Origin of the sequence: Hahella sp. KA22 (assembly GCF_004135205.1) — a bacterium.
GTDB lineage: Bacteria > Pseudomonadota > Gammaproteobacteria > Pseudomonadales > Oleiphilaceae > Hahella.
Genome location: NZ_CP035490.1, coordinates 4,505,681 through 5,428,426, shown reverse-complemented (window position 1 = coordinate 5,428,426; position 922,746 = coordinate 4,505,681). Strand labels below are relative to the sequence as shown.

785 protein-coding genes, 5 tRNA genes, 3 rRNA genes, 1 other RNA gene and 4 pseudogenes (2 of these 798 only partly in view) are annotated in these 922,746 nt (G+C 53.4%); 484 read left to right on the top strand and 314 right to left on the bottom strand.

Annotated features, from left to right (window positions below; genetic code table 11):
* Positions 1-576, bottom strand: partial view of a PLP-dependent aminotransferase family protein gene (locus EUZ85_RS23935; RefSeq protein WP_127972674.1) — the 5' end (the start) only. It extends 873 nt beyond the left edge of the window; 576 of the gene's 1,449 nt are visible here — the first part of the coding sequence; its start codon is at positions 574-576; its stop codon lies beyond the left edge, outside the window.
* A gap of 116 nt (positions 577-692) precedes the next feature.
* On the opposite strand from EUZ85_RS23935, the gene EUZ85_RS23930 reads away from it, so the two are divergent.
* Positions 693-1,358: a pyridoxamine 5'-phosphate oxidase family protein gene (locus EUZ85_RS23930; protein WP_127972672.1), complete on the top strand. Its 666-nt coding sequence runs from the start codon at positions 693-695 to the stop codon at positions 1,356-1,358.
* A gap of 3 nt (positions 1,359-1,361) precedes the next feature.
* On the opposite strand, the gene EUZ85_RS23925 is transcribed toward EUZ85_RS23930, so the two are convergent.
* From EUZ85_RS23925 to metG, 9 genes are all read right to left on the bottom strand, one after another.
* Positions 1,362-2,036: a phytanoyl-CoA dioxygenase family protein gene (locus EUZ85_RS23925; protein WP_127972670.1), complete on the bottom strand. Its 675-nt coding sequence runs from the start codon at positions 2,034-2,036 to the stop codon at positions 1,362-1,364.
* Positions 2,036-2,671: an endonuclease III gene (gene nth / locus EUZ85_RS23920; RefSeq protein ID WP_011395795.1), complete on the bottom strand. Its 636-nt coding sequence runs from the start codon at positions 2,669-2,671 to the stop codon at positions 2,036-2,038. The genes EUZ85_RS23925 and nth overlap by 1 nt, the downstream gene beginning before the upstream one ends.
* An 85-nt stretch (positions 2,672-2,756) precedes the next feature.
* Complete coding sequence (locus EUZ85_RS23915) at positions 2,757-3,467, bottom strand: electron transport complex subunit E (RefSeq protein WP_127972668.1); 711 nt, start codon at positions 3,465-3,467, stop codon at positions 2,757-2,759.
* Positions 3,468-3,521: 54 nt separating this feature from the next.
* Positions 3,522-4,178: an electron transport complex subunit RsxG gene (gene rsxG, locus EUZ85_RS23910; protein WP_127972666.1), complete on the bottom strand. Its 657-nt coding sequence runs from the start codon at positions 4,176-4,178 to the stop codon at positions 3,522-3,524.
* Between the two features lie 9 nt (positions 4,179-4,187).
* On the bottom strand, positions 4,188-5,228 hold the full coding sequence (gene rsxD, locus EUZ85_RS23905) for an electron transport complex subunit RsxD (protein WP_127972664.1): 1,041 nt from the start codon (positions 5,226-5,228) through the stop codon (positions 4,188-4,190).
* A 3-nt stretch (positions 5,229-5,231) separates the two neighbouring features.
* On the bottom strand, positions 5,232-7,697 hold the full coding sequence (rsxC, locus tag EUZ85_RS23900; RefSeq protein WP_127972662.1) for an electron transport complex subunit RsxC: 2,466 nt from the start codon (positions 7,695-7,697) through the stop codon (positions 5,232-5,234).
* A gap of 17 nt (positions 7,698-7,714) precedes the next feature.
* Positions 7,715-8,308 (bottom strand): electron transport complex subunit RsxB, encoded by a 594-nt coding sequence (rsxB, locus tag EUZ85_RS23895; protein ID WP_127972660.1) that lies wholly within the window; start codon positions 8,306-8,308, stop codon positions 7,715-7,717.
* 13 nt (positions 8,309-8,321) lie between these two features.
* Positions 8,322-8,903, bottom strand: a complete 582-nt coding sequence (gene rsxA, locus EUZ85_RS23890; RefSeq protein ID WP_011395801.1) for an electron transport complex subunit RsxA — start codon at positions 8,901-8,903, stop codon at positions 8,322-8,324.
* 231 nt (positions 8,904-9,134) lie between these two features.
* On the bottom strand, positions 9,135-11,180 hold the full coding sequence (gene metG / locus EUZ85_RS23885) for a methionine--tRNA ligase (protein ID WP_206617942.1): 2,046 nt from the start codon (positions 11,178-11,180) through the stop codon (positions 9,135-9,137).
* Positions 11,181-11,436: 256 nt separating this feature from the next.
* Between metG and apbC the strand changes: the two genes are divergently transcribed.
* The 5 genes from apbC to EUZ85_RS23860 all read left to right on the top strand — a co-directional run bounded on the left by apbC (position 11,437) and on the right by EUZ85_RS23860 (position 16,073).
* Positions 11,437-12,534 carry an iron-sulfur cluster carrier protein ApbC gene (apbC, locus tag EUZ85_RS23880; protein WP_127972656.1) on the top strand — a complete coding sequence of 366 codons (1,098 nt, stop codon included), beginning with the start codon at positions 11,437-11,439 and terminating at the stop codon, positions 12,532-12,534.
* 116 nt (positions 12,535-12,650) lie between these two features.
* Positions 12,651-13,217, top strand: a complete 567-nt coding sequence (gene dcd, locus EUZ85_RS23875) for a dCTP deaminase (protein WP_127972654.1) — start codon at positions 12,651-12,653, stop codon at positions 13,215-13,217.
* Positions 13,218-13,306: 89 nt separating this feature from the next.
* Entirely contained in the window at positions 13,307-13,963 is a 657-nt protein-coding gene (locus EUZ85_RS23870; RefSeq protein WP_127972652.1) for a class II aldolase/adducin family protein, read from the top strand.
* Positions 13,964-14,040: 77 nt separating this feature from the next.
* A complete protein-coding gene (locus EUZ85_RS23865; RefSeq protein ID WP_164887341.1) occupies positions 14,041-14,637 on the top strand; it encodes a YjaG family protein in 597 nt (198 codons plus the stop codon).
* A gap of 179 nt (positions 14,638-14,816) precedes the next feature.
* Positions 14,817-16,073, top strand: a complete 1,257-nt coding sequence (locus tag EUZ85_RS23860; protein ID WP_127972648.1) for a valine--pyruvate transaminase — start codon at positions 14,817-14,819, stop codon at positions 16,071-16,073.
* 64 nt (positions 16,074-16,137) lie between these two features.
* On the opposite strand, the gene EUZ85_RS23855 is transcribed toward EUZ85_RS23860, so the two are convergent.
* The 3 genes from EUZ85_RS23855 to purM all read right to left on the bottom strand — a co-directional run bounded on the left by EUZ85_RS23855 (position 16,138) and on the right by purM (position 18,707).
* Complete coding sequence (locus EUZ85_RS23855; RefSeq protein WP_241566846.1) at positions 16,138-16,839, bottom strand: DUF3108 domain-containing protein; 702 nt, start codon at positions 16,837-16,839, stop codon at positions 16,138-16,140.
* A 120-nt stretch (positions 16,840-16,959) separates the two neighbouring features.
* A complete protein-coding gene (purN, locus tag EUZ85_RS23850; RefSeq protein ID WP_127972644.1) occupies positions 16,960-17,646 on the bottom strand; it encodes a phosphoribosylglycinamide formyltransferase in 687 nt (228 codons plus the stop codon).
* A gap of 2 nt (positions 17,647-17,648) precedes the next feature.
* Positions 17,649-18,707 (bottom strand): phosphoribosylformylglycinamidine cyclo-ligase, encoded by a 1,059-nt coding sequence (gene purM / locus EUZ85_RS23845; RefSeq protein ID WP_127972642.1) that lies wholly within the window; start codon positions 18,705-18,707, stop codon positions 17,649-17,651.
* 297 nt (positions 18,708-19,004) lie between these two features.
* Here purM and EUZ85_RS23840 point away from each other — a divergent pair, with 297 nt between their 5' ends.
* The 5 genes from EUZ85_RS23840 to EUZ85_RS23820 all read left to right on the top strand — a co-directional run bounded on the left by EUZ85_RS23840 (position 19,005) and on the right by EUZ85_RS23820 (position 22,911).
* Entirely contained in the window at positions 19,005-20,120 is a 1,116-nt protein-coding gene (locus tag EUZ85_RS23840; RefSeq protein ID WP_164887340.1) for a DUF2066 domain-containing protein, read from the top strand.
* Positions 20,121-20,268: 148 nt separating this feature from the next.
* Positions 20,269-20,856, top strand: coding sequence for a CDP-alcohol phosphatidyltransferase family protein (locus EUZ85_RS23835; protein WP_164887339.1), 588 nt, complete (start codon positions 20,269-20,271; stop codon positions 20,854-20,856).
* A 36-nt stretch (positions 20,857-20,892) separates the two neighbouring features.
* Positions 20,893-21,591: a DnaA regulatory inactivator Hda gene (hda, locus tag EUZ85_RS23830; protein ID WP_127972636.1), complete on the top strand. Its 699-nt coding sequence runs from the start codon at positions 20,893-20,895 to the stop codon at positions 21,589-21,591.
* A gap of 99 nt (positions 21,592-21,690) precedes the next feature.
* Positions 21,691-22,479 carry a ParA family protein gene (locus tag EUZ85_RS23825; protein WP_127972634.1) on the top strand — a complete coding sequence of 263 codons (789 nt, stop codon included), beginning with the start codon at positions 21,691-21,693 and terminating at the stop codon, positions 22,477-22,479.
* 60 nt (positions 22,480-22,539) lie between these two features.
* The gene (locus tag EUZ85_RS23820) at positions 22,540-22,911 is read left to right on the top strand and encodes a YqcC family protein (protein WP_127972632.1); all 372 of its coding nucleotides are present in this window, start codon (positions 22,540-22,542) and stop codon (positions 22,909-22,911) included.
* Here the strand turns inward: EUZ85_RS23820 and EUZ85_RS23815 are convergent.
* The 7 genes from EUZ85_RS23815 to EUZ85_RS23785 form a co-directional block, all read right to left on the bottom strand.
* A complete protein-coding gene (locus tag EUZ85_RS23815; protein ID WP_127972630.1) occupies positions 22,898-23,509 on the bottom strand; it encodes a uracil-DNA glycosylase family protein in 612 nt (203 codons plus the stop codon). The two genes, EUZ85_RS23820 and EUZ85_RS23815, sit on opposite strands and share 14 nt — an antisense overlap.
* A gap of 101 nt (positions 23,510-23,610) precedes the next feature.
* A complete protein-coding gene (locus EUZ85_RS23810; RefSeq protein WP_127972628.1) occupies positions 23,611-24,165 on the bottom strand; it encodes a 1-acyl-sn-glycerol-3-phosphate acyltransferase in 555 nt (184 codons plus the stop codon).
* 143 nt (positions 24,166-24,308) lie between these two features.
* The gene (gene thpR / locus EUZ85_RS23805) at positions 24,309-24,866 is read right to left on the bottom strand and encodes an RNA 2',3'-cyclic phosphodiesterase (RefSeq protein WP_127972626.1); all 558 of its coding nucleotides are present in this window, start codon (positions 24,864-24,866) and stop codon (positions 24,309-24,311) included.
* A 13-nt stretch (positions 24,867-24,879) separates the two neighbouring features.
* Positions 24,880-25,119, bottom strand: a complete 240-nt coding sequence (locus EUZ85_RS23800) for a DUF1289 domain-containing protein (protein ID WP_127972624.1) — start codon at positions 25,117-25,119, stop codon at positions 24,880-24,882.
* Between the two features lie 25 nt (positions 25,120-25,144).
* Positions 25,145-27,883, bottom strand: a complete 2,739-nt coding sequence (locus EUZ85_RS23795) for a bifunctional diguanylate cyclase/phosphodiesterase (RefSeq protein ID WP_127972622.1) — start codon at positions 27,881-27,883, stop codon at positions 25,145-25,147.
* A 196-nt stretch (positions 27,884-28,079) separates the two neighbouring features.
* Positions 28,080-28,916, bottom strand: a complete 837-nt coding sequence (gene nadC / locus EUZ85_RS23790) for a carboxylating nicotinate-nucleotide diphosphorylase (protein WP_127972620.1) — start codon at positions 28,914-28,916, stop codon at positions 28,080-28,082.
* Between the two features lie 10 nt (positions 28,917-28,926).
* Complete coding sequence (locus tag EUZ85_RS23785; protein ID WP_241566845.1) at positions 28,927-29,424, bottom strand: TIGR02281 family clan AA aspartic protease; 498 nt, start codon at positions 29,422-29,424, stop codon at positions 28,927-28,929.
* 382 nt (positions 29,425-29,806) lie between these two features.
* On the opposite strand from EUZ85_RS23785, the gene EUZ85_RS23780 reads away from it, so the two are divergent.
* From EUZ85_RS23780 to ampE, 3 genes are all read left to right on the top strand, one after another.
* Positions 29,807-32,131, top strand: coding sequence for a DUF1631 domain-containing protein (locus EUZ85_RS23780; protein ID WP_164887338.1), 2,325 nt, complete (start codon positions 29,807-29,809; stop codon positions 32,129-32,131).
* Positions 32,132-32,308: 177 nt separating this feature from the next.
* The gene (gene ampD, locus EUZ85_RS23775; protein WP_127972613.1) at positions 32,309-32,881 is read left to right on the top strand and encodes a 1,6-anhydro-N-acetylmuramyl-L-alanine amidase AmpD; all 573 of its coding nucleotides are present in this window, start codon (positions 32,309-32,311) and stop codon (positions 32,879-32,881) included.
* Between the two features lie 4 nt (positions 32,882-32,885).
* Positions 32,886-33,767, top strand: coding sequence for a regulatory signaling modulator protein AmpE (ampE, locus tag EUZ85_RS23770; RefSeq protein ID WP_127972611.1), 882 nt, complete (start codon positions 32,886-32,888; stop codon positions 33,765-33,767).
* A gap of 22 nt (positions 33,768-33,789) precedes the next feature.
* Here ampE and syd read toward each other — a convergent pair whose 3' ends face one another.
* On the bottom strand, positions 33,790-34,368 hold the full coding sequence (gene syd, locus EUZ85_RS23765; protein WP_127972609.1) for a SecY-interacting protein: 579 nt from the start codon (positions 34,366-34,368) through the stop codon (positions 33,790-33,792).
* A 246-nt stretch (positions 34,369-34,614) separates the two neighbouring features.
* Between syd and EUZ85_RS23760 the strand changes: the two genes are divergently transcribed.
* Positions 34,615-36,612 (top strand): methyl-accepting chemotaxis protein, encoded by a 1,998-nt coding sequence (locus EUZ85_RS23760; RefSeq protein WP_206617941.1) that lies wholly within the window; start codon positions 34,615-34,617, stop codon positions 36,610-36,612.
* Between the two features lie 4 nt (positions 36,613-36,616).
* On the opposite strand, the gene EUZ85_RS23755 is transcribed toward EUZ85_RS23760, so the two are convergent.
* The 6 genes from EUZ85_RS23755 to EUZ85_RS23730 form a co-directional block, all read right to left on the bottom strand.
* Entirely contained in the window at positions 36,617-37,174 is a 558-nt protein-coding gene (locus tag EUZ85_RS23755; RefSeq protein ID WP_127972607.1) for a cob(I)yrinic acid a,c-diamide adenosyltransferase, read from the bottom strand.
* 29 nt (positions 37,175-37,203) lie between these two features.
* Positions 37,204-38,142 carry a 2-dehydropantoate 2-reductase gene (locus EUZ85_RS23750; RefSeq protein ID WP_127972605.1) on the bottom strand — a complete coding sequence of 313 codons (939 nt, stop codon included), beginning with the start codon at positions 38,140-38,142 and terminating at the stop codon, positions 37,204-37,206.
* A 48-nt stretch (positions 38,143-38,190) separates the two neighbouring features.
* Positions 38,191-41,046 carry a valine--tRNA ligase gene (locus tag EUZ85_RS23745; RefSeq protein WP_127974552.1) on the bottom strand — a complete coding sequence of 952 codons (2,856 nt, stop codon included), beginning with the start codon at positions 41,044-41,046 and terminating at the stop codon, positions 38,191-38,193.
* Positions 41,047-41,299: 253 nt separating this feature from the next.
* Positions 41,300-41,767: a hypothetical protein gene (locus EUZ85_RS23740; protein WP_127972603.1), complete on the bottom strand. Its 468-nt coding sequence runs from the start codon at positions 41,765-41,767 to the stop codon at positions 41,300-41,302.
* 148 nt (positions 41,768-41,915) lie between these two features.
* Positions 41,916-42,341 (bottom strand): DNA polymerase III subunit chi, encoded by a 426-nt coding sequence (locus EUZ85_RS23735; protein WP_127972601.1) that lies wholly within the window; start codon positions 42,339-42,341, stop codon positions 41,916-41,918.
* A 94-nt stretch (positions 42,342-42,435) separates the two neighbouring features.
* A complete protein-coding gene (locus tag EUZ85_RS23730) occupies positions 42,436-43,920 on the bottom strand; it encodes a leucyl aminopeptidase (protein ID WP_127972599.1) in 1,485 nt (494 codons plus the stop codon).
* Between the two features lie 334 nt (positions 43,921-44,254).
* On the opposite strand from EUZ85_RS23730, the gene lptF reads away from it, so the two are divergent.
* The 3 genes from lptF (at position 44,255) to EUZ85_RS23715 (ending at position 48,494) form a co-directional block, all read left to right on the top strand.
* Positions 44,255-45,352, top strand: coding sequence for an LPS export ABC transporter permease LptF (gene lptF, locus EUZ85_RS23725; protein WP_127972597.1), 1,098 nt, complete (start codon positions 44,255-44,257; stop codon positions 45,350-45,352).
* Positions 45,339-46,400 carry an LPS export ABC transporter permease LptG gene (gene lptG / locus EUZ85_RS23720; RefSeq protein WP_127972595.1) on the top strand — a complete coding sequence of 354 codons (1,062 nt, stop codon included), beginning with the start codon at positions 45,339-45,341 and terminating at the stop codon, positions 46,398-46,400. Before lptF ends, lptG begins: the two co-directional genes overlap by 14 nt.
* Positions 46,401-46,604: 204 nt before the next feature.
* Entirely contained in the window at positions 46,605-48,494 is a 1,890-nt protein-coding gene (locus EUZ85_RS23715) for a methyl-accepting chemotaxis protein (RefSeq protein ID WP_127972593.1), read from the top strand.
* A gap of 81 nt (positions 48,495-48,575) precedes the next feature.
* On the opposite strand, the gene EUZ85_RS23710 is transcribed toward EUZ85_RS23715, so the two are convergent.
* Positions 48,576-50,051: an ABC transporter substrate-binding protein gene (locus EUZ85_RS23710; protein WP_127972591.1), complete on the bottom strand. Its 1,476-nt coding sequence runs from the start codon at positions 50,049-50,051 to the stop codon at positions 48,576-48,578.
* 373 nt (positions 50,052-50,424) lie between these two features.
* Here EUZ85_RS23710 and EUZ85_RS23705 point away from each other — a divergent pair, with 373 nt between their 5' ends.
* Positions 50,425-51,678 carry an ABC transporter substrate-binding protein gene (locus EUZ85_RS23705; protein ID WP_127972589.1) on the top strand — a complete coding sequence of 418 codons (1,254 nt, stop codon included), beginning with the start codon at positions 50,425-50,427 and terminating at the stop codon, positions 51,676-51,678.
* Between the two features lie 242 nt (positions 51,679-51,920).
* The gene (locus tag EUZ85_RS23700) at positions 51,921-52,481 is read left to right on the top strand and encodes a DJ-1/PfpI family protein (RefSeq protein WP_127972587.1); all 561 of its coding nucleotides are present in this window, start codon (positions 51,921-51,923) and stop codon (positions 52,479-52,481) included.
* On the opposite strand, the gene EUZ85_RS23695 is transcribed toward EUZ85_RS23700, so the two are convergent.
* The gene (locus EUZ85_RS23695) at positions 52,468-52,752 is read right to left on the bottom strand and encodes a ribbon-helix-helix domain-containing protein (RefSeq protein WP_127972585.1); all 285 of its coding nucleotides are present in this window, start codon (positions 52,750-52,752) and stop codon (positions 52,468-52,470) included. The genes EUZ85_RS23700 and EUZ85_RS23695 overlap by 14 nt on opposite strands.
* Before the next feature lie 332 nt (positions 52,753-53,084).
* Here EUZ85_RS23695 and EUZ85_RS23690 point away from each other — a divergent pair, with 332 nt between their 5' ends.
* A complete protein-coding gene (locus EUZ85_RS23690; RefSeq protein WP_127972583.1) occupies positions 53,085-54,728 on the top strand; it encodes an NAD(P)/FAD-dependent oxidoreductase in 1,644 nt (547 codons plus the stop codon).
* Between the two features lie 77 nt (positions 54,729-54,805).
* The gene (locus tag EUZ85_RS23685; protein ID WP_127972581.1) at positions 54,806-55,447 is read left to right on the top strand and encodes a DUF2238 domain-containing protein; all 642 of its coding nucleotides are present in this window, start codon (positions 54,806-54,808) and stop codon (positions 55,445-55,447) included.
* A gap of 11 nt (positions 55,448-55,458) precedes the next feature.
* Here EUZ85_RS23685 and EUZ85_RS23680 read toward each other — a convergent pair whose 3' ends face one another.
* Positions 55,459-56,628 (bottom strand): dipeptidase, encoded by a 1,170-nt coding sequence (locus EUZ85_RS23680; RefSeq protein WP_127972579.1) that lies wholly within the window; start codon positions 56,626-56,628, stop codon positions 55,459-55,461.
* Between the two features lie 215 nt (positions 56,629-56,843).
* On the opposite strand from EUZ85_RS23680, the gene EUZ85_RS31875 reads away from it, so the two are divergent.
* Positions 56,844-56,978 carry a hypothetical protein gene (locus tag EUZ85_RS31875; RefSeq protein WP_255509291.1) on the top strand — a complete coding sequence of 45 codons (135 nt, stop codon included), beginning with the start codon at positions 56,844-56,846 and terminating at the stop codon, positions 56,976-56,978.
* A gap of 88 nt (positions 56,979-57,066) precedes the next feature.
* Here EUZ85_RS31875 and EUZ85_RS23675 read toward each other — a convergent pair whose 3' ends face one another.
* Positions 57,067-58,818: a methyl-accepting chemotaxis protein gene (locus tag EUZ85_RS23675; protein WP_127972577.1), complete on the bottom strand. Its 1,752-nt coding sequence runs from the start codon at positions 58,816-58,818 to the stop codon at positions 57,067-57,069.
* A gap of 223 nt (positions 58,819-59,041) precedes the next feature.
* Here EUZ85_RS23675 and EUZ85_RS23670 point away from each other — a divergent pair, with 223 nt between their 5' ends.
* Positions 59,042-59,974, top strand: a complete 933-nt coding sequence (locus EUZ85_RS23670; RefSeq protein WP_241566843.1) for a GlxA family transcriptional regulator — start codon at positions 59,042-59,044, stop codon at positions 59,972-59,974.
* Between the two features lie 23 nt (positions 59,975-59,997).
* On the opposite strand, the gene EUZ85_RS23665 is transcribed toward EUZ85_RS23670, so the two are convergent.
* Positions 59,998-61,209 carry a GNAT family N-acetyltransferase gene (locus EUZ85_RS23665; RefSeq protein ID WP_127972573.1) on the bottom strand — a complete coding sequence of 404 codons (1,212 nt, stop codon included), beginning with the start codon at positions 61,207-61,209 and terminating at the stop codon, positions 59,998-60,000.
* A gap of 293 nt (positions 61,210-61,502) precedes the next feature.
* Between EUZ85_RS23665 and EUZ85_RS23660 the strand changes: the two genes are divergently transcribed.
* The 10 genes from EUZ85_RS23660 to pbpC all read left to right on the top strand — a co-directional run bounded on the left by EUZ85_RS23660 (position 61,503) and on the right by pbpC (position 78,646).
* Positions 61,503-62,720, top strand: coding sequence for an aspartate aminotransferase family protein (locus tag EUZ85_RS23660; protein WP_127972571.1), 1,218 nt, complete (start codon positions 61,503-61,505; stop codon positions 62,718-62,720).
* Positions 62,721-62,782: 62 nt separating this feature from the next.
* Positions 62,783-63,796: an arginine/ornithine succinyltransferase subunit alpha gene (gene aruF / locus EUZ85_RS23655; protein ID WP_127972569.1), complete on the top strand. Its 1,014-nt coding sequence runs from the start codon at positions 62,783-62,785 to the stop codon at positions 63,794-63,796.
* Positions 63,797-63,859: 63 nt separating this feature from the next.
* Complete coding sequence (astA, locus tag EUZ85_RS23650) at positions 63,860-64,903, top strand: arginine N-succinyltransferase (protein WP_127972567.1); 1,044 nt, start codon at positions 63,860-63,862, stop codon at positions 64,901-64,903.
* Positions 64,900-66,372, top strand: a complete 1,473-nt coding sequence (gene astD / locus EUZ85_RS23645) for a succinylglutamate-semialdehyde dehydrogenase (protein ID WP_127972565.1) — start codon at positions 64,900-64,902, stop codon at positions 66,370-66,372. The genes astA and astD overlap by 4 nt, the downstream gene beginning before the upstream one ends.
* Positions 66,373-66,429: 57 nt before the next feature.
* On the top strand, positions 66,430-67,770 hold the full coding sequence (gene astB, locus EUZ85_RS23640; RefSeq protein ID WP_127972563.1) for an N-succinylarginine dihydrolase: 1,341 nt from the start codon (positions 66,430-66,432) through the stop codon (positions 67,768-67,770).
* Positions 67,771-68,027: 257 nt separating this feature from the next.
* Positions 68,028-69,797, top strand: a complete 1,770-nt coding sequence (locus tag EUZ85_RS23635) for a serine/threonine-protein kinase (protein WP_127972561.1) — start codon at positions 68,028-68,030, stop codon at positions 69,795-69,797.
* Positions 69,791-70,564 carry a PP2C family serine/threonine-protein phosphatase gene (locus EUZ85_RS23630; RefSeq protein ID WP_164887337.1) on the top strand — a complete coding sequence of 258 codons (774 nt, stop codon included), beginning with the start codon at positions 69,791-69,793 and terminating at the stop codon, positions 70,562-70,564. Before EUZ85_RS23635 ends, EUZ85_RS23630 begins: the two co-directional genes overlap by 7 nt.
* 87 nt (positions 70,565-70,651) lie before the next feature.
* A complete protein-coding gene (locus EUZ85_RS23625; RefSeq protein ID WP_241566842.1) occupies positions 70,652-70,999 on the top strand; it encodes an FHA domain-containing protein in 348 nt (115 codons plus the stop codon).
* Between the two features lie 298 nt (positions 71,000-71,297).
* Entirely contained in the window at positions 71,298-76,256 is a 4,959-nt protein-coding gene (locus EUZ85_RS23620; RefSeq protein ID WP_127972555.1) for an alpha-2-macroglobulin, read from the top strand.
* Positions 76,253-78,646 (top strand): penicillin-binding protein 1C, encoded by a 2,394-nt coding sequence (pbpC, locus tag EUZ85_RS23615; protein WP_127972553.1) that lies wholly within the window; start codon positions 76,253-76,255, stop codon positions 78,644-78,646. The genes EUZ85_RS23620 and pbpC overlap by 4 nt, the downstream gene beginning before the upstream one ends.
* Positions 78,647-78,701: 55 nt before the next feature.
* Here pbpC and EUZ85_RS23610 read toward each other — a convergent pair whose 3' ends face one another.
* Positions 78,702-79,511, bottom strand: a complete 810-nt coding sequence (locus tag EUZ85_RS23610; RefSeq protein WP_127972552.1) for a hypothetical protein — start codon at positions 79,509-79,511, stop codon at positions 78,702-78,704.
* A 352-nt stretch (positions 79,512-79,863) separates the two neighbouring features.
* On the opposite strand from EUZ85_RS23610, the gene EUZ85_RS23605 reads away from it, so the two are divergent.
* Positions 79,864-80,547, top strand: coding sequence for a hypothetical protein (locus tag EUZ85_RS23605; protein WP_127972550.1), 684 nt, complete (start codon positions 79,864-79,866; stop codon positions 80,545-80,547).
* Positions 80,548-80,642: 95 nt separating this feature from the next.
* Positions 80,643-81,230, top strand: a complete 588-nt coding sequence (locus EUZ85_RS23600; RefSeq protein ID WP_127972548.1) for an HD domain-containing protein — start codon at positions 80,643-80,645, stop codon at positions 81,228-81,230.
* A 68-nt stretch (positions 81,231-81,298) separates the two neighbouring features.
* Here EUZ85_RS23600 and EUZ85_RS23595 read toward each other — a convergent pair whose 3' ends face one another.
* Positions 81,299-81,601, bottom strand: a complete 303-nt coding sequence (locus EUZ85_RS23595) for a Dabb family protein (RefSeq protein WP_127972546.1) — start codon at positions 81,599-81,601, stop codon at positions 81,299-81,301.
* Positions 81,602-81,758: 157 nt separating this feature from the next.
* On the opposite strand from EUZ85_RS23595, the gene EUZ85_RS23590 reads away from it, so the two are divergent.
* The 13 genes from EUZ85_RS23590 (at position 81,759) to EUZ85_RS23530 (ending at position 96,760) form a co-directional block, all read left to right on the top strand.
* Positions 81,759-82,757: an HlyD family secretion protein gene (locus tag EUZ85_RS23590; protein ID WP_127972544.1), complete on the top strand. Its 999-nt coding sequence runs from the start codon at positions 81,759-81,761 to the stop codon at positions 82,755-82,757.
* Positions 82,754-85,504 carry a ribosome-associated ATPase/putative transporter RbbA gene (gene rbbA / locus EUZ85_RS23585; protein ID WP_127972542.1) on the top strand — a complete coding sequence of 917 codons (2,751 nt, stop codon included), beginning with the start codon at positions 82,754-82,756 and terminating at the stop codon, positions 85,502-85,504. Before EUZ85_RS23590 ends, rbbA begins: the two co-directional genes overlap by 4 nt.
* A gap of 1 nt (position 85,505) precedes the next feature.
* Positions 85,506-86,636, top strand: coding sequence for an ABC transporter permease (locus tag EUZ85_RS23580; RefSeq protein WP_127972540.1), 1,131 nt, complete (start codon positions 85,506-85,508; stop codon positions 86,634-86,636).
* A 30-nt stretch (positions 86,637-86,666) separates the two neighbouring features.
* On the top strand, positions 86,667-87,146 hold the full coding sequence (gene ybaK / locus EUZ85_RS23575) for a Cys-tRNA(Pro) deacylase (RefSeq protein ID WP_127972539.1): 480 nt from the start codon (positions 86,667-86,669) through the stop codon (positions 87,144-87,146).
* 23 nt (positions 87,147-87,169) lie between these two features.
* Complete coding sequence (locus tag EUZ85_RS23570) at positions 87,170-87,544, top strand: hypothetical protein (RefSeq protein WP_127972537.1); 375 nt, start codon at positions 87,170-87,172, stop codon at positions 87,542-87,544.
* Positions 87,545-87,607: 63 nt separating this feature from the next.
* Positions 87,608-87,982, top strand: a complete 375-nt coding sequence (locus EUZ85_RS31475) for a hypothetical protein (RefSeq protein ID WP_206617940.1) — start codon at positions 87,608-87,610, stop codon at positions 87,980-87,982.
* Between the two features lie 1,230 nt (positions 87,983-89,212).
* Positions 89,213-93,208, top strand: coding sequence for an RHS repeat-associated core domain-containing protein (locus tag EUZ85_RS23560; protein WP_370454852.1), 3,996 nt, complete (start codon positions 89,213-89,215; stop codon positions 93,206-93,208).
* Positions 93,209-93,228: 20 nt separating this feature from the next.
* Positions 93,229-93,660 carry a hypothetical protein gene (locus tag EUZ85_RS23555; RefSeq protein WP_127972533.1) on the top strand — a complete coding sequence of 144 codons (432 nt, stop codon included), beginning with the start codon at positions 93,229-93,231 and terminating at the stop codon, positions 93,658-93,660.
* 98 nt (positions 93,661-93,758) lie between these two features.
* The gene (locus EUZ85_RS23550) at positions 93,759-94,205 is read left to right on the top strand and encodes a hypothetical protein (protein ID WP_127972531.1); all 447 of its coding nucleotides are present in this window, start codon (positions 93,759-93,761) and stop codon (positions 94,203-94,205) included.
* Positions 94,206-94,319: 114 nt separating this feature from the next.
* On the top strand, positions 94,320-94,910 hold the full coding sequence (locus tag EUZ85_RS23545; RefSeq protein WP_127972529.1) for a hypothetical protein: 591 nt from the start codon (positions 94,320-94,322) through the stop codon (positions 94,908-94,910).
* 137 nt (positions 94,911-95,047) lie between these two features.
* Complete coding sequence (locus EUZ85_RS23540; protein WP_127972527.1) at positions 95,048-95,380, top strand: GRAM domain-containing protein; 333 nt, start codon at positions 95,048-95,050, stop codon at positions 95,378-95,380.
* The gene (locus EUZ85_RS23535) at positions 95,377-96,003 is read left to right on the top strand and encodes a hypothetical protein (protein WP_127972526.1); all 627 of its coding nucleotides are present in this window, start codon (positions 95,377-95,379) and stop codon (positions 96,001-96,003) included. Before EUZ85_RS23540 ends, EUZ85_RS23535 begins: the two co-directional genes overlap by 4 nt.
* Positions 96,004-96,007: 4 nt before the next feature.
* Positions 96,008-96,760, top strand: coding sequence for an alpha/beta fold hydrolase (locus tag EUZ85_RS23530; RefSeq protein WP_127972524.1), 753 nt, complete (start codon positions 96,008-96,010; stop codon positions 96,758-96,760).
* A gap of 42 nt (positions 96,761-96,802) precedes the next feature.
* Here EUZ85_RS23530 and EUZ85_RS23525 read toward each other — a convergent pair whose 3' ends face one another.
* Positions 96,803-97,588 (bottom strand): SDR family NAD(P)-dependent oxidoreductase, encoded by a 786-nt coding sequence (locus EUZ85_RS23525; RefSeq protein WP_127972522.1) that lies wholly within the window; start codon positions 97,586-97,588, stop codon positions 96,803-96,805.
* Between the two features lie 243 nt (positions 97,589-97,831).
* Between EUZ85_RS23525 and EUZ85_RS23520 the strand changes: the two genes are divergently transcribed.
* Positions 97,832-98,857, top strand: coding sequence for a malate dehydrogenase (locus tag EUZ85_RS23520; protein ID WP_127972520.1), 1,026 nt, complete (start codon positions 97,832-97,834; stop codon positions 98,855-98,857).
* A 54-nt stretch (positions 98,858-98,911) separates the two neighbouring features.
* Here EUZ85_RS23520 and EUZ85_RS23515 read toward each other — a convergent pair whose 3' ends face one another.
* Positions 98,912-99,748, bottom strand: a complete 837-nt coding sequence (locus EUZ85_RS23515; RefSeq protein ID WP_127972518.1) for an ABC transporter substrate-binding protein — start codon at positions 99,746-99,748, stop codon at positions 98,912-98,914.
* A 314-nt stretch (positions 99,749-100,062) separates the two neighbouring features.
* On the opposite strand from EUZ85_RS23515, the gene EUZ85_RS23510 reads away from it, so the two are divergent.
* Complete coding sequence (locus EUZ85_RS23510; RefSeq protein ID WP_206617939.1) at positions 100,063-101,175, top strand: M28 family metallopeptidase; 1,113 nt, start codon at positions 100,063-100,065, stop codon at positions 101,173-101,175.
* 82 nt (positions 101,176-101,257) lie between these two features.
* Here EUZ85_RS23510 and EUZ85_RS23505 read toward each other — a convergent pair whose 3' ends face one another.
* Both EUZ85_RS23505 and EUZ85_RS23500 read right to left on the bottom strand, forming a co-directional pair.
* The gene (locus EUZ85_RS23505) at positions 101,258-102,952 is read right to left on the bottom strand and encodes an alpha-keto acid decarboxylase family protein (RefSeq protein ID WP_127972516.1); all 1,695 of its coding nucleotides are present in this window, start codon (positions 102,950-102,952) and stop codon (positions 101,258-101,260) included.
* Positions 102,939-104,699 carry an FAD-dependent oxidoreductase gene (locus EUZ85_RS23500; protein WP_127972514.1) on the bottom strand — a complete coding sequence of 587 codons (1,761 nt, stop codon included), beginning with the start codon at positions 104,697-104,699 and terminating at the stop codon, positions 102,939-102,941. Before EUZ85_RS23500 ends, EUZ85_RS23505 begins: the two co-directional genes overlap by 14 nt.
* A 235-nt stretch (positions 104,700-104,934) precedes the next feature.
* On the opposite strand from EUZ85_RS23500, the gene EUZ85_RS23495 reads away from it, so the two are divergent.
* The 10 genes from EUZ85_RS23495 to EUZ85_RS23450 all read left to right on the top strand — a co-directional run bounded on the left by EUZ85_RS23495 (position 104,935) and on the right by EUZ85_RS23450 (position 112,588).
* Positions 104,935-105,993, top strand: coding sequence for a hypothetical protein (locus EUZ85_RS23495; RefSeq protein ID WP_127972512.1), 1,059 nt, complete (start codon positions 104,935-104,937; stop codon positions 105,991-105,993).
* A 654-nt stretch (positions 105,994-106,647) separates the two neighbouring features.
* The gene (locus EUZ85_RS23490) at positions 106,648-106,962 is read left to right on the top strand and encodes a YbjQ family protein (RefSeq protein ID WP_011395889.1); all 315 of its coding nucleotides are present in this window, start codon (positions 106,648-106,650) and stop codon (positions 106,960-106,962) included.
* A gap of 4 nt (positions 106,963-106,966) precedes the next feature.
* Entirely contained in the window at positions 106,967-107,422 is a 456-nt protein-coding gene (locus EUZ85_RS23485) for a YbjQ family protein (RefSeq protein ID WP_127972510.1), read from the top strand.
* A gap of 141 nt (positions 107,423-107,563) precedes the next feature.
* On the top strand, positions 107,564-108,004 hold the full coding sequence (locus EUZ85_RS23480) for a thermonuclease family protein (RefSeq protein ID WP_241566841.1): 441 nt from the start codon (positions 107,564-107,566) through the stop codon (positions 108,002-108,004).
* A 141-nt stretch (positions 108,005-108,145) separates the two neighbouring features.
* Positions 108,146-108,685 carry an MOSC domain-containing protein gene (locus tag EUZ85_RS23475; protein ID WP_127972506.1) on the top strand — a complete coding sequence of 180 codons (540 nt, stop codon included), beginning with the start codon at positions 108,146-108,148 and terminating at the stop codon, positions 108,683-108,685.
* Positions 108,686-108,702: 17 nt separating this feature from the next.
* Entirely contained in the window at positions 108,703-109,233 is a 531-nt protein-coding gene (locus EUZ85_RS23470; protein WP_127972504.1) for a GNAT family N-acetyltransferase, read from the top strand.
* Positions 109,234-109,245: 12 nt separating this feature from the next.
* Positions 109,246-109,443, top strand: a complete 198-nt coding sequence (locus tag EUZ85_RS23465; protein WP_127972502.1) for a hypothetical protein — start codon at positions 109,246-109,248, stop codon at positions 109,441-109,443.
* 186 nt (positions 109,444-109,629) lie between these two features.
* A complete protein-coding gene (locus tag EUZ85_RS23460) occupies positions 109,630-110,787 on the top strand; it encodes a hypothetical protein (RefSeq protein ID WP_127972500.1) in 1,158 nt (385 codons plus the stop codon).
* Positions 110,788-110,861: 74 nt separating this feature from the next.
* Complete coding sequence (locus EUZ85_RS23455) at positions 110,862-111,953, top strand: hypothetical protein (RefSeq protein ID WP_127972498.1); 1,092 nt, start codon at positions 110,862-110,864, stop codon at positions 111,951-111,953.
* A gap of 167 nt (positions 111,954-112,120) precedes the next feature.
* The gene (locus EUZ85_RS23450) at positions 112,121-112,588 is read left to right on the top strand and encodes a hypothetical protein (protein ID WP_127972496.1); all 468 of its coding nucleotides are present in this window, start codon (positions 112,121-112,123) and stop codon (positions 112,586-112,588) included.
* 47 nt (positions 112,589-112,635) lie between these two features.
* Here EUZ85_RS23450 and EUZ85_RS23445 read toward each other — a convergent pair whose 3' ends face one another.
* Positions 112,636-113,862, bottom strand: a complete 1,227-nt coding sequence (locus EUZ85_RS23445) for a PHB depolymerase family esterase (protein ID WP_164887335.1) — start codon at positions 113,860-113,862, stop codon at positions 112,636-112,638.
* A gap of 391 nt (positions 113,863-114,253) precedes the next feature.
* Here EUZ85_RS23445 and EUZ85_RS23440 point away from each other — a divergent pair, with 391 nt between their 5' ends.
* From EUZ85_RS23440 to EUZ85_RS23430, 3 genes are all read left to right on the top strand, one after another.
* Complete coding sequence (locus tag EUZ85_RS23440; RefSeq protein ID WP_164887334.1) at positions 114,254-115,291, top strand: spermidine/putrescine ABC transporter substrate-binding protein; 1,038 nt, start codon at positions 114,254-114,256, stop codon at positions 115,289-115,291.
* Positions 115,288-117,750 (top strand): bifunctional diguanylate cyclase/phosphodiesterase, encoded by a 2,463-nt coding sequence (locus EUZ85_RS23435; protein ID WP_127972490.1) that lies wholly within the window; start codon positions 115,288-115,290, stop codon positions 117,748-117,750. Before EUZ85_RS23440 ends, EUZ85_RS23435 begins: the two co-directional genes overlap by 4 nt.
* Positions 117,751-117,916: 166 nt before the next feature.
* A complete protein-coding gene (locus tag EUZ85_RS23430; protein WP_206617938.1) occupies positions 117,917-118,474 on the top strand; it encodes a TIGR00730 family Rossman fold protein in 558 nt (185 codons plus the stop codon).
* 25 nt (positions 118,475-118,499) lie between these two features.
* Here the strand turns inward: EUZ85_RS23430 and EUZ85_RS23425 are convergent, their stop codons facing one another.
* The 4 genes from EUZ85_RS23425 to EUZ85_RS23410 all read right to left on the bottom strand — a co-directional run bounded on the left by EUZ85_RS23425 (position 118,500) and on the right by EUZ85_RS23410 (position 122,693).
* Positions 118,500-119,387, bottom strand: coding sequence for a DMT family transporter (locus EUZ85_RS23425; RefSeq protein ID WP_127972486.1), 888 nt, complete (start codon positions 119,385-119,387; stop codon positions 118,500-118,502).
* A 102-nt stretch (positions 119,388-119,489) separates the two neighbouring features.
* On the bottom strand, positions 119,490-120,221 hold the full coding sequence (locus EUZ85_RS23420; RefSeq protein ID WP_127972484.1) for an AraC family transcriptional regulator: 732 nt from the start codon (positions 120,219-120,221) through the stop codon (positions 119,490-119,492).
* Between the two features lie 107 nt (positions 120,222-120,328).
* Complete coding sequence (locus tag EUZ85_RS23415) at positions 120,329-120,736, bottom strand: hypothetical protein (RefSeq protein ID WP_127972482.1); 408 nt, start codon at positions 120,734-120,736, stop codon at positions 120,329-120,331.
* Positions 120,737-120,797: 61 nt separating this feature from the next.
* A complete protein-coding gene (locus EUZ85_RS23410; RefSeq protein WP_127972480.1) occupies positions 120,798-122,693 on the bottom strand; it encodes an ATP-dependent helicase in 1,896 nt (631 codons plus the stop codon).
* A gap of 226 nt (positions 122,694-122,919) precedes the next feature.
* On the opposite strand from EUZ85_RS23410, the gene EUZ85_RS23405 reads away from it, so the two are divergent.
* Positions 122,920-123,810, top strand: coding sequence for a LysR family transcriptional regulator (locus tag EUZ85_RS23405; protein WP_127972478.1), 891 nt, complete (start codon positions 122,920-122,922; stop codon positions 123,808-123,810).
* Positions 123,811-123,923: 113 nt separating this feature from the next.
* Entirely contained in the window at positions 123,924-124,325 is a 402-nt protein-coding gene (locus EUZ85_RS23400; RefSeq protein ID WP_127972474.1) for a RidA family protein, read from the top strand.
* Between the two features lie 67 nt (positions 124,326-124,392).
* Here the strand turns inward: EUZ85_RS23400 and EUZ85_RS23395 are convergent, their stop codons facing one another.
* Positions 124,393-125,349, bottom strand: a complete 957-nt coding sequence (locus EUZ85_RS23395; RefSeq protein ID WP_127972472.1) for a tripartite tricarboxylate transporter substrate binding protein — start codon at positions 125,347-125,349, stop codon at positions 124,393-124,395.
* 362 nt (positions 125,350-125,711) lie between these two features.
* Between EUZ85_RS23395 and EUZ85_RS23390 the strand changes: the two genes are divergently transcribed.
* A complete protein-coding gene (locus EUZ85_RS23390; RefSeq protein ID WP_127972470.1) occupies positions 125,712-128,711 on the top strand; it encodes an EAL domain-containing protein in 3,000 nt (999 codons plus the stop codon).
* Positions 128,712-128,749: 38 nt separating this feature from the next.
* Here EUZ85_RS23390 and EUZ85_RS23385 read toward each other — a convergent pair whose 3' ends face one another.
* The 5 genes from EUZ85_RS23385 to EUZ85_RS23365 all read right to left on the bottom strand — a co-directional run bounded on the left by EUZ85_RS23385 (position 128,750) and on the right by EUZ85_RS23365 (position 132,681).
* Positions 128,750-129,241: a hypothetical protein gene (locus tag EUZ85_RS23385; protein ID WP_129498765.1), complete on the bottom strand. Its 492-nt coding sequence runs from the start codon at positions 129,239-129,241 to the stop codon at positions 128,750-128,752.
* Positions 129,205-130,038 carry a hypothetical protein gene (locus EUZ85_RS23380; protein WP_129498764.1) on the bottom strand — a complete coding sequence of 278 codons (834 nt, stop codon included), beginning with the start codon at positions 130,036-130,038 and terminating at the stop codon, positions 129,205-129,207. Before EUZ85_RS23380 ends, EUZ85_RS23385 begins: the two co-directional genes overlap by 37 nt.
* A gap of 139 nt (positions 130,039-130,177) precedes the next feature.
* Positions 130,178-131,086, bottom strand: a complete 909-nt coding sequence (locus EUZ85_RS23375) for an Fpg/Nei family DNA glycosylase (RefSeq protein WP_127972466.1) — start codon at positions 131,084-131,086, stop codon at positions 130,178-130,180.
* Between the two features lie 425 nt (positions 131,087-131,511).
* Positions 131,512-132,090 (bottom strand): DUF6036 family nucleotidyltransferase, encoded by a 579-nt coding sequence (locus EUZ85_RS23370; RefSeq protein ID WP_127972464.1) that lies wholly within the window; start codon positions 132,088-132,090, stop codon positions 131,512-131,514.
* Between the two features lie 15 nt (positions 132,091-132,105).
* Complete coding sequence (locus tag EUZ85_RS23365) at positions 132,106-132,681, bottom strand: DNA-binding transcriptional regulator (RefSeq protein ID WP_241566840.1); 576 nt, start codon at positions 132,679-132,681, stop codon at positions 132,106-132,108.
* 187 nt (positions 132,682-132,868) lie between these two features.
* Between EUZ85_RS23365 and EUZ85_RS23360 the strand changes: the two genes are divergently transcribed.
* The 4 genes from EUZ85_RS23360 to EUZ85_RS31260 all read left to right on the top strand — a co-directional run bounded on the left by EUZ85_RS23360 (position 132,869) and on the right by EUZ85_RS31260 (position 135,336).
* A complete protein-coding gene (locus EUZ85_RS23360; protein WP_127972460.1) occupies positions 132,869-133,117 on the top strand; it encodes a hypothetical protein in 249 nt (82 codons plus the stop codon).
* A gap of 577 nt (positions 133,118-133,694) precedes the next feature.
* Positions 133,695-133,973 (top strand): hypothetical protein, encoded by a 279-nt coding sequence (locus EUZ85_RS23355; RefSeq protein ID WP_127972458.1) that lies wholly within the window; start codon positions 133,695-133,697, stop codon positions 133,971-133,973.
* Positions 133,974-134,571: 598 nt separating this feature from the next.
* On the top strand, positions 134,572-135,036 hold the full coding sequence (locus EUZ85_RS23350) for a hypothetical protein (RefSeq protein WP_127972456.1): 465 nt from the start codon (positions 134,572-134,574) through the stop codon (positions 135,034-135,036).
* Between the two features lie 147 nt (positions 135,037-135,183).
* Positions 135,184-135,336: a hypothetical protein gene (locus EUZ85_RS31260; protein ID WP_164887158.1), complete on the top strand. Its 153-nt coding sequence runs from the start codon at positions 135,184-135,186 to the stop codon at positions 135,334-135,336.
* Here EUZ85_RS31260 and EUZ85_RS32065 read toward each other — a convergent pair.
* The 3 genes and pseudogenes from EUZ85_RS32065 to EUZ85_RS31255 all read right to left on the bottom strand — a co-directional run bounded on the left by EUZ85_RS32065 (position 135,298) and on the right by EUZ85_RS31255 (position 136,177).
* Positions 135,298-135,707: pseudogene (locus EUZ85_RS32065) on the bottom strand (hypothetical protein). The gene EUZ85_RS31260 and the pseudogene EUZ85_RS32065 overlap by 39 nt on opposite strands.
* A 32-nt stretch (positions 135,708-135,739) precedes the next feature.
* A complete protein-coding gene (locus tag EUZ85_RS23340) occupies positions 135,740-136,021 on the bottom strand; it encodes an N-acetyltransferase (protein ID WP_127972452.1) in 282 nt (93 codons plus the stop codon).
* 15 nt (positions 136,022-136,036) lie between these two features.
* Positions 136,037-136,177, bottom strand: coding sequence for a hypothetical protein (locus EUZ85_RS31255; protein WP_164887333.1), 141 nt, complete (start codon positions 136,175-136,177; stop codon positions 136,037-136,039).
* A 201-nt stretch (positions 136,178-136,378) separates the two neighbouring features.
* On the opposite strand from EUZ85_RS31255, the gene EUZ85_RS31250 reads away from it, so the two are divergent.
* From EUZ85_RS31250 to EUZ85_RS23320, 5 genes are all read left to right on the top strand, one after another.
* Positions 136,379-136,549, top strand: coding sequence for a hypothetical protein (locus EUZ85_RS31250; RefSeq protein WP_164887332.1), 171 nt, complete (start codon positions 136,379-136,381; stop codon positions 136,547-136,549).
* Between the two features lie 286 nt (positions 136,550-136,835).
* Positions 136,836-138,005, top strand: a complete 1,170-nt coding sequence (locus EUZ85_RS23335; protein WP_127972449.1) for a glycoside hydrolase family 5 protein — start codon at positions 136,836-136,838, stop codon at positions 138,003-138,005.
* A gap of 375 nt (positions 138,006-138,380) precedes the next feature.
* The gene (locus EUZ85_RS23330) at positions 138,381-138,728 is read left to right on the top strand and encodes a hypothetical protein (RefSeq protein ID WP_241566838.1); all 348 of its coding nucleotides are present in this window, start codon (positions 138,381-138,383) and stop codon (positions 138,726-138,728) included.
* Entirely contained in the window at positions 138,715-139,182 is a 468-nt protein-coding gene (locus EUZ85_RS23325; RefSeq protein WP_127972445.1) for a hypothetical protein, read from the top strand. Before EUZ85_RS23330 ends, EUZ85_RS23325 begins: the two co-directional genes overlap by 14 nt.
* Positions 139,183-139,245: 63 nt before the next feature.
* The gene (locus tag EUZ85_RS23320; protein WP_127972443.1) at positions 139,246-139,560 is read left to right on the top strand and encodes a hypothetical protein; all 315 of its coding nucleotides are present in this window, start codon (positions 139,246-139,248) and stop codon (positions 139,558-139,560) included.
* Between the two features lie 125 nt (positions 139,561-139,685).
* Here the strand turns inward: EUZ85_RS23320 and EUZ85_RS23315 are convergent, their stop codons facing one another.
* Positions 139,686-140,141 (bottom strand): hypothetical protein, encoded by a 456-nt coding sequence (locus EUZ85_RS23315; RefSeq protein ID WP_127972441.1) that lies wholly within the window; start codon positions 140,139-140,141, stop codon positions 139,686-139,688.
* Positions 140,141-140,812, bottom strand: a complete 672-nt coding sequence (locus EUZ85_RS23310; protein WP_127972439.1) for a hypothetical protein — start codon at positions 140,810-140,812, stop codon at positions 140,141-140,143. The genes EUZ85_RS23315 and EUZ85_RS23310 overlap by 1 nt, the downstream gene beginning before the upstream one ends.
* 371 nt (positions 140,813-141,183) lie before the next feature.
* On the opposite strand from EUZ85_RS23310, the gene EUZ85_RS23305 reads away from it, so the two are divergent.
* Both EUZ85_RS23305 and EUZ85_RS23300 read left to right on the top strand, forming a co-directional pair.
* Positions 141,184-141,873 (top strand): YafY family protein, encoded by a 690-nt coding sequence (locus tag EUZ85_RS23305; RefSeq protein WP_164887331.1) that lies wholly within the window; start codon positions 141,184-141,186, stop codon positions 141,871-141,873.
* Between the two features lie 129 nt (positions 141,874-142,002).
* Positions 142,003-142,380: a VOC family protein gene (locus EUZ85_RS23300; RefSeq protein WP_127972435.1), complete on the top strand. Its 378-nt coding sequence runs from the start codon at positions 142,003-142,005 to the stop codon at positions 142,378-142,380.
* A 53-nt stretch (positions 142,381-142,433) separates the two neighbouring features.
* Here EUZ85_RS23300 and EUZ85_RS23295 read toward each other — a convergent pair whose 3' ends face one another.
* Both EUZ85_RS23295 and EUZ85_RS23290 read right to left on the bottom strand, forming a co-directional pair.
* Entirely contained in the window at positions 142,434-143,558 is a 1,125-nt protein-coding gene (locus EUZ85_RS23295; RefSeq protein WP_127972433.1) for a hypothetical protein, read from the bottom strand.
* A 609-nt stretch (positions 143,559-144,167) separates the two neighbouring features.
* Positions 144,168-145,528: pseudogene (locus EUZ85_RS23290) on the bottom strand (IS1380 family transposase).
* Positions 145,529-145,623: 95 nt separating this feature from the next.
* On the opposite strand from EUZ85_RS23290, the gene EUZ85_RS23285 reads away from it, so the two are divergent.
* Complete coding sequence (locus EUZ85_RS23285) at positions 145,624-145,929, top strand: hypothetical protein (protein ID WP_127972431.1); 306 nt, start codon at positions 145,624-145,626, stop codon at positions 145,927-145,929.
* A gap of 242 nt (positions 145,930-146,171) precedes the next feature.
* Here EUZ85_RS23285 and EUZ85_RS23280 read toward each other — a convergent pair whose 3' ends face one another.
* Positions 146,172-146,738, bottom strand: coding sequence for a nucleotidyltransferase family protein (locus EUZ85_RS23280; RefSeq protein ID WP_127972429.1), 567 nt, complete (start codon positions 146,736-146,738; stop codon positions 146,172-146,174).
* Between the two features lie 59 nt (positions 146,739-146,797).
* On the opposite strand from EUZ85_RS23280, the gene EUZ85_RS23275 reads away from it, so the two are divergent.
* Both EUZ85_RS23275 and EUZ85_RS23270 read left to right on the top strand, forming a co-directional pair.
* Entirely contained in the window at positions 146,798-147,163 is a 366-nt protein-coding gene (locus tag EUZ85_RS23275) for a DUF393 domain-containing protein (protein WP_127972427.1), read from the top strand.
* Between the two features lie 19 nt (positions 147,164-147,182).
* On the top strand, positions 147,183-147,767 hold the full coding sequence (locus tag EUZ85_RS23270) for a metal-dependent hydrolase (RefSeq protein WP_127972425.1): 585 nt from the start codon (positions 147,183-147,185) through the stop codon (positions 147,765-147,767).
* Between the two features lie 103 nt (positions 147,768-147,870).
* Here EUZ85_RS23270 and EUZ85_RS23265 read toward each other — a convergent pair whose 3' ends face one another.
* Entirely contained in the window at positions 147,871-148,629 is a 759-nt protein-coding gene (locus EUZ85_RS23265; protein WP_127972423.1) for an SDR family NAD(P)-dependent oxidoreductase, read from the bottom strand.
* Positions 148,630-149,556: 927 nt separating this feature from the next.
* Between EUZ85_RS23265 and EUZ85_RS23260 the strand changes: the two genes are divergently transcribed.
* The 11 genes from EUZ85_RS23260 to EUZ85_RS23210 all read left to right on the top strand — a co-directional run bounded on the left by EUZ85_RS23260 (position 149,557) and on the right by EUZ85_RS23210 (position 167,936).
* Complete coding sequence (locus EUZ85_RS23260; RefSeq protein ID WP_127972421.1) at positions 149,557-150,261, top strand: thioesterase II family protein; 705 nt, start codon at positions 149,557-149,559, stop codon at positions 150,259-150,261.
* Between the two features lie 42 nt (positions 150,262-150,303).
* A complete protein-coding gene (locus EUZ85_RS23255) occupies positions 150,304-151,128 on the top strand; it encodes an SDR family oxidoreductase (protein WP_127972419.1) in 825 nt (274 codons plus the stop codon).
* Positions 151,129-151,191: 63 nt separating this feature from the next.
* A complete protein-coding gene (locus EUZ85_RS23250) occupies positions 151,192-154,191 on the top strand; it encodes an amino acid adenylation domain-containing protein (protein ID WP_127972417.1) in 3,000 nt (999 codons plus the stop codon).
* 1 nt (position 154,192) lies between these two features.
* Positions 154,193-158,023, top strand: a complete 3,831-nt coding sequence (locus EUZ85_RS23245; protein ID WP_164887330.1) for a non-ribosomal peptide synthetase — start codon at positions 154,193-154,195, stop codon at positions 158,021-158,023.
* 19 nt (positions 158,024-158,042) lie between these two features.
* The gene (locus tag EUZ85_RS23240; RefSeq protein WP_127972412.1) at positions 158,043-163,316 is read left to right on the top strand and encodes a non-ribosomal peptide synthetase; all 5,274 of its coding nucleotides are present in this window, start codon (positions 158,043-158,045) and stop codon (positions 163,314-163,316) included.
* Positions 163,317-163,397: 81 nt separating this feature from the next.
* On the top strand, positions 163,398-164,591 hold the full coding sequence (locus EUZ85_RS23235; protein ID WP_164887329.1) for an acetyl-CoA carboxylase biotin carboxylase subunit family protein: 1,194 nt from the start codon (positions 163,398-163,400) through the stop codon (positions 164,589-164,591).
* Positions 164,592-164,646: 55 nt separating this feature from the next.
* Positions 164,647-165,435 (top strand): AzlC family ABC transporter permease, encoded by a 789-nt coding sequence (locus tag EUZ85_RS23230; RefSeq protein WP_164887328.1) that lies wholly within the window; start codon positions 164,647-164,649, stop codon positions 165,433-165,435.
* 1 nt (position 165,436) lies between these two features.
* Positions 165,437-165,751: an AzlD domain-containing protein gene (locus EUZ85_RS23225; RefSeq protein ID WP_127972406.1), complete on the top strand. Its 315-nt coding sequence runs from the start codon at positions 165,437-165,439 to the stop codon at positions 165,749-165,751.
* A gap of 49 nt (positions 165,752-165,800) precedes the next feature.
* Complete coding sequence (locus EUZ85_RS23220) at positions 165,801-166,589, top strand: carbon-nitrogen hydrolase family protein (RefSeq protein ID WP_164887327.1); 789 nt, start codon at positions 165,801-165,803, stop codon at positions 166,587-166,589.
* Positions 166,590-167,241: 652 nt separating this feature from the next.
* The gene (locus EUZ85_RS23215) at positions 167,242-167,436 is read left to right on the top strand and encodes a hypothetical protein (protein ID WP_127972402.1); all 195 of its coding nucleotides are present in this window, start codon (positions 167,242-167,244) and stop codon (positions 167,434-167,436) included.
* Positions 167,437-167,507: 71 nt separating this feature from the next.
* A complete protein-coding gene (locus tag EUZ85_RS23210) occupies positions 167,508-167,936 on the top strand; it encodes a tetratricopeptide repeat protein (protein WP_127972400.1) in 429 nt (142 codons plus the stop codon).
* A 117-nt stretch (positions 167,937-168,053) separates the two neighbouring features.
* On the opposite strand, the gene EUZ85_RS23205 is transcribed toward EUZ85_RS23210, so the two are convergent.
* The 4 genes from EUZ85_RS23205 to EUZ85_RS23190 form a co-directional block, all read right to left on the bottom strand.
* A complete protein-coding gene (locus EUZ85_RS23205; RefSeq protein WP_206617937.1) occupies positions 168,054-168,533 on the bottom strand; it encodes a CDP-archaeol synthase in 480 nt (159 codons plus the stop codon).
* A gap of 85 nt (positions 168,534-168,618) precedes the next feature.
* Positions 168,619-170,352 (bottom strand): ABC transporter ATP-binding protein, encoded by a 1,734-nt coding sequence (locus tag EUZ85_RS23200; protein ID WP_127972398.1) that lies wholly within the window; start codon positions 170,350-170,352, stop codon positions 168,619-168,621.
* 90 nt (positions 170,353-170,442) lie between these two features.
* Entirely contained in the window at positions 170,443-172,254 is a 1,812-nt protein-coding gene (locus EUZ85_RS23195) for an ABC transporter transmembrane domain-containing protein (protein WP_127972396.1), read from the bottom strand.
* 5 nt (positions 172,255-172,259) lie between these two features.
* Positions 172,260-172,748 (bottom strand): DUF4112 domain-containing protein, encoded by a 489-nt coding sequence (locus tag EUZ85_RS23190; protein ID WP_127972394.1) that lies wholly within the window; start codon positions 172,746-172,748, stop codon positions 172,260-172,262.
* A 384-nt stretch (positions 172,749-173,132) separates the two neighbouring features.
* On the opposite strand from EUZ85_RS23190, the gene EUZ85_RS23185 reads away from it, so the two are divergent.
* The 4 genes from EUZ85_RS23185 (at position 173,133) to EUZ85_RS23170 (ending at position 175,945) form a co-directional block, all read left to right on the top strand.
* The gene (locus EUZ85_RS23185; RefSeq protein WP_127972392.1) at positions 173,133-173,726 is read left to right on the top strand and encodes a DNA-3-methyladenine glycosylase I; all 594 of its coding nucleotides are present in this window, start codon (positions 173,133-173,135) and stop codon (positions 173,724-173,726) included.
* 161 nt (positions 173,727-173,887) lie between these two features.
* Positions 173,888-174,787: an acyltransferase gene (locus EUZ85_RS23180; protein WP_127972390.1), complete on the top strand. Its 900-nt coding sequence runs from the start codon at positions 173,888-173,890 to the stop codon at positions 174,785-174,787.
* Between the two features lie 8 nt (positions 174,788-174,795).
* A complete protein-coding gene (locus EUZ85_RS23175; protein WP_127972388.1) occupies positions 174,796-175,683 on the top strand; it encodes a DMT family transporter in 888 nt (295 codons plus the stop codon).
* Positions 175,684-175,702: 19 nt separating this feature from the next.
* Positions 175,703-175,945, top strand: a complete 243-nt coding sequence (locus EUZ85_RS23170) for a DUF2164 domain-containing protein (protein WP_127972386.1) — start codon at positions 175,703-175,705, stop codon at positions 175,943-175,945.
* A 21-nt stretch (positions 175,946-175,966) separates the two neighbouring features.
* Here the strand turns inward: EUZ85_RS23170 and sthA (EUZ85_RS23165) are convergent, their stop codons facing one another.
* Together sthA (EUZ85_RS23165) and EUZ85_RS23160 are read right to left on the bottom strand one after the other, a co-directional pair.
* Positions 175,967-177,367: a Si-specific NAD(P)(+) transhydrogenase gene (gene sthA, locus EUZ85_RS23165; protein ID WP_127972383.1), complete on the bottom strand. Its 1,401-nt coding sequence runs from the start codon at positions 177,365-177,367 to the stop codon at positions 175,967-175,969.
* Positions 177,364-178,212, bottom strand: a complete 849-nt coding sequence (locus tag EUZ85_RS23160) for an HDOD domain-containing protein (RefSeq protein WP_127972381.1) — start codon at positions 178,210-178,212, stop codon at positions 177,364-177,366. Before EUZ85_RS23160 ends, sthA (EUZ85_RS23165) begins: the two co-directional genes overlap by 4 nt.
* Before the next feature lie 205 nt (positions 178,213-178,417).
* On the opposite strand from EUZ85_RS23160, the gene EUZ85_RS23155 reads away from it, so the two are divergent.
* Entirely contained in the window at positions 178,418-179,020 is a 603-nt protein-coding gene (locus EUZ85_RS23155; RefSeq protein ID WP_127972379.1) for a hypothetical protein, read from the top strand.
* 1 nt (position 179,021) lies between these two features.
* Here EUZ85_RS23155 and EUZ85_RS23150 read toward each other — a convergent pair whose 3' ends face one another.
* From EUZ85_RS23150 to EUZ85_RS23135, 4 genes are all read right to left on the bottom strand, one after another.
* Positions 179,022-179,915 (bottom strand): D-hexose-6-phosphate mutarotase, encoded by an 894-nt coding sequence (locus tag EUZ85_RS23150; protein WP_127972377.1) that lies wholly within the window; start codon positions 179,913-179,915, stop codon positions 179,022-179,024.
* A gap of 138 nt (positions 179,916-180,053) precedes the next feature.
* On the bottom strand, positions 180,054-180,620 hold the full coding sequence (locus EUZ85_RS23145; RefSeq protein ID WP_241566837.1) for a hydrolase: 567 nt from the start codon (positions 180,618-180,620) through the stop codon (positions 180,054-180,056).
* A 350-nt stretch (positions 180,621-180,970) separates the two neighbouring features.
* Positions 180,971-181,312 carry a hypothetical protein gene (locus tag EUZ85_RS23140; RefSeq protein WP_127972374.1) on the bottom strand — a complete coding sequence of 114 codons (342 nt, stop codon included), beginning with the start codon at positions 181,310-181,312 and terminating at the stop codon, positions 180,971-180,973.
* 143 nt (positions 181,313-181,455) lie between these two features.
* Positions 181,456-182,004: a hypothetical protein gene (locus EUZ85_RS23135; RefSeq protein WP_127972373.1), complete on the bottom strand. Its 549-nt coding sequence runs from the start codon at positions 182,002-182,004 to the stop codon at positions 181,456-181,458.
* 400 nt (positions 182,005-182,404) lie between these two features.
* On the opposite strand from EUZ85_RS23135, the gene EUZ85_RS23130 reads away from it, so the two are divergent.
* On the top strand, positions 182,405-183,694 hold the full coding sequence (locus EUZ85_RS23130; protein ID WP_127972372.1) for an MFS transporter: 1,290 nt from the start codon (positions 182,405-182,407) through the stop codon (positions 183,692-183,694).
* A gap of 12 nt (positions 183,695-183,706) precedes the next feature.
* On the opposite strand, the gene EUZ85_RS23125 is transcribed toward EUZ85_RS23130, so the two are convergent.
* On the bottom strand, positions 183,707-184,483 hold the full coding sequence (locus tag EUZ85_RS23125; RefSeq protein ID WP_127972371.1) for an SDR family oxidoreductase: 777 nt from the start codon (positions 184,481-184,483) through the stop codon (positions 183,707-183,709).
* 298 nt (positions 184,484-184,781) lie between these two features.
* On the opposite strand from EUZ85_RS23125, the gene EUZ85_RS23120 reads away from it, so the two are divergent.
* The 3 genes from EUZ85_RS23120 to EUZ85_RS23110 all read left to right on the top strand — a co-directional run bounded on the left by EUZ85_RS23120 (position 184,782) and on the right by EUZ85_RS23110 (position 188,406).
* Entirely contained in the window at positions 184,782-186,740 is a 1,959-nt protein-coding gene (locus EUZ85_RS23120; protein WP_127972369.1) for an AarF/UbiB family protein, read from the top strand.
* A gap of 466 nt (positions 186,741-187,206) precedes the next feature.
* Entirely contained in the window at positions 187,207-187,548 is a 342-nt protein-coding gene (locus EUZ85_RS23115) for a DUF3135 domain-containing protein (protein WP_041598539.1), read from the top strand.
* 162 nt (positions 187,549-187,710) lie between these two features.
* On the top strand, positions 187,711-188,406 hold the full coding sequence (locus EUZ85_RS23110) for a TIGR01621 family pseudouridine synthase (RefSeq protein ID WP_206617936.1): 696 nt from the start codon (positions 187,711-187,713) through the stop codon (positions 188,404-188,406).
* A gap of 13 nt (positions 188,407-188,419) precedes the next feature.
* Here the strand turns inward: EUZ85_RS23110 and EUZ85_RS23105 are convergent, their stop codons facing one another.
* The gene (locus tag EUZ85_RS23105) at positions 188,420-188,605 is read right to left on the bottom strand and encodes a hypothetical protein (RefSeq protein ID WP_011395964.1); all 186 of its coding nucleotides are present in this window, start codon (positions 188,603-188,605) and stop codon (positions 188,420-188,422) included.
* 171 nt (positions 188,606-188,776) lie between these two features.
* Here EUZ85_RS23105 and htpG point away from each other — a divergent pair, with 171 nt between their 5' ends.
* Positions 188,777-190,702: a molecular chaperone HtpG gene (gene htpG / locus EUZ85_RS23100; protein ID WP_127972363.1), complete on the top strand. Its 1,926-nt coding sequence runs from the start codon at positions 188,777-188,779 to the stop codon at positions 190,700-190,702.
* A 115-nt stretch (positions 190,703-190,817) separates the two neighbouring features.
* Here the strand turns inward: htpG and EUZ85_RS23095 are convergent, their stop codons facing one another.
* Entirely contained in the window at positions 190,818-192,197 is a 1,380-nt protein-coding gene (locus EUZ85_RS23095) for a DUF1329 domain-containing protein (protein WP_127972361.1), read from the bottom strand.
* A 382-nt stretch (positions 192,198-192,579) separates the two neighbouring features.
* Here EUZ85_RS23095 and EUZ85_RS23090 point away from each other — a divergent pair, with 382 nt between their 5' ends.
* Both EUZ85_RS23090 and EUZ85_RS23085 read left to right on the top strand, forming a co-directional pair.
* Positions 192,580-193,038 (top strand): DUF6586 family protein, encoded by a 459-nt coding sequence (locus tag EUZ85_RS23090; protein ID WP_127972359.1) that lies wholly within the window; start codon positions 192,580-192,582, stop codon positions 193,036-193,038.
* A gap of 158 nt (positions 193,039-193,196) precedes the next feature.
* Positions 193,197-193,442, top strand: coding sequence for a hypothetical protein (locus EUZ85_RS23085; protein WP_127972357.1), 246 nt, complete (start codon positions 193,197-193,199; stop codon positions 193,440-193,442).
* 45 nt (positions 193,443-193,487) lie between these two features.
* Here EUZ85_RS23085 and lexA read toward each other — a convergent pair whose 3' ends face one another.
* Positions 193,488-194,090, bottom strand: coding sequence for a transcriptional repressor LexA (lexA, locus tag EUZ85_RS23080; RefSeq protein ID WP_206617935.1), 603 nt, complete (start codon positions 194,088-194,090; stop codon positions 193,488-193,490).
* 252 nt (positions 194,091-194,342) lie between these two features.
* Between lexA and EUZ85_RS23075 the strand changes: the two genes are divergently transcribed.
* A complete protein-coding gene (locus EUZ85_RS23075; protein WP_127972355.1) occupies positions 194,343-194,924 on the top strand; it encodes an NAD(P)H-dependent oxidoreductase in 582 nt (193 codons plus the stop codon).
* Positions 194,925-195,091: 167 nt separating this feature from the next.
* Positions 195,092-196,942, top strand: coding sequence for a collagenase (locus tag EUZ85_RS23070; RefSeq protein ID WP_127972353.1), 1,851 nt, complete (start codon positions 195,092-195,094; stop codon positions 196,940-196,942).
* 54 nt (positions 196,943-196,996) lie between these two features.
* Here the strand turns inward: EUZ85_RS23070 and EUZ85_RS23065 are convergent, their stop codons facing one another.
* Positions 196,997-197,236 (bottom strand): hypothetical protein, encoded by a 240-nt coding sequence (locus EUZ85_RS23065; RefSeq protein WP_127972351.1) that lies wholly within the window; start codon positions 197,234-197,236, stop codon positions 196,997-196,999.
* Between the two features lie 661 nt (positions 197,237-197,897).
* Here EUZ85_RS23065 and tssI point away from each other — a divergent pair.
* Complete coding sequence (gene tssI / locus EUZ85_RS23060) at positions 197,898-199,877, top strand: type VI secretion system tip protein VgrG (protein ID WP_127972349.1); 1,980 nt, start codon at positions 197,898-197,900, stop codon at positions 199,875-199,877.
* Positions 199,878-199,982: 105 nt separating this feature from the next.
* Here tssI and EUZ85_RS23055 read toward each other — a convergent pair whose 3' ends face one another.
* From EUZ85_RS23055 to EUZ85_RS23040, 4 genes are all read right to left on the bottom strand, one after another.
* Positions 199,983-200,777, bottom strand: a complete 795-nt coding sequence (locus tag EUZ85_RS23055) for an XRE family transcriptional regulator (RefSeq protein ID WP_241566836.1) — start codon at positions 200,775-200,777, stop codon at positions 199,983-199,985.
* A gap of 102 nt (positions 200,778-200,879) precedes the next feature.
* The gene (locus EUZ85_RS23050; RefSeq protein ID WP_241566835.1) at positions 200,880-203,012 is read right to left on the bottom strand and encodes a carboxy terminal-processing peptidase; all 2,133 of its coding nucleotides are present in this window, start codon (positions 203,010-203,012) and stop codon (positions 200,880-200,882) included.
* A 479-nt stretch (positions 203,013-203,491) separates the two neighbouring features.
* The gene (locus EUZ85_RS23045) at positions 203,492-205,645 is read right to left on the bottom strand and encodes a 3-hydroxyacyl-CoA dehydrogenase NAD-binding domain-containing protein (RefSeq protein WP_127972345.1); all 2,154 of its coding nucleotides are present in this window, start codon (positions 205,643-205,645) and stop codon (positions 203,492-203,494) included.
* A 47-nt stretch (positions 205,646-205,692) separates the two neighbouring features.
* Complete coding sequence (locus tag EUZ85_RS23040) at positions 205,693-206,901, bottom strand: acetyl-CoA C-acetyltransferase (protein ID WP_127972343.1); 1,209 nt, start codon at positions 206,899-206,901, stop codon at positions 205,693-205,695.
* A 254-nt stretch (positions 206,902-207,155) separates the two neighbouring features.
* Here EUZ85_RS23040 and EUZ85_RS23035 point away from each other — a divergent pair, with 254 nt between their 5' ends.
* Positions 207,156-207,422: a late competence development ComFB family protein gene (locus EUZ85_RS23035; protein WP_127972341.1), complete on the top strand. Its 267-nt coding sequence runs from the start codon at positions 207,156-207,158 to the stop codon at positions 207,420-207,422.
* Positions 207,423-207,512: 90 nt separating this feature from the next.
* Here the strand turns inward: EUZ85_RS23035 and EUZ85_RS23030 are convergent, their stop codons facing one another.
* Positions 207,513-210,365 (bottom strand): DUF349 domain-containing protein, encoded by a 2,853-nt coding sequence (locus EUZ85_RS23030; protein ID WP_127972339.1) that lies wholly within the window; start codon positions 210,363-210,365, stop codon positions 207,513-207,515.
* Between the two features lie 281 nt (positions 210,366-210,646).
* Here EUZ85_RS23030 and EUZ85_RS23025 point away from each other — a divergent pair, with 281 nt between their 5' ends.
* Complete coding sequence (locus EUZ85_RS23025) at positions 210,647-211,078, top strand: regulatory protein RecX (protein ID WP_164887326.1); 432 nt, start codon at positions 210,647-210,649, stop codon at positions 211,076-211,078.
* Between the two features lie 6 nt (positions 211,079-211,084).
* Here the strand turns inward: EUZ85_RS23025 and mltF are convergent, their stop codons facing one another.
* Positions 211,085-212,614: a membrane-bound lytic murein transglycosylase MltF gene (gene mltF / locus EUZ85_RS23020; RefSeq protein ID WP_127972335.1), complete on the bottom strand. Its 1,530-nt coding sequence runs from the start codon at positions 212,612-212,614 to the stop codon at positions 211,085-211,087.
* A gap of 239 nt (positions 212,615-212,853) precedes the next feature.
* On the opposite strand from mltF, the gene purL reads away from it, so the two are divergent.
* Both purL and EUZ85_RS23010 read left to right on the top strand, forming a co-directional pair.
* Positions 212,854-216,750, top strand: a complete 3,897-nt coding sequence (purL, locus tag EUZ85_RS23015; RefSeq protein ID WP_127972333.1) for a phosphoribosylformylglycinamidine synthase — start codon at positions 212,854-212,856, stop codon at positions 216,748-216,750.
* Between the two features lie 595 nt (positions 216,751-217,345).
* Complete coding sequence (locus EUZ85_RS23010; protein WP_127972331.1) at positions 217,346-217,657, top strand: YqfO family protein; 312 nt, start codon at positions 217,346-217,348, stop codon at positions 217,655-217,657.
* Positions 217,658-217,691: 34 nt separating this feature from the next.
* Here EUZ85_RS23010 and EUZ85_RS23005 read toward each other — a convergent pair whose 3' ends face one another.
* A complete protein-coding gene (locus EUZ85_RS23005) occupies positions 217,692-218,237 on the bottom strand; it encodes an NUDIX hydrolase (protein WP_127974547.1) in 546 nt (181 codons plus the stop codon).
* 157 nt (positions 218,238-218,394) lie between these two features.
* On the opposite strand from EUZ85_RS23005, the gene EUZ85_RS23000 reads away from it, so the two are divergent.
* From EUZ85_RS23000 to rrf, 9 genes are all read left to right on the top strand, one after another.
* The gene (locus tag EUZ85_RS23000) at positions 218,395-218,976 is read left to right on the top strand and encodes a CoA pyrophosphatase (RefSeq protein WP_127972329.1); all 582 of its coding nucleotides are present in this window, start codon (positions 218,395-218,397) and stop codon (positions 218,974-218,976) included.
* 6 nt (positions 218,977-218,982) lie between these two features.
* Entirely contained in the window at positions 218,983-219,504 is a 522-nt protein-coding gene (locus EUZ85_RS22995; protein WP_127972327.1) for a gamma carbonic anhydrase family protein, read from the top strand.
* 12 nt (positions 219,505-219,516) lie between these two features.
* On the top strand, positions 219,517-219,720 hold the full coding sequence (locus EUZ85_RS22990) for a DUF1289 domain-containing protein (protein WP_127972325.1): 204 nt from the start codon (positions 219,517-219,519) through the stop codon (positions 219,718-219,720).
* A 31-nt stretch (positions 219,721-219,751) separates the two neighbouring features.
* Complete coding sequence (gene purT, locus EUZ85_RS22985; protein ID WP_127972323.1) at positions 219,752-220,954, top strand: formate-dependent phosphoribosylglycinamide formyltransferase; 1,203 nt, start codon at positions 219,752-219,754, stop codon at positions 220,952-220,954.
* A gap of 418 nt (positions 220,955-221,372) precedes the next feature.
* Positions 221,373-222,907 (top strand): 16S ribosomal RNA (locus tag EUZ85_RS22980).
* A gap of 113 nt (positions 222,908-223,020) precedes the next feature.
* Positions 223,021-223,097: transfer RNA gene (locus EUZ85_RS22975), tRNA-Ile, on the top strand.
* Between the two features lie 48 nt (positions 223,098-223,145).
* Positions 223,146-223,221, top strand: a tRNA-Ala gene (locus tag EUZ85_RS22970).
* Between the two features lie 318 nt (positions 223,222-223,539).
* Positions 223,540-226,429, top strand: a 23S ribosomal RNA gene (locus tag EUZ85_RS22965).
* Positions 226,430-226,545: 116 nt separating this feature from the next.
* A 5S ribosomal RNA gene (gene rrf / locus EUZ85_RS22960) occupies positions 226,546-226,659 on the top strand.
* The 16S, 23S and 5S rRNA genes sit together here with 2 tRNA genes alongside, the layout of an rRNA operon.
* 127 nt (positions 226,660-226,786) lie before the next feature.
* Here the strand turns inward: rrf and EUZ85_RS22955 are convergent.
* From EUZ85_RS22955 to imuA, 3 genes are read right to left on the bottom strand one after another with little or no spacing between them, the layout of a single operon-like run.
* Entirely contained in the window at positions 226,787-229,885 is a 3,099-nt protein-coding gene (locus EUZ85_RS22955) for an error-prone DNA polymerase (protein WP_127972321.1), read from the bottom strand.
* 15 nt (positions 229,886-229,900) lie between these two features.
* Complete coding sequence (locus EUZ85_RS22950; protein ID WP_127972319.1) at positions 229,901-231,307, bottom strand: DNA polymerase Y family protein; 1,407 nt, start codon at positions 231,305-231,307, stop codon at positions 229,901-229,903.
* 21 nt (positions 231,308-231,328) lie between these two features.
* Positions 231,329-232,081 carry a translesion DNA synthesis-associated protein ImuA gene (imuA, locus tag EUZ85_RS22945; RefSeq protein WP_127972317.1) on the bottom strand — a complete coding sequence of 251 codons (753 nt, stop codon included), beginning with the start codon at positions 232,079-232,081 and terminating at the stop codon, positions 231,329-231,331.
* A gap of 112 nt (positions 232,082-232,193) precedes the next feature.
* Here imuA and EUZ85_RS22940 point away from each other — a divergent pair, with 112 nt between their 5' ends.
* Entirely contained in the window at positions 232,194-232,682 is a 489-nt protein-coding gene (locus tag EUZ85_RS22940; RefSeq protein ID WP_127972315.1) for a GNAT family N-acetyltransferase, read from the top strand.
* Positions 232,683-232,750: 68 nt separating this feature from the next.
* A complete protein-coding gene (locus EUZ85_RS22935) occupies positions 232,751-233,596 on the top strand; it encodes a GNAT family N-acetyltransferase (RefSeq protein ID WP_127972313.1) in 846 nt (281 codons plus the stop codon).
* 26 nt (positions 233,597-233,622) lie between these two features.
* On the opposite strand, the gene EUZ85_RS22930 is transcribed toward EUZ85_RS22935, so the two are convergent.
* The 4 genes from EUZ85_RS22930 to potA are packed head-to-tail and all read right to left on the bottom strand — an operon-like array spanning position 233,623 to position 237,391.
* A complete protein-coding gene (locus tag EUZ85_RS22930; RefSeq protein WP_127972311.1) occupies positions 233,623-234,672 on the bottom strand; it encodes an extracellular solute-binding protein in 1,050 nt (349 codons plus the stop codon).
* Positions 234,669-235,442, bottom strand: a complete 774-nt coding sequence (gene potC, locus EUZ85_RS22925; protein ID WP_127972309.1) for a spermidine/putrescine ABC transporter permease PotC — start codon at positions 235,440-235,442, stop codon at positions 234,669-234,671. The genes EUZ85_RS22930 and potC overlap by 4 nt, the downstream gene beginning before the upstream one ends.
* Complete coding sequence (gene potB, locus EUZ85_RS22920) at positions 235,426-236,292, bottom strand: spermidine/putrescine ABC transporter permease PotB (RefSeq protein WP_127972307.1); 867 nt, start codon at positions 236,290-236,292, stop codon at positions 235,426-235,428. The genes potC and potB overlap by 17 nt, the downstream gene beginning before the upstream one ends.
* Position 236,293: 1 nt before the next feature.
* On the bottom strand, positions 236,294-237,391 hold the full coding sequence (potA, locus tag EUZ85_RS22915; RefSeq protein WP_127972305.1) for a spermidine/putrescine ABC transporter ATP-binding protein PotA: 1,098 nt from the start codon (positions 237,389-237,391) through the stop codon (positions 236,294-236,296).
* Positions 237,392-237,593: 202 nt separating this feature from the next.
* Between potA and EUZ85_RS22910 the strand changes: the two genes are divergently transcribed.
* Positions 237,594-238,337 (top strand): ABC transporter substrate-binding protein, encoded by a 744-nt coding sequence (locus EUZ85_RS22910; protein WP_127972303.1) that lies wholly within the window; start codon positions 237,594-237,596, stop codon positions 238,335-238,337.
* 26 nt (positions 238,338-238,363) lie between these two features.
* Here the strand turns inward: EUZ85_RS22910 and EUZ85_RS22905 are convergent, their stop codons facing one another.
* Together EUZ85_RS22905 and EUZ85_RS22900 are read right to left on the bottom strand one after the other, a co-directional pair.
* Positions 238,364-239,272: a U32 family peptidase gene (locus tag EUZ85_RS22905; protein ID WP_127972302.1), complete on the bottom strand. Its 909-nt coding sequence runs from the start codon at positions 239,270-239,272 to the stop codon at positions 238,364-238,366.
* A 60-nt stretch (positions 239,273-239,332) separates the two neighbouring features.
* A complete protein-coding gene (locus tag EUZ85_RS22900; RefSeq protein ID WP_127972300.1) occupies positions 239,333-240,331 on the bottom strand; it encodes a peptidase U32 family protein in 999 nt (332 codons plus the stop codon).
* 138 nt (positions 240,332-240,469) lie between these two features.
* On the opposite strand from EUZ85_RS22900, the gene EUZ85_RS22895 reads away from it, so the two are divergent.
* Positions 240,470-241,054: an SCP2 domain-containing protein gene (locus EUZ85_RS22895; RefSeq protein ID WP_127972297.1), complete on the top strand. Its 585-nt coding sequence runs from the start codon at positions 240,470-240,472 to the stop codon at positions 241,052-241,054.
* A 16-nt stretch (positions 241,055-241,070) separates the two neighbouring features.
* On the opposite strand, the gene EUZ85_RS22890 is transcribed toward EUZ85_RS22895, so the two are convergent.
* The 3 genes from EUZ85_RS22890 to EUZ85_RS22880 all read right to left on the bottom strand — a co-directional run bounded on the left by EUZ85_RS22890 (position 241,071) and on the right by EUZ85_RS22880 (position 246,059).
* The gene (locus EUZ85_RS22890) at positions 241,071-241,694 is read right to left on the bottom strand and encodes a LysE family translocator (protein ID WP_127972295.1); all 624 of its coding nucleotides are present in this window, start codon (positions 241,692-241,694) and stop codon (positions 241,071-241,073) included.
* Positions 241,695-241,844: 150 nt separating this feature from the next.
* Positions 241,845-244,913 carry an efflux RND transporter permease subunit gene (locus tag EUZ85_RS22885; RefSeq protein ID WP_127972292.1) on the bottom strand — a complete coding sequence of 1,023 codons (3,069 nt, stop codon included), beginning with the start codon at positions 244,911-244,913 and terminating at the stop codon, positions 241,845-241,847.
* A 27-nt stretch (positions 244,914-244,940) separates the two neighbouring features.
* Positions 244,941-246,059, bottom strand: coding sequence for an efflux RND transporter periplasmic adaptor subunit (locus tag EUZ85_RS22880; RefSeq protein WP_127972290.1), 1,119 nt, complete (start codon positions 246,057-246,059; stop codon positions 244,941-244,943).
* 474 nt (positions 246,060-246,533) lie between these two features.
* Between EUZ85_RS22880 and EUZ85_RS22875 the strand changes: the two genes are divergently transcribed.
* The gene (locus EUZ85_RS22875) at positions 246,534-248,186 is read left to right on the top strand and encodes an autotransporter assembly complex family protein (RefSeq protein WP_164887325.1); all 1,653 of its coding nucleotides are present in this window, start codon (positions 246,534-246,536) and stop codon (positions 248,184-248,186) included.
* A complete protein-coding gene (locus EUZ85_RS22870; RefSeq protein ID WP_127972286.1) occupies positions 248,186-252,040 on the top strand; it encodes a translocation/assembly module TamB domain-containing protein in 3,855 nt (1,284 codons plus the stop codon). Before EUZ85_RS22875 ends, EUZ85_RS22870 begins: the two co-directional genes overlap by 1 nt.
* 26 nt (positions 252,041-252,066) lie before the next feature.
* On the opposite strand, the gene ccoM is transcribed toward EUZ85_RS22870, so the two are convergent.
* Together ccoM and EUZ85_RS22865 are read right to left on the bottom strand one after the other, a co-directional pair.
* Positions 252,067-252,186, bottom strand: a complete 120-nt coding sequence (ccoM, locus tag EUZ85_RS31945) for a cytochrome c oxidase subunit CcoM (protein ID WP_279508102.1) — start codon at positions 252,184-252,186, stop codon at positions 252,067-252,069.
* 136 nt (positions 252,187-252,322) lie between these two features.
* Positions 252,323-252,940 carry a chalcone isomerase family protein gene (locus tag EUZ85_RS22865; protein WP_127972284.1) on the bottom strand — a complete coding sequence of 206 codons (618 nt, stop codon included), beginning with the start codon at positions 252,938-252,940 and terminating at the stop codon, positions 252,323-252,325.
* 370 nt (positions 252,941-253,310) lie between these two features.
* Here EUZ85_RS22865 and EUZ85_RS22860 point away from each other — a divergent pair, with 370 nt between their 5' ends.
* Genes EUZ85_RS22860 through EUZ85_RS22850 form a run of 3 tightly spaced genes read left to right on the top strand, consistent with a single transcriptional unit; the run spans position 253,311 to position 255,830 of the window.
* The gene (locus EUZ85_RS22860) at positions 253,311-253,925 is read left to right on the top strand and encodes a flavin reductase family protein (RefSeq protein WP_127972282.1); all 615 of its coding nucleotides are present in this window, start codon (positions 253,311-253,313) and stop codon (positions 253,923-253,925) included.
* Positions 253,922-254,950, top strand: coding sequence for a class I SAM-dependent methyltransferase (locus EUZ85_RS22855; RefSeq protein WP_127972280.1), 1,029 nt, complete (start codon positions 253,922-253,924; stop codon positions 254,948-254,950). Before EUZ85_RS22860 ends, EUZ85_RS22855 begins: the two co-directional genes overlap by 4 nt.
* On the top strand, positions 254,937-255,830 hold the full coding sequence (locus tag EUZ85_RS22850) for an RluA family pseudouridine synthase (RefSeq protein ID WP_127972278.1): 894 nt from the start codon (positions 254,937-254,939) through the stop codon (positions 255,828-255,830). The genes EUZ85_RS22855 and EUZ85_RS22850 overlap by 14 nt, the downstream gene beginning before the upstream one ends.
* Here EUZ85_RS22850 and EUZ85_RS22845 read toward each other — a convergent pair.
* Complete coding sequence (locus EUZ85_RS22845) at positions 255,787-256,179, bottom strand: DUF6455 family protein (protein ID WP_127972276.1); 393 nt, start codon at positions 256,177-256,179, stop codon at positions 255,787-255,789. The genes EUZ85_RS22850 and EUZ85_RS22845 overlap by 44 nt on opposite strands.
* 99 nt (positions 256,180-256,278) lie before the next feature.
* Here EUZ85_RS22845 and miaA point away from each other — a divergent pair, with 99 nt between their 5' ends.
* Positions 256,279-257,190: a tRNA (adenosine(37)-N6)-dimethylallyltransferase MiaA gene (gene miaA / locus EUZ85_RS22840; protein ID WP_127972274.1), complete on the top strand. Its 912-nt coding sequence runs from the start codon at positions 256,279-256,281 to the stop codon at positions 257,188-257,190.
* 2 nt (positions 257,191-257,192) lie between these two features.
* On the opposite strand, the gene EUZ85_RS22835 is transcribed toward miaA, so the two are convergent.
* Positions 257,193-257,642 (bottom strand): CopD family protein, encoded by a 450-nt coding sequence (locus EUZ85_RS22835; RefSeq protein WP_127972272.1) that lies wholly within the window; start codon positions 257,640-257,642, stop codon positions 257,193-257,195.
* A gap of 147 nt (positions 257,643-257,789) precedes the next feature.
* Here EUZ85_RS22835 and EUZ85_RS22830 point away from each other — a divergent pair, with 147 nt between their 5' ends.
* On the top strand, positions 257,790-258,584 hold the full coding sequence (locus EUZ85_RS22830) for a methyltransferase domain-containing protein (RefSeq protein ID WP_127972270.1): 795 nt from the start codon (positions 257,790-257,792) through the stop codon (positions 258,582-258,584).
* Between the two features lie 37 nt (positions 258,585-258,621).
* On the opposite strand, the gene cmoB is transcribed toward EUZ85_RS22830, so the two are convergent.
* Positions 258,622-259,596: a tRNA 5-methoxyuridine(34)/uridine 5-oxyacetic acid(34) synthase CmoB gene (gene cmoB / locus EUZ85_RS22825; RefSeq protein ID WP_127972269.1), complete on the bottom strand. Its 975-nt coding sequence runs from the start codon at positions 259,594-259,596 to the stop codon at positions 258,622-258,624.
* The gene (gene cmoA, locus EUZ85_RS22820) at positions 259,593-260,339 is read right to left on the bottom strand and encodes a carboxy-S-adenosyl-L-methionine synthase CmoA (protein WP_127972266.1); all 747 of its coding nucleotides are present in this window, start codon (positions 260,337-260,339) and stop codon (positions 259,593-259,595) included. Before cmoA ends, cmoB begins: the two co-directional genes overlap by 4 nt.
* A 220-nt stretch (positions 260,340-260,559) precedes the next feature.
* On the opposite strand from cmoA, the gene asnS reads away from it, so the two are divergent.
* Complete coding sequence (gene asnS, locus EUZ85_RS22815) at positions 260,560-261,957, top strand: asparagine--tRNA ligase (protein ID WP_127972264.1); 1,398 nt, start codon at positions 260,560-260,562, stop codon at positions 261,955-261,957.
* A gap of 114 nt (positions 261,958-262,071) precedes the next feature.
* Here the strand turns inward: asnS and EUZ85_RS22810 are convergent, their stop codons facing one another.
* Positions 262,072-263,628: a response regulator gene (locus EUZ85_RS22810; protein WP_127972262.1), complete on the bottom strand. Its 1,557-nt coding sequence runs from the start codon at positions 263,626-263,628 to the stop codon at positions 262,072-262,074.
* Between the two features lie 442 nt (positions 263,629-264,070).
* Here EUZ85_RS22810 and EUZ85_RS22805 point away from each other — a divergent pair, with 442 nt between their 5' ends.
* The 7 genes from EUZ85_RS22805 to EUZ85_RS22775 all read left to right on the top strand — a co-directional run bounded on the left by EUZ85_RS22805 (position 264,071) and on the right by EUZ85_RS22775 (position 270,292).
* On the top strand, positions 264,071-264,931 hold the full coding sequence (locus EUZ85_RS22805; RefSeq protein WP_127972260.1) for a UDP-2,3-diacylglucosamine diphosphatase: 861 nt from the start codon (positions 264,071-264,073) through the stop codon (positions 264,929-264,931).
* A 227-nt stretch (positions 264,932-265,158) separates the two neighbouring features.
* Positions 265,159-265,806: a peptide-methionine (S)-S-oxide reductase MsrA gene (msrA, locus tag EUZ85_RS22800; RefSeq protein WP_127972257.1), complete on the top strand. Its 648-nt coding sequence runs from the start codon at positions 265,159-265,161 to the stop codon at positions 265,804-265,806.
* Positions 265,807-265,809: 3 nt separating this feature from the next.
* Positions 265,810-266,529 (top strand): ATP-grasp domain-containing protein, encoded by a 720-nt coding sequence (locus EUZ85_RS22795; RefSeq protein ID WP_127972255.1) that lies wholly within the window; start codon positions 265,810-265,812, stop codon positions 266,527-266,529.
* Positions 266,530-266,632: 103 nt separating this feature from the next.
* Entirely contained in the window at positions 266,633-267,265 is a 633-nt protein-coding gene (gene fabR / locus EUZ85_RS22790; RefSeq protein ID WP_127972253.1) for an HTH-type transcriptional repressor FabR, read from the top strand.
* A 316-nt stretch (positions 267,266-267,581) separates the two neighbouring features.
* Complete coding sequence (locus EUZ85_RS22785) at positions 267,582-268,718, top strand: hypothetical protein (RefSeq protein ID WP_127972251.1); 1,137 nt, start codon at positions 267,582-267,584, stop codon at positions 268,716-268,718.
* 30 nt (positions 268,719-268,748) lie between these two features.
* Positions 268,749-269,729 (top strand): hypothetical protein, encoded by a 981-nt coding sequence (locus tag EUZ85_RS22780; RefSeq protein WP_127972249.1) that lies wholly within the window; start codon positions 268,749-268,751, stop codon positions 269,727-269,729.
* A gap of 11 nt (positions 269,730-269,740) precedes the next feature.
* Entirely contained in the window at positions 269,741-270,292 is a 552-nt protein-coding gene (locus tag EUZ85_RS22775) for a hypothetical protein (RefSeq protein WP_127972247.1), read from the top strand.
* Here the strand turns inward: EUZ85_RS22775 and EUZ85_RS22770 are convergent.
* Positions 270,289-270,753, bottom strand: a complete 465-nt coding sequence (locus tag EUZ85_RS22770) for a macro domain-containing protein (protein WP_127972245.1) — start codon at positions 270,751-270,753, stop codon at positions 270,289-270,291. The genes EUZ85_RS22775 and EUZ85_RS22770 overlap by 4 nt on opposite strands.
* A 93-nt stretch (positions 270,754-270,846) precedes the next feature.
* On the opposite strand from EUZ85_RS22770, the gene EUZ85_RS22765 reads away from it, so the two are divergent.
* Positions 270,847-271,296: a hypothetical protein gene (locus EUZ85_RS22765; protein ID WP_127972243.1), complete on the top strand. Its 450-nt coding sequence runs from the start codon at positions 270,847-270,849 to the stop codon at positions 271,294-271,296.
* On the opposite strand, the gene EUZ85_RS22760 is transcribed toward EUZ85_RS22765, so the two are convergent.
* Positions 271,291-272,148 carry a serine protease gene (locus EUZ85_RS22760; RefSeq protein WP_127972241.1) on the bottom strand — a complete coding sequence of 286 codons (858 nt, stop codon included), beginning with the start codon at positions 272,146-272,148 and terminating at the stop codon, positions 271,291-271,293. The two genes, EUZ85_RS22765 and EUZ85_RS22760, sit on opposite strands and share 6 nt — an antisense overlap.
* A gap of 226 nt (positions 272,149-272,374) precedes the next feature.
* On the opposite strand from EUZ85_RS22760, the gene EUZ85_RS31740 reads away from it, so the two are divergent.
* Positions 272,375-272,515, top strand: a complete 141-nt coding sequence (locus tag EUZ85_RS31740) for a hypothetical protein (RefSeq protein WP_241566834.1) — start codon at positions 272,375-272,377, stop codon at positions 272,513-272,515.
* 309 nt (positions 272,516-272,824) lie between these two features.
* Here the strand turns inward: EUZ85_RS31740 and EUZ85_RS22750 are convergent, their stop codons facing one another.
* Positions 272,825-273,181 (bottom strand): hypothetical protein, encoded by a 357-nt coding sequence (locus tag EUZ85_RS22750; protein ID WP_127972239.1) that lies wholly within the window; start codon positions 273,179-273,181, stop codon positions 272,825-272,827.
* A 334-nt stretch (positions 273,182-273,515) separates the two neighbouring features.
* Here EUZ85_RS22750 and EUZ85_RS22745 point away from each other — a divergent pair, with 334 nt between their 5' ends.
* The 3 genes from EUZ85_RS22745 (at position 273,516) to EUZ85_RS22735 (ending at position 275,200) form a co-directional block, all read left to right on the top strand.
* Positions 273,516-273,935, top strand: a complete 420-nt coding sequence (locus EUZ85_RS22745) for a cupin domain-containing protein (protein WP_127972237.1) — start codon at positions 273,516-273,518, stop codon at positions 273,933-273,935.
* A gap of 584 nt (positions 273,936-274,519) precedes the next feature.
* Positions 274,520-274,858, top strand: coding sequence for a hypothetical protein (locus tag EUZ85_RS22740; protein WP_127972235.1), 339 nt, complete (start codon positions 274,520-274,522; stop codon positions 274,856-274,858).
* 123 nt (positions 274,859-274,981) lie between these two features.
* The gene (locus EUZ85_RS22735) at positions 274,982-275,200 is read left to right on the top strand and encodes a DUF6500 family protein (RefSeq protein ID WP_127972233.1); all 219 of its coding nucleotides are present in this window, start codon (positions 274,982-274,984) and stop codon (positions 275,198-275,200) included.
* A 73-nt stretch (positions 275,201-275,273) separates the two neighbouring features.
* On the opposite strand, the gene EUZ85_RS22730 is transcribed toward EUZ85_RS22735, so the two are convergent.
* Positions 275,274-275,969, bottom strand: coding sequence for a class I SAM-dependent methyltransferase (locus EUZ85_RS22730; RefSeq protein WP_127972231.1), 696 nt, complete (start codon positions 275,967-275,969; stop codon positions 275,274-275,276).
* Between the two features lie 139 nt (positions 275,970-276,108).
* Here EUZ85_RS22730 and EUZ85_RS22725 point away from each other — a divergent pair, with 139 nt between their 5' ends.
* The 3 genes from EUZ85_RS22725 (at position 276,109) to EUZ85_RS22715 (ending at position 277,424) form a co-directional block, all read left to right on the top strand.
* On the top strand, positions 276,109-276,516 hold the full coding sequence (locus tag EUZ85_RS22725; RefSeq protein ID WP_127972229.1) for an Rrf2 family transcriptional regulator: 408 nt from the start codon (positions 276,109-276,111) through the stop codon (positions 276,514-276,516).
* Positions 276,517-276,548: 32 nt separating this feature from the next.
* Positions 276,549-276,869 carry a hypothetical protein gene (locus EUZ85_RS22720; protein WP_127972227.1) on the top strand — a complete coding sequence of 107 codons (321 nt, stop codon included), beginning with the start codon at positions 276,549-276,551 and terminating at the stop codon, positions 276,867-276,869.
* Between the two features lie 228 nt (positions 276,870-277,097).
* Positions 277,098-277,424 (top strand): hypothetical protein, encoded by a 327-nt coding sequence (locus EUZ85_RS22715; protein ID WP_127972225.1) that lies wholly within the window; start codon positions 277,098-277,100, stop codon positions 277,422-277,424.
* Between the two features lie 85 nt (positions 277,425-277,509).
* Here EUZ85_RS22715 and EUZ85_RS22710 read toward each other — a convergent pair whose 3' ends face one another.
* Positions 277,510-277,788 (bottom strand): acylphosphatase, encoded by a 279-nt coding sequence (locus tag EUZ85_RS22710; protein ID WP_127972223.1) that lies wholly within the window; start codon positions 277,786-277,788, stop codon positions 277,510-277,512.
* A gap of 449 nt (positions 277,789-278,237) precedes the next feature.
* Between EUZ85_RS22710 and EUZ85_RS22705 the strand changes: the two genes are divergently transcribed.
* On the top strand, positions 278,238-278,975 hold the full coding sequence (locus EUZ85_RS22705; RefSeq protein ID WP_127974546.1) for a glutamine amidotransferase: 738 nt from the start codon (positions 278,238-278,240) through the stop codon (positions 278,973-278,975).
* 42 nt (positions 278,976-279,017) lie between these two features.
* On the opposite strand, the gene EUZ85_RS22700 is transcribed toward EUZ85_RS22705, so the two are convergent.
* Entirely contained in the window at positions 279,018-279,497 is a 480-nt protein-coding gene (locus tag EUZ85_RS22700; RefSeq protein WP_127972221.1) for a DUF6231 family protein, read from the bottom strand.
* A 290-nt stretch (positions 279,498-279,787) separates the two neighbouring features.
* On the opposite strand from EUZ85_RS22700, the gene EUZ85_RS22695 reads away from it, so the two are divergent.
* Positions 279,788-280,363 (top strand): hypothetical protein, encoded by a 576-nt coding sequence (locus EUZ85_RS22695; RefSeq protein WP_127972219.1) that lies wholly within the window; start codon positions 279,788-279,790, stop codon positions 280,361-280,363.
* Between the two features lie 37 nt (positions 280,364-280,400).
* Here EUZ85_RS22695 and pdxH read toward each other — a convergent pair whose 3' ends face one another.
* From pdxH to EUZ85_RS22640, 10 genes are all read right to left on the bottom strand, one after another.
* Positions 280,401-281,039: a pyridoxamine 5'-phosphate oxidase gene (pdxH, locus tag EUZ85_RS22690; RefSeq protein ID WP_127972217.1), complete on the bottom strand. Its 639-nt coding sequence runs from the start codon at positions 281,037-281,039 to the stop codon at positions 280,401-280,403.
* Between the two features lie 234 nt (positions 281,040-281,273).
* Entirely contained in the window at positions 281,274-281,564 is a 291-nt protein-coding gene (locus tag EUZ85_RS22685) for a hypothetical protein (RefSeq protein ID WP_127972215.1), read from the bottom strand.
* Positions 281,565-281,799: 235 nt separating this feature from the next.
* Positions 281,800-282,393, bottom strand: coding sequence for a HupE/UreJ family protein (locus EUZ85_RS22680; protein WP_127972213.1), 594 nt, complete (start codon positions 282,391-282,393; stop codon positions 281,800-281,802).
* A 41-nt stretch (positions 282,394-282,434) separates the two neighbouring features.
* Positions 282,435-283,049: an urease accessory protein UreG gene (ureG, locus tag EUZ85_RS22675; RefSeq protein WP_127972211.1), complete on the bottom strand. Its 615-nt coding sequence runs from the start codon at positions 283,047-283,049 to the stop codon at positions 282,435-282,437.
* Positions 283,050-283,094: 45 nt separating this feature from the next.
* Positions 283,095-283,763, bottom strand: coding sequence for an urease accessory protein UreF (locus EUZ85_RS22670; RefSeq protein ID WP_127972209.1), 669 nt, complete (start codon positions 283,761-283,763; stop codon positions 283,095-283,097).
* A 14-nt stretch (positions 283,764-283,777) separates the two neighbouring features.
* Complete coding sequence (gene ureE, locus EUZ85_RS22665) at positions 283,778-284,359, bottom strand: urease accessory protein UreE (RefSeq protein WP_127972207.1); 582 nt, start codon at positions 284,357-284,359, stop codon at positions 283,778-283,780.
* A gap of 15 nt (positions 284,360-284,374) precedes the next feature.
* Positions 284,375-286,078, bottom strand: a complete 1,704-nt coding sequence (gene ureC / locus EUZ85_RS22660) for an urease subunit alpha (RefSeq protein WP_127972205.1) — start codon at positions 286,076-286,078, stop codon at positions 284,375-284,377.
* Positions 286,079-286,141: 63 nt separating this feature from the next.
* On the bottom strand, positions 286,142-286,447 hold the full coding sequence (locus tag EUZ85_RS22650; protein WP_127972203.1) for an urease subunit beta: 306 nt from the start codon (positions 286,445-286,447) through the stop codon (positions 286,142-286,144).
* Between the two features lie 20 nt (positions 286,448-286,467).
* Positions 286,468-286,770: an urease subunit gamma gene (gene ureA, locus EUZ85_RS22645; protein ID WP_127972201.1), complete on the bottom strand. Its 303-nt coding sequence runs from the start codon at positions 286,768-286,770 to the stop codon at positions 286,468-286,470.
* A 102-nt stretch (positions 286,771-286,872) separates the two neighbouring features.
* On the bottom strand, positions 286,873-287,946 hold the full coding sequence (locus tag EUZ85_RS22640) for an urease accessory protein UreD (RefSeq protein ID WP_164887324.1): 1,074 nt from the start codon (positions 287,944-287,946) through the stop codon (positions 286,873-286,875).
* Between the two features lie 321 nt (positions 287,947-288,267).
* Here EUZ85_RS22640 and urtA point away from each other — a divergent pair, with 321 nt between their 5' ends.
* From urtA to EUZ85_RS22600, 8 genes are all read left to right on the top strand, one after another.
* Positions 288,268-289,557 carry an urea ABC transporter substrate-binding protein gene (gene urtA / locus EUZ85_RS22635; protein ID WP_127972197.1) on the top strand — a complete coding sequence of 430 codons (1,290 nt, stop codon included), beginning with the start codon at positions 288,268-288,270 and terminating at the stop codon, positions 289,555-289,557.
* A gap of 104 nt (positions 289,558-289,661) precedes the next feature.
* Positions 289,662-291,341 (top strand): urea ABC transporter permease subunit UrtB, encoded by a 1,680-nt coding sequence (gene urtB, locus EUZ85_RS22630; RefSeq protein ID WP_127972195.1) that lies wholly within the window; start codon positions 289,662-289,664, stop codon positions 291,339-291,341.
* A gap of 34 nt (positions 291,342-291,375) precedes the next feature.
* The gene (gene urtC, locus EUZ85_RS22625) at positions 291,376-292,587 is read left to right on the top strand and encodes an urea ABC transporter permease subunit UrtC (RefSeq protein ID WP_241566833.1); all 1,212 of its coding nucleotides are present in this window, start codon (positions 291,376-291,378) and stop codon (positions 292,585-292,587) included.
* A gap of 9 nt (positions 292,588-292,596) precedes the next feature.
* Entirely contained in the window at positions 292,597-293,355 is a 759-nt protein-coding gene (gene urtD, locus EUZ85_RS22620; protein ID WP_127972191.1) for an urea ABC transporter ATP-binding protein UrtD, read from the top strand.
* Positions 293,356-293,409: 54 nt separating this feature from the next.
* Positions 293,410-294,105, top strand: a complete 696-nt coding sequence (gene urtE / locus EUZ85_RS22615) for an urea ABC transporter ATP-binding subunit UrtE (RefSeq protein WP_127972189.1) — start codon at positions 293,410-293,412, stop codon at positions 294,103-294,105.
* 218 nt (positions 294,106-294,323) lie between these two features.
* Positions 294,324-294,740: a hypothetical protein gene (locus tag EUZ85_RS22610; RefSeq protein WP_127972187.1), complete on the top strand. Its 417-nt coding sequence runs from the start codon at positions 294,324-294,326 to the stop codon at positions 294,738-294,740.
* A complete protein-coding gene (locus EUZ85_RS22605; protein ID WP_127972185.1) occupies positions 294,730-295,185 on the top strand; it encodes a hypothetical protein in 456 nt (151 codons plus the stop codon). Before EUZ85_RS22610 ends, EUZ85_RS22605 begins: the two co-directional genes overlap by 11 nt.
* A 358-nt stretch (positions 295,186-295,543) precedes the next feature.
* The gene (locus EUZ85_RS22600; protein ID WP_127972183.1) at positions 295,544-295,903 is read left to right on the top strand and encodes a histone-like nucleoid-structuring protein, MvaT/MvaU family; all 360 of its coding nucleotides are present in this window, start codon (positions 295,544-295,546) and stop codon (positions 295,901-295,903) included.
* A 199-nt stretch (positions 295,904-296,102) separates the two neighbouring features.
* Here the strand turns inward: EUZ85_RS22600 and EUZ85_RS22595 are convergent, their stop codons facing one another.
* Together EUZ85_RS22595 and EUZ85_RS22590 are read right to left on the bottom strand one after the other, a co-directional pair.
* A complete protein-coding gene (locus EUZ85_RS22595; RefSeq protein ID WP_127972181.1) occupies positions 296,103-307,937 on the bottom strand; it encodes a non-ribosomal peptide synthetase in 11,835 nt (3,944 codons plus the stop codon).
* Positions 307,938-308,504: 567 nt separating this feature from the next.
* Positions 308,505-309,350, bottom strand: a complete 846-nt coding sequence (locus EUZ85_RS22590; RefSeq protein WP_127972179.1) for a sulfurtransferase — start codon at positions 309,348-309,350, stop codon at positions 308,505-308,507.
* Positions 309,351-309,458: 108 nt separating this feature from the next.
* Between EUZ85_RS22590 and EUZ85_RS22585 the strand changes: the two genes are divergently transcribed.
* Complete coding sequence (locus EUZ85_RS22585; RefSeq protein WP_127972177.1) at positions 309,459-310,451, top strand: threonine/serine dehydratase; 993 nt, start codon at positions 309,459-309,461, stop codon at positions 310,449-310,451.
* Between the two features lie 61 nt (positions 310,452-310,512).
* On the opposite strand, the gene EUZ85_RS22580 is transcribed toward EUZ85_RS22585, so the two are convergent.
* The 6 genes and pseudogenes from EUZ85_RS22580 to EUZ85_RS22550 all read right to left on the bottom strand — a co-directional run bounded on the left by EUZ85_RS22580 (position 310,513) and on the right by EUZ85_RS22550 (position 317,010).
* A complete protein-coding gene (locus EUZ85_RS22580; protein WP_246842212.1) occupies positions 310,513-312,399 on the bottom strand; it encodes a bifunctional diguanylate cyclase/phosphodiesterase in 1,887 nt (628 codons plus the stop codon).
* A gap of 57 nt (positions 312,400-312,456) precedes the next feature.
* Positions 312,457-313,547, bottom strand: a pseudogene (locus EUZ85_RS22570) (FIST signal transduction protein).
* A 229-nt stretch (positions 313,548-313,776) separates the two neighbouring features.
* Positions 313,777-314,571, bottom strand: coding sequence for an ABC transporter ATP-binding protein (locus EUZ85_RS22565; RefSeq protein WP_127972172.1), 795 nt, complete (start codon positions 314,569-314,571; stop codon positions 313,777-313,779).
* 2 nt (positions 314,572-314,573) lie between these two features.
* Positions 314,574-315,467: an ABC transporter permease gene (locus tag EUZ85_RS22560; RefSeq protein ID WP_127972169.1), complete on the bottom strand. Its 894-nt coding sequence runs from the start codon at positions 315,465-315,467 to the stop codon at positions 314,574-314,576.
* A gap of 67 nt (positions 315,468-315,534) precedes the next feature.
* The gene (locus EUZ85_RS22555; protein WP_127972167.1) at positions 315,535-316,500 is read right to left on the bottom strand and encodes an ABC transporter substrate-binding protein; all 966 of its coding nucleotides are present in this window, start codon (positions 316,498-316,500) and stop codon (positions 315,535-315,537) included.
* A 114-nt stretch (positions 316,501-316,614) separates the two neighbouring features.
* Positions 316,615-317,010: a hypothetical protein gene (locus EUZ85_RS22550; protein WP_127972165.1), complete on the bottom strand. Its 396-nt coding sequence runs from the start codon at positions 317,008-317,010 to the stop codon at positions 316,615-316,617.
* Between the two features lie 577 nt (positions 317,011-317,587).
* Here EUZ85_RS22550 and EUZ85_RS22545 point away from each other — a divergent pair.
* Positions 317,588-319,261 (top strand): AMP-binding protein, encoded by a 1,674-nt coding sequence (locus EUZ85_RS22545; RefSeq protein ID WP_127972162.1) that lies wholly within the window; start codon positions 317,588-317,590, stop codon positions 319,259-319,261.
* Positions 319,262-319,308: 47 nt separating this feature from the next.
* Here the strand turns inward: EUZ85_RS22545 and EUZ85_RS22540 are convergent, their stop codons facing one another.
* Together EUZ85_RS22540 and EUZ85_RS22535 are read right to left on the bottom strand one after the other, a co-directional pair.
* Positions 319,309-320,994: an iron ABC transporter permease gene (locus tag EUZ85_RS22540; RefSeq protein ID WP_127972160.1), complete on the bottom strand. Its 1,686-nt coding sequence runs from the start codon at positions 320,992-320,994 to the stop codon at positions 319,309-319,311.
* Between the two features lie 94 nt (positions 320,995-321,088).
* Complete coding sequence (locus EUZ85_RS22535) at positions 321,089-322,111, bottom strand: Fe(3+) ABC transporter substrate-binding protein (RefSeq protein ID WP_206617934.1); 1,023 nt, start codon at positions 322,109-322,111, stop codon at positions 321,089-321,091.
* A 430-nt stretch (positions 322,112-322,541) separates the two neighbouring features.
* On the opposite strand from EUZ85_RS22535, the gene EUZ85_RS22530 reads away from it, so the two are divergent.
* Complete coding sequence (locus EUZ85_RS22530; RefSeq protein ID WP_127972158.1) at positions 322,542-323,138, top strand: hypothetical protein; 597 nt, start codon at positions 322,542-322,544, stop codon at positions 323,136-323,138.
* Between the two features lie 201 nt (positions 323,139-323,339).
* Positions 323,340-324,665: an HD-GYP domain-containing protein gene (locus EUZ85_RS22525; RefSeq protein WP_127972156.1), complete on the top strand. Its 1,326-nt coding sequence runs from the start codon at positions 323,340-323,342 to the stop codon at positions 324,663-324,665.
* A 21-nt stretch (positions 324,666-324,686) separates the two neighbouring features.
* Here the strand turns inward: EUZ85_RS22525 and EUZ85_RS22520 are convergent, their stop codons facing one another.
* Positions 324,687-325,703: a hypothetical protein gene (locus EUZ85_RS22520; RefSeq protein WP_127972154.1), complete on the bottom strand. Its 1,017-nt coding sequence runs from the start codon at positions 325,701-325,703 to the stop codon at positions 324,687-324,689.
* Between the two features lie 316 nt (positions 325,704-326,019).
* On the opposite strand from EUZ85_RS22520, the gene EUZ85_RS22515 reads away from it, so the two are divergent.
* The 3 genes from EUZ85_RS22515 to queF are packed head-to-tail and all read left to right on the top strand — an operon-like array spanning position 326,020 to position 328,590.
* The gene (locus tag EUZ85_RS22515; RefSeq protein WP_127972152.1) at positions 326,020-326,979 is read left to right on the top strand and encodes an ABC transporter ATP-binding protein; all 960 of its coding nucleotides are present in this window, start codon (positions 326,020-326,022) and stop codon (positions 326,977-326,979) included.
* Positions 326,976-327,746, top strand: a complete 771-nt coding sequence (locus tag EUZ85_RS22510; protein WP_127972150.1) for an ABC transporter permease — start codon at positions 326,976-326,978, stop codon at positions 327,744-327,746. The genes EUZ85_RS22515 and EUZ85_RS22510 overlap by 4 nt, the downstream gene beginning before the upstream one ends.
* A gap of 19 nt (positions 327,747-327,765) precedes the next feature.
* On the top strand, positions 327,766-328,590 hold the full coding sequence (queF, locus tag EUZ85_RS22505) for an NADPH-dependent 7-cyano-7-deazaguanine reductase QueF (protein ID WP_127972148.1): 825 nt from the start codon (positions 327,766-327,768) through the stop codon (positions 328,588-328,590).
* Positions 328,591-328,694: 104 nt separating this feature from the next.
* On the opposite strand, the gene EUZ85_RS22500 is transcribed toward queF, so the two are convergent.
* Together EUZ85_RS22500 and EUZ85_RS22495 are read right to left on the bottom strand one after the other, a co-directional pair.
* Complete coding sequence (locus tag EUZ85_RS22500; protein ID WP_127972146.1) at positions 328,695-330,029, bottom strand: MDR family MFS transporter; 1,335 nt, start codon at positions 330,027-330,029, stop codon at positions 328,695-328,697.
* A 239-nt stretch (positions 330,030-330,268) separates the two neighbouring features.
* Positions 330,269-331,672: an adenylate/guanylate cyclase domain-containing protein gene (locus EUZ85_RS22495; RefSeq protein ID WP_241566831.1), complete on the bottom strand. Its 1,404-nt coding sequence runs from the start codon at positions 331,670-331,672 to the stop codon at positions 330,269-330,271.
* A 570-nt stretch (positions 331,673-332,242) separates the two neighbouring features.
* Here EUZ85_RS22495 and EUZ85_RS22490 point away from each other — a divergent pair.
* The 13 genes from EUZ85_RS22490 to EUZ85_RS22430 all read left to right on the top strand — a co-directional run bounded on the left by EUZ85_RS22490 (position 332,243) and on the right by EUZ85_RS22430 (position 345,687).
* Positions 332,243-332,809, top strand: a complete 567-nt coding sequence (locus tag EUZ85_RS22490) for a nitroreductase family protein (RefSeq protein WP_127972144.1) — start codon at positions 332,243-332,245, stop codon at positions 332,807-332,809.
* 276 nt (positions 332,810-333,085) lie between these two features.
* The gene (gene flgB / locus EUZ85_RS22485; protein ID WP_127972142.1) at positions 333,086-333,481 is read left to right on the top strand and encodes a flagellar basal body rod protein FlgB; all 396 of its coding nucleotides are present in this window, start codon (positions 333,086-333,088) and stop codon (positions 333,479-333,481) included.
* Positions 333,482-333,483: 2 nt separating this feature from the next.
* Positions 333,484-333,921, top strand: a complete 438-nt coding sequence (gene flgC, locus EUZ85_RS22480; protein ID WP_127972140.1) for a flagellar basal body rod protein FlgC — start codon at positions 333,484-333,486, stop codon at positions 333,919-333,921.
* Positions 333,922-333,945: 24 nt separating this feature from the next.
* A complete protein-coding gene (locus EUZ85_RS22475) occupies positions 333,946-334,623 on the top strand; it encodes a flagellar hook assembly protein FlgD (RefSeq protein WP_127972138.1) in 678 nt (225 codons plus the stop codon).
* A gap of 17 nt (positions 334,624-334,640) precedes the next feature.
* Entirely contained in the window at positions 334,641-336,596 is a 1,956-nt protein-coding gene (locus tag EUZ85_RS22470; protein ID WP_127972136.1) for a flagellar hook protein FlgE, read from the top strand.
* A gap of 61 nt (positions 336,597-336,657) precedes the next feature.
* Positions 336,658-337,404 carry a flagellar basal-body rod protein FlgF gene (gene flgF / locus EUZ85_RS22465; RefSeq protein ID WP_127972134.1) on the top strand — a complete coding sequence of 249 codons (747 nt, stop codon included), beginning with the start codon at positions 336,658-336,660 and terminating at the stop codon, positions 337,402-337,404.
* 105 nt (positions 337,405-337,509) lie between these two features.
* Positions 337,510-338,295, top strand: a complete 786-nt coding sequence (flgG, locus tag EUZ85_RS22460; protein ID WP_127972132.1) for a flagellar basal-body rod protein FlgG — start codon at positions 337,510-337,512, stop codon at positions 338,293-338,295.
* A 36-nt stretch (positions 338,296-338,331) separates the two neighbouring features.
* Positions 338,332-339,015 carry a flagellar basal body L-ring protein FlgH gene (gene flgH, locus EUZ85_RS22455; RefSeq protein WP_127972130.1) on the top strand — a complete coding sequence of 228 codons (684 nt, stop codon included), beginning with the start codon at positions 338,332-338,334 and terminating at the stop codon, positions 339,013-339,015.
* 50 nt (positions 339,016-339,065) lie between these two features.
* Entirely contained in the window at positions 339,066-340,202 is a 1,137-nt protein-coding gene (locus tag EUZ85_RS22450; RefSeq protein ID WP_127972128.1) for a flagellar basal body P-ring protein FlgI, read from the top strand.
* Between the two features lie 28 nt (positions 340,203-340,230).
* Entirely contained in the window at positions 340,231-341,319 is a 1,089-nt protein-coding gene (gene flgJ / locus EUZ85_RS22445; protein ID WP_127972126.1) for a flagellar assembly peptidoglycan hydrolase FlgJ, read from the top strand.
* A gap of 11 nt (positions 341,320-341,330) precedes the next feature.
* The gene (flgK, locus tag EUZ85_RS22440; RefSeq protein WP_127972124.1) at positions 341,331-344,009 is read left to right on the top strand and encodes a flagellar hook-associated protein FlgK; all 2,679 of its coding nucleotides are present in this window, start codon (positions 341,331-341,333) and stop codon (positions 344,007-344,009) included.
* Between the two features lie 22 nt (positions 344,010-344,031).
* Positions 344,032-345,270, top strand: coding sequence for a flagellar hook-associated protein FlgL (flgL, locus tag EUZ85_RS22435; RefSeq protein WP_127972122.1), 1,239 nt, complete (start codon positions 344,032-344,034; stop codon positions 345,268-345,270).
* Between the two features lie 90 nt (positions 345,271-345,360).
* On the top strand, positions 345,361-345,687 hold the full coding sequence (locus EUZ85_RS22430) for a hypothetical protein (protein ID WP_127972120.1): 327 nt from the start codon (positions 345,361-345,363) through the stop codon (positions 345,685-345,687).
* A gap of 78 nt (positions 345,688-345,765) precedes the next feature.
* On the opposite strand, the gene EUZ85_RS22425 is transcribed toward EUZ85_RS22430, so the two are convergent.
* Positions 345,766-345,850: transfer RNA gene (locus tag EUZ85_RS22425), tRNA-Leu, on the bottom strand.
* Between the two features lie 187 nt (positions 345,851-346,037).
* Between EUZ85_RS22425 and queA the strand changes: the two genes are divergently transcribed.
* From queA to secF, 5 genes are all read left to right on the top strand, one after another.
* On the top strand, positions 346,038-347,093 hold the full coding sequence (gene queA, locus EUZ85_RS22420) for a tRNA preQ1(34) S-adenosylmethionine ribosyltransferase-isomerase QueA (protein ID WP_127972118.1): 1,056 nt from the start codon (positions 346,038-346,040) through the stop codon (positions 347,091-347,093).
* Positions 347,094-347,144: 51 nt separating this feature from the next.
* Positions 347,145-348,254 carry a tRNA guanosine(34) transglycosylase Tgt gene (gene tgt / locus EUZ85_RS22415; RefSeq protein ID WP_127974542.1) on the top strand — a complete coding sequence of 370 codons (1,110 nt, stop codon included), beginning with the start codon at positions 347,145-347,147 and terminating at the stop codon, positions 348,252-348,254.
* Positions 348,255-348,335: 81 nt separating this feature from the next.
* Positions 348,336-348,659 carry a preprotein translocase subunit YajC gene (yajC, locus tag EUZ85_RS22410; RefSeq protein WP_206618153.1) on the top strand — a complete coding sequence of 108 codons (324 nt, stop codon included), beginning with the start codon at positions 348,336-348,338 and terminating at the stop codon, positions 348,657-348,659.
* Positions 348,660-348,770: 111 nt separating this feature from the next.
* On the top strand, positions 348,771-350,633 hold the full coding sequence (gene secD / locus EUZ85_RS22405) for a protein translocase subunit SecD (protein ID WP_127972114.1): 1,863 nt from the start codon (positions 348,771-348,773) through the stop codon (positions 350,631-350,633).
* Positions 350,634-350,645: 12 nt separating this feature from the next.
* Positions 350,646-351,563: a protein translocase subunit SecF gene (gene secF / locus EUZ85_RS22400; RefSeq protein ID WP_127972112.1), complete on the top strand. Its 918-nt coding sequence runs from the start codon at positions 350,646-350,648 to the stop codon at positions 351,561-351,563.
* A gap of 110 nt (positions 351,564-351,673) precedes the next feature.
* Here secF and EUZ85_RS22395 read toward each other — a convergent pair whose 3' ends face one another.
* Positions 351,674-352,471: an inositol monophosphatase family protein gene (locus tag EUZ85_RS22395; RefSeq protein ID WP_127972110.1), complete on the bottom strand. Its 798-nt coding sequence runs from the start codon at positions 352,469-352,471 to the stop codon at positions 351,674-351,676.
* Positions 352,472-352,689: 218 nt separating this feature from the next.
* On the opposite strand from EUZ85_RS22395, the gene trmJ reads away from it, so the two are divergent.
* From trmJ to der, 13 genes are all read left to right on the top strand, one after another.
* Positions 352,690-353,463, top strand: coding sequence for a tRNA (cytosine(32)/uridine(32)-2'-O)-methyltransferase TrmJ (trmJ, locus tag EUZ85_RS22390; protein WP_127972108.1), 774 nt, complete (start codon positions 352,690-352,692; stop codon positions 353,461-353,463).
* Between the two features lie 12 nt (positions 353,464-353,475).
* Positions 353,476-354,237, top strand: a complete 762-nt coding sequence (gene cysE / locus EUZ85_RS22385; protein ID WP_127972106.1) for a serine O-acetyltransferase — start codon at positions 353,476-353,478, stop codon at positions 354,235-354,237.
* Positions 354,238-354,315: 78 nt separating this feature from the next.
* Positions 354,316-354,795 carry a Fe-S cluster assembly transcriptional regulator IscR gene (gene iscR, locus EUZ85_RS22380; RefSeq protein ID WP_127972104.1) on the top strand — a complete coding sequence of 160 codons (480 nt, stop codon included), beginning with the start codon at positions 354,316-354,318 and terminating at the stop codon, positions 354,793-354,795.
* Between the two features lie 74 nt (positions 354,796-354,869).
* Positions 354,870-356,051, top strand: a complete 1,182-nt coding sequence (locus EUZ85_RS22375; RefSeq protein ID WP_127972102.1) for an IscS subfamily cysteine desulfurase — start codon at positions 354,870-354,872, stop codon at positions 356,049-356,051.
* Positions 356,052-356,299: 248 nt separating this feature from the next.
* Positions 356,300-356,728, top strand: a complete 429-nt coding sequence (gene ndk, locus EUZ85_RS22370; RefSeq protein ID WP_127972100.1) for a nucleoside-diphosphate kinase — start codon at positions 356,300-356,302, stop codon at positions 356,726-356,728.
* 70 nt (positions 356,729-356,798) lie between these two features.
* On the top strand, positions 356,799-357,935 hold the full coding sequence (rlmN, locus tag EUZ85_RS22365; protein ID WP_127972098.1) for a 23S rRNA (adenine(2503)-C(2))-methyltransferase RlmN: 1,137 nt from the start codon (positions 356,799-356,801) through the stop codon (positions 357,933-357,935).
* A gap of 60 nt (positions 357,936-357,995) precedes the next feature.
* Entirely contained in the window at positions 357,996-358,823 is an 828-nt protein-coding gene (gene pilW / locus EUZ85_RS22360; RefSeq protein ID WP_127972096.1) for a type IV pilus biogenesis/stability protein PilW, read from the top strand.
* A 2-nt stretch (positions 358,824-358,825) separates the two neighbouring features.
* Positions 358,826-359,821, top strand: a complete 996-nt coding sequence (locus EUZ85_RS22355) for a RodZ domain-containing protein (protein WP_127972094.1) — start codon at positions 358,826-358,828, stop codon at positions 359,819-359,821.
* A 12-nt stretch (positions 359,822-359,833) separates the two neighbouring features.
* On the top strand, positions 359,834-360,946 hold the full coding sequence (gene ispG / locus EUZ85_RS22350) for a flavodoxin-dependent (E)-4-hydroxy-3-methylbut-2-enyl-diphosphate synthase (protein ID WP_127972092.1): 1,113 nt from the start codon (positions 359,834-359,836) through the stop codon (positions 360,944-360,946).
* 118 nt (positions 360,947-361,064) lie between these two features.
* Complete coding sequence (gene hisS / locus EUZ85_RS22345) at positions 361,065-362,342, top strand: histidine--tRNA ligase (RefSeq protein ID WP_206618152.1); 1,278 nt, start codon at positions 361,065-361,067, stop codon at positions 362,340-362,342.
* 37 nt (positions 362,343-362,379) lie between these two features.
* The gene (locus EUZ85_RS22340) at positions 362,380-363,033 is read left to right on the top strand and encodes a tetratricopeptide repeat protein (RefSeq protein ID WP_127972088.1); all 654 of its coding nucleotides are present in this window, start codon (positions 362,380-362,382) and stop codon (positions 363,031-363,033) included.
* Positions 363,034-363,040: 7 nt separating this feature from the next.
* Positions 363,041-364,195 (top strand): outer membrane protein assembly factor BamB, encoded by a 1,155-nt coding sequence (gene bamB, locus EUZ85_RS22335; RefSeq protein WP_127972086.1) that lies wholly within the window; start codon positions 363,041-363,043, stop codon positions 364,193-364,195.
* Between the two features lie 73 nt (positions 364,196-364,268).
* On the top strand, positions 364,269-365,687 hold the full coding sequence (gene der / locus EUZ85_RS22330; RefSeq protein WP_127972084.1) for a ribosome biogenesis GTPase Der: 1,419 nt from the start codon (positions 364,269-364,271) through the stop codon (positions 365,685-365,687).
* 46 nt (positions 365,688-365,733) lie between these two features.
* Here der and pta read toward each other — a convergent pair whose 3' ends face one another.
* The 3 genes from pta to EUZ85_RS22315 form a co-directional block, all read right to left on the bottom strand.
* Positions 365,734-367,881, bottom strand: a complete 2,148-nt coding sequence (pta, locus tag EUZ85_RS22325) for a phosphate acetyltransferase (protein ID WP_127972081.1) — start codon at positions 367,879-367,881, stop codon at positions 365,734-365,736.
* A gap of 60 nt (positions 367,882-367,941) precedes the next feature.
* Positions 367,942-369,144 (bottom strand): acetate/propionate family kinase, encoded by a 1,203-nt coding sequence (locus tag EUZ85_RS22320; protein ID WP_127972079.1) that lies wholly within the window; start codon positions 369,142-369,144, stop codon positions 367,942-367,944.
* Positions 369,145-369,250: 106 nt separating this feature from the next.
* Complete coding sequence (locus tag EUZ85_RS22315; RefSeq protein WP_127972077.1) at positions 369,251-371,671, bottom strand: EAL domain-containing protein; 2,421 nt, start codon at positions 371,669-371,671, stop codon at positions 369,251-369,253.
* Between the two features lie 231 nt (positions 371,672-371,902).
* On the opposite strand from EUZ85_RS22315, the gene EUZ85_RS22310 reads away from it, so the two are divergent.
* Positions 371,903-372,277 (top strand): hypothetical protein, encoded by a 375-nt coding sequence (locus EUZ85_RS22310; protein ID WP_127972075.1) that lies wholly within the window; start codon positions 371,903-371,905, stop codon positions 372,275-372,277.
* A gap of 47 nt (positions 372,278-372,324) precedes the next feature.
* On the opposite strand, the gene EUZ85_RS22305 is transcribed toward EUZ85_RS22310, so the two are convergent.
* Complete coding sequence (locus EUZ85_RS22305) at positions 372,325-373,107, bottom strand: TatD family hydrolase (RefSeq protein WP_127972073.1); 783 nt, start codon at positions 373,105-373,107, stop codon at positions 372,325-372,327.
* A gap of 84 nt (positions 373,108-373,191) precedes the next feature.
* A complete protein-coding gene (locus EUZ85_RS22300) occupies positions 373,192-374,403 on the bottom strand; it encodes an EAL and HDOD domain-containing protein (RefSeq protein WP_127972071.1) in 1,212 nt (403 codons plus the stop codon).
* A gap of 248 nt (positions 374,404-374,651) precedes the next feature.
* Between EUZ85_RS22300 and EUZ85_RS22295 the strand changes: the two genes are divergently transcribed.
* The 5 genes from EUZ85_RS22295 (at position 374,652) to EUZ85_RS22275 (ending at position 378,992) form a co-directional block, all read left to right on the top strand.
* Positions 374,652-374,727: transfer RNA gene (locus tag EUZ85_RS22295), tRNA-Glu, on the top strand.
* A gap of 258 nt (positions 374,728-374,985) precedes the next feature.
* Positions 374,986-375,061: transfer RNA gene (locus tag EUZ85_RS22290), tRNA-Glu, on the top strand.
* Positions 375,062-375,286: 225 nt separating this feature from the next.
* Entirely contained in the window at positions 375,287-376,237 is a 951-nt protein-coding gene (locus EUZ85_RS22285; RefSeq protein ID WP_127972069.1) for a cation diffusion facilitator family transporter, read from the top strand.
* A 374-nt stretch (positions 376,238-376,611) separates the two neighbouring features.
* Positions 376,612-377,436, top strand: coding sequence for a hypothetical protein (locus EUZ85_RS22280; RefSeq protein ID WP_127972067.1), 825 nt, complete (start codon positions 376,612-376,614; stop codon positions 377,434-377,436).
* A gap of 104 nt (positions 377,437-377,540) precedes the next feature.
* A complete protein-coding gene (locus EUZ85_RS22275) occupies positions 377,541-378,992 on the top strand; it encodes an RICIN domain-containing protein (RefSeq protein WP_241566829.1) in 1,452 nt (483 codons plus the stop codon).
* 242 nt (positions 378,993-379,234) lie between these two features.
* Here the strand turns inward: EUZ85_RS22275 and EUZ85_RS22270 are convergent, their stop codons facing one another.
* Positions 379,235-379,921 (bottom strand): hypothetical protein, encoded by a 687-nt coding sequence (locus EUZ85_RS22270; RefSeq protein WP_127972061.1) that lies wholly within the window; start codon positions 379,919-379,921, stop codon positions 379,235-379,237.
* Positions 379,922-380,385: 464 nt separating this feature from the next.
* On the opposite strand from EUZ85_RS22270, the gene EUZ85_RS22265 reads away from it, so the two are divergent.
* Complete coding sequence (locus EUZ85_RS22265) at positions 380,386-381,609, top strand: RICIN domain-containing protein (RefSeq protein ID WP_127972059.1); 1,224 nt, start codon at positions 380,386-380,388, stop codon at positions 381,607-381,609.
* Positions 381,610-381,696: 87 nt separating this feature from the next.
* On the opposite strand, the gene EUZ85_RS22260 is transcribed toward EUZ85_RS22265, so the two are convergent.
* Positions 381,697-382,488, bottom strand: a complete 792-nt coding sequence (locus EUZ85_RS22260) for an alpha/beta fold hydrolase (RefSeq protein WP_127972058.1) — start codon at positions 382,486-382,488, stop codon at positions 381,697-381,699.
* 321 nt (positions 382,489-382,809) lie between these two features.
* Between EUZ85_RS22260 and EUZ85_RS22255 the strand changes: the two genes are divergently transcribed.
* Together EUZ85_RS22255 and EUZ85_RS22250 are read left to right on the top strand one after the other, a co-directional pair.
* Positions 382,810-385,239 (top strand): acyl-CoA dehydrogenase, encoded by a 2,430-nt coding sequence (locus tag EUZ85_RS22255; RefSeq protein WP_127972056.1) that lies wholly within the window; start codon positions 382,810-382,812, stop codon positions 385,237-385,239.
* A 138-nt stretch (positions 385,240-385,377) separates the two neighbouring features.
* Positions 385,378-386,028: a hypothetical protein gene (locus EUZ85_RS22250; RefSeq protein ID WP_127972055.1), complete on the top strand. Its 651-nt coding sequence runs from the start codon at positions 385,378-385,380 to the stop codon at positions 386,026-386,028.
* Positions 386,029-386,036: 8 nt separating this feature from the next.
* On the opposite strand, the gene EUZ85_RS22245 is transcribed toward EUZ85_RS22250, so the two are convergent.
* Entirely contained in the window at positions 386,037-386,981 is a 945-nt protein-coding gene (locus EUZ85_RS22245; protein ID WP_241566828.1) for a DUF2971 domain-containing protein, read from the bottom strand.
* The gene (locus EUZ85_RS22240) at positions 386,978-387,343 is read right to left on the bottom strand and encodes a cupin domain-containing protein (RefSeq protein ID WP_127972053.1); all 366 of its coding nucleotides are present in this window, start codon (positions 387,341-387,343) and stop codon (positions 386,978-386,980) included. The genes EUZ85_RS22245 and EUZ85_RS22240 overlap by 4 nt, the downstream gene beginning before the upstream one ends.
* Before the next feature lie 425 nt (positions 387,344-387,768).
* Here EUZ85_RS22240 and EUZ85_RS22235 point away from each other — a divergent pair, with 425 nt between their 5' ends.
* Entirely contained in the window at positions 387,769-388,206 is a 438-nt protein-coding gene (locus EUZ85_RS22235; protein WP_127972051.1) for an SMI1/KNR4 family protein, read from the top strand.
* Between the two features lie 31 nt (positions 388,207-388,237).
* Here the strand turns inward: EUZ85_RS22235 and EUZ85_RS22230 are convergent, their stop codons facing one another.
* The 10 genes from EUZ85_RS22230 to EUZ85_RS22185 form a co-directional block, all read right to left on the bottom strand.
* Positions 388,238-389,749, bottom strand: coding sequence for a cytochrome D1 domain-containing protein (locus EUZ85_RS22230; RefSeq protein ID WP_127972049.1), 1,512 nt, complete (start codon positions 389,747-389,749; stop codon positions 388,238-388,240).
* Positions 389,750-389,767: 18 nt separating this feature from the next.
* Positions 389,768-390,928, bottom strand: a complete 1,161-nt coding sequence (gene nirJ, locus EUZ85_RS22225) for a heme d1 biosynthesis radical SAM protein NirJ (RefSeq protein ID WP_241566827.1) — start codon at positions 390,926-390,928, stop codon at positions 389,768-389,770.
* Complete coding sequence (locus tag EUZ85_RS22220) at positions 390,925-391,458, bottom strand: Lrp/AsnC family transcriptional regulator (RefSeq protein WP_127972047.1); 534 nt, start codon at positions 391,456-391,458, stop codon at positions 390,925-390,927. The genes nirJ and EUZ85_RS22220 overlap by 4 nt, the downstream gene beginning before the upstream one ends.
* On the bottom strand, positions 391,433-391,942 hold the full coding sequence (locus EUZ85_RS22215) for an AsnC family transcriptional regulator (protein WP_127972045.1): 510 nt from the start codon (positions 391,940-391,942) through the stop codon (positions 391,433-391,435). Before EUZ85_RS22215 ends, EUZ85_RS22220 begins: the two co-directional genes overlap by 26 nt.
* On the bottom strand, positions 391,939-392,475 hold the full coding sequence (locus tag EUZ85_RS22210; RefSeq protein WP_127972043.1) for an Lrp/AsnC family transcriptional regulator: 537 nt from the start codon (positions 392,473-392,475) through the stop codon (positions 391,939-391,941). The genes EUZ85_RS22215 and EUZ85_RS22210 overlap by 4 nt, the downstream gene beginning before the upstream one ends.
* 27 nt (positions 392,476-392,502) lie before the next feature.
* Positions 392,503-393,009 (bottom strand): Lrp/AsnC family transcriptional regulator, encoded by a 507-nt coding sequence (locus EUZ85_RS22205; protein ID WP_127972041.1) that lies wholly within the window; start codon positions 393,007-393,009, stop codon positions 392,503-392,505.
* Positions 393,006-394,250, bottom strand: coding sequence for a cytochrome D1 domain-containing protein (locus tag EUZ85_RS22200; RefSeq protein WP_127972039.1), 1,245 nt, complete (start codon positions 394,248-394,250; stop codon positions 393,006-393,008). Before EUZ85_RS22200 ends, EUZ85_RS22205 begins: the two co-directional genes overlap by 4 nt.
* Complete coding sequence (locus EUZ85_RS22195) at positions 394,247-394,609, bottom strand: cytochrome c (RefSeq protein WP_127972037.1); 363 nt, start codon at positions 394,607-394,609, stop codon at positions 394,247-394,249. The genes EUZ85_RS22200 and EUZ85_RS22195 overlap by 4 nt, the downstream gene beginning before the upstream one ends.
* A gap of 67 nt (positions 394,610-394,676) precedes the next feature.
* On the bottom strand, positions 394,677-396,443 hold the full coding sequence (locus tag EUZ85_RS22190) for a nitrite reductase (protein ID WP_241566826.1): 1,767 nt from the start codon (positions 396,441-396,443) through the stop codon (positions 394,677-394,679).
* A gap of 125 nt (positions 396,444-396,568) precedes the next feature.
* Complete coding sequence (locus EUZ85_RS22185) at positions 396,569-396,877, bottom strand: cytochrome c (protein WP_127972035.1); 309 nt, start codon at positions 396,875-396,877, stop codon at positions 396,569-396,571.
* A 200-nt stretch (positions 396,878-397,077) separates the two neighbouring features.
* Between EUZ85_RS22185 and EUZ85_RS22180 the strand changes: the two genes are divergently transcribed.
* The 5 genes from EUZ85_RS22180 to EUZ85_RS22160 all read left to right on the top strand — a co-directional run bounded on the left by EUZ85_RS22180 (position 397,078) and on the right by EUZ85_RS22160 (position 402,054).
* On the top strand, positions 397,078-397,872 hold the full coding sequence (locus EUZ85_RS22180) for a CbbQ/NirQ/NorQ/GpvN family protein (protein WP_127972033.1): 795 nt from the start codon (positions 397,078-397,080) through the stop codon (positions 397,870-397,872).
* A 28-nt stretch (positions 397,873-397,900) separates the two neighbouring features.
* Positions 397,901-398,251 (top strand): hypothetical protein, encoded by a 351-nt coding sequence (locus tag EUZ85_RS22175; RefSeq protein WP_127972030.1) that lies wholly within the window; start codon positions 397,901-397,903, stop codon positions 398,249-398,251.
* A 97-nt stretch (positions 398,252-398,348) separates the two neighbouring features.
* Complete coding sequence (locus tag EUZ85_RS22170) at positions 398,349-398,789, top strand: cytochrome c (RefSeq protein ID WP_127972028.1); 441 nt, start codon at positions 398,349-398,351, stop codon at positions 398,787-398,789.
* Positions 398,790-398,813: 24 nt separating this feature from the next.
* On the top strand, positions 398,814-400,199 hold the full coding sequence (locus EUZ85_RS22165) for a cbb3-type cytochrome c oxidase subunit I (protein ID WP_127972026.1): 1,386 nt from the start codon (positions 398,814-398,816) through the stop codon (positions 400,197-400,199).
* Positions 400,200-400,209: 10 nt separating this feature from the next.
* Positions 400,210-402,054 (top strand): nitric oxide reductase activation protein NorD, encoded by a 1,845-nt coding sequence (locus EUZ85_RS22160; protein WP_127972024.1) that lies wholly within the window; start codon positions 400,210-400,212, stop codon positions 402,052-402,054.
* 96 nt (positions 402,055-402,150) lie between these two features.
* On the opposite strand, the gene EUZ85_RS22155 is transcribed toward EUZ85_RS22160, so the two are convergent.
* Positions 402,151-403,425, bottom strand: a complete 1,275-nt coding sequence (locus EUZ85_RS22155) for an O-acetylhomoserine aminocarboxypropyltransferase/cysteine synthase family protein (protein ID WP_127972022.1) — start codon at positions 403,423-403,425, stop codon at positions 402,151-402,153.
* A 283-nt stretch (positions 403,426-403,708) separates the two neighbouring features.
* Here EUZ85_RS22155 and EUZ85_RS22150 point away from each other — a divergent pair, with 283 nt between their 5' ends.
* A complete protein-coding gene (locus EUZ85_RS22150) occupies positions 403,709-404,116 on the top strand; it encodes a YbaN family protein (protein WP_127972020.1) in 408 nt (135 codons plus the stop codon).
* 11 nt (positions 404,117-404,127) lie between these two features.
* Here EUZ85_RS22150 and EUZ85_RS22145 read toward each other — a convergent pair whose 3' ends face one another.
* The gene (locus EUZ85_RS22145) at positions 404,128-405,912 is read right to left on the bottom strand and encodes an ABC transporter transmembrane domain-containing protein (protein ID WP_127972018.1); all 1,785 of its coding nucleotides are present in this window, start codon (positions 405,910-405,912) and stop codon (positions 404,128-404,130) included.
* A gap of 161 nt (positions 405,913-406,073) precedes the next feature.
* Positions 406,074-406,355, bottom strand: coding sequence for a peptidylprolyl isomerase (locus EUZ85_RS22140; RefSeq protein WP_011398176.1), 282 nt, complete (start codon positions 406,353-406,355; stop codon positions 406,074-406,076).
* 212 nt (positions 406,356-406,567) lie between these two features.
* Here EUZ85_RS22140 and EUZ85_RS22135 point away from each other — a divergent pair, with 212 nt between their 5' ends.
* The 3 genes from EUZ85_RS22135 to EUZ85_RS22125 all read left to right on the top strand — a co-directional run bounded on the left by EUZ85_RS22135 (position 406,568) and on the right by EUZ85_RS22125 (position 409,472).
* Positions 406,568-407,428, top strand: a complete 861-nt coding sequence (locus EUZ85_RS22135; protein WP_127972016.1) for an MBL fold metallo-hydrolase — start codon at positions 406,568-406,570, stop codon at positions 407,426-407,428.
* A 161-nt stretch (positions 407,429-407,589) separates the two neighbouring features.
* Positions 407,590-407,862, top strand: a complete 273-nt coding sequence (locus EUZ85_RS22130; protein ID WP_127972014.1) for a hypothetical protein — start codon at positions 407,590-407,592, stop codon at positions 407,860-407,862.
* 1,178 nt (positions 407,863-409,040) lie between these two features.
* Positions 409,041-409,472, top strand: coding sequence for a lipocalin family protein (locus EUZ85_RS22125; protein WP_164887322.1), 432 nt, complete (start codon positions 409,041-409,043; stop codon positions 409,470-409,472).
* Here EUZ85_RS22125 and EUZ85_RS22120 read toward each other — a convergent pair.
* Positions 409,469-410,434 (bottom strand): phytanoyl-CoA dioxygenase family protein, encoded by a 966-nt coding sequence (locus EUZ85_RS22120; RefSeq protein ID WP_127972010.1) that lies wholly within the window; start codon positions 410,432-410,434, stop codon positions 409,469-409,471. The genes EUZ85_RS22125 and EUZ85_RS22120 overlap by 4 nt on opposite strands.
* A gap of 202 nt (positions 410,435-410,636) precedes the next feature.
* On the opposite strand from EUZ85_RS22120, the gene EUZ85_RS22115 reads away from it, so the two are divergent.
* The 3 genes from EUZ85_RS22115 (at position 410,637) to EUZ85_RS22105 (ending at position 412,587) form a co-directional block, all read left to right on the top strand.
* Positions 410,637-411,503: an AraC family transcriptional regulator gene (locus EUZ85_RS22115; RefSeq protein WP_127972008.1), complete on the top strand. Its 867-nt coding sequence runs from the start codon at positions 410,637-410,639 to the stop codon at positions 411,501-411,503.
* Position 411,504: 1 nt separating this feature from the next.
* Positions 411,505-411,954 (top strand): hypothetical protein, encoded by a 450-nt coding sequence (locus EUZ85_RS22110; RefSeq protein ID WP_127972006.1) that lies wholly within the window; start codon positions 411,505-411,507, stop codon positions 411,952-411,954.
* A 93-nt stretch (positions 411,955-412,047) separates the two neighbouring features.
* Positions 412,048-412,587 carry a GNAT family N-acetyltransferase gene (locus tag EUZ85_RS22105; RefSeq protein ID WP_241566825.1) on the top strand — a complete coding sequence of 180 codons (540 nt, stop codon included), beginning with the start codon at positions 412,048-412,050 and terminating at the stop codon, positions 412,585-412,587.
* 24 nt (positions 412,588-412,611) lie between these two features.
* Here EUZ85_RS22105 and EUZ85_RS22100 read toward each other — a convergent pair whose 3' ends face one another.
* Positions 412,612-413,493, bottom strand: coding sequence for a LysR family transcriptional regulator (locus EUZ85_RS22100; RefSeq protein ID WP_127972004.1), 882 nt, complete (start codon positions 413,491-413,493; stop codon positions 412,612-412,614).
* Between the two features lie 115 nt (positions 413,494-413,608).
* Between EUZ85_RS22100 and EUZ85_RS22095 the strand changes: the two genes are divergently transcribed.
* The 7 genes from EUZ85_RS22095 (at position 413,609) to EUZ85_RS22065 (ending at position 419,947) form a co-directional block, all read left to right on the top strand.
* Complete coding sequence (locus EUZ85_RS22095; RefSeq protein ID WP_127974537.1) at positions 413,609-414,385, top strand: ferredoxin--NADP reductase; 777 nt, start codon at positions 413,609-413,611, stop codon at positions 414,383-414,385.
* A gap of 437 nt (positions 414,386-414,822) precedes the next feature.
* Positions 414,823-414,993: a DUF1328 domain-containing protein gene (locus EUZ85_RS22090; RefSeq protein WP_011398159.1), complete on the top strand. Its 171-nt coding sequence runs from the start codon at positions 414,823-414,825 to the stop codon at positions 414,991-414,993.
* A gap of 84 nt (positions 414,994-415,077) precedes the next feature.
* Positions 415,078-415,281, top strand: coding sequence for a hypothetical protein (locus tag EUZ85_RS22085; RefSeq protein ID WP_127972002.1), 204 nt, complete (start codon positions 415,078-415,080; stop codon positions 415,279-415,281).
* Positions 415,282-415,434: 153 nt separating this feature from the next.
* Positions 415,435-416,400, top strand: coding sequence for a diacylglycerol kinase family protein (locus EUZ85_RS22080; RefSeq protein WP_164887321.1), 966 nt, complete (start codon positions 415,435-415,437; stop codon positions 416,398-416,400).
* Positions 416,401-416,406: 6 nt separating this feature from the next.
* On the top strand, positions 416,407-417,234 hold the full coding sequence (locus EUZ85_RS22075) for a metallophosphoesterase (protein ID WP_127971998.1): 828 nt from the start codon (positions 416,407-416,409) through the stop codon (positions 417,232-417,234).
* A gap of 116 nt (positions 417,235-417,350) precedes the next feature.
* Complete coding sequence (locus tag EUZ85_RS22070; RefSeq protein ID WP_127971996.1) at positions 417,351-419,033, top strand: murein L,D-transpeptidase; 1,683 nt, start codon at positions 417,351-417,353, stop codon at positions 419,031-419,033.
* Entirely contained in the window at positions 419,018-419,947 is a 930-nt protein-coding gene (locus EUZ85_RS22065) for a hypothetical protein (RefSeq protein WP_127971994.1), read from the top strand. Before EUZ85_RS22070 ends, EUZ85_RS22065 begins: the two co-directional genes overlap by 16 nt.
* 133 nt (positions 419,948-420,080) lie before the next feature.
* Here EUZ85_RS22065 and EUZ85_RS22060 read toward each other — a convergent pair whose 3' ends face one another.
* Positions 420,081-420,719: a BON domain-containing protein gene (locus EUZ85_RS22060; RefSeq protein ID WP_127971992.1), complete on the bottom strand. Its 639-nt coding sequence runs from the start codon at positions 420,717-420,719 to the stop codon at positions 420,081-420,083.
* Positions 420,720-421,301: 582 nt separating this feature from the next.
* Here EUZ85_RS22060 and EUZ85_RS22055 point away from each other — a divergent pair.
* Together EUZ85_RS22055 and EUZ85_RS22050 are read left to right on the top strand one after the other, a co-directional pair.
* Positions 421,302-421,985: an ABC transporter substrate-binding protein gene (locus EUZ85_RS22055; protein WP_241566824.1), complete on the top strand. Its 684-nt coding sequence runs from the start codon at positions 421,302-421,304 to the stop codon at positions 421,983-421,985.
* A gap of 294 nt (positions 421,986-422,279) precedes the next feature.
* Positions 422,280-422,933 (top strand): endonuclease/exonuclease/phosphatase family protein, encoded by a 654-nt coding sequence (locus EUZ85_RS22050; protein WP_127971988.1) that lies wholly within the window; start codon positions 422,280-422,282, stop codon positions 422,931-422,933.
* Between the two features lie 147 nt (positions 422,934-423,080).
* On the opposite strand, the gene EUZ85_RS22045 is transcribed toward EUZ85_RS22050, so the two are convergent.
* The 5 genes from EUZ85_RS22045 to EUZ85_RS22025 form a co-directional block, all read right to left on the bottom strand.
* Complete coding sequence (locus tag EUZ85_RS22045; RefSeq protein ID WP_127971986.1) at positions 423,081-424,001, bottom strand: mechanosensitive ion channel family protein; 921 nt, start codon at positions 423,999-424,001, stop codon at positions 423,081-423,083.
* Positions 424,002-424,222: 221 nt separating this feature from the next.
* On the bottom strand, positions 424,223-424,726 hold the full coding sequence (locus EUZ85_RS22040; protein ID WP_127971984.1) for a Dps family protein: 504 nt from the start codon (positions 424,724-424,726) through the stop codon (positions 424,223-424,225).
* Between the two features lie 239 nt (positions 424,727-424,965).
* A complete protein-coding gene (locus EUZ85_RS22035; protein ID WP_127971982.1) occupies positions 424,966-425,259 on the bottom strand; it encodes a DUF1244 domain-containing protein in 294 nt (97 codons plus the stop codon).
* Between the two features lie 211 nt (positions 425,260-425,470).
* Positions 425,471-425,821 (bottom strand): EscU/YscU/HrcU family type III secretion system export apparatus switch protein, encoded by a 351-nt coding sequence (locus EUZ85_RS22030; RefSeq protein WP_127971980.1) that lies wholly within the window; start codon positions 425,819-425,821, stop codon positions 425,471-425,473.
* Positions 425,818-427,203, bottom strand: a complete 1,386-nt coding sequence (locus tag EUZ85_RS22025) for a flagellar hook-length control protein FliK (RefSeq protein ID WP_127971978.1) — start codon at positions 427,201-427,203, stop codon at positions 425,818-425,820. The genes EUZ85_RS22030 and EUZ85_RS22025 overlap by 4 nt, the downstream gene beginning before the upstream one ends.
* A gap of 256 nt (positions 427,204-427,459) precedes the next feature.
* On the opposite strand from EUZ85_RS22025, the gene ccmA reads away from it, so the two are divergent.
* The 9 genes from ccmA to ccmI all read left to right on the top strand — a co-directional run bounded on the left by ccmA (position 427,460) and on the right by ccmI (position 434,591).
* On the top strand, positions 427,460-428,095 hold the full coding sequence (gene ccmA, locus EUZ85_RS22020; RefSeq protein WP_127971976.1) for a cytochrome c biogenesis heme-transporting ATPase CcmA: 636 nt from the start codon (positions 427,460-427,462) through the stop codon (positions 428,093-428,095).
* Positions 428,092-428,778, top strand: coding sequence for a heme exporter protein CcmB (gene ccmB / locus EUZ85_RS22015; RefSeq protein ID WP_256372698.1), 687 nt, complete (start codon positions 428,092-428,094; stop codon positions 428,776-428,778). The genes ccmA and ccmB overlap by 4 nt, the downstream gene beginning before the upstream one ends.
* Before the next feature lie 85 nt (positions 428,779-428,863).
* Complete coding sequence (locus tag EUZ85_RS22010; RefSeq protein WP_127971972.1) at positions 428,864-429,622, top strand: heme ABC transporter permease; 759 nt, start codon at positions 428,864-428,866, stop codon at positions 429,620-429,622.
* Positions 429,619-429,798, top strand: coding sequence for a heme exporter protein CcmD (ccmD, locus tag EUZ85_RS22005; protein ID WP_127971970.1), 180 nt, complete (start codon positions 429,619-429,621; stop codon positions 429,796-429,798). Before EUZ85_RS22010 ends, ccmD begins: the two co-directional genes overlap by 4 nt.
* On the top strand, positions 429,795-430,244 hold the full coding sequence (gene ccmE / locus EUZ85_RS22000; protein ID WP_127971968.1) for a cytochrome c maturation protein CcmE: 450 nt from the start codon (positions 429,795-429,797) through the stop codon (positions 430,242-430,244). Before ccmD ends, ccmE begins: the two co-directional genes overlap by 4 nt.
* Before the next feature lie 11 nt (positions 430,245-430,255).
* A complete protein-coding gene (locus EUZ85_RS21995) occupies positions 430,256-432,280 on the top strand; it encodes a heme lyase CcmF/NrfE family subunit (protein WP_127971966.1) in 2,025 nt (674 codons plus the stop codon).
* Entirely contained in the window at positions 432,280-432,843 is a 564-nt protein-coding gene (locus EUZ85_RS21990; protein ID WP_127971964.1) for a DsbE family thiol:disulfide interchange protein, read from the top strand. Before EUZ85_RS21995 ends, EUZ85_RS21990 begins: the two co-directional genes overlap by 1 nt.
* Positions 432,840-433,325 (top strand): cytochrome c-type biogenesis protein, encoded by a 486-nt coding sequence (locus tag EUZ85_RS21985; protein ID WP_127971962.1) that lies wholly within the window; start codon positions 432,840-432,842, stop codon positions 433,323-433,325. The genes EUZ85_RS21990 and EUZ85_RS21985 overlap by 4 nt, the downstream gene beginning before the upstream one ends.
* 12 nt (positions 433,326-433,337) lie before the next feature.
* Positions 433,338-434,591 (top strand): c-type cytochrome biogenesis protein CcmI, encoded by a 1,254-nt coding sequence (ccmI, locus tag EUZ85_RS21980; RefSeq protein WP_127971960.1) that lies wholly within the window; start codon positions 433,338-433,340, stop codon positions 434,589-434,591.
* A gap of 17 nt (positions 434,592-434,608) precedes the next feature.
* Here the strand turns inward: ccmI and EUZ85_RS21975 are convergent, their stop codons facing one another.
* From EUZ85_RS21975 to EUZ85_RS21955, 5 genes are all read right to left on the bottom strand, one after another.
* Positions 434,609-435,055: a DUF1499 domain-containing protein gene (locus tag EUZ85_RS21975; RefSeq protein WP_127971958.1), complete on the bottom strand. Its 447-nt coding sequence runs from the start codon at positions 435,053-435,055 to the stop codon at positions 434,609-434,611.
* Positions 435,056-435,117: 62 nt separating this feature from the next.
* Positions 435,118-435,867 carry a YciK family oxidoreductase gene (locus tag EUZ85_RS21970; RefSeq protein WP_127971956.1) on the bottom strand — a complete coding sequence of 250 codons (750 nt, stop codon included), beginning with the start codon at positions 435,865-435,867 and terminating at the stop codon, positions 435,118-435,120.
* Between the two features lie 72 nt (positions 435,868-435,939).
* Positions 435,940-436,620 carry an HAD family hydrolase gene (locus EUZ85_RS21965; protein ID WP_127971954.1) on the bottom strand — a complete coding sequence of 227 codons (681 nt, stop codon included), beginning with the start codon at positions 436,618-436,620 and terminating at the stop codon, positions 435,940-435,942.
* Positions 436,620-437,336: a bifunctional 2-polyprenyl-6-hydroxyphenol methylase/3-demethylubiquinol 3-O-methyltransferase UbiG gene (gene ubiG, locus EUZ85_RS21960; RefSeq protein ID WP_127971952.1), complete on the bottom strand. Its 717-nt coding sequence runs from the start codon at positions 437,334-437,336 to the stop codon at positions 436,620-436,622. Before ubiG ends, EUZ85_RS21965 begins: the two co-directional genes overlap by 1 nt.
* A gap of 71 nt (positions 437,337-437,407) precedes the next feature.
* Positions 437,408-438,742: a TRZ/ATZ family hydrolase gene (locus tag EUZ85_RS21955; RefSeq protein WP_127971950.1), complete on the bottom strand. Its 1,335-nt coding sequence runs from the start codon at positions 438,740-438,742 to the stop codon at positions 437,408-437,410.
* Positions 438,743-438,908: 166 nt separating this feature from the next.
* On the opposite strand from EUZ85_RS21955, the gene mtnA reads away from it, so the two are divergent.
* Both mtnA and EUZ85_RS21945 read left to right on the top strand, forming a co-directional pair.
* Positions 438,909-439,934, top strand: coding sequence for an S-methyl-5-thioribose-1-phosphate isomerase (mtnA, locus tag EUZ85_RS21950; protein WP_127971948.1), 1,026 nt, complete (start codon positions 438,909-438,911; stop codon positions 439,932-439,934).
* A 154-nt stretch (positions 439,935-440,088) separates the two neighbouring features.
* Positions 440,089-441,675 (top strand): ATP-binding protein, encoded by a 1,587-nt coding sequence (locus EUZ85_RS21945; protein WP_127971946.1) that lies wholly within the window; start codon positions 440,089-440,091, stop codon positions 441,673-441,675.
* Positions 441,676-441,684: 9 nt separating this feature from the next.
* On the opposite strand, the gene pdsS is transcribed toward EUZ85_RS21945, so the two are convergent.
* Positions 441,685-443,646: a proteobacterial dedicated sortase system histidine kinase gene (gene pdsS, locus EUZ85_RS21940; RefSeq protein WP_127971944.1), complete on the bottom strand. Its 1,962-nt coding sequence runs from the start codon at positions 443,644-443,646 to the stop codon at positions 441,685-441,687.
* A gap of 8 nt (positions 443,647-443,654) precedes the next feature.
* Positions 443,655-444,356 (bottom strand): proteobacterial dedicated sortase system response regulator, encoded by a 702-nt coding sequence (gene pdsR, locus EUZ85_RS21935; protein WP_127971942.1) that lies wholly within the window; start codon positions 444,354-444,356, stop codon positions 443,655-443,657.
* A 255-nt stretch (positions 444,357-444,611) separates the two neighbouring features.
* On the opposite strand from pdsR, the gene EUZ85_RS31245 reads away from it, so the two are divergent.
* The gene (locus tag EUZ85_RS31245; protein ID WP_164887320.1) at positions 444,612-444,749 is read left to right on the top strand and encodes a hypothetical protein; all 138 of its coding nucleotides are present in this window, start codon (positions 444,612-444,614) and stop codon (positions 444,747-444,749) included.
* 197 nt (positions 444,750-444,946) lie between these two features.
* A complete protein-coding gene (locus EUZ85_RS21930; protein WP_127971940.1) occupies positions 444,947-445,927 on the top strand; it encodes an NADPH:quinone oxidoreductase family protein in 981 nt (326 codons plus the stop codon).
* Positions 445,928-445,933: 6 nt separating this feature from the next.
* Here EUZ85_RS21930 and EUZ85_RS21925 read toward each other — a convergent pair whose 3' ends face one another.
* Positions 445,934-447,394: an NAD(P)/FAD-dependent oxidoreductase gene (locus EUZ85_RS21925; RefSeq protein WP_127971938.1), complete on the bottom strand. Its 1,461-nt coding sequence runs from the start codon at positions 447,392-447,394 to the stop codon at positions 445,934-445,936.
* A 186-nt stretch (positions 447,395-447,580) separates the two neighbouring features.
* On the opposite strand from EUZ85_RS21925, the gene EUZ85_RS21920 reads away from it, so the two are divergent.
* A complete protein-coding gene (locus EUZ85_RS21920; protein ID WP_127971936.1) occupies positions 447,581-448,243 on the top strand; it encodes an O-methyltransferase in 663 nt (220 codons plus the stop codon).
* Between the two features lie 96 nt (positions 448,244-448,339).
* Here EUZ85_RS21920 and EUZ85_RS21915 read toward each other — a convergent pair whose 3' ends face one another.
* A complete protein-coding gene (locus EUZ85_RS21915; protein WP_127971934.1) occupies positions 448,340-450,175 on the bottom strand; it encodes a pre-peptidase C-terminal domain-containing protein in 1,836 nt (611 codons plus the stop codon).
* Positions 450,176-450,534: 359 nt separating this feature from the next.
* Between EUZ85_RS21915 and EUZ85_RS21910 the strand changes: the two genes are divergently transcribed.
* The 8 genes from EUZ85_RS21910 to EUZ85_RS21875 all read left to right on the top strand — a co-directional run bounded on the left by EUZ85_RS21910 (position 450,535) and on the right by EUZ85_RS21875 (position 456,855).
* The gene (locus EUZ85_RS21910; protein ID WP_127971932.1) at positions 450,535-451,020 is read left to right on the top strand and encodes an N-acetyltransferase; all 486 of its coding nucleotides are present in this window, start codon (positions 450,535-450,537) and stop codon (positions 451,018-451,020) included.
* Positions 451,021-451,132: 112 nt separating this feature from the next.
* Positions 451,133-451,807 (top strand): hypothetical protein, encoded by a 675-nt coding sequence (locus tag EUZ85_RS21905; RefSeq protein WP_127971930.1) that lies wholly within the window; start codon positions 451,133-451,135, stop codon positions 451,805-451,807.
* Positions 451,804-453,480 (top strand): nucleotidyl transferase AbiEii/AbiGii toxin family protein, encoded by a 1,677-nt coding sequence (locus EUZ85_RS21900; RefSeq protein ID WP_127971928.1) that lies wholly within the window; start codon positions 451,804-451,806, stop codon positions 453,478-453,480. Before EUZ85_RS21905 ends, EUZ85_RS21900 begins: the two co-directional genes overlap by 4 nt.
* A 21-nt stretch (positions 453,481-453,501) precedes the next feature.
* Complete coding sequence (locus EUZ85_RS21895; RefSeq protein ID WP_127971926.1) at positions 453,502-454,089, top strand: DUF99 family protein; 588 nt, start codon at positions 453,502-453,504, stop codon at positions 454,087-454,089.
* A 5-nt stretch (positions 454,090-454,094) separates the two neighbouring features.
* The gene (locus EUZ85_RS21890) at positions 454,095-454,637 is read left to right on the top strand and encodes a DUF4166 domain-containing protein (RefSeq protein WP_127971924.1); all 543 of its coding nucleotides are present in this window, start codon (positions 454,095-454,097) and stop codon (positions 454,635-454,637) included.
* Between the two features lie 43 nt (positions 454,638-454,680).
* On the top strand, positions 454,681-455,238 hold the full coding sequence (locus EUZ85_RS21885; protein ID WP_127971922.1) for a hypothetical protein: 558 nt from the start codon (positions 454,681-454,683) through the stop codon (positions 455,236-455,238).
* Positions 455,239-455,330: 92 nt separating this feature from the next.
* Positions 455,331-456,203, top strand: coding sequence for a sterol desaturase family protein (locus tag EUZ85_RS21880; RefSeq protein WP_127971920.1), 873 nt, complete (start codon positions 455,331-455,333; stop codon positions 456,201-456,203).
* Positions 456,184-456,855 carry a response regulator transcription factor gene (locus EUZ85_RS21875; RefSeq protein ID WP_127971917.1) on the top strand — a complete coding sequence of 224 codons (672 nt, stop codon included), beginning with the start codon at positions 456,184-456,186 and terminating at the stop codon, positions 456,853-456,855. Before EUZ85_RS21880 ends, EUZ85_RS21875 begins: the two co-directional genes overlap by 20 nt.
* Positions 456,856-456,892: 37 nt before the next feature.
* Here EUZ85_RS21875 and EUZ85_RS21870 read toward each other — a convergent pair whose 3' ends face one another.
* On the bottom strand, positions 456,893-457,537 hold the full coding sequence (locus tag EUZ85_RS21870; RefSeq protein ID WP_127971915.1) for a putative adhesin: 645 nt from the start codon (positions 457,535-457,537) through the stop codon (positions 456,893-456,895).
* 221 nt (positions 457,538-457,758) lie between these two features.
* Here EUZ85_RS21870 and EUZ85_RS21865 point away from each other — a divergent pair, with 221 nt between their 5' ends.
* Complete coding sequence (locus EUZ85_RS21865; protein ID WP_127971913.1) at positions 457,759-458,412, top strand: DUF4279 domain-containing protein; 654 nt, start codon at positions 457,759-457,761, stop codon at positions 458,410-458,412.
* A gap of 75 nt (positions 458,413-458,487) precedes the next feature.
* On the opposite strand, the gene EUZ85_RS21860 is transcribed toward EUZ85_RS21865, so the two are convergent.
* Positions 458,488-459,084, bottom strand: coding sequence for an isochorismatase family protein (locus tag EUZ85_RS21860; RefSeq protein WP_127971911.1), 597 nt, complete (start codon positions 459,082-459,084; stop codon positions 458,488-458,490).
* 242 nt (positions 459,085-459,326) lie between these two features.
* On the opposite strand from EUZ85_RS21860, the gene EUZ85_RS21855 reads away from it, so the two are divergent.
* The 3 genes from EUZ85_RS21855 (at position 459,327) to EUZ85_RS21845 (ending at position 463,180) form a co-directional block, all read left to right on the top strand.
* The gene (locus EUZ85_RS21855; protein ID WP_127971909.1) at positions 459,327-460,619 is read left to right on the top strand and encodes a HAMP domain-containing sensor histidine kinase; all 1,293 of its coding nucleotides are present in this window, start codon (positions 459,327-459,329) and stop codon (positions 460,617-460,619) included.
* Positions 460,620-460,681: 62 nt separating this feature from the next.
* A complete protein-coding gene (locus tag EUZ85_RS21850) occupies positions 460,682-461,824 on the top strand; it encodes a S9 family peptidase (protein ID WP_127971907.1) in 1,143 nt (380 codons plus the stop codon).
* A 126-nt stretch (positions 461,825-461,950) separates the two neighbouring features.
* A complete protein-coding gene (locus EUZ85_RS21845) occupies positions 461,951-463,180 on the top strand; it encodes a hypothetical protein (protein WP_127971905.1) in 1,230 nt (409 codons plus the stop codon).
* Here EUZ85_RS21845 and EUZ85_RS21840 read toward each other — a convergent pair.
* Together EUZ85_RS21840 and EUZ85_RS21835 are read right to left on the bottom strand one after the other, a co-directional pair.
* Entirely contained in the window at positions 463,177-464,043 is an 867-nt protein-coding gene (locus EUZ85_RS21840; protein WP_164887319.1) for an ABC transporter substrate-binding protein, read from the bottom strand. The genes EUZ85_RS21845 and EUZ85_RS21840 overlap by 4 nt on opposite strands.
* Position 464,044: 1 nt before the next feature.
* The gene (locus EUZ85_RS21835; protein ID WP_127971901.1) at positions 464,045-464,860 is read right to left on the bottom strand and encodes an ABC transporter substrate-binding protein; all 816 of its coding nucleotides are present in this window, start codon (positions 464,858-464,860) and stop codon (positions 464,045-464,047) included.
* Positions 464,861-465,050: 190 nt separating this feature from the next.
* On the opposite strand from EUZ85_RS21835, the gene EUZ85_RS21830 reads away from it, so the two are divergent.
* The 7 genes from EUZ85_RS21830 to EUZ85_RS21800 all read left to right on the top strand — a co-directional run bounded on the left by EUZ85_RS21830 (position 465,051) and on the right by EUZ85_RS21800 (position 471,323).
* Positions 465,051-466,061, top strand: coding sequence for an SPFH domain-containing protein (locus tag EUZ85_RS21830; RefSeq protein WP_127971899.1), 1,011 nt, complete (start codon positions 465,051-465,053; stop codon positions 466,059-466,061).
* On the top strand, positions 466,058-466,999 hold the full coding sequence (locus EUZ85_RS21825) for a sugar kinase (RefSeq protein ID WP_127971897.1): 942 nt from the start codon (positions 466,058-466,060) through the stop codon (positions 466,997-466,999). The genes EUZ85_RS21830 and EUZ85_RS21825 overlap by 4 nt, the downstream gene beginning before the upstream one ends.
* Before the next feature lie 161 nt (positions 467,000-467,160).
* Positions 467,161-467,412 (top strand): hypothetical protein, encoded by a 252-nt coding sequence (locus EUZ85_RS21820; RefSeq protein ID WP_127971895.1) that lies wholly within the window; start codon positions 467,161-467,163, stop codon positions 467,410-467,412.
* 117 nt (positions 467,413-467,529) lie between these two features.
* Positions 467,530-469,179 (top strand): methyl-accepting chemotaxis protein, encoded by a 1,650-nt coding sequence (locus tag EUZ85_RS21815; RefSeq protein WP_127971893.1) that lies wholly within the window; start codon positions 467,530-467,532, stop codon positions 469,177-469,179.
* A gap of 174 nt (positions 469,180-469,353) precedes the next feature.
* Positions 469,354-469,992, top strand: coding sequence for a hypothetical protein (locus tag EUZ85_RS21810; protein WP_127971891.1), 639 nt, complete (start codon positions 469,354-469,356; stop codon positions 469,990-469,992).
* 93 nt (positions 469,993-470,085) lie between these two features.
* Positions 470,086-470,784 (top strand): hypothetical protein, encoded by a 699-nt coding sequence (locus EUZ85_RS21805; RefSeq protein WP_127971889.1) that lies wholly within the window; start codon positions 470,086-470,088, stop codon positions 470,782-470,784.
* On the top strand, positions 470,784-471,323 hold the full coding sequence (locus tag EUZ85_RS21800; protein WP_127971887.1) for a hypothetical protein: 540 nt from the start codon (positions 470,784-470,786) through the stop codon (positions 471,321-471,323). The genes EUZ85_RS21805 and EUZ85_RS21800 overlap by 1 nt, the downstream gene beginning before the upstream one ends.
* Positions 471,324-471,328: 5 nt before the next feature.
* On the opposite strand, the gene dinB is transcribed toward EUZ85_RS21800, so the two are convergent.
* Entirely contained in the window at positions 471,329-472,399 is a 1,071-nt protein-coding gene (dinB, locus tag EUZ85_RS21795) for a DNA polymerase IV (RefSeq protein WP_127971885.1), read from the bottom strand.
* A gap of 105 nt (positions 472,400-472,504) precedes the next feature.
* Positions 472,505-473,461 (bottom strand): LysR substrate-binding domain-containing protein, encoded by a 957-nt coding sequence (locus tag EUZ85_RS21790; RefSeq protein WP_127971883.1) that lies wholly within the window; start codon positions 473,459-473,461, stop codon positions 472,505-472,507.
* Positions 473,462-473,848: 387 nt separating this feature from the next.
* On the opposite strand from EUZ85_RS21790, the gene EUZ85_RS21785 reads away from it, so the two are divergent.
* The 3 genes from EUZ85_RS21785 (at position 473,849) to EUZ85_RS21775 (ending at position 478,783) form a co-directional block, all read left to right on the top strand.
* Positions 473,849-475,249 (top strand): MATE family efflux transporter, encoded by a 1,401-nt coding sequence (locus EUZ85_RS21785; RefSeq protein ID WP_127971882.1) that lies wholly within the window; start codon positions 473,849-473,851, stop codon positions 475,247-475,249.
* A 330-nt stretch (positions 475,250-475,579) separates the two neighbouring features.
* Positions 475,580-476,152, top strand: coding sequence for a hypothetical protein (locus EUZ85_RS21780; RefSeq protein WP_127971880.1), 573 nt, complete (start codon positions 475,580-475,582; stop codon positions 476,150-476,152).
* 78 nt (positions 476,153-476,230) lie between these two features.
* The gene (locus EUZ85_RS21775; RefSeq protein ID WP_127974536.1) at positions 476,231-478,783 is read left to right on the top strand and encodes a reprolysin-like metallopeptidase; all 2,553 of its coding nucleotides are present in this window, start codon (positions 476,231-476,233) and stop codon (positions 478,781-478,783) included.
* An 84-nt stretch (positions 478,784-478,867) separates the two neighbouring features.
* On the opposite strand, the gene EUZ85_RS21770 is transcribed toward EUZ85_RS21775, so the two are convergent.
* Both EUZ85_RS21770 and EUZ85_RS21765 read right to left on the bottom strand, forming a co-directional pair.
* The gene (locus EUZ85_RS21770) at positions 478,868-479,095 is read right to left on the bottom strand and encodes a hypothetical protein (RefSeq protein ID WP_011398090.1); all 228 of its coding nucleotides are present in this window, start codon (positions 479,093-479,095) and stop codon (positions 478,868-478,870) included.
* A gap of 21 nt (positions 479,096-479,116) precedes the next feature.
* The gene (locus tag EUZ85_RS21765; protein ID WP_127971878.1) at positions 479,117-479,395 is read right to left on the bottom strand and encodes a Cro/CI family transcriptional regulator; all 279 of its coding nucleotides are present in this window, start codon (positions 479,393-479,395) and stop codon (positions 479,117-479,119) included.
* A gap of 108 nt (positions 479,396-479,503) precedes the next feature.
* Between EUZ85_RS21765 and EUZ85_RS21760 the strand changes: the two genes are divergently transcribed.
* The 4 genes from EUZ85_RS21760 (at position 479,504) to EUZ85_RS21745 (ending at position 483,777) form a co-directional block, all read left to right on the top strand.
* Positions 479,504-479,926 (top strand): transcriptional regulator, encoded by a 423-nt coding sequence (locus EUZ85_RS21760; protein ID WP_127971876.1) that lies wholly within the window; start codon positions 479,504-479,506, stop codon positions 479,924-479,926.
* Between the two features lie 347 nt (positions 479,927-480,273).
* Positions 480,274-480,714, top strand: a complete 441-nt coding sequence (locus tag EUZ85_RS21755; RefSeq protein WP_011398087.1) for a hypothetical protein — start codon at positions 480,274-480,276, stop codon at positions 480,712-480,714.
* Between the two features lie 159 nt (positions 480,715-480,873).
* Positions 480,874-482,151, top strand: a complete 1,278-nt coding sequence (locus tag EUZ85_RS21750) for an NAD(P)/FAD-dependent oxidoreductase (RefSeq protein ID WP_127971874.1) — start codon at positions 480,874-480,876, stop codon at positions 482,149-482,151.
* Between the two features lie 144 nt (positions 482,152-482,295).
* Entirely contained in the window at positions 482,296-483,777 is a 1,482-nt protein-coding gene (locus tag EUZ85_RS21745; RefSeq protein WP_127971872.1) for an OmpA family protein, read from the top strand.
* Between the two features lie 114 nt (positions 483,778-483,891).
* On the opposite strand, the gene EUZ85_RS21740 is transcribed toward EUZ85_RS21745, so the two are convergent.
* The 3 genes from EUZ85_RS21740 to malT all read right to left on the bottom strand — a co-directional run bounded on the left by EUZ85_RS21740 (position 483,892) and on the right by malT (position 488,591).
* Positions 483,892-484,149 carry a GrxA family glutaredoxin gene (locus tag EUZ85_RS21740; RefSeq protein ID WP_127971870.1) on the bottom strand — a complete coding sequence of 86 codons (258 nt, stop codon included), beginning with the start codon at positions 484,147-484,149 and terminating at the stop codon, positions 483,892-483,894.
* A gap of 177 nt (positions 484,150-484,326) precedes the next feature.
* A complete protein-coding gene (locus EUZ85_RS21735) occupies positions 484,327-485,670 on the bottom strand; it encodes a glucan 1,4-alpha-maltotetraohydrolase domain-containing protein (RefSeq protein ID WP_127971868.1) in 1,344 nt (447 codons plus the stop codon).
* 197 nt (positions 485,671-485,867) lie between these two features.
* Complete coding sequence (malT, locus tag EUZ85_RS21730; protein WP_127971866.1) at positions 485,868-488,591, bottom strand: HTH-type transcriptional regulator MalT; 2,724 nt, start codon at positions 488,589-488,591, stop codon at positions 485,868-485,870.
* Between the two features lie 313 nt (positions 488,592-488,904).
* On the opposite strand from malT, the gene EUZ85_RS21725 reads away from it, so the two are divergent.
* On the top strand, positions 488,905-489,705 hold the full coding sequence (locus tag EUZ85_RS21725; protein WP_127974535.1) for a UPF0149 family protein: 801 nt from the start codon (positions 488,905-488,907) through the stop codon (positions 489,703-489,705).
* Between the two features lie 44 nt (positions 489,706-489,749).
* On the opposite strand, the gene EUZ85_RS21720 is transcribed toward EUZ85_RS21725, so the two are convergent.
* The 3 genes from EUZ85_RS21720 to EUZ85_RS21710 form a co-directional block, all read right to left on the bottom strand.
* A complete protein-coding gene (locus EUZ85_RS21720) occupies positions 489,750-490,439 on the bottom strand; it encodes a sensor histidine kinase KdpD (protein ID WP_127971864.1) in 690 nt (229 codons plus the stop codon).
* A gap of 6 nt (positions 490,440-490,445) precedes the next feature.
* Entirely contained in the window at positions 490,446-492,071 is a 1,626-nt protein-coding gene (locus EUZ85_RS21715; protein WP_127971862.1) for a tetratricopeptide repeat-containing response regulator, read from the bottom strand.
* Between the two features lie 336 nt (positions 492,072-492,407).
* Positions 492,408-493,166: a PleD family two-component system response regulator gene (locus tag EUZ85_RS21710; RefSeq protein ID WP_127971859.1), complete on the bottom strand. Its 759-nt coding sequence runs from the start codon at positions 493,164-493,166 to the stop codon at positions 492,408-492,410.
* A 462-nt stretch (positions 493,167-493,628) separates the two neighbouring features.
* Here EUZ85_RS21710 and tagH point away from each other — a divergent pair, with 462 nt between their 5' ends.
* The 8 genes from tagH (at position 493,629) to EUZ85_RS21670 (ending at position 503,927) form a co-directional block, all read left to right on the top strand.
* Positions 493,629-495,515 (top strand): type VI secretion system-associated FHA domain protein TagH, encoded by a 1,887-nt coding sequence (gene tagH / locus EUZ85_RS21705; protein WP_127971857.1) that lies wholly within the window; start codon positions 493,629-493,631, stop codon positions 495,513-495,515.
* 259 nt (positions 495,516-495,774) lie between these two features.
* Positions 495,775-496,221, top strand: coding sequence for a type VI secretion system lipoprotein TssJ (gene tssJ / locus EUZ85_RS21700; RefSeq protein WP_241566823.1), 447 nt, complete (start codon positions 495,775-495,777; stop codon positions 496,219-496,221).
* 14 nt (positions 496,222-496,235) lie between these two features.
* The gene (tssK, locus tag EUZ85_RS21695) at positions 496,236-497,573 is read left to right on the top strand and encodes a type VI secretion system baseplate subunit TssK (RefSeq protein WP_127971853.1); all 1,338 of its coding nucleotides are present in this window, start codon (positions 496,236-496,238) and stop codon (positions 497,571-497,573) included.
* A 106-nt stretch (positions 497,574-497,679) separates the two neighbouring features.
* The gene (gene icmH / locus EUZ85_RS21690) at positions 497,680-498,561 is read left to right on the top strand and encodes a type IVB secretion system protein IcmH/DotU (RefSeq protein WP_127971851.1); all 882 of its coding nucleotides are present in this window, start codon (positions 497,680-497,682) and stop codon (positions 498,559-498,561) included.
* A gap of 85 nt (positions 498,562-498,646) precedes the next feature.
* On the top strand, positions 498,647-502,105 hold the full coding sequence (gene tssM / locus EUZ85_RS21685; RefSeq protein ID WP_127971849.1) for a type VI secretion system membrane subunit TssM: 3,459 nt from the start codon (positions 498,647-498,649) through the stop codon (positions 502,103-502,105).
* 86 nt (positions 502,106-502,191) lie between these two features.
* A complete protein-coding gene (gene tagF / locus EUZ85_RS21680) occupies positions 502,192-502,884 on the top strand; it encodes a type VI secretion system-associated protein TagF (RefSeq protein WP_127971847.1) in 693 nt (230 codons plus the stop codon).
* 70 nt (positions 502,885-502,954) lie between these two features.
* Positions 502,955-503,680 (top strand): PP2C family serine/threonine-protein phosphatase, encoded by a 726-nt coding sequence (locus tag EUZ85_RS21675; RefSeq protein WP_127971845.1) that lies wholly within the window; start codon positions 502,955-502,957, stop codon positions 503,678-503,680.
* Positions 503,649-503,927 (top strand): hypothetical protein, encoded by a 279-nt coding sequence (locus EUZ85_RS21670; RefSeq protein WP_127971843.1) that lies wholly within the window; start codon positions 503,649-503,651, stop codon positions 503,925-503,927. The genes EUZ85_RS21675 and EUZ85_RS21670 overlap by 32 nt, the downstream gene beginning before the upstream one ends.
* A 157-nt stretch (positions 503,928-504,084) precedes the next feature.
* Here EUZ85_RS21670 and EUZ85_RS21665 read toward each other — a convergent pair whose 3' ends face one another.
* Entirely contained in the window at positions 504,085-504,573 is a 489-nt protein-coding gene (locus EUZ85_RS21665) for a type VI secretion system tube protein Hcp (protein ID WP_011398068.1), read from the bottom strand.
* A gap of 671 nt (positions 504,574-505,244) precedes the next feature.
* On the opposite strand from EUZ85_RS21665, the gene EUZ85_RS21660 reads away from it, so the two are divergent.
* The gene (locus EUZ85_RS21660; RefSeq protein WP_164887317.1) at positions 505,245-506,072 is read left to right on the top strand and encodes a proprotein convertase P-domain-containing protein; all 828 of its coding nucleotides are present in this window, start codon (positions 505,245-505,247) and stop codon (positions 506,070-506,072) included.
* Between the two features lie 146 nt (positions 506,073-506,218).
* Here EUZ85_RS21660 and EUZ85_RS21655 read toward each other — a convergent pair whose 3' ends face one another.
* From EUZ85_RS21655 to EUZ85_RS21595, 13 genes are all read right to left on the bottom strand, one after another.
* On the bottom strand, positions 506,219-506,995 hold the full coding sequence (locus EUZ85_RS21655) for a hypothetical protein (RefSeq protein WP_127971839.1): 777 nt from the start codon (positions 506,993-506,995) through the stop codon (positions 506,219-506,221).
* Between the two features lie 33 nt (positions 506,996-507,028).
* A complete protein-coding gene (locus EUZ85_RS21650) occupies positions 507,029-507,610 on the bottom strand; it encodes a hypothetical protein (RefSeq protein ID WP_127971837.1) in 582 nt (193 codons plus the stop codon).
* A 6-nt stretch (positions 507,611-507,616) separates the two neighbouring features.
* Entirely contained in the window at positions 507,617-508,198 is a 582-nt protein-coding gene (locus EUZ85_RS21645) for a hypothetical protein (RefSeq protein ID WP_127971835.1), read from the bottom strand.
* Between the two features lie 7 nt (positions 508,199-508,205).
* A complete protein-coding gene (locus EUZ85_RS21640) occupies positions 508,206-508,787 on the bottom strand; it encodes an imm11 family protein (RefSeq protein WP_127971833.1) in 582 nt (193 codons plus the stop codon).
* A 6-nt stretch (positions 508,788-508,793) separates the two neighbouring features.
* Positions 508,794-509,375, bottom strand: a complete 582-nt coding sequence (locus EUZ85_RS21635) for an imm11 family protein (RefSeq protein WP_127971831.1) — start codon at positions 509,373-509,375, stop codon at positions 508,794-508,796.
* Between the two features lie 6 nt (positions 509,376-509,381).
* Positions 509,382-509,963: an imm11 family protein gene (locus EUZ85_RS21630; RefSeq protein ID WP_127971830.1), complete on the bottom strand. Its 582-nt coding sequence runs from the start codon at positions 509,961-509,963 to the stop codon at positions 509,382-509,384.
* Positions 509,964-509,969: 6 nt separating this feature from the next.
* Entirely contained in the window at positions 509,970-510,551 is a 582-nt protein-coding gene (locus EUZ85_RS21625; RefSeq protein WP_127974534.1) for a hypothetical protein, read from the bottom strand.
* Between the two features lie 41 nt (positions 510,552-510,592).
* Entirely contained in the window at positions 510,593-511,438 is an 846-nt protein-coding gene (locus EUZ85_RS21620; protein WP_127971828.1) for an AHH domain-containing protein, read from the bottom strand.
* Positions 511,435-512,550, bottom strand: coding sequence for a hypothetical protein (locus tag EUZ85_RS21615; protein WP_127971826.1), 1,116 nt, complete (start codon positions 512,548-512,550; stop codon positions 511,435-511,437). The genes EUZ85_RS21620 and EUZ85_RS21615 overlap by 4 nt, the downstream gene beginning before the upstream one ends.
* 12 nt (positions 512,551-512,562) lie before the next feature.
* Positions 512,563-513,930 (bottom strand): hypothetical protein, encoded by a 1,368-nt coding sequence (locus tag EUZ85_RS21610; protein WP_127971824.1) that lies wholly within the window; start codon positions 513,928-513,930, stop codon positions 512,563-512,565.
* 4 nt (positions 513,931-513,934) lie between these two features.
* On the bottom strand, positions 513,935-514,993 hold the full coding sequence (locus EUZ85_RS21605) for a DUF2169 domain-containing protein (RefSeq protein WP_127971822.1): 1,059 nt from the start codon (positions 514,991-514,993) through the stop codon (positions 513,935-513,937).
* Between the two features lie 27 nt (positions 514,994-515,020).
* On the bottom strand, positions 515,021-515,455 hold the full coding sequence (locus tag EUZ85_RS21600; RefSeq protein WP_241566822.1) for a DUF4150 domain-containing protein: 435 nt from the start codon (positions 515,453-515,455) through the stop codon (positions 515,021-515,023).
* Positions 515,456-515,550: 95 nt separating this feature from the next.
* Positions 515,551-516,033 (bottom strand): DUF6484 domain-containing protein, encoded by a 483-nt coding sequence (locus EUZ85_RS21595; protein ID WP_127971818.1) that lies wholly within the window; start codon positions 516,031-516,033, stop codon positions 515,551-515,553.
* Positions 516,034-516,350: 317 nt separating this feature from the next.
* Here EUZ85_RS21595 and EUZ85_RS21590 point away from each other — a divergent pair, with 317 nt between their 5' ends.
* On the top strand, positions 516,351-518,138 hold the full coding sequence (locus EUZ85_RS21590; RefSeq protein WP_241566821.1) for a thiamine pyrophosphate-binding protein: 1,788 nt from the start codon (positions 516,351-516,353) through the stop codon (positions 518,136-518,138).
* Here the strand turns inward: EUZ85_RS21590 and EUZ85_RS21585 are convergent, their stop codons facing one another.
* The 5 genes from EUZ85_RS21585 to EUZ85_RS21565 form a co-directional block, all read right to left on the bottom strand.
* Entirely contained in the window at positions 518,139-519,815 is a 1,677-nt protein-coding gene (locus tag EUZ85_RS21585) for an acyl CoA:acetate/3-ketoacid CoA transferase (RefSeq protein ID WP_127971816.1), read from the bottom strand.
* A 13-nt stretch (positions 519,816-519,828) separates the two neighbouring features.
* Positions 519,829-521,187, bottom strand: a complete 1,359-nt coding sequence (locus EUZ85_RS21580) for a TRAP transporter large permease subunit (RefSeq protein WP_127971814.1) — start codon at positions 521,185-521,187, stop codon at positions 519,829-519,831.
* Between the two features lie 4 nt (positions 521,188-521,191).
* Entirely contained in the window at positions 521,192-521,899 is a 708-nt protein-coding gene (locus EUZ85_RS21575) for a TRAP transporter small permease subunit (protein ID WP_127971812.1), read from the bottom strand.
* A gap of 192 nt (positions 521,900-522,091) precedes the next feature.
* A complete protein-coding gene (locus tag EUZ85_RS21570) occupies positions 522,092-523,165 on the bottom strand; it encodes a TRAP transporter substrate-binding protein (protein ID WP_127971810.1) in 1,074 nt (357 codons plus the stop codon).
* A 374-nt stretch (positions 523,166-523,539) separates the two neighbouring features.
* Entirely contained in the window at positions 523,540-524,955 is a 1,416-nt protein-coding gene (locus EUZ85_RS21565; protein WP_127971808.1) for a sigma-54-dependent Fis family transcriptional regulator, read from the bottom strand.
* A 458-nt stretch (positions 524,956-525,413) separates the two neighbouring features.
* Here EUZ85_RS21565 and EUZ85_RS21560 point away from each other — a divergent pair, with 458 nt between their 5' ends.
* The gene (locus EUZ85_RS21560; RefSeq protein ID WP_127971803.1) at positions 525,414-526,067 is read left to right on the top strand and encodes a hypothetical protein; all 654 of its coding nucleotides are present in this window, start codon (positions 525,414-525,416) and stop codon (positions 526,065-526,067) included.
* Positions 526,068-526,072: 5 nt separating this feature from the next.
* Here the strand turns inward: EUZ85_RS21560 and EUZ85_RS21555 are convergent, their stop codons facing one another.
* Positions 526,073-527,782 carry a bifunctional diguanylate cyclase/phosphodiesterase gene (locus EUZ85_RS21555; protein WP_127971801.1) on the bottom strand — a complete coding sequence of 570 codons (1,710 nt, stop codon included), beginning with the start codon at positions 527,780-527,782 and terminating at the stop codon, positions 526,073-526,075.
* A gap of 217 nt (positions 527,783-527,999) precedes the next feature.
* Between EUZ85_RS21555 and EUZ85_RS21550 the strand changes: the two genes are divergently transcribed.
* The 9 genes from EUZ85_RS21550 (at position 528,000) to EUZ85_RS21510 (ending at position 537,485) form a co-directional block, all read left to right on the top strand.
* Complete coding sequence (locus EUZ85_RS21550; RefSeq protein ID WP_164887316.1) at positions 528,000-529,853, top strand: TonB-dependent siderophore receptor; 1,854 nt, start codon at positions 528,000-528,002, stop codon at positions 529,851-529,853.
* Between the two features lie 3 nt (positions 529,854-529,856).
* On the top strand, positions 529,857-530,399 hold the full coding sequence (locus tag EUZ85_RS21545) for a YfiR family protein (RefSeq protein ID WP_127971797.1): 543 nt from the start codon (positions 529,857-529,859) through the stop codon (positions 530,397-530,399).
* 1 nt (position 530,400) lies between these two features.
* On the top strand, positions 530,401-532,758 hold the full coding sequence (locus EUZ85_RS21540; protein ID WP_127971795.1) for a response regulator: 2,358 nt from the start codon (positions 530,401-530,403) through the stop codon (positions 532,756-532,758).
* Between the two features lie 11 nt (positions 532,759-532,769).
* Positions 532,770-533,138 carry a response regulator gene (locus EUZ85_RS21535; RefSeq protein ID WP_127971793.1) on the top strand — a complete coding sequence of 123 codons (369 nt, stop codon included), beginning with the start codon at positions 532,770-532,772 and terminating at the stop codon, positions 533,136-533,138.
* Positions 533,139-533,339: 201 nt separating this feature from the next.
* Positions 533,340-533,750: a response regulator gene (locus tag EUZ85_RS21530; protein WP_164887315.1), complete on the top strand. Its 411-nt coding sequence runs from the start codon at positions 533,340-533,342 to the stop codon at positions 533,748-533,750.
* Between the two features lie 156 nt (positions 533,751-533,906).
* Positions 533,907-534,479, top strand: coding sequence for a DUF4136 domain-containing protein (locus EUZ85_RS21525; RefSeq protein ID WP_127971789.1), 573 nt, complete (start codon positions 533,907-533,909; stop codon positions 534,477-534,479).
* 65 nt (positions 534,480-534,544) lie between these two features.
* Positions 534,545-535,096, top strand: coding sequence for a DUF4136 domain-containing protein (locus tag EUZ85_RS21520; protein WP_127971787.1), 552 nt, complete (start codon positions 534,545-534,547; stop codon positions 535,094-535,096).
* Between the two features lie 200 nt (positions 535,097-535,296).
* Positions 535,297-536,277 (top strand): triacylglycerol lipase, encoded by a 981-nt coding sequence (locus EUZ85_RS21515; protein WP_127971785.1) that lies wholly within the window; start codon positions 535,297-535,299, stop codon positions 536,275-536,277.
* Between the two features lie 134 nt (positions 536,278-536,411).
* The gene (locus EUZ85_RS21510) at positions 536,412-537,485 is read left to right on the top strand and encodes a lipase secretion chaperone (RefSeq protein WP_127971783.1); all 1,074 of its coding nucleotides are present in this window, start codon (positions 536,412-536,414) and stop codon (positions 537,483-537,485) included.
* 32 nt (positions 537,486-537,517) lie between these two features.
* Here the strand turns inward: EUZ85_RS21510 and EUZ85_RS21505 are convergent, their stop codons facing one another.
* Genes EUZ85_RS21505 through EUZ85_RS21495 form a run of 3 tightly spaced genes read right to left on the bottom strand, consistent with a single transcriptional unit; the run spans position 537,518 to position 538,525 of the window.
* Positions 537,518-537,904 (bottom strand): RidA family protein, encoded by a 387-nt coding sequence (locus tag EUZ85_RS21505; protein ID WP_127971781.1) that lies wholly within the window; start codon positions 537,902-537,904, stop codon positions 537,518-537,520.
* 32 nt (positions 537,905-537,936) lie between these two features.
* Positions 537,937-538,245, bottom strand: a complete 309-nt coding sequence (locus EUZ85_RS21500; RefSeq protein WP_305000049.1) for a DUF2798 domain-containing protein — start codon at positions 538,243-538,245, stop codon at positions 537,937-537,939.
* Positions 538,229-538,525 (bottom strand): putative quinol monooxygenase, encoded by a 297-nt coding sequence (locus tag EUZ85_RS21495; protein WP_127971776.1) that lies wholly within the window; start codon positions 538,523-538,525, stop codon positions 538,229-538,231. The genes EUZ85_RS21500 and EUZ85_RS21495 overlap by 17 nt, the downstream gene beginning before the upstream one ends.
* Before the next feature lie 118 nt (positions 538,526-538,643).
* Between EUZ85_RS21495 and EUZ85_RS21490 the strand changes: the two genes are divergently transcribed.
* Entirely contained in the window at positions 538,644-539,573 is a 930-nt protein-coding gene (locus EUZ85_RS21490) for a LysR family transcriptional regulator (RefSeq protein ID WP_127971774.1), read from the top strand.
* Between the two features lie 123 nt (positions 539,574-539,696).
* Here the strand turns inward: EUZ85_RS21490 and EUZ85_RS21485 are convergent, their stop codons facing one another.
* The 10 genes from EUZ85_RS21485 to tssA all read right to left on the bottom strand — a co-directional run bounded on the left by EUZ85_RS21485 (position 539,697) and on the right by tssA (position 552,057).
* The gene (locus EUZ85_RS21485; RefSeq protein WP_127971772.1) at positions 539,697-540,110 is read right to left on the bottom strand and encodes a VOC family protein; all 414 of its coding nucleotides are present in this window, start codon (positions 540,108-540,110) and stop codon (positions 539,697-539,699) included.
* A gap of 36 nt (positions 540,111-540,146) precedes the next feature.
* On the bottom strand, positions 540,147-540,848 hold the full coding sequence (locus EUZ85_RS21480) for a transposase (RefSeq protein WP_127971770.1): 702 nt from the start codon (positions 540,846-540,848) through the stop codon (positions 540,147-540,149).
* A gap of 25 nt (positions 540,849-540,873) precedes the next feature.
* On the bottom strand, positions 540,874-543,633 hold the full coding sequence (tssH, locus tag EUZ85_RS21475) for a type VI secretion system ATPase TssH (protein WP_127971768.1): 2,760 nt from the start codon (positions 543,631-543,633) through the stop codon (positions 540,874-540,876).
* Positions 543,630-544,751, bottom strand: a complete 1,122-nt coding sequence (tssG, locus tag EUZ85_RS21470; RefSeq protein ID WP_127971766.1) for a type VI secretion system baseplate subunit TssG — start codon at positions 544,749-544,751, stop codon at positions 543,630-543,632. Before tssG ends, tssH begins: the two co-directional genes overlap by 4 nt.
* The gene (gene tssF / locus EUZ85_RS21465; protein ID WP_127971764.1) at positions 544,715-546,544 is read right to left on the bottom strand and encodes a type VI secretion system baseplate subunit TssF; all 1,830 of its coding nucleotides are present in this window, start codon (positions 546,542-546,544) and stop codon (positions 544,715-544,717) included. The genes tssG and tssF overlap by 37 nt, the downstream gene beginning before the upstream one ends.
* Positions 546,544-547,035, bottom strand: coding sequence for a type VI secretion system baseplate subunit TssE (gene tssE, locus EUZ85_RS21460; protein WP_011398024.1), 492 nt, complete (start codon positions 547,033-547,035; stop codon positions 546,544-546,546). Before tssE ends, tssF begins: the two co-directional genes overlap by 1 nt.
* A 9-nt stretch (positions 547,036-547,044) precedes the next feature.
* Positions 547,045-548,553 (bottom strand): type VI secretion system contractile sheath large subunit, encoded by a 1,509-nt coding sequence (gene tssC, locus EUZ85_RS21455; RefSeq protein ID WP_127971762.1) that lies wholly within the window; start codon positions 548,551-548,553, stop codon positions 547,045-547,047.
* A 129-nt stretch (positions 548,554-548,682) separates the two neighbouring features.
* Positions 548,683-550,176 carry a type VI secretion system contractile sheath large subunit gene (gene tssC / locus EUZ85_RS21450; RefSeq protein WP_127971760.1) on the bottom strand — a complete coding sequence of 498 codons (1,494 nt, stop codon included), beginning with the start codon at positions 550,174-550,176 and terminating at the stop codon, positions 548,683-548,685.
* Positions 550,176-550,709, bottom strand: a complete 534-nt coding sequence (gene tssB / locus EUZ85_RS21445) for a type VI secretion system contractile sheath small subunit (RefSeq protein ID WP_011398021.1) — start codon at positions 550,707-550,709, stop codon at positions 550,176-550,178. Before tssB ends, tssC (EUZ85_RS21450) begins: the two co-directional genes overlap by 1 nt.
* Before the next feature lie 79 nt (positions 550,710-550,788).
* Positions 550,789-552,057, bottom strand: coding sequence for a type VI secretion system protein TssA (tssA, locus tag EUZ85_RS21440; protein ID WP_127971758.1), 1,269 nt, complete (start codon positions 552,055-552,057; stop codon positions 550,789-550,791).
* 440 nt (positions 552,058-552,497) lie between these two features.
* Here tssA and EUZ85_RS21435 point away from each other — a divergent pair, with 440 nt between their 5' ends.
* The 3 genes from EUZ85_RS21435 (at position 552,498) to EUZ85_RS21425 (ending at position 557,261) form a co-directional block, all read left to right on the top strand.
* Positions 552,498-553,358: an alpha/beta fold hydrolase gene (locus EUZ85_RS21435; RefSeq protein WP_127971755.1), complete on the top strand. Its 861-nt coding sequence runs from the start codon at positions 552,498-552,500 to the stop codon at positions 553,356-553,358.
* A gap of 227 nt (positions 553,359-553,585) precedes the next feature.
* On the top strand, positions 553,586-555,475 hold the full coding sequence (locus tag EUZ85_RS21430; protein WP_241566820.1) for a caspase family protein: 1,890 nt from the start codon (positions 553,586-553,588) through the stop codon (positions 555,473-555,475).
* A 298-nt stretch (positions 555,476-555,773) separates the two neighbouring features.
* Positions 555,774-557,261 (top strand): serine/threonine-protein kinase, encoded by a 1,488-nt coding sequence (locus tag EUZ85_RS21425; RefSeq protein ID WP_127971751.1) that lies wholly within the window; start codon positions 555,774-555,776, stop codon positions 557,259-557,261.
* A 1-nt stretch (position 557,262) separates the two neighbouring features.
* On the opposite strand, the gene EUZ85_RS21420 is transcribed toward EUZ85_RS21425, so the two are convergent.
* From EUZ85_RS21420 to EUZ85_RS21395, 6 genes are all read right to left on the bottom strand, one after another.
* Positions 557,263-559,887, bottom strand: coding sequence for a CHASE domain-containing protein (locus EUZ85_RS21420; RefSeq protein ID WP_127971748.1), 2,625 nt, complete (start codon positions 559,885-559,887; stop codon positions 557,263-557,265).
* A gap of 165 nt (positions 559,888-560,052) precedes the next feature.
* A complete protein-coding gene (locus EUZ85_RS21415) occupies positions 560,053-562,626 on the bottom strand; it encodes an autotransporter domain-containing protein (RefSeq protein WP_127971746.1) in 2,574 nt (857 codons plus the stop codon).
* A 218-nt stretch (positions 562,627-562,844) separates the two neighbouring features.
* A complete protein-coding gene (locus tag EUZ85_RS21410) occupies positions 562,845-564,467 on the bottom strand; it encodes a CocE/NonD family hydrolase (RefSeq protein ID WP_127971744.1) in 1,623 nt (540 codons plus the stop codon).
* Between the two features lie 158 nt (positions 564,468-564,625).
* A complete protein-coding gene (locus EUZ85_RS21405; protein ID WP_127971742.1) occupies positions 564,626-566,665 on the bottom strand; it encodes a PAS domain S-box protein in 2,040 nt (679 codons plus the stop codon).
* Positions 566,666-566,710: 45 nt separating this feature from the next.
* Positions 566,711-568,435: a GGDEF domain-containing response regulator gene (locus EUZ85_RS21400; RefSeq protein ID WP_127971740.1), complete on the bottom strand. Its 1,725-nt coding sequence runs from the start codon at positions 568,433-568,435 to the stop codon at positions 566,711-566,713.
* The gene (locus EUZ85_RS21395; protein ID WP_127971738.1) at positions 568,432-568,884 is read right to left on the bottom strand and encodes a response regulator; all 453 of its coding nucleotides are present in this window, start codon (positions 568,882-568,884) and stop codon (positions 568,432-568,434) included. Before EUZ85_RS21395 ends, EUZ85_RS21400 begins: the two co-directional genes overlap by 4 nt.
* 349 nt (positions 568,885-569,233) lie before the next feature.
* Between EUZ85_RS21395 and EUZ85_RS21390 the strand changes: the two genes are divergently transcribed.
* A complete protein-coding gene (locus EUZ85_RS21390; protein ID WP_127971736.1) occupies positions 569,234-570,208 on the top strand; it encodes a hypothetical protein in 975 nt (324 codons plus the stop codon).
* A 3-nt stretch (positions 570,209-570,211) separates the two neighbouring features.
* Here the strand turns inward: EUZ85_RS21390 and EUZ85_RS21385 are convergent, their stop codons facing one another.
* Together EUZ85_RS21385 and EUZ85_RS31870 are read right to left on the bottom strand one after the other, a co-directional pair.
* Positions 570,212-571,615 carry a sigma-54-dependent Fis family transcriptional regulator gene (locus EUZ85_RS21385; RefSeq protein ID WP_127971734.1) on the bottom strand — a complete coding sequence of 468 codons (1,404 nt, stop codon included), beginning with the start codon at positions 571,613-571,615 and terminating at the stop codon, positions 570,212-570,214.
* 388 nt (positions 571,616-572,003) lie between these two features.
* The gene (locus EUZ85_RS31870) at positions 572,004-572,132 is read right to left on the bottom strand and encodes a hypothetical protein (RefSeq protein WP_255509286.1); all 129 of its coding nucleotides are present in this window, start codon (positions 572,130-572,132) and stop codon (positions 572,004-572,006) included.
* Between the two features lie 53 nt (positions 572,133-572,185).
* Between EUZ85_RS31870 and EUZ85_RS21380 the strand changes: the two genes are divergently transcribed.
* The gene (locus EUZ85_RS21380) at positions 572,186-572,845 is read left to right on the top strand and encodes a carbonic anhydrase (protein WP_127971732.1); all 660 of its coding nucleotides are present in this window, start codon (positions 572,186-572,188) and stop codon (positions 572,843-572,845) included.
* A gap of 149 nt (positions 572,846-572,994) precedes the next feature.
* A complete protein-coding gene (locus EUZ85_RS21375) occupies positions 572,995-573,876 on the top strand; it encodes a hypothetical protein (protein ID WP_145965871.1) in 882 nt (293 codons plus the stop codon).
* Positions 573,877-573,946: 70 nt separating this feature from the next.
* Here the strand turns inward: EUZ85_RS21375 and EUZ85_RS21370 are convergent, their stop codons facing one another.
* The gene (locus tag EUZ85_RS21370; RefSeq protein ID WP_127971728.1) at positions 573,947-574,327 is read right to left on the bottom strand and encodes a hypothetical protein; all 381 of its coding nucleotides are present in this window, start codon (positions 574,325-574,327) and stop codon (positions 573,947-573,949) included.
* A gap of 470 nt (positions 574,328-574,797) precedes the next feature.
* On the opposite strand from EUZ85_RS21370, the gene EUZ85_RS21365 reads away from it, so the two are divergent.
* From EUZ85_RS21365 to EUZ85_RS21350, 4 genes are all read left to right on the top strand, one after another.
* On the top strand, positions 574,798-575,244 hold the full coding sequence (locus EUZ85_RS21365; protein ID WP_127971726.1) for a hypothetical protein: 447 nt from the start codon (positions 574,798-574,800) through the stop codon (positions 575,242-575,244).
* A 267-nt stretch (positions 575,245-575,511) separates the two neighbouring features.
* The gene (locus tag EUZ85_RS21360) at positions 575,512-577,002 is read left to right on the top strand and encodes a hypothetical protein (RefSeq protein WP_127971724.1); all 1,491 of its coding nucleotides are present in this window, start codon (positions 575,512-575,514) and stop codon (positions 577,000-577,002) included.
* Between the two features lie 217 nt (positions 577,003-577,219).
* Positions 577,220-577,660: an NADAR family protein gene (locus EUZ85_RS21355; RefSeq protein ID WP_127971722.1), complete on the top strand. Its 441-nt coding sequence runs from the start codon at positions 577,220-577,222 to the stop codon at positions 577,658-577,660.
* A 99-nt stretch (positions 577,661-577,759) separates the two neighbouring features.
* Positions 577,760-578,683 carry a DMT family transporter gene (locus tag EUZ85_RS21350; RefSeq protein WP_127971720.1) on the top strand — a complete coding sequence of 308 codons (924 nt, stop codon included), beginning with the start codon at positions 577,760-577,762 and terminating at the stop codon, positions 578,681-578,683.
* 51 nt (positions 578,684-578,734) lie between these two features.
* Here EUZ85_RS21350 and EUZ85_RS31240 read toward each other — a convergent pair whose 3' ends face one another.
* A complete protein-coding gene (locus EUZ85_RS31240) occupies positions 578,735-578,944 on the bottom strand; it encodes a hypothetical protein (protein WP_164887314.1) in 210 nt (69 codons plus the stop codon).
* A 131-nt stretch (positions 578,945-579,075) separates the two neighbouring features.
* Positions 579,076-579,246, bottom strand: a complete 171-nt coding sequence (locus EUZ85_RS31235; protein WP_164887313.1) for a hypothetical protein — start codon at positions 579,244-579,246, stop codon at positions 579,076-579,078.
* A 93-nt stretch (positions 579,247-579,339) separates the two neighbouring features.
* Here EUZ85_RS31235 and EUZ85_RS21345 point away from each other — a divergent pair, with 93 nt between their 5' ends.
* From EUZ85_RS21345 to EUZ85_RS21325, 6 genes are all read left to right on the top strand, one after another.
* Positions 579,340-580,503 carry an AAA family ATPase gene (locus EUZ85_RS21345; RefSeq protein ID WP_127971718.1) on the top strand — a complete coding sequence of 388 codons (1,164 nt, stop codon included), beginning with the start codon at positions 579,340-579,342 and terminating at the stop codon, positions 580,501-580,503.
* Between the two features lie 189 nt (positions 580,504-580,692).
* The gene (locus tag EUZ85_RS21340; protein WP_164887312.1) at positions 580,693-581,292 is read left to right on the top strand and encodes an N-acetylmuramoyl-L-alanine amidase; all 600 of its coding nucleotides are present in this window, start codon (positions 580,693-580,695) and stop codon (positions 581,290-581,292) included.
* A gap of 184 nt (positions 581,293-581,476) precedes the next feature.
* Positions 581,477-581,617, top strand: coding sequence for a hypothetical protein (locus tag EUZ85_RS31230; RefSeq protein WP_164887157.1), 141 nt, complete (start codon positions 581,477-581,479; stop codon positions 581,615-581,617).
* Positions 581,589-581,813 (top strand): HAD hydrolase-like protein, encoded by a 225-nt coding sequence (locus EUZ85_RS21335; RefSeq protein ID WP_241566819.1) that lies wholly within the window; start codon positions 581,589-581,591, stop codon positions 581,811-581,813. Before EUZ85_RS31230 ends, EUZ85_RS21335 begins: the two co-directional genes overlap by 29 nt.
* Before the next feature lie 195 nt (positions 581,814-582,008).
* Positions 582,009-582,278 carry a MoaD/ThiS family protein gene (locus EUZ85_RS21330; RefSeq protein ID WP_127971714.1) on the top strand — a complete coding sequence of 90 codons (270 nt, stop codon included), beginning with the start codon at positions 582,009-582,011 and terminating at the stop codon, positions 582,276-582,278.
* 39 nt (positions 582,279-582,317) lie between these two features.
* Complete coding sequence (locus EUZ85_RS21325; RefSeq protein WP_127971712.1) at positions 582,318-583,406, top strand: exo-alpha-sialidase; 1,089 nt, start codon at positions 582,318-582,320, stop codon at positions 583,404-583,406.
* 49 nt (positions 583,407-583,455) lie between these two features.
* On the opposite strand, the gene moeB (EUZ85_RS21320) is transcribed toward EUZ85_RS21325, so the two are convergent.
* Entirely contained in the window at positions 583,456-584,583 is a 1,128-nt protein-coding gene (moeB, locus tag EUZ85_RS21320; protein ID WP_127971710.1) for a molybdopterin-synthase adenylyltransferase MoeB, read from the bottom strand.
* A gap of 230 nt (positions 584,584-584,813) precedes the next feature.
* Here moeB (EUZ85_RS21320) and EUZ85_RS21315 point away from each other — a divergent pair, with 230 nt between their 5' ends.
* The 12 genes from EUZ85_RS21315 to EUZ85_RS21175 all read left to right on the top strand — a co-directional run bounded on the left by EUZ85_RS21315 (position 584,814) and on the right by EUZ85_RS21175 (position 605,408).
* Entirely contained in the window at positions 584,814-585,560 is a 747-nt protein-coding gene (locus EUZ85_RS21315; protein WP_164887311.1) for a MipA/OmpV family protein, read from the top strand.
* 295 nt (positions 585,561-585,855) lie between these two features.
* Positions 585,856-586,212 (top strand): hypothetical protein, encoded by a 357-nt coding sequence (locus tag EUZ85_RS21310; RefSeq protein WP_127971706.1) that lies wholly within the window; start codon positions 585,856-585,858, stop codon positions 586,210-586,212.
* Positions 586,213-586,351: 139 nt separating this feature from the next.
* Entirely contained in the window at positions 586,352-586,765 is a 414-nt protein-coding gene (locus tag EUZ85_RS21305; protein WP_127971704.1) for a hypothetical protein, read from the top strand.
* Between the two features lie 697 nt (positions 586,766-587,462).
* Positions 587,463-588,194, top strand: a complete 732-nt coding sequence (locus EUZ85_RS21300) for a hypothetical protein (RefSeq protein WP_127971702.1) — start codon at positions 587,463-587,465, stop codon at positions 588,192-588,194.
* Between the two features lie 29 nt (positions 588,195-588,223).
* On the top strand, positions 588,224-588,403 hold the full coding sequence (locus EUZ85_RS21295; RefSeq protein WP_127971700.1) for a hypothetical protein: 180 nt from the start codon (positions 588,224-588,226) through the stop codon (positions 588,401-588,403).
* Between the two features lie 192 nt (positions 588,404-588,595).
* Entirely contained in the window at positions 588,596-589,402 is an 807-nt protein-coding gene (locus EUZ85_RS21290) for a hypothetical protein (RefSeq protein WP_127971698.1), read from the top strand.
* Between the two features lie 432 nt (positions 589,403-589,834).
* Positions 589,835-590,209, top strand: coding sequence for a hypothetical protein (locus EUZ85_RS21285; protein ID WP_127971696.1), 375 nt, complete (start codon positions 589,835-589,837; stop codon positions 590,207-590,209).
* Positions 590,210-590,459: 250 nt separating this feature from the next.
* Entirely contained in the window at positions 590,460-591,110 is a 651-nt protein-coding gene (locus EUZ85_RS21280; protein WP_127971694.1) for a hypothetical protein, read from the top strand.
* A gap of 913 nt (positions 591,111-592,023) precedes the next feature.
* On the top strand, positions 592,024-601,011 hold the full coding sequence (locus tag EUZ85_RS31940; RefSeq protein ID WP_305000034.1) for a calcium-binding protein: 8,988 nt from the start codon (positions 592,024-592,026) through the stop codon (positions 601,009-601,011).
* Between the two features lie 364 nt (positions 601,012-601,375).
* A complete protein-coding gene (locus EUZ85_RS21185; protein ID WP_127971692.1) occupies positions 601,376-601,786 on the top strand; it encodes a hypothetical protein in 411 nt (136 codons plus the stop codon).
* A 294-nt stretch (positions 601,787-602,080) separates the two neighbouring features.
* Positions 602,081-604,132, top strand: coding sequence for a methyl-accepting chemotaxis protein (locus EUZ85_RS21180; protein WP_127971690.1), 2,052 nt, complete (start codon positions 602,081-602,083; stop codon positions 604,130-604,132).
* 283 nt (positions 604,133-604,415) lie between these two features.
* Positions 604,416-605,408, top strand: a complete 993-nt coding sequence (locus tag EUZ85_RS21175; RefSeq protein WP_127971688.1) for an FAD:protein FMN transferase — start codon at positions 604,416-604,418, stop codon at positions 605,406-605,408.
* Between the two features lie 93 nt (positions 605,409-605,501).
* Here EUZ85_RS21175 and EUZ85_RS21170 read toward each other — a convergent pair whose 3' ends face one another.
* Genes EUZ85_RS21170 through EUZ85_RS21160 form a run of 3 tightly spaced genes read right to left on the bottom strand, consistent with a single transcriptional unit; the run spans position 605,502 to position 610,905 of the window.
* Positions 605,502-607,091: a general secretion pathway protein GspF gene (locus EUZ85_RS21170; protein WP_127971686.1), complete on the bottom strand. Its 1,590-nt coding sequence runs from the start codon at positions 607,089-607,091 to the stop codon at positions 605,502-605,504.
* A gap of 45 nt (positions 607,092-607,136) precedes the next feature.
* On the bottom strand, positions 607,137-609,608 hold the full coding sequence (locus EUZ85_RS21165) for a LamG domain-containing protein (protein WP_127971685.1): 2,472 nt from the start codon (positions 609,606-609,608) through the stop codon (positions 607,137-607,139).
* A gap of 58 nt (positions 609,609-609,666) precedes the next feature.
* On the bottom strand, positions 609,667-610,905 hold the full coding sequence (locus EUZ85_RS21160; protein ID WP_127971683.1) for a hypothetical protein: 1,239 nt from the start codon (positions 610,903-610,905) through the stop codon (positions 609,667-609,669).
* A 441-nt stretch (positions 610,906-611,346) separates the two neighbouring features.
* Here EUZ85_RS21160 and EUZ85_RS21155 point away from each other — a divergent pair, with 441 nt between their 5' ends.
* Genes EUZ85_RS21155 through EUZ85_RS21105 form a run of 11 tightly spaced genes read left to right on the top strand, consistent with a single transcriptional unit; the run spans position 611,347 to position 623,832 of the window.
* A complete protein-coding gene (locus tag EUZ85_RS21155; protein ID WP_127971681.1) occupies positions 611,347-614,052 on the top strand; it encodes a PD40 domain-containing protein in 2,706 nt (901 codons plus the stop codon).
* 6 nt (positions 614,053-614,058) lie between these two features.
* Positions 614,059-614,805 carry an SH3 domain-containing protein gene (locus EUZ85_RS21150; RefSeq protein WP_127971679.1) on the top strand — a complete coding sequence of 249 codons (747 nt, stop codon included), beginning with the start codon at positions 614,059-614,061 and terminating at the stop codon, positions 614,803-614,805.
* Complete coding sequence (locus EUZ85_RS21145; protein ID WP_127971677.1) at positions 614,775-615,470, top strand: outer membrane beta-barrel domain-containing protein; 696 nt, start codon at positions 614,775-614,777, stop codon at positions 615,468-615,470. Before EUZ85_RS21150 ends, EUZ85_RS21145 begins: the two co-directional genes overlap by 31 nt.
* Positions 615,471-615,523: 53 nt before the next feature.
* Complete coding sequence (locus EUZ85_RS21140) at positions 615,524-616,033, top strand: TlpA disulfide reductase family protein (RefSeq protein WP_127971676.1); 510 nt, start codon at positions 615,524-615,526, stop codon at positions 616,031-616,033.
* 7 nt (positions 616,034-616,040) lie between these two features.
* Complete coding sequence (locus tag EUZ85_RS21135; RefSeq protein ID WP_127971674.1) at positions 616,041-616,262, top strand: DUF4266 domain-containing protein; 222 nt, start codon at positions 616,041-616,043, stop codon at positions 616,260-616,262.
* Position 616,263: 1 nt separating this feature from the next.
* Complete coding sequence (locus EUZ85_RS21130; protein WP_127971672.1) at positions 616,264-617,400, top strand: DUF3570 domain-containing protein; 1,137 nt, start codon at positions 616,264-616,266, stop codon at positions 617,398-617,400.
* Between the two features lie 54 nt (positions 617,401-617,454).
* Positions 617,455-618,051, top strand: a complete 597-nt coding sequence (locus EUZ85_RS21125) for an AraC family transcriptional regulator (RefSeq protein ID WP_127971670.1) — start codon at positions 617,455-617,457, stop codon at positions 618,049-618,051.
* Between the two features lie 37 nt (positions 618,052-618,088).
* Positions 618,089-620,011: a lipopolysaccharide assembly protein LapB gene (locus EUZ85_RS21120; protein WP_127971668.1), complete on the top strand. Its 1,923-nt coding sequence runs from the start codon at positions 618,089-618,091 to the stop codon at positions 620,009-620,011.
* On the top strand, positions 620,008-622,899 hold the full coding sequence (locus EUZ85_RS21115; protein ID WP_127971666.1) for a tetratricopeptide repeat protein: 2,892 nt from the start codon (positions 620,008-620,010) through the stop codon (positions 622,897-622,899). The genes EUZ85_RS21120 and EUZ85_RS21115 overlap by 4 nt, the downstream gene beginning before the upstream one ends.
* Positions 622,883-623,494, top strand: coding sequence for a tetratricopeptide repeat protein (locus EUZ85_RS21110; protein ID WP_127971664.1), 612 nt, complete (start codon positions 622,883-622,885; stop codon positions 623,492-623,494). The genes EUZ85_RS21115 and EUZ85_RS21110 overlap by 17 nt, the downstream gene beginning before the upstream one ends.
* An 11-nt stretch (positions 623,495-623,505) precedes the next feature.
* Positions 623,506-623,832, top strand: a complete 327-nt coding sequence (locus EUZ85_RS21105) for a hypothetical protein (protein ID WP_127971662.1) — start codon at positions 623,506-623,508, stop codon at positions 623,830-623,832.
* A gap of 94 nt (positions 623,833-623,926) precedes the next feature.
* Here the strand turns inward: EUZ85_RS21105 and EUZ85_RS21100 are convergent, their stop codons facing one another.
* A complete protein-coding gene (locus tag EUZ85_RS21100) occupies positions 623,927-625,141 on the bottom strand; it encodes a lytic murein transglycosylase (RefSeq protein ID WP_127971660.1) in 1,215 nt (404 codons plus the stop codon).
* A gap of 146 nt (positions 625,142-625,287) precedes the next feature.
* Positions 625,288-625,467, bottom strand: coding sequence for a hypothetical protein (locus tag EUZ85_RS21095; protein WP_011396467.1), 180 nt, complete (start codon positions 625,465-625,467; stop codon positions 625,288-625,290).
* A gap of 225 nt (positions 625,468-625,692) precedes the next feature.
* Between EUZ85_RS21095 and EUZ85_RS21090 the strand changes: the two genes are divergently transcribed.
* Entirely contained in the window at positions 625,693-626,166 is a 474-nt protein-coding gene (locus tag EUZ85_RS21090) for a YbjN domain-containing protein (RefSeq protein WP_127971658.1), read from the top strand.
* 60 nt (positions 626,167-626,226) lie between these two features.
* Here EUZ85_RS21090 and EUZ85_RS21085 read toward each other — a convergent pair whose 3' ends face one another.
* Both EUZ85_RS21085 and rimI read right to left on the bottom strand, forming a co-directional pair.
* Positions 626,227-627,036: a TlyA family RNA methyltransferase gene (locus tag EUZ85_RS21085; RefSeq protein WP_127971656.1), complete on the bottom strand. Its 810-nt coding sequence runs from the start codon at positions 627,034-627,036 to the stop codon at positions 626,227-626,229.
* Entirely contained in the window at positions 627,029-628,132 is a 1,104-nt protein-coding gene (gene rimI / locus EUZ85_RS21080) for a ribosomal protein S18-alanine N-acetyltransferase (protein ID WP_127971654.1), read from the bottom strand. Before rimI ends, EUZ85_RS21085 begins: the two co-directional genes overlap by 8 nt.
* A gap of 221 nt (positions 628,133-628,353) precedes the next feature.
* On the opposite strand from rimI, the gene EUZ85_RS21075 reads away from it, so the two are divergent.
* The 11 genes from EUZ85_RS21075 to EUZ85_RS21025 all read left to right on the top strand — a co-directional run bounded on the left by EUZ85_RS21075 (position 628,354) and on the right by EUZ85_RS21025 (position 639,093).
* A complete protein-coding gene (locus EUZ85_RS21075) occupies positions 628,354-629,826 on the top strand; it encodes a RimK family protein (RefSeq protein ID WP_127971652.1) in 1,473 nt (490 codons plus the stop codon).
* A gap of 104 nt (positions 629,827-629,930) precedes the next feature.
* An RNA gene (ffs, locus tag EUZ85_RS21070) (signal recognition particle sRNA small type) lies at positions 629,931-630,027 on the top strand.
* A 227-nt stretch (positions 630,028-630,254) separates the two neighbouring features.
* Positions 630,255-632,453 (top strand): DNA polymerase III subunit gamma/tau, encoded by a 2,199-nt coding sequence (gene dnaX, locus EUZ85_RS21065; protein ID WP_127971650.1) that lies wholly within the window; start codon positions 630,255-630,257, stop codon positions 632,451-632,453.
* 4 nt (positions 632,454-632,457) lie between these two features.
* Complete coding sequence (locus tag EUZ85_RS21060; RefSeq protein WP_206617931.1) at positions 632,458-632,784, top strand: YbaB/EbfC family nucleoid-associated protein; 327 nt, start codon at positions 632,458-632,460, stop codon at positions 632,782-632,784.
* Between the two features lie 20 nt (positions 632,785-632,804).
* Positions 632,805-633,410, top strand: coding sequence for a recombination mediator RecR (gene recR, locus EUZ85_RS21055; protein ID WP_127971648.1), 606 nt, complete (start codon positions 632,805-632,807; stop codon positions 633,408-633,410).
* Positions 633,403-634,599: a ribonuclease D gene (rnd, locus tag EUZ85_RS21050; protein ID WP_127971646.1), complete on the top strand. Its 1,197-nt coding sequence runs from the start codon at positions 633,403-633,405 to the stop codon at positions 634,597-634,599. Before recR ends, rnd begins: the two co-directional genes overlap by 8 nt.
* A 54-nt stretch (positions 634,600-634,653) precedes the next feature.
* Positions 634,654-634,974 carry a YcgL domain-containing protein gene (locus tag EUZ85_RS21045; protein WP_127971644.1) on the top strand — a complete coding sequence of 107 codons (321 nt, stop codon included), beginning with the start codon at positions 634,654-634,656 and terminating at the stop codon, positions 634,972-634,974.
* On the top strand, positions 634,967-635,410 hold the full coding sequence (locus EUZ85_RS21040; RefSeq protein ID WP_127971642.1) for a YcgN family cysteine cluster protein: 444 nt from the start codon (positions 634,967-634,969) through the stop codon (positions 635,408-635,410). Before EUZ85_RS21045 ends, EUZ85_RS21040 begins: the two co-directional genes overlap by 8 nt.
* 36 nt (positions 635,411-635,446) lie before the next feature.
* Positions 635,447-635,818 carry a hypothetical protein gene (locus EUZ85_RS31205; protein ID WP_164887310.1) on the top strand — a complete coding sequence of 124 codons (372 nt, stop codon included), beginning with the start codon at positions 635,447-635,449 and terminating at the stop codon, positions 635,816-635,818.
* Positions 635,819-636,020: 202 nt separating this feature from the next.
* Positions 636,021-638,276, top strand: a complete 2,256-nt coding sequence (locus EUZ85_RS21030) for a VWA domain-containing protein (protein WP_127971640.1) — start codon at positions 636,021-636,023, stop codon at positions 638,274-638,276.
* Between the two features lie 13 nt (positions 638,277-638,289).
* Positions 638,290-639,093 carry a class II glutamine amidotransferase gene (locus EUZ85_RS21025; protein ID WP_127971638.1) on the top strand — a complete coding sequence of 268 codons (804 nt, stop codon included), beginning with the start codon at positions 638,290-638,292 and terminating at the stop codon, positions 639,091-639,093.
* 73 nt (positions 639,094-639,166) lie between these two features.
* Here the strand turns inward: EUZ85_RS21025 and cysK are convergent, their stop codons facing one another.
* The gene (cysK, locus tag EUZ85_RS21020) at positions 639,167-640,132 is read right to left on the bottom strand and encodes a cysteine synthase A (RefSeq protein WP_127971636.1); all 966 of its coding nucleotides are present in this window, start codon (positions 640,130-640,132) and stop codon (positions 639,167-639,169) included.
* Between the two features lie 168 nt (positions 640,133-640,300).
* Between cysK and EUZ85_RS21015 the strand changes: the two genes are divergently transcribed.
* From EUZ85_RS21015 to EUZ85_RS20965, 11 genes are all read left to right on the top strand, one after another.
* Positions 640,301-641,143 carry a MoxR family ATPase gene (locus EUZ85_RS21015; protein WP_127971634.1) on the top strand — a complete coding sequence of 281 codons (843 nt, stop codon included), beginning with the start codon at positions 640,301-640,303 and terminating at the stop codon, positions 641,141-641,143.
* 54 nt (positions 641,144-641,197) lie between these two features.
* Positions 641,198-642,376, top strand: a complete 1,179-nt coding sequence (locus EUZ85_RS21010) for a VWA domain-containing protein (protein WP_127971632.1) — start codon at positions 641,198-641,200, stop codon at positions 642,374-642,376.
* 252 nt (positions 642,377-642,628) lie between these two features.
* Positions 642,629-643,153 carry a hypothetical protein gene (locus tag EUZ85_RS21005; protein WP_127971630.1) on the top strand — a complete coding sequence of 175 codons (525 nt, stop codon included), beginning with the start codon at positions 642,629-642,631 and terminating at the stop codon, positions 643,151-643,153.
* 25 nt (positions 643,154-643,178) lie between these two features.
* Complete coding sequence (locus EUZ85_RS21000) at positions 643,179-644,933, top strand: tetratricopeptide repeat protein (protein WP_127971628.1); 1,755 nt, start codon at positions 643,179-643,181, stop codon at positions 644,931-644,933.
* Positions 644,930-647,731 carry a tetratricopeptide repeat protein gene (locus EUZ85_RS20995; RefSeq protein WP_127971626.1) on the top strand — a complete coding sequence of 934 codons (2,802 nt, stop codon included), beginning with the start codon at positions 644,930-644,932 and terminating at the stop codon, positions 647,729-647,731. The genes EUZ85_RS21000 and EUZ85_RS20995 overlap by 4 nt, the downstream gene beginning before the upstream one ends.
* Entirely contained in the window at positions 647,709-648,302 is a 594-nt protein-coding gene (locus EUZ85_RS20990) for a tetratricopeptide repeat protein (protein ID WP_127971624.1), read from the top strand. Before EUZ85_RS20995 ends, EUZ85_RS20990 begins: the two co-directional genes overlap by 23 nt.
* 11 nt (positions 648,303-648,313) lie before the next feature.
* The gene (locus EUZ85_RS20985; protein ID WP_011396488.1) at positions 648,314-648,595 is read left to right on the top strand and encodes a hypothetical protein; all 282 of its coding nucleotides are present in this window, start codon (positions 648,314-648,316) and stop codon (positions 648,593-648,595) included.
* Between the two features lie 29 nt (positions 648,596-648,624).
* Complete coding sequence (locus EUZ85_RS20980; protein ID WP_127971622.1) at positions 648,625-649,293, top strand: MotA/TolQ/ExbB proton channel family protein; 669 nt, start codon at positions 648,625-648,627, stop codon at positions 649,291-649,293.
* A 9-nt stretch (positions 649,294-649,302) separates the two neighbouring features.
* A complete protein-coding gene (locus tag EUZ85_RS20975) occupies positions 649,303-649,815 on the top strand; it encodes a biopolymer transporter ExbD (protein ID WP_127971620.1) in 513 nt (170 codons plus the stop codon).
* Positions 649,812-650,309 carry a biopolymer transporter ExbD gene (locus tag EUZ85_RS20970; protein ID WP_127971618.1) on the top strand — a complete coding sequence of 166 codons (498 nt, stop codon included), beginning with the start codon at positions 649,812-649,814 and terminating at the stop codon, positions 650,307-650,309. Before EUZ85_RS20975 ends, EUZ85_RS20970 begins: the two co-directional genes overlap by 4 nt.
* A gap of 1 nt (position 650,310) precedes the next feature.
* Positions 650,311-651,309 carry an AgmX/PglI C-terminal domain-containing protein gene (locus EUZ85_RS20965; protein ID WP_127971616.1) on the top strand — a complete coding sequence of 333 codons (999 nt, stop codon included), beginning with the start codon at positions 650,311-650,313 and terminating at the stop codon, positions 651,307-651,309.
* A gap of 97 nt (positions 651,310-651,406) precedes the next feature.
* On the opposite strand, the gene EUZ85_RS20960 is transcribed toward EUZ85_RS20965, so the two are convergent.
* Both EUZ85_RS20960 and EUZ85_RS20955 read right to left on the bottom strand, forming a co-directional pair.
* Positions 651,407-651,886 (bottom strand): MaoC/PaaZ C-terminal domain-containing protein, encoded by a 480-nt coding sequence (locus tag EUZ85_RS20960; RefSeq protein WP_127971614.1) that lies wholly within the window; start codon positions 651,884-651,886, stop codon positions 651,407-651,409.
* 111 nt (positions 651,887-651,997) lie between these two features.
* Positions 651,998-652,924, bottom strand: a complete 927-nt coding sequence (locus EUZ85_RS20955) for an alpha/beta hydrolase (protein WP_127971612.1) — start codon at positions 652,922-652,924, stop codon at positions 651,998-652,000.
* A gap of 617 nt (positions 652,925-653,541) precedes the next feature.
* Here EUZ85_RS20955 and EUZ85_RS20950 point away from each other — a divergent pair.
* The 9 genes from EUZ85_RS20950 (at position 653,542) to dinG (ending at position 669,072) form a co-directional block, all read left to right on the top strand.
* Complete coding sequence (locus EUZ85_RS20950) at positions 653,542-655,230, top strand: long-chain fatty acid--CoA ligase (protein ID WP_127971610.1); 1,689 nt, start codon at positions 653,542-653,544, stop codon at positions 655,228-655,230.
* Between the two features lie 101 nt (positions 655,231-655,331).
* Positions 655,332-655,721 (top strand): VanZ family protein, encoded by a 390-nt coding sequence (locus EUZ85_RS20945; RefSeq protein ID WP_127971608.1) that lies wholly within the window; start codon positions 655,332-655,334, stop codon positions 655,719-655,721.
* A 408-nt stretch (positions 655,722-656,129) separates the two neighbouring features.
* Positions 656,130-660,002 carry an ATP-dependent RNA helicase HrpA gene (hrpA, locus tag EUZ85_RS20935; RefSeq protein ID WP_127971604.1) on the top strand — a complete coding sequence of 1,291 codons (3,873 nt, stop codon included), beginning with the start codon at positions 656,130-656,132 and terminating at the stop codon, positions 660,000-660,002.
* Positions 660,003-660,138: 136 nt separating this feature from the next.
* Positions 660,139-661,260, top strand: a complete 1,122-nt coding sequence (locus tag EUZ85_RS20930; protein WP_127971601.1) for a beta-ketoacyl-ACP synthase III — start codon at positions 660,139-660,141, stop codon at positions 661,258-661,260.
* 534 nt (positions 661,261-661,794) lie between these two features.
* The gene (locus EUZ85_RS20925; RefSeq protein WP_127971599.1) at positions 661,795-662,520 is read left to right on the top strand and encodes a VacJ family lipoprotein; all 726 of its coding nucleotides are present in this window, start codon (positions 661,795-661,797) and stop codon (positions 662,518-662,520) included.
* Positions 662,521-662,671: 151 nt separating this feature from the next.
* Positions 662,672-664,156, top strand: coding sequence for a DUF3336 domain-containing protein (locus EUZ85_RS20920; protein WP_127971597.1), 1,485 nt, complete (start codon positions 662,672-662,674; stop codon positions 664,154-664,156).
* A gap of 128 nt (positions 664,157-664,284) precedes the next feature.
* Entirely contained in the window at positions 664,285-666,093 is a 1,809-nt protein-coding gene (locus EUZ85_RS31935) for an ExeA family protein (RefSeq protein WP_127971595.1), read from the top strand.
* A 9-nt stretch (positions 666,094-666,102) separates the two neighbouring features.
* The gene (locus EUZ85_RS20910; RefSeq protein ID WP_127971593.1) at positions 666,103-666,909 is read left to right on the top strand and encodes a general secretion pathway protein GspB; all 807 of its coding nucleotides are present in this window, start codon (positions 666,103-666,105) and stop codon (positions 666,907-666,909) included.
* A gap of 6 nt (positions 666,910-666,915) precedes the next feature.
* Entirely contained in the window at positions 666,916-669,072 is a 2,157-nt protein-coding gene (dinG, locus tag EUZ85_RS20905; RefSeq protein ID WP_127971591.1) for an ATP-dependent DNA helicase DinG, read from the top strand.
* Between the two features lie 321 nt (positions 669,073-669,393).
* Here dinG and EUZ85_RS20900 read toward each other — a convergent pair whose 3' ends face one another.
* Together EUZ85_RS20900 and EUZ85_RS20895 are read right to left on the bottom strand one after the other, a co-directional pair.
* Positions 669,394-672,078 (bottom strand): LuxR C-terminal-related transcriptional regulator, encoded by a 2,685-nt coding sequence (locus EUZ85_RS20900; RefSeq protein ID WP_127971589.1) that lies wholly within the window; start codon positions 672,076-672,078, stop codon positions 669,394-669,396.
* 171 nt (positions 672,079-672,249) lie between these two features.
* Positions 672,250-673,020 carry a sulfite exporter TauE/SafE family protein gene (locus EUZ85_RS20895; RefSeq protein ID WP_127971587.1) on the bottom strand — a complete coding sequence of 257 codons (771 nt, stop codon included), beginning with the start codon at positions 673,018-673,020 and terminating at the stop codon, positions 672,250-672,252.
* A 142-nt stretch (positions 673,021-673,162) separates the two neighbouring features.
* On the opposite strand from EUZ85_RS20895, the gene cysB reads away from it, so the two are divergent.
* Positions 673,163-674,137: an HTH-type transcriptional regulator CysB gene (gene cysB, locus EUZ85_RS20890; RefSeq protein WP_011396515.1), complete on the top strand. Its 975-nt coding sequence runs from the start codon at positions 673,163-673,165 to the stop codon at positions 674,135-674,137.
* A 27-nt stretch (positions 674,138-674,164) separates the two neighbouring features.
* Here cysB and EUZ85_RS20885 read toward each other — a convergent pair whose 3' ends face one another.
* Positions 674,165-674,890: a phosphoadenylyl-sulfate reductase gene (locus tag EUZ85_RS20885; protein WP_127971585.1), complete on the bottom strand. Its 726-nt coding sequence runs from the start codon at positions 674,888-674,890 to the stop codon at positions 674,165-674,167.
* A 473-nt stretch (positions 674,891-675,363) separates the two neighbouring features.
* Here EUZ85_RS20885 and EUZ85_RS20880 point away from each other — a divergent pair, with 473 nt between their 5' ends.
* Entirely contained in the window at positions 675,364-675,846 is a 483-nt protein-coding gene (locus EUZ85_RS20880; protein WP_127971583.1) for a T6SS immunity protein Tdi1 domain-containing protein, read from the top strand.
* Positions 675,847-676,293: 447 nt separating this feature from the next.
* Positions 676,294-676,908: a bifunctional phosphoserine phosphatase/homoserine phosphotransferase ThrH gene (gene thrH, locus EUZ85_RS20875; RefSeq protein ID WP_127971581.1), complete on the top strand. Its 615-nt coding sequence runs from the start codon at positions 676,294-676,296 to the stop codon at positions 676,906-676,908.
* Here thrH and pabB read toward each other — a convergent pair.
* Positions 676,905-678,236 carry an aminodeoxychorismate synthase component I gene (pabB, locus tag EUZ85_RS20870; protein WP_127971578.1) on the bottom strand — a complete coding sequence of 444 codons (1,332 nt, stop codon included), beginning with the start codon at positions 678,234-678,236 and terminating at the stop codon, positions 676,905-676,907. The two genes, thrH and pabB, sit on opposite strands and share 4 nt — an antisense overlap.
* Positions 678,237-678,984: 748 nt before the next feature.
* Here pabB and EUZ85_RS20865 point away from each other — a divergent pair.
* Both EUZ85_RS20865 and EUZ85_RS20860 read left to right on the top strand, forming a co-directional pair.
* On the top strand, positions 678,985-679,539 hold the full coding sequence (locus EUZ85_RS20865) for a DUF6160 family protein (protein ID WP_127971576.1): 555 nt from the start codon (positions 678,985-678,987) through the stop codon (positions 679,537-679,539).
* Between the two features lie 237 nt (positions 679,540-679,776).
* A complete protein-coding gene (locus EUZ85_RS20860) occupies positions 679,777-680,340 on the top strand; it encodes a DUF6160 family protein (RefSeq protein ID WP_127971574.1) in 564 nt (187 codons plus the stop codon).
* A gap of 154 nt (positions 680,341-680,494) precedes the next feature.
* On the opposite strand, the gene EUZ85_RS20855 is transcribed toward EUZ85_RS20860, so the two are convergent.
* The gene (locus EUZ85_RS20855) at positions 680,495-681,115 is read right to left on the bottom strand and encodes a hypothetical protein (RefSeq protein ID WP_127971572.1); all 621 of its coding nucleotides are present in this window, start codon (positions 681,113-681,115) and stop codon (positions 680,495-680,497) included.
* Positions 681,116-681,383: 268 nt separating this feature from the next.
* Between EUZ85_RS20855 and EUZ85_RS20850 the strand changes: the two genes are divergently transcribed.
* From EUZ85_RS20850 to EUZ85_RS20835, 4 genes are all read left to right on the top strand, one after another.
* Complete coding sequence (locus EUZ85_RS20850) at positions 681,384-682,376, top strand: DUF58 domain-containing protein (RefSeq protein ID WP_127971570.1); 993 nt, start codon at positions 681,384-681,386, stop codon at positions 682,374-682,376.
* Positions 682,369-684,378, top strand: a complete 2,010-nt coding sequence (locus EUZ85_RS20845) for a DUF3488 and DUF4129 domain-containing transglutaminase family protein (protein ID WP_127971568.1) — start codon at positions 682,369-682,371, stop codon at positions 684,376-684,378. Before EUZ85_RS20850 ends, EUZ85_RS20845 begins: the two co-directional genes overlap by 8 nt.
* 123 nt (positions 684,379-684,501) lie before the next feature.
* Positions 684,502-685,509 (top strand): DNA polymerase III subunit delta', encoded by a 1,008-nt coding sequence (locus EUZ85_RS20840; RefSeq protein WP_127971566.1) that lies wholly within the window; start codon positions 684,502-684,504, stop codon positions 685,507-685,509.
* A 139-nt stretch (positions 685,510-685,648) separates the two neighbouring features.
* Positions 685,649-687,112 carry a hypothetical protein gene (locus EUZ85_RS20835; protein ID WP_127971564.1) on the top strand — a complete coding sequence of 488 codons (1,464 nt, stop codon included), beginning with the start codon at positions 685,649-685,651 and terminating at the stop codon, positions 687,110-687,112.
* A gap of 48 nt (positions 687,113-687,160) precedes the next feature.
* Here the strand turns inward: EUZ85_RS20835 and EUZ85_RS20830 are convergent, their stop codons facing one another.
* Both EUZ85_RS20830 and EUZ85_RS20825 read right to left on the bottom strand, forming a co-directional pair.
* On the bottom strand, positions 687,161-688,612 hold the full coding sequence (locus tag EUZ85_RS20830; protein WP_127971562.1) for a rhomboid family intramembrane serine protease: 1,452 nt from the start codon (positions 688,610-688,612) through the stop codon (positions 687,161-687,163).
* A gap of 116 nt (positions 688,613-688,728) precedes the next feature.
* Complete coding sequence (locus tag EUZ85_RS20825) at positions 688,729-689,355, bottom strand: riboflavin synthase subunit alpha (RefSeq protein ID WP_127971560.1); 627 nt, start codon at positions 689,353-689,355, stop codon at positions 688,729-688,731.
* A 336-nt stretch (positions 689,356-689,691) separates the two neighbouring features.
* On the opposite strand from EUZ85_RS20825, the gene EUZ85_RS20820 reads away from it, so the two are divergent.
* The 7 genes from EUZ85_RS20820 to EUZ85_RS20790 all read left to right on the top strand — a co-directional run bounded on the left by EUZ85_RS20820 (position 689,692) and on the right by EUZ85_RS20790 (position 696,801).
* Positions 689,692-690,681, top strand: coding sequence for a hypothetical protein (locus tag EUZ85_RS20820; RefSeq protein WP_241566818.1), 990 nt, complete (start codon positions 689,692-689,694; stop codon positions 690,679-690,681).
* Positions 690,682-691,143: 462 nt separating this feature from the next.
* Positions 691,144-692,355, top strand: coding sequence for an ammonium transporter (locus tag EUZ85_RS20815; RefSeq protein WP_127971556.1), 1,212 nt, complete (start codon positions 691,144-691,146; stop codon positions 692,353-692,355).
* Between the two features lie 238 nt (positions 692,356-692,593).
* The gene (locus EUZ85_RS20810) at positions 692,594-693,265 is read left to right on the top strand and encodes a TetR/AcrR family transcriptional regulator (RefSeq protein ID WP_127971554.1); all 672 of its coding nucleotides are present in this window, start codon (positions 692,594-692,596) and stop codon (positions 693,263-693,265) included.
* 72 nt (positions 693,266-693,337) lie between these two features.
* Positions 693,338-693,820 (top strand): L,D-transpeptidase, encoded by a 483-nt coding sequence (locus tag EUZ85_RS20805; protein ID WP_127971552.1) that lies wholly within the window; start codon positions 693,338-693,340, stop codon positions 693,818-693,820.
* 44 nt (positions 693,821-693,864) lie between these two features.
* Positions 693,865-694,905 (top strand): beta-N-acetylhexosaminidase, encoded by a 1,041-nt coding sequence (gene nagZ, locus EUZ85_RS20800; protein WP_127971550.1) that lies wholly within the window; start codon positions 693,865-693,867, stop codon positions 694,903-694,905.
* A 38-nt stretch (positions 694,906-694,943) separates the two neighbouring features.
* Complete coding sequence (locus tag EUZ85_RS20795) at positions 694,944-696,065, top strand: mechanosensitive ion channel family protein (RefSeq protein WP_206617930.1); 1,122 nt, start codon at positions 694,944-694,946, stop codon at positions 696,063-696,065.
* 1 nt (position 696,066) lies between these two features.
* Positions 696,067-696,801, top strand: a complete 735-nt coding sequence (locus tag EUZ85_RS20790; protein WP_127971548.1) for an S-methyl-5'-thioinosine phosphorylase — start codon at positions 696,067-696,069, stop codon at positions 696,799-696,801.
* Positions 696,802-696,909: 108 nt separating this feature from the next.
* On the opposite strand, the gene EUZ85_RS20785 is transcribed toward EUZ85_RS20790, so the two are convergent.
* Both EUZ85_RS20785 and mfd read right to left on the bottom strand, forming a co-directional pair.
* Complete coding sequence (locus EUZ85_RS20785) at positions 696,910-697,776, bottom strand: peptidoglycan binding protein CsiV (protein WP_127971546.1); 867 nt, start codon at positions 697,774-697,776, stop codon at positions 696,910-696,912.
* A gap of 156 nt (positions 697,777-697,932) precedes the next feature.
* Positions 697,933-701,382 (bottom strand): transcription-repair coupling factor, encoded by a 3,450-nt coding sequence (gene mfd, locus EUZ85_RS20780; protein WP_127971544.1) that lies wholly within the window; start codon positions 701,380-701,382, stop codon positions 697,933-697,935.
* A gap of 208 nt (positions 701,383-701,590) precedes the next feature.
* Here mfd and EUZ85_RS20775 point away from each other — a divergent pair, with 208 nt between their 5' ends.
* The 10 genes from EUZ85_RS20775 (at position 701,591) to sthA (EUZ85_RS20730) (ending at position 712,232) form a co-directional block, all read left to right on the top strand.
* Entirely contained in the window at positions 701,591-703,063 is a 1,473-nt protein-coding gene (locus EUZ85_RS20775; RefSeq protein WP_127971542.1) for a glyceraldehyde-3-phosphate dehydrogenase, read from the top strand.
* Between the two features lie 416 nt (positions 703,064-703,479).
* Positions 703,480-704,823, top strand: a complete 1,344-nt coding sequence (locus tag EUZ85_RS20770) for a Na(+)-translocating NADH-quinone reductase subunit A (protein WP_127971540.1) — start codon at positions 703,480-703,482, stop codon at positions 704,821-704,823.
* Positions 704,824-704,826: 3 nt separating this feature from the next.
* Entirely contained in the window at positions 704,827-706,026 is a 1,200-nt protein-coding gene (locus EUZ85_RS20765; protein ID WP_127971538.1) for an NADH:ubiquinone reductase (Na(+)-transporting) subunit B, read from the top strand.
* Complete coding sequence (locus tag EUZ85_RS20760) at positions 706,019-706,828, top strand: Na(+)-translocating NADH-quinone reductase subunit C (protein WP_127971536.1); 810 nt, start codon at positions 706,019-706,021, stop codon at positions 706,826-706,828. The genes EUZ85_RS20765 and EUZ85_RS20760 overlap by 8 nt, the downstream gene beginning before the upstream one ends.
* Positions 706,821-707,486: an NADH:ubiquinone reductase (Na(+)-transporting) subunit D gene (locus EUZ85_RS20755; protein ID WP_127971534.1), complete on the top strand. Its 666-nt coding sequence runs from the start codon at positions 706,821-706,823 to the stop codon at positions 707,484-707,486. The genes EUZ85_RS20760 and EUZ85_RS20755 overlap by 8 nt, the downstream gene beginning before the upstream one ends.
* Positions 707,487-707,488: 2 nt before the next feature.
* Positions 707,489-708,100, top strand: a complete 612-nt coding sequence (gene nqrE / locus EUZ85_RS20750; protein ID WP_127971532.1) for an NADH:ubiquinone reductase (Na(+)-transporting) subunit E — start codon at positions 707,489-707,491, stop codon at positions 708,098-708,100.
* A 30-nt stretch (positions 708,101-708,130) separates the two neighbouring features.
* The gene (gene nqrF, locus EUZ85_RS20745; RefSeq protein ID WP_127971530.1) at positions 708,131-709,357 is read left to right on the top strand and encodes an NADH:ubiquinone reductase (Na(+)-transporting) subunit F; all 1,227 of its coding nucleotides are present in this window, start codon (positions 708,131-708,133) and stop codon (positions 709,355-709,357) included.
* 121 nt (positions 709,358-709,478) lie between these two features.
* Positions 709,479-710,402: an FAD:protein FMN transferase gene (locus EUZ85_RS20740; protein WP_127971528.1), complete on the top strand. Its 924-nt coding sequence runs from the start codon at positions 709,479-709,481 to the stop codon at positions 710,400-710,402.
* 4 nt (positions 710,403-710,406) lie between these two features.
* Positions 710,407-710,649, top strand: coding sequence for a (Na+)-NQR maturation NqrM (gene nqrM, locus EUZ85_RS20735; RefSeq protein ID WP_127971526.1), 243 nt, complete (start codon positions 710,407-710,409; stop codon positions 710,647-710,649).
* 188 nt (positions 710,650-710,837) lie between these two features.
* Positions 710,838-712,232 carry a Si-specific NAD(P)(+) transhydrogenase gene (sthA, locus tag EUZ85_RS20730; protein WP_011396551.1) on the top strand — a complete coding sequence of 465 codons (1,395 nt, stop codon included), beginning with the start codon at positions 710,838-710,840 and terminating at the stop codon, positions 712,230-712,232.
* A gap of 54 nt (positions 712,233-712,286) precedes the next feature.
* Here sthA (EUZ85_RS20730) and EUZ85_RS20725 read toward each other — a convergent pair whose 3' ends face one another.
* The 3 genes from EUZ85_RS20725 to EUZ85_RS20715 all read right to left on the bottom strand — a co-directional run bounded on the left by EUZ85_RS20725 (position 712,287) and on the right by EUZ85_RS20715 (position 714,800).
* Positions 712,287-713,033: a glycerophosphodiester phosphodiesterase gene (locus EUZ85_RS20725; protein WP_127971524.1), complete on the bottom strand. Its 747-nt coding sequence runs from the start codon at positions 713,031-713,033 to the stop codon at positions 712,287-712,289.
* A gap of 12 nt (positions 713,034-713,045) precedes the next feature.
* Positions 713,046-714,158 carry a 3-deoxy-7-phosphoheptulonate synthase gene (locus EUZ85_RS20720; protein ID WP_127971522.1) on the bottom strand — a complete coding sequence of 371 codons (1,113 nt, stop codon included), beginning with the start codon at positions 714,156-714,158 and terminating at the stop codon, positions 713,046-713,048.
* A gap of 81 nt (positions 714,159-714,239) precedes the next feature.
* Positions 714,240-714,800, bottom strand: coding sequence for a DUF2062 domain-containing protein (locus tag EUZ85_RS20715; protein WP_127974529.1), 561 nt, complete (start codon positions 714,798-714,800; stop codon positions 714,240-714,242).
* Between the two features lie 384 nt (positions 714,801-715,184).
* Here EUZ85_RS20715 and EUZ85_RS20710 point away from each other — a divergent pair, with 384 nt between their 5' ends.
* From EUZ85_RS20710 to prpD, 13 genes are all read left to right on the top strand, one after another.
* The gene (locus EUZ85_RS20710) at positions 715,185-717,218 is read left to right on the top strand and encodes a DNA internalization-related competence protein ComEC/Rec2 (protein WP_164887308.1); all 2,034 of its coding nucleotides are present in this window, start codon (positions 715,185-715,187) and stop codon (positions 717,216-717,218) included.
* Between the two features lie 118 nt (positions 717,219-717,336).
* Positions 717,337-717,972, top strand: a complete 636-nt coding sequence (locus tag EUZ85_RS20705) for a MotA/TolQ/ExbB proton channel family protein (RefSeq protein ID WP_127971518.1) — start codon at positions 717,337-717,339, stop codon at positions 717,970-717,972.
* A complete protein-coding gene (locus EUZ85_RS20700) occupies positions 717,969-718,388 on the top strand; it encodes a biopolymer transporter ExbD (protein ID WP_127971516.1) in 420 nt (139 codons plus the stop codon). The genes EUZ85_RS20705 and EUZ85_RS20700 overlap by 4 nt, the downstream gene beginning before the upstream one ends.
* 23 nt (positions 718,389-718,411) lie before the next feature.
* Entirely contained in the window at positions 718,412-720,169 is a 1,758-nt protein-coding gene (gene msbA, locus EUZ85_RS20695; protein WP_127971514.1) for a lipid A export permease/ATP-binding protein MsbA, read from the top strand.
* Positions 720,166-721,182 carry a tetraacyldisaccharide 4'-kinase gene (gene lpxK / locus EUZ85_RS20690; RefSeq protein WP_127971512.1) on the top strand — a complete coding sequence of 339 codons (1,017 nt, stop codon included), beginning with the start codon at positions 720,166-720,168 and terminating at the stop codon, positions 721,180-721,182. Before msbA ends, lpxK begins: the two co-directional genes overlap by 4 nt.
* The gene (locus tag EUZ85_RS20685; RefSeq protein WP_127971510.1) at positions 721,175-721,357 is read left to right on the top strand and encodes a Trm112 family protein; all 183 of its coding nucleotides are present in this window, start codon (positions 721,175-721,177) and stop codon (positions 721,355-721,357) included. The genes lpxK and EUZ85_RS20685 overlap by 8 nt, the downstream gene beginning before the upstream one ends.
* Position 721,358: 1 nt before the next feature.
* Positions 721,359-722,126 (top strand): 3-deoxy-manno-octulosonate cytidylyltransferase, encoded by a 768-nt coding sequence (kdsB, locus tag EUZ85_RS20680; RefSeq protein WP_127971508.1) that lies wholly within the window; start codon positions 721,359-721,361, stop codon positions 722,124-722,126.
* Positions 722,123-722,605 carry a low molecular weight protein-tyrosine-phosphatase gene (locus EUZ85_RS20675; RefSeq protein ID WP_127971506.1) on the top strand — a complete coding sequence of 161 codons (483 nt, stop codon included), beginning with the start codon at positions 722,123-722,125 and terminating at the stop codon, positions 722,603-722,605. Before kdsB ends, EUZ85_RS20675 begins: the two co-directional genes overlap by 4 nt.
* Before the next feature lies 1 nt (position 722,606).
* On the top strand, positions 722,607-723,620 hold the full coding sequence (gene murB, locus EUZ85_RS20670) for a UDP-N-acetylmuramate dehydrogenase (RefSeq protein ID WP_127971504.1): 1,014 nt from the start codon (positions 722,607-722,609) through the stop codon (positions 723,618-723,620).
* Between the two features lie 349 nt (positions 723,621-723,969).
* Positions 723,970-724,644, top strand: a complete 675-nt coding sequence (locus tag EUZ85_RS20665) for a GntR family transcriptional regulator (protein ID WP_127971502.1) — start codon at positions 723,970-723,972, stop codon at positions 724,642-724,644.
* A 48-nt stretch (positions 724,645-724,692) separates the two neighbouring features.
* The gene (gene prpB, locus EUZ85_RS20660) at positions 724,693-725,571 is read left to right on the top strand and encodes a methylisocitrate lyase (protein WP_127971500.1); all 879 of its coding nucleotides are present in this window, start codon (positions 724,693-724,695) and stop codon (positions 725,569-725,571) included.
* A 78-nt stretch (positions 725,572-725,649) separates the two neighbouring features.
* Positions 725,650-726,777 (top strand): 2-methylcitrate synthase, encoded by a 1,128-nt coding sequence (gene prpC / locus EUZ85_RS20655; protein ID WP_127971497.1) that lies wholly within the window; start codon positions 725,650-725,652, stop codon positions 726,775-726,777.
* Between the two features lie 30 nt (positions 726,778-726,807).
* Entirely contained in the window at positions 726,808-728,292 is a 1,485-nt protein-coding gene (prpD, locus tag EUZ85_RS20650; RefSeq protein ID WP_127971495.1) for a 2-methylcitrate dehydratase, read from the top strand.
* A gap of 98 nt (positions 728,293-728,390) precedes the next feature.
* Here the strand turns inward: prpD and tviB are convergent, their stop codons facing one another.
* Positions 728,391-729,668, bottom strand: coding sequence for a Vi polysaccharide biosynthesis UDP-N-acetylglucosamine C-6 dehydrogenase TviB (gene tviB / locus EUZ85_RS20645; RefSeq protein ID WP_127971493.1), 1,278 nt, complete (start codon positions 729,666-729,668; stop codon positions 728,391-728,393).
* Between the two features lie 409 nt (positions 729,669-730,077).
* Here tviB and EUZ85_RS20640 point away from each other — a divergent pair, with 409 nt between their 5' ends.
* From EUZ85_RS20640 to EUZ85_RS20595, 10 genes are all read left to right on the top strand, one after another.
* Positions 730,078-731,487 carry a TIGR03013 family XrtA/PEP-CTERM system glycosyltransferase gene (locus EUZ85_RS20640; RefSeq protein ID WP_127971491.1) on the top strand — a complete coding sequence of 470 codons (1,410 nt, stop codon included), beginning with the start codon at positions 730,078-730,080 and terminating at the stop codon, positions 731,485-731,487.
* A gap of 136 nt (positions 731,488-731,623) precedes the next feature.
* On the top strand, positions 731,624-732,262 hold the full coding sequence (locus EUZ85_RS20635; RefSeq protein WP_127971489.1) for an XrtA/PEP-CTERM system exopolysaccharide export protein: 639 nt from the start codon (positions 731,624-731,626) through the stop codon (positions 732,260-732,262).
* Positions 732,263-732,333: 71 nt separating this feature from the next.
* Positions 732,334-732,639: a Wzz/FepE/Etk N-terminal domain-containing protein gene (locus tag EUZ85_RS20630; protein ID WP_129498757.1), complete on the top strand. Its 306-nt coding sequence runs from the start codon at positions 732,334-732,336 to the stop codon at positions 732,637-732,639.
* Positions 732,640-732,674: 35 nt separating this feature from the next.
* The gene (locus EUZ85_RS20625; protein WP_168199904.1) at positions 732,675-733,847 is read left to right on the top strand and encodes an XrtA system polysaccharide chain length determinant; all 1,173 of its coding nucleotides are present in this window, start codon (positions 732,675-732,677) and stop codon (positions 733,845-733,847) included.
* On the top strand, positions 733,844-734,677 hold the full coding sequence (locus EUZ85_RS20620) for an XrtA-associated tyrosine autokinase (RefSeq protein ID WP_127971485.1): 834 nt from the start codon (positions 733,844-733,846) through the stop codon (positions 734,675-734,677). The genes EUZ85_RS20625 and EUZ85_RS20620 overlap by 4 nt, the downstream gene beginning before the upstream one ends.
* Before the next feature lie 55 nt (positions 734,678-734,732).
* Positions 734,733-736,019 (top strand): hypothetical protein, encoded by a 1,287-nt coding sequence (locus EUZ85_RS20615; protein WP_127971483.1) that lies wholly within the window; start codon positions 734,733-734,735, stop codon positions 736,017-736,019.
* 17 nt (positions 736,020-736,036) lie between these two features.
* The gene (locus EUZ85_RS20610) at positions 736,037-736,894 is read left to right on the top strand and encodes an XrtA system polysaccharide deacetylase (protein ID WP_127971481.1); all 858 of its coding nucleotides are present in this window, start codon (positions 736,037-736,039) and stop codon (positions 736,892-736,894) included.
* 8 nt (positions 736,895-736,902) lie between these two features.
* A complete protein-coding gene (locus tag EUZ85_RS20605) occupies positions 736,903-738,273 on the top strand; it encodes a FemAB family XrtA/PEP-CTERM system-associated protein (RefSeq protein ID WP_127971479.1) in 1,371 nt (456 codons plus the stop codon).
* Between the two features lie 52 nt (positions 738,274-738,325).
* Entirely contained in the window at positions 738,326-742,609 is a 4,284-nt protein-coding gene (locus tag EUZ85_RS20600) for a non-ribosomal peptide synthetase (protein WP_127971477.1), read from the top strand.
* Positions 742,610-742,640: 31 nt separating this feature from the next.
* A complete protein-coding gene (locus EUZ85_RS20595) occupies positions 742,641-743,738 on the top strand; it encodes a glycosyltransferase family 4 protein (RefSeq protein ID WP_127971475.1) in 1,098 nt (365 codons plus the stop codon).
* Positions 743,739-743,784: 46 nt separating this feature from the next.
* On the opposite strand, the gene EUZ85_RS20590 is transcribed toward EUZ85_RS20595, so the two are convergent.
* Positions 743,785-744,969, bottom strand: a complete 1,185-nt coding sequence (locus EUZ85_RS20590; protein WP_127971473.1) for an ATP-grasp domain-containing protein — start codon at positions 744,967-744,969, stop codon at positions 743,785-743,787.
* A 177-nt stretch (positions 744,970-745,146) separates the two neighbouring features.
* Between EUZ85_RS20590 and EUZ85_RS20585 the strand changes: the two genes are divergently transcribed.
* From EUZ85_RS20585 to EUZ85_RS20540, 10 genes are all read left to right on the top strand, one after another.
* Entirely contained in the window at positions 745,147-745,686 is a 540-nt protein-coding gene (locus EUZ85_RS20585) for a hypothetical protein (protein ID WP_127971471.1), read from the top strand.
* Positions 745,686-747,053: an O-antigen ligase gene (locus EUZ85_RS20580; RefSeq protein WP_127971469.1), complete on the top strand. Its 1,368-nt coding sequence runs from the start codon at positions 745,686-745,688 to the stop codon at positions 747,051-747,053. The genes EUZ85_RS20585 and EUZ85_RS20580 overlap by 1 nt, the downstream gene beginning before the upstream one ends.
* Positions 747,053-748,291 carry a glycosyltransferase family 4 protein gene (locus EUZ85_RS20575; RefSeq protein WP_127971467.1) on the top strand — a complete coding sequence of 413 codons (1,239 nt, stop codon included), beginning with the start codon at positions 747,053-747,055 and terminating at the stop codon, positions 748,289-748,291. Before EUZ85_RS20580 ends, EUZ85_RS20575 begins: the two co-directional genes overlap by 1 nt.
* A complete protein-coding gene (locus EUZ85_RS20570) occupies positions 748,291-749,796 on the top strand; it encodes a lipopolysaccharide biosynthesis protein (protein ID WP_127971465.1) in 1,506 nt (501 codons plus the stop codon). Before EUZ85_RS20575 ends, EUZ85_RS20570 begins: the two co-directional genes overlap by 1 nt.
* A 6-nt stretch (positions 749,797-749,802) precedes the next feature.
* Positions 749,803-750,657, top strand: a complete 855-nt coding sequence (locus EUZ85_RS20565; RefSeq protein ID WP_127971463.1) for a sulfotransferase — start codon at positions 749,803-749,805, stop codon at positions 750,655-750,657.
* A gap of 1 nt (position 750,658) precedes the next feature.
* Positions 750,659-751,525 carry a sulfotransferase gene (locus tag EUZ85_RS20560; RefSeq protein ID WP_127971461.1) on the top strand — a complete coding sequence of 289 codons (867 nt, stop codon included), beginning with the start codon at positions 750,659-750,661 and terminating at the stop codon, positions 751,523-751,525.
* Positions 751,510-752,493, top strand: coding sequence for a glycosyltransferase (locus EUZ85_RS20555; protein ID WP_127971459.1), 984 nt, complete (start codon positions 751,510-751,512; stop codon positions 752,491-752,493). Before EUZ85_RS20560 ends, EUZ85_RS20555 begins: the two co-directional genes overlap by 16 nt.
* A gap of 128 nt (positions 752,494-752,621) precedes the next feature.
* Positions 752,622-753,533, top strand: a complete 912-nt coding sequence (locus EUZ85_RS20550; RefSeq protein WP_127971457.1) for a hypothetical protein — start codon at positions 752,622-752,624, stop codon at positions 753,531-753,533.
* Between the two features lie 14 nt (positions 753,534-753,547).
* Positions 753,548-754,456 (top strand): glycosyltransferase family 2 protein, encoded by a 909-nt coding sequence (locus EUZ85_RS20545; protein ID WP_127971455.1) that lies wholly within the window; start codon positions 753,548-753,550, stop codon positions 754,454-754,456.
* Positions 754,457-754,507: 51 nt separating this feature from the next.
* The gene (locus EUZ85_RS20540; RefSeq protein WP_127971453.1) at positions 754,508-755,473 is read left to right on the top strand and encodes a glycosyltransferase; all 966 of its coding nucleotides are present in this window, start codon (positions 754,508-754,510) and stop codon (positions 755,471-755,473) included.
* Between the two features lie 62 nt (positions 755,474-755,535).
* Here the strand turns inward: EUZ85_RS20540 and EUZ85_RS20535 are convergent, their stop codons facing one another.
* From EUZ85_RS20535 to xrtA, 6 genes are read right to left on the bottom strand one after another with little or no spacing between them, the layout of a single operon-like run.
* Positions 755,536-756,396, bottom strand: a complete 861-nt coding sequence (locus tag EUZ85_RS20535) for a polysaccharide pyruvyl transferase family protein (RefSeq protein WP_127971450.1) — start codon at positions 756,394-756,396, stop codon at positions 755,536-755,538.
* A gap of 42 nt (positions 756,397-756,438) precedes the next feature.
* On the bottom strand, positions 756,439-757,584 hold the full coding sequence (locus EUZ85_RS20530) for a glycosyltransferase family 4 protein (protein ID WP_127971448.1): 1,146 nt from the start codon (positions 757,582-757,584) through the stop codon (positions 756,439-756,441).
* The gene (cysC, locus tag EUZ85_RS20525; protein ID WP_127971446.1) at positions 757,581-758,201 is read right to left on the bottom strand and encodes an adenylyl-sulfate kinase; all 621 of its coding nucleotides are present in this window, start codon (positions 758,199-758,201) and stop codon (positions 757,581-757,583) included. Before cysC ends, EUZ85_RS20530 begins: the two co-directional genes overlap by 4 nt.
* Positions 758,198-759,325: a glycosyltransferase family 4 protein gene (locus tag EUZ85_RS20520; protein WP_164887307.1), complete on the bottom strand. Its 1,128-nt coding sequence runs from the start codon at positions 759,323-759,325 to the stop codon at positions 758,198-758,200. Before EUZ85_RS20520 ends, cysC begins: the two co-directional genes overlap by 4 nt.
* A 4-nt stretch (positions 759,326-759,329) precedes the next feature.
* Positions 759,330-760,394 carry a polysaccharide deacetylase family protein gene (locus EUZ85_RS20515; protein WP_127971442.1) on the bottom strand — a complete coding sequence of 355 codons (1,065 nt, stop codon included), beginning with the start codon at positions 760,392-760,394 and terminating at the stop codon, positions 759,330-759,332.
* 30 nt (positions 760,395-760,424) lie between these two features.
* Positions 760,425-761,951 carry an exosortase A gene (gene xrtA / locus EUZ85_RS20510; protein ID WP_127971440.1) on the bottom strand — a complete coding sequence of 509 codons (1,527 nt, stop codon included), beginning with the start codon at positions 761,949-761,951 and terminating at the stop codon, positions 760,425-760,427.
* A gap of 239 nt (positions 761,952-762,190) precedes the next feature.
* On the opposite strand from xrtA, the gene EUZ85_RS20505 reads away from it, so the two are divergent.
* From EUZ85_RS20505 to EUZ85_RS20490, 4 genes are all read left to right on the top strand, one after another.
* Positions 762,191-762,925 (top strand): PEP-CTERM sorting domain-containing protein, encoded by a 735-nt coding sequence (locus EUZ85_RS20505; protein ID WP_127971438.1) that lies wholly within the window; start codon positions 762,191-762,193, stop codon positions 762,923-762,925.
* Positions 762,926-763,262: 337 nt separating this feature from the next.
* Complete coding sequence (locus EUZ85_RS20500; protein WP_127971436.1) at positions 763,263-765,002, top strand: SLC13 family permease; 1,740 nt, start codon at positions 763,263-763,265, stop codon at positions 765,000-765,002.
* A gap of 161 nt (positions 765,003-765,163) precedes the next feature.
* Positions 765,164-766,288 (top strand): glycosyltransferase, encoded by a 1,125-nt coding sequence (locus EUZ85_RS20495; RefSeq protein WP_164887306.1) that lies wholly within the window; start codon positions 765,164-765,166, stop codon positions 766,286-766,288.
* A 9-nt stretch (positions 766,289-766,297) separates the two neighbouring features.
* Positions 766,298-767,464: a DegT/DnrJ/EryC1/StrS family aminotransferase gene (locus tag EUZ85_RS20490; protein ID WP_127971434.1), complete on the top strand. Its 1,167-nt coding sequence runs from the start codon at positions 766,298-766,300 to the stop codon at positions 767,462-767,464.
* A 105-nt stretch (positions 767,465-767,569) separates the two neighbouring features.
* Here EUZ85_RS20490 and EUZ85_RS20485 read toward each other — a convergent pair whose 3' ends face one another.
* From EUZ85_RS20485 to EUZ85_RS20450, 8 genes are all read right to left on the bottom strand, one after another.
* The gene (locus tag EUZ85_RS20485; protein WP_164887305.1) at positions 767,570-770,185 is read right to left on the bottom strand and encodes a tetratricopeptide repeat protein; all 2,616 of its coding nucleotides are present in this window, start codon (positions 770,183-770,185) and stop codon (positions 767,570-767,572) included.
* A gap of 64 nt (positions 770,186-770,249) precedes the next feature.
* The gene (prsR, locus tag EUZ85_RS20480) at positions 770,250-771,602 is read right to left on the bottom strand and encodes a PEP-CTERM-box response regulator transcription factor (protein ID WP_127971430.1); all 1,353 of its coding nucleotides are present in this window, start codon (positions 771,600-771,602) and stop codon (positions 770,250-770,252) included.
* 129 nt (positions 771,603-771,731) lie between these two features.
* On the bottom strand, positions 771,732-773,834 hold the full coding sequence (gene prsK, locus EUZ85_RS20475) for an XrtA/PEP-CTERM system histidine kinase PrsK (protein WP_127971428.1): 2,103 nt from the start codon (positions 773,832-773,834) through the stop codon (positions 771,732-771,734).
* 38 nt (positions 773,835-773,872) lie between these two features.
* Positions 773,873-774,130: a hypothetical protein gene (locus EUZ85_RS20470; RefSeq protein WP_127971426.1), complete on the bottom strand. Its 258-nt coding sequence runs from the start codon at positions 774,128-774,130 to the stop codon at positions 773,873-773,875.
* A gap of 100 nt (positions 774,131-774,230) precedes the next feature.
* Positions 774,231-775,184: an SDR family oxidoreductase gene (locus tag EUZ85_RS20465; RefSeq protein WP_127971424.1), complete on the bottom strand. Its 954-nt coding sequence runs from the start codon at positions 775,182-775,184 to the stop codon at positions 774,231-774,233.
* Positions 775,184-775,999, bottom strand: a complete 816-nt coding sequence (locus EUZ85_RS20460) for a lysophospholipid acyltransferase family protein (RefSeq protein ID WP_127971422.1) — start codon at positions 775,997-775,999, stop codon at positions 775,184-775,186. The genes EUZ85_RS20465 and EUZ85_RS20460 overlap by 1 nt, the downstream gene beginning before the upstream one ends.
* Before the next feature lie 377 nt (positions 776,000-776,376).
* A complete protein-coding gene (locus tag EUZ85_RS20455) occupies positions 776,377-777,231 on the bottom strand; it encodes a YiiX/YebB-like N1pC/P60 family cysteine hydrolase (RefSeq protein ID WP_127971420.1) in 855 nt (284 codons plus the stop codon).
* Positions 777,232-777,359: 128 nt separating this feature from the next.
* On the bottom strand, positions 777,360-778,406 hold the full coding sequence (locus tag EUZ85_RS20450) for a hypothetical protein (RefSeq protein ID WP_127971418.1): 1,047 nt from the start codon (positions 778,404-778,406) through the stop codon (positions 777,360-777,362).
* 172 nt (positions 778,407-778,578) lie between these two features.
* On the opposite strand from EUZ85_RS20450, the gene EUZ85_RS20445 reads away from it, so the two are divergent.
* The gene (locus EUZ85_RS20445) at positions 778,579-778,992 is read left to right on the top strand and encodes a phasin family protein (RefSeq protein ID WP_206617929.1); all 414 of its coding nucleotides are present in this window, start codon (positions 778,579-778,581) and stop codon (positions 778,990-778,992) included.
* Between the two features lie 30 nt (positions 778,993-779,022).
* On the opposite strand, the gene EUZ85_RS20440 is transcribed toward EUZ85_RS20445, so the two are convergent.
* Both EUZ85_RS20440 and xthA read right to left on the bottom strand, forming a co-directional pair.
* Complete coding sequence (locus tag EUZ85_RS20440) at positions 779,023-779,643, bottom strand: TetR/AcrR family transcriptional regulator (RefSeq protein ID WP_127971416.1); 621 nt, start codon at positions 779,641-779,643, stop codon at positions 779,023-779,025.
* A gap of 123 nt (positions 779,644-779,766) precedes the next feature.
* Positions 779,767-780,579: an exodeoxyribonuclease III gene (gene xthA, locus EUZ85_RS20435; protein ID WP_127971414.1), complete on the bottom strand. Its 813-nt coding sequence runs from the start codon at positions 780,577-780,579 to the stop codon at positions 779,767-779,769.
* 180 nt (positions 780,580-780,759) lie between these two features.
* Here xthA and EUZ85_RS20430 point away from each other — a divergent pair, with 180 nt between their 5' ends.
* Complete coding sequence (locus EUZ85_RS20430; RefSeq protein ID WP_127971412.1) at positions 780,760-781,716, top strand: DUF523 and DUF1722 domain-containing protein; 957 nt, start codon at positions 780,760-780,762, stop codon at positions 781,714-781,716.
* A gap of 54 nt (positions 781,717-781,770) precedes the next feature.
* On the opposite strand, the gene EUZ85_RS20425 is transcribed toward EUZ85_RS20430, so the two are convergent.
* Positions 781,771-783,219, bottom strand: a complete 1,449-nt coding sequence (locus EUZ85_RS20425; protein ID WP_127971410.1) for an HD domain-containing protein — start codon at positions 783,217-783,219, stop codon at positions 781,771-781,773.
* A 223-nt stretch (positions 783,220-783,442) separates the two neighbouring features.
* On the opposite strand from EUZ85_RS20425, the gene EUZ85_RS20420 reads away from it, so the two are divergent.
* The 4 genes from EUZ85_RS20420 (at position 783,443) to sixA (ending at position 786,913) form a co-directional block, all read left to right on the top strand.
* On the top strand, positions 783,443-784,621 hold the full coding sequence (locus EUZ85_RS20420) for a SpoIIE family protein phosphatase (RefSeq protein ID WP_127971408.1): 1,179 nt from the start codon (positions 783,443-783,445) through the stop codon (positions 784,619-784,621).
* 3 nt (positions 784,622-784,624) lie between these two features.
* Positions 784,625-785,134: an STAS domain-containing protein gene (locus EUZ85_RS20415; protein WP_127971406.1), complete on the top strand. Its 510-nt coding sequence runs from the start codon at positions 784,625-784,627 to the stop codon at positions 785,132-785,134.
* A 274-nt stretch (positions 785,135-785,408) separates the two neighbouring features.
* Positions 785,409-786,440 carry an NAD(P)H-dependent glycerol-3-phosphate dehydrogenase gene (locus tag EUZ85_RS20410; protein ID WP_127971404.1) on the top strand — a complete coding sequence of 344 codons (1,032 nt, stop codon included), beginning with the start codon at positions 785,409-785,411 and terminating at the stop codon, positions 786,438-786,440.
* 11 nt (positions 786,441-786,451) lie between these two features.
* Positions 786,452-786,913, top strand: coding sequence for a phosphohistidine phosphatase SixA (gene sixA, locus EUZ85_RS20405; protein WP_127971402.1), 462 nt, complete (start codon positions 786,452-786,454; stop codon positions 786,911-786,913).
* Here the strand turns inward: sixA and EUZ85_RS20400 are convergent.
* Positions 786,907-788,070, bottom strand: a complete 1,164-nt coding sequence (locus EUZ85_RS20400) for an aminotransferase class V-fold PLP-dependent enzyme (RefSeq protein WP_127971400.1) — start codon at positions 788,068-788,070, stop codon at positions 786,907-786,909. The two genes, sixA and EUZ85_RS20400, sit on opposite strands and share 7 nt — an antisense overlap.
* A 148-nt stretch (positions 788,071-788,218) precedes the next feature.
* Here EUZ85_RS20400 and EUZ85_RS20395 point away from each other — a divergent pair, with 148 nt between their 5' ends.
* From EUZ85_RS20395 to EUZ85_RS20360, 8 genes are all read left to right on the top strand, one after another.
* Positions 788,219-789,043, top strand: coding sequence for a radical SAM protein (locus tag EUZ85_RS20395; RefSeq protein ID WP_246842211.1), 825 nt, complete (start codon positions 788,219-788,221; stop codon positions 789,041-789,043).
* Between the two features lie 48 nt (positions 789,044-789,091).
* Entirely contained in the window at positions 789,092-789,664 is a 573-nt protein-coding gene (locus tag EUZ85_RS20390) for a DUF1285 domain-containing protein (RefSeq protein WP_127971396.1), read from the top strand.
* A 181-nt stretch (positions 789,665-789,845) separates the two neighbouring features.
* Positions 789,846-790,721, top strand: a complete 876-nt coding sequence (locus EUZ85_RS20385) for a rhodanese-like domain-containing protein (protein ID WP_127971394.1) — start codon at positions 789,846-789,848, stop codon at positions 790,719-790,721.
* A gap of 133 nt (positions 790,722-790,854) precedes the next feature.
* Entirely contained in the window at positions 790,855-791,652 is a 798-nt protein-coding gene (locus EUZ85_RS20380) for a transglutaminase family protein (RefSeq protein ID WP_164887304.1), read from the top strand.
* Between the two features lie 47 nt (positions 791,653-791,699).
* Complete coding sequence (locus EUZ85_RS20375; protein ID WP_127971390.1) at positions 791,700-802,541, top strand: LamG-like jellyroll fold domain-containing protein; 10,842 nt, start codon at positions 791,700-791,702, stop codon at positions 802,539-802,541.
* Positions 802,477-807,534, top strand: a complete 5,058-nt coding sequence (locus EUZ85_RS20370; RefSeq protein WP_164887303.1) for a polymorphic toxin-type HINT domain-containing protein — start codon at positions 802,477-802,479, stop codon at positions 807,532-807,534. The genes EUZ85_RS20375 and EUZ85_RS20370 overlap by 65 nt, the downstream gene beginning before the upstream one ends.
* 8 nt (positions 807,535-807,542) lie before the next feature.
* Entirely contained in the window at positions 807,543-808,001 is a 459-nt protein-coding gene (locus tag EUZ85_RS20365) for an SMI1/KNR4 family protein (RefSeq protein ID WP_206617928.1), read from the top strand.
* 143 nt (positions 808,002-808,144) lie between these two features.
* The gene (locus EUZ85_RS20360) at positions 808,145-814,369 is read left to right on the top strand and encodes a putative Ig domain-containing protein (RefSeq protein ID WP_127971386.1); all 6,225 of its coding nucleotides are present in this window, start codon (positions 808,145-808,147) and stop codon (positions 814,367-814,369) included.
* Positions 814,370-814,472: 103 nt separating this feature from the next.
* Here EUZ85_RS20360 and EUZ85_RS20355 read toward each other — a convergent pair whose 3' ends face one another.
* The 5 genes from EUZ85_RS20355 to EUZ85_RS20335 all read right to left on the bottom strand — a co-directional run bounded on the left by EUZ85_RS20355 (position 814,473) and on the right by EUZ85_RS20335 (position 822,724).
* Positions 814,473-816,494, bottom strand: a complete 2,022-nt coding sequence (locus EUZ85_RS20355; protein ID WP_127971384.1) for a diguanylate cyclase domain-containing protein — start codon at positions 816,492-816,494, stop codon at positions 814,473-814,475.
* A 123-nt stretch (positions 816,495-816,617) separates the two neighbouring features.
* On the bottom strand, positions 816,618-819,323 hold the full coding sequence (locus tag EUZ85_RS20350) for a bpX6 domain-containing protein (protein WP_127971382.1): 2,706 nt from the start codon (positions 819,321-819,323) through the stop codon (positions 816,618-816,620).
* Complete coding sequence (locus EUZ85_RS20345) at positions 819,323-821,185, bottom strand: hypothetical protein (protein WP_129498755.1); 1,863 nt, start codon at positions 821,183-821,185, stop codon at positions 819,323-819,325. Before EUZ85_RS20345 ends, EUZ85_RS20350 begins: the two co-directional genes overlap by 1 nt.
* Positions 821,175-821,594: a hypothetical protein gene (locus tag EUZ85_RS20340; RefSeq protein WP_127971379.1), complete on the bottom strand. Its 420-nt coding sequence runs from the start codon at positions 821,592-821,594 to the stop codon at positions 821,175-821,177. Before EUZ85_RS20340 ends, EUZ85_RS20345 begins: the two co-directional genes overlap by 11 nt.
* The gene (locus EUZ85_RS20335; RefSeq protein WP_127971377.1) at positions 821,591-822,724 is read right to left on the bottom strand and encodes an AAA family ATPase; all 1,134 of its coding nucleotides are present in this window, start codon (positions 822,722-822,724) and stop codon (positions 821,591-821,593) included. Before EUZ85_RS20335 ends, EUZ85_RS20340 begins: the two co-directional genes overlap by 4 nt.
* Before the next feature lie 200 nt (positions 822,725-822,924).
* Here EUZ85_RS20335 and EUZ85_RS20330 point away from each other — a divergent pair, with 200 nt between their 5' ends.
* The 5 genes from EUZ85_RS20330 (at position 822,925) to EUZ85_RS20310 (ending at position 829,058) form a co-directional block, all read left to right on the top strand.
* Positions 822,925-823,674, top strand: a complete 750-nt coding sequence (locus EUZ85_RS20330) for a PP2C family serine/threonine-protein phosphatase (protein WP_127971375.1) — start codon at positions 822,925-822,927, stop codon at positions 823,672-823,674.
* Positions 823,675-823,808: 134 nt separating this feature from the next.
* Complete coding sequence (locus tag EUZ85_RS20325) at positions 823,809-826,757, top strand: protein kinase (RefSeq protein ID WP_127971373.1); 2,949 nt, start codon at positions 823,809-823,811, stop codon at positions 826,755-826,757.
* A 25-nt stretch (positions 826,758-826,782) separates the two neighbouring features.
* Positions 826,783-827,487: a glycine zipper domain-containing protein gene (locus EUZ85_RS20320; protein ID WP_127971371.1), complete on the top strand. Its 705-nt coding sequence runs from the start codon at positions 826,783-826,785 to the stop codon at positions 827,485-827,487.
* A gap of 27 nt (positions 827,488-827,514) precedes the next feature.
* Entirely contained in the window at positions 827,515-828,066 is a 552-nt protein-coding gene (locus tag EUZ85_RS20315) for a hypothetical protein (RefSeq protein ID WP_127971369.1), read from the top strand.
* Positions 828,063-829,058 (top strand): S41 family peptidase, encoded by a 996-nt coding sequence (locus EUZ85_RS20310; protein ID WP_127971367.1) that lies wholly within the window; start codon positions 828,063-828,065, stop codon positions 829,056-829,058. The genes EUZ85_RS20315 and EUZ85_RS20310 overlap by 4 nt, the downstream gene beginning before the upstream one ends.
* 3 nt (positions 829,059-829,061) lie before the next feature.
* Here the strand turns inward: EUZ85_RS20310 and EUZ85_RS20305 are convergent, their stop codons facing one another.
* Positions 829,062-830,582, bottom strand: a complete 1,521-nt coding sequence (locus tag EUZ85_RS20305) for an aminotransferase class I/II-fold pyridoxal phosphate-dependent enzyme (RefSeq protein ID WP_127971365.1) — start codon at positions 830,580-830,582, stop codon at positions 829,062-829,064.
* 301 nt (positions 830,583-830,883) lie between these two features.
* On the opposite strand from EUZ85_RS20305, the pseudogene thrS reads away from it, so the two are divergent.
* Positions 830,884-832,134, top strand: a pseudogene (gene thrS / locus EUZ85_RS20300) (threonine--tRNA ligase); the annotation flags it as partial.
* Positions 832,135-832,188: 54 nt separating this feature from the next.
* Here thrS and EUZ85_RS20295 read toward each other — a convergent pair.
* Both EUZ85_RS20295 and EUZ85_RS20290 read right to left on the bottom strand, forming a co-directional pair.
* Entirely contained in the window at positions 832,189-833,901 is a 1,713-nt protein-coding gene (locus EUZ85_RS20295; protein ID WP_127971361.1) for a discoidin domain-containing protein, read from the bottom strand.
* Positions 833,902-834,218: 317 nt separating this feature from the next.
* Positions 834,219-834,686, bottom strand: coding sequence for an Lrp/AsnC family transcriptional regulator (locus EUZ85_RS20290; RefSeq protein ID WP_127971359.1), 468 nt, complete (start codon positions 834,684-834,686; stop codon positions 834,219-834,221).
* A 137-nt stretch (positions 834,687-834,823) separates the two neighbouring features.
* Here EUZ85_RS20290 and EUZ85_RS20285 point away from each other — a divergent pair, with 137 nt between their 5' ends.
* Both EUZ85_RS20285 and EUZ85_RS20280 read left to right on the top strand, forming a co-directional pair.
* On the top strand, positions 834,824-835,783 hold the full coding sequence (locus tag EUZ85_RS20285) for a DMT family transporter (RefSeq protein WP_127971357.1): 960 nt from the start codon (positions 834,824-834,826) through the stop codon (positions 835,781-835,783).
* 72 nt (positions 835,784-835,855) lie between these two features.
* A complete protein-coding gene (locus EUZ85_RS20280) occupies positions 835,856-837,040 on the top strand; it encodes an amino acid aminotransferase (protein WP_127971355.1) in 1,185 nt (394 codons plus the stop codon).
* Between the two features lie 113 nt (positions 837,041-837,153).
* Here the strand turns inward: EUZ85_RS20280 and zigA are convergent, their stop codons facing one another.
* Positions 837,154-838,371: a zinc metallochaperone GTPase ZigA gene (gene zigA / locus EUZ85_RS20275; RefSeq protein WP_127971353.1), complete on the bottom strand. Its 1,218-nt coding sequence runs from the start codon at positions 838,369-838,371 to the stop codon at positions 837,154-837,156.
* Between the two features lie 221 nt (positions 838,372-838,592).
* Here zigA and EUZ85_RS20270 point away from each other — a divergent pair, with 221 nt between their 5' ends.
* Positions 838,593-839,459: an ABC transporter substrate-binding protein gene (locus EUZ85_RS20270; protein ID WP_241566816.1), complete on the top strand. Its 867-nt coding sequence runs from the start codon at positions 838,593-838,595 to the stop codon at positions 839,457-839,459.
* A gap of 85 nt (positions 839,460-839,544) precedes the next feature.
* Here EUZ85_RS20270 and EUZ85_RS20265 read toward each other — a convergent pair whose 3' ends face one another.
* Complete coding sequence (locus tag EUZ85_RS20265; protein ID WP_127971349.1) at positions 839,545-839,949, bottom strand: hypothetical protein; 405 nt, start codon at positions 839,947-839,949, stop codon at positions 839,545-839,547.
* A 343-nt stretch (positions 839,950-840,292) separates the two neighbouring features.
* On the opposite strand from EUZ85_RS20265, the gene EUZ85_RS20260 reads away from it, so the two are divergent.
* Positions 840,293-841,543 (top strand): spermidine/putrescine ABC transporter substrate-binding protein, encoded by a 1,251-nt coding sequence (locus EUZ85_RS20260; RefSeq protein ID WP_164887302.1) that lies wholly within the window; start codon positions 840,293-840,295, stop codon positions 841,541-841,543.
* Positions 841,544-841,551: 8 nt separating this feature from the next.
* Here the strand turns inward: EUZ85_RS20260 and EUZ85_RS20255 are convergent, their stop codons facing one another.
* Together EUZ85_RS20255 and EUZ85_RS20250 are read right to left on the bottom strand one after the other, a co-directional pair.
* Positions 841,552-842,652 carry a prohibitin family protein gene (locus EUZ85_RS20255; RefSeq protein ID WP_164887301.1) on the bottom strand — a complete coding sequence of 367 codons (1,101 nt, stop codon included), beginning with the start codon at positions 842,650-842,652 and terminating at the stop codon, positions 841,552-841,554.
* A 110-nt stretch (positions 842,653-842,762) separates the two neighbouring features.
* Positions 842,763-844,439, bottom strand: coding sequence for a cyclic peptide export ABC transporter (locus tag EUZ85_RS20250; RefSeq protein ID WP_127971344.1), 1,677 nt, complete (start codon positions 844,437-844,439; stop codon positions 842,763-842,765).
* A gap of 476 nt (positions 844,440-844,915) precedes the next feature.
* Here EUZ85_RS20250 and EUZ85_RS20245 point away from each other — a divergent pair, with 476 nt between their 5' ends.
* From EUZ85_RS20245 to EUZ85_RS20225, 5 genes are all read left to right on the top strand, one after another.
* Positions 844,916-845,815, top strand: coding sequence for a cupin-like domain-containing protein (locus EUZ85_RS20245; protein WP_127971342.1), 900 nt, complete (start codon positions 844,916-844,918; stop codon positions 845,813-845,815).
* A 111-nt stretch (positions 845,816-845,926) separates the two neighbouring features.
* The gene (locus EUZ85_RS20240; RefSeq protein ID WP_164887300.1) at positions 845,927-846,841 is read left to right on the top strand and encodes a cupin-like domain-containing protein; all 915 of its coding nucleotides are present in this window, start codon (positions 845,927-845,929) and stop codon (positions 846,839-846,841) included.
* Between the two features lie 21 nt (positions 846,842-846,862).
* Positions 846,863-848,647, top strand: coding sequence for a carbamoyltransferase C-terminal domain-containing protein (locus tag EUZ85_RS20235; RefSeq protein WP_127971338.1), 1,785 nt, complete (start codon positions 846,863-846,865; stop codon positions 848,645-848,647).
* A 246-nt stretch (positions 848,648-848,893) separates the two neighbouring features.
* The gene (locus EUZ85_RS20230; RefSeq protein WP_127971336.1) at positions 848,894-849,739 is read left to right on the top strand and encodes a hypothetical protein; all 846 of its coding nucleotides are present in this window, start codon (positions 848,894-848,896) and stop codon (positions 849,737-849,739) included.
* A gap of 516 nt (positions 849,740-850,255) precedes the next feature.
* Positions 850,256-851,002, top strand: a complete 747-nt coding sequence (locus EUZ85_RS20225; protein WP_127971335.1) for a class I SAM-dependent methyltransferase — start codon at positions 850,256-850,258, stop codon at positions 851,000-851,002.
* Here the strand turns inward: EUZ85_RS20225 and EUZ85_RS20220 are convergent.
* From EUZ85_RS20220 to EUZ85_RS20205, 4 genes are all read right to left on the bottom strand, one after another.
* Entirely contained in the window at positions 850,999-851,478 is a 480-nt protein-coding gene (locus EUZ85_RS20220; RefSeq protein ID WP_127971334.1) for a YbhB/YbcL family Raf kinase inhibitor-like protein, read from the bottom strand. The two genes, EUZ85_RS20225 and EUZ85_RS20220, sit on opposite strands and share 4 nt — an antisense overlap.
* 41 nt (positions 851,479-851,519) lie before the next feature.
* Positions 851,520-852,257 carry a dienelactone hydrolase family protein gene (locus EUZ85_RS20215; RefSeq protein WP_127971333.1) on the bottom strand — a complete coding sequence of 246 codons (738 nt, stop codon included), beginning with the start codon at positions 852,255-852,257 and terminating at the stop codon, positions 851,520-851,522.
* A gap of 96 nt (positions 852,258-852,353) precedes the next feature.
* Positions 852,354-853,565, bottom strand: a complete 1,212-nt coding sequence (gene chrA / locus EUZ85_RS20210; RefSeq protein WP_127971332.1) for a chromate efflux transporter — start codon at positions 853,563-853,565, stop codon at positions 852,354-852,356.
* Positions 853,566-853,658: 93 nt separating this feature from the next.
* Positions 853,659-854,402, bottom strand: a complete 744-nt coding sequence (locus EUZ85_RS20205) for a hypothetical protein (RefSeq protein ID WP_127971331.1) — start codon at positions 854,400-854,402, stop codon at positions 853,659-853,661.
* Positions 854,403-854,671: 269 nt separating this feature from the next.
* On the opposite strand from EUZ85_RS20205, the gene EUZ85_RS20200 reads away from it, so the two are divergent.
* The 7 genes from EUZ85_RS20200 (at position 854,672) to EUZ85_RS20170 (ending at position 860,330) form a co-directional block, all read left to right on the top strand.
* On the top strand, positions 854,672-855,037 hold the full coding sequence (locus tag EUZ85_RS20200; RefSeq protein WP_127971330.1) for a hypothetical protein: 366 nt from the start codon (positions 854,672-854,674) through the stop codon (positions 855,035-855,037).
* Between the two features lie 258 nt (positions 855,038-855,295).
* A complete protein-coding gene (locus EUZ85_RS20195) occupies positions 855,296-856,669 on the top strand; it encodes a hypothetical protein (RefSeq protein WP_127971329.1) in 1,374 nt (457 codons plus the stop codon).
* Complete coding sequence (locus EUZ85_RS20190; RefSeq protein ID WP_241566815.1) at positions 856,669-857,448, top strand: hypothetical protein; 780 nt, start codon at positions 856,669-856,671, stop codon at positions 857,446-857,448. The genes EUZ85_RS20195 and EUZ85_RS20190 overlap by 1 nt, the downstream gene beginning before the upstream one ends.
* 425 nt (positions 857,449-857,873) lie before the next feature.
* Positions 857,874-858,389 (top strand): hypothetical protein, encoded by a 516-nt coding sequence (locus tag EUZ85_RS20185; RefSeq protein WP_127971327.1) that lies wholly within the window; start codon positions 857,874-857,876, stop codon positions 858,387-858,389.
* A gap of 103 nt (positions 858,390-858,492) precedes the next feature.
* Positions 858,493-858,909, top strand: coding sequence for a hypothetical protein (locus EUZ85_RS20180; protein ID WP_127971326.1), 417 nt, complete (start codon positions 858,493-858,495; stop codon positions 858,907-858,909).
* Between the two features lie 284 nt (positions 858,910-859,193).
* Positions 859,194-859,619 carry a hypothetical protein gene (locus EUZ85_RS20175; protein ID WP_127971324.1) on the top strand — a complete coding sequence of 142 codons (426 nt, stop codon included), beginning with the start codon at positions 859,194-859,196 and terminating at the stop codon, positions 859,617-859,619.
* A gap of 237 nt (positions 859,620-859,856) precedes the next feature.
* Complete coding sequence (locus EUZ85_RS20170) at positions 859,857-860,330, top strand: hypothetical protein (protein WP_127971322.1); 474 nt, start codon at positions 859,857-859,859, stop codon at positions 860,328-860,330.
* A 62-nt stretch (positions 860,331-860,392) separates the two neighbouring features.
* Here EUZ85_RS20170 and EUZ85_RS20165 read toward each other — a convergent pair whose 3' ends face one another.
* The 10 genes from EUZ85_RS20165 to moeB (EUZ85_RS20120) all read right to left on the bottom strand — a co-directional run bounded on the left by EUZ85_RS20165 (position 860,393) and on the right by moeB (EUZ85_RS20120) (position 872,097).
* Complete coding sequence (locus tag EUZ85_RS20165; RefSeq protein ID WP_206617927.1) at positions 860,393-862,306, bottom strand: TonB-dependent receptor; 1,914 nt, start codon at positions 862,304-862,306, stop codon at positions 860,393-860,395.
* A gap of 39 nt (positions 862,307-862,345) precedes the next feature.
* Positions 862,346-862,840 (bottom strand): copper uptake system-associated protein, encoded by a 495-nt coding sequence (locus tag EUZ85_RS20160; protein WP_127971320.1) that lies wholly within the window; start codon positions 862,838-862,840, stop codon positions 862,346-862,348.
* A gap of 138 nt (positions 862,841-862,978) precedes the next feature.
* Positions 862,979-864,148, bottom strand: a complete 1,170-nt coding sequence (locus tag EUZ85_RS20155; RefSeq protein ID WP_127971317.1) for a glucuronyl hydrolase — start codon at positions 864,146-864,148, stop codon at positions 862,979-862,981.
* Positions 864,145-865,341: an MFS transporter gene (locus tag EUZ85_RS20150; protein WP_127971315.1), complete on the bottom strand. Its 1,197-nt coding sequence runs from the start codon at positions 865,339-865,341 to the stop codon at positions 864,145-864,147. The genes EUZ85_RS20155 and EUZ85_RS20150 overlap by 4 nt, the downstream gene beginning before the upstream one ends.
* Positions 865,338-866,573 carry an acyl-CoA dehydrogenase family protein gene (locus EUZ85_RS20145; protein WP_127971313.1) on the bottom strand — a complete coding sequence of 412 codons (1,236 nt, stop codon included), beginning with the start codon at positions 866,571-866,573 and terminating at the stop codon, positions 865,338-865,340. The genes EUZ85_RS20150 and EUZ85_RS20145 overlap by 4 nt, the downstream gene beginning before the upstream one ends.
* Before the next feature lie 20 nt (positions 866,574-866,593).
* Complete coding sequence (locus EUZ85_RS20140) at positions 866,594-868,243, bottom strand: class I adenylate-forming enzyme family protein (RefSeq protein ID WP_127971311.1); 1,650 nt, start codon at positions 868,241-868,243, stop codon at positions 866,594-866,596.
* Entirely contained in the window at positions 868,240-870,156 is a 1,917-nt protein-coding gene (locus tag EUZ85_RS20135) for a CoA transferase (protein ID WP_127971310.1), read from the bottom strand. Before EUZ85_RS20135 ends, EUZ85_RS20140 begins: the two co-directional genes overlap by 4 nt.
* A gap of 5 nt (positions 870,157-870,161) precedes the next feature.
* Positions 870,162-870,452, bottom strand: a complete 291-nt coding sequence (locus tag EUZ85_RS20130) for a MoaD/ThiS family protein (RefSeq protein WP_127971308.1) — start codon at positions 870,450-870,452, stop codon at positions 870,162-870,164.
* Positions 870,388-870,906 (bottom strand): Mov34/MPN/PAD-1 family protein, encoded by a 519-nt coding sequence (locus EUZ85_RS20125; protein WP_127971306.1) that lies wholly within the window; start codon positions 870,904-870,906, stop codon positions 870,388-870,390. Before EUZ85_RS20125 ends, EUZ85_RS20130 begins: the two co-directional genes overlap by 65 nt.
* A gap of 18 nt (positions 870,907-870,924) precedes the next feature.
* Positions 870,925-872,097, bottom strand: coding sequence for a molybdopterin-synthase adenylyltransferase MoeB (gene moeB, locus EUZ85_RS20120; RefSeq protein WP_127971304.1), 1,173 nt, complete (start codon positions 872,095-872,097; stop codon positions 870,925-870,927).
* Between the two features lie 414 nt (positions 872,098-872,511).
* On the opposite strand from moeB (EUZ85_RS20120), the gene EUZ85_RS20115 reads away from it, so the two are divergent.
* From EUZ85_RS20115 to EUZ85_RS20105, 3 genes are all read left to right on the top strand, one after another.
* On the top strand, positions 872,512-872,952 hold the full coding sequence (locus EUZ85_RS20115) for a hypothetical protein (protein WP_127971302.1): 441 nt from the start codon (positions 872,512-872,514) through the stop codon (positions 872,950-872,952).
* A 65-nt stretch (positions 872,953-873,017) separates the two neighbouring features.
* Positions 873,018-873,671, top strand: a complete 654-nt coding sequence (locus EUZ85_RS20110; protein ID WP_127971300.1) for a hypothetical protein — start codon at positions 873,018-873,020, stop codon at positions 873,669-873,671.
* 279 nt (positions 873,672-873,950) lie between these two features.
* Entirely contained in the window at positions 873,951-874,616 is a 666-nt protein-coding gene (locus EUZ85_RS20105) for a hypothetical protein (protein WP_127971298.1), read from the top strand.
* Positions 874,617-874,685: 69 nt separating this feature from the next.
* Here EUZ85_RS20105 and EUZ85_RS20100 read toward each other — a convergent pair whose 3' ends face one another.
* A complete protein-coding gene (locus EUZ85_RS20100; RefSeq protein ID WP_127971296.1) occupies positions 874,686-875,117 on the bottom strand; it encodes a hypothetical protein in 432 nt (143 codons plus the stop codon).
* Positions 875,118-875,181: 64 nt separating this feature from the next.
* On the opposite strand from EUZ85_RS20100, the gene EUZ85_RS20095 reads away from it, so the two are divergent.
* A complete protein-coding gene (locus EUZ85_RS20095) occupies positions 875,182-875,547 on the top strand; it encodes a hypothetical protein (RefSeq protein WP_127971294.1) in 366 nt (121 codons plus the stop codon).
* Between the two features lie 41 nt (positions 875,548-875,588).
* On the opposite strand, the gene EUZ85_RS20090 is transcribed toward EUZ85_RS20095, so the two are convergent.
* Positions 875,589-876,203 (bottom strand): YitT family protein, encoded by a 615-nt coding sequence (locus tag EUZ85_RS20090; protein ID WP_127971292.1) that lies wholly within the window; start codon positions 876,201-876,203, stop codon positions 875,589-875,591.
* 187 nt (positions 876,204-876,390) lie between these two features.
* On the opposite strand from EUZ85_RS20090, the gene EUZ85_RS20085 reads away from it, so the two are divergent.
* The 8 genes from EUZ85_RS20085 to EUZ85_RS20050 all read left to right on the top strand — a co-directional run bounded on the left by EUZ85_RS20085 (position 876,391) and on the right by EUZ85_RS20050 (position 889,192).
* Positions 876,391-877,083, top strand: coding sequence for a Yip1 family protein (locus EUZ85_RS20085; protein ID WP_127971290.1), 693 nt, complete (start codon positions 876,391-876,393; stop codon positions 877,081-877,083).
* Positions 877,084-877,237: 154 nt separating this feature from the next.
* On the top strand, positions 877,238-877,612 hold the full coding sequence (locus tag EUZ85_RS20080) for a hypothetical protein (protein ID WP_127971288.1): 375 nt from the start codon (positions 877,238-877,240) through the stop codon (positions 877,610-877,612).
* 228 nt (positions 877,613-877,840) lie between these two features.
* Positions 877,841-878,461 carry a hypothetical protein gene (locus EUZ85_RS20075; protein WP_127971286.1) on the top strand — a complete coding sequence of 207 codons (621 nt, stop codon included), beginning with the start codon at positions 877,841-877,843 and terminating at the stop codon, positions 878,459-878,461.
* A gap of 104 nt (positions 878,462-878,565) precedes the next feature.
* Complete coding sequence (locus EUZ85_RS20070; protein ID WP_127971284.1) at positions 878,566-879,756, top strand: hypothetical protein; 1,191 nt, start codon at positions 878,566-878,568, stop codon at positions 879,754-879,756.
* A 256-nt stretch (positions 879,757-880,012) separates the two neighbouring features.
* A complete protein-coding gene (locus EUZ85_RS20065; protein ID WP_164887299.1) occupies positions 880,013-883,804 on the top strand; it encodes a response regulator in 3,792 nt (1,263 codons plus the stop codon).
* A 1-nt stretch (position 883,805) separates the two neighbouring features.
* On the top strand, positions 883,806-884,750 hold the full coding sequence (locus EUZ85_RS20060) for a diguanylate cyclase (protein WP_127971280.1): 945 nt from the start codon (positions 883,806-883,808) through the stop codon (positions 884,748-884,750).
* A gap of 51 nt (positions 884,751-884,801) precedes the next feature.
* Positions 884,802-885,416, top strand: a complete 615-nt coding sequence (locus EUZ85_RS20055; RefSeq protein WP_127971278.1) for an Hpt domain-containing protein — start codon at positions 884,802-884,804, stop codon at positions 885,414-885,416.
* A gap of 47 nt (positions 885,417-885,463) precedes the next feature.
* Positions 885,464-889,192 carry a hybrid sensor histidine kinase/response regulator gene (locus tag EUZ85_RS20050; protein WP_127971276.1) on the top strand — a complete coding sequence of 1,243 codons (3,729 nt, stop codon included), beginning with the start codon at positions 885,464-885,466 and terminating at the stop codon, positions 889,190-889,192.
* A 198-nt stretch (positions 889,193-889,390) separates the two neighbouring features.
* Here the strand turns inward: EUZ85_RS20050 and EUZ85_RS20045 are convergent, their stop codons facing one another.
* Positions 889,391-890,911, bottom strand: coding sequence for a zinc-dependent metalloprotease family protein (locus EUZ85_RS20045; RefSeq protein WP_127971274.1), 1,521 nt, complete (start codon positions 890,909-890,911; stop codon positions 889,391-889,393).
* Between the two features lie 260 nt (positions 890,912-891,171).
* Here EUZ85_RS20045 and EUZ85_RS20040 point away from each other — a divergent pair, with 260 nt between their 5' ends.
* On the top strand, positions 891,172-891,522 hold the full coding sequence (locus EUZ85_RS20040; protein WP_127971272.1) for a hypothetical protein: 351 nt from the start codon (positions 891,172-891,174) through the stop codon (positions 891,520-891,522).
* On the opposite strand, the gene EUZ85_RS20035 is transcribed toward EUZ85_RS20040, so the two are convergent.
* Together EUZ85_RS20035 and EUZ85_RS20030 are read right to left on the bottom strand one after the other, a co-directional pair.
* Complete coding sequence (locus EUZ85_RS20035) at positions 891,452-892,351, bottom strand: phytanoyl-CoA dioxygenase family protein (protein ID WP_127971270.1); 900 nt, start codon at positions 892,349-892,351, stop codon at positions 891,452-891,454. The two genes, EUZ85_RS20040 and EUZ85_RS20035, sit on opposite strands and share 71 nt — an antisense overlap.
* A gap of 47 nt (positions 892,352-892,398) precedes the next feature.
* Positions 892,399-893,463, bottom strand: a complete 1,065-nt coding sequence (locus tag EUZ85_RS20030) for a substrate-binding domain-containing protein (protein ID WP_127971268.1) — start codon at positions 893,461-893,463, stop codon at positions 892,399-892,401.
* A 273-nt stretch (positions 893,464-893,736) separates the two neighbouring features.
* On the opposite strand from EUZ85_RS20030, the gene EUZ85_RS20025 reads away from it, so the two are divergent.
* The 4 genes from EUZ85_RS20025 (at position 893,737) to EUZ85_RS20010 (ending at position 895,666) form a co-directional block, all read left to right on the top strand.
* The gene (locus EUZ85_RS20025) at positions 893,737-894,003 is read left to right on the top strand and encodes a hypothetical protein (protein WP_127971266.1); all 267 of its coding nucleotides are present in this window, start codon (positions 893,737-893,739) and stop codon (positions 894,001-894,003) included.
* 19 nt (positions 894,004-894,022) lie between these two features.
* Positions 894,023-894,451, top strand: a complete 429-nt coding sequence (locus tag EUZ85_RS20020) for a hypothetical protein (protein WP_127971264.1) — start codon at positions 894,023-894,025, stop codon at positions 894,449-894,451.
* Positions 894,452-894,610: 159 nt separating this feature from the next.
* On the top strand, positions 894,611-895,378 hold the full coding sequence (locus tag EUZ85_RS20015; RefSeq protein WP_127971262.1) for an ABC transporter substrate-binding protein: 768 nt from the start codon (positions 894,611-894,613) through the stop codon (positions 895,376-895,378).
* Between the two features lie 45 nt (positions 895,379-895,423).
* On the top strand, positions 895,424-895,666 hold the full coding sequence (locus tag EUZ85_RS20010) for a hypothetical protein (RefSeq protein ID WP_127971260.1): 243 nt from the start codon (positions 895,424-895,426) through the stop codon (positions 895,664-895,666).
* 66 nt (positions 895,667-895,732) lie between these two features.
* Here EUZ85_RS20010 and EUZ85_RS20005 read toward each other — a convergent pair whose 3' ends face one another.
* Positions 895,733-896,890: a multidrug effflux MFS transporter gene (locus EUZ85_RS20005; protein ID WP_127971258.1), complete on the bottom strand. Its 1,158-nt coding sequence runs from the start codon at positions 896,888-896,890 to the stop codon at positions 895,733-895,735.
* A 95-nt stretch (positions 896,891-896,985) separates the two neighbouring features.
* Between EUZ85_RS20005 and EUZ85_RS20000 the strand changes: the two genes are divergently transcribed.
* Entirely contained in the window at positions 896,986-897,759 is a 774-nt protein-coding gene (locus EUZ85_RS20000) for a helix-turn-helix domain-containing protein (protein WP_127971256.1), read from the top strand.
* A gap of 6 nt (positions 897,760-897,765) precedes the next feature.
* Here EUZ85_RS20000 and EUZ85_RS19995 read toward each other — a convergent pair whose 3' ends face one another.
* From EUZ85_RS19995 to EUZ85_RS19985, 3 genes are read right to left on the bottom strand one after another with little or no spacing between them, the layout of a single operon-like run.
* Positions 897,766-898,170 carry a hypothetical protein gene (locus EUZ85_RS19995; RefSeq protein WP_127971254.1) on the bottom strand — a complete coding sequence of 135 codons (405 nt, stop codon included), beginning with the start codon at positions 898,168-898,170 and terminating at the stop codon, positions 897,766-897,768.
* Between the two features lie 6 nt (positions 898,171-898,176).
* Positions 898,177-898,770, bottom strand: a complete 594-nt coding sequence (locus tag EUZ85_RS19990) for a TetR/AcrR family transcriptional regulator (protein WP_127971252.1) — start codon at positions 898,768-898,770, stop codon at positions 898,177-898,179.
* Between the two features lie 2 nt (positions 898,771-898,772).
* Complete coding sequence (locus EUZ85_RS19985; protein ID WP_127971250.1) at positions 898,773-899,300, bottom strand: DUF2867 domain-containing protein; 528 nt, start codon at positions 899,298-899,300, stop codon at positions 898,773-898,775.
* A gap of 1,293 nt (positions 899,301-900,593) precedes the next feature.
* Between EUZ85_RS19985 and EUZ85_RS19975 the strand changes: the two genes are divergently transcribed.
* From EUZ85_RS19975 to EUZ85_RS19940, 8 genes are all read left to right on the top strand, one after another.
* Positions 900,594-901,121, top strand: a complete 528-nt coding sequence (locus tag EUZ85_RS19975) for a DUF1772 domain-containing protein (protein WP_127971248.1) — start codon at positions 900,594-900,596, stop codon at positions 901,119-901,121.
* A 127-nt stretch (positions 901,122-901,248) separates the two neighbouring features.
* The gene (locus EUZ85_RS19970) at positions 901,249-901,770 is read left to right on the top strand and encodes a hypothetical protein (protein ID WP_127971246.1); all 522 of its coding nucleotides are present in this window, start codon (positions 901,249-901,251) and stop codon (positions 901,768-901,770) included.
* A 399-nt stretch (positions 901,771-902,169) separates the two neighbouring features.
* Complete coding sequence (locus tag EUZ85_RS19965) at positions 902,170-902,454, top strand: DUF1772 domain-containing protein (RefSeq protein WP_127971244.1); 285 nt, start codon at positions 902,170-902,172, stop codon at positions 902,452-902,454.
* Between the two features lie 160 nt (positions 902,455-902,614).
* Positions 902,615-903,259: a hypothetical protein gene (locus EUZ85_RS19960; protein ID WP_127971242.1), complete on the top strand. Its 645-nt coding sequence runs from the start codon at positions 902,615-902,617 to the stop codon at positions 903,257-903,259.
* Positions 903,260-903,371: 112 nt separating this feature from the next.
* Positions 903,372-903,977, top strand: coding sequence for a YdeI family protein (locus tag EUZ85_RS19955; RefSeq protein ID WP_127971240.1), 606 nt, complete (start codon positions 903,372-903,374; stop codon positions 903,975-903,977).
* Between the two features lie 161 nt (positions 903,978-904,138).
* Positions 904,139-904,669 (top strand): GNAT family N-acetyltransferase, encoded by a 531-nt coding sequence (locus EUZ85_RS19950; RefSeq protein ID WP_127971238.1) that lies wholly within the window; start codon positions 904,139-904,141, stop codon positions 904,667-904,669.
* 169 nt (positions 904,670-904,838) lie between these two features.
* Positions 904,839-905,438 (top strand): hypothetical protein, encoded by a 600-nt coding sequence (locus tag EUZ85_RS19945; protein ID WP_127971236.1) that lies wholly within the window; start codon positions 904,839-904,841, stop codon positions 905,436-905,438.
* 39 nt (positions 905,439-905,477) lie between these two features.
* Positions 905,478-905,708 carry a hypothetical protein gene (locus EUZ85_RS19940; protein ID WP_127971234.1) on the top strand — a complete coding sequence of 77 codons (231 nt, stop codon included), beginning with the start codon at positions 905,478-905,480 and terminating at the stop codon, positions 905,706-905,708.
* A 340-nt stretch (positions 905,709-906,048) separates the two neighbouring features.
* Here EUZ85_RS19940 and EUZ85_RS19930 read toward each other — a convergent pair whose 3' ends face one another.
* From EUZ85_RS19930 to EUZ85_RS19885, 9 genes are all read right to left on the bottom strand, one after another.
* A complete protein-coding gene (locus tag EUZ85_RS19930; protein WP_127971230.1) occupies positions 906,049-906,843 on the bottom strand; it encodes a hypothetical protein in 795 nt (264 codons plus the stop codon).
* On the bottom strand, positions 906,837-907,187 hold the full coding sequence (locus tag EUZ85_RS19925) for a hypothetical protein (protein WP_127971228.1): 351 nt from the start codon (positions 907,185-907,187) through the stop codon (positions 906,837-906,839). The genes EUZ85_RS19930 and EUZ85_RS19925 overlap by 7 nt, the downstream gene beginning before the upstream one ends.
* A 130-nt stretch (positions 907,188-907,317) precedes the next feature.
* A complete protein-coding gene (locus tag EUZ85_RS19920) occupies positions 907,318-908,046 on the bottom strand; it encodes a hypothetical protein (RefSeq protein ID WP_127971226.1) in 729 nt (242 codons plus the stop codon).
* A complete protein-coding gene (locus EUZ85_RS19915) occupies positions 908,046-908,786 on the bottom strand; it encodes a hypothetical protein (protein WP_127971224.1) in 741 nt (246 codons plus the stop codon). The genes EUZ85_RS19920 and EUZ85_RS19915 overlap by 1 nt, the downstream gene beginning before the upstream one ends.
* Entirely contained in the window at positions 908,705-909,442 is a 738-nt protein-coding gene (locus EUZ85_RS19910; RefSeq protein ID WP_127971222.1) for a hypothetical protein, read from the bottom strand. The genes EUZ85_RS19915 and EUZ85_RS19910 overlap by 82 nt, the downstream gene beginning before the upstream one ends.
* Before the next feature lie 445 nt (positions 909,443-909,887).
* On the bottom strand, positions 909,888-910,805 hold the full coding sequence (locus tag EUZ85_RS19900) for a TauD/TfdA family dioxygenase (protein WP_127971220.1): 918 nt from the start codon (positions 910,803-910,805) through the stop codon (positions 909,888-909,890).
* Positions 910,802-914,248: a non-ribosomal peptide synthetase gene (locus EUZ85_RS19895; protein WP_127971218.1), complete on the bottom strand. Its 3,447-nt coding sequence runs from the start codon at positions 914,246-914,248 to the stop codon at positions 910,802-910,804. The genes EUZ85_RS19900 and EUZ85_RS19895 overlap by 4 nt, the downstream gene beginning before the upstream one ends.
* 70 nt (positions 914,249-914,318) lie before the next feature.
* Positions 914,319-916,010 carry a PhpK family radical SAM P-methyltransferase gene (locus EUZ85_RS19890; RefSeq protein ID WP_127971216.1) on the bottom strand — a complete coding sequence of 564 codons (1,692 nt, stop codon included), beginning with the start codon at positions 916,008-916,010 and terminating at the stop codon, positions 914,319-914,321.
* 138 nt (positions 916,011-916,148) lie between these two features.
* Positions 916,149-922,746, bottom strand: partial view of a non-ribosomal peptide synthetase gene (locus EUZ85_RS19885; protein ID WP_127971214.1) — the 3' portion only. Its footprint extends 1,277 nt past the window's final position; the window shows 6,598 of its 7,875 coding nt (coding positions 1,278-7,875); the start codon falls outside the window, past its right edge; the stop codon is at positions 916,149-916,151.

The following is a 922,746-nucleotide window of genomic DNA, read 5'->3' as shown; positions in this document are numbered from 1 at the left end:
CTGTTGTCCGCCGGAGGTAATGGCGACTCTGTCGGGATGGCTGCGGCATGCGCGATTGAGTTGCAGGTAAGCGGATATCGCCTCCCGCAAGGCCGGTAATCCCAGCGTGTCGCCATAATGACGGCCTTGCCGGTACGCCCAGTGACGAGCGGACTTTGTCCAGATATGCTGGCTTTTCTCGTCAAGATCCACATTGCCATACTGGAAATCAATTACCGTCGGCGGCGGGATGGATTTGACGGGACGCTGGCGCATCAGGGCCTCACCCCAGAACGACAGACTTGGTGCTGGACCAGAGTGATGCGTCTGTGGCGGCGAGGCGGTGGGAAAATCCACGCCAGGCAGCGGTGAGGCGACATAACAACCCGACCCGCGACGACTGACGATATAACCTTCGCTCAGCAACTGGTCGTAAGCGCTGGTGACGGTGGTGCGGGACAGGCCTCGCGCGTCCGCCATGCTGCGGGAGGACGGCAGCCGTTCTCCTTCCGGCAGCAGGCCCGCCAGGATGGACTGCTTTAACTCTTCATACAGCGATAGATAGCGGGACTTTGCGTTTTGCGTCGGGGCGGTCATTTTCTTTCTCTAAAGTGGACTCTTTATAAATGTTTAAAGTGGACATTAATAGATATCCAATTTCAAGCTAATCTGCCTGCATCAATAGCTTGATGTGATTGGAAGGAGTAAGTTCGATGACTGACGATGTGCTGCCGATAACCCCCAAGACCGCCTTTTCCCGCAAACGGGACCGGGCGGGTTACGAGCGCCGCGATATCTACAGTATCTTGGATGCGTCTGTTCTGTGCCATGTAGCGTTTATGTTTGACGGCGCGCCCTTTGTGTTGCCAACCGCCTACTGTCGCTACGGCGATAATTTGATTGTGCATGGCGCGGTAAACGGACGTTTGTTTAAAAGCCTGGCGGACGGGCGTGAGGCGTCGGTATGCGTCACGTTACTGGATGGGCTGGTACTCTCTCGGCGGTCGTTCCATCACTCCATGAACTATCGTAGCGTCGTTTTGTTTGGACAGTTCGAGGCGATAGAGGACCCGGATATGAAGAATGAAGCGCTGAACGCTCTGGTGGATCACATCATTCCCGGCCGCTGTTCGGACGACATTATCCCCAATACACGCAACGAACTGGCGGCGACGGCGGTGCTGGCCATGCCCATCGTGGAGGCGAGCGCCAAGGTCCGTAGCGGTCCGCCCAGAGACAAAGAAGAGGATATGGATCAGCCGGTTTGGGCTGGAGTGGTGCCCATGCGCACGGTCTATGGCATGCCAGAGGTGGACCCGGAGACCCGTAGTGACGTCAGGCTGCCGGATTACCTGCGACACCTAACTACAGGGCAGTAGAGATTAGCTTGCCCACTGCGCGCCGGCTGGCAGCGGATAGTCGCTGAATTCTACGTGGAGAATACGACGCTGGTTGGGCGTCGTTCCCTTGCTGGAGGCGTGCAGCAAGTGAGGTTTCATTACCAGGATGTCGCCTGCCTGGGCAGCGCAGGACAAGGGCTTCGACGATGCGGCGACTTGCTGGATACGTTCATGGGATAACAGTCCCTCGCGGTGAGACCCCGGTATGACTTTCAAGCAGCCGTTGCTTTCGTCGACAGGGTCCAGATGGATGCGAAACGCCAGCATGCGCTCCAACGTCTCTATGGGAGGCTGCACATGCAAAACACCATCTTTCTCAGACCATGGCCCCCAATCTGGCGCATCAAATCGTTCTTTGACGCAAACGGTTCTATCTTGATGCCAGGTCACCAGCCAGTTTTTGCGCGGCGACTTATTGAACAGGATTGTCCGAACCTGCTGTGGAGCGCCCTCTAAATACCGGCAGGCCAGCCGCGTGAGGTCGCCGCCGGCCAGCCACTCCTTCAGCGTTGCATACTTGCGATCTGCGTTACGCACGCCGGAGCCGGAGTTAACCTCATCATCACAGGTAATTTCCTGCAGGATGGCGTTGATCAATGACGCAGGCAGTGCGTCCCGCAGCCACACAAAGCCATCGTGGTGGAAGTCGAACGCCATCAATCCAGCACTTTTTCTTTGAATTCGCACAGATCAGATATGACGCAGGCGCCGCAACGGGGTTTGCGGGCAGTGCAGATATAGCGGCCGTGCAGAATCAACCAGTGATGGGCGTCCATCAGGTATTCTTTGGGGACGTGCTTCATCAGCTTGTGCTCCACTTCCAGCACGTTTTTGCCGGGGGCGATGTTGGTGCGGTTGGAGACTCGAAATATATGCGTATCCACCGCCATGGCTGGCTGGCGGAAAGCGGTGTTGAGAACGACATTGGCGGTCTTGCGGCCGACTCCTGGCAGCGCTTCAAGCGCTTCCCGGGTTTGCGGCACTTCCGAGTTGTGCTGGTCGATCAGGATTTTACAGGTCTTGATGACGTTTTCCGCTTTGCTGTTGAACAGGCCGATGGTCTTGATGTACTCCTTAAGACCCTCTACACCCAACGCGTAAATGGCTTCCGGCGTATTCGCCACGGGGTAAAGCTTGCGGGTGGCTTTATTAACGCTCACGTCAGTGGCCTGAGCGGACAGAACTACCGCAATCAGCAGTTCAAAGGGGGTGTTGTACTCCAACTCCGTGGTCGGGTTGGGATTTTCCGCTTTTAAGCGGGCGAATATCTCCGCTCGTTTTTGCTTATTCATCAGTCTTCTTATGGCTTGTATTCACAGTCGAATGCGGCGCCCCATTTGTAATGCGGCGGGCAGCGAGAGAGACGCTCGCGGCGCGTCAGGATATCTTTCCTGTTACTCGCACGCGTTTGCCGCCGGAGACAGGCTTCTCCAGTTTCACCGCAGCGGCTTCCTTCAAGCGTTTGTCGATCACATTTTTTAGCGCAATCAGCAGGCCCATGCCGACAAAGGCGCCGGGGGGCAGCACGGCGAACAGAAAGTCAGGGTAGTTGGCGAACAACTCAAGCTTCCAGCTCCGCGCAGATTCGCCAAACAGCAGGTCCATGCCTGAAAACAGCGAGCCTTGTCCTATTACCTCGCGCATGCCGCCCAGCACCATCAACACCAGACTGAAACCCAGTCCCATCATAAAGCCGTCGAGCATGGAGGGGAGAATTGGATTTTTGGAGGCGAAAGCGTCTGCGCGTCCAAGGATGGCGCAGTTGGTGACGATCAAGGGGATAAAGATGCCGAGAATTTCATACAGCTCATAAGCGAAGGCCTGCATCAACAGCTCGGCGCAGGTCACGAACGAGGCGATGATCATGACGAATGCAGGCAGGCGTACGGATTCGGGCACGTAGTTGCGGATCATGGAAACCGCGGCGTTGGAGCCGGTCAGCACCAGCGTCGTGGCCAGTCCCAGGCCGATGGCGTTGACCACGGTGCCTGTCACCGCCAGCAGGGGACAAAGGCCCAGCAGTTGCACCAGCGCCGGATTGTTTTTCCACAATCCGTCCCGAACTATTTCTTGATAGCTTTTCGCCATTATGCAGATCCTGGATTCATTCGGTCATTCATATTCGATACGCTCGCCGCCCGGCTATTCTTGTGTCGCGGTTGCAGTATTCACGCCGCTATTGCTCCGCAAGAGCTGATCGCGATGACTTTGAAAATAGGTTAGCGCATTACGCACCGCCTTCACTACCGCTCTGGGCGTGATGGTGGCGCCGGTCATTTGATCAAAATCGCCGCCGTCCTTTTTCACCTTCCAGCGTTCTTCCGCGGGAGAGCTGAGCGAGCGCCCGGGAAACTGCTCCACCCAGGGAGATTTCCGCGCTTCAATTTTGTCGCCCAGCCCGGGGGTTTCCTTGTGGGCGGTGATACGGACGCCTTTGACCGTTCCATCAGGCTGTACGCCAACAATGCCCTGGATTTCGCCGGTGTAACCATCCGGCGCGACAAAGGGCAAAATCACCGCCACTGGCGAGCCGTGAAAGGTGGCCAGATAGGCTTCCGTTGTGTCTTTGGCTCCGAGCAGAGGGTCAGGGTGCAACAGGATGGGGGCCGCCAACATGTCGTTATCGTGCTCCTGACGTGGAACAACTTCATACAGCGCTTTGGCGCGGGCGTGCTTTTCCGCATCTGCGATGCGACCAGCGGTGCTGACTTGAGTTACTGCGATCAAACCGGCGGTCACCACGGCGAATATCGCAAGTCCGATGCCGCCCCGAAGAATGGATGCCTGTAATGCGTTCATGGGCGTCTCCTAATCCTGTTTCACACCGCGACGGGCTTTGCGGTGGCCGTAAGTACGGGGCTGGGTGTAGTAGTCCAGGAACGGCGCGGCGAAGTTCATCAACAACACGGCGAACGCCACGGCGTCCGGGTAGTTGCCCCAGGTACGAATCAGGTAAACCAGAATGCCGACGCCAGCGCCATAATAGAGCTTGCCGAGTTTACTGGTGGCGGCGGAAACCGGGTCGGTGGCGATGAAAAAGGCGCCCAGCATGGTGGCGCCGGCGAGCAGATGCAGCTGAAGCGGCGCATATTTATCTTCATCCCAGCCCAGTAATAAAGAGCACAGCGCCATCGCGGCGAGCATGCTGACTGGAATATGCCAGGTAATGATCTTGCGCCAGATAAGCAGTAGTCCTCCGGCGAGGAAGGCCAGATTGACCCACTCCCAACCCAGCGCGGTGCGTGCGCCGAAGACGGGCATGGCGAAGACTGCTTCCGCAGTGCCGGCGATGATCTCGTGCTTGTAGGTGTCCAGGGGCGTGGCCATGGTGTAACCATCCACGCCGATTTCCGCTCCCCAGAAGATATGGGCGAAAGCGTCCATGAATCCTGGGATTTCCGCCAAGGGACGCGGCGTCGCCCAGTTAGTGGTCATTGCGACAGGGAAGGACACCAGCAGCAGTGCGTAACCCACCATGGCGGGGTTGAATGGGTTATTGCCCAGACCGCCGTAAATCTGTTTGGCGAAAATGATGGCGAACGCCGTTCCAACAAATGTCACCCACCAGGGGGCGTAAGGCGGCAGCGCCAGACCCAGCAACACCCCGGTGAGAACGGCGCTGTAGTCCCGCAGATAAAAGGCCAAGGGGCGCTTGCGCAGCGTCAGCACAAAGGCTTCCGCCGCCACGGCGGTTAACGACGCCAGGATGACGTTGATCAGGGTTCCCCAGCCAAAGAACCAGGTCATGGTCAGCAATCCGGGGATGGTGGCCAGGATCACCCATTGCATGATGGCGGTGGTGCGCGCAGGGCCTTTCAGATGAGGGGAGGTGATGCGAAGAAATGCCATGGGTTAAGCGCCCGCTCCGTCAGTGCTAGTCTGATTTTCCGCCGCGTCGCCGCGAGCTTCGTTAAGTGTGGCGCGGGCGGCGGCGACCCGGTCCTGGTTTTTTTCCACTGCTCGGGATAACTTCGCCACTTTCGCCTCGTCCACGGGGGGCTCCTGTTGGGCTTCGTTGAGCATGTTCTGCATCATGGCGAGTTTATCCTGCGCTTTCTCCAGAGCAGAGGTCAGAGCCTCAATCTCCTCAGGCGATGCTGCTTTAACGGCAGAGCCGCCGGCTTGTGTCCGGGCTTCTTCCAGCGTTTTTTGCGCTGCGGCCAAACGCTCCTGATTCTTTTCCACCGCCCGCTGCAATTTGGCGATTTTGGCTTCGTCCGCTGGTTGCTCCGCTTTGGCGTCGTCCAGCATGCCCTGCATCATGCTTAACTTGTCGCGGGCTTTATCAACCTGAGAAGACAATTCTTCCAGGTTGGGCGCCGGCGGCTCATCGGTTGCTTTATCTGTCGGGGCTGCCTCCGCTTCCAACTCCGCCAGCTTCGCTCTGGTTTTCTCTACAGTCTCGGACAGTTGCGCCGCTCGTTGTGGGTCTGTTTCGCGACAAGATTCTATCGCTTGCGTCAGAGTCTTTATCTTGTCCCGCGTGCGAGCGATAGCGCGCGCTTGTTGCTCCGGCTCCGCCGCCTGTGTCGCAGGCGTTGCGTTTGAGGCGGCAGGCGTCGCTGGCGCAGAGTTCTGGGCGTCGTGAAGCGCTTTTTCCGCCGCCGCCAGGCGTTCTTCGTTTTTGGCGATCGCGTTGCGCAGCTTTTCCTGCATGGCGGCGTTGGCTCCATCGGATTCCGCCAGCGTTTCGCGTACTTTTTCCAGCTTTTCCCTGGCCTTGTCCACATTGGTTTGCAGTTCGGCGATATTGACCCGGGGTTGGGCGGGCGCCGGCGTGCGCTTGGCCTGGGCGCGTTTGATGGCCGCTTCTATCGCCGCTTTCTTTGGATCTACATCCGCTGGCGCATCCTGTTGTTGGGCCGCTTTCTCCGCCTGGGCTTTCGCGGCGGCTTCCGCACGGGCCTTGCGCTTGGCCTCTTTCTCTTCTTTCTCGCGCTCAAGGCGGGTCTGTCGGAATTCGAAGCGCTCACGCGCCTTATCGGACTTCTGCTGTTCCTGCGCCGTCACCCGGATTTGATTCTTGGCGTAACGGTAATATTGCACCAGCGGAATGCTGCTGGGGCAGACGTAAGAACAGGCGCCGCACTCGATGCAGTCGAACAGGTTATAGTTTTCCGCCTTATCAAATTCCTGGGCCTTGGAAAACCAATAGAGCTGTTGCGGCAGCAGCTCCGCCGGGCAGGCTTCGGCGCACAGGCCACAGCGGATGCAGGCCTGTGCAGGATCGGGCCTGGGAAATTCCTTTGCGGATACCGCCATAATACAGTTGCTGGTTTTTACCAACGGCAAGTCTGGATCAGTTAAGGTGAAGCCCATCATCGGACCGCCCATGATCAGACGATCCGTTTTGCTCGCGTCGAATCCAGCCTGTTGCAACAGGTCGGACATGGGCGAGCCTAATAAAACTTCAAAATTACCGGGCGTAGCGACGCCATCGCCTGTCACAGTGGTGATGCGAGAGATCAGCGGTTCGCCGAAACGGACGGCGCGGTACACTGCCGCCGCGGTGCCTACGTTTTGGCACATCACGCCGATATCAGCGGGGATTTTGCCGTGGGGCACTTCCAGCCCGGTGAGGATTTTGATCAGTTGCTTTTCGCCGCCGGACGGATATTTGGTCGGAATGACGACTACTTCGATATGAGTGCCGGAGGCGGCCTGCTTCAGCGCCGAGATCGCTTCCGGTTTGTTGTCCTCGATGCCAATCAGGCACTCTTCAGGCTCCAAAAGCTGAGCCATGATTTCCATGCCGCGGATGACTTCGTCGGCGCGCTCGCGCATTAGCATGTCATCGGCGGTGATGTAAGGCTCGCACTCCGCCGCATTCAATATCAGCGCATTGACCTTGTCATTGCGAGGCGGGTGCAGCTTGATTGCGGTGGGAAAACCTGCGCCGCCCATACCGGCGATACCGCCCTGACGAACGCGCTCCAGCAACTGCTCTGAGCCAAGTGAGCGATAGTCTTCGCAAGGCGTCAGATCTGTCCAGGCGTCTTCCCCGTCGGTCTCGATCACAATGCAGACATCGCTAAGACCGGAAGGGTGTGGCACGGGACGTCTTTCCACGGCGGTCACTGTGCCGGAAGAGGAGGCATGAACCGCTACGCTGACTGGTCCTTCCGCAGTGGCGATGACTTCGCCTTTCAACACCTTTTGGCCGGGCTCCACCAGGGCTTTGGCGGGCTGGCCAATATGCTGGCTCAAGGGAAGTATCAGCGTTTTCGGCAGCGTCGCTTTTTGGATCGGTCGGCTGGTGGATTGGCTTTTATTTTCCGGAGGGTGTACGCCGCCGTGGAAATCCCAGATTTGTCTCATGCTCAGGCCTTACTTCCTCACGCCGCCATACCGTTATTCTGATCTGTCGCGATGATTGCGCCGCCATTGGTCGGCGGCTTGGGCATATCCCAGGCCCAGTCGCGGATGCCGCTGGGGGCGGGAATCATATCTATGCAGTCTACAGGGCAGGGATCGACGCACAGGTCACACCCCGTGCATTCGCTGACGATCACTGTGTGCATCTGTTTGGCGGCGCCGAGAATGGCGTCCACCGGACAGGCCTGTATGCATTTGGTGCAGCCGATGCATTCATCTTCGCGAATATAGGCCACCTGTTTGCCCTTGCTTTCACCGTGTTCGGAATCCAGCGGTACGGCCTCCACATCCAGCAGGTCCGCCAGGGCTGTGATGGTGGCTTCCCCGCCGGGAGGGCATTTATTGATACCGTCGCCATTGGCGATGGCTTCCGCATAAGGGCGGCAGCCCGGGTAACCACACTGTCCGCACTGGGTTTGCGGTAACAAGCCGTCGATCTGGTCGACAATGGGATTGCCTTCCACTTTGAATTTGACGGAGGCGAAGCCAAGCACGGCTCCGAAGGTAAGCGCCAGCGCGGAGAGCGCCAATACGGCTATGACGACAATACTCATCTGCGGAAGGCCTCTAGATATTAACCAGGCCGGTGAAGCCCAGGAACGCCAGCGACATCAGGCCAGCGGTGATCATCCCGATGGCTCCGCCCTTGAACGGTTCCGGCACATCGGCGGCGGCGATACGTTCACGCATGGCGGAAAACAGCGTCAGCACGAGGGAGAAACCGACAGCGGCGCCGAACCCGTACAGGATCGACTCCATGAAATCATTTTGCTTTTTGATGTTTAACAGCGCGACGCCAAGCACGGCGCAGTTGGTAGTGATCAGCGGCAGAAAAATGCCCAGAACGCGATAAAGCAAGGGGCTGGTTTTTTTGATCACCATTTCCGTGAACTGGACGACAACTGCGATCACCAGAATGAACGTGATGGTTTTCAGAAACTCCATACCAAGCGGCGCCAGCAGGTATTCGTACGCCAGATAGCTGCACAGTGAGGAAAGCGTCAACACGAAGGTGGTGGCCAGGGACATGCCCATGGCGGTTTCCAGCTTGTTGGACACGCCCATGAAAGGGCACAAGCCCAGGAATTGGACCAGTACGAAGTTGTTGACCAGTATAGTGCTCACCAGTATCAACAGGTATTCAGTCATCAGCGCCTCTTATTCAGGATCTTCACCAGCTTTATCCTAATGCTATCCAACGCGTCGCTTATGGAAGCCCGCCGCGCAACAGATCGCCAGCTCCCGGAATTCCCTGACTCTGGCGGTTATTATCTGGTTGTGTCGCCGTGCGTTCAAGGCTGCGCCGGTCGCCCTTGCGCGGATTTAGCGCAAATTTGAGCTGGCGCAGCAAAACGGCGCCTGAAAGCGCCGTTGTGTCGGTTATTTAACCTGCATGCCCGGCTGCGCGCCGCTGTCCGGCTGCAACAACCAGATGTCTTTGCCGCCGGGACCCGCCGCCAGCACCATGCCTTCGGACATGCCGAACTTCATCTTGCGCGGCTCCAGGTTGGCGACCATGACAGTCAAGCGACCCACCAGGTCTTCCGGCGCATAGGCGGATTTGATGCCGGCGAATACCTGGCGCTGTTCACTGCCGATATCCAGTTGCAGGCGCAGCAGTTTATCGGCGCCTTCTACATGCTCTGCGGAGACGATTTTGGCGATGCGCAGGTCGATCTTGGCGAAGTCGTCGAACTTGATCGTTGGCGCAATCTCCTGTTCGGATTTCGCCTCTTTCTTGTCCTTTTTCGCTTTGCCGTTGTCTTTGGGCGCCTGGTCCATGTTGTCTTTGGAGGCTTCCACCATGGCGTCCACGGCTTTGGGATCAACCCGGGAGATCATTGGTTTGAACTCATTGACGGCATGGTCGGTCAGCGGCTGCAGTGGCTTGTTCCAGACGATGGGCGCGTTCAGGAATTCTGCGGAAGCCGCGGCGACGCCTGGCAGCACTGGGGCCAAATAGGTGATCAGGATACGGAACAGGTTTACGCCAACAGAGCAGACGTCCAACACTTCCTGTTCTTTGCCTTCTTCCTTCGCCAGTTTCCAGGGCGCTTTTTCATCGATGTACTTATTGGCGAGGTCGGCCAGCGCCATGATTTCCCTGACGGCTTTGCCAAATTCGCGATCTTCGTAGGCCTGGGCGATAAAGTCGGATTTGGACAGGAACTGTTCAACCAATTCAGGCTCGCTGATCTGAGACGACAGTTTGCCTCCCGCCTTGGTGATGAACTTGGCGCAACGGCTGGCGATATTGACCAGCTTGCCAACCAGATCGGCGTTTACTTTCAGCGTGAAGTCCTGCAGGTTCAGGTCCAGATCGTCCACGTTGGAGGTCAACTTGGCGGCGAAGTAATAACGCAGGTACTCTGGATTCAGATGCTCCAGAAACGTCCGCGCCATGATAAAGGTGCCGCGGGACTTGGACATTTTTGCCCCATCCACAGTCACAAAACCATGCGCATAAACGGCGCTGGGCGTTCTGAAGTCCGCGCAGCTCAGCATGGACGGCCAGAACAGTGCGTGGAAGTTGATGATGTCCTTGCCGATGAAGTGATACAGCTCGGCGGTGGAGTCTTTCTTCCAGTATTCGTCGAAGTCCAGATCTGCGCGACGCGCGCATAGATTCTTGAAGCTCGCCATGTAACCAATTGGCGCGTCCAGCCAGACGTAGAAGAACTTGCCGGGTTGATCTGGAATTTCGAAGCCGAAATAAGGGGCGTCGCGTGAGATATCCCACTCCTGCAGGCCTGCGTCCAGCCACTCCGCCAGTTTGTTGGCGATCTGTGGTTGCAGGGTTCCGCTACGGGTCCACTTCTGCAGGAATTCCTGGAAGTCGGGCAGTTTGAAGAAGAAGTGCGTGGACTCTTTTTCAATGGGCGTCGCGCCGGAAATGGCGGAGCGGGGGTTGATCAGCTCGGCGGGCGTATAAGTGCTGCTGCATACCTCACAGTTATCGCCGTACTGGTCTTCCGCTTTACACTTAGGACAGGTTCCTTTGATGAAACGGTCCGCCAGGAACAGGTTCTTTTCCGGGTCGTAGGCCTGGGTGATGGTGCGCGTAGCGATTTTACCCGCGTCCACACAGGCTTTGTAAATATAGGATGACAGCTCCCGGTTTTCTTCCGAGTGCGTGGAGTAGTAATTGTCGAACTCGATCAGAAACTCAGCGAAGTCGCGACGATGGTCTGCGTTCACTTGGTCGATCAGTTGCTCCGGAGTAATGCCCATCTGCTCGGCTTTAAGCATGATCGCTGTGCCGTGCGCGTCGTCGGCGCAGACATAGGTGCATTGATGGCCGCGAAGCTTCTGGAATCTTACCCAGATATCAGTCTGGATATATTCCAGCAGGTGCCCAAGGTGAATAGGGCCGTTCGCGTACGGTAAAGCGCTTGTGACGAGAATTTTTCTAGGCTCTCCGGACATAATTCTTTCCGTTATTACTCATATAAGGCTTGTCGCCAAGCCATGGACAATAGCCGTCGACGCTGGTGCGTCGGCGATGGTGACAAAACGCGGGACGGATGTCGTCATCAGGATTCCCGCGAGGGGCGCATATGATACCGTTTGAAAGCCTGATTTTCATCCTGCCGGGCGCGATTAAATTGAATAAAACCATACTGATTCAGTATAGTATTGCCCCATCTTTCCTCTATATATCCCACCTTTTCCGGAGAACAGAATGAGCAGCATTGACAGATCTGCAGTGGAAGCCGCCATAAAGGGCTATAAGGACCCCTATCTGAAGGAAGATCTTTTCGCTATCGAAGCGATAAAGTCGCTGGATATTCAAGGGGATACCGTCAAGCTGGAGGTGGAGCTGGGCTATCCGGCGGCGGGCGTCGCCGGCGGGTTGAAGCAGATCGTCGGTTTGGCGATTGAGGATGTGGATGGCGTTGAGCGCGCAGAGGTTAACGTCAGCTGGAAAATCCTGCCGCATCAGGCGCAGCGCAATCTGCAAAGCATTAAAGATGTGAAGAACATTATCGCTGTCGCTTCCGGCAAAGGCGGCGTGGGGAAATCCACCACCGCCGTGAATCTGGCGTTGGCGCTGCAGAAAGAGGGCGCCAGGGTGGGCGTGCTGGATGCAGATATATACGGCCCCAGCCAGGGCATGATGCTGGGCGTGGCCGACGGGTCCCGTCCGGATGTGCAGGACGGGCAATTCTTTATCCCTATTCGCGCTCATGGCATGCAGGTGATGTCCATGGCGTTTCTGGTGACGGAGAAAACGCCGATGGTGTGGCGCGGCCCCATGGTCAGCGGCGCGCTTCTGCAATTGCTGACGCAAAGCCTGTGGGAAGATCTGGATTATCTGGTTGTGGATATGCCCCCCGGCACCGGCGACATTCAGCTCACGCTGGCGCAAAAAGTGCCGGTGACCGGCGCCGTCATTGTGACCACGCCGCAGGACATCGCGCTGCTGGATTGCAAGAAGGGCATTGAGATGTTTCGTAAAGTGGATATTCCGGTGCTGGGCGTTGTAGAAAACATGAGCATTCATATCTGCAGCAACTGCGGTCACCACGAGCCCCTGTTTGGCGCAGGCGGCGGTGAGCGCGTCTCGGAAGAGTACGATACGGAGCTGCTGGGGCAACTGCCTTTGCATATGACCATCCGAGAGCAAACGGATTCAGGATCGCCGACAGTAGCGGCGGAGCCTGACTCCGAAGTCGGCCTGATTTATCGGGATATTGCGCGCAAGCTGGGGGCGATATTGTCGCAGCGGGCCAAGAACCAGGCGCAAATGTTTCCAGAAATCATTATCAAATCGGACTGATGTCCCGTTAATAGTTGATATAGCGCGCTGTTCCGGCATGGGGCCTTTGTCTAAAACCGGCTATCCATGTATGATTGCGCGCTTATCGATCAACCAGTGCAGAATGAGTAAGAGATATGGCGATTAAGTCGGATAAGTGGATTCGTAAAATGTCCCTGGAGCATGGCATGATCGAGCCGTACGAAGGGAGCCAGGTGCGCGAGTCGGAGAATGGCAAGATCATTTCCTACGGCGTTTCCAGTTATGGCTACGATGTCCGCTGCAGTAACGAATTTAAAATTTTCACCAATGTCCATTCTGTCACCGTTGATCCCAAGGCCTTTGATTCGAAGAGTTTTGTGGATTTCGTCGGGGACGTGTGCATTATTCCTCCCAATTCTTTCGCCCTGGCGCGCACAGTCGAATACTTCCGTATTCCCCGCAATGTGCTGACCGTTTGTCTGGGCAAATCAACATACGCCCGTTGCGGCATTATTGTTAACGTCACTCCGCTGGAGCCGGAGTGGGAAGGGCACGTGACTTTGGAGTTCTCCAACACGACCAATCTGCCCGCGAAGATCTACGCCAACGAAGGTGTGGCGCAGATGCTGTTTTTTGAGTCTGATGAAGTGTGCGACGTCAGCTACAAGGACCGCGGCGGCAAATATCAGGGGCAAGTCGGCGTTACTCTGCCGAAAGCCTGATCTGATTCCTTTGAGGCAGATGACGTAACGGATACACACCGTTCCGTCGTCTGTGGTGTTGGTGAATATCTGAATAACCGGTTCGCAATATGGCGCAAGAGGGTGTCATTAAATTTGATCTGCGGCACACGCAGCAACCGCTGCCTGAGCAATTGGATCTTAGCGAGCTGGAAGCCTGGCGAGGCGTGCTGTTTGAACATGGCCTGATTGGGCAAGACCCTTTCCGGTATGATGGCCTGGGCTATGGCAACATCAGTATGCGGGCCGATCCAGGGGGCGCCTTTATCGTCACGGGAAGCCAGACAGGAGGCTCCTCTCATCTCGAAGCGAACCAGTATGCGCTGGTGATGGATGCTGAGGTGGGCGCCAATCGCCTGACGTCACTCGGTGAAATCAAGCCTTCCTCAGAATCTCTGACCCATGCGTTGTTATATGCGCTTGACCCCGAGATCAAGGCGGTGGCGCACGTGCATTCGCCGGAAATCTGGCATAACGCAGCGGCTCTTGGTCTGACGACCACGCCGGAAAGTGCGGAGTACGGCAGTATGGATCTGGTCGACGCCATTAAGGCATTGTGGCGTGACGGCAAGCTGAAGACACCAGGCGTTTTCGTCATGCTGGGGCATCAGGATGGCGTAGTGGCGTTCGGGTCCTCGTTGAGAGCGGCGACCGGCATTATTTTGAACGCCCATCACCAAGCTATATTTGGTGTTCCAACCTCACCCGGCGGCGACCGCCGTCTTTGATTTCCCTTATACTGGAGCCGAAGCATTCGGCCCATTCATTTAACTCTGACTAACTATCCCCGTTAAGGAGACTCCTGGTGGCGTCTTTAAAGCATTTTAAAAAACTCGAAAGTCTGCGTGGCTGGCGGCAAGTGGTATTTGTCTTATCTCTGGCGGAGCGGGCGACCCCGAACCTGAAGTTGTTCGTCGAGTCTCAGGAGTTGACGCTGTCCCGTGAAGTGAAAGGGGCTCTGGGCGCACTCTGGAAAACGGTGCAGGAAAACGCGAAGCTGCAAACTTTGCCCTATGTGGAAAAGCTGGAAGAGTTTCTCGATCAACTTGGCGACATTGACGCCTATGGCGCGCGCCCAGCGTCTGACTGGGCGCAACTGCTCTTGCTGGGGCTGCAATTGTGGGATGATGACAAAAGCAAAAAGGCGCGCGAAGCTTCTGAAATCTCTTTCCGCACAGTGACGGATTTTGTTGAGTTTTCCGAAGGCGAGGGGCTTTCCGACGACGATCTGGTGGCCTTGTGGGATAAACACCCCTTGGTGAAGGATGAATTGGCGTTTCACGATGAGCTGTACGCCAAACTACAGGAACTGCGCGCGCCTACCGCTGAGGGGCTGGCGGAGATACGTAAGCTCAGTCGCCAGGGTGGAGTGAGTAACATTGGCATATCTCTGGATGGATAGACGCAGTCAGCAGGCGCATCCGTAAAAATACAATTGTCTGCATTCAGCTAAAAATTGTAGTCTCTGACGCTCCCCGTGGAGGTTCTCCGCGGGAAAAAGCCTTAAACTAAAACTAGCCGGCGAAGTTTTCCGGTCGTCGGACGCCATTAAAATAATGAGTCGAGCGTAAGGGGAGTGTCATGTTGTTATCGGAATTTGGAACCAAGTTTACCAGGGAAGCTGGCATCAATTCGTTAATGGAGGATTTGGGGAACGCCCTTGCCGGAGGCGACATGATCATGATGGGGGGCGGCAACCCTGGCAATATCCCCGAAGTTCAAGCCGCGTTTCAAGACCAGTTAGCGCGCATCAGCGCTGACGCAGACGAATTCCGTAAGTTAACAGGCATCTATGACCCGCCTCAGGGCGAGAAGCAATTTATCTCCGCTCTGGCCGAGTTGCTGAGCCGGGAATACGGTTGGCCGATTAAACCGGAAAACATCGCCCTGACCAATGGCAGCCAGTCCGCCTTTTTTATTCTCTTCAACATGTTCGCCGGTCGCTATCCCGATGGCGGGCATAAGCGCATCATGCTGCCGATGACGCCAGAGTACATTGGCTATGCGGACGCTGGGCTCAGCGAAGATTTCTTTATCTCATCCAAGCCGACCATCGAAATGCTGGATGAGCATACTTTTAAATACCACGTTGATTTTGACCATCTCAATATTGATGAGAACGTCGGTGCGATGTGCGTATCCCGTCCGACCAACCCTACGGGCAACGTACTGACCGACAATGAAATGGCGCGCTTGATCGCTATGGCGAAAGAGCATGACGTGCCGCTAATTGTTGACGGCGCCTATGGCCTGCCGTTCCCTGACTTGGTGTACATCGACGCCAAACCTGTTTGGGATGAGCATTTGATTCTGTGTTTGAGTCTGTCCAAGCTTGGCTTGCCGGCGGTGAGAACGGGAATCGTGATAGCCCAGCCGGAAATCATCAAAGCTGTAGCGTCGGTTAATGCGATCGTTAATCTGGCTCCGGGCAGCTTCGGCGCCATGTTGACTAAAGACTTTGTCCGCAGTGGCGAAATTCTGCGAATCAGTCGTGAAGTGGTTAAGCCATGCTACCAGGCCAAGGCGGAGAAGGCGGTGGCGACGCTGCATCGAGAGTTGGATGGCTTGCCATTTGCGTTGCACAAAGCGGAGGGGGCTATGTTCCTGTGGCTATGGCTGCGCGATTTCCCGCTTTCCAGTCATGAGCTGTACCAGCGCCTGAAACAAAAAGGCGTGTTGGTGGTGTCTGGTCACTATTTCTTCCCGGGATTACAGGAAGAGTGGGAGCATACTCATGAGTGCCTGCGAATTACTTATTCGCAGGACGAAGAGCTGGTGGAGAAGGGCTTGAAGATTATGGCGGAAGAGATTCGTCGCCTTTACGCTGAAAAGTCCTGATTGATGAAATCCGTGCTGGCCGAACGCTTTCGCCCGGCACGGATGAATAATAAAGAGTGTTGCTTCAGGGTTTGATGACCCTGTCGCCCACTTTGGCCTTTTCCAGATAGATTTCGTACTTCTCTCCATCCGGTTCAATCTGCACCATTTGCACCAGCAGGTAATTCCAGTCCTTAGCGAACCAGAGGCGGGTTTGGCGGTCGCTGTCCGGCTTGCGAACTTTTTCCACGACGATGCAGTCAATTTTCCCCAGGCGGGTATCCAGCTTTTCTTCGCCGATCACACTGAAGACGAACTCCTTGAGATGTCCGCCATCTGCGACCTTATAAGTCAGGTCGGTTATTCCTTTCGCCAAGTCCAGACGTAGCTGTAACTGGTAGCTGAGCTTGTCCAGTGTCTGCTCTGGAATGGTCATGCTCCATGGCTTGTTCTCAACATTGTTGCGAACGGACATCTTAGTCCAGTCGAAGTCCACGGTAGCTTTCTTGTCCTTGACCCAGCCGCTCCGTTCATAGGAGTAGTTGGTGGGGCGGATGTAGTCGTTAACCCATTGGAAATTAACGCGTTCGTTAATATCCACGATGAACGAGTTAACATCGAAATTGTACGACCAGGAGCCATCCTCAAGCTGTTTCAACTCCCTGACGGCGGTGCCGCGAATGGGAATGCCTTTCTTATAGGAAGCCTTATATTCCGCCTTGGTGGGGATTAACTCCTGATTTGCGTAGGCCTGACTCGGCGCTGTTACTGCAGAGGCCGCTACCAAAAATAACGAACATGCAACAGGAAGCCTTAGTGTATCTGCGAGCGCCCTGAGGTGTCCCCGCATATATGGTTCTCCGTTGTTTAACTGACAGATCAACATTAAGCGCTCAGGCGCCTGGGATCAAGCGTCCCCAGGCGTTATCGCATTGCTGATTTGTAATCCGGCGGGAGGAAGTTCGGCGTCATCCAGACAGGCGCGTTCGTCGCGCATGACCAGTCTGCCTTCGCAGAACCAGCGCACTGCTTGTGGATAGATAAGGTGTTCCTGTAACTGCACGCGATCCGCCAGGCGCTTGGAATCGTCGCCGGGAAGAATGGGAACAACCGCCTGGATAATGTTGGGGCCGCCGTCCAGCTCCTCCGTTACAAAGTGCACGGTGGCTCCGTGTGTGGAATCGCCAGCGTCCAGCGCTCTCTGGTGTGTGTTGAGTCCTTGATATTTGGGCAGCAGTGAAGGGTGTATGTTGAGCATGCGGCCATGATAATGGCGCACGAACTCGACTGTAAGAATACGCATGAAGCCCGCCAGCACCACCAGATCGGGAGCGTGGCGATCTATCTCCATCATCAACGCCTGGTCAAAATCAGTGCGGGTTTCGAACTGTTTATGGTCGACCACTGTCGTGGGAACGCCCGCCTTGGCGGCGCGCTCAAGGCCGTAGGCGCCCCCTTTATTGCTGATGACACTGACAATCTCGCCGTGAACGGTATCTGCGATGACGGCGTCCAGCAGCGCTTGCAAATTGCTGCCGGAACCGGAAATTAAAACGACGATTCGCCGCGGCGCGGATTCAGTTGCAATAGTCACGCTTAGTCAACCAGACCTTTCATTTCGACGACAGGTTCTTCTTCCGTGTGAGCTTCAATGGTTCCCAGACGGAACACAGTTTCTCCCGCTGCGCTTAGCAATTCCTGTGCTTTTTCGGCGCTGTCCGCGGGTACGCAGACCACCATGCCGATGCCGCAGTTGAAAGTGCGGAACATTTCGTTCCAGGCGACATTGCCGTTTTCCTGCAACCAGCCGAACAGAGCAGGGATCTCGAAGGCGCTGACGTCGACCACCGCCTTTGAGTGTGCAGGCAGTACGCGTGGAAGGTTTTCCAGCAGGCCGCCGCCAGTGATATGGGAAAGCGCGTGGACAGGAGTCTGACGGATCAGCTCCAGCAACGGTTTAACGTAAATGCGAGTAGGCGCAAGCAGCGCTTCGCCCAGGGTGGCGTCGCCAAATGGTTGATTCAAATCTGCGCCGCTGACTTCCACAATCTTGCGCACCAGAGAGTAGCCGTTGGAGTGAACGCCGGAAGAGCCCAGTCCAAGCAGTACGTCGCCGGGTTTGACCAGACTGCCGTCGATAATTTTGGATTTTTCCACGATGCCAACGCAGAAGCCCGCCAAATCATAGTCGTCGCCTTCGTACATACCGGGCATTTCTGCAGTTTCGCCGCCGACCAGGGAGCAGCCTGCTTGACGGCAGCCTTCGCCGATGCCGGTGACGACGGTCGCCGCTACATCAACGGACAATTTGCCGGTGGCGTAGTAGTCCAGGAAAAACAAAGGCTCCGCGCCTTGTACGATCAGATCGTTGACGCACATAGCCACCAGGTCGATGCCGATGGTGTCGTGCTTATTCATTTGCATGGCCAGCCGCAGCTTGGTGCCCACGCCGTCGGTGCCGGAAACCAGGACCGGCTCCTGATAGCCTTTCGGCAGTTCGAACAGGGCGCCGAATCCGCCGAGTCCGGCCATCACTTCCGGACGGCGCGTCGCCTGTGCGGCGCCCTTGATGCGCTGCACCAGCGCATTGCCAGCGTCGATATCAACCCCAGCGTCACGATAACTTAAAGAAGGCTTGTCATTGGAAGCGGTCATAATAGGTGTCTGCCCTATAGCGTAGGTCCACGGAAAGGAGGCGTATTTTAACAGCCCAGTTCTCCCAGCGCCAATGCAGTAAACAATAAGTCGTAGCGGCTGTTCGACCAAGGTGTGGAGCCGCATTGAAGTTAATCGGCTTTAATAGTGGAGAAAAGTTAAATGGTGTATCCTTGCCTGTCGTGCTTAGGCTCCGTAAATCACCCGTCCGGCGATACTGTGGCGGAAGGGGCGAAAAGGGCGCTCCCGGGTAATGTCGTCGGGTCGTCCGTAGTTTGAAAAATACGGGAGGATGGCTTGAAACAGGCCTCTAGATTGTTGTTCCGGGCGATCGTCCTGAAACGCCGGATACTGTCGTTTTTATCTTTATTATTGCTGTGCGGTTATGCCCATGCCGTCGCGATCAGTGACATTTATGACGTGGAAGTACCTGTTTCCGGGCAGGACCCGAAAGAGCGCGCCGAGGCTGTTGAGAAAGGCGCAGGTATGGTCATGGATCGCGTCGCAGGTAACAGCGGATGGCGCAATGTATTGGACACGGCGGTGTTGGCGGAGCAGGCTCCGCGTCTGTTGGAAGAATACAGTTATGGTTACGCGGTGGTGGATTCAGGTTCCGGTCCGCGTCGTCTGCTTGTATTGAAAGCGCACTATTCCGCACAAGGGTTTGAGAACCTGCTTAGTCAGTACAAAGTCCCCGTGTGGGGGCGTAATCGACCGCAGGTATTGGTATGGATGGCGGTGGAAGGCGATCGTGGACGCGAAATCCTGGGCGAAGGCGCTTCGCATCACTTGGTGGCTGCGGTGAAGTATTCTGGGCAGCGTTGGGGGGTGCCTCTATTGTTGCCGCTGATGGATCTGCAGGATGCGTCCAGTCTGAATACTTCGGATTTATGGGGCTTTTTTGCGGAGCCTGTTGAAGCGTCCTCCACGCGTTACAGTCATGACTCAATCCTGATGGTGCGCGCTTACCCAAGGAGTGGTCGTTGGAGCGGTTTGTGGCAGTTGCGCGTCAGCGGCCAGAAAATCGCGGAAGAGAGTGTCGAAGCAGACACGGTCAGCGCCATGGCGGATAAGATGATGGAGTCCGTCGCGCTGTCGCTGGCTCATAAGTATGCGGTTAATCTGGGGGCGGACGCCCAGGGCGATGAAGTGACAGTGGAAGTGTCGAATGTTACGGACTTCCGCGCTTATGCGGATATTCTCAAGTATATGCGCCAACTGGCGCCAGTGAAGAAAGCGGAACCTGTGTATGTCGGCGAAGACATCGTACGTTTTCAATTGAAGCTGAATGGTTACCCTGAACAGCTGGCGGAGCATCTGGCGCTGCAACCGAGACTGCGTCCTGAGTTAGGTCCATCCACGCAGGAAGAGGTCGGTCGCAGACTCTATTATTCGTGGGCGGGCGATCGCTAGGCAGACTAGAGACCGCGGCGTCTCCCTGGCCGTGGTCCCTTGGGTCAAGACTGCATCTGAGCAATATTGAATTGGCGCAACGCCCGTACGCCGGGCCGTCACACGGAATGACGACACAACAAGTTTCCGGATAACTTCAGATTTTTTTATGGCCGGAGGAAAGCAGGATTTGCGATTAGAGTGGCGACATATTCCTAATGTCATAACCGTGTTGCGCATTTTCCTGGTGGGGCCGATCGCGTATTGCCTGGCCCGTGAGCTATATCGGGAAGCTATGTGGCTGTTTTTTGTCGCAGGCGTCTCCGATGCGTTGGATGGCTTTCTGGCGCGGGCTTGTAAATGGTCGAGTCGTTTCGGCGCCGTGACTGACCCGTTGGCGGATAAAGCTTTGCTGGTCACGGTGTTTATCGTGCTGACTTACAATCAGGTTCTACCACTTTGGTTGACCTTGTTGGTCTTCGCGCGGGATGTGATCATAGTGGCGGGAGCGTTCACCTACCACAAACTGGTCGGCGCCTATAAAATGCAGCCCTCGCTGTGGGGCAAGCTCAGTACGCTGAGCCAGATTACCTTTATCCTTGCGGTGATTTTGAATCTCGCGGGAATAGCCATGCCTCCATGGGCTCTTGAGGGCGGAGTCTGGGTTGTCGCGCTGACCAGTTGCATCAGCGGCGCGCACTACGTGATTCTGTGGGGAGGCAGATTTTATCGCGCTCGCAACGGACTGGCCAAGTGAAGGCGCTTTAACTGCTTATTAGACTTTGCGTAGAAGATGCGGAAATCAGAAAACACACAAATGGCGCTGCGGCTGTCGAATGGCGAAAGCGCTACGCTGGAAAACTTTTTCGAGCCTCCCTCCGGCGTTGTGGTGCAGTCCATTCAACGCTTTCTCACTGCGTCTGAAGATACTGTGTTTTCCATCTGCGGCGCTTCCGCTCAAGGTAAAACCCACCTTCTGATGGCCGCTTGCAACGGCTTCCATAACGCGAAATGCTTTTATCTGTCTTTGCGTGAGTACGCGGACTTTGGCGTGGATGTGCTGGCCGGGTTGGAGTCTTTCGATGTGCTGTGTTTCGATGACATTGACGCCGTCGCCGGGCAGCCGGAGTGGGAAGAGGCGTTGTTCCACCTGTTCAATCGTTGTCGCGATCGCGGTTGCAAGTGGCTGATCACGTCGGCGGAAGCGCCTTCCCAAACCCCATTTTCACTGCCAGACCTAAAGACCCGTCTGGCCTGGGGAGAGTGCGTGCGCCTTCCCGAACTGGACGAGGTGCAGCGCATCAACGTTCTGGATATCAAGGCGGCCAATATTGGCTTTCGTCTTTCCGATGAAGTTAAGCAGTACATAATGCGCCGCGCCCCACGGGATCTAAGCTCGCTTTCCCTGATTCTGGAGCGTCTGGACAAGGCCTCCCTGGTGGAAAAGCGCCCCATAACCGTGCCCTTCGTCAAATCTGTGATGAATTGGTGACCCTTCTAGTCCTTAAAGTCTAACTTTTTGCCTGTTTGGCTGGCAAAATCCCCCCTGATCAGTAAGAATTTTCAGGATATAAAAATAAGCGGGGGGATTATGCGCAGAGTGGTCTTTAATCAAAAAGGCGGAGTGGGTAAATCCAGCATTGTCTGCAATCTGGCCGCCATCAGCGCCGCGCAGGGCTCCAAGACCTTGGTCGTGGATCTGGACCCGCAAGGCAATTCAAGTCTTTATCTGCTGAGCCGCAATGTCGTGGAATTGAAGGACACCGTGGCGGACTTCTTTGAGCAGACTATGGCTTTCAATCTATTCAATAAAAAGGTGGACGACTTCATTCACGCCACCCGCTATCCCAACCTGTTTGTCATGCCCGCCAGTCCCGAGCTGGAGTTTCTGGAGCGTAAGCTGGAGGCGCGGCACAAGATTTATAAGCTGCGTGATGCGCTGGTGAAGTTGGGGGATGTCTTCGACCGAATCTATATTGATACCGCTCCAGCCTTGAATTTTTACACCCGATCGGCGTTAATCGCCGCCCAGCGCTGCCTGATTCCGTTTGATTGCGATGATTTCTCCCGGCAGGCCTTGTATTCCATTCTTGGGGAAATCCAGGATTTGCAGGAAGATCACAACAAAGACCTGAAGGTAGAGGGGATTGTCGCCAATCAGTTTCAGCCGCGAGCGAATCTACCGACGCAGATTATTGAATCCATGAAGGAAGAAGGTTTGCCGGTATTGCCGGTGCGCCTGAACGCTTCTGTGAAGATGAAGGAGTCTCATCAGGCGCATGAGCCTCTGATACATTTCGCTCCTAAGCATCCGCTGACGCAGCAGTTTCAGGAATTGCACACGATGCTTCAGGGAGCGTCTGTTTTGTCCGAGGCTTGATTGGCGCGTGTCAGGGCATTCATTTTTTCGAGTACGTAATTGTTGTAAGAGTGGGCAGTAGTGAAAGATCAAGTATATGTAGAGTTGGCGGATGTCCTGTTGGGGTTGGAATTGGAGCTCCGAAATTTAGGTCTGTGGCGGGAAGATCAGCCTCATGAGGAGGCCCTCGCCAGTGTGACGCCATTTTGCGCAGACACGCTGGAGTTCCATGAGTGGCTGCAATTTATATTCATTGAGCGCATGAAAGTGATTGTGGAGTATCGTGCGCCCATGCCGCCTATGCGCAGCGGAATCGAGCCGGCGGCGGAAATGGCGTATCAAGGACAACTGGGTAAAGTGAGCAGACTTTTAGTCTCATTGCGCAAGGTGGACGAAGCCGTCAACAACGCGCGGGATGTCTTGTCTGGCGGCCAGGGATTCAGTCGGAACTAAGCAAGTCGTGCACGTGATTCCGTACCTGGGGAATCACCTCTCCTTCGAACCAGGGACGCTGCTTCAGCCACAGGGTGTTGCGAGGTGAGGGGTGCGGCAGCGGGATCAGTCGGGGATACCAGTCGCGCCAGTGTTTAACGTTTTCCGACAGGCTCTTGTAGGCGTTTGGCAGGTAAGCTTGTTGCGCATATAGCCCCACCAGTAGAAACATCTCCAGACGAGGCAGTTGCGTCAGGATTTTCTGGTGCCAGTGCTCGTAACACTCTTTTCGCGGAGGGAGGTCGCCGCTGCGGCCTTTCCCGGGATAGCAAAAACCCATCGGCATGATGGCTATCTGGTTCGTATCGTAAAAAGTCTCTTTGTCCAGGCCCAGCCAGGTACGCAGTCTTTCGCCGCTGGGGTCGTTCCAGGGAATGCCTGTAGCGTGTACGCGAGTCCCTGGCGCCTGGCCGATGATCATCAGGCGGGCGGCTGCGCCTACTTTCACTACAGGGTTGGGCTCCAAGTGCTGCTCACACAGGCGGCATGCGCGAACATCCTGCAATAGCCGGCTTAGGTCGTTGTCGTTATCTGTTATGTTTATCCGTCTTTGCGTCATCGTCTCGCTGAGATAGTGGTTTCGGTGTCAGCGACCCCGATTCATCCATGTAACGAAGACTGTTCCTGGACAGGGTTGCGCGTACTTACTCGTTGGTCGGTTCAGGTTGTTCCTATCAGAACTTCTACACCCTGATCAGCGTATATCTGCTTGATTTTCATTAGGTCGTCCAGCAGGGATTCCGATGGGAATATTTTGCCGAGAATGCGTCCGCGCTTACGTTTGCTGTCCGACATCATCAGGATGATCGGCGCGCCGGCTGCTTTGGCGATATGCCAGAATCCGGTGCGTATAGGTTTGCGTTCTTCCTTCATTTTGTTGCGTGTGGCCTCTGGCGCGATGGCCAGGGTAAAGGTGGCGCGCTTGGCGAATTCCTGGCGCATTTGATCGACAAGATTGGTTTTGGAGCTTCTGTCTACGGGTATACAGCCGAACTTGGACAGGAACCAGGAGAAAGGCCACACAAACAAATCCTTTTTGACCAGCGTGTGCAGCTTGCGGCGATAAATCCAAAACAGCGCCAGGATGCGCACCCCATCCATGTTTGTGGTGTGAGGAAAGCCGATAACTACTTGCTTATCTTCCCACAGCTCTGGTTTCTCGTCATAAGTCCAGCCGCTGAATTTGAAAAGAAGTTTTGAAAGCAGGTACAACATTGCTGTTATTTCCGGGTAAAAATGGTGTGGATCTGAGCCACTTTTAAGGTTTCAGCCCGCTATTGTAACTCACAACCGCCGGAGCGGGTACTTAAGGAACCTCTGAAAACTTTTGACGCAGCAATGGCAACGCAGCCAGTTTTTCAGAGGTTCCTTAAGCCCATAGTCGCCTGACTTTGATAAATGGAGCCGTTCTCTCCCTGTATGCTTTGGTAGAGTTCAACGGCTTGTACGTCAAACTGGAGCGGAGCGATCAGGTCGGCTCGCAAATCCAGGCGCTGACGTCGGGAGCGCCCTCTGGCCAGGGTGAGGTGAGGGCGAAAAGCGCGTTCGTCGACAGGTTCCCCAGCCTGGGTTATGTGGGACTTAATATGTTCATGCAGCGCCAGCAAACGATCGTTGGCTGTAATCTGCGCAGCCAGGTATCCCGCGCGCTGGATGCTGGGAAAGGGAGTGATGGCCTCGAATACGATAGAAAATGATGGGAAATTCAGCAGACTTTCACGGAGGTCTTCCACAAGGCGCTGTGCGACTTCCGGATCAAGATCGGCAAAGAAATGCAGTGTGATATGCAGTTGCTCTCTTGACTGCCAGCGATAGTGGCGCGACAGCTCCGGGTGCTGCGTTTGCAGACGCTCGATATCCATGAGCAGGCGCTCTTTGACGCTGGCGGGAGGGACCAGGGTGAAAAAGCATCTCATTGTGTTGGTATGGTCATTGGCGTTGTTTAAGTTGCTTCAGCAGGTCCCGCTTCTGCGCTGAAGAATAGCTGCTCCAGGCCAGTATTTCCTGCAGTGTGCGTTTACAGCCGCAACAGACGTCGTTCTCGTCCAGGCAACAGTTGCGGACGCAAGGATTGGCGGGCTCGCCGTTGGCGTCGGTTTGACTGGGCGCTTTGCTCGCGCCGCTCCACCAATCTTGCGGAGGCGATGATGGGGGCCAGCGTTTGGACATAAGCGACTCGCTTTGGCGGCTCGTCTCAGTTTAGTGGGAGGCCGATTTGGCCGCCTTCCGAGTTGAGTACGCCTTGTTTTAGGGCGTTAAAGAATTCGGGCAATTGATCGGAAGGCATGGGCAGGGAATACAGATGTCCCTGCACGTAACGAACGTTGTGATTGCGGAAGAAGGTTTCCTGTTCGGTTCTTTCTATGCCTTCCACAATGACACGCATATGCATGCGGCTGGCGATGCTGAGCAGGGTCTCAAGAATAGCGGCGTCATAATCGTCTCCCGGCACATTGCGGGTGAGGGCGCGGTCGATTTTTACCGCATCCACCGGTAGCCGGGCCAGATTAGACAGCGAGGAGAGGCCTGAGCCGAAGCTGTCGATAGTGATGTTGACGCCGATCTCTTTAAGTCTGCCGAGGATTTCCGCCGCCTCAGCGGGGTTGCTGACCAATACCTGTTCGCCAATCTCCAGGTTGAGGAAGGCGGGATTGACGCGTATTTCGGCGATGACTCGTTTCAGCGTATCCACCATCTGAGGATGATGCAGCTGGCGTGCGGAAATGTTGATCGCCACTTGCACATGGGAGCGGCTCATCGCTTGTATCGCTCGGCATTGCAGGCAGGCGTTGTAGAAGATCCATTCGCCCAGGGCGGGCAGTAATCCGGTTTGCTCGGCTACGGTGATGAATTCATGGGGCGCCAGCACGCCACGTTTAGGGTGACGCCAACGCAGCAAAGCTTCCAGTCCGACGATATGCTGGTTTTCCAGGTCGATCTGCGGTTGATAGTAGATATCGAACTGATGTCCGGAGATGGCGGCGCGCAGTTCCTGCTCCGTGTTGATCTGGTGCGTCAGCTCGTCGTTCATCTCCTTTTGATACATCTGAATATTGTTGCGACCGGCTTTCTTGGCCCGGTACATGGCCATATCGGCGTTTTTCAGCAACACGGAATATTCCACGCCATCCCGGGGCGATACAGTGACGCCGATACTGGTGGTGATCACCAGTTGCTGTCCCGGCAGTTCGACCGGCTTGGTAATGGCTTCCAGCAGGTTGCGACCCACCAGCTCGCAGTCTTCCGCTCCGTTTACCCGGTTCAAAAGGATGGCGAATTCATCGCCGCCAAGCCGCGCGATAGTGTCTTCCTCCCGCACGCAGGACGCCAGGCGACGGCAGATTTCTTGCAGTAGCGCATCGCCGGCGTCATGGCCCAGAGTGTCGTTGATGCGTTTGAAATGGTCTATATCCAGGCTGATCAGGCCAACGTCATGTTGGCGACGGGAGGCCTGCTTCAAGGCCTGGCGGCAGCGGTCTTCAAACAGGCGGCGATTGGCGGCGCCTGTCAGCACATCGTAATGGGCGAGGAAGTGCAGTTGATTCTGGGTTTCGCGAATGGTGGAGATGTCCTGGCCGATGATGATCGCCTGGGTCAGCTCTTCATCTACGTCCACCACGCGGTTGATGTTCCAGAGCATGACGTGGGAGCCGCCATCCGCTGCTGTCATTTCGCTTTCCAGGTTTTCCACCGGGACGCCGGTTTCCAGCACCTTGGTGATTTTCCAGGCGGTTTCATCCTGAAACGCCTTCGGCACGAAGCAGGTGATGTAATTCTTACCGTAGATGTCTTCCCGATGGTAACCGAACAGTCGACTGGCGGCGCCGTTCCATTGAACGATGCGGAAGTTCTTGTCCATGACGATGATAGGGCTTCCCGCTGTTTCAATAATGGCGCGGTAGCGACGGGTCGAGGTGCGAAATGAGCGTTCCGCCTGCTTGCGAATGTGCACCTCATCCTGCAGCTCCTGATTGATGGCTTCGAGTTCGTGGGTGCGTCGTTGCACCAGTTGCTCAATAGCGTCCTCCACCCGGGCGCGGTCGGCGGCGAGCGCAGACAGATAGAGGCTGAATATGGTCATCACCGCCACTTCGCTGTGAAACAGATTGAAGTGAGCGAGAGAGCCATATCCCGTATCGCCGTAGCCATAAGCCAGCAGCGCGGCCAGTCCTGACAGGCAGATTGCGAGCACACCGCCGAAACGGCCAAAGCGCAAGCTCGACCAGGCGAACAGAGGCAGAAGTAAAAACAAAGCCATGCCGCCGTTTTTGATCAGCAGCCCTCCCGCCATGAGGAGCAAGGCGATCCAGACCAACACTTCCCAGATCCGGGCGACAGCGAGGGTGTAGAATTCTTTCCTGCGACGCCATTGGGTGTAAACCGGGACCGTCAACAAAATGGGCATGCCAATGCTGTACAGAAGATACAACGTTGTTTGCAGCAGCACTTCTCCAGGCATCGCGCCGCCCACCAGTAATGCGATAGGCAGGCCGGCGGCCAGGGCGCTCAGAAACAGACTGGCCAGCAGATTCCATAAGCGGGTTTCCGAGTGGGGCGGAGCGACGTTTGTCTGCAACAGCAGATACAGGCGCTTAAATAAAATTGGTTGTGCGCAAAGCAGAGCACTGATGGCGATGATAAGGGGGAGTGCGGTAATCAGCGGATGAGACGTTTCCTGGAGCCATAACGCCAGCACGCCGGTAAACGTGGCGATGATAATAAGCGGCAGAGCGCGCAGCTCGTAACGGAAATAGGCGATGGCGCAAACGGCGGCGCTGGGCCAGATCCAGGGAAGAGATTCGACAGAAGTGAATAAACCAGCGGAAAGCGCACTGATGGCGGCGGCCACGCCAATAATAAGCAAAGTCCGCCATTCGCCGCGTCCCGACGGTGAGGGGGAGTCGTTGCTTATCAGGCCGTTGTCATCTGGCATGTTGTGTTAGGAACCGGATGCTGCTGTTCCCTGTGTCCCTGAGTCAGTTTTAGCGCGAATTTGCGACCGTATAAGGAAACTATAGTGTAATCAGACTGCTTCCGACGATATCACGACTGCAACGATATGTATCCTCATGTAACTGAGTGTAAAGGAATTTGCAGTGTGCCGTCGGAAGCTTGCTGGCGCTGTCTCCTCAGATCAGGCGCATGGAAAGATCGATGGCGCGGCAGTGTTTGGTGACGCCGCCAATGGAGATGAAGTCCACGCCGGTTTCAGCGATCGCCGCCAGGGTTTCTGAGGTGACGCCGCCGGACGCCTCAAGTTTGGCGCGCCCCTGATTAACGACGACAGCATGCGCCATTTGTTCGATGCTGAAGTTGTCCAGCATGACGATATCGGCGCCGGCGCTCAGGGCTTCCTGCAGCTGTTCCATGGTTTCCACTTCCACTTCCACCGGTTTGCCGGGAGCGATGCGGTGAGCTTCTTCCACGGCGTTCTGGATGGAGCCGCAGGCCATGATGTGGTTCTCCTTAATCAGGAAGGCGTCCCACAGGCCGATACGGTGATTACGACAGCCGCCGCAGGAGACGGCGTATTTTTGCGCGACCCGCAGTCCCGGCAGTGTTTTGCGAGTGTCCAATACTTTGGCTTTGGTGTGGCTGACCATGTCGGCGTACTGGCGCGCCAGGGTCGCCACGCCAGACAGGGTCTGCAGGAAGTTCAGCGCGGTGCGTTCCGCTGTTAACAGCGATCGGGCGCGTCCGCTGACGGTGAACAAGACGTCATTGGCGCGGGCCTGATCGCCGTCTTTGAATTTCCAGTCCACTTTGCAGTCCGGGTCGACCTTGGCGAACACAGCGTTAACCCACTCTACGCCGCAGACGATAGCGTCCTCCCGAGTGATGACTCTTGCTTCGGCGCGCTGTTCCGCAGGAATGAGCATGGCGGTGATATCGCCGGAACCGATGTCTTCCGCAAGGGCTTTCTCTACGTCTTGTTGAATGGCGGGCTGAATGAGTTGTTCCAACATATATAAAGGCTCAAAGTGTAGTGTGTGTATTCGGCGATAAAATCAGCGTGCCGTTACGTTGGGTGAACGACAGTCTCTGCAATGCGCTCATGCCAAGCAGGATTTCATCCTCCTCCGTCATGGAAGAGAGAATGCTGGCCTCGACGTTATGCAGTTCAAACGGGCCGATAGTCAGCGTTTTTAAATAAGTGCGCGTGGCCTCGACGGCGCCGTTGGCGGTCTGTACGTAGCCCCGGCTCAGTTTTGGCAGTTGCAGACGCTCCGCCAGTTCGGCGGGCACCGCCACGGTAGTGGCGCCGGTATCCAGGAGGAAGTTCACTTCCTCCCCGTTAATGAGTCCGGTGGTCAGGTAGTGGCCCTGATAATTGGATTGTAAGACCAATTCCTGCGCTCCGTTGGCGGACTGGATTATCACGGGAGACTGATTGGGATTCTGCCTCTTCTTTTCCCAAAAGTCGAAAAACTGGGTTAGCAGGAGAATGCCGACGATCCAGGCGGCGATGAACATTCCTTTTCCGATTCCGCGGACCTGTGAGGGATTATTTTGACTCATAACTGCGGGCTTGATTTGGATACCGGATAATTCTTCAAGGCAGGTCATAATAACCTATAAACGGAGTCTCACAAGAGGCAATTAATTCAAGGGTTTCAAAGCGGTATCGGTTAATGTGTGATCAGCGTCACCCGGCAACAATTTGTGACAAAAGACGGTATAGTGACGGTATATACTTGCACCGTGGACAATATTACGTCGCTTTGTGACGCATTTTGTCAAGCAATGCATGTGGTTAGCTGTTGTCAGGAAGTGCTAGTTGGGAGAAAGTATGTCAACGAGTTCGAAAGTTGTCCGTCTTGACGTTTCAAGGAGTCAGCAAGAGGCTGTCAAGGGTGTGAAATTACCGGCACTGTTAATTAAGTTGCGCGACCGTTGTGGCGAGCACAACCGTAAGCTCCTGGACAGGTTATTTGAGCAAGTTGACGACTCGTTTTTTGACTTGGCGGACAAGTCCGCGACCAACTCTGAGCAGGCGTTATTCTTTGACGCCATGCGTGAAATCCGCCTGAAAAAAGAGCGCATCGCCGCGCTTTTCATGCAGTATTACAACCGTGACTTTCAGTTCCCTGAAGCGCAAAAACCAGGGATGCTGAAAGCTAACTTCGATCCTCAAAATCTGACGCTGGTGCAGGAAGACAAGCTGGAAGAGCAGGTGGCCATCGACAACATGGTGAACCGCTTTAAAAGCGAAATTGGCCGTGACCTTGAGCACCTGACCATTCGTTTGGATTCGTTGCTGTTTGACGTCAGCGTGGAAGAGGAAAACAACCCGCTTGGCCCCCAGCGCATGGTCACCAATTTCGTTACCGCCTGCGCCGAACTGGAGATGGGGATTCGCGCCAAGCTGGTGTTCTTCAAACTATTTGAAAAATACGTGCTGACGCAGAATAAAGCCGTGCTGGAAGCCGCCAACAAGTTTTTGGCGGAGCAGGGCGTAATGCCTGATCTCAGCGCCAGTCGCAGCGTGCGCCGCACAGGGGTTAACTTGCCTCACGCCAGCGGCTCTGTGATTGATCAGAACACAGGCGCTGTCGGTGAATACAACGAAGGCGGATGGGACCCTCAAATTGATCCGCTGCAATACATGCGTCAATTTTCTGACGCTCAAATGGCGAACGCAGCGGGGGCGGCGGTAAATTTACCTGTTGTACAGCAAACTGCGTTATTAAATTTACTGTCCCGCCTGCAAACAACTAATAAGGCGCCAACAGCTGCGTTATCTGATAACGGCCTGATCAACTTTATGGGCCTGATGGAGCGCGCCGTTCTTAGTAAGGAAGGGCAGCCCCGCGCTTCCGTAGGTCGTTTGGACCAGGATGTGATGAACCTGGTCACCATGTTGTTCGAATTCATTTTGGATGACCGCCAAATACCTGCGGCGATTCGCGCAGTGATTGCGCGCTTGCAGATTCCCATTCTGAAAGTGGCGTTGCTGGATCGCACCTTCTTTAATCAAGGCGGTCACTCTGCGCGTAGATTATTGAATGAAATGGCAACCGCCTCTATTGGCTGGACGGAAAAAGCGCCGGGCGAATCTGATCCGTTCATCTCCAAGCTGGAGGAAGTGGTGCAGCGTCTGGTGACGGAGTTCGACAACGACATCACCATCTTTGACGAAGTGCTGGAAGACTTCATTCGTTTCCGCGAGAGCGATAAAAAGCGTCGCCATCTGCTGGAGCAACGCACTCGCGACGCGGAAGTCGGGCGGGCCAAATCCGACGCGGCCAAGAAAGTGGTGCAGGATGTCCTGAACGATATGTTGGCCGGCAAGAACATTCCTGCTCTGGTCATGGAAGTATTAAAGGAAGGCTGGAGCAATTATATGGTGTTGCTGCAGCTAAAAAGCGGCAGAGAGCATCCCGATTGGTTGCAGGCTCAGTCCGTTGCGGCCCGACTCATTCAGGGGTGCGACCCCGATGACACCAGCGCTGAAGCGCCGGAAGTCGCGGCGGTGGATAAATTGATGGAAGAGTTGCGCACAGGGCTGCAACAAACCGCTTACAAGCCGTTTGAGCTGGATAAGACTCTGCGCCTGTTGCAGAAGGTGTTGTCGGAAACCACACAGCAGCGTCTTGCCAAAGAGATGACGCTGGATGATGAAGACATGGTGGAGGTGGATTCGCTGGAAGTAGCGTCTGCGCCCGCCGTTAAGAACGAAGACGCTTATATCCAAGCGGCCATGCGAGTGCTGAAAACGCCAGAGCCGCCAGTGGCGTCGCGCAAAGAGCAGGAACTGAAGCCAGAGATTGCGCCTGAACAGGTAGCTGAAGTCGCTGACGCTAAGCAGGCTGAGCCCGTGGCGCAGGCGTCCGCCCGTATTGTCCTGATTGAAGAGGACAACGAAGAGCCGGCGGTGGAAGTAGAGGCGGATGAAGATAGTCTGAAGCTGGTTGATCGCCTGAAGATTGGCACCTGGGTTGAGATCAATGAAGGCGATGACAAGAAGTATCGCTGCAAGCTGGTGGCGATTATTCAGACAACTGGCAAGTACATCTTCGTAAATCGCATGGGCGTCAAGGTGGCGGAGAAGAGCCGTATGGGGCTGGCGATCGCCCTGAAGAGCGGCGGCATGTCGCTGCTGGATGACGGTCTGCTATTTGACCGTGCGCTGGAATCCGTTATCGGCGCCCTGCGCAAGGAAACCCCCAAAAAATCCTGATTCGCCCACCGGTCCCATTAAGGGGATCGGTGTCTGCATGAAAGTGATAATTTGTCCTCATTGTATTCCCTCTCATACACACTCTTCCCAGCCTAATTCTTTCGACAGGCTTGATCCACGCCTAAACTCTATCTAAAGTTCTGATTTCGCTGCGCTTCCTAAGCTGGGCCAAAACCTGTGGAAAATTCTGAATTTACAATAGACGCTCAGGGATGGTTGAGTCTGGTGAAGCGAATGCCTTCGCCTAATTTCAATCAACGACCGACAGGCGCGGAGATCAGCCTGTTGGTGGTGCACAATATCAGTTTGCCTCCCGCTCAGTTTCGTGGTGAGTATGTCTGTGATTTTTTCCTGAATCGTCTGGATTGCGAGGCTCACCCTTATTTCAGGGAGATTGGCCATTTGCAGGTTTCCTCGCATTTGTTCATCCGTCGCGACGGCGAAGTTATTCAGTTTGTATCGCTGCATGACAGGGCGTGGCATGCGGGGCGCTCTTCCTGGCTTGGGCGGGATAACTGTAACGACTATTCCATCGGCGTTGAGCTGGAAGGCGCGGATGACATTCCCTATGAGGCGATTCAATATCAGCGACTGGCCTGCATAGCGAGGACCATATGCAGGGCCTTTCCCCTGATAACGGCGGATAGGGTGGTTGGTCACAGCGATATCGCGCCGGGCCGTAAAACCGATCCCGGACCTGCGTTTGATTGGCCTAAACTTAGAAAACTGATGTCGAACGAAGAAGGATAATCAAATGAAATTTCTGGTTTTGCTGCTGACGTACATCATGCAGAAGAGGCTGAACCTGACTCTGAGTCGGCGGCACGACCAGTGGGCGAAAAGCTTTCTGACCTTTTTCGAACTGCGCCTGCCGGTGATCCGCAACAGCGCGCCTTTCTATCTGCTGATCGCACTGGCGGCGCCGGCGCTGGCGTTGTTTATCGTTCTGCGCTTGACCGATGACGTCTTCTTCGGCTTTCTGACGTTGTTCGTGCACATCGTCATGTTGTTTCTTTGCCTGGGATGCGGCTTTCTCAAGCAGTCAGTGGATATCTATCTACAGCAATGGCGAGAGGGGCGTTTTCAGTCGGCTTTTCGAACTCTGGAAGAAGCGGAGATCCATATTGGCGACGCTCAGAATATGAGCCCCGCGCAGCTCCATTACGCTGCCTGCTCACAGTATCTGTATCAAACCTTTGTACGCTATTTCATGGTGATTTTCTGGTATATGGCGATTGGGCCTGTTGGAGCGCTGCTCGCAAGACTGGCTCATGTCGCCGGGCGTGACCCTTCTGTTTATGTGCCGCAACAGATGACGACCGTGTACAAAGCTTTGGAATGGATACCTTCACGGTTGTTGGCATTGAGCTTTGCGTTGGCGGGCAATTTTGGCGGGGCTATTAAACAGTCCGCCAACGATATGATCGATCCCCATTCCGATGCATTCACCGTCTTGCGCAAGGCGGCGGGAGGCGCGGTGGAGATTTATCCGCTGGCGGCGCCCAGTGCTGGGGGAGTCCAGGACGTTGATTTGGAAGTGAAGCAAATGTGCGCGATTAGAGACTTACTCAATCGCGCCATGATTATCTGGTTCATTCTAATCGCGTTGCTGACGGTGGCGGGACATATGGGGTAGATGCCCCGTAGAGGAGGACGGCTTACGCCGTGTAGGGCGTAAGCGTCGGCTCCAGCTCTCTGAGCCATTCGCCGAGGCTGGCGGCGAGCGTGCGTTGCGGCGGCCGGCCGGCTTCTTCCAGATAGACCTCCCCGGAATGATTGTCCACCGTGACGATGCGGTCATCGGCAGTGAGCCCGATGAACAGGGTTAACCCCTGACGGCGTTTACTTTTCTGAAAGGCGTGGCCCAATAGATTCTCCCGCAGAGTTTCCATGTCTTCTTCATTCCACAGTTGAATCAGGCTGACTTCTCCAAACGGACTTGAGCACCAAAGGCCATCGCTCCAATAGCTACCGTAAAACGCCGTAATGGAGGGGTGAATGGCGACTTCCAGACCTTGCTCTAACCCGTCGAAGAGGGTGAAGTCCATGTGCGGCTTGGGCGTCCAGTAGAATACGCCGGCTTCTTCATCAACGTGCTCCACGCAGGGGGAGTCCAGCATGTAGCGAGTCTCCTCATTGAGTGGAATGCAGGGACGCTGTCGCGACGAAGAGTGGTGGCGCTCGATAAATGTATTGGTCAGCTCGCCAAGGCGCGCAGTAACTTCATGTTGGCCCATATAACCTTTCTAAAGATGCGTTAAATTACAAAAAACTTGCGAAAGAATGCAGGACTCGCCGGGAACCTGCAAGTTCCTCCCAATATTTAAGCTAAACTTTGCAGAAAGGAAGCAACTATAAAAATACGGATATAACTAAGCGGCGCGCATTAAGCGTCGAAATGCGTTCAATAATAAGTCCTTCCTTGCAGAAGAAGGCGGAGAGGTGATCAAGTGAGGCGGATTCTCTGGCCTGCTATCAGGCTCATGAACCAGTTGAAACTGATCTACAAATTTTTGCTGATCAGCGTTCTGTTTTTACTTCCGATAATCGCGCTGGGTTATAGCCTGGTCAGTCAGCTCTACGATGATGTCAGACAAATCGAAAATGAAGTCGAAGGCATGGCGGTCATTGAACAGTCCGCTGAGCTGTTGAAGTTGGCGCAACAGTACAGAGACTATCGCAGCGTGGCGAAGCTGCGGCAGGCGCCTGAGCTGGAGCAGCGCACCATGGAAATCCGTTCCTCAATCGATAGCGTTTTGGCTAAGTTGGACGCGGCAGAGTTAAACTTCGACGTCAACCATGATTTGCGCAAGCAACTGGAGGATCTCACCGCCTCCTGGCGCAGCCTGGCTCAGGGGGATGAAAACCAGATGTCGCTTGATCCGCAGATTACCTACTTCAATTCTTTTGTCAGTAAAGTCGAGAGCTTTCTCAGCAGTGCGACGCAGGTTTCCGGCGTGGCGCAGGACTTGTCTCGTGAAGTGCAGTTTCTGATGAAGTTGGCGGATGGACAAATTATTCGCGCGAGTAATGTCATGGGGCGCGCTCGCGCCAGTGGCGTTTACGCCGCCCTGGAGGGGCAGGTGGGGTTTGACGTAGGCGACGTCCTGAACAAAATCTTCGATAACTTGACCGCCCTTGGAGATAGCTTCTCCAATCAATTAGAGGTCACGCTCAACGCCAGTCCGATGATCCGTGAGGAGTTGTCGGCGGATGCGGACAGCGTCCGCAATGTGATTATTGAGACCCGGGATTATCTGGATCAGCACATCGTCACGCCCGTAGCGCCTGAAATTGAGTGGCCTGTATTCGACAAAGCGTTGACTGCGAATATCGATGCGCTGTTGCAATTTAATGGTCGCATTTACCATCTGACGGAAACCATCCTGGATCAGCGTTTACAGGAGCGTGAGACCGCCATGTTGTGGATATTCCTGGTGCTGGGCGTTCTCTTGTTAATCATCGTTTACTTGTACATGGGCTTCTTTGTGTCGGTGAAATCCACCATTGAGCATTTTTCCGTCGGCGCCAGAAAAGTATCCGATGGTGATCTGACGGCGCGATTAGAGCTGGATAACCGGGATGAAATGGGTGATCTGACTCGCGCTTTCAATCATATGACAGAGAAAGTGCACACACTGATGACTGATCTGGTGAAGACGGCGGGCAGCGTGGATCAGCAGGCGCGTCGGGTGAATGCCGTAGCGGTGTCGAGCAGCGAAGCTTCAGAAAAGCAAATGCAGGAAACCAGGCAGATCTCCGAATCAATGCATCAGATGGTGGATACGGTGGCGGAGGTGGCGGGCAGTTCGCAAGGCGTTGAAGATGCGGCGCATCAGGCGGACACCGAAGCGACCAAAGGCAAGCAGGTAGTGGACGCGACATTGCAGACTATCAGCCGTTTATCGGGGGAAATTGCGGCGTCGGTAGAGACCATTAATCGCGTGGCGCGGGATTCGCAAAATATTTCCCAGATGCTGGTGGAGATCAAGGCGATTGCGGAGCAAACCAATCTGCTGGCTCTGAATGCGGCTATTGAAGCGGCGCGCGCTGGCGAGCAGGGGCGTGGTTTCGCGGTGGTGGCGGACGAGGTGCGCACGTTGTCGCAGCGTACGCAGAAGTCCACGGAGGAGATTGAGGCTATGGTCTCGCAGTTGCAGGCTGGCGTTAAGGAAGCGGTGAACTCGATGCAAAGCAGCCGCTCAGTGACGGACGCCACCGTGGCGCAGTCCCAGGATGTCTCTGCGGCTCTGGATCACATTGTGGCGGCCATCGCCAGCATTGTGGATATGAGTCATCAGATTTCTCAGGCGGCGGAGGAACAGTCCGCCGTCGCCAAAACCATCGATGAAAATGTCGGCCATATCAGCGGACTGGGACGGGAGACCGCGGAAAACGCCAAGGAAACCCTGGCGTCCAGTCGTGAATTGTCTGCGCTAACCGGAGCCCTTCACGATCTGCTGGGGGGATTCAAAATATAGCGCGCTACGCTTCCCATTTGGTTTGGGTCCACAATATTTCTTCGCCGTCTTTGCGTCGCGCCAGTGTTCGCGCGGCGACGAAGAGGTAGTCAGAAAGTCGGTTCAGGTAGCCCTGCAGGCAGGGATTTAGCTGTTCTTGCTGCGCCAGGCTGACCACTGTGCGCTCCGCGCGACGGCAGATGCTGCGCGCCATATGGCAATGGCTGGCGGCGCGGTCGCCTCCCGGTAGAATGAAATTCTTCAGGGGCGGCAGTTCGTCGTTTAGCTGGTCCAGCCATTCTTCCAGTCGAGTGATGTGCTTATCGATAATGATGAGGTGGCCGGGAATGGACAGTTCGCCACCCAGATCAAACAAATCATTCTGAATGCTTTGCAATTGGGCGTGAAGCGGGTCGTCTTGCGTAAGTTCGCAGATGACCACGCCCAGGACGCTGTTGGTTTCGTCGACGGCGCCCATCGCCTCCACCCGCAACGCATTCTTGGCGATACGTTCGCCATTGCCCAGTCCGGTTGTTCCTTTGTCCCCTGTGCGGGTGTAAATCTTGGAAAGCCTGTGGCCCATATATCCCCCTTGGGTAAAATTGCTGTGGTCTACGCGCTCTGGTCCGAATGGGCGCTCAGAGCAAGGACGCCTGCGGTCAGCTCGCTATTAACGGGGTGAGGCTGGCCATGGGCGTCCGCATAATCGCAAATGAATCCGTTGATGGCGCTGATCTCGGTTTGTCTGCCGGCGCGAACGTCCTGCAGCATGGATGAGATATTGTTCGCGGTGCCCTGAGCAACCGCGACGATTCGCGCTTTGATGCTGGCGGCGGGTTCGCCGTACCCCGCCGCGAATAGCGCCGTCGACAACTCTTCACAAAGCGCATCGATACGCTTCTGGAAGTAGCTATGTTCGAGAATATCCCCGTTGCGACAGTTCAACAGGGCGGTAAAGGGGTTTACGCCGCAATTCACGCTGAGTTTGCGCCAGAGCTGCTCGCCGATATCCGCCGTTGCGTCACTGCGGAAACCCGCCTGCTTTAGCAGGGAGGCCAGAAGTTGCGCCTCCTGAAATGTGGCGCTGGCGGTGAGAGGCCCCAGCCAGGTCTGGCCATGACCAGCGTGGATGATATGTCCTGGTTTCGGCTGATTGGCGCCTTCTGTTGTGGAGGCGGCGTAAACCGCCATGTCAGCGTATTCCTGTGCGATCTGCGTTTGGCTGCCCATGCCGTTTTGCCACAGCAGAATGCGGCATGCCGGAGTGAGTCGGTGTTTGACTGAGTTCAGGGCGGCCACAGCAGAATAGCTTTTGGTGGTGATAAAAAGGGTGGAAATTGGATCGGCTGCGCTTGCGGTTTCCCAGTGTAGTGGTCTTGTCATGCTTTCGCCTGCTTGATCAAGCGTTAACGCAATGTGCTCATCACTGGGGTGGGAATGGAAGGAAGGGGGGCTGCGCAGAATCAGGCGCACATCGGCGAAAGGGAAGAGCCGGCAGGCCAGCAGGCCTCCCAGCGATCCATTTCCCAGAATATGTATCCGGTGTCGCATACCGGTGTGTCCTTAGTGCGTCAGTCGCAACCCCTTTAGCCTGGAGAGTTAGATTGACTCAATGCGGGATACTTGGTCACGCAGCTGAGTCAGCGCAGCTTCTACATCCGCCAGTTTTTCTTTCTCTTTTGCGACGACGGCTTCCGGCGCTTTGCTGATAAAGCTTTCGTTGCCCAGTTTGCCTTGCAGGCGCTGCTGTTCTTTCAAAAGCTTGTCAATTTCCTTGCCCAGACGCGCCAGCTCGGCTTCTTTGTCGATCAAGCCTGCCATTGGCACCAGCACCTGCATGGCTCCGACCAACTGAGTGGCCGCCATCGGCGCTTCTTCGTCCGCCGCCAGCCAGCGGATGGACTCCAGTTTGGCCAGTTTCATCAGGAAAGACTGATTGGCTTGCAGGCGCGCTCTGTCGCTGTCATCGCCTTGCGCAAGAATAACGTTGATGGCTTTGGCGGGAGAGATATCCATCTCGCCGCGGATATTGCGCACAGCCAGAATGACGCCCTTCAGCCACTCAATAGAGGCTGCTGCTTCCTGATCAATGCGAGAGGCGTTCGCCACCGGATACGGCTGCTGCATGATGGTGGGTCCGGATTTACCGGCAAGCTCTTTCACCTTCTGCCAGATCTCTTCCGTGATGTAAGGCATGAACGGATGCGCCATGCGTAGTGCGGTTTCCAGCACGCGCACCAGAGTACGGCGCGTGCCGCGCTTCAGTTCGGCGGAAGCTGTGTCGTCCCAAAGAACCGGCTTGGACAGCTCTAGATACCAGTCACAGTATTCGTTCCAGATAAACTCGTAAATAGCTTGCGAGGCCTGATCGAAGCGGAAGGCGGCAACGGCTTTTTCCACTTGCTGCTCTGTTTCCTGCAGACGGGAGATGATCCAGCGCTCAGCCAGACCCAGCTCGTAGCTTTCGTTATTTTGACCGCAATCCTGACCTTCGGTATTCATCAGCACGTAGCGCGCTGCGTTCCAGATCTTGTTGCAAAAGTTGCGATAACCTTCGATACGGCCTACGTCGAACTTGATGTCGCGACCTGTGGAAGCCAGGGAGCAGAAGGTGAAGCGCAATGCGTCAGTGCCGTAAGAGGCGATGCCTTCCGCGAATTCACTGCGGGTGGCTTTTTCAATTTTCTGTGCGTCCTGGGGCCGCATCAGGCCGCTGGTGCGCTTGGTCACCAGAGGCTCCAGCTCGATGCCGTCAATCAAGTCGATGGGGTCGAGCACGTTACCTTTGGACTTGGACATCTTGGCGCCTTGCGAGTCCCGCACCAAACCGTGTACGTAAACGGTTTTGAAGGGAACCTGAGGCTTGCCGTCCTCGTCTTTGATGAAGTGCATGGTCATCATGATCATGCGCGCCACCCAGAAGAAAATAATGTCGAAACCGGTCACCAGCACTGAGGTGGGGTGATAGGTTTGCAGCTCGCGAGTATTTTCCGGCCAGCCCAGCGTGCCGAACGTCCACAGCGCGGAGGAAAACCAGGTATCCAGAACGTCTTCGTCCTGATGCAGCGCGATGCTGTCGTCGATGCTGTACTTGCTGCGCACTTCTTCTTCGTTGCGGGCGACGTATACATTGCCCTGGTCGTCATACCAGGCGGGGATGCGATGGCCCCACCACAACTGACGGGAAATACACCAGTCCTGCAGGTCGCGCATCCAGGCGAAGTACATGTTTTCGTATTGCTTGGGCACGAACTGGATGTCGCCATCTTCAACGGCTTTGATGGCGGGCTCCGCCAGAGCCTTCACCGCTACGAACCATTGGTCGGTCAGGTAAGGCTCGATTACAACGCCGGAACGATCGCCGCGAGGCGCTTTCAGGGCGTGGTCTTTGATTTCTTCCAGGTAGCCCAGCGCTTCGAAGTCGGCGACGATTTTCTTGCGCGCGTCGTAGCGGTCCAGGCCGGGATAGCCGGCGGGAATCGCTGCTTGCATGTCCAGGTTGGGCGTGCCGTCGCTGTTCACCACTTCGCCTTCGTCGCGGATGCTGGCGTCAATGGTGAAGATGTTGATCATGGGCAACTGATTGCGCTTGCCCACTTCGTAGTCGTTGAAGTCGTGAGCTGGTGTGATTTTTACGCAGCCGGTACCGAATTCCATGTCTACGTAGCTGTCGGCGATAATCGGAATTTCACGATTAACCACAGGCAGAACCACGGTTTTGCCGACCAGGTCGCGGTAGCGGTCGTCTTCCGGGTTAACGGCCACGGCGGTGTCGCCCAGCATGGTTTCCGGACGCGTTGTCGCGACAACCAGATAGTCTTTGCCGTCCGCAGTTTTTACACCGTTAGCGAGGGGATAGCGGAAGTGCCACAGCTTGCCTTTCTCGTCTTCAGAGATAACTTCCAGGTCGGAAATGGCGGTGTGCAGTTTCGGGTCCCAGTTAACCAGACGCTTGCCGCGGTAAATGAGTTTGTCGTCATACAAGCGAACGAATACTTCCTGCACCGCCTTGTAGAAGCCCTCGTCCATGGTGAAGCGTTCGCGGGACCAGTCCACGGATGCGCCCATACGACGCAACTGGCGGGTAATAGTGCCGCCGGATTCCGCTTTCCACTCCCAGACTTTATCAAGAAACGCTTCGCGACCCAGGTCGTGGCGGGTTTTGTCTTCTTCCGCCGCCAGTTTACGCTCGACCACCATTTGAGTGGCGATGCCGGCATGGTCTGTTCCAACCTGCCACAAGGTGTCGCGGCCCTGCATGCGATAGTAGCGGGTCAGGGCGTCCATGATGGTGTCCTGGAAAGCATGTCCCATGTGCAGGCTGCCGGTGACATTGGGCGGTGGGATCATGATGCTGAAGGGCTCGCCCTGCTGACTGGGTTTGAAGAAGCCTTGTTCTTCCCAAAAGGCGTACCACTGACTTTCAATCTGGCCGGGTTGGTAGGTTTTTTCCATCATGACGTATATGTATTCGTTTCGCTCAGGTGCTTGATTCTAGGATCTAAGAATAATAGCCGAAAGAGGCCGCTAAATGGGCGTCTGCAACGGGTGAACGCACGGGTGCGGAATAGTGGGTGCTAGCGCTGATCAGACGGCCCTGGAAAAGGCCGCATTATACACACCCATGGGATCTTCTGATAGCCGCATGGGCGCATATCGGGCCGCGCCGCATCCCGCAGCGTGGCCGTTATCGGAGGGGATGCTCAGCTTATTTGGATAAGTTGAGGCTGTTCATATGACGGATGACCTCGGCGCGGACCCTTTGCTCGATCTGCGGCATGTACTCCGCCACCACTTTCTGTGTAGTGAGGTGGACAATCCGCTCCAGATCTTTGGTTTCTTTCAAAACCGAGCTGGCTGCGGCGTGCGTGCTTTGTTTCTTGAAAAAGGCTTCAAACTCCTTCTGAAACTCCATGCGCTCCAGCGCCAGCTTTTCCAAGTGCTCATAGGGCAAGAATGGATTATTGCCCCGCAGACTGGTCGGTTTTACGTCAACCTGTCCGTTCGCGGGTGTCATCTCCATACTTTCACACTCCTTGCTAAGTTGCGTTTGGGGTTGATTGTTCTGAATTTCGGTAAGGCCGGGATGGGAAGAAGCCAGCTCCGAATCATCAATCACTATTTCATCCAACAAGGGAATGAGATCACTTTCACTGTCAGCTACAGGAGAACTCATCGGTTATATTCCTCGTAAATCCCAAGTTTCAATTGTAGTTATTAATCAGGCTCCGATTAATTTAATTATTATTTAGACCTCTTTGGGTCTTTATGGAAACGATGACTTACTCGTCGCCGAGAAATGACTCCCGTTTCCTACTCAATATTTAAGCAGATTCGATGTTATAAGTCTGCAACTCGAAGCCTAATTGTTTATACAGTTTATACACTTTTCTGGATTTCGCACGGGCGTCAGGATCGCCGGTTACGAGTTCTATCACTCTGTCCGCCTTGTCTGGCGGGGCTTCGGTGAGATTTATAACAACTTCGGTGGAAATTGTTTCCGGCAGGCGGGTGCATAAAAAAACTGGTGTGTCGGAAGAGGGGGATTCAGGTTCAATACTATGTGGAATAAAGCTTTCCGGCCGAAAGGAATATAATAAATCGTCCAAATGTTCTAGTTCTTTTGAGTCTTTGCATAGGATATATATCCGATGTCCTAATCGATATATCTTTTCGCAAAGTCTACAAAGATAAAAGTCCCTTTGTGCAATGTCGCCGGAAGAAAGCAGATGGAAGTCGGCTTTTGGCATGTAATGTATATAATTAATCGGAATAATTAAATAACCATGGTATCCGAATCGAATACCATGGTCTGTGACAGGGATCGCTTTATATGTGTCGCAATCAGCCTTTAACTTGACCCAGCAGATACTCGGTCAGCAAAGGTACTGGACGGCCGGAGGCGCCTTTGTCTTTACCTGATGTCCAGGCGACGCCAGCGATGTCCAGGTGGGCCCAGCGATACTTCTTGGTGAAGCGGGACAGGAAGCAGGCGGCGGTGATGGTGCCGGCGGGGCGTCCGCCAATGTTCTGCATGTCTGCGAAGTTGCTGTCCAGCTGGGTCTGGTACTCATCCCACAGCGGCAGACGCCAGGCTCTGTCGCCAGTGCTTTCGCCGGCGGCGAGCAGTGCGTCAGCCAGTTTGTCGTCATTGGCCAGCAAACCGGTGGCGTGGTTGCCCAGTGCGATGATGCAGGCGCCGGTCAGAGTGGCGATGTCCACCACGGTTTCTGGCTTGAAGCGTTCGCAATAAGTGAGGGCGTCGCACAACACCAGACGGCCTTCGGCGTCCGTGTTGAGAATTTCCACTGTCTGGCCGGACATGGTAGTGACGATGTCGCCGGGTTTGGTGGCTTTACCGCTGGGCATGTTTTCCGCCGCTGCGATGACGCCGACGACATTGACTGGCGCTTTCATTTCCGCCAGCGCCAATAGCGTTCCAAATACGCTGGCGGCGCCGCACATGTCGTACTTCATTTCATCCATGCCTTCGCCCGGCTTCAGACTGATGCCGCCGCTGTCGAAGGTGATGCCTTTGCCCACCAGTACATGGGGCTTTTGTTTGTCGTCGCCGCCTTTATATTCGATGACAATCAGGCGGGCGGGTTCATCGCTGCCTGCGGAGACAGAAAGGAAAGAGCCCATGCCCAGTTCTTTCATCTCTTTTTCACCCAGGGCTTCCGCTTTCAGAGATTTGTACTCTTTGGCGAGCGCTTTGGCTTGTTTGGCCAGATAATCCGGAGTGCAGACATTACCGGGCAGGTTGCCCAGGTCTTTGGTCAGACTCATGCCCTTGGCGACCGCGCCGGCTTTGGCGATAGCGGCCTCAATGGCGCTTTTATCGCGCTTGTCGCCAGCGACTTTAACCTGGCTGACTTTGGTTGGCGTGGCCTTCTCGCTTTTCATGTTGTCGAAGATGTAGCAGGCGGATTCCAGTGCAATCACCAGTTGCTCCGTCGCCCAGCCGGCTTTCAGCGCATTCAGGGTTAGGCTCGACAGTGCGACCACTGCGTTGCCCGCGCCGCTTTTGCTCAGGCTTTGCATGGCGGATTTTGCGGCTTTGCGGAAGCCCGCTTCGCTTAATTCTTTCTCTTTACCCAGGCCGACGAACAAAAGACGTTTGACGCCGCCTTCCTGCGGATAAAACCAGCTGGTGGCCGCCAACTTGGAAGAGATATCGCCAGAAGAGAGCAATTTACCCAGAACGCCTTTGCACTGTTGGTCTAGTTCTGTCCAAACTGCCGACTGGGATTTGCCTTCGACAACGCCGACCACAAGGCAGTCGCTTTTTTGTTTTATCGGGTCGGTGGAAAGAGCGGAATAATTCATAGTGGTTGCGAATCCTCTTAACCTAAATTCATTGGGCTTTGTTCTCCATGCCGGACCAACGTCCGCTTGATGGAAGGCGCCGGAGGCGTTCCCTGGGGCGCCGCAGAAGTCTCATTCGATGCGGGAGCGTCGCCCGCCGTTGCAAGAGGCAATCTATATGAGACGTATCCTATACGCAATCAAGTCTACGTTAAGGCTATGAAATTTGCATGTGAGTCTGGTATCTTGCGTCACTTTGACGCGCGCTCAAAAACGCAGCGCCGCTTAACCTGTCCTGACGCGCCGTTCCGCGCGCTTCGGTTGATATTGCGGAAGAACTAAATAGGTAATTTCGTTGTTTATTATCCTTCGTTATCTGTCCAGGCAGTTGCTGGTCAGCATGGTCGCTGTCGCTGGCGTGCTGCTGCTTATTTTTATGAGCGGACGGTTTATCAAGTATCTGGCTGACGCCGCCCAGGGCAAGCTGTCGGCGGATGTGTTGTTCGCCATCATGGGATATCGCCTGCCGGGCTTTCTTGAATTGATTCTGCCCCTGGGTTTATTTATCGGGATTCTGCTCGCCTACGGCCGCATGTATCTGGAAAGTGAAATGACGGTGCTGTTCGCCTGCGGCATGAACCGTTTTCAGCTTATCAAACTGACAATGGTCTCCGCGCTGCTGGTGATGCTGGTGGTCGGCTCCATGAGCCTTTACGTCAGCCCCTGGGGACTGCGTCAGGTGGATGAAATTTTTTCGGACCAATCCAGAGTCACGGAATTCGAATTGCTGGCGCCGGGGCGTTTTCAAAGCCTGCGTTCAGGTGAACGGGTGACTTACACCGAAGGGCTGAGCAGCGACAAGCGGGAAATGCAGAACGTATTTATCGCGGAACGGGACTCGGAAAACGGCAGCATCTCTGTCTTGGCCGCCAAGCGGGGCACACAGCTGGTCGACCCCAACACCGGCAGCCGCTTTGTGGTTCTGCACGAAGGCGCCCGTTATCAAGGGCGTCCGGGAGAAATGGATTACCGTGTGATTGAATATGACGCTTATGGCATCAAGATCGCGGAACCTGACGCAGAGGCGGAGAAAACCCGGGACGAAGCCAAGCCCACCAGTGAGCTGTGGCGTTCCGACAATCCCAAGGACAGAGCCTTGCTACAATGGCGTATCTCCATTCCTTTATTGGTCCCTATCGTTGCGCTGCTGGCGATCCCCCTGAGCCGGGTGAATCCCAGGCAGGGGCGCTTCTTCCACTTGCTTCCCGCCATGCTGATTTACATCACTTATCTGGGGCTGCTGATCGCCAGTCGTAAAAGTCTGGAGAAGGGGCGCATCAGCGAATGGATAGGCATGTGGTGGGTGCATGGAACTTTTCTGGCGATCGCGCTGGTGTTGATGTTCGGCCCTGACTGGCGGCAGAAGAGGAGGATGACGCGTGCGCAAAATTGATCGTTATATTGTCGCCACTGTCGCCTCCGCCATGCTGCTGGTGCTGCTGGTGGTGCTATCTCTGGACCTGGTGTTCGCGTTCATCGCTGAAATGGACGAATTGAAGAACGACTACCAGACTTTTCAGGCGATGAAATACATTGTCTTCACGGTACCCAGGCGTATCTATGATTACTTGCCCCTGGCTGCGTTTATTGGCTGTCTGGTGGGGCTGGGCGTGTTGGCCAATAACAGCGAGCTGACAGTGATTCGAGCCGCCGGCGTTTCCGTGGTGCGGGTGGTCTGGTCCACCATGAAGCCTGCCTTGGCGGTGGTGGTTGTCGGCATCCTGGTGGGCGAGTTTGTGGCGCCGCACACGGAGCGTATCGCGCAGACGCAAAAGGCCTTGGAGCAGGGCGCGGCTGAGAACGTGGCTTCTTCCGCCGGTATGTGGCGGCGTGAAGGCAATGTGTTTATGCACTTCAATGCGGTGGAGCCGAAAGGCGTGCTGCATGGCGTGAGCTTGTTTGAATTCAATGATGAACGTCGCATGGTGCGCTCCACCTTCGCCAAGCGCGCGATTTATCAGGGCGATCATTGGTTGCTGCAGGATATTGAACGTACGGAAATTAAAGATGATGGCAGCAATGTGCAGACGTTCGACTCTCTGCGCTGGAATGTCAGCTTATCCCCCAGCATTCTGGAAGTACTGATCATCAAGCCTGAATATTTGTCTATCAAAGGTCTGTACACCTACGCCCAATATCAGGAAGAGCAGGGGCTGGACGCGAATTCTTATTTGATGGCGTTCTGGAAGAAGGTGTTGCAGCCGGTGGCGACCTCTGTCTTAGTGCTGGTGGCGATCTCTTTTATTTTCGGACCGCTGCGTTCGGTCACCATGGGTTTCCGCGTATTCTGCGGCATCATCATCGGACTGCTGTTCAAGTACATGCAGGATCTGTTGGGCCCGGCCAGCCTGGTATTCGGCTTCAATCCTGTCATTGCGACATTGGCGCCGATCTGCATATGCGCTTTGCTGGGCGTGGTTCTGTTGCGTCGAGTACGTTAGCGCTTACCCTCTCTTACTCATCATCCCTCCTCAACAGGCGCCGGATATAACCGGCGCAGTGCACTATTTCAAAATCCGTCTAAGCTAAAGAATAAAGCCTACTCCGATTACGCTTACATCATTGTTCGCAAAGCGCTTTATCGGCTCCGGCCGAGCATGGCTCAGGGGGCTTCTTCCACAGGATTTATTTTGGAGTTCTGACGCATGAATTTAGCTATGCAGTTCCGGCATAAGATTATCATTCTGAGCGGCGGGATACTGCTGCTCTCGATTGTCGCATTCGCGGCCAACAACTATTACTTTTTGGCCGACCAAACCAAGAAAGACCTGGAAGGCGGCATGCAGGAATTGTCCGGGGCTGTATCCGGCAGCATCGCAAGCTGGCTGAATGGGAAGCTCGATCTGGTGCGTGGCGTGGCCTTGAAGGCGGCGCAAACCACGGATGTGGAGACCATCAGGGCGTACGCCCAGGTCGGGGCGGTCTCCGAAGAAGTGGCGGGCATGTACGCTGGTTTGTCGAATGGGACATTTATATACAACGACGCCAATGAATCCTTTCCCTCGGATTACGATCCCCGTAAACGTCCCTGGTACACCACCGCACAGCAAAAGGGTTCGCCGACTTTTTCAGAGCCATACCGCGATGTGCTGACGAAAGAATTGTTGATCACTGCGGCGGCGCCGTTTTCAGGCTCCAGCTCAGGCGTAGCGGGGGCGGACCTTAATCTGGATGTGGTCACGAAGATGGTCAACTCCGTGGACTTCTTCGGCTTGGGATACGCCTTTTTAGTGACGGATAAAGGGAAAGTTCTGGTCCATCCCGATGTGAAGATGGTCGACAAAAATGTCACGGACTTGTTCCCCAAGGAAACACCTAAGCTGAACGCCAGTGACTTGCAAGAGACTACCAGCGACAAGCAGTCCGTACTGGTCAGCTTCTTCCCCATTTCCGGCATCGCCTCAGTGTCCTGGCGGCTGGGGGTGGTGATAGATAAAGAAAAAGCGTTCGCCTCATTGGCGGATTTCCGCAACTCCGCCATCGTTTATGCGATTATCGGGGTGCTGGTGGTCAGCACTCTCATGGCATTATTGTTGAACACTTTAATGCGTCCAGTGATTCGACTGGGCGACGCCATGGAGAATATAGCGGAAGGCGAGGGCGATCTGACGCAGCGTCTGGATGTATCAGGCAAAGATGAATTCACTCGTCTGGCCACCAACTTCAACGCTTTCGTGGCCAAAGTGCAGAATCTGGTTGGCGATATCAAAAACTCTATTGAGAGCATGTCCTCCGCTGTCCGGGAGATGAAAGGCTTTGCGGCGGAGACCAGCGAAGCGGTGGCCTCGCAGCAGCAGGAAACCGAAATGGTGGCGACGGCGGTGAATGAAATGTCCGCCGCCGCGCGCGAAATCGCCCAGAATGCGCAACAGGCGGCGGAGGCGGCGCAAGAGGCGGATGACGAAAGCGCCAATGTTAAACGCATTGTGGACGACGCCATCAAGTCTATTGAACAACTCTCCACCCAAATCGGCAGCGCCTCGGAAGTCATCAACGCTCTGGAAGGGGATGTTAACTCGATTGTGTCAGTGCTTTCCGTTATTCGCGGCATTGCCGAGCAAACCAACTTGCTGGCGTTGAACGCAGCCATCGAAGCAGCGCGGGCAGGTGAAGCGGGACGCGGATTCGCCGTCGTGGCGGATGAAGTACGGGCGCTGGCCAGCAAAACCCAGGAAAGCACGGAAGAGATTCAGGCCATGATCAGCCGCTTGCAGGACGGCTCCAATAAAGCCGTGGGCAGCATGGAGCAAAGCCGCAACAACGGGCAGGCGGCGGTGGATAAGGCGCAGTCGGCGGGCTCGTCGCTGAATGCGATTGTTTCCGCCATCACCACCATCAGCAGCATGAACACCCAGATCGCCGCCGCTTCCGAGGAGCAGACTGCGGTGACCGAAGACATCAGCCGCAGCATCACCTCCATCGCCGACGCGGCGGAGCAGACTGCGCGGGGAACTCAGGAAACCGCCAATACCAGCACGCAATTGGCGGAGTTGGGCGAGCATCTGCGTCAGCAGGTGGCGCGCTTCAAAGTGTAAGTCGGGATCTTGTTTTCTTCCTCGAATGGGCGGTAGACCCGACTGCCGTCCGTTCGCTTTTTTATCTGCTTGGTGCGGCGTTTAATTGGGAACGTAGCGCTGCAGAATGTCATGCATCTGACCGCTGAGCTTCAAGTAATCCAACGCTTTCTGAAATGATTCAATGATGCGGTCGTCCACGTCCAGGTTGAAAGCGAAATACTCTGAAGACTCGGTGACCGTCATCACCTCTTGATAGTCGCGGGCGTCCAGTCCCAATTGTTGCAGATACCAGTTGGCGGTTTGCGAGCCGTACGCCCAATAATCGACTTCGCCGTTGTTCAGCATTTGCCCGCAGGTGAGCGGATGCGTAGTGGCGGTCAGGTTTCGTTCTTTGACGCCGGCGCTGACCATCAGTTGATGGCCAACGTCATCCTGAATCACGCAGATGCGCTTATGACCGAGCTCTTTCAGATGGATGGGCTCCGATTCTTCGGCCTCAACGTCATGGCGTTTCCCCATCAATACTACTTTGGAGCGATAGATGGGGCCGACCCATTTGAATTTATCCTCTCTCTGAGGCGTACGCGTCATGGTGAACAGCGCGCTGCGGTTTTGGCTGGTTGCGGCTTTGTAAGCTTCCGGCCAGTTCATGAAATGCACGTCGCTGCGGCTTTTATCCGCGCCGATGGTTTCCATGATCGCATCGAAAAGGTCCAGGGCGATGCCTTTGGCCACGCCGTTTTCGCGATAATTGAAAGGAGCGTAGTCCTCGCTGTAAAAACTGAGCTGCGAGATGCCGTTGATGACGTCAATGTTGTTAAGAATACGCGAGTAATCGCCATTGCGCTTGAGGCGTTTCAGACCCTGATTGAAGATCGCGACGTAGCTGCGGCTGTTAGGGCCATTCTTGGGGAACATTACGGATAAACCGTCCTGAATCAGGGGTTTTTCGTCATAGGTGAACAGGCGCTGATATTCCGGCAGTTCATGTTGCAGCAGATATTCCCCGACTTTGGCGTCCAGGGGAAACAAATCGATTTCACGTCGCAGCAGTTTGACCAGATTTTGCCGGTCATTCACGGCGGGGATGACCTGCAGATTCTGGTTGGCGATGGCGTTATCGAACGCTTCGCCGTAACTGTAGCCGACGCTGACTCCAACCCGGTAGGGCGCAAGGTCCTTCAGCTCGTTCCAGGTGAAGTCCTGATCTTTCAGGTGAAATAATGCGCTGCTGCTGTAAATGATGCGATCGCTGAACCAGAAATTACGCCGTCGTTGCGCATTGTCGACCCAGCCCACGGCGCCGTCCCAGCCGGGCTTGCGGGCGAACTCGTAAGCCCGGGCCCAGGGCATGAAGTCATATTCGACTTCAATGCCTTCAAGAGCGAAGGCTTCGGTCACCAGTTTGGGCAGCAACCCTTTGTAGGGCAGGCTTTCCGACGCGTAGGGCGGCCACTCTCCGACGGTCAGTCTGATCGCGGCGGCAGAAGTTGAAAATGTGGCGCACATCACAAGTCCGAGAAAAAAGCGCCATCTTGTCGTATTCATCGGCATCCAGGGTTCCGACTTGTCCATGGTTTGTTGCTTATTTAGCCCGTTAAACAGGGCGCTGATAACGGGCGTTATTGCGTCCGTCGTCAGGCCGCGAGTTTAAAAGCCTAATGGAAATTGCGTGAAAATCCGTCAACCGACGTGCGTCGGCGTCCATCCGAAGCGACCCGGCGCGAGTATAGCGCTATAGGGCGGCGGAGGTGTGTTTTGATTTGTTTCCGTATTTTCATATTAGACTAAAGGCTAATAAGGTCGTCATTTTTATTACGCTACTTTACCCCGCTCCTGGTTACAACTACTGTAGTCAGCACGCCGGTTTCAGGGAATGTTTGAAGCCGGTAATCACAAAACCTCTATCAACCCGATTTGCTTACAAAAAAAATTGAGGGTTCTCTGTATGCGCTATATCTGGAAGAGCATTGCGCTGCTTTGCCTGTTAGTTAGTGGTGAATTACTCGCTGCTCCATCCGTTAAAATTGGTCTCAACTATCCCCAGACTGGACGATACCAGGAACAAGGTCTGGCCCAACGCAGGGCGGCTTTTATGGCTGTGGATGAGATAAACGCCGCCGGCGGCATTCTTGGTCGGCCGGTGGAACTGGTGATTAAAAATACCGGATCCAAACCTGATCGCTCTGTGCGAAACGTTGAGCAATTGGTGGACGAAGATGGCGTTGTCGCCATATTCGGCGGATCATCCAGCGCGGTGGCGATCTCTGGCGGTAAGGCCGCCAAATCAAGGGATCGCATCTATTTCGGTACGCTCACCTACTCCAATGAAACCACTGGCACAGAAGGGCATACCCACATGTTCCGGGAGAGCTATAACGCCTGGATGGGGGCGAAGGTGCTGTCCAAGTACCTGAAAACCAATTACGCCGGTCAGAAATACTTCTTTATCACCGCTGACTACACATGGGGGTGGAGCACGGAGCGGTCGATTCGTATCTTCAGCAACACCCAGGATAAAGAGAGTCATCCTGGCGTGCTGACGCCATTCCCCACCGCTTTGCAGAAAGACTTCGTCGACGCCTTGAATCAGGCGCAGGCCAGTGACGCCAAGATACTGGTGCTGGTGTTGTTCGGCGACGATATGGTGCGCGCCCTGGAGCTGGCCACGTCCATGGGCATGAAGGACAAGATGAAAATCGTCGTGCCGAACCTGACGTTGGGCATGACGAAGGCGGCGGGCCCTGCGATTATGGAAGGCGTTGTCGGCGCGGCGCCCTGGACCTGGGAGGTGCCTTATATTTTCAACCATCCCAAGGGGAAAGAGTTCGTCGAGAGATTCTCTGAACTGTACGGCTTGCGGCCTTCCTCATCCGCCGCCTCCGCCTACAGCATTCTGTGGCAGTACAAAGAAGCGGTGGAACGCGCCGGTACATTCAGAACCGCGTCCGTCATTAAAGAGCTGGAAGGGCATCGCTACACGCTGTTGAAAGACGAACAGTACTGGCGCGAGTTTGACCATCAGAACGTGCAGACGGTATACGCCGTGCGTTGCAAGCCTCGTTCGGAAGTCATGTTGGATGAATTTAACGAAGACTACTTCGAAATCATCGACAGCATGCCCGGAGACGAAGCGGCGCAGACCTATCAAGAGTGGCTGGCGGAGCGTCGTTCCGCGAATAAGTCCGATCATCTCGAATAATCCTGTCAAAAGCGGCGTTCTTGCATAGAGCGCCGCCTTTTCTCTCCGTCTTTCTCTATTTTCTTTTATTTGTTTACCAATATGCTTTTTGGCGCCGATGGGTCTCTGTAGTAACCCACTACTACCCCATGTCGGAAAAAGGAGCCTAGACTGGTAGTCTGCTTAATGACCCTCGGCCAGGCGGCCGGGAGTTTTGACAGGCGAGCGATGTCCGCAACCTTAGACGACAAGGAGATAGAGGTATGACTAAAAAAATACTGATCATTACTGGCGACTTTGCTGAAGATTACGAGTTGATGGTGCCGTTCCAGGCGCTGCAGGCGATGGGTTACGAAGTCGCGGCGGTGTGTCCGGACAAGAAGCAGGGCGACAGCGTCGCCACGGCGATTCACGACTTTGAAGGGCATCAGACCTACACTGAGAAACCCGGACATAATTTTACGCTTAACGCCACTTTCGCCGACGTGCGCTCCGAGCAGTTTGATGCATTGTTGCTGCCGGGCGGACGCGCTCCCGAGTACCTGCGGCTGAAAGAGAGAGTGATCAGCCTGGTGCAGGAATTCACGCAGCAAGGCAAGCCAATTGCGGCGATTTGCCATGGCGCGCAGATTCTGGCGGCGGCCAAGGTCATCGAAGGGAAAAAGATTTCCGCTTATCCGGCCTGTGCGCCGGAAGTGCAGCTGGCGGGCGCACAGTATGCCGACATCGCTGTGGACGAATCCGTGACAGACGGCCAGTTCGTCACAGCGCCAGCCTGGCCTGCTCACCCGGCATGGTTGGCGCAGTTCGTCAAACTGCTATAAGCCCCGCGCTGTACTTCCTTTCCAGATAAGTCGCGCAAACCACGCGCAATAGAGAGGCGAAGTTACCGACTTCGCCTCTTTTCTCTACGACTTCATCATACAGCTTCGCCATGAACTGAGAAGTCGACATGCACTCAGACTCCGCAATTTCCTCCAGTAGCGTCCAAAAGCGCTGCTCCAGTCGCACGCTGGTGACAAACCCACGCAGACGCACCGACTTCGAGTGCGCTTCATACAACTGTGGATCGGTGTTGGCGTATATCTCGCACATAGGCGTCTCCGACATTGAAACGGGGTAAAATTACTGAAGACCCTAGCAACTGGCGATTGGTTTTGTAAATGCGGCGTAGGCCTAAAAAAGCAATGTTGACAGTTCACACTTCCGGGTGTGAGCAGTATGATGCATTGGACTGGCGACGACGTATTATTAACATGGCAATGATATTGGCATGTTAATCACCAGGCGCATGGACGCGCCTGCGCGGCGACAAGCCGCGGGAGACAGGGCCTGACCTGTGCAGGCCCTGTCGTTGCAGACAAATAGAAGGAAGCTATTTGTCTGCCGGATTAATAAAACAATAATCAGGAAGGAGGCTGGAGAATATGGTCAGAACGGGAAAGCGTTACCGTAAGAATCGAGCGGACGATCACTATGACGTGATCATCATCGGATCAGGCGTCGGCGGACTATGCAACGCCGCGTTGTTGTCACTGATCGGTAAGAAGGTCTGCGTGCTGGAACAGCACTACACCGCTGGCGGTTATACCCATAGCTACGAACGCAACGGCTATGAATGGGATGTCGGAGTGCATTATATCGGCGAAGTGCACAAGCCCTGGTCCATGATCCGTCGGGTGTTCGATCTGATCAGCGACGGCAAGATAGAGTGGGCGGAAATGGACCCCTGCTACGATCGTATTTTCATTGGCGAAGACAATTACGACTTCATCGCCGGCAAAGAACCGTTCATCAACGAAATGGCGCGACGTTTTCCCGGCGAAGAAGACGCCATCCGCCGCTATGTCGATTTGCTGTACTCGGTCAGTCGACGCATCCCCAAGTTTTTCGCCGGGCAGGCGTTGCCCAAGATCGCCGCCTGGGCTTATCACAAGGCCCGCCGTTTTCTTCTGCCGGATTACTTTTTCAAGACCACCCGTGAAGTGCTGGAAGGCCTGACGCAAAATCAGCGCTTGATCTCCGTGTTGACGGCGCAATGGGGCGATTACGGCCTGCCGCCCACGACTTCTTCCTTCATGATGCACGCCATGGTGGCGAAGCACTACATCACGGGAGGCAACTATCCGGTGGGCGGCTCCTGGCGCATTGCTGAAGAAATTATTCCGATGATTCGCCGCAGCGGCGGGGAAGTGTTCACCTACGCGCAAGTGGCGGAGGTGCTGGTGCGCTCTAATCGCGCTTACGGCGTGCGTTTGAGCAATGGTGACGAACTGCAGGCGGACGCTGTGGTCAGCGATGCCGGCGTCATACCTACCATCAAGCATCTGCTGCCCGAGTCCGCCGCGTCGAAGGGCGACTTGCTGAAAAAGCTGGAGGGTCTGGCGCTATCCGCGTCACATCTGTGTCTCTATGCAGGATTTCGCGGCTCCCCGGAAAGTTTAGGCATGCCGCGGAGCAACTTCTGGATATATCCCTCCGATGACCATGACGGTAACGTCGCCCGCTTTATGGAAGATCCGTCTGCGCCTTTTCCTGTGACCTATGTGTCCTTCCCTTCCGCGAAAGACCCCACCTGGAATTCACGCTATCTGGATCGCTCCACCGTGGAGATCATCGTCCCCGTCAACAACCAATGGTTTGATAAATGGGCGGGATCGCAGTGGAACAAGCGCGGTGAAGATTATCTGGCCCTGAAGGAGCAGTTCTCTCACCGGATGCTCGATGAATTGTATAAGCGCCTGCCGCAATTAGAGGCGGCGCTGGACTTTTACGAGCTATCCACGCCGCTGTCGACGCAGTGGTTCCAGATGAACATGGGGGGAGAAATTTACGGGGTGGATCATACTGTCGAGCGCTTCCAGCAGGACTGGCTGCACCCGGTGACGCCCATCAAAAACTTCTATCTGACCGGTGCGGATGTGGTCACCGCCGGTGTGGGCGGCGCTTTGATGGGAGGCGTCATGACCAGCTTCGCCATGCTAGGCAAAGAAGGCTACAAGCTGGGGCGTCTGCTGAAGCAGGGGCCGCAACCTGCGCAGCCGGCCTCGGAAGTCAGGGAGGCGGGATAATCCTCCTGGGGATCGAATCCCGCCGCAGAATGCGTTATGTTGTTGATCCGCAATTATAACTGCTAAGGATCAATCATATGGGGCATGGCCGGGGCGGCGTTGGAGCCGGCGTAGTTTGGATTCTCATCTTCTTGGGCGTGCTGGTCTGGTCGGGACTATGGCCGAAAGACCGGTTTACCTGGATGCTGGAAGTAGCGCCGGCGGTGATCGCCGCCTTCATTCTGGCGTCCACCTACAAGCGATTTCCGCTGACGCCTCTGTTGTATTGGTTGATCTTGATCCACTCGGTCATTCTTATGGTGGGCGGGCACTATACCTACGCGGAGGTGCCCCTGTTCGACCGCATTGGAGAAATCATGGGGTGGGGAAGGAACAACTACGACAAGGTCGGCCATTTCGCCCAGGGCTTTATTCCTGCGATGGTGGCCCGGGAAATTCTGCTACGTCTGCGGGTTGTGAAAGGGCGTGGATGGATGAACTTCTTTATTGTCTGCATCGCCCTGGCGATCAGCGCCTTCTATGAGCTGATTGAATGGTGGGTGGCGGTGGCCAGTGGAGACTCCTCCGTCGCTTTCCTGGGCACCCAGGGCTACGAGTGGGATACCCAGTCAGACATGTGCTACGCCCTGGTGGGCGCTATCACTGCTTTAGTGACCCTTGGGCGGGTTCATGACCGGCAGTTGTATCGCCTTAAACGGGCGCCGGTGGCGGCGCCCTGAGGTTGGAAAGATCAGGCGGACGGCAGGTTTTTAAGCAGAAAGTCGCGGATATTTTCGCCCATTATCCTGCGAATCTGACGTTCGTTCAGCCCCGCTTTCATCAGCGCTTCGGTTAAGCCATCCAGTCGGGTGACGTCGAAAGGCGTCGCCACAGCTCCGTCGAAATCCGACCCCATCGCCACGTGTTCCACGCCAATCAGATTGACCGTGTATTTGATCGCGCGGGCGATGGACGCCGCATCGTGTCCGCAGACCGCCGTCGACCAGAAGCCGATGCCGACGATACCGCCGTTGGCGGCGATGGCTTTTAGCTGAGCGTCGGACAAGTTGCGGTTGTTGTTGCAGGTTCCTTTGACGCCCGTGTGCGACACGATAACGGGGCGTTTGGCCATGGTGAGCACGTCAGAAATAGTTTTGGCGGAAGCATGGGCCAGATCAATGATCATGGACTTGTTTTCCATGGCTTTCACCCACTGTTTCCCCAGTGCTGTTAGCCCCCCCTTGTTAACCCCATGGGCGGAGCCGGACAGTTCCGTGTCGAAGAAATGGGTAGGGGCAATCATGCGGAAACCCGCTTCATACAGAGCATCCAGATTCTTCAGGTCGCCTTCCATCGCTTGCGCTCCCTCCAAGGTGAGCCAGCCGGCGAGGGCGTCCTTGTCGGTTTTTCGCCGCGCGATGAAATCCTGTAGATTCTTGCGGTTCAGAATGAGTGTGAATTTGTTGGCGGGCGAGTCGGCGATATCGTGAAGCATCCCCGCCTGACGCTCGGCGCGGCTCAAAAGGCTCTGTAATGCGCTGGGCGACCAGGCCTGCGACAGTCCCAGCCAGAATATCATGTCGCTATCGCCGGTATTTTTCTGGATGTTCAGGCCGAAGGGAACTTTGGTCACCACCGAGAACGCCTGCAACGCCATGCCTCCCTCCCGCAGCCGCGGCAGGTCCATGTGACCCCGCTGATAGCCTTTGGAGAGGTTGCGGCCCCATAACAGTGAATCCGAGTGCAGGTCGGCGATGAACAGAGACTGGTGCAGGCTTTTGACTTTATCCGTCGCCGGCTGCGGCGGTGAGCTTGTGAGCTGATTGCTGGCGTTATCCACCAGCGGCGGAACCAGGGCGAAAAACGAAAGAACTGCGATGATCAGGGTAATCAGCAGTCCAGTCAGTATTTTTTTCTTCATGATGTATTGAGACCTTATCCATCAGTAAGCCGGATTGCTCCGAGCGGGCGTCAGTACCTTACCCAAAGCGAAAGGGGATGCCAACAAGACAAGGGTTGAACAAAGTGTAGACAGAATTAAAAATACTGTATAAGATTACAGTACTGTATGTTTAAACACTTCCCGGCGTCGCCGCACAAGCAGGAACGCTGGCACTGTTATATGAGGGCTTGATTATGCAGGTTTCGTCTGACGGAGATATCATTCGCATTCAAATGCCGGTTAGCACATACATGATGGCGTTCTACTACAAATGCGTGGATGGCGAGTGGGTGCGTTACAAAAGAGAGAGACTGGGGACGCTGCACTAGTCACTCGTCCCAGTCGACGCATTGACCGCTCTCGCTATGTGCGAACGCCATAAGGACATGGCTTTCTGCAAGCGTCGCCAGACCTTGATCAATACCTGAACTGGACGACTAGCTGTCTAAGCCGGGTCACCATTTGCTTCAGGTTGTCGCTGGACTGGAAGTTTTCCTCGGCAGCGGTATGCAGAGTTTGCGACAGTTCACTGATGGCTACAATGCTGCGATCAATACTCTCAGCCGCTTCTCGCTGCTCATAGGTGGCTTGCGCCACATACTGGTTGGCGTCATGCATGGAGGTGACTGCGGAGAGCGTCTGATCAATAGATTCGGCGGCCTGACTCGCTTGAGTAACCGTGCCTTCCGCGCGTTTGCAGCTTTGCTCCATTCTGGAGACGGCTTTATTCACTCCGGCGCGGAGCTGTTCGATCATTTTTTGTATTTCATCAGTGGAGTTGCCGGTGCGTTGCGCGAGCGTGCGCACTTCATCGGCCACTACGGCGAAGCCGCGTCCCTGATCCCCTGCGCGTGCGGCCTCTATGGCGGCGTTTAACGCCAGCAGGTTGGTCTGTTCGGCGATGCCGCGAATCACGTCGAGAACGGCGCCAATGGATTCGCTTTCCCTGGCGAGCTGGCTGACCGAATCTGATGTTTCATTGATGGCCTGAGTCAGCTCATTGATGCGTGTGGTGGCGCCGTCCACCGAGGCTTTTCCGGATTCGCAGGCCTTGCGCGCTTCCAGAGCGATATTGGCGGCATTGTCCGTATTTTCATTGATGCCTTTGACGGTCGCCGTCATTTCATTAGATGCGGTCGCCACCTGATCGGTTTCGTGACTCAGTTGCTCGGCGGACTCTTTAGTTTGCGCACTAATGCGGGCGCTTTGCTCAGAGGAGGCGGAAAGTTCGTCCGTGGTCTTCGCCAGATCGCCCACGATGACGGAGAACTTATCCATCATGGCGTTGAACGCCTGGGCGATAGCGCCAATTTCATCCTGGCGGCTGTAATTCACCCGTTTGGTGAGGTCGTTGGTGTCCTCAATCTCCGTAATCACCCGGCGTAGACGATGAATGGGCTGGGTGATGGAGCGGGATAATAAGAAGCCCACCAGCAGCGAAACCGTCACCGACACTACGAGGATAAACAACACTTCCTGCTGCAAACTGCGGCCGGCGGCGGCGACAGAATCGTTAGCCTCCAAGACCTGGCTGGCGGCGACGGACACTTCCTGCGCCGCCTGCCCAACTCCCTTGTTGGCTTCCGCCGCGGCTTTGGCGGCTTCTTCCAGTATGATCTTGAAGGTGGAGCTCATGGCCATGCTGGCGGTGCGGGCCTCGCCGATCATCGCGCTGACGCGCTGGCGGGAGTCATTGTTGCGGGTGCGTTCCACTGCTTCGGCGATGGATTTGTTGAAGTCATCCAGATACATCAGCACGACATCCGCGACATCCGCCATTTCCTCGTCAGTTCCAGCGATTTTGTCCAAGGTGTTGCGCAGGTTTTTCTCCGCCTGGTCGCCCTGACTGATGGAGCGTTCTTCTGCGGTGGTGGCGGAGTCCAGGCGCCAATAGAGGTACTCGGAATACTGGGCGAAGGCGGTTTGACTTTCCGCCAGCAGCGCATTGAGGTGTTGTTGCTGGCTGACTAGTTGATTCTGCTTGGCGACGGCGGTGTTCTGCTGCTCCACCATACTGCGCTGGCCTTCGATGGTGCTGAGCATGTCGTGCACCGCTCCCAGCAAGTACAATAGTGCGCAGGTAAGAATGATGGCGAACACGGCGCTCATCATTAATGCGCGATGGAAAATGGTAATGTGTCGGGTTACCCGGCTGAAGATGTGAGCCATGTCGCTTCCGTATTTGAATTTAGTTCAACTGGCGGCGGGAGTTATACTTCGCGGACGAATAGGATAAGCTCCGTAACCGCTGGACGCGACCTCGCCATCCCGGCATCGCCGAGGCGGTCTTTAGATGGTTTTGTCGCAGCCGCTTAATCTATTATTACTCTTATTTATAGCAGAAATTCTCAGCTCCGCCCGGCGGCGGGCTGTCGGGTGTGAGGAATCGGTCTTGAGCTGCAAACTGGGCGTACTGTTACTGCCGGGATTCTCCATGCTGTCCTACGCCAGCCTGGTGGAGCCGTTGCGGGTATGTAATGAGCTGCTGGACGAGCGCAAGTATCGACTGGTGCGGCTGGGAGCGGAGCCGGTGGTGACGTCGGGAGACGGCGTGGCGGTGTCTGTGGACCGCTCTCTGGCTCATGCCGCCGGCCTGGACGCGCTGGTTGTCTGTGGCTCTGTCGGACTTTATAAAACGCCGCTGCTGGAAAAAGAATGGCTCGCCACGCACAGCAAAAGCCTATCCTGGCTGGGAGGCGTGGCTAACGGCGCGGCTTTGCTGCTGGAACTGGGACTGTTGCGCGGAAAAAAAGTCTCTTTACAAATTCCTGATGCATTTGCTGCACAGGCGCAGGCATGTTTTCTATCTCAGGATGTGTTTTCCGTTGACGCTAATATCTGGACCTGCCGCGGCGGCACCGCCGCGCTGGACATGGCGCTGTTTATGATTGGGCGTCATCATGGAGTCGAGCTGGCGGAAATGGCGTCTCAGGCCATCATGCGGGAGCGTCTTGGCGGCGCCAAAACCACCGGGCGCAAGCGTCCTGACCTCGTGGCGAAAAGAGAAGCGCCGGCGCTCTGTGATGCGGTGCAACTGATGGAGAACAATATCGAAGAGCCGTTAACCACGGACGATATCGCCAAGCACCTGGAGATCTCACGGCGCCAGCTTGAGCGTTTGTTCAAACGTTATCTGGACTCCGTGCCTTCCCGTTATTATTTGCAGATTCGCCTGGAAAAGGCGCGGGACATGCTGTGCTCTTCCCCTTTGAGCATCACCGAAATTGGTTTGAAAACCGGCTTTTCCTCCGGCGCGCATTTTTCCACTGCTTATCGCAATCTGTACGGGCTGACGCCCAGTGAGGAAAGAGCCGGTCAGCCTTGATGGCCGCCGGCGAATAATAGCGGTTACTGCTCGACGGTCTTCAATGCATTGCGAGTAGGCGCTTCCGCATGGGGGATGGCGCGAAACAGTTTGCGCACCACGTAGTTGACCGCCGCGGCGCGATGCCGCATCCACAGATGGCAATCCACAGGTTTGGCGCCGAGATTGGCCTTGGGCTCCAGTGCGGTTCGGCCCAGGGATACTTTGCCGCAACCAAACTGGCAGCCATGTTCAATGGAGAGCTGTAGCAGGCGGAAATACAGGGGCAGGTCGGCGTTAACGTCGTAATCCAGCCCGACGTAGTAGGCCATGGATGTGTCGCGGTCTTTAACAGAGGTGACGAAGCCTACAATCCGACCATCCATTGACAAAGTGGTGCAGGCGAAACGGTCTCCCAGCGAATCCGACAGCGCTTTGAAATACCCCTTGGGTAATGTCGCCAGACGGGCGGCGGCGCGGTTCTCCACCTGCAGGTAGAGAGCGTGCAGCGCTGCATCCTGTTCATCGCTGATGCTGTCCAGGGTCTGCGTTTCCACGCCGGCGTCCTGCAGCTTCTTGATGATGGCGGTAATGCGCTTGCGGTACTTGCCGGTGAGGCTTTGCAGATAGTCTTCGAAGGTCCGGGTTCCCGGCTCCAGCGTCAACACCATTTCCGGGTCAGTCTGAATGGATCGGTAACTGTAGCGTTTCAGGATTTCAGACTGCGGCAACATATCGCTGTTGAAGTCCTTGAGCATGACAAAGTCGATGGAGCCCCCCAGCTTTTCTCCCCGACGGATGCGGTACAACAGCTCCGCCAGGGCGCGCCATCCCAGCTCCGCATCGACGCCCTCGGCGAAGGCGACGCCATGGAGGCCGCAGGACACCAGATTGCCGCAAACCAAAATGCGTTCCTGATACTTCTGACTCAATTTGGCTTTGGCGTTGTCGGGCTTTTCGCTTTTCATCATACGGTCGCCGGACACATCGGCGATCTGGCAGCTGACCACGCCGATTGGAGTACGGTCTTTGTATATCAGGCCGTAGCGGGGAGATACATTGTCCGGCGCGTTGAGCTCCAGCGCCTGTAGATAGTCCCGTTGCAGAAATACGGATGCGGCGTCGGCGACACGGTCCCAGTCCGCCGCATTGAGGAAGTTGATGCTGTCGGCGATAGCGAACTCCAGTCCCAGAGGCGTGCGGCGTTCTTTATGTCGATTTTTTACGTCCTTGATCTTGGCGAGCGTATTTTTCATGGTTATTCACACCCTTTATAGAAAGCCTTCCTATACTAAGCGAGACCGGGACTGTCGCGCGACAGTATTATTCTCTGGCGAATCAATACGCTATAGCCCATTGAAATTGCCTTAATTACGTATGGCGGCCTGCGTCGGGGTGCGCAAATCTGTAAATTCATGTCGCCTTTGCGAAATCCTTCTATTTCTTTTGTTCCTAAACTAACTGACATTGGGCCTGACAGGCCCGTAAAAAATAACTTCGCCGGAGACGCTGCGGAGCGTTGGCCGGCTCACCCGAATGGAGAAGATGAATGACCTCTAGCCAAGTCACCAGAGAAATGTTTGATCAGGTAATGGTTCCCAACTATGCGCCGGGCCCGATTATTCCCACTCACGGCATCGGCTCCCGAGTCTGGGATCAGGCTGGCAAGGAATACATCGATCTGGCGGGCGGCATTGCGGTAACCGGTTTGGGCCACGCTCACCCGGAACTGGTGACGGCGTTGACTGAACAGGCGCAAAAACTGTGGCACCTGAGCAACGTCCTGGCGAACGAGCCGGCGATTCTGCTGGCTAAAAAACTGACAGAGATGACTTTCGCCGATCGCGTATTTTTCTCCAACTCCGGCGGCGAAGCTAACGAAGCCGCGTTCAAGCTGGCGCGTCGTTACAGCTGGGAAAAACACGGACCTCATAAACACGACATCGTGGCCTGTAACAACAGCTTCCATGGCCGTACGCTATTCACCGTCAGCGTGGGCGGCCAGGCCAAGTATCGCGAAGGGTTCGAACCGGTTCCCGGCGGCATCAAGCATGTGCCTTTCAATGATATTGCTGCGCTGGAAGCCGCCATTGATGAAAACACCTGCGCATTCGTGGTTGAGCCCGTACAAGGCGAGGGCGGTGTGACGCCAGCGGATGAAGCCTACCTGAAACGCGCCAGAGAGCTTTGCGACCAGCACAACGCATTGCTGATTTTTGATGAAGTTCAGACTGGCGTTGGCCGCACCGGAGCGCTGTATGCGTACATGAAGTACGGCGTGACGCCGGACATCCTGACCACCGCCAAAGCGATGGGCGGCGGTTTCCCTATCGGCGCCATGTTGACCACCACGGAAGTAGCGAAGAGTCTGGCGGTGGGCACTCACGGCAGCACCTACGGCGGCAACCCGCTGGGCTGCGCGGTAGCGAACAAGGTTATGGATATCGTCAACACGCCGGAAGTACTGCAAGGCGTTGAGCGCAAGCATGAGCTGATGGTAGCCGGGCTGAAGGCGATTAATGAGAAATATGGCGTATTCAGCGCTGTTCGCGGCATGGGCCTGTTGATTGGGGCGGCGCTCACTGACGAGTGGCAGGGCAAAGCCAAGCAGTTCATGACGGCGGCGCTGGAAGAGGGCGTACTGGCGTTGATCGCTGGACCTAACGTGTTGAGACTGGCTCCTTCTCTGATCATCGGCGACGACGAGATCAAAGAAGGACTGGCGCGCTTCGAAAGAGCGGTAGCCCGCGTCGCGCAAGGGCAATAAGGAAAGTTAAAGGGAACTAGCTTGTACAACCTGTCAGTCTGAATTAATTGGAGGGAATGAGAATGGTGATTTTTCGCCCCAGCCGTTTCGCCGACCTGCCCGGCATTGAGAAGTTAATAAACGAAAGCGCAGCGCAGGTATCTACCCTGCCTGCGGACCGCGACAAACTGGGCGAGAAGATCGACCAGTCCTGTCGCTCCTTCGCCGGCGATGAGTCCATGGCGGGCAAGGAACGCTACCTGTTCGTGCTTGAGGATACCGAAAGCAAGGAGATCCTGGGGACGTCAGGCATCGACGCCTGCGCCGGCAACGGCGCGCCGTTTTATAACTACCGGCTGGATGAACTCATTCACTCCTCCCAGCAACTGGGGGTGTTCAATAAGGTTCCCATCCTTTATATGACTCATGAGCTCACTGGTTCTCCGCTGCTGTGTTCGCTGACTATTTCTCCCCGTTATCGCAAAACGGAATATTTCGATCTGCTGTCGCGCTCACGCTTCCTGTTTATGGGACAGCATCGCGAACGCTTCCAGTCCCGCATTATTGTGGAGATTCAGGGCAAGCAGGGCGATAACGGCGACTCTCCTTTCTGGGACAGCCTGGGCCGCCACTTCTTCGATATGGATTTTGCGACGGCGGACTACTACTCCGGCATCAAAAGCAAAACCTTTATCGCGGAAATGATGCCGCCTCATCCGATCTATGTGAACCTGCTGACCAAAGACGCTCAGGATGCGATCGCGCAACCGCATTCTGCGGCCAGGGACAATTGCCAGTTCCTCAATCGGGAAGGCTTCCGCATGGGACGTTACATCGATATTTTCGATGGCGGCCCGACTCTGGAAGCGGATTTAGACAATCTGACCACCGTGAAATCCACTAAAACCAAACAGGTCAAGCTGTCGGACAACCAGACCGGCCTGCAATACCTGATGTGCAACACCCTGTTCGAAGACTTCCGCGCCACGCTGGCCAATGTAACGGACGGCATGGGCGACCTGCTGCGCCTGAAACGCAGCACCGCCGAGGCGATATTGGTGTCGGAAGGCGACAACGTTCAGTTCGCGCCTCTGTAATCGGCGTCGGGACTAACACTTTAAGCGAAGCATAAGACAGGGCCGGAGCAAGAGGATTTCAACATGATGATTATTCGTCCCATTAGCAGCAAAGATTTGGATGCGGTATACGAACTGGCGAAAAGCGCGGGCATTGGCGTAACGACGCTGCCCGCCAACCGCGAACTGTTGTCACAGAGAATTGAAGAATCGGAGCGTTCTTTTTCTGAGCGCATCGAGCAGGAACATGCGTATTACATGTTCGGGCTGGAGGACACTAAGGCTGGAACCATCGTCGGGGTCAGCGCGATAAAGGCGCGAGTGGGTCTGGATGAGGTCTGGTATAACTATCGGGTGTCCACCACCGTGAATGCGTCCAAAGAACTGGGCATTCACAAGCAGACGCCGACCTTGTATCTCACCAACGATATGACCAACTGCAGTGAAATCTGCACGTTGTTCCTGCATGAAAAATATCGCAACAGCTTTAACGGACAACTGTTGTCGAAGTGCCGTTTCCTGTTTCTAGCGGATTTCTCCGAGCGTTTCAGCAACAAAATTTTTGCGGAAATGCGCGGCTATACTAACGCACAGGGCGAGTCTCCGTTCTGGGAAGATCTGGGTCGCAAGTTTTTCAGCCTGGAGTTTTCTCAGGCGGACTACTTGTCCGGCATCGGCAATAAGGCGTTTATCGCTGAACTGATGCCCAAGTATCCGATTTATGTTCCGTTTTTCAGCCAGGAGGCCCGTGATGTGATTGGTCAGGTGCATGAGCACACCAGACCGGCGCTGGCCATGCTGGAAAGCGAGGGCTTCAACTTTAACGGTCTGGTGGACATTTTTGACGCCGGCCCGCTGGTGGAGTCCTTCGTCCATGGCATTCGCAGCGTGCGCGACAGCGCCAAGCGCTTCGTCATGCCGGTACAGAAAACCGGCGTCGACGAGATTGCCGAACCCTATATGATTTCCAACCGGTCCTTCTCCAACTTCAGGGTGGGACTGCTCGACAGCGACCAGATCAAGTCCGACACCGTCTCCCTCAATCATGATCTGATGGATCATTTGCAATTGGGCGCAGGCGACACCGTACGGGTGGTTGCGTTGAAAGCGAAGAGGAGCGATGCATGACTGTACGTGAAAGCGCATTTATAAACGGCGGCTGGTTAGCCGGCGGCGGCGTAGTATTTGAATCTCTGGACCCAGTGACCCAGGATTGTCTGTGGAAAGGCGCAGCGGCCTCCGATGAGGTGGTTGCGCAGGCGGTGCAGGCGGCGCGTCAGGCGTTTCGCAGCTGGGGGCGTCTGGATGTCGCCAAGCGTATCGACATCGTCAAGCGCTTCGCGGCGTTGCTGGAAGAAGACAAAGAACGTCTTGCTGAAGTGATCGGCAAAGAGACCAGCAAACCTCTGTGGGAAGCGCGCACTGAAGTCGCCAGCATGATCGCCAAGGTGGGCATTTCCGTTCAGGCGTTTAATGAGCGCACCGGCGTAACCGAACAGGACGTGGCGGCGGGACATGCGGTGTTGAAACATCGACCCCACGGCGTGCTGGCGGTTTTTGGTCCCTATAACTTCCCGGGTCATTTGCCCAACGGTCACATCGTTCCTGCGCTGATTGCAGGCAATACGATTGTCTTCAAGCCAAGCGAGCTGACCCCTTGGTTCGCGGAAGAAACCGTGCGCATCTGGGCGAAAGCCGGCTTGCCGGAAGGCGTGTTGAACCTGGTGCAAGGCGCACGGGAAACCGGCGTGGCCCTGGCCGCCAGCGAGGATATAGACGGTTTGTTGTTTACCGGCAGTTCGCCGACCGGGCACAGCCTGCACCGTCAGTTCGGCGGTCGCCCCGAGAAAATCCTGGCGTTGGAAATGGGCGGCAACAATCCATTGATCATTGCCCCGCCTTATGACTTGAAAGGCGCGGTGCATCATACGTTGTTCTCGGCCTTTGTTTCGGCGGGCCAGCGTTGCACCTGCGCGCGTCGCCTGCTGGTTCCTGATACCGCGGAAGGCAAGGCGTTTCTGGACGAGCTGGTCGCAGCGGCGGCCAATTTGCAGGTAGGACGCTATGACGCGGACCCTCAGCCTTTTATGGGTGGAGTGATTTCCCTGCGTGCGCGGGATCAGATGCTGGCGGCGCAAAGCAAACTGGCTGCGGAGGGCGGACGCATTCTGCTGGAGATGCGCAGCCTGGAGGAAAACGCGAGCCTGTTGAGCCCAGGCGTCATCGACGTCACCGATGTGCAGGAACTGCCGGACGAAGAACACTTCGGACCCATGTTGCAGGTATTGCGCTACCGTGATTTCGATCATGCACTGGAATTGGCTAACAAGACTGGATTCGGTCTGGCGGCGGGTCTGATCAGCGACTCTCGCGAACTGTATGACCGTTTCTGGCTGGAAGTGCGCGCAGGCATCGTCAACTGGAACAAGCCTCTGACCGGCGCCAGCAGCGCAGCGCCATTCGGCGGAGTGGGCGCCAGCGGTAATCATCGCCCCAGCGCCTACTATGCGGCGGACTATTGCGCGTATCCGGTTGCTTCTCTGGAAGCGGATCAGGCGCAGGCGCCTGGGCAGTTATCGCCGGGCATGTCCTTATAAGTTTTATGGCATGCATAACAGCAACGAACTTAAACGAGTAGAAGAGGCGGATAGACGATGAAGGCATTTGAAGTCAATTTTGACGGGCTGGTAGGGCCGACTCACAACTATAGCGGGCTTTCCTACGGCAACGTGGCCTCAGAAACCAATATTCGCGATGTGTCCAACCCCAGGGAAGCCGCCAAGCAAGGGCTGCGCAAAATGAAGGCGCTGCACGACATGGGCTTCAAGCAGGGCGTATTGCTGCCGCAGGAGCGCCCGGACATCGCGACTCTGCGTCGTCTGGGCTTTACCGGGTCAGATCGGGAAGTACTGCTGCAGGCGGCGCATCAGGCGCCGGTGTTTCTGGGCGCAGTCGCTTCCGCCTCCTGCATGTGGACGGCGAATGCGGCGACCGTCTCGCCCAGCGCCGACACCACTGATGGTCGGGTGCACTTCACTGCAGCGAACCTGAATGCGAAGTTCCACCGTTCGATTGAGCACCCGACAACGACCCGTATCCTGCAGGGCATTTTCAATAATGATCAGCACTTCGCTCATCACAAGGCGCTGCCGCCCACCAGTCAGTTCGGCGACGAAGGCGCGGCTAACCACACCCGTTTCTGCAAGAACTATGAAGACAAGGGAGTGGAGCTGTTTGTCTATGGCAGAGTGGCTTTCGACGAGAATGCGCCGCGTCCGATGAAATACCCTGCGCGACAGACTCTGGAAGCCTGTCAGGCGGTGGCGCGTTTGCATGGACTGGCCGACTCGTCAGTGGTGTACGCGCAACAGAACCCGGCGGTCATTGATCAGGGCGTGTTCCACAATGACGTTATCGCGGTAGGTAACCGCAATGTGCTGTTCTACCACGAACAGGCGTTTGTGAATACGTCGCAAATGCTGACCGAGCTGGAAGCGAAACTGCAAGGCTGTCTGCTGAAGGCGGTCAAAGTGTCTGATAGCGAAGTATCTGTGGCGGACGCGGTGTCCAGCTACCTGTTCAACAGCCAGTTGTTAAGTCTGAATGACGACGACATGATGCTGGTGGTGCCTCATGAGTGTCGCGACAATCCTAACGTCAAAGCCTATCTGGATGATCTGGTTACTCGCGGCGGCCCCATTAAGCGCGTGGAAGTTTTCGATCTGAAGCAAAGCATGAAAAACGGCGGCGGCCCGGCCTGTTTGCGTCTGCGTGTGGCGTTGACGGAAGCGGAGCTGGCGGCGGTGCATCCCCATGTGATGATGTCTGACACATTGTTCGACACGCTTAATGCCTGGGTGGACAAGCACTACCGCGACCGCATCTCCCAGCAGGATCTGTCTGACCCGCAGCTGCTGACCGAATGCCGCACGGCGCTGGATGAACTGACCCAACTGTTGCAATTAGGCTCGCTGTATCCTTTCCAGCTGGCGTAACTCCCTCCTTGACCAGGCGCATGGACGCGCCTGCGCGGCGACAAGCCGCGGGAGACAGGGCCTGACCTGTGCAGGCCCTGTCGTTGCAGACAAATAGAAGGAAGCTATTTGTCTGCCGGATTAATAGTTGTGTCGTAACACAACAATATGTAACGAAACTTAAACTAATTTATCTATAAGTTTCTCTAAGTGTCCGTTAATCTCTGCCTAATCGGCTGATCGCCTTTTTCATCAGAATTAAAGCAGGGATACTCAGCGTGGCGGCGAAGCGTCATTCGGTTTTCAACAATGTGCGCCGATTGCTGGCGCGCGCATACAGCTTACGTACAGTGGTCATTGCGGCTGCTTGTCTTGTCGTGCTCGCGCCACAACTGGCCCGTCAACTTCCTTCTCTGGATACCTGGTTATATAACGCCGCCTGGAGCGTCAACAAGAATACCCCCATCAAGCCGGCCGACGATGTTCCCCTGGCGCAAAGGCTGATGCCGGGACTGGCCCCGTCTCCCGTATTCTTTTTAGACCCCTATCTCGCTCCGGCGAAATGGGACGCCGCCAGCCAAATTGAGACCAATGCTTTCCGCGTGGCGCCGGGACTGGAGACGCCGCCCTGGTTTTTCCTGGCCGAGAAAGCGCTCATTTTGGTCTGTATGCTGTTACTTGTGGCGGCGTTGCCCCGAATGACGTGGCCAGCGGGATTTTTTACTGTCGCTGTGCTTGTGGTCTCTCTCGCTGTTATCCAGATAGGCATGCAAGTGGCGCAGTCCAGATGGCTGCCGCTGGGAGTGACGATTCAGTTTTTGGCGGCGGGCTATCTGGTCATGGCCTTCTGGCTGAAACAGCAGAAACAGATCGAAGCGTTACGGGAAGCGCGTCAGGATGTCAGTTTACGCCTGGGTAAAATGCAGTTAAAGCAAGGGATGCTGGAAGAAACGCTGACGACGCTGCGTCCGTGCCTGTCCAGAGAGGACGCCTGCGCCATTGTGTATGACGTGGCCGTGCAGCAGGAGAAAAAGCGTCAATATGACGCCGCCGCCAATACCTATTTGTCCATAGCCGCCGCCAACCCCAAATTCCGCGATGCGGCGGAGCGGGCGAAGAAACTGGCGAAATTCGAAACCATGCAGCAGGCGGGAGACACCGAATGGGCGGCGACACAAACGCTGGCTACGCCGGCGGACATATCCCGTCCGGTGTTGGGGCGCTATGAAATCGTGCGGGAACTGGGGCGCGGCGCCATGGGCGTGGTGTATCTGGGGCGCGATCCTAAAATCTCCCGTCAGGTTGCGGTTAAAACACTGAATTACAGGCAGTTCGATTCCCATCGTCTGGCTGATCTCAAAGCGCGTTTCTTCCGAGAGGCGGAAGCGGCGGGCAGGTTGGATCATCCCAATATCGTGACGGTTTATGATGTCGGCGAAGAAGCTGATCTCGCCTTTATCGCCATGGACTATATCCAGGGCAAGAGCCTCAACGCCTACGCCAAACCAGGGCGGTTGCTGCCTGTGGAAGTGGTGTACATGCTGATGGCGAAAGTGGCGGAGGCTCTGGAATACGCCCACCAGAAAAATATCGTGCACCGTGATATCAAACCCGCGAATATCATCTTCAACCCGGATAACCAACAGGTTAAAGTAACTGATTTCGGCATTGCGCGGATCTCCGACAAGTCGAAAACCCGCACAGGGCAGATGCTGGGCAGTCCGTTGTATATGTCGCCGGAGCAGTTGAAAGGCGGCAAAGTGAACGGGGTCTCGGACATATTCAGTCTGGGTGTGACATTTTATCAGTTGCTGACCGGAGAGCCGCCTTTCAACGCGGATTCTCTACCTGAACTGACCCAGCAGATTCTGAACAAAAAGCACCGTAGCGTCAGAGAACTGAGGCCGGAGCTTCCCGCAAGCGCTGTTCGAATTACCAATAAGGCGTTGCAAAAGGACCCTGCCAAGCGATATGCCAATGCAGGCGAGATGGCGGAACAACTAAGGAGATGTTGCATGAACGAGTTTGGAAAAACCGCCTTATGCTGACATATAAAGTAAGTGGACAGAGCCATGTGGGCTGTGTCCGTCGGGCGAATGAAGATTATATCGGCTGGCGCGTTTCCACCGATGGAAGAAGAGCGCTGGCGGTTTTGGCGGATGGTATGGGCGGCCACGCGGGGGGCGCCGAAGCCAGTCGCATTGCAGTCGAAGCCTTTATTGAGTGCGCCATCGATCTGATGTGGCGTAATGTCGAATTATCCGAATACCTGATCCGTGAACGGCTGTTGGATGCGGCGGAAGCCGCCAACGAGGCGGTGTGTGTCGAACGCAGGCTGAACGAGGCCTTGTCTGGCATGGGAACCACGCTGGTGGCGGCGTTTTCTTATGATGGCGAGGCTTGTGTGGTTCACGCTGGAGACTCGCGCTGCTATTTGGTGTCGCAATCCGGGGAACTGAGACAGCTCACCCGGGACGACAGCGTGGTGCAGCAAATGCTGGATGACGGCTCCATTACAGAACAGGACGCACCGCATGTGCCGTACCGTAATATGCTGACCAAAGCTCTGGGGTGTCAGGAAGACCTGCTGTTCAGTTGCATCAATGTCAGTCTCAAAGAGGGGGAGCGCCTCCTGCTATGTTCCGATGGCTTGTTCAACATGTTGCCTCATGGCGTAATCGGCGATCTGGCCAGCGGCGTGCGTCCGCAGGAAGAGCGCGTCGACAGCCTGATCGCCGCCACCTTGAACAAGGGGGCCGAAGATAACGTCTCCGTATTAATGGTAGAAGTGAGCGGCGTAGCCATCGACGCTTGATGTGATGCGCCGCAGAGAAAAGAAGTGATAAACAGGACTATGTTCAGCGGAAGGACCGCAAGAAGTGAGGTAAATGTGAGTATGCCCATGCTAGCGCAACTGATTGATGATGTGGTGGCGAATAAATTTCTTCTGGAGAAGCGGGAAATCGTGATCGGCAGGCATCCCAACTGCGATATCCAGATCAACGACATCGCCGTCAGCGGTAAACATGCGTTGATCGAAGTGGAGCAAAACCAATATATGGAAGGTGTGCTGGATGTCTTTATATCAGACAAAGGCAGCACCAACGGCACCTTCGTTAATGACGAAAAAGTCAGCGGCAGACGCCGCCTGAACAACAACGATGTGGTCAGAGTGGCCTGGAACGCCTTTACCTATATCGAAGGCGCGGAAAACACCTTAGAGAAAACCGCTTACACATTGGACGACTGATCGTTCAAATTCCGCTTGGCCGCAGGGAAGCGGCCGCTCAATGTCACAGACAGGTGGAGCTACGTATCCTGGCGCTGAGCGGCTCGGCGCAAGCCCTGCAGGCTTAGCGTGTTGGCCTGTCGCAAGAATCCGCTTCCCTTATTGCCATTTTTCGCCATAATTCGCCCGCATAATTCCCTAAACCTTTGTTACGCTGATACAGATCACCTGTTATCGGGTGTTGGCAGAGTGCGGCGATATCCTTCAAAAAAACGCTTATCAAAAATCGCTACGACTAACCTCTTCTAAAGGACAGTGTATGAGAGAAGTTCTAACCCGCTGGGCATGGGGCTTACTATTGGTGTTGATGGTCGGCTGCTCCGGTGAGTCCGGTAATGACGAGGGCGGCAAGACCGCACAGTCGCAGCCGGCCGCTGCTGAGAAAAGACCCGTTATTCCGTCTCCGCAACCCGAAGCTAAAAAGCCGCCGGTTAAAGTGGACCGCGAAACGCTGAAGAAAGAATACGCGCAAACGCCGTTCAAAATTCTACGTATCGGCGAGCAGCCCTGGGACGATGGTCCCGCACTCTCTGTCACCTTCTCTGCGCCTTTGGATCAGGACACGATGCTGGGTCGCTATCTGACCGTAGCGGATGAGCAGAATCAGCCTGTCGCCGGCGACTGGATTCTCAATCCCGTCGGCACAACGGCCTTCTTTCCTTTTGTTGAGCCGGAAAAGCATTATAAGGTCACCGTATCGCAAGGCTTGTCAGCCATCACCGGACGCATGCTGGAAGAGGGCGCGAGTCAGGATATCACCACGCGTCGTTTGGACCCCAGCGTGCGTTTTATCAGTCGCGGCGCGCAATTGTCGCCGGAGCTGACTGACGGTCTGGAAATCGAAGCGCTGAATATCGACGCGGTCGATATGGATATCTGGCGCATCAACGACGATAAAATGACTGACTTCGTCAGCGGCTATCTTGGCCGCAGCTATTACGAGCTAGAGCAACTGCGTTCCTGGGGCGAACTGGTGTACGGCGGACGCTTCGACCTCAATATCGATGTGAATAAACGCAAACGCCGCCTGATCGACCTTTCCTCTGTCGAACCTCTCAAGCAACCGGGCATCTTTGTCGCCATTATGAAAGGCGCCGGGCATTACCCTTATGAATATGTCACGACCTGGTTTACCGTCAGCGACATCGGCTTGCAGGTGCGCACCTATCAAAATCAGATGTTGGCGTGGGTGAACGGACTGGCTGACGCCAAGCCTCGCAGCGGAGTCAGCATTGAGTTGATCAATCAGCAAGGCAAAATGCTGAGAAACGCCAAGACCGACTCCGATGGCGTCGCCACTTTCGAAGGCGCGGAAACCTCCGCGGTGCTGGCGATTGCGCGTACGGACAAGCAACTGGCGCTGGTGCGGTTGAATCAGCCAGCGATGGATCTGACTGAGTTCAAACTGCCGAGTCGCAAGCAAAACCCGCTGGAGCTATTTTTGTATAGCCCGCGCGATCTCTATCGTCCCGGCGAGACCGTACATATCAACGCCTTGCTGCGCGACCATGACGGCCGCAAGGTTACCGCCATGCCGATTCAGGCGGAGCTGACCCGTCCAGACGGGCGCGTGCACACCTCGTTCACCTGGCAGGGGGACGAGCAGAGTTTCTATACCACTACGTTTTCATTGCCTGAAAACACCCTGACAGGCGACTGGTTCTTCAAGGCCACCCTGGGCAATGGCGATTACTTCCTGTATCGCCTGCAAGTAGAAGACTTCCTGCCTGAACGCATGCGTTTAGAAATAAAACCGGATGCGGAAAACTACAGTACGTCCGATACCATCAATCTGCAGTTGCAGGCGGAATATCTTTGGGGAGCGCCTGCGTCCGGCAACCGTGCGGAAACTACTTTGCAGATTGCGCCAGCGCGTACTGTCTCCGAAACTTTTTCCGATTTTATCTTTGGCGAAGATAATGATGCGCTGAAAGAAACACTGTCTTTGCCGCCTGTAGACCTGGACGAGGAAGGTCATTACTCCCTGGAGCTTCCCAACCATTGGTCTGATGCGACCATGCCTGTGCGGGTGCGCGCCAATGTCAGCGTGTTTGAGTCCGGCGGTCGTCCCGTCGCCAGACAGTGGCAACAGTCTCTGTGGCCCAGTGAGAGCCTGGTTGGCGTGCGGCCTTTGTGGGATGGCGACATCGCCGACCCTGAAACCAGTGTGGCATTTGAGCTGATTCATATTAATCAGGCGGACGAATTACTGGGCATGGAATACCTGGACGCCACCCTGATTCGGGAAGATTCCGCCTATTACTGGCGCTGGAGTGATGACGGGTGGGACTACGAGACCACGGAGCGTAACCAGCCAGTTTACAATCGCGTATTGAAAATCGAGCCGGGCCAACGTTTGACGGTGTCCGTACCGGTAGAGTACGGCAACTATCGTCTGGAGCTGCGCGACAAGCAACAGAATCTGCTCAACGCTTATAAGTTCTTTGCAGGCTGGACCTGGGACGGCGAACGCGGCGGCAAAGGCCCCCGCCCGGAACAGGTTGAGCTGCGCTGGGATAAGAACGCATATCTGGGAGGCGAGACCGCCAAGCTGATGTTGCAGGCGCCGTTTGACGGACGCGCCATCGTCACTGTGGAAGCAAACGAGCTGCTGTGGCGCGGCGCAGTGGACGTCAAAGACGGCAAAGCGGAGATTAATGTGCCGGTGAAAGACGTCTGGACGCGTCATGATATGTTCGCCACGGCGCTGGTGTTGCGCCCCGGTAAACAATCCGCCATGGAAATGCCGCGTCGCGCCTGGGGCATGCGTCATCTGCCTCTGGATCGCGAAGCCAGAAAAATGCAGATCGAGCTGAAAGCGCCGGAGCGTGTTGAACCAGAGAGTAAAGTCGCGGTGCAGATTCAGGTGCAGCCTGGCGCCACAACCTCTAAGACCGTGGCTGTGACTCTGGCTGCAGTAGATACCGGCGTGCTTAGCCTGACCCGCTTCAAAACGCCAGACCCATTCGCCTGGTTCTTCAGTCCGCGCAGTTACTCTGCGGAAATTCGCGATACCTACTCCAGTCTGATTGAAATGAGCAGCGCCGATCGCGCCAGACAACGTTTTGGCGGCGACGCGGATGAAATGTCCCGTGGCGGCGATGCCCCCGTCAGCGATGTGCAGATTGTCTCTCTCTACTCCGGCAAAGTGGCCCTGGATGCAGAAGGGAAGGGAACCATCGAACTGCAACTGCCTTATTTCAATGGCGAAGTGCGTTTGATGGCGGTGGCGTTTGACGACGCGCGCAGTGGTTCTGCGGAAAAACGGATGACCATCGCCGCGCCAATCGTAGCGGAAGTCAACTTGCCGCGCTTCCTGGCGTTTGGCGACAAGACAGAAGCGCTCTGGGATCTGCAAAACCTGCTTCCAGAGCAACGTAAACTGAGCGTCAAAGTCAGCGCTGACAACCCTCTGGGTAGCGGCGAATTCGCCACGGAAATAACCCTGGCGGGCAAAGGCCGCGAATGGGTGCGCTTGCCTCTGGAGGCGATGGATGCGGAAGGCGTGGGCAAACTGTCGTTGAGCGTTACTTCGACGGATGGTCTGGAGCCGGCGATCAATATTCAGCGTGAATGGAAGCTCGGCCTGCGTCCGCCTTATCCGGCGCAATTGAACGTACAAAGTCATGTATTGGAGTCCGGCGCAGCCATGTCGCTGACCGACCCGTTGATTGATTTGGCTCTGAGCTCGTCGCTGCAAACGCAACTGTCAGTCGGCCCTGTGCCGCCGTTGGATTCCAACGAATACATGAAGTATCTGATTCAATACCCCTACGGCTGTCTGGAGCAGACGTCCAGTCGCGTTTGGCCGCTGTTGCTGGCGACAGAGCAGGACTTGTTCAAGTATGACCGCAGCAGTGGCAAGCAGCTCGCTAAAGAGCGCGATCAGTGGGTTGAGAAAGGCCTGGGACGTATCTCCGGCATGCAGCGTTACGACGGCAGCTTCGGACTATGGGGCAACGACAGCGATGAGTATCACTGGCTGAGCGTATACGCCACCGACCTGCTGCTGTCTGCGAAGCAACGCGGTTATAACGTGGACCAGGGTCTGCTCGACAACGCACTGGGCCGCCTGCGCACCTATCTGACCACGCAAGGGCGTCTCAGCACTGAGAACAGTTATTACAGCGAAGCCCGCGATCATTATCACCTGGCCTATCGCGCCTACGCCGCACTGGTGTTGGCGTCGGTGCAGCAAGCCAAACTGGCGGACGTTCGCACCCTCTACGATAACTACAGCAAGTGGGCCAAATCGCCCTTGCCGTTAGCGCAACTGGCTCTGGCGCTGGAGAAGCTGGGCGACGCCCGACGCGCCCAGGAAGCCTGGTACAAAGCGCTGCATTGGGGTGAAATCGGTCACTATTACGCTGGCGACTATGGCTCACCTGTGCGCGATCTCGCCTGGACTTTGCTGTTGTCGCTGGATAGCGCTGTCGCCAAGCAGCCTTGGGATCTGATCTATCCGTTGCGGGATGAACTGCGTGACCGGCGCTGGTTGTCCACTCAGGAGCAGATGGCCCTGTATCGCCTGTCTCTGGCATTGAACAGTAAAGCCGGCTCTGAATGGAAAGCCTCTCTGGCGTTAAATGGCGAAAGCGAGGTGCTGGAGCAGACGCAACAGTGGATCAACACCTGGAGCAAAGGTTCCTGGCCTGGGGATGTGCAACTGAGCAACATGAACGACTTCCCGCTGTTCGTCACCTTCAAGGCGCAAGGGTATCCGACGCAGGCGCCAAAACAGACCTTCGACGGAATTGAAGTCGAGCGGGAGTTCTTCGACCTGAACGGTCAGCCTCTCAATGTGAAGAAGCTGGAAAGCGGCGATTTCGTGTTGGTGATGCTACAGGCGCGCACGCAAGGCCATCGTTATCTGCCGGACGCGTTACTGGTGGATCTGCTGCCGGCGGGTCTGGAGCTGGAAAACCAGAATCTGGCTAACGCCACGCGCTTTGATGAAGTGGTGGTGCGCAATAAGATGGTCAGAGACTGGGTGGCGGATACCAGAGTATTGCATCAGGAATACCGCGATGACCGTTATGTCGCCGCAGTTCCTCTGGACGCCTACAGCACCTCCGTGATCTTTTATTTGGCGCGGGCGGTGTCGCCGGGTGAATACGTGATACCTCCCACGGTTGTGGAGGATATGTATCGTCCGTATTACCGCGCGATCAGCAATACGCCTGGGAAAGTCACTATCAAGGAGCGCTCTGCGCAATGATGAACGCGGCGCAACCTGTGCGGCAGGACGGGAGGCGGAAGCGGAAAAACGCTTCCCGCCTGTTGCTGGCGCTGGGTTGCGCGCTGATGTTCTGGAGCGTCGTATTCTTTGTCGCTGATGCTTTGTTTCCGTTGCAGATGCCTCAGGAGCATGGGCGTCGCTTCGCCCAGGTGGTGGTGGACGCCAAGGGGCAGCCGCTAAGGGCGTTTCCTGATCAAGATGGCGTGTGGCGTTATCCGGTTACGCCGGAGCAGGTGTCGCCACGCTACCTGCAGGCCTTGATGTCTTACGAAGACCGCTGGTTTTACTATCATCCGGGCGTTAATCCTCTGGCGTTGGTTCGCGCCTTCGGGCAATGGATTTACCATCGTGAAACGGTATCCGGCGGTTCTACTTTGACGATGCAGGTCGCGCGAATACTGCATCCGCACACGCGCACTTTGCCTGGAAAGCTATACCAAATGTTTCGGGCGCTGCAGCTGGAGGCGCATTTCAGCAAAGACGAAATCCTCACGCTCTATTTAAACTACGCTCCCTTCGGCGGCGCCGTGGAAGGGGTTCAGGCGGCGAGCTATACCTATCTGGGCAAACCCGCCGCGCAACTGACCCATGCCGAAGCGGCGCTGTTGGCGGTGTTGCCGCAGCGGCCTTCCGCATTGCGGCCGGATCGCTATCCGGAGCGCGCGCGTCAGGCTCGCGACAAGGTTATCCAGCGCATGCGTACATTTGAGTTATGGACGCAGCAGGAAACCCGAGAGGCCATGCAGGAGCCGGTGAGCGCATTTTTTAATCCCCATCCCATGCTGGCGCCGCTATTGGCGCGGCGACTCAGTCAGGCTTTTCCGGACCAGGCGCTGATTCAAACCAATATCGACAGCGCGCAACAGACGGCTGCGCAAGGGCTGGTGGCGGACTATATTCGTCAGTTTCCTGAGCAGACTTCCGCGGCGGTGTTGGTGGTGGATAATGCGACACTGGCGGTGCGTGCGTACGTGGGAACCGCAGAGTTCGGGTCGGAGGAAAGAGCAGGGCACGTGGATATGGTTCAGGCGGTGCGCTCTCCCGGCAGTACGTTGAAGCCGTTTTTATATGGCATGGCCATTGATGAAGGGCTGATTCACTCGGAATCCTTGCTGACGGACGCCCCTCTTGCGTTCGCAGGTTATCGTCCTTTGAACTTCGATACGGGGTTTTCCGGTCCCGTCAGCGTCAGTGATGCTCTGCGTCGCTCACTGAATGTTCCGGCTGTTCAGGTGCTGGATGCGTTGGGCCCTGAGTTGTTTTACGCAAGACTCGCCAACGCGGGAACGCCTTTGCGTTTGCCGGCGGGGGCGCGCCCTAATTTGTCACTGGCGTTAGGCGGCTCGGGAGCGACCTTGGAAGAGCTTGCTGGCGCTTATGCTGCATTGGGGCGACAAGGAATGGCCGGGCGTTTGCGGCTACAGCCTGATGATCCTATAACGGAGCGTCGACTGCTCTCCACTGGCGCAGCCTGGATTATTCAGAACGCATTGCGCATGCCGTTGGAGCGCAGCAACAGTCTCTACCGGCAAAGCCGAGCCTGGATGCCGAAGATCGCCTACAAAACCGGCACCAGCTTCGGGTTTCGCGACGCCTGGGCGCTGGCTTCGACCGCTAGCGTTACGGTGGCTGTCTGGGTGGGCAGACCCGATGGCACTGCATTGCCGCATAATACCGGCCGTTTCTCCGCTGTTCCGCTGCTGGACCGACTGCTTCACTTGATGCCAGTGGAATCCTTACAGCCCTCGCCGCAACCGGCGAACGTGCGGCAGGTGCCGATATGCTGGCCGCTAGGGACGCAACAACAACTACAGTCCGGCGACGCCTGTCAGCAAGTACATCATGCCTGGTTGCTGGATGAGGCTGCGCCGCCCACGCTGCGGGACCCATTTCAATCCCTTGGAGAATCGCTGTCTGTTGCGGTGAGCCTGGATGCATCCGGGCGATATCGAATAACGCCCCATTGTACTGAACCGAAAGTGACCCAAACGCAAGTAACGCTCTGGCCTGCGTCCCTGGAGCCATGGCTGCCCAGGCGTCGGCAAAGGGATAATCTTCTGCCGCCAATACATCCCGCCTGTGGCGCGGAAGCTGACCAGCCCATTGGCGTCCTGGCGATGGAGGGCATTCGCCCCGGCTCTACGCTAACCCCTCTTCCCGGTGAAGGCGAACTGCCGGATGTTAAGCTAAAAGCGGATGGCGCTCAGGGAGAAAACCACTGGTTTCTGGATGGCGTATGGCTCGGTTCAGTAGAACCCGGTCAGGAATGGACGCTGGCTGCGTTGAATAACGGCCCGCATGTCGTGTCTGTGATGGATCAGGCGGGTAAGACAGCGCGGGTGGCGTTCCGAGTGGCTGGGGTTAAATAGTTGAGGATAGGAGACGATCCGCCCGATCAAACAAGTTGCACGGGCGGCTGCAGGGTTATTTGATGTCAGCTAAGCTAGCGTCTTCGAGCTGTTTCCAGGTCATAAAGTAGCTTGGGTTTCCGTTAACGCCTAAGTACACGCCCGCTCCGGAGCTATCGTATTTGAGCGTCAAAACAGTATTTTTATCCCCGGTGATTTGGAATACGCCTTTATAAGGATGATTGGCGTCCTCGATTGTCTCGACGTTGGTGGTGGACTGCACTTTTACAGAAGTATTTGACAACATTGAGCCGCTTAAAGTCATGTTAAATGAGGCGGATGTATTCAAGCTGTTGTCAGTCGCCAGAATATTGATGCTTGTTACGGCCAACTGCTGGCTGGTTCCGATCAAGTTAAGACTTAACTGGCCTGACAGGTGCATATCAAGCAGTTTCTGGTAGTACTCGCCTTTCATTTCGATTGCCCCATTGATGGCGAGTTTGCCATCAATGGAACAGTTCTTTGGCGTTAACTTCGCTGTTATATCATTTTTGCCCGTAGTGCTATTGGGAGTCGATTTGACGCTGCTGGTAACGCTGCCGGAACGAGGGCAGGACTCAGTATCCGACTCACCATCACCTTCTTCGTCGCCGGAATAGAAGGTAATATTCTCCAGTTTCACTACGAGGTTGGCTAACTGAACGGCATTGTCTTCAGTGATGGCTAATGAATTGGTCGTTGAACTGTCGCTATTGGGATTTGAAAAGCGAATAGGATCGTTTCCCTTTTCACCGCCTCCGCCGCCTCCACATGCAGATAAAAGTAAAACGCTTGAGGCCAGTAATGTGGCTGAACCGATGTCAAGTAGTGAGAAACTGCGTCGCATGTTCTGTATTACTCCTGTGTAAAACTATCCCTCGAGGAAACTAACCTCTGAATACGCGCAATAATGTTGAATGCACGAAAGAAGGCGCCTGGTATCCGAGCGGGCGTAAGAGTTGAGATTAACGGCGTTAATTAAGCCGGGAGTGGGATTCTAGTTAGTTTTTGATCAACAGGAAATATTTTTATTCTGCGCTTCACGGGAGGAGGCTTTTGCTGTTCTTTTTTCTGTATGATGTGGCCAATCATTCAGTATCAATAAAGCTCAGCGTGGAACGGGCTTGAGTACTATTTCGTTCTACGCTCCAGATTTTAAGGCGTTTATGAAAACTGCAAAAACGATTCGGAGCGCCGCTATGGCGCTCGCCTTAATTTCCTCCCTGGCGGCGGCGGAAGACAACATGGTCTCTTGCGATAGCAACGTCATTAAGTGGTTTTCCAGCAAGAACTATGAAGCAGGTGACCTGACTTTTTATGAGGGCGTCTGGTATCGATCACGGATGCGCCATTCAGGCATGCAGCCAGGGATTGGGTTTACCTGGGAGAAACTGGATCTGCCGCCTTGTGAAGCGATCCTGAAAGCCAGCGATGATGAGTCTGCCAAGAAGCAGGCTCCAAGTCATCCGTCGGCCCCTTCTGAACACACACGTCCTATAGACGCGCAAGCGGCTGCTGCGAACGTAGATGGGCGTGACGAGGCCGATGGCGGGATAGAAGGCGGCGCATCGACAGTGACGGAAACCTCGTCGGTTGAGCAGCCTGTTGAAGCGCAAGTGGAAGATGTTGGTTCAGATGACTGGCGTGAGAAAGAGAGTCTGATCTCGCAAATTAAAAACCTGTTGAGCCCTGAGCCTGAATCCGATGGACCGAAATGCGCGGATATCAAACCCTGGAGTTTTGCGCAGTCCTACTACGTATCCGACTTGGTGAGCTATAAGGGACAATATTACTCGGCGATTCGTAATTCCAACGGCGGCTATCCAGACTCCATGCAGACGCCGCCGTCCTGGAAGCCCATTGAGCTTGATTGCGGCAACTAAACTAATGCAGGGCGGGCAAATCAACGATATGTCTGCAATGACAGAACCAGCGTAGCCGCGATATTTGAAGTATTAACAGCAGAAGGAGAAGACGAATGCTGCAATCCGACATTCATGGAATATTGGAATTTTTAAGAGGGGCGGAGCAGCTTAAGAACGTCATCCGCTCCGCCTGGACTTCTGCGGGCCGTAAAGAAAGCACCGCGGAACATACCTGGCGCCTTTGTCTGATGGCGATGGTGTTTGAAAAGGCACTGCCGGAGCTGGACTTCGCCAGGCTGTTGAAAATATGCCTTATTCACGATCTGGGAGAGGCCATCAGTGGCGATATTCCCGCGACGGAACAGTCGCCGGATGTCGATAAATCCATTGAGGAGCGCAAAGATCTACAGCAGTTACTGACGCCGCTGCCCAAGGCGCAGCAACAGGAAATTCTGGCGCTGTGGGATGATTATGACCAGATGCAGTCCATTGAGGCTAAAGTCGCCAAAGCCCTGGATAAGATGGAAACTATCCTGCAGCACAACCAGGGGAAAAACCCTCAGGATTTCGATTACGCGTTCAACCTGGAATACGGCAAAAAGTACGCGAATATAGACCCATTTATTCAGCAATTACGGGAAATTGTCGATCAGGAGACGCTGGAGAAAGCGCAAGGCTCAGGGAAAGGGCTGGCTAAGTAAAGGGGTAACCATAGTCCCGAGACAAACCCTGGCGATATCTTCAGGTTGGTCTCGGGAGCTTTCGTGCGTTATTCCGCCACTTCGTAATCGAACACCATGACATCAGCGATGGTTGGAACGAAAACCTCTTTGAACGCTTCATGCTTGGGGTGAGGAAGATAGGCGTCGCGGTCCGCGATAGTGGCGAAGGACAGATTGAAGCAATGCTCCAGGCCTTTGGTCAGTCCCTCTGGACTATTGTTGGGGCCGTATTCAAATGCGGCGACTTCGTCCATTTCTTCCGCCATCTTGGCGAAACGCTCGACCATTGCCGCCACATCCGCCTCGGATAGGCTGTCTTTAAACTTCACGAATACAAAATGTCTGATCATGTCCAAGTCTCCGGGATGGCGGATAGACGCCGCCGTTCGTTAAGTTTCTGATAACTAAGCGCCTTTGCGAATCGGATTTGACGCTCGTCAGCGTTGTCGCGATCATTTTTCTTTATTGTTCCTTTCGTTTTCGAATTTGTACGAGGGAGGAGGAGAAATGAACAGCGAATTGCAGCGCGAATCGCAGAAAAAATGGATCAGGTTTCTGGTTCCGGCGCTATTGCTGGCGGCGGCCGGATTCGCCTACATGGCCTACCAGCCGGACAGTCTACCGGACTCCATCGCCCGGGGAAATGGGCGTCTGGAAGCGCAGGAGATTGATGTCGCGACAAAGCTGCCGGGACGGGTTGAGGAAGTCCTGGTGGAAGAGGGGGAAATGGTGAAAGCCGGGCAAGTGCTGGCGCGCATCAATGTGGACGATCTGCAGGCGGAGTTGCGTCAGGCCCAGGCTACGCTGCGGCAGGTGCAGGAATCCGCCAAGTACGCGGAAGCGGTGGTGGATCAATATGAAAGTGAGTTGAGCTTTGCGGAAAAGGAGCTGACTCGTTCTACTCAGTTGAGTCAGAAAGGCCACGTCTCTGCAGAGAAACTGGACCTGGACAAGACCTCCAAGCTCCGGGCTGAAGCCGCACTGAAGGCCGCCCGCATTAAGGTGGTGGAAGCACAGGCGGCGATTGAAGCTGCGCAAGCGGCCATTGAGCGCCTGCACGCTAATATCGCCGAATCCGAGTTGAAAGCGCCTATCGACGCCCGGGTGCTCTATCGGTTGGCGGAACCGGGAGAGGTGCTGGGTTCTGGCGGCAAGGTGCTGGCGTTGTTGGACCTGACCGACGTCTACATGACGATTTTTCTTCCTACGTATCAGGCTGGCGTGTTGTCAGTAGGCGCGGATGCGCGAGTAGTGGTCGACGCCTTGCCGGACTTGCGTATTCCCGCCAGGGTTTCTTATGTGGCGCCCCGAGCGCAATTCACGCCCAAGCAGGTGGAGACGCAGACGGAGCGTGAGAAACTGATGTTCCGGGTGAAAGTGAAAATTGATCCTGACTTGCTGAAAGCGCATCAGGAAAAAGTCAAAACCGGGGTTACCGGCGTGGCTTTTGTGAAACTGGAAGACGCCGCCGACTGGCCGGATGACCTGCAAGTGAGGCTGCAGTGAGTTCAGCTGCGCCGGTTGTCGAAATCAATGGGCTCGAACATAGATACGGCGACCTTATCGCGCTACAAACGCTGAGCCTGAATATTCCCGCCGGCGTCATCGCCGGGATCATTGGTCCCGATGGCGTCGGCAAGTCCAGTCTGTTGAATCTGATCTCCGGGGCCGCGCGCATTCAGTGCGGCTCAGTGAGCGTATTGGGCGGCGACATCAGCGACGATAATGTGCGCGATGAATTGTCCCCCCGCATCGCTTATATGCCGCAAGGGCTTGGGAAAAACCTGTACTTTTCTCTCTCTGTTTTCGAGAACGTGGACTTCTTTGGTCGCCTGTTTGGTCTGGATAAAAGGGAGCGTCATCATCGTATCAATACTTTGTTGCGCAGCACGGGTCTTAGCCGATTTCGCGAGCGGCCGGCGGGTAAGCTTTCCGGCGGCATGAAACAAAAGCTGGGTCTGTGCTGCGCCCTGATTCATGACCCGGACTTGCTGATTCTGGATGAGCCGACCACCGGCGTTGACCCATTGTCCCGTCGCCAGTTCTGGCGATTGATTGATGAGCTGCGGGGCGACGCTGGTCGCATGAGCGTGCTGGTATCCACAGCCTACATGGATGAAGCGGAGCGTTTTGACTGGCTGGTGGCGATGGATAAGGGGCGCATTCTGGCGACGGGAACGCCAATGGAATTGAAGACGCGAACCGGGGCGGGAAATCTCGATGAGGCGTTTATCCGCTTGCTGCCGGAAGAAAGCCGCAAGGGACATCGTGAGCTGACGATCTCCCCCTGGCGGGAGCGTTCGTCGACCCCCGCCATCGAAGCGGAAGGGCTGGTTAAACGCTTTGGCGATTTCACGGCGGTAGATCATGTGAGTTTCAGTATTCGTCAGGGAGAAATCTTCGGTTTTATCGGCTCTAACGGCTGCGGTAAAACCACCACGATGAAGATGCTCACCGGGTTGTCTCCACCCACTACTGGCGTCGTGCGACTGTTTGGCGCTGAAATGGCGTCGAACGACCTGTCAGCGAAGAGAAACGTGGGGTACATGTCGCAGTCGTTTTCACTCTACGCTGAGTTGACCGTGCGCCAAAACCTTATGCTGCACGCGCGTATATTTGGGCTGGATGCCCGCCAGTCGGAAACGCGAACCCAGGAACTGTTGAGCGGGTTTGATCTGCAGGCATATGAAAATGAATTTGCGGAATCTCTGCCCCTGGGGATTCGGCAGCGTCTTTCGCTGGCGGTGGCGGTCGTCCACAAGCCGAAAATTCTTATTCTGGATGAGCCCACCTCCGGCGTGGACCCGGTGGCGAGGGATCGGTTCTGGGAGCATCTTATTCAGCTTTCCCGCCAGGATGGGGTGACCATATTTATTTCCACTCACTTCATGAATGAAGGCGAGCGCTGTGACCGTGTTTCGTTGATGCACGCCGGTAAAGTATTGGCCTGCGACACACCTCAAAATATTGTGGCGCAACGTCAAGCGGAGAGCTTTGAAGAAGCGTTCGTCAGTTGCCTGACTGAAGCCGCCAGCGAGGGGCAGGGCGCTGAAAACAACGCTGGCGATGAATCTTCTACGATAGAGAGCCCGTCCCCCGAGCGCTCCAAGCCGGCCATGGCGCGAGGCTTCAATATGCGCCGAATGTTGGCCTATGCGCACCGGGAATCGCTGGAGTTTTTACGAGATCCGATTCGCCTGACGTTCGCGCTCTTAGGTTCGGTGATCTTGATGTTCGTACTGGGATACGGCGTCAGTCTGGATGTAGAGGATCTGGCGTTCGCCGTCTACGATCAGGATCAAACGCCGGAAAGCCGTGACTACGTTCAGTATCTGGCGGGATCGCGCTATTTCATTCAGCAGCCGCAGGCGTCTACCTATGAGGATGTGGATCGTCGCATGCGCAGCGGCGAACTCAGCTTCGTGGTGGAAATCCCTTCTGGGTACGGGCGCGACATACGCCGCGGACGGCAGACAGGCGTGGCGGTATGGCTGGATGGCGCCATGCCGTTCCGGGGCGAGACGATCAAAGGATATTTGTCCGCCGCCCACTACGCTTACCTTGGCGATCTCGCCATACGATCATTGGGTTCGGCGCCCGCGTTGTCTCCAGTCAATTTGGAAATGCGTTATCGATACAACCAGGATTTCCGCAGCATCTACGCCATGGTTCCCGCGGTGATACCCATGCTGCTGATTTTCATCCCCGCCATCTTGATGGCGCTGGCGGTGGTGCGGGAGAAGGAGCTGGGCTCCATCGTCAATCTGTATGTCACGCCGGTGACGCGGTTGGAGTTTCTGCTGGGCAAGCAGGCGCCATACATTCTTGTCAGTATGATCAGCTTTTTGTTACTGGTGGCGCAGTCGGTTTTTTTCTTCGATGTGCCCATCAAAGGTAGCTTCGCTGCGCTAAGCGTTGCGGCGCTGTTGTATGTCACCGCGACGACAGGGTTGGGATTGCTGGTGTCATCATTCACCCGGACCCAGATTGCCGCGTTGGCGGGGACGGCGTTGGCCACACTGGTTCCTGCGGTGCAGTTTTCCGGTATGACGGACCCGGTGTCCTCCCTGGAAGGGGCTGGAGCCTGGATCGGCAGTCTGTATCCAACTACTTACTTTCTGATTATCAGTCGGGGAACCTTCACCAAGGCGCTGGAGTTTGCGGATCTGTACCGCTATTTCCTGATTCTCGCCGCCTTCATTCCGGTGGTTACTGTGCTGTCGGTATTAACTCTGAAAAAGCAGGGGCGTTGATATGAGCACCAGATTAGCCAATATTCGCCGCCTGGGAGTGAAAGAGATTCGCAGCTTTCTGCATGATCGGGCGTTGCTGATTTTTGTTCTGGCGGCCTTCACGATCATTGTGTACAGCGCCGCGACGGCGGCCTCGCGGGAACTGCGCAACGCGCCGCTTGCAATCGTGGATGAGGATCAGAGCCAACTGTCTTTACGCATTGCGAATGCGTTTTACCCTCCGCACTTCAAAGAGCCGGAGTTGATCTCTTATGCAGAGGTGGACGCGGGAATGGATGAAGGGCGCTACACCTTTGTGGTGGTTATTCCGTCCGGTTTTCAGAAGGATGTGATGGCGGGAGGCAGTGCGGATGTACAGGTGAATATCGACGCCACCGCCATGACGCAGGCGTTCATTGGCGCTACCTACATTCGCAGTATCGTGACGGCGGAGGTGAACGAGTTCGTCAGCGGACGCCGTGATGATGCGGCGCTGCCGATAGAGCAGAATGTGCGCGTCATGTTTAACCCTAATCTGACGGGATACTGGTTCGGTGGCGTGATGGAGATTATTTCTCAGATCACACTGCTGTCGATTATTCTCACCGGCGCTGCGTTGATCCGAGAGAAAGAGCACGGCACTCTGGAGCATTTGCTGGTGATGCCGTTGTCGCCACTGGAAATCATGGCGGCGAAGGTGTGGTCTAATGGTCTGGTCGTTCTACTGGGGGCTGCCATGTCACTATATGTGGTGATTCAGGGAGTGTTGGATGTGCCGATTGCAGGGTCGATACCCTTATTTCTAATCGGCGTGGCGCTGCATCTGTTCTCCACGACATCCATGGGGATTTTCCTCGGCACGGTTGCACGTTCCATGCCGCAACTGGGACTGCTGATTATTCTGGTGATACTGCCTATGCAGTTGTTGTCCGGGGGCATCACGCCGAGGGAAAGCATGCCGGATATCGTGCAGTACATTATGTTGGCGGCGCCGACCACACACTTCGTCAGTTTTGCGCAGGCGATCATCTATCGCGGTGCCGGGTTCTCCGCGGTATGGCCTCAATTTCTCGCCATCACGGCGATTGGATTGGCCTTGTTTCTGGCGGCGCTTGGACGATTTCGGAAAATGGTGGAAACTACCCAGTCATAAACCACTTACGATGCAGTAAAAGGAAGTCCGATGACGCCGGCGATCAATCAGGCCAAGAAGGCCAAGGTAACCTACCAAGTTCATGAATACGCGCACGATCCGCGTTCTGAATCCTACGGAGAGGAAGCCGCACAGGCGATGGGTGCGCCTGCTGAGCGTGTATTCAAGACGCTGCTGGTGTCATTAACTGGCGGCGCGCAAAAACTCGCCGTGGGAATAGTGCCGGTCTCCGGAAAGCTGGACCTGAAAGCCGTTGCGAAGGCGCTCGGCGCCAAAAAAGCAGAGATGGCGGACCCAAAAGAAGCGGAGCGCGCCACCGGATACATTGTCGGCGGCATCAGCCCTCTGGGCCAGAAAAAGCGCCTTCCTACCGTCCTTGACGACAGCTCTCTCAATTACGCCACCATCTTCGTCAGCGCAGGAAAACGGGGCCTGGAAATAGAACTTGCTCCTCAAGACTTGCTATCGCTCACTGGCGGCGTCGCCGCGGCGATTGGCGTTTCAGATTGATTGCATTGCAGGTGAACTCTTACGTGAAGCTTGATGAATTACAGCGGGAAATTAAACGCCGTTTTCCAGACTTGGCGGCGCTCACTGATATGGAGCAGAAACGATTATGGGGCTCTGATAGCGCTGAACTGCTCTATCTTTGGTTTGAAAGCTTCGCAAACGTGCTGAATCAACAGATGGCCAAAGGCGCAGGTTTGGATAACTACGTTGCAGTTGCTGAGTTGATCAAACACGGATTGATGGTTGGCGATGACGAGGTCAAACGTTGTATTGATGTATCGTTTATCGAGAACCTGTTCTGGCAGGTTGCCCCCGAAAAAGCCGCTCTTTATTGGGCGGTGACCCTGCCTTCCTTACAGCGTTTATACGTTGCTTTCCATCGTCGGACTCCGTGCTAGGTTTTGAAGGATAGTTAATGTCTAACGTCCAAAAACTTTTCTAAGGAAAACAAATAACAAAACATGTTTAAGTCGATCATCGCTTCTGTTTCTGGCAAGTCGCCTCGAGTAGTAAAACCTTTTGGGCGGAATAAAGATCCGCAAGCGGTGGCGTTTCATCTGTGTGGATACGATGAAATGACGGCGAAGGCATTGGCTGCTGCGTTTTCTGAGGTTGATCAAGTTGAGGTGGCGCAGGGCGACATCTTACATTTGAAGTGCGACGCGCTGGTCAGTCCCAGCAACAGTTTTGGTGAAATGAGCGGCGGTCTAGATAAAGCGATAGACGACTTTTATGACGGCCAGGCGCAAACAAAAGCCTGTGCGGCGATTCGTCAGGAATACCTCGGTGAGCTGCCCGTCGGCGCTGGGTTGGCGTTGGATATGCGCACGCAGTAATTTCCGGTGCTGATCCTGGCCCCGACTATGAGAATTCCCGGTAACGTCAGCGCTACACTCAACGCCTATCTGGCCATGCGCGGCTTGTTATTAACATGGCAATGATATTGGCATGTTAATCACCAGGCGCATGGACGCGCCTGCGCGGCGACAAGCCGCGGGAGACAGGGCCTGACCTGTGCAGGCCCTGTCGTTGCAGACAAATAGAAGGAAGCTATTTGTCTGCCGGATTAATACTGACGCTTGCCCGATACAATGCGAAGTCGGATAACAAAATCAGGCATATCGCCATACCCAGCCTTTGCACTGGCGTGGGAGGCATGGACGCAGTCGAGTCTGCGACGATTGATATTGAAAATGTCACGTTATATAGCTCTTGAATTTTATTGAGACTGGGTCGCATAAGTCTTCATGATAGTTGTCCGTTACTCCCTCTGTATTAGGTGATGTGGATGGTTCATGCGTGCTTCTTTGAAACGTAGAATGTGGCTAGTTATTGTCCGCGCAAAATTCATCGCCATATTTTCTACATGGCTGGGAATGGCGTAATACCAGGGATGTTTTCAAATGTTTTCCTCTCGCTCGTATGAGTTCAAGCACTGGACTGACATTACCATTGCTGACCTGCCGTTTGTTGAATCACCTTTCTTTGCCGCCAACTATGCCGACCGTTGTTTGAGAAATGACTTTAAAGTGGGGGAAGTCGTTAACTACCTCTCTGGCTCACACTTTCGCTCATCGTTTGGCGGGTTTCCTGGAAGGGGATCACGGCACTTTAAATGGTGGAGAGACAGATTCATTAGGCAAATGGAATATGGCGAGATACTTCTGGTTTTTAAGGATGGTAAAGAGCCTTTCAGCCCGATTGCTATTAAAGATGATGAAGGGGTCGTCCCCACTAATGCAGAGCCATTACTGGCGGAGCGACTAATCACAAGAGCGAATCCCGCACCCCCACCATCTCCTGCGCTTACAGGTGAAGTCATGGAGGTGTCTCCTTTATTAGGAAACCCGGGATGGATTAGTGAACCCAAGGCAGTGAGCAACTATCTTAAAGGGCCACTACCGAAGAGTTCGGAGGAAATAGAGGATGCTGGTCGGGAGCAAATGTCTCCACCATCGGTGTCCAATGGTGGTTTTGTTGTACCTAAGACGGATGCAGCTGCTCAGCAGTTGGTTCGAGATTATGGGGCGGCAGTCAAACAAGTAGTTCTTGATCATAAGGCAACAGTGGCTGAGCGAGGCGCTCTGGGTACGGTTGCTGAGGGAGCCAGAAAAACCATTAATTTCTTGCTCAACAAGGCTGGGCTGCCGAACGAGTTTGATGAAAACTGGAGCCCAAGGCAAGCGCAATTTGATCAGCAATCGGTGGGAGAAATGGATGCCCAAGAGCAGGAAGCGGGCTTTGTCATGGGACGCTTGGCTAGCGATGAGCGAAGCCGGGAAATATTCAAGGAGGAGTTAGGGGAGGCTTGGGATGTTGTAAGTGAATACTCTCTCAGTGAGTGGACCCCCCTGTTGATTGAGGCGGGGGCGCTAGTCAGCGCAACAGCTATCTCCCGAAAGCTCCCTGAATTGAAGGAAGTAAGTAGCAAGAAAAGTGGCTTCAATGACAATAGTATTTGCTCGCCTGGAATCAGGAACGTCTGTAAAAGAGGCGAACCCATCAGCATGGTCACCGGCGAGGAATTGCTGGATCTGACCGATTTCACCGTCGCCGGCCCTCTGCCGATCATTTGGAAGCGCACTTATAAATCCTCCAATCCCCATCAGCGCGGTTTGGGCGTGGGCTGGACTCATATGCTGTGTCAGCAGCTGGAGGAGCAGGAAGGGCGTCTGGTCTTCACCACGAACGAAGGCCGCTACATTGATTTTCCTTTGGCGGAACCCGGCCAGACCGTCCGCAACTCGGCTGAGCATTTGGAGCTGCGTCGGATTGACGACACTCACTACGTACTGAAACAACGCGGCGAGCCCATCCGCTTGTTTGTGGGCGCTGGCGGCGTTTACCGTCTGGAAGGATTGCTGGATGGCGTCGGCAATGGCGTGCGTATTCAATACTGGCAGAACCTGGACGGCTACGAGCGACCGGTCACCCTTATTCAGACCAGCTGGGGTAAACGCCTGTACGTGTTGCATAACGCCCAGGGACTGATCTGCGAGATCCAGTCGCTGCGCGCGGACGGCGATGTGGACACCCTGGCCAAGTACGAATACGACGACGCCCAGGATCTGGTGCAGGTGCGGGACCCCGCCGGCGCGGGCGAATCCTACGCCTATCGCAATCACGTTATCACCCGCCGCACCCTGAAGACCGGTTTTAGTTTCTATTTCGAATGGAGCCGCTACGACAAAGCCGCGCGCTGTGTGCGTCAGTGGGGCGACCAGGGCGTTTATGACTACCGCTTCGAATGGGACCCGGCCAACAAGACATCCCACGCTATTGACAGCAACGGCGGCAGAACCACTTTCCACTATGATGATCGCGGCCAGATCGTTAAAGAAATCGATCCAGAGGGCGGCATCACCCGACGCCTGTACGACAACGCCGGCAATCTGGTGGAGCAGACCGATCCCAACGGCCACAGCACCCACTACGCCTACAATGACAACGGCCAGTTAACCGCTCTGATCGACGCCAACGGCGGCCATTACAAGATCGACTACAACGACGACGGCATGCCGGTGGCGATCACCAATGCACTGGGCCATGTCTGGCGCCGCGAGTACAACGAACAGGGCCTGCTGGCCCGCATCACTGATCCGGAAGGCGCGCAGACCCAGTACGAATACAACGCCCAGGGCCTGCCGCAAAAGATCATCGACGCCCTGGGACAGGCCCGGGAACTGCAGTGGAACCGGGAAGGCCAACTGGTCAGCGAAACGGACAACCAGCACACCACCCGTTACGCCTACAACGCGCAGGGACAGGTCCGCGCCGCCACCGATCATCAGGGACAGACCACGGCCTATCAGTACGATCGCAACGGCAACGTCACCGAAGTCAAACGCCCGGACGGCTCCGTCCTGAAAATGCGTTACAACGCCAATGACCAGCTGACGCACTTTATCGACGCCGCCGGCCGTTGCACTGAATACGTTTATGACGGTCTGACCCAGGTGCGCAAACGCATCGACCCGGCTGGTCAAACCTTTGAGTATCTGTACGATAAAGAACGCAACCTGATTGGCCTGATCAACGAAAAGGGCGAGCGCTATGAACTGGCCTATGACCGCAACGAGCGCTTGATTCAGGAAATCGGCTTCGACGGTCGGGTGCAGCAATATCAGTATGACCCGGCGGGCCATCTGAAGGCGCATATCGAAGGCGTACACGAAGACGAACGCATTCGCGCGCAACACACCACATTGTTCAAACGCGACCCCATGGGACGCCTGCGTGAAAAGCACAGTCCGGATGGCGACATCAGCCGCTTCGCCTACAACGCCAACGGACAATTAACGCAGGCCAGCAACCCTTACCGCACCTTGGAATTCTCCTATACGCCCACGGGACGTCTGGCGGAGGAAGTTCAGGACGGGCAGCGATTGCGTCACGAATACAACCCGCTGGGCGCCCGCATCAAGTCCCTGTTGCCGGACGGCGGCGTCCTTGGCTTTGGCTATGACCGTCACGGTCTGTTCACCCAGGTCAGCCACAACGGCGACGTATTGGCCAGTATCGAACGGGACCAGGACGGGCGCGAATTGCGTCGCCGCCAGGGCGCGGCGGAATCCCGCTACGACTACGACGTCATGGGACGCCTGATCCGTCATCGGGTCAGCCATCGTCAGAGCAAAGCGCGCATCATTGAGCGCAGCTACGGTTATGACGCCAGCGGTAATCTGGCGCTCATCGACGACCTGAAAAAAGGAACCACCCATTACCGTTACGACGCTCTCGATCGTTTGAAAACAGTCGAAGGCTATTGCAACGAAGAATTCGCCTTCGACCCGGCGGGCAATATTCTCGACGGCCAGAATCAGGCCAAGGGCAACCGCCTGAACTTCCACGGCGACCGCCACTTCGAATATGACGCCGCCGGCAACCTGATACTCGAAAAACGCGGCAAAGGCGGCAAGCTGGAAACCCGTTACCAGTACAACAAACAGAACCAACTGGTCGCTATTGAAAAAGACGGGCAAAAGACGGAGTACCAATACGACGCCCTGGGACGTCGCATCGCCAAACAGGACGCCTTCGGCAAGACCGAGTTCCTCTGGAACGGCGACGTGCTGCTCTCGGAACAGCGCAACCACCTCAACAAAGTCTACGTCTACGAACCCAACAGCTTCCGTCCGCTGGCGTTCATCCAGGACAAACAGGTCTACCACTACCACCTGGACCACCTGGGCACGCCGCAGGAAATGACCAATGCGGAAGGCGAAGTCGTCTGGTCCGCCCGCTACAAAGCCTACGGCAACCTGGCGCTGCAAGACGTCGAAGAAGTACAAAACCCTCTGCGCTTCCAAGGCCAATACTACGACGAAGAAACCGGCCTGCATTACAACCGGCACCGTTATTACGACCCCAGCGCCGCACGATTTATCAATCAGGACCCTGTTGGACTGTTGGGGGGAGACAACAATTATCAATATGCGCCGAATCCTACGGGGTGGGTGGACCCGTTTGGGTTGACTTGTAAAGAAGGTAAAGAGCTTGATAATTATCGTATTGAAAATGGAATTGGGTTTGATAAAAATGGAGTATACAGAGGTGTAATACCATTTTCGAATGATCATGTATTTGAAATAATTGATAAAAATGATGTTTATGATTTTGATATGCCGGGCAGGACGCCAGGTCACTCTGGAGATAAACATAAAATAAACATAAAAGATCCTAAGGTGTTGGAAATATTGAATAGCCCAGATCGAATTTTTACAGGAAGGAATAAGTGGGGTAATCACGTTGATATATATTATAAAGAAGGTAGTGCCGTTTTCACTGATGCAGGAAATAAAAGAAGTATTATTTCTGTATATGGACGTATAGAAGGGAAGAAGAAAACAAGAGGTCGCTGGCGGGATGCTCAAGATGTCAAAATTGATCAATGGGTTGACCCTGAGTATAAAAGGACCGTTGACGGCCAAGAGTCAGTCGTTGGCTGGAAGCATAAAGGGGATGACGGTAGCGACATTAACGAACGGTATGCGGAGATAGATCCTAATGATAGGAATGCTAGAATTAATAATAAGGACTATCCGCTATTTGAGCTAGAATGAATTTATTTTTGGGGCTGATTATGAAAAAAATGGATTTTATTTTAAATAAAATTAAAATTAATGGTTTTTGTGAGGGTGATGAATGCCACCAATTGTTTTCTCTGCTGACTATGTCTTTGGCGCAAAAATTAGGCGTTAAAATTCTTTTTGATGTTCAGCCTATAACTAACAATTATATCGTTGGCTGCATTGGGTATACAGCCGAATCTAGTTTTGGTTGCCTTGATGTTTCACTGTTGGTGAATGTAATTGTGAACTGCAGCGGAGATAGACCATCAATCATCGCAGATGTGATGGTTTATAGTGGATCAGTGCGCCTTGATCAAACTTATGGGTTTAAGCACTTTTCTCATTTTGAATATGATTATGAGAGTTCTGGAGAGTGGATCTTCATAGGCTGGAAGGCGGATGAGTATGGAGGGTATGATAGTTTTAGACAGCTAGATGAGTGAGGCTTGATATTGTTTTATGCAGTAGACGGTATCTTCGCTGTCAATGTTGGTAAAAGATTTGAAAATAATATTATTCTGGGAACTCTTTTTTAAATCTTGTGATTGATGCGATTAAGCGGATTAAAGAAAGAAGATTTTGGGTTATTCCTCCGTATGCCTATGATTGGGATGAGGATGAGGATGAGGATGAGGATGAGAAGGAAGTAGAAGAGTATGTGGCTTTTTATAAGGATAATATAGATTGCTGTATATGTGATGCCATTGCTTATAGAGACTCGCTTAAAAGGTTTCAGGATACTCTTTCTGAGGACGACTTGAATGTTGTTCTAGACCTAAGGAAGAAATTTATATCTACCTTTCCTTTTTGCGATGATGAATTTTCTCTATATGAGGATAGTGGTTGCGATGTGGATAGAGATGCTAGGCTATACTTGCAGATGAAGCGTTCATATTACAAGTTTGCGAAAGACGATTCGATTTCTCATATTGATAGGTATATAGACAACTTGGTCTGCATAAAAGAATATATGCAGGATAATCCATGAATGATTTTTTTCATGCGAGAGAGTGTCGGATAGCTTTATTTTTATGTTTTATAGTCGTTCTTGGGTTTGACCGGCATGATGGTTCTGTATGGAGCTAATAGGAGCTCAGGCCCGATGATACCGGATACCAATAAAATGAAAAAAATAGGTTTAATTAACAAGCTAAGAAATGAGGCAGAATATCCACTCTCTCTAATAAAGAAAGCTGTTGATATGAGTGATGGCTACGAAGAGGCTAAACTTATTTTGGAAAACGAAATTAATAAAAATTTAGATATAATTAAGAAAAGCCTTTGTATAACTGAAGCTGAAGCGGTTTATGCCTATGAATACTATGGCTACTCTCTAGAAAGGTGTATTGATGAAGAGAGAAAAAAGTCTTTGCCAGTCACGATTGAAACTAAAAGAAGATCGATTTCATCTCGGCTGAAAAATGGTGACTTGTTGGTGGGGGAGGTGTATGGATTATCTGAATATTGTTATTACTGGGTTACAGCTCAAAAAAAGTGTGATGAGTATATTGTTTGTTTAATAGGAATTAGAAAGTCCGATGTTGAAAACTGCTTGGATCTTATTTATTCAGATGCAGTGGAATTTTTGCAAAAGAGATTTTTATGTGAAGATGATGCTATAAAGGGAATTGAAGAATATGTAGACATTTTTGAGTTTGATACAATAAAGGCTTATGAAAGATTTCCCTTGTGAAGTTTGAGTTGTTGCGGAGGTTTTCCATCTCGTACAGTCTCTAACGTATCTGGCCAAAGCAAAGCCATTGCTCAGACTTGCGCGGTGACGCTATGATTCGGGCGATTTTTTAAAGCCATCTACTTGGAAGTTTCTCCATGATACATCTCGCGCCCGGTGAAGATATCCTGAAGGAAGGCGCCGCCAATTTGCAGAAAAACGTTGAGACGGTGGGCGGTAAGCTTTACTTGACTAATCAGCGTCTGGTTTTTCGGGCGCATGCTCTGAATGTGCAGGGCGGTGTGACGGAGATTCCTTTGGCGCAGGTTTGTAAGTTAACCAAGTGTTGGACCAAGTTGTTTGGCGTGGTTCCCCTTTATCCTAATTCTCTGGCTATCAGCACCCATGACAATACGGTCTTTCGCTTTGTGTTGTTTGGGCGGGATAGCTGGCGTGCGGCCATCGCGGAGCAAGTTGGAGCGCCAGCATGAAGTGGATGTTTAGGATATTGAGTGCAGTATGGGCTTTGTTTGTCCTGTTAGTGATTCTCGCTGTCGTGTCCCCATCCATGTTTCCTCAAGAGCTGCCGTTACCTCTGGCTTTTATCAAAAGCACATTGTCGAGTGCAGTGAGCTCCCCGGTATATTTTGCACTGCCTGTATTTATTTTTTTTATTCTTGCGTGGCCGCTGATGCTTTTATCTATGGGAGCGAGGAGCGGTTGGAAGGCTTTGGCCGAGCGTTATCAATATTCCGCTAATAACGTCGCGACTCGTTTTATTGGTCCCAATAGCGGCATGATAGGGAAGATGTCGTACAAGAATATCTTGTTTGTAGGGGCTGATGAGCAGTACTTATATTTAAAAACGTTGTTTGTATTTCGTCTGGGTAACCCAACGCTGGCGATTCCCTGGAGCGATATCAGCGCAATCAAATCCACTACAAGTCTGTTGCCTGCCGGCGCGCCTCAGTTTTTACGCGCCATCAGCCCCTCTGGTCGTTTCGCGAATGTTACGCTTTCCACTATGCCTGAGCAGCGGTTGACTCTGCCTTGGGATGATAGCTTTACCCGCTTCGCGTCGAATTTAAATGTTTCCCACTCAGAGCAGGCATAAGGCTATGGCGCATACCACGAATGTGATGATGATCCACGGATTAATGGGTTCCCTGAGCTACTTTGAGCCGCAAAAACGTGTGCCTGACTTTCGCTGGTTAACGCCGGATTTGCCAGGATACGCCGCGACTCCCATGCAGCATGGAGAGGAAGGTTTTTCTTTACGCGGTCAGGCCGAATATGTCCGCGATCTGATACTGGAGCTGGATGAGGGCCCCTGTTGGGTAGTGGGGCACAGTGTGGGCGGCGCCATTGCGATGTTGTTGGCTGCGGCGTATCCGCAGCTGGTGCGCGGCCTTATTAGCGTGGAAGGCAACTTCACTCTTAATGATGCGTTCTGGTGCAGGAAAGTCGCCGCGATGTCCATGTCGGAGTGGCGAGAAAATTATGCGGAAATGCAGCGCGATCCAGAGAGCTGGCTAGCTCGCGCGGAGATTGATGCAACCCCTGAGCGGCTCGAATGGGCGCGCGAAGTATTGCTTAACCAATCGGCGGAAACAGTCCATGCGGTGGCTACTGCCGTCGTGAAGGAAACGGCTGGAGAGGAATATCAGGAAACTGTTCGCCGCGTCGTGGACAGCGGCCTGCCGTTATACCTGCTCTCAGGCGAGCGTTCCGACGCCGGGTGGGATACGCCTGCTTATGCGCGCGCCGCTGCGCGGCAAAGCGTTCGACAGAAAAATACCGGGCATATGATGATGCTGGAAGCGCCGGATGAGTTCTGCGACATTGTCGCCAACTTCATCCGGTCCAATTAGCGCCTCGTGTTGGCGTAGTAGTTTCTCTATGTGAACGTTAGGCTAGCCTTCGGATTTATCCCGGTGAATCGCCAGACGCTCGGGAGCCTGGCACACCGGCATCACTTCGATGCGGTTGATGTTTACATTGGCGGGACGGGTCGCCGCCCAGGCCACGCAATCCGCGATATGCTCCGGCGTCAACGCATCGGCGTTCTCATATGTCGCCTTCGCTTTATCTTCATCGCCTTTGAAGCGAACCAGCGAAAATTCGCTGCCGCCTACCATGCCGGGTTCAATGTTGGTGACTCTCAGCGCCGTGCCCAACAGGTCGGCTTTTAGGTTTCGCGAGAACTGCTCGACAAAGGCTTTGGTGGCGCCGTAGACATTACCGCCAAAGTAAGCGTATGAACCAGCGATGGAACCGATATTAATGATATGGCCGGCATTGCGCTCCACCATGCCCGGCAACAGCAAATGAGTCATGAACGCCAGTCCGGTGCAGTTCACTTCAATCATACGGCTCCAGTCTTCCCAGGAGGCGCTTTGCGCCGGACCTAACCCCAAAGCCAGCCCGGCGTTGTTGATAAGCAGATCTATGGCGGCGAACGCAGGCGGCAGATTTTCAATCGCCGCGGTTAACGCTGGTTGATCGCAGATGTCGCAGGCGATGATATGGCAGTTGGTCGGCAGGCGGGCCGCCAGCGCTTCCAGTTTATCCTGACGGCGCGCCAACAGGATCAGGTCATAGCCCTCATGCGCCAGTCGTTCTGCAATCGCTTCGCCCAAGCCGACGGATGCGCCTGTGACCAGCGCAACTTTCCCGTTGTGATTTTCCGGCTTACTCATAGCATTCTCCTCACTCAGTCGTGGTTATATACAAATGCGCCCTAAGTACTTGGCGATAAGGGGATTAAGTATTCAGATTTTACCCATGCGATGAAACCCCAGATCATCTCTTCGTTATAAATTAGCCGGAAGTCTAAGGCTCGGTTGTTCAATTTACGACCTATTGCTGAGGTCGCGCCAGAATAGCCCTGATTAGAATAAAAGTGTCGCCGTATCTTTTATTCACCTCAAGGAGGGCGCGCTATGAGTCAAACCGTCACTGTCGCTGTCACCGGAGCCGCCGGCAACGTGTGTCAGTCATTGCTGTTCCGCCTGGCGGCGGGTGAGCCGTTCGGACCTGACGCCAGTATCCGTTTGCAACTGATAGAAAAGAGTGAGTCCATGAAAGCCCTGGAAGGCCTGGCGATGGAGTTGGAGGATTGCGCGCTGCCTTTGCTGGAGAGCGTGAGCCTGCATGATGATCCCGTCAGCGGTTTCAAGGATGTAGACTTCGCCATCCTGACCGGCGCCAAACCTCGCACGCCCAGTATGGATCGCATGCAGCAATTGCAGGAAAACCCATCGATTTTTGTCGAGCAGGGGAGAGCCTTGGGTAAGGTCGCCAAAGAGACGGTGAAAACCCTGGTCGTGGGCAATCCCGCCAATACCAATGCCTTGATCGCCTGGGCGAATGCGCGCTACCTGCCTCCCCATCAATTCTCCGCGCTGATGCGGCTGGACCACAACCGGGCGCTGGGCTTTCTCGCCCGTAAAATCGGCATCAATCCGCGCCGCATCAAGCGTCTGACGATCTGGGGCAACCACGCCAGCACCCTGTTTCCGGACGCCTCTCATTTGCGCATAGATGGTCAGCCTATCCGCATGGCGCTGGATATGAACTGGTATCGGGACATTATGATCGATCAAGTGCAGCAGCGAGGGGCGGCGGTTATTTCCTGCAAAGGAAAAACCAGCTCCAGCTCCGCCGCGCAGGCGATCATCGATCACCTGAGAGACTGGCGTTTTGGCACGGAAGAAGGGGACTTCGTCAGCATGGGCGTATTAAGTCAGGGAGAGTATGGCGTGACGCCGGGTCTGTTCTTTTCCTACCCGGTCACTTGTCGCAAAGGTCGCGCGGAAGTGGTGGAGGGGCTGGATCTGGATGACTTCTGCCGCCGTATGGTGCGGGTGACGGAAGAGGAACTGGTGAGAGAGCGTAAAGCGATTGAAAGCCTGCTGCCCTTGTCGCCAGAGCTATTGCTGGCTCGCGCCCATTCGGAAGTGGCTTGAGACGTAGCCTAAATATCGGGAGGCGCTCGTTCTAACGCAGACAGCCTGCTGGCGTTACTGAGAGTCCAGAAATGAGAAGTAGAGCGCCATGATTTCGTTGTAGCGACCGGACTCATGAATATCGGCGCAAATTCCCCAAATACGCTCCGCCAGATGTTGGTGGCGGGCGTAGAACTGACGCGAAAAGACCAGGAACATATCGTCCTGCATCAAAGGAGTGGGCAGTCGTTGCACGGGGGAGTTGGGATCATTCAGATCAAGATACGGCTCCACCTGCATGGAGTAACTGGCGACTAACGCCACCCGACGACTGGTCAGCAGATTGGCGAGGTGTTTGGGTTCGTAGCGCTCAATGACCTCTACTCCCATACGTTGCAGCAAGTCAGCGGAAGAGTAGCCCAGTCCGGCGGCGGCCTGGGCTCCCGGAGGCAGCTTCAGCGACACGCCGTCCCATTGCACCGCAGGATCTGAGGTATATAGCCAAAGGGTATTGCTGTACACCAGCTTGGTGTTGTCCACAGTGCCGTCCAGCTTGCGCGGGTAGTGACTGTATTGCTCCCGTTCCGGCACATAGGAGGAGCCAATCACCGCATCCGACTGACCTGTCTGCAGTTGCGACAGGCAGCGCTTCCAGGGGCGGCGTTCAAAGATGATGCGTATGGGCGCCTGTAGCTCAATCTCGTCCATTAACTCATAGGCGACGCCTTTATATTCGGTGGCGTCATTGGTCTCCGCCATGGTCAGCCGGTAAATGGGCGGATTCGCCACATCAATACCGCAGACATTGATTTCAACGATGTCTGATTCAGTACGAGCCGCACCAACGGCTCCCATCAGCGCAAAAACGAGGAGCAGTAATTTCGACCATGGAGACGTTATGTAGGCGCGCATGGATTACTCAGAGGGCTGGGTGATATTTGTGCAGTCTCTGTAAAAACTATAGCACTGAGCATAGCGAACCTGTAGTTGACGGAAGCGGTGGAAGCGCCTCCTAAGGCAAAAGAGGGATATCCGGCCAGAGTCGAATGCTGCAGTATGGTGCGACGACAGTAACCGGCGGCGTCGCCAAGGTGCGCCGTGAACTGTCGTTGCATCGGTTATCTTGATGTTTTTCAAATAAAAATAATGACTTCTCCACGATATTTGCTTATCGCCGGACGGGGTTTTTGATGCCTTGCGCATCTTTTTACGATAGGAGAAATTTGATGTTTTCCGAGATAAATACAAGAAAACTATTGCCTGGACTGGCTTGCCTGATGCTGGTGACAGGCTGTTCCAATAATAATGATTCCAACAACGGCGGCGCTAACGCCAACAAAACCGCGGACGACTATCTGGTCGATCTGGCTCATCCCACCAAAGGCATCGGCGCCAGAGTGGCCGGAACCGAGAGTGAACGCAAAGCGGAAGCCTATCTGCTGGCTGAACTCAAGTCCCTGGGTTATGCGCCCAGCGCGCAAGCGTTTACTTACAAGGATAGAGACAACAATGAGTTTAACTCCAGCAATGTCATCTTTGAGAAGGCCGGGAGCAACGCTGATAAGGTGTTGGTTTTAGGCGCTCATTACGACACCACTGGCGAAGATCTCGGCTCCACTGGCGCCACGGATAATGGTACAGGCGTGTCCACACTGCTGGATGTCGCCAAACGCATTAAAGATAAAACCATACCTTACACCTTGCGCTTCGTATTCTTCGGAGCAGAGGAAAAAGGCCTGCATGGCTCCAATTACTACGTGAGTCAGCTATCGGTGGATGATCTTGGCAGGATTGTCGGCATGGTCAACTACGACACAGTGGCCGGCGGCGATTACCTGTATGTGCACTCCGCTGACAGCGCCACACCCTATGATTGTAACGGCGACAACTCCTCTTACGTTGCAGGAGAGACTGTACGCAAAGGAATGTTGGATGCCTCTATCGCTCTGGACGGAGACAATGATTTCCTAATACATCCAAGCGTAGATGGCGGCTATCAGGCGGGCGAGACCGGCGACTGGTCTGATCACGTTGCCTTCGCCTGCCGAGGTATTCCCATCGCATACGTTGAAGCGACTAACTTCGATATTGTTGGGAAGTATGGGAAAGACGGCTATTCACAAACCGTTAATCCGCAGTTCTGGACCTGTTTTGACGAGGCGACTATTGGCGCTTGCGATAAAGACGCTGAGGAGAAGTGGGGAGAAATCTGGCATACCGGCAGCGACCGGATCGACGCCATGGAGTCCGCCTTCCCTGGCAGAGTCAGCAGCCAGATGGAACGAGCAGTCAAGGCGACGGTAGAGTTCGTTTCTTTCGCAGACTACTATTTACCTTAAATCTCACATAGAAGGCGGGCGTCTATGCCCGCCTTGCTCTCATGGCATTCAGCTTCTTTATGTTATCTTCAGGATCTTATCTTCAGGACGGTCTGGCCAGACGGCGAATTTGCGGCGCCAGATCTTTTTGAGGAATGACGATTTCCACCAATGCGGGGCAGTCCACCAGGGACTCTACATCTAACAGTATTTTCTGCAGCTCGTCGATGGTCTGCGCCCGGTATCCCATGGCGCCGTAGGCTTTGGCGAGGGATTGGTAATCCCATTGCGGCAGGACGTCGAAAGGCGCAAAACGCCCCTCTGGCGTAAACGCTTTGATATCGACAAAGGCCTGCTCGATTGCGTAAACCCCATTGCTCATCACGAAAATGACGGCGTTAATGCGATTGCGCGCCAGTGTGGACAGGGACTGGCACATCATCATGAAGCCGCCATCGCCGGCGACGACATAGGGACGCTTGCCGCTGGCCATGGCGACGCCGATGGCGCAGCCGGTTTCATGTCCGAGCGATCCCCAAACGGCGTTGGCGATAAAGCTGTTTTGAGGTAATCCGTTAATATTACTGGCCACATAAAGGGAAGAACTTTCGCCCAGGATAAGCTCAATTTCAGACTGTAAGCGTCGCTCTTGGAAAAAGTGCGTGAGCTGATCGAAGAAGATGTTGTAGGTGAGCTGGGCGCCCAGTTCCGTATTCCAGCCGGCGCACTCCCCATCGTCCAGATGGACTTTTATCAATGGGTGCGGGAATCCGTTTTTGCTTCTGATCTGCGCCGACAGGTCATCAATGTAGTCGGTCATGGCGACATTGCGAAAGTATTCATAGCCCACGCGCACTTGTTCATCGTTAACCAGAATAATCTCGGAGAAATCGCTCTGCATCAGGTCCAGGTAGTCATCGGTGAAAATCACGCCAAGGGCCAGTATGCAATCGACATTTTTCATGTATTCCCGCGTGCCTGGACAGGATGCGGCGCCAGCATAAGTGCCGATGAACTGAGGATGACTTTCATCGAGCACAGACTTCGCCTCCAGCGTGGTGGTGAAGGGCAGCCCGCTGGCCTCAACCATATGCAGCGCCTTTTCCTGCAGGCCATAACGGGCGATCTCTATGCCCAGCATGATCACGCCGCGCTTGGCGTTGACCAGTCTCTGCAGCGTCTCATCCACTACCGCCCGCAATGACGCTCTGTCGCTGACGGGAGGTTGTGGTCGCAGCGGGTGTTCCGGCTCCCGGCAGGGCTCGCCCCATACGTTTTGCCACGCCTCGAGATAAACAGGGCGCCGCTTGCTGATGGCGGCGGTGAGGGCGCGGTCGATCTGTAGCGGGGCCTCGGCGGCGTTGCTCAAGACTTCCGCCGCCACAGTGACTTGCTCAAAGACTTTTTTATCCGCATTCAGGTTGCCGGTCGAATGATGAAACAGCACGCCTTTGTCGCGAATGATCAGCCTGTCTTGGGCGGATGGGCTGGCGCTGACCACCACCACGGGATTGCGTTCTACGTAGGACCCCGCCACGGCGTTCAACACGCTGAAGGTTCCGACGCCGTACTGAACGGATACCGCGCCGATGCCGGCGAAACGGGCGTAGCCGTCGGCGGCGTAACCCGCGCCCAGCTCATTGATGTCTCCCACGGCGTCCACGCCATCGAATTTTTCCAACGCTTCCATGAACTCGGAAACATAATCGCCGGGCACTTGAAACACTTTGCCGAGACCAAGCTGGCGCAGGCGGGTGAGCAGATAGTCGGCGACGGTAAATGAGTTATCCTTCAACATTGTCGATTCCTTTGTACGCAAATTGAGTGACTTCATCCAACACTTTCTTGCAGTCATCGCAGGTGAGACAGCCGCAGTCGTCAGCGCAACCGCAACCGTCGGGGCAGGGGACCGGCATCAGGGAGAATTGTTGTTCCGGGGGCAGCCAGGAAGGCCGCGCCATTGCGAAAAAATCCTCCAGGGTCGACTCGGCGACAGTCAACGCTCCTTCCACCCAGCCCTGATCGTAGGAGTAGGCTTCGCCGACAATAAAAATCTGTTGCTCCTCCACCGGGTGACGCATACGGCACATGATCTTGTCGAGCCGGTAATTGGCTTTCCATTCATGCCAGCCGCCGCCGTAGGGATCGTGGTCCCAGGCGTGATACACCGCGCTGTAAGGCTCTGGCAGCTCTACTTGATCATGGACCTGACGCACTTGTTGTTGCGCGGCGCGCACCATGTCTTCGCTGACCTGATAGCGGGTGCGGGGCACGATTTTGTCGGCGCTGATATCCGCCTCCAGACAGGACGGTTTGTAGCCTATAAAAGGCAGTCCGTCTTCCAGCCCCTTCCAGAACGGGACCGTGCCAATATCGTTATAGGACGCCATCAGCAGAGAGTTCAGGAAAGGCTCGCCGCCGGGCTGCTCGCATTCGGTTCCCATGTAGTAAACCTGTCTCACCGGCAGATCCGTGACAGAGCGTCCCGCCACCAATCCCAAGCTGCGCCACCAGGGCTTTTCATAGGCGAGGAACAACTTGAAGGCGGACTGGATTAGCACGGACGGCAGGTTCTCCTGCAGCCAGGGATCATCGAAAAACTCCGACTTGATCAGTTCCAGAGAGCGACGCGGCATGGCCAGGATAATACGTTTGGCGCGCACGATGGTTTCGCCGGGTTGGTCTGTGGTTTTTCCATCCACCGTATGCGTATGCCGAAAATGCAGGCTGTAGGGATAATCGTCGTCGCCGGTGTAACGAATCTCCGCCAGACGATGATTCATGTAGAGTCGTTTGCTTCCAAGCAGGTTGCCCGGGGCTTGCACGAACTGCTCGCACAGCGTGAGGGGCAGTGACTGGAAACCGTGTTTCAGCGTGAGAAACTTCGTCTCATCGCTGTACTCCGTCGCCGGCAATTGTGTCGCGGCATTGGCGTTGGCCACGTTGGCGTCATAGCCGCCCGCGTCCTTCATGAACATATAGCCTTCATTGCTGAGCACCCGGTAGAGCAGATCCCAGAAGCCGTATTTCCAGATCTCTTTGCCGAATACTTTCACCCGCATTTGATCGCACAGAGACAAGTCGGCGAAGCCGGGGTACAGGTAGTTCATGATTTTGACTTGCAGGTCCTCGGGCCCATAACCGCGCTCAGTCCACGCCAGGTTGTAGGGAATCTTGTCGGGATGACTGCTGAAGTCCCGATAGCGGAAACGCGCGCCGCGCAGGAAGAAGAGGTTGTCTTGGGAGCCGACGGGCTCCGGCGCGCCCATGGGAAAGTCTTTCGTCGGCAACTGCAGGTATTTGACCAGACTGGCTACCAGAATATGAACGTCGGGGATGTAGCGCATGCCGCCGACTTCCGCGACGACATTGGGAAGTCCGGGTAGCGTGATGCTGTAAAGTCGTCCCCCTATGCGATCGCTGTATTCAAACAGTGCGATATCCTGTTGTGCGCCGCACTCCGTTTGCAAACGCCAGGCGCTATACACACCTGAAACCCCGCCACCGACAACCGCGACATCCAAGGTCAATGCAGCGTTATCCATCAGCCCACTCCTTGTCAGCGAAACGTTACTTTTTATTCGGTTCCTCAAGTAATAAAAAACATAGGCATGGTTCAAAAAATAGCCAAATTGATTTTTGTAAGAGTGGGTTCAGGTTTGTTAAAGAATTGTTGTAACTTGCTGTAAAAAATATATATTCGCTTGATATTCCTGGCCGTAAAAACCAGTTTCGCCCTTGGGCGCGCGCCAGGAACCCCTCCACAGGTAGTGAGAATAGATGAAGAATATCCTGGCCAAGTCCCTGTTGTTTTCCATTGGCGTATCTGCTTTCGCTTTTGGCGATGACGCCAGTATTGAGCGTCTTCCAGATATGCTGGCGAAGATTCAGTATGTCGCCAAACTCACTGAAGCCTGTCCTGACAACTATCAATCGGAATACTTCAACTGGCGTAAACTCAATCGCATCGACGATATCGAATCAGCCGTTAATATTTTATCAGTGAATGATGCGCAGCTTCAGGTTCGTTTGACGGACATCGCCAGGGAAGCTGCAGCGGAAGTTAAACTGCACAGCGCGGATTATTGCGCTCATCTGGGGCAAGTTCTCGCAAATCCCGACTTTATGCCTTTCCTCGCTTTCAATGAGTTAAGCCAGAAGTTACTGGATGAAATACCCCAGGAAGCGCTCACCAGTGAAAGGGAGCGCGCCGACAGCCAACCGATAGATCCGGAGCTGATCAAGCAGGATATCGCGAAAGTAGAAGCGGTGATGCTCAACCGTCGCACAGTGCGCGTTGCAGGAAAGTCGACGGTGGTGGATGCGCCTGAGCTGCTGTTTAAAAACGGCGATCTCTGCATGGATATGCAAGCGCTGGTATTTCGCGGCGGCGTCGCGAAGCATAAAGCCAAGCATCCCTCCAAGTGGACGCGTTGGCGAACAAACAATGGAGAACGTGAATGGCTGAACGGCGAGAAATGGCAAAAGTTTGCCTCTAGCAAAGCCCTCCCGCCTCTTGATGAAGGCTATCGCTTAGAAAGTGACCTGCGTTTTCAGCAGGAGACCGACGGCGGCGCCTTTCTCATCACCAACGTCATCCGCTACCAGTTTTTCTCTGACGGCAAGTTCATTCGCAAGTTGGACTCATATCCAACTCACGACGACCCCATCAGTTCTTCAGTGAGTTTTTATTACCCAGAGGAAGCAGGGCGCTATGACATCCACGGTTATCTGCTGACGCTGCACTTTGACGATGGAGAGACCGCCTACAGGACTATTGTGCGTGATAAGAACTCCCCATCGCCCACCTGGCTGAATGGGAATGAGTATGTGGAATAGTCAGCTTTGATAAAGATTTGCGGCGGAGTGATATAGCGTGTTTTTTCAGAGTGGCTTGGCGAGCAAAGGCGGCTGGTTTAATTGGTATGGATCTCAATACGTTCTGCCGTGCTCAAGAGCAGCCCTTTATCAGAGACAAGAATGATCTAGCCGGCATACAGTTACCGCTGTGCTAAGGTTTAAGCGTTCCTGTTTATTATGGAGTTCGAATGAGATCAAGTTGCCCCGAATGCGGCTTTCTTTTTCCACGTAAGGGCCCAGAGCTGATAGTGCTCAGTAAGACAAGGATCAAAGACGCAACCTGCTTTGTGTGTCCGCACTGCCACTCAAAACTAGTGCAAAAGCCACGCTTTGGTTTGGCGATACTGGCATGTATAAACCTTATATGCGTGGGCATTGTTGCGACAGTGAATCTTGGATACGCCTCTGTTAGCAAAGAATTAATGATGGCGGTGTTCGCTGTCATAATGACGGTATCCTTCGCCAAGCTCATTCTTTTTATTAAGCAACCCGCCATTTATAAAGTCATGAAACCGCGCTCTGACTTTTAGACTTCCTCTGATCGGCTTGTGCAAATATTTGTCCTTCCCTTTTTGAATATTTGTGACATATTATGTCCGCAGGTGTTTCCAACAAGAGGTCTGTGGATTAGTTATGTTGATCACTAATATCGAAACCATTCCTGGTAAAAATATCGTCAAACATCTTGGTCTGGTGCAGGGCAGTACTGTGCGTTCTAAGCATGTGGGACGCGACATCATGGCGGGATTGAAGAATATATTCGGCGGTGAGTTGCGCGGTTATACCGAGCTGTTGGAAGACGCCCGGGGCGAAGCGCTGGAGCGAATGAAAAGACAGGCGCGCGGCATGGGCGCTAATGCGGTGATTAACGTGCGTTTCGCCACTTCGTCTGTGGCGCAAGGCGCAGCGGAGCTGTTTGTCTATGGTACGGCGGTGGTCATGGAGTAACGCCATGGAAATCCTGATCAATATTGGCTTGTTTTTGCTCTTGATGACGTTGGGCTATGGATTTGGACGTCGCGCTGAGAAAGCTCACTTCAAGTCATTGCGGATTCGCGAGGCGAAGCATCGAGCGGTCATCTTATCAATGGGGCGGCATATTCCTCCGACTCGCGCCAATGTGGAGGCGCGACTGGTAACCGGCAGCGTGGTGGTGTCCGTTGATTATTTCAAACGCTTCTTCGCCATGTTGCGACTGTTGATCGGCGGCCGCCTGTTCAGCTACGAATCCTTGATGGAAAGAGCGCGTCGAGAAGCGATTCTGCGCATGAAGGAACAGGCTGTTTCCCTTGGCTCCAAAGAGATCTACAACGTAAAACTGGAAACCTCGACCATTTCCAACGGGTTGCAAAACGCCCTGGGCACAGTCGAAGTGCTGGCTTATGGAACGGCGGTCGTCGATAAATGAGACCGCATCAATGCCGCGAAGTGTGCAACTTTTTGTTTGGCTGATAGATAGAAGTCAGTCTAAACAAATATTTACTGGATAAATCTACAACTCAACTTTAGCATTCGCCCTGGTCTTGTTGATAAATAGGGTGTTATGCATATGAAGTTACGTCTGGCTTTGTGTTTGATTCTGGCAGCGCCGATGCTCGCCAATGCAGGAATCAAAGATGAAAATTTTGGCTCTGCAACGGTTGCGCAGGTCACCAGTATTTATGATGGCGACACCTTTCGCGCCGACATTGCTGACTGGCCGGCGATTGTGGGGCAGCGTATCGGCGTGCGCATCAAACATATCGATACCCCTGAGCTGCGCGGTTCCTGCAAGAAAGAAAAGGCTTTGGCGCTGAAAGCCAAGCAGTTTCTGGTGGAGAAGCTGAGAAGCGCAAAAGAGGTGAAACTGGAAAATATCCAGCGGGATAAATATTTCAGGGTGCTGGCGGACGTCGTGGCCGACGGTGAAAGTCTGGGGCAGTCCCTGATCAGGGAAAAACTCGCTGTTCCCTATGAAGGCGGAACCAAAATCGATTGGTGCAAAGCCTGATCCAACGCTGGTAAATGCTCCCGCCTTGACCAAGGCGCAATCGCAATCAGGTCAACGACTTAACTTTCAGGCGGAGGCGCTGGTATGCTGACGAGCGCAGGTTTATCCTGCCGAACTGAGTGAGTAAAAGGAGAGTTTACGTTGGCTAAAGTTCTATCTGTCAGCAAGAGCGCTGAACATACGTTTACCAAGAAACAGGTCCCCACTATTCAGCTGGTCGCCGGTGAAGGCGTCGATGGCGACGCCCATCGCGGCGCAATGGTGAAGCATATCCATCTCGTTAAGAAAGACGCGGAATCGCCAAACTTGCGTCAGGTGCATTTGATTCATAATGAGTTGCTGGAAGAGCTGCAAGGCAAAGGATTCAATGTCAGCCCTGGCGTGATCGGAGAGAACATCACCACCAGCGGTTTGGACCTGTTGTCGTTGCCGGTTGGGACGATTCTTAAATTTGGCGCGACCGCACGGATAGAGCTGACCGGATTGCGCAGCCCATGCTCGCAGCTTGATAAGCATCAGAAAGGACTGGTCGCCGCCGTGCTGGATCGTGATGAAGAGGGTAACCTGGTCCGCAAATCCGGCGTAATGGCGATTGTGCTGGACGGTGGTCCTGTGAGCGTTGACGACGCCATCGACGTACAATTGCCCCCCGAGCCCTATCTGCCGCTTGCTCCTGTTTAATATCCGCGGACTCTGACATGCGTATCCGCCCCGCTACAGTGGAAGACGCCCCAACCATCGCCGTCATTCATGTGGCGGCGTGGCGGGAAGCCTATCGCGGGCTGATGTCGAGTGAATTTCTGGCGTCTCTGTCCGTGGAAAAAAGAACGCAGCAATGGACGGCGGCGTTAGCGCAAGACAGCCCGATATTGCGTCTGGTGGTTGAGCATGAAGGGCGTGTCGCCGGGTTCTGCAGCTGCGGCGCGTTTCGCGACGAGCAACTCGCCGGGGAAGAGGGCGTCGAACTGTACTCCATCAATATTGATCCCAACTACTGGCGACATGGCCTCGGTAAAGGGGTGCTGGAGTATGTGAGCGACCACTATCTACAGGAAAAAGCCAAGGCCATATATCTGTGGGTATTGAAAGGAAACCTGCGCGCCATGGCGTTTTATAAAAACCTGGGGTTTCTGCCCGACGGAAGATCCAAGGTGGACTATGGACACGCCGGCGAGCCTTTGCATGAGTTGTTATTTGTGAAATACCTGAATACACCGGTATCTAAATAGGGCGAACGTGCTATGACAAAACACTATTCACGCGAAGCAAAAATGATGCTGCTGTTTCCGGTTATCTTGTTTGCGCTGGGCATTATTGGCGTGATGGTGGTACCCAAGCTGAAGCAATATCTGGCGGAGGATGACTGCACTCCAAACGCCGTTCATGCCGCCGCTGATCAAGACTGTTCCTCCGCTTCTTCTCCTGCCTCAAAAAACTGACCTTCCGGTCAGCTCCCATTCTCTTTTTTCTAATGATCTAATGTTTGAAATCACCTATTTGGGCGGTTTCGCGTCCGCTTTCTAACGCTTATAGTGGCCCACAGGAAATAATAATATCCGCGTTTGGCGCAGACAGGGTCCGCCGAACGTTAAAACAAAAATAACAAAGGACAAAGGTTCATCGTTATGTTTTTCAAGGAAAAGCAGGGCCTTGTTTTGGCCTGTGGCGCAATAGCCGCATTGGTGTGCAGTTATTTTTTCTTTGGCGGTCAGGGCGTGGATATCCCTGACGCTGAAGCGGCGGTGACGCCTGCCGTCGAGACGCCGCCTGTCGCCGCTGCGACCGCTGCGCCAACCGGGAGCGCCATCGCGCCATCGCAGCCGTCGCCATCCATGACGGCGGATATCGAAGAGGATGAAGAAACTGGCGAAAATCCGTTCTTTGAAAAGGAAGTGAAAGCGCGCCTGACTCAGGTCGCCGATCAATATCAGGATCAGATTCAGTACCCCAGTTTTTCCAACCCGATACGAGATAAAGAGGCGCTCGCCAAGTATCTCCCCAATAAAAGCGTTCCCGCTGGCATGCCTTTGGATTTCAAAGATCCAAACAGTCCCCGCATTAGCCTCGAAACCACCAAGAGCCAGTACTTCATCGGCGAGGACATCATCGCGTCGGTGAGCGTCACCGGCCTGAATGCCGGATCAACGGTGGAAGCGGACGGGCGTTTGGTAGAGCTGGCTGAGACCCTGGCCGTCACCGAGGGCGCGCAGCGCAGCGACTCCGTGTTTAATTTAACCTTCTCCGGCAGCGATCCAGCGCTGGCGGGAGCCGGGAGCGATTTGCGCGTCATCGCCAATCTGACTATCAACGGCCGCGCCTATGAAATCGGAACGCCGGTTACCTACACGCCAAGCGTGGCGCAAGTGACTCATGTGGACGCGGCGGAAGTGCGCGGCGCCTATTTGTATATTCCTGTGCATGTCCAGGTGAACGCCCCCGGTTTTCACGAGATCTCAGCCATTCTTTACAGCGCTGACGCCAATGAGCCTCTAGTGCATTTATCCGCCCAGGAAGAGATTCAGGTGGAAAACGGCCTGGTGTATCTGCGGGCTCACATTGCGGCGCTGAAACAGAAAGGCGACGCCGGCCCCTATCGGCTGCGGGACATTTCCTTAACCCGGATGCCGGCCCCACCGACTTATCAAACCGAATACGGAAGCGTCGCCCAAAGTTCTTTTGCGGTGAACGGTTTTCCTTTCTCTGACTATGACGATGTTCCCTATGTCGATGAAGACGCGCAGAAACGTTTGGAGTTTCTGCGCCAGTTGGGAAGCGTGCAGTAAACGGTGCGATGTTGCGGGCTTTAGGCCCGCAGCGCCCGGGTTCTCGAAAACAAAGATAAAAAAGGAGATTTAACGTGAAAACACTCAAGCTATGGCTGACTGCAATGTTGATGTTCGCCGCCTGCGGCGCCGCCAAGGCGCAACTGGCGGGCAAGAACGTCCTCTTGATTCAGGGCTTTTTACCCCAGCATATTCTGTTCAACCCCACCGACCAGGGGCGGGCGGATGGCATTGGTTACTGGGACGGATTTGATTCCTCACTGAAAGACCCCGCCACCACTCGCATTCTTTACTGGCCGTCCCATTACCGTTTGCAGGGGGCGGGCGGTATCGCCGCACTGATCGCCAACCAGCTGCAACCGATCCTTTCATCCGGCTTCTGCGATAACGAATGCGTCGTCATCACCCATTCCACTGGCGATCTGGTGATGCGCTATGTGCTGTCCAACAAGAACTCGCTGTTGGGCTCGTCTCTGGCGCAGCGTTTTAAAGTCACTGCGGTGATCGACATGGCGGGCGCCGGCGGCGGCACCGAACTGGCTAACTTCGGGGTGGACCTGATTAATGGCGTTAACCATGGCGCGGAGGTATTGGAGGCGCTGCTGAAGTTTCTGGGCTATGAAATTCCGCTGGGCATCAATCCAGGCGTGATGATTGATCTGCAGACCTCGGTTGCGCGCAACACTGCGGTCAATAATCTGCCCGCTATTCCAAGACTGAGAATCGCCGCCACCGGTAGCGAGTTTTACGGCTTCGCGACGCACCCCATCATCAAAGGCAAAGACGACAGCGTCGTGCCGCTGCACAGCGCCTGCGGCGCCGCTTATGACGGAGCGTTGGATTCCTGCGTGCGGGATTTGCGTGTGGACGGCCGCGTCACCAGCGTCAGCAATGCGCCTTCCTTGAGTCAACTGTATGACTATCACTATCCCATCATCATGAGCGAAAAAATGGCGCACAACGAGATGCAGGCCAACAAACGCGGCCGGGACATGACCTTCGCGCTCAGCGGCGCTGATCGATACAACGCCGGCGCGCGCACCATCGGATTGGACGTGGAGCATCACTCCGTCTACGCATGGTGGGACTGGTTCAGGGAATACCGCTACATCACCGATGCGGACGACAAAACCATGGGACGGGTCATTATGGATTCTTTTGAATAAAACATGTTTCTTCTGTTTTTCAGCATGGTGGCCTGAGACCTTCTTGGGCCGCCTGACTAATACGCTAAACCGAAAAAGGGAGATTTATTCAGTTTAAGTTCATGATTTGCCGTTACAATGGCTTCCCTATAACTAACGAAGCGTTTCAACTGGGGAAACCATAAAAAATGAAAAAAGCGATGTTGTTGGCGGTGGCGCTGGGAAGCTTAATGCAAAACGCAGGGGCGGAAGAATTCAGAGTGCAGATGGGCGGTGAAAAGATCATCTACATTGAAACCTCAAAAGACGAGGAGTTTGACCGTCGCGATTACGACCAGTATATGCGTGAGCGTGGCTACGACTATGAATCTCACTACCGCGCCAATCGCAAGCTTAGAGAGCGGGTCAGAAATCTTGAGCTGGCGGTGAGGCAGTTACAGGATACGGTTTACGATTTGCAGAATGCCGAGCCGACGCCCCCTCCAGTCACGACGCCGCAGACGCAATATTCCTGCATCCTGAAAACCCACAAAGGCACTTTTACCGGCATTGGCCTGACCAAGCTGGAAGCCACTGGGAAGGCGGCGCAGCAATGCGAATCAAAAATCGATGCGTTCTGGTGCGATATCGATAAAGTGAAATGCGACGCCAATTAATCTTGCATCAAGCGACGGCCTCTCACGGAAGCCGCCGCTTTTTTTCGCTATATGCAAGTATTGGTCGATCGACAGTAATCCTTTTTATCGCAACGCAAACTGGTGCGATGGGAGGGTGAAAATCCAAGATAGTCCATGGAACCCACCGCGTAATAGAGCCCCCAGAAATACTGCGCCCGTCCAGCCAGCGAGTGGTTAAGATTTTCCTCCCGATAACAGGCCGCCGCCACAGATCCTGACGCGTTTGTCTCCTCACCGGTCAAGCGGTCGACAATGCGCTTGATGAACTGCATCTGCGGCCCTTGCCGGGTGAGGTAGTCCAGTGTGTCATGGCCTGTGTCTGCGTACCCCCACCAATCCCAGCAGCCGTTCATTGGCTCATTGCTGGTTTGCGGATACACCACGATGATGCGATTGCTTTCCGCCCAGGCATTGTAGCCGGCGTGACGGGCGAAGGTGTCTTGCAAGGTCGAGCGATTCTGTTTGCAGCCATGCAGGGCGATATGCACGCGGCAGGCGGCCTGGGCGTCCCGGCAGGCGTCGGGAACGTAGATGTAGCCGGTGTCATCCAGATACTGCGAATAGCTCAACAGGCTCTGATCGAAAGTCAGCAGGTTTTCCGGTTTTTCCGACGCAGGGGGCGATAAAGGGCCGTAGATGTGATTCAGCAATAGCCCCGCGGCGTCATACTGACAATCGCCAATATAGGGGGAATTGCTGTGCGTGCAGTCTGCGCCGAAATTTTGCGTCGGCATGGCGTGACCGGCGTCTATGAGGTCAATATTGACCGAGACATTCTGAGCTCCGCTTAACTGCTGATACACCTCCGCCGCCCGCTGTGAAGAAGAACTCCTAACCCGATGATCGCTCTTGCCATGGAAGATCCATACACGGTCGTCGCGCAAAAACTCAACGCCGTCAATCTTGCCCATATCCGCCAAGGCCTGGGTCAGCCTGACGATGGCGTCGGCGTCCGGCAAATCCCCCTGGCTCATGCAGCGCCCGGCGGCCTGGGTCAAGCTGCCTTCCGCGCAGCCATAAGGGCCGCCCGCCACCAGTCCGGCCCCCATGAAGGTTCTGGAGTAGGCCACATGCGCCTGCATGGCGGCGAAAGCGCCGGAAGATAAACCGGAGATGGAAATCTGGGCGGCGTCGACATTGAGACTGCGTAAGTCAATGCTCTCCTGCCCGGGAGACACAGCCAGTCCGGCGCCGCCGGCGGCCAGTGTAGAAGTCAGAACGACTGCGCCTTTCAGCGTCATGAATCTGTTCATAGTCGGCCCCTTGAGTTGTTGTCGTGCGTCCCTGGTGAGCGTTATCCGTTGGTTGCGACTGTCCGCGCAACAACACACGCCGGATTTTTCTTTTATGTCTATGTCATTGCCATGAACGCATTCAGGGCGTATCAAATCCTGCGCCAGGATGATTAACACAGTGAATTCAGCAGGTTGGACGTAAGCGGGCAGGGTGTGTTCAATATATGTACAGAAGGGCTGACAGGTTGCGGATTCTTCGCCAGAATGCTGTCCGGCCAGCCGGACACCCATTTTTATACGCCGCAGATTTTGCATGAATTTACAGGAGCCCCCCTAACGTCCTCGTGCGCTTGCTTTAAACTGATGCAGCCTGTTTGTGCGGGGAGGCGTGTGTCTGATGAAACGGTCTATGGTTGCGCTTTTGTACTTCTGTGTGCTGTCGTTGTTCAGTTTCGTCAGTCGCGCGGACGATGTTTTGCACATTTTCACCTGGGAAGACTATCTCGACCCGGAGGTGGTCGCCGAGTTCGAGAAAACTCACCATATCAAGCTGAAGTTCAGCTATTTTCAGAACGAAGAGAAACGCGATCGCATCATGGCCACGCGCAATGGCCAGGGCTTCGACCTGATTCTGATGGACGGTCTGACGGCGGAGGCCTACATCAAGCTGGGCTGGGCCGCGCCGTTAACTGAAAACGAAGTTCCCAATCTCAAATACAACAATAATCTCTGGCGCAGCCATCAACCGGCATTGGCCGGCTATGTCGCGCCCTATGCCTGGGGCACGCAGGGCGTCGCCTATCGTTCTGATCTGGTGCGGCCGATTTCCCGTTTCATGCAGTTGTTTCGTCCGGCGGATGAGCTGAAAGGCAAAATCGTGATGACGCCGCAAGCCACAGAAATGCTGCCTATCGCCCTGCAGACCCTGGGCTATGACATGTACGACGAATCTCCCCAGGCGCTGACCTTGGCGGCGGAGCTGATCGCCGCCCAGAGGCCCCATGTGCTGACCTATCGTTCCCTCAAGACCAATGGCGAATCGCTCTTGGTGACGGGGGAGGCGGTGGCCGCCGTGGCCTACAGCGGCGATGCGCTGATGCTGAAACAGCTCAATCCGAATATTGAATATCGTTTGCCGGAAGAGGGCGGTATTGTCTGGTTCGATTACTTCATTGTCAGTCGCTACGCCTCGGACCCGGAAGCCGCCTATGCGTTTTTGAATTTCATCAGCGAGCCCCGCAACGCGGCCCGTAATTGTGAATTCACCTATTCCGCCACCTATAATGAAGAAGCACTGAAAATTTTGCCGGAGGAACTGCTGGCCAATCAGACCGTGTTCCCCGCCATCAATCCCAGGATGGGAACCCATAAAGCGCCAAGCACGCTATATAAGCGGCGCATGATGAGCATCTGGCACAATCTTGGCTTCGAACAGATTCTGCAATGAAGTTACGCGCGCGGTTGATCATTACGCTGGTAGTGGCGACATTCACCTGCTTTTTGAGTCTGGCGACCGCGCTGTACGTGGAGTTAACCGCTTTCTGGGAAGGCCGCAGCCGTCATTTGCTGGATGAGTCCGCCTCTCTGGCGGCGGCCAATGTGAATGGCTCGGTGGAGCATACCCTGGCCAATATGCGTCTGCTGGTTTCCGAAGACGTGCTGGATCGTTATTTGTCCATGGGGGAGGAGCGTTACACCCTCATGTATGACTTATCCGCGAAGGCGTTGAGCCGTTACTCCACGTTGTTCCCCGAATATCTTGAGATTGTCCTGCTATTGCCCGACGGTGTGGAGGACATCCGCATCGCCGAGGATATCCGCTCCCCGGAAGCGGAGCCTGCGGGAGAAAGTCTGTTTCAGCAGGCGTTGCAAGACCCTTACAACACCTACTATGACTTCATCAACCAGGAACGTTTCGACGGACCGCATCTGACGTTTTACCGCGCGCTATACACCATCGACCGCTCCCTGGGCGCCTATGAAAACAACAAGGTGGTGAAAGGCGTGCTCAAATTCACCGTGGACATGAAATGGTTGATGCGCCATGACCCCGGAAGCGATGCGACGGAAGTGGACGCCACCTTTATCGCCAGCCGGGGACGGGGCGTGATTTACGCCTCGGGCCTGTCCGGGACGCAGGCCCGCGCACTGTCGAACACTCCCGGCGCTGGCGTGGATGGGCCGAGCCAGTACATGGCGCGGATGATGGGAGATGATTATCTGGTGGACTCGCGTCCCTTGATTGGGGACTGGCGTCTCTATAACGCGATGCCGTTTTCGGAGGCGCGCAGCGAGTTTCATCGCTTGCTGTTCACCGCCATCGTGGTGTTGGTGGTGGTGTTTGTCTTGCTGGGCTGGTTTATCTACGTGCAGATGGATCGCATGATTGTGCGTCCGGTAAAAGAACTGGCCACGGCTACCTATCACATTCTGCATGCGCCGGACAAAGCCAAGTCACTGCGCATGCAAAGCGGCGAAATAGGGCGTCTGCAGCAGGCGTTTCTGGAAATGGAAGGGCAGATTCGTCAGTACACGCGAGAGCTGAAAACCCAGGCCTACACCGACAGCCTGACCGGCTTGCCCAACCGTCACGCCATGGCGCACATGCTGGCGTTGTTGATGCGGCGCAATGAAGAGCGCGATCAGTCACTGGCGCTGTTGTTTATCGACCTGGACGGGTTCAAGCAGATCAATGATGTCCACGGTCATCAAGTGGGAGACAGCTTGCTGACTGCCGTGACCGGTCGCCTCTCTTCGGTCTTGCGTCCCTCCGATGTGATTTATCAGATTTCGGAAGAAGAAGCGCTGGAGGAGACAGATGAGGAGCGCAACATTCTGTTCCGCCTGGGCGGCGACGAGTTCACCATTATCGTTCCCAACATCGGCGCCCGTAAGAACGCGGCGGCGGTGGCGCAACGGGTGCTGGATCAGCTGAGGGCCCCGTTCAAAGTAGAGGGACAGGAAACCTTTATCGGCGCCAGCATCGGCATCGCAATGTGCCCGGACGACGCCGACAGCGTTAATGATCTGATCAAATATGCGGACACCGCCATGTACTCCGCCAAGGCCCACGGCAAGATGCGCTTTGAGTTTTTCTCGCCGCAATTGGAGCACAGCGAGCAGGCCCGTCTGGCGATGGATAACCTGATCAGCAAAGCTTTAGACAAGGACGAGTTCACGATCTGCTTCCAGCCGATCATTGATCTGCGCACCCGTCATCTCGCCGGGTTTGAAGCGCTGGCGCGTCTGTACTCGGAGCAATATGGCTGGGTCAGCCCGCTGGATTTCGTACCGGCGGCGGAGAAACGCGGCATGATTGATCACATCACCATACTCGTGGCTTCACACGCCTGTGAGTTTGTGAAAGCGCTGGAAGAAAAGTATCAGTTGCAGCCGAGCGTTTCACTGAACATCACCGCCGGGCAATTGGCGACAGGCGACGTCTTCGACAAAATCAATCAGCTGCTGGTTAACTTCGGCATGTCCCGCAACATCTTTGAGTTTGAGGTCACGGAAAGCGCGTTGTTCGAAGACCGCAAAGGCTGCGCGATGACCCTGGATAAGCTGCGCAACCAGGGCTTCCGGGTATCCCTGGACAACTTTGGCGTCGGGTATTCCTCACTTAGTCATCTGAAAAAATTCTCTTTCAACACGCTGAAAATTGATCGCTCGTTCCTGCGCGACCTGCATGACGATGAAGCCGGGCAGGCCATCCTTTCCAGCATTATCGCGATGGCGAGAAAAATGGACATGGCGGTGGTGGCGGAAGGCATTGAGACGATACAGCAACTGGAAGTGGTGGAAAGCCTGGGCATTCATCTGGCGCAAGGCTATCTGTTTTCACCGCCGCTGCCGGCGGAAGCGGCGTTAGCGTTGTATGAGCAGGACTCCGCCATTCGTTACTGACCAGGCCTGTGGTCAGGTTCGCTGGCCATCATAACTCTGACTAACCAGGCCCCTCTCGCGGGCTGCGTTTCACTGAATAATACGCACACGACTGCATAGCGTGGTTCAGACATCAGCGTTATAGTGTGGGCGCTTTGCTGTCGATCTGATTTATAAGGGGAAAGTGGTGAGAATTGCAGTATTTTGCGGCTCCAGTATGGGGGCCAGAGAGGAATACGAGGGCGCCGCCAAAGCGCTTGGGGAAGAGTTGGCGCGACGGAATATCGAGCTGGTGTACGGCGGCGGCCATGTGGGCCTGATGGGCGTGATCGCCGACGCGGTGCTGGCGGCGGGCGGCAAGGTGACCGGCGTCATCCCCGTGGCGTTGAAAGAAAAGGAGATTGAACATACCGGTTTGACCGAGTTGTTCGTAGTGGCGGACATGCACGAACGCAAAGCGAAAATGGCGGAGCTGTCAGACGCGTTTATCGCCATGCCTGGCGGCGCCGGAACTTTGGAGGAAATCTTCGAGGTCTGGACCTGGAGTCAGTTGGGCTATCACAGCAAGCCAAGCTGTTTTTATAACGCCTTTGGCTACTACGACAAACTGCTCGACTTTATCCGTCACATGCAGGACGAACGCTTCCTGAGTCAGGGCTACATCGACGCCCTGATCATCAAAGAAAACCCGGCGCAGCTGCTCGACGCGATTCTGTCTTATCAGGCGCCTCCCGGAAAATGGTGACGCCCTGGGCGCGGGCATTTCACGCCTAAGCCTGCGGGGCCGGCCTGCGCAGCAGCGCCGGTCCCAGAGACGCCAGCAAGGCGCCGCCGACAATCAGTCCGCACCCGAGCAATACCGTTACCGTGAATTCCGCTTCGCCAAAGGCGATCAGCAATAGCGTGGAAATCAGCGGCGCGGCGTAGGACAAGACCCCCAATAGCTGAATATCGCCGCGTTTGACGCCATAGTCCCAGGTAAAGAACGCAATCCCCACCGGGCCCAGCCCCAAACCAATTACCCCGAGCCATTGCCCGCCGCTCAGCGGCCAGACAGTCTCTTCAAGCGCGCCATGACACAGCGCCGCCAGCACAGAAACACCCAGACAGTATAAGCCCACTGCGTCAGAGGGGACCGCCGCCAGCGTGCGGGACAACACCGAATACAGCGACCAGATCAGAGCGCAGAGCAGCGCGGCGCCGTAGCCGCTCAAGTAACGCGGGTCGAAGCCAGCGCCGGGGCGCCACAGCAACGCCCAGCAGCCCGCCAGCGTCAGCAGTCCACCCAGCCACAGGGCTTTGCCCGCAGACTCTTTCAGCAACACAGCGGAAAAGCAGACGATCAGCAGCGGCCAGAGATAGGCGATCAGACTGGCTTCCACCGCCGGCGCCTGATTCAAGGCGATGAAGTAAAACAGGTGGTAACCGAATAGTCCGCCCACGCCCAACAACCAGGCGCGAACCGGTTGACGTAGCAGACGCAGAAGACTGCCTCCCTGCGCCACTGTTTTGCCCAACATCAGCAGTGCGGCGATGCAAAAGGTCATCGCCAATAACTGAAAGGGAGGAATGCCTGCGCTCCAGCGCGTGAACAGCGCTAATGCGCCCCATAAGACGACGGCGGTGAATCCTATGGACGTTGCGGCTTGTCGGTTCATGACGTTTCTTATTCCGTTATATGAGATTTTCTGTTGTAGAAGAGAAAGATCGGAAACGTCAGCTTAGCGTTTTGGTGGGAGGAGAATTTCGTCGTTACGGCGCTAGTTTTTCTCGCGCGGGCGGAAATGCTTGGGAGACTTGCCGAAGTGGCGTCTGAAACGATCACTGAAAGCGGCCTGATTCTGAAAACCGGTGTCGAGCGCTATCCGTTGTATGCTGAGCTGGCTGTTTTCCAGCAGCGCCAGAGCCAGTCGCATACGTTTGTCTCGCAGATAATCCATCGGCGTCATACCGAATGCGTTTTTAAATAGATCTGAGAGGTGGCGGCGGCTCAGGTTCGCCGCGCTGGCGACTTGATCGAGGGTGATCGTGTCGCCCAAGTGTGCGTCTAGAAAGTCGCGAGCGGCGAGCAGGCGCTTGTCCAGATTCAACGCCGCGCCATAGCGCTCCCGAAGCAACTGCAGCAATAAGCCGAGTATGCGCTCGCGGGACGCTTCGCCCAGGTGTCCGTGACGCAGCTCCATCGCGATAAAGTGAACATAAGAACGCAACCCTGGGTCCAGTTCTATAAATGCCGGCAGACGTCCTAGAGCCGGCTCCATGGCCACCGGCAGATCCGCCACCACAAAGTGGTTATCTTCGCCGCCGGCGAAGGCGTGATCCCGTCCGGCTTCGATCACCGCCGCAGTACGCCGGTCCACCATCGCCCCGTGGCCCGCCACATCCAGTTCCAGGCGACCGCTGAGCGGCAGCACCAGCTGGTGATAGTCATGGCTATGGCATTGCGTTTCCGGCGAATAACGCCGCAGGTCCAAAGCGATAGGCGTCGACATGGCGCGTTTCTCTGTAACAGCTAATGGATAACTTGGATCTCTGCGAAAGCATCAGTGTATCGCCCGGACGGCGAAAGTTCGATGGGAGAGCCGGACTTTTAGCTGTTCTATGGAAATGGCCATGAATTGTAAGCGGAATCTATGATTTGCAGACCTGATTCTGCGCCTTCAAGTAATGACTCTGGCAGCTGGGAAGAAATGTCAGTTCTTGCTTGAAGATAGTCTAGACCGGGACCAAAAAAGCAGGTGTTTTCTATGGATAGTAAATCAAAAATAATTTTGGGCAGGAGTTCATGCTGTACTGGTCTGAAACAAACCATCCCGGAAATGGCGTCGCGGGATTCACCGAATAAGCAGGCGCGTTCACAGATTTCGCCAACCTTCGAGACAAACTCCAAGTCGGAATCGTCTCCGATAATCTCACCGTAATTTTTTAGGATGGCGTTTATTTCTTCAAACGGAATGACGCCAGCCTTACCGTTTTCGAATTTCTGAAAAAAGAATTCGTATGACATAGTTATTCCTGAATTTAACAAAAATATGCCGCTGGCCTCTAACCATACCCTTGAAGGGCTACTAAACGCGCCTGAGTTCCGCTATATACGGCGAAGGCTGCAAGGGAAGCCCGCGTTCGTTATATTGCGGGCAGGAGATATGCAGTCTGCTTTTGGCCCGTGTCAGCGCCACGTAGAAAACCCGGCGTTCCTCCTCCCTGTTTTCCTCTCTCTCTTTATGCTCGGACTGGGTCGCATTGATCAGGAAGACCGTATCGAATTCGGCCCCTTTTGAGGCATGAATGGTCATGAGATGAATTTTATCCGACTCGGTTTTCTCACTGTTAATTTTCAGCAGTTCCTCGGCGCTTTGTTCCAGACTGACGCCTTTCTTCAAGCCGTCCAATAACTGCTGAATCACCACTTTGGCGGGCAGGCTTTCCATGCCTTCCCGGCTGAAATAGGTGTGGCGCAGCAGTATTTCCCATAACTGCTCTTCCGCTTGCGATGGCGGACAGTGATTCAGCTTCTTGATCAGGCGCACGTCGCGAATGATGTCCGTCGCCTTTTCGCCGAGGCTGCCATCGGCGTCGGAAATAAACTGCAGATATTTGAAGATCGCTTCGTCTTTATATTTGCCGGATTTCTTGTGTCGCCATTGCAGATTAATCCGGCTGTTATTGAGGACGTACTCCAGGTACTTCTCCTCCAACGGGCTTTCGCTGCTGGAGGGCGCAAGACACAGACTCAACAGCATACGCGGACCTCGCCTGCGCAGCAGCGGAACGCCTTCATTAACCAGATAAGGGATGCGGCGGGCGATCAGCGCCTGTTCGATATGCAGACGCTGGCTGTTCTCCCTGTAGAGAACAGCGATCTCATCAGGCGGCGTCCCTGTGTCCAGTAGCGTTTGTATATTCGCGGCGACTTCGTTTGACTCGGTCACTACGTTAATAGGCGACGCGAACTGCACCGTCCCGTCGCCGCTTCTGTGGGCGCGCATGGCGATGTCTTGCTGCAGGCGATGAGGCATGCTGTCAGCCAGCTTATTACTGAGCTGCACCAGTTTGTTCAAGGACCGGTAGTTGGTGTCCAGCACGCAGACGCTGGGGGATTCGTACGCTTCCAGAAACGCCTGGAAAACCGATGGCTCCGAGCCCCGGAACTGGTAGATGGACTGCTTGGCGTCGCCGACGACGGTGATGGAAACGGAGTTGGAGGCCAACAGGCGTATGGCTTCAAACTGCAGATAATTGCAGTCCTGAAACTCATCTATGATGAAGTGCTTCAAATGGTATTGCAGCGCGTCCCGCAACTCAGCGTCTTCTTTCAACACGTGGCAGGCGATATAGAGAATATCGTCTGCATCAATGGCGTTGAGCTTTCTTTTTTCCTCGTCCAGGTTTTTCCACAGCGCAACCATGATGCGATCGATCATGCGTTCGCGATTGGTCAGCTCCATCGGCGGCGCATAGTCGTTGGAGCCGAAACCGTTGGCTCTGGCGCGGGACAGGCAGGCGAGAACCTCGTTGAGAGAGATGCTGTTGCGGGCGACAAAGCGCTGCTGTTCCTCGCCCAGGTTGGACCAGAATGATTCGATGAAGCTTCTGGCCTCGTGCTCGCTGATCACCCGCGTCGTTTGGTTGTACCCATATTTCTGCGTGACGGGGCGATCGGAACTGGGTTTCAGGATCAAATCAAGGAACAGCTTGTGAAAAGTGCCGATATGGAGGGTTTTAGCGATGGGGCCAATCAGCTCACCGAGCCTTGATCTCATCTCATTTGCAGCTTTGTTGGTAAAGGTCACCAGGATAATAGACTTCGGCGGCGCCTTTTTATTCAGGATAAGGTGTGCGGCTTTATAGGTGACCACGCGGGTCTTGCCTGAGCCGGCGCCGGCAAGAACCAGGGTGGCTCCTTCGGTACTGTTGACGGCTTTGAACTGTTCTTCATTGAGATAAGACAGTATATCTTTCAATTACTTACCCTTCTTTGACCCAAAGGAGCGTTATCACGGCGCGAACTGCTCTGCGAAAGTTGGGACGAAGCTAAACGATCACAGGGACAAACTCAATTTCAGTTTGCCGGTTCTTCGGGGATTTTCGAGTTATGCGTCGCCAACCCTGCGCCATGCACATACAATCAGGCAGGTACTTCAGATCCGTTGCTCAAGCGACGGCGTCCCGGACTCTGTTGAGGCATGCATGATCGAAAAGCTGGAAATCCACCATTTGCGGACATTGGACGCATTGTATCGCTTCGGCAATATCTCCGCCGCAGCGGAGTCTCTGGATCTGTCGCAGCAGGCGATCAGTCAACAGCTGAAAAAACTGCGGGACATTCTGGGCGATCAGCTATTCGTGCGCACCGGCCATGGCATGGCTCCGACGCCTTACGCCAAACTGATCGAGCCGCATATCCAGCAGGTGTTGACCCATCTGCACGCGATTCCGGCGCCGGAGGCGTTTTCTTTGGCGAAGGTGGAAAGAACCTTGGTGATATCCGCCACGGATTACACCCAGAAAGTGATTGTGACACAGCTGGTCGCTGAATTACGAAAAGCCGCGCCCAAGGTGAAAGTCGTGGTCGCTAATATCGAAAGCGCCAATCTGACCCGGAAAATGCGGCAAGGGGAGATTGATCTGGCGTTCACCTCCCATGGCTATGTGCCGGAAGGCCTGCTGTCCGAGGCGTTGTTCACGGAAAGGTATCTCTGCGTCTCCGCCGACGCCGGATTGGCGGGCGAGGGAGAGATTTCCCTGGAGCGACTGGTGGCGCGTGACTTTATTGTCACCTCGCCAGGAACCGGCGGCTTCGCCGGGTCGGCGGACGCCTGGTTTGAGCAGCAGGGTTTGCGTCGTAACGTGACGATTTCAGCGCCGTCGTTCCACATCGCCCAGGAATATTTGCGGGCGACGGATATGGTGGCCTTTATGCCGTCGCGGCTGTTGCCTTGCGCAGGGTTATTCGAGATTCCCCTCAACAAGTACCCGCCTGGATACGAAGTGGTGGCGGCCTTTCATCCCAGCGCCAAGAATGATCCCCTGATCATGTGGGCGCTCAGTACGGTGAAACAGCGCCTTTCCCACGCTTGATCCTCACGGTCAACCCCGCAACGCTTGTATCGGTTACAACGGCCGCTTGATCGCTCGGGCGCATCTGAAGCTCTACTCTGGCTGCACATTATTGGACGGTTTTAGAGGTCTTTATGAGCATTAGTAAAGTAAACCCCGGCGCGCTGTATAACGGTTCGCCTTTTGGGCTGTCCCAGGCGGCGGTCGATACGGAGTCAGGATTGGTGTTTGTGTCAGGACAGGTGGACTGGGACGCTGACTACGAGCTGAAGAACGACACCATTGAAGCGCAGACAGCCAATGCGCTGGAGAATCTGAGCATCGTGCTGCAGGAAGCGGGGTCTTCCGTCGATAACCTGCTGCAAGTGCGCATATTTGTCAGGGGCGAGCTGGCGGACCACATGGCGAAGGTGGCGCCCATTCTCGCCAACTATCTGGGCTCCGTGCGGCCAGCGCTGACCGGCGTGGGCGTTGCTTCGCTGGCGTCGCCGGGCACGTTGGTGGAGATCGAGGCGGTGGCGAAAGTCCGCCGCTAAAGAGACATTTTCATCGCTACAGCGCCGACATTCGTCGGCGCATGAACAAGCCTGATCAAGTAGATGATCAGCGCACCTTAACGCCCAGACTCAGCAACACTTCGCGGATATCTTTTTCCTGGTTCTCCAGAAAACGCTGCATGGCGTCGCCGCGGTGATAGAAGTTGGACCATCCGTATTTGCTTCTCACCTGTTTCCATTGATCGCTTTGCGACAGCTTTTCCAACATATCGGCGTATTGGGAAACGTCCTGCGCCGACATACCGGGCGTTCCAAAGAAGCCGCGCCAGTTGGCGAAAACCAGATCGTAGCCTTGCTCTTTCATGGTGGGGATGTCAAAGCCTTCCAGGCGCTCGTCGCTGGTGACGCCGAGCAGGCGCAGTTTGCCGGACTTATAATCGTTCACCACTTCTCCGAGCCCGGTGACCAGGGCGACGCCCACTTCTTTGTACAGTTTCTCCAGAGCATCCCCCCCGCCGTCGCTGGGAACATAACGCATTTGATCAATGCCGATGCCGGCGGATTTGAACAGGAGCGCGGCGGTAATGTGGTCCAGGCTTTCCTTGGATGAGCCGCCAATAATCGGATTTTTCGCGGCATGGTCACGGATCAGGTCCGCCAGTTGCGAAACTGATTGAATCGGCGAGTCCGCTTTCACCGCCACTACCTGATACTCCGCTATCACTGTGGCGATTGGCTTGATGTCGCGGAAGTCTTTGTCGATCACCCCTGTCAGGCTGCGCAATATCAATGGAGTGGATTGCACCATCAAGGTTTCCGAGTACTTGGGCGCGTTGCGTATCAGGTCATCCAGGGCGCGTCCGCCGCCGCCTCCAGAGAGGTTGGTGAACTTGGCGTCATCCACCAGTCCTATCGCTTTCATCGTGGCGCCGGCTTCACGGGCGGTAGTGTCCCAGCCGCCGCCTTCGCCGCCGGGAATGAGAAAGGCCAGTTCTTTTGCGTCGACGAAGAGAGAAAGACTTAAAAAGAACACAAGCCAAGGCAACCGTTTCAATACGCTCATCGTATGTACACCTCTACTTTTTTGTTTTGCGGATCAGGCGGCTTCAAAGGAAAGGGAATGGCGTTTCTTTTCCATGTGGGAGTTGAATGAAAAAAGTTCGCCTGAAATTTAAATATAGACCGGACTTTTGTTGCTGTTGGGATAATAATCAAACTGACCGAAACAGTATGGGGGCGATCATGGAAGTAAAATTTACGCCCCGCAGGTGAAAAAATGTGTCATAGATATGGAAATCCAGCATGCTCGGGAACATTATCTACTAAGCTTAAGGAGATAATTCCGGTCAACCGTGATTGGGTTGCGTTACAGCAGCTTTTCGGGCGTTGCGTTTCATCCGAAAACAACCGGTGGTAATGCCATAGATGTCGAACTCATCTTCTCCTATTGGCCGTGTCCGGACGATATGCTTTCTGGTTCTTTGCCTGATCACGAGAATCAGTGGGGCGGCGGAGTCTGAGCTTACTCCGGTCGTGGTGCAGTTGAAGTGGCTGCACCAATTCCAGTTCGCCGGCTTTTACGCCGCTGTCGAAAAAGGTTTCTATCAGAAAGCCGGCTTCGACGTGACCCTGCGTGAGGCGGCGCCGGACATTAATCCTATCGACGAAGTGGTGCAGGGCAGGGCGGACTTCGGCGTCGCCAACTCCGAGCTGCTGCTTTACCGCTTGCAGGGCGCGCCTGTCACCGCCGTGGCGGTGCTGATTCAGCATTCGCCTCTGGTGTTGGTGAGTCTGGCGGAGTCGGAAATACTCAGTCCGCAGGATCTCATCGATAAGCGCGTCATGTTTCCCCATGGGCCATACGGCGCCAATACCATTGGCATCTTACGCAAAGAAGGCGTGCTGCTTTCGCAAATCAAACAGATGCCGTTATCTTTTAATATCAATGATCTGGTGGAGCACCGCGTGGACGCCATGGTGGGCTACGTGACTGATCTGCCGTATCAGCTGCGGAAACGGCAGATCGCTTATAACATCATGGACCCGCGCAGTTACGGCATTGATTTCTACGGCGACACCCTTTTCACGACTGAAAATCATGCCATGAGCGATACCGAAGAGGTGGCGCGTTTCCGCGAGGCCACGATTGATGGTTGGCGTTATGCGGTAGAGAATCCGGAAGAGATCATTCGTTTGCTGCAAAGCAAATACAACTCCCGCAAAAAATACGACGAGCTAGTGTATGAAGCCCGGGAAACCATCGATCTGATCGTGCCCAAGCTGGTGGAGATCGGGCATATGAACCCGGGTCGTTGGGGGCATATCGCGGACACCTTCGCCGCCCTGGAGATGGCGCCCAGGGATTACAACCTGGAGGGATTTGTCTTCGAGCCGGACCGCAATGACGCCAGACTGGTGTTGCGTACGGCGCTGTGGATTGGCGGTCTGGTGGTGATCGCCGGGGCGGTGGGCATCTTTTTGTTGGTGACGTTTAACAACCGGCTTAAAAACCGGGTAGAGCTGCACACTCATCAACTGCGTGAAGCCAATGAGGCGCTGTACGAACAGACGCAGACCCTGATGGAGAAAGAGCAGGCGCTGTACAAGCTGAACCATGCGCTGGAAGCCCGAGTGGAGGAGAGAACCGAGGCGCTGGCGCAGGCCAATCAGGAATTGAAGCTGGAGATAGCGGAAAGAGAGCAGCGCGAACTGTCCTTGCGCCTTCTTTCCAAAGCGGTGGAGAGCAGCCGCAGTGGCGTCATCATCACCAATGCGGATGGCGTTATCGTTTACGTGAATAACGCGTTTCTGGCGATGTCCGGCTACGATCGCATGCAGGTGTTCGACAAGCACATTTCCTCGTTGGAGGAGCGTGTTTGTTTTCCGCGTCTTGATCAGATTAATTTCCGAGAGTTGCCGGAGCCGATGGTCCGCGATGAGTTGCACTGCTACGACGCCTCGCGCAATCAATACTGGGTGCAGATCTCCATTTTCCCTATTTATGAACAGGCGGCGCGCAACTATGGCGTTTTCCGTCCCGCGCCGGAAAAAGTCAGCCATTATGTGGTGACCTGTGAAGACATCACTCTGCTGAAAAAGAGCAAGGATGAGATGGAGCAGTTGGCGTTTTACGACCACCTGACGGGCCTGGAGAGCCGCCTGCTGTTCAAACTGCGCCTGGAAAACGCCATTACCCGGGCGGTGCGCGACAAGTCCATGATCGCTCTGATGTTTATCGACATCGACCACTTCAAGGAGATCAACGATAACTATGGCCATGACGCTGGCGACGAAGTCCTGAAAACCGTGGCCGCGCGTATCAAACAGAACGTGCGTAAGAACGATACGGTGGCGCGCATCAGCGGCGATGAATTTACCGTGATCCTGTCGGATATTCGGGGACATGCGGACGCCCGCCGCGTGGCGCAGGGCATTCGCCGGACCTTGAACCAGCCGTTCAAGTTTGCGGGCAAAGAATATTTTGTCGGCGCCAGTATCGGCATCAGCATTGCGCCTGACGATGGCGTGGAGCTGGATGAGTTGTTGAAGAATGCGGACACCGCCATGTATCAGGCCAAGCGCAATGGCCGCAACGATATCCAGTTTTTCTCTCATTCCATGAATGAAGAAGCCAAGAAGAAACAGGCGCTGGAAGCGGAAATGATCCAGGGGCTGTCCAAGAAGCAGTTCCGCTTGGACTATCAGCCGGTGATTGACCTGGAAACCAAAAAGCTGGTTGGACTGGAGGCGCTGCTGCGCTGGAATCATCCCGGCCAGGGCGTTATTTATCCCGACCACTTTATTCCTCTGGCGGAAGAGACGGGACTCATTGTGGAGCTGGGGAAATGGGTGATCAGCGAAGTCATCTCCGCCACGCAGGAGTTGCGTAAAATGGGGTTCGCCGATGTCGGCGTGGCGATCAATGTATCAGCGCGACAGTTGCGGGACAAAGGGCTGATCGCGGATATCGGGCGCATTGTCGCCGCCCACCGCAATGAACCCTGCAATATTCAACTGGAGCTGACGGAATCCACCATCATTGAGGAGCTGGAGCAAAGCAACCGCAGCATTAACGATCTGAATAGGCTTGGCTTTGGCATCACCGTGGATGATTTCGGCGCGGGTTACTCTTCCATGAGTAACCTCAAGCAACTGCCGATCGACTGCATCAAGATCGACAAGTCGTTTATTCATAACATGCTGCGGAAAGGCGACGATGCGGAAATCGTCAAAGCGATGATTTCCATGGCGCATAACTTAAAGCTGAAGGTGGTGGCGGTGGGCGTGGAAGACGCCGAACAGGTGAAATTCCTCAAGGAAAATCAGTGCTTTCTCGCCCAGGGGTTCTACTTCGCCAAAGCTGGCGACCTGCATGAAATCATCGGGAAATTCAGCGCTCCCAATGTGGTGAAGCTCACTCCCTGAGCTTGTCTTATCTTCCTTACTCAAGCTTACTCAAACAATCAGAGCGCCGGGCTGCCCCAGTAATACACGCTGCCGTCATCGCTGCCGGCGAACACGGCGGTGCCTTCGGCGTTGATGGACATGGGCCAGTTCATCAGTGAGGTGGCGTATTTCCAGTACAGCTCGCCGGTTTGTGCGTTAAACAGATAGAAGTTGCCGGGCGTTTCTTCCTGCGGCGATGAGTTGCTGTCGCTGAAGATGGGCTCGCCGTCGGCGGAGGTAACATACTGCGCGTTGGCGTCCATATTCATGCCGGGGTTGGGGCAATACTCCAGTTGATTGATCCACAGGCGTTGCGGGTAATAATCACCGGAATCGCCAGCGTTCTTCAGCATATAGGCGAAACCGAAGCCGGGGCTGTCAGAGGCGGCTTTGGTCGCGCCGGAGCCATCGTAGTTGCCGCCGGCGCCGACATAAACCTGTCCGCTGACATTGGCGATGGCCAGGGCGTAAGTCAGTCCAGAGACTGGTCGGAAGGCGTGTAGGACCATAATGGCGTGAGGCCGCTGACCGGGCTGTCCGGCTTGGCGAACAGATAGACGTAGCCATTCTTGGTGGAGGCGGCGAAGTAGCCGCCGTCAGCGCTGATGACGACGCGCAGAACGCCGGTGGCGGTATGAAAGCGGCCGTACTCCACCAGGGTTCCACTTTGATTGGCATAGAGGATCACCAGCCCGGTGGAGCTGACCTCCGCCCGTTTCGCCGGCTTGCGTCCACGGGCGAATTCCACGCTTTCCGAATAGCTGTCCAATTCGCCGCCCACCACCACGATTTCACCCGTGTTGCAGACGCCGCAACTGCGCAAGTAGGACTCGCTGACGTTGGTTTGGGAGTCGGTATAACTTTGTCCGTTGAGCGTCAGCAGCAAGGCGTTGGCGCCTTCCACGGCGATAATGGTGGAGCCGTCGTAACTGCTTTCCACTTCATTAATGCGGCTGTCTACGCTGAATTCCTGGCGGCTGGAGACGCCGACCCCAATGTTGTAAGTACGTAAAAAGCCATTGCCGCTGCCGTATTGTCCGCCGGCGGCGGCATATCCACCGTTGCCCGACACTGCGACCCAGAACACGCCCTGGGTGACGTTGTCGCCCAGCGGATCGCTCCATTGCAATGACGGCGCAGAGCCGTCGGTGGCGTAGCTGTAAATGGCGAAATCGCTACTTTCTCCATATTCGGAGGAAGTGCCGGTGATAAGTTGCGCGCCGTTGGCGGAAATGGCGGTGGTGTTGATTTGCAGTCCGGATGTAGGGGTTAGCGTCCAATTGGGCGCGAACTGGTCTTGCAGCATACTGAGTCCTTGTTATTGGGTCATTGCCCTGCGGAGACGGGCGAAGCCTGGTTAATGGTGAATCCATGCCGAAAGTTTAGCCGACCGAGAAGTTTTGGCAATGACCCCAACGACCGATTGGCGGCCATGGCGGCTTTATTCAGTGATCGTTTTTGCCGCGAATTTTCTCCAGGTCCTCAACGCTTCTTGGCCAGTCTTTTTTCAACAGACGGGACAACGCCCGATCCGCGAGTAAGCGTCCTTCCGTCTGGCAATTGGGGCAATAGTTGGTCTCGTTGGTCGCATAGCGAATGCGCTGTACGGCGCCGCCACAGACCGGGCAGGGAAGGTTGTAACGACCATGCACCGCCATGTCTTCGCGAAAGGCGGTGACTTTTTCTGGAAAGGCGTCGCCATACTGGTCGCGCAAACGCTGCGTCCAAGTGGTCAAACTAGTGCGGCACGCCTGATACAGCCGCTCAATTTCTTCTGGACTCAGCTTTTGAGTGTGCGCAATGGGAGAAAGTCGGGCCGCATGCAGAATTTCATCGGAATAGGCGCTGCCGACGCCGCTGAAAATATGCGGATCGGTGAGCGCTCTTTTTAAGGTGTGGTTATTGTGGGTCAATGCCTGTTGAAACGCGTGGAGGTCGGACTCCAATATCTCCAGACCGCCCGGATTGATCTGCGCTAATCCTGTTTCCTCTCCGACAAGATGCAGCGAAGCGCGCTTCTTCGTTCCCGCTTCCGTCAAAAACAGAACGCCATTAGGGAACTGCAAGCTAATCAACGCATTTTTCCCCGGCGCTTTCTTACCCGCGTCGCGCCAATGCAACCGCCCCACGATCATCAGGTGAAACACCATCCAAACATCATTATCAAAGCCAATGGCGATACGCTTACCAATCCGCCGCAACTGCGTCACTCGCGCGCCAACTACCGCCTCCAAAGGCGGCTCCGCCGTCCGCAACAGAAAATAACTATGCAACTCCACCGACTCCAACACCCGCCCAAGAACCCGCCGCTCCAACGCATCGATATACACAGTAATGTCAGGATATTCAGGCATCACGCATCCTCCTGTTTGTTAGGGGGATTATATGTGTAAAGCATATGGGTTGTGGAAAAGCTGGCTGCTTATTGGGGGATGTTGGAATAGCCAATCATGGACTGGTTGGTGTGGACGCCTGCCCAAGTTATTGAAAATTAATTGATTGAGGTCGGGCGGTGAGACGATTAGTCGATGAAATCGCTTAATTTCTGGAACAATTATGGCTATATTGTCATATCTCAACAATGGCTCCTGGGACTCAAGTAACTTATTAAAGGCAGGGGCTATTTCAGCAGTTGTTAATGTAACATTTAATTTATACAACTATTTACAACAACCTGACTCTAACAGGCTACTATGTATTTTTTTGACTATAGGGAGGCGGACTTTTGTTGCAAAGCCGAAATATCCCAGCTGCAGGGAAGCCAGGAACTATATGCCCATTAGTCAAAATCATCAAATGCATCGCTCCAAGTGCGGTTGAATCGCTTAGTGAATGTATCGTCATCAACATATGGCGAAAAATTTCTATACTTCATGGACATGACAAGAGTTTGACTTTTGTTGTTGTTCCCAATCTGGCGTAATATATGGACGGCATCATGATAATCCGCGTCCCGACGCCACGCTCCACTAAGCTTCATTCCCAATAGTTCATACCAGCTCGCAGTATATACAACTAAATTTGGGTGCATGAAAATTTGTTTATTGCTCTTGGTTTGTAATCCAAAAAAGGATACACCGTCATTAAGCCAAGCGTGCTGCCCCTTTGGAAGCTTTTGCTCTTCTGCGACTTGGTCCACTAATTCACTAATAATTTCTTTATCTTTGGGAGGAATGATGACATCGATATCTCGTGTCATACGTCTGCTCCCAAACATCAGAACACTAATCACTCCACCAGCGGCTACTAGCTCTACTCGGCGATTTCGTTCTTTTAATAGTTGGGCGAGTCGTGATAGTGCTTTCTCGATAACTTCTTTAGAAAGAGTGCCGTTACCTGGGTCGTAATATTTTTTCAAAATAAGATTCCTCGGTTAAATAAAAAACATGAAATTCTTTGCTACCAATAAATTTCTTTTTTCGAATGGCGGACAAAATTGCTCATCCTCTAAAAGCCTATCGCTTTGAAGCTTCACAATACTTTCTACTGCACCAATTTCTTTACACCATGAGGGTATTTTTTGAGAGCTGTTATGAGGTGGGGCGTTTAGTACCTCTACAAGCCGCTCCAATATACTTGCTTTGATAGCTAGGCTTAATTTGTCCGACTCTACCGGTTTTGGGACGACATCACATTCCAGTCCTTCCCTATACCAATCGAGAACTAAATCAGAGAAAGAAATTTCATCACCAGACAGTAGATAATCCTTCATCTTATCAAGCACTTGAGTGGCTCTTTTTTGGGATGCATTCTGAGCTTCGAAGCTTTCCCGAATAATTTCAGGATGTTTGATAGCGATTTTGACTAAAGCTTTTGCAGAGCCGGAAGGTGACCTCCGATTTTGCTCCCACTCCTGCAATGTCCTAACAGAAATTTGCAACGCCTTAGCAAAGTCTCTTTGAGATAGACCGGCTTTTAGCCTCGCTCCGCTAATTTCACTATTCATCATTTGCCTCTCCAGCAGATTAAACTGAGTTTTGGCACATTGTACGTCAATGACGTACAAACGAAAACACTTTAGCTGTATAGCCATAACAGGATTAATAAAAAGCTGGTTTAATTAATGAGTTAAGGAATTGCTCAAAACTATAGCTTAAATATTTCAGGCCAATTCTACTGAGTGGAACGACAAGAAAATGCCAGCTTGGGGACAGGCTGGCGAAGGGTTTTTAATTAAGTGGGCGGGGCATAAGATCCAATGTAACTTCGAACAAGCAACAAAGCTGCTCCCTGTTGACGATCTTGATGATGGATATGAGCTGGAAATAAAAGAGGGGATCATGAAAGTCCTCCAGTTTTATGATGGCGATAGAGGACTTCGACACTATGTGGCCTGCTATCAGTATGAGCTACAGCAATCCCCAGAGTCGTGGAGCTATGAGTAGACTTGGTTATAATCGCCTAATATGCCAATAAGCCCTAATCTGAATGCAAGCTTGAAACTATGCTAAGACCGCTGCTTACAGCCAATATCGCTTTTGTCGTTTCTTATAATGTAGCCTTTGGGACGGTGAATATGGGCAGCGCTTCAGTGGCTATGGCTTATATTCCTGCAGCAGTAGTTGTTTTTTTCGTTTCTCTTTATGATCTTTACTCTACCCATAAATCTGGGAAGGCATACTTTTTTTCTGCCGCCTTTAAAAGAAGGCAAAGGCCCTTCCGTTATTGGCTTTGTTTTCTACTAATAATCGTATTTCTTTGTATCTCCATACGGACGATTGTTGTTTTAACTAGATAGCCTCTGGAATATCAGATGCTTGAGTAATATAAGCAGGAGAAACCTTCCTATGATTCATTCTTCTGTGCCGATTAATCCCGGAGGGCCACTCTTGATAATCACTGTTTTCTCATTACTATGGTTTGGGAGGAGGCGCATGAGTTTCTTGAAAGGGAAACCACGAAGCCATGGGAATATGCATATGAAGCGGAAAAGTGCAGGCTGAAATATTGATGGAGAGTCTCATGTTTGAAGATATTCAGTGGACTGTAGGTGATACCCCGAAAGAGCAGGGAGTGTATATCATTGCGGTTGAAACATACGGAATGGCTACAATATCCGCCTCCTACTGGAGTCCGATTGAGGGATGGGCCAGCATATCTCCGGATGACAAAATCAAAGGATTTATTCCCTTGAATGAAGTAGCGAAAAAGCTTCCATACTTTTGGAAATCGGATGACGAGCCGCCTTTGACGGAAGAGCAAATCAAAAGAGCCAAGGCACGCGGTTTCCGGGTTGATTAACTGGCTCTTTGGGTGGCGGAGAAGTCACAAGGCAATACTCCTGTCTTCTAATAGCGGTAACCATCCCGCCGAATCCCCTCCAGTAACACCCTGGCAAGCTCTATAAAATTGCGGGTATCGTCAGAAGGAAAAGGCGGGTTTCCGGTTGCTGCATTGGAGTAGTAGGGTTCACCTTTGGAGGATTTTCCGGCTCAGCCTAAAGTGAAAAGCTAATTCTTGTATTTGACCCGCACTATTTCCCAGGGCCTAGGAGTCATGACTGATTGAGGTCACGAGGCTCGTTTGTTAGCTTTTTAGTCGACAAGGCATGCATTTGCTACTAACCAAGGCAATTTACATTCCCGCGTTAACGAGCCTGGAAGTTCCTATGGCGCGTTGCACTTCTGCTGAGTGGTATAGATAACACTCGCTCACACATGAAGTTTTAGGGATTAAACACCGGCGAAATCAATAGTACGGATTGGTCTTATTACTCGCTGTTCTGCTTTAAGCATGCATGTCGTTTTTGGTGTTTCAGAATTAGGAGCATCCCGCGTCAGTAACGACGGCTAATTACGAGCTTTATCTAAAACGCAATTCAGAACAGGAGAAGCAGGCAATGGGGCAGTGTTATAAGTCAGGGGATTTTTACAAGTATTTCAAGGAAAATATGAATGCCCTTGGGATGCCCGCACCTGACTCTCTGTTTGGTACTTACAATGCTGCTATTGCGAATGCTTCACTAATATTGGGAACATTCAAAACGCTAGGCTCCCAGGCAACCATGGCTGAGATCATTGGCGCCACTACAGGCCTTGAGGCGCTTGGAGTTGCTGCTGCATTGGGCGCTGCTGGTTATGCGGGGGCGGTTGTGGGTAGTATTGCTGTTGCATCAGGTCGGTCTCTGAGTTGCGGCTCTCGAATCGCTGATATGTTCGCATTCATTGAAGAGCATGACTTACAGTTTCCTGGCTGGAAATCTTTTTATCTTCACAATCCGCAAATATTTGACACGCGTAATCCACACAGGTATAGCTTTGCTGTACTAGCGAAAGCTTCACCCGCCAGTTTTGAGTACGCGTAATGTTTAAAAATCTGCTGTTTTTATTGGCATGCATAGCTATATTTGCCGCGACATGGGGAGTGTTTCAACTGCTGGGGCAATACACTTTTATTCTTATGACTGTGATCGCTGTTGCTCTGTTGCTCTCCAGGGTCGGAAAGCCAAAATTTGGAAAAAGTGACGACAAATGAATATATGGCTCAATGGGGTAACGCTTCTCTTTTGAGCCTTAATTCTGGAAAAGATTTTTTGGCGCCAGAAGCAGCGTATTTAAGGGAAAGTCTAGCAAGTCAAACAGCTCTCCAGCCAGCTTTCCAATGACTCCATAAGCTCCTCACTACCGCACCTCCCTTCGTCTTCTTCAAATAGATGACGCTGACAAACCCTAGGAGGAGAGAAGTTACAAAGCATTATTCCGGCCTTCAAATAGCGGTAACCATCCCGCCGAATCCCCTCCAGTAACACCCTGGCAAGTTCAATAAAATCGCGGGTATCGTCAGAAGGAAAAGGCGGGTTTACGGTTGCTGTATTGGTGTAGCGCGGTTCAGTATGCCGGTTTGGATAAACATGGTAATGAAGGAGACCCGCTGCTTCTCTCGGAGCTTTTCGGTGGCCCGAGCGGCGTACTTGCATACGGTCTCCCGCATGTTCTGAAAACAGGTAATGCGTTTACCAAAGGAATAGCCGCAAATGATCTGTTTCTTGGGAGTGCGGCGTCTACGGTCTATAAGTCTTCATAGATGTAGTGATTATTGGTGTCTTCCGCATAATCCAGCTTAAAGCCATTTTTGATGTAAAAATTATTGGCAGGGCTCTTTTCTATTGTGGTTAATCGCACAGGAAGCATCTTTGCTTTAGCTTCTCGAATGATGTTGTTCAGGATATTGGTCCCAATGCCCATTGACTGGTATTTAGGATCAATATATAAGTGAACTAGCCAGATGTGGTCGGGCATGTTTTTAGTGCTATATAAGCCAACTATTTCATTTTTTATTAGTATTTTTATAAAACAAAACTCATCCTAATATTCTAGGAATTGTTGGTTTAATTTTTCTGGATTGAAACGGTTTATAGCTGTTAAGCTTTCTTTGAGTGACTTCGCATAAATGGCGGTTAGTTCTGCTCTGTCATGAGGAGTTGCAGTCTCTTCTGAATAATCCATCCCATATCTGTCTTAGTTACTTAATTGATCTTTTATATTCTATAGTTTCCGATCTTATCATAAAATGGCTGTTCGACCTCTGAAGATTATACTCTCAAGCGTAGGCGCTCTACTTTTTTAACGTCGATAGCGCCAGCCTTTGGAATCCTCATGGTATAGTATTTCTGTAATGGCGAAAGTTTAATCAGAAAGGTATGCATAATGGCGAAAAATCTATTATTCCTGGTGGGTTGTCTAGTGGCGGCGGCTATAGCATGGGGGATCTTTCAGGTATTAGGGCAATACACTTTCGTTGCGATGCTTGTGATAACAATTGTCGGTTTGCTTGCGAAGGTTGGAAAGCCTAAATTTGGAAAAAATAGCGACAAATAAACGGTTGGGCTTGATAGAGAGAAGTCATAAAGCATTGCCAACGAAAGTCATTCCGCCAGATCTTCTCCAGTAATACCCTGACAAGCATTTCTGATTCGACAAAGATGACATTGTGTTTCAATTTTCCCTCCAGTTCGCATATATTGCTGACAGTTAATAAATATGAGTAAATCCTGATAAATTTTCGCCAATACGCAGCAGAAATACCGATATTTAAATGAGGGGAATTCACCTATCTTTCACCTTTTATTGTCGCCCTATTTTAAAAACATGGAGATTTTAATTGGTGCTTCGACACGTTGTATTTATTTCACTCATTCTACTTTCCTGTTTCACCCGAGCTGAAACGGCGAATTTCTGGGATTCCCCACAGCATGGCGCAAACAGCTTTAACCGGCTTCCTCCGACTCAGGAATACTTTGACGCTCTCTCTGCTTATGGCGCGACCTGGGTCAGGTTGGCGTATGACAAGTGGCCTTCAGAAGGCCGGGATTTTCTGATTGGCGATGCGGATCACTACCAATCGCTGAACGAGGCGGATTTGGCGCAATTAAAGTTGGTGCTGGACCGGGCGCACAAGGCGAATCTAAAAGTGGTCATTGCACCATTGTCTTTACCCAATATGCGCTGGTCACAGAACAATAATGATGTTTTTGATGACCGGATCTGGTCGGACAAAAAACATTGGAACGACGCCAATCGCTTCTGGAAAGATCTCGCGACAGCGTTGAAAGGGCATCCGGCTATTGCAGCTTTTAACCTCGTCAACGAACCCGCCCCGGAACGTAATAGCGACCTGAAAGAGCATGCCGATTCTGACGCCATGGCGCAGTGGTATAAGAAGATTCAGGGAAGCTCATGCGACCTGCGCTTGTTCTATCAATCATTGGTCAAAACAATACGACAGGTTGATCAAAACGTGCCGGTGATGCTGGATGCCGGCTGGTACGCTGCTGCGGATGCTTTTTTCTATTGGCCATCCGGGCTTGAAGATTCAAATATTCTTTATTCCTTCCATATGTATGAGCCTTATGACTTTACCAGCTCTCCCAACATTAATAGAGAGAAGCGCTATGTGTATCCTGGCGATATTCCATTTGGGGAGAAAACGATGCAATGGGGACCGCAGCAAGTAGCCGCCTATATTTCCCAGCCTATAAATTGGGCGAAAAAGTCGGGAATCCCGGTAAATCGGATGGTGATGGGAGAGTTTGGCTGCGCCAGAACGATTCCTGGTTGTGGCGAATATCTGAAGGATGTTCTGGAAGCCGCTGACAGCCTTAATCTGCATTGGGCTTTCTATGCGTTTCGGGAGGACAGCTGGGATCAGATGGATTACGAACTCGGAACGAAGAAGGTGAACTGGAAATACTGGGACGCCATGGAGAAGGGTGAACCCGATCCTATAAAGCGCGAATCCAGCGCGCTCTTTGACATCATTCGCAAGCGTCTATAGAACGCCTTTCTCGCCTACAAACGCCTGAAGGAGTCTGCATGGTTCAGTTTCCTTCAGGCGCCTCCGAACGTCGTTGTATTGTTCGAGATGCGGTCATAGAGGTCGTTATTCCGAATCGATTTCGCCACAAGACCTCTATCCGCTCTAACTTCAGTGAATACCTCGGCCAAACGACCGCACGGCTTTTCATGAATATAAAGCCGTGAACGTCTGGCCTGCCGTACGCTGGAATCAGTAGCCCGGAGAAGGTATCTTTAGCGCCTTGAAATCAAAAGGCGCGTATGCGCGATATATAAACGTTATGTGGCGGGAGTCACCTTGAACTTTCTTAGTATTCTTAAATATTCGTTGATTCTCTTTGTAGTGGGTGTCTCAATGTCCGCGGCTTACACAGTGCTTTGGGGGGAGGATTTGGCAAGCCAGTCTTCGTTGGACTTTTTATTCTATCAATATCTACCGATAAATTTGGTGTGTTTGCTGGTGCTTTCCTACTACGCTAAAGTCCAAGTTCGCTATACGATTTTTCATTTGATAGCGGCAGTTTCGATAAGTGACCTACTTGGCGTTATCATTACTTCCATATTAATGGGGGAGTGGTTTGTTTCTCCATTATGGGTTATCGATTTTCCAGTTACAGTGATAACAATTGGCGTTGCAATGATTATTGGCCGGAGTTTGAGGAAGGGGCCAATAGCCTCGTGGAAAGTCAATGCAGAAAACTGATGGGGCTTCGGTTGATTTAAGAGTTATGAGTAAAATCATGCAGAGAGCAATTCTAGTTCCATGTATTATTTTTTCTCCGCTGGCGGCAGCCTACGAAGTTAGCGATCTAGTAGGAACATGGCAATCAAACGAGGAGATGACGCTGCGTAGCATGGAGGCCGCACCTGGAATTCCGGAAAAAACTCGCGCGTTCTTTAGAAGTGGATTCTTCGGGAAATTGATAGTGGTATCCAGGGAAAACGAATCTATAGCGTATTTTGTTGACGAAAAGCCAGAAAATCTTGAACTCATTCCTCACGTAATTCATAAGGTTTCTGATAAGCAATTTAGTATGGAGTACCCAGGAGACGTCGCACCTGAGAATTCAATTCGGATTATTACCCTGGATGGTGATTGTTACTCAATCGAGGTCGATAGGTGGAAATTCTATGAGTACTTTTGCCGGGTCGAGTAAAACCCTGGATAAGCCAGTGAGTTTTGCGACTCCACCGTTGAGCCAGACGTGATGCGCCTTCCAATGGAAACTATCATCCTATCTGTAGTAGCTTTGTTTCTCTATACAGGGTTGTATTGGTATACCTGTTTACGCACCAATAAAAAGTCCGAATCAAAATGGTTTTTCTTCGGCAGCATTTTCTGCATATCCATTCTCGGTATCGGCATGTGGCTAAGTATGTTTTGGGTTTTGTTCTTGGCTGCTATTGTTTTGCTCTTTGCGGCGTATTTGGGCTCAAGCTCGAAATACGCACATGGTTCGTTGTTAAAAAACGGTGTCTTCGGCGGCTTCTGGATTATGATTCCAATTTATGCGCAATTAGCATCAAAGATCTAACAAAGTAGTCAAGTACACTTCGTCATTTTTGCTAAGTGGGACGCACAAAGTCGAGTTATACCTGCGCTTCTTTCAGGGCGTTAACTTTGTTATTGAGTTGGATATTCTTACTATTTGAGAGTTGCTTAATACTCTATAACTGGTTTTCTTGTCGCTTCTAATACTTCTTCCTTTGTAAAAGATATGACATTGCTCGTGTAATCTGGAGTCAGCATCGGATCGTACCTAAGCTGAAACTCTATACGGTCAAAATCAGTTTTTTCTAAAGACATTAGGCCTTTGTGAAAGCTCATATAGTGAGGGTCGCCACCGTCTAATATGCCATTCGAAAATTCAATTTCGTCGTCGTCTTTTATTACAGATGCTCTGAATTGATTGAGGAAATCTTCTATGTCTATAGGTGTGTCAGAGTCAAACTTCAATGCCAGATATGTACCTGTAAATAGATACGGGTCACCTTCGGAGTACTCTTTTGTGCCTATGACTTCTACTGGGAACAGTTTGGCGTTACTTAAATGAAGCTTTTCAGTGGCGCAACCTAACAAGAAAGTGGAGAGAGAAAGCAGTAAAAGTAGTCTCATTATCTTATTCCTATTGCTTTAGGATTTAATGGTGCGTTTGTCATTTCTGCTCTTGCTTTTTTGTACATATGCATAGCATCCGCATGAGTTACATTCATTTCTATATTATGGGCTCCGTTCTCACTGCCTAATTGGCCTCCAACATTAGCTATATAGTCACTGCTGTTTGTGTCTTCTCCTGCTTGGCCAACCCAGCTGGTTAAGGCGCTCACAGCATTTCCGATTACCGGGACAGCGCCAATAGTGTTATCCATAATTGACTGTTTACAGTAGACATTGACCCACTTTCCAGCAATGACTTTGCTAAATGGAAACATCGAGACCGGGTCTAAAGTAATCAGTTCATCGACTGGAATACTTGCGTGAAATAGATCTTGTGTGAGATCCATTACTACTTGTCCGCCCCAACTGTGGCCGGTCAGTCTAATGCTTTTAAAGGCTCCTGAACGCCAATTCCCTTTTATCATAGAGAGAACTAGGTCCTGATCCTCGTGACCGTAATAATAGCAGGTGATACCCGAAGAGGAGCCTTCGCGATAATCCCTTACGTCTCCCATAATTCCTGTTGCTCTAGTCACGTTTGTAATCCAATCACCTTTGTCGCCCCCTCCACCTATAAAAAACTCTACTTTAGGGAAAGCTCCTAGTGCTACTCCAGACTTTGGAATCATACATACTCTTGGAAATTGTGGTTAGTGATGATTTTAGTTAAACAAAGTGAGCAAGACTCATCGCTCGCTAGAAACTTTCTGCATTGACGAAGCTGAGCTATTAGATGAGGGGATTTCAGAACTTTGAAAATAATCATCCTTGGTTAAACTTCTTTTTGAGGTTATAAAATGAGAGCCACTGTTTACTGGCGGTGGATAGTGTACTGTTGGCTGCACAGTAATCGAATAGTCTATATGGGATAACGAAGAAATTGCGCGCTACAACAACGCCAAATAGCCCTCCTTAAACATCTTCTCTCCTAAGCACAAGCTGCCAGTTTATGGCAGTATGTGCTTCATGCTTTCAGATTCACCATTCAGGAACACCAAAATTGTCACGAGCTGAACGTTTGCTTGAGCTCATGCAGACTCTGCGTCGCTACCGTTATCCGGTGAGCGGTAAGCAGTTGGCGTCTGAGTTGGGCGTCAGTATTCGCACGTTGTATCGCGACATTGCTTCGTTGCAGGCCCAGGGCGCGCATATTGAGGGGGAGCCGGGTGTGGGATATTTGTTGCGTCCTGGCTTTATGTTGCCGCCTTTGATGTTCTCCGATGAAGAGATTGAGGCTTTGGTGTTGGGGTCCAGGTGGGTGTCCCGGCGGGGCGATGCGAAGCTGGGGGAGGCCGCCCGTAATGTGATTGCAAAAATTGCGGCGGTGATTCCCGCCGAATTGCGTCAGGAGCTGGAGACATCCACGTTGTTGATTGGGCCCGCAGCGACCCAACCCGAGGACGACAGCATACTGGAAAGAGTGCGGACGGCGATTCGGGCCGAGCGCAAATTGTGTATCGCATACGGCGACAGCGAAGGTAACTCGTCCACGCGGATCATCTGGCCTTTCGCTGTCGGCTTTTTCGACACCATCCGGGTGGTGGTGGCGTGGTGTGAACTGCGTAAAGGGTTCCGCCATTTTCGCACAGACCGAATTGGAGAACTCCACAGCCTGGAAGCCCGAATTCCCCGGCGTCGTCATGATTTGTTGAAGGAATGGCGTGAATTCAAAGGCGTGGAGCCGCAATAAAACACTACTGCCAGAAACTGGCAGTATGCTTGCCTAAGATGTTCCCCAACGAAGCGATGGGCGCCAGACAGGCGCTTCCGCTTCGACCAATAACGGGATTCAGCGATAGATCGAATTTGGAGAACGATTATGAAAGAACCTAGCTATATCATTCTGTACGTCAGCGATATGCCTGTCAGTACGGCGTTTTATTCGGACATATTGGGGAAAGCGCCGGTGGAATCGTCCCCAGGCTTCTCGATGTTTGTGTTGGAGTCCGGCTGGAAGCTGGGCTTGTGGGCTAAACCGGAGGTAAAGCCTGCAGCGGACATGACCGGCGGCGGCGCGGAAATTGGCCTGATGCTGGATAACCGAGAAGAAGTCGCCGCAGCGCTGGAAGTCTTGAGTGCGAAGCAGGCTAAAGTGATTCAGGAGCCTACGCAAATGGACTTTGGCTATACCTTTGTCGTTCAGGACCCGGACGGACACAGAATTCGAGCATTCTGCCCCAGTGAAATTGTGCGCTGAAGTCAGCGGTCAGCAATAAAGGCGGACATCTGAGCCGCCTTTATTGAGAGTGCCTACTGCCTCATCAAGGCCTGCGGGAAAGTCGGGATATTCGTTGCGATGGAGCTGACCCTGTGTGCGGTGTAAAGCGCTCCGTGAAACTCGATGAAATCAAATACACCTTTATATTCGCTGCCTGAGTTGCCGCCGGGGCTGCCTATCTGGCCCCAGTCGCGACCGTTTTCCGTGGCCCATAGACGGCCGCCATCCACCGGATTGTAGGTTCCTGCGACTAGCAGGTCTCCCCAGGGATACAGCCGATACACCTCTTTTTCATCAAGCCCCACTCCCATGCCGTCACCGGTGACTTTCTCCCAGACGCGCATGTCTTCTGAGCGCCAGATCGCTCCGCCAGTCGTGCTGTTTAATGTGCCCAGCCAAAACGCGCCTCGCCACTCCACCAGAGAATGCAGCGTTTCATCGCTGGCGAAAGTCGTCTCATTTACGCGCGCCCAATTTATTCCGTTATCCGACGCCATTACGCTGACTTCACCTGAGTATGGGAGCCCTGTCGTCAAATACAGCGTATTGCCGTGAGCCAGTAAGGAAAAAATGCCGGTGACGCCGGGAAAGGAGGCGGCTACGTTCCAGGTGACGCCATCGCAGGAACGATAAAGTCTGGCTTCAGTGTGTTTGTCGCTGCGACCCGCCAGGTAGATACAGCCTTGAAAGGCTTCAAACCAGCGTCCGTATTCATCTTTCTCGGATAATGTCTTCACCCGCGTCCAGTTATGCCGTCCATTCAGCGAGCGATAAATTTTAGGCGTAGCGCTTTGCGTGACGGCGTATAGATAGCCATCCGGAGCGGACCAGACCCGACGGACTTCGTTATCGTCTGTGCTGAAAGGCACGTCCACCTGCGCCCAATTCTCTCCATCCTCGCTGCGCAATAACCGCGCGGTCGGCCCTCCTGAGCCAAGCACAGCGCGTCCGCCAGCGAAGAGCGTGTCTTTATGGACACTGAAGGAATAATAACTGTTTTGCGTAATCCCCCAGTTTTTGGCGGAGTCCTTGATTCTGATTCCAAAAGCCTCCGCCAGACAGAGCGAGGGCCCTGCGCAGAAACACAACAGCAGCGAGAGGGTTTGTAAGGCCCGGATTAATGACGTTGGGAATAGGGTGGCTAAGCATCCTGACATTGAGATTCTCCTCCTGAGAATGGATGTTAAATATCAGATACTTCCTTGACGTGTACGGGGCGAAAGTCGCCTCTGGCTCAATTTCCGGGCTTTATTGTAAGTGTAAGAAATGAAGGTTAGTCATTACTCAGCGATTGTATCGACTGTAGTGGTGATATGGTAGCTATTGTTTCGTGTTCACTATATAAACAGTGGTGAATGCCTTTTATGAGAGTAGCTATAAATTACGAGACAGTATGTAGCATATTTAGTGTGAGCTAGGGGTTAAAAGGAATGCATTTTCTGTCTGTTTGAATATATAATTTTAGTCAGATATGAAAAGTTAATAATTCGTAGTTTGTTTTAAATTAAGTGTGCTGATTCATGATGCTGGAAGAGAGGTGATTTAATCCTGAATCCGTGGTGTGATTTGCCGCCAACGCTTTCCCGACCCCTGGCGCCCTGATTTTCGATCAGCACCGAGCCAACTTCTCTATCTCTCCCCCTGCTTTAGCTCTTTAGCATCGCTCAAAACCAGCTCTTATTGGGGCATTTTCGGCTGCCCGGACAGGGGAAGCCCTCGGCCATCTCCGCCGACTCTTTCGTTGAATCCTTCTGTTTAATCCCTCTCTAACCCGAGGCCGCTCTCCTCAGGTGCGCCTGCACCATCATGAAGGCTTCCAATCCCCGGAACCCCTCTCCAAAGTCCAGTATCCAACGCCGGGCGCTGTGGATCAGTTGCGCCGCACGGTACATGAACTCCTGTAACACCGTCTTCAAGCGCCGCCGTTTCGCCGGGTGTCGGACCGGACTCAACGTCCCGGTCATCCCCAGTTGCCCCAGCAGACGTAGACAGTTATAAGCCAGCATCGCCAGCCGTAACACCAGGTCGTTCACCGCAAACTTCCCCGAAGGTAATCGCTCCAGGTCCAGGTCACTTTTAATCTCGCTGTGGAATTGCTCATGGGTCGCATGGGCTCGATAGCTCTTAATAATCTGCTCCGGCGTCTGCTCCAGAGTGCTCCACCAGCCTTCCAGTTCATACTCCGGCTCCAGCAGAAGTTGCCCCTGACGATCACTGGTTCGTTCCACCAATCGAATGACTCGACGCTCTTCCCAGCTGTTCCCTCCATGCCGACATTCCACGTGCTCCAGCCACAAGGCTTCCCGCTTACCTTCGCGAACCTCCCGCCACCGTCCCTCCGCCAATTGCACCCAAAGGGCCATATCACGGGCCTCACTACGGGGATTCCATTTGACGATATAGTCCAACCGACGTTGCTCTTCCCACGCCTGCTCTCGCTGCTGGCGTAGAGCCCAAAGATACTCCTGGCTGCAGAAGCCACTGTCCTGCCGAATCAGCAGGGGCTCCGTGGTCAGCCGCTTGGCCCGTGGCAACACTCGCCGCATAAAGCCGTCGCTGTCCTTCACGCTGTGTTGCTTGCCCGGACGCAGCTCCAGACCCAGACACCAGCCTTCATTCCCCAGATAGGCCGCTATCGGCGTATATCCATCCACTTGTTGATAGGTGCGTGACACGCCTTCTTTGCGGGTATCGCTGTTGTCCATCACAAAGGTGTCAATATCCAGGCACACATAACCGGCTGCCGCGCCTGATTCCAGGCTGACCAGAGCCTCAGCCCCTTTCAACAGCTCCACACTGGAGCCGGGCAGATGCTCTGACAAACCTTTCTCGGCCAACTGTTCAAGGCGTTGGCGTAACCACTCACTACTGGGAACCTTTCCCACTTTGAGCAGTTTGCGGAAGGCCGGGTCCGCACGGCGATTGGTTATCGCCTCAAAGTCGCTCTGGCCAGGCATAACAGGCCAACATAACACTTGATCAAATCGCTGGTCTTCATACCTCGGCTGGTGGGAAAGCGCCCGTCAAGAGCATCAATATGCGACAGGGACAGGCAATCGCCAATTAGGGCCAGGCCGGCATGGCTGGTTAGGGTCTTGTGGCTGGAGCGTAGATGAATTCGGGACATAGCGCTTACTGGGTGAAAGGACGATGGGGATATTTTGCCATCATTTTCAGTGTGTTAAAGGTTAATATTACTGACGGGGCCACGGATTCAGGTTAATGTTAGATAAATTGTACGCAGAGCACTCTATGTCGGTGGAGGATTTTGCAAAAGATCCTGTGGGTGCATTTCAAAAATATAATTGTAGTGCGATTGCCATAACCATTAATGGAGATGTCGTTTTCTATGCCTCTGAAAGGCACGACTATGAAGAGATGATAGATGTCTTGGATTATTTGAGACGGGGAGATACTGAGGTCAAGGATATACCGTCACAGATGGAAGATGATGATATCGATTTCGATGAAATAGCTGAAAAAATGGCTAAAAAACTTAAAGACTCTGATGAGGGAGACTTTGAATAATGGAAATAAAGCGAACACTAATTCCACCCAAAACAGCAGATCAGAAACCTATAGAAATTTTTGAGTACGATGAAAGGAACGGATAGAGATCGGGATGTTATGATCTCTTTGGAAAAAATAGCCGAAAGATTTAGAAATAAGTTTTAAAAGACGACTAAAGGTAAAAGTAAAACGGTTGTTTTTATTCTATGTATGAAAGTTTACTCTGTTATTTGGCTGTCCTGTCTTATGCTATCAAATAGTTACCAAGATAAAACTGTTACAGCAGGCCATCGGTTTTTAAAACTATCCACCAGAGTCATATAGTTGGCTGCGCTCATGACGGACTTGTTGGGGCGTATAACCATGTTCATGGCGTCATTCAGTCCGAAAGGCGCGAATATCTTTAGATCATCAACCTGCTTTCGCACGCCAATCGCGAATGCGGGCAGCCAGGACGAGATACCGGCTTCCGCGCTTTGATAGGGTGGGATGTCGTGTCCAAACTTGCGTGGATACCATTCGTGTACGTGCGCCTGATTTTTAACATCGATGGGAATGCTATGGCGAGTCAGGCGGTTGAGCGTATTCTCATGCTCTTTTTCCAACGCTGATGCTTCATGCGCGAAATAGACCACATCGAAATCCTTCACTTTACTCAGTGGAGCCTCTCCAAGCATGTTGTTCCAGAGCGTCTGGGTGACCGCGCCGCCAGCCAGATAATAATCAGGCAGGCCATAATTGGCGCAAGCCTCGATTGTTTCCATGATCTCTGGGACGCTCTGTATCAGAGCTTTAAAACGCGCTTCCAGCGTAAGATCTTTTTCCATATGCTTGCGTTTCCTGACTTGTATTATTGTCCAATGCTGTATTCATTTTTGGGACGCCTATGAGACCTAAAATCCGCGTTTTCTACAACTCCGCCTGTCCGGTGTGTGATGCTGGCATTAAATTCCAGCAGAAAAAGGGAGCGGTCTGTGGTGTCGAATGGGAGGACGTGCATCTGGACAATGATAAGGTGAAAGATCTCAACGCTGATCTTGAGTTCGTTCGAGAACGTTTGCACGTCATTGACCTGAATGGCGATTTGCGCGTGGGCTATGAAGCCTTTATCGCTATTTGGGAGGTTTCGTCGTCGGAGCAGTGGAAAGCGAAGGTGTCCAAAGTTACCGGTCTGCGCTGGCTATTGAACAAAATTTATAATGTGTTCGCCTGGTGTTTGTACCAGTGGAATCGCGCCCTGAAGCACTGGTGAGTTGCGGTAACCTGAATCAATGTCATCTATATTCGGCCACGCTCTGATTGGAGCGGCGATTGGCGATAACGCCAAACCGGAAAGTAAATCGGAGCAGTTGTTTCTGAGCCTTTTCTTTATGGGGTTGGTCGTATGCCCTGATCTGGATTATTTGCTGACATGGTGCTTCGGCGTCAACATAGCGCCCCGTTATACCCACTCCATTGGGGCGAGTCTGGTGATCGCCTGCATCGGACTGGGTTTGAAGAAGTATGTGTTCGTCAAACGCTTAAGGAACGCCAACTCACTCTTGATCTGCGTCGCTTCTATCGCGCATGTGCTCATGGATTACTGTGTCGGCGTGCATAAGAATCCCATATTCTGGCCGCTGACTGACTCCGTATATGCCTTGAACCACGGCTTCCTGCCCAGCGCGGGAAAGCTCGATATTCTCAATTTTTACTTTTGGCGAAATCTGATCATTGAAATGGGAATACTGGTTCCGGTGGCTGCTTTTATTTCTGCACGAGGACGTAACACATTGAAGAAAAGAGTTTACATCGCCATCCTGGCGGTTGGCGTCTTGATGCTGTGTGGCTATATCAGCATTGGGTTGTCGCGCTAGCGGCAATTGGGATGTAGTAGGGCTCTGTCTTGGCTTTCTTCGTACAGTCTAATGCTGTCAAAGTGAAACCGGACCAGCCCTTGGGCTGGTCCGCCGAGACAGCTTAGAGAAACATCCCGCCGGACGCTTCAATGCGTTGAGCGTTGATCCAACGATTGTCCTCTGAGAGCAGAGAGGCGATGACGCCGCCAATATCGTCCGGTAGACCGACGCGTCCGAGTGCGGTTTGTGAGGCGATAAACTGGTTGATCTCCGAATTATCGCGCACCAGTCCCTGTCCGAAATCCGTTTCAATAGCGCCTGGCGCGACCACGTTCACGGCTATGCCTCGCGCTCCGAGTTCTTTCGCCATATAGCGGGTCAACACCTCTACGCCGCCTTTCATTGCTGCGTACGCTGAATAACCGGGCAGGGAGAAGCGGGCGAGACCGGTGGAGATGTTGACGATTCTGCCTCCGTCCGCGATCAATGGCAGGAGCTTTTGCGTCAGAAAATACACGCCCTTCAGATGAATATTCACTAACTGATCAAACTGCTCTTCCGTTGTTTCCGCGAAAGGCGCATGGATGCCGATCCCTGCGTTATTCACCAGATAGTCGAACTGCTCACGCCCCCAGTTGGCGTCGAGTTCCTGCGCCACGGACTTGGCGAAATCTGTGAAACTTTTGCTATTGGCGACGTCCAGTTGCAATGCGACCGCCTTGCGCCCCATTTGACGCACCTCGCCGACCACATCCTCCGCCTCGGCGCGGTTGCTGCGATAGGTCAGAATGATATCCACGCCTTTTTTCGCCAGATGCAATATGGTGTTCATACCCAGACCGCGGTTTCCGCCAGTGACTATTGCGACTTTGCTGCTCATTTATCGTCTCCAGAGTGGGGTGTTGGATGCCTGCTTCTCAGTGTCAGGACCAGTTTATTGGGGATGTTGTGAGGGATAAATCCACTTTTTATGATTGGACTATCCGAAATTCGCGAACAATAATGTCGGCAAAAAACATCCCGGCGCACGGTAATTGAAGGGGGCGGCTGCCGAAAGTGCGCTCTATTGATGCAGGCTCATTGAGCAAACAGGCGATAGGAAGAGCGACTTTATACCCTAACGCTGGAATATAGTAAAAAATACTGATTATCAGATTGAAGCGGCTAAAAAAATATATATAATCACGTTTTGTTGATTAAACATTAACAACACTACGAGTATTACAGGATGTTGTATCATAAGCCAAAGGGGACGGCCTCTATCCGTCCGTTTATGTCCTATCCCGGCTATATTCTCTCGGGTTCTTCTCTCCACCGCTTCTTATCCCGTTTATACAAGTATAGTTAAATGTTTAAGTGAAATTTCCACGCCTTATTTTTAAGGTCGTAGCAAAAATGACGTCAACCTGTCGTTATGGAAATTATGCTGTCAGGCGCGCCAATACTTGCGTTGCATGGAGGTGTTTTCTCATTTTATTACTGCTAATCAGTAAGTTATAGAGATACGCCCTTATGGGGGAAGCGAACGCTAATGACGTTTCTTTAGTCATGTTCATGCAATCTGGCGAGCATTAAATGGTTTGCGTATAAGTTATCTGTCTATTTGGACAACATTAACGGGAATCAGGAAGTATTAATTGTGGAAAGGGAAGTATATGGAACCTTGCATAGACTTATTCTAGTCCGTCGATAAATACCGCTCATTATATTTTATATAAAGCTAAACAGGCTTTATGGCCTCCTATTGTCTGGCGTTTATAAATACGCCGGCGAAAAAGGAAATAGTAATAACTAAAGGATACAGAAAATGAAAGAAGTCTCTCTGGTTAACTTGGTTTGTCTCCCCTTCGCTGGCGCGGGCGCATCGGTGTTTCACGAGTGGAAGGATTTGTCCGACAAGCTCAATGTGATCGCTGTGCAGTTGCCAGGACGGGAGAAGCGCTTTGTTGAGCCTGCATACACCAACGTAGCGGAAGCGGTGCAAGGCATTATGCCCGAGTTAATGGCTGAGCTGGATTTCTCCAACCCCATCGTCTTTTTCGGACACAGTCTGGGCGCCGTGCTGGCGTTTGAGCTGGCGCGCGCCATGTGCGGAGAGGAAAAGGCCAATGTGCAGGGGTTAATCGTGAGTGGCTCTCCAAGCCCATGGAACAGCAGGGAAGAGCGCGCCTCTGGGTTGCCGGATGATGAATTTGTACGCCGGGTCAATGAGTTTGCCGGCTACTCTCATCCCGCCCTGGAAGACCCTATCATGCGGGAAGTGTTGTTGCCGACGCTGCGTGCGGATGTGGAGATGCATGAAAGCTATCACCCTCTGGCGGATGACTCCTTGCCGATCACGGTGCTGACTATTCGCGGCAGTGACGATGAACTGGTGACGGCTGAGGATAAAGCGCTCTGGAGCAAAGCTTCTTCCGTGCAAACTCTGCACGAAGAACTCCCCGGCGGTCATATGTATTTGATGGACGATCCCAAGGCGCTTATCGCCCTGATCGAAAGTGCGGTTCTTTAATTCTTGTTATTAGTGGATCGCAGTGTCGTCAAGGAGATAATTATGAGACTAAAAGGAAAAGTAGCGCTGGTCACCGGCGCAGCCAGAGGGTTGGGGCGCGCCTGCGCCCTTGAGTTCGCCAGGCAAGGGGCGGACCTGATACTGCTGGATATTGGACGGGACATCGCCACCGTGCCTTATCCCCTCGGATCAGAAAGCCAACTGCAATATACCGCTCAATTATGTGAAGAGCAGGGCGTCGCGGTATTGACCGGTCTGGCGGATGTGACGCGACAAGCTGAGATCAATGCTGTCGTCGCAAAAGGGCTGGATCGTTTCGGACGCATTGATGTGCTGTTGAATAACGCAGGCATCGCTGCGCCGTCTGGAAAAATCGCCCATGACATCAGTGAAGATGAATGGACGACCATGATTGACGTCGATCTTTCCGGCGCCTGGCGGATGATTCGCGCCGTGGGCGCCGCCATGACGGAGCGTCGCTCCGGCAGCATCATCAACATTGCTTCCACGGCGGGAGTGGTCGGTTATCGACACTTCTCCGGCTATGTGGCGGCCAAACATGGCGTTATCGGGTTGAGCAAAGCCGTCGCCCTTGATTATGCCCCTCTTAAAGTCCGGGTAAACGCATTATGCCCAGGGTCCGTTCGCGACGCCTCCCATGTCGAAGGCCGCATGTTGTCGGAGATCGCACGCTCCCTGCATGTGCCTGTCTCCGAGCACGAGGACACCTTTGTGCAGGCGCAGCCTATGAATGCGCTGATCGAGCCTGAGGATATCGCCCATAGCGCCGTATGGCTGGCTTCTGACGAGTCCCGTCAGGTCACCGGAAGCGTGATCACCGTCGACGGCGGCTTCTCCGCGCGTTAGGCGGTGGAAAGAGGTCTTCGCCAAGGACTGTCCAGATTTTCTCATTCGACATAAGGCACTTCCATGAAAAGCATTTTTTTGAATCACCCGGAAATAGCCGGGAATCTGAGCTCTTACCTGAGTGACGGCGATGTGGCGCCCGGCGCACTGCACGCCGCCGCCTATCGACTGACGCAATCCGTCAATCCAGAGGCCGTTGCGATGCGGCTAAAACACGCCCTTGCAGCCCTGCCGTTTATGCAAAAGACGGCCGAGGGGCGTGAGTACGTCTGGATTGAGACGCTGCATTTGCGGGCGGACAGCTATCAGGCTGCGGACCGGGTCAGAAAGGAAATGGAGAGGCCGCTGGCCGAGACGTTTCCCTATATCCGCGTGGTGTTATTAACCTACGCAGACCGCTTTGTTGACCTGGTGATTGTCGCCAATCGCGCGGTTTTTGATAAAGCATCCCTGGATGCATTCGTCTGTGCGGCCATCTCTGAGCAGGACGCCGTTTACCAGCCGCCTGCGGCGGCGTCCGCATGTGAACCGGAGTTGACCTCTCTGCTATCCGCTGATTTCTCACCGCTTCCAGACTGGCGGGGAAAGGGCGAAGAGTGCGAAGAGGGCGTAATCAGAATGCGTCTGGGCGTTTTCAGCGGCCAGGATGACCCGCAATTGGCGGCGGGCTGGATCAGTGCGCTGGCTACGGTGTGGGCTCGCTATTCTGCGACGAACGTACCCGTCGTTGCCGTTAATGACAGCCGCGCCGAGTCGGTGAGCGGTTGGTCGCTGGTCGCCGCGCCGGTGCAGGAAGACGCCACAGCGCAGCGTCTTAAAGCAAACATCGAGCAGTCGTTGCAGCAACCGGTCTGGCGCTCGCAGGCGCTGGCGAGTCGTCTGCACGACTGTGAAAACGGCGGCGAGGTATCTCTGGCGGCGCTTATATACGACGCCGCGTCCTCACCGCACCCTGAAGTAGCGGCTTGCGACTATGCGCCCTCTCTGGGAGCCCCTTATCCGTTAACGCTGCTTATTGAGAGTCAGGGGCAGGGGCGATATTGCATCAGCGGGCTGGCTGACGGCGCTTTGTTTTCTGGCGACAGCGTCGAACAGTTCTTCCAGTGCGTGCGCCGGGCGTATGAGCGACTGCGCGAAGATGGCGAATTGAATCTGCGCAGCTTTCCGCTGCTGGATGAAAAGGCGCAGCAGGAAGTGGCCGCCTTAGGCGTGGATCGCGAGCTTGGCGATATTCCAGCAGAACGTCTGGAGGCATTGTTCGCCCGTCAGGCAGCTCGTACCCCGGACGCCATCGCGCTCTCCTACGAAAACGAGCAAATGACTTACGCGGATTTAGAGCGCAGGGCGCGCCTTATGGCGCTGAATCTGGTCGTGCTCAACGTGAAGCCCGGTGATCGCGTTGGTATCTGCCTGGAGCGGTCATTTGATTTGATCGCCTCTATGCTGGCGATTCTGAAAGCAGGCGCAATTTATATCCCTATGGACCCGGCCTATCCGGAAGAGCGTCTGTCATATACCTGTGACAATGCCGAGATCCGTCTGGTGATTACCGACGCAGACGCATTCCCGGTGACGGAGGCGCGGCGGCTGATCGCGCCGTCAGAGCTGGAGCGGGATATTGGCGATGCGCGGGTGACGACGCCCTCTGCAGAGCATATCAGCGCCGATGACGCAGCCTATGTGATTTACACCTCAGGATCGACTGGCAAACCCAAAGGCGTGGTGGTTCCTCACAAGAATGTCGTCAGCCTGCTGGCGGCGACGCAGGAGGATTTTCGCCTCAATGAGAAAGACGCCTGGACGTTTTTCCACTCCGCCGCGTTTGATTTTTCGGTATGGGAAATATGGGGAAGTCTGCTGACCGGCGCCCATCTCGTGATCGTGCCCTATTGGGTGTCCCGTGCGCCTGACGAGTTCCTGGAACTGGTCAGAGAAAAGCAGGTTTCGGTGCTGAACCAGACCCCTTCCGCTTTCTCCCAGTTTATGGAAATGGAGCGAAGCGGAGCGCCACTGACGCATTTGCGACTGGTTATTTTTGGCGGCGAGCCCCTCGACGCGAAGATGCTGATGAAGTGGTTCGACCGCTACCCGGAATCCCGTTGCCGTTTGGTGAACATGTTCGGCATTACCGAAACCACGGTGCATGTCACCGCCCAGACCATTGCGCGGGCAGAGGCTATGGCCGGTTCCCGTTCCGTCGGTCCGGCGATTCCGGGTTGGCGTTTATATGTGTTGGACGCCGCGCGCAATATTCTGCCGGTGGGCGTGGCGGGGGAAATATACGTCGCGGGAGCGGGCGTCGCTTCACAATACCTGAACCGCCCGGAGTTGACGGAAGAACGCTTTATGCCCGATCCCTTCTGTGGTGGTCGTATGTATCGCAGCGGCGACAAAGGGCGTTTATTGCCATGCGGACGTCTGGAGCATTTAGGGCGCCTGGATAGTCAGGTGAAGCTGCGTGGTTTCCGCATCGAGTTGGATGAAATCCGCAAAGTATTGCTCGGCGTCCACGGGGTGGAGGCGGCGGCGGTGGTGTTGAACCAGCCGGATAAAAATGACCCGGCCTCCGCTCGTTTGGACAGTTACCTTGTGCTGTCGGATATCGCCGTGGAGGACGTCATCGTCAAAGCGGAAAAGATGCTGCCGGCTTACATGATGCCTTCCACCTTCACTCAGGTTGACGCCATGCCGCTGACGGCGAATGGCAAGCTGGACGTTAAGAAGCTGCCTGAGCCCAATGCGCAGGGCAACGCGGCGGATAAGCCCAAAGTCGTGGCGGAAGCTCCTTCCGAGCCCGCTAAAACCAGCTCAGAAGAGACTGCCGCGGAGACGGAAGCTGACCGTCTCGTCGCCGACATGGTCAGGGTCTGGAGTGAGGTGCTGGGGCGCGAAGTGACCGCGGCCGACAACTTTTTCAGCCTTGGCGGCAACTCCCTTTACGCGGTCAGAATCGCCTCCGCCATGAGAGCGGCGGGGCTGCCTGCGCTTCCGATACGTGAGTTATACGTGCGGCAGACCATCGAAAAACTGGCGCCGGTAATGGTCGGCAATGGAGGTCAGTGATATGGATTTCACCGAGCTTGAGGCGATCCGCGCGGCGGAAACGTATTGGCGAGGTCTGTTTGACGCAGAGTGGTCGCCAACGGAACTGAAAGCGCCGTCCCGTGCGGCGGAGCCTGTCGAGCGTCTGGTGGCGAGCATACCTGTCGGCGCAGACCTGCTGAGCGCCATTGAAGGCGCCGCCGCCGAGATAGGCGTTACGCCGCAGCAAGTAGCGCTGGCGGGATGGTTGACGGCGTTGATGCATTTTACTGACAGGGAGCGGCAGACGCTGTCAGTGCAGCTCGACGACGCCACGATTATTCCGCTGACATTTACGCTGGACCCCGGCGCTGATCTGGCCTCAGTGATTGATCTGGTAGCGAAGACGATGGCGGAAGCGCTGTCTCACCGGGCGTTTCCCTATCTCAAGCTTGCCGCGGAAGAGTATGGTCTTCTGCCGCCAGCGCAGGACTTGTTGACGCCCCTGCTGTTCAATCTGGGAGCGAGTGAAACCCCACGGGCGCCGATTGTCATGGGGCTGCGCGTCACGGCGGAGGGCGCCGAGGTTGTGGTTCAGGGGGGCGGCGTTTTCGCTTCCTTCAGCTACCTGCGCCCTTTGTGCGCGGCGGTCATGAATATTCTGGAGATGGGTTTGCTGCAGGACAAACCTTTGTCTCAACTGGAGCTTTTGGCTCCGAATGAAATTACCGAACGACTGCAGCGGGGAACGGCGCCGGTCACCCACTTCGACGAATACGCCAGAATTGAAGAAGCGTTTGCGGCGCGCGTGGCGGAAACTCCCAGGGCTCCGGCGATAACCCATGGCGAGATATCCCTTACTTACGCTGAACTGGATGAGGCCAGCTACCAGCTCGCCCAAGCCCTGCGCGAGCTGGGCGTGCAGCCCGGTCAGGTCGTCGCCATTCATACCCCGCGCAGCATCCCCATGGCGGTTTCCGCACTGGCGGCGCTCAAAGCGGGAGCCGTCTATATGCCTTTGGACCCTGACTATCCCGCCGAGCGCATTCAATTGTTGATGGAGGACAGCCAGGCCGTCGTGCTGATTCACAGTGAAGACGCGCCGCCGACTGTCCTCGCTGATGTGACGCATGCGTCGCTGTCGCTGGACCTGCCGGGCGGGCGGGTGCGCGCCCTGCAAATCCAGACGCCGTCACAGTCCGCTCCGGCGGATTCACAGGCGGCCTATTTGATGTTTACCTCCGGCACCACCGGGCGTCCCAAAGGCGTGCTGAACACGCACGCGGGCGTCTTGCGGTTGGTTCGACGCACGTCCTATCTCGATTTGTCGTCTGGCGTCCGCGTCGCCCAGGCGGGCGCGACGGGGTTTGACGCCAGTGTGTTTGAAATCTGGGCGGCCTTGCTTAACGGCGGTTGTTTGCAGATTGTCGATCGGGAAGTGCTCCTGGACAGCGTTGAACTGGCGCGTTTTTTCCGGGAGCGGAAAACAGATGTTGCGTTGATTACGACCTCGCTGTTTTCACAGCTGGCCAGCGACGATCCAGCCATGTTCGCGCCTTTGAGTCAGTTGCTGGTGGGCGGCGATGTGATCTCTCCGAAGCAGGTGGCGGCGGTATACGCCGCCTGCCCGGGAATTGTTATTCTGAATGCCTACGGTCCCACTGAAAACGGGGTGATATCCACGGTGCAGCGCATTGATCCGGCGCGTCTGGACAGCATTTCCATCGGCGCCCCCATCAGTAATTCAGTGGCGCTGGTGCTGAACCGGTTTGGTCGTCTGACGCCGCCGTTGTTTGAAGGCGAGCTGTATGTCGGCGGCGCTGGCTTGGCGTTAGGGTATTTGGGGCGGGAAGACGACACGGCGAGAGCATTTGTACCCCATCCTTATGTCCCGGGAAGCCGGATCTACCGTACGGGAGACCGGGCGCGCTGGAATGCCGAGGATGAGCTGGATTTTCTCGGACGCCAGGATTTTCAGATCAAAATTCGCGGCTTTCGGGTTGAGCTGGGCGAAATCGAGAAAGCGGCGCTGTCACATCCGATGGTGAATGAAGCCTTGGTGCTCGCATTAAAACCGGAAGGCGCTGTGGAATATCGGCTGCATTGCTACTTGGGGGTCGCCGCTGGGTTTGATCTGGATGGCTGGCGCCAGCAGCTCATCGACCAACTACCCACGCACATGGTTCCTGCTGCGGTCTGGGCCCTGCCTGAATTGCCGTTGACGATTAATGGCAAGGTGGATCGACGCGCGCTGGCGGAGATGAAGCAGGTAGAGTCCGGCGGCGCCGAAGCGGTGGATGATAATGAACGCGTTTTGCTGGAAATATGCCGCTCGCTTTTGAACATTGACCATTTGGCGACGGATGATGATCTCATCAGGTTGGGCGCAAGTTCGTTGACCGCCGTCATGATCGCCTCGCGGACGCGTCGTGACCTGGGTGTGAAAATCGCCGTCGCGGACGTTCTACGCAGTGGAACAGTGGCGGAGTTAGCGACGCTGGTCAGAGCTCAGCAGGGGCGGAGCGCGTCAACGGGTGGCGTGATCGCTTCTCCTGCGCAAACCAGCGTTGAGGCGACGCCGCAACAGGTGCGTTTGTTCATCGAGCAATCCAAGCAAGCGGACGCCTGTCATTACAATTTACCGATTTGGGTGGCGTTGCCGACGGATATCAACCCGGCTCGCTTGCAGGAGTCCTTGCGGCAATTAGTCGATCGACACGAAATTCTCCGAACCTCGTTTGAGCGTGACGGGGAGATCACCCTTCAGCGGATTCATACAGATCTGGCTGTGTCGATAGCCCAGGCTCCGGCGGCTTCGGATGTATTTAATGCGCTGACCCAATTCATCCGCCCCTTTGACATGCAGCAGGGCCCTCTGTGGCGCGCAGCGCTCTATCGCGACACAGAGAAAACCTATCTGCTCTTCGATATTCACCACATTTTGACTGATGGCTACTCACTGCTCTGTTTGTTTGAGGAGTGGGAGGCGCTGTATCGCGGTCACAGTCTGTCTGAGTCGCCTCTGCAATATCGTGACTATGCGCACTGGCTGGCCAGCGAGAGCGGTCAGGCCCATCTGGCGGAGCAGGAAGCCTATTGGCTGAAAATGTATGCGCAGAAGCCTGCGCTACCGGATCTGCCCACGGACTATCCAAGGTCCGGGGTGCGCAGTCTCAGTGGGGAGTTTCTGGAATTTGATTTGGGAGAAGAGAGGACGGCGAACATCCGTCGCCTGTCCGAGCGTCTTCAGGTCAGCGCCTATCAATTTCTGTTGGGCTGTTATGGCGTCTTCCTGGCCCAGGTCACCGGCGCTGACGATATCACCATAGGAACGCCCGTCGCGGGTCGCCTGGCCCCCGGCGTCGACAAGATTCAAGGGATGTTCGTCAACACGCTCTGTCTCAGGCTGAAGCCCGCGCCAGAGGCAAGCTTTGGCGATTATCTGCAGGAGGTGGCCGGCATGACGCTGGGCGCCTTCGACAACCAGGATTATCCCTTTGATCGACTGGTGGCGCAGATCGCTGCGGAGCGCTCTTATGGCAGGTCTCCGTTATTCGACGCCATGTTTGCGTTGCAGAACACCGGGCTGAGCAGACAAACGTTTTTGGGTGGCTCCATCGTCTGGACGCCGGCGGCGACCGGCGCGGCCATCTATGACCTTAACCTGCAAATTGAAGATGGCGAAACCAGCCTGCGAGCAAGCTGGCATTTCAATCGGGACCTTTTCACCGCCGAGACAATGGCTTCTTTCCGTGATCGGCTGCTGGAGATCATTGATAAGGCGCTGAGCGATGTGAATAGCCAGATTCGAACGCTGAATCAGGACGAAGAAAGTGGTCCGGTTGCGTTACCGGAAATCGAGTTTGAATTTTAAAATTTAGAGGCAGTAGGACATGCAGTCTATCGAAACCAAAGGACAATTAAAGGTTGCGGCGGCGCAGCGGCCGGAGCACGGAAAATACTGGCGCGGCCTGTTGGCGGAGCCGTTGGAGAAAAGCCTGTTTCATCCCGATAGGGTGAAGCCGTCGGGGGCGTTGAATCAGCGTTATGTGCATAAGCTGGACGCCGACGTGAGGCAGCGTCTGCACAAGTTGAGCGGCGGCAAAACCGCGACGCGACAGGTGGTCATGCTGGCGGCGCTGGCGGAATTGCTGCGTCGCTATACCGGCTCCGACACAGCCTGCATTGGGCAGCCGTTGCAACCGGAGCAGACCAAACTGTCCGACTATCTGGCGCTGCGCATCCAGGCGCCGGCGAACGCGAATTTTAAGCAGCTGCTGGGCGCCACTCGGGACGCCATGCTTGCGGGGCTGGAATTCTGCGACTATCCGTTGACGGTGCTGGCGGATGAGTTCGGACTGGAAGCGGAAAAGGGCGGCAATCCCTTTTTCGATGTGGCGTTGGAAGCGCTTGAAACGGCGGATGCTTCGGTATCCAGTCAATTTCAGTGCCGGGTTCTGATCAGTCATTTTGTCGATGTCGACTGTGGCGAAGTCACGGTTTCCTACGACGACGGCCTGTTCGACGGCGACAGTATTCAGCGCATCGCCGCACACTATGAAAAGTTGTTGCTGGAATTGCTGAGCGCTCCTGACGCGGAAGTCGCGTCGGCATCCATTAATACGCCGGCGGATGAAGCCCTGCTGCAACAAGTTAATGCGACCGAGCGGGAATATCGCCGGGAAGTCAGACTCGAAACGGTTTTTGCTGAACAGGTAGCGCAGACGCCGGATGCGACGGCGGTAGTTTGTGGTCAGGAACATCTGACCTATACGCAGCTAAATGACGCAGTGAACGCCCTGGCGGCGCAGTTGCGTGCAGCCGGTGTGGCGGAAGATCAGCTGGTGGCGGTGGCGGCCGAGCGCTCATCGCAGATGATCGTGGCGATCCTGGCGATTTTACGAGCCGGCGGGGCCTACTTGCCGATAGACCCGGGATATCCCGCCAACCGAATTCAGTATGTGCTGGAAAACAGCGGCGCGAGCGTCATTCTGACGCATCGTCATCTGCTGCAGTTGGATACGTCCGGCTATACCGTCATCGACATTGACGAGAAAGCGCTGGGCGCAGAGGGCGCGGTGGCGTCTACAACGGTTGGCGGCTCTGATAATCTCGCCTACGCCATTTACACCTCAGGCTCTACCGGCAAACCCAAGGGCGTTTTAATCGAGCACCATTCCGTTATCAACCGGATCGCCTGGATGCAGAACGCCTATCCGTTAATGGCGGAGGACGTCATCCTGCAGAAAACGCCGATTTCATTCGATGTGTCCGTGTGGGAATTGTTCTGGTGGTTCTTTACCGGCTCCCGCGTCTGCATGCTGGAGCCCGGCGGTGAGCGCGAACCGGAGAAAATCGTGGCGGCCATTGAGGCGAATAAGGTGACGACCATGCACTTTGTGCCGTCCATGCTGAACGCCTTCCTGGATTATGTGGAGTCCACTCAGGCGGTCGCCCGTTTGCAGTCGCTGCGCAAAGTGTTTACCTCTGGCGAAGCGTTGACCCTGCATCAGGCGGAGCGTTTCAAGAAGCTGCTGCACGCCGCCAATGGAACCCGTCTGATCAACTTGTATGGACCGACCGAGGCGACGGTGGACGTCACGCATCTTGACTGCACCGCCAAACTCGGACTGGACAAGGTCACTATCGGAAGCCCCATCGATAACACGCAGATTCATATCGTGGACAAGCAGTTGCGCCGTCTGCCTATTGGCGTTCCCGGAGAGCTTTGCATCGCCGGCGTCGGGTTGGCGAGGGGCTATCATGCGCTGCCGGAAATGACGGCGGATCGCTTTGTCGCAAATCCTGAAAACGCCTCTGAACGCTGGTATAGAACCGGCGATTTGGCGCGCTGGCTCAGCAATGGTGAAATCGAGTATCTGGGCCGTCTGGATCACCAGGTGAAAGTGCGCGGTTTTCGTATTGAACTGCAGGAAATCGACGCGGTTCTGCGTTCCCATTCGGCAGTGCGCGACGCCGTCACCCTGGTGCACCGCGCCGCCGGTCTGGACAAACTGGTCGCCTACGTCACCGCAAATGGCGAGCCGGAGCAAGAGACCCTGCGTCAGCATGTGGCAGGGCAGGTTCCGGCCTATATGGTTCCGGACATGGTTATCGTGCTGGAGCAAATGCCGCTGTCGCCGAACGGGAAACTGGATCGTAAAGCGCTGCCGTCGCCGGACAGCTATTTGCAAACTGCGGAATATACTGCGCCCCGTAACCGCACCGAGGAAATTCTGGCGGACATCTGGCGTGAGGTGCTGCAGCTGCCCCGGGTTGGCGTGCACGATAACTTTTTCGCGATTGGCGGCAACTCGATTCACTTCGTCACCGTTCTCGCCAAGGCCAGAAAATTCGATCTGGAGTTCACCTTCCAGCAATTGTTCGCCAACCCCACGATCGCGACGTTGGCGCAGGCGATGGAAGAGGAAAAAGGCGAGCTTCAGCAGCACCGTTTTGAGGCGTTTGAACTGTTGGGCGAGCAGGATCGCCAGCGCCTGCCGCAAGGCGTTGATGACGCCTATCCGCTGTCCATGTTGCAGGCGGGGTTGATATTCCAGAACGAACTGACTTTCGGTACGGCGCAATATCACGACATTATCAGCTACATCATCGAGAGCCCGATCAATCTGGAAGTGTTCAAGCGCGCCGCGGACATTCTGGTCAAGCGCAATCCGATCTTCCGCACCAGTTATCACCTGGATGGCTTCGACGAGTACATCCAGATGGTGCATACAGACGTGGAGGCGCCGTTGTACTGTCATGACTTGCGGGGAATGAGCGAAGCAGAGCAGGAGCAGTGGCATCAGAACTGGCTGGCGGAAGAGAAAGCGTATCGCTTTGAATGGAATCAGCCTGGTCTGGTGCGCCTGCATGTGCATGTCCTGCGCGATAACATGTACCGCTATGTGCTCAGTCAGCATAACTCCGCTCTCGACGGCTGGAGCATCACCCTGGTGCATACGCAATTATTCCGCATATACAACACCCTGCTGCAGGGCGGAACCTTTGACGAGCCCCTGGTGGACAATCACATCCGCAATTACATCGGCCTGGAAGCCCAATCGTTGCGCTCCGTCAGTGACCGTGCGTTCTGGGAGAATATGCTGGATGGCGCGACTTATACTCGCCTGCCCAAACTGGATATCGCTCAGCCTGTGTCGGAATTGTCCGTGCTGTTTCATGAGGTGGACATCAGCAAGCAGCTGTCCGACAGGATCATTGCGCTGGCGGATCAATTAGCCGTTCCGGTCAAAACCCTGTTGATGGCGGCGCACCTTAAATTCCTGAGTGTGGTGTCTGGCGATGCTGACGTCATGACCGGCTACGAGCATAGCGGCCGCCCTGAAGCGGAAGACGCCACCAAGGCGATCGGGCTTTTCCTCAACACCGTGCCGTTCCGGGTGGATGTCGACGCGGAATCCTGGGCCGGGCTGATCCAGCGTGTGTATCAGGCGGAAGCTGCGCTGCTGCCGCATCGTCGCTATCCCATGGCGCGTATGAAGCAGGATATCGGGACGCAGGAGCCGCTGTTCGACACGGCTTTCAACTACACCCATTTCTATCTGTTGAAAGAACTCAAGGAAATGCCGGAGTTCAATCTGCTGGACGTGCGTGCGAACTCGGAGACGGAGTTTGCGATTCGGGCTGAGTTCTGCCGCCACTTCTTCACTGACGACGTCAAACTCAGCCTGCATTACCACGAGCACGCGTTCACGGCGGAGCAGGTGGAGAACTTCGCGCAATACTATCTCACTATCTTTGAGAGTATGACTCAGGACCCTAAAGCGGACCCCAGACGCCAGCCCATTCTGACGCAACAGGAACTGGCGGCCATTGCAGAGCAGGGCGCTAACATCCCTGCGAATCTGACGCAGCGCCCAGAACCGGCGGGGGCGGATACGGGCGTTTATCTCCTGGGAGAATCCGGGCGTTTTATTCCTGTTGGCGCTATCGGAGACCTGTATTTTGTCAACGCTGAGGCGGACAAGCTGGAGACTGAGGTTAATCCGGTCCTGAACGGCCTGGGATTGCGACACACGGATCTGAAAGGGCGCTATGTGCAGGATGGCGGCGTTGAGCTTGTTAATGGGACTGCTGCGTTGACGTTCCGCAAGCCGGCGTTGCAGCAGGGCAAATCTATCGAGACTGCGACGGAACAACAGGCGCCGCTGGACGCTGTGGAGGCGCGCATCGCAGCGGCCTGGGCGCAGGCGCTCAAGATTCCCCAAGAGAATATTGGACGCAACGATAACTTCTTTGACCTGGGCGGCAACTCTCTGGCGGCGATGAAAGTCACGATACTGCTGGAAGGGCTGATCTCCCTGGTGGACCTCATGCGCAACTCCACTCTGGCGCCGCTGGCGGATGTCGCCAGAAAGAAAATGCCCGCCGACGAGGCCGACATTCTGGTGGCGCTGACCCCTGATCGGCGTTCGGCGCCCGTCACGCTGGTGTGCTTCCCCTATGCGGGCGGCAACGCCATTAACTTCAAACCATTTGCCGAACGTCTCGCGGAAATGAACGCTGAAGTGCAGGTTTTCGCCGTGGAGCCCCCGGGGCATAACCTGAGCGATACCGGCGAAACGCTGTTGTCCGTTGAGGAGCTGGCGAAGAAGGCGGCAGCGGAAATCAGCGCTAACATCAGTGGCGATGTCTTCATCTGGGGACATTGCGTCGGCAGCGCCGCTGCCCTGGCCACCGCCGGACTGCTACAGAAGAGCGGCCGTGTCGCCGGCGTATTTATCGGCGGTAAGTTACTGCCTGACGCGGAGCGTTCCCGAAGCCTTGCGGCCGAGCTGGAATCCATGCCGTTGAAGGACGTGGGTGAGTGGCTGGTGACGCAGACTGGCTATGGCGATCTGAATGCATTGTCCGAGCCCCAGTTGGCGCAATTGGTGAAAGCCTTCCGTCACGACGCCTGCGGCGCCAACCGTTACCTTGCTGATTTAACGGAAAACGGAACGCCTATGACATTGCCTCTGACGATGGTGGCTGCGCAAGACGATCCCCTGACGCCGCAGTACCGGGAGCAGTACCTGGGATGGAGCAAGGTGTGCGAGTCAGTAGCGTTGGTTGAGCTGGCTGACGGAGGCCATTACTTCTGCCGGACCAAACCGGCGGAAACCGCTGCAGCGGTCAGCGAGCTGATGCGACTGTCCAAATGACGTTGAGGCCCTGCGCCTGACGGCGTGGGGCCTTTGTTGAGACTTGCGTATTAATAACAACTTATGAATCAAGGATCAGACATGAAACTGGCCATATTGCCATTGCCGTTTAATCTGGACGTTGCGCAGTCCATTCTCAGCCAAGCGGGAAACTGCGCGCACGAATTTGTGTTTATCGACATGCAGGAGCGGATTGATCGCATTCCCGCTTCCTGGTGGCCGCAAAACGCCAAAGCTGTGGCGTGCTCTCCCTCCGATGTGGACGCCGTGATCAAGCTGGTGGAGGCGGAAGCCTGCACTCAGGTCATTTCCACCGCTGAAGCCGGACTCACCATCGCCGCCAAAGTGCGCAAACACTTCGGCTTCGCCGGGCATAGTGAAGACGTGGAGCTGTTCAGCATTGATAAAAGTCTGATGCGCCACACCCTGGTGGAAAGAGGGTTGTCCTCGGTTCAGTCGTTCAGAACCACGGTCGCTGAATTGGCGGAAGCATTGCTTTCCGTCGACTTTCCGGTGGTGGTCAAGCCGGTGCGCCTGGGAGGAAGCATTTGCGTGCAACTGCTGTCTTCCTATCCGGAAGTGGAAGGTTATCTGGAGCGCGTTCGCAGCCATCCTTATGGCGGCGATAAAACCGAGCTTACCGTGGAAAGCTACATCGGCGGTAAAGAGTTCAGTGTGGAAGGGCAGGTCTTCGATGGTCAGGTTTACTATTACGGTTTGACGGAAAAGCGCACGACGGATGCCCCCTACTTTGTCGAAACCGGCCACACTTTCTACACCCGCCATCCCCACCTGGAAACCTTCGCGGAATATTTCCAGCAGGTGTTTGAGGCGCTGAGCATGCGCAATTGCCCCTTCCATGTTGAGTTCAAAGTGGACGGCGACAAGATAGAAATCATAGAGCTGCATTCGCGCTTCGGCGGCGACTTCATCACCGATCTGATCCATTTCAGCACTGGCGCGGAAGTATTTGCGGATCAGTTTAATTTCCTCGCGGATAAAACCGTTCCAGCGCCGATCAAGACCCAGGAGCGTCTGGTCAGCATTGAATTTGTGATGGCGCAGGAAGGCGAACTGCAGGCGTTTTCATTTCCAGCTCAATTCGAAAGCAGCGTGAACGTGCTTAAACAAAAGCAGGACGCCAGCATCGGCGACAAGATCAAGTCCAGCACGGGATTCTATGACCGTATCGGCTGGATGATCTTTGAATCCGACAGTCCGCAAAGCCGGGATGAGCACCTGAAGCTGTTCACCCCTGTCGTGACCGTAGGTTGAAGCGGCGGCGTTATGTCCGGCCTTGAAAAAATTTGCAGTGATGGAGTTCTTTAGTATGGAAAGTGTGGCCGCAAAACCGGATGACAGCTCCGGACAGCCATTAAACTCGGAGTTAAGACAAAAGCACTTCCTGGACGGCGTGAAAGCCATGTCCCCGTTTATTCTCTCCGCCATACCGATGGCGATGATAGCCGGGGCGTTGGGCGTCACCAGTGGGTTGACCGGTCTGCAGACGTTGCTGCTGGCCATGTTGGCGAACTCGGGAACCATTCAGTTTGTCGTCTACATGATGCTGCAGGAGTCTGCGAGCTGGACAGTGGTTCTGCTGACGGTGCTCACGTTGAGTCTGCGCATGATGATTTACAGCATCGTGCTGCGGGACAAAGTCAATGATATTTCCCCCGGGTGGAAACTGGTGATGGGGTTTGGCCTGATCGATGCGCTGTTCTTTATCTTTGTTGAAAAATTCAAAGATAAAGACGCGCCGGTGACGGCCCGCCAATGGTTTTATCTGGGCGGATCGTTCTCCATTTATGGCGCCTGGACGATCGCCACCGTGGTCGGCATTCTGGTCGGTTCCGCACTGCTTGAGTGGGCGGGTTCCGGCGTTGACTTCCCCATGACCGCTTTGTTTGTCGCCATGCTGGCGTCCTGCCTGGTGGATAGAAAAGCCTATTGCATCGTCTCGGTCGCAGGCCTGACGGCGATACTGGCGCATCATGCGCCATACGGATTGGGAACCATTCTGGGGACGGTCGCAGGCGTCGCCGCCGGCGTGTTGTACGGTCGATGGGTTCCGGTGAAAAACGCGGAAGTGGTTGTGGAAGAGGTTAAGGAAAGCTGAGATGGATATTTATATTCTGATTGCATTGATCGCAGTGTGCGCGTTTCTTCCCCGTTATCTGCCCTGGGTGGTCTGGGCCGGGAAACCCTTGCCCCCCAAAGTGGAAAACATTCTGCGCATGACGCCGGCGGCGGTCATCGCTGCGCTTGTCGCCCCAGCGGTGGTTTTCGTGGAGAAAGAGGTGTCGTTGGGTCTGTTGACGCACCCCTATTTTTTAGCGTCAGTGGCCACATTTGCGATCATGTTGTTCACTAAACGGCTTATACTGTCCAGCTCGTTGGGCGTGGCCGTTTTTGTGCTTCTGAAAATGATATAACCGGCCCATTGAGCCTTGGCGTGTGGCGATGCTGCGCCAGGGCTGCCTAATGACTGACAGGCACGTGCAATTTATCAAGGAATCTATGATGCAAGGCGATTTCAAAATAGCCGCGGCTCAGTTCGGCCCGGTGCGAGGGGATGTTGAGGAAAATACGCGGAGGCATTTGCGGTTGATAGCGGCGGCGGTCGAAGAAGGCGCCAATGTGGTCATTTTTCCTGAGCTTTCTCTGACGGGATATGAGCCGGACCTGGCGAGGGAGTTGGCGTTCACCGATACGGATGCTCGTCTGGCGCCGTTTCAAGCGGCGGCGCGAGAACAGGGCGTGACGCTGATGGTTGGCGCGCCGGTGCAGGAGGGGGAAGGCAAGCCTCACATCGGACTCTTTGTCATCAGCCCGGAAGCGCCGGTATTTCACTACAGCAAAATGCATTTACATCCCGGTGAGGATCAGCACTTTGCGCCAGGCGCCGACGAAAAGGTGTTTACGCTTCAGGGCGTTGCATTAGGGTTGGCTATCTGTGCGGATACCGGCGTCGCCACCCATGCCCGCAACACGGCCGCCGCCGGAGCCGTCGCGTATTTAAGCTCGGTATTGATTACCGCTGGCGGCTATGCCGAAGACACCGCCAAGTTACAGGACTACGCACAGACCCACGGCATGTGCGTCATCATGTCGAACTTCAGCGGGCCTTCCGGCGGCTGGGAGCCGATTGGCAAAAGCGCAGTATGGATCCCAAGCGGCGACCTGTTGGCCCAGGGACCGCAAACCGGCGAAGCCTTGGTTATCGGCGTCAAAACCGAAGCCGGCTGGTCCGGTTACGTCAGAACTGTCTGACGGGTATAGAAGTTAGCCTTGACTGCCCGGTGACTGGCGGAATCGCCGTCACCGGTTGTTTGTTTGAAGGGATGGGCGAAATCAAAGCGACTTCCACTATTAATCAGGCAGACAAATAGCTTCCTTCTATTTGTCTGCAACGACAGGGCCTGCACATGTCAGGCCCTGTCTCCCGCGGCTTAACGCCGCGCAGGCGCATCCATGCGCCTGATGATTAACATGCCAATATCATTGCCATGTTAATATTACTTCGATGTCTCCGCCGAGGCGGATTTCAAGGAGAGTAAGCTGGGAGAGGTCCAAGGCTGCGCACCCGAAAACAAGGCGGGCAGGCGTATCGCCAGGGTGTCCGATCTCACTATCCCGTCCCAGGAACTTATCCCCTGGAGCTACCGTTTCCCTCAATCGGCGCCTAATTATTTTCGTTATCAAAAAGCGCTCACAATCGGCTGTTTTGCCGCGTAAATTAACGCAGTTCACCCAATCGGGGCGAAAATTGCGACTTGCGTCCGCCGGTTTCATCTTCTACATATTAAGTATGGGGACTTGTAACAACTCCCCAGTGCATTTCTCGCTGTAATCAGTGCTCAGGACGTCCCTGGATGTACGTGGGACAGGACCTTATAAGAAATAAATAGAAAAGGAGACTGCTATGGCGGACACTCAGAGAACGCAGAATGTCGTTAAGCTTATGAAGGAGTACATCGAGCAACTGGAGCAAAGTGGAGAACTCGAGCGTCTGTTGGAACTCTCCCGGGCGACCGGCGATAACGATCTGGAGTTGGCCGAACACTACAGTCGTGATCGGCGCTACACTCTCCGCCGCATTCGAGCGCGGGGAGCATGATGACTTTACCCACCGGAAACCTGCGGGTTATGGTTCCCGCAGGTTTCCCCGCTATCTGACGCAGCCCGCCTATGTCTTCTGGAATCGCCCTGCCTTTTTTCGATGAAATACACCAGTTGGCGGTGGATATCGTCAACGCCTCGGCGGAAGGCGACACCAAAGCGTTATGGCGCAATTATCAGGCGCTGCGGAAGCTGTGTGAAAACAACGAGTTCTCCCCACGCAATCATCCTTTTCAGTGGGAGGCGCTGGCGGATTTTACCTGTGACCTCAATCAGGCGCTAAAGATCTATCGCAAGGCGCTGCGATACGCCAACGAGAAAAACCTGATCGACTATTCCGCCTCCATAACTTTCGCCATGGCTAACCGGTTGTATGACGACGGCGAACGCGACGCCGCCCGCGAGCTGCTGGTGGAGGCCGACAAGCTGGCGCAGTCCACTAACGACCTGGAATTGAGAAGAGAAATCAGCGCGTTGCTGCTGGCATGCTGCGAGTAGACTTTTCCACTCTAATTAGTTCTTAGCTGGCGGTAGCCAGGATAATAATCCGTGGTCGTTGAGTTGGTTTCCGTCAACCAGAGCTTTAGTCAACCAGAGCTTTACTCAATAAGAGATTTAATAGGGCTTCTTGCGCACGCCGAGGCGAAACAGCAGGGGCGAAATTCCCCAGTTGACCACGACAAAGGCGACAAAGATAACCCCGATTTGCAGCAACGACAGGCCCAGCGTCTGTTGATAGGCGGCCAGGGGCAATACGGTTTCCAGGAATTGATCCAGAAATGGCGCGCGACTGCTGGGCGTCAGATTGATGCGGCGTTTACAGAAACTGGTGATCAGGTCGCCAAGCATCGCCAGCAGAGCGACCGCGCAGCCGGTCATAATGGAAAAGCCCAGCAATGGCGCAACCAGAGCGCAGATAAGAACCGCGGCGATGAGGCCACGCCAGGTTTTTGCGGGGCCGAGCAGGGGACGGCCATCCTTGAAGCAGACGCCGAAATCAATGGGAAGGCCGCCTCGATCGCCCATTAGAAAACGGGCGAACACCGGGGCTCCATTAGCAATCAGTAAGAGCAGTAATACTCTCAGTTCAAGCATAGGGGCTGCAGTGGCGATGCCTAATCGTCGACAGACCCTACAAGCTTAGCTGTGAATCGCTGGCTTGTCAGACCGGCGCAAGCCCTTAGTCGGCGAGCAGGTGCGCCGTTTGAATGCTGTACAGGTGCTGATACAGCCCCTCCAGCGCCATCAGTTGACGATGGTCGCCTTCTTCCACCAGCTTGCCGTGATGCAGGACGATGATCTTGTCGGCATGTCGGATCGTGGACAGGCGGTGCGCGATGACTATCAGCGTCACCTCGCCGTGCAGCCGGTTAACCGCCTGCTGCACCCGCGCTTCACTTTCGCTGTCCACCGTGGCGGTCGCCTCGTCGAGAATCAGTACTTTGGGCTTGCGCAGTAACGCTCGCGCCAGCGCCACCAAGTGACGCTCACCGTTGGACAACCTTCCGCCGCGTTCGCCAAGAGGCGTGGCCAGCCCCTGCGGCAGGCGTTGCAGCATGCTTTGCAGTCCGGCTTTGGTCAGCGCGTCGATCATTTCCTGTTCGCTGTAGTTGCGATCCAGGCGCAGGTTGTCCGCCAGTGAGCCCTGGAACAGGAAGGGCTCCTGCTCCACCAGACACACATCCTGACGCAGGCTGGCGGCGGAGATGGCGTTAAGCGGCTGATCGTCGATCAGGATTTCGCCCTGCTTGACCGGATAAAACCGAATCAGCAATTGCATCAGCGTACTTTTGCCGCTGCCGGTGCGTCCGACCACGCCCAGCATGCCGCCGGCGGGAATATCCAGAGACACGTCCTGCAATACCTGAGTTTCCCCGTTATAACTAAAATTGACGTTGCGCAGGGTGATGCGGCCGTCCTTGATCTGGCCGACGCCGTCGTAGCGCTCTGGCTCTGTATCCAGCAGCTCAAATACCCGCTGCCCGGCCACCAGGGATTGCTGCATGATGTTGAGGCGCTGGGTCAGCTCGATCAGTGGCTCGACGAAGCGGCCCAGATAGCTGATGAAAGCGTACAAAACGCCAATCTCCACGGCGCCTTGTAGAGACTGGGCGCCAAAGAAGTACACGATGGAGGCCAGAGTCGCCATGGAGAACATGTCGATCAGGGCGCGCAGCATGAGACCGTCCAGCTTCACATTCTTCACCCGCCAGCGAAAATGTTCCTGCACTGTGCTGCGAAAACGTTCGTTGAAACGCTTTTGCTGATTCAGCAGTTGGATAATCGGCATGCCGTTGAGGGACTCGTGCAACTGCGCGTTAATGTCGCTGAGCAGCGCACGCACCCGCTGGAACATGGGCGTGCTGAGACGCTGATACATCACCATGGCGCCCACCACTAATGGCATCAACGCCAGACACACCAGCATGAGGCGGAAATCGAGTACGGCCATCATGATGAAAATGCCGGTGACCAGCACCACGTTGGTGATGAAGTTGGCGATTACATTCAGGAATAGCTCTTTTACGGCTTCAGTGTCGTTGCTCAAGCGTGACACCAGCGCGCCGGTGGCGCTTTTGTCGAAATAGGACACCGGACGCGACAGCACGCTGTGAAACACGTCTTTGCGCAGCTTCTCCACCACTTGCAGGGCGATGCGACTGAACACCAATGGCGCGCCGTAGTGCGCCAGAGACCCCACCAGCAATGACGCCACGTAGAATACGAACAGTTGCACGGAGCCTGAATCCAGGTAACGTCCATGCGACAGATAATCGTCAATGAAATGCTTGATCAGGTAGGGCCCCAAGACATCCATCGCTGTGGCCAGCAACAGAATGGCGCAGCCGCCCATCCATAATTTCTTCCAGCTCGCGCTGGCGGCTAACAACCGTTTAAACACCCGCCACTGCATGAACCTATCAAACCCCGTATTTTGTTTATTCGATAATTCAATAACCCGCCAGCGCAAACCGACGTTGGGCAATCTTGCCTAACTCAGCGGTTACTCTTGTTGCCCGACGGTGTCTTGCGGCTGAACCCGGTCCAGATCCTGCTCGATTTGCTGCAGTTCATAAATCTGGCTGTACCAGCCGGCCTGCGCCACCAGTTCGCTGTGATTGCCCTGTTCTCGAATATGCCCCTGGTCCAGCACCAGAATCTTGTCGGCGTGACGCAGAGCGGACAGGCGATGCGAAACGATGATGGTTGTGGTGTCGCGGCGCGCTTTTTTCAGGTGTTGCAGGATGCGGTTTTCCGTGCCGGTATCTACGGCGGAGAGGGCGTCGTCCAGGATCAGCACGGGCGCTTCGATAAGCAGGGCCCGCGATAGCGCCAGGCGTTGCTTCTGACCGCCGGACAAGGTGACGCCACGTTCGCCGACAACCGTGTCGTAGCCGTTTTGGAACAACTCGATATCCTCATGCAGGGCTGCGAGCCCCGCCGCTTTTTCGACTTCTTCGCGGCTTGCTTCCGGACGCCCCAGGGACAGGTTCTCCTGCACTGTGGTGGAGAACAGGAATGGCTCCTGCGGCACGTAGGCGATATGGGCGCGAAACGCCGCCTGTTGATAGCGCTCCACAGATTCGCCGCCCCAGGCCACTGACCCTGTCGGCAACGCGTACTGACGCAGGAGAAGCTTGATCAGTGTGGTTTTGCCTGATCCGGTTGGCCCGGTGATTCCCAGTGTTTTTCCCGCCTCCAGATGAAAGTGGATGTCCTGCAGCGCCGCCTGTATGGAAATCCTGTTCTGTTCTGCGTCGCCCGCCATGGGTTCCTGATCCGGGTAATGAAATTCGTCAATGGCCACTTGCAGAGACGTGTCCGACAGGGATGTCAGCTCGCCGGTATCGGGTATCTGCGGCGCCTCCGCCAGCAAACGCTTGATGCGATCGTAAGCGGCGGAGCCGCGCTCGGCGATATTCAGCATCCAGCCGAACGCGAACATGGGCCAGATCAGGTAGCCCAGATACATGGTGAAGCTGGTGAGCTCGCCCAACGTCAGCGTTTGCTGGTGAATCAGCCAGCCGCCATAGGTGACGGCGGACAGGAACGACGCGCCGATGGTCAGCACGATGGTGGGTTCGTACTTGGCGTCTGTGGCGGCCACTTTCATGTAAGCCTGGGTGGCGGTTTCCGCAGTTGCCGCGAACTGGCGCGCCATGGCGTCCTCCTGACCATAGGCTTTGATGGTGCGAATGCCGGAGATTGCTTCCTGGCTCAGCTCCGTCAATGCGCCGAAGGAGGCTTGCGCATCCGAAAACCCGGTATGCAGGCTGCGGCCGAACTGATACATGAAGATCGCCATGATCGGCCAAGGCAGCAGCGCCACCAGGGTAAGGTCCCAGCTCAGGGTGATCATCATCACCGCCAGCACGATGACGCCGGTCAGCAGGCCGTCGAAAGCGGCCAGAATGCCTTCGCCTGCGGTCATCTGCAGGGCTTCGACATCATTGGTGGCGTGGGCCATGAGGTCGCCGGTGGTGTGTTTGCGGAAGTACTGCGGCGACATGGTGGTCCAGTGCCGGTACAAATCCTGCCGGGTTTCCGCCGCCAGTTTGTGAGACGCGCCGAACAGGAAAATCCGCCACAGCACGCGGAAAATATAAATCAACACCGCCAGCCCCAGCAGTTCGCTCACTGTCAGCATCAGGTAATCCGCATCCAGCGTCTGCTGCGCGATGCGGTCCACCAGCGTTCCGACCAAATGAGGCGGCAGCATCAGCAACAGCGCCACCAGTGTTAGCATAATCACCGCCGCAAGATAGGGCGGCCAGTTGCGCAGGAAAAATCCCCGCAATTCCCAGAATATTTTCATTGGCTTTAACTGAAACTAAACGGCTCAGGGGTGCTGAGCAAGTAGATAAGGAAGGCAACCAGCAGCGCGACGCTCAGGCTGATCCAGAGCCAGGGCGTGCGACGTTTGGGCGGCGCAGGCATGATCTGCTTTTCCAGATAGGCGGCGAGCATATCCATGTTGCGCTGGTTGGCTTTCCAATAAATATCAAAGGCGTCGCCGATAAGCGGCGCTGCGCCGCCGAACACCTCTATGCCGATATTGGCGAGCATGCGCATCAGCAGTCTTTTCGGCGCTTTGATGCGCCAGGCTTGCCACAACAGGTACAAGGACAGGCAACCGCCGACAATATCTCCCACCAGCGGCACAAGGCCGATCAGGGAGTCCCAGCCGACGCGCACGCCTACAACCGGAATGCGGAACTGGGAGTCCAGGCGATAGGCAAGCTTCCGCAACCGGGTCAGCGTTGCGCGCTGCTCGGCGGAAATAGGCGCGTGAGGCGTTGATTCAGACATAGGAAGATGCAAATCCATCGTAATAATCGCGATCCTGCTGCGTCCATCGGTGGGCCGCAAAGATAGCCATTGTGCGGAGATAAGTCGCCGCTGGCAACCGTGTTTTTCGTTTCTCAGTGGTTTGCTTTTGGCGTGGGCGACGGCACAATACGGCGGGTTATCAGCCGCTTAGCATTTACCATTGCGCTCCGTCAGATGGGCGCAGCTACAACCTATAGTGCGCGAAAGCGCTCAGGTGAATAGTGCGCAAAAGCGCTCAGGTGAACGCCCGGGCGCAAGCGGCGATTAATCGACGAGCGTAAGAATAAACGCGTGTAAGCATAAACATGTGTAAGTATAAACATGTGTAAGTATAAACAAGAGCAAGAATAACAGGAGACCGGTATGGCGTCCGAGCAGCGCTGCAGTTGGTGTGGGAACGATCCTCAATATGTAAGCTACCACGATCATGTCTGGGGACGACCGGTGAAGGACTCTCAGGAGCTGTTCGCCAAGTTGTGTCTGGATGGTCAGCAGGCGGGGTTGTCCTGGATTACGATCCTGCGCAAACAGAATAATTATGAGGAAGCCTTCGCGGACTTCGACCCGGAAGCCATCGTGCGCTTCACCGAAGAAGATGTTGAGCGCCTGTTGCAGAACCCAGGCATTGTGCGCAACCGCTTGAAAGTCCAGTCTATTATCAAGAACGCGCGCGGCTATCTGGCGCTCAGAGACCAGGGTATTGAATTTTCGCATTTTCTCTGGGATTTCGTAGGCGGCCAGCCTGTCGTCAATCACCTGCAGTCCATGCAGCAGGCGCCCACCAGTACGGACGTGTCCGACGCCATGTCCAAGGCGCTGAAAAAGGCGGGCTTCACCTTCGTGGGAACCACCATCGTATACGCCTTCATGCAAGCCGTGGGGATGGTGAATGACCATATGACGTTCTGCCCTCAGCATCGCGAGTGCGCAGAGCTGGCGGCGAAATTCAGTCTTTAAGGGGGTGGGCGTTGCGGCGGCGCAACGCGGGAAGGCGCAAAATTGCATTCCCGCTCGGTGTCCGCGCTGCGCAGGTGTGTTATCTTGGGCGCCCTTGCCGAAACGGTCGCCCGCTGAAGGCGTTGCGGCGCCTTTAATCCAATCGTTGTCCGGAGCTTTTTATGCTGAGTTTTCTGCCAGCCCCCATCGTCGGCTGCCTGGCTTCATTGTCCCTGGCGATCAATACAATTTTCTGGTGTACGCTGCTGTACATCCCGGCCATACTCAAACTGATCATTCCCATTCCCGCATGGCGTAAGGCCTGCACCCGCCTGATCATCCTGATTTCCGAGGCATGGATCGCCTGCAACAGCGGCTGGATGTCTTTGACTCAACGCACTCAGTGGAAGGTGGAAGGCCTGGAGGAACTGCAGCGTGAGGGCTGGTATCTGGTGGTCTGCAACCATCAAAGCTGGGTGGATATTTTCGCCATGCAGCACGTGCTTAACCGACGCATTCCTTTTCTTAAGTTTTTCCTGAAAAAAGAACTGATCTGGGTGCCCGTCATTGGATTGGCCTGGTGGGGACTGGACTTTCCTTTCATGAGTCGGCACACCCCGGAGCAGATCGCCAAGCATCCCGAGCTGAAAGGCAAGGACATGGAAACCACGCGCAAAGCCTGTGAAAAATTCCGCACGACGCCAGTCAGCGTGATGAACTTTGTCGAAGGCACCCGTTTCACCAAACGCAAGCACGAACGCCAGCAGTCTCCCTATCAGTATCTGTTGAAGCCTAAACTGGGCGGCGTGGCCTTTGTCCTGAGCGCTATGGGGGAATACATTCCCACCATGGTGGACATCACTATTCACTATCCCGGCGGCGCGCCGCGTCTGCGGGACTTTATGTGCGGACGCGTGCCGGCGGTGGAAATGTATATTCGTCGTATCACCATTCCTGAAGCGTTGAAAAGTCGCAATGTTGACGATGAAGCGTTCAAACAGGAGTTCAGAGACTGGATGACGGCGTTATGGCGGGAAAAAGACGCCAAACTGGCGGCGCTTAATCAGTCAAAGCAAGCCTGAGTCCGCCTGTGTCGCAGTCCCGTCACTTAAAAGCGGATGTTTTGCTGCTGTTAGTCACCTTATTGGCCGCAGCCGGTTGGATTTTCTCCAAGGAAGCGCTGGCCGGGTTGCCGCCCCTGTTGTTCATCGGCATACGCTTTTTCTGCGCCGGCGTGATTCTGGCGGCGGTGGGGCGTCGTGCGTTGATGTCGCTGTCCGCAAAGCAGTTACGGATCGCGCTGTCCACCGGCGTACTGTTCGCCGCCGCCATGTGCCTGTGGATCTCCGGGCTATTCTACGGTGATCATGTGGGGGAAGGGGCCTTCATCACCAGTCTGGCCATGGTGCTGGCGCCTTTGGTGTCTCGCGTTATCTTCGGGGAGAAACTGGCGCTCGCCACCTGGCTGGCGCTACCGGTCGCCACTTGCGGGCTGGCGTTGCTGTCATTGCGCAACGGCCTGCATCCAGGATTGGGACAGTTGTTTTTTCTGGCTTCAGCGGTGCTGTTTTCGCTCAACTTCACCTTGAATACCCACATGTCTGCGAAAGTGCCGGTCATCGCCCTGACTACGGTGCAGTTACTGACTGTCGGCGTCACGGCCTCGGGACTGTCCCTGGCGTTGGAAGAGTGGCCCCAGCAGGTCAGCGCCGGCATCTGGGGATGGGTGGCCGCCAGCGCCGTCATCGCCACCAGTCTGCGTTTCTTTTTGCAGACCTTTGCGCAGAGCCTGACGCCCGTCAGCCATGCGGCGGTGATCATGACCATGGAGCCGGTATTCACCACCCTGATGGCTTTGCTATGGTTGGGAGAAACCATGTCCGGCATGCAGATGCTGGGCTGTTTCTTGATATTCTCCGCGCTATTGATCAATCGCTGGCGTGCGGCGCGAATGGCGTTTAAGGGATTGATGCGCTGAGACAAAGGAGAGACCTCGAATGATTGAAATGACCCGGGATGAAAAACAGCAACTCGTTGTGAAAGTGAAAGACTACTTCGCCAGTGAACTGGATCAGGAGATCGGCGGTTTTCAGGCGGAGTTTCTTATCGACTTTTTCGTGCGGGAAATCGGCCCCCGGGCCTACAACAAAGCCCTGGACGAAGCGGAAAATATCATTCGCATGCAGGTGGAGAACATCAGCGATGCGCTGTATGAACTGCAGCAGGCGCCTGCGGACTGAGTCGTCCGCAAGGCGGCTGTTTCAGTAGACGCTGTTGCGGCGGGCGCGCTGACCGATGACCGCCAGCGCCGCCACCCGGTAAGCTTCCGCCAGGGTGGGGAAGTTGAAGATACTCTCCACGAAAATATCTACGTCGGACTTGGAGAGCAGCGCCATTTGTCCGATGTGTATGAGTTCGGTGGCTTCCTCGCCAACGATTTGTACGCCCAGTAACCGGCGTCCCTCACCGTCGCACACCAGCTTCAGCATGCCGTCCTGATTGCCGGAAATATGACCGCGGGCGATTTCCGCAAACGGCGCTCGTCCCACGATGATCTTGCCATGCGCTTTGCGCGCTTCCTGCTCGCTCATCCCCACGGAAGAGAGCTCCGGCACCCCGTAGATACCGACGGGAATCATCTCCGGCATACTGCCGACTTCCAGGCCAATAGCGTTGCAGGCGGCGCGGCGGCCTTGCTCCATGGAGGCGGAAGCCAGTGACGGCGGTCCGATGACATCGCCGGCGGCGAAAATATTCGGCACCCGCGTGCGTAATTGATCGTCTACCGGAATCACGCCGCGTTCGTCCAGCTCCAGGCCGGCGTTGACGATATCGAGATCCTTGACGTTGGCCACTCTGCCGGCGGCGCACAGTAATTTCTGGGTGATGATGGTGCGGCCGTCCTCCAGTTCGGTGATCACGTCGTTGACGCCATCGAAATACACCCGTTTCACCACGCTGTCGCCCATCCACACGCCGCCCATGTCCTGGAAGGAGTTGACGAAGTTGTCGGTCAGGTCTTTGTCGAGGAAGCCCAGCGGTCGGGGGTAGCGATCAATCATGATCACGCGCACGCCCAACGCCTGAAATATGGAGGCGTATTCACTGGCGATAACGCCGCCGCCCAGCACCGCCAGACTTTTCGGCAGATACAGCATGGACAGCACGGAATCGCTGTCGAAGATATTCTCATGATCGATTGGCGCGTGATCCGGTTTACGAGGGAAGGAACCGGTGGCGATGACCACATAGTCCGTGGCCAGCACCTGCTTTTCGCCTCTGACGGAGGTCACCTCCACTTCATTCGGACTCAGAAACCGAGCGCGGCCGTGAATGCGCTTGATGGCGTTACGGTCGATCTGTCGGCGCATGTATTCGTCATGGGATTTCATGACGTCATCCAGGCGATCGATCAGCGTCGCCATTTCCAGATCTTCACTAAGCTTGAATCGGAATAGAGCGGCGTTTTTGCGCATGTTATTGACGCGCAGCGCGTTCTCACGCAGCGTTTTGCTGGGGATGGTGCCGCGATGCACGCAGGCGCCGCCGAGCAGGGCGTCGCGCTCGACCAGGGCGACCCGTTTGCCGGCCTTGGACGCCTGCACCGCCGCTTTCTGACCGGCGGGGCCGCTGCCAATGACGATAATGTCGAAGTCGCTCATGCGCGCATGGCCTCCAGTCCCTGATTCACGGTCTCGGACTGTTCATACAGTTCCGCCACTTCATCTGGGTACAGATTCAAATCCGCCATGGCGGGCAAGGCCAGCAAGGTGTCTTTGTCCGGTTCATCAAACAGGAAATGGGAAGCGAACTGCTTACCCGCGCGGATTAATTTCGCCTGATCCTTGCCGTTGCCCGCCTCTTGGTAATTGTCTTGATGGGTCACCGCGTCGATGATCAGTTCCGGCATGCGCCAGTGCTCTAACGCCAAACGGGCGGCGTCCAGATGCAGCTCGTCGACGATCTCCAGCAGTAGATCCAGTTCCGGTTGCAGCCCTTCCGATCCGGCCACGTCCAGGGTCTCCTGCAGCATGATGGGTTTGCCGACAGAGTGCAGCAACCCGCACAGGAACGCCGCTTCCACATTCATCCGCGTGCGCCGGGCGATTTCCTTGCACCAAAGCGCAGTAGCCAGGGCGTGGCGCCACATGGCCCCGATGCGCTCTTCATAGCCGGGGGCCTTGAACATGCGGGCGTTGATGGAGGCGGCGAGGGCGATGTCGCGAATTGACACCATGCCGAGGCGGGCGATGGCCTGCTGCAAGGACACAATGGAGGCGTTGGGAGAATAAGCGGCGGAGTTGGCGATACGCATCACCCGCGCCGCCAGAGCCTGATCCCCCTGAATCACCTTGACCAGCTCGGACGCGCCGGAGTCGGGGTTGTTGGTGATGGCGATCACTTTCTGCGCCACTTCCGGCAGCATTGGAATATCCAGGTTGCCCGCCTGGATGCGGGAATCCAGCTCCTGGGTCAATGGATCAGCGGAGGAATGGGTATCTGGCACGGGTGACTAACTCCATGTTTTATTTATTTTTCAGTGTAGACTATGCATGGCCGATTGCGCTTGGAAATGAACCCCGTTCAGGGGCCGGATGGATTATTTGCTTGCTGTGTCCGATTATGTATGCTTCTGTTTTTAATTATAAAGGTGATGGATGCCTGTGCTTCGTTTCATAATGATCCTCCTTACTTTCACTATGGCTGGCGGTATGGCTGGATGTTCAACGGACAACGGCGACGGAAGCAGATTCGAGGCGCTGATGACGGCTTCCAAGCAAGAAAGGGAAAAGGCCAGTCAGGATCTGCAGAAAATTTCCAAGTCCTTTTCCGACGGCAAAACTTCCAGAGAAAATATGAGTGAACAGGTGCTGACTCAACTGGAAGTCAAAGTGAGCAATGGTGAGGACGCTTCTGCTGAGCGTCAGCAGATCCAGGAGTTGGCGGAACAGATCAAGCGCGAGTCCGATGCGGTGCTGTCCGCGGTGGACAACTTGTTCAATGAATCCGTGAAAGCCCTGGCCCTGGCCTCCGCCGCCTATGATCTGTGCGGTATTGAAGGCGAACGCGCTAACCTGGTCGCCATCGTCAGGAAAATGGATAACCACCCGGACCGCAAATACAACGCTGAAGACGCGTACTGGAAGTTCAAATGGGAGTTCCAGAACGAGTTGAAGGAAGGCGATGTGGAAACCGAGTGTAAGTACTTCCTCAGCCAGAAAGACGAGCTGGAAGCCAGCTTTGAGCTGGCGTTCCAGGCGATGAGCTATTCAAAGAACCTGCATCCGCAAGGCGCGGATACCGTCACTCCCTGATCTAACGACGGGATGACAGGGTCAGATCCAGTGTGTGGCTCTGGCCCGGCTCCAATTCGATATAGTCGTTCAGCAGCTTCCCAGTCTCCACACACAGCATCTGTCTGTAGCTGTCCGGCGAGAACTGGGACAGGCGTTTACTCTTCTCGGTCCAGGGATTCCATACCACGGCGGAACGGCTATCGGCGGACTCCAGGACGATGAAACGCTCCCACTTTTTATCATGAATGCGCAGTATCGCCGGCGTATCGTAGTAAATGCGATCCACTTCCTCTGTGATGTGCAGAGGGCCGTCCTGCTTATGCAGGCTCCACCCGCGCAGCGAGTCGATGTAGGGCAGGTCGTCCAGGTCCAGCACGCTGACCTGCTGAATATCCGACACGGCGAAATAGGTATGCAAAGCGCAGCTCAGGTGCTTGGGCTGATCTGACAGGTTGAACGATTGCAGCTCCATTTTCATTACTGCGCCCAACCGGTAAGTGACCACCGCTTTCAGGCCCAACGGCTCGGCGTTCAGCTCAAAAGCAATGGTGGTGCTGGTTTCCTCTTCAGTAATGCTCAACAAACGCCATAGCGCATTGCGCGCTACGCCGTGAGCGGGGGCTTCCTGTATCGGGAAACTGTTGCGCACGGGGTCCGCATTGCGCTCCAGAAAGGCGAACCAGGGCCAGCAAATGGGGACGCCCTGACGTACGGCTTCCCCTTTTTGATACGCCACGTCTGGATTGCGCCATAAAACGGGATGCTCGCCATGGGGAGCATAGCTGATCAACTGGCCGCCCTGCAGGGTCAGGCTGGCGGAGCACTCAGGGCGCTCGATTTCAATCAGGTCAAGGTCGCCGACGTGTTTAATCGTCACTGAGTCGTACATCCCTGCGTCATGGTTCTGGCTCATATCAATCACCACCTCTAATAGGAGGCGGAACGCTTACCACCGGGCGCGCCGCCTGCTGAGTCGTCTTTTTATAATCGTCAGTTTAATCCGCTTTGTCATCAGAGAGATAGACGTCTCCGATCAGCCATCCGAAACGCGTTATTTGAATAACTGCGCCATCGGTTTGAAGCGCTCGCCGGCGGCTTCTTTCTGCAGTTCAAACAGGACCATTTCCACGCTGGATGGCGTCGCGCCCAACGCCTGCATGCGCTGCAAACCCAGCTCGCGATTGGCGGGGTCGCGGGAGGATATGGCGTCGTTGATCAAAGTGACGTCATATCCAGCCTCAATCAAATGATAGGCGGATTGATAGACGCACACATGGCTTTCAATGCCCGTCAGCAACACCCGCTTTCTGCCGCTTTTCTGCAGCGCTTCCACGAAGCGGGGCTCGCCGTAGCAGCTGAACGCGTGTTTGGGAATCGGACGCAGGTCTGGGAGCAACTCGGTGATTTCTGGAATGGTGGAGCCGAGCTTTTCTGGAAGTTGTTCCATCCATAGTATGGGAATATCAAACAACAACGCGCCTTTGACCATGCGTTGCAACTGAGAGAACAGTCTCTCTTTCTCGTGCATGAGCTGAGCGAGCTTGCCCTGGATATCCACCAGAACCAGTACGCAGTCTTTCGCTTCAAGCCATTGGTAGGCGGCGGTCATGACAGTCATTCTCCTTTCTTGGAAATCGGTACGGACGTAGTACGGACATAGTGCGGACGCAGTCCTGAATGCCGAAATAAAATCTCACGGCGTCATGATAGGAGTATATCCCTTGCTCGCGCTGGGGGCATCCGGGTTTAGCCCCCTGGGAACGGCTTAGGCGCAGGATAGGAGCGAAGTGCTTGGGGTAGAGGAGATGAAGCCAGATTTTGTCACTATGCTATCGGCGCCATTCGTCCCCTGGTTCGAATTATCGGGAGTTCAGTCTGGTCTTGTCGCTCTGTGAAAACATGGTAGTTTTCTATAGGTTGCTGATATGACGATGTCAAAATCCAGCAGGCCCTAAAGGTTCGCTAGCTTTAATTGCATTGGGATATAACGTTAAACCTAATCCCGTCAGGATCAATATTCCCCCAGTTAGGGTTCCAAAGGTAGGGTTTTCCTTTTAAGCACACTTTAGATGTAGGAGTCAGATTGTTGGCTAATATATTCTCTATATTCAATACGGAAGAGGTCGGGATGATCGTTTTTCCAATTAATTCCGCGTTTGAAGAGGAAATTACCTCCATGTGGTAACATTTTTCACAAGCAAGTTGTAGGTAAGTTGCTTCTATGCTTACCTCTTCTCCCTGTAATGAAAAAGCAAGTTTGTATGTGATAATGGGCAGTGCTATTAATATAATAATGAGTAGCTTTTTCATAGTATTTTCTGAATACTTTCATGGGTGATTACGCCTGAGATCTGTGTAGTATGAATCAGATTTCCATTTGAGTACACTGACCTCTCCCCATGCCTGTAGTCTTGTTGCCTAACAGTCGTTTTTGCGCCGTTTATATTTGGATTTTATTTGTCGGTATGGCCAATGACATACGACTTGGTCTTTCCAGCTTGATATAGCTCTTTAGATAAGGCGATGGTCAGAGTATCGCCAGGCATAGATCCCCTGGCTGTGTTGCAACCATGTATTTGGATTCGTGCATCTTCAGTAAAAACTTTGAAATTTATATCTGAAACATATCTGCTGTCGTCAGAAAACGAGTAGATGCCATCTTCCCAGGAGGAATAGTAGAAGGCGAGCCCGGTTTTTGCGAAGAACCCTGTTATCAAACCACAATTCTCATTCTCATTTTCAGAAAAATTGAGCGAGTATGGCGTTCCGTGGCAAAGTATGTCTAAGGAGCTTACGGAAGATATCTGATTGTTGTTCAGAGCGTTTATCATGTCTGCGGCATTGGTTATTTTTATTTTATTGATATTTCCTGATTTATAGTCGTTTATTACATTAAGGGCAGCGAACTCAAATGCACTATTATGAGCAACGCCTAACTGTCTTATGCTTCCGTCTGCATTTTTCTCTCTTGTGCCGCCGCAAAATATATATCGTAATCCCATTACATTCACCCTTAAGGCTAGTTAAAGAGCTATGCGAAAAACTACCAAAGATCTGCGTTCGCTCGAATTTTGCGCATATAGTTGTAGTTCAAAAGAACATGGTGGGTTGTGATGTCCCAGAGACTCCCGTGCGTTAAAAGAGTTAACCTCCATATTTAAAGGTATCAGGTGGCATCGTAGCTAAAATTTGTTCCGCCCCAAATCAGTATTATGGAATAGGTCGTGCAGTGTCTCACGAAAATTTCTTGTTTTTCCTCGAGCGCTACGATAGATGTCTGCAACCGTGTATAAGTAGATTTTCCGCTCAGGATCAAAGTGTCCTGTGCGCCATGATGCGGCATCCTGCAGGTATAATAAGAGTCGCGTTATCTACCCTAAATCCAATGACGTTTAATAACTCATGCGCTTTACGCCCTTTCATTCTGTGCTTTTGTTAAGTCTCTATTTTGCGGAAGGTTTTCCCGCAGGTTTGATGGTGCATGTGATTCCGCCGGTGCTGCGGGAGCATGGCGTTCCGTTGGAGTATATCGGTCTGATCAAAATGCTGGCGTTCCCGTGGGTACTGAAGTTTTTATGGGCGCCTTGGGTGGATCGTTACAACCTGCTCCAGCTGGGGCTGCATAGAGGTTGGATCATTACGGCCATTGGCGTGGTCAGCGGGTTGTTACTTTGGTTGGGAACGATGCATCCGGGCCACCTTGGCGCCTGGGGGATTCTGCTTTTCATGCTGATTCTGGTGTGCTTAAACTTTGGCGCGGCTACTCAGGATATTGCGACGGATGGACTGGCGGTGAAACTGCTTCCGCCGCCTATGCGCGGGTGGGGGAATGCTCTCCAGGTCGGCGGCTATAAAGTGGGTATGATCGTCAGCGCCAGTCTGCTTTTGATGGCCATCGATAAGATAGGCTGGGGCTTGAGCCTTTATAGTATGGCGGCGATCCTGGTTTGTTGTTTGGTTCCTATCCTGCTGTTCGATGAGCGTCCCTTAGGCGATGTCTCGCAGACGGATGAGAGACATCAGGATGGGAGAATTAAGTCGCCGGTGAGTCTGGCGCTGATTCTCAACACATACCTGTCTTTCCTGCGCCAACCCGGCATGATCTACTGGGTGGCTGTGCTACTGCTGTTCAAAATGCCGGACAGTCTGGCTTCCGGAATGATCAAACCCATGCTGGTGGACAAAGGCATGTCGCTGTCTGACGTGGGCGTGGTGACGCTAATGTCCTCACTGGTTGGCGTGGCGGCGGTTTTCGCCGGCGGTGGTTTTTATGACCGCTTTGGTCCAAGGGTCTGCCTGGTGTCGCTGTCTTTGCTGCAGGCTCTGGCGTTAGCGATGTATTCCATTGTCAGCGGCGGCGCAACGGAAATGCCGGTTGTGCTGGCGGTCGCCATTTTCGAACAGATAGTCGACAGCATGGCGAATGTCGCCTTGTTCGCCATGATGATGCATTACTGCCGCAAAGAACATGAAGGCGCGGACTTTACGCTGCAAGCCTGTATTCAGGTGATTATTTCCGGCGCGGCGGGCGTATTCAGCGGCTTCGTCGCCAAGATGCTGGGCTATGACGGACTGTTTATCGCCGCAGGGGGGATCAGTCTGCTGGTGGCGTCTCAGGTCCTGCATTACTTCCGCATGGACCCGGACGCGGTCAGAGAGTGGCGCAGATTGAAAGAGGCTCCCGCTGAATAGTGGGAGCGGAGACTATCGCATCAGGCTTTTCACGACAGGCGCGACCCAGTTCTTCGGGACCAGACGCGGCGACTCCACCATCATCTTGTTGAGCATCCCGTGGACCACGACGGGCTTGCCTTTCAGCGTCGCTTCGTAAGCCTGCTCCGCCACTTTTTCCGCTGGCATGCGGCGGATGTACTCCATCGCTTTCAGTACGCCGGTTCCCGCCTTGTCGAAAAATTCGGTTTCCGTGGGTCCGGGGCAGGATACGGTGACAGTGACGCCCTGTGATTTAAGTTCAGCGTGAATCGCCCGTGACAGCGATAGCACATAAGCTTTGGTGGCGTGGTATACCGCGAAATTGGGGCCCGGCATAAAACCGGCGATGGAAGCGATATTCAGGATGCGACCGCCGCCTTGCTCCACCATGTCGCGGCCAAACAGTTTGCAGAGCGAAGTGAGCACGGTCACGTTGAGGTAGATGGTTTCCTCTTCCAGCTGATAGTCGCGCTCGATGAATGAGCCAAAATATCCTCGTCCCGCATTGTTCACGAGACAGTCTATCCGCAAGTTGCGAAAACGCACTTCGTCGTACAGCGCCCGCGCGGCGTTATCAGCGGTCAGGTCAAAGCCAATGCACTGACTGTCGGTTGCATATTGTTCTTTCAGCTCTGCGGCCAGACGCTCGAGATTGTCGCTGCGTCTTGCGACCAGGGTCAGATTCCAGCCATTGCGGGCGAATACCCGCGCCAGCGCCAGACCAATACCGGAGGAGGCGCCCGTGATCAATACAGTTTTCGCGCTCATAATTCCAACCCCTGTCTTGTGTTATGCATATTTGTCAGATTCCAGCGTGACCTTGATGTAAGCCTGAGTCTTGGTGTGAGGCTGAGGGCTGTTTTTGTACGCCCATTAAGCATCGAATAGCAGTCTATCAGTACAAATGACCGTTGGTCATTTTCAATTTGGCCAACTCCATCAAACTTTATCTATTCGCCCTGTGGATAAATGCTAGACTGCTTTTTTGCCTCGAATGATATTGATAAGCTTGGAGCTTATCGGACTTCATAAACAACTATGGACAGCATCAGGCTCTGGCGCCCACATGAGTGAATCGGACCCAAAGAAGTTCATCGAGATTAACTTTCCGGTTTTAAAGCAACGAACTGACCGGGTGTTGCGGGGGGCCGGCCAGTTTGCGGTCAGTACGGTAAAACTGCCGAAATCCTTCCTTCCCATCGGCCAGTTGATCCTCAGCGACGACCTCGTTGACAGAGAACAACTGGCCCGCGAGCTGGATCTGTTATTCGAAGCCCTCTACCAGCACCCCATCTCTGAACAATCCAAGGCCCTGACCGGGTATCTGCGCAAGTACAAACTGATTCCCAATGAAGAGACGACTGAAGGTCTGATTCAGTTTCTGGTCAAACAGACTGTATCGCGAAGCCCGGTGGAGATTCCCGAGGCTATCGTCAATGAGTTCTGGCAGTTCTTCCATGAGTTGATCAGCGCGCCGGAGTTGAAAGGACTGGTGGAGCTCAACCTGGATATTATCCGCTCCGTGTTGCGCGCCTATGAGCCGCTGCTGGTGGATATCATCAATCGCATCAAACATTTGCGACATGTGAATAACCTCGCTATCGGCGAAATGGCGCAAAAGGCGAGGGTGCTGCGCAGCGATCTGGCGATTTTGCGTCGACAGATCCGAGCTATCCGTTATATCAAGCCCTTCCTGCAAACCGATCCGCGTGATTTCGCCGGGCAGGCGCAGATCGTGGCGAAAATGGTGCGCGAGTTCGGCCCTTTGTTTATCAAAATGGCCCAGGTAGCCGCTGCGAATGCGGAGTTCCTGCCGGAAGAAATCGCCACTGAGCTGAAAGTGTTTCAGGAAGACGTGCAGCCGATGACGGCGGAGGAAGTGAATCAGGCGTTTCTGGAATGCTACGGCAAGCTTCCGGGCGAGATATATTTCGGCTTTGATGTCGCCAATCCCTTGCGTTCAGGCTCCATTGGCTCGGTATATGTGGCGAAGAAACCCGTGCGCCGGGATGGCGTCGAAATGCTGGTTCCGATTGTCGTGAAGGTATCCAGGCATAATCTTGAGCGCGAGTTTCAGATGGGCGCGCTGGCCTTGGAACTAATGTTGATATCAAGTCAGTACTGGGCGCCTCACACCAAACTGCTGCCGTTTTTGGAGGCAATGTCCCGTCAGGTTAAAGAATTCACACGAGGGTTCGAACAAGAGCTGAACTTTGAGGACGAGGCGGCGATACAAAAACGTTTTTATCGCCGCTCTCAGGACAGCGATAGTTGGTCCGTACCGCAAATATACTCCGCTACCGGGCGCATTATTGAGATGGAGTATCTGGAGACGGCGCTGTCAGTGGATCGTTTGCTACGGGAAGTGGCGGGACAGGAAAAGGAAGACCTGCGCCGGAAAGTCGCGGAGCGCTTTCTATTCACCGTTTTGCAGCACGTCCTTGTGTATCAAGAGTTTCATGGTGATTTACATCCGGGCAATATCATGGTGACGCCTGAAGGCCGCTTGTTTCTGATCGACTGGGGCAATGTGGTGGATATGCGGGGTAAGTGGCCGTTAGTCTGGGATTATGTCTATGGAGCGCTGACAGCGGATGTGGAGCGACTCACTCACGCACTAATTGAAATGAGCACGCACCCGGAAGACAACCGTCGCCGCAGAGAGTTTATACGCGCCGCCTTGACGGAAACACTGAAGAAGAAAGGGGTTACGCCACTGGGCGTTCATGCTTTGACGCAGTTGTACAAAGAGGGCGTGACAGGCGTTCAGCGTCGTTTGCAAACAGTGATGCACCTGCTATCCAATACCTATCAACTGGGAATTATCGTTCAAAGCGACTACCTGCACCTGAGCCGTTCCATCACCGCTATGGCTGGCGCTTATTTGAGCATGTACGAGCAGGCTCCACGCTCTCAGCTGTTTATGGATCTGGGGTTCGGCGTTACATTGTTTCCTTATCGCCTGGTTCGTGACCGTGTGCAAAGCCGGTTGAAGAACTTGCGCGGCCTGATTAGCCGAGCCTGAGTGCCCCATATGAGGTCTCAAACAGCGCTGAGAGCGAGTCTTTAAGTGTGTCTTACCTCACATTTTTTCTAACAGGCGCCTGCCTTTTTCCCCATCTTTCCTAGACCACTTAGGTTGTTTATCTACCTGCCAGCCTTAGCTTGTTATGCTAACCGGCTTGTATATAAAGCCTTTTATTTACACAGGTATAACTAATTTTACACAATGTAACATGCCATTTTTTTCTGGTAGAATGCATTTTATGTGTACAGGTCAAAAGCAGACTTGTACTATCTAGGTATGGTTAAAAATTGAACAAAATAAGGTGTGGCTTTTTCTGGTTGGGTCCATGTCTTGAGCGCTGGGTGAGACCAGCTTGAAGCTTAAGAGCCTATCGCTTTTCAGCAGGTGGCTGCTGAGTAGTAACAAAAAGCCGCTGGGTAGTATGAAAGCCGAATCAGGCTGTAGTGTAGTAAGAGAGCTTAGAATGGAACTTCCACATTTTGATGAACTGCTTGAAATGGCCAAACAAAGGCCTGAAGCATTGGAAGCGCTAAGAGAAGAGATGGTGGAGTACATCATCACCTCCGCCCGGACTGACTGTCAGCGCAAGCTGCGTGGACTTCAGTTCAAGGTCGATATGACCCGCGCCAGAGCCAAGACCCCCTTGGCGGCATGCATCAAGATCAGTCAGTTAATGCATGAGTCCCTGGCGGAGCTGCGTTACTGCTTGAACGAGCGTTATGACTTCGCCTTGGCTGAGGCGGAAGCCGCCCCGGTTTCCAATGCCGAAGTTATCTCTCTCGAAGACTATCGCAGTCGAGCCTGATCCCAGGCGCTTCTCTCTCCCGCAATGGATTGCTTTCTCGGCGTTAACTGATCGCAACGCCGTAATTATGCGTTTTATCCGGTTCCGGCGGTCTCCACTCGTGCATTCAAAACACCTGGGGTAAACTGCCGCTCCACCTGCCAGCTGATGTGGAGTGAAACGGTGAATGCATCCTCTTTTCAAATAGTCGCCGATTACGATGACTTACTGGTCGTTGATAAAGCGCCAGGAACATCTTTTCATGATGAGGACGGTGTGCGTGGCCTGTGCTCCAATGTGGCGGACGCTATAGGCGCCCGCGTATATCCTGTGCATCGCCTTGATAAAGTAACGTCCGGATTATTATTGCTGCCGAAAACGCCAGCGTTAGCTCGCGAATTGACCGAGCAGTTCAGCGCCCGCCAGGTTGAGAAATTTTACTTAGCCCTGTCTGGGCAAAAGCCGCAAAAAAAGCAGGGTAAAATCATCGGCGATATGGAAAAAGCGCGCGCGGGCGCTTGGAAGCTAACCCCGGGACGCGAAAATCCCGCCGTCACCCAATTCTTCAGCCACACCCTAATGCCCGGCGTCAGGGCGTTTATCGTGCGCCCATTAACAGGGAAAACACATCAGATTCGCGTTGCGTTGAAAAGTATCTCGGCGCCCATCGCCGGGGACGAATTATATGCGGGAAAGGCGGCCAGAGATTTTGACCGCACATACTTGCACGCTTATGGCATGCGTTTCAGCTATAAAGGGGAACGCTTGGCGATTATCCGTCCACCGCAGATTGGGGAGTTGTTTGTGTCTGAGGCGATGCGCGGCTTATTGGAAGAGGGGTGGGAGTCTCCTTGGGATTTACCCTGGCCGGGGCGCTGAAATTTCGGCGCCGCTACAACGCCAGCACTTTCTGTTCGCCGCAGCGGGCGCAACGGTATACCGTCACCAGCTTGCCTGATTTTACGTCGAATTGCTTTTCCTTACTGACCTCCCATTTATGAAAGCCGTTGCGGCACAGGGTTTTACCTTTGGCTTTCTTCTTCAGGGACGGCCTTTTGAATGGAATGACATCTCCCACGGGGTTTCTCGCATTTGTTAGCCTTGAAAATGTGAGCATAGCTCCGAAACGGTTGAAATATCCATATTCGCCCCCACTTTCTGGCCACAAGCGCCGGATAAATCGCCGGCCTGCAATCAATATTATTTCACTTGTTTCCGATACGGACTTACGCCAGGAGTTTGTCGACCGATGACGACTGCAACAGAAAAGCAAACCTTAGGCTTTCAGGCTGAAGTGAAGCAATTGCTTCACCTGATGATTCACTCGCTCTACAGCAACAAGGAAATATTCCTTCGCGAATTGGTATCCAACGCGTCGGACGCCTTGGATAAGTTACGCTTTCAGGCGTTGAGCAAAGAAGACCTTTACGAAGGCGACAACGACCTCAAAATTCGTCTGGAGTTTGATGAGAAAGCGCAGACCATCACTTTATCAGACAACGGTATCGGCATGAACCGTGATGAAGTGGTGACGAACCTGGGCACCATCGCCAAATCCGGTACGGCGGAATTTCTTTCCAGCCTGACTGGCGACCAAAAACAGGACTCACGTTTGATCGGGCAGTTCGGCGTGGGCTTCTATAGCGCCTTTATCGTCGCCGACAAGGTGGAAGTTTTTACCCGCCGCGCAGGCATGAAACCTGAAGAAGGGGTGCGTTGGGAGTCCAGAGGGGAAGGCGATTTCTCCATTGAAACTGTAACCAAAGAAGAACGCGGCACGCGCATTGTGTTGCACTTGAAAGAAGAAGAGAAAGAGTTCGCCAACGGCTGGCGCTTGCGTAGTCTGGTGAAAAAATACTCTGACCATATTTCCTTCCCGGTTGAAATGATCAAAGAAAATATGGACGTAGGGGAAGAGGAAGAAGGCAAAGAGAAAGCGGAATCTGCGCCTGAATTCGAATCGGTGAACGAAGCGACTGCTCTCTGGACCTTGCCCCGTAACGAGATTAAAGACGAAGACTATAAAGAGTTCTACAAACACATTGCTCACGACTTCAGTGACCCATTGCTGTGGGCGCATAATCGTGTGGAAGGCAAGCTGGACTACACCAGTCTGCTGTATGTTCCCGCTAAAGCGCCCTATGACTTGTGGAATCGCGAAGCGCCACGTGGTCTGAAGCTATATATCCAGCGCGTCTTCATCATGGATGACGCCGAGCAGTTCCTGCCGCTGTACCTGCGTTTCGTGAAGGGCGTCGTGGACTCCAACGACCTGTCCCTGAACGTATCGCGGGAAATTCTGCAGAATGATAAGGCAGTGGAAAGCATGCGCTCCGCGCTGACCAAGCGCGTGTTGGACATGCTGTCCAAACTGGCCGCTGACGATGCGGAAAAATACCAGTCCTTCTGGGATGAGTTTGGCCGAGTATTGAAAGAAGGTCCGGCTGAAGACTTCGCCAACCGCGAGAAAATCGCCAAGTTGATGCGCTTCTCCAGCACACACCAGGACGACGATAAACAGACTCAGTCTTTGGAAGACTATGTCAGCCGCATGAAACAGGGGCAGGATAAGATCTATTACATCACTGCCGAGTCATACAGCGCTGGCGTGAAGAGCCCGCATCTGGAGATTTTCCGCAAGAAGGGCATTGAAGTGCTCGTGATGCATGACCGCATTGACGAGTGGTTGATGAGCCATCTCAACGAGTTTGACGGCAAGCACTTCCAGGATATCGCCAAAGGTGAACTGGACCTGGGCGAAGTGGAAGACAAAGAAGAGAAGCAGAAGCAGGAAGAGGTTTCCAAAGAGGCGGAGCCTTTGCTGAATCGCTTGAAGGAAGTGTTGAAAGATCACGTGGAAGAAGTGCGTGTGACTCACCGCTTGACCGACTCTCCCGCCTGTCTGGTGGTCGGCGCTTATGACATGGGCGTGCAAATGCGCCGCATCATGGAAGCGGCGGGCCAGGCGTTACCCGAGAACAAACCGACCTTTGAGATCAACCCTGAGCATCCCCTGGTGAAAAAGCTGGGTGAAGAACAGGGCGCGCGCTTCGAAGATCTGACCTGGGTGTTGTTTGATCAGGCGCGATTGGCTGGCGGCGAGAACCTGAAAGATCCCGCTGGCTACGTAAGCCGTCTGAATAAACTGCTGCTTGAGCTTTCTAACGCGGGCTAAGCCTCGTGTAGCTGTCAACTCTGTTCAGCACGGACAGCAGTAATAAAAAGGCCGCTTTAATCAGCGGCCTTTTTTGTGGGAGAAAGATGGGCTACAGGTGTCTAATGGAAAACGATTAGCGTCTGGCGGCGCGGCGTACGGCGGAAGTTGAGAAGTCGCTATCTCTCAGTCCGGGCGCAAAGTCGCGAGGTCTTTCTTCGTTATCCAAACCGTCGACGAAATAACGCCCTGACTTCAGGTCGTAAATAACCTCCAGTGTGGTCCAGGGGGCTTTCACCTCGTAGTAATTCACCAAGTGGGCCTCCGATACGCGCCATAGCTGGCCTTTATCGTCATAATCCTCCGCAACCAGCAGTTGCCAGGAGTCCTCGTCGAAGTACATGCGGCGCTTGTGATAGATGTGGCCCAGTCCTTCGCGCAGGATGCCTTCCACCACCCACACCCGGTGTGCTTCGTAGCGAGCATGTTCCTGGTTGATGTGGCCGGGACGCACGATGTCGTTCATGCGCAAGTTGCTGGAGTGCAACTGGTAAGCGTTGTAAGGCACATACATGATCTTCTTGGCGATCAGCGTCCATTCATATTGGTCCGGCGCACCGTTGTACATATCAATTTGGTCAGTAGTGCGCAGCCCTTCGCTATTTGGGGCCTCAGCGTCATAGGCCAGGTTGGGGGAGCGCCGCAGGCGACGTTCACCGGCTTGGTAACGCCAGGACTGTCTGGGAGAGCGAATTTGATCCAGCGTCTCATGCACCAGATTCATGGTTCCTGCGAGCTTGGCGGGAGCGACTACCTCCGTTTTGAGGTAGAAGATTTTGTTGTCGATGTCTTCCGGCCGATTGTGCTGCTGAGCATACACAAAGAAATACTCATAGTCGGTTGTCACCGGCGTGTAAGAACCGTCTGGAAGCGTGGCCGCGAACGAAGAACGAAATGCCGCCTCTTCACCCCGGTAGCGCAGGATATGGTTCCAGATAATCTCCACTCCTTGATTTGGGATAGGAAATGGACTGGTGATCAAAGAGCCCTTAACGCCCGTGCCGCGAGGCATTAGTTCCGCCTTGGCGGCGTTTTGCTTCAGAGCGGCGTAGACGTGGTCAGGGTAAGAGGCGCTGCGGCGGCTGGGATATACTTTCAGAATGTAATCGCTTGGATACTTCTGCAGCAGAGCCTTGTGGCCTTCGGTCAGTTTGTCTGAATAATCCTGTGCATTGCCGGCGTTGATAATGAAACGTGGAAAGTCCGCATCAAAAGGGTCGGCATGCCATTTATCTGGATTGTAGTTCGCAGGCGGTTGCTTAATGCCTCCATCCCAAGAGGGTACTTCACCCCCTTCGCTGCCGGCCCTCTCGGCGCCGAGTGGCGTGAGATCCCGGTCCAAGCGCGCCACCTGATCCGGCGGCGCCTTAGCTGGGGCGTTTTGCGCGATTAGTGAAAATACGAGTAATACCAGTGCGTTATTTATATTTTTTCTTGCGTTACGGCTATAAGCCATGTCTTTCTCACTCTCTTTCTAGAAGTAACAGACAGTTCCCTTACTTTCTCTCCCTGGACAAAATTATAGCAGTCTAAAATATTATTCTAGTTTTCTCACTAGCGCCTTTGTTAGCGTTTATGGCGGGTTGCTGCTGAACGTTAACTTGTGTAAGGGGCGAGCCTGGGGTTCGGGTGCTAAGCTATGAGAAAGGGGCTGCTGATAGTTTGTCGCCATTTTCGCGGAAACCTGAGTCGGATGAGGTGGCAATGGTAGGAAATTTATGCGCCTAAACGAATCGGAATTGCGCCTCAGGAAATAGTCCGGAGAGGAATTTTTTATTAAAGAACTTATGGTTAAAAACCTATACACTAACAAAGAGCAATTGTTGATGAGTTAAGGTATGTCCGATAAGTGGCTGACTTATGTTAATGAAAACCTGTTTTTCGCCAAGCTGCAGTTGCAGTGGAAGGATACATCCTCAACGGTGGCGGAAAAGCAATGCGCCAGTCGGGCGGCTTTGCGTTTTCTACAGCAGGCGTATGTCGGCTTCTTGAACGAACTTGCGGAGCAGCGACGCATCAAAGTTAAGGTTGAGACGCTTGCTGACTTGGAAGGCCAGTTGGAGGTTGAATCGCCAGAAGTGATCAGCATGAAGCTGGCGGCGGCGCAATCCGATTCCTGGCTAGCTCAATTGCTGAAACAATTTGGGGAAATATCTCGGCCCCGAAAAAATGAAACGCCGCAGAATGAAAATATTATCGCCGCCACGTCAGCTCCATATGCAATGGAGTTAGCAGTGATGCTTGAGTCCATGCAGGCGTTCATCAACGAGATGAGAGAGCACAGTTTTGAGTGGTAGAGGTAAGCTTGAATGAAAGAAACCCTCTCAGGCCTCGACTGATAACAGCTTAGGAAAATGAATGAGGCGCCTGTGGCTAGTTTTCTGATTTGTTCACTCCCGGGTGTTGGGGCGATAGAAAACATGTCAGTGAGAACTTACGAGTAGGAGATTTGAAAATGGCATCAAGCTTCTTTGAAATTGTTCAATTGCCGAATGGCGATTTCGCTTTGCAACCCATGGGAGGCGGAAGCGAACATTTGGTGAAAATCAGCTTCGGTCAGGAAGCCAAGGCATATTTGGCGGAAAATGACGCAGCTGTTGCGCATGCAATGATTAATGCGGCGATTAAGCTGGTAGGAGATATGCGGGAAGAGGCGATTCGTCAGTCTGAGGAGGAAGAAAAGCCGAAAACCGTACATTAAAGGCCCCGGCTGCCCGCGTAAGGGCAGTCGGCGCTTCGTTCCCGGTTAGCGGCGAATAACGCCGACGCCCAGTCCTTCGATGTCCAACGGCTGTTGCGACAGATTCACTTCAATTGGCTCAAACTCTTCGTTTTCCGGCAATAAAAGCACTTTGTTTTTTTGACGCTGAAAGCGCTTTACGGTCACTTCATCGCCAATGCGCGCAACCACAATTTGTCCGTTGTGGATATCGGTCGTGCGATGCACCGCCAGTAAATCACCGTCGAGTATTCCCACGTCCTTCATGCTCATGCCTTTGACACGAAGAAAATAATCGGCGGAAGGAGTAAAGAAGGATGGGGGCAGTTCGCAATACTCTTCAATATTTTCCTGGGCCAGAATGGGATGGCCCGCTGCAACCTGACCGACAATTGGAATCCCCTGATTTTGCGTTTCCGTCGCTGGCAGCCTGATGCCGCGGGAGGCGCCGGGCACCATCTCTATAGCGCCTTTCTTCGCCAGGGCTTTCAGGTGCTCTTCCGCAGCGTTTGCGGAGCGAAACCCCAGACGATTGGAAATTTCCGCCCGGGTAGGTGGATAACCCGTTTCCTCTATATGCTCGCGAATCAGTTGTAAAACCTGCTCCTGGCGCTTGGTTAGCTTAATCACTCCACCCTCCGGCGACCTTAAAAGATCTGATAAAATTCTGTGTACACTATATGTTTATCCATGTCTGTTTATGTATACAGTAATGGTCTGGGCAAGTAAAGAAAAAATGTCTAAGTGACTGAGGTTTAAGATGAAAACTCCAATAGCGGACCACTTAACAAGTAAGCTGTTGAATATTGACCAGCAACAAATGCCTGTCTTGGTATATCGAGAAAAATATACATAGATGAATAGTCTCTCAGGGAGCAGCCTATGGGATCGCGCATTTTGATTATTCAGGGACACCCTGATCCACGGGGAGGCCGGTATTGTCACTCCTTGGCTGACGCGTATGCAGACGGCGCGGAGGCGGCGGGGCATGAGGTGCGTAGACTGGCGGTGGCGACAATGAGTTTTCCCTGGTTGCGTTCAAAACAGGAGTTTGAAGAACAGCCGCCACCGGAATCGATTATCGCTGCGCAGAAAGAAATCCAATGGGCTGAATGTCTATTTATTGTTTATCCGCTGTGGATGGGGGATCTTCCAGCGGTATTAAAAGCATTTCTGGAGCAGACGCTGCGACCGGGTTTTGCTGTAAGCGGTGGCGATAAGTGGCCCAAACGGCTACTGAAAGGGCGCAGAGCGCGTATAGTCGTAACCATGTGGATGCCTGCGTTTATCTATCGCTGGTTTTACCGCGCGCATAGTCTAAAAAGTCTAAAACGTAATATCCTGGGTATTTGTGGCGTTTCGCCGATTCAAACGTCGCTGATTGGCGCAGTGGAGGATTCTGATTCGCGGCCCCGAAAACAGTGGCTGGATAGAATGCGCGGGTATGGGGGTAGGGCGATATAGCCTTTGTTTTAGTTTTTGCCTTATCTGCTTGGCGACTTTGATACAATTTGATGCTTTTCTTAGACAGACCGATAACCCCTATCGGTATATCTTCATGGCCCGCACGGTAAAGTTCATAATCCGCAGCGTACTCTTTCTATCAGTTGTAAATCTCTTCAGGAATCGTAATGACGCCAGCGAACAGATGGTATAGAGCCCCCTTTGTGGTTGGCGTTGTCTTTCTTATTCTCACTGTCAGCGCAATGACATGGTCGAAGGGCGGTGGAGAGTTTTTTAAGTATTTTCGACACAACTCGGAGCAGCCGGAAAAGTTATCAGAATTGCCCCCGCCGCTACCGGCGTACAGTCGAGCAAAAGAGGACGAACCTTACTACGAGGAAGAGGGCAAGTCTGACTGCTATTTGGATGGTCTTTCGGGGCTCTCAGGTGACGAGTTTGTTCTCGCTATATGGGGAATGGATCATGACTGTGTGAGGGACATGGTCTTCTTGGAGGAACAAACTCTTCCCGGTGTATTCTCAGAAGCTAACATGTCCGCCGTGACGCAAGCGGCCATTTCAGGATCATCTTATTTTCAAGACGACAACTTCTATGAACTGACGAACCTCATTCAATACTTACATGCGGGGTATGTATTAGAGAGAAACCGCTCGCGTAAGATGAAGCTATATGGAAAGGCGTTGCAGAAACAGGTTGCGGTAGCCGTCGTTCAAGTCACCAATAATGCTCTGCACGGTGTTATTGGAGCAGATGGCGCGCGATTGGCCGTGTTGTCTTTAAAGCTGGTAAACAGTTCTGATAATCAGGGAACGGTTGTCAATGACTCGGTCGCCTGGTTAGAGAAACTGGGCAGGCTGACCGACGCCAATGGGCGTTATGATTCGGCATTAAACGAGCTTTTCAATATCTACTACAAAGGCCATGACAATGACGCCTTTATTGACATTGCCTCTCATGATCCACAGTTTCCTAATGCGCTCTATCGCTTCATTGTTAATAAAGATTCGTGGTTAGTAGGGAGCCGGGAGTATCTATTGATGAATGCCGTCAAAGAGCTTGGGCGCTTTCTGCAGTATAAAACGATAAAGGATGATACAGGCCACTTCATACGTAATCTGATTAACAGGTATGACCTGAGTCGTGATACAGCGAATGTGTGGAGCATTCTGGCTGGCTCTGTGGATTACTACGATAAGTCGAACTGCAGGCTGTACAATGCCTGCGACTTTAGAAAGCGCGTCGAGACCGTTATTTTGCGCCGGGAGCGCATGTGTGGCGGGACGGTCAGAATAAGGGCTCAAACCATGACAGAGGAGCAATTTGACTCAGCCTGTGAGGCTTTGTCTCGACGTGAAGATATCTTTCACCAGATGCTGAACAGTGATAGGGAGCCCGTTGCTGACGATCAGAATGACTCTCTGGAAATGGTTATATTTAAAGATTCAGACACATTCGTCGATCTGGGCTGGCTTTTGTTTGATTCCGACGCGGTGACTGCAGGCGGCGTTTTCTATGAGGGCGATCCTTTTGATGAGGCTAACCAGGCGCGGGTGCTGGCTTACCAGTCAGAAGAGGTCTCAGACTCTCATCAGATACTGAATCTGGATCATGAGTTTGTGCATTATCTGGACGGGCGATTCACCATGTATGGTTTGGAGTCGGAGTACGTTGAAGATAATGTTTGGTGGGCCGAAGGCGTCGCCGAATACATTGCCTTACAGGATCATTATCCAGATGCAGAAGAAGCGGCTTTGTCAGAAATGGTGCGTTTCTCGGATATCATACACTCTAACTACAAGAGCGATGAGTCACGCATTTATCATTGGGGATATTGGGCGGTGCGGTACATGTTTGAACAACGTCCAGATGATGTTGAACGATTAGCGAAGTGGTTCCGGCATGGACGTTACGAGGACTACCAGGACTGGTTGAAAGATGAGGCGAAATTCTTGGATGCGGATTTTGCGAAGTGGATGGCGGCGATCAAAAAGGAACTGCAGGTCGCCTCTGGCGTTTAAAGTAAAAGCCAAATCCCTGGCGTATTGATTAATAAATCCGTGCTTGTAGTTTCGTCAGCCGTTTCGGCGGGATAACTGAGCGGTTGTAGAAGGCTCTGGGGCGATATCGGTCATTGGCTGAATTGAGGAGATGGCTGCGTCAAACTGTTGCTCATCCTCTTTGGCTTCTACACTTGCGCAGAACTCCATCAGCCAAGCGTACCCGTAAGGGGTTATCTGTTCGGTATAGCGCAGCAATTCCGCGATGCGGAATAAGTCGTTAACGACCTTCTGCGAAGGGGACGTCTGATTCACTGTTACTCCTTAAACCTGTGTTCAATGATGCCCTAAGGGCTAGTGCAATTGTGTTTTTGGAAGGAAATGGTATTTGTCTTGTTATGACGGGGCAAGAGGGGGTATGGTCTAGTCCCTTTTGGTGATTGGACGAAACTTTATCTATCCGCTTGGCCTTATGTTGAGCGCTGACTTTCAATTGCTTATTGGGCGTTGAATTGTAGCCGCAGAGTCTCATCCCTATGGCTGGTGTAGGCATCATCTCCGATGAGATAGAATCTATGAGGTTTTTAGCGCAGGGCGTCCAGCATTCAGGTGTTGAGTGCTAAATATGTCGTTGTAGTTGTTACCTTGGAAATCAGTGCGGGGTCAGGGCTCTTTGGCTTGGAAATAGTCAGGGCGCAGAGGGATGAACTTTCTTGATGCTTCTCCATTTCATATCATCTGTTTAAGCCTTTTCACAAAAAGTCAGTGTCCAAAAATCCGTAAAAAATAAGGTATTACTGACGGCTTTCAGTTAGTTTTGACGCTCTGTTTGTAATGGTTGATAAGTGATCGGCCCTTGATTTATGCAAGATAGGCGACGGTCATATAGAATTGCAGAAAACCGAATTTGAACTTGGCCTCTAATCAATCAAAATGAGGCGACAAAAATTAATCATGCTGATGGAAGGGTTAGACCATGGCGGGACCGAAGCAAGATAAACAGCTCCTGACGATTAAGTCTCCGTTAGGGGCGGATGTGCTTGTAATGAAAAAACTCAAGGTAACGGAATGCCTGTCAGAGCCGTTTGAAACGACAGCGACGGTCTGGAGTACAGATTACAACATTGATCCAAACGCTATCGTTGGTAAAGAAGTTACCATCAGCGTGCATGCGGACCCTAGTAAACCCAGACACTTTTCGGGCATCGTAACACAGATGTCCGCACACCAGATTGAAGAGAACCATTATAGAGAGTACAGGCTCAAGATGGTTCCTTGGTTTTCCCTGCTCAAGTATCGCCGCGATTGCCGGATCTTTCAGGAACTGACCGTTCAAAAAATTATTGATAAAGTCTTTAGTGAATTAGGTTTTTCCGATGTTAGCTGGCGCTTGCAAAAAACATATGAAAACCGGGTTTACTGCGTGCAATATCGTGAGAGCGATTTCGACTTCGTCTCACGCTTGTTGGAGGAAGAGGGGATCTATTACTACTTCCAGCACGAAGAAGGCAAACATACGCTGGTGCTTAGTGATAACGCCAAAGGATATGAATCAGTATCCGAGTCATCTTTGGATGTCACCGACGGCGCTCACACCAAATTCAAAATCAGCAGCTGGGAGCATGCGTACCAGCTTGTCAGCGGAAAAGTTTCTCTGACGGATTATAACTTCGAAACCCCAGCCACCAGTTTGGCGGTTTTTCAGGGTACTAAGGTCAAGCTGCCTAATATCAGTAAGTTTGAAGTTTATGATTACCCTGGGGAGTACGCTCAGAAAGGGGAAGGCGATGGTTACGCCAAGACCCGTATGGAAACATTGGAGAGCGGCTATTCACTGGTCAATGCGGAAAGCAATTATCCTTCGATGTGTTCGGGCTATATCTTCACGGTAGGGGTCCATCCTGACTCGAAGGAAAGCAAAGAGAAGTATGTTGTCGCTAGCGTGACGCATAACGCAGAAGAGGGGAGCTATCGAGCTGGCGTTGAGTCTGCGCCGCATTACTCCAACTCATTTCAATGTGCTCCCAGCACAACCATTATGCGTCCAACTCTGAAGACGCCAAAGCCCGTAATAAGTGGTACGCAAACGGCATTGGTGGTCGGTCCGTCAGCGGATGAGATTTATACGGATGAGTTTGGTCGAATTAAAGTTCAGTTTTATTGGGATCGCTTGGGCAAGAAAGACGACAAGAGTTCCTGCTGGATTCGTGTTGCGCAGATATGGAGCGGTAAAAACTGGGGCGCGCAGTATATTCCGAGAATCGGACAAGAAGTGGTGATTTCTTTCCTGGAGGGAGATCCAGACCGTCCTCTGATTATCGGGAGCGTATACAATGCGGAGCAAATGCCTCCCTACGAATTGCCGGCGAAAAAGACCCATACTGGCGTTAAATCTCGTTCTTCCAAGGGCGGAGGGACAGAAGACTATAACGAAATTATGCTCATCGACGAAAAGGGCGAAGAGCTGATTCGTGTCCACGCGCAAAAAGACAGAGACATTACAGTTGAAAACGACGACACAGAAAGCGTCGGTAATAACCAGTCCATCAGTGTTGTTAAGAATCAGACTGAGGAAGTCGGTGAAAATCGTACTATCAATATTGGTAAAAACGACAGTCTGACTGTTGGCGAAAATCAAAGTATTGATATTGGTAAAAACAAAGATGAAGTCATCGGCGAGAATTCATCGCTGAATGTCGGCAAAAATGTAACAGTGGAGATTGGTAAGGATCGTACTGAGTCGATTAAAGGCAAGCACACGGAGTCCATTACCAAAGAGTACTCTGTTGACGCCAAGAGCGTTCAAATCACGGCTAAGGATGAGATTACTCTGCAGGTGGGTAAAGCCAGCATCACCATGAAAAAGAATGGCGATATCACTATTAACGGCAATAAGATAAATACCAAAGCCTCGGGCGTGATTACCATGAAAGGTAGCCAGATCAAGGAAAACTAATCCGGTAATCTTCTGTATTTGTTCTGTTCATGATCGCGCTCCTTATAGGGGCGCGATTTTTTTGAGCCTTATATCTCCCCGATATACGCGGCTGATCTCCCCCCCTTATTCTTTTTCTGACTTAGGCTCGCCAGAGGGCTTGGTTGTAGTTGTCTTTTCGTTGTGAGGAGAACGTGGCTCTTCCGACGTTGATTTCTCCGTCTGTCTGGCGTCTTTATTCGGTTTGCTGAGATGCTCGTTTTCGGCGACAAAGTGCAGGCCCATTTCAAATGCCTTTTGAGTAAACTCCAGCACCTTGTCAAAACCTTCATCGGATAGCTGACGCGCTGCATCATGGCGGCGATAAATGTTTATAAACTTGCGCTCACGCTCATACTGAAGCGGAAGTCGCCCGAGCCCCCAGTCATTCAGGATGCGCCACAACTCTGGGTTATAGGTGCGCGTGTATTTGAGGATAAAGGGGACGGGATCATTGCGGGCCAGTAGAGCCGCCAAGCGAAGAATGAGTTCGAATGAAATAGTCGCCGTACCGTTTTCGACAGCCTCCCACAGGCTTTTGTCTTTGAGGCTCAAGGAGTCACTGAGCTCATGGATCGTGAGTCCTGCAACTTCACGCAAGTCTTTCAGAGACTGCCCGGCGGCGGCCATAAGTTTCAACTGGTCCTGATTTTTCAGGATGGTTTTGCCGACGCGAATAGAGCTATCGGTGGTTAACTTGGCGATTTTCAGAGCGGAGGAGGTGAACTCGCTGATGCGGTTAAACCAGCCGCTTTCATCGCCTTTGGCGGCAGCGGTTTTGGCTTTTGTTGAAGACTTGTGCGTTGCAGGCATTGAGGCGCTGTCCTTGGCGTCTGTCCTGGCTGATGGAGCGTTGGACTTCTTGGGAATGTCTCCAGACATAAGATGACCTGCAACGATGAATTTCTTGTTGCACTGTCGATTAAAAAGTGAATGAAGTCAATGACGTTAGCAGAAGCCGGCTCTGCTAACGTCAGGATGGGATTAGCTTTTAGAATCCGCGATTTGCTGTTGCATGGTTAGCACGTCCACCAGAATTTCGCCGGTCTCACGCGCTACAAAATCGAGATCTTTCTTCGCGGGCGCTTGCGCCGATTGCTCTTCCTGATACGTCTCGTACTCTTTGTAATTTTTAAACTGAGTTTCTTTCTTGGCCGCGCGCTTCAGGTTGACGTAAGCCAGTTCACGATCTTGCAGCTTTTTCAGTTCCTGTTTACGGATATCTTCACGCAGGGAGATGGTCTTTTGCGCTTTGGTTTCTTTTAAGAAGTCGATTTCTTGCAGCAAAGCCTGATACTCGGCGTTTTTCTCCATGCGGGTATCATGGTTTTTCGCTAAATCTGAAATCAGCGGACTAAAGTTGCCATATCTGCGGTGTGCGACAGCATCGATATGGTCCCAGGGCAAGGCCTGAGGTAACGCATCTTCTCCGATCTCGCTTTTGTCGATAGCGGATGGAATGACGACATCTGGAGTGACGCCTTTGTGCTGAGTGCTGCCCCCTGAAATACGGTAGAACTTGGCTTCAGTGATTTTCAGTTGGCCATGGCTGAGGCCGCGTACGGATTGGACGGTTCCTTTACCGAAGGTCTGCTCGCCAATGATAACGCCGCGTCCGTAATCCTGAATGGCCGCTGCGAAAATCTCGGAAGCGGAAGCGCTCATGCGGTTAACCATGACTGCAAGAGGGCCGGTGTAAGCGATTTGTTCATCAGGGTCGTCGTAAACACGTACGCGGTTGTCCGCAGTACGCACCTGCACCGTTGGGCCTTCCTGAATAAAGAGGCCAGTCAACTGAATAGCTTCCTGCAATGCCCCGCCGCCGTTATCGCGCAGGTCAATGATCAGACCGTCAATACCCTCGGCTTTCAGCTCATTCAGGAGCTTGTTTACGTCACGCGTGGTGCTGCGATAGTTCGGATCGCCTGCCTGCATCGCACGGAAATCGGCGTAGAAGGTTGGGATATCGATCACGCCTAACTTGTATTCGCGCCCGCCACGGTTGATGTTAAGGACGTGCTTTTGAGCGGATTGATCTTCCAGATCCACTTTATCCCGTACGATGTTGATAATACGGGTTTCTGAGTCGTTACTGGCGGTGGCGGGAATAACTTCCAGCCTTACCACAGACTTTTTAGGACCGCGGATCAGGTCCACCACTTCCTCTAAACGCCATCCCACGACATCGACGATTTCGCCTTTGTCGCCCTGGCCGACGCCAACAATACGGTCAGCAGGCTTGAGCTTGCCGTTCTTATCAGCAGGGCCCGCCGGCACTAATCTGACGACCTTGGTGTGCTCGTTATCCGATTGCAATACAGCGCCTATGCCTTCCAGCGATAGGGACATATTTATATTGAAGTTTTCGGAGTTGCGAGGCGAAAAATATTGGGTATGAGGGTCGTAAATATTGGTCAGCGCATTCATATACGCCTGAAATACGTCTTCTGAGCGGGACTGCTTGATGCGGCTCAACTGACTTTCGTAACGCTTACGCAGGCCGTTGCTGATGTCTTCGTCGGTCTTGCCCAGCAAACGTTGACTCAATATGGCGCTCTTCAAACGCTTACGCCAGAGGGTATCAAGCTCTCCCTCGGTCTTCGCCCAGGGCGCTTCCTCTCTGTCGATGAGGATTTCCTCGTCTTTTTTGAAATCCAGTTTATCGACGCCGGTGTCGAGCAAGCCTGTAATGTAGCCCAAGCGACCTACAATGCGTGACTGGAAGCGATTGTAGATGCGAAAAGCGGGATCAAGCTGACCGGATTTAATGGCTCCATCAAGTCGATATCGGTAGTTTTCAAACTCATCGATATCGCTTTGGGTGAAGTAGATGCGCTGTGGGTCGAGATATTTTATGTAGTTATCCAACACCTCTGAGGATACTTCGCCATCTATTTTCAGGCTGCGGTAGTGAGCGTACTGCAGTTGTCTGGCGATATCCCTGCTGGCTTTTTCCTGGTCCGCGGTGGGGGACAGGTTGAGATAGTCCGGGTTTTCCGTCTTGGCTCCAGAAGCGACGGCGGCGTTGCCAGCCAGCGCCAGTGAGCACAGGGAGGTAAACAGGACAGCGTATAGACTGCGGCGTTGTAACAAAAACATATGTTTAAACTTATTCACGACTAAATCCGGGATAATTGTGCAAGGGTATAAATACTCCACAGCTTTTATACAGTATTAACACTTTGATTGTAGGCCAGATACGAAGTTCCAACTAGTATCTATTCATCACCAATTGTAAGCCTTTGCAATAACGGACAATCAAAAGCGAATTCAGTCTGCATCTGCTGGAAATGCCGATGAAGCTTTACACTCACCTAGTTTCTAGAGTTAATGCTGGGTTGCAAAAAAGCAAATGACAATCTATTCATAATGGCCGCTAATTGCCCAAGGTGTGAAGAGGCGCTCAGGATAGGCGCTAGACGCGGTGATGCAGAAGGCGAATGGGTAGAAAAGTAAGAATGTGGCGCTTTTTTGATAAGTACAGGGAAGGGCGGCTATGGCTGTGTGTTTCCCCAAACGATAATATGCACCTGCCAGCGAAAATCGGGCTTCGCTGGCAGGTGCGGCAATATATTGCATTTAGAGTTGAGTGGGCGCTATTCGAAAATAGCGCCTTTCTCTGCTAGTGATACCAGGAATGCGGGAGGCGCGAAGCGTTCTCCATGGCGATTGCGAAGATAATTGGCGCGTTCGACAAACTGGCGTAAGCCGTATTGGTTGGCGTATTGGATGGCGCCTCCCGTCCAGGGTGCGAAGCCTAAGCCGAAGATGCTGCCAATGTTGGCGTCCTTGACCGAGCGTAAAACGTTTTCCTCCAGACAGCGCATGGTTTCCAGCGACTGAATAAACAGCAAGCGGTCTTTTATCTCCTGCAGTTCAGTGTTTTGAGTTATCGTCATGTCAGTGTATTTTTCAACGAGCTGCGGCCACAGGTGTTTTGCGCCCTGTTGGGGATACTCATAAAAGCCTGCCCCGGCGGCTTTACCTTTACGCTCAAACTCACTCACCATCGCGTCAATTACTTGCTCTGCGGGGTGCGGGGACCATTTGCCTCCACTCGCCTCAACATCCTTGCGGGATTGATCTCTGATATGAGTCATCAGGGTCAGACTGACTTCGTCTGACAGAGCAAGCGGACCGACCGGCATTCCTGCAAGCTGTGCGGCGTTTTCGATGGCGGCGGGATGCACGCCTTCCGCCAGCATTGCGACGCCTTCATTGACGAAAGTGCCGAAGACGCGTGATGTGAAGAAGCCCCGACTGTCGTTCACAACGATAGGAATCTTGCCGATCTGCATAACAAAGTCGAAGGCCTTGGCCAGGGTTTCTTGTGAAGTGGACTCACCTACAATGATTTCCACTAACTGCATCTTATCCACAGGGGAGAAGAAGTGCAGCCCGATAAACTTCTCTGAGTCTCTGGAAGCTTGAGCGAGCTGTGTGATGGGAATAGTTGAGGTGTTGGAGGCGAAGATGCCCTCTGGGCGCAACATTGGCTCGCTTTCCTGAGTCACCTTGGCCTTCAATTCGCTGTTTTCGAATACCGCTTCAATAATGAGGTCGCAACCCTCCATCATGCTGACGTTTGTGGTGGGCGTAATGCGGTCGAGCACTTCTTGCTTTTGGGCTTCTGTCATGCGTCCCTGGCTGACCTTTTTGGCAAGAATTTTATCGGAATAGGCTTTGCCTTTTTCCGCAGAGGCTTGCTCTACATCTTTGAGCACGACTTGCAGCCCTTTTTGCGCGCAGGAATAGGCGATGCCCGAGCCCATCATGCCGGCGCCCAGTACGCCGACTTTGCTCATTTTGTGTGCTGGAATGTCTTTCGGACGACTTTGTCCCGCCTTTAAATCATTTAGCTGGAACCAGAAAGTTCCAATCATATTTTTCGCTACCTGGCTGGTGGTGAGGTAGGTAAAGTAGCGCGACTCTATTTTCTGGGCGGTGTCGAAGTCTACCTGCGCGCCTTCTACGGCGGCGGACATGATGGCCTCCGGGGCGGGGTAGCAACCCTTGGTCTTGGCTTTCAGTATGGCGGGAGCAATCGCCAGCATCTGCGCCACCTTGGGGTTGCTGGGCGAGCCTCCGGGGATTTTATAACCCTTTGCGTCCCAAGGTTGCTGGGGGGATGGGTTGGCTTTTATCCAGGCTCGTGCGGCGTTAATAAGCTCCTCTGGGCTTTCGGCTAATTCATGCAGCAGTCCCATCGATAAGGCTTTTTGTGGGGACAGTTTTTTCCCTTCCAGTAAAAGAGGAAGCGCTTTTTCCAGACCCAGATATCTAGGGAGACGGACAACCCCGCCACCGCCAGGCAATAACCCTAAGGTTACTTCCGGCAAACCTAGCTCGATGCGTTCGTCCGCCAGAGCGATACGAGCGTGGCAGGCTAACGCAAGCTCCCAGCCTCCGCCCAGGGCGGTTCCATTAATCGCTGCGACGACTGGCCGTCCCAACAGCTCAAGTTGGCGGAGGGGTTGGGTGATGCTGCTTGTCAGCATGTCCAGAAACGCCTGGGCATGTTCTTTATTTACTTGGATCAGCTCTCTCAGGTCGCCGCCGGCGAAGAAGGTCTTCTTGGCGGAAGTAATAATGACGCCTGCTATATGGTCTTTGTCTTGTTGCAGACGTTGCAGAGTTTCGCGAAAAGCTTCGCGAAACTCTGCGTTCATTGTATTGGCGCTTTGGCCGGGCATGTCCATGGTCAGAAGGACGATGTTCTCTTGGTCTTTTTCGTAGCGTATGGCGGTCATGTCATTTCTCGCTTGTCATTGTCCGGTAGTAGTGTCTGACGCGCTGTTCAGAGTCTTTCGATGATGGTGGCGATGCCCATGCCGCCGCCTACGCAGAGCGTAGCCAGACCATATCGCAGTTGACTACGCTCCAATTCGTCCAGCAAAGAACCAAGTATCATGGCGCCTGTCGCGCCGAGAGGGTGCCCCATGGCGATAGCTCCACCGTTCACATTGACCTTGTCGTCAGGGACGCCCATTTCTCTCTGAAACTTAAGGACAACCGCGGCGAAGGCCTCATTCACTTCAAACAGATCTATATCAGATACCGACAATCCGGCTTTTTGCAGCGCTTTACGGGTTGCGGGGGCGGGTCCGGTCAGCATTATTGTGGGGTCTGAGCCAGTAACCGCTGTAGCTACGATGCGAGCGCGGGGCTTCAGGCCCAGTTGATCGCCTTTTTGCTTTGAGCCGATCAATAGCGCCGCTGCGCCGTCAACAATGCCGGAGGAGTTACCGGGGGTATGCACATGGTTGATGCGCTCAACGAAGGGATATTTCTCTTTTGGCACAAAGTCGAACCCCATCTCTCCCATCATCTGGAAAGACGGCTTTAATTGCGACAGGTCCTCCAGTGAGGTTTCCGGGCGAATCAGTTCGTCTTCTTCCAGAAGGATAAGGCCATTCTGATCCATCACCGGGACAATGGACTGCTTGAATAGCCGTTGACTTCTCGCCTCTGAGGCTTTGCGTTGAGAGTTCACTGCAAACTCATCCACTTGCGCGCGGGAAAAACCTTCTATCGTCGCGATCAAGTCAGCGCTGACGCCTTGTGGAATAAAGTGGGTGCGTAGATTGGTCGCCGGGTCCAGCGCCCAGGCGCCGCCATCGCTGCCCATAGGAACCCGGGACATGGATTCAACACCGCCGGCAACCACCAGATCCTCCCATCCTGAGCGGACCTTCATTGCAGCAAGGTTGACCGCCTCCAGGCCTGACGCACAAAAGCGGCTCAACGTGACGCCTGCCGCCTCATTGCTCCAGCCGGCGACAAGGGCGGCGGTTTTGGCGATGTCCGCTCCTTGATCGCCGACGGGTGTGACGCATCCCATTACAATATCGTCCACTTGTTGAGTGTCGAGCTGGTTGCGTTGCTGCAGGGCGCTCAATATCCCCGCGAGCAGGTTGACGGGTTTTGCTTCGTAAAGGGAACCGTCTTTTTTGCCCCGACCACGTGGCGTGCGAACACTGTCATAGATGAAAGCGTCTGTGTTCATGAATCGTACCTTCTTGTTTTATTGAACGCTGATGACGTTATTAACCTTATGCGAGGGGCCTTTGCGGAGAAATGACAGGAACAAACAACCCCATTGGCGAAAACATCCAGTTTGCTCAGGTATGCGAGCCCGTAATGGCGAGGCGAACGGTCTGGTCTATTATTAATTCGGAGCGACGGCCAAATATGAGTCGTGGCGGTTCGTCCGCTATCCAACTGCAGGTGTGAGATGAAAAGGGGTTAACAGGAGGCGCTATGTCTATTCTCGACAATGTTTATAACTATTATGAAAAATTAGTGTTGGAGGAGCTGGCCAAGCAGATGGAAGGGCGGGAACCTGATGAGGATTTTCTGACCGACGCTGTGTGTGTTGCGTTAAACCACTTACCCGCCCGTTATTTTAGGCACGGTGTGGATATGGCGTTCTACCTCTCTTCAGATGAGTTCTTGAAGATGCAGGAGGAAGTCGTTGGCGCTGTCGCCAAAGCGGTCACGTACGTAAAAGAGGGACATCGAGATTAAGTATTTCTGAGGTTGAGCTATTACGGCGTTTGCCGCAGCCCTCCGCCGCAATGATTAGCGGCGGTGAGGCTTTGGTCTGATCAGTGTGAATCAGTCGCGATGAGGATGTGGTTGCAACTTGACGACAATACCTTCCAGAGCTGTACGCAAACGCTTGTCCAGGTCTTGTGCGGCGTCATTGTCATCTGTCTTGGTGGTCGCCCAATGCAGGACTATCTGCTCAAACTTGCTGATAGGGCTTTCCAAGGGGGCGGATTGCTGCATTCCGGCGGTGAGTCGCTCTACTTGCAGCTGCATGCGCCGGGTCTTTTCCTCCGCCGGGCTTTCCATCTCCGCCAGAATTTCCGCAGTAAGAACAAGATCGCGAGCTTCGTCCTGCGAAATCTCGTTCAGGCTTCCCGCCTGTGCGAATTGAGACAGTGCATTTTCAAACTGGGCCTTATGCGGCGCCTGCAGTTCGTCCAGCTCAGTCGGCCACTCAACGCTTTGGGCGTCTGTGAGCGTCCGGATGTGCGCGCCGTTATCGAGAATGCCTCCCCAGTAGTGGATATAGGACGTCTTCGTACGTTGCTCCAATGCTTTACGGCAGGTTCTAACGGCGTTTTTGAAGCGGCCGTGTAGCTCTTTGCCATGATCGCCTAGATGACCCAAATCACTGAAAGCTTCAGACAGCGACGCCAGAGTGCTTTCCGTACTTTCGTCAGGGTGCTCCGCCAGCGCAATAGCAGCGGTCACCAGCTCTTCCGCTCTTTGTACGTTATGCTGCTGTTCTTCATGATGCTTTTGACGAGTCTCGTTCAGGCGGCCGAATATCTGGTCGCAAGCTTTGCGGAACTCGCTCCACAGGCGTCGGTCTTCACGGTGATCGGTAATGCCTGCTGATTGCCATTCTTTCTGCAACGCTTTGGCTTGATGGGTGGCGGTACGGATATCTTCCTCCGCGATCAAAGCTTCCGCGCGTTTCACGATGTCGGCTTTAATTGCCTGATTGCGCGCTTTTTCGCCGCTGAGGCGTTCATCCAGAGATTTCAGCAATTCATTGAAATGCTTTTGCGCCTGCTTGCCGTGTTGCGGATCAACCGGATAGTACTGGCGCCACTCTTCCCGCGCCTTGCGATTGATTTTGTCCACCATTTTCCAGTCTGGCGCGTCCCAATCCACGGAGTCGATGAAACTGCGTAATTGATGAACAATTTCCTGGCGCTTATTGAGGTTAACCTCTTTGAGTTTTTCTTCCTCGCTGAAAAACTCCCTGCATGGCTCGTAGGCTTTTTCGGAAGCGTCGCGGAAGCGGTTCCACAGCGACTGATCGGAGGACCCTCCGAGCGTACGCCACTCTTTCTGTAACTCACGAATACGCTGAGCTTTAAGGTGCGGCTCCAAGTGTTGGTCAGCCAGATGCTCCATCCGTTCGCACAATTCTTCCTGTTTGGGCCGGGTAGCGAAACCCTGCCAGTCCTTCAGATCCTCCAGGCGCTTCTGCTCCAATCGGAAGCGGGCGGTCAGGTCATGCGCGATCTTGGCGGGAAGACGTTCCAGTATGCGAGCGATGTCCTTGTTTAATTTCAGGGCGCGTTTGACGGAGCCTTCGTCAATCGCATCGCTTAATTGCTGAATATTCTTCTGCACTTCTTGCTTTAAGCGCTTCTGGTCTTGGATATGCTGGGCCTGGATGGTATGGATTTCGCCCATAAGCTCCGCTGCCTTGGATAACAGCGAAGGTCTTTGGTAGCCGGATGGCCATTCCACTTCATCCACCATTTGTCGAATTTTTTTCAGAGTATGGCGGCTATCTTTGGACTCGCTGTCGCCTTTCTCCTTGAACTCTTCGGCCTGTTTGATTGAGGCGCCCAGGTCCCCTTGCAGGTTGCTGAGCTTGTGCAGGCAGGAGTAGTAGTGGCGTATTTCGCCCATCGCAGCCTGGTAACGTTTTTGTTCGTGCTTGCCGACTTTGTGGTCGCGAGTCGCCTCCAGCCAACGATTTTCCTGGGTCTTTATCAGCGCGTCCAAGGCGGATAACTCGCTGGGCGTACTCAGGGGCGCAGCCTGTAGCTTTTCGATAGTGTTTTCCAGCTCGGAGCAGGTGGCGTCGCGCTCTGACTGCAGTTCCTGTGTTTGCGCCTCTTCATGCGCGGTGGCCTTGGCTTCGTCCTCCATCGCGGTGGCTCTGGTGCGACAAGTGTCCAGTGCGGTTTGGATGCGTTGCTGTAAATCGGCGAAGCGCTCGGGCGTTAATGCCTGGAGCGTGCGCTCCAGGGCATGTAGTTTTTCTGGGTAGTAACGTGTGACGTCTGTTTTGGCGTGATTTTCAAGTGTCAGGCAAAAAGCTTCGATTTCTTGGCGTGCAGCGGCTTCTTGCTTTTCTTGGTCTTTTTCCTGCTTCAGCTTGCCTTTGACCAACTGAAACAGGCCTTTATCTTTGGTTTTCGCCACTTTGGCGAGACGTTCCAGGGCGCTTGGGTCCTGGATATGGTCCGCCGCTTTCATGCGGACTTTGCTGAGGTGGTGTTCGGTGGCGATTTTTTCCAGCATTGGGGAATTGTTGTCCCCTAGCGCCTGTAAAAATGCTGGGAGCTGGGTTTCCTCGTTCAGTGCGCCAAGAATCGTGAACAGCAACTCATCGGAGGCTTGTTTAAGGTTTTGGGCGACAAAGCTGTCAAAATTGCTGGATGCGCCTTGTATAAGAGACTGCAGGCGCGCTTTGGCAGCATCCCGAACGACTTTATCTTTGTCGTTGGTGAATTTAAGCAGGTCTTCGATTTTTATCACTTTTTTCAGCGCCGCCTGGCGCACTTCGGCTTCTGAGTCTTTTGCGATAACCTGTTCGAGGATGCTGCGCTGCTCTGGTATATTCCAATCAAGTTCGTTGATCGCGTCCAACCTGGTTTGCGGGTTGTTACTTTGCCACTTGGGCTTGAATAGCTTGTTTAGCAGGGTCGGCATGAAAGGTTCCTGAAAGTTCAATTATCGGGCCTTGAGTTCTTGCGGAAAGACTACTGGCGGCATACTGCGTCGCTACGGACGTGCGATCTGATCACCGTTCGCGCTATGCTCATTTGCGCGACAGCATAGTCTACTCTCGTTGTTGGCGTCTCGAAAGGGTTGGGCGTAAATCCGCCGCCTTTAATAAAACGCCAGACTGTTTGCATACTGATTAATAGGTTTAAGGTTTTATTATGGACGCTTCCGCCAACCCTGATTTTAAAAAAATAAAGCAGGCGCTTTTGGCAAAATCATTAAGATTGCTCGCCCGTCGGGAATATGCCGAGCGTGAGCTACGCCGCAAACTGGAGGCTGGAGGCGCCGATGCAGATGCTGTGGAAGCCGTGATCGCCCATCTGCTGGAGAATAATTGGCTGAGCGATTTACGCTATGCGGAGATTCTGGTCCGGCATAGAGCAGGGCAAGGCTACGGTCCAATAAGAATCACAGCGGAGCTGAAGCAACAGGGCGTGGAGCAGGACTTGGTCAGAAAGGCGTTTGCGGAGTCCGGCGTAGACTGGTTTGAACGGGCTGAGGCGACCCTGAATAAGCGATTTCGAGAGCGACCGGAAACCCCCGTCGAGCTGCAGAAACAGAAGCGTTACCTGATGCAAAGAGGATTTAGTTTTGACGAAATCAATGAAGCGGTAAAGGCTGATGGAGACGAGTTCTAAGGGAAGCTAGAGCATTGGAGGCGTGACACGGAACGGGGCGGGGATCGCTGGCGTCTCTCCTGTCATACCATCGGCTCCTGGCGCTGGGGCGTCTTCATTCTGAGCGACGCTGCCGTCTTCCGCGCTGGGCTGGGTCATCCATACCAGGACGTCGTAATAGCGGCGGATGTTCTGCACATAGTGTACCGGCTCCCAGCCACGAGCGTAGCCGTAGCGAGTCTTCACATACCATTTCTTCTGCTGTAACAGTGGCAGCGCCTGTTTGACGTCAATCCATTTGTCCTGATCCATACCTTGCATTTTCGCCAGTGCACGGGCGTCTTCCAGGTGTCCGAGCCCGATATTGTAGGCGGCCAGCGCCATCCAGGTGCGGTCTGGCTCCGCAATACGCTCGGAGATACGTTGTTTGATGCGGCTGAAGTAGCCTGCGCCGCCGAAGATACTCTGCTCTGGATTTAGCCGGTTCTTGACGTTCATCTCCTTGGCGGTAGGCAGCGTCAGCATCATCAGGCCTCTTACGCCGGTAGGAGAGGTGGCGTATGGACGCCAGTGAGATTCCTGGTAGCCAATTGAAGCCAGCAGGCGCCAGTCGACTTCGAATTTTTCCGACGCTTGTTTAAATGTCGGCTCAAATTTAGGCAGTCTGTCTTTAATATGACTGATGTAGGTGCGCGCGCCCACGTAATTCAACTGATTTACGTGCCCGAAATAGCGTTCCTGCAGATAGATCAGCGTGCCGTCTTCTTTGATTTGTTTGATGAATTCGTCCGCTTTCTGAATGAGGGACATGTCTTCGCCGGGTGGGAATATCCAGCTGATCTGTAACGACTCCATTAAAGGAAAGGCTTCCCGTGCGCGGGGGAACATAGCTTTGTGAATTTCATATTCCCGGGAGTTGACGATGGCGTACTCGTATTCCCCTTCCTCAATCAGGCGCATGATTTCTGATGTCTCCATGTCCGCCGCTTCCAGCCAGTCCATATCGGGAAGGCGAGAATCTTTAACCTGTCGCAGGAACTCTGCTTGCGCCGTCTGTGCAGGGATAATCATTTTGCCCCCAATCAGATCGTCAACCTGCTTTGGCTTGGGGCTGCCGTTTCGAAACAACACCAGAGGCTGAATTTCCAGATACTCGGAGCTGAAACGGAGGCCGGGACTTTGCGCGGAAGCCGCCAGGCGGCTCAAGCCGACAGCGGCCAGATTGGTATAGTTTTGTTCAAGGACTGTGTAGGCTTCGTCAAGATCGCTGGCGACCCGCAGTCGCAGCTCGACGCCGAGGTATTCCGAAAACTTTTTCGCCAGCTCATACTCAAAACCGGCGGGACCGTCCCGGTCTTCGTAGTAAGTGGTGGGGGCGTTGCGAGTGATAACGTGAAGAACGCCCTCCTGCTCAATCTTCTCCAGCGTGGTAGGGCGGCTGCATGCGCTCAGGTTGGCGATAAGCGCTGCCGCGGTCAGCGTCTGAATACCGCTCCTAATAAGTTTGTTCAGGAAACGTCCTGTTCGCCATGAATGAGTGCAGGCTGAAGCAAGCAATATCAGTTCCGGTTATAAACAAAGGGGCTCAATACTTAACAGTAACAAATCAAGTTGCAAGTTAACTGTAGTTAAACTGTGAAAAATCTTGTCGATTTATGTACGAAGCGTTACTGGCTCGGGTTAACCCGCAAGCTGCGCCGCGCTTATGGCGAGACCTCTTAAAAGTGGCTCAATGGCTTGATATCTATTATCATTAGCGCCTCTTTTTTCCAGCCTAGAGGCCATCAGTCAGAGATATGTTTGAACTCCGTGGCGCACCAGCCCTCTCCCCATTTCGGCGCGAAAAACTACTCAAGAATATCCAGGAACAGGCTCCTGAAGTCCAGTCAGTGTATGCCGAATACATGCACTTCGTTGATTTGGAAGGAGACCTTTCCGCAGATCAACGCACCGTTCTGGATCGCTTGCTTCAATACGGGCCACAAGGTCAGAGCGAAATGCCAAGCGGCACTCTGTTTTTGGTTGTTCCCCGTCCCGGCACGATTTCTCCATGGTCGAGCAAAGCGACGGACATCGCACATAATTGCGGACTGACGGCGATTCGCCGTATCGAAAGAGGCGTGGCTTATCATGTTGGCAGCTCAGAACAATTGAGTAGCGAACGCCGTGCGGCGATCGCGGCGATATTGCATGACCGCATGACCCAGTCGGTGTTCCATGAGATAGCGGGGGCGGAGCTTTTATTCGCTCATGCCGAGCCCAAGCCGATGACGACCGTCGATATCCTGGCTGATGGCCGTGACGCGTTGGCGGGGGCTAACCGCTCAATGGGGCTGGCTCTGGCGGAAGACGAAATAGATTATCTCACCAGCGCTTTCACTGAATTGGGGCGCAATCCAACGGATGTTGAGCTGATGATGTTCGCTCAGGCGAATTCAGAACACTGTCGCCACAAGATCTTTAATGCGACCTGGGAAATCGACGGCGAAGCTCAGTCCCACTCGCTGTTTGGCATGATTCGCAACACTTATGAGCAGGGCGGCGAAGACGTGCTCTCCGCCTATAGAGATAACGCAGCAGTAATTAAAGGCGGTCAGGGAGGGCGTTTCTTCCCTGATCACCGAACCAAGGTTTATGGATATAACGTTGAAGATATCCATATCCTTATGAAGGTGGAGACTCACAACCACCCAACAGCTATTTCTCCCTTCGCCGGCGCTTCAACGGGGTCCGGTGGAGAAATTCGCGATGAAGGCGCTACTGGTATTGGCGCCAAGCCCAAGGCTGGCCTGACCGGCTTCACCGTTTCCAACCTTAATATTCCTGGCTACAGGCAGCCATGGGAAGGCGATTACGGCAAACCGGAACGAATTGTGTCCGCTTTGCAAATCATGCTGGATGGTCCCATTGGCGGTGCGGCGTTTAACAATGAGTTTGGCCGGCCGGCGTTGTGTGGATACTTCCGTACCTATGAAGAACAGGTGCCTGGCGTGAACGGTATTGAATGGCGGGGTTACCACAAGCCGATCATGATCGCTGGCGGCATGGGCAACATTCGCGCTTCCCATGTGGAAAAGAAAGATATTCCTGTCGACGCCAAGCTGATCGTATTGGGTGGCCCTGCAATGTTGATCGGTCTGGGTGGTGGAGCCGCGTCTTCTATGGACAGCGGCGCTGGCCAGGAGGATCTCGACTTCGCCTCTGTACAACGGGATAACCCGGAAATGGAGAGACGTTGTCAGGAAGTGATCGATCGCTGCTGGCAGCTGGGGGATGACAACCCGATTCTGTTTATCCATGACGTTGGCGCGGGCGGGTTGTCCAACGCGTTGCCTGAACTGGTGAAAGATGGCGGTCGCGGCGGATTGTTCGAACTGCGTGATGTGCCTAACGATGAGCCTGGCATGTCGCCGCTGGAAATCTGGTGTAACGAGTCTCAAGAGCGTTACGTCATGGCGGTTGCGGAGCAGGACATGGAGTTGTTTGATCAGCTCTGTCGACGTGAGCGTTGTCCATATGCAGTCGTAGGCTCTGCGACGGAAGAACTGAAGATTCAAGTCTCTGACGAATATTTTGCGAACAGTCCGGTGGATCTTCCAATGTCGGTTCTGTTTGGCAAGCCGCCAAAAATGCATCGCACAATAGAGCGGAAGAGCTTCACTAAGCCCATTTTTGATTCCACTGCCCTGGATCTCAAAGAGGCGGCGGAGAGAATTCTCCGGTTGCCCAGCGTCGCGTCCAAGAGCTTTTTAATCACCATCGGCGACCGCTCTGTGACGGGGATGGTTTCCAGAGACCAGATGGTTGGCCCATGGCAGGCGCCGGTTTCCGATGTGGCGGTGACGACTGCAAGTTTTGACACCTATCGCGGTGAAGCGATGGCGATGGGCGAAAGAACGCCGATTGCGTTGATTGACCCTCCTTCGTCCGGTCGTATGGCGGTAGGTGAGACGATTACTAACCTCGCCGCTGCAAAAATAGAAAAGCTATCAGACATTAAACTGTCTGCGAACTGGATGGCTGCAGCCGGACATCCCGGCGAAGACGAAGCTTTGTTCGAAACGGTCAAAGCGGTAGGTATGGAGCTGTGTCCTAAATTAGGCATCACTATTCCTGTGGGCAAAGACTCCATGTCCATGAAGACGGTATGGGAGGAGGGCGAAAAGCAGAAGTCCATGACTGCGCCTCTGTCTCTGATAGTCAGTGGTTTCGCGCCGGTTGAGGATGTACGCAAGACATTGACGCCGCAAATGGATTTGTCCGCGCCATCCAAGCTGTTACTTATAGACTTGGGTGCAGGTAAGAATCGACTGGGCGGTTCTGCGTTGGCGCAGGTCTATCGTTCCGTCGGCGCAGTGGCTCCAGATTTGGATAACCCTGAAGAGTTAGCGGCCTTTTTCGCTTGCATCCAGAAGCTGAACAGCGAAGGCAAACTCAAAGCTTATCATGACCGTTCCGACGGTGGTGTTTTCACAACCTTATGTGAAATGGCGTTCGCCAGCCGCTGCGGTATGACTATTTGCTTTGACGGTTTGGTAAAGGATCGTACTCATATTGCGCGCGAGTTGTTTAATGAAGAGCTCGGCGCTGTAGTGCAGGTATCCGAAGAGCATGTTGAGGATGTGAAGGCCTGTTTTGCTGATGCGGGATTGGCGGATCATGTTGTTGTATTGGGCGAACCTCATGCGGATCAATCAGTTAAATTCCAGCATGAAGGAGGAACCGTTCTTGGCTATAGCCGGGCGGTGTTGCAAAAGATCTGGGCCGAGACCAGCTACCGTATGCAGGCCATGCGGGATAACAGCGAATGCGCGGCCGAAGAGTTTGCCGCCATTGATGATGATAACGATCCGGGCTTGAGCGCCAAGCTTACTTACGACGTCAACGAAGATATTGCTGCGCCTTTCGTTAATCGCGGCGCCAAGCCAAAAATTGTGGTCCTGCGAGAGCAGGGCGTTAATAGTCAGGCTGAAATGGCGGCGGCGTTCGATAGAGCGGGCTTCAGCGCGGTTGACGTGCATATGAGCGATATCCTGTCCGGCACTGTCTCTCTGAGCCAGTTCAAAGCCTTGGCTGCGTGCGGCGGCTTCTCATTTGGCGACGTGTTGGGCGCGGGTGAGGGATGGGCTAAATCCATTCTGTTTAATGCTCGTGCAAGAGAGCAGTTCGAGGCGTTTTTCCATCGCAAAGACACCTTCGCACTGGGCGTCTGTAACGGTTGTCAGATGATTTCCAACCTGAAAGAGCTGATTCCAGGCGCAGATTCCTGGCCGCGCTTTGTGCGTAACCGCTCTGAACAGTACGAAGCTCGTGTTGCCATGGTGGAAGTGTTGGACTCTCCGTCCATACTGTTCCAAGGTATGGTCGGCTCCATGATGCCTATCGCAGTGGCGCACGGAGAGGGTCTGGCGGAAGTGAATCCTGAAGGCGCATCGGCTTTAATGGCTCAGAAAAATGTGGCGCTGCGGTTTGTGGATAACTATGGCCGACCCACCATGTCGCATCCGTTTAACCCTAACGGCTCTCCGCTGGGCATTACCTCGGTGTGTAATGATGATGGGCGTATCACTGTTATGATGCCGCATCCAGAAAGAGTGTTCCGCGCCGTTGCTAACTCCTGGCGTCCTTCCGCTTGGAGTGAGGATGGCGCCTGGATGAGGATGTTCCGTAACGCGAGGGTTTGGCTGGGTTAATTCCAGAGTGAAATGATGATGTTTAAGGGCGGGAGACACTTGTCTCCGCCCTTATTCTCCGCTGAGCCTGTTCATTTTCAGGGCTCTTCGCCACGTTAGATAAAAAATCTCCGTTTTCCTTTCCAAGCGTCCAAATTAGGCTATGCTTTTCTGCGCTATTATTTTTTGTCAGAAAAGGTAACAAAGTGTACGTCATCGCTAGTTGCAAAACTTGATGTGCTCAAAAAATGCTCGCATGAATTGCGGAGCCCGCCGGAAAACCCTTATCGCCGCCTAAAAACGAGGCCTTTTCGTCTGCGTTATTTCTGTTTATTCACACCAGAAATATCTATGTCAAGTAGCATCTAAAAATATTTCAAAGATGTTGTGATGTCGGCGTTGACAAATATAACTTATTGATAAATATTGATATTTCTGTCCTGTTTAATTCGTCGCCAATTTGTCCCGGGCATAGGCCCTATGGGCGATTTGGGGGGAAGTTAAGTATTTATCCCCAAAGTTATCCACAGAATCTGTGGAGAACTCTAATTTTTCAGACTGGGTAGTAATTTAGTGCCTGCCTGTGGATAAAATTTAAACTGTAATGGAAGAGATAATGTATAAATTAAGCTTTTTTGTTCCTGAATCTCATATGGAGGCTGTGAAGGAAGCAGTCTTTACTGCGGGGGGCGGAAAGATTGGCGATTACGATCGCTGCAGTTGGCAGACAAAGGGCATCGGACAATTTCGTCCTTTGGATGGCAGCTCTCCATTTCTGGGAAGTGTCGGTGAGGTTGAGCAGGTTGAAGAATATAAAGTGGAGTTAGTGGTTGAGGATGCATTGATCGCATCAGTGGTGGCGGCAATGAAGCTGGCGCATCCCTACGAAGAGCCGGCATACGATGTATACCGGCTGGAGGGTTTTTGAGGGCGCTCTGTTATGCAAAGTGCCTGAGGGGGAGTTATTCCTCGGGAATGCCGGTGTGAATATCTTTCACATGGACAGGAAAGATGTTGCTTTTACGGTCTTGGAAATACTGCTGTAGCGTTATTTTTACCGTAGGAAATGCGATTTCATCCCAGGGAATGTCGCTTTCTGAAAACAACTGTACGTCCAAGCTCTCCTCGCCGGCGGCGAACTCTCCATTGATTACGCTGGCGCGGTAAAAAATATGCACCTGACCGATATGGGGAACGCTGATCATTGTATATAGGCCGTCCAGGTCCACGCGCGCCTGTGCTTCCTCCCACGTTTCTCGCGTGGCTGCTTCTGAAGTCGTTTCCTGCATTTCCATAAAGCCGGCGGGCAAAGTCCAAAAACCTAATCTGGGTTCGATGGCGCGCTTGCAAAGCAAAATACGGTCGCCATAAACGGGAAGCGTGCCGGCAACGATTTTAGGGTTGATGTAATGGATAGCCTGGCAGTGGCCGCATACATGTCTCGGCCGATTATCTCCTGCGGGAATCTTATGCTCGACGGGTTGGCCGCATTGGCTGCAATACTTCATGGTCAGATGAACAGTCTCACTGGTTGTCTTTTTATTAGCCGAAAATAAGCGTTCGCAATTTGGGTGTTCTTTTTGAATGCTGCGCCTCTTATTGCACCATACATTACCCCGGACTTGTATGGTATCTTTCCTTGTTTTCCCCATTTAGTCGTTTGTCATGCTCGATAAAATCATCGCAACCTTATCCTCCAACCAACCTCGGCGCTTTCCCAACGACTTTCCAGAAGCGGCGGTTTTGGTGCCGGTTACCAGAGAGAATTGTCCTCAGATTATCCTGACCAGACGCGCTGAGCATATGAAGACTCATAGTGGACAGGTGGCTTTCCCGGGAGGAATGCGGGACCCTTCGGATCAGAACTTGCGGGACACTGCGCTGCGGGAGACGTTTGAGGAAGTCGGGGTGTCGCCTGAAAAGATAGAAGTGGTTGGCAGTCTTAACCAAGTTGTGTCCCGCCACGGTATTGCCGTCACTCCTTATGTTGGGATCGTCGACCCTGAGGTGGAGTTGATCCCAGACCCAAATGAATTGCATAGCATATTCAAAGCGCCGGTAAGCTTTTTCTTGGAAAATGAGCCGGATCGACTGGATAAAATCAATTTTGAGCAGTATCGATTACAGGTGCCTTGCTGGTATTACGGCGATTATGAAATCTGGGGTGTTTCCGCAATCATATTGATGGATTTTTTCAGAGTTTCATTTAATCGAAGAATTGGCAGTTTTACTGAAGATAGGGATTAAACGCATATGAGGTTTAATTTAGGCGATGATCAGGCTGAGATATCCGAAGATGGATGCTTTGTGGCTCCGAATGCGGCCGTTATAGGGCGAGTTATAATGCGCCCTCAATCCAGTGTTTGGTTTGGCGCAGTGGTCCGAGCGGATAATGATCAAATAACCATTGGCCCAAAATCGAACGTTCAGGATTGTGCAGTGTTACACACCGACTCTGGTTGTCCCATTGTACTAGGAGAGGGAGTGACAGTTGGGCATCACGCCATGCTGCACGGATGTGATGTGGGTGACTACAGTCTGATTGGCATCAATGCGGTTGTGCTTAACGGAGCCAAAATTGGACGTTTTTGTATCATCGGCGCTAATGCATTGATTCCCGAAGGTGTTGAAATCCCAGATGGTAGCTTGGTTATTGGATCTCCAGGAAGAGTAAAGCGTGAATTGAGTGAGGAAGAAAAGAGGCAGCTTATCGTTAGCGCTGAACACTACGTAGAAAACTCGCTCAAATATACGCGTACGTTGCAGCCGGCCTGATCTTGCATATTTATGAAAGAGAATTCGAATCGAGTAAATGGTGAGCAAGTTGTGCGCTCGCCATGCGTTAGTATCTGCGCTTTGGATGAGGATGAAATATGTATTGGTTGTCATCGCAGCGTTGAGGAAATAGCTGGTTGGTCTCGAATGAGTAACGAACAGCGCATGGATGTGTTGAAGAAAGTGGCTGATAGAGAACGTAAGTCTGTCATTTGAGTCGCTTAATAATGAATAGGAGCAAAAGGCTATGGTAAGAATTGGTACTCCGCTGACGGATGTTGCAACACGCGCAATGCTATTGGGAAGTGGGGAGCTGGGAAAAGAGGTTGCGATTGAACTGCAGCGATTTGGCGTGGAGGTCATTGCAGTGGACCGCTACCCAAACGCGCCAGCAATGCAGGTGGCTCACCGCGCACATGTCATCGATATGCTCGATCCTAAACAGCTGCGGGCGTTGGTTGAGCTCGAAGCTCCTGATTTCATAATCCCTGAAATTGAGGCGATTGCGACAGCTGAACTGCTTGAGCTTGAACGAAGCGGCTTCAATGTCGTGCCCACCGCTCGTGCGGCCAACTTGACTATGAACCGCGAGGGAATCCGTCGATTGGCGGCGGAGGAGTTAGGGCTGAAAACCTCACCTTACGCATTCGCTGCCGATTTTGACTCTTTTCGAGATGCTGTGAACTCAATTGGCGCGCCTTGTGTCGTCAAGCCAATTATGAGTTCCTCAGGAAAAGGCCAAAGCGTTATACGTAGTGAAAGTGATATTGAACGCGCCTGGAGATATGCTCAGGAAGGTGGCCGAGCGGGGCAGGGCAAAGTTATCGTAGAGGGATTCGTAGACTTTGATTATGAAATTACGCTTTTAACTCTGCGGCATGCTGGAGGGATTTCTTTTTGTGATCCTATTGGTCATTTGCAGGTTGATGGAGATTACCGGGTAAGCTGGCAGCCTCATCCTATGAGTGCTTTAGCATTGGACGCTGCACGGGATATAGCTGGTAAGGTGACGGCGGCTCTGGGCGGATATGGGATTTTTGGTGTGGAACTTTTCGTGAAAGGAGACGAAGTCTATTTCAGTGAGGTATCGCCACGGCCTCATGATACTGGATTGGTTACCTTGGTTTCACAGAACCTGTCAGAGTTTGCTTTGCATGCCAGGGCGTTATTAGGCCTGCCGGTTCCTTCAATTAAACAAATGGGTGCATCCGCTTCCGTAGCGTTATTAGTGGAGGGCGAATCGTCTCGAGTCTGCTTTTCTTCACTTGAAGCTGCGCTATGTAATCCAGATGTGCAAGTGAGACTGTTTGGCAAACCGGAAGTTTATGGCAGGCGTCGAATGGGTGTGGTTTTGGCGCAGTCTGAAAACATTGACGAAGCGAAGAAGCTTGCTCAGAAAGCGGCGGACAGTATTGTCATTGAGCTTGAGCCAGAAATGAAACAAGAGTGAGCTTGTAAAATAAAAATAGCATGCTTTACTTGTAAATTGCCCCTCAGAATCTTTTTCTAAAAAAGTTAAGAAATGGAGTTGACGGGAAAAAGGAGGGGCGTATAATGCGCCCCACTTCGACGGGGAAGCCGGTCGGAAGGGAGGGAAAGAGCTGGTTCGAAAGAGTCGGCGGCGCTAAAAAGGAGTTGACACTGAGAAACGAAAGTGTAGAATGCGCGCCTCGGTCGGAGAGAGTCTCCGGAAGAGAAAGTTCTTTAAAAAGTTAATCAAGTAATTTGTTGTGGGCGCTAACTGAGGCGGATCTGGAAAGATTAAGTCTTAAGTTAGTGACTCGTACAATTCATGAGTGAGCAATCACTCAAGAGTACAGTAGTTTTAACTTGAGCAAGATTAAGAATCTTAATGATTCACACTCTTTAAACTGAAGAGTTTGATCATGGCTCAGATTGAACGCTGGCGGCAGGCTTAACACATGCAAGTCGAGCGGTAACAGTCCTTCGGGAGCTGACGAGCGGCGGACGGGTGAGTAATGCATAGGAATCTGCCTGTTAGAGGGGGATAGCCCGGGGAAACTCGGATTAATACCGCATACGCCCTACGGGGGAAAGCAGGGGATCTTCGGACCTTGCGCTAACAGATGAGCCTATGTCGGATTAGCTAGTTGGTAGGGTAAGAGCCTACCAAGGCGACGATCCGTAACTGGTCTGAGAGGATGATCAGTCACACTGGAACTGAGACACGGTCCAGACTCCTACGGGAGGCAGCAGTGGGGAATATTGGACAATGGGGGCAACCCTGATCCAGCCATGCCGCGTGTGTGAAGAAGGCCTTCGGGTTGTAAAGCACTTTCAGTGGGGAGGAAAGGGCAGTTGCTAATATCAGCTGCAGTTGACGTTACCCACAGAAGAAGCACCGGCAAACTCCGTGCCAGCAGCCGCGGTAATACGGAGGGTGCGAGCGTTAATCGGAATTACTGGGCGTAAAGCGCGCGTAGGCGGTTGCTTAAGCTAGATGTGAAATCCCCGGGCTCAACCTGGGAACTGCATTTAGAACTGGGCGACTAGAGTTTTGGAGAGGAGGGTAGAATTCCAGGTGTAGCGGTGAAATGCGTAGAGATCTGGAGGAATACCAGTGGCGAAGGCGGCCCTCTGGCCAAAAACTGACGCTGAGGTGCGAAAGCGTGGGGAGCAAACAGGATTAGATACCCTGGTAGTCCACGCCGTAAACGATGAGAACTAGCCGTTGGGGTCCTTAGAGACTTTAGTGGCGCAGCTAACGCGATAAGTTCTCCGCCTGGGGAGTACGGCCGCAAGGTTAAAACTCAAATGAATTGACGGGGGCCCGCACAAGCGGTGGAGCATGTGGTTTAATTCGAAGCAACGCGAAGAACCTTACCTGGCCTTGACATCCAGAGAACTTTCCAGAGATGGATTGGTGCCTTCGGGAACTCTGAGACAGGTGCTGCATGGCTGTCGTCAGCTCGTGTTGTGAAATGTTGGGTTAAGTCCCGTAACGAGCGCAACCCTTGTCCCTATTTGCCAGCACTTCGGGTGGGAACTTTAGGGAGACTGCCGGTGACAAACCGGAGGAAGGTGGGGACGACGTCAAGTCATCATGGCCCTTACGGCCAGGGCTACACACGTGCTACAATGGGGCGTACAGAGGGTTGCCAAGCCGCGAGGTGGAGCTAATCTCTTAAAGCGTCTCGTAGTCCGGATTGGAGTCTGCAACTCGACTCCATGAAGTCGGAATCGCTAGTAATCGCGAATCAGAATGTCGCGGTGAATACGTTCCCGGGCCTTGTACACACCGCCCGTCACACCATGGGAGTGGGTTGCACCAGAAGTAGCTAGTCTAACCTTCGGGAGGACGGTTACCACGGTGTGATTCATGACTGGGGTGAAGTCGTAACAAGGTAGCCGTAGGGGAACCTGCGGCTGGATCACCTCCTTAAACGATATCCAACTGTCTCAGTTTGGCGTCCACAACAAATTGCTTGATTGGCGAGTAGAGAGCTTACTTAAGGGTCATCAGACCCGTGACGCAATCGAGAGATTGCAAGTTCTGGGTCTGTAGCTCAGGTGGTTAGAGCGCACCCCTGATAAGGGTGAGGTCGGTGGTTCAAGTCCACCCAGACCCACCAGAATTTCCTTGTTCTTGGTGAATAACTAGGTTTGATTAGGAAAATTATGGGGCTGTAGCTCAGCTGGGAGAGCGCCTGCCTTGCACGCAGGAGGTCAGCGGTTCGATCCCGCTCAGCTCCACCATTCACAGAATGGTAGTAGTACGGTTGACAATTAAGTAAGTGAAATCTGACGGTTTCAGATGATAGAAACGAATACAGCATGAAAGTTTCAGAAAGATGACTGTATTGGTTTCTGGCATTTGGTCAGAGAAGCTCTTTAACAATTTGGATAAGCAAAGTAAAAACCAACGTGGTGACAGATGAAGTTTATTTGTCACTTAACGGATAGGTTTTACTGAGTAGTTATACTCAAGCGCAATATCGGCAAATTATTGTTACGGTGAAACCAGCGCTGTATAGCTTGAAGTGATGGCAGTAATGAAATTACTTCGGGTTATATGGTCAAGTGAATAAGCGCATACGGTGGATGCCTTGGCAACTGGAGGCGATGAAAGACGTGAAAGCCTGCGATAAGCGTCGGCGAGGTGGCAAATAACCTTTGACCCGGCGATCTCTGAATGGGGAAACCCACCTGATTTATCAGGTATCCTGCACTGAATCCATAGGTGTAGGAGGCGAACCGGGGGAACTGAAACATCTAAGTACCCCGAGGAAAAGAAATCAACCGAGATTCCCTCAGTAGCGGCGAGCGAACGGGGAACAGCCCTTAAGCTTTGTGACAGATAGGAGAACGCTCTGGAAAGTGCGGCCATAGTGGGTGACAGCCCCGTATCTGAAATCTTATCAAAGTGAAATCGAGTAGGTCGGGACACGTGTTATCTTGACTGAATATGGGGGGACCATCCTCCAAGGCTAAATACTCCCAGTTGACCGATAGTGAACCAGTACCGTGAGGGAAAGGCGAAAAGAACCCCTGTGAGGGGAGTGAAATAGAACCTGAAACCGTATGCGTACAAGCAGTGGGAGCAGATTTATTCTGTGACTGCGTACCTTTTGTATAATGGGTCAGCGACTTACGTTTAGTGGCGAGCTTAACCGAATAGGGGAGGCGTAGGGAAACCGAGTCTGAATAGGGCGAATTAGTCGCTAGGCGTAGACCCGAAACCGAGTGATCTAGCCATGGGCAGGTTGAAGGTTGAGTAACATCAACTGGAGGACCGAACCGAAATCTGTTGAAAAAGATTCGGATGACTTGTGGCTGGGGGTGAAAGGCCAATCAAACTCGGAGATAGCTGGTTCTCCCCGAAAGCTATTTAGGTAGCGCCTCGGACGAACGCCTACGGGGGTAGAGCACTGTTTGGGCTAGGGGGTCATCTCGACTTACCAACCCCATGCAAACTCCGAATACCGTAGAGTGATATCCGGGAGACACACGGCGGGTGCTAACGTCCGTCGTGAAGAGGGAAACAACCCAGACCGCCAGCTAAGGCCCCCAAGTCCATGTTAAGTGGGAAACGATGTGGGAAGGCAGAGACAGCTAGGAGGTTGGCTTAGAAGCAGCCACCCTTTAAAGAAAGCGTAATAGCTCACTAGTCGAGTCGGCCTGCGCGGAAGATGTAACGGGGCTCAAACATGGCGCCGAAGCTGCGGATTCATCCAATGGATGAGTGGTAGGGGAGCGTTCTGTAAGCTGATGAAGGTGTGTCGAGAGGCATGCTGGAGGTATCAGAAGTGCGAATGCTGACATGAGTAACGATAATGCGGGTGAAAAACCCGCACGCCGGAAGACCAAGGGTTCCTGCGCAACGCTAATCGGCGCAGGGTGAGTCGGCCCCTAAGGCGAGACCGAAAGGTGTAGTCGATGGGAAATCGGTTAAAATTCCGATACTTTGTATTGCTGCGATGGGGGGACGGAGAAGGCTAGGTCAGCCTGGGATTGGTAGTCCAGGTTTAAGCCTGTAGGCAGTGTGTTTAGGCAAATCCGGACACACAATGCTGAGGGGTGATGACGAGCTCTCTTTAAGAGAGCGAAGTGATTGATGCCCAGCTTCCAGGAAAAGCCTCTAAGCTTCAGGCAATACAAAACCGTACCCCAAACCGACACAGGTGGTCAGGTAGAGAATACCAAGGCGCTTGAGAGAACTCGGGTGAAGGAACTAGGCAAAATGGTGCCGTAACTTCGGGAGAAGGCACGCCGTCATTACGTGAAGGCCCTGCGGCTGGAGCGGAAGGCGGTCGAAGATACCAGGCCCCTGCGACTGTTTATTAAAAACACAGCACTCTGCAAACACGAAAGTGGACGTATAGGGTGTGACGCCTGCCCGGTGCCGGAAGGTTAATTGATGGGGTTAGCGTAAGCGAAGCTCTTGATCGAAGCCCCGGTAAACGGCGGCCGTAACTATAACGGTCCTAAGGTAGCGAAATTCCTTGTCGGGTAAGTTCCGACCTGCACGAATGGCGTAACGATGGGGGCGCTGTCTCCACCCGAGACTCAGTGAAATTGAAATCGCTGTGAAGATGCAGTGTATCCGCGGCTAGACGGAAAGACCCCGTGAACCTTTACTATAGCTTCACAGTGGACTTTGAACCTGCTTGTGTAGGATAGGTGGGAGGCTTTGAAGCGAGGACGCCAGTTCTCGTGGAGCCATCCTTGAAATACCACCCTGGCATGTTTGAGGTTCTAACTCTGACTGGTAATCCCGGTCGAGGACACTGTGTGGTGGGTAGTTTGACTGGGGCGGTCTCCTCCAAAAGAGTAACGGAGGAGCACGAAGGTGCGCTAAGTACGGTCGGACATCGTACGGTTAGTGTAAAGGCAAAAGCGCGCTTAACTGCGAGACAAACACGTCGAGCAGGTACGAAAGTAGGTCTTAGTGATCCGGTGGTTCTGTATGGAAGGGCCATCGCTCAACGGATAAAAGGTACTCCGGGGATAACAGGCTGATACCGCCCAAGAGTTCACATCGACGGCGGTGTTTGGCACCTCGATGTCGGCTCATCACATCCTGGGGCTGAAGCCGGTCCCAAGGGTATGGCTGTTCGCCATTTAAAGTGGTACGCGAGCTGGGTTTAGAACGTCGTGAGACAGTTCGGTCCCTATCTGCCGTGGACGTTGGAGATTTGAGGAGAGTTGCTCCTAGTACGAGAGGACCGGAGTGAACGAACCGCTGGTGTTCGGGTTGTGATGCCAATCGCATTGCCCGGTAGCTATGTTCGGACGGGATAACCGCTGAAAGCATCTAAGCGGGAAGCCCCCTTCAAGATAAGATCTCCCTGAGGACTTGATCCTCCTAAAGGGCCCTTGTAGACCACGAGGTTGATAGGCTGGGTGTGTAAGCGCTGCGAGTCGTTGAGCTAACCAGTACTAATTGCCCGAGAGGCTTGACCATATAACACCGAAGTAATTTACCGGTATTGATTGAGTATAACTGCTTATCCAAGTTAAAGGTCTTCTGACCAAGCGCCAACTAGACAAGCTAGACTAAGACAAAGCTTAACGGTTTTGCCTGATGATCATAGCGGACTGGAACCACCTGATCCCATTCCGAACTCAGAAGTGAAACAGTCCAGCGCCGATGGTAGTGTGGATTACCCATGCAAGAGTAGGTCGTCGTCAGGCTCTTAATACGAAGAACCCGTCCTCGTGGCGGGTTTTTTTATGTCTGAAATTTATCGCAGGGCAGGACATGCAAACGGCCTCCCGTGCGGCCCTGCGCCACGACTCTTCCCTCCCGCACCCCCCCAGCTCAGTGAAAGTCCCGCGAGGGCGACTCCAGGCCTTCCAGATGTGACGTCAGGTCTATCAGCCGGTGGGCGATGACGTGCGCGATCCTCCCTTCGTCATCCTTGTCGATCTCCCCGTACACCATCAGCAGCCGCGCCTTGACGAGAGCGTCCATCTGCGCCATCGCAGTTCTTTTCCAGACAATGATATTGATTGAGCCCGTCTCATCTTCCAGGGTGAGAAAAGTGACCCCGGTCGAGGTTTTTGGGCGTTGTCTGTTGATGACGACGCCTGCGACATGGGTCTTGAGGCCGGCTTTTTGTTTTAGCAGTTCAGCCGCCGTTAAGCGGTGAGGAATTAGATTGGCTTCTCGAAGATAGGCTAGGGGGTGGTCACCTAGCACTACGCCTGTGCTGGCATGATCTTCATAAATGCTGTCCAGACGATCGGGAGGCTTGAAGTCTACGCCTCTGTATTCAAACTCGGAGAAGAGTTGATAGTAATAAAGAAAACCTGAGCACTCCCAACGTTGCTGATATCTATTGTCGCCCAACGAAGTCAGAGCGTTGGCGGAGGCAAGGGCTTCAAGGTCTTCTCTAGTTACTCTTGGAAGATGCATTACCTGAGCGAGTGAAGTAAAACCCTCGTCAGTTCTATGTTGAATAATGGAGGCGACGGCTTCTTCTGATAACCCTTTAACGAGCTTGAATCCTAACCGTAAAGCGCCTTCTTTTGTGTTGTTGGTGTGTGGCTCTAGACGGTGCTCCCGGTAACTATTATTGATATCAACGGGTAAGACGATAACGCCATGTCGTTGAGCGTCTTGGACTAATTGCCAAGGAGCATAAAAGCCCATCGGCTGGCTGTTCAATAGTGCGCAGCAAAAAGCAGAAGGGTAATAGTATTTAAGCCAGCCCGAATGATAGGCCAGCAGCGCAAAACTGGCGGCATGGGACTCAGGAAAGCCGTATTCGCCGAAGCCTTCTATTTGTCTGCATAACCGCTGGATATATTCTTGGGGTACGCCTTTGTTAAGCAGATTGGTTATCAGTTTATCCATTAACTTGCCCATATGCCCGCGGCGTTTCCAGCTAGCCATAGAGCGCCTTAGCTCTTCTGCTTCTTCGGAAGTGAAACCAGCCCCTACAATGGCTATGGCGATAACCTGTTCCTGAAAGATGGGAACGCCGAAAGTACGCTCCAGAATGGGTTTTAGCTCAGATAATGGGACGTCTTCGGGATCTTCCAGATTATGTCGTCTACGTAGATAGGGGTGGACCATATCGCCATGGATCGGCCCAGGCCTGACAATCGCCACTTGCACCACAAGATCATAGTACTTTTCGGGCCTGAGACGAGGAAGCATGTTCATTTGGGCGCGAGACTCAACCTGAAAGAGTCCAACTGTGTCAGCTTGCTGCAACATCTTATAAACTTGGGAGTCATCATCTTTGGGAATGCTTTCCAAAGAAAACGTCTTTCCCGTTATTTCACTAATATATGTCGTACATTTTTTTAGTGCTGTCAGCATGCCTAGCGCCAACACATCGACTTTCATTAATCCAAGAGACTCAAGATCGTCTTTGTCCCACTGTATGACTGTGCGCTCTTCCATTGCGGCATTTTCTATTGGGACCAGTTCAACTAAAGGGCCTGCAGATAAAACAAAGCCGCCTACGTGCTGAGATAAGTGTCTTGGGAAGCCTAGCAGTTCAGGTAGCAACTCTTTAAAACATGTCAGGATATGATTGTCCTGAGAAACCTGAGGCGTGATGACTTCATCTATCCAGTTCTGTCCTCGATATCGCCAACCATAGTTAGCGATCACATTTTCGAGCTGCAATAAATCGACTCCTAGGGCTTTACCCAAGTCTCTTATTGCGCTTTTGGGACGATAAGTGATTATGGTCGCAGCAATGGCGCAGCGCTCACGGCCGTAGCGCCGGTAAAGATATTGGATAACTTCTTCTCTACGCGCATTTTCGAAATCCACATCAATATCTGGTGGCTCGTCACGTCCCTTGGATATAAATCGTTCAAAAAGAAGGCTGGCTTTGGTGGGATCAACAGCGGTTATACCAAGACAATAGCAAACCACAGAGTTTGCGGCCGAGCCTCTTCCCTGACAGAGAATGTCTGATTTTTTCGCGTAATCGACAATGTCGAAAATAGTTAGGAAGTAATACTCATATTGCAACTCACTGATGATCTTTAGTTCTTTCTCCAGCGTAGCTAAAACCGCCTCAGGTATACCTTGTGGATAACGAAGGTGCGCCCCTTCATAAGTCAGGCGACGTAGATAAGCGCTGGGGTCGTCTCCTTTGGGAACGACTTCCGTGGGATATTGGTAACGAATTTCATTTAACTCAAATGTGCACTTCGCTGCGATCTTCAGGCTCTCTTGTATTGCGCTAGTGGGATAGATCTCATGGATTTCACTTAAAGGGCGCAAATAGTTTTCCGCATTAGGCGCCAAGCGCTCTTTTATAGAGTCCACTGATTGATTGAGACGAATTGCTGTCAGTGCGTCGTGAAGCGGCTTTCGCTCAGGCGTATGCATCATGACTTCATTGCTGCACACAACAGGAAGACTATAGGCGTCGGATAGTGTTTGTATAAGCTCTCGCTTTGAGCTGTCCTCTTCTGATAGGGATAGCTCCAACAATAGCCATAGACGGCCAGAGAATGCTTGTGCTAACGCTGGGATAAACTCTTGATCGCTTTGTTTGGGGCGCCAAAGTAGGAGACCTTGCTTGACGCTTTCATTAAGGTCATGAGGTGAAAATTGATAGTCGCCTTTTTCTGCTTTTCTCCGGCAGTCGGTAATAAAGCGACAGAGTTCGCCATAAGCTTTTTTATGAGGCGCCAGTACGACAAAGCAATTTCCTTCAGATTGAAACTCGCTGCCAATGATCAGCTTAAAAGCTGAAGCATCAGGAGTTTCTTCCCTTAGTCGGCGTAGCTCTCGCCACGCTTTGACTACGCCGGCGACGGAGCACTCGTCCGTGATCGCCACAGCGCTATAACCCTGTTCAATGGCTTGTTGCACTAGCTCTTCAGGATGAGATGCGCCTTTTAGAAATGAATAGTTGCTTATGCAATGGAGTTCGGCAAAAGACATGGAATAACTGCTGATTCAGGAAAAAAAACCGTGCCGGAACCACTGATTTTCAGGGGTATGAAAAATCCAGTGCAAACTATTGGTAGGGGTGACGGCGACATAGTAGTCCCGCCTAACGGCATATTTATCCCACCAGCCGGAATCTATGCGTAGTGGCCCATGAAGCAGTTTATAAGTCTCAATATTGATAGGCTGCGCCGAAGGCAGCAGCCAAATCGGCTGTGATGAGGTGCGTGAAAGTGGGTGTTTTACAATCGCGGGTAGAGGTGTTTGTTGGGTTTTTAGTTCCGGCCTATGGTCGGTGGTCAGGCTAAGAAAATGCACGTGGTCGGAGCCCAGCCGCGCAGCCAGCCTATTGAGTAAGCGCGTTTTTTCAGCAGCGATATTTTCGTTGAAATGGGCGAATAAATACTCTGACTGTTGGGGCGCTTCTTCAAAGTTGGAGGCGGAAAGCTCAACCATTACAACTGGCGCGGACAGCTCTATTCTTTCCAGGCTCTTATTCAGGATGTATAACCAGGAGTCGGGCCGGTTATCTCCCTGCGCAAGTCTGATGCTCTCTAAGGTCGGCGGTTGATGGCGATGAATAAGGCGTACTTCCAAGGTCTGGCTAATCAGGCAGCGCTCCTGTAAAAAAAGGCAGAACTCTTTAATGGCTTTGGCTAAGTAGAAGAGTAAAGGCTGTAGGCTTTCAAATTCTTGCTCCAGGTCCAGCCGCTTTTTGAAACGGCTTGGAGGAGTGAAAGGCGAAGGCCGCCAAGGTTTGCGGCCAAGAGCGTGGTCAAGATACAAAGCAAGGTCTGCATCGATTCGATACGCAAGATCGCAGCTTGGAAGTTTGGCGATATCATAAATGGTTTTTAGACCCACCTTGCGCAGCTTATATTCGATGCGGCTTTCCAGCTTCAAGCGATCTAATTTCAGGAGCTTGAGCGCTCGCCAAAAATTCTCAGCGTTAACGTCTTTTTCTATGTTTGAGCGAGCAAGGAGACGGGCTGCTTTGGGGTGGGGCGCTGTTGCGGTCAACACGGTAACGCCAAGGGCTGAAAATGCCTGCTGAATGTCCTGACGCAACAGCGAAGGGCTTGTATACAGGCGTTTCATTGAGGCGACTTCCAGGTACATACCGTCAGGCTCGTCCAGGCTTATCCAAGAGGAAAAGCGGTTAGCAATTTGCGCTGCTCGATGCATTGCTTGAGTTTGCTTGTGGGGTTTGATGGGGAGAACCTGTAGGGGGGAGCATAGGCAGAATGCTGTGTTTAAGAGCATCCCAGGATCCACGCCCGAGCGCGACGCGCTCGCGTTTGCGTCAACAATGACAGAGGCGCCTTCATGAACCAGGGCAATGGGAGTGGTTTCTCTGAAGTCTGGACTCCACGTTTCTGCATACAGGTGTGGGAAGTAAAGATATAACCATCGCATAAGATCATACCGCCTTTGAACTTATTGGGACCTTTTTCTGTGAGCGTCGTTTTCAGCTTCCGTGTGAAATGAGGGGCGCCTAAAAAGAGAGGGCGGATGTAGCGAGTCTATGGCTACTTTGGATACCGTCCACCCTCTACGTTGTTTTAGGATCTCCACGCATAAGACTCCTTGAGAGAGCATATTTAAACGAATTCTCAATGAGCTGGGTGAGTTGGCGTACTGTCTATCCTGAAACAAGAAGCACGGCTTTTGCTGTTGAGCCGCAATAATCTGTAGTCGACGCACGTGTTCCGGCCGCATGCCGCCAGGCCACGCCAATACCGCGGCGGACGATGAGCTTTTCAGACTTTCTTCGATTGACCAGAGCAAATCTCGGCGAGATTGAGGTTGAGTTATCAGGTTGTTGTAGAGACTCAAACCGCTATTAATTAATGCTGGCGCATATAGGGGATACGGCGGCGCTACCCACAGTATCCACTGGTCTTGATGGCTTAATGAAGCCAAAGCCGGAAACAAAAGGCTGACCTCTCCCATACCTAGTGATCTATATCCTATTTCGGTGACGCCATCCGCTGGCCATCCACCATCCGCCAATGCCTGATTCAAAGAAGGAAAGCCGGTGTCCAGACCCTTTATGGGGGCTGAGGAGAAATGCCTTCCCCGCCATACTTGGCCTTGATTAATAGCTTGTTCTAGCCCTGATTTGTTCATTATCTGAGTAGGATTAAGTTGAAATAAAAATACTGTATATAAAAACAGTATTTTTGTCAAAATAGATACTTCTTACTCTTTTTTAGACCGTGGATATTCCGTTATGCTTCCAAATGGTCCCGCTTAAATAAGCGGTTACAGGAAAAGCGAAACATGTGACAACGAGGCATTCATGGAAATAAGAGAGGCGTTAGAACAGGACTTTGAGCAGATTTGGCGGATATTTCACTCTGTGGCTGTCGCGGGAGAAACCTATGCTTACGCCCCTGACACAAGTAAAGAGGAAGCCTACGAATTATGGTTGCGCCAGCCACAGAAAACCTATGTCGCAGTTGAGGGCGATACAGTCTTGGGAACCTATTACTTGAAGCAAAATCAATTGGGATTAGGTTCTCATGTCAGCAATTGCGGCTATATGGTGGCGGAGGCCGCCCGTGGCAAAGGCGTGGCGGCGTCCCTATGCGAACACTCGCAGGCCATGGCGAAAAAATATGGGTACAAAGCCATGCAATTTAATTTTGTGGTATCCACCAATGAAGTCGCGGTTAATCTGTGGCGCAAGTTGGGCTATGACATCGCCGGCCGCCTTCCCAAAGCCTTCCGTCACTCAAAGCTTGGACTGGTGGATGCTTTGGTTATGTACAAGTGGCTGGGGGATTGAGACATTTTGGCAGAGTGCTTTAATAAACGTAATTCGTAACTGTTGGCCGAACCTCTTGGGAGCTCCCTATGCCAAGCCTTGGATTACAGACTGATTTGATGTTCAGCCGGTATTCCGGTTTGGTCGAGGATGTGGGTCGATATGTTGTGATTACCACGCCGAGCAATCCGAATTATTACTTTGGCAATTATCTGTTGTTGAAGGCGCCGCCGCAGGCGGGGCAGTGGAGTGATCTGGAGTTGGACTTTGCGCGTTATGTTGGCGCGCCGCCGAGGATTAAGCATTTTGCGTTTCAGTGGCGCGTCAGCGGCGACGAGGATGGGGCTGATATGAGCGGTTTTATGCAGCGGGGTTATGAGTACATGGAATGTGCGGTCCTCACTGCGAAGCGAACGGCATTGTTAGAACCACAAAAAGTTAACGCTGATATTGATGTGCGGATGCTGCAATCAGAAGAGGATTGGCGCGCCTGGTATGAGCTTGAGTTGCAGGAGCGGGATATTGATCAGCCGAAGGAGGACTATGTCGCTTACCTGCAAGGCGTTCGTGATATGTATCGGAGCATGATCGCTGCAGGAAGAGGAGATTGGTTCGGCGCGTTTCAGCAGGGAGAGTTAGTGGGCAGTGTCGGTCTTTTTTTTGATGAGCGTATTGGCCGGTTTCAGAATGTGTTGACCAAGTCTTCCCACCGAAGCCAGGGAATTTGCCACACGCTGGTGCATGCCGTGGCGAAAGCGGGTTTTGATCGGGCGGATACATTGGTCATGGTGGCGGACGAAAACTACCACGCAGCGCGTATCTACGAATCTTTGGGGTTTCAGCCCAGCGAACGTCAGGCGAGTCTATGTCGTCGTAATGACGGTGAAAGTAAATCGGGAGAGGATAGCGGAGTGGAGGCAAGCAAGCCGGAGTAATCTTCCGACTTGCTTGCAGATCAGGATCAGTTGCCGGTTTTCAGCTTCTGCCAGTAATCGTTATAAATTTCCATGGCTTCGCCTACGTCCTGCTGGAAGTCGCCTTTCTGGATGACTTCAGCGGGAGGGAAGATGGTTTGATTGTTGCGCAGTTTTTCATCCAGCAGGTTCAGCGCTGACTTGTTAGGAGTGGCGTAGCCGATAAATTCCACGCAGCGCTTGGCGATTTCCGGCTGCAGCATGAAATCGATGAACTTGAGCGCATTTTCCTTGTGCTCGGCGCCAGCGGGAATGGCGAAGCTATCCACCCAGAATGCGGCGCCTTCTTTGGGATAGATATACTGAATGTCCGGGTTTTCCTGTTGCGCCTGAATCACTTCACCGTTCCAGATCATACCCAGGTTGACGTCACCAGCCATATAAGGCTCGCGGGGCGCGTCTGAGTTATACACCAATACGTTGGGCATGAGGGTTTTCAGCAGCTCATAAGCTTGCTTGATTTCCGCAGGATCAGTGGAGTTGCCGGAGTGGCCGTTGATTTTCAACGCCATGTGGAACACTTCGCGAACATCGTCCGTCAGCAGCAGGCTGCCTTTCCATTTTGGGTCCCACAGGTCTTTCCAGGAGGTGATGCTCTTGGGATCGATCGCTTCCGCGTTAATGCCAATGCCCGTGCTGCCCCAGGTGTAAGGGATACTGTATTGGTTATCCGGGTCGTAGGGTTTGTTCAACAGGTTCGGGTCCAGATGCTTGAAGTTGGAAAGCTTGGACTTATCGATGGGCGCCAGCAAACCTTCTTTGCGCATTTTCGAAATGTAGTAACCGGACGGCACCACCACGTCGTAGCCTTTGCCCTTTTGTAGTTGGACTTTGGCGTACATGACCTCGTTGCTTTCGTAAGTGGCGTACTCCACTTCGATGCCGGTCTTGGCGGTGAACTCGTCCAGTACGCCTTCTGGTATGTATTCGGTCCAGTTGTACACGACCACTTTCTCCGCCGCCCGGGCTGTGCCAATAGCGGCGAACAGGAAGCCTGCCGCGAAGAGGAAGCCAGTTACAAAGGAGGTTTTTTTCATGCTTCGGTTTTCCTTTTCATAAGTAGCGTCACCACCGTGACAAGAGTTAAAGAAATAAACAGCAATACTGTGGCCAACACATTCACCTCGGGCGAAATGCCCACCTTCACCATTGAGAACACCCGAATGGGCAGAATCTCAAAACCGGGTCCGGTCACGAATGAGCTGATAATGACATCGTCCAAAGACAGTGTGAAACTCAGCAGCCAGCCGGAAATAACCGCGGGCAGGATAATCGGTAAAATGATCAGGCGAAAGATGCGGCTTTCACTGGCGCCTAAATCCTGCGCCGCTTCCAGTAGATTATCGTCAAACCCTTTCAGCTGAGCGTAAACGGTAATTACCACAAAAGGCAGGCAGAACGTGATGTGAGCGATCAGCAGGGACCAGAATCCCAGCTGAATTCCCAGTGCGATAAAAATAACCAGGAAGGTTATCGCCAGGACGATATCCGGCGACATCATCACCACGAACAACAAGCTGCCGGCGGTTTTCTTGAGGGGAAACTTATAGCGATAAATCGCCAGCGCCATTAACGCCCCAATGACGGTCGCCGCCGTCGCGGACAGACAGGCGATAAGCAAAGAATTGCCGAAGGCGTCCATCAGCGCATCGTTATTCCACAGCTTTTCATACCAGCGCCAGGAGAAGCCTTTCCAGTCATAGCCGTACTTGGATTCATTGAACGAGTTGACCACCAGCACCAGGATGGGCAGATACAGGTACAGGAAGATCAGTCCCAGAAAACCGGATTTAAAGATTCTGGTCATCGAGGCCTCCCATGCGCTGCACTTTTTTGTTGGCGGCGTAATACAGCCATAACATCATCCCCATGATGACAATCAGCGTGACGCTGAAAGCGGAGCCGAACGGCCAGTCCCGCACCACCAGGAACTGATTCTTGATGATGTTGCCCAACAGCAGGTTCTTGGCGCCGCCGAGCAGGTCCGCCACATAGAACATGCCCATGGCGGGCAGGAATACGATCAGGCAACCTGCAACCACGCCCGGCATGGTGAGCGGCAACACGATATGATAGAAGCGCTGCCAGAATCCCGCGCCCAGATCGTGGCCGGCTTCGATCAGATCTTTATCCAGCTTGTCGAAACTGGAAATCAACGGCAGCGCCATAAAAGGCAGCAGGATGTAAGTCAGACCGAACACGACCGCGAACTCGGTATAAATCATCTGAATGGGAGCGTCGATGACGCCAATGGCCTCCAGCACCCAGTTGAACAGCCCCTTATTGCCAAGCAAAAGCTTGATGGCGTAGGTACGGATCAGGCTGTTGGTCCAAAAGGGGATGATCATCAGGAACATCATGAAGGCGCGCCAGGCTGGCGACATCTTGGCGACAATGTAGGCGAACGGGTAGCCGAGCAACAGACAGATCAGCGTCGCCTTGGCGGACAGCGCCAGACTCTGCCAGAAAACGTCGGCGTATAACGGTTCCCAGATACGGGCGTAGGCGTCCAGCGTCATCGGCCAGACCGCCAGATGCTCGGAGTCAGGCGTCATCACGCTGGTCAGCACTACCAGAAAGTGGGGCGCCAGAACGAACAACGCCAGCCAGGCCAGCGTCAAAATGATGATGAAACGGCGAAAAGGCGATTGGCTCACGTCAGGACTCCGCTTTGATCACGTGTTCCCAGCCATGCACCCAATCGACCCAGACTTTCTGATTGATGCTGTAGTCGAAGTCAGGATCGTCCTCATCAAAGAACTCACTGGCCATGATGGTTTGTCCTGACGGCAACTGAATCTGCGAGTCCAGAGTCTGTCCAGTGTAATTACGCTCCAAGACTTTCCCTGAGAAACCGGGACGATCTGGCGCGTCCTCCAGATATTCAATCCTCAAGTCTTCCGGACGCAGCAATACATGTACTTTGTCGCCCGCCTCGAAACGGCGGTCTGCGTGAATCTCCCGCTTGAAGCCGTCCATTGCGGCGACATAGCGGTAATCGCCCAGGCTTTCCAGGATTTCCGCGTTGAATACGTTGATTTCCCCAATGAAGCTGGCGACGAACAGATTATTGGGACACTCATATATTTCACGCGGCGTCCCTACCTGTTGCGCCTGACCATTGTGCATGACCAGAACGCGGTCGGACATGGACAGGGCTTCTTCCTGGTCGTGGGTTACATAGATAAAGGTAATGCCCAGCTTGCGCTGCAGCTGTTTCAGCTCCATCTGCATCTGTTGACGCAATTTATAATCCAGGGCGCTGAGGGATTCGTCCAGCAACAATACTTTGGGGCGGTTTACGACGGCGCGGGCGATGGCGACGCGCTGTTTCTGGCCGCCTGACAACTGATGGGGTTTACGCGTGGCGAAATCAGACAGACGCACAGTGGCTAACGCTTCTTTTACGCGTTCGGCGATTTCCGGTTTGCTGACTTTGGCCATTTTCAAACCGAAAGCCACATTGTCGAACACGGTCATGTGGGGGAACAGGGCGTAACTCTGAAACACCGTATTCACCGGCCGCTTTTCCGCAGACAGCTTGGAAACATCCTGCCCATTCAGCATGATGCGCCCTTCATCCGCGCCCTCAAATCCGGCGATCAGGCGCAGCACGGTGGTTTTGCCGCAGCCTGACGGCCCCAAAATCGTAAAGAATTCTCCGTCTTCAATGCTCAAGTTGAAGCCCGACAGCACTTCTTGCGTATCAAAGCGTTTGGTGATGTCGGCAAGCGTAAGAATGGGCGGTTTGCTCAATGTGTATGACCCTGACTCTGTGACTCCGCGAAAATCGCGGGAAAAGTGACTTTTCTGGCAACGTTTAACGTATGACCCTCTCCAACCCCGCGATTAAAGTGGATTGCTTGGCCAACGTCAATTCCGGTCTAAGACTTAATGTCTATACTTTAGCCAGAAGTGACGAAATGACGCCTGTGAACAACGCAATTAGGAGGCTTTAATGAAGCGCCTTATTCTATCTGTTTTGACGGTCTTTATCGCCGCTGTAGGTTTTGAGGTGAGGGCTGAAGGTAAAAACGTGCAACTGACGTCCCTGGACTGGCCGCCCTATACCTCGGAAGGCCTGGCCAACCAGGGCGCCAGCGCGGCGGTGGCCAAAGAAGCGTTCGCCGCCATGGGTTACACGCTGGAGGTGAAGTTCTATCCCTGGAAGCGCGCGGTAGCTCTTGCCAAGAACGATCCGGCCTATGACGGCTACTTCCCTGAGTACTACGCCAAAGAGCTGGAAGACGACTTTATCCTGTCCGAGCCAATGGGCTCAGGCCCTTTGGGTTTCGCCCAGCGCAAAAATCATCAGATTGACTGGTCGGCGTTGCCGGATCTCGCCAAATATCGTATCGGCGTGGTCAGCGGCTATGTGAATACCGCCGAGTTTGACGACATGGTGGCCAACAAACAGCTCAACGCGAGCGAAGCGGGAGATGACGTAAAGAACCTGATGAAGCTGGTGTCGGACCGTATCGATCTGGCTGTAGTGGACAAAAACGTTATGAAATACCTGTTATCTACTGAGGCCAGCCTTAAATCCGCCGCTGACGCGATTGAGTTCAACCCGACGTTACTGGAAGACAAGAAGCTCTATATCTGCTTCAAAAAAGGCCCTCGTGGGGAAGAGCTAGCCAAGGTGTTCAGCGAGGGCCTGAAAAAAATCGACGTCGACAAAATCATGCAGGGATATTTTTAATCCTGATTTTATCTATGGGATAAGCCTCAGGAGAGATGAGGCGTTTCCTGCGGTCCCGCCGCCAGCTCCATGCCTGGGATTCGGCTCCAGTAACCGTTGCTATGGTTGAGCTGGTAGGGCAGGACCTTGTCCTGTTCCTGTTTTAGCGCCAGCGCTAAACTCTCTACGATCTGAAGCGTATCCGGCGATTCGGGACTCAGACGAATTACGTTCACGCCCGCATGTTGCAGATCACGCCATTGATTCAGCAGGTGATAACACTTGCCGGACTGCGTCTGAATACCGTTGAGGTTGAACAAGGTTTCGCCTTCCTGGCTCCGTGTGGGAATACCTTGCGGGTATTTCTTGCAGACGAAACGACAGTCGTCCTTGGGCAATCCTTCCGATCTTGCTGTGAAGCAGCGTGCGGAGAGCGCAAGGGGGAGATGACCGTAGGCGAACAGCTCGGTTTCAATGGGCGTAGCGAGATTCCCCAGAACTCCTTCCAGCGCGTGACGGCTGATTTCCATCGGCGGCGTCCAGCGTTTGGCGCCCGCCTGTTGCATGATTGCCAGCGCCGGTGCGTTGTAAAGGTTCAGGTAAGGGCCGGCGATGAACGGTTTGCCGGCTTCCGACATCAGGTGCGCCGCGGCCATGTCATTGGCTTCCACGCTCAGGCGTTCGTTTGCGTTGGCCGCTTTGCAGATAGCGCGCAAGGACTTCAATTCCGACTCCGCTTCTATTAACGCCAGGGTGGAGAGCGCCACCTCTTTTCCCGCATCGAGCAGTGAGTCAGCGATGTCCAGCCAATCGCGCAAGTTCATCTCCCGGCGCTTGGAACAGACGGTTTCTCCCAGATAAACAATATCGACCGGCGCGGCGGCGACCTGGGAATAGAATTGAACGACCATGTCTTTCGGCCAGAAATAAGGCAGGGGACCCAGAGAGATTTTCATAGTACTGCGCCTTCTGTTGGTGGTTCGGGCATACGCGAGCTGAGATATGCGTCCGCTGATTTATTGCCAGGGACGCGAATAGGCGCCCAATGTGGTTTGCGCGCCCTCTGACAACTCTTGTAGCGCCTCCAGCCAGTCTTGCTGGCAACGGAATGCGGCAGGATCGCGATGGAAGCAATCCAGGGCCTGACGCCAAGTGGACACGACCTGTGCGACGTAAGAAGGGCTGCGCTGCCGGCCTTCTATTTTCACCGCCTTGACGCCGGTCGCGGCGAGTTCTGGAATGAGGTCGAGGGTATTCAGGCTGGTCGGCTCTTCAAAAACGTGGAAAGCATGGCTGCCGCCGGCGTCAAAGCGCCCTTTGCATAACGTGGGATAGCCGGCGTTTTCGTCCGCTTCGAAGCGATCAATGAGAGAGCCGTTCAGGCGGGACTCCAGGCGTCCATCTTTCTGCTCCCACTTCACGAATTTTGCGGGCGAGCAGGCGCCGCTGTTATTGGGCGATTCACCAGTCATATAGGACGACATATAGCAACGTCCCTCGGCCATGATGCACAGGCTGCCGAAAGCGAAGACCTCCAGATCAACCGGGCTGTGCGACGCCACCTGGCGGACCTGTGGCAAGGACAATACCCTGGGCAGGACCGCCCGTTTGATATTGAAACGGCTGTGGTAGAAGCGCAGCGCTTCATAGTTGGTGGCGGAGCCTTGTACAGAGAGATGCAGATTAAGCTGGGGATACTGGCGGGCGGCGTAATCCATGACCCCAATGTCCGCGGCGATCAGGGCGTCCGCCCGCAAGCCGGCGACTTTATCCACCGCATTGCGCCAGCGCTCCCAACCTTGTGATTGCGCATAGGTGTTGATGGCGACGAAGAGCTTTACGCCGCGGTCGCGTGCGTAAGCCAGCGCCTGTTGGGCTTTGGCGTCGTCAAAATTCAGCCCGGCGAAATGGCGGGCGTTGGTATCGTCTTTGAATCCAATGTAAACAGCGTCGGCGCCGTTATCTACGGCGGCGCGAAGAGCGGGAGGACTTCCCGCCGGACAAACCAGCTCCATTGCATACTCCCAGGGCGGCAAATGCGGGTAAGGTAGCAAATGCGCTGTGCAGGGGATTTGATGGAAATCAAGATGCTTCTGGTCATGAGTCTATTTAATAACGACGACTTAACGCTGCGATAAGGGAGACCGAAGTTCATGTTGAAGAGCCCGCTGCAATTATCCAGAGAGCTTGCCGCTGCGCTGCCGCCGTTGACGGACGTGGTGCGGCGCCCGGGTCATTACTTGCTGCAACCGCTGACGCGAACGCCGTTCGCATTACAGGCCGCGCTGTTGCGTAAACTGTTGCAAGACAGTTACGGCGAAGCGATCAGGGAAGGGGACTTTGACTCACTCGTTAACCGCTGGATCAAAATCACGGTGGTGGATCTGGACGCCAGCTGGAGCATCAGTCTCGGCGCGGATCGTTCAATTCAAGTGGCGCGGACGGAAACGGCAGATACGGAAATTCGTGGAGACTCCGCCGCTTTTGCACTGATCGCCGGGCGTAAAATGGACCCTGACACCTTATTTTTTCAGCGTCGGATTGTCATCCTTGGGGATACGGAACTGGGGCATGAAATGAAAAACCTGCTGGATACCGGCGATCTCAACGACCTGCCTGCGCCCGCACATAAAATGCTGGAGCTGGCTTCCTCCGTCGCTGCGTACTGGGAAACCTCCAAACGGGATCTGGCGGCGGCGCTGAGCTATAGAATTCCTGTTACGCCGCAAACCTCCTGACGTCTGAAAACCTGCATCAGAAAAACGCCAGCCAGGCTCCGACGCCGATCATCAGGGTTCCGGCGATGCGGTTTAACAAGCGGACGTTATCGCCTTGCATCAGGAAGTGACGCAGCGTGCGGCCGCCGCTGGCGTACAGCACCAGACAGAAAAACTCCACGATCAACAAGATTGACACCAAGGTCGCCAGTTGCGGCGCCATGGGCGCGTCGGTGGAGATAAAGGGCGGCAACAGCGACACCATGAACGCCCAGCCCTTGGGGTTGGAAATCGCCGTCACAAAGCCCTGCGTAGCCAGCTCTGTGGGACTGGCGATGCGGGAGTCCTCCATCTTCTCGGGAATGGCCATTTTGCCCCGGGACAGCCACATTTGTACGCCAAGGTAGGCGAGGTAAGCGCCCCCGACGTACTTCAGCACGGCGAACACTTGCGGATACTGCAGCATCAACGTGGCGACGCCTACGACAGAGGCGACGGAGACAATGCCGACACCGACCAACTCGCCCCACATCATCCAGAAGGTGCGCTTCAATCCAATGCTCAATCCCATGGTCAACGCCAGCGTCATGCACATGCCCGGCGTGGCGGACACAAACAGGCAGGTGGAAAGAAACACCAGAAGCACGGAATAGTCGGTCATACAGCAGTCGTCCTGAAAGCGATGGTATAGCGGATGGCGTTAGGGGAATAAATCAGAAAAGCCATTATCAGGCAAGCCGGAGCCGCCCGATAATTGCTTTTTTCAATGGAGCCCCGGCGCTGGCGGGCGCCGGAGGCTAAGTCGGAAAGGTCAGGCGTGGGACAGCTCGCCGTCCACGTCTTCCTGCTTTTCGACCTGACTGTGGTCCGTGCCCAGGATCATGTACATGGTGGGCACGACAAACAGCGTGAAGATCGTACCGATGGACAGGCCGGATGCGATGACCAGACCGATATCAAAACGACTGACGGCGCCGGCGCCGCTGGCGAACAGCAGAGGCAACACGCCCACCACCATCGCAGCGGTGGTCATCAGAATGGCCCGCAGACGAATGCCGGCGGCCTGTTCGATGGCCTCACGTTTGCTCAGCCCCTGTTCCACTTGCAATTGGTTCGCGAACTCCACAATCAAGATGCCGTGTTTAGTGATCAAGCCGATGAGCGTTACCAAACCGATCTGGGTGTAGATATTCACTGATGTCACGCCGAAGGCGATAGGAATCAACGCGCCCAGCAACGACATCGGCACACTCACCAGAATGATGAACGGATCGCGGAAGCTCTCAAACTGCGCCGCCAGCACCAGATAAATCATCAACAGGGCGAAGAAGAAAGTGAAGATCAGCGCGCTGCCTTCCTGCTTGTACTGGCGGGACTGTCCGGCGTACTCATATCCATACCCCTGGGGGAAGATGGTCTGCGCCTTCTGGTCCAGGAAGTCCAGTGCTTCACCCAGACTGATCCCGGGCGTCATTACGCCTTCCACCACCATAGAATTCAACTGCTGGAACTGGCCGCGTTTGTTGGGCTCCACGCCTTTGGAGACTTCCGCGATGGTGGAGAGCGGAATCAGCTCGCCGGAAGCGGTGCGTATGTAGTAGTCGTCCAGTTGTTCCGCTGTGGCGCGGTATTCCCGCAGCACTTGTGGAATCACCTTGTAACTGCGGCCTTCCACGCTGAAGCGGGTGGTATAGCCGCCGCTCAACATGGTCGCCAATGCGGCGCCGATATCCTGCATGCTGATACCCAGTTCCGCCGCCTTGCTGCGGTTGATGGAAATATGCGCTGTGGGCTTGTCGAACTTCAGGTCGGAATTCACGAACAGGAACTTGCCGCTCTTGCGGGCTTCCGCCAGCAGCTCCTGACCCAGCTCGTACAGCACCTTGTAATCCTGCGCGGTGGTGATGACGAACTGCACAGGCAGACCGCTGGAGCCGGGCAGGGTGGGCAGGTTGAAGGAGACCGATTGATAACCGGCGATATCCCCCATGCGCTGCTGCATGATGGGAACCAGCTCCATCTGACTGCGCTCACGCTCTCCCCAGGTTTTCAGGATCATGCCGGAGAACATGCTGTTGGCGGAACCGTTGGCGCCTTGTACGATGAAGTAATCGTTTCTCTCATCAAAGGTCTCGATGGTTTTGATGACTTCATCGGTATAGGCGGCCACGTAGTCATGCGTAGCGCTCACCGGCGCGGTGGACATGCTGAAGATGATGCCCTGGTCTTCGTCCCTGGCCAGCTCTTTGTTGGACAGCTGGTACAGGTAAAAACAGCTCACCAGCATCGTCAGCACCATTACCAGCGTGACCGGGCGATAATTGAGCGCGTTATGCAGGCGACGCTGGTAGGCGCCTCTGAGCTTTTCAAATATCTCATCCAGCCAGATCGCCATCTTGCTGTTGGTTTCCGTCATCAGCTTGGAGCACATCATCGGCGATAATGTCAGCGCAATGACGCCCGAGATGATCACCGCCCCGGCCAGCGCGAAGGCGAATTCCTTGAACAGACCGCCCGTCAATCCTCCGAGGAAGCCAATGGGCGCATACACCGCCGCCAGAGTCAGGGTCATGGAAATGACCGGCGTGGCGATTTCCCGGGCGCCGATGATGGCGGCCTTGAACGGAGACAGTCCCTCATCGATGTGGCGGTGAATGTTCTCCACCACCACGATGGCGTCGTCCACCACCAGACCGATAGCAAGCACCATGGCCAGCAGAGTCAGCAGGTTAATGGAGTAGCCCAGCGCCAGCATGAAGAAGCAAACGCCCACCAGAGATAGCGGGATAGTCACCACCGGAATCATGACCGCGCGCAAAGAGCCCAGGAACAGGAATATGACGAAAATAACGATGACCGTCGCTTCGCCAACTGTCTTGATCACTTCGTTGATGGAGTCGCGAATGAACTTGGTGGCGTCATAAGCCACTTTGACGTTCAGAGCGCTGGGCAACTGCTTCTCCAGCGCAGGCATCAGGTCGTAGATATTGTCGATGACTTCCAGCGGGTTGGCGGCGGGCAGGGACGTAATAGCGACAAACACGGCGCGATTGCCGTTGAAGTACACCGCTGAATCGTCGCTTTCCGCATCCAGCTCAATGGTGGCGACATCCTGCAGACGCACCAGGGTGGCGTCATCCCGTTTCACCACCAGCTGCTGGAATTCCTGCACGCTGTGCAAGTCCGTATCGGCGGTGATATTGGCGGTGATGTACTGGCCTTTAGTCGCGCCAGCGGCGGATAGAAAGCTGTTGGAGCCGACGGCGCGAGCGACATCCTGAGGCGTCAGGTCGAAGGCCGCCAGCTTCTGCGGATTCAACCAGACGCGCATGGCGAAAGTCTTACCGCCCAGAATTTCCGCCTTGGCCACGCCATCAGCGGTTTCCAGCTGCGGTTGCACCACGCGCTTCAGATAGTCGGTGATCTGCGCTTCGCCCATGTCCTGGCTGAAGAAGCTGACGTACATGAGCGCGGTGGTGCCGGCGGTGGTCTTCTGAATCACCGGCTCTTCCGCATCCGCAGGCAGCTGACGGCGCGCCTCCGCCACTTTGGAGAGAATCTCCGTCATCGCGGTGCTGGAGTCAAAGCCCAGCTTCAGGTGCACTTCCACCAGGCTGGAGCCCTGGTTGCTGGAGGAGGTCAGATAGTCGATCCCCTCAGCGCTCGCCACGGCCTGCTGAATAGGCGAAGTGATAAACCCGGACACAAGTTCCGAGCTGGCGCCCGGGTAAGCGGTGGAAATATTGATGACCGCATTTTCCAATTGCGGATATTGCCTCACCTGCAGGGTCTTCAGGGCGTTGAGACCCAGCAGCAGAATAATCAGGCTGACGACGGACGCCAGCACCGGACGGCGTATGAAAATATCGGTAAAACGCATAGGCTTCTCCTTGTTTACCGGTGCGGATCAGCGCAGTTCCACGTTATTGTTGATCTTCACGCGGGAGCCGTTCTGCAATTTGAGCTGGCCGGCGGTGACCACGGACTCGCCGGGCTCCAGCCCTTTGGTGATTTCTGTCCAGTTGTTCTGCGACAGCCCCGTTTCAACATAACGGCGCTCGACCACCAGGTTTTCCTGGGCGTCCTCGGTGGCTGCCTGACCTTCTGCGGAGGCCTTGCTGATCACGAACACAGAGGTGCCGTATAGCTTGGCTTCCAGAGCCGTGGAGGGAACCGTAATCACATCGCGCTCGGAGCCCAGCAACAGCTTCACTTCCGCGAACATGCCGGGGCGCAGCGCCTGGTCGGGATTCTCGAAAGTCGCCTGGATGGTGAAATTCCGGGTTTGCTGGTCCACGCGGGCGTCGATGGCCGTGACCTTGCCGTTGAACGTGCGTTCAGGAAACGCCGCCACCTTGGCTTCCACCTGCAGGCCGTTATGCACCTGGCTGAACAGCTGCTCAGGCAAAGCGAAATTGACGTACACGCGGGATAAATCCTGCAAAGTGATAATGGGGGTTCCTGGCTGCACATACTCGCCAAGGTTGACCTTACGGATGCCCAATGTGCCTTTGAACGGCGCGCGAATGCTTTTCTTGTTGATGCGGGCGCGCTGGCTTTCCACCTGCGCCTGCGCGTTCTTTAACTGCGCGCGGCTGGTTTCGAAATCCAGGCTGCTGGCGACATTGCGCTCCAAAAGCTTTTGATCGCGTTTGTAAGTGGCTTCCGCGAGTTCTGCGGAGGCCTGCATTCCTTTTATTTCCGCCACATCCACATCGGTATCCAGCTGCGCCAATAGATCGCCGGCGTTGACCTGGGCGCCGGAAGTAATCGGCATGGATTTGATGACGCCGGCTTCTTCGGAAGTCACTGTCACCTGTTGTACGGCGACAACGTTACCAATGGAGCTGTAGAAGGGCGTCCATTTCTCCGTGCGTGCGCTCTCAGAGGAAACGGTGACGGGCGGGGGTTGAAAGTTGGCGAAATACTCGCCCATCATTTTCGGCTTCAGATAGCCCAGGAAGTAGAAAATTCCACCGAAGACGACTGCAAGTACGACAATCATTATCGTCATGCGTTTAGCCATGAAGTTCTCCCTTTATGATTACTTGTATATGTCCGAGTCCGGCCGGAAGGCGGCCGGGAAAAGTTATATGCTGGCGATGGGGTTGGGGCATTAGCCCGAGGTTCGTTGATTGCAATCGCTGAGTTCCGGTTCTTCCTGATCCTGCTGAATTGTAAGTGCTTTTCGCGAATGTTCCTGAATAAAGACGAAGCCGCCCTATGTTAGCGGATAAAACATGGTTGTCACCTCCAGTCATTATTAAATACGGGTAATTCCTGCGGTTTCATCTAGAAGGACATCGAAATTTATCGCAAAATGCCGAGTCTCATAGGACGAAGCAATTTCATCACCTGACTCTATATTTCGGATAGCCATTTCAACCTGATGCATTTAATAAGGTGTTTAGCTAGTTTCACATTTTTTCTGGCCGTTTCCGGACTTGCACACGCCATCGACATTCCGTTTTTTTCAGACAAACTCAAATATGAAGTTGTGGTGGAGGATAACGAGAAGCTGAAATCCTTGGTGGAGGACGAGCTGGATCGCCAACGGGATGAGAACCTCACGCTCAAGCAGTACACCAACCCGGTCAAAATCGCCCGCTACGAAAAAGACATCATTCAACGTCTGCTGCGTTCACAGGGTTATTACGCGGGAGCTGTGGAGTACCGCCTCAAAGAAGACGACAAGGGCGTGACCTATCTGCTGACTCCGGGCCCTCTGTACAAAGTGCAAAAAATCACTTTCGACGTGCCGGATGGCTTCAAAATGCCCAGGGCCTCCACTTGGCCTTTGCGTGAGGGACGCGCGCTGGTGGCCTCCAACGTGCTGGACACTCAGGACGCGCTGAAAAGATATATTCAGGAAAACGCCTGCTTTTACGAAGTGAAGCTCAGCTATGTGGCGGAAGTGAATCACGCCGATCACTCCGCGACAGTGGTTTATCGCATGGAGCCCAGTCCCAGCGTCAACTTCGGCGAGATCACTGTCAGCGGCCTGACTTCCGTTGAGGAAGAGTATCTGCGTAGCAAACTGGGATATGAACCAGGACAATGCTTCAACCGCGCCCGTGTGGATCAGGCGCGATTGAATCTGCTCAAAACCAATTTGATTGCGCGCATCGAGACGAATATCGCCCAACCGGAGAACGGTCGCGTCGATACCTCCTTCAGCTTGCAGGAGCGCAACCACCGCACGCGCAAAGCGGGGATTGGTTACAGCACGGATGAAGGGATTGGGCTATCGCTGGGCTGGGAGCATCGTAATATTCTTGGCGCAGGCGAAAAGATTGAGGTGGGCGGACGCGTGTCTCAGGTCCGTCGCACTGTGGAGGGCGAGCTGACGCTGCCTAATTTTTTTCGCGATGATCAAAGCGCTATTCTTAACGGCGACTTGACCAAGAAAGAGTTGGACGCCTACGACTCTCTCAGCGCACAGACCAGTTTGACGATCAAACGCCAGTTCACGGACATCCTGTCAGGCTCCATCGGCGCGCAGCTGAAATACAGTGAAGTCACTGACGAAGGCGTGACCGACGAGTTTGGTCTGGTGTCCTTCCCATTCACCTTGAAGCTGGATACGACTGATAATCTCCTCGACCCGCGTAAAGGGTTTATTCTTACCGCTGGCGTTCAGCCATACATTGATACCCTGGAAACCTCCCGCCGCTTTGTGAAAACCACCTTCTCCGCCAGTACGTATCTGACTGCGGACTCCTTTTACTGGGAACCCACTTTGGCGCTACGGGCGGCGACAGGAACCATCTCCGGACAGTCAACCGACGACATCCCCGCTGACGAGCGCTTCTATGTGGGCGGCGGTGGCTCTGTGCGCGGATATCCATATCAGTCACTGAGCCGAATCACCGGTGACGACCCGTTTGGCGGCAGCTCGTTTAACGAAGTCTCCGTAGAGACCCGCTTTCGCTTTTCCGAGAGCTGGGGCGCGGTACTTTTTGTAGACGGCGGCTTCGCTTTTGATGACGCGAACCTGCAGCCAGGAGAAGAGCTGAAATGGGGAACGGGAATTGGATTGCGCTATTTCACTTTCTTTGCGCCCATCCGCTTTGACGTTGGCGTTCCGCTCAGTCCCAGGGATGAAGTGGATGACAACTTTCAGTTGTACATCAGCATAGGGCAGGCCTTCTGATGCTGCGTAAGTGGTGGGTGCGTTGGCCGGCTCATTTTTTCTCCCTGATCATGAGCCTGATAGTATTTATTGTGCTGCTGGCGGTTACCTTCGTCGGCAGTGAAAGCGGCCGCGTCTGGTTATTAGGGAAAGGGTTGCCGCTGGCGCTGAAGGGTTCGCCGATCAGAATCGAGGTGGAGGACGTAGGCAGTCCGGATCTTGGCCACTGGAGTTTTGGCCTGCTGGAAGTCTATCTCAACGAGAAGCAACTGGTGCGGGCGCGCGCCCTGGATCTGCAGGTGGACATCAACAGTCTGTTCGCCCAGCGGGTGCATGTGGACAACCTGTCGGCGGATGATCTGTATATAAATCTGGTGGACACTCTGCCTGAATCCAGCGAAGAGGAGGATGAGGAGGAGGCGCCTGCTGCTGGAACCACGGCAATGTGGCCGGTGGCGCTGGATGAATTGTCGCTGCTGCGCCTCAAAGTAAAAGCGCCGGGCATGGAAGATATTCCCGCGGCGAAGATTCATGGTTCCGGCACACTGTACTGGACGGATGTTCCCCTTACTTTAGAGCTTAACGCCGGGACGCTTGAGGAAAAGCCGGCGCAAATCGCCGTCGCCACGCAATGGGATGAGCAAAAGCGGCTGACATTGACGGCGATGTTGAATGAGCCAGCCGGCGGCTGGTTGGGCGGACTGGCGAAAATGCCCGTCTGGCAGGCGCTGGATGTGGAATTAAAAGCGGTGGTGGCCCAGTCCGAACCTTCAGATCCGGCGGCCAGCGGCGCGCAGAGCGGTCCAACGTACGGCATCGATCTGCAACAATTGAAAGCGCCGTTGTTCGGCCACAACCTGCGCGCATCCGGAAAAGTGGATGTGAATCTGGATACGTTTCTGGTGCAAACCGAAGGGCTGGATATCTACATTGATCAGCGTTTGCAAAAGGTTCGCGGACGAGTGACGGATGAAGAGCTGGACGCGCAGGTGGATATAGATCGCTTTCCGCTGGATGTGCTGGCGCCCTGGACCAAAGATTTCAGCACCGGTAACGCCAGCGCCAGTCTCCGTGCGACAGGTTCGCTGAATGACCCGCAAGCTTCGGGCAGCGCCATTGTGCGCACTAACTTTAGCGGTAAGCCCTTGATCGCCTCCGTACGCGGCAGTGGCGGCAAAGATAAAATTGTCGTGGAATCCCTGACCGCCAGTCTGGATGAATTACAGGCGCAGGCCAGCGGAACGGTGGATCTGGCGGCGGAGAAACTGGATATTCGCGTGACCCGGGCGCAAACTCCGCTGAGCTATCTCAGCTTGTTGGAGATCGCGCCGCCAGAAGGTTTAACATTATTTGCGGAAGCCACCAATGTGTCGGTTACCGGCCCTTACGTTTCGCCGAATTATGAGGGGCAAGTGGCCGCCCGTGGAGCCTATCTGGACCTGCCTTTCACAGTGCAAGGCGGTGTGAAGGGCGGCGTCGATTCCGTAATTCTGCAGGATGCGCGTGTGAATACGGGAGACGCCTGGGTGACGGCTTCAGGCAAGATCGACTGGAGCAAATCTCTTCTCGACCTGAGCGCCAAGGGCGGCAAAATCCCGCTGGACCTGCTTAGCAAACTGGAAATCGAGCTGCCGCCCGAACTGGGGCCGACCCTGGTGGGCGTTGACGCTAAAGTGAAAGGCAAGTTCACCAAGCCGGAGTTCTCCGGCGTGGCGCAGGCGGCGGGCAGCTTCAAATCGCAAGCCTTTGCGGTGAGTGCGAACCTGTCCGGCTCCCCCGATGTATTGAACTTTCGCTCATTTCGCGCCGAATTGCCCCGCACGCAATCTAAAGAGAAAGAGGGCGATACGGCCGCAGATCAGGCCGAGCTGGCCACGCTGGAAGGCTCCGGACGGGTCAGTATCGCCAAAAGTACGCTTAATCTGGATGTAGTGGCGCATAAACTGCCGTATTCACTGGCTGCATTGGCGGATGTGGCGTTGCCGCCTGAGCTAAGCGGCGACGTGGATGCAGACTTACACGTGGAAGGGGCGTTTGCCGATCCCAAAGTCAGTGGCCGTCTGCACACCGCAGGGCGCTACTCGACCTTGCCGTTCGAGGTGACTGGCGAAGGCGAAGGCGGAACGCAGGGGGTGGACGTTTCCTCCTTGACTGCGAATCTGGGCGATGCCGGGCGTATTGATCTGTCTGGCTGGTGGCGGCCCACTGGGTTTGACGTCTCGCTGAACGGCTCCGGTGTGAACACGAAGAGTTTGCAAGCGTTGGGCTGGCAAGTGCAGCATGGGCTGCTGAATACGAATCTGCGGCTGCAGGGTTCGCTGCAGCAACCCAAAGTGGACGGTTATGTCGCCTACGCCACGGAAATCGAAGGGACGGACGACAAAGGGCGGAAACAGAAGTACCCGCTGCAGTTGCATACTGATATCGCCACACAGGAAAACGAAACCTTGTCCCTGGCGACAGTGATCAAGAAAGACGATACGCAGACCGGCAGAGTGAAGCTGGATATCAACGCGCGCACTTACCTGGATTTCTTCAACCAACTGCAGGGCGAACTGGATGTGCGTAAGATTCCCCTGGATGTGGCGGTGGCGGGCAACCTGGAGACGCGCTGGCTTAATTTCCTGCTGGACCCGGATATTCACCGCTTTTCCGGCGACCTGAATCTGAATCTGACCGCCCAGGGCGTTCTGGGCGATCCTCTGTTAAATGGCGATTTGAAACTGCAGGATGGTTTTTACGAAAACCGCATCACCAGCACTTTATTTAAAGACGCTCAGGCCAATCTGGCGTTTTCCGGCCGGAAAATGACCATGAGCGACAGCTCCGCCAGTGATGGCGGCTCCGGCAAGCTGGAGCTGCTTGGCCATGTGGACTGGAGTGAACTGAAGGGCGGTGAAGAAAGTGACGACAAGCCGATAGAGCTGCAGTTGGTCGCCACCAACGCCAGTATTCTGCGCCGCTCCGATATGGAAGGCGCGGTGTCCGGGAAGCTGACGCTGGAAGGGGATTTCAAAAACTTGCTGCTTAGCGGAAAAGTGGAAGTGTTGCCGTTTGCGATGATGCTGGACGCGGCGCTGGGCCGTGATATTCCGGAGATTGAAGTACGCGAGGTGGCTAAAGAAGTGCTCGAGGAAGACAGCATCCTGCCTTTGCCCAAGGTCGCTCTGGATATTCGTCTGGTCGTCAATCAGCAGGCTTATCTGCGCGGGCGCGGGCTGGAAGCGGAACTGAAAGGCCGGGTGTTCGCCAAAGGACCGCTGGAATCCGCTTCCTATCGTGGCAACTTTGAAACCTTGCGCGGCACCTTTGAAGTATTCGGTAAGAAATTCGACCTGCAGGAAGGGGAGGTGCTGTTTGAGAACGACAGCTTCACCATGTTTATCGTGGGCGTCTACACCAGCAAGGACACGGAATATCGTGCGGAGCTGTCCGGATCATTGGCGTCGCTGAAGGTGAACCTGAGTTCAAACCCGCCCTTGCCGGAAGATGAAATCCTGTCGCAGCTCATGTTTGGCAAGTCCGTGCGCAACATCACGCCGATTCAGGCGTATCGCCTGGCGGCGGCGGTGCAGACGCTGCGTGGAGAAGGCGGCAGTTTCTTTGACCCCATCGCCACCACCCGCGACCTGCTGGGCGTTGACACACTGTCCGTCGACACTCAGGAAACCGACAACGGCAGCGGCGTATCCGTCGGTGTGGGCAAATATCTGACTGAACGCGTATACCTGGAGCTGGAGCGTACCCCAGACCCGGCGCAGCCGTGGAAAGGCTCCGTCGAGGTGGAGTTGAACCCCAACCTCAACCTGGAGACGACCACTGGCGGACAGTCCGGCTTTGGCGGCGTCGAGTTACAGTGGAAGCAGGACTACTGACGTCACCGTAACGACGGAGCCTGTAATCAATGATGTTTCTGATGTTTGTCGTTTTCTTTTTTCAGCACGACATAGACGCCGCCGAAGAATGCGATGGTCATGCCTACTACCAGTAAACCCGCGATGATGGTCTCGTCGATGTACATAATGGATCTCCAACTTGGCTGATCGATAATAACGTGATCTTTAGTTGGATTATGGCGAGGGTCCGCCATGACGAGTTTGATTCAGGTCAACCTCTCCCGGCGGCCGGCCCCTCGGTAACGCTTATATTGACCGGGGTCAATTCCGGTCAGCCGTTCGACTCGCCGTTTGTTGCGGCGTCCCCAGGATGCCGGCTTTGAAGTCCTGACTGACAGGGTAGTCGCCAATCCAGATAGAAAGAATGGCGTCGAATAACTTCTTGCCCGGAATGACGCCGCGGTCATGCCCGTCCAGCCAGACTTGCGCTCCGACGCCGGGGATATACTCCACGACGGCGGTGTCTCCTTTTTCCAGTTTTTGGTCGAACATGTGCACCATCTGCTCAATCTCTCCCCGGATGTCCTCCGCCTGCTGCTTGCTGATGTTCAGACGCATGCCTTCGTAAAAGGCGTCGGCGATTTTGCGGCCGCGCACGTCCCTCAGCATGGTGAACTCCATACGCCGGTAACCTTCGTCGGCAAGCAGCGTTTGCGCCTCGTGAGTCGTTTGTTCTACATACAGCGCGCCGACATAAACATCGACAAAAACCAGAAAGCGGCGCGTGGCGGCTCCATTCAAGGAAAGTGAAGGGCGGTCGCCTTCTGGCGGCAGGGATTCAGGAACTTCCACGCCTTGCAGCGTCACCGCAAAGGACGGCGTAGTCAGACTCAACAAAACGATGAACAGCATCGACGATAGTGTTGGAGATATGCTCATTGTGGCGCCTCTTTGCCCTGGGCCTGCTGACAGCATTCAGGCAGACCCCGGCGCCAGGGTTTGTTATAACTTTATAGATTCCTGGCGCGACAGGTTGATGGACGTATTTGTTTTTATAACGTCAGGGCTCTCCAGGCTTGGCTGCCTGGGCGATCCTGACTGAATGTTGAGCAGTGTTACACAATGATACAAAGATTGAGTGGATACTGATCACATTTTCATCTGCGTCGATAGGTCTTTTTATATAGTCCATTATTGGGGCATCATTATTTCCTCAACTCTGCGTAAAGGTTAGAAAAAAGAGGCGGGGGGGCTTAAAATAGCGGGCTTTAGCAACTTCAAGCCACTGCAACGCCATAGAGTCTCCCCCATGTATATTGACTTCCAGCAATTAGAAGCGACCAAAATCTATCATTGGATGACGCAGACCGTCATCCCCCGTCCCATCGCATGGGCGCTGACCCGCAATGAGGATGGCGGCATGAATCTGGCTCCGTTCTCCTATTTCACGGCGATTTCCAGCGCGCCCCCCACCATCGCCATTTCCATCGGCAAAAAGCCCAGCGGAGAGCTGAAAGATACGCGCAGTAATTTACAGGTTGGCGCGCCCTGCACGGTGCATATCGCTGGTCGTGAAATGGCGCAGGCGGTGACGGACTCGTCCCGGACGCTGCCTTACGGCGAATCCGAGTTGCAAGGGCTTAATTTGTCATTGGTGGACTTTGAAGGCTTCGAGCTGGGCCGTCTGGCTGAGTGTCGTCTGGCGTTCGGGTGTCGTGTGCAGGAAGTGGTGGAGCTGGGCAGCGTGCCTCAGGCGATGGTGCTGCTCAATATCGAAAAACTGTTTGTGGACGATAGCGTCATGACCACGGACGCCAAAGGCCGTCTCAAAGTGGATGCGATGCAGGTGGACCCGCTGTCCCGTCTGGGTGCGGATGAATACGCCACATTAGGCGAAGTTATCAGTATTCCGAGGCCCGCATGAGCCAGTTAAGCAATCCCAGCCAAGCGCTGTTACGCCAACGTGAGCAGTTGAGCGGCCGGATATTATTGTGCTCGCCGCCCGCAGACGCCATCACGGCGGAACTGCGCCAGACGGGCGCAGAAGTCAGCGTTCTGAGTTGGGACCATACGGCGGTGAACGCCTGTCGGAACGCCGTAGCGGAAGAGCGGTTATTTACGGATCTGGCGTTGCCCGCGGACGCGCAATGGGACCAAGTCGCCCTGTTCATGCCGAAGGCCAGAGAAATGCTGGACCTGATGTTGTCCGTTGCCGCGCCAGCAGTGAAACGGGCGCAGCATATCTGGCTGGTGGGGGAAAAGCGGGAAGGCGTTGAGAGCGCCGCCAAGCGTCTGGCGAAAGAAGGCTGGGACGCCACCAAGGTGGACTCGGCGCGTCATTGTCAGGTTTGGCAATTGACGCCGGCGAAAGATTGGCGGCCGAAGCAAGACGAGTTCTGGCGCGCCTATGAACTCACGCAGGAGAAAGTAGACGCACTGCAACTTTTCACGCTTCCGGGAGTCTTCAGCGCGGGGCGTCTGGACGAGGGAACGCAAGTACTGCTGGAATCCCTGCCGGAATTGCACGGACGGCGACTTCTGGACTTTGGTTGCGGATGCGGCGTCATTGGAACGACTTTGAAGAAGCGCTACCCCAAAGCATCGGTGGAGCTGACGGATATTAATCTGCTGGCGCTGAAAAGCGCGGCGCGCACGGCTGAAGCCAATGGCGCTGAGTTGAATATCTATGCGTCAGACGGGCTCGCTGAAGTGCAGCCCGGCGTAGACGCCATTGTCACTAACCCGCCGTTTCATCAGGGGGTGAAGCAGGATACTCGCATCACTCAGCAGTTTCTGCGCGATTGCGCTCGCGTACTTAAGCCTGGCGGCTCATTAACCCTGGTGGCGAATCGCTTCCTGCCATACCCGGACTGGATTGAAGCTCATGTCGGGCCGGTGCGGGTTCTGTTCGAGAACAGCCGATTCAAGGTGTACCATGCCGTCAGATAATGTTTGGCGTTCCGGGGGCGGGGAAGTGGACGCGCAAAGCCGCTGGCGTCGTAAGTTGATTGTCGGCGAGGCGGTGGCGGATGCGTCTACCTGGCTGGCCGCGCAGACCGGTTTGTCGAAGCAAAAGGTCAAAGACGCCATGCTGAAGGGCGCCGTCTGGTGGAAGCGCGGCGGCAAGCCGCAGAAGCGCCTGCGCAGAGCCAAATCCGCATTGGCGGTCGGCGATGTGCTGGAGCTGAATTACGATCCTCAGATTCTCGCTCTCAACAGTCCGCAGCCCACGCTGGTGGCGGATCACGACGCATACTCCATCTGGTGCAAGCCTGCTGGACTGCTGACGCAGGGTTCCGAATGGGGGGATCATTGCAGCCTGCTGCGCATGGTGGAGCTGCACTTTCAAAGTAAGCGACAGGTGTTCCTGCTGCATCGGCTGGATCGTGAAGCCATGGGGCTGGTGATCATCGCCCATAATAAAGCGGCGGCGGGTCGATTTGGCGCGATGTTGCAGAATAATGCGCTGGATAAGTTCTATCTGGCGCGGGTAAAAGGGCGCCTGGCGCAAGAGCAAGGGGAGATCGACTTCCCTGTGGACGGCAAGTCAGCGTTGAGCTATTACCAGGTCCAGCATTATGACGACGCGACGGACTCCAGTCTGGTGCGGGTCAAACTGATCACGGGACGCAAACATCAGATTCGTCGCCATTTTGCGGACCTGGGGCATCCCTTACTGGGCGATCCGCGTTATGGTTCCGGCAACAAGCACGAGGATGGTTTGATGCTGGCGGCGATGGAGCTAGCGTTTAACTGTCCCATGCGCCGCCGGGCCATGCGGGTGGTTATGCCGGAGGCGTTGCTTCCGGCTTGGGCTCATCAGGGCTGACAGGCGCTTGGGCGTTAATGGCGTTCTGATTAGGGCAGAAGTCGGGAGCTCCAAGGTTGGCGCTTTCCTGTTGCAGGTGTTCGCCACAGTGGGCTTTCTCGGAACAGTTACGGCAGTTTTGAATGGCCTTGAACACCTCAACGGAAGACGAGCCCCGGACATAGTGCGCGGTGTCGACGCCTTTCTGTTTCAGCATCTGGCCCAGGCGTTCCTGTTCCACCCGGTTGGCCAGCCCGTTGTAATACAGGTCCGCTGTGCGTGAATTGCGAAAAATAAACGCCAACACCATCATGGTTGGCAGCATAAATACAGCGGCGACGGCCATCCAGATAATGGTTACTTTCATCATTGCCATACTCCGTGCTCAGGTAAACAGGGTCTGATATAAGCATAGATTAGATTGCTTCCCGGCGGAGAAGGCTGTCCGAAATCAAGAAAAGAGTCACAGATGAGTATCGCTAACGAAAACCCTAACGCCAGGCCCATAGTGGTGCTTGGACCCACTGCCTGCGGCAAGACCCGGCTCGCCGTAGGATTGGCGCGCGCCCTAGAGGGAGAAATAGTGTCTGCGGATTCCCGGCAGGTGTTTCGGAGCATGGATATCGGGACTGGCAAGGATTTGCAGGACTACGGCGATACGCCTTATCACCTGATCGACATAGTTGATCCGGGAACACTGTTCAGCCTGTTTGACTACCTCAGTGCTATGCAGCGGACACTCGATGATCTGGATGCGAGAGAGAAGCGCCCGATTATCGCCGGCGGCTCTGGCTTGTATCTGGATGCGCTTCTGCGCGGCTATAGACTAGTCGAGGCGCCTGTCGATCCGCTGCTGCGGGAACGGCTCAAACATCACGATCAAGAGCGACTGAATGCGCTGTTGGCTTCATTGAGGCCTTTACATAACACCACTGACACGCAGGACCGCGAGCGCACCCTGCGAGCGATTGAGATTGCCTACGCAGAGCTGAATGAAGACAGTCCCAGTGTGCAAATCAGCATCAATCCTGTAGTGATCGGGTTGCACTGCGACAATGACCGATTGCGCGCCCGCATTCGCGAACGTCTGGAAACTCGTCTGGACGAAGGCTTGATTGAAGAAGTGGAAAGTCTGCGGGCTGAGGGGCTGAGTTGGCGGCAGCTGGACGAATTGGGATTGGAGTACCGTTATGTCGCGTTGTATCTGCAGGAGCAGCTGAATCGCAATGATATGATGCAGAAACTGGCTTCTGCGATATATCTTTTCGCCCGTCAGCAAGTGAAATGGTTTCGCCGCATGGAACGTCAGGGCGTCGCTATCCACTGGCTGGCGGCGGACGACGCGCCATTGGACGCCGCCCTGGCGTTATTGCGAGGCTGATGTCAAAGCGGCCACTTACCAACGGCGACGCAAATGACGATGAGTCCCAGGCACAGGTTGACCAGCACCGCCTGTCGCACCTGGTTTAGCGCGGCGCCAGCTTCGCTCCAGGTCTTTTCCAGCGTGCAGGTCTTCAGCTTGCGAAAGGGAAAGAAAAACACCCCAATGAAGACCAGCGTCATCGCCAGTGCGCCGCCCAGCATGACATGTACATACAACGGCGGTTTACTACCCCACAGAGCGAGCATGCCCATGCCGGAGCCCCAGAGCGTCAGCACGGCGATCCACACCCATCGGAAAAAGCGGGTCAGCACTTCCGACCACAACGGCAGACGCTGAGGCGGCTGCAACTGCTCCGCTGCGGTAGGGCGTAGAATAAAATAGGCGAAAAACATACCGCCGACCCAGCCCAGGGCCGCTAGAACATGAAGTATTTTAAGTAGCGAAAGCATGGTGAAGCGTATCCTTGTTACATTGAAGCCATTGATATTGCGGCGACGTTTTTTCGAAGGCTTTTCAATAACCTGTCGAGGGCTTTGTGCGCAGTAGTGGTATTATACGCGTCAATATCAATCTCGATTCAACAGTAAGTTCCCAAAATGCAAGAAGATTCAAAGGGTTCCCCAGGGCACAACTTCGACGAACTGAAAGAACGCTTCCAGAATAATATTTACGGCACCCCCAAAGGGCGCTTGCGACTGGACCTGATCAACGAAGACCTGGAGGCTCATCTGACGGAACGGTTGGGTGAAGGCGCCTGGCGAGTATTGGATATCGGCTGCGGCGCTGCGATGATAAGCGGACGTTTGGCGCAAGCGGGACATCGCCTGACTCTGACGGATCTGTCCGCAGAAATGCTGACGGCGGCCCGCGCCAATCTGGAATCTCTGGGAGCGGCGCAGGCCTGCGAGGAGTGGCGTGAAGGCGCGATGCAGGACGTTCTGCCGCAACTCCAGGGACCTTATGACCTAATCATCATCCACGCGGTGCTGGAGTGGATGGACGACCCCCGCCCCGCGCTGGAGCTGGCGCTAAGCAAGTTACGCCGTGGCGGCGTGCTGTCCCTGGCTTTCTATAACCGCAATAGCCTGATTTACCGCAATCTGCTGCAAGGCAACTTTCGCAAGCTCAAGAAAAACAACTGGCGCCACCGTAAAGGCGGTCTGACGCCACAGAATCCACTTGATCCAGATGAAGTCTACGGCTGGCTGGAGCAGGCGGGCTTGCGACAGATATGCAAACGAGGCATTCGCACTTTTTACGACTTCATGCAAAAACACGTGGCCCGGGAACGCAGCTATGAAGATGTATTGGAAATGGAGCGCGCCCACTCCCAGAAAGAGCCGTACCTCTCCCTGGGGCGGTATATTCATGTGCTGTATCAGAAGGAGTAGGGCTGGCGCAGGTCGGTCGACAGCCCTTGAGGTTTTGTTAAGGCTTCCTGGCCACCAACACCGCGCGAGCAGGCGCGGGGTAGCCTTCCACTGTTTTGCTGAAATCCTCTGGGTCGAGGAAGTCTTTGAGTGACTGAAAGGTCATCCAGTCTGTCTGGCGTTGTTCTTCAAGTGAGGTGACGCCCTCATCCACAATGCGAACATCCTCAAAACCGCAACGCTCCAGCCAGCGCTTGGTGGCCAGAGAGCTGCCGATAAACCAGACATTGCGCATTTGCGCGTAGCGGTCCAGCGGGGTCAGGATGGTGTTTTCGTCGCCAGGGATGACCAGTGTTTCCAGCACAAGTTCTCCGCCTGGACGCAGGGCCGCTTTCAACTCATCAATATGATCGAACGGCGAGCGGCGATGGTAAAGCACGCCCATGGAGAAGACCGTATCAAAGGCGCCCATGTTGGGTGGCAGGTCTTCAGAACGCAGCGGCAGGTAATAAACCGGTGCGGCGGGCGCATATTTTTTAACGCAGTGGAACTGGAACAGAAACTTGGGCGAAGGGTCCACGCCGAGGACGAACTGCGCGCCTTCACCCAGCATGCGCCAGCAGTGGTAGCCGCTGCCACAGCCGACATCCAGCACAAATCGATCTTTCAATGGGCTTAAGTGCGGGGCGACGCGCGTCCATTTCCAGTCAGAGCGCCACTCGGTGTCGATATGGTTTCCAAAGAAATTGAAAGGGCCTTTGCGCCAGGGATGCAGGCCGCGTAGTCCCTTGATGAGCGATTCCAGCGACTGAGCGTCAAGGTCTTGCGCCGCGCCGATCGTCAATGTATCGACGTCGAACTGTAACTGGCTCGCCTGCGCTGCAGGCAGCTGCTGCAAGGCATTCCACCAGCCTTCATAGTCACCGTGGGTACGTGAGTAATAGCGCTCATCCAACACTCGTTCGAAGTCGGGGATAAAGCGCTGCAGACGGTTTTTGTCGGCGTGGGCCAGGAAGTCGTCGAAACGGATCATTTTATTGCCAGAAAAGAGACGAAGTTAAAACATTGGAACCATAAGTAAGCCTGGCTGAACCCGGCCCTTTGCAGGCGCTCAATATGCGCCTCGATGGTTTCCGGCACCAGGACATTTTCCAAGGCGCTACGTTTTTGCGCAATCTCCAGATCACTGTAGCCCCGGGACCGTTTGAAGTCATGATGAAGATCGAACAGGGTATGCTGCTTATCCGCGCCGGCGAACTCGATTTTCTCGGACAGCACCATCGCGCCGCCGGGTTTCATGTTGACCGCGATACGATGCAGCAGATCTTCCCGCTGCGCGAGAGGAATGAACTGCAGCGTGAAGTTCATGACGGCGATGGAGGCGTTCTCAATGGACGTGCTCTGGATGTCCTGACAGAGTATTTCTGTGGGGATGGCGCTGGGCATCCGCTCCATGTTCACCCGACAACGCTCCACCATGGCGGCGGAGTTGTCGACGCCTATGACCTTAGGCTTGTCGTTGGACTCATTGAACTGTTCAAGGTTGCTGCGGATGGCGAGTGTGGAAGCGCCCAGAGAGCAGCCCAGATCGTAGCAATGGGTTCCCGCCTGGGCGTAGCGTCGGGAAATAACGCCGATCATCTCCAGCATCATGGTGTAGCCGGGCACCGAGCGGTTGATCATATCTGTGAATACGTGCGCCACCCGCTCATCGAATTCGAAGGCGCCGACGGCGCCTTTGGCGTCTTGGTAAATTCGGTCTTTGCTGTCGCTCATTTTCCGCTCGCTCCTGTCAGGGCGCGCATTTTACCGCCCCGGCCCATACAGGGTCCAGTCGCCTGGGCTGCCGTAAGCTCTTATGACAGGCGGATAAGGCGCTTAAACCGCAAGAGAACGCTAGACTTTGCGCCTTAACCCATCTTTAATTGGCGGTTGTGCGCCATTGGCCAAAAAATTTGAGAAGCATTTATAGATAGAGAGGATAGCGGGCAGGTTTATGACTCATTACGCCATTTCAGACTTACTCAAGAACAAAGCGGAGATCGGTAGCGAAGTCACCGTCAAAGGCTGGGTAAGGTCAAGAAGGGACTCCAAGGCGGGCGTCTCTTTTATTCACGTGCATGACGGCACCTGCTTTGATGCGATTCAGGCGGTTGTCGCCAAAGAACTGCCTAACTATGACGACGACATTCTGCGTTTGACGACCGGTTGTTCCCTTATAGTCACTGGAACCCTGGTCGAGTCGCCCGGGCAAGGACAATCCTGCGAAATTCAGGCGACTTCCGTAGAAGTGGTTGGTCTGGTGGATGATCCGGAAACTTATCCGGTCGCCAAGAAAAGACATACCTTTGAATTCCTGCGCGGCGTCGCTCACTTGCGTCCCCGCACCAACGCGTTCGGCGCAGTGACTCGCGTGCGTACGACGCTGTCTCACGCTGTGCACCATTTCTTCTATGAGCAGGGCTTTCAGTGGATCAATACGCCGATCCTGACCGCCAGCGACTGTGAAGGGGCCGGCGAGCTGTTTCGCGTCAGCACGCTGGACATGGCCAACCTGCCCAGGACGGACAGCGGCAAGATCGACTACAGCAAAGACTTCTTCGGTAAAGAGACTTTCTTGACCGTATCTGGTCAGTTGAACGTGGAAGCTTACTGTCTGGCGATGTCCAAGGTGTACACCTTCGGACCTACGTTCCGTGCGGAAAACTCCAACACCAGCCGTCACTTGGCGGAATTCTGGATGATCGAGCCGGAGATCGCCTTCGCCGATTTGAATGATGACGCAGACTTGGCGGAGCGTTTCCTCAAGCACATGTTCAAGGTGGTGCTGGACGAGCGCAGCGACGATATGGCGTTCTTCGCCGAACGCATCAATCCGGACGTAGTTTCGCGTCTGGAGAAGATGGTCGACACGGATTTCGTGCGTATCGACTATTCTGAGGCAATCAAGATTCTGCAGAACTGCGGCAAGAAATTCGAATACCCTGTGCAATGGGGACTGGATCTGCAGTCTGAGCACGAACGCTACTTGGCGGAAACCCATGTGGGCGCGCCAGTGATCGTGATGAACTATCCGAAGGAAATCAAAGCGTTCTATATGCGCCTGAACGACGATGATAAGACCGTTGCGGCTATGGACGTGCTGGCGCCCGGCATCGGTGAAATCATTGGCGGCAGCCAGCGTGAAGACCGTCTGGACGTGCTGGACGCGCGGATTGGCGATATGCATCACAAGGAGGAACTGTGGTGGTATCGCGACCTGCGTCGCTACGGCAGCGTGCCCCACGCTGGTTTCGGTCTGGGCTTCGAGCGCCTGATCGCCTACGTGACCGGCATGGAAAACGTGCGCGACGTCATCCCGTTCCCAAGAACGCCGGACAACGCCCAGTTCTAATACGCTGACCTGGACGTAAACAAACAAAAAAGGCCCGATTGAATTGGGCCTTTTTTATGCGGGTGACTAACAGAGCCCCTTAGTTTCTCAAGCTACGTTATATTTGCGTCAGGTTTAAAATACGCCGAAGCCTTTCAGCAGAGACACAATCGCCAACACCACCGCAACGCCGCCAATAACCATGGCCGCTGCGCCGCCGCTTTTCGGCGGCTTGACGTTCTGCAGGTTGTTGAGTTGCGTCGCCAGCGTGGTTTTCTGGCGCTCCAATTGCTCGACCCGCGTCGCCATGGCGTCGATCTCGCTTTGTTTTTCCGCCATTTGCTCGCGCAGGGCTTTGGCGATCTGTTGCACCAGATCCTGTCCCTGCTTGCTGATTTGTCCGCGCAGCAGCTCTTCCACGGTGCCTTCGATAAGCGTGTGCAGCTTCTCGTCGTTGAGAATGTCTTCCATGTTCAGGCTGGGGGCAGGTTCGTCTCTGGTGGTGCGCTCGATCAGGGTGCGCTTGAGTTCTTCCTTGGCTGACTGCAGTTCCGCTTCCCAGGCGCTGAGCCTGTCTTCCACATTGTTGTCCATGGTAGCGGTGGCGGAATGGGTGGCGATGTCCATGACCTGGGGACGAATGCGTTCGATAAGGTCGTCCAGGTCGGGCGCTTCCGGCACAGGCTTGGCTCTCATCTCCAGATCGTTGACAGTTTCTCTTAGCTGTACGTCCAGGTCGCGACGAGATTCGCTGACTGCGTCGTCGATGGAGCCGAGTAAACGGTCTTCCAGGCTTTTCAGCTCGGCGTCGAGCAACGGCGTGAGGGTCTGTTCTACATCACGGGTAATCGTGGCGGCGAGTTGCACTTCGTCAATCGCCGGGGCGGCGGGGGCCTCGGCAGGCTCAATGCTTTCGATATGCGCTTCCAGAACCTGTTGCACGCGCTTTTCCAGTCCTGGCATCAGTTCTTCGCGCAACTGCTCCGCCATGGCGCTGAAGTCAGGCAGGGGCTGCTCCGGCGCTTCAGAGGGCTGCTCACGCAACTGCTGGATATCCTGACGCAGAGAGGTCAGTTCGCTCTCGTTTTCTCTCAGGCGGTTTTCGAAGCCGTCGAAGGAAGGGAAGTCGCGGCTGTTTTTCTCCAGTTTGTCGAGACGATCCACCAGGATTTCCCAGTCGGAGGCGGACACCACGGCTTGCTGAGGTTGCGGTGGGGTGTATTCCGGCATGGGAGTGGGGACGACAATTTCTGAAGAGACTTCTTCTACCGCTTCCGCCACAGGCTCCGCTTCCTGATGGATAGCGACGGAGGTGAGGGTTCCGCTGCGTGCGGACTCAATCACCATGGCTAACTTTTCCGCTTGCGGCGGCTTGAACAGCGTACCCGATGCGCCGATGGCGCGGGCTTCCGCATCGTAATTATCTTTTCCTTCTTTCCCGGTGCACATGATAACGGGAATATGGGAGGTCTGAGGGTCCGCCTTGATTTTCTTGGTGGCTTCGAAGCCGTCCAACTCAGGCATCAGATGGTCCATAAAAATGATATCGGGCAGATTGGTTTTCAGCATTTCCAGAGCGTGTACCCCGGATTCTGCAAGTTGAACCTGCAAATTATGCTTCTCTAACAGTCTTTGTAATGTAATACGCGCCAGTTTGGAGTCATCTACCACCAGTGCAGTTTGCAGCGACATTGCGGAACCTTTTGCAATTTAAGATACATCGATAAATCTAGCACATTCTTGAAGCTAGCCGGCAAAATCCTAGTATAGGGTTTGTTGAGGTTTCTGCATCCTCTGAACGCCCTAGCCACAGGCTTTTTCAGGCGTCTTAACAGCGTTGCCGGAGCCTCAACAAACACTAAGGTACGACAAAGATATATCAAATAAGACTTTCCTATCAAAAATCATAAGGTTAGATATTGTAACAGCATGTTTTTTGAGCTGTTTAATGTAACTTTCGCCATTTGGTCACCTTAGCGTCATATAGCCTTTCTAGCATCGCGGCTAAAGATGATTAAAGTTAATTTTTCTATTGTTTCAGCTTTGTATTTGCATATTCAAATCAATATGTTGCGTTTGCCGGAAAAATAGATAATTACGCCGCAAGGGCTTAATCGCAAAAAAGGACATCCAGATGCAAGATTCCTTAAGAGCCGTTTTTATCTCCGATGCGCACTTGGGCTCGGCCGCTTGTCAGGCTGAGCACTTGCTGGATTTTCTCAATAAAATCAATACAGATAAGCTGTATCTGGTGGGCGATATCATCGACCTGCTGGAAATGCGACGCAAAGCCCACTTTCCCGAGACGCATCGGGCCATTCTCAGCCTGATCATGCGTAAAGCGCGGGAAGGGATGGAGGTGGTCTATATTCCCGGCAACCATGATGACTTTTTCCGGCAAATGGCGGGGCAGACATTCTCCGGCGTGAAGATTCGGCTTAATTGCGTCCATCGCACTGCGGATGGACGCCGCTTCCATGTCAGCCACGGCGACGAGTTTGACCAGATTGTGCAACTGAGTCCGCTGGCGCTGCTGGTGGGAGACAAGGCCCACGGCCTGATGCTCAAGCTCAATAGCTGGTTGAACCGCTCCCGCAAGGTGTTCGGCTTTCCTTACTGGTCCTTGGCGGGATATCTGAAAACCCATCTGGGACGCGCTAGAGAGTTCATTCATCGCTACGAAAATGCGGCGCTGAAGGCGGCGCGCAGTCTGGAAGTGGACGGCTATATCTGCGGCCATATTCATTACGCTGCGTTTCGCCGCAAAGAAGGCAGGCTCTATTGCAATGACGGCGACTGGGTGGAGCACTGCTCCGCACTGGTGGAGACCCATCAAGGGCAGTTAAGGTTGCTGCACTGGTCGGAGCAGCCCCGCTGGCTGGCGGTTGAGCCGGATGCTGAACCGACCTGGATCGATGAGCCTATTCCTGGCCTGTTTCCTACGCCTGTCAGTAGTGCGTTGTCTGGCGACAAGCAGGCTCCTAAGGCCGCCTGATACGCTGCACTGATTCCGTCCATCCCATTATGAGCAGCCAAATCAAACAGTTGGCTGCTGGCTTCTTACGGAAATATAACGCAGCGGTCTCTTCGCCGGGCTTGAACCAATTCCCCGAAAACGTGTCTACTATCACAATATTGATCTGCTTTAAGCGCCGTCACCGGCATGGGTGGCGGACGATCGTCATGACGGCGAAGTTTAGAAATATGGGAGAGGTTAAGCATATGTTTGGAAGTCATTCACAGGATAAAGCATCCATGCCTGCGCGGGAGCAAGCGTTGCCGGGCAGGGCGGAGCCAATGGAAATCGAGGGTGAGCATTTTGTCTTTGGCGTGGATATGAGAGGTCCATTCCCGGCGCAAATGCAAACAGCGGTGTTCGGGCTGGGGTGCTTCTGGGGGGCGGAGCGACTGTTCTGGAAACAGGAAGGCGTTTATAGCACCTGTGTCGGCTATGCGGGGGGCTATACGCCCAACCCCACCTACAAAGAAGTCTGCACTGGGCAGACTGGGCATGCAGAAGTCGTCCAGGTCGTATTTGACCCCGCCGTGATCAGTTATAAGAAGCTGCTTAAGCTGTTCTGGGAAAATCACGATCCGACTCAGGGGATGCGTCAAGGCAACGACGTCGGCTCTCAGTATCGCTCTGCTGTCTATTACGCTAACGACGAACAGAAGCAACTGGCGGAAACGTCGAAGGCGGAATTCCAGCACTCGCTGCACGACGTAAACCGTGGCGCTATTACGACGGAAATTACTCCAGCGCCAGAGTTTTATTTTGCAGAAACCTATCACCAACAGTATCTGGCCAAGAACCCGGGAGGATACTGTGGTCTGGGTGGCACCGGGGCATGTCTGGCCAGCGCGGACTGACCTTTGGCTGAGTCTGTGAGCATAGCCGGGGTGACCTTGGTTATCCCGGAAAAGAACGATCCTGAACGGGATTCTGTGGCGGCGGCCTGGAGCGCCGCTGGAGGCGAGGTTTCCCGGCTGGGACGCTTTTGGGAGCCTCCTTCCTATGATCCGGTCAAGGTGCGGGTCTATGGAAATGACACTTTTGCTCAGGTGTTGGCGCAGAAGCTGGGCCTTAATCTGATCTCTCCCGTGGATGATCTGTTGGTGCAATTGCCGCAACAGTCGTTGCTGCGCTCGGTAACGCTACTGCCTTTGTCAGTGGCGATGACGTCGAACTTTCCGGCTTTCCTGAAACCTGCCGCGCCCAAGCTGTTTAAAGCCTCCGTGTATGCAAGCCCGACTGACTTAGCTGTGGAGACCCGAGGACTGGAGCCGGATACGCCGGTGCTTCACTCGGAAATCGTACAGTTCGCTTGTGAAATTCGTTGCTTTGTCTGGCGGGGAGACGTGTTAGACGCTGCAGTCTACGAGGGCGATGGAGCGCTTGATGACGGCTTGAGATTCGCCAGACAGCTTGCACAAAGCGAACACCTGCCGACAACCTGCGTGCTCGATATCGGCTATATCCCCCAGCGCGGTTGGTCGATCATCGAAGCCAACGCCGCCTGGGGCGCCGGCCTCAACGGATGCCGGGCCGAGAAAGTATTGCCTTGTATCGAGGCGGCGACACAGTTGATCTAAGATTAATTCGCGCTTTACGCACAGTAACGTAGGATTGATATCTTTTTTTTGTTTATGTGATATAAGCTCACGAAGCTGAAATTACTGACTGGTAACCACCGCTATGGCCGTAAGAGCCGAGAAGAAGCAACAAGTTAATCGTAATATCTGTAACGCCGCGCTGCGTCTGTGCCGGACGAAAGGGTATTCCGGGGTGAGTTTGCGGGAGATTTGCCGTGAGGCCGGAATTGCGCCGCCGACGTTTTACAATTATTACCCGAATCTTGAAGAGCTGGGTCTGGCGATTATCGACGAGGCGGGGCTGACCTTGCGTCGTCTGATGCGGCAAACCTGGAAAGAGGTGGATGTGCGGGAAGGGGTCGTGCGCCGCACGATTCGCGTCTTTGCGCGCTATCTGGAAGAGAATGGCGACTTATTCCATTTTGTCGCTGCGGAACGGGTAGGACGTGTGCAGGCGTTTCGGGATGCGATTGAGCGTGAGGTGAAGCATGTGGTGGAGGCCATGGCCAAGCCGCTTGCGGAGGCAGGAACGGCGACGGACAGGCCGGTTGCGCATCCGCTTTATCTCTCTGAAATGCTTGTTAATTGCGCGTTTCAGGCGGGGGTTGAAAGCCTGTCCGCCAATACGGAAAAACGCAATGAAATCATCGAGCGCACGATCATTCAGGCGCGTATGGCTATCTATGGTTCGGAAGTTATGGCGAAAGGCGCTGTGACGTCAGTCTCTGCGGAGTAACTCGCCGGTTTGCAATAGTGCTAGAAGTAATTCCTAACAACTGTTCGGATCGGCGAAATCCCTGTCAACGGTGCAAAAATTGCGCACAAATTCAATGTTGGGCCAAACTTAAGCGCATTTAATGTGTTTTTTGTGCCGAATATCTCGCTTGTGGAAATATCTCTTATTCCTCTTCTTGTTTAAAAATTAACAAGTGTTAGTTTTATTTTGTCGAACAAAGACCCTTGCAGCGAGCGCGAGCGTCCGCCCCTGTTCGACAGCAGTAAGCATAGTTGGAAGTGCAGTACTGAATGAATAAGAATAAAGAGGAACGGAGATGGACCTTATACCCAAAGGAACGTGGAGAACTCTGTTGTGTCTGCTGCCTGCGTTGGGCCATCCTGTCGCCCATAGTGAGCTGAAGCCGATGGCGGATCAGGAAATGGGCGAAATTTCAGCCCAGTCCGCCTTGGAGTTTTCCGCAACGGACATCAATTACAACCTGAGCCAGTTGACCGGCATTGAGTTCATTAAAAATCCCGGTATTGGATTTACCCGGGTGGAACAGCGCACGCAAACCGAGTCTGTGGACGCGACAGTATATCGGCTCCAGCTCAATGGCTCCGGTGAGTTACATGCCTTCGCGGAAGAGCTGACCCTCGGCGACTATGGCGGCGCCAACAATTCCATCTACAAAGACGAGAACGGCCAGGGTGTGCCCGACGTGGCGCTGAGGAACTTCGGTTTCGGCAAATCGGCGCAAGATCCTTTCGTGTTTGAAGACCCCTATCTGGAAATTCAGAAGCAGCATCATGCTGATGGCGCGGACACCATTCGCGGCATTCGTTTTGGTTTTGGCAGAGTAGATGGTTCGACACCGGTGACCATCGATTCCATTTCCGGTTACATACCGGCATTGAGCATCATGGCGGATCTGGGCGGACTGGTGCGCTCGCAGATATATGGCAGCGGCACCAAAGACACCTTCGTCAACATTATTGGATACATGCCGGATGGCTCCGGCAACTACCCGCAAACGCCGGCGCCCGGCGAATGGGTATGCAATGGCGGCATGTGCGGTTTTACTCCGGACAATGTCGGCCTCACCGGCAATGCGGGCATTGGTTACAGCTACGGCGGGAAGGAGTTGAATCTTTCGAATGTGACCAGCCTCGACTATCACAACGTTAAAAACTTCTATATTTCCTTTGTGCAGGGCGCGGGCAATCTGATGTCGAATCAGAATGGTTCGATCAACGGAGCCATGTGGTCGCAGCACCTTGAAGGGATTATCCCTGATTCCCGGCCGGATTTGCCGGGCTGGAATTTCGGCATTCCTTTCAACGATCCCAATCATCCAACAGATGGTTATCTGGAGGCGCACACCGACGTTGGGCCGACGTTGCAGCAGATATTTTTCGGCGTCGGGGACGACAACCCGCGCATGGGATATCAGAACAATAAGTTGTTTTAAAGCAGCGATGAACTGTATCAGGAGGGAACCATGAAACATCCGCAACCTGTGCTGGCGATCTGTTGTCTGACGCTCAGCGCCGCCGCCGTGGCGATGGAGGCGTTGACTGATGAAGAGCTGGGGCAAGTGGACGGTCGCAGCGGGTTCAGTTTCGCTTTTGATAACGTCAAGTTCAAAGGGATGGCGATAGACGGCGCGGAAGCGGGCAGCATCAATATCATTGCTGCGGACGGCTCTAGCCTGGGTTTAAAAGAGTTCCAGCTTTCCGCTGACGCGATCGGCACATTTGAATCACCGTTGACCTTCAGTCTGGTGGAAATGGACGCTTCTCTGGTGAATAACTCGGGCGTTGGGCTTCCTATGCTGCGTATCGGGCTACCTGGAATGGAAGGTTGGCGCAATCTGGACGTTCGCTTCAATGAAGAATTCGGCAATCCAGACGTCCCCAATCCCAATAACCCTAATATCCGCGCCGGCGGTACACCGTCGGAGCACACCATGCTGGGTAGCGTGTCGATGAATGACATTTCCATTCTCGGCGGTGTTGCGTACAGCGGGATTCCAGAGGGCTATAAGATAGAAAGCACCCGAGTCGATGACGGCAGTCGTGGCGCGGACTCGCGTCAGGGCATGCTGCTCAATGTGGACATCAATGAGCTTTTGATTCCCGAGTGGCTGGTCGAATCTCAGATTGGCGACGGCGTGTTCGATCCCGCCACGGATTTCATTCTCTATAATTTCCGGCTGGAAAATCTACACCTGCATTCCGCCACCTTTGAAGCCGCGCTCAACGGTTTGCGCTTCGCCTATTCCGACCCGCAGCCTTTTACGGAAGACGGCGGCATCATCCCGTCGGGGGGAGGGCTGCCGGATACGCAGCATCCAGATTATGATCCCAATTTCCCTAAAGTGGATCTCACATTTCAGGCGCAGATGACGCAATCGAAGCTGAATGAATCCCGCATCCACGGCGTCACCTTGGATCATCTTATATTCAACGTACGCAACTAGGCGGAGTGACAATGACACAGCACAAACCAGTCACTGACAGGCTCCTTCTGAGTCGTGCAATGCTGATGTGTCTGGCGCTAAGCGTTTCCGACAAGGCCGCCTCGGAATTACGCGGTATGGAAGAGGGGGAGCTGTCGCAAGTATCGGCGCAAAGCGGTTTGATCATCGAGATACCCCGGGTGCGCATCAACGCCCATGACGGCGGTCTGGACGACCCCGGTACGCCGCAGGATGAAAGCGACGGCCGCCGCACCCGAGGCTTTCGCTACAACTACATCACCACTGAGCATGACGGCGGCGCCCAGACCTACTATTTCACCGATGAAATCTCCATCGCCATGGATATCGAAGGTTCTCTGGAACTGGATGTGGACGATGGCGGCCACATGGTTCTGCAACTGCCTGAACGAGTCAATTTCGTCGGCGATGGTTACAGCATGAAAGGCATTTATCTCAACAATACTGGCGACCCGGCCAGCGGCGGGAAGTTACTCAACGAGATCAATATTCAAGGTAACTTTGAGACCGGCGGCCAAGTGTTTATGTGGGGATATGACCCCTAGGCGGCCGAGCCGGCCCATTTAACGAGCGTATGATCTTCGCCTTGTAGCTCCTCTTTTATTATGGCGGCTATCCGCTCCCAGTCTCCCCCCGCCAAACCTGCGCCAATCAACGGATAGCCGATGCGTTTGCCGGAGAAGTCAGTCTTGATCTTTTTCATGACAGACCGAATCGCCTCATAGTCCGCCAGATCGCCAGCGCCACGCCAGTGGAACTGGGTGTAGGCGTTAACGACGGTGAAAGATGAGTCGTCGCTAGTGATCTCGGCGTAGGAGTAAGTTCCCAGCTTTTCCTGAGCGCCTTTCTCCGTTTTTAAATCCGCCTTGTAAGCATCCGGAAACGTATTTTTGATCGACAGAGCAATTCCACGACCCATCCGACACTGACAATTGCAGCCATGAATAATGACATCAAAGTGGCCAGCTTGCGCCAGCGCCAATAAATCGCCTTCTACTGTTTTCATGTGGCCTCAAATTAAAAAATTTCGGGTTTCGATAGAGTCAGCATTTAATTTGGTTATGCTCAATTAGAACAAATATTACGTGGGTGAAGCGACATGAGCGGAATGGTTTCCCGATTCAGTATCGTCGGCTTTGTCTACGTTGAAATGACGGTGGGACTCAAGGTCCAAAGAGGAGAGGGCGAAGATCTGGAGCGTGCGGAAAGGGAAAATGACAGGAAGTTGGCCGTGCTGCAGCAACAGGTTGATCATCTAGCTGACATGCTTCATGACGCCATCCTAGCAGCGCACGCAGAGCCTCAGTTTGAGCCCATTGCGGCGCAATATCGACTGTACCAGCCGGGTATGACGGGGTTTACGCAGTTCCCGACGCGCCGCTTCTACGATGAAACTCAACCAGGAGATGGCGGTTACCTCCTGCTCCATGAAAACCCTGCCGTGGCGCTACGTTTTCACGCATTTCCTGGGCGGGAGGAGACGAAGGCGGTGCAGGATTTGATTGCCAGGCTCGTTGTTGACGTGTCAGGAGAAAGTTCTCTCTTATAGGGCCTTTATTATTTCCTTCAGGCGCACGGTCTGATGAAGCGGCGAATAATTCGACGTCATATACGGGCCGAAAGCATCGTGTTTCATTTTCCTATAATCAAGATCCCCGTTACTAACCAAGTCAAAGGTATGCGTGATTACGCCTTCCAGCGATATTAACTCCATATTCCCCTGTTCATCGTAGTGAGCGCTGAAGACCGGTGCGCCGGAATTTCCCCAGAAGGCGGGGCAGTCCGTATCGAATAACACGCCGTCGTACCCCGGCGATTTGGGCGAGGGCAATAGCTTTCCAGATCGCTGCTTGCGCTGGCATCTAGCGGAGCTGACCCTCAAGGTGTTCTGCGTTTTAACAATGGGGTAGCCAACTGAAAACAGCGGCGCGCCAGCTTCTGGAGTCGGACCGAAGTTTAGCGGGATATCCTTCAGCGTCAGCTTCCCCTCGGTGTAAGCCGGATCATAATGCACGATCGCCAGATCGTTGATACCTTCAACCGAGCTGTCATATTCGAACGAGGCGACGGGGATATAAAGATCGTTTTGATCAATCGAGCCGTCCTCAGAGTAGGCGAGATAATAATTGCCTTTCTTGGAGTCGTCCCGAAAACAGTGCTTGGCTGTAATCACCAGTCCGTGCTTCAGAATAAGGCCAGTGCAGATGCGGAAGTGATCCTCATCCAAAATCGGAACGATATAGTCAAAGTCATCAACCAGACTTCTTTTCGGACCGTCGGATTGCCCGGCAACGCTTTCGCTCATCGACGTGCAGGAAGCAACTAGAGCTGTTGTGAGTATGCAGGTGCTCACTTTAGCTAAGTAGGTTGTGTGTACTGATAGGAATAGGTGTTGATGCATAGGTTGCTACTGCTGGCTGGTTTGTCTGAAGCTTCCTTCGCTCTTTTTAAACGGGCGACGGCGCAGAAATTTCGCGATAATTTACTGTGGATTGCTGACCAAATGGCCGTTATTAAAGATATCCTACCGGGTAACGACGATTAATTTTAGAGATCAAGATCAGAAAAAGTATTTATACACTTCGCTAAAGTCCTAAACGATGACCTGGCGCTGGCTGTTGCGGAACATGAGAGAGATTACCACCAAAGAAGAAGCCGAACGCTTCGCTAAGTTCTATTGGCGTATGGTTGACCTATCGGTTATCGCAGATAGGAACAAGCAGGAAATTGATGGTGTGCTTGGAATGCAGGCCATTATGGAGGATTGATTAACATCATGGGTGGATATCTGGAGCGTAATGGATTTGCTGAGCAGTGGGAGGCTGAAGATGGGGATTAGTACCTTTTTTCTTGTATTATTGGCGACAGGTAATTTGGATGCGACTCCTTCCTGAGAATATATGAGGGAGAAATACTCTCAGTACCTTACGGCAGGCGGGAAAGGGCTGATGAGGCGCGAAGACAGGCCGCTGTGGCCAGTGCAGCAGCGGCAGCGAGGTAGATAGTATATTGAGTCCTGCATTCCTGTGACCGGAACGACATGGAGCTTCTAATATTCCGTAGTTTAAAACGGACGGCTACGGCGTAGGCTGGCGCGGTTCATCCAAAGACTTTAGATATCCCCCTTTATTCTTCAAATGGAGGACTTCGCCATCCCAGCCAGAATACTGGGTTTTATCGGAAGGATCGAAAGCAATAACGCCAACCAGCTCTAAGCGCCCGTCGTACCAGATTGTGGAATCGTGCTCGTAATAAATTTTCCCAAGATAGATGCGGTCATTGGGATTGCTATCATCTTTTACGCTTACAAAAACGCCTCCATCCGCACCTCCCGCCCATATGGTTCCTGCAGGGCCTTCCTTGTCCGGCTCAGGCCCAAATTCAACAGAACATCCAGCTAGTGAAAGTAAAAGAGTTAAAAGTAGATATCTCATGTTTTTGTATGTGTCCTGTGCAGCCGGTGTGCATCAATCCAGGCTAAAATTTTCGCAGCTTTTTCTGACTCAGCGGCGGCTCGGAGTACCCTTGGGTGCTGATAGTGGCCACATACCACACAATGTGGCAGGGCTTGTAAAACGCGCGAGTATAGACACTGTAATACCAACTCCAATTCGACCGCGATGACTGATTAATCTCTGTTCACAGTGATATTGATGGGCTTATGCTCGTCAACGAGTGTGGCTATGATAACACCTAACAAAATAATCAGAAGGGTGCCAGGCAGCATCCTACGGTGAGGCGTTAGCTGAATAATACGGAGCATTGAATATGAAACACGAAGATCGACAGCCTATATTCTTAGCGCCAGGCCAAGGCCGTTCATACTCTATGGGGCCTATTTCAGCCATATTCAAAGCGGATGGCGAGGAGTCTGCTGGAGCTTATTCAATATCCGAATGGTGGCTAGAGCCGCACTCAAAAGGACCGGGCGCTCATAGCCATAATGAAGATGACATATTTTTTGTTATAGAAGGAACAATGAGCTTTCTCATTGGCGAAGCATGGACGGAAGCGCCAAAAGGCAGTTTTGTTCTCGCCCCCAGTGGCGTCACTCACGACTTTGAGAATCGAAGCGCGTCCCGCGCAGGCGTTTTAAACATATCAACCCCGGGCAACTTCGAACAGCATATGCCTCAAATTGTCTCCTGGTTTGAGCAACACCCTCCGGGTAAAACTGGCGGTAGTTGACCCTTTGCTCCCACGACACAGCAGATTACGCGGTTTGCTGTGTATGTACGACGTTATACGCACACATGAACGCAATAGAATTTAGAGAAAATTCCTAAAAAATGATGAGCGCTATAAGAAGTTTGTCGCGATTATCAACAGAGGGAGAGATAGCAGGCTTCTATTCTGGCAGGAGCGCGCTATTGAGCAGTTTTGCGAAAAGCATGCTCTGGAAATATCTTCGTTTGAAGTGCTGCAAGAAATCTTCAGTGTATGTGAGTTACACGGTAATACACTGGAACACGGAAAAGTTAAGGTGTTTTGTGGTCATGTTGATTACTCCCCGGATTACATAAAATCATGCGCAAAACTGTTCCCTAATAGTTATATGTCATCGGTGAATGGGCCAGAAGAAATGTACGGCGAGTACTATGATATTCGTTTCTGCAAAGCATGCAGGGAAGCGGAACAGCAATGGAGAGATGAGCATGCATGGCAAGGCTAAGCTGCATTAGAGAATTAGCCGATCTGAAATAGCAACTGTAGTAAAAAGGCGGTGCTCGTAGTTCTAGGCATAGGCTTGGTTGAGGGAACGGAGCGACAAAGTGGACGATAACATTATAGGCTTGCTTGAGAGTTTGGTTGTGCTTCTTGTCAACTCAAAGTTTTCTGAAATAGTCGCCAGGAATGAAAATGGTCGTCTTTCACAATCTGAGATAGAAGCAGCATTACGAGAGTATCCCGGGATAATAAGTTTGCCTCCAGAGTCTGCTTATAGATCAGTATATGTTTACGATATATATGATGGCGCTACGGGAGCTCGAAAGAGTGAGTTTGATTTGTGGTATGACGGTGAAGTCAGTGATTTAACTTTATCTGCAGAAATAAAAAAGAATTCGTCAGGGGAACTTGTAATAACCATAGAGGATATACATGTTTTATAGATGCCCTGGTGACAATCGCTACTACTCATGTATAGAGTAAGAGTGTTTTAGTGGGGCGCTGAATCAGAGTCGATTGAGGGCGCAGCCGAATGTGTGTTCGGCGTCAATAATTGCGGAGTTGTAATGAGAGAAAGTTTGAGGAAGAAAATCATTTCTGTCTGTGATCAGAAAATTGCGGCTAAAGGCGCCAATGTCGGTGTGTCGTTTTATGCTTTTTTCGCCAATAAAAATGATGATCCTGAATTGTTAATGGAAGCCGCTGAATGGTGGATTCTAATCAATAAACTGGACCACTTCGAAAAGGCGATAAAGATAAAGGAGCTGGTTCAACAGGGTGCGTGAATTACATCTCCGCCCATTCCGGTAGATCGAGAGAGAGGCGGCTAACCTCTTCAATCATATTCTCTCTAGTCAGTCATTTGGCATGGGCGAAGAACGCGCCAATAAGGCCAGCTTGATAAAAAGGAATAGGTGTCGTAAAACCGCCCGCTTTGATGGTGGCCGCAACTGTGTCTGTCGGCAGTACGGCGACGTCCTGACTATAGGCGGCTTTCATCCGCTGAATATCCTCCTGCGATACCGCTGCGTTCGCCATCAGCCGTAGCCATAAATTAAACTGTCCCTCGTAGATTTCGCTGTGGGTATCTGCGACTAAATCGGCGCTAACGAGAAGCCCCTCAGGTTTGAGTCTGTTGGCGATATGGCGGAAAAACTCACTTCGGGCTTGTTGATCCAATATGAATTGGGAAACCAGCAGACTGGTGGCGCCATCAAACTTTTCTTCACTGGGAAGTGTCTCCACATAACCCTGATAAAAGTCGCACCTAGAAGTAAAACCCGCCAGCTCAACGGCTTTGCGGCACTGATTCAGCATTTCGCCAGATGGTTCAACGGCGGTAAAACGCCACTCAGGAAAATGCCGGGCTAAGTGCAGCAACTCTTTACCCGTGCCGGCGCCCACGCACAGGATGTGGGCTCTTTCTGGCAGGACGCCAAGAATGGTCTCCATGAAGAAATACAGCCCATTATTAATCGGAGACATTCGTCGCCACTGCGTGTCGTAGTTGGGCGCCTGTTGATCGAATAGCTGTGTCAGTTGCTGTTTATCCATTTTGGGGTCGCTCGCTTTGCTGAATGTGTGTGCTCATTTTACGTAACTGTAAATGTTACATATATTGGGTGCGCGAGACAATTGATGTAACGTTAAAAGTTGCGTGATAGGATTGGGCGTCTATTACACGAGATGCAAGATGAGAAAAGACAGTCGTTTATCCCGAGTGTTGCACGTGCTGATTCACCTGGCCGCCAGCGACAAACCTATGACTTCAGGGCAGATTGCTGAGATGCTGTCGACCAACCCAGTCGTGGTGCGCCGCACCATGGGCATGTTGCGAGTGCAGGGATATGTTGATTCCGCCAAAGGCCACAGCGGCGGCTGGACGTTGATTAAACCGCTGAACGAAATCACCCTGCTTGACGTGCATAATGCGCTTGGCGAGCCGACCCTGTTTACGCTGGGTCTCACCGACGAACACTCAAATTGCTTTATTGAAAGGGCGATCAATGAAGCGCTAAAAACCGCCATGGACGACGCGGAAAAGAAACTACTGAGTCGATTTGGCGAGATTACGCTGGATGCCCTGGCGAAACGTTCTTGATGGTGGAGGGCGCTACAAACTGGGATTAAATAATGAACTACATCCAAAAGGGAGTTCCAGCAGTTAACTTCTACACCAGCATGAAGGACGTTGCTGGTTGGCTTGAAATTGAACTGAGAGATTATGACTGGCACATATCCGATATAGACGGTGGCTGGTGTGGGATCGTCGACCCGAGTTGGGTGCTGGGCGAAGAGTTTGCAGCAAAGATTGAAGAGTTCGATTACCAGTTTGTCTGGGCTGTTATTTCCGCATTTCCGCATTTCCGAAGGGAACGGAAGCCTTCACATCAGGCCTGCCTTACGTCGAGGATAACCCTGCGCTTTGGGAAGGCGCGCCCTGTACCCAGCTAGACGGCGCTTTGTTTGAAATCGTATGTTGGGACAGTAGCGCAACACTATTTATCGGCCTCTCTGAAGAGTTAAGCCGCAGATTGTTGGCTAATGCGCCAGGCATAAAAGACTTGGATAAAGAAAATGAGCGGAGAGGCTAAACTGGCTGCCCGTGAAGCTATTCTTGCAGCGCCGTGACGGTATGAGTCAGTAAGTTAGTTTTCCGTCATCTGTCCATCGGAGATATGTATGGCTGATTTTTGGGTTATTGATACCACCTGTACGGTATTGCCAACAAGCTCTCTTGAGCTGGACGGAAGTGAGTTTTACTACAATCGCGCTGTCGTCCCAGCTGACTCCAAAGAAGCGGCTATTGCCCTCTTAACGGCAAATCTTGAAGAAGAAGGCATTCTTATTAGGGAAGTTGTCGGCGCGCTGACTTATGAAGATGGTGATTGGTCCAATGATTTCTATCATTTAGACCGAGCCTATCATATCGCCAAGCAAGAAAATGAAGTTTGTACGGCAACATTTATTTCCTCTGATGTTTACGACTTTAAATACAAAGGATTGTGATGATTAAGAGTACGCATAAGCCGGCCACTTCTTCGTATTGATGGCCTATTAACGGGAACAGCTCTGCGCTAAAGCCCTTTTATCCCTAACATACTTCAAACCCCAACGGCGGCGTTTCGCCTTCCACCTGTTCAGTTTGGACTTCTGTGACGATGGCGGCTTCGGGGCCGTCGTGGAGCCAGTTTATGAGTTGGCTGACGGCTTCGGCGTCGCCGTAGGCGAGGACTTCGACGCGGCCGTCTGGCAGGTTTTTGGCATAGCCGAGTATGTGGAGGCGTTCGGCGACCTGGCGGGTGGAGTTGCGGTACCAGACTCCCTGGACTTTGCCGCTGACCCAGGCGCGGATGTGTTGTTTGTCCTGCATTGTTTTCTCCTTTGCTTGCAATTGCTGCGTTATTAATATGGCAATGATATTGGCATGTTAATAATCAGGCGCATGGATGCGCCTGCGCGGCGATTAGCCGCGGGAGACAGGGTCTGACATGTGCAGGCCCTGTCGTTGCAGACAAATAGAAGGAAGCTATTTGTCTGCCTGATTAATAGTTGCGCTCACTTTGCTCGCATTGTTCTTGTTACCCATGTACGCCAGGGCGTAGAACGGGGTTGTCGGCTCTCTTCGCTGTTTCTCGGCGATATGTAGGCCGTTTTTTAGTCGCCAAGCTTATCTGTCGGCGCTAAAGAGCGCATACTTCTGACAGGTTTATCACTATATTTAGTAAAAAGCGCTTATAGAGGCTTAAATTATAATAGATACGGCTGCTGCTTCCCGGGATTCTCTATGGGAGCGTCGGGGAGGCGGGCGGCTTGGCTTTAATGAAGGCGTTGGGCGATATGGAAACAGGAAAACTGCTGATCGCGCTCTGTGGGGATACGCATCCGGCTATCCTTGAAGAGTTCGGTAATTTTGATGGCTGGTTTATTGATGTTTTCGACAAAATGGGGATCTCCACGCATTTGTGGAATACCCATATGTACCATGACGCGCCGGAAGGAAATTTTATTGGCTGCGTCGTCACCGGCTCGCCGGCGATGGTGACGGATCGGGCGCAATGGTCCGAAGACTTAGGCGCTTGGATGCGGGGAGCAATAGAGCGAGGTATGCCGCTGCTGGGAGTCTGCTACGGCCACCAGTTACTGGCTGACGCCTTGGGCGGCGCGGTGGACTACCAACCTGAGGGACGAGAAATCGGTTCCCTGCTGATCACCAACCATGCCTCAGATAGCGATGATTATATCTTCTCGCGATTGCCTCATACCTTTCACGCCCATCTGACTCACGCTCAGTCCGTACTGACCTTGCCGGAAGGGGCGGTGAATCTGGCCAGCAGCGGGCGGGTGAAACATCAGGCGTTCCGCTATGGCGATCGCACCTGGGGCGTGCAGTTTCATCCTGAATTTACCTGTCCCATCATGTCCGCTTATTTATCGGTATACCGCGATCAGATTCCAGCCGCGCAGCGGTTGCAATTGGAGGCGCATTTACAGGATTGTTTTGACGCTCAGAGAGTATTGGAGATATTCGCGGAAGGGTGCTTACGCGGCTTTGCGTAGACTGATTCTGAGCCTTGCGAGCTCACTACGTGGACGTCGCGTTTACCACCAATATTTACCGAACCTCTCTGGATTCGCCCAGTTTTCCGCATTGTTCCAGGCCCGTTTGGGGTTGTAATCCGTGATGGAATAGGCGTAAACCGCCAGCGCCCGATTGTGGTCGGTAAAAATCTCCAGGCGACGAAATCCCAGTGCGATCAAGTGATTGAAGTCCCATTCAGGCGACTGATTATGATCTATGGTCGCCAGTACATTGGGAATCAGCAGATTACGTGGGGCCGCCAGCAGTGCTTGTCCTGCCAGGAAAGGAAGTTTCTCCACCGCATCGCTGATAACGGCGGCTTCTGGACGGCTATCGACGCCCGCAATCTCCGCCGTCGTGGCGGCGCTTGTCACATTCACCGGCCTGTCGTCACTGTATCTGCGCAAAGCGGGCGGCTGCGCCGGACCGATATTCAGGACGCAAGTCGGAGACATGACGGTCAGCCAGTCAAATAGCAGGTCATTTGGCGAATTGGCCACGTGGATTCAACCTATGGTATAGAGAGTTCGGATAGAGGAACGAACACAAAAAAAGCGCTGATCCATCAGCGCTACTGTTACTTGGTATCTGCAAGTATTTAAGCAGGGTAAACGAAGAAATGAAATGAAAAAGACTCTGAATTGCTTCAGACAATTAGAGTGTAGTAAAGCCTATGCTGGCGCGTTAGACGGATTATCCATTAAACTCGGAAGCGTATTTTCGAAATGCGATAACAAACTAGAAAACGCTTTTATTCGATAGCGCAACCCAATGAAACTCGGAGAAATATATGCACCGTAGAACTCTGTCCAAAATAGGCGTGGCATTGTTCACATTCTGCTTCAGTTTGTTTGTTCAAGCGGAAGCGCCTCTTACCGGAGACCTCATCGATCGCTGGATCAAGTCCCAGAAAGCCGTGCAGGAGTGGGGCGACAAGCATGAAGAAGAGTTGTCCAAATACGAAAAAGACAACGAAATGATTCCGACCAATATCGACGACATTGTCGCGCCGCTGAAAGCCTCAGGATTGTACGGTCAGGTTGAGGATATTGTAGAAGGCTACGGTTTCTCCACGCCGGAAGAATGGGCGAGCACTGCGCTGCGTATTTTCGGCGCCTATGCGGCGATTGAGATGCAGGGGCAGCAAGTCGATATGGACGCCATGAGGCAGCAATTGGCGGAGCTGGAAAAGAATCCGAATATCAGCGCGGAACAGAAGAAAATGATGCGCGATATGATGCAGCAGGGGCTGGCGATGATGGAGAAATTCAAGAACGCGCCGCCTGAAGACGTCGAAGCTGTCAAGCCGCATATGAGCAAGCTGCGTAAAGTGATGGAAGAAAGCGGCGGCGGTCTGGACGACTGATCCTCGCTTGACTCCAAGGCTCTTAAAGGACTGCAGCTTACGGCTGCAGTCTTTCAACTTCCCAATTCTCTCCGACCATCTTATACATAAAGCGATCGTGCAAACGGTTCGCGCGGCCTTGCCAGAATTCAATCGTCACCGGTCTTACCCGATAACCGCCCCAAAATGAGGGCAGTGGCACTTCGCCTTGCTTAAAGCGGTTTTTCATCTGCTCGAACGCCTGCTCCAGTAACTTGCGCGAGCCAATCGCCTGGCTTTGCTGCGACGCCCAGGCGGCGACCTGGGACTCATGAGGACGGCTCAGAAAGTAGCGGGTGGCTTCAGCGATGGAAAGCTTCTCCGCCACGCCGGTGACGCAGATCTGACGCTCCATCGGCAACCACGCGAAATGCAGGCTTACGTTGGCGTTTTCTGCAATATTCTGCGCCTTACGGCTGCCCAGATTGGTGTAGAACACGAATCCGGAGGCATCCAGGTTTTTCAGCAATACGATGCGTTGGCTGGGGACGCCCTGCGCATTGACCGTCGCCAGAGACATGGCGGTGGGGTCGGCGTTCAGGTCGGCGTCAATCGCCATCTGCAACCAGTTTTTGAATTGAACAATGGGGTCGTCGGCCAGGTCTTTGCGGGACAGGCCGGAGTAGAGATACTCGCGTCTGATGTCGTCTAGTTTCATGAGTGCTGCAATCCGGACAAGCTGATGATTTAGCGGATGATTCCGCCGACGGTCTGACTGGTATTGTACGGCAATTCACGCCGAATCGCTCACCGCAGAAGCTGCGGACGCGCCTAAGGTCGAATAAGTCAGAGATAAGAGAGCGGAATGGCAGGAGATGAAAGCGTGTCTAGATAAAAATCTGAGTGAGAAAATCGAAGTTGGGGCGATACCGCTGAACTCGCCCGTGACTGATCAGGCCGCCTGGGAATGATCCAGACCGAAACTTTCAGTCAGGCCGCGATAGCCCAGTTCCCGTTCGATGGACTGCAGAAAATCAAGCGAATCACGCAGGCTGTCTTCATCGGAGGCATCGACATTCATCGTGATCAGTTCTTCGAGCCGCATGAGTTCGATGTCAGTAAAAGTCTCCAATTGTTGTTGATTATGCATGTGGTAATCCCTCACTAAGGTTGCAGTTTTATTGTGGAGATAGCAGGTTTCATTTTGATTGCGCGCGTTATGAGGCGACTTGACGCTGATCATTAAATGAACTCCTGCCGGAAGCCTTCATTTATTAATCGCTAACTGCGGACTACTAGCTCCGATACTGCTCGTTATTCCGTTACTGCAGGGTAATAACATAGGAAAAAATTGAGGGAAACGCCAACGCTGATTTTACAGTGGGAGGCAAGACGTCAGCGAAGCTGGCTTATTAAGGCTGTCGGGGAAAGGGCGTCCGTGGGTAACGACCAGCACGGACGCAGGGAGTCGCTTAATATCAGAAAGCGGAAGCTACCGCGGCGACGCCTGTGGCGATCGCGCCAGCGCCAAGAGTTTTACGGGTGGCGTTGGTTTTTTCATAACGTTTGGCCAGCGCCGCAACGCCCCAGCCAACCAGCTGAATCATCGCCGTCGCCAGAATGAATCCGCTGATGTAGCTGAATGAATCTGCGCCAGCGGGTTGCTCGGCGACATGGGCGTAGCCATGGAAAACTGCGAATAAAGCCACCAGCGGCGCCGCAGCGAGAGTCAGCATACGGCTGTTTCCCGCCACCAGCAGTGCAGCGCCAAGGACGAACAAAGAAGCGGTGATCATGGCTTCAGGAATCGGCAGGCTAACGCTTGAGGCAGCCAGCAGGCCGCCGGTCAGCATGGCTCCGAGAAACGCCAGCAACAGACGCGCTTTCTGACCGGTTTTCCAAGCCAGGAAGCCCACGCCCAACATGGCGACAAGGTGATCCAGGCCGAACATGGGGTGAGTCAATCCAGAGAAAAATCCGCCGACGACGCCGTGTCCCGGATGGGCGACTGCGGCCATGGAGGCGCCCAGGCCTGTGGTGAGTAGTAAAAATTGAGCTTTGGTGAATCGCATTAATCTGCTCCCTTGTTGGAAATGAGTGCTGTGTCGTCGTGTTAAGCCGCTTGCAGCATACCTTGGTCAATAATAAAACTGATGATGTCCTGCAGGCCTTCGCCGGTCTTCATATTACTGAAAATAAAGGGTTTGTCACCGCGCATTTTCCTGGCGTCGCGATCCATGACCTCCAATGAGGCGCCCACGATCGGCGCCAGATCGGTCTTGTTGATGATCAACAGGTCGGACTTGGTGATGCCTGGACCGCCTTTGCGTGGAATCTTGTCGCCAGCGGAAACATCGATGACATACAGGGTAAGGTCAGACAGCTCCGGGCTGAACGTAGCGCTCAGGTTATCTCCGCCGCTTTCCACCAGCACCAGATCCAGTCCGGGGTGGCGCGCCGTGAGCGTGTCGATGGCGGCGAGGTTCATGGAGGCGTCTTCCCGAATGGCGGTATGGGGACAGCCGCCGGTTTCCACGCCGATGATGCGGTCTTCGGTGAGCGCCTGATTGCGGATCAGAAATTGGGCGTCTTCTTCTGTATAGATATCGTTGGTGACCACGGCGATATTAAAGCGTTCCCGCAGCTCCTGGCACAGACGGGCCACCAGCGCAGTTTTGCCGGAACCCACCGGGCCGCCGATGCCGACGCGCAAAGTTTGTGTGCTCATAAAAGCGTTACCTCCAGATGATGTTTATTATCCTGCGCGCCCTGCTCAGGATCGGAACAGGCGCGAGTATTGCGTTTCGTGATTGGCGCAAGCCATGGCCCAGCCGGGCAGGGACGCGCCGAAATTTTCTTCCTTTATCTGTGTTGCGGCGGCAACCGTTTCCGTCAGAACCGGCATCAGGCGTTGCAATATGCGCTGCGCCGCCGTTTGCGCCAGCGGCAGTGTCTTTCCCGCCACGGCGATCTGGTTTTCCAGCCAGCTCCACAGAAAGCCCAGGGCGGCGTTCTCCGCATCAATGTCCCAATGCGCGCAGGCCAGCGTCCACAACGTCAGCAGGGACGCCGGTTGCGCCAGCCAGGGCTCCGCGCCGGGGACGCCCAGGTCCCGCAGAAGCTTGGCCAGGGCTTTGCCGACATGGCGGTCTTCGTCCAGTAGCTCCTGAGTTTCGCGAGCAGCGAGCAGCCAGGCGTTCCAGTAATTGATTTGTTCATGGTCATTAGCGCGCCAGGCCTGCAGCAACTTGAACAACACCGGCAGATCGGTTTTCCCGAGTCCCTGGCTAATCACGCCCTGCAGCCAGTTGTGGATTTTTTCCGGCGTGTCGACGCCGCCGTGATCAATGGCCCACTCCAATCCCTGTGAGTAAGCGAAGGCGCCGACAGGCAAGGCCGGGCTGGTCAGGTTCATGAGTTTCAGCAACGCTAAAGGCGGCATGGGCGGCGAGTCCTTTAATGCTCGTGAGGGTGCGAATGAAGGTGAACATGACCATGTGGATGCTCATGATCCTGCCCGTGAAAATGGTAGCGCGCACTGAGCTCTTTGGCGTCCTGACGGCTCTGATCGTGAGAATGGCCATGATGGTGGCCGCCGTGTCCGCTATGTCCGCCATAGGCGCCGTTTTCAGGATTGAACGGCGCGGATTCTCGCACGACTTCCAATCCATACAGGCGGCACAGATCCTCCAGCACGTGATCCGGTTGGAATCGGACCCAGAACTCGCCAATCTGCAATGGCGTATGTCGGTTGCCCAGGTGGTAGCAAATTTGCGCAAACTGACGTGGATCGCTGGCCTGGGCGGTCGCGACGGTTTCTGGCGCGGCGCTGATGGCGTAAATATCGCCGTTTTCCGCCAGCAACAGGTCGCCGTCCAGTAGGGTTTTGCCGCGCTCCAGAAACAGCCCGACGTCTTGGCCGGACTGGGTTTGGGCGCGCAAGCGGCCGCGTTTACGTTCATCGTAAGTGAGGCTGATGACGCCTGCGATGGAGGGCGTTTGGGTTTCCTCGACGTAGCGTTCAGTGATGCGAATCATGCCGTCCCTCCATTTTTAAAACAGAAAATAGCGCTGCGCCAGAGGCAACACCTTGGCAGGCTCGCAGACCAGCAGCTCGCCGTTGGCGCGCACTTCATAGGTTTGCGAATCCACTTCCATCTGCGGCGTCAGGTCGTTCAGCACCATGCTTTTCTTGGTGACAGTGCGGGTGTTGCGACAGGCGCTGAGCGGGGACTGCAAACCGAACTGCTCTTTTACGCCGTTATCCAGAGCGGCCTGACAGACAAAGGTGAGGCGGGTCTGCTGCATGGCCTGACCGAAGGCGCCGAACATGGGGCGATAATGCACTGGCTGCGGCGTCGGAATGGACGCGTTGGCGTCGCCCATGGGGGCGGCGGCGATCATACCGCCTTTGATGATCAGGGAGGGTTTGGCGCCGAAGAAGGCTGGCCGCCATAAAATGATATCCGCCAGCTTGCCGGGCTCCAGCGACCCCACTTCATGAGCGATGCCGTGCGCGATGGCGGGATTGATGGTGTATTTGGCGATGTAGCGCTTGGCGCGGAAATTATCAGCGCGTTCAGAGTCCTGCGCCAACGGGCCACGCTGCACTTTCATTTTGTGGGCGGTCTGCCAGGTGCGGCAGACTACTTCGCCAACCCGGCCCATGGCCTGGGAGTCGGAGGAGATCATGCTGAATGCGCCAAGATCGTGCAGGATGTCTTCCGCAGCGATGGTTTCCTTACGGATGCGGGAGTCGGCGAAGGCGACGTCTTCTGGGATATCCGGGTCCAGATGGTGACACACCATGAGCATGTCCAGATGCTCATCCACCGTATTGATGGTGTAAGGCCGGGTCGGATTAGTGGACGAGGGCAGCACGTTCAGTTCGCCGCAGGCCTTGATAATGTCCGGCGCGTGACCGCCGCCGGCGCCTTCGGTGTGATAGGTATGGATGGTGCGTCCCTTGAACGCCGCCAGCGTGTCTTCCACAAATCCGGACTCGTTCAACGTGTCGGTGTGAATGGCTACCTGCACATCGTATTTCTCGGCGATATTGAGGCAGTTGTCGATGGAGGCGGGGGTGGTGCCCCAGTCCTCGTGCAGCTTCAAGCCCATGGCGCCGGCGAGCATCTGTTCTTCCAGCGCCGCCGGCAGACTGGCGTTGCCTTTGCCTAGAAAGCCCAGATTCATGGGAAAGGCGTCGGCGGCTTGCAGCATCTTGCCCATATGCCAGGGGCCGGGCGTGCAGGTGGTGGCGTTGGTGCCGGTGGCGGGGCCGGTGCCGCCGCCCAGCATGGTGGTGACGCCGGACATCAATGCTTCTTCGATTTGCTGCGGACAGATGAAATGTATGTGGGCGTCGATGCCGCCAGCGGTGGCGATCATGCCTTCGCCGGCGATAACTTCCGTGCCGGGACCGATAATGATGTCGATGTTGTCCTGAATATCTGGGTTGCCGGCTTTGCCGATGGCGGCGATGCGACCCTGCTTAAGTCCGATATCCGCCTTGACGATGCCCCAGTGGTCGAGAATCATCGCATTGGTGATGACGGTGTCCACCGCTTCCGTATTAGGGCGTTGCGACTGTCCCATGCCGTCACGGATAACCTTTCCGCCGCCGAATTTCACTTCGTGGCCGTAGGCGGCGTAATCTTTTTCCACTTCAATCCATAATTCGGTGTCGCCCAGGCGCACCCGGTCGCCTACGGTTGGCCCGAACATGTCGGCGTAGGCGGCTCTAGAAATCTTTGCCATGGTGATAAGTCCTGCTGTGTAACCTGTTTGCGTGCTGCCTTATTTTTGTCGCGCCGGGCGTTGTCATAAGTCGCCCATGACATCACCGCGGAAACCATAAACCTTGCGCTTGCCGCCCAGGGCGACCAGCTCCACCGTGCGGGTTTGTCCGGGTTCGAAACGCACGGCGGTCCCAGCGGCGATGTTCAGGCGGAAGCCGCGCGCCTGCTCTCGCGGAAAGGACAGCGCCGGGTTGGTTTCAAAAAAGTGATAATGAGAGCCCACTTGCACCGGCCGGTCGCCGGTATTGGTGACTTCCACGGTAATGGTCGGCAGGCCGGCGTTGATTTCGATGTCGCCGGGGAGGGCGTCTATTTCTCCTGGAATCATGACTGGATCTCCATCAGCGATTAAGGGATAGGGTTGTGGACCGTGACCAGTTTGGTGCCGTCCGGGAAGGTAGCTTCCACCTGCACCTCTGGAATCATTTCCGGTATGCCTTCCATGACGTCATCCCGCGTCAGCAGCGTGCGACCGTAAGCCATCAGCTCCGCTACGCTGCGGCCATCCCGGGCGCCTTCCACGATTTCCATGCTCAGGTAAGCCATCGCCTCCGGATAATTCAGTTTCAAACCCCGTGCTTTGCGACGCTCCGCCACCAGCGCGGCGGTGTACAGCAGCAGTTTGTCTTTCTCTCTAGGAGTGAGTTCCATCGTGAACTTCCTCTTTTATCTTGCGGTTACTTTTATTGTTCGATGACTGTGTCGTTTGGATCTTTGTTTCATTATCGACGGTCGCTTCTGAGCGAGACTGCATCAGGTCGCCCAGATTCGTGGTGGATGACTTTCCACGCCGATTAACGTCGGACGCAGCAGGGACCACGCCGCCATAAACAACCGCTTGATGGGCTCCGACTGCTGGCACAGGGCGCGCAGGATGATCAGGTCGTCCTTGCGCGTCAGGGTCCAGCGTAAGTCTTTGCCAGCTTCGAGGGCGGCGATGGCGGCATCCGTCTGTAACGCCTCGCGGCACTGTTGCAGCAGCCTTTGCGGCGAATCCTGCACGTATCCGGCGAGCAGCGATCCGTAAACCTGTTGTCCTTGCAGCCCCCAGGGCTCTTTAAACCCGGGGCCTTCGCCGCGCAACGCGACGCGTTCAAAGAAGCAGGGCGCGCCGTCACGCAGAATCAGGGTGGTCTGGGTAAACGCGCCGCGGGCGAATGGGGCGTCCGCCGCCGGGCGTCCCAATGCGGTGATTTCCCAGGCGATAAAGCGGCTGGCGGGGCTGGTATGCAGCTGCAAGGTTTGTGCGCCATCGGCGCCGTCGTAAATAATATTTTCCTGGGGCAGCCACTCCAGGCTGTCCGCGTCGGCGCAGTGCAGCCGAACGGTCTGACATTGCCGGTGTCCGGCTGCGTCAGTGCGATAGATTTTGCCGGCGGAGGGGGTGGTGAACAGCGCGCCCGCGCCATGCTCCACCCTGGCGTTGATGTCGATTTCATCTCCGCAAACCAGACCGCCGGGAGGATGCAATATATAGATGTGGGGACGCTGCGCGCCTTCTGGATAAAACGGTCGCTGCACCCGCAAAGGGCCTTGGTGAGCGGCTTGCTTCAATATGGTGCGATTTGACTCTTTGGTCAGGTTTAATGTGAGCGACGCCCGCCAGTTTCTGGCGCCGGCGGTAGTGGAAGAGCCAGGATTCAATTCCTGCTCCGCCTGCTTGTTTTTATCGGTGAATTGCTCTGCAAGCATTACGCTGCGTACCTTTACGCTGGGGTCGCGATCTCTGTCCGCGACTTTCTTCTTACCCGCTGCGCCCTGAAACAATGCGTGGACGCGCTCGTTTCTGTCTCGTTGTGGCAAGTCATTAAGCGAATGCTGTGCCAACCCCTCGCCATTTTGGCGCTGACAGGGCGAAGGCGACGGTTTAAAAGGGTTCAGGCGCTCTGTTTTTGCACCGCTTTGGTTCATGGCTATGGCGCGCCTTAAGCAGGGCGTCAGGCATTTTTTGAGCGCGCCCCGATATTGTGCCCCCATGCTTGAGACATGGGTCACACTGGTGCGAATAGCGGCTCCGTAAAACTACGTATCTTTGGGTTTTCATATGTAACGTTATGAAAACAAAGAGATAAAAAAGTGGTGGAACACTGCGTGCGTTGCTTGCGACGGGAGACACTCACAACATTAACCCGTATCGGAGTTCGTACAATGAAAAAAATGTCTAGGCGTGTTGGGATTGGTTTGAGCGCGTTGGCCCTTTCAATCAGCGCCTCTCTGGCGCAGGCGGCGGACACTATCAAGGTGGGCGTTCTGCACAGCCTGAGCGGAACCATGGCTATCAGCGAGACAACTCTGAAGGATACAGTTCTCATGCTCGTGGATGAGCAAAACAAGAAGGGCGGCCTGCTTGGCAAGAAGCTGGAAGCCGTCGTGGTTGATCCCGCTTCCAACTGGCCTCTGTTCGCCGAGAAAGCGCGCGAGCTGTTGGAAAAAGACAAAGTGGATGTAGTGTTCGGCTGCTGGACGTCCGTCTCACGCAAATCCGTATTGCCGGTATTTGAAGAACTGAACGGCCTGTTGTTCTATCCGGTGCAATACGAAGGGGAAGAGTCCTCCAAGAATGTTTTTTATACTGGCGCCGCGCCCAACCAGCAGGCGGTTCCCGCGGTGGACTATTTAATGGATGAATTGGGCGTTAAGCGCTGGGTGCTGGCGGGCACTGACTATGTGTATCCGCGCACCACCAACAAAATTCTGGAAGCCTACTTGAAAGCGAAAGGCGTCAAGCAGGAAGACATCATGATCAACTATACGCCTTTCGGACACTCCGACTGGCAGAGCATTGTCTCCGATATCAAGAAGTTCGGTTCCGCCGGTAAGAAAACCGCAGTGGTGTCCACCATCAACGGCGACGCCAACGTGCCTTTCTATAAAGAACTGGGCAACCAGGGTATTTCCGCGGAAGACATCCCGGTCGTGGCGTTCTCGGTTGGCGAAGAAGAATTGTCCGGGCTGGACACCAAGCCTTTGGTCGGCCATCTGGCGGCCTGGAACTATTTCATGAGCGTGGACGCGGAAGCGAATGATGAATTCATCGATTCCTGGAAAACCTTTATCAAGGATAAAAAGCGCGTCACCAACGATCCCATGGAAGCGCATTACATCGGCTTCAACATGTGGGCGGAAGCGGTCAAGAAAGCCGGGACCACAGATCCTGATGTGGTAGGGCAGGCGATTGTCGGCGTCACGGTGCCGAACCTGTCCGGCGGCTACGCCACCATGATGCCCAACCACCATATCACCAAGCCGGTGCTGATCGGTGAAATTCAGGAAGACGGTCAGTTCGAAACGGTGTGGCGCACTTCCGGCGCCGTCATGGGCGACGCCTGGTCCGACTATCTGCCGGGCAGCAAAGACCTGACGGCGGACTGGACGCTGCCGTTGAGTTGCGGCAATTACAACGTCAAAACCGGCAAGTGCTCCGGGCAAAACTATTAATCGATCACGTCCATCCCATCGCGGAAGTTGCTGTGGCGCCAGCTTTGGCTGGCGTCGCAGCGCCGACTTACGCAGGGCGTAAACCGCTACGGAAAGAGTAACCCATGCGACGACTTTCCCTCCTGTTTTCCTCAAGCCTGCAGCTGAGACGTGTAAGACTGGGCTGTGCGCTATTAATGTTATGTCTTTGGATGTTGGGCTCCGGCGCGCAGGCGGAACCCGCCGACGCCCGCCTGGAACCCATTCTTACCCAATTAAAGACGGCGGGCTTTGCTGAAAAAGAACAGCTCGTCGGTGAATTAAGCGAGATCGACGATCCCCTGGTCGCTCCCATTCTCAGCGCGTTGCTGGAAGGCGATCTGCAATACGCCAAGAAAGGCGAAGGCGAAGTGGTTATCTTGCGCTACGCCAATGATCTTTACTCTGCGCAAAACGCGCTGACCGGCGAGGTGACGGAGGACGTCAAGAAGCGCGCGTTCAAGAAGATCAGTGTGAATAATTCCCTGCGGCAATTGCTGCGGGAAAGTCTGGCGGCGTTGCAATTGCGGTCGCCGGATTTGCATGTGCGTCTGGAAGCGGCGCGCAATATGATGAAATCCGATGACGCGAGCAATATTCCTCTGCTGCAGCGCGCGCTGGAGAAAGAGCAGGAAGCGTCCGTTCAAGAGCTGTTATCTGTCGATCTGGCCATGTTGCAGGCGCGCTATGGCGAAACAACGCAGAGTCGGGTGGCGGCGATAGAGCAATTGCAGGGCGAGCTGTATGTGGAAGTGCGTTCGCTGCTGCGCAGCTTTCTGAATACTAATGGCCAGGGCGAATTCCTGGAGCCGGACCCGGCGGTGAGACTGGCGGCGCAGGAGGCGTTGGATGCGATCGAAAGCCTGGTCGCCTTCAATAAAGGCGTAGAAAACGTCTATTTCGGCGTCAGCCTGGGCGCCGTATTGCTGCTGGCGGCGGTGGGGCTGGCTATCACGTTTGGCGTGATGGGGGTCATCAATATGGCCCACGGCGAGATGATCATGCTGGGGGCATATACGACCTACGTGATTCAGCAATGGATGCCGAACCATATTGAGTACTCGCTATTTGTCGCTATCCCGGCGGCGTTTCTGGTGTCCGGTCTGGCGGGCGTTGTGATTGAGCGTGGCGTGATCCGTTTTCTTTACGGCCGCCCTCTGGAAACCTTATTGGCCACTTTCGGCATCAGCCTGTGCCTGCAACAACTGGTCAGAACCGTTTTCGGTTCATTGAATCAATCTGTTATTACGCCGGCCTGGATGTCGGGCTCCATTGAGATCAACGGCGCCCTGTCTCTGACCTACAACCGTTTATACATCATTATCTTCAGCATTCTGGTGCTGCTGGCGCTGGCGGCGTTGCTGCGTAAAACCCAGTTCGGACTGCAAATGCGCGCGGTGACGCAAAACCGGCCTATGGCCAGCTCCATGGGGATACGCACTGGCTGGCTGGATGCGCTGACTTTTGGTCTGGGGTCCGGCATCGCCGGTATCGCCGGCGTGGCGTTGAGTCAGTTGACCAATGTTGGTCCCAATCTCGGGCAGGCGTACATCATCGACTCGTTCATGGTGGTGGTGTTCGGCGGCGTGGGCAATCTTATGGGCACGTTCGTGGGCGCCATGTCCCTGGGCGTCGCCAACAAGCTGATGGAGCCATTCGCCGGCGCGGTGCTGGCGAAAATCCTGATGCTGGTTTTCATCATACTGTTTATCCAGAAATACCCGCGGGGCATGTTCGCTCTCAAGGGCCGCGCGGTGGAGGGCTGATACGATGCGGTTGGGACCTCTCACGCAGTTTCTAATGAATGATAAAGGCGGTCGCTATTTATTGTTGGCGCTGGCTGCGCTGGCGGTGATCGTACCGCTGCTGAATCTGACCATGGCGCCGGGTTCGGCGCTGCATGTGTCCACCTATACGGTGACGTTGCTCGGAAAGTACCTCTGCTATGCCCTCTTGGCGCTGGCGGTTGACCTGATATGGGGATACTGCGGAATTCTCAGTCTGGGACACGGCGCTTTTTTTGCCTTGGGCGGTTATGCAATGGGGATGTATCTGATGCGCCAGATCGGCGAGCGGGGCGTTTACGGCGATCCGTTGTTGCCGGACTTCATGGTGTTTTTGAACTGGAAAGAGCTGCCCTGGTATTGGCATGGCTTCGATAATTTCGGCTTCGCCATGCTGATGGTGGCGTTGGCGCCGGGTCTGCTGGCGTTCGTGTTCGGCTGGCTGGCGTTTCGCTCGCGGGTCACCGGCGTTTATCTCTCCATTATTACCCAGGCGCTGACCTACGCTCTGATGCTGGCGTTTTTCCGCAACGATATGGGGTTTGGCGGCAATAACGGGCTGACGGATTTCAAGGATTTGTTGGGCTTCAACCTGCAATCGGACGCCACGCGCTGCGGTTTGTTTATCGCTTCCGCCGTGGCGCTGATGCTGGGGTATGTTCTATGCCGTCGTATTGTTAACTCCAAACTGGGGCGCGTTCTGATAGCGGTGCGCGATGCGGAAGCGCGCACGCGGTTTTTGGGGTATCGGGTGGACAAATTCAAGCTCTTTGTCTTCGTTGTCTCCTCGGTGCTTGCAGGAATAGCCGGCGCCCTCTATGTCCCTCAAGTGGGCATTATTAATCCCGGCGAATTCTCCCCCATCAACTCCATCGAGATCATCATCTGGGTGGCTGTCGGCGGTCGCGGCACGTTGTATGGCGCGGTTATCGGGGCCATAGCGGTAAACTACGCGAAAACCTATTTCACGGGGGCGTTTCCAGAGCTCTGGCTGTATTGTCTGGGCGCTTTATTCGTGGTCACGACGTTGTTTCTGCCTAAAGGTCTGGTCGGGCTGCTTGAACGCATCCGTCCAAGGGAAAAGTCGATGATGCAGTCTCAACCTGAAACGTCTGGGGACGCCGTTACAGCGACTGGTTCCGCCGCGTCGACGCCAAGTGAGCCTTCGCGTCCCGCCGCCGCTGACCCGCATGCCGGGAAAACGGTGGAAGTCAGCCCCAGCTCATAAGGAAAGATCATGCAAGCGAAACATCTGCAACAACCCAGCATTCTTTATTTAAACGGCGTCTCCGTCAGCTTCGATGGCTTCAAGGCGCTGAACAGTCTGTCATTGATTCTGGCGCCGGGGGAGCTGCGCGCGATTATCGGTCCAAACGGCGCAGGTAAGACCACCATGATGGATGTGATTACCGGCAAGACGCGGCCTGACACCGGGCAGGTGCTGTTCAACAATAACGTTGACCTGACTCAGCACGACGAGGCTGAAATCGCCAATATGGGCGTCGGCCGCAAATTCCAGAAGCCGACGGTGATTGAGTCGCTGACGGTGTTTGAAAACCTGGAGCTGGCGCTGCAAGGCGGTCGCAAGGTGTATGAGGCCTTTTTCCATCGGCTCAGTAAGGCGCAGAAAACCCGCATCAATGAAATTCTGACGCTGGTGGATCTCAGCGCCAGGGCGGGCGAACTCGCCGGCGCGCTGTCTCATGGTCAGAAGCAATGGCTGGAGATCGGCATGTTACTGATACAGGGGCCGGAATTACTGCTGATTGACGAACCGGCGGCGGGCATGACCGACGTGGAAACCGAGAAAACCGCCGAGTTGTTCAAAGCGGTGTCCAAGCAGCATTCCCTGGTGGTCGTGGAGCACGACATGGATTTTGTGCGCGCGCTGCAATGTAAAGTCACGGTTTTGCATGAAGGACGCGTCCTGGCGGAGGGTTCTCTGGATCAGGTGCAGAAGAATCAGCAAGTTATTGAGGTTTATCTAGGGCGGTAGGGGTAAGTAGACGCCCCTGGATCAAACAGCGACAGAATAATCGAGTATTGTCATATGTTGAACGTACAGAACGTGGACTTGTTTTACGGCGCCAGTCAGGCCTTATATAGCGTCAGTATGGAAGCGGAGGCGGGCAAGGTGTCCTGCATTCTGGGTCGCAATGGGGTCGGCAAGACCTCTCTGTTGCGTGCGCTGTCCGGTCGCCATCCCGTCAAAAAGGGCGCAGTGCTCTGGCAGGGGCGCGATATTGCGCGACTCTCCCCCCATGACCGCGCCAAACTGGGCATCGCCTATGTGCCCCAGGGGCGCGAGATATTTTCCCAGCTTACGGTGCTGGAGAATCTGAAAACCGGCTTCGCCGCTATTCCTCGCAGCCAACGCAGCATTCCAGAGGAAATCTTCACGCTGTTTCCCGTATTGAAAAGTATGCTGAAACGCCGCGGCGGCGACCTCTCTGGGGGGCAGCAACAGCAACTCGCCATCGCCCGCGCCCTGGTCACCCGTCCCAAGCTTTTGATGTTGGACGAGCCGACGGAAGGCATCCAGCCATCCATTATCAAAGATATCCAAAGCGTCATCGGAAGACTGCGCGACAGGGGCGATATGGCCATTGTGCTGATCGAACAATACCTCGACTTCGCCTACGAACTCGCCGACAACTACGCCGTACTGGATCGCGGCTCCGTTGTCCTGTCCGGCCAGAAAGCGGATATGGATAAAGAGCAGGTCAGAGGGTACATGACGGTGTGAAAAACTGACTCAGGGATGAGTTTGACGACTCCTATCTATCTACTGCCTGCGCGTCATATCCTGCTCAGGTGGCGCCCCTGCGCTTAGCCATTAAAGTTTCATATAAATAAATCCCCAACATACTCTACTCTTAAGTGAGTCGTTTCGCTTTGACCAATAAGGAAATGGTAACGCGTCGGAACTGTGTTATTGCTTATTTCCAATATAGAGGTAAAAGCATGTTAAGAAGCATCTATGAAAAATACTCGGATCTGATGTGGCGTCCCGTGTCCGTGAAGATTGAGGGTGAGGCGCGTGATGCGATGATCTTTGATCTGTCACAGGTGGATGAAAGCGACGCGGAAAGCTTTTTTGACGATCTGTTCTGCGATGGCATGCCTGAAGACTTGGACCTGGACACCAAAATTCCATTTTTAGTCACGGGGTTTATTAACGGCGACTTTGAAGTGGGCGACCTGGATGTCATCGCGCAACCGGAAAGCCTGTTGTTTCTTGATATTGAAAATGCGCAAGATGGGAAATGCCCGGTTTACTACATTGAAGTGGGGGGCACGGCGATAGTGGAAAGCTTTAAGAAGCTATGTGACGATGTGAACGATTTGGTAATCGCCGATAGAGAACACGATGCAGAATAAATCGACAACGATGGACCTTTATTCATGGCGCCAGCAGGGAGAAATATATTTCTGGCGCTATAAAAACAACCCCAGCAATTACGCCGGCTGGCATTTGAGCGCGGATGCAACCGGCGCCGATTCGCTCATACTGTTATTGGAGCAGTGTATACAGATTCCCGACTCACTGTATCGCACCCTAACTTTAACTAAACCTGACGCGGCGGCGTCGGTGGCGAATTGTCGCGACCAAGTGATTAGCTTTCCCAAAGTTAAGCTGATCTATACGCCGGATGGGAAAGAACAATGGACGATTAACGAAACCGAAGGCGAACCTTGTCTGAATATATCGAAACAGAGCGCTCAAATACTGATGCAGGGATTGCAGGATATTAAGGCGGGAAGGGGAGACTACGCTTTAGGCGACAAAGAACATCGGCTTTGGTTCTGGTGGTGTTTGAAGTAGTCACAATCCTCAACCCTCGTAAATATCCTGCATCCACTCAAATCACTCCCGGCGCCTTAGTTATCGCTTATTAACGTGGCGTCAGCCCGTCTATGTATAAGTGGTTTTATCTGGTTGTATAGTTCGCATTGCAATAGTTTTGATTATAAAGTGATCGAATTCGCGTAAGGATAGAGTCGATACAACAAAAATTAATATGACGGTAATGTTATTTATTAGTAAATAATTGTGCATTATAAGTGAAAATGCTTGATGCTTAATAACTTTGCGTTATACTCCGCTTCCAACTCGTATTTTATTGGCTGGGCTGTAAATGGCCCGGAATCAATAGTTTTCATAATTACATTTGGGATAAGAAATGAAAAAGATCAACGCCTACGAAACTACTCTTGCTGAAATCGAAGCGCTTAAAAAGAAACTGGAAGCGCTGGAAAATGACGACGAACTGAAAAAGAGTCTGGAATTCAAAAAGCAACTTGAAGAACTCATGAAAAGCTACGACGTTTCTTCCGAGGAGCTGCTGAACCTGTTGCGTGGAGATAAAGCGCCAGCTAAAGTCTCTGCTTCTGACAAGCGTCGTGGCGCGCGTCCCTTGAAAGTGTACAAAAACCCAGAAACCGGCGAAGTAGTTGAAACCCGCGGCGGTAACCACAAAGTTCTTAACGCGTGGAAAGAACAATACGGCAAAGAAACTGTTGAGGGCTGGTTGGCTGCTTAATGGTTATATAAGGCAGTAATCGGTTAGCGCTTATACATCCTCTATTCTAAGGGGATATCAGTAAAGCGTCTTACCAGGCCTTTATGGAAACGCCTCCTATATGGAGGCGTTTTTCGTTATGGCGTGTTCCCTTTATGAAAAGCGAATACGCCCAGTGATAGTTGTCAGGAGGGGCCAGGAAGAAGTCATATTCCCATTTCTACAAAAGCATTTCCTCCTCATTGCTTTTGCTATTCATGCTGATGCTTCTCTCTGTAGCCAGAATAGGTGCGATAGCGGAGGCAATAGAATGAACGTTCTTAGCTCTTAACATTGAGACATGTCCGCCATCCACCTTGTGCGCATTAATGGGCTGGGCGCATAGCTGGTTGTAGTTCTCAATGGCCAAAAGAAGCTTCCCTCCGGGATAGGAGTCTTCGCTGTATAAAAAAAGAAGCTTGCCATCCAACCTGCCGCTTGGCTTATATTGATTGAATAGTGACTCCTGAGCAGCATAGACTTCTAAGAACCCATCCAGTAGTTGGGTATTGCCATTGGCGGGAAGCAGGCCCCCCATTACCATTAATTGCTTAACTTTCTCTTTCGCTGACGGGAAATTGCGGTTTGGATCTATAGATGCTTCTCCAAGAAACTCATCTATAACATGCAGCACCTTTTCTGCGACACTCATGTCAGGCATGGCGGAAACTTCACTGGAAAGGATAGAGTTAGATAGCACTGTATCTAAAATAATGACATGCACTTCCTGGCTGCGGGCTTCCAGTTTTCGTGCGAGTTCAAATACTACCCGTCCGCCAAAAGAGTGACCTAATAAGTAGTAGGGGCCTATCGGTTGCTCGATAGTGATCGCATCCAGGTAACAGCTAATCAATGCATTCCAATCATTATGAGGCTCTTGGGCTCCATCAAGTCCTTTAGCTTCAAATACTAATACCTGCGTAAACTGACTTAGCTCGTCTGATAGTGCTTGGTAAGCGATACTAAACCCTCCCGCTCCAGGCACGCAGAATAGTTTAGAGGAGACTTTATTCGTTAATGTTTCGTCCGATAACCTCACCAGTGGCTTCCATTCTCTGAGCCTATCTTCGGTACGATAGGCGTCAATAAATGTAGCCAGGTCTTTTAATTGGGAATGCCCAAAAATATCTCTTATAGCAATTTGCGCCCCGAACTGATCACTAATTGCTGAAACTAATCTCATCACTAACAAGGAATGCCCCCCTGACTCAAAGAAGTTGGCGCTGGCGCTGAGAGGGTGGTCGATCTGCAGCAGCGATCGCCATATGTCAGCCAGTTTGCATTCTGTGGGGGTTGCTGGCGCCATAAACTCGTCCGCAGAGGCGGCATAGTCTGGGGCTGGTAAGGCGTTGCGATCGACTTTACCATTGGGTGTTAGCGGCAGTGAATCCAGGGTTACAAATGCTGAAGGCGTCATGTAGTCAGGCAATTGCTGTTTGATGATCTGCCTTAGATCCTCAATCAAGACAAAGGCATTCGAAGTTGTCTTATCTGCGGCTGTCACGACGTACGCCACCAGACGTTTATCGTCTCGGTCTTCGCGAGCAACCACAACGGCTTCCCTAATGGCCTCATGCTGTAGTAAAACCGCCTCGATTTCCCCGAGCTCAATGCGAAAACCGCGAATTTTGACCTGATGATCAATCCGGCCCAGGAACTCCAGGTCGCCATCCGGCAGCCAGCGCACCAGATCCCCGGTGCGATACAAACGGTCATTGGCGCCGTCGCTGAAAGGATTTGGAATAAACTTCTCCGCAGTGAGGTCGGGGCGGTTTAAGTAGCCGCGGGCGAGGCCCGTTCCGCTAACCAATAACTCTCCAGGCGCGCCAATAGGTTGAAGCTGATTCTGTTGATTTACTACATAGCACTGGTGGTTTTTTAAGGGTTTGCCTATTGCCGGGATATCGCCCACGTTGAATTCTTTCACCCGTTCAATTGTCACCACGTGCGTTTCAGAAGGGCCGTAATGATTCCATAAGCCACAGCTGGGATGGGTTTGCATAAACTGATGTAAGCTGCCAGTGATTTGCAGCGCTTCGCCGGCAGTAATGATTTCTTTTACATATGGCAAGAGGATTTTCTGTTTGTTTAAGAAGTCAGTTAGCGCCTGTAACAACGCAGGCGCAATAAACAGGCGCTCAATGCGTTGATTGGATAACACAGCCGCTAGCTGTGACATATCCAGTCTCGCATCGTTATGGATAAGTACAAGGCAACTTCCTGTAAACCAGCTGGTGACGATCTCTTGCAGCGCTACGTCAAAAGTGATGTTGGTAAGCTGAAGCGTCCTCATCGCCTGAATTAATTGCCCTTCCAATGCCTGATGCTGGACCAGATTCAGCAGGGTCTGATGGTGTTGTAATACGCCTTTGGGTTTCCCTGTGGAGCCGGATGTATAGATCACATAAGCCAAGTCATTGGAGCGGCTGGAGACAGGTGATTGACTGCCGGGAGAGCTTTCAATAATGGACCAATCAGCATCCAAACAAACTAAAGCGCCAGAGTAGCTACTCAATGATTCGGCGCAGCGCGTCTGCGATATCAATAACACAGGCTGGCAGTCATCCAATATGGCTTGAATCCTTGCAGGCGGCGCGGAAGGATCCAGCGGCACGTAGGCGCCGCCAGCTTTTAATATGCCCAGTAGCCCAATGATCATCTCCAGGCTGCGCTCCACACAAAGTCCCACCAAGGAATCGGGTTTTACGCCTTGTTCGATTAAATAATGGGCCAGCTGATTGGCGCGTCGATTGAGCTCGTCATAGGTCAACGCGTCGTCTGCAAACACTACCGCCACCGCCTGCGGAGACTTCGCAGCCTGGGCTTCAAACAACTCGTGGATGCATTGGTCGGCCGGGTAGGGCGCGGCGGTTTGGTTCCAGTCAATGAGCAGTTGTCGGGTTTCCTGCTCGGTCAGCATATTTAATCCGCTCATCGCGGATGACGCTTCTGCCCGAGTCATAGCGATGAGAAGTTGCTGTAAATGTGTCAGCAGCCGACGAATGCTGTCCTCAGCGAAGCGCTGTGGTTGATACAGCAATTTAAAGTGCAGCCGGTCATCGGGAACTATAGACAGGCTCAGAGGATAGTTCGTCTGCTCGTTTGCGATAACCTGTGCTATGACGAATCGATCGGAGGAAGAGGTAGATTCCGTTAATGAGGCGTCCAGCGGGTAGTTTTCAAATACAAGCAGTGATTCGAATAAATGACGGCCGCCGCCGATCTCGCTCCAGTGTTGAATATCCACTAATGGTGCGTAGCTGTAATGGTCGTGTGAGGCTTGGGCCTTATGTAATTGTTGCAGGCAATCGGCGATAGAGAGGTTACCTGTCAGCTGTAGCCGCATGGGGACGCTGTTGATAAACAGTCCCACCATGAACTCTGCGCCGGGCAGCGCCTCCGGGCGTCCTGAGCGCGTGCCGCCAAACACCACATCCTGCTCGCCGCTATAGCGGCTGAGCAACAGTCCCCATGCGGCTTGCACGACGCTATTGAGCGTCACCTGCTGGCTCTGGGCCAATTGCTGAAGCTGCGTGGTGAGCGTCGCTGAGAGAGTCAGGCCTGCTTCCTGTTGCGGCTGTGCATCCGCGGTGGCGATCGACGGACGGGCGCCGGGCAGCGCCGTTGGCGCGTTAAATCCGGCTAAATAGGCGCGCCAATAGTCTTCCGCCTGCGTGGAGCTTTGCTGTTGCAACCAGGCGATATACTCTCGGAAAGGCGCGACAGCGGGTAACGGGAGGGACTGTTGATTCGCTCCGTGTTGATAGAGCGTGAGCAGTTCTTTAAACAGGATCGGCAAACACCAGCCATCCAGCAAAGCATGATGGTGACGCCAGACAAACCAATAATCGGAGTCGCCCGTTTGCGCCAGGGTAAAATCCATGAGCGGCGCCCGTCGCAGGTCATAATGCGGCGTCTCTTCCAGTAGCGCCTGCAGGGTCGCCTGTTGCTCCGTCTCACTTAATGGACGCCAGTCCAGCCGCCGCCAGGGCGCTTCCGCCTGGGATTGAACAAGCTGCAGCGGCTCTTGTCCTTCTACCGAGGCAAAGGCGGTTCGCAGGATGGCATGGCGCGCTATCAGGCTTCGCCAGCACTGTTGAAACAGGAGCGGGTCAAGCTGGCGCAGCATGATTCCCAGCCGGGTCATATACACCCCCGTGTCCCCGCTTAGCTCGGTGTGGAACAACATCCCTTGCTGCATCGGCGTGCTGGGGTAGAGATCCTCTAATGTGGGATAGTCCTGCTGTAACCGGTCGAGCTGGCGTTGAGATAATTTAACCAGAGGAAAGTCTGAAGGCGTATGGCTTCCCGCGGAGTGGGCGCAATGGCGAATGATCTCGGTTAAGTAAAAGCGGTAGCGGTCCGCCAGTTGGGCGATTTGCTCAGCGGCGAATTGCCCGGAGTGATAGTCCAGAGTGAGTCGCCATTGCCCGGAAGCCACCAGGCAATTGAAGCCCAGGAGGTGTTCGCGTTGCAGTCTTGGACCAGCGCTTTCCCCTGTGTCGGCCATGGACAGCTGAAGTGCGTTGGTTTGATCAAACTGACCTAAATAATTGAAGACCACGGCAGAGGGCTGATGCTCGGGCAAAGCGTCCGATTGAAAGCGTTGCAACACTCCATAATCAATGCCCTTGTTCGGTATCTGTCGCAGCTGTTCCTTCACCGCCTTAATGTGCTCGCCTAACTCTGCAGAGTCTGCGGATGCATTGGTCGCCTTGCGTAAATGCACCGGGAAAACAGAGGTGAACCAGCCGACGGTTTCACTCAGGTTAATCTCTTCAAACAACGTCTCGCGCCCGTGTCCTTCCAGATCAACGCGTAAACTGTCGCCGCCGGTCCAGTCGGTGACGGCTAATAATAAAGCGGTCAATAACAGGTCGTTGATCTGGGTGTGATAACAGGCGTTGCTTTGCTGCAGCAGTTGCTGAGTCAAGGTCTCGCTGAGTTGCAGGGAGTGATAAGCCGTCTGCTGGTAATCCAGGCTATCGGTCGACGACAAGGGGCGGGCCGGTAAGTCCGGCGCGGGCTGACTTAGCGTCTGTCGCCAATAACTGGCGGTTTGCTGGCAGGCGGATGTCTCGCTGTACGCCTCCAGTTGTTCGGCCCAGGCTTGGTAGCTGCTGGTTTTGGGCGCCAACGTGATAGTGGCGGAGGCGGCGTATTGCTCAAGCGCCTGTTGCAAGTCCTGGAGCAAAATCCGCCATGACACGCCGTCCACAATCAGGTGATGCATGATCCAAATAAGTTCGCTGGCGGCTGTCGCCTCATCGTAAACCCAGAGCCAGCGGATTAGCGGCGGTTGCGCCAGATCAAAACTGGCTTGTAACGGGTTCGCCTTCTCGATGATCTGCCGCCGCCGGGCGTCCTCCGCCATGGGAGGCAGGCTCAGACGCTGTATCGTTTTGGCTATCGCTTCGGGAGCGATAGACCGGTAGCTGGCGCGCCAGTGTGGAGCCTGTTGTTGGAAGGCCAGACGCAATACGTCATGACGCGCTACTATCGCCGCCAGAGCTTGGTGCAAGGACTCTTCTGTCACGCCAGCGGGTAAGGATACGCGAACGGCCTGGTTAAAGTGTTGCGCGCCAATGGGCTGCGTTGCGAGAAAGTGTTGCTGTATGGGCAATAAGGTCTGCGCTCCTTCGCTGTCTTTCTGAGGCGCATCGGCTTCGACTTTGGCCGTCACCTGCAAGGCGAGTTCAGCAATGGTCTGGTGCGTAAACTGCTGACGGGTGGTTAACGCCAGGCCTGCTCGTTGTGCTCTGGAGGCCACCTGCATGGCTTTTATGGAATCCCCGCCCACGGTAAAGAAGTTTGCGTCAACGCTCACTTGGTCAAGTCCCAGCACTTCTCGCCAGATCGCGCCAAGCTGCGTCTCAATGGGCGACGTCGGTGCGATGTAGTCAACTTGAGGCGTATAGTCCGGGGCTGGCAGGGCGTTGCGATCGACTTTGCCGTTGGGGGTTAGCGGGAATGAGTCCAACGTTACAAACGCTGAGGGCGTCATATAGTCCGGCAATTGCTGTTTTATGGTCTGCCTTAGATCCTCAATCAAGACAAAGGCATTCGAAGTCGTCTTATCTGCGGCTGTCACGACGTACGCCACCAGACGTTTATCGTCTCGGTCTTCGCGAGCAACCACAACGGCTTCCCTAATGGCCTCATGCTGTAGTAAAACCGCCTCGATTTCCCCGAGCTCAATGCGAAAGCCGCGAATTTTGACCTGATGATCAATCCGGCCCAGGAACTCCAGGTTTCCATCCGGCAGCCAGCGAACCAGATCCCCGGTGCGGTACAAACGGTCATTGGGATCGTCGTTGAAAGGGTTTGGGATGAACTTCTCTGCGGTGAGGTCGGGACGGTTCAAGTAGCCGCGAGCGAGCCCCGCGCCGCCAATGTAGAGTTCACCGGCTACCCCAATGGGTTGTAGTGACTGATTCGGTGATAATACATAAACGGTTGAATTTTTAATGGGTCGACCAATAGGAACAGACCTATTTACACCGAGGCTGGGGGAAGTTGTAAAGCAGCAAGTAAAGGTTGTATTTTCAGTTGGGCCATAGCCATTAATAATTATTAAGTCTGGGTTCGTGGAGTACAGCTTGGAAACTGTATGAGGCGAAACTATATCTCCTCCCGTTAGAATGTATTTCAGGGAATTGAGCTTGGGTGTATCTGTAGCGAACTGATCAAATAAGCCAGAGGTTAGCCATATAGTGTTGATATGGTTGTTGTGTATAAACTCATGGAGTTGCAGAATGTCTATGACTGGCTGAGGATAGAGGACCAGTCTTCCGCCATTAAGTAAAGCCCCCCAGACCTCAAACGTAGCTGCATCAAATGTAATCGTCGCGCACTGGCCCATGACGGTTCTATTGCTTAATGGCGCATAGCTATTGCCGATGACTAAACGTGTTACTCCTTGATGAGGGGTAAGCACCCCTTTCGGCCTGCCGGTCGAACCCGAGGTGTAAATCACATAAGCCAAGTGCTGCGAAGTCAGTTGCAGGCGGCCTTTAGCAATATTCTTATCAGAATGCCTGGAGAGTAATTGCTGGTGATTTTCGGCGTCCAGGCAAATAGAGGAGAGGCTCGCCAGAGGAGGAATAGATCCGTTCAGCGTGGTTTGAGTCACGACTAGTTCAATGCCGCTGTCTTCGATCATGTAGTCCAGTCGTTCCATGGGATAGCTGGGGTCCAGCGGCACATAAGCGCCGCCGGCTTTCAAGATGCCCAGTAGCCCTATAATCATCTCCAGGCTGCGCTCCACGCAAAGCCCCACCAGTGTGTCGGGTTTTACCCCTTGTTCGATTAAGTAATGGGCCAGCTGATTAGCGCGTCGATTGAGTTCGCCATAGGTCAACGCGTCCTCTTCAAACAGGACCGCCGCCGCATTCGGGGTTTTCGCCGTCTGGGCTTCAAACAACTCGTGGATACATTGGTTGGCCGGGTAGGGCGCGGCGGTTTGGTTCCAGTCCACAAGCAGTTGCTGAGTCTCCTGCTGGGTAAGCAAGGAGTAGGCGTTGATCGATTGATCCGGTCTGGCGACGATTTCCGTGAGCAGTTGATTGAGATGACCCGCCATACGCTGAATGGTCGCGGTTTCGAACAGCTGTTTGTTGTATTCCCAATCCAGTGTCAGGCCTTCTGCGTCTTCTGCTACATTCAAGGTCAGGTCAAACTTGGCTATCGTGAATTCAGGCGTTTGCATCGATAGCGTCAGTTCGGGCAGGGACAGGGTCTCTTGCTGGTTGTTTTGCAGGGCGAGCATCACCTGAAATAATGGGTGATGGCTGAGATGTCGAGCGGGCTGTAGCGCTTCGACCAGCTGCTCAAAGGGAACCTGTTGATGGGCGTAGGCCTCCAACGGCGTTTGCCTGCACTGCTGGAGCAATGCGTCGAAGGTCGGGTTCTCAGACAGACCCGCACGCAGAACCAGTGTATTCACAAAGAAGCCGATGAGCGAAGCGACTTCCGCCTGCTCGCGATTGGCGACGGGGGAACCGACCACTATATCCGTTTCGCCGCTATAGCGGCTCAACAACACGGAAAACGCTGCATGCAACCCCATAAACAACGTGGCGCCCCGGCTGACGCAATAGCGCTTAAATGCGTCACTGAGGGCTTTGCCGATGACACAGTGATAAGCGGCCCCGTCAAAGGTCTGCACCGACGGACGCGGGTGATCCAGGGGTAACTGATGCACCTCCGGCAGCCCCTGCAGCTGGTCTCGCCAGTACGCCACCTGCTGCTCCAGCGGCTCGCCCTGCAAATAGTTCCGTTGCCACAGGGCGTAGTCCGCATATTGGACGACTAACGGGGGCAGGGGATTGGATTGGCCCTGAGTGAACGCCGTATACAAGGCGTTCAGCTCACGGACCAATACGCCGATTGACCAGCCATCGGAAGCGATATGGTGCATGGTCAGCAATAACAAGGCGCGCTGATCGGCAAGCCGTAGCAATCGTCCGCGCAGCAGATAGTCTCGGCTTAAGTCGAAGGGGGCGGAGGCTTCGTCCAGTTGAAGTTGTTGAATGGCTTGATCTAATGCTTCGCCTCCCAAGTCGTGTAGGTCCACCACATTGAGAGCCCAGTCGGCGGGGGGCGGCAGCACGTGCTGATGGGCATGGCCATCGACCGTGGTGAAACAGGTGCGCAGACTCTCGTGTCGCTGAATGATCGTGGATAAGGCGTGGTTTAATGCGGTTAGATTCAAGCGACCTTCCAGCAGTAACGCGCCGGGCATATTGTAGTGCGCGCTGCCGCCTTCCATCTGGTCAATAAACCATAAGCGCTGTTGCGCATAGGACAGCGGAATCTCCGTGATCTGCGGATCTCTCGGCGTAATGGCGGGAGCCTTAAGTGCAGTTGGGACGCTTTGCTCAATTAATGCGGCGATCTCAGACAGATGCGGTGTGTTGAACAGGTCTTTGATCGTGACCTCGACAGAAAAAGTCTCCCGAATGAGTGTGGCCAAGCGAACGGCTAACAAGGAGTGACCCCCTGACTCAAAGAAGTTGGCGTTTGCGCTGATGGGGCGGTCGATCTTTAGCAGCGACCGCCATATGCCAGCCAGTTTGCATTCCGTGGGGGTGGCTGGCGCCACAAACTCGTCCGCAGAGGCGGCGTAGTCTGGGGCCGGTAAGGCGTTGCGATCGACTTTGCCGTTGGGGGTTAACGGCAGTGAATCCAGGGTTACAAACGCCGCGGGCGTCATATAGTCAGGCAATTGTTGTTTGATGATCTGCCTTAGCTCATCAATCAAGGAGTTCGAAGCCGTCTTATCGGCGACTGCCACGACGTACGCCACCAGACGTTTATCGTCTCGGTCTTCGCGAGCAACCACAACGGCTTCCCTAATGGCCTCATGCTGTAGTAAAACCGCCTCGATTTCCCCGAGCTCAATGCGAAAGCCGCGAATTTTGACCTGATGATCAATCCGGCCCAGGAACTCCAGGTTTCCATCCGGCAGCCAGCGAGCGAGATCCCCGGTGCGGTACAAACGGTCATTGGGATCGTCGTTGAAAGGGTTTGGGATGAACTTCTCTGCGGTGAGGTCGGGACGGTTTAAATAGCAGCGGGCGAGTCCCGCTCCGCCAATATAGAGCTCGCCAGTTACGCCAATAGGTTGTAGGGACTGGTTCGGAGATAACACATAGAGTTGTGTATTCGCAATTGGGGAGCCGATAGATAAAGCAGTAGAGAGTTCTGCCAAGGAATAAGTCGAGCAACAAACGGTTGCTTCCGAAGGGCCGTAAGCATTATAGAAACTCCGGTTAACCTTCCATTGCCGTGCAAGTGATAAAGGACAACTATCTCCGGCGACGATTAAGTGCTTAACACTCTTCCACTGATCAATATCTAAAACAGCCAGCATTGCCGGCGGCAAAGTCGCGTGTGTTAATTGCTGACGCTCCACGACTGCGGAAAGTGCTTCAGCTGAAGCTATCGTCTCCTGTCTATGCATATGTAGAGAGGCGCCTGCTATCAGGGCCATGCACCATTCCCAGGTGGCGGCGTCAAAACTAAGCGAAGCAAACTGTAATACCCGGCTGAACGCGGTGACGTCAAACAAGGATTGCTGAGCCAGCGCCAAATTAACCAGCCCTCGATGTTCAAGGCATACCCCCTTTGGTTTTCCTGTCGAACCCGAGGTGTAAATCACATACGCCAGGTGCTGCGAAGTCAGTTGCAGGCGGTTTTTGGCAATATTCCTATCGGAGCACAGGGAGAGTAGTTGCTGATGGTCTTCCGCATCCAGGCAAATAGAGGAGATGTTCGCCAGAGGAGGAATGGATCTCTTTAGCGCAGTTTGAGTCACGACCAGCTCAACGCCGCTGTCTTCGATCATGTAACCCAGTCGTTCCATGGGATAGCTGGGGTCCAGCGGCACATAAGCGCCGCCGGCTTTCAGGATACCCAGTAGCCCAATGATCATCTCTAGGCTGCGCTCCACACAGAGTCCCGTCAGCGTGTCGGGCTTCACCCCTTGTTCGATCAAGTAATGAGCCAGCTGATTGGCGCGCAGGTTGAGTTCGCCATAGGTCAACGCGTCGTTTTCAAACACTACCGCCACCGCATGTGGAGACTTCACAGCCTGGGCTTCAAACAACTCATGGATGCATTGGTTGGCCGGATAGGGCGCGGCGGTTTGGTTCCAGTCAATGAGCAGCTGTTGCGTTTCCTGGTGAGTGAGGATAGGAATAAGGTCGATAGACTGATCATGAAATTGCTCAAAACTGAGCAGCATATGGACAATTCTGTCCGCTAATAATGCGGCCTCATCTTTTGAAAAATAGTCAGTTCTATAGCTGAGTTTGAGCTGTAAAGGCTGATTGGCCCCGTAATCGCACCATCGGATTTGTAATGGCGTCATCTCATCATCGCTTGATAGGTGCTCAAATGAACTTTTGAGGCCGTCAAAATGTAAATCCAAATTAAATGCCTCATGATTTATGAGTACATCGAATATTTCGCCTGTATTGCTGGTTATTTTTTTTAAGTCGCGCTTCAAATGGCTGATAGGGTATCGTTGATGTCTATAGCTTTTTCTTAGTTTTTGAGATATTCCCTTTATAAGCTCAGACAAGGTCATCTCAGGAGAAATGCTCGCTTTAAAAGGAATGACGCCTGTCATCATTCCAACTGTAAGTCGCTCTTCTTTATTGCGGCGATTATGAACGGGTAATCCGAATGTAAGTGTGTCGACAGAGTTCACCCTGGAAAAATAAATGGATAAGGCGGCAACCGTAAGCTTGAGTAAGGATGCGTTAAATGTCCTTTCCAGTCTTTTTATATGAACTGCGTTATCTGTAGGTAGTTCTAGTGAGTAGTGTTCGCTTTTATGGCTTCCTAATGCGTACTTTTGGGTCAGGGAGGGAGAGGGGAAAGACTTAAACTGGTCTATCCAGTAGAGCCTGTCTTTTTGATATTTTTCAGATAAAAAATAGCTTTTTGAACTGTTTATGCACTTTTGGTAAGAGGGAGTTCTTTTTAACCATTCCAGTGATTCATCATGGATTAGGTTGCTATATGACTCAGAAACTATTTTTCCATAGTTTATATACCCCAATCCATCTATTAATATGTGGTGTGACTTGTTAACCCACCAATGGCTTGAATCGCTTATTTTGAGTAATGTGTTTTCGTATAAATACTTCTGGTTGAGATCAAAGGGGGTTGAGAAATAATTTTTAACCCAGTTTTCGGCAGCCAGTGAAGGGTTTTCTTCTTTGGATAAGTCAAAATATGATATTTCATCGTTACGATTATATGAATCAAAATTCTGCCTTAAAGTTTCGCCAGAAAAATCAAACTCTATTCCAAATAAGCCAATAGAATGGATTGATTTTTTTATCGCCTCTCTGAATTTTTCAATATTAAGGCCGCCTTTTATTTTGAAGTATCCGCCAATATTGTAGTGAGCACTTTCTGGATGCATTAATTGGTCAAAATAAACTTCCTCTTGGGAAGGATGTAATGAAATCCACTTTTCTTTGTCTTGATTAGAAATTGACATTTTTGTACCTGTCCCTGATGTAAATGATTATAAAATGATTGGTGTTGTTTTCGAGAATAAATATGTGAACGATCACTTGGTGTGCGAAAAAGAAGTAATTTACGGCTCTTTAAATTCCTTTATCAACCGCATTAAGTACTTAAGGGAAGTTGCCTTTTTATGAGTCTGTAGATCTTGGAGATAGCTGAAAAATGTCGGTAATTTCGTGGATTTTATATCTATCTTTCTCAAAGATATGAGTTAATTGTTGGGAGGGCGAGGCAGGTTGAATATTTTTCTTGGGCTGTCAGTTACATTTTGTAATGTAGCAGGATTAAGAAGATTGATTAATTTTACGATGTAAATTTTAAAAGTTAGATCCTGACAGGTTAAGACAATATTATTTGAGGAGAATAGAAGGTTTCTATGTGCTTGTCGGATTAATAGTTCAGAATACCATGCAGAAATGAGAGCGAATGTATCGATGGGCGCAGTGGTATAACTGATTCCAAATCAATATTAAGTGAGCGTGACAAGGGCGCCATTGTAAGGCAATGACGCCGCTGGGATGTTTATATTGCGCTAAGGCTATTCGTTGCCGACGGCAATGGGGTGGTTGGGATCGGTGATCCACTCGCTCCAGGAGCCGGGGTAGAGTTTGGGCATGGGGTAGCCCGCCAGGTGGGCGGAGAAGATGTTGTGGCAGGCGGTGACGCCGGAGCCGCAGTAGCAAATGACTTCCCAGGCTTTGCCGTGGGCGTAATAGTTGGCGAAGCGGCGGCGTAATTCTTCTTCCGGTTTGAATGCGCCTTCGGGGGTCAGGTTTTCTTCAAAGGGCGCGCAGATTGCGTTAGGGATGTGTCCGGCGACTGGATCTATCGGCTCCATTTCTCCAGCGAATCGCGGCGCCGCGCGGGCGTCCAGAATATTGACCGACGCGTCGTTCAGCTTGCTGTGCAATTCCTCCGCCGTCACCAGCAGGCGCTCGTCGGGCGTCGCTTCGTAAGCGTCAACCTGCTTGGGCGTCGCTGGCTCAGTAGACATTTCATAACCCGCGGCGCGCCAGGCTTTCAGACCGCCGTCCAGAATACGGACATCTGCGTGTCCGAGCCATTTTAACAACCACCACAAGCGAGAGGCGTAGGCGCCGGGACCATCATCATAGGCGACGACGATATCTTCCGAGGTGATCCCCGCCTGCTGTAGCCAGCCCAGAAACTTTTGGACCTCCGGCAAAGGATGGCGACCTGTTTTACCTGGAATCACCGGGGCTGATAAGTCCTTGTTCAGGTCGGCGTATACGGCCCCTGGAATGTGATCCTGCAGATAGGCGAGGCGTCCGTATTCCGGGTCGTTGAGCGCGAAGCGACAGTCGATAATGCGATATTTGGCGTCGCCCAAATGCGAGTGCAGGGATGCTGGAGAAATTAGCATGGATGTCCTTTTGCTCCTTGTTACCTTTCTTTACTTTGAATGCAGTCACAGCGCCTGAACGCGCCTGCGTATATGCTAGCCGTCGCCCACATTGCCTGAGACTGACTTATGAAGGACCAAGTCGTTGATATTCGCGACATATTCAAAGCCCGTCAAACGGTTTCGCGTAATCTCAAAGCAACTCAATTGCTCCGCTATGAGAGCCTATCTAGGCTGGTAGGCGCGGATATCTACATCAAACACGAGAATCATAACCCCACCGCCAGCCAAAAAATACGTGGCGCGGTCAATCTTGCGTGGGAATTGCGGCGCAATGGCGTCACCCGCATCGTCACCGCCGCCAACGGAGCTTCGGGGGGCGCGCTGGCGTGCGCCGCCCGCATGTTCAACATGAGCGCGCTGGTGGTGGTTCCGGAAAAAAGTCCGCTGTCATTGATTCAATCTCTGCAGGATCAGGGGGCGGAAGTCCGCGCCAACGGAATTGATTTTCCTGAGTCGTTACGCATTGCGCGTCGCATGGAGGAAAACGGCGATTACTACTTCGTGCACCCCGCTAACGAAATGCAGTTTATTCATGGTTGCGCCACCGCCGCCCTGGAGGTAATCGAAGAATTGCCTGAAGCGGATGTGGCGATCGGTTCTGTCGGCATGGGCGGATGCATTGCTTCCATCCTGGCGGCGTCAAGCGTCCTTAATCCCAAGTTGAAGGTGATTGGCGTGCAGGCGGAGTTGGCCCCGGCGGCTTATTTGTCATGGAAAACCGGCGCGCTGCAACGTCAGGAATCCCGTACGTTTTCCCAGGAATTGGGTATGAGTAAAGCCTTTGAAATCCCATTCAGTCTGTATGCGGACGCGCTAGCGGATTTTGTTTTACTGCCGGAACACCGGTTGTACGAGGGCGTGGCGCTGGCGGCGCATCATACCCGGCAAATGGTGGATGCGGCGGGCGGCGCGCCCATCATGGCGGCTTACCTGCTCCGGCAAAAGCTTCGCAGCAAGACCGTTGTGCTGTTTATGAGCAGCGGCGCGGCGACGGCGGACGAACTGGAAGAGGCCTACACTTTATCTGCTTTTCGCAGCGGCAGACCTGAAGAACTCTAACAGAGAGCGGACCTGTCAAAGAATAGGAATGTAGCGGAGGCATTTAAAGGAGTGAGGGCGCTCAGGCGCGATCCTGCAAACGGGTGGTCAGCATTTCACTGATCATTTTGCCGCTGACGGGGCGGCTGAAATAGTAGCCTTGAGCCAGATCGCAGTGCTTTTCCTTGAGCAGGTGGACCGTTTCTTCGGTTTCTACGCCTTCCGCCACGACCAGCATATCCAGATGGTGAGCGAGGTTGATCATGGTGTCGACCAGCGCCAGATCGCGCTGTGATTTGGTGATGTCGTCAATGAACATTTTGTCGATTTTCAGGGTGTCCACCGGCAGCCGTTTGAGGTAATTCAACGAAGAATAGCCGGCGCCGAAATCATCTACAGAACAACTGATGCCCAGCTTGCGCAGCTCTCCCAGTATCGCGATGGTGTGTTCGATGTCCTCCATCAACGCGCTTTCCGTCAGCTCGACTTCCAGCAGTTCGGGGCGCACGGAATAACGTCGCAAAGCCTGAGTGATGGTGCTCAGAATATCGGCGTGCTGAAAGTGGAACGGGGAGATATTTATGGCGACGGAAAAGTCATGGTGATTTTCCCGTCCCCAACGCTGCAGTTGTTTGCAGGCTTCTTCGGTGACCCAGTTGCCGATATCGATAATCAAGCCGTTCTCCTCCGCCGCGGGAATAAACTCCGCCGGAGAAACTACTTCGCCGCTGGGGCGACGCCAGCGTATCAGCGCTTCGACGCCGATGATCATATTGCTGTGCAGGGCGATTTTCGGCTGATACATCAAGTTGAATTCGTTCTTTTCCAGCGCAGACTTAAGGTTATTGCGAATCCTCAGGCGATGGGAGGTGAGTATTTCGAATTCGTCAGCGAAGAACTGGCAGTTGTTGCGGCCGCGGCTCTTGGCGTGATTCATCGCCATGTCCGCTTTACGGATCAAAGCATCGGCGTCGCGACTGTCGGTCGGATAGAGGGCGATGCCAATCGAGCAAGTCAGATGGAAAGTCTGATCGCCGACCGTGAAGGGGCGATCAATGGCGGTACGCAGGCGTTCAGAAATCAGGGTCGCCTCAAAGGATGTCTTGATGTTCTCCAGCAGGACGATGAATTCGTCGCCGCCATACCGGGCGACAGTGGTTTCTGGAGGCAGGGTTTCTTTGATGCGTTGTGCGGCCATTTGCAGTAACTGGTCGCCGGTCTCCAGTCCGGTGGAGTCGTTGATGTCCTTAAAGCCGTCGAGATCCAGAAACATGACCGCCAGATCCCGCTGTTGACCGCCGCGTCGCTCGATTGCGTGAGTGAGGCGTTCATGAAACAAGGTTCGGTTGGGCAGGCCGGTCAGGCTGTCGTGATAGGAGTGAAACAGCGCCTGCTGTTCGCTGCGTTTGAGTTCGGTAATGTCGCTCAGACTCCACACCCGACCGAGCACTTTGCCCTCATGAATGCGCGGGTTGGTGTAGCAGTCGATGAAACGGCCGTCTTTCATTTCCAGCAAGCAATAGCTGGAGCGCTGATTGAAGCGTTTATTGAACTCCCAAAGACGGGTCAGCTCATCCAGGTTCTTCACTTTCTCTCGCAAATAGGGACGGATGTGGTGTTTGTTGATGTTTTCCGCCACTTCCTGCTGCATGTCGAACATTTTCAGAAACACGTTATTGCAGGCGATTACCCGATTGTCCTGATCGAACACAATGATGCCGTCACAGGTGGAGTTGAGGGTGGCGTTAAGCAGGGAAACCGAATTCTCCAACTCCTGTTTGGTGGTGGAGATCTCCTGCAATTGCTGCTTCAGTTCCTGATTGCGTTTGGTAAGTTCTTGCGAAGACAGTTCCAGGGCGCGTTCGAGCATGCTGCGCTCTTCGTCTGCCTGGAGGTACGCCGCGTCAATTGCGTCCAGAAGCGCGCGCAGCCGCTCCGGTGGCAGATCGGCGGGTAAAAGTTTTTTCAACTGGCGCTCTAACAGCCTATGCATAGGGAGTCATTAAGCTTGGTTGATGTTGCATGCTTAGTCTTCGCTGATTGTTGTAATCGTCATTGTCTGGTTATGCAGGGAGCAGCCAACCCCATTGATGACCGGACTGATTTCGCCATAAGAATAAAAGCCGCATATGGCGGTGTCGGCGCCGAGCACTTCGCGAACGCTTTCCACTTCTTCTTCCGTACGCTGTTTCAGCACCATTTTGCGGCCGACGCAGCTGACCAGTAACGCCAGTTGCGGCTGCCGTCCGCCGGAAAAGCGACTTTGCTCCGCTGCTGAGGCGGCGCCCTCAACGAGCCGTTCGAAGTTGGCCTTCATAAAACGGGCGGCGGCGCCTTGGGCATATCGCCAGCGAAGGTCATGGATTGCTCCGACTCATTGATGCCGAGAATCGTTCTCACAACATAGTGATTATCAGCGAGCTTGACCAGTAGGGGAAACAGCAGTGCGGTAGCTGGTAGCCCGTTAGCGTAATCGCCCAGATAATCTTTATAAAGAGAAAGCGCACTATGTTTATCCAATTCAAACAGTATGTTGCGCTCAGATTTGCTGATGCGCCAGTCGGGACCGAAGGCGTCCCAGCCGCCCATGGAGCCGTAACCGATGCGCAACGAGTCGCCGTAAAAGCCGATCGCCGCCACCAGACCCTCATGCATTGGCGCGTCAACCCAGACGGAAGTATCAGTGAAATCCTGGTAATCGCCTGCGAGTCCACCTGTAATTTTAACTCTATGAGGCAGGGCATCCTGCGCGCCTTGCACCAGTTCGGAACCGTTGACTTTCAAGCCGTCCGACAGCAATAGCACATGGCGCAGCTCTTCAGGCGGCAATTGTTGCGCAACATGACGGCCGACAGAGCGGCTATCTGAGTCGTCCTGAACCGGGCTGGAAACGATGGCGATGGTTGCCCGGGAGAAGCTGAGCGCTGTAACGGTGAGGGTGTTCTCCAGCACTTTGGTTCCCATGATTTCTCCAGCAGTGGAGCAACCGACTAATCGGGCCTGGGGGAAACTTTCGCGTAATGCGGAGTCGACGCCATTGGAAAACAAGAGGGACTGTCGACCGAAGCAAAGCAGCAAAACCGTGTCATGATCCGGTTGGTCGGGGAGGGGCGTCATCCACTGACCGTTTTTCCGGATGAATTGTTGAATTTGCATTTAAAGGACTACCGCGCAAATGACCCGTAAATGATGATCGATCGCCCGTTGCCTGTTTTGACAGGTGTTTATGCTTTATATCCTAACTATAGATAACGCGGCGAGGATTGCTCAATGTAATTTACAAAGTTTTTCCCGCCGCGTCGGATTAACGGTCTGAATAGGGTGGCCGGTAAGAGTGCGCTGGAGGCTAGCCCAGAAGCAGTGAATCGTCGGCCAGCCCTTGCCCGCTTTTGGTCTCGAACAGTTTCAACAGGTCCGGAATGGTGGTGGACTTGCGCTGTTCGCCTTCAATATCAAAAATAATTTTGCCCTCGTGCAGCATCAGCGTGCGGTCGCCGTAGTCCAGCGCCTGCTGCATGCTGTGGGTCACCATCAGAACCGTCAATTTTTCCCGCTCGACGATTTCCGCGGTCAGCTCCAGAACGAAGGCGGCGGTCTTGGGATCGAGAGCGGCGGTATGTTCGTCCAGCAATAGAATCTCTATGGGCTGCAGGGTGGCCATCAACAGGCTCATCGCCTGGCGCTGTCCGCCTGACAGCAGGCCAATCTGATCACCCAGACGCTCCTCCAGACCCAGACCCAGGCGGGCGACCAGCTCTTTGAAGCGCTTGTTGTCGACGGACTTGATCGCCCGCCGCAAACCGCGACGTTTCCCCCGCGCCAGGGCCAGGGCCAGGTTTTCTTCCAGGGTGAGGGTTTCACAAGTGCCTCGCTTGGGGTCCTGGAATACGCGGGCGACATTTTTGGCGCGTTTGTGAGTGGGCGCCTGGGTGACGTCCTGATGGCCGATGACGATATTGCCGGACTCAGGCTGTATTTCTCCGGCGATGGCGTTGAGCAGGGTGCTCTTACCTGCGCCGTTGCTACCGATAACGGTGACGAACTGCCCTTGCGGGATAGTCAGGTCGACGCCCCGCAGAGCGTATACTTCCAGCGGCGTACCGCGGCCAAAGCAGACGTGAAGTTCGGATACCTGGATCATGCTTAAGGCCTCCCTGTGGGTTTGAATACGGCGCGTTTTGCGGTAGGCAGAACAATCGCCATGGCCACCAGCGCGGCGGTGATCAGGTTGAGGTCCTGCGCCTGCAGACCCAGAAAATCAGTGTTAAGGGCGGCTGCTACGGCCAGACGATAAAGTATGGAGCCAAGAACGCAGCCCAGCAGCGCCAGTAATATAGTGCGAGGCGTTAACAGTGCTTCGCCGCCAATGACCGACGCCAAGCCGACCAGAATAACGCCGACGCCCATGGTAATGTCCGCGTTGCCGGTGGATTGCGCGAACAAGGCGCCCGCTAACGCCACCAACCCGTTGGACAGCGCCATGCCCACCATAATCATGAAACCAGTGTTGATTCCTTGCGCCTTCGCCATATGTGGATTAGCGCCTGCAGCGCGCATGGCCAGACCCAGTTCTGACTTCAGGAAGAGCAGCAGAAAACCGGCGACGGCGACGACTACGACAGCAAAGCCAATAGGGGCGGCGTAGTAATACTTAACGCCCAGGGTATCAAATACGCTGAGCACGGTAGGTTCGCCCAATAACGCGACATTGGGTTTGCCCATGATGCGCAAATTAATGGAGTACAACGCCATCATGGTCAGTATGGAGGCCAGCAAATGCAGTATCTTGAGCCTTACGTTCAACCAGGCGGTGACGCCGCCCGCCATTGCGCCCGCAGAAATCGCCGCAAGCGTGGCCAGCCAGGGATTCCAGCCAAACGTAATCAGGGTGGCGCACACCGCTCCGCCAAGAGGAAAGCTGCCGTCGACGGTGAGGTCGGGGAAGTCCAGGATGCGGAAAGACAGAAACACGCCGAAGGCGACGAGGGCGAAAACAAGGCCGACTTCAATAGCGCCAAGAAAAGCGATTTGGGACAAAAGTACCTCCGGGAACAACTGCAATGATGGGAGAGGGCCTCTCCTTGAGGCCCTGGAGAGAGCGGAATCAGCCGCCTACGATTTCCTTGGCTTCTTCAGACAATTTGGAATCCAGTTTGACGCCCATGCGCTCAGCGGCGCCGGGGTTCAGGTAAAGCTCCAGCTTTTCAACGCCTTGTACGTCGATATCGCCAGGGGCTTTGCCTTCAAGAATATCCGCTACGATTCCGCCGGTTTGTCTGCCTACGTCATAGTAGTTAAAACCGTAAGCGGCAATGGCGCCGCGGGTGACGGTGTCTGTGTCGGCGGCAATGACCGGCAGTTTGTTTTGTTCGCCGACTTTGATGACCGCTTCTACGCCGGAAATGACGGTGTTGTCAGTCAGCAGGTAGATAGCGTCGACTTTTCCAACCAGTGAGCGCGCAGCGTTCAGAATCTCTGAACTCTTGGTGACGGCGGCTTCGCGCAGAACCAGACCAGCGCTTGCGCTTTCCTGTTTCAGTCTTTCCACCAGCGAGACGGAGTTGGCTTCGCCCGGGTTGTAGATCGTGCCAATGGTTTTCACATCAGGAACGATGCGCTTAACCAGTTGCAGGTGCTTGTCGATGGGCAGCATGTCCATGGTGCCAGTGACTTTGCCGCCGGGCTTTTCCAGCGTCTTGACCAGTTTCGCTCCAAGAGGATCGGTGACGGCGGAGAAAACGACTGGCGTGTTGCGCGCGGCGGCGGCGGCGGTGATCGCGGAAGGCGTGGCGATAGCGACGATCACGTCAGGTTCTTCACCCGCGAATTTCTTGGCGATCTGGTTGGCGGTAGTTGGGTTGCCCTGAGCGCTTTCGTACATCCACTTCAGGTTTTCGCCAACTTTGAAACCTCTCTCGGCGAGCTCATCCTGTACGCCCTTGCGGCAGGCGTCCAAAGCGGGATGCTCGACAATCTGGGTGATAGCTACGAATTTCTCGTCAGCAGCCAGAGCCGCCGGACTCATGAAGGGTAACAAGGACAACAAGCCCACCAACAATTTCTTCGACATACACGATCTCTCTTTATGAGTTATGGTTTTTGCCCGCCTGACTCCTGTGCGCCGGGAGCCGGATTATAGTCGGCAGGGGAGTTTTCTAAAACCGGAAATCCGCGTCAACCCTCGCTATGACGTGCGGACCCGTTTATCTCGCTGCGGCGCTTTGAGATAAAACTTCCTTTTCGCCAGTCCCTGCATGCCCGTATAGAGGGTATAGCCGAAGCCCGCCAGAAACAGCAGGGAGACGACCAGCAACACAATATTCTGGGTGAGATTCCGTTCTATATTAAATTGCACGACGGTGACGAATATCGACAGCTGTTCTATGAACAGGTAGGCGGTAATCAGGCCGCCGATGAAGCTTGTCACCATCTGACTGCAGATAATCATTCGCGACGGTATTACGGCGACATGTCCGCAGGCGTCGCATTCGTATGTTTCCGTAAGTTCCGTCTCGTTGTGCCCTTGCACGGCGGCGATAAGAATTCCATTTTTGCATTTTCGGCAGCGGTAAGAAGACATTATTATTTTCCTGTTGTAAAGATCCTGGCGATGGACGCCTTCGACCTATCTTCTTAATGGATTCTCCTCAGGAAACGTGCGCTTCAACCTTCTTTTCACTGGCGGCGTCCGGTGGTCAGTCTGCGGTCCATATTGCGACGAAGAACTGACGGCCCGGGGCTGTGGCGGTGTGATAGGAATAGCCTCGCACGCTTCCGACGAGCACATGTCAATATATGCAGTATTGGCGGGTTATTATAGCCGCTTGGCGGGGCAGGTCCACGATTCACGGCGTTTGCGGACAAGTTTTACAGAGTTTTCAAAAGTTGGAGAGGGCAAAGTCAGCGCTTGCTGCGTCAATCGGACTAGGATATTTTGCGAATCAAGCCCGGATTCACAAGCAGGCAGGGGATACACTAACTTGGTTCAGGGACCCGCTACATACTGCGGTTGATCGAGTTAAGGGCCGGAAGAGCCAAGACGCTATCCGCAACGAATACTCTGTTCGCGAAGATAGTTGTCCGTACAATGAATAAGTCTAATAATCAATAATTTATAAATAACCAACAATACTAATAAAAGAAGGCAAGGACACACTATGGAGCTGCACACGCATATTCCTACCCCATTGCAACGTCTTTACCACTGGGAAAAAAGCCGCCCCGGCGATGTTTTCATGACTCAGCCGATGGGCGATAACCTTTCCGTCGATTACACCTTTCAACGGACTGCGCAGGAAGCGCGACGCATGGCGGCCTACCTGCGCTCCCTGGGGTTGCCGGAAGACGCCAAGGTGGCCATTCTCTCGAAAAACTGCGCCCACTGGATCATGAGCGATCTGGCCATCTGGATGGCGGGCTATGTATCGGTTCCTTTATATCCGACATTGAGCGCGGACAGTGTTCAGCAGATTCTGGAGCACAGCGAGGCCAAGGTGCTGTTCGTTGGCAAGCTGGACGACTGGGACACTATGAAAGCCGGCGTGCCGGATGATGTTCGCTGTATTTCTTATCCGTTGAGCCCTCCCAACGATTTCCCTACCTGGGAAGATATTGTCGCCAAGACGCATCCATTGGAGGAAAGTCCGCCCCGTAAACACGAAGAGCTGGCCACCATTGTCTATACTTCCGGCTCTACGGGCATGCCCAAGGGCGTGATGCTGTCGTTTAATAATCTGGCGTTTGCGGCGGATGGCGTCGTGAACTTTCTGGATGTCGGTTCCCATGAGCGGATGCTCTCATATCTGCCGCTGTCACATGTGTTTGAACGTTTTGTGGTGGAAATGGGGGCGCTGTACACCGGTTTTCACGTGTTTTTCGCCGAATCCCTGGACACTTTCGTGCGCGACTTGAAAGCGGCCAGGCCCACTTTATTCCTGGCGGTGCCGCGCATCTGGACCAAGTTCCAGGCGGGCGTTTTGAGCAAGATGCCAGAGGAAAAACTGAATTTCCTGTTGAAGATCCCCGGCGTGTCGCATCTGATCAGAAAGAAAGTGTTGAAAGGCCTGGGGCTGGAGTATGTCAGATTCGCCGGCAGCGGTTCCGCGCCTTTGTCGCAGGACATTCTCAGCTGGTATCGCCGGTTGGGGCTGGAGTTGCTGGAAGGCTACGGCATGTCGGAAAACTTCGCCTACTCTCATATGACCAAACCGGGACGAACCAAAGTGGGCTTTGTCGGCGAGGCGTTGCCTGGCGTGGATGTGCGTGTGGGGTCGGACGGGGAAATTTTGGTGAAAAGTCCCGCCACCATGATGGGGTATTACAAGGAGCCGGATAAAACCACGGAGGCGCTTACCGAAGACGGCTTTTTACGCACAGGCGACCTCGGCGAGGTGGACGAGCTGGGCCGTCTCAAGTTGACTGGGCGTAAAAAGGAACTGTTTAAGACCAGCAAGGGCAAGTATGTTGCGCCCGCGCCGATTGAAAACCGCATCATCAGTCATCCGCAGATAGAGATGGTTTGCGTGGCCGGCTCCGACTATCCGCAGCCTCATTGTCTGGTCATGCTGTCTGACGACGCCTACCCGAAGCGTACGAATCCGGATTTCCGTCAGACATTGGAGAAGAGTTTGCAAAACCTGCTGCAAGACATCAACGCCAGCGTTGATCCCCATGAGCGCTTGCAGTTCCTGGCGGTGGTGTCTGAACAGTGGACGATCGAAAATAATTTTCTGACGCCCACCATGAAACTGAAGCGCAACGTCATTGAAGAGGCTTACAAGCCGCATCTGGAGCAATGGTATAGCGCCAAAGCCCCGGTCATCTGGCAGTAGCTGATTCGCGATCCACCAGGGAAGCCAAATTCCCTGGTGGCCTTTGCTTAATATTGTTTCGCCGTACTGGCCCGGTTCAGCAAAATGACGGGAATGATTCCCGTCGCCACGATAAACATGGCGGCCAGCGCGCTGTGTTCCAGCAGTTCATCCGACGCATATTGATACAGATACGTCGCCAGGGTCTCAAAGTTGAACGGGCGCAGGATCAGCGTCGCCGGCAACTCCTTCAGCACATCCACAAACACGATGATCGCCGCCGTCAGCATGCTGCGACTGAGCAGAGGCAAATGCACCTTGGTGAGAATAGATAAAGAACTGTGCCCCAATGTACGGGCGGCTTGATCCATAGAGGGAGTGATGCGGCCCAATCCGCTCTCGGCGGAACCGAGGGAGATCGCCAGAAAGCGCGCGGAATAAGCGTAAATGATGGCGGCGATAGTGCCGCTGAATATCAGGCCCGTGCTGGTGTTGAAATAGTCGCGGGCGACGCCGTCAATGCCATTATCCAATGCGCCCAAAGGCACAATGACGCCAATGGCCAGCACTGCGCCGGGCATGGCGTAGCCAACCGACGCCAAGCGCGCCATGGATTTATTGAGGGCGCTGGGAGCGATACGCTGGGAGTAAGCCAGCAACGCGCCGACAACGACTAAAAGCGCAGCGGCGATAGTCGCCAGCTGCAAAGAGTTCATCGCCAGACGGAAGAACTCCGAGTTCCAGGTAACATCGAAATATTCGATGGAGTAATACCCGAGCACGGAAGCCGGAACCAGGAAGCCGAAAAATACCAATAAAAAGCAGAACGCGGAGGCGATATACGCAGACTTTCCGGTAAGTTGCGTCGGCGTCAGCGGGCGCGTGCGACCGCCGCTTTGATAACTCTTAGACTTGTGTCGTGAGGCGCGCTCAAGATAGAGCAAGGCCAGGGCGATGCCCACCATCAACGCGGCGATTTGCGCCGCTCCGCCCACATTGCCAAGGTTCAGCCAAGTATCGTATAGCCCGGCTGTTAACGTCTGGACGGCGAAAAAGCTGACGGTGCCGAAGTCGTTGAGAGTCTCCATCAGCACCAGCGCCAGACCCACGGCGAGTGCAGGGCGAATAATCGGCAGCACGATGCGATAAAAGGTGCGCAAGGCTCCAGCGCCCAGAGAACGGCTGGCCATCAATAAACTGTCTGACTGCTCCATCAAGGCGGCCCGACAGGTCAGATAGACGTAGGGATACAGCACCAGAGAGAACATAATGATAGCGCCGCCCAGACTGCGAATCTGAGGGAACCAGTAATCCCGAGGCGTGCGCCAGCCGAACCACTCCCGCAACAGCGCCTGCACCGGACCGGAGTATTCCAGCAGGTCCGTATAAACATAGGCGATGACATAGGCGGGCACGGCAAAGGGAAGTAGCAGCGCCCAGGAAAACAGTTTACGTCCGGGAAAACGATAGAACGCCACCAGCCAGGCGGAGGTCACGCCAAAAAAAGTGGCCAGCAAGCCCACGCCGAGCATCAGGAAGAACGTGGCTTCCAAATAGCGCGGCAGCACTGTGCTCCAGAGGTGAGGCCAAATGTTCTCTGTAGGGAAAAACGCCACATAAATGACGGCGAGTAAAGGTATGACGGCGATCAAGGCGACAATCGCGCTGAAATAACGCCAGCGGCGGGCGTCTGGAGAGCCCGTCGTCGCGTGATTGGAAAGCTCCCGTATAACCGGGGCTGATACTGCTTCCATTAATGGGTGACCTTACCGTCAGTTCCCGAATTTATAACCGCCAAAGCCGAAGCGCCCAGGCTTCGGCTTGTTATCGGGCGGTCGTTGTGTGCGATCAGCCGTCGAAATCGACTCTGTCCACCATCTTCACGGCTTTCTCGCGCAGCTCGCCGACTTTGTACAAAGGTAGCTCATCACGTTTGAACTCACCCCAGGAAAGCACCAGGCCAGAAGGTTCCACGCCGGGTTTGACCGGGTATTCATAGTTCTGCTCGGAGTACATTTTCTGAGCCAGTTTCTCTGTTAAAAACTCCATCAGCTTGATGGCGTTCGCTTTGTTGGGGGAGCTTTTAGTCAGACCAACACCGCTGATATTCACGTGAGAGCCGCGATTCTCCTGGTTGGGGAAAATCAAATTCACCGCGCGGGCCCATTCGATCTGATTCTCATCCGTCAGCATCAAGCCGTAGTAGTAGCTGTTGCCCAGGGAAACGTCGCAAATGCCGTCTTTAATCGCTTTGACCTGCGCCCGGTCGTTACCCTGGGGCTTGCGAGCCAGATTTTCTTTCACGCTGCGCAGCCACTCTTCTGTTTTGGCTTCGCCGTGGTGGGCGATCATGGAAGCGATCAGGCCAATGTTATACGGGTGCTTGCCTGAGCGCGTGCAAATGCGGCCTTTCCACTCTGGCTTGGCCAGGTCTTCATAGGAAATGCTTTTCAGGTCGGTGCGCTCTTTGGATGCGTAAATAACGCGGGCGCGGGCGGTGAGGCCGAACCAGGTATCATCCACCGCCTGATATTGCTCTGGAATATTGGCGTTCAAAACGTCGGATTTTACTGGCTGCAGCACTTTGGCGTCAGTCAGTTCCTGCAATTGTCCGATATCTGTGCTTAACACCAGGTCCGCGGGGCTGTTGGCGCCTTCGCGCTTCAGTCTCTCCGCCACGCCTTCTTTGGCGAATACGACATTGACCTTGATGTTGGTTTGGTTGGTGAACGTGTCAAGCAAAGGCTGAATCAGAAATTCCTGGCGATAAGAGTAAACGTTGACTTCCTCCGCAGCCTGTGCGGCCAGAGGCGTCAAACAGAAGGCGGAAAGGAGGGCGGCTTTGATAACCGAGGCGGTCTTTTTTTGCATGAAAAGAGTTCCCAACAAATAAAAGTAAATATAATGAAAATAATTCTCAGTAATTTTGTAACAGTGTCAAGCCCGCATAAATCGGACCCGCTATTTGAAATCTCCCCTCAGGTGTGGAAAATCGAACTGCTTTGCGTGCAAGAACAAGCGCTTAACGGCGGCTGAGCCGTTATTTTTTGGAGCGAGCAGTCGCCAAGACGCCTTGATGAAATCAATGTTGGTTTGATCTAAAACACCCCATCAGCTTTTCGACTGGTTGGTGGAAGACCTGCAAGCAGGGCAAATAAGAAGAGTTAGGTAACCACTGAAAAACATTGGTGAGGCCGCAAGGGCGACGCAGGTAGTGTTCAGAGGTTCCTCAGAAGAAGTAAGAGAAGCAAGAATAAATAGCAGAATAATAACAACAGCCTGAACCACACTGGAGAAAGTCATGACCATTCGTCCCCCTATCGAGCGCATACTGTTGCTCCTTCTTTTATCAGGCGCGCTTGGCGGGTGCGCCACGGAATATTCCCATTACGGTCGTTTCGTCGCAGAGAATTCCGCAGGGGAGGAACGGGAGTTTTTAATTTCCTGGCGGACGACGGAAAGCGTTAGTGGAGAGGTGTCCGCTGTAACTCCCGTTACGCTCCGCACCCAATGCAGTGATCGTGAGCTGCTCTTTATGGAGCCGGGGCAGGGCGGCGACGCCTGTCGCGCGCATCAAGAGTCCGGCGTGGTTTGGTGTGGAGAGCCAGGACAGGATCTGTCGTTAGAAGGGAAAGCTTTAGTTGACTCGACGACCTTATGCGGGGCGATCACAGATGAAAGCGGAGCAAGCCAGATCGCCGACCTGGGGCGCGTTATGCAATTGCAGGTTTCTTGTTGGCCGGCGCGGACAATAGTGAAAACGGATGATGGTCCCGGTAATCTGGACTATATCAAAGCCTCTTCCGTTCCTTATATAGTGTCGGTCAAGCGGGCGGAAGCCGGCGGGTCGGAAGACAGGCCCCCAGCGCTTTCGGAAACTGTCTGCATAACGGATTGATTTCACGGCGATGCCTGAAGAAGTGTGACAACCTCCGCAATATCCGTGAGAACTTGTCTATATTTGTACAAAGCGTAAGAAAACTTAATTTTTTTGTAACCGAAAGCCTACCGAATGCAGTGGCTTCTTTCCGTCATTGCGGGAAATATAGTCATCATGTCGTAGTGGAGCTTAGAGCAGATGCTCTATGAGGTTGTATCTATGGCCGCCAAGAAGACACAAATAGCGGTAAGTGAACTACAAATCGGGATGTTTGTTGCGGATTTAGATCGTCCATGGCATCAAACACCGTTTCCTATTCAGGGTTTTTATATTCGCAGCGCGGATGATATTCGCGCACTGCAGTCCTTTTGTCGTTCGGTATACATCGACCGGCCGTTGACGCGTACCGAGTATGAAAAAATGGAGAACAGCGGCAAAGAAGAGTTGCTGTTCAGATTAGGCTCATTGTCTTCCGGTAAATCCGTTGAAGAGCATCGTCTAACCCTTCCTCCTATTAAAATCCGTCGCCCCGCCAAATACGAGCGCCAAAGTACGCTGAAGCATGAAGTAAAAGAAGCGGAAAAGCTGACGCATCGGGTGAATCAGGCGTTGGATCGCGTTTTCGCCAATGTTTGCTTAGGGCAGGCGCCGGATATTGTCGAGACTGAAGAAGTCGCCGCCATGATGGTGGAGAGCGTTATTCGCAACCCCGACGCCATGCTTTGGTTGTCCCGTGTCAGAAGGCGGGATGAGTACGCTTACTCACATTCCGTGGCCGCCAGCATTTGGGGATTGGTGTTTGGACGTCAGCTCGGACTGTCCAGAAGTTACCTCAAAGATTTAGCCACTGGCCTGTTGTTGAGCCAGGTAGGTAAGGCGAAAATGCCGCAGGAGCTGCTGCAAAGCGCCAAGTTTCTGGACGCCGCCCAGTATCAGCGCTACAAAGGATATGTGGATATGAGCGTGGCGATTCTCAAGTCGGACCCCACTATTTCGCCAAGAGTGGTCAGCGTGGTGGAATACCATCGCGAACGCCACAACGGTTCTGGCTTCCCGCAAGGGGTGACTGGCGACAAAATTCCTTTGCTGGCCAAGATAGCAGGACTGGTCGACCATTATCAGGAAATGCTGGAGCCGCGCGCAGGGGCGGAAGCGATGACCTCGCTGCAAGCGGTGACGGCGCTTTACCATTCCCGCAATATTGAATTCCAGGAAGATCTGGTGGAAAAATTCATTCAATGCGTCGGCATCTATCCGACCGGGGCCACTGTCGAATTGAGCAATCGCGAAGTGGGCGTGGTCATTCAGCACAACATGGAAAGGAAATTATGGCCGACCGTGATGGTGCTGTTGGACGAAGACAAAGCGCCGCTGCGCACCGCCAAGGTGGTGGATTTGATGGCGTTTAACATCAAACAGGGTAATGAAGACAGCTATCTTCACATCACCCACAGTCTACCCAGCGGAGCCTATGGCATCGACGCCTCTCGCTTTCAGGTGACCGGCGCCAACAGCCGCTGGAGCCTGCGTCACTTCATGGGATGATTGAGCGTGATGCGGTTGACGCTACAGCAGCGTTACCCGCATCACCTTCTGATACCAGCGATAGTCGCCATCCAGACGCATATTCACCACAATTTCTGTTTCCTCTCCCGATTCTCCCGTAATCATAAAACTGAACTCCCTGCTTTCCGGCGCGGGGTCGGGAACGATTGCGATGACGGAACGGGGCGGGTCTGGAATTTCGCCGTCAGAATCCGGCAGTTCATCTACTGTTTTTACTTCCAGGTCCGCCAGTCCTACGGAAATATCAATCAGCCGGATTTGTACGGTGAAAGTGCGCGTGTCGCCAGCGTTGGCCTCAATGTGTTCGCTTTCCAGGAAGATATGTCCGCCTTCCCTTAAAAAGATGTTAGTGCTTAGCGTATTGACCCAATTCACGCCCACTGAGGCGGCGGCGATTGTCTCCAGCGGCGTCAGGTCGGAGCAAACTTCACGCAGACACAGCTCCGCCACAAGGAGGTTTTCTGGGCTTTCGGGGAGGTCGTCCAGGTTGCCGAAGTCAGCTGGATCGATAGTAAAGTCTACACCGGCTGCATTGACTGAGCTTTCAATCGTTGCGCGGGTGGAGTCGCGAACCTGAATGCCGTTTTCCGTGTCGGAATCGAAGTCGATGGAAACCAGGAAGCGCGCTGTATTGACGGCGATATTGGACTCCGCGTTGAGAACCTGTTTTTCCTGTTCTTTATGAGTGCTGAGACCGCCGACCTCTGCGCCGGGATAGATGGTCTGCTCCCAGGTCGGGTCAAAGTCGATGGGAGTCATGAAGCGCTTGATGGGAATGTCCTGCGCCAGCACTACGTCGCCGACGAAGAAGGTGACAGTTTCACCAGGGTAGTATCTGAACTCGCCATGATCGCCGGTAACGCCGGACTGGCTTGCGGTGCGATAGTTAAGGCCCGCCACGCCGGGAGAGCCAAGGTAGGCGGTCGCTCTGTCGTCGCTGGATTCGCCTCCGCCGCCGCAACCCGCCAACACGGCGGCGAACGTCAGGGTCATGGCTCTTAACGGCCGTTTCATCATTGATACTTTCCTTTTTGTTTATTATTTATTCTGCAGATCAATAGCGTCCCTTTATTGTGTCTGCAAACAACAGGTTGTGTGCGTGGTCGCTGCTGCGCCCTTAATCCAGGCGCTTATTGACGCAGATTATAAAGAGTGGGCGGGCGCTAAAAAGGAAGCCCATCGCAGTTTTCAGGGAAATGGACGATTAATTCCGTCTTTTTCATTGAAAAAAACGGGCGGCGACGCAATCTATACAGTCTTCCCGTAAATCAGGCCGCTGGCGCGCCCCTTATGCCTGACGCTCTCACACTGGCCGCAGGAATCAGAAAGAATTATGTCTACCGCACTGGCTATTCGCGATTTAAGAAAAATATACGGTAACGGTTTCGAGGCCTTGAAAGGCATCAACTTGGATGTGGAGGAGGGCGACTTCTTTGCGCTGCTGGGCCCTAACGGCGCCGGCAAGTCCACCACTCTTGGCATCGTATCTTCACTGGTGAACAAGACATCCGGCTCTGTCTCCATCTTTGGTCACGATCTTGATAAGGATCTGGTCAAAGCGAAACTGCAACTGGGCGTTGTGCCTCAGGAATTCAACTTTAATCAGTTCGAAAAAGTATTCGATATCCTCGTCACTCAGGCGGGGTATTACGGTATCCCCGCCAAAGCATCCAAAGACAATGCGGAAAAATATCTGCGTGAGCTGGGGCTTTGGGATAAGAAGGATCAACAGGCGCGCATGTTGTCCGGCGGTATGAAACGGCGTCTGATGATCGCACGTGCGCTGGTGCATGAGCCGCGACTGATTATTCTCGATGAACCGACCGCTGGCGTGGACATTGAGCTGCGACGCAGCATGTGGACCTTTCTCACCAACGTCAACAACGAAGGTCGCACGATTATTCTGACCACTCATTATCTGGAAGAGGCGGAAGCGTTGTGCCGCAACATCGCTATCATCGATCGTGGCCGGATTCTGGAAAACACCAATAAGCGCGACCTGTTGAATAAGCTCAATCAGGAAACCTTTGTGCTTGATCTGACTTGTCGTTTGCAAGAGGCCCCACATCTGGAGGGCTACGGTACTCGTCTTACCGCCGACGGTATGTTGGAAGTGGACGTGGACAAACAGCGTAGCCTGAACGAAGTGTTCCAGCAGCTGGACCAGTTAGGGGTGAAGGTGAGCAGCATGCGTACGAAAACCAACCGTTTGGAAGAGCTGTTTATCCGCATGGTCAACGAGGATAAGAACGAGACAGGCAGTACGGCGAAAGCAGAGGAGGCGCAGGCATGAACAGCGCGATTATGATCGCCTTTAACACCATCCTGATTAAAGAAGTGCGCCGCTTCACCCGTATTTGGTCGCAGACATTGCTGCCGCCGGCGATCACCATGACGCTGTATTTCGTGATTTTCGGCAACCTTATCGGGCCGAGAATTGGAGAAATGGGCGGATATTCCTACATGGATTTCATTGTGCCCGGATTGATCATGATGTCGGTCATCACTAACTCCTACGCTAACGTGGTGTCTTCATTTTTCGGCATGAAGTTTCAACACAGCATTGAAGAACTGCTGGTGGCTCCTGTACCGAATTACGTCATTCTGCTGGGGTACGTCGGCGGCGGCGTCGCTCGGGGTCTGGCGGTGGGCGTCATTGTGACGGCGATTTCTCTGTATTTTACCGACTTGCAGATACACAGCGTGCCGGTGGTGGTCAGCGTGGTGTTCATGACGGCGGTGCTGTTCTCACTGGGCGGCTTTATTAATGCAGTCTACGCCAACAAGTTTGACGACATCTCTATTGTGCCGACTTTTATTCTGACGCCGCTGACTTATTTGGGCGGCGTCTTTTACTCCATCACGTTACTACCGGAGTTCTGGCAGAATGTGTCATTGATCAACCCAATTCTGTATATGATCAACGCCTTTCGTTATGGCCTGCTGGGCGTTAGCGATATCAATCTGGGCGCGGCCTACGGCATGATTCTCTTATTTATCGTTGCGTTGTTCAGCTTTAGCATGCGCTTGTTGAACAAAGGCGTTGGCATACGCACCTAACCGGTTTGGAGAAGTAATTGTGGAACTGGAAAAACATACGCATCTGGGGAAGGCGACGGAATACCCTGAGGAATACTCTCCGTCCTGGTTGACCCCGATTCCCCGCGCTAAGTCCCGGGGGACTTTGGGTTTGAGTGGAGCGCCGGATTTTGTTGGCGAAGATTTATGGAACGGCTATGAGCTGTCCTGGCTCAACAGCAAAGGCAAGCCGGAAGTGGCGCTTGGCGTTTTTCGCATTCGCTGTGACAGCCTTAATATCATTGAATCCAAGTCTTTCAAGCTGTATCTGAACTCGTTCAACCAAAGCCGCTTCGCTTCCCGTGAAGAAGTGCAGGCGCTGATGCAGAAAGACCTGTCTGCGGCGGCGGAAGGCGAGGTGTCGGTGACGTTGCTGTCGGCGAGCGACTGGCGTGATGAGCTCTCATTCTGGCAGGCGGCGGAAAACCTGGACGGTCTGGACATAGAGGTGGAGGTGTATACCCCCGACGCCTCGCTACTGCCTGATCCTGTGGGCGACGACATCGTGGAGGAGACGCTGAGTTCGGATTTGCTGAAGAGCAATTGTCCGGTCACCGGGCAACCGGATTGGGCGACACTGTATATTCACTATCGCGGTAAGCCCTTGGATAAGGCGGCGCTATTGAAGTACATCGTCTCCATGCGTTCGCATCAGGATTTCCATGAGCATTGTGTGGAGTCGGTCTATCTGACGCTGATGCAACGATATCAGCCGGAAAAACTGGCGGTGTACGCGCGTTACACCCGACGCGGCGGCCTGGACATCAACCCATTGCGCTCCAACTATCCGTTGGCGGCGGATAATTTCAAGTTGCCGCGACAGTAGCTCAGGCTTCGCCTCGTCCTTTCCATTGAAAAGCCGCGCTCAGGTGTGTCTGGCGCGGCCGCCAATTCCATTTACCACTGATTGTCACTGGCTTTTCGGCGATGCTATTCCGCCACTTGGGTCATCAGCTCTTTCTCGGTGATAAACCCCGCCACAATGATAAACGCCAGACTGGCGAATAAGCACATGGCGAGATATATCACGCCGAAAGCGCTGTAGGCCGCTTGTAAGGAGCCGCCGTCGCGATACAGGCTGGAGCAGACCACCACGCCAGCGGCGCCGCTTAACTCCCGCACGTATCCGAAGAAGGAAATGCCGACGCCTCTGTCCGCGGCGGGCAACACGTTTTGTACTGCGCAGGTCACTCCTGGCAAGGTGAAGCCGATTCCCAATCCAATTATTGGAAACAGCGACACGAACGCTATCTTCATTAACATCAGGAAGAAAGCGACGGCGATCAGTATGAAGCCCACTAGGATGTGCGTCTTGTAAACCCCTGTCGCCGCGATGTGTTTACCTGAGAAATAGGCGCTGACGCATACCCCGAGAGTGAACAGCAGCATGCTGTAGCCGCTGAGGGTCAGGCTGACGCCATTCTGTACTTGCATTTGCAACGGGAAGTAAATTAACGCCGCTGTCATCAGGATCTGGCATACGCCCATCGTCAGGATGCAGGCGGCGTAGTTGGGAAGCTTGAACAGATGGCGCGGGACGACAGAGCGCTTTTTGTCCGTGAGCAAATACGTCCAGGCTCCGGCGATAAATAAGGCCCCAACGAGAGAAAAGGCGTGCGGTAAGCTGAGGTCTTCGCTGAGCAACAAGATAAGCAAGGTGGTGGAGGACACCAATAGCAGCGAGCCGCCCCAATTGAACCTGTCCTCACGTTTGACGACTTTATCTTTGATGCTTCTTATGGCGATAAAAGCCGCCAATAAGGCCAGGGGGATATTGATCGCGAAGATCCAGCGCCAGCTCAAGTGTTCCGTCAACAGGCTGCCGAATACCGGTCCGGCGATATTGGAAACCACATAGATGGCGGAGATATAGCCCTGATAGCGGCCGATCTCCCGCGCTGGAATGACGTCTGAAATCACCACGAACGCCAGTGAAATCAGGGCGCCGCCACCGACGCCCTGCAGGGCGCGGACGAGTATGAGCGACTGCATATCGTTGGCGAGAGCGCATAGCAGCGATCCAATGGAGAAGATCCCCAGACTGACGATGATCACTTTGAGCCGACCGAACAGATCGCTCAACTTGCCGCAGATTGGAATGACGCTAGTGGCTGTCAGCAGGTAGGCGGTGACGACCCAGGCGATATCGTTCATGGCGTTGAGTTCGGTCCCGATAACGGGAAGAGGCGTGGTGACAATGGTTTTCTCCAGTGCGCCCAGAAAAATAAGCAGAGAGACGCTGAGTAGCGTTTTCTTGTGAGACATATAGAACCTGATTTTGAAAGGCGAAAAATTGCGCGCAATCGCGTCGGCATATATTGAGCCTGCGTGAATGCAATTGGGGCGGGGTGCGCGTCGAGGGATGACGCGACTTGGTTAGATCATGGCGAAGCCAACCTCCGTGTACTGAAATGTTCCCATGTCGCACATCCCAGCGTTTCCGGCGCAATGAAATGCGCGATGCTTATCTGCAATCGACTGTGTAACTTGGTTGAAGGGCGTGGTTAGTTGCGCAACTTTTCCGCAGCGCTTTCGAGGGATTTCAGTATGCGCTCTTTGGCCTGGGCGCTGACCTTGCCTGCGTCCAGGTACATGGCGAATCCTTCGGTTTCATGTTCGATAAAACTCTGATTGCCGCCGATGTCGCGGCGTAAATCCACGACGGAGTAAATCGGCACTGGCTTGGCGAAGCCCTTCACCGTAATTTCGCCCTTATCCCGGCACATGATGGTGTCTTTGATCAGCGCGAAGGTTTCGTAGGATACCAGAATTTCTCCGGGCGCCGCCATGGATTCGAGACGGCTGGCGAGGTTCACTTCTTTGCCTATGATGGTGTAATCCATACGGTTTTCCGCGCCGAAGTTGCCCACGGTGCAGTAACCGGTGCTAATGCCCATGCGAATTTCCAGTGGTGTGCGCACGCCCTGACTACGCCATTTCTGCCGCAGAATTTTCATGTGTTTGCGCATTTCGATCGCCATCATGACGCAGGCGCAGGTGTCTTCCTTGGCGCCGCGGCTACTGGGATCGCCGAAGAAAATCATGATGCTGTCGCCGACGAATTTGTCGATGGTGCCACCGTATTTAAGGGCGATCTGAGACATCTCGTTAAAGTAGGTGTTGAGCAGCTCAGTCAGGCTTTCCGGCTCCATCTCCTCCGCCAGTTCGGTGAATCCTTTGATGTCGGAGAAAAACACCGCCAGCCGCTTACGCTGGGTTTCCAGACGAACGTCGCGCTCGCCGGTGAAGATGGATTGCCATACCTGCGGCGACAGGTATTTGGCCAGCTTATGAGACAGGGCGATGGATTGCTCACGCTGAAACTGGATCTGTGACTTCGCCTGCACCAGGGCGCGGGCCTGTTGGTGCGTGTAATACGCGGTAACGCCGACATACAGCGAACAGGTGACGCCGCCGATAATGCTGACCACCATAGGGGTGGCTGGCGCAAAACTTAAACCAAAATAAATGGACGCTACGGTAAAGCCGGCGAGAAAGGCGATGTTGCCGTAGAGCCAGCTTTTCATGCCGCCAACGATAATAAAGCTGAAGTTCAGCATCAGCAGGAAAAACAGAGTGGGTGTGACGCTGAATTTGATGAGCACCAGAATCACGCCGCATAGAAAACCATCCACCACCATCATGCCCTGGCGGACCTTGGTGTTCTTCTGTTTATCGAAGAAGCGCAGAGCGAAATACAGAATATGCGGCCATAGCATGGCGCCGGGAATGATCCAGATAAGGTATTCGTCGAAATGCCCCTCCAGAATGCCGGCGACGATGATGGCGGCGCATACCAGATAGCCGAGCACCCGGGCGTTATAGTCCGGCATGGGCGGGATGGTCACCTGAGTCGGGGAGTGCGGCGTATTGGCGAGATGTGGAGGTATCGGCATCATTTGTGTCATAACCGCGAATACCGGTATTGTCCCGTCAGCATATTTTTCAACCTAACCAAAAGTCCCTGCGAGCTCATGGGAATGGCAATGCGGCTCGCCGGTTTGCTGTTATCAATAAAAACGTCCTGTCCTCGCACGGATATACCCTAAAAAGGACAGGAATAGAAGGTTTTCCGGGTGGAAAGCGGGAGGCGCCTGTTCAACAGGCGTAGCGCGACGCATTGGGTGAATGCGGGATTGCCATGCAAAAAGCCGTTGGACCGGCGTAAACCATCCGCCATAACTGCCGCCCTCTTCTGGTAGTATAGTCCACCAGCGCTACGATCGCGTTAAGGTTAGCAGTAATGGGGTTGTCGGACAATCTGTGGGACGGTTTTGTCTGTCGTTAGACAATCTTTAACCTTTTGAGTTGGCGTAAAAGGCAGGCAATGTGGCGCGATAGGACAAGTATTTTTCGACGGCCAATTGCATATATTTAAGAATCATTCCTATTTATAATCTGAACCGAATCAGTCGCTGGTCTCTTATTGGCCTGACCGGCGGTCACGCGAATAAACAACAGGAGCCACGTATAACGCCATGGCGGTATTAGACATTCTTGCAAATCGAACCTCCACCCCTTTGTTGCAGGCGCCGGCGCCGAGCCATGCACAATTGCGACAACTGTATCCGGTTATCATGCGCGCGCCGGACCATGCCCGCTTACGGCCATGCCGTCTGATTATTGTGGAAGGGGAAGGGCTCGACGCTTTGGGACGCATATACTGCGAAACTGCGGAGCAGGATGGTCAGGACGATGCGGCCAGGCAAAAGCTGGCCAAAGCGCCCAGTCGCGCGCCGATGGTGATTGTCGTGGTCGCTACTGTCCAGGAGCATCCCAAGGCGCCGGAGTCGGAACAGTTGATTTCCGCCGGCTGCAGCGCCTATGCGTTAATGCTGGGGCTGGAGGAACTGGGCTATGGCGCCATGTGGCGCACCGGATGGGTGGCCTACGATGAGCGCGTCAAACAGCGTCTTGGTTTGGCCTCCAACGAACATGTGGTGGGTTATCTGTATGTAGGGACGCCGGCCAGCAAAGAGAAGAAAGTTCCCGAACCGCCTGCTTTTGAAGAGCGCGTTAGTTTCTTCACTGGCGAAGCGAGCTGATATTTCCTGCGACGTTGCCTGTCTTTATCGACGTCGCTTTTCCCCAAATCTCTTCTGCATATCTATCGTCCTGTTCGACCTTTCCGGTGGCGATGGTTTTCCTCTTGCCGCTTGGTGTGGACGCGCTTTCCTTCTGGGCGGTATCCCTTTGCCGCCTTCCGCCTGCCTGAAAATACTATCTAACTGAAAAATAAAACAAAAAAATAACTGGCGCGGGACTTGCTGACATTGACGCAAATGATGATTGTCGCAGTCAGGCAACTGCAGAGGTGTTAGATGGCCATATCATTCGACAAAGCGCTGGGTATCCATGAGCAAGCGCTGAACGTCCGCGCCAGACGGGCGGAAGTGCTGGCGAACAACATAGCCAATGCGGACACCCCTGGGTTCCGCGCCCGGGATATCGATTTTAAAGCCGTGCTCAAACAAGCCAAAAGTATGGAGGACTCACTGGAAGTGGTCACTACTCACGATGCCCACATGGCGATAGAAACACCGGCGGAAGGGGCTCTGCTTTACCGCCAGCCGCTGCAGCCTTCGATTGACGGCAACACGGTGGATACGCAGACGGAAATCGTGCAGTACTCTAAGAATGCGCTGGATTTTCAGGCCAGCTTTGAATTCCTTAATAGCCGCCTGAAAGGCATTGTCAGCGCGATTAAAGGAGAATAACCATGGGGATCAATAGCATTTTCGACATTGCCGGCTCCGGTATGACCGCGCAATCAGTGCGACTGAACACCACCGCCAGCAACCTGGCCAACGCGGACACCGCCAGCTCCAGCATCGATCAGACTTATCGCGCGCGCAAGCCGATTTTTGCGGCGGTGCATCAGGATGCGCTTAACGCGGCGATTCCTCCTTCGGTCCACGATGACGCCTCCCGAGGCGTGGAAGTGCGAGCCATTGTGGAAAGCGATGCATCTCTGGAGCGTCGTTACCAGCCGGACCACCCCATGGCGGATGCGGACGGTTATGTGTTTTATCCCAACGTGAATGTGGTGGAGGAAATGGCGGATATGATGTCCGCTTCCCGCAGCTTCCAGACCAACGTGGAAGTGCTGAATTCAGCGAAAACCATGATGCAGCGCCTGCTGACTATTGGTCAGTGATGAACTTTTCGTGAGGACAGCGTGATGAGCGATATCAATACGACCAATAAGACTAGCGATGCGCTGAGTCAGTACGCGCTTCAGCAGAATTCCGCCAACAGGAAAAACGAACTGGGTAAAAACGAATTCATGGATCTGATGATCGCCCAGTTAAATAACCAGAGTCCGCTCGATCCCCAGGACAACACGGCGTTTGTCGCACAGTTGGCGCAATTCAGCTCGGTGGAAGGCATTCAATCATTGAATTCGACCGTGGACACCATGGCCTCACAGTTTCGCAGCGCGCAGGCCTTGCAGGCGTCGGCGATGGTGGGTCGTGATGTGCTGGCGCCGATGGAAAGCGCCATCAAGAGTGCGGATGGATCTATTAATGGGGTGGTGGAACTGCCTGCGGGCACCTCGCAACTGGCCATTAGCGTCTATAACGAGGCCGGCGAGCTCATCACGACAATTGATAAAGGATACCAGCCCGGCGGCGACGTCAAGTTCAGCTGGGACGGCAAAAACAGCAACGGCGAAACTTTGCCGGCGGGGCGGTATGAAGTGGTCGCAAGGGCCCGCTACAGTGGAGAGCAGATGCAAGTCAGCTCTTATCTGGCGGCCAATGTGGATAGTGTATCAATCGCGCGTGACGGCAGCGTCACATTAAATCTGAACGGGCTGGGCTCGGTCGGATTAAGCGATATCAAACAGATCAGTTAGCATGTGCGAGGTGTGGTATGCCGTTTAATATCGCGTTAACAGGAATCAGAGCAGCGTCGGTCGACCTGGAGGTGACCGGCAACAATATCGCCAACGCCAGCACCACCGGCTTTAAGCGGTCCCGTGCGGAATTTGGCGATCTTTACGCCAACAGCTTTTTGAGCCTGGGCTCCAACCCGGTGGGGGATGGCGTGAGGGTGCAAAAGGTGCGGCAGGAATTTGCGCAGGGCAATCTCTCCTTTACTGAGAATGGACTGGACCTCGCCATTAACGGCGAAGGTTTCTTTATTCTCGATACTACCAGCGGCGATCGTCGCTACAGTCGCGCCGGCGCTTTCGGTATCGACAAAGAAGGCTATGTGGTGAACAGCTCCGGTATGCACCTGCAGGGGTTTGTCGCCAATGACAGTGGCGTCGTCAGCGGGGTGCTGGGAGATCTGATAATAGACGACACCAGTCTGGCGCCGGACAGAACTACACGAGTGGACGCTAATCTGAACCTGGACGCGTCTCAGCCAATATTGCTTGAGCGCGGCGACTCACTGTCTTCAGACGGCCTGCTGATAGGGCGGGCGGTGGACGCTACCGCCACTGGCACTAATGGCGCTAATGGCTACGCTGCTCAAACGATTACTGTGACTCAGGCTGACGGTTCAACGTCAACGGTAACTATTCCAGCGAATAGTTCCGCAAATGAAATAGCGGCTTTGTTCAATAATGTGGACAACATAGACGCCGCCGCCAGCACTCGCGCTACGATTACGGCGGCGGGTTTCAATAACGCCTCAGGCACTATGCAGGTGTTTATCAACGGTGTGCTGTTCGATGGCTACACCAACTTGACTGACCTTGGCGACGCCATCAATTCATCCTCCTCCTTGATTGGCGTGCGCGCGGTGTTGGACGGTACGGATCTGGTGGTTATCGATAACCGCGGCAATGACCTCAGCTTCAGTTTTAATGGCGCCGCTGGCGACCAGTTTGAGGTGCAGGGCAACGATGCGGCGGCCACATCACAAACCCTGAGCACGGCTTTGACGGACGTGGTCGTAGGCGGCAGCGTCAACCTGACCATTCAGGACGGCGTTTCCGTGGCCAGTGGCGCAACCGATCTGTTCGCCACCTTTACCGGCACGCCTTTCGTCAATAACGTGTTCGACCCGGCGGATGAAAACACCTACAACCATGCGACATCCACAACGATTTACGACAGCTTGGGCAACTCCCACGTACTGACTACGTTTTTCGTGAAAGAGCCGCAAACGGCGACCACGCCAGATAACCTGTGGACCATGTATGCGTTGATCGATGGGCAGGACATAGGCGACCCGCTGGTGACCGGTGGTACGCCTACTCGCGCTTCCTACAGTCTGGTGTTCGATCAGGATGGTTCGCTCAATGAAGTGCTGTCTGACGATGTGCTGATTTCCAACTGGACGCCGCTGGCGCCGGATGGTACGCCAAACGGCGCGGAAGGGCCGCTGAATGTGGCGGATGGCGGAACCTTGCCGGTTCCTGATCCCCCCACCAGCTCCAACTTCTTTATAGATCTTGGCACGACGACTCAGTATGGCAGCGCGTTTGCGGTCAACGATTTGCAGCAAAATGGATTCACCACTGGGCGTCTGATTGGCTTAGACGTGGATGATGGGGGAGTGGTTTTCGCCCGTTACACCAACGGTGAGTCCAAGGTGCTGGGGCAGGTCGCATTGGCGAACTTCAACGATATTCAAGGGTTGGCGCCGGTTGGAGAAACCACCTGGGTGGAGACCTTCAACTCCGGCAACCCTGTGATTGGAGCTCCTGGCACAGCGTCTCTGGGGGCTATTCGCTCCAGCTCTTTGGAAGATTCCAACGTGGATTTGTCCGAGCAGTTGGTGGGATTGATCATCGCCCAGCGTAACTATCAGGCCAATGCGAAAACCATAGAAACTGCTAACGCCATCACTCAGACCATCATCAACCTGCGTTAATGGATGGGTGAAAGAGTGAGAAAGACCTACAACGCGATCAGGTGGAATTCGAGAGGTAGTCATGGATAAAGCCTTATACATCGCCATGAGCGGGGCCAAGCAGAACATGTTGTCTCAGCGCGGCCACGCCAACAATCTGGCTAACGCCAATACCACTGGCTTCAAGTCTGATTTCATGCAGGCGCGCAGCATGCCGGTATTCGGCGAACATTACCCCAGCCGCGCCTACGCCATGACGGAGAGACCGGCGACGGACTTCGAAATGGGATCTATGATGCAGACCGGGCGCGACCTGGATGTCGCCGTCGCTGGTAAGGGCTGGATTGCGGTGCAGGCGCCGGACGGCGGCGAAGCTTATACCCGGGAAGGGGAGTTGCTGCTGGATGTGAATGGCATGCTGCGCACCGGCTCGGGATTGCCGGTGCTCGGCAACGGCGGACCTATCGCCGTGCCGCCCGCGGCCAAGCTTAATATTGGCGGGGACGGCACGATTTCTATCGTGCCCCTGGGCGGCAATCCAGATGAAATACAGGAAGTGGACCGTATTCGCCTGGTTAATCCTCCCGCTGAAAATCTTGAAAAAGGCGTCGATGGCCTGATTCACCTGAAACCGGACGCTCCCGGTCCGGCGCTTCCAGACGGTCTCGTGCGCCTGGAGTCTGGCTACCTTGAGTCTTCTAATGTCAATGCCGTCGAAGAAATGACGGAAATCCTCTCTCTATCCCGCCAATTCGAACTTCAAGTCAAAGTAATGCGCGCTGCGGATGATAATTCCGAAGCTGCGGCACGCTTATTGCAAATTTCCTAGTAATCCCGCATGAGCGGCAATTTCCCGCCATGCGGCCCGGAGTTTATCCGGGTATAGGTTGAAACCCATTTATTGTGTTGTCCGACCTGCATAGGAGAATTTGTCATGCATGGTGCGTTGTGGGTGAGTAAAACCGGGCTCGCGGCCCAGGATACTGCTCTAAAAACCATTTCCAATAACCTGGCGAACGTTAATACGACCGGCTTCAAGCGTGATCGCGCCGTATTCCAGGATCTGCTGTATCAGATCAAGCGGCAGCCGGGCGGCCAGAGCTCCCAAGACACGCAGTTGCCTTCCGGGCTGCAACTGGGGACAGGGGTGCGCGTGGTCGGCACTCAGAAAGTCTTTAGCGAAGGCAATCTGGAAGTCACTGAACAGCCGCTGGATATCGCCATTAATGGCCGGGGCTTCTTTCAGATTCTGATGCCGGACGGCACGATCTCTTATACCCGGGACGGCCAGTTTCACTTGAACTCCGACGGCGACGTGGTGACCGCCAATGGCTTCCCTCTTGAACCTGGCATCACCGTGCCGGACGGCGCTTTGCACCTGACCATCAGCACCGATGGCGTGGTCAGCGTCACTGTGGCGGGCACCGCTACGCCGACTCAGATTGGCAACATCAATACGGTGGACTTCATCAACCCGGCCGGGCTGGAGGCGATCGGCAACAACCTGTTCAGGGAGACCGCCGCCAGTGGCGATCCTCAGGAAGGCACGCCCGGATTGGCGGGCTTGGGCACCGTGGAGCAGGGCATGGTGGAAACTTCCAACGTAGAGATCGTTGAGGAAATGGTGAACATGATCACCACTCAGCGCGCCTACGAAATGAACGCAAAAGTGGTGACCACTGCGGACCAGATGCTGCAGTACATCACCCAGAATCTTTAATTAATGAGTTGTCGAGTTAATCGGGGAGGGCCAGGCGTGAAAACTCTAACGCTGATCTCACTAATCATGTTTACCTTGCTGAGTGGTTGCAGTCCGATCAGCCGTGAACAGGTGCGTCCGGGTGACCCCGCTTTTGCGCCAGTGCCTCCGCAGACGCTGATGCAGCCGGCGCCGGTAGATGGTTCCATCTATTCCAGTGCGCAAAGCTTCTCTCTGTACGGCGATCGCACGGCCCATCAGGTGGGCGATGTATTGACGGTGGTGCTGCAGGAAAGCACACAGTCTTCAAAGAGTACGGGCTCGTCTCTAAAGAAAGACTCTGAAAACTCCTTTAACGAGGCGACGATTCTGGGCACTGCGGTGTCCGCGCATAACCTCAGTTTGTTGACCGACCCTAGCTTTACCCGGGACTTCTCCGGATCGGCGGATGCGGATCAAAGCAACAGTCTGACCGGTAATATCAGCGTCACTATTTCGGATGTACTGCCCAACGGTGTCTTGCGGATTCGCGGTGAAAAATGGCTGACGCTGACGGAGGGTGACGAATACATTCGGCTTAGCGGGCTGGTGCGTCCTCAGGACATCAGCGTGGATAACACGATCTTGTCGAGCAAAATTGCCGACGCCCGTTTCGCCTATAGCGGCACAGGCGCCTTTGGCGATGTGAATCGCGCCGGCTGGCTGCAGCGTTTCTTCAATAGCGAATGGTTTCCTTTATAACGCCTGATTTCGAAACGAAGTCCTCCGTCCTTAACTAGCGGTATCTGACTATGCATGAAGTATCCGACAAAACCAAAGCGATCCGTTCTCTGTCGCCGGCATGGCGGGCGCTGTTTGCGTTTGGCCTGTTATGTTTCGCAACTATGGCTGGCGCGGAAAGGATAAAAGACATTGCTAGCGTGGAAGGCGTGCGCAGCAACCAGATCGTGGGGTACGGTCTGGTGGTGGGGCTGGATGGCACCGGCGATAAGGCTCCATTTACGGATCAGACGTTTCGCAACATGATGAATCGTTTCGGCATCTCGATTCCGACGGGGACTGATCCGAAACTGAAAAACGTGGCGGCGGTGTCCGTGCATGCGGATCTGCCGGCTTTTTCTAAACCAGGTCAGAAAATCGATATCACCGTTTCTTCCGTCGGCAACGCGAAGAGCCTGCGTGGCGGCAGTTTGCTGATGACCAGCCTGAAAGGCGCTGATGGTAAAACCTATGCAGTCGCCCAGGGCAATCTGGTGGTGGGCGGGTTTGGCGCCGGCGGCGCGGATGGCTCCAGCATCACGGTGAATGTCCCCAGTGTAGGGCGTATTCCTAACGGCGCCACGGTCGAGCGCGCTGTGCCCAGCGGTTTCGGCCACGGCGATACTTTAACGCTGAATTTGAGCTCGCCGGACTTCACTACCGCCAAGCGCGTGCAGGATCGCATCAATGACCTGCTGGGCCCCGGGTTGGCGCAGGCAATGGACGCCGCCAGCATTCGAGTGATGGCGCCACGGGAGGCGTCGCAGCGGGTTGGGTTCCTGTCTATTTTGGAAAATCTGGAGGTAGAGCCCGGGCAAGAGGCCGCCAAGGTGGTGATCAATTCCCGCACCGGCACCATTGTGGTAGGGCAGAATGTGAAGGTGCTGCCGGCGGCGGTGACCCACGGCAATCTGACTGTCACCATCACCGAGGACTTCGGCGTCAGTCAACCTAATGCGCTGGCGGGAGGAGATACGGTCGTTGTGCCCCAGACAGATGTGAATGTAGAGCAGCAGCCCAGCCATATGTTTAAGTTCGGGCCTGCGGCGACGCTGAATGAAATTGTGCGTGCGGTGAATCAGGTCGGGGCGGCGCCAGGGGATGTGATGGCGGTGCTGGAGGCCCTGAAGCAGGCCGGCGCGCTGAAAGCGGAACTGATCGTGATCTAACACGGCAATAGTGTTTTAAGGCAAGCGTATGACCATCAACAATCGCGCCCTCGACCAGGCTCATGTCTATACCGACCTGAACGCGCTGCAGCGACTGAAATCGCCCAGCATGGACAAGTCGGAGGCGATCAGTGCGGTGTCGAAGCAGTTTGAGTCCATCATGGTCAACCTGATGCTGAAATCCATGCGTCAGGTCAACGCGGTATTTGAACAAGGCAATCCATTTCACGATTCCGCCTCCGGTATTTATCAGGATATGTTCGATCATCAGTTGAGTCTGACCTTGTCCAAACATAAGAGTTTTGGATTGGCGGATGCGCTGACCAAACAACTATTGGCCAGAGAAAGCAGCGAGCCGAAAAAAGGCGGCTACAAAGACATTAACGAATACCCGCGCTCGTTGGAGGCGACGCCGCTGAACTATGCGCAGGCGGAAGAAAATCTCGCGCAGGCGCCGGAGCTGACGGAAGAGGAGACTCAGGCCCTGGAGCAGGTGGCTTATTACTCAGAGCAAATGTCGCGCTCCGCGTTTGTGGATTCCGAGGTGAAGGACGCCATTGCGGCGGCGCAGGCATCGCAAGTAACCCTCGGTGAAGAGGGAGATCTCCAGAAAGAGGCTGCGCCTGCTGCCTTTGAGAGTCCTCAACATTTCGTTAACAGCCTGCTGGCGTCGGCGCGTAAGGCTTCCGCTGGATTGGGTGTTGAGCCGGGCGTTCTGCTGGCGCAATCCGCCCTGGAAACCGGGTGGGGGCGGCGCATGATTCTTACCGAGGAGGGCGAACCCAGTTACAACCTGTTCGGCATTAAAGCGGACCAGCGCTGGAAAGGGCCTGTCGCCTGGATAACGACCACTGAATACCGGGAAGGGAGCATGGTGAAAGAGCGGGCGCCGTTCCGCGTTTATGGCTCCTATGAAGAAAGCTTTACGGATTATCTCAACTTCTTGCAGGAGCAGCCCCGCTATCAACAGGCGTTGAAGCAGGTGGCGGAGCCGGAAGAGTACCTGCGGGAACTGCAAAAAGCCGGGTACGCCACCGATCCCAATTATGCGTCGAAGATTCAGCGCATCATGAACGGGGCGTATCTACAAAGCGTCCGCTCGGATGATCAAGGCTGAGGACTCCTGTCATGAGCACTAACGTCATCAACATAGGACTCACCGGACTCAAAGCCAGCCAGACCGCGCTGGCCACTACCGGCAACAACGTCTCCAACGCCAACACCGAGGGCTATAGTCGTCAGCGGGTGGAATTCGAGGCGACGCCGTCCCAGTATATCGGGGCGGGATATTTGGGCACGGGGGTCGGGGTTGCGGATATTTCCCGCATGACGAACCAGTTTCTGGTCTCCCAGTTGCGTTCAGATACTTCCATGTTCAGTGAAATAGATAAGATCCGCGCTAATGTGAGCCAGATCGACAGCCTGCTGGCGGACCCCACCACTGGACTGTCTCCCGGTATGAGCGCTTTCTTTCAGGCGTTGCAGGGCGCTGCGGATGATCCTGCATCCATACCTGAACGGCAGCTGGTGCTGACTCAGGCGGAAGGTCTGATCAATCGCTTTAATGTGCTTTATAACCGCCTGGCGTCGCAGCAAAGCAATATAGACCAGGATATGCGCGCTTTGATTACGGAGGCCAACAGTCTGGCCAGCGGCATCGCCCAGGTGAACCAGGCCATAGTGTCCGCTCGCGGTTCGGCGCAGGGTAAAGACGTCAACGACTTGCTGGATAAGCGTGATCAGTTGATTCGCGAGTTGTCGGAAATTGTGTCGGTGACTGTTGTGGAGCAGACCGATGGCCAGCTCAATGTTCTGGTGGGCAAAGGCCAGTCTCTGGTGATCGGCTCTCACGCCAACTCGTTGGGATTGCAGGTCAGCGAAACCGATCCAACCCATCAGGAAGTGGCGCTGACGGAAAGCGGCGGCACTGGAACCAATATTATTACTTCAGAGATAACCGGCGGTGAGCTAGGCGGCATACTGCTGTTTCGCGATCAGATTCTACAACCCTCATTTAACGCAATGGGCCGAATTGCGGTGGTGATGGCGGATACGATCAATGAACAGCATCAGCTGGGCATGGACCTTGAAAACCGGCTCGGCGGCACATTCTTTGAAGACATCAATTCCGAAAACAACGCACGCCAGCGGGTCACAGCGAATGAAGGCAATGCGCTGCCCAATGATCGCGACATCAGCGTGGAAATTATCGACACATCCGTATTGACCACTAAAGATTATCAAATACAGTTCACCGGACCTTCCGATAACGACATTCTGGTGGTGGATGCGTTGAGTGGAGCGACGGTTACTCGCGGGCGGTTGCCTGGCCTGTTTCCAGCCACCTTTGAGTTCGACGGGTTGAGGATTAACTTTGAATCAGGCAGCTTTCAAACCGGCGACAGCTTTTTGGTGACGCCTACTCGTTACGGCGCCAGAGACATTGATATGTCGGTGAGCCGAGTAGAGGAGATCGCACTGGCGTCGCCAATTCGCACTGAAGCGGACTTGGGCAACGTGGGGAATGCGGTGATCAGTCCTGGCGAACTGCTGGCGGTCAAGCGCAGCTCTAACGATGCTATCTTGCCAACGTTTGCGGTTCCTGGCGAACTGACGCCGCCGATACTGATCCGTTTTATCACCGACACCTATTATGAGGTTTTGGATAATAGCGATCCGGGTAATCCGGTTCCTCTCGATCCGCCATTGAATAATCAGAAATATATCACGGGCGTGTCCAACGCTATTTTTACTGCAGACGAAGGACAAACCGCGGTCAGCGCCGAGGGCGTAACCGTCGCCCAGGTTCCGGCGCCAGTGGCGTCGCCTGGACCCTACGCGAACGGCTATGGAGCGCAGACAGTGACGCTTAAAAATCGCGATCCGGAGACAGGCATTGTCACGACGCAGGCGCCGCTTAATATCGCCGCCAACGCCAGCGCAGAGGAAATCGCCTCGGCCTTGAACAGTCGCAACGGCGTGTCCGCTCTCGCCTATACAGAAGTGGAGCTTTCCAATTTTGTGGATGACGGCGGCGGTGTGGCGCCGGGATTGACCATTAACGGTGAGGTGTTGACGTTGCCAAGCGGAGGCTCATTTACACCGGATGATTACGTGGATCTAATCAACAACAATTCCAACCTTCAAGATGCCGGTATCGTCGCCTGGAGCGACGGCGGCACCTTGACCGTTCGCGCACTCACCGGCAAGGACATTACCGTTGAGGTGACAGGCGATGCGACAGATTCTGTGGACATCGCCACCGCCAATGACACTGTCGCCACCACCATTGCCGGCGGCAGTGGCGTCAGCGTTGGCGGATTCGTGGATGTGCAGCTGGATGACGGTGTGCGCTTGAACGCGGATAACAACAACATATTCTTGCCTGCGCCAGTGGCGCAGAGTTCGTTCCGGGGCTACCAGGCCAATATTACTGGTACGCCCAGCCAAGGGGATACTTTCACTATTGAGTACAACGAAAATGGCGTTTCCGATAACCGTAATGCATTAAAAATGGCGGGGCTGGAAACGGTGGGAACCATTGGCGGCAATGTCAGCACTTACAATGAGGCTTATTCCCAGTTAGTCGAAGTGGTCGGCTCCACCGCCAGTCAGGCGCAACTGGACACGGAGTCGGCTCAGTCACTGCTGCGGCAGTCGGAAAATCGCTGGCAGGAAGTTTCCGGCGTCAGTCTGGATGAAGAGGCGGGTCGTCTGATTCAGTATCAGGCGGCCTACAATGCGTCTGCGCAAGTGGTGTCCATCGCCCGACAGTTGTTTGACACGTTGTTGAACACTTTCGCCTGATGGATAACCCGAGGATGTGACCATGCGTATTTCAACCCAACAACTGTTTAATCGCGGTCTGGACAACATCCTTGATGTGACCGGCCAGTTGCAGAAAACCCAGCTGCAGATCTCCAGCGGGCGTCGCGTACTGACGCCAGCGGATGATCCGGTGGCGTCCACGCGCATCCTGCAGATAAACCAACAGCTGTCGTTGATCGATCAATACAAGAGCAACATCAATCTGGCGGAAAATCGTCTGAGCCTGGAAGACGGTCTCCTGGGTGGCGTCAGTGAAGTGATACAACGTTTGCGTGAATTGACAGTGCAGGCGGGTGACGGCTCTCAGAATGCCGATGATAAAACATTTATTGCAGCGGAAGTGCGGCAACGGCTCAGCCAGTTGGTTGGTATGCTGAATACTAAAGATCCCAGCGGGGAGTATATCTTTGCGGGGTTTCAAGGTAAGCAGGAGCCATTTCAGCTGAATGCTGCGGGTTCATATAAGTATGTAGGCGATGAAGGGCGTCGGTTCATGCAAATCGACGCGAATGTCTCCGTGGCGGCGGGAGACAACGGCAAAGAGGTGTTCGTCAATATCAAAAGCGCTAACAACACTTTTTATACTCAGGCGAGCCCTCGTAATACGGCGGAACCGCCAGCGATCATTACCCAGGGGCAGATGATCGATCAAGAGCTCTATGACGCTTTTTATCCTGAAGATATGGTTGTTGTGTTTAATAACGAGGCAGATGTGGTTCCGCCTGCGCCGAACTATTCTATCGTGCAGCGCTCTGACGGTAAGCCCATTTTGAATAATCAACGTTTCGCTACGGGACAACCTATTCAAGTACAAGGTGTGCAGTTTGAAATTATCGGCTCGCCTCAACCTGGCGACACCTTCTTTGTGCAGTCGTCAGAGAAGCAGGGCCTTCTGACTACGGTGGAGCGCCTGGCGGCGGGACTGGAGGATTATCAGGATACCCCCGCGGGCCGCCAGACATTGACCGATCTGCTGGATTCCACCCTGGCGAATTTCACCAATGCGGAAACCAAATTACTGGAGACGCGGTCGCGACTTGGCGCCCGCTTGAACACTATTGATGACACCAAGCAACTGCAGGAAGATGTTGAGGTGTTGACCAAAGAAGTGTTATCCGAGCTGCAGGATCTGGATTACGCGGAAGCGGTGAGCAATCTCACCTTGCAAAACTTTGTCCTGCAGGCCGCCCAACAATCCTATTCCCGGGTCACCAGCCTGTCGCTGTTCGATCTGCTCTAAGCGTGGCGGCGATCCAATGAATCGCCGCCACGCTCCGCAAACACGTCTATTCTTATAGTCAGGGTTGATCGCAGTTAAAGAGGCTTCACTATGAGAATAATTTCTTCATTGGCGTTATGTAGTGTATTTCTTTGCAGCGGCGCCGCATCCGCTATCGCCATAGATGGCGCAGCGCCGCCATGGCAGGAAATGAAAAAGAACTATATTTCCAATATGTCCAATGGCTGTCTCAGTGCGCACAGCGGTCAAGGCGAAGGGACGGAAGCCGTGGCGAATTATTGCTCTTGCGTTGTTGAGCGGGTCGACAAGGATCTGACCTTGGACGATATTCGTTACTTTGCAGAGCAGGGCAGGCCCAATAGCTCGCATACAGAAGTGATCATCAGCGCGATACAGACATGTGGAGAAAATCAGTAGAAAAGGTGCTGAAAACGCTTGGCGTGAAGAAAATTTAATAAGGATAAAGTAGAAAGGAATTAGATAAGAGAAGAAAGTTGGTGCCGGGAGAGAGAATCGAACTCTCACTCCCGAAGGAACACGAGTTTGAGTCGTGCGCGTCTACCAGTTCCGCCATCCCGGCAACCACGTCAGCCCGTGAGCGGCTAACTTGGGCGGCGATTATACGGACTTTTGTTTGCCCGTCAACAGTTTTTGTTAACTACTTTTTTACATTGTTCTGATTCAGCGCTATAAAAATGCTCGAAGCTGGCGAGTGGCGGGCATTTCCGCTAACCTATGCGCCCCCAAAACTGAAGCAGAATTCCTTGATGCGCGTTGACGATTTTGATTTTGATCTGCCGCCGGAGTTAATCGCCCGGCGCCCGCTGGCTGAGCGCTCCTCCAGCCGTTTATTGTGTCTGGATGCGGATACCGGAGAAATAAACCATCGCGGCTTCAAGGATCTGCTGGGTATGATCAATCCTGGGGATTTGTTGGTTTTCAACGATACCCGCGTTATCCCGGCTCGTTTATTTGGTCAAAAACGCAGCGGCGGCAAAGTCGAAGTGATGGTTGAACGAGTCGTGTCCATGACAGAAATACTCGCTCACGTCAGAGCCAGTAAAGCACCCAAGCCTGGCGTCGATATCCTTATAGACGATAATTATGTACTGACCATGGTGGAGCGGGAAGGCGATCTGTTTCGTCTGCGGGTAAGCGAAGGCGGGAGCGTCAGCGAATTATTAGAAGCTTGCGGGCACATGCCGTTGCCTCCTTATATAGATCGTGAAGATGACTTGAGCGATCGTGAGCGTTATCAAACTGTATATAGTCGCCAGCCGGGTGCGGTGGCGGCCCCCACCGCCGGCTTGCATTTTGACGAGTCGCTTTTGCAGGCGCTGGCGCAAAAGGGCGTCGAAACTGCATTTGTCACCTTGCATGTCGGCGCGGGCACGTTTCAACCTGTGCGGGTGGATGTGGTGCAGGATCATCAGATGCATTCAGAGTATCTGGAGGTCTCCGCGGATGTGTGCGAACAGGTTCGCAAGGTGAAGGCCGCAGGTGGGCGCGTCATCGCAGTGGGCACCACCGCCGTCAGGGCGCTGGAAACGGCGAGTCGATCCGGGGCTATTGAACCTTATGCGGGCGACACCAGTATATTCATCTATCCTGGATATGATTTTGTCACCATTGACGCATTGGTGACCAATTTTCACTTGCCCAAGTCCACACTATTGATGCTGGTGTCGGCCTTCGCCGGTAGAGAGCATATCCTGGCCGCCTACCAAGAGGCGATCGAGCAACGCTATCGCTTTTTCAGCTATGGCGACGCCATGTTTCTGCATCGTCGTCAGTCTGGGCGCGCAGACGCCTTAACAAGTTAAGAATTACTGTCAGATCTGAGTAGGAGAACAACCTTGTCGCGTACTTGCCACATGCAGTTCGAAATCGACAATGCCGACGGCAAAGCCCGTCGTGGTAGGCTGAAATTCCCACGGGGCGTGGTGGAGACTCCCGCCTTTATGCCGGTGGGCACCTACGGCACCGTAAAAAGTATGACGCCCCGGGATATTAAAGATATCGGCGCACACATTATTCTCGGCAATACTTTCCATTTGATGTTGCGTCCGGGTACGGAAATCATTCGTCAGCATGGTGATCTGCATGACTTTATGCAGTGGGATGGTCCTATTCTGACGGACTCGGGGGGCTTTCAGGTTTTCAGCCTGGGGGATCTGCGCAAAATTACGGAAGAAGGCGTGAAATTCAAATCGCCCATCGACGGTTCGCCCATATTCATGGACCCGGAGCGTTCAATGCAGGTCCAGCGCGACCTGGGTTCCGATATTGTCATGATTTTCGACGAATGTACGCCTTATCCCGCCACTGAAAAAGAAGCGGCGGATTCCATGCGCTTGTCCCTGCGCTGGGCTAAAAGAAGCAAACTGGCGCACGGAAATAGCCCTTCTGCATTGTTTGGTATTGTACAAGGCGGAATGTATCCCCATTTAAGGGAAGAATCGCTGGCGGGGCTGACCGAAATCGGCTTCGACGGCTACGCTATCGGCGGATTGTCGGTAGGAGAGCCCAAGGATGAAATGATAAAGGTGCTGGATTACCTGCCTCCTGCGATGCCTGAAGATAAGCCCAGGTATTTGATGGGCGTGGGCAAGCCGGAGGATATTGTGGAAGCGGTGTTGCGCGGAGTGGACATGTTCGACTGCGTCATGCCGACCCGGAATGCGCGCAACGCGCACTTGTTTACTTCATTTGGAGTGCTCAAATTGCGCAACAGCCGGTACCGGGCGGACACACGTCCCCTGGATGAAAACTGCGACTGTTATACCTGTCGCAATTTCAGTCGCAGCTACCTGCATCACCTTGACCGTTGCGGCGAGATGTTAGGTGCGCAGTTGAATACTATTCATAATCTGCGCTACTACCAAAACCTGATGTCTGGTTTGCGTCATGCGATTGAACGGAGTAAATTGTGCGACTTCGTCGCCGACTTTTATCATAGGCAGGAGCAAGGTATTCCAGCCTAGTCAAAGTGTTATAAGCATATTTTGGAGTTATTTCTTATGCGTAAGCTACATGTGCTGTTAGGCACGCTGTTCGCCCTGCTGATGCCTGCTATTGCTGCGGCTGAGCCGGCTCCGGGTCCACAAGGACCGAGTGCGGTGATGCAGATCCTGTTCCTCGGCGGTTTCGTGCTGATTTTTTACTTTCTGGTATGGCGTCCCCAGAGCAAGCGGGCCAAAGAGCACAGAGAGCTTCTGGGCGGTTTGAACAAGAACGACGAAGTGTTGGTCAACGGCGGCATTGCCGGAAAAATCGTGCGTGTGAAGGACGACTTCCTGGTAGTTGAGATTGCTGACAAAGTGGAAATCAAAGTGCAGAAAATGGCGGTGACCGCAGCGTTGCCCAAAGGCACTTTGAAAGATATCTAAGACGGCCGCGCATGCGCGCCGGGCCTGCGTCAGGCGTTCAGTTTCTGCGAACGCCTGCATGGCGCGCCTATTCCCCGGCATAGAGATAAACAATAGGGAGCCTTTTACGGCATGCTCAATAAATACCCACTTTGGAAAAATCTGCTCGTTGTCATAGTGCTGATGATGGGCTTTATTTACGCCTTACCGAATTTGTATCCTGATGACTACGCTTTGCAGATAAGCGGATCTCGCGGCTCCATCGGGGTTGACGAGAGCGTGCTGAAAAAAGCCACCGACGCCCTGGACGAGGCGGGAATTGCATACGGCGAAGCGAAAGTCGGCGAGAAGAACATCATTATTCGCTTTGCGGACAACGACACGCAGTTGGACGCTCAGCCTCACGTCAAAAGCGCTCTGGGCAATGATTACGTTGTGGCGCTGAACCTGGCTCCGACAACGCCAGCATGGTTGTCCAGTCTGGGCGCTGCGCCCATGAAGCTGGGTCTGGACTTGCGGGGCGGGGTGCACTTCCTTATGGAGGTGGACTTGGCGAAAGCAGTCGCCACGACAATGGAAATTACCCAGGGCGACATTAAAACCAAACTGAGAGAAGAAGGGCTGCGCTATAAGTCGGTGGATATTCTGCCGCCAAAGCAGATCTCTGTGGGCTTCCGCGACGAAGATGATCGCGATAACGCGTTGTCTCTGGCGCGTCGTGAGTTTAGCGACTTTTTGGCGGAAAGCGCAGAAGAAAACGGCCTGTTTATGGTGAAGCTGACCCTGCTGGAAAGCCGGGCGAAAGAAATTGAAGACTACGCCATTTCCCAGAACCTGAGCACCTTGCGTAATCGGGTAAACGAGCTGGGCGTCGCCGAGCCTTTGGTTCAGCGTCAAGGGCGTGGACGCATCGTTGTTGAATTGCCGGGCGTGCAAGACACGGCGGAAGCTAAGCGTATTCTGGGGTCCACTGCTAACTTGGAGTTCCGCCTTGAGGCGCGTCCAGATGCTTCGGCAGGTTCGATTGAAAAGTTTGAATTCCGCTCAGAGCCGCGTACTGCAAGCCTGGAGCGCGATATCATTATCACTGGCGGCAGCGTCGCCAATGCACAGCAGTCTTTTGACCAGAATGGTCGTCCCGAAGTTAACATTAAGTTGGACTCCTTGGGCGGCAACAAGATGTTCCACGTCACTAAGGATGCCGTGCAGCGCAATATGGGCGTGCTCTTTGTTGAGTACAAAGAAGATGTGGATACCAAGTCCACAACTGGGCAGCCCAAGAAGCGCCGCTACGTAGAAAAGAAAATCATCAGTCTCGCCACCATACAGTCGCCGTTAGGAAACAGCTTCCGTATAACGGGGCTGGACTCTGTATTTGAAGCCAAAGAACTGGCTTTGCTGCTGCGTTCCGGCGCATTGGCGGCTCCAATCTATTTTGTTGAAGAGCGTACTGTCGGTCCCAGCTTGGGGCTAGAGAACATTAAAGACGGCGCCACTTCCGTTGCGATCGGCTTTGTGCTGGTCATGCTGTTTATGATCGTTTACTACCGTGTATTCGGTATCGTGGCCAATATCGCTTTGGCGGCCAACGTCTTTATTTTGATAGCGGTCATGTCCTTGCTGTCGGCGACGCTGACTCTGCCGGGCATTGCGGGTATCGTATTGACGGTGGGGATGGCGGTCGACGCCAACGTGTTGATCTACGAACGAATTCGTGAAGAGTTGCGTAACGGGCTGCCGCCTCAGTCGGCGATTCATGCTGGTTATGATCGCGCATTCGTGTCTATTTTTGACGCCAACGTGACCACTTTGATTGCGGCGTTGATCTTGTTCGCAATCGGCACAGGCCCGGTCAAAGGTTTCGCTGTTACGCTGTCTATCGGGATTCTGACCTCCATGTTTACTGCGATTACCGTAACTCGCGCAGTAGTCAATATGATTTACGGCGGCCGCAATATTGGCAGTTTGTCCATTGGCGGCGTCAAGCAAGGTTAAGGAGGCATAACTATGTCTGATGAAAAAGTTTATAACTTTATGGGCATAGCGAAGCCTGCGCTGGCTTTGTCTGTGATAATGATCATTGTATCTATCGTGTCCATCGCTACTCGCGGCTTGTCTTTCGGGTTGGATTTTACCGGCGGTACGCTGGTAGAGGTGGAGTACGCCAAAGCGCCGCAAATCAATGATGTGCGGCATCAGCTTGAGGCTCATAAATATGAAAACTTCGTTGTGCAGAAGTTTGGTTCTGACACCAGCATCTTGGTTCGTTTGCAGCAAGAGCACAGCGAGTCCATCGGAACGGAAGTGGTGAATGCGCTGTCTGCGGATGGGGCGCAAGTGAGTCTGAGTCGTTCTGAGTTCGTTGGATCTCAGGTCGGCGAAGAGTTGCGCGAACAGGGTGGATTGGGCCTGCTGCTGGCGCTTGGCGTCATCATGCTCTACATCGCTTTTCGCTTTCAGTTCAAGTTCTCTGTTGGCGCTGTATTGGCGTTGGTGCATGACGTCATTATCACGGTAGGGATGTTCTCGCTGTTTCAGTGGGACTTCGATTTGAACGTGTTGGCGGCGGTGTTGGCGGTAATCGGTTATTCATTGAACGATACCATCGTTGTGAGCGACCGCGTGCGTGAGAACTTCCGTCGCCTGCGTGAGGAAACGCCGGTAAGCATCATTAATATTTCTTTGACGCAAACCCTGTCCCGTACAATTGTTACTGGCCTGACTACTTTGCTGGTTCTGGTGGCGTTGTTCTTGTTTGGTGGTCCTGCGCTTAAAGGGTTTTCGACGGCGTTGATAGTGGGGATTGTTGTCGGTACCTACTCCTCAATATATGTCGCGAGTAACCTGTTGCTGATTATGAATATCAGCAAAGAAGATCTGATGATTCCTGTGAAAGAGGGCGCTGAGTTAGATGAGCGTCCTTAAGGCGATTCTCTTCTTGGTTTAGGCTATCAAAAATAGCCTAATAAAAAAGCCGGTCATATGACCGGCTTTTTTGTGGGCCCTGACAATGTAAAGGGGCTTTGAGGCTGCTGTTATTTCAACAGCTCCGCCAGTTTATGGGCCTTTTGGGAGACGGGTTTAAGCATTTTAGGGTTGCAGCAAATAAGAGAGCGACTTCTTTCATTTAGCGGATTGCCGCGGACATCGCTGTGCAGTGCTCCGGCTTCTTTGGCGATAAGTAAACCAGCTACCGTTTCAAGCGGATTGATATTGTTCAGAATCGCAACGTCGATTTTTCCGGAAGCCAGATAGGCTAGTTCCTGTGGAATGCAGTGCGCGCTTCTTACTCCAAAGCAGCTCTTATCCAGTTCCGCATAAGCTTCCAACAAGGTTGCAGGCTCTTCTCTTTTGCCAACGCCTTCTAAGATGTTAGTGGACAGTACGGACAGCTCCAGCTCTTTTGTACCGGAAACGCGGATGCGCTTGCCATTCAAAGAGGCTCCGCCGCCTCGGCTTGCTGTGTATTCGTCGCCGGTTACAGGAAAAATAATGATGGCATGTTCGGTCTGATCATTTTTTTTGCAAACCAGTGAAAAACACCAGTCGGACAGGCCGCGTACGAGGCTGGCAGTGTTGTGTACGGGCATGATATGCCAGCTGACGCTTTTTGGGGCGCCTTTCAAATCGCCTTTTTTGTTGATTTGGTGGGTCGGGTAGGCCCGTTGCAGGGCGCGGGACAAGTTATCGTAGAAAGCGGCGTCAACGCGTGCAATGACTCTCTTTAGCTTTTCCGGATCGGTAAAAGACAACTCTTCACGTTCAAGAATCATGTTGATTTGCTCATTGGACGAGCGAATTGCGCGCAAGGCAATATTAATCATTGGCTGCATGGTTTGATCACTACTTTGTAAAGAACGGTTTTAAAAAGGGCGCTAATGATAGCAACTCCGTCGTGTAAACACACCCAGAAATCTACTTACGGGTTAAATTATAGAAAAGGTCGCGGCGCGCGCCAGAAAGCGGAGTTAGGGCGATGTTTCAACCTCGGTGGGGGGAGGCATTTGCATACAATTCTGCTACCATTGCGCACTTTTAAAAAGGTGTAAAAATGCTGGAAAACATCCGTATTGTGCTGGTCAACACCTCTCATCCCGGTAATATCGGCGCTACGGCGCGCGTGATGAAAAACATGCGGCTGTCTCGATTAGTGCTGGTGGAGCCAGATCGATTTCCAGACGATGATGCAGTAAGTCGTGCATCCGGAGCTTTAGATGTTTTGGATGGCGCCCAGGTGGTTGCAAGTTTGGATGAGGCTGTCGCTGGTTGTGTATTGGTAGTGGGAACCAGTGCAAGAGGCCGGAGTATTCCTTGGCCAGTGAGAAATCCCCGGGATTTGGCGGATGATGTCTATGAACATGTTGCAACGACCCAGGGTGAGGTGGCGATTCTGTTTGGGCGTGAAGAGCGGGGGCTTACCAACGAAGAGCTGCAACGCTGTCATTTGCATGTCCATATTCCATCAAACCCTGACTATTCATCTTTAAACGTTGCGATGGCGGCGCAAGTGATTTGTTACGAGCTCCACATGCGGTGGCTGCTTGAAAACGAAGAGAATCAATCATATATCCAAAGGCTGGACGGTCCCGGGGATGCTGGGTGGGATGTTGAGGCGGCGACAGCGGACGAAGTTGAACGCTATCTTGCCCACCTTGAGCAAACGCTAGTCGATATTGACTTCCATGATCCGGAAAATCCCAGGCAATTGATGTCGCGATTGCGGCGGCTGTATCAGCGAGCGCGTTTGGATAAGATGGAAATAAACATTCTGCGAGGCATTCTAAGGTCCACGCAGAAAATGGCGGGAACTTGGCAAAAGAAATAATCGGGGCGAATCATGTTAGCACAGTTAAAAGAGGACATAAGAAGTGTCTTTCACCGGGACCCGGCGGCCAGAAACGCCTTTGAGGTGCTGACTTGCTACCCCGGCCTGCATGCGTTGCTGGCGCATCGCATTAGTCACTGGTTGTGGAAAAAGGGATTGAAGTGGTTGGCGCGCTTTCTCTCCACATTCAGTCGCTGGATGACAGGGATTGAAATACACCCGGGTGCGAAAATTGGTCAACGCTTTTTCATCGATCACGGCATGGGGGTGGTGATCGGGGAGACTGCGGAAATCGGTGACGATGTGACTCTGTATCAGGGGGTTACTCTAGGAGGAACCAGCTGGAATGCAGGTAAACGTCATCCTACGCTGGGAAATGGCGTAGTCGTCGGCGCTGGAGCCAAGATCTTGGGGCCATTCACCGTAGGTGATAACTCGAAAGTGGGTTCCAATGCTGTGGTCACCAAAGAAGTGCCGTCTAATGCCACTGTGGTGGGCATTCCGGGGCGAGTGATCGTCAAGAAGACGGAGCCGGAGGCTGATCGCCGTAAAGCCATGGAAGAGAAAATGGGCTTTGACGCATATGGACTGAGCGAAGAGATGCCTGATCCAGTGGCGCGCTCCATACGAGCAATGTTGGATCATATGCAGGCGGTGGATGATCGTTTGGAGTCAATGTGCAAGTGCCTGCATAAGTTGGACGTGGAATATCGAAATGGTGAGCTCCCCCCTCTGAAGAGTGAGGATTTTGAATGTGTTCGCGAAGACAAGTAGCCTGCCAACATAATCCGTAATACTTGATCAGTCTGCAGGGTCATTTCATAATGCCCTAAATTATTTAGGGGTTTGATCATGCGCTTGACCACCAAAGGCCGCTATGCGGTGACCGCCATGCTGGATTTGGCGCTGCACGGCGATGGCGGCCCTGTCAGTCTGGCGGATATCTCGGCGCGTCAGGGCATCTCACTTTCATATCTTGAGCAATTGTTCGCCAAATTGAGGCGTAATCGTCTGGTGTCAAGCGTCAGAGGGCCTGGTGGTGGTTATAAGTTGGCGCGCCCGCTCGGCGAGACCGCGGTAGCTGAAATTATAGAGGCGGTTAACGAATCAATAGATGCGACAAGGTGTGGACAAAAAGGGGACTGTCAGGGTGGCGAAATTTGTCTGACCCACCATTTGTGGCAGGATCTCAGCGAACGTATTCATGATTATCTCAGTAGTATCAGTCTGGAAGAGCTTGTCTCCAGTCGAGCAGTGCAGGAAATCGCCGAGAGGCAGAGTGAAAGAAAGCGAGCGGGCGAGACAGGCATCTCTTTAGTCGATATTGGTTAACCTGATTTCTCTCGTGTCATTGTTAAAGCAGGCGCGGGGAGCGCTGAAGTACTTGGATATGGATAATTGAAATAATGAAGAAACCTATATATCTCGACTATGCCGCCACCACCCCGGTGGACCCCAGGGTCGCTGAGGCGATGAGCAATTGTTTGACGTTGGATGGCGTCTTCGCGAACCCGGCGTCCCGCTCGCATATTTACGGCTGGCGCGCAGAGGAGATGGTGGAGAAAGGGCGTCGCCAAGTAGCGGATTTGATTGGCGCTGATCCTCGGGAGATTGTTTGGACTTCCGGCGCCACAGAGGCGGATAATCTCGCCATCAAAGGCGTGGCGAGTCGTTATGTTGAAAAAGGTCGCCATATCATTACCAGTGCGATCGAGCACAAAGCTGTGCTGGATCCCTGTGCTTACCTGGAAAAACAGGGTTATGAAGTGACTTATCTGAAACCAGATAAGGATGGGGTCATCAGCCTGGAGTCAGTCAGAGGCGCATTGCGCGACGATACAGTTCTCGTTTCCCTGATGCACGCCAATAATGAACTGGGTAGCGTTAACGATATTCAGGCCATTGGTGAGCTGTTGCGTGGGCATCAAGCGTTTTTTCATGTAGATGCGGCGCAGTCCGTGGGCAAGTTGGTTGTCGATATGAAAACCATGCCTGTCGATTTGTTGTCCTGTTGCGCGCATAAAATATACGGGCCTAAAGGTATCGGTGCGCTCTACGTTCGAAGGAATCCATTTGTCGGCGTGGATGCGCAGATCCATGGTGGCGGCCATGAGCGGGGTATGCGTTCCGGTACGCTGCCAACCCACCAAATTGTTGGTATGGGAGTGGCTTTCGAGCTGGCTGGACAAAGCCTGATGGAAGAAGCTGGGCGACTGACAGGGTTGCGCGACAGATTGTGGCGGGCGTTGTCCGTATTGCCAGAAATCCATTTAAACGGTTCTGAATCCAATAGGCTACCGGGGACATTGAATATTAGTTTCGGATGTGTCGATGGCGAGTCGCTGCTGATGGCGATGAGAGACCTTGCGGTTTCAACCGGTTCGGCATGTACTTCTGCTTCGCTGGAGCCCTCCTATGTGTTGAGAGGGATAGGCGTACCGGATGAGTTGGCGCTCAGCTCCCTGCGTATTTCTATGGGACGTTTTACTCAGGAAGAAGACGTTGATGTCGCCGCGGATGTCATTATCACTGCAGTGAATAAGTTGCGCGAGTTGTCGCCTGCGTGGAAGGCGAAGCTGGGCAGTTAGTGCTGCAAGGTCCTGGTCGAGGACGCTTTTTTATTCTTGTTAACAAAATTTAAATCCGCGCCTGATTCAATTTTAAGCTGAATGCATCAGGCGCCCGCTGTCGTAATTGCCGCTCGTTTGATACTTGTGTCGAGGACGTCTTTTTCGTGTTAGGAGCGGAGTGTAACTTTCCCTGGAACATGCGTATAATCGCCTGTTCAGAATATAAACCTAAAGTTGTTATAACCCTGATTTTGGAGAGCATATCGATGGCCGTAGAACGTACGCTGTCAATCATCAAGCCCGACGCAGTGGCTAAAAATGTAATCGGCGAAATCTATTCGCGTTTTGAGAAAGCCGGTCTGCGCGTTGTGGCTGCAAAGATGCTGCACTTGTCGCAAGAGCAGGCTGAAGGCTTTTATGCTGAACACAAAGAGCGTGGATTTTTCCCAGACCTGGTTGCTTTCATGACTTCCGGTCCTGTTGTTGTTCAAGCGCTGGAAGGTGAAAACGCCATCGCTCTGAACCGTCAACTGATGGGCGCAACCAACCCGAAAGAAGCAGAGCCAGGCACAATTCGCGCAGACTTCGCTTCCTCTATTGACGCAAACGCGGTGCATGGTTCTGACTCTGCAGCGTCTGCTGAGCGGGAAGTGGCTTATTTCTTCAGCGAGAACGAAATCTGCCCACGCAGCTGATATAAACTTATCAGTCAAGGCAATTAATCGAGTGCAGCACTATCGCTGCACTCTTTTTAAGAGGTAAAGCATGTCAGGCCCCAACGCTAAAATTAACTTACTGGGAATGAATCGTTCCGATCTCGAGTCTTTTTTCGAGTCGTTGGGAGAGAAAAAATTCCGCGCCACTCAGTTGATGAAGTGGATGTATCACCTTGGCGTATCTGACTTTGACCTCATGACGAATATGAGTAAGGCGCTACGGGAAAAGCTGAAAGAAGTAGCTGAAGTGTCCGTGCCTGAAGTTATTTATGAAGATATTTCTGCTGACGGCACCCGTAAGTGGGTTATGCGATTGGCCGGCGGCAACAGTATTGAAACCGTTTATATTCCGGATAATGGCCGGGGTACATTGTGTGTTTCTTCGCAGATAGGATGCTCCCTCGATTGCAGTTTCTGTTCAACTGGAAAGCAGGGCTTCAACCGTAATTTGAGCTCCGCTGAAATAATCGGTCAGTTGTGGATAGCAGCGAGATCTTTCGGCGATTATGATCTTTCCAAAGAGCGCTACGTCACCAACATTGTCTTTATGGGAATGGGCGAGCCCTTATTGAATTTCGACAACGTCGTGCGCGCCTGCGATGTCATGATGGATGACTTTGGCTTCGGTATTTCCAAGCGCCGACTGACCGTCAGCACTTCTGGACTCGTTCCCGCCCTTGATAAGTTGGGCGATGTTACCGATGTCTCCCTCGCCATTTCCCTGCATGCGCCGAATAATCCGTTGCGAGATGTTCTGGTCCCGGTCAATAAAAAGTACCCGATAGAAGAACTGTTGGCGGCCTGCCATCGTTATTTGAGCAAACTGTCCGACAAGCGTCGTATTACAGTGGAATACACCCTGATTGCAGGTGTAAACGACAGCGAGACGCATGCCAGTGAGTTGCGCGACTTATTGCGCGACCTGCCATGCAAGATTAACCTGATTCCATTCAATCCGTTTCCTAACAGCGGTTATGAGCGCCCCTCCCGAAACGCGACATTAAGATTCCAAAAAGTACTGAGCGATGCGGGCTATGTCGCCACAGTTCGTACTACGCGCGGCGATGATATTGACGCAGCTTGCGGCCAGTTAGTGGGGCGCGTTGAGGATCGGACGCGGAGAAGTCAGAAATATATCCCTCTGCAAAACATTAACGTTTCCCCTGACGGCAGAGCTTCTGCTTAATAAAGCAGAATAGTTGAACGTAGTCTTCAGCTTCCTGAAAAAGCAAGGTGGTTTATTACATTGAAAGTAAAACAGGAATTGATAACTAAGTTGAGAAAAATGGAAAACGTCAAACGCACTATTAAAACTGTAGTATTGGCGGTTGTATTGGGGGGCGTACTTGCTGGGTGCGTTACGACTGTTACAGGGCCCTACACGAATAAAGCTTCTGAAGATAAGGCGGTTCAGCAATATGTTCAGTTAGGGTTGGCCTACTATCAGCAAGGTGACTTGGATAGCGCTCTGCAGAAATTGCAGCGCGCGTTGGAGATAAAGCCGGATAATGCCGAAGCTCAGGCTGCTCTGGGTCTAGTATATCAGAGACAGAAGGAACCTTTATTAGCTGAAAAACAATTTAAATCTGCGCTTCGTTCTGATCCTGGGTTTACGCGTGGACGCACTTATTATGCAGCGTATTTATATGATCAAGGACGTTATAAAGAGGCTGCGGAGCAACTTGATAAAGCATCTGAGGATGTGAACTATGAGAGTAGGGCCCAGGTATTCAGCAATATTGGGTTAATACGTTTACGACTAGGTGAAACAGAGCAGGCGATTAAGGCATACGAGAAGTCTCTGACTTTGAAGCGGGGGCAGCCTAATGTTGTTCTGGCTCTGGCATCCTTATATTTTGGAAAAGGTGAGCTATCAAAGGCGAATAGAATGTACGCTGTGCACTGGGAAACCGTGCGCAGAGGCGGGGCTTCACACACGCCCGCTAGCTTGGCGTTGGGAATTAAAATCGCCAGGGAGAAGAAGGATTTGAATGAGGAAGCATCTTTGATGTTATTGCTGAAGAATATGTTTCCCAACTCCGCCGAATATAAAACGATGAAAGGAAGTAGTTAACTATGTCGTCCGAGGCCGCATCCAACCCCGCCGCCAATGATCGACCGGGCAGCCGATTGCGCCAGGCTCGGGAGAATTTGGGCTGGAGCATTCCGGAAACAGCCGAGCGACTGCATGTTATTCCACGTTATGTGAAAGCCATTGAGGATGGCGAACACAGTCAGTTGCCTGGCTTGGTGTTCTTGAAAGGGTATGTTAGAGCATACGCCCGGTTGGTCAATCTCTCCGAGGACCGGGTGATTGAAGCTCTGGAGCAGGAATTATCCCTGGAAGACGGCGGGTTTACAGAAGAAAGATCAGCTCCTACGCCATCCTATGAGGAGAAGCCTAAGAGTGGCGGAGGGTTGTGGCTGATAATACTGGCGTTGGCGGTTGCGGCGGGACTCATTTACTTTTTTCTCTCAGGGCGAGAGTTAGTACCCTCAGGGAACTCTGAGTCTACGGTGCAGGAGACTGACGCTTCAAGCGAAAATGAGGCTGTGCCTGGCAGTGACAGTGGCGATGTAGTTGAACCGCTAGTCCCAGCTGTTGAGCAAGATGCCTCCGACACTGAGGTTGAGCCAATACTGCTGGACAGTTCAAGTCGCGAGGAAGATGATCAGGAACCGTCCCCTGAAGATTTTCTACAGCCAGAAGATGTCGGCGCTTCTGAGGCCTCTACAAATGAGCATGCTCCGGCGGCGGCTGAGATCCCTGCTTCCATTGAGTCGGCGCCTTCTGCAGCGTCTGAGTCCTCAGCGCCTCAACCTGCAATAGGTAAAGTTGCTGTTCGGGCGACATTTGTTGGGGATTGCTGGTTTGATTTGAGAGATAAGAGCAACAACCGCGTTGTGGGTTTATACCGCCAAGGCGATGTGGTTGACTTTCAAGGGGAGTACCCTTTGCGCTTTATTATCGGCGCGGTGGACGCTGTGAAGCTGGAGGTGAATGGCAATCCTCTGGATTTCGGGCAATACCGAGTACGCAATAACCGTGTTGAAATGACCTTGGAACGTTGAGGTTCTGTTTTTATGCATTTTGAGTCACCGATTAAGAGGCGACGTTCGCGCCAGATTATGGTCGGCGCTGTGCCGGTTGGTGGAGATGCGCCTATCGCTGTACAGTCTATGACGAACACTGAGACCTGCGATGTTGATGCGACTGTAGCGCAGATCGAAAAACTGCAGCAAGCCGGGGCGGATATTGTCCGAGTATCGGTTCCAACTATGGATGCGGCGGAAGCCTTTGCTGCTATCAAACAAAGAGTTACTTTACCTTTGGTGGCGGATATCCACTTCGACTACAAGATTGCGTTGCGGGTTGCGGAAGTCGGTGTGGACTGTCTCCGTATTAATCCGGGCAATATTGGCCGGGAAGACCGCGTGCAAGCCGTTATCAGCGCTGCCAAAGATAACGGCATTCCCATACGTATTGGGGTTAACGCCGGGTCGTTAGAGAAAGACTTGCAGAAGAAATATGGCGAACCTACGCCGGAAGCCCTGGTGGAATCCGCGATGCGCCATATTGATATTCTTGATCGTCATGACTTTCAGAACTTTAAGGTGAGTTTGAAAGCGTCAGATGTTTTCATGACCGTAGCAGCTTATCGCCAGATTGCAGGCCAGATTGAGCAACCACTCCATCTTGGTATTACCGAGGCGGGGGGATTCCGTTCTGGCGCTGTCAAATCCGCCATTGGGTTGGGAATGCTTCTGATGGACGGTATTGGCGATACGATTCGTGTTTCTCTAGCGGCGGACCCTGTCGAAGAGATTCGGGTTGGTTACGATATTCTCAAAAGTCTAAAACTGCGCACCAAGGGGATTAATTTTATCGCCTGCCCCAGTTGCTCCAGGCAGAATTTCGACGTGATCAAGACAATGAACGAGCTTGAGCGTCGTCTTGAGGATATCAACACGCCGCTTGACGTGGCGGTCATTGGCTGTGTCGTGAATGGACCAGGGGAAGCGAAAGAGGCGGACGTAGGTTTGACCGGCGGTTCACCTTCCAATTTGATTTACGTGGGCGGTAAGCCAGACCACAAACTGAATAATGATGAGTTGGTTGAGCGTTTTGAATCGTTGATCCGCAGCAAAGCCGCAGCTAAGCAAGAAGAGCTGGACGCGTTGATCGCAAAAGGGTAAATATCTTCCCCCGCGGCTCCACTTGCTCAAGGGGCGAACCTTTAAGCCAGTAGCACAAATTTGAACATTGTTGGTGCTTCAACATCCGACAATCAGAAAACTTTTAGTTAGAGGTAATATTTTGGCGCGTATTCAGGCTATTCGGGGCATGAACGATGTGCTGCCAGAGCAAACGCCAGTCTGGCGTTATCTGGAAGAAACAGCACGTTGCCTGTTTGAACAATATGGCATTGAAGAAATCAGAATGCCGATTGTCGAGCAGACGGATCTGTTCAAGCGCTCAATTGGCGAAGTGACGGATATCGTCGAAAAGGAAATGTACACCTTTGAAGATCGCAACGGAGACAGCCTGACCTTGCGTCCAGAGGGAACGGCTGGATGCGTGCGCGCAGGGGAAGAGCATGGGTTGTTGTTTAATCAAACTCGCCGCCTCTGGTATAGCGGCCCCATGTTCCGTCATGAGCGGCCTCAAAAAGGCCGTTATCGTCAGTTTCATCAAATTGGCGTGGAGTGTTTCGGCTTCAACGGTCCAGATATCGACGCCGAGCTGATCATCATGACCGCCCGATTATGGAAGAAGCTTGGACTTTCCGAACATGTCCAGCTGCACATCAACTCCATTGGTAGCGCGGAAGCGCGAGCGGAATATCGGCAGGCTTTGGTTGCATATCTGAGCCAGTATGAGGAGCAGCTTGACGAGGATAGTCGGCGCAGGCTGTCCACTAATCCTCTGCGTATATTGGATAGCAAAGACGCCAAGACTCAGGAAATTCTCAAGAATGCGCCACTGTTCAACGACTTTTTGGATGCAGAGTCCGCCCAGCATTTTGCTGGACTTAGGGCGTTTCTGGACAGGGCTGGTTTGAGCTATACCGTAAACCCGAAACTGGTTCGCGGACTGGATTATTACGGTAAGACCGTTTTTGAATGGATCACCGATTCGCTTGGAGCGCAAGGCACTGTTTGCGCCGGCGGCCGCTATGATGGCCTGGTTGCGCAGTTGGGTGGCAAAGGTACGCCTGGAGTTGGTTTCGCCATGGGTGTTGAGCGCTTGGTGCTGATGCTGGAAACCTTAAGCCTGACCCCCGCCAGTTTGCAGGATCGTGCGGATTTCTTTATAGCAGCGCTTGGCGAAGGAGCGGAGGCGTACGCTTTCGACGTCGCTGAACAGTTGAGAGACCTGCAGCAGAATGTCCGCGTCGTTATGAACTGCGGAGGCGGCAGCTTTAAGGCCCAGATGAAAAAAGCAGACAAGAGCACGGCGGCTTATGCGCTTTTGCTGGGTGAGAACGAAGTTAATCAGCGTGAAGTAACGATTAAGCCTCTTCGCACTGATCAGGAACAAAAAACGCTGTCGCTGGAAGAGTTTATCCAGCGCGCGCCACAAATGATTTAATCACAGTTATTGATGCTTATTGTTGAGGAGAAGACAAGTGGATTCATTGCGCACAGAAGAAGAACAAATCGCCGCCATTAAGAGTTGGTGGAAGGAAAACGGCAATGCGCTCTTGATTGGCATCGGGTTGGCTCTGGCTGCGATTTTCGGCTGGAAAGCTTATCAGCAGAACGAACTGCAAAAGAAAGAAGAGGCGTCGCAGATGTACCAGGAACTGGTGCAGGCGGCTGGCGCGGCGCAAGTCTCTGCTGACGAAAAGTCTCAGGCTAACATTACGTTCCTGGCGACTGAGCTTCAGACCAAGTTTCCAGGCACAACTTATGCGCTTTATGCAAAGTTGTTTGAAGCGCAGCAAGCGGTAGAGAAAAAGGATTTTGCTGGTGCGGAAACCGCATTGAAAACAGCTGCGTCGGAGACTGAAGACGAGGCGCTCAAGCGTGTAGTGTCTTTGCGCTTGGCGCGTGTTTTGGCGGCGCAGCAGAAATTTGATGATGCGCTGGCGGCCTTGAAAGTGCAGAAAGGCGATGCGTTTTACTCTCACTTTCAGGAGCTCGCTGGAGATATTCTGAAGATGAAGGGAAGTCGTGCGGAAGCCAAGGTGGCCTATGAGCAGGCGTTGGCTGACGCAAAAGAGCATGAGTTGCCGACTGAGCTGTTGCAAATTAAGTTGAACGATTTGGCGGACGTATAAATCTATCATGAAGTTCCGAATTCAATGGCGCCTGTTAGGGGCGCTTTTTTTCGTTATGGCAGGGTTATTGAACGGTTGTGGCAGTGATGATGTACGTCCCGACCCCGCTGAGCTGAAATCCTTCACTCCCGAGATAGAGCTGAAGCGCCTATGGTCCCGCTCTATCGGCGACGGGCAGGATGAGCAGTTTTTGAAGTTCGCGCCTTTTGTCGTTGATGACAAAATATACGCTAACGATATTGACGGCGAAGTCTATGCAATTGATCTGGAAAGCGGTAAACGTCTGTGGGATATCGACCTGGATGAGCCGTTGGTTGGCGGCGTAGGGGGCGACTATCGCAGAGTCTTCGTCGCCACCCTTGACGGCGAGTTGCTGGCGTTGAATAGGGAAGATGGAGAAATCCTGTGGCGCGCGCCTACGTCCAGTGAAGTGTTGGCCCCTGCTGTATCCGGTTCAGGCAAAGCCATTGTGCAGACGCTGGATGGAAAATTGGCCGCCTATGAAGTAGAAGACGGCAAGAAGTTGTGGGAATTCGCCAGTAATGAACCTGCATTGACTTTACGGGGCACCTCGAAGCCAGTGTTGCTGCAGGACGGCGTCATTTCCGGTATGGCGAATGGTTCCGTCGTCGCCGTCAGCGTCAACGATGGTCAGCTATACTGGGAACAGCGCGTAGCGACGCCTAAGGGGCGTACTGAGCTTGAGCGTCTCGTGGATATTGATGGCGATGTCCTGGTTCAGGATGGCGCACTGTTCGCGGTTTCCTATCAGGGCCAGCTGTCACGTCTGAGTCCGATGAATGGCAAGGAAGAGTGGTCTATGCCTATGTCCAGCTATGTGACGCCTGGCATTGGGTTCACCAATATCTATGTTTCCACGACTGAAGGAGATGTGGTCGCCGTAGACAGAAATTCCAAAAAGGAAATTTGGCGACAGTCTGATTTGTCCTATCGCGAGCTGTCATCCCCTGTCGTTTGGGGTAACTATCTGGCGGTGGGCGATCTGGAAGGCTATGTGCATATACTGTCGCAAGTAGATGGCCGCATGCTGGCGCGGATTCATCCTGCTGGCGAACCCATACAGGCCGCCCCGCTGATTTATGGTAATCATCTGATTATTCTGGGCAGCGATGGCGACTTGAGCGTTTGGGACATTAAGTAATTTTGACGCGCGGCGAATTAAGCCGCGTTTCTTATGTAAGTTGTAACCGTATTATTTAGAGATATCCGCGATCATGAAACCGGTAATCGCCCTCGTGGGGCGGCCAAATGTTGGCAAGTCCACGCTGTTTAATCGCATGACCCGTAGTCGTGACGCTATCGTCGCTGACTTGCCGGGCCTGACCCGCGACCGTAAATACGGCGAAGGCGAGTTGGAAGGCAAACACTATATTGTCGTTGATACCGGGGGGATTACCGGAGAAGAGCAGGGCATAGACGCCGCCATGGCGGGGCAGTCATTCACCGCCATGAACGAGGCGGATGTGGTGCTGTTTGTGGTGGACGCGCAAGCAGGCGTTACGCCCGCAGACGAAATGATCGCCAAAGAATTGCGCGTACGTGGTAAGCCCACCATTTTAGTGGTGAACAAAATTGATGGTATGCAGCCGGAAGTGGCGGCGGCGGACTTTTTCGCGATGGGTTTTCAGGAGTACATGTACACGGCTGCCTCACATAACCGCGGTGTGCGTTCATTGCTCGAAAAAGCGTTAGAGCCGTTTCCGGAGCAGGAGTCGCTGGAAGGCGAAGATGACTCCGGTATCCGCATTGGCATTATCGGTCGCCCCAACGTTGGTAAATCAACGTTGGTGAACCGTTTGTTGGGTGAAGATCGAGTTGTGGTATTCGACCAGCCCGGCACCACCAGGGACTCGGTCTATATTCCTTACGAGCGGTTGGGCGAGCGGTACACCCTGATTGATACAGCAGGGGTGCGTCGGCGTAAGAACGTCAGCGAGGCGGTGGAAAAATTCTCTATAGTGAAGACCTTGCAGGCGATCAAGGACGCGCATGTGGTTATGCTGGTCCTGGACGCTCGTGAGGGCATTGTTGACCAGGATTTGCATTTGCTTGGTTTCGCCATTGAAGCCGGGCGCGCTTTGGTTCTGGCGATCAACAAGTGGGACGGTATGTCCCAGGACGACAAGGATAACGTGCGTCGTGAGATTGATCGACGCATGGGGTTTGTGGAATACGCGCAGATCCACTTTATTTCCGCGTTGCATGGCACTGGCGTTGGGCACTTGTACGAGTCAGTGCATGAGTGTTTTGACAGCGCTATGGCCAAGTGGTCCACCAATCAGCTAACCACCCTGTTGGAAGACGCTGTTTCCCAGCATCAGCCGCCAATGGTCAATGGACGTCGCATCAAGTTGCGTTATGCGCACCAAGGCGGCTCGAATCCCCCGCTTATCATTGTGCATGGCAACCAGACTGACGCTCTGCCAAACAGCTACAAGCGTTATCTGGAGAACACTTTCCGCAAAGTGCTAAAAGTGGTCGGTACGCCTATTCGCTTTGAATTCCGTAGCGGTGAGAACCCCTTTGCAGGTAGAAAGAACAAGCTTTCGCCACGTCAACAGAAGAAAAAAGAGCGCTTGATGAAGCACGTTAAGAAGCTCAAACATAAGCAGAAACGCAAGAAATCCCGCTAACGCCGTTTCTTGCGTATAAGCGTCGCCGGGGCTCCGGCGACGTCCCTTAATTTTCCATCACTTCTGTATTTTGCGTCGCCTGAACAGCTGTCAGCGCGATGGTGTAGACAATATCCTCTACAAGCGCTCCGCGAGATAGATCATTAACCGGCTTCTTTAAACCCTGCAGCATTGGACCCATGCTGATGACATTGGCGCTGCGCTGCACAGCCTTGTAAGTGGTGTTGCCGGTATTCAGGTCAGGGAATACGAATACGGTCGCCTTGCCCGCTACTTTGCTGTCCGGGGCTTTGGTCTTGGCTACGTCCTCAATGGCGGCGGCGTCATATTGCAAAGGGCCGTCTAAAGGTAGATCCGGACGCTTCTCATGGGCAAGTTTGGCGGCGGCTCTCACTTTATCGACATCGCTGCCGGAGCCTGAATCGCCAGTGCTGTAGCTGAGCATCGCCACACAGGGTTCGATGCCGAATAAAACGGCGGAATCAGCGCATTGGAGGGCGATGTCGGCGAGCTCCTCAGCATCTGGGTCCGGATTAATGGCGCAGTCGCCATACACAAGAACTTGCTCTGGCAGACACATAAAGAAAACCGAAGACACAATGCGGCATCCCTTACGGGCTTTGATCAGCTGTAGAGCCGGGCGCACTGTATTGGCGGTGGTGTGTACCGCTCCAGACACTAATCCGTCCACTTCGCCAAGCGCCAGCATCATGGTGGCCAGTACTACATTGTCTTCCAGTTGCGCCTCCGCCATTTGCGGCGTCAAACCTTTGTGCTTACGCAACTCCACCATGGGTGAAATGTATTTCTCTCTGACCTGATCCGGCTCGATAATCTGAATGGCGTCTGACAATTGCACGCCCTGAGCTTCGGCTACGGCGAGAATTTCCTGGCGTTTGCCTATCAGGATGCATTTCGCAATGCCCCGATCATGGCAAATGGTGGCGGCCTGTATGGTTCGTGGCTCATTGCCTTCAGGAAGAATAATTGTCTTGTTGGCTTCCTTCGCTCGCTTCGATAATTGGTAGCGAAAGGCCGCTGGCGACATGCGAGGCTTGCGCGGCAGGCTGACGGATTGCTTGAGCCATTCAGGATCAATATGGCCGGATACGCTGGCGATAACGGATTCAATGCGCTCCATGTCGTCCAGAGGGACCTCGGTGTCCATGCGCGACACCATGCTGGCGGTGACATAGGTGTCCTTGCGGGTGCTCAGCACGGGAAGGCCGGTATCCAGTGCGGACTGGCATAATTTCAACGTGCGTGGGTCCGGTTGCAGGCCGCCAGTCAGCAACAAGCCCGCCAGGGGGATGCCGGTCAGGGCTGCGGCGCAACTGGTGACGAAAATATCTTCACGATCCCCGGGCGTGATGATTAAGGCGCCGGGTTTCAGGCGGCTGACCATGTTGGGGATGGTGCGGGCGCACACGGTCGTATGGAGCACCCTGCGTTGCCTGGATTTGCCTTCGTTCAAATACTCCGCTTCCAGTTCCTCTACAATGTCTGAAGTCCTGGGCGCTACCAGATCGGCGCGCCAGGGAATGCTGGCGATGAGGCGGAAATGTGATTGCCGGAAGACGTTGCACTCTTCTCCATAATCGTGTTTTTCGGCTGGAATCTCGTCTTCATCTCCGTCGTCGCTGAAGGGCGGTTCATCGCCATGAGGTGCGTGAACCTTGTTGAGCACGCAGCCAACTACATCAGGATCGGATGGGTCCGCAAACAGTCGGGCGGCGAGTGACAGGTGATCGTCCAGGTCTTGCGGAGGCATGCCGTCAGGCGCGGCGACCAGAATGACCTCGGCGTCCAGGTTGCGCGCCACTTCGACATTCAGTCGGGCTGAGTAATCATCGCCAGGTGGAGGCGCCACACCTTCTACGATGACGACATCGGCCTCTGTATCCACTTTGTGAAATAGCGCGATGGTTTGCTCCATTAGCAGAGGCGTTTGCTGTTGGCTCATCAGGCTGTGGGCATAGCGTAATGGCATGGGATCAGGGACTGTTAAGCCCATTTTTTCCCGGGTGAATACAATTGAGCGGTCCGTTTCATGATGATTGTCGCGGGGTTGTGCGAATGGTTTGAAAAACGCGACGCGCAGCCCCACGCTATCGTAGGCCCTGAGTAAGCCAAGGCAGACGGAGGTCAAACCTACCGCGACGGAGGCGGGGGCGATAAAGAGAATTTTGGCCACGATGATTCCTCTTGGTTAGGGCGGTGAAAACAGGGCGACGTTTGATGGCGTCTACTGCGATTATTTGTTGCGCCTAATCAACGCCAGGGTGTCTCTGGCGATAAGAAGTTCCTCGTTGGTGGGAACGACCATGATGTTTAGCGAATCGTCCCTGGATATGCGTCCCTGATTTTTTTCTCCGTGGCGGTGGTTCGCCTCTTCATCCATGTCGACGCCCAGGGGCTTGAGCCAGGCGCATACCTTGGCGCGCACGGGCGCTGCATTTTCGCCGATGCCCCCGGTGAAAATAATGGCGTCCAGCGGCGCTGTCGCCAGATAGTAGCCGGCGATCGTTTTCGCTAACCGATAGCAGAAAATATCGATCGCCAGGGTTGCCTGCTGGTGACCTTCTTCACTGAGACGTAGCAGCTCACGCATATCATTGCTGACTTCTGAGACGCCAAGCAGTCCACTCTCTTTATTGAGCAGGTGCGATAGCTGATCGGGCGCGTAATTCAACGTTTGCGTCAAATGCAGGACCAGGCCGGGGTCGAGATCGCCGCAGCGGGAGCCCATTACCAAGCCTTCCAGAGGCGTCAACCCCATACTGGTATCGACTGAAACGCCGCCCTTAATGGCGGCGGCGCTACACCCATTTCCGAGGTGGGCGCTGATAAAATTACAATCGTCCAGCGGCTTGCCAAGCAGCTCGGCGGCGCGCCCAGCGACAAAACGATGGCTGGAGCCGTGAAATCCGTAACGCCTGAGTCCGTGCTCCCGATATAGCTTGTAGGGGAGGGCGTAAGTATATGCGTATTCTGGCAGGGTCTGATGAAAAGATGTGTCGAAGACCGCGACTTGATTTAGGTTCGGATACTTCCGTGCAATCGCTTTGATGCCCAGTAAATTCACCGGATTGTGTAAAGGCGCAAGCTTGGCGCACTGCTCAATCTTGGCGATCACCTGCTCGTCAATGATGGCTGAGTCGCGAAAAGTCTCGCCGCCATGCACGACTCTATGTCCGACGCCTGTCAGGTCCTTAGCGTCGATACTGTGCTCATGCATATGCTGGAACAGTTGGTCGATGACGCGGCCATGGTCTGCGTTGGGGCAGAGTTGGCGCCTGTTTTCTTCGTTGCGCCAGCGCATGCGAAAATTGGCCTCGGCGGAGCTTAGGCGTTCGGCGATGCCGGTGAGTAGGGGAGCGTCTTGCTCGGGGTCGATAATGGCGAACTTGAGTGAGGAACTTCCACTGTTCAACACCAGAATAAGTTTTCCTGTCATGCCTGCCTTGGATGCTTGTTTTCCGGTGACTTAAAAGCCGGGGTGATAACTCGCCCCTCAAGTATGGCTCATGATGACGACTGGCGCCTGTGAGCGCAAGGGGCGTTTAGGTGGCGTAGGCGCGCCGGTTTTCCGATATCCAATTGCAGAAGTCGCTTTCCGCCACAGGTCGGTTGTAATAGTAACCCTGTGCGTAATCGCAGCCTTTGGCGCGCAGGAACTGCATCTGCGCCGCATCTTCCACGCCTTCCCCTATGACTTTGAGGCCCAGGCTGTGGGCCATGGTGATGATAGCCGTCACCAGCGCCGCGTCTTCCGCCTCGGTGTTGACATCCTTGACGAACGAGCGGTCAATTTTCAGGGAGTCAAATGGGTAGCTCTTCAGGTAGCTGAGCGCGGAATAGCCGGTGCCAAAGTCGTCCACGGACAGTTTCACGCCCATTGCATCCAGCTTGTGCAAGATCTCAAAGGTCTCGATAGAGTCATCCAGCAACAGTCTTTCCGTGATTTCCAGCTCCAGGTATTCGCCCGCCAGATCATTGACCTCCAGCGCTTTTTGCACAGTATCGATGAATTTGAGGTCGCGGAATTGACGCGGAGAGACATTGACGGCGATCGTCAGTTTCAGTCCGGTATCCTCATGCCACTTCTTCACGTCGCGACAAGCGGTATGCAGCACCCATTCGCCGATAGAGGTAATCAGCCCGGTTTCTTCCGCCAGGGGGATGAATTTGTCCGGGGCCACCAGCCCCAGCAAGGGGTTATCCCAGCGAATCAACGCCTCTGCGCCGACCAACTGGCCGCTGGCGGTTTCCACAATGGGCTGGTAATACAGCAGCAATTCGTCTTGCTCAAGCGCTTTGCGCAATTGCGTCTCCAGCTTGAGGCGCTCTCTGGATTGCTGGTTAAGGTCCGGGGTGAAGCGGTGATAGGCGCTCTTGCCTTTGTGCTTGGCCTGATACATGGCCGCGTCAGCCTGCTGCAGCAAAGTGCTTGAATTTTCACTATCCGTTGGGTAGATCGCGATGCCGATACTGGTGCTGACGAATATTTCCTGATTGTTCAGCAGGAAGGGGGAAGAGAACGCCTGCAGAATGCGGGCGGCGACCAGTTCGGAATCTTCGGGGGACTCCAGGGACGGCAGAATGATCAGGAACTCATCTCCACCCAAACGGGCCACGGTGCTGTTGCCGCGCAGAGATGAGGCGATGCGGCGCGAAGCCTCAATCAACAGGGTGTCGCCATTGTCGTGGCCCAGGGTGTCGTTGATGTGCTTGAAGTTATCCAAATCCAGAAACATCAGGCCCACCTGCGATTTGTCGCGGCGGGATTGCGCCAGCGCTAATTTGAGACGGTCCAGCGCCAGCATGCGGTTTGGCAGGCCGGTCAACAGGTCATAATTGGCTTGACGCAGCAACTGTTGCTCGTAGCGTTTACGTACGCTGATGTCCTCGCCCAGAATCAGATACTGAGACGACTCGCCATCGGTGTCGCGGATGGGAGTGATCACCACTTGTTCCCAGAACTTCTCGCCGCCATGACGGGTGCTGTGCATTTCCCCCTGCCACATGCCAGCGCGCTCCACCTGAATCTCAATGTTGTGCCAGAGCTGCTCATTCTGAGATTCATCCGGGCTGATATGCGTCAGGGTTTTTGGATGCTTGCCGATAATCGAGTTCAAATTGTGGCCGGTCAACTGGCTGAACTTCTGGTTGGCATAGGTGATTTTCCAGCGCTTGTCGCAGATCAGCACGGAGGAGGGGCTTTGCTCAATGGCCAGCGATAACTTGCGGATCTCCGCCGCATCCAGCTTTTGCTTCTCAATATCGTTGAGCAGGGTGAGGCGCATTTCGTTGATGGCGTCTGTGACACGCTGCAGCTCATCCGGCGGTTGGCCGCTCTTTTGTGAGCGATCCAAGGCTAAAGGCGTATCTAGCTGGTGAATATTGAGGCCGCGGGCGTAGTTCGCCATTTTGGACAGATGACGCGTCACCAGATACTGAAATATCCATAGAATCAGTACGGAAATGAAAAAGGTTTTAAACGCCTGGGTCGTCATGATGACGAAGATGCGCTGCCGCAACTGTCGATAGATGTCGTCAAGGCTGGCGGTGATGGTCAGTTCCCCCAGCTCATATAGATCATCGGATGAGTGTTGCAGCTTGATTTTGTGTTTGATCGTCGGAATCCGCGGCGGGATCTCGCCCATCTCGATTTCTGAGTCTGGATAAATCTGCAGATGCAGATGCACGATGTCGGGCAGGTTCAATATGCCCTGCATTTGCACGCGCAGTAATTTCTGGTCGAGAGACCACAGGCTGCGCGCCAGTGAGGACTGGTAACTGGTTTCGATCAGATTCATGCGCTGATCGACCAGCGAAACATCTTTCCGATAGTCCGCATAAACCTGGATGCCTGTGGCGAACAGCGTAAACAGGGAGCTACACACAAGGATGTAGCCCAACATGCGAAAAGAAAGCGGAGAGGTCTCGCGAAAATTCCAGACTTTGCGAAACAGGTTACTCATTATTCGCGGGTGCTCTTTTTTCTTTCATGTAGGTAAAAAAGCAGCTCAAAGTCTTTTCATGGCGCAACAGACCGGCAGCATTGGAATATATTAAACATTATAAACTTAGCCCAGCTTTCCACCTCGCGCAAAGCGTCAAACAAGGCAAAATCGGATTATTGATCCAGGTTGCAATTGTTTTGTTCAAAATATAACCACTTTGTGCAATACTTAGGAATGGAGGTGCGTTCTATGGCTGATAATACCGTAAACAGTTTGGCGACCAGTTCTTTGCAGCAACTTGATGCAGGGCGGGCGCGAGAACGTGAGCAAACCCGTCAGAATGTCGATAATGCGCAAACCCAGGTCCGGGAGACGCCCGCCGTTGAGGTGGAGCTTTCTCAGGAAGGCCGGGAATTGAGTCTGGCGAACAGTCAACAGGTTAACGCCTCGACTGAGACGGAGCGGACTCAAGGCGCTGCTGAAAACGCCGCACCTACGGCGAATTTGGCTGAAACGGAAGAGGATCAATCACCGCCTCCCCGTGAGAGCGCTTCGCAGACGACTCGACAGTTTGACCGGACCGCTAACGAAGCACTGGGTACCGTTATCGATATCCGATCCTGACGAGTTCACGCTGACGCGGAACCGCATAGCGGACAATTCGCCGCCGCTTAACCCGTTTGGAACAGGCGGCGGGCGTTTTCCGCTGTGTATTCGCGCACGTCTTCTTCCGTCTCGCCGCGATACAGCGCCACTATACGAATCACTTCTCGCACAAGCCATGGGAAATTAGTGTTATTGCGCGGACGCGGTTTAATACTTCTCGGCATAAGAAACGGACTGTCCGTTTCGACGAGAAGTCTGTCGCGGGGAATCTCTTTAACCAAATTCACCAGATCGCCCGCTCTGCGTTCATCGCATATCCAGCCTGTTACGCCAATGTGTAACCCCAGGTCTAAATAGCCAAAGAGCGCCTCCCGGGTTCCGGTGAAACAATGCGTCACACCATGCTCGAAGCAATTCCGGTGCGCCCTGAGTATTTCCATTTGGCGCGTGTAGGCGTCTCTTTCATGGAGATAAAGCGGCTTCTGGAATTCACGGTTCAATTCAAGCTGAGCCGTGAACGCCCACTCCTGATCTTCGGGAGTGGAAAAGTTGCGGTTGAAATCCAACCCCATCTCACCCACTGCGACCACATGAGGTTGCTGAAGCAGGGACTTCAAGGTTTTCAGGCCTTCCTGATCTAGAGTCTTGGCGTCGTGAGGGTGTACGCCTGCGGTGGCGAAGACATAACCAGGATGCTCTTCGGCAATCTTTGCAGAGGCGAGGCTTTCTTTAACGCTGGTTCCAATAGCGATCATTCCCTCGACCCCACGGTCGCGGCTGTCGTCCAGCAACTGCTGTAACTTTCCTTTATAGCGGCCATTGGTCAAATTGACGCCGATATCAAACATGCTTAATGAAATCCTGTAAAACAAAGCGCACATAGTAAGCGTCGAAGCAGGATTTTTCCATGTGTGAAGAGGGTGGGGGCTGGGTCAGGCTCTAAATGCGGATTGTTCGTTAGCCCACAGAATCGCCTGGCGGTAGGTGGCGCTGATTTCTCCGCTATTGAGATTCATCTTTTCCAGCAGGTTCCAATGGATGGTGTCCAGTTTGCAGCGCTCGTACTGCAAGGTGGTATGTAACGCCAGCCCTGGTTTGCCTTTCATTTTTACCAGGGCGTCACTGACTCTCTCGGAAAGAGGGAGCTTGTTCAGTATCTCTTCCATGGGCATGTCAAAAAAAGCTTCCAGGCAGGAAAACAGGCCGACGGTGAAATAAAGGTCGGCGGCCTGGGGCTCTATGGACTGGGCTATAAGCTCGCACATGCGGGCGCGAATCAATGCGATGGTGATCAGCGCTTTAGGTTTATCCTCAATGTTGGACAGCGCCAACAAGGTCGCCCAGGACTTGATGCGGCTGATCCCCAGCAGCATGACGGCCATATGAATGGACTCAATCGTCCGCGGACGCCGATAGGCGGCGGAGTTGACCAACTGCAGCAGCTTTACGCTAAGAGAAGGGTCGCTGGTGATGGTTTTGATGATCTGGTCTATGGAAAGCGTGGGGTTTTGCACTTTGGCGATCAACTCCATCACCGCCATTCGGTTGTGCGCCAGTTTGCGCCCAGTGATGATTTCCGGCTTGCTGAAGAAATATCCCTGAAACAGGTCGCATCCTAAGTCACGACAGTATTCAAAATCTTCATGAGTCTCTACTTTTTCCGCCAGCAGGGTGATGTTCAGGCCTTTTAGGTGTGTGACCGTCTGCTCTAACCTGTCTTTTGGAATTGCGGGAAATTCAAGCTTAACGATGGATACATATGGCAGGAGTTCGTCGTACTTGGTGCCTGGGACATAGTCGTCGAGAGCGAGGGTGAAGCCGTTCTTGCCCAGGCGGATGATCGCCGTCACGATTTCATCAGTTAGCTCTATGGTCTCCAGTATTTCAATAACCAGGAGTTCTTTAGAGAAGGGGGGCGGCTGCATTAAAAGCGTTTCTGTGAAGTTTACAAATGCTTTTGCGCCGCCGGTTACCTCTCCGATAGATATCTCTGTAAAGGCGTTGAGCAAAACTTGAGAGGTGGCTGCATTGCCGTCGAATTGAGCCGGCTGTTCATTTGAGCGAAACAACAGCTCGTAACCTACTATCTCTTTTGTTGCGTTAACAATTGGCTGGCGCGCCAGAAGAATCTGCTCAACGGTCATTCATCGCTCCCAAAGCGGGTACGTCACAAAACAGGGAAACCTATTTGAAGTGTAGACTAAATGCCGCTGCGGCTGCGTAAATTTACCCACTACTCTTGCTGCTATGGGAGACCGTTCGCACAGAAGAGCCGAGGGGTGGCCGAAAAGGGAAATGAAATCGCCCCCCTCATGAAAAAATTAGAAATTAGTGTTTGACAGGTATGGGCGGCTTCCATAGAATGCGCGCCATCTCACCGAGATGGTGTTCCGTCCCCTTCGTCTAGAGGCCTAGGACACCGCCCTTTCACGGCGGTAACAGGGGTTCGAATCCCCTAGGGGACGCCATATTCTAAAAGCCCTGCATCGCAAGATGCGGGGATTTTTTATGTTCTTCGAAAAGTCCTTGTTTTTCTCTTCTCTAAGTCTCTGTCCCTATTAGCATCCATTTATATATACGTTAAGTTTACTTTCGTTACAGGATCTTTCGCTTCTCTGTCTATCAAGTTGCTCACATCCACATGGACACTACATTAGTAAGATTAGTGTTTGACATGAGTGAGCGGCTTCCATAGAATGCGCGCCATCTCACCGAGATGGTGTTCCGTCCCCTTCGTCTAGAGGCCTAGGACACCGCCCTTTCACGGCGGTAACAGGGGTTCGAATCCCCTAGGGGACGCCATATTATTAAAGCCCTGCATCGTAAGATGCGGGGCTTTTTTACATCCTTTCCAAAAGAACTGAACTCCTCTCTTCTTGAAGACGCCGGCTTGCGCTAATTAACGGTAAGTAGTTGGATTTGCTTGTATCGAATGGCATTATCCCGGTTCAGCCGCTGTCAACTTGTCAGCCCATTGCGAAATGATACTGGCGCGGGGGTTCCTCCGCAGCGCCAAGGCGAAAGGATATGTCGCACTCAAGTTCTCATCAGCATGATCATCACGCTGGTCATGCGCATCACCATGGTCACTTTCACGGAGCCTCCTCGAACTATAACAAGGCCTTTGCCTGGGGCGTGGCGCTGAATCTTGGGTTTGTCGTGGTGGAGGTGATCTATGGACTGATCGCCGATTCGTTGGCGCTGATCACTGACGCTGGGCACAATTTAAGCGATGTGCTGGGTTTACTTCTAGCCTGGGGCGCTTCCTATCTGGCGACGCGTTCGCCGACCTCCCGACGCACTTACGGATTTCGCCGGGGAACAATTCTGGCCTCCCTGTTAAGCGCGATTCTTCTACTGCTGGCGTTGGGAGCGATCGCCTGGGAGGCCGCCCACCGAATCAATCAGCCTGTAAGGGTGGATGGCATGACTGTGATTGTCGTGTCGCTTATTGGCGTAGTTATCAATACTGCGACGGCGTTGATGTTTCTGAGTGGTCAAAAGCACGATCTCAATATCAAAGGCGCATTTCTGCACATGGCGGCGGATGCCGGCGTATCTTTTGGGGTGGCGGCGGCGGGAGTCATTATTATGTTTACCGGCTGGTTGTGGCTTGATCCGGTGATCAGTCTGCTCATTGTCGCCATCATCCTGTTTGGGACCTGGGGGCTGTTTCGGGATTCGCTTAATCTCGCCATGGACACAGTGCCTTCTCATATCAATCCTGATGAAGTGGAGGCGTTCTTGCGCAGCTATGCTGGCGTAACGGATATCCATGATCTTCATATCTGGGCGATGAGCACCACGGAAGTTGCGCTAACCGTTCATTTACTTATTCCCAATCAATCTGTGGATGACGTCTTTCTCGGGGAGTTGGCGCTTCAATTAAACGAGCGCTTCCGTATCGGCCATTGCACCGTTCAGGTCGAAAGAGGGGACGGAGCGTCCTGTCATTTGGCTCACCCTGGTAGCCTGTAATCCTCACAGAAATCACCATTCTATTTTCACTCGTAAGGTCTAGGCCAAAGAGAGTCGCCTACAAGTCCTAGCTTATTTGGGTGATATTCATCCTTTCAGACCAGTGATAAGTTCTTCCGTATAACGACGGCATCACGACTGCGCGAGTGTTGTTATGTGTTCTTGCGGCAGATTTCCGAGTGCATCCCCCCGTTCACTTTGGTCATCTGCCTGCTTTGAATCATAATATGAAAGCGCTTTCATAAAGATGGGTGTGACGCACGTCGCAAATTTTTGATTTAAAAGGTTTTTGGTCCTGTACCGCAAGCCTCCCGACGGGGAGGCGTCGTCATTTCGGTTACAGGCTGTGCGCACTGATCAGGAGTCAATCGACCATGAAAAAAACACAACTATTAGTTTGGGGCGCGGTAATCGGCGGTTTATGCGCTGTGACTTACCAATTTATGCCTGGCGGGGATAGCGCGACGACGGCGCAGGAGCAACAAGCCGCCTCCGGCGCTCAGAATTCCGCTACAGCGTCGCCCGCGCAATCAGTTCAATCCTCACAACAGGCGGCTTCCAAATCGGCGCCGGGCGCAGCGAAGGACTCAGAACCGGAGCTCCCCGATTACGCCATGAGCAATGAAGAATATCCCTCCATTGAATTTCGTATGACGGAAATTGAAGCTCGCCGCGATGGGCGCGCTTTTGATCAGGAAGAAGTCGTACGTGCGATGTGGGAGCCCTCCGCATGGAAGAGTGATGACAGTATCGCCGACCAGCTCGAATTGAGCGACGCGGACCGTTTTGACGGCCGGGAATTTATTCGCTTCAGCCCGATGAAGCTGGAGTCCCTGATGCCTGGGGATGAGATGGAAGTGCCTGTGCTGCCGCAAAACGCGACATATCAAATGGTGGTGGATCGGGTGGAGTCTCATGGCGACGGCAATGTCACCTGGTACGGGCATCTGAAGGATTTCGAACAGGATAATCAGGTTTCTTTTACCCGCGGAGAAAATCTTACCTATGGCGGCGTCACTACCCCGGAAGGGTTGTATGTCGTTGAGGCCCGTGGCGACAAAGGATGGATCGTCAATAGCGGCACCTTGTTCAAAGGTGAAGATTTGCACGTTGAAGTACCCGAACTGGCGGATGTGAATAAGGCCGATGAAGGAACGGCGTCTCCGGATCAAAGCACCGGCGGGCCTATCGCTCAATAAGGATAAGCGTTAGCGCCCGGGGTAGGAGGCCAGGTCGCACAGTGGCTGGCTAAAAAAAACAGACAGAGAGAGTAATAACGATGAAAAGGAAATTAACCGGAAGTATGTCTAAATGGTTGTCCTGCTTGACTCTGGCGGCTGCTCCCCTGGGCGCGCAGGCTGTGACAGTGGATATTATGGTGGTGTACGACGCCTATTCCGCAGGACGCTTTGGCGGCGAACCGGCAACGGCCATCCGTAGCTGGGTGGACCAAGTTAACGCCATGTATCAAAACAGCCAGATAGACGTGCAACTGCGTTTGGTTGGCGCTTTCGCTCATGAAGAAAGCGGTTCCAGCATGGGAGAAGTGCTGGGCAACCTGCGTGTGGATAACTGGGTTATCCAGAAGCGCGAGGAAGTTGGCGCGGATTACGTTACGCAAGTACATAAAACCGGTTCCTGCGGCGTTGCATACGTCGCTGTACATAAGGATTGGGCGTTCAGCGTCACAGGTCCAGATTGTGGACCTCAGGTACTGGCCCACGAAGTCGGACATACCATGGGTCTTAACCACTCCCGTCGTCAGGGCGATCAAAGCGGATCGCGCTATCGTTACGGTCTCGGCCATGGCGTTGATGGCGTTTTTGGCACCATCATGACGTATGAATGGCTGTTCAATGCGCCGAAAGTCGCCAAATTCTCCAACCCGAGAGTGCAGTGCAACGGTCTTCCCTGCGGCGTGCCGGCGGGGCAGTCGCAAGAGGCGGATGCGGCTCAGGCGATTAACAATGTGCGTAACGAGATCGCTGCGTTCAAGCCGACCAAAACCGACGGCGGCAACACTTCCGGCGACAAAGTGTCTGTATTCCAGCATTACAACTACGCGGGTTACAGCGCGGCGTTGGGCGAAGGCCAGTATCGCCTGAGCGACTTGACCTCCCGCGGCGTTCGCAATGATGATCTGTCCTCAGCCCGCGTGCCTTCCGGCATGGTATTGGAACTGTATCAGCACGATAACTTCGGCGGCGCAAAAACCGTTTATACCTCAGATGTATCCGGCTTCCCGCTATCCGGCGTGAATGACACGACTTCCTCGATTATCGTCAAGAAAAGCAGCGGCGGCGGTCAGAGTGGAGCGCAACCGGTTGATAACGGTGTATACATGCTGCAGGCCAAACACTCCGGCAAGTGCGCGGACGTCTACGGCGGCAAGCAGGAAGCGGGTACGCCTGTGATCCAGTGGAGCTGCCACCAGGGCAACAACCAGCGCTGGAACTTCACCCACATCAAAGATGGGTACTATGAAGTTAAAGCCGTGCACAGCGGCAAATGTCTGGATGTCTCCAACTCAAGTAGAAGCAACGGCGCCACGGTGCAGCAATGGTCCTGTAATGGCAGCGCAGCTCAGCAATGGAAAGCAGTGGACAACGGCGACGGCACGTTCCGTCTGGTGTCTGGCGTGAGCGGCAAAGTGTTTGATGTTAAAGAAGTCTCAACGGCTAGCGGCATGGCTATCCATCAGTGGGACTGGGTTGGCGGCGACAACCAACGCTGGTATCTGAAGCGCGTGAAGTAAGCGTTTTGATATTCAGTTATTGAAGAAATCCCCTGGCGCGCTTTGACTGGCGGCTGGGGGATTTTCGTTATGGAGTGTGCGTTTATCTGATTGTTCGAAATGGGAGTTACTTTCCAATTATTAATCAGGCAGACAAATAGCTTCCTTCTATTTGTCTGCAACGACAGGGCCTGCAGGCCCTGTCTCCCGCGGCTTAACGCCGCGCAGGCGCGTCCATGCGCCTGATGATTAACATGCCAATATCATTGCCATGTTAATAGCTGGATGTCCATCGAGTTTGCGAAGGTCGCAAGAGTGGCTTTGCATCCAAACTGAGAAAACAACATGAGGGCGATGTCACTCGCACTGGCCGACTTTAAGCTTGCTGGAATAGTGTAAGGCCAGGGGCTGTTTAGGGCGTGGGTCATTATCAGGGAGTGAATGTTTTGCCTGAGCAGGTTGGGATCATCTGTATCCGCCGCCACAATGCGATCGAGTATTAATTCTGAACCGGTGTTCTGATAGTGGACCTTGTACATGAGAACAGAGGTCCAGCTCCTTACGAAATAAAACCACTCGCCGAAAGCATAAATATCCCATTTTACGTCCATGGACTCGGCTTTCGACACAATTCCTTCGAGCTGTTCTCCGCCATGTCGGTAGTGGATGTCACAAGGAATTTCTTTGCCGCCTTCGATAACTTGGTCAATGTACCGCCTGCCATCGTCGGCACGGCTGGCTACATAGTTTTCCGCGATGGATTTGTCGGCGGTAGTGGCGATAATTTTTAAAGTGATGCAGCGAATATCCAAAATAGGCGCGTCAAATGGATTACCTTCGCCTACTTCGATCCATACCGGCTGTTCAAGAGAGCGGGTATCGACATGCTCGGCTTCGCTCTTTTTCTCCCGTTGTTTATTTGTACTTTTGCGTTTAAAGAATTCGAACATAGTTTAGTACGCCTTTTATTCCTATTTTCACTAACCAGTACTAGTCATTATAGGTCGATGTGCTTGGTTGGCGTTTACTCTAAAACATCGCAATCGACAGGGAGTAAGACGCCTCGTTTTGTCTAAAAAAACGGCAAATACTTATTATTTGTGATTGCCTCCTCAATTTAACGATTTTGATAACGTTTATGTAACGCGAGAATTAATAGGCCTATTTGGGTTTATATAGGTAATTTTGTTTTAAATCAGTGGCTTGGGATATTTGTAGGCTCTAAGTACTAGCTGCTTTAGGCGATGGTGGATAAAAGGCTCAAATGATAGGTTTTCTGCGCCGTTGACGTTCCGTCGAGTTCTGGTTTGTGATCTATTTTCCGTTTTCCACGCTGCGGAAGTCCTATCCGGATAATAACGAAGTTCGTTATCGGGAAACTCCCATAAATGGAGCAGGAAAGTTGGTATAAAAAATGAAAAACAGCCTCAAAAAAATTCTGGCCGCGGGCGTTCTCGCCACGGCTGCATCCACTTCCCAAGCCGTCACCGTCGATCTGATGGTGGTGTATGATTCTTATACCTCAAGCTACTTCAAAGGCGATGTAAACACCGCTGTGCGTAACTGGGTCAGTCAGGTGAACAACATGTACGCCAACAGCCAGATTGACGTGCAACTGCGTCTGGTTGGCGCATACGCCCATGAAGAAACTGGCTCTAACATGACGGAAGTGTTGGGCAACCTGAGAGTGGATTCCTGGGTAAATCAGAAGCGTCAGGAAGTGGGCGCGGACTATGTGACTCAGTTGCATCGCACCGGCTCCTGCGGCGTGGCTTATGTCGCTGTCGACCGCAACTGGTCATACGGCGTGGTAGGACCAAGCTGCGGACCCACTACGTTGGCGCACGAACTCGGCCACACCATGGGGCTGAACCACTCCCGCCGTCAGGGCGACCAGAGTGGGTCGCGTTATCGTTATGGCCTGGGGCATGGCGTTGATGGCGTATTCGCCACGATCATGACTTACGAGTGGTTGTTCAACGCTCCTAAAATCGCCAAATTCTCTAACCCCAACCTGCAATGCAACGGTTTGCCTTGTGGTGTTGCGGCGGGCGCCTCCAACGAAGCGGACGCAGCACGCGCTATCAACAACGTGCGCAGCGAAATGGCGGGCTTCATGCCTACAAAAGTCGGCGGCGGCAACCCCGACGGCGGCGATAACAATGGTGGGGACAATAATAACGGCGGCGACAACAACAATGGCGCTTCCAATATTTACACCATGAAAGCCAAAAACTCCGGCAAGTGCGCGGACGTCTACGGCGGCGATCGTCGCGATGGCGCATCCGTCATTCAATGGAGCTGTCACGGCGGCAACAATCAGCGCTGGCAGTTTATTCACCTGGGTAACGGCGTTCATCAGATCAAATCCGTGAACAGCGGCAAGTGTCTGGACTTGTTCGGCGCGAGCCAATACAACGGCGCCTATGCCGGTCAATGGACCTGTAACAGCTCCAACAACCAAAAGTGGCAGGCGTTCAAGAACAGCGACGGAACTTATCGTCTGATCGCGGTTCACAGCGGCAAAGCGCTGGACGTAGACGCTGCGGGCGGTACCTACAATGGCGCAAGGCTGCGTCAGTGGGACTGGGTTGGCGCAGATAACCAGCGTTGGATTATCACCAGCGCAGGTCAATAAGCCTCTACTGGCTTACCCAAGCTAGAAAAATCCCCGCGAATGCGGGGATTTTTTGTTTCAGTCAAACAAGCTCAAGTCTATAACTGCCTAATTCTGGAACCGCGCCAGAATCAGATCGTTGATTTCCGCCACATGAGTAATCGGCGCCATATGACCCCAGGGCGTCTGCTTGAATTCAAGGTTGGGCAGACTTTCCTTCAGGCGTTCACTGATGCGCCGGGATGACAGCGGGCTCTTCTCGCCCGCCATCAGGTAGGTGTTGAATGGAAAGCTGGCGTAATCCTGCAGTCGGGTGGGCTCTTCTATTAGCGCCTTGAAGTCCAGCGCCACTTTTCTGATCTGTCCGCTTAGCGCGTTACGAATATCTGAGGGGTAGCGTTTGAATGCGCCCGGGCCGGACCAGTAATCAATAAACTGCTGAGTCGCCGACATATCGTCGTTTTGCGCGAGGGTCCGCTCCAACCCTTTTACGACTTCCACAATCTCCAGAAATGCCGGCTCCTCGGGCGATAGCAGATGAAACGCGACCGGCTCGTAGATGGTCAGGCTGAGAATGCGTTCGGGGTATTGCGTCGCAAACCGCAACGCCGTGGCGGCCCCATAAGAGTGACCGACTACATGTAGTGGGGCGCTGTCCTGCTGCTCTTGTTCCAACACGGCGAGGACGCGATCCACTTCGTCCTGCAAGCAGAAGCGCTCCGCCAGCTCGGCCGGATAGGGAGCTTCGCCGTACCCCCATAGATCCACCGCCAGGGTGCGGTAGTTTTCCTGCAGTTGGCTGGTGAGCATTTTCCATTGAGTTTTGGAGCTCATTGAGCTGTGCAGGAGCAATATAGGCTGGCCGTCACCGCCAACCTTGTATCCAGTCAAAGACTGCATGGTGACCTCGCAATTTCCACAATGTTTTATATTTATTCAATCTCGGGTTCTATCCATGAAAATTCCGCGTATATTACCTATCTGTAAGGAAATATTGATAGTTAAAACATTATCTCCCGAGTATTACGTGTTACGGTAATTAATACATAGGATTTATTCGGAAGTGCAGGTTTTTAAATGAATTTCCGGATTATTTCCAGATTAGAGGACGCGGTTGAACGCGCTGTGAACGGCATAAACATCGTTCCCATGGCGGATATATAACCCATCCCGCCGGCGTTCAGTCCTTGGTTGAGTTCGCAAAACCCCAAGGAGGAGAACATGACCGTTTTGCTTCTGTTACTGGCGGCGTTGGCGTTGGCTTATTTCGGCGCTGGCGCGTTGTCCTGGACAGTCCTTTTCACTATCGCCGCTCTGGCTTTCTCGTTCACCGATCCCGGTTTCGCCGGTTTGTTGGTCGTCTGGGGGCTGTTTATCGCGGCGGCGGTGCTGCTTAACTCCTCTTCGATACGACGGCGGTACGTCACCGCGCCGATTCTCGCCTGGGTGGGCAAGACGCTGCCGGGCATTTCCGATACCGAGAAAGAAGCCATCGAGGCGGGTACAGTCAGTTGGGACGGTGATTTGTTCACTGGCATGCCTGACTGGAACAAGCTGCTCGCGATGAGCAAACCCACCCTGACCAAAGAAGACAAAGCCTTTATCGACGGACCGGTGGAGCAATTGTGCGAAATGCTCAACGACTGGGAAATTACGCACCAACGCTATGACCTGAGCCCGGCGACCTGGAAATTCATCAAGGAAAATGGCTTCTTTGGGATGATCATTCCGAAAAAGTATGGCGGACTGGAGCTGTCCGCGCTGGCGCATTCCACTGCGGTGATGAAAGTCGCCACCCGCAGCATCACTGGCGCTGTGACAGTCATGGTGCCCAACTCGCTGGGGCCGGGCGAGCTGCTGCTGCATTACGGTACGGAGGAGCAGAAGGATTACTACTTGCCCCGTCTTGCCAAAGGCGAAGAAATTCCCTGCTTTGCGCTGACGGCGCCCAAGGCGGGTTCAGACGCCGGCGCTATCACTGATAAAGGCATTGTCTGCAAAGGCGAGTGGGAAGGTAAGGAAGTCATTGGTCTGCGTCTGACCTGGAATAAGCGATACATCACCCTGGCGCCGGTGGCGACTGTGTTGGGGCTGGCGTTTAAAGTCTATGACCCGGACCATCTGATTGGCGATGAAGTCGAGCGGGGCGTCTCCTGCGCCCTGATTCCCACCAGTACTCCGGGCGTAAAAACCGGCGCGCGCCATTTGCCCCTGAACACTGTGTTTATGAATGGGCCAACTTGGGGCGAAGATGTCTTTATTCCCATGGACTTTTTGATCGGCGGCGAGAAATACATCGGTAAAGGCTGGGCGATGTTGATGAACTGTCTCTCCGTGGGACGCGCTATTTCGTTGCCGGCGTTGAGCGCCGGGGCGGGCAAACTGTCCAGTCTCACCAGCGGCGCCTATGCCCGTATTCGTGAGCAGTTCAACCTGCCGGTCGGGTACTTCGAGGGCGTGCAGGAAGCCTTGGCGCGAATTGGCGGGCTGACCTATCTAATGGATAGCGCCAGAGTGATGACGGCGGGGTTGCTGGATAATCACGAAAAACCTGCGGTGCCTTCGGCCATCTTGAAATATCACAACACTGAAAAAATGCGCGCTGTGGTCGGCGCGGCGATGGATGTGCACGCCGGACGGGGCGTTATCAAAGGGCCGCGCAACTACATCGCGCGGGTATACCAGGCGATTCCTATCAGCATCACGGTGGAAGGCGCCAATATCCTGACTCGCAGTCTGATGATCTTCGGGCAGGGGGCCATTCGCGCGCACCCTTATCTGTTGCAGGAAATGGAAGCGGCGCAGAATCCGAACAAAGAAAAAGCATTGGACGAGTTCGATCATCTTTTCTTCAAGCATGTGCGGCGCAACTTGCAGCTCACGGCGCGATCGCTGGTATTGGCTTTGACGGGGAGCACGGTTGCGTCAGCGCCAGAATCGGCGAGGGAAACCAGACCCTATTTCCGTGATATGACGCGTCTGGCGGCGGCGTTTGGTCTGGTCAGCGACGTGACGCTGGCTTCCCTGGGCGGAGAACTGAAGCGGCGCGAGATGATTTCAGGGCGACTGGGCGACTGTTTAAGCTATCTCTATCTGGGTTCAAGTGTCTTGAAGCGTTTTCATGATGATGGCTGTCCTAAATCAGACGCCCCGCTGATGCACTGGGCGATGCGCTACTGCCAATATGAAATTCAGAATGCGTTGCATGAAGTGCTGCGCAACTATCCGGTGAAGGCGCTGGGCGTGCTGCTGAGACCGCTGGTGTTTCCTTTGGGGCGCCATTACGAGCGCGCCGACGACGCTATTTGCCGTGAGATTGCGGAGATGTTGCTGCACCCCTCTGAAGCCCGAGACAGGTTGGTGGACGGTGTCTACCGCAACACTCGTCCAGATGATCCGGTAGGCCGAATCGAAAACGCCTTCCTGAAAAAAGTTGGCGTGGCCAGCCTGGAGAAGCGTATCAAGAAGGCGATTAAAGCCGGAGATATTCCGGATGACGATCTATACGCCATGTTAGAGGCCGCGGTGAACAAGAAAATTCTCACCACGGACGAGGCGGAGCGCTATCGCGAAGCAGAGGAAGCGGTGGACGACGCCATTCAAGTCGACCATTTTGATCCTCACGAGCTACCCGTGACGCAATCTGACTAGTTTCCCTCCACACCGGGCCGGCGTATTTTACGCCGGCTTTTCTCAGGCCTTCGCCATGGCTTGAATGATATTCCCTTGGATAGTCGCTCTGCGTTTGTTATGAATACCGTTTTCCAGCAACGCAACAGAGAGACGAGTGTGAAAACCTACGAAGATATCCTCGACGCCATGTACGCGTTATACGACGACGCTTTCGCCAACGCGCTTCCCGTCAAAGAGAACATGAGAAGCCTCTGGAGCGAACCTGACAGGCTCGATTGGATCGCGATAGGACAAGAACAGGAGAACTGGTATTTGAACTTCGCCTGCGGGGAGGCCATCGCCGAGCACACGTCCGTTCGCGGATACTTGTCCAATGCAGCGGAATATCTGGATAAGGACAGATCCCGCGGCGACGAACTATTGGACATGGTCCGCTACGAGCTGATTGACTGGACGCCATTTGAAGAGGAAGACGACGTTAGCGACGATCAGGACGAGATGAATGAGTTCATCATCTTCAGCGCCCTGAATCTGGTCGCCGCGAAACTGCGCAAAGAAAGATTACCCCAACTTACCATCACTCTGGCGGACCCATTGGAAGTGACCGTATTCGACGACATCGAAGCCTCCAACTTTGACGCATCCGCCCCTCAATACAATGGCGAAGCGCTGACCAGGAAAGACCTGCTGGAAATGCTGCCAACGCTCTGCCGTGAACAGTCACACTGGGACTACCTGACAACGCTACTCAAACTTGATCGCAAAAACCGCGAGAAAGCGCTTGTGATTGCTGAGAGGTTTGTTTGACCAGCCAATCACCGCTGCCGATAGGGAATCTGGCAATAGGTGATGCCGTGTTTGGGGCTCAGGCGGTGTTTGGTCAGGAACATGTTGAGTGAGTTCATGGACAGGTTGATGTTGGGCGTCGGCCCAAGATAAATGTGTTCGAGGTAGTGGTTATCGCTGCTGGGAGTGGTCAGGTTGAACTCGAAATAAGGCACCAGCATGGAGGCGCCTTCCCGAAACTTCACCGGAGAGTTCAGGTAATCCGTCACGCCGGGGGAGACGATGCGCCATTCCTCTTCTTCCTGAAAAGACGGATGTTTCAATATGGCGGCGATACGCAACAGGTCCGACTCGATCATTGCAAACACGCCATGGTAGGACTGCGATGGCGGGAATTGCGTGGGGCCGGCGTGTTCGCCGTGCTGTTCAGCCAGCGCCTCCACCACATCCATTACCTGGCGAATGAGCGTGGTTTGTTCCTGATGACTGTAAATGCATTTGCCTACCTGAAAGGATTGTTGGGTGGCGCACTCCAGAATATGCGCCGCGGGGAAGCCTACGCTAACCCCTTTGCCCATCGAGCTGTATCCACGCCACTGACTCAACAGATTACCGTGGGAGCGAAACGAGGCGCCAAACAGCATGTGTCCGTTGGTGATGCGATGAGCGATCCAATCCCGGAACTGGTGCAACAGGCCGGGTTTGGGATGGCCGTCGGCGATGCGGCGATCCACTTCGGCGCTAATTAAGTCTGCGGTGTGCTTCAGCTCTGCTGAGTCGTTCATATAGCGAATATCGCTGGCCCATAGCTTGCCGCTTTCCACTATGCCCAGCAGGCCAGAGAACGTGGTGTAGTGGTACAGCGTGTCGACGGGAATGTCTGAGTACAACTTGGCGGTGATGTCCTGAATCATGGCGCTCGCTTCAGTCTTTGTTTGCGTTGCAGTGGAATAAGTGGGGGGAGTCCAGGTCAAACCCAGACATTGTCCTCCGCCGTTCGTTCGCCGCCAGCGTCGCCGGTATTCGCCACGCCTTTGGGCTCAATCAGCATGACCCGGCACTCTTTTTCAGCGAAAGGCTTATGCTCCACGTCTGCCGGTACGACGAACAATTCACCCGCCTCCAGCTTTACTTTTCCATCCCGGAACTCAATACACATCTCACCTTCGATCACCATAAACACCTCGTCTGTGTCCTCATGGCGATGCCAGACAAACTCACCGTGAATCTTAACTACCTTGAACTGATAGTCGTTCATCTCGGCAATTACCCGCGGGGACCAGCATTCACTGAACTTGGAAAATTTTTCTTTTAAATTGATGGCGGTATGGTTCATTTTTCACACACTTGAGTACAGTCATACAATCTTTCAATCTAAGTCGATGTGAGAGTGTGGTCAAATTAGCATTGATGCGGGAAGAAACGAACTTCGTATGAACGCCTTTTTTAGACAAGTAGCAGTCGGCTATTTGTCTGTTGGACTAATTGTATCAAGCGTAATATTTCTTCATGGCTGTTATTCCGAGGACTCCCCCCTACGGGTTCAACAGCGAGCCGCAAGCTCGTGAAGGGTGAAATTGACGGTATGAGGGATAAATATGAATTATTTACCCCATAGCTTGATTCCTCCGACAGGCTCCGAAAGGCAATAGGTTTCCGCATATGCTGGCGTGAGGGCGTCATCTGGGACCAGGTGCTTTGCCGTGAAGGCTGAGATATTATCAGCGACATTCTTTTCATGACTTCAAAGGAATAAAAACAATGAATTTTGAAGATTTTAAAAAGTGTGTCTGTGAGGCGAAAAGCCTGCATCCTTTTTGGTTTGATTTTGAGCCGGACGACGCTCCGGACCAGGATAGCCTCATTCGCGCCGAGCGCATGCTGGAAGCTCGTTTACCGCAGGAATATAAAGACTTTTTGCTGCAGTACGGCGGCGGTTATTTCGCCTTCGGCAATGTCTTTTCCCTTGAGGAGGGCAGCGAGTGGAATCTGATTGATATTAACGCTGAGTTTGCCCATCTTCGCGCCGGGCGCGTGCTGATTTCAGAGAATAATGCCGGGGACTTTTACGGTTTCGATGTGCGGGACGGCGCTTGTCAGTCGGAACTGTGTTTTTGGGATCATCAGGACGAGACCTGGAAGCCCTCAGGCTATGCGGACCTGTACGAATACCTGTTGAAGGTGGCGCTGACCAATTGAGCGCCGCCATGAATCATTGGACGAGCCGCTGTTAATGGCTCGTCCCCCGTACATAATGAGTTTTGTTGTACACATTGTACTTACCCGACGGCTTGGACATGGGCAGTCGGGTGACTTCCTTCAGCGTTAACGAGTCATAGACGATCAAAGCGCCATCGTCCTCCCATAGGCTTACCAGCGCGAAGCGGCCATCTTTGGTGAATTCGACATGGGCGGCGGTTTTACCGGGTTCCGGGGTGAGGGTGGCGATAATTTCCAGCGTGTTTTTGTCGATGACATGGAGTTTGTCCTTGTTCGGTCCGAAGAAGACGTCCACCCAGATGTAGGGCGAGCCGTCATGACTACGGGTGAAGAATCCCGGACCCAACGTGGGGAGGGTTTTCACCAGGCTCCAGTCTTTCATGCTGATGACGGACAGTGCGCCTTCTTTGAGGTGAGGCGTCATCATCAAGGGGCCTTGCTCTGTTTCCCAACTGATGCCCGATCCCAGGTGCGGCATGCCAGGGAGGTTCAGGGTGGCGATGGTCGCGCCGGACTCCAGATCGATAACCTGACCGCTTTCCCCGCTGCGGGAAGCGCCAATCAGATGTCGGTAATCCTGATCAAAAAAGAAGTCGTCCAGATAGTCTTCGGTGGCGATTTTACGCACAGGGACATCCGGTTTATCGTAATCGATCTCCCACAGCTCCCGGATATCTTTCATGGCGGCGATGAAGCTGTGACGCTGGGGCGCTGTGTAAACGGCGCTCACTCTTGAGCTTTGTTCGCCGTCGCTGACGGGGAGGGTTTTCACCGGGCTGAGTCGGTCTGCATCCAGCAGCACCAGATTCTGCGGTAGATAATTGGCCACCATCACCCATTTTCCGTCGGCGGATAACGCCAGATTGCGGGTGTTCAGGCCGACTCGGATTTCAGCTACGGTTTTCAAGTTATAAATATCGAACTGACTGATCCAGCCGTCCCGGGATGCGAAGTATACATAGCGTCCGTCCGGCGAGAACTTGGGGCCGCCGTGCAAGGCGTAGCGGGTTTTAAAGCGGTGGATGGGCTTGAAGGCGTCGCCGTCCAGCAAGGTGGCGTGATGGTCGCCGCTTTCCACCACGATAAACAGATTCATCAGATCAGCGTCGAATACAGGCTTATCTCCCAGATCGGACTTGGAAAAGTGGATGATATGGGAGGCGCGGATATCTTCATCTGTCCATTGCGGCCTTACTTTTGAGGGTTGAAACAGATACGCCGCCAGCCGCGACGCCTCGTCCTCTGTGATAAGACCGGCAAACGCTGGCATCTGCGTAGCGGCCCTCCCGTGCAGTATGACCTCTTGCGCCTGTTTGGGCCTTGTACGTCCCAGGCTTTCCGGCAGTAGCGCCGGGCCAAGGCCGCCCAGGCGTTGGGGGTGATGGCAGGCGGCGCAATGCGTTTGATACAGCGCTTCCGTGTCACTGGCGGCGTTGTTTGAAGTGCTGTCCGCTGCTGAGGCTGGTGTGACGAAAGCGCTCAGAGTCAGTGTAGCGAATAGGAGTATGGGCGATAATTTCATTAAGGCTTCCCGTGATAATCAATGTGCGTCTGAGCTTGATCGGATTTCCGCATCTGTCAGGTAACAGCCAGGGTCCTCCGCCCAGAAGTCGCCGCCGCTTTGCGTATAGGCGCGCACGCGGGTGTTGCCGTTGCAAATCTGGCGCACGGCGCAGGCGCCGCAGCGTCCGTGCAGGGGGCGTGGCTGCGCGCGCAAACCCAGCATGAAAGTGTCTTGAGTGTCCCGCCAAATTGCGGAGAAAGGCCGCTCTTTGACGTTGCCCAGATTGTGATTCCACCAGAACGTATCCGGGTGCACTTCCCCTGTGTTATCGATATTGGCGATACCCACTCCTGAGGCGTTGCCGCCCCAGTGCGCCAGTCGCATTTGCAGTTCCTGCAGTCTGTGCGGGTAGCGCTGCGCCGCCCATTGCAACAGGAATGGACCGTCGGCGTCGTTGTTGCCGGTAACGTATTCGTTATTCCTCCCGGCGAGAACGTCTTCATGGGCGCGTTCGAATAACAGCAACATGGCGTCCCGGGTGGTTTGGTGGAAGGCATCGCGTTTGCGGTGACGTAGACCGCGTCCGGCGTAATTGAGGTGAGACAGGTAAAACTTGTCGATATCCCGATCCCGCATCAGGTCAAGCATGGCGGGCAGTTGTCCGGCGTTGTTTTCCGTCAGCGTGAAGCGTAGCCCCACTTTCACTCCCGCCGCTTTACAGTGGGCCACGCCGGCCAGCGCGGCTTTGAAGCCGCCGGGCATCTGCCGGAACTCATCGTGGGTGGCTTCCGTTCCATCGATACTGACGCCGACATAGTCGAAGCCGGTGTCGCTGATCGCTGCGGCGGTGTCGCGATTCATCAGCGTGCCATTGCTGGATAGCCCCACATAAAGTCCCAATGATTTGGCGTAAGCGCCGATCAGAAATATGTCTTTGCGCAACAGGGGCTCGCCGCCAGACAGAATCACCGCCGGCGCGCCCATCTGTTTAAGATCCTCCAGGGTGTCGAATACTTGGGCGGTCGTCAGCTCGCCGGGAAAGTCGATATCGGCGGAGATGGAATAGCAGTGGCGGCAGGTCAGATTGCAGCGCCGAATCAGGTTCCAGATGACCACCGGAGCGGAGGGTTTCGGACGCGGTTTGAAGGTTTCTTCATGCACAAGGGCGCGCATGTAATGACTGATCCTGAACATCATTGTCCTCCACGGAAGCGCATACCGGTTTTTTTCAGAATACGGGTGCTGAGTAATTGGTCGCTGGCATGGCAGGCGTCGCTCAAAATGGCGGCCATCGCCTGTAAATAACCGTCCAGGTCCGCACGGGTTTTACCGTGAATCATGGCGAACAGGTTATATGGCCACTGCGGCGGTATTCTGGGGCGCAGATAACAATGGCTGACATAGGGCAGCGCGCCGATACGCTCGCCTAACTCCATAACGCAGGCGTCATCCACATCCCAGACCGTCATGGCGTTGGCGCGATATCCCAGGCGGTAATGATTGGGCGCGGCGCCGATGCGACGGATGCAGCCATTGGCGAGCATGCGTTCAAAGCGGGCTTTAACCTCGTCCGCTGATACCCCCAGTGTCTGCGCCAGGGCGTCGAAGGGGCGTGGGACCAGTGGCAGGCCGTCCTGGGTTAACAGAATCAGTTGACGATCCAGCGGCGCAAGCGCGTCCAGGGCCTCGGTCTGGCCGGGGTCAGGCTTGGAAGTGAAGGCCAACATAAAACTCCCTCTGTTTCGGTAGATTGTGAACAGGATATCCAGACTCCAGTGCGATGGCGGCGAGCACGGCCTCGACGTCCTCCGGTTTTTCCGTGGCGACCACAAACCAGAGGTTTAACGCGTGATCGCGCTCGTAGTTATGGGCGACTTCAGGATGACGGTTGATCGTCGTCGATACCCGCTCGACGTGTTCGGGGGCGACCTGCATTGCCGCCAGCGTCAATCCGCCTCCGAGACGTTCGGCGTGGTAGAACGGCCCGAATCGGGTCAGGTAACCGGTTTGCAGTAAATGTCGCAGGCGCTTCAGCAAATCCGCTTCGCTGATATCCAATTCGCTGGCGACGGCGGCGTAAGGTTCGTCGCAGATGGGAAAACCGGTTTGCAGCCGGTTGATAAGGCGACGATCCACTGAGTCCAGTTGATAGTCGCTGGGGTCATGGGGCGTGCGCCGCATGATGGGGGGATTTATTGGCTGGGCGGTCATAGAACCTCCTTCACCGAGACGGGCGGTTTTGTATGGGCGTAGCGACCGCCGCACTGTTTATATTGGCGCAGGCTGAACAGCACGGCGCAGGGCGTTTCCTGCAGACCGCACTGGGCCTTCAGGCGATCCATTCGTTGCAGCACTTCCTCGCGGGATTTTCCGTGCAACATGCAATACAGGTTATAGGGCCAGTCCGGGCCGTCGGGTTTGCGTTGGTAGCAGAGCGACACCAGTCCCGTGCGACTGATGGCGGCGCCGAGACGATTCACTTCGCTGTCGGCGACCTCCCACACCACCATGGCGTTGCTGGTGTAACCGATTTTGTGATGATTGATGACGACGCCGAAACGGCGCGTCAGGTGTGACTGCTCCCAGGTTTGCAAAACCTCGATGACCTCCTGCTCGCTGAGCCCGCACTGCTGCGCCAGCGTCAGGTAAGGGCGTGGCGACAGAGGGATTCCATCCTGTAGCGCCACTCGCAATCGCTCTTGCGCCGATGCCTGATCAGGGGGAGGACTCAAAATTAACTGCATGGCGAAGTCTCCTGCATCATTTGCGTTTCAATCAAAGTCCGGACGAAAACCCAGGTCGATGTGGTAAGGCCTGACCATGGGAAACCGCCGGACCTTCAACCCCGTCGCCGTCTCCATATTGCGTATCACGGCGTCCAGATGATCCGCATCCGGCGCGGTGATGACGAACCACAGATTAAGGTCGTGCTCGCGCAGATAGTTATGATTCACCTCGTCATAGGCGTTGATCAGCTCGGCGATGTTCTGCAACTGCTCGACAGGCGCACGCAGCGCCGCCAGGGTGCTGGCGCCGGCGCGTCGATGGTTGAACACCGGACCGATGCGGGTGATGACGCCCAGTTGTTGCAAGCGTTGCAGACAGGTCAGCACCTCGGCTTCGGTGCAGCCAAGCTGGTTCGCCAGAGTGAAAAAGGGGCGTGGCGTCAGTGGGAAACCTTTCTGATAGTCACTGAGAATGGCTTTCTCCAGCCCACTGAGTTCAATAGTGTTTGTTGATGGCGTATGGGTGGTAGTCGGAGAGTTAAGGGCGCTCATAAGCCGATCCTGTTAGCTCTGTCGGTGAAAAAGATGCCGCTGGGGTGCGTGACGGGCAGGCTGCCGATTCGCTGCATGCTGTACGGGTCGTAAATATCCACGCGGTTATCGTCGCGCAGCGAAATCCAGAGTTGATCGCCTCTCGGCGTAAAGGCCATATGCAGTACGGCTTTGCCTGCTTCAATCGTGTTGATGATTTGCAGACTTTCCACGTCGATGACTTGCACCCGGTCGTTATCCGGGTGGGCGAAGTTGACCCAGACTCTGCGCGCGTCGGGTTGCGCCATCACGAATACTGGCTGGCTGTAAGTGGGGATGCGACGCACGATGCGCCAGTCGTAGGAATCAATCACGATGACTTCGTGGTGGCCCACGCCGGGAGCGAACAGGTAGCGCCCAGCCTGAGCCCATCCTTCCAGGTGAGGCATTTTGTAGACCGGCAGGCGCTGCTCGCCGGGACCATAGGTCGGCATGATGCGCTTCACTCCTTCCTGCGGTCGCCATAAGTCGAGCTTGGCCATGCCGCTATCGCCAAATAATCCGGCGAGGTAGTAGCGGCCTTCGGGGGTAATCAAGGCGTCATAGGGTTCACGGCCGATCTGAGTGAACTTGGTAATTTGCGGTTGCAGACCAGGCGCGGGGTCGCTGTCCGCCATATCCAATATCCATATTTCGTCGCTGTCGAACAGGCTGACGACAAAGCGGTTGCTGGGCGCATCCACCAGGCCGACGGTTTTCGATCCTTTGGCGACGCCGTTTTTTATGACCGATGTGGCTGGAATACTCGCCACCAGCGCCAAATCTTCGCTGTTGAAAATATTCACGCCACCGGGATCGTAGTTGGATACGGCCACATAGGCGCCGTCCTGGCTGATGGCTCCGCCGATGCTATTGCCGGCCTGAATGATGCGTTTGACTACTTCGCCGCGCAGCAGATCCACTTTGCTAAGGCCGCCGTCGCGACCGAACACATAACCATAACGTTGACCGCGGGAGTAGACGATGGAGGCGTGGGACAGATCGCCAAGACCCTGGATACGTTTGATCACCTGGCGCTGGCTGGTGTTGACCAGCAGGACGCTGCCTTCGGTGCGTTCGATGATCAGGCCAAGGTCTCCCGTACCGCCCTGATACCTGACATCATCGCGTGCGTCGAGGTGCGCACAAGCGCAGAGGCCCATGCTGATCAGCAGCAGGGTAAGGCGTTGGAATAACCGCAGATGGGGGATACTCGCTTTCATGGGCTTTCCTGAGTGCTAGTGTTGTCGCTGATGTAGGCGCCGCTCAACAGGTCTTGAGCGATGTGGCGAATGTCCTGCTCCGTCAGCAGATCGCGCCAGGGCGGCATGGCGGTGTCCGGTTTACCGTCGGCGATGATGAGGCGAATGGCTTCGCCGCCTAACGCCTGCATACGCTCAGGGCGTAATGAAGGCCCCAGGCCGCCTTTTAAACTAAGGCCATGGCAGGAACCGCAGTCCTGACGCACCAGGTTGCGTAATTGCGCCGCGCTGTGATTGGCGTCTGCGGCGTGGACGGATGGCGAAGCGCAGACGATTAGCAGCGCCAATGCGCCTGTGATGAGGATTACCGGTTTTCTCATGATGGATGCATCCCGACGCTGCTCGCGCGAGAAGGTCTCGTCGCGAGCGCGTTCTCCTGGTCATGAATCAGTAAATATCGTGTTGGGTGTTGTACACGTTGAACTTACCGGTCGGCGTCACCAGCCGTGGGTCCTTGATGACGGTTTTCAGGGCCAGCGTTTTGTCGTCCACCACGACAATGGCGGATTCCTGTTCCTTGCCGTTCCATACCGAGAACCAGACTTCATCGCCGGCCTCGTTGAACTCCGGTTGCACCACGCGTTTGGGGCCATCGCCCAGCTCCGCCCATTGGGCGATAGGCAGCACCTTGTATTTGGCTTCGATATCGCTGAGGTCGAATACCGCCACGGATTGGCTGATATTGGCGTCCGGATTCAGGGGCGTGTCCACGTACAGGTGTCTGGAGTTGGGGTGCGTCTTGATGAACAACGATCCGCCGCCTTGGGCGGACAGCGAGCGCACTTGTTTCCAGGCGTAATCGCCATGTTTGTCCGGGTCTGTGCCGATCACGGCGATACTGCCGTCGCCCAGGTGGCTGGTGGCCCAGACCGGCCCGAATTTGGCGTCCGTGAAGTTGGCTCCGCGGCCAGGGTGGGGAATGGCGCCGACATCGACCAACGCCTCCAGCGCGCCATCTTTGGAATCGATGACCGCCACTTTGTTGGACTGGTTGGCGGCGGTGAGGAAGTAGCGATGGGTGCTGTCCCAGCCGCCGTCGTGCAGGAAGCGCGCGGCGTCGATGGTGGTGACTTTCAGAGCGTTGATGTCTTCATAGTTGACCAGCAGGATTTTGCCGGTTTCCTTGACGTTGATAATGAACTCGGGCTTCTCATGGGACGCCACAATGGCGGCGACCCTCGGCTCGGGATGATACTCCTGAGTGTCCACCGTCATGCCGCGGGTGGAGACGATTTTCAGCGGCTCCATGGTCTCGCCATCCATGATCACATATTGCGGCGGCCAGTACGCGCCGGCGATGGCGTAGGTGTCTTCGAACCCCTTGTATTTGGACGTCTCCACCGAGCGCGCTTCCAGGCCGACTTTGATTTCCGCCACCGTGGCCGGGGTTTTCATCCATAGATCGATCATATTGACCTTGGCGTCGCGGCCGATGACGAACAGGTAGCGACCAGAGGACGACAAACGCGAAATGTGTACGGCGTAGCCGGTTTTTATAATCGTTACGATGTTCTTGCTGTCGCCATCAATCAACGCTATTTGGCCGGCGTCACGCAGGGTAACGGAGAACAGGTTTTTCAGGTTGAGCTTGTTGAGCTGTTTGGTGGGACGATCTTCCGGTTTAACTAACACTTTCCAGCTGTTCTTCATTTCCGCCATGCCCCATTCCGGCGGCTGTGGCGGTTCATGCTGCACAAATTTCGCCATGAGTTTGACCTCATCGGCGGTGAGGTCGCCGGAAGTTCCCCAGTTCGGCATGCCGGCGGGGGAGCCGTAGTTGATGAAGGCTTCCAGATAGTCCGATCCTTTGGTCTGAGTAATGTCCGGCGTCAGAGGCTTGCCAGTCGCGCCTTTGCGCAGTACGCCATGGCAGCCGGCGCAGCGTTCAAAATAAATGCGCGTCGCCTTCTGGAACTCATCCTCCGTCAGGTCCGGAGCGCCGGGAGAGCGCACAACGCGCAGACCTTCCCCTGTCATCGCCGTGGGGGCGCTTTCGTATTGTCCGGGTGGGGAATTAACAAGGTCGCTTTTAGTGTCCGCCCAGGCATGGCTTGATAAGCCGGCGACCAGGGCGAGTGAAAGGGTGGAGTAACGCAGGCGCAGTGGCCTGGACGGCGAGCGTTGGCTGCGTTTTGGAGCGCTGTTTGTATGCATAGCACTGTCCTTCTCATCAGAGTCTTGCTATTTCGATTCTTTACTGACGCAAAACCGTCCGATCCCGGACGCGCCTTGCGAAACTACGGCGCTTTTTTTAACGACGATTCAGGTGGGGAGGACTCCTATTTGAGTTGGCTGTAGTAGGCGGCGAGGTTGGCGATGTCATCGTCCGACAATGGTTTGGCCATGCTGGACATCATCGGGTCGTTGCGTTTGCCGTCGCGAAAATCCTTCAGTTGCTTGACCAGATATCCCTCTTTCTGTCCGGCCAGATTCGGCCATACGCCGTTGTTGCTGACTCCTTCCGCGCCGTGGCAACCGGCGCAGGTGGCGGCCTTCGTCTTACCGACTGCCGGGTCGCCGGCGAGGGCGTTTCCTGAGAGTGCGGCGGAGAGTAAATACACGAGTGTTGCAGGTTTGAATATTCCCATGGCTGTCCCCTTTTTGCTGCTGGGTGAATGTCCTTGAGCGCAACGAGAGTAGGTCAGCGGCGGCCGGGCAAAGTTGATGAGGATCAATGTTTTGCGAGCGGCAAGGGCAAATACCCCATCGTGGGTACATGAGCGAAAACAGGTTTCGGGTAGGGTAAAAAACAGAGACCGGACATGACCCAGCACAGGATCGTCAGCCTATGAACGCCACTCAGGACGCCCCTTTCTACCTTCCCCAAGGCGGTGAAATCGAGCTGTTTGAAAAAGCCTGCAGTCATGGTCTGCCAGTGCTGATCAAGGGGCCGACCGGGTGTGGCAAAACCCGCTTTGTACAGCACATGGCCCATCGTTTAAGCCGGCGTTTATACACTGTCGCCTGTCACGACGACCTGACCGCTTCGGACCTGGTGGGGCGTCATTTGATCGGCGGAGACGGGGCCTTTTGGCAGGACGGCCCTTTGACCCGGGCGGTGCGGGAAGGCGGGTTGTGTTATCTGGACGAAGTGGTGGAGGCGCGCAAGGACACCACTGTGGTCTTGCATCCACTGGCCGATGACCGCCGCATCCTGCCCATCGACCGCACTGGCGAACAATTGCAGGCCGCGCCGGGCTTCATGCTGGTGGTCTCTTACAACCCCGGCTATCAGAACGCGCTTAAAGGGATGAAGCCCAGCACCCGGCAGCGTTTTGTCGGCGTCAGTCTGAGTTATCCCGCGCCGGCACTGGAAGCCCGGATCGTGGAAAAAGAGGGCGGCGTCAGCCCATCGTTGGCGCGGCGGATCGTTGACGTGGGAGCGGCCTTGCGGCGTCTTGAGCAACATGATCTGGAAGAAGCGGCGTCCACCCGTTTGCTGATTTACGCCGCGCGTTTGATGGCCAGCGGGGTCGAACCGACACGGGCCTGCCAGGCCTGTCTGGTTGAGCCGTTGACCGACGACGAAGAGACGCTGCGCGCCTTATCGCAGGTGATCGATATTCACTTCGGCAGAGATTGACTGACCGGAACTCCGGATGGGAGATCTCATGCCGCAACGAGCGTATTTATGGCCTCACATTTTGTATCTGATGAACCTGCTGGCGCTGCCGGGAGCGTCGTTTTTGATCTTGCTTGGCTGGTTTTGGCGCAGTCGTCGGAGCGCGCCCGCCGCGTTGTTGGCGGCGCAGAGGATTGCGCTGATTGGCGGACTTATCAATGGCGTCCTGCTGGTGGTCTTTCCGTTGCTCGTGTTGTGGTTGAGCGACAGAGAGCCGATCACTGTCACCTTGGTCCTGGTCTATTGGGTGGCGACGCACGGCGCCTGCGTAATCTGGGGCGTATATGCGCTGACCCGCGAAAACGCCGGTCGTCCGCTGTCTATTTGGGGGCGGGAGTGAGGAGCCGTTCATTGCCGCCGTAACAAAGCCAGGTTTATCTCGAAGTCCGGACGCACCGGGCTTCCACCTCATCATCAACTTCGTCAGGGAGCAAGCCATGCCGGAAAAATTCAGTAAGAGCGCCGCCCGTAATATTTATTACGGCGGCAGTCTGTTTTTTATTCTGCTGTTTCTCGCATTGACCTATCAAACCACCCAGGCTCTACCGCAGCGTGATCACCGGGATCAACTGACTGAGGCGGTGGCCAGAGGGAAGGAAATCTGGGAGGAAAACAATTGTATCGGATGCCATACGTTAATGGGCGAAGGCGCGTATTTTGCGCCGGAGCTGGCCAATGTGTTTGACCGCCGCGGCGGCGAACAGGCTTTCACTGCTTTTCTGAAAGCCTGGATGGCGGCGCAGCCGCTGGATGTGCCAGGGCGTCGCAAAATGCCGCAATTCAACCTGAGTGACAAGCAGGTGGAGGATCTGGCGGAGTTCCTCAAATGGACCTCCAAAATCGATGACAACAATTGGCCGCCCAATATTGAAGGCTAAGCGGGACAGCACGGAGAAAAAGGCATGAAATACCAGTCACAGGCGGTAGCCAAACCCTATTTTGTTTTCGCCCTGATCCTGTTCGCCGGGCAGATCCTGTTTGGATTGATCCTGGGCCTGCAATATGTGATCGGGGATTTTTTATTTCCCGAGATTCCATTTAACGTCGCCCGCATGGTGCACACTAACCTGCTCATTGTGTGGCTGCTGTTCGGCTTTATGGGGGCGACTTATTTTCTGGTCCCGGAAGAGTGCGAAACGGAACTGCACAGCCCGAAACTGGCGTTGATCTTATTCTGGGTCTTCGCCGCGGCCGGCGTGCTGACGATTCTGGGCTATCTCATGGTCCCATACGCCAAGCTGGCGGAGATCACCGGCAACAAGTTTTTCCCGACCATGGGGCGGGAGTTTCTGGAGCAGCCCACGCTGACCAAAGTGGGTATCGTGATCGTGTGCCTCGGTTTTCTCTATAACGTGGGCATGACCATTCTCAAGGGCCGCAAAACGGTGATCAATGTGGTGTTGATGACGGGCCTGGTCGGGTTGGCGGTGATGTTTCTATTCTCTTTCTACAATCCCAGCAACCTGGCTTTAGACAAGTATTTCTGGTGGTGGGTGGTGCATCTGTGGGTGGAAGGCGTGTGGGAATTGATCATGGGCTCGATTCTCGCATTTGTACTCATCCGGGTGACCGGCGTGGATCGCGAGGTGATTGAAAAGTGGCTGTATGTGATCATCGGCATGGCGCTGATTACCGGTATTATCGGCACGGGGCACCATTATTACTGGATTGGCCCTGAGCCTTATTGGCATTGGCTGGGTGGCTTTTTCTCCGCACTGGAGCCCTTGCCGTTCTTCGCTATGACCATTTTCGCCTTTAACATGGTCAACCGTCGGCGTCGGGTTCATCCCAACAAGGCCGCCACGCTTTGGGCGATGGGCACAGCGGTGATGGCGTTTCTGGGCGCGGGCGTCTGGGGCTTTTTGCATACACTGGCGCCGGTCAACTATTACACCCATGGCTCGCAGATCACCGCCGCCCATGGCCACATGGCGTTCTATGGCGCCTACGCGATGATCGTGCTGACTATTATTTCTTACGCAATGCCGGTATTGAGCGGGCGCACCGAGGGCAACAGCAATCGCTCCCAGGTGGTGGAAATGTGGGGATTCTGGTTAATGACTGTCGCCATGGTGTTCATCACGCTGTTTTTGACGGGGGCCGGCATTCTACAGGTGTGGCTGCAGCGTCTGCCGGAGGCGGCGGGAGCCTTGCCGTTTATGGTGACCCAGGAAAAAATCGCCGTTTTCTACTGGTTGCGGGAAGGCGCGGGAGTGGTGTTTCTGGTGGGACTGGTCTGTTACTTCGCCAGTTTCTTTGTAAAAGGCCCGCAAACTCAGTCTGCCTGAGCCATTCGTCATGTTTGAAGTGGAAGAGTGGGTCGGCGGTCTCTGGCATCGGGTAGTAACCGGGTATGCGGACGACCGTTACGCCGGGGCGGCGGTAACCTTGACGCAGATGCGCAAGGAAGTGGGCGTCCTGTACCGCGCCCTGGGCGGTGAACGCGCTGTGCGCATTGAGGCCGCCGCTGAGCGGCCCGTTACGCTGCCGCGTACATTATGGCAGCGTGTGGCGGGTAGTCATCGACGTCTGGCGCTGGCTTATCTGGATGAGGAAGTGCTGGCGCTGCCGGAGGCGATCGCCCTGTTTCCCAAGGCTGAGCTGAATCGGGAAATCTACAGGATGTTGGCGGCGGTGGCGGCGCAGTCGCTTCCGGGCGTTTCCGGGTGGGCGCAAAACGCCTGCCTTCGATATGCCGCTCTGCGCGCCGCCTATCCAGCGATGCGCGCGCGGTATGACGCCATGGTGTCTGCCTATATCCCCTTACGCGCGACACTTGAAAGCCTCCCGCCGACGCTGCAGGACAAAGAGTCTCGGTTGCGTGCGGCGATGCTGTCTCCCGAAACAGCCTTGATCCAGGATGCGGATATCGATGGCCTGCAGCCCCCACCGTTCTGGTTGTATTCCTCCCTGCGGGCTTCTGATATGTCGGTGCGACGAGATGTGGCGTCGGACGCACAGATGCAGCGGCCACCGGCTGCGCCAGAAGAGAAAGTGGAAAAGAAGGCGAAGGGAGAATACGTACAGGACCACGACGGCGACAAAGGACTGCTGGTATTTCGTCTGGAGAACCTGTTTAGCTGGTCTGAATACCTGAAGCTGGATCGCACGGCGGACGACAGCACGGATGAGGATGCGGCGCGCATCGCTGAAGATTTGGATCATCTCAGTCTGTCCACCCAGGAATTCGGCGGCGGTCAGCGTATCAAGCTGAACCTGGACCTGCCTTCCGCCAGCGAGGACGACACGCCATTGGGGCCAGGTTTGCATCTGCCTGAATGGGACTATCGCAGCCGACGACTGCTTCCAGATCATTGTCTGCTACAGCCGATGCTGGATCATCGCGCGCCGCCCTGTGCGCCGCCATCCCGTCTACGCAGAGTGGTGCGAGAGGTGCGCGCTCGCTTCGAGATGATGCGCCCCATGCGCGTTTGGCGTCGCAATCAGGCGGACGGTGAAGAAATCGAAATGGAGCGCTGGAACGAATTCTGCGCCGACCGAATCGCCGGAGGCGCCGTCGAGCAGCCCATGTTTAAGAGCTTTAACGGACGTTTGCGGGATTTGGACTGTCTACTGTTGGCGGATCTATCCATGTCTACTGACGCCTATGTGGATAATGACAGGCGCGTGATCGATGTGATCGGCGACGCTTTGCTGCTGTTTTCTGAAGCGCTGGACGCCGTTGGCGATCGCTTTGCTTTATACGGTTTCTCTTCCTGCAAACGCCAGCATGTCCGTTTTCATGTCATTAAAAACTTTGCCGAGCCCTACACAGATGTTGTGCGGGGCCGAATAGTCGGGCTGCGACCGGGGTTTTATACCCGCATTGGCGCGGCGATTCGCCAGTCCACAATCATACTGCGGGACCAGAAGGCGTCGCGGCGGCTGTTATTGATTCTCACCGACGGCAAACCCAATGACCTCGACCTTTACGAAGGCCGTTACGGGCTTGAAGACACCCGTCAGGCGGTTCTGGAAGCGCGACGGGCGGGGCTGATTCCGTTCTGTATCACGGTGGACAAAGAAGCGGGAGAATACCTGCCGTTCTTGTTTGGCGACAAAGGCTATGTGCTGGTCAACAATATTGAGCGTCTACCGCGGGAACTGCCGCAGTTATACGCCACGTTGATGGAAGGGAAGTGATTACTGGGTAGGTCTATAGCGCGCCCGCCGGATAATCGGCGGCGCGCTACATCAGTCTTCATCTTGCAGACAAATAGCGTCTTTAAATTGCGCTAACTACGGTGTCGCCTGCGCCAATGCCTGCTCCAGGTCGGCGATGATGTCGTCCTTGTGCTCGATGCCGATGGACAGTCTTACCATATCCGGAGAAACGCCAGCCGCGGCTTGTTCTTTTTCATCCAGCTGCCGGTGCGTGGTGGTGGCGGGGTGGCAGGCGAGGGTTTTGGCGTCGCCGATATTCACCAGCCGCTTGACCATCTGCAAGGCGTCGATGAAGCGGCCGCCTGCTTCTTTGCCGCCTTTGATGCCGAAACTCAGCACAGATGAAGGTTTGCCGCCCATATACTTTTGCGCCAGCTCGTAATAAGGACTGCTCTCCAGACCGGGATATTTCACCCAACTGACGCTGGGGTGAGACGCCAGGAACTGACATACCGCCATGGCGTTTTCCACGTGTCTCTCCATCCGCAATGACAGGGTTTCGACGCCTTGCAGAATCAGGAACGCGTTGAATGGAGACAGGGCGGCGCCCATGTTGCGCAACGGCGCGACCCGCGCGCGACCGATAAAAGCGGCGTCGCCCAGGGCTTCGGTATACACCACGCCGTGGTAGGACGGATCAGGCTCGTTAAGCTGCGGAAAGCGGGGATTGTCCTTCCAGGGGAAACGGCCAGAATCAATAATCACGCCGCCGATGGTGGTGCCATGGCCGCCGATATATTTGGTTAATGAGTGCACCACGATATCCGCGCCGAAATCGAAGGGACGGCACAACACGGGAGTGGCGACGGTATTATCGACGATCACCGGTATGCCGTGTTTGTGGGCGATTGCGGCGAGGGCTTCAAGATCCGCCACGTTGCCGGCGGGGTTGCCGATGGACTCGCAAAAAACCGCTTTGGTATTTTCATCGATCAACGCTTCCAGGGAGGCGGGATCGTCGCTGTTGAACATGCGTGCAGTGACGCCGGATTGCGGCAGTGTGTGGGCGAACAGGTTGTAGGTGCCGCCATAGAGCTGATTGACGCTGATGATATTGTCGCCAGCGCGGGTCAGCGTTTGAATCGTGGCGGTGATCGCCGCCATGCCGGAGGCCATCACCAAGGCCCCAATGCCGCCTTCCAGCTGCGCCATACGTTGCTCCAATATGGCGTTGGTCGGGTTCATGATGCGGCTGTATATGTTGCCTTCCACCTTCAGGTCGAACAAATCAGCGCCATGCTGAGTGTTGTCGAAATAGTAGGAGGTGGTCTGATAGATCGGCGCTGCGACGGCATGGGTGGTCGGGTCGCCGGCAAAGCCGCCGTGAATGGCGATGGTTTCTTGTTTCATGGATCTCTCCGCTGCGCGTAAGGAGTGGGTTTGCTCTGTGCTTGTTCGCGTAAGCCCCCAAAGAGACGGGCTAACTATTTGTATCGTTTGGAGAATCGTTGATATTAACAACGGCCCGCAACAGAGTGTACCGCTCGTTGGCGCAGGTCAATATGCCGAGTGTCTGAATTTGCCTTGCTTCCTGTTTGAAACTAGCATTGGCGATGTGGGCCCTCCTGAAAACGAGCTGGTTGCCGTTTTACGGAGTTTTCCTGGATTTCACTTTCTGGATGACTGGCGCGACATGCGTAAACAATCTCTTCACATACTGCTGGTCGTCGTTGGCTGGACTTCCGTTGTGCTTGGCGTCATTGGCATTGTGTTGCCGTTATTGCCCACCACGCCCTTTATTCTGCTCGCCGCCGCCTGCTTCGCGCGTTCCTCACCGAAATTCCATCACTGGCTGGTGTCCCATCGTCATTTGGGTCCAATCGTGAAGAACTTCGAGTCCGGGCGCGGCGTCACCCGCAAGGTGAGATTGCGGGCGTTGATCTGTCTGTGGGTGGGACTCTCCATTTCCATGGTGGTCGTCGGCAAACTGTGGAGCCTGATTATGCTCAGCGGCATTGGCGCCTGCACCACCTTATACCTGTGTCGTTTACCGACGTATGAAGAAGAGGACACGGGCGAGCCCGAGTCCCAAGCGAACTAACCGGCCCCGAATTACTCCACGACCGGCTCTTCCCATTCCGTATTGAATTGCAGGTCCGCCAGACGCGCGTACAGTTCGCTGTCGCGGATCAGCTCGCTATGGGAGCCCAGGGCTTCCAGGCGACCATGATTCAATACGGCGATGCGGTCCGCATTTTTCACTGTCGCCAGACGATGCGCGATCACCAGCGTGGTGCGCCCTTCCATCAAGCGCTCCAGAGCCTGCTGCACCAGATATTCGCTTTGTGCGTCCAACGCGCTGGTGGCTTCGTCCAACAACAGAATAGGGGCGTCGGTGAGTATAGCGCGTGCGATGGCGATGCGTTGCTTCTGACCACCGGACAGGCCTAGCCCGGCGTCACCCAACCGGGTTTTATAGCCCTGTGGGAGCGCGGCGATAAAATCATGTGCGTTCGCGGCTTTGGCGGCGGCCTCGATTTCCTCCTGAGTGGCGTCTGGTTTGCCGTAGCGTAAATTGTCTTCAATGGAGCCGAAAAACAGCGCTGGCGTTTGCGACACCAGGGCGAAGCAACGACGTAAATCCGTAGGCTCAAGCTGCCGAATATCCACGCCTTCCAAGCGGATTTCTCCGGCCTTGCAATCGAAAAAGCGCAGCAGTAAGTCAAACAGGGTGGACTTGCCAGCCCCGGATGGTCCGACTAACGCCAGAGTTTCTCCTGGCGCAACGTCGAGATTCAGGTGGTCGATGGCGTTCGCGTCCGGCCGCGCCGGGTAGGAGAAACTGACGTCGCGAATAGACAGATTGCCGGGGATCAGCTCAGGAAGACTCTTCACGCCGAATTGCGGCGCCGTGATTTCATTCTTCGACTGCAACAGCTCCACGATACGTTCCGCGGCGCCGGCCGCCCTTTGCAGTTCGCCGATTACTTCGCTGACGGAGCCTACCGCCGCGCCAACTAACACGCTGTAGAACACGAACGCCGCCAGTTCGCCGCCGCTGATGCGTCCTTGGATGACATCCAGACCGCCGATCCACAGCATGGCGCCTACCGCGCCTAGCACCAGAACGATGACCACTGTCACCAGGATGGCGCGTTGTACGATACGCTCCTTGGCGACGTTGAAGGCGTCTTCAACGTGCTCCGAAAAGCGTTGTTTATCCAGCTTTTGATGGTTGTAAGCGTGAACGGTTTTGATTTGTCCAAGCACTTCGCCGATATAAGAGCCGACATCCGCTACTTTGTCCTGGCTGCGCCTGGACAATCCGCGCACCCGTCGACCGAATATCAGAATGGGAGACACTACCAGAGGCACGGAAATCATGACGATGGCGGTGAGTTTGGCGTTGGTGATGAACAGCCAGATGATGCCGCCAATCATCATGATGATATTGCGCAGCGCCACAGAGACGGAGGAGCCGATGACTGATTGCAGCAGTGTAGTGTCAGCGGTGAGGCGGGATTGAATCTCCAGCCCGCGATTGCTTTCAAAGAACCCGGGATGCAGCTCAATCAGATGATCGAACACCTTGCGGCGGATATCCGCCACCACGCGCTCGCCCAGCCAGGTCACCCAGTAGTAGCGGGTGAAGGTGCCCAGCGCCAGTGCGACGATCAGGCCCAGAAAGATAAGTACATAGCGCGACAGCATCTGCTCGGACTGCGTCGCCAGGCCCTGATCGATGAGCAGTCGCACGCCTTGTCCAATGGACAGGGTGATGCCTGCGGTGAAAAACAGCGCGCAGAGTGCGAATACGATTTGTCGTTTGTAAGGAAGAATAAACTCAAGCGTGGCTTTGAGCGCCCCGATGCGGGCTGTAGAAACGTCTTGCTGCATGGGCGGACCGTTGTGGGGTGGTCAGATAAAAGGTTGAAGTTATTTATGGAGGGAAAGTCGGGAAATTTAAAGAGGGAAAGTGGAAAAAGAGAAGCTGATTACAGATTAAAGGGGGGGGGAGGAGAGAAGGGCGACGTTATGACGCATCGCCCCCGGCGCTTTTAGTCAGTGCGCTTGGTGACTTCCAGCAGGTGGTAGCCGAACTGAGTCTTGACTGGACCCTGAACAGTGCCGACTTCCGCACTGAAAACCACTTGGTCGAACTCTTTAACCATTTGGCCTGGGCCGAATTCGCCCAGTTCACCGCCATTACGGCCGGAGGGGCACTGAGAGTGTTCTTTGGCCAGAGCGGCGAAATCCGCTCCGTCTTCGATCTGCTTTTTCAGATCGTTGCACTGATCTTCACTGTTTACCAGGATGTGACGCGCGCTAGCCCGTGCCATGGCAGTCTCCTCATATTTACGTGGGTTTAAACGGGCGCATTAAAGCACAGGAAATGCCTGAATGCGAGGCTAAACGCCTGTGGCGTCATCTTGCCGATTAAATATAACGTTAACCATCCGTTAACCAATTGATTCCTAGGCTTTCGTCTCTTCTTCGGCGAATACGCTTTGCCGTACGGGAGCGATAAAACCAAGTAAATGAGGAGACTGAAATGTACAGTATTATTATTCGGGTATTGGCGGCGGCGCTAATGATCGGTGATGCCGCGGCGGCGGAAGTCACTGAGTTGAAGCAGGGCGCGTACGCAATTTCTGAAGCCGGCGTCACCAGCCTGGTGCTGCTCTCCGAGGATGGCGTTTTGATAACCGATCCTGCGACTCCAGAAAGGGCGAAAGCGCTGCAAGCCGAAATCGCCAAGCTGACTTCTCGCCCAGTGACCCGGATCGTCCTGTCCCATGAGCATCTGGACCATGTCGGCGGTACGGAGGCGTTTCCCGGCGCGGAAGTAATTTGCCACATTTCCTGCAAAGCCGTTTTTGATCTGGATGTCACAGGCGCTGCTCCGAAAAAGGTGCATGCGGTCTTCGATGACCGACATAGTTTCCAGTTTGGCGGACGTAAAGTGACGCTGATTCACGTCGGGCCCGCGGACGGCTTCGCATCAACCATCATTCACCTGCCCGAAGACGGTATTGTCTACAGTGCGGACCTATATGCAGACCGGTACATTATCCCAGGCGTATGGATGGACAACGACAATTATCTGGGCGTGCGAAAAGCCCTCAAACTGATGCAGGACCTGAAACCACAGATCGCGGTCAACGCACACTCAACCTCCACATCCGTGCAGGCCCTGCAGGAAAACGTAACCTTCGTGGAAGATCTCTTTCAACTGGTCTCTGCGCAGATTAATAAAACCATAACCACCAAAGGCCCCGGAGCGGTCATGGACAACATCCCACACTGGTCGCAAGAACTGAAACTGGATCAATACAAAGACTGGAGCAACTACGCCACCGAATTCCCAGCCCATGTGCGCCGCATGGCGTTGTCTATTTATCATGGTGGGTGAAATCAGGCTTTGATTGAGCTTTGCAGGGACGCAATGCTTGGAATGGCGCTAGTTTGGACTGTGTAAGCGACTACTTGATAATCGACACTATCTGAAAATTGAATATAGTGGTTCAGGGCGTTCAAATTTGAGTTTGATGTGAAGATAGAATGGAGCAATAGATGAGTGAATATAACATCGAGGATAAAATAGAGGGAGTGATAGGAAAAACCTTCCCCATAGGAGAAGGTGACAGGTATGGGAGTTTCAGAGAACTCAGTTCCAGTGACTATGAAAAGGTATCAAGTTTGGTGGATATTAATAAAACACTAGCGGTATATTACCTAAAAAGGAAGCTGATTGGTTTTGATGTCAGCATAATACTGGACTTTATTGAGTGTGTTGTTTGTGATGGCGAAGATATAGGGGGATGGGAGAAAGAAAGATATGAGTAGCTTGAAATCTAGAAAAACGCTCAAGATGTCTAACGGAGATTGGGGTGCTTTTATTAATGGCTATGATCCGTACTATCCATACTGTAATGAGTGATAAAAATACTGGACTCTCTGGAGTATAGATGATTAGGGGGATGGTAGAGCTATTACGTGATATAAAAGAACATAATAAAAGTAAGGTTATGAGCCAAATTTTAGCAGTGCCAAGGCTTAAGAGGAGAAACGAAAATGTTCCTGGGCTTTTTCTTATAGGAGAAATATCGAACCCAGAATATCCAGAGCGAGTGAATTCATTTAGAAGAATTTGTTGAGGATGTTATCTGTGAAGGTAAAGATCATAAGGTATGGGGAAATATAGTAAATTTAGCAGTCGATCTTCCACTAGATAAGCTCGTTACAATAGGTTGTGATGAGATTGCTGAGTTATTAGTGGGTGATGGAAATGTTTCTGATATTGTACGTGTATCACCTTAAAAAGCTCGAATTTATAGTCCTGTTTTTTCAGGTGGAGCTCTGATTTATACAAAAAAAGACCATGATTATCGCGAACTTCCACCGAAAGGGCTTGTAATAGTTGGTGATAAAGCTGTTGAGCCTGTATCGGACATAAATATAGCCTACCGAAGAAACTTTGCGGCTCGGCTGTACAATAAGATTTCTGGATCTGGTTCTCTAGACAAAGCGCTTACCGGTTTGGATTTACTTAGATTCTCATTTCCTGGCATAGACGACAGGGCATTCTCTATTGATGCAGTAAAGGCCGCCAACGGATTAATGACTGAGATTCGTGAAGGTCTGGGAGCAAATGATATTGCTGGTTTCACTGCGACGGACGCTCAATATAGGTAATCTGTTTAAGGTGAGAGTTTTGCGTTCCAAGCTTTTAATCTCCTCACAGATTAGGCTGGGATGAGCTTTGAGGTAGCCTGGAAGTTGTTCGAAAAAACCTTTTAGGGCCTAGGGTTGGCTCGTCTTAATCTGACATGCCCGCTGCTGAGTGACTAATTGCTGGGCTAATTTGCTTTTCCCCCAATCGCCATCTAAGAATAGGGTGTGCGTAAGCATGCGTGGTCGCTCAGGATGGTGGCGACGGCCTCGGTTAATACAAGAACATTTCACAAAGAGATTGGCTCTCCCTTATGAAACGGATTTATAGCTTTTTCTGTTTAGCGGCTGCTATGTCGCTGAATGCGTGTAATGCGGATGTTGAGTTGAAAGGGGACGCAACCAAAGCTAAAGCGGCTCTGGTGGGCGTTTGGCAGGGTGACGGTAGTGCGGACGACGAAGGCAATTACTCTGGACTTGAGGAGTATTGGAAAATCACGCGGACAGCGGATGGTCGTTTTGAGCAGGAATATCTGTCCATGGATATGTCTGCGAAAAAGTATACGCTGGTGCTTGAGAAAGGCGCATGGGATTACGAAGGCGGTATGTATCTGGAGACGCATGACGACGGCAAGTCCAACTCGTTTCGGGTGATTTCCATTACTGAGGACACCTTCCAGTATAATTTTCCGCAGGACAGCGATGACTTCTTTATTGAAGAAGGCAAAGCCGACAGCGGTTTTGAGTTGGTCAAGCCGCCGTCGGAGTTCGCCAAAGCGGATTAAGCCAGCTCGACGCGACTCTCGCGCCAGGACTTCAGGCCCAATAGCTTCTCGCCAAGCGGCGTTAGTTGGGCTTGCGGATAACGCGTTTTCTCCCACTCTCTGGGATCGCCGGGAAATGCGAATCCCTGCGGAGGCGTGTGCTCACGCCATGAAGTCACTCGCCACTGCCGCATCTCTTCATCGGACTCATCCGCTGGCGCCATAGAGATGTACTGGGCCATACGCACTCGGTCAGACCTGTTGGGGCGAATGCCATGGGCCAGCAGGCTGTTGAAGATAAGCAGGTCTCCCGCGCGCATTGGAATGAACTCTGGCTCATAGCCTGTCAGATCGGGAACCCAGGGATCGCGGCCGGCAGGCTGGCTTTGTTTCCACCGTTCAAAGTCGTGAAAAAGTTGCGGTACGCACTGAAAGCCGCCGCAATGCTCGTCCGTATCCGACAGCGCCAATACGCCTTGCACGCCAATAGGGGGCGGGTTCATTGTCGAGTCTGCATCCCAATGAATGAACCCGCTGAATTGGCGTCCGTCGCGATTAGGCGTGTTCAGGTTAGCGCGGTCAATGGTGACCCATAAATCTTCGCGGTCCCATATATCTACGAATGCGTTATAAACGCGTTGTGTCTGACGGCTGTCCCACAGCGCCTGATGGTGGTAACACTCCACCATGCCGCTGTTGTTGAGTTCCTTCATTTCATGCTGACGCAATTGCGGTTTACTCCAGGTGGCGGCGTCCTTTGGGTCCATTTCCGTAAACTCCCAAAGCAACGATTGCACCGCCTGCACCTGTTTCGCATCCACTGCATTGGGAATGATGACGTACCCCCATGCGCGCCAGAACTCAAAATCAGATTCGCTGAGCACGCGTAAAGGAAGCTGTTTGCGGATATCTTTCAACTGCACGCCGCCGGGGGCGGAAACACTGCGATTACCGGGAGCTTTATAGTTATAACGCTGGTTCATATTGTTATCTCCTGTTCTTGCCTGCGCTGATACTGATTGGGAACAGGATTATTCTGCTTGGCGTAACCGGAGACAGGTTGTGGAAAAAGGGCGGAGAATGATACTTTTCAGTCATTTCTAATGACTCTGTAGCCAAGATAGTATGACTCCGGTGGGTGTTTTGCGATGATGGCCAGACAATTCGGCGGTGCGGTGAAAGGTTATGAAAGCGCTCTACGAAAAAGTCAGATATCCGGAAGACGCGTCCTGGCGTTTTTTTCTGCGTCAACTGGACGAGCTGCCTTTTCAGTGGCATTACCATCCTGAATACGAGCTCACCTACACCCTGAACAGCGCCGGCCAGCGTTATGTGGGCGATCATGTGGATCGCTACGAATCCGGCGATCTGGTGTTGATAGGTCCTAATCTGCCCCATAGCTGGCGCTCCTCACAACGGCCTGACGAGCAGGCGCCGCACACGGTCTATGTATTGTGGTTCAATCAGCAGTGGGTGGATCGCTTGCTGGAGGGCTTTCCCGAGTTTGGCGATATAGGCGAATTACTCAGACAGAGTCGACGTGGCTTGCGTTTTCGGCCTGCGGATTACACGAGGGTGAACCGATTGTTTACTGGTCTCCCAGAGCAAGACCCACGGAGCCGTCTGCTTACGCTGCTTTCATTATTGGGCGATCTGGCGCAGACGCCTCATCGCCCGCTGGCGTCGGCCAACTTTTATTCCGGCGTCACCAATCGGCGTGAGCAGGATATTCTGGACGGTATTTTGGAGGCCGCTCATCAGGCGTTTGCCGATAAGCTGACAGTTGAAGATATGGCGCGGCGGCACAACATGAGCGTCAGCAAGTTCAGTCGTTTTTTCAGCAAGCATATGAATCAAAGCTTTAACCAGTATTTGACTCAGATACGTTTGGGGCAGGCCTGCTCAAAACTGATCAACAGTGAAGCGCCGATAGCGCTCATTGCGGAACAGGCCGGGTTTAATAATCTTTCCAACTTCAATCGCCTGTTCAAGAAGCATAAAGGCGTGACGCCGCAAGCGTTTCGCAAAAGTTTTACGGCAGCGGGGCAATGACGTGCGTATAGCATTTGATTTGGATGACACCTTGATTCCCACTACGGGCTCCTTTGCGGTTGGAGAGCGTCGACTGGGGCCGCCGGCAGGATTATGGTTCCGTGAAGCGTTGCGTACAGGTGCGCCGACGCTCATGCAAACCCTGGCCAAAGATCATGAAATCTGGATATATACCACCTCTCTGCGTAACCCCTGGCTGGTTAAGGCCTGGTTGCGTTTGTGGGGCGTCAGAATAGGGGAGGTGGTCAACCAGGATGATCATCGTGAAGCAGTCGCCACTAATCAGCGCTATTCCCGCTTCAGCAAGGCCTCCAGGCTGTTTGGTATTGATCTGATGATTGACGATTTGCCCGGTGTGGGCATTGAATGTGAACGTCAGGGATGTCGTTCCGTTATCGTGACTCCAGACGATCCTGAGTGGGTGGAAAAGGTTCTGGCCAGTGTCCAATAGCGTCATTGAGCAGTGCGCAGATTCGCTTATTTGGCTGTGCAAAACGCTAGACGCCGGGCGTTATTGGTTAGGCGCTGAAAGAACTTGGATAGAATGAATAATAAACAGGCGGTTATTACTATGAAGGTATTGGAGACTGAGCGTTTAACGCTCCGCTGGCTGCGGCTGGAGGATGACCATTTCATTCTGACGCTGTTGAACGACCCATCATGGATACGTTTTATCGGCGACCGTGGAATCAGAACGCTGGAGGGCGCGCGCCAGTATATCCAGACTGGTCCGTTGGCGATGTACGAAAGGGAAGGATTCGGGCTCTATCTGGTTGAGCTTAAGCACGATGGCGCTCCAGTGGGCATGTGCGGATTGATCAAGCGGGAAGGGCTCGACGATGTGGATATCGGTTTCGCGTTCATGCCGCCATTTCGTTCGCAAGGATACGCCTACGAGGCGGCCAAAGCGGTGTTGGATTTTGGCGCAACTAAACTGGGAATGAGCCGCATTGTCGGCATTGTGGATCAGAGCAACGCCAGCTCAATTCGGTTGTTGGAGAAAATCGGCATGGCGATGGAGAAGACCATCCGACTTCCCAATGGCGACGTCGATTTATTTTTATATGGGGTTAACTTTACCTGAGGCGTCCAATACTTCCTGCCCGTGTCAGGTAAGCTGGCGACATAACTCCAGCCAGTTTTCGATACCGGCGCTGCGGTACTTTTCTTTATGCAGAATAAAGTAGAAGCGGCGCTGGAAATTGCGGTGCGGTGCTTCCAGGGGCGCCAGACTACCGCGCTTAAAGGCGTCCACCAGGGTTACCCGCGACAGGCAACCAATGCCTAGATTAGCCTCCACAGCGCGCTTTATCGCCTCAGTGTGCTGCAACTCAATGGAAACCTTGAGGTCGGGAAGAATGCCATGCATCGCCCATTCGAACGCCTGTCGCGTTCCCGAACCCCGCTCTCTTAATATCCAACTGGCGCGCACCAGGTCTTCGTCGCTCAGCACTTTCTTGTGCGCCAGCGGGTGATCGGGAGCGCAGAAGATTTTCAGTTCATCGTCGCGCCAGGGGATCACTTCCAGCTCGTTGTGGTTGATTTCCCCTTCCACCAAGCCCACATCTAATTCAAAATTAAGCACCTTGCCTGCGATAGTGGTGGTGTTGGCCACCTCCAGGGATACCTTGGCGCCGGGATGTTGCTGCATGAAATCCGCCATGATGCTGACCGCCAGATAATTACCGATGGACAGCGTGGCGCCCACTTTCAGTGATCCGATATCCGTATGCTGTTGAAAGTCCAACTCCAGGTCGCGAGCGCGTTCAATCAGCGCTTCCACCCGGGGACGCAGCATACGCCCCAGTTCGTTAAGCTGGAGGCTTTTGCCGATGCGGTCGAACAATTGAATATTGAATTGGGACTCCAGATTGCGCAGTGCGTCACTGGCGGCGGATTGAGACATGGACAGGCTTTTGGCGGCCTGGGTGATGTTCTCGAAGTGAGCGGCGGCCAGAAATATTTCCAATTGTCGCAGGGTGTAGTGCATTATCGATAAATCCGATAAGAGTTATTGAATAATCCTGTTTTACAGATAGATTATACTCGGGTTAAATATCGATCAATGAAAACTTTAGCGCCTTTATCAGGAGTCAATGCAGATTATGTCAGGAATGCGTAAAGAAACGGTCACCAGCGTGCGTCATTGGAACGACACTCTGTTTAGCTTTACCACCAGTCGCGATCCGTCTTTCCGTTTTAAAAACGGACATTTTATTATGATTGGCCTGGAGCAAGACAGCGGTCGTCCGTTGATGCGCGCCTACAGCATCGCCAGCGCCAACTACGAAGAAGAGCTGGAGTTCTTCAGCATCAAAGTGCCAGACGGTCCTTTGACTTCCCGTTTGCAGAAAATCAGCGTCGGCGATGAAATCATCATGAGCCGCAAGCCTACTGGCACTCTGGTCGTGGACCATCTGCTGCCGGGGCGCAATTTATACCTGATCAGCACCGGCACCGGTCTGGCTCCATTCATGAGCATTATCAAAGACCCGGAAACCTATGAGCGCTTTGATAAAGTCATTCTGACCCACGGCGTGCGTTATGTTTCCGAGCTGGCTTACCAGGAGCTGATTCGCGACGAACTGCCGCAGAACGAATTCTTCGGTGAACTCGTGCAGGAAAAACTGATTTATTACCCCACCGTTACCCGTGAAGATTACCCCACGCAGGGCCGTATCACAGACTTGATGGAAAGCGGCAAGCTGTTTTCCGACATCGGTCTGCCGGAGATGGACCCTGAATATGATCGTTTCATGGTGTGCGGCAGTCCCAGCATGTTGAAAGATACCTGCTCCATCCTTGATTCCCGCGGCTTCACTGAAGCCCGTCAGGGGGATCTTGGACACTATGTTATCGAGCGGGCGTTCGTCGAAAGCTGATTCATCCCCTTAGAAAAGCGATTTACGCAGCCTTCGGGCTGCGCCTTATTAGCCGCTCCGTACGTTAGTCCGGTTCTGCTATAGGGGCCGTCTGTTAGTGACCGCAGACGGCCCCGCCTTTTTCTGCAGGCTATATTTTCCTTCCTTCCTTCTTTCCTTTCTTCACTTCTATCTTTTCTGCATAGAGCTACGCAGTCTGTTTGCGCATGCGATTGCAGGCGTTTAGTTATACTTTCTCACGCCCATGCTTATGGGATTCTCACCTTTCTCCCATAATTGCAGTGGGTTTGTAAGCTTTACATGTGATCGCCTCGACTTACTTCTTCTATCAATACCCCGTTTGTTCGTTAATGTATTGATAAGTAAGATAAAAAAGAAAGTTGGTCCAAGTTCTGATTATTACCTGTTGAGTTCGGAAACAAGTAAGGAGAAAGGATATGTTGTATTGGTCAATTGTATTTTTTGTCGTGGCGCTGGTAGCAGGCGTACTTGGATTCACCGGCATTGCAGCAGCGACTGCCGATATTGCACAGATTCTGTTCGTTATCTTCCTGGTGCTTTTCGTAATCAGCATCATCGCCGGAGGATTCCGCAGAAACCGATTATAGAGCTGTAATTGAGAACCAGAGGAAAGGCAGCGGTAGGACGCCGCCAATGAAACAAAACAACTGTTAGGAAACGAGGAGATGACGATGACTACATTCACTGACCTGTTGAAAGCAATGGTTATAGCCGCCCCGTTGGCTTTTTCACTGACCGCTTGTGATGCGGGCGATGGCGAAGCGGAGCAAATCGGCGAAGAAGTAGATAGAGCTCTGAACGACGCAGGCAACAGACTGGAAGACGCATGTGAAAGCGTTAAAGAAGGCGTCAACGCAAGAGACCAGGATTGTTAAGAGCCCTTGACCTAGCAAAGAGTCCTGGCGGAGTGGGGCCGCCGATGAACTCGTAAGCGAGCTGATCGGCGGCCCTTTTTTATGGCTGTAAAACGGATTGGAATAACGGAATTCTCAGGAGGCGCAACCTTGGCGCTATAAATGGTAACCACTATGCAAGTAGCTGAAATAAAAAGACATAACGTTCCTACGGTTGAGCGTAAGCTAGTGATGCTGGTTAACCTCGGCTCCGGCAAGGGACGTTCTGGAGATTCAATGGCGCAACTGGAGTCAGCGCCGGCCAGTGTGAGAGACCGGATATTGTCTACGCACAGTATTCGTCAGGGCATCGGTCTGCAGGAAACTATCCGCAGGGCGGCGCAGGAAGCAAAGGAGAATCAGGCCGTATTGGTTGTGGTTGGTGGAGACGGCACGATTAACGCCGCCTTGCCCCACATATTAGAGCAGGGAGTGACCTTCGCCGTTGTTCCTGGCGGCACCTTCAACCTGTTTGCGAAAGAGCATAAATTGCCGGAGAACTTTGCGGAGGCCTTGGATATCGCGCTCAATGGGGTGGTTAAGGCGATTCCTTTATATCAGGTTAACGACATACTGTTTGCGGTCAACGCCAGTTTGGGGCTGTATCCCCGTATCATTCAGGCGCGTGAGTCGCATCAGAAACGGTTTGGACGTTTTCGCTGGGTAGCGTTTTTGTCCGGCATATGGACCTGCCTGACCCAGGCCAGACCACAGCGAATGAAATTAACGTCGGAAGGATTTTCCCGCGCCATCAATACGCCGTTGCTGTTTAGCACCATCAGCCGTATGCAGTTGGAGCTGTTGAACCTGCAGGATGCGAAAGCGGCGGATGATCAGGGCTTTGTCGCCATCGTGCTTAAAGCCAAGGAGCGTATGCAGTTGATGAAGCTGCTGGGGCGCATGGCGTTGGGCATGTCGGAGAGCCCGGAGTACTATGAACATATGGTCTGCCGAGAGCTGCAAATTGACTCTCATCGCAAGTCTCTGCGGGTCGTTGTGGATGGTGAGATTCGTAATGTATCAACGCCCGTGAGGATGCGGGCGCTGCCAAGCGCCGCTCTATTTGTGGCTCCGCCGGACCCAGAGAAAAACGCCAATTGATTCGTTATGCAGATTATTCAGCTGTCTGATCTCCATTTTGGTACTGAAGACTGGAACGTGCAGGAAGCATTGGCGCAGGCTCTCAATGACATGCGTCCGGAGTTGCTTCTGTTTTCCGGCGATATTACCCAGCGCGCCACGCGCCTTCAGTTCGCCGCCGCACGGAGCTTTTTAGAGCGAATTCACGCAGATCATGTTTTAGCCGTTCCGGGTAATCATGATATCCCTCTGTTTAATCTTTGGACCCGTTTGACGGCTCCATATAAAAAATATTGTGAAATTTTCGGGGCGAATCTGGAGCCGGAATTTGAGAACAATCTGGCGCTGGTCGTGGGTGTGAACACCACCCATAAATACCGTCATGTTGACGGGGAAATCAGTCCGCAAAGAGCTGACGCCGTGGCGCGTCGACTGGCCTCTGCGCCAGACAAGCTGCGGGTTGTAGTCGCACATCACCCTTGTCAGGTGGTGCTGCCGTCCGACCAGAAAAACCTTCTCATTGGCCGCGAATATGCGCTGAAAGCCTGGATCAACGCAGGGGTGGATCTGGTGCTTGGCGGGCACATTCACTATCCCTTCATTTTGCCCCTGCGGGAGAGCGTTCCAGAGGCCCCGCCGGGTGTTTTTGTCATGCAGGCGGGGACCGCGACATCGACCCGGGTACGTAGCGGAAAACCGAATTCTTTCAATCGCATAGTTGTTAAGCGAGACCGTCGTTTAACGCTTCTTGAGCGCTGGGATTATGACGCTGCGACAGGGCGTTTTCGCGTCGCCTTGAAGTTTTCCCCCTGGGCTAACGAACCTTCCCGTCAGATTCAGGCGACCTCCTGTTGATTCAGCTAATATAGATAGTATTCATACAACCGCTTATAATGGCGCCCGTTATAAAGCCGGCTCCGGTTTTTAATATCTATCTGGTAAGACCGCTGAATCTTAAGGAGTAGAACCAAGTGACGTCTGTATTACCACGCTGGACTTGGTGTTGCATCTTGTCCCTGTGGGTGACGATGACCCAGGCGAGCCCGATCGCAGGCTTGCCGTCGCAATTGTTGGAGTGGGCCGCCGCCGGCCAGCCATTGTCTTTTCCCTCTCAGCAGAAAATGCTGCATCCCGCCGAAGTCCGGCAGATTTACGACATGAGTTTATACAAGCCCGTTTGGTTTGCGGATGAAACCCTGACAGAGCGCGCTTATGCCCTGGTCAGGACGCTTGAGCATACCGATCAGGAAGGCTTGCCGTCGCAAAGATACCACACTGCGGTTTTGTCAGAGCTGTTGGGTCAATATCGAGCGGAACCTGAAACGTTTGGACGCGCCTTTGAGCTGGAGCTGCTGCTGACGGACGCTATGGTGGCGCTGTCCAGTGACCGTCTGACCGGCCGCTTTGACCCCAGGTCGATCGACTCCGTCTGGCGTGAAGAGCGCACAACCGGCGAACTGGCCCCTCGTCTGTATCAGGCGATTGCCGAGGATCGTCTGTTAGAGGACATGAGCGCTATGGTGCCGACGCCGGAAGTGTATCAGGGCCTGTCGCAACTGCTGACGGATCTGCGCGAAACGGAAGCCCAGGGTGGTTGGCCTATGGTGTCCTACGGCCCGACGCTGCGGCCCGGACAATCTGATTCGCGAGTCATTGAATTGCGCCGTCGCCTGATCGCCAGCGGCGACATGGAGCGGCCTGTGATCGATACCTCCGCGGGGGATGATGAGACTCTTTTTGATGAAGCTCTGGTGAAAGCCGTCCGCTTTTTTCAGGAGCGTCATGGCCTGAAACCGGACGCTATTGTAGGAAAAGAAACTCTGGCGATGCTGAATACGCCAATTTCCGAACGTATTGAACAGGTGCGCAGTAATCTGGAGCGTCGCCGCTGGACGCCAACGAATCTGGGCGACCGTTATGTGGTGGTTAATATCGCCGATTACCGTCTGGATCTGGTGGATCACGGCCGCACCGAATTGAGTATGCGTGTAGTAGTGGGCAAGCCATATCGTCGTACGCCCGCTTTCAGTGGATTGATGACCTATCTGGTGGTGAACCCGCTGTGGGAAGTCCCCACCCAGATCGCGGAAGAAGACATGCTGGAGCGCTTTATCGAAGACCCGGAATTCATCAGCAAAATGGGCTTCAGGGTATACAAAGGCTGGGGACGGGAAGAGGCCGCCCTGGACCCTGAAACTATCAACTGGGAAGAAGTCAAAGGCGGCAAGTTTCCCTATCGCCTGCAACAGGCGGCGGGCCCCATGAATGCGTTAGGGCGTATCAAGTTTATGTTTCCCAATGAATTTAATGTGTATCTTCACGATACGCCAAGCAGAAGCTTATTCTACAAATCACAGCGGGCCTTCAGCTCCGGCTGTATCCGTCTGGAGCGGCCCCTGGAATTGGCGGCGGCCTTGATCGGCAGTAAGAAAAGAACCGGCATCGAGCTGGATAAAATACTGGCGTCGGGAGAGCCGACGACACTGCGTTTACCGAGCCCGGTTCCAGTGCATCTGCAATACTGGACCGCCTGGATGGATGACTCCGGCGTGGCGCAATTCCGTAAGGATGTATACGGAAGGGACGCTCGACTGCAAATGGCGTTTGAAGGTAAAACGCTGGCGCCGGAGGATAATGAATGGTTAGAGCACTAACGGTCATTGCGCTCTGTCTGCTGATGACCCGTGCTTTTGGATTTGAACCCGGGAAAGTCGACTTCAGTATCAGTTTTAAAGGCGAAACCAGTGATTACCGGGTTATGTCCGCATTTTTGCAGGCGTCAGAAGAATTTGTCTTCAAAATTAATTTGCCGGAGAGCGAGCAGATTGAAATAAGTGGCCAGGGCGATGTCGTCAAGGAGCCAGGCGATCGTTATCGCTGGACCGCTCCTGCGCATCCTGGGGTGAGTCGTTTGACTATTCGCAGGCCTTCCTCCGGAGCGCAGATAACCCTGAACCTGTTTGTGCTGGTGCCGGCGAACCAAGTCGAAGAGGGAATGCTGAATGGCTATCAGATAGGTCACTATCCCAGTGAAGCCTATCTCAACCAGGCTATCTATCTTCCGCCTCCCGGCTACCTCGAAGTCACCAAGGATATGCTGGATATCGAGCTGACGCCCAACTACCGTTTGGAGCAGTTTCTATGCCGGCAACCCTCGGAGTTCCCCAAGTTTCTGGTGTTAAGAGAGAAGCTGCTGCTCAAGCTGGAGTATCTGACGGAGCAGGTGAATTCAGCGGGAGTGCCGGTTTCATCATTCGTTATTATGAGCGGCTTTCGCACCCCGTACTACAACACCTCCATTCGCAACGCGATGTACAGTCGTCATCAATGGGGCGGAGCGGCGGATGTCTTTATCGACGAGGACCCCAAAGACGGCAAAATGGACGACCTGAACAAGGACGGCAAGGTCGACAAAGATGACGCGGAGTATCTGGCGCAGCTGATTGAGAAATTTGCCGAGACGCCTGACTACAAATCCTTCATCGGCGGATTGGGCGTATATTCCGCTAATAGTTATCACGGCCCATTTATTCATGTGGATGTGCGGGGGGCAATGGTCCGGTGGTAAGCCGGGTCGAGCCCCGCGGTTGAGCATTGGGCTCCTGGCGTAAATCTCTTTGCTATCCCTCTGCTGACGAAAAAAGCCCGAAGCCGTTAGGCTTCGGGCCCTGCTGATGTCCATGCGCATGGAGTGCGATGAATTAGTTGATCATCAACTTGTTTTCAACGGAATCCACGTCGTCAACATTGCTGGCCAGTTTCTCCGCCAGATCCTTCTCTGCTTCTGAATCCACCGCGCCATTCAGCGTTACCACACGGCCTTCTGTATCCACATCAATATCAAGACCGGCGACGGACTCGTTAGCCAACAGCTTCATTTTTACCTTAGCGGTAATAGTGGCGTCAGCCACGGAGCTTTTAAAGCTCTCATTCTCCGCGTTTTCCTTCTTGGCGGGTGTGGAGGCTACCTGCAACTGGTTATCCACATCCTTAACGCCTTCTACGCTCAGGGCGATCTGTTCCGCCAGCTCTTTTTCCACTTCGGAACTGACTGTTCCCACCAGTGTGGCGTTGGAGCCATTGACGGAAGCATCAATCTCGAATGTGCTCAGGTTTTCGTTGAACAGAATGGCGGTTTCAATCTTGCCTTCAGTCCAACCATCCTTGAAATACTTTTTCGCATCCTGGGTCATTTCCTCCGCCTGCTGGCCGACAGTTTCTTCCTTCTTAACTTTGTCTCCCGCTGCGTAAGCAGGGGCTACGGTCATAGCGCCCGCCAGGGTTGCGGCGATCAGAGCAGCATAAACAGGTTTCTTGGTAAAAGTTTTTGGCGTTTTCATAACGATCTCCTTTTCTATCTTTTAAAGTCCCGGATCTCTGTCGAGACCGGGTAACAGGTCTCTATGCCTCGTTGTCACTTAAGAGACAGCTAGAAGCGTGCCAAGTTATTTTTATCGAATTTAGCGCTTTTTATGCGCATTTTGGTGTAATTTTGCACGTTTTTTCCGTTTGGCTGGTAATCTTGGGTAAAAGGCTTGCAGAACTTACAAAGTATTGGGTTTTCTAAATTTGAAGTGTCGGGCGGCCTTTTCATGTCAGCTTGGTTTAATTCGAACCGGTTTTGAGGCCTGGTGTGGCTTCGATGGGCTAGCGCTTAAGGCTCCTTTCTGCGTACGAAAAACCGCCACTGCTGCTATATTGGTGATAATAACCATAAGCGAAAAACGCCCTCTGGTATGACCCTTCCACATAATAATCAGCGGAAAAGCAAGCGCTACTGTAAACCTCTCTCATTTATAGGAAGCTCCTGTTTACCGCGCCGCCGCCATCGAGATAGGGCGAAGCATCTTTTCTACGGCCTTATTGCGCTATTTATATGCCTGGACTTACTCAACGTTGCAGAGGCCGCGGAGCGCCAGGTAGTGCTGGCCGCGACCGAGTACCCGCCTTATTACGGTGAGCATTTAGAGAGTAAGGGATTTATTACGGAGATCATCTTCACCGCTTTTCAGCGAGTCGGGTATGAGGTTGAGGTGAAGTTTTTACCCTGGAAAAGAGCTTATGGCATGGCGCAGGCTGGCGATTTTGATGGGGTCTACACCGGGTGGTATCGAAAAAACAGGGAGCAGTGGTTTGAGTTTTCAGATCCTCTTCCAGCCAATGAGCTGGGCTTTTACGCTCTCAAGGAACGCAATATTTCTTATGTCGCCCTGAATGATTTGCAGCCATATAAAATTGGCGTAGTGCGGGGGTATGTCAATCCGCCTGAGTTTGAACAGGCCAGATTGAATACCATTGAAGTCACCGAAGACCGCCAGAATATCCTTAGCCTTTCCCGTGGCTGGATTGATCTTGTGCTGATTGATAAGTTTATGGGGCAGTATATTATCAACACGGAATTTCCCGATTCCGCCAACAAGTTCATCTGGCTCGATCCTCCGATCAAAGTGGAGAATCAATACCTGATGTTTTCCAGGAAAGCGAAGAACTTTTTGAAAACTTCCCAGGACTTCAATCACGGCTTAAAGCAACTGGCGCAAGAAGGTAAAATTGATGCGATTATTACCAAGCATAGAACACTGTGGGGTAAGCCGAAAGCCAAGTGAGATATCGCGGAAGTTTTAGTGTAACATTTTGTTATTTAAAGGAATTATGCGGCTTTCATGTGTATACTGCCCACCTGTAGATTTTGTAGCGACCTGATACCTAAACTTGGGACCCTGCAGTTGATGTTTCCTTCGGGTTTTTTTAACTCAAAATGAAAGCGCTTTCATTGGTTGGCGCTAAGTTTTTGGCTTTGATGGTTGAATACTGAGCAATATGATGAAGCTTGGCAGTGGTGGGCACAAGTGTGAAAGGTAAAGCTGCATCAATTTAAATTATATTTTTAGGAGTCTTGAGTGAGAGTAGCAACATGGAATTCTCAGGGAAACCCAACTTCCAGTGATAGTAAAATAAAGATACTGAGTAACTTACTGAACGAGTGCGATATTATTTTAATACAAGAGTGTGGAGGATTAAGTCAAGCTAGTTTAGACAGCGTATCTACTCAGAAGTGGCTGTATTCATGTGAACAAGTAGGAGCGTTCAATAATCGCTGCACAACATGTATTATTTCTAAACAAGTACCTGTAGCGCACGGCTGTATATACTTGCAAACTGATACCGGACGCAGTTCCCTGTATGCGACTTTTGGTGAAGGATTTACTGTTCTTACGTTTCATGCTAATGCTGGCGGAAGAGGTGCAGCGGATGCACAATTAGTAGGCCAACATGCAGTTGGGAAAATTCCTGGTAACTTTATTATAGGAGGAGACTTTAATTGCGTACCTTTTGACCTCTCTAGTCGCCGAAACATAATAAGGATTGGGAGTAACTCTAGAGGAAAAGAATTGCGCATCGTATCAAGCGGCTCAAATACTCATCCAGGTTCACATCATGAATTAGACTACTTTTTGGTTAGTGAAAATATTGATGTTAGGAATGTCGCAAAATATCACATGCAAGGCGGCGACCATTATCCAGTAATTATGGAATTCGATATAGGGTATTAGGGGCTTTTAATTTAGCGAGTTAACCGCCTGGAATTGAGTTCTTGCGGATTATATATGGCCCTGTCTATCCTTATTAGACAGGGCTTGTTCGTTATTCTGGTAAAGCTGATTATTAAAGTATGCTATCGAATAGCATAATATGCAGTTTTACGCAGCAGACTCCACCTCTTCAGCACGAGTGCTGATTATCTGATCAAGCTGCAAGCCGCCTTTCGCCGCAAAATCCAGTGTGCGAATCGGGAAGGGGATGAGGATGTCCGCATCGTCCAGCGCCTTCTTCACGGCCACGACGCCTTTGTGCTGGGCGGTCATGAAGTCTACTTTTCCGGTGGGATAATCGATCCAGTACCACACGACTAAATTGATGCTGCTGTCGCCGAAACCGGTGGCGAAAACCTGGGTTTCCGTGCCGTTGCGGGTGAAATCCAGGGCGTCGATGGCTTTGGTGATGACTTTGGCGGCTTTGTCGATGTCGTCGGCGTAGGAAATGCCGACCTGAATTTCGAGACGGCGTTGGCGGGTGATGGAGTAGTTGGTCAGTTTGTTGGTGAATACGGCTTTATTGGGAAGTATGACCCGTTGCCCTGAAAACGTCAGGATATGAGTATTGCGCAGGTTGATCGCCTCTACGGTTCCCATGATGTCTGCGGTCGCCACAATGTCTCCCACTCGAAATGGTTTGCGAACGCCCATGAATATCCCGGCGATAAAGTTCTCGGTGAGGTCCTGAAACGCAAAGCCCAACGCCAGACCGATGATCCCGGCCCCGGCCAGGAGTGAGGTGACGGTGCCCTGAAGTCCTACAAAGCCCAGGGAGACGAAGATGCCGATTGCAACCAATACAATATGCACAATAGTGGAAAGAAGATTGGCGACTTCCACTGAATCCAATGAGCGCACCAGCACCCGTTGGGTCAGGTTGGATACGGCTTTGGCTATGTACAAAAACAGGAAGAAAAACACCAGGGCCACGATGACGCTAGGCAGGTTGGCCAGTGCTGTTTCCGCCCATTCCTGAATGGAAGACCAGACAATGTCGACGGCTTTTTCAAATTCTATTATGTCCATTGCTTAATCCTTAATCTGTTCATACAACAACTGCGATGATGTGGGCGAACCCTCTCTACGCCTGAATACCTGAAGCTGGTAACGCAGAAATCGTGCCGGTTTTACCCTCTGACGCCCCAGCGCTCCACAGCCCTCTACTCATAAAAAAAGGCCACCGAAGTGGCCAAAAAAAGGAAGGTAGGATAAATGTGGAGGGTATCGTTTGGGTGGGATAGTGAGGATTACTCCTCGAGAAGGCTGCCCAACATCCAGACAGCCTGTTCGTGGGAAGTCAGTCTAGTAACCATAAGGTCTTCAGTCGCAAAGTCCTCGGCTTTTTGCGCCGCGGCGATACACTTTCTACAGCTTGCGACTGTGCCCTCATGGGCGGAAATCAATTCTTTAATTAAAGCCGTCGCTGTCCGCTCTTCTTTGGGGGAAATAGTGGAAAATTCCGCCATACGGGACAGGGTGCCGGGGGCTTTGTAGCCAATGGCGCGCATGCGCTCAGCGATATCGTCGATGGTTTCGGCGAGCTCTTTGTATTGCTTCTCAAATAGCTCATGCAGCGCGAAGAAACTCATACCCCGGACATTCCAGTGGGCGTATTGGGTGTAGAGATACAGGCTGTAAGTGTCGGCGAGCACGCGCGCCAGTTTGTCGGCGACTGAGTCCGCCTTGTTCTCTTTAATGCCCATATCCGGGGATGTAGCAGTCAGGTCGAGTTTTTTAGCGTGCTGATTCATAAACCTCTCCTAGGTTTGGTTGCTTTCCCTGAATACAGCAGAAACCGGGCCAGGTTTTAAAATATTTAAAAACTTGTTTTATATCAGGTTGTTACTTTCTTGTGGGGGAGTGGAGAGAGTCGATTTTGTTCAGAAGAGACCGCGCTGCGACTGCAAGTTTTGCAATGGCTTTGCAAAACTTTCTCTGAGGAGGGGGATTCAGGCTCATTGGCGTCACCCCGAGCCTGAATCGAGGAAAGCTATTCGGGTTTGTTTTGCTCAAACTGTTTGAGGTGGTTTTCGCTAGCAGGTTTCTGATGTTTGGCTTTCCACTCATCGTAAGGCATGCCGTAAACGATTTCCCTGGCTGCAGCATCTTCCACCTGTTCTCCTCGTTCTTCCGCCGCGGCGCGATACCACTTGCTCAGGCAGTTGCGACAGAAGCCGGCGAGGTTCATCAAATCGATATTTTGAACCTCGGTGTTATCCTGCAGGTGTTTGACCAGTCGGCGAAACACCGCTGCTTCGATTTCGGTTTGGGTTTTAGAGTCCATAATTCAACCTTGTTCTCAGTGAAATAAAATGTGCTTCCCAACGCTGCATTGGCAAGTTGAGCCGCAGAGCAATATCCATTAGATAAGTCGCGATTTGCAGAAAATATGTGCAGACAAATAGAAGAAAGCTATGTGTCCGCCGGATTGATAGTGTAAACGATTGATTCCGCTGCGTTGAGAGCGGATGGAGCAAGATCGCCGTCCCAATGCGTTACGACGCGTCGCCGCCGGCATTGGGCGGCGGTTGAAAGCCTTCCGGCGTCTTGCCCTGAATGTGGTAGGCGAAGGCGATAATTTCAGCGATAACTCGATACAGCAACTCAGGTATTTCATCGCCGAGATCCAGTTGCGCCAGAGAGCGCACCAGCTCCGGGTTCTCATATAAGGGTACGCCATGCTCCCGGGCGATGGCGATGATCTCCTCCGCCAGATCCGCTTCGCCTTTAGCGGAGACCTTGGGCGCCTGTTTGCCATCGTAAAACAGGGCAATGGCCTGCTGGACGTCGCTCTGAGACGTTTCCTGGGAGTGATTGTCTTGCGTGTCCTGGTGTTTTTTTGTCATGCGCGTTCGTCGATCAGTTGGCGGGAAATCGGAGCGGAAGGGGTTGGCGGCGCGCCTTTACGCACCGCCAGATCGCCTACCTCAAGGCCCCAATCCTGCAGACCTTTGCGCAGGCGCGGCAACTCTTCCGTGACCAGTCCCAGAGTCTTTTGCTCCATCGCCCAGAATGTGGCGGACACCGTTCCTTCTGTATACAGGACCTGGCTCTGCATGGGGCCGAGTCCCTCCAGGTCGAAGGCGAGTACGATTTTCCAGCGGCTTTTCTTGTTGTCTTTGGCCCCGCTGCGCTGTTCCTTTTCAAAGCGCATCTGAATGCTATCCATGCGTGGAGCGGCGACAGGCACCTCCACAAACCATACTTGCGCCCCGGTTTGGTCGGGTCCAGCGCTGAGATTTTGTTGCAAGGCGTTTAATTGATGACTATGCAGACGGGCGGTGGCCTGCGCCAACGCGCGCAACATTTCGCCGGCGTCCAGGTTGGCGGGCAGGGGAGGCCGCCCGCCTTCGCGTCCCATTGGCGGCGGAAATTGCAGCGGATGTCCGCCGGTCGCCATGCCCGGCTGCTCCGCTGTCTGTCGGGTCAGCCAGCTGACCAGTTGTTCCCAGTTGGCGGGAAGCGCGCTGTTGGGGAGACGATTGAGCTGCGCCAGCGTGGCGCCCAGCGCTACAGTAAGTAGGGCCTTGATGTCCTGCGGTGCGGCGCTCAGCAGGCGTGGTTCGGCGCTGGAGGGTAAAGCGGCCTTGTCGGGAGCAGGTCCGCGATTCTCCGCCAGCGTTCTTAGTAAATGACGCTCCAACCCTGCGCCGGATTGCTGAATCGCCTGTTTCAGCCCGCCGGCTTCGCTGACTCGCGGCGGCGTTGGCAACGCCTGGTTTAGTTTGTCGAGTGTCTGCGCCAGGTCTCTCGGCAGCCGTGTATCAGAGGATAGCCGTACTAACGCCTCCAGGTTATGGCGAAGATCCCCTTGTAAGGGCAGCCATTTGGACAGTGTCTGTAATGTCGTGGCGAGAAGCGCCTGCGTGGGCTCAGTTTGCGGCGGCGCCAGAGAGTCGACGACTTTCAGACCCAGCGCGGTGACCTGCAGTTGCAGCACCTTGCCTACCAGCCAATCCTGAGGAAGTTGCGCCGTGCGGATGTCAGTTTGCAGTGGTTGCGGCAAACCTTCAGCGCTCAATATCAAACGCCAGGATGGGGTGGCCGAGGTTTGCGCATTGGGGGTGGGATTGGGCGTTGCTGTACTGGGAGAAGGTGAGATATCGGTGATGCGAGCGGAGAATAGGTTGCCGACTTTCTGCACGATAGCGGACAGTTCCGCCTGTATCTTTGGTGGAAGCGAGTTAGTGCGAGTGGGCGCCGCCGCGGCGTCAGGCTGAACTTTCATCGCTTTTTAACATTTCTCCCACAATAAAATGATCTTAATCAGGGCTATGCACTGACCATCCGGGGAAAGCTGGGCTATAATGCGCCCGTTTTTACAAAGCTTAAGCGCGAGCGGGCCACTTTTCTAACTCTTTTCCGTTATTGTTGACGACTTTTCGGAAAAAGCGCCAATTTGTTATTCTTGCGCCGCTTTATTTCCGGTTGTTCCGCGTTGTTCTGCAAGCCAGAGGCGCACACAAGAGGCTGCTTTAGTAATTATGACAGGTCAAACTCCTCTGCTTGAGGCCAAGAATCTCCAGTGCGAGCGAGATGACCGTATCCTGTTCGAAAACCTGTCCTTCTCCGTCCATCCCGGAGACGTCGTTCAGATTGAAGGCCCTAACGGGGCTGGAAAAACCACCTTACTCAAACTTTTATGCGGGCTGGCCCCACTGCGTCAGGGCGAGTTGTTCTGGCGCGGCGAACGCATGTCGCAGGCGCGTCCACAGTTTCTTTCCTCACTGCTGTACCTGGGCCATAAAACCGGCGTTAAAGCGTTATTGACTCCGCTGGAAAATCTCCGCGCCTGGTGCGCTCAGCGTGAAGACGTGGATGAAGCGCGCATGATGACGGCGCTGGAAACGGTCGGCCTCGCCGGCTATGAATATTCCCCCTGCAATAGCTTATCTGCCGGCCAACAGCGGCGGGCCGCGCTGGCGCGCTTGTATGTTTCTTCGGCGCCTTTATGGGTGTTGGATGAAGCTTTCACCGCCATCGATAAAAAAGGGGTGGCCCAGCTGGAAACGCTGCTGCGTGAAAAAGCCAACGTCGGCGGCGCGGTGATTTTGACCACGCACCACAGTTTGCATTTATCCGGCGAAGTGCGCCGCATTCAATTGGGGGCTGCGTCTTGACGGAAGTAGGCGTATGGGCGGGCTTTTGCGCCATAGTGAGACGGGATTTGATGCTGGCGTTCAGGCGTCCTCAGGAGCTGGCCAATCCGCTGGTGTTCTTTGTGATGGCGGTCAGCCTGTTTCCGCTTGGCGTCTCGCCGGAAAAGAGCTTTTTGGCGCCGGCGGCGGCGGGCGTGGTCTGGGTGGCGTCGCTGCTGGCGACCTTGCTTTCTCTGGACGCCTTGTTTCGGGCTGATCATGAAGATGGGTCGCTGGAGCAGTTAACCCTGGCGCCTCAGCCCCTGTTTATTCTGGTTTTGGCTAAAGTCTTTGCACACTGGCTGACGACTGGGTTGCCCCTGATATTGCTGAGCCCGGTGCTGGCGTTGATGCTGCATGTGGATGAAGGTCTGCTTGGCGTCTTGATGCTGTCACTGTTGGTGGGCACGCCGGTTCTCAGTCTGATTGGCGCCATTGGCGCGGCCCTGACGGTGGGGTTGCGCGTAGGCGGGGTTTTGATTTCATTGTTGGTGCTGCCCCTGTATATTCCCGTGCTGATCTTTGGAACCGGCATGGTGCAGAGCGCAGCGGCCGGTATGGATTACACCGCCACGCTGGCTATGTTGGGCGCAATATTGGCGCTGTCGCTGACATTGGCGCCATTCGCCGCGGCGGCTGCGCTTAAAATCAGCGTCTCCAACTGAGACAATAAAACAGGCTGGCGCGACGTCTTGTATGGACTACGCGGCGGCGGACTGAATAGCTTGGATACAGATAACAGAAGCGATTATGTGGGAAGCATTTAAACAGTGGTTTCACCGATGGGGCTCGCCCAAATGGTTTTACGAGCGCAGTTTAGTGTGGTCGTTCTGGCTCGGTTGGGGCGCCTTGATTCTGCTGCCTGTCGGCATCGTCTGGGGTCTGGCGTTCGCGCCTCAGGATTATCAGCAGGGCAATAGCTTCCGCATTATCTATCTGCACGTGCCCGCGGCCATCCTGGCGCAGTCTTGTTATATGATCATGGCGGTCGCCGGCTTCGTCAGTCTGGTCTGGCGCATGAAAATGGCGGATGTCGTGTTGAAATGCGCGGCGCCGATTGGCGCGTCTTTTTGTTTCCTCGCTTTATTTACCGGCGCGGTCTGGGGCAAGCCGACCTGGGGAACCTGGTGGGAATGGGATGCGCGCCTCACCGCCATGTTGATATTGCTGTTTCTGTACTTTGGCGTCATCGCCCTGGAAGCCGCCATTGAAGACAAAATCACAGCGGGCCGAGCGGCGGCGGTGTTGAGTCTGGTAGGCGTGGTGAATATTCCTATCATCAAATACTCGGTGGAATGGTGGCGCACCCTGCATCAGCCCGCCACTTTCAAACTGACGGAAAAGCCTGACATGCCTGTGGAAATGTGGGCGCCGTTGCTGGTGATGGTCATAGGCGTCTACTGCTTCTTCGGCTATTCGCTTTTCTTACGAAGTCGTAATGAGATAATCGAACGCGAACGCCGTACCCTATGGGTCCGCGAGCTCTTGGCGAAAGAGGGGAAAGTATGAACTTCGACAGCCTCAATGAATTTTTCGCAATGGGCGGCCATGGTCTGTACGTCTGGTTGGCTTACGGCGCGGGTGGACTGGTGTTCCTGTATAACCTGGCTGCGCCGAAACTAAAACGCGGCAGCCTCGTCAAAAGATTGTCCCAGCAGTATAGAAGGGAGAAGGCGTCCCAATGAATCCCAAGCGCAAGCAGCGTTTAATTATCGTGTCATTTCTGGTGATTGGCGTCAGCGCGACCGTCGGTTTGATCATGACCGCGCTCAGCAACAACGTGAATCACTTTTACAATCCTACCGAAGTGGCGCAAGGCGCAGCTCCCGTGGACAAAAGCATTCGCGTGGGCGGTATGGTGGTTGACGGCAGCGTGAACAGAGATGGGAAATCCCTGGCGGTCGCTTTCACTGTGACGGACTACAACAACAACGTCGACGTCAAATACACCGGCATCCTGCCAGACCTCTTCAGAGAAGGGCAGGGCATCGTCGCCACCGGCAAACTGGACGCTCAGGGCGTTTTCCAGGCGGAAGAAGTGCTGGCCAAGCACGACGAAAAATACATGCCGCCGCAAGTGCAGCGCGCGCTCGATAAGGCGCAGGACGCCGCGCCCGCACAGACTTACTGAAGGAATGACGTATGATTGCTGAGCTGGGTCACTTCGCACTGATTTTAAGTTTTTGCTTCGCTATCCTGTTGGCGTTCGTACCCGTCACCGGGGCCTGGATTGGCGACCGTCTTTGGATGCGCTTGTCTCGCCCTCTCGCGGGCGCCCAGTTTCTGATGGCGATTGTGGCGTTCGCCGCATTGACCGCCAGCTTTTTGCGGGACGATTTCAGCGTCCGCTACGTGGCGGGCCACTCCAATAGTCTATTGCCCTGGTATTACAAATTCAGCGCCGTTTGGGGCGGTCATGAAGGCTCATTGTTATTGTGGGCGTTGATATTGACTGGCTGGACCGCCGCCGTGGCCAAGTTCAGCAAGCAACTGCCGCTGGAAATGGTGGCGCGCGTTTTGGGCGTCATGGGCATGATCAGCATCGGCTTTATGTTGTTCATCTTGATGACTTCCAATCCCTTCTTGCGCTACCTGCCGAATTCGCCGCAGGACGGCGCTGACCTGAATCCATTGCTGCAGGATTTCGGTCTGATTGTGCATCCGCCCATGCTTTACATGGGTTATGTCGGCTTCTCCGTTGCTTTCGCATTTGCGGTGGCTGCGCTGATGGGCGGTCGCCTGGACGCAGCCTGGGCGCGCTGGTCGCGTCCCTGGACGACAGTGGCCTGGGCCTTCCTTACCTTGGGCATCGCCTTGGGCAGCTGGTGGGCCTACTATGAGCTGGGCTGGGGCGGCTGGTGGTTCTGGGACCCGGTGGAGAACGCATCCTTTATGCCCTGGTTAGCGGGCACGGCTTTGATGCACTCTTTGGCGGCGACGGAAAAACGCGGTGTTTTCAAGAGTTGGACGGTTTTGCTGGCGATATTCGCCTTCTCACTCAGTCTGCTGGGGACCTTCCTGGTTCGCTCCGGCATTTTGACATCCGTCCACGCTTTCGCTGCGGACCCTGAACGGGGACGCTTCGTACTGATGATGCTGGGCGTGGTGATTGGCGGCTCGCTGCTGCTGTACGCTTTGCGCGCGCCAGTTGTGAAAAGCCGCATTGGCTTCAGCGAAACCTCTCGGGAAGTATTCCTGCTGGTCAATAACATTATTCTCGTGGTCGCCATGCTGACAGTATTGATCGGCACCCTGGCTCCGCTGGTGGCGGAATGGATGGATAAGGAAATTTCCGTTGGCGCTCCCTATTTCAATTTGATGTTCTCCCTGCTGGTACCCTTGTTGGTCATCGTGATGGGAGTGGGCATGTACAGTCACTGGAAAGACACCAAGGCGGCGCAGTTGCTTGGTCCTGTCCCTATGTTTCTGGTGATCAGCGCCGTAGCCTCCGTTGTGGTTCCCTGGATGTACGGGGAGATCCATTTGATGGCGGTTATTGGTGTTTTCATCGCTGTTTGGTTGTTTGCTGCGACTCTGCGCGACGCCTGGCTCAAAAGCGCCTTCTCGCAGGGACGTATGCGCGGCTGGCTGCGCACTTCGCGGAGCTACAAAGGCATGGTGCTGGGGCATCTGGGCCTGGCGGTGTCCATCGTCGGCGCCACGATGGTGTCGCAATACACCGTGGAGCGGGACGTACGCCTGGCGCCAGGGCAGTCGGTTGAGCTGTCGGGCTTTACTTTCCGTTTCGATGAAGAAACCCAGCGTCGCGGCCCCAATTTTATTGGTGATCGCGCAACCGTCTCAATTCTCGACAGTGACGGCGATGTGCTGCATGTTCTGCATCCGGAAAAACGCCGCTATCAGGTATCCGGTAATGTGATGACGGAAGCGGGCATCGATCCTGGCCTGTTCCGGGATCTCTACGTTTCTTTAGGGGAATCTCTGGGAGATGAGTCCTGGACCATGCGCGTCCAATATAAGCCTTTCGTGCGCTGGCTGTGGCTGGGTGGCGTATTTATGGCTTGGGGCGGTTTCCTGGCGGTGGCGGACAGGCGTTATCGCATCAAGCTGAAACGCAAACTGTCAGCGGCGGAAGCCATGGACAGCGGCGACGCACAGGCGCAGCCCCGTGGCGACGCTGATGCGCTCGGAGGACAGCAGGCGTGATGAAGCGGTTATTCTTATTTGTCCCACTGCTGGCGTTTGTTGCAGTAGTCATCCTGTTTAATCAGAACATGGACAACGATCCCTCCAAGCTGGAGCTGGCGCGCAAGGATCAACCTGTGCCGACGTTTAAGCTGGGCGAGCTGTACAACCCTGGGCGGGAGTTAACCCCAGCGGACCTCAAGGGCGAGCCCATGCTGCTCAATGTCTGGGCGACTTGGTGTCCTTCCTGTCGGGTTGAGCACCCCTATTTGCTTAAACTGGCCAGGGAATACAACGTTCCGATCATTGGCTTGAACTACAAAGACGATCGTGATGCGGCGAAGAAGTGGCTTGAGACGCTGCAGGACCCTTATCGCTTTGTGATTTTCGACCAGGAAGGTCGTCTGGGGCTGGATCTGGGCGTGTATGGCGCGCCTGAGACCTATGTGATCGACGCCGCTGGCGTGATTCGTTATCGCCATGTGGGTGTAGTAAACGAAAAAGTCTGGCGGGAGACTCTGGCGCCGATGCTGCGTAATTTGAAGGTGGCGAACGCCAACGCGGTTGAGGAGCCTGGTTCATGATCGCGCAACGATTACTGATTTGCCTGGCTGCGCTGTGGATGTCCGCTGCCGCCTGGGCGATTGATGATTACCAATTCAGCAGTGATGAAGGTCGTGAGCGTTATCAGACGCTGACGTACGAGCTGCGCTGTCCTCTGTGTCAAAACCAGAATATCTCCGACTCCACGGCGCCCATCGCCAAAGATTTACGTCGTGAAGTGCATCGAATGATTGAAGAAGGGAAGAGCGATGATGACATCGTTGACTTCATGGTGGCCCGTTATGGCGATTTCGTGTTGTATCGGCCGCGGCTGAACGCGCAAACCGCTGCTTTGTGGTTGGGACCGGTGACGGTGGTGACCCTGGGCTTATCTATTTTGTTGTACGTCGCTCGCCGCAGGCGTCGCTCTCTGGGAGAGTCCACTGAGTTGAGCGATGAAGAGCAGGCGCGCTTGCGCGCCTTGTTGCAGCAAACCTCTTCCGAAGAATCTGAGCAGAAATAACAGGCACTCCGAATGACAGTATTCTGGCTGGCTATCGTCCTTCTGGCGGTTATGGCGATAGCGATCATCGCCGTTCCTTTGTTGTCCATCCTGAAATCCGGCTCGCAAGGCGCTGGCGCCCGTCGCGACACCGCTAACGTGGCGTTGTTCGAAGACCGGTTGACGGAGTTGCGTGCGGAGCTGAAAGCCGGACAAATCAGCGATGCGGAGTTTCATCATCTGCATATCGAGTTGGAAAAGTCACTGTTGAACGACGCGGAGCCGGGCGCGCAGAACACCACGTATCGCAGCAGCCGCATGCGCCAGATTCTGGTGCTGGTTCTGGTGGTTGTGGGGGTGCCGGTGACGGCGCTTTTGATGTATCAGCAGGTTGGCGATTATAAAGGCCTGCGTCAGGTGGAGTGGATGAAAGAGACTCGCCTGCAGCTGGCTTTGGCCGGTAATGATCCGGAAGAAATTCTGCGTCGTTTGCGTGATCGTCTTTTGGAGCAGCCGGACCATGTCGAAGGCTGGGCGCTATTGGGGCGCTCTTTGATGACCATGCAGCGCTATGCGGAAGCGGAAGAAGCGTTTCGCCACCTGGCGGAGTTGCTTGCGGCGGAAGGTGAAAACCCCGCTGGCGCTCACGGATTGCGCGCGCAGGCGCTGTTCTTCAAGGAAGGACGTTTGAGCGCTCCGGTCAGGGCGGCTCTGGAGCAGGCCCTGAAAACCGACCCCAACGAAGGTAGTTCACTGAGTATTCTTGGCGTGGCGGCGTTCCAGGAGCAACGTTACGCCGAAGCCGCTAAGTTCTGGCGTCGCATTATTGAGCTGAATCCAAATGACCCTAACGCCGCTGCGATTCGCAATGGCGTAGCGAGAGCGGAGCAACTGGCGGCGGAGCAGGGGAACCAGCAACCCGCGCAGGCGGCGGGCGGGGCCAGTTTGCAACTGCAAGTCAGTCTGGGCGAAGGTCTGAAAGGCAAGGCTGAGCCCGGCGATACCGTATTTATCCTTGCGCGCCCAGCGGACGGTACGCGTATGCCGTTAGCGGTGGTGCGTAAAACCGTGGGCGAACTGCCTGTCAGCGTCACTTTGGATGACTCCATGGCCATGGGGCCAATGGCGAAGCTGTCCTCCGCTGAGACGGTGGAAGTCGTGGCGCGCGTATCCAAATCCGGTTCGCCGCAACCTCAGCCCGGCGACCTGCAGGGCGTCGTAGGCCCGATTCAATTGCGCGCGCAAAGCGAGCCGCTCAATCTGGTGATTGACCAGCTGGTGCAATAGCCCACCCGTCGGCGGCGTTACTCGCTAAGTAACGCCGCCTTGATTTCCTCCATCCGCTCCCGATTGACGCCGAAGTCCCTATAGCCCAGCCGGGACGCCGAGCGCAGATGTATCACTCCTGCCTGCCGATCCAATAGAAACTCCACATCGTCCACAAAACGGAAGACGAATGACGTGGCTTCCGCGCGGATGTAATTCGGTTTGCGTTGGGTGATGCGGATATTGCCAGCGTTTTCCAGAACAGTGGGCAGTCGCTCCCACATCAGCGTCGCCTTGTCGTTGTAAAGGGGTGTAATGAAATGCTCAGCGTCGTTAGGATCGCTGAAACTGCTGACGCAGTTGGGACTCTCGGGGCAGGACATCAGACGTCCGTCATGGGCCCCAAGTTCCGCTGGAGGCGTGCTGCCGCAGGCGCTGAGGCCTGCGGCGATAACAAAGATTGTCCATTTTGCTGTGTTGCTCATCGCTCCTTCTCCGCTGCGCATTGGCGCAGACTTTGATTAAGGCGTGAAATACAGCTGTAAGATCAGTCGCCTTGTGCGTTGAATGCCTGACCGGTAACGCCAATACTGTCTTTACCCATCAGATAAAGATAGACGTTCATGATCTCTTCAGGCGTTGGGTTTTTCGTGGCGTCTTCCGCCGGATAGGCCAGTGCGCGCATGGCGGTGCGGGTGGCGCCGGGATTGACGCTGTTGACGCGAATGCGTTTGTCTGCGTCATCCAGTTCGTCCGCCAGCACCTGCATCATGCCTTCAACAGCGAATTTGGAGACGGCGTAAGCGCCCCAGTAGGCTTTGCCTTTGCGGCCGACACTGGAGGAAGTAAAAATGATCGAGGCGTCTTCGGACTCGCGGATCACAGGCATCAGGGAGCGGGTCAACAGGAAGGGCGCCATAGCGTTTACTTGCATCACACGGGTCCAGCTGTCCGGATCATAATGCTCCAGCGGGGTGCGATGACCCAGGATGGCGGCGTTATGCAGCAGCCCGTCCAGTCGGCCGAATTCTTCACGGATGGCGTTGGCCAGATCGTCATAATCCTTCGCCACCGCGCCTTCCAGATTGACGGGAAAAATCGCTGGTTTCGGACCGCCTTCCGCTTCGATTTCATCGTAGACGTCTTCCAGCTTCTTGGTGGTGCGGCCGCTGAGAATGATGGTGGCGCCGTGTCGGGCGAAGGTCTTCGCCGCCGCGCGGCCAATTCCCGCACCCGCGCCTGTGATCAGGATGACGCGGTCGTGTAGAAGGTCGGCGGGGGCTTGGTAGGAATACATAATGCGTGTTTTCTCTCGTCGTGATCTGTCTTTAGTGTGCAGTGACTTTCGATTATAACGCCCGAGGGGAAATCAAAGCACTTGTTTCAGCAGGGCGGCGACATCCTCCACGGAGTGCGCCACGTGGTCCGCATTCCAGGCCAGGGCGGCCTCGGGCTCATCCAGATAGCCGTAAGCGGCGGCGATGGTGAGCATGCCGGCATTAGCGCCCGCCTGAATGTCGCGTATATGATCGCCGACATACCAGCATTTCTGCGGGTCGCAATCAGCCAGGCGAGAAGCCAGCAACATGGGCTCGGGGTCCGGCTTGGTGCGGGAGACGTCGTCGGGACACACCAGCGCGGCCATGCGGGAGCTCAGGCCTAACGCTTTCAGCAGCGCTTCGCTGTACAACCTGGGTTTGTTGGTGATGACCCCCCAGTGAATTCCTTGGCCTTCCATCAACGTCAGTAGCGCTTCAAAGCCTGCGAACAGGCGGCTGTCGACGGCGATGTGGCGCAAATACAGGTCCAGCAGCTCCTGACGCAGCGGCTCAAAATCTGCGTCCGTCTCTTCCATGGCGAAAGACAGTTTCACCATGGCGCGGGCGCCGTCGGACACCGTTTTACGCACTGCTTCGTACGCCATGTCGGGCATGCCGCGCTGACTGCGTTGCATGTTCATCACCCGAAAGAAGTCGGGGGCGGTGTCGATCAGGGTGCCGTCGAGATCGAAAAACACGGCCTCCGGGCGGTAAAGTCGCGAATCCGTCATCAGGCGTCCTTGAGCGGTTTGACCGCGTGCATGAGATAGTTGACGTCCACGTCGTCGCCCAGCTTGTATTCTTTCAGCAACGGGTTGTAGGTCATGCCCCGCATTTCGCACAGATCGAGATCGGTGCGACGCAACCAGGCCGCCAGCTCACTGGGCTTGATGAACTTCTTCCACTCATGGGTGCCTCGCGGCAGCATTTTCAGTACGTATTCCGCACCAACGATTGCAAACAAGAAGGACTTGGGGTTGCGGTTGATGGTGGAGAAGAACAGGTCGGCGCCGGGCTTGGCGACGCGAGCGCAGGCGGCGATGACTGAGGCCGGATCGGGAACATGCTCCAGCATTTCCATGCAGGTCACCACGTCAAATGACTCCGCTTCGGCTTCCGCCAGCTCCTCGATAGTGGTGCGGCGATAATCCACGCTGACGCCAGACTCCAGTCCGTGCAGGCGCGCTACAGATAACGGCGCTTCACCCATGTCGATGCCGACCACATGTGCGCCGCGTCGCGCCATGCTCTCGCTGAGAATGCCGCCGCCGCAGCCTACGTCCAACACTCTCTTGCCGGGCAGGGCGGCGCGCTCGTCAATAAAGTCGAGCCGCAGCGGGTTGATCTCATGCAGGGGTTTGAATTCGCTTTCCGCATCCCACCAGCGGTGGGCGAGATCCTCAAACTTTTTCACTTCACTCAGATCGACGTTCTCAACGGGAGTCATGTATCCGTTTCCTCTGAATTGGTCGGAAGGGGCCGGGATGCGGCCCCATGCGTTCGCTTCGGCGGGCTATTTTAATTGGCTTCGGCGGTATTGGCGATTCTCTCGCGCCAGGCGTCTACCTTGGTCCGTAGTTCGCGGACGTCCATATTGATCAGCTTCTGCTCTTTCACCTGGGCCACGCCGGAGGTCCAGACATGGCTGACCTGGCTGGATTTGGTGGAATAAGCCAGATGAGAGGCGACGTGATACACCGGCTGTACTTCGATGCCGCTCAGGTCTACCGCCATGATGTCCGCCCACTTGCCAGCTTCCAGAGAGCCGGTGACGGATTCCATGCCCAGCGCCTTGGCGCCGTTGATAGTGGCGATTTCCAGCGCCTGGAATGCGCTGACGGCGGCGGCGTCCTGGGCCACGGCTTTCGCCAGCATGGCTGCGGTTTGCAGTTCGCCCAGCATGTCCAGGTCGTTGTTGCTGGCGGCGCCGTCGGTGCCGAGAGCTACGTTCACTCCAGCTTTCAGCAGACGGTCCAGAGGACAGAAACCGCTGGCCAGCTTCAGGTTGGATTCCGGGCAGTGAACCACATGCGCTCCGGTTTCCTGCAGAATTTCCAGATCACGATCGTTTATTTGGGTCATATGCACGCATTGCGTGTTCGGCGTCAGCAGGCCCAGCTCGTATAAACGTTCGGTGGGGCGCTTGCCGGTTTTTTCCAGGCCTTCCTGCACTTCGCCAGCGGTTTCGTGGAGGTGCACCTGTACAGGCATATCCAGCTGGTTAGCCAGCGTCACTACCTGCTCGAACTTGTCGTCGGACACAGTGTAAGGCGCATGAGGGCCGAAGCCGATGCGCACCAAGTCGCTGTGCTTGTATTCGTCGTGCAGGGCCAGGCCTTTGTGGATGGACTCTTCCGCCGTCGCTGCGCCGGGAACCGGGAAGTCGATGACCGGAAACACGATCTGGCAGCGCATGCCGAGACGGGTTGCTTCTTCGGCCACGGCATCCGGATAGAAATACATGTCGCTGAAAGTGGTGGTGCCGCCCAACAGCATTTCCGCCATGGCCAGTTTGGAGCCGTCGCGAACGAATTCGTCGCTGACCCATTTGCCTTCCGCGGGCCAGATATGGTGGCTCAGCCACTCCATCAAAGGCAGGTCGTCCGCCATGCCGCGGAACAGGGACATGGCCAAGTGGCCGTGGGTGTTGATCAGGCCGGGCGCCACGACGTGGTTGGGCAGGTCGACCGTTTCTTTGGCGGCGAAACGCGCTGTCGCCTCGGCGGCGTCGCAAACGCCTACAATTTTGCCTTCGGATACGGCGACGGAGGCGTTTTCAAGAACGACTCCCGCTGGTCTGACGGGGATAACCCAACGCGCATTTATCAATAAATCAACGCTTTCTTGAGCCACAGCTACACTTCCTATATCTATTCAAAATCAGCGCCCAAGTATACCTATAATACAAGGGGATAAGTAGGGCGCAGGGCTTAAATGACGTATAATGCCGGCCCGGACCAGCAGATTTTCGCCCGGTTCCGTTTTCTGACCATTTGATCAACTTATTGGGGCGCGCCACATGTCGCAATCTTCCGTTTCCGCCATTCGCTGGGCGAACAATCAACTTATTCTGCTAGATCAACGCAAACTGCCGCTGCAGGAAGCGTATGTTCACTGCGTCACTCACGTTGAAGTGGCTGACGCCATCCGCCAGATGGTGGTGCGCGGCGCGCCGGCGATCGGAATCGCGGCGGCCTATGGCGTGGCGTTGGCGGCGGCGGAGTTCAGTTCCGACCGGGATCGCATGCATCGCGCTCTGGAAACGCTGGCGGATTCGAGACCGACGGCGGTGAATTTATTCTGGGCGCTGCGTCGCATGCGGGATCTGATTGACGGATCTGCCGCTACGGATCTGTTCCCGCTGCTGGTGGAAGAGGCGACGCGTATCCATGAAGAAGACCTGCAGGCCAACCTGACCATGGGTGAGTTGGGCGCTGATTTGATCGCAGAAAGCGGTCGCGGCGCGTTGTTGACGCATTGCAACACCGGCAGTCTGGCCACTGGCGGCTATGGCACAGCACTGGGTGTGATTCGCTCAGCCTACCGTCGCGATCTGGTGACGGAAGTGTTTGCGGATGAAACCCGCCCCTGGCTGCAAGGCGCCAGACTGACCGCCTGGGAGTTATGTCAGGACGATATCCCCGTCAAACTGATCGCCGATTCCGCTGCGGCGCATGTCATGAAAACCTGCGCGGTGAAATGGGTGATTGTCGGCGCCGACCGCATTACCGCTCACGGCGACGTCGCCAATAAGATCGGCACATATGGACTGGCGGTGCTGGCGCGTCATCATGGCGTCAAATTCATGGTGGCGGCGCCGTCCAGCACCATTGACTTCGAACTGTTCAGCGGCGCTGACATTCCCATTGAAGAGCGCACTTCCGATGAGCTGAAGTTCGTGCAGGGAATCCCGTTGGCCCCGGAAAAAGCCAACGCCTTCAACCCTGTCTTCGATGTAACCCCGGCGGAGCTGATCGACGCCATTGTCACCGAACGTGGCGTGGTATTACGTCCGAATGCGGAGAAGATGCGCAAACTGCAATAAACGCCCTCGCGTTCCTCAGTTTTCCAGGCGCTGGCGAGTACGGGGAGGATGATATTCCTTCCCGGGCTGCTATCTTTATCAAGGGAGGGCGGTTTTCAGCAGCACGCGGAACCGCGAAAGCTGACTTTATCTTCGCCAATGGCGCGTATGGTTTATGCAGGACCCCATCATCCCGGAGAATGAATCGCAACGGCTTGTCTGTCTGCGCTCGCTGTGCATTCTGGACACAGAGCCGGAGCAGCGCTTTGACCGCATCACCAAGCTGGCGGCTTCTCTGTTTAATGTGCCCGTTGCGCTGGTGTCGCTGGTCGACGCCGACCGTCAGTGGTTCAAATCGAAAGTGGGGCTTAGCGCGTCGGAAACGGGTCGCAATATATCATTTTGCGGGCACGCCATTTTACAGCGCGACGTGCTCTATGTGCCCAATGCCCTGAAAGACCCCAGGTTTTCCGATAACCCCCTGGTCACTGGACCACCCCATATTCGCTTTTACGCCGGCGCTCCGCTGAGTCTGGATGAAACCAACCGTATCGGCACGCTCTGTCTGATTGATGTCCGCCCCCGACGTTTTAATCAGGAACAACTACAGCGCTTGCAGGATTTGGCCGGTTGGGTGGAAAGAGAGCTGCATATGCTGCGCCTGGCGGAGCTTTCGCATATGAACGCCCATCAGGAGGCCTATCTCACTTCTATTCTGCAAGCGGTTGTCGAAGGGATTGTGACGGTAAATGCGGAAGGCGTGATTGAAGCCGCCAATCAGGCGATGAAAGAAATGTTGCAGGTCTCCAGCGAGCAGCTGACTGGCGCTCACTTTTCTCAATGGCTGAAAAATGATGCGCCTCTGCTGGAGTTATTGCAGCGTGGACAGGAAGGCGACGCCGAGATTAGGGACGGCATTCATCGTCTGGAGGTGGAGCTGGTCAGGAGCAACGGCGAGTCATTTCCTGCGCAACTCAGCTTCCGTCAGATGGAAATGGGCGACGCAATGAGGTGGGTTGGCAGTGTGGCGGATATTTCTGATCGCAAGCGCGCAGAGGTCATGAAGAAAGAGTTCGTGTCGGTGGTCAGCCATGAGTTGCGCACGCCGCTGACCTCCATAAAAGGCGCTTTGGGACTGCTCTCCGCGACCTTGGGGCCAGAGCTGAACGAACAGTCGGCGAAGCTGTTGTCGATCGCCTCTAACAACAGTGAGCGTCTACTGGCGCTGGTGAACGATATTCTCGATATCGAGAAGCTGGAAGCGGGCCATGTGGACATGGCGTTGGAGGAAACCCAGCTGCTGGCCGAGCTGGAGCAGGCGCTGAGCATGAATGGGCCCTACGCCAAAGCCCATAATGTATCAATGCAGCTTGAGCACGGCGCCGGGGACGTTATCGTCGGGGTGGACAAGCGCCGTTTCCAACAGGTGATGAGCAATCTGATTTCCAATGCGGTCAAGTTCTCTCCCACGCAGGGGAGGGTGACGATTCGCAGTCGACTGTCTGGCGGCGGCGAGGTGTTTATTGATGTCGTGGATGAAGGCGTGGGGATCAGTGAGATAGATCAGGCGCGCATCTTCGATAAGTTTTTCCAGGCCCCGCCTTCCGGCCGTCAGGCCGTAGCGGGCACCGGGCTGGGGCTCAGTATTGTGCGGGCGTTGATCGAGCAGATGGGCGGCGGGGTCAGCGTCAAGTCGCAGCTGCACAAAGGCAGCTGCTTTACACTGCGTTTACCCGCCCGTTGCCGGGAAATCCGCGCTTAAGCTTAGAGCTCACGAACGGGGCAGCCCAATAGCGAAGCGCACGCCGCGAGCGGTGTTCTCCACTTTGATCCGCGCCTGATGGAACTCGGCGATCAGTTTGACGATGACCAGCCCCAAGCCCAGGTGTAGTTCCTGTCCGCCGTCCTGGCGCACGCTCATAAACGGCGTAAACAGCTTCTCCTTGATGTCTTCCGGAATGGGATCGCCTTCGTTTTCAACGTAGATCCAGTGCTCCTGTTTAGTTTCTTCGACACCGATGTAAATGGCCCCGTCCGGCGCGGTAAAGTCCCTGGCGTTCTCCAGCAATTTGTCCACCGCCTGGGCGATTAGCTCGGCGGAAATGTCCGCCACAATGGGCGCTTCCGGCAATTCAAGCTCCAGACGGCGCGGCTCCACAAGAGGGCGGTAAGACTGCTGCAACTCACTGATCAGCTCGCTCAGGTCAAATGTTTCAAGGCTTTGCGACTGAATCGTAGCTTCCAGGCGTGACGCCTGCCGCATGGCGGTAAGCAGGGCGCTGATGCGTTCGGCGCCCGCGCGGGCGCGGCCCAGATACTCCTGCTTTTCCTGCTCGTTGTCGGCGCTTTCCAGTAATTGCAGGGAAGAGCTGACGATAGCCAGCGGCGTGCGGCATTCATGGGTCAGCTTACTGGCGAAGGACTCCATGTATTCTGAATAACTGCGCAATTGGGTCAGCATTTCGCTGAAGCTGCGCGACAGGTCGCCCAGCTCATCCGGCAGCCGTGAGGCCTGGAAGCGGCCGCTGAACTTGGTCTCAGTATCCAGCGCGGAAACGATCCCCTTGCTCAAATGCGTGATGCGCCATGACAGCCAGGAGGCGTAGCCAAACAAGATGAGCATGATGATGATCAACAGCGCCACAGAGCCGCCGACTGCGGCGAACAAGGCGTCATTGGCTACGGCGGCGATTTGCGGCGTGCGTTGCTCCAACTGCACCCAGCCCAATAATTTCCCGGCTTCGTTTTTAACGGGATAGCGGGTAATCAAATTGGCGAGTTCCGAAGTGGCGCTGGCGTCCCAGGTGGAGCGTGGCGCGTCGGCGGCGAGGGGCTGCGACTCCGACGTCTGTGAAACGCCATCCACCGCCCAGCGCAGCAGGCGGCGCATAGCCATACGCCAGACATCGTCCTGCATGCCAATGTAGCGCATCAGGTCGTTGTCGTATTCCAACAGGGTTGCGCCCTGAGCGTCGGTCAAGCGTAAACGGGTGTATTCAGGGGTTAATTCCTGAGCCCTGTGAATCAGAGCCGGCGGCGCGAAGTTCAACAACATGGGCTCAGCGTCGCTGCCCAGAACATCCAGCGTATTACGGTTGAACACCCAGGCGGCGGATTTGTCTATGTCGATCCAGCGCAGGCTGAAGCCGTCCTGCAAGGAGGCGAGGGGAATGCGCAATTCCAGGATGAAGCCAGGACCGTCTTCCTGCCACATCCCATTCACGCTGGTCCATGACCCCGCCAGACGGGCTTTGATTTGTCCAGGCCCTTCCGTTTCCAGCATTGTCACCGCCTTGCCGCCGGCGAGATAGCCGGTAATCAGTTCGAAATGGTCCGCTGGTTGGCTGCGGGCGCTGGGCTGTCGGTATTGAATGGATGCGTCATTGGCGGCGACCAACAGATACAGATCCTGCCCGTCGGTGGCGGCCTTGACCGCGCGGATGGAATCCGGTTTCGGACCCGACAAGGCGGGAATTTCCGCCCAGTCGTCCTGATAACCGTCGAGATAGATAGGCGTATCATACTGGCGCACGTTGAGAATGCGGCCGCCCATCGAAGCCGGCGTCGGCCATTCCGGACGCAGCAGAGAGGCGATAAAGCCCGCTAACTGGATATGATTCTGCTGTTGGGATTCCCGCAGGCTCTGTTCTATCTGCTTGGCGAACTGAATGACCGCCCACGGCAGCAACAGCATGACGCAGGCGATCAGGATAAGCTGGCGACGTAGTTTCATGCGTCAGCCTAAGGTTGTGTCGAATCCCAGCGGTATCCCATGCCGTAGGCGGTGTTAATCGCCCGGAAATCCGGGTCCACCGCCTGGAATTTTTTGCGGATGCGTTTGATATGCGAGGTGATGGTGCTGTCGTCGAGAACGGCGTTGGCGGCGTCCATCAATTGGGTGCGGTTCTTAACATGCCCGGGGTGACGCGACAGCGCATGCACGATCCAGAACTCGGTGACCGTCAGCATGATGGGCTCATCGTTCCAGAAAGCCTGCATACGGTCGATGTTGAGTTTAAGCTGCCCACGGGTGATCAGTTCGTCCTGCTTCTGATTGGCCGCCTGCAAGGCGTCGAGACGGCGGAACAGGGCGACGATGCGGGTGAGCAGATAGGGAATGCTGATGTCTTTGGTCAGATAATCATCAGCGCCCAGGCGCAGTCCGGATATCTGATCGAACTCACTGTCCCGGGCGGTCAGAAAGATAATGGGGACCTGGGAAGACAGTCCGCGCACTTCGCGGCACAGCTCAAAACCACCTTCCACATCGGAACCCAGACCCACATCAATGATCACCAGGTCCGGCAGTTGCACGCGAAAGCGTTCCATGGCGGAGGGGCGGGAATCATAGGTTTCCACCTGATAGCCGTGTTTCTTCAACGCTTCACTGTAATTGGCGCGGATCAGAGGCTCGTCTTCAACTAAGGCAATTCTGCGGGTCATTTCACACCTATCGACAAAGAATGGCGCTATTAGAGCACGCCTGAATTTCTCTGCTCAAGAGAAGCGGGGCGCATTGCCACAATTCGTCATTTTTTGATCGACGCTTTGACGGTTTTTTAGCAGATAAACCGCTTAATTCTTGAGTGAAATGTAAAACGACTGCAACAAAACGGTTACTAAACTGACAGAAACAGTCTGAGTGTCCTGCAGTCGCTTAACCGGAACATCACTGCTGTACCCAAGAGGAGATACGCTATGAGCGAGAAACTTCAAAACGCCTCTAACGCGCCGTCACAATCGAAAACCATGCGTTATGGCTTGGCGTTGCTAACCTTCGCCGCGATTGTCTGCGCACAAAACCTGTGTTTCATGATCGACAACCAAATAATCTGATTATCACTGCGACAAGATGCACGAACGCTTTCCTGGAACTCAACCGCGCCCAGGTCAATGCGGTTGAGTTACCACCTTCCCTGATTCATACTCCCCAAGGCCGTAAGAGCCGCGCCGATTCACTCGGCGACAAAATCATAGAATGAGCAAATCAAACCCCGGTTGTTGAATCTATTCATCAGATAAAGGGGATCATCATGCGCGCGCTGCTGTGCAAAGAGCATGGGCCGGCGGATACGCTGGTCATTGAAGACACTGTCGAGCCCAAAGTAAGTGGGGTTGACGTTCTGGTGGACGTTAGCGCCGCCGGCCTTAATTTTCCCGATACCCTGATCATTCAGGGCAAATACCAGTTTCAGCCTCCCATGCCTTTCAGTCCCGGCGGAGAAGTCGTCGGCGTAGTGAGTGCGGTGGGAGATAAAGTGAAGCGACTGAAGCCCGGCGACCGCGTCATGGGGCTGACTGGCTGGGGCGGCTTTGCGGAAAAAGTAGCGGTTCCCGAATCCAACCTGATCCCTGTTCCTGCTGGCGTAGACGATATTGTCGCAGCCGGATTCGTCATGACTTACGGCACCTCCATGCATGCTTTATCTCAACGCGGCCGACTACAGGCCGGGGAAACGCTGTTGGTGCTGGGCGCGGGCGGCGGCGTTGGACTGGCGGCGGTGGAAATCGGCAAGGCCATGGGCGCTAAGGTGATTGCTGCGGCCAGCTCAACGGAAAAGCTGGCGGCGGCCCTGGAAGCGGGGGCGGACGAGACTATTAATTACGCCGAAACGGATTTGAAGGAAGCCATGAAAGCGATGACGGAAGGGCGTGGCGTGGATGTGGTCTATGACCCGGTCGGCGGCGCTTTGACGGATAAGGCGCTGCGCTCTATGGCCTGGGGTGGTCGACATCTGGTCGTCGGCTTCGCCAGTGGCGAGATTCCCAAGCTGCCTGCCAATCTGACCCTGCTGAAAGGGTGTGAGGTAGTGGGTGTATTCTGGGGCGCTTTTACGCAACGCCAGCCGCAGGACAATCTGCAGAATTTCCAACGCATGTTCCAGTGGATGCAAGAGGGCCGCCTGCAGCCCCGGGTCAGCAAAGTGTATCCGTTCGAGCAGGCGGCGCAGGCCATCTCTGATATGGCGGAGCGCAGGTTGGTGGGAAAAGCGGTAGTGCGAATCGCGGAATAGGCGACGCTACAGCCACTCGTAGTCCGCTTCGTTCACCTTGCGGGTGCGGCGACGATATTCCACCGTAAAGCCTGGCCAGAGCGTGGTGATTTTGCCGCTTTTGGTTTGATACCAGCTCTGGCAGCCGGACTTCCATACGGAGCGCTGCAGGCGTTGTTGCAACGATTCGTTGAACAGTCTTTGCGCGCGGGAGCGCAGGTGAATCTGGTTGACTCCCAGCTCGCGGGCTTTTTTCATGGCGTCGAGAATGTAGTTAACCTGCGACTCGATCATAAAGATCATGGAGCTGTGACCGAGGCCGGAATTAGGCCCGACCACCATAAAGAAGTTGGGAAATCCGCTGATAGTGACGCCCAGCATCGCCTCCGCACCGTCTTCCCAGGCTTGATTGAGACTGACGCCCCCGAGCCCGATGAGGTCAAAAGGAATGACGGCTTCCGCCGCCTGGAAACCGGTGGCGAGGATGATGGCGTCGAAGTTATGGACACCCCCGTCTTTGGTTCTGACGCCAGTAGCTGTGATGGCGTCGATGGGCGTGGTCTCCAGGGTGACGTCTTTTCGTCCCAGCGCCTGATAATAGTCGTTGGAGATAAGAACCCGCTTACAACCTAGCGTGTATTGCGGCGTCAACTTCGCCCGCAGCGCAGGGTCCGGGGTCTGGCGCGCCAGATGCGCCAGCGCTTTTTTCTCCACCAGCTTCATGATGCCGGGATGCAGCACAAAGCCCATCACGCGCCACTCTAATATCCAGTAGATCGCTTGCCGGCTGAGCCACAGCAAGAAGGGGTAGCGGCGGTATAACGACCGTTCCATCTGACTGATCATGCGGTCCGGCTTGGGTAGTATCCAGGGCGGAGTGCGTTGAAAGACGGTGATATGGGCGGCCTGCGGAGCGATATTCGGCAATAATTGGATGGTGCTGGCGCCAGTACCAATGACGCCGACCTTTTTGGCGGTCAGGTCGTAGCTGTGGTCCCAGCGGGCGGAATGAAAAAGCTTGCCCGTAAAGGACGATAGCCCTGGAATATCCGGTTGCGCCGGGCGGCTGAGCGCGCCGACGCCCGACACCAGAAAGCGTGCTTGCAACCAGTCTTCGCCGTTTACCTGCACTAGCCATTGATCCTCAGTTTCATCGAACTCTGCGCGTGTAACCTGTTGCTTGAGGCGAATAAAGGGCCGCAGGCCAGATCTGTCTGCGCACTGTTGCATGTAGGCCCAGATTTCCGGCTGCGAAGCGAACATGCGGCTCCAGTCTGGATTGGGCGCGAAGGAAAAGGAGTACAGATGGGAGGGAACGTCGCAGCCGGCGCCGGGATATGTATTATCGCGCCAGGTCCCGCCAATGTCGTCGGCTTGTTCCAGAATCACAAAGTCATCAATGCCGGCCTGCCTCAGCCGTATTCCCATGCAGAGTCCCGCAAAGCCAGATCCGATGATGATGACTTGGTGACGCGCCGCTTCGCTCATGAGCTACCCCCTGCGAAATATCTTTGTTATTTTGTTTGCGCCGGGCTCCGTTGAGGCTTCGCTTTCACTATGAATGACGAGGCTGTCAACAGACCTTGGTAAATTCAAGGATAGGTAAGTCTCCCGCTAATTGGCAGCCCCTTTGGGGTGATCGGCGTGGCGGCGATTTGAAAGAGATCACACTATATGTCAAAACAAACTCTAAATATGAACGACAGCCTCTATCAGTACCTGCAAGTCACCGGCGTCAGGGAAAGCAAAGTGCTGCATGCATTGCGGGACGAAACCAACCGACATGAGATGGCGCGTATGCAGATTGCGCCGGAGCAGGGGCAGTTCCTGACCTTGCTGACGAAGCTGACGGGCGCCCGCAAAGCCATCGAAGTGGGCACTTTTACCGGTTATAGCTCCATCTGCATCGCCGAAGGCTTACCCAAAGACGGCAAACTTATCTGCTGCGACGTCAGTGAAGAATGGACCAGTATCGCCAGACGCTATTGGTGCCTGGCGGGGCTGACTGACCGCATTGACCTGCGGCTGGCGCCCGCGATGGAAACCCTTAACAAGCTGTTGGACGAGGGCCATGCGCGCACTTTCGATTTCGCTTTTATCGATGCGGATAAAACCAACTACGACAACTATTACGAAGCCTGCCTGCGCTTATTGCGCCCGGGCGGTCTGATCGCCGTCGACAACGTGCTGTGGGACGGCAAAGTCGCCGATCCCACTGAACGGGATGACGACACCTGTGCAATTCGCGCTCTGAATGAGAAGCTGATGCGCGACAAGCGTATTGATTACTCCATGGTGCCCATCGCGGACGGCGTCAGTCTGGCGCGGAAAAAATAAATCTCGCACTGAGACGATCAAGGGAGACTCGATCCGCCGCCTCACCGGCGGATCGAGTCTCGCGTCTGTCAAAACAACTGAGTGTGCGGTCCGGAGCTATTCCTGCCTGGCCTGCGTGAGCATAACAGCCACTTCCTGGCCCTTAACCCGGTCATCGTAGCGGGCCACCAGCTGTACGTCCGAGTAAGGATCGAAGGCGTGCAACATCACATGGTAAACCCCGGTCTGCGGCGTGTCGTATGAGCAGGTCTCCTGCTGTGTGGTTTTGAAGGGGCGGCAGTCATACTCGTTCAACGTGGGTGGGGTTCTGAACCTGACATGCATGTCCGCATCCCCTTGTCCGCCAGACATTTCTATACGCAAGTTACGGGCGTTTTCCGGGATGTCGACATAGTAATAGTCCATTTCATCCTTGCTGCCGGAAAGCTTCGTCACCGCCTCGCCATTCATCAGCTCCTGGCTGCTGTCGGAGTTAGCTTTATAGCCTGCTTCGAAGGTGATGCCGGAATAGCTGGAGAATGCATGCAGCATGACATAGTAATTGCCGGCCTGGGGCGAGTCGAAGCTGCAAACTTCTTCCTGAGTGGTTTTGTAGGGCCGGCAGTCATAGGAATCAAAGGTCGGTCGGCTGCCGTATTTGACGAACATATCCATGTCGCCGCTGCCGCCAGAGATGCGGAACGTCAGGTCGCGCGCGCCAGGATCGACTTTCAGCACGTAGTAGTCTTTGTCCTCCTTGTCCGCACTTAGGTTACTCAGAACTTGGCCGTTTTCCAGTTCCGTATCCGGCGTGTCGGGATCGGTGGGTCCGGATGTGCCAGGGTTATAGAGTTTATTGCTGGTGCAGTATTTCGAACCGTTCTTGCTCATCCAGAAATAATTGCAGTTACCGTCGTAGCTATAGCGACCTGTTTTCACTTTGTAGCCGGACAGATAAACGCCATCCAGGTGGTAGAAGCTGCCGTCATATTTCAGGCTGAAATGCTGGTGGGGCCCGGTTGAGCTGCCGCCATTACAGAGCGCCTGAGAGCGGTTGTTGGCGTAGTTCGCCAGTTTCTGGTTTTGCGTCACGCTGGTGCGATTCTGGAACTGTACGTTATCCAGATGGTAGTAAGTGGTTGACCAGCCGCCATCGTGCAGTACCTCCACGAAGCAGGACGAATGCCGCACCGCAGTTCCCGCGGCGGACGCCACGGCCCATTTGGTGGATGTATCCGAGCCCCAGGAGCCGCCGTTGTTCATATCCAGGGAAGACAACGGATAATTGCCGCTGCCTGTGTTGGTGTGCGCGCCGCCGAACCACCAGCTCTGATCAATCGGGAAGGGGAGCTGCAGCATGTTTTCCGGTGGGACCAGCTTTTTGGAGTAAGCGGAAAAGCGACTGACGCCGGGAGGTTCCGCGCTTTCCTGCTCTTGCGGGAACAAGCGCTGGTAGACCGTTGCAAATTCATCTGCATCGCCTGCGGCATTGTTCATCAGGGCGCGAGAGAGCGCTCGGGTGGCGATGTCCTCGCCGCTGATGGAGAGGCTGTTTTGCTCCTGGTTCACTGTGCGGTAATAAGACTTGGCCAGACGCATGGCGATATCTTCAACCTGAGCGCTGAAACCATTCCGTTCGGACAAATCTCCGAGGGGACGTTGCAGGGATGCAGTGCGTGCGCCGCTTACCAGGCCAGTCTGCATTTCTATCAGGGTTAACAACACTTTAGGGCTCACGGTGCTATAACCGGCCCAGTGAGTGATGACTTCGGTCTGATCCAGCAAATGAGGAGCATTCCGTTTCAGGTAGGCGGCGACATCGAAGGTCAGCATCTCTTGATAAGAATAGATAAACTGCTCGTCCGAAATGATATCTCTGCTATCGTCAGAATGCGCCAGGAGGGGGAGTGCTGTAAGCGCGCAGACGAAGATAGATCCGATACTTTTTTTCATATAAATTCCCTTTAAAGTTAATGAGTTGAACGCGGCTCGGAAAGGCTGGCCGGTTTAACTGCTGCGCGGTAGGAAGCGCAGCCGAGCGGTCTGTTTCTCAAATGAGAATAACTCTCAGACAGTTATAAATGAAGACTAAAAAATGATCAGTTGCAAGTCCCGGACACGGGTTGGGAATGGTTTCAAACTCACCGCCGTTCATTTTGTCGTTAGGTGGGCGCGTCCTTTTTTGCACTGGAATAAAGACTAGGATTTATAAAAAAATCCGGCAATCCGGTTGAAATACCTGAACAAAAAATACGGGGCGCATTATTGCGTTAAGCGGCGTAAAGTCGAACAAAAAAGTCGGATAGAGAAATATGAGCGGCGAAGCAGAACAGATGAAATTTTTATGTCTGAAGCATACGGATGCGGATATCGCCAGGGAGTTGCTCGATCTGTTTCAATCCGCTTACCGGGTGGAGGCGGATTTGATTGGTGTGGAGCTGTTTCCGCCTTTGCATAGAACCCTCGCTGATTTCATGGCGAGTTCTACCCAGTTCCTGGGCTATCGACGGGAGGCCAGGCTGGTTGCGGCGATGGAGTGGAACCGCCAGGGCGAGTGGCTGAGCATCGACAGTCTGGTGGTCGCTCCAGATATGTTTCGGCGGGGATACGCCAGTGGTTTGCTGGAGCATGTTTTTGCTCATCGTGATCAGTTTGGACGTCCCAAAGGAGCGCGAGTATCCACCGCCGAAGTGAACGCGCCCGCCATTGCTCTGTATGAACGCTTCGGGTTTCAGAAGGTGGGGCGTCGCCGCACGGAGGAGGGGATATCTGTGGTATCCTTTGACGTCCTGTTTTGAGGCCGGCTCCAAACATATTTTCATCACTTTAAGGTCGCGCGATGGATGCGCATTTAAAATCAATCCATTCGCTATCTGCACCATCGGGTTTTCTTTAGGCAGTTTTTATCTCATGAAGTATCGGTTCCACACGCCGTTGGATGCGCTCAAGGCGTTTCCTGGAAAGTATGAAATTCACATTACCGTCGTCGCTCGCGATCAAGTCGCGCTGCAGCGTTTTGTCGACTTTTGCGCGGCGAAAGAGGCGAAAGCTATTGTTATTCAGCTGTCCTCTGGTGAGCATTGCACCCAACCCATGCTGTGCAAGCGTTTGAACGGCGCGCCGGAGCGGGTGTGGGAGCAAATTCAGGAAATATGCGACGGGATGCTGAGCGAGGGATTTACTGTCGAACGCCTGAAAATTGAGGCGGCGATAAGCAACGCCAATATTCCCCAGCATGACGAAGCGGCGACGCAGTTGCCCGATTATTGTTACTTCGAACATCATCTAAAGCTTAGATTACCGGCGGATTATGACCTGAGCGCCTTGCGTGAGACGGTGCGGGAGTATCGTGGACGTCTTTCCTCCAATGCGTTTTGGCGCGATGAGGCGCACAGGGAGCAGTTCGTCACTCAGCGTATACGGGGAGGGCTGGGCAAGGCGGCGGAGGTGCTGGGCGCTCTGCGTACTTTTTTAACGGACAATGGCGTAGAGATTGTGAAAGACATCCGCGAGTTCAATATCTATGACAGCAATATCGGGCTTGATGCGGGGTGGGATGGAGCCGGCGCAGGAACACGCTCATGATGCAGACGCCGAAGGCCCTTACGGACGAAGCGCGGACTCTTATCGCTATTGAGACGGTGTTGTCGCGTTTACGCAGTCTGGCGCAGGCTGATCGCTTCGTCGTGCGAGGCAGTTATGTTTCAGGCTGTTGGAGCGGGCCGCAGCCGCGAGCCTGTAAAGACCTGGATTTATTGTATTTGGGGGATTACGCCCCTGACTATTTCACAACGTTGATGCGTCAGCTCGTGACGCAGACAGACGCTTCGCCTTGCCGCTTTGAACCAGAGACACTGCAGATTCATCCCATTTGGCAGGACAGCATCTCTCCGGGCGTGCGATATAGCGTTAATTATGTGATTGCAGGTTCTGAAGGTATTTTGCAGGTGGATATCGCTGTGGGTGATCCGCTAGTGGTTCCTCCGCGGATTATAGCGATTCCTTCCGTTCTGCAAGAAGGCGTTACGAACGCTGTTCCGACTGTCGCCGTGGAAATCGCCGCCGCCTGGAAGCTGCATGGGCTGTTTGAGCATATGAACGGCGGTTGGATGTCGAAAACCTTATGGGACCTGTATCTGTTTTGCCGCTACAACGAATTAGATGCGGACCTGTTGCGGCGCGCTATTCTGGAGGCCTTCGCCAGCAGGATGGACCCGTTGGAAATTTGCCGACGTCTGATGTTCGGTGATTTCGGCCGTAGTAAAAAATCCCGCAGAAACTGGCGCAATCTGATGGCGGAATATCCGCATCAGCAAATTGAACCGATGGAGTCGGTGTTGGACTGGCTGCGAACATATCTCAACCCGAGATTGCCGTTGCAGAATGATGGAACCTTGCTGACCCAGTCTGAGGTGATCACCTATCGCGTGAGGCTGCTGAAGGAAGACGGTTCGGAAGCCGCCCGCAAAAAGCTGCGCACCCTGCAGCAGAAACGCAAGCTGCTGCCGTACAAGGCCTATACGTCCATTCCTCATCTGCCCGGTTCGCGCACGGGGCTGGCGGATAAACATATCGACGCCAACAAAGCGGATATGCTGACCACTCGACAACGTTATCCTGACGATGTGGTGATCGTGCAGGAAAAGCTGGATGGTTCCTGCGTGGCCGCGTTGCGAACGGATGACCGGGTTCTGGCGTTGGGACGTGATGGCGATCTGGCGGATGAGTCTCCCAATCCTGCGCGAAGACTGTGGGCGGAATGGGTGGAGGAGCATCAAGCCCGTTTTCTTGATGTGCTGGAGCCCGGAGAGAGATTGGTCGGCGAGTGGTTGGCCCTCGTGCATGGAACCCGTTACCGGCTGGCGCATGAACCTTTTGTACCCTTTGATATTTTTACCGCGGACAATCGACGCATACCCTATGCGGCCTTTTATCGACGCGTGACGCAGGCTGGGTTTACTCCCGCCAAGACACTCCATGTCGGCGAACCCTGCTCCGTTGAAGAGGCGCTGCGATTATTAGGGAACGGCGCGCACGGAAGCGTGGATGCGCCGGAAGGCGCTGTGTGGCGTCTGGAGCGGGAAGAGCAGGCGCTGTTTTTGGGTAAATTTGTACGTCATGGTAAAACCGATGGGGTCTATCTTCCAGAAAACAGCGGACGTCCCGCGCTATGGAATTGGCATCCATATTTGCCTGTGTTTTTTGAAGACGGCGTTCTGGATACGGCAAGTAAAACTGAAAATGATGAGACGGATTAACTGCGGTTTGGAAATGGCGTAATGAAATCATTGGATCAATTGGTGAAAGGCAATCGTCGTATTCGCGTTGCGGGGTTTGATGATGCGCCTTTTGCACGGCGGCGGGGATCGCCAGTCAACGTGGCGGGAATCATCTGCGCAGATGGCGAATTTGAAGGCATGCTCTGGGGCGCTGCGACCAAAGATGGCGATGACGCCACGGACTGCCTGATCGCCATGCTGACGAGCAGCAAGTTTTATGATCAGGTCGGCGTCGTGCTGACGGATGGCGTGGCCATCGGCGGATTCAATGTTATTGACCTGCCCAGGTTATGCGAAAGCGTGCAGCGTCCCTGCATCGCGGTCATGCGCAAGCACCCGGATCTGGCGGCGATTGATAAGGCGCTGCGTAACTTTGACGACTATGAACGGCGGCGTGATCTGATTCGCGCAGCGGGAACCATTTTCAATAATGATTTCTGTCACTATCAGGTGGCGGGCTGCGACCCGGAAACCGCCAGTAAAGCGTTGGCGAGACTGACCACGAAAGGCAGAGTGCCAGAGGCTTTGAGGCTGGCGCATATTATTGGCTCGGCGGTGATGACCGGCGAAAGCGGTCGGAGGGCCTGACTTTAATGGAAAATGCCGTGACGCAATGGTTCGGTGATGCTTTCTCGCGTCTGCACCCGATGCTGCAGCAACTGCATCGCGAGGGCGGAACGCTGACCGGACGCGTGCAGATTGAATACGGGCCGGGACTGGCGGGTTGGCTCGGACGTCGTATCGCCGCGAAGACCGGTGCGCCGCAGACGACAGGAATGGTCGGTTTTTGTGTTGAAATCCGCCACTCTGGCGACGCGTTGCAATGGAACCGCACCTTTGAGACCGGCGCTCAGATGCGCTCCCTGTTTCGCCCCCACGGCGCGTTTCCTGATGGTTACTGGAGTGAAACCACCGGCGGCGTGGAGCTGCATTTGGGCGTGGATATCCGCGATGGCGGCTGGCGCTGGGTTCCGCAACGATGCAAATTGCGTGGAGTCTCTTTGCCTTTATGGCTGGTTCCACGAACGGACGCCTATAAATCCGTCGTGGGCGACCAGTATCGCTTTGCCGTCACCCTCAGCCTTCCCGTGTTGGGAAAACTAATGAGCTATTCTGGAAACCTGCGGCCGGGCTGACGCACACAAACCAGAGAAATACGACGCAACCCCAAGAGGCGTTATGCAAGCAGAGACAACTACCGGCGCGATAGTGATCGCCAGCAGAAGAAAAAAGCGACAAACCCTGGAAAAGGAATATCCGGGTTACGCGATTGTCGACGTTACCTCAAAAGCCTCTGAGCCTTGGGTGAAGTTTTCCCCTTTCTATCCCCATGGCGGTATTCCGATTCCGTTCTCATCTTCGACCGCCCAATCCGTAGAGGGAATCTGGCAGGGCTTGAAGGTGTTCGAAGGACAGGATGTTGATCCTTCTCGCTTTGACATCACAGACATGAAAGGAATCAAGCGCACCGTCAGGCGTTACGGGCGTGTGTTGGGTCACCGTAAAGGACCCACTGGAGAATTGATTCCTTATATTGAGGCGAGAAAGCGGATCTATCTGCCAGCGTATCAATGGACGCTGACGCACAGGTTGCAGGCAGAGTTGAACCAACTTTCAGATCTGCTTGCTCAGCAAATGGGGCTGGTTCTATTGGATTACGAGACTAATACGGATGTCGACGATCCGCGCAAGCCTCTGTCTCACGCGGCGCTGATACGCCACTATCTGCTGTCTTAATACGCTCTTAATCCGGCCTTTTTTAAGCTCTCCTGCAATCAGAGAAGCCGCAGCATGTGTTGTGGCGAGTGGCGCAGATGCGGGAGGAATGAATGGATAATTTGCAGGCGCGTTTTGATGCGGTGGGTGTCTGGCTGGAGGTGATTGATCTTAGCGTGCTCGCTGCGCTTTGTGTCGTCGTCGCAGGGGTGTGCTGGGATATGGTGCGAAAGCGTTGGGAGCCGTTGCGCGAGAAGCTTGCCAATATCGCTGTCGCTATCGGCAATGTTCTCTTGGAGCGGACGCTATATGGCGCAGTTTTTTTAATCGCGCTGTGGCTGGTCGAGCCTCTGGCTTTGTGGCGTATGCCGATAAATGGCTGGACTTGGGTGTTGGCGCTTCTGGCGGCGGACTTGAGTTACTATTGGATGCACCGAATCGAGCACAAAGTAAGGTTTTTCTGGACGATCCATAGCGTGCATCACTCTTCGGAGCGCTTTGACTTCAGTACGTCCTTGCGTCTTTCCTGGTTGGAAGGCCCTGTAGAGTGGATCTTTCTGGTTCCCATGATTTTGCTCGGGTTTGACCTGGTGCAGACGATAGTGGCCTTTTTGGCGGTGGTGGCTTACCAATCCTGGATTCATACGGAAAAAGTAAGGTCGCTTGGCTGGTTGGACTCTGTGTTCAATACGCCCTCCGCGCATCGGGTCCATCATGGCTCTCATCATCCCTACCTGGACAAAAACTTCGGTGGCGTGCTGATGATTTGGGACCGCCTGTTCGGGACTTATCAGGCAGAGGTCGCGCAGGTGCAGTACGGCCTGACTGCGCCATTGGCGTCACGCAATCCCTTTGTAGTGGTGTTTCATGAGGCGGCGGCGTTATATTCGGATTGCCGAAGGTCGCTGTCATGGCGTGATCGGCTACTGTTTTTGATCAAGCCCCCTGGCTGGAAACCGGACACCCATGCGCATACTGATCATTGAAGACGATCGCCACCTGGCCGCCGCCATCGCCGACTATCTTGAGTTGCATAAGGCGGAGTGCGACTTCGCCTTCAACGGCGCTGTCGGGCTGCAGCGTGCGGCGCAGGACAGGTTCGACGTCATCATTCTGGATTTGATGTTGCCGAAAATGAACGGCTTTGATCTGTGCCTGGAGTTGCGACGCCAAGGGATATATACGCCAGTGCTGATGCTGACCGCCTGCGATACGGATGAAGAACAATTGCAGGGATTTCGCAGCGGCGTCGACGACTATGTCGCCAAGCCCTGTGCGATGCCGTTGCTATGGGCGCGTTTACAGGCGCTGGCGAGACGCGCGTCGAAGCAGGGGGAGAGATTGCAGGTGGGTCCGTTGGAGATACGCTTGGGAGAGCATCGCGCGATACGAGAGGGGCGTGAACTAAAACTGACGCCAACCGGCTGGAGGCTGTTAGTGACATTGATGCGACGCAGCCCTGACGTTGTTTCCCGGGTGGAGCTGGAAACCGCCGCCTGGCCTGGCGAAGACGTTGATCCGGGCAACTTCAACGTCCAGCTTCATCAACTGCGCAAAGCAGTGGATAAGCCCTTTGCGCAGGCTTTGATACATACCGTTGTCGGCGTCGGCGTATGTATTCGGGAAGACGGCGCCTGAGCGTCCCTGCTCGGCGTGCTATAACCGGGATGTCTGATCAAGGGTTGTTGCGGGCGTCCCAGCTGCCGCTTGGGCCGATCATTCTTGAACGACAGAATACGCAGTGAATGTTGTTGTAGCGATAACCATTGCTGGCGAGCATGTCCAGTGCGTGTTTGAGGTCTACTCCGCCCATCAGCTTGCGGTTGCGGACGGTCAATACATCGAATTTGGGGAATGGGTTGGGGCATAAACGTTGCGCTTCAGCCATCATTCTTTCGTCGCCGCTGTTCAAGGCGTCCTGACGCAAGGTGATAAATGTCCGGTTGCTGTCTATATCCCGACCGATGCTCTCGTAGGTCTCTCCCGTTTCTTCTCCCTGATATTTGCTCAGACTATAATTTCTGACTTTTGTATTGGGCGCCAGACGTTGCAAAAACTTGGTTTTACCGCTGATAACGGAACCCAGGCCGGGGTCCAGCAATGATTGAGTGTGAGGGCCGTAGAAATAAAGCTGAGTCCATTCCGGCACGCCGATCCAGCCTCCCAGACCAGGGATATTGCGCGCCCAGCCTGTCTGCTTGCCGAAATCCGGGCGTGAAATATAGCCGCCATGGGAGGTTATAAGCAGGTTTTCCGCTATCATGCCGGTGGCGTCAGTGAATAAATACAGTTTGTCGCCTAATGGAGTTTTCTTCGCCATATATAGTCCTAAAGTGTCGTTAAGAAAGCATTATAAAGATGAATGTTAAAAACCGTCTGTTGTTGGCATGTAACAATAAAATCTGCAGTGTCCTTTGCATAATTAGTATGCTTAATGGGTTTGATAATCAGACCCTAAAAAAGTTCCATAAAGGGGATTTCCTTTGAACGACGCTTTAAACAAAAAAAGCCGGCGACGACCATGCTCATACTGGAGGTTCCGTGCAGGACTTGAGTGAACTTATTATCAGCGTCGCGGCCGGGGAGATTGATACGCCTTCTCTAGGCGTTACTGAACAGGTTTTAGCCAGTCATAAAATTGCGCGGAAGCCAATAAAAATAGATATGAATACGCAGATGGATTGCTGTAATGTCTATTATTCTTTAGTGGGTGAATCCTATTATTTTGTGCTTTCCTTGAAGCAGGATGCTGAGCAATGGCGAATTAATTGGGCATATATTGAGCCTCATGTCAGGGTAAGATTAGTCATTCAGTCCTCCTCATTGACACCTGATAGAATGTCCTCTTTTATTGGGTTAAAACCGACGCATAGTTATTTACAAGGGGAGAAACGAAATAAATCTGTAAATTCCGTCTATCGTCATCATGGATGGGGGTTTGAGCTGGATAAAGATGTTCCGGATTCCCTGGAGAAAAAGCTGGATAAATTAATATCCGTCATCGGTGAAAACAGAGAAAGTCTACGCACTCTCAGTGAGTCGGCGAGTATAAAAGTCATGGTGTGGTATGACTGCTACAAAGACTGGATGGGTGGGATATCGCTGTCAGCGGAGCAGATGGCTTTGCTGGGGGAAATTGGAGCCGGTCTGGAGGTTGATATACATGCGTCGGGCCCGGATTGGCCAGGCCCATAGTAGATAGGCGTCAGCCGTCTTTCTGCAAGTTTCGGGGCTGACGCGTTGGGGCTGATGCGTTGATAGGAGCGAAGCCTATCGATGAGGGCGGGGGGCTACTTCCAAATGATTGTAATAGAAAACATTGGGTTCATTTTTCCAAGTGGCTTCCTCCGTACCTCTCAATGCTGCGCCGCATGTATAAACCTTACAAAGTTTATTTAGTCCATCAAACTTCTTTGTATTAAGCCTGTCCACATAGCCGCCTACGGCATTTACTTTTACACATTGATTGGTTTGCGTTCCGATAATAACGGCCCCAGTAATATTCTGTCTTTTGATTTCAGCGGCGATATCCAGATTTGTTTCGGGGTTGAACATGCTAATGTGTGGCTTCTTAACCACTGTGGCGCCGCGCACGCAATAGTCTCTCCATGTTCTTACTCCCACCGGAGCAGCTCCACCAATGACGACAGGTTGCGCTCCTTGTCCGAGTGCGGCGTGATCGATTTCTATTAAGTAAATGGGCATGCGCAAAGTTTGCGCTTTAGTTATAGTCGCCAATAGCGAAGCATGATTTCTGGGGGCCTGTCCTCCCTGTTCATCTATGACAAATAACGCAAGTTTCTTCCTGCCTTTTTTAACTTCATTGTTCATGGCTTCATGTAAAGAAACGGTGTTGATAATGGTCATTATAGTATCCTTGTTCCTTGGTGGATTATGATTCTGATTGGTCGTAACGGGATGATGTTTAATTTAAATAATTATTAAAGTTGTCAGTGTTCATTTGAGTTTGACGTCGACTTATTTGCAAAGGCGTCAAATAATTGGATAACACCTCAAAAAATAGGTATAAATACCTGAGCTCTTTGGCTTATTAATAATGAGAATGATTAGCAGGTATTGTTTGAAGCAAATAGTCTCCAGAGAATGACATGATGTTTAACTCAAACAGGGAAAGACCTCGTACTCGCGCCAAGACGCTGGCTCGAAGTCTCAGAGACCAGTTACGGTGGATGGGGGCGGGTTTGCTATTGGGGTGTCTTACTCTTGCCTTTATCTCTTCCTGGAACAATATGGACTGGGCTGGCGATACGCTGATGAAACTGGAGGCGCAGGCTCTGTTGCGTCAGTCGCAGCGAGCAGGGGGAGCGCAGCAGACGAGTGATGGTTATTTGAGTCTGTATCAAAGCTGGGCGGCGCTGCCTGAGCCAGTACGATCGCAATTTGGAGCGGAACCGGCTCATGATGGCGAAGTGCTGGAAGCGGTGGTTAAAAACGCAGGTGAAGAGGCGTTTTTATATTTACTGCCATTCCAGACCGAGACGGGAGAGCGCCGGTATTTATTAAGTCGCCATAACCGCGCGGATATCGAAACGCTGGGAGAGGAGTTTTTCAGCGCCGCCCTGATGCATTCGCTGCTTACTACTCTGGCCGTGTTCGGGTTACTGTTCGCGCTGTTTTTCTGGCTGATCCGGCGGGCCACCCAGCCCATCGCCGCGCTCAGCGCCTGGGCGCAAACCCTGGGAACCCGAGCGCGGGCGGACGCGCCGCATTTTGAAATCGAAGAACTCAATCAACTGGCGCAGCGAATGCAAGAGGGCGTCGCCCGTATTGAGGCCTTCAATGAACGCGAAAAGCAGTTTCTGAAGCACGCCAGTCACGAGATGAGAACACCTCTGGCGATTATCCAGGCCAGCCTGGACACCCTGGAGTTGCAAACCGGCGAGGCGGGTAAGGCTTCGCTGCGGCGGGCGCAATTGGCGGGTGCGAATATGGCGCTGCTGTCCAGTGCGCTGCTTTGGCTGGCGCGGGAGTCGCCGCAAGCGTTAAAGAAAGAACGGGTGACCCTGGACAGGTTTTTCCAGACGATCATTGAGGATCACCGATATTTGCTGACAGGCAGGGAAGTGGAGGTGCGGCTGGAGCTGGGCTACGACGTCGTCAAAATTGAAAAAAGCCTGTTGCACATCGTCTCGGCGAACCTTGTTCGCAACGCCTTCCAACACTCCTCCGAGGGTGAGATTGTCATGGTCACGAACTCTGCAGGGCTGTGTTTGACGAACCCGATCAATTCCGAAGACGCCGACGTCAATGTAGAAGGGTTTGGATTGGGGCTGGATTTGGTGAGGCGTATCTGCGACAAGCTGCAATGGCGTTTTTCTGTCGACCTGACAGCGGATGGGGCGCAAGTAAACGTGATCTGGTCTCCGACATCACATTCTTAAGACGATCTTAAGGTCGCGCCGGATTTAATGTAGCGGACTTCACAATGGGTTAGGGAGAGAAGATGAAAGTTGTGGCGGGTCTGCTATTTGTGTGCGCTTTGGCGGCTGTGGCGACATTGGGTGTGTTGGACCAACACAGCCTGAACTATGCGCAAAGAACCGATTTTACCTTTGAATACGACGGCGAGCAGTTGGGGGCGACTCTGTTGACGCCGGAAGGAAAAGGCCCCTTTCCTGTACTTGTATTTCTGCATGGCGATGGCCCGGTGGACCGCTTCGCCAATGGCGGCTATGTGGCCATTATGAACCAGTTGCTGGAGCGTGGCGTGGCCTGCCTTAGCTGGGACAAACAGGGCGTTGGCGAGTCCAGCGGCGATTGGCTGGCGCAAAGCATGCGGGCGCGTGCGAATGAGGCGAAGGCGGGCATAGCCGCGCTGCGAGGGCAGGCAGGTGTTGATGTAGGCGCGGTCGGCGTCATTGCCTTCTCGCAAGGGGGCTGGGTGTTGTCGGAATTAACGGAAGGCGCAGAAGGCGCGTCTGACGTCGATTTTATGGTGGCGGTTGGCGTTGCTGTCAATTGGCGCAGGCAGTCGCTTTATTTGCAGCGCCAACGCATGCTCGGCGAGGGTTACAGCGAAGAACAAATCGCGACGGCGCTGGCGTTCAGTGAAAAATCGGACCGCTATCTCGCGCAAAATAATCTCACCTATGATCAGTATCTGGCGTGGCTGCGCAATAGCGCTCCGCCAGCTGGCGTATTAACTGAACCCATGTCCCCCGAGCGCTATCGTTTCGTCATGCGTAACATGCAAGCCGATATGAGTGCGGGGCTGGCCCAGCTCAGGGTTCCTTTTCTGGGGCTGTTCGGAGAGAAAGACCGTAATGTGGATGTGCAGGAGAGCATCCAGGTAATTGACGGCGTTTTTCAGTCCTCAAACTGGCGGGATTACCAACTGAAGCTGCTTCCCGGCGCGACGCATAGTCTGCTGAAGGCGAAGTACTTTGATTTCCAAACGCCTGCGCAGTGGACGCTATCTGCTGAAGCGATGTTTCTGATACTGGGGCCGGACGCCTTTGCAGAAGGCTTTCTTGACTCATTGGGCGACTGGGTGGCAACAAAGTCGATTGCTGTTCACAAGCACTCTGAAATGCCTAGCAGGAAGACATCCCGCATTTCGCAGAAAGGTCCTGAAACGCCAAATTGACGCCAAAGGGTTAACCCGAGGCTGACCCGAACGCGGATATGGGGTAGGGTATCGGACTTGGTCGGCGCTTCCTGTTTGCAATGAACGAAGCGCCTAAGTCCGCTTTGCAATTCAGTCAGGTATCCAATGAGCCATTCGAGCAGTTCAATAGACGTCCATTCCATTGTTTATTTCTATCAAGGCGCGCCTGTCGATGCCGACGCTATCCCGGCCGGGGCCGAATACACCTGCTTTCTGCTCAATGAGGAAGAAGTTACTGAGTACATGATGTTTTGTGAGCACAACACAGTATTTCGTCTTCTCGGACCTGCTGAAGACGGTGATTACGCCGCCAGAGCGGTGGCGATATGGGAGCATGCGTCTACGCTGGAGAACGGGCCGGAAATCAGCCCAGACGTGGTGGTCACTGTAGAAGTTCCCGATGAAACCTTCCCTCATAATATCTCCATCGGTGAATTGGAAGCGTATAAGGTTCACGCGGAATACCGGGTCGACGTGAACCCGGAAAGTGGCGAAGCGGCGCTCAAACCGAACCCTGATAATGCTTTCCGTATGGAGGTCACTGATCGCGGCCCTCATCCTATTCCGGTGAAACATGTTTTCTTCAATCAAGATAAGGACGTGCTGGGCATAGAGTATCCCTTGCTGGGGTTTGATGAGAAATATGGCTTTAGCGGCCCGTTTTCCTTTGTGGAACTTTCCGAGCAGGGTATTCAGGCCATGCGTTCCATTGAGGATGAAGGCGATGATTGGGATGAGGAAGGACAGGTTATTTTCCCTGTGGACTGTCAGGCGCAATTGGAGGAAGTCCTGCGTTTCGTCACCCCGGAGCTGGTCGCCTTCGTAGATCTCGAAGGCGTACCCATTGAGCATGATCAAATCATGGAGCATTCCGATTATCGACGTCATTGGTTCCATAACGATCAGACTTTGGCGATGAGTGAACTGATTGCGGCGCGGGGCATTGCGCACACGGAAATCATCAATGTGCCGCAGGAACTGCATCAGCAAACGTTACATGCTTATCTGCGCCGGATTCACGCCAGTAAGGAAGCCATTTCGCTGGATGGCCTGAGAGCGACGCACTACGTCGTGCTGTATGAGCCGCTGTCACAGGAATCAACCGCTGCGGTTCCTCTCGAATCGGGGCAGTCCAAACTGCATAGCTCCATCTATACGTTGAAAGGCGTGCAGGTGGTGTCCGAATGCATGGTGTTTGACGCTGAAGGGCGGCCTATCAAAAAAATGAGTTTTGGCAGACCCGGCGAGAAGACGCTGATGTATGAAGAGATCTTCAAATTCGATGAAAATGGCCAGCCGGTGGATTCGGAAGTCATTCACCACGATTTCAGTTAAGGCGAGGCGGTTTTCTCGCTTGCTTCTTCACTGACGGCTTGCGGCAGTCGATAGGCGCCGCGCCGAGAGTCTTCCAGATAGCGGTCGAGCAGGCCGCTTTCTTTCAGTTGTCGCAGTCCTTCGTTGAATTGTTTGACGCGTTCCTTGTTAGCTGGAAGGGCGCGGGTCAATATCAGGTGGTAGGTGGTGCTGTTGTAGACATGGGGAGAAATGGTCAGTTGCGTTATGTCTTCCGGTGGGAACAGCTCATACAGTAAGGCATAGCCAGCGTCTTTATCAGACGGAAAGACGTCAATTCGTCTACGCAGCAGTTTGGTGAAATTAATCTCATCACTGGACACCCGTTCAATCTGCACCCCTTCCGTGTCTTCGAACTGGTAGGAGTAACCCAGAGTGCCGCCCACCCGGTAGTGCTTCAGGTCGGCGAAGCTGGTCCAGGTGAAATCCGAATCCACACGGTGAAAAAACACGGACTCGCCCATAACAACCGGCTGGCTGAAGTAAAACTGAGCTTCTCGGTCGACGGAGGGGCTCCATAGCAGACTGCCGTCCAGACTTCCCGACAACGCTTCAGCATAGGCGCGTTTCCAGGAGTCAAAGAAGACGTACTGCACGTTCACGCCTACGATGGCGAATGCTTCCGTAATGATGTGACTGGCTACGCCATAATGCTTGAGCGTTTTCGATTGATAGGGCGGCCACTCCCCATTGGCCAGGCGCACGGTGACGCCGGCGGCGAAGGTGAGGGCGGCGGACGACGAGAACGTGAGCGCGACGACGCTACCGGCGGCCCAGTGGCGACAACATCGACCCGCTTTTTTCCTTTTTTCATTCCAGCATCCGACGAGGAGGCGTATCGCCATGTCAGGGTTCGCCCCTGACCTGCTCGGTCGGGTTGATATAGCTGTCCAGAATTTCCTGTAAGCGTCCATCTTTCTGCATTTTGGTGATGCCTGCGTCCATTAGCGCCTTGAGATATTCTCCCTCCGGAGTGCGGGGAAACATCATGTGGTAGCCCTGCGGAGGCGAGTTGGGGATGGGGGTGTACTGCATCCCCGGCGTCGCAATTAAATCCAGCCCTTTATGGGCGAAGCCCTGCATGATTTCGTAATCGGCGGTAATCAAGTCTACTTTCCCGCTACGCAACTTCAGGAACAGGTGGTCATAGGTCACGGAGTCGGTGTCCATCGATTCGCCGGGGTGCTCCAGATAGGTGTAATTGTAGCCCGAGAGCCCGCCGATGACGTAAGTGTCCAGAAGGTTTTTTTCCATCTCGCCCAGGCCTTCGGGAAACCGCTGTTGCAGGTAAAAGAAGTAAAGGTGCGTCCAATAATAGGGAAGGGAGTACAGGTACTGTTTGCTGCGCTCCTCGGTATAGGACGCATTGAGCAACATGTCGAATTGCCGCGCTTTTCTGACTTCCAGCAAACAGCGCTTCCAGGAAGGAAGTTCAATGGAATACTTGATATGGTTGCTTTCCAAAATCTCCCGCGCCACATCCACAGCGTAACCAGCAATCTCCTTTTTACCGTTCTCTACTCGATAAAACGTATAGGGCGGCCACTCTCCTGCGTCGTCGCAAATCCTCACGAAGGACAGCTCCATCTCCGCCGCATAGACGCCCTGAACGATAAGCAGCCATAACAGCGCAAGTACAAACCGGGTAAATCGGCGCCGCATGTATAGTTGTAGTCTCTATCGGTGAGATTAACTGTATTAAAGATAGTGCATGGAGAAACAGTCTACAAAGTGGCGGGATGACAGGCGTTGCGACGTCAGGGTGAATTATTGATTGACAAATAGTGGCTCAGAGCCTTTAATTGTTTTGGTGGCTTTGAGCCACTATTTGAAATTAAGGAAGAGGTCACAGATGTTCAGATATATAAAAACCGAACCTACCACCTACATCATGCAATTCAACAAAGGGAAGCTTAAGCGGGAAGGCGCGGGATTGGGCTTCTTTTACTTTGCGCCGACGACGTCATTGGTTTCGATTCCCATTGGCTCGGCGGACTTGCCTTTCATATTCAAAGAGAGTACCAGCGACTTTCAGGAAGTCACCGTGCAGGGGCAGGTGGTGTACCGTGTAAAGAGTCCCAAAATTCTGGCGGCGACCATGAACTTCACCTTGGCCGATGACGGCAAATCCTATGTTTCGGACGCACCGAAGAAGCTGCCGGCGCGTATTCTCAATCTGCTGCAGTCCATTACTCGCAACAGCATCCAGAATCTGTCCTTGAAAGACAGTCTGCTGGCTTCGGAAACACTGGCCGGGACGCTCGCCGGCGCGCTTGATTCCGCCCCTGTACTTGAGAAACTGGGGGTGGAAATCCTGGATGTCTCCATTCTGGCGATTAAGCCCAATCCTGAAACCGCCCGTGCGCTGGAGGCTACGGTGCGTGAGCAAATGATGAAGGATGCGGACGAGGCGGCTTATACGCGCCGTAATGCAGCCATTGAGCAGGAGCGTAAGATCAAGGAAAACGAGCTGGATACGGAAATATCTGTCGAACAGAAGAAGCAGCAGGTCAAAGAAGCGGAAATGGACGCCCGTATGGCGGTGCAACGCAAAAATCAGGAACTGCAGCGGGAAGTGCTGGAGAACGAGATAGAGCAGGAAAACAAACGTCAGGAACTGGTGGCGGTCAGCGCCGAGAACAGCCGTAAGGAAGCGGATGTGAAAGCCTATGCAATCTCCGCCAGCATGAAAGCCATGGCGGAAGTGGATAACCGCATTCTGGAGGCGATCACCAACAGCTCGATGAATCCTGAACAGCTAATTGCTCAGGCCTTCCGCCAGTTGGCGAATGGCGCTGATAAAATTGGCCAGTTGAACATCAGCCCGGATCTAATGCGCGAGCTGCTGGGTAAAAAGCGATGACTGAACGCGCTACGGAAACCAAGCTGATTCTGGTGAAACGCAGAACGCGGCTGGAGGAGCTGGCCTGGCGGCATAACACTGAAGAACAGGCGCGCTTTTATATAGAGAGCCGCGGCGAAGACTTTGATGTCTACATTCATGAGGATCAAAGCTATCGCGCATCATTGGCCGCTGTAGAAACGACGTTGTCACGCCTGGGACGTGTGCAGACGCTTGATCGAGACTTTCTAAGTAACTTCATCTTCGGCGCGCAGGATGTGGTTGTCGTGCTTGGACAAGACGGGCTGGTGGCGAACACATTGAAGTATTTGCACGGCCAACCGGTGGTGGCGGTCAACCCTGACCCTGCGCGCATCGATGGTGTATTACTACCGTTCCAGGTCGCGGACCTGGATGCAGTGTTGAAGGAGCTGCTGAAAGCCAAACGGCCGATCAAACGGGTGTCCATGGCGGAAGCCAGCCTCAACGATGGCCAGACGATGGTGGCGGTGAACGATTTCTTCATCGGGCCGAAAAACCATACCTCGTTACGCTACGAAATCGATTTTCGCGAGGCCTCGGAAATGCACAGTTCAAGCGGCGTTATTGTCTCCACTGGACTGGGCTCCACCGGGTGGATGCGCAGCGTCATCGCCGGCTCCTTGGGCGTAGCGCGAGCCCGTGGCGCGCAAGACGAGGTCGCAGACGCCTATCAGCCGCTTTCATGGGATGCGCAAAAGCTGCTGTTCTCCGTCCGTGAACCTTTTCCCAGCAATACGACACAAACCGAACTGGTGTATGGAGAAATTACAGATGGGGAAGCGCTGACTATCAAATCACGCGTACCGGAAAACGGCGTTATTTTCAGTGACGGCATGATCGGCGACGCCATTGAGTTCAATAGCGGCGCAGTGGTGAACATCAGTTTGTCGCAACGGTATGGTTCAATTGTTCACTAATAAAATGGCTTGAACCGTAACGGTTATCTATCAGCACAAGGAAAAGATCTATGGAGCCCTATGAAAACTAGCCGAAAGAGCAGTACAGTCGCAAAATCTCGGCGTCACACGCCTTGGGAGAGCATCTGTTCAAACAAGTCAGAGCCGAGGCGTTTAGGGCTTTGACGTCGCTTGAGAGCAATACAGATCGTGAGCTGGCGGAAAGGGCGGTGGACTCAACACTTTATGCCGTGATGCAGTTGCTCGATGGGATATTCCTTAACGATATTGATGAGAAGCACCGGGCTGAATATGCACTGATTCAGCGTATTCGAAACGATGAGGGCGTGTTGCTGGAAGAAAGTGAACTGGCCCCCGACGGTGAAGGTCTTTGCATGGGATTCCATGGATGGCGTGAAGGGGATTTTGGCTGAATGAAAATTTTCCTGAGCCGGACTGCCTGCGGAAGGCTAAATATTGACTACACTTTTAAAGTCTAAGCCCCGTTGAATTGATTTGCGACGCAAGCATCCGCGAAAAGGGAGTATTTCATGAGGGAAGCGCATCCTGCCACCGCTATTGACCGTTTCTTCGCCCAGTTGACCCTGAGACAAAAATTTCTGGGGCTCAGTGTGGTCATCATGATCATGTTTATCGCGTCCAGTTGGTATAACGCCAGTTTGACCCGTGAATCCCAGCGTGACGCCCTGCGTGAGAGCGCAATGAATATGGTGGAGGCGGCCCTTCATAACCTGAAACAGTACAAAGCCCAGCACCCGGATGAATTGAATCAGTACATTGGCGAGATGCTTGGCGGTCTGCGTTGGGGAGAGTCCCTGGACGGCTATGTGTACGCCTTCTCCGTCGACCAGAAGTTTGTCGCGTTTCCCCCTAAACCGGAATGGGTGGGGGAGCCGGTTCCTAACATTGACCTTAATGAAGGCGGGCGCTTTGGGGATGTGGCGACGCAATGGTTTCGCGCCGGCAAGTCCGGTTTTGTAACCTACCAATGGCGTAAACCGGGAAAAGACGCGCTGGTCGATAAGACTACATACATCGAACCCTGGCCGGAGCAGGGCTGGATTATTGCTTCGGGAATATATCTTGATGATGCGGATGAGCTGTATCAAGAGACATTGACCCGTCTGGTTTGGGTGAGCATTGGCGTACTTGTCGTCATGTTCGCCGCGTCTCATTTCGTCGTTAATGCGATGCAGCGCAGTTTCTCAAGAGTGGTGGCGGCGATGGAGAATCTGGCGCGGGGTAACCTGACCTTTCATCTGGACTGTATCGGGCGTGATGAAGTATCCCACATCAGTCGCGCCATTGAATCCACCCGTCGCTCACTGGCGGATTTGATCGGAAAGCAGATGGAGATCAGCCGCTCTCTGTCGGATGAGTCGAAAGAGCTTTCCTCCCGTATGGCGACGGCTAAACGGGCGATAGACGACGAGTCTTCTCAGCTTGAGCAATTGTCGTCCGCCATGGAAGAGATGGCGGCGACGGTGAGGGAAGTAGCGGAACACGCCAGCACTACCTCCGCCGCGACGCAGGCGACGAATGAGCGCGCGTCTACGGGCAATGAGCTGGTAGGCGATGCGGTTAACGTCATCAATAACCTGTCGCGCAACCTCGATAACTGCTCCAAGGCGGTGACGGACATCGCCAATCAGGTGGATACGATTTCTTCCGTCACCGATAGCATTGAGAGCATTGCGGAACAAACCAATCTGCTGGCGCTTAACGCTGCGATTGAGGCGGCGAGAGCGGGAGAAAGCGGGCGTGGCTTTGCGGTTGTGGCGGATGAAGTGCGGCAACTGGCGATGCGTTCCCGGGACGCCACGGGTGAAATTAATGGCACCATTGAGGCGTTGAAGAAACAGGTGCGGGATGCCGTTGAACTCATGAGCGCCAGCGTCGAAGTAGCGGAAACCGGTTCCTCCAAAGTGGGCGAATCAGGAGAAATGTTTGACGGTATCGTCACGGAAATGGGGGAAATCACCAACCGTAGCCTGCAAATCGCCACCGCTGCGGAACAGCAGGGCAGTGTCGCCGGTGAGATGACCGCTAACCTCGCCCATGTGCGGGACGCGGTCAGAGATACCGAGCAAGTGGTGAGCAAATTGTTTGATTCTTCCAAAAATCTCAGCAACCGGGCGGCGCAGTTGAAAGAAATGGTCTCCAATTTCAAGGTGGCTTGAGAAACATTTTTAAACAATCGGCGCATAACTTATTGACGCTATTCGTGATATACAATCCTGTAAAGGTCCAACCAAGCATGCGGGGAGTACCGGCTTATAAGAGGCCGTCATAGTTTGTCGGACTAACAATTAGAATAAAGAAAAGTTGGGTTAAGCTCACATGGAGGGCAGTGCATGGGCTTACACTTGCACAGTTTTAAATATGCGGCTGGCGTCTCTCATTCGTCGTTAATATTGTCGCCAATGGCGTTAGCCTTAGGTGTCGGACTGGGAAACGGCCTGTTCTGTTCTTTGATCGACGATGCGATCGGGCGGGACTTCACTTACTATCACCTGTTTCGCCTGGGACCCAGCCTGATGCTGAGTCTGGCGATCATTGTCTGGATTGCGCGTTTCCATACAGTGAGCGGAAAAGGCGCGCTGGAAATCAGCGGTAAAATATTTCTTGGATGGGCCACAGCGTTGTTCATGGGCGAGACGTCCATGGAAGTCTCTATAACGTTAAAGTGGGTCGGCATCGCCGTTGGCGTCCTGATTGGCGGCGGATGCGCATATTGGGCGTTTCATCCATATCTGAAAAATTCCCCTCCCTTGCACGATGCGCTGGTCAAACTGACGTCCATCACCCTACTGGGCGTCGCCTGCGTCATGCTGCTGTTTGAAGTCATGGAAAATGACGCAATCCAAAACTGGCCTCCTCTGCTGAGACGCCTGCTCGGCAACGCTATCCTGTTCACCCCCTGGACTTATATCGTGCTGATATGCGCTGGCGGTTGGTTGGTCAAGGAGGGTGGGAATAGTCAAAGGGGTTGAGGGAGTAGTCTCTTTGATATATTCATAGGGGGGAGGGTATGGCATATAGTTGGTGCCTGTATATCTAACTCACCTCTGTTTTAAGGAAGAATTATGCCTGCTTCTACCACTTTACCTGAACATATACAATCTTATATTAGGCGAAGCTTGATTGATCGTGAATATATTGTGGGGGGCGGGGCAGATAAAAATGATGCACTTAGCCATGTTGTAGGTTCTACAAACTTGGTTAAAGTTGATATTATAGACAGGTTTAACTTGTATAATTCTAGTGATAGGGAAGTATATTATCGAGGGCATGAAGAAGAAAAGGAGTTGTTGGAGGAAATAGTTAGGGACTGGAAGTCATATAAGTTTAATAATCTTCGCCTAACGGGACATAGCTGGGGTGGGCAGGCTGTAATGAATATTACCCAAAAATTGTTTGTCAAAGGAGTACCTGTAAAGGAGCTAATTACACTTGACCCTGTTTCAATGCTCCCATTAGCAAGGCCACAGGCTGAGAAATGGGTTAATGTCTACATTCGTCAATCTATTTTGGATAATACTATAGGGAAGCTTCCTTTGGTAAATCAAGTTGTCAGCAGCGTTGCTTCGCTTCCCACTTTATTAACAGTAAATGGGCGAGCAGGTGGCTATATAGCCAACATAGGTAGTCAGTTGGGGCATGAAAATGGCGCGTATAATTATGAAATGGATGTCTCACATGCAAATGCAGGAGAAATGTATAAAAAAGCATTATCTTTGTTGGAGAAAGCACCAACAAGTCCCAAAGCTATGGGGGTTCGATAGTGAAGAAAATAGTGTTTCTTGTTGTATGCTTTTCATTATTTGGTTGTGCTGGGTCAGTCAATATCAGTCAGCAGGAAATTCGGCATGTAAACATTTCTACCAGTGATGGAATGGATCTTCCTCATAGCTTGGTGGTGATGTTTGAGTCTGACCAGAAGCAGGTTCTTGAAAGCGCCCCTGTTTTAAGGTCGGATTTTACCCTGTATAGCGCTCAAAACGAGAAAGTTCTCAGTGGTACGAGCTTGGTGAGCTATTACTTAGGTCACGTAAAGGCCATCGTAAACACCCAACCGGGCAGTGAGTACAAGTATGCTACGGTTCTGGTAAAAAATTACAGGGTAAGAGGGCGTTTGTCTGGTAGTCATGAGGAACAATCTGTAGACATTCGCAAACAGCCTTTTTCCTATATGACATTGTCTATTGCTGCACCGAGTGTCGGACTGCCCAAATCCTTGGTGTCCAACACTATACGGCTATCAAAAGAGGAAATTCTCGCCGCGCTTGAACACGATGGAGAGAAACTTTCTTATACGCCATAGAGGCCTCAAAACAGCGAGAGCTGTTCCCCAATATTGTTATTTTTAGGGTCTTTTAGTCTGACCCCCATCCCCAGCAGGCGTACGGGTTTTTTCTGGCGCGCCCAGGCGGCGCTCATTAGACGCAGGTAGTCGGGGAGGCTTCGCCACTGGCAGCTGTAACCCGGTAGGAGTTCTTCAAGGGTGGTCTGGGTGAAGTCGGCGAACTTGACTTTGACGAAGCGCTTGTTGACCAGGTAGGCGTCACTGATGCGGTTAAAGCGTTCCAGCAGTTCTTCGAAAAGAGGTTCGCAGCTGTCGAGAATGGCGTCGAGATTTTGCAGATCGTGATCGTAGGTATGTTCGACGGACAGGGACTTGCGCACCCACTCTGTCTGTACGGGACGATTGTCTACGCCACGCGACAGGTTGTAGAGGCGTTCGCCGTAGCTGCCGAAATAGCGCTCCAGATCGTCTTTGGACAGACGCTGCAAATCGCCGCAGGTGGTGATGCCCAAACCCTCCATTTTGGCCGCTGTCACTTTACCCACGCCGTTGATTTTGCGAACGGGGAGGGTGGGGATGAAGTCTTTTACCTCTTGCGGCCGGATGACGAAGATGCCATCGGGCTTATTCCAGTCACTGGCTATTTTGGCCAGAAACTTGTTCGGGGCGACTCCCGCCGATACCGTCAATCGTAAGTCTTGCTTCACGCGGGCGCGAATTTCCTCGGCTATAAGCGTGGCGCTGCCTTTACAGGCTTTGCAGTCGGATACATCCAGATAGGCTTCGTCCAGGGACAGCGGCTCGATGAGATCAGTGTAGTCGCGAAAAATCTTGTGAATATCCTTGGATACGCTGCGATAGACCTCGAAGCGGGGACGAATGAACACTAAATCCGGGCATAGCAGAACGGCTTTCGCCGAGGACATGGCCGAACGCACGCCAAATGCGCGGGCGTTGTAGTTGCAGGTGGCGATGACGCCGCGTTTGTCAGGGCTTCCGCCCACCGCTACCGGCAGATGCTGCAGTGACGGATTATCGCGAATTTCTACGGAGGCGTAGAATGAGTCGGCGTCAATGTGGATGATTTTTCGCATAAAGCCTGTCTGCAGGCGGCCTCAACGGCGATTAACGTATGGCCCAAGGATAACGTCTCAGGATTGTGCGAGCCAGCCCATGCGCGCCATGACCGAGGATTTAGCCTACTTGCCCAGAGGCGTTAGTGAAGGCAGCAGCCTGATCGTTTCCAGCCGCTCCATATCCTCCTGCAGACCCGCTATCAGCCAACGCTTGAAGGTAAGAATGCTGGGGTCGGAGGCGCGTAGTTTCTGATGCACAAAATAATAGCCCCAGCCGCTGTCGTGGCTATGATTGCGAGGTGTGGTAAGAATTCCGTTTTTCAGCTCATCCATTATGAACAGTGGGTCCGCCAACGCGACGCCGTGCCCCTGAATGGCGACGGTCACTGGCATGTCCAAGGTATCGAATATCAGCCCCGAAGACGGGTCTACGCCGGATACTGGGTTTTTCGCCAACCAGTTGCGCCAGTCTTCGTGAGTAACGGATGGGTGCAGTAGCGGCAGGTTGCGAATTAGGCGACTCCAGTCATTTCCGTGCTGTTTCAGGAGTGATGGATGGCAAACCGGCACCAGTTGTTCTTCCCGCAACAAATTAGCTGCGCCGTTATCCCTGCGGCGACCGCAATGTAGCACGATATCGTAGTGATCCAGGTCCAGGTCTGCTTCTTTCTCCGCTGACAGCCACATGGTCGTGATTTTCAGCTGCACGTCCTTTAACTCCCGCTGCAGCTGCGGCAGTCGTGGAAACAACCAACGGACGGCGAGGGAGGGCGTTACTTGCAAACGCAAAATATCTTTCTGGTGGGAAGACGCCGCGTCGCAGGCTTTGACCAATTGATCAAAAATATCCCCCAGGCTGTGAAAAAGCTTTTCCCCTGCTTCCGTCAATTTGATATGCCGCGCCCGTCGCAGAAAAAGAGGCTGCTCAAAATATTCCTCAAGTAATTTAACCTGCTTGCTGACCGCGCCTTGCGTCACATTCAGTTCGTGCGCGGCGACGGAGAAGCTGAGTAGTCTGGCGCTGGCCTCAAAGGCTTTTAACGCGTTTAGCGGCGGTAATTTTCTGGGACGGATTGGCATGAAAAAAACTCATGTATAAAGGCAAATGTTTCGCTTGTGAATATTGCCGCTCCAACCTAATTTAGGCAACAGCTTTGTTGCGGCGCCGCTATCGGTCTCCTCTAACTGGCTATGCTTGGAATGAATACCTATCTAAAGCAGACGAATTCCGAGCGACAGTTCCAATTATTAATCCGGCAGACAAATAGCTTCCTTCTATTTGTCTGCAACGACAGGGCCTGCACAGGTCAGGCCCTGTCTCCCGCGGCTTGTCGCCGCGCAGGCGCGTCCATGCGCCTGGTATTAACATGCCAATATCATTGCCATGTTAATAATTAAGTGAAACTAATTAACAGGTGTGTGATGAAGGCTCGTCGTGAGACGTTGCCGAAGAGTGAGCAAGGAAAAATGAGCAGGTTAAGAGAAGTTCTGAAATTATCCCTTCCGTTATCAGCGGCCCAGGTTGCGCAGTCAGCCATGATTTTCTGCGACTCCGTTATGTTTGGGATTTTGGGGGTGGAAGAGTTGGCGGGCGCCGGATTGGGCGCAGCTATCTTCAACTTCATATTGGTGGTGATCAGCGGTTTGCTTGCAGCGGTCGCCAACGAGGTCGCTTTTCATACTGGCCGTGGCGCGCGGCAGGATATCATCCGTATTGTCAAAGCGGGCCTGATTCTCGTTGTAGTAATCGCCGCCATGGTGGCGCTGGCGATGAAAGTGACGCCTGCGCTTTTATTAAACATGGGGCAGGAGCCACAGGCGGTTGAGTTTGCCTCACAATATCTGGGACAGGCCGCCTGGATCAGTTTGCCCGCGTTTACCTTCATGGTGTTGCGGGGACTGGCCGCTGGCATGTCGCGCACTACCTCCATTATGCGCATCAGCCTGGCGGCGGTTGTTCTTAACGTACCGTTGAGTTATGCGCTGATGACCGGCTGGCGCTTTTTCCCTGAACTGGGTATCGCCGGCGTTGCGATTGGTACGGCTTTGGTGTGCGTGTTCATGTGCGTCATGCTTGTATTGGACTTGAACCGTTATGCGGAAGTCCGCGAAGTGCTGGGTAGCCTGACTAAAGTCAAAACCCGTTTGGTGGATTTCAAACCCTTCTATACTCTGGGGCTGCCAATCATGCTGGCCTGGACGATGGAGGCGGGACTGTTCACCGCCGCGACCTTATTGGCGGGCGCTATGGGCGCGGTGGCGCTGGCGGCGCATCAGATTGCCCTACAGGCGGCCTCCATGTCATTCAATATTTATATTGGATTTGCTCAGGGCGCTTCCATCCGGGTAGGCCAATGTTATGGCGAAGGCCGCATGGGAGAGTTGAAGAGCTACGCCTGGACCGGTCTTTCATTGGGAGGGTTATTCTGCCTGGTGTCCGCATTGGTATTTTTATTACTTCCTGAACAGATCGTGGGCCTTTTTACCCTGGGCGGTGAAGGGGCGCTGGATCAGGATGTAATGACGCTTGGCGTCAGTCTGCTTGCAGTTGCTGCGATTTTCCAGGTAGTGGACGGCGCTCAGGTCATCATGATGACCGCCCTGAGGGCCTTGCGTATGGGAGCGGCGCCCACCTTGATTACGGTGGTTGGATATTGGCTGGTCGGCTTTCCGGTGGCGTGGCTGTTAAAAGGCCAGTGGGGAATAGTCGGCGTCTGGATGGGATTGGGCGTTGGGCTTGGATTTACAGCAATATGTCTTACCACACTGTTCAACTGGCGTGTGAACCGAGCGCTAAAAGGAGAATTACGGAAAGAAAACAGTACTTTTGTAACGGCGCCAACTGAGTCCCAATTAACTCACAACTAAGCCAAATGGCCGGCGCGTCAATCGTTCTTTTCCATTAAACTGCCTATAAATTCAATAGGTTGTCGCACCTTATTAAGCATGAGTCGATTTTAGGCTGTGCATGACATGCCAGAGGTGCGGCGACCTGTTGTAGTAAGAGGCGGTCTTCCTTCTCATTCTTACAAAAACTATATAGTAGTCCGCCTCGAATCCGTTTATATATTGAGGATTAACTTGGTTGTGTTCGTTTTTTGATCGCAACTGATCGCAGTTTCTCTCGGGGGTATAGTGCAGTTACGCAAGTCCATAAAGTCAGCGCAGCAGTTTGCTTTGATTGGAGGAATCGTTTTGATGTCCCAGGCCGCAAGTGCTGAGATGTCATTCTGGTCACCCGTTGCGGAGCCGCAGAAAACGCAAGAATTTCCGTATTTTGCTGTCGCCTTGAAAGGCGAGGAGCTGCGCGCATACCTGAGAGCCGCCCCTCAAGAGGGCTCCGCGGAAGGGCTGTCTTTGACTTTGCCTATGCCGGATCAGCGCTTTGTTTTGGTTGAAGCGTATGACTCGCCGGTTATGGCCCCTGAGCTTGCTGAAAAGTTCCCCAATATCCGAACTTACAAAGTTCATGGCGTGGATATCCCCACCTTGTCAGGCCGCATCGATTATACCGATGCAGGCTTCAAGGCTTTTCTCACCATGGATGGCCGTAGTGTATTGATAGAGCCCGAAAGCCGGTTTTCCGATAGGAAGTCGGAGGATCGCTACCGGGTTTTCTTCAAACAGGATCTGCCATATATCCCCAAACCCGTTGAGCCTCAAGGCGCGCTTGTACCGGATCAAGCCGGGAATAGCGTCGAGCCCTATGAAGAAGTGGCGAACCCCGGGTTCTTCTCACGGATGTGGCGATCCATAAAAAATTGGTTTTAACCGCCGGTGAACTAGCCAAAGCCCCTGCTTTCAGGGATTGGCGTCAGAGATTTTTATCAGGTATTTGAGTTGATGAGCATGAATAAAGCAGCATTTTTTGTGGCGTCGCAGTTAGCGCTGGCTATCGCCAGTGTCTCTCATGCCCAATCCCCCGATGGATTGTGGTTGGACATGGCGGGCAAGGCGCAGGCGCAGACTGAGTCGGCGTTTCACTATCGCGGAATCGCGGCGGACATTGAGCGCCTTAAAGTCTATCTGCAAGACGCCCCCCTTGAAGGCGCGTTAGAAGGATTGCCGTTTTACTACCCTAAACCTGATGGCGGCTTTATTTTGCTGGAGGCGTTTTACTCGCCTGTCATGGCTCCAGAGTTAGAGGCCAAGTATCCGGAGCTGCGCACCTACAAGGTATTTGGCGTTGAGGATAAAGGCGTCAGCGGACGTATCGACACAACGCCTCGTGGATTCCACGGTTATGTTAATACTCCGGAAGCCACTCTGGTCATTGAACCGGAATCCAGCTTCAGCGACACAGAGAGCGTCAGCCAATATCGCGGCTTTTTCAAAGCGGACATGCCAAGTAAAGAGCCTTTGCAGTGTGAAACGGCGGAGCATGATCATGCTGCGGAGAGTGACGAATACAGTTATCTAAAATCTCTTGAGGTGCCTGTACTGGCCGAACGAGCAAGCTTTGGCGATAGTTATAAGGTATATCGTCTGGCTATGGCCGCTACCGGTGAATTTTCAGCCTCTGTTAGCAGTGACTCAAGCAATCCTTCTGTAGCGGAAACTCAGGCATTTATTGTTTCTGTCGTTAACCGTCTGAACCAGATTTACGAAAAGGAAGTCGCGGTTCGCTTACAACTGGTTGGGAACAACGACAAAATAATTTATACCAATTCAACAACTGACCCTTACACAGGCGGTAGGGCGACTAATGGATCAGATATCCTGCTTAATGAGAATCAAGCGACGCTAGACAGTGTCATTGGTTCCGAAAATTACGATGTTGGCCATTTGCTCAATCAGGTTGGAGGTGGTCTGGCGTTTGTTGGCGTCTTTTGCAACAGCAGTGGCTACAAAGCTAAAGGGCGGACTGGGCTAGGCAATCCTGATGGTAGATTTGAGTATTTTGTCACCGACTTATTAGCCCATGAATTAGGTCATCAGTTAGGGGCTGGGCATACATTCAATGCGGTAAGCGGCGGTTGTAAAGATAACCGGTCGTCCAGCAGCGCATGGGAAGTTGGGTCTGGTTCGACGATAATGTCATACTCGGGATTGTGTTCTCCTCAAAATATACAGAATAGTGCCGACGACTACTTTAACGGGGGCAGTCTGGAGCAAATCCACAATCATCTTACGGGTAGTGGGGCTAGCTGCGGAACGCCGGTAAATACCGGGAATGCAGTTCCTACTGTGAATGCAGGTCCGAGTTACACGATTCCCGCCCGGACGCCTTTCATGCTCACGGCGACGGCTAATGATACTGATCCCGGCGATTTATCTGGACTAACCTATACGTGGGAGCAGCAGGACAGAAGTGATAGCGGTGGAACCTCTGATGCGGTTGAAATGGCCACTGATGATGGAAAGCGTCCTTTGTTCCGTTCTTTTCAAGGAACGACTTCATCTACGCGTTATTTCCCCAAATTGGATGCAATTCTTTCTGGTGATCTAAGCAGCTCTCTAGGGGAAACTCTGCCTACGACCGACCGTGATCTTAATTTCAGGGTTACCGTTCGCTCTGGCGACTTCGGCGTGAACCAGGATGACGTCAGGTTGACGGTTGATGGCGACTCAGGCCCATTTAAAGTAACGGCTCCAGGCGCTGGGACATATACCGGCGGACAGCAGGTGGATGTGACTTGGAACGTAGCGAACACAAATCTGGCCCCAGTCAGCTGCAGTCAGGTGGATATCGAATTATCGAAAGACGGCGGCTCCACGTTCACAACGATGATTAAAGCCGGCGCGTCCAATGATGGATTCGAGAGAGTGGTTGCCCCCAATACGGACACCGCAAATGGGCGGATTCGGGTGAAGTGCAGCGACAACGTATTCTTTGACGTTTCCCCTGCTAACTTCTCTCTGGTTTCTGTGAATACTTCGGGGAATATTTCCGTCAGCGCGGTCAGTGCGAACCAAGTTGAAGGAAATAGCGGGCAGACTGCTTTTACCTTCCAGGTTTCCCGTCAGTACGCGATTGTTGACATGACAGTGGATTACAGCGTAGCAGGGGCGGGCGCTAATCCCGCCAACGCGACAGACTTCGGTGGCGCAATGCCTTCCGGATCAGTGAGTTTGGCTGCGGGTCAATTCAGTAAGACGTTTATGATTAACGTCTCTGGCGATACGACATTTGAGACGGATGAGTCTTTCACGCTGACAATAAGCAATCCCTCTTCTGGAACTATTAGTCAGGCTACGGTCTCAGGTGTCATCGCGAACGATGATGAAGAGCCGACTGGTGGTAGCGACTCAGGAGGTAGCGACTCAGGTGGTAGTGACTCAGGTGGTAGTGACTCAGGTGGTAGTGACTCAGGTGGTAGTGGCGATTCCGGCGGTGGCGGCGCAGTTTGGCTGATGTTGGCGGCGCTGGGTTGGCTGCGGTTTAAATTTCCTCGTAAATAACGCCAGCCGTAAGTTAAGAAGGTGAGCGCAACGCTCACCTTCTTTTAAAATATCTGTCGATGACTCAGGTCGATAAATCTGGGTTCAACTTTCCTCCTTCCTTTGTTCGCCTGTCGCTTTTTCCTCAAATCGAGTGAGGGGAATCCAAAACCGGTAAAGCATGTCTTCATAGCTGGGGAGCTTCTTGAATGCTTCGTAGTTTTCTTTCATCAGGCGTAGCCGCAATTCCGAGGCTTTCGCATTTCTGATGAAGAACAGCAAACACAATGCAGTCATAATCAATATGGCTCCGGTCAGGCTTAGTAACAGCATGGGCCTCCCTTTGCTATTCCTCTATATTCCCTTGGTAACTTTGTCCGCATCGCCGGTTTTGTCGCTTTTGGCTTTTTGTCCAATCTTTACATTTTTCTTCAGAGTTTGAGTGGATGATTTACCTTGTCTGCTTCGCTTCGATGAAACCTTTAGAACGCCGTCGGTCAGAACCTGCAATTGCCATTGTCGCAGCTCAGGCACCGAGTCTCCCCACTCATAAACAGCTTGGGTGGTGATTCCTAACGTTTTGGCGACGTTCGCCACCGAACCGAAGTAAGCAAGTACTTCCGCTTTCGTCATAGCTGCCTCCTTACATCGCGCGTTATACAAGCATAATTGCTTAAATAAAGCAAGCATATTTGTAGCAAGGCGGGTTACAATGCGGCAAACTACAAAGCTGGCTTGCATATGTCTGTAACCGAAAGAATCGAACAACTACTACTCGAAAGGGGCGTTCATCGCCGTCAGGTAAAGCGGAAGATCTCTAACGCTTGCGGAGTCCGTTATGAAACTGTACGTCAGTGGTTTAACGGCACGATTGCTGAAGTAGGCGCGAATTACCTTTTGATTATTGCTGACAAATGGGACGCCAACTTCGATTGGCTCTACACCGGCAAGGGCTCAATGGAAAAGCCCAAGATCAGTGAAGAGGCCGCTTCTTATCTGCCCGAGGAAAAAAGGGCATGGTTGGAATTGTTCGATAACACGTCTGACGTTGAGCGCGCCTATATGCTCAATGAGTTGAAAAGGTTCCGTAAGTCTATTCAAAATCCATATGAAGGGTTGGAGCCGGCCTCTTTCTCAAAAAAGGAAGAAAAAGTTAAAAGCTGATAACTTGTTGGCTTTTAACTGAAAGTTGTACTTCCGTCCAAGTCTCTAACTGACTTTCACATCGGAGAGTCAGTTTCCCGCCACGAATCGATCCTTCTTCTTACCTGTTCTTAATATTTTGTCTTCTTTTTCGTTTGCTGAGCGATTGCGTTTGCGTTTTTAGCGAAAGTGCATCGGGCCCAGTGTCCAAGGCCTATCTGAGGGAATGAAAAGGGGTGGGGTAACGGCGAAATCCAGTTGTACTTTTATTAATCATTGTCAATGTAATAAAAAATCTTGGAATTAGGCATGCAAGCTTGTATTAATGCGAGATACAATTTACAAATCTTAACAAAGCTGGCTTGCATATGAGTGTTACAAAAAGAATCGAAAGACTACTACTGGATCGGGGAGTGCATCCCCGGAAAATTAAACGGGAAATCTCCGTCGCCTGTAACGTGCGTTACGAAACCGTGCGCCAATGGTTTAACGGGGATATTTATCAGGTGGGAGCGGATTACCTGATTACCATTGCTGACAAATGGGACGGCAACTTCGAATGGCTGCGTACAGGCGATGGCCCCATGTATCGCGTACGTATGGAAGAAGATGGACCTGTCTATCAATTGCCGCCTGAGAAGCAGGCCTGGTTGGATCTCTACGATCGCACAACCGAGTTTGAGCGCACGTTGTTGGTGTCGGAGTTGGATCGTATCCGTCACGCTTTCCGCAAGCCCTCCGGGCCAAGCGTCAAAAGAGGACATAACGGCGCTGCTGTAAGGATTCAGGAAAGCCCCGTCGCATCCTGACGGGCCTTTTTGTCGTCTAAGTCGCATATGCGTGGTTTGCAGCTGTAGCGAAGTGGTGCGGCTTTGAATTATTCTGCTGAGTCTCAGGAAATGCTGGAGACAAGGCGGCGGCAGGATTGAGCCGCGTCAGAGTGGAATTGACGACAAAGAGGGAAGCGCATGGCGACTATTGTTATTTTAGGCGCGGGCCTGGGTGGAATGCCCATGGCGTTTGAGTTAAGGGAAACATTGAGTAAAGACCACCGTATTGTGGTGGTGAGTGACAAAGACTATTTTCATTTCGTGCCGTCCAATCCATGGGTGGCTATCGGATGGCGGGAGCCGGAAGCGATTAAAATTCCGCTGCAGTCCCCCTTATCCGGCAAAGGCGTAGAATTGGTGGTCGGCGCAGCGCAAAAAGTCGACCCCGCCGCCAGCCTCATAGAACTTAAAAATGGAGACAGCATCTCCTACGATCATCTGATCATTGCGACAGGTCCTCGTCTGGCGTTCGACGAAATTCCAGGACTGGGTCCTGGAGGCTACACCCAATCTATTTGCCATATAGATCACGCGATAAAAGCTAACCAGAAGTGGCGAGAGTTTGTCGAAGATCCTGGTCCTATAGTCGTTGGCGCGGTGCAGGGCGCTTCCTGCTTTGGACCGGCCTATGAATTTGCCTTCATAATGGATCGTGACCTGCGTAAACGGCGTATTCGCGACAAAGTGCCCATGACCTTCGTCACTTCTGAGCCTTATATCGGTCATCTTGGTTTAGGTGGAGTCGGTGATAGCAAAGGCATGTTGGAGTCGCAATTACGACAAAGACATATCGACTGGGTTTGCAACGCCAAGGTTGAGTCTGTCGACGATAAACTCATGACCGTCATGGAAGTGGATGAGATGGGAGAAGACAAACATCGCCGTGAATTGCCCTTCAAATATTCCATGATGCTGCCCGCCTTTACTGGCATTGATGCGTTGAGAGAAGTCGAAGGCCTGGTGAATCCCCGTGGCTTTGTCGTGATCGATAAACATCAGCGTAACCCGACTTATCCCAATGTATGGGGGATTGGCGTGGCGGTTGCGATTGCGCCAAAGGAAAAAACGCCTGTTCCGACTGGCGTTCCTAAAACTGGTTATATGATTGAAAGTATGGCGACGGCGGTGGCGAAAAATATCCAGGCGACGCTTGCCGGCGCTGAACCTAAAGCGGAGGCGACCTGGAACGCGGTGTGTCTGGCGGATATGGGGGACACCGGAATCGCCTTTGTGGCGATTCCGCAGCTGCCGCCACGCAACGTGAACTGGATGCGTGAGGGCAAGTGGGTGCATGTCGCCAAGGTGGCGTTCGAGAAGTACTTTCTTCTTAAGCTGCGTAAAGGTTCTACAGAGCCGCTATTTGAGCGCTACATATTAAAGGCATTCGGTATCGAAAGGCTGAAGGTTCCCTCTTAACCACTATCTAAACGTCCGCCAATCAGACTTTTCTAACGCGTCAGCCTAAGCGGGCGGGCGCGTTTCTCCCTATTATCGTGACGGAAAATCAATCCAGAAAGCGCTTATATTTCCTGCAATTACGTCCACTCATAGGGGAGTTCCATGCTTAGAAGGTTTACCGCTGCTTTGATTGGTGTTTTGAGCGCCGCCAGTGTTTATGCCGACAATCCGGACCATCCGTTGTTAAGTCGTTATCCTGGCGCCACAGTTAGAACCTATCTGCAGATCGATTATGCGCCGTTCACCATTCCCGCCAGCAAACTCAGCGGCGAAGACAAGCCTTACGAATATGAGAAGTTAAGCCTGACCGGCGACTTGACCCAACATTTCTATAACCTCGAAAACGTCTCCACACTAAAAGTTTATAAGAACTATCAGGCCGCGCTGGAAAAAGGCGGTTTCAAATCTGTTTACCAGTGTGAGTTAGAGCAGTGCGGCTCGGAATATCAAGTTGCTGAGTTGGGCGCTTTGGTGTCTTCGAATGACAGCGTCTACAACTACTACCGCAAACCTTACTACATGGTTTACGAGAAGGGCGCGGAAAAAGGCAAAGTCACAGTGGCGCTGTTCATTGGCGGCTATGAAGACGAGGTCGCCGTACAGCAAGTTATCGTCGAAGAAGAACCTCTGCAGAACGACCTTATCGCTATGAATGTCGATTATCTCGGGGCGCAGCCGCCCGCGACGGTAACGAAAGCGAATGACCCGGATGCGACGAAGGAAGATCATCCCTTGCTGCCACGCTATCCCGGTGCGGATTTGCGCCAACGCAAAGTGGTGGATTATGAGCGCATCAGCATCCCTGTTTCCGCACTAAGCGGCGATGACAAGCCATATCAGTTTGAGACTTTGGACTTGGTTGGCGATCTTTCCAGACACTATTACGAACTGGAAAATGTGTCCACTCTGAAGTTGTACGAAAATTATAAAGCGGCGTTGTCTAAAGGCGGCTTCGCTACTGTGTATTCCTGTGAGCTGCAGCAGTGCGGCGACGAGTACAAGTCCTCTCATCTCGGTGGACTGATTTCACTTACAGAATCCGTTTACAACTACTACCGTAAGCCGTATTTCATTGTAGCCTCAAAAGACGCAGCAAAAGGCAAGGTTTACGTCGCCTTGTTTATCGGCGGTTATGAAGATGAAACGGCAGTGCAGCAGATCATTCTGGAGTCAGAGGCGCTGGAGGATGATCTGATTACGGTGGATGTGGACAGTCTGAGTCGTGATATTGACGAGACTGGAAAAGCGCTTTTATACGGCGTGTTATTTGATACGGACAAAGCAGTCGTCAAAGACGAATCCAAACCTACTTTAGACGCAATCGCCGGCTTGTTGAAAAAGCGCCCAGACCTGTTGCTCTATGTGACAGGCCATACCGATGACACAGGGGCATTTCAGCACAATATTGAGCTGTCCTCAGCGCGGGCGAAAGCAGTTGTTGAGCGCTTGATAAAAGACTATGGCATCGCACAGGCGCGCCTGATTCCTTACGGTGTGGGCCCAGTAGCGCCGGAAGCGGGTAACTATTCTGATGCAGGAAAAAAACTTAATCGCCGGGTTGAGTTGATCCGGCGACTCCAGTAGTTGGCTTGTATAGCGTTGCGTCATCAATAGAAGATAAAAAGAGGCCCTGATGGCCTCTTTTTTTTGTGTTGTCCAGCGCGTCAGGACGTTAATGCTGAAGCCGCTGCTGTTTGGTCAGTGCGTCAGGTTCTGACGTACGTAGCTCTCGAACTCATTACAGCCGCCGATGTGTTCTTTATCGATAAATATTTGCGGTACGGTCTGGACCGGCTTGCCGACCGTTTTCTCCAGGTCAGCCTTGCTGATGCCTTCCTCATGAATGTCGATGTAGCGGAAATCGAAATATTGTCGCTGATCTTTCAATTGCTCTGCAATTTGCTTGGCTCTAACGCAATAAGGGCACCCTGATCGACCGAAAATCACTGTATACATGACTGATACCTCCGTAGGAGCGTTTAAAACAATGCGACTTAGATTATACGTGGGGATGAGAGGAGGAAAATTGATAGTTAATAACGTTTTGATTGATTTTTGTTATTGGTATGCGTCGAAATTGTGTCTATGGAGCACAAGAATCCCGGGCGTCAGCCGCCCGGGAGAGGGTCTGCGTTACTGACGCCAGATGCGGATGCGGCCATTGTCCTCGTTGACCGCCAGGCTCCAGGAGCCGCCCGCCACTTGATTTGGCGAGTTGAAGTTAGAGTCGATGGCGAACAGCAACTTTCCATTGCTGCCGCTTGTAGTTCCCACCAATCCGCTGAATCCATCATGGAATTGTACACCGGAGTAGGCTTTCACGCCAGCGGACTTGCGTAGTTGGATCAGGTTGCGGATGAAGCCGCGCATTCCCCAGTCATACATATGTGGCCAATACACAACCGGCGTGCCGGGGCTGGAGAGAATGTAGGCGTAAGCCATCTTGCGTTTCCAATCCGGCAGCGCCCAATGATGCTGGCCGCCGAGAGGGCCGGGTGAATAGCCTGTGTCGTGATTGTCGACAAATGTGACCGCAACTTCACGCCATTGAGCGCTGGGGTTGCCATTGAGTCCGTATCTCCAGTCTGAAATGGAGCCGTTTTGCATACGTTCTTTCAGCGCAAAGTCGAAGACGGAGCAATCGGAGTTGTCAGTGAAATCTTTCAGTATTTCCTGCCAGCTGGCGTTGTGTCGCCAATCCCAGGAAGGGAATTCGCTGGGACCTTTCCATAACTCGCCAACGCAATAGCCGCTGTCCAGAGAGGCGCTCATCCAGGCGTTGATACGCTCTGGCGCGTAGCCTCGGACGAAGTCAAAACGGAATCCGCCCGCGCTGTAGTTGGTCTTCAAGTTGACCAGCTCATTCTTAAACAGGTTGTATACATCTGGATGAGCAGTGCTGAAGTCCGAGCCGCCGTCCATGAAGGGGTCGCCATCGTCGCAGGAACTGCAGTCGGAGCGATAGTAACCTTGCCCGGATGGGTAATTGAGAGAGTCATTGGTGTGACCGCGATCATGATGGTTGGGCACGATGTCGTAAATGACTTTTACGCCTTTGTTTTTCAGGGCGGAGGCGGCCTGTTTCAATTGTCCGTCGTCGCCGTAGCGGCTGTTTTTATTCATATCGGCCCAAAAGTAGCCTTCGCCGCCGAAGCGCGTATCGCTGGACGCTTGCCATGAAGAGTTGTCTCTCCAGGGCGCCGGCATCCAGATGGCGGTGAAGCCGTCGTCGCTGATTTGCTGGGCCTTACTTTGCAGGATGTTGTACCAGTTGTTTTCCGCAGTGCGTACGACGTTCCAGTGGAAACCCTGCAGGATGATTTCGTCGCCGCCATGAAAGCGGACGCCGGAGCCGCTTTTGCCTGAGGTGTCGGCGCTTGCTGCGCTTGCGGAAACGCCTAGTACGGCGGCGGCCGCACAGGCGGCTGCGTGTCGGATGACGAGAGAAATTCGGGTTGGACGATGAACTTTCAACATAATGAATGAGCTCCGGTATTGTATTTTTTCTGAAGTCCATATTGGTTCATCCGTACGCCAAGCTCGTGAAATTGGCGGCGGCCGTCATGGCCGCTTCGGATGTACGTTACCCTTTGATCATAACCAAGGCGAGCTTGGGACGCTTCCATGCAAACGGGGGATTTACGGGGGGATTTTCAGCGTTTAGGTCCGCCGGCCTACCCCTGTTCGCCAAGGCCGGCGACCCGGCCCTGCGATAAGTCGAGGGAAACCCGCCGGGCTTCTACCCGACTAGAAATGCCCAGTTTCTGGTACACGTGCTTGATGTGGCTGCGAACGGTGCTTGGCGCCACGTACAGGCGCTCGGCGATACGCTCATTGCTGCTGCCTTCGCCAATCAGACGCAGCACCTCCCACTCTTTTGGAGTAAGCGCCAACGCTCTGGCTTGCTCTGGCATATTGCGCGTTTTCTTCTGCGGTCTATGCTGGCGCTTGGATAGTTCTAATACCCGTTGCAGGTGTCGGCGTTCGGCGCTGGACAAGCGTGAGTCCTCCATCATTGCGCCATAGAATTCCAGTAGCCACTCCGGCGCCTGTAACAAGCTGGCGATTGCGCGCATGGGGTCCGCCAGCTGCAATGCGCGCAGCAAGGCGTTGCTGGCCTCGTCCTCTTTTCCCAGGCGCAGACAGGCCCAGGTTGCGAGAATCTGGTTTTCCATCTCACAGAGGCGCAGGCCAAACTGGCGAGCCTGAGAGGTCAGTGGTTGCAGTATCTGCAGCGCTTCGTGGGATCTGTCCAGGCTGAGCAACGCAAAGGCGAGGTTGCGCGCCCGGCGTTGTTGAAAATGACTGGGCGCTGGACTGGGAGCAGGCTCAGCGCTTAACCACTCGTTAATGGCGGATAGACTGCGCTGTTGTCGCCAGTAGCGAAGTTGAATGGATGCGGACAGGGCGCGCCAGTCCGAGTGGCAACGATGTTCGCGCATTAGCAGTGTATTTTTGCGCAGATAAGTTTCCGCTGCGCCAGCTTCGCCCTGCTGCAACGCAATGCTGGCTTTCAATGCGTTGAGAGGGATGGCGCAATGGGGTTCAAGATGCTCCACGATGCGTAGTCCTGCATCACAATGCTGAGCGGCTTCATGGCACTGTAGCCACTCGATGAGCAGGTCGGCCCGTTGTCGATGAATGAACTCCATGACCGGTGTTTGTGCAAGATGGTGCTCCCGCGCCAGTTGTAAGACGATAGTCTGCTGTTGGTGACATCCCAACAGATCCCCCTGATGACGCAGAACATCCGCTTGTTGTCCAAGCGTCCAGAGTAGGCCGTGCATGGAATTGGCGGCGCGTGCGGAAGCTTCCGCCTGAATAAATGCGTCCCGCGCCTGGTCCAGTTCTCCCCGGCACACGTGCGTTTCACCCAGAACTGACAGGGCGATGGCGGCTGCGTTGGAGGCGCTGGAGCTGATCGCCAAGGCCTGACGCGCATGATTGTGCGCGGCTTCAATATCCTCCACTGTGGCGTATAACTGGGCTTTGAGTGCGCTGATTTCGGCGCTGACCTGTCGCCACTGCGTCTCCTCTTGCTGGTCCGGCAAACGTTGTTCTGCTTGATTGAGCGCTTCCTCCAGCGATCCGGGGTCGGCCTGCGTCAGACATACCCAGGCCCGCAGCAGCGCAAGTCTGTTGTCGTTAGCGATGGCGGCTTCGGGAAGGGCGTCCAAGCACTGTTCAATGAGGCTGAGCTGTCCCTGTTCAAACAGCGCCCAGCCATGGACAGACAGCGTCTCTGCGATCAGCGCTGGGTCGCCTACCTGCAATAGATGAGTCAGTGCTTCCGCCGTCTGGGCTTTCTGCAACCACCATTCGTATGCTCTTCGATGCAAGTCGACGATAGCCTGTGGAGACGCTTGAAGCTGTAGCTGATGACGCAGAAACTCGGCGAAAAAGGGATGGTAGCTGTACCAGGTGCGATACTCATCCAGCGGGGCGATGAACATGCCGCCTTTCTCCAGATCCTGCAGCATGCCGAAACTTTCTTTCTGTTCAGTCAGCGCCTGCGCCAGTTCGGAATTGAAACGCTCCAGCACACTGGTTTTTAGTAAAAACGCCTGACGCTCTGGCGATTGTTTGCTGAGCACTTCCTCTGCGAGAAAGTCCAGCACATGCGCGTGGGCGCCGTTAAAGCGCCTTAGATAATCATTAAATGAATCCTTCGGGGGCGCCGACAGCGCGATGATCTGCAGTCCCGCCGCCCAGCCTTTCAGGCGCTGCAATGTCTCCTGTAATGCTTGCGGGTCGTCGATTCGAAGATCATTTTTTTCATGAAGAAATTGCCGGGCTTCCTCCAAAGTAAAGCCAAGCTCATCAGCCCCGATCTCGTGCAGCATGCCGCGTACCCGCCAATTCGCTAAACCCAGCGGCGGCTCGGATCGCGTCAGGATAAAAAGACGTAGCGCGGGAGGCTGATGCTGAATAAGAAACCGCAGCGCCTCATGGATTTGCTCGTTTTGCACGCGATGGTAGTCATCCAGCACCAGAATGAGTTGTTGATCCAGAGCGCTTAATTCATTGCACAACTTTCCGGTGAGCCAGATCAGATCATAGTCGGATAGCGCTTCTTCTGCGCGCGACAACGGTCCCTGGAGCTCCGGCGCCTGATGAGACAGCGTCGCTGTCAGATAGCGTCCAAATAGAGTGGCGTCGTTATCCAGCTCATCCAGGCTGAGCCAGGCGACCCGCCCTGGCTGACGGCGGCGCCAATGAGACATCAACGTGGTCTTTCCGAATCCTGCCGGCGCGCGCACGATGCATAAGGGCTTGCTGGCGGCGTCAAGCAGGGCGGCCTCCAGGCGTGGGCGGCTCAGCACGTGAGGGCTGGTTTGCGGCGGTGAAATCTTGCTGGGAATCAGCGGTCTTGCTTCAGGTGCGTCGCTCGTTGTCATAAAGGTGCTCCGCCGGCGGCCTCTCGCTGACCGTCACGGCTGTTTATTTTTGTTATGGGCCGCTTTGTTTGTTATGTGCAATGGGCATGTTGGCGGCGTTATTACAGAGAATGGTATGGGGGTAGAAAATACGGGTAAACAGCCGCTCAAGGGGGGAGGTGGGGATGAGTGGGGGAGTAGTCGATATTTTCTTTGGGCGTAGAAAGGGGCGTACTCCGCTGAGGCGAGTCTGGCGCGCCCTGGAGCCAGCGCGAGGACGCGCCGGGGCCATATTAAATTACTAACAATATTGCCTGTTTCGTTTTACACTTGAATGAATTACAGATTATTAAAAGGATCGAGTGGTATGGGAGTTGAATTTCCTTCCGTATACCCGAGGGGACAAGTCGCTTCGGGCTATGAATCTGATCCGCGATTTATTGACCTGCGCGCATTCTTGTGTGACGCCGAACGCTGTGAGGACTTGCTTAATTACAATCAATGTCACGGTTTTTTGTTCGGATTAGCCTGTTGCCCCGTTGAAATAGACGAGCAAGACTGGCTCCCCGTCGCATTGGGAGAATGCTATCAGGAAGAGCTGCGCCAAAGTGACTCGACAGTGATCGAGGACATGAAAGCGCTGTATCAGGAAGTTCGCGGACAAATAGAAATTGGCGCACCGACACTGCCATCAGACTGCCTGTTCAGCTGGGACACCGAGGAGCGCCGCAGTTTCGAAAACTGGTGCGAGGGCGTTATCCTGGCGGATGAGTGGCTGGCGCCAAATTGGGTGCGCGCTTTGGGGATGCTGGCGCAACGCGATCCTGGCGGCTACGAGAAAATGTCACGGGATCTGGATGACACCATTTCGATTCTGAAAGTCTTTCAGGATGTGGACGCAGCACTGGAGATTCTGGAGCGTGAAGGCGCCTCTCAGCAGGATGATTTTCGCGAGGAGTTGCGTGGCGCACATGAAGATCTGAATGGGTATCTCATGCGATACGCCAAAGCGGGGCGGGGCCTGTCTGTTTACTTTCAGCACCATGATCCGCTGGTGCGGGAAGAGCCCAAAGTCGGTCGTAATGATCCTTGCCCTTGCGGGAGTGGTAAAAAGTTCAAGAAGTGTTGTCTGTGAGTTTACGCTGGGCCGCCGGTGACCCCGGCGGTGGGCGAACGGACTCAGGGCAAGTACATTTCAAAGACGCCGCCATTCAGTGCGCCGCCGTTGCGCAGTGAAATTCTGCCTGTTTTTCCTTTTTGCATGTGCAGCTGCGCGATACGGTGGGCGAAATACAGTCCCAGATTGGTGCTGCCTGACTCGAAATCCACTTCCGTTGATAGCTGCTCTGGAATCTCCACCATCTTGGCGGGAAATCCCTGGCCATCATCTTCGATCGTGATGTAAAGACCACCCTCTTCGGTTCTGGCTGACACCCTGATCTGGCTGCGGCTGTAACGAATCGCGTTGGCGAGAATGTTGTTCACTACGCCGGACACCAGGTCGTTATCAAAATACCCCGTTAATCTCTCGTCGCAGTCTACCTCGCAACGCATGTTGCGAGCGGCGAAAAGAGGATGGTAGCGCGCGACTTGCTCTTCCAGAAAATCCAGTACGAAGTGTTCATCGATGTCTGCGGTCAGCATGTCTGCATCCAGCTTGTAAAGGCTGAGTAGCTGCACCAGGTCGTTGTTCACCCGCGCAGCTTCATATTGCAACGTCGCCATGCGTTGAGCAATGGGCAGATCCAGCTCCGCGATTTCGTGATTCACTTCGTCCAGCGAGTGCAGCAACATGCTCAGAGAGTTCTTCATATCGTGCACGCTGGCCGCCATGATAAAGCTGAAGTCCAGTTTGTTTTTCTGTGTCACGGTGCTTTAACCTCGTTGAATTTGCTGGTATCGCTGCAACAAGTGTTGATAGCGTTTGTACTGTCTGTGTTGCGGCGTCAGTCGTTGCAGCCGGCTCAGACACTGCTGCGCGAGCCCCTGATACTCCGCATTCAGTTTGGACTGAGCGGCGGATTTGATCAGTGTTTGCAGCAGGTTTAGATTCAGGCCGACATGAGCCGGTGTAATCGCCATCGCTTCCTTGAATACGGCCACCCCATCCGACAAGGCGCCTTCCTCGTATAGCTGTATGCCTTTTCTGTTGAGTTCCCGAGCTTTGATTCGTTGTTTCAGGCTGACAGGTTCATCGCGCAGTTCTTCTATCCGGTCTTGTAGCTTCTCATTATCCGGATACTTGGCGGCAAGCTCGGTCAGCAGCTGTTCAGCTTCTTTCTCCTGATTTAGTGCGTATAACGTTTGCGCCATTTCCAGAGTGAGGTCCGGGTTGTCCTTGGCGGCTTCGTCAAAGTAGGTTTGCGCCTGCTTCAGCGCTTTGGCTCCTTCTTGGGCTTTGCCTTGGCCGGACCAGACCCTGGCCTCAACCATATGGCTTTTCAGTTGTGTCGCTGGATCGTCTTTATACTTTCTGCGGATGCGTTCTAGCGCTGCGTTGGCTTCCGAGGCCAGTTTTTGGCCTTGTGATGAGGTGTCGCCCTCCGACAGGTCAGACAGGCAGCGGGTGAAATCCAAATACAAATCTGGTGATTCGTGGCAGGAATACTCGCTCAACTTGTTGGTCTGTCGGTACGCTTTGGAGGCGGTTTCCAGGTCATGCAACGAGCGACTGATCTCCGCCAGCTCTTTTTGGCGCAGCAGGGCGCGAGGGGAAATTTCCACCGCTTGCTGCAGTGTCCCTTGGGCTTTTTTGCCGTGGCCGATATGACGCTGCGCTTTGGCCAGCCAGTCATAGGCTTCCACCAAAAGAGGCTGCTCTTCAATCAACTCCTCGAACTTAACCGCCGCCTCTTGCGCATTGCCTTCCGCCAATAGCACTTTGCCAAGTCCCAGGCGGGCCCAGTCCAAGCGGCGTTTTTGCAGGATGTCTTCATAAATCTGCTTGGAGTGCACCAGATCGCCACTGAGATAGTACAGGTTCGCCAGGGTTTTTACGGTCCAGGAGCGGTATTTAGTGTTGGCCTTGAGATGTTGATTGCATAGGGTAATCGCCTTGGAGTAATCCTCCAGATCAATCGCGCGATTGATATCTGCTGTGGCCTCCTTTTGCTCCATTAGCTTATCAAGGCGGTTTTGCAGTATGGACTGAGTGATGGGCTTGGTGATGTAGCCGTCAGGCTGGCACTCCAGTGCGCCAAATACCATGTCTTTGGCGGCTTCAGCGCTGACCAGCAAGAAGATATCTGTATTTTTCAGCAGCTTACGGAAGCGCAACTCTTCCAGCACTTGTTGTCCGTTCTTGTGCTCCCCCATGTTGTAGTCACAGAACACCACATCATAATGCTTGCGTAAAAACAGCTGCACCGCATCTTCGCCGTTGCGGGCGCTGTCGATATCCTCCGCGCCAAGTCGGCGCAGCATTTGTTTGAGTGAGAAGATGAAATTGTCAAAATCATCAACCAGCAGAAACTTTTTCTTTTGATAAGTCTTGAACAGCATTGCGCTATTTCCCGGCTATTGGCTCACTGAGATGAACTTGGGTTTTCCGTATTTAAGCAGGCGCACTGCGCAGCAGACATCTTTGATGAAAGCCCAGAAAAACAATTGGTGTAATGCTCTCTTTCTAAAGAATTACTTTAAGTAAGTGTAACGGATATTTATTTTCTTGCCTGAAACGAGGGTAGAGACTTGCGCGATAAGGCCCTGACGTTGGTGCGCTTGGCAAGAGTTGCAATGATGGGCGAGATTAGGGAAGGAGGGGGAGATATTAAGAGAGCGCACAAGCGCCCTCTAGTTCAAGGTTGCTACAGATTCTGTTACTGACTCTTTTCGTGATCAGGTTTCTTCCATGATGGCGATCAGCTCGTTCAGAACCTGTCTGGCGGAATTCACCTCTTTTTGCATGGCTTCGAAGGCGGAATCCAGAGAGTTCAACTTCAGCCCTGTCAGGATGAATACGACGATCATCGCCCATAGCGCAATGCGCAGACGGCCATTCTGTTTTTTCAGTTCTTCCAGTGGTTTCCAGTAGCGCTCGTTTTGCTGCGTTTCCAGCTCGCTGCGTAGAGATGCGATGCGCTGCTCCACGTGATCTTCCATTTTCTGCTGGCCTGGGCGCAACGGGACGACTTTGCGTGGCGTGGCGTGCTGCTCTGTGGTCATAGGCGTCTGGCCGATCGCCTCCGCCACAGTGTTGACGCTTGTTTCGGTGCGAGCCAGTTCCTGCTGCATATAAACATGTTCGACGAGCAGATATAAACGTTCGCGGTCAACCTGTTTGGTGATAACTCCCGCCGCGCCAAGGGCCTTGGCTTCTTCCTGATATTTCATGGCGTTCTGGGAGGTATACATAATGACGGGAATCTGGTTGGTTTCCGGATTTTGCTTTAACGCTTTAAGTGTCTGGAAACCATCCATGCCCGGCATAAGATGATCGAGAAAGATCAGGTCCGGGCGTTCTGCGGGAACCAGTTTCAGGGCTTCTTCACCTGAGCTGGCCTGACGGGTTTTAACGTCCATGCTGTTAAGGACCTTGGCCAGCATAATTCGAGCTGTCGCTGAGTCGTCAACGATGAGAGCGGTTTTCTGAGCCATTTAATGTTCCTTAATCGCCTGTCTTTTCAGCAGGAGCAGGCCTGCTATACGTCGGAAGAGAAAGCGTCTCCGACATTCGACGCCGTCCAATAATCTTAATAACTTTTAATATAGCAACAGCCGAATAATGAAGCTGTTATGCCAAATAATGACGCTTCTAACATAGATTGCAGATTATTCATTTGGCGTTAATTTTAGCAACCCTATTTTAGGCCTATGAAATATAGGCGTACGGGTCGATAAGTATAGGCTTTATGGTCTATTTTTGTTGTTTTGGGTTTTATTCTGTTGCTGTCTAACCCTAAAGGATTATCCTAGGGGCAGTCGGCGGCCCATTGCAGTGTCGTCGTATATAGTCAGGGACGCAAACCCGGAAAGCCATTGTGAGTATATGCATCGCTTTAACTGGTAAGCATAATTAGTTAATCTAACTGGATATTTCCTTCGGACTTGAAAATCACCATGCAGGTAAAGCTTAGAGTCGTTCAATGTCCGCCTGAGAGCGAGATGGCGGGCAAAGTCGTAACTGTTGAAGAAGAAGGGGCGACGATAGGTCGCGCGAATTCGAATACCTGGGTGTTGCCGGACCCCAACCGTTACGTATCATCCGTTCACGCGAAGATTCAATTTAACGGATCAGGCTTTGAAATTGTTGATCAAAGCACCAACGGCACCTTTCTTAACAACCTGAGCCAGGCTTTGGTAAAAGGGCAGCCAACCCCTATCAACCAGGGCGACCAGATTTTGCTCGGACCGTTCGTATTATTGGTGGAAGGGGATAAGCCGCAGGATGACGGCGAATCAACGTCCATCACATCCGACATTGATGATATTCCAGGCGGCGCAGGCGCCGCGGCTTCCCCTGGCTTGGACGATTTGGATAAATGGCTGACTGGCGTTGGTTCGGAGCCGGAGCCCAAACCTTCCGTGGGCGCATTTAAAGGCGAGCTTATTGGCGGCGACACGGGGTTGACTGGCGGCGACTCTTCTGTAGATCCATTGGTCGCCATTGGCGGATCACAAAAATCTTCTTTGTATGATGAAGGCCTAGGGTTGGGCGTGTCGGGAGACGAGCCTCCCGCAGACAATTTAATGGGCGATTCTTTTGGGCTCGGCGGCGGCTCTGCTGAGAGTGGTCGCATGGTTATTCCCAATGTGATCCCTGAAGACTGGGATAAATCTCTTATTCAGCCACGCAAGCCGGAACCCCCGGCTACGCCCAAGACGCCACCGCCTCCCGTTGAATCCAGGCCGAAGCCGCGTAGAGAACCTCCGCCCAAGTCTAACCCGGATTCATTGCTGGATATCGTGAACACACACCCCGAACAGTTGGGATTGAATCAGCCGCAACAGCTTCCTAAAGAGATTGAGCCAATACAGGATTTGACCGGGGCGGGGATGAGCAAGTCAGATCCATTGGAGTCCACCTCACCATCGGAGTCCTCTTTGTGGGGGCAACAGCCTCCCCCAGCTGAGCCTTCCATCAAGGAACCTTCTGGTGATAGCGGCTCGCTCGCAGACATACTCAATGACGTGGCCCCGGTTGCTGAACCTAAGCCCATTGAAAAGCCGGTCGAACCGAAACCCGAGCCTGATTTGCCGATTGCAAACACGGGTGCGCAAGCACCGGGGAAGGTTGTGCCGCCCAGACGCCAGGTCGAACAGCGCCCGGTCAAACGAGAGGCTCCGCCTGTAAAACAATCTGTTATAGATACGCCTCGTGAGCCTGAGCGTCCATCCGTTTCCGCGCCGCCGATTCAGGTTTCTCCTGAGCAGGCTGCTGGATTGGCGCAGGCCCTGGGGCTGGTGCGCTTAACCGCGGAACAGCAAGCTAATCTGACGCCAGTTATCGCTGATATGGTGAGGGAAACGGTTGATGGACTGATGAAGGCGCTGAGAGCCCGTCAGACTATCAAAAACGAGTTTCGTATGAATCTCACCATGATTCAGGCGGCTGAGAACAACCCGTTGAAATTCTCGGTGTCGGCGGAAGACGCATTGGACAACCTGTTTACGAAGTCCGGACGCGCCTACATGTCGCCCATGGAAGCGACAAAAGAGGCCTTTGCCGATATTTCTGACCACCAGTTAGCGCTCTTTAATGGCATTCGTGCGGCTTACGACTATCTTATGAGTCAGTTTAACCCCGAAAAGCTGGAGCGTCGGTTTGAAAAGCAGCGCGGTAAGTCGCTGTTTGGCGGCGCCGGTAAAAACTGGGAAGGGTACAAGGATTTCTTCGAAGAAATGAACGAAGACGCGGAAAAGACATTCAAGCGTCTGTTCGGCGAGACCTTTGCGGAAAGTTATGAACGCAGTTTCAATGAGTTGAAGGCAAACCGTCAGAAATGACGCTTGCACTTTAAAATTGATTACTGTACCTAGAAACCCCCTTGTTAAAAGTGCGGCGATTGGCTGCATTTTTTCTCATATTCAAGGGAAGCAGTTGCGGGACGACAGAAATTGTCCTGTAAAGCATTATAATTTATAAGATTTGCTTGGGCGTATTTGATTGTACGCTCAGGCTGATTGCATAGTTTAGATGGCGCGAATCTATAAATATGGAGGACTTTTGTTCATGAGATGCCAGGCTTCTTTCAGAAATTGGGCTATGTTGTTGCTCTTGGCCTTGACGGTGGCCGGGTGTACGACTGTAGGCAAATGGACCGGGCGGGAAACCACCGTCACTTTGAGGATTCACGGCGCCAACGACGTCAATCCGAACGAAGACGGTCGAGCTTCTCCCGTCATTCTGAATATATTCGAGCTGGAAAATGATCGTCAGTTCGATCAGGAAGAATTCATCGCCCTGTTCCAGAGCGCAAAAGAAGTATTGGGCCGCGATCTGGTGAAGACTTATAAATTGAAAGAATTGACCCCGGGCGAGCTGAGAGAAGAGACCTTCACCTTCGATAAGCGCACTCATTATATCGGCGTCATGGCGGAATATATCCGTTACGACGACGCTTCCACCAAAGTGGTCTTCCAGATCGATCAGAACACCGGCAACAAACTGGATCTGTTCGTTGACCGCCTTGGCATGCGCATCAAGGATTAATCCGGGGCTATTCGATGTCATTTGAAAACCGCGTCGTATGGACGGAGGGCATGTTCCTTCGTCCTCAGCACTTCCAGCAGCAGGATCGTTACCATGAATCGTTGTTGGAAGCCCGCTGCAAGCCTCTAAAGGCATTTTTCTGGGGATTTTACGATCTGGAGATAGACAGCCAAGTGTTGAAACTTGGAAAGTTCTCCATCAATCGCTGCCGGGGTATTTTCCCCGATGGAACGCCGTTCAACGTTCCAGACATAGATTCTGAGCTTGATATTCTGGAGCCCGAGAAAGGTCTCCAGAATCAAACCGTTTATCTGGGTATTCCTGTTAAGCGTCCAGGTTCGCCTGACACGCATCTGGAAGAAGACAATCAGACACTGGTGCGATTTAACGCCCGTGAGCTGGAAACCTTCGATTCCACATCCGAGCATAGCGACAGTACCAAAATTCAGATTGGACAACTGCGTTTTCGTATCCTGTTGGAAAGAGAGGATCGCAGTGGCTACGCTGTGCTGCCTATCGCACGGATACAGGATAAACGGGACGATGGAGAAATCGTTCTCGACACTCAGTTTATTCCTCCTATGCTGGACGTCAGAGCGCATCCACGCCTGGCCAACCTGTTGCAGGAAGTGGCGGGCAGCTTGAATTTACGCGCGGAAGCATTGGCTGGGCGATTGCGAGACAGTGGCAGACAGGGCACTTCCGAAATTGCGGACTTTCTGATGCTGCAGATGATTAACCGGGTTGAACCTTGGTTGTTGCACTTGGCGCAAATTCGCCCTTTACATCCTGTGGATGTTTTCGGCGAGCTAATGCAAATAGCCGGTGAACTGTCGACGTTCACCAGTGTTCAGCGCAGACCTCCCGCGACTATGCCTGCGTATCATCATGACGAGTTGGAAAAATCCATCCCGCAGCTGATGCAGATTCTGAACCAGTACATGAACACCGTGAGTGAAACCTCAGCAGTGTCCCTGGATCTGGTTGAGCGTCGCTATGGTATTTATGTGTCTCCGATTACTGACCGGTCTTTGGTGGAGAAGGCGACTTATATTCTGGCGGTCAAGGCGCAGATGAAGTCGGACCAGATCCGCAGCCGCTTCCCAAGCCAGGTGAAAATTGCGCCGGTCGAACGTATTCGCGACTTGATCAATGCGGCGTTGCCAGGCATCGGGCTGCAAGCCTTGCCAGTGGCGCCGAGACAAATTCCATTCCATACCGGTTTCACCTACTTCCAGTTGGACCGCAATAGCGATTACTGGCGAGCCTTGGCGCAATCCAGCGGCTTTGCCGTGCATATCGGTGCGGATTTCCCTGGTTTGGAAATGGAGTTTTGGGCAATCAGGGATTAATCGTTTTTTGCTTCGAGGAGAGGCGTTTAGCCCTCGCCGCGTTTCATTGCGAGACGCGGCGTTTTAATATGAAGCGAATGGACGGCTTTGAGCGAGATTAGAAGTCATGAGCAACGATTCTGATAAAACATTTTTCGGTGGCGCCGGCGGCGGTGATCGTACAGTCATTGTACCCACACCTGGAGGGCGCTCTTCTGGCGGACTGTCAACACAGCCTCCGCCGACTGCTTTTGCGCCCCATCAGGCGCCAGCGCCTCCTCCCGGCGCAATGGAAAGCGGGCAGGGTCTGGATGTAAAACAGGGGTTGAACCCTCTTACCGCCAGCGCTTCGGAGCTGATAGCGTTATTGGGAGAGTTGCGTCAGACCGTTCAGGTGCAAAACCCCAATCAATTGCGCCAGCAGGTTATTCAGCAGATTCGCCGATTTGAGTCGGAAGCGCAGTCGAAGGGCGTCGCCTCTGATGTGGTGCTATCGGCTCGCTATGTTTTGTGCTCCGCACTGGACGAGGCGATTATGAATACCCCTTGGGGAGCGGAAGTCGGCTGGTCGCGAGCGACGCTTCTCAGTACGTTCCATCGCGAGAACGTGGGCGGTGAGAAAGTATTCCTGATATTGGACAAGATCCTGGCGACCCCAGCCAAGTATATCGACCTCATTGAACTGATATACGTGTGCCTGAGCCTTGGCTTTGAAGGGAAATATAAGCTGGATCCCCGTGGCAGGGATTATCTGGAGACCATTCGCGATAACTTGGTGCGCACTATTCAGATGCAGCGCGGCGAGTTCGACGGAGACCTGTCTCCTCGCTGGCGTGGCTCTACTCCTGCGAAAAAGCGTATTTCGGAATACGTGCCGCTGTGGGTTGTCGCGTCCATTATGGCGGCGGCGCTGTTGCTGAGTTATAGCGGCTTCCGTTATTGGCTGGGTACGGTGACCGACGCGCAGGCGCAGCAGCTTCAGGAACTGACGCAAAAGTATCAGTCTTAAGTTGATGAATCGATCGGACCGCTCCCCGAATCGGATATCCGGTCCTGTAGTTTGAACTCTCTTTTTCGGTTGCATGAGGAGACTTATGTCCCGCTTTTTTAAATGGATGATTGACCCACGGTTTTTGACGGTAGTGGGACTTATAGCGCTTTCTCTGGTGATATGGTTCGGGGCCGATTACGTCCGCTTCGGAGAAAAGGCGGAGCCCGCTTCCGGGGCGGTCAGACTGGTCGTCATACTCTGCGTCTGGTTTGTCGCCACCATTATCTTCTTGATAAAAATGCTGGGACAGCGCAAGCAAAACAACTCCATGGTGGAGGCGATTCAAGAAGAAGCCAAACCTTCTGCATCTGATGAAGAAGCGAGAGTTGTTGGCGAGCGCTTCCGTGAGGCGATGAGTCTCCTGCGCACCGCAAAGTTCGACACCAAGGCTGGACGGCGTTCAGTCTATCAATTGCCCTGGTACATTATTATTGGGCCGCCGGGCGCAGGTAAAACGACCGCGTTGATCAACTCCGGGCTGCATTTTCCGTTGAAGGAAAAGCTGGGTCTGCAGCAAATCGGTGGCGTAGGCGGTACCCGTAACTGCGATTGGTGGTTTACTGATGAAGCCGTGCTAATCGATACGGCTGGCCGTTACACTACCCAAGACAGTGACGCAGCGCAGGATCGCACAGGCTGGCGTAACTTCCTTGCGTTGTTGAAAAAGCATCGTATGCGCAGGCCGATCAATGGCGTTCTTTTGGCGGTGAGCGTTCAGGACTTGCTGAGCTCCAGCGAAGCGGAACGTTTGCAGCATGCTGAACGTATCCGCAATCGAATTCAGGAGCTGGCGGAGAACTTCCAGGTTCGTTTCCCGATTTATTTCCTTTTCACAAAAGCGGATCTTATTTCCGGCTTTAACGAGTTTTTTGAAAATCTTGGCGCCACGGAGCGTGAAAAAGTCTGGGGGATGACCTTCCCCAATACGGAAGATCAAAACGCTTCTCAAACGGCGGAATATTTCGCTCCGGAATTCGAAGCATTGGTCAAGCGGTTAAATGAGAGGGTGATTTGGCGGGCGCATCAGGAGCGAGACACCCGCCGACGTTCTAAGATTCTCGCTTTCCCTGGGCAAGTGGAGAACATGCGCTCAGTGCTGGATAGCTTTATCAAGTCTGTTTTCAAAACCAGTCGTTTCGAAAAACAATCGCTGCTCCGCGGCGTGTATTTCACCAGCGGCACCCAGGAAGGGCGGCCGATTGACCGGATTCTGGCGAACCTGTCTTCTAATTACGGCATCAACTATAACGTCGCCGCTAATGCGCCAGGCGCGGGTAAAAGCTTCTTCCTTAACAAGCTGTTGAAAGAAGTTATCTTTCCCGAAGCCGAAATCGCCACACTCAATACCCGCTATGAAGGCCGCATAAAGTGGACGCGCCGCGTCGCTTTCTTCACGCTATTGCTCGCCTTCGGCGGAGCCCTTGCCGCATGGACTTCAAGTGTGGTGAGCACGCAGAACATGATGGCGGAAATTCAGGAACTGTTGAACAAACACAATCAATTGGCCTCGGCCAATCCTGAACCCAATGAATTTGAGCAAGTACTGGATATATTGAAGCCATTGGAAGACGCCCAGCAGCTTTACTCTGAAGTGGATCACCCCTGGTTGAGTAATTTGGGGCTCTATGACGCAGGCGTTGTTACGGAAACCGAAAAAACGTTCGATGCTTCATTGCGCCACTTTTTAACTCCGCTGTTGCGCCAGAGGTTGGAAGGCGTGCTGGTTACGGAAGATAACAACGACGCCATTTACGAGGCCTTGCGTGTTTATCTGATGATGGGTAATAGCCGCGTCCGCGACAACAATGAGATAAAGGCTTGGTTTGCGCGTTATTGGGAAGAGAAGCTCCCAGGTAAGGCGTCTGAGCAGGGAGCTCTGAAAACGCACTTGAACCAAGTGTTGGGCGACAATTTCACGGATTTGACGCTGAAGGACACGGTTGTTGAGCGCAGTCGTGAAAAGCTTAGAACCATTCCGATCGAGAGACGTATTTACCAGCAAATCAAACGTCAGCCTGAGTTCGCTGGCTTCCTGAATTTGCGTGATGACTTGGGTGTGGACTTCGCTGGCACCTTTGTCGTGGATTCACAAGTAAGCTCAGACCTTAAGATTCCACGTCTGTACACCAAAGCGGGGTATGGCAAGCTGGATCTGTCTCCCGACTCTAACTTGGTCAAGCGCTACTCAAGCGAGCAGTGGATTCTTGGGGCGCAAGTGGAAGAGGACTTCTCTGAAAAAGATGTGGAGAACATTGTAGAGAAGATCAAACATCTCTATTTCACCGACTACATCGATGTTTGGAACCGTGCGCTGAATTCGCCCAAAGTGGTCGATTTCGGTTCTATGGATGTAGCGCGTAACAAGCTGGCCAATAACCTGGACCGCACTCAATCTCCGATTCTGACTCTGCTGAACCGCGCCAGCAAAGAAACGTTGTTGACGCCTCCGCTGCCAGACGCAAACGTCAGCGGGCGCGCTGGGCAGGCCTTAGACGCCGCAGCGAATTTGGTGGCGCAGCAGCGTGAGCCAACGCCAGTGGATGATGCTTTCAAGTCGCTGCATAGGTTGATGGAAGATAAAGAAATTGACCGTTATTGGGAGAAACTTCGCGGCATATTCGACAAATTGGAAGAGACCTCTCTTGCGCCGAACTCATCTGAGGCCGCTTTCAAATTCGCACTGGCGCGTTTCAGTGGCGGAGAAGACCCTGTCAAAGCGCTACGCGTCACGGCATCAAGAGCGCCGGGTTATTTGAAAGGCTGGCTGGAGTCCATGGGCGACCAAAGCTGGAAAGTGTTGTTGGGCGCAGGCGGCTCGCACCTGAGTGCGGCCTGGAATAGAGAAGTGTACTCTGTCTACCAGAAGACGTTGGCGAAGAACTACCCATTCTCTTCCCGGTCATCCAGCGATGCTTCCCTGAGCGACTTTGCGGCGTTCTTCAAGCCTGGCGGCATTGAAGACAGCTTCGTCAAAGCGAACGTCGCGCCTTTCATCACTTCATCCTGGCGCGCGAAGGGCGTGGATGGTCGTGGTATTGGCATCAGTAGTCAGGCTCTGCAGCAGATGCAGGTGGCCGACTCTATTCGTCGCGTATTCTTCGGCGATAAAGGTGAAGACCCGCACGTACGCTTCCAGGTAAAACCACATAAACTGGATAACACCGTTCGCCGTTTCGATTTCGAGGTTGGCAGTCAGCGCTTGCGTTATACCCATGGTCCACAGTTGAAAATGAGCATGGATTGGCCAGCCGATAAGAGTGGCGCCAGAGTGGTGTTTGAAGATTTGAACGAGACGCTGCACACGGACGCGTATGAAGGGGACTGGGGACTGTTCCGATTGTTGGATGCTCACAAGGTGAATAAAGGGAGCACTTCCCGTCTGTATAACGTAGTGATCAGTGTGGATCACCGCAATGGAGAAATGGAGCTTTTCGCCAGTAGCACGGTTAATCCATTCACGCCCGGATGGATAAAGCGGTACGACTGCCCGAGCGGTTTATAGAGAGTTAAAGGTAGTGAAAACAGAACTAAATGGCTGTTCTAACTGGGTTGGGATGGTAGAGCTTGATAAGCGAATATGGGGAGCAAGTGAATAACTCGTCTGTTGGCTATTTTGGCAAATTGCCGTCTTCGGGGGACTTTATCCAGCTGAACCTGCCTGGCGGGTTTGGTTCGGCGTGGGATAAATGGTTGCAGAACAGTCTGTACGCAAGTCAGCAGTCTTTGGGACAACGTTGGTTGGATTACTATCTTGTAGCGCCCTGGTGGCGCTTCATGATTATGCCCAAAGTCCTTGATGAGCAGGCATGGATTGGGCTGTGGTGTCCCAGCGTTGATAGCGTAGGTCGATATTTTCCATTCACTGTACTGCATCCGCTGAGCTCTCGTATCAGTTATGTCGATACTTTGTTGAGCAATGGCGAGTGGTACGAAACATTAGAAACCCTTATTGGACGTCTGCTTGAGCAGATCATTGATTTTGGAGAATTTCGGTCAGAGCTTGCAGCGATGACGCCGCCGCTTGAGAAAACTCTGGCGGGCGGCTCCATTCAAAGTCTCAGTCTGGAGATTCCCGAAGAGGATGAATCCACTTTCCCTGTGGCGATTGGGGCGTTGGACGTCATGCTCACGAAGCAGGAAGAACCGCATAGCTTTTGGTGGACTCAGGGCTCCACATGGGTGTCGCCCAGATTTGTCGCAGCAGAAAGGTTGCCTAAATTTCAAGGATTTACAGCTTTCCTCGATGGAAAATGGCAGCAGTGGGGATGGAACGATAGATAGGAATGGAAAATCGGATATTTTTCATCGGACGCTACCAGCGTCCGGCGACCTGTGAACAGATGTAATTTTCATGGCGAACCACCTTAACTGGAAGTCTGAGCTGCGCACGCATGTGGGCAATGTTAGAAAACACAATGAAGATGCTGCGCTGGCCCGGGACGCGGGTGGTCTGTGGGCGGTGGCTGACGGCATGGGCGGGCATCATGCCGGCGAGGTCGCCAGCCAGAAGATCGTAGAGCAACTTGATCATCTGCCGCTGCGAGCGTATCTGGTGGATGTGGTCGAGCAAATTGAAGACGCATTGATCAAAACGAACGATGATTTGCTGGCTTATGCGCAGCAAGAACTGAACGGCAGTAAAGTTGGATCGACGGTAGCTTGCCTGTTTGTTCGATATGGTGTGGCGGTTGCGGTCTGGGCTGGTGATTCTCGCGTATATCTCATGCGAAATCATAAGCTGCATCGTATTACGCATGACCATAGCAAGGTGCAGGAGCTGGTTGATAAGGGGGATATGACGCCCGCGCAGGCGGAGCAAAGCAGCTTTCGCAATATGCTTACCCGCGCCGTTGGCGTGCATGAACATTTATGCGTAGATGTTAACGCCATACTGGTTGAGCCTTCTGATCGATTTTTAATTTGTACGGATGGCCTGTACAACGAGGTTGGAGAAGATGGTCTGGCGAAAGCTATGCAAATTAGAAGTCTGAGCGAGGCGGCCGACACGCTGCTTAAAGAAACCTTAAACGGGGATGCGAAAGATAATGTCACCTTTATCGCCCTCCAAGCGCACTGAAGAGTGCGGGAGCAAACTGCATCCTGATCTGATGGGCATCAATCATCAGCAGCTAAAAGGGCAGATCGGTCGGGGAGAAGTGCGTCGTCAGAGGCGTGTGGTTTTGGAGCAGCTTTTGGAAGAGAGAGCGCACGTCAATAAAGTTTCAGCAATTACCAGGTCTCGTTTCAGGAATATTTTATTGACGCTGCTGGCGTCTTGCTGTGTGGCGGCTGGCGTCGCAGGTTTTTATCTTATCCTGCGTTAGCATTTAGCTTTGGTTCGAATTGAGGTCGCCTTGTGATGATCTGAGGTGACGGACCTGTTATATATTCAACTGCAACAAAAAAGGCGAGGGGGAAATCCCACTCGCCTTTTTTGTTTGCTTGGCGAGTCGCTCTTGAAGGAGCGACTCCAGATCCAAATTAGATCTTTTTGCCAGCTTCCAGGTCGTAACCAACGCGCTCTGGAGTCTTGCCAGCGTGCTTCTTGTCAGCAGCAGTGTAAGACATAGTTACTTTGGAGAAGCTCAGGGAGATAGACTCAGCTGGAGCAGATTCAGCGCCAGCGGAAACGCTGTAGCTGCTTACCATTACGTCTTCCATTTCGTAGGAAACGTATTTCTCGATTTTGTCAGCCTGAGTGCGAACGATATCAACCAGAACTTTAACGCCAGCAGTACCAGTCAAAGACTCTTTGAACAGACCGGAAGAAGCGGTGTCCATCAGTTTGGAAACAGAGATTTCGCTGATGCTAGGACGAGTAGCTTCGCGGTTGGACATGTGGCCGGCTTCCATCGTGATGTGACGACCAACGCCGAATTGGAAGCTGTCCAGACGAATCCAGTCTTTGTAGCCTTCAGCAGTCACGTTGCCTTTAACTTTCAGACCGTCGTAGTTCATGTAAATAGCCATGTTGAAATTCCTCTAGTTGAGTTATCTGTTTTAATTCATCTTCGAGAGTTAAAGCGTCGAAGATTTTGGAAACCCTTCAAAATTTTTTTCAGAAAATTTCTATCGCTTTTACTGCATCGGGTTACCTAAAGCGTGGTTGCAGTATGAGCGGATATACTTTGATCTTCAAGGATAAAATTCTATATTTTTCAACAAATTAAAGTGACTCTGACACTATTTAAAGCCAGAAATTAATACGACTCTGGGCGATAATTAAACTGTATTTCGGCTTCACTCTGGCACCATTAAAATACTTATGCATTAGCCTCGGATACATATATAAACGAGGCAGAGAAGATTAACTCTGACACTATTTTTATTAAGTCACTCTGACACTAATTAATAAGAGTTCTTCTATGAAAACCCAGTGACTCGGTTTCCTATTTCGCCTTCTTTTTTTAAGCCAATGTGATTTTCATCACAAAAGCTGGGTGGTTTTGATGAGGTTACACTCCGCTGCACATTCAGAAATGAGGCTCTCCATTTTGCGTAGTACCTATGACCAGCGTTGATAGGGTGTTTGCAGGAGTGCTGTTGTTGTGCGCCTCTAGTATTCTTTTTTCCTGTGTAAACAGGCTCTTAACAACCTGGGCTTGATGTGGAGCTGCATGCTAATTAAGTGGGAGAATCCTATGGCGTTGCTGAGAAGATTGTTGTTGCCGGCTTTAGCGGTTTTGAGTTTTGCGCCTTTGGCGCTCGCGGAAACCTTTCAGTACGACGTTCCGACACGCATTGATCGCAATGCGGGCTCTGCGACCTGGAAAGAGATCGTATTGCCCGTTTCTTATGTAGATAGCATAGAAAGCATCAGTGTAAATCTGAGCTTAACTGATGCTAAATCCATTAACGCAGTATTGACCGATCCCAGTGGGATGATGGTGGGGCGCTTTGCCGGCGTAGTGGGGGCAGGGGAGGGGTCCTTAAGCAAACAGTACGTCATTGACCATACATCAGTCCCCGAGGTCAGCGGAAACTGGACGTTACGCATCCTGGCGTATGGTAAAAGCCTGGATGCGCCAGTCACCTTGGATAACTGGAGCATTACTATCGATGACGGCAAGTCAGTAGGCGGAGACGATAACGGTGATGATCAACCAGATGGCCCTTCTATATATACCTATGATAAGGCCAGCCGCATCGATCGCGGCGCGGAAGGCAGCGCCTGGAAGCAGTTCAAGCTAAACGTGCCTTTTGAGAATAATGCGCAAAGCGTCGCCGTCACCTTGAACTTCCTTGATATAAAGTATGTCAACGCTGTGCTGACCGGCCCTTCCGGAACGCAGTTGGGACGTTATACCGGCAAAGTGGGTACGGGTGAAGGCTCCGTCAGCAAGCAGTACATTATCGGGCCGATGGACCTGGCTGAGCTTCAGGGAGATTGGACGCTGACCATTATGGGGTATGGCAAAACCTATAAAGCGCCTGTGATCCTGGATAGCTGGAGTGTGACTGTCGAGTAAGGCTCGTATGGCGAAGGCTTGGCATGGCGCGATAGTCTGGCGGCATGCCATTTACTGTCACATTGAGAACAGGATATGCGTTGAGCGCCTACAAAACCTCAACGCATATGGCCGCACAGCAAGCCTAAAGTGTTGCAGTCACCTGGCTAAGGCGCAAAGTGTAATGACTTCCAGGAATCCGGCTCAAACTTGAATCCAGGAGACTTTCTGGCGACCTCTGGGATTTGAGAGTAGTTTATCGCTGTCTTTATCCCTTTTTTCTCCGCTAAGCGCAGCAAGGCGAATGCCTCAATGGAAAAATAGCGGGACCAGGCCAATATCTCATCAGGCAGCGACTCATTTTCGGCCATTTTATCCAGTCTCGCCGCCCGCACACCCAATAGGGCGCAGATGGCGTCATGCAACGCATCGCTGTCCTCGTCGAGAAAAGCTTCGCAAACATCTCTGTATTCTGAGTCTGCGCCTTCCGCCGCATCGTTGTGACGTTCAATAATGCTCCTGCACTCATCTTCGTCTGCGCCAAGGAAAAAGTGTTTGATGATGAACAGGACAAAAAGAAAGTCCTCTTCCAGCTCATGTTTTTGATTCCAGGTCAGGCGACTATGTTTTGCGATATCTTCCGCGCACTCCCAATAACCTCCGCCGATGGCGTCATAGAAAGGCATCGCCCGGCTGGTGACTTTGTCGTTCTCCGGCGCAAAGTGAAGGTAGTGCTGATGTAGTGCGGCGCTTTGCATCAGGTTGACATACAAGGCGTCTGGCTCACCGGTCAGCAGTAATTCGCATGCGCCTCGCTGCCGAAAGTACATGCATACCGATTGCGCCTGCATGTTGGTCAGAGTTTCTTTTATTGCGATAGGAAGGGCTATTTCCAGTTCGTACTCTGCGTTTTCCTTATAATCTTCGAGGTAGGGTGAGCTCATAATAAAGGTTCCGTAATTTTGGCTTGCTCTATCTTAATGGATTTCGATTTCGCTAAAAACCAAATTTGTATGGTCGGCATTTAGTAATGCATTAACAAGGGTTTCGCTGAATATATATTCTGCAGTCAGATATTGAATGCGGAATATATGGGGGAGGTTATCGGATTTTTTCTTGTCAAGGACTAGTTTTTTATAGTTGGAGACGTCGCCATTCTTCCTACGGTTACAAACTGTTTCTCTCCAATTAATACGGTCAATGGAGCCTACTGGATTGATGAAGACATAGTCTTTGCTATGTATCTTTCCTTTACAGTCTAATAAGGTGAATGGGATGATTTCGATCTCGGACTGAGCAGTTGATGTTATCAGGTTTGCTGCGCTTTTATTGAACGCGAGAATTCTGTGCGTGTTTCCGATATAAGATGCAAGCTCTAGTCCTACAAAGTTATCTCCAATACGCCAATAAACATCTTCGATGCAGTCGGGATACTCATCAGACAGTCTGAAGCCGGCGATTAAATCGTAGGAGTCAACTCCTCCGTCCGGTGTTTTGGAAGTAAAGCAATAGTTTTCGTTGCTTGTATCGCCTAAGAAATCGAATAAATAATATTTCATTTTGAATTAGGCGAACTCAATTTCGCTAAAAATTAAGTTTGTATGTTCCGCTTTTAGTAGTGTATCAACCAGGGTTTCACTGAATATATATTCGCGAGTTAAAAACTTGATACGAAATAGGTCTGGAAGGGTGTCTATTTTTTTCTTGTCAAGGACTAGTCTTTCAAAGTTGGAAATATCACCATTATCTCTGCGATCACAAACAGTTTCCTTCCAGTTGATGCAGTCGACAGATCCTACTGGGTTAATGAAAACATAGTCATTGCTATATAATTTTCCTTTAGCGTTAAATAGAGTGAATGGAATTGTTTCTATCTCAGATTGTACAACTGAACTTATTAATTTTGCTGAGCTTTTATTAAATGCGAGAATGCTGTTTGGGTTTCCAATATAGGAAGCGAGCTCTAGCCCAAAGAAGTTGTCTCCGAGACTCCAATAAACATCTTCTATACCATCTGGATATTCATCGGAAAGCCTAAATCCGGCAACTAAGTCATAGGCATCAACGCCACCTCTAGGAAACTTTGAAGTGAAGCAATAATCATCGTTGCCGGTATCACCCAGGGTGTTAAATAAAAAGTATTTCATTGTCTGACTAAGAGATTTCAATTTCGCTAAAAATTAAGTTTGTATGGCCGGCGTCTAGTAACGCTTTAACCAGGGTTTCGCTAAATAAATATAAGCTGGTTTTGTGTTTTACGCGAAAGAGATGTGGCGCCCCCACTAGTTTTTCCCTGGAAAATACGAGCTTCTCATAAGACTTTATATCTCCCTTTGCATTTCGCTCACAGACAGACTCCTTCCAATTTATACAATCCCAGCTTCCTACAGGATTAATAAATACATAATCTTTACTGTGTACTTTGCCTTTGCTATTGAGTAGCGTGAAGGGGATGGTTTCAGTTTCTGCTTGGTTGATGGAAGTAATTATTTGAGCGGCTGATACGCTAAACGCAAGCAGTCTGTTGGCGTTGCCAATGAATGAGGCAAGCTCTAAGCCAGGAAACTTATCTTCCAGTCTTAGAACAACATCTTCTATACCATCCGGGTACTCGTCAGATAAACGAAATCCTGCTATAAGGTCGTAAGAGTCGACTCCACCTTCAGGGGTATCCGTAGTGAAGCAATAGTCATCATTGCTCTTGTCCCCTAAGCATTTGAAAAGAAAATATTTCACTTTTAACTAGGCTATCTCAATCTCACTGAAAATTAAATTTGTATGATTTTCATCCAGTAGTGACTTGGTCAAAACTTCGCTAAATATATATGCGTTAGTTAAATACTTGAGCCGAAAAAGGTGAAGAGGATTATCTATTCTTTTCTTATCTAGAACTAATTTATCAAAGCTGGAAACATCGCCGTTCTTTCTTCGGGAGCAATCAGTTTCTTTCCAGTTTATGCAGTCAATCGCGCCCACAGGGTTAATAAAAACGTAGTCGTTACTATAAACCTTTCCTTTGGGCGTTAAGAGTGTGAACGGAATAACCTCTATTTCAGACTGTGCTATTGATATAATTAGGTCTGCCGCCTTTTTGCTGAAGGCTAGCATTTGGTTGGGGTTTCCTATGTAAGAGGCTAAGACAAGCCCAGGAAACTGATCCTCAAGCTTGAGGATAACCTCTTCAATGCCATCAGGGTATTCGTCAGCTATGCGATATCCTGCGATTAAGTCCCAGGAATCAATGCCTCCTTCAGGTGTGTCAGAGGTGAAACAGTAGTCATCGTTGCTGGTGTCGCCAAGGGTGTTGAAGAGAAAATATTTCATTTTAAATCAGGCGATCTCAATGTCCTTGAATACTAAGTTTGTGTGGCCTGTATCCAGTAGGGCTTTGACCAGCTCCTCGCTGAACAAACAGTATCCAGTATGATTTTTCACTCTGAATATGTGAGGCGCTTCATTTAATTTTGCTTTTGAATAGACAACTTTGTCGTAGGTGGAGATATCTCCCTCGGAATCACGAGTGCAGATAGATTCTTTCCAATTGATGCAATCTCTATCCCCAACTGGGTTAAGGAAGACATAATCCGTGCTATGTACTTTGCCTTTCTGGTTATAGAGGATAAAGGGAACTACCTCTATTTCTGACTCGCTCATTGACGTGATGAGCGTGGCGGCTTTTTTGTTGAAAGCGAGCATTTTATCAGTATTGCCGATGAAGGAAGCCAGCTCAACACCTGGAAATTGGTCTTCCAGGCTCAGAGTTACTTCTTCTATGCCATCAGGGTATTCATCCGACAAGCGGAACCCTGCGATTAGGTCGTACGAGTCAATGCCGCCATCAGGCGTTTTGGAAGTAAAGCAGTAGTTTTCTTCCTTTTTATCGCCTAAGAAATCAAATAAAAAATATTTCATTTTGAATTAGGCGAACTCAATTTCGCTAAAAATTAAGTTTGTATGTTCCGCTTTTAGTAGTGTATCAACCAGAGTTTCACTGAATATATATTCGTCAGTTAAAAACTGGAGGCGAAATAGGTCTGGAAGGGTGCCTATCTTTTTCTTGTCGAGGACCAGTCTTTCATAGCTGGAAACATCACCATTCGTGCTGCGATCACAAACTGTTTCCTTCCAATTGATGCAGTCAATAGAACCTACTGGGTTAATGAAAACATAGTCATTACTATATACTTTTCCTTTGGAATTCAATAGGGTGAATGGAATTGTTTCTATCTCAGATTGAACCGTCGATGTTATTAGTTTTGCTGAACTTTTATTAAATGCGAGAATGCTGTTTGGGTTTCCAATATAGGAAGCAAGCTCTAGCCCTATGAAGTTGTCTCCGAGACTCCAGTAAACATCTTCTATACCGTCTGGATATTCATCGGAAAGCCTGAACCCTGCTATTAAGTCATAGGAGTCAACTCCACCGTCAGGAGTTTTTGAAGTGAAGCAATAATTATCGTTGTCTGTGTCACCTAATGTGTTAAATATAAAATATTTCATTTCTTGTTGGCTCATATGTTACTTGTGTTGGTAATATTTTACTATGAAGATAAAAGCGAGCAGGGAGATACGTCGTTTATTTTAGTTGCCTTTTTGAGTTCTCTGTTGGCCGCGGACTGTGCAATTATTTCTTGGTATATGGTGTTGGATGCTTTCTCTAGTTTTTCCTTCAACTCAACTGGATTTGGCGCATCATGCTCCTTTTTCTTCTTTTTCATTTGGTTGGCGATGCTCTTATAAGGTTTAAGTGCTTTTAATACGTGCTTAAGTATTCCTTTGCTATATTTGGGATGGCTGCCATAGTGAGAGGGTAGACCAGTTTTAGCGGATGCGCCTCTTTGTGTCGGCAATATCAAGCTATTGTCTTTATGGTTTATGTTGTACTTCTCATCCAATAAACCATTAACGATTAATGTTCTAAGGTCGGGTAGATCTTTCGCTATTTCTTCAATACCGTTTCTTACCGAGCTTATATTAACTATGTGATGCACTTGGTTGCCGTATGGGGCGAAGCCGGTGGTGAAGTTATTCACTTGCACTAGCGTGAAGGCGTCGCCTTTTTTGCTGGTGAAGCTTTCGCCCGCTACGCCATCGTAGCCGCTGCCGTCACTGGTGTAGTTAGACAGGTTGGAGGTGGCGACGGGGCCGGTTCCTCTGCCTGTGATGTGATATTTTGTGTTTGGGTGTGCGTTGTAGGCGTCGCAGCCGGGTTTCGTTTTGGCTTTTTCTACGCCCTGCCAGCGATAAGAGCAGCTGTTGTTTTTCTTGTAAGACTGTTCATGGCGAGCCAGGCAAGAACCGCCCTCCATGCCTTGCACCGTTTTGTGCGGGCCATAGCCGTCGGTGTAACACTCATGAGGTCCTTCTGACTTTTGCTTTTTGCTCATAACATCGCCTTTTGTAATATGCACGCACAGGTGTCGCCGTAATCCGAGCTGGACAGGATCGTCGCGTAGGGCGCCTGGGATTGTCCCAAGGCTAATGCCTGGGCGGCGATGGCGATATTCAGCGCGCCGCTGGCGGCGCCTGTTTCGCCCACTGACTCCGCCACCGCTTTGAATCCGCCCGCCAGGCTTGGTCCAATTGACGAGCCGGGAATCGCCATGCCTAACTCAGTACTGCGCCAGTGCTCTCCGTTAATATCGGTATAGAGTTCTGTCTGGAAGTCCGGCCCGAAGTTCTGCGTGGCTTGATTCAACGCATTGATCAATCCGCGCCCCTGGGTGCGGCCAATTTGCCAGAATCCATAATCGTCTTCGCTGCAGGCAGTGGCTTTCAGCCAGGCCATTGGCTTGCCCCCGCGTTGCTGCAGGGCGTCGGCCCGCTCCAGAATCAGAGCCACTGCCGCCTCTCCCGGCGCCAGGCCGTGGGCGGAGTCAGGCGTTTTTAGACGCCCGGCTTCGTTCAGCCATAGCAGAGAGAAGCCATCCAGCATCGAGTCGACGGCTATGATAATGCCCCGGTGAATCGCGCCAGCTTCCATTTTACTTTTTAAAGCGAGAATTGCCTCACCGATCCCGGCATGGCCACTGCAAAAATATCCCCGCTGTTCCAGAGGTATGTTGAGTCCGTGCTTGATCAGCAAGCCGCTGAGCAGGCTTTCAGAGCTGTAAGGAGGGCGAATTCTGCGGTCATAGTAGAAGCGGTCGCCTTCCAGGGTCGGCAAGACGATTGCGCAGCCGGTGGGCGTCTGAGTCAGTTTGGCTCCGGGAGTTTTACCTCGCTGGATAAGATTGCCCAGAGCGTGGTCCGCCAACAGGCGCCAGCGGGCAAGGGCGGAAAAGCCCTCAGTGACTGCGGCGACCGGATGTCCGATTAACGGAACCATGTCGTGCTCATCGCCATCGAACACTTTAAACCCGCTCACTTCAGTGCTTCTGGACATGCCGGCGAGGATCGAGGCGAAGCTGTCCTGCATGCCTCTTCCTACGGAAGTGATCGCGCCGACTTCGCTGACGGCGATAGGAAGCTCAGTATTAAAGTCCTGTGGGGTGCTCATAGGAAGGCTCTCTTACCACTGTCCTGGAGTATGGGCTGATCCGTGCTCTTGCACCCACTGGGCGATGCCGGATAACTGTCTATATTGTTGTTTGACGGGGTTCTCTACCGAGAACGGCGCGCCGAGTCCGAACCGGATGCACAGTTCATACTGAATCCAGCGGCGCAGGAAGTCGGGCGTACGCGGGCTGGCCAAACTTCTGCCGATAGTTTGTGGGCAGGCAGGTTCCCCATAACGGTAGCGTAAAGCCGGATCAAATCGGCTCTCATTATCCAGCATCCATTGGCGCCATTTCGCCGGGTCCCGAGAGAGCTGCTCTATGTTCTCGCCATAGGGGCGTCCGCCTGGATGCTGGGGAGATTTACCGTTCTTAAAGTCCGCAATCTCATGATCAAACAGATCTTCTTCAAAAAAACGCTCTTCATGAAAGGCTTCTTCATAAAGATTGGCTCCGACCAATAGGTTCAATGCGTGCGCGGCGTGATAGGCCAATTCATCGTCAGCCAGGGCGGGCAATAAAAAGTTCACGGCTCTGAGATCGCCGCTGATGCCTAATGCGGCAATCAGATCGATATTCAGTTCTTTTTTATTGATGGCCTGCAGAACAATCTGCATTTGTTGCCTGATGCCGGCCAGAGCAATAGGGATCGCAAACACCAACGGCTGGTTTAGCAACTGAGGGAGAACGTGGGTTTCGCCGAGTCGCAACATTCCCACCGCCGCTAACTGCCGCACTGCGGCGGACTCATGTTCCAACAGCGGATAAAGCAGCTTGGCGTGGCTTGTCGTATGGTTCTCCGCTACATTTTCAAGCGCGCTTGAAAGAAAGGGATAAGGCATGTTCTCAAGAAGGTTTTTAGCGCCTTTATCCGACATTTTGCGGGTGATCGCTACGGCTGACGCGATAATCGGAAACAACTTATGGTGAGTGGTTTCCAAAATCGCCGCCAGCTTGATGCGCCACTCTTGAGGGTAGTCCTGGCGCAGTGCGCGCGCGGCGGCGGTTATCTTGTCATATTCTTCAGACTCTTGCTCAAGCTCATCGTCGACACCTTTCAGCAGCGTTTCCCATAACAGAGATATGCATTGCCCGTCGTGGGCCTGACAAAAAAATCTGGCGATAGCGTATATCTCGCCCGAGTCGGCTTTTGACAAATGCTTCAGACAGGTTTGCTTGGCCGCGTCTCCTCCTGAAGTAAGAGCGAAAATATGCGCATCTAGTCTATCCTCCAGGTCCTGAAGATCTCTCCAGGTTATTTCCGGGTCATTTCTCCATGCGAGATAGCTGTTGTATAGAAAAGACGCTTCTTCCAGGTGCTCCAAATATAGCTGACGACAAAACTCGTCTACAGGAGCGAAGTTAAGAGGTCCTGCTCCCATGTATTTAAGACTCCAGTTTCACATGTTTCATGACTTCGACGCCGGGGATCTGGGCGTTTATTTCCGCTACGCTGTTAAAGCCGCCGTCAAGCGGTATGACGCAACGCCAAATCAGGAAGACCTTATGCTCGTCGGTGTTGACGATGAGCGTATCCAGTTCGCCTTTGTCTCTAAGAACGCCAGCTCCGCCCTGAAGCTGCACGTGACATTCCGGCGCTGGCAGGTTGGGCAGGAAAAATTGCAGGCGTCCACGAGGGGAAGCATTCACTATGGTGACTTCTTCGTTGCCGGCCAAATAGCCGTCCAGCACCAGTCCGGGCGATGCGGCGTTGTAAAACTTCTTGCTGAAATCAAAAGGGAGTAAGGGCTTGCGCGTCTTCTCCCAGGTGTCGTCATAGGTGCCCGCGTACTTGATGCGCGGTTCCCAATGACCTTCGATGAAGCCGAATCCGACTGGCGCGGGCGCGTCGTTGTAAGCGCGAATCAAATCGTCCGGATTCTCCAGGTTCGGCAGAGGAACGCCTTCTTCAAAATCTTCCAGCGGGTCGCGATATCCCACTCCCATGGGATTGCGAGACTCTTGGCTGATTTTTTCGCCATCGTCGCCACGGGGATCTTTGCCGCCAAATGCGCGCTCATAGATCAGCGGTATTTTTTCGAAGGGCGCCGGAGCGGTGGCGATAGGGTGGGACGGGCCCATTGTCCATTGCCGGTCTCCGAACACTTGCACGATTTTTCTGGCCGGGCCTACGCGAATGCCAACTTTAACGCTGGCGTCGTTTTTCCGTTCAGGGTAGGCGTGGCCGATCAGAACAATATCGGCGGCAGGCTTAAAGTAGACGCATTCAGGCTCGTATTTCAGGCTGGACTCGCCAGGTTCGCCCCAGTATTCGCCAGCTAAACAAAGCGGCGCCTGTTCGTCCGCCAGCCGTAGCTGCTGGTTGCCGACGATGTCATAAGTCGCCTTCACAACCAGCGTCAGGACGGGGACGAACTCTTCATCATTCAGGTAAAGGGGCTCAACAACAAAAGGGGTTTTATTGGTTATTTCCGGATGCGGCATTGTTGATCGTTATTCACTGACCGAAGATTAAAGTTCTTTTTTACAAATGATGCACTTTGGTTTTTCGGTGATCGGCATCGCTATGATGGGTTTTTGCAGCACAGGGAAGGGCGGCGTATTCATCTTGTTGTGAAGCATGATGTCAAAGGCGCGCGGTACGTTTTTCCCTTCGAACTTGGTGTCGAAAGAGTACATCGCAAACTCCGCTTTGTTCTTGATCGTGCCGGAAGCGACGCCGCCTCCTGCCGTTCCACCTTCGTCGCCAGTACTGGTTGAGAAATTCGAGTCTTTCAGACAGACGGGATTGCCGTCGCATTTAACTTTTTTGGCGCCCTTGGCCGAGTTGCTGGACATGGCGATGTTGGGATAAGGGATCGGAACAGGGCCCCCCGGCGTGGGTGTTTTACAGACGTCCGGGAAACAGATGGTCACTCCACCGCTGTCCTTGTGCACCACGGACATATGATTTACGCCGACTGTAACGCCCATTGCTATATTCCTTAATCTCTTGAAATCTCGTGTATATTCGCCCAGCGTCGTCTTCGACGCAACCGTTCTTAGTTGATCGCGACGTTGGCGCCTTTGATTTTATTGGATGACATGGCGCGGTTCAGAATATCTTTGCCTTTGATGACGACCTTGCCGTCAGCTCGCAACAGGATGCTGCTTTTGCCGCACACCAATTGAATTTCATCGCGCGCGTCGAAACGTACCTTTTTACCATCTATAACGGCGCCATCTGTCTTTCCAACAGGCAGCACGACCGTCTGACTTTCATTGGGAACCAGCGCTTCGCCAATGACGCCGATAATGATCGGAGATTTTTTGCGTCCGCCTTCGAATAACATCAGCAGTTGTTGACCTGGAACGGCCTGGCTGGGGGGGAGTGTAATGGTGGTTTTGGCGAGAAGCGCGCCTTCGCTGTTGCCGGGGAAGTCAATCCATGCGCGACCTTTAGCGTCCACTTCCACCAGCTTTCCAATAATTGGCGTGGCGGCGGTTTCCGCTACGGATTCAAATAACTCGTTGACTGCACCCATGGTCGCGCCTCTTTCCTTTGGTGTTGAAAATAAACTTAATAATCAAGCGACGTTCGACACTGAAAACCGTCATGAAAAGTGTGTCGACGGCTATAAATCCGATTCTCCCAACTAGCCCAAACCCCTTGTAATAAAAAGGTTGTCGGCCAGTGTGGCTTGGCGAATCATTCATAAATTCAAGTGTGGCTTAAGGATACATCAGCCTATCACGCCTTACTACCGCCATAAGGACGAGAGGAGCGCCGTGAGTTTGAGTTGGCCTGCTGAGACGGCTTGGTTTAAGGTTCCTGAAACAATAATCAAATATGGAACAGGGAATGGACTTGCATATGAAACACGGTGGCGATCTGGTGGCTGAGGTCTTGTTGGAGCAAGGCGTTGGTGCGTTATTCACTCTGTGTGACGGGCATATTTCGCCCATTCTTTCTGGTTGCCGCAAAGCGGGAATGCAGGTGATTGACGCCAGGCATGAGGCGAGTGCGGTATTCGCCGCTGACGCATACGCGCGCTTGACGGGAATACCCGGTGTGGCGGCGGTGACCGCGGGTCCAGGGGTGACCAACGCAGTCACGGCGCTGAAAAATGCGCAGATGGCGCAATCCCCGTTGATTCTGCTTGGCGGCGCCAGCGCCACGGTGTTGCGCGGACGCGGCTCCTTGCAGGATATCGACCAGACGGGGTTGCTGGAAACGACGGTCAAGCAGTGCTTCGCGGTGGAGAAGGTCCGCGACATTGCGCCGACGTTAAGGGAAGCGTTCAGGGTTGCTTGCGCTAGCGTGCCCGGACCCATATTCGTTGAACTCCCCATTGATCTGCTTTATCCGGAGCAGGTGGTAAGAGAATGGTATGGCGTGAAAGGCGGGGAGCAGGGCAAAGGCAGTCTCAGTGGGAAGGCGGTGCAATGGTATCTGGACTTTCATGCGGAACAGATGTTCAAAGGGGCTCAGGATTCACCGCAGCGCAACACCTTACGGGCGATACGCCACACTGCGACGGACGTGTCTCTGGATGTGATTGATGCAGTAAAGAATAAATCGTTGGCGGCGGTGGCGGCGCCGTCTCTGCGTAAGGCGAAGCGTCCTGTAGTGGTGATCGGCGGCCAGGCGTTGCGTCATCCTGAACAGGCTGACAAGCTCATCTCCGCGATTGAAGTATTGGGCGCGCCGGTTTATCTCTCTGGCATGGCGCGGGGCCTGTTGGGCCCGGATCACCCACTGCAGCTGAAGCATCACCGCAAGCAGGCGCTGCGCCAGGCGGACTGGGTTTTGTTGGCCGGCGCGCCTTGCGATTTTCGTCTCGATTATGGCTCTCATATTTCCCGCAAAGCGACGCTGGTGTCAGTGAATGCGCAGCGCGAGGATCTGTTCAAAAATCGTCTGCCAACCATTCCGGTCTGGGGAGATCCCGCTGCTTTTATTGTGCAATTGGCGGAGTCATGTGGAGAGACGATGCAATGGGACGCTGATTGGCTGGAATCATTGCGGGAAAGGGATCGGCAGAGGGAAAAAGATATCCGTGCGCAAGCGTCGACAGTGGGTGGGCGTGTTAATCCTCTGGATCTGCTATTGCAAATCGACGCGACGATGGACGAGAGAAGCTTGATCATTGCCGACGGCGGCGACTTTGTGGCCTCCGCCGCTTACACGCTGCGTCCTCGCTCGCCGTTGAGCTGGCTTGATCCCGGCGTGTTCGGGACGCTTGGCGTTGGCGGCGGCTTTGTGTTGGGTGCCGCAGCGGCGACGCAAGGGGCGGAGCTATGGCTGATATACGGCGATGGCTCTTGCGCCTATTCCCTCGCGGAATTCGATACCTTCGTTCGTCATAACATGGGGGTGATAGCCGTGGTCGGCAATGACGCCTGCTGGAGCCAGATCGCCCGGGATCAGGTGGAAATTTTGCAGGACGATGTGGGCGTTATGTTGCGTCGCACGGACTATCATAAAGTCGCTGAGGGCTACGGCGGGGTCGGCTTTCTGCTGGATAAGCCGGCCGATATCGCTCCTGTGTTACAAGAGGCGAAAGTGCTGGCGCGTCAGGGCAGGCCTGTATTGATCAATGCGATTCTGGACCACTCGGACTTTCGCAAAGGCTCAATATCCGTCTGATCAGTCCCTCGAAGCCTCTATGTTAAGAGCGCTGTGATAACGATGTTCCATGGCTTCGTCGACTGACTCATCGCCAGCGTCGCACAAGGGGAGGGGAGAGACCTCCGGCGGTGAGGCGCTGCCGGTGAAAGGCAGTTTTAGATGCATGAGACCGCTGCGAAACAGTTCGATTGGCATGATTTTCAGCTTGGGGGAAATACGTGGGCGGAACCCCATATGGGCGAGAATATCCCGATCAATCTGCACTCCGGGCGCAATTTCCGTCAGCTCCAGGCCGTCCGGTCGCAGACGAAAAACGCACCGCTCTGTGATGTAGGTGACCTTTTGTCCGCGCTCCAGGGCGTAGCGTCCACTGAAGGTGAGGTGCTCGACGTTGTTCACCAGTTTCATGGTGGCGTCAGCAACGCCGAACTCCAGGCCGTTGCCGGTGATGCGGATGTCGTAGTCGCCCGCCAGGAAGGTGCCGAGAAAGTACACTTCCTTGGCGTTCTGGCTGATATTGATAAAACCGCCAGCGCCGGACATGCGCTGGCTGAAGCGGCTGACATTGACGTTGCCCTCACTGTCCATCTGCGCCATGCCCAGGAACGCCTGATCCAGGCCGCCGCCATCGTAGAAGTCGAACTGGGAGGGGTGATCAATGATCGCCTCGGCGTTCATAACCGCGCCAAAGCTTAAGCCGCCGGCGGGAAATCCGCCGATGCCGCCAGGCTCGATGGTCAGTGTGACCTCATCCATCAGGCCTTCTTCCGTCGCAACGGTCGCCATGGTTTCGGGCATTCCGATACCGAGATTGACGATAGCGCCGGGGCGCAGCTCCATCACCGCGCGGCGGCAAATCAATTTACGAATATCCAGCGCCGCTTTGTGATCGCATAAGTGCAGATTGATCTCACCGCTATAGGCAGGGTTATAGCTCTCTGCAAACGTTTGTTGATGGTGTTCGGGCGGCGCCACCACAACCTTGTCCACCAATATGCCGGGGATGCGTACACGGGAAGGGTGCAGGCTGTGACGGGCGGTCAGCCTTTCCACCTGAACAATGACCAGACCGCCGCTGTTATGGGTGGCCTGAGCGATGGCCAGACTTTCCAGCGGCATCGCCTCTTTCTCCATGGTGATGTTGCCTTTGGGATCGGCGGTGGTGCCGCGTAGCAGGGCCACATGGATGGGAAAGGCTTTGTACAGAAGATATTCCTGGCCCGCCACATTGAGCAGTTCTACCAGTCCCGGAGGCGTGCTGTCGTTGATGCGTCCGCCGTCATAACGGGGATCGACGAATGTATGCAGCCCGACATGGGTGACGACGCCAGGCTTGCCGGCGGCGATATCGCGATATAAATGCGTGATGACGCCCTGGGGCAGGTTGTAGGCTTCGATTTTGCCTTCGCAGGCCAGTTTGCCGAGTTTCGGCACCAGACCCCAGTGTCCGCCGACCACCCGTTTTACTAACCCTTCATGGCCGAGATGATTCAGTCCCCGCTCTTTGCCGTCCCCCTGTCCCGCTGCATAGACGAGGGTCAGGTCGCGAGGCGACTGAGTTTCCATAAATCGCTTTTCCAACGCTACGGCGAGAGTTTCCGGAAAACCGATGCCGACGAAGCCTGCGGTGGCGACGGTGCGTCCGTTTTCAATCAGGGAAGCAGCTTGTTCGGCACTAATTACTTTCGGGTGCATAACAACCTCGGAGTCATGGATTGGCGTAAGCTTGCTGGGGTAGCCAGGTGACCAGTTGCGGCCACACAAATACGAGCACCAGCGCGGCCAGCTGGAGGAAAATAAAGGGGGTTACACCGCGGTAGAGCGTTCCGACTTTGATTTCCGGCGGCGCGACGCCTTTGCAATAGAACAGGGCGAAGCCTACCGGCGGCGTCAAGAAAGACGTTTGCAGGCAGACGGCGAACATGACGGTGAACCACACCAGGTCGAAGCCAAGTTGCTGCACCACTGGCGCCACCAGCGGCAGGATGATCAAGGTGATTTCGATCCAGTCCAGGAAAAAACCAAGCAGAAATGCGCAGGCGAGAATGCATATGATGACGCCGTTAGGGCCAAACGGCAGGCCGGTCAGGGCGTTCTCAATTAACTCATCGCCTCCCAGTCCCCGCAAAACCAATGAAAACGCGGTGGCTCCGATCAGTATGGCGAAGATAAACGCGGTGGTTTTGCTGGTTTGGCGGCAGACATCGCGCAGCATGTTCACACTAAGCTTTTTATTGCGCCAGGCCAGGAAGGTGGCTCCGAAAGCGCCGACGCCGGAGGCCTCTGTGGGCGTCGCCAGACCGAAGAATATAGAGCCCAGCACCGCCAGAATCAGTAATGCCGGGGCCATGATAGAACGTAATGCCGCTAACGCGACCTTGCCGCTGAGAGGTTCTGCGTCAGCGGCGGCGGGTGCGATGCTGGGATCGAAGCTGGCGCGGGCGACAATGTAAAGGATGTAGGCGGAACCCAGAAGCACGCCAGGCATGACGGCGCCGAGAAACAAATCGCCGACGGACATGGCCAATTGGTCCGCCATCATTACCAGCATGATGCTGGGAGGAATCAGGATTCCCAGGGTGCCGACGGCGCACACCGAGCCCACCGCCAACTCCGACTGATAGTGGTTTTTCAGCATCACCGGCAGCGCCAGCAAGGTCAGTAAAGCGACCGAGGCGCCGATGATGCCGGTGGATGCGGCCAGCAGCAGTCCGATGATCACGACGGCGACGGCGGTGCCTCCGTTCATGCGGCCGAACAGCTTGGAAATGTCGTTCATCAGGTTTTCGGCGACGCCAGAACGATCCAACATTTGTCCCATGAAGACGAACATGGGCAGCGCCACCAGCACCCAGTTGTTCATAATGCCCCAGATGCGGTCCACCGATAGCGCTGTGTAGTCCCAATCGACGCCGACAAACGCGTCCAGATAGGTGTCTGCGAACAGAGCGACGCCAGTGAATGCCACCGCTACGCCGCCCAGCAACCAGGCGACAGGAAAACCGGAAAAAATAAGAATGATGAATGTGGCGAACATTGCGATGGCCAGGACTTCATTCAGCTCCATCGCATTACCTCGGCTTCAGAAATAGATAGACGAACACGCGGCTGAATCGGGACGCCGTCGCGATGGAAAGAAGCAGCAAGCCAACAGGCAGCGCCGTCTTGATCGCCCATCGATAGGGCAGTCCGCCGGGAGACAACGAGCGTTCGCCGCTGAGCCAGGCGCCATAGACGAAGGGGAAGGCGTAATAGGTCAGCAGGGTAAGAAACGGGATCAGCAACAACAGAATGCCGAGAAACTCAATCCAGCTCCGGGATCGCAGAGAAAGGCGCTCATGGATGACATCCACTCTCACGTGATCGTCGGACTGATAGCAGTAGGACAGGGCGGTGAGGAATCCAACGGCGTACAGATGCCACTGCAACTCTTCAAATTCAATGCGCCCTTCGCCGAAAAAGTAGCGCATCACCACATTGGTCATGATCACCAGCATCAGGACCGGCCAGATCCAGGCGCTGGCTTCGCCAATGCGGCGCACCAATGTGTCCAGTAATCTGGACAGTCGTGTGTGCGGAAGCTCTGGCGATGGCGGCGGCGGACTAGCATCGGCGCTCAAGTTGGAGAAAACGTCGTTACGTTCAGAAGAAGAGGGTGAGAGATCTTGTGAGGATAGGTCGAGGCCGCGCTCATGGCGCAATCGTTCGTTCTGAGACGGTAATGCGCCGCTCAGTGCGTCGGTGTTGGCGCTTTCAGCCTTGATAGGATGCGCCTGCATAAGGATACTCCTGCTTATTATTCTTACTGCGGGCTATAAAACGGGCGTCCCTTTGGCGGAACGGGATGGCCACCAGCCGAAAAAGGTGGGGGCCGGGCCCCCACAAAGTGTCGTAGCGACACCCTAGAACGCTATGGGTACTGCTTACCTCAAGGAAATCAGACAAGGCTGCGCAACTTTCCGGCTAACCGCCTAGAAATCGCGCGGCAAATATCCCAGCTGCTTCCACCGCTTGTACTGCGCTTCGAAGGCCAGCTGGTTTTCGTAAACCTTTTTGAAGTCCGCATCTTTGGCGGCTTCTGCATCGAGTACTTTTTTGGTCACTTCCTGCAGACTGCGCAGGATGTTCTCCGGCAATCTGCGCGCGGCGGCGCCCTCAGCCTCCAGTTGTTCCATGGCGCGACCTTGAATGGCTTCACTGCGCGCCAGATCGCGCGTGACGCCAGCCTGGCACGCCATATTGATCATTTCTTTGTCGCTGTCGGAGACGGCGTCCCACTCCTGCTTGTTAACGACTAAATGGAACGCGGAATGCGGCTGATGCCAGCCAGGGAAGTAGTTGTATTTGGCCACTTTGTTGAAGCCCAGTTTCTGGTCGACGGCGGGAAGGGAGAATTCCGTCGCATCAATGGCGCCTTTTTCAAGCGCCTGGAATATTTCACCGCCGGGCAATACCGTTACGGAGGCGCCGAGATCCTGCATAATCTGGCCGCCGATGCCGGCGAAGCGGACTTTCAGGCCTTTGATGTCTTCAAGGTCATTGATCTCTTTTTTGAACCAGCCTGCGGTTTCCGGCCCGGTCAGGCCGCACAGAACGGGATGGATGTTGTCGCGGTGATAAACATCTTCCGCCATCTGGCGGCCTTCGCCTTCATACCACCAGGCGATATATTCCCAGGGCTCCATGCCGAATGGAACGGAGGAGAATAATACGGAGGACGCGATACGGCCCTGGTCGTATCCCAGCCAAGTGTAGCCAGCTTCGATTTTCCCGCTTTTGACGGCTTCGGTGATGTCCAGTGTGGGCGCCAGTTTGTTGGGCTCGTAGTGCTTGATCATGATGCGGCCGCCGGAAGCTTTATTCAGCGACTCCATGACGCCAGGAATCGTGTCGCCCAGAGCGGGAAGGTTACTGCCGTACGCCGCCTGCATTTTCCAGCGTACTTTGTCGGACGCCTGCGCCGCCGCTGCGCAAGTCAGTGTGGCGACGATGAGGACTTTGGCGAGCGCGCGCGAAGAGAAGGATGAGGTTCCATGTAAATGCATAGTATTTCCCTAAATTTCTTTTTATTGCCGACTACTATCGGAAGGCAGAATACATATATTGGACCAGCTTTTAAACTCCTTAAATTTCATATAGATACGCATTAAATATCACATCTTCTCCGGCGAGTGTACGGAAGCCCGGACAGACGGTCTGTCCTGCATCCCTGGGAGCTTGTAATCGCTGGCGTTAGTGAGGCTGTGGAGTTGTCCGTATTTTCAGACAATGTATGAAGAGTCGGACAAAAACGGCGGGGAGGTTAGTTATAAAATTATTAGTACAAGTTTATCTGTGCAGGCTGATTAAATATGTTCTTTGTACTGTTTTTCTACATCTATCTGCCTGTAAAGGCCCGAAAAAGGCGTCTGGCGACGCCTTATATCAACTCATGTTTTTGCAGTTTTTCGTAAAAGGTGGCGCGGGATATCCCCAACGCCTTCGCACTGGCGGAGCGGTTGCCATTGCAGGCGGACATCGCCTGCTTAAGAAAGTTGCGCTCCGCCTCCGCCATAGCCTCCGATAGCGGCTTGACGGCCTCGCGGCGTTTTTCTTTATCTCCGGCGCCCTGCAGGTGGGCGAAGTCTGCGACGGTCAACTCGGTTCCTTCGGCGAAAATAAAGGCGCGCTCCAATGTATTGTGAAGCTCCCGCACGTTGCCGGGCCAGTGATAGGTGTGCAATAACCGCATCGCCTCCGCGTTGGGCTTGCGCAGAGGTAATGCGGAGGCGTCGCAGAACTGTCGCAGCATGTTGCCAACCAGTAGTTCGATGTCGCCTTCTCTATCTCTTAGTGGGGGCACCTCGATGGGCAAAACGTTTAAGCGATAGTACAAGTCGGAACGGAATTCGCCGGTCTCCACCATTTGCTTCAGATTGCGGCTGGTGGCGGCGATGATGCGTACGTTGACGCGAATGATGCGATTGGAGCCCAGGGCTTCGAACTCTTGCTCCTGCAGCACCCGCAATAACTTGGTCTGCAGGCTCAACGACAAATCGCCCACTTCGTCCAAAAACAGCGTGCCGCCGTCCGCCAGCTGGATTTTACCAATGCGTCCCTTGCGGTCCGCGCCAGTGTAGGCGCCTGGCGCTGCGCCGAAAAACTCCGCTTCCAACAGACTTTCCGGTATCGCCGCCATGTTAACGCCGACGAACGGTCGTTCCGCGCGCACCGATGCGTGATGGATAGCGTGGGCCAGCACTTCTTTGCCAGTGCCGGTTTCGCCCAGCAGCAACACGGTGGTGTCCAGCTCCGCCGCCTGCCGCGCGCGACGGATCAGTTCACGAATGACCGGGCTTTGCCCGATGAAATCCGCGAAGGAGTATTTCGCCTGTCGCATGTCCGCCAACTGCTTTTCCGCGGTGGTGGGCACGCCGCGCAGGCGACCGAACTTTTCCACCAGGGGTTTCATGTAGTCCAGCTGTTTGTAAAACACGAAACCAATGCCGCCAATGACTTGATCCTGGTCGTCCCGGATCGGCATACGGGTCACCACCATCCAGGTGCCGCGAATGCGCATGAGATCGAGAAGAATAGGGCGGCCGCTTTCCACTACTTGGCGCATCATACTGTTGGGAATGGCTTCTTCTACCGGGCGGCCGACGTATTTTGCAGCGTCTTCCGGCAGTTCCAGCAGAAGGCGATATTTGTCGCTGAGCCAGCGAATTCGGGCTTTCTGATCGACGATGATGCTGCCTTCGCAAAAACTGTCCAGCAGATCCATCAGAGGATTGTCTTGAATAAAGGCTAATTGGGCTTCGATGGGAAGCCGACTGTCTGATATTGAGGTTGCCATGTCTACGCCGTCCGTTTCTTAATCCGACCCTGTCCATTGAGAGGGACCGAATGACAACAAAAGTACTCCACGTGTAACCGGGAAACATACTCCGAAAGCCGTCGTCAGGCAATGAAACTGTGGGGGTACAACAATGGTTTAGGTAAAAAGTTCAATGTTTGAACAATTCGAACGGCGATCGTTGTTATTGACGCCGCGATCAGGTTTTTAGTTGGTGTGTCCGAAGGTATGATTTAGTGTGTCTGAAGGTATGATGCCTCGACACGGCGACGTCACTTGATGTCGAGCCTCTGTTCTATTAATCAGGCAGACAATTAGCTTCCTTCTATTTGTCTGCAACGACAGGGCCTGCACATGCAGGCCCTGTCTCCCGCGGCTTGTCGCCGCGCAGGCGCGTCCATGCGCCTGATGATCAACATGCCGATATCATTGCCATGTTAATAATAAGGACGCACTGAATGCCTGAAAACGACTTGTTTACCCGTTGGCGACAATTATTTCCCTATGCGGCCCCAGAAACCGTTGAAAGCTGCTTTGACGGATTGCGCCAGGCCTATACTGAGTCTCATCGTCATTACCATACCTTGGACCATATTCAGGCCTGCCTGAGGCGCTTCGATCAGGTCGTTGGCGATCTGGAAGACCCGCGTGCGGTGGAGTTGGCGCTTTGGTATCACGATGTTGTCTATCAGATAGGAAATGCGGATAACGAAGCGGACAGCGCCCGACGCGCGGTTGCTGAATTGGGTCAACTGGAAGAGACGCCGGAGATGGCTGCGCAGGTGCGGGACTTGATTCTTCACACCCGCCATCCATCGCAACCGGACTCTCATGACGCCGCGTGGCTGGTGGATATTGATCTGGCGATACTGGGCGCCGCTCCCGCTTTGTATGACCAATATGAAGCCTGGATCAGGCAGGAATACCAAGACATCCCCTGGCCGCAATACAGCGCTGGACGCCGTCGGGTGCTGCAAGGCTTTCTGAACGACGCCTTCATTTATCATACGGAAAGGTTCCGCAGTGAGCGGGAGCCCAACGCCAGAGCAAATTTAAAGCGGGCGTTGACGCGTCTTGAGGAGCAGTCGAGAGAAGATAATAAGCAGGCGTAGGCGAATCAGGACTGTGAGGGTTTCAGGCCATAGCGCAGCATGTCCGCCGCGATGGTTGCGGGGACCGGTTTGCTGAAGTAAAAACCCTGGGCTTCGTGGCACCCCAGTTCCCTTAGTTTTTCCAGTTGTTGAACGGTTTCGATGCCTTCCGCGATGACCTTGAAACCCATGTGCTCGGCGATCGCCAGAATAGCTTTGACGATAGCGATATCGTCGCTGGACTCACAGATATTGCTGATGAAGGAGCGGTCGATTTTGAGGCGGTTGAACGGGTATTTCTTCAGATATTCCAGATTGCTGTACCCCGTGCCGAAATCGTCGATGGCGATATCGAACCCTTGCCGCCACAGCGCTTGCAGTTGTCCACCGCCTTTGGGGTCCATCAGGCTGCTTTCGGTCAGTTCCAGTTCGAAGTCATTCGGAGTCAGATGGTAGCGGCTGAAAATATCGACAAAGTCCTCGGTGAAGTCGTCTCTGTATAGTTGCGCCGGTGAAATATTAATCGCCATGCGCACCCTCGGACCGATACTGCGCCAGGCGACGATCTGCTGACAGACCTGTTCGATCATCCACAGGCTCAGATCGTAGATGTGGCCGTTTTCCTCCGCCAATGGAATAAAGCGCGCAGGACTGATAAAGCCCTTGTCCGGATGTTGCCAGCGCAACAGGGCTTCGAAGCCAACCAAAGTCTCTTTGTGGATGTCCACCAAGGGCTGAAAATACACTTCGAATTGCTGCTCGCGCAGAGCCTGAAACAGCGCCTGGGACAGCCACCAGCGCTCGTAGTTCTCCGCATCCATTTCCGGAATGAACTTTTTCAGCAGATTGCCGCCTTCTTTTTTGGCTTCCAGTAGCGCCATTTCCGCTTTATTGAAAAGGACGCGCCATTCCTGCGTCGGCTGGTCGGGCGGCATATAGCCGATGGAGAATTTAAGGTGGAATTCCTGGGAGTGAATCAAAAAGGGTTGTTGCAACCGATGCTGCAACAAACGCAACTGGGAGGCGGCTTCGTTTTCCGAAGCTTCCAGCACAACGCCGAATTTTCCAGGTCCGAGACAGCCCATCAGAATGCCGGGAGGAAAAATGGCGGACATGCGTTCGACCACCGTCCGACTGATCTGTTTTTCGGACATATCCCGATCCTGGCTGCTGAGGAGACCAATCAGCGTTTGATCCAGGTCGATTTCACACACGCAGACGCAAAAAGAGCTGCCCTTTTTCTTTTTAAACAAGGTGTTGGCGATCTCCAACAAGATTTCTTTGCGCGGCAGGCCGGTAACCGGATCGTACTGCTCCAGCAGGCGGATATTCTGATTCTGGAAATCGTGCAGTTTTTTCAGCTTCAACAGGTTATTGACCCGGGCGCAGAGTTCGCGGCGGTTAAACGGCTTGCTGACATAGTCCTCCGCACCGGCTTCCAATCCCGATACGCAGGAGTCTCTATCCGCCAATGCGGTCAGTAAAATAATGGGGATGTGTTTCCAGGCTTCATGAGACTTTATTTCCCGCGTCAACTCGAAACCGTTTTTACCCGGCATCATTACATCCAGAATGATCAGGTCCGGCTCATAACTGGCGACAGTTTTCAGGGCGTTGCAGCTGTTGTTCAGTTCATGAACGTCACAACCTTCAGCGCGAAAGATATCCGCCAGCAGTCTGGTGTTGCGCTGTTCGTCATCGACTATTAACAGCCTGCTTCCCTCGAGCTGGAGCATAAGTTCTTTTCCATCGCTTGATGTTTAAAGTCTAGTCAAGAATTGCAGCAAATTTAACGTCTCAAATCAGGACTTTTTGTAATAGGGGAATCGTTTCTAATGCTGAGGGGAAGGGGCTGTTTCGGTTGGCGGCGGCATTGCGGACGATATGTGTTTTTTTGTTAATTCCCAGCTTGTTTCTATACTGAGTTTAACGGTTCAAGGGAGTTTCGAGGATATGAAACAACGACCGTCCGATCTCGCGAAAATAGCTGCATGTTGGCTGATGGCGCTATTTTCCACCACGGTATCTGCGTCAAGAGATGACCTGGTGCTCGACATTAAAGGCGCCAGTCTGGAGCAGCTCATGGGGCTGAAAATCTCTACGCTGTCTCGCAAACAGGAGCTACTCGCCAGAGCCCCGGCGGCGGTTTACGTCGTTACCCGGGACGATATCCGACGTATGGGCGTCACCCATATTGCGGAAGCGCTGCGCTATGTTCCCGGGCTTGAAGTGAATCGTTTCGAGGGAGGCAAGTGGAGCGTGAGCGCCCGTGGATTCAGTTCCGCCACCACCAACGCTAACAAGATGCTGGTGCTGATCGACGGACGCAGCATTTATAGCATGCTGTATTCCGGCGTGTTGTGGGAGGAAAAGGACGTCATGCTGGAGGATGTGGATCGCATCGAAGTGGTGCGCGGACCCGGCGGCACTTTATGGGGAGCCAATGCGGTCAACGGCGTCATCAACATTATCACGCGTAATGCCGCTGAGACGCAGGGAGGGGCGGTGACCGCCGGCGTCGGGTTGGAAGAGCGTGGTCTGTATCAACAGCGTTACGGTTGGAAGATAGGCGAAGAAGGCTTTGCGCGGATCTATGGCAAAGGGGTCTATCGCGACAATAGCGGCGGCCTGGGAACGGAAGACGACAGTGAACATCTGCAAACAGGATTTAGAGTGGACCTGGGGCGCAATCGCCAGGATACGTACACGCTACAGGGAGATTACTATCGGGGTGAGGCTGGCGCGACGGAAGAATTCCACGGCGGCAATCTGATGTTTAATTGGAGCCACACTTTCTCTGAACGACGTAGCCAACAGTTGCTGTTTTACTTTGATAACACTGTGTTGGAAACCACGGGGCTGGACGATAGGCGCAATATCTGGAATCTGGAATATCAGTTTCGCAACCAATTCGGGATTAATGATGTAGTGGCGGGATTGGGTTATCGAGTGGCTCATGATGAAGTTTTGTCGCCTACTGAGATATCCGGTTTGCGACCGGAAAAGCGCAATGACGAGGTCAAGAACCTGTTTATTCAGGATGAAATAAAGCCCTTCGGCGAAAATTTCCGTTTCATCGTGGGTACTAAGTACGAAGTGAACGATTACTCCGGAGAAGAGTGGCAACCCAGTGTAAGAGCTGCTTATGACTTCACGGACGCTATTGTCTGGGCGTCCTGGTCCAGAGCAGTGCGGGTGCCGACGCGATTGGAGCACGACCTATACGCGCCGACACTGGAAGGGGCGCAGACTCTGCTGCCGGAGCGGGCTAAATTTTATGAGGTAGGGGGCCGTAAATCCTGGGATAAGTGGACGCTGGATCTGTCCACCTACTACGGCGAGTACGATGATTTGAGAACGATAGGGCCCAGCGGCATCCACAATGAAATGACCGGCGATGTCCGAGGCGTTGAAGTTTCATTAGATTACAAACCTAATCCTGTCTGGCGGTTACGCTTTAATGCCAGTCATATGGAAATGGATATGGAACTGGACCCTTCCAGCGAGTCGTTTATCAGTGCGGAGAGTCTCGAAGACACTTCACCCAGAGACATGGCCCAATTGATTTCTTATTGGGATATATCACCTTCCTGGAGTTTGAACGCATACCTGCGTTATGTAGATCGCATTCAGGATTCCAATATCCCCAGCTTTCTTGTGGCTGACCTCAGTGTGGTGTGGAAGCCAACGGAAGACCTGCGCGCGCAATGGGTTCTGCGTCATTTGGGAGATCCGCATCCAGAGTCAGTGGGTCTGAATGGCGAAGTGGAATCCGACGCCGCCTTCTATCTGGGCTGGGAGTTTTAGCGGATGCTGACTCGACAGATGAGCTGGAAATGGGCGAGCGGCATGCTGGCGGCGATGATGTTGTCTCTCTCCGTCGTGGTGTGGGCGGTGGATGTGGAGTATCAGATCAAAGCGTCTTATCTCTATAACTTTATGCAGTTTGTGAGTTTCCCGCAGGAGTCCCTGGCTCACGAGGGGCAGATCAAAGTCTGCATCGTTGGCGTAAATCGCTTTGGCGACGCTCTGGACGAAATAAACGGGGCCAAAGCGCCGCAAGGGACAGTCGTCGTCAGCAACCTGGGACGATATCGACCCAATCTACCGATATATGGCTGCAATGTATTGTTTCTGTCTTCGTCGGAAGAAAGGGAAACGGAGCGCATCCTGAAGCTGGTGGATGTGCGTGAGGTGCTGACCATTAGTGAATATTCCCCGTTTATCGCCTATGGCGGATTGATCGAGCTGTATCAGAAAGATGACAGCATTCGCTTCAGAGTCAACGCGTCGTTAGTCACGGAAACCAAATTTAAGGTAGCGGCGCAGTTGGTGCAATTGGGAGTGGAATAACATGCAAAATGCGCAAGCGACGGAGTTGAGCTGGTGGCGGCGGGTTAGCATTCGCGCCAAGATGCAGATAGGCGTTCTCGGTTTCGCACTGTTGCTGTTGCTGATTTGCGCTATCACCCTGACGGTGATGGCGAATCTCTATTTTCATCAGAAGATGCGTCAGGATCTGCAAATGCTCAGCAAGGTGCTGGCGGAGAACAGCGGCGCCGCGCTGACTTTCAACGATGCGAACTCCGCGGGCAAGGTATTGTCGGCGCTGAAAGAAAATGCATCCGTGGAGGCGGCGGCGTTGTATCAAAATGGGGACGCCAAGGCCTTCGCTGAATATCCGCAACACGGCGCTGCGGTTGGTTTGGCGTCAATGGTGGGTAAGGATGGCGTGTGGCTGCGACAGGAGTTTTACGTCACCTCGACGCCTGTGAAGGTGAATGAGGAAACCGTCGGATATCTGGTGCTGAAATCGAATCTGCAAGAGTGGGATAGATTCAAACAGAAGCTGTTGAGTTTGTTCCTGGTGCTGATTGGCGGCATGCTGGCTCTGACGTTGCTGGTGTCTTATTGGCTCAAGTCCCATATTACGCAGCCGTTGGCGTCGCTGTCGGAGTGGGCGATGCAGGTTTCCATGCATAAGGACTTCAACGCTCGCGCCAGCAAGCGCAATGAAGATGAAATCGGGCATCTGGTGGACAGTCTCAATGTCATGTTGTCGGAGTTGGCGCGGCAGGAAACTATTGTCTCGCTGAACCGGGAACTGGAGTGGGAGATTCAGGAACGCAAAGTGGTGGAGAAAGACCTGATCGCCACGCGCAATCGGGCGGAGGAAGCCAACAAGGCGAAAAGCCGCTTCCTCGCCAACATGAGCCATGAACTGCGCACGCCGCTCAACGCCATTATCGGCTACAGCGAAATGCTGCAGGAAGTCGTGGAGGAGGACGACTATGAGAGAGAGGAAATTCTCGATGATATCGGTAAGGTGCGCTCCGCCGGTAAACACCTGCTGAGTCTGATCAACGACATCCTGGATATCTCCAAGATTGAAGCCGGCAAGATGCAGATCAGTATCGAGGCGTTCAGCATGGAGGATCTGGTGGATGAAGTGGCTGGCGCATTACGGCTGCTGGCGGAGGAACGACGTAATAAGCTGGTTGTGCGCGGCGCTGGCGAAGTGGGCGTGGTGCACAGCGACCTGGTCAAGGTCCGGCAGATCCTGTTTAACCTGTTGAGCAATGCGGTCAAGTTCACCCAGGACGGCGTCGTGGAGCTGATATGCGAACGGGAGTCCGCTGAAGGGGAGGATTGGATGCTGTGCAAAGTGCGCGACACGGGGATCGGCATCAGCGCCAGCGCGATCAAAGAGCTGTTCCGTCCTTTCAGTCAGGCGGACCCTTCCACCACGCGGCGTTACGGCGGCACGGGACTCGGCTTGGCGATCAGTCGTTCCTACGCCACGATGCTGGGAGGTGAAATCAGCGTCTCCAGTACCGAAGGCGAAGGCTCAGAGTTCTGTATACGCCTGCCCACCACGGCCGAAATCAACGGTCCGGAAGAACGTATTGAGGGCGGGGAGACGGTAGCGTCAGACATATCGACGCCTGCGCCTAATGCGATAACTGGCGCCAGACTGTTGCTGATCGACGATGATCCCACCGTGCATGACATCCTGAAACATCAACTGAACAAGCATGGTTTCATGGTTCGCTCGGCGCACTCGGGCGCGGAGGGTCTGACTTTGGCGAAACAGGAAGAGTTTGACGTTATTGTGCTGGATATATTCATGCCGGGACAGGATGGCTGGCAGGTGCTGCAGATGCTGAAGTCCGATGCTGCGACAGCGCATATTCCTGTGGTGATGCATACCATCGAGTCCAACGCACAGAAGGGATATGCACTGGGTGCGTCCGATTTTCTGGTGAAACCGATCAACGGCGCGCGTCTGTTGTCCATCCTGCAACGGTATCAGAAAAAAGATACCGGGATGAAAGTGCTGTATGTGGATGACGATGTACACAGTCTGGAGCTGGTGCGCGCCTACATGCATGGAACCGGGTGGAATCTGATCATGGCGGAGGACGGCCGGGAAGGCTTGGAAATGCTGAGTCAGAACCCGGATATTTCTATGATTTTGCTGGATTTGATTATGCCGGAAATGAACGGCTTCGAATTTCTTGAACAAATTCGCCGCAATGAGAAAACCGCGGATACTCCGGTCATTGTAATTTCCGCCAGAGATTTGACCCAGGTCGAGCGCAGCCTGTTGCGACAGCACACCCAGGCGGTGCTGCGCAAAGGTATGTATGACAAGAGTGCGCTGCTGAGCCGCATCAAGGAAGTGCTGGAGGAAAGGATGCCGGTAAGTTAGGGGAGAGAGTCATGACGTTGCTGCTGATTGTCGAAGATAACGATATGAATGCGGACATGCTTACGCGTCGACTGCGCCGGAAAGGATACGAAATCGCGCTCGCCTGCGATGGCGGCGAGGCGGTCACCATGGCGCAGGAATGCCGCCCTGCCTTGATTCTCATGGATTTGAGCTTGCCCGTTATTGATGGCTATGAGGCGACCCGAAGAATTAAGGAGAGCGGAGGGTGCGACGCTCCGATTATCGCGCTGACGGCCCATGCGCTGGCTGAGGATCGCGACAAAGCGCTGGCGGCTGGATGCGATGACTACGAAACCAAGCCGGTGAATTTCCCCCGACTGCTGGAAAAAATCGAACGCTTTTTGGCGACAGGTTATTAATCAGGCAGACAAATAGCTTCCTTCTATTTGTCTGCAACGACAGGGCCTGCACATGTCAGGCCCTGTCTCCCGCGGCTTAACGCCGCGCAGGCGCGTCCATGCGCCTGATGATTAACATGCCAATATCATTGCCATGTTAATAACAAGACGTTTCAGCGACGATCAGGCGAAGGGCGTGCGGAAACAGTTGTGGAGATGGCGATGACCCAAACGACGGATGTGCTGATTGTTGAAGATGACCCGGCCTCCAGACGTTTGTTGCTGGATGTCCTGAATAATGCAGGCTACCGCTGTCAGGCTACGGATAACGGCGAAGACGGCGTGCGGCTGGCGTCCGAATTATCGCCCCGGGCGATACTCATGGACATCAAACTCCCTGGCGTCAGCGGTATCGTCGCCGCCGGCCGCATCAGAGAAGCGGAATCGCAACAGAGGAAACAAGCAAACAGGCGGGCCATGTTGATCATTGGCATGTCCGCTCACGCTATGAAAAACGATCTGGAGATCATCGAACAAGCGGGATTCGATTACTTCATCACCAAACCCTTTAGTTATCGCGTGTTATTGCAGTACTTGCAGGAAAGCCTCGTCATCGACCCAACGGATCTTTGAGCGCGCATCGTATTGAACTGGCGCACCATGGGAGCGTATTACCAATTGTTCATGGAAAATGCCCAGGCCGGGCAATATTGTAGAAGTAAGTTGCAAATTCCGTTGGAGGCAGCGCTGGTTGCGTTCCTCTAACGGGCGCGTCATGGGGAGCGCTTTATGTTTCACAAGCGAATGCTTGGCGGGGTGTCCGCCATTCTGATTACGTTGACCTTAACCGCCAACCTGTCCGGCTGCGCCACGAAGACGGCGCGATATGACTATCAGCCCGGCAGAGACTTTTCCTCTCTAAAAACTTATGCCCTGACGCCGCCCAGCGTCAACGGCGGCGCGACCACGCTGAGCGACGCCCGGGTTGAAAACGCCATACGCCTGTTCATGCAGAACAAAGGCTTTCAAATGGTCGACAAGGCCAAGGCGGATGTCTGGAGCACTTGGCGTATTAAAGAAGAAAAGGAAATTCGCCGCGATGGGATCAGCTATGGCTTTGGATACGGCATCGCGAGCGGGCGCACCGGCGTCGGCATCAGTCTGGGAACCCGGCCGCCGGCGGAAGAGGTGATGCGAGGCAAATTGGTGCTGGAGATGATCGATCCGCAGAACGCCAATGTTATCTGGAGCGCGGAGGCCGCTCGTCCTCTGAGCGAGAACGATACGCCGGCAGCGAAGGAAGCGGAAATCCGCAAGCTGGTGGGAGAAATGCTACAGAATTTTCCACCGAAAGACGCCTGAAGGCATGAGTGGTAGATTGGGCGTCAGACTGACGCTGGTAGCGGAATGCAGGTGAGGAGACCTCAATGAATCTGTGCGGACAACTGAATTGGCTGAGTCGGGCGGCGACGCTGTGCGCGCTACTGCTGTTGGGCGGCTGCGCCGGTTATCAAGTGCGTGGCGATTACGCCGAGGAGATCGACTTCTCCAGCATCCATACCTATCGCTGGGCGACGCAGAATCGCGACGCTCAGGGCGTGGTGGGACTGCGCGAACAGCGCATGCGTCAGACTGTGGAGCAGGCGTTGCAAGGCGAAGGCCTGTCTCAAGCTGAACCGGCGGATGTGCTGGTGCGAGTTTTATATCGCATTGATAACCGGCAGGAGTATCGACAGGAGCCGGGATTCGGATTCTGGCGGCCATTTTTTTCACACGACCGGGATGTGGTGGTCCATGACTACCAAATGGGCGTGCTCACAGTGGAAATGATAGAACCCAATACAAATCGCGTCGTATGGCAGGGCTCGTCATCCAGACGTCTGAGTTACGACCAGACCCCTGAAGAAAAAATCAAAAACCTGGAAGAAGAGGTGCGCGCTATCTTCGAGCGCTATCCGCCGCAGCCGGCGGCGCAATAGTCTTTCCGGCTTCCTCGTCCTGTCGCTGCATCCAGCAGGGATGCTTTTCTCTGATCCCGAGACCGGGAATATTTCTTTTTCGTGTGTTGTCAGAAAGAGTCACCCATACAGGTGATTCTTTTTCGTTTGTCGCTTTATTAACCTGAAAACGCTGTTGAGAAGTACAAAAATAAACATTAACGAAAGCAGAAGGTAGCGTAATGGAAAAAATAACGCACGCTGTATGTTTGGTCGTGGCAGCTTCACTCTCCTCCCTCTCACACGCTGATGGATGCAGCGCCTGGGCGGGTTCTTCAGATGGTTATACCGATACTCAACATCCTTTCTTGATGGTGCATGGCATTACTGGTTTCGATACCGTCGGCGGATTGTTGGGCTATTTTCACACCGTGCCCATGAATCTGTGCCGTAGCGGCGCCGATGTGGTGATCGCCAGCGTATCGCCGTTCAACGATAGCGAACAGCGCGGTTTGTCTCTGGCGGACGATATCAATAGCGGCGTCTATGGCGATGCGGTGAAGTACAACGTTTTCGCCCACAGTCAGGGCTCGCCCACCACACGCGCCGCCATCACCTTTGACGCGCACGCCAATGGGGAAGGGCAGGGGCACATCGCCTCGCTGACTTCCGTGGATGGCGTCAACAATGGCTCGCGGGTGGCGGATATGATTCGCGGCGTCATTCCAGCGGACAGTTCGATAGAAGGCGGCGTCGCTGCGGTGGCGAACGCATTCGGCGCTCTGATCGCCTGGATTGCGGGAGATGAGCATCAGCAAGACTCCATTGCGGCGCTGGATTCACTGACCTCAGTCGGCACTGCAGACCTCAACAGTCGTCACCCTTATGGGACCGCGTCTGGAGAGTGTGTGGAGGATCGCGATACCGTTGTGACTTATCGCGGCAATGAGATCCGCCTGTATTCCTGGGCGGGAAGAAGCGTGATGACCAACATTCTGGATCTGCTGGACCCGTTTCTCTTCACCACCTCATTGGCGTTCGGCGGGCAGCCCAGCGACGGTATGGTCTCCGTCTGTTCGCAAAAACTGGGCGAATACCTCGGTGACTACGACGCCAACCATATCGACGTGATTAATCACGTGATGGGCGTGGGCTCCATCTGGCATAACCCGGTGTCGTTGTACCGCGTGCAGGCCAATCGCCTGAAAAATATCGGGCTCTAACCAGTAGTTTGAGCAGTGCGCCCTCACTATGGCATGCGGTGAGCGCGCGCTGCGATTTGCCCCCCAAAAAAAATCAATCGCACCAGTACGTTATAAAAAACCAGGATGTTATAAAAATAAAAAGGAACCTCGCCATGAAAAAACTCTCCCTCGCCTTGTGCGTCGCAGCGCTCGCTACAGCAACGTTATTGCTCTTACAACCTGACGTAACCGAATCTCCTATCGCTGCGGCAGCCAATCCCGAGGGCTCTCAATCAATGGGAGCTGATGCAGTTAATGAGCCGCAGCCTCCCAGGCTTTCTCAATCCGATGCGCCAACGACGCCGCCGGCATGGAATGGCGCCAACTTCGCCCGCGCCCTGGCTGGAACGGATATCGACGGTGATTTACGGGTGGATGAGAATGGTCTTTTGATCATGGACATACAGGTGAAGGACTTTTTTGATTACTTCTTCCTTGCTGTCGGCGAGCGTACGCCGGAAGAAGTGGTTGCGGAAATTCGGCGACGTATTTATGAGCGGTTGCCGGGGCCGGCTGCGGAACAGGCGATGGGCCTGCTGAACGACTACATCTCCTATCAGGAACGTATAGGCGAATTGATGGCCGCTCCGCTGGCGCCTGCGGAGAGTCAGAACTATGAATACTATGCATCGGTGATGGCGAACACATTCGAGCAGCTGAAATCGCTGCGTCGGCAAATATTCGCCCCCGATGTGGTCGACGCATTTTTTGGTCTGGATGAAGCCTATTCCGGTTATGCGCTGGCGGTGATGCAAGTGAAGGCGGATGCGCTGTTGAGCGACAGCGAGAAGGTCAGCCAAGTGGAGGCCCTGCAACAAAAACTGCCGGCGCAGATGCGCGACGCCCATCGGCAGGCCACGCAGCGGGAGAACCTGACGCGGGAAGCGCGACGCATGTACCGGGAAGGATATGACGCCGACAGTGTGCGACAAGCTCTGCGAGGACAGTTTAGCGATGACAAGGCGGAAAAGATTATTGCTTATTATCAGAGGGAAGATGAGTGGCGCGCCCGTCTGGATGACTATCAACGCCGCAAGCAGGATATCCAGGCGGCGGCGCGAACTGATGCGGAAACCGTCGCCGGACTCACACAGTTGCGCAACAGCCTGTTTACCTCAGAGGAATTGAAACTGGTGGAGAGTTACGACGCGATCGACAGAAAAGCCGCGCAATATGATAAACCCTGAGCGACGCTTATTGCTTGAAGGTGGCGGCGTTGTTAAAGCGCCACCACTGCTTCAATCTCAATATCCACCTCGGGAGAGAAAAAGCGACTGACTTCCACCAGCGTACTGGCGGGGTAGGCGCCCTGATAATGCCTGTTGAGGCCTTCCCTCACCAGCGCCAGATGTTCGGTGGACTTGATGTAGACCGTGACCTTTAGAATCCTGTCCAAACCAACGCCCTCTGCCTCAGTGATGCGCCTGATTTGAGTGAAAATAGCGTCGATCTGTTGTGCCATTGGTTTGCTGACGCCACTGCCGTCATACGCTGTCAGCCCACTGATGAACAGCAGGCTGTTGAATGCGGTAGCGTGACAATAAGGCCCAACGGACTGCCCCAGCGCCGCGTAATTTTGACGCCGGATCGGTGGCTTGTTTTCCATGAGTCGACTCTCACTATATGAGCTTTTATAGGTTAAGAACCTGATCTGCGGCTTAATGTGGCGCTCGCCGCCATCAGCTTCTCAGTGACTTTATTGACCGTCGGCCCCAGCGCGAAGGCGATGGCGAAAGCGGTCGGCCACGCCAGCAGAAAGGCGTGCATCCAGTGCGCGGTGAAATCCCTTTGTAAACCCAGATTGAGAAAAGTCACCCATGCGCTCATCAGAAAGCTGAGGGCCAAGGACATGGTCAGGCTGTAGAAAAGACGAAATTTTACCGACATAAAGTTCTCCTGCTGATTATGAACGGAGCATAGGGTTTGCCAGTCAACTAGCGTTTTGATTAACTGGCGAATGTACGACTACTTTCTCGACTTGCGTCAGGTTGAGCGCCATATAGCGCTGGGTGTGCGCATAGGTGAAGTGCTGGTCCAGCGCCTTTGGGCTTATCCATGACTCCCAAAGGATAAAGCGAGTAGGGGCGGCGGCGTCCTGGAAAACCTGGAAGGTCAGACAGCCTAACTCTTTCTGTGTGTCCGCCTCCAGTTGCGCCAGCTCCTGACGGACTAAATCCGGGTCGCTACCTTCTGTAGCGCGAATGTGGGCGGTTAGATGGTGGGGCATGTTCGACCTCTTAATCCTTGTGATGGGTTGACGTGATTAACTAAGGTGGACATGCTATTGCCATTCATAAATAGAATATATACACATAAATCAAATCTTAAATTCCAAATTTGAAATCATGTTTGATGACTTGGCGTTATTCATAAAAGTGGCGGAACTAGGCGGTTTTTCTAAAGCAGCTGCGGCTGCCGGGGTTCCTGCGCCGACGTTAACGAGGCGGGTGCAGAAGCTGGAGGCGGAACTGGGATGCCAGTTACTGCATCGGTCCGCACGACGATTGCAACTGACCCCCGCAGGGCGCAAGGTATTTGATGAATCGTACCTGCATCTGTCCAGTCTCGATAAACAGATGGCCTTGATAAAAAAGGATATTTCGGCCGAAGAGGGTGAAATCCGAGTGCTGGCCCCGGTGAATTTGGCCAATGGGCCTCTACGTCCTTTGTGGGGGGTGTTTATGTCCCGCTATCCCAATATTCAGCTGACTTTGCAGCTAAATAACAGGGTGGAAGATTTCACCGGCTCGCAAGCGGAGCTGGCGGTTCGCGTCGGTCCGCTCGCCAATTCTGCATTACGGCAACGACTCCTTGGGTCCATCCGCACGGTGCTGGTGGCGACACCGGATACTGCTGCGGAAATCGAGGCGCAAGGCGCAGATTTAGCCCCTTCAGAGCTGGGACGCTGGCCTTGGGTAGCTTCAGTATCCGAGAGTATTCGCCGTCTGCGTCATCGCCGTACAGGCGAGATGGTGAATATCGACTGGCGTCCTCGCGCTCACATCAATGACCTCTCCCTGGCGGTTGATATCCTAAAAGCCTGCGGCGGGTGGATGTTATGTCCTGTCTCACTGGTCTGGGAGGACCTGCAACGCGGCGACCTGCGACAGATACTGAGTGATTGGGAGGGAGCCAACAGGGAAGTGCATGTGGTTTGGAACGACCGCAATATCCTGCTTAGACGCACCCAGCTGTTACTGGATTTCCTGACGGAAGAAACCAGACGCATACCGAGCTTGCTTGGTGAATTGCCTGAAATGCAGATGATGGACTGAGGTGAAAGGCAGGCAGGTGGGTAGGCAGATATGGCGCCAGTGGGCTTGCAAAGAAATAACCCGCTACCGGATTACCGTCAGCTTTCACGGTTTAGCGGGTATATCTTCCTGTAACGATTAGACTTAATTATCTTCAGGGCCAACCCAGGCGTGAGGATTCCAGGCGATTTCCCACAGGTGGCCGTCGGGATCGGCGAAGTAGCCGGAGTAGCCGCCCCAGAAGGTGTCCTCTGCGGGTTTGACCAGTTTGGCTCCGACTTCGACGGCTTGCCGGATCTGTGCGTCCACTTCTTCCTTGGACGCCAGATTATGGGCGAGGGTGACGCCTTTGAAGCCGGAGCCATTGTCGGGAACCATTGCATCCTCCGCCAACAGATGGCGAGGGTAGAGGCCCAGCCAAGTCCCGTTGAGCGTGAAAAACGCCACATTGGCGCTTTCCATCGGCATCCTGGGTAAACCCAGGCCGTTCTCATAGAAGTCCACGGAGCGCTGCAAATCCTCAACGCCCAGTGTGATCATGCTGATTCTTGGTTTCATTGCGCCTCCATGTACATTGGGACTGAGCGAATCCGATCAGGATTTCGCTGCGTCTTTCGGGGGGCGGCCGCGTTTCATCGGCCGGACAGGTCGGTCCACCAGATCTTCAATCTGATTGATGAAGCGGTCTCCGCCTAATACCAGTTCATTGAGTAATGTCTGCTCGATATGCCGGCGTATCCAGGGCTCCATCTCGTACTGCATGAGATCCAGGAACGATTGCTGACGTTCTTCCGCATCATCCCCGAGATCGGTATACATGGGATGGTTACGAATCAGGCCGAGTTCGTCTTCGCCCCTGGCGTGCGCATGATAGCTTGACCAGGGATATTCCGATTCGTTCGGCGCCAGGCCGCGAAACACGGCCAGGGCGTCGATATAGCGATAGCACGTCAGCATATAGCCGGAGGAATCAATCAGACTGGATTTATAACGGCCTTCCCACAGCGTGCCGCTACGATGGTAGCGGTGATTCACATACTGCACGTAACGGCGTCCCAAAGACTGCATCATCTGAGGGATGCCGTTTTCAATGTGCGGCGTGACCAGCAAGTTGAACTCATTTTTCAGCAACACGTACGCATGCACGTAACACTGATATTGTTCAGATGCCTTGCCCACGCACTCAAGGAAGTACAGATAATCCTCTTTATCAAAAAAGCAGGGGAGGCGATTGTGCCCCCGCTGCATGATAAGTTGTGGATGGCCGGTAAGATTAAATCGTGTTTTTCTCGCCATGCGCGTCCAGTTGCACTCCTGTTAATTATTCGGCTGCGTCCGCATCGGCATCCACGTCTGCATCGACATCAGTCTCCACTACCGCCTGCGGTTCCGCAGACGCTGCGGCCGCTGCCTCGGCATTGAACAGATAACCGAAGTTACCTTCTTCCGTGGCGCTGATGTGGATATGCTCGATGTGCTCCCCGTTCGCCAGTCTGCTTAGACATTCGGTGGACAGTTCAGGCAGCACGGTGCGGTTCAGTATATGTTCGATATTACGCGCGCCGGTATCCACTTCCTGCGAACGGGCGACGATGTTGAGCAACACGTCTTCGTCGTAGGTGAATGCGGCGCCGTAGTGATTGCGTACTCTCCGCGCAATACGATCCATGTTGATACGACAGATTTTGAACAGATTCTCGTCGTCTAACGGATAATACGTAATAACGTTGGCGCGGCCCATAAATGCGGGCTTGAAGTACTTCAGCAGCTCATGACGCATGCTGTCGAGCATGACATCCGGCTCCGGCTTCTCTTCAGACTGCGAGCAGATAGCGCGAATTGCTTCTTCGCCAGCGTTGGACGTCATGATGATGACGGTGTTCTTGAAGTCGATGTCGCGGCCTTCGCCATCTTTGATGGTGCCCTTGTCGAACAGGTTGTAGAACACGTCCTGCACGCCCTGATGGGCTTTTTCCATTTCGTCCAGCAGGATGACCGAGTACGGCTTCCGGCGTGCGGCTTCCGTCAACACGCCGCCTTCGCCATAACCCACATATCCGGGAGGAGAACCCAGCAGCATGGAGACTTTGTGCTCTTCTTTAAACTCGGACATGTTGATGACAGTCAGGTTCTGCTCACCGCCGAACAGGGTGTCCGCCAGCGCCAGCGCGGTTTCGGTCTTGCCTACGCCGGAAGGGCCGACCATCAGGAAGACGCCGATGGGCTTGCGTGGGTCCGTCAGGCCTGCGCGGGAAGTGCGAATCGCCTGGGCGACGGCTTCCAGAGCGTGGGACTGACCGATAACGCGTTTTTCCAACTGCTCATGCAGGTTAAGAATGCCGTTGATCTCGTCGCTCACCATCTTGCCAACAGGGATGCCGGTCCAGTTGGCGACAACTTCCGCCACGGCCTGGCCGTCCACATGAGGCATCATTAGCGGCTGATCTCCCTGCGCGGACGCCAGAGCGGCGAACAGGTTCTTGAACTCCACCTGCAGCTCCGCGACTTCTTCGTCGCTCAGGCGGTCGCCGGCGTCTTCAGCGCCTTTCTTGGCCTGGAAGTCTTGTTCCAGCTTGGTGCGCACATCCAGGATCTTGGCGATCAGGTCTTTTTCTTTCTCCCACTGTTCAGTTTGCGCGGCGAGAGACGTTTCCAGAGCGGCTTTTTCTTCAGTGAGCAGATCCAACGTTTCGTGATATTCGCCGGAAGAGATATTTTCCTGGGAAATCAGGTCAAGGTTGGTGTCGATCTGTTGAATGCGGCGACGGGTGTCCTCAATCAAAGACGGCGTAGCGCTTTGGCTCAGGGATACGCGGGCGCAGGCGGTGTCGAGCAGACTCACGCCCTTGTCCGGCAACTGACGGCCGGGAATGTAACGGGCGGATAGTTTCACCGCCTGGATAATAGCGTCATCAGAAATGCGCACATTGTGGTGTATCGCCAGGATTTTCGAAATGCCGCGCAGCATGTCGATCGCAACGGTTTCAGACGGCTCTTCCACTTTCACCACCTGGAAGCGGCGGGTCAGCGCAGGGTCGCGTTCGAAGTATTTTTTGTATTCCGCCCAGGTGGTGGCGGCGATAGTGCGCAGTTCGCCGCGCGCCAGCGCAGGCTTGAGCAGGTTGGCGGCGTCGCCTTGGCCTTCTTTGCCGCCCGCGCCGATCATAGTGTGCGCTTCATCGATAAACATGATGATGGGCACAGGAGACGCTTTGACTTCCTCAATAACGGATTTCAGGCGCTGCTCGAATTCGCCTTTCATGCTGGCGCCGGCTTGCAACAAGCCCAGATCCAGAACATGGATATGTACGCCCTGCAGGGGTTCCGGTACGTCTTTTTGCGCAATGCGCAGCGCCAGGCCTTCAACGACTGCAGTCTTACCAACGCCGGCCTCACCGGTCAGGATGGGGTTGTTCTGACGGCGACGGGTCAGGATGTCGATACACTGACGAATTTCCGGGTCGCGACCCAGTACTGGATCGATTTCGTTGTTCAGCGCTCTTTCGGTCAGGTTGACGGTATATTTCTGCAACGCGCCGCCTTGCGCTGTTGGCGCGGCTGGAGCGCCGCCGCCCGCGGCCGCCTTCAGGTAGGCGCGGCTCTCGGAAGATTGTCCTGTGACGGCTTTTACCGCCGGCAATACTTTCTCCAGGGAGATTTCCTGCAAGGTTTTGACTGAGCTCAGCAACTGGTTGCGCATAGTGTTGTGCGACATGATCGCTGCGAACAGGTGCGCGGAGCTGATGAAATTTACGCCCATTTCCACTGACGCCAGCAGCCAGCCGGCTTTCAGCGCATCCACCACCAATGGCGAAAAGGGAACCATATCCCGGGGATTGTCGCGGTGGAATTTGCCTACGGTCTGGCTCAGTTCTCTGCTGATTTTGCCGATGTCGACGCCCAGCTGTTCAAGCACTCGGTCCAGGTCGCTGTCGCTTTGCTCCAGCACCTTCAGCAGCACATGTTCGATTTCCAGTGAGCTGTGACGCTCCTGCTGGGCCAGACGCAAGCCATCTTCCAGCGATTTGCGTACGACGGAAGTGGTGGGTTCAATGAGTTGGCGTAAGTTTAACTCAATCATAAGGTTTCCCTTTTCTTTTGTAGTCTTTCTATAGTTCGCTGCATTGCGTGCCGGGATACAGACACGGTAATGAACCGATCTTGTTGTCGTGTTGAAAACAGTTTTGAGTTCCAGCCCAGCAACGGCGGCGCCGTCGGGTGTGCAAGCTGGCTGTTTGGCAGTCGGTCCTGCCGGACTTTAAGCGATAAGTCAAAGTCTAGAGCAACCCCCGCCATAGTTCGAATCAGCTTGTACATGGCTCCCAGGATTTCCGTGCCGGAGACGATGGACAGGAAACGTGGGTAGTCGATGTCGTCGAAGTGGACGGTGAAACGGTTCTGCACCGACCAGGTCTTCTCACCCAGAATGGCCTGCTGTCCCAGACAGTGATTCACGCCGGGGAAGCGGCTGCCCCCCAGGCGGGTTTGCACGTCGTCCGGCATGCGTCGCCATTGTCCGCGGAAGTGCAGGATGCTCACCTTGAGGCCAAAATGCTGTCGGATGGCTTGCGACAGCGCCTCAGCGGAACACACGCCCCGGCTCATCAGTCCGGCGACGTTGAAGATATCGCCGGACGATTGATAGAACTTGGCGCTGCGCATGCTGGCCAGGCCCATCAGCCCTTTGATCATCTCCGCATGTCGGTCGCGGTTGTATTTGGGGTCAAGCTGGTGGTTAGCCTCAAAAGTGAGCGGAATGCGGTACTTTTTCCAGGAGCGATAAAACAGCGACAGGGTGCGGTGGTCCAATAAGTCGAAGAAGTGCTTCATCGACTTATCTTTCTGCCGCAGACGCTGCAAAATCAGGTCGCGATAATGGAACGGCAGTACGCCGCGCGAGCCGACCAGTCCCCAGAAATTCACAGACATCGCCCACTGATCGCGAGACGCCAGCGACTTATCTCCGCCGCGGGTGATCTTGTCTACAGCACCGCCCTCGAAGCCCATGCTGGGATTCACGACGAAGCGCACGGGCTCGTTCCTGGGCGGGTAAAATCCGCCCAGAGGAGTGCGAGGTCGCGCATCCTGCGGATCGAAATGCTCCAGCAGACGCACCAGCTGGAAAAAATCGAACCGCCAGGGGTCCTGCTGCAGCCGTTTGGTTAGATGAGAGGCTGGGAGCCGATTCTCGGTGGCCATTTCTTGAGAATATCCTGTCGCCCTTTGATTCGGGCAATTAATCGGGTGAACGCGTTAATCGAACAATACATGGCGAAGAACCTTTCCAGTATCGAGGCGAACAGGAAGGTGCTGTTGCCTGACATCAGGTTGTCGTCAAAGGTGACTTCGATTTCCACCCCACGGCACACGGTAGTTTTGCCGCCGATTGTGATCGGCGCCGTCATCGGCCGGGTCTGTACGTTGACCACGGCGGCGATGATCGCCCGTGAGGCCGCACTGTCCTGAAAATCATATAGCGCCAAAATTTCTTTAAGTACGTCAATGGCTTCCGGACTATCGAGCGATAAATAGTTTAATGTCAGATGCGACACAAGACGCCAGCGCGCGCCATCCCGCAACGGCGGTCGTACTGTGGGCGTCAGGTGCGTCAAAGAGTCGATGCCGCGCAAGGAAACACCCACGTCCAGGCAGGTGAAGCGAGGCTGTCCGCCGCCAAAGGGCAGTTTCTCCGGCGTATTGCGATTGAAGCACATTACGTCGACGGTCAGGGTCTCGTCGGACAAATTCGCTGGCGCGTAATTCAGGTCCACGAGAGATATTTCCAGCTCGCTGCCGGGTTCGTTGCCAAGCTCGCCGCCAATTTTAGGGTAGCGCTGGGCATGCCAGAAAAGCTGAGTTTCTCGACCGATATCAAAGTGACTTAAGCCATAAAAGGGCTTGTATTCCTTTTTCTTGCCATCGCCGGTTAAACCTTGGACACGATCGATGGAATACACTTCATAGTTATCCGGGAAACGCGCATCGGGAATGATCGGATAGCTGTACTGATCATGCTCGATATCAATGGGCTCGGCGCGATGTTTGAAAAGATTGATGATCGGCGTGCAGCCCAGGGCGAAGTTACTGGCTTCCAGATTGCGTTCCAGCTCCGCATGGGATTTGTTCAGATAGAAATACAAATCCAGATTGGGGCCGAATTTTTCATTCAAGCGTTCGCCAAGGCCGGTCAGGTCGACGAACAGGAATTTTTCCGGGAACACCATGTATTCGGTAAGCAGGCGATAACCCGGGAAGGATTGCGGCGGCGTCGGAATCAATGCTTCTTCTTCGGCGAAACCAACGGGCTGCAGGCAACTGCTGTGCAGGAACATCGGGTTGACGTCGTCAGCGCCTTTGGAGGCGACAATCTGCACGCAGTGATTCATCAGCAGCTCATAGAGCGAATAGGCGTATTGCGACTGGCCGCGCAGGAAAAAGCGGATTTTATCCAGCGGCAGTTGACCCAAATCGATTTCTGGCGCGAAGCCTTCCAGACGTACGTGAATTACCGCGGAAGCGCCTTGTACGGTTTGCGAACCGGGAGCGATAAAGGGGCGTTCCTTGAGGCTCGCTTTGGTGACTTCGACAGGCAACAGATCCAGGTCATAACCGGTGCTGAAACGGCACACCTTATTCTGGAAAACATCGCTTTCCAGACGTGAATGACGTGCGACATGTAACGGACCGTCCAGATCTTTCGCCGCCCTGAACTGCACTACCGCCATAGAAGGGATCGGGCGCAAATAGTGTGGATAGAGCTGGTCGAGCAGGGCGTCGGAAAGTTCGGAAAAGTCATCCTCCAAACGATATTGAATACGAGCGTTTAAATACGCGACGCCTTCCAATAGACGCGAAACGTGGGGGTCTTCCACCACGTCGCCGGAAATGCGCAAACGACCGGCGATTTTGGGATGGACGCGGGCGAATTCCGCGCCGGACTGGCGCAGGTAGGCCAGTTCCTTCTCGTAATAGGGTAATAATTCGTCGCTCATTAACGCGCCTCCTGAACGTTGACGATAGCCGAAATCGGCTCCAGGGAGGAATCAAAGGAGATTTCCTCGGGAGCAGGTTCGGCGAACAACACCGCCTCGATGCGGAAATGCAAGGTGGCGCCCTCCGCCCAGTCCTCATCCAGGGTGATGACCCTGACGGACTTAAAGCGGGGCTCAAACATGGCGATATGTTGTTCCACTGTGCGGCAGAACTGACTTTTACCTTCCGCACTAAGGAAGTTGATAGTATGCAGGTCGGGCAGGCCGTAATTGATCAGCGACTCGTCCAACTGACGCAGGTTGTCAGATGCGGAGATGGGCCGATAGCGCGTGTTGAGGAGGTCCTCAAGATCGCGGCGCACGGATTCGCGGAGCTCGTTGAGCACCTGATGGCGATTCTTTTCCGGTTCTACTTTCAGGTCCGGCCTCTCATCTATCAGCCGGTCCAGCACCGAAGGGCGCAGTTTTTGGCTCTTACTTATTTTCGTCATCCGAATCCCTTAACTAGCGGTGTTAACCTCTGTCGTCAGATGCAGCTCCGAGACCAGGCGATCGGCCTGATAATGTGGGCGCAAGTAAATAGTAGTGGCGAAGGAGCCTGGCTTCTCGGGAATCTCTTTGACCTGCACCGAGCCTTCACGCAATGGATAGCGCGCCTGCATGAACCAGTCCGCATCTTCCTGTGAGGTGACATATTGAGTCAGCCAACGTTGTAGTTCACGCTCGCAGTCTTCCGCCCGCCTGACAGAGCCGATCATATCGCGGGTAATCACTTTGATATAGTGGGCGAAGCGGGAGCCGCACAAAACATGCTGTAGCAGTGAGGATAGTCTGGAGTTGGCGCTGGCGATCCGGTCCTGAAATACTTTCGGACGGTGCAGGGTAGGGGTGCTGTAAAACACGCCCATGGGAACGTCGTAACACTGACAGAGCGCAATGAGTCCATGCTCACTAAGCGCGCGTTCGCGTTCGTCGGAAAAAACGGCGTCAACAATCGGCTTATGCGCGATTTTCTTGGCGTCCGTAGCAAAAGCGTCCACGACCAGATTGTCGACGGCGCCGCCCGCCATGTGATCGCGAAGTAAACCGCGAATATGCGAAAACCAGCCTACTTCAGTAAATTCGCGTATTAATACCTTGGCCAACGCAAAGTTGGCGTATCCCCACAAGTAGTTTTCATTGGAGGCCTGGGCGCGCTTTTCTGAGAAAAGCAGCCCGCCATGCGGGGCGATTTGAATAGAGTAGGGGTTGCGGATCAGTACGCGGGGCATTGTCAGTCCCAAAAAGCGCGTGTCAGGGTGATCGCGCAAACTGTTCCAGGAAATGTAGTCCTGCTCGCTGAAAAGTTGCTTCAGGCTGATCGGGCTGGTGATTTCCGGGAAACTCGCCATTTCAAACAACTGGGGCGCGGCGTTAAGCAGTATCGGCGAGAAGGACGCTGCGCCGATTTCCGCCAGACGCTCCAGAGTGGGAATATCGTTAAAACGGTGTCCCGCAAAGGGTTTATGGGCCACCTCAAAATTCATCAAGATGATGCCGTAGGGCTCGCCCCCAGGCACATCGTATTCTTCGCTGTATATCTTGTGGAATAACTGACTTTGGTCGAACTCCACGGAGCGATTTACGTCTTTGGTGATTTCCGACCAGGTGATATCCAGAAAACGGATCTTCACCAGTTTGCGACCATATGAATAACTCACCACGTCATACAGGCTGCGCCAGGCGCGCTCTAAATCCTGAAACTTGCTGTGGTGAAGGATATGGTTAACCTGGTTGATGATCTTGTTGTCGATCTGGGCGACGGCTCTTTGCAGCCAAAGAATCAGATAGTCGTAATCCAGCGGCTTACCGGCGGCTTTGTCCTCGTAACACCAGTCTGGAAGTTTAATCAGTTGAAGTATCTTCTTGAGCGCGATCACTTCGGCGGAGCTTGGCCCCTGCGTGCGCTTCTGCACAACTCCGTAGGTAAACGGCATGGGGTTGTCGTTTGGAGATACTTTATTCTGCATCTTGGATTTGCGTAAGTCTGCCCGGAGAACGTTTATTTATTGGTTTAATTCTAAAATTTAAGCCGGACTTGCGCTCTAAGAGAGCAAGCCCGGCCCAAGCATGTCGCTTACTGTTCCTGAGCGGTTTTATCAACCGGACTTAGGAATTTCCGCAACCAGACGTAGAGAAGTGGTGAGCTCTTCCATTTGCAGCCATGGGCGCAAGTGAGCAACGGCGCTGAAAGAACCAGGAGATTCTGGGTTCTCTTTAACCTCAACGCGCGCTTCAGCCAATGGATATTTCGCCTTGGATTCGGGCGATGCGTCCGGATTGCTGTTGCAGTAAGTGTTGATCCAGTTGTTCAACCAACGTTCTGCGCCTTTGGCGTCCATGAAGGAGCCAATCTTGTCGCGAGCCATTACCTTCAGGTAGTGAGCGACGCGCGAGGTTGCCATGATGTAAGGCAGTCTTGCGGAGATCGCTGCGTTTGCGGTCGCGTCGGCTTTGTCGAACTTCTTGGCCTTCTGGCAGGTCTGTGAACCGAAGAATACGGCATAGTCAGTATTCTTGTAGTGCAACAGCGGCAGGAAGCCTTGTTTGGACAATTCAGCTTCACGACGTTCAGTGATGCCCACTTCGGTCGGGCACTTCTGGTCAACGTCGCCGTCATCGCTGACGAATAAATGAGAAGGCAGGCCAGTTACTTTACCGCCATTTTCCGCGCCACGGATCGCTACACACCAGCCGTGTTCTGCAAAAGCCTGAGTCAGGGTGGTGCCCATAACGTAGGCGGCGTTCATCCACGCAAACTTGTCGTGCTCGACGTTCGCGGCTTTGCCAGTTTTGGAGTCGATCGGCAGCTCTTCGTAGTTGAAGTCTTCGATGGACTTGCCGTTTCTGCCGTAAGGCATGCGAGACAGTACGCGCGGCATAACCAGGGTTACGAAACGGGAGTCGTCGGAATCCCGGAAACTGCGCCAGGGGATGTATTCCTGAGTTTCAAATATTTTCTCCAGATCGCGCGGGGTAGAGAGTTCGGTGAAGTCATCAAAGCCGAACATCTGTGGGCCAGCGGCGGAAATGAAGGGGCAGAAACCAGCGGCGGAAACGCCTGCCATGTTTTGCAGCAACTCCACGTCTTCTGGATGGTTGGAGAATTCAAAGTCGCCGATCAGCGCGCCGTAAGGTTCGCCGCCCGCGGTGCCGAATTCAGACTCGTAGATCTTCTTGAAGATCTGGCTTTGGTCGAATTCAACTGCTTTGTCCAGGTCTTTGTACAGCTCACGCTTGCCGATGTTCAGCATACGGATTTTCAGCGAAGAGCTGGTCTCGGAATTCATGATCAGGTGGTGCAGACCGCGCCAGGAGCCTTCCAGCTTCTGAAACTTGTCTTCGTGCATGATGGCCGCTAATTGCTTGGACATCAGCGCGTCGATCTGATCGATCGCTTTATTGATGGTGACGGTGAGGTTGCGGTCCCATTTGACCATACCTGCGCCAGCTTGTTTCGCCAGGTTAGCGATCAGGTCTTGAGCCTGCTCTGGTTCGGTTTGCTTGGTGGCGGTAATCGCCATGTCCAGCAGACTGGAGCTGGACTCTTCCGCTGCTCCGGATTCCTGACCTTGTAATTCTGCGTCGCTCATTAGGCATCTCCTCCGTCTTCATCTTTGGCCGGGCTACGCTCTTCCACTTCTTTGCTCAATACCGCCATCTTGTCTGCGTCAGACAGAACCTGCTCCAGCAACCCTTCCAGTTCTTCAGAGCGGTCAGCCTTGCTCAGCAGATCGCGCAGGCGGTTACGCGCTTCCAGCAACTCTTTCAGCGCCGGAATTTGTTTAACGATGTTCTGGGGTTCGAAATCTTCAATGGAATTGAAGGCGAGACTCATGCCTACTTGTTTGTCAGGGTCGCCAGAAATTTCGTCTGCTACTTTGAGGTCCAGAGTTGGAGAGACTTTCTCCATGATTTCGTTGAAGTTGTCACGGTCAATATTGACGAACTTACGTTCCTTCAGGGATTTCTTGGCGTCAGTGTTGTCGCCTGAGTAATCGCCCATGACCCCAACTACAAATGGCAGCTCTTTTTTAACTTCCGCACCACCAGTTTCCACATCATAGGTAATGTGCACTCGCGGTTTGCGGACTCTGTTTAATTTATCCTGTAGGCTATCTGACATTATTAGGTCCTCTTTGATTTAGCTGTAGGTATCCGGTTAAGCGTCAAAAAAAATTTTAACCCTTTAATATGTTGATTTGTCACCAACTACTGTCGCCGCCTCCGCCGCTATCCCAGTTTTCACCGGAGCTTTGCGCAGGTTCGGATGCGCCTTCGGCTTTCGCCTTCGGCTCAGGAATGGTGACCGCTCTCGCCGTTTGCGATAACTGGCCGATAGGAGCTGCGTCTTCGCCAATTTGAATACCCGTCATTAAAGCATAGCGCGCCCGTGCTTCTTCGTCAGGTATCAGCTCCATGAGAAGTTCTTGAATAGACATTCTACCCCAGCTGGCGGCTCTTTCAATGGCTCCGCAGAGGGGGGAATGCGGTTCTGTCTTGCGGAAATATTCGGCGATCACCAACAGATGATTGATGGCGTCTTCACGACTTCTGAAGGGGCCGTGCGCAACGCCGCCTCTCATTTGCTGACTGCCTCCTCCGCCTGTGCTTCCGCCTGATTGGCCGTCATCGGCTTGCATCGGCGCTTCATCATCATCGGAAAGCAGCTTGTTTTTCATCAGGCGCTTATACAGCTCTTCAACTTCCTGCAGCGCATTCTTAACGCCGCTGGTGGGAAGGCTGGCTTTGCTGCCGCTCTCTGCGCATTTGGCGTCGACCAGTTCGCCAATCTCTTGCCATAACGCTAACGTTTGCTGAATATCTTCGTAAGTATTCTGCGCTTTGTCAGGACTGATAGTGAGGAGCTGTTGGTTAACAATATCCTCACTAAGACTCAATTCTTCAAAGCGGCGAATACGCTCTTCTGGATCTTCGATGTCCAGGGCGTCCTGAAGACGACCATAGGAAGTCAGGGTCAGCACGTTTTCCGTATCGTCAGTCAATGGCGTATTTTTGATCGGCAGCACCAGCGTGCCTGTACCGTCCTCGCCGTTGAGTGATATCAGTGGATAGATGCGGGTTTCCACACCATCTTCGTCTGGAAGTGGGTAGACCGTGTCCCAAAAGTTTTCGACCAAGCCTTTAATGATCTGGAGGCCATCGCGAAGTCCGGTGAAACCTTCCAGTTTCAGTAATGCTTCGGTAAACCAGGCGGCGACTTCAAGGTCTTTGCTTTTGCGTTTAAGAATAGTTGGGGCGAGACGACGGATTTCCCGCCATTGTTCAACCAGCTCCAGTTCACCGTTGGCGTCAAAGCGCGCAGCCTTGGCCAGAGATACGACTTTGCGACGCGCGGCCTTGGCGGCGCTGAAGTCACTGTCGTTTTCATCTCTTAGATCGGTTCCGGATGGATTCTCGTCACTGATTGGCGAGAAGAAAGGCTCTAACTCAATAATATTGTCAGACGCCATAATGTATTTACTCCATAAAATCGTTCGGCGCTCGGAAATAGAGGAGTATGTCCGATTTTTCCCTGAAATCAATGTTGTTTAAGACATCGGCCGGTCGTGAACCTTGCTTTTCACGGCTGGCAGGGGGCTTCTCACAACCCTTGTCCAGGGTTCCGGGAAGGCCGGTTAATATACTAAAGTATTCGCTTTCAGGCTAGCTTACCCCTTACTTTTTTGGCGCTAGCCCTTTGTTTTAAAAGAGTCCTTTTGGGATTAGGGCGAATGGTTTATCTGTGTGTCGTGCATTTGGCGGATCTGATTTTCAGGTCTACTTTCTGGTCGGAAATGCGCTTGTTTAAGGGTGGAATAATTTGCAAAAAGCAGGTCTGTACAGTTGGGCGTTGAAAGCTCTACATTGCCCACCCCAAGGAAAAAAACGCGGTAAATTCATTATCTTACTGATGGCTTTATTGTGTTTTTTTGTTACCGGGTGTGCAGGTCTCGCTACGCCGCCCGAAGTGAAAGAAGGTGTGGCGGGCTATGTGAACGCTGACGACTTTAATATGTGGCTGGCGTATAAGAATGAAGCAATTGCGGGGGAGGATAGAATGGTTGACGCATCCACCTTACAAGCGCTCCTGATTGTTGTGATAGAGGGGGATGGCCTGCCCTGGAGTCGGCCTTGGCGCATCTCTTCCGATCCTACGTCTCCAGATCCTCTTATGTTCGACTGGTATCGCCAATGGCCGGGTGAAGCATTATATATAGGAAGGCCTTGCTATTTCGGAGCTAGATCAGGTCGCGTTCCGCCTGCGCCCTGGGATAGGGAAAACCCGCCGGAAGCACAGCCTTGTTTCGCGTATTGGTATACGCATGGTCGCTACAGTGAGGCAGTGGTAGCGGCGATGGCTCAGGCTCTACGAATGAAAGCTGGCGATCGCCCATTGCTATTGCTGGGACATAGCGGCGGCGGGACCCTGGCGATGCTGCTGGCGGCGCAGATGAGTAATGTTGCAGCGGTGATGACGCTATCTGGAAATTTAGATGTGGGGGCATGGACGTCAGAGCACAATTTCTCCAGGTTGACGGGATCTCTCGACCCGGCTGTTATGCCGCCTCTTAATCGCGATGTCAGGCAATGGCATTGGGGCGCCAGCGAAGATAGAACCGTCAAGCCGGAGTGGATAGAGAGGGAAGCAACGCGGCAGCAAGCGACTTTTCAGCTGGGTCCTGCTGCGAAGCATAGCGACTGGCGACTCTATTGGCCGCAGATAAATGACGCTGTTTCTCAGCTAAAAGCAACTATAAGCCGACAAAGATAAACAATAATCGCGTTGCACAGGCGTTGGATGCGATCAATACTTTATTTGTAAAAAATTATTCTTTGTATCGAGCGGAGGCCGGACGTCGGCGTTCAGGGTTTTGGGCGAGAACGTCGCTTTATCTGTTGCCTGTTCGGATAAGCAGGAGGCGTCATCGTTTGCGGTGACGCCAGGGCAGTACAGCAGCGTTGATAAAAGTGAGATGAATTATGACACGCAGACAAGGTATGAGCAGTAAACAGCACAGGTCATTAAAAAAGCGTACCCCCTGGGGGCTGCCTGTCATGGTCGCAGCGGGCGCCTTGGCTGCGTGCAGCAGTCAGCCGGTGGATAAGGCTGGCGACAAGGGAACGGAAGCGGACAAATTGATGGTGGTGGACTGCCTGTTGCCAGGGCAGATTCGTCAGTTAGGGGCCAATGCCCGATTTTTGACTGCTCGCCGCCCGATTAAGACGACTGCCTCTGAGTGCGCTATCCGAGGAGGCGAATTTACGGCCTTTGATAGAGCCGATTACTCTACTGCGTTGAAAGTCTGGCTTGAGCAGGCCAAATCCGGGGATGCTGAAGCGCAGACATATGTCGGCGAGATTTATGAAAAAGGCTTGGGACTGGCGCCGGATTATGAAGTGGCGGCGGTTTGGTATCGCCGCGCCGCGGACCAGAATTTCACTCGGGCCCAGATCAACCTGGGCAACCTTTATGAAAAAGGGCTTGGGGTTAATAAAGACCCTATCATGGCGTTGAACTGGTATCGTCGCGCCTCAGGCCTGGATGGCGACAATCTGCAATATGCGTCCACCATTGTTGCGAATGATGCCCTGCAGAAAGAACTGTCTAATTTGCAAGGCGAAGTAAGCAAGCTGGAGCAGTACAAGGCGCAAACAGAGGAAGAGAAGCGTCGCGCTGCCGAAAAGGCGAGGGCGGAACAGCTGGCTAAGCAGGAGCGTGACAAAGCCAATCAGGCCACTCAGACTGCGACGCTTGAAGTAGCAAGCTTAGATCCCACTCTGGCGCCGCCCTCCATCCAGATCCTTGATCCTCCTATTTCGTTGACTCGCAGTGGCCCCACTGTCTTGTTGCGCAACGCGGTGAGCGAGAAAGAGATTATCGGTAAAGTCGATTCCCCCGCAGGCTTGAAGTCGTTCACGGTGAACGGCAAGAGAGTTGATGTGGATGAGTTCAACTTGTTCTTTATCAAGGTGCCGGTACAAGGGCGTAAAACAGACGTCGCCATGAACGCAACGGATAAAGTGGATCAACGCGTCGGTTTCGGCTTTTCCATGTTCCTTGATCAGGCGGCGAATCAGTCCCGCACTCAGAAAATCGAATTTGACGCCAGCTCGCAGTCGCCTAAATTCGATGGCGTCAGCTTTGGTCGCTATTACGCGCTGGTGATTGGTAACCGTGATTACGCCTATTACACGGATCTGGAAACACCGGAAAAAGACGCCCGCACCATTGCAGAAATGCTGAGCAAGCAATACGGCTTCAACACTAAACTTCTGCTTAACGCGACGCGCTATGAGCTGTTGTCCGCGTTAAACGAAATGCGTGAAAAACTGACGGAGCATGACAACCTGCTGATCTACTATGCAGGTCATGGCGAGTTAGATGCGCAGAATGATCGCGGCTACTGGCTGCCGGTGGACGCGGAGCCGGGCAATACGGCGAACTGGTTGTCCAACGTATCGATTTCCGACCAGCTGAATACCTTTAAAGCCAAGCATGTGATGGTGGTGGCGGACTCCTGTTACGCAGGCACTCTGTCTACCGCCTCGGTGGCGCGCCAGAGCGCAGTGGCGGAAAACGAACTGCAGAAAGAGTGGCTGGAGCTGATGGTAGACGTCAAAGCTCGCACCGTGCTGACATCCGGAGGCGTGCGTCCGGTATTGGATAGCGGCGGCGGCGATCACTCCGTGTTTGCCCGCGCGTTTATCGAAGCGTTGAACACCAACAACGGTTTGATGGACGGCAATCGTCTGTTTATCTCTGTGCTCGGCGATGTGCGTAAGCGTTCACAGCAATTCGGTATTGATCAGATCCCAGATTATGGCGCGATCAAATACGCGGGTCATGAAGCAGGTGAGTTCTTCTTCGTAAAAGCGAAATCCATCTAATTCGACTCACTCTCTCCAGGGGCGGATTTCCACCGCCCCTTTCTTATTTCTTCCATCTTTCTTCCATCGCAAGCGTCGCTTTTTTTCGTAGAGCATTAATTTGCTGGATGAAACTGACAGTAAGACGTTATTATTTTTCCACTGACGATTTCCCGGTTTACTCCAGGCTCTTCGGGTTTTGACGCTATAGTTATACTAATAGCGCTTCCCATATACCGTTTGCGCGAGCAGGCGAAGTGCTTGGACAAGCGGACCTAACCCTTTGAATTAATTGATAGCGCTGGACAGTAATTGAACGATGTCTGATACGCAAATTTTCGATCCCGCCTCAATGGACTCTCAGTATTTCGGCAAATACAAGGTGCAGCGCGAACTTGGGCGCGGCGCCATGGGGGTAGTGTATCAGTGTTTTGACCCTGACTTTGAACGCATCGTCGCCGTCAAGGTTTTGCTGCCGGAGTTGTTGGGCGCGGACGTGACCGGTGAATTTCGCGAACGCTTTCGTAACGAGATGCGAGCGGCGGGCAAGATATCCCACCCTAATGTGATTAACGTATTCGATGCCGGCGATCAGGATGGCGCGCCATTTTTCGTCATGGAGTATGTAGAGGGATATGAGCTGAAAAGCGCACTCGACGATGGACAGCGCTTTCCTATCGACAAGACCCTGAAGATCATGACGGACGTGCTTTCCGGTCTTGGACATATCCATGAACATGGCATCATTCACCGTGATCTGAAGCCCGCTAACATCTTCATCACCAAGAATGGCGTAGCGAAAATCGCCGACTTTGGCGTCGCCAAGCTGGAGTCTTCCGAGTTGACTAGGGTGGGCACCATCATTGGTTCCCCCAGATATATGTCTCCTGAACAGTGTCAGGGCTTGCCGGTAGACGCGCGTTCAGACCTGTTCGCCGCAGGCATTATCTTTTATCAGCTGCTAACCAACGAGCATTGTTTTAACGCCAACTCGCCGACAGCGATTATGCAGAAGATTCTGCACGCGAAACCCGAACTGCCCTCAATGTTGATACCGACTTTGTCCAAGCATTATGACGCGGTTGTCGTAAAAGCTCTGGAGAAGAGTCCAGAGAAACGCTACCAGTCTGCGGAAGATTTTATTCAGGGATTGATGCAGGCGGCGGAAGGTAAAAAAAGCGGTAATATCAAGGGCCCTATGTTCGCTGGCGTCGGTGGTTTGCTGGCGGTGGCGGCGGCAGGGTTGCTTTACGTTTTGATGCCTTCGGTGGGGCGGAATGGCGTAACGACTCCCGCTGAGACGACCAAATTGGTCCCGAGCAGTGTTAATGGAACGGAAGCGATTTCCAGGCAATCCGACAATGGCGCTCAAGCGCATGCTGATAACAATGGCAATAGTAACCCTGATAGCGCCCAAAACGGCTCGACGCCTCAAAATGCGTCAACAGAAAATACCGACAATCCTGTACGTCCCGCCAACACCGAAGTGCAAAGCCTGAACCCGGAAATCTCCGCCAAGATTGAACGGCTGCTTAAAGTCGCCAAAGTCCATCGCTTGCAGGGGCGGTTGGTGACTCCTTCCGGCTCCAGCGCCTATGACGCCTATAAAATTGTGCTTGAGATTGATCCCACTAACCAAGTGGCGCAAGAGGGTCTGAAGACTCTGGAGCACGATTTGGTGATTCGCATTGACGAGTTGCGGGATCAGGGCGAATCGCAAATGGCTCTGGCGGAAGCCACCACCGGGAGTCAATTGTTTCCCAGCTCTGAGCAATTATCGAAGCTGGCGACGCAGCTGAAAAAGTAGCTCAGGCTTCCTCCGGTTCAGGTGCGACAGCGTCTTGAGCCGAGTCTGGCGCGAGGGGCAGCTCCACATAAAAAGTCGCGCCTTTACCGACTTCAGATTCGAAATCAATCCGGCCATGCATTCCTTTAGCCAGTTCTCTGGATATAAATAAGCCCAGTCCGGTGCCGCCTTTTTGGCGGCGATCGGAGGAGTCAGCCTGGGAAAATTTCTTGAAGATACGGGTATAAAACTCCGGCGGAATGCCAGGGCCGCGGTCTGTGACGGAGATACGCACGTAGTTCTCCCGGCGTTGCACTGATATGTCCACCGTTGAGCCCTGCGGAGAGAATTTGGCGGCGTTGGAGAGAAAGTTGGCCAATATTTGCTGAAACCGCAATGGATCAACGTTCACGAGACTCCCGTCTTCACGGTGGGAGATCTGATACTCCACCTCATGCTGTTGTCCATAAACCAGATTTGTGTCAATGGACTGTTCCACCAGCGGCATCACCGGTTCGATGGAAAAGCTGTATTTCACGCCGCCTGCGGTGATTTTCTCCATGTCCAATAGGTCATTGATCAGCAGGGCGAGTCGCTGACTGTTTTTGTAGGCGATTTGCAGAAAACGGGCAAATTCTTCTGTCGGCTGGCCCACAGCGCCGTTTAACAGGAGACTGAGTGCGCCGGTGATAGAGGTTAATGGAGTGCGCAGTTCATGGCTGACAGTGGAAATAAACTCATTTTTCATACGATCGACGCGTTTGCGCTCGGTAATGTCGCGCACCACCACAATAAACAAACGTTCTGATCTGCGGTGTACTTCCGATACGGATATACCCACGGGGAAGCGCTCGCCGTTTTGGCGTACGCCCTCTATCTCATGCTCTTCGCCGCTGGCGTCGCTGCGTATGGAGGCGGATAGGTAGTCCGACATGGTTTCCGAGGCGTCATCGTCGGAATAGTTGGCGAATAATCGTTTAAGGTTGTAGCCGATGACGGAGTCCGCGTTGTAGTGGAAGATGCGCTCCGCCGCCCGATTGAAGGAAGCAATGAAGCCAATCTCATCCACAGTGATGATGCCGTCGTTGATATTATTGAGAATCGCCTGGGTATGTTGCGCATGTTCTTCCGCCTCCGCTTCCGCCATTTTTTGCTGGTGGATGTCGGAGATTGAGCCAGCCATTCTGATGGCGACATTCTCTTTGTTGCGAATGGCGGCGCCCCGAGAGCGAAACCAGCGCCATTCACCGGAGCGGGTCAGCAAACGATGCATGATGTCATAGGGCGATTCGCTTTCCAGATGGGCCTTGATGGCCTGCAGAACCGGGTTTTTGTCCTGGGGATGAATTTTCTGCTCAAACTCAGTGAATGTGTTGCTGAAACTGCCTTCCTCATAACCGAGCAGTGCCTGGAAACGCGGAGCGTAATACATGTGGCCGGTTTGCAGGTTCCAGTCCCAGATCCCGTCATTGGAGCCGCGCACCGCCAACTGGTAGCGCTCTTCGCTCTGGCGTAGACGGGTCTCGTTGTCGCGAATGGTTTGCGTCATGCGTTTGGCCAGCTCCAGCGCCTGCTCCCGCCGAAATGACAGGAACCAGACCAGCAGCGTCAGCAAGAGACTGACCACTCCACCTAACCCCACTACCAGCTTATCCAAATGCGTAATGGCGTTGGCTTCAAACGCTGGCGTGTTCTCAAACACGACTGTCCAGTCGTGTTGATAGAAAGTCAGAGTGCGGGTAGCGGAATACTTGGGAGGAGTCGAAATTTCTATCTCCTGCAGGCCCGTTTGAAAGTCGTTTTCTTCGGTTTCGAACATCAGTGTTTCGTCACTGATGGTTGTGTTGTCATAGATGCGGAATGAAATCTGCAGTCGACGCGGCCCAAGGATGCCGGCCATTAAATCGTCAATGCGATAGGGGCTGTACACGAAGCCTTGCAGGGCGCGCCAGCGCGCCTGCTCTGTTTCCGGCACAACGCCTTTGGCGTAAATGGGGACGTACATAAGAAATCCTGACTGCACTTTTCCATGGGTCTCCTGCACCAGCGTGACCTTGCCGGACAGGGCGGTTTCCGCTGATGAAGCAGCTTGCCGCATAGCGGCGGCGCGGGTTTCCTCGGACATCATGTCGTAACCGAATGCGGCCAGGTTGCGCCCCAGAAAAGGCTCCAGATAAATAATAGCGGAGTAAATTTCCCGATCGCCCTGAGGTTTGACGACATAGTTGGGAAATCCTTCAGCTCTTACTGTTGCGATATGTTGGGCGAGTTGGCTCCTGGGGATGACGACGGAGTAGCCTACGCCGAGAATGCCGGGATAGTTCTTATTCAGGTTGAGACTTTCGATGTAAACACGCCACTCGTCGCGCCTTACTTCATTGCTGGCTTTGAACAGCGCGCCGCCGCCGAGCAGAATCTGCTCATGGTCGCGCATGCGCTGGGTAATCAGAGAGGAAACCTCATCGACATAGAGTTGGAACTGTCGCTCGGCGCTGAGTTGTTCCTGATTGCGGATAACGCCGGCGGCGAGAACCACCATGGCCAGACTGGCGATCAATACGCCCCAGGCTGCAAGCAGGCGGCGTCTGAACAGAGGGGCGACGGAGGCCCAAAGTACATTGCCTGATTGAGGTCTGATGTTCGCCATCCTTTATCATGCGTTACTGGCCGCCGCCGAGACGGCCGGTTGATCATTGACGCTTATAGAAAGTTCAGTTGGCGGCGCTGAACTTGTCAAGGAGTCTTCCGCCTCCTGTCCGTTGACGCGGCGGCGCGCCGGTGGGCGCGTCGCCGGGGAGAGATCGGGCGCAGACTAGAATTGATACGAGACGCCAATGGCGATGACTGGCCAGTACTTGGCGTTATCCAGATCATCGTCATTGATATTGGCTTCTTCTTTCGCCAGCTCACTCTCCAACTGCGCCTTCAGCGCAGGGTTGGCGTCTGCTGCGGGGCTATCCGCCGACAGGTGAGCCTGGGCGGTGTCGGTAAACAATACCCCCAAATCTGCGTTAAAGCCCCATCCCTTTGTCGGCGCTACGGCATTGCCCCAGCCAATGCCCAGATAAGGCGAGATGGCGCGATCATAGTCGATCTTGGCGTGCAGAGTGCCAACCTGTTCGGGGGTAAAGGTAAAGTCCCCGATTTCCACATTTTCTGTTGGGGTCGCGGTACCGGTGAATTCATTGCGGTTGGAGAACAAACCGCCGCTGACTCGGAAGCCGCCTTCGAAGGGGTGCCAGTCCATGATGAGGCCGTAGGACTCCAGATCGATATCAATATCGTAGTCCACATCGTCCAGGGAGCGATCAACCGAGTGTGAGAAGCTGTTGACCATGCCGCGCATATTCCAGCTCAGGTCATGCAGTGGAATAGTGACGCTGATGCCTGCGCCTAAGGTGCCTAACATAATGCCCGGGGCGATGGATTGTCCTTCAAGAGTATGGAATACGCCGCTTTCCGCTTGTGGACCGCCCAGCTCCATACGCACGCCTGCCTGCCAGACATCGGTGGACAGATTATCGCGGGCGAAGTCGGTTCCGTAGCGAACATAGGCGGATGTGCCGCTTTTGAAAACGCCGGTGAGCGACAGGCCCGCGTTCATATAAGTTTTATCCGCTTCCTCGGTTTGCAGTTTGAACGAACCTGCTTCTGGGAAGATCGATAACTGCGCTTCGATTTCGGTGGGATCGTTTTTTAACTCATTTACGAACGCCAACTCCAGTTGTGGAATCAGCACGCCGAAGTTGTAACTCAACGCCTGACTGACCCGTGCGCCAAGGGTGCCGGTCATGAGGTCTGTGGAGTATTCCATCACGTCCAGTCCTAAGCCTGCGTCATTGCTTTCGCTGTAAGCGTCCACATTAACCGTGCGGTATTCGATGTTGAGGAAGGCGTCGACCTGCCATTGTTGAACCTGATAATTGATGCCGGTTCCCATGGCGGCGTTCCATTGATCGCCATCGGTATCGCCTTTGGAGGTCGAAGTGACGCCAGGGAAATTGACGGCGCGAGTGGAGTCGATAGAAACTCCGCCGTAGCCGGCGATCCAGTCAAAATACCAATTGTCCCGGGGATAATAGTTACCGTAGAAGGCGAGGTTCCAGGTATCGGTCTCCAGCTTGGTGACGGAGTTGTTTTCTTCGCTGTCTGTGGTGGTGTATCCGGCGGAAATGCCGAGGATCAGTTTGTTGGTGAAGCGATAGTCGACGCCGGCGAGCAGTTGTTGCGCGTCATAATCGTATGCGCGCTGATCGCCGTGGGCGTCAGCGTCGCCGAATATCAAAGAGCCGCTTAAAAATACGCCCAGGCGATTGTCGGCGAACATAGTCTCGTCATCCCCAGCGCCGCCGCCGGTTCCTGTGACGCCCAGTAACCTGCCGACGCTGAAATTCTGGCCTTGTACTTCAGTCTGCAGCCCTACCAGGCTCAAACCGGTAGATCCGTTGCGTAGATTGCTGAGTCGGTCGCCCAAGCTTTTTACCTGTGACGCAGCGGCTTCTTTCATTGCGCCAGCCTGAGCGCCGATCTGGCGCAGCAGAATTTGTTCCAGCGCATCCGCTCTTTCGGAATCGCTCAATGCGGCGAGCGCGTTACAGGTAGCCTGGAAAGTGGCGTCCGTCTCTCTGACAATGCCGGCGGAGTTGGCGTCGCAGGCGGCCTGCAGCACTCCTGCAAGCTGTTCTTGCTCCTCGTCTTTAGCGCCCGCCAGTAACGGTTCTGAATCAGGATCGATGGATATGGTGACGGTAGCAGAACTACTGCCAACGCCTTCGTAAGTGACGGTGTAGTTGAGTACGACGTCGGTTGGTTCGGTTAAGTCGCTGGGAGGCGTGTATTTGTAAAGCCCGCTGATGCCGCTCAGTTGGGTAATGGAGCCTTGTTCGGGAGTATCAATAGTAAACTCAGTGGGATTGCCGCTGGGTTTGACGTCGTTTTCCAGAGGAAAGATAGTGATGGCTTCTCTTCCCGCCAAATACTTATCGTTCAACGCCTGCAGACTGCCAGCCTCTACCGTCAGGTCCACCGTAACTGTGGCTGTGCTGGTCCCTCGGATGTCTTGTAAGGTGTAAGTGAAGGTGACAGTTCCAGAAAACGAAGGGTTTGGCACGAAATTGACGGACAAATTGTCATCTGTGTCGATTGCTACGCTACCTGCGGAGCTATTGCTCAGCGCGGATACGTTGGTAATTTTGGCTGCATTTATTGCTTCCTGCGTGCTGATGTCGATGGTGTCGTTGTAAGTGACGACCAGTTTCTCCTGTCCGTCGCCGGGGTTGACGATATAGGAGTCGTTTACCGCAGTAGCGGCGAGGGAGAGAGAAGCGATGCAATTGAGAAGCACAAAAAGCGTGGAACAGAGTAGAGGTCGGAGTCTGAGCGTCATGTTGCGTACCTTGCCTTCTTCTTGAGGTTGTTACCGCTGTCAATGCGATTGGATCGCGGCCGTGACCAAGACTTCAGCAGCTACCGCTGGCGGGCCAGATTTGTTTTTAATTAGGAAAGTGTAGGCGAGGCCTATGAAATCGTGTAGGAAATTTCCAGATGTTTTTGCGCATCCGGCCCCATAAGGACCGGATTGATTCGCGAAAGACGTGAGCGGCGTCAGGGTGCTTCCGGCAGTTCCAGATAAGACTGTGCGACGTTGCTATGGCGGAAGCTGACGGCGTAAGGCGTCAACGTCGGCGGGCCGTAAAGAATATCGAAGGTATCGAAGGCAATGGCGATGCGATGTCCAGCGGGCACATCGTAAGCCGCCGCCGTCAACTCCATGTCCAGACTCTGGTCCCGCCAGGGCGTGGCGTCGTGCAGCGTGGCCGGCGCATGGGTAATCAGTTTGCCTACGCCCAGCGCATCGACGTCGTACAGATAGGCATTTAACTGCACCTTGTTGTAGCTGGGTTCGATATTCAGATGGATTTTCGCCATTCCACGAATTTTCAGTGTTTCGGATAGCGCGCCGCTCTGATAGACGATGCCATGAACGCGATTGATCAGCGGCATGGAGGCGTAAACCGGCAGGCCCAGCCCATCCAGCAGTGCGGACAGAAGGGGAATGCCGGTGCTGGCGCCGGAATCGAGCCCGGAATAGATCGTGTTGGTGCGAGTCAACCAGGAATCGTATTGAGCGTTTGATAAGCCGCCGTTGCTGAGCAGTCCTCTAGGGTGCATATACAACGTGCGTGTTTGCGCGCCGGGGATGGGCCACGCGGCGTATTCTTCCCGCTTGTGTTTGAGGTCGGTCAGCATGGTCAGGGGAGGGCGCGCCATGATGCCGGTATCTTCGCCTTTCAGCCAATAGTCAAACCAGTCTCTTGCGTTGTCCCAGGTATAGTTGGGAATGCCAAGCAAGCCGAGTCCTTCTGCGGAAGCGTGCGTGCCCTGATTCAGATCCAGACGCTTGGGCCCGCTGAGCTGTTCGAAGAAGCGTAGCAGATTGTTTGGTTGGAACAGGTTGTCGCCAAAGCTGTTGGCCAGATATACCGGCGCCTGGCGAGCGTTGATCTGATCCACGACGCGGGAGGGGGAACGTTCATAGCCCCAGGCCATGGTTTCCGGGATATTTTTATGCTCCACCAGGTTGCGATATTTTTGCGCGATAGCAGGGTCCATATTGGCGGTGATCAGGCCGCTGGACACGAGGAAAAAGCCCCAGAACAAACGTGGTGTTTGCTGCGCGTACAGGGACTCTACCAAATCTCCCCAGGTGCTCATGGCGACGGCGGTTTTGATGCGCGGCTCATGAGCCAGCCCTAACAGGCTGATGCCCGAGCCGTAGGAAATGCCGGTGACGCCGATAGCGTTGGGATCGGCCTGGGTATTGGCCAACAGCCAATCCACCATGGCTGACAGGTCCGCCATATCGTTGGGGCCGGCTACATCCACCATGCCCTCGGAACAGCCCCAGCCCCGGGAACTGTAGCTCAGCGCCTGATAGCCTCTTTCTGCATATTTGGCCGCTTGCAGAAAGTATTCATGCTCGTCCAACACCCAGCTGTTGATGAAAATCACGGTAGGGTAGCCGCCAGCCGGAGGCGGCGTATTGGGGATGAACAGGTTGGCGTCGAGAGAAAGACCGTCGTGGGCGGTGACCTTGATGTTGTCGTTAAAGCGATAATCGGTGTGATCAGGCAGGTCAAAATTGACGCAGATATTGGCGCTGGCGAGACTGGACCAGCCAAGCGCTAACAGGGTCCATAACAGAACGGATCGTAACGTGACGTTCATGGGGAGTATCCTTGTCATGTTATTTTTGTTTTGTGTGTGATCCTTCCGCGCTAACGCACTCCTTCAACGGGGAGGACCTGACAAAGTATTCCATAAATAAACGTCGTTCATTTCACCCGAACGGGTGAGGACGCACGTTTTTGTGAACTGCGTTAAGGTTAGCTCTGACTGTCTAAAGTGAAGTAAAAGGTGGTGCCTTCGCCGTTGGAGGAGTCCAGCCAGATTCGGCCGCCATGGCGCTCCACGATTTTTTTCACAATGGTCAGGCCGACGCCGGTGCCGCCATATTTATCCTGGGGATGGAGGCGTTTGAAGATCTTGAAAATCTTCTCATACAGATTGGAGCTGATGCCTATGCCGTTATCCTTGACGTAAAAAATGTGTTGAGAGTTTTCCTCAAAGCTGCCCACAGTGACCCATTTTTCCTCTTTGTCGTTATACTTCATGGAGTTGGTGATGAGGTTGCGGAACACTTCCGCCACTCTGACGCGGTCGCATTTTATTTCCGGCAGTTTGTTGGCGATTCGGCAGGCGACCCCCAATTCATTAAGGCGCGGCTCCAGCGTCTCGATCACTTCGATGACGACCGTGTTCAGGTTGCAGCTTTCTATGGACAGTTCGGTTCTACCCAGGCGGGAGTAATGCAACAATTCTGTGATCAGGCGTTCCATGCGGCTGGTCAGGCGCACCAGACTTTGCAGCATTTGACGGCCGCTGTCGTCCAGTCTGTCTTGATAATCTTCTATTAGAAAGGAAGCGTAGTTGCTGATGCCGCGCAGAGGCTCCTTCAGGTCATGGGAGGCGATATAGGCGAAATCGTCCAGCTCCTGATTTGAGCGCAACAACGCTTCCTTGTGTTTGATCTGCTCCGTGACGTCCGCCGCCATGCCGATCAGGCAAATGAGCCGTCCATCGTCGTCCAGCACGCCATGCCCTTTGTCTTCGATATAGCGCAGTGAGCCCCAGGCGTCGATGATGCGATAACTATGGGTCCATTCTCCCTGCTTGTGTCTTTCCAGTCCTTTAATGATGCGATCGCGGTCCTCCGGCACGATGGCGTCGATAAAGCCCCTGGGATTTTCATACAAAGATTGGCAACTGCGCCCCCAGATTTCCTCGTAGCGGCGGTTGATGAAGTAGATGCGGTCCAGTCCGGGGGCGGACATCCAGACCACGCCGGGCAGGGTTTCTGCGATGGTGCGGAACTTCGCTTCGCTTTCTTTCAGCGCTTTTTGGATTTCATTGGTTTCACGGATGTATTTCTGGTGCGCCTGTTCGATTTGCTCCTGCATGCGCTTGCGTTCGGTGATGTCGATGACAGTGGCGATAATGGTGTGGGTGTCATGCTCGTGGACGGCGGTCAGACCGACTTCCACGGGGATCTGGCCGCCATTCTTATGCCGCGCCCACAAGTCCCGGCCGACACCCATCTTGCGGGTTTCCGGGCGTTTCAAGTAGGCGTTGCGTTGGATTTGGTGCTGGTGGCGGATGCTTTCCGGCAATAGCAGTTCGATCGGCTGCTGTTTCAGCTCATCTTTGGAATATCCCAACATTTCTGTCAGGACGGAGTTGAAGGACTGGATCAGGCCATCGCTGTTGACCACCACCAGGCCATAACCGACAGCGTTGCTGATTGTGTTGGCGCGTTCTTCCGCGAGTCGACGCTCGATATTCTCGCGCTCCAGGCGGCGGTTGAGATTCTGCAGCTCTTCCGTGCGCTGCGCTACCTGTTCTTCCAGATAGGCTTTTACCTGGGTAAGTTCATCACTGCGCAAGCTGCTCAACGCCAGCTTGTTCTGCAAACTATCTGTGAGTTCGCGCCATTCATTGAAGGAAGGGAGCTGGGTGATCTTCGGCAACAGGGGCCAAACGACAATGGCGGTAATGGCGGAAACCAGCGCTGTCGCGACCTTGATGGCGCCTTCCGCGTAGTAGTACCCGTTCCAGACATTGATGATTTCCATGACGTGAGTCATCCCGCAAAACAGGATGAAGCAGGCGAACAGGGCGAGTGTCCAATTCAGTTCGAATTGCCGTTTGCGATAAATGAAATACAACAGAGCCAGGGGGATGCTGAAATAGGAGACGGCGATAACCAGATCCGATCCCACATGCATGATCAGCAGATCATATTGCCAGAGCAGACAGTGACCATGAGGCATATAGTCGCCGGAGAGAAGCCGGTCGATAATTGACATTGCAGGTTTACTCCATAAACGCTGAAAGACGTACTCAGGAGGGTTTCAGGCCTTTCGCTGAATACGCGGGAAGTGTTCCATGAATTCTTTTAAAGGCTGGCTGCCGCAGGGCGTTGGCTTACCGAATAAATAGCCTTGCGCCAGATCGCATCGTGATTTCTTGGCGTCATTCCATTGCTTGTCGCTTTCGATCCCTTCCGCAGTCACTTTCAGTCCGAGGTGGTGTCCGAGGGCGACGACGGTTTCTATGACTTTCTTGTTGCGTTCATCGTGCTGCGCTTCCAGAAAGAAGCACTTATCGATTTTCAAAATATCGATAGGCAGGCGGGTGAGGTACGCCAGGGAGCTGTAGCCGGTGCCAAAGTCATCTACGGCGATGCGCAGGCCTAACTCGTGAAGATTATTCAGCAGGCGGATGCTGGCGTCGGGTTGCCGCATCAGCGTGGTTTCAGTGATCTCCAGTTCAATGACTGAGGGATCAATGGGGTAGCGATTCAACTTGCTGCGAAACATATCCACCAAATAGCTGTTATGGAACTGATTGGCCGGCATATTGATAGAAAGCGAAATTTCTGGAAACTCCTTCGTCCATAGCACCGCCTTACGACAGACCTCGTCGATCAGCCATTCATTGAACGGCTCCATCAATCCCAGGCTTTCCACCATCTGGATCAACTCCATTGCCTGGATATTGGGGTAATCCGGCTTCGGCCACCGGCTCAGCAGTTCAAACCCGCGCAGGCATTCACCGGGAATATCGACAATGGGCTGGAAGTAGGGCTGAAGCTCTCCCTTTGCAATCGCTCTGGGCAAAGCCGCTTCCAACGCTTGTTTGCGTTGCCAGATTTCCTTCTGCGACTGGGAAAACTCATGATACGTAGAGCGTCCGCGCCCCTTGGCGGCGTAGAGCGCAAGATCTGCGTGCTTCAGCAGTTCCTGTGCGGTTTTCGCCGTGGCGGGATAGCGGGCGATGCCAATAGAAGAACTGACGGCCACCTCATGTTCCGCGATATGGGTGGGCCGATTGACTTCTTCCAACAGCTTTTCCGCAACACTGCGGGTGATATTGACGTCGACATTCTCCAACAGCACGACAAATTCATCGCCGCCGATGCGGGCTACGCTGTCGGTTTCCCGCACGACAGACTTGATGCGGCCGGCGACGGCTTGCAACAGCGCGTCGCCTGCGTCGTGTCCCAGAGAGTCGTTGACGGGTTTGAAATGGTCCAGGTCTAAATAGAACAGGCTGCATTCATGGCTATTGCGCTCGGCTTTCTTGATCGCCAGCTGCAGGCGGTCAAGAAACAGCGCGCGGTTCAAAAGCCCGGTCAGCGCGTCAAAATGCGCCATGTAATTCAATTGATGCTGCAGACTGCAGGTGCGCACGGCGTTGCCGATAGCGCGGTGCAGCGACTCGGCGGTCAGGTCGCCCTTCACCAGGTAGTCATGGGCGCCATTGCGCATCAGTTGTACGGCGATGGACTCGTCTCCCTGACCGGTCAACACCACCACCGGGATCATGTCGTCGATCCATAACTTCTTAAGCTTGCGCAGAAACGTCAGGCCGTCCATGCCTGGGAGTTGATAATCCAGTAAACAGCATATCGGTCGGTGGTGCTGCAGGATTTCCAGCGCCTCTTCCGCGCTTTCCACTTCTTCGATACTGGAGAAAGGTTCTTGATATTTGGCCAGTAGTCTTCGGTATAGGTAGCGATCGTCGGCGGAGTCTTCGATGATTAACAGGGAGGTGTCGCCGCGCATTCCATTCATGCCTCGTTGCCGCGTGGTAGAACTGCAATTTCAAACCAGTACTGCTTGAGCTCGCCAACTGCTCGAATCAAACCGGATAGATCGACCGGTTTGCAGACGTAGGTGTTCGCTCCAGAGAGGTAACAGCGGGCGATATCCCTTTCATCGCTGGATGTGGTGAGTACGATTACGGGAATGCGTCGCAGTTCCGGATCGCCTTTGACTTGCTTCAGCACTTCAAAGCCGTCAATACCGGGAAGATTAAGGTCCAACAGAATCAACGCGGGCAGTTCGCCTCTGTCTTTAAAACGGTTGCGCGCAAACAGGTAATCCAGGGCTTCCTCTCCCAACTGACAGTGGACAATGGGATTGATCAACCCTGCTTTGGTGAAGGCGCGTTGCATGGCGGCATAATCATCCATGCTATCTTCGACCACCAGAATAAGCCGGGTGGACTGGTTTCCTGTCATGACTCCCGCCTTGAGAAAAGTAGAAATTCCATGCTGATTGAGAGCGCCACATCTCACCGTATAACTATAGACAAATAGTCGCTGTTTGGCGTAAGTGCAAGCGGTTCATTTTTATTACATATTTATAAAACTGCTTTAACAGGCCCCTGTGCGCAGCGCCGCCACGCCCGAGCGGAAGGTCTTCGCGGCGGCCTCGCGTCATTTTGGCTGTGGTCTAAACTGATAATTGTCGGAAAAAGAAAGCGTTGAGCATTTCCTGGCGACGTCTTTCGCGTCCGGTTGTATGTCGGGCGCAAACTGCTATGCCGTTTGCAGGACCACTCATAAAAACTGATATCCGGGACACTGTGTGACTGAATCCACGACCTCCGGCTCCGCTTCCATCACCAAACAGATTTCTGTGCTGGAGAAAAAGCGGTCCGCGTTATTGCGCTTGGTAAGAGCGACATCTTCCCTGGAAAAGCTGCGCCAGAGCTTCCAGGCCGTGCTGCAGTTGGGTGCGAAGAAGATGACGCTGTCCACTTCTGCGTTGAAATCATTTGAATCATTGGGGCGTAAAGTCCGCAACCTGCCTGACTCCGAGGTGAAAGTTCGCCTGGGTAATCTGGACGATCACGTGCAGAGCAACCTGGGGCGAGTCACGGAAATGGCCTTGCAGCTGGTGGACGCTGAGGAGGCGATTGACGAAAAGTTTGAAGAAATCAATCTGGTAGTAGGCGATTTCAGTCGTTATGCGCGCACCTCCATCGCCATGCGAGTATTGCTGGAACGGCGCGGCGTCAAGATAGCGCCGCTGAAAATCAGTCTTCCCGTTGAGGATATCAAGCGGCGTTTGAGCCGGGTTTGCGAGCAGGAGAAGAGTTGCCGCAAGCAAGCGGAAGAACAGATCGTCAGTATGCATGAGGACATTGGCGTCATGCTGGAAAATCCCACTTGTACGACAATGCAGCGGCAGGTGCTGGAAGCGGTGGATAACGCGCTTCTGGAGAATCTGGCGCATATTCAAGCGGGTAAAAGCCTGGCGGATTTACCCACGCCAATTGAAGAGATTGAAATAGAAACACCACGACCGGGCGCTGTGACAAAGGGGGCGGAAGAAAAGGAGCCAGCGCAAGAGAAAGAGCAAACGGTCAAAAGTCGCGAAGCGGCCCCGCTTCCTTCAGAAAAAACCAAGAAGCCGGGCGTCAAGGAAGCTAATCATCCGGAATCTTCGCCCAAACGACCTTCAGGCGTGATGGGGCGTTTCCTTGAATGGTTAAACACGCCTTGGAGCGTGAGTTGGAAAGATCTGAGGAAAAAGAAACGGGACGCGAAGCGCAAGTAAACCTCAGGCTCTGTCGTTTGTAGAAGAAGCCCTGAAGCGGGTTTTATCGATACCATGTTTTTTGATCATTTTTCCTAAGGCGCGCCGCTCTTTACCTGACCGGCGCGCCGCTTCACTGATATTTCCACGAGTCGTCTCCATCAACCAGTTCAGATAGTCGCTCTCAAAGCGCCGAATCACGGCGCTTTTGGCGTCATTAAACGACTGCGCTTCGAAGCTGATGTCAAACTGCGGCGTAGTAGCGCCGGGGGACGAGGGCAGAGAAAACTGCAGCTCTGCGTTATCACTGAGCAAATATTCCCGTTGCAGCAGATTCTCCAGCTCTCTCACGTTTCCCGGCCAGGCGTAGGACTTCAGCGCTTGCAAGGTCGCCAGGTTGAGCTGTTTCTCGGGACGACGGTATTGTTGGCTGAAACGTTGCAACATATACCGGGACAGCAGCTCAATGTCCTCTTCGCGGCCCCGCAGTGCTGGCATGGTCAGGGTCAGGATATGCAGGCGAAAGAAAAGGTCTTCGCGAAACATTCCCTGCGCTACCTGCTGCGCCAGGTTGGCGTTGGTGGCGGCAATAACGCGAATATCCGCGGTGCGGTATCCTGCACAGCCCAGTGGGCGATATTCTCGGGTTTGCAGAAATCGGAGCAGGGCGACCTGGGCTTTGGCTGACAGGCTGTCTATTTCGTCGAGAAAAAGGGTTCCCCGGTTGGCTAATTCGATTAATCCTGGCTGTGCGCTTTTGGCGTCGGTGAAAGCGCCCTTGGCGTGGCCGAACAACTCATTTTCCAGTAATTGCTCAGGTAAGGCGCCGCAATTAACGGGAATAAACGGAAACTGTCGGCGCTCCCCCAGATAATGAATCGCCCGCGCCGCCATCTCCTTACCCGTGCCGGTTTCGCCTTCGATCAACACTGCCGCGTCGCAGCGCGCAATGCGGGTTATCAGACGCAATGTAGCGGTGAACGAGGCGGAGCGACCGATCATATTCAGCGCATCGAATTGTTCCCACAAGGCGATATCCTGATGAGAGTCATATGTATCTGCATCACCACCTTCCCGATGACGTAATCGGTCCAGTCGCAAGGCCAGCTCCGCCTTATGACAGGGCCAGCGCACAAACTCATCGAAGCGTTGCATGAAATCTGCGTCCCACTCTCCCGCGTCGGAGCTGTACACACACAGACTGCGGCCGCGCTGTTCTGGCGTGAGGGCGGCGAGGATAGCGTCTTTGGGATACGGCTGGGCGCCCAGTAAAAAAAGAGTAATAGCGCTTGAGCAGGGCTGAGGTTTATTCAGCCAGACGTCACCGGACACAAACTGAGGACGGTAGCCCAGCTCTGGCAGAATCCGGCTGAACTCAGAGTGATGTTGCGATGAAGGGCTGAAGGCGATGCAGTCTAAGGTTTCCATATGCCTGCTCCAGGCGTTTCTTGTTATCGTCCGAGACGCGACCGCCGATGACTGCTCTGAGTGAACGCGTCCATATAAAGAGTGCGCCGCTAACCTGAAGCGCTGCTAGGGAGTTTTAGTATAGTTCGAAATTTTCACTTTGCAGGGAGATCAAAAGTACATTGCGTTATTACTCGGTCAGAAGTGTGACGAGTTTGAGAGGAAGCCAGTACTGCTGCTGAGCCCTCTAAATTACTCCAACAAGCTCAGCGCCTTTTTCTATTCCGCTACCTTTTCCGGTGTAAACGCCTTGCGGTTTCATGTAGAGCGCCTCATATTTGGGAGGGACGCCAATGTTTCCGAACTCTTCTCCTTGAGGGGAGGCGTAGACTTCGTTGGATAGTTGGGGCTAATCGCTGAAGCGCTTCACAAAATACAGCTCCTTAATGTCCTCCACTTGCTTGAGTTCACTAAGAATGGCTGCTGGCGCGCTGTTGACTAATACCAATGGCGAGTTTTGTGAGAAACTGTTTTGCATTACTAATCTGCAACAACATCAAACAAGCCATAGAGTTGATTAGGAGACCCGTAGTGAAAGACATCATCGAAGGCTTTCTGAAGTTCCAGCGCGAAGCATTTCCTGAGCGTAAGGAGTTGTTCAAAGACCTCGCTACTCAGCAGCAGCCGCGTACTCTGTTTATTTCCTGTTCCGACAGCCGCCTGGTTCCGGAACTGGTCACCCAGAGAGAGCCGGGGGATCTCTTCGTCATTCGTAATGCGGGGAATATTGTGCCTCCCTATGGACCGGAGCCCGGTGGGGTGTCGGCCTCGGTGGAATACGCCGTGGCGGCGTTGCGGGTAGCCGACATCGTTGTGTGTGGGCATTCCAACTGCGGCGCTATGACGGCCGTCGCTACCTGCCAATGCATCGATCACATGCCTGCAGTCGCTCACTGGTTGCGCTATGCGGACTCCGCCAAAGTGGTGAATCAGGCGCGTAAGCACGCCGATGAACGAGCGAAGATTGAAGATATGGTGAGAGAGAATGTCATCGCCCAGCTGGCGAACTTGCAGACGCATCCGTCTGTGCGACTGGCGCTGCAGGAAGGCCGCCTCACCATGCATGGCTGGTTCTATGACATCGAATCCGGCGGCATTGAGGCTTACGACGGTTCCCGACATGCATTCGTGCCGCTGGCGGAACATCCTGAAGCGCGGGCGATTCCAGGGAAGTTGTCGCACGCAGTTTAACCCGCCTGTAGCGTCTGGCATCCAGTTTAGTGGGGCGTGTGCATGGGGTATTTCGGTTTGGAATAAACGCTTGCATACGCCCCTCGCTCATCTACTCTTTTAATTCATGAGTAGAGAAGTGGGAAATAACTACCGAATGGGTTGTTCAGATGCGACTGATACTGAGCAGAAAGGGATTCGACTCATCCGCTGGAGGGATATCTAGCCTGATCATGCCTGATGGCCGCATGATTTCACTACCGATTCCAACGAACGCTAAGTATCAGAAGCTCGGCATGCTCAATATTGAGGGCGTCGATATCGACCGCATTCTTAAAGACCTCACGGATTGCAGATTTAACGCTGATACGACGGTTCACATAGACCCGGATCTATGCGCCACATATATGACCAGAAAAGAGGGATGGCGTTCCTCATTTGGGCAAGTGAGCGCGGCCCAATCTCATTTGCGTAATCAAAAAGTGGCCTGTGGCGATCTGTTTCTTTTCTTTGGATGGTTTAGACAGATTGCCAATACGGAAAAGGGATGGCGATTCGCGGAAGGCAGCGCTGATCTTCACGTTCTATTTGGCTGGCTTCAAATTGGCGAAATTCTTCAGATCGGTGAGGATACTGAGGAGGTTGTACGTAACAGGCCCTGGCTTAGCGATCACCCACATATATTGGCCGCTGAGAATTTTAAGCATTCCAGCAATACGATTTATGTCGCCTCCGAAAAGCTGAGTATCGGCGGCAAAGAAACTGCATTTCCAGGTGGAGGCTGTTTTCCTCGCTTTGAGGACATACTGCAACTCACCCAAGCGAATGTCTCCTCACGATCATCATGGAAACTCCCGGGTTTTTTCTTCCCGCCCGATAAGAAGCCAACGCTAACCTATCATAAAAACCCCACTCGATGGGGCGAAATTTGTGATAACTATGTGTCTCTGCAATCAGTCTGCAGAGGGCAGGAATTTGTCTATGACTGTGGCGAGGAGCCTGCGGCGATTGAGTGGTTGAATAAGCTATTTACTGAAGCGCTTCGCAAATAAAAACGCCCGACGTTCAGCTATCGGGCGTTTCAGATATGAGTGCAATGTACTGGCTCTCTACACCGGATAGTTAAATCCCCAAGTAATTCCCCACCTCAAACATATCCGGCTGGCCTTCTTCAAAGCCGAAATAACAGACGTCTTCTTGTTCGCCGGTCTTCTCGTCGATGATGCCGATGACGAACTCGCATTTGAGGCGTTTGGCGATTTTATAAAGACCGTCGAGCGGCTCTTTAAGCTGCTTTTTATTGCGGATGCTCAGATTAACGCCAATGCGCCAGTCAGAAGGATCGCCCTGGTCAATGTCTTCGGCGGCTTCCGGCTCGATCTGACGGTTATCGATAAACGTGAGGTCCAGAGCGGATTCTTTTACCCAACTTTCGATTGCTGAAGAAACATCTCCGGCAATGTCTTCCAAGTCTGTTCCATCGACGTAGATGTATAACAACATGCTCGCTCGCCTCTGATTTCACTGATGCTTTATCTGTAAGAACTAAGATAGCCGAATACGCCCGGCGCGAAACGAAAATGGCGCGCTATCAGGCGTGAAAAGGTTCGGCTATTGATATGGCCGCACATTGTAAGCGTCTGCGGCCCAACTTTCTAACATTCCATGGGTTTTAGGCCCAATGAGGGGGAATAGGGTCGTCAGAGGCGATTTAAGCGCCGGTCATTACCCAGATTCCATACAACTTCGCGCTATGTCGCTTACTCTTCATTCTTGTTGAGGGTTTTGTGGCGTGACGCCGCATACCACTTTGCCTTTGTATCCTGGCTTTGGGATCACTACAATGCGGCGCGCGACAATAAATGCCGTTTCGAAGCTTATAAGAGCGGCCTTTCCAGTAGCTCTGCGCAAAGCGGACAAGACAGGGCTAGTGACGAACATCGAACAAATTAAGCTGTGTGGAGAACAATAAAATGAAGATCGGGGTAGTGGGATTCAGCAAGCGCTGGTTTGACCAGCAAGCGGCCAGCGAAATCCTGGAACGCTCTATCAAAACCTGGATCGACGGAAAGGATAAGAGTCAGGTGGAAATTGTCAGCGGACTGACTAACTCCGGCGTGCCCAAACTGGCTTATGAACTGGCGGTGCGTATGGGGCTCACGACGGTGGGAATATCCGCGAGAAGGGCGTTGAAAGTGCGTAGCGGTATTTTTCCATGCGATAAGCAGATTCTGGTTGGCCAGGATTTTGGCGATGAATCCGAGGCGTTTATCGATTATATCGATTGCCTGATCCGCGTTGGCGGCGGTCCTCAGAGTCGCAAGGAGGTCGAGCTTTTCAAAGAGCGCAAAGGCTTCACTGCGGAGGAGGCCGGAGCCTACCTGTATGAAGAAGAAGTGGAGTGGTTCGGCAAAGACTGACCTGCTTACGCTAAGACAAGCCTGCGCGCAACTTAACGAAATTTGCCGCCACTCACAAAATGCGGCGCGATTGTTATACAGTCGCGCTAATTTTTGGAGTAATATTGAAAACGTTTTCATTGTGTGAAGCTGTCGCGGCATAGTTGCCGCGTTCCGCATAAAACGACGCTGAGGCCGATGTACCTATTGCGTCGGGCGAACCTGAGGGAGTGAAGGGCGCACTGGCGCGAGGCCTTGCAACTCAACTATGACAATAAGGATATCGCTATGCGTAAAAAGAGGTTTTTCACGTCGTCATTCGCCGCCTTATGTTTGCTCAGCGCGACTGTACAAGGGCAATCCCTGTCGGCACATGAGGAGTATCTGCAATTCGCCCAAAACGAGGATGGGGAAATCCACCTCGATGACGGGCGCACCTTGTTCTACACCGTTAAGTCGCGCTCGCAGGTCAATGGCGTCGAGGTCATTCGCGCGCAGGTAGATGATCCTGCTCTGGCGGAATTCATGGACTACAGCAGTTTTATCATCACCCTGGATCACGACAAGCAGGAAATGTCCGGTTATCTGGAAACGGGTTCCGGTCAGTTTCGTTTGCAGTCGCCTTCAGATGGAAATGAAAACGTTTTCTGGCGAAAAATTAAACCGCCTAAAATGGACGATCGTATACTGAAGAATCCAGATACGAGCTTTATGGGGCGCTTAAACCAAGAGGCGGCCGGAGAAAAAGACGCCTCGGGACGTTATGTCATTGACGTATTCATCGGTTTCTCCGAACAAGCAGCCCAGGACGTAGGCAATATCAACACTGAAGCGCAAATGTACGTGGAGACGGTGAATGAAGCGCTCAACAACAGCCAGATAGAAGGGGTATACCTGAGACTGGTGGGAGTTGGCGTGTCGCCGCAAAATCCCGGTGTGGTGACTTCCGTGCTGCAGGACGGCAAAGAGTGGTTCAAGGACGATATCGCGCGCTACGCGCCGGACCTGATTGGTTTGGTGCAACGGCCGACGGATGCGCCTGGAAGCGCGGGAGGCTGGGGTAATGTGCCCGGAGACATTGTGGTGATTGGCGCGCCCTGGCCCGGCGCCTATCGCCATGAAGTCGGCCACAATGTCGGTGGGATGCACTGCAAATCCGAAGGCGACACAGGCTATAACTACGGTTTTAGCGTCAGGCAGGGAAGAGGGACGGCGCAATGCGGCAATGACCTGAGCTATTACTCATCTCCGTTGATTATGGATGACGAAGGCAACGTGCTCGGGACGACGCACTCACAGGATATGGCGCGCTTGTGGCGCGAACGTTCCGCCGCGATGTCCGCCAATCGAATCCATAAAGTACCGTTCCCGGGCGAGACCGGTGGCCGCTATCGAATGCAGAACTATTGGCGCGCCGATCAGTTTTTGCATATGGAAAACGGCGGACTGGAAAGTGGGGCCATTGAACAAGGCTGGTGGAGCGCCCAATGGGATATCAAAGCGGTTGGCCAGGACGATTATGTGCGAATCTGTAACCGCTGGCGAGCGCAGGCCTGCATGAATGTTGAAGATGGCGGCTTGCAGGCGGGCGCCATTGAGAGCGGCTGGCATAGCGCGCAATGGAAGCTGGAGCCGGTGGAAGGACAGCCTGACCTGGTGCGCATCCGTAACCGCTGGCGACCGGACCAGTATCTACATATTGAAAACGGGACGCCCGAGGCGGGGCCGATTCAACCTGGCTGGTTCAGCGCACGCTGGAAACTGACCTCTACTGATTAATCCATACAACGCCGTCCGCTTTGGTGGACGGCGTTTTTACTTGACACCTCATTGCGCGGAAGCGTCGCTTGCGTTAATTTGCTTCGTCTTGCGAGCCATCTTCGTCAAAAATCTGTAACGGAAAATGAGTTGTCCGCTGTTGCGGTCATCCGTCAGACTGCGTCTATGGAGATGGTTGTGAGCGCCGCAAAATAATTGACGACGGGCCTGTACAAACGTGGAAGTGATTAAGTTTTATAGCGTAAATGATGAATTTGGAGAGTTTTCCAATTTCGCCCAATATCCGATCAAGCTCAAAGGAAAAGTGTGGCCCAGCAGCGAGCATTATTTTCAGGCCATGAAATTCGAGGAAGAAAAGGACCGCAGCGATATTCGCAAAGCCAAGTCTCCGCTGGAGGCCGCGCGTAAAGGTCGCGACCGCAAAAGAAAGCTGCGCAACGATTGGGAGGCCGTCAAACTCAATATCATGCGTGAGGCCATCCTCGCCAAATTCACCCAACACGAAGCCCTGCGCGAACGCTTGCTCAGCACTGGCTCCGCTAAAATCGTCGAACACACGGACAACGACGACTACTGGGGCGATGGCGGCGACGGCAGTGGCCAGAATATGCTGGGACGCATCCTGGAAGAGGTGAGGACGCAGCTCAGCGAAGGTTGAGCTGGTCTTTTCGTTAGTCTTAATTACAGCTTGCTCTAATTGTCCTGAATTAATGGACTTTCGCTCTTACGTTTTCACCTTTGCAGTCAAGGAAATCAGATGAAGCAGATACAGCAGCCCGCAGACAGCGCGACGCTTTTTTTGCTGATGGCGGCCTTGTCGGCGGTGTTTATGGGGACGATTGGCGTTATCGCCAAGTACGCGCAGTTGGGTGCGGAAACCGTGACTTTTTATCGGTTGTTTTTTGGCGCGGCGATGATGCTGGGGTATTTGCTGGTCATCCGTAAAGCGAACTTGTTGTGGTGTTGGCCTTCCTGGCGGGTGCTGTTCAACGGCGGCTTTCTGGCGGGATTTATAGTGTTTTATATCCAGGCCATGGAGTACACCAGCATGGCCAACGCCATTATGACCATCTATCTTGCTCCAGTGGTCGCTTCCGTATTCGCGCACCTGTTTTTGTCAGAGAAACTCAGCGCCAGCGCGATAGGTCTGATTCTTACCGCGCTGTTCGGCTTTTCGATGATGATGGAGTTTCGTCTTGAGTTCGGCGGCTCCCAGGATGCTGTGGGTATGTCCTACGCCGGGCTGGCCATGCTGTGCTATGCGGGCTTTATTATCATTAATCGCGCCACGCCTGCGCATGTGCACGTTTACGCCAGAAGCTGGTATCAAATGCTGATCGGCGCGCTGTGTATGGCGCCATTGATGCTGCAGCAACAGGAAGCGATTGCGCCAGCGCAGTGGGGCTGGTTGCTGGCGGCGGGCCTTGTGCCTGGCTTTCTCGCTATCCTGTTTGCAGTGATTGCACTGCGCGAACTGCCTTCCGCCACCTTTGGCACGTTGGCTTATTTGGAGCCTATCGCTGTAGTGACATTCGGCTGGGCTTTGTTTGATCAGGCGTTGAGCCCTTTGCAGATGGCCGGCTGTGGACTGATCATGTGCTCCGGCATCGCTCAGGCTGTGCTGACGCAACGTCGGAGCGTCGCTACCTCAGGGCAAGCCTGTTCCGTCGCTCAGAGCTGATATGACTAACGGCTTTTAGCGTATTCCGTTAATTGATCTAAAAACGTTGCTTCATCCCTGATCCCGACCCGGTTGCCATCCGGGTCCTGGATATTGATGACTGACCCCCCAGGCGTATCGCTCAATCTCGGCCGTTATGCCAAAGGCGCGCACTTCTTCCAGCGCTTGCTCCAGATCGCTGACATTGAACCTTAGTTTAGCGGGGCGCTGATGTATCAGGTTTTCAGGGGTTCCGGCGTAAGCGCTGCCGCCGGTCTCCACTATTAATCAGGCAGACAAATAGCTTCCTTCTATTTGTCTGCAACGACAGGGCCTGCACATGTCAGGCCCTGTCTCCCGCGGCTTAACGCCGCGCAGGCGCGTCCATGCGCCTGATGATTAACATGCCAATATCATTGCCATGTTAATAATAAGTAAGCGCCGCCGTAGCAAAAACAGGTCATTTGGAAGTCGCCGCGTTGCTCTTGAAATTGGATTTCGAGGTTGAACAGATCCCGATAGAAAGCCACGCAGGCGTTGTAGTTTTCCGTGTTTAAAATGATCCCTGTTCTGGCTATATCCATAATGATTGGGCTCCAATGCAGTTTGGTAAAACATGTGTCGTTTTAAATGCTAGGTTGCCGACTCTACAAGACGGCTCGATCAGGAACATTAACATGCTCACTACGCTCTCCATCAATAACTACCGTTCCATACTGCAGCTGACGATGCCATTGGGGTCGCTGAATGTGATTACCGGGCCGAACGGCAGCGGCAAGTCTAATTTGTACCGGGCGTTGCGATTGCTGGCGGAGACGGCGCAAGGCGGGGTGGTTAATTCTTTGGCCGGAGAGGGCGGATTGGGCTCTACATTCTGGGCTGGGCCGGAGAAAATCAGTCGTCGGATGCGGACTGGCGAGATACCTGTGCAGGGCGGTCCACGTCGTGATGCGGTGCGCTTACGGCTCGGCTTTGCGGGGGAAGACTTCGGTTACGCGATATCCCTTGGTTTGCCCAAGCCATCGCCTTCAGCATTCGCGTTAGACCCAGAAATTAAACGGGAGTGTATTTGGGCTGGATCGTTTTATCGCCCCGCCGGACTGCTGGTGGATCGTGAAGGGCCAATGGTGAGAGTGCGCGATGGACGTACCTGGAACGTGGCGGCGCAGAATTTGAGTCTCTTCACCAGTATGTTTGATCAGCTGGCCGATCCCAGCGCTGCGCCGGAGGTATTTCGTGTCCGCGAAACGATTCGCAACTGGCGTTTCTACGATCACTTTCGTACAGACCGCGATGCGCCTGCTCGTAAACCGCAGTTGGGCACACGCACACCGGTGCTGCATCATGATGGCCGCGACTTGGCGGCGGCGGTGCAGACCATTCGTGAAATCGGCGACAGCGAAGCGCTTGATGCGGCCATCAGTGACGCCTTTCCCGGCGCCAGACTGGATGTAAGGCTGCACGAAGACGGCCGTTTCTCGTTGATGTTTTATCAGGAAGGACTGCTCAGGCCTTTGACCGGCGCGGAACTTTCCGACGGCACCTTGCGCTATATCCTATGGGTGGCGGCGCTACTTACCCCGCGCCCGCCATCACTGATGGTTCTGAACGAACCGGAAACCAGCTTGCATCCTGACTTATTGCCGGCCTTGGCGCGCTTGATTTTGCGCGCCTCGGAGCATTCTCAGGTCTGGGTGGTGTCTCACGCCTCCCGTCTCGTCGCTGCGCTCAATGAACACCCGGAATGCCATGCAGTACAACTGGAAAAGCCCCTGGGCCAAACAGAAATCATCGGACAAGGCATTCTGGACACGCCGGCCTGGCATTGGGCGGATAAGTAGAGGTTCTCAGGGAAGGCGTATTTAACAAGCATAAAGGCCACAGCGACTCGCCTCAGGTTTATTTCCTCACATTTGAAATGTGACTTTTTCCACTGTGCTTTTTCTTCGGTGGCGTTAACTTGAAAATAACGACGGATCTTTCCGTCTAACCAATAAAAAGCGCTCACAATGAAACGGTGGAGAGTCATCATGGGACAACCCTGGGAAGATCGATTATTGCAGGTGGATATGCGGCGGGTGGATTATCCCAACGCGCTATGGTCGCCGGCGGCGAATTTCAGAATTCCGCCGGGGCGTCGGGATATTCGTTACATCATCATCCATATTACTGGCGGGCCTGCTTTGACTGAACGCAATGCGTTGAATACGTTTCGGGCGGGCCCCGCCAGCGCCCACTATATCGTCAATCGTGAAGGGCGCGTGGTGCAGACCGTGAGGGAAGCGCACATCGCCAACCATGTCGATAATATCCATTCCCAAACCAATCGCGAGAGTATTGGCATTGAGCATGTGAATCCCTGGGACCCGAATCCAAGGACTTATCCCACGGATGCGCAATACATGGCGTCCGCGCGACTGGTGGCTTGGTTATGTCATCGCTATGGCATTCCCGTACGCCATGAAACCGCACCGCACACCGCAGGCATTCGCGGTCATATCGAGGAAGCGCCTCATTCCGGTCATCGTACTTGTCCCAATCCCGCCTGGAATTGGGATTTGTATATCGATCTGGTGCGCAGTATTCGTGTAGAAACCTTCGACGAAATGATCGGCGCTTTGGCGCGCTAAACGCTCAGATATTTACTTCATTGCAAGCCTTTTCCCCGAAGCGCTTGGCGTTGCCTTTACGTTTATAGGCCGACGTCAGGCGCCTTGGCGGTTGTTAAACCCGCCATAAGCCGTCAGTATAAATATTCGACCCACTTGCAGAGTATTTCCGACTCTATTCTTCCAATGGACGAGGAGGTCGCCGATGTCTCTTTCCTATAAGGCGTTGTTTCTTGATCTCAGCTTGCAGGACTCAGAGTTATTCACCGCGTCTCTGATCGGCATTGAAATAGGCGGCGGACATCACCGCAGTGATCATGGGCAAACCCAGCCGGGAATTTTTTGATCAGGTGCGGGCCACAACTGGTTTCTCTCCAGAGCAGTGCCTGATGGTGGGGGACGATGTTGCTGTTGATGTAGAAGGCGCGCTGAACGCAGGCCTGCAAGCCTGTCTGGTGCGCACCGGTAAGTACCTGCCTGAGGATGAGCGGCGTTTGCCCGCCGGCGCGCAGGTGGCGGACAGTCTGGCGACACTGTTTTAGCGCGACGCTGTGCTAATATCAAACCACGGATGTTGTCCCTACCAATAACGGCAATCACGTCGAATAAGACGAATAAGACGAATAAGACGAATAAGACGAATAAGACGAATAAGACGAATAAGACGAATAAGACGAATAAGACGAATAAGACGAATAAGACGAATAAGACGAATAAGACGAATAAGACGAATAATTATGGCGACGGTCACTTTCACTAATAACCTCAAACGTTACCTATCTTGTCCACCACAGGCTGTTCCGGCGACGACGGTGGCGGAAGCGTTGCAAAGGGTCTTTGCGGATAACGTACGGCTGGCGGGTTATATCCTCGATGATCAGGACCGGTTGAGAAAAAACATAGCGATTTTTGTGGATGGACAGATGATCCGGGACCGACTTCATCTGACCGACGCGTTACAGCCTGAATCCGAAGTACATGTGCTGCAGGCGCTCTCCGGCGGTTGACGGCGGTCCCAATCCTTCAAACTGATGGGAGCGGCGGCGATGAATCAAAAACTGCGTATAGGAACGCGTAAAGGCTTGTTTGTCTACGAGCGTACGGGAAAGGGGCAATGGCGCTGCGGGGAGCCGGATTTTCTGGGCGACCCGGTGTCTATGGCGTTGCGGGACCCGCGTAACGGGAATCAGTACGCGGCGCTTAATCTTGGCCACTTTGGCGTGAAGCTGCACAGGGCGGAGTCCGGTTCGCGTGAGTGGACGGAAATTAGCGCTCCTAAATTTCCCAAAAGCGGCGATGAAGATGGGCCGGCGGTGGACCTGATCTGGGAGCTGGTTCCCGGCGGCGCCGATCAACCGGATACATTGTGGGCGGGAACTATTCCCGGCGGTTTGTTCAAATCCACGGACCGGGGCGAAAGCTGGACGCTGATTGAGTCGCTGTGGAACCGGCCGGAACGCGCCAACTGGTTTGGCGGCGGTTATGACAAGCCCGGCATTCACTCTATCTGCGTGCATCCTAATAACACCCGTTGCGTCCGGCTGGCGATCTCTTGCGGCGGCGTATGGGAAAGTCTCGATGCTGGCGACACCTGGACACAGACCGGGCAGGGACTACGCGCCGCCTTTCTGCCTCCGGATCAGGCCTACAATCCGGTGTCTCAGGACCCGCATCGCATGGTCAGTTGTCCTGCTTCGCCGGATCATATGTGGATTCAGCACCATAACGGCATCTTCCGTTCTGATGACGGCGGGCATAGCTGGACAGAACTTACGGATGTTTCTCCCTCTGTGTTCGGTTTCGCAGTAGCGGTGCATCCCCAGGACCCAAACACAGCCTGGTTTGCTCCGGCGATTAAGGATGAACGCCGCGTCCCGGTAGATGGCAAATTAATCATCAACCGCACGCGGGACGGCGGCAAAAGTTTCATTGCGCTCAGCCATGGGCTGCCGCAAGGTCCGGCCTATGATCTGACCTATCGTCATTCATTAGATGTAGACGATAGCGGCGACATCTTGGCGTTTGGCTCCACCACAGGCGGGCTGTGGGTGAGTGAAGATCAGGGTGATCATTGGCAGTGCCTGAGCGAACATCTGCCGCCGATTTATGTCGTACGCTTCGATAAGCATTTTTAGTCCGGTCGCAGCGGCCCCTAATTAAAGCGCAGGTGGAGATGGGAACGGATCAATAGCGGGGCATGTCTGGGTCGACTTTGGCCGCCCAGGCGAGAATGCCTCCGCTTAAGTTATAGACGCGTTTGAAATCAGCATCGTTAAATAAATCACGGGCGCTGGCGGAGCGTCCGCCTGACTTGCAGTAGAACACCAGCGTTTGCTCTTTGGCGAACTCGTTTATTCGCGCCGGCAGGGTTTGCAGTGGAATGTGCAGGCTGCCGGCAATGGCGCAAATCTCCCGTTCGTAATGCTCCCGAACGTCAATCAGCGTCAGATTCTCACCCTGTTGCAGTCGCGCGTGCAGCGCTTCCGGGCTGATATTGCTCTCCTGCATGAGGTTTTTAGGTATGCCGCAAAAGGCGTCGTAATCAATCAACGCCCTGATGCTGGGAAGGTCTCCGCAGACGGGACACTGGGAATCTCTTCGCAGCCGCAACTCCTCAAAACTCATACTCAATGCGTTGTATTGCAATAGGCGGCCGCTCAAGGTGTCGCCTATGCCAGTGATGATCTTGATAGCCTCGGTCGCCTGTATGCTCGCGATCATGGCGGGCAATACGCCCAGTACGCCGCCCTCCGCGCAGGAGGGAACCATGCCCGGCGGAGGCGGTTCTGGAAACAGGCAGCGATAGCAAGGGCCGCCATCATGATGAAACACGCTGGCCTGTCCTTCGAACTGAAAGATGCTGCCATACACATTGGGTTTGCCGGTGAGCACGCAGGCGTCGTTGGTCAGGTAACGAGTGGGGAAGTTGTCTGTGCCGTCGATCACCAAGTCATAGTCATTGATCAGCGCAAGAGCGTTTTCCGAGGACAGCGTCATCGCGTAGGGGCGTATGTCTACGTGAGGGTTCAGCGCGCTTAAACGAGCGGCGGCGCGTTCGGCTTTGGAGTGACCAATATCATTTACGGTATACAGAACCTGCCGCTGCAGATTGCTTTCCTCCACCACATCGCCATCCACAATCCCCAAAACACCCACACCCGCCGCCGCTAAATACAGTCCCAGAGGAGATCCCAATCCGCCGGCGCCCACGATCAACACGCGGGAAGCCCGCAAGCGCTCCTGACCTGAGCGGCCAAACTCCGGCAGGCTGAGATGGCGACTGTAGCGGCTGAGCTCGGCTGAAGTAAGCACGGTATGTCCTCCTTGGGGGGAAGTGGTGGCGTTGAATGTGCTGTTTTTATTCTAGGCTCGGCGGGGTATGGAGGAAACCAATGAAGCAAAGTGGATTGTTTTTTTAGGAAGACAATAAGTGAGTAATGCTCAGGTGTCATATTTCTGATACAAAATAATCAGCTTGTTGCGCGAGCCATTTCGTGGTTAGGCTTATGTCTTTCAATAACAACGAGAAAGTGAGGTATCTTGTGGTAAGTAAAAGGAAGTTTGTTGCGCTGTCTTTATGTTTGAGCGCCGGATCGGCGTGCGCCGGGGATTTCATGCTCGGCGTTGGCGCAGCAGCCTGGAAATCGGAGTACGAAGGTGTCAGCGGCTCAGATGAGCTGGCGGTCTATCCGGCGATTTCGTATGAAGGAGATCGTTTCAGCATTAGCGGAACTGAGGCTGATTATCGCGTAGTGGGCGATGGCGACAGTGGTTTGAGCGCCTACATCAGCCTGGGAATGGGAGACGGCGGATATGATGCGTCAGACTCCGTCGTCTTTGCCGGAATGGACGATAGAGACGCCAGTATCGACTTGGGCGTGGGAGTGGAGTACGCATTCGATCAGGGCTCGTTGAACGCCGCCATCGCACACGATGTGTCCGGCGCTTATAAAGGGCTGGTCGCCAGCGCCAGTTTCTCCGCACCGCAAAAGTTAAGCGAGACGCTCTATCTGACGCCTTCAGCAGGCTTTTACTATCGCAGCAGTGACTACGTAGACTACTACTATGGCGTTCTTGATAGCGAAGCTACCTCCGATCGCAGCGCCTATGAAGGCGATGACACGCTGACGCCTTTTGTCGGCTATGAGCTATTCACTGCATTGTCGGAACACTGGCGTATCTCTCACTCAGCGGAAGTGCGCTGGCTGGGAGACGAAATCACTGATTCGCCGTTGGTGGATCGAAGCACGGTATGGAGCACCGCGTTAAACTTCCTGTACTTGTTCTGAGCAAACCATGCTCGGAACAACCATCAGACAGGGGCCAGACACGCCTTAGGGCTTGGCCTCTTCGCCTCAGCCGTCGGTCAATCTTGCCTATTAATTCTGCAGTTATTTGAAAAAGTGAGTTACCTCTCTGATTTTGAAGAAAAATAACAGGTAATCGCTTTTCAATTTTTGACGATCTTGGCAGAATCACTCGTAACAAGGAACCTTCCCGCCGGCATGGAGCACGCTAATTCGTCGCCCTGTTGAGAAAGCTCGGAAGCCTTTCGAATCGATTGCTCACAAGGAGACGTTATTCATGGAGAAGACTGTTTGTTTTATAAGCGGTCATCTTGATCTTACCCCACAGGAATTCGAGCGACACTACGCACCCGCTATTGACCAGGCGCTGGAAAACCAAGCCAGCTTCGTTATCGGAGACGCCCGCGGCGCGGACAAACTGGCGCAAGACTACCTTTTCGGAAAGTCCAACGCGGTTACTGTCTACCACATGTTCGACACTCCCAGAAACAACCCCGGATTTCCCACCCGAAGCGGCTTCACCTCCGATAACCAACGAGATAAACAGATGACCGCCGACTCTACCTGCGACATCGCTTGGGTCAGACCAGGGAGGGAGAAGTCCGGGACGGCTAGGAATTTGGCGCGTAGGTAATGCAGGTTATAAGCCCTAGCTGGTTTTCACGCGGTGTGATGATTGTATTGGTATCTTAGAATGGCTTGAAGCCTAAGTGTGATGCATCTGCCTAAAATGCAATTGTATTAACTGAATATTTGAAAGTGACGTGTTGGCAATGAACTATGTAATAGAAGATCTTACAGCACAAAATTGCCTGAAGGTGCAAGATACTATTTTAACACATCGGGGTAGTTCCAAAGTCGGGAAAGCGATGACACGAGGCTCTTTGCCAAGACTCCCTTATATATATCCCACTCCGCTCGGAGAGATAAACGAAGGCGACTACTGGGTTTTAGATAGAGAAAGTGATTCTTGGCTTGTCCAATTGGATTCTGGGATGCCGGAAATAACCATTTTTGTACTGTTTCTTGGCGGTAATTTATATGAGGTGAACAGTCTTTATCGAAATGCTTCAATTTTGGAGTCTTTAACCTATATAGAAGATCCTGAGGAAAGAGAGCGGGTGGAGGCGGTAGTAATAAACGCTCTTGACGAGCTGGGTCGAACGATGAAATTTAAGGGGGAGTAGGGCTCAGCTTGCCGGTTGTCTTTTATGGTTTAAAAGTGTGAGCTATTCATCTGGTTTTATAGAGAACAATAGATTATCGCTTTTCAAGAGTTGCTGAAGTTGGGAGAATCTCTCGTAATAAGGAACTCCTTCCTGCCTGCATAGAGCGCGTTAATTTGTCGCCCTGTTGTATAGCTTGGAAGCCTTTCGAACCTACTGCTCACAAGGAGACGTTATCCATGGAGAAGATTGTTTGTCTTATAAAAAATGGTCCTCTTGATCTTACCCTCAGGAAATCGAGCAATACCAATCTCCCGTTATTGACGATATGACGCAGGACTACCTTGAGGGTAAATCTGATGCGTTCGTTGTTCATCAAATGTTCGACACCTTTAGAAGCAACCCCGGGTTTTTCTCTGAAGCGGTTTCACCTCCAATAACCGACGAGATAGACATATGTCCGCTGGCTCTACTTACGATCCTCCTTGGGTTGGGAAAGAAGGGAGAAATAGGAGCGCTGGGAATTTGGTGCGTAGAAAGAGGCCTTAAATATGAAAAGAGTAAATTTTCATTTATTTCCATAATGAAGACTTCCGTGCTGTCTCACATGTGGATAAAGTGCGTGAATATAATTTTGGTTGCTTCTAAATAAAGCGATTTATATGGGGGTGACCCTGTATTGGGCGGGATACTATAAATTTTGACAGAATAGGTCGTTATGAAAAATATTATCGATAATGAGGTTTTGCGAAGTGAAGAGAGAAAAGTATTCGTGATAAAGAAAGTGATGCTTTTTTTTATTTTGTCGCTTCTCTCGCAATTTTGTAATGCTGATTACAAAATGGAAAAAGGGAAAGGACTTGAATTATGTCATGAGTTTTTAGATTACCTGAACCGTAAGCCGCCAGAATATTATTTTATGGGTCTTAAACCAGATGAAGAATTTAAAGGTTTTTACGTTCCTAAAATGACTCCTGTTGATAAAGGGAAATATTTGGCTGCTTACGAGGGGTATTATCTTAAAAATCTTGATAAAAATAATCATGTATTTAGTGAAGAGAGCTGGTTAACGGAAAAAAAATACTACTTAAGTGATGAGGTGGAAACTTATATTTCACGCGCTGATGGAAATAATGATGGAAAAAAAGAGGATGTCTTGATTTTGGTCATTACATTGGAGAAAAGTGAGGTTGGAGGTATAAAGATTCGAGAAAATAAGGGGCTATTATATAGAATGATTTCTATAAACAAGGATGGCTTATTTGACGAAAAAACAGGGTATAGCATGGGGGACGGATTTCCTTTTTCCTATAAAGGAAGGGTGTATCTGGCATGGTTTAGTGAGGTGTCTGTCATAGTGCATGAGCCCACACTCCCATATGGAAGTGATGTTGGAAATGATGTCGGGCTTGGCGTGTGCACATATGAGAGCCCATTTAAAGAAAGGTAGAATCTACTGCCCACAAGGAGATGTTATCCATGGAGAAGACAGTTTGTTTTATAAGCTGTCATCTTGATCTTACCCCACAGGAACTCGAGCAGCACAAATCTCCTGTTATTGGCGATCTGGCGCAGAAATATGTTGAGGGTAAATCCAGCGCAGTCAATATCTACCATCTGTTCGATACCCCAAGAAACACTCACCCTACTGGTGGATAAGTCGAGAAGTTAGCCTTTGGGAAAGGCGCTTGCTGGCCCAGAGCCTATTTTTAGGCGTTAATTGTCGTTTTGGTTCGTTTAATGAGGAGGAATACTGAAGCGGAGATCAGGAGGAAGATTTATTTAATTTTTTGTTTTAATGGCTTTTTAGTGGTGATGTATACATACGAGACAGCATGCAGGGTTTGACAAATGGGAAGATATAAAAAGTGTATCGACTGGAGCATTGCACTGTTTTTCATAGTTGGTTGTCAGCATGGATATGCGGATAGTGAAGAGAATGGTGAGACTAATAGGAATGCTAGCTTTGCGGGGAATATTGAATATAGGCCTGACCTATGTAAGAAGAATGCGGAAGGAAATGTATATGTGGCTTTGGGGAAAACAGTATTCAGGTTTCCCTACGAGACTAACCTACAGTTCCGAGCAGTCAAAGATAGTGAAGATCTACCTCATAGGCCTGATCCTACGGAGCCAGAAGGTTGTCCAGATAATCCCGTCGCTACAAAAGGTATAAGGCTGAATTACAGGCTGAAAGATACAGGTGGTATGAGTGCTGACTTGAAGCTAATGCCGGAAAGTATTTCTCTAACTTATTCTGGATATAGTTCTGGAGTGTTTCAAGATAGAGCTGAGAACCGGTTTTATCAGGCAAAAGGGAGTTATAATAACTGCGAGTATACTGAGGAGGGACTCGAAGCATGCTATTGGAAGTCAGCTGATGAGCGCCCAAAGCATTTGCTTGCTGTTGGGTATAAAGCTCCTGAAAGTATTTATAAAACCCCTTTGGGACGACCTTTCTTTGTCGACTGTCGGGGAGGAGGGGCTATTCCACTAAATCAATGTACAGTCTCATATGTAGTAAATGGACGTGTTGATATTACGTATAAATTTTATAAGGAATACTTACCTATTAGCGTTATTGTTAAATATGATGCAGAGCTTCGCGATATAGTAGAAAAGGCTATGGTGGTTGATTATAAATGGTCAGATAACTGATTAGGTGTAAAGGAATGAAAAAAGGATAATTAGCGATCATGTAGATGGTGATTATGTTGTTAAGCAAGGAGTATATCCTGTTGTATGGCGCTGGGTAGAAGGAGCGCAAGGTGTCAATACAGGTAAAGGATTATATGTAGATTACATATACGAAAATACAGTATGAAATTAGTGATGGCGATCCAGCTCTGGTCGGAAAAAAGAAACAGCAAGCTTCTAACTAGCCTATTAATTCTGCAGTTATTTAAAAAGTGAGTTACCTCTCTGATTTTGAAGGAAAATAACAGGCAATCGCTTTTCAATTTTTGACGATCTTGGCAGAATCACTCGTAACAAGGAACCTTCCCGCTGGCATGGGGCACGCAAATTCGTCGCCCTGTTGAGAGAGCTTGGAAGCCTTTTGAATCTGCTACTCACAAGGAGACGTTATGCATGGATAAGGCTGTTTATTTTATAAGCGGTCATCTCGATCTTACTGCACAAGAATTCGAGCAACACTACGCACCCGCTATTGACCAGGCGCTGAGAAATCAAGCTGGCTTCGTTATCGGAGACGCCAGCGGCGCTGACAAACTGGCGCAGGATTACCTTTTCGGAAAGTCCAACGCGGTCACTGTCTATCACATGTTCGACACTCCCAGAAACAACCCCGGATTTCCCACCCAAAGCGGCTTCACCTCTGATAACCAGCGAGATAAACAGATGACCGCCGACTCTACCTGCGACATCGCTTGGGTAAGACCAGGGAGGGAAAAGTCTGGGACAGCTAGGAGTTTGGCGCGTAGAGGCGGGGGTTTTAACGTTTGAGCTTCATGGGAGGCTGTTATCGTACCGAGAGATGACTGACATTTGCTCGTTGCGCCAGAACGAACCTTGAGGAAATCCAGTTATTATAGAAATCAAGCAAGGTACGTAAAAATTTTGAGGTGGGCCATTAGTCGTACTTTGTCGTTATGCAGGAATATCATATCAGCTATACGAGAAGAGATATTTCTGTATGAATGCAAAGTAAGCATGATATGGCTCTTTCCTATAAAAAAATGCAGAAGGAGTTTTTGTGAATTTTAAGTTTATTTCAATAATCTCTGTTATGGTTTTTTTTGCCATTTCTGGCTCTATCTCTCGCGCAAGCGAATTGTGTGATTGGATAGAGAAAAGCCGGGAAGAAATAAAAGAAAACAAGTCTAACTATAATGCCATTGTAGATATAGGTGGAAAGAGTTTTATTCCGGTCTGGACAGATATGCCAACCTATATGGGAGTGAAAATGTTAATTCAAGATAATTCTTATAATCCAAGCTTTGTTAGTGCAGATTCGGGCGTTGGAAGATGGAATAAATCATTGAGGTCTATAGAGAAGAAGTTAGACAGAATGAAGGTTAAGCTATTCGAAGCAGATTTTAATAATGACGGCGTGAAAGAAAAAGTAATGCAAGTCGCTTGGCTTGATGAGAAGTTCCAGTATTGGGTAAGGGGTAATTATGCAGTAGATGAATTTAATAATGTGAGCGCGGATATGATTGGTAAAAGCGGAGTAAGACCTGTTAAGGGAGAAATAGTGGAGTATAAAGATAAGTATTACTCGGTTGTTACGTTTAAATATGGTATGTCCAAAGTAGAGGTGACGCCGCTTTCGGTGGATCCAGATCCTTCTTTTGGGAAAACTGGCGTATATCAAGGTCAAGCCATCTGCGAGTATGAATTGTAGGAAGTAGGTCTTCTGGAAATATTTCGAATGGAATTGTAAGGAGTTTGTAGTGCCCGGAATTAACTATAGTGTCTTGAATGAGAGTGATTATAAGGATTATCGTTACGAGCTGATTAAGCTGGTAGAGGAGGGTGGCCATGAAAATCTGGATTTATATACTGACTCAAAAGGACTAATAACCACTGGCGTGGGATTTAACCTGCATGCAGCAAACGTGCTGGAAGAGGTTTTAAAAACGGGATTTGGTGTTAGCTCTGACGACCTGGATACGTATGTTTCTGAACTTTTACCTGTAATAAACTCATTAAAAGGAAAAAACATTGATGAGGTTACATTAGGGATTAATGAAAAATGGCGAGAATTAACAGAGGATCCTCTCGCTAGTTTTGAGATTAAAGCCAGTGGTGATATTAAAGCCACCGACAAGATAAGGAATATATTTGATAACTTGGCGGAAAGCTTTGAAGCCACGCTTGCAAACAGACTATCTGGTAAGGGCATTGTTGGGTTAAGTGGTGAAAGTTATTCTAAGGAGCGTTTGGCGTTAATCTCGCTGGAATATAATAACGGTAATACTCTCATTGGAACTGATGGCTCTCTCTTAAAGGCCCTTGAAAATGGGAATAGATTTGAAGCTTGGTATCAAATTAGATACGTGTCTAACGGCGATAAGTTACTAGGGATTGCTAAGCGGCGATATTTAGAGTCAGAGTTGTTTGGTTTATATAATAACTCAAGCAACGTTCCAGAGTCTGAGGCTAAGAATGTTGTTGATAAATTTCTAGAGTCTGGACACTTTAATAGAATCAATAGCTATGAAAAGAAGTATGGTTCAGGTGTTGCACTAGCCATAAAGGACTATAAGACAGACATAACGGGCATTGATTATATTTTTCGTCCGATAGCACAGTATGTGGCGGAAAGATTTGGTGAAGATGGCGTGGATTTATCCAGCTATGCGGGCGCTATTGATGGAGCTGTCGTGCTTGGACTTGATCGAGGCGGCTATATCGCTTCATTGGTCAAAGGTGATGAAGCTAAAGATAAAGGGGATTTGCTAGTCGCAATTAATGATAACGCCGCCAAACTGAGTGGCCGTTTCGGTAATGATATATTAATTGGCGGTGGCGGCGATGATCAACTATACGGCGGAGAAGATAATGATCTGCTGGTAGGCAAAGGCGGAGCCGATACTTTGTACGGCGGTACGGGGGAAGATAAGCTGTACGGTGGCGAGGGCAACGATACGCTGTATGCAGAGTCGGAAGGTAGCAGAACTGACACGTCGCGAGACGAACTATATGGCGGCAAGGGTAGCGATAAACTTTATGGAAGCAGCGGCGACGATACACTGGTTGGCGGTGAGAATGATGACCTTTTAGAAGGCGGTGACGGATATGACCTGTACCGTGCAGATAGTGAAGATACGATCAAAGACAGCGATGGCAAAGGGTATGCAGTCCTGGATGGTACGTTACTGATAGGTGGTTTCCGCAAAGAAGATGATCCACCTGATGAGTATAAGAGTATTGACGGACAGTTCACTTATAAACTGAACGGTTCTGTTTTGACCGTCAACGGCGGTCTAACCATCAACGATTTCTCCAACGGCGATCTCGGTATTCGGTTGGAAACTGAAGACGAGCCGGATGATCCGCCTCAGCATGATCCTGATAACTCTGTTGTGCGACGCGATCCGCTGGCGTTCGACCTGGATAACAGCGGTGCGGTCGAAACCTCAACATTGGCGGCTTCCACTACTTATTTCGATATCGACAGCGATGGCATTGCTGAAAGGGTGGGCTGGATTAATTCGCGGGATGGTCTGTTGGTCAATGACCTGAATGAGAATGGCTCCATTGATGATATCAACGAGCTGTTCGGCGGCGCGGATGTGGATGGTTTTGAAGCTCTGCGAGTCGCTGGCGATGAGAATGCAGACGGTGTAATCGACGCCAAGGACGCCATTTACTCCAAATTGCAGGTGTGGACCGACACGAACCAGGATGGTCTGAGCCAGGAAGGCGAGCTGCATTCCCTGCAAGATTTGGGGATTGACGCGATCAAGCTCGACCACGAAACGGTCGATAAAGACAGCAATGGCAACCGCATCATTGCAGAAGGTTCGATTGTGCGTAACGGTGAAGAGGCGTACGCCGCTGCTTTCGACCTGCAATTGGATAACCGCATTACTAAAGACCCCGGTTCCCACACCCTGAACCAGAGCGTATTGCAGGATTTGTTGCAGCGAGGCATTCAGGCGCCGCTTCTGCGAGGTTTCGGCAGCGTCAAAGATTTACAAACGGTTTATGCGCAGAACGAAACTACTTTGGCTTTGGTGCAATCATTGGCCAATTCCGACGCTAAAACTGTCTATGACAACTTCGAGAAGGTGCTAGCGGACTGGTCTGGGCTTACCACGCTGCGGGAACAGGCGGGTTTGGATACCAGCAAACCTCTGACTACGCCGGAAAAATTGTGGATTCTGGAAAGCTTCTCTGGCCTATCCCAGTTCAAGGAAACCATAGAAAGCCAGTTCGCAGAAGGCAAGTCGCCCTATGTGAGCCGCATCAATACCAGTTACCTGAACGAGCGTTTCCATGCTTTGAGCATGCACTTCGCCAATCGCTTTTTGGCGCAGTCCGTGTTGGCGGAAGCCTTCTCTGGTGCGTTGTATTCCATCAGCAGTAACAAAATGATGGTGACAGACGCAGCAAAACTGCAGGCGTCTCTGGCTGAATACGCTAAAAACGCCGGTTCTAAAGACGACGCTGCGCTGCTTGCGCAGGTGTACAGCGCATTCCGCACACAGCTGACTATTGATGAAAATGCGGTCGCCGCCCAGTTGCAGGGCTATGAAAACGCCTCCGTGTTTCATGATCTGCTGACCGGCGCGCTGCAGGATGTCAGTATTTGGGAAACCAATTACTCCGGTTCGGAAGGCGACTCCTACATTATCGGCTCCACCGGCGCAGACCGTCTGAACGGCAATGGTGGCGATGATGTGCTGGAAGGCCGCGAAGGCGCCGACACGCTTGCTGGCGGCAAAGGCTCAGACCGTATCGTCGGTGGCGTTGGCGACGACAACCTGCAAGGCGGCGAAGGCGATGACCGCTATGAGTTCAGCGCCGGCGATGGCAAAGACACTATCAATAACTCCAACGCGGCGGGCGAGGACCGGATCTACCTTGACGCCAGCATTGCCCAGAGTGATGTGCGCTTGACGCGTAATGGTCGTGATTTGTTGGTGCATATTGGCCAAGAAGGTCAGGTTATTCGCGTCAGCAGCTACTTCAACGAAGATGGCGCGACGGGTTACGCGGTGGATTTGATTGAGTTTGCGGACGGAACTGTCTGGGATGTGGCTACAGTCAAACAGAAAGTGCAGGTTCCCACTGAAGACGCTGATGAGATCTGGGGCTACGACGCCGTTGACGATAACCTGAAAGGGTTGAGCGGTAATGACTCGCTGTATGGCCAGGCTGGCGCGGATACATTGAGCGGCGATGCCGGCGCAGACAGCCTCAGTGGCGGTGATGGCGACGATAAGTTGTACGGCGGCGAGGGCCTCGACACTCTCAGCGGCGATAAAGGCGATGATGTGCTGGTCGGAGGCAAAGATAATGACCGCTTATACGGCGGCGCGGGTAAGGATGTTTATGAGATTGCTAAAGGCGACGGCCATGACACAATTTCAGAAGACTATTCTGATACGGCGGTGGATCGTGTGGTCTTTGGCGCAGGTATCCTGGCGGAAAATACCGTATTGCTGCGCCGTGGTTGGGACCTTCTGATCAGCATTGATGACGGCGCGCAAACTGTCCGGATCAATAACTACTTCAATAAAGACGCCTCTACAGGATTTGCGTTGGAGTCCATCGAATTCGCTGATGGAACCCTTTGGGATATCGACACAGTTAAGGCGAAGGTGCTGATTCCTACAGAAGGAGCCGATGAGATATGGGGTTATGACGCGACTGACGACAACCTGACTGGACTGGCGGGCAATGACGTTATCCGGGGTCAGAAAGGCAACGACGTTATTGACGCGGGCGATGGCGCGGACAAGCTCTATGGGGACGAAGGCGATGATGTGCTGACTGGCGGCAAAGGCGATGACAGCCTTGATGGCGGCGCAGGCAGCGACACCTTCCACTTCAATTTGGGGGATGGGGCCGACACTATCATCGACCGTAATCAAAACGGCTCTGACGTCAATACTCTGCAATTTGGACCGGGTATCAGCAAAGATGATTTCTGGGTGCGCCGCAGCGGCGACTCCCTAGTGCTGTTCCACAAGAATATGCAGGATCGAGTCACCGTTAGCCGATATTTCGAAAAAGATGGTCTTGGCGAATATGCGTTGAGTCACATTCGTTTTGACGACGGCTCGGAGCTGGATCTGGACGAGCTGAAAAAGCGCGCCATTCAGCCCACCGACGACGCCGACACGATCTATGGTTTCTCCACCAACGACGTGCTGAACGGCCTGAAAGGCAATGATGTGCTTTATGGCAAAGACGGCGACGACATCATTCTGGGCCAGGAAGGCGAAGATAGGCTGTACGGCGAGAACGGTCAGGATGAACTGCAGGGCGGTTTGGGCGAAGACTCACTGTACGGCGGCGCTGATAATGACCGTCTGTTCGGCCAGGAAGGTAATGATTCTCTCTATGGCGGCGATGGCGATGATGACCTCATTGGCGGTATAGGCGATGACCATCTGGAAGGCGGCGCCGGTGATGATAATTATTACTTCACCAAGGGCGATGGGAAGGACTCCATTTACGATAACAATGGAAAAATCACCATCTATGTCTCTGAGATTGAGCTGGACGATGTGATCTTTCGACGTAATGGTCGTCACCTCGACGTCTTGTTCAAACAGACCGATACCGACAAGATCACCATTCGCGATTACTACCCGGACTTTGGCGTCATCGCCGGACGCAGCATTGGCTTCTTCCTGCCGGGCTCGGGTTTGTCGCATCTGTTTTCTGCGGAAGACATTAATGCGAAGTCCATGGAGGCCACAGAAAAGGCGGACGTAATCTACGGCGATCTGAACGATAACCGTATTGACGGTTTGCAGGGCAACGACTTGCTTAATGGCGATCGCGGTAACGACGAGCTTCTCGGCGGCGCCGGCAATGACCAGCTTCTGGGCGGCCATGGCGACGATACGCTGAACGGCGGCGTGGGTGACGATACCCTGACTGGCGGCGAAGGCGCGGACGTTTATCAGTTCACCTCCGGCGATGGGCGCGATGTCATCAACAACAATGATAGCGGCGGCGCCGACGCGATAGTGTTCGCAGAGGGCGTGGCTCCGGCAGGAGTTAGAGTGTCCCGCGCCAGTAATAATCTGCAGCTGGATTACGGCTCAGGCGATCAAGTGCTGGTGCATGACTTCTTCCGCAACGAAGGGACCACCGGCTACGCCATCGATGAAGTGCGCTTTGCGGACGGAACTGTCTGGGATAAAGAAACCTTGCTGGATATGGCGTTGATCGGCGGCGACGGCGATGAAACCCTGATCGGTTACAGCACTGACGATATCCTGAGCGGCGCTGGCGGCGCTGATACATTACTGGGTAATGACGGCGCCGATAGCCTGTCCGGTGGCGCTGGCGCGGATGATCTGCAAGGCGGGGCCGGCAATGACGTGCTGACTGGCGACGCTGGCGACGACAAACTTGCCGGTGGCGAAGGCGACGATTTGTATCGCTTTGCCCGGGGCGATGGCAAAGACGTCATCACGGACGCCAACGGGACGGATCGCATTGAGTTCACCGATATTGCCTCGACTGCCGTACGCGTGCGTCGTGAAGGCGGCAACCTGGTGATTAGCGTTCCCGGTAGCGATGATCAAGTCACGATCACTGGCCAGTATCTTGGCGAGCAATTGACGCCTGCGGCTTCCAGTGTGGAAAGTGTGACGTTCAGCGATGGCGTGACCTGGGACTTCACTGCATTGATGGCGCAGGCGGTTGTCGGCAGTGCGGATGCAGATGTGATCCAAGGCTTCAGTAATGGCGAAACCATCAGTACCTTGGCTGGAAATGACAAGGTTCGCGCAGGCGATGGCGACGATGACGTCGACGGCGGCGTTGGCGATGACGAGCTATACGGAGAAAGCGGCGCTGACCTTCTCAAGGGGGGGCTGGGCGCGGACCGACTCGATGGCGGCGCGGGAGAGGATCGCTTATTCGGCGGCGACGGCGACGACACGCTGTTCGGCGGCTCTGGAAACGACGAGCTTTTCGGCGAAGAAGGCGCAGATACGTTGCGCGGTGGCGACGGACAGGATCAGTTGTCCGGTGGACTCGGTAATGATGAGTTATTCGGCGACAGCGGCGCGGACACTCTGTCTGGCGGCGAAGGCGACGATACGCTGCATGGCGGCTCCGGCGATGATGTTCTGAACGGCGACGCTGGTGATGACAAACTGTATGGCGATGGCGGTCAGGACAAACTTTACGGCGGCGCCGGTAAGGACGAACTGTACGGTTCCGGCCAACTGTTTGGCGGCGAAGGCGAAGATTTGCTGGAAGGTCAGGGAACGCTGGACGGCGGCGACGGTAATGACGAACTGCGCGGCCAGGGCTCCGATACCCTGTTGGGCGGCGCTGGCGACGACGTGCTGATCGCCAACACCAACACCTGGGCGGACACTGTGAATACCCTGGCGGGTGGAACCGGTAATGACACCTTGTACGGGTCATTTGGCGACGACACCTATCTGTTCAACCTGGGCGATGGCCGCGACACCCTGATTGAGCGCAGAGAAGGCGAGGCGTTCAACAACATTGAGCCGTCCTCCGATACGCTGAAGTTCGGTGAAGGGGTTAAGGCGTCTGATTTGTCCTTCACCCGTCGCGGTAACGATTTGATCATCGAGCACAGCAATGGCGCGGATGGCGTCACTATCAAAAACTGGTATCTGGGCTCCACCAATCACTTCAAGGTTAATCTGTTCCAGTTCGCGGATGGCGTCGTTCTCAGTGACGCGGACGTGGAAGCGCGAACTGTAACGCTGGGAACCGACGCGGGAGAAACCCTGACCGGATATCGTGATTTGAACGACGAAATCCATGCGGGCGGCGGTGACGATAAAGTCTGGGGGCGTCAAGGGAACGACACCATCTACGGCGACGCCGGAGTGGATTACCTCGATGGCGATGAAGGCGACGACCGTTTGTTTGGCGGCGAAGGCAACGACAACCTGGTAGGTCGCATTGGCGATGACTACCTGGAAGGCGGCCTGGGCGATGACAGTCTGCAAGGCAACGAAGGCGCTGATGAGCTGTATGGACAGGATGGCGAAGACAGTCTCTTCGGCGGCGCTGGCAATGACTTGCTGGATGGCGGCGCGGACAACGACTACTTCGAAGCCGGAGCTGGCGATGACAAGCTGTTCGGCGGCGCTGGAAACGATCAATTGAGCGGCAACGCTGGCGACGATGAACTGACCGGAGGCGAGGGCGACGACAAATACGTCTATGGCCCGGGCGACGGTCATGATCTGATCTTCAACGGCGACGGCGGTTTCGACGGTGTGCTCTTTACCGGAGATCTGACCGAAGACCGGCTGGCGTTCAGCCGCGATGGCGACGATCTGTTGATCGCCATTGATGACGGGGCCAACGACAGCATACGAGTCAAAGATCACTTCAAAGGCGGAGATTTCGCCATTGATTGGGTGCAACCGGCCGGTTCATCCATGATCAATACCGCCGCCATCAACAAGCTGGCGGCGGGTGGAAATCCAGACGACGGCTCCGACGGCGAATTCGACAATGTCATGGAAGGCACTGACGCTGGTGAGCAGATTGCCGGCACTAACGGCAAGAACCTGATCAAAGGTCTGGGCGGCGATGATACTGTCTTTGCGTTCGGCGGCGATGACCGCATTGAAGGCGGCGATGGCGACGACCACCTCTACGGCGGTAACGGCAGTGGCGTCGGCTCCGGCAATGATGTGATTATCGGCGGAGACGGCAATGACGTTCTGGTCGGGGAAGACGGCGATGACCTACTGTTTGGCGGCGCCGGCGACGATCACTACTACTACAAGGCCGGTCAAGGTGTAGACGTGATTGACGCAAGTGGCGGCGGCTCGGATTGGGTATTCTTCCTGGATGGATTGAACCGCTCTCGTCTCAGTTACCACCAGGACGGCAATGACTTGGTGATCCTGGTCGATGGCGATCTGGCGCAACAGGTGCGAGTCAAGGATCACTTCCTGGGCGGCGAACACGCTATCGCTTATGTCCAGCCGACAGACGGCGGCAACGCCATCAGAGCCAGCAGTCTGGTTGGGATGTTGACGCCAATGCCCGATGGCTCTGGCGGCGATAACGGCGGCGGAACGGACAATGGAGGTGGAACCGATACCGGTGGCGACAATGGTGGGTCTGACAATAACGGCGGTTCCGACAATAATGGTGGAACTGACAACAATGGCGGAGACACCGGAAGCGGCGATGGAGAAGCCCCACAGCCGCAACTGGGCGAAGACGACGTCATCAACGGCTCTGACGCTAACGACACACTGATAGGCGGTTCCGGCGACGACACCTTGTCAGGCGGCGCGGGCGACGATCTCCTGTTGGGCGGCGTCGGCGACGATGTTTATGTCTACACCGGTGGTCAGGATGTACTGCGCGACGCCTCAGGCGTGGATACGCTGCGCTTTGGCGGCGGCATCACGTTCGGACAGGTGTCTTCCGGTCTGACCAAGGCGGGCAATGATCTGGTGCTGAAAGTCAGTGGCGGCGGTCAAGTCACTTTGACGGATTTCTTCCTGGGCGGCGACGCCTTGGTGGAAAACATCGAGTTCGAAGCCGGCGGTCAGATCTCGGCCCAGCAGATCTTTGGCGTATTCGGCCTGTCCATACCTGCCGCCAGCGCCTACGATCAAACGGTGGACGGCACGCAGAATGGCGACAGCGCCTTGACGGCGGGAGACGGTCGCGATCTGGTTCGTGGTTTCAATGGCGACGATATCCTTAATGGCGGCAAAGGCGACGATCTGCTGATCGGTGGACGCGGCGACGATGTCTACGTGTTCAACGCTGGCGGCGGCAAAGACGTTATCGACAATACCGGCGGTGGCGTCGATACCCTGCGCTTTGAGGGAATCAGCTTCGGTCAGGTCTCCAGCGGGCTGCAACGCAACGGCGATCATTTGACGCTAAATGTGAGTGGCGGCTCGGATGCCGTCACCTTGAAGAACTTCTTCAAGGGCGGCGACCATGCGATCGACCGCATTGAGTTCGCCAGCGGCGGGCAAATCACCGGCGACCAGATCTTTGGTGTGTTTGGGATGAGCAATCCTGATCCGGATGGCTCTCCGGATTACCCCGGACTGCCTGACGAGCGCGGGTTTGGGACGGTGACGATTGCTGAAGCGGGCGCTGATGTGATATTCGGCTCTTCAGACGGCGACCTCATCGACGGCGGCGCGGGAGATGATCATCTCACCGGCGGACGCGGCGATGACTACCTGATCGGAGGCGCGGGTAACGACACCTACCACTTCGCTGCTGGCGATGGTCGCGACACCATCAACGACTATGCGGGAGCGGGTGAGGATCAACTGCAGTTCGCCGCAGGCGTCGACGAGCAGAATCTCTGGTTCTCTCGCGAAGGCGATGACTTGGTGATGGATCTATTGGGATCGCAGGACCAGGTGCGGGTGCAGAGCTGGTATGCGGATAACTCGCAACAGCTGGAAGTAGTTCGCACTGACGACGCTGTCATCGACGCCGGTCGCATTGAGCAACTGGTGTCAGCGATGGCCGCCTTTGGCGCGCCGGTTGGCGGCGAGATAACCTTGTCCGAGGAACAGCAGAGTCAGGTGAACGCAGCGATCGCCGCGTCCTGGCAAAGCGCCTGATCGCTTAAAAACCGAAGGGGCGGCTGAAGTCGCCCCGACTGTCTGGAATCGCAGACTTTTTAGGAAAAACCGCGGCGCAACGCCGCGGTTTGTGTATGCGCCGCCTGTATCCTGATCATCTAAACTCTCCCCTATGTATGAGTTGTCTTTGCAGAGTGACGCAGCCGCCACTTAACTTCCTGACTGTGCTGGTAACGCGATGCCCTGGAGACGGTAAGTGCAACGCCGTTTTATCGAAAACTGTGCGGAGACGGTGTTTTTGAGGCTATGAATGATGCCTAAGTGCTACGCTTATTGTATAGTTGCCCAGGTTTTTTGCGCCGTTCGGCGCGATATTCAATGACGATGCAGGAGTAGGTGAACAATGAAAGGCGCTGGCGGAACCTCCGGTGGAGTGGGGCAGTTTTTTATCGGATTAATTATGCTGTGCGGCGGGTTGTACATGTTGTTCAACTCTATCGTCGTCTCATCAAGTTTCGGCATGGGCATGCGTTTGTACGGCTTCAATGCATTTGGCGGCCACTGGGGCATTACTTCCGGCATGGTGATGATTCCTTTCATGTTCGGCGTAGGCCTGATCTTTTTCAGCGCGAAGAACATTCTTGGCTGGATACTGACGATTGGTTCGCTGACGGCGCTGGTGTTTGGCGTTATTTCCTCCATCCATTTCAGTATGCGCTCCATGACCGCTTTTGAACTGATTGTGATATTGGTTCTGGCGGTAGGCGGTTTAGGTTTGTTCCTGCGCTCTCTGCGTAATTTGGGCGGGGATTGATCCTCCACAAACAAATCTCGTCATATCTCATGCAAGGCGTCTCAATTGAGGCGCTTTTTTATTGCCTGTCCGAATTTAAAGTCAGCAGATTTTTTCCTGTTAATTCCCTTAACCTGCCCAGAGTTCCCCGCCCTCCCGCGGCTTGTCGCCGCGCAGCGCGTCCATGCGCCTGGTGATTAACATGCCAATATCATTGCCATGTTAATAAGACTCTGTTACAGGTTAAAAATGGTTGATATTTGACCTGTGATCTATGCTTTTAAAGGGCTCGACAGGCGTTAGTAGGTGGCAGTTATGGCGATTGGCGCTATTTCCCGTTTCTTCTTCTTTCGTTTCAATAGCATAGGCTTCCGCGTCGCGGCGTTACTGCTAATCACTGCAGTGATTATTTCAGGCGCTTTCTCTTTTACTTGGAGCGGCATGTCGTCGGTGCGGGATCGGTTTACGCACCTCATAGAAAACGTTAATCGTTCCGGCGACTTGGCTGATGAGCTGGCGGTTAACTATCTGATCACCACCAAGGGTGTGAATAATATTCTGTCGGTCAACCAAGCGAACGAGATCCGCGCCAAACATGAGGTGATCAAAGCGCTTACCCCTGGGTTTATGGAAAACGCTTCTTTATTAGCGGAATTGTCGCCGAGCACACGGGAACAAGTGGATCTGTTGATAGATCATCGCAACGAATTGGACAGGTTGGTGGACAGCATCGTCAAGAGTCAGACCGACGCTATTGAGCTGGAGCTGCGCAATATCGCCGCTCTTGCTGCGTTCAGGGCGGAAGGGGATAAGATCTCCAAAATGCTGGCGGATATGATTTCCCTTATCAACATGTTTGAAAGCGATTATCCAGTGGTGATCGAAGCGCAGAATTTAAAGCAAACAATTTTGAGCCTGCAGATAGCGGTGACGCGTTACACCTCAGAAAAAGACCGCAGTGCAATGAAGAAGCTGCAGGTGGAATTCGATGATGGCGTCAAAGAGGGCGTGGCGACGTTAGAAACTCTCAAACGCATGGTGGAGGACGAAGCGACGCTGGCGGATATCGAAGACATTTATCGCGAATATAACGGCTGGATCAAAAAGCTGCAGGAAGATAGCGACATCTTTAACGCCTATCTGCTGCGCCTCAATAATCGGGATCAGGCCATCAGGCTCGCCAATGATAGCGATGCAATCATCGCTGATATGAATGCGGCGATTACCCGGATTAATCAGATCACTGGGGATCTGGTCGCCCAATCCAGCGAGGAGACTAATCAGGTTGTGGATGGGGTGAATAGAGCGATCGGTTTCGGCGCTATCGGCTCCCTGATCTCTTTTATATTGGTGTCGATCATTATTCTTAACGTAGTGATCAAGCCTATCAAATCCATTACGCGGCGCGTGATGGATATTGCAGAAGGGGAAGGCGACCTGACGCAACGTGTGGAAGTCGGCAGCAAGGGAGAGATTGCAGTGCTGGCGTCTTACTTCAATGCATTTATCTGCAAGATTCAGGATGTCATTGTCAGTATTCAATCCGCTAGCGAAAGCATGAAGGACAACATCAGCGAACTGGATAAATGCGCGCATAACACCTCGGACGTCAGTCAACGTCAGCGTAATGAATCAGTATTGTTGCGCGATGATATGGAGTCCTTGTCGCAGTCGGTGGATACCGTTTCGAAGTTTTCGGAAGACTCTATTCAACTCGCGGAGCAGGCCAATCAAATCGGCGAGAAAACCAAGAATCTGGTGGAAGACTCTATTGAATCCATCGAAGGACTGGCGACCGATATCAGCCAGGGGGCGGAGATTATCAAGGAATTGGGCTCTGAAATTGAGCAAATCGACTCTGTTGTCAGCGTGATTCGTTCTATCGCGGAGCAGACCAATCTGCTGGCGCTCAACGCCGCTATTGAAGCCGCAAGGGCGGGAGAACAGGGGAGAGGCTTCGCCGTGGTGGCGGACGAAGTGCGCTCTCTCGCCTCGCGAACTCAGGACAGCACCGCAGATATCCAGGCGATGACGGAAAAGCTGCAGGAAGGTTCGAAAAAAGCCACCAGCTTTATGAATCAAAGTCAGGTGAAAGGCAACGCCACAGTGGAAGAGGCGCGAGCCACCGGCGCGCACCTGGACGAAATGGCGCAGGCTATTGAAAGAGTGCGCAACATGAACAGCGAAATAAGCACCGCAGCGACGGCTCAAATGCAGCTGGCCCATGGAGTGAATGACCGCATCCGCCTGGTGGACGAGATAAGTCTGGAAACCGACAAGGAAGCCCATCGTAGTGCGGAAAATAGCGAGCGTTTAAGCAACCTGAGCGAGCAACTGACGCAATTGGTTCGCAAGTTCCGCATATAAACTTCATGTCTTTAACCGGAGAGGCCATTTGCAATGGCGTCTCTAGACTATTAATCCGGCAGACAAATAGCTTCCTTCTATTTGTCTGCAACGACAGGGCCTGCACAGGTCAGGCCCTGTCTCCCGCGGCTTGTCGCCGCGCAGGCGCGTCCATGCGCCTAGTTATTAACATGCCAATATCATTGCCATGTTAATATGTCTGTGATCGCCAAGGACTTTCAAGTTGTAATCACCCGCCGGCTGGGGTATACCTCTGCGTCAAATCCGCTTCGGTAGTTAATCCATGAAGAAACCATTTGCTCTAATGAGCGGCGTCTTGCTGCTTACTTCCTTTGTTCAATCCGCTTCCGCCGAGTGGTTCAGTAAAGACTGGAATGGCATGGGGACAAAAATTCGCGCTGAGGTGTGGGTGGATGAGGGCGGTTCTGTAGCGGCGGAAAAAGCGTTTACGGCGGTGGATCAGGAGTTTGACCGACTTGAAGCGCTGATGAGCGTTTACATTGACAGTAGCGAAGTATCCAAAGTGAATCGGCTTGCTGCTAAACACGCAGTGGTGATCACACCAGAGCTGTTCCATCTGATTGAAAAAGCGCAGCGGGTGTCTGAACTGAGCGGAGGGGCTTTTGATATCACTTTCGCATCCATCGGCAAGTACTATAACTACCGCGAAGGGCTGGAGCCCGATGCCAAGCAGATAGAGGAAAATCTGCCAGCGATTAATTATCGCTGGATAGAAATGGACCCGGCGTCGCTCAGTATTCATTTCAAAGATCCGAGAGTCACTATTGACCTGGGCGGCATCGCCAAAGGATATGCTGTCGATAAGGCGATCGAAAAGCTGGCTGAGCTGGGCATTCAATATGCGCTGGTGAGCGCCGGTGGCGATAGTCGTCTAATGGGGGATAAACATGGCCGACCCTGGATTGTTGGCGTGAAAGACCCTCGCCTGGAGGACAAGAACGCCGTTCTGATACCTTTGGAGAACACGGCGATTTCCACGTCTGGAGACTATGAGCGCTTCTTTATGCACGACGGCGTAAGGGTGCATCACATCATTTCGCCTAAAACTGGAAAGTCAGCAGAAGAGTCTCAAAGCGTGACCATTATCGGCCCGGACGCGACGACGACAGATGCGCTTTCCACGACCGTCTTTATACTTGGCGCGGAAAAGGGCTTGGAGTTGATTGAAAAGCTACCGGGCATCGATGCGATTATTATCGATCGCAATCGCAAAATGCATTATTCATCGGAGCTGCAACCGCCGACGGCTGAGTAGCCGTTGAAAATTTACAGCCAAATATCAGACCCACCGCCATAAAAAAGGGCCCGATGGGCCCTCTTTCACATGTCGTCCAAGTGAACGGTAAACTTAACCGATGGTGCCGCTTACGATAGGTTGAAACGCTGTTAAACGGTCCAGATCGGAAGAGGAGCCCAAGCCGTGTTGTTCAAATCCTTTGGTGGAAGCGAACTGACTTTGTTCGCCATGCAACGCCATATAGTTCAACACAACAGTATTCACCAACAGGTTGACGTTGTTCGCCGCTGGACTTGAAGCGGTTTCTACCGAGGCGTCGGCGCGCATATGGCCAATCTGGCGATGTCTTTCCTGTAGTTCCGTGGTAGAGCCCATCAGCGCCGGGCGGCCGTTAGGGTTGTAGACCAGGAAGAAAGAGGCGGCGGTGGATGAGTTATCCCCCGTCCACTCTCCTTTTCCGCGACCGTCTACAGAGCTATCTATACGTCCGTTACTGGCCAGTGAGCCGTCGCTGAAAACATACATCATCAGTGGCATGCCCAGGCGCGCAGCATACTCCAGGCAGGCGCCCATGCAGCGCCCGGCGCGTAGATCACGCCGTTCGCCTGTGGCGCGATCGCCGGTGTGGTAGTCAAATCCGCCCATGGTGATCGTGCCGGCGCCGGCATAGCCGTTCAGCACCATTTTCATCACCGATGCGGTTTTTCTGAACTCGCCGTCGCTATCAAATTCCGCCTGGGTAAATATGCCTGAAGGGCCGACGATGTCGGTATCAAGCGCAGGGTTCAACGAGGCGGGGTTGCCGAAACGATCCGCTAAGTCCGCGCTCTTCAGGTAGCCACAATCCACCAGTTTTTTTACGACCTCATCGGTGGTGACAACGCCGGTTTTCTTGTCGCTGATGCGGTAAATGGCTTCCATCACCGCTACGGCGTCCGACTGGTCTAATAAGCCGACCAAGTCGCCTACGTCCACCAGGCCCGTCACGTCGCTGGGACGGTCGACCTTGGTGGGGCGTACTTTTGGGTTCATCAGCATCGCCGGGGCCATGGAATTGCCGCCGGAATCCGAGCTGCTGGAGCCTATCAGAGACACCAACGAGCCATCCGCACCGGCGTTGTAAATCCCGTACATCGGGTTATGCGGGTTGTTGCCGGTGTCGTTGTCCGAACGCGCAGGAATGACTGCGCCGTTGACAGAGCCCCGAGTGGCGGCCTGGGTTTTCTCCAGAATTCCGCGCAGAAAGGCGCTATCGGAGTGAAACGCCAGTCCCAGCTCCTGATTGACGAAGCCGCCGGGAACGCCGGGCGAGCTGCCGATGGCGGGAGTCATGTCCCCGGGCAGGCCGAGTTTGCTATAGCCCGCCGTGCTCAGGAAATCCAGCTGACCGCCTTGTTGTCCAACTAAAACGTTGGAGCCGGAGATGTTGGCGCCGCCCGCGAGATCGAAACAGATGAAAGGTATCTTTCCTGCGCCTTGTACGGCGATGCCGCAGGAGGACTTCAATGACTCTAAGTCCGAAGAGAGCGCAGCATGCGCTTCTCTTGGATTCGCGAAGAGTCCCAGTATGGATGTGCCGAACATGGTTCCGGCGCCGGCCAGAAAGCCTTGGGCGATAAAGTCCCTACGCGTTACCGGGCGCTTGTGGTCCGGGTGAAACAGCGGCTCGTCGAGGCCGTAAGGTCCACGTCTTCTTGCCATGATAAAACCACCTCTATCGAAATTTTTGCCGTTGATCGTAAAACTTTATTGCACCAGCATTGCAGCGCTGCCCAATACGGCGGCGCAGCTTGCTTTGACAATGGTTTCGGTTCTGTCTGCGGAGCATCCGCCGCCGCATGCAACCAGTTTGTCGATCAACTGATTCAATTCGGCTCTCACATCGGCGCCGTCCGGTTGTGACGCCAAGTTTACACCCATGCCTTTATTCAACAGTGGGTCAATGATCAGGTCTCTTCCTGCGCCGGAGAAGGCGCTGGAGGCGCTGGCGTTGAAATCGAAGCCAGGGAAGAAGGCGCTACGCAGTGCGTTGTCCTCCACCAGGGCGTCGCAATACTGAATCGCCAATTGGGTGACCCCCATTTGATGCGACGCCAGGAACGTATTGATGTTCTCGACGGTAGGCAACTGCTGTTTTACTGTTTCAAAGGTTGTCCTGACGCCAGGGTAGGATGCGCTGACGCCAGTAATAGCGGACATAGTCGCGTTGATTTCGTCAAAGTTACGCAGGCCGATTTCGGGAACCGGATCGCCATCGGCGGGAGCGCCAGGCGGCGTTGGTTCTGCTTCAAGATACACATGACTGTTAGACCCTAGTAACTCGAAAGTCAGGAAGAATTCATCTTCCTCGGGGCCTTTTTCCAGCGCGATGATAGTGCCTCTGTCGGACATGACCTGTCCGCTTCCCGGGGTATAGCTGGTTTCGTTCAAGGAAATGTCCATGTTCTTATAGGCTTGACCGACAGTCACTTCACGGCCGTTCATGCCGAGGCGCATGCCTTTGACGGGAATGCTTGACGGCTCTGCGTTCGGATCAAGACTGATAAAGAACGGCGCGTTGAACAGATAGCTGTAGCTGTCGAACTGACTGACTTCGAACACCACATAGCTTTGCGGGACGTCGATCAGGTGCGATGTGCCGAACAGCAGATAAAACTTCTGTCCGACGCCAGCTTCAAAGTTTTGGGATATCTGGGTTTCCGTCAGCGCGCGGTTGTGAATCGCCACCATCCGGATCGTGCCGTCCCAGGGGCGATTGTTGGAGGCCTCGTTGCCCAGTACAAAGGCGAAGGTGTCGTCCCAGTCATTCAGGTTGCCAGCGGTAGTCATATCCTCATCGCCAGTGAATTTGCCGTTCACATAGATACGGCGACCGTTGGCAGGGCTATAGGTCGCCACGACATGTTGCAGGGTCGCCTGCAGGTCTTGGTCGCCGTCGTCTGTAACCAGCGCAGGCTCGCCGTTTTGATCCGTTTCGCTGGTGCGATTCAGCAGGCTGTAGCTGTACTGGACCTGTCCCAGGGTAAAGTTGCGTGCGTTGACGCCGGCGGAATAACTGACGATCCGCGCTGGGCCTTCCTGGGTTACATTGCCGGGCGCCACCCATGCTTCGATGGAGTATTCGCCAGTCGCCGTAATCAGGTCATGTAGTTTTTTGCTGTTGGTCGTGGACCCTTGCGCTTTCCCACCACTTAGCTTGATGCCCCAGCCGCCGACCCATTCGACGTCGTTGCTCAGGGTCAGGTTCAAAGTGGGTTCGATGCCGCTAGTGTCATAAGCGGTGACGCCTTGGCCTGTTTTGAATTCGTACAAAGCGATGACATTCTGCTCATAGCGGCCGCCACTGTTCGCAGCCAGACCATCGGTCAGATTGAGCGCCTTACTGGCGACCAAATCAGGGTCGACCTGGTCAGGGTCAATGCTGCCGGAAAAAGTCTCAACAGCTTCCAGCATTTTGGCTGCGTCGCTGGCGCAGGAGCCGGACCAGCAGTTGTGGAATTCATCTCTCAGACGCACAACGAAACGTGAATTGGCGGGCGTACCCAGATCCATTTTGCTTTTCGCCGCAGCGTAAGCGGAATCCACATCGGCGCCGGCAAAGTAGGGCGATTGTGGAATGGCGGCGCTTTCACGGTGACAGCCTGCGCAATTAGTGGTCAGCAGTGGGTATACGGTGGAGCCGAAAAGCGCGGAATCGCTTGGGAAATTCTTGGTTTGCCCCGGCTCTTTATCCGCTGGCGCGATCAAGTCGATGGTCTTGGTGTCGCCGGAAACGCCCCCCGCCCAGTCGCTGATATATTTGGTGATGATGTTGGCGCAAAAATCGACGCTGCTTTCCCAGCAGTTATGTCCTTCGCGCACTTTTGAAACCATGCGCGATTGGGAAGGATCGCTGAGGTTGACGATTCTATTGGCTTCGGAATATGCGATGTTGATGTCGTCCTTGTGAACGAACATCGGGGACTGGCCGCCGGTAGTATGACAGCCGCCGCAACGATTAGTCGGGGAGAGCTTGTCCCACAGGCTGAGTTTGAACTGTTGTACGTCATCAGTGGCTGGGGCCGGGCCGGTATAAGTGCTGCCTTGCCCCGGGCGCGTCGTATTGGGTAAGTTCTCGTTGGAGGCTCCGCTATTGCCGCCGCAACCGCTGAGCAGAATACTGATAGCGGCGATCAATACGGCGATCGCTCTTGTTATCTGCTGTTGTAATGAGCTCATGGTATTCACAGTCGTAATCCGATTCAGAATTCTTGTTTAGCGAGACGGATAAACCGCCTCACTCGCCCATGCAATATGCGGCTGATTCGGCGAAAACACGCTTCATCTTGTAGCCGCTGGCTTTGAAAGAAGAAACCATAGCGCTGATTTGATCTCTGTCTGCGCTGTCGATCGGCGACCGCAAGCAAACTGTGCGGAAGACGTTTTTCACTTGGCACTGAGCGAAAGCTTCTGAATGAGCAAGCTCCATTCCCATGCTTTTTGCGCCCTGGCCGGAACCGGTCAGGCCTTTATCCCAGCCCAACAGACTGTTCTGGCCTTCACGCCAGTAGTTATCCCAATGATCGTCCGGGGTGACGTAGCCATATTGGAATGTGGTGGAGTTGATATGGTACTTGCCTTGTACGCGAGTGCCCGTATCCGGGTCGGTCATGCCTGCCGTGTTGTAAACCAGCGCTCCGTTTTCGCCATCGGGGTCGGCGTCCATATCGTAGTCATACTCATAGTAGGCGAAAGCCTGCGCCATTGGGTCCATGCCGCTGTGGCAGCCCACGCAGTTGTTGAGAAAGATTCGGCTGTCGCCGCCAGGGCTGCGCGAAACGTCCTGGCGGATACGGTCGGGGGACCTGGTGATATCTTTCACCTGCTCAAGGTCATTACACAGGTGGTTCATCAGGGTGAACCGGAACATGGCGCGGTTGGTGCCGCCGCTGAAAAAAGCTTTGGCCGCCGCGCGGGTCGTCATTACGCCGGCAGTAGCTTCAGCAGGCAGCGACTGAGTGGTGTGGACCAGGTCGTCTTTCAGACTGACGCCCTGGGTTTCCAGAAACTCGTAATGGGCGTTGTTCGCTAAAGAATAGGCGGGAGCGCCCAGGCTGCTTTTGCCGACATAAAGGTGATTGCCGTAAAGCACTTCCCGAAAGTCTATCCCCAGAACATCTTCATCCCGAATCATACCAACGACGGTGGCGGTATAGTCGTTCAAGGGAACAAACAATGACTGCGCCTCATTGGTCCAGGGCGCAACCATGTTTTTCAGGGTTACGTCATAAAAATTTTTGTTTTCCATGGCGGTATAGGCGGCGGCGATGGCGTCGCCGGAGGTTATATCGCTGGCCATGTCGTTGAGAACAGCCTCGCTGGGCGGCACTCCTGCTATACGGTCATGGATTCTCTTGGCCTGTTCCCTGGGACCTGCCTCTGCTGCAGTAGATAGGGTTAAAGCCAATGAGAGTAGAGATATAACGCAACGCTTAACCTGTCTGCGCTTATTATCTATGGGAGTCAGACTACTCATATTTTATATTCTCCTGCAGCTCTCGTGCAGTGCGCTTAAACGAATGGTTAGGTGATAATTAATATTAATTGATAAAACGACAAATATTAAATGTTCATATGTTCTATGAAGAATGGCCTATACACAGAACTAGTCATAATTCTTTATAAAATAGTGTAGTAGAAGAGGCTAACGTGGTTTTGTGCTGGCCCGCACGGTATTACACTTACTTACAAATCCTCCCTGGCTTCTATAATTGTCCAAGACATAATTCAGGAAGGAGGGATATTAAGTATTTTCCACTTAGTATTTACCCGAGGCTTTATAACTAAACAAGCGTTTGAATGGAATTCGCCAGAACTATTGGCGCCGGGCAGGGGATAAATTAAGCTCACCGGCTTGTAACATTAATTTAAAATAATTGGTCTGATGGCCATTTGGCATTACTGACTGTGAATGCTTATGAAAATGATAAAAACGCCGCCCAATGATACCCTTACGCCCGGAGATCAACCGTTACTCCGAGTATTCTCATTATCTATATTATCCGCCGCGCTTGCGGCCTGTGGCGGCGGCATAGGTGGGGCTAATCAAGGCCCTGACCCCGTAGTTCAAGACATTCCCATCGCTTACGTAAAACGCCCCCTCGTTCGTAATGACGACGGCGCCCTGGTGAGTCAGGACGCGCGCACTCCAATAGAGTTTCGTCCTGGAGCGGTCCTGTATATCCGAAGCCAGGCGTCTCCCAGCGCGACGGCGAGAGATATCAGTTCTCAAGCATTTCAAGGGCCGGAGTTCCTCAATGACGAAGGTCAACTTCTTTACGATGTGAAGGATGTTGATGTGTCTTCTGACGGCTCCAAAATTATATTCGCCATGCGGGCGCCGGAAATTGAAGATGCGGATGAAGATGAGCAGCCAACCTGGAATATCTGGGAATATGACGTCGCCGCAGGCGTGCTGGAGAGGGTTATCGCCTCCGACAATGTCGCGGAAGCGGGAGATGACATGGCCCCCCATTACTTGCCGGACGGTCGCATTGTGTTTACCTCAACGCGCCAAAGACAGTCGCAAGCGATTTTATTGGACGAAGGTAAGCCCCAGTTTGAAGCGTTGAATGAAGATCGTCGCAATCCAGCAATGGTTTTGCATGTCATTGATCCGGATACCGACGGAATCAAGCAGATCACATTTAATCAGAGCAGTGATCTGGACCCTGTAGTGACCCAGGACGGCAAAATAGTATTTACCCGCTGGGACAACATGGGCGGCAATAATTCCATGAATCTCTATCGGGTTAATCCTGATGGGACAGGCTTTGAATATTTGTACGGTCGTCACAGTCACGATACAGGCTCCAGCAATGGAGCGGTGCAGTTTCTTAAGCCTGTGGCGTTGGAAGATGGTCGCATCATGGTGAGCCTGCGTCCTTATGTGAGCAGTCGCTATGGCGGGGCGCTGGTCGCTATTGATGTGGCGAACTTTACAGAGCACGACCAGCCTACATACGAAAATCGCGATGTGTTGACCAACGGTCAGACGGCTTTGACGCCTAATGATGTCTCCACTGACGATGAAGTGCAGACACTCGCAGGAACGTTTAACTCCGCTTACCCTATGTGGGATGGCACTGGACGCCTTTTGGTGAGCTGGAGTCAGTGCCGCTTGCTGGATACGGATAATGATATCGTTCCTTGCACCAATGAGCGTCTGGAAAGCGCGGACTACCAGCCTGCGCCACCTCTATATGGTCTGTGGATCTACAATGCGGTAGATGGCACTCAGTTACCGGTTATCGTCCCTACTGAGGACACTTATTACACCGACGCAGTGGTGCTGCAGAGCCGCACCAGAGCGGACTTTATCCCCGACGGTGATGGACCTGAATCCGATCTGGGCAAAGCGGGATATGGCGTTGTGCATATTCGCAGCGTTTATGACATTGACGGAACAGACACGACGCCCGCTGGCATTGGCGCTATGGCGGACCCGGTGCAGACGTCGGCGGATAACCGACCGGCCCGTTTCCTTAGAGTGGTAAAAGCGGTTTCCATGCCTGATCGTGACATCGCTAATGTGCCTGGGACCGCGTTTGGCGCCAGTGCGGGCCAGTTGATGCGCGAGATACTGGGATATGTTCCTATTGAGCCGGATGGCTCGGTTAAGTTCGCCGTGCCCGCCAATGTGGCGTTTGCGGTGAGTATCGTCGACAAGGCCGGTAAGCGCGCCAGTCCCCGTCATCAGAACTGGTTGCAGGTGCGGCCAGGCGAGACGTTGGAATGCATCGGCTGTCATACGGCCAACAGCGAATTGCCCCATGGACGCCCAGGCGCTCAGGCTCCGTCAATCAATACCGGCGCGGCCACCACCGGACAGCCTTTCCCGAATACGGATCCTGCGTTGTTCACCAATATGGGCGAAACCATGGCGGAAACCTTCGCCCGAATCAACGGCTTGCGTTACTTGAATCCAGACATTGTATTTGACGATGAGTGGACCGACGCTAATATTACTGCAAAAGCGGAGAGTTTCAGTTACGCCTACGCCGACTTGGCGACCACTGCGCCCATATCAACTGCTTGCGCGACGCCGAAGGACGCTAAGTGCCGTGTTGTTATCAACTATGCGACTCATATTCATCCTTTGTGGGGTAAAGTGCGTCAAGTATTGGATGATGATGGGACGACTGTATTGGCGGACCATACTTGTAATAGTTGTCACGGACTGACGGATGCGATGGCTGCAGTGCAGGTTCCGGCGGCGCAACTCGATTTGAGCGATGGACCCTCCACTGACCAGGCTGATCACTTGAAGTCATATCGCGAGTTATTGTTCAACGACGCCGAGCAGGAAATTATTGAAGGAGTGCTTGTGGATCGCCAGATTCCAGTCTTAGATGGAGACGGTAACCCAGTGTTCGAAACTGACGGTAACGGCGATCTTATTCTAGACGACGATGGCAATCCGATACCTGTGATGACTACAGTCGCCGTCAACCGCTCAATGACGCCGCAGGGATCTGTGGCCAGCACTCGCTTTTTCGCGCCTTTTCAGACAGGGGGAAGCCATGAAGGATGGCTTGACCCGGTCGAGTTGAAGTTAATATCCGAGTGGCTGGATATTGGAGCGCAGTACTATAACAACCCATTTGACGTTCCACAGGATTAAAGACACTTGTTAGCGGTAAGAATATTCCCGGTTTTGTTGGTTATCCTTTGTTGCTTTTCACTGAAAAGTTTTGCTGAAGACGAATATCAGACTGTAAAAGTCGCCGAGCCCTATCTCGAGTTCCGTACGGGGCCAGGGCGGGGCTACCCGGTGTTTTTCGTCGTTGAGCAGGACGAGCAAATTGAAATTCTCAAACGGAAAACCGAGTGGTTCAAAGTGCGCAACGCCAAAGGACAGGAAGGCTGGGCCAGCCGTGCGCAAATGGAAATGACTCTGGATGGAAGCGGCGAACAGGTTGCTTTCATGGAGCCTCGCTTTGACGATTTTTCCTCCCGTAGTTGGGAAGGCGGTGTTGCGACTGGCGATTTTGGCGGCGCAGCGGTGAACTCCATGTATGTGGGTTATCTGTTCACTCCCAATTTATCGACGGAACTCTGGGCGTCACAGGTCTTGGGGGACTTTTCCCAGATCATGATCGCTGACCTGAATATCGTGCACCAGCCTTTCCCCCATTGGCGGATTTCTCCTTTCTTCACGCTGGGAACCGGCGCCGCATTTATCAAGCCGAAAGCGACGCTGGTGAATGAAGACAACAGGGTTGAAGAGGCCGTACATTACGGGCTCGGGGTCAGATGGTACATGACCAACCGTTATTTTATCCGTATGGAATACAAAGACTACGTGGTCTTCACCGACCGCGACGAAAACGAAGAAGCAGAAGAATGGAAAATTGGATTAAGCGTATTTTTCTAAACGACGGGCGACGTCCTGTCGTCAGTGCGGTATTGGCGTGTGCGATGGCCACTGTCGGGGCGGGGCAGGCTATGGCTGAGGAGGTGGACGCTGAGTCTGAAGCCGCCGTTAAGCCGCTGATCGAGCCGGAAGTGACGCCCCGTCGCGTGCAGGAAGACCTGATCGACACGGAAGACTTTGAAGTTGGCGTATACACAGGGTTGATGAGTGTAGAGGACTTTGGCGTTAATTTCGTGATAGGCGCCCGCCTGGCCTACCATATCAATGAAGATCTGTTCGTTGAGGCCAACTACGGCTTCACCGATACCAGTGAAACCAGCTATGAAAAGCTAAGCGGTTCCGCGAAATTGCTGAAGGACGACGAGCGCGACCTGACGTACTACAACCTTTCACTGGGATATAACATTTTTCCCGGGGAAATATTCCTTGGCAGCAAGTACGCCTTCAACACTAACTTTTATGTCGTGGGCGGATTGGGCAGCACGCAGTTCGCCGGCGATGACCGTCTGACGGCCAATTTCGGCTGGGGATTTCAGATGCTGGGCACTGACTGGCTGTCCCTGCATCTGGGCATGAGAGACCATATTTTCGATACCGATATCCTGGGCGAGGATAAGAAAACCCATAACCTGGAAATGACGACCGGTCTGTCCGTTTTCTTTTAGAGACGGTCGCTGAAGTCGGCGTCGAAGAAAGAGTAGTTTGAGGAGTCTGAACTATGAAAAACAAATTCTTTAAAAGTGTGGCGGCGCTTTGTTTGATGATTTCCGCCAGCGCTCTTACCGTCAGCGCAAATGCTGCGGAGATCAAGGGCGCAGCGGGTGACTTTACCCTGAAAAGCTCTCTTGGCAAGAATCTGCGCTTGCAGGAATATCGCGGCCAAGTGGTGCTCATCAACTTCTGGGCTTCCTGGTGCGGCCCTTGCCGTCAGGAAATGCCGATACTGGAAGACATATATAAGAAGTACGAAAAATTCGGTTTCACGATTTTTGCGGTGAATGTGGATGAGGACTCTTCTCTGGCTAACGAGTTCCTGAAAGACACCAAAGTCACTTTCCCGATTCTCTATGACAACCAGAACAAGGTAAGCCGCATGTATGACGTGAAGGCGATGCCGACGACGGTTATCGTGGATAGAAACGGCAACATGCGTTACCTGCACAAAGGCTATCAGCCAGGTACGGAAGATCATTACGTTAAAGAAGTCAAAGCGCTGATTCGCGAGTAAAACAACAATGAAAAAGTGGCTATTCCTGCTGCTGGCTCCCATGCTGTTGGGAGGCTGTAGCAGTCTCGAACCCTGGGTTATGCCTTATGAGCGTAATAACCTCGCCGACCCGATCATGAGCTTCGGCCGCATCGGTATTGCCGGTTCTTACATGCATCACGTCTATCAGGCCCGGGAAGGCGCGCGCGGCGCTGAAGGCGGCTCCGGCGGAGGCTGCGGCTGTAACTGATATGAGAAACTTACACCGCATTGCAGCGATATTCAGTTTGTTGGCGACGGCGTTATCCGCCGGCGCCGCCGTGTTGCCGGAAGAGAAAGCGGAGGCCATGTACCACCGCTACGAAGGCGGGGGCATGGAAATTGACGGCCCCTCCGTTCTGGTCAGAAAGAACTTCGACGCCAGCGTCTCTTTGAGCGCCAACTACTATGTCGACTCGGTCAGTTCCGCTTCCGTTGACGTATTGGCGCGAGCGACTCCCTATGAGGAGGAGCGGACCGAAGGTGGTCTGGGCGTGGACTATCTGTACAACAAGTCCATCATGAGCTTCGCCTATACCAACAGCCAGGAGAATGACTTTGACGCTGAGTCGATCCATTTCAATATCAGTCAGGACTTTTTCGGCGACCTGACCACCCTGACCATGGGGTACTCAAAAGGCTGGGATAACGTGCGTAGTAAGTTGGACCCATCCCTTGATGAGGAAGTGGACCGCCAACATTATCGTCTAGGGGTCAGTCAGGTATTAACCAAGAACGCCTTGCTTAACCTGGATATCGAAACGATCACGGATGAGGGTTACCTGAATAACCCATACCGGGTCTACCGTTTCCTGGATACCACCAGCGCCAAAGGCTACGAGTACAGAATAGAAAAGTATCCCAAAACGCGCACCAGCAACGCTGTGGCGCTGCGGGGTATGTATTACCTGCCATATCGAGCGGCCGTCAAAGGGGAGGTCCGGTATTTTTCCGACTCATGGAACATCAAGGGCTATAACTATGAGTTGGCCTATGTGCACCCGTTTGGCGATCAATTCATTACCGAGTTCAAATTCCGTCACTACGAACAAACCAAAGCAGAGTTTTATGATGATCTGTTTGAAGGCGAGGACGTTCGTACTTTTATGGGGCGCGACAAAGAGCTGAGCACCTATAGCGGCGACAGCGTTGGCGTGGGGCTGACCTATGAATTCAATAAAGGTTTTTCTTTTATTGAAAAAGGCAGCATCAACCTGTTTGTCGACTACATGAAATTTGCGTATGAGGACTTCCGCGACGTGACGCGGACCGGCTTTGCGCCGGGTGAGGAGCCTTTGTACGAATTTGACGCCACCGTCATTCGCTTCTTCGTCACCGCGTCTTACTGATGGCAGTGAGGTTATCCATTACGGGATGCGATCAATTTAATTGGGATTGAAAGTATGAATTACAAAAACAGCCTGACCCATGCATTGTTCCTGATTTTGCTGCTGTTGTCGGTCATGGCGCGAGCAGAGGAGGGCATTGCAGACGCCGCCTCCGCTAACGAGATAGAAATGGCGGATGACTCAGGAATGGCCTCCGTGGACCCCGATACGCCTATCGTGGATCAGGTGCAGTCATTGAAACAGAAAGCCATTGAGCTGAACCGCGACCTGTTCATTCTTGAGGAAGACCTGCTGTTTCCCGCCAGTACGCAGTTTGTCGTGTTTCTTTCCGTCGATGTTGGCGAGTTTTTCCAGCTGGATGCGGTGGAAGTCAAAATCGATGGCGAAACGGTGGCTAGCCACCTGTATACACAGCGTCAAGCTAAGGCCCTGTACAAAGGCGGCATGCAGCGTCTGCATATTGGCAACCTTAAGACCGGCGAACATGAAATCACCGCATTTTTCACTGGAGTAGGGCCCGATAATCGCGATTATAAGCGCGGCGCTACGCAAAAATTTGAGAAGGGCTCTGATATCAAAACGCTGGAGTTGCGCATTACCGACTCGACCAAGAAGTACCAACCTGAATTCACCGTCGTCGAATGGGAATAACTTTAACTGTGTCTGGTAGCCGGTAGTCACTGAGGCAATGAAAAGAATACTTAGAAAAACAATACCGTCTCTTCTCGTCCTGGCGAGCCTGGGGCAAAGCGTCTTCGCTGCGGATGAGAAGAAGCCTGAGCGGGCGCTGGATTTGCAGTACGGTAAAGTGCTGTTCGAGTTCTATCAACAGCGTTATTACGGCGCGCTCACGGATATATCGATCGGTGAGCTGCGTAACAACATCACCCACCATGGCGATCATCCTCAGGTGCTGAAGGGAGGCATGCTGCTTTCTTATGGCATGGTGGATGAAGCCAGGCGTATTTTTGAAAACCTGCTGGAAGGCAAGGTAACCCCGGAGGTCCGTAACCAGGCCTGGTTTTATCTTGGTAAGGTATATTACCAGATGCGGAAATGGGAGAACGCCAAGTCTTCGTTTCAGCGGGTGGATCGCGAATTGTTAGAGGACTCCGACTCGGAGCTGCTGGAAGAGTATTTTTACCTCCAGGGACAAACTGCACTGGGGCTGGAGGATCTGAATGCGGCGGAGGAATTTCTACAGCCTTTGCCTAAAGACTCCTACTGGCGCGCCTATCTGGATTACAACCTGGCTCTGAATCAACGCAAGGCTGGCGATCTGGATGCGGCGCTGCGTCGATTGGCGAGCGTTAGCGCGCCGACGCCGCAGGACGAGGACGACCCAAATGAATTTTACGCGCTGAGCGACAGAATCAGCCTCACTACCGGCGTCCTCAGAATGGAGCAAAACGATTACGCCGGCGCCATGACAGAGTTTCGCAAGGTGCGCATTAATGGTCCCTGGTCGGATCAGGCGCTGTTCGGATACGCTCTGGCGGCCTCCAACTCCGGCGAATTCGGTCTGGCGATCCAATCACTGCAGACTCTGAGCAGCAAGCAAGCCGCCAATCCCATTATTCAGGAATCCCATTTCGCCATCGGCTATGTCTATGAGCAGCTTGGGCAGAAAGTGAAGGCGCTCAATGCGTACGCCAATGCCGTCACCCAGTATCAGGAAAGCCTGCGTCTGCTGGAGACCAACATCGCTGAGCTGGATGAAGATCGCCTGTTTGACAGTCTCGAGTTTGGCGGCGATCCGGAGTTGCATATTACCCGCCTGGACGATGACAACATCCGCGTAGATGAATACGGGCGTCTTGATGTGCGCCCGGCTACCTACAGTCTGGCTCATCTGGTCGCCCAGGAAGAATTCCAGCGCGTGCTCAAAGAGCTGCGTGAATTGACCTTGCTGCAAAACACTTTGAACGAATGGCTGCGCAAGGTGGACAGCTTTGACGTGATGATCGATACCCGAAAAATTGCGCGGGAAGAGCGTATTCGGGAAACCCGCGAAAAAATGACTTCCCTGGACGCTGATCGCATTCGCGCCCAGCGCGACGCGTTGGCGCAGGTCATCGCAGAGGGTGAGACGGCTGGCGATGGCGCTTATTTCCTTACAGAAGACCAGCTCGGCTATAAGGCCATTATCGAACGTTCCAGACGCACAATCGAACTGATGCGCCAAGATCCCGACTGGGCCGAAGATGTACCCGAATATGAAGAGAAATTGCGTCGTATGGAAGGTTTCCTGAACTGGACCGTCAGCGAAGAGTTTCCCCAGCGGCTTTGGGAGGCCAAACAGGAGCTGGCGGCGCTGGATACGGCGCTGAAAGAATATTCGCTGCGCAGCGTGAGAATCAACAATCTCATTGCCAAGTCCGAGAGTTTGGAGACGCTTGAGCAAAGAGTGGATAGCGCCAAGCCCCGCTTGCAGGAATTGAGCGACCAGGTGCGTCGCGCGCTTACCCGGGCGAAAACCACCGTCAGCGACATGGCGAGAGATGAATTGTTGCGGCAGAGAGATCAGGTCAACTATTACATGACGTCCGCCAAACTGGCGCGCACCCGTTTGTCCGATGAACTTCTCGACGGAGAGGGGGGCGGCTTATGAGGGTGTTGACGTTAACCGCCATCGCGGTTGTAGTGAGCGGCTGCTCGCTGTTTTCCGGTTCCGAGGAAAGTCGTCGCGCTGCGGATCAGCCGACCATCGCCGATTTGAAGCCCGCCATCATTGAGGATCAGGGCGAAGAAACGGTGAACATCAATATTGATGAGGTCATCGCCAACTACACGGATTTATTGACCGTTGTCGAAGACCCTGAAACCCGCACCAAGATTTTATATCGACTGGCGGATTTGCAAATGATCCGCAACGAAGAGTCTTCTGTGACTCAGGAAGTAGTGGACTATTCGGAAGGTTCCGCAGCGTATTTCGCGGTGGCCATCTCCGCCTACGAAGGGCTGTTGAAGAAATACCCCAATCGGGCGGAAAACGACCAAGTGCTCTATCAGCTGGCGAAGGCCTATGATCTGGAAGGGCGTCGCGATGATTCCTTCAAAGCGCTGAACCGCTTGGTGAAAGAGTACCCGCGTTCCTCTTACTTCCATGAAGCGCAATTCCGACGCGGCGAGATACTGTTCACCAATGGCGACTATGACGCCTCTCAGCGGGCTTTTGAGTCGGTCATTCGCGGCGGCGCCAAAACCGGCTTTGAGCAACAGGCGCTCTACATGCATGGCTGGAGTCTGTTCAAGCAAGGCGAATACGAAACCTCTCTGGATAGCTTTGTCAAAGTGCTGGATCTGGTGATGCCGGAGTCTGACGACCTGGACGCCTTATCCAAAGAGTCTCGTACTCTGGTTGAAGACCAGCTGCGGGTAATGGGTTTCGCCTTTAATTATCTGGATGGGGTGGATACGGTTACGAGTCTGTTTGCGAGAGTCGGCGCGCGTAGCTATGAACACCTGATTTATCAGCAATACGGCGAGCTGCTGGTCAAAGAGGAGCGTTATACGGATGCGGTTTCCGTCTATCGACGCTTTATCGAACTGCATCCACTCAGCAAATGGTCGCCTTATTACCAGGAACGCGTTATTCAAACGCTTATCGTAGCGGGCTTCGGCAGTTCTGTGTTGCCGGAAAAAGCGGCGTTCGTGAAGAACTACGGCGTTACCAGCGACTTCTATTGGCGGCAGCAGGATGAGAAGGTGAAAACCTTCACGGCGGAAAAACTGCGCGTGTATATCGACGAGCTGGCTACGCACCATCACGCCGCAGCGCAAACGCTGGATCGAAATGTCGCTGCGGCCCGTAATGGCCGTGCGAAAGGGTTGGATGGCAAGGAAATAAGCGCACAGCAGGCGCGCTCCGCCATGCGTGACGAGTACGCCAGTGCGGCCGCCTACTATCAGGAGTTTGTGGATACCTTTCCGCAAGATCCGAAAGCGCCTCAAATGGTGTTCCTGCGTGGCGAGACCCTATTCGCCGTGCAGCGATACGAGGAGGCAATCGTCGCCTACGAAAAAGCGGCCTATGAATATAAGGGCTTCGCCAAAGGCGCAGAAGCGGGCTATGCGGCGATCACTGCTTTTGATGAATTGGCGTCAGGCGCTGCTGAAGCCGAGCGCGAGCAGATCGAACTGCGCAAAATTGAAAGTCAGATTCGCTTCGCCCAATCCTATGCGTCTGATCCCAGGGCGGGCGCGGTAATGGCTTCGGCGGCGGAGAAGCTGTTCGCCATGAAGGATTACCCGCGTGCGATCGACGTGGCGCAACGCCTGACGCAACGCACGCCGCCGCCGGACAATGCATCCTTGTTAGGCGCTTGGTTGATCATCAGCCACAGCCAGTTTGAGCTCAAGCAGTATGCGGAAGCGGAAAAATCCTATTCCCGCGTGCTGGCGCTTATGTCGGCGAGCGATAAGCGGCGCGGCGAGATCGTCGAGCTGCTCGCCGCCAGTATTTATAAGCAAGGCGAACTGATGCTGGCGGCCAATGACGTCAATGGCGCTATTGACCAGTTTCTACGTGTTGGACAGGCGGCTCCCTCCGCCTCGGTGCGCGCTAATGCGGATTATGACGCCGCCACCTACATGCTGCAGCAGGGGCAATGGGACAGGGCGATTTCTGTTCTGAATAGTTTCCGCCAGCGTTATCCGAACCATGAACTGGCGAAAGACGTGCCCGCCAAGCTGGCGATGGCTTATCGCAATACGGAGCAATGGGACGCTGCAGCCGGGGAGTTGGCGGTGATATCGCAGAGCCATCCTGACGGCGAAACTCGGCGCGAGTCGCTGCTGTTGTCGGCGGAGCTGTACGAGAAGAGCGGCCAGACCCAGAAAGCCATCGACACCTACCGGGATTACGCCAACAGCTATCCTGAGCCGGCGGATATAGCGGCGGAAGCTGGGTATACGCTGAGCGAGTTGTACGCTAAGGCGAATGATCCGATCAAACAGCGTTTCTGGTTGCAGAAAGTGGTGCAAGGCTATGACGCCGCCGGGTCGAAAGGCTCCGACCGTATGCGCTATCTTGCGGCGAAGTCCTCCAGCGTCCTGGCGGATGACGCTTTCATTCAGTTCAAGAGCATCAAGCTGACCGCGCCGTTGCAAAACTCTTTGCGCTCCAAACAGGATGCGATGAAGCGAGCGATGGCCGCCTACAAGAAGACAGCAAACTATCGAATAGCGGAATTTACCACGCGTTCTTCCTATCGCATGGGAGAGATCTATTCTCAGCTCAGCCGCGATCTGCTGGACTCTGAGCGTCCCCGCAATCTCAATGAACTGGAATTGGAGCAATATCAGTTGTTGCTGGAGGAACAGGCGTATCCCTTCGAGGAAAACGCGATTGAACTGCATGAGGCGAACGCACAGCGGAGTTGGAGCGGCGTCTACGATGAGTGGGTGAAAAACAGCTTTGAAGCATTGAAAAAGTTGTTCCCTGCGCGCTATAAAAAATCGGAAGAGATCCCAGAGTTCAGTGAAAACATTCTTTAGTCGTAAAAGCAGTATTCGCCTTGCTGGTCTGGCATTGACTCTGTTGCTGGCGGCGTGTTCCGGCGCGCCGCAGAAACCGTCGAATAACGGCGGGGCGACAGGGGGCGCTGACCTCTCTCAGGTTCCCGAAGGCGCCCGTAATCAGTATGCAGCAGCATTGCGCGATCAAAAAGCCCGTAACTTCGGCTCCGCCCTGAAGAAATTTCAGGGGGTCAGCGAAGACTACCCGCAGCTGTCCGGCCCCTACATCAATATGGGCATCATTTATATGAATACCGATGCGCCTGACCAGGCGCAGGCGATGTTCGAAAAGGCGGTCAGCGTCAACGGATTGAATCCCGAGGGATACTCTCTGTTGGGATACTTGGCCCGTCGCCAGGGTAAGTTCGCTGAGGCGGAAGAGTATTACCGCAAGGCGATCGCCGTCGACGGCTCCTATGCGCCCGCCCGATTAAATCTGGGCATTACCTATGACTTGTACATGGGCAAACTGAAGGAAGCGTTGGAGCAATATCAGATTTATCAGAGCCTGCAGGCGCAGCCCGACGATGAAGTTAATCGTTGGATTGTGGATCTGCAGAGTCGTTTACAATAGGAGGGCGGGGTATGAGCCGTCAGTCCCGGCCTAAGAACCTTTTTATCAGTCTGTCTCTTGTTGCAGCGGCTTGGGTTATCAGCCCGCTGGCGCAGGCGGAGACGGAAGTCATTACCGTGGATGGCGCTACGTTGCGCGGAAATCAGGAGCAGCCTCAGGTGCTTTATATCGTACCCTGGAGGAAGCCCCGTAAGCTCGCCGGTTTGGGAGACTCCGCTGCATCACTGATCAATGATGAAGTATTGAAGCCGATTGACCGCGAAGAATTCGTGCGGCAGGTGGATTACTACGAAATGTTCAGAGACGAGGCCGCCGCGCAACCTGAAACCTCCAAGTAAGTTGGCGTTATTGGGACGCTGACCTCACCCTCCATTGCCAAATCGTCGCGTCAGCGGATAAGCGCCCGCCCATGATTGCTGGGCGGGCGTTCGCTCAGGATTCCGATTGAAGCTTGATATCCAGCGCCTGCAGGACTTCCGGGTTGGGGTAGCCGTCGGCGATCATGCCCTGCTTTTCCTGAAACGCGCGAATAGCATCCCGGGTGGCTGGCCCCATAATGCCGTCAGGCTTACCTGCGTCGAAGCCTTTGTCGGTGAGCTTCTGCTGCAGGTCGGCGACGGCGGTCAACGGCAGGCGCGGCAGATCGGGCGGCGTTTGCCGTAAGCGCCCTGCGCCAGCGATACGGTCGGCCAAGTGACCCACTGCAATGGCGTAGGATTCAGAACGGTTCCAGCGCATGATGACTTTGAAGTTATCGTAAACCAGGAACTTGGGACCAAGGTGCCCGGCGGGAATAATCAGCGACGCTTGCAGATCCAGATCCGACATTTTACGCCCGTCTGCGTCCAGGACGCCTAACTTGCTCCATTCGGATAAGGTTTTGCTGCGCTTCAGTCCTGCCTCGCCATAAGCGAATTTTTCTGGCAGCTTGACCTCGCGACCCCATCTAAAGCCGTTTTGCCAGCCCAGTCCATTCAGGAATAAGCCGGCGGAAGTGGCGGCGTCAGGCAGGCTGCCCCACAAGTCGCGCTTGCCGTCGCCGTCTTTGTCGGTTGCGTACTGGAGATAGACGGAAGGCATGAACTGAAAGTTGCCCATGGCTCCGGCCCATGAGCCGAGCATCTTGTCCACTGTCACATCGCCTTTCTCGATGATTTTCAGCGCGGCGATTAACTCACTGGTGAAATAGGCGCTGCGGCGTGGGTCGCAGGCGAGGGTGGCGAGGGAATCCATAATGGGCATCTTGCCGGTATAGCCGCCATAGTTGGTTTCCAATCCCCAGAATGCGACCAGATACTGAGCGGGAACGCCTGTCTCTTTGGCGATCTGATCAAGCAGGGGACGATGTTTGGCCAACATTTCACGGCCTTTGTTCACCCGCTCATCCGTAACGCGACGGTTAAGATAATTGGTGAACGTATCTATGAACTCAGGTTGCTTGCTGTCCAGTTCCATGACGCGTTCACTGAGCTTGACCTGGCCCAAGGCCTCGTTGACGACCTTCTCGGAAATCCCTTCCTGTTTCGCTTTTTCCTGCAGCCCCGCCACGCATTCTGCGAAGTCGGCGTGGGCGGTGAATGGCAGGGAAAGACCAAGAGTTATTAATAATAGACGGGATTGTTTGCAGAACCGGGTTACTGCAGGCATAGAGCATCCTTCATCGGGAACTGGGGAAAGCAAAACTTTCGCAAGAGGCGCAAGGGGAGTCAATAGCTGCGGCCCGGAGCGACGTGCGCCGGGCCGTTAAATATTGTTTAGAAAGGAATAAGGATGATGTAGATGCGATTGGTTGATTAGCGTTTACCGCACTCACGGGTGACGAAGTTGACTTGCAGCGCGTCGGTCGCGCTCATACCCCATTGTCCGGTCAGGTCCCGTGGATCAACATCTTTGACTGCTTTACGGCTGTAGTTGGATTCAGTTTCTTCAGCGGGTTTGGCGCTGAGTTTTTGCAGCATTTTGATAAGTTTCATAGTTTGATCCCCCGAATCACTGTCTTTAATGCAGTGGTATCAATGAAAGCGACGCGTGGAGCCAAACCCCGTCAAAGAAAATGCTCACTAATTAACCGGATGGGGTTGTCGTCATTCGGCGGCCGGGGGCCGATATAGGCTGTTAAGGTCTACTCATATAGGGATGGTTACTTTATAATCCGCGGCTTTGAAGGCCACCGCGTTAAGCGTAAGAGTAGTGTTTACATGCCCCATATTCAGTTTATTAATAGTGATAGCCTGCTTAAATGGCTAAAAGACCTGGAAGTTGATCACTACCTTTGCGGGCAGTGCCAGGGTGTGCACATCGCCGACCTGCAAAGTCAGGAAGGGGTGTTGGAGAGTCGGGTGTTTCTGGAGCAGGAATGTTTGATTTTTACTACCGAAGTGGAGTTGCGAGCGTCCGCTTTGTTGAGTCTGGTTGCTGAATTGCCGCGTTTGAATGGCGCTTACGCCAATATCAAGACGTTCGCCGATCTGGCGGATGATGGCGCACCTCGCGTGATTATGTGCGATACCTTGTGGGTATCCGCTGGCGTCACCAAAGAGCAGTTGGGAGTATTTTTAAGAAACGCCCTGGAAGCCAAGCAGGATATTCTGCGTGAAATTCTCGATTGTGGCTTTGTCGCCACGGCGGACGCTGGCGCTCCTCCTGCGCCGATGGAGCGCGCTCTGCATTGATCCTTTCTCCGCGCAGTCCCGGCATGGTCGGGTGCAGGCGCGCGGTTGCATTATCTCTCGTCAGGAAATCGCCGCTTTGCGGGCGAAGACGAAGAACTCCCGATTACCGTCTCCCCCTGTGATGGAGCTAGGAAAGTAATCCATCACTCTGAGTCCTGCGTCCTCACAAGCCATTTTGATCTTATCTTCCACTTCGCTATAGAGGCTTGCGTCTTTCACGATACCTCCTTTACCCAAACCAGCGGGTCCGACTTCAAACTGCGGCTTCACCAGGCTGATCAACGAGCCGCCATCAGCGAGTAGCGCGGCGACGGATTTCAGCACCAGCGTTTGTGAAATGAAACTCAGGTCCATGACCGCAAAGTCATAACCAGCTTTATTGTCCGTCAATTCAAGCAGGGAGAGGGGGATCTCTTTGGCGTTGATCCCTTCAAATACCCTGACCTGAGGATGCTCTCTCAAAGATTGCGTCAACTGTCCGTGTCCCACTTCCACGCCGACCACCAAGGCTGCTCCTTGCTTGAGCGCGCAATCCGTAAATCCGCCGGTGGACTGACCCACGTCCAGCACTGTTTTGTCCCGAAACTCCGCGCCGACCTGCGCAATGGCTCCGGCCAGCTTAAGTCCGCCTCGGGAAACGTATTCCTGCAACTCGTTATCAAGAACCTCTATTCTGGCGTCGCTGAGCACCGTCTGGCTGGGTTTGGTGACCGTTTCCCAGCCAGCGCCGACCTGCAGCATGATTTTGCCAAGACTGATCAGCTCCCTGGCCTGATTGCGCGAGCGGCAATAGCCCTGATCCACCAGTAGTTTGTCTATTCGGCTCGCATGTGCGCGGGAGGTAGAGAGGCGTTCTGAAATATCAGGCATTTTTTCGTCTTGTGCGTTTGGGGCGTTGCGAAATAATTACGCCCGTGCGTAGACGATTCTGTCCGAACTGGGACATGCGATCAAACTGGGCGCGGGCGATAGGGATGTATTGATTGTCGATGGCGAGTCGGTGCGACTCCTCATCCACATCCGGGTCGTGAATATATACGAAATCCGAGTCGACGGCGCTGATCATTACCCAGTGTGGCGCTTTTTTCTGGTCGAAGTGATAGGTGCTGATCAGCACCAGGGCCAGTTTGCCTTGCTTTATTTCCTTCTCCAGGATTTCCTGGGTCAGCACGGTGTTATGAATGACCACATCAGTTTCTTCTAACTGGTGCATGAAATCTTTATGCACCAGTTTTAATACATCTTTTTTCTCGGTGCGTCTGACGCCTTCGAGAAACAACGGCCCTTCGTAGTTGACGTAAATTTCCGCATTGAAGCCGCGCTTGTTAGCCGCCAATGCTAGTCCGTGAGGGCCGCATCCGCCGTGTCCGGAGGTCATGAAAATCGTGGTGGCCTCACGCCAGATCTGTATCTCTTCCCAGTTACGGGGTATGTACTCCGTATTCAGGGTCGCCATGGCCATCATCAGCGAAGCCGGGCCGCAGGTGAAATCCGTGCTCTGGCTGTAATAGGGAATCTGCAGTGTTTGATTAAGCGGAGCAAAACGGATGATCTGCTTCTGGAAACGGAAGGCATCCCGGTGATCTTCGTAATAATCGTGATAAACCCCAAACTGACGATAGCCCAGCTTTTTATATAAGGCGATTGCCTCCTGATTGTCCGTGCGTACTTCCAGGCGCATAAATATGCAGCGACGCGAGATCGCCGACTGTTCGGCCATGTCCATCAATGCCCGCGCAACGCCTTTGCCGCGTGACTCGGGTACGATGGCGATAGAGTAGAGGCGGGCGAGGCTGGTGCCGCGATGAAATAACGTAATCGCATAGCCGCACAGCTTCTCGTCCATTTCGCAAAGCACTACCGAGGCGGACTCGGATTTGATCATATGGCGAAAGCTTCTGCGGCTGAGCTGGTCTGTGGTAAAGCATGATTTTTCAAGCTCCACCAGCTCATCGAGATCTTCCATGTGGGCTTCCCGGTAGTGGGGCGCCAAAGAGCGTATTACAGTTTGCGGCTGGTTTTTATTCATGCTTTTGAAATAGTTGGGGGTAAGGTCAAATATGTAGTGGACAGGCTAATTAAGTTAAGCAAGACTTAGCAAAGATGCGCAAGTCTAAAATGAACGTTCGTCATTTAATAGCGCTATAACTCCCTATCCCCAATGCTCCCGGAGGAATCCCAAGCCGTATGTCTCGTCTTTACATAGTCGTTGAGTCTTTAAAGGATTGGACCCCCTATTATCCAAGTGAAGACGTAATATCATTTGAAGACTACCTGGCTCTACCCATTAACAAAAATGATCGCGTCAGACTGATCAACCTTTGCCGCAGCTACAAGTATCTCAGCAAAGGCTATTACTGCTCATTGCTCGCTGAAGCGCGTGGGCATCATGTCATTCCTTCCGTGCGTACGCTGAACGAGATTGAAAAGCGCTCCTTGTATTCGCTGATTCTTGATCTGGATGACGATACCGCGTTGTCAGCGCTGAAGAAGCTGGCTAACAAGCCGGATCAGGAACTGACCTTCCGCTGTTTCTTCGGTAAAACCAGCGATCCGGATTTGGAGCCATTGGGCGCTCTGGTGTTCGAGAAGCTGCCTTGCCCAGTGGTGGAAGTGGAAATCGAACAGAAAGGCGGCTGGAAATTGTCCGCTATGCGTCCGGTAAGCCCGAAAGGCTTCGACGATCAGGAGCAGACGCTGTTCGCCAACTCGCTGGATGCATTCAGCCGCAAAGTATGGCGCAAGCCCAAGGAACGCAAAAAATATCGCTACGACATGGCGGTATTGGTCAATCCCAAAGAGGAAATGCCGCCCAGCGACAAAGCCGCCCTGAAGAAGTTGGCCAAAGTCGGCAAACAGCTTGGCGTGGCGGTGGACCTGATTGAACCCAAGGATTATCAACGCATTCCTGAATACGATATGTTGTTCATTCGCGAAACAACTGCGATTGATCATCACACTTTCAAATTCTCCAAAAAGGCGGAAGCGGAAGGCTTGATCGTGATGGATGACTCCACTTCCATCATGCGTTGCACCAACAAAGTCTATCTGGCGGATTTGCTGCGGGCTAATAGAGTGCCGACGCCGAAGACGTTGATTGTCAGCAAGGGCGACAAACAGCAGTTGTTGGCGGCGGCGCAGGAACTGGGTCTGCCTATGGTTTTGAAGATTCCAGACGGTTCGTTTTCCCGGGGCGTTGTGAAAGTGGAATCGCCGGAAGAGTTGGAGCAGAAAGCGCAGACGCTGTTTAAGCAATCGGCGCTGTTATTGGCGCAGGAGTTCATGTACACGGATTACGACTGGCGTATCGGTGTCTTAAACGGTAAGCCGTTTTACGCCTGTAAGTATTTCATGGCTCGTAACCACTGGCAGATCTACAAGCACGGCGAAGGTTCGACGGCCGCTGGCGCCTGGGCGACATTACCGACTTATGAAGTGCCCAAAGTGGTGTTGAATGCGGCGGTGAAGGCCGCTGGGCTGATTGGCGACGGTTTGTATGGCGTGGACGTAAAGCAGAAGGGGAATCGCGCGGCGGTGATTGAAGTCAACGATAACCCAAGCATCGAGTCTGGCGTGGAGGATAAATATCTCGGGGATGAGTTGTACCGTATTATCCTCGAAGAGTTCATTCGTCGAGCAGAAAAGAAACACAATTCCTAAGCGACGGAATTTCTGTCATTTTCGTGCTTGAGCCCGCCATCTGACTTTGTTATGATGCGCGCCACTTGTGAAGAACAGCTGTTCTTGACTTGCTGTGGTGGCTCTGCCGGTCCCCTCGCAACAAGAAACCGTGAACCTGGTCAGGCCCGGAAGGGAGCAGCCACAGCGGTGGATCTGTGTGCCGGGGTGTGGCTGGTAGGGCTACCTCCAACTCCTCCCTTCCGTATCTAATTTTCCTGTTGATTTCACGATTCCTGCGATGGTCTTCCTGCGTCTGCGCAATGTCGTTTCGGTGACAGAAAACCCCTTGCATGCTAATGTATGCGTTTGAATTTCAGTTCCTCTAAAGAGAGCGCCGTACAGGCTATGGCGGGCCGGGTGAGCAAGTTGAAGCAATATCGCAATCGCTATGAATCGATAGGAGTGGCATGGCATATCAGGTTCTAGCCAGAAAATGGCGTCCCGGCAATTTCGCGGAAATGGCGGGGCAGGAGCATGTACTCAAAGCGCTGACCAACGCCCTGAATCAGGACCGTCTGCACCACGCGTATCTATTTACCGGCACTCGCGGCGTGGGTAAAACCACTGTGGCGAGAATCTTCGCCAAGTGCCTCAACTGCGAACAGGGCGTCAGCGCCATTCCTTGCGGAGAGTGCGGCGTATGCCGTGAAATCGCCGAAGGCAGATTCGTCGATCTAATCGAAATCGACGCGGCCTCACGCACCAAGGTGGAGGACATGCGCGAGCTGCTCGACAATGTGCAGTACGCGCCCACCCGCAGCCGTTATAAAATCTATCTCATTGACGAAGTGCACATGCTCTCCAATTCCAGTTTCAACGCCCTGTTGAAGACCCTGGAAGAGCCGCCGCCTCACGTCAAATTTCTGCTGGCCACCACAGACCCGCAGAAGTTGCCGGTCACGATTCTGTCGCGCTGCTTACAGTTCAACCTCAAAAATTTGTCGCCGCAACGTATCGTTAGCCACCTGACCCATGTGTTGCAGGCGGAGAATGTGCCTGCGGAAGAAGCGGCCTTATGGGAGCTGGCGCGCGCAGCGGAAGGCAGCATGCGCGACGCCATGAGTCTTACCGACCAGGCCATTGCTTTTGGCGATGGTAAGCTGGCGGCGAAAGACGTTATTGAAATGCTGGGGACCATTGAGAAGCATGTGGTTATCGATCTGCTGCGCACAATTGCCGCGCAGGATTGCGCTGCGATGCTGGCGCAAGTCAATCACATGGCTCAGTTCGCGCCGGATTACGCCTATGTGCTACAGGCGTTGGCGGAACTGCTGCACCGCGTGGCGGTGGAGCAGGCTGTGCCCGGCGGCGTCGACAACAGCTTTGGCGATCAACAACAGGTCGCTGAGTTAGCGCAAACGCTGACGGCGGAAGACACTCAACTTTACTATCAGATTGCATTGATGGGACGCAAAGATCTGGCCTTAGCGCCGGACCCGCGTACCGGGTTTGAGATGGCCTTGTTACGAATGATCGCCTTCCGTCCCAACATCAAATCAGCGAGACAGATTCAAGCGCCGTCCGTTGCTTCGGCGACAGCCTCGGCTGAAGATGATAAGGAAAGCGCTCAACCCAGGCCATCCCAAACTGAGTCGACGGTAGCGTCGCAACCAGCGGTAGAATCTGCGCCAGAGCCGGCGAAAGAAGTGGCGGAGCCGCAACAGCAGACTCCGCAAGAGCCCGCTGAACCATCGCCGCAAGAGCCGCCTCGACAAGAGATTCCTCAGCAAGAGTCCCTGCAGCCTAAACCACATAATCAGGCTGATGCGCCAGTCATTGACGCTGCGCCTGTCACCCCCGCGCAGCCCGTAGAGCAGGCGACCCCCAGGCACTCTGAAGCTGAGCCGCCGCCAGTGGATGATTACGACGCGTATTTTGCCGATGACCCAGGGCCTTCCGACGCGGATTATGGTTTTTCTGACTATCCGGCGGACTCTGGTTATGATAGCGAGGGAAATCATGTTGCGCCAGCGAAGCCTCCTCAGCCGCACGGCGAGCGCCCTCGAGCGACCGCGCCAATCCAGGAGCATCAGGAACAGCTGGCAAGGGAGGCAGTAGCTCCGCACCCAAAGCCAGTAACTGAATCCGGCCTGGGTCCTCAGACAAGTCCCGGGGGCGCTGAGTCAGTCAATTCAGCCCCTCCCGTTGTGACGGCGACCAGCGTTAAGAAACCTCCAACGGGTCCGTTGACGCCGCCATTGGAGGGCGAGCCGACCATGCAGGGAATGGTATGGAAGGATGCAGTCAGGCGTCTCGGCATTAGCGGGATGACCGCCACCCTGGCGCAACGCTGCGCACTGGAGGCAGTGACGCCGGGCCTGGTCATCTTCACGATTGATCGCGAACATCTCGACTTTTTCAATGAAGCTCAACGTGAGCGCTTGCGCGCGGCGGTGTCGGAATTCCTGGGCGAAGCGGTTAAAATCGAAGTCTCAGCGGGCGAATCGAAATGGTTGACGCCGCTGCAGTATGCGGAGCGACGCCGGGCTGAGTTGCAACAGCAGGCGGAGACGGCCATTCGCAATGATCCCAATATTCAGATGATGGCGGGACGCTTCGGCGCAGCGGTTATCGAAAACAGTATTGAGCCTATTATTCAGGAGTAAACATATGATTAAAGGTAACATGGGCGACTTGATGAAGCAGGCCCAAAAGATTCAGGAAGAGATGCAGAAAGCCCAGGAAGAACTGGCTAATGCGGAAGTGAGCGGAGAGTCCGGCGGCGGTTTGATCAAAATCGTCATGAATGGTCGCCATGATGTGAAAAAAGTGGAGATCGACGCCAGTTTGATGCAGGAAGAGAAAGAAATCCTGGAGGATCTGCTGGCGGCGGCGGTGAATGACGCCGTGCGTAAAGTAGAAAAGAACAATCAGGATAAGATGTCCAACATGACTGCGGGTCTGGGCATTCCTCCTAATTTCAAAATGCCGTTTTAATGACGGGGTAGTATCCATTTATGTCTTCCAGTCTGACGCCTGCTATCGATCAGTTGGTCCGTTGTCTGCGATATCTTCCCGGCGTGGGGGCGAAGTCCGCTACCCGCATGGCGCTTAACCTGCTGGAAAGAGATCAGGGCAGGGCGGCGGACCTGGCAATCGCCATCAGCGATGCGCTTACCAGGGTGAAACGCTGTTCCCGCTGCCAGAATTTTTGCGAGGCGGACCTGTGTTCGATTTGCGAAAGCCCTAAACGGGACGATCGCGTTCTCTGCGTGGTGGAGTCGCCGACGGACGTGCTGGCGATTGAGCAGACCTCGGACTATAGCGGCCGTTACTTTGTGCTGATGGGGCATCTGTCGCCGATAGACGGGATTGGTCCTGAAGACATTGGCGTTGATAAGCTCAAGCAGTTATTACAGGAAAGCGCCGTCAGCGAGCTGATCCTGGCCACGAATCCTACCGTAGAGGGTGAAGCGACGGCGCATTTTATCGCCCACATCGCCAAAGACTTGAACATTCCTGTGTCCCGCATCGCCCATGGCATTCCTCTGGGAGGGGAGCTGGGTATGATCGACAGCGGCACCTTAAGCCACGCACTGCAAGGTCGAAAACCTTTTGCCTAACGATACGCCACTCTCCGCTATATATCCGCCGGATTATGAAAGTCTCTGGATAGACACACCCGCAGCGTTGCAGGATGCGCTGCAACGCCTGGAAAAGACCGACTGGCTGGCGGTGGATACGGAATTTATCCGTGGAACCACGTTTTATCCCGCGCCGGCGTTGCTTCAGCTTTATGATCGCCAGTGTGTGTATCTGGTGGATATGCTGAAAATCAGCGATTGGAGCGGAGTCAGTCGACTGTTCGAGAACCGCGACATACTTAAAGTGGTGCATGCCTGCAGTGAAGATCTGGAGCTGTTTAACTGCGTTGGCTTGTCGCAGCCCTGCGGCATGATCGACACCCAGGTCGCCAACGCGCTGCTGGATGGCGAGCTAAACGAAGGCTTGCAGTCGCTGGTGCGCCAGAATCTGGGGATTGAGCTGGAGAAGCACGCCACGCGCTCAGACTGGACGCAACGGCCGCTCACAGACAAGCAGATCCAATACGCTCAAGAAGATGTTGTGGTGTTGTGGCCGCTCTATCAGAAGCTGGAAGAAGGATTGCGTCAGTCCGACAAATACGAAATTGCGTTGGAGGAAGGCGAGGCCATGCGTTTGGCCGCCGCCGGGGTTCAGGACGTAGGGCGCTACTATTTGAAGCTGCGCGGCGGATGGCGTTTACGCAAAGGCGCGCAGCAGTTGCTGGCGAAACTGGCGGCATGGCGCGAGCAGGAAGCGAGAGGGAGGGATATCCCGCGCAAGAAAATCTGCCCTGACGATGAGCTGATCGCCATCGCTCAGCGCCGACCGCGAAGCCTGGGGCAACTCACGGATATCACCTCCATCCAGGGCGCCGGACTGCGTCGTTACGGCGCGGAGCTGGTGGGAATAGTGCGTGAGCATATGAAGGCCGATGGCGATGAGCCTGAAGCCGATTTTGAAATGATACGACCGCCGATTCCGCGGGAATACCAGGACTTGGTGAAGAAAGTAAAAAAACTGACGCAAAAGCTGGCTCGTGAGCACCGCGTCAACGTGGGCCTGCTCGCCAGTCGGGGATTGCTGGAAGAGTTTGTGTATTGGCATATCCAAGGCGGCGCGGGGACGCCACCGCAGTTGCTGCAGGGCTGGCGCGGCCGTATCTGCGCTGCGCCGCTTGAACGCTGGCTGCAGGACGACAAGTCCGTCCCGCCCCGGCAATCGTCGTAAGACTCCGGATTATTGCGCTAAGCGTGAAGTTAGGTATTGAGGTTAAAACAAGTTATGACTCTGGATCGCAGACTGATTTCCATTTTCAGAAGTTCCAAGAAAGAGGAAATGTACGTCTATGTGGATAAAAAGCAGGGCGTCGGCGCATTGCCGGAAGCTTTACTGCAACTTTTTGGCAAACCGCAGCATGTGTTTGATCTGTTGCTGACGAAAGAAAAGCCATTGGCCAGAGCGGACGCGGCGGAAGTCATGAGCGCCATCGATGAAAAAGGGTTTTATCTGCAGATGCCGACCGTCCAGGACGATTACATGATGGATGTGGTGCGTGCGCGTGAGCAACGTCCTGCTGTAGGGCGTAAAGATTACGATGATTGAGTCGCGCTGGTGGGAGCAGCCATTGGAAGGGCTGAGCCACGTGCAATGGGAGTCCCTGTGCGATGGCTGCGGTAAGTGCTGCCTGCACAAGTTACAGGATGAGGAAAGCGACGAGCTTTACTTCACCGCCGTAGCCTGCCGTTATCTGGATGCTGAAAGGGTGCAGTGTAATTGCTATACTGCGCGCGCATCGAAGAACCCGGATTGCCTGATTATCTCGCCGGAAAATCTTCCCGAAATCAGCGACTGGCTGCCAAAGACTTGCGCTTATCGTCTTCGTTTTGAAAATCAGACGCTGCCAGCATGGCATCCTCTGATCAGTGGCGATTCCCGCTCTGTGGAAGCGGCAGGTCAGTCCGTGCGACACAAAACGATAAGCGAAGATGATATCGACCCGGATGATTGGGAAGAGTTGATTCTTATCGATATGATTTGAACGCTTGAAGCAACTGTTATTGAAAAGTAGAAAATTATGCTGACAGATTTTGGTTATATCGCCGGTTGGGTTGCTTATCTCGTTGCGGCTCTGGCTTTATACGCATTGATGATGCCGTTGTTCAATCGTTGTGGTCCCCGTCCCGTGCAACTCTTCCTGCGCAGCCTGTTGGCGGTGGTGCTGTTTACGCCGGCGATGTCCGTTCCCAAAGACGGACTGTGGGCGCCCGCCCATATTGTCGCCGCCTACAACTGGCTTCAGCATGATGACAACGCCGCCTTGCAAGCCGGCCTGCTGATGTTGGCCGCCTGGTGCGTCATCGGTCTGCTGTTCGCGCTGCAAGTAGTGCTTGGCAAGCTCTTCGTCACCGCCAAACCCGCGCCAGCTAAGCCCAGGCGACGTGCATAATTACTTAAAAATCAATTAAATCCCTTCGCTTTTTTAAGCAATTCCTGCGTATTTTATTGTTGTTGCAACAAAACCTGCTATAACTTGAAGTAAGGATGGCCGCGGGCACGGCCGCGCTGCGCCCGCCAGCGGTCGATATTTCCAGCGGAGACGGCTGCTGAGCGGCTTCATTCGCCTGCGCCAACTTGGAATACGCTCGAATATGACATTGCTTTTCCGCCAGATTCTCGTTTGCCTGTGTTGTAGCTTAATGCTTTGGCGAGTCGCCTCCGCGCAGATGGAGTTGCCTCCGCCTGCGGATGTGCGCGTGCTCATCGATATTTCCGGCAGCATGAAAAAGAATGACCCGAAAAATCTCCGGCGTCCGGCTCTTAATCTGGTGACGGAGCTGTTGCCTGCAGGCGATTCGGCGGGAGTATGGACATTCGGGCAGTATGTGAACGAGCTGGCCCCGCATCAGGTCGTCGACCCCAATTGGCGTCGTCTGGCTAAGGACAAAGCCAAGGAAATCAGCTCGTCGGCGCTTTATACCAATATTGGCGCGGCGCTGGAGAAAGCCTCCGAAGACTTTGTTGAAGGTAAGGATTACAGCAACACGCATTTCATTCTGCTCACCGACGGCGTGGTGGATATTTCGCAAAAGCCCGGAGAAAATGTCGCGGAGCGTGATCGCGTTCTGACTCAGGTGCTGAAAAGAATCGCGAGCTTCGGCGCCAAGATCCACACCATTGCGCTATCCAAGAATGCGGACCAGATGCTGCTGCAACGGCTTTCTATTGGCAGTAATGGCATCAACGCGATTGCGGAAACGTCCGATCAGTTGAGTCGCGTTTTTCTGCAAGCCTTCGAACGTGCGGCGCCAGCTGAAGAGGTGCCTCTGGAAGGCAATGCATTTGATGTGGACTCCAGCATTGAAGAGTTTACCGCTCTGGTGTTTCGCGCCAGCGAAAATGCGGAAACCGCCATTGTCGAGCCTACCGGCAAGCGCTTCACCGAAAAAGACCGTCCTGACTATGTTAAGTGGTTCAAAGCGGCGGGCTACGATTTGATTACTGTGCAAAGGCCTCTGGAAGGGGAATGGAAGCTGGACGCGGAGCTGGCCCCGGGCAGCCGGGTGACGGTCGTGAGCAATCTGAAAATGGTGGTGGACCCACTGCCGGCGAACTTCTACGCGGGAGACCAGCTGGAGCTCAAGATCGGTTTTTTTGAAGACGGCGAATTAGTGCAAAACCGGACTTTTCTGGACTTGGTTGCGGTGGACGTCACCATTCGGACAGAGGACAACAAATCCGGTACAAAACGTATTTCCAGAGAAGGCGCTCCTCCAGCCGATGGCGTCTTTCGTGAAAGTATCACCAAGCTCAAGCAAGTCGGCAGGTACGAAGTGCTGGTGCAGGCCGATGGTCGAACATTCAAGCGGCAATCTCGGCAGCTGATCTCTCTGAACGCGCCCATGGCGGTGGATCTTGAGGCCACCGGCGCTGGGGCGGATACGCGCTACAAAATCGTCATTAGTCCCCTCAGTCCAAATATCAACGAAGCGAAAACCTCGATTATCGCCAAGATCAAAGGGCCGGACGGCGGCAATCTGATTAAATCCATTCCGTTTACTCAGGAAACCGGGCGCTGGGAGTTGGAAGTCGACGCTACCCGGGGCGATGGCGTGTATGAAGTCATGCTGAGAGTGGAAGGAGAAACCCGCTCCGGCTCCGCTTTCCGTTTTGAGCCTGACAGCGTGATGGCGGAGTTTCCACGCCAGGAAGCGTCGCCGAATGAATATCGCTCGTTGGTGAATGAAAGCAGCGTGGAGCAAATGAATGAAACGCTGGTGGAGGAGGCCGTTAAAGCCCCAGAGCCTCCCAAACAGCCTGAAGAAGAAAGCATTGCGCCGCCCATTACACCGGAAATGCAGGATCAGGCGGCGACGGAGCAGCAGGATGCGACGGCGGAGGAAGAGGGAGGCTCCAACCCCATGCTGTGGATTATCATCGCAGCCAGCGGCGCCACCCTACTATTGCTGGTGGCGGGAGGCGGTTATTGGATGTACCGTAAACGACGCATTGAAAAAGAGGTTCGGGAGCCGGTGGAGGTCACTAAACTGGATGATCCCGATGAAGTTCCGTCCCTGGAAGAGTCCGGGCACGACTTGGAAGACGAGATAGAGCAGTTGGAACAGCCTATTGATGTCGCTGAAGAACCCTCTATGATGAACGAGGCGGACGACATGGAATTCGGCATGGAGGAAGCAGCGGAGCCGAAAAAAGAGGAGGAAGAGGAAGCCGAGCCGCCCATGAGTTCATTCGACGCCGAGGATACGGACGCAGAGGCGCTTGCCGATGAAATTCTGGCTTCCAATGAGAAAGCCAGGGATATGGATGACGAGTTCAATCTGGAAGATTTTGATATATCCGATACTGACGACCTCCCCGCCGGATCGGAAGACGAAGACAAAAAGTAGTTAACTTCTGAACATGTGCCAACTTCTTGGAATGAGCGCGAATGCGCCGACGGATATTTGTTTTTCCTGGACCGGTCTGATGTTTCGCGGCGGTCAGACCGGGCCGCATAAAGATGGCTGGGGCATCGCTTTTTATGAAGGCAAGGGGCTGCGTGAGTTCCGTGATCCCAATCCCAGCGCCACCTCGGAAATCGCGCGATTCATCAGTCAGTATCCTATAAAAAGCCGTACGGTTATCAGCCACATCCGGCAAGCCAATGTCGGCGACATCAGCCTGGAAAATACCCATCCCTTTATTCGTGAGCTGGGCGGATATTACTGGTGTTTTGCGCATAACGGACAACTGAAGTCCTATCAGGACCTGCCCTTGGGGCGTTTTCGCCCGGTGGGGGAGACGGATAGCGAGCATGCGTTTTGCTGGTTGCTGGAGGATGTCGCCAGCGGCTGTAATGACTTCGCCAGTCTGGAGTGCCTGGGAGGACGGCTGTATCAGAATTGTCTGGAACTGACGTCCAGAGGCGTGTTTAACATGCTGTTCACCAACTCGGAGTATTTGTTCGCATATTGCTCCACCAAATTGTACTGGATCACCCGACAGGCGCCCTTCGGCTGCGCTTCCTTGGAAGATGGCGAGATACGGGTTAATTTCGAAGAACACACCAACCCCACTGACAAAGTCACCATGATTGTCACGGAGCCGCTGACTGTCGATGAAGAGTGGCGACAGATGCGCCCAGGGGAATTAATTGCGTTTCGAGACGGCGCTGTCGCCGCCAGATGGTATGAAGAAGGAGCGGTTAAGCCTGCTGAGACTTAAGCGTATTGCCTTGCTGAAAGTGAGTCCCGCCAGCAAAAGCTGAAACGCCGGCGCGAAGGCCGGCGTTGTCCAACTACTGCACGTTTTCCGCTTCAGTAAAGAAGTTGTCGAATAAAGCGGTGGACAGATAACGTTCTGCGCTGTCCGGCAGGATAACCACGATATTCTTGTCCTTGAACTCGTCACGCTCCGCCAACCGGACTGCAACGGCCGCCGCGGCGCCGCAGGAGATGCCGCAGAGGATGCCTTCTTCCCGCATCAGGCGATGCGCCATTTCCATGGCCTCCTCGTTGGTGACTTGCTCAACCAGATCCACCATGTCCAGATCCAGATTCTTCGGAACGAAGCCGGCGCCAATGCCCTGGATTTTGTGAGGGGCGGGCTGTAATTCCTGGCCTTTGATAGTTTGAGTGATCACAGGGGAGGCAGTGGGCTCCACGGCCACGGATGTGATGTTTTTGCCCATGGTGTTTTTGATGTAGCGAGAGACGCCGGTAATGGTGCCGCCGGTGCCGACGCCAGCGACCAGGACATCGATTGCGCCTTCCAGATCCCGCCAGATTTCCGGACCGGTGGTCTTTTCATGAATTTCAGGGTTGGCGGGGTTGTCGAACTGTTGCAGCATCAAGTGTTGCTGCGGGTCCTGAGAGACGATTTCCGACGCCTTCTCGATCGCGCCTTTCATGCCCTTGGGGCCTTCGGTCAGCACAATTTCCGCGCCCAGCGCTTTCATCGCCTTACGGCGCTCCAGGCTCATGGTGGCGGGCATGGTCAGAATCAGCTTATATCCCCGCGCGGCGGCGACAAAGGCGAGAGCAATGCCGGTGTTGCCGCTGGTAGGCTCAACAAGGGTCATGCCTGGCTTGAGGCGACCGGATTTCTCCGCATCCCATACCATGTTTGCGCCGATACGACACTTCACGGAGTAAGCCGGGTTGCGGCCTTCAATTTTGGCGTACACATTGCCCTTGGTGACGCGATTCAGCTTCACCAGCGGCGTGTTGCCGATGGACATGGAGTTATCTTCGTAGACGTTCATTCTTTATCTCCTTGCAGATTAAGTAGATTTCCCCAGCGATAACAATATACGAGTGTGAGAGATAGCTTAGCGGCTGGCATGAAATATTTGAATGTTTTCGGGTAATATATCCGCTTATAACTCCACTAATAATAATGACGCACTCACACAACGTATAAGGTTTCACACATGAAGTTTTCCGGCACCAAGAATTATGTCGCCACTGACGATTTGCAGCTGGCGGTCAACGCTGCCATTCGATTGCAGCGGCCGCTTCTTATCAAAGGCGAACCCGGTACAGGCAAGACCATGCTGGCGGAAGAGCTGGCGGAAGCCCTGGGGGCGCCCTTGATTCAATGGCACATCAAGTCCACCACCAAGGCTCAGCAAGGATTGTATGAATATGATGCAGTCTCGCGCCTGCGGGACTCCCAGCTGGGCGACGATCGTGTTCACGACATTCGCAACTACATCAAGAAAGGCAAGCTGTGGGAGGCGTTTGAGTCTGAGCAACAGTCCGTGCTGTTGATCGATGAGATCGATAAAGCGGATATCGAGTTCCCCAACGACCTGTTGCTGGAGCTGGATAAAATGGAATTCTACGTTTACGAGACCCAGGAACGCATCCGCGCGACTACCCGGCCTATCGTCATCATCACCAGTAATAACGAGAAAGAGTTGCCTGACGCTTTCTTGCGACGCTGCTTCTTTCACTACATCAACTTTCCCGATAAAGACACCATGGAGTCCATCATTGACGTCCACTATCCAGGCATCCAGCGCTCGCTGGTGAAGGATGCGTTGGATGTATTCTTTGATGTGCGCAAAGTGCCGGGTTTGAAGAAAAAACCATCGACCTCTGAACTTATTGACTGGCTCAAACTGTTGATGGCGGACAATCTGCCTGAAGACGTATTACGCAACCACGATCCCAGTCAGGCGATTCCTCCCTTGTACGGCGCGCTGGTGAAGAACGAGCAGGATGTCCACCTTTTGCAGAAACTGGCGTTCATGACGCGCAGAAAAGGCTGATCGCAGCAATGAGCGGACGTAATGCTGCGTCCGCGAGCAAAGGAGGACACCTATATGTTGATTGATTTCTTCCTGACGCTGCGCAAGAACAAGGTGCCGGCGTCCTTACGGGAGCTGCTCGACCTGCTGGAGGCGCTGCAACAGGGGCTGGCGTTTGCGAATATGGATGACTTTTACTATCTGAGCCGCGCTTGTCTGGTAAAGGATGAGAAGCACTACGACAAGTTCGACCAGGCTTTCGGCGTCTACTTCAAAGGACTGGAAGACCTGAACGCCGTGTTGGAGGCGCTAATCCCCGAAGACTGGCTGCGCGCGGAATTTGAAAAGCAGCTCACTGACGAGGAAAAGGCCAAGATTGAATCCCTGGGAGGCTTGGAAGAGCTGATTGAGGCGTTCAAAAAGCGTCTTGAGGAGCAGAAAGAGCGTCATCAGGGCGGCAATAAATGGATAGGGACTGGCGGCACGTCGCCATTCGGAGCGAACGGTTATAACCCGGAAGGCATTCGCATCGGGCAGAACGGCTCCCGTAATCGCCGTGCGGTGAAGGTGTGGGAGCAGCGTACTTATAAGGATCTGGATGATTCCATCACCCTTGGCATTCGCAATATCAAGGTGGCGTTACGTCGTCTGCGCAAATTCGCGCGTCAGGGCGCGGCGGAAGAGTTGGACATGCCCGATACCATCCGCAGCACCGCCAACAACGCGGGATACCTGGATATCAAGATGGTGCCGGAGCGCCATAACTCTGTAAAAGTATTGCTGTTTTTCGATATTGGCGGCTCTATGGACCCGCACATTCGCGTGTGCGAAGAGTTATTCTCCGCCGCGCGCAGCGAGTTCAAGCACATGGAGTACTATTACTTCCATAACTTCATCTATGAAGGCGTGTGGAAGAACAATATCCGCCGCGTCAGCGAAACCATTCCAACCTGGGACATACTGCATAAATACGCATCGGATTACCGGGTGATTTTTGTAGGCGACGCCAGTATGGCGCCTTATGAGATCACCCATCCCGGCGGCAGTATTGAGCATTGGAATGAAGAGGCCGGGGCGGTCTGGATGCAACGGGTGACGGATAAGTTTGACAAGGTGATCTGGCTGAACCCGTATCCCAAGGACTACTGGGGCATGGGTGGGTCGTTGGAAATCACCCGTCAGTTGGTCAACCAGCATATGTATCCGCTCACCATCGACGGGCTGGAGCAGGGTATGAAGTACCTGAGCAAGTAATTCTTTACCGGCTTTCTTTACGCGCCGTCGCAGGACGGCGCACCTTCCATTACTTTTCCTTCTATTGCTTGCGTTATTGCGCGGCGCTGGCGAATCAGGCGTCAGTTGCGAACGCTAACCATGTCTCGTTTTGTAAACATTTGTGTAGTTTGGTGAATCGAGTTCACACTATCGCTGGCGACCCGGTGCTACCATGGCTTTCGTCTCTTTCTGCGTTCACCCGAGAGTTCGGCTCTCACAAGGGTATTGAGGATGAAGGCTTTGCGAATAATTCCAAGAATAATCATTACAGCGTTGCACATACTGACATTCGTCATTTCCTCCCAGGCTCATAGCGCCGCAACCGAGCGGGATATGGAAGCCCTCAAGCAACGCGTCATCGAACTCAACCGCGAGTTATATAAACTGCAGGAAGAAGTCCTGTATCCCATCGACACGCAAGTGGTGTTCTTTCTGGCCGTAGATGAAAGCGTCGGTTTTGAGCTGGATTCCGTCGAACTCACTCTGGACGGCGACATGGCGACCACCTACCTCTACTCCGCGCGTGAACTGCAGGCATTGCAGCGCGGCGGCGTGCAACGTCTGTTTATGGGGAACCTGCCTGCGGGCGCGCACAAGGCGGTGGCGGTTTTCAACGGACGCAGCGCCGGCGAAAAATACCTGCGAAAAGCGGCGACACTGTCTTTCAATAAAGAAAATGGCTCTAAATACCTGGAGTTGCGGGTGCAGGGCGACGGCGTCAGAACGCCCCGTTTTCTGATCAGAGAGCTGCGCTAAGCGCTGCGGATTACGGTCGAACGTCATGAAAGGGGATGTAACGCCAACCATGAATCGAATGTCCGTCCTGCTTTTGATTCTGCATTGCCTGTGCATGCTCGCCGGCGCTGTGCGGGCGCAAGAAACCGCTGACGAATTGCTGCACCGGGAAGCCCTGTTCCACTATTACACCAATGACTTTCTACAATCCCTGGTGCTGTTGGAGAACGAGCACCTTGGCTCCAATCATGTGGGTAATCAATACCATAACCTGAACCATATTCTCGCTATCGAATCCGGTCTGGAGTTCGGTATGCGTCGTAATGCGGAGTCGCTCCTGGAGCATTTGCAATTCACCGCCAGAGAACCCGAGGTGAAACAGCAGGCGCAAATGATCAAGGGGCGTCTCGCTTATCGCGATGGCGAGTGGGGAGAGGCGGTGGAGTTGTTCGCGGGGGCGATGAAAGGGATGGCTCGGGATCGCAAAGACGAAGCTCTTTACTACATGGCGAACAGCTACCTGCAATTGCGGCGTCCGCAGGACGCGGCCAAGGTTCTCGGCGAGGCCTCCCAGGGAAGTCTGTGGGCTGCCCATGGTTATTATAACCTGGGAGTGAATTACGCCGCGGATGATCCTGATTCTTCTCGCGCGTTGGTCGCGCTTCGCGTCGCTACAGCCATGGCTGACGACAGTTATGAAGGGCGCGAGTTGAGTGATCGCGTCCTGTTGGCGGCGGGCCATATTGCTTTGCTGGACAAAGATTACAACAAAGCCCTGTCGTTCCTGAAGAACGTCCATGCTTCCGGTCCCGGAGCGCCGGCGGCGATCTATGACTACGGCATGGCGTTCGCGGGACTGGGGCGTTATCGCACTGCCATTCAATCCTGGCATCGGGCCAAAAAATTCGCCCTCACGTCCTCCGGCGTGGCGGAGACCTTCCAGGCCATCGCCTATGGTTATGAGCAGGAAAAACTGCGCGCCACCGCGATTGACGCTTATCTGGAAGCCATCGCTGTGTATGAGAAAGAAAAGCGCCAGGTTGACGAGGTCGTGACCGAAATCAATGCAAAAGGCGTGCTGGACTTGCTGCTGCAGGCGCCATTGCAGAACGGCGAAGTGGAATGGTATTTGGCCACGGATCTGCTCACCAATACGCCGAAGATTGCCTTTGTTCATTATTTGATGGATAAGCCTGATTTCTTTCCCTTCGCCAAAGAACTGCTGCAAATGCACGGCTTACTGCAGTCGCTGCAGGATGGCGCGCAACGCATGGAGATCTTCTCCGCCGCCTTGGAGAGCCGCGCGCGTCAGGCGAAACGGGACGCCGCTGAGGCGCTTGCAAAAGTGCGTCCGCAACAACTCAATCAACTGGTGTCGGAACGCAATGCGCTGGCCAAGTCCGCCGCCGAAGCTTCCGACGATCAAAAAGCGCTGCAACTGCTGGCGCTGCGAGACCTGGATGATGCATTAAACAAGCTAAAAGAGAATTTTGTCAGCGTTCAGGGCGGCTTGCATCAGGGTGGCGATCTCTACAAGACACAACTGCGCAAAGTGGCGGCCCTGCAGAAAGAATTCTCCGCCATGCAGCGGGAACTGGCGGGTAAAATCAACGATTATGACAAGAAACTGTCGCAACTTGCGGTCAAGTTGTTGCAGCAGCACTGGCGCGAAATAGACGGCTATCACGTGCGCAGTCAACTGGCGTTGGTGAATCTGTATGACGACCTGGCTGTGGCTGAGCTGCGTAAGAAGCAGCCCGTTTCGCCAGATGCGGCGACAGCCGGGGAGGGGGCGTTATGAGAGCGGCGGCCCTGGTGCTCAGTGTGAGTCTTCTCGGTTTTATTCCTATGCGAGCGCTGGCGGACACGCTGGCGCCGATCGTTATCGTGGAGAAGGACGAGGCGGACAAGACCATCGGCGAGCTGAAACCCGCCTATATCGACTTCAGCTATCGGGTGGCGCCGCGTACGCCTTTGAATGAGGTGGCGTTGCGATACAGTCGTCTGATCCGCGAAGCCTCCGACCCGGAAGTACGCATCAAGGCGCTGCATCGGCTGATCAATCTGGAAGAATTGTTCTACGACGCCAAACCCCAGGGGCTGATCGACGACGAAATATGGAACATCGCGATAGAGAGCTACGAGGCCCTGTTGCAGCGTCAACCGGGGGACAAAGACAACGACCGTATTCTTTATCAATTGGCTCGCGCCTGCGGCATGCTGGGGCGTACCGATAAAGCGTTGGCCAGTCTGGAGCGGCTGGTGGGGCAGTATCCGCGCTCAAGTTATACGACAGAAGCGTGGTTCCGTATTGGCGAGTTACGCTACAGCGCTGGTGAATACGTCAAAGCGCAATCGGCTTACAGCCGGGTGCTGGCGGGTCGAGGAGATGGCGATCTGGCCTCCAAGGCCCGTTATATGTTGGGCTGGACCCAGTTTAAACAGGAAAACTTCAGCGCTTCATTGCAGACCTTTTTGCAAGTGCTGTCTCACTTGGAGTCAAATTCCACTCCTGCAGGGCAGATGGCGCCCGGCGTCCGTGAAGCGGGGGATGACGCCCTCCGCATCGTCAGTATCATGGCCAGCTACGGTAAAGGGCCGGAAACGCTGAAAGCGGCTATTGCGCTGGGCGACTATCGTCCCTTGGCCCCTAAACTGTATGCGGCTTTATACGACTACTACCTGCAACGCGAGCGTTATCAGGATGCCGCAGCCAGCGCGCAGGCTTACATCGCCGCCTATCCGGCGGCCACGGACCGCAGCGACTTCCATGACCGCATTATCGCCGCCTACGATCAGGGCGGCCTGCCTTCGCTGGTATGGGAGGAGAAAGCCCGTTTTACCCGTGAACTGGGGCTGTCGTCGAACTATTGGAAATCTCAGCAAGAAACCGCCAAAACCCGTTTGCGTCCCTCTCTCTATCAATATCTTGATGATCTCGGACAAAGAGAATATGCCCTTGGCCTGAAGGCGGCGGGGGTGGAACGTCGTTCGCACCTGCAGAATGCGGTGGCGTATTTTGATGGCATGGAGGAAATTTTTCCCTCTGAAGGGAAAACCGCTGAAGCGCTTTATTTGCAGGGCGAAGCGTATTTTCTACTGGAGGAGTGGGAACTTGCGGTGCGGGCTTATGACAAGGCGGGTTATTTCTATCCTGACTTCCCTCAACGTCATGAGGCCGCCTATGCCGGTGTCAACGCTCTGAGCAAAGCGGTGGATGCGAGTCAGGAAGACCCTGCATTGCGAAGCCGCCGCGTGGATGCGCTGTTGCGGTTTGCGAAAACTTTCCCGCGGGATTCACGGGCGACAGAAAGCCTGCTGTTTGCGGCAAATGAACTCTACGCCATGGAGCAGTATGGCGCAGCCCTGGATGCCGCCACCCAGGCTGCCTCTTTTGCGGAAGATAAGGCGACCCGTAATGCGGCATGGACTGTCGCCGGTCACTCCGCTTTTGCGTTGAGCCAATATCAGGACTCCGAGCACGCCTACCGGCAGGCGCTGTCGTTGCGCTCCCGCAAGGCGCCGGATTATGACGTGTTGATGGAAAACTTCGCCGCCAGCATATACAGCCAGGGAGAGCAGGCGGAGGCGCGTGGCGACGTTGCTGCTGCGTTTATGGAATACAAGAGAGTGATCGACGAAGCGCCCGAATCCCAAGTCCGCGTCAGCGCCCAATACGATGCGGGCATGCGTGCGATTGACCTGGGGCGCTGGAAAGAGGCCATTGATCTGCTGAATGACTTCCGTAAGCGTTATCCCGACCACAAGCTGACGGCGGGTATTGGCGAAAAGCTGGTATACGCCTATCAACAGCACCAGCGCCCAGAATCCGCCGCGGATGAACTACTGCGTATCGCCGCAGGTGAAAAAGACACTGAGCGTAAGCGCAAGGCGCTGTTGCAGGCGGCGGAATTGATGGAGAACGCGGGGCGGGCACAGCAGGCGGCCAAGGTGTATCTGCAATATGCGAACGAGTTCCCGGCGCCGTTCGAGACCGCCATCCAGGTCAGAGGCGCATTAATTGATTACTACGCTAAAAGCGCACAGATGCAGCAAGCGGATCAGTGGCGGGAGAAGTTGATTCAGTTTGAGGAGAACGGCGGCGCTGATCGGACTCCTGCGAGCCGCTCTCTGGCGGCGGAAGCCAGTTGGACGCTGGCGCAACAAGAGAAAGCCGTATTTGATGAGGTGCGCCTGACCTTGCCGTTGAACAAGTCGTTGGCGGCCAAACAAGCTGCGCTGAAGAAAGTCATGCAGCGTCTCAATCGCATCAACAGTTATGGCGTGAGCGAATACGCCACTGCGGCGACCTACATGATGGGCGAAGTGTATCGCCAACTGGGCAGAGACATCATTGAGTCCAATCGCCCCGGTAATCTGAGTGACCTGGAGCGGGAGCAATACAGTCTGCTGTTGGAGGAACAGGCGTTTCCCTTTGAAGAAAAAGCCATTGAGTTTCTCGAGCTCAATGCAAGCCGGACCCGGCAAGGGGTTTACGACGAGTGGGTTAAGAAAAGCTATCTGGCGTTGCGGGAAATTATGCCCGCCAGATATGACAAGCAAGAGGTAAAGGTGGATGTCGCGCAAACGTTGCAATAAACACGGCGTTACAGGTTTGGCGCTAACGGCGGCCTTGTTGCTGGTTGGCTGCGCCGGTTCGCCGGCGCGCAAGGACGCTACCGCTGATATCTCTCCTGCCGGAGAACAGACTCAGATGAAGTATGATCAGGCGCTGGCGGCGTTAAACAATAATCAGGTCGCCTTGGCGGAGAATTTGTTCAAGCAGGTCATCGCCGATAAACCGGGTCTCAGCGCGCCTTATTTCAATCTGGGAGTCATTGCTGAAAAGCAGGGCGACCTGCCTTCCGCCAGGACATGGTACGCTCAGGCGCTGGATGTAAACCCCAAAGACGCCAGAGCTTTGAATCAGTTGGCAGTTTTAGCGCGGGAGGAGGGTGATTTTGAGAATGCCTTGGCGTTTTATGAAAGAGCGCTGAAGGCGGCGCCGAATGAGCCGGTTTATCATCGTAATATAGCTATACTTTACGACATGTATCTGGGTGATTACGTGCGGGCGTTGGAGCATTACCAGCGCTGCCAGGAACTTCGATCCGCTCCCGACGAGCAAGTGGCGATGTGGATCGCCGACCTTGAGCGGCGTATCCAATAGGCGGAGAAGGTATGAGATTTCAAATACTTGCCTTATGCCTCTGCGGTCTCTACAGTAACGCAGGTTTTGCGGCTGAGTTGATCGAGCTTGAAGGAACGGCGTTGAGAGGCGAGCAGGAGCAACCCAAGGTCTTGTACCTGGTTCCCTGGGGAACGCCGGATAGTCCGGCGATTGAAGTTCCGGAGCCGGAAAAAGAATTGGACGGCGCGCTCAGACCGCTAGATAGACAGGCGTTTCGGCAAAGTCTGTACTATCGTAAAAACCTTAAGATAGGCGATTTAGACCAGCAATAACCTAGAAGTGATTAAGGAGTCAGCGCGATATGTTCGAGACTGTCGTTCGCTTTTTTCAAGATGGTGGTGTTTTCATGTATCCCATCGCCATTGTCCTCGTGATCGGCGTAGCAATCGCTGTTGAACGATATATCTATCTCAGCGTCGCCAAGTTGAGCAACCGCGCGGACTTCAACAAACTGATCATGATGATCGGGCGCAAGGATTACCTCAACGCGTTGAAGCAGGCCAAACAATCCAAGACCGCCATGTCCACCATCGTGGAAGCGGGTTTGACCCGTTTGCTGAACCGTCAGCCTCGGGACCAGATTGAATACGCGATGGAAGAGGGCTTGATGGAAGTTCTGCCTCGACTGGAAAAGCGTACGCAATATCTGGCGACGCTCGCCAACGTCTCCACGCTGTTGGGGCTGCTGGGGACCATCATTGGTCTGATCGCCGCCTTTACCGCCGTCGCCAACGCCGACCCCGCGGAGAAGGCCAACTTGTTGTCGAAGAGTATTTCGGTGGCGATGAACACCACTGCATTCGGCTTGATTGCGGCGATTCCTTTACTGCTGGTGCACGCCATCCTGCAAACCAAAACCAACGAAATCGTGGATAGTTTTGAAATGGCTGGCATCAAGATCATGAACCTGATTTCGGAGAAACCAGCCCAGGCCGCCCCGGTAGCGAAAGCCGCACCAGAAAGAACATAGGACAGACCGATGCGTCGTAAACACCGTCGTCCGGAGGCTGTCGCTGACCTGGACATCACGGCGTTCATGAATCTCATGATCGTCCTGGTGCCGGTGCTGCTGATCAATCTGGTGTTCTCTCAAACCAGCGTTCTGAACCTGAACCTCCCTGAGTCCGCCGCCAACTCCGCGCAGGATAATAAAGACCAGCTGCAATTGCAGGTCATGATCCTGGAAGAGCAGTTGGTGATTGCGGATAACAAGGGCGGGGTCATCATGCAGATCCCGAAGCAGGCGGAAGGCGAGCATGACTATAAGACGCTCGCACTGGCTATGCAGGACATCAAAGCTCGGGTTCCGGAGAAAAAAGACATTACCCTGTTGCCTCAGGAAAGCACGTCCTATCAAACACTGGTCAGTGTGATGGACAAGGTGCGTTCCTACAAAACCGTTGTGGCGGGCAGTGTGGTTAACGCGGAGTTGTTCCCGGATATCTCCATTGCCGATGCGCCTGAGATCATTCCGGCGGGAGGCGCGCAATGAAGCAGTCAGGCCGCGCCAAGCGTTATCAACGTCATTACCGAAGAATGCATAAAACAGCGTCGCTGAATCTGGTGTCGCTGATGGATATATTCACTATTCTGGTGTTCTTCCTGATGGTGAATTCATCCGATGTGCAGGTGCTGCAGCAAAACAGCGCTGTAGAGTTGCCCGTCTCCATTGCCGACCAGCCGCCCACTGATCAGTTGACCGTCACGGTGACGGATGACGACATTATTGTCGGCGGCAGAGTGGTCAGTAAGGTCGCCGCCGCCGTTAATCAGGCCCCATTGTTGATTAACGGACTCAAGCTGGAGTTGGACTATCAGGTGTCCCGCGTCAACACGCCGGCGCCGCCTGAAGGTAGACCAATTACCATCATGGCGGATAAAGAGCTGCCTTATAAGTTGCTGAAGAAAATCATGTCCACTTGTGTGGAAGCGGGTTACAGCAGTATCTCACTGGCGGTAAGACGCACTACCGAGAAGGAGGCCTAGCATGGTGAAAGCACGCGCCGGCTCTCCTTTGCCGTGGAACGTTGACGCTAGAGAGCGAGATCGTTTCTTTCTGATTCTCGCGTTCGCCATGTTGGTTATGCTGGTGGCGGGCGTGATTATCCCGTTGGTCGATTTACCCGAGAAGTCCCGTGAAGAGTTGGAGGCGTTGCCTCCCCAGCTGGCGCGGGTAGTGATTGAAAAACGGGAGCTGCCAAAACCGGAAATCAAAAAGCCGGAACCGAAGCCGGAGAAAAAGGAACAGAAGAAAGAAGAGCCCAAGCCAAAACCCGAGCCAAAGCCAGAACCCAAACCGCAGTCCAAGCCTGAGCCGAAACCTGAGAAAAAGGTGACGCCGAAGGCGGAGCAACCCAAGCAGCAGACCGTGGATCAGGCGCGCGAGAAAGCGCAAAGCTCTGGTTTGTTGGCGCTGAGCGATCAGCTCTCCGATATGAGAGCGCTGGCGGACACGGCGGATGCGTCAGACCAGCCGCTGTATACGGCGACTCCGATCAGCAAGAAGGCGTCGGATAAGCTGGTGAACAATGTTTCCACGTCAGGGAGTGGGGGGGTGGACGCCAACAAGCTGGATAAGTCTACCGAACAGGTGGCGCTGGCTTCGCGTAAGGTGACGGAAGTGCAGGAAAAAGCCCAGCCGGGCGGCGGTTCCACCAGCAAGAAAACGTCTGGTTCCGGCTCTGGCAATCAGCGTAGCGCAACGCGCACGCTGGAAGAAATCAGGAAGGTGTTCGACAGCGCTAAGGGCGCATTGGCGTCCATCCATCAGCGGGCCCGTCGTCAGGACCCTACTTTGAAAGGAACTCTGGTGCCTGAATTGATGGTGGAAGCGAACGGCAGTGTATCGCAATGCAAGATCGTGGAAAGTAATCTGAATAATCCTGACTTCGAGAAGAAGATTTGCGCTCGTTTAAGGCTGCTGAACTTCGGCGCCAAATCCAACGCAAGCAAGCAGGCGATCAGATATCCCATTGACTTGCTGTAAGCCTGAGCAAACAAAAAAGCGCCCCTGAGTGGGCGCTTTTTTTATGGAGAAATATGAGCGGCGGATGTGATGGATTCGGCCGCTCTTGGCTGGCGAATTAGTGGTCGCCGCTGATGGATATAGCTGGTAGTGTGGGCCTTTCCAGTGAAATCTTCTCATCCGGGGCGATGACCTTCGCCTGACCTTCCACCACCAATACGCCATTTTGATTGTGAATGGCGCAATCCAGCACGACCCGTTTCTTTGACAGCTTTTCCGTTACTGTGAGGGTGACCGTCAGGACATCGTTTAACTTTACCGGACGCTTGAAGCTCAGGTGCTGCTCCAGGTAAATGGTGCCGGGGCCTGGAATAACGGTGGCCAGGGCCGCCGAAATCAGTGCGCCGGACCACATGCCGTGGCCGATTCTTTCCTTGAATACCGTGGACTGCGCGTACTCGGCGTCCAGATGCACCGGATTGATATCACCGGAAACGGCGGCGAACAGAACGATTTCCTGCTCTGTCAGTGTACGGGTATAAGTGGCGGAGTCGCCCACATGAAGTTCGTCGTAGGTAATGTTTTCTAGCGCGTCCATAGTGAACTGATAACTTGATTGGGTTGCTGACAACGCACGCCGGAGAGTGGCGACGCAGGGATTAACTTTCCTTTATATATTAGTGTAATCCAAATTCCTCTAACGCGTCTGTTACGGAGTGTGCGCTGACACCCATGAGAACAGGTCGTTCAGCACTTGCTGGCGATTGATCTCGTTGAGCATTTCATGGCGTCCGTCGGGGTAGAGCGTGCAGCTAAGGTCGCGTACGCCCGCCTCGCGTAAGTGGCGCTCCAGCCTTCTCACCCCTTTGCCGAACTCTCCGACCGGATCTTTATCTCCCGCAATCAGATATATGGGCAGATTGGGGTTGATGCGGGAGAAGCTGGCGGAAGTGAAAATTCGCCGCAGGCCGTCCAGCATTGCGATCCAGGTGGCGGTGGTGCAAATAAAGCCGCACCATGGGTCCTTAATGTAGTTGTCCACTTCGGCAGGGTCGCGGGAAAGCCAGTCGAATTCCGTACGATTGGGGGCGAAGCGATGATTGAATGAGCCGAATGAGAGCTGATCCAGCAGGCGACTGGCGCTGCGCGCGCCCAGACGCAACTTTTCCGCCCTGGCGATGGCCGCCGCCGCAAGGTATTTCAATGGCGCGCCATAATTACTGCCGGAAAGAATAACGCCGTCAAAGGGCGGGCGGTGCGAGATCAGGCATTGCAGACTGATAAAAGACCCCATGCTGTGAGCGAAGAGAAAGTGCGGAACGTCTGGACGCCAGTTTTTTATCTGATTGGCCATAAACAGCAGGTCTGCGGCGACTTTGTCCCAGCCGTCGCGATCGGCGTAATGGCCGGTCTGGCCGTTGGCGATAGAGCGGCCATGACCGCGGTGATCATGCGCTACGACCGCGTATCCCTGGGCGCAGAAGTGCTCGGCCAGATTTCGATAGCGTCCGGCGTGCTCCGCCATGCCGTGGGAAATCTGAATAACGCCGCGTATGACGGGGGCGTCCGGTATCCATCTGTAGTACCCGATTTTATGGCCGTCCGTGCTGGTCAGGAAATCTTCCAGGTTGCGCATGATGTTTGCTATTTATTGGATTTTATTAGTGTTTTATACGCTTATTCGCAACAATTTAGCTACCGTCGGCATCAGCGTCAACGATTATTGTCGCGGTATTTCCGCTCTGCATTGCCCCAGAGAAACCAGGGAAGCTCCGATAATTAAGTAAGACTTTTGTCTACATAAGCCAAAATAAAGCTGCTATTCTATCGCGCACTATAAAAAACGAGCCCACTATACCGTTCCGGCTTAATGGGGTAATCACCCGACCGGGTGATTCTCCTGAAAATAGCGCCGCCCGATGACAGAAGTAAGAATGGGGTAGTGGTCGTCAGGGATTCGATGATTGGCTTATATATGATCGCGAGTAAGAGTTTCTAATGTGGAGTGCGTCGAAACCGCTGAGTGCGGAAGTCGACGTTGCTCTGTGCAGTGGAATTCACTCAATTTAAGGGTTACGGCGCAGGTTCGAGCGCCGGGCGCATAAGCGTCGAGTTAGCTGCGGCATTGCTCCGTCATCCTTGAAGTCGTCGCCTTGGGCGACGCGGTCATCTCTTAGCCAGTCCCGTTTGCCGAAGACAATTACAAATATAAATCAGATTGCCTATTAACAGCGTTGGCCAGGAGATAGCGGTATGGATAATTTTTTCAAGGATAAATATCCCCCCGGAGTTCCATCCGAAGTTGAATTGGGGAAATACAAATCGGTTGTCGACATGTTCGAGCAGGCATGTAAACGATACGCGGACAAACCAGCGTTTACTGCCGTCGGCGCCACCATGACATATGGCGAAATGGAGAAGCACACGCGCGCATTCGCCGCCTACCTGCAGAATGAAACCAACCTGAAGCCCGGCGACCGTATCGCCATCCAGATGCCTAACCTGCTGCAATATCCGATCGCTGTTTTCGGCGCCATGCGGGCGGGACTGATCGTGGTTAACACTAACCCGCTTTATACCCCGCGGGAAATGGAGCATCAGTTCAACGACTCCGGCGCCAAGGCGCTGGTGGTTCTGGCCAACATGGCTTCGCAGGCGCAGGAAGTGCTTCCCCACACCGGCGTGGAACACGTCATCGTGGCGCAGATTCCGGACATGCATCCGCCAATCAAACGTATGGTGATGAACGCGGCGATCAAGTACGTCAAGAAAATGGTGCCGCCATATAATATTCCCAATGCGGTCCCGTTCACTAAAGTCATGTCCATGGGCGCGCGCTACACCTTCAAGCCTGTCGACGTGAACCCCGAAGATATCGCGGTGTTGCAGTACACCGGCGGCACGACCGGCGTCGCCAAAGGCGCGATGCTGACTCACCGGAATCTGGTTTCCAACGTGGCGCAATTGAAGCCGCTACTGACGGTGCGTCTGGGCGAAGCCATTGAGACCGTCATTGCCCCACTGCCGCTGTACCACATTTATTCTTTCACCATGAATTGCGGCGTCATGCTGGATACCGGCAACCACAGTATTTTGATTCCCAACCCGCGGGATTTCGACGGCTTTATCAAAGAGCTGGGCAAATGGAAATTCACGGCGTTCCTGGGGATCAACACGCTGTTCGTGGCGCTTTGCAACAATGAAAAATTCCAGGAGCTGGATTTTACTTCTCTGAAGGTGACTGCCGCCGGAGGAATGGCGCTGACCAGCGATACGGCGAAAATGTGGAAAAAGGTCACCGGATGTGATGTGACGGAAGGCTATGGTATGACAGAAACCTCGCCAGTGGTTTCCATCAACCCCATGAACGCCATCCAAATCGGCACTATCGGTCTGCCGATTCCCAATACCATGGTGAAAATCATGGACGATGAAGGTAAAGATCTTACCGTTGGGGAAGTAGGCGAACTGTGCGTCAAAGGTCCTCAGGTCATGAAAGGTTATTGGCAGCGTCCGGATGAGACCGCCAAAACCATGACTGAAGACGGCTGGCTGAAAACCGGCGATATCGCCATGGTGCAGAACGACGGCTATCTGCGTATCGTGGATCGTAAGAAAGATATGATCCTGGTGTCTGGTTTCAACGTCTATCCCAACGAAATTGAAGATGTGGTCACCAGTCATCCGGATGTGGTTGAGTGCGCGGCGATTGGCGTACCTGATCTGAAAAGCGGCGAAGTGGTGAAAGTGTTCGTTGTGAAGAGCAATCCCAACCTGACTGAAAGCGCCCTGAAAGAGTTCTGTCGCGAACGCCTGACAGCTTACAAGGTGCCTAAAACCATAGAATTCCGCGATGAATTGCCGAAAACCAATGTCGGCAAGATTCTGCGCCGGGAACTGCGCGACGAAGAAATCAAAAAGCAGAAAGACAAAGCGGCGTAGCTCTGCGTGACGAGTTCAAGAAAGCTGAAAAGCGGGCGAGAGCCCGCTTTTTGTGTTATTAAAGGCGGGTTCTTTCAGTTGTAGAGCGTTGTTAATTGGTTATGCAGAAAGCGGTCAGTCTGTTCGCCCTTGGGTTTCTGGCGTTTATTCTTTGGATTATTTATCTGGCGGATACCGGCGGAGCGAGCATTTTCTTCGACTTCGTCCAATCCATTCCCTACGGTGATAAACTGGGGCACTTTTGTTTGTTTGGCGTCCTGACTCTGGCCGCTAACTTCGCCTTTAAAACCAAGCATCTTAAACTGGGGCCGATTCCTCTCTATGTTGGCGCGATTTGCGTGCTTACATTCGCAATAGGCGAAGAACTGACGCAGGCGTTCTTCCCGTCCCGCACGCTGGACATCACCGATGTCATGGCGGATGTGGTCGGCATTGCATTTTTTTCCTGGGTGACGCTATTGCTGTCCGCCAAAAAGACGACTGAGTCTTAATGTTACCTTGGACTTTGCGCCGCACTTATTAAATTTTCTGTGAAGAGTTAAGAGAGCAACCAGTGTCATTATTAATATGGCAATGATATTGGCATGTTAATAACTAGGCGCATGGATGCGCCTGCGCGGCGGCTAGCCGCGGGAGACAGGGCCTGACCTGTGCAGGCCCTGTCGTTGCAGACAAATAGAAGGAAGCTATTTGTCTGCCTGATTAATAATAAAATAATGAAACTTGATGTCGTGGTTAGTCGCGCCCAGCGGCAATATTTTGTGAGTACAAATTGCGTGAATCTCTGCATGGATTTCAAGTCGTTGCGTGATTGCGCTATCCCATTTACCGCTTAACTATTAACCCGTTTCCCGCTAACATCCGCATCCTGAATTAGTATTGGTTAAAAAGTATATTACATGTCGAGTGAGTCTCGTTTTGACCCGTCCCTGGTGTTAATCAAAGATCGTTTTAGATTGCAGAGGCAGTGGCGGGAAATCGCAAAGGGTTGTGTTGCGGAAAAGGACGTTGAAAAGTTCTGGCGCGCAACACTGCGTTCTATGGAAGTTCGGGCGACGCGCCTGCAAGCGATGCCGCAGGTGCGGTATCCAGATAATCTGCCTGTCGTCGATAAGCTGGAAGAAATCAAAAAAGCCATCTCTGAAAATCAGGTGGTTATCATCGCCGGTGAGACCGGCTCGGGTAAAACCACGCAGTTGCCAAAAATCTGTCTGGATCTGGGGCGCGGCGTGGATGGCTTGATCGGCCACACGCAGCCTCGTCGTCTGGCGGCGCGCTCCGTAGCCAACCGCATTGCAGAAGAGCTGAGCTGCGAAGTTGGCAAACAGGTGGGGTATCAGGTCCGATTTACCGATCATACCGACGATAGCACGTTGGTGAAGTTGATGACGGACGGAATACTGCTGGCGGAAACCCAGAATGACCGTTTCCTCAATCGTTATGACACAATCATTATCGATGAAGCCCATGAGCGCTCGTTAAACATCGATTTTCTGATTGGCTACCTGAAAAACCTCCTGCCGAAGCGTCCTGATCTCAAAGTTATTATTACCTCCGCCACGATCGACCTTGACCGTTTTTCCGAGCATTTTAGCGGCGCGCCAGTGGTGGAAGTCTCCGGCCGCACCTATCCGGTGGAGCTGCATTACCGTCCCTTGACCACCATGGACGACGAGGTGGATATCGGTCTGCAGGATGGCGTTGTGCATGTGGTTCGGGAAATCGAAAAGATGGAGCGGGAACAACGTAAACCGCCCGGGGATATCCTGATATTCATGGTGGGCGAACGAGAAATCCGCGAGACGGCGCAGCGGCTGCGCAAGGAAGAGTTCCGTAACACGGAAATCCTTCCTTTATACGCCCGCCTCAGTAATCAGGAACAGAACCGAATCTTTCAGTCTCACGGCGGTCGTCGCATCGTCGTTTCCACCAACGTGGCGGAAACCTCCCTGACGGTGCCGGGCATTCGTTATGTGATCGACCCCGGACAAGTGCGCATCAGCCGTTATTCTTATCGCTCCAAAGTGCAACGACTGCCGATAGAGGCGATTTCGCAGGCCAGCGCCGAACAGCGAAAAGGGCGCTGTGGGCGGGTGTCCGAAGGCGTGTGCTTCCGTCTGTACTCTGAAGAGGACTTCGTCGGTCGCGACCCCTTCACTGATCCGGAAATTCTGCGCACCAATCTGGCGTCGGTCATTCTTCAGATGCTCTCATTGCGTCTGGGTGATATCCAGAAGTTCCCTTTCATGCAGAAGCCGGACAAGCGTTATATCAATGACGGCTATAAGTTGCTGGAAGAGCTGGGCGCGGTAAACGCGCAACGGCAGATGACGGCGATAGGGCGGACCCTGGCGCGTTTCCCCATTGACCCCCGCCTAGCGCGGATGCTGGTGGCGGCTGCGGAAGGACATTGCCTGAAAGAAATGCTGATCATTGTATCGGCGCTGGCGGTGCAGGACCCACGCGAGCGCCCCATGGAATTCCAGCAGGCGGCGGATGAGAAACACGCACAGTGGGCGGATGAGCAATCCGACTTCGTCAGTCTGCTGAACCTGTGGAACGGTTATGAGGCGCAGCGTCAGGAACTGAGCGCGAATCAACTGCGCAACTACTGTAAGAAAAACTTCCTGTCGTTCCTGAGAATGCGCGAGTGGCGCGATACGCATCGCCAGCTGCTATTGCTCTGCCATGAGCAAAGCTACAAAGAAAACACGGAGCCCGCCGCTTATGACGAGCTGCATCAGGCTCTATTGGCGGGGTTGATTACCCAAATTGGCCAGAAAGACGAAAAAGGCGAGTACGCCGGTCCACGTCAGCGCAAATTTGTGATCTTTCCGGGATCGAAAGTGCGGAAAAAGGCCCCGAACTGGATTATGTCGGCGGAAGTGGTGGAAACCAGTCGTCTGTTCGCCCGCACAGTCGCTCGCATGGAGCCCGGCTGGATTGAAAAAGTCGCGCCGCAACTGCTGAAGAGCAGTTATCTGGAGCCGCACTGGTCGAAGAAGCGTGGTGAGGCGTTGGCGTTTCAGCAGGTCTCACTGTATGGCCTGATTGTCGTGCCCCGTCGCCAGGTGAGCTACGGGCGCATTGATCCGCAGTTCAGTCGCGAGGCGCTGATAAGGGAAGGGCTTATTGAAGGCGAGATCAACAGTCGCCTGCCGTTTATTCTGCACAATGCGGAGTGCCGGGAAGAAGTGGAGCAGATAGAAGCCAAAGCCCGTCGTCGCGACCTGTTGGTTGATGATGAAGTGCTGTTCCAGTTTTACGATGAGCAGCTGCCCGCGGACATCACCACCGTCAAAGGGTTGGAGTATTGGTACAAACGCTTGTCGGATGGCGACAAAAAGGCGTTGCTGTTATCGCCGGAAGCGCTGCTGCGCGTACTGCCCGAAGTGAAGTTGGAAGAGCAGTTTCCAGACGCATTGTTGTGGAATGGGCAGCAATTTCAGCTGAGCTACAAGTTCGAGCCGGGCGCGAAAGACGATGGGGTGACGGTGCGCATGCCCGCCGCTGCGATGGCGCAAGCGCCGGTAGGGCTCTTGGATTGGCTTGCCCCCGGAATGCGCAAAGAGAAGTGCGAGGCGTTGATTCGCTCACTGCCGAAAGCGATCCGGAAAAACTTTGTGCCGGTCCCTGATTTCGCCAAGGCGGCCAGTGACGCCATGGCTCCGGATAACCATCCCATGTCTTTGGCGTTGGGAGAGCAACTGCGCAAAATGACTGGCATGCAGGTCGCCCCTGAGCAATGGGATGAATCCCTGCTGCCGCCTCATCTGCGTATGAATATCCAGGTAGTGGATAGTCAGGGCGGCGTAATCGACCAGGGCCGAGATTACCATGAGCTGGTAAAAAGGCTTGAAGGGCGCCTGGAAAAGCTGGCGCAGGAATCTGGAACCTTATTCAAAGAGCAGACAGGGCTGACTGAATGGAGCTTCGGCGCCATGCAGGAGAAAGTCGCCGTCAGTCAGGCGGGCGCCAGTCTGTTTCTGTATCCCTATTTGCAGGACCAGGGAACATCCGTGGCGTTAAAGTCAGCGTTCGACGCTGGCTTTGCGCAGGCGCAACACCGTCTTGGCATGGCGCGGCTGATCATGCTCAAGCTGGCGGATACGGTCAAGTATCTGAAGAAGAATCTGCCCAAATTGAAGGAGATTGGGCTGTATTATGCGCCAACCGGGAAACTGGACGGTTTGGTGGACGAGCTTGCATTGACCGCCTGTATAGAGGTCTTCCTTAAAGACAAACCTGCGATCGCCAACGCGGATGAGTTCAATCGACGGGTGCAGCAGTATAAGGCGGATTTGATCCCCAAAGCGGAAGAGCTTGCGTTGTTGCTGCATGAAATTTTGCAGGGCTATCACCGCATAACCAAATCCCTGAGTAAGAGCACGGTTTTGGCGCTGGCGATGTTCCTGGGGGATGTAAAACGGCAACTGCAGCACTTGGTGTACCCCGGGTTTCTCACGGAAGCGCCGTTGGAATGGTTGCGGCAATACCCGCGCTACCTCGCTGCAATCGAGGAGCGGTTGGACAAGATGCCAAGGCAGATCACCCTGGAGCGTCAGTTCCAGCTGATGTTCGAGACCCTGTGGTCGCAATATAACGCGAGAAAAGAGAAGCACCAGCGGGAAGGCTATGTGGATGAAGAGCTGGCCAATTTCCGCTGGATGTTGGAAGAGTTCCGGGTCTCCTATTTTGCGCAGAAGCTCGGCACGCTCATGAGCGTGTCGGAGAAGAAGCTTCAGAAGCAATGGGAAAAAGTCCGAATTTAATTCCGCTTCTTAACATAATGGTCACACTCTTCTGAGCGCGCCGGGGCAAATTCATCCAGCCCCGGCGCTGTTATGTGCTAAGATTTCTCGTCAATACGCGAGTGCAATAACTAATTAAATAAGTAGAGGCTGAATCGTGAGTTCTGTAGTCATTAGCGGCACGGGCCTGTTTACCCCGGCTTACAGCATTTCCAATGAAGAGCTGGTGGCTTCGTTTAACGCCTATGTGCAACGTTTTAACGAAGAGAACAAAGAGAAAATCGAGTCAGGGGAAGTCGCCGCGCTACAAGAATCCTCGGCTGATTTTATCGTCAAAGCATCCGGCATCAAAAGTCGCTACGTTCTGGACAAAGAGGGCGTACTGGATGTAGATCGCATGCATCCTTATATCCCGGAGCGCAGCAACGAAGAGCCAAGCGTACAGTGTGAAATGGCGATCGATGCGGCGAAAAAAGCCATGGCTGAAGCGGGCAAGACCCCCGAAGATGTTGATGCGGTCATTGTCGCCTGTTCAAACCTGCAGCGCGCTTATCCCGCCGTAGCGGTGGAAGTGCAGAGCGCTTTGGGCATTGACGGTTTCGCCTACGACATGAATGTCGCCTGCTCCTCCGCCACTTTCGGCATTCAGGCTGCGGTCAACGCGATTGAATCCGGTTCGGCTCGCGCGGTATTGGTGGTGAATCCGGAAATTTGCTCCAGCCACCTGAATTTCAGAGATCGCGACAGCCACTTTATCTTTGGCGACGCCTGTACGGCGATTATTCTGGAAAAGGCGGAGACTGCGACCAGCCAACACCAGTTCGCGGTTATCGGAACCAAGCTTAAAACACTGTTCTCCAACAATATCCGCAACAACTTCGGCTTCTTGAATCGTTGCGACGAGTCCGGGATTGGCAAGCCAGATAAGCTCTTCGTCCAGAATGGGCGCAAGGTGTTTAAAGAAGTGGTGCCAATGGTCTCTGAGATGATTGTGGAGCATCTGGCCAGCAACGATATCGACGCCTCCAGGCTGAACCGCATGTGGTTGCATCAGGCCAATTTGAGCATGAATCAACTGATTTCAAAGAGGGTGTTAGGGCGGGAAGCGACGGATGAGGAAGCGCCGACCATTTTGGACACGTACGCCAACACCAGCTCAGCCGGTTCTATCATCGCATTTCATCTGAACAAACAGGACCTGAATGGCGGTGCATTAGGCGTGATTTGCTCCTTTGGCGCGGGCTATTCAGCAGGCAGCATTATTGTCCGCAAGGTTTGATCCAGTCTGAAATCCAGCCCTTTCTTTTCTCTGTGACCCGTCCTGAAATAGGTTGACACCTACTTCAGGACTAGACACTGGCCGTGGCGATTGCGTCGCGGCTTTTTCATTTCTGGGTCTGACTCCTCTTTTTCTGCATAGCCGATGCAACCCGTTTCATTGAACTGTAACTATTCATAAATGTCATTTTGAGACAGACTCTCGGACGGGAACTGCGTTAATTGGCTCAGGTTGAGTTTGCGAACCATAAAGCCCGGGCTACAGAGGAATACCTACTTTGAAGTGGATACTTTGTCAGGTAGACTGCTCGGCCGTTGCAAAAATGTGAGTTAGCCCGCATATTAATCGGGCCTTTGAGCCAATCCGCCGCCATATCCAATAAAAATAAGCGCCCGCGGCCAGTTCAGTATTCCGCATAGCGACGACGTTGAGAGGTCGCCGCAAGAAGACGGAAACTTTGAGAGTCTTGAATACCGCCGAAGTTAAGCCAGACTGAAGAATACAGAGAGCCCCCAAGGCGCTTAAGTGGGATTTATGGATACGAGTAAACCGCAGCACACAAGGCGTTTGTCCGCCGTTTTGTTATTGTCAATGGCCGCACCCGCAGGGGCGATGGCCTCTCACCCACAGGACCCGTGGGAATCTTACAATAGAAAGGTTTTCGCCTTTAACGAATTTCTGGACGACTACTTTCTGCGTCCCGTCGCTAAAGGCTACCGGGCGGTGACGCCGGAAGTCGTCGATCGCTCAATTACGAACTTTTTCGGCAACCTAGGCGATGTCGTCACGTTGGCCAACAATATTCTGCAGTTGAAGCATCACGAGGCCGCAGCGACGGCCAGTCGCATCATGTTTAACAGCACTTGGGGAGTAGGCGGTCTGTTCGATGTGGCGACGGCCTTTGATATTTCCGTCGACAAAGAGGATTTCGGTCAGACGCTTAGTTACTGGGGTGTACCCCAGGGCAATTATCTAATGCTGCCGTTTCTGGGGCCGGGCACCGTTACCGACACTATCGGCCGCATTCCTGACAGTTATGCGGACCCGGTAGGGTATCTCTTCTCTGAGCCGGAAAGGTATTTCGCCAGCGCAACCCGCATTGTTGATAAGCGCGCTGATATTATTCCGGCGGAGAATCTGATTCAGGGCGATCGTTATACCTTCGTCAGAAACGCTTATCTGCAGCAGCGTGAGTTCCTGATTAACGATGGCAAGATCGAAGATCCCTTTACCTCCGACGACTTCGACGAAGACTATTGAGTCTGTCTGGCGGGAGTCAGCCTCCCGCCGCTTCCTTCTCATCCTTTCTCTCGCCGCGCCTCTTCTCGTCCTTCACTCATTTAGCTACTTGCGGCTCTCCCTGTCCTATAAGCTATATTTAATCTAAGGATTTGATAGCTGGGTGGGACTGATGTCGAGATATTTGAACACGAAACTTCACAAGTACCGTAAGGCGATGGCCGAGGCGAGAGACTACGCCACTTGGCGTGACGCCGCGCTGGAGCTGGATTATCTGGAAGGGCATGTGGAGTGGAAGGAGTCATTCGCCAGCGATCTATACAATTATGAGCTGATCTATGACCGCCTGATGGAGCTGCGTAACGCGATGCAGGGGCGGGATCATTCCAAGCTGATCCGCAGTTTACGCGAAGGGTTACACCATGACCTCGGCAATATGGGGAATGCCTTGCTGTATCAGCGCAGTTATATTGGCACCAAGCACTTGATTGAGGAGTACGTCAATCAAGTCTGCGACGCGCTCAATTACGTTTGTGACAATGATATTCCCGAGCTGCCGCCACGGCAGAAACTGGAGTTTTTTAAAGATACGTCGATCAGCTTTGGCCGGCCGTCGTTGCTGCTCAGCGGCGGCGCCACATTGGGGCTGTTTCATCTCGGGGTGATCAAGGCGCTTTGGGAGCGCGGCCTGCTGCCCCAGGTGATCGCCGGCTCTAGCGTGGGGGCGGTTATTGCGGCCATGCTGGGAACGCATACTGATGCGGAAATTCCGGAAATGCTGGAGCCCAGCCGTCACAATCTCAAGGCCTGGCGCTGGATCGGAATGTTCAATGGGTTGCGCGGGCGCGGGTTTATGGATATCCGCCAGCTGGAAAAATGTCTGCGCTCCAATATTGGCGAGTATTCCTTTTTAGAGGCCTATCAGCGCACTGGTCGCAGTATTAATATCTCTGTCTCGCCAGTGCATCATCACCAGAAAGAGCGCTTACTTAGCGGTTATACCTCACCTTATCTACTGGTATGGAGCGCCGCGCTGGCGTCGTCGGCGGTTCCCGCGGTGTTCCCGCCTGTGTGTTTGATGCGCAAGGATGAGAACGGCGGCATTGTTCCCTACATGCCAAAACTCCGCTGGGTGGACGGCTCGGTGGTGAGCGATCTGCCCATAGAGCGACTCAAGCACCTGTATGACATTAACTTTTCCATTGTGAGCCAGACCAATCCGCATATCGTTCCATTTATGAATGCGAAGAAGCGGGACCAGAAAATCAGTCTGGCCTCGCTGCCGTTGCGGGTGATCAGGGCGGAAATGCAGTTTCACGGGATGGGCGCGTTTGATTATCTGCGGAAACAGGCCGAGCCGGAACTGTTGCGACAGCTATGCGGGCAGGCCTATACGGTTTTGGCGCAGCGCTATTATGGCGATGTCACCATTGCGCCCCGTTATAGCTTCTGGCATTTCCGCAGGATGCTCTCCAATCCTTCGCCGGATGTCGTCGAGCGTCTGGCGTTGGAAGGCGAGCGCGCCACCTGGCCGAAAATTTCCATGATTCGGACGCACTCCAAGATCAGTCTGACTCTGGAGAAAGGTATCAAGCGATTGAAAAACAGACTACAGGGGCGCAAGGCGGAATTGCGGGTGGTGAACGTTACCAAATAGACATAATGGAGCGCAGCCGCGACGCTGACGGGGAATTTGTATGTTTCATGGACGAATCCCTGAAATTTGCAGTTTCTATAATTTAACTCCGTCGTCCGGCGCGTTACACTAGCGCGTTGACAGTAACTATGCCCGCGCCAACAGGCGCAATTTTGGATTCCATGTACGAAGCGTTTTTCGGTTTAAAAGAAAGCCCATTTTCCATCGCGCCTGATCCCCGTTATCTCTACATGAGCGAACGCCACAGAGAAGCTTTGGCGCATTTGTTGTACGGCATTGAAAGGGAAGGGGGCTTCGTGCTGCTGACCGGTGAAGTCGGCACCGGTAAGACCACGACCTGTCGCTGCTTTTTGCAGCGGGTGCCGAAAAACACGGACATTGCTTTCATTCTGTATCCGAAACTCACCGCCAGAGAGCTGTTGGCCACGATCTGCGATGAGTTGCATATCGCTTATCCCGCGCAGTGCTCCATCAAAATCCTGATAGACGTTATCCATAAACATTTGTTGAAAGCGCACGCCGCCGGTAAACATACGGCTCTGGTGATTGATGAAGCGCAGAACCTGTCTTCAGATGTGCTGGAGCAGTTGCGTCTGCTCACCAATCTGGAAACAGAAAAAAAGAAACTGTTGCAGATTATCTTGCTGGGGCAGCCGGAATTGAAAGAGCTGCTGCAGCGACCGGAATTACGCCAGTTAGTGCAGCGCATCACGGCCCGTTATCACCTGGACGCGCTCTCTCCTGTAGATGTGCGCGCCTATATCGGTTACCGCCTGTCCGTCGCAGGCTGCCGCAAAGAGCTGTTCAGCAATGCGGCGATCAATAAGGTTTATAAGCTCAGTCGCGGCATACCTCGTATCATCAACCTGATCTGTGATCGCGCGCTGTTAGGCGCTTATTCGGAAAACAGTCAGGTCGTGACCCCTGCGCTGGTCAAGATGGCGGGCAAAGAAATTGGCCTGAACGCCAAGCGCACCACTGTGAAATGGTTGGATAACTGGATCGTCAAAGGCTTCGCCGCCGGAGCGTTGGCGGGAGGCCTGACTCTGGTGCTGGGTTTGTCTCTCAATCAAGATCGCCGCCAGCCGGAAAAAGCTATCGGCGCGGTTGCGCAGGCGTCCGCCTTATCGGATGCGGGCGAAGGGGAAGGTCAGATTCAGCGGGATGAGGGCGCGCTTAAAGACGCCGCCTTACCCTCCGATGAGAAAGGGGCGGCATCAGAAGCTTCCGTCGGCGGCACGACTGCAACCGCCGCCGCACAGCCCGCCGCCTGGGTGTCGCCAGTGGCGACCTCAGCTTCCAAGGTGCTGGGTTCCTATCGACCAAAGGGCGACAATACGCGTAAAGCCTATCAGTCCGTAATGCATATCTGGGGACTGGCCGACAATGCCGGCGCCCGCGGTTTGGTGTGTGAATTCGTAGAGACTCGCGGGCTGCGCTGTCTGCATCGACAGGGCAACTGGCGCAGCCTTCTGCAGCTTAATCGTCCGGCTGTGTTGAAATTGATGAATAATACCGGCGAAACCTTCAGCGCTGCGCTAATCTCCGTATCGGCGGATCAGTCGGCGGTGATTGAACTGGATGGGGAACGTCATACTATTCCTTTGGCGGAACTGGATGGGCATTGGCAGGGCGATTACAGCATTTTGTGGAAAGTCCCTCCTTATGCGTCCATGGTGATTCAGCCAGGGGAAGTGCAGGATGAAAATGAGTGGATTGACGGCAAGATCAAACGGGTGAATGAGGTTTGGCTGTCGCAAGGCGAAATGCCTTCACTGGAGCCGCTGCCTGACACCTCATTGAAAGACCGGGTGCGTTGGTTTCAGCAGGAGGTCGGGATATTGCCGGACGGCATTCCAGGCGCCATCACCCTGATCATGTTAAACAGCTGGACTGACAGCACAGCGCCTCTGCTTATTCCGATCAAGCGCTCATAGGAAAACGACATGTCCTATATACTTGAAGCCCTGAGACGTTCCGAATCAGAAAGATATCAGGAAAAGCTGCCTGACGTGGTGCAAGGCGGCGCATTCATGATGCCACGCAAAGAGAAGCGCGCGCCTTGGGCGTTGATTCTCATATTATTGCTGAGCCTCAACGCCATCGCCCTGGCGATTTTCTTTTTTATAAATCGCCCTTTCGAGAAAGAGACGCCAGTGGAGACCGTTTCCGCTGACGCCGCTCCTGCTTCATCTACAGCCTCGTCGGCGACAGCTGCTGCGACGCCGGCGCAACCCCAGTCAGTGCAGCCAACTGCCGGGAGCGCGCCGGCTCAGGCGGTTCCCGTACAACCGATGAGCGCGAATAACTCGGACTTTATGGTTGATAAAGTGCCTCTGGACACCGCCTCTAACACAGATATCTATGTGGATCTTGGCGGCGAGGAAGATGAGACGATTAACGCGGATGGCGGCATGCTTATCGCACCCTCCAATGGCGCTTCACGCAGAGCAATGATCATCCCCGGCTCCGGAACGGCGGAAGCGGCTCAGAACGTGGAAGAACAGTATCCCAATATTTCTGAGCTGAGCGCCGCTTTCCAGCAGCAGATTCCGGCGATGGAATTCAATAGTCATATCTACAGCGCCAATGCGGATGACCGTAGAATCATGATCAACAATAACTATCTTCGGGAAGGGCAGCGTTTTTCCGGCCTGAAGGTGTATCAGATTACCGAAAACGGCGTAGTGTTGGATAAAGGCGGCCAGTTATTCTGGATTCCCGTCATCCGTAACTGGGCTCCCGAAAGTTAGGCGAGCATGGTTAATGAAGGTATAAAGGAGCAGATTCAGTCCGCCTATCGAAAGTATATCGCCGCCCGCGACATCAAGCCTCGCTCCGGGCAGCGGCATATGATCGCTGAGATAGCGCGTTATCTGTCCTCCATCGAACTGGACGGCGAGTTTCGCCGTAGCAACGACGCCACCACCTGTGTTGTGGAGGCGGGGACTGGCACAGGGAAAACCCTGGCCTATTTAATGGCGTCCATTCCGTTCGCGGCCGCGTTGCGCAAAAAAATCGTCATTTCCACCGCTACAGTGACCCTGCAGCAGCAAGTCGTGCAGCGTGAACTGCCGTTGCTGGCGGAGCACACGGACCTTGAGTTCAAAGTTGCGTTGGCGAAAGGGCGGGGGCGCTATATCTGTCTGCATAAACTTGATTCCTATCTGGCCGGTCAAGAGCAGGGCATCCTGTTGTTGGATGGGCAGCCGGAGAGCGGCGGGCAGGATGTGGATGCGGAGGCCTACCAACGGTTCATGAACTGGATGGTGGACAAAGGGTGGAGCGGGGACTGGGACAGCGCCCCGGAGCCCATCGAAGAGACAATCTGGTCAACGGTGACCACGGACCATCGGCAGTGCCTGAATAAACGCTGCTCATTCTTTACTCAGTGCGCCTATTACAAGGCGAAGATGGAGTCCGAAAAGGCGGAGATTATTGTCGCGAACCACGATCTGGTGTTCGCGGATCTGGCCTTGGGCGGCGGGTTTGTTCTGCCGCCGCCGGAAGAAACCATTTACATCTTTGACGAAGCTCACCACATGGCGGATAAGGCGCTGAATCATTTCGCCTTCAGCGCTGGTCTTAAGGCCTCACAAAAAATGTTGCGCGGGCTGAGTCGGGCTCTGGTGGAGGGGCAAAGCGTTTTCGCCTACGACGAACAGATCACCAACCGGGTCAGCCCGATGGCGGCGCTGTCTCAGGAAATGCACCACCACCTCGACGCCGTGGCCCGCTTTCTGAACGAAACTATTGAGTGGGAAGAAAACGACGAGCGCGCCACCTTTCAGTACCGTTATCCCATGGGCGTGATTCCTGAAGAGCTGCGCAAGCTGTCAGCGGCGATGGCGGATAAGGTCGCCGAGATGAATAAGGAACTGGAGGCGGTGCTCAAGCGTCTGCGGGACCTTGCGGAAAAAGAGCAGCAAGGCGGCGCGCAGCGACAGGCCTACGATCAGGCGGTGATGGCGCTGTCTGTGTATCAGTCGCAAGTGGAGAATCTGGAAGATGTCTGGCGAATCATGGGTGAGGAAGTCCAGGAGGGCCATACGCCAACCGCCCGCTGGCTGACCACCTGGGCTAAAGAATCGGATAGCGATGTGGTTGTGCATGTCAGCCCCACCAATGCGGCGCATCTGTTGCGCAAGCGGCTGTGGTCGCGAGCGTTTGGCTGCGTGCTGACCTCCGCGACGCTGAGTGTGGCGGGGCGTTTTGATCGTCTGGCGGGACAAGTGGGCCTTCCTGACGGCAGCATTTTTGCGATTCATCACAGTCCATTCGACTTCAACAACAACTGTACTCTGGAGCTTTGCGATCTCGGCCGCGACCCGCAGGATTCCGAAAGCTACCTGGAGATGTTAAGCCAGGCGCTGCTGCGCATCATCGATGACAAGCAAGCCACATTGGTGCTGTTCAGCGCCCGGAAGCACATGCAATTCGCCGCCCGCGCCCTGGCGGACACCAAACTGGGGAGCCTGATCATCACCCAGGACTCAGGCAACAAAGGCCAGCTGATAGATAATCACCGTTCGCGGGTGGATGAAAACAAAGGCAGCGTACTGTTTGGTCTGGCCAGTTTCGCTGAGGGGCTCGACCTGCCGGGAGATTATCTCAAGCACGTCATTATCGCTAAGCTGCCTTTCGCCGTGCCGGATGACCCAGTGGAAGCGACTTACGCGGAATGGCTTAAATCCAAGGGTGGCAACCCCTTCAACCAGGTGGTGCTGCCTGATGCGATCACGCGATTGCTACAGGCATGCGGACGCTTACTGCGCAGCGAGAGAGACAGCGGTAAGATTTCGATTATGGACCGTCGTCTGTGGACGCGGTCATATGGCCGCATCATTCTCAACGCGTTGCCGCCTTATAAAGTGGTCTCGGCGGATATTCGTCAGCCCACCGCCAATGAATCCTAAACTTCAAAAGAAGCTCATATATTCCTATATAGCAGGAAGCAGCGGCATATTGTGCGGCGCTGAAGTATGGGCGTTGTTTGAAAATGCCGGAGCGGCCGGAAAAAGGGGCGGCGATTTCGGAGCTGCATAACCCAGACATCGCCGCTAGCGCAAAACAGGAGATGAAACTTCCTGCGCTCTTAAGGAGACAAAAAAAGCAGGGACAAGCCCTGCAAGAGAATTCGAAATGAAAGGCTTTGTCGAATTCGATTCATAGGACTAGCGTAAAAAATGAGGGGGCGTAGCCGCATCGTCCATAGGGCGTAAAAAGGAGGTAATAGATCACAACAGGCCTAGATGACGGGCCCGGGCCAACGCTTCCGTGCGGCTCGCCGCGCCGATTTTGCCGTAGATGTTACGAATGTGGGCCTTGACGGTGGCGGGGGCCAGGAATAAGCGATCCGCGATCTTTTTATTGGGAAGTCCTTCGTAAATCAGCGTCAGCACCTCCATTTCCCGCTTACTTAGCTCTTCCAGTAAACCTTCTGTCTGGGGCGGCGGCTCTTCTTCCCGCGTTGGCGGACCATTCTGGGCAGATGAAGTGACATGCAGCTTTTCCAGATAAGCCTGACTCGTCTCGGTGATATCCAGGTTGGCGTATAGCGGCCTCAAATAAGCGTCGTCCGCCAGGAACATGGCGACGAAATCATTGCTTTCACCCAGCGCCAACGCCTCGCTTATCCGCAGTCGTGCGGCTTCTGACTGATTTTGTCCCGCCAGGGCGGCGGCGTGCAGCAATTTGGCCTGCGCCTGATAACGGGTAGAGCCGTGGCTTTCGGCGAGGGCCAGTATCAGTTCGGCGACTTCCTGCAAATTGCGCCATTGCTGTTTGCGTAAAAAGTAACGCGCCTGTGCTGACAGGTTTTCCATGGCCTCAAAAGGAGATGCCTCTGTGGGACTTTTGCTCAGAATAAGGGCGCACACGGACTCAGCACTGGCCATGTCCCCTTTGTCCAGCAGGCAGTGCAACTTACCGGCCAGAACCGGGGGGGCGAAGGCGGCCAGTTCACGCTGGTTATACTCCAACTGCTCGCGAGCCTGCTCATAATGACGCAGCGCCTGCGGGAAATCGCCGCAATGGCGGTTGAATTCCGCCCAGGTGTAATAGGTGATGAGCTTCTGTTGGGGTTCGGCGTTATCCACGAATGACAGCATCGGTTTGAGAAAACGTTCGGCGTGTTCCAGATTGCCCAAGGCGCAATGGATCAGCACCAGCGAGCTGTTCAGCCAGCACGAGACAATATTGGGTTCAGGGCCGTCCTTATGATAGCTCTGCACCCAGAGTTCCGTTTGTCGGAACAAATTGATCGCATGCAGAAACTCCCCCTTGATTTGCATGATCCATAGCAGCAGACCCAGGCTGGAAAGTACCGTGGAGAAGCGTTGCTCCAGTTTGCCGAGCGTAACGGCTTCCTTTAATGCCGCCATGGCGTCATCCAGTCGGCCCAGACCGTAGTAGTCGTTGCCGAGGCCGAAGTAGGCCAGGGATTTGATCGGGGCGTTGATCTGCTGCAGATCCTGTAAGACGGATTGCGTCAGCGCGCTGGCGGTCTGGATGTCCTTGCGACTCCGCGCGGCGTAGGCTTCCAGCAGGCGTAACTCATGGCGCACTGTATCATCCTGCTCAGGCAGCAAAGGGTGCTTCTTCACCGCGTCCACCAGATCGGGGATGGCGGCGAACTGGTTGTCGTAAAGCAGACACCATATTCTCAGCAGCTGCAAACGCAGTGACTGGCTAAGCAATTCTTGCGGGGCGTCGTCGAGCCATTCAATGATGTAGAGGTGGTATCCCTGTCGCACCAGTTGGTTGCCGATGCTTTCCAGAGTGGACTGCAGCAGGTCCCAGGCCTGAATGTGCATGATCAACTGCACGGATTCCAGGTAAAGTCTGCGCTCCAGGCAAGCTCGCACGACATTACGGCAGTGCTGTAGATGAACGTCCGGCTGGCGTTGTCTTAAGTAGTGCAATGCGCCATCGCGGAACAGCTCATGAAAACGAAACCATTGGCCGGCGTCATCCAGAGGGATCAGAAACAGGTTGCGCGCTTCCAGTTCCAGCAATATCTGATGGCTGTCCTGAGCGCTTCTGACTTGATCGCATAGCAGTGCGTCAAAGCGGGGGGCTCCCGCCATTTCCAGGATGAACTCACGCAGGTGGGACGGTAGATCGTCCAGTACTTCCTGGGCGACATAGTCGTCGATTTCTCTCTTCGCCTGGGCTAGCGCCTGCTCAAATTTCTCGTTCGATAAGGCGCCGTCCGCCCGTTTCAAATCTGCTTGCGACAACAGCTGCAACGCCGCCGCCCAGCCGCCGGTGGAGCCGACAACGCGAGCTGCAGCTTCCGGGCTGACTTTGACGTCCAATGCGAGGGCGAATAAGTCAGCGACCTCCTGCGAGTCGAACACCAGGTCTGCGGAATAGAGCAATTTGGCGTAGCGTTTTACCTTCCAGCGAGCGAGAGGAAACGATGGCTCGTTGCGGGAGGTGACGATCAAGGTGAAATTGGCGGGCGCGAAGTCCACCAAATAGGTCAGGCCGTCGAAGATATCCTTGTTCGTAATGTGATGCAGGTCGTCGAGAACCAACACAAAGTGGCGATCCTGATGCTGGTGTAGCTGATTGATCAACGCGGTCACCAGCACTCTGGCGTTGGCGTGCGCTGTATCCTGCAACGGCGCGCGCAGCTCCCCGATTTCCTCCAAACCGTTACGACGCAGTCCTTCTACGACATAGCTCCAGAACGTAGAGGCGGAATTGTCCGCGGGATCGAGCGAGATCCAACTGGTGGGCGCATGATGAGACTGCGTCCATTGCCGCGCCAACGTGGACTTTCCAAAGCCGGCGGGCGCGACGAGGCCAATAAAGCGGGCGCTGCCGGGCGCGCCGATACGGCCAAGCAGACGCTGGCGCGTTAACAGGCTGTCGTCGAGGCGAAGCGGGAAAAGTTTGGTTTCGAGAACGATCATGTGCAGAGTGCAGTCAGTATGGCCAAAAAGCGGGTTTCAGTCTTTATGCAAACTGAAAACTTGTCAACTGAACTCAATTAAATCAATGAAATATGCGCGACAAACCCCATTAGAGCGGGCGCTTTAACGGGGCTCCGGATGAATTGAGGCATTAGCCATCTGTGTCAATCATCAGAAAAATGCGTATTTGACGCCGATGATCAACAACATGCTCGCCAGGGCTGGGCGCAGTACGGCCGAAGGCATCCGCTTGGCTAACGCGGTCCCGACATGAATCGCAGGCAGGGAGCCGATCAACAGACTGCCGAGCAGGTAATAGTCTATGTTCCCCAATTGCATGTGCCCAAGGCCCGCAATGAAGGTCAGGGGAACGGCGTGAGCGAGATCCGTTCCGACGACGCGGGATGAAGACAATGCGGGATAAAGCAACATGAGCAGGGCTGTGCCGATAGCGCCTGCGCCGACGGAGGACAATGTCACAAACACACCCAGAATGACGCCCATGAATACGGTGACCCCGGCGCGTCGCTCGTCGCTCATCACAGTCGCCCCGGCGCTGGCGCGCAGCAACCGGTCTTTAAATAGAAGCACGGCGGCTGTGACGATCAACATCAGTCCCAGACTGGTGGTCAGCAGGTGTTTATACGTTTCCGGATGAGGGAAGTAGTGCGCGAGAATCTGGGTGGTGATAATCGAAGCGGGAATACTGCCGGCGCCGAGGGTGGCGGCAAGCTTCCAGTTCACTGTTCCGCTGCGGGCATGAGTGACGACGCCGCCGGACTTGGTGATAGCGGCGTAGAGCAGATCCGTGCCGATTGCCGTATGCGCGGGAAAGCCGAAAAGAATCAGTAACGGCGTCATCAACGAACCGCCGCCAACTCCTGTCAAACCGACCAAAAAGCCAACGCCGGCCCCGGTGACAATATATAAAAGAATTTCCATAAAGATGGTCTAAACTAACAAATGCGTAATAAGCCAAGAATTATTTGGCCAATCTAGCTAGATTTATCTATTCTTAAAAAGAATATTTATTTATATTTTTATCTCCAATTATAATAACGCCGGGCTGCAAGGAGACAATTCAATGAAACTGCAACAGCTGAGATACATATGGGAAGTCGCCCATCATGATCTCAACGTGTCCGCCACTGCTCAGAGTCTTTACACCTCACAACCCGGCATCAGTAAACAAATCCGTCTGCTGGAGGATGAACTGGGCGTGGAGATTTTCTCTCGCAGCGGCAAGCACCTGACCCGGGTGACGCCGGCGGGAGAGACCATCATCAAAGTCGCCGGTGAGATTCTGCGTAAGGTCGACGGCATCAAGCAGATCGCGCAGGAGTTCAGCAATCAGCGGAAAGGCGACCTCAGCATCGCCACGACTCACACGCAGGCGCGGTATGCGTTGCCTTCCATCATTCGCAGCTTTATTCAGGAATATCCCGAAGTCTCGTTGCACATGCATCAGGGCACGCCGATGCAGATCGCGGAAATGGCGGCTGACGGAACCGTGGACTTCGCCATCGCCACGGAGGCGCTGGAGCACTTTTCGGATCTGATCATGATTCCCTGCTATCGCTGGAACCGCTGTGTGGTGGTGCCGAAAAACCATCCTCTGGCCGAGAAGAAAAAGCTTGAAATAGAAGATGTGGCGGCGTTCCCTATCGTCACCTACGTCTTCGGCTTTACTGGACGCTCTAAATTAGATGAAGCATTCAGTGAAAAAGGGCTGACGCCAAAAGTGGTGTTCACTGCGGCGGACGCTGACGTTATCAAGACTTATGTGCGACTGGGACTGGGTGTCGGCATCATCGCCCGCATGGCGTATGACCCGGTAGCGGACTCCGATTTGGTGGCTCTGGACGCCAGCAAACTGTTTCGTCCCAGCACGACGAAAATCGGCTTTCGGCGAGGAACGTTTATTCGCGGTTACATGTACGAATTTATCCAGCGTTTCGCGCCCCATCTGACCAGAGAACTAGTCGATCAAGCGTCTCAAAAGGCCTCCAAGGCGGAAATCGAAGAGCTTTTTGAGAATATCAGCCTGCCCACGTACTAGAGGTGACTGCGGGCAGGCGCGTGGGGCTCAGCTTTTGAGGTTGCCTGCATGTAGCCCGCATTCTTTGATGGTGGATTCCTCCCACCACCAGCGTCCTTCACGCTCATGCTGATTAGGTAGCACAGCCCGCGTGCAAGGTTCGCAACCGATACTGATGAATCCTTTTGTATGCAGCTCATTGTATGGAACATCGAACATCCGGATATAGTTCCATACGTCCTGCGACGTCCAGTTCGCCAAAGGGTTGAACTTGACCAAAGGACGATCCGGCGCGCCAAACGCGGCGTCTTCTTCCACTAACGCCACTTTATTACGTGTGCTGGGGCTTTGGTCTTTTCTTTGCCCGGTGATCCAGGCGTCGACAGTAGCGAGCTTGCGCCGTAACGGCGCCACTTTGCGAACGCCGCAACATTCGGAATGGCCGTCTTTATAGAAGCTGAAAAGCCCCTTTTCCTTGACCAGACGTTCCACATCCTCCGCATTGGGGGATAGGGTTTCAATTTGCAGATTGTAGTGATCGCGTACTTTTTCGATAAATCGATAGGTCTCGGGATGCAGGCGACCGGTATCCAGCGTGAATACCTGGATGTTCTTCTTTAGCTTGCTGGCGATTTCTATCAGGACCACATCTTCTGCGCCGCTGAACGAAATTGCGATATTGTCGTAAAGCTCCAACGCTTTACGCATCACTTCCTTGGGGCTCCACTCTTCCATCTCCCTGGCGAGTTCCTTTACATCATATTCGGGTGTCATCACCTAGCGCCTTGTAGCAGAGAAATTAGACGCCTGTAGGCTAACAAATTGTTGATAGTGCTAAAAATAATAAAGACTTATATCTAAAGAACGAAAACAAAAAAAGGAGGCCAAGAGGCCTCCCAAGATTGATTCTAAGCTGTTGACACAACAGGTCTGTGTCACTACGAGAAAAAGTGTAGACCAAGAAAAAAATAATGCCTCATGAAAACAGTCAACTTTATGCCTGGATGTGATGAGATGTGACTGCGCGCCAACACTTCTAATGACTCAGGCTTGATAAGACGATGAGGGGGGGATAAAACGCTAAAAAGAAAAAAGGAGGCGTTCAAGGCCTCCTAATTCGGTCGGTGGCTGCTTCTGCAAGGGTTTATCACCACCGTAAGCTTAGTATAGTCCATTTGGATTAGGTGTGTCTGCATGTTTAACTGTAAAGACTTGTAACCAAACCCACAATAATAGAAAGAAGTCATATGTCGATAACCTGGAATGATCTGACGGTAAATATTGAGCGTCTTGATAAGGACGGCCTCATAAGTGATTGGCGTTGGTTAGTGGGGGATGCAGCGCAGCCTATTTTGCTTTCTTCCACGGGCGACGCCTACCTCCAGGAACGAAACGGCGAGATATTCTTGTTATCCACAGGCGATGGGAGCTATGAGAAAGTTGCGGACTCCTACGAGGACTTTCGTAACAAATTGCGAGATACGAACCTGGTTAATGAGTGCTTTTTGGCGGCTACTGTCGCGCAGCTCAAGGAAGAAGGCTTTGTGTTAAAACCTGGGATGTTGTACAGCTTCAAGAAACTGCCCGTCTTGGGCGGCGACTATGCGGCGGAAAACTTTGAACTGATGGATATAGAGGTTCACTTTTCTATAACAGGTCAGATCCACAGCCAGATTAAAGATATACCCGCTGGCGAAGCAATTCAGTTGAGTGCGGAGTGGCTAGAATGAGATAAGTAGTAGGAGAGGGGGCGTCCTCAATAGATTCGGGACGTCAAGCAGCCGTCCCGGACAGCAAACCGGGACGTGGCTAATTATTCAAGTAAGAGGTGATTAAAGTATTTGATTCGCCAAAACTAACGTCAGAGTTAACCCTAACGCATTAAACGCAACCAGACCCGCCAGCTTTTTTGCGCTGATGTACATCGGACTCTCCTCTATAGTTTGATCTTGTTATTTTTTTCGTAAACTTATGTGAAATCTTGTTTACATCTTTAACCGATTTTAGCTTTATTCATCGAATATGCAACCCCCTGCTAAACCCTTATGATTAAGGCGCTTTTGGGGAAAAGCAGGACTGGCCTGGGCTGCTGTGGGGCGCTGTGTCACGCCTGAGACGAGCGGCGTTGACGTTTGTTTCTGTAACTTTCAAGTGAATAGAGATGACAGGAGTGAGTCGTGGAACTAGCGTGTCTGGATTTGGAAGGGGTGTTGATACCCGAGATATGGATCGCTTTCGCGGAAAAAACCGGGATAGATGCTTTACGTGCGACAACCCGGGATATCCCGGACTACGATGTGCTGATGAAGCAGCGGTTAAAAACTCTTAATGAGCATGGTTATGGATTGCCGGATATTCAGGCCGTTATTGCTGCATTGGAGCCGCTTCCAGGAGCCCAGGAGTTTGTCGCCTGGCTGCGCCATCGATTTCAGGTGGTGATTTTGTCCGACACCTTTTACGAGTTCGCGATGCCGTTAATGGAGAAGCTGGGGTGGCCGACATTACTGTGCCATCGCCTGGAAGTTGACGAGAGTGGTAGGGTGACGAATTACGTGCTGCGCCAGAAAGACCCCAAACGAATGTCGGTGCAGGCGTTTCATGGCCTGAATTACCGTGTCATTGCTGCCGGGGACTCCTACAACGACACTACGATGCTGGCGGAAGCGGACGCCGGTATTCTGTTTAAGGCGCCTGACAATGTTATAGCTGAATTTCCGCAGTTTCCCGCGGTGCGTACCTACGATGAGCTGCGAGCGGAATTTATCAAAGCCAGTCGCCTGGTGACGGACTAATCTTCGCGTTTGCCAGGTAACTCTCCGCCGAGGGCTTCGACGATGTGTCTGATTTTTACAACGGACTCATTGTATTCCGCAAGACAGTCGGAGTCTGCGACGATGCCGCCTCCGCCCCATACATGCATGTCGCCCTGTCTGCAGGTCATGGTGCGGATGGCGATATTGCTGTCCATACGGCCATCATTGGACAGATAAAATACGCTGCCGCAGTAAGCGCTGCGGGCGTGGCCCTCCAGCTCATCAATAATTTCCATCGCCCGCTTCTTGGGAGCGCCTGTAATCGACCCGCCTGGCGAACAGGAGATCAGGGCGGCGAAAGGCGAGACTTCGTCGCGCAAGGTGGAGGTCACCGTGCTGACCAGGTGATGAACGTTACTATAGGTCTCCAGAGCGCAGAGCTTCTCTACTTTGACGCTGCCGATATTGGAAATCTTGCCGAGATCATTGCGCAGCAGGTCCACAATCATCACGTTTTCCGCTCGATCTTTGGGACTGGAAGTAAGATCCTCAATGTGGCGAAAGTCGTCGGCGGCGCTGGCGCCGCGTGGGCGGGTGCCTTTAATAGGCTTGGTGACGACATCACGACCGCTCACCGTCAGAAACTTCTCCGGCGAAAAACAAAGCAAGTCGCCATGACCACTGCGGAAAAAGGCGGAATAGGGGGCCTTGGCCGCCTGCCTGACATTTATATAGGCTTCCAGCGGATCGCCTGCATAAGCGCCTGAAAAGCGTTGCGTCAGGTTAATTTGATAGCAGTCTCCAGCGAGAATGTACTCCTTGATCCTGTCGAACTCAGTTGAGTACTGCTCGTAGCTCCAGTCTGGAGCAATCGCCCGAGTGACGCTGAAAGCTTCTGTGGCGGGGGCGCTTTGCTGCAGCAGGCTTTGGAAAGCGAACGTCCCGAAGCCGGTGATCGTCTGTTTGTCGTGTTCTACGATCAGGTAATTGTCATAAGCGCCTATGCAGGCGGCTGGAAAGGCGGAGTCTCGGCGCCAGTTGCGGTCGCCAAGCAATTGGTTGCGTCCAAACTCGTAACTGATGAATCCGATCAGGCCGCCTTTGAAGCAGGGGGTTGGATGGGCTGCGCGGGGCTGTTGAGTAAGCGCCAGCAAGTCGGCGTAGGAGACTGGCGTCTCTGTCTCACCAGGACGGGAGAGAAAGTGGGTGCTTCCCTGGCTGCGAGCTATCCACTCCGGATCACAGGCGATAATTTCAAAGGCGCGCCCCTCTTGAGTCCGACTGTCCAGCCAGCAGAAGCCGGGACGGGAAGATAACAAGTGAATGACGGCGTTATAGTCTGCGTAGGGAATGGTGAAAACTGACATCAACAAATATTGGCCTGGTTAAAAAGCGCCTCTTTCGGCGCCCGCTAAGCGCCATTGGCTTATTAATCCGACATTTTAACCCTCCAGCTTCCATTTTTCAGGCGCTTGGATGGCGGTGTTTCGCGGCCGGACTTCTTATTGTCTTACGTCTATTGGTTTGAGTGGTCTCAAAAGACTGCGGAATTGTAGTGTTAGCGAGCGCATATTTGAAGTTGCTCACGTTTTTAAGTCGCCGACGGCGGCGTTTGGAGCTTCAGGCCGCTCGCAATTCGCCGTTTGGCTGACGCCAATGCGGAGGTTTTTAATAAGGGGTTATCTAGTGTGACGCGCTTTTTGAAGGGTCTCGTCGAACCGTATATAGGCCAGATGGCCAAATAGTGTCTACCCGTTAACACTTCTTAACAAACGGCCTGGTTTCTGTGATTTTATTCACGGATTCGCCGGTAACACAACCCTACACTGGCCTCGTGATTGTGAAACACAAAGCAAACAAAAATGAAACGTTTCACGATGCTCAGGCGGTTGTACTTAGTCGCTAATTGTTTGTTTTTAAATGGAATTCTAGACGCATATTAACAATATGGAAACTGTGAGAGTAATCACAGAAAACCAATGAAGCGTAAACTAAATTAACAATCGCTCAGAATTATTCGGTCGGTTGTCAGACAATTTGTTTGATTATTGAGCGGTAATCTGAAGCTCACGAGAGTTTCCTGAAATTAAAAAAATAAACATTAGGAGAATTTTAATGAAAGGCCTGAAAAAATTAGTTTTGGTATCTGCTATCGCTGCGGCTCCTCTGGCTGCGCAAGCTGAACTGAAAGCAGTTGACGACGCTGTTCTGGCGGACGTTTCCGGTCAAAGCGGATTGGTCATCGAAGCCGGCTTCGGTTCTTTGACATACTCAGACATCGCTGTAATCGCTGACAGCGACTGGGATACTGACGCTGGCATCCACATCGACGCGTTCAAATGGGAAGTTGACGTAGAAGCATGGGATTCCGCTTCTAACGCTACTCTGGGCGCTTCTACTGGCGCACTGGGCGGCTTCATCGCGAAAGACATCTCTATCAACGGTAGCGTTGACGTTACTATCGACGCCCTGGCTGACGCAGCCACTCTGGGCACCACCAACCTGGGCGGTATCGGCATCACCTTCGCCAACTCCGACATCAACATGCGCGTAGGCGACATGGGCGTTTACCTGAACCAGACTGGTCTGGGTCAAGTTAACAGCATGGGCGCTGTTGAAATCATCGGTATGAACCTGGACGGCCTTGAGCTGGTTGTTCACGGTAACTAATACCGGGCGGACCTGACGGTCAGCCGATTGATGATGGAAAAGGCATCGTTCCTGATGCCTTTTCTTGTAAATATCTCTTAAGCATCTACTTGTTCTGCAGTAAAAATCATCCTTTCTCAGACAGACGATACACGCAATCGCTTCAGTGAGCGTCGCGTCTGCCTCGCGCTGAGCGAAAGGCCCTTCAGCGCCAGCAGTAACAAAAGCTCTAGAGATGTAAGGAGTGTGGAGGGGAGTATGAAAAAGACTGTGTTTGTTTGCGCAGCGATGTTCTCCACGGCGGTAATGGCCGAATTAAAACCGATTAACGATCAGCAGCTCAGCGAAGTTGTGGGGCAGGCGGCTCCCGTTATCGAAATAAACGGTCAAGTCACCTATGAGGCGATCGCCTACACCAATCCCGACGGAGTGCGGGAAGTTATTTATCCGGGTCAGACATCCAGCGATGGGGCGGTTCACGATGACAATGTCTCCCTGCAGGGGATGACCTTCGGAACTCCGCGCACGGGGACGCTCGTTGATCTGTTTACGGCCGTTTTACCTTTGCGTTATGGCCAGATCGACACCAATGGAGACGGTGTCGAAGACCGTGGCGCAGCGATATTCAGCTTTCAGCCCAATGTAGGGTTCGGCACTGGATTTGTGCCCCTGGATATCCAGCAGAGCGATACCTCTGTGAACATTGATGATCAGGTTTTTCTTACCAAGCAGGGGCTGGTGATTCTCAACGCCCCGATCAATACGGATATTATTAATGTCGGCGCAGATGCGTATAAGCTGACGCCGATAAAGATGTTCTGAAAATATCTGATTGCGTTAGGCCGGGATGGAAGCCTGTGTCTGGCGCGCCTGCTTTGATAATCAGCGGAGGCGAATAATATCCGCCGTCCGGCTTGTGTTTCTTATAACTCCGCGAACAAAAAAGCTCTCTGGATTAGTAAGCTTTCTGTGCTTCTTATTGCTGAGGCATCGTCAGCGTCAGATCAAATCCGCCACTGTCCCGGGGAACTAAATCAATCATGCCGCCCTGGATTCGTTCAGGGATGATGATGTTGTCGACACCGGGTAAATTGTTTCCAATCGTGATGGTTAACTGCTGGCCGTTGGATTGCAGGTTCAACTGGTCGCCGTAGGGCAGTTGCGCCATATCAGGATTCAACGGCGATAGAACCTGCTGGAATGTGAAGGCCCCGTCTGGAATCACCAGGTCCGGGTGAGGCAGCGGACGTTCGCTCAGCGCCGCCAGCTCCGGTTGCGTATAGGGAATAAACGCAAGCTCTCTGATTACTTGGGCGGCTGCTTCTGAAGAGTCTTTAAACTGTTGCTGATCCACCGTCAACGCAGTGTTCAGTTCTGACTGTTCTTCAGCTTCCGTTTTCACAGGCTCACCGGGTCCAATGGTGTAGGTGACGACACGCTTTTTCTCTGGCTTTTTGGGAGCAGGGGTAACGATGATGGTGGAATCTTTAATGTAGGTGTCGGTCAACTCGCCGCTGGTCATTGATTTGACTTCCGCGCGGGCGGTCAGAACGAGGCCGGTGGCGGCCAATCCGAGCAAAATCCTTGAGTAGTTCATAGCAGCGCCGTGTTTTACAATTTCGTGTTAAACGTAAATTTTCCAACAACCGATTCCCTTGCGCCCGCCGCTGAACAACATGCGTGGATAAAAAATAATTGCGTACGGCCACAAGCGTTTAGGTGGAATCCAGTTTTACTGCGTATACTTACATTTTCAACCGATTGATTCGCAAAAGCCACTGTATCGCGCGAATTTTGATTAATTTTTGTAAGCCTGTATTTCTCTGGCCTGCAAAAGACAAGGACAGAAGTTAAGTAGTAGTTTTATGACAACCGGCATCAGGCAAAAATCAGGAGCGCACAACGGCGGTCAGCTCGGGAGCCGCATTGATAAGTGGGTGGAAAAGCGGCTGCCGCCGGTTGAGGAAGCCACGTTATCGCATCGGGCTATTTTTGTGTTGCCGACGCGTTGGGGCGTCGGTTTTGTCATGCTGGGGGGGCTGATTATTCTCACAGGGATCAACTACCAAAACTCTATGATCCTGGCGGTGGGCTTCTTTCTTATATCTATTTTCGTGGTCAATATTCTCATCGCCTACCGCAATATGTCGGGACTGGCCATCCGGTTTCATCGCGCGGCTTCCTGCTTTGCTGACGAACTCGCCGGGTTTGAGTTTCTGGTGACGGCATCAGAACATGGAGCGGCCGCAGTGCAACTCGGTTGGACGCCTGACAGCTATGTCACCCTGGATTTGGATCAGCATGGACAACGACGCGCGGTGATTGAATATCGTTGTCGCAAACGAGGCTGGCTGACCCCGGGGCGCATGCTGATTACGTCCACCTATCCGATGGGGCTGATTCGCGCCTGGTCCTGGCAGGACCTGAACGCCAAGGCGCTGGTCTATCCCAGGCCGGCGCCGCAACCCCAGTTCAAGTGGAGCGCTTCCTTGGCTGAGGGCGAAGGAAAGGGCGACTCATACATGGTGGGGCAAGAGGATTTCGCAGGCCTGCGCACTTATGTTCCCGGCGAGCCGCTTACCCGTATCGCCTGGAAAAAGTACGCACAGCAGGGTGAGTTATACAGCAAAGAATTCAGTCAGCCGGAACTGGACCCGGACTGGATTGATTTTGACGCCTACCAGGGGATGGAGACGGAGCTGCGCCTGTCTACGCTGTGCGCCCAGATTTTGGAGCTGGAGCAAAAAGGGACGCCTTACGGATTACGTATGCCCGGCTGGGCGTGCGGGCCTGGCTCAGGCCTTGAGCATCGCAATAAATGTCTGACTGCGCTGGCGAAGTATCCTGATCATGTTTAAGCGAAGTTTTGATGAGTCTCCCGCACTGGATACGCGGGCGCTGGTATGGATGGTGGTTTCCCTGGCCGCCGCCGCAGGCGCGCACTGGAATCATGTTCCGGTGTGGCTGCTTGGATTCGCATGTGTGTCCGTGTTTTGGCGCACCCGGGTGTATCAGGGGAAATGGCCTGCACCCTCGACCTGGGTGAAAGGCGGAGTCATGGTGGTGACCTCCATCGCCTATGTGTTCTCTACGCAGGCGCAGTTTACGGTGGAGACGGCGGTCGGTTTTTTTGTACTGGCTTATGCGCTGAAATTGCTGGAGCTGAATCAGCGGCGCGACGCCTTCCTGTTCAGTTTCATGACGTTGTTTTTGCTCTGCCTCGGCTTCCTGTTCAGCCAGTCCCTGTTCGTCAGTCTGTATATTTTCATCGCCATGGGATTGAGCTTTGTGGCTCTGATGGCGGTGAACCAGTCGCTGAAATCCCGCTCCATTGGCTCTACATTTAAAGGCGTGTATGGCTCCATGGCGGTTGCAGCGCCGTTGTTGATTGTGATGTATCTGTTCTTTCCTCGCTTCGGTCCCTTATGGGCGATGCCGCTGAAGAGTTCTACTGCGTTTACCGGGCTTGATGAAAACATGTCGCCGGGAGATGTGGCGAATCTTGCGCAATCAGGCGAGCGAGCGTTTCGGATCGTGTTTAATGGGCCGCGACCGGCCTATCGGGAACTTTATTGGCGCGCACTGATCCTGGATCGTTATGACGGTACAAGCTGGAAGCGGTCATTCAGCCAGACTAATCGCGACAGACAGGGTGCGGTTAGACCGGGCGCCAGAACCCAGACTGAGCAATGGGACTATGAAGTGCTGCTGGAGCCCCACAATCGTGAATGGGGTTTTGCGCTGGATGACGCCAAGGTGGCGCGTGGCGCGCCTTTCTCAACGCCGGATCAGCTGGTGAGATTCATGAGAGACGTGAAATCCCCGGAGTGGTATCGCGTCATCAGTCAGGCGGAAGAGTATAGGGAAAACGCCCAAAGCTTCGCCCGCTTCAGCAGTTTGCCGCAGGGCTCCAATTCCCGTACTGCTGAATGGGCCAAACAATTACGCGAGACGACGCCTGACGCCGAAATCTTTATAAAGACGGTGCTGACGCATTTTAATCAGGAACCCTACGTCTATACCTTATCGCCGCCGCTGTTGACCTCAGCGAATAGAATAGATGAGTTTTTCTTCGACACGCGTCGTGGCTTTTGCGAGCATTACGCCAGCACGATGGCGTTCATTTTGCGCGCGGCGAATATCCCGTCGCGGGTGTTGGCCGGGTATCAGGGCGGAGAGTGGAACGAGCAGGGTGGCTTTCTGGTGGTGCATCAGTATGATGCCCATGCCTGGGTGGAAGCGTGGTTGCCTGAACGCGGCTGGGTGCGTGTCGATCCGACGGCGGCGGTAGCGCCGCAAAGAGTGGAGTCGGGCATTAGAGACGCGGTCGCGGAAGAAGGCACATTCCTGCAAAATACGCCGCTGTCCCTGGCCAGATATAACCATATTGGCGTCTTCGCCTGGATGACCAATAATCTGGAATACATGAACTACATGTGGCAGAAATGGGTCGTCAACTACGATCAGGAGAAGCAAAGCAGTTTCTTCAAACGCTGGTTTGGCGATAGCGACATGAAGACGATGCTGATGATACTCGCCGGCGTCTCCGTGATAGTCTTCCTCGCTTTGTCGTTGCTGACCCTCAAAGCGGAGTGGCGGCGTAATAAAGGCGACCCCATGGTGCGCTTGTATCGATCTCTATTGAGCCGAATGCATAAGAAGGGGCTGGCTCTGGATGCTGGACTGACGCCTGGGCAGGCATTGGCGCTGGCGACTAAAAAGTGGCCGCGGCAACGCAAACAGTTGCAGCAGATTTTCAGCGAGTTTGAGCAAAACCTGTATGCGGATGACGCGGGCGGCAGTCCAGACAGAGTGCGCCGCCTGAAACGGGATATCAAGCAACTGGCCTTGAATCCTTGAGCTGCTGGAACGATCTTTGCGACGGTATGCTGCGGAACGTTCTGACAATTGCAGACCTTGTTGTTGCAGGCGGATATTTGCCTGCCGAATAAATAAACACTGAATAGCACCAATAGAGTACTAATGTCCGATTTGACGGAAATATCCCTGGATCAACTTCCCTGGCTCAATAAAACCTGGCGTGACTGGGTGGGGCTGGCGCACAACGATAAAGTGCCTTCCGCTATTTTAGTGGCGGGGCAAAGCGGCGTTGGCAAGAATCGCCTGACTTCTGAATACGCCAAATTTCTACTCTGTGAGCAGGCTAAGCGCCTTGAACGTCCTTGTGGCGATTGTCGCTCCTGTAAGTTGATAGAAGCTGGGACGCACCCCGACTTGCAATGGGTGGCTCCAGAGGATGGCGCCAAGGCTATAAAAATTGATCAGGTGCGCGGACTGGGAGATTTTATCTACGCCAAGCCGCAAATCTCGCGTCGCCGAATATGCGTGCTGACCCCGGCGGAGGCGATGAACGCTTATTCCGCCAACGCCATTCTGAAAACACTGGAAGAGCCACCCGCCAGCGCCGTCATTCTGCTGGTTTCGCAACAAATAAGCCTGCTGCTGCCGACGATTCGCAGCCGCTGCCAGATCTATACGCTGGCTGCGCCGGACACAGAGTCTGTGGTGAATTGGTTGACCCAACTGGATGTGCCCAAAGAGCGCGCCTATAGTTTGACGGAAAGCGCAGGCGGTCGCCCTCTTACCGCTCTGGCGTGGCACAGTCAGGACATACTGGAGCTACGGGCGGAAGTATTGGCGAACTGGCTCAACTACCTGGAAGGGCGCGTGGATGCGTTTACCCTGGCGGAAACCTGGAGCAAGCTTGATCTTGAACGGCTGGCGGATTGGCTGGCTATCTGGGTGAAGCAACTGCTGACCGCCACGCAGATAAATGAAGGCGAGAGGGGCGAAACGGAAGCGACTCTGGTGGGCGTGGGAGCCCGTCTGGATACGCAGCAGCTGGTTGCACTCTATGCTGAGCTGATCGAAATAAAGCGATCTTTGGTGGAGCAGCGCAACCTGAACCCGCAATTGATGTTGGAAAGCTGGTTGTTGGCGAACAAACGTGTGCGCAAGCGCAGGAAGTAATCGCCTCTACCGAATGTCATGTTCGATAGCTTCGCCTCTACAGTGGCGATACGCTCGCAAATCGGATCGTCATGCGCTCCTTTAACAGGGGCCTGGAAAACGAGTTAAGTAGTAAGTTAGCAAAAGGAAAAATACGCGCGTGGATGTTTATTGCAGATACCATCCCACCCATGGCGCCAACTGGCAGTGCCTGGGTTGCCATGTTCAACTCTGCGGCAGCTGCGTTCCGGTAAAGCCGGGCAAAGGGGCTGCGACCTGTCCTTTGTGTCAGCAGGTAATGCGGTATTCCGCGGAAGGCTCCGCAGCGGAGGTCACGCCATTCTGGCAGCGACTGAATGACTTCTTCGCCTATCCCATGGCCAAAGACCCCATGATATTGGTGGCCATCTGCACCTTGGTGCCGTTGGCGCTGGGTAAGGATCTAATATCTCTGATCATCGCCATCGCCCTGTTTTGCGCCCAGGTCAAATACATGTATAGCGTGATTGAGACCACCTCCAAAGGCGTGTTGAAACCGCCTGAGCTGTTATCCGCATTCAGCGGCGGCGGATTATTGCTGGTCATACAGCAGACCTTGATCTTCATTGCCTTCGGCGCGCTCATTGTCGTCTCCGGCATCTGGGGCGGCTCTTTTCTGATGATTCTGGCTGTTGCGTTCTCCGCCCTGGTTCTGCCCGCCAGCATCATGTTGCTGGCGATTGAAGGTAATGTGGTGGACGCCTTGCATCCGACGCGTCTGATCGGGTTCATCTCAAGCATCGGCTGGCCGTATTTCGTTCTTTACGGCTATTTATTGCTGCTGTTTCTGGGGCTGGGCGCCGCGCAGGATTTTGTGCTGAGCAACTTCTCCCAGACCCTGGGCTTTCCCTTGGCGGGACTTATTTCCAGTTACTTCATGCTGGTGATCTTCAATATGCTGGGTTACCTGCTGTTTCAATATCAGCATCGCCTTGGCCTGACGCCTGATGAAGCCCTTGAAGCGCCGCCGCAGAATCCGGAAGCGCTGGCGCAGCGGAATGACAAGCTGGCGATGGCTGAAATCGACATCAACCTCAAGGAAGGACGATACGAGGCGGCGGCGGGGCTGCTGCGTAATTTATACAAACGCAAGCCCCATGATCTGGTGGTGCTGGATCGTCTGTACAAGCTGCTGCTGGAGACCAACGCCTGGCCAGAGCTTTTGAAAACGTCGAAGCCTGTATTGCAGATGTTGGCGGACGCGGGACGGATTCATGAACTGAAACTTGTGCTGAGAGGGCTCTACGGGCATTACCCCGACTATACGATCAACGATGAGACGCTGTTGTATAACGTAGCGCAGAGTCTGTATCACTCCGGCGATTTCAGACTGACCTTGAAGCTGTTGCAAGGGTTCAATTCCCGGTTCCCAGAATCCGCTCACGCCGCTGACGCTATTATTGTCATGGCGCGAACGCTGGCGAACGGACTGCACCGAGCGGATAAAGCCAAGGAATATTTGCTCTATGTGCAGAAGCACTACCCGGATCATTCCGCAACGCCGGAAATTCCCGCATGGATTGAAGTGATGGAGAAGAATGGCAGGCTGCCGGAGCCGGTCGCCAAGTTCGGATTTTCTCCCTAAGGGTCGGGCGCGCGCAGCACGCCCATTTCCGGCCTGTTCTTAAGTTTATTAACCCTCAAGCTGCCTTAGTTCGCGCTCATATTTCTGCGCTTTGACGTCCATTTGCCGGGCTTTGAGCGCTTGAATCAATGTGCGGTAGCACTCTCGCACCAGCTCTGGATTGTTGATGCTTTTCACGACAACCCCAAATACCTGTTCAGCTTCTTTGATCAGGTTGTTGTTGAGGCAGGTGTTGAGAATACGGAAGTGGTACTTGTCTTCCAGACGAGAATTTTCCTTGGCGTACTTCTGATACTCGCTCCAGATGAAGTAGGCATGATTAAAGTCTTGCATCTTCAACGCGTGCTCAAGCACTGTGATAGTGAACTGCAGGCTTTCCTGGGTGTCCGGTTTTACTTTGTATAGATGGAAAAGCTGCTCCTGAATCCCGATGTGCTCAGGATGCTTTTCCCATAGCGCTTTAAAGCGCTCCCGCGCACGCTGAAAATCGACGCGTCCAACCGCTTCCATAGCACGGGCCAGTTCTTCTCGCATCGACTGGTCCTGTTGCTCCGGGGAATGAGTGATTTCCTGTGCAGCCCTCGGCGCGAGTCGATCCAGGGGGAAAATGATGGCGGCGCCCGCCACCAGCCCCGCAGCGTGAGCGACGTAGGCGACATTGGATTCGACGTAAGTGAAGTACTCGTAAAGTTCTTTACCCACCCATACCGGCAGCATGATTAGCGCTGGCGCGCGGAAGTAGTTGAAGTAGACATAAAGGAAGGCGAAGAAACGGATTTGCTGCAGCCGGTAGTGCGCCACATACATCCCCATCAGACCTGACACAGCCCCGGAGGCGCCCACCAGCGGCGTCAGACTGTCGCCTTCCACCATGCTGAAAATAAAGCCTGAAACTACGCCGCAGAACAGATAAGCCATGACATAAAGCGCGGCGCCAAGAATTCGTTCAATGGCGAATCCAAGTAAAAACAGCATCACCATGTTACCGAAAACATGTCCGAAGCCGCCGTGGAGAAATTGATACGAAAACAGGTCCGCCAGCTCCATTTCGCCGGGAATGAGCCCCATCTGTAAGTGACTGAGCTGGCTCAGATAGTGTTCCTGGAGGTAAATACGCTGGGACTTCCAGGTTTCAAAAGCTTCCGGCTCAATGAACTCCTGTCCATTCTGCAGCAGGTAGTTAACGAACTTTCTATCGGTCAGCATGTAGGGAATCAGTTCGTCGCCGCGCCCCTCGTTGACGGCTTTACGCGCCGCCGCCGACAGCTCAAAACGGTTGTCCTGGCCCAGGCCGATATGGCGCTGCAGATAGTCGGCGAATTCAGGCGCCTCCAGTTTGACCATCTGATTTTGTTCGTAGTAATGGGCGGCGTCCTGCCAGACTCGATTATCTTTGCCGCTGAGGTAAAAGAATATGGCGAAATTAATGAAGATCAACAGCAGTGTGGCGACCGGAGGCTTGCGCCAGTTTATGGTCTGTTCAGCGGGAATAATCAGCATCTTGGGTCTCTAACTACCTACAGGGAAGCACAAGTAACGGATTGAAAAGTCATAGAAAATAATTATCGGAGATAAGCGGGAAACGCGCCACTGCGGCGCGCATCCAAAACTGACGATCAGGCGCCTGGCGTCAGGTTCTCCAGATAGCGGGGCAACAGTCGCTCCAGGCTGTCCACCAGCGTTTGCGTCTGTGGGTCAACCTCTATGTTGACTTTGTCGCCCGGTTGCAAGGCGCTGAAGGTCGTGACGCGCAGAGTTTCCGGTATCAGGTTCACTCTGAATCCGTCCTTACTGACAGAGCCGACGGTCAGGCTGGCGCCATTGACGCCAATAAAGCCCTTGTCGAAGACATACTTGCGCAGCTCCGGGGGCAACTGGAAGTCCAGCGCCACATTATTTTCCGTGCGCTCGGTGTGAATCAGCACCGCGACATCATGGATGTGCCCAGACATCAAATGGCCGCCAATTTCATCGCCAATTCGCGCGGCATGTTCGAAATTGACTTCATCGCCTTCATTGAGGTCGCCAAGGTTGGTCAGGCGCAATGTCTCTGTCATAAGGTCGAAGGCGATATAGGTCCCGTCAATGCGCACCGCCGTCAAACAGGTTCCGTTGATGGCGACGCTGGCGCCTGTTTCTGTCGAAGACTGGTCAGAGGGGAACTCAAAATCGTAGGTGTAGAGACCTTCGCGGCGTACGGCTTTGCGTAGTGTGGCTTTGCCTTGAACGATTCCTGTAAACACGGTGGACTGATCCTTTCGCTGAGGTAAATGCTTTTTGTGCAGGTGGCCATGATAAGCGTCCAGAGGCGCATTTTCTAACTTTTCAGGCTTATTTCTCTGAGTAGTTGGATCGAAAGAGACGGCCTGGCGGTATGTTTTATCGACATGTAAGGGCGAATTCGCCAAATACTCGGCGTAGGTCTTATGCGAGCTAGTTCGCGCATCGCCGCAATGTGCAGGCTTTTCTAATAAATTCAGTTAGCTGGCGCATCTATTGCTAAATACTCTGAGATTGACGAGGTTTTGGCGCGGTGGGCGCTGGTGACCCGTTCTCGTTATTACTCTATAGTTTTCGATATGAAGATACATAACCCTAATGATTTTGATCTGGATCCCAAGACGCTGCGTTCATTGGCGCGCGGTGATATGGACCCAGTACGGCGTGCGGTAGAGGAGCACCGGAGCAATACGCTACCCGCCGCCAAGGAGTCTCAGCCCACTGCGAAGTCTCCCGCAAAAACGCCGGCAGCGCCGCCGTCGGACCCGCGTACAAGTAAAGATCTGAGCAAGACGAAAAGCAACGGCGTTGCGCCATCGGCTCAGAGCCTCAAAAAAGCGGAGCAGAAAAAGGCGGAGCAGAAAAAGGCGGAGCAGAAAAAGGCGGAGCAGAAAAAGGCGGAAGCCGCGGAGAGTGAAGAGGATCGCAAGCGCCGCTATCGGGAGACGGTGGCGCAGCGCAATCAACTTACTCAGATTCTCCGAGAGTGTGAGGCGCTTGAAGTCATGAACTACGACGTGTTGGCGATCAAACACTATCCGCAGACGATTGATTTGATTAGCGCCCGGCGGCGCAGAGATCTCTGGCTTTTGTCATGTCTGCTTAGTTTCGCTGTATTCCTGATTGGCTGGCAGGGCGGGCTTAACGCCTGGGTTGCCGGCATTGCCTTTGGCTTTTTCGTCGCTATATCCGCCTTGGCCATTCCACCCCTGCGGCGACTTTTTATCAAGAATGCGGGGTACAGTGAGTTAGTGCGTCAGAGAAAAGAATTGGAATTTCGTGCGATTACCCATATCCGTATGCTGGAAGGCGGCAACGGTTTGGCGTATCAATGTCTGATGATGTCAACCTACCGCAAAAGTCTGCTGGACAGGCGCTATCGGCGTCTGGTCACTCTGAGCAAGCAAGGGCAGTTGATTAAAGCCATGCGCACGGTCGCTGCGATTCGCCTCTATCTGCAGTACCTGCTGGAGGCGCAGCAGGCTTTTGAGATAACCAAGAATAAGTACATGGAAGCCAGCGCCAAAATAAAGACGGAGTTTGCGGATCTGGCGTTATCTGAAGCCTGAGTGCGGGCGTTCCTGCACTCATCCGCCACTGTCGTCATTCGTTTCATCTACTCCTCATCCCTTTAATGCAGTTTCAACCCCTGTTGTCCCCCTCGTCATAGACTTTGCTCTTTGAGGCGGGAGGTCGAACTTTCCTTATGTTACGCAAGCCTAGCGGGTTTTCCTGTGTTTATGCATGCGCTTTTTTAGAGCGTTTTTTCAACTTCCATTTGTCTCTGTCTCATTAAAGTGCGCTGTGCAATTGGCCTGGCTTTAAGTTGGTGCGTATTTGGTCTGGAATTTGCTGACTGAGTAGAAGAGATGTGGCTGATAAGTGTGATTTGTGGCCGTAGCTCTGCGTAAAACAAATAAAAACAATGGATTGCTTAATTCTAAGATGGATCGCCAATAACAAAATCAAAAGCACTAATTGTGTGCGTTGTGCCGAGCCGCGCACCATGCAAGAGCGTAACAGGAGATGGAATGAACGATACTAATAATGCGGTGGAGACCTTACTGCAAGGCGCCGACACCCTGTTTATCCTTTTGGGAGCCACTATGGTGCTGGCGATGCACGCCGGCTTTGCATTTCTCGAAGTGGGAACCGTGCGCCATAAAAACCAGGTAAACGCGCTGGTTAAAATCATGACGGATTTTGGCGCGTCTACGCTGGCGTATTTCTTCGTTGGCTACCAGATCGCCTATGGAGTCAACTTCTTTTCCAGCGCCACTGAACTGAGCGTCAACAACGGCTATGAGCTGGTGAAGTTCTTCTTCCTGCTGACTTTCGCGGCGGCGATTCCCGCCATTATTTCTGGAGGCGTCGCGGAGCGCGCCAAGTTTTACCCCATGCTGATCGCCGCATCAATCTGTGTGGGTGTGGTGTATCCCTTGTTTGAGGGCATGGCCTGGAACAGCGCCTTTGGTTTTCAGGACTTCTTGCAAGAGCGCTTTGGCGCGACTTTTCATGACTTCGCGGGGTCTGTGGTCGTGCATGCTGTGGGCGGCTGGATCGCTTTCGCTGCAGTGTATTTGCTGGGAGTGAGAAATGGGCGCTATCGCAATGGCCAGTTGGTCGCTTTCGCACCCTCCAATATTCCTTTTCTTGCGCTGGGCGCCTGGATACTGACGGTAGGATGGTTTGGCTTTAACGTGATGTCTGCGCAGACGCTGGGTGGCGTAAGCGGGCTGGTTGCGCTTAATAGTCTGATGGCGATGGTGGGCGGCATTGTGACGTCCATGCTGGTAGGGCGCAAAGACCCAGGATTCATACATAACGGCCCTTTGGCTGGACTGGTGGCGGTATGCGCCGGATCTGACATTATGCATCCGATTGGCGCGCTTATTACCGGCGCAGTGGCGGGAGCGTTATTTGTCTTCCTGTTTGAGTACATGCAAAAACGCCTGCGCAAACTGGATGATGTATTGGGCGTTTGGCCTTTGCACGGCGTCTGTGGTTTGTGGGGCGGCGTGGCGGCGGGCGTTTTCGGCTTGCAGTCATTCGGCGGCCTTGGCGGCGTCACATTCCTGTCGCAACTGGTCGGCTCGATCACCGGCGCGGCGTTGGCGTTTGTGGGCGGATTTGTCGTCTATGGCGTGGTGAAAAAGCTGTCTGGACTACGCTTATCAGAAGAAGAGGAGTATCAGGGAGCCGACTTGGCGATTCATCGCATTGGCGCCAACAGCATGGACTGAGTTCTCCGGCGCCGGCGGGTATGAGGCTGCAAGTCACGTCCGCCGGCGCATAAGGGAACTTCCGACTGTTAATTTATCTGCATTCAGCGCAAACTTGGCCAGCTATTCCGCTGATCTGGTTCGTTAAAATGACGTGTGCAATAATTGCACAATATAAAACGTTATCAGACTTGACATTCCAGCCTATCAAACGTATGTTTCAAACACTTGTTTGGAGCGGTACGCCAGAAGAATAAACATGTCTCAGTCAGATACAGTTGATCGGATTTTAGATGCTGCAGAGCAGTTATTCGCGGAACGGGGGTTCTCGGAAACATCACTGCGGCAGATAACCAGCAAAGCCAAAGTCAATCTGGCTGCGGTAAACTACCATTTCGGTTCCAAGAACGCGCTGATTCAAGCTGTGTTCGCCCGCTTCATTAATCCATTCACCCGCATATTGCGAGATAGACTTCAGGGCGTCGTTGCGGAAAGTCGCAAAGTCGAACTGGAGGAACTGCTGCAGATCGTTACTTCTTCCGTTATCGACATTCCAGCCAGAAACAGCAAGAGCCTGTCAATTTTCATGCGTCTGCTCGGGCTGGCTTACACGCAATCCCAGGGACATTTGCGCAAGTATCTGGAGCAGCAGTATTCCACAGAATTCCGTCTGTTCATGCGTCTGTTGAAGGACGCCACGCCGGAGCTGAATGCTGTGGAGCGTTTCTGGCGTATTCAGTTTATGCTGGGCGCCACGGCGTTCACCATGTCCTCCTCAGAAGCATTGGGCAGCATTCTTGAGAAAGAGTTGGGTGTAAAAACTCCTGTAATCGGCATCGTCAATCAGCTGGTGCCATTCCTGGCTGCGGGCATCAATGCGCCTTCGGACGAGTCGCGCCACGCCTCTACGGAAGCCGCCAGCGCAGGGTAAGTCAGGGGCGGCTGTAAACCCGGCGAGGATGTAATATCCTTGGGGCGTTCGCCAATCAACTCCTGGAGCCTCATGTCGCTTTCTATTGTCATCTCTGTACCACTGCAAACATTAACGCTACTTGACTCAGGTAAGACAGTGGAGACTTTCTCCGTTTCCACCGCCAGAGCGGGCGTTGGCGAACGTAACGGCAGCGGCCAGACGCCACGGGGCGAACATATCATTCGCGCCAAGATTGGCGCGCAGGCGCCACTGAACGCTGTGTTTCGCGGCCGTCGTTGGACTGGTGAAATCTATTCTCAGGCGCTTGCTGACGTTCACCCCGAACGCGATTGGATTCTCACTCGCATTCTGTGGTTGAGCGGAACCCAAAAAGGTTTCAACCGCGGCGGCGATGTGGATACCATGCGTCGCTACATCTATCTGCATGGAACTCCTGACTCCGAGCCCATGGGCGAGCCGTTGTCGCATGGCTGTATTCGAATGCGAAATCAAGATATTATCCGGCTTTTTGACCGCGTCGGCCCGGGAACTCCCGTTCTGATCAACGGCTAAACTGCGCGCGGCCTAAATCCAATCAGCCAGATACGCGATTTCTTATGAGCAAGACAGCAAAACTGGGTCCTTTGATTATCGATCTTAAAGGACTGGATGTTAGCGCGGAGGAAAAGGAGTTACTGAGCCGGCCCGTCGTGGGCGGCGTCATATTCTTCGCACGTAATTACACCGACCCACAGCAACTGGACGCGTTAGTCAAACAGATTCGCGCTATACGTCCTGAATTGCTTTTATGTGTGGACCAGGAAGGAGGGCGGGTGCAACGTTTTCGGGAAGGGCGCACTTTATTGCCTGCCCCAGGAAAACTGCGCGCACGCTATCAAGAGAGTCCAGCTGCCGCCAAAGCAATGGCGACAGAGTTAGGTTGGCTCACCGCCGTAGAGCTGAGAGAGTTTGACTTGGATTTCAGCTTCGCGCCCGTGCTGGATGTGGATTATGGCAAAAACAAAGTCATCGCCGACCGCGCTTTCGGCGATACGCCGGCGATGGCGGCGACGTTGGCGCAAGCCTTCTGGCGCGGAATGGGCGAAGCCGGCTGCGCAGGCGTAGGCAAGCACTTCCCTGGACATGGGTTTGTGGCGGAAGACACGCATGTGCAGAGCGCCCGCGACATGCGCAGCTATGAAGAATTGCTGGACTCGGACATGCGGCCTTTCATCGAAATGATTGAAGCTGGCGTCGAGGCGATGATGCCCGCACATGTCATTTATCCTGCCTGCGACCTGTCACCCGCAAGTCAATCTGCTTTCTGGCTTACCCAGGTTTTGCGTGAGCGGTTGCAATATCGGGGCGCCATTATCAGTGACGATATGGGAATGCAGGGGGCGGATCTGGATGGAGAAGAGGATGAAAGCGCCAGTATTGTCAGGGCGCTGCAGGCGGGTTGTGATTTGTTGATGGCGTGCAACAATCCTGAGCGCTTACTTAAAGTCGCCGACAAATTGGAAGCCTTGCCTGAGGATCTGTTATTCCCGGAGGATTCACTGCGCCGTCGCCACAGTATGCGACGACGCCCTGAGGGGACGGTGGATAAGGCGAGGCTGGCTCGAGCCCGTGAACTGGCGCAAAGCCTGCGTCAATAGACTCGATGAAATAGCATACTAACGATAGGGGGAAAGTTGTGTCCTGGAGTGAAGTGAGTTCGTGGTTGGGGTTTGCCGACGATTCCATGCATTGGATTGTGCGGGTGTTTCTCATCGTTTTCGTAACCCTGGTCGCCAACTATCTGTGCCATAAAGTAACGGCGCGAATCGCGCGTCAGCTGGCGAAAACCCGGAACTTGTGGGATGACACGCTCCTGGACGCGGGCGCCAAGCCGCTAGGGGTTTTCATCTGGCTGATCGGACTTTCCTGGGCGGCTGAAGTGGCGCAGCGGGAAACCGGCGCGGTCGTGTTCGAGGCGGTGGATATTATCCGGGCTATCGGCGTCATCGTACTGATCATATGGTTCCTGATTCGTTTCGTCAGAGGCGCGGAAGAGATTCTGGTGTCGCCGGACAAGATGAAGCAGCCCATGGACAAGACCACCATGTCTGCGATCAGCAAACTGCTGCGCGCATCCATCATCATCACTGGGGTGCTGGTTATCATGCAGACCTTGGGTTACAGCGTGTCCGGCGTGCTGGCTTTTGGGGGCATCGGCGGCATTGCAGTGGGTTTCGCCGCCAAGGATTTGCTGGCCAACTTTTTCGGCGGTCTGATGATCTACCTGGATCGTCCGTTCTCTGTGGGAGACTGGATTCGTTCTCCAGACAAGAATATCGAGGGAACAGTAGAGCAGATCGGTTGGCGTCTGACCTGTATTCGCACCTTCGACAAGCGTCCCTTGTATGTGCCCAATTCCACCTTCACTACGATCTCCGTGGAAAACCCTTCCCGAATGACTCACCGCCGAATCTACGAGACTATCGGCGTTCGCTATGATGATTTCAAACAAGTGCCGGTGATTGTGGAGCAGGTGAAAGCCATGTTGGCGGAGCACGATGAAATAGATGAAACCCAGACCATGATTGTCAATTTCAACGCCTTTGCGGCGTCATCTCTGGACTTCTTTATCTACACATTCACCAAGACCACCAACTGGATCAAGTACCACGAGGTCAAGCAGGACGTGCTGATCAAAGTGATGGATATTATTCAGCAGAACGGCGCGGAAGTGGCGTTTCCAACGCAAACGGTGCATTTGCCGGACCAACTGAAAGTGTTGAAAGAAGCAGAAAGTTTACAAGATCGGAGAGAATGACATGTACGCCATTATTGGAGGCACCGGACTGACTGAGCTGGACGGTCTGGAAATCAAGGGGCAGGACAAGTTCGATACGCCCTGGGGCGCGCCCTCAGCGGATATCGTGCGCGCTCAGCTGCAAGGGAAAGAGGTGCTGTTTTTGGCGCGTCACGGGAATCCGCATCGAATTCCGCCTCATGAAGTGAACTACCGCGCTAATATCTGGGCGCTGAAAGAAGCCGGCGCCAAAGGCTTCCTGGCGGTAAACGCCGTGGGCGGGATTCATCCGGATATGGGGGCGACTCATGTGTGTATCCCTGATCAGGTGATCGACTACACCTATGGGCGCGAGCATACCTATTTTCAGGGCGATATCGACCATGTCACCCACATTGATTTCAGCTACCCCTACGATGAAGCGCTGCGCAAGCTGATCTGTGAAAAGGCGACGGCTCTGGGCGTCAAGCACAGCAACTTTGGCGTTTACGGCGCTACGCAGGGGCCGCGTCTGGAGACGGTGGCGGAAATCCGCCGCATGAAGCAGGATGGCTGTGACATCGTTGGTATGACGGGAATGCCGGAAGCGGCGTTGGCGCGCGAGCTGGACGTCCCTTATGCCTGTATCTCCCTGGTCGTTAATCCGGCGGCGGGCGTCAGCGAAAATATCATCACCATGGAAGAAATCCATGAGGCGATTGATCAGGGGATGGGATATGTGAAGCAGCTGCTGGCGGCGCTGGTTGCAGAGAGCTGACCTTCAGCGTTGTGCGCGACGTATATTGATCGTTGAATGAAAAAAGCGGGGAAAATATACCCCGCTTTTTTATTGAGTGCCCAAAGACGTTTGATTTCTCGCGTTACATCAGTCTTCCGTCGGGCTGTCGGCTTCCCCTTCCTCCGGCTCCTTCTCATCTTCGCCTGCCAAGTCGCCCTCCGCTGTGTCGACGGAAGTTTGTATGCGCACATTGCGGACCGGAATAATTTTCACCAGTACGCCCACGACAGGATGATCCAGATAGTGGACCTGGCCGCTGCGCATGCGGCGTGATTGTCGGTTGCGGTAGCGGGCGACAGGCTCAAGTCCTCTGAAGGCCTCTTCCATGAACGGCTCCTCGCTGTCGGGTGCGGTGACCTTTGCTTCCGGCGCGTTTTGCGGCATTGGCGTGAGCGCATTGGCGGCGCCCGTTTGCTCGGGGAAGGGTGTAAACATGTTATCCATAGCGCCGCCTGGCTGTTTTTGCCTCCACTCCACCAGGGATAAATCAATCGTGGTGTGCAGGTAGCGAGTGCGTGACAGGCTCACCACGCCCTCTATGCTATAACCTTCGCCCAGTCTTTCCGTATCAAAAATGCGCACGGGTGTATCCTGGTTGTAAGCGAGATTCGAAACCCAGGATTTATGCCAGACAACCTGATAACCAGAGCGACGTTCAAGGTTGTTGGCGATCCACTTTAACAGCACCTGGTTCGCGCCGAGGGCCTGTTTCTGCAGGCTGCTCAGGGGTGTGAAATCCACCAGCAGCGGCGCTTCGGGATTGTAATCGACGGGATAATATTCGAAGTTTTCTTCCCCTTCCGGCACGGGGGTTTTGAACATGATGAGGTCGATTTGATAAAGCCCTGCATAGGCGCGCAGGCTGGAAGACATAAGCCCAAGAAACAGCGTGAGAAAGAATGCAATGCTTCGCGCTGAAAAAGGGCAAAGTTGATGTGTTCGGCAAAATAGCATTTATTTGGACAACTTCTTTTGTTTTGTGATTGGAAGGCGTGCGCCAGGGAATAAAAGCTAGGGCGGGTTGATAGCGCCAATGGGGAAGTGGCCATCCATCAACAAACCCTCACAAAGTATACTACATTTCCCTGGCGCCGGGGCCGCCCGGCAGGGTTATGCGCGGGCGGGAGCGAAGGACTTCAGAAGTTTTTCCACGAATTGCATACGGTCTTCCTTGTCCTCCAGTGAGCGAGTGACGCGTAACTTGGAGCCTCCGTCCAATTTATAGTGCTTGGGTTCTCGCTGGATGAGATTGACCAGTTTGATCGGTTCGATGGTGGTCTTGGCGTTGAATTCGATCACGCCGCCCTTGGCTCCGATATCAATTCGAGCGATGCCCAGTCTGTCAGCGGTCAATTTCAGACGAGCCTGACGAAACAGGTTTTTGGTCGCGTCTGGCAGCAGGCCGAAGCGGTCAATCATTTCAATTTGCAGAGACTGCAAGGCGTCCTCATCTTTGGCGCTGGCGATGCGCTTATACAGGATCAGACGGTTATGGACATCCGGCAGATAGTCGTCGGGAATCAGGGCGGGCAAACGCAGATTGACTTCACAACCTTGATCAATAGGTTGGGTCAGGTCCAGCTCTTTGCCCTCGCGCATGGCTTTGACCGCTGCATCCAACAATTGCAGATAAAGCGTGAAGCCAATGTTCTGGATATGTCCGCTTTGCTCTTCGCCAAGCAATTCCCCTGCGCCGCGAATTTCCAGGTCGTGAGTGGCCAGAGTGAATCCGGCGCCGAGATCCTGGGCGCTGCTGATGGCGTCCAGTCTTTTCTTGGCGTCCTCAGTGAGGTTGCGTGGCGGAGGCGTCAACAGATACGCGTATGCCTGGTGATGAGAGCGTCCGACCCGGCCCCGCAGCTGGTGCAACTGCGCCAAGCCGAATTTATCCGCGCGCTCGATGATAATGGTGTTGGCGGAGGGGATGTCGATACCGGTTTCAATGATGGTGGTGCACATCAGCACATTGAAGCGCTTATGGTAAAAATCCGACATGACCTTTTCCAGCTCACGCTCACGCATCTGGCCATGGGCGACAGCCACGCGCGCATCCGGAACCATCTCCTGCAACTCGGCCGCAGCCTTGTTGATGGTGTTGACTTCGTTGTGCAGAAAGAACACTTGGCCGCCCCGCAAAATTTCCCTCAACACAGCTTCTTTGATAATGCTGTTGCTGTGTTCCTGTACGAAGGTTTTGACGGATAGGCGCTTCTCTGGCGGGGTGGCGATAATGGACAAATCGCGGACGCCCTGGAAGGACAGGTTCAGGGTACGGGGTATCGGCGTGGCGGTCAGCGTGAGTATATCGATGTTGGCGCGCAGAGATTTAACTTTCTCCTTTTGCTGCACGCCGAAACGATGCTCCTCGTCGATGATCAGCAAGCCGAGATTCTTAAACTGGATATCTTTCTGCAGCAGCTTATGGGTGCCGACAAGAATGTCGACTTTGCCTTCCGATAGTTTGTCTTTAACTTTTTCTATATCGCCGGCGCTGCGAAAACGGGAGATCAGTTCGACATTGATCGCAGTGTCCGCGAAACGGTCCTGAAAGGACTGAAAGTGCTGCTGTGCAAGCAGCGTGGTAGGCGTAAGTATCGCCACCTGACGTCCTGCGTGCGCGGCGAGGAAGGCTGCCCGCATGGCGACTTCCGTTTTACCGAAGCCCACATCGCCGCAGACCAGCCGGTCCATGGGGCGTGGTTTCATCATGTCCTGTAAGACTGCGTTGATCGTCGTGGCCTGATCCGGCGTTTCCTCAAACGGGAAGGTGGCGGAGAAGGCGCGGTAATGCTCGTCCGGCGGCGGGCAGGCGTAGCCTTTGTGCAGCTCGCGCTTGGCGTAAATCTCCAGCAATTCCGCTGCGCTGTCTTTAATTTTCTCCGCTGCTTGACGCTTAGCGGCGGACCAGCGATCCGTACCGAGTTTATTGATCGGCGCCAGATTGTCGTCAAGACCTGCGTAGCGGGAAATCAGATGCAGGGAGGATACCGGTACATAAAGCTTAGCTTCGTTGGCGTATTCCAGAACCAGAAACTCCTGCTTCTGGCCGTCGACTTCGAGTGACTGCAAGCCTTTATAGCGGCCGATGCCGTGATCGATATGCACAACCGGCGCGTTAAGCTTTAGCTCGGTCAAATTCTGAATGATGTTTTCAGGGCTTTCCTGCGTCCGCTTGCGGCGTCTTCGCTGCAGGACTCTGCCTTCATACAGGTCAGCTTCCGCTACAACCAGAATCCGGTTTTCGTTGTCAGCGAAACCTTTCGCCAGCTCCGCCACCGTGATATTCCAAGGGACGGCGGACTTCAGACACGCCTCCCAGGACTCCAGCAAATTGAGCGGTCTGCCGTGCTCCTTGAATGTATCCATCAGCGCTTGCTGGCGTCCGGGGGATTCCGCGCATAAGACAACCTTGTAGCCGCTGTCCTGCTGGGCGCAGTCAATAGCCTGTAACGGATTTTCCTTTTTGGCGTCCAGGGCCAGGTGGGGAAGAGGGGAGAACGGCTTGTCCGTTTCCTCGGACTTGGCGCTGAATTGCGCGCGAGGGAATTGTTTCAGCCCCTCAAACAACTCCTCGACCCGCAGATAAATATCTGCTGGCGGTAAGATGGGGCGTTGAATATCGTGGCGCAAATCCTCGTAACGCTGCTCAAGATCTTTCCAAAAATGTAGCGCTTTTTCATGCAGTCCATCATAAAGAGCGAAGCAGGCGTCCTTGGCGACATAATCAAGCAGACTGGCGGTCTCAGTGAAGAATAGGGTGAGATAATACTCCAGTCCGGGAGTGGCGATGCCGCGGCTGATGTCTTGCAATAAAGGGATGTTGCGTGACGCGCCGGGAAACTTCTCGTAGAAGTTGTCTTTGAACAGTTGGATAGACGTGCCGTTAAGTGGAAACTCGTGCGCGGGCAGCAGACTGATCTCATCCACCTGTCCTGCAGAGCGCTGGGTCTCTGGGTCAAACTGACGCAGGGTTTCGACTTCTTCGTCAAACAAGTCAATACGATAAGGCGCTTTGGAGCCCATTGGGAATATGTCGAAGATCGATCCTCTGACGGCGAACTCCCCGTGCTCATAGACTGTATCTACACAGCGGTAGCCCGCTTGCTCCAGCTCGGATCTATAACTGTCTATTCTGAGCGGCTGACCTTTGCGCAGGATCAGGGTAGAGCGTTGCACAAACTCTTTCGGCGCCAAGCGCACCATGATGGTGCTGAGCGGGACAATAAGCAGGCCGCTAGCGCAGGTCGGTAGCTTATGCAGGGTCTGAATACGCTGGGAAATAATGTCCTGGTGAGGCGAAAAAGTATCGTAAGGGAGGGTTTCCCAGTCCGGTAAAGTCAAAATTGGGGGCGTGTTCTCATTTTTTTTCGCATCCCCTAAAAAAAATTTTACCGCTGATTCGAGCTGATCCGCCGAGGGCATATCTGGTGTTATTACCACCAACAGGCGTTTTTGCTCTTTGAGCGCCTGCGCCAGAATGTAAGCGTCTGACTGTCCGACGGCCTGAGGCCAGTACTTGATAGTCGTTGAATTTGAAGGAAGTTGGCGCCGCTCTGTCAACTTTATATCTCCACCTTAAAGTCAAGGGGCATTCTACAATTGTTTCGTAAAATCACAACCAAACCCCGAAAACGTGATAGCCAGTCCACTTGTGTAAGGGCCCTGAAACGCCTTGGAAAGCGTTAAAAATCAAGGAGCCTAAATTGCTTCGGATGTTTTGAAAAGGGATAATGAGCGCCCGATTTGCGCAGACGAGAGGTGCATAAAAGTGAGTCAAGAAAAATTGGATGCTTGTTTTGGGGAATGGAAGGAACGTGAAACCGTCGCTGAAGCGATGATTCCCCTTATCGGAAGACTGTACAGAAAATATAACGTCATCACATCCATATATGGTCGCCCAATCATCAACCGTTCAGTGATCGGCCTGTTAAAAGCGCACCGCTTTGTACGTCAGGTAGCTGATCATGAACTGTCCGTGCACAATACTTATCCTATATTAAAGTTGCTGGACGAGCTGGAACTTGGGCACGCTCACGTAGATATCGGCAAGCTCGCTATTAAATATGAAAAAATAAAAGACACCGTTGCGCTGGAAGATTTCGTGCGCAGCGAGCTGGACGAAGTAGTTGGGAAATGCGCCGCTGAAGGAAGTATGGGGACTTCCGGAGAAAGCAAAGACGTCGTGCTGTTCGGTTTCGGACGTATTGGACGCTTGTTGGCGAGAATTCTTATCGAGAAAGCCGGCGGCGGCGCGAACCTGCGCTTGCGCGCAATCGTTGTGCGTAAAGGCAATGCGGACAATGATCTGGAAAAACGCGCCAGCCTGCTGCGTCGCGATTCCGTACACGGTTCCTTCCAAGGCACGATCACCGTGGACGAGAAAGAATCCGCCATCATCGCCAACGGCAACTACATTCAGGTTATCTACGCGAATAACCCGGATGCAGTGGATTACACCCAGTATGGCATCGATAACGCGATTGTTATCGACAATACAGGCGTATGGCGCGATGAGGCCGGCCTGTCCCGCCATTTGGAATGCAAGGGCGTCAAAGGCGTGTTGTTGACCGCGCCGGGCAAAGGCTCCATCAAGAATATCGTGTACGGCATCAACAATCATTTGATCACTGCGGAAGATCGCATTCTTTCAGCGGCCTCCTGTACCACCAACGCCATCACGCCGGTGCTGAAAGCGTTGAACGACGAGTACGGCATCAAAGACGGTCACGTGGAAACCGTTCACTCCTACACCAACGACCAGAATCTGATCGATAACTACCACAAGGGCAGCCGCCGCGGACGCAGCGCGCCGCTGAACATGGTTATCACGGAAACCGGCGCCGCCAAGGCTGTCGCCAAAGCGTTGCCTGAACTGGCTGGTAAGCTGACCGGCAATGCGATCCGCGTTCCGACGCCAAACGTGTCGCTGGCTATCCTGAACCTCAATCTGGGGCGGGATACTTCCGTAGAAGAACTGAACGGCTACCTCCGTGACGTGTCTTTGCACTCTGATCTGCAGAAGCAGATTGACTTTGTCAACTCGCCGGAAGTGGTATCCACTGACTTTGTTGGTTCCCGTCGCGCAGGCGTTGTCGACGCGCAGGCGACTATCGTCAACGGCAATCGCGCCGTGTTGTATGTTTGGTACGATAACGAAGCTGGATATAGCGCGCAGGTGGTTCGCGTCGTGAACCAGATGGCGGGCGTTACCTATGCTGTCTATCCCAAAACAATGGGATAAAAGAGCTATTGTCGGATCGACCCTGAAAGGTTGACCAGCTGGTTAAAAGGCGGGCCAATGTGCTCGCCTTTTTTGTTGGTGCGGAAATATTGAGCAGTTGAGTGATTGCTCTAATACTAAAGTCTAAGGGTGTGTGTGGGCCGTATTTCCCGGGAAATGCGCCTGAATAATTGTAATCCGATGGTAATAAACCTCAGCGGAGCCGCTGAATGGCTGAATTCACCGAAAAAATAGGGGATTGGCCGTATAAGCTCGCCCGGCGTAGTAGAAAATCCGGATTTGCGTCACTATAATTATGGCGTTTTTTGGTCGGCCATCCTGTGCATCCCTCCAACAAGGGCAATCCTAAATTCCAATCACAAGAGCGCATTCGTGGTGGCTGTAAATCAATTTATTCTGATGATTAGGCGGGGCTGATGATCAAGATCAAGAAAGGCTTGGATCTTCCGATAGCCGGAGCGCCTGCACAGGTCATTGAAGACGGTAAGCCTGTAAACCAGGTTGCTTTAATCGGATTTGACTACAACGGCATGAAACCTACCATGGAAGTAAAGGTAGGCGATCGTGTTAAGTGCGGCCAGCTTCTATTTACTGATAAAAAGACGGAAGGCGTCCGTTACACTTCGCCAGCGAGCGGTATAGTGTCGGCGGTTAACCGAGGCGAACGCAGGGTGTTTCAGTCGATTGTCATCGACGTTGAAGGGGACGAATATGAGCAGTTCGCTCAATACAGCCCCGAGGAACTGCCCAATTTGTCTCGCGAGCAGGTTGCTGAAAACCTGATCGCTTCTGGAGATTGGGCGGCGTTGAGAACGCGTCCGTACAGCAAGGCTCCTGCCATTGACGCTGAGCCTCACTCCATCTTCGTAACGGCGATGGACTCCCACCCATTGAGCGCCGATCCGGCGGTCATTATCAACGAAGCCAAAGCCGACTTTAAAAACGGCTTGGTTGTCTTGGGCAAACTGACCCGCGGCAAAGTCTTCGTATGCGCCCGCGCTGGCGTCAATTACGACCTGCCCAGCGGCTCCAACGCCGTGCAGGAGCAGTTTGACGGCCCTCATCCCGCCGGTCTGGCTGGCACCCATATCCATTACCTTGATCCTGTGAACGCGTCCAAATTTGTCTGGACCATTGGTTATCAGGACGTAATCGCTATTGGTCGCCTGTTCACCTCCGGACGTAAGTCTGTGGAGAGAGTGGTTGCATTGGCTGGCCCTATGGTCAATAAGCCTCGTCTGTTGCGCACTCGTGCGGGCGCATCGCTAACCCAGCTGACTGAAGGCGAACTGAAGTCTTCCGATGTGCGCCTGATTTCCGGTTCCGTACTTGGTGGCCGCAATGCGAAAGGCAGCGTGGCTTTCCTGGGGCGTTACGCCAATCAAATATCCTGTCTTGAAGAAGGCTACAAGCGTGAATTCATGGGCTGGTTGTCTCCGGGCTCTAATAAATTCTCCTTGTTGAATATCTATCTTTCCAAGCTCAACCCGGGCAAGTTGTTCAACTTCACCACTACCACGAACGGCAGTGAGCGGGCCATGGTCCCCGTTGGTTCGTATGAGAAGGTGATGCCGTTGGACATTCTTCCAACACAACTACTGCGTTCTCTGATTGTCGGCGACACAGAAATGGCGCAAAAGCTGGGTTGTCTGGAGCTGGATGAAGAAGACCTTTCCCTCTGCACCTTCGTGTGTCCGGGTAAATATGAATACGGTCCTATTCTTCGCGATAGCCTCACTCGCATTGAGAAAGAGGGTTGATGCATGGGAATGAGAGAATTTCTTGACAAAATCGAGCCGCAATTTGAAAAAGGCGGCAAGTATGAGAAGTGGTACGCGCTGTACGAAGCCGTCGACACCATCTTCTATACGCCTTCCAAAGTAACCAGCGCCAACACGCACGTGCGTGACGGCGTTGACTTGAAGCGCATCATGATTACGGTGTGGTTCTGTGTATTCCCGGCCATGTTCTTCGGCATGTACAACGTGGGCTACCAGTCCAACACCTACCTCGCCGCTAATGGCCTGACCATGGATATGGACTGGCACGGCGCGATTATCGCCATGCTCGCCGGTAATAACCCCGCCAGCATCTGGGATAACTTCATCTATGGGGCGGTTTACTTCCTTCCTATCTATGCCGTCACCTTTGCTGTGGGCGGATTCTGGGAAGTGGTGTTTGCGACGATCAGAAAGCATGAAGTTAACGAAGGTTTCTTCGTAACCTCTATTCTGTTTGCGTTGACCTGTCCTCCAACCATTCCATTGTGGCAAGTGGCGCTGGGCATCAGCTTTGGCGTTGTGATCGGTAAAGAAGTATTCGGCGGCACAGGTAAAAACTTCCTGAACCCGGCGTTGACTGGGCGCGCTTTCCTGTACTTCGCTTATCCAGCGCAGATTTCCGGCGACGCGGTCTGGACTGCTGTTGACGGTTTCAGTGGTGCGACGCCTCTGGGTGTAGCGGCTTCCGGCGGCTTGAACGCGCTGACCGCCAACATTTCCTGGATGGACGCGTTCCTTGGCTTCCAGCAGGGCAGCGTGGGTGAAACCTCTACGCTGGCGATTCTGTTGGGCGGCGCTGTACTGCTGATCATGGGCATTGCGTCCTGGCGTATCGTCGCGGGCGTTTTCCTTGGTATGGCGGCGACTGCAACTCTGTTGAACTTTATCGGTTCCGACACTAACCAGATGTTCCAGGTGCCTGCGCACTGGCATTTCGTATTGGGCGGTTTCGCGTTCGGTATGATGTTCATGGCGACGGACCCCGTATCCGCATCCATGACCAATACCGGTAAGTGGGCGTTCGGTATATTGGTTGGCCTGATGACCGTATTGATTCGTGTGGTTAACCCGGCGTTCCCTGAAGGCATTATGTTGGCCATTCTGTTCGCCAACTTGTTTGCGCCGTTTATCGACCATCTGGTGATTCAAGCCAATATCAAACGGAGGCTGGCGCGTGTCTAAGTCAAACGATTCAATTCAAAAGACGGTCATCGTTGCGCTGGCGCTGTGTATCGTCTGCTCTATCTTTGTATCCGCTTCGGTCGTACTGCTGAAGCCGGTTCAGATTCAGAATAAAACACTGAACCTGAAAGAAAATATTCTCCGCGCGGCGGGCATGTTGAGCGCGACTCCCACTAAAAAAGAAGTGGAAGAGAAGTTTGCTCAGATAACGCCGAAAATTGTCGACCTGGATACTGGTTTGTACGTGGAGCCCAAGGACATCGGTTTTGAAAGCGTAGACGCGTTTGATCAAAAGAAATCTGCGCAAAATCCGAAATTGTCCAAAGTGTTGGACTCTTCTGAAGACCTGGCGAGCATCAAGCGTCGCGAGCGTTACGCGAAAGTGTATCTGGTCAAGGAAAACGGCGCGCTGACTCGCGTGATCCTTCCGGTCAAAGGCTATGGTCTGTGGTCGACGCTGTACGGCTTCCTGGCTTTGAAAGCGGATGGCGACAGCGTAGTGGGGCTGGGCTTCTACGAGCACGGCGAAACCCCCGGTCTGGGCGGTGAAGTCGACAACCCTAACTGGAAAGCGCAATGGCCCGGCAAAGAGGTGTACGATGACAACTTTGATGTTGCGGTGCGTCTCGTTAAGGGCGGTGTGAACCCTTCTTCATCTGACGCCAAGTACTCTGTTGACGCATTGTCTGGCGCCAGCCTCACCAGCCGCGGCGTAGAAAATCTGCTGCACTACTGGTTGAGCGAGAGCGGATTCAAAACGTATTTGGAAAAGGTAAGATCCGGGGAGGCAGGAAATGTCTGACGTAACGCCGAAGAAAGTTCTTCTAGAGCCTATTCTCTCCAATAACCCGATTGCGTTGCAGATTCTCGGAATCTGTTCCGCGTTGGCTGTCACCACCAGCCTTAAGCTGTCCATCGTAATGGCGATTGCGGTGTCGTTGGTAACAGCGAGCTCCAGCTTCTTTATCGCGTTGATACGTTCGCAGATACCAAGCAACATCCGGATCATCGTACAGATGACCATCATTGCGTCGCTGGTAATTGTGGTTGATCAGGTGTTGAAAGCTTACGCCTACGAAATCAGCAAGCAGTTGTCTGTATTCGTCGGACTGATTATCACCAACTGTATCGTAATGGGGCGTGCGGAAGCTTTCGCCATGCAGAATGGCCCTGTGCTGAGCTTCCTTGACGGTATCGGCAACGGCGCAGGCTACGGCGCTATATTGATTACCGTTGCTACAGTGCGTGAGCTGCTGGGCGCCGGTAAGCTGTTCGGTGTGGAAATTCTTCCCACCATTGCTAATGGCGGCTGGTACCAGCCAAACGGTCTGTTGTTGCTGCCTCCGAGTGCGTTCTTCATTATCGGCTTGATCATCTGGGGGCTGCGTTCCTGGAAGAAAGATCAGGTGGAAGCGGCGGAATACAAACTGTCCGCGCACAAAGTTAAGGAGGCGTTTTAAGCATGTTTGAACATTATCTGAGCCTCCTTGTCAAGGCGGTATTCGTTGAAAACATGGCCTTGGCCTTCTTCCTGGGGATGTGTACGTTCCTGGCTTTGTCCAAAAAGATGGAAGCGGCTATTGGTCTCGGTATTGCGGTTGTCGTCGTACTGGCTGTAACCGTGCCTGTTAACAACGCCATTTATAATGGCTTGTTGCGCGAAGGCGCATTGAGCTGGGCGGGACTGCCTAATGTTGACCTGAGTTTCCTTGGGTTGCTGACTTACATCGGTGTTATCGCCGCTATCGTACAGATACTGGAGATGGTGCTGGATAAGTTCTTCCCCGCGCTCTATAACGCGCTGGGTGTGTTTCTCCCGCTGATTACCGTTAACTGTGCGATCATGGGCGCCTCCCTGTTCATGGTTGAGCGGGATTACACATTCGGAGAGAGTCTGGTGTACGGTTTCGGCGCTGGACTGGGCTGGGCGTTGGCGATCATCGCTTTGGCCGGTATTAGAGAGAAGCTGAAATACAGTGACGTTCCTGAAGGTCTGCGTGGTCTGGGCATCACCTTCATCACCGTAGGTCTGATGTCGCTTGGTTTTATGTCTTTCTCAGGCATTTCTCTGTAATCGGTCCGAACAGGTGAAGGTTAATAACAAATGAACACTGAAATCATATTGGGCGTAGTCATGTTCACCGCCATAGTGCTATCACTGGTGGCGGTGATCCTGGCGGCGCGCGCAAGACTGGTCAGCTCGGGCGACGTCACCATTGAGGTGAACGGCGATCCCAATCACACAATCAAAACGCCTGCCGGCGGCAAGTTGCTGCAAACACTGGCAGGAGAGGGCGTGTTCTTGTCGTCCGCCTGTGGCGGCGGCGGCAGCTGCGCGCAGTGTAAATGTAAGGTTTTCGACGGCGGCGGCTCTATGTTGCCGACGGAGAGAGCGCACTTTACGCGTCGTGAAGAGAAGGAAGGCTGGCGCTTGTCCTGTCAGGTTGCTGTTAAGCAGGACATGAAAATTGAAGTACCGGAAGAAGTCTTCGGCGTCAAGAAGTGGGAGTGCGAGGTGGTGTCTAACCATAACGTCGCCACTTTCATCAAAGAGCTTGTACTGAAACTGCCGGATGGCGAAGTTGTTGACTTCCGCGCCGGTGGTTACGTTCAGCTTGAGACGCCTGCTTACGACGTGACCTTCGATAAGTTTGAAATCGAAGAGCGTTTCCGCGAAGACTGGGACAAGCACAACCTGTGGCGTTTCCGTTCTGTCGTTAAAGAGCCGGTAATTCGCGCATACTCTATGGCGAACTATCCGGAAGAGCGCGGCGTACTGAAATTCAACATCCGTATCGCGACGCCTCCTCCAGGCACCAACTTCCCGCCCGGACAAATGTCCTCATGGGTATTCTCGTTGAAGCCTGGCGATAAAGTGACGGTATACGGACCCTTCGGTGAGTTCTTTGCCAAAGAGACTGATGCTGAGATGGTGTTTGTTGGCGGCGGCGCCGGTATGGCTCCAATGCGCGCGCACATTTTCGATCAGCTGAAGCGAATTAAGACCAGTCGTAAAATGTCTTTCTGGTACGGCGCTCGTAGCCGTCGTGAAATGTTTTACGTAGACGACTTTGATGGTCTGGCTGCGGAGAATGACAACTTCCAATGGCATGTGGCTCTTTCCGATCCGCTGCCTGACGACAACTGGACGGGCTACAAAGGGTTCATTCACAACGTGTTGTATGAAAACTACCTTAAGGAGCATCCAGCGCCGGAAGATTGTGAGTTCTACATGTGCGGACCGCCCATGATGAACGCGGCGGTTATCAAAATGCTGAAAGACTTGGGTGTTGAGGACGAGAATATTCTGCTAGACGATTTTGGTGGTTAATATTATTTCTGCGTTCCTCAAAATCAGAAGGCCCGCCAGTGCTTTACTGCTCTCCAGCAGTCTCGCATTGGCGGGCTGCTTTCATTCTGGCCCTGAATTGCACTCTTCTGAGGGCAAAATCATGGGTACGACCTATCATGTTAAGTGGGCTGCTGATTCGAGCAAATCAGAGCAGGAGCTTGCGCAGGGCGTATTAGCGCAATTGCAGCTGGTTGATCGCCTGATGTCGACGTATAAGCCTGAGTCGGAATTAAGCCGTTTTAATCAATCTGAGCCTGGAAGCTGGTTTGATTTCTCGCCTGAGTCATTTGAAGTCTTTCAAATTGCGCAAGGCGTCAGCGATATCAGTGGCGGCGCTTTCGATATCACTGTGGGTAAATTGGTGAATCTGTGGGGCTTCGGTCCTGATCTTCGTCCAATTAAGATTCCAGACGACGCTACGCTTTCCAGCGAGCTGTCCAAAGTCGGCTACCAGCATCTTAAATACCAGGCGGACGGCGATAAGGTTCTCAAAGAGACGGCGATGTACGTTGATCTCTCCGCCGTCGCCAAAGGTTATTCCGTTGACCTGGCGGCGAAATACCTGGAGTCGCAGGGCGTTACTGATTATTTGGTCGAAGTCGGCGGCGAAGTCATGCTGAGTGGTCACAAGCCTGATGGTCAGCCATGGCGGATCGCCATAGAATCGCCGGTAGTGGGCGAAAGGCGAGCGCAAAACGTGGTGGAAATGGATAGGGGCGCGGTAGCCACTTCCGGAGACTATCGTAATTACTTCGAAGAAGATGGTGTTCGTTATTCCCACACCATTGATCCGCGCACGGGCAAGCCGATTGGCCACAACCTTGCGTCGGTGACGGTCATTGACGATACCGTGGCGCGTGCGGACGCGTTGGCGACTTCCTTTATGGTAATGGGGCCGGAACAAGGTATGGATGTTGCTGTCAAAAACGATATCGCTGTGTTGTTTATTGTCCGGCGGGACGGTAAGTTTGTAGAAGAAACGTCCCCCGCGTTTTTGAAACGTATCAAACGACTGGAGGAGTAGAGCGATGTATGTGTTTCTTGTTGTGTTCGGCGTTATGCTGCTCATCGTTGTAGCCATGTCCATTGGCGTTATCCTTGGCCGCAAGCCCATTTCAGGCTCATGTGGCGGTATGAGCGCCCTGGGAATGGAAGTCGCCTGCGATATTTGCGGCGGCGATAAAAACAAGTGTGAAAAAGAGACGGATGCCGCCAAGCAATCTCAGGCGCAGGCTGAAGATCTAGCATACGACGCCACCCGTAAGGGGTGAGTTCTTACCTTATAGAAGCAAGCCCGCGAATGCCTCAATGGCGTTCTGCGGATTGTGATTGAGTTGTCGCACGCGACGGTGCGTTTATCTGACGTTGCGATTTAAGTATTAAATTATAAAGATGTTCCGTCTGGCGGCCTGCGGCGGCTGCAATCCGGCGGGATAGGATTTCAGGAGACCGACAGCGCATGGCTGAATATCGTTATGATGTGGTAGTAATTGGCGCAGGGCCGGCTGGCGAAGGCGCGGCGATGAATGCTGCGAAGCACGGCAAGCGCGTTGCAGTGATTGAAGATAAGAGTCAGGTTGGCGGAAACTGTACCCATATGGGGACGATTCCGTCGAAAGCGTTGCGTCACGCAGTCAAGCAAATCATCCAGTTCAATACCAATACGATGTTCCGGGATATCGGGGAGCCGCGCTGGTTTTCTTTCCCCAGAGTCCTGCAGAACGCGGAACGAGTGATTGGTAAACAGGTCAAAATCCGTACGCAGTTTTACGCCCGCAACAGAGTGGATCTGTATCGTGGCCGCGCCAGTTTTATTGATGAGAATCGCATTGAAGTGCGGGGCGGTCTTAATGGTAAAGAAGTCTTATATGGCAAGCAGATTGTCATCGCGACAGGCTCCAGGCCCTATCTGCCTGAAGACGTAGACTTCACCCATCGCCGTATCTATAACAGCGATAGTATTCTCAAGCTGAGCCATACGCCGAGAACGCTGATTATCTACGGAGCTGGGGTTATCGGCTGTGAGTACGCCTCCATTTTCGTCGGGTTGGGCGTTAAAGTGGATCTTATTAATCCTGGCGAGCGTTTGCTGTCTTTCCTTGACGGAGAAATTTCCGACGCACTGAGTTATCACTTGAGGGATAACGGGGTGTTGGTGCGTCATAACGAGCAATACGATAGCGTGGTCGGCGATGATCATGGCGTTGTATTGACGATGAAATCCGGCAAGCGTATTCGCGCCGACGCCTTCCTCTGGTGTAACGGCCGCACCGGTAATACAGATAATCTGGGGCTGGAGAATATTGGGCTGGAGCCCAACGCCCGCGGCCAGTTGGCGGTGGATAATCATTACCGCACCAAGATTCCGCATGTATTCGCGGCGGGCGACGTGATCGGCTGGCCGAGTCTGGCTAGCGCCGCCTATGACCAGGGGCGTTCCGCATCCTCGGAGATAGTTAAGGACGATTTCTTCCGCTTTATCACCGATGTGCCTACCGGGATCTATACGATTCCTGAAATTAGCTCCGTTGGCCGTACAGAAGCGGAACTGACGGAAGCCAAGGTGCCTTATGAAGTAGGGCAGGCGTTTTTCAAAGATTTGGCCCGCGCGCAGATTACCGGCGACACGGTGGGTATGCTGAAACTGCTGTTCCATCGTGAAACAATGGAGTTGCTGGGCATTCATTGCTTCGGAGATCAGGCCTCCGAGATCGTGCACATCGGGCAGGCCATCATGAATCAGCCAGGTGAGCTGAATACCATCGAGTATTTTGTTAACACTACCTTCAACTACCCCACGATGGCGGAAGCCTATCGGGTGGCGGCGTTAAACGGACTTAATCGTATATTCTAAGTGGGCTTGGGCGAGCGGGATCTGCATCCCGCTCGCCTTCGGTCGCGAAAGCGGCTACTGGGCGTGAGTCAGATGCGGCTGCTGGGTCTTCAGGTATTTGAGGACGTGGCAAGGGTAGTCGGTGATCACGCTATGCACGCCCAGCTCCTGTAAGCGTAAGACGTCAGGAATCATATTTACCGTCCAGGCGGAAACTTCCAGTCCCGCCTTTCTGGCTTCTGTCATCAGCTCCTCGTCGGCCAGCTTGTAGTACAGCACCAGCATTCGACAGTTAAGTTTGAGTGCAGTTTGTATTGGCCCTGGGAAGCGCTTCTCTGCGACATATCCTGTATCGATGGAGCCATTCAGTCGCTTGATCTGCTGCAGCACCCATGAGTTGGATGACGTAACGATGACGCGCCCGAACAGCTTTTCATGTTGGATCAGCTCTACCAGTCGATTGCAGAGGATGTTTAGCCTGGATTTGGTGTCGGTCTTGATTTCCAGCTGTATCGATTGAAACTCTGGGCAAACCGCCAGAATGTCCTGTAGCGTTGGCACCGGGGCAGGCTCATGCCAGGGTGGAACATGCAGTCCTGCGTCCAAGTCGCCCAGTTCCGCCGCAGTTAGCTCTGCTACCTTGGCGGCGTGGCCGGTGGTGCGATTGGTGGTTTTATCATGAATGACCATCAAGTAGCCGTCTTTGCTGAGCTGAAGGTCCAGCTCAAAATTGCGGATGCCTTCCCGGTAAGGATGGACAAAACCGGCGACGGTATTTTCCGGCGCTTCGCCCTTGGCGCCCCGATGACCCACAATAATCATATTGAGTTTCCGTTATTTGGCCTTTTGGTAGATTGCTTGGCGTTTAAGATAGGTTTCCCTGCATAGATTCGCATCTTCCAGAAACGCGGGCAGATCCGGCAGGGTTAGCGCCTGCGGGCCATCTACCAGGGCTTTGGATGGGTGGGGGTGGAAGTCCACCAGAACCATATTGGCGCCAGCGATGATCCCCTGAGCGGTGGCGTGAGTGACTTCCAGGATTCCGTCCGGCGCGCGCTCATGATTGCCGACAGAATGTGACGGGTCTACGCAAACAGGCATGCGGGTAAGACGTTTGATGACAGGGACATGAGCGAAATCCACCAGATTGCGGTGAGGCGCTCCTCCGTCGGTTTTCATCCCGCGCAGGCAAAAGACGACGTTAGCGTTGCCTTCGCTTGCCAGATATTCCGCTGCATTGAGGGATTCATTCAGTGAGATGCCAAACCCTCTTTTCAGAAGCGCTGGATATTCTTTTTGTCTGCCGATGGCTTTGAGAAGCTCAAAGTTCTGTGTATTGCGGGTGCCGATTTGCAGCATCACGCCAGTTGGGCGGCCGGTTTTCTCCAGGCATTCATCAATTTCTTCGATGTGGCTCTCGTGAGTAATCTCCATGGCGATTACTTTGATGTCGTATTTGCCCGCCAATTCGAAGACGTAGGGTAGGCAGTCTTTGCCGTGACCTTGAAATGTATAGGGATTGGTGCGTGGCTTGTAGGCGCCCATGCGGGTGCATTGCTGGCCGTTCTCCTTCAGGGCGCGCATCATTTCTTCGACGTGAGTCGGGTTGTCCACGGCGCAAAGGCCTGCGAACACGTGGAAGCTCTCTTGGTCGAAAGTCAGCCCATTGTAATGAAATCCGGTAGTGCGCTTACTGTCCGCGTGGCGGCCAAGAATGCGATATTCTTCAGAAATGCGTACGACTCGTTCAACGGCGGGTAAGGCTTCCAACTCTTCGGCGTTCAGCTTCTTGGTGTCGCCAAGAAGATAGATTTCCGTCAACTTCTGCTGCTGACCTTGAATTTCATGTACTTTGCTGGAGACGCCCGGCAGTGCGTCAATAAAGTTCAAAGTTTCTCTATAAGCTTCTGAGGAAATATCTGTATCGGGGTGAAGAATGATCAGCATAGCGGTTTCCTGAAGTAGGGGTGGACTCTTGAGGCGGACGGGGTCCGGTGCTTATTTTTTCGCCGCAGGCGGCGATATTCCTTATTGAGCTTTGGTATTTTGGCAGGCCATGCCCGATGCGCGTCGGGCTGCGCGCTTTTCTTGTCGTTTACGCCAGTCATGTCTGATTTTGCGGCGCCACAGGTATTCGACAACAACATAACCCAGTACGGAGAAGAATAGCCCGCAAATGAATGAGCCGAAATAGAGCGGCAAACCAATCTGATAAAGCTTTTCTCCCAGCCAGGCGAAACTGAGTTCAAATTCAAAATGAACTTTTGGCATGCCTAGAATATGTGCGCCAACCAGATAGTTGAAATAAAAAATGGGCGGCATGGTGACGGGATTGCTAATCCATACGAGTGCGACGGCCAGCGGCAGATTGCAATTCACCCAGACCGCAATGAATGCGGCGACCACCATCTGGAAAGGCATGGGAATAAAGCTGCAGAATACGCCGACCAGAACGGCCTTGGCGATGGCGTGGCGGTTGATATGCCAGAGGTTGGGCTCATGTAAGATGTCGCCTAAAAAATGCAGAGACTTGTTTTCTTTGAGCTTGTGTGGATTTGGCATCCACTTCTTGATGAAATCTTTAGGCATTTGCTGATTACAACCGCGTGAAAGTCGTATAGAGTGCTGCTCCGAAAAAAGCCGCCATATATTAGAGTGTAATGTAAATTTAGGGAACAACCGATGCGCACATGGATGCTCGCGCTAACCGCCGGATGGCTAACAGTTTTTTTATTCGGCCATCATTGGCTTTCATTCATCTCCCAGTATGTCTGGATTTTCCCCCTTTTAAGCATTTTAGCTTTGCTGAGCGTTATTGCGGGGAGTCTCAGCGGCCGAGGTCGCTATTATACCCCGGCATTGTTTCTGTTTGGGGTCATTTTCGCCGGAATTCGATTACAAAATATTGCGGAATCCTTGCCTCCGTCACTGCTAGCCGAACCCTTGCAGCTCCACGGTGAGATATGTAGTTCCGTGCGCGCCGGTAATGTGCAGTCCTTTTCCTTTTGCGTCGCAGAGGCCCGCAGGGATGGCGTTTTGCTGCCAGAGTTGGCGAGTAAGACCCTGCGTTTATCCTGCTATTACTGTGACGTGGAGCTGCACGAATCCGGACGATATTCTCTACAGGCGAAGCTAAAAGACATTCGGCCATTACAAAACTTTCATGATCCATGGGGTTGGCAAAAACTGTGGCGGTCAGGTTTGTACGCCAGGGGCTCCATTGCCCAGGGTTCTGTTGAATTGTGGCGAATGGGACGCGATGACGGGCTTATGGGGAGGCTGGCTGAGTTTCGGTCTCAGATTCGGGGCCTAGTTCGCTCGACGACGGAGTCGATGGCGCATCAACAAAGCTTCCTGGCGCTATTTTTGGGAGCTCGTTCTGAGCTGGATGAGACGCAATGGGATGTGCTGAGGCGCTCGGGGCTGACGCATTTGTTGGTAATATCCGGCCTCCATATTGGGTTGATAGCAATACTGGTTATGTTCGCCTTGCGTTGGGCGCTTTGCTGGCTCCCGCGCCGGTACGCCGACTGGATTGCGTGTGGGCTGACTATATTGGCGATACTCTCTTATGTCGCTCTGATCGATTACGGTCTGCCGGCGTTACGCGCCGCATTGGCGGTTTCTCTTGCGTTGCTTGTGCTGCGGCTGCATCGCCGGGTATTGCCGTCGACTTTCTTCATTGCGGTTTTCACTTGCAGTTTGCTTCTGGACCCTTTGGCTCCCTGGAGCGCAGGCTTTTGGTTGTCTTTCGTGGCGGTGGGGTTGCTCTTTGTGGCCTTTAGTCATCGACCGTTGCAGTCCTTTTCGAAACCGGGGTCGCTGTGGCGGTCACAAATGGTTTTGACGGTTGGTCTGGCTGGAATTCTGGCGATAAGCTTTCAGCAGATTCCGTCGGCGGCTCCATTGGCTAACCTTATTGCAACTCCATTGATTACGCTGATTGTGGTTCCCTTGGGGTTGTTGGCGTTCGCTTTGACTCTGGTTTGGCCGGCGGGCGGGGAGTTTTTGTTGCGAATGACAGATATCTGCCTGGATGGGTTTTGGCGGGTGGCCGATCTGGCCGCGTTAGGCCCTGTTCTGCCGGCGCCTTTGGAGGTGACGCTGGCCTCAGTCAGTTTCGTCATGGTCGGAATCTGTGTAGCGGGGGCGATGCGAATGCCAGGCGCTGTCTGGTTCATCGGGATGCTGGCGCTACTGGGAGTAGGTATGCGTGAGCAATATGAACAGGTTTGGTTCCGTTTTACCTTGTTGGATGTTGGACAGGGATTGGCGTCAGTGATAGAGAGTCATGGCGAAACGGCATTGTATGACGCAGGTCCCGGTTTCGCAGATGGCTGGAGCGCTGGCGCAACTGTGGTCGATCCTTACTTGAAGTCCATCGGCGTCAAAGGATTGAAGTACGCTGTTATTAGTCATGGAGATAGCGATCACGCTGGCGGCTGGGAAGACGTGCGCACAAACTTCATTGTGGCGTCCGCGCTATCTGGTGAGCCGGACAGGGTGGAAAGAACCAAGCCCTGTATCGCCGGGGCTAACTATCAAGTTGGCGTGGCGAGAATGGAGGTCCTCTGGCCTCTGCAGGGAGTGAAAGGGAAGGGTAATAACCGCTCCTGCGTTATACGCTTGACGGTGGGAGAGCTGGGCATACTCATGACGGGAGACATTGAGGCGTCGGCGCAGCGAGCGCTATTAGCTGAAGCCAAAAATAAACTGGCGTCTGACATAATGGTCTCGCCGCATCATGGTAGCGCCTCCAGCTTTTTGCCTGAGTTTGCGTCTGCTGTGTCGCCCCGGGTGGTTATCGCCTCTGCAGGTTATCTCAATGCTTTTGGGCATCCACACAAGTTGGTGCGAAACTGGTTTGAGCGCAGAGGCGCAGCTTTTTATAACACAGCCGAGGTGGGCGCTGTGCGGATGTCGGTCGAGGAGGGCGGCCGCGCGCTTAAAATTCAGTTTGGCGGACCTTTGGGCGAGGTTCTGATGACGCTGAATAAGAATCGCTGATTCTGTGAACAACCCCGTGCTTTTAAAGGGCTAAGATTACTTTCCGATAAGCTTTTGCTGTTACGGTTTGTTTATAGGCTGTGGTAAAGTATGGCAATTTTTTTGAGGAGACAGATGCGTGTACGAGTTGTTAAAGGCCGGCGGCTTGATAATGATCCCTATTTTGCTGTGTTCAGTGGTGGCTTTAGCGATCATTATTGAAAGATTCTGGACTCTGCGGCCGCAAAAAGTTGCGCCGCGCTCTATCGTTAACGATTTGATGGCGCGCCTTAAGAAAAAAGAACTTAATGGCAAAACCCTGAAAGACCTCCAACAATCCACTCCCCTTGGGCGCGTTCTCGCCGCCGGTCTGATCAACGCCAAACATGGCCGTGAGATCATGAAAGAAAGTATTGAGGAAGAAGCCAGTCATGTTGTGCATGAACTGGAGCGTTTCCTGACGGCGTTGGGTTCTGTGGCGGCGATTGCCCCCCTGTTGGGACTGTTGGGTACGGTTATCGGTATGATCGACGTGTTCGCCGAAATTCAAATTGCCGGCACAGGCAATACGCAAGCGTTGGCGGGCGGCATTTCCAAGGCGCTGATTACTACCGCAGTGGGTTTGACTATCGCTATCCCGGCGCTGGTATTCCACCGTTACTTCCAGCGTCGCGTGGACGAACTGGTAGTCGAGATGGAGCAGCAGGCGTTGAAGCTGGTTGAAGTCGTGCACGGCGATCGTGACGTCGACATGAGCGGAGTGAAAAGCAAGTGAAATTCCGGCGCCAATCCAGAGAAGAGTTGTCAGTAAACGTAACGCCTCTGATTGACGTTGTTTTTCTGCTACTGATCTTCTTTATGGTCTCAACCACGTTCACCAAGGAAAGCCGTCTTGCGGTGGAGCTGCCGAAGGCCACAGGCGAAGCGTCTGAAAGCCTGGCGGATCAAATTGAGGTCGTGATCAACAAGGACGGTCAGTACACCGTTAATCAGCGAGTGCTGATCAATAGTCAGATCGCTACATTGAAAAGGGCGGTGGAGCAGTTGTCCAAGGGCAAGAACGATCTTCCGTTCATCGTTACGGCGGACGCCAAAACCCCCCACGAATATGTGGTTCGGGCAATGGATGTCGCCGGTCAGCTCGGGTATCAGAAGTTGAGCATCACCACTCAACGCACCGAAGCCGAATAACGTTATCCTGACTAAGGGCTGACATGTCAAACGTCGCAAAGCAGTATGCCGGCGCGCAAGTGTACGGCAGACTGCTGTCTTATTTGAAGCCGTTATGGAAAGTCTTCGCTCTAGCGGTGCTGGGTAATGTGATTTACGCATTAGCCAGCGCCGGAATGGCGGATGCAACCAAGTACATCGTGGCGGCGATCGAAACTCCAAGCCCGGAAGGGCGTTTCCTTGTTCCCATGCTGATCATCGGCATATTCGCTCTGCGCGGTCTGGGTTCATTTTGCGGCGGTTATTTCATGGCGCGCGTGGCCAGGGGCATCGTTCACAGGATGCGCCTGGAGCTGTTTCGCCATCTGACCGTATTGCCATGCCGCTTCTTTGACTCCAATTCAACCGGGCATCTGGTTTCCCGTATTACCTATAACGTGGACCAGGTGACAGGCGCCGCCACCAATGCGATTACGGTTGTCTTGAGAGAAGGGTTTACCGTCATAGGATTGATGGGGTACATGATCTTTGTCAGCTGGAAGTTGACGCTGTTGTTTCTTTTCCTCGGCCCGATCATCGGTGTTCTTATCGGCTACGTTTCCAAGCGATTCCGACGTATTAGTCATCGCATACAGAGCAGCATGGGAGACGTCACTCATGTGGCATCGGAATCCATTGGCGGATATCGCGTGATGCGGACCTTTGGCGGCGAGGAGTATGAATTCAATCGCTTCATGAAAGCCAGTGAGTACAACATTGCGCAGGCGCTGAAAATGTCGCTCACGCAGGCGCTGTCGACGCCGATTATTCAACTGGTTATCTCTGTTTTTATCGCCTTGTTGGTGTGGTTGGCTTTAAGCCCTGAAATACGTGGCAATATGAGCACTGGCGAGTTTCTGGCCTACATCACTGCTGCAACGACCTGCGCCAAGCCCATCAGGCAGTTGACTGAGGTTAACGCCGTCATTCAACGAGGAATCTCTGCGGCGCAGGATGTGTTCATGCAGTTGGATGAGCCGATTGAAAAAGATGAAGGCGCATTTGCGACAGAGCGGGTGCAGGGCCGACTGGAGTTCAAGGGCTTGGGCTTTAGCTACGGTGATGAAGGCAAGCCTGCGCTGCAGGACATTAACCTTGTAATCGAGCCGGGCGAGACCGTTGCGCTGGTTGGGCGATCCGGCAGCGGGAAGTCCACATTGGTCAGTCTTCTGCCTAGATTTTATGACTATGAAACTGGCGAAATTCTGTTGGACGGAAAACCGCTCAAAGATTTCACTCTGACGTCTCTGCGTCGCCAAATCTCCATTGTAACTCAGCAGGTCGTGCTGTTTAACGATACGGTCACCAACAATATTGCCTACGGCGCTTTGGCTGATGCAACGCCTGAGCAGGTGCGTGACGCGGCGAAATCTGCGGATGCATTGGGTTTTATCGAGCAGCTGGAGCAAGGCTTCGACACGCTGCTGGGTGAAAATGGAACGCGTTTGTCCGGAGGTCAGCGGCAGCGCATGGTGATAGCGCGGGCGCTGCTTAAGGACTCTCCGATACTGATTCTCGACGAAGCCACATCCGCGCTGGACACCCATGCGGAGCGGAATATTCAGAGCGCGCTGGAAACTTTGATGAAAGGTCGCACCACCTTGGTGGTCGCCCACAGGCTTTCCACTATTGAGAACGCCGATAAGATCGTGGTTATGGATCAGGGGCGTATTGTTGAAGTCGGCACACATCGCGAGTTGATTGAAAAGGATGGCGCTTACGCGGCTCTACACAAGCTGCAATTCAGTGAAGCTGACGCATGAGCGCATGGATTGAGCGGGTCTGGTACGGCGGCTCGCGTTGGAGATTTCTGCTATGGCCGCTGTCATGGCTCTACCTGTTGGTCGTTGCAATCAGAAAAACCATCTTCACCATGACAAAGCCCTCGGCTTCTGAGGTGGGTGTGACATTTGCGCGTCCTCCGGTAATTGTGGTGGGCAATTTGACAGTAGGGGGCGCGGGTAAAACTCCTTTGGTGATCGCGCTGGTGGAGTACTTTCAGCGTAGAGGGCTGAGGCCCGGCGTTGTAAGTCGGGGTTATGGCGGTGTTAGTGAATCGTATCCTGTCCTGGTGGAGCGTAATCCTGATCCACGCCTAACAGGCGATGAGCCTGCCCTGATCCACATGCGCACGGGGTGTCCCGTTGTAGTGGCGCCTAAGCGGGCCGAAGCGCTGCAAAAACTCTTGGATGTATATGATTGCGATGTGGTGATCAGTGACGATGGATTGCAGCACCTGGCGTTGCCGCGGGATATGGAAATAGTTGTGGTGGATGCGCAACGAGGGTGGGGGAATGGACTTTGCCTTCCTGCAGGTCCTTTGCGAGAGCCGGTCAGGCGCGTGCAGTCTGTAGACCTGGTTGTCAGTAATGGTTTGCATGCGCAGGTAAATGCTGATTACACCATGCAGTTGCGCCCTGTGCGCTGGAAAAAAGTGTCCGGCGAGGAAGAAAAAGGCGCTAATTACTTTGCTGGACGCACTGCGCATGCTGTCGCGGCGATCGGGAATCCGGGACGCTTTTTCGCAACACTGGCGGATCTGGAAGTCGCCTCTATTCAGCATGCGTTTCCTGATCATTACAGTTACGCCCAGAAGGATATAGAATTCAACGATGATCTTCCCGTTTTGATGACGGAGAAAGATGCGGTCAAGTGTAAGTCGTTCAATCTTGAAAACGCCTGGTACCTGGAAGTTGGCGCAGAGCTCAACTCTACGTTTTATGAGAGGATCGACGCCAGACTAAACGAATTGCGGAGTCACAAAAAAGATGGATAAAAAACTATTGGCCATCCTTGCCTGCCCGGTCTGTAAGGGCGACTTGAAGTATGACCGGGAGAAGCAGGAGTTGGTCTGTAAGAATGACGGTATGGCTTTTCCTATCCGCGACGGCATTCCGGTGATGCTGGAAAAAGAGGCGCGTACGCTAACCACGGATGAGCGGTTGAGCTGATATGAGCGTATTCACCGTGATTATTCCCGCCCGCTATGGCTCCTCAAGGTTGCCAGGCAAGCCTTTGTTGGATATTGCCGGCAAGCCTATGGTCGCGCATGTGTACGACAGGGCGCAGGAGAGTCTGGCCAAGCGTATTTATGTCGCAACGGACGATGCGAGAATTGCTGAGGTGGTGGAGGGTTTTGGAGGCTCCGTTCTGATGACCCGGGCGGATCACCCTTCTGGCACGGATCGCTTGGCGGAATGCGCGGATATTCTCGAGCTGGACGATGATGAAATCGTCGTTAACGTGCAAGGGGATGAGCCGATGCTGCCGGCGGAGCTGATTAGTCAGGTCGCTAATAATCTGACAGCGAATCCGCAGGCTGGAATCGCTACGCTGTGTGAGAGAATTCACGACCGGGAAACACTATTTAATCCCAATGCTGTCAAAGTAGTGAAAAGCGAAGCTGGTATGGCGTTGTATTTCTCCCGTGCGCCGATTCCCTGGGCGCGGGATTATTTTGCCGACGCTGGCGCCGGGCTGCCTCCCACTTATGACTTTTATCGCCACATAGGCATCTACGCTTACCGGGTTGGCTTTTTGCGGGATTATGTAACCTGGGGAAGTTGTCCGCTTGAGGGGATTGAAAGTCTTGAGCAGCTGCGCGCCATGTGGCGTGGCGTGCCCATTCATGTGGATGTGGTCGCGAAGGCTCCGCCGGCGGGCGTGGATACGGAAGCTGATTTACAGCGCGTCCGCGCAATGATGGCTAAGACATCATGATCAATATTTTGTTTGTGTGTATGGGCAATATTTGTCGCTCGCCCACTGCGCATGGCGTTTTCGAAGCGTTTTTGCAGCGTGCAGGTCTGACGGACTGTGTGGCGGTGGATTCCGCCGGCACGGGCGGCTGGCATGCGGGCGAACTGCCTGACCGCCGAGCGCGTGAGTTTGCTGGTAAGCGCGGTTATTCCCTGGATCACATTCGAGCACGACAAGTGACCCCGGATGACTTTGAACAATTTGACTTGGTGTTGGCGATGGATCGGGATAATTTCGCGAACTTGCAGCACATGTGTCCCCAGAAGCATCAATCTAAAGTGAAGTTGTTTTTGAGTTTCGCTTCGTCTAGTGATGAGCGTGAAGTGCCGGACCCCTATTACGGTGGTCCTCGGGGGTTTGAGCATGTGCTGGACTTGGTGGAAGACGCCTGCGGAGGGCTTGTCGAACATGTTCGCGGGCAGCTAAGGCATCGTGACTGATATGCATTGGGAGTTGAACGCGGACTTGGCGATGCGTCACACCATGGGGTGTCCCGCTCGTGTGGAGCGCATGGTGACAGTGACGGATATTGATGATATTCGTTGCGTGCTGTCAGAGCTAACCTCTACATCTGCCCCGGCTTTTGTACTTGGCGGCGGCAGTAATGTTGTTTTTACCTGTGATCTTGCTGGCGTTGTCATAAATATGGGGAATCGTGGCGTCAGCGTGGATGCTTCGGATTCCGGTGGGGATATTGTGCGGGCGGCCGCTGGCGAGAACTGGCATGAGTTTGTCTGGTGGACGCTGGAGCAAGGCTACGTAGGGCTGGAAAACCTGGTCCTGATTCCGGGTACGGTGGGCGCTGCTCCGATTCAGAATATCGGCGCTTATGGTGTTGAGCTTAAGGATCGACTGCATTCTGTGCGGGCGATTCACATGGATACACTTGAAGAGCGGGAGTTTTCGCTGTCTGAGTGTTACTTCGGCTACCGCGACAGCTTTTTCAAGTCGGAACCGGGAAGGCGATGGTTGATCTGGGAGGTGGCTTTCAGGCTGTCGACTGAAACTCCACTGGTTCTCGAATATGCAGAGCTAAAACGGCGCTGGGAGTCGGTTGGCGCTCCCTGTGACGCCAGAGCGGTCGCGAAATTGGTAGAGGCTATTAGAACGGAAAAGCTGCCTGATCCGGCGCAATTACCCAATTCTGGCAGCTTTTTCAAAAACCCTATTGTGTCAGCTGCGCATTTTCTTACTCTCAACGAGAAATTTCCTGATATTGTCTCTTTCCCGCTCGCGGACGGTTCTCGGAAGCTGGCGGCGGGCTGGCTGATTCAGGCCTGTGGCTGGAAGGGCTTCTTGGAAAATGGCGTCGGGGTTTATCCCAAGCAGGCTTTGGTGCTTATTAACCCTGGGCATAAGTCGGGAGGGGAGGTGAAATTGCTTGCCTCCAAAATACAAGCCTCCGTCGCGGAGCGCTTTGGCGTGTCCCTGGAAGTCGAGCCTCTCATTTTGTAAACAATCTATGCGTCATTGGCTTGTTGTTGACCAAGTGAGTGGCGTTTCCTTCTTCTTCTGCCTGATTTTGCATTCACTCTGCATTTGTCGTTGTGCGGATACGCAGCCTTTGGCGTTGTCTAGAGCCGTCAAGATCCTATGTAACTTTCTGAAATAAATTGATTTTACCTTTTCCTGTAAATATCTGTGATCCTGAGTGGCCAGACAGGGCTTGCTTTAAGGGTATTCCGCTATTGTAAAAAACGGCTTGAAGCCTCTTTCTCTTTGTTGGCAAAATTGTTTACAATTCTTTGGCGTGCGCTGATGCAACGGTTGTGTTGGCGCGATATAGGGGAAAATTGTAAACAATATGGCTGCGCCTGACTCCCGAACTCTTGCTGACCAAGCCTTTGAACGCCTGCAGACCGCTATTGTCAAAGGCGATATTCGAGCGGGAGAGAAAATTAGTGAGGCTGAGCTGTCTGCAAAATTTGGCTTTGGTAGAGGGCCCTTGAGAGAGGCACTGCACAGGTTGGAAGGCAGAGGGCTGATTGTTCGCAAGGCTCACTCTGGCGCCAGAGTGGTGGCGCTGACTTTCGAAGAGCTGATTGAATTGTACGAAGTGCGCGAATCCTTGGAAGGGATGGCGATTCGGTTAGCGTCACAGCGTATGTCGCAGGAAGAAATAGATGATTTGAAGCGGCTGATGGATATTCATGCCGAGCAAATCAAAGAGGAGAAGGGACTTGCCTACTACCAAAAGGAAGGGGACTTCGACTTTCATTTCCGAATTATCTCCGGCAGTAAAAACCGCAAACTCAGCAATATGCTGACAGGCGAGTTATATCACTTGCTGAGGCTATATCGATATCGTCTCAGCACATTCAGCGGTCGACCCGAAAAAGCGTTTCATGAGCACTGGCGTATTATCGAGGCGCTTGAAGAGCGTGACGGCGACTTGGCTGAACTCTTAATGCGGCGGCACATTTCCGCTGCGAGAAACAATTTAATCAGGAAGTATCGCGATGGGGAGTTGCAGCTATAACAGGCTGTGAATTTTCCATCTCTCAATGGTATGCAACAGGGGGCTTATATGTCAGCAGGACGTCGCTTTCGCAAAGCGCTAGAAGATAACCAGCCGCTGCAAATTGTCGGGGCTATCAACGCCTATTGCGCGATGATGGCGGAAAGAGTAGGGCATCAGGCTATTTACTTGTCAGGTGGTGGCGTGGCCAATGCGTCATTTGGACTTCCTGATTTGGGAATGACCAGCATGAACGACGTCCTGGAAGATGTGCGCAGGATTACAGCCGCGTCAGAGCTGCCTTTGTTGGTCGATATCGATACCGGGTGGGGCGGCGCTTTCAATATCTCGCGTACGGTCAAAGAAATGATTCGCGCCGGGGCTGCGGCGGTTCACATCGAAGATCAGGTGGCGCAAAAACGCTGCGGCCACAGACCCAATAAAGAGATTGTCAGCCAGGAAGAAATGGTGGACCGGATCAAGGCCGCGGCGGACGCGCGTACGGACAAAGACTTCTTCATCATGGCGCGAACGGATGCGTTTGCTCAGGAAGGGTTGCAGGCGGCGATTGACCGCGCCGGCGCCTGTCTGGAGGCTGGCGCCGACGGCATCTTTGCTGAAGCGGTGACGGAGCTGGAGCATTATCAGTCCTTCACGGATGCGCTGAGCGCGCCTATTCTGGCCAATATTACTGAGTTCGGGCAAACCCCTTTATACAACAAGGCTGAGTTGGCCTGCGTCGGCGTGGCGATGGTTTTATATCCGTTGAGCGCTTTCAGGGCGATGAATCGCGCAGCCTTGAATGTGTACGAAAGTATTTTGAGTAAAGGCGATCAGAAAGAAGTGGTCGACTCCATGCAGACTCGTATGGAGCTATACGATTTTCTGGGATATCACGATTACGAAAAGAAATTGGATGCGCTGTTTGCGGCGGGAAAAAACAAATAACGCATAAGTCGCTGCAAGCATTGAGGTTTCGCATTAGCGAAACTCTTAAAACAGTCTGATGCAAGAGGAGAATTAGCAATGGCGGAAAAAAATATTGGAGGCGCGGGCCTGAGAGGTCAGGTCGCAGGACAGACGGCGCTGTGCACAGTAGGTCAGTCAGGGCATGGTTTGACTTATCGGGGATACGGCATTGAAGTGCTTGCCGATAAGGCTGAATTTGAGGAAGTGGCCTATTTGCTGCTGCGAGGCAAGCTGCCCAACCACGCGGAGCTGAGCGCCTACAAGGCGAAGTTGAAGTCGCTGCGGTCATTGCCTCAGGCCCTTAAGGAGGTCTTGGAGAGAATTCCCGCCGATGCGCACCCTATGGACGTGATGAGAACCGGGTGCTCCATGCTGGGCGTTTTGGAGACGGAGGCGGATTTTTCTCAACAGGATGATCATATCGACCGCATGTTGGCGCTTTTCCCGTCCATCATTTGTTACTGGCATCGCTTCAGTCAGGACGGCGTGCGTATTGAAACGGAAACTGACGACGACTCCATCGGCGCTCACTTTCTGCACATGCTGCATGGAAGCAAGCCGGATGCTTTGCATGAAAAAGTGATGCATGCTTCTCTGATTTTGTATGCGGAACATGAGTTCAACGCCTCGACATTTACGGCGAGGGTTTGCGCTTCTACCTTGTCGGACATCCATTCATGCATTACCGGCGCTATTGGTTCGCTGCGCGGTCCGTTACACGGCGGCGCCAACGAAGCGGCGATGGCGATGATTGAAAAGTTCACGAGCCCCGACGATGCGGAAGAAAAGGTCATGGGCATGCTGGAGCGCAAGGAAAAAATTATGGGCTTCGGACACGCCATCTATCGTGAATCCGATCCTCGTAACGCGATTATTAAGAAGTGGGCGCAAAAGCTGTCGGAAAAAGTGGGCGATAAAGTGCTCTATCCGGTTTCCGTGCGCTGTGAAGAAGTCATGTGGCGTGAGAAAAAACTATTCTGCAACGCGGACTTTTTCCATGCTTCCGCCTATCACTTCATGGGCATTCCCACCGAATTGTTCACGCCGATTTTTGTTATGTCGCGACTGACCGGATGGGCTGCGCATGTGAAAGAGCAGCGTGAGAACAATCGCATTATTCGGCCCTCAGCGGACTATACCGGTCCGGAATCCGCTGAATGGACTCCGATTGAACAGCGTCATTAATACGAACAACCAAGTTGAGGAAGAAAGAGAATGGGTGCTAATGTAGATCTGAATGATCGTCCTGATTATGACAAGGTCATTCAGGACATTGCTGATTATGTACTGAATTTCAAAATCGAATCCCAGGAAGCGCTGGACACGGCAAGAAACTGCTTGATGGACACTCTGGGGTGCGGTCTGTTGGCGCTGAGATTCCCTGAGTGCACCAAGCACTTGGGGCCGATTGTAGAAGGCACGGTTGTGCCCAATGGCGCTCGTGTTCCTGGTACGCAATTCCGTTTGGACCCTGTCAAGGCGGCTTGGGATATCGGCTGTATCATTCGCTGGCTGGATTACAACGATACTTGGCTGGCGGCGGAGTGGGGGCATCCCTCCGATAACCTGGGCGGTATTCTGGCGGTGGCGGACTACTTGTCTCAGAAGCGCGTCGCTGCGGGCAAAGAGCCTTTGACTATGCGAGATGTTCTGGAAGCCATGATTATGGCGCATGAAATCCAGGGCGTCATTGCCCTGGAGAACAGTTTCAATCGCGTGGGTCTGTGTCATGTGCTGTTGGTGCGCATTGCGTCCACTGCAGTGGTGACCAAGCTGAAAGGCGGAGATAGAGAGCAGATTATGGCGGCGGTCTCGCAAGCCTGGGTAGATGGCTCTTCGCTGCGTACTTATCGCCATGCGCCTAATGCCGGTTCACGCAAGTCCTGGGCGGCGGGTGACGCAACTTCTCGGGCGGTGCGTCTGGCTGACATCAGTATGCGCGGTGAGATGGGAATTCCGGGTGTCCTGACGGCTCCGCAATGGGGGTTCTATGACGTGTCCTTCAGCAAAACCGTGGCGGATCAAAAAGTGAAGGCGCCTGAAGATCGTGTGTTTAAATTCCAGAGAGATTACGGCTCATACGTGATGGAAAACGTATTGTTCAAGATCTCTTTCCCCGCGGAATTCCACTCCCAAACCGCGGCGGAAGCGGCAGTTACGCTGTATCCACAGGTCAAAGACCGGTTGCAGGATATCGATAAGATCGTTATCACGACCCATGAATCCGCGATTCGTATTATTTCTAAAGTTGGCCCTCTGGCGAATGCGGCGGATCGTGATCACTGTCTGCAATACATGACCGCAGTGCCGTTGGCGTTCGGTAATCTGGTGGCGGAGCATTATGAAGATGACTTCCATGCTGCGAACCCGATCATAGATGAGTTGCGCAACAAAATGGAAATTGTAGAAGATAAGCGCTACAGTCAGGAATATCACGAGCCGGACAAGCGCTCAATCGCCAACGCAGTGCAGGTGTTCTTTAAAGACGGAACGTCCACGGATAAAGTTGAAGTGGAATATCCGGTTGGACATCGCCGTCGCCGCGAGGAAGGTATTCCTTTATTAGAGAAAAAATTCCGCGCCAATTTGGCGACGCGTTTCCCCGGTAAGCGCTGCGAGGATATTTTTGCTCTGTGTAAAGATCAGAGAAAGCTGGAGGCGACGCCCGTTAACGAGTTTATGGATCTATTCGTTATCTGATTTTTGTGAGCATGCGCCGCCCTGCTTAAAAGAGGGTGGCGCCAAATTAAAAAAGCGCGAGAATTCGCGCTTTTTTTGTACGTAAACGTCAGCTGGTCTTACAGGCGTCCATCCACCAAGTCTTTCGGAAGAACATATTTGACGTCGAAGAGGACGTGGTTGTCCTTACCGAGTTTGCGGATATTTTCTATTCCCATATCTTTGAACTGCTTATGAGCCACAGTGAGAATAATGGCGTCATAATGGTTTGTTTTCAGCTCTGGAATAACGCGAATGCCGTATTCGTGCTCCGCTTCCGCAGGGCTGGCCCAGGGGTCATAGACATCAACATTGGCGTTGTATGACTCAAAGGCGCTGATAACGTCGACTACGCGAGTGTTGCGGATGTCGGGGCAGTTCTCCTTGAACGTCAATCCCAATACAAGAATGTTGGCTTCGGCCACATGTTGTTTACGTTGCGTCATCATGCGAATGACGCGTTCCGCCACATGTTCGCCCATACCGTCGTTAATGCGTCGGCCGGACAGGATAATTTCAGGGTGGTGACCGACCGCCTGGGCTTTGTAGGTCAGGTAGTAGGGGTCGACACCGATGCAGTGGCCGCCAACCAGGCCAGGGCGGAAGGGGAGGAAATTCCACTTGGTGCCGGCTGCCTCGAGTACTTCTAAAGTGTCGATGCCCAGCTTTTCGAAAATCAATGACAGCTCATTGATTAGCGCAATATTGACGTCGCGCTGCGTGTTTTCGATAACCTTGGCCGCTTCAGCAACCTTGATGCTGCTCGCTTTGTGGGTGCCTGCGACAATGATGGAGGCGTAGAGCTCATCTACGTACTGGGCGATTTCTGGAGTGGAGCCGGAGGTGACCTTCAAAATGTTGATGACCCTGTGCTCCTTGTCCCCCGGATTAATTCGCTCGGGGCTATAGCCAGCGAAAAAGTCCTGATTGAACGTCAGTCCAGAGATCTCTTCAAGTATTGGAACGCAGACTTCTTCCGTTGCGCCGGGATAAACGGTGGACTCGTAAATAACAATGTCATCTTTTTTCAGTACTTTGCCGATAGTGCGGCTGGCTGATTGTAACGGTCTTAAGTCGGGTGTCTTGAAGTCGTCGATGGGCGTTGGGACGGTGACAATGTAAACATTACAGGATTGTATATCTTCAAGTTTGCTGCTGTAGGAAAGTTTATTGGCTTCAGCAAGTAGTTCGGGTTCCACTTCCAATGTGCTGTCTTTACCGGATTTCAGCTCCTCAATACGGGCGGCGTTGATGTCAAAGCCAACGGTAGAGAACTTCTTGCCGAACTCGACGGCCAGTGGCAGGCCAACATAACCCAGGCCCACAACTGCAATTTTTGCGTTCCTCAAATCTGTCATTGGAAACCCTTTAAGCGAGATAGTAGTAGTATTTTATTTAAAAAATCGAACTATAATGAGCGTCCGTCGTTAGACGGTCTCCGCGGAAGCCCTTGGCAGTTCCGTGGAAACTCAGGAAAAATACCCGCGCATCCATGATTGGATCATGCGCTTAAGGCTAAATCATTCAAGACTTCGTTTGGACTGAATTGCGCATCTCGACCATTGTGGCAATATCAAGCGAACTCTTGAGAAATTTAGCCAAAGCGCGTCGCCGCGCAAGTATATCGGAAAATACGCGCCAAGATATTTGAATTTAGTTTAACAATACTCTTTTGTATTTGCTTAACTTAAGTTGTCCAAAAAAATTTGATAGCATGAGCGGCCCTCAAGTCTAGGCTGCAAGTCCGTGTTGGTAAGGAGAAAAGGCTTGGCCCACGTACGTATATTCCGGCATTACATACATTTGCCCTACATTATCATGGGCGCCGCGGACCTGGTGGTCTTAGGCGTAGTATTTTACTGTGGCGTTTTCTTCCGTTATTTCGGCGAAATTAATTTTTTCCTTGATAACTATCAGGTCGCCTTTCCCGAGGCCCTGACCTTCGCGGCGGTGAACCTGATCATCATGATCGCAATGGGGGTCTATCCCGCGAAAACCCAAGAGGGTATGTCGGGCATGATGTTGAGAACGATATTCTCGATTCTCATGTCCGCCGCAGGTTTGTCGTTTTTATTTTATGTAACCGAATCCTGGTTATGGTATTTCGGCAAAGGCGTCCTGGCTCTTTCCTCGGTCCTGGCGATTTTTATCCTGGGAATATCCCGTAGCCTGTTCCTGTTTTTCGCCAATGAACAAAGCTTCAAGCGCAACGTCCTGGTGCTCGGGGCGGGAAATCGCGCGAGTAATCTCTATGAAGATCTAAAAGAGCCCCTGGACCGCCGAGGCGTTGAGTTGATGGGGTTTGTGCCTGGGCTTGATGAAGAGGTCAAGGTGCCTCATCAGAAAGTGTTGACGATTCCTGGAACGTTGAAAGAGTACGTTCTACAGCATCCTGTCGATGAAATTGTTATCGCGCTGGATGACCGCAGGAAAAAGTTGCCCCTGGATGATCTGTTGGAATGCAAGATGGAGGGCGTGCATATCGTGGACGCGCCTACATTCCTGGAGCGCGAAGGACGCAAGGTGGCGCTTGATCTGATCCAGCCCAGCTGGATGATCTTCGCTGACGGGTTTGGAGCTGTTTCCACCCGCAGCATTACCAAGCGTGGGTTTGATATTTTATCCAGTCTAAGCCTGTTGCTCGTGACTTGGCCTATTATGTTATTGACGGTGCTTGCCATTAAGCTTGAGGAAGGCTGGTCGGCCCCCGTGTTATACAAGCAGGAGAGGGTGGGGCTAAACGGTCAGCCATTTCCTGTTATGAAGTTTCGGAGCATGAGGGTCGATGCAGAAAAGCATGGCGCTGTCTGGGCGCAGAAAAATGACACTCGTGTGACCCGTATAGGCGGCTTTATTCGTAAAGTGCGTATCGACGAGCTGCCGCAAATTTTTAATGTTTTGCTCGGAGATATGGCTGTAGTCGGGCCGCGCCCGGAAAGGCCTATATTTGTGGAAAAGCTTTCGGAAAAGATTCCTTACTACAACGAAAGGCATAGAGTGAAGCCCGGTATTACCGGTTGGGCGCAGCTCTGTTTTGCTTACGCCGATAGTGAGGAGGACACCAAGGAGAAGCTGCGGTATGATTTATACTACATTAAAAATCAGAGCCTACTGCTTGATTTGATTGTATTAATTCAGACCGTTGAGGTTATTTTGTTTAAGAAAGGCTCCCGGTAAGCGGGCGCTCGGGTTTTTAACATTGGCATCATTGTTTTGAAGTATTTGGCAGGGCGTAATGTTGGAAAACTATCCGGAAAAACCTGGCTGCTGACGAGTCGCATTGGATTCAACTGCTGATTAACTTGGGATACTAATGATGAAAATTAACGCCTTGAAAATATGCGTTCTAGCATTGCTGGCTGTGCTGTTTAGCGCCTGCAGCACGGTTAAGCCTTCCGACAATGCTTTGGTTAGCGCCGCTCTGAAAGACCGGCCGAAGATGCTGGAATCGTATATTCTAGGGCCTGGCGATGTGGTTAATATAAATGTTTGGCGCAACCCGGAGTTATCTGGAAGCGTGCCAATTAGGCCGGATGGCAAATTGTCTACGACACTGGTTGGCGATATCGTAGCGTCCGGCAAAACTCCGGCTCAGCTGGCAGAGGAAATCAAGCAAAAGCTATCGGTTTATATTCGCGAGCCTCAGGTAAGCGTTGTTGTCACCGGAATGCAGAGCTATGAGTTTTCCAGTAGGGTGCGCGTTACTGGCGCGGTGAAGTCGCCAATTTCAATACCTTACCGTCATGGTATGACTGTCATGGATGTCGTATTGACTGCCGGCGGGCTGAATGACTTCGCCAGCGGAGACGGCGGCGTGCTGTACAGGCAGTATCAAGGGAAGACCGTCATCATTCCTGTAAAATTAAATGAAATCTTTCAGGAAGGCGACGTGACCACCAACTATGAGTTGAACCCTGGGGATATAATTACTGTTCCTGAGAAGGTGTTGTAATACGACGCAGTTGGGGGCGAAATTGAATTTGAGACAGAACTTTTCTCTTATGACTATGCTGGTGCAATGATATGGCGGTTCCTTTAGATCAGCTACCAAAAGAAGCCTTCAGGGAGATTCGCTCCCGGAAATGGCTGTCGTTCTTTGTTTTTCTTGCTGTCAGCTTCGGAACGCTTGTCGTGGGCGCATTTTGGCCGCAGCAGTTTACTTCACGAAGCGTTATATACGTCGATGATCAAAATATCATTCGGCCTCTGATGGATGGCTCAGCCCTAACCACCAAAGTGAAAGATCACGTTGCTTCTGTTGAAGAGGTTATGTTGTCGAGGAGAGTTCTGACCCGTCTCGCAGAAATGGAAGATATCTGGGGGCTGTAAAATCAGATGCTGCGAAGGAAGGCATTATTTCAAAAGTGCGAAATAATGTCGCGGTCAAGAAGACCGGTGCCCCTAACTTTATTGAAATAGAATACAAGGATTCTAGTGCGCAACGAGTCTTTGATGTGACTCGTGAGTTGACGCAGCTCTTTATTGAAGAAACCGAAAATAGCAAGCGTGAAGAGAGCCGCAATGCGTATGAGTTTGTTGATAAGCAAGTTAAGGCATACCAAACGCAGTTACAGGCTTCTGAAGAACGCTTGAAAAATTTTCTGCAGGACAATGTGGATGGAACTGCAGAGTCCGTAGGATCGAGATTATCTGGTCTTGAACGTCAGATTGAAGAGGCGGAGCTAGCCCTCAAGGAGGCGATAGCTCAGAGGGATGCGCTGCAATCGCAACTTTCTGGACAATCTCGAGTTGTGAGAAGAGAAGTCGCTGATGATGCGTATCAAACTCGCATTGATGAGTTAAATAAAAAGCTTGATTCCTTGCGATTGATTTATCTGGATAGCTATCCTGACATTATCGCGTTGAAGCAACAAATAGTTGAGTTGGAGAAGCAGCGCGCAGAGGCGGTGTCCAGCGGTGGTTCGTCTACGCGCTCGGAATCTTCTTTTAACCCTATCTATCAAGAGTTGCAAAGCGAACTCTCAAAAGCCCTCGCCAATATAGATACATTGCGTACAAGACAAAAGTCCTTGGCGGCCTTATTGGAGAAAGAGCGCTCGAGGATGCAGCGTATTCAGGAGAATCAGGCGAAGATTGCTGAGCTAACCAGGGACTATGAGGTTAACAAGAATATCTACGACGATCTATTGAAACGTCGGGAGAAGGCGCGAGTTTCCATGCGTCTGGATGTAGAAGGTCATGGGCTTAGTTATAAGATTCATGAGCCGTCGGCCTATCCGCTTAAGCCGTCTGGGTTTACTTTCCGCCATTTTGCAATGGCGGGGCTGTTTTTAGGTTTTCTCGCGCCTATCGGCATAGCTGTCGCGTTCTGTCAGGTAGACCCGCGTGTACGTACTGGATCTATTTTGCAGGAAAATACGGGTATCCCTGTGTTGGCGACGATTCCCTATATTTCCACTCCATTGGAACGGAGAATTGACCGGCGTCGAACTAAAGTCATTCTTTTCTTGGCATTAGTCAGTATTGGCGTTTATTTAGTTTATGGGTGGATGCGTTATACGGGAGTTGTCTTGTGACCGATAAGCAAGAGAATATCAAAAATATTTACGATCTTGATAAAGGGCAGGCTAAACCTAAAGAGCCTCAGCCTAATAACTCCGCCGCTGATAGAGTGCTGGTGCCCAGCTCGCTGGAAGTTAAGTCTGGCAGCGTAGAGCGTTATGTGATCAGTAAACAGATCGCCAAGATGAGAGAGCCTTCTCTCTTGTCGGTCGACGATCTGAATCAGAAGCGAATTATTCATCCAGAATCTCCTGATCGTACAATTATCGATAAGTTCCGAGAGTTGCGAACTCGTTTGCTGGAGATTAGCAAAGGTAATAATTTCACCTTGGCTGTTACAGGCGTTACGGAAGGGTGTGGCGCGTCCTTTGCGGCAATAAATCTGGCGGCAGCGTTTGCCCTGGACAGCAGTAAGACTGCATTGGTTATTGACTGCAACCTGAGAGAGCCATCACTGCATAACATTTTGGATTTGATGCCTGATCTGGGGGTGACGGACTTTATTGAAGATCCTGATATGGATATTGCCTCCGTGATTTACCCAACAGGCATTAAAAGGCTGAGATTGATCCCGGCGGGAAGTAGACGAGAATCGTCGGGAGAGTTTTTTACATCGTTTCGTATGAGGCAGTTTTTGCACTCATTAAGAAAGCGCTATCCAGACCGCTTTATCATTCTGGATACTCCTTCGATTGCAGTGTCGCCCGATGCGCGGATTATCTCCGAGCTGTGTGATTTGACATTAGTTGTCGTACCTCATGGAAGGGTTACAGAAAGTCAGATTGTGTCCGCTGTGTCATCGATTCCGTCGCAGAAGTGCGCGGGAGTCTTAGTAAATGGCTGAGAATAGCTAAAAGAGACTGTCTTTCTATATAACCACCATAAGGACCTGTCCCTTCATGGATCACCTTCTATTAGTTAAATCAAGGCCGGCTATGCTTGCCTTGGTTGGTATAAATGCAATAAGCGCAGCACTAAGCGTTCAGGCGGAGCCGCTGGAAGTGCAATTAAGCGCTACTCAGGAGTACTCCGATAACGTAACAAAAACTCAGAACAAGGAAGATGATTGGCTTAGCAAGGTAGGTTTAAAGCTGGGGCAAACGCTTACGAAAGGGGCTTTTGAGAGTTCACTTTCGGCAGATTTTGGGTTTGAGCACTATTGGGGCGACACCTTTGGGGGTGAAGTTTCCACTGAGATGGTATACGACGGAAGATATAATTTCAGCCCCAGCCTGTCTTGGCTTATTAAGGATGAGCTGACTGAGGATGTGCTAAATAGCAGTACGCCAAATACCCCAGATACAAGAGTTCGGAAGAATGTTTTTACCACTGGACCTAGTTATCGTTTTGCTATGTCAGCGGAAGATGATTTGGTGCTAGGGGGGCAATACAAGCAAATCGACTTTGATAGTAATACCGCTATCGACAGCAAAAGAAATACCGCAACTGCCGATTATGTGCATCGTTTTGCAAATGAGCTTACGTTTACATGGAGCAATAGTGGAGAGTGGGCTGACTTGGATAACGAGACAGACATCGAGACTTTAGAGTCTGAGGTGCTTCTCAGTAAGCGCTATAACGATCTATTCGCCAGTATGGGCGTTGGTATGACCAAACTTACCAGTGAGCAGGCGAATGTCACCAAAAAGTCGGATGAGGTCACTGGGTCTTTGAATCTAAGTTATCAGGCCAGTGCAGCGGTTGGTTTGACGTATGCTTATAATCGCAAGCTAACCGACAGCGCGTCTGAAACTGTTTTCCAGATTTTTGAACACCCGATCACGATAGGGTCCAGTGATAGTGTATTAATGCAAGAGCATGTTGCAGGGGCGAATTACAAACCAAATTCTAGAGATGTGTTTCAATTAAAAGGCTCTAGTACGACCGAAGAAAATGAAACAACGACCCTGGAAGATAAAGAGTATTCCGCCGCAGTAAGCTGGTCTCATAAGGTTAACGCTGTCTGGAATTGGTTGGTGTCGTCTGAATACACTAACAAGACCTTTGGGGGCAGTAACGCAGAGCAGGATACTTACGAGCATTCAATACAGGTTAACCATCATTGGTACAAAAACTTCAGCTCCCGCTATTACGTTGAATATGAGTCGAAAGATTCTGATGGCGGAGCAGCAGAATACGATGCCATGACCGTCGGAGTGGGCGTCGACTACGTCCCCAATTTTTAATCATACAGGTGGTTGTCTTGCAGAACGCCTTGACTATAGATGTAGAGGATTATTTCCACGTTGCAGCGCTAGCGGAATCAATTGGCGTTGATGAGTGGACGAGTCGGGAGTGTCGTGTTGAAAAAAATACGCGAGACTTGCTTGAGTTGTTTGACAAGAAAGGTGTGAAAGGCACTTTTTTTGTTTTGGGCTGGGTGGCGGAAAGATATCCTCATATTGTCACGGAGATTCATCAGGCGGGCCACGAAGTGGCCTCACATGGCTACAGCCACCAATTGGTTTATTCGCAGACCCCTGAAGTATTCAGGGAAGAAACTGCCAAATCCAAAGACATTCTGGAAAATATCATCCAAAAGCCAGTGGAGGGATATAGGGCGGCAAGTTACTCAATAACTGCCAAGTCCAAGTGGGCCCTGGATATTTTGTGTGATTTGGGGTTTAAGTGGGACTCAAGTATTTTTCCAGTAAGGCATGACCGGTATGGGATGCCAAATACGCCAGAAGATCCTTATCTTCTGCAAGCGCCAAATGGAAAACAGATTGTTGAGTTTCCCTTAACCACGTGCCCAATCGGCAAATATAGACTTCCTATCGCTGGTGGCGGCTATTTCAGGTTGTTTCCCTATTGGCTTACGCGTTGGGGGTTGGGACGGGTTAATAAGTTGGGGCGCAGTTTTATTTTTTACTTGCATCCATGGGAAATTGATCCGAAGCAGCCTCGAGTCAAGGCCAGCATGTTGTCGACATTTAGGCATTACAACAATCTGGATGTTTGTTTTTCCAGGTTGGAGGCATTGCTCGATGACTTTTCCTTCACTACGGTTTCGGACGTGCTTAAGTCCCAGTCTATCGACCCAGCTCCAGTTGCGGTTTAACGCCTGTTATGAATGATGCTAATAATTTAGACAGCCTGAAGTTGCGGGAAGAGCAGCTTAAAGCGCGTAAGGGCGAGCTGTCGCGCTTAATTGGCGAAGCCAAAAAAAATGGCTCTGATGCGAGTGAGCTCATTACTGAAATGGGGGCTGTGTCCGCCGAGTTTAAGGAAGTAACGGGGCAGATTAAGGCCCTTAAGAAATCGCAACGCCAGCAGGCTGGCCAATCGAGAGAAATGCTTTCGGACGACCCTCTAGATAAATCTAAGCAAGCCGAGAAGCTGCAACAGATTGTTGAAGAGGCCTATTCTGCGTCGCAGATCTTAAGTCATGCTGCCAAAGCGTTTCGAGTAGTGGATATCGACGCTGAACAAGGCTTGCGAACGTCCTGGGATGAATACGTCGATCGGCATCCACAGGCTTCCCCCTACCACAAGCTGTGGGTGAAATCTTTCGTGGAGTCCGTGTACGGTCATCCATGTCGATTTATTTGTGCGCTTGATGAGTCTGACAGAGTTGTCGGCGTTCTGCCGCTTACTCAATTGAACAGCCGTTTATTTGGAAACTTTATTGTTTCTGTTCCGTATTTTAACTATGGCGGTATTCTCGCGGACAGCAAGCAGGTCGCCCAAATGCTGATCGCTGATGCTGTGCGTTGGCGCGATCAGGTGGGAGCGGGGCATATCGAGCTGAGACACTTGACGTCATCCAATTTGGGGCTGCCACAACGAACGGAGAAGCTGACGTTCTGGCTTGCGTTGCCCGAGCAGGAAGAAGATTTGTGGTTGAGCTTTAAGCCTAAAGTTCGAGCGCAGATTAAGCGGCCTCAAAAGGAAGTTGCGGAAATTACTATCGGTGGCGCTGAGTTGCTGAGTGACTTCTATGCTGTTTTCGCAAGGAATATGAGGGACCTTGGTACGCCAGTCTATGGGAGAAACTTTTTTCATGGCTTCCTTAGCTCATACGGAGAATCTGCTAGAGTTGTCATAGGCAGGTTAAACGGCTCTGTAGTCGCATGTGCAATCATTATCGGTAGTGGCGATCGGATGGAGATCCCCTGGGCTTCAACGGTGCAGGAGGCCAATAGCTCTGGTATTAACATGCTGATGTATTGGGAAATTCTAAGGTTCAGCATTAAAGGAAAATACAAGATATTTGATTTTGGGCGTTGCACGGAAGATAGCGGAACTTACAAATTTAAACAGCAGTGGGGCGCCACACCGGTGCGGTTACACTGGGACTACTGTCTTGCTGAAGGGAAAGAGGCGCCTAAGCTTAATCCTGATAACCCCAAGTTCAAGCTGCTGATTGCTGTATGGACAAGACTGCCAGTGTGGCTGACCAACATGGTTGGTCCCATGGTAGTTAAGTATTTGCCCTGATCGAGAGCGTGCGATATGCAATCTGGCCTTTACATGTTGCAGGGTTGAGGCGATGAGTAATACTCCCAATCATCGAGAACACCGCGCAGGTCTTTTTGCGATTGCACATGAGAAGGGTTGGGGCTTCCCGGAAATCCTCCTTAATTCCGTTGAGCGCTTCTCTGAAAGGCCTGCGGTGAAATCTGAAGATGGTGAGCTTAGCTATCGCCAGCTTCTACAGCACTCCCTGTTGGTGGCCGATCGGCTCAATGCGCTGGGGATTGGCGTTGGTGATCGTGTTGCAGTCTGTGTAAATCGCGACCATCATTTGCCGGCATTGCTTTTGGGCGTTGGTATAGTCGGCGCAGCATATGTTCCAGTTGACCCGGCATTTCCTGCGGAGCGTATCCGAATTATTCTGGAAGATGCAGACGCTTCCGCCGCCATATTCGAGCCATCTACCTCTGATCTTTTGCAAGGCATCCCTGATTTAGTGCTTTTGGATAAGTATAAGGTAGCGGAGGCTGGCGATGATGTGTTTGCTAAGTCTCTTGATGACCTCCGTGACAGCTATGTAAGTTTCAGGGGCTCGCTTGAGAACGCCGCTGATTTGATCGCGTATATCATTTTTACTTCAGGTTCTACAGGGCGCCCCAAAGGTGTTCCCATTGCGCAGTCCGCTGTTATTAATTTTCTATATGGTGTAGACGAGGCTATCGGAACTCGAGATGGCGATCGTTTTCTCGGGTTGACTACGATTTCCTTTGATATATCTGTCTTGGAATTATTTCTTCCGCTGATTCTTGGCGGGGTTGTTTATGTCTGTAAGAAAAGCGATGCGCTGTCTCCGGATCGGCTTGGCGCTATTATCGCGAAAAATGAAATTAATGTCCTTCAGGCGACGCCGGCAACCTGGCGCTTGATGCTGGAGCTGGGGTGGCGTCCTCGCAATACGCACAAGATTTTGTGTGGTGGAGAGGCCTTTCCGGTCGATCTGGCGGGAAAACTCCTTAAGGAGGCGGGTGAAGTTTGGAATATGTATGGGCCTACCGAGGCGACGGTATGGGTTTGTAGCCATAAGGTAAGTCAAAAAGATATTAGCGCGGGATTTATACCGTTGGGCGCCCCTTACGCTAATGTCGATCTGGTTGTAGTAGATGAGAATCTGAATCCAGTTGCGGGAGAAGCGGCTGGTGAGTTGTTAATTGGCGGCGCTTGTTTGTCTCCTGGATATTTTAGGAGGCCTGAACTCAATAAGGACCGCTTTGTTGCTCTCAATTTCTCTGGTTCTTTCCAGTCATACTATCGTACAGGCGATCTGGTGCAGATCGTCGGCGGTCAGATGCGTTATGTGGATCGGCTTGATAATCAGGTAAAGATTCGAGGGTTTCGAATTGAATTGGGAGAGATTGAGGCCGCGTTGACGCGTTTGCCGGAAATTGCTGACGCTGCGGTTGTGGCTGTGTCTAACCCGGCTGGCGATAACGTCCTCGTTGGTTGTTTGCGCTTTTCCAGAGAAGCTTTGGCTTTTGGAGAGGTTGAGAACTCGCTGCGGCAAACGCTGCCGTTTTATATGGTTCCCGGCCTCTGGCGAATATATGACAGCTTTCCACAAACGCCGAATAAGAAAATTGATAAGAAAGCATTGAAAGGCGATGTGGAAAAGGGAATGGCGTCCTCTATATTGGCTGATAGGCTGTTTTCTTCCGATATGGAGCGGCGTTTGGCGTCTGCATGGAAGGCGGTTCTGGGTGTGTCCCCGCAGGACGTCCACGATCATTTTAATGAGCTCGGGGGGCACTCCCTAGCTTCAGCCAGACTCTCAAACGAGATTGAGATTGAGTTTGGCAAGTCCATTGGCGTGAATCAGTTGATTGCATGCCCAGTCTTTATTGAGCAGTGTGAACTTGTTACGGCTGCGCCTGAGGCGAAGAGTCACTCTGACCTAATAACGCTGGAAGAGTGTGCGGAGCTAAGTGATGGACAACGAAGAATTTGGTTTATATGTCAGTTGGCGGGCTCCAGTAGCGTATTTAACGAATCTGAGGCATTTATTTTAGAGTCGCCTTGGGATGTGGGCAGACTGGAGCGGGCCATCTCCTTGCTCCTGCGCGAACACCCTGTTCTAAGATTGAAACTGAATGTAGCTAACTTGTCGTGGAGTCTGTGTTCGGGAGTAGAGACGCCATTGCAAGTAAGAGATATTGCAAGTTCATCAGATTCCTTAGAGGCGCTTTTGCATCAAGAAGCCAAGCGTGAGTTTGACTTTGATGCTGAATTGCTTGTTCGCTTTGTCGCCTATGAAAGAGAAGGGCGGATTTCCGCTCTGCAGATGGTGACTCATCATATATTGCTGGATGGCATATCCCAATTGAAAGTTTGGGACCGCTTGTTGCAACTTTATGAGGGAGGGGAGACTCTGGTTGCCAGCCAGGATAGTGAGGCAGGAGCTAAGGGTGTAATTGTCTCTCCTCGCCGAGGAGACTTAGAGGAAAGCGTCGAGTTTTGGGTGCAAACGCTACGGAAACCATTACCGCTTTTAAGTTTGCGAACCGATTACGAACGTCCTGATTTTTTTGACTTTAAGGGAAGGCAAATTGTTGAAGTTCTAGGTCAAGATCTCTCTTCCAGACTCATCGACGTAGCGAATAAATTAAGAACTCGGCCATTTGTCGTGTTGATTAGTGCTTTCTCTGCGTGGTTGAGGAAAGCAACGGGCGCGCATGACCTGATACTTGGGACGGCTACAAGCGGTCGTGAGGGGCAAAAGGGACTACATGATGCAATAGGAATGTTTTTTAACACCATCCCGCTGCGACTGCCTGAGGTGGTTGGCGGTTTGCAGGAACAGTTAAAAAGCACTGAGCAAGCCTTAAACCTGGCCTTGCTGCATGGCGGGATCTCATTTGAAAAAATAGTCTCCAGCATACAGGCTGCCCGCGATGCCTCCAGGCCTACCTTGGCGCAAGCATATATAACATTTAACGATTTCTCGAATCGCAAGTTAAATGTGGCGGACAGTGGCGCTTTGAGTCCTGTGCCGGTTGATATTGGCTATACGCAGGGGGAAGTCTTTCTTTACGTTGACTTTTATGGAGGCGACTTTGTTTTTCGCTTTCAGACAAGCACTGCCTTATTTAATTTGGACACAAGCAGGAAAATGCTTGCGGCGTATATGGCGACGCTAAAAAGTTTTATTGAAAGCATGGAAATTGGCGGGGCTGCATTAAGCTCGGATGTCTCAATAGATTACTTTTCGGGGACTATAGACACTGGAGGGGCTGAAGGTCGGCGTCAAACCAGGCTTCATGATGGCGAGGACAAAGAGCTGCTCAATAAGGTTGGAGCTATTTGGAAAAGTGTTTTGGGGTTAGACGAGCTCGATCTTGACGCTAATTTCTTTGAGGTTGGCGGTCATTCGATTAAAGCGTTGCAAGTGTTTGACCAGTTGCATCGGCGATATGGGATTAATGCGCCGCTGGCTTTGCTCTTCAAAGCGCCTACAGTAAGGTCCCTGGCTGGTGAGCTGGCGCGTATTAACACTAGTTATTCCGAGTCGGGGGTTGAGAAGAATAACTATGCCGTCAGAGAGGGTGAGGGATGGAAAAATATCGTGCAGCTGTCTGCTGGTGGAGCCAAGACCCCCTTGGTTTGTATTCATCCTGTAGGCGGTAACGTGCTTGCCTATAAGGCGTTGCTAGACTTTGACGATTTGAATCGCCCTGTTTATGGTATACAGGCTACCGGACTGGATGGGATAAGCGAGCCCTCATATTCAATTCTTGATATGGCTCGCCATTATGCCGCGCTTCTCGACGAACTTCTTAGTAAAAAGCAGGTTTTACTATTGGGAGGGTCTATGGGGGGCTCTATAGCGGTAGAGCTGGCTAATGAACTTTCTGGCAGGGGGTTTAAGGTTGATTGGGTCATATTGCTTGACACCATCGGACCTGAGGCCAAGCACCTGCCTGAAGGGTTCGCTGAGGATCGTCGCACGTTTTTGCAAAAGGTCGCCCAAAGCACATCGGCCAGAATAAGGTATTACAAGAATTTTTTAGAAGTCAGATTCTATCGGATGCTGGGCATCAGAATGCCTCAGACATTGCGCGTGTTCGAGGTGCGTAGATCGAATCGACTTGCTGTTGAAAGGCATATAGAAAGAGCTTACAACGGGAGTGTAATGCTGTTGCGTCTGCCTTCCACCGAGTCTGGCGCATATAGCTTGCCCGTGTTGGGCTGGGAAAGGCATCTGACAGGAAGAGTGGAAGTTGAGACGGTGGATGCTGAGCATGCGCACTTTCTGGAGTCTGAAGAGGCGAAGCGAGTGCTGGCTTGTTTTCTTCGAGAGCAAGAATAGAGTGTCGAAAGGGGTAACTTTCAATTAATTTATGAAGAACGTATTGCATATCATCGACACCACTGGCCCAGGCGGTGCGGAAACTGTATTTATTCAACTGATACGGAATCTATCCAAAGACAAATACCAACATCATGTCATTCTGCGAGGTGAAGGCTGGGTCGCTGACCAAGTCAGGGAGTCCGGTATCGAGCCTGTATTCATCGACTCCAAGGGGAGCTTCAACCTGGGTTATGCTTGGGCGTTAGTCCGATTCATTCGTTCAAACAAAATAGATGTGATTCATGCGCATTTAATGGGCTCCAATGTATATGGTGCCCTTGTCGCCATATTGACGCGTAAGCCAATGATCGCCACATTTCATGGCGGGGTGGATGTAGCAAAGCAGGAAAGACTATTAAACCTGAAGTTTAAGGTTATTAGTCTGGGGGCTGATTCTATTATATGCGTATCCAAGAAGTTGGAAGAGGAGCTAAAGCTCAGAGGTGAGCTGGAAGTTAGTAAATTGAAGCTCATATACAACGGGGTGGATCCCAATCAGTTCTCGCGAAAAGGGGTGACCTTGAAGAGTGAGCTAGGTTTGCCCGAAGACGCAATTGTCGTACTCTCCGTCGGCAACATACGTCCCGCAAAAGGCTATGAGTATTTAGTGGATGCCGCCGCAAAAATGAAAGGGGCTCATGAATATCATTTTGTTGTCGTGGGGCACCAGAAGAAAAGCCTGTATGACGAGCTGCTAAAGCGGATAGACTCCCACGGTGGTGTGCCTCATCTGCACTTTTTAGGCTTTCGCTCGGATGTCAAAGACATAATGGGACAGGCTGATATCTTCCTTTTAACATCAACGAGCGAAGGATTTTCCATTGCGACAGTCGAAGCAATGATGGCTGGCGTTCCTGTTGTGGCGACCCGCAGTGGAGGTCCAGAAGAAATTCTAGAGGATGGTGTAACAGGATTGTTGATCCCAGTGAAAGACCCAGAGGCTGTTAAAACGGCCTTATTAAAGCTCAGAGATGAGGAATTGGTTAATAAAATGCGACAAGCTGCGCAGCAGTCAGCGACGGAAAAGTTTTCTTTGGTCAATATGGTTGGTGAGTACGAGACCCTGTACGACCGGCTGTCAGTCTGAGCATAAGGAGCGCTAGGCCCCGAAGGGCCAGATGGCTTACGATGTTTTAGTTGCGCAAATCCCGCAAGTATTTTTTCAGCTCAAATATAAAAGGACGGAAGTCTGAGAGTCGGTTGACTTCGTGTTTGGTATTTCTGTTGGGTCGCAGGAAGCGAAGTAATTCAAGCAGTTTCTGAGTGAGGGAATACTGTCGCGCTGGAGATTTCAAGACAAGGTATAAACGGTCCAGATCGCCAAGCAGCCAGCGCATTTTTTGTCCTATGGTGAATGAACTGATAGGGGTGACTTCGCCGCCCCCAAAAGAATTTAGCAGGAGATAGGGGAAGTCCACTCCAGAGTCAATCGCCAATTGTAATGAGCCCCAGAATCGAGGGTTTATCTCCATCAAGTAGGGGGTGCCATCTTCTGCGACTTTGAACTCCACCATGGCTACCCCATTCCAATTAGCATGATGGAGCAGGGTGTCCGAAATATCCTTCATGCGAGAATCCACTTCTTTTGACTCGCAAAGTACGCTTACTCCCCCTGATGGCGGCTTTTCTCTCAGCCTTCGATGGGAGAAGTGGCAAAGGGGCGCGCCTTGGGAGTAAAGCGCAAACAACCCCTGGCCTTCACCTTTAATATAAGACTGAATCATGAAGGGAAACTCGCGGAAATAACGCCTTTTAAGGGCCTCCTCCGCCTCCTCGCGAGAGTGAGCGATGATGACGGTGGTGCTAATAATTTCTCCGTCGGTAAGTATGCGCGACTTGAATGGCTTTAAAACAATTGGGTATTCACTAATGTTCGCTATCGCTTCCTGCGCCTGCTCTATACTTTCTATATATAAGGTATGAGGAGTAGGGAGCTCCAGAGACTGCGCGAGCTGAAACAGGCGGTTTTTGTTAGCCAAATGCTCTATCGACTCAGCTTCGGAAAATGGCAGAATTAAGCCTTTTGGCAGCCTGTCTCTGTTTTCTAGGATGACGTAGGTAGAGGCCTCTGTCACAGGGAGTAGGAAGTTGATTTGTTGTTCAGAGATGATTTTAAGTATGTCTTCGAAAAATGCTGAAGGCTTGCTGTAAGGGGAGGCATAGACGCCTCTTTCGCTTGAATATCGCGAAGCTCCAGCAAGAGTTTCAGAACTTTCGTCTGCAGTCATGACCCAGACGCCCTTGCTTCCCAAGGAACGAGTGGCGGCGAGAGCGGAGCGTTGGTTGGCGTCGAGTATCAAGGCGCGAGTATTGGTCATGGTAGGTTGGTCGCTTGATGAAAGGTAAGTAGCAGTGATTCAGATGCCGGTGATAGTAATTGGGTAAGTGTTGAACTGTCAAAAGTTGTCTGCTGTGGTTTGAATAACCTACAGCAGTCTCTATAATCGCGCTCGTGGAGCAAGTCCGACCCGGCGTCAATGTTAAGGTGAATCATTTTGGGTAAGCTAAAAAAGTTACTGAAGTTGCTATCAGAGTATCTTTTTATGGTCCTTGGGGTTTATAGACGATATTCCGATATTCCTCATGGATTCTCTCCAAAAAGAGTGATTTTTGTTTGCAAAGGGAATGTGTGCCGTAGCGTATATGCGGAGGCCTTTCTTAAGGACAAGCTCCAAAAAAATCAGGCTGAGATTGTGAGCTGCGGCCTTGCTACTGACGGAGGAACGCCCGCTAACGCGACAGCCAAAGAGGTGGCGGCTGAAAGGGGAGTAAGCCTTAGTGATCATCGCAGTACACGCATTCAAGACATGAGCATGCGCCAAGGCGATTTGTTCGTCGTCATGGAGCCATACATGGTTCATGCCTTGGATAAATATCGAAAGGACGATGCGGAGTCTCATGTTCTTATTCTGGGGATGGTGGGCTCGAATCAAAACCCTACCATCCCGGATCCATATGGCAGGGAAATTTCAGTTTTTAATAAAGTCTTCGATACCATTGAATCGAAGCTTTCAGTATTGCAGAAAAGCTTGTAATGAACTTTCCCCAGTTAGGCCACTATCCTGGTCCTAATAAGCAGAAGAAATCGAGTGAACAGCCTCCACGCAGTGATATGGAACGGCTGTACTCTATGGACATTAAGTTTATCTATCAGACAATAAGGGCGGAAGGGTTCGCTTTTATTTGTATCTGCGGGTATCTATTTTTCGAATATGTCAGGCCGCAATCGATTTATTTGTGGCTCAATGTATTGCCGTGGGTGCCCCTTTTTATTATGTCGGCGTTTCTTTTTCATTGTGTGGAAAAGAAAAAGAAAGTGGATACGGGGCACGGGATAAACAAGCTGATGGTTCTCTACGGGGTGGTGGTGTTGGTATCTTCAGCCGCTTCCGAATACAGCGGGGCCTCATTCAATCGATTATGGACCTTTTTTGACTGGTTTTTGTTTTACTTCATGATTGTAACGATCGTGAATAATGAAAAGCGATTTTACATCTTCTTTCTCTCATTCCTTATTTACTCTTTTAAAATGTCCCAACATGGATTTATTTCATGGATGAATCGCGGGTTTGCATTTGCAAGTTGGGGAGTGACAGGCGCACCTGGCTGGTTTCAAAACTCAGGAGAGGTCGGTATTCAGATGGCGATATTTACGCCTCTCTCTGTCGCGTTCTTATTAGGCATCAGTTTATATATCAATAAATATTGGAAGATATTCTTTAGTCTTTTCCCGTTTACGGCCATTGGAACTGTCATCGCCTCCTCTTCGAGAGGAGCTCTAGTGGCGGTTATTGGTGTTGGCGTTCTTGCGTTGGCTAAGACTAAGCACTTTTTTAAAACAGCGATTGTTGCTGGTTTGGTCGGATGGATTGTTGTTGTATCTGTTCCTGATGAGTTTAAAGCAAGATTTGAAACTTCCGGTGAAGATAGAACTTCACTGCATCGTATAGAGCGTTGGGAGCAAGGCTGGGAGACTATGAAAAAGTACCCGGTTCTTGGTGTAGGGCATGAAGCTTGGACGACATACCACCCAAGACATTTCTCGTCTGAAGTGAAGGGGAGTAAGTTGGTCCACAATATATTTGTTCAGTGTGGAACTGAGTTGGGTTTTGCTGGAATAACGGTTCTTGTACTTCTGATATTGGCCAGCTTTGTGACAGATTATAAGGTTCGTAAGCTGGCGAAAAAAATGGAAAACCGTCTCTACCATTCTTTGGCGTTCGGGTTTGATTTCGCCATGATCGGTTTTTTGATTAGCGCCAGCTTTGTAACTGTACTGTATTATCCTTATTTGTGGATACATCTGGCTTTGGTTGTATGTATGCACAATTCAATTAAGAGAACCTATAAGGAACAGCAGCTTAAAGAGCGCGAGTCTAAGCTTGTGGGTGAGGCTTTGTGATGATGGACTCGAAAAAGAAGTGCAATGTCCTTATGGTTGACCAGGGCTTATCCTTTGGCGGTGCGCTAGTTGTACTGCTTAGCTTGGCTAAGTCATTACCAGACAATTTTCATCCAGTGGTGGTCACTGCAATTAAAGAAAATCCAGAGAAATGGATTGATGCGGGTGATATAAAAGTTATTAGTTGCTCTCCTACATTCAATTATCTGGATTATTTTCGAGTTAGCCACAAAATTTCCAGTATTAGAAATAAAGTGGTTCGAAAAATTCTGATATATGCGCTGTCGTTGTATTCGACCTGTAAGAACCTGTCTTATGTAACGAGGCTGATGAGAGTTATTCGGGATAATGATATTGATGTCGTTCATGCTAATAATAGTGTCTACGTACTTATGGCGGCAGCTCTGACCAGAAAGCCTTGTGTTTGGCACATTCATGGTGTTGTAGAAAGCCCTCTCTCATTTCTTGAAAAACTATTTTCGCCAAGCGTCAAACTGTTCTTGGCGATATCTGGTTTTGTCTCCAATTCCGCCGTTAAAAATAAATATCCTGCTGACAGGTTGAAAGTCATTGAGAATCCAGTTGACCCTGCTGCTCTTGACTGGTCTATGGACGAATCTCAGCAGCAAAGCGTCAAGTCCCAGTTCAAGTTGTCTGATAATAATTTTGTTGTTTCAATATTTGGGCGAATTATCCCTTGGAAAGGGCAGCTTGAACTTATTGAGGCGATCGCTAAAGTCGCTGAGAAGTGGCCTGAAGTCAGGCTTTTAATTGTAGGTGACGCCTCAGAAGGCTTCAGCAAAGCATACAATGAAAAGATCAAGCACAGGGTTGAAGTCCTTGGTATCGAAGAAAATATCATATGGGCCGGCTTTCAAAAAGATGTTAGGCCTTTCTATGCTATTTCTGACTTAGTTGTTCACGCCTCAATAGACCCAGAACCTTTTGGCCTGGTAATAATTGAAGCTATGGCAAGCGGTTGCCCTGTAATCGTGTCAAATTTGGGCGCTGCTCCCGAGTTGGTGGAAGATGGGGTGGATGGTTACGTCATAAACCCCAAAGTTACTGATGAGCTGTCAAAGGGAATAATGACTCTTATTGAAAGTCCTGAGCTGAGAAAGAGTTTTGCGGAAAAAGGCCGGCATAAAGTTAATCAACGTTTTCACCCCCAGTCTTATGCTTTGCGGATGGCTGAGGAATACTCCTTTATTGTTGGAAAGGGAGGAGAGGCAGAGTAATGAATGCGCCTCAGTCAAAAGTGACTAATCCTGGAGCGGTAAAGCAAACAAAAGTATTAGTGTCTAATACAGCTATATATGGGTTAGGCACTATTATTCGCTCTTTAGCGAGTTTCCTGCTTTTACCTATTTATACCCAGTATCTTTTGCCTTCTGAGTACGGTGTTATTGAGCTGCTTGGAATGCTGGTGGATTTGGCTGGTATTTTTTTCGGCGCGAGAATTGGGCAAGCCTTCCTGAGGTACTACGGGTTAGCGAATACCGATAACGAGAAGTATCAAGTCACTGGTAGCGCATTAGGTATGACCTGCGGCATGCATTTGCTGGCGGTGCTTACGTTAATATCCCTGTCTGGCCCCATCAGCGAATTGTTGTTTGGCTCTTCGGATTTTAAGACGCTGGTGCAGCTATATTCTTTAAATATGCTGCTTGGCGCTTTGATGGAGATTCCATTTGCCTACCTTAGGGCTAATGGGAAAGCGCTTAAGTTCCTGGGCTATTCCGTTCTGCGTCTCACACTACAGATATCTTTTAATTTATTCTTCCTTATATACCTTGAGATGGGTGTGTATGGGGCCGTCTACGCCTCTGTTATTGCTTTCTCCTTAGCTGCGCTAGGTTTGACGCTTGGCGTTGTTGGAGAGTTAAAGCCTGAATTCAAATGGGAAACGGCGAAGAGCATGTTAGGCTTCAGCTTCCCTATCATTATTGCAGCCTTGAGTATGTTCTTTATTACATATTCGGACCGCTATTTTATTAGTGCTTTCTTAGACTTGGACTCTGTTGGCATTTATTCTTTAGCGTATAAATTTGGCTTTATGCTATTCGCCTTGGGGTGGACGCCTTTTCTGAATATGTGGGATGCCGAGAAGTACCGTATCTACAAAGATCAGGAAAGCCACTATTTGTTTGATGCTGTCTTCAGGGTCGTATCAGGTATTCTGGTTTATATGGCGTTTGGTATTGCTTTGTGGTTGCCAGTAGTGCTGCGGTTTATGTCCGATGAAAACTACTGGGGAGCAGCGAGTATTGCCCCTATCGTTTTGATAGCCTACGTGCTTTTGGCCTGGACTAACTATTGCAATCTAGGGTTTTTTACAGAAGGCAAGACTGGGCGATTTGGCTGGATTTCTGTCGTGACGGCGATTTTCTGTGTGCTGGGCTACTGGGTCAGCATTCCCAAATATGGTATGTACGGCGCGGCATGGGTAACAGTGCTGGCGTTTTTAGTCAGGTTCTTGTTAATTCATCACTTCGCAAAAAGACACTTTGACATGCAACTTAAGTGGCGTAGTCATATTGTGTCGCTTGCGCTTGCGCTTTCCTTTTATTTGATCTCCGAGTACTGGATATTCTCAGATATGGATCCAGTTGGCGCCTGGGCGATTGCTATCAGAGTCGCCTTGTCTCTGCTTTATCCTGTCCTGGCCATAGCGCTGGGAGTTATTCCATTCGGGCATTTAAAAATGTTCTATCTGTCTATCATCAAGAAGCGTGGTAAGTAGCTAACTATGGGTGTGAAAGCAAACTTGTTTGTCATAGGGGCAATGAAATCCGGCTCCACTACTTTACACGATTGTCTGGCGAAGCATCCGGATATCCACATGACAGAGGAAAAGGAGCCAGGCTACTTTGTGCCGGAGCTATGGGGTGGGCGTACTGAAGAGGAATACGCCGAATTACTGGCTCCTGGCGAAAACAAGAAATACGTGGGAGAGTCTAGTACGCATTATACAAAGCTGCCCACGTATTCAGGTGTGCCAGAAAAAATGCATGCCTACAACCCCGGCGCTAAAATTCTATATGTCATGCGTCAGCCGATAGCGAGGCTTATAAGTCACTACTACCATAATGTGCGTGACTTATATATGCACGGCGAGTCTCGCAGCATAAAGAAAGCCATTCAGGGAGACCCTGCCTATATCGCCTACTCTGACTATGCATATCAACTTCGCCCATACTACGAGCTTTTCGGGGAAGATAAAATATACATACTGACATTTGAGGACTTGGTATCTGATCAAAATAAGGTAATGAGTGAAATTTTTACCTGGTTAGGTGTGGATGCTAACTGTGAGCTAACCGAACAGGTCGACTCCAACAAAGCGCCGAAAACATACAGAAAGGTACGCGGCTTAGGGTTGCTGAATAAGTTCCGCCATTCGAGAGTTTGGGGGGGCGTATCAGCAATTGTGCCGAAGAGCATTCGCCGCATGGGAGTCAGGTTAGCTGAAACCCAAAGCAACGAGAAGCTTACTCAAGAAGAGATAGATGAAGTTTACAAGCTATTGACGCCAGTCTTTCAAGAGAAAGTGGTGGAACTCCATCGCCTCACTGGCAAAGATTTTAGTACGTGGAATCTGTAGGATGACTAACTCAAATCGGCCCGATACTCTCGCAGGCCCTGATTTTATATGCATCGGAGCTCAAAAAGCCGGCACTACCTGGCTTTATGATCAGTTGGCGCACCACCCCCAGGTCTGGTTGCCAGTAATAAAAGAGCTGCACTATTTTAATTTCGCGCAGCCGAATGCGCTTTTAGCGGATAAGGAGGGGTATCCTTGGGGGAGTCCTCTGGAGCGTATGCGTTTTCTCAAGCAGCGGCCAGATATGGAAACCCTAAAATGGCTGCTACGTTATAACTTCGGCGCGAAGTCTTCATCTTGGTATCGAAATCTTTTCCCCCGTATAGACGGCAAAATTAGAGGGGAGTTGACGCCCGCATACTCTACGCTGGATGAGAGAGGGGTCGATCTCGTGAAGTCAACAGTGTCAGAGCGCTGCAGAATTTTATTGATTATTCGAGACCCTGTTGAGCGCGCCTGGTCCGGGGTGAAAATGAATTACCGTTGGACAGGTGAGGACATTACCCAAGAGGAAATAGCGGGGCTTCGAGCGAGAATAGGATCTAATACCGTCCGTTTACGGTCTGAATATTCGAAAATTATTCCCCGCTGGAACGAGCGTTTCCCCGATCGCTTCAGTCTTTTGTTTTACGAAGACTTAAAAGCTGCCCCTGAGGCATTTTTCAAGCACGTATGTAGTCTGCTGGGAATTAGCCAGGACTACATTCCGGAGACACTACACAAGCGCTCAAATGAGGATAGAGAAGGGATTTCTATGCCCAAAGTCGCGCGAGAAATCCTGGAAGAGATGTTGGTAAGTGAAATTGAGCATTTTAAAGCTGTGCGAGACGAATACTTGCGAGAGGAGGCCCAATGGCTAAGCCGTTGAGAATCCTTTCGGTTAACAAGCTAAAGTCAAAAGTGGAGGGGGTAGAAGTAACTTTCGCACCTTTTGTTAACACGGGGTTGCAAGTGGTTGGTGAGTTGCTAGGGTTTATCCGTAGGGCGTATGTCAATGATGTAATACTTGCCTGGACGCCAAACTTGCGAATGCTTTGTATTTTTTTTCTTACGAAGTTATTGACCCTGGGGCGAGTGAAGATAGTCTATTTTGATGTTGTACTTAGTCGCCCAAAAGGAAAAGGCGATAATGTCAAGATATTGTTGAAATCTCTTTTGTTAAAGTCCGCAAGCTTGATTATTTGTGTACATAAAGAAACATCAGGTTATTTGAAATATTATAGGATATCTGAAAGCAAGATTACTTATGTTCCTTTTAACGCAAACAACTTTAGTATATATGACGATTTTGTAATTAATGAAGGGGATTACATATTATCTTGCGGCGCATCACAACGAGACTTTGATACGCTATGTGAGGCTGTGAGTGATTCTGGTTATCCTTTAACCATATTGCTGCCGGAGCAAAGTATAACAAAGCATAATGCGCGCATTGACAAAGATAATCTTCCCGAAAATGTCACTTGGATAAATGCTTTTTTGCCTAGGAAAGAATGGTATGACTATTTGGCCAATTGCAAAATGGTAGTCATTCCTATTATAAAAGACGTCATTCAGCCAGCGGGTATCAGTGTGTGTTTGGAGGCGATGCTATTTAAGAAGCCTGTAATCATCACCCGGGGAACCTCGACGGTAGGTATCCTGGATGATTCTCTTGCCATGGTTGTCTCTCCGGAAGATCGGATCGAAATGCGGCGCGCCATTGACGCTCTGTGGAAGGATGGGAAGAAGAGGGCGGAATTGGCGGAAAGGGGCTATAATTATGCCTATAGCCTTGGAGATAACGAACGCGTGGAGAGAGAGGTTCAACTCACTGTCCTGGAAAGATTTTGTTAAAGCCCTGGAAGCACTCTTGTGACCAAGTCGATAAAAATACGTACCGTAAAAGAAAACGGCTCTTCTGTAACCGTATCCGGAATGGAATGAAAGTATACTGCTTATGAATTTATTGTTGGGGGGCAAATATGAAAATCAGATTTTTATCAGCCGTTTGCGCGTTGACGCTTAGTCTTAACGCTTTTTCAGAGGATTTTTCGAGGGAGGTTACCTTCGACAGCGGAGCGATAGGCGCCAAAGCCGAAACTGTTGACACCTTTGATGGAGTTGCTGGACGTACAACCTTTTCGACAGCTTTTCCCAGGCCTCTGGCGGATGGTACGGATCCCCAGCATGTAATGATGACGATTAAGGAAGGTGAAACGGGTTGGGGTGTATGGGGCGGGGCCATGAACTTCCGCAAAAACCTCTACAAAGGCGACACATTTTGGGCCTCTTTCCACATGTATGTCCCAGATGACTTTCAGTTTTACGCCGCGGGAAATGGGGCGTTGAAGTTTCTGCGAATTCGGACTAGGGCCTCAGCTGCAGATGGCGTTGGCGGCTTTAATGATTTTCAAATAATGGACGACCCGTCATTTAATGGCTCCGTATATAGGTTTATCAAGGAAGGAGCTGCAGGTCGAGGCTGGAAGTATATTGGCACAAAAGATCAGAAAGATGAGTTATTGCCTCGTAACAAGTGGTTTAAGGTCGAAATCAGTCTGAGATTTGACTCTGTCCCAGTAAGTGAAGGCGGCTTGGCGTACTTTAAGTTGTGGATCGATAACAAGCTTGTTTGGGATGGGAAAGATGTGCAAACTTTAACAAGCTCAGGCGATTGGGCTGATTCCCTGTATTTCTTTACGTACTGGAATGGCAAGGCGCCTAAAACTCAGTCTCTATATATTGACAATATAGTAATGAAAAGCTCTGTCGATGCTGCCGAGTTGAGGCCGCAAGATAGAGATGCAGATGGCAACTTATACATAGGTGAAAAAGGAAATCCATCTGCCCTTTATAAATCACCACCCAGTAGAGTGGAAGCAACCATTCAGTAGTCAGTAAGGACAATGTGAACTTAAGTATTGTTATTCCAGCTTTTAATGAGGAAGCTGTTATTGAAGAGACGCTGACTTCTATCAAGATGTCTCTTCAAGATATCTCTCATGAAGTGATAGTCGTCGATAATGGTTCTACGGATAGGACCTCTCAAATTGCAGAAAGCCTGGGTTGCCAAGTGTTGGTTGTCCCAGGCGTTCTTATTGGCGAATTGAGGAATATCGGCGCTCAAAAAGCTTCTGGTGATATTTTGCTGTTTAATGACGCTGATGTCCTCTTGACGCCTGCATGGCGTCAAGCTTTTCTGAGACTTAAGGACGAGATTCAAGGCCAAAACCTTATCGTTGGCGGCTCTCTTCAGGTGTCTGATCCAGAAAACATGCTCCATAAATATTGGTTTCAACCTCTTCTGAATAAAAAAGAGGGGGAATGCAATTACGTGGGAACTGGCAATATGCTGGTCTCGCGACGTCTATTTGACCAAGTTGGTGGATTTAGTCGCGATTTGCGTACAGGCGAAGATTACGATTTTTGTCTAAGAGCCCGTAATTCCTGTCGCGCAACGGTTAGGTATGTTTCTAATCTATCTGCTATTCACTTGGGTTACCCCGAAGATGTCGGTTCATTTTTCAGGCGAGAGCAATGGCATGGTAAGGGTGACGTGCAGACCTTGGCGGCGCTTTTGAAGTCAAAAGTAGCAATATTTTCATCCTCTATTGCTATGCTTGTTGTTTTTTCTGTCCTTTCCATTGCGTTGACAAAATGGTGGGTGGCGTTCCTTTTTGTTGCTATTGCTGCGGCCCTTGTTGTGTTTATGTCTTTTTATAAGGCTCGGGTAGTGGGTGGGATAGAAGGGCGCTGCTATCATATATTCTTGACGTTCATGTACTGTATAGCCAGGGCCACCTCTAAATTTCGGTAAGACCCTTATGTCTAATTTCACCTTAACTTGTATTGATCAGCGGCGGTAAAAGTGTTGGAGCGGGCCAGTAGTAGTATAGAAGTTTCTGTCATTATTCCCGTATATAACCGAGCCCGGGTTATTGGGAGGGCTATTGATAGCGTGCTTTCGCAGACTGGCGTGGGAGATATTGAAGTGGTCGTCGTGGATGATGGATCTCAGGACCAGCTCGACGAAGCGCTGAAGGGCTATGAAGGGCGCATTAAGCTTATAAAAAAGAATAACGGAGGCGTCTCAAGCGCCAGAAACGAAGGGACTGCCAACAGTACAGGTAAATTTATCGCATATCTGGATTCTGATGATATATTCGAGCAAGGGAAGCTGAGCAAGTCATTGGAAATACTACGAAAGCGCTCAGATACTGGGTTTGTTTTTAGCGATTTTTCTCGTTTTGATATTGAGGATCCTTCCGCAAGGCTGGAGCATACAAACTCGTACTTTTTTAATAACATTTATCGCTATACACAGTCCCCACTTGAAGGTGCTTCTTCTAAGTCATACTTCTTGCCTCAACAGGATGTCTTTGGATTATTACTGGCGGGTTACTTTATGTCTCCCTGTACCTTGGTTATGAGAAGGGAGTTGTATAAGGCAGCGGAGGGGTGGCCGACAGAATTTGACATATCGGAAGACTTTCATTTTTTCCTCCGGTTATCCACTCTTGCAAACGCCGTATACATAGACGAGCCACTAATTAGCGCGGGTCGAGGTGATAATAACTTGACGGAAAACCACCAAGATTGTGCAGAATCAGATATAAGGGTCTTAAAATCCTGCTTGAATCTCAGTCATTTCGACGACGCCAAGAAGAGGCAGATAAAAGCAGCGGTGTCGGATAGGCTTGAGCGGTTAGGATGGGGGCTAAAAAACAACCGCTCATATAAAGAGGCTAGTCGTTGCTATAGAGAAGCCTTCAGCTTCAAACCTTCAAATATTAAGGCTTTGCTCAACTATTTGATGTTGCTGCCAAAATCATGACGAGATAGTTTATAGACGCTCCAATCACTGATGAGCAGTGATTGGAGCATTGAGTGGCCTGGCTACTTGTCACTTTTTAATGACAGGAAAACGTTGTTTAACTTTTCTTGAGCTTCTTTTACTTTAGCCGTAGGTATTCTGGCATTTTTCAATAGCTGGTCGAGGGTTTCATCTCCCGCTAGGAGATAAGGCTGAGGTTCAGCGTCAATCGCAGTTCCATAGTCTCGGAATTTGAATCCGCCGCCAACTACTTTGTCTGACAGAGACATCCAAATGTTCGGTATGCCTAAGGCGTCAGCGGATATTATGCCGTGTAGAGACGAAGATAGAATATATTCACACTCGTCTATATCTTTGAATACATCCTCGGGCTTTCTTCTTACACTGATTAGCTTTACTTCAGATGGGTAGCGGCTCGTTAATTGCGTGATACGTCTATCGTTTGCGTCCACATAATGCGGGATTACTCCAAGAACATATTTCTTTTTGGCTCTTTCGCCTCGCAATAGCTTGGGCGCCAATAAGCCTGGGTCACCGAGAGGAACGTTACCTGGGGCTTTGATTCTGTCTCTGGTAAGGCTCCCTCTGACTGCGAGAACGTGCGCTTCAGGCATAGGAAACTCAAGGTCCTTTATCAAACCTGATCCTAAAATATGGCCTTTGTAGTTAATGGAGGAAAATTGCAGAATGCTACCTGTAGATAAGACTTCACAGCTTAAAGCGGAGGCATGGACGGGGGTAAAACCGTAATACTTAAGCAGCTCTGGGGTAATAAGGTCGCCAAAGTTGGTTTCACCGTTCCACCAATACGCAGTAATTTTATTCCCTTTAATTGTGCCTAATACTGAGCTGTATTTCTTAGTTGCGACTCGCTTTACTCTGTTTATTCCTTCGATAGTCTTGAGGTAGAGGCTATTTGACATGGTTTGTTTCCGAGTAATTAGAAAGCTGTAGAGGAATACAGGCTATTTGCTTCGAGTTAGTTGCTGCTTTGTCAGGCTTGTTAAGTTCTGGATTTGAATCTCTGTAGAGAATTGGCTTTGTATGCGTGACACGGCATTTTGGCTCATTTTCTTGATGTTGATGGCCTTGCCGAGCAGCGTCTGAACTCGTTCAGCAAGCTCCGCTGCAGAACCTGGCGAAAATAGAAGGCCAGTCTCTCCATCAACAATTGTTTCTCTCAGGCCTTGTAAGTTCGATACAAGAAGAGGAAGTCCCGAGGCTTGCATTTCAATGGAGGACATAGTGAACGAGTCCCACCCTGTGGATGCGATAATACCCGCTTTGCAGCTGCGATGGACCCTATGTAAATCCGAACGGTAACCGCCAAAAATAACCTGCTTTGACGACTTTTCGTTTAATAGCGCCTGATAAGGGGCAGCCTCATCGTTACGATTTCCAAATAGTATGAAGACTATGTCGTCGCGCTGAGCTGCGATAATATTGGCGGCTTCCGCTATAACTCGAACCCCTTTGCGCTCCTCAAAGTGTCCAGAATAGAAAAGTAATTGCTTATCTCTAGGGATGCCAAATAGATCGTGAGCGTAATATTGATCTTCCGCATCAGGGTGATATTTTTCTGTATCTACCCCCAGGTGGCAAAGGGCGGTTTTTTCTTCAGGTACGCCGCGACCAAGATAAGCCGACTGCCGCATGGCTTCCGACTCAAATATATAGAGATCGGGCCCATGCCTATAACGCATTACGTCCAGCTTCTTTAATAGTAGTTTGAGGCCGCTATTGATGCTGCTCATAGGGGCCCCCCAATAAGAAATAAAGGAGCTAACACCTGCTAAACGAGCCGCTTTATAGTAGGGAAGCGAAACAGGTTGGTCGAAGCCGAAAATAACGTTGATATTGTTTTCTTTCAGGTATGAGGCAAATAATTCAATTTTATCCGTCGCGTCCTGTCTGTCAGAAAACTCCACGAAATTGCCAAATCCTTCCGGAGTATAGCCGGGGTATCCATTGCTATATCCGGGGTAGCACAGGTGGATGTTGTCTGGCGACCCAGCTAAGCGTAAGGCCATGCTCCAGAATACTTTTTCCAAAGAGCCTATCGCATAGCCTGTATTTGCTTCGCAGTGATATAAAATTAAAATTTTAGTCATTTATCGCTGTCAGTTGATGGGGTTATAACATTCCTTGCTTCCAGGAAAGCGATAATGCCCGCCACAGACTCTTCCGTGGTTTCCTTGCTGGTGTCGATAACTAAGTCAGGGCTCTCAGGGGGTTCATAGGGGGAGTCTATTCCTGTGAAGTTTTTTATAGCGCCTTGTCTGGCCTTTTGATAAAGCCCTTTGGGGTCTCTTTGCTCGCAAACCTCAATAGGAGTGTTGACAAAGACCTCAATGAATTCGCCTGGCTCGTATAGAGAGCGAACCATCTTCCGATCATCACGAAATGGTGAAATAAACGCAGTCATGACAATTAAGCCAGCATCAACAAGTAATTTGCTGGCTTCGCCCACGCGACGAATATTCTCTACTCGGTCTCTGTCTGAAAAAGTTAAGTCTTTATTCAGTCCGTGACGAACATTATCTCCATCTAGCACATATGTGTGATAGCCGCGTTTGTGCAACGCCATGTCTAAAGCATTTGATACAGTGGATTTACCTGATCCACTTAGCCCAGTAAACCAGACAAGACATGGTTGTTGGTTCTTTATGTCTGCACGATCTTGCTTCTTTAGCTTAAAATCGTGCCAGACGATATTTTCTTGAGTCATCTAGATAGTTCCTGACCTAATAATTGGAAATAGAGGTTGAGATACTCGCGTGACTTCTTGACTGAATCAAAGTTTTCTCTCAAGTAACTCAGTCCGTTCATTTGCATTCGCTCTCTCTCAGCGGGGTTGTTGAGTACTTTATCGACGGCGGTAGCATAACCCAAAGCGGAATGGTCATCGACTAATAGGCCTGCGGAGCCAGAGTTGAGCGCTTCGGGAATACCTCCCACATTGTGCGCAACCACTGGCACTTTCAGGGCCAGGGCCTCAAGCAGCGTCATTGGCAAACCCTCATGATCAGATGTCATTAGCAGTAGATCCAGGTTGGCTATTTCTGGTGTAGAGGGATCTACAAAGCCTGTGAATTCAATATACTGGCTCAGATTTTCTTGGCGGACGAGTTCCTCGGTAGACTTGCGTAATGGGCCATCTCCAATTATCTTGCCTTTGATCTCATGATGCCCCTTTTTATGCAGCTCTTTGATTGTTTCAACAAATAAGTCTATTCGTTTAACTGGAGCCAGGCGGCCGACTATTCCAATTGTAAAGGTTTCGTTTGGCTGCTTATTTGAGGAGAGCGCTTCAAGCTCGCGGCTATCGATAAAATTAAAGATCTTAACGACCTTGTTTGGGTGCCTTTCGCTGAGTAACTGATATAGTGGTCCAGAAACGGCCACAATTCGGTCGACTTTGTGTCTTGTCAGTAATTGGTCTGCAATATGCGTAACTTTTTTGTGAGGCTTATTCCACGAAACATTTGACTCGGAGCCTCCATGAATTGTGCGTACCAGGCTGGTAACTGGTGTCTTTATACTTGCAATAACGCCTAAAATGTTCTCTTTAAAGCCGTGTGTATGCAGAATGCTACTAGCATGTCTAATAAAGTGATTGCGAATATTGCGTATCATGGATAGTGGAGATAGCTTTGCTTCATCAGCAATAGTAACGTCAATGTTGAGTTGACGAAGTTTGTCGGCTAGAACTCCCTCATTGAATAATATGGCCGATATGTTCAGGCTATTCGTTGAGACTAAGGCCTTACATAGTTCATATAGTTGTTTTTCTGCGCCAGCCCAGACATCTCCTGATGCAATGTGTGTTAGGTGACGGCGTGAACTCTTCATTGCGTTACCCATTGCTTAATGTTGCGAAGAAACTTATTTTTGATGAGGCATTGCCGTCATGTAGGTTGTGGCGTCTCAACTGCATCAATGGGGTATCAGGGGTGTTTGCGCCCTGTTTCGTTGTACAGGCGGCATTATAGTTTTGGGCTACAACCTGCACGCCTTTTTCTGAAGTATTTCCATTGGGGTAGCAAAAAAACTTAGGTTGCTTTCCTGTTGATTGTGCAATTTTTTGTCTGGACTCGGCTATCTCGTATTCTAGCTCATCATCGCTTTCTATCTTATCAAGTCGTAAGTGGCGACACGTATGCGAGCCAAAATCAACCCCGCCCTCGTCTAATAATGTTGCAATATCTTTCTGGCCAAGCAAGTTTCGAGTTTTAGACGTATCAGCTTCTCCCCCAAAAGTTTCAAGGGCTGCTTTATCTATCAGGTTATTTAGAGTCCTGTCATCTATCGCTTTGCAAAGATTAATAACTGGGTCTAACTGCTCAATGTCAGGGGGGGCGCTCCAATTTAGCGTTGCGCCCAAGTCTTTCAGCCATTTGAATTGTGCCTGATCAAATGCGCTGGGAGCCTCTTTGAACGTTCGCTTCAAGAGATATATTAGCTTTTCCGGCCAAAACAATGTGTCGTGCTCTATGTAATCTGCAACGAGAAAGATGGTGCTAAATATCTTCTCTTTAGTAAGAAGGGGGATTGCAAATTCTGCATTGTCTCGCCAGCCATCATCGAAGGTCACTGCAAAATAAATATTTGCAGGGAGAGAGTCTTTCTCCTTGGTCCATCGCTCAAGAGAAATTGGAATTGCTCCAAGTCTCTTCATCCATTCTGCATGCTTGGCTATTAGCTCTGGCGCTATCATCATCCCGGGTTGCTCATACTCCCTTCGAGAATCGCCCTTTGGAAGCGTGCGGTGGTAGGTTAACACGTACAACGTTGGACGGGTGGGCCTCCTGTTTTTTATCAAGAAGCCGGCATAACGAAGGATTTGAAATACCTGTTTGACAGAATTTTTTACAAACACTCTGGCGCCTAAAATGTGATGTAGCTCCTGTGTGATAATCAAGCTTTGCACACCGGAGCTTTGGAGTTGTTTCTAAATTTTACTGATAAAGTGTTTGGCTACAAATTGGGATAGCGAGTCCAAGGCTACATTGTCCGCGTTACACTCTTGTGCCGAGTCGCAGTACTTTGCAATTGCGATAAGCCCACCTGATTCATCGCCAGCAAGCTTGGAAAAGGCTCCTAATACTTTTGCTTCGATATTGGTCTCTGCGATAAATCCGCCGACTTGATACCAGTGCCTTATTAGTACGTAACTCTCCGTGTTTTTCTTCTTCAGTAGCGTTTCCGCCACTTTTAGTTCTGAGGCGGTGGATAATCTAATTGAAGAACTTCTAATCAAGCTCCACTGCTTCTCATCGAAAAGAAGGTTATTGAAGTATATCAGCTCTTTGCCTTGGTGTTGCTCAAAGTACCAGTTTATGCTGAGCTGCAAGGTCTCACCGGTTTCATTGATGTAAACGCCATTGGTGCTTAAGTCAGTATTGTGAAAGCTGGGCTTCCAGTCCATATCCTTAATAAGGGGGCCTTTCCAGTTTTGGTCGCCAACAGGCAAGGCTTGGAAATGAGCTGTATTTGCTGACTCACTCTCTGTTGTTAAGGAAAGTGTAAACAGCCAGGTAGGAGAAAAAAGTAAAGTAAATAGGGTTATGCTGACCAAAACAGCACTGCGGTGAAAAGAGGGGCTGTAAGCTGGGTGGTCTGTCGAGGCGGCTTCCTTTTCCTCAGGGTTCCCATTTGCAGCCTTCTTTTCAATAAAGTGGGCGGATATAAACAAAGGCAGAAGGCATACAAGTGCGAAAATGACCCACCCATACACTTCGTGGTCATTAACCAGCGAGCTTTTCATGTCAGTCTGATATCCGGCGTATATAATGCCAAAAACTCGAACCCAGTTCGCTAGCATCGAAAAAAATATACTAATAAAGAAGAGCATGAGGCTTCTTCTAATGTCTTGTAAATACAGTATTCCATAGACATTTGCTATAAACATGGCCACTAACAGGTATCGAGAGCCGCTGCAGCCGCCCGCTACAAAAAACGTCCCCTGAGGAATGGTAATATAAAGGTCCCTAATTACCGCAGGGATATCAAATATGCCAAGTAGAAATTGGTTAGTGAAAACAGTAATCCGCTGCAGCAATGGCGCTATGTCGTCCCACACAGGTAAGGCGAAATAGAGTAGCGCTAATGTAGGAACGACCTTTATGAAGAACTGTTTTCCATATAAGAGCAGTCCGCTAAATATTAGGAAGCAGGGCAGGCTCAAGGTGGCTACGGTTTTAACGTCAGCAGCTTTCGCAAGCAGATGAGCGGAGGCCGTGACTATTAATGCGGGAAGGAAGATCCACCATCTGTCAGGCTGAAGCTTAAGGATTTCCTCCCGTTTTGTATAAAGGAGCCATATGGTGACAAAGAAAACCAAGAAGCCATGTGTATAGTCATAGGAGTCATTCCAAAGCTGAAATAACGACAGCCAATCTTGCCAATACCCTAGAGATATCGCTAGAAGTACCAGGGAAATTGTGATCAGGTTAAGTTTTTTAATCTCTGACTGCATTGCTCGCACAACTAAAATTCAGTGATTGCGCACTATAAAGAAGAATAAAAACGGAGATCAACTGGTTTTGTGGCCTTATAACTTTCTTGTCAGGTTTTTTTACATTTACAAGGCTTTTGTGACTATCGGCATCTTGTTAAGTTATTGATTATTATCAATAATACATTGTTGGCACATGTCGTGCTATTAATTCCGCGGGTTTATCATCACTTTCTTTCAAAAGAAAAAAGGAATCGGTTATGAGTTCTTTCACTAAGTCAACTTTGGCGGCACTGGCGATCGGTGTTGCTGCGGCTTCTGCAAATGCTGCAACTATCAACGATGGTTATAACGGCGCTGGTCTTTCCTACAACGGCGACGTATTTGGCAATGCCAAGATTTATCAAGTGGATCGTATGGAAGTTTCCTACGATGCAGACAACCTATACGTAAACGTATATACCAACTTCTTCGAAGGCGCTGACAGCCTGGGTCATAAGTTTGGTGACCTGTTCATCAGCACCAATGGTTGGAATCCTAACGGCACTGCGGCAAACCGTTACGGCACAGACGATGTTAGCAATGGAGAGCACTGGGAATATGCTCTGGATTCTGCAACTGGCGATCTGTATAGCCTGTCAGAAGTAGATTACGCTTCTCAGTTGGTTCTGTCTGGTCCTGGTTCTGTTCGTGTGAATCAAGAAGTTGGCGTTAAAACTGACGCTGCTAGCTTGGTTGCTGGCGAAACTTCTAGCGCTGATCTGAGTGGCGCGAGCACTACAATTGGTTCACTTGGCGTTCTGTCTTTTACTATCACCCTGGCTGACCTGGGTATTACTGATCTGAGCAAATCTACTGCTCTGGGTCTGCGTTGGACTATGACCTGTGCTAACGACGTTATCGAAGGCGGCTTCAACGTTCCTGAGCCAGGCACATTGGCTATGCTGGGCCTTGGCTTGGTTGGACTGGGTCTTTCTCGTCGTAAGAAAGCCTAATTCGAACCTGCCTAAAGGTTGAAATAATTGGGGTGTAAAGACTTCTTTACGCCCCTTTTATTTATTCTACGACCGGTCTTAAGGAAATACCTTCCTATCACAAAAATAGTTGCTTGGCTTGAGTTTTAATCTAACGAGATTCCCGTGGAAGTGGGTTCGAGCTTAATAATGTATGCCTCCAGGTTAGCTGGCTTTCCTTTCTAGCCATGTATTAAACCTTCCTTGTTCTTTTACTCCACCGAAATCCTTCTCCTGGTAATGGTTGACGTCAGTAATTGCAGGGGCATAAAAGGTGTGGTGGAATGTGCGTTTGACGGTTACCTTAATAGGAGTTGGCGTGTTCGGCGAATTGGACCTCTGGTTATCTGCGCTGGTGGTTTTATCTATCCTTGTCGCGTTGGCTGCTACATCCTTGCGTCCAGCGATGGTGTTTATTTTTGGTTTGGTGGTCCTGTACGTCATGGGGCTGGTGGATCGTGAAAAAATGCTGGCGAATTTTACCAACACATCTCTAGCTTCATTGGTTTTATTGCTCTTGTGCTCGGTGGCGCTAGAAAAGACTTTGCTGCTGCCGCGAGTGGCGGGCTGGATAGTTGGAGAAACTGAGCGTAGCAGCTTACTCAAGACTATCGGTGTTGCAGGAATTGTAAGCAGCTTTGCAAATAATACAGCGGTTGTAAGTTCGCTCATTGCTCCGCTAAAGAACAATAACTTTATTTCGCCCTCACGCTTGCTTATTCCTCTTTCTTACGCCTCTATTTTAGGGGGGGTTCTAACCCTGGTTGGCACTTCCACTAACTTGATTGTGGATGGGTTTGTTCGGGAGGCTGGGTACCCCCCCTTGGCGTTACTCGATTTTATTTGGGTTGGGGCGCCAGTATTCCTTTGTGGATGTGCATGCATTGTTTATGTCAGTGTTCGTTCTTTGCCCAAAAATGGCAAAACTAAGTCGTCTTTACAGTCTGAGTACTTTCTTGAATATACCGTGTTGCCTCAATCGCCGTTAATCGGCAAAACTGTATCCGAGAATGGATTCAGAAATTTGGAGCAACTGTTCCTTGTAGAAATTATTCGGCGTGGCCATCTGATCACGCCAGTGACGCCTTCTGAACTAATTGAGCCCAACGATATACTTATTTTTGCGGGAGATATTTCGCAAGTTCAGTTGTTGAGTCACTTTCCTGGCTTGGAGCCTTTCGACGATAAGCAGGATCTGCTTGAGAGGAACTTGGTTGAAGTGGTGGTGACTCAGTCGTCGCAACTGAAAGGGAAGACTCTGAAAGAGGTTAACTTTCGGGCGATGTTTGATGCTGGGGTCGTTGCAATCCGTCGGGGAGATGAGCGCTTGAAGGGGGGGTTGGGAAAAATCCGGATCTTCCCGGGAGATGCGCTAGTTTTGGCTGTGGGCGACGACTTTATGAATATGCCTAACTTGGCCTCTAATTTGTTGGTAGTTAGAGGGTTGCGCACTAATCAAAAGTTCTCCGGACTTAATAGCGCCTTAATCGTCGTGGGTTTCTTAGGGATGCTGTTGGGAAGCGCAATGGGGGTCTACTCACTCTTTGATGGCGCCTTGTTTCTGCTTCTCTTCTATATATCGATGCGCTTCATTAGTCTAAATGAGTTGTTCAGGAAGTTGCCAATAGAACTGATCTTGATAATTGGCGCTGCGCTGGGTATTGCTCAAGCTATGACGCATAGTGGTCTGGCGGATGTTGTCGCCACTGGAATTATGTCTGTTTTTGGTGGACTGGGCCCTTGGGGGGCTTTGGCGGGCATATATTTGGCGACATGGTTGTTGACTGAGCTGATAACTAATAATGCCGCCGCTGCTCTGGCGTTTCCTATTGCCTTGGCGGCGGCGCAGAGTATGAATGTCGATCCAAAACCATTTTTTATGGTGGTTGCTTATGCTGCGAGTGCAAGCTTTCTCTCACCTTATGGCTACCAAACTAACTTAATGGTTTATTCCGCTGGTAACTACCGGTTTTTGGACTACATCAAAGCGGGTGCTCCTGTGGCGTTGGTTTATGGTGTCATGGTGGTCCTGCTTACGCCATTGTTTTTCCCTTTTTAATGACTGAATCCAAAGCTAAAACTTCCAACTTGCGGTTGGCGATATGCTAATATCCTGCGCCAAATACAGCGTTGACGCGATGCTAAGTTATTATGAAGTGGCGTTAATGTATGTGGACGGGATCTGAGAAGAATTTCTGCTTAATTTTGAATAGGTGACCCATGCTCAAGATACTATTCTGGGTGGCGTTGTTTGGCGCAGTATATAGCTACTTTTTATATCCTTTGATTTTGAAGCTGCTGCCCAGAAGAAGAATGGTTAGGGCGGAGGGATCGGCCGCAAGGAAAGTTTCGCTCATCATAACGGCTCATAATGAGAGGGATCGAATTCGGGAGAAGATAGAGAACAGTTTGGAGCTGGACTATCCCGACATGGAGATTATTGTGGCGTCGGACTGCTCTACTGATGAAACGGACGATATAGTCAGAGAATATGCAGATAAAGGGGTTCGGCTGGCCAGGGCTGATGAGCGTAAAGGCAAAGAGTACGCTCAGCTGCAGGCAATTACTATTGCCGCTGGCGAAATAATTGTGTTTTCGGATGTTGCGACCAAGATTCCAGCGGATGCGATCAAAAAGCTGGAAAGCTATTTCGCAGATGAAAGAGTCGGCGCCGTATCCAGTGAGGACCGCTTCATTACTAATGATGATCAGGTCGCGGGTGAGGGCGCATATGTCAAGTATGAGATGTGGTTGCGTCGCCTGGAATCTGAGCGTTTTGGATTGGTTGGGTTGAGCGGTTCTTTCTTCGCTGCAAGGAAGAAGGTGTGCGAAGAATGGGACATCTACTCTCCTAGTGATTTTAACACCGCCCTTAATTGCGCGAAAAAAGATCTGGTTGCTGTGACGGCTCCTGATGTCTTAGGGTTTTATAAGGACGTTGCTGATCCGCAGAAAGAGTATCAGCGTAAGGTGCGGACAATTATCAGAGGGATTACCGCCCTGTCGCGTCATCCTCAAGTGTTAAGTCCTGTCCAGTTTGGTTGGTTTGCGGTTCAGGTGTTAAGCCATAAAGTAATGCGCTGGGCGGTGCCCTGGTTTTTGGCGGCGTTGCTTGTGTTTAGCTTGCTGCTGAATTATCAGGGAGGAGTCTATTCTTTGGTGCTGCTGGGACAGATCGCATTTTACTTGCTGGTCTTAATTGGTCATTTCAAGCCGGATTTGCGCGAAAAAGTATACGTGAAGATTCCTTACTTCTTTGTTCAGGTAAATTTGGCGATCGCCAAAGCTACCATTGATTTTTTCAAGGGAACGAGAATGACCGTGTGGACGCCATCCAAGCGATAGGGAGCGGACGTGTTAGCTAAAGTCAGACCTGTAGGCGGCAGAGTTTATCAGTCGCAAACTGCGCCAGTTGATATTCCATGGAAAGCGAATTATCTGCATGTCTACACTAATAGTGGTACTGCAGCTTTGTCTCTGGCGGTTGCTGCTGCGATACAAGCAAAAGCTTCATCGGTGGTTGGCGTTCCTGAGGTTATTCTGCCTGCTTATGCCTGTCCAGACTTGGTGGCGGCGTTAATTGCTCAAGGAGCATCTCCTGTTTTAGTGGATTTGGAAGAGGGCTCCTTCTTCCTGAATCTTGAGAAACTTCAGGAGGCGGTGACTAGTAATACGGTTGCTATCATTGCGGTTAATTTTCTAGGTATGTATGAACGGTTGTCCAAGTTGAGGGAGATTGCTGACGCTCAAGGCGTTATGTTAATTGAAGACTCAGCTCAGGCGCCTATTCCACTTTCCGCTAAAGTAGCGTATGCGGACTTCGCCATACTCAGTTACGGCAGGGGAAAGCCCGTAAACCTGATGGGCGGCGGCGCGCTATTGTTTAGGCCTGCGCATGCCGGGCTTATTTCGAGTATTACGAAAACTCTTGTGCGTTCGCAGCTTGTCGTTAGCTGGTTATGGAAGCTAAAAGCACTCATCGTGAATACCCTGATAATGCGCTATCCCTATGGTTTGTTGGAGCGCATACCTTTCTTGAATATTGGCGCCACAACCTATCATCCTCTTCAGTACATTGAAGTAAGGGAAGGAATGGATCAGCTTGTCTCGGTAGGTCTTAAGCATTTCTACGCTATTCGTAAAGCTCAAGTGTCGGCGTATGCCAGAGGGTTGGCGGAGCTTCAGAATGCTGGCTGGCGGCTTTTGATGGATGGGGAGGTGGATGATGCCTCACAAAAAGGCTTGCTGAGGTTTCCAATTCTGGCGCCTTCGCGTGCGATGCGTGATCATTTGGAGTTGGAGCTGAATAGGCTTGGATATGGAGCCAATGCGTTTTATCGGGTCCCTTTATCGCAAATTGAAGGGGTTAAGGCGCGAGTAAAAAATGGCGATGGTGGTTTTCCAGCTGCTGGGGAATTTGCGGATAAATTGTTAACTTTGCCATGCCATGAGGGGATAGCTAACAGTGAAATCAATGAAGTTATTGATGTGGTGAAAACGGTGGCAAAGCTGGGAAGCTGATTTTTTAGATAGTCTATAAAGTTAGAATGCAAAAAGGGGCGCTAGTTAGCGCCCCTTTTTGTTGTCGTGGCGACCTGGTGTTTCCTGAGTCGCCAGCTTGAGCTATCACTGGCCTGCTGCTTTTGCCACTTCATCGTAATGGGCTTTGATCTCTTCTGATTTGCTGTCCAAAGAGGTCGCCTTTTTTAAGATGGGCAGGGCATTTTTTGCATCGCCATTTTTGTACATGATCCAGCCATATGTGTCTGCGATAGCGGCACTCTCTGGCTGTAATTTATAGGCGTTCTCCGCCAGCTCCAGCGCTCTGGCGTCGCCTTTTTCAAAGTAGAGCCAGGAAAGGTTGTTAAGCGCCACGGCGTCATTGGGGCGGATCTGGCGCAGCTTTTCGTACTGCTCGATCGCTTTGTCGGTCATGTTGTTGGCCTGGTAGCCCATGGCGAGTAATGTAATGGTTTGTGGGCTATTTGGCTCAATCGAAACCCACTCTTCAAGAGGCTTCAATGATTTTGCGCCGGCCTGAGCCTTTTTCAGCGTTTCATGCATCTTAATGGCTAAAGACTGGCTTTGCTTCTGATACCAGGCTAACTGGAATGCATTGATTGCTTTTTCATACTCGCCTTTGCTGTAGTAATGGTCACCTTCCACCTCATAAGGGAGGGAGGAGTCGCTAAACTCCTTTTTGATTTCGTTGAGCAGCTTAACGCCTGCAGCTTCATTGCCTGTTAAAAACTCTGTTTTAACGGGCAGCAGCCTCGCTTCTATGCGGTCAGGCAAAGTTTTGGCGACTTCTGTGGCCAGTTTGCGAGCTTCTTCATTCTTTTGGGCTTTGATTAAGCTGGGGATTTCCAGGGTAGAGACTAGAAGAGTTGTGCTTTCTAGCTGTGACCCGGCAGAATCAAGGCCTTTTGCTTTACTCAGGAATTGACGGGCCTTATCGAACTCACCAGTACGAGCATAGAACTCCGCCAGCGTCAGGCTGGGAGCTGCTGTGGTGGTGACGTTGTTGGCAATTTCTTCTAAGTAGGAAGTGGCTTCGTCAAGCTTGTTAAGCTTGTTGGCGGCTTCGAACAGGGCGCGAATAAGCGCTAAGTCTTCTGGGAACTGTTTAACTGCGCCTTTTGTTTCGTCCAGTAGCTTGTTCCAGTTCTGGGTCTTTGCAAACAGCAGAATGGAGTTGCGGTATGGCGTTTTCAGGTCTGGAGAGATCTTTTTGGCTTGGTCGAACGCCTTTTCTGCTTTATCGAACTGGTCGAGGCTGGAGTAATATGCGCCTTCTGCATTGAACGCCAGGGCGCTATTTGGTATCGCTTTCTTCCAGTCTTCGATTTCTGACTTGGCTTGATCGCCTTTTCCTGCTTTGGCGTAAGCAGAGACCAGAAGTGCGCGAATGCCTTCGCTCTTGGGGCTCTTGTCTTTACTGTCTGAGAGTAGGGTAATGGCTTTGTCAGCCTGACCGTTGGCCAGGTAGGCTTTGCCTAGTTTGTCGACCAATACAGTATTGGAAGCGTCCAGCGCCAATGCTTTTTCAAGTGCTTCTACGCCGCTGGCCAGATTGCCGGACTCAAGTTCCGCTACACCGTAAATGGACAGTGAATCAGGATCTTCCTTCGGTAGCTTCTCGACCAAGCGAGCTGCGGCTTCAGGTTGTTGCAGCTTAAGTTTGGTGGCGGCAAGGGCTTTGGTTACGGCGCTGTTAACGTCTTCCGTGGCGAATTGGCTCAGATATTTGTCCGCCGCTTCCCAATCGCCTTGCTGGTATTTCACCATGCCCAAAAGAACGCCTGCTTCTCTGTGGCCTGGCGCCTTCTCAAGAATACCTTTCAGGTACTCTTCGGCTTTTGCGTAGTCTTTATTCTTAACCGCTTCGAGCGCTGAGACATAGCTGTTCTTGATGCTGCCAGGACCAGACTTATCCAGCACTTCTTGGTAGGTGAAAGCTTCGGCATGCTTGCCCTGAGCGCGTAATACTTCGATTAACTCCGAAATGGTCTGATACTTCTGCAGCGTCATCAGGTCATATTGCCCAATGTCTTCCAAAGCGCGAACATATGCGTCTTCGGCGGCAGGGAAGTTCTTCTCCAAGGCGGACATTTTTGCTTTCCAAAGCCAAACATCGGAATCATTTGGCGCAAGTTCCTCTGCTTTCTTCAACTCTGCTGCGGCGCCATCTTTATCGCTCTGTAGAAATGAGGCTTTGGATAAGCCAAGCAGCGCTTGGAATGATTTAGGATCAGACTCCAGGGCTTTAGCGTAAAGAGTGCGCGCAACATCAGTGTTGCGCTTGGACAGCTCGATATCGCCTCTTACAATGTCTGCACGAGCTGACAGGGGCGCATTGGGTTCTTGTATCTTGTCCAGCTCTGTCATGGCGTCATCAACTTTCCCAAGCAAAAGCAGGGATTTCGCCAGACCAACGTGAGCCTCATTCAGCTCACCCTTTGTAGCGGTCTCAGGCTGAACTTTCAGCATTTGCTCATAGGCATCTTTTGCTTTAACGGCGTCGCCGGTGATCAACAAAGTTTCGGCGATGATGAGGAAAGGCTTTCTGCTGGAAGGGTTGATGTTGATAGCATTTTGCGCTTCACGAATACTTGCTTTTAGCTGCCCTTGTTTTTGAAAAAAGCGAGCCTGATCCAAATGACTCTTAAACTGAATTTCTTCCTTGGAGGGGGCGCTGTTGTCTTGGCCGCTGCATGCAACCAATAGGCTGAATGCGGCCATAATTATAATTTTAAGGGATACTGCTTTTCGAAGTAGCATGATTGTTTCCTTGATTCACCCTGTATCAGGAGGACGAAATATTGTACTTATCGGTCAGGTTATACAGCGTCGGTCGGGTTATGCCAAGCAACCTGGCCGCTTTAGCCATATTGTTTTGAGTAGATTGCAGCGCTTGAATTATAGCCTGCTTTTCCGCCTCTTCGCGGACTTGGCGAAGATTCAGAATATCCCCGGCGAACTGAGGTTGTTCGCCGAGCTCCAGATCCTTGGCTGTTATTTTCTTTTCGTCGCACATGATGGTTGCGCGCTTTATTTTATTGATCAGCTCACGGACGTTGCCCGGCCATTCGTAACATTGAATGGCGCGAATCGCGTCGTCGCTGAACCCAATGACGCCCTTATCAAGCGTTTTTGTAAAGTTCTCCAGTAGCGATCTGGCGATGACAATGGAATCGCCCATACGCTCGCGCAATGGAGGAACTTTCAAGGTGATTTCGCTGACCCGATAGTAAAGGTCTTCCCGGAAATTACCCTCGGCGATAAGCTGGGTGACTTCTCTGTGCGTTGCGCAGATGACGCGAACATCGACCGGGATTTCTTTCATCCCGCCGACGCGCTCAATGACGCGTTCCTGTAGGAAGCGCAGCAGCTTGGCTTGCAGAGACATTGGCATATCGCCGATTTCATCCAAAAATAGGGTGCCTCCGTGAGCCAGCTCTATTTTTCCTTTTTTCATTTGAGTGGCGCCGGTGAATGCGCCTTTTTCATAGCCGAACAACTCGCTTTCCAGCAGGTTTTCTGGAATAGCGGCGCAGTTGATGGCGGCGAAATTGTGGTCTGCGCGGGGGCTCAAATCATGAATCGCGCGCGCGAGTACTTCCTTGCCTGTGCCTGTTTCACCAAGGATGAGTGTGGTGACGTCGGCGGGGGCGATTTTCTCCACCGTTCGGCATACCTCCAGCATCTGTGTGCTGGAAGCGATAATGCCCTTCAGGCGTGAAGTGGATTTGCTTTGCTGAAGCTCACGGTTTTCATGTTCCAATTCATACAGGCGGAAGGCGCGATTGACGACGAATGACAAAATGTCTGCGTCCAGAGGCTTCTGATAAAAATCGCTGGCGCCCATACCGATAGCCTTCACCGCATTCTCACGCTCTTCGCGGCCGGTTACGACTATGATTTTGGTCATCGGCGCAAGGGTGAGGATTTCCTGAAGCAACGCAAAACCTTCGCTGGCTCCGCCAGGGTCGGGAGGTAGACCCAGGTCAAGAGTAACGACCTGTGGTTCGACGCGTCGAAGATGCGACAGGGCTGATTCACGGTCGTCGGCGACGAAGACTTCTGTGTCCTCAAAACACCAACGCATCTGGCTTTGAAGACCCGGGTCGTCTTCAACAATGAGTAGTTTTTTCTTCACAGACTGATCGAACCTTAAAATTCCATGAACGGAGGTATGTAGTTTTTGGCGGTACATGTTAACAGGGAAATCCCCAAAGACAACAGAGGAAGAATGGCCTGTCAGGATATTTTACTACTTTGCTTGTCTTTACTGGTTAACCGCCTTCATATTGCTGAATCCGGGGGGAGGAACGGCGGCGCCAACGATGGGAATTTTGATCGTAAAACAGGTCCCTACGCCAACTTGGCTAGTCACATCGACCGACCCCCCGAGTTTGCGAATATATTCTCTGCTCTGGTATACGCCTATACCCATACCAGTTAACCCTTTCGTGCTTTCGAAAGGTTTGAACAACTGGCCTTTGATAAACTCATCCGTCATACCGCAGCCGGTATCTTGTACAAAGACGACGACCCAGCCGGCGCTACGTTTAACGGAAACGCTGACTTCGCCTGTTTTATCTGTGGCGTCCTGTGCGTTTTGGATTAAGTGTACGAATACGCTCTTCAGTTTGTCTTTGTCGGCGGTTATAGAGATTGCTGAACTTTCGCCGCTGAAAGACGGGTGGGGCTCCCGTTTTGACTCGTAGGCGATAACATCCTTGATCAGGCTGACCAGATCAAACTGGGTGATTTCGTCTCTGGTGACGGGGTTCCTGATTTGCACCAGCAGGTGGTTCATTTTTTTCAGTGCGTGTTCGGTGGTGCGAATCATGTCGTCAATAAAGACGGGGTTGGTTTTATGCCTCTCCGCATTATTCACCAGCAGCGACAGCTGGGCGATAATCGTTTTTAAGTCATGCACCATGAAGGCGGAAGTTCTGTTGACCGCCTCAAACTGTTTTGACTCGGAAAGTCTATCCTGAGTCTGCAACAGAGCCAGATAGCCGCCCGCCTGTCGGGCGACAATCTTCAATAAATCGTAGTTTTCCCAGTTGAGTTCTATTTTGGCGATCGGCTCAGCGATCAAGACGAAGCCAAACAGGCTTTCCCGAACGAATAGCGGGACGATAAGCCAGGGTTTTTTGGTGTTCCAGATACAGTCTGGAATTTCCATGAGGTGGTAGCGGGTAGGGTCGATCTGGTATTCCTTCAAATTGACGACCCAGTCGCCCTGGCTCAGAAACTCTACCAGTTCAGAGCTGACGTCGATCTTGTCGAACTTGATTTCACTCATGTTCCAGAAGGCCTTCGCCGAGAAGCTGTTGTCCTCGTCTCTTAACCATAATGCGCCGGCATGGCTCTCGACTAGGTTGGACATGACCCGGATGATTCTTTTTTCCAGCGCCTCATCGGAATCTAGCGTGGTGAGTAAGCGGGTTATGCTCAGCCACTCTTCCCGGTAGTCATATTTGTAGTTAAAGAAGTGTTGGCTGATAAAGACCATTAGTCGGGCGCGCAACCAGGCGGAGCTGCCCAGTAGCACCAGAATGATGGTGGAAGAGAAGAAGAAAATAATCAGCAGCGCTTCGGACCAGGAGCCGCCTGCGGTGTTGATGTAGTAGCCGCCGGCGGACATGATAAGGAGATACAGGCCGGCGAACACGAGGGCGCTGGTATGGAAGACGAATTGTCTCGATATCTGTACGTCAATGGGTTGTTTGCGCGTGTTGACCATGGTGAGCGCCACCAGCGGCGCGCAGATGGTGTTTACGGCGCCCCGTGCGTCCCAAAACGGCGCGGAGATCTTGTTGAACAGCAATGCATCAGAGTACAAAAAGAAGTCATAGATATAAAAAGCGCCAATGCCCAGGCAGAGGTAGCGGATATTGGAGCGCTTATAGCCAGTGGCGTTGCGCCATACCTGCTCCAGCATGACCAGCCCCGCCAGGGAAACGCTGATTTGGCCGAGCAACAGCCACTGTCCTGAAATCAGCGGCTCGTCTGTAAAGCTGCGGGTGAAGCCTGCCACCAACATAACCGCCAATACGGCGATGATAGACATGCCAAGCCAGTACTGAGTTGGCGTATTGCTTTTTCTTGGGCTGAGATTGATGCCCAGGATGATGAAAAGTACGCCAATCCAGGCTGCGTTGCGAACGACTTCCAGGCAGTAACGGGTGACGAAAGAGGGGGCTCCGATAGCCTGCTGTGCAGCAAGCGCTCCCAACCAGATTGAGGTGACCAGGCAGGCGGTCAACAACGCCCTGTCCACAAGGCGGCGCATATAACCCCTTGCGAGCAGAAGCGTAATAAGAAAGTAAACCAGGGCGCCAGTTGCGTGACTGATGGCTCCGAAATTAATAACCATACTGCAATACTAGGCCCGTCAAAGATGTCAAAGTCAGATCAGATGGATTCGTCAAGTATGCTGAAGGAAATGAAGGCTGTAAATATCGCCGTGGCGGCAATGACCGGCAGGGACGGATTAGCCAACATAAACAGCCCGGATATTAACCAGACATTCCTCACTATTTTTTTCTTCCACTTATACAGCCCCGTCGTTCGACGCAGGCTCGGATGCCTGCTCGCTTCCTCATCTGTAATGACTGCGCCTGGGCTGTAATACCGCTTCAGTGCGTAGTCCATCAAATCGAAGTGCCCCATGTCGACTTCTCCGCGTATGCGTTCGCCTTAAATAAAAAGTCTAGTACATACGTGAAGAAGCCGCACAGGGCAAGTATGGGTCTACCGAAGCCTCTTAGCGTCATCCCTTTAAGTTACGGTAATAGCTGAAAATTTCATCCAGTGAATATTTAGGCGTGAACCCAAAAGTTAACCTGAATAGTTGGCCGTCGATGATCACTGGATATTTGAAATAGTTCAGCAAATAGGGAGGGAACGACTTAAGTTGCAGCATGTTGCTAATCAGTCTTGGCGCAATCGGTGGAATGGACCAAATTGGAATTTTTACGCAATCGCAGCGATCCAGCGCCTCTTGATAGGCGACCCAGTCTTCCGTCGCTACGTTATAGATGCCTCGATGGTCTTGGCTGTTGATAACGGCGACAATCGCGTCCGCCATGTCTTCTATATGAATGAACTGCATCATCGGGGAAAAGCCCGCCAGCACGGGGCAATACTTGCTTGAGAGCAGCAGAGACATGGTGTTTCTGACGTCTGGGCCGACGATATTGCAGGGGCGCAGGACGGTGATGTTCAAATCTGGATACTTCCAGAGATAAATGTTGGCCAGATTCTCCAACTCTACTGAGTCGATCAGATCCATGGTCAACTCCGCGGCCTTGAGAGGCGCGCCTTCATCAATCAGCGCAGGATTATAGGCGTTGGCTCCGTACACATGGTAGGTGGAGAGAATAATCACCTTGTGGATGTGATATTTGTGACACAGGTCCAAAAGACGGTGAGAGCCAAGCACGTTGGAGTTATAACGACGCATCCTGTTTTCTTCGCTGGCGATCATTCTGCCGAGGTGGATGACGCCAGTGATGTTGTGCTTGCGGAAAATGTCCTCGAATCCGCGCTTGTTGACGTCAATCCGATAGCTGGGAACGTCGTCGCCCAGATACACCTGTTCACGGAAGTCCACTGCGATGACTTTGTATTTTTCTCGCAGGCGCGCAATAACTTGTTGGGCGAGGGCGCCCGCCGCTCCGGTAACAAGTAACTCAGGTTTGGTCTTTTTTCTTCTCGCGGCCATTAAAATACCCTTTTCCGTTCATGCAGTCCCTTGTCGATCAGACGGCTGACCTCTGTCTTTACTTTATCCACGCGTTTGGTCACTTCGTCTTCCGTAATTTCTCCTGGCTCGAAATGTAGCGGCTCGCCAAAGTTCAAAATGACCTTCGCCGGGAAAATAAACGGAATGGCGATGGGAGCATAAGGAATGCCCAGCATCTTCGCCAGCGGAGCGATGTTGGCGATAGCGGGAATAGTCTCTTCGCAGCCAACCACGCCTACCGGAACAATTGGGGCGTTATGCTGCATGGCGAGGTGCATGAAGCCGTTGCCGAAACGTTTCAGTTGATATCGGTCCCGGTATAGTTTGCCGGAGCCGCGGACGCCTTCAGGAAAAACGATGATGGCCTCCTCCCGTCCGAGCATTTTGGCGCAATTTACGGGGTCGCCCAGTACGGCTCCCATCTGGTTGAGCAGGTTGCCGATATAAGGGACTGTGGGGAAGAAGCGCTCGATCATGGCGCGGGGAATGCGGGGGCTGTCTTTACGGGTGGCGAGGGCGTAGGCGATAAGAACGCCATCAATAGGAAGCTGGCCGCTGTGATTGGCGACGATCAGCGCAGGTCCGGATGCAGGAATGTTTTCAATACCGTGAGTTTCAACCCGGAAATACTTCTCAAAGATGGGTTTGAACAGAGCCATTGCGACGATATTGGTGTCTACATTGAGGCCCCAGGGATCGTATCCGAGAGTTCCGACAGGCTTTGCGATGTTTGTATATTGGCGCTCCAGTTCCTCTGAGACAAAAATCCTTCTTAAAAGGGGGCGTAATTTCATGTCATTTATCCTTGGCGACATTGCAGCGTTTTTCTTATGTCTTATGGGCCGCTAGTATATCGATAAGGATGCATTGATGAAATCTGAAGCTGCATCATAAACTTCTGATTTTGGCGCTAATTACTTTCGTTATATGAGTTTGTGAGCGAGATCAAAAAAACCCGAAACCCAGGGAGAGGCTTCGGGCTAGAGGTGTGAGTAGTATCCATGAAAGACTTCCTACATGACTGACCAGCAGGGTTGAGCAAGTCAGTCATCTTAAGTATTGATCTTTTACACATATTTACAAATCGAAAACGATTATTTTTTAATCATATTTTCTTATAACAATATAAGTTGCCTTTCATGAATGATATATAGGCGCGCAGATGGATCAATTATTCCAATTTGTCCTGATAACCCGGCAGATCATCAATATAAAAGTCGCTCTCCTCGGGAGAAAGTTTCTCGTTGCCGCTCCATGGCAGTAACCGATAGCGGGACTTACTGTGTGAAAAGTCAACAAACGGGTACTTGATGATGTCGAAGTAGGGGGAGTAGTCAAAGTCGCTGGGGGTGCACAGCTTCGGGTTGCGGCGGAAAAGCTGAATGCCCTGCGCAGAGGTCTTTTTGACCAGGGGAAGAATCGGGTACTGAATTGAGTTAAAGGCTTCCGCAATCATCGTGGAGCAGACAGTTTCCGTAGGCAATCCAGGATGAGAGCGAAACAGAGAGGAGCGCCAACGACGGGGCAGGATGGTCCAGGGCAGTAGAAAGCGAAACAGGTCGAAGATCTGGCGGATGTTGTAGTTGGCGCCCAGTTGCCGGATGGCGTAATTCAGAACATTCTGCGCGTCCTGATAATTCAGTTCTCTGGGGCGACATATGCGGACATGATCTCGGTCGTAGCTGGATAGGGGGCGCACCACGGTGCCTCGACCTAACTCACTCTCGACGATAAGCTGTACATTGGGTTGGCCATCGTAGTATTCGGAAATTCTCTTGCGCGTATAGGGGCTTTCAACTTCATGCAGGCGGCCGATGTACAAGGCGGCGTGCGACCAGCGGCTTTGGGTGACGACCTTGATGACTTCGCTGACTCGGGAGCGACCTTCCACCAGAATGACATCGCACGGACGAATCTCATGACGCAGGCGGTCGAAATTGCTCAAAGGGATCTCTGCCGCTGGTTTTTCTCTGACCAGCCAGTCCACAAGCGTGTCGAAAACTCCGGTTTTTATGCCTGCGCCCATTTTTCTACTCTGCGCCCACCTGTAAAAATCCTTTATGTGTTGATTGCATCGCCAGTGATAGTTCCCATCACTTTATACTAAATATATAGCATGGGCTTTATATGGCCGCATAGCATGAAAAAACGGGTTTATATATCTTTAGCGCCTTTATCTTCCGGGTCTGCATTTTGAGCGGCTCGCAGCTCTCTTTTCCAGCTTTGCACCGCCACCTGTTCTTTGGACAGCTCAAGAATGTCGACTATGAGTTCTATCACTTGGTCGTCCAACTGCATTAAGGCGCCGCCGCTACGCAGGTTAAGCTGTTCAAAACTGCTTTTGACGCCATCAATATTGTCAGGGATCTCCAGATCTTCCATCAGGTTGGCGATGGTGCTGACTACAATGTCGGCGATGGTGTCCTCCAGTCTGCCGGTGATATTGCTGCCAATAAAAGGAATGGCGTTGACCCGCCTGAAATTGGCATGGGACTGCATGGCGTCGGTGAGACTGCGACGCAGCTTGGCGACAAGTGGGTTATCCGGGTTGGAGCGCATGTTGCCGGACAGCTGAGTCACCATGTGCGACCAGGTTTCAGCCAGTACAGGTAGTCTTGGCTCGACGATTTTTTCCGCGATACGCCGTCCAATTTCGGAGTCATGACGCAGATCTTCCTGGATGCCGGAAATAACCTTGACCACTACCCGGTCGCTAAGCTCTTCGAGGAATACGTTGTAGTAAAAAGCGAAAAACGTGAATAGACGCGTGCTGGTGACGTCGATAATTTTGTATTTGTGCAGGCGATAGATAATGGAAAAGACGCGCAGGAAACGCAGTAGTCGAGTGGAGCCCAACGGTATGCAGCCAAGCAGGTCATACCAGTGCAGAAAGGGAAAGAAGTACCAGCGCTCGAATGTTTTTTCTTTGATGGCGACAAACCAGCGCAGCATAAACTCTGAGATAAACAGAGAGACGAATGCGAGGTCCACCAATAAAAAGTTCTCATGCATCAACACCAGAGGCTCATGCAGCCAGGGAGTGTAGTTGCGCGTCAGAAACTGCATCGCCGCTGTATCGAATAGAGCGTCAATAATAATCAGGGACAGGTTAATGATCAGCATAAAGAGCATGAACAGATCGAGGGCGATCCATATTCCCTGGCGGCTTTGCCTGAGGTGCTCGTAATCGACTTTTAGCAAACAGCGCTCCTTGAAGTTGTGTTTATTTAATTAGATAACACGGCTAGCCTATTTAATAAAGGCGTTCGCGCGCGTTAGTATGTCGCATTATTTGGCGTGCGGCGTTTAGAAAATATAGGCGCGTGGGCGCGTTAAACAGGTTGGCAAATGGAATCGGCGGCGAATTGAGTGCATGACTATGACTGATCAGGATAACAACCCTAATTCCCCAAAGCAGGTGTCACAAAAAATAAAGGACTCAGCGCGTCAAATCTGGCTGGCTGGATTGGGCGCCTACAATAAGGCGGAAGAAGACGCAGGCAAAGTATTTGAGAAGTTAGTTCAGGAGGGAGAGGAGTTGGAGAAGAAAACCCGGGGCGTGTTTGAAAAGCAGTTGAAGGCGGTTGAAGACCGGGTGGAGGAGGTGAAAGACAAGGCCAACACCACTTGGGATAAGCTGGAGCAGGTCTTTGATCAAAGAGTCTCGCGGGCACTGCACCGCTTGGGCATGCCTACCTACAAAGAGTTTGAGGCGCTACGTCGGGAAATTGAAGAATTGAAAGCGAAAATCGACGATCTTGAGAAGTCGAAAAAGAGCGGCGAGTAGCGTAATGCTCTTTAAGCCTGTTGTCGGGCGCTAAGTGAGATACTCCCGGCTCATCGCCATTAGCGCCTGCCTTTCTCCGTCGCGCAGGTAAGGCGCCACCAGCGACATTACCTGATATACCCCGTGCGATAAGTCGATATCCTGTGCGTCCGCAGGGTGGCGAATGAGGTCGAAACTTGGCCAATAGGTAATGGTCAGGACGATATTGTTGCAAAGCGCCTCCAGTTCTTCGTTGCTGCCGATCAGAATCTCTTGATCGCGAAGACTGGAGCATATCGTCAGGGAGGCTTCTGTCTTCTTATGAAGGATTTTTTTAAAGCGGGGGCGGATGCGTTCGTAGCGTTGCAGAATATTGACCAGATCTTTGTAGAGGAAGCGGTATTCGGCGATTCTTTCAAAGATCAGGTGTAGAAACAGCCATTGATCTTCAATGCTTATCTCCACATTGGGAACATCCAATAATTCCAGCATTTGCTGTTCAAAGCGCGCGAAAAGCTCATGCAGGATTTCGGTCTTGTTTTTGTAATGGTAGTAAAGGTTGCCGGGGCTGATATCCAGTTCATCCGCAATCTGCAGGGTGGTGACGTTGGGCTCGCCGAACCGGTTAAATAGGTCCAGACTAATGTGGATGATGCGCTCCCTTGTTTTCATGCAATCTTTTTTAGCATCCTGTGGTTTCCAAGTCCCGATAATAATTCACTTTTCGCGTGTGCAAGGCAATTCCAAGCAGTGAAAATCGATAATTATTGCCCTAAGTCCATGGGGCGGACGGCGTTACTTCAGGTCAAAGTCAGCCCAGATCGGGCAGTGGTCGGAGGCCTTCTCCATACCGCGAATCTCATAGGATACGCCGGCGTCGACGCAGCGAGCAGCCAGTGGTTGCGTGGCGAGAATCAGGTCAATGCGGAGACCGCGTTTGGGATCGTCCTCGAATCCACGACTACGGTAGTCGAACCAGCTGTAGCGGTCTTTGACGTCAGGAAAATGCTGACGGAATGTGTCCACAAGGCCCCAGTCTAAAAGACGGTTCAGCCACTCGCGTTCTTCTGGCAAAAAGCTGCACTTTCCGGTTCTTAACCAGCGCTTCCGATTCTCTTCACCGATACCGATGTCGTTATCCGTATGCGAAACGTTCATGTCGCCCATTACCACTATCGGCTGATCCGGTGAGCGTTGTTGCAGGAAGTCCAGCGTTCCGGCGTAAAAGCGCTGCTTGTTGGGGAATTTGTCGGGGTGGTTTCTGCTCTCACCTTGAGGGAAATAGCCATTGCAAACGACAAGGGTTTGATCGCCAGCGGCGTATTCGCCAACAATCCAGCGTTTATGTGCTTCTTCATCGTCGCCTTCAAACCCCTTAATGCAGCGTAACGCGGGTTGCTTGCTAAGCAGAGCGACGCCGTAATGGCCTTTCTGTCCGTAATATTCCGCTTGATAGCCCATCTCGTTGATGGCCTCAATGGGAAACAGGTCGTCAATGACTTTGGTTTCCTGCAGGCCGATGATGTCCGGCTGGTATTGGCTGATAAGCTCTTTCAGCTGATGAAGACGTGAACGTACGCCGTTTACGTTGAATGAGACGATCCGCATGATAAGTACCTACCGGAAAAGGGAATTGTTTCGACATGTTGCGGGCCAATATACCGAACAACGTTGTCTATATGAAGAACCAAATCCTTGCAGTAGACGTATAGATATGAAGCATGTAGGAGCGACGCTTCTATTCCGCTGGTTGAGTCGTATACGTTTATTAGTATTTGGAGGCTGAAAGTGGAGAACAGCAAACGTCCCCAGGTTGGCGTCAGCGCATGTTTAATGGGAGAGCAGGTCAGATTTGACGGCGGCCATAAGAAGTCTTCTCTGTTAACTGACCGGTTGCGCGACGTGTTTGACTTTCAGGCTTTCTGTCCAGAGGTGGCCATCGGCATGGGCATCCCACGTCGTCCGATTCGCCTGATAGAACGGGACGGACAAGTGCGAGCGGTAGGTTCGAAAGATGCGGAGCTGGACGTTACAGACAAGTTGGCGTCTTACGCGATGTCGCTGGAAGACAGAATCTCGCGTTTGGATGGCTATGTCTTTATGCAGAAGTCGCCGAGCTGCGGAGTCTTCAGAGTGAAACTATATAATGAAAGCAGTGACGCCGTTATTGGCTCCAGGGCGGGAATATTTGCAGAGAAAGTGATGCAGGCGCATCCCAATATGCCGATCGAGGAAGCAGGGCGGCTAAATGAGCCGGCGTTACTGGAAAACTTCGTCGTGCGAGTCTGTTGTTATCGCGAATGGAAAGATCAAGTACTGGCTGCTCCTTCGCCGGAGAAGCTGCAGCTATTTCACCGCAGATATAAGTATTTATTGATGGCGCATCATTTACAGGATCAAATTCTGTTGGGAAATATCGCCGCGCAAGCCAGATCGGCCTCGATGAAAGGCGCGCTTGAGCAATACGAAGCTGTTTTGATGCGCTGTCTGGCTCACAGGGCGCAACGAAAGAATCACTTTCATGTGCTAACCAATATTTCCAAAGTGTTGCGCAAGACGATGAATGGCTGGCAGAAGCAGGAGTGGGACGCCGTATTGACGGATTACCGCCATGGCGTTATTCCGCTGGTGGCGCCACTGACGCTACTGAAACACTACTGCTCTGCGACGCAAGATGGATTTCTCGCTGAGCAGGTCTATCTGCAACCGTATCCTTCCCATTTAGGGTTGAGGAACGCTATTTGAGTGAAGCCTGTCAGGCTTGTTTTTTCATGGGGAGGTTAGCGCCTCCCCGATGATTCACGGCTTGCGGTAGAAGTGGGCGATGGTTTCGTCTTCAAACTTATGGAAGAAGTTGCTGACTTCGCCAATGCGAACATATCGAGGGCGCGTGCGTTCGGGATCTGAAGGCTTTTGCATGACTTTGATATCCTCATAAGCGCCTTTGATCTTGGAAAAACGCGCTTTCAGCGCACAGCAGACGACTTGCTCCGGTTCTAAATCATGGCGTTCAGCCAGCATTGTTTTGATGGATTCCTGATCAATGGTTTCCGTGCTCTCTTGTGTATGAAGGTGATGAGGGCGAACCCGGTTTATCATCATTTGTGAGTAACTTTTCGGTTGTTTTCTTGCGAGCAGCCTGAATTGCTCCCAAAAGTAGTTATCCGTTAAGTAGCAGAACTCATTGATATCAGTGAGGCAGGACCTCACATACTCTCCCACGTCCGGTTGACCGATGACTTCCTCCATCGCTTGTCGCAACAGCCAGTCAAAGCCGATGGAGGTTTTGTGCCCATAAACCTTGCGATACATCTGGTGACGGGAGTAAACGAAATCTTCCAGCGCGCCCAGTCCTTTCGGCGTGATGGCGAGGCCCATCCAGTCGGAGTCTGGGTCCCAGCCTACATGCAGGTTTTTCAGCAAGTGGTCAAGGTTGAAGCCGCCTATTGTCACTGAAGAGTGGAATCCATCTCGCAACATATAATCCGCACGATCAGCGTCAATTTCACCGGAGACAATCAGACGCAGCAGGCGGACAATATGTCGCTCTGGCTGCTTGGGCGTTTCCGTTGAGCTACTGAGCAGTGGCCAGATTAACTCGGCATGCCGGGCAAAATTCGGGGATACTGCGCCAGTAGTTGTTTCCATCAGCGCGCTGACATCAAGGGCGGAAAAGGGCGTCTGCTCAACATATTGAGAATTTAGGATTTCCCAGGCGCAGCGAACGGAATAGTGCTCATGCTCCAGCTTATCCGGTCGTACCGGGTACAGAGCGGCCATGTCGTTATCGCTGATGTTGGCCTGAGCCCACAAACGTTGAAACGGTTCACTGGTTCCCAGCATGGCGGCGATGCTGGGGACTTTCGAAAACTGGTGAGAGAAACTACTATGCCCGCAGTCGTGCAACAGACAGGCCAGTCGGGTCAGCTTATTGAAAAAATCAATCGACGCCAGAGGCAGGGAAGAGGATGCCTGAGTTATTCTGTGCCTGCGCATGCAGGACTCCATTAATCCCCTGAACATTTTGTGTCCAACATGCATGACGCCGATGCTGTGAAGGAAACGTGAGTGGGTCGCGCCAGGGAACACCAACGAAAGAATATCGTTTTGACAAATGTGGCGTAAACGTTGGAAGAGCGGGTGATCGATGACGCGAACTTCGTGCTCAAATAGCGTGATTGCGCCGTGTACGGGGTCCATTATGAGGCGATCTCTGACGCCCAGAAGATCGTATAAGAACTTATCCATGCTGAATTATTAAGAAATTGGATAGAGAGAAATGCGTATAAAATCTCATAGGGGCAATTAGTATGATAATTCTAATTTTTGACATTATGTTGCAAATGTATCTTGCAGGTCGAGCGGTTGTCCGCTAAAAACAAAGTAACGAGCTACAATAATATTCACTATGCCAGCTGTCGACCTACCCCAGTGTATAAAAATAGCTTAATAAGTAAGTGGCGCATGAGCCATGGCTGATCTAGAGGAAGCTCTTCTCATCATCGACTCCGACGAGGATGTATCCCGTCACATGAAGGAACACCTTACGTCCAAGGGGTTCCATGTGGTGCATTGTGCGTCGGTCAAGTGTTTTACGGATCTCAAGGCGCAGGTCACTCCCGACATCATCATCGGGGATCTCACTTCAGACGACATTAAGTCGTTGTATTCGCTTCTAAAAGACGTTCACCCCAGACCCCCCATTGTTATTCATAGCAAACGTGCAGGCGCGGAAGATATCCTGGGCGCACTGCGCTCCGGCGCATCTGACTATATCGTCAAGCCTGTGGCGGATGTCGCAGTGTTGGACGAGGCCATTCAACGACAAATCGATCAAGTGCGCGTGTATCGCGAAAACCAGCAGTATCGATATGACCTTGAACTGGCTAATAAAGAGCTGCGTGCAGGGTTGGAGGAATTGCAGGCGGATCAGCGCGCTGGTCGTCATGTGCAGATGAAAATGCTGCCTGAGCGGGAAGTGGAATATGGCGGCATTCAGTTTGATCACTGCATCAAGCCGTCTCTATATCTCAGTGGCGACTTTTTTGATTATTTCCGCTTAAGCGGCGATAAGATTGCATTCTATTTCGCGGACGTTTCCGGTCATGGCGCTTCGTCCGCCTTCGTGACGGTGCTGCTTAAAAATCTGAGCAATCGACTGCAGCGTAACCTGCGTCGCCAGTCCAGCGATGACATTTTATACCCGGACCGCTTTTTGAAGCGGGTCAACGCCGAGTTATTGGATACGGACCTTGGCAAACATCTCACAATGTTCGCTGGCGTCATCGATCTACAAACTCGGATGTTGAGCTATTCCATGGGGGCCCATTTTCCCATGCCGGTAATGTCCGTGAACGGCGTCAGTCGTTATCTGGACGGCAAGGGGCCGCCTGTCGGCTTATTTGATGATCCGGTTTATCCCTTGTACGAAGAGCCGCTGGCGCCGGGATTCTCCCTTGTTATCTGCTCCGATGGCCTGCTTGAGGTGATTAATGCCAAATCACTCGCAGAAAAGGAGCAAGCATTGCTTGAAACCGTGCAGGAGGCGCGTCACACTATACCTGAACTGGAAAAAGCGTTCGGGTTGAGGTGGATTACCGAATTGCCCGATGACATAGCAATCGTGTCTATTATGGAAACGACGGTGTAATTGATGTCAGGGTATAAAATACTCCAGGCGGAAAAGCAGGGTGTTTACGTACTGAAGTTTATCGGAGAGATCCGACTGAATTTGTGTTCTACATTGGACCATTTGATCGACGAAATGAAAGAGGATCAATCTTTCATAACGGTGGTCATTGATCTTACAGAGACGAGTATTGTCGATAGTACGACACTTGGCCTCCTCGCAAAGATTGGGATTTTCGCCAAAAAGCACCGCAAAATTTTACCCACCATCGTATCCACCAACGAGGACATTTCTCGCTTGGTGTTGTCGATGGGGTTTGATCAGCTGTTCATTATTGTTGAAAAAGCCGCCACGGATATTGCGCACCTCTCAGAAATCCCGATTCTGCTAGCGTCAGAGCAGGAAGTGCGTGAGAAGGTTCTCGCCGCGCACAAAGTTCTGATGGAGCTGAATGAGAGTAACCGAGCCGCCTTTAAAGACTTGGTGCAGGCGCTGGAATGTGATCAGGGTCCTGCTTCCTCCGTATCTTATTGATTCCTGTAAATATTGATGTGAGGGGCGTTGCTGGTAAGCGCCCTTGGTCGTGTTAATACCTTCCCAAGTATCTCTTCTCGGATTGTCATATCTTTTTTGTATAAGCGTCTATAGCTGAGCTTTAATCATGCTGCCTATACGCTATCTTTCTATGATGGAATGAGCAATGGCGTAAAGGGCGGTGGATATGCTTTCTAAACTAGAAAAGTGTTAGAAAACTTCCACTTGGACGCTTACACTGGCGTTAAATGACAACCTAAACACAGTTAGTTCTATGGAAAAATCACAAAAAGTCACTGTTCTCGGCGGTGGCAGCTTTGGCACTGCACTGGCGAATATTGCGGCGGGTAACGGTTACCCCACAGTTCTGTGGATGCGAGACCAGGAGCGCGCTGCGGAAATGAGCAAGACTGGGGAGAACGCCCGATACCTTCCGGGAGTTAAGCTGAACGGAAGTTTAATCTGTACGTCCGACATGAAAGAGGCGGTGGCCAACAGCGACTTGGTGTTGGTGTCCGTGCCTAGCAAATCCTTCGGCGATGTGGTGAGGGATGCGAAGCAGTACGCCAAACCTGGACAATTCTGGCTGAGTACGACCAAGGGAATTGATGAGAAAGGTTTCAAGCTGATGAGCGATATCCTGCGGGAAGAATTGACCGAGCAGGAAATTGGCGTAATCAGTGGCCCCAACCTGGCGAAGGAAATTGGACAGGAAAGTCTGGCCGCCACAGTGGTCGCCAGCAACAGCGAGCCGGTAAGGACTCTGGTGCAGGATGTCCTGAGCTGTCGTTACTTTCGTGTTTACGCCAATGTGGACATGTATGGCGTAGAGCTGGGCGGCGCGCTGAAAAACATATATGCGATCATCGCGGGGCTGGCCTCCGCGCTGGAGCTTGGTGAGAACACCAAGGCAATGTTGATTACGCGCAGCCTCGCGGAAATGAGCCGTTTTGCGGTATTCATGGGCGCTAATCCGATGACCTTCCTGGGGCTGGCTGGCGTTGGCGATTTAGTGGTGACCTGTAGCTCGCCTCTTAGCCGTAACTATCGCGTCGGCTTCGCTTTGGGTAAGGGCGAGAAGCTGGAGGATACCGTGGCGGCGTTGGGGGAAGTGGCGGAAGGTGTTAACACCACGCGTCTGGTGCGGGACAAATCCCGGGAGCTGGGTGTGGAGATGCCTTTGGTGGAGGGGCTTTATAAGATTATTTATGAGCATTTCCCCATTAAACAGGTGGTTTCCCAGCTTATGCTGCGGGAGCAAAACAGTGATGTTGAGTTTGTATTGCCGCGCTCGGAAGCCAATTGAGGGATTCTTTCATGCGAACCTGTTTTCTTATGCGTCACGGTGAAGCGGAAATGCGAGCGCCCTCGGACAATCTGCGCGAGTTGACTGCCTATGGCCGCACGCGTACGCGAGAAGTCGCGGAGCGACTGGCGAGCCATCATGACGGCGAGTTGACCCTATTACACAGCCCTTATGTGCGTGCTACCCAGACTGCTGAAATAGTGGGTGAGGTATTTTCCCGAATCACGTCGGTGCATGTTATGGAATTGGCGACTCCAGATGATGATCCCAGGGCGTGCCTAGCGGCATTGGAGTCTTTCGCGAGTCAGAATCTGATTCTGGTTACTCATATGCCGTTAGTGGCGGCGCTTGCTGCGTTGCTGGAGCATGGCGGGACTTTCCCTTCTACAGGGTTCCAGACCAGCGAAATTCGTGAATACGAAATGCCGGTCTGGGGGCTGGGGTGTGCGAGGGAAAAAAGCCGAATTTATTGAGCTAACAGCTCTTTCAGCACCCGAGCGGCGGTTTCAAGATCTTTTTTCCTGGTATAGAAATGAGGGGAGAAACGAATGCCGCCGCCACGGGATGCGCAAATGACGTTTTTATCCATCAACTGCTGGTGAAGCTCAGGCATACTGTGTCCCTGGATGGTAAAGGTAAGGATGCCGGCGCAACGATCTGCATCGTTTGGAGTAATGAACTCAATACCGTCGATGTCGGATAGCATTGCTTTCAATGCCGTGACATTGGTGCTGATCTTTTCATAAACCGTTTCAATGCCCACTTCCGCTAGCAACGCCAAGCTGGCTTCCAGAGCGAAGATTCCCAACATGTTTGGGCTGCCGCACTCGAAGCGGGTGGCGTTGGGCGCAGGTTCCCAGGTGTCTTTGCTGTAGTCGCCACGATCTTTCACCATGTGCCAGCCGTATTGAGTAAGTTGCAGGCTTTCCAGGCGCTGTTTGTTAACATAAAAGACGCCAAGCCCCTCTGGACCTAACATCCACTTATGGCCGTCCGCCATTAAGAAATCAATATTGTCCCGCTGAACATCGGTAGGGCAAACCCCCAGGCTTTGAATGGCGTCTACGCAGAACAGGATGCTTCTGCGCTTCAGCTCTGCGCCCAGAGAGGTCAGCTCCATCTTCAAGCCCGTGCCGTATTGTACGGAGCTTATGGATACGAGGCGCGTTTTGTCAGAAAGGGCGTCCAACACTGCCTGCTCTGGCGTTTCGGCCTGCATCAGTTTGGCTTGCACAACGCGAACGCCAAATTTTTCCTGTAGGGACTCCCATACAATGCGATTGGAGGGGAACTCTTGATCGGAAATCACCACTTCATCGCCTGCTTTCCAGTCCAGGCCATAAGCGACGAAAGACAGCGCTTCTGATGTGTTTTTGACTAGAGCGATTTCGTTGATGCTTTCGGCGTTTACCAGATCTTTGAGCAACAAGCGCAAAGAACGCTCTTTCTTAAGCCACTCAGGATAGTAGGTGGCGCCAGTCTTGAGGTTTTCCCTGGCGAAGGTTTCGATGGCGGCTACGGCGCGCGAAGGCCAAGGGGCGACTGCTGCGTGGTTGAGATAGGTGATGGACTCGTCCAGAGGAAATTCATCGGCGACCAGACGGTCAAAAGAGGCGTTGTCTAAAGGCATGGGTAATATCCGCGTTTTGTCGCCGTAGCGGCGACGGTTATTCCGTTATAATGGGCGTCTCTAAAAGGAGGACTCTAGTATGGGGGCTATCCCGATTCAATACGTAGAACCTGTTTTCAGGCCCCCCAGTGAGGCGGGATCGCTGATATTGCAGGTCACCAACGGCTGTTCCTGGAATAATTGCGTCTTTTGTGAAATGTACACTTCTGAGCAGAAAAAATTCAAAGCAAAACAAGAAGATATTGTACTGCAGGAAATTATAAAAGTAGCCCAGACTGCGCCTCATGTGCGCAGGGTTTTCCTTGCGGACGGCGACGCCATGGTGCTTTCGACCCGTCGTTTGACGCAAATACTACAGTGGCTGAATCAATATTTTCCTGATTTGCAGCGGGTGTCTTCTTACTGCCTGCCAAGGAATATCAAGAAAAAGAGCGTGGAAGAGCTGGCTGAACTAAAAGCGCTGGGCTTGGATTTGCTATACGTAGGCGCGGAATCAGGCGACGACTTGGTGCTAAGCAAAGTTATGAAAGGCGAAACCCGAGAAAGCACAGTCGACGCCTTGCTGAAAATAAAACAGGCGGGGCTGCGTAGTTCAGTAATGATATTAAATGGCTTGGGTGGGCGTCGTTATGCTGAGCAACATGCGCTCAACAGCGCCAGGTTAGTGAATGAAGCGCAGCCTGATTACCTATCCACGTTAGTTGTTTCTTTTCCACTGGGAGAAGCGCGGCTGCGTGCCAGTTTCGATGACTTTGATATGCCGACTCAGCAGGAGTTGTTCCGAGAAGTCAGAACCTTTCTCGCCGCCACTGAACTTAACAAGACCATTTTTCGCAGCGACCATGCTTCCAACTATCTAGTGCTTAAAGGTGTTCTCGGAAAAGATAAAGAGAAATTGCTGCAACAGGTCGATATGGCTATTAATCATCCAGAACAGATGCGCTTGCGTCAGGAGTGGCAACGTGGCCTTTAATCTTCCGGTTTTATATGACGTTATTTGGATGCAAGCAGGAGATCAATTTTGAGTCATCAACATTCCCCAATACGGTCCGCCGCAGAACTGTCAGAACAATTGGCGGCGATCTCCAGCGCCAAGCGGCCTCCAGTTGAGTCCTGGAATCCTACGGTTGAGGTCAGCGTTGATATCAAAATTCAACGTGACGGCAAGTGGTTCTACCAAGGCAACCCTATTGAGCGCACGGCGTTGGTCAAGTTGTTCGCCAGTGTCCTCAGGAAAGAGGGAAGTGATTACTTTCTGGTCACGCCGGTGGAAAAAGCCAGAATAGAAGTGGAAGACGCCCCTTTTGTTATAACGGCGATGGAGCGATATAAAAACGACGCCGACCAGCCTTGCATCATGCTCACAACCAATCTGGACGAAAGCGTTCTGGTCTCCGAGGAACACCCGCTCAGAGTAAATATAGACCCCATCACCGAAGAGCCGTCCCCCTATGTTCTAGTGCGTTCAGGAATGGAAGCATTGATCGGACGTAACGTGTTTTACCAGCTGGCTGATTTGGCTGAAGAGCGTGTTGTTCATGATGTGGCGGTGTATGGGGTGGAAAGTGCTGGGAGGGTCTTTAAGCTGGGGTAAGGGAATGTAAGCAAATGTAGAATTTTGAAAAATTAAACCTTACGGAAACCTTAACGAATTTTAATTACTGTTGTCTTCTGATATATTTCGCGCCGCTTAGGTGTCTGGGGTAAATTCCGCTAAAGGGAGTTAGCCATCAAGACTGCATATTGCTGTCAGCGGTGTCTTTACAGGGGACGTAATGTCTAAATTCTACTCATATCTTTCGGCGACGCCTTTCGTTCGCCTGTTCCACGTCGCCATATTTTCGCTACTTTTTGTTCTGTTCCCAAACGCCCATTCAGAGGAACGCTCTGGAGCATGCCGTCTGGAGCAAGAATACTTGGATAATGCGCCACTCTACGAGGCGTCGGAGCTATCTGAAGATTACTCGTGCTTTGTTGATGTCGATACGATTGATTTGGAGGGCGTTACAGTTGTAGATACACGTAACGCCAATGACTTCGAGAGAGCGTTTGTACCCGGCTCCATTAACCTTCCTGGTAACTTCCTTTTTCATCAGCGCACACTGAAAAACCGATCTTTATTGCTTGTTAACAAAGGAGTATTGACTCGCCAGAACGCACAATTGTGTTCCCGCCTTAAAGACGCTGGCTTTATAGATGTGAAAATCGTGCGTGGGGGGCTACATGCTTGGCGATTGTCGGGAAATAAACTTGCTGGCCTGCCTGAAGATATCGCTGCGTTGTCTAAGCTGACAGAGATTGAGTTTGTGGTTGCGCTGACTGGCGGCGACGCCAAGTTGATAGTCGGGCAGTCGTGGTACGACCGTGTACGTCGCTATGTGCCTGAAAATATCCCCGTGTTGCCTATTGCAGGAGATAAGAGCTTTGCTATGGCTTTGGCTAAAGCGCTTGGAGGCGATGAAGTATCGCGCAATCTGCCTGTAATTATGCTCGAAGGGACATTGGAAGAGTACGCAGAAAGCCAATACCGCAATCTGTATAGGTATGAAGCCAGTCCAGAAGCCATTGAGCGGCATTTTGAAAGCCTGGCGAAAGTTCAGGAAAAAAGGCGCTCAATCCCTGACCGATACCGTTGCCGAGGCGGAGAGTAGTCCCAAAGGAAGCACTAAATATATGACGCCAATACGATTTATAGCAGTCGTAATATTTCCTGTCGTGTTGACCCTGTGCTTAGGCTTGGGCGCCTGGAACGGGGTGAATTTATACAGGCAAGTAACCGCGCACATGGCGAGTCTTTCTTCGCCTACTAAAAAGTTGATTCGATATCAGTTTGCGGTCAAGAACAAAGGGCGAGCATTCGCAAGAGACATATCTATTAATATATTTGCGCCAGTCAGTGATTATCCAATGCAACGTCTGGACGCATTGAGCGGACCCAATGGATATGAAGAAAAAACTGATGCTATTTCAAATAAAACACTCATTTATAAAATAGATCAACTGGCCTCATATGAAGCAAGAAATATCACTATTAACGCAGAGTTAACTATGCTGCCCTTGGCGCCTACCAAAGTAGACCCTAAGTTATGGCTTAAGAATGAGAGATATATAGAGGTCGATAGCCCCGAAGTTCGTGAGATCGCGAAACTCTTTGAAGGGCTCCCCTTGGAGCGTCAACCTAAAGCGGTTTTTGATTGGCTGACTCAACACCTCAAACCTTCAGACTACATAAAAGAAGAGAAGGGAGCGGTATGGGCGCTGGAGAATAAGACCGGCGATTGTACCGAATACACATTCGCCTATGTCGCTATTCTGCGCAAGTTAGGCATCCCTGCTATTCCGTTGGGCGGTTTCATCGCCTCCCGACCCGCTACAGTCATTTCCGGCGTTGACTATCACAATTGGGCTTTATTCCACGATGGTCGCCGCTGGCGTCTTGCAGACCCACTCAATGGCGTATTTAACCAACAGGAAGAAGATTATGTCGCTTTCAGGGTTTTAAGTGAAAGCGCAGATGGTGAGCCATTAGGACGAAGCCGCTTTTCAGTAGATGACGAGAATGTCGTTATTGAAATGCAATGAGTAGACGGCGGCCAAGTTAACTAAGTCTTGTTTATATAAAAGAGTTTTTGAGCTTTCAAATCATGCATCCAAGTAGTAGAGCTGTAGAGGATAAGATGGGAATTGGTACGGAAATCCTACTAAATGTAATTAAAAGAAGTCTATCGGCAGTACTAATTTTGGGGGCTTCTATCATTTACGCCGCCCCATCTTCTGACTCGCCTCAAAGCGCTTCATATGAAGCTGCGGTGTTGGCTGATTCTCCTATTGCATATTGGAGGCTGAATGAAACATCAGAGCAAAATGTCGCCGAAGACAAAAGCGGCAATGGACATCTGGCGAAGGTTGAAGGAAACCTGCTTGTAGAATTAGGCGTTCTCTCAAGCGACTCTGCTAAGTCATTTGCAAGCGGTGGACTGTCCGTTCCAGATCATCCCTCATTTGCAATGGAGCAGCTTACCTTAGAAGCTTGGTTGAAACCATATAAGGCTGGAACGGATGGGAGCTCCTCTTTTCTATTTTCACATGGAGGTAATAACTATAACTGGGGGTTGTATGAAAGCAAAAATAGAAATTATTGCCTGTATGTGCGAATTGGCGTAGTTAAGTCTGTATGTGTTGGTCAAGAGGATGTGCCGGCAAACGCGTGGAGCCATTTGGTTGGCACTTATAATGGCTCGTCCTTAATTTTATATCTAAACGGTCAGGAACGGTCTCGGCTAGAATTTGCTGGAATGCCTACGAAAAATCCAGGCGTCATTCAGTTCAGTAACTGGTCTGGGTATCGCTTCGATGGCGTTATAGATGAGGTTGCAATATATGATCATGCGCTTAATGAGGGGGAGATTAACAAGCATTACCAGCTCATTAATATGCCGATGCGAAAAGGGGATATATATAGAAAAGTAGTCTCTGATAGTGATCCTATAAGTTTTTGGGAGCTTCCTGAGAATGAAGGGAAATTAATTGACTCCATCGGAAATATAAACGGAAACATCACTCAGCCCACTCAATTGACTCAAGGAATTTCTGGCGCTGATCATACGGCCTCGTATTTTGATTATCAAAAGGGGCAAAGAGCTATTGTTCCACATAATTCAAGCCATAACCTAAAAGAGTTCTCTGTTGAAGCTTGGGTTAAACCAGAAATTACTGGAAGATATCGAGGAATCATCACAAAGATGATGAATGGCAACAGTTATCCTGGAATGGCGTTGAGACTGGATGGCGGATCGGGAACCAAGTTCCAATTTGCTATTAATTCGTCTGGGGGACTAATCTGGGCGACTGCGCCTAACACCTTTGAATTGGGTGAGTGGTATCACTTGGTTGGCAGATACAAAGATGGCGTTGGCGCAAGCTTGTATGTTAATGGCGAGCTCGTTGATAGCGCAGCCGCAAAGGAAGGCGCACTTATAATTACACCATCTGTACCGTTGGTTATAGGTACGCACTATAACTACAACTTTACACATCTTAACTTTGGCGGGGTTATTGATAGCGCTGCTTTTTATTCTCATTTCCTTTCTGAAAGAGAAATAAAAGCGCATTACGATGCAGCTTTAACAGGAATTGAACCACAATCTAAGCCTGCGAAGATAGTGGGCGCGTCTATACCGGAAAAATCTACACTGACAGAAAGCTGTGACATAGAAATATATTTCGAGTCGCCAATTGATGAATCATCCTTTACACAAGATGATGTTCGGCTGACAAAGGATGGTAGTGAGCAAAGAATCAAAGTAAAGAAGCTTGGTGATGTGAAGTATGCTTTAGAGGTTGTTGGAGGAATTGCGCATCGGGCTCACTACGTTTTGGAGGTTGGGCCGAATATTTCCTCTGGAAATGTCATAGGCTTAGATCAAGATGGCGATGCTTTGTACGGAGAAGTGGGTGATGACGTATTTAAATTGTCATTTGATTCTTTCTTGGCGGATTTTGTTATAACTGATGAAGCAACTATCGGGGATGGCCCCTCCGAATACGAAGACAAAAATATACTCATTGATAGTGGATTGATAACGATCTCCGGTGATCATAACTTTAGCGATATTTTACTTGTGAATGGAGGGAAAATTGTAACTCCAGATAGAGCAAAAGCGTCGCTAAATTTGAGCCATTTATCGATTGATGAAAGCTCATCTATTGATGTAAGTGGGAAGGGCGCGGCGCCAGATTCTGATGTGCGAGCGTACTGTGGCGGTAGCTATGGCGGGGAAGGCGGAAGTCATGACTGGCTGCCAAATAAAAATGTGTTTGGAGATTATCGTCGCCCACATGACCTGGGAATTGGAGGGGCTGGAAACAACGATGCAAGCTTTTCAACAGGTGGTGGAGCGATAAAGGTAATTGTCGATCGTTTGGAGCTGGATGGGAAGATTCTGGCGAATGGTTCTGGTGGCGCAAACCGCATGGGGGCCGGAAGCGGCGGCTCTGTGTGGATTGAAGCTGGTGTTATTGTTGGGAGTGGCTCTATCGCCGCAAATGGTGGTAATAGAGTTAATACTACTGAGGGCGGTGGCGGTGGCGGTGGTCGCGTAGCTATATACTACGACGAACTCGAATCCTTTGATGTTTCCACTCAAGTTAAGGCCCTTGGCGGTAGGCGTGTACACGGAAACTACGAAAGTGGCGCTGCGGGAACTATTTTTATACGAAATAAGGTTAGTGGCGAAGAGAAGCTAATCATCGACAATAGAGGCTTGGATGACGCTAATGTCGCCAGGACTGGCCTGAGTGGCTCGTACCCAATGCCCGTTGAGATTTATAACGCCAGAATAAAAGTAATTGATGCAAACTTTCTAAAGCTTGTTGCCTTCAATGTCCATGTCGCCCAAAAAGGCGATGCTAAAATTGGAAGCCTCTTCTTTACTAATAGTGTATGGCAGCAGTCAGGAAATAAACTCAATATTACTGATGAATATAGTTTCATAGGTGGAGGCTTTGACACTAAAGGAGACTTATCACTTCCTAATAATGAGCTGGTCGTTGATAATTTTACTTACACTGTTTTTAGCGATCAGAACTGGAAAACGATCACGCTGAAAAATGGGGGGGTGCTGACCACAGGCGTTCCCTCTGGATCGCTCACGCAAGCGTTGATAGTTAAGGCGTCTTCTATCAATGTCGAGGCTGGTTCCAGGATTGATGTAAGCGGAAAGGGAGGGCTCCCTGACGCTGAAGTATGCGCACATTGTGGTGGAAGTTATGGTGGTGTGGGCGGAACGCCGGTCAACGGCCAAGAGAATAAATCCGCTTATGGAGACTATCGTCAGCCGGTTCTACCTGGGACCGGGGGCGCTGGGGGGAATGGCAGTTCTGGTGTGCGAGGAGCCGGCGCCGTAAAAATTATTGCGGATTGGCTGAATCTTGACGGAGAAGTGAAAGCGGATGGCGACTATGCTAAATCACAGTCCGAATCTGGAGCAGGAGGGGGAAGTGGCGGCTCCATTTGGCTTGATATAGGCATTTTGTCAGGGAGTGGGCGGATTCTGGCTAACGGCGGGGCTGGTGATTATGCTGGGGGCGGCGCCGGTGGGCGGGTTGCTGTTTATTACTCTGTACTGAACGCGTTTGATTTCGCATCGCAAGTAGAAGTAAACGGCGGAAAGGCCAGACATTCAGGGTTTACGCCTGGACAAGATGGCTCCGTATACACTGAACAAAAGCATATAAATACCTATGTTACTGGCTTGTCTGTGACTGAATATGTCGCTGATAAAGTGCAGGAAATTACGCTGTCGTTTGTCAATGAGATTGATCCTGCTTCGTTTTCTATCGACGACATTTTGCTTGTTGGTGACAGCTCTTCTGTTTCCATCACTGCTTTAGAGCAAATAGATGGGGTGCAATACCGCATTCGTTTTTCCGCCCCCTTGGAAGATGGAACATATCGCTTAACAGTCGGCCCTGATATCAAGACAAAAGATGGTCTTGGAATGGACCAGAACCATAATGGCGCGCCCAATGAAGCCGATGATGCTTTCGTTGCTTCCTTTGTCGTGGATACCGAAAAGCCTGCTGCGCCTACTGTAACGTCGCACAATGTTTCAACGCCTGTATTGATAAATGCCAGAGTCATTAATCTCAGTGGTGTGAAAGAACCTGGGACGCTCTTGTGGCTCAACGGTAAAAGAGTATCAGGGCAAGAAGACGTAAACTGGAGCGTCTCCAATATTGCGTTGCAGGAAGGTGACAACCAACTGTCATTGAAAGTTGGCGATCTGGCAGGCAACTTTTCAGAAGAAGTCATACTGGCTATCAATGTAGACAGCCAAGCGCCTGAGGTACTGCTGATGGCGCCTTCGGGAATCATCAATAGTAGTGACAATTCCATTCGCGTCAAGGCGGAGGATGTTGGCGCCAGTGGGCTCTCATTGAAAGGAGCGTCAGTCGCTGTTTATAGAAATGGCTTGGCGGTAACAGGTGAACTCGCCTTAGCGTCAGGTGAATACATTTTTACAGCAACTGCGCCTTTGCTCGAAGGGAGCTATAAAGTTGTCGTCAAGGTAGCTGATACTCATGGGAACATCTCCGCTCCTAAGGAGTATACGTTCATCCTTGATTCGACCAAGCCAGCATCACCACAGCTTGAGGCTTTCCCTGATGTCACTGATGTCAATGCGTACCGCTTTAAAGGCACAAGAGAGAAAAACTCAAGCGTATGGGTAAATGGCGTTCAGAAGCTCGCCAGCGAAGACAAAACTACCTTTGATCTGCTCTTGGACCTTCAGCGTGGCGATAATAGATTTGAGTTTGTCGTTATTGACGCTGCCGGCAACGCCAGCGTCCCCACCATCGCCAAAATTCGTTTTGATGATACTGTCCCAGGGCAGGTGACGTTCACTGTAGACGGAAAAGGCGATGGAACGGAGGCGATGCTGGATTGGAGCGCTTACGATGAGTTCTCTAACGGTAACGACATTGCTGCTTACCATATTTACGTATCAGGCTCGAACTTCTCTGATATCGCAGGAATGACCCCGGCGGCGTCAATCTCATCTGGCGCCAAGACATTCAAGCTCGCCGGCCTGATGCGTGGCGCGACAGTGTATGCGGCTGTTGTGGCGGAGGATACTGCTGGCCTGAAACGGACGGCTGTAACTGCGCAGCCGGTTACTCCTGAAGATATTGTCAAACCTGAGCCTATCGTTGATTTGCGAGCGCTTTCTGCATCGACTTCCATAGACTTGTCCTGGGCGCAACATGCGAACACGGCCGGCGATTTAGCGGGCTACAGAATCTATGTGAACAAGGCGGGGGACGAAGAGGTCAAAGAAATTCCGCTGGCCTCGGCGAGTATCTCCGATGGGCGCGTGAACGTTAAAGTCGAAGGGTTGCAAGCTGCTACTGCGAACCCGATTCGCATTACAGCCTATGATCTGGCTGGCAATGAGTCCAATGCTGTCTCCAATCCTGGCGTGACGTTGTTGGCTAACCCGGCTGGCGTGACGACTGATCCGTTAAGCGGTCAGTTGAAGGTAAGCTGGCAAGCCTCTCAGCCTGCCAATCTGGTAAAGGAATATCGTATCTATGCGCAAGACGCTGCATTTTCCAGTGTTGCTGGCATGGCTCCCAAAACAACCGTCAGTGGCAGCGCGCTCACACGCAACATTGCAGGGCTGTCTAACGGTGTGACCTATTACGTGGCCGTGACGGCTGTGAATCTCTCTGGCGGTGAAGAAACGCAAGTGGCTGCTGTGACAGGCAAGCCGGAAGAAGATAACGTCGGCCCTGAGATTGTATCTGTCGAATTTGTCAGTGCGAATGGTTCAGCGCAGCTGAGCGGCTCGACGTTGACGATGGATGGAAAGGTCGTTGTAAAAGCGAACGACCCTGCTGGCGTCAGTCGTGTTGAGTTTGAGAAAGATGGCGAAAGCTGGGGGATGGACCTGAACGCTGATCCTGACTTCGAGCGCGCCTGGTTGCTGGCGGGAGAGACTGACGGCGCTCACACGATCAGTGTGTCCGTCTATGACAATCTCAATAATGTCACTCAGATCAAAAATATTCCTGTCAGCGTTGATTTGGCCGCGCCGTCGGCCCCACAGTTGACCGCGCCGCTCAACGGCGTAACCACCAACAAGGTTGAAGTCGATGTGGCGGGAACTGCAACTGCAAATACTTTGGTTCAGTTGTTCGTGAACGGTGAAGCGCAAGGTGAAACGTATAGTGTTGCGGAAGCGGGCGTGTTCTCTGGCGTGGTGTCTTTGCAGAATGGCGTGAATGAGATCGCCGCCAAGGCGACCTACGTTGGGCGCACCAAGGTGAGCGCCGCCAGCGACGCTCTGTCCGTGACTCTGGACGACACACTGCCGAACGCGCCGCAGAGTTTGTCGGCGGTTGGAAAAGCGCTGGGTAAAGTGGCGCTGGGCTGGATGCCGGTCAATGACCCCAGAGTGAAAGGGTATAACCTGTATCGTTCTACCGATTCATTTAGCACGATTGCTGAAGCTGGCGCGCCGGTAAATCAGAAGCTGATTACTGGAACCAGTTATACGGATGTTCCTTTCACCGATGGCGTTTATTTCTATCGCGTAGCCAGCGTCAATGAGCTGGGTAGCTTGAGTGAGCTATCCGAAGTCGTAGACGTAAAAGCTGACAGTGAAGCGCCAAAGGCGGTCAAAGTCGAATACATGGCGTACGGCGCCAAGGATGAAGCAAGCGGCCGATTTGGGCCAGGCCTGGTGGATCTGGCCGTGACTTTCGATGAGCCTCTGCGTAATCCCCCTTACTTTGCGCTGGCGATGGAAAATGCCTTGCCGCTGACAGTCGAGCTGGAGCGGGATTTTGATGATGAGCTTCTATACCGCGGCCAGTTTGAAATCGAAGCGACTACGCCTGCTGGTGTGGTGACTCCTGTGCTGGCGGCGTTTGATAGTGTCGGCAATCGTGGATCACTAGTGGTAAGCGGTGGCGATCTGCGCATTGATACGCAAGGGCCGGATGTCCGTACTTTGACAGTCAACCCCGCTGCGCCAATTCGTAACGATGACCCGGCTGGCAAAGAAGTTGAAGTTGTCTTGACCCTGGCGGATGACGTCAATCCAGGAGAGGAGCCGAAGCTGGTTCCGTTTATTGAGGAAAATGGCGCGCCAACGGTTATTGCTGATTACCAGGACGGCATTACGCTGAGCAAAGACGGATCTTCCCAGGAGGGACGCCCAGTCTACGTTGGCCGCATGCGCTTGCCGCTGACGGCGGGACAGGATCAGGATGGTCAGCCTAACGCGGAGCAACTCGGCTTTTTACTTTCCGCCCAGGATGATCTGGGTAACGCCGTCAAGCCTGTGCCAGCGCATATACGCTTCCAGGTTTATCAAGGAGAGTTGCCTCCGTTGGGCGCGCCGGATCAGTTGACGGGCAAAGCCTTACCTGGCGGTCGAATCGCCTTGAACTGGAGTCTGGTGGGCAGTGCGGCGGGGTATGCGCTGTATCGTAAAGCGCCCGGTGAAACCGAGTTGTCAGAATGGAAGCGATTCGATGACGTGTTGATGGATAGCTACATCGACGGTGAGTCAACGCCTTTGGCTGATGGCGAATATCAATACGCCATCGCCTCTCTACGAAGTGAAAACGGGCAGACAACAGCCAGCGCTCCCGGTGTCCCAGTATTGATTAACGCGGATGCGACGGCGCCAACAGCGCCTGCCAGCCTGCAAGCCAGACTGAGCGGTTCTGGCGTATATCTGCAATGGCAAGCGCCTGCAGGGGATGGCCTGCGTTACAACGTCTATCGACTGAACCTGCCGGATACGGCGGAGGATATTGATCTTACTGGCGTTGCGGCGCTTCAGGATAATCTCCCAAAAGAAGTCGCTCTGGATAGCAAACCTTCAGAAACTGAGCACCTGTACGTGGTGACAGCCGTGGATAGCGCAGGCAATGAGTCCGCGCCTTCTAACACTCAGTATGTAAATGCAGATTTGCTGCCTGTTAACCAATTGAGTGTGTTGCTGGAAAACGACAGCCGTCCGGTGGTCAACTGGAGCCACAATGGCGCCAGTATCGCTGGATACGATATTTACGTTGGCGATGAGGCAGATCGCGTCAAGCTCAATGCTGATCTGCTGACTAACGCGGATTATGAAGATCTGGGTTACAACGCGGGTGAGTTCAGCTCCGGCTCGGTGGAGGAGCGATTCTACACCGTCGTGGCGAAAGACAACCAAGGCAAGGAAAGCATTGGCCATAGTCTGTTGCTGCCCGCGCTGAGCGTGGATTTGAAGCCTGCTGACGAGTCTGAAAACAGCGTTGAGCCGATCAAACGTGGCGTCATGAATCGGGTGATGTTCCGTGTCGCCAACGGCGGCGGCGCCAAGATTGAGCGTGCACGCTTGAAAGTGACGGTGAATGTCGGAGGAACAGCCAAGTCTCACTACTCGGACTACTTCGCTGTTGAACCGGGAAGCTTCTCCGACGTAGGCGTTGTCATCGGCGGATACCAATCTCTGGATGCGTTTGCGGATCTCGATATCAGCATTCTGTGGTCGCCGCAGGCGGGTGAGAACGTAGAGATTCGTCAGTGGCGTCAGGTAGCCGTTGGCCAGTCCGCGCTGGTGGCCACTCTGGAGACGCTGAATTTCGTTCGCGGTGCAACAGGAAAAGCGCGATTCCGATTGGAAAATGTCAGCGATGTGGAGTCTGAGATTCTCATGGCGGCGAACAGCGGCAAGAACGCCTCACCGGACATTCGCTTTATCCTTGAGGACTTCGCCGGCAACGTGTATGGCGCGACCTCTATCAAGCAAGTGACTGGAGATGTCGTCACCACCACGGATCGCTCCACAGTAGCGCGTATTCCAGCGGGCGGCGAGTACGTCACAGAATACTTCGATGTGCCTGTGCCGTCTTCTGTCCCGGAGTCAGCGTTGCTGCGTCTGGAGATTGACAAGCTGCACTACCAGGTTGGCCGCGATACGCATGTTGCGATCGCTGGTACACGCGCGTCACAAGCAGTGACGTTACAGGAGACGCCTTATTACGGTGAGCTGACGTCTGTAGAGCCCGCCAAAGCGTTCGCTGGCGAAACCGTGACAATCAAGGGACGTGCGATTGATCGCGCCAGCAATGAACCGATGGCCAACGCCATATTGACGGTGGCGATGAAGGTGCGCGGGTTTGAGCGCCAATACGCTGCCTTTACTGATGTGGAGGGCCAGTTCGAGTTCACCTACACGCCGACCATCAATGACACTGGAGAGTATGTGGTTTCCATTGTCCATCCGGATAAATTGGATCGTCCGGAACACGGCCGTTTCATTGTAGAGGGCGCATCTGTGGCGCCGGCTATATACAAGGTGTCTGTGCCCAGAAACTATGAATATGGCATGGACGTGCGCGTCAAAGCCGGTTTCAGTACGCAGTTGACCAATGTGCGTCTGGAGTGGGCGGCGGAACTGGATGAAGAAGGACAGCCGAAACCAATGGCGGATGGACTGCAAGTCAGCAGCACTGCACTTGAGGCTATCGCGCCCAATACTACCGGTTATCTCAAACTGAAGCTGACGGGCGATAATCTGGCTCCAGAAAATGGACGTCTTTACTTCAAGGTTATGACGGACAACCAGGAGCAGCCTTTGGCGTTGCTGACGGTGCAATATTATCTGTCAGCGGCGGCGCCGTTGGCGAAGGTATCGCCAAGCTACATCACCTCTGGCGTAAAGCTGGGAGATGAACAAGGGGAAACCTTCAAGGTAACCAACGGCGGCCTGGAAACTTTGACTAACGCTCGCCTGTCTCTGGTAGATCAATACGATGCGCCGGCCCCGGCGTGGGTGCGTATCGTTGGCGATCGCAGTCTGGGCGATATTGCGGTGAATGAGTCACGCACTATCCAGTTAGCGTTCCGTCCGGATGCGACTGTGCCCAAAGGCGACTACCGCTTTAAGGTGTTGATTCAGGGCGATAATTTGCCGACCCAGCCTTACATTGTGGATGTGGCGGTGACGGACTCCACCATCGGTGGCGTGCATTTCCATACTTCGGATATATACACCGCCACCAAGGCTGAAAACGGCGGCCTGATTCCAGGTTTGGCGAAAGTACGCATCTCGCTGCAAAACGAAGACGTGCTCAGCGAAACCTATGAAATCTACACCGATGAGTTCGGCGATGGTTTCCTGGAAAACCTCTCCACCGGCTCTTATACCTATCGGGCCAGCGCGTTTGATCATGACAGCGTGAGCGGGCGTATCTGGGTGCGCTCGGGCGCGGTGACCAGCGAAGAAGTGTTCCTGATGAACAAACTGATCTCGGTGGAGTTCTCCGTACGTGAAATCACCCTGGAAGACCGTTACGAGGTGGTGTTGAACGCCACCTACGAAACCAACGTCCCAGCCCCGGTCGTCCTGTTCGAACCCATGTCGGTCAACCTGCCGATGATGAAGAAAGGCGAAGTGTTCCAGGGCGAGTTCAGTTTGACGAACTATGGCTTGGTCGCGGCGGAAGATGTGAAGTCAAATCTGACCAAGGGCGATAGCTTCGCGCGCTTTGAATACTTCGGAGAGATCCCTGACACCTTATTCCCGGGACAAGTGATAGTTGTGCCTTATCGCATCATCGCACTTCAGGACTTTGATCCCAGCGCCGACGGCGACGCCAGCGGCGCCGGATGTGCGAACCATAACTACAACTCGGATATAAGTTTCTCTTCTCCTTGCGCCAACGGGAACGTGGCGAAAGGAAATGCAGGTATAAACCATAACGCAGCGGGAGGTTCATCCTGTGATGACGGCGGCGACAGCCCGTTTACGTTAGGCGGTGGCATATGGTCGGGAGAATATGGCGACTTTGGTCCCGGGACCTCTGTGTCGCCAGAACCCGCCACATCGCAAGGCGTGGGCAGTGGATTTTGTGGCGATGGGGACGGTAACTGTGGCGGCGGCAGCGGTACCGAGTCAGGTTCATGACAGGGTAATGAGTGTAATGGGAAAAGTAGTAAATCAGATTGAAGTAAAGAGAAAACACGTGTTCGACTCATTGTTTAAAAGTTATTGCGCCAGACTGACTCAAGTGGTTCTAGCCCTGTTGTTGCTGGTGAGCTCTAGTGGCGCTTATGCGGCTCCTGGCATTGCGCTGCTTGAAGAGCAGGCGTATCACACCGGAGGATTCAATCTGCGGGAAATGGATTTCTGGGTCCAATCTAAGGGGAGCCCTGTACGACTCTCCCGTGTTTACAAAGATGGCCGTGGGTGGACCTGGAATGAACGTTGGGACAGACTTAAGCTCAAAAAAAATGAAGTAAAGCTGGTGCTTGATGTCGCCAATGGAGGATATGGCAGTAATGGTACGAACAGTCTAAAGCTGGATAAGGTCGTTGAAACGCCGCTTAAGCCAGAAGAGCACTATTTACGTTGGGACTATATTAAACGCGGCGATACAAAGTATGAACACGTCAAGGGACAAAAGCGATTTGGCTACGGCGGCAATTATATAGAGGCCACTCCGACTGGTTACATTTGGCATAACCGGGAAGGAGAGTGGATTACTTATGACTCAGCAGGGGTCATGCTTAAATATGGAGATGCCGAAGGCAATGAAATATATTTTAAGCGTGATGAAGCGGGAAGGGTTGCAGAGGTTAAAGATACTCTTGATCGCACCTTATACTCCCTTAGCTATGTTGATGAAAAAAGTGGTCTGGTAAAGTCCGCCACTGACTATACAGGGCGAACAGTCAGTTATCACTATACTAATGGTCATCTTACTTCGGTGATCGATGTAAGGGGATATGAGTGGCGATACGAATATAATGATGACGGTGACCTGAATCGGCGAATAGACCCTGAGAACAATGTAACGACATACGGGTATGAGGATCGTCGAGTCGATCAGATTGTATATGCCGATGGCAGCAGTATAGCCTATGAATACGGATATGATAAAAAGTACAAGATGTATCTGTTCACTACTCGCGGTGTGGACGGAACGGTTATTGATCAGAAAATCCTGGATAATGATCCTGAGCAAGAGCAGAAAGTCTACTTTGTCTCACAGGGTGGAAGCGGTTCTTCACCAAAGCCTAAATCCACCTCTGTCTTAAAGGTAAAAGCTCTTTTTGACAGTGTAGCCAAGGACCCCAAAAAGAGTTACGGAAGAGAAATATATTCTGAAAAAATAAATGGAAAGCAGTTCTCAACAGTTCACTATTCTCATGAAACCGGTATTCGCACTTTAACAGACGTATATGGAAAAAGGACTGCGCTTCTTGAAGACCAATGGGGGAATACCATTAAGGAGGTATACCCAGATGGTGAGGAGGTCAGCAGTACTTATGATGCAAGATTTGACTATGTAACCTCGCATACCAATAAGGCCGGTATTCGCTCAACATACAGTTATGATTCCGCGGGTAGAATGGCGTCCGCAAATCTTGCTGTGGGCACGGATGTGGCCAGTAGCGTTACATTTGCGCATACGGATGAAATGACAAAAGCCACCTACAGTGGGAAAGTAGGTGAAGCATTCAGCAGATATTCATACTTCGACGACCGCGGCAACAATATCAAACAAGTCGATAGCGAAGGCTATGAGACTTTATATACCTACGACGTCATGGGCAATGTTAAGACCATGACCACCCCGCGGGGCTATACCTATACCTTTGAGTATGACGATGCCGGCAACCTGTTATCTGTAACTGATCCACTCTTTCGGACGACCAGTTACGTCTACGATAAAGTGGGCAATGTCATTACTGAAACAGCGCCTAATAAAAGCAAAACTTCTTTTACATATAATGCGCTGAATCAGTGGGAAGAAGTCAAAGACCAGCTAGATCAGAAGGCGGAACACAAAACTGATCCCAAAACCAATACGACCCGCATTGCTTCTGCCGGGAAATCCGTTGGTTATATTCGCAATGGAATGTTTGGCGAGCCGCTGGAGTTTGTGGATGGCGAGGGGAACAGGGTTGAGTATGTTTATGATAATCAGCTTCTGAAAGAAGTTCGGTATCCCACCTTAACGCAGAAGTTTTCCTACAATAACCAGCGTCTGATTGAGCAGGTCACTACGGAGTACGATGGGCAAAGCTCCGTCACCAGCTTTGAATATGACGTGCTGGGGCAGTTGACCAAAAAAATCGTCGCAGGCGGCCGTTCTGTTTCCTATGAATACGATGAACTGGGCCGGGTAAGCGTTTTGAAAGACGCGGACGGCGGATTGACTCAGTTCTTCTATGACCATCGCAGCAATCTGATTAAAGTCATTGACCCGGAAAATCGGGAAGCGCGACTGGAATATGATACTAACGGTTTTATCAAGGCCGAAGTCTTTGTGGTCGAGGGCGTTGAACATCGACGCACTTACAGCTATGACCCTAATGGCAACCTTGCGCAGGTTATCACTCCCATCGGAGAGAAGCTGGTATACACCTACGATGAGGCGGACCAGCTAAAACGGCTGGAGTACTTCGTCAATAAAGACGCCGCCCTGGCGCGCAAGGTCGTTAATTTCGCCTATGACGAGCTGGGCCTGCTGAAGAGCTACAGCGATGGCGAGACTTCTGCTGTTTACCGTCGCGACGAATTGGGTCATCTCGCCGAGGCGACGGTCAATTATGGTCCATTCAGCAAAACCATTGCCTATACCTACGACGAAAACGGGGTAGTGGACAGCTACACCAACCCTGAAAGCCTTACCTATGAGTATGGCTACAACGGGGTGGGTAAAATATCTACGGTGACGGTACCGGGCGCGGGTGTTATTACATTCAATAGCTACAACTGGGGACAGCCGACTTCCATCACCTTCCCGGGCGGCGCGAGCATTGAGCGCAACTACAACGGTCTGATGGCCTTTACGGAAAACAAGCTGCTTGACCCCGCCAGCAATGTCATTATGCGTGCGGTCTATGGCTACGATGGCGCCGGCAATATCACCAACCTTTCGACCGACCACGGCGACTACACATACGGCTATGACAACCTGAACCGTCTGGAGTCCGTCGATTATCCCCAATCCACCCCGGAACTGACTGATCAGGCTTATACCTACGACGCAGCGGGCAACCGCTTGAGTCGTAAGAGCGGCTCTAATGACGCAGAGGTTGTTACTGAAGAGCTGGAGTATAACGACGCTAACCAACTGGTGCGTCAGGGTGAGGTTTATTATCACTACGACGCCAACGGCCATTTAATCAGCAAAGGTGCGGACGCTACCGGAGAGAATCCCGAATATCGTTACATCTACAGCGCCGACGAACGTCTGGTGCGCGTCGAATCGGGCGCCGGGACGGTGATTGCCGAGTACGGCTATGATCCATTCGGACGCCGCTTATGGAAGGAGGTAGCTGGCGAGCGCACTTATTTCCTGTACAACTTCTCAGGGTTGATGGCGGAATACGACGCCTCAGGCAATCTGCTCAAAGAGTATCACTACCTGCCAACCAGCACCTGGATGAGCGACCCCCTGTTCATGCGTGAAAAAGGGGAGATCTATTACTACCAGGTGGATCACCTGGGCACGCCTACTCGTTTGATCAAACCCAATGGCGAGACGGTCTGGGAAGGTCGTTACGACGCGTTTGGCGAAGCGGAAGTCGTAAGCGCCAAAGTAGAAAACAACCTGCGTTTACCCGGCCAGTATTTCGATAAAGAAACCGGTTTCCACCATAACTTTATGCGGGATTACGATCCCGATATAGGTCGTTATATACAGGCTGACCCCCTCGGTATTGGTGGTGGCTTGAACAGGTACGCATACTCCCGCTTAAGTCCGTTAATGGCTTTTGATCCTTATGGAACTGACTATTATGAGATAACTGATAAGTTTTTCGATTTAATTTCACCGAAAGATGAGGACGGCTACCCAATACCCTTACCTCAAGGTTTTGTGGATGGCGCTGCTGCCATTGGTGATAATGCTATTTCCACAGTGAGTGGTGGCCTCGTCTCTGGGCAGGAAATCAGAAACTGGCTGGGCATTGACGGTGGCGTCAATATGTGCTCCGGCATGTACCGCTTTGTAGACTTCGCAGCAGGCTTTATCCCTTGGGGCGGTCCGGCCAAAGGCATCAGCAGGCTTACGCGCTCAAGAAAGACGTCTAATCTCAGCAAAGGCAATAAAACTTCTGGCACCAAAAACAATACCGGTCCGGCCTGTCAGTGCTTTGTCGCTGGCACTCTAGTTGAAACAGCTGAAGGGAAGGTCGCCATTGAAGAGATTGAAGTCGGCGACCAAGTATATGCCAGGGATGAGATAACAGGAGAAACGCAGCTTAGAACGGTTCTGAACACTATCCAGAATCAAGACAAGCAGATTGTCACTATTACAGTAAGGGATTCCGAAGGGCGCCAAGAAGAGATCAATACGACCCCAGAGCATCCTATTTGGGTTGAAGGCGAGTCTTGGTCTAGGGCTGACAAGTTAGAAGAAGGCGATTACTTAGTAGCTTATAGTGGGAAATTGCTGAGAGTCGTCAGTCTAGTTTATCAAACAGATAAACAGCCTACTTTTAACTTTGACGTAGAAGGTAATCATAACTACTTTGTTGGTGAGAGTGGTGCTTGGGTTCATAATACAAGAGTATGCGATCTCACTAGTAGGGTAAGGGCGGTTAATGGCAGAAGACCCATAAATAGCAAATATGCTGGAAAAACCGTACCTCTCGAAGACTTGCCCTTAGCTTTACGAAAAAAGTATCCCCACAGTGTTACTTTTAACGGTGCTGGGTTTCCTGATTTTTCGAGGTACTCAATAAAGAACGTAAGAATTACTCTTGGAAAGAGTAGAGGGGTGGACTTTGGAAGGGCAGATAAGGCTGCAGGATATACTAAGAATAACCCTAGACCAAATGATTATACTTGGCATCATCATCAAGACACAGGATATATGCAGCTTGTACCTACCGACATACATGATGCAATTAAGCATACTGGTGGAATAGCTAAATCAAAATAGGTGTTTGTATGAAATATGAAATTAAAAATAGCGGTAGACCCGTAGGGATGAGTCGAATTGAGGAGCTTGAAAAGCGGTTTTCAGTCAAGTTTCCTTTGCAATATTTGGATTATTTGAAGGAATATAACGGTGGCCATCCTGAGCCGGATGGTTTTCTTTTTAAAGATGAATCTGATGGCTCAATTGTTGATAGGTTTTTTGGAGTGGATGTTGAGGAACATAGCGACTTAGAACACTATTTTTCTGTTTACAGAACTCGTATTCCAAATTACATGTTTCCTATAGGCCGTGATCCGGGTGGAAATCTTATACTTATTGGAGTGTTGGGGGATAAAGTGGGAAAGATATATTTTTGGGATCACGAAGAGGAGGCTGATGGTTTTCCGCCTGATATGTCTAATATTCATTTTTTGGCAGATGACTTGGATGAATTTCTAAATGGCTTGTATGAAATAGAATTGGATTAATATTTATCACTTTGCAGTCTTAGGTACTACTTATAGGAGGGAGTGTGATAAAAGCTTTGAATACTACTCAGGATATATTATTACACAGGTTTCTGAGTTTAACTCTGAAGGTATAATATCTATGGCGAGGGTAGATTAGTAAAATGACAGCGATTCGAAGTAAGTCGTGGATCGTGACGGCGGGGTTGGTTTTGTTCGTGGCGGGGCTGCTGGGTGGCGTTGCGCGGGCGGAGGAGTCGCTGTGTGCGGTGGTGAAGATGGAGCTCTCCCAGGAATTGACGGTGGAGCGGCAGGCCTTTGAGGCGACGATGCGGGTGACCAATAGCCTGGATGCGTTCGCTTTGGAGAATATCAAGATTGCGATTCAGTTCAGCGATGATGCGGGTAATTCGGTCATTGCTTCCTCTGATCCGAATCACAGCTCGGCGAAGTTTTTCATCAAGCTGGATCAGCATCAGGGGATCAACTCCGTCTTGTCAGGGGCGAACGGCGCCATTACCGATGGTAAGATCGACCCCGCTCAAGTCGGCGAGCTGCGCTGGCTGATCATCCCCACCAAAAACTCCGGCGGCGCTGACGGGCAGGGCAAGCTCTATTATGTTGGCGCAACCCTCAATCTGACATACGGCGGTAAATCCGAGACCCTGCAGGTGGCGCCGGATACGATCGTTGTCAAACCACAGCCCGACATACTGCTCGACTACTTCCTGACCCGGGAAGTGAATGGCGACAACCCATTCACGACGCCAATTGAACCGGCGGAGCCATACACCCTTGGCGTGCGTATCTCCAACCGGGGCGGCGGCGCGGCGCATAAAGTCAAAATCGAATCGGCGCAGCCCAAAATTATCGACAACCAGCATCAGTTGCTGGTGGACTTCAAAATCACTGGCAGCTATCTGGATGACAAGCCAGCGGATAAAACCCTGCTGATCGACTTTGGCGATATTCCCGCCAAGAGCAATCGTGTCGGGCGCTGGATCATGGAGTCTTCCCTGACGGGCGCCTTCACGGAACTGACCGCCAAGATGACCCATGCCGACGAACTGGGCGGCGCCCTGACGTCTTTGCTGCAGGCCCCGGTCACACATCTATTGGTGCACGACGTTAAAGTTGATTTGCCTGGGCGCGACAATATTACGGATTTTCTTGCGCATGAAGGCGCTGGCTACAAAGTGTATGAATCTGAGTCATTGGGCGTCGAGAATCCGGTGTGTAACGACTGCACAGACGTCAAGACTTTGAGTGGCGCTCTTGGCGGCGAGCAGAGCGGTGGCGGTTCCGTCAGACGCGTGTTGACCGTTGGCGCGATGGAAGGGCTGGCGTACATCAAGATCAGTGATCCCTACCTGGGCGACAAGGCCTTGACGCGAGTAGTGCGCGGCGATGGCAAAGCGCTGCCAGTGAGTAACTTCTGGCTGTCCAAAACCCTGAAAGAAGACAAGATCAACTACGACTATTACTTGAACCTGTTTGATAGCCTGTCCTCGTCCAGCGACACCAAATATACGCTGGAATTTGGCGGCGCCGCGCAGGTAAATTTACCACCAGTTATTCAACATATCAGCGATCGCACGACCTATGAAACCGGTCAGGTCGGCTTTCTGGTGCAATCCAGCGACCCCAATAAAACCACACCGACGTTAACCGTTCTGAATCCTCCCAGCGGAGCCACCTTTAATGCCAAAGGCGACGGTACTGGGACATTTAACTGGTTCCCACAGCGTGGACAAGCTGGAACCTACATAGTTAACTTTGAAGCCACCGATGGCGCCTTGAAAGCGGCCAAATCCGTGAAAATCGTGGTGAATCCTGAAAATGATCGCGATGGCGACGGCATGGACGACGCCTGGGAGATAGAGCATTTCGGTGACCTTTCCCGTGATGGAACCGATGACTATGACCATGATGGCATATTAGATCTGGCGGAGTTTCTGAATGGCGGCGATCCCAAGAATCCCCCCACGGGACCGCAGCCTCCAGAGCTGGACACGCCCGCCTATGACGCGGAAGTAGCTACCGCCGCTCCCGTATTGAAGGTGAAAAACGGCGCACATCAGGATGGCGCCTATAGCTATCGATTCGAGGTATACCGCGATAAGGCCCTGAAGCAAAAAGTAGCGACGATGGCTGGCGTAGCTGAGGGCGTCGCAACCACGGAGGCGGTTATCGCCGATGACAAACTGGAGCCGGGCGTCACGCTCAGCGACAACGCGGAATACTACTGGCGCGCCCGCCTGGAAGGCGCTGAAGCCAACAGCGACTGGGTGAATGGACGCTTCTTCCTGAACTCCGCGAATGATGCGCCGGGCGAATTCGCCATTGCTTTTCCCGCCAGTGAGTCTGTGGTCGCCTCCGTAAGGCCTACCTTGGTTGTTAATAACAGCGTTGACGTGGACCGGGATGCGTTGAACTACAGCTTTTATGTGTATGCGGAATCCGACGCGAGCTTCTCCAGCCCGGTGGCGCAGGTGACGGGCTTGAATCCCGGCATCGGCGGCAAGACTTCCTGGCAGGTCTCTGAATTACTGGAAGAGAATGGCGTCTATCTATGGATCGCCAAGGTCACCGACGAGCATGGCGCTGTCGCCACCAGCGAAGCCGCCAGCTTTATCGTCAGCACATTGAATGAAGCGCCGGCGGCCCCGCGTATCGCAGCGCCAGAGAACGGCGCGGTGACGGCGGATGTCGTCCTGGACTTGCAAGTGCACAACGCGGTTGATCCTGAGCGTAACGACCTGAGCTACTTCTTTGAACTGGATACGGTCGAGACATTCAACAGCGCGGAGAAGAAAGCGTCCGGCGCGATAACGGAAACGCAGCAAACCACCTCCTGGCGGGTAGAAGGTCTGGTGGAGGACAAGGTCTATTACTGGCGTGTGAAAGCCTATGACGGGCTGTCATTCAGTCCCTGGATTAGCGTCTCTTTCACCGTTGACGCCGAGAATCTCGCGCCTCCCGCGCCGACCCTGAATAATCCGGCGGATGGCGCCTGGGTTGAAGTCGCCAGACCAGCCCTGTCTGTGCATCCGGTTAATGATCCGGACGGCGATGCGGTGACCTATCGTTTCGAGCTGTACGCCGATGCTGAACTAAAGAACAGAATCATGGCGCGTCAGAGCGCCGAAGCTATCTGGACGCCGGATGCTGATCTGTCTGATAACGCAACCTACTGGTGGCGGGCGCAGGCGATTGACGCCCAAGACACAGCGGGTCCATGGAGCGCGGCGCAAAGTTTCTTTGTGAATGTGGATGGCGTCAATGACGAGCCGACTTTCGCTTTTGTTCTGCCGAAGGAAAACCAGGTTCTGTCCGGCGGCGTGGTCGCGATTCAATGGACCGACGCCGACCCGGACAGCGCGGCGAAGATTACTTTGCTTGCGAATGGCGTCGTCATTGCCGACAACATAGAGGAAGATCTGGATGGGGACGGTGATAAATACACCTGGAGCCTGGATGGTCTGGCGGACGGGGTTTATACGCTCAGCGCGTTGATTAAAGACGAGGCGAATCAGGTCTCTGTAGCCGCCTGTTGTACGGTGACCAAGCAGTCCAACTCTGCGCCGGTTATCGTCTCACTGCCGCCTTCGTTGGAAACGGAAGAAGGCAGTGCGAAAACGGTCGATATCCAGATTTCTCTGGGGCGAAAGCCGGAAGCGGGCAAAAGTGTGCTGATCAATCTCAGCCTGTCCGACGCCAGCGAAGGCCTGTTATTAACGGAGAACTATCTGCAATTCACCGAGACCAGCTGGAACTTGCCGCAGACCGTCAGTGTCAGAGGCGTGGACGACTGTGAACCGGACGGTGAGATCGCCTACAAATTGATCCTGGCTCCAGCGGTCAGTGACGACCCAGTGTACAGCGGTTATGACGTGGACGACGTGACCCTCTACAACCTGGACGATGAACAACCCGGGCAGAAGCTGGTGGTCTGCTCTGTTGAAGTGACTGATCAAGTCGTCAATGGAGGCAGAATACAGGCGCGGGTCTGGCCCACCGTGACTAATTATGGCGCGGCGATGCAGGACGTTACGGCGACTGCCTCGGTCAAAGCAGGCGCTGACCTGAGTATCCTGGATGCGACGTCAGTTACGTTCCCGGTGATTTACCAGGGACTGAAGGCGCAAAGTAACCAGGGCGTGTTGGTGGATGCTCCCGCCAGCGCCAATGGTCTGGTTGATTACAGCGCCCTGCGGTGGTCACTGACGCCAGGAACGCCCTACACGCAGACAGATGGCGACGATGGCGACAACAACCTGCAAGGCACAGATGGCGATGACGAATTGCAGGGGCGCGGCGGCAATGACTTGATTGCAGGCGGCGATGGCGCCGATACGATTATTGGCGGCGTTGGCGCGGATATCATGTTGGGCGGCAACGGCGATGACCGCTTCTTGATCGAAGGTCGAGACATCTACGCCGATCTGTTCATCGGCGGTGAGGGATATGACCGTATTGTTGGCGGTTCCGGCGACGATGTAGTGAGGCTGTCCACTTATGGCGTCTTTGCGCCTGAGTATGGCGATGAAGCCTCCGTGGAGGAAATCGACGGCGGCGCCGGTTATAACCTGATAGAAGGAACGGAAGGCGCGGATCGTATCGTGCTGACGCATACGCTGTTGAAGAATATCGCCAGAATCGATGGTCTGGGCGGCGACGACCTGATTGAAGGCAGCGCAGGCGCTGACCTGATTGTAGGCGGGCCGGGCGCGGACATTCTGAAAGGCGGCAAGGGTGACGATAGCTTTATGATTACCGCAGGCGATGCGGACGCTGACTCCATTGACGGAGGCGAAGGGATCGATCAGATCCTGGGCACGCCGGAGAATGATCTGATCCGACTGACGTCTGTCGCCAACATTGAGATGGTCGACGGACGCGGCGGGCAGGACAAGATCGTAGGCACGTATCAGAATGACCTGCTCGACTTCCGGGGCGCGACTTTGCTGGGGATCACTGAAATCAATGCGGGCTCTGGCGATGACGTGGTTTACGGAACTGCGGGCGCTGATGTAATAGTCGGCGAAGCCGGAGATGACCGTCTTTATGGCGGCGGCGGCAACGATCGATTTATTGTCCGCGGCGCCAGTCAGGCGGGAGACCGATTTGATGGCGGCGAAGGCTTTGACGTTCTGGAAGGCGGCGCCGGAGACGATGAGTTCAAGTTTGCATTGGTCAAATCAGGTGACCCTGAGAGCCAATTGGTCTCTATTGAGCGTATTGACGGCGGCGGCGGTCGTAACCTGATTACAGGAACCAAAGGCTATGGCACGACTGATTACCTGGATCTGAGTCAAATAGAGTTGGTTGGCATTACGTCAATAGATCTATATAGCGGTGATGACATTGTTATAGGCTCGTCGGGCGCAGATGTTATCAACGGCGATTCAGGCAATGATAGGTTGCATGGGCGTGGTGGAAATGATCATCTGAATGGCGGCTCAGCCAATGATGAGCTATATGGCGATGAAGGTGACGACTACCTGAATGGCGGCGCCGGTAATGACGTTATGTATGGCGGCTCTGACAATGACACCTTTGTGCTCAATGGCGGAGACGAAGGCGTGGATATCTTTATTGGCGGAGAAGGTTTTGATGTCATTCTCGGAACTGACGGCGATGACATGATTCGTATTCCCGCCCCCAAAGATGGTGACTCCAAGTCTGTGCTGGATGTGGAAAAAATCGATTTGGGTAAAGGGGGTAATCTCCTGATTGGCGCCGACGGATACAACGGAAATGATGCTCTCGACTTTAGTTCCGTGGAGTTGATTGGCGTGTCGCGTATAGAAACCCGGAATGGAGCGGATGTCGTGATAGGTTCCAGAGCCAGCGACTACATCGATGGCGGGCTGAGAGACGATCAGCTCCATGGTGGCGCAGGAGCTGATACCTTGATCGGAGGAAGGGGCAACGACAGACTTTATGGAGATGAGGGCGAGGACATCCTGCAAGGTGGCGAAGACGACGATTATTTGGAAGGCGGTCTTGACGCAGACGTCTATGTATTCAGTCCCAATGATGGATCAGACACTATCAATGATGTAAACGATGAGGGGCAAAACCGCATTGTTATCGTTGGTGGCGTGACGGCGGAACAGGTATGGTTCCGTCGGTCCGGCTCCTCATTGGTGGTGGAAATTCTGGGGTACGGGAAGAACGACAGGATGGTTATTGAGGGATGGTACGATGCGGCGGTTAAACCCGTTCGTGAGATTAAGCTTGATCAGGCGACCATTAGCGGAGATGACATATCCGCATTGGCGGACCTAATGTCAGGCTACTCCGCCCCCAGTTCCGGCCACCTTACTGTGTCGGACTCTGAGTGGGAGACCATCAAAGCCAGCATTAACGCGAAGTGGCGATAGCCGTTCGCTAACGAAAGAAGTAAAGCCGGCTAGCAATAGTCGGCTTTTTTCGTTGGGTATCCCCCATTTGGCAATACCATTAACACTCGGAACGCACACTTCCTCAAGCCACAGAATCCGACCCACCCTTAGCTTCCAGTAATCCTGGTTTGATCAGCGAGTAGTAACGGTATTGGCCGGGGCTGGATTTTTTGGCTTCGTACATGGCTTCGTCGGCGTAGCGGAGCAGGGTGGTTTCGTCGTCGGCGTCGTCTGGATAGATGGCGATGCCGATGCTGGGGGAGGTGTGGATATGGACGCCGCCGAGGATATAAGGGCGCGACAGGCTGATGACGACGCTTTTGGCGAGGCGGGCGGAGTTGTTGAGGTTCTTGTGGTCAAGGGCGACGATGACGAATTCGTCTCCGCCCAGGCGCGAAATCAGGTCGGACTCACGGCAGATGTTTTTGAGGCGAAATGCGACTTCTTTCAACAGTGCGTCCCCGGCGTCGTGGCCATAGGTATCGTTGACTGCTTTGAAACGATCCAGGTCCAGATAGAGTAGCGCCAGCTTGCGTTTGCGGCGGCGGGCCATGGCGAGTTCCTGAAATAAGTAGGCGGTCAGGAAACGCCGATTGGCGAGCCCTGTCAGTGAGTCATGCGTCGCGAAATATTCCGCCTGACGCTGTGCGGTCATCTCTGAAATAAGCAGCGCGGCGCCGGCGGGACCGCTTTGTTCATCTTCGAAGAGAGGCAGGCAGGCGGCGAGGAAGTGTCTCTCTACCTCATTCGCCTTGCCCTCGATCACGGCTTCGGCGTTGTAGGAAGGGGATCCCGATAGCAGTGTTTGTGAAAGCGGCGTTTCAAACTGCCCCAGAAGTTCCGACGCAAGCTCAGTGACCGTACGTCCGTGCACAACGGTATTTTGCAGCCCGCTCCACTCAGCGAGTTTCACATTCATGCGCAGGCAGTGCATGGTCTGGTCGACAATGACGATACCAATAGGCGCGCCTTCATAGAGCATATCCAATTCCGCATATTGGCGTTGCAATGCCGTTTCCCTGGACTTCAACTGCTGCATCATGTCGCCCAATGCATCGCTCAAAAAGTGAATTTCCTGGGGCGCTGATTGCTGCATGCGAAAGGCGATCAGACGCGCGCCGTCCTTGATCTGACGGGCGGAAGCCGCGAGAGATTTCAACGGACGGGAGATTTGCTCAGCGATGCCCCAGCCGACCAGGGCGAATGCCGCGGCGATGATCGCGCCCCACCGCCAGATAACCGTGCGTAGCTGGCGGATCGGCTCTAGCGCGGTGTCCGCCTGCTGACGCGCCACCACGGTCCACCCCAGGCCTTTGAAGCTGCGAAAGCCTTTGGTGTCGGCGAACCCTGTGAGATAGCGTTCGCTGTCTGGCCATTGAATCAACCCAATCGCGTTGGCTCTAGGCGAATCCGGCAAATGGATGTCCAGGGCGAGCAGGGAGTCTGGCCCCAAGATGACGCGGTTTTGCTGGGAGACAACCAATAACTCGAATTTTTGGCTCTGGTGACGCAAGACATTTGCCGCCTGCTCTGAGGCCCAATCCCAGCTCACATAGGCGCCCAGCACGCCGATGACCAACCCTTGTCCGTTGCGAACTGGGGCGGCTATCTCAATGAAATTGGAAAGCTTGGTCGTGAAGCCGGGGTTATTGATGGCGTCCTGGCGCAGGCTGCGAATGTCGCCCACATAAGGACCGGCTTCTCCACCCAGCCACCAGGACTGACTCGCGACATTCAGCCCTTCCATCAAACCATTGGTGGCCTGCAGTACGACGCCGTTTTCGTCGGTGAATCCGATCCAGGCGTAATATTCCTGGGTTCTTTTCAGCGCCTCCAGAATATTACGGCGTTCCTCCTCCTGGCCTTCCCGCAAATGGCGCATGGTGGGAAGACTGGAGACGTTGATGATATCCCGCAGCCTTGCGTATATTCCCCGATCCAGGTCTTCGGCCAGTTGCGACGCGGCGCCGATAAACTGGCGATCCAGTTCTTTTTGCAGGCGGTGAGAAGCTTCATAGTCGACAATAGCGCTCACCACGGCGGTCGTCGCGATGACCACCCCGGCGAAGCTGAGGGAGAGCAGGGTCCTTAACCTTAAGCTCATTGCGGACGTCCTGGCCACAAGGGGAGAGTTCTTTAGGTGTAGATGAGCGGACTTAAAACTGCAAGACGGAAGCCGTGGCGTAAGAAAATATATTTTGCGCCGGGCAATCCTGGCGCTTAAGCCTTAAAGGCTCCAGTCCTTGACCAGACGGCCTTCGTTAAGTTCCACCACCATGACTCTGCCGTCATCGCTATACAGGGCCAGCTGTTTGGGGAAGAACTTCATGTTCACCGGCGCAAAGCCCTCTACATGAATGGACAGGCAGAGCTGGCGGATAAGTCGGCCTTGTCTTGCATACAGGCGAAACTTGCGACCGCCGCCGGGACTTTGGGTTTCCACCACCAGCCAGTCATCCTGCAGCAGCGCATGGGCTATTTTATCCGTTGGCGGCAGTGCTAATGGTTCTCCACGATGATCGCCTTCAAGGAGCGATAAATACTCCGCTCCATTGTCGCCCTGATTCGTGAAAAGGCCGGCGATGACGCCATCTGGCCCCATCGCCAGGGGGCGGCATTGACGAATGATCGTTTTGCTGACCGGATCGCGTGCGCGCAGGAAAAAGTGCGGTAACCGATAGCGCCATAACTCGAAGGCGTCCTCGGAGCTTTGCACCAGCAATGTCAGCGCCTGAGGCGTACGGTTGAGCGCAACGACCCGGCCAGGTAAATCGGAGAGGCCCCATAACGCACTTCTCTGGGAACTTAACACATCCAGCGACCACAGGCTGGTCCCTTCTGCGGCGATCCATTGTCCGCCATCGAAGCTGGTGGCGATGCGGTCAGCTTTAAGTTCCAGCCAACGGCGTACGCTGCGTGCGGCGAGATCAAAATATTGCGCTTTGATAAAGCTTTCATTGCGATCCAGCACCAGCGCACGATTGCCGTGATCCGACCCCACCAGCGCGCGTGCGCCGACAGACCAGCTATGAACGCAGTGGCCTCGTGCGTCATACATAAACAAGCCGGCGTCGCCGCGTGCGACAAGAAGGCCGCCGTTATGCAGGGGGCAGATGTCCAGGATGGCTGCGCCATCGCCTTTGGCAAGGCTGTATTCCAGAGGCGAGGCGCGAACATGCAGTGGTTCTCCGGCTCCATGATGAGCCGCGCCCAGGGCGAGCGCGTTTATCTCATGACTCAGTAATGGATCAGCCGCTACGCCGAGAAGTCGCTGCAGCGAACGCTTATCGTACTTCGCATGCCCTGCGTTCAGCTCTTTGAGGAGGGCGCGAACCGCTGTTTTCGCCGCCAGCCGCACGCCTTCCTGTTTAGCGTCCGCGCCATTGCTGGCGCTTAACTCCTGAATGAGGGCATGGCGGACATTGGCGTATTCAGCTCGATCATCAGACAGTATTCGCTGCGCTTCCCGTAGATAAGCTTGAGCGTTCGTTTGATGTCCTGTCTTCAGGTAATAGATCAATAGTTTCGCTGCGTTATCGCCGCCTTCGGAAACAGCCCGGTTGATCCACTCAATCACCTCGTCGCGCTTATCCTCCAACGGCCAGGCGAGCGTCACCGCCTCATGGAAGGCGCCTTCCGCGGCTTGTTGGCTGGCGAATTCCCAGCGCATTCGGGCGGCTTCTTCCGGCGCGTGTCGATGTAGCAGGTCGAGGACGGCTCTGTAGCATTCAGTCTGTCTGACGATGGCGATGGCGCGGGCCGTATCCCCCGCCAAGAGCCATTGCCGCACGACCCGGGCGGGGAAAAGTTGTTGTCCTTCCGCCAGTTCAGCCGCCAGTTTGAACCTGCCGTGCTTTTCCAGATAGTCCACCGCTCTCTCGTATTTGCGCAACAGATCCGCCAGTACGAACGCCGCTTCTTCGATTTTGCCGGCGGCGTCCAGCCGTTTGAACGCCTGCTCGTAGGTTCGCTCCAGCAGGCTCATGGACTCATCTTGCACGTAAATAGAGCCGCCGCTGCTTTGTCGGTGTGTGCTCAGGGAGAGATCCTGGCGGGCGTCGGGCGAGCCCAAAGCAGGGCGTTCCGTGTTCCTATCGAAGGCGTCTCTTATATCCCCCAGTGGTATCGCATTTTTCAGCGCCTCTTCCAGTAACCCTTGCTCAAACAGTTCCATCATCTTATGTAGATGCTGGGCCTGTTTTCTGCCAAGGAGAGCGCCCATGCGGGTGGTCATGAGATACATGGACACCGCATCGCGCATTCGCGACCATGGTGTGCTGGGCTTGCGCCCCTGACCTGACGCCGCCCCGGGCCCATTGTCTCCCGACGGTCTGAATAATCCGGATAGCGCGGCGCGAACCAAACCAGTAAGCGTCGGGCCGGCGTTTGCTCCAGAATGCATCTGCTTTAGCGCGTTAAGAGTCTCCTGTTGCGCTTGCGACGCTTCTAAGCCGGCTTCTTTGAATACCTGGCGGACATTGCTGTCGACATGATGGATGGCGGCTTCAGGCGGGCTGATTTCCCCCAGCGGCTCCACCGTCAGAACTTGGTAGCGGTTAATAGCGATAAACTCAGACGGATCGCGCAGCTTCTCCTTGTGTAAAGAGTACCTGGTCAAATCGCCGGCATGCTGCCGCAGCAACCACTGTAAAGATCCGTCTGGCGCAAATTGGCCGTCATGCAGGGGAGTGGTCGACAGTGTGTCGCCATAACGCACCAGCGCGTAACCGCTTATCTGTTGGCAGTCCAGTTCTCGTGGCCGTGGCCAAACCAGCGCCCAACATTCGTCAAGCTCATAAAGAAAGGAGCCTGGAATCCAGTTTTGCAGAATCTGGCGTTTCAGTTTGTCGAGACTCGCGTCATTGCTTCCGAGTTCCAGCAAGAGGCCCTGGCAATCAAGAACGCCTTGGTGCAGCAGCTTTTTCGCTTTCATTAACGCTCTCCGCCTGAATCCGAAAAAGCCTCTGATGCGGCGTCGACGGGCAGGCGCAGGAGTTCTTCCTGCTTCAGGATGGCGTAGACGACATAGTCTCCGCTGTCTTCAATGTAGTGCAGATAGGGTAGATGTGGATTAATCATCATATGCGACATTTTGCGCGTATTTTTCATCACCAAAAAAGCATGGGAGTCCTGACGGGCGGTGACTTTGGTCCCGCACGGCTCCAGCACAATCAAACTGGGTCTGGACTGACGCACATACCCTCCCAACTCTTCCGCTGCCGGCGCGAATGAGACGATGCCGACCACGGTTCCATCCGTTGCGGCGACGTTGAAGGTTTCATTCACTGATGCGGAACTGATCTTCCAGGTAGTCTCAGCATATTGATACGCCATGGCGGGCACGCCCTGTACAGAACCATGAGATCCGGTATGGAAGAAAACACTGGGTTCCGATTGCAGTTCAGTAGGAAATTGCTTCTCCTTCAGGGGGGCGCTTTCTCCACTCATTGCGCCATAGACGACCAGGTTCGGCTTGCGCCAAACTGCTCGGAATAAACGTTTGCCATAAGCGTCGAGATATAGAACGTTTTCGTCTTTGCGCTGAAACTCCGCATCCTCGGCGTCCCAGTTCATATATAGCAACCGTCCTTCGGCGTCTTTCGCCCAAAGTTGGCGCTGTTCCTTGGCGGTGGGCGTGAAAAACAAGGGGTTTGGCGGCGTCCCTGGCGGCTGGGGGGAGCGAGGGTTGGCGCCGGGACGGGCCAGGGTTTCCTGGCAGCCTGGAAAACGGTGGAGATAGGTCTTTTGTCCCGAGACGAGAATCGCGCTGAGGCGCTTTTTGCTGAGAGACAAAGCCAGCAACTGCTGGCTCTTTGGCCAAGCCAGCGTTTTCACCCCACCTGGGTTTTCGCGGGAAGAGCCGGGAATAGACATAGCGACAACTTTGTTGGCTCCCTGGAAAAACGCCAGTTTGCGACCGTTCTGGCTGAACGCCGCAAACCCGGTGATAGCCTCTTGCTGAGTCGATTCAGGCGTCGCTTTGTTGCGGCTGAATGGATTGCGCAACAGACGCAGGCCGATATCTTGTTCAGGCAGGGGGAGGGTAAGCGTTTTGGAGAAAGCAAGTGGGTCGCCGGGTGGTTTACCGGAACTGGCGGATGCAGATGGCAGGCTGACCTGCAGCGACGCCGGGGCGCAAATTGCGACGTTTTCCTCAATCAGAATAGATCGGGAATGGGTCAGGGAGGCTGGCGTGTGGCCGCCAACCAGCCACAATTCTGAATACTCCTGATCTTGTAAGCGCTGCTTCCAGGCGGAGATGTGTTCCATCGTTACTGGCTGCGGGTAGCGCGAACACAGCAGTTTCATGACCGCGTTTTCGTCCGCCTGTTCGCTCAATTGCAGTTTGTCGTCCTGCAGCATCCCCCAGCGCAGAATGCGTTTTTGCTGGGCTGTCCGGCGCAGGAAAAGGATAAACAGGGCCAGGTGCGCAAGTCGCGGCGCGCCCAACTGTATGGGGCCGGCGTCAAAAAGCAGGATGGTGCTTTGGTCGTTTCGAGATGTCTTTTGCGCCTGCGCCAAAAACAAATGCTCGCCCATTGCCGCTCTGCGCATAAACTCATGGGGGTAGCGCTTGGCGACCGTCCATTCACTAAGCAGCAGGCGTTGGTAGTCCGCCTCTCGGGACACGCCTGCGTAGCCGTCCGGTTCGCGCTCGCCCGATAGCGCGCTCAGTCGCGCCGGACCGAACAACGTGGCCAGCTTTTGCTGTGTTGTGTTCAGATAGTCTCCGAGGTCATCCTGAAACAACTGCAGCAGAACAGACCATTTTTCGGCGCCTTTATTAAGTCGCATGGCGTTTCAGTATGTCCTGAATGGTGTGCGGGTCCAGTGGCAAGGCCTCCCGCAGGGGAATCAAGGTCTTGTTCTCTGGATCAATGGCGAAATCGCCAGAGCCGGCGTGACGACGCACGGCTTGTTGCAACAGGTCCGGCGGCGTCATCGGCTGTAAGTAAGTCGGCCACCACAGGTGGGGGCTGGATGGCGCGCGGCCAAGATAAATAACGCCCGGAATCCAGGGAAGATCTTGTTCCTGGCCCAGGATGACAATGCAGGACGCGGCGGCCACGCCCATTAGCGTCGTCTGGCGCGTCGGCTCCAGTTGCAGGAGCGCGCGCAGACAGTCGGCTCTGTATTCCTTGCGCGCGAGCAGTCCACCGGGTTGCATTGGCTGCTCGCTCCGTCGCCATTCGATCTCAATCATTCTCCCTGTGAAGCCTCATGCTGAGTCAGTGCATCCTGCAGACGCTGGCGCAGATCGGTGAGGCGCTCGGGCAGGGCGTCCGGCGCAAAGCCTGCGTCGATTTCCCGCCCGAGTGCTTCCAGGCGACTGCGGCGTTCATGAGAGGCTTCTTCCTGTAACAGCGCCTCCGCTTTTTCCGCCAACCGCGCGGCGCGAGCAGCTGGGCTGTTGGCGGCGGCCTCCGCGGCGGCGGACAGGGCGTCATTTTCACAATGGCGCAACGCATCGCTAAGAATCTCTCGGGCGCTTTCCTGATTCTCCCGGGTAGGGACAGCGTACAGCAATGGCCACAGGTCCGCTTCAGTGGGCTGGCTTCGACCCGCCAGCGTGGCGGCGGCGCTGATCAGACCTTGCGCCTTCACCACTCTGCGGTCAGACAATTGAATGCCTTCCTTGCGCAACTGGCGCACGCACTTCGCCAACAAAGGTTGAACCAGCGACATGTCCGCTTGTCGCGCCTGCTCCGCCAGAGTATCCAGCAGCTTTATCTCACAGCTCTTGACTGGAGGGTGGGTCGCCGCCCACCAGCCCTGGCGTAGCAACTCTTCCAACTGCGCATCCGCCACGGGCTCTACAAAGCAATGCACCAGGAAGCGGTCGGCGAAGGCCGCGAGCGTTTCATCTTCCGGTAAGTGGTTGGAGGCGGCCACGCAGATACGCAGCGGACAATCTATTTGCGTATGCCCACGCTTGAAGCGTCTCTCGTTGAGAACCCCAAGCAAGGTGTTTAGAATTGCCGTCGATCCGAGGAAGACCTCATCCAGGAACGCAATTTCCGCCTCCGGCAGCATGCCGTCAGTGGCGGTTTCCACGACGCCTTCGGACAGTTTGCGGATATCCACAGGCCCGAAAATTTCACTGGGTTCGGTGAAGCGTCCCAGCAGATATTCAAAGTATTTTCCTCCCAGCGCCTGGGAAATCCGGCGTACGGCGGCGCTCTTGGCCGTGCCGGGAGGACCGATTATCAGCAGGTGCTCCCGCGCCACGGCGGAAAGAAGAATGAGGTCAACGATCGTTTCGCGCTCAACCAGCCCTTGGGTGGCTTCTTTTACGGCTTGGCGCACTGCCGAGAGGGCGTTTGATACTTCCATAGTAATAAGTTGCTTGCCAATGTGGAGGGGCTTCTGAAGAATAACGGGGTGGCCGCGCAACTCGTTGTGAAAACGAGAGTTTGTAACAAATAGGGCGCGCAGCGGCCCGCCACAAAATGATAGCCGGCGCGTCGGTGAAGTCAAACGATAATACGACAGGGCGCATAAGGGTTCGATAGTAAAGTCAGGGATCGCAAAGAGTGAAATTAAAGGTAACGTTTCAAACCAATACCGGACTGCAACGAGAGCACAATGAAGACACTGTGCTGATCTGCGGTCAGGTTATTAATCAATCCATGCCGGAGCCCGTCACCCGGTATTTTGAAACCGCAGGAGCGGAAAGCTGGGCTGTGTCGGACGGTCTTGGCGGTCATGCCTGCGGCGCGTTAGCCAGCTATACGCTGTGCTCCACTCTGGCGGCGTGCAATCTGAGCGCTGCGCCGGATTTACAAAGCGTATTGGACCGTTGTCAGTCCCGTCTGGCGGAGCTGATGCATAATCGCCCTGAGACCCACGGACTGGGCGCTACTCTCGCGGGCGTCTATGAACAAGAGGGCGCGCTGCATGCGTTCAACATTGGAGATTCGCGCATTTATCATTGGCAATTCGGGTACTTACGTCAGGTCAGTATTGACGATGTGTTCGGATACGACGATGATGACCCACCTGAATTAACCGGGCTGGACGGTCACAAACTGATCGCCGCCCTGGGAGTAGAGCCGGTTAACAATGCTCCCTTCGCCCACTACCGCCCGATTCGATTCGGCGTCACTGACAGATTGCTGATCTGCACCGACGGGGTGACGGATATCGTCTCCGCCTCTGAATTTGAGGCCAACATGATGTCCGGCGACACAGAGCAGGTTGGCGACTGGCTGAGCGCTCGTATCAAAGCCGGCGGAGCGCATGACAATTTTTCGTTTATTCTTATAGAAAGACTGGATGATTGAATCCGGTGTGCATGACCTGTCCCGGGAGACGCTGAGTCGTCATGCCCGGGATGGTGTTTTGGTGTTCATGCGGCTTGCATTTAAACAGCGGCCGTTGACGTACGTTTTACTCAGAGGTCTGACGGAGTGGTGCAGTGACTGAGGATTCTCGCCCTTCACAGGATAGCTTGGACGAAGTGGTGGATCCCACTCAACCGCAACAGGACTGTGAACCGACGGTAGTAGCGCCGGGAATGGAGTCGACTCAACTGGCGCAGGCGCGACCCGCCGAGGAAGACGCCGCGCAGGGGGATGAGCCGACCGAGCCGCAATTGCGTACGGAGCCCCAGGAGCGTACCGAGCCGCAACCTGAAGCGGCTCCGGAAACCAAAGTGGTGCCGCAGCCCGCGACGGCTGTATCTTCACCCAACACTTCTCGGCGCACGGATAATACCGCTACCGGTAAAGCCTCTACTTGGGGCGTGATTCCCCCCGCCATTCTGCAAAACTATGACTTGGTGGAGTGGCTGACCACCATCGGCGCGGAAGCCACCGTCGGCATCGTCACCCGGCACGATACCGGCGAAGACTGCATTCTTAAACTGTACAACCCGAATATGCGCCCCAAGGACGAAGTGGTGCGTTACCTCTTGGGGAATCAGGGCAAGCATCATATTGTTAACCTGATAGAAGCTCAGTTTTGTATGAGCACCCACCGCTTCTTCGAAGTGATGGAATTTGTACAGGCCGGAACCTTAAAAACCTACCTGAAGTCTCTCAGCGGCCCCATGTCGCTGACCATGGTGCACAAGCTGCTGGCGCAATTGCATGACGCACTGACCCGTCTGCATGAACACTCCATCGTCCACCGGGATTTAAAACCTGACAACATTCTGCTGCGCACCACCTCGCCTTTGGATATCTGTCTGGTGGACTTTGGTATTTCCTCCATGATGAATACCGAAAGCAACCGCACCACGATCTCCCGCACCGAGCGCTATGCGGCGCCGGAGGCCAGCACGGGTCTCAAATCCGCCGCTCTGGACTGGTGGTCGGTGGGCATGATCATCATGGAGTGTCTGCGCGGCAAGGGCGTTTTCGAGCAAATCGACCACGAAACGGTGGTGGACTATAAGATTCTGCATGACATCGATGTGAGCGGCGTCGCCGACGTGCGCTGGCGCTTGTTATGCGCAGGCCTGCTGACTCGTAACAATGAGTTGCGTTGGGGAACGGAGCAAATAGGCCGCTGGCTGGCCGGCGACAACGACATTCCTGTGTATCGGGACCTGGAGCCGGTGAAAGCGCGACGGGTGTCTGCGCGCGGCAAAGTGCCGGAAGGGGCTTTCCGTATCGGTCTGCACGACTGCATGACCTTAGAGGAAGTCGGCAAGGCGCTGCAATCGGAATGGGACGTCAATCCCCTGGTGGACAAGGTGCTGGCCAAGCAGCTGGAAAACTGGTTTTCCTCACAGGACAATCTGGAGGCGGCGCAGCGGGTGCGCCACTTCGCCCAGGAAAGCAGCGACCCCAATCTGCGTCTGTTCAAGTTCATCAGTTATCTGAACCCCAGTCTCAAGTCCAAATTTAAAGAACTGGAGCTGACCCGGGAAGGGCTGCAGGCGTTTCTAGGGCAGGGCGCCAAGAACCTGACCCGCAGCAACCTGGAAACCCTGACCGGGGTCTATCGTCACAACTTATTGGAGCAGGCGGGCAAGACGCAGCGAGACGTCACCCTGCGCCAATACGCGCATAATTGGCAGCGCGAAGTTATCGCCTATCTGACCTCTCTGAAAGGACTGCGTCAGCAAAGCGGAGCTGAGACGCTGATGCCGAGAGTGGAAGCCAATCCGCTGCTGAATATTCCGCTGAAGTTCGCCGAAATGGGGTCGTTCACCCAGCCCGGCGCGTTCGAGAAAATGCCCGGCATGGCCTTTATGGCCCATGTGTTGGAGGCGATACTCAAACACCAGTCTCCCGCCGAGATCATGGCGCAGGTTCCCATCGAACGCTTCCGGGAAGCCTCCCAGGTCAAATGGTTCGGGCGTATTTATCGAGCGGAGCCGACCAGCATCGCCGAGGCCAGATTTATTCTTGATCTGTTGCCCATGGCGGAAGCGCAGCTGGCGGACGAACGGGAAGAGAAGCGGCGTTATAAGCGCGCTTTAATTGAACGCGTTATTTTCGGTTCACTGTGGGCCGCCATGTCCACGGGCTTCATCCTGTTCACCTTGCGTAACCACGCTTCCTACCTGCAGGCGGAAAAAGGGCTGGTGTTCGGTCTGATGTTCAGCGTGTTGCTGGGCTGCATTCCGTTCCGCCCGAAATATCTGTTGCTGCACGGGCTGAGTTTGAGCGCACTGGTGTGCGGGCTGGCGTTGGTGGAAGGATCGCCGGTGGATCTCTCGTCGGTGGGAGATATGTTGTCCTCCATCAAACGATTGGGGACAAATCTTGCCGGACCCATGCAGTATCTTATTACTTTGGCGTTGGGCGGCTTCGTGGCGGGCATCGGCATTCGGCAGGTGTTCGCCAAAGCGCCGGACGGACGCTTCGGGCAACGTCTGGCGAGAGTGGCCGGTTTAGGTTCGGCTGGAGGAATTTTAGCCGTAATAGTGCTAATTCCTTCGCCAATCGCTACAATAACCGGCCTTGGCGGCCCGGCGCCCGCCAATGGAACAGTGACGCAGGACCTCAGTCCCAGCCACAGTCTGTTCCTCTATCAGCATTACAGTAGTTGGGTGAAGGCCGAAAGCAATACATTCACTCTGCAAAAACGTCTCAAAGTGAACGAAGATTTACGGGAGCGTTTTGGTAGCCGTTACGAGCAGGATGTTCAGAAGACGCGTGCGCAGCTTAACGTTGCGCAGGATCAGGCGGCGCAGAGTCTAGGGGAATACAAAACAGCTTTGGCGAATGCATGCGATCAGAACCTGAGCGCAGAGAAATTTACCCGTCATTTAAAGGACAACGGAGTGACAACCGCAAATCTATCCGATCAGCCTGTTACCCGCCTGCTGCTGGATCATCTCGGCCAATGCATTTCCACTGCTGAGGCTGGAGACGACGAATTGAAAGATCAATTGAACGCAATCTTGAATTAAACGACTAGCTATAAGGATTAGTAAGATGAAGAAATTAAGCCTCCTTATCCTCGCAGGCGCACTGGCTACCACTGGCTGCCAGCAACAAAACGCCAAACCGCAGAATGCGGACCAGAAGGCCGATCAGCAAACCGCCCAATCCACTAGCGATCAACGCACCCAAACCGTGACTGAAGGCGCGGTGACCGGCGCGGCTTTGGGCGCAGTGACTGGCGCTCTGGTGGATAAGGACAAACGCGGACGCGGCGCACTGGTCGGCGCAGCGGCTGGCGGTCTGCTGGGCGGTCTTCTGGGCAGCCACGTGCAGGACCAGCGTGAAGAAGCTATCTCCCAGGAAGATACTCTGGACGTGATGATCGCCAAATCCACGGCGCAGCGTGAATACGCATTGGACACCAGAAACAATCTGCAGAAAGAAATCGAGTCCATCGAAAAAGAAATCGCCCAAGTCAAAAAGACCAAAGTGTCCAACCAGAACAAAAAGCTGGTGTACGCCAAGCAGAACGAGCGTCTGCAAAAAGTTTCCGCAGAAAACGCCGGCCAGATCGAAGTGCTGGAAGACTACCATCAGCACCTGGTGACCAAGTTCGACGCCATGCTGGCGGAAAACCCTGCGCCGACGCCTGAAAAAGACGCGCTGCAGAAAGAGATCGTCGCACTGACTGACGCTATCCGCTCCATGCGCGTGCAGGAAGAGCAGTTGGCGGCTATCCAGCAGAACCTGATCTAATCTCAGGCCGGACCAGGAGAAGCGCGTATGACTCTGCGAACTCTGTCTGCCGGCCTGATCGCCGCGTCCTTCCTGCTGGGAGGATGCGCGCATCAGCCGAATACGGACAACAACCCCCGCAAAGGCGGCTTTTTTGAAGGCCTGTATGGGGTGTATGGCGGCGATTATGAAGCGCGTAAGGTCGGCAAAGAACGTGAACTGGACGAGGTTAACGCAGAGACCGCGGAAGTCGAAGCCGGCAACCGCGAGCTGGAAATGACCAAAGCCGAACGCACGGCGGCGCTCAAGATTCAGCGCGCAGAGTTGAACAAGCTGAGAAAGCAATTGGACAAGGCGTCCAGCAACCTGTCTGCGCTCAAGCAAAAGGTGAGCGCGCAGGAATCCAGCAAGCAGGAGCTGCAGGATAAAGTCGCCGAACTGGAGTACGCCATGAATAACCTGAAGGTTAAGCTCGGGCGCGCCGAAGTCGGCAGTGAAGTCATGTCGGCAGCCGACATGGCCTCGCTGGAAAATCAGCGCGACAGTCTGCTGGATGAATATCAGTTGCTGCAGGAACGCGCGGACCTTCAATTGCAATGATCCCAGGAAGACGCTCTGCGCTTCCATGCCTGTTATTGGCGGCCGCCTGCGCTTCTGCGGCGGCCGCTTCTCTCGACACTATCGTCAATGAAAACTGGTATGCGAGCGATGCCGCCAAGGCGCTGTTATTGCAGGAGCGCAAGGATTTGCCGCGACTGCTGCCCTTACTGGACCCTTACGGTCTGGTGATTCCCCCGGAGCGTGCGCGACGAGGACTGGGCGGCGTGGAATTCGCACTGGGTCGTCAGCGTTTGATATACCCACTGCCGGACGGCGGTTTGGAGCAGGCGGGAGTCAATCGTCCTTTCATTTGGCTAAATCCCAATAAAATCAGTCCTGATAGTGAAATCGTTCTTGTCGAAGGCCGCTGGCCTGACCAGTCAGAAAGCTGGTCCCGCCAGGTGCGACTAGAACCCTTCAATGCGCCGGATATGATCGTCGACGCGAAGCAACAAACGCTGACCTTGTTCCGTATCGACGCCCGCTCAACCCGCGCCACTTTGAACCGTCTCAGTGTCAGGTTGAAGGAAGGATATACACTGGACCTGCGTTACTGTCAGGGCGGCGACTTATACGAAACCATCGACATACTTTCTGATTGGTTGCCCGAAGACAAGAAAGTCGCGGAGCTGATCGCCGCCAGCGGGGAAAAGTATGAGTATTACAGCCAGAAAACCGCAAACCACCCGGCGGCTCCAGGCGTCATTCTGCAAAGCGAACTCACCGCCAGCGCCTGTGAAGTCATGGCGGGGGCGCTGAAGACGCATATGGACATTCCCATTGCGGGGGCGCCTTCCTATGGCAAATGCTGGTCCCAGCAGGAGTTCATGCTGAACGACGGCAGCCGTTTACATTTGACCACCCACTATTATTCCTACGCGCCGGACTTTGAGTGCCGCGGCGCCGGCATCCCGGTGGATCAGGCTATTCCGGCGCCGCAGCGATTTCTTCCCGCTGCGGCGCTTAAAGGCCTGCCACAGCGGGAAGATTAACGCTCAGCTTTCAGCCTGCGTTCGAAAACGCTGCTGAGGCAGCGGCGTTTTGAGCGCTTCCTGGCCCGCAAAGGGGCTTTTCTGTCGATAGTGTAATCCACCTGTGCTCCAGCGCCTCAAAATCTCATCAATGATATCGGGATGACTCCCCAGGTGAAGCCGCACATAGGGCGCCGGGGCCTGTTGGTTGAATAGCGATGCGCACAGCATTGTGCCGGTCGCGTAGAACAGGTCGTCGCGGAAGCGATCAATGCCGGCGGGCTCTTTTTGATAGACCTCGGGTACGGCGAAAATCATGTAAGACGTGGAGGGGCCGATGCAGACTTCGTCTTGAGGCCAACCCAAGTGCGTCACCAGATACTGCTTCACATGTTCTTTCTGCCGGGCGTATTGCAGCCCGGTTTCTACCGTCCAATCCGCGGCGTCCTGTGTGGCCAGCCAGGCGCACATGACTTCCGCATTGTGGGTATTACAGTGGTAGCGGTTGATCCAGGATTCACGGGCTAGTTGACGCAGCAGCAGAGGGGATGTCGTTATCGCCGCCACGCCCATGGTGTTGCAACTGAACTGCTTGCCGAAGGGGCGCGTGGAAACCCAGCGCTCAAACATGCCGGAGCGAACCAGCGCATTGTCTCCGCCGTTTTGATCAAAGGCCTGCAAGAGCGCCTTCAGATGGTTCACGATCGGCGTTCTGGGGTCGTGCACGTTAAAGTAGGCGTCATCCAGGAGCAAATAAGCGGACTCCTCGGCGCAAACCTGTAGCAAGTGCTCGGTCACTTTCGTCGGCCACTGCATGCCGGTGGGATTATGCTGCGGATTGCTGACGGCGAGCGCAATACGCCGACTTTGCAGTCCGCGCAGATCGCCGATAATGTCCTTCCATTCCGACAAATTGGGCCGCCAGCCATGTTGTGGCCGGATGGGCAGGTAGACCACTTCAAAGCCCACATCTTTGAAAATCCCCCGATAGTCCCAGCTGGGAGTAGGGACCAATGCCACCGGAGCGGCCTCGGGCCAACGGGTCTTGAATTGCCGATATGCGACTTTCGCCAGATCGTACATGGCCATGCGCGTCGTCATCGCCAGACAACCGACGTCAATACGGCCGGCGAAGCCTTGCTGCAGCGAATGCAGGTCATGCTCGGCGAGAATCAGGCGATGCAGGAAGTCGCGATGACGCTGAATACCGTAACCACACTCCGCGTACCCCATGTCTTCAGGTCGAAAGGCGAACTGGTTGATAAAGTCCAGAAAGCCCGGGCAGACCCCGTTCCAATGCTCGCCTTTTACTGCGTACAGCGGCGGGCCATGAGGCTCGTCGGCGTCGATATATTGGTGGTACAGCTGCTGTTCGGGAGAACATTGCCGCAATTGTTCGGAATCATTGCGCAAGTGATCCGCCGCAGCGCGAATGTGACGGCGCATAAACGGCGTATATAAGGGGGGAGCGGGAATATCGGAATTATCGGGAGTAGAACGATCGGAAGTGAAAGGGGCGTCTTGACGCTCGAATGTGCGTGACATATCGGACCTCCATTTCTAACGACTGCATAGTAAAGTTTAGTTTTTCGCCGCAGGGCGTCCATCGTGCGTTAAAAATTATTCCTCATCAGGATTGCCGCTGCATTGATTTCAATGCTATGTTTGCCCACATGAAACTCATCAATCTTTTTTCGACCACCCGCACCACCACCAACTGGCTTGGAGGGTAGTGCGCGTCTGAAGAATAAGGACCCTCCGAGCGAAAGCCGGAGGGTTTTTTTTCGCCTTCTTGTTTTCGTTTCGGGTCCTGAATTTGTACTGAAAACGAAGCCGTAGGAGGCGAACCATGAAAAATCATCGCGATATCGCAGAAGAACTCGATCTATTCCATTCAGAACCCCAGGGACCCGGTATGGCGTTCTGGCATCCGCGCGGCTGGCGGATGTTCCGGACTGTAAAGAACCATATTCGCGCCGCCTATGAAGCCGAAGGCTTCCAGGAAGTGGCCACTCCGCAGCTCTTGAAGCGGGAGCTGTGGGAGACGTCAGGGCATTGGGAAAAATACGCGGATGACATGTTTGTCGGCGCAGGGTTTGGCGATGAGCCGGAATATGCGCTGAAGCCCATGTCCTGTCCAGCGCATATTCTGCTCTACAGACGGGGCGTGCGCAGTTACAAGTCTCTGCCGTTGCGTTTGTTCGAGTTTGGTTCGGTGCACCGCAATGAACGCTCCGGCGCATTGAATGGCTTGATGCGTCTGCGTCAGTTCACTCAGGACGACGCTCACGTTTTCTGTCGCTGGGATCAGGTCAGCGAAGAGATTCAGGCGTTTTTGCGCCGAGCTGAACGCGTGTATGCGGATTACGGATACGGACGCCCCCAGGTCTTCATATCCACTCGTCCACAGCGGGACTACTTTGGCGCGCCTGCAGACTGGGAACGCGCTGAACTCATGCTGACGCAAGCCTGTGAAGCGGCTGGCGCAGAGTTTATTCGGCAGGAAGGCGAGGGCGCATTTTATGGACCCAAGATTGAACTGGCGCTCAAGGACGGACAGGGGCGTCAATGGCAGATGGGCACTATCCAGTTGGACTTCAACATGCCGGAGCGCTTTGACCTGCATTATATCGACGCCGCCGGAGAACGGCGTAGGCCGGTGATTCTGCACCAGGCGGTGTATGGCTCCATTGAGCGCTGGATTGGCGTGCTGCTGGAGTCTTATCAGGCGGCGCTGCCAGCCTGGGTGCATCCTCAACCAGTGGTGCTGGCTTCAGTGGGACAAGACTCTGTCGCCTACTGCGAAAGCGTTGGCGCATTGCTGAGGCGTCACGGCGTACACGTTGAAATGGACCTGGACGATGTTTCCCTGGCGAAAAAAATGAAGCTGTTGAGGCGGAGCAGAACGCCCGTCATCTTGATCGTCGGCGCGCAGGAGATGGCGAGCGACTCGGTTGTGGTGCGACGTCGCGGTAGTGAACAGGCGTTGGCGTCTCGGGATGATCTCGTTGCGATGGTGAGAGAAGCCTTGTCTGTCGCTAATTGTGGGGACGTTTCTGTAAGTGAGCCAACTATTGAGGCTGCGTATGCAGAGTAGTGAAAGAATGAGACGGCTCACGCCGTCTCATTACCCAGAGGTCTCGCGTCTGGATTATTGTGGGACGCCCAACACGCGGAACTCCAGCAAACTGGTCCAGTCGCCGTCATAGACATTGGCGTCGTTGACGCGGATGCGAACGTAGCGTCCAGCGGCATCGACCTCATCGTGGTTAGGCGCGTCAATGGTTCCCGGACTGGCGTTGTCGTTGCGATCCACGATCTGCGTCCAGGGGCCTGCGGCGGCGTCGCTGACTTCCACCACATAGTGATAAGCGCGATCTTTATAGGCGACTAATTCAACCGCGCTGATTTGGGCCTTTGAGCCCAGATCTACGGTTAGCGCTTGTGGAAAATATTTCGCCGACCAGCGCGTCTCTACATCGCCGTCTACGGCGCGGCGACAGCCGTTGCCGTCCTCCTCATCGGTGCAGGAAACCGGTTTGCCCTGGGCGAGGTTGCTCACCGTTGTTGAACCGCCGTCGCTGGGAGGCTCGCCTCCGGCGGGCGCGCCGAATTCAACTTTATCCAGGTCCGGCGCCCAGGCGCTGGCGTTGTAGAAGCGTATGACATTGTCTCCGACGTCGAGGAAGAGGCTGTCTTCGTGGGCCTTAACCTGACTCCAGCTGCCGGAGTTCAACGGGGCGGAATCCTCTCCTGCGCCATTAACGCTCCAGTACAGGGTCCGGGTTTTGCCGGAGGTGAAGTGCAGTGTCATGGGATAGTAGTTGGCGCTTTTGGCGTTGACCTTGAACTCCGCCCAGTTGTCGCCGTTACCGATATATCCCAGGCCTTTACCGCCTGACATAAAGGTTTTCGACAGGACCTTGGTCTGGCCGTGCAGCTTGGCGGTTTCCGCTTCTATGGCGGTGACGTCGGGCTCGCCGTCGCCGGGTCCATCGCCTGGGCACTGATCGTCGCCCTCGGCGATGCAGAAATCATTAAACAGCACCTTTTCATCCCGCAGAGAGGCCTTGTTGTTGAGGCTGCGGTAAATGCCCCACTTGGGACGGACGAAAGGCTTGTCATTGAGCCACATATCTATGTCATTGGAACTCCAGGACATCAATTCCTGGCCGTCGCGCAGACGCTTGATACGGAGGCTGTAGGTTCCGTGGTCGTCGAAGCGTGAGGTTTCGATGACCTCCACCCATTCGCCCATAAAGGGCTCCAGGTCGACGATTTTGACCTTACCGAGATTGACGCTGTCTGAGTTATGAATGAGCTCCATTTTATTGGGACTGCCGGCGCGGGGCGTCAAGGTTATTAACGGCATGCCGCCGCCATCCCCTTTGATCTGGTGTACGTGGGTGAAGCTTTTGGACGGCTGGAAGCCTGAGTCCAGCTTGAACTTCCACCTGTAAGTGTGTGTTTCGCCGAGGGTTCCTTTTAATTTGTCAGGTGAAGAAGACGCTGTTTTTACCTCTGTACGCTGACGGTCGCTGTTGATGCAACGGTCGTCGTCTTCGTCCACATGGGCAAGAAAGGCGAATACATGCGTGTTCAGCTCAGCATTCCATTCTTCCGCAATATGTCTGCCGGTATGGCGACAGTCCGGCGTTTCAGGATCAGCGCCGAGCTTTTCGGCGAAGAGTTCATAAGTGTTGCCCGGACCATCGGCGGAAACGGTGACCGCCGCCTGGGCTGTGGCGCTGGCCAGAGCGATCAGGGCGAACGAAGTCGCCAGAGCGGAAACGGATGAGCGCCACGGTTTACGAACGACGGCGCAGGGCGGCGTCGGGATAGGGGGAATAGTTGAAGTATTCATAGGTAGTTCCTTCCTGCTGTTCTTATATCCGGGCGGTTTGGGCGGCAGTACGGATGAATTCCGCCATTAATGAAAATCATGGCGCACTGCCGAGAAACAACAAGAGTGTAAAAAGATGACGGCTGCTCCAATACCCTGGATGGCCTATGGAGTAGGTGATATTTCGTTTGGAATAAGCCGAAAATTCTTATCTGATGTATTTTAAAACAGTGGCTTATGCATGTTTTTTAATGTGATTAGGTGGGGTTGGGAGAGCTGTTGTCATCTCCCAAAGTGTTCCCAAATGCAAGTCAGATCGCCAAGGTGTTGGTCTGTATTTAGTAGATAGGGAGGGGGCCATGCTCTTTCACTGAACGGATGGCGAAGCTGCTGTCGATGTTATTGACGGCGGGAAGACTTTGCAGCCGGCGCACCCAGCGCTCATACCCCGGCAGACCCGCGCTGACCACTTGCAGCAGGTAGTCGAACGGACCTGATACGGTGTGGCAATTCACGACCTCGTCCATATTGCGCACTTTTTCTTCAAAGTCGGCGACCACGGATTCCGTGTGGCGGCTTAAACGGACATGCACAAAGATAGTGACCCCCAGTCCCAGCTTGGTTCTGTCCAATTGCGCCCGGTAGGTTTGAATCAGTCCGCTTTCCTCCAGATGTCTGACGCGTCTGGCGCAGGGCGAGGCGGACAGACCGACTTTATCCGCCAGTTGTGCGGTGGTCAGGCGGGCGTCCTGTTGCAGCAGGTCTAATAACTGTCGGTCTATCCGGTCAAGATTTGCTCTCTGCATGGAAATGGCTCTAATCACTACTAAATGAACATATATTAGTTTAATCAGCTAAATGTTCGCTATCTGTTCGTGAAAGTTGCCAGTTTTCGCCTCTTAATTTCCATGATAATGGGAAAAACAACTAACGAGGCATCCCTATGTCCGCCAGTGCGTCCATTAACGCTCACTCTGAGGCGTCCCTGACCCGAGTCACTCCCATCCTGTCCGATTCGAAGCAAAAATTGCTGGGTTATGGGGCCGCTTGCCTCACTGTGTTGATCTGGTCCAGCTATTTTCTGTCCCTCAAGTTTGGCGCGCTGTCGCCCCTGGGCATTTTCGATCTCGCCTTGTTTCGCTTCTGTATTCCCGGTCTTATCCTGACGCCTTTGTTAATCAAACGCCGGCATCGCATTCTGGCGGCGCCCAAACTGTATCTTCTGGGCGTCATGGTGGGGGCGGGGCTGCCGTTCTTTCTGTTGAGCGCCGCCGCTATGGGCTGGGCTCCTGTGGCGGACGGCAGCACGTTGATTCCGGGCGCTGCGCCATTGTTCGTGACCGGTATGGCGGTGTTGATTTTCAAGGAGCCGCTGTCGGTATGGCGTCGATACGGGTTGCTGGCGGTGGCGGTGGGCGCTTCCTGTTTTCTCTATTCCTCATTATCTCATCCTTCCGGCGACCTGTGGCGGGGCCATGTGCTCTTCTTGTTCTGTAGCGCCATGTGGGCGGTGTTTACGATTTCCGTTCGTCAAAGCGGCTTGAAGCCCTTGGAGGCGGCAGCGGTAGTGACGACGCCGAATGCGGCGCTGCTATTGATCTGGGCGCTATGGAGCCAGCCCGAATTAGCCTGGAGCAGCATGCCTGTGATGGAGTTAACGGCGCAGATGCTGGTGCAAGGCATTGGAGTAGGGCTGGGAGCGGGCTTTCTGTACAGTTTTGCGATCTCGCGACTGGGCGCTGAAATTACCTCCGCCATTGGCTCCATGACGCCAGTTTGCGCCACTTTGCTGGCGGCGGTTATGTTACAGGAAAGCGTCGAATTTGCTTCCCTGTTGGGACTGGGCTTGGTAACCTCAGGCGTCATTTGCGCCAGCGGCCTGCTGAACCGGGAGAAAGCCTGAGCAGGTTAAGCGGCGGCGCCGAAAATCACCGGATTTCCAACGTCAATCACTCTATCAGATGGAGTAAAAACCATGTTCGAGCGTTTAAGCGCCCCCAAGCAGGACCCGATCCTGTCCATCAGCGTTGCATTCAAGGAAGACCCCCGACCCAATAAGATCGATCTGGGCATCGGCGTATACCGCAACAGTGAGGGGCAAACGCCGATCATGGCCGCCGTGCGCGAGGCGCAACTGGTGCTGGCGAACACGCAACAATCCAAGAGCTATGTCGGTCTGGCCGGAGACGAAATCTTCAACAAGGCGATGGTTGATCTATTGTTGCAGGGAACCAAATTGCACAGTCGCGCTGCGGGCGTGCAGACGCCTGGCGCCAGCGGCGCGTTGCGTATGCTGGCGGATCTGCTGAAACAAGCGCGTCCAGACGCCACCGTCTGGATCAGCTCGCCCAGTTACGTGAATCACCGTCCGGTGATGGAAGCGGCGGGTCTGACCGTGAAGGAGTACCCATACTTTATCGCCGAAACCAAAGCGGTGGACGAAGCCGCCATGCTGGCTCAGGTTGAGCAATTGGGCGAAAGCGATGTGCTGTTGCTGCACGGCTGCTGCCACAACCCCACCGGCGCGGATATTTCTTTAGACACTTGGAAACGCATTGCAGAACTGGCCAATTCGAAAGGGTTTCTGCCGTTTGTCGATATCGCCTATCAGGGCTTCGGCGATGGTCTGATGGAAGACGCGGCGGGTTTACGCATATTGGCGGACAGCGTAGAAGAGATGATTATCGCCACCTCCTGCTCGAAGAACTTTGGCCTCTATCGCGAGCGCACTGGCGCGGCCATCGTTATCGGCAAAACCATGGAAGAAACCATGAAGGCGCGGGGACGCATCCTGGAAATGGCGCGCTCCACTTACACCATGCCGCCAGATCACGGCGCGGCGATTGTGGCCATGATTTTGAACAATCCGCAGTTGAAGGAAACCTGGTTGACCGAACTGCAGGATATGAACGCGCGCATCAAACGTCTGCGTGAACAATTGGCGGCGGCGTTCCAGACTGCGACTGGCAGTGATCGCTTTGACTATTTCAAACGCCACAAAGGCATGTTCTCCGTCACCAGCCTGAGCGATGAGAAAATCGCTATGCTGCGCCAGGAGCACGGCGTGTATCTGGTCGGCGGCGGCCGCCTGAATGTGGCGGGATTGAGAGAAAGCGACATCGACGCGGTGGTGAAAGCCTTTATCGCCGTTGGCGCTTGATAACGAGCGTTAATCTCGCCTTATAAAAAAGCCCCGCGCGGATGGGCGCGCGGGGCTTTAAGGCATCCTGCCGGTCAGGCGCAGTTGCGGACGCCAACAGGCTGATCCTGCAACTACGCCGATTCCCTTTCATCTTGAAACGAACGCCATGCCGGCAGCGGGTCAGGGTAGGTCACCCAGACTTTTTCGCCTTGGGCCAATTCCGCGTCGGTCAACAGGCAGGCGTTGAGTTCGCTGCGCAGCCGCTCCCAGTCGATTCCCTGTCCGATAAACACCAGCTCCTGACGGCGATCGCCGTAAGGCTCCAGCCAGTTACCGCGAATCAGGCGCAGGGATTCTTCATCCTGGGGCCAGTATTCTTGTGGCGCGCCGGCCCAAAACAGGCCTGCGTAACTGTAGCGCATCACACCGCCGGCTTGAGACCAGCCCCCGGCTTCATAAGGGCGGCTGGCGAGCCAGAAATATCCTTTGGACCGTAGCAGGCGTCCATTATTCCAGTCCCGCTCCAGAAACTGATGAAAGCGCTGGGGATGAAAAGGGCGACGCGCCCGGTAACTGATGCTGCCGATGCCGTACTCCTCCGTCTCTGGCGTGTGCTCGCCGCGCAGTTCCTGCAACCAACCCGGCGCTCGGGCGGCTTTCTCAAAATTGAATCTGCCAGTGTTTAAAACTTTAGACAGCGGCGCCTGTCCCATCAAGGCCGCCACGATATCCGCATCCGGGTTGAGCTTGCGCAGCACGGAAAATAACTCTTCCCGTTCCGCCTGACTGATCAGATCAAGCTTGCTAACTACCAACACGTCGCTGAACTCAATTTGCTCCACGAGCAGCTCGGCGACGTTGCGCTCGTCCCCGGCGTCCAGCGACTCGCCGACTTCCTGCAGCGTAGCGGCGTTTTCATAATCGCGCATGAAGTTGACGCCATCCACTACCGTGACCAAGGTATCCAGTTGCGCGATATCCGCCAGACTCACGCCATGCTCGTCCCGAAACGTAAAAGTTTCGGCCACCGGCAGCGGTTCGGATACGCCCGTCGATTCTATGACCAGATAATCGAAGCGATTCTCCCGTGCAAGGCGGGAAACCTCCTGCAATAAATCTTCTCGCAAGGTGCAGCAGATACAGCCATTGCTCATTTCCACCAGTTTTTCTTCCGCCCGATTCAGATTCACTTCGCGATTGATCTGGCTGGCGTCAATGTTGACTTCACTCATGTCATTAACGATGACCGCGACCTTAAGGCCGTCCCGGTTTTGCAGAATATGGTTGAGCAGGGTGGTTTTTCCTGCGCCGAGAAACCCCGACAGCACGGTCACGGGCAATTTATACATGGTATGACTCCACGGATATGAATAGTGTGTTTTGTAAATGTTATAGCATAACAAAAAGACTATTTTGTCAACAAAGTTAAAACTCACAAAAGGGAAACAAGAATGTCGGTCAAAATTTGCTCGAGTGCTTTATAATTAACAACAGAACCGGCGTTATGAGAGGAACGCCTCTTCTGCAATTCAGCCTATCTTCTCTCCTTGGCTACCTCGGAGCTTCAACAATGTCCCCTGTGAAAGTTTCCAAGCTCACCGTGGCGCTCATGTTTAGCCTGTTGTTTTTGGCTGCGCCTGCTTATTCCGCCTGCTCCAAATCCCTGGTCATCAATCAGGCGAATTGGAAGCCTTATATGTACGTGAAGGAAAACGGAGAACTTGCCGGTTTGGACTATGAACTGGTCAAAGCCATATTGGATCTCGCCGGCTGCGAGTATACGTTCGTGCGAATTCCCTCCAAGCGGGCGCTGCTGGAGCTGGAGAAGGGGCGAGTGGACATGGTGGCGGGCGCTTCCATTACGCCGGAAAGGGAAGTGTACGGGCGCTTCACCGTCAGTTATCGGGATGAAACCATGGTGATCTTCATCCGCAAGGAACAGCAGAACTATTACCCCGCCTCAAGCCTGAATGATCTGTTGAATAATTATCAACTGATCTTCGGCGCGGTCATCGGCGCTTATTATGGGGCGGAGTACGAGCTGCTGGATCACGCCTCGCTGGCGAAGAACAACCGTTTGATTCTGATGAAAGACAATGAACGGTTGCTGGATTTATTGGTGTTGAACCGCCTTGACGCAATCGCCGGCGACCGGGTCAGTTTGAGCGTCATGGCGCGTACGCTGGGCATCGCGGAGAAGGTCGCCATCCATGAACACCTGCTGAACCAGGACTTCGTGCACTTCCTGTTGAGCAAGAAGTCTACGACGCCGCAGGACCGTGAGGTGCTGAACACCGCTATTCAGACCTTCGTAAAGTCGGATGAATATAAATATATTCTCGGTCGCTATGGTCTGGAGCCATATACCCGTCCTGGCTCGGATAAAGTCCTGCACGATTTTTATCTGGATCAGTTAGAGAAGGCGGAACAGAACTGAGGCGACCTTGCGGCGACTCCGCGCAGATGCGCGGAGTCTGTCATTTCAGGTATAAAACCTGAGGTAATGTCTGAAGTTATTCAGATCAAGGGGTCAGCACTTCAAACTCCTGACCCGTTTCGAACACGAAAGCCCGACCGGGACATCCTTTGGCGTCAAAGTCATACCATTTTGCATGCAATGAACCATCCGTCGTCTTCGTGTAGCCGCAGCCCCGATCGGGGTTGGGCTCGTTCAGGTTCCAGTGCACGTCGCAGCCGCCGTTGTCGACAAACCCTGTGGAGCTTTTCACATAACGACAGTCCTCGGGCCAGATACAGGACAAAGTCCATAAGCCCGCGCACTTGGTTTCCTCTCCCGCCATCACAGTGGCGTTATATTGCTCGTCGACCACCTGAATTCCCTCTATTGTGGCGAATTCCTGAGCCTGTATCGCGGCGCTCAACAACAGCGCGCTCGTCAGCATCATGCCTTGTTTGAAATAAGTCATTTTTTCTCCTTTATTATGTTCGCCTAGTCCTGTTGATTGGCTTAAAACGACCGCGCAGAGGCGTATTCTGACGCCTTCTGCGCTTTGCTGCGCTCCATTCCCGGTGAAACCCAGGGGGGAGCGTGCGGATGTATTTTTAACACAGTTATTGTGACGAAATATTGTATATTTCCGGCATTTTGAAATGCGTCGGCGCTGTCGTTTCAGACATCTAAAGGAAGCCAGTTGTTCGCGGGATTAATTGTTCCAGAACAGGAGGTAGGGGGAGATTAAAATCCGCTATAATTTTCTCGTCATCCGCGCCATTATGGCGGACAAAAAAAGGATATCCCGGACAGGAAATATGAAAAAACATGGAACGCTTTTTTTCTTAGTCGTCTTTACCGCCGTTATGGCCTTGCTGGTCGGCGTATATTGGCAGGAAATTGAACGCAGCGTCGACGCCAAAGATACGTTCGCCCTGGGCGGCACCAAGATGAAATACAGGGAAACTCTGAAGGTGCTGCTGTGGAAGGGCTATATTCCCGACACCGTGCACAAGAAAATTCAGCAGGAGCTGAATATCAACATAGAGGTCACCACCTTTGACTCCGATGCGGAGTTCAAGAAGCATCTGAATCTTCACGGCAACGACGACAAGAATCCCAACGATCCGGAAATTCCCTTCGATATCATCATGCCCACCGACTACATGGTGTTGAGTCTGGCGGAGAAGGGGCTGATCGAGAAAATCAATTACGACAAGATCCCCAACTACCGCAATATCGCGATGAACCTGCGGCGTCAGGATTTCGCCAGAAGCCTGTTCGACTATTCGGTGCCCTATATCTATGGCAGCCTGGGCATTGGTTATAACTACTGGGAAATCGGCAATATCGTTTTTAACTGGAAGATGTTGTTCGAGCCACAGTCGAACACTTCCCTGAAAGGACTGATAGCGATTTCGCCAGACGCCCGCATTAGTCTTGGTATTGCGCTGCTCGCCATGGGCAAGTCGCCCAACTCCAGGGATCAGGACGAAGTGCAGCAGGCGGGAGAATATCTGAAAACGGCCATCGCCAAATACGACATACGCATGATGAACTCCGGCATGGGCGACATGCTGGCCAGTCAGGACTTGTTGCTGACCATGGCCTGGAGCGGTGAAATTGCGGAAGCGCTCAACGAAGATCCGGACGTAAGCGGCATTAACAGCCTGGCGGCGAAGATCGTACGTTTCTCTCTACCGGACGAGGGCGCTTTGGTGTATTTCGATGCGCTGGCGATTCCCAAAACCTCCACCAGGCAGGAACTGGCGCTGGAATACATCAACTGCCTGCTTGATCCCTTCATGTCGGCGGACGTCACTAATTACTCTTACTTCGCCACCGTCAATCAACAGGCGGAGCCCTATGTGAAGACGGAGATCGTCAATGGCCCGGCCTATTTCCTGCCCACCACCAGCGGCCCTGTGTTTATTCGCCAGTACTTAGGGGATGACGAGAAAATCTACGACACCGTATGGCGGGACGTCATGCGCTTTTACTTCGAGCATCTACGCAAACAGAATTACTACAAAACCGAACGCAGCCAGCACCAGCTCTGGAAATTCTGAGGCGACCGTCAATCGACGGTCACTCCCACATCCTGACGTTGCTCGATGCCTTCCCCCAGATTCTTGGTGCTGGGTTTGGCGGTTGGCGTTGAAGGTATGATGGTGTTGGAAGGCGCGGACGGATCGTTTGTTCTCGGCTGCGCCGTCGGCGTTGCAGAGGAGGTCAGGGTGTCGTCCGTCTGGGCGATGTTGGTGGACTTCAGGCTGGACGCGAATACGGACGACAGGTCCGAAATGCCCACGGGAGAACTGGGCGCCGCAGCAGTGGTCGCGTCGCCGGCGGTATTCAGAATCAACGGCAGGCCATCTGTGCCGCTGCCGCCAATCACCACCAGTTTCGCGTTGTTGGATTTGGCCAGCTCCAGGGTGGCGCGAATGCCCTGATAGCGCAGATATTCCGGCGTCAGGCCTTCGTTGACGTTTTTCTGGAACTGCTGGATCCCTTGCGACTCATATTGCTTGCGCTGAATCTCCAGCTGCTCACGTTCCAGAATATAGGTGTACGCCAGCGCTTTTTGTTCTTCTTCCAGTTTGGTTTCTATGGCGGAAGCGACAGTGTCCGGCAGATGAATTTCCTTGATCAGCAGATCGTCCAGCACGATATGCCGTTGCTGCAGTTCGGTCAGCGCCATCAGCACGATGTTCTGAATGATGTTGCCCTGAGTGGCGTATATATCGTCGGGCTCATATTCACCCAGCACCCGGCGGATAATCGCCTGGGTTTCCGGTATCACCACCCGGTCGATATACTCCGGCCCCACGTACTCATGCAACAGATACAGCGTCTTGCGATTAGGAGAGAAACGCACCGACGCGCGCACCCGGATCAGCAGTCCGTTCTTGCTGAGCACGGTGAAGATGGTTTCCCGCTGCTGCACCCGCACTTCGTATTTATACATGATGTTGAACGGGTTGATGATATGCAGGCCGCCGCCATAAACCCGCTGCTCCACGCCATCGTCGAAGCGCTTCCACAGCACGCCAGCCTCACCGGGATAGATATTGATGAAGATGCGGTGAAACAAATAGGCGACAAGAAACAGGATGATAAAAAACAACACAATGAGAGGGACTTTGGCGCGTCGCCAGAATGGCCGCCAGCGCGCCATAAATCTCTCTCTCCAGCGTTTATTTCCTTTACTTCTCATGGATGCCGTCGCATTCATACCCAAAAGTCCCTTCTTGAACCAAACGTCCGCTTTCTCCTGACGCTGGAGAGTTAAATATGCAGACTAGGATTTGTGATTATTTTGCCTGCGTCGAGTTTGATCACCCGGTCGGCGATCTCGAAATAATGATCGTCGTGGGTGGCCGCGATAATGGTTTTACCCTGCGCCTTCATTTCCGGAAGAATGGTTTCATAGAAATAGCGACGGAAATCCGGGTCCTGATCCGCCGCCCATTCATCGAAAACGTAAATCTGTTTGTCTTCCAGCAGAGATACAATCAGCGCCATGCGCTTTTTCTGTCCGGTGGACAGCTTGATGTCGCTGATCTCGTTATCCTTGATCTGGCAACGCTCCGACAGTTTCATCAGCTCCAGCAGGCGCTTCACTTTGCTGCGGTCTTTGACGTCCACGCCATACAGATGCTTGAACAAATGGAAGTCGGAAAAGATGACGGAATACAGGCTGCGGTATTGCAGCATGTTGTTGGCGTGCAGGGGGCTTCCATCCATCAGAATGCTGCCGGAATCAGGCTGGTACAGGGCTGTCAGCAGCTTAAGAAAGGTGGATTTGCCGCTGCCGTTGCCGCCAATCATGAAGATGATTTCGCCGCGCTTGATCGTGAGATCGATAGGGCCGACGGTAAAACCTTTGGCCTGTCCCGGACCTGGCTGGCCGTTCTCGTTGTAGCTGAACTGGATGTGATCGCAGCGGATTTCCTGAAACGGCGCCTCCTGGCTTTGCGTGATCGCATCTTCATTGGAGAAGTGCTGCAGCTGGTCGGATTCGATGCTGCGCAAGCTGTCCAGCTCTGTCTCCAGGCGTTGAATATTGACGATAGCCACGTTGCTTTTGGCGATCAGCGGCGCCACGCCGACGATTTCACTCAAAGGACCGATAACGAACAACATGATGGCGGCCAGTTTCGGAATACTCTCCGTGGAGGCGGGGCTTATCATCGGAATCAGGAAGATGATGGAGGCCATCAGAATAAAGGTGAAACTCTGGGTGAATACGTTGAGATTGTTGTAGGCCAGGCTGGTCTCTATCTTCAACGTCTCCATGCTGTTGGACAGCGGCAGCAAACGTTCCTGGTAAAAACAGTTGCTTTTCGATGGGTTGATCTTCAATTCCTTGAAGCCATCCAGCAGTTCGCCGAGGGCGTCGAAATACTCGTTCTGCTTTTCCGACGCCATATGCAGTTTGCGATTCAATACGCGCTGGCGGGCGAAGAAATAAAACAGGCAGAGCGAGGTGGTCAGCACGGTGAGGAGCAGGGCGGTGGTGGACACGTAAGCGATGAACAGCAACGCGAATATCACCATCACAAAAGAGCCGATAGCGTTGATGATGAAAGGCGTATATTGCGACAGCGTCAGGGTTTCCGTGTTCAACACCGAATACATACGGCCACGGCCCACTTTCTCAAACGCGCGCAGATCCGTTTTACGGATTTTATCGGCGATGCGGGTGCGGATTCGCTCAAGTACATGCTCCACCTGGGTGGTGTTGTAATTGAGGGTGTAGCGCTTGCTGAGCCAGAAGGCGGCCAGGGCGACGGCGAACATCAACAGATAGCGGAAGTTCAGTTCGTGTGGGGCGGCGTGTTGCGCCGCGTGAATGACGATAACGGCGATGACGCCGTTGAGCATACCGCTGACCACTACCATCGCCAGCGCATAATAATTGAAGTCCGCGTGTTCCCGTTTAATAAAGTTCAGAAATTCCATATAACGCAGCGACCGCCCATGTCCGGGTGATAAGGGATTCTTTTTGTATTTCTGTCAGGCGGGTGCGGAGGGAAGAATAGATAGAGAGCGGACAAAGCCCTGTAAATACAGCATTTTTCCTGTTTATCGTTCACCCTTCCATAGTGTGCGAAATCATTCTAGGAGCTTTGCGCCGATATTTCTAATATTTCCTGCCTTGCGCGCGCGGAAAAATATTTTCTGAGATTCCGCTACCGATTTTTTCTCGCTTAACTATACTTATTTCCACCTTGCTCGCGCAGGGGGCGTCCCGTCTGGTCCAAAATATATTTGAAGGACTGATTTACAAGGAGAAATTATCTTCTTCAGGGCGCCCATCCAGAGCAGGACGCAGCCCGTCAGGGAGTTCAACAAGGGCTGTCGCAGCCGCACGTATGGGCGCCAAAAACGTGCGGAGGTAACCTCATATAACAACAAGATAAAAGTTGATAAGCGACATGGAAAAACTTGCTGACGTCGAGGCGTGTCCCGTTGATCGTCTGGATATCTCTCAAATCACCCCCCAACTGTTTCACTCGGAATACCGGCGCAAAAGCCGCCCCCTGATCATCACCGGCGCCCTGAACGACGCCAAAAACTGGTCCCTTGAATTTATGTGTCGCGAAGTCGGCGATCGTAAATTTCCCGTGCGTTGCTACGGCCCTGGACACTTCAACAAGCCCAAATCGGAATGGAGCAAGTACTGCGATTATCAGGAGATGAAACTCGCTGATTATGCATTGCAACTGACCAGCGATTACGCGCGCAAGAATAATCATTACATGGGGCAGGTCGCCATCGGCGATACGTCGTTGGCCAACGTGTTGCGTGGGGCGCTGGGCAATATTTCCGAACGTTGCGATATGCAGAAGGCCACGGACATGTTCCTTTGGCTGGGACCCAGCGGCCACACCGAACCGCTGCATTGGGATTGCGGTGAGGGCACAGTGTTGATGCTGCACGGCGCCAAGAAGGTGGTGCTGTTTCCGCCGGAGCAAAGTGAAAACCTGTATCCCTTTTCCCTCTATGGCAGTCCCGCTGCGCCCTGGTTCAGCAAAGTCTACGTGGCGAAGCCGGATTACGACGCCTACCCGAAACTGCGGGAAGCTATGAAACACAAAATCGAGCTGGTGCTGCGCAAAGGCGAGGTGCTGTTCATCCCCGTATACTGGTGGCATGAACTGTCCAGCATCGGCAAGGATTTCTATACCTGCTCGGTCAATCGCTTCTGGCGGGTCAAGCCGTTCTCCCGTCTGACCAGCAATAAACTGGGATTGGCGCTGTACCTGTCCCAACTGGGTCTGATGACCGTTAATGGCGTTATCGACGGTTTGCGCAGACCGGCTGATGTGGTTTAGGGATTAGAACGCGACGTGGCTATCAGGATGATCGCCTGAGGCTCCCTCGATACTCCGTCGCATTCCCCCCCCACGCTCCCAATAAAATCTCTTCCCAAGGAGATGCCTGTCATGAACAAGGAAAAGAGTTACGGCTTACAGTCCGAGGTAGAACGTCTGGATGCAGAGGACAGCGAAAGGTTCGCCGCGTTATGTCAGGAATCATCGCAGCCGGTGATCCTGAGTGGAGGGGCGCTGGCGTGGCCGGCGTTGGAGAAATGGACGCCGGATTATTTCCGACGCCGTTTCGCCTCGCAAAGAGTGCGCCCGTCCCTGCAGCTGCCCGCTTATGGCGCTCCCTATTTCAGCACCGAAAAACATCATCGCAGAGAGATGTATCTGAGCGAGTTTATCGACATTCTGGAATCGGGCGACGCCTGCTATGTCGACCAGACCGATGTGCATTCTTTTAGCGGTCTTGAGGAGGATTATTGTTATCAGCAGTTTATTTCGCCGGGGGTGAACTTCACCAGTCTATGGATCGGCTCCAAGACCCGTTCGGGACTGCATTACGACAACATGGACAACCTGTTCGTGCAGGTTTACGGAGAGAAAAAAGCGATCCTGCTGGCTCCGCAGGAGGCGCGCAATTTATACCCCTTTGGCGACTGCATCTCCAAGAGTCGGGTGGACCCGGAACGTCCCGATCTGATGCATTACCCACGTTTCGCCAAAGCGAAAACCCTGACTGCCCGTCTGCAACCCGGCGACATTTTGTTTTTCCCTCGCGGCTGGTGGCATCACTTTTCGTCCACTGGGCCGTCGATCTCACTGTCCTGTTGGTATGGCGCGCCGCTCACCATCGCCGAGCAGGCGCGCGGCGTGAATCTGGCCGGACGGCATTTATGGTTTCGCATCCTGCGTGACTTCCTCTGGCACGGCGTGTTAGGCCGCGCCTACAACCAGCGATTATTCAGTACGCCTCCTACCGGCAAGTTGTTGTATGACTTGCTGTTCGCACCCAAACGACTGACAAAAACCGAATAAAAACCGAATAAAGGAATGCTTATGTCTAAACCAATTTATGTGCTGGGAACCGGACTTTCCCATGACGGTTCGGCGTGCCTGTTAAAAGATGGCGAGGTGTGCGTGGCCATCGAGAAAGAGCGGATCACCCGCATCAAGCATGACGGTTTTTGCGACAGTGAGGCGATGCAGTATTGTCTGGACGCCGAGGGCATCAGCTTCGATGACGTGTCGGCAGTGGTGCAGAACGCTAACTTCAGCAATTTCGATCGCGGCAACAAGATCTTTCATGGGCAACCGCGGATCATCCCGGACCATGTCAAAACGGTCACTATTTCGCATCACCTGGCGCATGCCTACAGTGTGGTGGGAACCAGTCCCTTTGACGACATGGCGGTACTGGTGATCGACGGTTGCGGCAGCAGCTGGGACGACTGCCTGGATCTCGACGGCGCCCACGTGCCGGAGGCTCAACCCGGCGCTGACTTTAATCATTTGTTTTTCGAAAAGGACAGTTATTACCTTTATGAGAAAGGGAAGCTGCGCCCGGTTTACAAAGATTTCTCTCCTTTCGGCTATTTTCTCAAGGGCTACTCCATGTGCCCGCCGACCACCAAACACTCCATCGGCGGGTTGTATTCCGGGGTGAGTCAGTATGTATTTCAGGGCATGGAAGACCCGGGCAAACTGATGGGACTGGCGCCTTACGGGCGCCCAGGCGTCTATGATTTTCAGGCGTTCGAATGTCGCGACGGGCGCGTTTTCGTCAACTACGACTGGATGAAGCATTTCAATCGGCCGCGGGTGCGCTATGAAGATCTGGCGGAGAATTTCGATTATTACGCGGATATCGCCTATTGGATGCAACGGGAGATCGAACGCGCACTGCTGTATCTGGTGAATCACCGTTTTGAACATCAGCCCCACAAAAACCTGGGTTACGCTGGCGGCGTGGCGCTAAATGCGGTGGCCAACGCCAAGCTCTTGAAGCAAACCGGCTTCGAGGATTTCTATTTTCAACCCGCCGCGGCGGATAACGGCCTGGCCATTGGCTGCGCCTATTACGGCTGGCTGGAAGTGTTGGGGCAGGAACGGATCAAACACGACGCTTCGCCTTATTTCGGCAAGTCCTACGAAGCGGAAGAGCTGTATCCCGCCATGCAGACCTACGCTGGAAAAATCAGTTACCGACGTCTGCCGGAGGACGAAGCGATTAACCGCACCGCGGAATTGCTGGCGGAGGGTAAAGTGGTCGCCTGGTTTGAAAAAGGCTCCGAATTCGGCCCGCGCGCTCTGGGACATCGCAGCATTCTGGCGGACCCGCGTAATCCCGACGTACGCGAGCATATCAATCGCAACGTTAAATTCCGCGAAGACTTCCGGCCGTTCGCGCCCTCCGTACCGCTGGAAAAAGCCGGCGTCTATTTCGACTGCGACTATCCCAGTCCCTACATGATTCTGGTGGCGCCGACCCGGGAAGAGTGGAAAAAAGAAATCCCCGCCGTCGTCCATGCGGACGGCTCCGCCAGAGTGCAGACGGTGACCGAGTCCGTGTCGCCCAACTACTATCGACTGCTAAACAAGTTTGGCGAACTCACCGGCGTTTATGTCCTGCTCAACACCTCGTTCAACAAGAAAGGCATGCCCATCGTAGAAACCCCCAAAGAAGCCCTCGACTTTTTCATGGAATGCGCCCTGGATGCATTAGTCATCGACGGCTGCCTGATCGAAAAAGCCGCCGTCGCTCAAGCGCCGCGCAAGGTCGACGAGAAGAAAGAGTGGGAAAAAGGCCTGGGCAGCCTGTACCCGGAAAACGTGGGGATTTGATTCAATAAACCGTTTGTGATCCACAGTAAAAATCCACCTTCTAAGAAGGTGGATTTTTACTTCTTCACAATATGCGGCTGTGCCGCGACCATCTAACATACGCATGAGATTTACCCTTAAAGTTATTGTTATCAACTGGTATATATGCCGATTGAAGAGAGGATTCTTCATATAATATTTTTGCCAGAAAGTTAAAAATAGTGGTCTTTGAGGTGTTTCATTGACTCAACGGGATAAAGTTGCACAGTGAACAGAGTATTTGTTGACACAATGGTGTTTCGATATGCCTCTAGCGTAAAAGTATCGACTCATGCCAAAAAAAGCGAAGGCTATATCATTCAGCCAACCGGTGAGAAAAGGTCTGCAACTTTCATGATGGTGAATAATGACGTGATTCCCAGTTCTGAGAGACAAGATATTCAATCAGAGCTCGAGGCAATCAAAGCCATTTCAGACTTAGCAAAAGACGGACAGTTGACCTTGTGCTATTCACATGAAGTCAACTTGGAGCTATGTTGTCAGCCCCTCGTTGACATTGCCATAGGCCGCTTTCACGGTGCACCTTGTGAGATAGTTCACTCGCCGTTACTGAAAGTGGGTAAGACCGATTTTGCCAAAGATGATGACAATCTATATCCACTAAAAATTTATCCGGATCAAGTTAGAACCATTTCCGCTTTTGACATTGATTCAGAAACAAGCAGTGAAAAACTGGAAGAATTCATGCGGGAAGCTTTACTAAGAATTCCAATCAATAGCTTCCTGCATCACATGGACTTCAAAAATACAATAGCCATCGTTAAAGAGGTCTCAGGATACAAGACAAATGCTCCCGTGCTGCTTTACTCCCTTCTAAAAATGGTGCCAGACAAGCGTTATACCGCTATTCTTCAGGCGTTGAATGTCAGAGAAATAAACGAGAAGAACAGGCCAAATACCTATCTGGATGCTTTGCACCTATGGACTGCTGAAGAAGCACACTGTGATTTTTTCATGACCACGGATAAGAACATACTGAACCAATATAAGTCGCATACAGTTCAGGCACTAACACCATCACAGGCAATTCAGGCGCTCAGTCAAACTCAATAGAGCGCAACCTCAATCAGGTAAACGGTGGTGTTCTTTAGGTTGCGGTGCCCCATGAAATGCTGAGTGGTGTGATTGTGAATATTCTGCTCCATCAAGTCGGTGGCGATTCAAATCACGATAATTGCGTCCCTTCGTGAGCCTCATCTTGAACGCTGTACTTACACACTATCAACATAACATTCTGATATTAAAGACCAATATCGAGATTGAAAATCTCGAGCCTTGTCGTTGACCAAGGTATGGGCAAGTAAGTTGCCTCCCAATGGACGGTGTGAGTCGAAACTATTTTGGTCCCATCGACGGGCATTTTTCGCAATAGGGTGTCTTACACATTGTGAGGCACTCTTTGCTCGCGCTCCATTGCATACGCGGCAACAAAGACGGCAAGTTCTAGCGTTATTCAAAGCAGCTTTCGCTAACCGATATCCTCCCACGCGCATTTGCGATTTCCCCTCAAACAAGTAATAGTCACTAATGAATCTTTGATGCTTTTCAAACTGTTAAGGATGAGGGGACATGGATATTCAGAAGCTGTTCGATGATAAGGCGGAGATCTACGCGAAGGCGCGGCCGCATTATCCCAAGGCGTTGTATCAGTGGCTGGCGGATGCCTGTGGCGGGCATGAGCGGGTGTGGGATGCGGGGTGTGGAAACGGGCAGGCGGCGGCGGATCTGCGGGAGTATTTTTCTGCAGTGGAAGCCAGTGACGTCAGTGCGGCGCAGATTGAAAACGCGCCGACTTACCATGGAGTGCATTATTCCGTGCGGCCCTGTGAAGACACCGGTTATCCAGATGCTTATTTCGACGCGGTGTGCGTCGCTCTGGCCTTGCACTGGTTTGATTACGAGAAGTTCTGGCCGGAAGTGAAACGAGTGTTGCGTCCGGGCGGGTTGTTCGCAGCCTGGGGGTATAGCTGGCCGCATCTTGGCATGGAATTGGATGGCGTTTTGGAGCAGAGCTTATTGCAGGTGATCGAGCCCTATTGGGCGCCGCAAAATCTATTGCTGTGGAACGAATACAAAGACGTGCCGTTTCCGTTTGAGCCCATACGCACGCCGCGGTTTGAACTGATCATGCCCTGGACTCTGGACGAATTTTTCTCCTACCTGCATAGCTGGTCGGCGACCCGGCGCTGTATGGAGGACCGGGGAGATAGCTTCTTCGCGGATAGTTACGCCCGAATGAGGGAAGCCTGGGGCGGGGTGGAAACCCGCCCGGTGACGCTGGATGTATTTATCCTCGCAGGCCGCCACGGGGGCTAGCCGCGACTGTACACGCCAACCAGCCGATTCATGCCGATGACATGGGGCTCCACTTTCGCCAGCAGTTGCCAGAGTGTGAGCCCTTCCGGCAGGTCCAACTGCGCGTTAAGCGCCAGAATCCAGAAATAATAGCGATGGGTCCCGTGTCCCGGCGGCGGCATGGGGCCGCCATAACCGGTTTTGCCGAAGTCTGTCCTGCCGCTGGCGTAAGCGTTGACGCCCTCCGGCAGACTGTGAACGTCGGCGGGAATGTTATACAACGCCCAATGCACGAACCCGTAAGTTCCCTGGGCGCCGATCAAGGGCGCGTCCGGATCGTGGCAGACGACAGCGAAGCTCTGCGTTCCCTCTGGTTCTCCCGACCAGGACAGCGCTGGCGAGACGTCTTCGCCTTCGCCGGTATGTTTGCCGGGGATGCGGCCGTCATTGCTGAACGCCGCACTGGTAAGCTGCATGTTGGATAAAGCAAATCCCATGAATCCTCTCCCTTAAATAGCCTGTTCCTGATTGAACGGATTTATTGCGTCACGCTGGTGAGAAATTCACCGAAACGGCTCCAGGATTTTTTGTCCGCATCTTCTCTGTATCGCTCCGATCCAAATACCGTGAAAGCGTGAGGCGCGCCGCTATAAGTAATCATTTCGTGGCGCACGCCGCTTTTTTCAAGCTCATTGGCCAAGGCCGCGAACTGGTCCATGGTGATGGCGGAATCGGCGCTGCCATGCATGATCAGAAGCTGGCCGTGGGTTTTGCTGTAGTTCTGTCCGTCCGGTGTTTGCAGTCCGCCATGAAAGGTGGCGAATCCTTTCAGGTCGGCGCCGGAACGGGCCATTTCCAATACCGCCGCGCCGCCGAAGCAGTACCCCATGGCGACAGCGTTATTGATGTTTCCTCCCTCTGACTTCGCCGTATCCAGCGACGCTTGCAACAGCTTGCGCATTTTATTGCGGTCTTTATAAAGTTCGCCGGTATGCTGGCGTTTGTCTTCATCTTTGGTGGGACGCACGCCCGCGCCGAACAAATCGACGGCGAATACCGCGTAGCCCATGTCTGACAGCATTTCCGCGCGCTTGACTTCGTAGTCGGTCAATCCGTCCCAATCGTGCACCAGCAGTACCAGCGGGGCGTCTTTGCCGGGGCTGACGTAGTAGCCTTCATAAGCGTCGCCATCGACCTTATAGGTGACGTTTTTGCCCGCGGCGAGGGCGCTGCAGGAAAAGACAAGACTTAGCAGGGTGAGTAGTGGCTTTCTCATAACCGGTCTCCGTATTAGTTTTTATTGTGAGGCGCGCCGACGCTGGGAGGGCCGGCGACACTACTCAGTCTAGTACGAAGCGGGAAAGAATCAGGTTTACAGGTAATAAATCCACGCGCCAGCAATGGTGGTGGCGACTACCACTTTCCACGGCGCCAGTTTCCAGATAGTTAATAAGCAGAACGCGGTCAGGGCGACGGCGAAGTCTCGTGGGGATAGCACGGAACTGGTCCATACGGGATGATAGAGCGCAGAACCCAGCAAACCGACCACCGCTGCGTTAGCGCCCGCCATGGCGGCCTGGGCGCGGGATTGCTGGCGGAAACGGTCCCAGTGTGGCAGGACGGCGATAACCAGCAGCATACCCGGCAGGAAAATGGCGATGAGGCTAATGACGGCGCCGAGCAGCGCATTGGGCGTCAGCGATACGGAGGCGCCCAAGTAGGCGGCGAACGTAAACAACGGCCCTGGAACCGCCTGCGCGGCGCCATATCCCGCGATGAAACTGTTGGCGCTGACCCAGCCCGTATCGACCACGCTGGCTTCTAACAAAGGCAGCACCACATGACCGCCGCCAAACACCAGCGCTCCGGCCCGATAGAAAGCTTCGAACAGCGCCAGGGCATTGGAGCCGGTGGAGAGGGTAAGCGCTGGTAGTATCAGCAATAAAAGGAAAAAGGTCGCCAGCGCTACGTAGGACTTGCCGTGAGGAAACTCCACCGGCCGATGCTCCTCCGCTTTGCGTTGCGCATGACCGCAAAGAAGCAAACCCGCCCCGGCGCCAAGCGCAATGACGCCTATTTGTCCGAAGGCCGAGGGCAGGGCGGCGGTCAGAATCACCGCGACGAGGGCGATACCGGCGCGCTGTCTATCTGGACACAGATTACGCGCCATTCCCCACACAGCCTGAGCGACCACTGCGACTGCAACCAGCTTCAATCCGTGGATCAGACTTTGCCCTATGCCTCCGGCAAATGCGTCGGCGCTAAGCGCGAAGAGCAGCAGAAACAACGCGGATGGCAAGGTAAAAGCAGTCCAGGCGGCCAACGCGCCTTTCACGCCGCCACGCCGCATTCCCAACGCGAACCCCACCTGACTGCTTGCCGGCCCCGGCAGGAACTGACACAGCGCCACCAGATCGGCATAACTTTCTTCGCTCAGCCAGCGCCGCCGAATAACGAACTCATCCCGAAAATACCCCAGATGCGCCACCGGCCCGCCAAAAGACGTCAGACCCAGCTTTAAAAACGCGCGAAAGATATCGCCAGTCGTGGAGGTTTGAGCGGGAGCGTCAGTGAGGTCGTTCATAGCGGCGTTTGTGAATCAAAAAGTGCGAAATGCTAAGTCTGTTATATTGCGCTTTGATGACAAAAAAGAGTCTCTTTCAGATTAAGTGAAAAATTACTCCAAGCCTCTTTCCTGCAGGAGCTTTTGCAGAGCGGGGAAGTCGCTGCTGTTGCGAATATAAGGTTGATCTTTCACCAACAAGGCCAGCTCCCGCCAGCGCTCATGGGCCGCGACATCGGGGTGCGTAATGGCGCGTACCATCATTACGTGACTTTTAAACGGCGTCACCCATTTCATTAAATCTGGGTGTGATAGAATTTGGCGTTGGGGTAGCAGTGTGTCCATGAAGGTATAGTGATCCAAATCTAGCAAATGGGGAATGAGCTGGTCCCATTGCGGGTGGTTGTCCAGAACGGCCGGTAAAATAGTATCCTCCCCGACAGGCGCTTGGTGTTCGTTACAATCGCTCATTTCAATTAGTTTAAGCACCAAGCTAAACCATTGCGGATGGGCGCGGGCGGCCTTTACCCCAAGCAGTTCGGCGACGCTATAGGTGGTGCTGTAGCTATCGAATCCCTGACATAGCCACCCTTCGTCATCTGCGATAGAAATACGTTCACCATAGATTTCTTCCGCCACATCCTCGAAGTCGCGGGAAGCGTTGATCGCCGCCTCCACCAGCTCTGGCCAGCGTGGATGAGCGATGGCGTCAGGGTGGGCGAGTATTTCGCTACAAGCTATATTTGCTGATGTGGATGCGTAATCATCTTTATGTATCGACATGTGAGCAAGTAAATCCGACGCCCAGTTGGCGTCTTGAATGGCGGAAGCGGTTAAAAGTTGCTCCAGTTCTTTCACGACGGAATATCCTCTTGGATCTCTTTGTAAATACACGGACAAATGGCCGATTCACCGTCCGCTCCACGGGTGTTATACCTTAATACGGCCGCCAACGCTAACCGGTATACGGAGTGCGCAGCGGCCTGTCGCGCCAGTGACGGCGCAGCTTCGAAAGGGTATTCGACTTATTGATAAGGTCGCTGTTGAGACGACCTGCGCAATATGAGCCAGCAATCCGGTTTAGTCGCTCGGCGACGCCTATTCTTTTCAATCAGACAGAAGTATTCATGGTCAGAATTATTGGTCCGGCAAGCCCCCGATATCGTTTTGAGAAATGTCCCGTGCAGGATAAATACATCCTGGTCGAGAACGCCCCGTTCGAAACCGCCGCCGCTACTTTGGGCGAGGCCCTGACGCAATACGCTAACGCCTTCAGCGCCAGCATCCGGCCTTTTGACGGCGACGACAACATCCCATTGCCGGAAGGGGAGTCCAAGTACTTTTATTATCTGGACAAAAACTCCGTGCACGGCGAAGCTATCGTTGATATTCACATACATCGTCACAACGGCGAACACCTGTGTCCCGGCCAGGACATGAACTTTCAACTATGTTCCGGCGATGCGGTGACCATCGGCGCACTGGCGTGTTAGGGTGACCTGCATTCACTAGGGAGAGTCCGTTGTTCACCGACCAGTAAACACAGATTAACTACCGCCTTCCTTTATATGTAAGTCCTATCCGCTAGTCAGTGGGAAAACGTACTGGCTGGCCCTTTCCCGTCGTTTCGCTCAGTAGAATTGACCAAAAAAATTTATGCTATTAGGCTGATTCTTCGTTTGCTTGGATTTGGCTACTATACAGTCGATTTTACCTTTTAGAGCCCACCTAAATATGGAGATTTATCCCGCATGAATGCGCTTGCGACAGAATTTACCCGAACGACCTTGAGCCAGCCTGGCTTGACTAATCATGGCTTTAAACGCTCATTCGGAAATGCAGCATCTGGCTATATACTGATGTTTGATGGTGTAGTGAATGAATCTGGCCGAAAAATATATATACCAGGCGGTGATCTAGGGAAGCGTTTCGCTCACTTAGTAGCAGTCGGTGGCAACGAAGAACTCATCTTGTCCCGTCTATCCCGGCTAAGGTCATGCGCAGGGGGATTTCAGTCTTATTCTAATAAGCGAAATGCATTTGAACATGTTGACCTAGTGGAAAACCTGCGCATTAGTTATGTAATTCGCCAAGATAGCGTAGACGGCCTTTCCCCGGGTGTGTATATAACGGATATTGAACTGGTAGAGCATGCCGAAGGCCATAAGCCAGGCTTTTATCACGTCAAATACATAGTTGATAGTTGGAAAGTAAGCTCATCTCCTGAAAACAATTTGTCCAGTAAGCATGTTGCAATAAATGGGGACTTTACAGAGAATCTCAAAGTAGCTGCGACTCAGACAATGCCAGCTATTATCAAGGATGCCTATGATGATCAAGCTTATTTGGAGCAAGAAGGCTATACGCTAGCTTATAACCCACCACCTTTGTATCGGGACTGTACAGAGTGGACAACCCCGGAGCAAAAACAAACCTCTGCGTCATTCACTGCAACAATGCTCGCAAGAGGCATTTATAGGACACAACGAATTGGACGAGAGATTAATTGGACAGTTATAGGTAACGGCGCTGACTTGATGTTTAGCGCTCTTAAGCAACTGCCACCCAACCTGCAGTTGGACAAGCATACTGTATTTTTAGGCGCACCAGGAATGATCGCCAACCCTTTACTGCTTGAAATGCAGAGACGTGGTATGACTTTGGCGAAAGATGTAACAAAGACACAAACGGATGACTGGACTTGTGTAAGGACTAAAATGCTTGAACAGTTTAAAACTGCGGAGATTTTAGAGAAGTGGGGAGGCGCCCCTTCAGAAGTTGCAGAAAAGGTTCGCGTGCAGGCGCGAATTGATGGTGCTTGGGGCTTTGGTTTTACCGCTTCTGCGTTTGGTACGGGCTTCAAGATAGGCTCAATTGCAATGGGGGCGCCAATAATCTCTACATTTGGAGGTGGCGCTGCCGCTGCTGTTTCTGCGGTTGGGCTGTTGTTTGGTGCGTCTAAAATCAGAAACATAATAGCCAATAGCTCTCGAAGCCCTGTGCTTAATCCTCATCTAAATCCAACAAAAAGTAACGTTGATTTTAATACGCAAGTTATTAATCAGTCTGGAGGGTTCAAACAGTCATTCATGGCTTTGGTTCGTGACGTGAGGTCGCGCTGGTAATGCGATTGATCAAGTCATTTAAAGCATCTTTAATGAATCCACTGGGGCCTGACTTCAAGTCAGCCCCATGGCGTCATTTTAATTTGTCAGGAAGTATAATTAAGTTTAAGTGCCCCCCACATGAAATATCTTCTGCTTTGAAGGTGGCTCCTGAGCATATTGATATATATAAGGATGATCTATTTAAAGTCTGGAGCAGCAAGAAAGGAATGTCTCTTGAGCTATTGACAACGGGATGGAAATTTTGGGACAGACCTTTCGGAAAAGGTGCAATTGGCCTGACCGTTACAAGCATTAAACTACGTCGACGACACCCACACTTTCAGAAAGTTGACAGCTTTTTCATTCAAAGCGCTATGTCGCAGTGGCTGTTACAGTATTGTGAGGATATGTGGGGAAGCCTCAATAGAGATACTAGGGCGCGCAGAAATAAAAAGGTCAGGCCGGTAGACCCGGAACGCGACTTCTGGCGTTATCCTCAAACAGAGAATGAGATTGATATCGTAAATATCAACGGTTGTAACTGGTATGTGATTCTAGCAAAACTGCCTGAAAAAGCAGTCGAAGTAGAATGGCACGCCCCAATTTCAGATGACCATGATCTTGCGATTATATTTGAGCCGAGCGCGATTAGTTGTGAGTACTACAAACAAGACAACAATATCCCTAAGGCAGTAGACGAAGCCATAAATGAGTTTATGTCTAATGTTTTTGTTGAACTTTCCCAAGAGTATAAGAAGCGGCTTGACGATATGATATCTCTGAAAAACAAAAGTTAACATGTTTTAGGTTTAACATTTACGTAATACAGTTGTATACGCCTTCAAATTTAATCTTTCCAGCACTGAATACGCATCCAAGGTACGATTAATCAGGCAAACAAGTAGCTTTCTTCTATAAATGGTTGATGGAGTAATTAATCGTAATAGTTGAATAGATGGCGATCTTGAGGCTGCAGCGCTACACGAAGAGAAGGATGAATAGTCTGACTTCACAGATCCGCCAGAATTAACCGATGAAAACCTAAAATGCGGCAAAGAACATCTTGATGCAAAACAGATTACGCAAAGTGAGTTTGAAGATTTATGGGGCTCTACACGAAACTAGCAGTAGTATCACCTGACAAGGCGCTGTTGTCGCCGCTTTCGCGTCTGAGACAACTGTCACGTTGCACTGGCTACCCGAAAGCTAGCGGTAGCCGATTATGAAAAGACGACGCCCCACAGTTCCAATTTCCGAATGGAAATTGGCTACCCACTTAGAGGCAACCCATGAAATTCAGAATCAAAAGGGTGTGCCAGCTTACGGCTGTGATTGTGAGTGGTGCTTTAACTGGAAGCATTGCTGGAAGGTTGTTCTTCCTGAAGAGTTGCAGGGGCAACTTAAAAGGGTTGGAGTGGAGCTAGACCATCCTACTGACGTATACAAATTTAGCGATAACGAAAATGGGTCTAGCATAAGGGTGGTCTATCATTCTGTGGGCAAGATTCTAGAAGGCCCTAATCACTGGAAAAGGACTGATATGGGGGCGATTCAGATGCTTATGTATTCCACAATCAGGGAGAACCCATACTTATCTCTGGTCGTGTTTCCCCAAAGTCAGTCCCTTGATGAAGCGCCGGTTCTTAAAAATCCATCTGCTGGAGAGCTGGTGCGGATTGATTTCCGTCTTGCAATACCAAATGAAGTGATTAAAAGTAATGTGCCAAGTCTCACCTGACAAGGCGCTAATGTCGCCACTATCGTGACTGGGATGGCTTACGCTACGCTTCAGTCGTCCCAATGCATAGCGTTATGCGCATATTTGATTATTGAACGTTTTCATGAAAACTGAATATTTGAACATAAAGCCAAATGCAGGGAATCTACCGGTACTGTCTTCTGTACCATTTCGCGCCATCGTTGTGGTAGAGGAACCGGTTTCTCCCGAGTGGCAACATGATCTTAGCAGAAGCTTGGTCAAAGCTGGCTGCCTTTACATGATGGCATGGGGTAACGAGGCAAGTAGTTGGGATGATTCAGTTGATCACGCTAATCTTGAAGCATTCAGCTACGGTGATATTCCAAAAGAGAAGTGTGTGATGACTACGTGGCATGATAATGAGCCCCTTGAAGCGGTTTTCTCTTACTCGAAAAGGCTCGCTCATCATCCTGTTTTAGATTTGGAAAAAACGGTAATAGTCCATATTGCATCTACGAGCAAAGAGAATGACTACTTATCGGCGTATATAGGCGCTTAGCGTCGGGGTTGAAGTGTATCGCACGTAAAACAATTGCATGCAGTGGAGCAACCTACGCTCCGTCATGTTTCAGTAAAGACTGACGGTAGATTTGAGTTTGAATCATTCTCAGGCGGAGCGCATAAGTTCTGCACATGACAAAAATATCAACCTGACGCCCGGCGACGCAGACTGTCCAAGTATTAAATTTCACCAATATGAAAGAAATTTATCTCTGATCTGCCCCCTCACTTTTTAATCCACTCTGAACTTAGTAATGTTCATCACCAGAGAGGAACTGCAATATGGATCTCATTTTTGAGCCCTTCGTTGGCTTGGGACCACTAAAATTTGGTATGTCAAAGTCGGAGGTAGAATCTCTGCAGGCAGAGGTTTGTGGCATTGGAGATTGCGATTATCAAGACGGCAAACTTAGCGCATTTTCGATCTATCCAGCCGATGCTGAACACCTAATTATCATTGGCGAAGATGTTCAGAAAATGGATAAGTTCTCGGCCGCACTTCATCTGGCTAACCTGAGCGCTGATTATGGGCAAGCCCAGGGCGGATCGCTCTACTTCATGGATTTAGGTTGCGCTATTCTCCAGTTTGAATCGCCTTCACGTGAGTTCTTATTCTTCGCGCGCGAGTACGATACTGGAGAACCACTGAGGGAAATGGCGCTATCTTCTATCAAGTCTTACTACGAAGATAACGCCTGGGACGCCTAATAGTTATTTGTTAAGGGGGGCGACAGCTGTTTAGCAAACTGTAGCACGCGGCCCGTTCCGGGCATTGAACTCAAAGCGAACAGGCGTTCGTTTTTCACCCGAGTACAAGAGTGTTAAGGTCACAAAGGTTGAGTAAACCAAAAGTAGCAACATCGTTTTTTACCCCACAGTCTGATTAGATACCCACTTGGTAACCTGCACGCTCACATCAATCCGAAACTCACAAGGAACTCTGTTTTGTCTCAAAAAGACCTTCCGCCTGTTGCAAAGCAAGTCGCTATTTTGATTGTACTCACATCGCTTTCTTTGGGCGCTTTGGTGTGGTTTGGCTTTGCGGTGGCGTCAACGATTAGTCAGGTGACGGCGCTCCCGCCCAGTTTGTATCTTGAGCCGGCGTTATACGGCATGTTGGGGATTGGCTTGAGCCTGCTTTCTTTGTGTGTAATGGGATTGTTGGAGCTGCTGGCGAGGCTGAAAAGGCCCTTACGAAAAACCACCGAAAACCGCATTTTTAAAATACTGCAGCCTGTCCTGTTTGGAGGGGTGGTGGCGATCTTTCTGCTGCCGGTGCTGATTTACTTTCCCTTGTCGGCGTACCTGAAAAACCAGGGGTATGGCGATTGCGAGGACGCTTCCTATTCCGGGTTGAGATACCAGTATATGGTTTTCGCCAAGTCGGAAGCCGCCTGCGCGCAGGCGGCGCAAGAATAAACGCGCATTTCGGTCTTTGTAATAATTCACCTTACGGGACATCCCTGTCCCTGTTTCCCACACTAAAAGCTCGCGGACAACCCTATCTGCGCCCAGCGGCCCGGCATGGGATAGCCTGGGCGATAGGCGTATTCACGGTCGAATAGATTCTCCACGGCGACAAAGACTTCGCCGTCCTGACCCAATGGGGACAGAGGATAGGAGACGCGCATATTGGCCACGGTGAAGCCGCTGACTTTCTCTCCATTAACGTCCCCTGACGCCCGCTTGCGCGTCAGCGCCCAGACCTCGGATTGATGCTGCGCGTCCATTGCGAGGCGGAAGGGGCCAACCTGGCCGTTCAGACCTGCGGTAACCGCCCGTTCTGGAGTGTAGGGAAGGTTGTCGATATCCGGATCGAGCAACGTCAGCCCGCCAAACAGGGACCATCCCGCCGGCAACGTCTGGCTGATCGATAATTCGACGCCGCGCATACTGTAGTCGCCGAAGTTAATGAACTGTGGGCTGGAGACCTGTGGAGGAAAAGCGAAGACGTAGCGGTTTTTCACCTTGTCTTTGAAGACGCTGAGGTCGATCTGGGTGGTGGTCGTCAACGCGAACTTGGCGCCGGCTTCCAAATGATCCAGCTCTTCCGCTTCCAGTTGTTTCCAGCTATCGGCCAGAGGCGGTATCGCCGTCGCCAGCGTTGGCGCTTCCAGGCCCGGATAATTGACTCCCTGGGAAGCATTGACGAACAGCGTCAATGAGTCCGACATCAGCGACAGACCGGCGTAAGGCGCGGTCTGGGCGTCAAATTCATTGTGATCGTAATAACGCACGCCGATGGACGGTGACAGCATCCATTCATCGTTGAGCATGAACAGATGACTCAGTCCAACGTAGGGCGACCACAGTTTGAACGTCGGCGCATCCAGGTGCGCGCGTCGGGTGGGGTCGTCGCGATTGAAATGCGCTTCACCGGAGACGCGGTCATAGTCCAGGCCTGCAACCAGGGTTCCATCCATCCAGGGCGAGAATTGTTCGCGCCAGCGCAAGCCGCTCATGGTGAAATCCGACAGCGTATCGCCATCACCGCCGCCCTGGTGATACCAGTTACCTTCGCCGGAGCTGTGATGCAGGCTGAACTCGCCGGACCAGTCGCCATGTTCGTGGGAGAGTGTGGTCGCCAGCATGAAGGCCTGGGTGTTGTACTCCGGCGCCACATCCGGCTCGGGGTCTCCTTCTTTGCCTGGATCAGTGCTTTCATTGTCCACGTAAAGACCGCTGAAAGAGGCCGCCCAGTGCTCATTCAGTTGCGCGCCAACCCGACCGAAAAGATTCTTCAATTCGCCGTCTGCGTTTTTGCGGTGGCCGTCGGAAGTGGCGTAGCCTTGCGCCAGAATAAAGTCCAAATCCCCGTTACTGCCGGCCAATTCTGCTTGCTGTACTCGGGTGTGGTATTTGCCCGCGGAGAAGCGCATGGCGCCGTGAACGCCTTCCTCTGTCGCTCGCTTGGTATGCAGATCGATGGAGGCGAAGTTATTGCCGTTGATCTGCGGTTGCGGGCTTTTATACACGGTCATGGACTGCATGGCGTTGACGGGCAACAGGTCTAAAAGTGGGTGTCCCCATAACCCCATGTACAGCGGCAGGCCGTCGATGTAGGTCTTTATCTCGCTGCCTGGACGGGTGACGCCCATGCCGCGGATGAACACCGCGCCGCCCTGATCGCCGCCGAAAGCGCCGACCGGGTTATAGCGGGAAATCTGTACGCCCGGCGTGCGGCGTAGCGCAGCGGTAAGGTCCACTGCGTTTTGATCACGAATCTGCTCTGCGGTGACAACGGCGGACGTGCTGGAGAACATATCCACTTCCACTTCTTCAATGACCGGCTTGGCGGTCACTATCATCGGTTCCAGAACGGTGGTTTGCGCATGCGCGCCGCCAGCGGCGGTCAACGCGACCGTCACGGCTAGTTTCTTGGGGGAAAATTTCATAGTACTGACTTGCTTGACTGCTTATTGGACTTGAACGGATCAGTTTTGTGGATGGTTTTGATGATGCGCGGACATACCCGGATCATTGGGCGTGCCAAACAGCCCGAACTGCGCCAGCTTTTGGGGAGCGATGGACTGTTCCGCTTCAGTCAGTTCCGAAATGAGCTGGGAGGCGGTGTCCTGAGGGATGCCGGCTTTGTGCAGCAGATCCGCTTTCTTGAACTCATCGCCGCCGCAGGCCAGCACCATCCACTTATCGCCGTCCCGGCGCAGCAGAGCGCGTCCGCCACGTTCGCCCTGAATCCAGTCGGCGATGGCGTAGTCGTCAACCACGATGACGGGCGCTGTCTCCACCTTGTGGTGAGGCTGGTCATAGGTCTCGGAGATAAGTTTGACCACTTGCTGCTGCTCTTGCGTCAGACTGTCGTTGGCGAAGGCGGGCGCGACCAGCGCCGAACTCAGCGTCAGAGCGGCGAGCAGGCTACGGAAAGAGATGGGCGGTGAAGACATCCTGTTGTTATGACAATTTTTCATGTTATTCCTCAGAAGAGTTTGGCGGTGTTTTAAACATGTTAATAATCGGGCGCGCGGAGGCGCCTGCGCGGTGATAAGCCGCGAGAAGACAGAACCGGACATCGGGCGGTCCTGTCGTTGCAGATAAAAAGAACGTGGCTAGTCATCTGCTTGATTCATCGAGTGAGACTGAGTCCCTTGTTCTTTTCCATCAATAAGGCCGGCGAGCATGCACAATGCTTCCAGCAGGAAAAAACTGCTCCAGGGCGACTCCACCAGTTCGCATCCGGCGGGGCTGGTGCGGTAACAGGCCCCCTTGAATGCGCCTGCGAGAGGCGCGATCCCGCTATCGCGACGGACAAAGTAGGAGCTGCGCACCAGGGCGGCGATCTGTTGCGCTGCATAAGTCCGCCAGCGGTCGCCATCCTCCAGCCGCTCGGAGAGCGTCAATATCGCCACCGCAGCGATTAACGCGGCGGAAGGGTCGGAAAGGCTGTCACTACGCTCCGGCCTGTCGGCGGGAAACGGCGTGCGGCGGGAGCGCCGCCAGTACACGCAGGCGGCTCTGGCGTAATCGAGATAGGGCGAGCCCCAGCGAATGGCGGCATGGCTCAGTCCCAACATCGCCCAGGCTTGCCCACGGGACCAGCCGCCGGGACGGTCCAGCGCTTGCAAAATAGATTGTTGTGGCTCTTGTTGCTGAGTGGATTGCGCTTCCGCGCTGCAGGCGCCGCTGGCGGTGAAACAGGCGGCGATCAGGGCGTCGGTATGGGCGCGGGCGACTTTGTCCAGGGCTTCGTCGTCGTTCACTTGCAGTAGCTGAATCGTCGCCGCCAAAGCGTCCACGGACAGGCGTTGGCGGCCGTCCGCGCCGCCGCCCATGTCGCAACCCAATGGTATGTAACCAAGCTCTGAGTCAAAGCTGGACACAACAGCGGCGGCGGCTTGGGAAGCGAGGCGTTGCGCTTCCGGGTCATGAAACCAGCGTCCACAGAGAGCAGGTCCGTACCAGAAAATCATGCTGCGATTGAGCGTGTCCGCCTGCAGTTTGTCTGAGAGCGCGGAGCATAAAGCCAGTGCTTTGTCGCGGTCGTCGGCGGATTTTGAAACAAGCGCCCGCAGCCCCCAGCAACCGGCCCAAAAGCCGCCCATCCAGGAGCCGCCGGAAGACACTTTCCAGCGTGCGCCATCAGGGCTGAACAGGGGGAATCCAGCGCCGCATTGTGCGTCTATGACGTCCAGGCGTCGCATCAGCAAACCAATGGCTTTGGTGATTTCCTGTTGGGAGAGCGCCGCTGCGTCCCAGCGGGGAGATTGCAACTCGCTCATGGGGCGCTCCTGCGTCGCAACAGGGCTAATCCCAACGCAGCGGCGGAACCGGCCAGAGCGACCAGGGACAGAACGCTCCAGGCGCCGTTGAAGCCGAATGATGAACCGGAGACCGCGCCAAACAAGGGCGCGCCCGCCGCGAAACCGCCGAAGAACGCGGCGGACAGGAGGCCGGACGCCGTCGCCGGCGCGCCGAAAACGCGGTCTCTAAGCAGCATGCCCATCGCCACCGCATTGGTGGCCACGGCGGTGAGTCCCACTATCAGCACGCCAACCCATAACGGCCAGTGGCTTTCTGACGAGGCCTGTTGGGTAATCCACAGCGCCAACGCGGTGAGGGCCATTAATCCCAGCAGCATCCAGGATTCATCCTTGAGTTTGGTTGACAGAGGCGTCAGCGTGAGACGCGACGTGAGGCCCATCACGCCAAAGACGGCCACCATCATGCCTGCGTCATGCTGACTGACGCCCTGTTGAGTGGCGAAGATCGGTAGAAAGGTCACAAAAGCGGACAGGGTCACACCAGCGCACCCTTGCACCGCCATCAGATTGAGCAGCAGCGCTCCCGGACGCGCAGGCAGCCAGGAGCGACGCGATTCGGCAGGCGGCGCTGGCGGCGCCAGAGCGGGAGCGGTGAACGCCAATAACAGCGCTACCGGGATGATCGTCGCCATGGCGGCGCGCCACCCGAACGGAACAGCGATCAGCGGCAGCAATCCGCCGGCAATCAGAGCGCCAAGCTGCACTCCGGATTGCTTCAGCCCAACGGCGAACGCTTTGCGCGGCGGAGCGATTTGTTGAGCGATCAATAAATTGGTGACGGGATTCGACAACGCCTGGGCGACGCCACATACCGCCACGGCGGCGATAATGCCTGCAAAGCCGGGCAGGGTGATCATCAGAGCATAGGCCAGCGCCACGCTCACAAACAACAGGAGCAAACCGCGCCGCGCGCCCAGGCGCTCCACCAGCGGACCGGCCGCCAGAGACAGCATCGCCGCCACGCCGAAAGCGCTCATGGTGACGTACCCGAGCCAGCCGGCCTCAATGCCCAGGTCGGCGATCAGCAGCGGGCCCAGCGCGCCGATGGTATACAGGATCAGCATCGGCAGTGTCATGGATAACAGCAATACGGCATGCAGGCTCAAGCTGTGTAAAGTCGATTGGCGTAGCGGCGGCGCGATGGCGTTCATGACGGCATTGTCTCCCGCTCAGCCAGGGCGTCCTGTGGCGCGGGTTGCTCTGCATCGGCGCCATAGCCCTCCAGAATCCGCCGCCCCACAGTATTGATCAGCACTTCGTCGGCGCCGTCCAGAATACGGGTGGCGCGGGCGTAGCGAAAAATGTTGGAGAGTGGCGTCGCATCGCACAGGCCTTCTGCGCCGAACACCTGAATAGCGCTGTCCGCCGCCTGATTGAGCGCGTGGGACGCGGCGATCTTCGCCATGTTGACCTCCATGTCGCCGTCCAGGCCCGCGTCCAGTTTGGCGGCGGCTAATTGCAGTTGCCCGCGTGCGCTGACGATGCCTTGGTGAGTGAGAAACGCCAAGCGTCGAATAAGCTGCTTGTCCGGCAACCGGGCCAGGCGACCGCGTTCGCTGTTGACGCGTTCGCCGAGCAGGTCCAGGCAGCGTTGCGCCAACCCGATCCAATGGGCGGCGTTAATGGAGCGGCCCAGGCATAGCCGCTGTTTCATCAACGCCATGCCCCCGTGCAGTTCACCCAACAGATGGTCTTGAGGAATCCAGACATTGTCGAACAGCAGCTCGTGCTGGCCGTTGCGGCGGCCCAGGATGTCCAGATCGCGCAGGATGCTGAAGCCGGGCGCGTCCGTGGGCATGACCAGCATGGATAAAGCCTGTTGCGGCGGCGCGTCCGCCTGGGTGCGCGCCACTACGGTGATAAAGTCCGCACGACGGGCGCGGGAAATAAACCATTTGCGGCCGTCAAGGCGCCAGCCGTCTCCCTCGCGCTGCGCCTGTAAGTTAATGGTGGCGGGAATGGAGCCGATGCTGTCCGGTTCCGACATGCCATAGGCGGACACCGCGTCGCCCGCCGCTAACGGTTGCAGGAAGCGAGAGGCGATGGCGTCGCTTCCATGCATTGCGAGCATGCGCGCATCCAATGCGGCGCGCCCTCCGAAGATCTCCGGCCCGAACTCAGAACGTCCTTCCTGTTCCGCGATGGGCAGATACTCGCTTAACGTGGCGACTTCGCCTCCCAGTGCGGCGGGATAATACAGCCCCCACAGACCTTGGGCGCGGGCCTCCGCGGTCAACGCGGATTGCAGCGCCAGCGCAGCGTCATCGTCTTTGGCGAGTCTGGCTTCATTGGGAATCACCCGCTCATTGACGAAGGCGCGGATGCGTTGCGTCAGCGCGCTATGTGACGTACTGGTGGTGGGAGCGTTGTCGTGCATGATCATGTGTGCGGCCATTCCTGTGGCTAAACTGCGCAAGCGCTGCGTTCCAGAAAAGCGACTTCAGCGGTGAGCCGCTTCTTGTCGACCTTGCCCGCCGGAGTGAGCGGAAAGTGGCGTATGAAACGCAGATACTCTGGCAGCTTGTTCACTTCCAATCCCTGATCCCGTAGAAAGCTGGTGACTTCGGCAAGGGAAGGGCGATCGGCTCCGCTGCGCATGCTTAGACACAGGCACACGCGCTGTCCCAGATCAGGATCAGGAACCGGCACGCAGGCGGCGCTGATCACGTCTGGAAAACAGGTGGCCAGATTCTCGATCTGCACCGTGCTGATGTTGGCGCCGCCGCGCACGATCACGTCTTTCTTGCGGCCGGAGAGGCGCAAATAGCCGTCCTGATCCAGCAAGCCCAGATCGCCGGTATACACCCAGCCTTCAGGGTCACGATATCGGGCGTCCAGCTCCGGGGCATTGACGTATTGCATGGGGCTGATCGGGCCGCGGGCGAGAATTTCGCCGATTTCGCCGGGGCGGACTTCCTTGCCGGCGTCGTCGACGATGCGAATCTCGCAAACGTCCGGGTTGGGGCGACCGACGCTGCGGAACACCACATCCAGCGCTTCATCAAGCGTGTTGTGACAGTTCACGCCATCCGCGGAGCCATACAGGCTGATAAAGCCGCAACCGAAGGCGTCCACGCAGCGTTGGATGCTGGCGGGATCAATCACAGAGCCGCCGCTGACAATGGCGACCAGACTGGACTTGTCGATGTCCGCCAGCAGGGGCTCGGCGGCCATGCGCTGAATCATGGTGGGGACGCCGAGAATGTGGGTGGGGCGTAGCGTTTCAATCGCGCGGATAGCTTCCTCCGCATCGAAACGGGGCAACACCGCAAGGGAACCGCCCAGCCAGGACAGCACGCCAAAGGTGGCGGTGGAGCCGAAAGACGAACCTAGCGGCACCAGATACATGCCGCGAAAACTGGCTCCGTCAGGATGCAGACGCTGCAGAAAACGGCCGCGACCGCCTAACAGCGCATTGTGGGAATATGCCACCAGCTTGGGTTCGGATTCGGTGCCGGAAGACACCAGCAGGCGCACTGGCGAGTCCGGGTCGACATGAGGCAGGCGCTGCAGCGCTATCGGTTTCGCCTGAAAACACTGTTCCAGGCTGATCCAGCCCCCTGGCGCCTGATCGCAGTCCGCAATCAGCCAGCGTAAGGACAAGGTGGTGGAGCGCAATGACTCGATCAGCTCGCACATGTCCACACCGCCGTATTCCGGCGTCGCAATGATGGCGCGAGCGTCACAGCGCTTCAGCAGGGACTGGATATCCAGACGGCCCCGCCCCGGTGGAAAGGGGGCGACTACCGCTCCTATCGCCGCAGCGGCCAGATCTACCGCGCAACAGCGCCAACTGTTGGGCAGTTGATAGGCGATCACATCGCCGGCGACGATGCCCATCTCCTGAAAAGCCGTCGCCAACCGCAAGGCCTTATCCAGCAGCTCGCCATAGGTGATCTCGGAATCCGGCGAGAGCACTGCTGTCTTGGTCGGCGACTGTTCCGCATACATCTGAAACATTTGGAATACGGTGCGGTTTGGATACAGGCCCTGCGTCGCCCAATGCTTACGCAGCGCCGCTGGAACCAGATCGATGATGCCTGAGTGGTTCATTGAAACCTCCATGGTGAATTCACTCGAACATAGATGTCCTTGTTGAGAGTGGGCGCCAAACGCGGGTCGCGGCTGAGGTCCGTCAGGTCTTCGACCACTACAGCGGCGGGAACGCCGCCCATTTCAAACAACGCCGCCCACTCTTGCGCTTTGCGATGAAGAAGAACACGCTGCAGATGCTCTTGATTCAGGTTGTCGTGTGAGCCGCCTGTCTGATATTCAGACGCAGCATCGACAATGGCGCGGGTGAGCCTGGAAAAGGCGCGCTCATCCAGACAGTCCAGAGCAAGCAACCCCTGTGCGGTGGCGTAGACGCCATTCAATGAAGCCCATACAGGAGAGCTCTGCCCCCCGTCCAGGACATGACTTTGATACCCCGGCTGCTGCAACAGGGCGCCAAGCTCGTCTGCGCATAACAAGGTGGCGGCGCCCAGCAGGGAGGTATCTACTCTGACCGAGCGAGCGCGACCCAATCCGCGAGCCAGCAGCGCGGCAGTGACGCCTTGAGCGGCGACGGCGCCGCCCAATACGTCCAAAACAGTAAACAATGCGCCCCCCGGCAGCCCCGACGCCGCGGCGATTTTTGCGGCGACGCCGGAGTAAGCCTGGGCCATGAAATCAGTGCCGGGCAGGTCATGCTCCGCGTTCTCTCCCCAGCCTCCCGCATAGGCGTAAACGAGGTCAGGATTCACTAGTCTCATATCATCGTAATCCAGTCCCATCTCCGCGGCTTTGCCGGGGGCCCAGTTATGCAGGAAGACATCCGCCTGCCGGATCAACGCCATGACCTCTGCTTTGCCGACGGCGGATTTGATGTCGATTTCTCGTACGTTCTTGCCTCGATTCAGGGCGTCAAAACGGGCGGAAACCTCTTCCGCCATGGGCGGCATGCCACGCAAAGGGTCGCCGCCGGGCGGTTCGATGCGAATCACTTCGGCGCCGAGCAGAGAGAGCAAGCGCCCCGCCAATGGCCCCTGAATGCGGCGACAGGATTCGACGACGGTTAAGCCCGCCAGAGGCAAGTGCGAGGATGAATTACAAGGCTTCAGCGGCGCGGCCTGGGATAGGTCGCCATCACACTGGAAGCGCCAGGGCCCATCGCGCCACATGTCCATTGCGTCCCCGTCCTGCACGCGGTCCTGGAGTGTGCGCACTCTGCAAATGGCGACGCCGGTTTGTCGGGCGAGGTTTTCTATCTGCGCAAACGGCAGCGCGGCGAGCGCCTCGCAGAGTACGGCGGGAACCGGGGAGATGGCTTTGGCGTAGCGCAGCAAGAATCCGCTCCAGCCTTTGCCGGCGCTGGCGGCGTCGACGCCCACCTGGGACCAGAAATCACGCCAGGGCGCCGCGTCCAGGGTTTCCAGTTCAAACACCACGCCGTCGGCGGAGGTGAAGGGCGGACGTTCCTGCACATTGGCTGCGCCGGGCAATAAGCGCTCCGGCATTTCTGGAGCGGTGGCTCCGGCCAGATATTGCGCGACGCTGAGCAAGGCGCTTGAGGTCAGGCTGGTATGGGTTGTGCGCATCGGCGCGCCGCGGAGACGACCGATCGCGGCGGCCATTACGCCTTGCAGGGAAAGCACGGCGGTGAGGGTGGAGACATAATCCACTCCCAAGGGCTGCGCGCCGCCGCTGGAACGCCCGTGTACGGACATTAACCCTGTCGCCGCCTGGGCTAAAGTTTCTGATATGGGACGCTCCACGGCGTCCGACCAGCCTTCCAATACGCAATCGACCGCGACGTGATCCGTCACGTGCAACGCGAATGCGGCGCCGGATTCCGTATCGACATTCTCCCAGGCGACGCCGAGGGCATTGGCTTGATATCGCAACGACGCATACAGCGGCGCCAGGGCCGGCGTCGGGTTGCGTAACGTTCCACTGAGGTAGCAGTCTTCCAGTAACAGGGTCATGGCGGTTATCCCAGCCTGTCGCCGCACCCGCCGGCCACTGCTGGCAGGATGGTGATGGCGTCGCCAGTTTGCACGGATGTATCCAGGTTATCGGCGAAGCGAATGTCGTCATCGTTCACGTAGATATTGAGAAAACGATGCACCTTGCCGTCCGCCATCAGTCGCTCTTTGACGCCCGGGTACTGTATCTCCATGTTTTCGATCACTTCCCGCACATTCGCGCCATCACCGTCAATGCGCTTCTGATCGTTGGTCAGCGGACGCAGAACGGTTGGAATATGGATGGTGATGGACATGGGAACTCCTGTTTTCAGCAAGGGGTAAAGATTTTTCGCCGGCGTATTGTTCGACGACGCGAATGGTTTCTTCCACCACGGCACCGTTGACGATGCGGAAGCTGCGAATGCCGCCCCCGTACGCGGGGTCGGTGGGGATAATGACGTAATGGGCGTGCGGTTCCGCGGCGCAAAGTATGTCGTCTTTGCTGGGATAGGCGCGCGAGTGGGTATGTGAGTGATAGATGACTACCGGCTCTTCGCCGTTGGCGTCCATTTCCCGCCAGACCTGCAGTTGCTCGCGGGCGTCGAACATGAACATATCCTCTGACGCCGCTACATTGCGCATGGGAATGAGGCGCATGGGACGCTCCGCGCGCTCCCGGCCGGCGATAACGCCGCAGGTTTCCATAGGGTGATCTGTCTGCGCCTGTTGGATCATGGCGTCTACGAGTTCGGAAAGAATTGTCAGCATGTCTGGTTTCCTCCCTGATCAGTAGCTGGGCAATGAAGGGTCGACATCTCGAATCCAGGCGAGAATGCCGCCGTCGAGGTGGTGGACATTGTCAAAACCTTGTTCGCGCAGAGACTGCAACGCCCGTTGCGAACGTACGCCGGATTTGCAGTGCAGCACGATGGGCGAACTCTTGTTCAGCGTGACCAGAACCTCCTCTTCGAGAATGCGGCTTTGCGGGATATGGCGGGCGCCGGCAATGCGCACGATGTCCCACTCTGTTGTTTCCCGTACGTCGATCAACTGGAAGACTTTGGCGTCGTCACGCCATTGTTTGAGTTCATGCGCGTCAATACTGGGAACTGAGGGAGCGCTGTCCTGCGTGGTTGTGGTCAGGCCGCAGGAAAACGCATAGTCCGCCAGTTCGGTAATCGGGGTGCGTTGCGGGTCGCGGCGCAGCTTGATGAAGCGGTAGTTCATCTCCAGAGCGTCATACACCGCCAGTCGACCCAGTAGCGACTCGCCCAGCCCGGTGATCAGCTTGACCGCTTCTGTGGCCATGATGGCGCCAATGGATGCGCACAGAATGCCCAGCACGCCGCCTTCGGAACAGGACGGCGCCAGATGGGGCGGAGGCGGCTCGGGGTAGAGGTCGCGGTAATTCAGGCCGGCGTCGCCGGGAGCATTTTCCCAAAACACCGAGGCCTGACCTTCAAAGCGGTAAATGGAGCCCCAGACATAAGGCTTGCCGGTAAGTACGCAGGCGTCGTTGACCAGATAGCGGGTGGCGAAATTGTCGGTTCCATCGACTATCAGGTCGTATTCAGCGAAAGTCGACAGCGCGTTGTCCGCATCCAGTCGTTCGCTATGCAGGCGCACTGCAACATGAGGGTTTATTTCGCGAATAGCGTCTCTGGCGCTTTCGCCCTTGGGGCGTCCGAGGTCGGAAACGCCGTGGATGATCTGACGTTGCAGATTGGATTCGTCAACCACATCAAATTCCACAACACCCAGGGTTCCAATGCCTGCGGCGGCGAGATACAGCAAAACCGGAGAGCCTAACCCTCCGGCGCCTACCGCCAGCACTTTGGCGTTCTTCAAGCGTTTCTGCCCATCCAGTCCGACATCCGGCAGCAGCAGATGACGGCTATAGCGGGCGATTTCCTCCGCGGACAACTCCGCAGCGGGTTCTACGAGGGGGGGAAGCTTCATCGACATATGTCCTTCTATCGATTGATGCGATTTCTAGTTATTAGTTCGGTTATATCACCGGATGCAGCCGGATCAGATTACGAGGACCGTAATCGACAGAGGGAAGGCGGAGAGAAAACAAAACTCTCAAAGCAGTCGCCGACATCGATGCGTGACGAACAACAGCTAAAGCGCGATCCATGCCGTTAATTTCTAATGTTTTTTGTAAGGTCCAACACCGCTTATTTTTATATGCGGAGGGGCTAGCGGGGGCAATGCGGCAGTTTGTCGCACCCAATTTGGCTAAGTCTCTGAATGTTGGAAAATGTTCGGGCTCTGAAAGTCTGATATTCCCCGCAGGGCGGGCTCTGTGGTTAAATAGCCGCGCGCTGGCTCAGGCGCTGTTTTTTTAAAGGATTTTCGACAATTTCACCCATGAATACGCATTGTTCAAGAATTACTGCATCAATACTGTTTTGTTTGCTTTCCGGCCAATCCCTGGCGGAATGGCAGTGCTCAGAAAAGGACTATGAAACTCTAAAAAATACGGAATGCTTTACCGACTCCCATACCGGTTTTGCCGGGACCGTTCCTGATCATGTCGAAGCCTATCGTTGTTTGCTAAGCCAAGTGGATGCTCAAGAGCAGCTTATCAAGCTACAGTTGGAGGGCTCCAAGCCCGCGCAGCTGTACGCGATGATCGCCTTGCGTGAATTGGTTCCGGGATATTATCAACAAAAGGCCGAACAGTATCTTTCCGATAATGCAAACATTGAAACGATGGAAGGCTGCATCGGTGGAAATGCCGCCGTCTCGGTGCTATTCAAGCAGATCGACAGTGGCGAGCGCGTTCTGAAACAGTACATTGAGCGCTAACTGCCGATTTCAGTTGGTAGTAACTCAGAGAGAAAGATTTACCCATATATTTGCAGGGAACTTATTTGAATAGCTCCAAAACCGTTCTGACAAAGACGTATAAACCATGCCAGGCGATGGCTGTATTGCTTACTTTATTCATCCTCGCGGGCTGCAAGGAACTGGAGTATCTGAGGGCTGAAAAAGTCGCCTACCAAGTGCAGGATTACCAGGCGGACAAACGTTCTAAAGAGGACATGGATATTCTGTTGAAACGTCTGAACGCCGTGCTCCCGAGTAAACTGTCATCAGTCCAGTTCAAGGACGTGCAAGGCAAGGGCGTGATTGAATTTTCGCGGGGCGCCCCTGACGCCGAACTGGTCGCATTTCTAAGCCGGCATCCCGGCGAACTCGTATTCAGGGGAACTGAGCCGGATGATATCTGGTATAGCGATAAAGACGTCGTGGAGTCGGCTGCTGTTCTCGCAGGCGACAGACTTGCCGTTGAAGTTGTGTTCTCGGATGAATCCTACGGAAAAGCCTCACCAAGGATTAATCAAAGTATCGGACGCTACGCCTACACCATGCTGGATGATGAAATACTTCATAAAGCCATGGTGCAAACGGAACTGGGTAAAAAATTCCTCCTGACCAGCGCCAGCGATACGGAAGCCCAAGCCCTGGCCGTTATGCTTGACAGTGGCCGCATGAGCAGTGGGTATGTGTTGGTAAAACTGTAAGCAGCTTTGACTGAGAATAGACTGCAGGGTTGGTCTATTCTCCCTATCGCCTCGCATAAAGCCCGGCCCTGATAATTCCTGTCCATCCCTTCCTCTTCACCCCTTTCTGCTGGTTTCATCCACCGATAATCAATGCGCAACTAACGCTGTATTGAGGCTCCAAGCTAGGGTTTTCACCGGGTAGTCACACCGTAAAAACTACGTTAATTTCATTCGGTAATCGAACTCTCTATTGAATAATTCACCGCATATTTCGATACGGAAATGCTTGGAGTGACGATGCCTGCAAAAACGTCCACGCCTTTATTTGTAAAAATTATCAAGCTGAGCCTGTTGCTGATATCCGCTGTATTGGCTTATTTTCCGATAAAGAATAGTGAAGAGTTTAGATATTTCTTTGCGCCTAAAGTGGTATACGAAGTAAAAGGCTATCAAGGTGATGGCAATGGCCCTGAGGATATGGAAATCCTCACAAGAAGAGTCAGCCGCCTTGGTCCTGGCTTATTTTCCCGCGCTGACTTTATGCAAAATGACGGGAAGGCGTTCATCGTGCTAACTAGAGGCGCTGCTAACGCCAGACTTGTCGAATTCGTCAGTCAACATCCAGGCAATTTTGTGATGCGAGGGGAGGCCCCTGAAGACATCTGGTATACCAATACGGATATAGTTGAATCAACGGCGGTTTCACCCCGCGGAGACGATATTGCAGTATCAATCACCGTTACGGATGAGGCCTATGCAAAGTCAGGGAAGAAGGTAAACGATAACGTTGGCGGCTATAGTTACGTGACCTTGGACGGAACTGTTATAAGTAAGGCGAAACTTCAAACTAAGCTCGGTAAAAGTATTATGCTGGCGGGCTACGACAATAGTGATGCAACTGGGTTGGTCGCTATTTTAAATGGCGATGTGATGAGCCGGGCGTATACGTTGGTTAAAATGTAGAGACTGTATTGATCACGCAAAGGCAAATCGCACTATGTGGCTATAAAATAGCCAGGCCCGATAGAACCGCTATATGCGTTGATCAATCCCTCTATCATTAACTTCGACAGCACAATCAAATGTAGATGTCATCGGTCCATATTTATGCGGAATATATATGGAAAATTGCTCCATTCTCACTTCAGCGTTTAAGGTGACTGCTTCGTTTAACCAATAGGCGATACGTTCATATTCAACTTGCCTGTCTGGAGAGGAAATCTCCACAATGTCCCATAACTCCTCACAGTCGTCTTTGCGTAACCCAATGAAAGTAATAATTCCAGTGATCGAAGTCTTGGGAATCTCGTTATTGGAGTATGCGCTCCACCACATTTGGGAGCCGACCTTTCCATACTTTTCTATGTAGTCAGGTGCGTAACGGGCGAGTTCTGTGTTGACGTCGTTAGCCCATGTCAGGGGCTGGTCTTTTAGGTTGAATATAACTGGCACTACAATAACCATTCTTTTTGAGCTTGCGTGTTTAGCGCGAGGAATAGTAACTGAATCATGAAAAGGCGCACAAGAAATGCAATGGATTGGCCCTCTCTTCACCAATGCGGCAGGTTGGAAAGCTTATGTCTCCTTTTTGGAAGGGAAGTGGTATATCAGGCATGACGGTCCGTTAGAGATTGGGAAGGGGAAGTCGGGCTTAATGTTGTTGCCTATTCTTGAGAAAGAGTATGGCGAGTGCTATCAGCATCATATGAGCAACTGGGCAGATGATGCATCGGACTGGTTGTGGGATATCGAACTGACGCTCGCGGAGGCGGAGTTGTTATTCGCTGCGTCTCAAAGCAGGCAGTTCAGGCAAAAAACCAGGCATAGGTTGAGGCGGCGGGTAAACGCCTGGACCACTCAACATGGATTTTGTTTTGTGCGTGAGAAGTTATGAGAGGCGCGGCGTCTGTTTCTGGAGACGCCGCCGAAACTGAATTAGCCTACCTGATAGCGGCCGGGTTTATGGTTGACTGTCAGTAGCAGGTTCAGCGCCACGGCGCCAAGCACTGAGTAAATCAGAACCATAGGGGTGACGATGAAGCAGGACGCCAGAACGATAATGCAGTCCACCATCATCTGAAACTTTCCGGCGCGCATGATATTGCGTTTTTGCAGGTAGAGCGCGAGGATGCCGACGCCGCCCAGGCTGGATTTGTGGCGGAACAATATCAGCATGCCCATGCCGATCAGAAAGCCGCCGAAAACCGCTGCGAACCAGGGCTCTATCGATTCAATAGAGACGACATCTCCGGTGTGATCCACAACCAGCGAAACAATGGCGACGGAAATAAACGTATTGAGGCAGAAACGCCAGCCCATCTGTTTGAACGCCAGCCAATAGAAGGGCAGGTTAAGCAGGAAGAAAATCTTACCGAAGCTGATATGCAGCACATGCGTCAACAACAACGCCAACCCCGCCGTACCGCCTGTCAGCAAGCCGGCTCCGTTGAACAGAAATACGCCGAACGCCACAAATGCCGTGCCGCTGATCAGCGCAAACAGATCTTCAGGAAGTGAGTGCGATTGTAGGGTAAGGGAACTATTAGTCATCGTGAATCCGTCAGAAGGGGAAAATACAGCCTGGAAGTCACCCAGCGCGGCGATTTTAACGATGCGAAAGATAAAAGTCGCGGATCTTACAAAAAATAACGGGATATTTTAGGGATTTTTACAGAAAAATTGATTTGAAGGTGTATTATCTGCGCCTGCTTGTATTTTGTTCAGAAAGCTCCAAATAATGAAAGATGTAAATCCTTATTCCTCTCCTGGCACGCCCCTCGTTGAGGAAAACCGAAGTCCCTCAAAACAATATTTAAATCCTTGGTTTTCCATGTGGCTGCAGCCTAGGGCGACTATCCAGCAAATTATTGACGATGACCCGGTTCACCTTGTGATAGGGCTTACCTGCATGGCCTCGGTATTAGCGAGGATAAGAGGCGCCAGCATGTACCATATGGGCGAATATATGGGACTAATGTCTCTACTTGGCGTATGCATAGTAGTGGGCTGCGTTTTAGGTGTGATTTGGCTATATATCGGCGCTCCATTTATTCAATGGGTTGGTAAATGGTTTGGCGGGCGCGGCTCTCAGGATGAAATCCGTGCGGCGATAGCCTGGAGTTGTATACCGGCTCTATGGGGATCGCTGCTTATAATGCTCGAAATGATGCTTTATGGGAGAGAAATGTTCCTTGGGGCCGAAGCCAGGGACTATAACTTGGTGGATCTTAACGTACGTGCAGCATTTTCAGTGGCGCACGGAGTTATTGGTATATGGGGTTACGTAGCGTTTACCAAAGCGCTCGCGCAGGTGCAGGGTTATAGCGCATGGAAGGCGATAGGAAATATGGCGATAGTTCTCTTAGTATGCTCACCCCCTGCAATTGCTGTTGGATACTACCTTGGGTCGATCGCTCATCAATTTAATTGAAGAAAGGAATTGCTGACGAAATACCCTTCGGCTATTGGACCGGTACACGCAAAGACTTACATCCTTTCAACGGATTGTAACGTAGCCGCCGCACACTAGGCGGCTCCCTCTCGGGAGTTTAAACACTACGTTATGCTATGAAAGGATTTCTGCAATGTTAAAAACAAAAGTATTGGCTTTGGCCGCTTCCTGCATGGTTTCCACTCTTTCTTTGAATCAGATCGCCAGCGCGAATGATCGCGTCGCCCAGGTGGATGTGGCGCAAATGGCGGCGGCGGAGAGAAGTTTCTATTATCCGCAGCGCATGAATCAGTACGGCCGCACTGATTACATCTTTATCGACGCCACCAACGGAACCCAGTTCTGTAAAGAAGAAGGCTACAACAACTCGGTTGGCGGCTCTATCCTCTGTGGCGAGGACGAGAGTTCCTACATCACTTTCGACTGGTACCAGCAGCAGTGGGTATCTAAGAGCACTGGCAGTAAAAATCAGTGCTATCCCTTGTATAGAACTATCACCTGCCGTTAACGGCGACGCAGTCTAAATCGGATTGGAAAAAGGGTGGGACAGGCTTTCACCCTTTTTTCGCCATGCCGCTCGTTCGTTGAGGACTCATCCCTTCCTGTCTACGTATTCGCCCTTTCGGAACCAGTCCGCGAAACTGACGGGCGCCATTGTGCAAAAATACGCCAGTTGAGCTATAACTGAATCAAGGCAGCTTCGCTGCCTGCATGGACGTAAAGGAAGGAGGGAATCGTGCCGTCACCGGAAATATTCGCTGCGCTCGGCGCGGCGTTGATTGGATTTTCCATCGCTCTTTGGGCTTTCCGAACCTATCGCGGAGATGTGAAGCTAGCCCAGCCCAGCTATATCCTGCTTGATCAGGACACCACGTCCCAAGGTAAACGCATCAGCGAAGTGCGTTTGCGGACGGCTTTATTCAGCGCATCCAAACGCGGGGTAGTGATCGACTACCTGACCCTGTGGCTGCGCCGGGGCGAAGAAGAAGCCAACTTCAGCATCTGGGCCTACCTTAACAAGCAATGCCTGCGGGAAAGCGGCGGCCTGCTGGCGCCTAAGGAAGGCGTTGTTCTTGAGCATCACTTCCTGACCGAAACGGAAGGACCCGAATTCGAGTTCAAGTCAGGGCCCTACGAGATGGTGATACTCGCCAAACCCGCTGGCTCCCTGCGATTACAAAAACTCAGCAGCCTTTATTTCGTGATCAATGACTATCAGGCCCAGCAAATGCGTAAATCCGCTATGGGCTTATGCCTGAGGTGGGACCCCAAGCATCGCTGTTATCAATCCGATATAGAATCCAACCTCAAGCCCAGTGTGACGCCATTGGTGGAGGAACACGCCGGAGGACATTGAGTTTCTCGCTTTACGCAGGGAAACTTCAATTAATCTAATAACTTGGAGTTCAGTAATTATCAGGCTATCCTTCATTAACAGTCGTTAATGTCGAGGAGTAGCTTATGGGGCGGGCCCCAACTTATAACGTTGTAAGCAGCGGGGAAATTAATGCGGGCTTTGACGCTCAGCAAGTGGCGAACAGTTGTGCGAAGTTATTCAAGACCACTCCAGAAAAAGCCCAGGCGCTGCTTAGTAAGAAACTCGTTTTAAAGAAGGGTCTGGACCTGGAAACGGCCCGTGCTTACGTACGCAAGTTGGATAGCATCGGTATGGCGGCGACGGTGCAGGAGGTGAAACCGGAGCCCACGTTGAAAGCGCATACACTGTCTCTGGAGCCGACGGAGGAAGAACTCCGGGCGAAAGAAGAAGCGGTCGCCAAGCCCTCTGACGATCGTGTTACTTGCCCGAAATGTAACCTGGAGCAACCTAAAGCGGAGCAATGCGCCGGCTGTGGCGTATACATGCACAAAGTCGCCCCTGTGCAGGAATCTTCCGACGCGGCGCCAACACCGGCAACGCGACCCGGCGGCAATATTCGCAACTCCAGCGCCAAACCCGGCAAAGAAGACGAAGTCACCTACGCGACTGACGATGTGGAAGCGCTCAACCTCAAAGCCATCGGCGCCGCTGCAGGCGCTGCGTTAATCGGCGCTGTGTTGTGGAAAGTGATCGCTATGTCCACGGGGTACGAGTTCAGTCTGATCGCCTGGGGGATCGGCGGGGCCGTCGGCTTCGCCGCACTGGCCATGGGAGGACGAGGCATATCCACTGGAATCGCTTGTGGCGCTCTGGCCTTTCTCGCCATCATGGGCGGTAAGTACATGGTTATCCAGAGTATTCAGGAAAACTGGTTTGAAATTCTGGCGGATTCGGGGGAAATAAACATGCAGGACTTTCGCCCGGTCTATGACTCGGTTATTCAGGCCGCGCACAGCTATCAAACCGATGTGACCGATGACGACTCGCTACGCAATTTCATGGTTGAGTACGGCTACACCGAGGCCAGCGAGCCCAGCGAAGTGGTGCAATTTGAAATTGACGATTTCAAACGGGAGTTCGAACCGGAATTGCGCAAAGTGGCCCTGGAGAACCCTTCGTTTGAGCAGTGGGTGCAAGCGACATTCAGTCAGGAGTTCCAGGAGTACTCCACTTTTCAGCTGATGCGAGAAGATTTCGGTCTTCTGGATATGCTGTTTTTATTCCTGGGAGTGGGCACGGCGTTTCAAATGGGAAGTGGTTTAAGGCGTCACTGATCTGCGTGGCGCCTCGCGCTGATTTGCCTTTCTTCCCTTTTTCTTCTTTTTCTCGTCGCTTGCCCAGTGACGCCATCCGGCAGCCTGTCTTTTCCCCGGTATTCCCTGAACAGGCTGTCAGTTGCGCCATTCCTCGCATGTCTCTCAATACAGTCTAAGCTGTAAAGGGGGAGATGCGATCAAAGCGAACATTTGGGTATCTGCCTGTGTTCGTAGGGATTGCCAGACAATGTCTGGTTTTAAGGGAGGGGCTTTCATGGCGTCCGCCAGACTTTCGGATTCATCACTGTTAAGCATGCGAACCTTGCTGGCGGTTACGCTTGCTTTCTGTACGCTGGCGATTCCTTTCTATTATCTGGCGTATTTCTACCAACTCGACCAGGAACATCACAACTACGACCTCAGGCTGGCGGAGCAGGTGGAGCTGAGATCGGAAGCCATACAGAGCTGGCTGGACCTTTATCGTCGCGACGTGCGTTTCCTGTCCAACACGCCTCCTGTTCAAGGCATCATCCGCGCTATTAATAATAATGGCCTCGATCCCCAAGAAGGGAACTCCCTGGATGTTTGGAAAAGGCGTTTGCAGATCATTTTTTCCGAATTTATGAAAGAAAATCCCCGGTTTGCACAAGTACGCTATATCGGCGTGGCGGATAGGGGACGGGAGTTGGTGCGTGTGGATCGCACGCCGGAAGGCGTGGTCGCTGTGTCGGAGCCGGAATTGCAAAGCAAAGAGGAGCGAGACTATTTCCAGGAAACGCTCAAACTGAGCGCAGGAGAGACCCATGTTTCCGACATCACCCTGAATCGGGAGCAGGATAACCAACTGGAGACGCCGCACCGGCCAGTGATTCGGGTTTCTGTGCCTATCTATGTGCAAGACGAATTATTCGGCATGGTGGTGATCAACGTAGAGTTCGCTGAAATCTTTACGGAACTGGTCACCGATCTTTCGCCGGAATACACCACTTATTTGCTCAACAGCGATGGCGACTTTCTGGTGCATCCTGACCGCAGAAAAGTCTTTGGATTTGATATCGGCAAACGTCACCGCTGGACTGACTATTTCACTACCTCGGACGAATATGGCGCCTATGAGCACATGAAAGTCTTCAAGGGACCGAAAGGTCTGATTCATGCTGTCATGGTTAATGTTCCTCTGGACAAAAATAACCCGTCCCGACACCTGACGCTGGTGAAGTCAGTCAGCGATGAGTTCCTGAGCGCGCATGCGTCGCAAACCGGCAGAGTGGCGATTGGAGCGGTGTTGATAGTGGTGGCGATTTTAGGCGTGGTGCTTTATCTGTTTATGTTGAACCTGCGCCGCCGCATGCAGATCAGTCAGGAGCAGGCGCGGCTTGCGGCGATTGTCGATGGCTCCACCGACGCCATTATCAGTAAGTCGCTGGAAGGGGTTGTAACGAGCTGGAACCGCGCGGCGGAAGAAATGTTTGGCTATACAGCGGAGGAGGCGGTGGGACGCACCATGGCGTCGCTGATTATGCCAGAGGCGCGTCTGTCGGAGGAAGAATACATCCTGCAGCGTTTGCGTCGGGGTGATCCGGTGAGTCATTTCGACACCACCCGTAAACGACGCGATGGCAGCGAGTTTGATGTGTCCATTACCGTATCGCCAGTGCGCGGCGCCAACGGCGCGGTAACGGGGGCCGCCACCACTATCCGTGATATCACGGCGCAAAAAACGATTGAAAAACAGGTGATTGAGCTGAACTCGAATCTTGAGCTGCAGGTCAGGGAACGCACGGGAGAACTTAAAAAGGCTAAAGATGTGGCCGAGGCGGCGAGCATGGCGAAGTCTGAATTCGTCGCCAATATGAGCCATGAAATCCGCACGCCGATGAATGCGATTCTGGGTATGTTGCAACTGCTGCAACGCACGGTGTTGACCAACCGTCAACATGACTATGCGGATAAACTTGACGCCGCCGCCCGTACCTTGCTGAGCATCCTCAACGATATACTCGACTTCTCCAAAGTGGAGGCGGGCAAGCTTAGTCTGGATATGCATCCCTTCAATATCGATCAGGTGTTTCGCGAAGTGGGCGTCATTATGTCCGCCAATCTGGGGGGTAAACCGGTCGAGCTGCTGTTCGATATCGACCCTGACATACCCTACGACATGCTGGGGGACGGTCTTAGGCTGAAGCAGATCCTCATCAACTTGGTCGGCAACGCAGTCAAATTCACGGATTCCGGTGAGATCGTACTGTCCGCCAAATTGTTACAGCGCAAAGACCGTGAGTTGGAGATTTTCTTCAGCGTGCGGGACACCGGTATCGGTATTTCGCCTGAGAATCTGCAAAACATCTTTGACGGCTTTTCTCAGGCGGAAGCTTCCACGTCACGTCGTTTTGGCGGCACCGGGCTGGGGCTGGCTATCTGTCGCAGACTGGTGAATCTGATGAAAGGTCAGATGAGTGTGGAGAGCACGCCGGGCGTCGGCAGTACTTTCAAGTTCACTGTCAAAATGGGCGAGGTGGGAGAAACCCAGGAACTTCGGCGCACCATTCCAAACTTGCACAAGCTCAATGTGTTGGTGGTGGATGATAACGACACCGCCAGAGAAATCGTCGCCGGTATGGCGCAAGGGTTTGGCTGGCGCACGGATCTGGCGGCGTCGGGAGCGGAAGCGGTCGCCTATCTGGAAGCCAGTCGCGACAGCGCGCGCCCCTACGACGTGATATTCGTCGACTATTTGATGCCGGAAGAAACTGGTCTGGAGGTCTGCCGTAAAGTCCGCTCCATGGACTTCGGCGATGTCCGGCCTATCCTGGTGATGATGTCCGCCCAGGGACGGGAAATACTGGAGCGCCACAGCCAGAGCGGCGACGAGGCCATGCTCGACAGCTTTATCGTCAAACCCATAACGGCCTCCGTATTACTGGATTCAGTGGCGGACGCACGCGCTGCGGGACGAAAAGGCTCTTCAACTTCTTACCATTGGCGCAGCTCCGGTCAGATGCTGAAAGGGCTGAAACTGTTGGTGGTGGAGGATAATCCGACCAATCAGCAGGTCGCCCAAGAGCTTTTGAACAGCGAAGGCGCGCAGGTGGAAATCGCCTGCAATGGGGCGGAGTGCCTGGAGATGGTCAAGCGGACGCAACCGGGCTATGACCTGGTGTTGATGGATATTCAGATGCCGGTGATGGATGGTTATTGCGCCACAAGAGAAATACGCAATCGCTTGGGGCTGGCGGATTTACCCATTGTCGCCATGACCGCCAACGCTATGTCTTCGGATAGGAATGCCTGTTTGTCCGTGGGCATGAACGATCACATCAGCAAGCCCTTTGAACTGGGGCAATTGGTGGAAGTGATCCTCAAGCAGAGCGGACTGGAAAGCCGGTTGCAAAAAGTCGCGTCGCTGCATACGACGACGTCTTTGTTTACAGAAGAAGAATTGCAATTCGCCAATAGCCTGCAGATTGACGTCGCTTCCGCTCTGGCTCGTTTTGGCGGCAGCCTGAGCACCTACCGAACGGCTTTGTCTGGTTATAAGACGGAAGTGCTGACCTTACTGGATGCATGGGACGCTTACTTCACGTCAGAGGGCGAGTCCGAGCATGCGGCGAATGTCCTGCATACCCTGAAAGGTCTGGCTGGCTCCATCGGTTCGGGGGGGCACATGAATATTATCCAGGATGTGGAGTCGGCTCTGCGTCATCACGAACTGGATGAAAATCTGTTGGCGGCGTTGCGGCGCGAGTTGGAGAGGACTCCGCAAATAGTGGTGGAGATTGACGGCCTGCTGGCGCCCAAGCAGGCGGCGACGGCTCCGCCGAAAGTCGATCAGCCCCAGGAGCGTGACCTGCGGAGTGAGTTCAAAGAACTGGCGGCGCTGGTGCGCGCCTCCAACATGGAGGCGATTTCTTTTTTTGAAAACCTCAAGAAGAAATATGCGACGGATTTGCCGGAAGCCGTTGACGAGCTGGAGGAGAGTATCAACCAGCTCGATTTCAGCACGGCGCTGACGTTGTGTAATGACATGTTGAAACAGCTGGAGTCGTCGGACTATATCGGAAACTGACATGCCAATGCAGATTGAGAAGAAACGGGCGCGTATTCTGGTGGTGGATGACCAGCCCATCAATATTCAAGCGATCTATCGATTATTCGCCGGCGAACATGACGTGTTTATGGCCACCAATGGCACGCAGGCCCTGGAGTTCTGCAGGAAAGACATTCCCGACCTGATCCTGCTGGACGTCATTATGCCGGACACCGATGGGCTGGAGGTGTGCCGCCAATTGAAGCTCTCCGCGGAAACCAAGGACATCCCTATCATTTTCGTCACCGCTCATAACACGCCGGAGGAGCAGGACGCCTGTTGGGACGCCGGCGGCGTTGACTTCATCACTAAACCGATCAACCCCTCCACCGTGCGCAACCGGGTGCGCGCCCACCTGACGCTTAAGTTTCAAGCGGATCTTTTGCGACAACTGGTGTTGCTGGATGGACTGACCGGCGTCGCCAACCGGCGCTTTTTTGATGAACGCCTGGAGCGAGAGTGGCGTCGCTGTAAACGCAACGGCCACCCATTGAGCCTGCTGATGCTGGATGTGGACTATTTTAAAAAGTTCAATGACCGCTATGGTCATATCGCCGGGGATGAATGCCTGAAGTTGGTGGCGGGTTGCATGAAACAGGTCCTGCAGCGCCCCGACGACCTTCCGGCCCGATACGGTGGCGAGGAGTTCGCCTGCATATTACCGGAAACCAAAGCCGCCGGCGCTTGTCAGTTGGGGCGTGAGCTAGAGGCTTCCATTCGAGCGCTGGGCATCGAACACCAGGCTTCGGAAATTGCCGATGTGGTGACCGTCAGCATTGGCGTAGCGGAGATTTATCCGATCCGGCATACCGAAGTTGTGGATTTGATCAAAGAGGCGGATCAACAGTTATATGCGGCGAAACAGGCGGGAAGAGGGCGCGTTCACTGTGCTGAAGAGGGCGCAGAGGAACAACGGATGGTCTAGGCGGGGGTACGAAATAATATAAGGGACGAAATGGCAAGGTGAGGCGCGAAAGTGAAGGATGAGATAAAGCCGAAACAAAGTACGCTGGATTACTCCAAGCTACTGCTGGCGGGCCAACAGGAAGGTGCACTGGGGAATCACGTGCGTGAACTGGTGTGCCAGGTGTTAGGCCGCGGCAAGCAACCGGTGGTGAATATTCGCAAGGCCATTGCAGACGAGAGCATGACGGAGGCGTTGCGCCTGGCGCACACGCTGCGGGGCTCTATGGGCACACTGGGCGCGGAGAAGGTGGCGGACAGCGCCGGCGAGCTGGAAGAAAGCATACGGGCTGACTCGAATACAGATAAAAGCCGCTTGTTGAACGCCCTGGAGCGTCGGATGGACGCCATGCTGAAAGAATTGACGGCGTGGTCGCAACAGTTTCCGCCGTCATCAGGCTGCCTGGCTAATGTCGAGCTGGATCTGGAAATGCTGCAGCGTTGGCGCGAGCTGCTGGAAAGTCGCAATATGGAAGCGCTGGACTACTTCGACCGTATTCGCTCCTCTTTGCAGACCCTGTGCGCCGCCGCTCAGTTTGAATCCATCCGCGAAAAAGTGGCCAATCTCCAGTTTGATGAAGTTCTGGAGGAACTCGACGAACTGATGCAGGAGAATGGCCATGCCTGAGATGGAAAACACAGCAAGTCTGGCCTGATAGCGCCCATGGAGAGGATATGCTTGGACGTGTGAAATGGTTTCTTTGGGGGCTGCTTGCAATGGGCGTCATACTGGCTTTGGAAGAAGGTGTGCGCCGGGCCAAAATGAATCAGCATGAGTCCAGGGCGCGGCTGGATATTCTGGCTAATCGCGTCGCCAGTCAGGTGCAGTCGCGGATGCAGATATATGAATATGGTCTGCGCGGCGCGCGCGGGGCCATTATCGCTGGCGGCCGCGAAAACATAAGCTATCGCAAATTTCTTGAATATTCTCATTCTCGTGAGCAAGAGCGAGAGTTTCCCGGCTCCCGAGGCTATGGCCTGATTCAACGGGTCGGCCCGGAGCAGGAAGCGGCCTTTGTGGAGATGGCGCAGCGTGAGCGCGGCGGCGATTTCGCGGTGAAGAAGATTTCGGTGAATGATGAAGAGCGTTTCATCATACGCTTTGTGGAGCCGGAGCAATACAATCAGCAGGCGGTGGGGTTGGACATCGGCTCTGAATCCACCCGGCGGGAAGCCGCGCTTATGGCGATGCACAGCGGCAAAGCCACGTTGTCAGGGCCAATCACTCTGGTGCAGGCGACGGGAAAGAAGTTACGTAGTTTCCTGTTGTTGATACCCATCTACCGGACCGGCCTGCATCCCGCCAGCGCGGAGGAAAGAGAGGGGGAAACATTCGGCTGGGCCTACACGCCGCTGGTGACGGATGAAGTGTTGCAGGATATGAACTTCCATGGCGACGACTTCGCTTTCTCCCTGCAGGATGTGTCCGAATCCGGCGCGGAGGACGTTTTCTACGCTTCCGCCGGTTTTGATCAGCCTGCCGCGGAAGGACTTGAGACCAGCATTAATCTATCTCTCTATCAGCGCACCTGGCGCATGCACATTAAAGCGCTGCCGGCTTTCGTCGAGAGTCTGCATTTGCTGTCGCCAATTCAGGTGGCGCTCACCCTGGCGTTGATCTCTGTGTTGATGACCGGGCTGTTCTATATCTTTTTGGTCAACCTGCAACGCAAGGTGCATATCGGTCTGGAGCGCTCGCGCATGGCGGCCATTGTGGAAAGCTCCAACGACGCCATTATCGGCGTCACTCTGGAAGGTGAAATTACGAACTGGAACCAGGGCGCGGAATCCATGCTGGGATACCCCGCGGCGGAGGCGATCGGTAAAACGCTGATGAGTCTGATTGTGCCGCCCAATTGCCGTGAAGAAGAAAAAGACATTATGGAGCGCGTGACTCAGGGCGAAGTGGTGCCTAACTTTCATACCATTCGCAGCCGCGCCGACGGGAGCCATTTTGACGTGTCCGTGACGGTTTTCCCGATCAAAGGCGCCAATAACAAGATCGTCGGCGCCGCCACCACGATTCGTGACATCACCGAGCAAAAAGCCATTGAAACCCAGGTGCAACTGCTCAATGTCAATTTGGAGCGGAAGGTCGCCGAACGTACCGAACAACTGCGCCAGGCCAAAGAGGCGGCGGAATCCGCCAGTCGCGCCAAGTCGGATTTTGTCGCCAATATGAGCCATGAAATCCGCACTCCCATGAACGCCATTCTGGGCATGTTGCAACTGGTGCAACAAACCGACCTGACCACGCGGCAGTCCGACTACATTCACAAAACCGAGTCCGCCGCCCGCACGTTGCTGGGCATTCTCAACGACATACTGGACTTCTCCAAGGTGGAGGCGGGCAAGCTGGAGTTGGACCTGCATTCGTTTTATCTGGAAAAACTGGTGCAGGAAGTGGGCGTGCTGCTGTCCGCCAGTCTGGGCAAGAAAAATGTGGAGGTGCTGTTCGATATCGATCCCGCGCTGCCGCAACAGGTGGTGGGTGATTCTCTGCGTCTTAAACAAATCCTTATCAATCTGGCGGGCAACGCCCTCAAGTTTACGGAATCCGGTGAGGTGGTGATGAGTGTTCGCCTGCACCGATCGGAAGCATCGCATCTGTGGCTTTATTTCAGTGTACGCGACACCGGCATTGGCATCTCCGAGGCGCAACAAAAACATATTTTCGACGGCTTTTCCCAGGCGGAAGCCTCGACCTCCAGGCGCTACGGCGGTTCAGGACTTGGTTTGGCGATTTGTCAGCGGCTCATTCGCATGATGGGCGGCGAACTGCAGTTGGAAAGCGCTCCCGGCAAAGGCAGTGAATTCTATTTCACCGTGTGTCTGGCGCGCTCCGAGGAAACGGCGAATAAGTCGGACCCCATGGTGATTGAGCCACTACGTGTGCTGGTCGTGGATGACAATGAGTGCGCGCGGGCCATTAACTGCAGCATCGTCAATCATCTCGCCTGGCGTGCGGAAGCGGCGGCCTCCGGCGAAGACGCCCTCGCCATGGCTGCGGGAACCGACTATGACGTAGTGCTTATGGATTGGCGTATGCCCGGATTAGACGGTTGGGAAACCATCCGGCGCCTTCGTCATATCCTGACGGGCGCGAAGGCGCCGATTATTATCATGGTGACGTCTCAGGGGAAAGAAATTTTATCTTATCCCCGTGAGGACGAGGCGAGCATGCTGGATGGTTTTTTGGTGAAACCCATTACCGCCTCCATGTTGTCGGAAGCAGTAGCTGACGCCCGCGCCGGCCATCGGCGCCTGCAACAGATCAATCGCCATGCCGCGCAGCCCTGTACTCAGCTGACCGGGCTGCGCCTCTTGGTGGTTGAGGATAATCTGACTAATCAACAGGTAGCCCGGGAGCTGTTGGGCAGTTGCGGCGCTCAGGTGGATATCGCCAGCGGCGGCCTGGCTGGCGTAACAGCGGTGAAAAAAGCGTCGCCGCCATACGATCTGGTGCTGATGGATATTCAGATGCCGGACATGGACGGCTATGCCGCAACCCATGAAATTCGCGACTATTCCGCGTTTAAGGATTTGCCCATCGTGGCGATGACCGCCAATGCGCTGCCCTCGGACAGGGAAAACTGTCTGGCCGCCGGCATGAACGATCATGTCGGGAAACCTTTCGATCTGAGCGAGCTTGTGGCGGTGATCCTGAAACATACGAATACCCCGGACCGCACGGAACACACGCCGTCTATTCCCCCTGCGTCAGGCTTGCGGCAGCCGTCGGAGAGCGCCGCGCCGCACATACAGCCGGCGTTAACGCTGGCGGAGGCGCAAGGGTTGACGTTGCGGGATGCGCTGCGCCGATTCGGTCAGGATACCGGCGCGTATTGCAATGCGGCGCGAGGGTTCAGTCGGGACGTCAGCGCTATGCTGAAAGACCTGCCAGACTTGTTGGCGCGAGGCGAAAGTCGGCGGGCGGCGGACATATTGCACACCGTAAAAGGTCTGGCCGGCGCCGTCGGCGCGCCCATCCTGGCGGATGCGTCGGGGGCGCTGGAACAGGGGGTGCGATCAGGTAATGGGTGGACGCCTGAGCGGAACGCGGCGTCTATTATCCAACGCGAATTTGAACGTACCCGAGACCTGCTGACGCAAATCATCTCAATACTGGCTCCACCCGCCGACAGGGGGAATAACTCCGCCACGGCTTCCCAGGCGGGCCTGAAAGCCGGACTGAAAGAACTGGCGCAGCTGGTCAGAATGTCCAATATGAATGCATTGAAGCTGTTCGCGGATCTGAACTCATCCTACCGACAGTTATTGCCGGCGAGTTTCGCGGTATTGGAGGAGGATATCAACCAACTGGACTTTGACGCCGCCCACGCCCATTGCCTGGACATGCTGCGACAGATAGAACAGGAAACATCCACAACGCTGTCTCCCTGACTCCCTGAGTCACGTGAGCCTCCCATGTCGCCTCGCTAACGTTCTTCATAGATTTCCCTATAAAAGGGCGGGGGATTTATAGCGATAAGGAAAACAGAGGCAGTGAAGAATGAAGAACAGAATGGGAGAGTAGGAGAGTAGGAGAGTAGGAGAGAGCCAGAGAACGCCCACCAGAAAAGCTCTGATGGGCGTAAGACATTACAGAGCCCGATCCTCAGACACTTCCAGTGATTCCAGCATAAACCCCTTGGCTTGATCTACGCCGTAAATCACGGCTTGTACGTGAGTCAGGTCGTCCGGCATTTGCACCGCGGCTTCCAGTTCGGTCCAGTCGCTGGTGGTGACGGATTTCCGGCTCACTTCAAACCATTCTTTCGCGCCGCTCAGGGTCTCGTAGTAGAGCCAAAGGGTTGCAGCGCCGTCTTCCAGGCCTTTGACCTTCGCCTTCAGTTGGTAAACGTCGCCAGGCCTCAGGTCGCAGGTCAGGTTAACGCCTGCCGTAGGAAGGTTGGCGGCGTTCTCCACTTGCAGCACATTGGTTAGTTCGCCGTTGATATCCACCTCGACGACCGAGAGCTCGTCCTCGCCCTCAATCCAGGGATAGACCGCCCCCGGCGTACTGTCAGAGAAGCTGATGTCAAGGTTGTCCAAGTGCCAGCGCGCAGTCGGCGCGCCCAAGGCGAACTGCATTGGAGTTCCCTTGGCGTTGGCGAGCTGCTGGTTGTTGCGACAGAAATTGGCGACCTGTTCCGCCGCCAGATTTAACGCGAGGGCGTTGTTGGCTTGCAGGCCGTTGCCGAGATCACCGCCGATCGCCACTTTTTCGGATTCCTGGCAAGTCGCGCCGCCATTCTTGCAGACCTTTACGTCTGGCGTGGAGAAATAGGGAGCCCAGGAGGCGTAGCCGTGTTCGTGAGGGTAGGCCATGATGGTGGAAACTTCGCGAGTGGTCGGGCCGCCATAACCGAAAGCGAAAGCATGTTGTAGAGGATATACCTGCGCTTCGACGGCTTCCTCAAGTGTGGAAATCGTGGTGAATGGCAACGCTGGTCGGCTGCTATAGAAACCTTCGCCATCCAGCATTTTGAATAACTCGTCCAGCATAGGTTGACTTTGAACGAACTCATTTTGCTCTGTCGGCAAGCCGTGCCCCAATCCAAACAGGTGGCCCAATTCGTGCGCAAAATGATAAGGGGTGACATTTTCTCCTGAGAGGTCAAGAGCGCAACTTGGGTTCACGTCAACCAGCCCATAAGCACTGTCGATATTGTTGATGGAGAAGACGCCCTTATTGGCCAAAAATACGCCAGGCGCAGTAATGCCGCAAGTGGCTGAATTCAGGTCATTTTGATCGTACAGCATCATCACCAGATCGGCCTTGTAGCGGCCGCGCAGTTCTCTGACGTAACGGTTTTGCTGTAACGACGTCAAAGATTCGCTGATGCCCTGGTTGTCTACGCTGAGGGCTACGTCCGAGATCACCTCGCTGTGGACCAGATTCAGCTGGATATCTACCTTGCTGTTAACAAATGCCTGATTGGTGAACGCCACATAATCGGCGATCTTTTGCTGAATTTCTTCGCTGTTGCCGACGTAGTGATCTTGCGCCTGAGCGCTGTAAACCACCATAACGTCCACACTGTGAGTGGGCGCCGCCCAAGTAAACTGTGATAAACAGGCGCCTATAGCGATAGCCAGTGTTTTTTTTAATTGAATCATTGTATTAAAAGCACACAAGTAATAGTTGTATTTAAGAAGGGCGGGCAATATACGCAAACGATCTAAAACGTTTAAGTCCACATATATACTTACGACCAAGAGCGAACGCGGCTTAGATTAAAGGGAGGATGCAACCAGCTGATTTTTATGAAATTTAAATGAAAAATAAGATAATTTGTTATCTTTAGGTTCTCAACAAGGACGTTAGCTCCTATGATATGGCCTGCTATATCGAATCCGCATTATGGAAAATTAGAAAAATGAACAAAGAGGACTCTTGGAGTCTTAAGAACGCTAACTTTTATGGAAAAAGGGGCGTCAGCATATTTACGCTCGTGGTGTGCCTCGTTTTGAGTTTCCTGACTGGACTGGGTCTCTGGTTGGTGAAAGGGCCTGTCGAATACCCCTCGATGACATTCTGGATTGGCGCCGTATTGATGGGGTTGCCGCTGCTGGGAGCCATTGAAGCGAGCCATTGGATGTACGACAGAAAGTTTGTCAGCAAGCTGCCAGGTTCGCTGCGCATACTCTATGGCGTTATTATCGGTCTGGTGGAGTTGCTGATTCTGGGCGTGATTGTATTCTTCCTGTCTTCACTGGTGGCTTTTTAAGGCTGGCCTGCGATCCTGAATTAGACGCATATTCCGCCCCCTCCAGCCGTTGCCTTTGTTGATATAAGACCTCCAGCCAGTCTGTTTCCTGCTGAGTTAACGACCACTCTGATTCATCCTTATCATGAAGGCGCGTATGCACGCTCTGGGCGATGTCATTCAGACGTCGACGCTGCGTCAGCCATTGCGGATTAGCGCTTTGCAACAGTCGCAGAGGGCGGAACTCAAAGTACAGGGTCTTGCGCACGCGATTGCTGACCACCGGTGGAGATGCGTGGGGCAACCTGACGTCATGGAGCAACAGGTCTCCCGGCAGGGTGGGGAGCCTTAGCGGCGTTATCATTTTGCCGGCTAGCATGGACGTTAATGCGGAAATGGAGGAGCCGGATAGATGATGTCCCGGCAAAACCTGCAAAGCGTCCTCTTCCGTCAGCGCGGCGTCGAGATAAATTCCCAAGGTAAAGATCCGCCCATCCTGCTGATGATTCATATCCCGATGCCAATCAACCAGGCTGGCGTTGGCGGCTGAGCGCACCAACAGCGACTCATACGTGCAGATGGCTTCGCCTCCGCACAGGGACTGCGTCAGGCGCTGTAACGCTGGCATCCCCAGAATGTACAGCGTGTGCGCGCCGAAATAGCGTAGAAGCTCATTCACGCGAAACAGCGCCTGAGCGCCGCTGAACGCCACATGTTGTACGGGAGCCCGTGCGCAGTCCTGCATCACTTGCGCAAGTCTCGCGTTATAACGGTGGATCAAATCGGAATTCAGGAACGCGGGGATATGAACATAGCCGTCGCAGTCAAATTGTGCGAGTGCGTCTTTCATTGCGGCGTCTCCCTGTCAGTGAACAGTTACGCAAGGCTGACAACTCTCTACTGTGCGGGCGGCAGCGGCGCGCCGAACCAGATTATTTCGTACCACTCCCGGTAGGGAATATCGCCGCCGAGGTTGTAGATATCGGTTTTATGCACGCTCTCATAGGTGATCAGCAGCGGCTCAGTCACATAGCCGCTGGGAGGCGCGCCAGCGAAGGCTCGGTTCAGTTCGTCCGCCAGTTGCCAGCCCTGCACGCCGGCGGGCTCCGCCACCGTCGCCACCTGGGTGGACAGGCCGCTACGAATGCGGTTCAACGCTTGAAAGGAGCCGTCTCCGGCGGAAATATTGCGAATGTCGGTGCGGTTGTGTTTACGCAGCGGGAAGCTGATGGAGTCGAAATATAGGTCGTTGATCGCCAGGCTGTGAGTCCAGGCGTCGCCGAACTCCGTCACCAGTCGGTCCACGGCTTTGGGAATTTCCGTCACGGTCTGGCCGAGGCTGATGTTCTCAATGGACAACACACGGCAGCGATCGCATTGTGAGATGATTTTGCGCATGCTTTCCGTTTTGGCGTTGGCCACCTCAAAGCGCGCGTCATTGAAAATCACCACCCCCACTTTGCCCTCGCTATGCTGCACCACGTATTGCGCCGCCATTTGCGCGACAGCGAAAGACGGGGTGGCGATGTTGTTGAACAGCTCATCCGTCGGCCCTGGTTCAGCCGCCGCATGCCAGCCCAGCAGAATGATGCCTTTGCGCTTGACGATGCGGGCCTCATCCCGAAGGCTGGAGAGAGAAACCCCGCCCAGCACAATGGCGTCCACATTGGCGTGACCAGCCTGCAATACGGCGGACTTGGCGCTATGCAAATTGTTCTTGCTGTCAATGTGTTCCAACTTCCAGCCGAGCTGTTGCGCCGCCAGCTGAAAGTGCCGATACAGACTGGAAATACCGCCGTTATTGGAATCTTGAGACACGAATACAATATTTTTGTTCCGCTGCGCTGCGGGGCCTGTGGTTGGGCCGTTCCACTTCAAAGAGGAGGCGTTGGCGGCATGACTCTCCGCCTGAACGCAGCAGGTCGTCAGCAGCAAGGCGATAACGGGTAGCAAATAACGCATGGGTTTCCGTGTTTGCGGATTCACAACAAAGTTTGGGTTGACCAAGAGTAAACGACTTCTCGATTAATTATATAGCAGAGGATGGGCAAAGGACCTGAACGAAATGAAGCTGAACCGCCTGCGTGACGGTCGACTTTCATCATTGGATGCGTAAAAGAGGGGGCTATACGGCCTCAGGCGGAGCTCAGCATACTGAAATCTGTTGGGGCCTTTATCAATCTGTTGTTTAATAGCGCGAAGTGGGGAACTGGGGCGAGTTGACAGGGCGATATCATGGCGATGCCGAAAAAGAAAAGCCGGATAATTACCGTAGATAACACAAATTACCGCTGGAGAAGCAGCGGTAATGACGGCTGGCTGGACGTATATGTCGAGCTGGCGGAAGCGCCTTGCCAGTTGCTGTATGAGCAAATTCTCTATGGCTCTGATCTGCACGACTTTAGCATCACCCCGGCGTACGTGGCGAAGCTCATCAAAGCTGCATTGGATCAAGGTTGGAGCCCAAGCCAAAACGGCCCCGACTTCCGAATTACTACCTAAATATAGAGGCGCGTAACACATGAAGATAGGGATAGTCTGCCTGGCGTTGTTGTTATGGGGCGATATCGCCCGCGCAGATGCTCAGGGTGATGAATGGGCGGCGAAAATGGACGCCATCGTCAATCAGGTCTGCGCTAACATCGAGCAGGAGTGCGTGGTGATCTACAGCGCCTATGGCGAAGACGCCAAAGGCATGCCTGTTAATAATCTGCACGAAATCGCCGTAGAGGGACAAGTGATAGTCGTGCAGCCTCATGACGCGTTCTGGGGGGAGGGAGCGGGCTACCAGAGCGAACCTTTGCAAAACCCAACTTGGCTGGATCTGGCCAAGTCAGCGAATCAGATGATTCACACCACTGGCGACTACCACCATGTCTATCTGGAAGACTTTGAAGTAGTTGGGACGAAGGATGGGGTAAGTTATATCCAGTTACTGATGGGCTCTTAATCGCTATTGGTGTTTCGATCGGCAAAAGATCAAGTAATCTTATGTGGATTGTTTGCTGCGGGCCATGTTCCGGCGCGTTACGGTCCGCCATCGGTTGAGTGCGCTATCGCCCTAAGCTACTCTTAATCAACGAATAAAACTCTAGAGAATGTCGGCTGCATGTTTAAAACGATACTATTGTTTCTGTTTGCCTGGGGAATCGCTTATCAAAGCGCCTGGGCTGAAGAGAGGGCGTATCGTTTTGTGACGTTGGAGTTTCCTCCGCTGGAATTTACCGGAGAGGATGGCGAACCTACTGGCGTCGCCGTAGAAGTGGTGCATCGTGTTATGGCGGCGTTAGGTTTGCAGGTCAGCATAGACGTGCATCCCTGGAGCCGCTCGCTGGATCGAGTGCGCAAAGGGGATGCGGACGCCATATTCACCGCCTACAAAACCCCGGAGCGTGAGCAGTTTCTGGATTACTCCAACGTAGTGCTGATTCCCCAGGTTATTGCGTTGTACGCCAGGAAAGACTCCCCCATTAATTTCAATGGCGACTTGCTCGCGCTGCAGGACAAGCAATTCGGCGTGGTCTCCACCATCAGCTATGGCGCGGTGTTTGATCAGATGCGCAATCAACTGCGAGTGCAACGGGTCGAAGATATTGAACAGAATTTCAAGAAACTGATGCTGGGACGGATTGATATCCTGATCAGCAATATTTACGTCGCGGATTGGGAGCTGAAAAAGACCGGCTTCACCAAGCATATCTCCCGACTGCCGTTGGAAGTAGAGCGCCTGCCCAGTTTTATCGCCTTTTCCAAAGCGCGTGATTTGACGGCTTTGCGCGATCGTTTTGACAAGGAACTGCTAAGACTGAAGGAGAGCGGCGAGTTTGACGCCATTGTCGCCAAGTACGATCTGACGGTGCCGCCGGATATTCAATAATCCAAGCCCGACACGTCCACCCCAAAAGCATAAAGAGGTAACAGAATGCACGGCTCTTTCAGATTCAGATCAGCCAAGCTGAACCAATTGCTCGACAATGAAATCAGAGAGGGGAACAGCGTCTGGAATGTCACGCGGGGCGAGCAAGCGTACTTGGTCGAAGAGTTCAAAACCAGCGCTGAAGGACTCGGTTTGAAGAGCGAGAGAATGGCGGATCGCAATATCAGCTTCCTCCGATACGTCGACCCGGATACCGGCGAATTGCTCCAGTATGACTACTCCTGGTAATCCCAGGAATAGTCTCGACTTTCGCGTACTCTCCTTGTGTTGGCCGGTCATGGCGGTTTTTAAACCTCAGGCGCTGTTTTCCGCCAGATCGGTTTGGGGCGTCGCCGCCCATGCGCATAGCAGCAGGCATCCTGTGGCGGCGCTCAGTAGCGTGGCGCCAAGGTTCTGCAACCATCCCGATGCGACTAAACCGATACCCAGTAACAGATAATAGGCCAACCCAAACAGCGCCCCCGCCGCGCCGGCGTTCGCCCGATAACGCACCAATGCCTGACTGAGGATGTTGGGGATAGCGATGCTGTAGCTCAACAGGGTCAACGACATCGGCGCCAGGAACCAAAGGGTTGTTTGAGTCAGCAGCACGCCCAGGCCGCCCAGCGTCGCCATGCCTATGCCGGCGTGGATCAGATGCTGCGGGGACATCCCGCGCTTTAATCCCGCTTGGTTCAGAAGACTGCCCGCCAGCGAACCGATGGCCAGGATGACGCCGCTGTAGCCGAATTCGACAGAGCTATATCCCAATGACTCGAATATAAACGGAGCTAGGGAGTAGTACGAAAACAGCATGAGGTTGAACAGGGCCACCAGAGCCATATGGCGCAACACGTACCCATCCCGCACCAGCTGTGACGCCAGGGTTTTGAAGGCCACTGGGTTCAATGTAGACGGGCGGGTTTCCGGCAACTGCTTGGCGCTAAGGCCAAACAGCGCAGCTGACATGACGAATAAGCCGGTGAATACGCTCAGATAGCCGCCGAGCGCGGTTAATAGTCCCCCAGCGAAAAAGCCCAGTACAGGGCTGATCGCCATACCCAGTCCCATGACGGCGAACATCTTCGCCAGGTCGGTTCCGCTATAGGCATCGCGCAACATGGTCTGCGTCACCACCGATCCAACCGCCGCGCCAAAGGCGCTCAATGCCCGCACGAATAACAGCGTTTCGAACTGATCCACGATCAACGCCGCCGCAGCGCTGAGGCTGTACAGGCCCAGTCCGCAAAGCATGGCGGGGCGACGACCGATGCGGTCAGCCATGCCGCCCCAGAATCCCACGCCCAGGGCGAAGGCGATAAAGTAAACGGAAAGCGTCTGCGCCGCGGCGCGTTCAGGCGTGGCGAAGTGATGGGCGATATCCGTCAATGCCGGGCTATAAATGGTTTCCGCAATCTGTGGGAACATCAACAAGATGAACAGCAGTCCTGTCGCCGGTTTGTGCGATGTCATACTTCCTCCAATGAGCACATAAAGACGGCTATTTTAGGGACGGAAGTTGTGGTCAAATAACATAACCGGATCACAAAACCACAAGATAGAGACAGATGGCGCTAATAGACGGAGAAGCCCAGTTCGACGCAGACCAGCTGCATAACGCAGTCATTGGCGTGGCGGCGGAGGTGGGCAGCCATGATTCGGGCATGCATCACCATCAAAAAGCGCAGCTGCTGTATGCGCCTAAAGGCTGCATGAACATCACGCTGGATAACATGCACTGCGTGCTGCCGCCGACCCGCGCCGCCTGGATTCCCGCCAACACCCCGCATTGCGTCAGAATGACTAACGTGGTCGCATATCGCTCGCTGTATTTTGACTTATCCCGCAATGGGCCATTGCCCGGGCGTATCAGTATTTTTTGCGTCAGCGGACTCATGCGGGAGTTGATAGAACGAATGGCTTTCTGGCCCTGGGATATCCCCGAAGAGAAACAGCGCAATACGCGCGCGCTGTTTTGCGAAGAACTCGCCCAAGCGAAAACGGAAGCGTTGCAACTGCCACTGCCGCGGGATAAACGCCTGTCCGGCTGGCTGACGAGCCTGAATCACCCGGATGCACTGCCGGACCCCTTGAACCAGCTTGCGAACCGAGTCGGCGCCAGTAGTAAAACCATCACCCGTCTTTTCAACAAAGAGACTGGGATGTCCTATCAGTCCTGGCGCCAGCAGTGGCGACTGCTCAAAGCCATCGAAAAACTGTCGGAAGGGCTAAGCGTCAACGACGTCGCCTACGCCCTGGAATTCTCCAGCGACAGCGCCTTCATCAGCTTCTTCCGCCAACACACCGGGCAGACGCCCTATCAGTATGTGCGGCGGGGGTAAGAATGATCAGAGAGAAAACTTTGCGTCGGAGTAGGGCTGTAGTTTGGTGCATACGAAGCGTTTCAGTTCCTCATCGGAACAGCCGTCGTAATACCCCAGCTCCGGCTCGAAATAGTACAGGTCATTCAAAATGGAGCGTGCGCAGCGCATTCTGGCAGGTTGATCTGCGGCTTCCGCCATGTTGATTAGAAGATCCAGCGCGGCAAGCGCAGCAGGATAATAAACACCCCGATGATTATTCCCGAGGGTGTTCAGTATGGCGTCGCCGACTGCATTTGAGGCGTTTTGGTCATGCAAATTGATGAGAGCAAGCATTGACGCAATCAGTTTGTCCGGCGCATAGAGGTCGGGACCCGAGTATTGTCGCCAATCAATCTCACGCAGTCGGGTTTCAAGGTTTTTGTCCGCCATGGATGCTTAACCTTCCTGCGATCCGATAGAGGAGACAAACTTCCCGCTAACCATCGCCGCCAGGCGTAATGCGGTTTCAATATCGGGCTTGGGACGAATTTGTTGCAGTCCGAGGAACAGTCCGTAGGCGATTTGAGCGAGTTCTATGGCGAGATTGTCTTCGGCGCCCAGATCCGCATAGCACTGTTTTAAATATTGCTGGCGCTGGCTGTCGATCTTCTCCAAGTGTTCAGCGATCTGGACGTCTTTCAACGCCCAGGCGCGGATATGCATTTCCGCTTCGATATTGTGAGCGGCGATGACCTGATCGAGCTTCCTCAGGCGTTCCAGGGGCGCGCCAGCGGCGTCCGCTTGCTTGATGAACTCCATGGTCATGCGCTCGTACCAGTGACTCATCAAGGCGTCGTTGAAGTCCTGGCGATTCTCGAAGTGGTGATAGAAAGAGCCCTTGGTGACCTTCAACGCTTCACACAACGGCATGATCTTCAGGCTGTCAGGGCCTTTGTTCACCAGTTGTTTAAGCGCAAACTCCAACCAGTCCGTTTTCGACAACTGCTTGGATTTTGCGGGAAGGGGGGCTCTGACTTTCTTGTTGGCCATGATTAGATGCGTCCGTCTTTGACAGCGTTATGGATGACTACCCGGGCGATCAGCCAGTGAAAGGGTTTGATCGCCGCCATATATAGGCGCCCCGTCAGCGTTTTCAAGTTCACCATCGTGGACACCACCACCTGATCGGCTTGTTTGGAAACGGACAGATAAAACTGCATATGCTTGTCTTCCGTAAAGCTGACGACTTCGCTGGCGTCAGCATGGATAACGTGCATGAACGCCACGGCGTCGTCAACCTGGAGGTCGCGAGGAGGGAAGACGCTGCGATCATCCGTAAATGTCCGCCCAACCTCAAACCCCAACACGCCGACAATTCTATTACGCAACGCCATCAACGCCTGCACCCATAAAGGCATCACCGTGAATATAGCGTTCTGCAACTGTCCGGGCGTCAACGACTTATTGGAGACAGGCGCGGCAAGCGCGTCGCGAAAATAGGGACGAGCGGCGCGTTGGTCGAGATAGTCATCGGTAGGAATCGGTACAGCGGAAACGCGAAAAAGCTTAAAACCTGACATGACGTCCTCCTGAATTTTTAAAACATACCGTAAGGTATGGTATGGATAATATTGCGAAAACCCAGTGGCGTAAAGAGGAGATTGCGCGGTTGCATAACCTGACCTCAGACCTCAGACCTCAGACCTCAGACCTCAGACCTCAGACCTCAGACCTCAGACCTCAGACCTCAGACCTTGACCCTATCCACCGTTCGCCCTGAGCCTGTCGAAGGGCCTCCCAGAGAGTTAACGCAAAGACACAAGTCCTAATTCAACTGATAGTGTTGATGGGGACGCTATGCTCCTTTTAAAAGCACTGGAAAGCCCTTCGACAGGCTCAGGGCGAACGGAGTAGAAATAAAGGTCAAGTGAAGTGACTTCGTAACGCTATCGTTTTGCGCCCGTCATTCGTTTCATGTATGAAGTGAAAGAGCATCTGTACTGGTCATGGATGCAACATTTGGACGATTCTAATATCATCCGCGCCAGCTGGGACCAAAACACCCGCTATTGGCGTTCGAAATTTGAGTCTTGTGCTGTGGATTCGCTAATAACGCTTTAGCCGAAACTGCGACGGACGCCGCCTAGTCTCTGATTAGGCCGGATTTGTTGCTAGTCATCGAGATTGAGAAAACATGGATATACCATTTACATTCGGAGAGCCGCTTTCCGATGAAAAGTGCAGGAATTTCTATCAAGAATTTACTGATATATTCAGGGTTAAGTTTGAAAGAAAAAAGCCGAGCACTCATGGTCCAGTCTGGCTCAACTTGAAGAATCAGACTGACTGGATTGAAGTCAACGAATTTGACGATACGTTATTCGATGAGTGCTATATCTACTCTGAGTTTGGCAAGCGATCTCAGTTATTTGAGAGCAGTCTTAAGGAATATATTTCGTATATCAATAGATGTGATTGTTCGAACCGATGGTATCTCTATGCGGTAAAAAAGAACTTTAGTCTTTGTGTGAGCTGGAATGGCGAGCAGGGAAACACAGACGAGCATTACGTAACCATTTCAAGACGTTGACTATCCGGCCTTGATCTCTTGCGTGCGGTCTAAAGCATCTTCCGCCATGTCCGTATAAGCCAAAGTGAACGTCTTTACTCTGTACATCATTCATGAAATATTGCACAGGCTGTCATTGAATATAGGTTTCCGATTCCTAAATAAAATTAGAAGGTTATCTTCCAACTCAGGGTCGTCACATTAGCCGTCTACAATTCGACAGCGACTTTTGTGAGCCAATTCTGTTGGCGAGCAATGAAGAGAGTTTCTCCATACTGAACGAAAGATTGAGGGAGCGCTTAATATGCAAAACAAACATCCCTTCACCCTCCTTGAAAACGGAACCCTGGGCTTGGCTACGCTGGTGTTTGGCGTGATGGCCGGGTTCTTCTGGACTTATACCTTTAATGTGAATCTGGCGATGATGCAGGTGGATGGCGAGACTTATGCGCGGGTGCAGTCTCTGTTTAATCAGAATGTCCGGCACCCAATGTTTTTCGCTTTCTTTTTTGGTGGCGGCCTGTTTTCAATCATTGCATTAGCGGCGAATCTGAGACAACGTAAAACTCTGTCGTTCTGGCTTATTATGCTGGCGGCGGCGACCTATATCGGGGGCGTTATCATATTCACCAAGCAAGTCAATCTGCCTTTGAATTACTACACTGAATCCTGGAATCCCACCAGCTTGCCTGCCGACTGGATGGAGACCCGAAACAGCTGGAATGACGCCAACGCCATACGGGTGGCGACCTCATTTCTGCCGTTCCTGTTCTGCATCTGCGCGTTGGTGATGAGAACCTTCCAGCAAGGCGCAGCGGCGAAGACCTCGTAATATCGATCAGCTTAAGGGGACTGCTTGAACCGTCACGCTTATGGATGCATGCGCTTGGGTCTGGTAATTTACTTAATGTTACATAGAATGATGATTTTTTAGAGCTATTACTAATCTTGGAAGAAGAATGAAAAAGTTACTGGTTATCTCTTTACTGGCGCTGAGCTCGTTTTCACACGCGGAAGAAACGAAAGAAAATACAGTCACGGACGCAACAAAATCCGTTGTGTCCGGCATCGTCAAGTTTGGCAAGGATTTAATGGAAGGGGCGGATGAAGGTGTCGATGAGGGCAGAAAAACAGGCCAAAGCCAGGATGGGGCGATCATCGTTGATAACGGCGCCGATCTGGAGAAAAACCTGAGCGTTGAACTGCTCTCCGTCAACAAAGAAGGGGACAATGGTTCCTACATCGAACTCGGTTTCAAGAACGCCAATGACAACCCCGTACGCATTATCAACCTGAAAGACTCCGAAAACATTATCGCCATTGACGCCGATGGTTACGCCACCAATCTGGCCAGAGCGGGCGATAACCCCATGGACGTGACCATTCCCAGCAAAGCGGGCAGAAAGCAGCGCTTCCACTTCGATATACCGGCGGAGTCGGTTAAAGAAGTCAGGATCATGGGTAAAGTGCTTTCACTCTAAGCAGTACATTTAGTCTTTCGAGCTTAGGCGACAACTTCTTTCCCGATAGAAGGCATTCTGCGGATACGAAGCCGCTATTCAAGCACATGAGAATCATGGAAGATTTCTATGGCCAACTATCAACTGTGCCCTGTCTTAGTCCACCGTTCGCCCTGAGCCTGTCGAAGGGCTTCCCAGAGAGTTGACTCAAAGATATTAGTCCTTATTCAACACCCGAAGGTGAGGTTGTAACCGTCAAAATCATAAGTACTGGAAACGAGATTTGGATAGTATTGATGGGGAAGCTATGCTCTTTTTCAAAAGCACTGGAAAGCCCTTCGACAGGCTCAGGGCGAACGGAGTAGAAATAAAGGTCAGGCAAAGTGACTTCGTAACTCCATCTTCATATCCGCGCTTTTGATGTCGTCAGTTAATTGTCGATTTCTTTATTTGGCGGTGACCTATATCGGAGGCGTCATCATATTCACCAAACAGGTTAATCTGCCTTTGAATTACTACACCGAATCCTCGGTTCCCACCAGTTTGTCTGACGACTGGATGGAAACCAGAAACAGTTGGAATGACGCCAACGCCATACGGGGGGTGACCTCTTTTCTGCCGTTTCTGTTCTGCGTCCTCAGCCCAGGTGATGAGAACCTTCAATCAAAGCGGGACAGCGGATCAGTCTTAAACGTGTCGTTTTAAAGGGTTAACTGAGTAGCAAGATGGGGCCGCGCCTCACTGAATGAGGTTGATATGGCTTTACAATGGAAACTGCTTGTTGGCGGCGTATCTGATTAGCAAATCGCGTAAGACAAGACAAGCTCCGCACGGAACACAATAATCATCTTTATCGACACATATCATGAATAAAATCGCCCTCATTCCCGTTATCGAAATTCTGTATCCAGCGGAAGCCAAAGAGGCGGAGGGGGCGGCGCCGAATGGTTCCTGGCAGGCGGAACCGGAAGCTTGGGATGCTTATCTGAGGCGGCTTAATCGGCGTATGGGCTTTAGCGATATGCGCTCGTTTCCCCTTGGTTCGCGGAGGTATCCCGTTGCCGATCTGACGCAGGCGGATGTCGCTTTGGCGATTGATCTGCACCTCGGAGATACTCCGTTACAAGAGTCCTGTGGGCTGTTCGGCGGATTGGTTTTGATGGAAGGCTCCACGCCAATATTGATTCCTCAGTGCTGTGGCATGCTTGCCGATGTGGCCTCTTGGGAGGTGCTTAAAAGGCCCGAGGCGTTTGCGGAGCCTTTTTGTCTGGAAGGGCATCCCTGTCCCCAGGCGATGTCGGATTCTGTCGAGGTGGAGATTCAATGTATTGAGGATAGGGAGCCCTTCGAAATGCCCGCGCCCCTGAGTTACAGAGTTTCCCGACAGTCTCTCTGTGACGCGCTGGAAGATGCGAAGCGAGTTCTCAACCGCTTTGCCGCCAAGGTGGAAATTTGGGGGCGCGAAAGGGGTTATACCGGAGCGGCGGATGTATTAGTCTACGAAAAGTAATTGTGCGGTCGATGTGACCGGTAGCGCGTTGACGCGAAGGAAGTAACAGAATCTCCCTTGTGAGGCGCGGTCAGCGTGACGGTATCTCCCTCAAATATAACAAGGAGTTCCCATGAGTCTTAACGTTAAGCAAAGTAGTAATCCCAAGGTAGATAGCTTTCTGGATAGAGCCGGGCGCTGGAGTGAGGAGTTGGCATTGCTGCGGCGAATGGCCCTCGACTGTGAGCTGGTGGAAGAGCTGAAATGGGGGAAACCCTGTTATACCTCCCAGCAAAACAACATTGTCATTCTGCAGGGATTCAAGGATTTCTGCGCTCTGTTGTTCCCCAAAGGCGCTTTACTGAAAGACCCCGGGTCCGTGCTGGAAAAGCCGGGCGAAAACACTCAAAGCGCGCGCAGGATTCCTTTTACCAAAGCCCAGGATATCGCTGCGATGGAAGCCGTCATCAAAGCGTATATTCAAGAGGCGGTGGAAGTGGAAAACGCCGGCCTTAAAGTAGATTTCAAGACCACCGAAGACTACGCCATTCCCGAAGAACTGCAGGAAAAGCTGGATGAAATCCCCGCCTTTAAAGACGCTTTCAATGCCCTGACGCCAGGACGGCGGCGAGGCTACCTCCTGCATTTCTCTGCACCCAAACAATCCAAAACCAGAGCCTCACGGGTGGCCAAACACATGCCGCAGATTATGAACGGCAAAGGACTTAATGACCGTTAAGTCGTAAGCACTGGAACCAGGCCGCGCATATCGCCGATTGATGTGGCGGCCAGCGCTAAAACGTCCGAAATATCCCCTTAATTCAATAGAGTAAAGCGCAAAAGTCGGTATTATTAAGCTGACGTCTATAGTTAGTCGAAGAGTGCAAGGAGTAAAGGTTCATGGCGCAGATATTTGAAACGGAAAGGCTGATTCTCAGACCCCGAGGCCTGCAGGATGTGGAGGCCTGTATCGCCATGGATAAGGACCCGGAAGTCACTCGTTATATCCCTGGCGTCTATGACGGCTCTGAAGCGCACGTCAATTTCCTTCTCTCGCGCATCAATGGCGACTTCGGCGAACGCCGCGGCTATTGGTCCATCTTTGCGAAAGATAACCCGGATGAACTGCTGGGCTGGGTTTCCTATATCCCCATGGACGCAGTGGGCCCCGAGCTGGAAATGGGCTGGCGTCTGGTGCGCAAAGCCTGGGGCAAAGGCTATGCGACCGAAGCGGCGATCAGACTCGCTCAATACGCCTTCGAAGACCCCGAGCTGGATATGCTGACGGCCATCGCCCATATCGATAACCAGGCTTCCATCAAGGTGATAGAGAAACTCGGCTTTCAGTATGTCCGCGACAGCGAATTTGAAGGCGTGGCCTGCAAATATTATGAGCTGACAAAAGCAGAATTTTTGCGGCGTTGGAGATAAGCGCGTTCACTAAAATTCGTCGTTATTTCCCCATAGCTCCAGCTATACTGCTGAACTGAGTTTGCGCATCTTCCCAAGCTAGGATGTTTTTCCTCTTTATCGGCAAGTTGGGAGTGAGTGAGCGCGTCGTTCAACACCTGTTTTGCAGTAAATGCTGTCCGTGGGTCTTATGAATATCGAACAAGCCTTGAACGCCTTCTACAAAGAAAGCGGTTTTGAACTTGAAACCGGTAAACGGCCGGCTTTCGTTGAAGTTTTCGTAGGCTGTCTGCTGGTTCCTTTGCCGAATGTCGAGACGCGCCGCAAGTATATTAAATACCACGATCTGCATCATGTGATTACCGGTTATGGCGCTTCGCAGGTCGGCGAAGGCGAGGTCAGCGCCTGGGAGTTGGGGACGGGCAGCATGCTGCATCCCATTCTGATGTTCATGAATCTGATCGCCATTTCCACCGCCTTGGCGGTCAGCCCGCGACGGGTGTTCAAGGCGTATCTGCTAGGCTGTAAAAGCCGCAATCTCTACTGTCCCAAAGTGCGCCGTCGCATTGATAACGGCGAGCTGAACGACATCGCGCAACTGCGAAATGAGTTTGTTAACTGCCGCTGCAGCGACGGCTGGATTGTGTTGAAGATGATCCCCTTTGTCCTGTACGCACTGCTCTCTATCATCATTCACCTGATCCTCGTGATCCCCGCTTTGCTATACAAAAAAGTCTGGGGCAAGCTTTTCAGCGCCAGACTGGTGAAGCTGGTGAAAGTGCGCAGCTAGATTGCCGCCCGGTTCCTCGCAACACAGAGAAGAATAACAATGGAAGACCTCAACTTTACTTATATTGTCAAAGACAACGAAGTCACTATCTATCATCACGGCAGGAAAGCCACGACGCTGCGTGGCGACAAAGCCCGCCAATTCGCCGAAGAGGCGGACAGCGCCTCATTCGGAGACATGCAACAACTGATGGCCAGACTCACCGGAAACTACAAACGCGGCAATGAGAAACACGCGAAGAAAATTCAGCGGGAAAAGTATGGTTATTGAACTCGCGCTAAAAGGTTTCTGAAAAACGGTAGATAAATGTCCGGCAAAAAAGACAGTAGTGGTGAAAGAGAACGTTGTCCTGTTCATGGTCGCGGCCGACGTTTGTCTCGGGACAATATTTCCGAGATTCGACGCGCAATAGATATCGCCAACTCGCAAGCCCGCAGAAAAGGCAAGACGCCTCAGAAGCCAAAGATCGTTATGTTCAGCTGCGCCTGTAATTGTTTCGCAGTTATTGTTGAATGAGCCTTTGAGTAGGCTCATTGCTGATTAGGAGGTTATTTCGCTGATTTCATGAGAAAAACTTAGCCCCGGGCAATTGGAGCCCAGGGCTTGGGGATTATTCCGAAGGATTGGCTTTTACTAGCTGCTTTGCTTCTTCAAACCGCTTTTGATACTCAGGAGAGAGCCTAACGTATACAAACGACATGAACTCGTCAATCGACTCCCTGGCGATCTCAGCAATATTATGAGAAGGATCATTATATTCTCTGTTTAATGCGCTGGCTTTAAACATTAAAACAATTTCGTGATCATCAGATATAGGGAGATGGTATTCGATTTCATCAGGGCGCTGAGGAAGGCTTGCAACTATCTGATACCAGGCAAGCTGATTGATATTTACTATCTTTACATCTTCATCAGACGTGGGGTACGCCCAAAAGTGCACTTTAGGATCTATGGGAACTGCATAGTCTTCCCTGTGCGCCCACAAATAAGTATTAGCCTCTCCCCACATTACCTTGCTGTGATCCAGCAGCCATTTTTTCATATCTGATGGTAGAAATAGGCTGTCAATATCACGGTTTTGCGGATGACGTCTTCGCAACTTTATATATAAGGTTAAGCTGCCTATTGCTCCCTCGCCGAAGGGCTTATCCCAATACTTCCACCCCCTGCGAAGTAAAATGATAGACATTCCCTTCTTGTCGCTCCAAACTTCAAATTCACTATCTTTATAAATATCCACCTTTGAAGGCGTTCTAAGAACGCTTGTCGTTTTTTCATTAGGCGGACATTTAAACTCTAATATCGTTCCGGATAAGTCAAAATGAATGGTGGGGGCTGATTTGAAATCAGGCCGTAGCGGGTTTGCTATGGATGCACGAAAGCGCTTAATCCAACGCATTACCATTTCGGCCTCATCTCACGCATTAACGCCATGAAGGATTCTTTATATCCTCCCGACTGTTTAATCACTTGCGTATTAAAATCCACGTTGCTCTGCCCGTCGTATTTAGCCTCAATCATACTGTTGAAATCGCTGCTGCTCATATGCGGATTCATATGCGGGTTGATTTCAGGGTTCATTGTATGGGTTGCAAATAGATTTCTAATTAACTCGGCATTTTTATATATACGAAATATAGTGTTACATATACCGCTAGCACCGCCGACTCCTGCGGCAATTGCTGCATAAACAGGAATATCTGCTGTAATAGCTGCAATAATTCCTCCCATGGATAAGCCGGTAGCCAAAGCTATCCCTCCTTGGGTAAGTGCCGTGTTTCGGGATTTGCGTGCATCTCCTCTCAAGTTAAGCTCTTTTTTTTAATGTGATCAAGAACTCCCAATATAGCCTTTGAAGGAGCGCCAAAATAAGGGGGAGCTAACCGAATGTTATGTGAACGTTGTCTATAAACTCTTTTACAGTGCGTTCTATCGCGCCATCCAAGTCGTGCTCTTCAGAATAGTAATCTCGACCCAATGGTTCAGCTTCAAAGTCAAAGGCTAACTCATGATCGTCAGTTATTGGCGTATGCCAAAGGCGTTCCTTTGCCTTTTGGGGCTTGTCCACAACATAAGAAAACCAATTTATATTATTTATGGAATGCCTTTTAATATCGCTACCTGTTTTAGGGAAACGCCAAAAATCCTTTTCTGGGATTATAGGTCTAGCTTTATTGCCGGAGTTTTCTTTGAGGTCTCTGTTTAGGCTTCCCCATAGATTTGTGCTGTATGTAAGAAGCCACTTCTCCATATCTTCAGAGGCAAGTAAAGAGTCAACAGATCTAAAGTGAGGGTCTCTTCTATGAAGCCTTATGCTAAGAGCGAGATAGCCTAACTCTCCTTCCCCAAAAGGCTTATATTTATACAGCCAGCCAGTGTATAGAAGGCGAAGAGACATGCCTGCCTTACTTTTCCACGGAGTGAAAAGGGTATCATTATATATGTTTAACTTTTCAGTGGCCTTTTCAAGAGGCGCAATCATTTCATGAGGAGGGCATGGTATAGTTATAACATGCCCTGAAAGACTAAAGCTAACTTTAGGCGCAGAGATTATTTCAGGCCCTAACGGGTTCATTTTAGTTGCTTGAAGCCGCTTTAGCCAACGCATTAAACTCGTCTCCCAAGTTCCTTCATTACACCAATAAAGGATTTCCCTAAACCTTCATATTTAGCCTCAACCATGGTGTTAAAGTCGCCACTACTCATATGTGGATTCATATGTGGGTTGATTTCGGGGTTCATTGTATGGGTTGCGAATAAGTTTCTAATTAATTCAGCGTTCTTATATAGAAGAAAGATAGTGCTACCTAAGCCTGACAAGCCACCGACTGCTGTAGTTATTGCGGAAACAGCGGACATATCTGCTGAAATTGCTGCGATGATTCCTCCCATAGACAGGCCGGCGCTTGAGGCTATCAACCCCTGGGTAATGGCCGTATTTCTGGATTTACGTGCGTCCCCCTTCAATTTATAAGAGTAAAGCTTGTACTCTGGCCCCAAGCCCTTAACACGCTGGGCCACTTGGAATAACAGTTGGGTCCTCGCATACGTGTCTCGGAAATCATCCGACTGGTTTTTGATAAACTCTTTCGCCAACTTTATTTCTTTTATCTGAATGTGATCAAGAATTCCCAGAATAGCCTTTGAAGGAGCGCCAAAATATAGAGTGTGCATGTCTAACTTAAAGTGACGGGGAAGCTTGTTCAGTGCGTTAAGAAATAATTCAGCACCGTCACCGTGGATAGTCCACTTTACGTCTTTGCCTGCTACCTGAGCGCTGTAAAGGCTTTTGGCAACGAGTTGCGCATAAAGTCTGCCGAGCTTGTCTTTTCCTCTGGTGTGGTCCATTCAGTCCCCCGTGTGTAGAGCGGTCGGGGGTTATATGCAAGTGTGTAGCCCTTATCCCTAATACTTTCAGCATCTGATGAATATCCGCCAGCAATAATATTCGGAACAATTTCCGCCGCTTCATTTATGCTCCTGGACATTCCATTTACGGCGACATGTTCAGTTTCAATCTTATCCTCAGGAACATCTGAAACTATCCATTTACCTTCTACCATATTTACATGATACAAGCCGGGCGTATGCCCTTTGGCGTGGTTCACAAACTCGATATCAGTGATATAAATGCCTGGTCCTAATCCGCCAACCGTGTCTTGCCGAATTATGTAGCTGATTCTAAGGTTTTCAACGATGTCTACATGCTCAAATGCATCACGTTTGTTTGAATAGGACTGAAAGCCGCCTGCGCAGGATCTTAAACGCGAAAGCCTGGATAGAATCAGTTGTTCGGTGTGCTCTCCCTGCATCTTCACCAGCTTAGCGAAGTGCATTCCCAATGAACCGCCAGGAATATAGATTCTGCGGCCCGACTCATTGCCAACGCCATCAAACATCAAGATATAGCCGGATGCGGCATTACCAAAAGCACGTTTAAAGCCGAAATTAGTGAGGCTGTCCTGACTGATTGAAGGCTTAGGTCTCTTTGCGGGGGCGTTCAAGGGTAAATCTCCTTATTTAAGGTATCTCAGAAAGGTAAAATCGACTGTATGGTAGCCAAGTCCAGGCAAACGCTGAATCAGCCTAATCGCATAAATTTTTCTGGTCAATTTTACTGAGCGGAACGACGGGAAAGGGCCAGTCAGTGGATTCTCACCACTGGCTGGCGAAGGGGGCTAGCCAATGGTAGGCGACAGATCCGCCATCATGAGATCAGCGATAAGGAGTTTAGATAATTACCTCCACAGTGGTGAAGCAGGCCGCCACGGCTCGGTGGGCTCCATTCACGGTTATGCCCATTTGCGCGGCGGCCTTGGCCAAGCTCTGTCTTCTGTATCCGCCTCGTTTGGCGTCCACCTCTCCCCAGTATCTTGCGTAAGCCATCATCGCCGTTGAATAGCATTATCCCCAAGCGCCGGTGATGATGCGGATTTCTAATTCCCCCCGTCACCCATAACTCAACGCAGAAAACAACTCTCTTCCCATGTCATCTGATGGGCGGCGGCCGTGCATCATGCGTTTGTTGTTGAGGACGGCGATGTCGCCGTCGCGCCAGGGGATGTCGCGGGTGTGGAGGTCGTAGAGGGATTTGAGTTCTCCCATCAGCCAGTGGGGGATGGGGGAGCCGTCGTCCATGGTGATGGTCTGGCCTGGGTAAGGGCCGGTTAGGCTGTTGGCCAGGGCGCGGTGGCCGCCGGGCAGTTGGTTGTAGACGTAGGTGGTGTAGCTGAAGTCGAGCTGGTTGTCTGCGTTAAGCTCTATTCGCACTCCTTCAAGGCCGTTGAATAATTTTTCCAGATGATCGCGGTTGATCTCCTCCACCGGTATGTCTTCGTCGATCATGAAGGCCACGAATACCTTCCAGAACATTTCCGGGAACAGGCGGTGATAGATAAAGCGCACGTTCTCGATGAAGGTGCGGCTGGTTTCACTCAGGGCGCGCCATATCTCCAGGCCGTCGCAATAGGTGGTCTGGCCGCGATCGCCGGCGGCGCGGCGGCAGTAAAACCAGATGTAGTCCGGGGTAAACGGGCTGTTGCTATGTTCGCTGTGCAGCTCGATGCCCAGCGTTCCCGACAGTACGCGCTGTACGCGACGGTCGTAGGATTGCCGGGTGGGGTCGAGTATCAGGCGCGAACTGAATTTCTCCGCAAAGTCGCCAAAACGCTCCGGCGTCGCCTCAAAGCCGCGAAACAGCGCCACGCCTTTTTGCTCCATGGCGAAATGAAAGTCGTCGGCGCTCACGCTGTCGAGCGTGTCGCCCTCCTGCGCCTGCACCAGATAGCCGGTGAAGGCGAGGAGGCGATCTGGCGCTTTACTCCGGGCGGTGGGAATGCGATGAGTGATGGGTGAGGTTGTGGTCATGCTGTCTGCTCCTTCCGTTCCGTCGTCATGGGAGTAAAGGACTCCGCCTGCTGGAGATGCGCCAGCAAACGAGTGGCCAACGTTTCAACATTGGGCGGTTGCACCATGGTCTGGTGCCGACCAGGAACGTACTCCACCTCCACGCCCCGTTGCGCCCACTTGGACCAGCCCAGACCGGGATCGTCCGGGCATACGGATTTCGCCAGATGCTCCTCCCCGAGAGGGCGGAATAGCGTAATCTTGCCGTTGTACGGCTGCGGCTGATAGGACTCCACTGCATGGTAGTTCAACTTGCTCACCTGCAGAATGCGACGCGCCTGCTCCAGGCTGAATCCCTGGGGCAGCGCCTGGGCCTCCCGGGTGGCTTGAATGGCCGCCTGCAATTGTTCTTCCGTGGACAGGCCGCGCAGGGTGTCCGGGTCCACATCCGCAATGCCGCCCAGCAGCGAGCTGATGATTTCCGCATCGTCGTGGGCTTCGAATCCGCCATCGAACACGTCCGGCGAGTAAGAGTCCAGCAGACCCAGGAAGGCGACCTCACGACCCCGCGCCTGCAATACGCGGGCGACCTCGAATACCGCCACGCCGCCGAAGGACCATCCCGCCAGATAAAACGGTCCGGTGGGCTGACGCTCGCACAACGCGTCGGCGTAATACGCCGCCATGTCCGGGATATTGTCGAAGGGGAGCTGCTCCGGCTCGATGCCTCGGGCCTGCACTCCAATAAAGGGACGTTTTTCTCCCAAACTGGCGGCCAGATGGTAATAACACAGCACCGTGGCGCCGGTAGGGTGCACGCAGAACAGCGGCGGATGTTCGCCGCGGGCGGTCAGCGTCACCAGCGGCGACCAGTCTTCAGGGTGGGCTTTGCGGGCGCTGCGCACCTGCTCCGCCAGTTTCTCCACGGTCGGATGCTGAAACAGAGTGGTCAGGGGCAGGGCGACATGAAACTCCTGCTGAATCGCGCTCATCAAGCGCACCGCCAACAGAGAGAATCCGCCCAGGGCGAAAAAGTTGTCCGTCACGCCCACCGGGCTGCGCTCCAGCAAACGTTCCCAGATGCGCGCCACGCCCAACTCCACGTCATCGCGCGGCGCGACAAATTCATTTTGCGATGCGGCGGCATGCATGCCTTCCAGGGCGGCGTAATCCGTCTTGCCGGAAGGCGTCAGCGGCAGCGCATCCAGCGGAACCAGCAGATCAGGCAGCATGTAAGGGGGCAGGCGCTCGCGCAGATAGGCCAGAATGGCTTCCGTCTGCAACTCGCCTTTTTTCGCCGTGCGCGCCAGCACCACATAGGCCAGCAGACGGCGCTCCGCCTCTTCGCCCTGGGCGACGACGGCGGCTTGTTGAATATCCTCCCGGCTCAGCAGTTGGGTTTCCAGCTCGCCGGCTTCGATACGGAAACCGCGCACCTTGAACTGACGATCCGTTCTGCCGAGCAAATCCAATGCGCCGTCCGGACGCCAGCGCGCGCGGTCGCCGCTGCGGTAATAGCGCCTTGGCGCGGATAACCCGGGCAGCGCCAGCTCCACGAAACGGGCGTCGTTCAGTTCTGGACGGTTATGGTAGCCCAGGGCCAGGCCAACGCCGGAGATCAGCAGCTCGCCAGGCACGCCTACCGGGCAGGGACGGTCCAGCGCGTCGACCACATGGCACTGCATATTCTGAATCGGCTGGCCCACATCCGGCGGCAGACCGCTGTACACCACTTCGCCGAGAGTGGCGCAGACCGTCGCCTCCGTGGGACCGTAAGCGTTGATCATCAGGCGGCCCTTGCTCCATTTCGGAACCAGATCCGCCGGACAGGGTTCCCCCGCCACCACCAGGGTTTGCAGGCCGGGAGCAGCGTCCTCCGGCAGCAGCGCCAGAGACGACGGCGTCAGAGTAATGTGGGTGACTTCAAACTCCTGTAGCGCCTGAGCCAGATCCGGTCCAGGCATGATGCGGTCGCGGGGCGCCAGCACCAGACGGGCGCCGGCGCACAGAGCGGTGAAGATTTCCGACACTGCGGCGTCGAAACTGAATGACGCCACCTGCAATACCCGGCTGTCGCTGCGTAATCTGAACGCCTTGATATGCGCTTCCAGCATGTTGATCAAGCCGCTGTGATGCAGCAAAGCGCCTTTGGGCGCGCCGGTGGAGCCGGAGGTATAGATCATGTAAGCGGCGGCGTCAGGGGCGGGCGCGTAATCCAGAGGCCGCGGCGACTGCTGGCGCCAGGAGGTGATATCGTCGAGATAAATGACGGAGCCGCCGCGATCTTCCAGCACCTCAATGAAGGGCGCATCCACCTCCGGACTTTCCACCAGGAACAGGCGACAGCCGGAGTCTTCCGCCATATAGCGCAGGCGCTCCGCCGGATAATCCGGGTCCAGCGGCAGAAAGGCGCCGCCGGCCTTCAGCGCCGCCAGCAGCGCGATCACCATATCGCAGCCGGGGCGGCAGCAGACGCCTACCAGGCCGCCTTTTTCCAGACCGGAGATTTGCAGCTCCCGCGCCAGTTGATTGGATTGTTCGTCCAGCATGCGGTAGCACAACTGCACGCCGGGCGTCTGCAGCGCGATATGCCCACCGTAGCGGGACACCACTTCGCGGAACTGGGTCAGCACATTGGCGTTGGCGGGCGTCGCCTGCTCGGTGAGGTTGAAACTGGCCAGCAGACTCCAGTCGCGGGTGGTGAGCATGTCCAGTTGTTTCACCGGTAGGTCCGGCTGCTCCAACGCCATGGTCAACACTTGCTGCAGGTGCTCGGCGAACAGTTCGATGCGATGCAGATGAAAGCGCGACTCGTTGTAGGCGATAGAGAAACTGAGCGTGCCGGCCCGCTGCAGCAGATTCACGGTGACGTCGTTGTTCAGGTTGGCGGGCAGCTCGCCGTGCAGGGCGTCGTAATGGGCCGCCACGTCGAACAGCGGGCAGTGGTGACGCCAGGACAGACCAAAATCTTCCGCCATTTCCCGCCACTGATAATGCTGATGCTGATAAGCGTCCAGCAGCTGCGAGCGGGTTTGCAGCAACAGGGTCTTGAACGACGCCTCGGGATCAATGTTGTTGATGATGGGCAGAGCGTTAACAAAGTCATGCCCGGCGCCGTTTTCCTCCCGTCGCGCCGGCGAACCGGTGACCAGCGTCTCGACGCCGCCGAAGTCGCCATCGGAAGAAAAGGCCTGATTGTAACGCTGCAGGCACAACTGCACGCCGGCGGTGACGATCGTGTAAATAAGAAAGTGCCCGCCTTTGCTGACCTTCATGATGAGGTCGTAAAGATGGCTGTCCAGCGCCAGACCGTATATCTGATAAGACTTGGGACCTTTATGGGGGAGGTCGTAATCGCGAGGCAGGTTGCTGGGACTGATGGCCTTGGTCAGGGATTTGCGCCAGTAGTCCCTTGCCGCGAGTGAGTTTGCGTCAAGCAGAAAACCGCTTTCTTGTTGCGCCATGGTCTTTCCTTATTTTCCTTGTTCCGTTCATGAGAGTCTTATTGTTATGGTCGCCGACCGCGCAACCGCACTAGAAAGCAAAGCTCTCCAGCGCGTCCTGGCTGACTGTCTCGTTACTTCTATGATGGATATTCGCCATAAAAGCGTCATCCGTGGTTTTTTCCAACAATAGAGTGCGCATGCGCTGCAGTATCGGCGCGGGAATCGTCTTCAACGTGGGATCGGCCATCTGCGCCTTGATGGTGGAATTGAACAAGGCCACATAGTCGATCACCTGCTTGCGGGTATAACCGCGACGCTGCAGATAGAAAGTAGACCATTGTTCGAATCCGTGCTGGGGCAACCAGGTGGAATTGCGAATATCGAAGAACAAACGCTCCACCCAGTCGCAGGCGGTTTCACTGTTCATGGTGCGGTGGCGCCAGGAGAAACCGTTGCCTTCCAGGTCGTACTCCTGGCGGTTTTTCCAGATGGGCGTCAGCGGATCGCAGTACCACAACTGGGCGCGGTAGAAGTCCGGCTTGCTTTGCTCGATCAGGGATTGCGTTTCCCGAATAGTGTCTTCGGTTTCGCCGGGGAAGCCGACAATCAAGCTGGCGTGGGCGGAAATACCGGCAGCCTGCAATTGCGGAATCGCCTCGGCGAAATTACGCCGGCGCGCGGTTTTATTCATGTTTTTGAGCATGGTGTCGCTGCCGGATTCAATGCCCAGAAAGACCCCTTCGCAGCCCGCCTCGCGCATCAACTGGATGGTTTCATAATCCCCCTGATCGCTGCGGTAAAACGAATTCCAGCGGAAGCCGTACTGCTTGCGGATCATCAGGCGCAGGATTTCCTTGAAGCGCTTTTTCGGCACGTTGAAGGTGTCGTCGAGAAAGGTGAGGGTGTCCACATTACCCAGCGCGGCGATACGGTCCAGCTCCTGCTCCACCAAGTCCGGCGCCAGGGTTTTGTAAGCGCCCGCCCGTTGCGGAAAGCCGCAGAACGCGCAGCTGTAGGGACAGGATTTGGCGGTGCGCAGAGAAATAAACTGGGACAGCTGATCCGGCGGAAACAGGCCATAGTCGACGGGGTTTTCCTCCAGAGGGTTGTACTCCGTCTCCACCAGGGTACGGGAAAACGGCCGCAGCAGGCTTTTGGGATCGCGGATGGCCAGATTGGCGACGCCGTCCAGGGGCTCTCCTTTTTGCAGCGCGCTGATGATATGCGCCAGCGCCTGTTCGCCCTCGGAGCTGATCACGTAGGTATCCGCCCCCAGGTATTCAAACAGACTGGCCAGCTCGTCTGCGTTGCGCACCTCCGCCTGACCGGAGATATAGGGCCCGCCGACGATGATATGGGCGTCGCTGTGCTCGCGGACGAACTTGATCACTTCGATCATGGGCTGCGGCGACACATACAGCGTGGTGGTGACCGCTACCGTGCGCACCTGACCGCTGCGCAGTATGCGGCGCATCTCGTCTTTTTCCTGTTGAAACAGGTTGACCCAGTCCACGGTGAAGCCGCGCCGGCGCAGGAATGACGCCAGATAGGTCACCGCCGGCCAGAGAAAGTCGAGGTTGTTGAACTGTCGATGGGACTGGCCGGCTTCGTCATAGATATGGTTAATCAAATCCAGCGCCGTATACGGCTGCCCCTGATGCTCCACAAAGGCCAGCCGCAGGTCGCGCCAGGCGCCGCCGTGATTATCGACGGAACGCACCATCTCCACGTGTTCGGGAGTGGGCGGCATATTGGTTCCGACAATCAGGCAATCGATCATATCCGCTTTTCCTTCCTTGTTAGCCCGCCGCGTCACCGCTGTTTGCCGGCGGCGGGTCTTTATTGTTATTGGCTCGCGCTGGACATCTGTACTCAGCCGCAGAGACCTGTTCAGGTCGCTTAGAAATCCTGCATAAATTTAAAAATCAAACTCCTCCGCCGCGTCCGCTTCGCCGGTGGCGGGCTTGCCATCCGCGCCGGCCAGGGACAGCAGACTGTCTCCGGGTCGTTGCGCGGCGGCGTCCAGCAGATGCTGGTAGTGCTCCTGCAGCGCGGCGATTTCCTCCGCCGTAAAACGCTCCCGGTCATATTCGAAGACAATACGCACTTGCTCCGCCTGGGCGTTGACGGACAACACCAGATCGTATTTGGCGGAGCCCCGCTGTCCCGGCAGATAGGACACTTCCAGATCGTCCAGAAAGCCTCCTTTGGGCGGCGCGGCGGACGCCGGCGCATCGCCGTTCTGGAAGTCGAACACCACCTGGAAGATAGGCTGGCGGCCCGCCACTCTGGGGGATTGCAGCGAACGCACCAGCAGGTCGAAAGGCAGTTCCTGATGCGCCTGGGCCTGCAGGGTTTTATCGCGCGCCTGAGTCAACAGTTCCAGGAAGCTGGCGCTGGCGTCCAGACGCAGCCGGATCGGCAGCGAGTTGACGAAGAAGCCGATCAGACTCTCCAGTTCCTGGCGATTGCGGTTGGCGACCGTGGTTCCCACCACAATGTCCGACTGCCCGCTGAGACGCTGCAACAGGGCGGCGAAGGCGGCGAGCATGGTCATATAGAGCGAGCTGCCTTGCTGGCGATTGAATTCCTGCAACGCAGTCACCGTAGACGCCGGCAGATCCTGCACCGCCAGGGCGCACAGACCCGCCGCCTCGCTGTGGGGACGACGGGGCAGGCGGATGGCCTCTGGCGCGTCCTGCAGCTCCTGACGCCAGTAGTCCAGATGCTGCTGCACCCGTTGCGGCGTGAGCAGGCGGCGCTGCCAGCAGGCGAAGTCCGCATATTGCAGCTGCATGGGCGGCAAGCCGGCGGCGGAACCGGTGCGCCGGCTGTGATAGAAGGCCTGCAATTCCCGCACGAACACGCCGTTGGACCAGCCGTCGAAGATAATGTGATGCATGGTCGCCAGCAGCACATGGCGTTGCTCTTCCAGCTTCACCAGACGAATGCGCAACAGGCGATCACTCTTCAGATCGAATGCATAGTTGGCTTCCAGGCGCGCCAGTTCGCGGACCTGTTCGGCGCGCTCCGGCTCCGGCAGCGTGGACAAATCGAAGAAGCGCCAGTCCGGCGCAGTGTCGCTGTGGACCTCCTGCACCGGCGCGTCACCCGCCATATGAAAACGGGTGCGCAACACCTCATGACGGGCGATGATGTCGCGGAAACTGTCATGCAGCGCCGGAGCGTCCAGGGGGCCTTTCAGTTCCATGGCGAGAGGCATGTTATATCCCGCCGCGGCGCCTTCCAGTTGATGCAGAAACCACAAGCGCTCCTGGGCGAAGGAAAGCGGCGGCGCGGCGGGACGGGTCTGCGCGCATAAGCGCTCGCCATCATCCGTAGCAGTGGGAGCCAGCGTCGCCAGTCTTTCCGCCAGCTCGGCGATACTGGGATTTTCGAAGACGTCTCTGACTGTGGCGTCCACGCCCAGGCGTGCGCGAATGCGGTTCAACAGGCGGGTGACCAGCAGGCTGTGCCCCCCCAGCTCAAAGAAATTGGCGCGAATATCGATATGCGGCAGCGCCAGCAATTCGCTCCACATATCATGCAGGCTCCGCTCCAGGGCGCTGCGCGGCTCCGCCAGCAGTTCCGGTACGTCGCTCAACGCGTCCGGCGCGGGCAGGGCGCGGCGGTTGATCTTGCCGCTGACGGTGACCGGCATTTTTTCCACAGTCAGGATGCGGGCGGGCGCCATGTAATCGGGCAGACGTTTGCGTAACCAGGCGCGCAGGTCGGCCACGTCGAACCCGGCGACCTGGCGGGGCTCCACATAGGCCAGCAGGCGCATGCCGGCGCCGTCGTCCCGGGCGATCACCGCAGCGGCCTTGACGTCTTCATGGCTGTTCAGCACCGCCTCCACTTCCCCGGGCTCCACCCGGAAGCCGCGGATTTTCACCTGTTCATCAATGCGCCCCAGATACAGGAAATCGCCCTGTGCGGTGCGGCGCGCCAGATCGCCGGTGCGGTACAGGCGCTGACTGATCTCGCCGTGGGAACTCATGAGGGTGGTGGTGATAAAACGTTCAGCGGTCAGGTCGTCACGACCGACATAGCCCTGGGCGAGGCATACGCCGCCAATATAAAGCTCGCCGGGCGCGCCGGGGGGCGCAGGTTGTCCCAGTTGATTGAAAATATGCAGTTGCACGCCGCACAGAGGGGCGCCGATGCCGGGCAGGACAGGCCAGCGGTCAGGCTGATCATCCAGTTGCAGGGCGCTCACCACGTGGGCCTCGGTGGGGCCGTAGTGGTTATGCAGGCGACAGTGCGGGCGCTGCCGGAAGAAACGACGCACTGGCGCGGAGATCTGCAACTGTTCGCCGGCGGTGACCACATCGCGCAGATTGTCGCTGACGATGGCGTTGTCGCCGGGCTCGTCCTCGGTCAGGGTCTCCGCCAGTTGCTGCAAGGCGACGAAAGGTAAAAACAGGCGCTCTACCCTTTGTTCCCGGATAAACGCCATCAAGGCGCGCGGGTCCTGCCGCAAGCGGGGCGGACACAGCACCAGCGAGCCGCCGCAGGCCAGAGTGGCGGCGAATTCCTGAAAGCAGACGTCGAAGCCAACGGCGGCGAACTGCAACGTGCGCGCGGGAGCGCTCAAACGGGGATGTTGACGATGCCAGACCACCAGATTGCTCAGTGCGCGCTGGGGCATGGCGACCCCTTTAGGCACGCCGGTGCTGCCGGAGGTGTACAGAATGTAGGCGATGCAGTCCGGGTCCGGCAGCGGCGGCGGTTCCGCGCGGCGACGGGACAGTTGCGTCCACAGTTGCGGCAGCGGCGCGATGGCGCAGGGCGCGTCCTCGCAACCATGCTGCGCGTTCACTGTCACCAGCAGACGCGGAGCGGCGCTGTCCAGCATTTGCCGCACCCGGGGCAGAGGAAACTCGGGATCGATGGGCGTGTAAGCGACGCCCATTTTCAGCGCCGCATATTTGAGCACGAACAGCTCGGGACTGCGGGGCAGCCAGAGCGCGATCACATCGCCGCCCGTCACGCCTTGTTCCCGCAGCCAGTCCGCCGCCTGATTGGCGAGACGGGCGAACTCTCCGTAGCTGACATGGGAGTTGAGCCGGGACCATTCCGTCAGCGCGCCGGCCTGGGGACTCCAGCTCAGGGCTTCCAGGTCCGGAGTGCGCTCGCATTGATCCTGAATCAGGGCGGGCAGAGGCGTCGCCCCCTGGGCCGGCTGGGCGGGAATTTCCGCCGGGGCCGCAAGAGGCAGGCTTAACACCGGTTCATCCGGGCGGTTGACGCATAGCTCCAGCAGGCCCAGATACACCTCCAGCATGCGCTCGATGCTGGCGCGGTCGAACAGGGTGCGATTGTAGACCGCCTCGCCGTGCATCCGTCCCTGGGACTCGGTCAGGGAGAACAGCAGGTCGAAGGCGGCGCGCTGCTGGCGAATCGGGAACGGGGTGATTTCCAGTTCCGGCGTTTCCCGCGTCACCGTGGGCGCGTTCTGCAACACGAACATCACCTGGAACAACGGGTTGTGATTGAGGGCGCGGTCCAGCTCCAGCGACTCCACCACTTTGTTGAAAGGCGGGTCCTGATGCTCATAAGCGTCAAGAGAAACGGTTTTAACTTCCTTCAATAACTCATTGAAAGTAAAGTTTTCCTTGCTGCGAATGCGTAGCGCCAGAGTGTTCACGAAGAAGCCGATCAGCGGCTCCAGCTCGGGCCGGGTGCGGTTCGCCACCGGCGCGCCGATGACGATGTCGCGCTGGCGGCTGTACACCTTCATCAGGGCCGCGAAGGCGGCGCAGCTCACCATGAACAGGCTGGCGCCGGCGGCGTCGGCGAAGCGGCGCAACGCCGCAGTGAGGCCGCTGTCGATATGAAAGGGCAAGGTGTCGCCGGCGAAATCCGCCTGCGCCGGGCGCGGACGGTCATGAGGCAATTCCAGCAGGGGCGGCGCGTCCGCCAGTTGCGTGCGCCAGTATTCCAGTTGCCGCTGCGCCTCCGGCCGCTCCAGACGCAAAATCTGCTCGGCGGCGTAGTCGGCGTATTGCAAGGACAGGGGCGGCAGACTGAGCGTCGCCGCGGCGTCCAGGGCGAAGGTTTCCGGGTTGATGGCCTGATAGAACGCCTTCACTTCGTTAAACAGAACGCCAATGGACCAGCCGTCGGAGATGATGTGATGCATCGCCAGCAACATGACATGGCGACGCGGCGCCAGCCGCACCAGCAGCACCCGCACCAAGGGGCCGCGACTCAGGTCGAAGGGCGTCTGCGCCGCTTCCACGGCCAGCCGTTCCGCCTCCGCTTCCCGTCGATCCGTTGGATGGGACTCCACGCTGACCTGGAGAAATTCACAGGACAGCTCCGGGTGAATGCGTTGATAGGGCGCGCCATCCGCCCCCAGAGCCTCGTCTTCATGGAAGGTGGTGCGCAGAATCTTATGGCGCGCGGAGGCGCAGGCGAACGCCTCCTGCAAACGATCCGCATGCAGTTCGCCATTAATGCGCACGGTCATGTGCAGATTGTAGGCGCTGCTGCCGCCGTCGATCTTGCTGAGGAACCACAGACGCATCTGCGCCGGCGCCAGGGAAGCGCGGCGGGCGCCGCCGCTGGGCGCGCGACGGATGGCTTTTTCCGCAGGGGTCTCCATGGCGGCGACGCTGCGTTCGCGCACCAGGGCGGCGAGTTCCGCCACATGGGGACACTCGAACAGATTGCGCACGGTCAGACCGGCGCCGAAGCGCTGGTTGAGGCGGGCGATAATCTGGGTCGCCAGTAGCGAGTGGCCGCCCAGTTGAAAGAAATTATCGCGTACGCCGATAACCTCCTGTTGCAGCACTTCCGCCCATACGTCGGCCACCGCCTGCTCAAATCCGTTACCGGGCGCCACGTACTCGGTTTCACGGGCGCTGCGCTGGGGAATCGGCAGCGCCTTGCGGTCGGTCTTGCCGTTGGCGGTCAAGGGGATGGCGTCCAGTGTAATGATCGCCTCAGGAACCATATAGCCAGGCAGGCGACGCGCCAGCCGTCGTTTCAGGTCATCCGCATCGATGCTGCGTCCGGGCGCCCTCACGACATAGGCGGCCAGGTAGGGACCCAGGCTGTCGTATTTGATCACGGACACCACGCAGTCTTTAACCAGTTTCTTATCATTGTCTCGTAAGCTGTTGATACATGATTCAATTTCGCCCAGCTCTATGCGAAAGCCCCGCACTTTCACCTGCTGGTCGATACGCCCCAGATACTCCAGTTGATCGTCGCTGTTCACCCGCACCAGATCTCCGGTGCGGTACAGACGCTCGCTGAGATCGCCGGAAAACGGGTTGGCGATGAAGCGCTGGGCGGTCAGCTCCGGCTTGCCCAGGTAGCCCCGGGCCAGACCGCGGCCGCCGATCAATAATTCGCCCGCCACGCCGCGGGGAACCAGTTGCAGGTTCTCGTCGATGATATGAATCAGGGTATTGCTGATGGGGCGTCCAATGTTGGCTTTGCCGCCGGGGCGTCGCAGGGCGCAGGTGGAGTAGGTGGTATCCTCGGACGGCCCGTAGAGATCATAGACGTGGCGAATGTGGGGCAAGGCGTAGAGCTGCTCCACCAGTTCCTGCTTTAAGGGCTCGCCCGCCAGATTCACCGTGCGCACCTGCGGCGGCACGGCGTTGGCCCGCAACAGCGCCTGAATGGCGGAGGGCACGGTATTGATCAGACTGACTTTGGAATAGGCGTCCAGATCGCCGGCGCGCTCCGCCAGCGCGGTCATGTTGTCCGCCAGATGGACGCGGCCGCCGCTGCACAGGGTAACGAAAATCTCAAATACCGAGAGGTCGAAGCAAATGGACGTGGTGGCCAGCACCTCTTCCAACTCTTCCAGATGGTATTGGGTCTGCGCCCAGTGAATCAGCGCGCCGACGGAGCGATGCTCAATCGCCACGCCTTTGGGCAGGCCGGTGGAGCCGGAGGTGTAGATCACATAGGCCAGATTGTCCGCGGCCACAGGACGCTGAGGGTTGCTGTCTTCACAGTCCGCGGTCAGGGTTTCCAGGTCGTCCAGCATCAGCGTGGCGACGCCCGCTGGCAGCCGGGCGCTGGCGGCCTGCTGAGTCAGGGTCAGTCGCGCGCCGCTGTCCTCCAGCATGTAGGCGATGCGTTCAGTGGGGTAAGCCGGGTCAAGCGGCGCATACCCGGCGCCGGCTTTGAAGACGGCGAGCAGGGCGACCGTCATGTCCAGAGAGCGGTCCAGGCAGACGCCGATGCGGTCCTCCAGCTTGATCCCGCGCGCGATCAGCAGATGGGCAAGGCGGTTGGCGCGACGGTTCAGCTCGCCATAGCTGAGAGACCGACCGTCCCGCATGACCGCCGTCAGCTCGGGATGCAGTTCGGCGTGGCGCTCGAACAAATGATGAATGCACAGGGTATCGGGGTAAGGCTGCGCCTCCAGAAACAAGCCGCGGCTGAGTTCGCCATACTGGTCGCGATCCAGCATGGGTAGCCCCATCACGGGGCGCTGCGGCTGGTTCAGCGCCGCCTCCAGCAGCGTCAGATACTGGCGCGCCATACGC

Excerpts from the sequence above, each read along its gene's own strand:
- EUZ85_RS23930 (WP_127972672.1), top strand. The coding sequence starts at position 693 with ATGACTGACGATGTGCTGCCGATAACCCCCAAGACCGCCTTTTCCCGC.
- EUZ85_RS23925 (WP_127972670.1), bottom strand. The coding sequence starts at position 2,036 with ATGGCGTTCGACTTCCACCACGATGGCTTTGTGTGGCTGCGGGACGCA.
- nth (WP_011395795.1), bottom strand. The coding sequence starts at position 2,671 with ATGAATAAGCAAAAACGAGCGGAGATATTCGCCCGCTTAAAAGCGGAA.
- EUZ85_RS23915 (WP_127972668.1), bottom strand. The coding sequence starts at position 3,467 with ATGGCGAAAAGCTATCAAGAAATAGTTCGGGACGGATTGTGGAAAAAC.
- rsxG (WP_127972666.1), bottom strand. The coding sequence starts at position 4,178 with ATGAACGCATTACAGGCATCCATTCTTCGGGGCGGCATCGGACTTGCG.
- rsxD (WP_127972664.1), bottom strand. The coding sequence starts at position 5,228 with ATGGCATTTCTTCGCATCACCTCCCCTCATCTGAAAGGCCCTGCGCGC.
- rsxC (WP_127972662.1), bottom strand. The coding sequence starts at position 7,697 with ATGAGACAAATCTGGGATTTCCACGGCGGCGTACACCCTCCGGAAAAT.
- rsxB (WP_127972660.1), bottom strand. The coding sequence starts at position 8,308 with ATGAGTATTGTCGTCATAGCCGTATTGGCGCTCTCCGCGCTGGCGCTT.
- rsxA (WP_011395801.1), bottom strand. The coding sequence starts at position 8,903 with ATGACTGAATACCTGTTGATACTGGTGAGCACTATACTGGTCAACAAC.
- metG (WP_206617942.1), bottom strand. The coding sequence starts at position 11,180 with ATGTCCGGAGAGCCTAGAAAAATTCTCGTCACAAGCGCTTTACCGTAC.
- apbC (WP_127972656.1), top strand. The coding sequence starts at position 11,437 with ATGAGCAGCATTGACAGATCTGCAGTGGAAGCCGCCATAAAGGGCTAT.
- dcd (WP_127972654.1), top strand. The coding sequence starts at position 12,651 with ATGGCGATTAAGTCGGATAAGTGGATTCGTAAAATGTCCCTGGAGCAT.
- EUZ85_RS23870 (WP_127972652.1), top strand. The coding sequence starts at position 13,307 with ATGGCGCAAGAGGGTGTCATTAAATTTGATCTGCGGCACACGCAGCAA.
- EUZ85_RS23860 (WP_127972648.1), top strand. The coding sequence starts at position 14,817 with ATGTTGTTATCGGAATTTGGAACCAAGTTTACCAGGGAAGCTGGCATC.
- purM (WP_127972642.1), bottom strand. The coding sequence starts at position 18,707 with ATGACCGCTTCCAATGACAAGCCTTCTTTAAGTTATCGTGACGCTGGG.
- EUZ85_RS23835 (WP_164887339.1), top strand. The coding sequence starts at position 20,269 with ATGGCCGGAGGAAAGCAGGATTTGCGATTAGAGTGGCGACATATTCCT.
- hda (WP_127972636.1), top strand. The coding sequence starts at position 20,893 with ATGCGGAAATCAGAAAACACACAAATGGCGCTGCGGCTGTCGAATGGC.
- EUZ85_RS23825 (WP_127972634.1), top strand. The coding sequence starts at position 21,691 with ATGCGCAGAGTGGTCTTTAATCAAAAAGGCGGAGTGGGTAAATCCAGC.
- EUZ85_RS23815 (WP_127972630.1), bottom strand. The coding sequence starts at position 23,509 with ATGACGCAAAGACGGATAAACATAACAGATAACGACAACGACCTAAGC.
- EUZ85_RS23810 (WP_127972628.1), bottom strand. The coding sequence starts at position 24,165 with ATGTTGTACCTGCTTTCAAAACTTCTTTTCAAATTCAGCGGCTGGACT.
- thpR (WP_127972626.1), bottom strand. The coding sequence starts at position 24,866 with ATGAGATGCTTTTTCACCCTGGTCCCTCCCGCCAGCGTCAAAGAGCGC.
- EUZ85_RS23800 (WP_127972624.1), bottom strand. The coding sequence starts at position 25,119 with ATGTCCAAACGCTGGCCCCCATCATCGCCTCCGCAAGATTGGTGGAGC.
- EUZ85_RS23795 (WP_127972622.1), bottom strand. The coding sequence starts at position 27,883 with ATGCCAGATGACAACGGCCTGATAAGCAACGACTCCCCCTCACCGTCG.
- nadC (WP_127972620.1), bottom strand. The coding sequence starts at position 28,916 with ATGTTGGAACAACTCATTCAGCCCGCCATTCAACAAGACGTAGAGAAA.
- EUZ85_RS23785 (WP_241566845.1), bottom strand. The coding sequence starts at position 29,424 with ATGTTCATCGCCGCCTGGATCGTCGGCATTCTCCTGCTAACCCAGTTT.
- ampE (WP_127972611.1), top strand. The coding sequence starts at position 32,886 with ATGAAATTTCTGGTTTTGCTGCTGACGTACATCATGCAGAAGAGGCTG.
- syd (WP_127972609.1), bottom strand. The coding sequence starts at position 34,368 with ATGGGCCAACATGAAGTTACTGCGCGCCTTGGCGAGCTGACCAATACA.
- EUZ85_RS23760 (WP_206617941.1), top strand. The coding sequence starts at position 34,615 with ATGAACCAGTTGAAACTGATCTACAAATTTTTGCTGATCAGCGTTCTG.
- EUZ85_RS23755 (WP_127972607.1), bottom strand. The coding sequence starts at position 37,174 with ATGGGCCACAGGCTTTCCAAGATTTACACCCGCACAGGGGACAAAGGA.
- EUZ85_RS23750 (WP_127972605.1), bottom strand. The coding sequence starts at position 38,142 with ATGCGACACCGGATACATATTCTGGGAAATGGATCGCTGGGAGGCCTG.
- EUZ85_RS23745 (WP_127974552.1), bottom strand. The coding sequence starts at position 41,046 with ATGGAAAAAACCTACCAACCCGGCCAGATTGAAAGTCAGTGGTACGCC.
- EUZ85_RS23740 (WP_127972603.1), bottom strand. The coding sequence starts at position 41,767 with ATGAGTTCTCCTGTAGCTGACAGTGAAAGTGATCTCATTCCCTTGTTG.
- EUZ85_RS23735 (WP_127972601.1), bottom strand. The coding sequence starts at position 42,341 with ATGCCAAAAGCCGACTTCCATCTGCTTTCTTCCGGCGACATTGCACAA.
- EUZ85_RS23730 (WP_127972599.1), bottom strand. The coding sequence starts at position 43,920 with ATGAATTATTCCGCTCTTTCCACCGACCCGATAAAACAAAAAAGCGAC.
- EUZ85_RS23715 (WP_127972593.1), top strand. The coding sequence starts at position 46,605 with ATGAATTTAGCTATGCAGTTCCGGCATAAGATTATCATTCTGAGCGGC.
- EUZ85_RS23710 (WP_127972591.1), bottom strand. The coding sequence starts at position 50,051 with ATGGACAAGTCGGAACCCTGGATGCCGATGAATACGACAAGATGGCGC.
- EUZ85_RS23705 (WP_127972589.1), top strand. The coding sequence starts at position 50,425 with ATGCGCTATATCTGGAAGAGCATTGCGCTGCTTTGCCTGTTAGTTAGT.
- EUZ85_RS23700 (WP_127972587.1), top strand. The coding sequence starts at position 51,921 with ATGACTAAAAAAATACTGATCATTACTGGCGACTTTGCTGAAGATTAC.
- EUZ85_RS23695 (WP_127972585.1), bottom strand. The coding sequence starts at position 52,752 with ATGTGCGAGATATACGCCAACACCGATCCACAGTTGTATGAAGCGCAC.
- EUZ85_RS23690 (WP_127972583.1), top strand. The coding sequence starts at position 53,085 with ATGGTCAGAACGGGAAAGCGTTACCGTAAGAATCGAGCGGACGATCAC.
- EUZ85_RS23685 (WP_127972581.1), top strand. The coding sequence starts at position 54,806 with ATGGGGCATGGCCGGGGCGGCGTTGGAGCCGGCGTAGTTTGGATTCTC.
- EUZ85_RS23680 (WP_127972579.1), bottom strand. The coding sequence starts at position 56,628 with ATGAAGAAAAAAATACTGACTGGACTGCTGATTACCCTGATCATCGCA.
- EUZ85_RS31875 (WP_255509291.1), top strand. The coding sequence starts at position 56,844 with ATGCAGGTTTCGTCTGACGGAGATATCATTCGCATTCAAATGCCGGTT.
- EUZ85_RS23675 (WP_127972577.1), bottom strand. The coding sequence starts at position 58,818 with ATGGCTCACATCTTCAGCCGGGTAACCCGACACATTACCATTTTCCAT.
- EUZ85_RS23665 (WP_127972573.1), bottom strand. The coding sequence starts at position 61,209 with ATGAAAAATACGCTCGCCAAGATCAAGGACGTAAAAAATCGACATAAA.
- EUZ85_RS23660 (WP_127972571.1), top strand. The coding sequence starts at position 61,503 with ATGACCTCTAGCCAAGTCACCAGAGAAATGTTTGATCAGGTAATGGTT.
- aruF (WP_127972569.1), top strand. The coding sequence starts at position 62,783 with ATGGTGATTTTTCGCCCCAGCCGTTTCGCCGACCTGCCCGGCATTGAG.
- astA (WP_127972567.1), top strand. The coding sequence starts at position 63,860 with ATGATGATTATTCGTCCCATTAGCAGCAAAGATTTGGATGCGGTATAC.
- astD (WP_127972565.1), top strand. The coding sequence starts at position 64,900 with ATGACTGTACGTGAAAGCGCATTTATAAACGGCGGCTGGTTAGCCGGC.
- astB (WP_127972563.1), top strand. The coding sequence starts at position 66,430 with ATGAAGGCATTTGAAGTCAATTTTGACGGGCTGGTAGGGCCGACTCAC.
- EUZ85_RS23630 (WP_164887337.1), top strand. The coding sequence starts at position 69,791 with ATGCTGACATATAAAGTAAGTGGACAGAGCCATGTGGGCTGTGTCCGT.
- EUZ85_RS23625 (WP_241566842.1), top strand. The coding sequence starts at position 70,652 with ATGCTAGCGCAACTGATTGATGATGTGGTGGCGAATAAATTTCTTCTG.
- EUZ85_RS23620 (WP_127972555.1), top strand. The coding sequence starts at position 71,298 with ATGAGAGAAGTTCTAACCCGCTGGGCATGGGGCTTACTATTGGTGTTG.
- pbpC (WP_127972553.1), top strand. The coding sequence starts at position 76,253 with ATGATGAACGCGGCGCAACCTGTGCGGCAGGACGGGAGGCGGAAGCGG.
- EUZ85_RS23610 (WP_127972552.1), bottom strand. The coding sequence starts at position 79,511 with ATGCGACGCAGTTTCTCACTACTTGACATCGGTTCAGCCACATTACTG.
- EUZ85_RS23605 (WP_127972550.1), top strand. The coding sequence starts at position 79,864 with ATGGCGCTCGCCTTAATTTCCTCCCTGGCGGCGGCGGAAGACAACATG.
- EUZ85_RS23600 (WP_127972548.1), top strand. The coding sequence starts at position 80,643 with ATGCTGCAATCCGACATTCATGGAATATTGGAATTTTTAAGAGGGGCG.
- EUZ85_RS23595 (WP_127972546.1), bottom strand. The coding sequence starts at position 81,601 with ATGATCAGACATTTTGTATTCGTGAAGTTTAAAGACAGCCTATCCGAG.
- EUZ85_RS23590 (WP_127972544.1), top strand. The coding sequence starts at position 81,759 with ATGAACAGCGAATTGCAGCGCGAATCGCAGAAAAAATGGATCAGGTTT.
- EUZ85_RS23580 (WP_127972540.1), top strand. The coding sequence starts at position 85,506 with ATGAGCACCAGATTAGCCAATATTCGCCGCCTGGGAGTGAAAGAGATT.
- ybaK (WP_127972539.1), top strand. The coding sequence starts at position 86,667 with ATGACGCCGGCGATCAATCAGGCCAAGAAGGCCAAGGTAACCTACCAA.
- EUZ85_RS31475 (WP_206617940.1), top strand. The coding sequence starts at position 87,608 with ATGTTTAAGTCGATCATCGCTTCTGTTTCTGGCAAGTCGCCTCGAGTA.
- EUZ85_RS23555 (WP_127972533.1), top strand. The coding sequence starts at position 93,229 with ATGAAAAAAATGGATTTTATTTTAAATAAAATTAAAATTAATGGTTTT.
- EUZ85_RS23545 (WP_127972529.1), top strand. The coding sequence starts at position 94,320 with ATGATACCGGATACCAATAAAATGAAAAAAATAGGTTTAATTAACAAG.
- EUZ85_RS23540 (WP_127972527.1), top strand. The coding sequence starts at position 95,048 with ATGATACATCTCGCGCCCGGTGAAGATATCCTGAAGGAAGGCGCCGCC.
- EUZ85_RS23535 (WP_127972526.1), top strand. The coding sequence starts at position 95,377 with ATGAAGTGGATGTTTAGGATATTGAGTGCAGTATGGGCTTTGTTTGTC.
- EUZ85_RS23530 (WP_127972524.1), top strand. The coding sequence starts at position 96,008 with ATGGCGCATACCACGAATGTGATGATGATCCACGGATTAATGGGTTCC.
- EUZ85_RS23525 (WP_127972522.1), bottom strand. The coding sequence starts at position 97,588 with ATGAGTAAGCCGGAAAATCACAACGGGAAAGTTGCGCTGGTCACAGGC.
- EUZ85_RS23520 (WP_127972520.1), top strand. The coding sequence starts at position 97,832 with ATGAGTCAAACCGTCACTGTCGCTGTCACCGGAGCCGCCGGCAACGTG.
- EUZ85_RS23515 (WP_127972518.1), bottom strand. The coding sequence starts at position 99,748 with ATGCGCGCCTACATAACGTCTCCATGGTCGAAATTACTGCTCCTCGTT.
- EUZ85_RS23510 (WP_206617939.1), top strand. The coding sequence starts at position 100,063 with ATGTTTTCCGAGATAAATACAAGAAAACTATTGCCTGGACTGGCTTGC.
- EUZ85_RS23505 (WP_127972516.1), bottom strand. The coding sequence starts at position 102,952 with ATGTTGAAGGATAACTCATTTACCGTCGCCGACTATCTGCTCACCCGC.
- EUZ85_RS23500 (WP_127972514.1), bottom strand. The coding sequence starts at position 104,699 with ATGGATAACGCTGCATTGACCTTGGATGTCGCGGTTGTCGGTGGCGGG.
- EUZ85_RS23495 (WP_127972512.1), top strand. The coding sequence starts at position 104,935 with ATGAAGAATATCCTGGCCAAGTCCCTGTTGTTTTCCATTGGCGTATCT.
- EUZ85_RS23490 (WP_011395889.1), top strand. The coding sequence starts at position 106,648 with ATGTTGATCACTAATATCGAAACCATTCCTGGTAAAAATATCGTCAAA.
- EUZ85_RS23485 (WP_127972510.1), top strand. The coding sequence starts at position 106,967 with ATGGAAATCCTGATCAATATTGGCTTGTTTTTGCTCTTGATGACGTTG.
- EUZ85_RS23480 (WP_241566841.1), top strand. The coding sequence starts at position 107,564 with ATGAAGTTACGTCTGGCTTTGTGTTTGATTCTGGCAGCGCCGATGCTC.
- EUZ85_RS23470 (WP_127972504.1), top strand. The coding sequence starts at position 108,703 with ATGCGTATCCGCCCCGCTACAGTGGAAGACGCCCCAACCATCGCCGTC.
- EUZ85_RS23465 (WP_127972502.1), top strand. The coding sequence starts at position 109,246 with ATGACAAAACACTATTCACGCGAAGCAAAAATGATGCTGCTGTTTCCG.
- EUZ85_RS23460 (WP_127972500.1), top strand. The coding sequence starts at position 109,630 with ATGTTTTTCAAGGAAAAGCAGGGCCTTGTTTTGGCCTGTGGCGCAATA.
- EUZ85_RS23450 (WP_127972496.1), top strand. The coding sequence starts at position 112,121 with ATGAAAAAAGCGATGTTGTTGGCGGTGGCGCTGGGAAGCTTAATGCAA.
- EUZ85_RS23445 (WP_164887335.1), bottom strand. The coding sequence starts at position 113,862 with ATGAACAGATTCATGACGCTGAAAGGCGCAGTCGTTCTGACTTCTACA.
- EUZ85_RS23440 (WP_164887334.1), top strand. The coding sequence starts at position 114,254 with ATGGTTGCGCTTTTGTACTTCTGTGTGCTGTCGTTGTTCAGTTTCGTC.
- EUZ85_RS23435 (WP_127972490.1), top strand. The coding sequence starts at position 115,288 with ATGAAGTTACGCGCGCGGTTGATCATTACGCTGGTAGTGGCGACATTC.
- EUZ85_RS23425 (WP_127972486.1), bottom strand. The coding sequence starts at position 119,387 with ATGAACCGACAAGCCGCAACGTCCATAGGATTCACCGCCGTCGTCTTA.
- EUZ85_RS23420 (WP_127972484.1), bottom strand. The coding sequence starts at position 120,221 with ATGTCGACGCCTATCGCTTTGGACCTGCGGCGTTATTCGCCGGAAACG.
- EUZ85_RS23415 (WP_127972482.1), bottom strand. The coding sequence starts at position 120,736 with ATGTCATACGAATTCTTTTTTCAGAAATTCGAAAACGGTAAGGCTGGC.
- EUZ85_RS23405 (WP_127972478.1), top strand. The coding sequence starts at position 122,920 with ATGATCGAAAAGCTGGAAATCCACCATTTGCGGACATTGGACGCATTG.
- EUZ85_RS23400 (WP_127972474.1), top strand. The coding sequence starts at position 123,924 with ATGAGCATTAGTAAAGTAAACCCCGGCGCGCTGTATAACGGTTCGCCT.
- EUZ85_RS23395 (WP_127972472.1), bottom strand. The coding sequence starts at position 125,349 with ATGAGCGTATTGAAACGGTTGCCTTGGCTTGTGTTCTTTTTAAGTCTT.
- EUZ85_RS23390 (WP_127972470.1), top strand. The coding sequence starts at position 125,712 with ATGTCGAACTCATCTTCTCCTATTGGCCGTGTCCGGACGATATGCTTT.
- EUZ85_RS23385 (WP_129498765.1), bottom strand. The coding sequence starts at position 129,241 with ATGGTCCTACACGCCTTCCGACCAGTCTCTGGACTGACTTACGCCCTG.
- EUZ85_RS23380 (WP_129498764.1), bottom strand. The coding sequence starts at position 130,038 with ATGCTGCAAGACCAGTTCGCGCCCAATTGGACGCTAACCCCTACATCC.
- EUZ85_RS23375 (WP_127972466.1), bottom strand. The coding sequence starts at position 131,086 with ATGCCTGAATATCCTGACATTACTGTGTATATCGATGCGTTGGAGCGG.
- EUZ85_RS23365 (WP_241566840.1), bottom strand. The coding sequence starts at position 132,681 with ATGATGAATAGTGAAATTAGCGGAGCGAGGCTAAAAGCCGGTCTATCT.
- EUZ85_RS23360 (WP_127972460.1), top strand. The coding sequence starts at position 132,869 with ATGCCAGCTTGGGGACAGGCTGGCGAAGGGTTTTTAATTAAGTGGGCG.
- EUZ85_RS23355 (WP_127972458.1), top strand. The coding sequence starts at position 133,695 with ATGTTTGAAGATATTCAGTGGACTGTAGGTGATACCCCGAAAGAGCAG.
- EUZ85_RS23350 (WP_127972456.1), top strand. The coding sequence starts at position 134,572 with ATGGGGCAGTGTTATAAGTCAGGGGATTTTTACAAGTATTTCAAGGAA.
- EUZ85_RS31255 (WP_164887333.1), bottom strand. The coding sequence starts at position 136,177 with ATGGATTATTCAGAAGAGACTGCAACTCCTCATGACAGAGCAGAACTA.
- EUZ85_RS31250 (WP_164887332.1), top strand. The coding sequence starts at position 136,379 with ATGGCGAAAAATCTATTATTCCTGGTGGGTTGTCTAGTGGCGGCGGCT.
- EUZ85_RS23330 (WP_241566838.1), top strand. The coding sequence starts at position 138,381 with ATGTCCGCGGCTTACACAGTGCTTTGGGGGGAGGATTTGGCAAGCCAG.
- EUZ85_RS23325 (WP_127972445.1), top strand. The coding sequence starts at position 138,715 with ATGCAGAAAACTGATGGGGCTTCGGTTGATTTAAGAGTTATGAGTAAA.
- EUZ85_RS23320 (WP_127972443.1), top strand. The coding sequence starts at position 139,246 with ATGGAAACTATCATCCTATCTGTAGTAGCTTTGTTTCTCTATACAGGG.
- EUZ85_RS23315 (WP_127972441.1), bottom strand. The coding sequence starts at position 140,141 with ATGAGACTACTTTTACTGCTTTCTCTCTCCACTTTCTTGTTAGGTTGC.
- EUZ85_RS23310 (WP_127972439.1), bottom strand. The coding sequence starts at position 140,812 with ATGATTCCAAAGTCTGGAGTAGCACTAGGAGCTTTCCCTAAAGTAGAG.
- EUZ85_RS23300 (WP_127972435.1), top strand. The coding sequence starts at position 142,003 with ATGAAAGAACCTAGCTATATCATTCTGTACGTCAGCGATATGCCTGTC.
- EUZ85_RS23295 (WP_127972433.1), bottom strand. The coding sequence starts at position 143,558 with ATGTCAGGATGCTTAGCCACCCTATTCCCAACGTCATTAATCCGGGCC.
- EUZ85_RS23285 (WP_127972431.1), top strand. The coding sequence starts at position 145,624 with ATGTTAGATAAATTGTACGCAGAGCACTCTATGTCGGTGGAGGATTTT.
- EUZ85_RS23280 (WP_127972429.1), bottom strand. The coding sequence starts at position 146,738 with ATGGAAAAAGATCTTACGCTGGAAGCGCGTTTTAAAGCTCTGATACAG.
- EUZ85_RS23275 (WP_127972427.1), top strand. The coding sequence starts at position 146,798 with ATGAGACCTAAAATCCGCGTTTTCTACAACTCCGCCTGTCCGGTGTGT.
- EUZ85_RS23270 (WP_127972425.1), top strand. The coding sequence starts at position 147,183 with ATGTCATCTATATTCGGCCACGCTCTGATTGGAGCGGCGATTGGCGAT.
- EUZ85_RS23265 (WP_127972423.1), bottom strand. The coding sequence starts at position 148,629 with ATGAGCAGCAAAGTCGCAATAGTCACTGGCGGAAACCGCGGTCTGGGT.
- EUZ85_RS23260 (WP_127972421.1), top strand. The coding sequence starts at position 149,557 with ATGAAAGAAGTCTCTCTGGTTAACTTGGTTTGTCTCCCCTTCGCTGGC.
- EUZ85_RS23255 (WP_127972419.1), top strand. The coding sequence starts at position 150,304 with ATGAGACTAAAAGGAAAAGTAGCGCTGGTCACCGGCGCAGCCAGAGGG.
- EUZ85_RS23250 (WP_127972417.1), top strand. The coding sequence starts at position 151,192 with ATGAAAAGCATTTTTTTGAATCACCCGGAAATAGCCGGGAATCTGAGC.
- EUZ85_RS23245 (WP_164887330.1), top strand. The coding sequence starts at position 154,193 with ATGGATTTCACCGAGCTTGAGGCGATCCGCGCGGCGGAAACGTATTGG.
- EUZ85_RS23240 (WP_127972412.1), top strand. The coding sequence starts at position 158,043 with ATGCAGTCTATCGAAACCAAAGGACAATTAAAGGTTGCGGCGGCGCAG.
- EUZ85_RS23235 (WP_164887329.1), top strand. The coding sequence starts at position 163,398 with ATGAAACTGGCCATATTGCCATTGCCGTTTAATCTGGACGTTGCGCAG.
- EUZ85_RS23230 (WP_164887328.1), top strand. The coding sequence starts at position 164,647 with ATGGAAAGTGTGGCCGCAAAACCGGATGACAGCTCCGGACAGCCATTA.
- EUZ85_RS23225 (WP_127972406.1), top strand. The coding sequence starts at position 165,437 with ATGGATATTTATATTCTGATTGCATTGATCGCAGTGTGCGCGTTTCTT.
- EUZ85_RS23220 (WP_164887327.1), top strand. The coding sequence starts at position 165,801 with ATGACTGACAGGCACGTGCAATTTATCAAGGAATCTATGATGCAAGGC.
- EUZ85_RS23215 (WP_127972402.1), top strand. The coding sequence starts at position 167,242 with ATGGCGGACACTCAGAGAACGCAGAATGTCGTTAAGCTTATGAAGGAG.
- EUZ85_RS23210 (WP_127972400.1), top strand. The coding sequence starts at position 167,508 with ATGTCTTCTGGAATCGCCCTGCCTTTTTTCGATGAAATACACCAGTTG.
- EUZ85_RS23205 (WP_206617937.1), bottom strand. The coding sequence starts at position 168,533 with ATGCTTGAACTGAGAGTATTACTGCTCTTACTGATTGCTAATGGAGCC.
- EUZ85_RS23200 (WP_127972398.1), bottom strand. The coding sequence starts at position 170,352 with ATGCAGTGGCGGGTGTTTAAACGGTTGTTAGCCGCCAGCGCGAGCTGG.
- EUZ85_RS23195 (WP_127972396.1), bottom strand. The coding sequence starts at position 172,254 with ATGAAAATATTCTGGGAATTGCGGGGATTTTTCCTGCGCAACTGGCCG.
- EUZ85_RS23190 (WP_127972394.1), bottom strand. The coding sequence starts at position 172,748 with ATGTCTGAATCAACGCCTCACGCGCCTATTTCCGCCGAGCAGCGCGCA.
- EUZ85_RS23185 (WP_127972392.1), top strand. The coding sequence starts at position 173,133 with ATGGCGTCCGAGCAGCGCTGCAGTTGGTGTGGGAACGATCCTCAATAT.
- EUZ85_RS23180 (WP_127972390.1), top strand. The coding sequence starts at position 173,888 with ATGCTGAGTTTTCTGCCAGCCCCCATCGTCGGCTGCCTGGCTTCATTG.
- EUZ85_RS23170 (WP_127972386.1), top strand. The coding sequence starts at position 175,703 with ATGATTGAAATGACCCGGGATGAAAAACAGCAACTCGTTGTGAAAGTG.
- sthA (WP_127972383.1), bottom strand. The coding sequence starts at position 177,367 with ATGAGCGACTTCGACATTATCGTCATTGGCAGCGGCCCCGCCGGTCAG.
- EUZ85_RS23155 (WP_127972379.1), top strand. The coding sequence starts at position 178,418 with ATGGCTGGATGTTCAACGGACAACGGCGACGGAAGCAGATTCGAGGCG.
- EUZ85_RS23150 (WP_127972377.1), bottom strand. The coding sequence starts at position 179,915 with ATGAGCCAGAACCATGACGCAGGGATGTACGACTCAGTGACGATTAAA.
- EUZ85_RS23145 (WP_241566837.1), bottom strand. The coding sequence starts at position 180,620 with ATGACTGTCATGACCGCCGCCTACCAATGGCTTGAAGCGAAAGACTGC.
- EUZ85_RS23140 (WP_127972374.1), bottom strand. The coding sequence starts at position 181,312 with ATGAAAAAGCTACTCATTATTATATTAATAGCACTGCCCATTATCACA.
- EUZ85_RS23135 (WP_127972373.1), bottom strand. The coding sequence starts at position 182,004 with ATGGGATTACGATATATATTTTGCGGCGGCACAAGAGAGAAAAATGCA.
- EUZ85_RS23130 (WP_127972372.1), top strand. The coding sequence starts at position 182,405 with ATGCGCTTTACGCCCTTTCATTCTGTGCTTTTGTTAAGTCTCTATTTT.
- EUZ85_RS23125 (WP_127972371.1), bottom strand. The coding sequence starts at position 184,483 with ATGAGCGCGAAAACTGTATTGATCACGGGCGCCTCCTCCGGTATTGGT.
- EUZ85_RS23120 (WP_127972369.1), top strand. The coding sequence starts at position 184,782 with ATGAGTGAATCGGACCCAAAGAAGTTCATCGAGATTAACTTTCCGGTT.
- EUZ85_RS23115 (WP_041598539.1), top strand. The coding sequence starts at position 187,207 with ATGGAACTTCCACATTTTGATGAACTGCTTGAAATGGCCAAACAAAGG.
- htpG (WP_127972363.1), top strand. The coding sequence starts at position 188,777 with ATGACGACTGCAACAGAAAAGCAAACCTTAGGCTTTCAGGCTGAAGTG.
- EUZ85_RS23095 (WP_127972361.1), bottom strand. The coding sequence starts at position 192,197 with ATGGCTTATAGCCGTAACGCAAGAAAAAATATAAATAACGCACTGGTA.
- EUZ85_RS23090 (WP_127972359.1), top strand. The coding sequence starts at position 192,580 with ATGTCCGATAAGTGGCTGACTTATGTTAATGAAAACCTGTTTTTCGCC.
- EUZ85_RS23085 (WP_127972357.1), top strand. The coding sequence starts at position 193,197 with ATGGCATCAAGCTTCTTTGAAATTGTTCAATTGCCGAATGGCGATTTC.
- EUZ85_RS23075 (WP_127972355.1), top strand. The coding sequence starts at position 194,343 with ATGGGATCGCGCATTTTGATTATTCAGGGACACCCTGATCCACGGGGA.
- EUZ85_RS23070 (WP_127972353.1), top strand. The coding sequence starts at position 195,092 with ATGACGCCAGCGAACAGATGGTATAGAGCCCCCTTTGTGGTTGGCGTT.
- tssI (WP_127972349.1), top strand. The coding sequence starts at position 197,898 with ATGGCGGGACCGAAGCAAGATAAACAGCTCCTGACGATTAAGTCTCCG.
- EUZ85_RS23055 (WP_241566836.1), bottom strand. The coding sequence starts at position 200,777 with ATGTCTGGAGACATTCCCAAGAAGTCCAACGCTCCATCAGCCAGGACA.
- EUZ85_RS23045 (WP_127972345.1), bottom strand. The coding sequence starts at position 205,645 with ATGACCGCCATACGCTACGAAAAAGACCAAGAGAACATCGTCCTTCTG.
- EUZ85_RS23040 (WP_127972343.1), bottom strand. The coding sequence starts at position 206,901 with ATGAACACAGACGCTTTCATCTATGACAGTGTTCGCACGCCACGTGGT.
- EUZ85_RS23035 (WP_127972341.1), top strand. The coding sequence starts at position 207,156 with ATGTCTATTCTCGACAATGTTTATAACTATTATGAAAAATTAGTGTTG.
- EUZ85_RS23030 (WP_127972339.1), bottom strand. The coding sequence starts at position 210,365 with ATGCCGACCCTGCTAAACAAGCTATTCAAGCCCAAGTGGCAAAGTAAC.
- purL (WP_127972333.1), top strand. The coding sequence starts at position 212,854 with ATGTTTGAACTCCGTGGCGCACCAGCCCTCTCCCCATTTCGGCGCGAA.
- EUZ85_RS23010 (WP_127972331.1), top strand. The coding sequence starts at position 217,346 with ATGTATAAATTAAGCTTTTTTGTTCCTGAATCTCATATGGAGGCTGTG.
- EUZ85_RS23005 (WP_127974547.1), bottom strand. The coding sequence starts at position 218,237 with ATGAAGTATTGCAGCCAATGCGGCCAACCCGTCGAGCATAAGATTCCC.
- EUZ85_RS23000 (WP_127972329.1), top strand. The coding sequence starts at position 218,395 with ATGCTCGATAAAATCATCGCAACCTTATCCTCCAACCAACCTCGGCGC.
- EUZ85_RS22995 (WP_127972327.1), top strand. The coding sequence starts at position 218,983 with ATGAGGTTTAATTTAGGCGATGATCAGGCTGAGATATCCGAAGATGGA.
- EUZ85_RS22990 (WP_127972325.1), top strand. The coding sequence starts at position 219,517 with ATGAAAGAGAATTCGAATCGAGTAAATGGTGAGCAAGTTGTGCGCTCG.
- purT (WP_127972323.1), top strand. The coding sequence starts at position 219,752 with ATGGTAAGAATTGGTACTCCGCTGACGGATGTTGCAACACGCGCAATG.
- EUZ85_RS22955 (WP_127972321.1), bottom strand. The coding sequence starts at position 229,885 with ATGTCTTTTGCCGAACTCCATTGCATAAGCAACTATTCATTTCTAAAA.
- EUZ85_RS22950 (WP_127972319.1), bottom strand. The coding sequence starts at position 231,307 with ATGCGATGGTTATATCTTTACTTCCCACACCTGTATGCAGAAACGTGG.
- EUZ85_RS22940 (WP_127972315.1), top strand. The coding sequence starts at position 232,194 with ATGGAAATAAGAGAGGCGTTAGAACAGGACTTTGAGCAGATTTGGCGG.
- EUZ85_RS22935 (WP_127972313.1), top strand. The coding sequence starts at position 232,751 with ATGCCAAGCCTTGGATTACAGACTGATTTGATGTTCAGCCGGTATTCC.
- EUZ85_RS22930 (WP_127972311.1), bottom strand. The coding sequence starts at position 234,672 with ATGAAAAAAACCTCCTTTGTAACTGGCTTCCTCTTCGCGGCAGGCTTC.
- potC (WP_127972309.1), bottom strand. The coding sequence starts at position 235,442 with ATGACCAGAATCTTTAAATCCGGTTTTCTGGGACTGATCTTCCTGTAC.
- EUZ85_RS22910 (WP_127972303.1), top strand. The coding sequence starts at position 237,594 with ATGAAGCGCCTTATTCTATCTGTTTTGACGGTCTTTATCGCCGCTGTA.
- EUZ85_RS22905 (WP_127972302.1), bottom strand. The coding sequence starts at position 239,272 with ATGAAAATCTCTCTGGGTCCCCTGCCTTATTTCTGGCCGAAAGACATG.
- EUZ85_RS22900 (WP_127972300.1), bottom strand. The coding sequence starts at position 240,331 with ATGGAGCTGGTTTGTCCGGCGGGAAGTCCTCCCGCTCTTCGCGCCGCC.
- EUZ85_RS22895 (WP_127972297.1), top strand. The coding sequence starts at position 240,470 with ATGTTGAAGAGCCCGCTGCAATTATCCAGAGAGCTTGCCGCTGCGCTG.
- EUZ85_RS22890 (WP_127972295.1), bottom strand. The coding sequence starts at position 241,694 with ATGACCGACTATTCCGTGCTTCTGGTGTTTCTTTCCACCTGCCTGTTT.
- EUZ85_RS22885 (WP_127972292.1), bottom strand. The coding sequence starts at position 244,913 with ATGCGTTTTACCGATATTTTCATACGCCGTCCGGTGCTGGCGTCCGTC.
- EUZ85_RS22880 (WP_127972290.1), bottom strand. The coding sequence starts at position 246,059 with ATGGCTAAACGCATGACGATAATGATTGTCGTACTTGCAGTCGTCTTC.
- EUZ85_RS22870 (WP_127972286.1), top strand. The coding sequence starts at position 248,186 with ATGCTGCGTAAGTGGTGGGTGCGTTGGCCGGCTCATTTTTTCTCCCTG.
- ccoM (WP_279508102.1), bottom strand. The coding sequence starts at position 252,186 with ATGTACATCGACGAGACCATCATCGCGGGTTTACTGGTAGTAGGCATG.
- EUZ85_RS22865 (WP_127972284.1), bottom strand. The coding sequence starts at position 252,940 with ATGAGCATATCTCCAACACTATCGTCGATGCTGTTCATCGTTTTGTTG.
- EUZ85_RS22860 (WP_127972282.1), top strand. The coding sequence starts at position 253,311 with ATGTATATTGACTTCCAGCAATTAGAAGCGACCAAAATCTATCATTGG.
- EUZ85_RS22855 (WP_127972280.1), top strand. The coding sequence starts at position 253,922 with ATGAGCCAGTTAAGCAATCCCAGCCAAGCGCTGTTACGCCAACGTGAG.
- EUZ85_RS22850 (WP_127972278.1), top strand. The coding sequence starts at position 254,937 with ATGCCGTCAGATAATGTTTGGCGTTCCGGGGGCGGGGAAGTGGACGCG.
- EUZ85_RS22845 (WP_127972276.1), bottom strand. The coding sequence starts at position 256,179 with ATGATGAAAGTAACCATTATCTGGATGGCCGTCGCCGCTGTATTTATG.
- miaA (WP_127972274.1), top strand. The coding sequence starts at position 256,279 with ATGAGTATCGCTAACGAAAACCCTAACGCCAGGCCCATAGTGGTGCTT.
- EUZ85_RS22835 (WP_127972272.1), bottom strand. The coding sequence starts at position 257,642 with ATGCTTTCGCTACTTAAAATACTTCATGTTCTAGCGGCCCTGGGCTGG.
- EUZ85_RS22830 (WP_127972270.1), top strand. The coding sequence starts at position 257,790 with ATGCAAGAAGATTCAAAGGGTTCCCCAGGGCACAACTTCGACGAACTG.
- cmoB (WP_127972269.1), bottom strand. The coding sequence starts at position 259,596 with ATGATCCGTTTCGACGACTTCCTGGCCCACGCCGACAAAAACCGTCTG.
- cmoA (WP_127972266.1), bottom strand. The coding sequence starts at position 260,339 with ATGAGCGACAGCAAAGACCGAATTTACCAAGACGCCAAAGGCGCCGTC.
- asnS (WP_127972264.1), top strand. The coding sequence starts at position 260,560 with ATGACTCATTACGCCATTTCAGACTTACTCAAGAACAAAGCGGAGATC.
- EUZ85_RS22810 (WP_127972262.1), bottom strand. The coding sequence starts at position 263,628 with ATGTCGCTGCAAACTGCACTGGTGGTAGATGACTCCAAACTGGCGCGT.
- EUZ85_RS22805 (WP_127972260.1), top strand. The coding sequence starts at position 264,071 with ATGCAAGATTCCTTAAGAGCCGTTTTTATCTCCGATGCGCACTTGGGC.
- msrA (WP_127972257.1), top strand. The coding sequence starts at position 265,159 with ATGTTTGGAAGTCATTCACAGGATAAAGCATCCATGCCTGCGCGGGAG.
- fabR (WP_127972253.1), top strand. The coding sequence starts at position 266,633 with ATGGCCGTAAGAGCCGAGAAGAAGCAACAAGTTAATCGTAATATCTGT.
- EUZ85_RS22785 (WP_127972251.1), top strand. The coding sequence starts at position 267,582 with ATGGACCTTATACCCAAAGGAACGTGGAGAACTCTGTTGTGTCTGCTG.
- EUZ85_RS22780 (WP_127972249.1), top strand. The coding sequence starts at position 268,749 with ATGAAACATCCGCAACCTGTGCTGGCGATCTGTTGTCTGACGCTCAGC.
- EUZ85_RS22775 (WP_127972247.1), top strand. The coding sequence starts at position 269,741 with ATGACACAGCACAAACCAGTCACTGACAGGCTCCTTCTGAGTCGTGCA.
- EUZ85_RS22770 (WP_127972245.1), bottom strand. The coding sequence starts at position 270,753 with ATGAAAACAGTAGAAGGCGATTTATTGGCGCTGGCGCAAGCTGGCCAC.
- EUZ85_RS22765 (WP_127972243.1), top strand. The coding sequence starts at position 270,847 with ATGAGCGGAATGGTTTCCCGATTCAGTATCGTCGGCTTTGTCTACGTT.
- EUZ85_RS22760 (WP_127972241.1), bottom strand. The coding sequence starts at position 272,148 with ATGCATCAACACCTATTCCTATCAGTACACACAACCTACTTAGCTAAA.
- EUZ85_RS31740 (WP_241566834.1), top strand. The coding sequence starts at position 272,375 with ATGAGAGAGATTACCACCAAAGAAGAAGCCGAACGCTTCGCTAAGTTC.
- EUZ85_RS22750 (WP_127972239.1), bottom strand. The coding sequence starts at position 273,181 with ATGAGATATCTACTTTTAACTCTTTTACTTTCACTAGCTGGATGTTCT.
- EUZ85_RS22745 (WP_127972237.1), top strand. The coding sequence starts at position 273,516 with ATGAAACACGAAGATCGACAGCCTATATTCTTAGCGCCAGGCCAAGGC.
- EUZ85_RS22735 (WP_127972233.1), top strand. The coding sequence starts at position 274,982 with ATGAGAGAAAGTTTGAGGAAGAAAATCATTTCTGTCTGTGATCAGAAA.
- EUZ85_RS22730 (WP_127972231.1), bottom strand. The coding sequence starts at position 275,969 with ATGGATAAACAGCAACTGACACAGCTATTCGATCAACAGGCGCCCAAC.
- EUZ85_RS22725 (WP_127972229.1), top strand. The coding sequence starts at position 276,109 with ATGAGAAAAGACAGTCGTTTATCCCGAGTGTTGCACGTGCTGATTCAC.
- EUZ85_RS22720 (WP_127972227.1), top strand. The coding sequence starts at position 276,549 with ATGAACTACATCCAAAAGGGAGTTCCAGCAGTTAACTTCTACACCAGC.
- EUZ85_RS22715 (WP_127972225.1), top strand. The coding sequence starts at position 277,098 with ATGGCTGATTTTTGGGTTATTGATACCACCTGTACGGTATTGCCAACA.
- EUZ85_RS22710 (WP_127972223.1), bottom strand. The coding sequence starts at position 277,788 with ATGCAGGACAAACAACACATCCGCGCCTGGGTCAGCGGCAAAGTCCAG.
- EUZ85_RS22705 (WP_127974546.1), top strand. The coding sequence starts at position 278,238 with ATGAAGGCGTTGGGCGATATGGAAACAGGAAAACTGCTGATCGCGCTC.
- EUZ85_RS22695 (WP_127972219.1), top strand. The coding sequence starts at position 279,788 with ATGCACCGTAGAACTCTGTCCAAAATAGGCGTGGCATTGTTCACATTC.
- pdxH (WP_127972217.1), bottom strand. The coding sequence starts at position 281,039 with ATGAAACTAGACGACATCAGACGCGAGTATCTCTACTCCGGCCTGTCC.
- EUZ85_RS22685 (WP_127972215.1), bottom strand. The coding sequence starts at position 281,564 with ATGATCAGCGTCAAGTCGCCTCATAACGCGCGCAATCAAAATGAAACC.
- EUZ85_RS22680 (WP_127972213.1), bottom strand. The coding sequence starts at position 282,393 with ATGCGATTCACCAAAGCTCAATTTTTACTACTCACCACAGGCCTGGGC.
- ureG (WP_127972211.1), bottom strand. The coding sequence starts at position 283,049 with ATGAGCACACAAACTTTGCGCGTCGGCATCGGCGGCCCGGTGGGTTCC.
- EUZ85_RS22670 (WP_127972209.1), bottom strand. The coding sequence starts at position 283,763 with ATGCCGCCTTTAGCGTTGCTGAAACTCATGAACCTGACCAGCCCGGCC.
- ureE (WP_127972207.1), bottom strand. The coding sequence starts at position 284,359 with ATGATTCGCATCACTGAACGCTACGTCGAGGAAACCCAAACGCCCTCC.
- ureC (WP_127972205.1), bottom strand. The coding sequence starts at position 286,078 with ATGGCAAAGATTTCTAGAGCCGCCTACGCCGACATGTTCGGGCCAACC.
- EUZ85_RS22650 (WP_127972203.1), bottom strand. The coding sequence starts at position 286,447 with ATGATTCCAGGAGAAATAGACGCCCTCCCCGGCGACATCGAAATCAAC.
- ureA (WP_127972201.1), bottom strand. The coding sequence starts at position 286,770 with ATGGAACTCACTCCTAGAGAGAAAGACAAACTGCTGCTGTACACCGCC.
- urtA (WP_127972197.1), top strand. The coding sequence starts at position 288,268 with ATGAAAAAAATGTCTAGGCGTGTTGGGATTGGTTTGAGCGCGTTGGCC.
- urtB (WP_127972195.1), top strand. The coding sequence starts at position 289,662 with ATGCGACGACTTTCCCTCCTGTTTTCCTCAAGCCTGCAGCTGAGACGT.
- urtC (WP_241566833.1), top strand. The coding sequence starts at position 291,376 with ATGAATGATAAAGGCGGTCGCTATTTATTGTTGGCGCTGGCTGCGCTG.
- urtD (WP_127972191.1), top strand. The coding sequence starts at position 292,597 with ATGCAAGCGAAACATCTGCAACAACCCAGCATTCTTTATTTAAACGGC.
- urtE (WP_127972189.1), top strand. The coding sequence starts at position 293,410 with ATGTTGAACGTACAGAACGTGGACTTGTTTTACGGCGCCAGTCAGGCC.
- EUZ85_RS22610 (WP_127972187.1), top strand. The coding sequence starts at position 294,324 with ATGTTAAGAAGCATCTATGAAAAATACTCGGATCTGATGTGGCGTCCC.
- EUZ85_RS22605 (WP_127972185.1), top strand. The coding sequence starts at position 294,730 with ATGCAGAATAAATCGACAACGATGGACCTTTATTCATGGCGCCAGCAG.
- EUZ85_RS22600 (WP_127972183.1), top strand. The coding sequence starts at position 295,544 with ATGAAAAAGATCAACGCCTACGAAACTACTCTTGCTGAAATCGAAGCG.
- EUZ85_RS22595 (WP_127972181.1), bottom strand. The coding sequence starts at position 307,937 with ATGTCAATTTCTAATCAAGACAAAGAAAAGTGGATTTCATTACATCCT.
- EUZ85_RS22590 (WP_127972179.1), bottom strand. The coding sequence starts at position 309,350 with ATGCTAATTTCTCCAGCATCCCTGCACTCGCATTTGGGCGACGCCAAA.
- EUZ85_RS22585 (WP_127972177.1), top strand. The coding sequence starts at position 309,459 with ATGAAGGACCAAGTCGTTGATATTCGCGACATATTCAAAGCCCGTCAA.
- EUZ85_RS22565 (WP_127972172.1), bottom strand. The coding sequence starts at position 314,571 with ATGATCCAGGTATCCGAACTTCACGTCTGCTTTGGCCGCGGTACGCCG.
- EUZ85_RS22555 (WP_127972167.1), bottom strand. The coding sequence starts at position 316,500 with ATGTCGAAGAAATTGTTGGTGGGCTTGTTGTCCTTGTTACCCTTCATG.
- EUZ85_RS22550 (WP_127972165.1), bottom strand. The coding sequence starts at position 317,010 with ATGTCTTCTTACCGCTGCCGAAAATGCAAAAATGGAATTCTTATCGCC.
- EUZ85_RS22545 (WP_127972162.1), top strand. The coding sequence starts at position 317,588 with ATGGAGCTGCACACGCATATTCCTACCCCATTGCAACGTCTTTACCAC.
- EUZ85_RS22540 (WP_127972160.1), bottom strand. The coding sequence starts at position 320,994 with ATGGAAGCAGTATCAGCCCCGGTTATACGGGAGCTTTCCAATCACGCG.
- EUZ85_RS22535 (WP_206617934.1), bottom strand. The coding sequence starts at position 322,111 with ATGCAAAAAAAGACCGCCTCGGTTATCAAAGCCGCCCTCCTTTCCGCC.
- EUZ85_RS22530 (WP_127972158.1), top strand. The coding sequence starts at position 322,542 with ATGACCATTCGTCCCCCTATCGAGCGCATACTGTTGCTCCTTCTTTTA.
- EUZ85_RS22525 (WP_127972156.1), top strand. The coding sequence starts at position 323,340 with ATGGCCGCCAAGAAGACACAAATAGCGGTAAGTGAACTACAAATCGGG.
- EUZ85_RS22520 (WP_127972154.1), bottom strand. The coding sequence starts at position 325,703 with ATGATGAAACGGCCGTTAAGAGCCATGACCCTGACGTTCGCCGCCGTG.
- EUZ85_RS22515 (WP_127972152.1), top strand. The coding sequence starts at position 326,020 with ATGTCTACCGCACTGGCTATTCGCGATTTAAGAAAAATATACGGTAAC.
- EUZ85_RS22510 (WP_127972150.1), top strand. The coding sequence starts at position 326,976 with ATGAACAGCGCGATTATGATCGCCTTTAACACCATCCTGATTAAAGAA.
- EUZ85_RS22500 (WP_127972146.1), bottom strand. The coding sequence starts at position 330,029 with ATGTCTCACAAGAAAACGCTACTCAGCGTCTCTCTGCTTATTTTTCTG.
- EUZ85_RS22495 (WP_241566831.1), bottom strand. The coding sequence starts at position 331,672 with ATGACACAAATGATGCCGATACCTCCACATCTCGCCAATACGCCGCAC.
- EUZ85_RS22490 (WP_127972144.1), top strand. The coding sequence starts at position 332,243 with ATGGCGGTATTAGACATTCTTGCAAATCGAACCTCCACCCCTTTGTTG.
- flgB (WP_127972142.1), top strand. The coding sequence starts at position 333,086 with ATGGCCATATCATTCGACAAAGCGCTGGGTATCCATGAGCAAGCGCTG.
- flgC (WP_127972140.1), top strand. The coding sequence starts at position 333,484 with ATGGGGATCAATAGCATTTTCGACATTGCCGGCTCCGGTATGACCGCG.
- EUZ85_RS22475 (WP_127972138.1), top strand. The coding sequence starts at position 333,946 with ATGAGCGATATCAATACGACCAATAAGACTAGCGATGCGCTGAGTCAG.
- EUZ85_RS22470 (WP_127972136.1), top strand. The coding sequence starts at position 334,641 with ATGCCGTTTAATATCGCGTTAACAGGAATCAGAGCAGCGTCGGTCGAC.
- flgF (WP_127972134.1), top strand. The coding sequence starts at position 336,658 with ATGGATAAAGCCTTATACATCGCCATGAGCGGGGCCAAGCAGAACATG.
- flgG (WP_127972132.1), top strand. The coding sequence starts at position 337,510 with ATGCATGGTGCGTTGTGGGTGAGTAAAACCGGGCTCGCGGCCCAGGAT.
- EUZ85_RS22450 (WP_127972128.1), top strand. The coding sequence starts at position 339,066 with ATGCATGAAGTATCCGACAAAACCAAAGCGATCCGTTCTCTGTCGCCG.
- flgJ (WP_127972126.1), top strand. The coding sequence starts at position 340,231 with ATGACCATCAACAATCGCGCCCTCGACCAGGCTCATGTCTATACCGAC.
- flgK (WP_127972124.1), top strand. The coding sequence starts at position 341,331 with ATGAGCACTAACGTCATCAACATAGGACTCACCGGACTCAAAGCCAGC.
- flgL (WP_127972122.1), top strand. The coding sequence starts at position 344,032 with ATGCGTATTTCAACCCAACAACTGTTTAATCGCGGTCTGGACAACATC.
- EUZ85_RS22430 (WP_127972120.1), top strand. The coding sequence starts at position 345,361 with ATGAGAATAATTTCTTCATTGGCGTTATGTAGTGTATTTCTTTGCAGC.
- queA (WP_127972118.1), top strand. The coding sequence starts at position 346,038 with ATGCGCGTTGACGATTTTGATTTTGATCTGCCGCCGGAGTTAATCGCC.
- tgt (WP_127974542.1), top strand. The coding sequence starts at position 347,145 with ATGCAGTTCGAAATCGACAATGCCGACGGCAAAGCCCGTCGTGGTAGG.
- yajC (WP_206618153.1), top strand. The coding sequence starts at position 348,336 with ATGCCTGCTATTGCTGCGGCTGAGCCGGCTCCGGGTCCACAAGGACCG.
- secD (WP_127972114.1), top strand. The coding sequence starts at position 348,771 with ATGCTCAATAAATACCCACTTTGGAAAAATCTGCTCGTTGTCATAGTG.
- secF (WP_127972112.1), top strand. The coding sequence starts at position 350,646 with ATGTCTGATGAAAAAGTTTATAACTTTATGGGCATAGCGAAGCCTGCG.
- EUZ85_RS22395 (WP_127972110.1), bottom strand. The coding sequence starts at position 352,471 with ATGCAGCCAATGATTAATATTGCCTTGCGCGCAATTCGCTCGTCCAAT.
- trmJ (WP_127972108.1), top strand. The coding sequence starts at position 352,690 with ATGCTGGAAAACATCCGTATTGTGCTGGTCAACACCTCTCATCCCGGT.
- cysE (WP_127972106.1), top strand. The coding sequence starts at position 353,476 with ATGTTAGCACAGTTAAAAGAGGACATAAGAAGTGTCTTTCACCGGGAC.
- iscR (WP_127972104.1), top strand. The coding sequence starts at position 354,316 with ATGCGCTTGACCACCAAAGGCCGCTATGCGGTGACCGCCATGCTGGAT.
- EUZ85_RS22375 (WP_127972102.1), top strand. The coding sequence starts at position 354,870 with ATGAAGAAACCTATATATCTCGACTATGCCGCCACCACCCCGGTGGAC.
- ndk (WP_127972100.1), top strand. The coding sequence starts at position 356,300 with ATGGCCGTAGAACGTACGCTGTCAATCATCAAGCCCGACGCAGTGGCT.
- rlmN (WP_127972098.1), top strand. The coding sequence starts at position 356,799 with ATGTCAGGCCCCAACGCTAAAATTAACTTACTGGGAATGAATCGTTCC.
- EUZ85_RS22355 (WP_127972094.1), top strand. The coding sequence starts at position 358,826 with ATGTCGTCCGAGGCCGCATCCAACCCCGCCGCCAATGATCGACCGGGC.
- ispG (WP_127972092.1), top strand. The coding sequence starts at position 359,834 with ATGCATTTTGAGTCACCGATTAAGAGGCGACGTTCGCGCCAGATTATG.
- bamB (WP_127972086.1), top strand. The coding sequence starts at position 363,041 with ATGAAGTTCCGAATTCAATGGCGCCTGTTAGGGGCGCTTTTTTTCGTT.
- der (WP_127972084.1), top strand. The coding sequence starts at position 364,269 with ATGAAACCGGTAATCGCCCTCGTGGGGCGGCCAAATGTTGGCAAGTCC.
- EUZ85_RS22320 (WP_127972079.1), bottom strand. The coding sequence starts at position 369,144 with ATGACAGGAAAACTTATTCTGGTGTTGAACAGTGGAAGTTCCTCACTC.
- EUZ85_RS22315 (WP_127972077.1), bottom strand. The coding sequence starts at position 371,671 with ATGAGTAACCTGTTTCGCAAAGTCTGGAATTTTCGCGAGACCTCTCCG.
- EUZ85_RS22310 (WP_127972075.1), top strand. The coding sequence starts at position 371,903 with ATGGCTGATAATACCGTAAACAGTTTGGCGACCAGTTCTTTGCAGCAA.
- EUZ85_RS22305 (WP_127972073.1), bottom strand. The coding sequence starts at position 373,107 with ATGTTTGATATCGGCGTCAATTTGACCAATGGCCGCTATAAAGGAAAG.
- EUZ85_RS22300 (WP_127972071.1), bottom strand. The coding sequence starts at position 374,403 with ATGACCGTTGAGCAGATTCTTCTGGCGCGCCAGCCAATTGTTAACGCA.
- EUZ85_RS22285 (WP_127972069.1), top strand. The coding sequence starts at position 375,287 with ATGTCGCACTCAAGTTCTCATCAGCATGATCATCACGCTGGTCATGCG.
- EUZ85_RS22280 (WP_127972067.1), top strand. The coding sequence starts at position 376,612 with ATGAAAAAAACACAACTATTAGTTTGGGGCGCGGTAATCGGCGGTTTA.
- EUZ85_RS22275 (WP_241566829.1), top strand. The coding sequence starts at position 377,541 with ATGTCTAAATGGTTGTCCTGCTTGACTCTGGCGGCTGCTCCCCTGGGC.
- EUZ85_RS22270 (WP_127972061.1), bottom strand. The coding sequence starts at position 379,921 with ATGTTCGAATTCTTTAAACGCAAAAGTACAAATAAACAACGGGAGAAA.
- EUZ85_RS22265 (WP_127972059.1), top strand. The coding sequence starts at position 380,386 with ATGAAAAACAGCCTCAAAAAAATTCTGGCCGCGGGCGTTCTCGCCACG.
- EUZ85_RS22260 (WP_127972058.1), bottom strand. The coding sequence starts at position 382,488 with ATGCAGTCTTTGACTGGATACAAGGTTGGCGGTGACGGCCAGCCTATA.
- EUZ85_RS22255 (WP_127972056.1), top strand. The coding sequence starts at position 382,810 with ATGACCGTTTTGCTTCTGTTACTGGCGGCGTTGGCGTTGGCTTATTTC.
- EUZ85_RS22240 (WP_127972053.1), bottom strand. The coding sequence starts at position 387,343 with ATGAACCATACCGCCATCAATTTAAAAGAAAAATTTTCCAAGTTCAGT.
- EUZ85_RS22235 (WP_127972051.1), top strand. The coding sequence starts at position 387,769 with ATGAATTTTGAAGATTTTAAAAAGTGTGTCTGTGAGGCGAAAAGCCTG.
- EUZ85_RS22230 (WP_127972049.1), bottom strand. The coding sequence starts at position 389,749 with ATGAAATTATCGCCCATACTCCTATTCGCTACACTGACTCTGAGCGCT.
- nirJ (WP_241566827.1), bottom strand. The coding sequence starts at position 390,928 with ATGATGTTCAGGATCAGTCATTACATGCGCGCCCTTGTGCATGAAGAA.
- EUZ85_RS22220 (WP_127972047.1), bottom strand. The coding sequence starts at position 391,458 with ATGTTGGCCTTCACTTCCAAGCCTGACCCCGGCCAGACCGAGGCCCTG.
- EUZ85_RS22215 (WP_127972045.1), bottom strand. The coding sequence starts at position 391,942 with ATGACCGCCCAGCCAATAAATCCCCCCATCATGCGGCGCACGCCCCAT.
- EUZ85_RS22210 (WP_127972043.1), bottom strand. The coding sequence starts at position 392,475 with ATGCAGTTAATTTTGAGTCCTCCCCCTGATCAGGCATCGGCGCAAGAG.
- EUZ85_RS22205 (WP_127972041.1), bottom strand. The coding sequence starts at position 393,009 with ATGAGCGCCCTTAACTCTCCGACTACCACCCATACGCCATCAACAAAC.
- EUZ85_RS22200 (WP_127972039.1), bottom strand. The coding sequence starts at position 394,250 with ATGAAAGCGAGTATCCCCCATCTGCGGTTATTCCAACGCCTTACCCTG.
- EUZ85_RS22195 (WP_127972037.1), bottom strand. The coding sequence starts at position 394,609 with ATGAGAAAACCGGTAATCCTCATCACAGGCGCATTGGCGCTGCTAATC.
- EUZ85_RS22190 (WP_241566826.1), bottom strand. The coding sequence starts at position 396,443 with ATGCATACAAACAGCGCTCCAAAACGCAGCCAACGCTCGCCGTCCAGG.
- EUZ85_RS22185 (WP_127972035.1), bottom strand. The coding sequence starts at position 396,877 with ATGGGAATATTCAAACCTGCAACACTCGTGTATTTACTCTCCGCCGCA.
- EUZ85_RS22180 (WP_127972033.1), top strand. The coding sequence starts at position 397,078 with ATGAACGCCACTCAGGACGCCCCTTTCTACCTTCCCCAAGGCGGTGAA.
- EUZ85_RS22175 (WP_127972030.1), top strand. The coding sequence starts at position 397,901 with ATGCCGCAACGAGCGTATTTATGGCCTCACATTTTGTATCTGATGAAC.
- EUZ85_RS22170 (WP_127972028.1), top strand. The coding sequence starts at position 398,349 with ATGCCGGAAAAATTCAGTAAGAGCGCCGCCCGTAATATTTATTACGGC.
- EUZ85_RS22165 (WP_127972026.1), top strand. The coding sequence starts at position 398,814 with ATGAAATACCAGTCACAGGCGGTAGCCAAACCCTATTTTGTTTTCGCC.
- EUZ85_RS22160 (WP_127972024.1), top strand. The coding sequence starts at position 400,210 with ATGTTTGAAGTGGAAGAGTGGGTCGGCGGTCTCTGGCATCGGGTAGTA.
- EUZ85_RS22155 (WP_127972022.1), bottom strand. The coding sequence starts at position 403,425 with ATGAAACAAGAAACCATCGCCATTCACGGCGGCTTTGCCGGCGACCCG.
- EUZ85_RS22150 (WP_127972020.1), top strand. The coding sequence starts at position 403,709 with ATGCGTAAACAATCTCTTCACATACTGCTGGTCGTCGTTGGCTGGACT.
- EUZ85_RS22145 (WP_127972018.1), bottom strand. The coding sequence starts at position 405,912 with ATGCAGCAAGACGTTTCTACAGCCCGCATCGGGGCGCTCAAAGCCACG.
- EUZ85_RS22140 (WP_011398176.1), bottom strand. The coding sequence starts at position 406,355 with ATGGCACGGGCTAGCGCGCGTCACATCCTGGTAAACAGTGAAGATCAG.
- EUZ85_RS22135 (WP_127972016.1), top strand. The coding sequence starts at position 406,568 with ATGTACAGTATTATTATTCGGGTATTGGCGGCGGCGCTAATGATCGGT.
- EUZ85_RS22130 (WP_127972014.1), top strand. The coding sequence starts at position 407,590 with ATGAGTGAATATAACATCGAGGATAAAATAGAGGGAGTGATAGGAAAA.
- EUZ85_RS22125 (WP_164887322.1), top strand. The coding sequence starts at position 409,041 with ATGTCGCTGAATGCGTGTAATGCGGATGTTGAGTTGAAAGGGGACGCA.
- EUZ85_RS22120 (WP_127972010.1), bottom strand. The coding sequence starts at position 410,434 with ATGAACCAGCGTTATAACTATAAAGCTCCCGGTAATCGCAGTGTTTCC.
- EUZ85_RS22115 (WP_127972008.1), top strand. The coding sequence starts at position 410,637 with ATGAAAGCGCTCTACGAAAAAGTCAGATATCCGGAAGACGCGTCCTGG.
- EUZ85_RS22105 (WP_241566825.1), top strand. The coding sequence starts at position 412,048 with ATGAATAATAAACAGGCGGTTATTACTATGAAGGTATTGGAGACTGAG.
- EUZ85_RS22100 (WP_127972004.1), bottom strand. The coding sequence starts at position 413,493 with ATGCACTACACCCTGCGACAATTGGAAATATTTCTGGCCGCCGCTCAC.
- EUZ85_RS22095 (WP_127974537.1), top strand. The coding sequence starts at position 413,609 with ATGTCAGGAATGCGTAAAGAAACGGTCACCAGCGTGCGTCATTGGAAC.
- EUZ85_RS22090 (WP_011398159.1), top strand. The coding sequence starts at position 414,823 with ATGTTGTATTGGTCAATTGTATTTTTTGTCGTGGCGCTGGTAGCAGGC.
- EUZ85_RS22085 (WP_127972002.1), top strand. The coding sequence starts at position 415,078 with ATGACTACATTCACTGACCTGTTGAAAGCAATGGTTATAGCCGCCCCG.
- EUZ85_RS22080 (WP_164887321.1), top strand. The coding sequence starts at position 415,435 with ATGCAAGTAGCTGAAATAAAAAGACATAACGTTCCTACGGTTGAGCGT.
- EUZ85_RS22075 (WP_127971998.1), top strand. The coding sequence starts at position 416,407 with ATGCAGATTATTCAGCTGTCTGATCTCCATTTTGGTACTGAAGACTGG.
- EUZ85_RS22065 (WP_127971994.1), top strand. The coding sequence starts at position 419,018 with ATGGTTAGAGCACTAACGGTCATTGCGCTCTGTCTGCTGATGACCCGT.
- EUZ85_RS22060 (WP_127971992.1), bottom strand. The coding sequence starts at position 420,719 with ATGAAAACGCCAAAAACTTTTACCAAGAAACCTGTTTATGCTGCTCTG.
- EUZ85_RS22045 (WP_127971986.1), bottom strand. The coding sequence starts at position 424,001 with ATGGACATAATAGAATTTGAAAAAGCCGTCGACATTGTCTGGTCTTCC.
- EUZ85_RS22040 (WP_127971984.1), bottom strand. The coding sequence starts at position 424,726 with ATGAATCAGCACGCTAAAAAACTCGACCTGACTGCTACATCCCCGGAT.
- EUZ85_RS22035 (WP_127971982.1), bottom strand. The coding sequence starts at position 425,259 with ATGGACTCTAAAACCCAAACCGAAATCGAAGCAGCGGTGTTTCGCCGA.
- EUZ85_RS22030 (WP_127971980.1), bottom strand. The coding sequence starts at position 425,821 with ATGACAAAAAAACACCAGGACACGCAAGACAATCACTCCCAGGAAACG.
- EUZ85_RS22025 (WP_127971978.1), bottom strand. The coding sequence starts at position 427,203 with ATGAAAGTTCAGCCTGACGCCGCGGCGGCGCCCACTCGCACTAACTCG.
- ccmA (WP_127971976.1), top strand. The coding sequence starts at position 427,460 with ATGACAGGTCAAACTCCTCTGCTTGAGGCCAAGAATCTCCAGTGCGAG.
- EUZ85_RS22010 (WP_127971972.1), top strand. The coding sequence starts at position 428,864 with ATGTGGGAAGCATTTAAACAGTGGTTTCACCGATGGGGCTCGCCCAAA.
- ccmD (WP_127971970.1), top strand. The coding sequence starts at position 429,619 with ATGAACTTCGACAGCCTCAATGAATTTTTCGCAATGGGCGGCCATGGT.
- ccmE (WP_127971968.1), top strand. The coding sequence starts at position 429,795 with ATGAATCCCAAGCGCAAGCAGCGTTTAATTATCGTGTCATTTCTGGTG.
- EUZ85_RS21995 (WP_127971966.1), top strand. The coding sequence starts at position 430,256 with ATGATTGCTGAGCTGGGTCACTTCGCACTGATTTTAAGTTTTTGCTTC.
- EUZ85_RS21990 (WP_127971964.1), top strand. The coding sequence starts at position 432,280 with ATGAAGCGGTTATTCTTATTTGTCCCACTGCTGGCGTTTGTTGCAGTA.
- EUZ85_RS21985 (WP_127971962.1), top strand. The coding sequence starts at position 432,840 with ATGATCGCGCAACGATTACTGATTTGCCTGGCTGCGCTGTGGATGTCC.
- ccmI (WP_127971960.1), top strand. The coding sequence starts at position 433,338 with ATGACAGTATTCTGGCTGGCTATCGTCCTTCTGGCGGTTATGGCGATA.
- EUZ85_RS21975 (WP_127971958.1), bottom strand. The coding sequence starts at position 435,055 with ATGAGCAACACAGCAAAATGGACAATCTTTGTTATCGCCGCAGGCCTC.
- EUZ85_RS21970 (WP_127971956.1), bottom strand. The coding sequence starts at position 435,867 with ATGTATTCCTACCAAGCCCCCGCCGACCTTCTACACGACCGCGTCATC.
- EUZ85_RS21965 (WP_127971954.1), bottom strand. The coding sequence starts at position 436,620 with ATGACGGATTCGCGACTTTACCGCCCGGAGGCCGTGTTTTTCGATCTC.
- ubiG (WP_127971952.1), bottom strand. The coding sequence starts at position 437,336 with ATGACTCCCGTTGAGAACGTCGATCTGAGTGAAGTGAAAAAGTTTGAG.
- mtnA (WP_127971948.1), top strand. The coding sequence starts at position 438,909 with ATGTCGCAATCTTCCGTTTCCGCCATTCGCTGGGCGAACAATCAACTT.
- EUZ85_RS21945 (WP_127971946.1), top strand. The coding sequence starts at position 440,089 with ATGCAGGACCCCATCATCCCGGAGAATGAATCGCAACGGCTTGTCTGT.
- pdsS (WP_127971944.1), bottom strand. The coding sequence starts at position 443,646 with ATGAAACTACGTCGCCAGCTTATCCTGATCGCCTGCGTCATGCTGTTG.
- pdsR (WP_127971942.1), bottom strand. The coding sequence starts at position 444,356 with ATGACCCGCAGAATTGCCTTAGTTGAAGACGAGCCTCTGATCCGCGCC.
- EUZ85_RS31245 (WP_164887320.1), top strand. The coding sequence starts at position 444,612 with ATGAGCGAGAAACTTCAAAACGCCTCTAACGCGCCGTCACAATCGAAA.
- EUZ85_RS21930 (WP_127971940.1), top strand. The coding sequence starts at position 444,947 with ATGCGCGCGCTGCTGTGCAAAGAGCATGGGCCGGCGGATACGCTGGTC.
- EUZ85_RS21925 (WP_127971938.1), bottom strand. The coding sequence starts at position 447,394 with ATGAGCGAAGCGGCGCGTCACCAAGTCATCATCATCGGATCTGGCTTT.
- EUZ85_RS21920 (WP_127971936.1), top strand. The coding sequence starts at position 447,581 with ATGTCAAAACAAACTCTAAATATGAACGACAGCCTCTATCAGTACCTG.
- EUZ85_RS21915 (WP_127971934.1), bottom strand. The coding sequence starts at position 450,175 with ATGAAAAAAAGTATCGGATCTATCTTCGTCTGCGCGCTTACAGCACTC.
- EUZ85_RS21910 (WP_127971932.1), top strand. The coding sequence starts at position 450,535 with ATGAGCGGCGAAGCAGAACAGATGAAATTTTTATGTCTGAAGCATACG.
- EUZ85_RS21905 (WP_127971930.1), top strand. The coding sequence starts at position 451,133 with ATGAAGTATCGGTTCCACACGCCGTTGGATGCGCTCAAGGCGTTTCCT.
- EUZ85_RS21900 (WP_127971928.1), top strand. The coding sequence starts at position 451,804 with ATGATGCAGACGCCGAAGGCCCTTACGGACGAAGCGCGGACTCTTATC.
- EUZ85_RS21895 (WP_127971926.1), top strand. The coding sequence starts at position 453,502 with ATGAAATCATTGGATCAATTGGTGAAAGGCAATCGTCGTATTCGCGTT.
- EUZ85_RS21890 (WP_127971924.1), top strand. The coding sequence starts at position 454,095 with ATGGAAAATGCCGTGACGCAATGGTTCGGTGATGCTTTCTCGCGTCTG.
- EUZ85_RS21885 (WP_127971922.1), top strand. The coding sequence starts at position 454,681 with ATGCAAGCAGAGACAACTACCGGCGCGATAGTGATCGCCAGCAGAAGA.
- EUZ85_RS21880 (WP_127971920.1), top strand. The coding sequence starts at position 455,331 with ATGGATAATTTGCAGGCGCGTTTTGATGCGGTGGGTGTCTGGCTGGAG.
- EUZ85_RS21875 (WP_127971917.1), top strand. The coding sequence starts at position 456,184 with ATGCGCATACTGATCATTGAAGACGATCGCCACCTGGCCGCCGCCATC.
- EUZ85_RS21870 (WP_127971915.1), bottom strand. The coding sequence starts at position 457,537 with ATGGCGAAGAAAACTCCATTAGGCGACAAACTGTATTTATTCACTGAC.
- EUZ85_RS21860 (WP_127971911.1), bottom strand. The coding sequence starts at position 459,084 with ATGACCATTATCAACACCGTTTCTTTACATGAAGCCATGAACAATGAA.
- EUZ85_RS21855 (WP_127971909.1), top strand. The coding sequence starts at position 459,327 with ATGATGTTTAACTCAAACAGGGAAAGACCTCGTACTCGCGCCAAGACG.
- EUZ85_RS21850 (WP_127971907.1), top strand. The coding sequence starts at position 460,682 with ATGAAAGTTGTGGCGGGTCTGCTATTTGTGTGCGCTTTGGCGGCTGTG.
- EUZ85_RS21845 (WP_127971905.1), top strand. The coding sequence starts at position 461,951 with ATGAGCCATTCGAGCAGTTCAATAGACGTCCATTCCATTGTTTATTTC.
- EUZ85_RS21840 (WP_164887319.1), bottom strand. The coding sequence starts at position 464,043 with ATGGCGATACGCCTCCTCGTCGGATGCTGGAATGAAAAAAGGAAAAAA.
- EUZ85_RS21835 (WP_127971901.1), bottom strand. The coding sequence starts at position 464,860 with ATGCGGCGCCGATTTACCCGGTTTGTACTTGCGCTGTTATGGCTGCTT.
- EUZ85_RS21830 (WP_127971899.1), top strand. The coding sequence starts at position 465,051 with ATGTTCAGATATATAAAAACCGAACCTACCACCTACATCATGCAATTC.
- EUZ85_RS21825 (WP_127971897.1), top strand. The coding sequence starts at position 466,058 with ATGACTGAACGCGCTACGGAAACCAAGCTGATTCTGGTGAAACGCAGA.
- EUZ85_RS21815 (WP_127971893.1), top strand. The coding sequence starts at position 467,530 with ATGAGGGAAGCGCATCCTGCCACCGCTATTGACCGTTTCTTCGCCCAG.
- EUZ85_RS21810 (WP_127971891.1), top strand. The coding sequence starts at position 469,354 with ATGGGCTTACACTTGCACAGTTTTAAATATGCGGCTGGCGTCTCTCAT.
- EUZ85_RS21805 (WP_127971889.1), top strand. The coding sequence starts at position 470,086 with ATGCCTGCTTCTACCACTTTACCTGAACATATACAATCTTATATTAGG.
- dinB (WP_127971885.1), bottom strand. The coding sequence starts at position 472,399 with ATGCGAAAAATCATCCACATTGACGCCGACTCATTCTACGCCTCCGTA.
- EUZ85_RS21790 (WP_127971883.1), bottom strand. The coding sequence starts at position 473,461 with ATGCCAATCCGTCCCAGAAAATTACCGCCGCTAAACGCGTTAAAAGCC.
- EUZ85_RS21785 (WP_127971882.1), top strand. The coding sequence starts at position 473,849 with ATGAGCAGGTTAAGAGAAGTTCTGAAATTATCCCTTCCGTTATCAGCG.
- EUZ85_RS21780 (WP_127971880.1), top strand. The coding sequence starts at position 475,580 with ATGTCCCAGGCCGCAAGTGCTGAGATGTCATTCTGGTCACCCGTTGCG.
- EUZ85_RS21775 (WP_127974536.1), top strand. The coding sequence starts at position 476,231 with ATGAATAAAGCAGCATTTTTTGTGGCGTCGCAGTTAGCGCTGGCTATC.
- EUZ85_RS21770 (WP_011398090.1), bottom strand. The coding sequence starts at position 479,095 with ATGCTGTTACTAAGCCTGACCGGAGCCATATTGATTATGACTGCATTG.
- EUZ85_RS21765 (WP_127971878.1), bottom strand. The coding sequence starts at position 479,395 with ATGACGAAAGCGGAAGTACTTGCTTACTTCGGTTCGGTGGCGAACGTC.
- EUZ85_RS21760 (WP_127971876.1), top strand. The coding sequence starts at position 479,504 with ATGTCTGTAACCGAAAGAATCGAACAACTACTACTCGAAAGGGGCGTT.
- EUZ85_RS21755 (WP_011398087.1), top strand. The coding sequence starts at position 480,274 with ATGAGTGTTACAAAAAGAATCGAAAGACTACTACTGGATCGGGGAGTG.
- EUZ85_RS21750 (WP_127971874.1), top strand. The coding sequence starts at position 480,874 with ATGGCGACTATTGTTATTTTAGGCGCGGGCCTGGGTGGAATGCCCATG.
- EUZ85_RS21745 (WP_127971872.1), top strand. The coding sequence starts at position 482,296 with ATGCTTAGAAGGTTTACCGCTGCTTTGATTGGTGTTTTGAGCGCCGCC.
- EUZ85_RS21740 (WP_127971870.1), bottom strand. The coding sequence starts at position 484,149 with ATGTATACAGTGATTTTCGGTCGATCAGGGTGCCCTTATTGCGTTAGA.
- EUZ85_RS21735 (WP_127971868.1), bottom strand. The coding sequence starts at position 485,670 with ATGTTGAAAGTTCATCGTCCAACCCGAATTTCTCTCGTCATCCGACAC.
- malT (WP_127971866.1), bottom strand. The coding sequence starts at position 488,591 with ATGACAACGAGCGACGCACCTGAAGCAAGACCGCTGATTCCCAGCAAG.
- EUZ85_RS21725 (WP_127974535.1), top strand. The coding sequence starts at position 488,905 with ATGAATTACAGATTATTAAAAGGATCGAGTGGTATGGGAGTTGAATTT.
- EUZ85_RS21715 (WP_127971862.1), bottom strand. The coding sequence starts at position 492,071 with ATGCTGTTCAAGACTTATCAAAAGAAAAAGTTTCTGCTGGTTGATGAT.
- EUZ85_RS21710 (WP_127971859.1), bottom strand. The coding sequence starts at position 493,166 with ATGGCTCAGAAAACCGCTCTCATCGTTGACGACTCAGCGACAGCTCGA.
- tagH (WP_127971857.1), top strand. The coding sequence starts at position 493,629 with ATGCAGGTAAAGCTTAGAGTCGTTCAATGTCCGCCTGAGAGCGAGATG.
- tssJ (WP_241566823.1), top strand. The coding sequence starts at position 495,775 with ATGTTGTTGCTCTTGGCCTTGACGGTGGCCGGGTGTACGACTGTAGGC.
- tssK (WP_127971853.1), top strand. The coding sequence starts at position 496,236 with ATGTCATTTGAAAACCGCGTCGTATGGACGGAGGGCATGTTCCTTCGT.
- icmH (WP_127971851.1), top strand. The coding sequence starts at position 497,680 with ATGAGCAACGATTCTGATAAAACATTTTTCGGTGGCGCCGGCGGCGGT.
- tssM (WP_127971849.1), top strand. The coding sequence starts at position 498,647 with ATGTCCCGCTTTTTTAAATGGATGATTGACCCACGGTTTTTGACGGTA.
- EUZ85_RS21675 (WP_127971845.1), top strand. The coding sequence starts at position 502,955 with ATGGCGAACCACCTTAACTGGAAGTCTGAGCTGCGCACGCATGTGGGC.
- EUZ85_RS21670 (WP_127971843.1), top strand. The coding sequence starts at position 503,649 with ATGTCACCTTTATCGCCCTCCAAGCGCACTGAAGAGTGCGGGAGCAAA.
- EUZ85_RS21665 (WP_011398068.1), bottom strand. The coding sequence starts at position 504,573 with ATGGCTATTTACATGAACTACGACGGTCTGAAAGTTAAAGGCAACGTG.
- EUZ85_RS21660 (WP_164887317.1), top strand. The coding sequence starts at position 505,245 with ATGGCGTTGCTGAGAAGATTGTTGTTGCCGGCTTTAGCGGTTTTGAGT.
- EUZ85_RS21655 (WP_127971839.1), bottom strand. The coding sequence starts at position 506,995 with ATGAGCTCACCCTACCTCGAAGATTATAAGGAAAACGCAGAGTACGAA.
- EUZ85_RS21650 (WP_127971837.1), bottom strand. The coding sequence starts at position 507,610 with ATGAAATATTATTTATTCGATTTCTTAGGCGATACAAGCAACGAAAAC.
- EUZ85_RS21645 (WP_127971835.1), bottom strand. The coding sequence starts at position 508,198 with ATGAAATACTTTTTATTTAACACCCTGGGTGATACCGGCAACGATGAT.
- EUZ85_RS21635 (WP_127971831.1), bottom strand. The coding sequence starts at position 509,375 with ATGAAATATTTTCTCTTCAACACCCTTGGCGACACCAGCAACGATGAC.
- EUZ85_RS21630 (WP_127971830.1), bottom strand. The coding sequence starts at position 509,963 with ATGAAATATTTTTTATTTGATTTCTTAGGCGATAAAAAGGAAGAAAAC.
- EUZ85_RS21625 (WP_127974534.1), bottom strand. The coding sequence starts at position 510,551 with ATGAAATATTTTATATTTAACACATTAGGTGACACAGACAACGATAAT.
- EUZ85_RS21620 (WP_127971828.1), bottom strand. The coding sequence starts at position 511,438 with ATGAGCAAAAAGCAAAAGTCAGAAGGACCTCATGAGTGTTACACCGAC.
- EUZ85_RS21615 (WP_127971826.1), bottom strand. The coding sequence starts at position 512,550 with ATGAGCACCCCACAGGACTTTAATACTGAGCTTCCTATCGCCGTCAGC.
- EUZ85_RS21610 (WP_127971824.1), bottom strand. The coding sequence starts at position 513,930 with ATGGGAGCAGGACCTCTTAACTTCGCTCCTGTAGACGAGTTTTGTCGT.
- EUZ85_RS21605 (WP_127971822.1), bottom strand. The coding sequence starts at position 514,993 with ATGCCGCATCCGGAAATAACCAATAAAACCCCTTTTGTTGTTGAGCCC.
- EUZ85_RS21600 (WP_241566822.1), bottom strand. The coding sequence starts at position 515,455 with ATGTCCGTGGTGCACAAGGACAGCGGTGGAGTGACCATCTGTTTCCCG.
- EUZ85_RS21595 (WP_127971818.1), bottom strand. The coding sequence starts at position 516,033 with ATGGGTGCAGTCAACGAGTTATTTGAATCCGTAGCGGAAACCGCCGCC.
- EUZ85_RS21590 (WP_241566821.1), top strand. The coding sequence starts at position 516,351 with ATGGACTTGCATATGAAACACGGTGGCGATCTGGTGGCTGAGGTCTTG.
- EUZ85_RS21585 (WP_127971816.1), bottom strand. The coding sequence starts at position 519,815 with ATGCACCCGAAAGTAATTAGTGCCGAACAAGCTGCTTCCCTGATTGAA.
- EUZ85_RS21580 (WP_127971814.1), bottom strand. The coding sequence starts at position 521,187 with ATGGAGCTGAATGAAGTCCTGGCCATCGCAATGTTCGCCACATTCATC.
- EUZ85_RS21575 (WP_127971812.1), bottom strand. The coding sequence starts at position 521,899 with ATGCAGGCGCATCCTATCAAGGCTGAAAGCGCCAACACCGACGCACTG.
- EUZ85_RS21570 (WP_127971810.1), bottom strand. The coding sequence starts at position 523,165 with ATGCATTTACATGGAACCTCATCCTTCTCTTCGCGCGCGCTCGCCAAA.
- EUZ85_RS21565 (WP_127971808.1), bottom strand. The coding sequence starts at position 524,955 with ATGGCAACCTCAATATCAGACAGTCGGCTTCCCATCGAAGCCCAATTA.
- EUZ85_RS21560 (WP_127971803.1), top strand. The coding sequence starts at position 525,414 with ATGCCTGAAAACGACTTGTTTACCCGTTGGCGACAATTATTTCCCTAT.
- EUZ85_RS21555 (WP_127971801.1), bottom strand. The coding sequence starts at position 527,782 with ATGCTCCAGCTCGAGGGAAGCAGGCTGTTAATAGTCGATGACGAACAG.
- EUZ85_RS21550 (WP_164887316.1), top strand. The coding sequence starts at position 528,000 with ATGAAACAACGACCGTCCGATCTCGCGAAAATAGCTGCATGTTGGCTG.
- EUZ85_RS21545 (WP_127971797.1), top strand. The coding sequence starts at position 529,857 with ATGCTGACTCGACAGATGAGCTGGAAATGGGCGAGCGGCATGCTGGCG.
- EUZ85_RS21540 (WP_127971795.1), top strand. The coding sequence starts at position 530,401 with ATGCAAAATGCGCAAGCGACGGAGTTGAGCTGGTGGCGGCGGGTTAGC.
- EUZ85_RS21535 (WP_127971793.1), top strand. The coding sequence starts at position 532,770 with ATGACGTTGCTGCTGATTGTCGAAGATAACGATATGAATGCGGACATG.
- EUZ85_RS21530 (WP_164887315.1), top strand. The coding sequence starts at position 533,340 with ATGACCCAAACGACGGATGTGCTGATTGTTGAAGATGACCCGGCCTCC.
- EUZ85_RS21525 (WP_127971789.1), top strand. The coding sequence starts at position 533,907 with ATGTTTCACAAGCGAATGCTTGGCGGGGTGTCCGCCATTCTGATTACG.
- EUZ85_RS21520 (WP_127971787.1), top strand. The coding sequence starts at position 534,545 with ATGAATCTGTGCGGACAACTGAATTGGCTGAGTCGGGCGGCGACGCTG.
- EUZ85_RS21515 (WP_127971785.1), top strand. The coding sequence starts at position 535,297 with ATGGAAAAAATAACGCACGCTGTATGTTTGGTCGTGGCAGCTTCACTC.
- EUZ85_RS21510 (WP_127971783.1), top strand. The coding sequence starts at position 536,412 with ATGAAAAAACTCTCCCTCGCCTTGTGCGTCGCAGCGCTCGCTACAGCA.
- EUZ85_RS21505 (WP_127971781.1), bottom strand. The coding sequence starts at position 537,904 with ATGGAAAACAAGCCACCGATCCGGCGTCAAAATTACGCGGCGCTGGGG.
- EUZ85_RS21495 (WP_127971776.1), bottom strand. The coding sequence starts at position 538,525 with ATGCCCCACCATCTAACCGCCCACATTCGCGCTACAGAAGGTAGCGAC.
- EUZ85_RS21490 (WP_127971774.1), top strand. The coding sequence starts at position 538,644 with ATGTTTGATGACTTGGCGTTATTCATAAAAGTGGCGGAACTAGGCGGT.
- EUZ85_RS21485 (WP_127971772.1), bottom strand. The coding sequence starts at position 540,110 with ATGAAACCAAGAATCAGCATGATCACACTGGGCGTTGAGGATTTGCAG.
- EUZ85_RS21480 (WP_127971770.1), bottom strand. The coding sequence starts at position 540,848 with ATGGCGAGAAAAACACGATTTAATCTTACCGGCCATCCACAACTTATC.
- tssH (WP_127971768.1), bottom strand. The coding sequence starts at position 543,633 with ATGATTGAGTTAAACTTACGCCAACTCATTGAACCCACCACTTCCGTC.
- tssG (WP_127971766.1), bottom strand. The coding sequence starts at position 544,751 with ATGGCCACCGAGAATCGGCTCCCAGCCTCTCATCTAACCAAACGGCTG.
- tssF (WP_127971764.1), bottom strand. The coding sequence starts at position 546,544 with ATGAGCGACGAATTATTACCCTATTACGAGAAGGAACTGGCCTACCTG.
- tssE (WP_011398024.1), bottom strand. The coding sequence starts at position 547,035 with ATGACGAAAATAAGTAAGAGCCAAAAACTGCGCCCTTCGGTGCTGGAC.
- tssC (WP_127971762.1), bottom strand. The coding sequence starts at position 548,553 with ATGCAGAATAAAGTATCTCCAAACGACAACCCCATGCCGTTTACCTAC.
- tssC (WP_127971760.1), bottom strand. The coding sequence starts at position 550,176 with ATGAGCGACGCAGAATTACAAGGTCAGGAATCCGGAGCAGCGGAAGAG.
- tssB (WP_011398021.1), bottom strand. The coding sequence starts at position 550,709 with ATGTCAGATAGCCTACAGGATAAATTAAACAGAGTCCGCAAACCGCGA.
- tssA (WP_127971758.1), bottom strand. The coding sequence starts at position 552,057 with ATGGCGTCTGACAATATTATTGAGTTAGAGCCTTTCTTCTCGCCAATC.
- EUZ85_RS21435 (WP_127971755.1), top strand. The coding sequence starts at position 552,498 with ATGGCTTTATTGTGTTTTTTTGTTACCGGGTGTGCAGGTCTCGCTACG.
- EUZ85_RS21430 (WP_241566820.1), top strand. The coding sequence starts at position 553,586 with ATGAGCAGTAAACAGCACAGGTCATTAAAAAAGCGTACCCCCTGGGGG.
- EUZ85_RS21425 (WP_127971751.1), top strand. The coding sequence starts at position 555,774 with ATGTCTGATACGCAAATTTTCGATCCCGCCTCAATGGACTCTCAGTAT.
- EUZ85_RS21420 (WP_127971748.1), bottom strand. The coding sequence starts at position 559,887 with ATGGCGAACATCAGACCTCAATCAGGCAATGTACTTTGGGCCTCCGTC.
- EUZ85_RS21415 (WP_127971746.1), bottom strand. The coding sequence starts at position 562,626 with ATGACGCTCAGACTCCGACCTCTACTCTGTTCCACGCTTTTTGTGCTT.
- EUZ85_RS21410 (WP_127971744.1), bottom strand. The coding sequence starts at position 564,467 with ATGAACGTCACGTTACGATCCGTTCTGTTATGGACCCTGTTAGCGCTT.
- EUZ85_RS21405 (WP_127971742.1), bottom strand. The coding sequence starts at position 566,665 with ATGTCAATTATCGACCGGCTTCTCTCCGGCGACTATATGCCTCATGGT.
- EUZ85_RS21400 (WP_127971740.1), bottom strand. The coding sequence starts at position 568,435 with ATGAATGGAATGCGCGGCGACACCTCCCTGTTAATCATCGAAGACTCC.
- EUZ85_RS21395 (WP_127971738.1), bottom strand. The coding sequence starts at position 568,884 with ATGACAGGAAACCAGTCCACCCGGCTTATTCTGGTGGTCGAAGATAGC.
- EUZ85_RS21385 (WP_127971734.1), bottom strand. The coding sequence starts at position 571,615 with ATGGAAACCTTAGACTGCATCGCCTTCAGCCCTTCATCGCAACATCAC.
- EUZ85_RS31870 (WP_255509286.1), bottom strand. The coding sequence starts at position 572,132 with ATGCAAAACAGTTTCTCACAAAACTCGCCATTGGTATTAGTCAACAGC.
- EUZ85_RS21375 (WP_145965871.1), top strand. The coding sequence starts at position 572,995 with ATGCGACTGATACTGAGCAGAAAGGGATTCGACTCATCCGCTGGAGGG.
- EUZ85_RS21370 (WP_127971728.1), bottom strand. The coding sequence starts at position 574,327 with ATGTTGTTATACATCTACGTCGATGGAACAGACTTGGAAGACATTGCC.
- EUZ85_RS21365 (WP_127971726.1), top strand. The coding sequence starts at position 574,798 with ATGAAGATCGGGGTAGTGGGATTCAGCAAGCGCTGGTTTGACCAGCAA.
- EUZ85_RS21360 (WP_127971724.1), top strand. The coding sequence starts at position 575,512 with ATGCGTAAAAAGAGGTTTTTCACGTCGTCATTCGCCGCCTTATGTTTG.
- EUZ85_RS21350 (WP_127971720.1), top strand. The coding sequence starts at position 577,760 with ATGAAGCAGATACAGCAGCCCGCAGACAGCGCGACGCTTTTTTTGCTG.
- EUZ85_RS31235 (WP_164887313.1), bottom strand. The coding sequence starts at position 579,246 with ATGGATATAGCCAGAACAGGGATCATTTTAAACACGGAAAACTACAAC.
- EUZ85_RS21345 (WP_127971718.1), top strand. The coding sequence starts at position 579,340 with ATGCTCACTACGCTCTCCATCAATAACTACCGTTCCATACTGCAGCTG.
- EUZ85_RS21340 (WP_164887312.1), top strand. The coding sequence starts at position 580,693 with ATGGGACAACCCTGGGAAGATCGATTATTGCAGGTGGATATGCGGCGG.
- EUZ85_RS31230 (WP_164887157.1), top strand. The coding sequence starts at position 581,477 with ATGTCTCTTTCCTATAAGGCGTTGTTTCTTGATCTCAGCTTGCAGGAC.
- EUZ85_RS21335 (WP_241566819.1), top strand. The coding sequence starts at position 581,589 with ATGGGCAAACCCAGCCGGGAATTTTTTGATCAGGTGCGGGCCACAACT.
- EUZ85_RS21330 (WP_127971714.1), top strand. The coding sequence starts at position 582,009 with ATGGCGACGGTCACTTTCACTAATAACCTCAAACGTTACCTATCTTGT.
- EUZ85_RS21325 (WP_127971712.1), top strand. The coding sequence starts at position 582,318 with ATGAATCAAAAACTGCGTATAGGAACGCGTAAAGGCTTGTTTGTCTAC.
- EUZ85_RS21310 (WP_127971706.1), top strand. The coding sequence starts at position 585,856 with ATGGAGAAGACTGTTTGTTTTATAAGCGGTCATCTTGATCTTACCCCA.
- EUZ85_RS21305 (WP_127971704.1), top strand. The coding sequence starts at position 586,352 with ATGAACTATGTAATAGAAGATCTTACAGCACAAAATTGCCTGAAGGTG.
- EUZ85_RS21300 (WP_127971702.1), top strand. The coding sequence starts at position 587,463 with ATGAAAAATATTATCGATAATGAGGTTTTGCGAAGTGAAGAGAGAAAA.
- EUZ85_RS21295 (WP_127971700.1), top strand. The coding sequence starts at position 588,224 with ATGGAGAAGACAGTTTGTTTTATAAGCTGTCATCTTGATCTTACCCCA.
- EUZ85_RS21290 (WP_127971698.1), top strand. The coding sequence starts at position 588,596 with ATGGGAAGATATAAAAAGTGTATCGACTGGAGCATTGCACTGTTTTTC.
- EUZ85_RS21285 (WP_127971696.1), top strand. The coding sequence starts at position 589,835 with ATGGATAAGGCTGTTTATTTTATAAGCGGTCATCTCGATCTTACTGCA.
- EUZ85_RS21185 (WP_127971692.1), top strand. The coding sequence starts at position 601,376 with ATGAAAGGCGCTGGCGGAACCTCCGGTGGAGTGGGGCAGTTTTTTATC.
- EUZ85_RS21180 (WP_127971690.1), top strand. The coding sequence starts at position 602,081 with ATGGCGATTGGCGCTATTTCCCGTTTCTTCTTCTTTCGTTTCAATAGC.
- EUZ85_RS21175 (WP_127971688.1), top strand. The coding sequence starts at position 604,416 with ATGAAGAAACCATTTGCTCTAATGAGCGGCGTCTTGCTGCTTACTTCC.
- EUZ85_RS21170 (WP_127971686.1), bottom strand. The coding sequence starts at position 607,091 with ATGGCAAGAAGACGTGGACCTTACGGCCTCGACGAGCCGCTGTTTCAC.
- EUZ85_RS21165 (WP_127971685.1), bottom strand. The coding sequence starts at position 609,608 with ATGAGCTCATTACAACAGCAGATAACAAGAGCGATCGCCGTATTGATC.
- EUZ85_RS21160 (WP_127971683.1), bottom strand. The coding sequence starts at position 610,905 with ATGAGTAGTCTGACTCCCATAGATAATAAGCGCAGACAGGTTAAGCGT.
- EUZ85_RS21155 (WP_127971681.1), top strand. The coding sequence starts at position 611,347 with ATGAAAATGATAAAAACGCCGCCCAATGATACCCTTACGCCCGGAGAT.
- EUZ85_RS21145 (WP_127971677.1), top strand. The coding sequence starts at position 614,775 with ATGGAAAATTGGATTAAGCGTATTTTTCTAAACGACGGGCGACGTCCT.
- EUZ85_RS21140 (WP_127971676.1), top strand. The coding sequence starts at position 615,524 with ATGAAAAACAAATTCTTTAAAAGTGTGGCGGCGCTTTGTTTGATGATT.
- EUZ85_RS21135 (WP_127971674.1), top strand. The coding sequence starts at position 616,041 with ATGAAAAAGTGGCTATTCCTGCTGCTGGCTCCCATGCTGTTGGGAGGC.
- EUZ85_RS21130 (WP_127971672.1), top strand. The coding sequence starts at position 616,264 with ATGAGAAACTTACACCGCATTGCAGCGATATTCAGTTTGTTGGCGACG.
- EUZ85_RS21125 (WP_127971670.1), top strand. The coding sequence starts at position 617,455 with ATGAATTACAAAAACAGCCTGACCCATGCATTGTTCCTGATTTTGCTG.
- EUZ85_RS21120 (WP_127971668.1), top strand. The coding sequence starts at position 618,089 with ATGAAAAGAATACTTAGAAAAACAATACCGTCTCTTCTCGTCCTGGCG.
- EUZ85_RS21115 (WP_127971666.1), top strand. The coding sequence starts at position 620,008 with ATGAGGGTGTTGACGTTAACCGCCATCGCGGTTGTAGTGAGCGGCTGC.
- EUZ85_RS21105 (WP_127971662.1), top strand. The coding sequence starts at position 623,506 with ATGAGCCGTCAGTCCCGGCCTAAGAACCTTTTTATCAGTCTGTCTCTT.
- EUZ85_RS21100 (WP_127971660.1), bottom strand. The coding sequence starts at position 625,141 with ATGCCTGCAGTAACCCGGTTCTGCAAACAATCCCGTCTATTATTAATA.
- EUZ85_RS21095 (WP_011396467.1), bottom strand. The coding sequence starts at position 625,467 with ATGAAACTTATCAAAATGCTGCAAAAACTCAGCGCCAAACCCGCTGAA.
- EUZ85_RS21090 (WP_127971658.1), top strand. The coding sequence starts at position 625,693 with ATGCCCCATATTCAGTTTATTAATAGTGATAGCCTGCTTAAATGGCTA.
- EUZ85_RS21085 (WP_127971656.1), bottom strand. The coding sequence starts at position 627,036 with ATGCCTGATATTTCAGAACGCCTCTCTACCTCCCGCGCACATGCGAGC.
- rimI (WP_127971654.1), bottom strand. The coding sequence starts at position 628,132 with ATGGAAGATCTCGATGAGCTGGTGGAGCTTGAAAAATCATGCTTTACC.
- EUZ85_RS21075 (WP_127971652.1), top strand. The coding sequence starts at position 628,354 with ATGTCTCGTCTTTACATAGTCGTTGAGTCTTTAAAGGATTGGACCCCC.
- dnaX (WP_127971650.1), top strand. The coding sequence starts at position 630,255 with ATGGCATATCAGGTTCTAGCCAGAAAATGGCGTCCCGGCAATTTCGCG.
- EUZ85_RS21060 (WP_206617931.1), top strand. The coding sequence starts at position 632,458 with ATGATTAAAGGTAACATGGGCGACTTGATGAAGCAGGCCCAAAAGATT.
- recR (WP_127971648.1), top strand. The coding sequence starts at position 632,805 with ATGTCTTCCAGTCTGACGCCTGCTATCGATCAGTTGGTCCGTTGTCTG.
- EUZ85_RS21045 (WP_127971644.1), top strand. The coding sequence starts at position 634,654 with ATGACTCTGGATCGCAGACTGATTTCCATTTTCAGAAGTTCCAAGAAA.
- EUZ85_RS21040 (WP_127971642.1), top strand. The coding sequence starts at position 634,967 with ATGATTGAGTCGCGCTGGTGGGAGCAGCCATTGGAAGGGCTGAGCCAC.
- EUZ85_RS31205 (WP_164887310.1), top strand. The coding sequence starts at position 635,447 with ATGCTGACAGATTTTGGTTATATCGCCGGTTGGGTTGCTTATCTCGTT.
- EUZ85_RS21030 (WP_127971640.1), top strand. The coding sequence starts at position 636,021 with ATGACATTGCTTTTCCGCCAGATTCTCGTTTGCCTGTGTTGTAGCTTA.
- EUZ85_RS21025 (WP_127971638.1), top strand. The coding sequence starts at position 638,290 with ATGTGCCAACTTCTTGGAATGAGCGCGAATGCGCCGACGGATATTTGT.
- cysK (WP_127971636.1), bottom strand. The coding sequence starts at position 640,132 with ATGAACGTCTACGAAGATAACTCCATGTCCATCGGCAACACGCCGCTG.
- EUZ85_RS21015 (WP_127971634.1), top strand. The coding sequence starts at position 640,301 with ATGAAGTTTTCCGGCACCAAGAATTATGTCGCCACTGACGATTTGCAG.
- EUZ85_RS21010 (WP_127971632.1), top strand. The coding sequence starts at position 641,198 with ATGTTGATTGATTTCTTCCTGACGCTGCGCAAGAACAAGGTGCCGGCG.
- EUZ85_RS21005 (WP_127971630.1), top strand. The coding sequence starts at position 642,629 with ATGAAGGCTTTGCGAATAATTCCAAGAATAATCATTACAGCGTTGCAC.
- EUZ85_RS21000 (WP_127971628.1), top strand. The coding sequence starts at position 643,179 with ATGAAAGGGGATGTAACGCCAACCATGAATCGAATGTCCGTCCTGCTT.
- EUZ85_RS20995 (WP_127971626.1), top strand. The coding sequence starts at position 644,930 with ATGAGAGCGGCGGCCCTGGTGCTCAGTGTGAGTCTTCTCGGTTTTATT.
- EUZ85_RS20990 (WP_127971624.1), top strand. The coding sequence starts at position 647,709 with ATGTCGCGCAAACGTTGCAATAAACACGGCGTTACAGGTTTGGCGCTA.
- EUZ85_RS20985 (WP_011396488.1), top strand. The coding sequence starts at position 648,314 with ATGAGATTTCAAATACTTGCCTTATGCCTCTGCGGTCTCTACAGTAAC.
- EUZ85_RS20980 (WP_127971622.1), top strand. The coding sequence starts at position 648,625 with ATGTTCGAGACTGTCGTTCGCTTTTTTCAAGATGGTGGTGTTTTCATG.
- EUZ85_RS20975 (WP_127971620.1), top strand. The coding sequence starts at position 649,303 with ATGCGTCGTAAACACCGTCGTCCGGAGGCTGTCGCTGACCTGGACATC.
- EUZ85_RS20970 (WP_127971618.1), top strand. The coding sequence starts at position 649,812 with ATGAAGCAGTCAGGCCGCGCCAAGCGTTATCAACGTCATTACCGAAGA.
- EUZ85_RS20965 (WP_127971616.1), top strand. The coding sequence starts at position 650,311 with ATGGTGAAAGCACGCGCCGGCTCTCCTTTGCCGTGGAACGTTGACGCT.
- EUZ85_RS20960 (WP_127971614.1), bottom strand. The coding sequence starts at position 651,886 with ATGGACGCGCTAGAAAACATTACCTACGACGAACTTCATGTGGGCGAC.
- EUZ85_RS20955 (WP_127971612.1), bottom strand. The coding sequence starts at position 652,924 with ATGCGCAACCTGGAAGATTTCCTGACCAGCACGGACGGCCATAAAATC.
- EUZ85_RS20950 (WP_127971610.1), top strand. The coding sequence starts at position 653,542 with ATGGATAATTTTTTCAAGGATAAATATCCCCCCGGAGTTCCATCCGAA.
- EUZ85_RS20945 (WP_127971608.1), top strand. The coding sequence starts at position 655,332 with ATGCAGAAAGCGGTCAGTCTGTTCGCCCTTGGGTTTCTGGCGTTTATT.
- hrpA (WP_127971604.1), top strand. The coding sequence starts at position 656,130 with ATGTCGAGTGAGTCTCGTTTTGACCCGTCCCTGGTGTTAATCAAAGAT.
- EUZ85_RS20925 (WP_127971599.1), top strand. The coding sequence starts at position 661,795 with ATGGATACGAGTAAACCGCAGCACACAAGGCGTTTGTCCGCCGTTTTG.
- EUZ85_RS20920 (WP_127971597.1), top strand. The coding sequence starts at position 662,672 with ATGTCGAGATATTTGAACACGAAACTTCACAAGTACCGTAAGGCGATG.
- EUZ85_RS31935 (WP_127971595.1), top strand. The coding sequence starts at position 664,285 with ATGCCCGCGCCAACAGGCGCAATTTTGGATTCCATGTACGAAGCGTTT.
- EUZ85_RS20910 (WP_127971593.1), top strand. The coding sequence starts at position 666,103 with ATGTCCTATATACTTGAAGCCCTGAGACGTTCCGAATCAGAAAGATAT.
- dinG (WP_127971591.1), top strand. The coding sequence starts at position 666,916 with ATGGTTAATGAAGGTATAAAGGAGCAGATTCAGTCCGCCTATCGAAAG.
- EUZ85_RS20900 (WP_127971589.1), bottom strand. The coding sequence starts at position 672,078 with ATGATCGTTCTCGAAACCAAACTTTTCCCGCTTCGCCTCGACGACAGC.
- EUZ85_RS20895 (WP_127971587.1), bottom strand. The coding sequence starts at position 673,020 with ATGGAAATTCTTTTATATATTGTCACCGGGGCCGGCGTTGGCTTTTTG.
- cysB (WP_011396515.1), top strand. The coding sequence starts at position 673,163 with ATGAAACTGCAACAGCTGAGATACATATGGGAAGTCGCCCATCATGAT.
- EUZ85_RS20885 (WP_127971585.1), bottom strand. The coding sequence starts at position 674,890 with ATGACACCCGAATATGATGTAAAGGAACTCGCCAGGGAGATGGAAGAG.
- EUZ85_RS20880 (WP_127971583.1), top strand. The coding sequence starts at position 675,364 with ATGTCGATAACCTGGAATGATCTGACGGTAAATATTGAGCGTCTTGAT.
- pabB (WP_127971578.1), bottom strand. The coding sequence starts at position 678,236 with ATGTCAGTTTTCACCATTCCCTACGCAGACTATAACGCCGTCATTCAC.
- EUZ85_RS20865 (WP_127971576.1), top strand. The coding sequence starts at position 678,985 with ATGAAAGGCCTGAAAAAATTAGTTTTGGTATCTGCTATCGCTGCGGCT.
- EUZ85_RS20860 (WP_127971574.1), top strand. The coding sequence starts at position 679,777 with ATGAAAAAGACTGTGTTTGTTTGCGCAGCGATGTTCTCCACGGCGGTA.
- EUZ85_RS20855 (WP_127971572.1), bottom strand. The coding sequence starts at position 681,115 with ATGAACTACTCAAGGATTTTGCTCGGATTGGCCGCCACCGGCCTCGTT.
- EUZ85_RS20850 (WP_127971570.1), top strand. The coding sequence starts at position 681,384 with ATGACAACCGGCATCAGGCAAAAATCAGGAGCGCACAACGGCGGTCAG.
- EUZ85_RS20845 (WP_127971568.1), top strand. The coding sequence starts at position 682,369 with ATGTTTAAGCGAAGTTTTGATGAGTCTCCCGCACTGGATACGCGGGCG.
- EUZ85_RS20840 (WP_127971566.1), top strand. The coding sequence starts at position 684,502 with ATGTCCGATTTGACGGAAATATCCCTGGATCAACTTCCCTGGCTCAAT.
- EUZ85_RS20830 (WP_127971562.1), bottom strand. The coding sequence starts at position 688,612 with ATGCTGATTATTCCCGCTGAACAGACCATAAACTGGCGCAAGCCTCCG.
- EUZ85_RS20820 (WP_241566818.1), top strand. The coding sequence starts at position 689,692 with ATGAAGATACATAACCCTAATGATTTTGATCTGGATCCCAAGACGCTG.
- EUZ85_RS20815 (WP_127971556.1), top strand. The coding sequence starts at position 691,144 with ATGAACGATACTAATAATGCGGTGGAGACCTTACTGCAAGGCGCCGAC.
- EUZ85_RS20810 (WP_127971554.1), top strand. The coding sequence starts at position 692,594 with ATGTCTCAGTCAGATACAGTTGATCGGATTTTAGATGCTGCAGAGCAG.
- EUZ85_RS20805 (WP_127971552.1), top strand. The coding sequence starts at position 693,338 with ATGTCGCTTTCTATTGTCATCTCTGTACCACTGCAAACATTAACGCTA.
- nagZ (WP_127971550.1), top strand. The coding sequence starts at position 693,865 with ATGAGCAAGACAGCAAAACTGGGTCCTTTGATTATCGATCTTAAAGGA.
- EUZ85_RS20790 (WP_127971548.1), top strand. The coding sequence starts at position 696,067 with ATGTACGCCATTATTGGAGGCACCGGACTGACTGAGCTGGACGGTCTG.
- EUZ85_RS20785 (WP_127971546.1), bottom strand. The coding sequence starts at position 697,776 with ATGCTATTTTGCCGAACACATCAACTTTGCCCTTTTTCAGCGCGAAGC.
- EUZ85_RS20770 (WP_127971540.1), top strand. The coding sequence starts at position 703,480 with ATGATCAAGATCAAGAAAGGCTTGGATCTTCCGATAGCCGGAGCGCCT.
- EUZ85_RS20765 (WP_127971538.1), top strand. The coding sequence starts at position 704,827 with ATGGGAATGAGAGAATTTCTTGACAAAATCGAGCCGCAATTTGAAAAA.
- EUZ85_RS20755 (WP_127971534.1), top strand. The coding sequence starts at position 706,821 with ATGTCTGACGTAACGCCGAAGAAAGTTCTTCTAGAGCCTATTCTCTCC.
- nqrE (WP_127971532.1), top strand. The coding sequence starts at position 707,489 with ATGTTTGAACATTATCTGAGCCTCCTTGTCAAGGCGGTATTCGTTGAA.
- nqrF (WP_127971530.1), top strand. The coding sequence starts at position 708,131 with ATGAACACTGAAATCATATTGGGCGTAGTCATGTTCACCGCCATAGTG.
- EUZ85_RS20740 (WP_127971528.1), top strand. The coding sequence starts at position 709,479 with ATGGGTACGACCTATCATGTTAAGTGGGCTGCTGATTCGAGCAAATCA.
- nqrM (WP_127971526.1), top strand. The coding sequence starts at position 710,407 with ATGTATGTGTTTCTTGTTGTGTTCGGCGTTATGCTGCTCATCGTTGTA.
- sthA (WP_011396551.1), top strand. The coding sequence starts at position 710,838 with ATGGCTGAATATCGTTATGATGTGGTAGTAATTGGCGCAGGGCCGGCT.
- EUZ85_RS20725 (WP_127971524.1), bottom strand. The coding sequence starts at position 713,033 with ATGATTATTGTGGGTCATCGGGGCGCCAAGGGCGAAGCGCCGGAAAAT.
- EUZ85_RS20720 (WP_127971522.1), bottom strand. The coding sequence starts at position 714,158 with ATGCTGATCATTCTTCACCCCGATACAGATATTTCCTCAGAAGCTTAT.
- EUZ85_RS20715 (WP_127974529.1), bottom strand. The coding sequence starts at position 714,800 with ATGCCTAAAGATTTCATCAAGAAGTGGATGCCAAATCCACACAAGCTC.
- msbA (WP_127971514.1), top strand. The coding sequence starts at position 718,412 with ATGTCAAACGTCGCAAAGCAGTATGCCGGCGCGCAAGTGTACGGCAGA.
- lpxK (WP_127971512.1), top strand. The coding sequence starts at position 720,166 with ATGAGCGCATGGATTGAGCGGGTCTGGTACGGCGGCTCGCGTTGGAGA.
- EUZ85_RS20685 (WP_127971510.1), top strand. The coding sequence starts at position 721,175 with ATGGATAAAAAACTATTGGCCATCCTTGCCTGCCCGGTCTGTAAGGGC.
- kdsB (WP_127971508.1), top strand. The coding sequence starts at position 721,359 with ATGAGCGTATTCACCGTGATTATTCCCGCCCGCTATGGCTCCTCAAGG.
- EUZ85_RS20675 (WP_127971506.1), top strand. The coding sequence starts at position 722,123 with ATGATCAATATTTTGTTTGTGTGTATGGGCAATATTTGTCGCTCGCCC.
- murB (WP_127971504.1), top strand. The coding sequence starts at position 722,607 with ATGCATTGGGAGTTGAACGCGGACTTGGCGATGCGTCACACCATGGGG.
- EUZ85_RS20665 (WP_127971502.1), top strand. The coding sequence starts at position 723,970 with ATGGCTGCGCCTGACTCCCGAACTCTTGCTGACCAAGCCTTTGAACGC.
- prpB (WP_127971500.1), top strand. The coding sequence starts at position 724,693 with ATGTCAGCAGGACGTCGCTTTCGCAAAGCGCTAGAAGATAACCAGCCG.
- prpC (WP_127971497.1), top strand. The coding sequence starts at position 725,650 with ATGGCGGAAAAAAATATTGGAGGCGCGGGCCTGAGAGGTCAGGTCGCA.
- prpD (WP_127971495.1), top strand. The coding sequence starts at position 726,808 with ATGGGTGCTAATGTAGATCTGAATGATCGTCCTGATTATGACAAGGTC.
- tviB (WP_127971493.1), bottom strand. The coding sequence starts at position 729,668 with ATGACAGATTTGAGGAACGCAAAAATTGCAGTTGTGGGCCTGGGTTAT.
- EUZ85_RS20635 (WP_127971489.1), top strand. The coding sequence starts at position 731,624 with ATGATGAAAATTAACGCCTTGAAAATATGCGTTCTAGCATTGCTGGCT.
- EUZ85_RS20630 (WP_129498757.1), top strand. The coding sequence starts at position 732,334 with ATGGCGGTTCCTTTAGATCAGCTACCAAAAGAAGCCTTCAGGGAGATT.
- EUZ85_RS20615 (WP_127971483.1), top strand. The coding sequence starts at position 734,733 with ATGGATCACCTTCTATTAGTTAAATCAAGGCCGGCTATGCTTGCCTTG.
- EUZ85_RS20605 (WP_127971479.1), top strand. The coding sequence starts at position 736,903 with ATGAATGATGCTAATAATTTAGACAGCCTGAAGTTGCGGGAAGAGCAG.
- EUZ85_RS20600 (WP_127971477.1), top strand. The coding sequence starts at position 738,326 with ATGAGTAATACTCCCAATCATCGAGAACACCGCGCAGGTCTTTTTGCG.
- EUZ85_RS20595 (WP_127971475.1), top strand. The coding sequence starts at position 742,641 with ATGAAGAACGTATTGCATATCATCGACACCACTGGCCCAGGCGGTGCG.
- EUZ85_RS20590 (WP_127971473.1), bottom strand. The coding sequence starts at position 744,969 with ATGACCAATACTCGCGCCTTGATACTCGACGCCAACCAACGCTCCGCT.
- EUZ85_RS20580 (WP_127971469.1), top strand. The coding sequence starts at position 745,686 with ATGAACTTTCCCCAGTTAGGCCACTATCCTGGTCCTAATAAGCAGAAG.
- EUZ85_RS20575 (WP_127971467.1), top strand. The coding sequence starts at position 747,053 with ATGATGGACTCGAAAAAGAAGTGCAATGTCCTTATGGTTGACCAGGGC.
- EUZ85_RS20570 (WP_127971465.1), top strand. The coding sequence starts at position 748,291 with ATGAATGCGCCTCAGTCAAAAGTGACTAATCCTGGAGCGGTAAAGCAA.
- EUZ85_RS20565 (WP_127971463.1), top strand. The coding sequence starts at position 749,803 with ATGGGTGTGAAAGCAAACTTGTTTGTCATAGGGGCAATGAAATCCGGC.
- EUZ85_RS20560 (WP_127971461.1), top strand. The coding sequence starts at position 750,659 with ATGACTAACTCAAATCGGCCCGATACTCTCGCAGGCCCTGATTTTATA.
- EUZ85_RS20555 (WP_127971459.1), top strand. The coding sequence starts at position 751,510 with ATGGCTAAGCCGTTGAGAATCCTTTCGGTTAACAAGCTAAAGTCAAAA.
- EUZ85_RS20550 (WP_127971457.1), top strand. The coding sequence starts at position 752,622 with ATGAAAATCAGATTTTTATCAGCCGTTTGCGCGTTGACGCTTAGTCTT.
- EUZ85_RS20535 (WP_127971450.1), bottom strand. The coding sequence starts at position 756,396 with ATGTCAAATAGCCTCTACCTCAAGACTATCGAAGGAATAAACAGAGTA.
- EUZ85_RS20530 (WP_127971448.1), bottom strand. The coding sequence starts at position 757,584 with ATGACTAAAATTTTAATTTTATATCACTGCGAAGCAAATACAGGCTAT.
- cysC (WP_127971446.1), bottom strand. The coding sequence starts at position 758,201 with ATGACTCAAGAAAATATCGTCTGGCACGATTTTAAGCTAAAGAAGCAA.
- EUZ85_RS20520 (WP_164887307.1), bottom strand. The coding sequence starts at position 759,325 with ATGAAGAGTTCACGCCGTCACCTAACACACATTGCATCAGGAGATGTC.
- xrtA (WP_127971440.1), bottom strand. The coding sequence starts at position 761,951 with ATGCAGTCAGAGATTAAAAAACTTAACCTGATCACAATTTCCCTGGTA.
- EUZ85_RS20505 (WP_127971438.1), top strand. The coding sequence starts at position 762,191 with ATGAGTTCTTTCACTAAGTCAACTTTGGCGGCACTGGCGATCGGTGTT.
- EUZ85_RS20495 (WP_164887306.1), top strand. The coding sequence starts at position 765,164 with ATGCTCAAGATACTATTCTGGGTGGCGTTGTTTGGCGCAGTATATAGC.
- EUZ85_RS20485 (WP_164887305.1), bottom strand. The coding sequence starts at position 770,185 with ATGGCCGCATTCAGCCTATTGGTTGCATGCAGCGGCCAAGACAACAGC.
- prsK (WP_127971428.1), bottom strand. The coding sequence starts at position 773,834 with ATGGTTATTAATTTCGGAGCCATCAGTCACGCAACTGGCGCCCTGGTT.
- EUZ85_RS20470 (WP_127971426.1), bottom strand. The coding sequence starts at position 774,130 with ATGGGGCACTTCGATTTGATGGACTACGCACTGAAGCGGTATTACAGC.
- EUZ85_RS20465 (WP_127971424.1), bottom strand. The coding sequence starts at position 775,184 with ATGGCCGCGAGAAGAAAAAAGACCAAACCTGAGTTACTTGTTACCGGA.
- EUZ85_RS20460 (WP_127971422.1), bottom strand. The coding sequence starts at position 775,999 with ATGAAATTACGCCCCCTTTTAAGAAGGATTTTTGTCTCAGAGGAACTG.
- EUZ85_RS20455 (WP_127971420.1), bottom strand. The coding sequence starts at position 777,231 with ATGGGCGCAGGCATAAAAACCGGAGTTTTCGACACGCTTGTGGACTGG.
- EUZ85_RS20445 (WP_206617929.1), top strand. The coding sequence starts at position 778,579 with ATGACTATGACTGATCAGGATAACAACCCTAATTCCCCAAAGCAGGTG.
- EUZ85_RS20440 (WP_127971416.1), bottom strand. The coding sequence starts at position 779,643 with ATGAAAACAAGGGAGCGCATCATCCACATTAGTCTGGACCTATTTAAC.
- xthA (WP_127971414.1), bottom strand. The coding sequence starts at position 780,579 with ATGCGGATCGTCTCATTCAACGTAAACGGCGTACGTTCACGTCTTCAT.
- EUZ85_RS20425 (WP_127971410.1), bottom strand. The coding sequence starts at position 783,219 with ATGGATAAGTTCTTATACGATCTTCTGGGCGTCAGAGATCGCCTCATA.
- EUZ85_RS20420 (WP_127971408.1), top strand. The coding sequence starts at position 783,443 with ATGGCTGATCTAGAGGAAGCTCTTCTCATCATCGACTCCGACGAGGAT.
- EUZ85_RS20415 (WP_127971406.1), top strand. The coding sequence starts at position 784,625 with ATGTCAGGGTATAAAATACTCCAGGCGGAAAAGCAGGGTGTTTACGTA.
- EUZ85_RS20410 (WP_127971404.1), top strand. The coding sequence starts at position 785,409 with ATGGAAAAATCACAAAAAGTCACTGTTCTCGGCGGTGGCAGCTTTGGC.
- sixA (WP_127971402.1), top strand. The coding sequence starts at position 786,452 with ATGCGAACCTGTTTTCTTATGCGTCACGGTGAAGCGGAAATGCGAGCG.
- EUZ85_RS20400 (WP_127971400.1), bottom strand. The coding sequence starts at position 788,070 with ATGCCTTTAGACAACGCCTCTTTTGACCGTCTGGTCGCCGATGAATTT.
- EUZ85_RS20385 (WP_127971394.1), top strand. The coding sequence starts at position 789,846 with ATGTCTAAATTCTACTCATATCTTTCGGCGACGCCTTTCGTTCGCCTG.
- EUZ85_RS20380 (WP_164887304.1), top strand. The coding sequence starts at position 790,855 with ATGGCGAGTCTTTCTTCGCCTACTAAAAAGTTGATTCGATATCAGTTT.
- EUZ85_RS20365 (WP_206617928.1), top strand. The coding sequence starts at position 807,543 with ATGAAATATGAAATTAAAAATAGCGGTAGACCCGTAGGGATGAGTCGA.
- EUZ85_RS20360 (WP_127971386.1), top strand. The coding sequence starts at position 808,145 with ATGACAGCGATTCGAAGTAAGTCGTGGATCGTGACGGCGGGGTTGGTT.
- EUZ85_RS20355 (WP_127971384.1), bottom strand. The coding sequence starts at position 816,494 with ATGAGCTTAAGGTTAAGGACCCTGCTCTCCCTCAGCTTCGCCGGGGTG.
- EUZ85_RS20350 (WP_127971382.1), bottom strand. The coding sequence starts at position 819,323 with ATGAAAGCGAAAAAGCTGCTGCACCAAGGCGTTCTTGATTGCCAGGGC.
- EUZ85_RS20345 (WP_129498755.1), bottom strand. The coding sequence starts at position 821,185 with ATGCGACTTAATAAAGGCGCCGAAAAATGGTCTGTTCTGCTGCAGTTG.
- EUZ85_RS20340 (WP_127971379.1), bottom strand. The coding sequence starts at position 821,594 with ATGATTGAGATCGAATGGCGACGGAGCGAGCAGCCAATGCAACCCGGT.
- EUZ85_RS20335 (WP_127971377.1), bottom strand. The coding sequence starts at position 822,724 with ATGGAAGTATCAAACGCCCTCTCGGCAGTGCGCCAAGCCGTAAAAGAA.
- EUZ85_RS20320 (WP_127971371.1), top strand. The coding sequence starts at position 826,783 with ATGAAGAAATTAAGCCTCCTTATCCTCGCAGGCGCACTGGCTACCACT.
- EUZ85_RS20315 (WP_127971369.1), top strand. The coding sequence starts at position 827,515 with ATGACTCTGCGAACTCTGTCTGCCGGCCTGATCGCCGCGTCCTTCCTG.
- EUZ85_RS20310 (WP_127971367.1), top strand. The coding sequence starts at position 828,063 with ATGATCCCAGGAAGACGCTCTGCGCTTCCATGCCTGTTATTGGCGGCC.
- EUZ85_RS20305 (WP_127971365.1), bottom strand. The coding sequence starts at position 830,582 with ATGTCACGCACATTCGAGCGTCAAGACGCCCCTTTCACTTCCGATCGT.
- EUZ85_RS20295 (WP_127971361.1), bottom strand. The coding sequence starts at position 833,901 with ATGAATACTTCAACTATTCCCCCTATCCCGACGCCGCCCTGCGCCGTC.
- EUZ85_RS20290 (WP_127971359.1), bottom strand. The coding sequence starts at position 834,686 with ATGCAGAGAGCAAATCTTGACCGGATAGACCGACAGTTATTAGACCTG.
- EUZ85_RS20285 (WP_127971357.1), top strand. The coding sequence starts at position 834,824 with ATGTCCGCCAGTGCGTCCATTAACGCTCACTCTGAGGCGTCCCTGACC.
- EUZ85_RS20280 (WP_127971355.1), top strand. The coding sequence starts at position 835,856 with ATGTTCGAGCGTTTAAGCGCCCCCAAGCAGGACCCGATCCTGTCCATC.
- zigA (WP_127971353.1), bottom strand. The coding sequence starts at position 838,371 with ATGTATAAATTGCCCGTGACCGTGCTGTCGGGGTTTCTCGGCGCAGGA.
- EUZ85_RS20270 (WP_241566816.1), top strand. The coding sequence starts at position 838,593 with ATGTCCCCTGTGAAAGTTTCCAAGCTCACCGTGGCGCTCATGTTTAGC.
- EUZ85_RS20265 (WP_127971349.1), bottom strand. The coding sequence starts at position 839,949 with ATGACTTATTTCAAACAAGGCATGATGCTGACGAGCGCGCTGTTGTTG.
- EUZ85_RS20260 (WP_164887302.1), top strand. The coding sequence starts at position 840,293 with ATGAAAAAACATGGAACGCTTTTTTTCTTAGTCGTCTTTACCGCCGTT.
- EUZ85_RS20255 (WP_164887301.1), bottom strand. The coding sequence starts at position 842,652 with ATGGCGCGCTGGCGGCCATTCTGGCGACGCGCCAAAGTCCCTCTCATT.
- EUZ85_RS20250 (WP_127971344.1), bottom strand. The coding sequence starts at position 844,439 with ATGGAATTTCTGAACTTTATTAAACGGGAACACGCGGACTTCAATTAT.
- EUZ85_RS20245 (WP_127971342.1), top strand. The coding sequence starts at position 844,916 with ATGGAAAAACTTGCTGACGTCGAGGCGTGTCCCGTTGATCGTCTGGAT.
- EUZ85_RS20240 (WP_164887300.1), top strand. The coding sequence starts at position 845,927 with ATGAACAAGGAAAAGAGTTACGGCTTACAGTCCGAGGTAGAACGTCTG.
- EUZ85_RS20235 (WP_127971338.1), top strand. The coding sequence starts at position 846,863 with ATGTCTAAACCAATTTATGTGCTGGGAACCGGACTTTCCCATGACGGT.
- EUZ85_RS20225 (WP_127971335.1), top strand. The coding sequence starts at position 850,256 with ATGGATATTCAGAAGCTGTTCGATGATAAGGCGGAGATCTACGCGAAG.
- EUZ85_RS20220 (WP_127971334.1), bottom strand. The coding sequence starts at position 851,478 with ATGGGATTTGCTTTATCCAACATGCAGCTTACCAGTGCGGCGTTCAGC.
- EUZ85_RS20215 (WP_127971333.1), bottom strand. The coding sequence starts at position 852,257 with ATGAGAAAGCCACTACTCACCCTGCTAAGTCTTGTCTTTTCCTGCAGC.
- chrA (WP_127971332.1), bottom strand. The coding sequence starts at position 853,565 with ATGAACGACCTCACTGACGCTCCCGCTCAAACCTCCACGACTGGCGAT.
- EUZ85_RS20200 (WP_127971330.1), top strand. The coding sequence starts at position 854,672 with ATGGTCAGAATTATTGGTCCGGCAAGCCCCCGATATCGTTTTGAGAAA.
- EUZ85_RS20195 (WP_127971329.1), top strand. The coding sequence starts at position 855,296 with ATGAATGCGCTTGCGACAGAATTTACCCGAACGACCTTGAGCCAGCCT.
- EUZ85_RS20190 (WP_241566815.1), top strand. The coding sequence starts at position 856,669 with ATGCGATTGATCAAGTCATTTAAAGCATCTTTAATGAATCCACTGGGG.
- EUZ85_RS20185 (WP_127971327.1), top strand. The coding sequence starts at position 857,874 with ATGAAAAGACGACGCCCCACAGTTCCAATTTCCGAATGGAAATTGGCT.
- EUZ85_RS20180 (WP_127971326.1), top strand. The coding sequence starts at position 858,493 with ATGAAAACTGAATATTTGAACATAAAGCCAAATGCAGGGAATCTACCG.
- EUZ85_RS20175 (WP_127971324.1), top strand. The coding sequence starts at position 859,194 with ATGGATCTCATTTTTGAGCCCTTCGTTGGCTTGGGACCACTAAAATTT.
- EUZ85_RS20165 (WP_206617927.1), bottom strand. The coding sequence starts at position 862,306 with ATGAAATTTTCCCCCAAGAAACTAGCCGTGACGGTCGCGTTGACCGCC.
- EUZ85_RS20160 (WP_127971320.1), bottom strand. The coding sequence starts at position 862,840 with ATGAAAAATTGTCATAACAACAGGATGTCTTCACCGCCCATCTCTTTC.
- EUZ85_RS20155 (WP_127971317.1), bottom strand. The coding sequence starts at position 864,148 with ATGAGCGAGTTGCAATCTCCCCGCTGGGACGCAGCGGCGCTCTCCCAA.
- EUZ85_RS20150 (WP_127971315.1), bottom strand. The coding sequence starts at position 865,341 with ATGAACGCCATCGCGCCGCCGCTACGCCAATCGACTTTACACAGCTTG.
- EUZ85_RS20145 (WP_127971313.1), bottom strand. The coding sequence starts at position 866,573 with ATGATCATGCACGACAACGCTCCCACCACCAGTACGTCACATAGCGCG.
- EUZ85_RS20140 (WP_127971311.1), bottom strand. The coding sequence starts at position 868,243 with ATGAACCACTCAGGCATCATCGATCTGGTTCCAGCGGCGCTGCGTAAG.
- EUZ85_RS20135 (WP_127971310.1), bottom strand. The coding sequence starts at position 870,156 with ATGACCCTGTTACTGGAAGACTGCTACCTCAGTGGAACGTTACGCAAC.
- EUZ85_RS20130 (WP_127971308.1), bottom strand. The coding sequence starts at position 870,452 with ATGTCCATCACCATCCATATTCCAACCGTTCTGCGTCCGCTGACCAAC.
- EUZ85_RS20125 (WP_127971306.1), bottom strand. The coding sequence starts at position 870,906 with ATGCTGACAATTCTTTCCGAACTCGTAGACGCCATGATCCAACAGGCG.
- moeB (WP_127971304.1), bottom strand. The coding sequence starts at position 872,097 with ATGAAGCTTCCCCCCCTCGTAGAACCCGCTGCGGAGTTGTCCGCGGAG.
- EUZ85_RS20115 (WP_127971302.1), top strand. The coding sequence starts at position 872,512 with ATGAATACGCATTGTTCAAGAATTACTGCATCAATACTGTTTTGTTTG.
- EUZ85_RS20105 (WP_127971298.1), top strand. The coding sequence starts at position 873,951 with ATGCCTGCAAAAACGTCCACGCCTTTATTTGTAAAAATTATCAAGCTG.
- EUZ85_RS20100 (WP_127971296.1), bottom strand. The coding sequence starts at position 875,117 with ATGGTTATTGTAGTGCCAGTTATATTCAACCTAAAAGACCAGCCCCTG.
- EUZ85_RS20095 (WP_127971294.1), top strand. The coding sequence starts at position 875,182 with ATGCAATGGATTGGCCCTCTCTTCACCAATGCGGCAGGTTGGAAAGCT.
- EUZ85_RS20090 (WP_127971292.1), bottom strand. The coding sequence starts at position 876,203 with ATGACTAATAGTTCCCTTACCCTACAATCGCACTCACTTCCTGAAGAT.
- EUZ85_RS20085 (WP_127971290.1), top strand. The coding sequence starts at position 876,391 with ATGAAAGATGTAAATCCTTATTCCTCTCCTGGCACGCCCCTCGTTGAG.
- EUZ85_RS20080 (WP_127971288.1), top strand. The coding sequence starts at position 877,238 with ATGTTAAAAACAAAAGTATTGGCTTTGGCCGCTTCCTGCATGGTTTCC.
- EUZ85_RS20070 (WP_127971284.1), top strand. The coding sequence starts at position 878,566 with ATGGGGCGGGCCCCAACTTATAACGTTGTAAGCAGCGGGGAAATTAAT.
- EUZ85_RS20065 (WP_164887299.1), top strand. The coding sequence starts at position 880,013 with ATGGCGTCCGCCAGACTTTCGGATTCATCACTGTTAAGCATGCGAACC.
- EUZ85_RS20060 (WP_127971280.1), top strand. The coding sequence starts at position 883,806 with ATGCCAATGCAGATTGAGAAGAAACGGGCGCGTATTCTGGTGGTGGAT.
- EUZ85_RS20050 (WP_127971276.1), top strand. The coding sequence starts at position 885,464 with ATGCTTGGACGTGTGAAATGGTTTCTTTGGGGGCTGCTTGCAATGGGC.
- EUZ85_RS20045 (WP_127971274.1), bottom strand. The coding sequence starts at position 890,911 with ATGATTCAATTAAAAAAAACACTGGCTATCGCTATAGGCGCCTGTTTA.
- EUZ85_RS20040 (WP_127971272.1), top strand. The coding sequence starts at position 891,172 with ATGAACAAAGAGGACTCTTGGAGTCTTAAGAACGCTAACTTTTATGGA.
- EUZ85_RS20035 (WP_127971270.1), bottom strand. The coding sequence starts at position 892,351 with ATGAAAGACGCACTCGCACAATTTGACTGCGACGGCTATGTTCATATC.
- EUZ85_RS20030 (WP_127971268.1), bottom strand. The coding sequence starts at position 893,463 with ATGCGTTATTTGCTACCCGTTATCGCCTTGCTGCTGACGACCTGCTGC.
- EUZ85_RS20025 (WP_127971266.1), top strand. The coding sequence starts at position 893,737 with ATGGCGATGCCGAAAAAGAAAAGCCGGATAATTACCGTAGATAACACA.
- EUZ85_RS20020 (WP_127971264.1), top strand. The coding sequence starts at position 894,023 with ATGAAGATAGGGATAGTCTGCCTGGCGTTGTTGTTATGGGGCGATATC.
- EUZ85_RS20015 (WP_127971262.1), top strand. The coding sequence starts at position 894,611 with ATGTTTAAAACGATACTATTGTTTCTGTTTGCCTGGGGAATCGCTTAT.
- EUZ85_RS20010 (WP_127971260.1), top strand. The coding sequence starts at position 895,424 with ATGCACGGCTCTTTCAGATTCAGATCAGCCAAGCTGAACCAATTGCTC.
- EUZ85_RS20005 (WP_127971258.1), bottom strand. The coding sequence starts at position 896,890 with ATGACATCGCACAAACCGGCGACAGGACTGCTGTTCATCTTGTTGATG.
- EUZ85_RS20000 (WP_127971256.1), top strand. The coding sequence starts at position 896,986 with ATGGCGCTAATAGACGGAGAAGCCCAGTTCGACGCAGACCAGCTGCAT.
- EUZ85_RS19995 (WP_127971254.1), bottom strand. The coding sequence starts at position 898,170 with ATGGCGGACAAAAACCTTGAAACCCGACTGCGTGAGATTGATTGGCGA.
- EUZ85_RS19990 (WP_127971252.1), bottom strand. The coding sequence starts at position 898,770 with ATGGCCAACAAGAAAGTCAGAGCCCCCCTTCCCGCAAAATCCAAGCAG.
- EUZ85_RS19985 (WP_127971250.1), bottom strand. The coding sequence starts at position 899,300 with ATGTCAGGTTTTAAGCTTTTTCGCGTTTCCGCTGTACCGATTCCTACC.
- EUZ85_RS19975 (WP_127971248.1), top strand. The coding sequence starts at position 900,594 with ATGCAAAACAAACATCCCTTCACCCTCCTTGAAAACGGAACCCTGGGC.
- EUZ85_RS19970 (WP_127971246.1), top strand. The coding sequence starts at position 901,249 with ATGAAAAAGTTACTGGTTATCTCTTTACTGGCGCTGAGCTCGTTTTCA.
- EUZ85_RS19965 (WP_127971244.1), top strand. The coding sequence starts at position 902,170 with ATGTCGTCAGTTAATTGTCGATTTCTTTATTTGGCGGTGACCTATATC.
- EUZ85_RS19960 (WP_127971242.1), top strand. The coding sequence starts at position 902,615 with ATGAATAAAATCGCCCTCATTCCCGTTATCGAAATTCTGTATCCAGCG.
- EUZ85_RS19955 (WP_127971240.1), top strand. The coding sequence starts at position 903,372 with ATGAGTCTTAACGTTAAGCAAAGTAGTAATCCCAAGGTAGATAGCTTT.
- EUZ85_RS19950 (WP_127971238.1), top strand. The coding sequence starts at position 904,139 with ATGGCGCAGATATTTGAAACGGAAAGGCTGATTCTCAGACCCCGAGGC.
- EUZ85_RS19945 (WP_127971236.1), top strand. The coding sequence starts at position 904,839 with ATGAATATCGAACAAGCCTTGAACGCCTTCTACAAAGAAAGCGGTTTT.
- EUZ85_RS19940 (WP_127971234.1), top strand. The coding sequence starts at position 905,478 with ATGGAAGACCTCAACTTTACTTATATTGTCAAAGACAACGAAGTCACT.
- EUZ85_RS19930 (WP_127971230.1), bottom strand. The coding sequence starts at position 906,843 with ATGGTAATGCGTTGGATTAAGCGCTTTCGTGCATCCATAGCAAACCCG.
- EUZ85_RS19920 (WP_127971226.1), bottom strand. The coding sequence starts at position 908,046 with ATGCGTTGGCTAAAGCGGCTTCAAGCAACTAAAATGAACCCGTTAGGG.
- EUZ85_RS19915 (WP_127971224.1), bottom strand. The coding sequence starts at position 908,786 with ATGGACCACACCAGAGGAAAAGACAAGCTCGGCAGACTTTATGCGCAA.
- EUZ85_RS19900 (WP_127971220.1), bottom strand. The coding sequence starts at position 910,805 with ATGACCACAACCTCACCCATCACTCATCGCATTCCCACCGCCCGGAGT.
- EUZ85_RS19895 (WP_127971218.1), bottom strand. The coding sequence starts at position 914,248 with ATGGCGCAACAAGAAAGCGGTTTTCTGCTTGACGCAAACTCACTCGCG.
- EUZ85_RS19890 (WP_127971216.1), bottom strand. The coding sequence starts at position 916,010 with ATGATCGATTGCCTGATTGTCGGAACCAATATGCCGCCCACTCCCGAA.